Raw genomic sequence first — 922746 nt, forward strand, 5'->3', positions numbered from 1 at the left:
GTGGGATGCTTCTCTCCTTTTTCAGAAAATAGATTTCCTAAAAAATCCATCTTTCATTTTAACATAAGGTGTTTGGCTTGAAAATGACCTTTGCCCGGAAAGTCGATTTTAAATAGAAGGAGGTCCTGTGATGAAAAAGGCTTTATACCATGAAGACAGTGGGTTGTATCTAGAAAAAATGCGAATGGCATTTCAAGAACATTATGAGAAAAGAACAGATATGTGGTCTACTGATCCATCTTTAACAGATGCAGCCGTGGTGTCACTAAAGGCATGGCGTTCAAGGGAAAAGAATGCACTTGCTTCTGTGCTGGATATCGGGTGCGGGAACGGCCGGGCACTTGAACATTTAAGCGGGCTTTCCGCATATGTCGGCATCGACCTGTATGAGCATGAGGAGTGGGTAGGATTACAGAAAAGAGAAACGGTTTCTGTCCATTTTGTTCATCAAGATTTTATGTCCTGGTCGATGGGCCAGGGTCGAGGGATGCAGTTTGATTTAATTTTAGATCATGGCTGCTTTCATCACCAGCACCCTGATGATCATGAGCGTTATTTAAAACAGGTTTCCTCTTTGCTTCATGAAGGCGGCGTCTTCTCACTTGTTGTATGGGGAGAAGAGTGGAGAACAGGATTAATCGGAGAGGATGGCCGTTTCCACTTTTCGTTTTCAGACTCTCAGCTTGGAGAAAGAATTTGTTCATCAGGTCTGGAGCTTGTATCGATTACACCATTAAAAGCAAAAGCCGGCATTAGCCAGCATCATGTCATTGCCGTCAAAATCTAGTACAAAGGTGATCACTCAAACGTAGCAGAGGTGTTCATTCTAAAAAACAGCCTGTGCGCATCATGTAAGGGAAAGGCGTTATGAACCAAGAATTCTGCTCCTTTGTACTGGAAAAGACCTAGATTGACATATCGCTAGAATAGGTGGAATCAAGGTCTGAAGGATAAGAGGAAACGCACATCCATGTTCTTTTAAGCCATGAGTGCAGGCACATATTCATCACCATCACTGCGCTACGTGAGTCGATTTGGGTGCAGCGATGAATAGGGGGGAGACAAATGAACAAGTTTGTAGATGAATTGCAATCAATGATTCATCATTTTACCTTTCAAGAAAAAAACTATTTGCTCGTGGGGCCAGTGAACCTGCCAATCTCCATTCAACATGAAGAAGTGCCATTTAAATGGTATGCCTTCGCACCTGTTGAAGGGGAGACAAAACCAACGATCGAATCTATTGTCCAAATGAGTACCGCGCAGCAAACCTTTTCCTCTTGTCTCTTATTTGGCGACTTTGAAAATGAGGTGCCGCCGCTTGTGCGAATTCATAGTGTCTGCCAAACAGGGGATGTGTTTGGGTCACTAAAATGTGACTGCGGTCCACAGCTTGCGTTATCGCTAAAAAAAATCACTGATTACGGAAAAGGCATGCTCGTCTATATGGCCAATCAAGAAGGGCGGTCAATTGGGCTGATGGCGAAAGCATTGACGTATAAATTACAGGAAATGCAGCTGGATACGTTTGAAGCCAACCGTCTGATTGGCTGCGGCGATGATGATCGGCATTACGAGGAGGCAGCGGCTGTTCTGCACTATTTAAACAAAGGGAAACCAATGCATCTCCTAACGAACAATCCAGATAAAGTCGATTCCATTGCTGCCTACGGTCTTCCTGTTTTGCGGTTTGATCATACGGTCGAAGCCTCTCTCTATAATGAAGCCTATTTAAAAGCAAAAGCAGCCTCAGGGCATATGGTCGATGAGAAAAAATTAATTAATCAGTAGATGAGTTTACTTTAAAGAAGGCGGGAGAAAAGCGTGAAACCTGAAATCAATTGGATTCAAATCCCAAGCGGCTATGCAACCATCGGAAGTAATGAAGAAGATATGAAAAAGGCATCAGAATTCTGGAAGGACAAGCTTCTCAATCCAACTTACGGACGTGAGAAAAAATTTCAAAAATGGCTGTACAAAGAATTTCCATCCTATCAGCCGTATATCAATGAATTTTTCATTTCAGATACGGTCGTCACCAATGAATGGTATCAAAGCTATTGTGATGAAACAGGCCAGTCGTACCCGGAGAGCTTAACGAATCAAGAACTAGGCGGAGGGAAAGATCATCCGGCGTGGGGCATGGAGATCGAGGAAGCCTTCTCATTCTGTCAGTGGCTGAGCGGGAAACTCGGGATAGACGTGTCGATTCCTACTGAAGAAGAATGGGAATATGCTGCCCGGGGTAACACGAGAAATCAATACCCATGGGGAGATGAGTTTGACCCTTCTTCCTGTAATACGTACGAATCAAATATCGAAAAAACGACGCCTGTCCGCCATTACGAAAAGGGCAGATCCTTATTCGGTCTTTATGATATGGGGGGCAACGTCGAGGAATGGGTCAACACCAAATATCATGTGTACGAAGGCGGCATTGAGGTCGTAGATGATTTAACGGAAACGCTTGGCAGTGATTACTACATTTTAAAAGGCGGCTCCTTTGCAAGAGGCGGGGATTTATGCAGAGTCGCCAGAAGACATGGAAAGCACCCAGACCCTGTTTTTCGATTTACTGGCTTTCGTGTAATGACTCGTCAAAAACAACATATAAAGGTGGGAGTGTAAAACTATGCATAGAGGACCAATTACATCTGTTTTATCAACTCAGCAGGACCAAATTGTTTACACTGGCGGCTATGACCGCTGTATTTATCAGTGGAACCGGGCGACAGGAGAAGGAACGTTTATTGGAAGTCACGAGCATATCATTAACTCATTATCTCTTTCTGAAAACGGAAAGTATTTAGCGAGTGCATCGTCAGACTATACCATTCAATTGTTTGATACAAGTACTCATACTCAAATTCGCACCCTGTTTGGTCATGCGGATGATGTAGAAGCCGTTGCTTTTGCGAAGCAGGATACGTTGCTTGTATCGGTGTCTAGAGATAGAAGATGCTTAGTCTGGGATATCGAAACAGGAGCCATCCTAAGAGAATTTCATGGACATAGCAAGGATGTATTAGCTGTATGGATACATGGTGATAAAGCTTATACAACAGGTGATGATGGCTATGTTCTTGTGTGGCTGTATGATACAGGAGAAATTGTAGGGGAGATCGGTCCGTTTGATTATGAGCTGGACACAATCAGCGGCAGCAATCAAAAAGAAGTGTTCGCACTTGGCAGAGACGATGGCACCGTTATTATTTATGATGCGGTGACTTTACAGGAGAAAAAAATCATCAAAGCTCATTTACAGGGCGTCAAGCGTGTGAACTTTTCTCCAAGCGGCAATTACTTGCTGACAGCAGGCTATGACCATTTAATTAAGCTGTGGAATTACGAAACAGGGGATTTGGTTGATACTCTTCTCCCTCATAAATATCAGTGGGAGCGCTCGCTTGTCTGGACGGAGGATGAGAAATCCATCCTAGGAGCCAGCTTTGGAAAAACGTATTGTGAATGGTCTATTGAAAAGGGGAAAGTGGTATCAGATGAGATCCAAATGGCGACACCATCTATTAATGATATTGCACTGACTGATGCGGGAGATATCATCACAGCATCAGATGACGGAAAATTCAGAAAGAATGGGATTGAAATCGCTAAATCGACAGGCGTTTTAACAAATGGAGTGGCTGTCGCACGAGATGGAAGCTATTATGCTTGGGGAGATCATGCAAGTCAGGTGCATATTGTTCATGAATCATTACAGCAAATGGTTTCGTTTGATCTCAATACAGGGCCGGTCAACAGTGTGTATTTCCACGAGGAGGATCGGCAATTTTATATTGGAACTTACGGCGGCTATGTACATGTCATTTCGACGGAGCATTTAAAGGAAGTTGGTCGTTCCAAAGCACACGATTGTGCTGTGAAAGCACTAAAAGTAGAAGGAGATCATATCATCACAGCTGCGGTAGAAGGAACCATCTGTCTTTTAGATAAGAAGAGCTTGTCTTTAAAAGCGAAATATATCGGGGCGACAGAGCTATTAAATGACGTATTCATTGATAGCAAAAGAGATCGTATTGCCATTGTCAGCCGTGACAAGAATGTGAGATTGTTTGATTTGCATACAGGAAGAATTTTAGACCAGCATAATGAACACCAGTATTCGATTAAATCGGTCTCTGTCACAGACTCTGGCTATATTGTGAGCGGAGATTATTGGGGCTATATCGTTGTGTGGAATCCAGAGCTCGGGGTCAATACCGGCCCAATTAGAATTGCCAAGAATGGAATTAGTGCCATCAGACAATTAGGCAATGATGTATACGCAAGCTCGTATGATGGTGGGATTTATCATATTCGAGAAGATGGCACGTATACCGAAGTACTGCGCTTATTTGAACAATTTCCAAAAGAAGTAATCTCTCATTAAGAAAAAGAATGTAAGCGGGGGATTCTCATGATAAGTGTTTGCAAGGAACATATGAAAAAAGGTCTGACTGTACTCAATTGTCCGCATGTGCTCCTCATTAATAAATATGAATGTCGCAAATGCTGTTTTTGTAAACAACGAGCATCATATAAACTTTTTTATTCCTTGCCTTACTATGATCGTTCTGAAAAGAAACGGATGGAAAAAATATGAGAATAGAACTCCTTCATTTCCTGAAGGAGTTCTTTCCCTTGAAAGAGAAGAAAGGAGACTCACATGAAAGACGATGTGTTTTATATGAAACTGGCGATTGCCAACGCAAAGGCAATGAAAGGGCAAACCTCCCCAAACCCGCTTGTCGGTGCAGTCATTGTGCAGCAAGGTGAAATTGTTGGAATGGGTGCTCACATGAAGGCGGGCGAACCTCATGCTGAAATTCATGCACTGCACATGGCAGGAGAAAAGGCAGAAGGAGCTCATCTGTATGTAACGCTCGAACCTTGTTCGCATCATGGGAAAACGGGTCCTTGCACAGAAGCGATTATCAAAAGTGGTGTGAAACGAGTAGTCATTGCGACGCAAGATCCGAATCCGCTTGTAGCAGGGAAAGGGATTACCGTGTTGAAACAAGCAGGGATCGAAGTAGATGAAGGAATATGTAAACAGGAGGCGGATCGCTTAAATGTGCCTTTTTTCCATTTCATTCAATCAGACCTTCCCTACGTCATCTTAAAATCAGCCATTTCATTAGATGGGAAAATTGCCACAGCTCAACTTGAAAGCAAATGGATCACAGGAACAGAAGCGAGGCAAGAAGTGCAGCAATTGCGCCAAGAAGCAGATGCTGTGATAACAGGTGTCGAAACGATTATTCAAGATGATGCAGGTCTTATTGTGAAAGATTCAATCATGACCCAGCCCATTCGTGTCATTTTAGATTCCACATTAAGAATTCCGCTTCATGCCAAATGCTTAACAGATCACATGGCGGAAACCATTATTTGTACATCACAAAACTACGATCAAAAAAAGTATCATCAGCTGATACAAAAAGGACATCAAGTATTTGTCACAAGCGGAGAACATCGGACAGATCTTCAGGATGTGTTACACATGTTGAAGAAGCGCTCTGTGATGTCAGTGCTTGTTGAGGCAGGAGGTAGTGTGAGTGCGTCATTTTTAGAAGCATCATTTGTGAACGAAGCCGTTATCTATATGGCGCCTTTATTGATCGGAGGGAAAGACGCACCTACTTTCTTTGAAGGAGAGGGTGTGAAAAAACTAAAAGAGGCGATCCGTCCAGCGGATATTGAATATAGTATGGTAGGAAAAGATTTAAAAATGACGATGAGATTTCAATGAAACAAAGACCTTGTGTATGGAGCGCAAGGTCTTCTCAACTTTTCCAAATAAAAATAAAAATGTACATACACCTTTCCTGGTGAGGATGAATACGATGGAGGGGGGTGATTCTATGAAAAGATGTAGACAATGTGGAAAAACCTATCCAACTCATTCGAAAGGCCACTATCAAAAAAAGAGCTGGTATGATGGGTATAAGGATGATGGATGGGAATGTGATAGTTGTAAGAAAGGAAAAACAGGGAAAAATCCTTGCTGCGGAAAGGATCCTTGTGTTTGTGTCATTCAAGGTCGGCCAGGCAGAAGAGGTCCAGCAGGTCCAGCGGGCTCAGCAGGTCCAGCAGGCCCAGCAGGCCCAGCAGGCCCGATAGGTCCAACGGGAGTAGGCTTAACTGGCATCGTGGCATTTGATCCAGCGGTAGCCCCAACCTATCCAGTAGGTCAAGTGGTGACATTCGAAGGTGGGACGTATATCGTGAATACAGCACCACCAACAGGTACGCCAGGTACGTCGCCAGATTATACCTTGTTAGCAGCAGCTGGTGAAACTGGTGCAACCGGTGCTACAGGAGCCACAGGAACAGGAGCGACTGGCGCCACAGGAGATACGGGAGCGACCGGAGTAACAGGAGCCACGGGAGCGACCGGAGCAACCGGTGCTACAGGAACAGGAGCAACCGGCGCCACAGGAGATACGGGAGCAACCGGAGTAACAGGAGCCACGGGAGCGACCGGAGCAACCGGTGCTACAGGAACAGGAGCAACCGGCGCCACAGGAGATACGGGAGCAACCGGAGTAACAGGAGCCACGGGAGCGACCGGAGCAACCGGTGCTACAGGAACAGGAGCAACCGGCGCCACAGGAGATACGGGAGCAACCGGAGTAACAGGAGCCACGGGAGCGACCGGAGCAACCGGTGCTACAGGAACAGGAGCAACCGGCGCCACAGGAGATACGGGAGCAACCGGAGTAACAGGAGCCACGGGAGCGACCGGAGCAACTGGTGCTACAGGAACAGGAGTGACCGGCGCCACAGGAGATACGGGAGCAACCGGAGTAACAGGAGCCACGGGAGCGACCGGAGCAACCGGTGCTACAGGAACAGGAGCAACCGGTGCCACAGGAGATACGGGAGCAACCGGAGTAACAGGTGCAACAGGAGCCACGGGAACCGGAGTAACAGGTGCAACAGGGGATACTGGGGCGACTGGCGTCACCGGAGCGACCGGAGTAACAGGAGCGACCGGAGTAACGGGAGCTACAGGATTGACCGGCGCCACGGGTGTAACAGGAGATACGGGAGCAACCGGAGTAACAGGTGCAACAGGTGTCACTGGAGCCACAGGATTGACCGGGGCCACAGGTGTAACAGGAGATACCGGAGCGACCGGAGTAACGGGAGCTACAGGATTGACTGGGGCCACAGGTGTAACAGGAGATACCGGAGCGACCGGAGTAACGGGAGCTACAGGATTGACCGGGGCCACAGGTGTAACAGGAGATACCGGAGCGACCGGAGTAACGGGAGCTACAGGATTGACTGGGGCCACAGGTGTAACAGGAGATACCGGAGCGACCGGAGTAACGGGAGCTACAGGATTGACCGGAGTAACGGGAGCTACAGGATTGACCGGGGCCACAGGTGTAACAGGAGATACCGGAGCGACCGGAGTAACGGGAGCTACAGGATTGACCGGGGCCACAGGTGTAACAGGAGATACCGGAGCAACCGGAGTAACAGGAGCCACGGGAGTAACGGGAGCCACAGGATTGACCGGGGCCACAGGTGTAACAGGAGATACCGGAGCGACCGGAGTAACGGGAGCTACAGGATTGACCGGGGTCACAGGTGTAACAGGAGATACCGGAGCGACCGGAGTAACGGGAGCCACAGGATTGACCGGGGCCACAGGTGTAACAGGAGATACCGGAGCGACCGGAGTAACGGGAGCTACAGGATTGACCGGGGCCACAGGTGTAACAGGAGATACCGGAGCAACCGGAGTAACAGGAGCCACGGGAGTAACGGGAGCCACAGGATTGACCGGGGCCACAGGTGTAACAGGAGATACCGGAGCAACCGGAGTAACAGGTGCAACAGGTGCAACAGGTGCAACAGGTGCAACAGGTGTCACTGGAGCCACAGGTGTAACAGGAGATACCGGAGCAACCGGAGCAACCGGAGCAACCGGAGTAACAGGTGCAACCGGTGTCACTGGAGCCACAGGATTGACCGGGGCCACAGGTGTAACAGGAGATACCGGAGCGACCGGAGTAACGGGAGCTACAGGATTGACCGGGGCCACAGGTGTAACAGGAGATACCGGAGCAACCGGAGTAACAGGAGCCACGGGAGCCACAGGTGCCACAGGTGCCACAGGTGCCACAGGTGCTACTGGATCGAGTGCAATTATTCCGTTTGCATCAGGTTTACCTGTCGCTTTAACAACGATTGCAGGCGGTCTAGTCGGGACATCTAGTTTGGTCGGCTTTGGTAGCTCTGCAACTGGTGTCAGTATCTTAGGCGGTGTCATTGACTTAACAGGTGCAGCAGGTACGCTTTTAAATATGGCATTCTCTGTACCAAGAGATGGTACCATTACTTCATTTGCTGGATACTTTAGTACCACGGCAGCATTGGCTTTAGTCGGCACGAGTATTACAGTGACAGCTAGCTTATTTGCTTCACCGACACCAGATAACAGCTTCACTCAAATAGCAAGTGTCACGTTGGCACCACCATTAACTGGGATTCTCACTATTGGTGCTATTTCAAACGGCATCGCTACTGGTCTGAATGTGCCAGTTACAGCAGAAACAAGATTACTGGTTGTTTTCTCTGCGACTGCAACAGGATTATCCTTAGTTAACGCTGTAGCAGGCTATGCGAGTGCTGGTTTATCCATCACGTAATAGACACAAAGGGATGACTCGATTTGAGTCGTCCTTTTTGTTTGAATGAATTTTCTCTCAACTTCGTAAGAAAAAATGATATGATTTTCTTAGAGTCTATTCGATGAATCTACTTGAATTAGGGGTTGTGGCGGTGAGGATGGGCAAAAGGAAAGTCACTTTACAAACGAAAATTTTGGGATTAATAATCGGGCTTTTGCTTGTTGTCATTGCGTTATTGACCATTTGTTTTGGTTTTTTGCAGACCTCAGAAAGGCAGCGGCAAGCAGAACAGCTGGCGGTGCAAACCGCTAGAACAATCTCATATATGCCGCCCATTAAAACATCGGTGGCCACATCTGCATCGAAAAATGAAGAACAGGTAGTACTTGAGCAAATGAAGGATCAAGTTAGAGCACATGCCATCTTCATTACCAATCAAAAAGGGAAGATCCTTTTTCATACGAACCATGAGAATGTAGGAAAAACCATCAGTGTATTTAGAGGAAGAAGTACCCTGCTTTTTGGGGGAACCTCCATATCATCGGGTGATTCTAATGGTGAAACCGTTGTCAGAGGCAGTGCCCCGATTATGAAAGAAACAGGCAAGCATGAAGAAATTATTGGCACAGTCACTGTCGAATTTTTAAAAAAGGAAATCGATCAAGCGACCGCCCATCAACTATTCAAGCTTAGCTATATTGCTCTTCTTGTCCTCCTGCCTGGTATATTCGGAGCGATCTTTTTAACAAGAAGTATTCGTAAAGATACATTAGGTCTTGAACCGCATGAAATTGCTTCATTATTTCGAGAAAGAGAAGCGATGCTGCTTGCGATAAAAGAAGGGATTATTGCATTTGACCGCAAAGGCGCGATTACGATGATGAATACATCTGCTGAACACATGCTGCTCGTTTCATCCGAGCTGCCGCTTCATATTGATCAAGTCTTGCCAAAAGCCAATCTCCTTGTCTATTTAAAGGAAGAGACAATTGAACCGAACATAGAAACCGTCGTCAATGATAAAACCTATGTCTTAAATGTGAAAAAAGTGGTGCAGGACAACCGTGTCTTTGGAGGGATTGTGAGCTTCAGGGAGAAAACAGAGCTGACGAAGCTGCTGGATACATTAACAGAGGTCAGCCAATATTCAGAAGACCTGAGAGCGCAAACACACGAATTTTCAAATAAGCTGTACGCCATTTTAGGTTTGCTTGAGCTGAAGCAAGTGGATGAAGCCATTGACTTAATAAAGGAAGAATATACGCTGCAAAACCGTCAGCACGATTTACTGATGAAGCAAATACGATCTCCTAAAATACAAGCCATCCTACTTGGCAAGCTAGGGAAAGCCTCTGAGAAAAAGGTACATTTCCACATCGATGAAAATAGTTCATTGGAGCCGCTCCCAGCACATTTAAGTCTATCTCACTTTATTACCATCATCGGCAATCTCGTAGACAATGCGTTTGAGGCTGTATTGAATCAGGAGAAAAGAGAAGTAAGCTTGTTCATCACAGATATTGGATTTGATATTATCATAGAGGTGTCTGATTCAGGGGATGGTGTCAATGAAGGAGCCATTTCACAACTTTTCACAAGAGGACATTCATCAAAGGGAGAAGGACGAGGCTATGGACTCGCCAATGTCAAAGAAGTATTGGACGAACTTGGGGGCTGGATTGAAATAACGAACCAAAAAGAAGGCGGTGCCATCTTCACTGCATACATACCGAAAGGCACAAAGGGGGAATAAATGGTGATGAAGGTACTCATTGCGGAGGATGATTTTCGAATCGCAGCCATTCATGCATCTTATATACAACAAATAGAAGGATTTCAAGTCGCCGGAAAGGCAAAGAGTGCAAAGGATATGTGGGAGGCGCTTCAAAAGGAACAAGTCGACCTCATCTTGCTTGATGTGTATATGCCCGATGAGCTCGGCACAAACTTGTTGCCGCTTTTAAGAGAACGCTATCCAGAAATAGATGTGATTATTATCACAGCGGCTACGGAAACGACACTTTTAAGAGATGCCCTTCAATACGGAGTGGTTCATTATTTAATCAAACCAGTGACCGCACAAAAGTTTGCGCAAGTTTTAACTGAATATAAAGAGAAGAAAGACATCATCAATTCCAAGGATGAAGTCAATCAAACGATGATTGATTTGTTTTTTGGACAGATGCAGGAAGAGCCAAAGGAACAGGATGACAGAGACCTGCCTACAGGCATCAATTCGCTGACTTTGGACAAGGTGAAAACATTGATGGCATCAGAGAATAATGGAATTACAGCAGAAGAGCTAGGAGAAAAGATGGGGGCATCACGTACAACAGCGAGACGGTATGTTGAGTATCTCGTGACAACAGGAGAATGCAGGGCAGAGCTTGCGTACGGAATCATTGGCAGACCAGAGCGAAAATATTATCCTGCCAAAAAGCAAGCGGAGTCTTAAAAGATGAAAAAAGCAATATGCCTTGTCGTGATCATAATATGTCTTTGTATGACGCTCACCTTTAATGAAAAAAAGGGAGGTGACTCTTTCCTACAGCACAGTCCATTATATATTGTGGTGTCTGGTGTCCCTGACGGCGGCTTTGACCAAACAGCTCAAGTGATGAAATCAGTGCTCGAGAAGGAAAAGCTGGTGAAGCGGCCGGTGAATATCCTTTATCAAAGAGGCGGAACGGTGGATAAAGGATGGACATATATGCTGGAGCGAGATACCAACTATATTAGTTTGAATTCAAGTTTATTGTTAAGCCGTAATTTGCTTGGCAGCAGTAACATGACAATGAACGATGTCACGCCACTTGCGATTCTTGCAGAAGAGTGGCAGGTCGTCGCAGTCCCAGTGGATTCTCCCTTTTCAAATGGGAAGGAGCTATTAAACACACTAAAGAAGAAACCGGATTCCTTAAAAATTGGATTTGCCCCAGACTTTGGAAATGATGATCAAATCTCATTCGCACGAGCGGCAGAAATGGCAGGAATTGATCCATACCGCATTCAATTTTTGAAATTTGACAGTGCAGATGATTTATTTCAGGCGCTCATTGACCATGAGGTGGATGCAGCAACAACAACGATTACAGAGGTTCGTCATGATTATGAAAAGAAGAGGCTAAAACTCATAGCGACCACAACCAATCAGCGTTTAGAGGGATTTGAAGATGTGCCTACTTGGAAAGAGCAAGGAATCCCGCTCATCTTTTCTCATTGGCGTGGTGTCATGGGACCCAAACAAATGAATCAGCACGAGATTCGTGAATGGGATCAGCTTCTTCAAAAAATGACACAGACTAAGTCCTGGAAAAAACAATTAAAGCAAAAGGGCTGGACAAGTCGTTATATGAACAGCAAAGAGGCAAAGATCTTTATGGAAGAGCAATTAAGGCGATATGAGCAGTTTATTCAAGGAGAACAAGCGGTCGAGTGAGACCGCTTTTTTTCATGGAATCCATCAAAACCAAGGTTTGAACAAAATGAACAAAAAGCATTTATCGACCGAAAAAGAATTAAAATTCATAATATTTACTTCAATTCAGGCGTCAGATATCATGACAGAAAGGGTTGGAAATGGGATACCAACATTTAATGAAAGCGTATACAATATAAGGGGTGAACAAAGTGTTAGCAATCTTAGGATTTCTTATGATGGTTGTATTTATGGTTTTGATTATGACGAAACGTATGTCTGTTTTAACGGCATTGGTGTTAACACCAATTGCATTTGCTCTTATTGCAGGTTTTCATTTTACTGAAATTTCAGACATGATTGTCAAAGGTGTGCAGCAAGTCGCACCGACGGCGGTCATGATCATGTTTGCGATTTTGTACTTTGGCATTATGATTGATGCGGGTTTATTTGATCCGATGGTGGCGAAAATTTTAAAAATCGTCAAAGGCGATCCATTAAAAATTGTCGTCGGAACAGCTGTCCTGACTATGCTTGTTGCACTTGATGGTGACGGAACCACAACGTACATGATTACAACAACAGCGATGCTTCCGTTATTTACGCTGCTTGGCATCCGTCCGATTATTTTAGCGGGAATTGCCGGAGTTGGCATGGGGATTATGAATACAATTCCATGGGGAGGAGCCACACCTAGAGCGGCGAGTGCACTTGGCGTTGATCCATCACTTTTATTTGGTCCGATGATTCCAGTCATTGGTGCAGGGGTTTTGAGCATGATTGTGGTGGCATATTTTCTTGGGAAGTCTGAAAGAAAGCGTCTTGGTGTCATTGAGCTCGAACAGCCGATTCATGCAAATGAAATGGCAGCGGCACTACAGGACGACATCAAGCGGCCGAAACTTTGGTGGTTTAACCTGTCGCTTACGTTGTTATTGGTGCTCCTTCTTGTCTCTGGAAAAGTCAGCTTAACGGTTCTATTTGTTCTTGCTTTCTGTGTGGCAATTATCGTGAACTATCCGAACCTTGAACAGCAGCGTGAGCGGATTGCGGCTCATTCAACCAACGTTTTAGCGATTGCTTCCATGATATTTGCGGCAGGGGTTTTTACAGGCATCTTAACAGGCACAAAAATGGTCGATGAAATGGCGATTTCGATTGTATCTGCCATTCCAGAGCAGCTTGGCGGCTTCATTCCAGTCATTGTGGCGTTAACGAGCGGAATCTTTACGTTCTTTATGCCGAATGATGCATACTTTTATGGAGTCCTGCCGATCCTATCAGAAACAGCGGCAGCATACGGTGTTGATAAAATTGAAATCGCGAGAGCCTCTATTATTGGCCAGCCGATTCATATGTTAAGCCCACTTGTTCCATCCACTCATTTACTTGTTGGACTTGTTGGAGTATCACTGGATCAGCATCAGAAGTTTGGCATGAAATGGGCTGTGCTTGCAGTTGTCGCCATGACGGTCATGTCGGTACTCATTGGGGCCATCTCCATTTGGTAAATAAAAGAGTGTCTGCTACGTGAGCAGGCACTTTTTTTAGGTCATATTGCCGAGCAGGCTCAATTCATTTGCCCTATACAAAAACACTCTTGTTCCTCCAAAAGATATATTTTTGAAAAATACTGACACTTTTACTGTTTTTTTCTTTATAATGCAAATCAACGAAGGGAGAGGATAGCATGTCCAACCGAAAAGGCACGATTCTTTTTGCTGCTGTATGTCTCATAGCAGGAAGTTTGTCGATGGTGAGCCCAGCTTCAGCTCATGCAGATACCCCTTATTATGGAAAAAGTTATAAACAACCAGACTCAGTGAAGAAGCTATACCCTGAGCCTGACGAGACGTTCGATACCCCCGCATTTCAGAAAAAAGGAGAAGCCTTCACCACACAAGAAGAGCTTCAACAATTCTTACGTGATATTGTCCGCAAAAGTCCTTACGCTACGCAGAAGCAGATTGGAACATCCATTGAAGGACGGTCCATTCCAGCCCTCTACTTTACAAAGGATCGTCATATTTCTCCACTTTCAAAAAAGCCAACGATCTGGCTTCAAGCACAAATACACGGAAATGAACCAGCCTCCGGTGAATCGGCTCTCGTCATCGCAAAACGATTAGCTGGTGAAGAAGGAGAGCGTATACTCAATCATGTCAATATCATCATTGTCCCGAGAATCAATCCTGATGGTGCTTATGCGTTTGACCGCAGGCTTGCAAACGGAATGGATGGAAACCGTGATCATATGACATTAGAATCTCCAGAGCTCACAGCCCTGCATCAAGAATTTAATCGGTATACACCAGAAGTAGTCATTGATGCCCATGAATACGATGTAGGACAAAAGCAGTTTGATGATATCGGATCAGCGGGAGCCCTTAAATATCACGATTTACTGATTTTATCAGGGAAGAACTTGAATATTCCAGAAAGCATCCGGCTCACGTCAAATGAATTATACGTGAGCGGCGTCCGTGAAACGCTGACAAATCAAGGATTTTCAAATGATTTATATTATACAAGCACAAGAGGAAAGGATGGAAAGATTGATCTCTATGAAGGTGGAACGGATGCACGAATTGGTCGAAATGCTCTGGCACTCTCCCCAGCACTATCCTTTCTTGTAGAAAGCAGAGGGATTGGCATTGGAAGAGAGGACTTTACCCGCCGCGTCGCAGCACAAGTCACCACACATGAAAAAATCATTGAAACAACGGTGAAACATGCAAAGCAGGTGAAGCAGCAAATGGTGACGGAGCGTTTGAAGCTGGTGAAAAAAGGTCTCCAATCGAATGATGACGATCAAGTGGTCATTCAAGATGATTTCAAAGCGCCGGTGGATGATTCGCTTGAAATGGTAGATATTGAAAAAGGACAGACCATCAATGTCCCTGTACGCTTTCACAGTGCGAGCGATGCTACTCCTGTCATGTCGAGAGAGCGACCGACAGCTTATCTTGTTTTACCTGGACATGAAGGGGTAGAACGGAAGCTTCAAACCTTAGGGTTAAAAAGTGTCACATTGCCTGCCAGTGTAAAAGTACCGGTACATGCCTATCAAGTAACAAAACGAGATGAAAAAAGCAAAACAGATATTCAGCTTGAAACAGAACTCACCCAAAAGAAACGTCAGCTGCCAAAAGGGACAAAGGTATATTTCACGGCGCAGCCGCAAACGAATTTGTTGTCACTTGCCCTTGAGCCAGAATCAAAAGACAGCTACATGTCATCTGGATTTATTGCTTCAAAAGTAGGCGATGAACTGCCAGTGTACCGGTTCTTGCTATCTAAAAGGACGTTGGGCATTAAATAAAAAAGGGCTAAAATCAACATCATTTTAGCCCTTTGTCTACAATCTAGAAGCGGCACAGTGCGTGCTGCTTTTTTATTTTCGTCCTGCTCTTATTTCATCAGTCAAGCCTTCATATGGTGCTTCGGCGATAATGGTTTCGTCATTTACACCTGCATGATGGATATACGTAATGTCCGCAAATTCTGGAACAACATATTTCGGATATGTTTCGTACTTTTCACGAGATTCTTTCATGAGATCGATGTAGTCATTTTGATAGCAAACTGTGATATCTGGACGTTCATGCACCCATTTTGGGAAGAAGATGACGCCATGCATGCGCTTTTCTTCAGGCATAAAGTTCAGAGAGACGTCTGTCCCAGTTGGCTCTGTCCAAGAAACTTTGTAAACGCCTTTTGTTAGCTTCACAATATTCACTTCTTGATCACGGACCCAGCGGCCTCCAACCATTCCGCTATGAATGCGGTAATCAATGGTGTGATCGTTTTTAATGTAAATCTCATATTCCCAGCCATTTTCATACGTATAAATCATATGAAGTCCAACGAATTGATCCATGTTGATTCCTTCTTTCATTAGAATGATGTTGTTTCAAACATGTCGTGATTTACATGTTTATTTTAAAGTCTGTGGTATACTATTGTCAAAGAATAAGCGTTGGAGGCACATCATGAGAGTTTTGAAATATGCCATTCTTGGTTTACTAGATCAGTGTGAGCTGACTGGATACGATATCACCAAACATTTTAAGGATTCCCTTGGACAGTTTTGGAGCGCGAAGCATAGCCAAATTTACCCTGAGCTGAAACGGCTCACAGAAGAAGGGTTTATTGAATTTGATGTTCGTATACAAGGAAAGAAGCTGGAGAAGAAGGTTTATCAAATTACAGAGGCAGGGCAAGCAGCATTGCATCAGTGGTTAAGGACAAAAGACCCGATCCCAGAAACAACAAAGGATGAATTCATGCTCAAAACATTTTTCATCTCCTCCATGGACAAAAAAGAAGCGGCTGATCTGTTTACACATCAACTGCTAGAGCGCACGAAGAAAGTCGACATGCTAAAGCATAAGCTGCATGCGTTAATAGAGGAAGATCCTGGGGCTGAATCGCTTCATTCAGCGCAATTTGGGCATTACTTAGTGCTGACAAGGGCAATTGAAAGAGAAAAAGGCTATGTCCGCTGGCTTGAGCAAACCCTTAAACGGATTGATTCATCCTCGCTCTAAGGACAATGGTCGGATGATATGATAAAAAATGGTTTGAAACTAGTGAATTTATAAATAGAAACCGCTACAATGGATATATTCGTATTAAAGTGAGGCGAGTATGTTTGAGTAATCAAGAAGCGTTGTGGAATGAAGCAGAAGCTTTTATTTCTGTATGCTATGAAGAATTGGGCAAGTCAAATGAAGAGAAAGCAGCACGTCTGCATGAAATAAAACAAGAAATTAACTCTAAAGGGACGTATACTCACACACAAGAGGAATTGGCGCATGGAGCGAAAATGGCGTGGCGCAACAGCAACCGCTGCATTGGCCGTTTATTTTGGTCAACCCTGCATGTTCACGACTGCCGTCATGTGAAGACAGAAGAAGAGGTGAAAGAGGCACTCTTTCATCATATTGAGTATGCGACCAATGATGGGAAAATCAAACCATCCATTACGATCTTTCCTCCAGAAAATCATGCGCAAAAGGAAGTCGTCATTTATAATCATCAGCTCGTTCGTTATGCAGGCTATGAGACGGAGTACGGCATCATCGGCGACGAGGCTTCTCTTGAATTAACAAAGTTGTGTGAAGCCCATGGCTGGAAAGGGGAAGGCACGCATTTTGATATCCTGCCTCTCATGTTTCAGCTAAAGGATCAACCGCCAGTTTTGTATGAGCTTCCGAAAGAAATCGTCCAAGAAGTCGAGATTACCCATCCTGAATATGAAGGATTTCGTGATTTAGGACTGAAATGGTACGCCGTTCCGATTATTGCTGATATGAAATTGGAGATTGGTGGTATTCATTACAATGCAGCGCCGTTCAATGGCTGGTATATGGGCACAGAAATTGGCGCACGTAATCTAGCCGATGAAAATCGCTACAATATGCTGAAAAAAGTCGCTTCGATTTTAGGACTGGACACAACAAAGAATGCGTCGCTTTGGAAGGACAAAGCCATTGTTGAGTTGAATGTGGCGGTTCTTCATTCTTACAGAGAAGCAGGGGTGACCATTGTTGATCACCATACAGCAGCACATCAATTCAAACAGTTCGAAAAGCAGGAAGAAAAGGCTGACCGTAAGCTGACTGGGGACTGGACTTGGCTGATTCCACCGGTATCACCAGCTGCTACCCACATCTTCCACAAGCATTACGACAATACCATTGTGAAGCCGAATTATTTTTATCAGGAAAAGCCCTATCATGGAACAGAAAAAGCCTAGCGAAAGCTAGGTTTTTTTTATGAAAACTTCATCCCTTGATGCGAAAATCCTGATAATGAGCGAACTCAGTGAGCGGCTCCATCTGCATATCTGTGACCTTTGAAAAAGGGCTTCCTTTCCGGACAGTCTTTAAGAAATCAAGCACTTCCTGCTGCTCACCCTCTACCTTTAACTCGACATGCCCTTCATCTGTGTTGCGTACCCAGCCTTTCATCCCGCGATTGACGGCTTCTCCTTGTACAAAATAGCGAAAACCGACTCCCTGCACCCGTCCTGTGACAATGGCATGATAATGAATCAATGTCATCTCTCCTTTTTTCTCATCGTACCATAGCATGTAACTGACCTTCACGCATCGACTATGATTTCATTGTCTAACGATGTAAAATAATAGCCATGAGACAATCAAAGGAGATGGTCATCGTGGGACAGAAGAGATACGACATAGTAGGAATTCAAGTAGGACAACCCATCACGACCTATGCAAACGGAAAAGAAATCAAAACAGCCATCAACAAAAAGCGAATTCATGAGCCTGTCTATTTGAGTAAGGTCAATTTTGAGGGAGATGGTCAAGGTGATTTGGTTCATCATGGAGGATATGATAAAGCCGTCTGCGTCTTTCCATACGATCATTATGCTTATTTTGAGCAGTTTTTAGGGGTTCCGTTACAGGAAGCTGCCTTCGGTGAGAATGTGACCGTGCACCAACTAGTTGAAACAGAAGTGCGGATTGGCGATGTATTTCAGCTTGGAGAAGCACTTGTTGAAGTGAGCCAGCCAAGACAGCCGTGTGTGAAACTATCTTTTAAGCATGGCAACATGAAGCTTGTAAAGGAAGTACAGCAAACGGGGTATACCGGCTTTTATTTACGGGTGCTGAGAGAAGGCTTAGTGCCTGCTGATGCTTCTCTTGTATTAGTAGAAAAAGCACCTCATCACATTACAGTCCATGAAGTGAACGAGGTCAAATATCGTCAAACAAGTCCAGAGAGGCTAAAAGCCGTTCTTGAAGTAGATGCCTTAGCAGATGTCGTGAGGAAGTCTTTAGAAAAACGAATTCAGCCCATTTAAAAAAAGCCGTACATCAGCATAAGATGTACGGCTTTTAAGCGCTTATGAGCTAGGTTTCTTTTGCTCAAGAAGATTTGCAAGGAAATATGTTTTTAAGCTTTGAAGCTTTCTTCCTTCATGCTTGGTCACACCAAGCTTCTTTAATTCTTCGACATACCAGCCTTTGCTACCATAATGCATGATAGAAAACTCCTTTCAATTGAAACTGCCTGCATTGTAACATCTCAAAAAAGGACGTGAAAAGTGTGCAGGTATGAATAAATGAAAACTGATTCTATCTTCCTATGATCCATGTATATGCTGGAAATGATCATTTATGAATTTGGCGGGTTGAGGGTAACGATGATCATGCCGACCGTCATAATCATGATGACAATACCAAGATAAGTCATCATGGATTGTTTTTTCTTAATACCTACAACCGTTAAGATAATACTTTCAATCAAAAAGATAACGCCGATGATGATGAACCACATATCAAATAAGACCCCTTTCGCATATCTTTGCCTATTTTACCACAGGCATTTTTGTTTAGTCATGACAGATTCGTGAAAGGGAAACGAAAAGGATCCCCTCCAATGAAGAAGGGGATCAGCTGGCTTATAGCTTCGTTAATATAATCGGTTCGTCTTTTGTGATGACAATGGTATGTTCAATCTGTGCGACAAGGCTTTTGTCTGGTGTTTTAAAGGTCCAGCCGTCATCAGCTTGATAAATCGATTCAGCATTTGTTGATATAAAAGGTTCGAAGGCGATCACGGTGCCATTCTTAAACAAAGCATTATCGAATGGATCATAATAGTTCAAAATATGGTTAGGTGCTTCATGCAGATTTTTCCCAATACCATGTCCTGTCAGGTTTTTAATGACAGTAAATCCTTGTTCTTTTGCTGTATTGTAGACCGCACGGCCAATTTGGTTTTGTCTTTTACCGGCTTTTGCATGCTTTAATCCTTCAAGGAATGCATCCTCTGCACACTGGCATAATGCTTCAAGACGAGCATCACCTGTACCTAATACGAATGAAATACCGGTATCGGAATAATAGCCGTCCAGCTCTGCTGAGATATCAATATTGATGAGGTCGCCCTCTTGTAAAATGGTTTTTTCACTTGGAATACCGTGAGCAACTTCATCGTTCACGCTGATACAAGTCGTCCCAGGGAAGTCATATTCCTTTTCGGGTGCTGAATTCGCCCCATGTTCTTCTAATATTTTTTTCCCAATCAAATCTAGTTCTTTTGTAGACATGCCTGGTTTCGCTTGGCTTTTCATTTCTTCTCTTGCCAAAGCGACAATTCGGCCGACTTTTTTTAAGGCTTCTAACTCATGATCATGTTTGACAATCACTGTTCATTCCCGCTTTCTATAACTTCATTCTATTCAATAGCTTACCACATTTTACGCAAAAAGAGTAAAGAGCGGAATTCAAATGAATGTGGACAAATTGGTATAGATAACTAGATGTGCATATGATATATTTTTTATGAGCATCATGGACGTTTAGTCATGATGATGACAAAGGGGGAGAAGGCAAATGGTGTTTCAGTTTTTTCAAAAGCTAGGCAAATCTTTTATGCTTCCAATCGCTGTACTTCCAGCAGCAGGGATTATTTTGGCTATTGGGCGGGAGGATGTATTCGATATCCCGTTTATTCATGCGGCTGGAAATGCCATTTTTGCAAACTTGGCTTTAATTTTTGCAATGGGGATAGCGATCGGCATTGCAAAGGATGGTAACGGGGCAGCGGCATTATCAGGTGCGATCTCTTATTTTATTTTATCAGCTGGTACAACGTCGATTAATTCAACGAACAATATGGGGGTATTGGGCGGTATTTTATGCGGGCTATTGGCAGGTTATGTGTACAATCGCTTCAAGGATACGAAGCTGCCCGAATACTTAGGTTTCTTTAGCGGAAGACGGCTTGTGCCGATTATGACCGCACTTTTCACCATTTTATTAGCAGCCGTTTTCGGATTTGTATGGCCTCCGATTCAAAGCGGGATCAATGGTTTAGGAGAATGGATTTTAAGTCTTGGTGCAACGGGTGCAGGGCTGTTTGGTTTCTTTAACCGCTTGCTCATTCCATTAGGGCTTCATCATGTGCTGAATAACTTATTTTGGTTTCAATTCGGGGAATTCAGCGGGGCAACAGGAGATCTAGCGCGATTCTTTAAAGGAGATCCAAGCGCGGGTGTCTTTATGACTGGTTTCTTCCCAGTGATGATGTTCGGTCTGCCAGCGGCATGTTTAGCCATGATTGTGACCGCAAAGCCTGAAAAGCGAAAAGCAACGGCTGGCCTGATGATTGGGATGGCGCTTACGTCATTTATTACAGGGATTACTGAACCAATTGAATTTTCATTTATGTTTTTATCCCCACTCCTATATGGTGTCCATGCTGTACTAACGGGTCTTTCGCTCTTTATTGTGAACATTCTCGGGATTCATAGCGGCTTCGCTTTTTCAGCAGGAGCAATTGATTACGTTTTAAGCTTTGGCATTGCACAAAAACCACTCATGCTGCTTGGGGTTGGGGTGCTTTATGGCATTGTGTACTTTGTCGTTTTCTATTTCCTCATTAAACTGTTAAAGCTCAAAACACCGGGTAGAGAAGATGAGGACATTGAAGATATTGCAGCCGATGATACGAAGACGGCAGGTGCGAGTATACTTTTAGAGGGACTTGGCGGCAAAGACAATATCACCGCCATTGATCATTGTGCCACCCGCCTGCGTTTAACAGTAGAAGATACACATTTATTAAATGAAGGCACATTGAAAAAAGCAGGTGCCAAAGGGGTACTGACTTCAGGGAAAACCTCCGTACAAATCATCATTGGAACGAATGTAGAATTTGTCGCAGATGATCTTCGCAAGGAAGTCGATCGAGATTAAAAAAAGCGTTCAGCCAGGTCAAATGGGCTGAACGTTTTTTTGTTTGCGCTGTTCAATGACGAGCACAATACTGATCACAACAAGTAAAAACCAAGAACTGATTTTCCCAAGATGGACGAGAGACCAAGCGTGCTGTTGATTTGGATATTGCCATGCCCCTAAAAAGGTGGTGACATTTTCGGCAATCCAAATAAAGAAACCAATCAGCAAGAAAGAGACGACAAGCGGCATTCGGAAGGTAGAAGAGCCAACCTGAAACGAGACGGACGTTTTTCGAAATACGACAACAAGCAGTAATGTCAGCCACCACCTGACATCATAGAGCCAGTGATGCGTAAAAAAATTGAGATAAATACACAAGCTAATCCCAATTGAAAGAAACGGATGGGGCCATGAACTGACCTGCACGTGAAGCCGGGAGAGTGCCTGATAAATATAGCTTGCTACACTCGCATACATAAACCCGCTATAGAGCGGAACCCCAAATACCTTCATATAAGCCTCTTCAGGATAGGACCAAGAACCCATATGAACTTTATACAATTCTAAGCCAATACCTATTATGTGAAATAGACAGATCACCTTCAATTCATTCAATGTCTCCAGCCGAAGCGTCAGCATGAGTATCTGGGCAAGAAGGCAAAGCAGTAGAATGAAATCATACCGGTGTAGAAAAGGAATCGTCACTATCTTTGATAGGGCAAGCGCTGCAAAGATCATGACGGGGAATAGACACGACATCGCCTATAAGTAAGCAAACTGGAATAATGTTTTCATACAAAATGAAACCTCTTTTCATTGTCTGAAATGACTAAGACGGATTTAGCAAGGGAAAAGTTACCTCAACTAGATATTCATGAACAATTTGTGAATACGTATGTGAAAAAGATCACAAATTAGTTTTAACATAGTATAATAAGATCATAAAGAAAATGTGAAGAAATTCACATAAATTAAAGGGAGGCATCATCATGTTTACAAAATTCTTACAAACGAATGTATGGGCAGCGGTTATCCTTTTGGCAGCAAGACTTTATATCGGTTGGACTTGGCTCACATCTGGTATAGGAAAACTAACAGGCGGATTCGATGCATCAGGATATTTACAATTTGCGATAGCTGAACCTGTTGTCAAAGATGGAAACCTTGTGTATCCGTTCTATGTATGGTTTTTAGAAAATGTCGCTTTGCCGAATGCTGGACTATTCAGTGCCATGGTCATGTGGGGAGAAATTTTAGTAGGTCTAGGATTAATTGTTGGATTATTCACAACAACCGCAGCGTTTTTCGGAAGCATGATGAATGTCTCTTTCTTACTAGCTGGTACCGTCTCTGTCAACCCGCTTCTTCTGCTCATTGCCATCGTCATCATGGCTGCGAAAGGAAATGCAGGCAAATTTGGACTTGATTATGTCGCAGGTCCCGTCTTGAAACGAACTATGAAAAGAAAGCCGCATTTAGAAGTGGCTTCATAATAAAGAAAAAGCATCCTCAGCTTCTGCTCAGGATGCTTTTTTTATTTAGGAATCAGCTTTCACCAGATTAATATGCAGGACGGTGAGCTTCTGCTGATTTATATCTGGGTCATTTCCGGCGATAAATTCCAGCTCATAATCTCCAGTACGATACACGTATTTTTTCTCTTTTGTCTGTGGAATGGTGCTGACCGAATTGGCTTGTCCAAGTTGTTTCTTTAATAGGGAAGGGGTCATTCCGCCGATATTCGTTTCTTTTTCTACATTTGTACCGAAATAACGGATTTCGTCAATTTTGCCTTTTGCATCATAATGAAAAGCAAATCCCGGATTCCCCATTTCAGCATGATACAAATCAAAGCTGCTTTGACCTGTTTCTGGATATGGATTTCCTAGTTTATGATGGACATCCATCTTTGTTTGAACTCCAATTTTAAGACCTTTTGCATAATACGGCATTTGTCCTTTATGTGCCAGCTCATAAATGTTGTTTAGTGCGGTTTTCGGACCTTGAGGAACGGATTGTTCGACTGCTGTTTTGGTCATGGCGTGTGCTGAGACTGCAGGACTGAATCCAATGAGGCAGGACGTAGCGAGTGAAGCAGTCATGACAAAAGCGGTTGTTTTTTTCATCATAAATCCCTCCTTCTTCTTTCTATACCCGGTGCAATAGGGGTCAAACGTAAAAAGAACCAGCTGATCATGGATCGGCTGGTTCTTAAAATGAGAAAGTTATTTTGATGAAGTGCCGGATTTATCTTTGGCGGAAGAGGAATCTTCTTCATCCTGTACTTTCTTTGTATAGTCATATTGATTGCGGTCAATCGGTGTAAAGCCTTTAGGCTTGTAGAAACGGAGTAAATCTTCGGTGACGATCTTATCAGATGTCTCAAGCATCTTTTTCACCGTTTCATTTTCTTGTGATGCCTTATCAGTCGGCTCGATTTTCTCGCCTGTTTTGTTGCTGTAATAGTTATTGCCTACTTTTGTGTAATCCTTAGAGACGAAGTCACCATTTCTAAATGGCACTAGCTCCTTGAAATTTTTCGATAAGATATCAGAACCAGACATTAAATAGTTCTTCGTATCATCACCAAGCAGGTGCAGAAGGGTTGGTGCGACATCGACTTCACCAGAGTATTTATGAATCTGTCCGCCTTTTACGCCTGGTACATGAATAAAGAGCGGTACGCGCATGAGTTGCGCATTTTCATAATCTCCGATTTTTTGTCCTGTCACTTTTTCCATCGCTTCATTGTGGTTTTCAGAAATGCCGTAATGGTCTCCGTACATAATGACGACTGTATTGTCATAGAGTCCAGACTTTTTCAGGTCGTTGAAGAACTGTTCAATCGCTTCATCTAAATAATGAGCCGATTGGAAATAGTTATTGACGACAGAGTCTCCGAAGTCACCGGGTTCAAAATCGGTATCCCCTTCATCCATTCCAAATGGGAAATGGTTCGATAACGTAATAAATTTCGAATAAAACGGCTGCTTCAAGTTTTCAAGCATTGGCATAGATTCTTTGAAGAATGGTTTGTCTTTCAGCCCATAGTTCTTCGTATCTTGCTCGTTCATATCGTAATACTCAGAATCGTAAAATCTGTCATATCCAAACGACTTAAACATTTCATTACGGTTCCAGAAGGTTTTTGTATTGCCGTGGAATTCTGCTGACGTGTATTGATCCTTCTTCAAAATGCCAGGAAGTGCTTGATACGTGTTTTGCGCTTTGTTAATAAAAACAGAGCCTTGGGATAATGGGAAGAGCCCAGTATCCATCATAAATTCAGCATCAGACGTCTTTCCTTGTCCTGTTTGATGGAAGAAGTTATCAAAGTAAAACGTTTTGTTGTTGTGTGCCAATGAATTAAGGAATGGCGTTACTTCTTTTCCGTTTACTTTGTAATCAATGACAAAATTTTGCAGAGATTCAAGAGAAATCGTAATCACGTTCATGCCTTTCGCTTTCCCGTAATAAGCCGGGTTAGGATCAGCGCTGTTCGCTTTTAAATAGTTCTCTACATCTGTCACGTCATTTGAATTTGCCAGAGCGCGCTGGCTGTTTGATTTCACATTTTGAATGGCATCAAACACAGTAAAGTTATAAGCACCTAAATATTTCACTAAATAATTGCGGTCAAATGATCTTGATAAAAGCTCTGGACGATCAATCTCTGCAGCGACTAAATTCATCACAAAGATGACAACAGAGGACACAAGGACGAGTCTAAACGATTTTGACTTTTGAACAGGTACAGTAGCTGTACTTGTTTGCTGCTTCTTTTTCATGCGGACTGCGAGTACGATCAAAATGATGGTATCCATAAAGTAAAACATATCAGTCCAACGCATGAGTGAAAATGCACTATCACCTAATTGTCCGCCATTCGTTCCTGCCTGCATCACGGTAGGCAGCGTGATAAAGTCATTGAAGAATCGATAGTACACGATGTTTGCGTATAGTAAAAAAGACATGAAAAAATGAATCACAATGATAGCGGCAGGCTGCCATTTTTTCTTGAACAATAAAGCAAAGCCAAGAAAGAACAAGCTGGAGCTAATAGGATTCACGAAAAGCAAAATATGCTGAAGCACATTTGATATACCAAGTTTAAATTCAATTAAATACGCTGAATACGTTTTGAGCCACAGTAAAATGACTGCAATAACAAAGAAGCCGAGGCCTCGTTTTTGAATAAATGTTTTCATAAAAACACTCCTTTTCTCCGATACACGGAAGAGGCGGAACGAAAGAAAACGAACCATTAGAATATACCATGAAATGATCAAATAGAAAAGTGATAACCGGCGAAGAGTGTCTAGCAGCTCGTCCGCGCAATAAAAGGGTGGAAAACGAAAATATTCGCTCTTCGAAAAACTTTTTATGAAATTCATCCTATTATTAACAGAAAATTCAGCCGTTTTCCAGTTGCTATATCAATAAAACAGGTAAAAAGGCACGAGTCTAAAGAATTAATTTGGTTTCTACAATGATGATTTAGAGTGTATTTCCAGTGTTTCTTAATGTTTATGCAGGTTAAGTAAAAAAAATGAGAAGAAGAATAGAGAAAGGACATGGATGAAATTTCCTGATATAAGATATATCGATATATATTTTTGTTTCATCAACATAATGGTTTTTATGTGTTTTGTAAGGGTTTTATTTATTTTGATGAATGAACAAATTATCTAAATATACTTAAGTGAACATTTCGAGACTATAAACTTTTGAAATGGGGTCGATATAGACTTTGACAGGAAATCTTCCATTGAAAGGATTGATAGTATATGACTGTACGAGCAAACAACCTCGTTCAGAACTGGTTTCCGAGTGAGGACGGAAATGCAGCAGAGCGTAAAGAACTCATCAAATTGATGGAGCAGATTGTTTCAGGGGTCGATCACCTGAAAGATCCGAACCGTGCACACCTAAAGGGTGAAAAGAATCGTGAGGAGGATTTTTACCAAAAGCTCACTGAAACAAGTCAAATTCCGTTGAACGGCCAACAAGCGGAACTTGTGAATGAAGAATTACTGAAGCTTTTACATAACCATCCTTACCACACAAAGTATTTCTTCACGAACATTTTGCCGATGGCAAGTACACCAGGAATTCTAGGCATGCTGACGGCGATGCTGGTAAATGGAAACAACCTATGGGATGTTTACGGACCAGCAGGAGCGGAAGCTGAGGTCAGAGTGGTCTCAATGATGTCTAAGCTCATCGGATATGATCCAAGTGTGAGCGGGGGATATACAACATGGGGAGGTCAAGGAGCCATTTTCTCAGGACTGCGTTTAGCGATTGCAAAAGCTGCGCCGGAGTCACTGCGAAAAGGTGTTCCACAAAACCTTTATGCGTTTTGTTCTGATGCGGCACATTACAGCTTATTTAAGTCAATGGAAGCAACAGGACTTGGCACAGACAACTTGATCAGAATTAAAACGAATAAAGATCATTCGATGGATATGGAAGATTTGCGTTGTCAAATGGAACGTGTTGCACAAAATGGCGGAATTCCCGTTTATATTGTCGCAACAACCGGAACAACAGATGCCATTGCAATTGATGATGTAAAAGGGGTACGTGAAACAGCGGAAGCCATTGCTGAGGAGTATGGTCTAAAGGTGCCGCATATTCATGCGGATTCAGCGCTCGGCGGATTCTTTGCTTTCTTTAATGGGTATGATCTAGCTGAAAACCCGCTGCAATTCTCAGACGGTGTTCTTCGTATGCTAAAAGAAATCAAAGCGAAATTCCAGCATCTTTCTCTTGCTGACACGATGTGCTTTGACTTTCAAAAGCTCGGCCAAACACCTTACACATCTAGTTTATTCTTAGTGAAAAACGCGGCAGACCTAAAGCGTTTAGATCTGGAAGAACAAGAGACACCATACGTTGGTCATAGAGGCTACGGCGAATACCATACAGGTTATACGCTGGAATGCTCAAGAATGGGAAGCTCGATCAGTATGCTGAGTGTGCTGTTAACGTTTGGAGTTGAAGGCTACCAGCGCTTGCTCGGTCAATTCTTAGAGGTGAACCTTGCCTTCAGAGAAGCACTCAGTCAAGAAATTCCGCAAGCAGAAGTCGTAAATGATGACAATGTCGGAATGGCTACATTATTTAGAATTTACCTAGACGGCTCACCGCGCTTTCAAGAAGAAATTTCAGGCGAAGCGACGGCAATGGAAATTGAGCGGAACAATGAATTGAACAAAATGCTGTTTGAAAAGCTTGGAGAAAAAAGAGACGAGATGTTCTTTGGTGATACAACGAAGTTTTTACTTGTAAATGCAAAAGAAGGACAAGAATTCTATCTAAGCGTTAGTAAGTTTTTTGTCATCTCACCTTATACGTTACCAGAGCATATCCCACATATCGTATCTTATTTAAAAGATGTGATCGCATCTGTTTGTGGACAATTTGAACATGTACATGCTTAAATCAAATCTGAGAGTGGAGATGTAGGAAAAAATGGCGAAACAAAGGAAATTTGGAGGATACACCATATCCTCTAAAATCATGTCAGTCGTTGTCGTAACATTACTCGCAACCGTTGCACTATTCGTTCTAACATTTTATCTAGTCAGCCAGGATTTATCATCCCAGTTATTAAAGCAATTTGATTATCGATTAACAACAGATGTTGATACAGCGAAGAAAGAGATCGATAATCTGGATGGGAACGTCCTTGGTATTAGCGGGAAAGATGACCCTCTTTATGTGGAGGTCAAAAAGAAATTCACAGAGCTTCAAAAAGATCATACGCTTGAGAACTTATACGTGCTATCTAATAAAGGCGGCAAAGAAAGAATTATTATATTAACCGGTGAAGAAAATGACTTTGATCAAGATTATGCCTTTTCAGATGAGATGAAACAAGCGCTCTCTGAAGATAAAATGGTCAAAAGTGATATTTATAAAGATTCATTTGGTACACATAAATCAGTCTTTTTGCCAATCAAGGATTCAGGCGGTGAACTGACAGGGATTTTAGGCATTGATTTAGATGCGTCTGTCGTGCCTCAAACAACGCAGAAGCTGATGATCTATATCACAGTGGCATCTGCTATTGTGCTCATCGGTGGATTACTCTTCTCATTCTTTATGGGAAGAAGAATTGCGAAACCAGCACGTTCCTTGATGGAATCAGCAAACCGAATTGCTGACGGTGATTTAACTGGTATGGTAGAGGTTGAAAGTAAAGACGAGATCGGCCAGCTTGCCGCATCCTTCCAAAAGATGCAGGGGCGGATCAAAGAGCTCATTTCGAAAATCTCACACTCATCTAGTGAAGTGTCGAAAATGTCTTCACAGCTTCGTACAGTGACGACCGAATCAAGTCAAAGTGCGCAGCAAGTATCAGAAGCTATGACGAATATGAGTGAAGGAATCAATGATTCTGTCGCAAATATTACGGATTGTACGACATCCGTTGCAGAGATCGATACTCAAATCGAAGGCGTCACAAAAGAAGTCGATGAAATGAAATCTGTTTCATCTGACGTACAAGAGCAGTCAGAATCTGGTCAAACATTAGTGAACCATGTGCTTGATCATCTGAATATGCTTCATGACAAGATGACCAACTCAAAGCATGCAGCAGAAGAATTACAATCTCATTCAACGGAGATTGAAAGTGTCATCTCAATTATTACAGACATTTCGGCCCAAACGAATCTGCTTGCACTGAATGCTTCAATTGAAGCGGCACGTGTTGGAGAAGAAGGAAAAGGCTTTGCTGTTGTGGCAGATGAGGTGCGCAAGTTAGCTGAGCAATCAGCGGATGCGGCTAAAACTGTTTCAGACCTCGTCATCGGCACACAGGAAAACAGTCAGCGCGTTCTTGAAAGCGTAGAGGAAAGCAGTAAAGCAGTGGAAGAGGGACGCGTACAAATGGAAGGCACGTCACAAAATTTCGCTTTGATTTACGACGGTGTGTCTCAATTTGCAACAAGAACGAACAATTTGCTTGCTTCTATTAAGCAAGTAGAACGAGCATATCAAACGATTTCTACATCGATTGAGCAAATTTCTGTTGTATCGGAAGAACATGCAGCCAGCTCTCAAGAAGTAGCGGCAGCAACAGAACAGCAAAGTGCTGGCATGCAGCAAATTTCAAGTGCGATTGAACAGCTCTCTGATATGTCAGAGGACTTAGCACATATGGTTTCTACTTTCAAAATCGACAATAAATAACGAGAAAGGGCTAAAATGATCTTGATTTTAGCCCTTTGTCTTATGTTCAGCGTAGCTGCTGCTGACTCTTGTGAGAGAGTCAGCTTTTTTGCTATGCTTAATCAAATCGTTTCAGACGAAAGGAGAACGCCATGGATTTTGCGCAGAGATTATCAGAAGAACGGATCAAAAAAGCGATGGATAACGGGGCTTTTGAAGGATTATCTGGCTTTGGCAAACCTCTACCTAAAGATGACGCTGCTCATGTGCCTGAAGAACTAAGAATGGGCTACCGGATGATGAAAAATGCTGGCTTTGCTGGGGAAGAAACAGCACTGAAAAAAGAACTCATGACCGTCAAAGACCTACTTCACTCCAGTATAGACGGAGAGGAAAGAAAAAAGCTTTCTCTCATATGTGAAGAAAAACAAAAACGACTGGATGAACTCACATCTAAGCGCCAAACTTTTGCTCGTCCAGCCTCCTCCTTTTATAAAAACAGGGTCTACGAAAAATTAACGGAGCATAAAAAAAGATGATGACACGCAGCCTCTCCTGAGCACATTGAGGGGGCTTTTTTATGAAAGCGCTACATTTTGTTGTTGACTACATGTATATACAAATATAAAATAATAATCAAACATGTATATACAAGTTTTTTGGTTCTTTTTTCTTATAAAAAACGATCTCGGAGGGGATAGCATGGCTGATTATCAGGCAGCAGCAGATCAGATTGTGAAAGCCATCGGCGGCAAAGAAAATATTGATCAAGCGACACATTGTGTGACAAGGCTGCGCTTTGTGCTGAAGGATGAAGGAAAGATTGATGAGAAAGCACTTGAACAAATAGAAGAAGTGAAGGGATCTTTCTCAGCGAACGGTCAATACCAAGTGGTGATCGGCCAAGGGATCGTCAATCGGGTATATGCCGAAATGGTGAAACAGACAGGGATTGGCGAAGCCTCAAAAGAGGACGTGAAGCGTGCCTCTGATCAAAAATTAAATCCATTGCAGCGTGCTGTGAAAACGCTTGCGGATATCTTTATTCCGATTCTTCCTGCCATCGTCACAGCCGGTTTATTAATGGGGATTAATAATATTTTAACAGCTCCTGATATTTTCTTTGATCAAAAATCGATAGTCGATGTGTATCCGGCATGGGCTGATTTAGCGAATATGATCAACTTGATTGCAGGCACTGCCTTCACATTCCTGCCCGCATTAATCGGCTGGTCAGCCGTGAAGCGGTTTGGGGGAAATCCGCTTTTAGGGATGGTCCTTGGACTCATGCTCGTACACCCGGACTTATTAAATGCGTGGGGCTATGGAGCGGCTGAAAAGTCCGGTGAGATTCCAGTCTGGAATTTGTTTGGACTTGAAGTGCAAAAGGTAGGGTATCAAGGACAGGTTCTTCCGATACTCGTCGCCTCGTATTTACTAGCGAAGCTCGAATTGTTTATCACAAAACGGACACCTGAAAGCATTCAGCTATTAGTGGTTGCACCGATTACGTTATTAGTTATTGGCTTTTTATCCTTTATCGTCATTGGACCTATTACATTTGCAATCGGCAACGTGTTAACATCTGGACTTGTCGCTGTATTCCAGCAGTTCGCAGCACTTGGTGGTCTATTATACGGCGGTTTGTATGCGGCGTTAGTCATTACTGGAATGCATCATACGTTCCTCGCTGTTGATATTCAATTGATTAATTCAAAACTGCACGGCACGTTTCTATGGCCGATGCTCGCACTGTCTAATATTGCACAAGGATCAGCCGCACTTGCGATGATGTTTGTTTTGAAAGATGAAAAGCAAAAGGGTCTCTCGCTCACATCAAGTATTTCTGCTTACTTAGGAATTACCGAACCAGCGATGTTTGGCGTCAACTTGCGCTACCGATTCCCATTTATTTTCGCACTCATTAGCTCTGGTTTAGCTGGTATGTTTATCGCCTCTCAAGGGGTGCTGGCAAGCTCAGTTGGTGTTGGGGGCATTCCGGGAATCTTCTCTATTATCCCGAAATATTGGGGCGCATTTGCGATAGGGATGGTCATTGTCCTCATCGTCCCATTCATCGGAACCCTTTTGTATGCAAAGCTGAAAAAGAAGAAAGATGTTTCACAAGAACTTAACTAGTGGTGGTGGATGAAATTGAAACAACAAACGAACGAACCGTGGTGGAAAAAAGCGGTGGTCTATCAAATTTATCCGAAGAGCTTTTTAGATACAACGGGCTCAGGTACAGGCGATATCAATGGTGTGACAAAAAAGCTCGATTATATCAAAGAGCTTGGGGCGGATTGTATTTGGCTCACGCCAATGTATGAGTCCCCGCAGTATGACAACGGCTATGATATTAGTGATTATACAAAAATCCATGACATGTACGGTACAATGGCAGATTTTGAACACATGCTGAAGGAAGCCCATGATCGAGGCATACGAGTCATCATGGATTTAGCCGTCAATCATACATCCATTTTCCATAAGTGGTTTCAAGCATCACGCGAGTCAAAGGATAATCCTTATCGAGATTATTATATTTGGAAGGAGCCCAAGGCGGACGGATCACCGCCGAATGATTGGCAGTCAAAATTCGGCGGTCCAGCCTGGGAGCTAGATGAAGAAACGGGAGAATATTATCTTCATTTATATGATGTCACCCAAGCGGATCTCAATTGGGAAAAGGATGAGGTGCGCAGGCAAGTATATGACATCATGCATTTTTGGTTTGAAAAAGGAATTGATGGATTCAGGCTGGATGTCATCAACAACATCTCAAAGGATCAACGCTTCTTAGATGACGCCGGACAATCTGTACAAGGAGACGGCCGGATGTATTATACGGATGGCCCAAGAATTCATGAGTTTCTGCACGAAATGAACCAAGAGGTTTTTTCGAAATATGACAGCATGACAGTTGGAGAAATGTCTTCAACGAATATTGCAGACTGCATTCGGTATACAAGACCGGATCGGCAGGAGCTGGATATGACGTTTAATTTTCATCATTTAAAGGTCGATTATCCAAACGGAGAAAAATGGGCCCTCGCACCATTTGATTTTCAGGAATTGAAGTCGATTCTGTCTGAGTGGCAGACGAAAATGCATGAGGGCGGCGGCTGGAATGCGCTCTTCTGGTGCAATCATGATCAGCCGCGTATCGTCTCAAGATACGGTGATGATGAAACATACCATCAGCAATCAGCGAAGATGCTGGCGACCACCATTCATCTCATGCAAGGGACTCCATATATTTATCAAGGGGAAGAGATTGGCATGAAGAATCCTCAGTTTGAGGACATCTCATCTTACCGCGATATCGAATCACTCAATATGTATGAAGTTATGCTTGAAAAAGGGAAATCAAAGGAAGAAGCGCTCGCCATTTTACAGGTCAAGTCAAGAGATAATGCGAGAACACCGATGCAATGGACCTCAGAAAAGAATGCAGGTTTTTCAAAAGGGACACCTTGGATTGAGCCAGCCAATAACGACATTTCGGTCGAAGCTTCGTTAAAGGACCCGTCGTCTATTTTCTATCATTATCAAGCCCTTTGCAGGCTGCGTAAAGAACTTGACGTGATCACATATGGAAGCTTCACCTTACTCTTAGCAGAAGATCCAAAGATTTTTGCTTATGTGAGAGAAAGCGGTGAGGAGAAGCTTCTTGTGATCAATCACTTTTATGCAGAAGAGACGGACTTTACGCTTCCTGATGAGCTTATGCAGGCTGTAGATGAGATGGAGGGGCAAGTGCTGTTATCCAATTATGAGGATGCACCGGCAGATATGAAGGGATTTACGTTGCGTCCATACGAGTCAATCGTTTATCATTTAACCAAACGCTAGAAAATGGGGCGGAGGGAAAATGAAAGAGAATAAGTTTCGAGTGATTTATGATCAGCTCGCAAAACGAATTGAACAAGGTGAATGGCAGGATAAAGGCATTCTGCCATCAGAGCATGAGCTGTCCTTGATGTATGACACATCCCGTGAGACGGTAAGAAAGGCATTAAATATCCTTGTGCAAAATGGCTATATCCAAAAAATCCGCGGCAAAGGCTCTGTCTTGCTGAATCGAGAGAAAATGCAATTCCCAGTCTCGGGTCTTGTCAGCTTTAAAGAACTTTCCCAAACGCTTGGCCGAAAGACCGTTACGACGGTTCACGAATTTGGTTTAATCAAACCGGATCAGTATATTCAGTCTCAGCTGAAAATTAATGGGCAGGAGGATGTCTGGGAAGTCATTCGATCTCGTAATATTAGCGGAGAAGAAGTGATTTTAGACAAGGATTACTTTTTGCAAAAGCATGTGTCGGTCTTGTCGAAGGACATATGCGAAGGATCCATCTACGAGTATATTGAAGGAGAGCTCGGTGTATCAATCAGCTATGCCCAAAAGGAATTTGTGGTAGAGCCATGTACAGAAGAGGACGCCAAGTATCTTGATTTGAACGGGTTTGATCATGTCGTCGTCGTGAAGAATTACGTGTTCTTAGAGGATACAAGTTTATTTCAATACACAGAAAGCCGTCACCGATTAGACCGCTTCAGATTCGTCGATTTTGCAAGAAGAGAAAAAGTGGACAGAGCATAGGCTCTGTCCTTTTCAGGTTTTGGGAGAAGTAGACGACGAATAGATCACCATTTTCAGGAGGAAAGATGATGAGATTAAATAGACCACTAAAATGAAGGGACTTAGAAATATTCAGCGTGATGAAAGATCATCAGATTTTATGTTATGTCATCATTGAAGATACGCGAAAACCGTTTACAGAAGAAGACATAAAGCTAGAGCCATTATGTTATATGGATGAAGAAGATATACAAGCGATTTTGAATGTTTTTCATATTTCCATTATCAATGATGAAAAATTAAGTGAAGAGGATTTAACGATGGTAAAAGGTTTTTTTGCTGATTTAGTAAATAATACGAACTTAACGAATTTTATTACGAAAGATTATGTTTTAAAGGATTTATATGATGTCGATGATGAAAATGACATGATGTTCTTTAATAGGATGCTTCGGCATATAGGGTCAGATGATGTGAAAGAATTTGACGACCGCAATTGGATCTATTTATCTCAAGATTGATATCTTATTCCAAAAAAAGAGGAAAAGGACAGAGCATGGGCACTGTCCTTTTCCTTTAGGATGATACATTTTTTCTTGTACGCTTGCGCTGGTAGTAATATAGGATACCGCCAGCAGAGAGCATGAGCACGCCAATCAGTACAGCTGTATACATCATTGTGGCTGTATTCGGCAATGTGCCGCCAGGAAGGCCTGTTCCATCTTGGTTTGGATCTGTACCCGTGCCTCCGCCTGGTGCTGTTGTTCCGCCGTCTCCGCCAGTTTGATCTGGCGTTGTTCCAGCTGCCCCGCTTTGGTTAAGGACCGTGTATTCGCTGAAGTGCTCAGTTTGACCTGATACGACTCCGTTTTCAAATGATCCATTACTAGTTTTGGTGTAACGATTTTTCTTGCGATCCACATAATATACACTAGGTTTTTTCGCCTTTTGAGGCTCGTCTAGTGTAAAGGATAGTGTGACAGGGTCTTTAAAGGTCGAAACCTTTTTCTTGTCTTGTTTGATTTGGAAATCATACGTATCCGTTAATGCGTTTTTCACTTTATCCGTCTTTGTCATCCATATATCTGCGCTTATCTCGGATAAATTTGAGAGCGGTAATGCGAGTCCCACTTTGTCATGATAGATGGTGACGTTTGGATCTTGCTCTCTTTTTTTCAGCTCGGCTACTTGCGCTTTTGATAGAGACAATTGAACGTTTTTCACTTTGCTTGCTTTGTCTAAATAGAGCAATGCTTTGTTTGTATGCTGTACATACGTTTGGAATTTCTTATCATCTTGAATGTCATAAGCGCCTTTTCCTTTCGCACGAGGAAGGAACACTTCTTTCACCCTGTGATCGATAACAGGCGAAATTTGACCGTCTGCCTTTTCAATTTGCTCTTTGAAAATTTCATAGTCGACATACCCTAAGTCTTCACCGTGAGAGGCTTCTGTAAAGACGCTGTAGCCGTCGCCACCTGTGCCAACAAATGCGTTTGTGGCTACGCGGTATGTTTTCTCATCATCAATGTTTGTCAGTTGACCTTTTTGATCTTTCAGTTTCACATCAATCAGTCTGCTTCCAGCTGGTTTACTGAGCGTAAACGTATATTCAATGCCGGCTACATGAGGGAATGCACCTCCGCCTTCCTCAATGCCTGACAGCCCCTGTTCAAGTGCTTTTTTAATTTGACTGCCTTTTAAATCTGCGACATAAAGCGTATTTCCGAAAGGCATCACCGTTAAAATATCACCTAACGTAATATCACCTTTTTCGATGCTTCCACGAATACCGCCGCCGTTTGTGATGGCAAGGTCAGCTCCAGCTGATTCTTGCGCTTTCTGCAGCATGCCGTCAGCAATAAAGTTCCCAAGATTCGTTTCCTTCGCACGGACATGCTCACGTTGACCGTCTAAAAGGACATCTGTATGGCCGACTTTTTCTGTTTTTAAATCTTGAATATCTGCTTTGTATCCATCAAGGATCGCTTTTGCCTCTGCATCTTCTTTGACAGAGTCATCGATGGGAATCAGGTCAAAAGAAGATTCTTTTGGCTGGATGACACCTTTTTTGTCAAAGGCTACGTCTACTTTTCCTAAAAATTGTCCGTAATCTTTCACTTGAGCAACGATCGTAGGTTCTTTTTTCTTGACGACCTTTAATTTTTCTACAAGTGTGTGCGTATGACCGCCAATGATTAAATCAATCCCATCGACTTTTTGAGCGAGCTCAAGATCACGGTTGTAGCCAATGTGTGTTAACGCAATGATTTTATTGATTTTTTCTTCTGTTTGAATGGTGTTGACTGTTTCTTTTGCTTTCTTGTACGCATCTTTAAATTGAATGTTAGGACCGCTGCTGGATGTAATGGCTGTGTCTTCAGTCGTTAAACCGAATACGGCCACCTTTTCACCGTTTACATCGAGCAGGATGTAAGGGTAAATCCCGGCTTCTTTTTTCTCACCAGCTTTAAATGAGGCTGGTTTTTTCACTAAGTCACTCAATTGTTTTTCCTTCGAGACATCCACGTTGGATGACACGACCGGGAATCGAGGCTTTTCAAATTGATGACGGTTTTTCGGATCGACATCTGATGCATCACCTGTCAGGAATTGACGGAGTACAGAAGGACCTTTGTCAAATTCATGATTACCAAACGTCATGGCATCGTATTTCATTAAGTTCATCAATTTCAGATCGGCAAGTCCTTGCCACTTTGTGAAGTACAGGTCACCAGAGAAGACATCTCCAGCGTCTAATAAAATATTGTTCTTATTTTCAGCACGGACTTCTTTGATCTTTGTTGCGCGTCTTGCCGCATCATCAAGGTGTGCGTGTGTATCGTTCGTATGCATCACTGTTAAATTCCAGTTGTCTGATGTAGGCGGTTCTGTTGTGCCATCGTCTTTAAAGGCTAGCTTATACACACCAAGACCATCTGTGCTTGCGTTACGAATAAAGTCTACGCTGCTTGATTCTTTAGCAAACGGTTTGGCTAAAAGAGAAGATTCAAAAGTGACTGTTGCGCCTTTGATCGGTGCGATAGACCAGTTTTGATCTGCACTTGGGTTGATCGTTTTTTGTTCGATAATATAATCCATTAGTACTTGACGGTTCTCATCTGCTGAGGCAAGCACCACTTTATCTTGCGTCAGATGAGGGAAGCCTCCGCCGCCAGAAGCACGATAGTTATTTGTTACGACTAAAAATTCTTGATTATCAGAGACGGTTTTCCCGTTGTAAGACAGGTTTTTGATGCGGTTGGCATTGGCGTTGAGAAGTGTGCCTGTTGTGCTGTATTTAGCAGGCTGCGTCACATCGACTTGGTATGTCACGCCATCAATTACATCAAAGTTATACGAGCGGTATTCCTCGTTTAAAATCGGCTGTTCTTTTGCATCGTTCGGTTTGATCTGATTAAACTGGCCAGCAGACATTTCTAACCAGTCTTTCACTTCACTGCCTTTCAGTTTCACAATCTGCACAGTGTTATCGTAAAGGTAGAGATCGCCGATATTCTTAATCGCTAAATCTCCTTTTGCGATATTTGTATAATAGTTTACACCGTTTCGGCCGCCTGCTTTAAACGGAGCACCTGCAGATAAAATCGGTAAATTTTTATACGATGTGTCCTTCATTTTTTCTTGTGCATACCATTTTTGGGCATCTGTCACAATTTGAATCGAAGGGTCATCCATCACTTGAGCGAAAAAGCTATTAATGTCTGCTTCTGTTTTGCCAACAGGCTTTCTCACGTAATCAAGTGTGTTTTGATGCGTTGTTTGAATGGCGTCTTTTACGGTACTGTTTTGAGATGATACTCCGGCAACAGATTCGATCTTGCCTGTTCCGTCTGTGACCTTCCAGTTGCTGCCGTCAGGCTCTAGTGTTAAATCAATGACCCCGAGGTAGCTGCCCCAGTTTTTTGACATGACGACTGGGATGCCGTTGATGGTTCCCTTTGAGACATTGAATTTGTCGACGCCGTTATATTCAGCGCTTGGGAATGTGCCATGCTGGTGGCCTGATACAATGGCATCGATGCCTTTTGTTTTCGTGGCAAGGTCAAAGATCATATTTTCTGATCCTTTAGGTGAAGCGGTTTTTTCAATTCCTGTATGAGCAAGAGCGACAATGACATCTGCGCCTTTCTCTTTCATTTCAGGAATGGTTTCATTGGCAGATTCGACGATGTCCTGCACTTGGACTTGTCCATCTAAATGCTTCTTATCCCACGTCATAATTTGTGGTGGAACGAATCCTATGTAACCAACTTTCACAGTTTGTGAGGCTCCGTTTGCATCTTTAAAGGTTTTATCTTGGATCACATAAGGTGTAAAACGGTGTTCTCCATTTAGCTTTTTGACGTTCGCATTAACAATCGGGAAGTTGGCGCCCGCAATGGTACCGTCAAGGAAGGATAATCCGTAGTTAAATTCATGATTGCCAAGTGTTCCTGCATCGTATTTTAGTTTGTTGAGTGTATGAATAATAGGGTGAACCTTTGTTTGATTGATGATGCTGTCTTTCTCATGTTTGTAAACGTATTCTCCAAGAGGGGTTCCTTGAATCAAGTCTCCGTTATCCACAAGGAGTGTATTTGGGTTTTGTGATCGGTGCTTGTCGATCAGCTCGGCTGTTTTTGCCAAACCAAATTCATTTGTTTCTTTGTCGCTGTAATAATCATAATTCATCATGTTCGCATGAACATCGGTTGTGGCTAAGATGCTGACCTTTACGGCTTTGCCGTTTTCTGTTTCTGCATGAGTAGGTACTGCTGGGAGAATGAGACTAATCATCATAATGGAAGTGAGCAGAATAGACAGGTTTTTCCTTCGTTTAGACCTATGTGCTTGCTTCTTCACCTGATCTCCGCCTTTCTAATTTTTTTGACCACAATACCTATTGTAGAAATGTTTCGTTAACTTTTGTAGTTATTTTTTGCAGATTATTGTAAAGATAACATAAATCATACGAATTACCTTGTTGAGGTAATGTGAATGAGTCTAAATGCTTATTTTTATCATAAGGGGTTTTCTGATAGGGATAGGATGTTTGATTTCTACATGCCCGGGTATAGTGTGTAGTGTAAACGATAATCAAGCAGGAGGGTTTCTACATGGGTAAGAAAATTGCAGTTGTATTAACAGATTACTTTGAGGATGTTGAATTCACCGAGCCTGCAAAAGCCTTTAAAGATGCAGGTCATGAGTTGACAGTCATTGAAAATGAAAAAGGAAAAACAGTGAAAGGGAAGCAAGGAGAGGCAGAAGTAAGAGTGGATGCGTCTATTGACAACGTGAAGCCTGAAGACTTCGATGCACTTCTCATTCCTGGCGGTTTCTCACCAGATATTCTGCGTGCAGATGATCGTTACGTCCAATTCACTAAAGCATTTATGGATGAGAAAAAACCAGTATTTGCAATCTGTCACGGACCGCAATTGCTCATTACAGCGAAGACGCTGGAAGGAAGAGGCGCGACTGGGTATAAATCCATCAAAGTCGATATGGAAAACGCAGGCGCTAAATTTAAAGACGAAGAAGTCGTCGTTTGTCAGGATCAGCTTGTGACAAGCCGTACACCTGATGACATTCCAGCCTTTAACCGTGAATCATTAAAACTGCTTGAGAAATAAACCGCAGTTGTAAAAGGATAAAAAAGCCAGCACCTTGCGGGGTGCTGGCTTTTTGTGTGCATGATGTAAGAAAACTGCGTGTAGACCATAAAAACAGTTTCCCTTTCGCACCATTATTTTCTTAAGTTTTTTAGCTCGCTTGCGATGGCTTGCATTTCACTTGGGCTGAATGAAGATTTTTTCATCACCATTTGGTGAAGAAATTCAATATCTTCGTATTTGTCTGGACTGAAGTCTTCTGCTTTGATGACTCCAATGTTCAGCATATTTAACTTTTGCGAAATGTCTTCAATCAGCTGATTGACTTCAGCCGCTTTTTGCTCTGACAAGGGCGGCACGTCCTTTCCTGCATATGTGTCGAATAATATATCTATTTTAACAGAAATGCAAAAGAATAAAAGGGCTATTAAGATGACACAGAGATGTTTTTCTCCTTTTTCTCCTGCTTCATCTTATCAATGATTCGTTTGGATTCAAATACGACAACCCCTGATAAACCGATGAGTCCGATTAAGTTTGGAATGGCCATCAGCCCATTGAGCATATCTGCCACACCCCAGACGAAATCATTCTTGAAGATGGCACCGAAAAAGACAGCGATGACAAACACAACACGATAATACATCACATAAGAGTCTTTCGCCAAATAAGTAAAGCATTTTTCGCCATAATATGACCAGCCAATAATGGTGGAATAAGCGAACAAAAGTAAGCCGATGGCCACAATGGTTGAACCGATTGGACCGAGGAAATGAGCAAAGGATAACGAGGTGAGTGCATCACTTTTTTCTGTGACATACATATCTGCCATGACGATCGTAATACCTGTGATGGAGCAAACAATCATCGTATCAATGAATACTTGCGTCATTGACACAAGCGCTTGACGAGCGGGCATATCCGTTTTTGCTGCGGCCGCAGCGATTGGAGCAGACCCGAGACCTGCTTCATTGGAAAAGACCCCTCTCGCCACACCCCAGCGAATCACCGTACCGATAGCACCACCTGCAACCGCTTGACCAGTAAATGCGTCTGAAAAAATGAGCCCGACTGCGCCTGGGACAAGGTCGGCATTCATGACAAGAATGATCAGCCCGCAAATGACGTAGAATAATGCCATGACTGGTACAAAAATAGACGTCACCCGGCCAATGCTTTTAATTCCGCCTAAAATCACAAGGGCAGTAAAAACAGTAATGATGATGCCTGTGACCCATGTTGGGACTTGAAAGGTTGAATTCATGACACCAGAAATCGAATTTGACTGTACGAGATTCCCAATTCCAAAGGCAGCCGTGGCGCCAAAAATAGCAAACAGCACCCCAAGCCATTTTTGCTTCAAGCCATGCTCCAAATAATACATCGGCCCGCCAGACATTTCGCCTTTTTCATTTTTCACACGATATTTCACGGCAAGAACAGCTTCAGCATATTTTGTCGCCATGCCAAAGAATGCAGCAAACCACATCCAAAACACGGCGCCTGGTCCGCCGGCAATGACAGCAGAGGCGACCCCTACAATATTTCCCGTTCCAACCGTTGCAGCTAGAGCTGTCATTAATGCTTGGAAGTGAGAAATATCACCTTCTGATGTCTTGTCTTGCTTTGAAAATGCAAGCTTGAGTGAATAGGGAAGCAGCCTAATCTGAATAAAAAGCACTCGAAAGGTCAGGTAAATCCCTGTTCCCACGATCAAAAGCAAGAGTGGCGGTCCCCATAATACGTCATTGATATTGCTGACAATCTGTTCAACCCATCCCATATGTATCCCCCTTTATTTGTGCAATTCTCCTAAAGTGTCTCCTTTTTTTGTATAATGTGTCAATGCCGATGAGAGTTTTTCTTGCAAAGTTTTCAAAAGAAAAAGGGCTTGATATGATAGAGAAAAGGTTTTCGAAAAGAACTCTTAGGGAAAAGATAGGAGGAGAATGAAGGATGATTCATGTGTTATTTGTGTGTCTTGGCAATATTTGCAGGTCACCGATGGCAGAGGCCATATTTAGAAAAAAAGTAGAAGATGAGGGGCTTAGCGAGCACTTTGTGATTGATTCAGCAGGTATTGGCGGCTGGCATCAAGGCAGTCCCCCGCATGAAGGAACGCGAAAGCTGCTTGATGAAAAAGGCATCAGCTATGAAGGAATGTCCGCAAGACAAATCATGGATGAGGACATCACAACATATGACTATATCATTGCGATGGATGCTGAAAATGTAGGGGCACTTCGCAGTATAGCCGGCTATGGGAAACATCACTTTATTGGCCGTCTTCTTGATTTTGTAGAAGACGACGATCGAGATGATGTGCCAGATCCTTATTACACTGGAAACTTTGAGGAAGTCCATGAATTAATTGAAACAGGAATTGACCGTTTTTTGACGTATGTAAAGAAAGAGAACCACCTTTAACTGAAAGGAGATCAGACGAGATGGAAGAAAAAAATCAAATCGTGCTCCGAGGAGCTCTCTTAGGTGCAGCTTGCGGCGCATTGCTGACTTTATTTCATCGGCCAACAAGAATTGCACTCAAAGACAAATGGAATGACTGCCAGCAAAAGCTTGATGAGTACCGTGAGGAGCCAGGCAGAATATCGGCTTGCATGAAAGAAAAGATGGAAGAAACGAAGCAGCTGATGCGAACAGTCTCAGATGATTTGTCATTTTTAAATGAACAGGTCAATCAGTTAAAGGAAACAACCCCAAGGGTATTAGAAATTATTGAAGAAACAAAGGAGCACTTTCAATCGAAACAGACAGATTGATCATTGGAGATGAGGCGTATGGGTTTTATTAAAGCGTTAATTGAACGCTTTTTGCTGCATGAAGGACCGGCAAAATCTGCTGAGCTTGCCTATTTCTTTTTGCTTTCATTATTTCCGTTTCTCATCTTCGTACTGACACTCGTTGGGTATTTGCCGCTGACGTCAAAGGATGTCCTAAGCGTCATTTCTGGCTATGCGCCAGAAGGAGCGCTTTCGATGATTGAATCCATCGCCGAACAGACGCTGAATAATCGTAATGGCGGGTTATTATCGTTCGGGATTATTGCCGCCCTTTGGTCAGCATCTAACGGCATTAATGCCGTCGTCAGAGCATTTAACCATGCTTACGAAGTTGAGGAAAATCGTTCCTTCATTCTCGTACGTTTAACATCGATCATTTTAACGATCGCGATGGTTTTGACCATTATTTTTGCCCTGATGCTACCTGTCTTTGGCAAAGAACTCGGTTTATTTGTCGCTAAATTAGTTGGGCAGTCAGACGCCTTTCTCACCGTATGGACTGCAATGAGATGGATCATTAGCCCGCTGATTTTATTGATTGTTTTTACATCCTTATACTATTTTGCTCCAAACATTAGGCTGAAATTAAAATTTGTTCTGCCAGGTGCCATTTTTGCATCGATTGGATGGATTTTGGTCAGCATGCTATTTTCATTTTACGTAGGCGAGTTTGCTAACTACAGTGCGATGTACGGAAGCATTGGGGGAATCATTATTTTAATGATCTGGTTTTATTTAACCGGCATCATGATTATCCTTGGCGGCGAGCTCAATGCGCTTTTACATAAGCGTAAAATCGTACCAGGCAAACTATAAAGAAATCCGGGCATCCTAAAGAAGAACGATCAAGTTCAATCTGAATGGATGGGGGAAACCACATATGTCCAAACAATCGAAAAAAGGCGGAAGCAATACGAAACAAAACAAAGGCCATCAGCCTAAGCACAAAACAAGCGGCAGTGCGAACGGGCAAAATGGATATCACTAAATGAAAAAAACTCCTCTGCATGGATGCAGGGGAGTTTTTAATTCAGAATCGTATATATCGTTTAAGGATAAAAGCGGCATCAGGCTTTGACTCATAGTGAGGATCTAACTCGAATCCGGCATTCATTGCTACACGTTCACTTCGAACATGACCTACGGGACAAAAAATTTCAAATCCATCGACTTTTGAAAAAAAAGTTTCTGTCATATATTTCACGATCGTTGTCACAATGCCCCGACCTTGCGCGTCTTGACGAATCCAATAACCGATATTGCCTATTTTCTGATTAAATGTCAGGCGGAACACCCCGATAATTTGGTCGTTCAGTTTAATGCCAGCTTCCAACCCTTTTTGTTCATTGTAGATGGTTTGAGTCGATTGAATAAACGTTTTGACATCCTCTATGCTTTTGCAGTGATGAACCCACGGTAGCCATTCCCCTAAATGAGCCTGATTCTCTTGAATAAGCTCCAATAATGTGTCCGCATCATCTAATTGTAGAGATGCCAAAGTCAATTCATTTGTGACGTCGTATGAAAACAAAGATCGACCCTCCATTTTAATGACTTTCCACCACTGCCGCCGTTCGCCCAAATCGAACGCAGAAAAACACGAATAATATCACGATGCTAACAAGGTAAAGTAAATTCATTCCTTCAAACGTTTGCACAAAGATTCCACCGAGAACAGGCCCGAGAATACTTCCCGCACTAAATGCCATTCCGCACATCAAATTTCCAGCAGGAAGCAGATGCTTTGGCAATAAGTCGGTCATATAACTGATGCCAAGTGAGAAGGTAGAGCCTACAGCCATTCCGGCAATAAAGAAACAAATCGCCACAGCCAAAACTGATTGAATGAAAATCCCCGCTAGTAAGAAAAAGAAAGATCCAACGAGTGTGACACATAAAATGATGCGGCGCCTGCCAAACCGGTCGCTGAGCATCCCGAGAGGTAGCTGAAAGACAATACTTCCAATGGCAAACGCAGGTAAAATAAACGCCACTGCATCTACGGTCACCCCGCTTCTGAGTGCATACACAGGGAAGTTGCTATTGAGTGTCGTTTCTAAAAAGCCATAGCAAAACGGCATCATAAAGGCGACCCAGCCAAATTGAAAAGCTTTCTTAAAGCGCTTTAAACTGTTTGTCTGCTCTGACGTCTGCACTTCGCCCGTATCTGGATATGTATTTTTCAAAACAAAAACAAGCAGCCAAATACATAAACTAACAGCACCGGAAACAATGAAAGGTAAAGATGGGTTGATTTCGATGAGTGGTGTTAAAAAAGGTCCAGCGGCAAAACCAAGTCCAAAGGATAACCCATACAATGAAATATTTCGCCCGCGATTTCTCGATGACGACGCATAGGTCACCCACGTCTGTGTAGAGAAATGCAGCATATGATCGCCAATCCCGATCATGAGCCGCAGGAAGAACCAGACAACATAAGATTCAAAAAACACAAAGCTGAACAAGCTTAAAAAAACAGCGGCGCCTCCAATGACAATTAACGGCTTAAACCCAAACCGGCGAAGCGGCGCTTCCATAAAGGGAGATGCTAGCAGCACGCCGAGATATAAGCCTGTGGCATGCAGTCCGTTTAACGTAGGAGAAGTCCCGGCATGTTCAAAAATAATCGAAATGACAGGCAATAACGCTCCCTGCGAAAAACCAGATACAGATACAAGTAAAATTAAAATCATAAAATGAATTCTCGACATAAGATGCTCCTTACAAGTTCATGTTTTCATCGTACAATGGAACCATAGGGGTTTCAATAGAAAGGTGGGAAAGGAATGAAACTGATATACGAATCAGGCGGGTGGATCGCGGGAATAGATGAAAGGCAGCTGTATATATCAGCAAATGAAGAAACGGGGTACAGGCCATCTCAATTATTCACCTCAGCTATTGCCGGCTGTTTTGGAGAAATGCTCATTCATGTATGCCGGAAAAAGCGAATATCCTGGGAAGGGCTGACGATTACTCCTGAAACGACAAGAGCAGGAGCTGTAAACAAAATCTCCCGTATTCATTTACATATTTTATTTGAAGGCGTCCGTACATCTGATGAACAAATAGAGAAAAGCATTAAACTGGCATTGAAGCATTGCGCGATGGTGCAGTCTGTGAAAGGTAGTATTGAAATCACCTTCTCACACGAGAAAATCTAAATGTATATGAAGCCGGCACTCACGAAAGAATAACAGTCAGACATATGTAAAGGAGAATGGCTGTATGAATCGTTTGTTTCTTGTGATTGTCGCAATTGGTGTGCCGCTATCGGTGATTGGCAGTTTTCTTCATTTTCCGCAGGTCATCATGTTTGCTGTGTATTGTATCGCCATTATTGGTCTTGCTAGTTTTATGGGAAGAGCCACAGAAAGTCTTGCCATCATAGCAGGTCCCAGAATTGGCGGGCTTTTAAACGCCACATTTGGAAATGCGGTGGAGTTAATTATTTCGTTTTTTGCATTAAAGCAAGGACTGACAGCCATCGTCCTTGCGTCGTTAACTGGCTCAGTGATCGGAAACTTACTGCTTGTGGCGGGGCTGTCTTTTTTCGTTGGCGGATTAAAATATAAGCGCCAAGTGTTCAATGTCCACGATGCAAGGCACAACTCGGGATTGCTCATGTTTGCCATTATTGTGGCGTTTGTCATTCCAGAAGTGTTTTCGGTGGAAATGGCTGAGGAGAAGCAATTTGTTTTAAGCATTGGCATTAGCATTGTGATGATTTTGCTTTATGTTGCTGCGCTCTATTTCAAACTAGTGAGCCACCGAGGTGTCTATGTTGCCAAGCAGGAGAGCTTGGACGGAGAGGCGGAGACGGAAGAAGAAATACCTGAATGGTCTGGTAAGTTTGCCACTTTGATTTTGCTGCTTGCAACGATGGCCGTTGCGTACATTTCAGAGCGCCTCGTTCATACATTTGATACGGTAGGGGAACAATTTGGCTGGAGTGAGCTGTTTATCGGAGTCATTATTGTGGCCATCGTAGGCAATGCCGCAGAACATGCCTCTGCTATTATCATGGCGTATAAAAACAAAATGGATGTCGCAGTGGAAATAGCTTTTGGTTCCACGCTTCAGGTTGCGATGATGGTGGCACCAATCCTTGTCATCAGTTCGCTTTTTTTCAATACGCAGATGCCACTCATTTTCTCCTTACCAGAGCTCATTGCGATGGCATCCGCCGTGTTACTCACAGTCATTTTATCTAATGACGGAGATACCAATTGGTTTGAAGGCGCCACATTACTTGCTGCCTATTTTATTATGGCGATTGGATTTTTCCTTTTATAATCTTTTGTGGATAAGGGACGCCTTTGCGGAAAATACTATGGAAAAATGAATGAGAAAGAGTGATGATATGAAAAAGATGCCCCGCATCATGTTTGTTGTTCTCTTATCCTTAAGTTTTCTATACAGCTTTCCAGCGGAGGCGGCAAAGCCATTTAAAGTGCCATCGTCTGTCGCCAGTATTTCTAAGGAGAATACGTATCCGAATGCGTCACAGGATCAGCCATTGCTCCAGCCGAGCGAGCTGACAGCCGAATTGTTTAAAACAACGAATGTGCCGATTGAGAATACCCATTTGATCAAAATGCTGAATGAATCCAGCATTTCAGGGACGCCATTAGCTGTTGGTTACCGCGCGACCATTTTCCTTGGAAGATGGGCACTGAGCTATGATTCAAACGAAACGGTCGCCAACTGGGAATACAAAAAAGTGAATACGAATCATATTGATAACAGAGGCGGCAACAAAACAGCCATTGGCAAATATGTTCAAAAGCAGCAAGTAAAAGTGAGCGGCGGGCTCACAGCAAAAGTGCCAAGCCCAGAAGATGTAAAAACATTGATGATGCAAAAAGCCATTCAAAAGACAAAGCTACCCCTCGCATTTGACACAGTCATTGGCGCAGGAACAAAACGAGATCAGTCATACCACGTCTCTCCGAAAAAAGCAGCATCGCTTCATGCCTATGCACCAGCGATTAATGAAAAAGGAAAGGTCACATACGGAGAAGTGTACCTTGTGCTTAAAGGAAATAAACGCAAACTCGTCGTGAAAAACGTGACCTCACAAGGAATCGGCGCTTGGATTCCTGTTCAGGATCACCTGACGTTTGGGTTTCAAGGGATGAATTAAAACAGTCATCTCCTCTTATCAAGGGGAGATGACTGTTTTTTTTGCTATTCGGGTTTCTCTTTTTTTCTTTTTAGCTCATTCATGTAAAAGTCAAAGGCGTTATATAAATACCATACGATAAAAAGAAAGAAGATCACTTTAGTAAATATCGTTAAGTTGTTGAAATTAAAACATAGACCAAGATAAGGGATGATCATAAATCCATAATAAGAAAACCACCATGTTTTAAAAATGAAACTCAGCTCCTTGGAAATTGTATACATTAACACCTTATCCATATATTACATTTTTTCAGGGAAATAAAAAAACCTTAGTAGAAGTTGATGAACCTAACGACTACTTTGGCTTAAGTTTTTTATTCCCCTAAATCCACATTATGATAAACCTGCTGCACGTCTTCAAGCTCTTCTAATACATCGATTAGTTTCTCGAATTGTTCTTTAGATTCATCATCTAATGTCACTTCATTTTGAGGAAGCATTGTGATTTCAGCGACAGTGAATTCTTCTACGCCGGCTTGTTTGAATGCTTCTTGTACTTGATGGAATTGATCTGGTTCAGCGTACACAATCACCGTTTCATCTTCTTCCATGATGTCACGTACATCAACGTCTGCTTCCATTAAAAGCTCAAGTGTTTCTTCTTCACTTTTTCCTTCGACACCGATGACAGCTGTTTGGTCAAACATGTAGGCAACAGAGCCGCTTACGCCCATGTTTCCACCATTTTTTCCGAAAGCCGCACGAACATCTGACGCTGTGCGGTTCACGTTATTGGTGAGGGCATCAACGATTACCATCGATCCGTTTGGACCAAATCCTTCGTAGCGCAGCTCATCGAAATTCTCTTCCGCACCGCCTTTGGCTTTTTCAATGGCACGGTCTACAATGTGTTTTGGGACACTATATGTTTTTGCACGTTCTAGGACAAAACGAAGTGCTTGGTTTGATTCTGGGTTTGGCTCACCTTGTTTGGCAGCCACATAGATTTCACGCCCGAATTTTGCGTAAATACGACTTGTACTGGCATCCTTTGATGCTTTCTTTTCTTTAATGTTGTTCCACTTACGACCCATCTTCTTCACTCTCTTTCACTTAGAAAATACACAGTATGAGGGTCCCCATGCTGCATGAAATCATTCTGTTTTCTATTATACATGAATTAGTCAAGAGGATAGAAGTTAGAGGGCTGAAATGAAGAGAATTCTTAACGGATGTGTCCAAGCTGTTCAAGCGTTTCATGTTTTTCGAGAGCCCGAGTCAGCTCGGCGCACCTAATAAATAAAGAAATAAGAGCCGATGATATAAAAAATAACCCCATCACAAATGAGGTTATTTTGCAGGCTGGGGATAAACGAGATCTTCAAGCAATTTGACATCATGCTGATGAAGTTGTTTGATCATTTCTTTTCGGACAGCGAGGGCAGCATCGAAGTATTTTTCGTCTTCGACCATTCCTTTCACTGTGAGCTCAATCCCGCGGTTCAGCTTGTTCAGACCCATAATGCCATGGACTTGAAACGGTTCAATGGCATGCTGGAATTCATCTTTTTTAAGAAAATCATGATGCATTTGATTTAAATTGTCACAGGCCGTTTCGAGTGCTTGAAAGGCGGTGTCTGGGTTTTGATTCGCACTAATTAATACAGACTCCGTAATCCGCATGTAGTGCATGTTATAGTTTTGAATTTGCCGGATGTCTCCGTTAGAAATGGTTAACAGCTTGCCGCTCCATTCTCTAATTTGCAGAGAGCGGAGACCAATTTCTTCAATCGTTCCATTAAACAGGTTATTCACTGTCACATAATCCCCTTTATGAATCTGACGTTCATAGATCAGGAAGATGCCTGCTAAAATATCGCGAATCAGCGTCTGGGCGCCAAAACCGATGACGATCCCGGCAACACCGGCACCTGCAAGAATTTTTCCAAAATCATGAAAGAAGAGAGAAATGACATAGAATACAAAGCAAATTGAAGCTGTGTACTTCGTCACAGATTTGACCAAGCTCTCGATCGTTTTCTTCTTCTTATCTTCAATAAACTCCGTTCGTTTAAAGAAAATCTGAAGGGCTTTGTTGATGATAAAGACGGCAAGCCAAAGAACAAGTCCAACAATTAGAATTTCAATGTATTTGTTCTTGACCACTGTCAGAAATGTATCGTCCATCTATCGGTTACCCCCTGGCTGTACGAGAAGTAAAATCAACATCTTGATAATAGCTGTTTTTCACAAGAACATTCGGACCGAGGCATTGTACGCTTGGACAATGACAATTCAGCTCTTTTGCTAATTTTGTGTCCATCCAGCGAGTATAAGCTGATTGCAATGTATCGGTCGCAATATTTCCAAGCGGCGGTGTATCGCCAAAGTCTGTCACAATAATATTCCCATCAAAAATATTCACATTCAACCGTGAGCGTCCGTCAGGGTCATTTCGTACCGTGACATGCTTCTCCTGGCGTAATCGTTTGAGGAGGCGCTGGTCTTCTTCATCTGTACTGCAAGAATAAAATGGCAGGGTGCCAAACAGCATCCATGTGTCTTGATCACGAATATCAAGCAGCTGATGAATCGCATCACGCATTTGCGGAAGCGTCAATGATTCAAGGGCGCTGGCAAAATCACTTGGGTACATCGGGTGAACTTCGTGGCGCTGGCATTTCATTTCCTCCACAATTTGCCGGTGGATGTGTTCAATATATGGAAGTGTGCGTTTATTAAGCATGGTTTCAGCAGATACGGTAACACCTGCTTTGACAAGTGCCCGGCTATTTTCAATCATGCGGTTAAATAATTTCTCGCGCTGCTCAAAGGTTGGTTTTCTGTCCATCATCGCAAAACCGACCGTTGCAAACTCTTCGACAGTTCCCCAGTTATGTGAGATGTGAAGAACATCTAAGTATGGAATAATCTCTTCATATCGCGCCAAATCAAGTGTTAAGTTTGAATTGATCTGTGTACGGACGCCGCGTTCATGGGCATACTTTAATAAAGGGACGACATATTCCCGCACAGATTTGAGAGAAAGCATCGGCTCTCCGCCTGTAATACTGATGGACCGCAGAAGCGGAACTTCATCTAAACGGCGAAGCAGTAAATCAAGCGGCAGTGCATTCGGGTCTTTTGGCTGCAAAGTATAGCCGACCGCGCAGTGCTCACATCTCATGTTACACAACGTCGTGGTTGTAAATTCAATATTTGTCAGCTTCATCTCCCCGTAATCCTGCACATCAAGATAGGCTTCCCAAGGGTCATATGCAGGTGTAATCGGACGAAGTGCTGTTTTTTGGTTCATGGTATCTATCTCCTTTTCATTCGGGCAAACGTGGACCCGCCAACAGTTAATTTTAAGCCCCATCACCGTTATACGCAAGTGGGGGTTTCATTGATTTACAAGGGAAAAAAAGATAAGCTAGAAACAAATGCTAAAGGGAGTGTATCTATGGGCAAGGCAGCAGACAGCAAAGAGCAGCAGGTTGATTATTTAAAGAACCGATTAGATATGTTTATGAATGTGATTGATTCATTAGATCCAGAATCAACAGATGTTGAGGATATAGACAGACTGATCCAGATGATTGACGACCTAGAAGCAAAATATGAACGGTTTAAAACCGATTGGAAGGAAGAATAGCTCGCACAGTGCGGGCTTTTTTCTTTAAATTGGCAGGTGAATCAGTGTATGAGTCTCGGTCTTATTCTGCACAATAGAAGAAAAACCGGGAAGTGACGTAAATGAAAAAATACATGCTCATCTGTTTATGTGCGCTTTTTGTATCCATGCCTCTCTCAGAAGCGGAAGCCGTGTCTAATCAGCCCGTCCATTGGGGATTTGCGAAAAGCAAAGAACACAAGCCAGCGGATGCGGGTAAAGAACTGAACGCCCTTTTAAAAAAGTATGATGCCTTCTATTTAGGAAGCACGAAAAAGAAAGAGATTTATTTTACCTTCGACAATGGCTATGAAAATGGGTACACGCCCAAGATCTTAGATGTGCTGAAAAAACATCAAGTGCCAGCCACCTTTTTTGTGACAGGTCACTTTGTCAAGGACCAGCCTGAGCTCGTTAAACGTATGGCGGAGGAAGGTCATATCATCGGCAACCATTCCTATCATCATCCAGATTTAACAACAAAGAGTACGAAAGAAATCAAAGAAGAGCTGGGACGCGTCAATGAAGCTGTATACAAAATCACTGGAAAACAAGACAACCTCTATCTTCGTCCGCCGCGCGGTGTATTCAGTGAAAGAGTGCTGAAGGAAACAAAAGAGCTCGGTTACCAAACCGTTTTCTGGTCAGTGGCGTTTGTGGACTGGCATATTCATCATCAAAAAGGAAAACAGTATGCTTACGATCAAATGATGAAGCAGGCGCACCCAGGTGCCATTTACTTACTTCATACCGTCTCAAGAGACAATGCCGAGGCATTGGATGATGCCATCACGTCACTGAAAAAACAAGGTTATTCCTTTAAAAGCCTAGACGATCTCATGCTTGAAAAAGTATGGCACCTGCCTCAGCTATAGAAAAAAAGCTTGCAGAAGACCTGCGAGCTTTTTCTTTATCCTTCTCTTATTTTACGCTGAAACAAAATCGGATGATGACGCGTGAAAGAGTCAATCAAGCCCTCACCGAAAATCGTGATACTTTGCTCCCAAGGATGTCCTAGCAAGCCCCAATGCATCTCTTTTGATAAAAAGAAATAATAATCCCCGTTCGGAAGCGCAGGCACTGTCCAATCTCCGAATTCATCTTTTTCAAATGAGCCGTATGGTGTGATCCAGTAGCATTCGTGCTGCCAATCAAGTGCCAGCATATATTCGTCTGTTCTGACAAGCTCCTGAAAAACAAGTCATGCTTTCTCTTCAAGGTCTTCATCTGCATGGAGAAGGGAAGAGTCCTCAAAATAAGCAGAAATATCATATGTAATGAAAGGAGAAGGTATGCGAAATGAGGGAAAACGAGAGAGGCTCGGATTAAATTTGAAATCTCGATAGAGCGTCTCCCATACGAGCTTTAGTTCTTGATGAGACAAAGGAATCCAGTTTTTTATCTAACCGCCTCCTCAGTCATTCACTCTACACATTATTTGAATATGCGGAACCATCCTTTATGCTTAAACCACAAAAGCATACCCGAGACGAGCAGACCCATGAAAATCAGTACGCCAAAATAGCCATACTTCCAGTGTAATTCAGGCATGTTATCAAAGTTCATTCCGTACACTCCAACAATAAAGGTCAATGGAATAAAGATGGTCGATACAATGGTCAGCGTCATCATGATTGCATTCATTCGGTTAGAATTCAGCGTCTGATAGCTGTCTCGTAAATCGGCTGTCATATCACGGTTTGATTCGACAATCTCTGTTAATTTCAGAAGGTGGTCATAGATATCATTGAAATAGGCTTGTCTATTTTTATCGTTTTTCATCATATTAATGTTCACGATACGATATAAAAGGTCTCTCATCGGAATAATTGTCCTTCTTAGCTTTAACAAGTCTGACCGAATTCCGAATACTTCGTTCATTAAAGTACCATACGTTTTATGACCTTCTTCATCTTCGATCTCATTTAACCTGTCTTCAATTTGATAAATAATCGGGAAATAATCATCAACCAGATCATCAATCAGCATGTAGGCAAGATGCTCAGGTCCACTATTTCGCGCGTGTTCAGATGCTTTTAGCTTTCGCATCACACGATCAATGTATGGTGCTTCCTTTAAATGAAAGGTGACAATAAAACTTTCCCCAACAAACAGGTCCACTTCCTCTGAACGAAGTGTTTTTTGATTGAGAGCATGAAGAACGAAAAATAAATACTCTTCATAAAAATCAAGCTTAGGCCGCTGTAAATAATGGAAGCAATCTTCAATTGAAAGCGGATGAAACTGAAAGAATTCCTTCAGCAGCGCTGCTTCCTTTTTCGTTGGCGCATGAAAGTCAATCCAATACCAGGCGATATCGGGGCTTGAAAGCTGGTGCAATGTTGCATGTTCAATCAAGTCTCCGTTCTTTGTCACTGCAAGTTTTTTCAGCATATACACCCCTCCAGACTTGCATTATATCATGAAGCAACGCCAGTGAACTTATACATTCTCTCCATAAAAAAGCCGATCTCATCACTGAGATCGGTCCATTGTGCGTGTATGATTGATGGATAAAACCGAGAATTAAGGACGATGGAACGTAACAAATTTATCTTGACGGTCAAACCAGCCTCTGAATGCCCAGTTATCCCAGCCGCCATCGCCGTTGTTTTTAAAGGTACCACTTTCAAATACCCAAATACCGTAAACAACGTTACCAAGATTAGCAGTTGCAAAAGTTTTCACGCCGTTAAAGCGGTCTTCATAATTTTGGCTTAGGTTAAAGACCATGACATTATATCTGCCACCAGCAGCATAGAATGTGCTTTCCATCACGCCTTTAACGAACCCAGGACGGTTTGCATTTGCGTTTACTGCGTTAACAATCGCATTGGCAATCCCAAGAACATCGAAGTTGACGTTAACATTAGGACTAGCTGTCGTTCCAGCTTTTCCTTCAGCAGCTTTGTTTAATACAGTTTGCTGTAGTGTAGTAGAGGCGGGTGTTGACGTTTTTTTCTCAGCAGCGTCAGCAAATACTGGCAGTGTCGAAGAAACAGCAGTGGCAAGGGCAATAGAAAGAATGGTTTTTTTCATTGGTCGGATCTCCTTTGTTTTAAAATGTTTGGGTCTTCCTTTTCGTAAAAAGTGAAACTAGGTGAAGCCGGTTATCAATGAGGTAAAATATGTTCCTGCAAGATAAAACAAATGATTGCCTAATCAGCTAATTCCTTTGTCACCTCCTTGATATGTCATAATTATACAAATTTTTTCGGGATAGAAGATATCACCCAGAGGTTCTATTTCTAATTTAAGGAAAATGATCCTAAAATATTGGAGGATCATGTCGAATATTAGCTGAATTCGACCAAAAACTTTCATCAGACCAAAAGGAGAATGACCACAAATAAGGAAGATATAACTGATAAATTCTTGTACTCTTTATATTCAAAAGTATTTAATATAGAGAATCATTCAAGCAAAATGAAACAATTGCATCTGCGCGTATTTGCAGAAAGGAAGAGGGAAAACATGTGGGAAAAACAGCTGGTGGTTGAACCGCCATATCACTTCGATCAAGTGCTAAGACGCTTATCAAATGATCCATTAAAAGCAGTCGATTTGAATAAAAGAGAAATCAAAGTACCAATCAGATTAGAACAAAAACCATACGTTGTCGTCGTTCAAGCCACCGGAACAAAAGAAGCACCCACGTTTCGGGTGAAAGGAAATGGTCCTGAGGAACCTCTCATATGTGAGGTGAAGCGGATATTTGGCATGGAGCATCAATTAGACGCTGTGCATGAGCATTTTTCTCAAACAAATCTAGCCCCCGTTTTTGAGCGTCATAAGGGGACACCGCTCATGCTGGATTTTCACTTATATCATTGCTTGATGAAATGCATCATTCATCAGCAGCTCAATCTGGCGTTTGCCTATGAACTCACAAAACGGTTTGTTCATACGTATGGCGAGCAAATAGAGGGGGTTTGGTTTGATCCTTTACCAGAAACCATCGCCTCACTTGAAACAGGGGAATTGAGAAAGCTCCAATTTAGTCAGCGGAAAGCGGAATATGTCATCGATGTCTCGAAGCGAATTGTGAGCGGCTCTCTTTGTTTAGAAGAATTACATGATTTAACTGATCTGGAGGTGGAAGAACGTCTGCTTCCAATTAGAGGGATTGGACCTTGGACAGTTCAAAATGTGCTCATGAATGGACTTGGAAGACCAAATCTCTTTCCGATGGCAGATATCGGGATTCAAAACGCCATCAAGCGGCATTTTGACCTGCCTGAAAAGCCGACAAAAGAAGAGATGGCAGCATTCAGCAAGGATTGGACTCCTTATTTAAGCTACGCTTCTTTATATTTATGGAGAAGCATTGAGACAGATAAATGAAAGGGATTTTCTCTCTTTGTCCAAGTCATGGTATACTAATGAGATGGAATAAAATGAAGACAACCTATCAACGGTTCAGATAGAACGGAGAGAATGAAGTGAAGGAAAAACAGCAAGGTGCCCTTTTGCAAAAGGGACAGCAGTTTCCGCTTACCATTAAACGCCTTGGCATTAATGGAGAAGGGGTCGGTTATTTTAAAAAGCAAGTAGTCTTTGTCCCGGGTGCTCTTCCAGGCGAAGAAGTGGTTGTGGAAGCAACGAATGTCCAAGCAAAATATGCAGAAGGTACGGTTAGGAAAGTTAGAAAGCGCTCCGAGCATCGAGTGAAACCGCCATGCCCAGTATACGAAGAGTGCGGCGGCTGTCAGCTTCAGCATTTGGCGTATGAGCAGCAGCTAAAGGAAAAACGAGATATTGTCATTCAATCAATGGAACGACATACGAAGATATCAGTTGAAAAGTTAGATATTCGACCAACGATCGGTATGGAAGATCCGTGGCACTACCGAAATAAAAGTCAGTTCCAAGTAGGGCGTTCTCATAGCGGCGACATCATTGCGGGGCTATACGGACTGAACTCTCATAAGCTTGTCCCGATCAAGGAATGCATCGTGCAGCATCCGAAAACGAACAAAACAACGGGCGTTGTCCGCAAAATTTTAGAGAAATTCGGTGTATCGGTCTACAATGAACGGACGAGAAAAGGCGATGTACGCTCAATTGTTGTGCGTGTCGGCTTTGAAACAGGGGAAGTGCAGGTCGTTCTTGTCACATCAAAGCCGGAATTTCCAAAGAAAAAAGAAATCGCCGAAGCCATTCAAAAACGTCTGCCAGAAGTGACGTCCATTATGCACAACATCAATGGTGAAAAAACGTCGGTCATCTTTGGCCATAAGACATCTCACCTAGCTGGCAACATGGTCATTCAAGAATTTTTAGGAGACGTCTCCTTTGAACTGAGTGCACGTGCTTTCTTCCAATTGAATCCGAAGCAAACGCTAAAGCTTTACGACGAAGCGAAAAAAGCGGCAAAACTAACTGGCAAAGAAAAAGTTGTCGATGCGTATTGCGGCGTTGGAACGATTGGGATGTGGCTTTCAGATGGCGCCAAAGAAGTACGAGGAATGGATGTCATCAAAGAATCGATTGATGATGCCAAGAAAAATGCCAAAAAACACGGCATGAAAAACGCGACCTATGTGACAGGAACAGCTGAACATTGGCTGCCAAAATGGGTCAAAGAAGGCTTCCGTCCTGACGTCATCGTCGTGGACCCGCCAAGAACAGGCTGCGAGAGCACCTTCTTAGACACCGTCAAACAAGTCAAGCCAAAACGCCTTGTCTACGTCTCTTGCAACCCATCAACACTAGCAAAAGACCTCGAATATATGTCAAAAGACTACAAAATCGAATACATGCAGCCAGTCGATATGTTCCCGCACACGGCACATGTGGAGACTGTTGTATCGCTCGTGAAAAAATAGACTTTAATCAAGGCTCGAAAATCAATATTAGATTTTCGAGCTTTTTTTTGTTTTGCGGGCATTTCTTTCATCAGACTTTTTCTAAATGAACATAAATACTTGCAATGTGTAAATTAGTACTATATAGTTCTAATTATGAAAAAAGTAAAATTAATGAATCAAAAACGTGTGCTTGAAGTAGCTGCAACTTTATTTTTAGAAAAAGGATTTGCTTATACAAGCATGGATGAATTAGTACGTGTAAGCAAAGTGTCAAAGTCTAATGTGTATTATCACTTTTCTAATAAGGAGGAATTATTAGAAGGGGTCGTTGATTATTGGATTGACATGTATCAATCTGCAATTGATGACGTACTATCTCAGAACCAATTTTTAGTTGAAGAACGTATCCAACTGTTTTTGAAGCAATTATCACAAGGAGTTCAATCGAGAGACTATAAAGGGAGTTGTCCATTTATTACTCTTTATATTCAAAGTCCTACACAGGCCACACAAATAAAAGAAAAAATAGGTCGGTTTTTTACAGGATTACAAAAGAAAGTTTCTCTATTACTGAAACAAGGAGTAGAGAATGGAGAATTCAGAAAGACGATTCATATTGATGAGGTTGCATCACTATTTATTACCAATCTTGAAGGCGCGTTATTTATTTCAGAAACATTGAAGGATGCCACTGTCATTACGAAAACAGCCGATCATATTTTTAACTTGCTTCGATAAAGAAGCTTTTTTTTCACACTAAATTAGTACTGATTAGTACTAAAAGGGAGATGTTTATATGAGAACAGTATTATTAATTGGTGGAACGGGCTTTATTGGAAAGGAGTTAGTGAAAGAATTAGTCAAAGAGGATGTGAACATTCTTCTTTTAGTGAGATCGAAAAGTAAGGCAACACGCACTTTTCAAGAAAGAGGCATCTTAAAAGAAGCAGTGATGCACTTTGTTGAAGGTGATTTGACGAAAGTCGATTTGGGTCTAAGTGTTGAAGATAAGGAGAAGGTGTTGAAAACGGATGTGATCATTCACGCAGGAGGACCCATGGATATTCAAACGACAAGTAAAAAGGCAGCTTCCGTCTTTTTAAATGGCGCCAAACATATGAGTGAATTAGCTAAAAGTATTCATCAATCGAAGGGCTTGCAGCAATTTATTCATGTTGTCGGTTATATGAGTCCCTTTGATGATCAAAATAGCAAGATTGAAATTGATGTGTTTAAAGAAGGAAACCATTATTTGAAAATAAAAAATCCATATGAGAGAACAAAATTTTTAGCAGATCTTTATATTCGTCAACAGGCATCAGCAGTAGGTTATCCGCTTTCTGTCATTAATCCGCCAACTGTCGTCGGCAGTAGTCAAACGGGGAGTACAGAGCAGATAGCAGGATTAGGTTTGCTTGTGAAGAGTATGCGAAGAGGGCTCATGCCGGTGATTCCTGGAGGTAAGGATTATAGGTTGCCACTTATTTCAAACGATGAGTTTGCGAGGTTTATTGTGCAGGTTTTCAGATTGGAGCAGCCAGCTATTCAAACATATACGCTTGTTGAAGACTGGCAGCACGATCAGAACATTGGTGAATTATTGAGTATGATGTCAGAAAGTATGAATATGAGGGCACCAAAAATCTCTGTCCCAATGCCACTAATGAAGGCTGTTATGAATAGTGGCGTAAGTAAAATTACTAAAATTCCTTCTGACGGACTGAATTTTATGACAAAACGAACATTCTCAAATGTTGCAGCGAAAAAAATAATGGGAGAAGATTGGTTTAAGAAGACGAGTGTCATGAAATTTTTCCCTGCTGTAGTAGCTGATCTGGATTATCGAATGATGAATCAAAACGGTAAGGATGATCATTTATTTAAACGAACACTATGTGATAACACGACCCTTTACCAATTAAAAGGAGAGGGTAAACCGTTTATTTTATTACATGGTTTATTGAGTGATGGAGAGGATTTATTCCCCTTAGCACAAGAGCTACATGAAAAAACGGGTCAACCTGTATGGATCTTGGATCTTCCAGGTTTGGGACGTTCTCCTTTTAAACGAGAGAAACAGCTTCTAGATATGTATTTGAATGTCTTGAAAAAGGTATTGGAGAAAGCGACGAATGGTGCACATCTAATCGGCCATTCATTCGGTGCGTATATTCTCTTGGAAGCATTGGTACAAGAGTACATCGATCAGAAGTATTCAATCACTTTACTTCAGCCGCCTGTTGATAAGAAAAATGCTGCATCGCGACATGTTCCTCAATTGATGAACAAATGGACATTGAAATGGGCAACGACTAATATGATAGGGCGTTATGTATTAAGGAATGGTTTGTTTGAAAATACGGAGAGCATCCCTGAACATTATATTGAAAAAGTCAGAAATAGTTTTACGTCTCCTAGAATATTAAATACGACGGTTCAGCTTAACCATTTACTACAGATAACCAATCAAGATGATTTCAATGAGGTCACAAAGGATCGTCTTCATATTATTTGGGGGGATTATGACAAAGGCTATTCTGCCCCGTCACATCTTGGCAAGGTTGATTTTGTTCCATATGGTCATCATTTCCCACTTAGCCATCCGAGTGAAACGGCAACATTGGTCATAAGGCAGATGAGGGTATGGGATAAATAAAAGGTTTGAGGTAGACCAGCCTGGCTAAAAAATTTTAATAGTAGGATACTTGATGAAATCGTGAGAAACAAAGTAAAACGTATGAATGAAATAGAGGAGGATGAGAATGAGCCAATTCGATATTCTAACAAAATACATACCGCTGCTTCAGGAAGATCCTATTGGAGAATGGGTGATCGATCAAGAAAATGATGGAACAGCTGAACATCCGATTCAAATGCCTTTTGTGAAATATTCCGAAACGGTCCGTCACTTGATTGAAGATATTTATACCTTTGCAGAACAACACGAAGAGATGGGGCTTATCCGCTACAGAGAGATCCTTAGAGAAAATGGGATTGAATCGGGAATGAATGATATGGAGAATGTGGACATTTCAAATTTAAATGCACAGTGTGTGCTTGCTCTTATGATGGAGGTTGTGAGAGCCGAACGATTTAGCGAGGGTGCCATACTCAATTTCTTTAAAAGCGGAGCTATTGTAAAGTGCCTAGAAAGATTGGATTGTTTAGAGTGATCAAATGAAAAGTAAAACAGATGCAGCCAACACTTTTCCTCCTATGAAAATAGAAGAAATCGATAACATTTTATTAAATGATCTTGATGCAGTAAAAATGGAAAAAGAAGATGAGCGTATAAAATTCATTTTACAAGATCCCTATTGTCCTGATAAAAGTGATATTCACAGTGTGTATGTCATCTATAAAAAGTCTATACTCAATTTACTTGAAGGTAGGATACGTTCTATTCATAGTCATGAATTCATGAATGCTAAGAAAAAGGATCGAACGATTTCTAAAGAAGATATTGAATATGTACTAGAGATGGCTACAGTTGTGGTTCTTGCAAGTGAAAATAATGGAATATTAACAAATTATTTTTATAGCGGAGTCGGTGAAAGGTTAGATCGTATTTTTAATCTATGCTTAGGTTATTCTTCAGATTTACAGAAAAAAGAGAACAAAGTAAGTTTGCAACGGTTTATGAATGATATAAAGATTGTTGAAGAGATGGGCTTGTTAGAAAAATTTTAGAATAATGAGCAAAACCTAGATGTTAGAGACATCTAGGTTTTTTCGCGCTTTTGAAAAATTTATTCAACTTCATGTTGACCTTCCCCTTAACTGAAAGGTTTATACTTTGATCAGATCAACAAAACGGAGGAGATGCAGGATGTTCAAGATCGGCGATTTTTCTATGTTAAGTAAAGTGCCTGTTAAAACCTTAAGATATTATGACCAAATTGATTTATTAAAGCCTAAGCAGATTGATCAAGATTCAGGATACCGTTATTACTCAGCTGAACAGCTGCTTGAGGTCAACCGAATTTTTCTGTACAAGGAATTGGGCTTTACGTTAAAGCAAATGGCTCAGCTTCTTCGTGAAGATATCTCAGTAGAGCAGATTCAGGGCATGTTTCTGCTGAAAGAAAGTGAAATTCAGCAATTGATCGAGAGAGAACAACAGAAATTAGCGCGTATTAAGGAGCGGATGCGCCTCATCAAACGAGAGGGATGTGTTGAAAAAGAACAGGAGGTCATCATCAAATCTGTTGAAAGCAAACGCATCATGTCTTTCCAATCCAATGGAACTGTTGACGACATTCCTTCATTCTTTCAAACGTTTCATCATTTATTACTTAAACATCAACAAGAATCGATCTCGGGACCACAAGTGGTGCTATGGAGGGAATCATTCGAAAAAGAAAGTGAGTTCGAATTTGAGGTGGGGTATTCCGTCAAAGCGTTAAGGGGCACTCTTCCTCAAGGGATCACGATTCGCACGTTACCTGCTGAAGAAACCATGGCGACATTATTATTTCATTCCCATTCTCCATCTGCACAAACAGCTTGTATTGACCTGGCGACATGGATCGAAAATAATGGATACCGCGTGAAAGAAGACCAGCCAGGCCGAGAGATTTATTACCCATTGTCTGAAAATGAAGAAGGCAGACTCATTGAAATTCAAATTCCGATTATAGATGAAATCAAATCGTAAACAGTGCCCAAAGGAGAAACGTCACGATGAAAAATAAAACCGTTGTCTATTTACTTGCATTAGCAGCCTTTTTAATCGGAACAATCGAATATATCATTACAGGCATTATCCAGATGGTCGCAGATGATTTACATGTCACGACGTCTGCCGCTGGATTATTGGTCACGTCTTTAGCGCTCTCAGCGGCAATCGGCGCACCGATTGTCATTGCACTGACCATCAATATAGACCGCAAAAAAATACTGTCATGGATGTTAATTATTTTTATTTTAAGTAATGTCATCACAAGTGTCAGCCATTCGTTTGAAATGGTGATGATGACAAGGATTTTACAAGGAATCAGTGGGGGAACGGCTATTGTGGTGGCAATGGCTGTTGCGACTCGTCTTGTAGAACGTGAAAAAAGAGGAACAGCTATTGGTATCATTTTAATGGGACTCAGCAGCTCCTTGGTTTTAGGCGTTCCAATCGGGACATTTCTAAGCAGTATGATCGGATGGAAAGCATTATTCGCAGCCATTGGATTGATCACGCTTATTCCGCTGATTGTTGTGTATAGGCGAATCCCCTCTATGAAAGAACAAGAACCGGTGACGCTTCGTATGCAGTTATCGATTTTAAAAGACAAGCGAATATTACTGGCGGTGGCAGTGACGCTATTCTATGTAGGTGGATATTCCACGTTGTTTACCTATTTAACGCCCTTTCTGCAAGCATCAGCAAATCTTAGCATCACAGAAATCAGTGGCATTTTGTTACTAGCAGGAATATGCAGCTTTTTGGGCTCCAGCCTTGGAGGGATGGCGGCAGATAAAAAAGGCCCAATATTCACGATTTTCTCAGGAATCATTTTGCAAATCATCATGCTCTTGCTGCTATCATTTGTCACAGGTAATCTCGTGTTCATGGTGGCTGTCATCATGATATGGATGATCGCTACATGGAGCACATCACCAGCTCAGCAGCTATATCTTGTCACACTTGTACCAAAATCTCCTGATATCGCATTAAGTGTCAATACATCATTTATTCAATTCGGATTTGCCTTAGGCTCTGGTGTAGGAGGGATTGTGCTAAGCGAAACATCTATATTAAACCTAAGCTGGATCAGTGCTGGCACGGTTTTTCTCGCTCTACTCATGACCATTCTAATGGTAGCGTTTGACCGATTTTCTCAATGCAAGAGTTTGAAGGTGATCGAGCAAGGAAGCTAACTTACATTCAATGTTGTATGAAAGGAACTACTTATTTCGGGTAGTTCCTTTTTGATTTGAAGAATGCACCAGTGAAGTTGTTTATTTGCTACAATAGGAGTCAATATCCAAGCCGTAGACAAGGAGAGAATATAGAATGCCAATAAGTGAGGAAATGATCAATCGAAAAGGCGCTCGAAAGGGGACTGATATCCCTCATGACGTCTTGATCCTTTTGAATCAGGGAGAGATTGAAAGTGTGAATTTAACTGAATGGCTGGCTGTCAATCATATGACGCTAATACAGCATGTTTTGCCGTCCGTTGGTTTAGAGCATCGTTTAGACGATGTATCATCTGAGATCACTAAACAAAAAGCTGAATCAGGAATGAAAGCCATTCGGCTCATTGGTCAATTGTTAGATGACGTGCTACATGAAGAGAATGAAGAAAAACAAGCGGAAGTGCTGCTGGCATTTGCTCACCACATATCTGATAGCGTTCGCTGTTGGGCTGCTTATATGAACAAACAGAGTTTATCAACACTGGAAGAGAAACTTGCGTACATTCAGCCATTTGCAGCTGATCATCATTTTGGTGTTCGAGAAATTGCGTGGATGTCAGTGAGAGAAAGTCTAAGTCTTCAGCTCGATCAAAGTATAGAGCATTTAACAGAATGGGCAAAAAGCGAGGATGAAAATATTCGCCGGTTCTCTGTAGAGTCGCTCCGTCCGAGAGGGGTATGGACAAAGCATATTGAGTTATTAAAACAAGAGCCAGAGAGGGCACTGCCTATTCTAAATTTACTCAAATCCGATCCATCCATATATGTTCAAGATTCTGTAGGAAACTGGCTCAATGACGCAAGTAAAACACAACCAAATTGGGTAACAAACCTGTGCGACCAGTGGTCAAAGAATTCTGACACAAAAGCAACTAGCAGAATTGTTAAGAAAGCCAAGAGAACGATTGTGAAGGGGAATTTGTGAATAAGAATTTGAACTAAATGAAGGGGGATTCTATCAATCATTCAGAGAGAAAGTTTTAAAGCGAGCTCAGTAAACAGATTGCCCCATTTCATGGGATATAGTCTCTTCAATTCTGCATTCTATATATATCTTAACCTCTCATTGTCATACTTTTGAATGAAATTGACTCAATAGAATTGACGAGGGAACCATGAATAGGTGAAGATGAAGTAAACTGTAAGATAAAGGGAGACGACTGATGATACATATCGTATTTGGAGCAGCAGCTGCCGGTAGTTTAAAACAAGCATTGCGCGAAATGAAGCAAGACCAAGTAAATGAGATCATCGCCTTTGATGACATTTATTCGATTGGACCCCTTCTGCATTTGCATGAACAAGAAGGACAGGAGAAACGTATAGAGTGGCTTCGTCACGTGATGTCAAATGAATATGGCTATTTTGATGACATGATCACCAATCAGCATAGAATTTTTCAGCAAATAAAAGATATAAAAGATGGTACGAGTATCCTCATCTGGACAGGCAATAATGCCCATGAGCAAATTGGTTTGCGATATGCCATCTATTTATTAAAAGAGAAAAACATTGAATTGTCTCTCATCAATACAACGACTGCATTTGATCAGCTGTTCAATACAAATACAAGACGAATGGATATTCGACATGCCGGGGAAATCACAACTGAAAAATTGAAGGTTTTGTACAGATGTAAAGAGCATATTCATGCAGTGTCAAAAGAAGAAAGAGAGAATTTACAAAACGAATGGCTATCATTTGCTAAAGAAAACCATACCCTGAGGATATGGCAAAAAGGACAAACGATCAGTGTACCAGAAGATGAATTTGATGCTTATTTAGTGAAAATGGCTAAGCGGCTTCATCAGTCAGATCCCGAAGAGGAGTACATCAAAACTCCACGTTTAATTGGGGAAGTCCTCGGTCATTTAGAACAGTATATCGGTGATGATTTTATTGAGCATCGACTCAAGACATTAATTGATCAAGGAATTTTTGACATGATAGGAAGGCGCACTTCCATGCGTTATTACTCAATTAAATTGACAGACTTCGGTCAGCACTTTAAAAAATGGGTGTGCTGTCGAGAATTTGAGGATCATCCTTTTGTGAAAATTGAAGGATATTACGGTGGTGAACCTTTTCATTGTGGGCATTGTCAATGTCATTTAGAAAGAGACGATGTACCAATAAGCGATACCCTTTTCTCGAAGATTTGGAATTGGGCTATACAGTATGGCCGCTGGTTTGACGAAGAGACAGATGATTTGCTGCCAAATGGCGCAGACATGGAAAAGAAATTCAATCAAGGAGGAGAGCGTATCACTGAAGAAGTGAAACGAGCCCTATCTCCCGCGTTTAAAATTGAATACAGCCCAAGTAAATACACGCAACATATCATTTAAAGAATGAAATGCAAAAAAATAAAGCTTTACATGATCCATCACCTTCATGTAAGATATGGAGAAATTAAAAGCGAAGAAAAGGACATGAGCCATTTTTACTGGTTACCAGAGAGGGAAGTCACGCTGAAATCTTCCTAGCGCAGAAAATTGTCTTACCACCTTTGAGCTGTATTGGGGAAATCATAGTATCCAATATCGTCTACGCCACGTTACGGCACCAGAGCCATAAAGCGAATACGCGTTATGGGAATTTGGGTGGAACCACGGATTACACATTCGTCCCTTTATGAGGGATGGGTGTGTTTTTTTGTTCTCTCAACGATTATCATTGCTTTGAAAAGGACATGAGCCACTTTTATCGGTTACCAGAGAGGGAAGTCACGCTGAAATCTTCCTAACGCAGAAAAGTTGTCTTACCACCTTTGAGCTGTATTGGGGAAAATTGAAGTATCCAATACCGACTATGCCACGTTACGGCACCAGAGCCATAAAGCGAATATGCGTTATGGGAATTTGGGTGGAACCACGGATTACACATTCGTCCCTTTATGCGGGATGGGTGTGTTTTTTTATTTTTAAAAAAGAAAGGTGTGTCAGTCATGAGAGAAAACATGGTGAAGATTCAATTTCCAGATGGAAAGATAAAGGGGTTCTCTGCAGGTACGACTGTCGCAGATGTTGCCTCCTATATTAGCCCGAGCTTAAGGAAGAAAGCAGTGGCAGGAAAGATCAATGAACAAATGGTCGATGTAAGTCATCAGCTGGAAAGTGATGCTCGGCTGTCTATTGTCACACTCGATTCAAAAGAAGGGCTTGAAGTACTGCGCCATACATCGGCACACGTATTAGCCCAAGCTGTGAAAAGGTTATTCGACAATGTCACACTTGGAATCGGACCTGTTATCGAAAATGGATTTTACTATGATATGAAGCTGAATCAAACATTAAGTGTAGAGGATTTGGCTACAATTGAAAAAGAGATGGAAAAGATCATAAACGAGAATCATCTCATCCAAAGAAAAGAGGTCACTTACAAAGAAGCTGAATCGTTGTTTGCACATGATCCATATAAGCTTGATATTTTAAAACGACTCCCATCTGAAGAAGCCATCACAGTGTATCAGCAGGGTGAATTTATCGACTTATGCCGCGGGCCTCATTTACCTTCTACTGGGTTCGTAAAGTCATTTAAGCTAACACGTGTTGCAGGGGCTTATTGGCGGGGTGATAGTCATCAAGATGTATTGCAGCGAGTGTATGGTGTAGCGTTTCAACATCCAAAACATCTAGCTGAGTATCTTCATTTCATGGAAGAAGCAAGCAAACGTGATCACCGGAAATTAGGGAAACAATTATCTCTGTTCACGTTTTCGGAAGAAGCGCCAGGTATGCCGTTTTATTTACCAAAAGGTCAGATTGTGAGAAATGAATTAATGGCCTTTTCAAGAGAAGTGCGAAACAAAGCGCAATATGAAGAAGTGAGCACACCGTTTATGATGAACCAAGAGCTATGGGAAAAGTCAGGTCACTGGGATCATTATCATGAAAATATGTATTTCTCAGAAGTAGATCATACAAGCTTTGCTTTAAAACCGATGAATTGTCCAGGGCATATGCTCATGTTTAAAAATAACTTATATTCATACAGAGACCTTCCGATCAGAATGGCTGAGTTCGGTCAGGTGCATCGTCATGAATTTAGCGGAGCATTAAATGGATTGTTCAGGGTCAGAACTTTTTGCCAAGATGATGCCCATATTTTTTTGAGAGAAGATCAAATTGAAGCTGAAATCAAACGGATTTTCCAATTAGTTGATCATGTGTATCGGACATTTGGGTTTGAGTACTCTGTGGAACTATCCACTCGTCCAGAAAAAGCGTTAGGGGATGATGCCATTTGGGATATCTCTGAATCAGCGCTAAAGAATGTGCTTGATCGGCTAAAGGTCGATTACCAGCTAAATGAAGGAGATGGGGCATTTTATGGACCGAAGATCGATTTTCATATAAAAGATGCCTTGCAGCGGAGCCATCAGTGCGCCACAATTCAGCTAGATTTTCAAATGCCTGAGAAATTTGATTTAACATATATCAATGAAAAGAATGAAAAGGTACGACCAGTTGTCATTCACAGTGCCATTTTTGGTTCTCTAGATCGTTTCTTTGGGATTCTCATCGAGCATTTTGCAGGTGCCTTCCCGTTATGGCTGGCACCAGTGCAAGTACAAATCATTCCTGTCTCAAAGATTCACCTTGATCATTGCCTTGAGGTGCAGCAGCAATTAAGAAAGATCGGAATCAGAGTCACAATCGATGAACGGGATGAAAAACTCGGCTATAAAATGAGAGAAGCACAAATGCAAAAAATCCCTTATATCGCTGTCATTGGTGATACAGAAATGCAAGAAAAAACACTGAATATCAGACAGCATCGAGAAAAGACATCTAGACAGCTCTCTATTGATGACTTTAAATATCTGGCAGCTCAACAAATAAAAAACAGAACAGTTGCCCAAATATGATGTGATGATTTCTTGAAGAAGAATAAGACGTTCGAATGATGGGCGTCTTTTCATTTGCGAAAAAAGCCGAATTGACAGTAGAAAGGGAAAATATTGAAACATTTTTTCAGTGAAATCGTAATAAAGATAGAGCGTTCAACAGAAACCTTTGAAACGGAGAGGAGTATTACATGGAACAAGCTGCACTGAAAAAGATGAGGACAAAACAAATAGGTGTCTCTAATTTGATATTCGGACTTATGATCATCGCTTTTTTTATGGTGATTCAAATCTTTAATATCCAACTTACACATTTCTTTTTGTGTTTAGGAATTTTAATGCTTCTCCAAGGCATTATCGGCTTTATCAAAAAAGGAAAAACAAAGTTTTTCATACCTATTTTTGAGCAGGTAGCTATTTATGAAAAAGAGAAATTAGGAAAAGAATGGGAGAAAGAAAAATTTTCAGAGAATGTTTGGAAAGTCGTATTGAGTGGCATTATGTTTTTTCAATCATTTAGTTTTCAAAATGTAATGAATCCATTTAGTGACATCGAGCCTGTATTGACCATTTTATTGTTTTTAATCGTTCTAGCCTCTATCAATATAAGCATGCTTTTTCGCTTTAGAAAAATCGATCGATCGACTGAAGGAGAATTAACAGGCTATACAAAAGAGTCTAACATGATGGGAATTGCTTTAGGGTTATTGATGGCAATCATCATCTCTATCTTTATCGTCATTTTTCTTCTTCCATAAAACATCATTATTTAGAGGTGAAACCATTGAATGCAAACATACAACAATTGATTGATCAGACAAAGGCGAAATTTGGCTTAGATCTTTATAATCTAAAAAGACACAGCTTTCATCGTTACGTCAACATGTTCAATGAAACGATTTATACATTGAATATGGAATGGTTCCCCTCTCATGAAGCTGAACCTGAGGACGACGATATCAACCCAGACGGCACAGCTGTCATTGAAGTGAATTTGAATACAGGACAGATCGAATCGGTTATTTTTGTCATGGACAAAACCTATGCGCAGCAGGGTGTCACGTTTAAGAGACCTTATCCAGCTCATGTCATTCAATGGATCGAACAAGAAACAGGGTTGATCTATGATGAGCATTTTCATATGCATCAGAAGGAGAAAGGGGAACTTTCTTTCGAAGAAGCAATAGATGGTGTGAAAGTGACGCCATCAGGCAGAATCGAAGTGAAATGGAATGAACATGGACAGCTCATGTACTTTACACACCACGGCCCATTTTTAGCCAAAACATTACTGAAAGCTGAGGAATATGCGCTTTCCCTTGATAAGCTGGAGAAGAACTTAGCTGAGCAGCAAGTACAGCTGTTTCAATGGCCTTCCTTCGAGCACAACCGAATCCGATCTATTTATGCGTTAGAAGAAATTTATGTGAAGAACGATGGAACAGGAACGCTTCCGTTTGAACTCGGGCGTGAAGAAACGCATTGTATACACATGAATGAGGTCATTGAGTGGAATGAACCGATAAACAATGCTTTTGAAAAAAAGGAAATGAACATTCATGAGAACATTTCAGCTGAACAAGCTTTCTCATTGGAACCGTCACCAGATACCTTCCCGATATTAAAAGAAGAGCAAGCTGAGTGTATCAAAGCAGTCCGAACCTTCTTGGCGCAAAAATATCCAAAGGATACAGGGAAGTGGGTTCTGAAAACACTCCATCGTGAGCATGGATACATCCATGCGATATTAAAAACGAACGGGCAAGAAGGCAGTGGGTTTATGGACAAGATCAAGGTCTTCATTGACGCCAGCTCGTTTGAAGCCGTTAATTACATAGATAAAAAAGAAATGTTTCAAGTGTGCGGGATACTCAGCCCCTCTCAAGCGGCAAGTGATATTTCTGTATCTCAGACAGAAGCCTTTGAAAAATTGAGAGAACTTCTTGAACTTACACCTATTTACGTCTATGACGAAGCGCAAAAACAATATGTTCTATGCGGAAAGCTCGATTGCCATGTTGGTGTTGATGCAGAGAGCGGCGAAGTGTTTTCTTTGAAAGAACAGTGAGAAGCTGTTCTTTTTTGTCTCATTGCACCAATTTTTTGAAGAAATTTGGAATTTTGTAGCAGGAAGTTGTCGTTTCATCACGAAAGAAACAGATAAGAATATGATCATAGGTCCATCGGTTGGAATATTAGTAGACATCATACATATGAAATACTCATGACAGTAAAGTTGATCTACAATGCTTTTTGAAAAAAATGAAATCGTGTCTCTAGTAGTATACGACATTTGGTGGGCTGATATCATAGGATGACTTTGAACATGTTTGATTTAGGTAAGCTTGAAGCCATGATAGAAGAAAGTGAGGATGTCTACCTTGAGTACATTGGAAGTGTTTCGTCAGTTTTTGGTTGACCATTATCCTGCGTTACAAGATGAACTTTGGCTAAAAGATGTTGATACCCTTCGAATCTCTCCTATTCTTCATCCTTTTCTGAAAAGCAAGCTGCCAGAGGGGATCGAAAAATTCACTTGTGTCCTATTCACGCAGCAGACAGATCAAACCGCTGCACCGCTCAAAGTATACCTTCTATTAGATGAATATGAGCAATCACTTTATGCCATTGATTTGATGAATGAACAAATAGTGCTTCATTAATACAGAAGCAAAAAGCTGCTTGAGAGCTCCTCAGCAGCTTTTTTTGATGAACATTAGCCTGTCATATCAACCAATCTTGAGTGCAAGTTGTCCAATTCTTTCTTTGTTGGAAAAGAGCTGATCAGCAGCGTAGATTGTCCGAATTGAAGAGGCAGCTCGGTATCGGTCACAATCATATCGATCCCAAGTTCCTCCATCGTGACATCATTTAATGTATTCTCTGGACTTGTAAAAATGTGAATGAGAGGAGGTACGCTTAATTTAATTAAATCCGCAATAAACAAACTATGATAATAGCCTAATGTTGAAATAACAAATATGTTCAACACGTTTCTCCGTTCCATTTCCAATTGAACAAGCCCTCTCCAGGACGACGTAATCATACGAATCAATTCCCGTTCATTTTTCACAAAAGGACCGAGGATATCGTCTGTTTTTAACTCTTGGATGATATGAGTAATCCTCGAATAGAAATAAGGAAACTGTTTTTTCACCTCTGATAAATAGCTCGATTTCTTTTTGAAAAGGAATCCATCTCTCACGGTAATTTCATTGGAATACACATAATATTGGAGAAGAACGAGTGTCATCACCTTGCGATTCGCTATTTCTTGATGAAAAATCGACTCCAATTGGTTGATAAATGAATGAATGGCATCATAAAGTCGTGGTGTATGTGATTGGAAGAACGTCAATTTTTCTTCGACAGTTTCAATTGATTTAAAGTGTCCAATAGCTGGTTCGATCAATAGCAAAAAGACAAATTCATGATGATCCAGCGTCACATCAAATACGTCTTTGGTCATTCGGCAAATATGCTCTTCCCATGTTTGGATTTGATCATAGATCCCTTTGGCTACAGAAGTTTGTTTTTCCTCTTTCATTGAGTACGTATATTTACGGCTTATTGTGAAATTTTTCCTCATTCGGTGAATGGAAACGGCGAACCATAGGCAGTATTTATCTATCGCCACATCTGGCACATTGACTTCTAGCACCTGAAATAGCTCCTGTAGTAAATCAACTGCATCTTGCTTATGAATATCATCGAATGGCCAAAGCCGGCTTCCATACACTTCAAACAAAAATTCAACAAAGAATTGACGAATCTCCTTCTCATTTCCATGGAACTGCATACTATCTGGGCGTAACTCAATGTCATAAGAGATAAGAATGGAATTGATTTTATGAATGGTGTTATACAATGTGGATCTACTGATATTAAGCGTGTCCATCCATTCATAGAAAGACCTGTTTTGTTCGAAAAAAATGCCGTCAATCAATCGAATTTCAATCGTATCTTTTAAAATTTCCTTGATATAGTAGTCCACTCGTATCGTCTGTGTATAACAAATGGATATGCCTTGTCTCGGCTTTATGTGGATTAACGGCTCACCGTTCTCTGTTTTGAACGATTTCATTTGTTCTAAATCGCTTTGAATGGCACGAACCGAACCGATATGTTCATTCGATATCTCTTGAAGGCTCCACCACTTATTTTTGGATACAAGTAGTTTTAAAATGTTTATCCATCTCTTTGATTTATTATCAATGAGCTCCATCAAACAACTAACTCCTTCCTTTGGCTTGCCTCTATATTATGAAGTTCACTTAAAGAACATTTGATTCTCAAAATAGGCATGAAATGATTGTAATGTTTAGGCTAAATCGTTTTGTCTTCACTTTTCATGATAAAAGAGAAAAAAATTAGACGAAAACAAATGTTATGCCCTGATTCTCCATATTTTTCATTTATAAAGTGGTAAGTAAGCCATGAATCCTATAAAAATGGATCATTTTAGATATTTCGTTTATTTTTTTGCTGTTGAAACGGTAAATGTAAGAATAAAACGCAGCAACTTTTTGATTACCATATGAAAGGGAGTAGAAAGGAATGCGATTTATATAATGCTGAACTGTCTCACCTTACATACGATATGACACATGCTTGTTTCATATGAACGAACCATATGTGAATACATGCTTATATATGCATGTACACATAATTTATTGTTCATTCCAGTATAAATAGAAAAATTCACTTTTATTCTTTCATGATCTCTTTCACTATTCCCCATTTCTATAGACCCCTACCCAGTTATTATATCCACTACTCATGATTCCCTTTCAAGCTCATGATTGATCAACTCATTTTATTCATAGGGTCTTAAGGTGCAAATTTTTAGAAAATATTTTGATCAGAAGCGGAGTGATTGATCTGACAGTATACAAATGATTTTTTTATCATGGTTGAAAATTAATTTTAGAAAAGGGTGGATGTATTGAAAAGAATATTGTCATTGGCTCTCATCGCGGTGTTAGTCATACAGTCTAGTATATTAGGAATCTTGCCTTTAGCAGGGGCACAAGCAAAAGAAAGCCAAGAAAACATTTATGGAGATATTGAGTTTGCTGATAGCGAAGGAAACAAGTTATCAAACATGGAAGATCAGCAAGTCAGAAAGGCAATTGTCCATTGGTCGATAAAAGGAATCGATCTAAAAAAACAATATCCGTATGTTCTCACTCTTCCTTCAGCCATAAAGGTAGAGAAGGAACAGAAGGAACCCATTACTGTGGGTGACATACTTGTTGGTGAGTATACCGTTTCAAAACAAAATGAAGTGACGGTCATATTTAAAGAAGATGTTGAGCTTGATCCAAATTTAGAAGGATCAATAAACATAGATGTCACCAGTATAGCTGAGCCAAAAGAGAAAACAAAGCAAAACGAGCGTGAAGAAAGCCTTCCAAAAGATGACTCAACCTCATCTGAAAAAGACGATAAGAATCAAGAAGCCGCTCAAACGAAACAAAGCGATGAAGATGAATTACTAAAAAACAAAGTGAACGTATCTAAGCGTGTAGGGCTGCAAAGTGTTTCAAAACAAATGCTGATACAAGAAAATCTCCTCACTGATGCGAAATTAATATTTGAAGATCAGGAAGGAAATTCAGTTGATAAGCCTGACATCAACTCGCTTATTTCCATTAACTATGAGTGGGCGATCCCAAATGGTCATAGCTATAATGGCGGGGATGAATTCCATTTCAAGGTTCCAGAGGAATTAGTGATTTATGAAAAAATCGATCGTCTCGAGATGAAATTTAATCAGGCAACCATTGGTTATTTTTCTGTAGATGAGAGCGGAAATGCCTCCATCGAATTCACTGACTTTATCAAACAATATTCAAATATCCATGGAACACTTCAAGTGTGGACGCAATTAGATCAAAAAACAGTCATTACTGAAGAAAAAGAAGTGGTCATTACCCCGATTGAAGGCAAAGATACGATATCGATCCCGATTCAATACATTCCAAATGGTCCAAACGTCTCTAAAAAGGGAGAACCAAATCGATCTTACAATGCTGAAACCATTCAATGGACAGTCGATTTTAATATGGACTTAGACGATGTGAAACAAGCGAGACTTTTAGATCCGATTCAAGAAGGTCAAGCGTTAAAGAAAGATTCAATCAAGCTTTATCGTGTTGATACAAAGCTAAATGGTGAAACATCGCTTGGTCAGCTGCTTGACGAAAACCACTACACAATTGGCCAAACAGCAGATGGTCAAGATTTCACGATTGAATTTAAAGATGACGTGCATCTAGCTTACCGTTTAATGTATGAAACGGACATTACGAATCAAGATCAGTCTGCGTTTCGTAATAAAGCGTCCCTTGTCTCTGCTGATAAAGTGATTAGTTCAGCAGAAGGAACAGTGAATGTGACAAGAGGCAGTCCTTTAAATAAAAAAGCCGCCCACTACGATCCAGTCACACAAACAATTACGTGGGAAATTCGTTTCAACTATAACGAAAAAAAGATTGCTGAAAAGGATGCTTTGTTAGAAGACTTCTTTAATGGCACACAGGCGCTGATTTCTGATTCATTTCAAGTCAAGGAAGTCACAATTGATCAGAATGGCAAAGAATCAGGAACAAAAGCATTTGAACATTATGTGGTTCAACCTCAAAAAAAGGATGAACAAAACGGGTTTACCTTGCAATTCAATCAAGATATTCAATCGGCTTATCTCATCACATATCAAACAAAAGCAACCGAGCGGATTTTCGAAGCTGAAGAGATTATCAATACTGTAACAGCTGGCAAAGAGAGCAAACAAGGGAAGCAAAGAATTGATCAACAAATTCTAACGAAAAATCATGGAACACCGAATTACAAGAACAAGACTATTCCATGGCGTATCACCTTCAACAAAGATCAACAAACCATGAACAACCTGATATTAAAAGATACGTTTACAAACGAAGGATTGACGCTGCAAAAAGATAGTTTAAAAGTGACGACAGGTAATACAGTGCTTGAAGAAGGCACAGATTATCAAATAGTTGAACATGCAAATGGATTTGATATTCAATTTACGAAAGAAATCAAGACAGAACATACCGTCACATATACAACGTCTTTTGATTATGAAAAAAGAGCAGATAAAGATCAAAAGAACCTGCGTAATCATGTAAAGCTTGAATGGATAAATGAAGATGGCAAGGATTTGACGAAGGAAAATCAGTCTGTCTTCACGCCTGACACATACACGCAGTCAAATGGTTTTAAGAACGGAACATATGATGCAAAGAAAAAAGAGATCACATGGAATATCGGTGTGAACTATAACTTGAAACATTTAGAAGAGGCGAAAATCGAGGATTTCATTCAAGGAAATCAGCGTTTGCTTAAAGATTCAATCACCGTCTACTCGCTTGATTTACAAGGCGGGGAAAATGGAGCGGAAGAAAAAGAGGTATTAGCGAAAGAACATTATGACATCAAATTCCTTGAAAATGAAAAAGGAGAATCAGGCTTCGAAGTCATTTTCAAACATGCCATTGATTCCCCATACAAAATCACGTATCAAACAAGTGTTGAAGGAATGGATTTAGTACAGAAAACCTATGAAAATAAAGCGACCCTTTATGATGGAAAGACGAAAGAATCAGACGTAAATGCTGTGGTGTCCATTCCAAATGGAGGGAAATACACAAGCAAATCAGGAAATCAGCAAGGGAAAGTCATTGATTGGAAACTCAATATCAACTTTGGCCAATCAACAGTCCAAGATGCGACGATTATAGACCATCCGAGCAGTAACCAAGCGATAATAGAAAACTCATTTCATCTCTATTCGACGACAATAGATGAAAAGGGGCAAGTGACCAAAAAGGAAGAGCTGGAAAAAGGGAAGGACTATGAACTAGACCTTGAATTCGATCCAGATTCTTTTCAAATCAAATTTAAAGAAGAAATCACGAGACCATATATTTTAGAATACCAATCTCTCATTTTAGATAAGGTGGGAAGTACACTTCAAAACGAAGTAACGTTTAGAGGTGAAAATGTAAAAGAAATCAAAAAGGAATCCGAAGCCTCAATTGTGGTCAAACGCACCGCTGGTATGGGAGATGGCACAGGAGCGATTGGCGCTTTAACCATTAAAAAGGTAGACGCGAGTAGTGGAAAAGCGCTAAAAGGAGCAAGCTTTTCTCTGACAGATGCTGCGAGCGGTATCGTCATTGGAACAAAGACAACAGATGAAGAAGGAGCTCTTCGATTTGATCGTCTTCTGTATGGTGACTATATCGTGACAGAAGAGAAAGCACCTGATGGTTATATTAAGACGAAGGAACCAATCAATGTAACGATTGATCAGCCCTACGAATCAGGAGATCAAGCGAAAACAGGAAATAGCATGACGGTGCAGAACCAAGAAATCCGCCAGCATGTCAAGTTAACGAAAAAAGACAAAGAGACGGGTGCGGCATTAGAGAATGCTGAATTTGAACTGAAAAATGAATCTGGAGATACCGTCCAAACCCATTTGAAAACGGACGAAAAAGGAGAAATTCTTTTCAAACATCTTGAGCCAGGTTCCTATTATTTTGTTGAGACAAACGCACCGAAAGGCTATCAATTAAATCAGCAAAAATGGCCGTTCACAATCAAAGAAAATCAAACAGAAACAACGATTGTCACTGCAGTAAATGACATCATCAAAGGCTCTGCTGAATTGAGCAAAATAGGTGAAAGCGGAGAGAGACTAGAAGGTGCACAGTTCAAGCTCTTAGATCAAGACGGGCATGAGCTAAATGGTTCGCTTGTCACAGGAGAAAATGGCAAGATCACGTTAAACGAACTAAGACCGGGTACGTATCAGCTCATTGAAACAAAAGCACCCGATGGTTATGTATTAGATGAAACACCAATCAAATTTGAAGTACCACTCGATCCAACAGAACCAGTCATCATTTCACAAAAGAACCTATACGAAACAAGTGCATTAGAAGTGGTGAAAGAAGGGGAAGATGGCAAGCAGCTTCAAGGTGTTCGATTTGAAATCACGGATCAAAATGACGAAGTTGTGCGTAAAGATTTGACAACAGATAAAGATGGGAAGCTTTTGGTCGATAACCTCAAACCGGGCAAATATCAGCTTGTAGAGACAGAGAGTATTGATGGTTATCAAAAGAAAAATAAACCTTATCCGTTTACCATCGAAATCGCACAAAAAACACCGGCAGAGATCAAAGTGATCAATGATCTCAAAACTGGAGCTGTCCAGCTCACGAAGCTTGGTGAAAAGAATGAAGTGCTTGAAGGAGCAGAATTCAAGCTTGTAGATGCAAATGGAAAAGAGATGAAAACAGGTCTCGTCACTGATCAGAACGGGGAAATTATCGTCAACGATCTTAAACCTGGAACCTATCAGTTTGTTGAAACGAAGGCTCCATTCGGTCATGAGCTTGACGAAACACCTGTCACTTTTGCTATTCCATTTAACCCTGAGAAGCTGGTCAGTGTGACAAAAGAAAATAGCCGTACAACAGGCGGAGTGCTGTTACACAAAAAAGGCGAAGATGGGAAATCATTAGAAAGGGTTGTCTTTGATCTATCTGATGCCAAAGGAAAGATAGTGGCAGGAGGAGAAGGGATTACAACCAATCAGGATGGAGAAATCACCTTCACAGGTCTAAAACCTGGAACCTATCAATTTGTTGAAAGAAAGAGTCTTGAAGGCTATGAATTGAGTGCGAAACCACTTGTCTTTCAAGTTGAATTAGGTCAAAAAGAATGGATTCAAGTGGAGGCCATCAATCAGCTCAAGAAAGGTTCTGTAGAACTAACAAAAATAGGGGAAGAAAAAGAAAGATTGAAGGGCGCAGAATTTACACTTTTCAATGACGATGGTAAAGAATTGATGTCAGGTTTAACAACCAACGAGAAAGGCATCATCACTGTCAACGATTTGAAACCAGGCGCTTACCAATTGGTTGAAACGAAGGCTCCTTTTGGACATAAACTTGATGCAGAACCAGTAGACTTTAAGATTGATTTCAATCCAAATCAACTGGTGAAAGTGACAAAAGAAAATATTCGGACGACAAGTGCTGTGAAGCTTCAGAAAAAAGGGGAGGATGGTCAGTTGCTCGCTGGCGTGACCTTTGACCTGATTGATGCGCACGATCAGCGTGTGAAGAAAGACTTAAAGACAGACAAAAACGGTCAACTGACAGTCGATCAACTGAAGCCAGGAACCTATCAATTTGTCGAAACAGCAAGCATTGCCGGCTATGAATTGGATCAGACACCTGTCTCATTTACGATCCGTTTAGGTCAAGACAAACCAGCCAAAGTAGAAATGATCAACAAACTGACGCCGGGAGCAGTGGAACTGACCAAAGTGGATGATGAGGGACATACGCTCGAAAATGCAGAGTTTGCTCTTTTGAGTAAAGAAGGGAAAACGTTGAAGAAATCACTTGTAACCGATCAAAAAGGAAAGCTTCGCATCAACGATCTAAAACCGGGAGAATATCAATTCGTTGAAACGAAAGCACCTCATGGCTATCAATTGGACCATAAGCCGATCCTGTTTACAATTGAAAAAAATCAGCAGAAGCCACTTCAATTAACAGCGAAGAATCACTTGATCTTAGGAAGTCTGCGTATCATAAAGGTAGACCAGCAGACAGATAGAACTTTAAAAGGTGCAGCCTTTGACATTCGTACAAAAGCCGGGAAAACCATAAAATCTGTGACAACAGGAAAAGACGGAGAAGCCATTGTCAAAGGGCTTAAACCTGGTGAATATACACTCACAGAGACGAAAGCTCCAAATGGTTATGTAGCTTTAAAGAAACCACTCATCTTTACAATTCAAATGGGCGAAGTGGAGATCAAGACATTGATTGTGAAAAATGCTCCAGTGAAGAATGAAGAGGACCACACGAATCCTCCAGCCTCACCTAAAGGGGATCAACATCCACCTCATGACTCAAACGGTGAGCTGCCAAAGACTGGAGAAGAATGGCTGCGTTATATGATGTATGCAGGGATTTTACTAGTAGTTTCTGGAACTGTTCTTCTTGTTCTTAGAAGAAGAGCCATTCAGTAAAAGGAAGGAACGAGTATATTGATGAAAAAAAGAACCTTATTAGGCAGCTTTTTGGTGGTCGCGGGGCTAATGCTCATCTCCGTTCCTTTTATATATGAGTGGCGAACTTCTCAAGAGACAGCAGCAATGGAACAGGCATTAAAGATGATTGAAGAAAATGACAGTGATGCCCTTTCTTCTATTCCACATCTAACTGTGTCAGAAGAAGACCTTCGAGATGTGATGGAGCTAGAGATCCCGTCAATTCATTTAAACGAAAAAGTGCTTCCTGTTACATCAAAAGAAAATTTAGGTATTGCACTGACTCAGATCAAATCTCATCAAATGCCAGGTGAAGGAAATTTCACGATTGCAGGCCATAGAGGGTATAGAGGCGATCGGCTTTTCAGGCAGCTGCCAGAGGTGCCGAAGGGAGAAAAAGTCGTCTTACATCATCAAGCTGAAACATATGAATATAAAATTGTCAGCTCAGCTACGATTGAACCGACGGATGTTGATGTACTAAAGGATCGCGGGAAAAATGAACTGACATTGATCACTTGTACTCTTGATGGTCAGAAACGATTTGTCTTAAAAGGAATACGAATCAATGCTTCAAAGGGTGAGCAACCGTCGGATGTATAACACCAATATAATAGATGATGGATACAATGGAAAAGCAACGCTCACGACCGACATGTTACACCAATTGTTATCAGAGCATTATCCAACATTAAAAAACGAACGTTGGGATGTTGATGTAGATACAATTCGGACTTCGCCTATTCTTCATCCTATATTAAAAAGAAAGCTTCCAATTGGTATCGAAAAATTCACCTGTGTGTTGTTCACGCAGCAGACACCAGCTTTTGGAGAACCTTTGATAGTGTACTTTTTATTAGATGAGAAAGGCGAATCGATTTACGCAATGGATCTCTTGCTCGAGCAGCATGATCCACATTAAACGAGAATTAAAAAAGGAAGGGGCTTTGACTCCCTTCCTTTTTTGTCATTCAATTACGCAAATAACTTCAGCCCAACGACGCCAATCACAATCAGCAGCAAGCTGAGTATACGAATCATGTTTTTCGGTTCTTTAAATAGAATCATATTAAACAAGACAGAGCCCGCCGTTCCAAGTCCAATCCAGACCGTATAGGCAACGGATACTTGAACGGAAGAGAACGAGGCATATAAAAACAAAAAGGATAGGGCAAATCCGCCGACAAATAAAATACCTGTCGTGATTTGCTTTTTCTTACTAAACATATTGAGGCCAATGGTTCCGCCGATTTCGCAGGCAGAGGCTAATAGTACAAAAAACCAGCCCATTTATACCGCTTCTCCTTTCTGCTCATGTGCATCTCCATCAGACACTTTTAGTCCAATAATGCCGAGAATTAAAATGCCCATAAATAAGAGCTTTTCTAATGAAAACGAACCGCCGAACAGCGCGTAATCCATCAAAGACGTACCAATCGTTCCAACTCCGGCAAACACGGCGTACACGGTCCCTGTCGGCAGCTTCTCGCAGGCTTTCATTAAAAAATAAAAATCAACCGGGATCAGGCAGATAATGATCGCCCACTCCCACACCGCATCAGCTCTATTTAAACCAAACACCCAAAGTAATTCGAATAAACAAGTGAGTGCGACATACATCCAGCTTTTTTTCATCGTATTTCCTCCTAAAACTCAAAACTGACGATTCGTCATTTTAAAACCAAAAAAGAACATACAGCAAGTGCTGTACTCAGATTGTTGACAAAGGGCTAAAATGAACTTTATTTTAGCCCTTTGTCTTCTTTTCAGCGTGATAGAAAACCTTTGCAGTCTAGGAAGGACGAGTACTGGCGCGGAGCGAATTTGACATTCGTGAGCACCAGCACGCAGGACTGACACCGAATGCGCGGGTTTGTCTACACGCCGTACAGCAAGTGCTGTACTAAGTTAAGGTGTCTCTATGCCAAGTGCGTAAAGAAGAAATTGCTTCACCTCTCGCTTTTGAATCAGAACCTCTTCTGTATCTGTTTCTGTAAATAAGTACATTTGCTCAGCAGACGATTCAAGTAAACCGATAATGAATTTGGCTGCATATTGACAGTTCAAATTCGCACGGACCCTTTTGTCCTGCTTTGCTTTTTCTAAAAAAGCAGCGACCCATTTGTAAATCGGCTCATAAATATCTTCCCATTCCTTTAAATGCTCCGTGGCAGCTAAACCTGAGTAGGTTAGAGCAAGGACGTCACGGTATTGTCTTGTAAAAGAGAAGATGAATTCAACAAGCGCATCTGCTTGATCGAGGACATCCGCATGCTGAGTCAGTTCCTTTTCAATAGCGGGAACCATCTGCGAGATGAGATGTTCTGCGATAGCAGGCATGACAGACAGCTTTGAAGGAAAATATAAATAGTACGTTCCTTGCGCCACTCCTGCTGCTTTCACAATATCCGAAATGGTCGTTTTTTCGATTCCTTTTTCTTTAAACGCATCAATGGCAGCAAGCATAATCTTTTCTCGTTTCGACACATCATCACCGACCTTAAATGACTGAATGTCAGTCAGTTTAGCGGAAAACTGACGATTTGTCAATATGGGTGTCTCGTCATTGAATAGGAGAATAAGTGATGAATAGATGAGGGCAGGCCTGAATAAGCTGTAAATATGGTCAAGCATCATGTGAGAAAGGGGCAGCTCTCCGTATGACATTCAGTGCGATGTTTTCCATTACTTATTTTCTCTTGCTCGTCCCGCTCTATTTACATATGAGATACAGACAGGCGAAAAAGCAAAAACGATTTATCTATTTACGAACAGAAATCGTTCTTGCCTGTCTGTTTATGTATACGAATGTTTTATTGTATTTGACGGTCTTTCCAAATCGTTTTTCCGCACCAAGGGATCAGGTGAGTGTCAACCTCATGCCTTTGCAGTCCATTTATCAAAATCTCCATGCCTATCATCACGGCTATCCCAATCTTGTTTTTTTAAATTTGGCAGGGAACATTTTGTTATTTGTGCCACTTGGTTTTTTTCTCTATCAGGCATTCCGAACCTTGCGCTGGCAAAAGGCGATTCTTGCTGGCTTTTTCTTGTCAACAATGATTGAAGTGCTTCAATGGGTATTCTCGCAATCTGGTATGATTACAAGAAGCAGCGATATTGATGATATTCTATTAAATACACTCGGCACAGCGCTAGGTTGTATGTTGTATCGAATGTATCGACGAAGGAAGGAGAAAATCAATTGAAGCGAGTATGTATCATTCCATGTGGGGCGAAGAAAATTTGGGACGTCCATCCAGAGGCAGGGAGCCAGCCAGCGAACCTCGTTTATTTAAGTCCGCTGCATCAGCATACGAAGAGCTATGCCCAAACGTTCTTTTCAGACTGGCTGATCATATCAGCGAAGCATGGATTCCTAAAAGCAGATGATATCATTCATGAAAATTATGATGTGGCTTTTGGTACACCGCATGCTGATCAGATAACACGTGAAGCATTAAGGCAGCAATTTCATGAAAAACATCTCACTGCATATGATGAACTAGTGATACTAGGTGGAAAGAAATATCGAAAGGTGATCGATCCTTTATTACTCCCTCATCAAACAGCGATTTATCCGCTAGCTCCATATAAAGGAATTGGCTACATGCTTCAGGCGTTAAAGCAAGCCGTTGAGACAAAAGTAGAACTTCCGCCGCATATTTAACGCATTCACATCTACCGGTAAGCAGGGGTTTGATCATTAAAAAGAGAATGAATGAAGTAGCGATGCTGATTGTTTCATATCTTTTCAGCAGCCACTAGGATGTCCGCATCGCTTATAAGAGTGGCTATATGAACAAGGGGGCGTATGAACATGACAACCATCTATTTAGCTGGTGATTCAACCGTTGCATCTTACCCGGATCGTCCTGTTCAAGGAGGATGGGGAGAGTTTTTACATCGCTATACAGCGCAAGGCGTGAGCGTCGACAACCGCGCAATCGGTGGAAGAAGCTCAAAAACATTCATTGAAGAAGGACGGCTTGATAAAATATTGGCTGACATTCAGCCTGGGGACTGGCTGCTTACACAAATGGGGCACAATGATGCTTCAACGGAGAAGCCCGAACGGCATACAGATCCTTTCACGACGTATAAAAGCTATTTGTCTCAATATATTCACGGAGCAAGAGCGAAAGGCGCTACACCGCTTTTATTAACGCCAGTCGGCCGCTTTCATGAAAAAGACGGAGAATATATCAATGATTTCCCTGATTACTGTGCCGCTATGAAAGAACTAGCTGATGAAGAAGAAGTCCTTCTTGTTGATTTAAATACGGCAAGCCTTCAATTTTATCAAATTTCCGGCATAGAGAAAACGACTTCTTACTTTATGCTGTCAACAGGCGTAGAGGATCGCACGCACTTTACAAAAGAAGGAGCAGATGCGATTGCAAGACTTGTTTCGCTTGAATTAAAAGACCTTGGATTAACGATTGTGTGATGGATGACAGGACGAGAAAGAGCTCGTCCTGTTCTTTTTTTTGCAGAAAGCTATTGATTCCCTTCACCAGAGTAGACTACAATAGGTACATATGATAATGAGAATCAATATCACTTATAAATAGATCAATCGATGAAAAACTGGAGGGACTCAAATGACAGATCAGCTTGAATTGTTTGACGTCACCATTATTGGTGGCGGTCCAGCAGGAATGTACACCGCCTTTTATAGTGGGATGCGGGATTTAAAGACGAAGGTACTGGAGTATAACGAAAGCCTTGGTGGGAAAATCCTACTGTATCCAGAGAAAGTCATTTGGGATGTAGGTGGATTAGTGCCAACAAGAGGAGAGCAATTAATTAAACAGCTTGAACAGCAAGCCAAAACATTTGAACCTGTCATTGCATTAAATCAAAAAATAACAGACTTTCATCGCTTAGAAGATGGAAATATATTGATTACCTCCGAAAATGGTGATCGCCATTTAACCAAAACCTTGATTTTGGCAATGGGGCACGGTATTCCAGTTCAAAGAAAGCTGGAGGTTGAAAATGCAGATCGCTATGAAGTAACAAACCTTTATTATACGGTTCAGGAGCTCAAAACCTTCGCTGGAAAAAGAGTCGTCATCTCTGGGGGCGGCGATTCTGCGGTGGATTGGGCAAATGCCCTTGTGCCAATTGCGAAAAGTGTCACTGTTATACACCGCAGAGATATGTTTGGTGGACATGAAAGAAACGTGGCGAATATGAAAGCATCAAGTGCACGTATTTTAACCCCACATGAATTAACTGACCTACATGGTAACGGAAAAGAAATCGAAGCTGTCACTGTTCAGCATTTAGAAACAGGTGAAAAAGAACGTATTGAAACAGACGCAGTCATTGTCAACCACGGCATGAAAGGCGATTTAAGTGTTCTTGCAGAATGGGGATTAAAGCAAGGTGAATGGGGACTCATTGAAGTGAATGAGCAGATGGAGACCAATTTACCAGGTGTGTATGCAGTAGGTGATTTATGTACACATAAAAGCAAGGTCCGCTTGATTGCAGGAACGTTTGTAGATGGTGTGAACGCACTAAATAGTGCGAAATTATATATCGAACCAGATGCGGAGAAAGTGGCGTATGTATCTTCTCATAATGAACGTTTTAAGGAAAAAAACAAAGAATTGCTGGCAGCCGGTGCGGATCGCTAAAAAAAACAAAACAAGAAGGGTGGTGCCGCAACGGCATCACCTTTTTTATCGCTGAAAGGAGGTATCTGAAGATGAACGCACAAATGGAAACGATGCTACATATGAAAAAGAAAATTCAGATGTGTCTGAAAGCAAAACAAACGAACAGATGGCAGACAAAATCTCCAAGCGTTTTAACAGCTGATGGTACCGTTGTCATTCAGCTAGAAGGAATGGAGTACGAGCTTGACGGTGGGGATAGCCTGTTTATACGATCTCACATCCCCGTTGTCATCCGTTCTTTATCTAATCAGCAAGTCACAATTTTTGCTGTTTCATTTGAACATTACATGCTCACAAATGATGCTGATGATGAATTAATTTATAAAATCAATTATGATACCCTGCCTGATAACGGGCAAGTGGTGATGGGCTCACCGGTATTATTTCATCATATTAAACGTTTAAGTGATCCCTCTTATTCAGAAAGTAGCCAAGTGAAGCTACTAAAGCTAGTACTGCAAATATTCCAGCAACAAAATGAAAAAACAATTCATGCTGATCATTATTCAATTCAAATGATTCTTCAATACATTGCAGAGCATTACCAACAAGAACTGACCCGTAAGGACTTAGCACATAAAATGGGCTTTAATGAAAGCTATTTCTCTACTTTTTTTAAAAAAAGCGTTGGAATGAGTGTCACAGATTATATTGCACAAATTCGAATAGATGAAGCAAAAAAGCTATTGTTCAAAACCGATGAACAGGTTCAGGCGATTGCACAAAGAGTAGGCTATACTGATAGCCTCTATTTCAGCAGAAAATTTCGTCAAAAAACGGGCAGATCGCCTAGTCAGTATCGACTGAGCCGCCAACCAAAACGAATTGCCGCTTTTCAGTTTGTAGGCTCTTTGCTTGCGCTTGGAGTGAAACCAATTTGCATGGAAGAAGATATTGCTCTTTATTCAGATGTGCTTCAAGGTCAACTCAGTGATGTTATCGTCATTCATGAGCATACACCTGACGACGTTTTGAAGGACATGAACTTAGACCTCATTTTAATGCCTGATTATTTCTATACAAACATAGAATGGATGAAACGCATGGAGAAAATCGCTCCTGTGCTTGTTTTTCCATATAGTCATCTGAGTCCTGTAGAGGAGGTACTTTGTTTAGGTAGCCTCATCGGAAGGAGCGAAGAAGCAAAGCAATGGGTGGAGCGTTATGAGAAGCAAGCACAGAAGGAAAGAGCTCGCTTGACGCCATTTTTGAAAAAAAAGGAAACAGTTGCTTTATATGAAGTAAGGGGACATGACAAGGTGTATATGTGGTCTTTTCATGCGAGAGGAGCAATCAACCTATATAAAACGTTGGGGTTGATGCCCCCTGAAGCCATTCAAGAGGAGGTGCTGAAACCGGATAAACATGTTGTGATTCCGCTTGAGCGTTTAGCAGATTATGCAGCAGATCATATGTTTTTTATTGTGGCTGTTCGGAATGGATGGTACAGACATATGGACAAACGTATGAAGGAAAGTGATGTCCTGCGTAATTTACCCGCAGTGCAAAATAATACATTCTACCTGTTAAAACTAGAAGAATTTAGATTTGGTGAAGGGGAACGGGCGATAGAAATCATGAAACGATTCTCTCAATTTTTAATAAAAGAATAAGAGTATCTAACAATTGTCCATAAACAAGTTATGACGATTATCCATAGACCGATAGACAAGCGGTTGATAGAATACGAGAGACAAATAAATGATAATGATTCTCAGTGATTCATCATGATATGGAGGAGAAAAGAAGTTATGAAAAAACAAGGCATATTTCTTAGTTTAATAGCTTTAGTGTTGTTATTCGCACTAGCAGCCTGCGGTCAAAAGGAAGAAAGTAAAAAAGCCGAAGAAAAAACAAAAACGGTTGACACAGTGAAAGGCAAGGTCGAGATTCCAGCAAATCCAAAGCGTATTCTCGTAGATGGCTATTTGGGTAGTGCTGTTGCACTAGGGGTAAAACCGGTTGGTGCCACAACACAAGATTTAAAAAACATACATCTCAAAGGCAAAGTGGATGGTGTGGCAGACATTAGTGATGAACGCTCCGCCGAAAAGGTGGCAAGCTTAAAACCAGACCTCATCATTTCAGCTGTAGACGATGAAAAGGTACTTGACGTCTACAGAAAGATTGCCCCAACGATTGTTTATCCGTTCGGTGTATTTAAAAATTCACAAGAAGAGATCACTACATTAGCCAGCATCTTGAATAAAGAAGAAGAAGGAAAAGCGTTTTTGAAAAAATTTGATCAACGTATAGAAGCTGCTAGAAAGAAAGTGAAAACAGTCATCAAAGAAGGCGAAACAGTGTCAATCTTGGGTGCATTTAAAAATGATGTCTATGTGTATGGGAATGGTATCTATCGAGGTGGACAAGCACTTTATGAACAATTGCAGCTTCAGCCGCCAAAAGATGTTGCAGACACTGTTTTAAATGGAAAGTCAGGATTTGAACATATTTCATATGAAGTGCTACCAAAATATGCAGGTGATTATATATTTGTTGATGAAGCCAACGGAGGTACGTTCGATAAGAACAATTCAATATGGAAAAGCTTAAAAGCGGTGAAAAAGAATCAAGTACATGACTTGGATATTACGTATTTCTGGCCATTCGATCCAATAGCTATCGCCAATCAAGCAGAAAAATACGTTGAGATATTGACTGACTTATCTCAGAAGTAAGGGGGCTGCTTTTTGTTAAAACGATTTTTCTCCTATTATAAGCCATATATGGGGCTGTTTATATTAGATTTTTCCTGTGCCGTCATAGCGGCACTACTTGAATTATCATTTCCACTCGCGATCAGTATGGTTGTAGATGACCTTCTCCCAAACAGAAACTGGGAAATGATTCTCATCTGGAGTGGAATTTTACTGGCAGTCTATGTCGTCAGCTCAGCAATGAATTATGTGGTGACATATTTCGGACATAAGCTAGGTATCAATATTGAAACAGATATGAGAAGTCAGCTATTCACCCACGTACAAAAAATGTCTTTTCGATTCTTTGATCAAAAGAAAACAGGAAAGCTTGTTTCACGCATGACAAACGATTTAATGGATATTGGTGAAATCGCTCACCACGGTCCTGAAGATTTATTTATTGCAATGATGACTCTTACAGGTGCATTTGCCCTGATGCTATCAATTAATTGGCAGCTTGCCGTCCTCACGTTTCTCATTGTCCCATTCTTAATAGGGCTATCGGTTTATTTTACGAAGAAAATGTCGATTGCCTTTGATCACATGTTTTCAAGTATTGGTCAATTCCATGCAAGGGTTGAGAATAATGTGAGCGGAATTCGAGTAGTGAAGGCATTTGGGAATGAAACGCACGAGGTGGATCGCTTTATTGAACACAATGAACAGTTTAAACAAACGAAATTAACCACATACAAAATGATGGCATTACACGCTTCAATTAGTCACCTGCTTATGAAGGGCGTCACTATCTTTGGACTTGTATGCGGGACATGGTTTGTGATGCAAAAGAATATGACCTATGGCGAATTCATTTCATTCGTCCTGCTGTCTGGAATCTTTTTAGGACCTATTCAACAAATTAATTCAGTCATTGAGACGTATCCAAAGGGAGTCGCAAGCTTTAAGCGATTTGTTAAGCTCTTAGATCAAGCCCCAGACGAAAAGGACGTCCCTGATGCGATTCATGTCGATGGGCTAAAAGGTGAAATTACATTTCATGATGTCAGCTTCGGTTATGAGAAGGACAGTTTGATCCTTGAGCTTATTAATCTGGAGATCAAACAAGGGGAAACGGTTGCCATAGTAGGTCCTTCCGGTGCTGGTAAATCCACGCTTTGCAGTTTATTACCAAGGTTTTATGAATGGCAATCTGGAACCATTACGATAGACGGAATTGATAGTAGACAGATGAAGCTGTCTTCACTGCGCCAACAAATTGGAATAGTCCAACAAGACGTCTATTTATTTAATGGGAGCATTCGAGAGAACATTCTTTATGGAAAACTTGATGCAACTGAGGATGAAATATGGCAGGCAGTGTCAAAAGCAGAGCTAAAAGAACTCGTTGAATCCCTGCCCGAAGGTCTTGAGACAATGATTGGTGAAAGAGGCGTCAAGCTGTCAGGTGGACAAAAGCAGCGTGTATCAATTGCACGTATTTTCCTGAAAAATCCACCTATTTTAATACTGGATGAAGCGACCTCATCACTAGATACTGAAACAGAGGCTTCGATCCAACGATCACTAGAAGAGCTTTCAGAAGGTAGAACGACGCTAGTCATTGCGCATCGCCTTGCAACTATTCAACATGCAGATCGAATTGTTGTTGTGACAAAAGGTGGCATTGCAGAGCAAGGAAATCACAAAACATTACTAACGCAAAATGGCTTATATAAGCGCCTTTATGAAACACAATTCGGGGCATAAAAAGTCCATTAGAAGAAATGTGAAAGCCGGCAAAAGAGCGCCGGCTTTTTCCTCATGACATGTATTGCAATCTTTTTCCCTAGTTTCTAGGGGCAAAGAGCATCATACTCACACCTATTAAACAAATAAGAGCGCCTACCCAATCGTACAAATCAGGCGTTTTTCGATCGACCCACCAGCCCCAAAACACAGCAAGAACCACAAACACACCGCCATAGGCCGCATAAACCCGTCCGAAAGTCGGGAACTGCTGGAAGGTAGGAATGACCCCATAAGCGACGAGGATGAGGCTGCCGGCGATCCCGAAGCTGACCGGTTTGGCTTCACGCAGCCAAAGCCACACAAGATAGCCACCGCCAATTTCTGCTATTCCTGCTAATAAAAAAAGAATGATCGTCAACATCATGTAAGGACACTCCAATTCATTTCGTTACTTCTATTATGACATGTTGAAAAAATGCGTTCTACTTCATTTACATTGTGAGGGACATGAGAGTTTGCTAAAATCAACTGAACAGAGAATGGAAACACATGGATTCTTGACTTTTCAGATAAAAGTGATCCATATGGCCTTGCTTTTCGTACAGTTAGTACATTCTCATGAGGAGCACACTCCCTTTTTTGGCGCTCTTTTTTTCTCCTTTAAAAAAGAGTAAAGTACAAAGTAGGCTTATTTCAGCAAATCGAGTGATAAGCAATACGTGAAGGATTTCATGATGAATGCAGCATGCTCTTTCTCATGAAAAAGGAAGGAGATGACCATGGATACACTGAAAGATTCTGAGCTGTATCACAAGATCAAATTTGATCGTCACAAGCCTTCGCTTGAAGTGCTGTATGATCGCTATGAACGTGTGTTATATTCGTTTATTTATAAAATGACTGGAAGTCGTGAGCTTGCGGAGGAAGTGCTGCAAGAAGTCTTTATCAAGCTCTGGCGCGGCATAGGAGAATATCATACGGATAAAGGCAAATTCTCCTCGTGGTTATTCATGATGTCACGGAACACAGCCATTGATCTCCTAAGAAAGCACCGGAACGAAACGGCACTAGAAGATGAGCATATTGAATATTTAGCCGATCATCAAGAAGATGTATCAAAGGAAGTTGAATGGAACGAGGAAAAACAAATCATACGTGAAGCAGTATCTACATTGTCAAAAGAACAGCAAACCATCATAGAAGATGTCTATTTTAAAGGAATGACACAAAAAAGCATTGCTGAAAAACTAGGCATCCCCATAGGAACGGTGAAGGGAAGAGTTCGATTGTCATTGAAGCACTTACGGACGAGACTGTCTCGCGGAGGAAAGGAGGAAGAGGCATGACTCAGTGTAAACATCAAGTGATTGATTATTTCAACGGGCATGTACAAGGAGAAGAAAAAGCACAATTTGAAGAGCACCTCAAGAACTGCTCAGCTTGCAAAGAAGAGCTTGAAGAATTGACATCGCTCATGTCTGACATTCCATTTCTAGCAGATGACCAAACACCTCCGGCAGGGCTGAAAGACCGTATTTTATCCCAGGTGTTTGAAGAAGAGACGATCGAAGAAAAGAATAGCCATAGAAAAGACCTCAAGGCAGCACATGAACCAAACGAGATGAAACCACTGCAAAAAAAACGTAACCAATGGCTATTGCCACTTGTTGCCGCACTGCTTCTTATTTCAGCAGCTGGAAACGTGTATTTCTTATCGAATGGAAAAGAACAGGCGGAAGAACCTGTCAGGGTTGTAGCGACAAAATCACTGGCATCAGCCGCATCACCAAAAACAACGGGTGCTTTTTCAGTGATTGAGCATAACGGCAAAAAAGAGCTGGTGGTGAGTGCAGACGGATTAAAGGATCAGCTTGATTCATCTGCTGTTTATCAAGTGTGGCTCATTAAAGGAGATCAACCGGTACCAGCTGGTGCCTTTAAAACAGATAACAAAGGAGAAGGAACCGTCACCTATGCATTATCAGAAAAAGAAGCGAGCGAATCATGGGATACCGTGGCAGTCACCCTTGAACCAAAAAAGGATAACAAACTGCCGCAAGGACCTGTCGTACTAAGCGCTGCATTTTAAATGTGATTCAGGAAGGATGCCTTTGGGGCATCCTTTTTTGATAGGCAAAGGGAACTTTTTGGCAGATAAGACGTAGTACATATGGAGGTGAAACAGATGAAACCATACATAGAAAAAGAACTATTTCTCTTATCAGTGAGACACGCATGTATTGCATGCTATTTTTTAGTGTTTCCGTTCGTTGCTCAAGTCCTTTATACCCCATCACCTTTATTGATCGCCCTCATCGCTCTTTTTATGACTCATAACTTAGTAGAATGTACCATATGGTTTTATAAATCGAGAAAGATCAGGAAGCACCAGTCTGGTGATCTATCGAAACGAGGACATGTCTTGACTCAGATCATGCAAAGGCTGGAACAAATGATGATGATCGGTTTTGTTATTTTCTTTATCACTAAATGGATGCAAGGGGCAGCTGATAGCCTAACTCTGTCACTAGCTATTTTTCTATTAATGATCTTTTTCCTTCAGCACATCCAGTTTTATTACGTTCAGCTATTTTTTAAATCCAAAAGCTGGTTCTCCTATGTTCCTTCATGGCAAAGAGCTCGTCCTTCTTATATAGCGAGGGAGCGAAAGGCTTTGAAAGGGTCCTAAATGTGCAATCACTCGTTTGATCTATCCATAAACATCAGAAAATTATGATAAAATGTGGAAAAGAAGCATGGTGAAAGGGAGTGCGAGCGAGTGAAAGCTGTTGGACTATTGGAGTACTTACCGATTGAGCATGAGCAAAGCTTGATGGATCAGGAAGTAGAAAAGCCTAAAGCAACGGGTAGGGATATACTGGTGAAGGTAGAGGCTGTGTCAGTGAATCCAGTTGATACGAAGGTGAGATCATCGAAGGATCAGAAGGAAGAAAAACTGAAAATTCTTGGCTATGATGCAAGCGGTACGGTTGTTGAAGTTGGCGAAGCGTGTACATTATTTCAGCCTGGTGATCACGTGTACTATGCGGGAGATATCACGCGTCAAGGCTCAAATAGTGAGTATCAGCTTGTGGATGAACGGATTGTGGCAAAAAAGCCTGCCAATCTCTCCTTTGCAGAAGCAGCCGCGATGCCTCTGACGACAATTACGGCATATGAAGCGTTATTTGACCGGATGCATATGAAGCGAAATGCAGAAGGGGCAACACTGCTCATCATCGGCGGTGCAGGCGGAGTAGGTTCTATTGCCATCCAACTAGCCAAATTAGCAAATGCCACTGTAATCGCCACCGCATCAAGACCTGAAACAAAAGAGTGGTGTCTATCATTAGGTGCTGATCATATCATTGATCATCATGAGCCGCTTCTCGCGCAGCTTCAGAAAAAAGGAATAGGCGAAGTGGATTTTATTTTATGCCTAAATGATACAGACGGACACTTCAAAGGCATGGCAGAAGCCATCAAACCGCAAGGCACGATCTGTACCATTGTCGAGAATCAGCACAACCTAGACATTCAATTACTCAAAAATAAAAGTGCTGCATTTGTATGGGAGTTCATGTTCACACGCCCTATGTACAAAACAGCGGACATGATCAAACAGCATGAGCTTTTAACAGAGGCGGCTGAGTTATTTGAACACGGGACATTAACGCATACGTTAACAAAGGTTCTCAGTCCGATCAATGCTGCTAACTTGAAGCAGGCACATCAAACCCTTGAACAAGGAAAGATGATTGGTAAATTTGTACTAGAAGGATTTAAGAAAGGGGAGAGGGTATGACGTCATTACAATATCCGATTGGCTTATATGAACCGGTTGAAAATAAAACAAAGGAACAGCTAGAGTCATGGATTGATCAGTTGGGTGCGATTCCACAAGAATATGAAACAGTCACCAATCAATTGACAGATGCTCAGCTGGATACACCCTATCGGCCTGGAGGATGGACCGTCCGTCAGCTCATTCATCACGTAGCAGACAGCCATCTGAATGCATACTTACGATTCAAGCTTGCGCTCACAGAAGAAATACCGCACATCCGTCCATATGATCAGGCGGGATTCGCCGAGCTTCCAGATAGCAAAGCGCCCATCAGCCTATCACTGCCCTTAATCAGCAGTCTGCATCGCAGATGGGTTACATTACTTCGAGGGATGTCAGAGGAAGACTTCACTGCATCCTATTATCACCCAGCCGATCAACAAACGGTGTCCTTATATGATGCAACAGGTATGTACGTCTGGCACTCAAAGCATCATCTTGCCCATATCACGGAATTAATCAAAAGAAATCAATGGAATTAAAGGAGTAAACACATGTCTGGTAGAAGAATTGTCGGCGCCATGTTTATTTGTATGGCGGCATTGTTTTATATAGCAAAATATGTTCTTTTTGAGATACGCTATAGTAATAGCTTAGGCTCAGAAAAAACGATTGAGGAACTTGAACAGATACTGCCTGGCGGTACGTGGATCAGTATCTTTTTTCTCATCATCGGTTTAGGTTATTTTTTATGGGATGACAGGGAAGTCATTCGTAAAAATCTCTTCACCCCAGATCGACAAGTAGAAGAACTAAAAAAGACGGATCTCAAGTGACCGTCTTTTTTCCTTTTCATGTTTAGCCGCGTTCAGGACGCAGTGCTTTTTCTAAAATAGCCAGCCCTTCGTTGACTTTTTCTTTTTCCTCGTCATTGAGCCGTTGCAGGGAGTTTTTGATTTTTTCGTGTCCTTTTTGATAAATGCTTCTAAAAATATTTTTCGCTTCCTCTGTTAGTTCGACGACAATGATTCTACGGTCACGCTCAGAGTGTTTTCGTTCAACAAAATGAGACTGTTCTAACCGGTCAAGCAGGCCTGTCATATTGGACAAAGAAGCGCCCATTTTTTCAGCGATTTCGGATACCTTGAGAGAGCCATGGTTATTGAGTAGCATGAGTACCTTCATTTGAGGCATACTCATATCAAGCTTCATCCATTCTGACACATCTCCAAGACCTGCAGCTGTGAGTACTTTCATATAGAGCACCCATGTCTTTTTTTCCTCTGGAGATAGAATCTCTTCTTTTAATACGGTGGTGTCATGAATATTATATTCCACGCTCGTTCACTTCCTTTAAGCGGCTCTTTTCTCTATATTACTGATTTTTACTTCTAATTGAAAGGTTCGACAAGCTTTTGAATGTTAAACTGCATGAATCAAGTGGTATTTGTTGTATAATAATGGTCAGTCGAAATAAATGAAGCAACTTAGAAAGTTGGGAAAATCATGTGGAACAAAAAAACGGGTATGACGATCTTAAAAATGCTTTTTCCGATCGTGATTATCCTTGTCTTAATTTTCGTCGCCAAAAAGGAACTGAGCGGCCTTTCCATTAAAAAAACGTTTTATATCATTGACAGCTTGAATCGAATGGACTTGTTTATTCTTGTCTTTCTTGGACTTGTCGCAGTGTTATCGATGTCCTTATATGATTTTATTTTACGAAAAAGCCTGAATATGCCCATCAGCGGCTGGAAAACGATTCGCATTTCTTGGATTGCGAACTCTTTTAACAGTGTCCTTGGATTCGGCGGTCTATCAGGAGCAGGGCTTAGAACACTTCTATACAAGGAGTACATAACCGATACGAAAAAACTGCTGAAAGGCATTGCTCTTTTGACTTCCTCGGTTCTTTTGGGCTTATCTATTTTCAGTGATCTGATCTTGGTGAGGGTGCTTCCTGTTGAAAGTATTATTAGCCAAGAGCCGTGGCTATGGGCCTTTGTGATCATCTTTGCTTGTATTGTGCCCATTTACATCATTATGGCGTCCGTACGAAAAAGCTCGATTGAGAGCGGTGAAAGCGGACTGAAGCATCCGATTTACGCTTATATCGGAGCATCGTTTTTAGAATGGCTGGCAGCTGGTCTCGTCATGTACATGGCTGTCGTCTCTATGGGGATGAATGTCGATGTCCGAATTGTATTAGGCGTATTTGCGATTGCGTCAATCGGTGGTTTAATCAGTATGGTTCCGGGCGGATTTGGTTCATTTGACCTCATCTTTTTACTGAGCATGCAGTACATTGGGTTTGATAAAGAGATGGTACTGACGGCGCTTGTTTTGTACCGCTTCGTGTACTCGATCTTCCCGTTTATCCTTGGGCTTTGTCTAGCTGCTTACGATTTAACGGGAACGACACTTAGACGCCTTGAAGGCAATCCGAGAATGGCACCTGCCATAGAAACAACGAACGTCTTAATTGTGTTGCACCGTGCTTTATTAATCCGTTTATTGTACGGATCTTTATCAATTTTAACCTTTGGAAGCGGCTTGCTCATTATGGCGTCTGTTGTGCTTCCTGTCGATCGATTAGGCGTGATTACAAGCATTCCACGCTTTCTATTATCAGGATTTAATGGTCTTTCTTTAATGTTCGGCATCATCCTGATGATTTTGTCCATTGAAGTGTATAAACGAACAAAAAGATCGTACGTGCTGACGATGATCGCCCTAGCAGGCGGCTTTGTGTTTACTTTGTTAAAAGGATTTAACCTGAGTCTCATCTTTATACTGCCAGTCATCATGGCTGTATTTTTCTCTCTTCGAAATCAATTTGTGAAGCAGCAGGCCCCTTATTCCTTGTATCAGTTTGTGGCGGCTGCCGCTGGATATTTACTCGTGCTGTTTAACTATAATGTCATCGGCAACTTTATTTGGACAAAAATTGGACATTTCTTGAGTAGGGATTACCTCGTGCATAATGAACGGCATATCACGATGACAAGCATGATTGCGCTCATCGGTGTACCGCTTTTTTTCTTCATTAGCAGATTGATTTTTAATAAAAGAGCATTTCCGATTGGAGAAAAAGCAGATGAGGAAAAATTAAAAACGTTTTTAGAAGAAAAGGGCGGAAATGCCCTCAGTCATCTTGGCTTTTTAGGCGACAAAAAACTATTTTTCTCAAGTGATGGAGAGGCGATGCTTCAATTTGGGCGCATTGGCCGCTGCGTCATTGTGCTTGGAGATCCATCCGGACGTAAAGCATCCTATCCACTTGTACTTGAAGAGTTTCTACAGCAGACAGAAAAAGCAGGCTATCGCGTTGCTTTTTATCAAGTAGAACGGGAAGGGATGGCGCTCTACCATGACTTAGGCTTTCACTTCTTTAAGCTTGGAGAAGAAGCCATGGTCGATTTAGAAACGTTCTCTCTTTCCGGTAAGAAAAAATCAAATTTACGGGCTGTGGCCAATAAGTTTGAACGAGAAGGCTATACGTTTGAAATGCTGGAACCGCCTTTTTCAGATGAGCTCATCTCAACCTTAAAACAGATTTCTGACAGCTGGCTCGGAAAGAAAAATGAAAAAGGGTTTTCGCTCGGCTATTTTCAAGAAGATTATCTTCAAAAAGCACCGATTGCGATTCTGAAGGATGAACAAGGGGAAATCATTTCTTTTGTATCACTAATGCCGATGTATCAAGAAGGGGAGATTTCCATCGACCTAATGCGTCATATGCATGATGCACCGAACGGGATGATGGATGCGCTGTTTATCCACCTTTTTCAATGGGCGAAAGAAAAAGGCTACAAATCCTTTAACATGGGAATGGCGCCTTTATCGAATGTAGGAACATTTCATCAGTCCTTCCTCACGGAGCGTTTGGCGAGTGTTATTTTCAACAACGTCAGATTTATGTACAGCTTCAGCGGATTACGGTTGTTTAAACAGAAATATAAACCTGAATGGCGCGGAAAATACTTAGCGTATAAAAAGAATACATCATTACCTGTCACAATGGTGCTTGTCACCAAGCTGATAGGGATGGACCCAAATCGCAACCGGCGTCCATAGATCAAAAGCCTTTACCTTTCACTAGGTGAAGGTTTTTTTAGACAAAAGAATAGCAAAAGTGGTAAAGTTGAAGAGTAAGGGGGATGTAAATATGACATTAAATGAATGGTTTAAAAAGGGATTAACTGAACGTACATATGTACACAACATGGAGAAAAACCGAGAAAATCTACTCACGGTGTACAACCAGTACGCAATTCATCAAAAAGAAAAAGAGCTGCTTCAAAAGCTGCAAAAGAAAAAGCTCAGAGCGCTTGTCATCACAGCGGATTGGTGCGGAGATGCGATGGTCAATGTACCAATTTTCATGCGTATTGCAAGTGAAGCACTCATTGATGCGCGTTATTTTATTCGGGACGAGCATCTAGACCTGATGGATCAGTATTTAACGAACGGGACCGCAAGATCGATTCCAATTATCGTGATCATTGATCAGGACGGGAATGAAGTAGGTAAATGGGGACCACGCTCAACAGAAGCACAGCGATTTGTTGATGAGAAAAAACCCGACAAGGATGCACCTGATTTTGAGGAAGCTTTTCAAGTATTTGCGAAAGAAGCCGCACATCACTATACGACAGATCGTTACTTATGGAAAGATATTGAGAAAGAAATAGTAGAAGTTTTGGAAAAAATATAAACCAAAAGACTACTTCGCCGCAACGGGAAGTAGTCTTTTTTTATCTTGTTTTTGCGTCTCACCTACAAAACACCGCATAAAGATGTAGAAAAACCGCAGAATTCTACAAAAAACCGCAGAAAACCGCAACGCATCACGATTTTCCCAACCATTTTTAGTTGAAAAACCTCATATGTGCCATGAAAACCTTAATTTTGCCCTTATCTAAAGGCTCATATAACGCACGTTGGTTTGCTTTTTCCCAATACAAGAGGCCCAGCAACTATAGTAATCTAGTTGTAATCTCCTTTGAACGAACTAAAAAACAAATGACGGAAAAGGGCTGGCGATCAATCTATGAAAAAAATCATTTATCTCGATCAAGAAAGAAAGAAGCTCGCTGAATCGAAAAAAAGAGAACAGCGTTCCATCAAATCACTTAGGCTGCTTGTGTTTTATGACGGGCAAAGTCCTTCATGTGCAAAAGCGATGGACTTGTTGAAAGCTCTCGATTGGAAGAACCGTATTCATTTTGAATCCTTTAGACACTCGCAATTGCTCAAACTGAACAAAATAAGTGAAGAAAAGGCAGAAAAGCGAATCGTGTCAATTTCCTTAGCCAAAAACCAAAAAAACTCAGGGATCTATACATGGCTGAAAATTGCTTGCAATATCCCTGCATTATGGGGAACGATCCCATTCATCGTGCTCAGCATTTGGTTAGGCTTTGGTCAGCATGCGTACGATTACTTTGCGAGAAAACGGTATGTTCATTCAGTCAAACAAGTCACCCGTCCTGATACAGATCAACAGAAGACCATTTAATGAATAGGAAAAGCATGACCTTCGATCGGCAGAAGGTCATGCTTTTTTGTAATAGGGGACATATGATGCAAGGTGATGAAGCAGCGTTCTTGTGTAGGACATATAGGTACGTTCGTCAAGCTCAGAACCCGCATAGGAAAGCAAGGTTCTAAGAGCAAACAAGTACTCACTGTGCAGCTCATTTTGTTTAAAGTAAGGAAGAGCTGCTTCGATCAAATAGGTTTTCAAATCAAGAGGGTTTTCCTCAATCATCAATTTATAGATTTTGATCATATATAAACAGTTTGGCTGAATACGAGGCTGTTTTAACAGCTCATGTATGTAGGGAAGGGCCTTTTTGCGGTCGTATTCAGCATATAAGGTCGCGATTTCATACAGAGTTTCACAATAACGGTCTTCTATCTGTTCTTGATTAAAGTAATTGAGTGAATCTAGTAAATAAGGCACAGCTGAAGAAAAATCGCCTTCCCGTTTTAAGAGCACCCCGTAATAAAAATAAGCGGTCATTTTAATATAGGCATCAGGATAAAGGGACGTGTGCAAAATCACTTCTTTTAAATATTTCTTCGCCGTTTGAAAGGCTTTTAGTTCCAGTGAGATCACGCCATGAATGAGTGTGCAGTGAATGATCCGCTTGAAATTGTTCTTTTGTCTATATAAATCCATGGCTTGATGGGTTGCTTCAAGCGCATCGCCAAGAAGTCCCATGTTTCCAAGTGCTTTTGCATAGTGATAATACAGGTCACTTTGTTCAACAGACGCGTAAGAAAAGCAGCTCTCAAGTTTCTTTATCCCTTCTTCAAACTGACCATTTGTAATGAGATGAATGCCATCTAGATATTCAAATATTTCTTTTTCCGTTTCAATAAAGGTTTTTTCAAACTTTTTAAGCACACGGTGTGTTTTTAAGGCAAGTGGCTGCTTGTCCGATAATAAATAAAATTGAAATAGGGACAAATGATACTGAATGCCTAAATCTAGCGAAAAGAACTGTTCTTCGTGCTGAATGATCATTTCTGCATTTTGTTCAGCTTGATCGAGTGCATAGAAATACATATTCATTTGAAACTCATCTAAGAGTGACAGCAGGTGACGCGCCTTTTGTGACAGCGTTTCTTGACTGATGCCAAGTCGTTCAAGCAGTAAATTGATCGTATCTTGATTGGCCTCCTTTGAGCCATTTTCGATTTTACTTAAATGAGAGACAGAACAAATTCCTTCTGCCAATTCAGATTGGGTCATATTTTGTTTATACCGGTAGAGCTTAATGATTTGCCCGATATTGATTTTCATTCCATCCAGAAGCCTCCCTTCCAATCATGGTTTGAAAGCCTTTTGACAAAATAACCGCATTAGACAAAATGGGAATAACTAAACCTATTTCATCATCTTGGGTTTTTTATCAAAATTTGTTTAAAACGTAATATGATTGTAACATTACTTGAAAAACTCAAACAACTTTTTAGCAGAAGGGATGGGAAACATCATTTGCAACTGCTCGCAATGATGTTTATAATGTGAATGAGAATCAATTTCAATTAAGATTGATTGAAAGGATGACACATATGCCAGAAATCAAACAACAAACAGAAGCGTTAACGGTACGAGACGCTGTCAGATATAGACGATCCATTCGAAAATTTAAAGAAACGCCGGTGACCATTGAGCAGCTTCAGCCGTTATTAGAGGATGCGGTCTATGCACCGAATCATAAAATTACGGAGCCTTGGCGCTTTCTATATGCGGTGACGGAGGAAGCGAAAGCGACATTTATTGATCGCTTCATTGCGTTTTTCAAGCGCAACAATCCAGATGCAAAGGAAGAAAAGATCAATCAATATAGAGATTACTTTTCAAAAGTTCCAGCCCTTTTACTTGTAGTGTTAAAGGAAGACGAGAACCCAGTGGTGAGAAATGATGATTTTGCCGCTGTGAGCGCGCTCATTCAAAACTTCCAGCTGCTTGCTTGGGATCAAGGAATCGGTATGGTCTGGAAGAGCGGCCGCATCTTATACGACAAAGGCTTTCAACAGGACATGGGCCTAAAGGAAAACGAGCGGTTTGCTGCCATCCTTCATATTGGTTATCCAGAAGAGGTGCCTGAGGAAAAATCACGTCAGAAAGCATCAAGTCTTCTTACTGAAATTCAATAAAAGAAGAAAAGCAGACCGCAAAAGGGTCTGCTTTTTTTACTTATTGTTTTTTGGCGCGCTGATCGGCTGCTTTCATACGTGCCATTGCTTTTACGTCATTCGGATCTGCAAGTTCTTTGGAAAATTCAACATATTCGCCATCCGACTCTTGTGCTGCAAGTTCGTGATTGGTTTTTTGGTGTTGGTCTTTTTTCAAAGCCTTTCCCTCCTTTACAAGATCACTTTAGTTATGTGCTTGTTGGAGTGGAATATCCATCTTATTTGTTTCTTTTTTCTGCTGCTCTTTCCGCTTTTTTGAATTCCTGCTGATACAGGACTTCCTGGGTTTTCTTCAGCTTTGAAGTTGGCTGGTGTTCTTTTTTCTTCATCAAAATCGCCCCCTCATCTCATTTCTAATAGGATGGGTGTTTTTGACAAAAATTATTCCTTTGAATGCAAAATCGCTTCTTTTAATTCAGGATGCAAAAAGTCATAAGAAGAAAGCAATGCCTTCTTCGGCAGCGCACGCTGACCTTCTAAAACAAGTAATGACATTTCGCCAAGTGCCGTTCGAATGACAAAGGATGGGACCTTCAGCCAGTGAGGGCGGTGAAGGGCAGACGCTATCGTTTGTCCAAGCTGCTTCATTTGAACAGGATTCGGTGATGTGACATTGAGTGGACCTGAGATGTCGTCATTGTGTATTGCATAAGCAATGAGATGTGCTACGTCTTCGACATGAACCCATGAAACCCATTGCGAGCCGGAGCCAATCGTTCCGCCGGCAAATAGTTTATATGGCAGTGTCATCAGTGGCAAGGTACCTTTTTCTCCTAACACGACGCCGAAGCGTGTGTAGACCGTACGAATGCCGAGTGCTTCAATTTTTTGCCCCTCAGCTTCCCAACGCTTTGATGTATGACTTAAGAAATCAGTATCCGCAGGAGGTGATTCCTCTGTAAAATCTCCTGTTTGAGACGTGCCATAAATTCCGATAGCACTTGCTTGAATGAGCACAGATGGTTTCGATTCCTGCGCTTCTATAATGCGCCTTACTTCTTGTGTGGATTGAATACGGCTAGAGAGGATGCCTTCTTTTGCCTTGTCTGTCCAGCGGGTGAAAATGGATTTTCCAGCAAGGTTAATCCAGACATCAATCGCAGGAAGTTCATGCTCAGGCGCAGCACCTTCTGTCAGCCACTGCACATAGTGTAAATGATTTTGTTCGGATTCCTTTGGATTTCTTGTTAAAATATATAGATGATGTCCTTCAGTAGCGAGCACTTTCGTGACGTGCTGGCCGATAAAACCGGTTCCTCCGGTGATGGCGATATTCAATTGACATCTCTCCTCTCATATACATACCTATATCTTTCACGATTTTGAATCAGAAGAAACATCCTGACTGTTTTAAAAAAGGAGTGATCACAGGATGCCCTATATTACAAAAATCTCTGCTCAGAAAAACAATACAGAGCGGGTAAACATCTTTCTTGATGAAAAATACGCCTTTAGCGTGGATCTAGATGTGCTCGTCCAGCACGATTTGAAAAAGGGAAAAGAGCTGGACGAAGCCGATATCATCGACATTCAATTCGGTGATGCTGTGAAAAAAGGATTTCAGCAGGCCGTCGATTATTTATCCTACCGAATGAGATCGGTGAAAGAAGTAACCGATTATTTGACGAAAAAAGAAATCCCGGCACCTGCTATTAGTGAAATTATACACAAATTAAAGCAATACAAGTATGTAAATGATCTTGAATTTGCGGAAGCCTATGTCAGCACCCACCGTAAAACGAACAGCAAAGGGCCGTCCGTCCTGAAAAAAGAGCTAAAGCTCAAAGGGATAGATGATGACAACATTGAACAAGCACTATCGCAATATCCTGATGACTTACAGCTGGAGGAAGCTGTGAAGCAGGTTCAGAAGCTTGTGAGAAAAGAAAAAAATCGTTCCACAAAAGAGATCGAGCAGCGCATCAAGCTGCAGCTGCAACGAAAAGGATTTTCGTTTGGGATCATTGATAAAGCCCTTCAAGAAGCCTATGATGGACAAGAAGAGGAAAAGGAAGAAGAAGCCCTCCTCTATATGCTGGAGAAGGCAAAACGCAAGGTAGGATACGACGGGTCATTTGAAAAGAAGATGAAGGTGAAGCAATTTTTATTCAGAAAAGGCTTTGATCTCGACACAATTGATCACGTTTTAGACAAAGGGGAATGACAGATGGACAAACGTTATAGTGAGATGACGGAATACGAATTGAAGCAGGAGATAGCCTCTCTTTCTGAAAAAGCACGTAAGGCTGAGCAGCTTGGCATTGTGAATGAATATGCCGTCTTAGAACGGAAAATCGATATGGCAAAAGCCTACTTAGTAGATCCAGCCTTGATTCAAACCAAAATGACTTATCAAATCAAAGATACAGACGAAGAGTTTTACGTGGAATATTTAAATGGTGTATTTGCGTGGGGATACAGAGTATCAGCCCCAAATAAGGAAGATGCACTGCCAATTTCAATGCTTACGAAAAAGGACTGATCCGAGAGATCAGTCCTTTTCTTTACTTCGAACGTTGTTTACGGACGTTGTTCTGAAGTACGATGTCGTGCTGCGTTTGCTGCGTTTCTCCGTTGACCTGAGAGGCAGAATGCTTTGCATTCGCCCATGGTTGAGGGTAAGCGGTTGTCCTTAATTGAACAAAGTCTTCCATATACGATTTCCCATTTGAACTCATATCTCAAGCACTCCCTTTGGAAAAATTAGCGTTTCCCTGATGCCCTCATTCGTTCCTGTGGACGTGTATTCGTCTCACCATTCGGCCTTTTAGACGCATAAGCATCTGTGGCGCCTGGCTCGCCTTCAAATTTGTGATTCACTTGATTTGGAAAGCCTTTTGCTTTATTACGCATATCGATTCCCTCCAAACAATACAAATCATTTGCGTCTTTTGAAGACGTAAGGGTAGTATATGAAAAAAGAGGTTTTTTTAAAAAGGCACTTTCTGCTAGATGAAGGAGGAACCGACATGGAACAATACTTTGAGCGATTAACAGAACAACTGATGGAAAAAAACAATATGCTGACATATGATGAAGCACGTACATGGGTAGAGCTGCTATGGAGTGATTTTGAAACGACCTATGCAAAGGCTGGCCACAAGTATAAAGGACAGGAAACAACTGAACGGATTGTCCAAGAGTGGATTGAGAGCTACGGTGCGCAGCTGCATTTATTCCAAAATAAACAATCGAAGGCAAACGAGCATCTACAAGAGCAGAATAAAGGGCTGCTTCATTAAAAGAAGTGCCCCTCATCTTTTTCAAGAAATAGGAAAATATATAAATGAGTAAACAATTTTATGATACAATACCCAGTCTGTGATCGAAATTACAGGCTTTTTACAATGGTTAAACTTAAAATTACATTAAATTCATCTTACTGAAAATCACTGGAAATAAAACTTTGATATAATGGAACGATTAAAGAGACATGTAATTTATGGATAATAAAAAAGGGTTTCGTTTCCTGACAAAAAAGGAATAATGAACATATCAGACTATGTGAAAAAAGTGAAGAGAAGGTGCGATATGGAACGAGAATTGCTCTCTGTTATAATTCCTTCTTACAATGAAGGTGAAAACATCAGACGAATCTTTGAGGCACTCGAGGAAGAGTTTCGCGATTTTCATTATGACTTTGAAATCATTTTTGTGAATGATGGAAGCAAAGACAACACACTTCAATACATGAGAGAGCTCTCTCGCAAAAGTGCAAAGGTCAAATACATTTCCTTCTCACGTAACTTTGGGAAGGAAGCCGCTATTCTGGCAGGACTTGAATATGCGAAGGGAGTAGCTGCGATCATCATGGACGCCGACCTGCAGCACCCAACGTATTTGATTCAGGACTTCGTCAGAGGATATGAAGAAGGCTACCATCAAGTCATTGCCAAACGGAACCGTAAAGGAGACAGCAAGCTTCGCTCTTACTTATCATCCATGTACTATAAAGTGATGAACAAGGTAGTCGAAGTGGACTTGCGTGATGGCGTCGGAGATTTCCGTTTAATTTCGCGCCAAGCAATTGATGCATTACTTCAGTTGAAAGAAGGAAATCGTTTTTCAAAAGGGCTTTTTTGCTGGATTGGGTTTGAAGAAAAGGTCATCTATTATGAAAATGTAGAAAGACAGCATGGTGATACAAAATGGTCACTAAAGAAGTTGTTTAACTATGGCATAGATGGCGTCATTTCCTTTAACAACCGCCCGCTGCGTATTTGTTTTTATACTGGCATACTGATCTTATTCCTTTCTTTGATTTACATCGTTGCCACCTTTATTCAAATCGTCAGAACGGGCGTGATGGTACCTGGTTATTTCACTTTAATATCGGCTGTGCTTTTCCTCGGAGGTGTCCAGCTTTTGAGTCTAGGTGTGATTGGAGAATATATTGGCCGCATTTATTATGAAACGAAAAAGAGGCCACATTATTTGATCCAAGAATCAAATGTCATGCAACAAGAGACAAGCTCAAAGGAACAAGACCGAGTGTTAACACAGTTATTTAAATAACGTGGAGTCAAATAACCGGCAAGCACGAATCGCTTGCTGGGTTGTTTTGTTTCAAAGAACAATGGATCTTTTGTGGAAAGGATTTAGATGATGAAACGTAGATGGATAATCATTGGAATGTGCCTCATTCTCGCATTATTAGGCCACTCCTTTTTCTTATATGAATATACGCAAGGCCGGTACATGACAGGAGATGGGGATGGCATCTCGCAAATGCTCCCATTTAAAAAGCTGCTTTACGACGAATATGTCAAAGGGAATTTCTTTTATTCCTATCAATTCGGTCTAGGCGGCGGTACATACACGCAATTAGGGTATTATTTCACAACGTCGACGGTCTTTATGGTGACAGTCGCTGTCGTCTGGCTGATGAATGCGCTCCATCTCATACAGTCAACGGACATTCATTTCTGGGCAAATGCCGTGATTTGGCTGAGTGTAATCAAGCTGACGCTTATTCTTTTCATCGCTTACCGTGTGCTTCTTTCAATGGTTCAAAATAGACTGGGTGCACTGACAGGTGCCGCAATTTATGGATTATCTATTGTATATTTCCGGCATCAAACGTTTTGGGAATTTTTCACCGACAGCATGATGTGGCTTCCGCTGCTTGTACTTGGGGTTGAGCGGATATTCAAAACGGGTAAGCCCGCTTGGTTTATTGCGAGTTGCAGTTTGATGCTGATCAACAACTTTTACTTTGCTTACATTCACTTTATCTTTTTAGCGATCTATCTTGTCTTCAGATATATGATCAAGCTGCGAAGTGAGGAGCGCGGGTGGAAGGTGTTTTGGACGCTTGCGATCTCTACACTGTTATCCTTTGGGATCAGTGCCGCCTTTTTTATCCCGTCTGTTTATGGCTTTCTTAACAATATAAGACCGCCGTATGAACAGGCCATTCCTTGGTTCGAGCTGCATGATCATCTGCTGTTTACGAGCAGGGTGTATTTATTACCCGTGATTTTTCTGATTTGTCTGTTTCTCGTACCGCTTTACCGGAACAGATGGTTTTTCATGTTCACATCCATCAGTATGTTGCTCATTGTTTTTCACTACAGTCCAAAGATGGCGAGTGTGTTTAATGGTTTTTCAGCACCGCAGTACAGATTTGAATACATTCTTGCCTTTACAGTTGGAGCGGTCGTTGCCATCACGATCAAGCATTTCTCACAAATCGAGTGGAAGTGGAAAAAGCGTGCGGTCTTAGGCGCTTGGATCGTGTTCCTTCTTGCTGTCGTCCTTTCAGAACGAGCAAAGGGAAACATGGATGTCGTTGTGTTTACGGGTATAGGACTGGTTGTGATCAGCTTGTTCTTCCTATGGATGCATGCCGAAAAACGTCAGCACCTTCGTCTCTTTTCAGCTGTGCTTATTGCCATCAGCTTACTGACAGCAGGCGTGTATCAGCAGGGATACTTATCTGAAAGAAGCAATATTAAGAGCGTATCAGATACGTATCTGAATAGTGAGGCATATGCTGGATATGAACAAATGAAGCTCATTCAGCAAATCCAAAGCCGTTCAAAAGATCCGCTCGCCCGGATTGATTGGATGAATGGCGTGCGCAACAATACCCCATTATTTGAAGGCTTCCAAGGCATGAGTGTGTATTCAAGTATATTGAATCAGCATTTGCTCAATTTCTATTGGAATGACCTGCAAATCGATATGGGAAGGGAAAGTGTCAGCCGGTATGCAACAATGGGGGACAGGGCGAATTTATACAGCCTGACCTACGGGAAGTATTATATGAGAAACAGCATGATGCCTTACTCACCACCAGCTTATTTTAAGCCAATCTTGAAAAGTGAGCATTATGAGGTATATGAAAATACTCGGTCACTGCCATTTGCAAGAACAACGAGCACCGTTTATTCAGAACAATCCTTAAAGGATGCCTCAGCACTTGATAAAGAGCATGCGATGCTGCAAGGCGTCATTTTAGACAAAAAAGGAAACGCTGAAATCGAGCGCGCAGCAGATCGACTCAAAGATACGAATATTCATACGGAACAAGCTGTATACGAACATGGCGTGCTTGATGTATACGGAGAAATGGGCGGTCTGAATATCACACTTCCAGATGACATCGCTCGCGCTGGGGATGTGTATGTGAGCTTTTATGTGAAGCGGACCGACCGTAACGAAGGATTTCAGTTATCCGTTGACGACTATGTCACATCAAGAAAAAGCAATACATCCATCTACAAAACAGGTGTCAATGAAGTGACGATTCGGGTCCCAGCGGAAAAGATCCTCTCTATTCGAGTACCAAAAGGGACATACGAGCTCAATCAACTGAAGCTGTATCAAGAGCCTTACCGCGTCCTAGAGAAAGCATATGAAAAAGAAAAACAGGATGATGGCAACCAGCAAGTAAAGCTAAAAAATAACCGCTTTACGATTTCGTATGATAACAAGCGCGGTGATGACTACATGATTCTGCCTGTTCCATATGAAAAAGGCTGGGAGCTCACGGTGAACGGACACAAAACTGATATTGAAAAAGCCAACTACACTTTTATTGGTTTTCCAATAGAAAAAGGGAAAAACGAGATTGTGCTAACCTACTATCCGCCTTATATCAGAATTCTCGCATTGATTTCACTCGTCAGTTTGATTGGTGCGATCCTCTATGCACGGAGACAACACAAGAAACACCACTTTTCATCATAAGTGGTGTTTTTTTATCTTTCATCTCATACGTAAGTTTCTTCATCCCATTCAATCGTGTATTCGTTCATTTTTTTATCAATATCGTTTTGAATACTCATGTGCTGAAATAGCTCATTCAATTCTTCTGTCCTCTTTCTTCGATCCTTTTCATAATAATAGAACGCATCTCGATCATCATGATCTCTTAGCATCTTTGCTATGACCATGGCATCTTCTAGACTATACGATGCTCCTTGACCAACAAAAGGATTTGCTGTATGTACAGCATCACCTATAAGAACAACGCGTCCTTTTGACCACACAGGAAGATCCTTTATTTCATAGATACTTCTTGGAAAGAACATGTCTGTATGATCGATGATGTCAGATAGGTGTTTAGGAATGTTCCAATGTTCCATTTGTTTATATAATAACTGTCGAATGGTTTCTTTATTGGCTTTCTCAAAATGTTTTGTAGGTAACTTCTCAGGACACTGAGAGAAAGCTTGCCATAAAATATTCATTTTATTTGTTGGATGCGCTTTTCCAAAAATGAATTGAAAGTTTCCGTCATTGTAAAAATAACTTGTTGCCTCATCCAATACAAAATCCTTCACAAACGATACTCCTTGCAGTCCCCAAAAGCCGCTATAATCTAATTTAGCATTAAACGCAATAGCCTCTCTTGTTTTCGAAAAAGTTCCATCTGCTCCTATTACAATACCACCTGTTATCACAGTTTCATCTTCAAAAAGAACCTGAACGGAATGAGGCTGCTGTTTGATCGAGGTTAACTTTTTGTTGTATTTCACTTCTATTCCTTGACGGTGAACTTCTTTTAAAAGTGATTTGATGATTTGGTCTCTCATGACGTTCAGTAAAGGGGCATCATAATATTTTTCACTATAATTGTGAAAGATCGCTTCTACTTCATTTTCACTGTTTATTTGCTGGATCTTCTTTATCACTGTTGCATTTGCTATCACTTCATTTTTACACCCGATTTCATCCAAAATCTTTACCCCATTCGGAGACAGTAAAAAACCTGCTCCTGTTTCTAATTCTTCATCTGACCTGCTTTCATAAATCGTACTTTCCATCCCAGCCTTTTTTAAAAATAAAGAAGTAGCCAATCCTGCTACACCACTGCCGATAATGATCACATGTTGAGATTTCATTATTTCCCCTCCTCTTTTATAAACAGACCAGTCGGTTTATTTTAGTGCAAAAAAATAATCTTTTTCATATAGGACAGCGTATCACAATTCCCCCTCTTCATTTGGTAATTAAAGTATATGATAATATGTTATAAATGATTTCGCAAGAATGAAACTAACCAATTTCTAATCAACTTCTTTTAAAAAGATGAAGGGGATAACAAAACATGAACAAAGACACCGTGATAAAACACTACGAACACACCCTTGAATGGGTACAATCGCTAACGGAATTAACAGACAAAGAATGACGCCGCGCTATTGCTGATGGGAAGTGGAGTATTGCTGAGATCATCGCACATTTTGTTCCGTGGGATGAATTTATTTTACACGATCGCCTAAAGGAATTTTGGAACAATAAAGCGTTACCTCAGGCACCTGATGTGCATGAAATGAATCAGCAGTCAGCCGAAAGAGCAAGAAAGGAAGAGAGAAGCGAGACGATCGGGCGATTTATTGCTATCAGAACAGAATTGCTTCAAGAAATGAAGAAAATCGAAGCATCTCGCTGGAATACATCCTTTTTGATCGGTCAAACCGAGCTGACGTTATCAAGTTATTTTCCAGGTTTGATTAAGCATGATATTCATCATATGGAGCAGGTCAAACAAGCGCTCTCAACAGAAAGACGATAGCCTCACGAAGCTTCCTTATCAAATGGAAACGTCGCATAATCAAACAAAAAATGAAATAGCCAAAGACTAAGCGCAAAGAGAATTTCTTCAGAAGTAGACAGTAAAATGCCGTCAACCAATTCGTCTGATAAATAGACAGCACCCCAAATAAACAAAAGGTGAAATAAGATGGCATAGAAAACGATGGATCGTTTTTTGGACCGGCATTTTCGAACAAACCGCATGAGCACGTGTTCCAGATGTTCAAAAGAGATCCCGAGTACAACATAGATGCCCATAAACAGTAGCAGCGATAAAATCGATTGATAAAAAGCACCCGTCAAATGAAAGAACAGCACACAAAACAACAAAAATATGTAACAGATAGCCGACGTCGCCATCAGCCATTTCAGCCCTTGCCATAAAGCGTGAACAGATTGCTGCATGGGTAAACAACACTCCTTTACATGAAGATACCTGCAAAAAGGACAGCCTTTTTGCAGGAGGGTTGAATTAATCCTCTTTTTTAGGTGCAGCGATGACAGGATGTTTTTCAGTGTCAAGCAATTTCAAGAAGTCTTCGCCTTGATCTAAATGATCAAGAACAAGCTGTTTCGGTGTGACTGCAAGCCACTGATTGAGTGAGATATCTGCATAATGATCACTCTTAAAGATTTCTAAGAAATAAAGCGGTTCGTCGCCTGTATTTTCTACATAATGCCCCATCGCAAATGGCACATAGCCAACGTCTCCCGCCTGATAGTTAAAGGTTCTCGCATGTCCATCAGAGGCAAATACCGTCATTCGTGCCTTTCCAGAAATGAAATATTGCCATTCATCCGTATTTGGATGCCAGTGCAGCTCACGAATGGCGCCTGGATCGACTTTCACAAGAGCAGACGCAATCGTTTTAGACGCTTTGAAATTGGTAGAGTCCGCAATCCACACTTGTCCACCGCTTGACGTAATCGGCTCTTGTTTTAACAGCTCATATTTAAAGGAATTTGGGACCTCTCCTTGCTCTGTTTTCACTTTGTCACACTCAAGGGAACCAGGAATTCCTTTTTGGAAAATATACTTCTCTTTCTCTGGCAGTTTGTTAAATTGCTCCTTTGTCATTCCAAAGTTTTGGAGCACAACTTCCTCCGGCGTATGGGCAAGCCAATCAGTCACTTGGAACGTACTATTTTCAGAGAAGGAACCATCATCAAACACAAGCAAGAATTCAGCTCCCGGTTCAAGTGCTTGAATAGAATGCGGCAAGCCTGAAGGGAAGTACCACAAATCACCCTCGGTCACATCCTCTGTAAAATTGCGCCCCTCTGCATCAACCGATGTAATTCGGGCTTCCCCATAAATCATGTACGCCCATTCCGCTTCCTTATGCCAGTGTAGCTCGCGAATCGCACCAGGCTTTAGCCGCATGTTCACAGAGGCAAGACTTTTAGAAATTGGCAGTTCACGCACCGTTACCTCGCGGGCATAGCCGCCTTTTTCTAAACGGTTGTGCGTATCAGAAAAAGAATATTTCATGTTGGGAACCGTTCCATGATCGGTTTCTGGTGGCGTGAGCATATCTGGGTTTTGTCTGTCTCGCTCGAGATTACGTGGAATTTTGACCGTTGCTCCTTTTTCTCCTCGAATCGGCTGTGGTACACCATTTTGCTTTTCACTCATGATAAAATCCCCTTTCAACATCGTATTGTGTGAGGTGACAAAAGGCCTTTCATTTCGCCCTCGTTTTCATAAGGTGAAACGAATCAAGCAGATGTCAATCTGATTCATCATTTTTTTGAACAGCGACCAATCGTTGGATGAGTTTGCTTAATTCATCAAACTTTCGTTCAAAACGTGTCAGCAAATAAACCGTCAAAATGGCAGGAAAGCCAGCCTGACCGAGCTGTTTCAGCCATTCCTCCGAAAAAAAGGTCTCCATTTGTCTCACCTCCCAGCGGATGCTCGTCTTCTTTATAAGTGGTATGAAAGAAGAAATAGGAAATCAAAGGGGGAGAAAATGAACCATTAGACCCGTTTTACAAAGTTTACTTTTTTTAACTTTTGTCCACTTAATGCAAGTAGAGAGAACAAAGGGGAGGATGCACATGGATTATCGGCTGTTATTGAAAGCAAAATGGAATGAAATCGTTGATCACCCGCTCATTCAGCAATTTTTAAGCAATCCTAAAAACCAGCAGCTGCTTAGGCAAGTCATGGAAGAGCCAAACGAAGAAAATGCGAAAAAACTAGATTCTGAGTTCAAGCAGTTTTATCAAAAAATCCGCATCATCAAGTATATTTCCACAATGATCCGCATCTTTTCAGTCGACTTTGATAAACGAGTCAAAAAAAAGCAGCAGCGTTTTCCGCTCATACTCGACCATCCTGATCATCAAGAAGTGAAAGACCCTGTTCAAACAGATACGTATGAAGCTGTGCTCTTCAACCAGCAAGACTTGGGGGAGCACCTGCAAGACCAAACATTGTACAAGGCCTACCAGCAGCTCACAGACAAACAAAAAATTGTTTTAACCCATATTTATGTTGAAGGTCAAACAATGAAAGAAATAGCCGATCGGCTGGGTGAATCAAGACAAAACATCTCAAACATCCACAAAAAAGCACTCAACAAACTAAAAGAAGAAACAGGGGGAGATGTCCGTGAACGAAGAAAAAATGACGAATGGAGAAATGGAAGAACTCATTGAAACCTTCACACCCATGATCAAAAAGAAACTACAAAACACGGCATATCAAGAAAGAGAAGACCTCGAACAAGAACTCTACATCAAACTCATCGAAAAAATAGACCGGCTGATTTACCAAGAAGGACCTGGATTTTGGGAGTTTATTGTGGAATATATGACGAAGTTGTAAGAAAGGCTTATGATGCGAATGTGAGGTGAACATAAAATCCCCGGGACATTCGCACCTTTTTATTCGACAAAATTGAGAAAAAATGTATATTTTATAAAGGGGAAAACAAAATTCTTTATTGAAAGTTGTGGATTTTGCCTATCATTTCCTAAAAAATGTTACAATTAGGGCAGAAATCGCAGTCGCACTCTACATGAGTGCGTGGATTGAAATCGCTCTTTGTTGAGCCTCTTTGATTTTTGTATTGAGTCGCACTCTACAAGAGTGCGTAGATTGAAATCTCAGACACCTTTTTATTTTCTTCTTGCAGCTGCGTCGCACTCTACATGAGTGCGTGGATTGAAATGACTCACGCTTTGCCATGACTACATTTCCTTCGAGTCGCACTCTATATGAGTGGATTTAAATAATGATTGTGTGATCATGCTCAGGTGCTTCTATGTGTCGCACTTTACATGAGTGTATGGATGAGGTAAATTGAAAGAAATGTTGACAGTTGCGCTTGATTTGGGGGTTAAACACATGACTCTGGCTCAGTAGTCATGTGTTTAAATGAATTCAAACCTGTTGATGAAATAATGAATAAGTACCTTTAGAGCAATAGTTTTTAATTAAATAGGATTAATAAAAAATTGGCGCGAATGTGAGGTAAACATAAAATCCCCGGGACATTCGCACCTTTGACAAAATGAGAAAAAATGTATATTTTATGAAAGGGAAAACAAAATTCTTTATTGAAAGTTGTGGATTTTGCCTATCATTTCCTAAAAAATGTTACAATTAGGGCGGAAATCGCAGTCGCACTCTACATGAGTGCGTGAATTGAAATTCCATCCGCCATATACAATGGTGGCTTATAATCGTCGCACTCTACATGAGTGCGTGAATTGAAATATTTCTAGAACTTTTGTAATTGCTCTCAAAAAAGCGTCGCACTCTACATGAGTGTGTGGCTTGAAATATGCAGTGACCTCCTGAATGTATGATGAATTGTTGTCGCACCCATATATGAGGTGCGCATGGTTTTCAATGATTGTGTCTTAAACGGTTATGACTACCTTAAAGATCATCTTCTTACAACACCCTCTTTCAGGTACAAAAGCCATCAGAATATACTGTTCATTTGTATAGTGAAAACATGACTCCTTGCAGTCATGTTTTTTTCTTCTTCTTTTTCCTAAATAAACCTTAAAAAATCTCAAAATAAGTCGAAATGAAAAGTAGTCATTTAGATTCAAATTTTATCCATTCGTAATGAATGATGAAGGAGGAATTGGTTTGGGTGAAACGGAGCGAACCGGTAAAGTTGAGCAGCTGATCTTAGAGAATTATCAAAGATTAAACAGCATGATATCAGAAGAAGTGGACTTTGCTTCTAATCATGGCGGACTGACAGGGGATTCTAGAGAAGTGATGTGGATGGAGTTTTTTCGGAAAATCATTCCTAAAAAATATTCATTAGCACAAGGTGTCATCATTATTGACTCAGATGGAAATCATTCTAACGAAGTCGATATTGCCGTTTTTGATGAGCAGTATACGCCGTATGTGTTCCAACACAATTCGTTGAAGTTTATACCGATTGAGGCGGTTGCGGTTGCTATAGAATGTAAAAGTTCAAATTTCGATGTTGATAATTTAAAAGTTTGGTCTGACAATATAAAAAAATTAGAACCGAAAACAAAAGGAATAGCTAGGATAGCCGCCAAAGGGGTTGACATGGTTGAAAATGATACACAGAAACGAACACGTCCTATTTTAATTTTAGCAAGTAATTTAAAAAGGCAAACAGCAAACTCATCTTCAGGGATGTTTGAAAAATTAGACAAAGCATTTGACTTTATACTTATGAAACAAAAGAGTGTATTTCATTTAAGAGCTCCTAATGAAGATAAACAGCTAGGATGGTGGGCTAATGAATTAAATTGTTATGATCCAGAAAGGTCTAAGGAACAAGAGGATAAAGAAAAGAAAAAAAATAGTGAGAAAAATAAAGATAATAGTAAAGACAAAGTGATTTCGAACAAACTCAGCGATTTACGTATTGATGGATACGATCTGTTAACGCTAAACTTCCAATTAAATCAATTGCTGATGCTCATCAACAATCCCATGTTTTTCCCTCACTATGCATATGCCGAGCTATTTCAGAAACTGATAACAAAGTGAAGAAAGGAGAGCGACATGACAAGGGAATCTAGAAAACCCAAAACCAATTGGCATGATGTGAAACATGCGATCGACACAAACATTCATGAAGACCAAAGACTTTTTAAAGAGCCGCTCACTATTCATTTAGTTACGCCAATGTTTGGGGGAGGGCCCCAATCAAACTCAATTGATCAAGACAGACCGATTCGAGAAAGTGCAATTCGTGGTCATCTTCGTTTCTGGTGGCGTGCAACTCGAGGAGCTACCTGCAAAAATGCGAATGAATTATCTAAAAGAGAAGCAGAGATATTTGGTCATACAGAACAAGCGAGCCAGATTCAAGTGGTAACCCATTATGAAAAAGACGAAGTGAAAAGAAATTCAAAAGTATTTTTTAAAAAGAAAAATCATCCTTTTCCACGGTATGTTCTTTCAAATATGAAAGATGAAACACCATACCTCATGAAGGCGCAATTTTCTTTAAATATCCGGTTATCAAAAAAAACAACCGATTTTGAGTTAATCAAAAAAGAAGTTGAAGTAGCATTATGGGCTTGGATCAACTTCGGTGGACTTGGTTCAAGAACGAGACGTGGGTGTGGCAGTTTATATTGCAAGCAATTTTCACCATACAACAAGAGGACAAAAAGCCAATTGGAAAAATGGTTTGAGCAAAAACTTTTAGAATATGACATCCAATTGCCAGCATCAAGTCGAGAATGGCCGACGCTTAGTCGAGAATTTAAAGTACAGGCATTTCCATCATCTATGATCTCAAGCTGGCAGTCTGTCATTCAGCCATATGAAACATTTCGAAGAAGATCTAACCCGGACAAAAAAAGGGGAAGAAGTTGCTGGCCGGAAGCAGATACTATTCGTCTGTTAACAGGTAAGGCTAAATCAGGTCATCACATCCCTTATCCAAAAGAGAAACCATTTAAATATCAAGCATTTCCTAGAGCTCAATTTGGTTTGCCTATTCAGTTCCGATTTGCTCCTAAAGATAGTGGGAAAGATCCAGATCCTGTAACGCTCCTACCTAAAGGAAAGGATCGTTTGGCATCACCACTCATCTTAAAACCATTAGCTATTAATCAAAAGGAATCGGTGGGCATGGTGATGGTGTTGCAGCAACCAAAGATCGAAGCGTTATCGCTTTTAGGGTACGGAAAGCCTTTGCCCAATGTGACAGATGAACAAAGTATCTACCCAACAGCCACCTACTCAAACAACCCATTACAAGACGAGAGTGGCCGGACGCACTCATCGGCGATTCAAGCCTTTTTACATAGCAAGGAGGTGCAAACATTTTGTCAGAAGGATTACAAAAACAAACATTGATGCTATTTTCTATAGGGCCCGTTCAAGAATTTATTGCGCAAGCAAGGCGGACGCGTGATTTATGGTTTGGCTCTTTTCTTCTATCTGAATTAAGTAAAGCAGGTGCGAAGAAATTTCAAGAACTGGGTGGAACGCTTATTTTCCCTGTGTTCAACGAATCCTCTGCAGAACCAAACAACGCACCAAATAAAATATTGGGGGAAATCTCACACGAACAACCTGCATCCATTGCAAGACAAGTAAAAAAAGCAATATATGACAAATGGAAGGAATACGCAGACTTTGTAAGAGGGAAAGTTGATCCTTATATTCAAAAAGGCACATGGAATCGACAAGTGGATGATTTATTGGAATTTTATGCTGTGTGGACTGAGATGCAAACTCCAGAGGAAGCGGCAAATGCGTCCGCAAGTTCATATCATATGGCTCTTCAAGAAGTCGAAGGTTTAATGGCGGCAAGGAAGACTTTAAGAGATTTTAAACAAAATGAGCCAGGGGCGTTATTCGGTGAACCAAAATCATCACTTGACGGTGGACGAGAGTCTGTTTTCCAAAAGCAAAAAACACCACAGCAAGTGGCGCAACTAGCGAAATGGGGAATTGGTGAACATGAATCATTAGATGCGATTTCAGTGATCAAACGATTGTCCTTACATAAGCATCCGAGCAAGACATTTCCGTCAGTCTGCGATAAAGCGTTTGCTCCCTATCAAAACATGTTGCTAAAAAATGAACAGATGAAGAAAGCAGCCACACAATATGTGAGAGCTGTAGAAACGTATTTTGAGAATATGAATCTGACAGTAGCTCCTCTTGATTTGAGTGAGGCATCGCTTTTTTATGATAGAAGAATAGAAGATTATCTTGAACAACGTGGACTTGTCGGGACCACACGAACAGAAGCGAAAAATGATATCACACAGCTGCTTGAAAAATATTTCAAAGGTGAATACAGCAAGCATTATGGCCAGCCGGTCAAACCACCAGTACCTTCACCTTACTATGCCTTTCTCATGGCGGATGGAGATAAGATGGGCAGCCAACTGCGAAATATACAGCATGTAGAAAGTCATATTGCATTTTCTAAAACGCTCTCAACTTTTGCTTCAAAGGCAAGTGAGATTATTTCCGAATGTGAAGGTACATTGATCTACGGCGGTGGAGATGATGTTATGGCATATGTACCGGTGCACCTATGCTTAGAAGCAGCTGGGAAATTACAAAGTGAATTTGTTTCAACGATGAAGGCTCATCAACATAGTGAAATACCTCCTTCGATTTCAATTGGCATCGCCATCGTTCATATGCTTGAGCCTCTTGAAGAAGTAAGAAGCATGGCACGTCAGGCTGAACAATATGCAAAACAAGAGCGAAATTCATTAGCGATTCATTTCCAAAAGCGAGGCGGAGGAGACACAATGAATATCTCAGTCTCATTTCAAATAGATCCAGTGGCCTCTATCCAAGAGATGACGACGTGGTTAAAACAGTCTTATTTCACATCTGGCTTTGCATATGGCTTACGAGAGTTGTATCAAACATATGAACAGTCTTCTTTTAGAAAACAGCCGGAAATTTTAGATGAACTCATTCCACTAGAGATAAGACGTCTTGCATTCAAAAAGAAAACGGAAGCAAAAACAGAGCAAGAAACGAAAGAGTGGATCGATCAATTGATTGCGAAGTATATACCGAAGAAGAATACATTAGAAGAATTACATACAATCGCTGAATGTATGATCATTGCTCTTCAACTGGAGGAGGTAAGTGGACATGCCTGAAAGATGGTTTCACATTCAACCGCTTGATCCGCTGCTTATTCGTGATGCACGCCCATTTCAAAGTGTACCGGGTATACGGGCGCGTTCACTAAACGATGTTCCGCCAAGTGTGGTCGCAGGAACACTTCGTACAGCTCTAGCAAAGAAACGACAATCAATAAAACACACGACGCCACTTTCTTATTATGCAAAATCTCTTGTGCGAGGTCCTTTATATCGCTGGCATGATCATTTATATGTGCCAATGCCTAATGACCTTGAGTTATTCGATGATGAGTATGGGATGAATCAAGTGAGACCAAAGCCAATGATGTCGGAAGGCCAGGGCTTTTTTGGTACAGGGAAAACAGGTCGTTTTAGTGAGGAATTATGGCCGCCAGTTGGAGCGGGTGCTCGTAAAAAAATGAAATCGCCGCCTGCTTTTGTATCACTAAAGTGGATGGTGAACTGGCTGACAGACGCAGTGAATGAGAGTCAGGTGAAGGAAGCCTTGACTGAATACCAACATATGCAGAAGGAAAATCATGCTTTCAAAAAGGAAACACCACCGGCATTTATTCCAGCATTACAGCGTCAGGAACGAACACAAATTGAGGTGGAAACTGGCAGTAAAAAGGCAAAAGATCAGCATCTATTTTCAACTGAATCGCTCTTATTCCCAGATGACTTTAAACTGGAGGCAGGAATAGATTTATCTACTGAAGAGTCAGAAGAATTAAAGCCTTTCTCAGGGATTCACCCAATCGGTGGTGAACGGCGGCTGGCTCATATAGAAGACCGGCCACATGTATACCAACAAGATTGGACATGTCCGGATGCTATTAAAGAATCGCTCAAAAACAAGCCGTATGTTCGCATGATATTGGCGACACCTGCTTATTTCAGTAAAGGATGGCAGCCCGGATGGCTGGATGAACAGCTCATGTCAAAACCACTATTTGATACAAATGTACGACTCAAATTGGTTTGGGCATCTGTTCCATATTGGCAGCCTATCTCTGGATGGAGTTTAGCAAATAAAGACAAAGGGCGTGAAAAAGCAATACGCCGCTTAGTCCCCGCAGGTAGTGTTTACTTCTTTACAGTAGAAGAAGGAGATCCAGCAGAACTGGCCGAAAAAATGTGGCTTCAATCAGTATCCGATCGTAACCGGCGCAAAGAAGCGTTTGATCGTGAAGATGGCTGCGGGTTAGCACTTTGGGGAACATGGAAGCCGAATGAATAAGAGGAGTGAGATGATGGAAGCAAGCCGTTGGTTTTGGATACATTGTTTATCCCCCCTTCATATTGGAGCGGGTGAAGGAGTTGGCGTGATTGATATGCCCATTCAACGAGAAAAAGTAACAGAATGGCCGATTATACCTGGAAGCAGTATCAAAGGCGTGCAGCGTGAACATTATCGCGCGAAAGGACAAGACACATTCGTACAAAAAGTATTTGGTACACAAGGAGATCAAGATGGAAGCGCAGGAGCAGTCGTCATGACAGATGGCCGGTTATTTTCATTCCCGGTGGCGAGTAGATACGGTACATTTGGATATGTGGCAAGTCCGCTCATATTGAAAAGATTAGCCCGCGATGCAAAAGCATTAGGCGTATCGCTGGATATCCCTGATCTCATAGAAGAATCAAGCACGCTAGTCACCTTGAATTCTAAATTAGTAGAGAATGACGAATTATACCTAGGTGAATTCCAAGGGGCAGCGAAAAAATCTCAACAACTAACCGGTTTTGCTGAACAGATGGCCAAACTTTTATTCGACGATAAACAATCACAAACTCTTTGGATAGAACGATTTGTCATTGTAAGTGATGACGTTTTTCAATACATTATCACCATGAATTCTGAAGTGACACCTCGTATTAGAATTGATCATGAAACCCAAACAGTTAGTAAAGGAGCTCTCTGGTATGAAGAGTATGTACCAGCAGAAGCCATATTTTATGGGCTCATGTGGTGTGATCGTGTCGATGGAAGCAATGATTTATCTGTTAGACATCAACTTTTAAATCAACTAGAAAAACAGATGTATCTTCAATTAGGTGGAAACACAAACGTAGGTAAAGGAAGAGTATCCTGGCGTATGACAGGAGGGGAGGGATCATGAAACTCATTCAACATCATTATGCTGAGAAAGCGTATCAACATGTGATGAATGCCAAAACGAATGAGGAGAATTTCTCAAATCAATATGGACAACTCTGTCACAGATTCGCCTCAATGATCTTAACAAATGGATTAAGGCTCACCATTACATTTTTTGAAGCAAAATCAAAAAAAGGAAATGCTTATCAACAATTCGTTCAAGATATAAAAGAAACTTTAGATTTACAAGAAAGTTGGTCAGCTTCCAATCGAGATTACTTAATCAAATCAAGACAAGCTTTAAGTGCATCTGTTTGGTTAAAAAGATATGCGGAATCAATTTTAAAGGTGGAACAAGGGGCGGAAAATGTGGAGGACATTCAATGAATCTGTCATTAACCTTAAACAAAAGCAAATGGGAGATTGATGGTTCTACATTGTCGAACATCATAAAGGACAGTTCGAAAAAGCAGTCATTTTATGAAAATGTGATTAGTCTACATCGAAAACAATGGGGGAAAAATCGCTTGTTGTATGAAAAGTTTTTGGAGCGATATTATACTGACACGAACCCCACATGCCTAGTCAAATCCATATCACCGTTAGTCATTGGACATGGAGGAGAGGGTGTACTTGAAACGGGATTGTTATTACACCCGATATACGGCGTTCCTTATTTACCAGGAACAGCTTTAAAAGGTGTAGCCTCTCATTATGCCCATTCTGTATTAGGTGAAAACTTTCCAGAACTAAAACAGGGTGGTAGTGATTACAACACATTGTTTGGAACAAACGAACGTGCTGGCATCATCGAATTTCATGATGCGCTCATGATGCCTGAGACAGTAAAGGAAGCATTCAAAGTAGATGTGATGACACCACATCATTCAGACTATAACAGCGTCAAGCTAGATAAGATGAACAAAGGGGGAAGTGTTCCAGCCCCTCGAGACGATGACTCACCAACACCGATTCATTTCTTAACGGTGGTCAACGGCCGCTTTCAACTTCTATTGAAAACAAAAAAGAATCTACCAGAAGATGCGGAATGGCTCCAACTCGCCAAAACCATCTTACTAGGCGCTTTAGAACACGAAGGAATCGGTGCTAAAACAAATGCAGGTTATGGAAGACTTAAAATGGACGACGTCATTTCATAAGACTAAGTGCGAATGTGAGGTGAACATAAAATCCCTGGAACATTCGCACCGTTTCATTCGACAAAAATGAGAAAAAATGTATATTTTTTAGGAGTGAAAACAAACTTCTATATAGAAACTTGAGGATTTTGACGATCATTCCCTAAAAAATGTTATAATTAGGGCGGAAATCGCAGTCGCACTCTACATGAGTGCGTGGATTGAAATATTTTTCGCATCCGTAATGTGGAAGAACCCTCTAAGTCGCACTCTATATGAGTGCGTGGATTGAAATAAACAACCGCTCATTACTATTAGTGTCAGATAGGGTCGCACTCTACATGAGTGGATGGATTAATAATTGCGAAAACATAACTCTGCCTCCTGCCTCCTGCCTCAGTAGTCATGAATCTAATTGAATTCAATTGTTGCTGAAATATAAAGAATTATGATTAACAAGTTTCAATAGATTTCATACTAAGAAAAAGTCGGTGCGAATGTGAGGTGAACATAAAATCCCTGAAACATTCGCACCTATTCATTCGACAAAAATGAGAAAAAATGTATATTTTAGGGTGAAAACAAAATTCTATATAGAAACTTGTGGGTTTTGACGATCATTCCCTAAAAAATGTTATAATTAGGGCGAAAATCGCAGTCGCACTCTACATGAGTGCGTGGATTGAAATCCATCAGCGCCCGCCTCTGCAGATGTGTATACTCCGTCGCACTCTACATGAGTGCGTAAATGGAAATATTTCCAACCGTAATAAATTTACCTTGTCCTTCAAGTCGCACTCTATATGAGTGTGTGGATTAATAATTGTGAAAAACATAACTCTGCCTCTCAGTAGTCATGTATTTAATTAAATTCAAAGTTGTTGATGAAATATAAAGAAGTATGATTAACAAGTTTCAATAGATTTCATACTAAGAAAAAATCGGTGCGAATGTGAGGTGAACATAAAATCCCTGGAACATTCGCACCGTTTCATTCGACAAAAATGAGAAAAAATGTATATTTTTTAAGGGTGAAAACTTAATTCCTATATAGAAACTTAAGGGTTTTGACGATTATTCCCTAAAAATGTTATAATTAGGGCAGAAATCGCAGTCGCACTCTATATGAGTGCGTGAGTTGAAATTCCTTACTAAAGAAATACAAGCCTTTTCCGAGTTCGTCGCACTCTATTATGAGTGCGTGGGTTGAAATATCTACTGGAAAATAATCGAGTTCCATCATTATGGTCGCACTCTACATGAGTGCGTGGGTTGAAATAATGCCATCTTGCAGTTACAGTAAGAGCTTTTTAGTCGCACTCGATATGAGTGCGTGGGTTTAAATTAGCCGATGGTTCAGCTTGATGTTTTTTTCAAATCGCACTCTATATGAGTGTGAGGAATAAAATTCTTGTCAGAAGGTATCTTGAAAGATATATTAACAATTGCGCTTGATATAGGTGTGAAAAACATAACTCTGTCTCACCCATTTTATTAATGAATTCAAGGCTGTTGATGAAACAGCGAAATAAGTATGATTATCATCAATAATAGTTTTTAATTAAATAGGATTAAGAAAGATTCGGTGCGAATGTGAGGTGAACATAAAATCCCTGGGGCATTCGCACCTTTTCATTCGACAAAATTGAGAAAAAATGTATATTTTTTAGAGGTGAAAACAAAATTCCATATAGAAAATTGAGGGTTTTGGCTACCATTCCCTAAAAAATGTTATAATTAGGGCAGAAATTGCAGTCGCACTCTACATGAGTGCGTGGATTGAAATGCGTATAAAGTTTTGCCATATAAATAAGATAAATTGTCGCACTCAACATGAGTGGGTGGATTAATAATTGCGAAAACATAACTCTGCCTCCTGCCTCAGTAGTCATGAATCTAATTGAATTCAATTGTTGCTGAAATATAAATAAGTATGATTAACAAGTTTCAATAGATTTCATACTAAGAAAAAGTCGGTGCGAATGTGAGGTGAACATAAAATCCTTGGAACATTCGCACCTATTCATTCGACAAAAATGAGAAAAAATGTATATTTTTTTAAGGGTGAAAACAAAATTATATATAGAAACTTGTGGGTTTTGACGATTATTACCTAAAAAATGTTATAATTAGGGCGGAAATCGCAGTCGCACTTTACATGAGTGCGTGGATTGAAATACCTATTCCACCAGTCAACAACAAAAGCAATAGGTCGCACTTTACATGAGTGCGTGGATTGAAATGTTTTTCAAGTGTGTGATTTCTAACTTTTCATTCGTCGCACTTTACATGAGTGCGTGGATTGAAATATTGATTCTCTATGTTCTGGTATTTCAATGGCGTCGCACTCTACATGAGTGTGTAGATTAATAATTGTGAAAAATATAACTCTGCCTCTCAGTAGTCATGTATTTAATTAAATTCAAAGTTGTTGCTGAAATAATAAATATGATTATCAAGATTCAAATAGATTTCAGACTAGAAAAATTCGGTGCGAATGTGAGGTGAACATAAAATTCCTGGAACATTCGCACCGTTTCATTCGACAAAAATGAGAAAAAATGTATATTTTTTAGGAGTGAAAACAAAGTTCTATATAGAAACTTAAGGGTTTTGACGATCATTCCCTAAAAAATGTTATAATTAGGGCGAAAATCGCAGTCGCACTCTACATGAGTGTGTGGATTGAAATAGCGATGACAAGGCTCGCAAGCACATTGTATTTTGTCGCACTCTCCATGAGTGCATAGATCACAGTTTCTGCGTTTTATACAAATTCAAGTACTATCCAGTTCAAAATCTACACATATGAATAATTCAAGCCCTACACAACAAAAAAAGACTCGCTCACACTGAGCCGAGTCTTAATTTTTTTTGCAGTTTTTCTTCACTGAAAATCCAGCCGGTATAGGAATTTTTGATTTGGTGGTCCATGTCGATATGGCAGATCGCGACAAAAGGATAGTGACCTTTGCTGCGGTAGCGCAAATCAATGAACCGCACTTCATAATGATCCTTGTATTTATCTACTTCCCACCGGTAGACAGGGGAGAAGGAGAGAAAGGCTGAAATGTTTTCATCTTGTTTGGCAATTTTCATAATTTCAGTATCGGGGACCGGCACACGGTTAAAGGTGTCTAAAATGACGACCTCTCCATTCATACTGCGCCCAACATGGAAAGAGGATTTACATTTCACGGCAATGCGCCATTGTCTGAACTTCATTGTAGGCGAAATAATAATGTCTTCAATTTCATCGAATTGTGCACGCAGCTGATGTTTGATCTGAAGCTGCATGATGACCCTGACGATATAATAGCAGAAAATCACGGCGTACAGCGTAATAAACGTATAGCCGGGATGCCCGCCAATCGCCCAAACGACAATGGCGACAAGGTGTGTAAAAAAGATAAACGGATCAAACGTGTTAATAATCCCAAGCGCTACCCACTTCTTTGAAAATGGACGAATGGCCTGCGTGCCGTATGCATTGAATATATCGACAAACACATGAAGCACAACAGCTAATAGTGTCCATAACCAAAGATGAAGTAAATTCGCCCCCGGCACAAATGGGAAAATCACAGCCGGAATCAGCAATGACCAGAACAGTACAGCCGGAATGGAATGTGTAAATCCCCGGTGATTTCTTATATAAACCGCATTATTTTTTAGTTTTAGCACAGTATCAATGTCTGGTGCTTGGGAGCCGGCGATGGTCGCGATCATCACGGCGTGTGCCATGTGTGGATCTGCGCTGACGGCTGGATCTAAAAGTGCAAGTCCCCCAAGAGAAATGCCCATTACTACATGAGTACCAGTGTCCAATTGATTACCTCCTAGTTGTCATGCTTAGGAACAATCATACAAAGTATACGTCTCCAATCAAGACTATGTGCAAAATCACTTTTGCTTTATCCCGATTTAATGTAACATGTTAACGTATCTACAAACAGTATACAACAAATAAGGTTCTTTTCAGAACGTTAGCCCTCGGTCCAATGAGAAGGAGTATAGATATGAAAGACATTCAAGAAAAGCTGGACCGCAAAGATATTGCGGGCTTTCAGCATGATTTAATTGATTGGTATGAAAAAGAACAACGAACATTGCCATGGCGTGAAAATCAAGATCCATACCGCGTTTGGGTATCAGAAGTGATGCTTCAGCAAACGAGAGTAGATACGGTCATTCCGTACTTCAACCGGTTTATGGAGCAATTCCCGACGGTGAAAGATCTCGCTTTAGCTGATGAAGAAAAGGTCATGAAAGCATGGGAAGGTCTTGGCTACTACTCAAGAGTGCGTAATTTACAGGCAGCTGTGAAAGAAGTCTATGAATCCTACGGTGGCATTGTCCCTGATACGAAAGAGCAATTTTCAAAGCTCAAAGGTGTAGGTCCGTATACGAGCGGCGCAGTACTGAGTATCGCCTATAACAAGCCGTACCCTGCGGTAGACGGCAACGTTATGAGGGTCATTTCCCGTATTTTGTCCATATGGGATGATATTGCAAAACCAAAAACGAGAAATATTTTCGAGTTTGCGGTGGATCAGCTCATTTCCCGGGAAAAGCCATCAGAATTCAATCAAGGGTTGATGGAGCTAGGTGCGCTCATCTGCACTCCAACATCCCCTGCCTGCCTTATTTGCCCTGTGAACATGCATTGCTCGGCACTTGAGGAAGGCGTTCAGCATGAGCTCCCAGTGAAAAGCAAAAAGAAAAAACCGACTGCAAAATCAATGGCAGCAGTGGTGTTATTTGATGATGCAGGCAACCTCTATATTCATAAGCGGCCAAGTACAGGCCTTCTTGCGAATTTATGGGAATTCCCTAACTTGGAAACCATAAAGGGAAGAAAAACGGAAAAAGAGCAGCTAATGGATTTCTTAAAAGAGGAGGCAGGTGTACAAGCAGAGCTTGGTGATTTAGAAGGCACCATTCAGCATGTATTTACCCACCTCATCTGGAATATTTCTGTTTTCTTTGGACGTGTGACCTCTGTATCTGATGACACGATGCTGAAAAAAGTGACAACAGAAGAATTTAAGGCATATGCTTTGCCAGTCTCACACCAAAAAATTTGGATGATGGCACTTGAACAGCCTAGTCGTATTTAACCGTTGTACCGTGGGTATAATCGGCTTCATTTCGGTGCAACCCCCCGCGGTTTTCAATTTCAGAAATGATTTCTCGATACTTAGATTGCCCTTCTTCGTTCAAATAAGGTAAAATTTGTTGGAAAGCATGATGAAAGTAAGCAAGCTCAGTATCTTTCCATTGATCCTTGGACATCATGCCAAGCTGGCTTAAATCGCGTCCGACATACATGAATGTAACCTCCTAATAGGAACTTTCCTATTAGTGTGAAGCGAATGGACGAAAACTATTCAAATCAGGAGATGAACCATAATGAGTCAACGTAAATGTGCATTAATTACAGGCAGTAGTAGAGGTGTAGGGAAAGAAGTAGCCCTTCGCCTAGCTGAAAAAGGATATGACATTGTCATTAACTATGCGAGAAGCAAAAAAGCCGCACTTGAAACAGCGGAAGAAATTGAAGCGATGGGTGTGAAAACATTGGTTGTCAAAGCCAATGTAGGTCAGCCAGAGAAAATCAAAGACATGTTTCAGCAAATCGACGAAACCTTTGGCCGTTTAGATGTATTTGTGAATAATGCGGCATCTGGTGTTCAGCGTCCAATCATGGACCTTGAAGAAAATCATTGGGACTGGACGATGAATATTAATGCGAAAGCTTTATTATTCTGCGGACAAGAAGCGGCGAAATTAATGGAGAAAAACGGCGGCGGACATATCGTCAGCATTAGCTCACTAGGCTCCATCCGCTACCTTGAAAATTACACAGTAGTTGGCGTATCAAAAGCAGCATTAGAAGCGTTGACGCGTTATCTATCTGTTGAGCTGTCACAAAAAAATATCGTCGTGAATGCCGTATCTGGCGGCGCGATCGATACAGATGCACTTAAGCACTTCCCGAACCGAGAAGAGCTTTTAGAAGACGCCAAGAAAAATACACCAGCTGGCCGAATGGTGGAAATTAAAGACATGGTCGACAGCGTCGAATTTCTTGTATCAGGCAAAGCAGACATGATTAGAGGACAAACCATCATTGTAGATGGCGGACGTTCTTTGCTTGTTTAAAAAATCATGAATAGGATTTGCACCTTCTGCACAAATTAATGTGCGTGGAGGTGATAATGATGGATAAACAACAAAACAAAACAAACGCACAACAAGTGAAAAAACAAAACCAAGCTACTGCTCAAGGTCAATATGGTACTGAATTTGCTAGCGAGACTGACGCACAGCAAGTAAAAAAATACAACCAAAAAGCTGAGCAAAACAAACAACAAAACAGCTAATCACTGAAACAGAGGGAAGCACTTCATCTACGAATGAAGTGCTTTTCTTTTTGCCTCTCCCCCCCACCATCCGACAAAACCTGTAAAGCCTCTACATAAACAGTCAAAGGATTTCTGCAATCTTTCAAGAAATGGTATACAGACAAAAAGTGGATGAAAATAAAAGGGAGGAGTTAGATGTCTGATTTCGATCAGCTTGTAAAAGAACAAATGCAGCTCATGGATCAACTACTCAATGTACAGGGAGAACTCGATCTATGCTTAGAAACAGAAAAACAATTGCTGCAAGATGAAAAAAAAGAAGAGTGGACTAGGCTTCATGATCAAATCAAACAGAAACGTAAGGAACTGCAAAAAATCCAAACCTTGTTTACAAAACAGACAGAAGAGGTCATCAATTCATATAAGCAGATGGAAAAGAGTTCAACCGTGATGTAAGACAGTGTGCCGTTCAATTGGGTTGAATGGCTTTTTCATTTCATTTTTTAATGATGTAACGGTATAATATGATAGAGACATGTTTAGTTGGGAAATTAGGTCTTTGGACTGTTATGTTTGTTTGTTATAGAAAGTAGGGGAGAAAATATGGGCTATCCCAAGGAAGGAGAAAGCATCCAAATTCAAAGCTATAAACACAATGGCTTGATCCACAGGATTTGGAATGAAACCACCATTCTGAAAGCAACGGAATTGTGTATCATTGGTGCAAACGACCGGACAATGGTGACTGAATCCGACGGCCGTACTTGGATGACGAGAGAACCGGCTATTTGCTATTTCCATGCAAAACAATGGTTTAATGTGATTGGGATGCTTAGAGATGATGGGGTATATTATTACTGCAACATCAGCTCTCCTTTTGCAACAGATGAAGAAGCAATTAAGTATATTGATTACGACTTAGATGTCAAAGTCTTTCCAGACATGACGTATAATATTTTGGATGAGGATGAATATGCAGATCATAAGAGGCAGATGAATTATCCAAAGGAAATTGATAGTATCTTAAGAGAGCATCTGAATACATTATTGCATTGGATTCACCAGCGGAAAGGTCCGTTTGCTCCTGAATTTGTGGATATGTGGTATGAACGTTTTTTACATTATACAAAATAAGCAAGAGCATCAAAAAACCTGTTTGGCTTTTTAGGCTAACAGGTTTTTGATTGCGTACGGATAAGAGGCACTGATAGATTGGGAAGGAGATTTACATGGGGGTCATTAAACGCTACATGGCTTTTGTAACACCGTATAAGAAACAGATTGCATTGACAATGGTCATCGGGATGATCAAGTTCTCGATTCCCTTAACATTGCCTCTGCTTTTAAAGTATGTCATTGATGATGTCATTCAAGGCTCGGGGGCGGCTGAAGAAAAGACATCATCTCTACTGATCATTATGGGAATCATGCTCGTCTTATTTTTAGTGATGAGGCCGCCTGTTGAATACTATAGACAATACTATGCGCAGTGGACAGGCAGTAAGGTATTGTTTGATATTCGAGAAAAGCTGTTTTCGCATATTCAAAAGCTCAGCCTTCGTTATTATGCCAACACGAGAACAGGAGAAATCATTTCTAGAGTCATCAACGATGTGGAGCAGACAAAAGAGTTTGTCATCACAGGTCTTATGAACATTTGGCTAGATTTGATGACCGTGCTGATCGTGATCGCCATTATGTGTACACTGGACATCAAGCTCACCATCGTGTCTGTCATTATTTTTCCGTTATATGCGTTTGCAGTGAAGTATTTTTACGGCAGGCTGCGTAAGCTGACAAAAGAGCGGTCACAGGCGCTGGCTGAAGTGCAAGGGCATCTTCATGAGCGGGTACAAGGAATGCCAGTCATTCGGAGCTTTGCCATTGAAGAATATGAACAAGAGAATTTTCATGATGAAAACAAAAATTTCTTAAACAAAGCGATCAATCACACGAATTGGAACGCTAAAACATTTGCCGTCGTCAATACCATTACTGATATTGCACCGCTATTGATCATTGCATTTGCTGGCTACACCGTCATTAATGGATCACTTTCGATCGGGACTATGATTGCCTTTGTCGGTTATATTGACCGGATGTACAACCCGATTCGCCGCCTCATAAACTCATCCACGACATTAACTCAGTCAGTAGCGTCAATGGATCGTATCTTTGAATTTATTGATGAGCCATACGAGGTAACAGATCGGCCGAATGCGAAAGAAGCCGATCATTTAAAAGGAGAGGTCGAATTTAAAAATGTATCGTTTCGTTATGAACACACGCAGGAAGAGATTCTCCGCAATATCTCCTTGAAAGTAGAAAAAGGACAAACGGTTGCGCTTGTAGGAATGAGCGGTGGAGGGAAGTCGACTCTCGTCAGCTTAATTCCAAGGTTTTATGATGTGACAAACGGGTCACTTGAAATTGACGGCATTGATATAAAAGAGTACAGAGCAAGAAGCCTTCGAAATCAAGTCGGAATGGTGCTGCAGGATACATTCTTATTCAGTGACACGATTAAAGAAAATATTGCGGTTGGAGACCCAGAAGCCTCTTTTGAAAAAATCGTTTCGGCTGCAAAAGCGGCAAATGCCCATGACTTTATTATGTCTCTTCCTGAAGGATATGACACGAAGGTAGGAGAACGGGGCGTGAAGCTGTCAGGCGGTCAAAAACAGCGGATTTCCATTGCAAGGGTCTTTCTAAAAAATCCACCGCTGTTGATTTTAGATGAAGCAACGTCTGCACTAGATTTAGAAAGTGAACATTACATTCAAGAAGCGATGCAAAAGCTAGCAAAGGACCGCACAACCTTTATTGTCGCGCACCGCTTATCAACAATTACACATGCTGACCTCATTGTCGTCATGGAACAAGGTGAGATTGTGGAAAAAGGAACACACGAAGAATTAATGAACAGAGACAGCCACTATCGCCATCTTTTTACCATTCAAACATTAAATTAGTAGAAGCCTATCCGATTCTAGCGGATAGGCTTTTTTATGCTTGTCAAAAACATGACATATTTCCCAGCTTGTCTCAATACAATTTTAAAAAGTATGACGGGGTGGTGAATATGTGAAAGAACAAGACGTGCTGCTAGATGTCAAACAGCTGTCCATTGCATTTCAGCAAAAAAAGCAAAAAGTACCCATCGTCCATCACATATCGTTCTCGATCCAAAAAGGAGAAACCTTAGGAATTGTTGGCGAATCTGGCTGCGGGAAAAGTATCACATCTATGTCATTAATGGGACTGAATCAGCAAACAGACACAACGGGAGAGATTCAATTCGAAGGGCAAAACCTGCTGTCGCTTTCAGAAAAACAGTGGCGAGATATAAGAGGAAATGATATTTCGATGATTTTCCAAGAACCAATGACCTCTCTGAACCCATTAATGACCATAGGCAAACAAATGACGGAAGCCCTTTTCACACATCAAGCAATCGGTCAAAAAGAAGCAAAAGCGAAGGCGGTTGATCTGCTTCAGACAGTTGGATTGAAGCAAGCCGAATCGTTGCTTAAAAAATACCCGCATGAATTATCAGGTGGCATGCGTCAGCGTGTGATGATTGCGATGGCGATGCTTTGTCACCCAAAGCTCATGATCGCAGATGAACCAACAACTGCACTTGATGTGACCATCCAAGCGCAAATCCTTCGCCTGCTCAAAAAGCTGAACGAAGAGATGGACACCGCTATTTTATTTATTACCCATGATCTAGGCGTCGTACGGCAAATATGCCAGCGAGTCATGATAATGTATGCCGGTCGAATCGTAGAGGAAGGAACCGTTGACCGTATTTTTCAAAAACCTCTGCACCCCTACACAAAAGGTCTTTTCGCCTCAGTTCCATCATTCAAAGAGAAAAAAGAAAAGCTCATCTCTATTGCAGGTCATGTACCGAAGCCAGGGACCATTCGATCTGGCTGTCAATTTGCCGCGCGCTGCCCCTATCAAATGGCGCAATGTCTTGAAAAAGATCCCGTTTTACAATCCATTGAACAGGATCACCGCGTGGCATGCTTTCTAATGGAAGGAGGAGAAGACACTGAGTCACCCACTCTTGCAAGTGAATCAGCTGACAAAACGGTATGACACAGCCGCTTTTTTTTCTAAACACAAACATTCGACTTTGGCTTTAAATCAAGTGTCCTTTCACGTGAAGGAGGGGGAAACGCTTGGCATTGTTGGTGAATCAGGCTGCGGGAAATCAACACTTGGCAAAAGCTTAATGAGATTGACTGAACCGACGTCAGGCTCTATTCAACTGAAAGGGCAAGAGGTCACTCTTTTGAAAGAAAGAGAGATGCGTTCTTTAAGAAAAGACATTCAAATGATCTTTCAAGATCCATATGCTTCTTTAAATCCGAGAATGAAAATCAAAGATATTTTAGAGGAACCGCTCATTGTCCATCGACATGGAACGAAAGCAGAAAGACGGAAGCGGGTAAAAGAGATGCTACACATTGTCGGATTTGACCCATCCTACGGAGAACGTTATGCGCACCAATTCAGCGGCGGACAAAGGCAGCGTATTGGTATCGCTAGAGCACTCATTACCCATCCAAGTCTTGTCATTGCCGATGAACCTGTTTCAGCTTTAGATGTATCCGTTCAGGCGCAAATTTTGAATTTGATGCTTGAATTGCAAAAGACGCTTTCTCTGACGTATCTGTTTATTTCCCACGATCTTGGTGTTGTCAGGTATATGAGCGACCGAATCGCAGTCATGTATGCTGGCCGAATTGTCGAGATGGGGCCTGCCGAAGACGTGTTTCACAGCCCGCTTCATCCTTATACGTCGCTGCTTCTGAAATCCATTCCACATATGGATCACGTGCTGGAGACGCAAGATGTGTCAGCAGAAGAGTCCACAATGACGATAGAAGGCGGCTGTCCTTTCTATAAAAGGTGTCCAAAAAGGTGGGAGAAATGCCTAAAAGCAGTACCTGCTTTGTATGAGGAGGAACCGGGGCACGCGGCCGCGTGTTATTTATATCTAAAGGAGGAACACAATGAAGAAGACATGGTTATTCAGTAGTTTCATTTTTGTGCTGGCACTGGCGCTCTTTTTAGGGGGATGCTCGTCTTCACCGACATCGGAAGAAAAGGCAACAAAAGACACCCTCGTATTTGGCAGAGGAGGAGACTCCACTTCACTTGATCCAATCACAACAACAGAAGGCGAAACCTTCAAGGTCACAGAGAATATGTTTGAAAAGCTGCTGAATTACGGTGAGAAAGACACGACCATCCATCCAGGTCTCGCAACAGACTGGGATGTTGCAAAGGACGGAAAATCATACACATTCTACTTAAGAGAAGGTGTGAAATTTCACGATGGCACAGACTTTAACGCAGAAGCAGTGAAATTCAACTTTGACCGCTGGATGAATGGTGATGCAGAAAAATTCCCGTACTATGGCATGTTTGGCGGTTATAAAAAAGATAAAGGCCATGTGATTAAGGACATCATCGTCAAAGGTGAGCATGAAGTTGAATTTCAGCTAAAGCGCCCGCAGGCGACATTCCTTAAAAATATTGCCATGTCACCGTTTGGCATCGCGAGTCCTGCAGCTGTTGAAAAAAGCGGCGATTCCTTTCGCGAAAATCCAGTAGGAACAGGACCATTCAAATTTAAAGAGTGGAAACAAAACGACCGTATCGTGTTAGAAAAGAACGAAGATTACTGGCAGAAGGATAAACCAAAACTGAATCAAATCATCTTCCGCTCAATCCCAGAAAACTCGGCTCGTTTAAATGCCTTGAAAACAGGCGAGATCGATTTGATGGATGGCGTGAATCCGTCAGATTTAGATGGCATTAAAACGGATCAAGCACTCCAGCTCATTGAAAGACCATCAATGAATGTAGGTTATATCGGACTGACCGTCACAAGAAAGCCGCTCGATAACAAGCTCGTTCGTCAAGCGCTCAATTACGCGGTCGATAAAGAATCCATTATTAAGTCATTTTATGGAGGACTTGCCGAGCCAGCAAAAAACCCTCTTCCTCCAGCTTTAGAAGGTTACAATGACGACATTGATCCATATCCGTATGATCCTGAAAAAGCGAAGGAACTTTTAAAAGAAGCGGGTTTTCCTGACGGCTTTCGCATCAAGCTTTGGGCGATGCCTGTACCGCGTCCGTATATGCCAGATGGGATGAAGGTAGCAGAAGTCATTCAATCAAACTTTGAAAAGGTCGGCGTCAAAGCAGAAATTGTGACTTACGACTGGGCGACCTATTTAGATAAGGCAAGTAAAGGGGAAGCTGATGTGTTCTTATTAGGCTGGACAGGGGACAATGGCGATCCTGATAATTTCATCTACACACTTTTGGACAAAGACAGCATTGGCGGCAACAACTATACATTCTTCGAAAACGATAAAATGCATGACATCCTCATTGAAGCGCAAACAGACACAGATCAAAAGAAACGAAATGAGCTATATAAAAAAGCACAAGAAATCATTCATGATGAAGCACCTTGGATTCCATTGGTGCATTCCATCCCAATGCTTGCAGCATCTAGTGATTTAAAAGGCTACCAGCCGCATCCAACTGGTTCAGAAGCTTTGACTGACGTGTATTTCGAATAAGCAAATAAGGGAGATCTTGTATCTCCCTTATTCAAACAAAGAAAAGGCGGTGAAAGCTGTTTGTTTGCTTATTGTATGAAGCGGGCAGGAATGCTCATCCCAGTATTGATCGGAATGACATTGGTCGTGTTTTCAATTATACGGTTTATTCCAGGAAACCCAGCACAGGTCATCTTAGGACAGCGGGCAACGAAAGAAGCAGTAGAACAGTTAACCACCCAGCTCGGTTTAAATCAGCCTTGGTATGTTCAATACGGACATTACATGCTGGGCCTTTTAAAAGGGGATTTAGGGACTTCGATACGAACAGGAGCGGCTATTGCCCAGGAAATGAAGCCATACTTATTTGCGACGTTAGAATTGACCTTTTTTGCCATGGTGCTGGCGATCGTTGTGGGGGTTAATGCTGGAATCATCAGTGCTTGGTTTAAACATTCTTTCTTTGATTATGTCGCGATGTTTATTGCACTCATTGGAGTGTCCATGCCGATTTTCTGGTTAGGCTTAATGGGGCAGTGGCTGTTCTCGATTGAATTAGGTATTTTACCGACAACGGGACGTGAAAACGTCAGAAATCCAGTGGAATCAATCACCTATATTCATACGCTGGACACGCTTTTGCAAGGCCGGTTTGATCAATTCACTGACAGCATCAAGCATTTGATCTTACCAAGTACAGCACTTGCTACAATCCCTGCTGCGATTATTGCAAGGATAACAAGGGCAAGTATGCTGGAAGTGCTTCATTCAGACTTTATTCGAACAGCAAAAGCAAAAGGAGTACGTTCATTTTTCATCATTTATCAGCATGGGCTGAAAAATGCGCTTATTCCGATCTTAACGATTATTGGTCTTCAGACAGGCCTCTTGCTAGGCGGGGCCATTTTAACAGAGACCATTTTTGCATGGCCGGGCATTGGGCGGTATATATATGACGCCATCAGCTATCGTGATTACCCAGTCATTCAAACAGGCATTCTCGTCGTTGCGCTCATATTTGTCCTGATCAATTTCATTGTGGACATCTTGTATGCGGTCATTGATCCAAGGATTAAATATTAGGCAGGGAGAGTGATAACATGGAAGCGCAAAAAGAGCTTGAACCACCTCAACCAAAAGAAGAGCGCTCTCAATCATTGATTCTTGAATCGATGAAGCTGTTCTTTCAGCACAAGCTGGCGGTCATTGGCAGTGTGATTGTCTTTTTATTTCTCATTTTAGCGATATTTGCACCGCTCATTGCTCCTTTTGGAATCAATGAACAATCTCTCGGTGAGCGATTTAGTGCACCATCAGCTGCGCACTGGTTTGGTACAGATGATTTCGGCAGAGATATATTTTCAAGAGTTGTGCATGGCGCGCGGATTTCCTTATGGGTTGGTTTCTTCTCGGTTCTCGGGTCTGTCATTTTAGGCACACTGCTTGGATTGATTGCAGGCTATGGCGGAAGAGTGCTAGATGCTGTGATCTCGAGAGTGTTTGATATTTTACTCGCTTTTCCTAGTATTCTACTGGCGATTGCGATCGTCTCTATCTTAGGCCCCTCCTTACAAAATGCCCTTATTGCCATTGCGATTATTAATGTCCCAACCTTTGGACGGCTCGTTCGTTCAAAAGTGCTGAGTATTAAACAAGAAGAATACGTGCTAGCAGCAAAGGCGGTTGGGATGTCACACCGCCGCATCGTGCTGCGTCACATTCTGCCAAACAGTATGGTGCCGGTCATCGTACAAGCGACGCTTGCGATCGGAACAGCGATTATCGAAGCAGCGGCTTTAGGCTTTTTAGGATTGGGTGCACAGGCACCAAGCCCAGAGTGGGGGAAAATGCTTGCCGATGCAAGACCTTATCTCGTTCAAGCCCCTTGGACATTAATTTTCCCAGGTGTAGCGATCATGCTGACAGTTTTGGGCTTTAACCTGATGGGAGATGGATTAAGAGACACACTGGATCCTAAAATGAAGAAAATAAAATAAGACCGATTCTTGGAATCGGTCTGGTCTTTTCTATTTATGCTTCTTTTTCATCTGTCTCAATTTCACTGTCTTTTGGGTGATACGTCTGGAAGCTTGTAATCAATGTATCTAAATGCTCTAGTTCATCACGGTATTCGATGATGCTGGACATGACATTCAGCATATTGTAATCGAGCAAGTCGTTTTCTTGGTTTTGCTGATGCTGGATAAATGATTTCGTTAACGTTTCAAGGCGAAGAGAGCATTCATTTTGAAATTCATCGTCCTGCGGCTTCATTTTACCGACGAATTTCATCAAGGTGCGCTCATGCCAATACAGTAAGTAATCAATTTCATCTGTTAAGCTTTCCTTGAAATGCTCTGGCATCAAATGAATTTCATTTTCTAATTTATGAAGCTTTTTCAGCAAGTACAGGGCACGATTCGATGTCATAATGGCCTGTCTGAACAAAACGAGCTTTCTTGATTTTACATAGGTTGTTTTCTTTAAATAGCTTCGTTCCTCTTTGTATAACAAGTAAATGTGATCTAATTTGATCATGCGTTCTTTTATTTGATCGATGTCATCCTTTAAAATGGAATGATCAGTAGACTGTCTGGAGCTCAGACGGATCCATTTTAAAATCTCCTCCGTATTTTCCATAATGTGATGAACAAGCTTTGTTTCATACTTTGGTGGCAGGAAGATTAAATTCACTAAAAATGAAGAAAGAACTCCTAACACCACAGTAGCTGTTCGAATTAAGGCAAAGGAAAGGAAATGATCCCCTGCACTTTCTAAAATCGCAATGACGGTTACAAGTGCAATTGGAATCGTGTGTTCAATCTTCAGCTTTAAATTAATGGCGATGACCATGACGGCGGTTAAACCGATAATGACTGGTCCAGTGCCAAAAAGCAGACCGAACGTAATGGCAAGTGCTGCTCCAATAATATTGGCTTGCACTTGATCAACAATCGTTAAAAAAGATCGATAAATAGATGGCTGGATAGCAAATACAGCTGCAATTCCCGCGAAGACGGGCGTTGGCAACCCAAGCCATGTTGCCAGGTAAAGCGCGAGTACAATGGCAATACCGGTTTTTAAAATACGGGCTCCAAGTTTCATTGGTTTTGTCCCTGCATTCCTTTCTTTTAGATAATAGATGATCACTCGTCATTTATTATAAATATTTTGATGAACAACTAAGTAATATACAGCGGTCTTCCGAAATATTCAAGTGATTTTTGAAAGTTCATGAAAACATCAAAAGAAGGTATTGAGAAGAAATGTAACAGATTCACACGCTTTTGACAAACAAGAGCTGATAAATAAAAAAACAGGCGCATTTTTTTACGCCTGTTTTTGACCCTATTATGATTGTTTCAACTGTTCAAACGCATGATCTACTGCTTGCAGCGTCTCGGAAATATCTTTTTCAGTATGTGCGATCGTTAAGAACCAAGCTTCATATTTAGAAGGAGCGAGGTTAATCCCTTGCGAAAGCATTAATTTAAAGAAGCGAGCGAACATTTCGCCATCCGTATTTTCAGCCTGTTCATAGTTCACAATGGTTTCTTTTGTGAAATAGACAGTGAGAGCCCCTTTTAAGCGGTTCACTGTAATATCTACTTGATGTTTTTTTGCATGGGCTAAAATGCCTTCTTCTAGCATAGCGCCAAGCTGATCAAGATGCTCGTAAACACCATCTTGTTTTAACACTTCCAAGCAGGCAATACCAGAAAGAATGGAGGCAGGATTTCCTGCCATCGTGCCAGCTTGATAGGCTGGTCCAAGAGGAGCGACTTGCTCCATAATTTCTTTTTTACCGCCATAAGCACCGATTGGAAGTCCGCCGCCAATGATTTTTCCTAATGCAGTGAGGTCAGGTTTTACTTGAAGTAAGTCCTGTGCGCCTCCGTACATAAAGCGGAAAGCTGTAATCACTTCATCATAGATCACAAGTGCGCCCTTTTCATGAGTGAGGTCATTGACCTGCTGCAGGAAACCATCCTTAGGCTCCACGATGCCGAAGTTCCCGACAATCGGCTCGACAAGGACAGCTGCGACTTCATCACCCCATCGATCCAATGCTTCTTTGTAGCTGTCAATATCATTAAATGGAACGGTAATCACTTCATTGGCGATGCTCTTAGGAACGCCTGCTGAATCAGGGGTTCCTAAAGTGGATGGACCAGAGCCAGCTGCCACAAGTACAAGATCAGAGTGACCGTGATAGCATCCGGCAAACTTAATGATCTTTGTTCTGCCTGTATATGCACGTGCGACACGAATCGTTGTCATCACCGCTTCAGTACCTGAATTGACAAAGCGAACCTTGTCTAAAGCAGGCATGGCTTCCTTCAGCATTTTAGCAAAAGTGACTTCATGCTTCGTTGGCGTTCCGTAAAGGACACCTGATTCAGCCGCTTTTGTAATCGCTTTTGTAATATGAGGGTGGGCATGTCCTGTAATAATTGGGCCGTATGCTGCTAGATAATCGATATAGCGATTTCCGTCAACATCCCAAAAATAAGCGCCTTCTCCTTTTTCCATAGCCACGGGTGAACCGCCGCCTACTGCCTTATATGAACGAGACGGGCTGTTGACACCTCCAACAATATGCTCCAGCGCCTCTTGATGTAATTTTTCTGATTCTGTGAATTTCATAAATAGCCTCCTATCTCAACGTATCACGTCGTCTATCATTATTTTAACATGCCGATGCAAGCGTCCTTAGTTGAATATCCTTTCAAAATTGGATAGGCTATTAAAAAATAGGTTGGAGGGATTGTGTCATGACAATCGAAGTAGGCCAGCAAGTACCTGAAATCGAATTAACCGGTGACAACGGGGAGAAAGTAAAGCTTTCTGACTTTAAAGGAAAACATATTGTCCTTTATTTCTATCCAAAAGATATGACACCCGGCTGTACAACAGAAGCATGTGATTTCCGCGATCGCCATCAAAGCTTTGCAGAATTAGATGCTGTCATTATCGGCGTAAGCCCAGACAGTCAGGATAAGCATCAGAAGTTTAAAGAAAAACATGATTTACCGTTCTTACTTCTTGTAGACGATGAACAGAAATTGTCCGAAGCCTTTGGAGTATGGAAGCTGAAAAAGAACTTTGGCAAAGAATACATGGGCATCGAACGTTCAACGTTTCTTATTAATAAAGAAGGAATGCTTGTGAAAGAGTGGAGAAAAGTTAAGGTGAAAGACCACGTAGAAGAAGCGCTTGAGGAACTAAAATCTCACGCTTAATATCATCACAGGATAGGACCGGCAGACATGCCGGTCTTTTTTGTGAAGAAGAATAGGTAAAAAAGAGGATTGTAATTGACAAAGATTCGGCTCTGGGGGTACACTAATTATAAAGATTACAATATAAGAATATTTTTGAAGAGAGGTGCATGATGAAATGGCTGCTCACGAACTAAAAGACGCTTTAGATGCTTTAAAAGAAACCGGTGTTCGAATTACTCCGCAGCGCCATGCCATCTTGGAGTTTCTCGTAAATTCTATGACTCACCCAACCGCGGACGATATATATAAAGCACTTGAAGGGAAATTTCCAAATATGAGTGTCGCAACGGTTTACAACAATTTACGAGTCTTCCGGGAATCTGGATTAGTAAAGGAATTAACGTACGGTGATTCCTCAAGCCGATTTGATTTTGCGACATCTGACCATTACCATGCGATTTGTGAAAACTGCGGAAAAATAGTGGACTTTCATTATCCTGGCCTTGATGAAGTTGAACAGCTTGCATCCCATGTGACGGGCTTTACAGTCAGTCATCATCGCTTGGAGATCTATGGGACTTGTCAAGAATGTGCGAAAAAAGAAAATCATTAATGAAAAAGCTGACCGGTTAAATGGTCAGCTTTTTTTATGACTTTTTTCGATTGTAGGATTCATCAAACTCTTTGCCTTCTAATGCTGGATCGAGTGTAAGCGGCTCTCTGCAATGCATGCACATGTCCACCCGCCCAAGCACTTTTGTTTCCTTCTCACAGCCTGGACATACGACACGGACTGCCTTCGTAGAAAGCATACCGATCCAAAAGTAAACCACTGTACTCAATCCGATCGATAAGACGCCGAGCAGCATAAAGAAAGTCGACAGCCAAATCGATTCCTTGAAGAACACACCGATATACATGATCAGAAAGCCAACAAAAACCAAACTGAGTGCAAATGTTCTGATTTTATTAATCTTACTGGAGTATTTCGCCATCCCTAGCCCCCCCTTGTCTCCAATATAGCACATTTTACCTTTCTGTTTGAATTAGTTATAGAGTTTTGTGAATAAATTGCTTATAATGATTCAATGATCTTTTTTCTTGAATTGAAGGAATTTTGATTCTATGAGGAGAAATACATAGCATTAGAGAAGAACTTTACACCCGAGTATTGGAGGAATCACTATGGAAAATCTTCTCCGTCCTATTTATCAAGAGAGAGCAAGTCACCCAGACACATTGGCTGTGATTATAGTAGAAAGAAGACACAAGGTATCTTCTGAGACGGATAACTTTGATGCAGCACTTCTAGTCATTGTAAAAGAAGCGGAAGAGCCGTTATTTATCAAGCACTATGAATCCGATCACCAAACAGCTTCTTTAAATGTTGTCACAGATGAGCAGTTGAAGGAATGGATCACCCTTGGCACAAACCGCCGAATCATTGATTGGATTTTGAATGGGAAAGTCCTATTTGATCGAAATGAATATATTTTCAACTTAATTGATGACCTGAGTACATTCCCATTTTCAAACCGCAAACTTAAAATCGGTTTAGAATACGGCAAGCTTATTCGCAGATATATAGAAGGAAAAGCATTTTTTGAGTCAAATCAATTCCTTGATGCATATAATTCAATTGTGCATGCTCTGCATCATTTGGCACGTATTGAAGTGATCGATAAAGGTTTCCACCCAGAAGTGACAGTTTGGAATCAGGTGCGTCATATGGAACCGGAAGTATATAAACTTTATTCAGAACTCATTGAAAGCCACGAAAGCCTTCATAAACGTTTGGAACTTTTATTTTTAGCAAATGACTTTTTGATCCATTCAAAAGCAGAAATTGGCGCCGCTCATTTGCGTCATGTCATGGAACAGCAAGATATATGGCTTTTTGGAGAGCTTCTCGCGCATCCTGACCTCAAGTATTTCACGCCTGACCTTAGCGTCATGATTGATTTCTTTGTGGAAAAAGGAATTGTTCAGGTGGAGCCGATTGAGACAAAGGGGCAAAAAATCTATCATCGAGGATATTTTGTGAAAAAAGATATTGACGCCTGAATATTATGATGGTATATTATTATACGTCGCTAACGAGCAAACAAGTTGCTTTTGGAAGAAAAGCTGACAAAAAGAAATTCTAAAAAACACTTGACGCACACGGCGTCGAAATGTTATATTGAGAAAGTCGCCTCTGAGAGACGGCGAAGATGATCTTTGAAAACTAAACAAGACAAAACGTACCTGTTAATTCGAGTTTTTATAAAAAAATCCTATGTTATATCATAGGTAGTCAGTCAAACGCTGACGAGGCAGGAAATGATCACATGCTAAGTTCGCTACATCGTGTAGCAACGCATGTGTGATATGCATCCTGCATACCTCGGAGAGTTTGATCCTGGCTCAGGACGAACGCTGGCGGCGTGCCTAATACATGCAAGTCGAGCGAACAGAAGGGAGCTTGCTCCCGGATGTTAGCGGCGGACGGGTGAGTAACACGTGGGTAACCTGCCTGTAAGACTGGGATAACTCCGGGAAACCGGAGCTAATACCGGATAGTTCCTTGAACCGCATGGTTCAAGGATGAAAGACGGTTTCGGCTGTCACTTACAGATGGACCCGCGGCGCATTAGCTAGTTGGTGGGGTAATGGCTCACCAAGGCGACGATGCGTAGCCGACCTGAGAGGGTGATCGGCCACACTGGGACTGAGACACGGCCCAGACTCCTACGGGAGGCAGCAGTAGGGAATCTTCCGCAATGGACGAAAGTCTGACGGAGCAACGCCGCGTGAGTGATGAAGGTTTTCGGATCGTAAAGCTCTGTTGTTAGGGAAGAACAAGTGCGAGAGTAACTGCTCGCACCTTGACGGTACCTAACCAGAAAGCCACGGCTAACTACGTGCCAGCAGCCGCGGTAATACGTAGGTGGCAAGCGTTGTCCGGAATTATTGGGCGTAAAGGGCTCGCAGGCGGTTTCTTAAGTCTGATGTGAAAGCCCCCGGCTCAACCGGGGAGGGTCATTGGAAACTGGGAAACTTGAGTGCAGAAGAGGAGAGTGGAATTCCACGTGTAGCGGTGAAATGCGTAGAGATGTGGAGGAACACCAGTGGCGAAGGCGACTCTCTGGTCTGTAACTGACGCTGAGGAGCGAAAGCGTGGGGAGCGAACAGGATTAGATACCCTGGTAGTCCACGCCGTAAACGATGAGTGCTAAGTGTTAGGGGGTTTCCGCCCCTTAGTGCTGCAGCTAACGCATTAAGCACTCCGCCTGGGGAGTACGGTCGCAAGACTGAAACTCAAAGGAATTGACGGGGGCCCGCACAAGCGGTGGAGCATGTGGTTTAATTCGAAGCAACGCGAAGAACCTTACCAGGTCTTGACATCCTCTGACAACCCTAGAGATAGGGCTTTCCCTTCGGGGACAGAGTGACAGGTGGTGCATGGTTGTCGTCAGCTCGTGTCGTGAGATGTTGGGTTAAGTCCCGCAACGAGCGCAACCCTTGATCTTAGTTGCCAGCATTTAGTTGGGCACTCTAAGGTGACTGCCGGTGACAAACCGGAGGAAGGTGGGGATGACGTCAAATCATCATGCCCCTTATGACCTGGGCTACACACGTGCTACAATGGACAGAACAAAGGGCTGCGAGACCGCAAGGTTTAGCCAATCCCATAAATCTGTTCTCAGTTCGGATCGCAGTCTGCAACTCGACTGCGTGAAGCTGGAATCGCTAGTAATCGCGGATCAGCATGCCGCGGTGAATACGTTCCCGGGCCTTGTACACACCGCCCGTCACACCACGAGAGTTTGCAACACCCGAAGTCGGTGAGGTAACCTTTATGGAGCCAGCCGCCGAAGGTGGGGCAGATGATTGGGGTGAAGTCGTAACAAGGTAGCCGTATCGGAAGGTGCGGCTGGATCACCTCCTTTCTAAGGATATATGGAGCAGCGTGCGTTTTCGTCTTGTTTAGTTTTGAAGGATCATTCCTTCAAAACATGTCTCTAGCGAGACAGGATTGTTCTTTGAAAACTAGATAACAATAAGTAATACATTCACATTGAATGCAATGCAAAGTTCATCACACATAGTGATTCTTTCTAAAGTAAGAAATGGTTAAGTTAGAAAGGGCGCACGGTGGATGCCTTGGCACTAGGAGCCGATGAAGGACGGGACGAACACCGATATGCTTCGGGGAGCTGTAAGCAAGCTTTGATCCGGAGATTTCCGAATGGGGAAACCCACTGCTCGTAATGGAGTAGTATCCATACTTGAATACATAGAGTATGAGAAGGCATACCCGGGGAACTGAAACATCTAAGTACCCGGAGGAAGAGAAAGCAAATGCGATTCCCTGAGTAGCGGCGAGCGAAACGGGAACAGCCCAAACCAAGAGGCTTGCCTCTTGGGGTTGTAGGACACTCTATACGGAGTTACAAAGGAACGATATAAGCGAAGAGGTCTGGAAAGGCCCGCCAAAGAAGGTAACAGCCCTGTAACTGAAATGTTGTTCTCTCCAGAGTGGATCCTGAGTACGGCGGAACACGTGAAATTCCGTCGGAATCCGGGAGGACCATCTCCCAAGGCTAAATACTCCCTAGTGACCGATAGTGAACCAGTACCGTGAGGGAAAGGTGAAAAGCACCCCGGAAGGGGAGTGAAATAGATCCTGAAACCGTGTGCCTACAAGTAGTCAGAGCCCGTTAAAGGGTGATGGCGTGCCTTTTGTAGAATGAACCGGCGAGTTACGATCCCGTGCAAGGTTAAGCAGAAGATGCGGAGCCGCAGCGAAAGCGAGTCTGAATAGGGCGCATGAGTACGTGGTCGTAGACCCGAAACCAGGTGATCTACCCATGTCCAGGGTGAAGTTCAGGTAACACTGAATGGAGGCCCGAACCCACGCACGTTGAAAAGTGCGGGGATGAGGTGTGGGTAGGGGTGAAATGCCAATCGAACCTGGAGATAGCTGGTTCTCTCCGAAATAGCTTTAGGGCTAGCCTCAAGGTAAGAGTCTCGGAGGTAGAGCACTGATTGGACTAGGGGCCCCTACCGGGTTACCGAATTCAGTCAAACTCCGAATGCCGATGACTTATCCTTGGGAGTCAGACTGCGAGTGATAAGATCCGTAGTCGAAAGGGAAACAGCCCAGACCGCCAGCTAAGGTCCCAAAGTATACGTTAAGTGGAAAAGGATGTGGAGTTGCTTAGACAACCAGGATGTTGGCTTAGAAGCAGCCACCATTTAAAGAGTGCGTAATAGCTCACTGGTCGAGTGACTCTGCGCCGAAAATGTACCGGGGCTAAACGTATCACCGAAGCTGCGGACTGTTCTTACGAACAGTGGTAGGAGAGCGTTCTAAGTGCTGTGAAGTCAGACCGGAAGGACTGGTGGAGCGCTTAGAAGTGAGAATGCCGGTATGAGTAGCGAAAGACGGGTGAGAATCCCGTCCACCGAATGCCTAAGGTTTCCTGAGGAAGGCTCGTCCGCTCAGGGTTAGTCGGGACCTAAGCCGAGGCCGAAAGGCGTAGGCGATGGACAACAGGTTGATATTCCTGTACCACCTCCTCACCATTTGAGCAATGGGGGGACGCAGGAGGATAGGGTAAGCGCGGTATTGGATATCCGCGTCCAAGCAGTTAGGCTGGGAAATAGGCAAATCCGTTTCCCGTAAAGGCTGAGCTGTGATGGCGAGCGAAATTTAGTAGCGAAGTTCCTGATTCCACACTGCCAAGAAAAGCCTCTAGCGAGGTGAGAGGTGCCCGTACCGCAAACCGACACAGGTAGGCGAGGAGAGAATCCTAAGGTGATCGAGAGAACTCTCGTTAAGGAACTCGGCAAAATGACCCCGTAACTTCGGGAGAAGGGGTGCTTCTTAGGGTGTTAAAGCCCCGAGAAGCCGCAGTGAATAGGCCCAGGCGACTGTTTAGCAAAAACACAGGTCTCTGCGAAGCCGTAAGGCGAAGTATAGGGGCTGACGCCTGCCCGGTGCTGGAAGGTTAAGAGGAGCGCTTAGCGTAAGCGAAGGTGCGAATTGAAGCCCCAGTAAACGGCGGCCGTAACTATAACGGTCCTAAGGTAGCGAAATTCCTTGTCGGGTAAGTTCCGACCCGCACGAAAGGCGCAACGATCTGGGCACTGTCTCAACGAGAGACTCGGTGAAATTATAGTACCTGTGAAGATGCAGGTTACCCGCGACAGGACGGAAAGACCCCGTGGAGCTTTACTGCAGCCTGATATTGAATGTTGGTACAGCTTGTACAGGATAGGTAGGAGCCTTGGAAACCGGAGCGCTAGCTTCGGTGGAGGCATCGGTGGGATACTACCCTGGCTGTATTGACCTTCTAACCCGCTGCCCTTATCGGGCAGGGAGACAGTGTCAGGTGGGCAGTTTGACTGGGGCGGTCGCCTCCTAAAATGTAACGGAGGCGCCCAAAGGTTCCCTCAGAATGGTTGGAAATCATTCGCAGAGTGTAAAGGCACAAGGGAGCTTGACTGCGAGACCTACAAGTCGAGCAGGGACGAAAGTCGGGCTTAGTGATCCGGTGGTTCCGCATGGAAGGGCCATCGCTCAACGGATAAAAGCTACCCCGGGGATAACAGGCTTATCTCCCCCAAGAGTCCACATCGACGGGGAGGTTTGGCACCTCGATGTCGGCTCATCGCATCCTGGGGCTGTAGTCGGTCCCAAGGGTTGGGCTGTTCGCCCATTAAAGCGGTACGCGAGCTGGGTTCAGAACGTCGTGAGACAGTTCGGTCCCTATCCGTCGCGGGCGCAGGAAATTTGAGAGGAGCTGTCCTTAGTACGAGAGGACCGGGATGGACGCACCGCTGGTGTACCAGTTGTTCTGCCAAGGGCATCGCTGGGTAGCTATGTGCGGACGGGATAAGTGCTGAAAGCATCTAAGCATGAAGCCCCCCTCAAGATGAGATTTCCCATTCCGCAAGGAAGTAAGATCCCTGAAAGATGATCAGGTTGATAGGTCTGAGGTGGAAGCGTGGTGACACGTGGAGCTGACAGATACTAATAGATCGAGGACTTAACCTATATTCTAATGTGAAGCTTGAACATTGTTATCTAGTTTTGAGAGAACATTTTTTAAATATCTCTTGATTTATTTTCAATACATAGTATAATATCTTTTGTCACTAAATTGTCTGGTGATGATGGCGAAGAGGTCACACCCGTTCCCATACCGAACACGGAAGTTAAGCTCTTCAGCGCCGATGGTAGTTGGGGGTCTCCCCCTGTGAGAGTAGGACATCGCCAGGCTTTCTTCATTCCGCAGTAGCTCAGTGGTAGAGCTATCGGCTGTTAACCGATCGGTCGTAGGTTCGAATCCTACCTGCGGAGCCAATTTGGAGAGCTGTCCGAGTGGCCGAAGGAGCACGATTGGAAATCGTGTAGGCGGTAACCCCGTCTCAAGGGTTCGAATCCCTTGCTCTCCGCCACAATTTACATAATAAAGGGCCCGTTGGTCAAGCGGTTAAGACACCGCCCTTTCACGGCGGTAACACGGGTTCGAATCCCGTACGGGTCACCATTTTATAGAATATACACCAGTGTTTTTTATTCGGAGGATTAGCTCAGCTGGGAGAGCATCTGCCTTACAAGCAGAGGGTCGGCGGTTCGAGCCCGTCATCCTCCACCATATCTTTTATATCATCGCGGGGTGGAGCAGTTCGGTAGCTCGTCGGGCTCATAACCCGAAGGTCGCAGGTTCAAATCCTGCCCCCGCAACCAAATTATTTTATACACCAATGGGGAGTGCTCATTGAGTGCAACCAAAATGGTCCGGTAGTTCAGTTGGTTAGAATGCCTGCCTGTCACGCAGGAGGTCGCGGGTTCGAGTCCCGTCCGGACCGCCATTTTTAAAATAAATACTTGGCTCGGTAGCTCAGTTGGTAGAGCAACGGACTGAAAATCCGTGTGTCGGCGGTTCGATTCCGTCCCGAGCCACCACTATTTGCCGGTGTAGCTCAATTGGTAGAGCAACTGACTTGTAATCAGTAGGTTGGGGGTTCAAGTCCTCTTGCCGGCACTGTTTTCCAAATGTGGAGGGGTAGCGAAGTGGCTAAACGCGGCGGACTGTAAATCCGCTCCCTCCGGGTTCGGCGGTTCGAATCCGCCCCCCTCCACCATTTTTATTTTCATAGGGGCATAGTTTAAAGGTAGAACAGAGGTCTCCAAAACCTCCGGTGTGGGTTCGATTCCTACTGCCCCTGCCAATTTTCTTAATATGATTCATAACATCTATGGCGGTTGTGGCGAAGTGGTTAACGCACCAGATTGTGGCTCTGGCACTCGTGGGTTCGATTCCCATCAATCGCCCCATTTTATTATTGGGCTATAGCCAAGCGGTAAGGCAACGGACTTTGACTCCGTCATGCGTTGGTTCGAATCCAGCTAGCCCAGTTGATTCGCGGAAGTAGTTCAGTGGTAGAACACCACCTTGCCAAGGTGGGGGTCGCGGGTTCGAATCCCGTCTTCCGCTCCAATAATGGCGGCATAGCCAAGTGGTAAGGCAGAGGTCTGCAAAACCTTTATCCCCGGTTCAAATCCGGGTGTCGCCTTTTTGAAAAGACTGCCGGGGTGGTGGAATTGGCAGACACACAGGACTTAAAATCCTGCGGTAGGTGACTACCGTGCCGGTTCAAGTCCGGCCCTCGGCACCATGTTTTTTATCATAAGTTGCGCTCTTTAATGATCATGCCGGTGTGGCGGAATTGGCAGACGCGCACGACTCAAAATCGTGTTCCTCACGGAGTGCCGGTTCGACCCCGGCCACCGGTATCTATTAATAATTTCATGATCGGTTTTTACCGTCAACCTAACGTTTCACCCTTGTGGTGAAACGTTTTTTTGTGGTTTAAATGAGTTATTTAGATAAAAATAGAAACCTATTAGAAAATAATGTGCATGTACTTCTTTTAGCAGAATAATCTTTAGATGATTTGCAACATTTGATAAGATACATTTAACCATGTAAGGAAACAAAATGGGATAGCGCATTCACATAAAACAGTGAAATACTTTTGTGTAACTAAATGAATATTTGTGGGTACATACACATCTTTAGCTAACATCATCATTGTGACCCAATTTGAGGGGAGAATTTATGAAAAAACAAAATGATCATGAAGAGTTATTGACAGGTGGCAATGTCTCGAACGTATATCGTTCTGGAGATACGGTTCGTCGAGAAGTAAAGTCAGACAATATCAATATACAAAAGCTGCTAAAGCATTTAGAACAAAAGAATTTCTCCTATGCTCCAAAGTTTTTAGGGGTTGATGAAAAAGGTAGAGAGATATTGTCCTTCATTGAAGGCGTAGCCGGTCATGATCCCTTAAAAGAATACATGTGCTCTCACCATGCCTTAAAAGAAATAGCGAGAATGCTTAGACTGTATCATGATGCTGTTCGTGATTTTCCCATTTCAGACGATTGGGAACGAATGGACAATACGCCTAACAACATAGAGGTTGTGTGCCATAATGATTTTGCTATGTACAATATCATTTTCAATAATGAAAAACCAGTAGGAATCATTGATTTTGATGTAGCTGCTCCTGGTCCAAGGCTGTGGGATATCGCATATACTCTGTATACTTGTGTACCTCTCAGTAGGTTTTTTCGCACAGAAACAGGAGAGATCGTGAACTACCATTCATCAGAACATGCAGACCAGATAAAGCATAGAGTGAAACTGTTTTTTGAAGCTTATGGTGAGGAAATAGCAGAAGATTATGTGGATATGGTGCTGCTGCGTTTAAAAGGGTTATGTCAGTACATGAAACGAAAAGCGAGTGAAGGTGATATAGCTTTTCAAAAAATGATTCATGAGGGGCACCTTGAACATTATCAAAAAGACATTCAATTCATTCATGAACACCGAAAAGAATGGATTTGAGGATGCCAAGGGCCTTCTAAAAGTCAAAGACCAATTAGGTGTTTATACCACTCTTATCATGCTTAAATAAGGAGGAGACATTTCCAGAAGCTGAAGGCGTATATTATGTTAAAGATAGTTGGGAGAACTACGATAAAATCAAAAAAGTGATTCAAAGGCGTTATTTAGAATGGGTGAATCAGTGTTAAGGAATCAGGTTTATGATTCAAAGATAAATGAGAAATAGAAAGAATGTAAAAAGGTGGAGTTGTTAACTTGCAAATGAAGACGATATTACAGACCATCATTGAAGACGAGGGATCACATGATTATCCGCTTTTTAGACAGTACTGTGTGAAGAAAGAACAGGGTCTGCGTAAAGATGCGTTAAAGGTTCTTCGGTTTTTTGTTGAAGAAATGAAGGAGAGCGAATTTGCAGCACGGCGTTCATTTGTTGCTTGGCTGTTTGAAAAGATTGAACGGTTTGAGGATGGTCATCATTTGCTTGTGTATCCATTGATCATTGGGGTGATTCAGCCTGTTATGCAAGAGTGGGAGAAGGTTGATCCTATGGATGTGAGACCGTATCGCTGGCAGGGCTTGTTTGTGCATCAGGGAGAAGGGCTGCCCTATTTATTGAAGGCACTAGAGCTTGGAGGTAGCAAGGAGCAGCGTGTCATTGTACAAATTTGCGAAACCTATTTATCGGCTTTGTGGTATTCGTTTCATCATATACATGAAGATCTTTATTTAAGCACCTATGAGAAAGATCAAGAGCGAATTCAAGGCATTGAAGATGTCATGATGCTGATCGAAGATAAAAGGATTCGTACCAATGTTGAAAAACAAGCAGCCTATTATGATCAGCTTTTATCGGACTGGAAGAAATTTCAGCAAACGGAGACAAGAGGATTCATGAAATGGTGTGCGGAGCGTAAGAAGCCGTATGAGTGGGTAGAGGCTTTTTATTATTAACAATAGATGAGGAAACGGCAGAATTCATTCTGCCGTTTATTTATGCCATATACGCTCTATTTCTATATGATCTGGTTTGAAATATTTCAGGACATAGACATCTGGATTACTTAGCTTCTCCCACTCTTTGAATCCAATCGTGGGATCGGCATGTTTAAGAAGCAGGCTCATAAGATTGCCATGTGTGACGAATAGAGTATGATTTTTTCCTAATTTTATTTGTTCATAGAGTGCCTCTACAATACGATTCATCGCTTCTTGGCTCGATTCTCCGCCTTCACAGGTCATATGCAAGTCCGTAAAACTGAGCTTTAGTTTCTCATACCAATCGTCCATTGGTTTGCTGCTTAACACACGTTCAGAGAGACGCTGATCAATTTGTACCTCGAGTTGTTTTGCATGAGCAAGAGGCTCAATGGTTTGGATCGCTCGCTTATAGGGACTTGAGATGATCTTATTGAGGTGAATGCCGGAAAAGAACTGTGCTAGTGCATGAGATTGTGCGATGCCTTGTGGCGTTAAATACGCATCCTCGGATTGTTCAGTTGCTTGGCAGTGTCTGACGATATAATATGTTTTCATGTGACACACCTTTCATCGAGTATAAAAAAATCATCCAGGATTGGATGAGGATAGGTTCATTTGTTCGGATCTGTTTCTTTATAGGGATCTGTGAGCTTCGAGGTGAGGTCTAAGTTGAACAAAAAATCATCTACTGTGTCTGTACCAAAGGGAAGTGCGGAGAAGTTGATTGGGATGCTGTCTTCTTTCATTTCTGAGATGATCTGTTGTTTAGGCTGCTTTTTTCTCCAGTACTTAAACAAACGCATGTAAAGCCCCCTTTTCTATGAAAAAGATGGATTTATACATAATATACGGGGAGAGTTGTCCAGGCGTCAAATGTTTTCTTAGAGAACGATGAAAAGAGCCACAGGAAAGTGCGGCCCTTTTGTCCATTTACTTGGCACGACGTAATGCTTTCAGCACTTTACGTTCACATTTTAAGTTGTATCGCTTCTGATGAAGTTTATCTGTGTTACATCTGCCAATGACTTGGCGGACATCTGGATGATAAATGATGAGATGCCTGTAAGCTGGATCATTTAATAACTCATGAAACCAGCTATATTTTTTGAGATGGGCTGCGTTTCTAGAGATATCCTCTTCATCTACCTGTAGAAAAGGGATATATACAGCAAGTGACAAGATATCGAAAATGAATCCCATGTTGGTTCCTCCTTCCATATTATTTCCTACGCTTAGAAGGAGGAAAGGTTTCATTCAATAAAACTTTAAAAACAATCCCAATGCATAAACCATTCTTTTGTGTCTTTGTCGTAATAGAAATACATCGTGCCATTATCACCAATCATGAACCGGGGTTTTTCTTCTGAGGCGATTTGCAGCATGAATTCGCCTTGTTGTTGATGGGGTGGGGATTGAATATACGCCCCATATCCACCGATTTTTGTGAACGAATAATTGGTGTATTGATCAAAGAAGTGTTCTGTCGCTTCATCACTTTCATTTACTTCTGATAAATCGACGTATGACCACGCTTCTTCCCAGCAAGGGTAGTCTTCTTGCTCACTTTCCTTCCATTGGATTTGAAAGGGTTTGAGTCCTCTCACTTCTTCAGGAGTTTCAACTACTTCTAATCCTTCCATATCTGCATATTCAATGAGCTTCCAGCACTCGCCGTTTTTGGTAATATCCATCGGAAGTGCTTTCTGGTTGAGAAAGATTTGAATCATTTTACATTCATTGAATTCGTTCAATCCTCCTGGCACTTCAGGTAAATAAATTTGTAAGATCGGAATCATGACGCCATCTTGATCTATGGGCCAGCCTTGATCAGGGTGGATGAAGAAATGACCGGCAAACCAGCTGTGTGCTGCTGGATCAGGACGAAAGCCGCCAATCTTAGCCACGACGGGTGTTTTTCCAATTTGCTTTAATTCATGAAAAGCCTTGATCTCCATTATTTATCCCGCCAATCTTTAGCCTGCAATGTGGGCATCTTGAAACGTGCCATTGATATTGCCTGAGACAATGATGACATGTCCCCAAAATAAATCACCGTCATGACAGTAGACTTCAAACTCTCCATCTGGGTAAGCATGCAGACTTTCAAGTGAGATGCGGCTTATAAAGTGATCCAGCGTAAGCTCTTCTTGTGTTTCAGCGGAGTCATCTTGCTCCTGCCAGTCTTTAGCTAATTCAAGCAGCTGATTTGCTGCAAATGATTTAATAGAAGCATCCCATGTGGTCTCCTCTTTCATGAGTTGTCTAGCGGTTCGAAGAGAGTCGTTTACTTTTTCATCTTCTTCGAGGTTGAAGTAGAGCAGGCATTCTTGATTACTCCACTGGATCGTTGTTTCAAATAAGTCTAGTCCTTTCACTAATTCAAAGGTGCCCAACAGGTCATCATGATAAAAGACAGGTTTTTGGGCTTCTTCTAGTATCTCTTGCAGCTCTTCATCCTGTGTATCTGTATCGATGAGTGATACAAGCATGAACTCACCTTCACCTTTTCGGACCTGAAGTGTCACGATTGATTCTTTATGTAATTGTGCCTGCTTTTCCCTTAATCCCTCTTCATCTGTTAACCAGCAGAGTCTTATGTTTTCTGTTGTAACGAAGTCTTTTTCCTTCCATGCAATCAGTGGAATAGAAGCGGTCCAAAGAGCTTCCTGTCCGGCTTTTCCTGCACCTACTCCTGAAGGTCCTGTGACAGCAATGATGTGATCTATTTCTTCTGAAAATCGTTTTTTAAATGCGTTAATTTGTTTGTTATGTTTCATGTGATGTCCTCCAGCCTGATTTGTTGAAAATCTATATCTTTATCACACCGCACATGAGGAGGAGAAATCAAGCTTTTTTTGCTTAAAACTTTTTTAGATTGTCAGAAAGAGAGAAAATACATGGATGATTGGAGGTTGAGTCACAATAAATACGAATATGTTATGTATCGAATTTTGTATATATTTGGGTAAATAAGTCGAAAAGCCTAGGTGATTCTTCCTTTTCTTTATAATTACTTTGACACGAATAGATGAAAAAAGTAAAGTAGTACTGAGTGATTTACAAACCCTTCTTCATCTATTGAATTGCAAAGTGTGTGTAAATGAAATGTAAATGGATATTTTTCCTTTTATTTACTCGTATTTTTTTTGAAACCTATGATGCTTCTCACACGTTATATTAACGGAGCACACATATCCGGCGGAAACAGAGCATCGGGAATGCTTGGTGAAGAAGATTTACATTTGCAAAATCAATGTAAATTTTTTATGATTTCATTTATATCAGAACGATAATAAGAAAGAAGAGGTTTTATGAAAAAAATATTTGCGAACAAATATAGCTTTTTTGTATTGGCTGTCCTTTTATTTTGGGCGAAATCGTATGCAGCCTACAAAATGGACTTTAATTTAGGAGTGAAAGGTTCTTTTCAAGAGGGTCTTCTCTTATTAAATCCATTTAGTTCAGCCATTGTGTTTTTGGGACTGGCTCTCTTTTTGAAGGGTCGTAAATCTGCCATTGTATTAATTGTGATTGACTTTATTATGACCGCACTTTTATATGCGAATGTAGCGTACTATCGTTTCTTTGATGACTTTTTGACTTTCTCCACAATGAAGCAAGCAGGCAATCTTGGAGGAGGCATGACTGGCGGTGTGTTATCTAGTATTAAGCCGCATGACCTTTTATATTTCCTTGATATCATTATCTTGATTGCGATTGTGATCTGGAGACCAGAAGTGAAGAAATTTCAAATGAAAAAGACATTTGCACTGTTGATTGTGGCTGCAGGTGTAGGACTGTTCTTTGTAAACCTTCATTTAGCTGAAAAGGACCGTCCAGAATTATTAACAAGAACATTTGATCATAAGTATGTTGTCAAATATTTAGGTGTTTATAATTATACGATTTATGACGGAGTACAATCAGCACAAAATGCAACACAGGTAGCAAATGCGAGCAGTGAAGATTTAACGGATGTTGTAAACTATACAGCTTCTCACTATGCGAAGCCAAACGCAGAGTATTTCGGTAAAGCAAAAGGGAAAAACATCATTAAAATCCATTTAGAAAGCTTCCAGTCTTTCTTAATTGACTACAAACTAAATGGAGAAGAAGTGACACCGTTTTTAAACAAGCTGGCTCATGGGAAAGAGGACTTTACGTATTTCGATAACTTCTTCCATCAGACAGGTCAAGGAAAGACAGCTGATGCTGAACTGATGATGGATAATAGTATGTTCGGCTTGCCAGAGGGAGCAGCGTTTGTGACAAAAGGTGAAAATACTTACCAATCACTCCCTGCTATCCTAGATCAAAAAGCAGGCTATACGAGCGCAGTGCTTCATGGCGACTATAAATCTTTCTGGAACCGTGACACGATTTATAAACATATGGGATATGATCAATTCTTCGATGCTTCACATTACAACATGGATGAAGAAAATCTTGTGAATATGGGTCTGAAGGATAAACCATTCTTCAAAGAATCAATCCCGATGCTAGAATCAATGAAAAAGCCATTTTATGCACATTTAATGACATTGACTAATCACTATCCATTTAATTTAGATGAAAAAGATGCGACGATTGCTAAGGCAACAACTGGTGACAAAACAGTAGATAACTACTTCCAAACAGCAAGGTATCTAGATGAGTCATTAGAGCAATTCTTTAAAGACTTGAAAAAATCAGGTATGTATAAAGACTCTGTCATTTTATTATATGGTGATCACAACGGAATTTCTGAAAACCATAACCGTGCAATGAGCGAAATTCAAGGGAAAGAAATTACACCTTATCAAAATGCTCAAAACCAGCGTGTACCACTCATGATTCGTATTCCTGGCAAACAGGGCGGCGTGAACCATACGTATGGTGGTGAAGTAGACGTGATGCCTACGCTTCTTCACTTACAAGGTATTGATTCAAATGAGTATGTGAATTTTGGAACAGATCTATTCTCTAAGAAACATGATCAAACTGTTGCATTCCGTAACGGAAACTATGTGACACCAAAATATACACTTGTAGATAACACTGTCTATGATACAAAAACAGGTAAAGTTGTGAAACAAAATAAAAAGACAGAGGCGATTAAAGCCCGTGTCGATAATCAGTTAAGCCTTTCAGATAAAGTGCTTTATAGGGATCTTCTTCGATTCCATAAGCTGTCTGATTTTAAACCAGTGAATCCATCTGATTATTTCTATGGTAAATCAAAAGAAAAAGAAGAGGATTCTTCTACTAAGTAACTGAGTTTTGGGCAAGCACAGAAGGGTGCTTGCCTTTTTCTCTCTCATCGCTTGATTTGTTGGCAAATTATGTTTATATTTAGGGTGATACAAGCGTGATGCTGGCGTGCAGCTAGCGGAACTCATTTCGTCCTAGGGGATTTCAGGAGGAGCTTATGACAACAAATACAAAAACACAAAAAAAGAAATCAGAAGTATGGGGCTGGCTCAAAGCGATCTTAATCGCATTCATTGCCGTTTTTATCATTCGTAACTTTTTATTCGCACCGTATATTGTAAAAGGGACTTCAATGCAACCAACATTACAAGATACAGAGCGGGTTTTTGTGAATAAAACAGTTGATTACTTCGGTGATTATAAGCGGGGACAGATCATTGTTCTTGATGGGGAAGACCGCAGTACTCATTATGTTAAACGATTAATTGGTTTACCTGGTGATAAAATTGAAATGAAAAATGACCAGCTGTATGTCAATGGTCAAAAGGTGGCAGAGCCTTACTTAGCGTCAAACAAAAAGAAAGCAGCCGCAGATGGCATCTTGCTGACACCTGATTTTGGTCCACTTACCGTTCCAAAAGGCAAGTATTTTGTCATGGGTGACAACCGTCAAAACTCAATGGACAGTCGCAATGGCTTAGGTCTTTTTACAAAGAGTGATATTCAAGGAACGACATCATTTGTGTTCTATCCTTTCCAAGACGTTCGACTACTCAATAATGAATGAAACATAAAAAAGCACACAGAGGGGGGACGGGACTGACCCCCGTTTTTGAGACAGGGATCAAAACACCTTTATACAGCCAATTGCCGATAGTTTATCGGTGATTGGTTGTTTAGTTTCGTTTGAATACGAATGTTGTTATAATAATAAATGTATTCTTTGACAGTGCGTTCTACGATGCTGGTCGTAGTGCGGTCAATCCTGTTAAGATAGAACGTTTCAGACTTTAGTGAGGAATGAAACGATTCGATGGAGGCATTATCAGCGGGCGTCCCTTTACGGGACATGCTCATGGTAATGCCTTTTATATGAACAGCTTTCTGATACTCGTAAGATGTATATACAGAACCTTGATCGCTATGTAACACGCAATTCTCAGGCAGTGCTGGGAGCTGATTAAGTGTGTTTAAGATAAAGTCTGTGTCCTGCTTATCACCAATCGTAAAAGCAATCACTTCTCCATTATATAAATCCAATATACTGGAAAGGTACAATTGTTTCTGTCCATAAGGCAAATACGTGATGTCCGTTACTAGTTTTTCAAGAGGGCGATCAGACTGAAAGTTCCGATCCAGTATGTTACCGGCCACGGCATAGGGCTGCCCATTCTTCTTACGCTTTTTCATTTTAACCCGGCATTGCCACTGGTTTTTCTGCATGATACGTTGAACAGTTTTATGGTTAATACGCATTCTCATTTTTAGTATGGCTGTGATTTTTCGATAACCATATCGATATTTGTGCTTTCGGCACAACGTGCCGACCTGTTTCTCTAGTTGTCTTTTAGAATGATTCTGAGTCAGATCCTTTTTCCATCTATAATACGAAGTACGTAAGATGCCTAAATGGACACAGATGTCCTGTACCGTCATCGTTTTGTGAAATTCTTCTACCAGTTTGATTGACGTTTCCTTATCAACTTCCTTTCCAATTCGTTGTACTTTTTTAACACTTCATTCTGTTGACTCAAATAGCGATTTTCTGCCTGCAGTCTCTCTAATTCGGAAGAGTACTCGGGACCCTTTCCATAGGTATATTGTTTTCCAACAGGCTGTTCGAACCGGTGTGTATCCCCAGCCTTATGCCACCTCACCCATGTCTGAACCTGCGTCTTATTCTTGATATTCAATTTCTGCATGATCTCTTTCATAGGTACGCCTGCCAATCTCATTTCTACAGCCTTCTGTTTGACTTCAACCGGATAACTCACTCTTGTCCCCATAGAAAAAACACCTCCATGTTTTATTTCGGATCACAACGATCCATTTTCAAACTTGAAGGTGTTTTTTATTTGTCTCATCTTACGGGGTCAGTCCCAGGTGTGCTTTTTCTATTTCATTCAGCCTGGCTTTTTTTGATCGCCTGTTCAAGATCTGCAATAATGTCTTCAATCGCTTCTGTTCCAACAGATAAACGAATGAGCTCTGGTGTCACGCCTGTCGCTTTTTGTTCTGCTTCACTTAATTGCTGATGCGTTGTGCTGGCAGGATGAATGATCAATGATTTAGAATCGCCCACATTTGCGAGATGTGAGAAAAGTTTAACTGAATCAATAAGCTTTTTACCTGCTTCTCGTCCACCTTTAATACCGAATGTGAGAATGGCGCCTTGTCCTTTTGGTAAATAGGTTTGAGCAAGCTCATAAGATTCATGGCTTTCAAGACCTGGGTAGCTTACCCAATCTACAAGAGGGTGATCTTGTAAGAATTGCGCTGTTTTTAACGCATTTTCACTATGTCGCTCGAGACGCAGATGCAAAGTTTCTAGGCCTTGCAGAAGTAAAAATGAGTTGAAAGGTGACAAGGCTGCTCCTAAATCCCGTAAGAGCTGCACACGTGCTTTTGTGATATAAGCCGCTTCTCCAATTGCTTCGGTATACGTCAGGCCGTGATAACTTGGATCTGGTTCAGTCAGCCCTTTGAACTTATCACTGTCGGCCCAAGGAAACTTGCCGCTATCGACAATGACACCGCCAATTGATGTACCATGACCGCCAATGAATTTTGTAGCGGAATGGACGACAATGTCTGCGCCAAACTCAATCGGTCTTAATAAATATGGGCTTGCGAGCGTATTGTCCACAATAAGCGGAATGTGGTGCTTGTGTGCAATGGCTGAGATGGCTTCAATATGTAGAATGTCGCCTTTAGGATTCCCAATACTCTCTGCATACACTGCCTTCGTTTTGTCTGTAATCGCTGCTTCGAGTTCTCCAAGGTTGGATGAATCGACAAATTTCACTGTAATGCCGAGCTTTTTAAGCGTATGAGCAAACAGATTGTAGGTGCCTCCATAAAGGCTGCTTGAGGATACAATTTCGTCACCAGCTCCTGCAATATTTAAAATAGAATAAGTGGTCGCTGCTTGTCCAGAAGAGACAGCAAGTGCACCAATGCCGCCCTCAAGCTCGGCGATCCGTTTTTCAAAGACGTCATTTGTGGGGTTCATAATGCGAGAATAAATATTTCCGGGTTCCTGCAGTCCGAATAAATTCGCCGCATGCTCACTATCTCTAAAACCGAAAGAGCTTGTTTGGTAAATAGGCACGGCTCTTGAATAGGTTGCTGAATCAAGCTCCTGACCTGCGTGAATGGCTTTTGTTTCTAAACGGAATGGACGTTCTTCTGACATGTGTGTATCCTCCTTTTGTTAGATAAAACCAACTACTTTGATAAGAAATATTTAATAAGACTATAAATCTTGTTTCGAGCTTGGTCAATCATTTTTTAGATAAATCTGAAAAAATAATAAATAAATTTGATGGGCTTTTTTAATTTCAATGAGGAAGGGTGTGGATACGCTGGATGAAAAGAGGGATTGTTTCATTAGAGAGTACGGATCAGTTTTTTTGAAAGCAATCAATCATTGCCAACTAGTGAAATCATGGGAATGTCTATGCTGTAAGTTGTTTTTTCATAAAAAGAAGCGAATCATATGTTGGATGTTACTCAAGAAAAGAAAGGGCTTTTTTCCCAATGGACTTTCTTGTATATACATATTTTAAGTGACAAGAGAAGAAGGGAAATAGACTCACTCTTTTATCGGAATTATCAGTAAATATTTCGTAAATGGTGTGTTAACGACATATAATTAGGACCTTTTTATCTGATATATCGGGGGAATTCTTGCTATTTCACAAAAAAGAAAGAATATATAAAGGGATTGATAAAAATGGACTATTTCAAAAAAAGAAGAAAAAAGATGGTTCAATTGCCATTATATGGGTTTTGTGGTTCTTAAGGAGCGAAAAAATCTAGCTAATAAGATAGGGGTTCTGTACTTGAAAGTGAAGAATTGAATAAAAAGTCACATTTTATCCGAAAGTACGTTCGGTCAAAAATGGGATCTTCTGTTGATGTTTGGAGAGTAGAGCCTATGATACGATCATCATAAGCTGGGAGGTGAAAAGTATGACTTATGCAGCGCCGCAAGTTGACTATTCCACTATGGAACCTGCTATTATGGACCAAGCTTGGTTCTTAGTATTTGTTGCTGTCCTTCTTGGATTGGGAGCAACAGTTGTTCTAGGAGCAGCAGTTTGGTGTTTAGCAAACGGCAAGGGTAGCTTTACAGGAGCCGTTCAGTGGGAAAGTGGCTTAAAAGTCCAAATTGAATGTAAGTAGCTATACTTAGGATTCATCTTTTTACTTCTATGAAATGACACCAAGGCTAAACCGTCTGTGGCGGGCGGTTTAGCCTGATCTGTTTTTAAAGAATATGCAGACACTTGGAGGTTATATGTTTACGATCGAGAAATTAACCAAGACGTATAAAAATAACGTGACTGCTGTCAATGATTTTCATTTAAAAATCGACCCTCATCAAATCGTTGCTGTTGCTGGACCGAATGGTTCTGGTAAAACAACGATGATTAACTGTATACTCGGCATCATTAAGCATACAGAAGGAACGATTCTGTTGCAGGATGTCACAAATGACGAACCATCCTTTAAAAAACAAGTAGCCTATGTTCCAGATGATCTGCTGCTCCCTGAAGCATTGACTGGGGCTGAATATTTAGATTTTGTTTCTTCTATGTATGAATGTAAAACAATTCATAGAAGAAATCAACTAATTGAACTGTTTGATATGGACTCGGCTTTATCAAGACCGATTGAAACCTATTCACATGGTATGAAAAAAAAGACACAGCTGATTGCCGCCTTTATGCTTGATAGTCAATTGGTGATCATGGATGAGCCCTTTAGAGGACTTGATATTGAAGCGGTTATAAACACAAAGAAACTGATGAAGCGTTATGCTGAGCACCATGGTGCGATCTTGCTTTCAACGCATGATATGCTTTCAGCGGAAGAGCTGTGCCACAAAATCGCCATTATTTCTAAGGGAAATAAAATGGATGAAGGAACGGTCTCAGCCTTAAAAGAGAAGTATCAATCAAGCACATTGGAACAGGTGTTTCTGAAAGCTTCAATGTTAAGTGATAGGGGTGCACATTTTGATGAAATCATTAATCATTTCTAGAGTGATGCTTAAAATGTGGCAGCAGGAGATGTATAAGCTCTTTGATACTCAGACGAAGCGGATCATTGTGATCTTATTCTTTTTATTTGCCGTCACAATGGGCGCCATCATCGGATACAGTTTTACGGGTGTCTTTATGAAGGCTTTCTTAAATGGCGATGAGCGCTCACTAGGATTACTCGTTGTGTCAATGGCGATCAATGCATCCATCTTTACTAGCCTGTTATTCATTTTGATCAAGGTCAGAACGCCTGAGCAAGACCGTTTTTCTATGCAGCTCAGCTGGTTCCCGCTTTCTACCTTTCAGAAAAGCCTTGGTTACTTTATTCCGATGGTGACAGTAGTGGCAGGACTTGTTTTATTTTTTATCGGTATTCTGCTTTTACCTAATTTTATTGCCCAGGGAATAGGTATTTTCTTTATCTTTACGTTCTTTTTGATGGTGATTTTGCAATCGCTTTTTGTCTTAATGCTTTTGCAACTCATTTATAATATGACGTATTTGGTCATTCTGAAATTAAAATTACCGTTGCAAAAATTTGCAGCGATCTTTGTTTTATTAGCACTGGTTGTAGCGTATGGAATGACGCATTTTGATATCAGTCAAATTCAGCAATCATATATACAGTTTGATTATCATTTGATGTATTTTACAGCACCGTTTTTCTTAGCGGCTCAAGGAATGTCTCCTGAAGGGGTAAACTATGCAATTTTGATTCTGTTTATCCTTTTATCGGCGAGCGGTGCATTTCTTTCCCTTGCGATGATGCCGATTATGGCAGAGAAAAAAGCGTTAACCTTCTTAAACAAACTGCCGTTCTCTTCTTCAAAAAAATGGTCACTTATTGTAAAGGAAATGAAATCACAGGTGCGAAATGAAGAAAACATTTTAAACTTTCTCATTCTCCTCATTGTGATCTTATTCGTCCGTTATCAATTTGGATTCCGTTTTGAAGAAGAAGCATTTTTTGTTCTCTGTGCTCTTGCTGGATTAACCGCCTTCAATTCATTTGGCAATGATAAACGAATGCTGGGGATGTACAAAACATTTGGTCTAAGATCGTGGGAAGTGGCTCTGTATAAGTTTATCGGGCTTTTGCTTGTTGGTGTACTGCAAATTGCAATCTTCATGCTGACAACGCTGACGCTTCCTGATCAGGTTTGGAACGTATTGATTGGGGCCGCTGTCTTATGCAATGCCACTGCGCTCTTTTATGTGGTAGGTATTTTACTTCCGCTTGATCGGAACAATCCTTACACAGGCATTTTTTCATTTGGAGCACTTATTTTACTCATGATTCCGATTGTTTTTATTGGAAACTATGTCATAGGGGAGTCGAGTCAAACACTTCAGTGGCTGCTTGTAGCTGCATTTGAAGGTCTGCTCATCTTTGCCATATACAAAGGTTTTTCATGGAGGTATTCACATGATTCAACTTCTTAACAATAAGCTAAAGATTGAGCGGGTACCGGCACTTGCGCCGTATGTGACCTTACAAAAGAGGCATCTCACGGATACGCAGTATGGAAGCACACTCCCGATTAATGAAAGTGCCTATCATATGTTAACGAAAGTAGATGGTAAAAGGACAGAAGCGAGTATTACCGCAGAGCTCGCCGATTTGTTTCAGGTCGATGAGTCTGTGATTTCTCGTGACTTTTATCAACTGATAATGGGGTTGAATCAGCACCACTTACTGTCTATTCATTATCAATCACCATATCGGATTGTGACAGCCTGCTGTCAATTTTTCAAGCAGTATCAAGTGAAAATGAAGGAACGATTTGATTGCACTGGTCACTCGTTCCTTCATATTTTTGGGACAGCATTACTCATGGTGACGCGTAAAATCATCTTTTTCTGGATGCTATTTATGGTCATGGCAGGAATCGCTTTTTTATTCATTCCTGACCGGTCGATTGCAGCCATTGCGATTTATTTTACAATTATTTATTTTGGATTAATTACGGGAACGGCCTTACATGAGGCAGCACACGGCTATACGCATCGGAAATTTGCGGGACGGGATGGTCCACAAGGTTTTTTTGCAAGTGATATGATGTCTGTGAAATTTGTGAGACCGGTATTAGATCCGTTTCAGAAAAAGCAGGTATGGATTACCCTGCTTGGGCCGCTTGTCCCAGGTGTGATCGGAGCAGCAGGGATCATTGTGACCGTATTATGTCTAAAAGAAAATCCAATTTCAACAGGTTTCTTTATTTTTTCAATCACGTATTTTATTCAATTACTCTATCTTCTTCCATTTATGGGGGATGGTAAATCCATTATGAAGCAGCTATTGCTTGGGGGAATGGGAGGACAACGATCATGAACGTACAGGCGATGAAACAAGGTGCTATTGTTGGTGGTTTTCTGGGGTTTTTAGGCTTTCCGATGCTGACAATCGGCATATTATTCTATCATTTATTTCAATCAAAAACGAATGATGCTTTATTATTTAACAGTCTCGCTTTTGAGATGGAAGGTTCATCCGCATTTACTTTTCAAATCAAGCCAAACTTTTTTATTTATATGATTGTGATTTTTGCCGCGAGTTTTCTCATTGTGGCTATCTTATCAGCCATGAAGCAGAAAAAAGCGAAAGGTTAGGAGAATTCTCCTAATCTTTTTTTTGTATGTCCAACCAAATTTTAGTATAATAGAAAATAAAAAACATCAAAGGGGATCTCAATGTTAAAAAAATGGAGTGTTCTTATATTCACTGTTTTTCTATTAGCAGGATGCGGTGAGAAGGCTGAAGAAACCACGCAAACCGAAAAGACGGTATCTACAATAAACACGGAGTCTGCTACTAAGAAGCAAGTAACCATCGAACAAATGAAACTGACAAAAAAAGAAAAAAACTTACTAGAAGCATCAACCACTAATGAAATGGTGGCTTTAACAATAAAAGGATTAACGAAGAAGGATAAGAGTATTACGTTTATCGGGAGTCATTATAAAAATGGCCGATTAGCTAATAAGGAAGCGTCATCTGCCACCTTTACTTTACATCAGGATGGAACCGACCAAACGATGAATGTGCTCTTACAATTAAGGCATGAGAAAGATACATATGAATCACAATTTAGTATGTGGTCAGACAACAAGAACGAGGGAATGACGAAAGCAACAGCAAGCTTTCCGTTCAAGGTAAGTGACTATGTTTTTTCTGCACAATCTGAAACTGTCAAAGTCTCTTCTGGAGGAAAGGCACTGATTGCGTATACAGCGGCAATGGGGAAAGACGGAAATTCACCGATGCTTGAAGAGATTGAGAAAAATCCTAAGCAAGCGCTGAAGAATAAGTCACATGCCTACTTATTTTATATTCAGCTCGATAAATAACTATCGTAATATATACGGAGAATATGAAGTTTTTTGACGAAAATTCTTCATATTCTCTTGACGAATTGTTTAGGAAGTTGTAACATAATAAAGGTCAACGCGATGACGTTGCTTTTGAAAAATTGATGCGGGTGTAGTTTAGTGGTAAAACCTCAGCCTTCCAAGCTGATGTCGTGAGTTCGATTCTCATCACCCGCTCCAATACATAATTTTTGTTAATAACGCAGTATTTCGTTTCTTAGATAAACGAAGTGTTGCGTTTTTTATTATGTCAGTATAATGTGAAAAAGCACTGTCAAGCTACAGTGCTTTTTCAATAAATTCATATTTACTTTCTCCACCATGTATTTGTACAAACATCTTCGTCAAGGATTGGATGAGGGCTTCACTCTTTTCCTGGGAAATAGATGGCGGAAACAGGATAATTTGCACAATGTTTTTTGTGTCTTGAGAAATGTGAGCTTTACTTGGTTGAGAAAATAATCCCCTAAGTCCTGCGTTGTCTTGCCATTCAATGTAACCACTCTCATGTTTTGCTAGTGAAAGCGGCTCTTCTATGCGATCAGCATCGAATGTCAGGATAGGCAAGAAATATTTTAAAGAGAAAAAGATCGACAAATCCTGTACGGAATTGGTCGAGTCTATAAATTGTTCCTTTTGGATATCAGCAAGAATTGGCAGGAAAGGAACGTCTTTTAAAAGGTCCGTCCATTCTTTGATTGCTGGTACTTCTTCTAAGACTTTATCTTCGTATTCAAAGAATAAAGATTCTTGAAACAGGCGGAGCCGGCCTTTTAACATTTGAGGGGATGTGCCAACTTCAATATGCGAATATTCAATCTGTCCAACATGGATAGACGAGTTGTCAGGATGAGAAATTTCCATATGTATCTTCACAGTGACTCACTCCAATCGGTCATGATACACTCGTATTATACTGAAAACAACAGAAGAAACAAAGAAAGGAGGTTTGCAAGGTGATTCATGTTGGAGAATTAAAAGAAGAATTGATTCAATATGCGAAAGAAATTGGTGTCGATAAAATCCGATTTGCAAGTGCCGATACATTTGATTCATTAAAAGACCGCCTCATCTTACATGAATCGTTAGGGTATTTGTCAGGCTTTGAAGAGCCTGATATCGAAAAACGAACAAACCCTTCTTTGCTGCTTCCGAAGGCCAAATCAATTGTTGCGATAGCGCTAGCGTATCCTTCCAAAATGAAAGATGCTCCTCGAAGTACAAAGGATGCAAGAAGAGGAATCTTTTGCCGTGCTTCTTGGGGAACAGACTATCATGTTGTGCTGAAAAAAAAGCTCGATATGCTCGAGGAATTCTTGCGAAGCAAACATGTCGATATACGAACAAAATCAATGGTGGATACAGGGGAGCTGTCCGATCGTGCAGTAGCGGAACGTGCTGGCATAGGTTTTAGTGCGAAGAACTGTATGATTATCACGCCAGAGTTTGGGTCTTACGTGTATTTGGCTGAAATGATAACAAATGTCCCATTTGAACCGGATGAAAAAATTGAAGACCAGTGCGGAACGTGTAATAAATGTGTTGATTCGTGTCCAACTGGTGCACTTGTAAATCCAGGACAGCTGAATTCCCAGCGGTGTATTTCCTTTTTAACGCAAACGAAAGGATTTTTGCCTGACGAGTTTCGTTCGAAAATAGGAAATCGTTTATATGGGTGTGATACGTGCCAAATTGTCTGCCCGATCAATAAAGGGAAGGACTTTCACCTGCATCCTGAAATGGAGCCGGACCCTGAAATTGCGAAGCCGCTCTTAAAGCCGCTTCTTACGATCAGTAATCGTGAGTTTAAGGAAAAATACGGTCATGTTTCAGGTTCATGGCGGGGGAAAAAGCCAATTCAGCGAAATGCAATTTTGGCACTTGCTCACTTTAAAGATACATCTGCCTTACCCGTGTTGATTGATTTGATGCACAAGGATCCAAGGCCTGTTATTCGAGGCACGGCTGCTTGGGCAATAGGGAAAATTGGCGACGAGCAGCTACTCCCAGAGCTGGAAAAAGCCCTTGAGCGGGAAAGTGATGAGGAAGCGAAGCAAGAAATCGTCAAAGGGATTGAGTTTTTACAGACACCTTTAAATACTAAATAACATCTCTGTGAACATAGAATGAACCAAACAGAGATTTTAAAAAAAGTTTGGTGGTGTCTGTGTGAAACAATTATTAGAGCAAACATTAGAAGACAGGCTTGGTTATTTATTAAATGGAAGTGCAATCAAACAGCCGCAGCTCATGTCTGATGTGGAAGCAGTCGAACGGAAAAAAGAGCTTTTTGCTAGAAGACAGGTGGAGATTGTCAAGGCGAAGGCGAAAGCAACACTCCTAGATTCAACGATTCAGGATGATGGGGCTCAGCATGTGCAGTATCTTGCTCATCTCACTTATGTATGCAAGGATGTAGACGATTCTTTTTATTTAGAGGAACAAGTAGAAAAAAGAGAAGCGTTCCTTTACAACGACATGCTTGTGAAAGATCGGATAATGCTAGAAAAGCGGCAAATGGAAGAGCAGGTGGATGAGCGCTTTCAGACCGAAGAACAGTTTGGGAGAGCCTTTCACTATGACCGGCGGGCAGCCGTACAATATGCGGAGACGTACTGGAATAAACGAAATCCCGCCTATAAAAACTTCGAAGATAACTGCACAAATTTTATTTCACAATGCTTGAAGGCAGGGAATGCGCCAACGAGAGGGTATCCGAACCGCGGATCTGGCTGGTGGGTGCGGCCGCACACGTGGAGCTATAGCTGGACGGTGGCTCATTCGATGAAAAATTATTTAGCGAATTCGAAAGCGGGTTTAAGAGCAAAGAAACTCAAGGAAGCGCAGGAGCTTCAAATTGGTGATGTCATTTGCTACGATTTTGAGGGAGATGGCAGGTATAATCATACAACCATTGTCGTCGATCACGATAAAGGCGGAATGCCTCTTGTGAATGCTCAGACATATGACAGCCGAATGCGTTATTGGTCGTATGAGGATTCGACCGCCTATACACCAGCTATTCGTTATACGTTTTTTCACATTTTGGACGATGCCGCGAAGGATAGTTAATGGTATAATGTTGAGCGGAAAAGAAAATTAGAGGTGAACTTTTTTGGGACTTCATGTCGTTTTATATCAACCAGAGATTCCAGCTAATACTGGAAATATTGCGCGTACATGTGCAGCAACAAATACAACCCTTCATCTGATTCGTCCGCTTGGTTTTTCGACAGATGATAAAATGCTGAAGCGTGCAGGACTCGATTATTGGAAATATGCCAATGTCGTCTATCATGACTCGCTTGATGAATTGTTTGAGGCTCATCCGAAGGGACAATTCTTCTATATCACAAAATTTGGCCAAAAGCCGCATACGACATTTGATTACTCTCAGTTAGATGAAGATTACTTCTTCGTTTTTGGCAGAGAGACAAGTGGATTGCCGAAAGATTTGATCGAGCGGAATATGGACCGCTGCCTTCGTTTACCGATGACAGAACATGTTCGTTCTCTGAATCTATCGAATACGGCAGCAATTCTTGTGTATGAGGCACTTCGACAGCAGCAATATCGAGATCTGATATAAGGTCAAGAAGAAAGCTGGGATACCAATCTCGGCTTTTTTTATATGAGATAAGGAACAAAATATGATTTGTTCAGTCTATTTTTTGACATATTGAAAAAATCGAAGCACAGTGAATATGCAAGTGCTAAAAACAACGAACTAAATGAAAAAAGGATGTTCCGCTCATGGAACATCCTTTTTTTCATTTACCAGGCTTGCCTTCGTAGCCAGCTGTGAAAATGGATACTAAAAACGTAATGATGACGCCCATCATAATGACCGTTCTCATATAAGCTCCCCCTTATCCCTTTGTTTCTATCGCTGCCTGTTTCATATGATGTGAAGTTCGCCTTGAAAAGCAGGAGAAGAAGATCATTTTTCTCCTGTTTTTCCTTTATTATGAAGGGTCTTGCGGATGGTTGTCAATTCAGTTTGCCAATTCGTCATTTTGAAGAACGAAAGCATGTAATAGGACGCCTCCGCATAGATTGTAAAACAGTATCTGATTACTTGCTTCAATCTTGAAAGAGGAGGTTCATATGGATATTTTAAAGAAAATTGAACAGCACAGAGAAGAAGAGCAGCGTCTTAAATGGGAAGGCACATTTGGCGAGTATTTAGACATTATAAAGGAAAATCCACTTGTCGCTCAATCTGCTCATTCTCGCGTTTATCATATGATTAAAGACAGCGGGATTGAAGAGGAGAATGGGGTCAGAACGTACAAATTTTTTGATCAGGAGCTTTTTGGATTAGAGGAATCATTGGAAAGATTAGTGGAGGAATATTTCCACCCTGCCGCCAAGCGCCTCGATGTGAGGAAGCGTATTTTGTTATTGATGGGACCAGTGAGCGGGGGGAAATCTACGCTTGTTACTAGGCTGAAAAGAGGACTAGAGGAATATTCACTGACAGATCATGGCGCAGTCTATGCGATCAAAGGCTGCCCGATGCATGAAGATCCGCTTCATCTTATTCCGCAAAATCTGCGGGAGGATTTCTATAGAGAATATGGCATTCGTGTGCAGGGGAATTTGTCCCCTCTGAATATGATGAGGCTGGAAGAGGAATATGGCGGACGAATTGAGGATGTAAGGGTTGAACGGATCTTCTTCTCAGAGGATAAACGGACCGGTATTGGTACCTTTAGTCCGTCTGATCCGAAATCTCAGGACATTGCTGATTTAACAGGAAGCATCGATTTTTCAACCATTGCTGAATTTGGATCAGAGTCAGATCCAAGGGCCTACCGCTTTGATGGAGAACTCAATAAAGCAAACCGAGGGATGATGGAGTTTCAGGAGATGTTAAAGTGTGATGAGAAGTTTCTATGGCATCTTCTGTCATTAACGCAGGAAGGAAATTTTAAAGCAGGCCGTTTTGCCTTGATTAGTGCAGATGAATTGATCGTTGCTCATACGAATGAAACCGAGTACCGGTCGTTTATTTCAAATAAAAAGAACGAGGCCTTGCATTCAAGAATTATTGTGATGCCGATTCCTTATAACTTGAAGGTGACAGAGGAGGAACGCATTTATCATAAAATGATTTCAGAAAGTGATGTTTCTGATGTGCATATTGCCCCGCATACGCTGAAAGTAGCAGCGATGTTCTCCATTTTGACAAGACTCAAAGAGCCGAAGCGTTCTGATATTGATTTGGTGAAAAAAATGCGTCTGTATGACGGAGAAAGTGTCGAAGGCTTCCAATCTGCTGATATTGATGAGATGAAAAAGGAATTTCATGATGAAGGGATGAGCGGAATTGATCCGCGATATGTGATTAACCGCATTTCCTCCACTATTATCCGGAAGAATATGGAGTCGATCAATGCGCTGGATGTTCTTCGTTCGTTAAAAGAAGGACTCGATCAGCATCCGTCTATCTCAAGCGAGGACCGGGAGCGCTATTTGAATTTTATTTCTGTTGCGCGAAAAGAGTACGACGATATTGCCAAGAAGGAAGTACAAAAGGCATTTGTGTATTCCTATGAGGAGTCTGCGAAAACACTGATGGATAATTACTTAGATAATGTCGAGGCATATTGCAACAAAAACAAGCTGCGTGATCCGTTAACCGGTGAAGAAATGAATCCTGATGAAAAGCTTATGCGTTCAATTGAAGAGCAGATCGGAATTTCTGAAAATGCGAAAAAGGCATTTAGAGAAGAAATTCTGATTCGTATTTCGGCTTATGCGAGAAAGGGCAAACGCTTTGATTATAATTCTCATGAGAGATTGCGTGAGGCGATTCAGAAGAAGCTGTTTGCTGATTTAAAAGATGTGGTGAAAATCACGACATCAACGAAGACACCGGATGAACAGCAGCTGAAGAAAGTGAATGAAGTAGTGGCTAGATTAATTGATGAACATGGCTATAATTCAACAAGTGCAAATGAACTTTTAAAATATGTAGGCAGTCTTCTTAATCGTTAATAAAGGAAGGAGGCATTATTGGCGCACCTGCACCGGTAATGTCTTTTTTAGAAATGACCGTCAACTTGGGTGACGAGCAGCATAAGATAAAGGAATCGGTGGTTATAAGAATTGTGCAAACAGGTGAGGAGGGGGATGGATGTCCCGGCAAGAAAAAAGTCAGTTTATTGTATCTCAGGAAGACTGGTCCCTCCATCGAAAAGGCTATGACGACCAGCAGCGTCATCAGAAAAAGGTCAAAGAAGCGATTAAAAACAATTTGCCGGATCTTGTCACAGAAGAAAGCATTATCATGTCTAACGGAAAAGATGTTGTGAAAATTCCAATTCGTTCGTTAGATGAATATAAAATTCGGTACAACTACGATAAAAATAAGCATGTGGGTCAAGGTGATGGAGATAGCGAGGTAGGCGATATTGTCGCACGTGATGGATCAGACAGTAAGCAAGGGCAAGGAAAGGGGCAGAGAGCAGGAGATCAGGCTGGAGAGGATTATTACGAAGCAGAGGTCTCATTAATGGATCTTGAGGAAGCGTTGTTTCGGGAATTAGAGCTACCAAACCTTAAACAAAAGGAGCTTGACGACATTATTGTCGAGCAAATTGAGTTTAACGATATTCGCAAAACCGGGTTAACAGGGAATATTCATAAAAAACGAACGATGCTCTCAGCATTTAAACGAAATGCAATGACAGGCAGTCCTTCCTTTTATCCAATCTACCCAGAGGATATCAAATATAAGACGTGGAATGAAGTGACCAAACCAGAGTCGAAAGCCGTCGTTTTGGCAATGATGGATACGAGCGGAAGTATGGGACTTTGGGAAAAATATATGGCGAGAAGTTTTTTCTTTTGGATGACACGTTTCTTACGGACAAAGTATGAGACGGTCGATATTGAATTTATTGCCCATCATACAGAGGCGAAGGTTGTAGATGAAGAGCATTTCTTCTCGCGCGGTGAGAGCGGGGGGACGATTTGCTCCTCTGTCTATCGAAAAGCACTAGAGCTCATAGACGAACGTTATCCGCCATCGCGATATAATATTTATCCTTTTCATTTTTCTGATGGAGACAATCTGACCTCAGACAATGCACGGTGCGTAAAGCTTGTTTCTGAAATTATGAAAAAAGCCAATTTATTCTGTTATGGTGAAGTGAATCAATACAACCGGCATTCTACATTAATGTCAGCATATAAGCATATACAGGATGAGAAATTTAAGCATTATATTTTGAAGCAAAAATCAGATGTTTTTCTCGCCCTAAAAAAATTTTTTCAGCAGGAAGAAGTTCTTTCGTAAATAGCACATTTGAAAAAACCTTTCAGCATAAGGGCTGAAGGGTTTTTTGTATGGAGAAGGAAGGGATCACCAGAAAAAAAGTAAAACTTTCTCTTTGACATTTCAATTTTCATTTATTAATATTTAATCTTGTTAAATATAAGTTTTTCAAAAAAGATGCCGATCGTCTTTTCTTCTTTTTCTACTCTTTGCTCATGAGTGAACAATAAGTATAAATGGGCTGCACACCATTATTCATGCGGGGAAGATGAAGGAGATATAACAGTTTTATGAGCTTGCTTCATATTCTGTCAGATGATGGGCATTCTAAGTTTGCTAAAGCAGATGACACTATATTTTTATACATGAAAGGAGAAACAAAACATGAACAGAGGGCGTTTATTGCTAACGAACATTATTGGCCTTATTGTAATTCTTGCCATTATTGCCGGAGGTGCTTATTACTACTACGAAAGCACAAATTTTGTCAAAACTGACGAGGCGAAAGTGACAGGTGACATGTATCAAATCACAGCACCAGCAGCTGGACAAATCAAAGGCTGGGATATCAATGAAGGTGACGAAGTGCAAAAAGACAGCACAGTTGCAAAAGTTGAAGGAGAAACAAAAACAAACATTAAATCAGTGGCTGATGGCACATTAGTCAAAAAAGAAGTACAAAACAATCAACAAGTGCAGCCTGGTACAGTTCTTGGTGAAACGATTGATTTAAGCAAGCTTTACATCACAGCGAATATCAAAGAAACAGATATTAAAAACATTGAAAAAGGCGACAAAGTTGACATCGTCGTAGATGGTGATCCTGATACAACATTTGAAGGAACAGTTGAACAAATTGGTTATGCGACAAACTCAACATTCAGCATGCTGCCAGCAACAAATTCAAGTGGTAACTATACAAAAGTCACACAAAAAGTAGCAGTGAAAATTTCAATTAAAAATCCATCAGACAAAGTACTTCCTGGTATGAATGCTTCTGTCAAAATTTCATCTTAATGATGACTGATATCAAAAAATGAAAGGAGGTTGTCTGAGATGGCAAATCAACCTGCAGCAACAAAACAGGGAGCAGGCTCCTTGTCTTTACTGATCATTTTAATGGCCGGCTTGTTCGTAGCGATTTTGAACCAAACACTTCTGAACGTAGCCATGCCCCATTTAATGACTGAATTTAATGTGAGTGCAACGACGATTCAGTGGCTTACAACAGGTTATATGCTTGTCAACGGTGTGCTGATTCCGTTATCTGCGTTTTTAATCACACGCTTTGGACAGCGCAGCTTATTCTTAGTTGCCATGATCTCGTTTACACTAGGGACCTTTATTTGCGGGATTGCGCCGAACTTTTCAACGATGCTTATCGGTCGTTTGATTCAGGCAATCGGCGGCGGTATCCTGCAACCGCTTGTGATGACAACAATCCTTTTTATTTTCCCTCCTGAAAACAGAGGGAAAGGAATGGGGATTTTCGGTCTTGCAATGATGTTTGCTCCAGCGGTAGGACCAACATTATCTGGTTACATTATTGAACATTATTCTTGGCGTATTATGTTTTATGGACTTGTTCCAATCGGAGCAATTGTCATTATCGCGGCTTTCTTTATGTTTAGAAATATTGTAGAGCCTAAAAAGATCAAGCTGGACGGCCTTGGTGCGATTCTTTCCATCGTTGGTTTTGCTTCGCTTCTATACGGAGTGAGTGAAGCCGGAAGTGATGGCTGGACAGATCCGATCGTCTTATCGACGATTATTGTTGGTGCGATTGCGATCATTCTCTTTATTTTCCAACAGCTGAAAGTTGATAATCCGATGCTTGATTTCCGTGTGTTTAAATACAGCATTTTCTCATTATCAAGTGTTATTAATATTATTATTACAGTTGCCTTATACACTGGGATGTTCTTACTTCCGATTTATCTGCAGAACCTCGTTGGATTTACGGCATTGCAATCCGGGCTATTAATGCTTCCGGGGGCACTTGCGATGCTGATTATGTCCCCGATTTCAGGGATTTTGTTTGATAAATTTGGACCTCGTCCGCTTGCGATTGTGGGGATGCTCATTACCGTTGTCACCACATTCGAGTTTACAAGGCTGACCATTGATACATCATATAGTCACATTGTACTCATGTATGCAGTGCGTGCATTCGGTATGTCACTCCTTATGATGCCGGTGATGACAGCTGGGATGAACCAATTACCACAGCACTTAAACAGCCATGGTACAGCGATGTCTAATACATTAAGACAAATAAGCGGTTCGATCGGTACGAGTTTGATCACAACGATTTATACGAATCGGACAACATTCCATTATTCCAATATGGCGGATCAAACAAATACAGCGGACCCATTCTTTATGAATTCATTCCAGGCGGCTGTGTCGAATGTGATGCATCATATGGGCATGACAGCTGAAGCTGCTCAAAAATATGTATCCACCCAGCTCTTTACGAAAGCACAGGTTGATTCAAACGTAATGGGTATCAATGATGCTTACATGTGGGTAACGTTATTCTGTGCCGCTGGTGTCATTCTTAGCTTGTTCCTGCGTGATGTACGTAAGGATAAAAAGCGAAAAGATCAGCAGCATAAAAAACAAGAAATAACACTGCTTCCAGCACCTAAGGAAGCAAACCAAGATGCAAGATAAGTGTGGAGGGACCGTACATGAAAATTTATGTCGTATATGATAGTGAAGGTAACCATACAAAAGCACTGGCAGAAGCAATTGCAGCAGGCGCAGGTGAAACAGAGCAGGCTGAAGTATTCGTTGATCACGTGAAAGATGCGGATATTCGCAAGCTGGATCAAATGGATGCGATCATTTGGGGCTGCCCTGGTCACTTTGGGACCATTAGTGCTGGATTAAAGACATGGATTGACCGTCTTGGCTACCTATGGGCAGAGGGAAAACTAATCGATAAAGTCGGTGCCGTTTTCTGTACAACTGCTACAACGCACGGCGGTTTAGAAATGACGATGCATAATTTGATTACACCAATGTTCCACCAAGGGATGCTTGTCGTTGGTCTTCCTGGAAATGTGCCAGAAAATGCTTTATACGGCTCTTACTATGGAGCAGGTGTGACATGTCCGATTGATTCTGATGAAGTGATTTCGACAGAAGGCATTGAACTCGGGAAAGCATTAGGAAGACGTGTAGCATCAGTCACTGCGTCATTTAAGCGATAAGGAGAGGGTTCTTTTGGCGACGATTATTGTAGCGTTAGTAGCTGCTGTTCTAGTCATTATCGGATTAGTAGCATTCAATGTCAGACACGCTTCGGTCGAGAAGAAAGAGATCAATGAAGATGTGCCCAATCAGCCTGACGTGCCCCGTAGCGAGTCAGAAGTTGCGGCGAGACCTGTAGAGCCTGAAGTAGAAGAGCAAGCGTCAACGCCTTCTCAAACGGATGAACGAGTGTCTGGTGATGATTTCTATAGACAGGCGCTTCAAAAGTTTAAGCAGCCAGAACCACCTGTCAAAGAAGAAGAGCCAGAAACTAAAATGAATGATGATATGTATCGTTCTGCTTTGCAGAAGCTAAAGCAGAACGACAAATAAAAAAAGAGAACCTCTCGTCAGGTTCTCTTTTTTTATAGCACAAAAAAACCGCCGGCAGAAGCCGGGCGGTTTTCCTTCACTCTATAAAGTGCTAAAGAGCAGATGCTCTTAAATTACGCTTTGTTAACGTTAGCAGCTTGTGGTCCACGGTTACCTTCAACGATTTCGAAAGAAACTGCTTGACCTTCTTCTAAAGTTTTGAAGCCTTCGCCTTGGATAGCAGAGAAGTGAACGAATACATCGTCTTGACCTTCTACTTCGATGAATCCGAAACCTTTTTCAGAGTTGAACCATTTTACTTTACCTTCTAACATGAAATTTCCTCCTAAAGCGATCTTAACGCTTAAATTCACTATTCTTGCTCTTACACAAACTTCAAAGACGAAAACTCTTTCAAAACTTTCTTCTTAAAGATGATACGAACAAAAATAATTACCTTTACTTTACCAGTGTTTGCGGGAAAAAACAACTGTTATCCAAAAACTTTTTTAAAAATAATTAGCGCTAACAAATTGAGGAAAAAGCCTATGTTCATTGGCCTCTTTTTCTCCCTGAGAAGCTCACTTGATTTCGGCCAGACTGCTTCGCTTTATAGAGCTCTTGGTCAGCTATAATCGGTAATTGCTTGATATTTGGACTTGTCCCGGGGAAATACGCACACCCAAGTGATACTGTAATATGAATGGACATGCCATTTTGTAAATAAATCGGCTGATCTGCTATTTTTCTTCGTAAGCGTTCTGCAATCTGCCATGTTTTTTCAACTGTACAATTGGGTAGAAGGACGGCAAATTCCTCACCGCCAATTCGGCCAATATAATCTGAGCTTCTTGTGTTTTTCATCAGCCTTTTTCCGATTTCTTTTAAAACCATATCTCCCTCATGATGTCCATATTGGTCATTGATGGATTTGAAGTAATCGATGTCTAAGTAAATAAGGGATATTTGATGGATAGGCTGCTTAAATTTCATCGAAAAAGCATCATTTAAGACCTCATCGAACTTCCGCTTATTTAAAACACCTGTTAAAAAGTCATAATGAGCTTGGAATTTATACAAATTTAACAGCTGATATGCTTTTGTTTGATGCTCAATGACGTAAAAGTTAAACAGTCCTGCAACATATGAGAACATCCAATAAGCAAAATGCAGTTCAAATGATGTCTCATGCACGATCATGATAAACAGGCTTGTGGCAATGACATTACCTAACGTAATGGACAAAAGCATTTTCATAACTTGATTCATATGGCGCTCAGCAATTAAAAAAGAAGCTGTTGCGATGATCATCATGGAAAAAATATTGATGAAAGAAGCGACGTTGGCTTCGATTAATAATCGACCAATGATTACAACACAGGCTGCAATGATGGTTTGGGCGATGCCTCCATAAAAGGCCGTTAAAATAAGGGGGATATGTCTTAAATCGATGATGGCTGGTCCTGCTTTGATAGAGAAGAACATTAAGAGGACACCGAGTAACCCAGAAAGAATGCCTTTGAATAGTTGTCTGAGCAGGGTATCTTCTTTCTTAAGAAAATTCTCTTTAAACACAAGCAGAAATAGATAATGAAAAGTGACAAGAATTGTTAAATTAATAAAGAGGTCTCTTAGCAAAATTAAATCACCTTTTTAAAATTACTAAAATTTGTTGCAAAAGAAAAGGGGAAAAAGGATAATTAATAAAAATTTCACTTATAAGGGGATCGAAACATATGCGAGGAAAACGCTTCCCAGATGAAACGGACTGGCTTTCTTTTTTTGAAACGGAGCCAGATGAAAGGTTCGAGAAAGGGATGCCTATTGAATATCAAAGCCTGACATTTCGATTTGAGAATCAAGACGAGCAATACGAAAAAGAGCTTTTAATCATAGTGGAAGCTTATGGCGATTTTATCACAACAGTTGAAATCACCTTTTTACCTTTCTTCTCTGTGATGATGAAAGAACATTTTTCAGGAGAATAAACAGGAGCCTCTATTCATAAAGGCTCCTGTTTTCTTATTTGTGCTCGATGTCATTGATCACTTGCTGGATTGATTCATCATCCATCACATTCATGACACTTTCATCAATATGAAGAGACTGTGCATAAGACTCTCTTGGCTGATGGTTTCTTGATGTCGATTGGTGCTGATTCGTATGATTTGGCTGTACAGCAGTGAATGCCTGCTTCATCATTTGTCCGATTTCCGCAGTGCCCTTTGATTCTTTCTGTGCGTGTGACTCTTGTCGAGACGATTCATGGTGCTGTTGATCTTTTCCCTTCATCATTGAAGACATATTCATTTGCGTCATGCTTTTCAGTCTTCTTCGTAAAACTGGGGAAAATAATGCAATGATGGCTGTAGATGCTGCGATCATTGCGCCAGTGCTCATGCCTTTTCTTTTTTTAAACAAACGAATCCCTCCATTTGATCGTGATGATTCTTCTTCATCATGTTTAGGATGACCAAACAAAGCTGAATTATGAATTCAATTCGCTGAAAGAGAGGATGTATGCATAAAAAGCTGACTGGATGAAAAACCTAAGAGCAAAAGGAGGGAATAAATGATGAATAAGAAATGGATGCTATCTTTACTACTCGTTCCAGCATTGATCACCACTGGATGTGGTATGAACAACCAGGGCGATGAGCGAAGAGGAACAATGAAACGACAGTATGAAAATGTCACATATAAGAATGACAACATGAGGCAGGATCAGCCAGATGTTCAAACACCTCAGAAGGTCAAAGTGGCAGATAAAGCGTCAGAGCTAGTAGCCAACATGTCTGAAGTAAAAACAGCGAACGTACTTGTTACAGGAAAGAATGCATTTGTTGCCGTTATGCTTGAAGGCGATAAAAGCGGTAATGTAACAGAAGATTTGAAAAAGAAAATTTCTGATAAAGTCAAATCAACGGATCAACAAATCGACAATGTGTATGTATCTGCGAATCCAGACTTTGTCGATCGTATGGAAGGGTACGGAAAACGTATTAGAAGCGGAGAGCCCATCTCAGGATTTTTCGATGAATTTACTGAAACGGTCAGACGTGTCTTCCCTGAATCAAAATAACTACGACAAAAGCCGTATGTCATATGCGGCTTTTTTGTTTGGAACCGCACCTTGCGCACCTGACTGCATAAAGTAAAAAATATATCACCTCTTGTTGATCTTTGTTTCTTCATAGAAAGAGAAAGAGGCTGCAGGATGAATTCAGGTGGGGAGCAAATGAAAGCCAAGCCGTCATTGATTCATAAAAAGCTTGTAGGCGGAATGATAGCAGCAGGTCTCATTTTTTATGCTTTCACCGCATACTTGATTTATGTTGCGTTTCAGCTGACAGGACAATATTTAGAGCAGCAGTCTTCTCCTAAAACGATTTTAACGGAGGGACTCAATAAGCAAGTCTATGAACATATTAGAATATACTATGCAGAGGAAGAGGACGCTTTTGTTGATTTAACAATTGAGGCCATGGATCAGGCAAAGAAGAGGACAGCGTCAGTATTTCATTTTGAAACTGACAAACCTTTAGACATTATTTATTTTGATGATAAAGAGACAATCGAGCAATTTGCAGGAATTAAGCATATTACGGGTTTTTACTCCGATCATGATCAAATGATAGGGTTATATCCAGATAAGCGGGAAGCATTATTGAAGAAAGAGACACTCCCTTTATACTTTTTCAACACGTTATTGATTCATGAATATGCTCACTTTGTTTTCTATGAAAAAGTTCATTCTTACGAAGTGTCTTCGGTGATCTTTCCCCTTTGGTTCCATGAGGGAACAGCAGAATGGACGGCCTATGACGTGTTAAATGCCACGTCTGAACGGTTCGACGTCATTCCCTTTCAATTTCTTCATTCCGATCAAGATTGGCAGGACTCCCGAATGACGTATGAGACAGATGTTTATGTGCAAAGCTACTATATGATTTATGAGCTCGTGCAGCTTTATGGACGAGACGTCATACATGAGATTATGGAGGAAACGGCAAAGACTGGCCGTTTTGATAGAGGTTTTGAACAAGCGACAGGACAACGTTTGGCAGATTTTGAAGAGCAATTTAAACTGAGTTATCAAAGAAAAAACGGCTGACCTGAGGATATAGGTCGGCCGTTTTTTGTTTAATGAAGCGGTTTTTGCTGATTGGCTTTGTTTGGCGGCATTTGAACTTGGCCCTTCATTGGGGCAAATGTAGACGTCATCGCCTGCATATCTTGAGCTGTAAGCTGCGGAACTTGATAATAGCTATGTTTATTTTGATATAAGAAAATTTCATACGCCATTTCAATAAAGTTCGGAATTTGCGCTGCAAGCACACGTCGCACCACAGGGTTTGTTACCTCTAGTGCAGTCATTGAAAGTAATCCAGCATGTGATTTCACGAGACCTAGCATATGCCCTGTAATTCCCGAGTCCTTTACATCCTGTAACGATTGATTTGGCTTCTTAGGCTGAGATGGTTTTATTCCGTATGTCACCTCTGTTTGTTCTTTCATCATATACGTAGATGTTTCTTCACTAGGCTTTTGACCAGTAGAAAAACAATCTACCGTGACATTATACTGTGACAATACAAATTGATATTGTCGATCTAAAATGTCGGATAATGAGGGATCTTGGATGAATTGGCGAAAGATCATGTATTGATCCAAAATATTAATGGTCCCTGCTAATACTTCATGTAAATCAAATAACTCATGCCCGCCATGATTGAATTGGGGCTGCTGGACATTTCCTTGAACGTTTGTCTGCTGATCGTTTTGCATAGAGATTCCTCCTATTGTTTATACATTCTGTTTTAATGTGAGGAAGTTTTCCTTCTTTCATGCAAAAAACATTATTTACAATTAGAGGGTTTTCTTCCTTTTTGTCGAAAAAAAGTATCAGACGAATGAACATGGGGGTACCAGATGCAGGACAAAATCATTAATCGTTTGATAGAAGACGAACATGTGCAGGCACCAGTGATTGGCATCGGTGTTTCGCCGTTTGAACAGCATCATCTTGAGGCTTTTTTTCAATCATTTCCACATGAACTAAATGCCTCTTTTATTGTTGTACAAAATCATGTGACAGGCGATTGTATAACTGATTTGGAAGCACTTGTTTTACCGATTGGCTACCGGGCAAAAACGATTAAACATGGTGAGAAAGTCATGAAGAAGACGATTTATTTTTGTCCACAGCATGCGGTAGTGACGTTAACAGAAGATCAGCGGCTGCACCTATCAGAGCAGCTGCCGGCGTGCATGGCTTGCTCTGTGGACTTGCTTTTTCAGTCTCTTGCCAGCGTTCAAAAGGAGGAGGCATATGCGATTTTCTTTCAAAAAGGTCATTGCGTGGGAAGTGGCTTGCTTCAGTTGGTTGAGCAGGGCGGTACAGTTTTATCGTGCAGTGAGGAAGAAAGTGGTTTTGACACTTTGTATCAACAAACATTCAAAGACCCTTCAACCCTTGCGGCATATATCGCAAATATCATCAACGTCCCGCATCTCGATGAGGCAGATCCTGTTTTACTGAGAATTATTGAACGTCTTGAAATGTATAAAGGCATTGCTTTTTCAACCTATCAAAAGAAAAGGCTGCTATCTGTCATTCAAAAACGAATGAATGTTGCAAAAAAACGGATTTCATTGTTAGCAGAGTACGACTACTTATTAGAAAGAGAACCAGATGAGCTTGACCTTCTGCACGCTCAGCTTCTAAGCGGCATGACATCTTTTTTTAGAGATATGGAGGCTTTTCATGTATGTGAACATCAGATCATTCCGTCGATCATTGAAAATGCGGTGAAAAACGGGAAATCTCGATGCCGTATTTGGATTGCAGGATGTTCGACAGGAGAGGAAGCGTATTCTTTTACGATCTTATTTTTAGAAGAAATGAAGCGAAGACAAGTGACCATTGAACTTCAAGTATTTGCAACAGATATCAACCGGAAAGCCATTCAAACAGCTAGTAAAGGTCTTTACTCAGTAGAGTCTATGGCAAGGATGCCGGAAAAATGGCGGGCGCGATATTTCGAAAGGAAAGGTGACGCTTTTATTGTGAAGCAGTCGCTTAGAAAACATATTGTCTTTGCACCTCACAATTTATTGATCGATTCACCTTTTATCCACCTCGATTTTATCAGTTGCCGAAATGTTCTGATGTACTTCCAGCCTGAAGTGCAAAAACGAGTATTGTCCCGATTCCAATATGCTTTAAAAGATCAAGGGATGTTGATATTAGGGCCAAATGAAACTGTACCCAATATCCCTCGTTTGTTTCATTTGTTCAATGAAAAATGGAACATTTACACCCATTCAAACGTTTCAAAACCACATGTCCCTTGGACATCAGACGCTCGTGATATCGAGTTGAAAGCGCGAGCCGAACAATATATGCAAGAAGTAAGCAAGGATTATGATGCATGTATGGTCATCAATGATAGTGACAAAATCCTGGCAGTATCAAAGGGTGCGTATTCTTTTTTAGATCATACAGAAGTGTCAGATCAATCATGTGAATATGTGACACCAGATTATATGAAAGAGATGCTCAGTCAAACCTTTCAAAAGGTGTGGACAGACGAGACAGAGGTTGTGTTTCAACATGTTCTCATTTCGGAAAAAGGCAGCAAGCAATATGCAGATTTTACCGTGAAAAGTTTTGACCGCCGTTTTAAGGGAGTTTACGTCATTCTCATTCGAATGAATGAGAGAGGAAAAAATCAAAAGAACGGCAGGGACATAGGGATGTCAGATCAGAATTCAGTCTATCAACAGCGTATTGTCGATTTGGAAAATGAACTCAATGAAGTCAAACAAAAGGAGCAGGAGGCAAGGGCTCAATTAAAAGCAAAACACACGCAATTAGAGGAGTTTGAGAAAAAACACGAACATTATATAAATATCATAAACAACTTGAGGGTGACAAGAGAAGAACTGTACAAACCCTCTGTCAAGCCGGAGCTTGCAACGCTGTTTGTGGACAGGGACATGAATATACGCTATTACACTCCTACAGCTGCCTCTTTATTTACTTCTGCGAAAATCAGACATCAGCAATCCTTTCAGTCGATGGCTAAAAAGCTTACGCAGGAAACGCTCTATCATGATATCCAATCCGTCATATCGGATAGGCGCGCGATCGAACGTGAAATTGAAACGAACGAAGGCGAGCAATTCACCGTTCACATCACACCCATCTACGATGAAGAACGTGAAGGAGCAGTGATGACCTGGATTAAAATGACTGAAGTAACGAAAATCAAGCAGTCGCTTCATCTAGCGGTGACGGCACTTGATAACAGCCATATTCATATTGTTGTGGCAACTGAGGAAGGGGTCATCCAATGCGTGAATCAGCGTTTCTGTCAGTTTGTCCAGCAGCATGAATATGACCTGATCGGCAAAGATATTTTTTCTGTCTATCATTCGCTATGTCAATGTGATGATTTAGAGAAACAATGGAAGGTTTGTTTAAGAGATGGCAGCTGGACAGGTGAACTATACTTTCAAGATTTATCTGGACGTGAACGATGGGAGAGAGTCTCTTTACACCGAATTGATGACCCTGACAAAATGCAGTCAACCGTCATGCGGATTTCAGAGGATATCACCAATCAAAAGCAGTCAGAGAAGATGCTGATGAAATCTGAGATGCTGTCAGCAGTAGGGCAGCTTGCAGCAGGCATCGCTCATGAGATACGGAACCCGCTGACCTCATTAAAAGGGTTTTTACAGCTGATGATTCAAAGTAAAAAGTATCAGAAAGATTATGCAGATGTGATGATGTCAGAGTTTAATCGGCTCGAGTCGATTATTAATGAATTCCTCGTTCTTTCGAGAAGCAAATCGGTGAAATTTGAACCGGTACATGTCAATCTTCTGCTCGAAGAAGTGATCATGGTCGTTGAATCCCAGGCGGTCTTAAAAGGCGTGTCCATTCAGAAAAAGCTGTCTCCGTCGCTCCCTAACATTCAAGGCATTCCGAATGAACTGAAACAAGTCTTCCTAAACATCCTTAAAAACGGAATAGAAGCGATGGATGGTGTGACAGGCGTCATCAAGGTGACCTCTCTCATGAAAGATCAGCAAATGATGTTGATCTTTGAAGACCAAGGAAAGGGAATACCAGAGGACGAAATAGGGAAACTCGGTGAACCATTTTATACAACAAAAGAAAAGGGGACAGGCCTTGGTTTAATGATGACCATTAAAATCATTGAAAGCCATGGCGGCACCATTCGTTTTGAAAGCAAAAACTTTGAGGGGACACGAGTGATTATTACCTTTCCGATGAGTTAAAAAAGACAAGTTTTACATGAAATCCATTCAATATCAATATTTACTTTGTACACTATGAGAGATGAAGCACAAAGGGGAGAGGTCTAATGAAACGAATGCTGTTTATTCGAATGATTTGTTGCTTGGTTCTGGTGATCTTTAGTTTGCAATCCTTATTGCCTGGCATGTCCGCAGGGAGCGAGGTCAATGCATCTGAAAAGAAAGAAATGGTGTGGAAACAAAAAAAGATTGTGCAGATCAAAAAAGCCCGTCAGCTCATAGGAAAGACCGTGACAGTGAGCGGAATTGTGACAGCAGATCAATCAGCTGTAGGCAATGGGAAACTGTCCACATACATTCAAGACAAATCAGCTGGAATCAATGTTTATTCAGCTCAGCCCAATCACTTCCCGGAACTAAAAGCAGGGATGAAGGTGACAGTGACTGGTAAAATCACGTCTTATAAAGGACTGGTTGAAATTGTGCCAGATCAAGGCAGTCTGAAGATAGATGCTGTGAACCAAACCTTGCCAAAGGCGAAGCGAGTGTCTGTGAAGCAGCTAGAAACGGAACAAGCAGGTAAACATGAAGGAAGACTAGTAAAGGTCAAAGGCTATGTAGAGGCAAAACCAGCGCAGCCGGCTGGCGGTGGATACAATGTGGTGATCATCGATAAAAAATATCACAGCACCACTCTGAGAGTGATGGTCGATACGAATGCGATTGATAAAGTAAAGACAGGAAAATGGTACGAGTTTACAGGGGTGTTAAGCAGATATGATACGTTGCAGGTGCTTCCAAGACATAAGGATGATATCAACCTGCTGAAACGCCAGCCAAAGCCGCCAAAGATGAAGAAAGAATACAAAGCAACGGTTGACCGTGTGGTGGATGGAGATACGATTCATCTAAAGAAGCCCGTTCTAGGTACAACAAAGGTGCGTTTTGTGAATATGGACACGCCGGAAACGTATCATCAGCCAAAAAGCGAATTAGACAAAAACCAATTGCGTTTTGGACAGCAAGCGACTGACTATTTAAAAACACTACTTTCAAGCGGTGACCAAGTCACATTAAAGATTGGTCCTGAAGCGAAAGATAACTATGGACGTCTTTTAGCTCAAGTGAAAACCAAAAAAGGGTTAAATACAAATCTAGAGCTTGTGAAAAAAGGATATGCCCCTACTTATTTCATCTGGCCAGTTGGAGATGAAAAGGACTATCATACGTTTCAAAAAGCAGTAAAAGAAGCAAAGGAAAAAGGACTGGGCATATGGAACGAAGCAGCCCCTCTACTGGAACAGCCATTTGAATTTAGAGCACGTGAACAGAAAAAAGGACTGACACGCTATGTTGGTGATTCATCTGTCAAAACCTACGTGTCCCCTGACAAATGGAAAGAAATCGATGTGGATAAACGGATCTTTTTTGCTTCCAAAGAAGAAGCAGAGCAGGCTGGTTATCAGCCGGAAAAGGATGCGGACGACGTACCATTAACGATTTTAAGTTTGAATGATTTACACGGTAAAATTGATCAAGAATACGAATTGGATCTAAAAGATGATGGCAATAAAGGCATGTATGGGCGGATGGATTATGTCGCGGCCTATATGAAGCAAAAACAAGCAGCGCACAAAAATACGATCACGGTCCATGCTGGAGATATGATTGGCGGGAGCTCTCCAATATCTTCTCTTCTGCAAGATGAACCAACCGTTGAACTCATGGAGAACATTGGCTTTGATGTCGGCACGGTCGGCAACCATGAATTCGATGAAGGGGTAGACGAGCTATTGCGTATCTTAAATGGCGGAGATCATCCTAAAGGCACAAAGGGGTATGACGGACAGAACTTTCCGCTCGTTTGTGCGAACTGTGAATTACTGGCAAACCGCTTTTACCGGCTTATGAAATCATCGATGTCGAAGGAATCCCAGTCGCATTTATCGGCGTTGTGACCAAGTCAGCCGCAGGAATGGTCATGCCAGAAGGGATTAAAGACATTCAGTTTACAGATGAAGTCAAAGCTGTGAATGAAGCCACGAAGGAACTAAAACAAAAAGGAGTTAAAGCCATAGCGGTTTTAGCTCATATGACAGCCTCTCAAAATGGGGATACGATCACCGGAGAGAGTGCAAAGCTTGCAAAAGAAGGTGATGATGAAATTGACGTCATCTTTGCAGGGCATAATCATGAAGTGGTCAATGGAGAGGTCAATGGAAAATTAATTGTGCAAGCCTTTGAATATGGAAAGGCGATTGGCGAAGTCAATGTGACACTTGACCGTAAAACGAAGGATATCGTCAAAAAGAGTGCGAATATCCAGTATGTAGATCAAGCTGGTATAGAAAAGGACAAGGAAGCAGCAGACATCTTGGCTCATTACGGGAAAGAAGTGGAGCCGATTATTAGTGAGGTTGTTGGAGAAGCCGGGGTCAAAATGGAAGGCGGCTATTCAAATGATGGAGACACGCCGCTCGGTAATTTGATTGCGGATGGTATGAGATATTCAATGAAAAGTGACTTTGCCATGATGAATGGAGGCGGCATTAGACAAAACCTTGAAAAAGGGCCGATAACGTGGGGAGATCTCTTTAATATTCAGCCATTTGGCAACGTTTTAGTCAAACTAGAGATCAAGGGAAAAGACTTAGTAGAGATCATAGAAGCACAAATTTCTCCACAATTTGGACCAGATTATAGCATTTCAGGCTTTTCATATTCCTATGATCCTGTAACATATAAAGTAGTCGACTTGAAGCTGCCAGACGGTTCAGCAATAGCTCTCGATCAAGCGTATACACTCACTGTGAATAACTTCATGGAAACAGCAACTGGCAGTAAATATGCACCAATAGGCAGGCTTGGGCAAAACCCTGAAACAGGCCCAGAAGACTTAGAAGCCACTGTCGATTTTGTGAAAAGCTTTGAAGGAGCTTCCATTGTGTATCAAAAAGAGGGACGAATTCAAAAAGCAAAACAAGAGGAAAAAGCAGCAAGCTAAAGAGAGCGTATCATCTAAGAGAAATGTAACAGGCAAAGGAGTTTAAGCATGAAAAAGTGGCTTGCACTGACTGTGATGACAGCCGGGATTGTGCTGCTCGGCTGGGGGATATGGCAAATCGCATCGACTCATCTTCAAACAGCCCAATCATTAGACGAAGCGAAGAAGGTCGTGGCAGACGATCAAGGGATGTCCAAGAAGCAGTTTGCTCCAGAAGTGGGGAAAGCTTCTGGCATCCTGACGATTCCAAAATTAAAAGCAGACCTTCCAATTGTCGAAGGGACGGATGCGGATGACCTTGCAAAGGGAGTAGGACACTACAAAGGCAGTTATTATCCGGATCAAAATGGACAAATCGTTCTTTCTGGCCATCGTGACACGGTGTTTCGCCGGACAGGCGAACTGGATATTGGAGATCAACTGAAAATCACTGTGCCATATGGTGAATTTATATATGAAATCACACATACGAAAATTGTTGATCAGCATGATACATCCATCATTACGTTGCAGAATGAAAAGGAAGAGCTGGTGTTAACCACATGCTATCCTTTTCATTTCGTCGGCAATGCGCCAGAGCGGTATATTATTTATGCAAAAAGAGTGTCTGAATAAAGAAAAAGAGCCTGCTTTTCATACGCAGGCTCTTTTGTTAATGGATGATTTGACTCATGAGCTGGTCCATATCAGGTGGTAGAGGTGCTTCGATGATCAGATGCTCACCTGTAAAAGGATGTTTCATGTCTACTTGCTTGGCGTGAAGAGCACACCTATTGATGTAATCACGAACTCCGTCATATAATGTATCCCCAGCTAGTGGATGCCCGAGACTGCTCAGGTGGACACGAATTTGATGCGTTCTACCCGTTTCTAATTGAAGTTTAACGGCTGTCAGTTGCAGACGTTTATTCATGTCCATGACCTGAAAATGAGTCACAGCTTTTAGCCCATTAGGGGAGATTCTTCGTCTGACTGCATGGTGTTTGTCACGGCCGATCGCTGCATCGATGGTGCCTTTCTTTTTTTTGAAAAGTCCCTCTGCGATGGCGATGTATGTGCGTTTGATTGTTTTTTTAGAAAGCATTTGATCAAGAGCCGCATGGGCTAATCTATGCTTTGCAAAAATGACGGTGCCGCTCGTGTCTTGATCAAGCCTGTGGATATGTCTTACCCGCTTTTCTTCACCATTTGCTTGAAAATGGAATGCCACAAGATTTGCCAGTGTGCCTGTTTGTCCTTGTTCATTCGGATGAGTTGGCCGGCCGGCAGGTTTTTGCACAATTAATAAATGCTCGTCTTCAAAGAGTACCTCTAATTCACCATATTCCGGTGTCACATCACTTTCTTCTGTTTCAAATAAATCAATGATGATCTGATCGCCTTGACTGACTTTAGCTGCGTGATGGGCAGGCTTTTGATTTAAACGAACTTTTTGATGCTCCATCCAAAAGTGAATAATCGGTTTTGATGCAGAGACGGCTGTCTTTAAAAAATGACTGAGTGAAGTGTGATGATACTTCTCGTCTACTTTTAGTGAGAGCGTGTGTCCTTTTATGATCATGATATCCGTTCCTCTCTATGGGTATATATAGGAAACACTTACCTTGGCGAACGCCTTTTTTTCTGTGCTATTCTGAATAAAGAATAACGACAGAGAGGTAGATGTCACGTGAGATTAATGAAAGCTGCTACAGACCTGCAAGAGCAGGCAATTGAAGAAATATCAAAGGATGTTGAAGATCTTCTTTCTCATGCTGTCAATGGACAGCAGCGGGATATGCGTCAAAAAGATCGCTCCCTTACCTTTATTGATGGTGTATATAACGGGACGATGGATGATGCTTTTCGTATTTTATCGGGACTTCAGCTATTACATACCATTATTGTAAAACCGAAACGTCATCTCACCAAACGAGATCGTGAGCTATTCGAGCGAAACCGTGAGCAGGTCAACGCCTGCGGCTTTTCTTTTCCGTTTGATCTCGACGATTTTGCCAGCCGTCACCTTCAAAATGCGTAAAAGATGGTGTGAACTTCCTTGTTAACTTACAGGGCCCTCGCACATACTATTTTTAAGGGAACGGAGAAACCTTTAAGATCTGTAATACCAAACCCGCTCTTTTTCAACATCGCCTATTTCTCCACGAATCGGAGCGCTTGGATCTCTTGCAGAATGAACCGAACATGGGTAGGAGCCTGACAAAACGGTGCAGGCTCCTTTTATACATAATCATTTTAGCAGACATTCATCTTTGAAAGTCAATTTTATTCACGATATGATAGCATTGAGTATATCTTTAAGACTTTTGTAAAAAAAAGGAGTGGCCTCGTTGGTAAAGGCGATTATATTTGATTTTGACGGATTAATTTTAGATACAGAAACACATGAATATGAGGTTTTACAAGAAATGTTTGCGGAGCATGAGTCAGATCTGCCTCTTTCCGTATGGGGCAAGGTCATTGGGACGCAGGCAGGCTTTAAGCCATTTGAATATTTGGAAAAGCAGCTAGGAAAGACGCTGGATCATGAGACACTCACAGCAGATCGGCGTTCTCGTTTTCAAAAAAGAATGAAGGACGAATCAGCAAGACCTGGTGTAGAAGCTTATTTAGAAGCAGCAAAGGAGCTGGGGATCAAGATTGGACTTGCTTCCAGCTCAGACTATAAATGGGTGTCTGATCACCTGAAGCAGATTGGTCTTTTCGACTATTTTGAATGTATCCGCACGTCAGATGATGTGGAAGAAGTGAAACCAAATCCAGAGCTCTATTTGCAAACCGCACACTGCTTAGGGGTAGAGCCAAAAGATTGTGTGGCATTTGAGGATTCTGTAAATGGATCAGTAGCTGCCAAACGGGCAGGTATGAAATGTGTCATCGTCCCAAACAAAGTGACGAGCACGCTGCAATTTGAAGAATATGATGTCAGATTAGAATCCATGGCTGAAATCGAATTGCTCCAGCTATTCCATCAGCTTGAAAAAGAGGATCAGTAAGGGGGCAAATACATCATGGCAGAAAAACTAGACTTAACGCGGTTTGAAAAAAGAATGGAGATCCGTAATATCCGGGAAGAGGATATTGACCGGATCATTGCCTTGCAAGAGGTATGCTTTCCAGGCATGGATCCTTGGAAACGAGAGCATCTTGAAAGCCACCTTGAGCATTTCCCAGAAGGGCAGTTTTGTGCTGAATTCGAGGGAGAAATCATTGGCTCTTGTTCAAGTTTATTAATTAACTTTGATGAATACGATGATCGCCACACGTGGCAGGACATTACAGATGATGGGTACATCACAAACCACAATCCGGATGGGATGAATATGTACGGAATCGAAGTCATGGTGAGTCCTGAATACCGACGAATGAAAATTGGACATCGCTTGTATGAAGCAAGAAAAGACTTGGCAAGAAGATTAAATTTAAAAAGCATCATCATTGGCGGGCGCATTCCGAACTATCATAAATACCAAGAGGAAATGACGCCTCGCCAGTATGTTGAGCAGGTCATGCTTCACCAAATCTATGATCCCGTTTTATCTTTTCAGCTGTTAAATGAATTTAGTCTCATGCGGATCAATCCGAATTACTTGCCTGATGATAAAGCATCCAGCACATATGCGACGTTAATGGAATGGAACAATGTGGATTATCGCCCGCAATCGAAAAGATATTTTAAATCGGCGTTCCCTGTTCGAATTTGTGTGATTCAATATGCGATGAAACAAATTCACTCCTTTGAAGAATTTATGAATCAGGTCGAGTATTATGTGGATGTTGCATCAGATGCATCAGCTGACTTTGCGGTATTCCCAGAAATTTTCACGACGCAGCTCATGTCTTATTTAGAAGAGCGGTCACCTAGTCTTGCCGTGCAGCGGATCACGGAATATACCGAGGACTACATTAATTTGTTCACAGACCTTTCTGTGAAATATAACATTAATATCATCGGCGGTTCCCACTTTGTAGAAGAAGAAGGGAAAATCTACAATATCGCCTATTTATTTAGACGTGATGGAACGATTGAAAAGCAATATAAGCTTCACATCACGCCGAATGAAAGAAAATGGTGGGGGATTTCAGCTGGTGACCAGGTCCGGGTATTTGATACGGATTGCGGCAAAATTGCGATCCAAATTTGCTACGATATTGAATTTCCTGAACTTGCACGGATCGCAGCTGACAAAGGAGCGAAAATTATTTTCACTCCGTTCTGTACAGAAGACCGCCAAGGCTATTTAAGAGTACGTTACTGTGCACAGGCGAGAGCGGTTGAAAACCAGATTTATACCGTCATCTCTGGAACAGTTGGCAACCTTCCACAAACCGAAAATATGGATGTTCAATATGCACAATCGGCTATATTTGCCCCATCAGACTTTGAATTTGCAAGAGATGGGATTGTAGGAGAGTGTAATCCAAACATTGAGATGGTTGTCGTAGGTGATGTCGATTTAGAAATTTTAAGAAGACAAAGGCAAGATGGGACCGTACGTCAGCTGAAAGACCGAAGAAGAGACGTGTACCATATTGAATATAAGAAATAATGAAGGAAGCGCCTATGGTTGAGGCGCTTCTTTTTGATAACATATTTTTTTCAATTGCCAAAGGGATGCTGAAGAAAAAGCTGAATATACTGAAAGGAGATTATGTGTTCAAAAAGGAGAGGAACATGGGGCGACAATCTAAACATCTGTATATCAATTTGCCGGTAAATCATGTGAAGGAATCTATCGCTTTTTTTGAGCAGCTGGGTTTTGAATTTGAGCAGCAGTTCACGAATGATCAGGCGGCCTGTTTGGTCATTGATGACACGATCACCGTCATGCTGTTGTCACTCAGGCATTTTCAGTCCATTTCAGAGAAACAATTAGTGGATGCAAAAAAAGCATCAGAGGTGATCATTTCTATGCGTGTTCATTCACGAGAAGAGGTCGATGAGCTTGTCGAGCAGGCAATGGCAGCAGGCGGTTCACCGTTTAAGGAAAAGCAGGATCATGAGTTCATGTATGGATGGAGCTTTCAGGATCTTGATGGTCATTTGTGGGAAGTGTTTTATATGGATGAGGAGAGAAGCGGCCTTTCATAAGGGTGCTTCTTTTTTATTGTTTATCAATGGTATGATAATGAGGAGCAGAAGGAATCTGGAATTCAACTAAAGAAAAGTAGGTGCAGCATGGAGTTTTTACTTGTCTTACTGCCAGTGTTCGGCATATTCCTGATCGGGTATATCGGGCAGAAGGCGATTGGTTTTGACATACATACGCTCTCATCAATGTCTTTATATTTAATGTCACCATTTCTTGCGTTTGAAACCTTTTATCAAAACAAAGTGTCGATGGACTATGTGTATTTATCCATTTTTGTTGTCGGACTTTGTCTTGCACTTATTTTATGTGTCTTTATTTTATCTCGTATTTATGGTTATTCGAATGAAACGTATTGCGCCATGATTTTGTCGTCAGCTTTTATGAACAATGGGAACTATGGAACGCCTGTTGTGCTTCTTGTCTTCGGAGCAGCAGGTTTGGATATTGCGATCGTGTTGATGGTGCTGCAGCAGCTTGTCATGAGTACAATCGGCATGTATTATGCAGCAAAGGGCGGAGAGGATGCGGGAGATGGAAAGGTCGTCTTGAAAAAAGTACTGCGTATGCCAGTTGCTTATGGGGCACTCATCGGTCTATTATTTCAGCTGATTGACCTTTCATTACCTAAAGAGCTGATGACGGGTATTCAGCTTGTGGGGAATGCTGCCATTCCGACGATTATGCTTATTTTAGGTATGCAGCTTGCTGTGATTTCTTTTAAGCAAGTGGATTATCGCAATATTTCTTATGCTGTATTGCTGAAGCTGTTTATCTCCCCACTCATTGCATTTGGCTTTACGCTTATTTTACCGGTAGATGATATGGTGAAACAAATTATGATCTTAGTGGCAGCCATGCCGACAGCAGCAAATACCACGCTGATGGCTGTACAATTTCGAACGAAGCCTGAGTTTGTCTCAAGCACGACATTTCTCAGTACAATCTTAAGTATCGTGACATTACCAGTTTTATTATGGATTTTATCCATGCACCCTCTGGGATAGGGGATAGGCGGCAAACAAAGGGGGACATATGAATGAATGTAGATGTTCATTTCCAAGTGAGTGACGTGTTGAAAACGAAGCATTTTGCGCATGCAAAAGTGTTAGCAGGGGAAAAAGGATTGTTTCGGCAGGTCAAATGGATACATGTGTTAGAAGTGCCTGATGTAGAGGATTTATTAAATGGAGGCGAGCTTATATTAACGACAGCCGCAGGCTTCCATGATCAACTGGATGTGTTTCAAGCGTTTTTACGACAGCTGATTGATTCAGGGGCGGCCGGCTTGTGTATTGAATTTGTTCCGCTAAGATTCGAAGTGCCTGAAGAATTACTGACCTATGCAGAAGAGAGAGATTTTCCGCTTATTCTGTTTACAAAAGAAGTGAAGTTCGTCAACATCACGCAGCATCTTCATACGATGATGATCGAGCGTCAGTATCAAATGATGGCTGATTTAGAAGCACTGTCATCAAAGCTAAATGAGCTTTTGCTGACCCCGCATCCGCAAATGGATATTTTGGATCAAGTGTATCAGCACGTAAGGGGGATACTTTTACTCCTCCCTATTCAGGGCGAGCCGATTATTTTATGTGATTCTTCCAAACAAACCGAAGAACTGGTCATGAATTATTTGCAGTTTGCTTCCGTGCCAAAAGGATACGAAGTGACACAAAAACAAGTGCTTGCGCTCAAACAAACATTTGCAGATCTTGTGCTCATTCATCAAGCGGACACGCTCTCTGAATTCGAACTGCTTGTAATGGATAAAGGAGCCAATGCTTTAGCCCAGCAAACATTAAGAGAGCTTTATACAGAAGAGCTGAAGAAGACAAAAGAAAATGAATGGCTGCAAAAATGGTTTCAAGAAGAGCATACAGAACAAGAGATCATAGAGCACCTAGAAGAAACAGAAGGGGTGAAAAAGCCAACTGGCTGCGTAGTCTTGCTCTTTCAAAAACATCATCAAATTGAAAAAATCACAGGGAATCTTTACTTTCTTGTCTCTTGCCGCTCCATTTTTCAGCGTGCTGGTTTCCATCTGATTGCATATGAGCATCAAGAACAAACCTTGTTTATTTTATTAAACACGAGAAAGAAAGAGGACTGGAAAGAGCGTGCAGAAAAGGGTGCAAACGACATCAAACAATTGTATGACCGGGAGCAGCCCCGAGGGGCCGAGATCAATTTTGGTATCGGGCAATATTGTGAAAAATTTCAGCACATGAGAAAAAGCTTTCAAGCAGCCAAAGAAGTGCTGCATTTAAAAAAAGTGATGCCTCATCGGGTGGAAAGTCCATTTTATCAAGATCTACATATGCTCCGTCTCATGCCTATGATGAAGGAAAGCGGTCTGCTTGAATGTATGGTGAAAGAGTATTTAGAGCCCGTGATTGTATACGATAATCAAAATAGCGGAAGACTCTATCAAACGCTAAATATCTTTTTACAGACAAACGGTTCTAAAAAAGAAACCGCAAGCCAGCTCTATATTGTTAGGCAAACCCTCTATCATAGACTGGATAAACTGCATGCCTTGCTCGGTGAGGATATGATGCAGGCGCCGAAACGACAGGCGCTTGAATTTGCGATTCTTGCCTATGAATTCCTGCAAGGAAATCGACGTTAGCAGAGTGTGCTCCATTTTGCCAAGGCATCAAGAAAAGTGTCTTATGCTGGTGCTCAATCAGTTGACGATCTGTCTAATGTAATCGGCCTGACCCCTTTTTTATAATGAAAGTAACGGATTGGTTCTCTCTTACGGGCGGCCTGGTTCCAGTTTCATATGCCTCACGTTTCATCCATATAATGAATGGAGAGGCAATGTGCTGCTGAACTGGTCTAAGCTTCTTTAATGATGAAAACGGATACATGGGGGCGGGAAGATGAAAATACATGAGCAGGCTCAAAATCTTCAGGCAAAAGATGATCAGTTGATCTGGCATCATATGAAAGGAACAAACAAGGAAAATGAAAGTATGGTCATTCACGAGGCAGAAGGCGCATGGGTGACAGATATTCATGGAAATCGTTATTTAGACGGGATGTCAGGCCTTTGGTGTGTAAATGCCGGATATGGCCGGAAAGAGCTTGCAGAAGCGGCGTATAAGCAATTAAAGACAATGCCTTACTATCCGCTTACACAAAGCCACGTGCCGGCGATTCAGCTGGCTGAAAAGCTAAATGAGTGGCTTGGCGGGGACTATGTCATCTTCTTTTCTAACAGCGGCTCTGAAGCCAATGAAGCTGCATTTAAAATGGCCAAACAATATCATACGCAAAAAGGAGAAAGTACTAGGACAAAGTTTATCTCCCGGTACCGGTCGTATCACGGCAATACAGCAGCGGCTCTTGCCGCAACCGGTCAAGCGCAGCGTAAATATAAATATGAACCATTAGGTCAGGGCTTTATTCATGTCGCACCGCCTGATGTGTATCGTCATCCTGAGGATCAAGAGAATCTGGCAAGTGCTATGGCAATAGATCAGGCCATGACGTGGGAACTAAGTGAGACGATAGCTGGGGTCATTATGGAGCCGATCATTACGGGCGGAGGTATCCTAATGCCGCCAAAAGGGTATTTGAAGAAGGTCAAAGACATCTGTGAAGCCCATGGAGCGCTTCTCATTGTAGATGAAGTCATCTGCGGATTTGGCCGGACAGGGAAGCGGTTTGGTTTTATGCATGAGGAAGTAAAGCCGGATATTATCACCATGGCAAAAGGGATCACAAGCGGTTATTTACCGCTTTCTGCAACGTGCGTGAAACGAGAAATCTATGAAGCCTATGCAGGAGAAGATACGTATGACAGGCTGCGTCATGTGAATACATTTGGCGGGCACCCTGCTTCCTGTGCGGTGGCACTTGCCAACCTAGAGATTATGGAAAACGAGCAACTAGTGGAACGGTCCGATACGCTCGGCCGGGATATGCTTGAACGTTTGCAAGAGTTAAAAGAACACCCATTTGTCGGAGATGTCAGAGGAAAAGGATTGCTGTTTGGCATTGAGCTTGTTCAGGATCAACAATCCAAAAAACCAGCTGAGCCACATGTCGTCGGTCAATTGATTGCTGAATGTAAAAAACGCGGACTAATCATCGGGAAAAATGGGGATACAGTGGCCGGCTATAATAACGTTGCCCAGCTTGCACCGCCGCTTAATATAACAGATGATGACGCCTCATTTATCATCAATACCTTAAAAGAAAGCATGGCACAGCTATAGCAGAGAGACTTCTCTGCTTTTTTTATGGAATAAAAGTTTGCTTTTCATCATTTTGAGCTAGTTCTATGAAGATGATGTGAGATGAAATCGGTATTGGGCACACTAGGTGTATTGAAAAATAGAAGAGTTTCAATTACTGTTAGGAGAAGACTGATTCAATACACTTTTGAAGGAGACGGCTTATGAGTTTTCATGATCAACCCATTTTACCTGCTGTACGAAATATGAAGCAATTTGAGGAATTTTTAAAAAGTCCATTTACATATGGTGTTTTACTTGATGTTCACTTAGGCCGGCTTAAGGGCATCATGAATGAGGCAAATGCTCATCACAAAAAAATGTTTGTCCATGTTGATCTCATTCACGGGATTAAACATGATGAGTATGGAACGGAATTTATTTGTCAGGAAATGAAGCCAGCAGGAATTATTTCTACTAGGTCTTCTGTCATAGTAAAAGCCAAGCAAAAAAAGGTATATGCCATTCAGCGAATGTTTTTACTTGATACGAGTGCCATGGAAAAAAGCATGGAGTTCGTCGGGAAACATCGTCCAGATTTTATTGAAGTATTGCCGGGCGTCGTGCCAGATTTAATTACAGAAGTGCGCGAGCGAACTGGGATCCCGATTTTTGCAGGCGGATTTATCCGTACAAAAGAAGATGTAGAAAGAGCGCTTGAAGCAGGGGCTACAGCAGTGACGACCTCAAATACCACCCTTTGGAAAGCGTTCCAAAAGTGAAAAGATAAAATGTGAATATTTATTGACAACGTTTTCATCCTCTGATACTATAGCACTAAGTTAATATCATGTGATGGAGAAATGGAGATCCACAACAACGCTTTACTAGGTGACAAATGACCCTAATGTAAAGTATGTTTGTTGTGGATCTTTTTCTTTATCTTTTCTACACATTCATAGGGGATGGCAACTGAACCAGAGGAGGAATTTTTCATGACACCATTTTGGGGAGAAGTCGTAGGTACAATGCTGCTCATTATTTTTGGAGGCGGTGTGTGTGCGGCAGTTAATTTAAAGAAATCACTCGCATATCAATCCGGCTGGATTGTAATCGCTTTCGGGTGGGGATTTGCAGTAGCCATTGCAGCATATGCAACTGGTGGAATTAGTGGAGCTCATTTAAACCCTGCACTCACAATTGGGCTTGCGCTAGAAGGAAGTTTTCCTTGGGCTGATGTTCCAATGTATATTGTTGGTCAAATGCTTGGCGCATTAATAGGGGCTACTATTGTCTTTTTACATTACTTACCGCACTGGAAAGCAACAGATGATCCAGGTGCAAAGCTAGGTGTATTCTCAACTGGTCCTGCGATTCCGCATACTTTTGCAAACGTACTTAGTGAAGTCATCGGTACATTTGTATTGGTTCTAGGAATTTTAGCGATTGGTGCAAATAAATTTGCAGACGGAGTCAATCCGCTGATTGTTGGTTTCTTAATTGTTGCAATTGGTCTTTCTTTAGGTGGAACAACTGGTTATGCAATTAACCCTGCACGTGATTTAGGTCCGAGAATCGCACATGCGATCTTGCCGATTCCAGGGAAAGGCCCATCGAATTGGAAGTATGCTTGGGTGCCAGTCGTTGGTCCAATTTTAGGCGGCGCATTTGGCGGTGTTTTCTACAATGCAGCCTTTAAAGCGAACGTCACTCCAGCCTTTTGGATTGTAAGCGTTATTTTAGTTGTGGTATTGTTAGGACTCTATATCACTACGAAAAACCAAACAAATGCTGTAAATGAAAGTATGTAAGGGGAGGAAAACATCATGACAAAAGAAAAATATATTCTTGCACTAGATCAAGGGACAACAAGCACAAGAGCGATCTTATTTGATCAAGAAGGCAAAATTGCACATACAACTCAGAAGGAATTTAATCAATATTTTCCGAACCCAGGCTGGGTAGAACACAATGCAAATGAAATTTGGAGCTCTGTTCTATCGGTCATTTCAACTGCTTTAATTGAATCAGGAATTGAAGCAGACCAAATCGCTGGTATCGGAATTACGAACCAACGTGAGACAGCGGTTGTTTGGGATAAACATACAGGCGCACCTATTTACAATGCAATTGTTTGGCAGTCAAGACAAACATCTGGCATTTGTGAAGAGTTAAAAGAACAAGGACACAATGAAACGTTTAGAAATAAAACAGGTCTTCTTATTGATGCTTATTTCTCAGGTACAAAGGTAAAATGGATCTTAGACAATGTTGAAGGTGCCCGTGAGAAAGCAGAAAATGGCGACTTACTGTTTGGCACAATCGATACTTGGCTTATTTGGAAGATGACAGGCGGTAAATCACACGTCACAGATTACTCCAATGCGTCAAGAACATTAATGTTCAACATTTACGATCTGAAATGGGATGAAGAATTACTTGATATCCTTGGCGTACCGGCTTCTATGCTTCCAGAGGTGAAACCATCTTCACACATTTATGGTGAAACAACTGACTATCACTTCTTCGGCAGAAATATTCCGATTGCAGGAGCGGCGGGAGATCAGCAGGCTGCTTTATTCGGTCAGGCTTGCTTTGAAGAAGGAATGGCGAAGAACACATATGGTACAGGATGTTTCATGTTGATGAATACAGGGGAAAAAGCCATTAAGTCGGATCATGGTTTATTAACGACGATTGCATGGGGCATTGACGGCAAAGTTGAATATGCTTTAGAAGGAAGTATTTTCGTTGCTGGCTCAGCGATTCAATGGCTGCGTGATGGACTCAGAATGTTTAAAGACTCGAAAGACAGCGAAGCTTATGCAGAGCGCGTTGAGTCAACAGATGGCGTATACGTCGTTCCTGCATTCGTTGGTCTAGGCACACCATACTGGGATAGTGATGTCAGAGGCGCTGTATTCGGGTTAACACGTGGTACTTCTAAAGAGCACTTTGTCCGTGCAACGTTAGAATCACTTGCTTATCAAACGAAAGATGTGTTAGATGCGATGGAAAAGGATTCAAATATTTCATTAAAAACATTGCGTGTGGATGGCGGAGCTGTAAAGAATGATTTCTTAATGGGCTTCCAAAGTGATTTACTGGATGTGCCTGTAGAGCGTCCAGAAATTAATGAAACGACGGCACTCGGTGCGGCCTATCTTGCGGGAATAGCAGTTGGCTTCTGGAACGACCGTTCAGACATTGCAAAACAGTGGAACCTTGACAAGCGCTTTGAACCTAAGATGGAGGAAGGCAGCCGTGACTCGTTATATAGCGGGTGGAAAAAGGCTGTAAAAGCAGCTCAAGCTTTCAAATAAACCAAAAGTATGATATACTTCAATTAAGTTAATAGAACGGTTGGAGAACTGGAGAGACCGCAGGCACCGAAGTGTAGAAATACGCTTTGGGTGTTTGCGGTCTCTTTTTCTTTACCGTACAACATGGGAGGAACAAGAGATGACTTTTTCTAGCTTAGAAAGAGAACAAATGCTGCAGGAAATGACAAAAAAACCATATGATGTGTTTATCATTGGTGGGGGTATTACAGGCGCGGGTACAGCACTTGATGCGGCTTCACGCGGAATGCGCGTCGGTCTTGCAGAAATGCAGGATTTCGCAGCAGGTACATCTAGCCGCTCAACGAAACTAGTGCACGGTGGACTTCGTTATTTAAAACAATTTGAAGTAAAAATGGTCGCAGAGGTCGGTAAAGAGCGTGCCATTGTATACGAAAACGGTCCTCATGTAACAACACCAGAATGGATGCTTCTTCCGATGCATAAAGGCGGGACATTCGGTAAGTTTTCAACATCCATTGGGCTTAGAGTGTATGACTTTTTAGCTGGCGTCAAGCATAGCGAACGCAGAAGCATGCTGAGCGCGAAGGAAACACTTGCAAAAGAACCGCTTGTGAAAAAGGACGGCTTAAAAGGCGGCGGCTACTATGTTGAATACCGTACGGACGATGCACGCCTCACAATTGAAGTCATGAAAGAGGCTGTGAAATTCGGAGCAGAAGCGGTCAACTATGCGAAAGTAAAAGAATTTATTTATGATAAAGGCAAAGTTGTCGGTGTTGTCATTGAAGATGTCATGACGCAGAAAACATACGATGTATATGCGAAGAAAATCGTCAATGCGACAGGTCCGTGGGTCGATCAACTAAGAGACAAGGATCACTCAAAAGAAGGGAAGCACTTACAGCATACAAAAGGTATTCACTTAGTATTCGACCAATCAGTCTTCCCATTAAAACAAGCGATCTACTTTGACACACCTGATAAACGGATGGTCTTTGCGATTCCAAGAGAAGGCAAAACGTACGTTGGTACAACAGATACAGTGTACAAAAAGCAGCTGGAACATCCGCGTATGACAAAAGCAGATCGTGATTATGTCATCAATGCGATTCAATACATGTTCCCTGATCTCAATATTACAGAAAAAGATGTTGAATCTAACTGGGCTGGTCTTCGTCCACTCATTCATGAAGAGGGCAAAGACCCTTCAGAAATTTCTCGTAAGGATGAAGTATGGACATCATCTTCAGGCTTAATCACCATTGCTGGCGGTAAATTAACAGGCTACCGCAAAATGGCTGAGCATATTGTGAATCTTGTACGTGATGGACTAAAAGAAGAAACAGGCAAAGACTTTGGACCATGTAAAACAAAGCACATGCCAATTTCAGGCGGTCATGTAGGCGGATCTAAAAATATGGCTTCCTTTGTCCAAGCGAAAACAGCAGAAGGTGCATCTGTTGGTTTAACAGAACCGATTGCTCAAAAACTTGCCGAAAAATATGGCTCAAACGTCAGCAGTCTCTTCAAGCGTGTAGAGCAGCTTCAAGGTGAAGCAGACAAACGAAACATTCCAGCGTATGTACTCGCAGAGCTTGTCTATGCAATCGAAGAAGAATTAGCTGTTACTCCTGTCGATTTCTTCTTAAGAAGAACAGGAAGCCTACTATTTAATATCAACTGGGCAAAAAAATATGCACAGCCTGTCGCTGATTATATGGCAGAGCGTTTTGGCTGGGATGAAGCAGTAAAACAGAAGCATCAAACAGAACTAGATCAACTATTCCATGAAGCAGTTGTACCGCTTGATGCTGAATAAAAGAAAAGCCGATCATGCATCGGCTTTTCAGCGTGTAGACAAACCCTCGCATTCTTTGTCAGGTCTGTGCGCCGGTGCTCACGAATGTCAAATTCGCTCCGCTCCGGTGCTCGTCCTTTCTAGACTTCAAGGGTTTTCAGACTACGCTGAAAGGAAGACAAAGAACTAAAATAAAGATCATTTTAGCCCTTTGTCAGCAATAAGTAAAAGCCGATCATGCATCGGCTTTTTTATTTGTTCAGCATTTTCTTCATCTCCCAATGATATAGCATGACATAAAGGATGATTCCATATAAAATAGCAGTAGAGGTTATTTTATTGATGATAAGAGCTGGGAGGACGACCATGAGTTGGAAGACGAATTATGAGCGATGGATCAATGAGAAGCACCTGGATACTGAGTTAAGGGAATGGCTGGAGGCACATCAAGATAATCAACAAGCACTTGAAGACTGTTTCTACAAAAACCTTGAGTTCGGTACTGGAGGAATGCGCGGGGAAATTGGTGCTGGCACGAACCGAATGAATGTGTACACGGTTCGTAAAGCATCTGCAGGTCTTGCTGCGTATATTGCGAAACATGGAGAGGATGCAAAAAGAAGAGGCGTCGCCATTGCATATGATTCACGCCATAAATCGCCTGAATTTGCGATGGAAGCAGCCAAAACACTTGCCTCGCAGGGCATCCAAACATACGTGTTTGACGAACTGCGTCCAACACCGGAGCTTTCCTTTGCTGTTCGAGAGCTGAATGCATTTGCTGGGATTGTCGTAACAGCAAGTCATAATCCACCAGAATATAATGGCTATAAAGTATATGGAGAAGACGGTGGACAGCTGCCGCCACTTCAAGCAGATCAAGTCATTCAAGAAGTAGATGCAATAGAAAATGAACTGTCGATTTCAGTTGATTCAGAAGAAACGTTAAAACAACAAGGGCTGATCAACATGATCGGAGCAGAAATCGATCATGCTTATATTGAAAAATTAAAAACCATCAGTGTGCACCCTGAGCTGGCAGATGAGGTCGATGTCAAAGTCGTTTTCACACCGCTTCATGGTACGGCCAACGACCCTGTCCGAAAAGGGCTTCAAGCTTTAGGCTATCAGCATGTAACCGTTGTACCTGAACAGGAAAGACCAGATCCACAATTTTCAACAGTGACATCGCCAAATCCAGAGGAGCATGCAGCATTTGAGTATGCGATCAAGCTTGGCGAAAAGCAGAATGCCGATATCCTCATTGCAACAGACCCAGATGCGGATAGGCTAGGTATTGCGGTCAGAGATCAAGATGGAGAGTTTACCGTCCTAACAGGCAACCAAACAGGAGCCCTATTGCTCCATTATTTATTGTCTGAAAAACAAAAGCTTGGTCAGCTGCCGCCTCGTCCCGTTGTGATGAAAACGATTGTCACAAGTGAGCTTGGGCGTGCTGTTGCTTCAGCATTTGGTGCCCATACGATTGACACGCTTACTGGTTTTAAATTTATCGGTGAAAAAATCAAGCAATTCGAAAAGAGCGGAGAATACACGTTTCAATTCGGGTACGAAGAAAGCTATGGCTATTTGATCGGTGACTTTGCTCGAGATAAAGATGCGGTGCAAGCAGCGCTGTTAGCTGTCGAAGTCGCTGCTTTCTATAAAAAACAAGGCAAGTCCTTGTACGATGCGCTAGTTGATATTTTCAAGGAGTTTGGATTTTACCGAGAAGGGTTAAAGTCGTTAACCTTAAAAGGGAAAGAAGGAGCAGAGCAAATTTCAGCGATCCTTCATACCTTTAGAACAAATCCGCCACCTGCTATCGCGGGTCAGCGCATCACTGTCATCGAGGATTACCAATCAAGTCAAAGATATCTGATTGCCGAAAAGAAAGAAGAAACCATTCACCTTCCAGCATCAAACGTGCTGAAATATTTCCTTGAGGATGGTTCGTGGTTCTGCTTAAGACCGTCCGGAACTGAGCCTAAAGTGAAATTTTATATTGCTGTCAAAGGTACATCGTTAACAGATAGCGAAGAAAAGCTGAAGCATTTGTCAGAAGAAGTGATGAAAGTCGTTTGTGAAATTGTGGAAGAAACAGCTAAATAAACAAACAAGGCCATTGTGTGAATACATGATGGCTTTTTCTCCATCAAAAGGATGAGAAAAAATCATCCTTTTAGCGAAAGAACCGGCAGAATGCTCATGATATAATGAGCGTAATGAAAAGAGAAGGCAGCAAATGCCGGGGGTAAACAGTATGGGAGAATATCAAGAGAAGGTTGAAACATTAAAAACGCTAAAAGAAATTGCTGAAAAGCTAAATGAAGGCTTGGAAATAAAAGATACGCTTCATGAAGTGCTCCATATGCTGATGGATGTCACAGGCTTTCATTCCGCATGGATTTATTTTATAGAAAAAGACGGCTCGTACGAACTGATGGCAGAGGTCTCCTTACCAGAAGCGCTGGCAAAGCATCAAAAGCAGCTCATGTGCCAAAACGATTGCTATTGCATCAATCGATACACAAAGGGCTCACTCCAATCAGCCACAAACATTATGAATTGTAAACGCATCGAAACGGCGGTTAAAAAGCAGCTTGGGGATACTGAAGGAATTACACATCATGCGACGGTTCCCCTCAAAGCATGTAAGCGTACGTTCGGGTTATTGAATGTGGCGGCAAAAGGAAAAGTCACATTTACGCAAGAAGAATTGAACTTGCTTGAAAGCATTGCGCTTCAAATTGGTACCGCCATTCAACGGATGAAGCTTGTGCAAAACGAACATCAGCATGCTCTTTTGGAAGAAAGAAACCGGCTTGCACAGGACTTACATGATTCCGTTAACCAAATGCTATTTTCAGTCAGCCTGACTGCTAAAGCCGCCCGTCAAATGACAAACGATCAGAATCTAGGGGAAATGATTGATTTTATTCAGCATTTGTCACAAGATGCACTGGTTGAAATGCGTTCACTCATTTGGCAGCTAAGGCCAAGAGGACTTGAAAAAGGATTCACAACAGGGATTCAGGAGTATGCAAAACTTTTAGGATTACGCTGTACATTATCGTTATCAGGTTGTATGGAGATGGATCATACTCAGCATGAAACGTTGTTTCGGGTATGCCAAGAAGCGCTGAATAATTGTCAAAAACATGCGGAAGTAGAGGAAGTTAAAGTCCAGCTTGAACAATCAAAAGACACGTTTGAGATGAAAATCATCGACCACGGTAAAGGGTTTCAGTATGACGAGCAAATGAGCCTCCCTTCTCTTGGTCTGAAAGGGATGTCTGACCGTATCAAAAGAGCTGGTGGAACATTTTGTATAGAGTCTGAGCTCGGTAAAGGGACCACTATTCAAGTGAAGGTGCCATTTTCTCAAGAAAGGAAGGGGTCGTCATGAGAGTTGTCATTGCAGATGATCATCATATTGTGAGAAAAGGGCTTGTGTTTTTCCTGCAGACACAGCCTGACGTCGAAATTGTTGGTGAGGCTTCTAATGGAGAAGAAGCATTAGAAATTGTCAGACAAACGCGACCTGACATCGTTCTCATGGATTTATCGATGCCTGTAATGAATGGCATTGAGGCAACGAAACAAATGACGCTGGAAATGCCTGATACCCGCATTGTGATCCTGACAAGTTATGCGGATAAAGATTATGTTATTCCCGCCATTCAAGCAGGGGCAAAAGCCTATCAGCTCAAGGATGTAGCGCCAGAAAAACTTCTTACGACAATGATTGACGTACAAAAGGGCACCTATCAATTAGATGGTCATATCACCAATTTTCTTGTGCAGCATTTGACTGAGCCAAAAGAGCAAAAATGGGAGTTAATGAAAGAGCTGACCAATAGAGAGCGAGATGTCTTATTCGAAATTGCAAAGGGGAAAAGCAATAAAGAAATTGCCTCATCCTTGTTTATTTCTGAAAAAACTGTCAAAACGCACGTATCTCATGTATTATCAAAACTAGAGCTGGCAGATCGTACCCAAGCGGCTCTGTATGCAGTGGATTATCAAAAAAGTCAGCCTAAAGAGCTGCTATAACAGAAGGGAATTTAGTCGTTATGCTAAAACTTTTAAGCGCACATTCAGTTCAATGAATTGAATAAAAAGAGCACGGTTGTTGGTTTATTTGACGTGCCCTTTTGCGTGAAAAGAGAAGCATGTTCAGTCTAATTTCTAAAAGTAGAACGATAAAAGACTTGATGAGTATATGCTCATCAAGTCTTTTTTTTATTTTGAAGGGGTGATAAACCGGCTGACTAAAGGTGAAATGATAAAAGGAGGAAATGAGCATGGAGACATATGAATTAGTGAGTGATTATCGTCATAATGAAAAATTGAAAGAAAGCTTTAATAAGCTAGCGATCAATACATTTGATTTGGATTTTAGTGACTGGTACAAAAGAGGGTATTGGGATAAAAAATATATTCCTTATTCCTTTGTCCATCACGGGAAAGTGATCTCAAACGCTTCCGTTTACCTCATGTCACTGATCATTGATGGAAAAACGTATCGAGCTGTTCAAATTGGCACGGTGATGACGGATCAAGCCTATCGCCATAAAGGATTAGCGACAAAGTTAATGGAGCATATTATGGATACGTACGAACATGATTGTGATTTGATTTTTCTTTTTGCCAATGAAACTGTACTGGATTTTTATCCAAAATTCGGCTTTACACGGTACCACGAAAGTGAGTTTAGTCTAGATATCAGCAAAAGCGCCATTCATATAAAAAAGGACATGCGTCTCAAGCAGCTGACATTGGAACATGACCTGCCATTACTTGAACAGTTCGCAGAAAAACGCCAAACGGGCTCAAAGAAATTAGACGCTAAGCATCATGGCAGCTTATTGATGTTTTATTTTACATTGGTTTGGCCGGATGCCCTTTTCTATATTGAAGCGTTGGATACGATTGTTCTGATGAATGAAGAAAATGAAACCATACATGTCTTTGATATCATTTCTCTCGAGCCACAAAATATAGAGGAAGTTGTTGCACATATTGTGAATGAAACGACGGAAAAAGTGATGTTCTATTTTACACCTGATACGTCAATCGACGGCTTACACTCGGTGAAGGCACCAAATGACGAGGATGCGCTGTTTGTTTATACAAAACAAGATTGGGTAAAAGGCCACTTTATGCTTCCAATCACTGCGCACTGCTAAATGTATGTAAAAAGGCTGATAATCAGCCTTTTTCTTTATGTGTACATCGGTTGTGAATAAACTTCAGAAGCAGCGGCCTCTGAAGCATGGTCAATGTACTGCAGGAGCCCATATAAACATTTTTCAACATCAGCATCGTTCCGGTTAAATTGATACGCGTGTAAGAAATGCTCAATACGTTTCGAGAGCAAGTCATCTTGCGTACGTACCATAAGAATAAGTAAATTATCCCATTGCGAGCGATGCGTATAATAAAGTGCTTTATCATAATCCGCCACATTCATCAAACCTTCTCCTTTCCCTTGAGAAGTCCTCATTAGTTTGCTCGGAACATATCGACATTTTCAGGGGAAAAGTTGGTGTCCGCATCAATCGTGTACCGGGAATTATAGGCTGAATAAATGCTTCATGTATGAAAATGGATCGATCAGCACAACATAAACAAAATATACATGAAAGTGAGATCAATGATATCATGCAGCCGAAATGGTGGGTGCCTTTTGCAGCGGGAATGGTTTTGTTTGGCAGTTTCATGATCCATCCTGCAACAAATGCAGCGATGCAGCCTGTTGAAAATTGGGAAAGACTTGCGTACACAGCGTTGCAAGAGGAATATGAAGGCGCCGCTTTAAACGATTATCAATATATCGGGCGTACACAAGTAAATGAAGATCAGACAAAGGATGTTTTTCGCGTCACAGTGAAGGAAGGCTCAACGCTTTTTGCTGCGCATGCAGAAATCTATTTTCACCCGGTGACCGGTCATTTGATTAGTATTAACGTATTCCGGTTATAAAAAAAGCACCTCTTTATTAGAGGTGCCCAGCGTGTAGACAAACCCTCGCATTCTTTGTCAGGTCTGCGCTTCGGTGCTCACGAATGTCAAATTCGCTCCGCTCCGGTGCTCGCCCTTCCTAGACTGCAAAGGTTTTCTATCACGCTGAAAAGAAGACAAAGGGCTAAAATAAAAATCATTTTAGCCCTTTGTCTACAATCTGAGCACCTCTTTATTAGAGGTGCCCTTTCCGGATCAATTATTTCATGCTTCCTTGAAGGTATGAGCGGATATCCACGCCAAGTGAATCGGCTAATCGTTGTCCGTAATCTTCATCTGCACGATAGAAGTTGCAGATCGCAAGTAATTTTGTTTTGTCATTTACGTCTTTCAGGTCAGCTGTTAAATTTTTGATCAATGCTTGTTTCTCTTCTTCTGAGTAGCTTCGATATTTTTCCCCAGCTTGTTTGAAATCGTTTGGTTTTTCAATTTTTTGTCTCACCATACGGTCACCGTGAAGAACTTGTTCACTTTCTTTGTAGTGAGGATTTTCTTTTGGCTGATCATCGTAACGGTTTGGTTCATAGTTAATATGACCGCTTGGACGAGTCGTTGTCATAAAGCCATCCTGCTGATTATTGTGTACAGGTGCATAAGGACAGTTCACCGGAATGCGCATATAGTTGGCACCAAGACGATGACGCTGCGTATCTGGATAAGAGAACAGACGACCTTGAAGCAATTTATCTTCAGATGCTTCAATTCCTGGAACAAGTGCACTTGGTGTGAAAGCAGCTTGCTCTGTTTCAGCAAAGAAGTTCTCAGGATTGCGGTTCAGTGTCATGCGTCCTACTTTTTGAAGCGGGTAATCTTCTTCGCTCCATGTCTTTGTTGGATCACATGGATCATAATCAAGATCATCATAATCGCTAAGCGGCATCAACTGAACATATAAGTCCCATGCAGGGTAGTTGCCATTTTCAATGCGGTCATATAAGTCTCTTGTCGCATGCTGGAAATCATTCGCTTGGGTTTCTGCTGCTTCTTCCATAGATAAATTACGAATACCTTCTGAAGGTCTCCAGTGATATTTCACATATTTTGTTTCACCATATTTGTTGACCCATCTAAATGTATGCACACCAGAACCGCGCATTTCAGCGTAGCTCGCAGGGATTCCTTCATCAGAGAAGAGCCATGTGAGCATATGAGTGGATTCAGGTGTTAAGGTCATAAAATCCCAATAACGGTCAGGATCTTGGATATTGGTTACAGGATCTGGCTTGAGAGAGTGAACCATATCAGGGAATTTCAATGCATCACGTATAAAGAAGATCGGCAAGTTGTTACCAACTAGATCATAGTTGCCTTCTTCTGTGTAAAATTTGACAGCAAAGCCGCGCGGATCACGCAATGTTTCAGGTGAACCTTTAGGATGAATAACTGTTGAGAAGCGAACAAAAACATCTGTCTGTTTTCCTTCTTCACTTAAGAAGGCTGCTTTTGTATGTTTCTCCATACTATTTTCAACTTCAAACACACCATAAGCGCCGGCGCCTCTCGCATGAACAACACGCTCTGGAATACGTTCACGATCGAAGTGTGCAAGTTTTTCAATCAAATGGTAATCATCAAGAAATGTAGGTCCGCGGTGACCAGCTGTTCTTGAGTTTTGGTTATCGCCAACAGGTACGCCTTGGTTCGTTGTCAAATTTTTATGATTTGAATTTGTCATTCTTTTCTCCTCCTGTAAACAAAAAAATGGTTTCTAGCAATCTATATACCCTAATTATATTGAATCAAACATGATAGTCAATATTTATTTATAATAATTTTAAATTAATTATTATTACAAGAAGGTAAAGAAAAAGACGAAAGAATAGAATTCTTTCGCCTAAAGGAGGAGCTCTCTAAGAGCATCTTTGTTTTGAGTTAAGTCTTTTAATGTGTATTGGTCAAGAACGCGCAAGTAAGCAGTAAGTGCTTCATGAAGTACATGCTTTAATGAACAAATCGGGGAAATGATACACCTGTTTTTCCTTGGATCAAAGCATTCAACCATGACTAAATCATCCTCTGTATAACGGACAACCTCTCCAATGTTAATGCTTTCTGGGCTTTTCCCAAGCCTAATTCCGCCATTTCTTCCACGGATCGTTTCAACATAGCCGCGTTTTCCAAGATGATAAATCACCTTTGTCAGATGATTTTTAGAGATGGCATAAACATCGGCGATCTGCTGAATATTTGACAGTTCATTGTTCTCTCTTGATGCTAAATAAATGAGTACTCTTAATGAGAAATCTGTATAATTCGTTAGTTTCATTTTGACGACCTCTAAACCTGATAGAGTTTTGTATCATCGTAACACATTTTAGACAAAAACTGTTCGAGAAAGTGTTAAATGTGTCAATATTTAAAACATGTATTATAAATATTGCTTTTATAAGCTGTCATCCGTTACGATAAAGATGTATTTAAAATACATCTTTTGAAAGAAGGAATGACGATGTTATCTATAGATCAAATGAATGCTATTAAACAATCAGCCCCTCTATTAAAAGGCGAGGGAACCAACCTTGTGACTGTTTTTTATCAAAATATGATTCGTCAGCATCCAGAGCTACTCAATCAATTTAATCAAACAAACCTCATGAACGGAAGTCAGCCAGAGGCGCTTGCTGCGACACTATACCAAGCTGCACTGCACATCGATCGATTAGAAGAATTACTTCCTGCGGTCAAACAGATTGCCCATAAGCATGTCAGTGTGATGGTCAAAAAAGAGCAATATCCAATCGTCGGATATTACCTAATTGAAGCGATGAAAGAAGTGTTTGGTTTAACGGAAAAAGATGACACGCTTTTAGCTTGGAAGGCCGCATATGACATCATTGCAAATATTTTTATCACGATTGAAGCAGAAATGATGGAGGTGAATGTAAAGCAACCAGGTGGATGGGCAGATGTGAAGCCGTTTGTGATAAAGAAAAAGGTACAGGAATCTCCAGCGCTGATCTCCTTTTACTTAGTACCAGAAGATGAATCAGAGCTGCCAATGTTTGAAGCAGGTCAATATATTACGGTTCAGGCAGATATGCCAGGTGAGGCTTATATGTGTAGCAGACAATACAGCTTATCAGATCAGCATCATCCATCTTATTACCGCATCACAGTGAAGCGCGATGGTCATGTGTCTACATTTTTGCATGATGAAATGGAAGAAGGAGACGTTCTTCAAGTGAGTATGCCGCAGGGAATGTTCTGCTTGCAAGAAGCCACAAAAGAGCCTGTTTATTTCATTAGTGTTGGTTCTGGAGTCACGCCAATGATCGGTTTATTGAAAACAGCAGCGCAAAACAGCCATCCATTTACAATGATTCATGCAGATCGATTAGAGGATGTCACCGCTTTTGAAAATGAATTTGAAAGCGTTCTAACATCAGCTCCGCATGGCCGCATCATCTTATGTAATGAACAATTTGCGAAGTCTGGTAAGGGTGAGCTTGTTGAAAAGGCAGCTTCCCGCATTGACCGTCCATTCCTTCAATCAGTGGTTGGAGAAGGGAAAGGCCAATTTTATCTATGCGGATCCCCGGTGTTTACACAGGAGATGATTTATATACTAAAAGAGCTGGGAATTCCAGAACAGAATATACATTTCGAGTCATTCGGCGGGCAATCCACGAAAGAAATGGAAGTCGTCTAAACGAATGGAGGAACATCATGTTTTTTTAGATGCGCTCATATAGTAGGGATAAGTCCGATGAGGAGGGATGGTTTCCTTGAGCGTATTAGAAAAACGTCTTTTACAAAGAGCCATTGATGAAATTACAGAAATTGCAGAAGGATTTGGTCTAGATTTTTATCCGATGAGGTATGAAATCTGTCCCGCGGAAATTATTTATACGTTCGGTGCATACGGAATGCCAACACGATTCAGCCACTGGAGCTTCGGGAAACAATTTCATAAAATGAAGCTTCATTATGATTTAGGATTAAGCAAAATTTATGAGCTGGTCATCAATTCAAATCCTTGCTACGCCTTTCTACTTGATAACAACACGCTTGTTCAGAATAAATTAATTGTGGCTCATGTACTGGCACACTGTGATTTCTTCAAAAATAATTGCCGTTTCCAAAACACAAAACGAGACATGGTAGAAAGCATGTCAGCTGCGGCAGAGCGGATCAAAGAATATGAGCATCTTCATGGAACAAAAGAAGTTGAATCCTTTTTAGACGCCGTATTGGCTCTTCAGGAGCATATTGATCCGTCTCTTGTTCGTTCAAAACTAAGCTGGAATATCGGCGATGAAGAAGAATATGAAGATGACCAACCAAAGCGTCAGACGCCGTATGATGATTTGTGGGGAATGGATGAGCCGAAAATACGTGAGAAAAAGAAAATCGCCAAGCCATTTCCGCCAAAGCCGGAAAAAGATATTTTACTCTTTATTGAGGCGCACTCCCGGGAGTTAGAGCCGTGGCAGCGCGACGTCCTCACGATGCTGAGGGAGGAAATGCTCTATTTTTGGCCTCAGCTAGAAACAAAGATTATGAATGAAGGCTGGGCATCGTATTGGCATCAGAGGATAATGCGAGAGCTTGATTTGGATTCAAATGAATCGATTGAGTTTGCCAAATTAAATGCTGGCGTGGTGCAACCGTCAAAAACAGGCATCAATCCTTACTATTTAGGTTTGAAGATTTTTGAAGATATCGAAGAGCGCTATGACAACCCATGTGAAGAATTAAAAAAAGCAGGGGTGACAGAAGGATCGGGCCGCAGCAAAATGTTTGAAGTAAGGGAGATTGAATCAGATATTTCCTTCATTCGAAATTACTTAACAAAAGACCTTGTGATGAGAGAAGATTTGTACTTGTTTCAAAAACAAGGGAGAGATTATAAAGTCATCGATAAAGAATGGAAGGCTGTTCGTGATCAGCTAGTCAGCATGAGGGTCAATGGCGGCTTTCCTTATTTGACCGTGATGGATGGCGACTATTTAAAAAACAATGAACTCTATATTAAACATTGGTATGAGGGCATTGAACTAGATCTGAAATACTTAGAAAAAGTACTCCCATATTTGCATCAGCTATGGGGAAGAAGTGTGCATATCGAATCCATTCTTGAAGGAAAAGAAGTCATGTTTTCGTATGATGGAAAAGGAGTTCATAGAAAATATCTCGCATAAAAAAACAAAAAAAGATGTCTCTTAGCAGACATCTTAGATTGGTGACAAAGTGCTAAAATGATTTTTATTTTAGCACTTTGTCTTCTTTTCAGCGTGATAGAAAACCTTTGAAGTCTAGGAAGGGCAGCTACTTTTGCGGAGCGAATTTGACATTCGTGAGCACCGGCGCGCAGACCTGACAACGAATGCGAGGGTTTGTCTACACGCTGAGATGTCTCTTAGCAGACATCTTTTTTGTCAGTTTTATTGGTTTTTCAGCAGCTTGAAAATGTGTTTTGCTTGATCGGTGTTTTCCATCAGACCTTTTAGCTTTTGGCTTGTTGGGCCATACGCAAAGAATGGCACTTCATCGCCCGTATGACCTGATGTGGTCCAGCCTGTATGTGATCTCACGTTGATCACTTCTTCAATCGCATCATCAATTTTAACAGTATCCTTTGTTTCAGCGGCCTTTTGAATAGAGGCCATTTCTTCTGTTGTGAAATCAAGATCGATATATTGTTTCAGCGCTGATTCAACAGGCATGCCACTGACGATTTTGTTTGCGATAAAATCTGGGGTCTTTTTCGCTGCTTTTACCGGTTTGTAATCCCAGCTACCTGAGCCGTCTGCCCCAAAGGAAAGTCCGCCAGTTGAATGATCGGCAGTGGTGATGACTAACGTATTTTTATCCTTTTTTGCAAAACGAATCGCTTCTTCAAATGCTTTTTCAAAATCCTTCATTTCACTCATGGCACTCACAATATCATGATCATGTCCTGCCCAGTCAATTTGGCTGCCTTCGACCATAAGGAAAAATCCATTTTTGTTTTTAGACAGCTGTTTAATGGCTGAGGATGTCATGTCTTGCAGGGAAGGGGTCTTTTTATCACGATCAATCGCTTTATCAAGACCGCCATCAGCAAAAATGCCTAACACCTTTTGGTTTTTGTTTTTTTGTAAGGCATCTTTATTGGTGACATAATCATATCCGGCTTGCTTAAATTCCTTCGTTAAATCACGATCCTTTCGGACAAAATCGACGAGACCTCCGCCAAGCATGACATCGACTGTATGCTGTTTACCGATTTTTTCATCGAAGAAATCATCAGCGATGGCTGCTGTGTTTTTTCTCGATACATCGTGAGCCGCATACGCAGCAGGGGTGGCATTTGTTAATTCAGAGGTCACGACAAGACCCGTCGATTTTCCTTTGCGTTTGGCTTCTTCTAAAACGGTTTTTAATTTTTTGCCGTTTTTGTTTACACCAATGGCATTGTTGTATGTCTTTTTACCAGTTGCCATAGCTGTACCAGCTGCGGCAGAATCAGTGATATTGCTTTTCGAGTCGTTAGGGTATGTTTTATGCATGCCAGTAAGGTAAGGGTCAAACGCTGTTTGCTTTGAAAGGTCTCCGTTGTGCTTAAATGAACGGTAAGTTGAAAGATACGGTGTTCCCATGCCATCCCCGATCAGCACGATCACATTTTGTACGTCATTTTTTGGCTTCTTTTTAGCCTCTGCTTTGTCAGCCTGTCCAAATTCAATTCCTGAAAAAATGCCAATCGATAGCACAGATGCTGCCGCCACTGCAGCGATTTTCGTTTTCGAGCTTTTCAACACACTCATTCATTTTGCCTCCTCAATGTTTATGTATCGCTCTTACGTTTACAATGGTAGAGCAGAATTGTGGATTCCCATTTACAGGATCGTAAAGTTCCCTTTAAAATTGTAAAGGCCCACTTTACATAGAATGAGCCAAAAAGAGAAATGAATGTATCATTTATCCATGACAAGATGCGTTTATTTTGTCATGATTGTGTAATGAAAATGAAATAAAAAGAACCCTAAAAAAAAATAAATTTTGCCGAATTAATAAGCATAATGTCGTAGGAAGTCAAGACTATTTCTTCTGGTATTTGATCCTTATAATAGTAAGTAGATAAAAATTCGGATCTCGATAGATACATACAGGAGGAACAAATGAAAAAACAATTGATCACAGCTGCAAGTGCAGTTTTACTTGGGACGACATTATTTGCCGGAGCTGCCTCAGCACAATCAGTAAAAGTTCAAAAAGGTGACTCTCTTTCTGTTTTAGCGAAAAAATATAAGACAAGCGTGAGCAAGATTAAATCAGACAATAAGCTGAAATCTAACACGATTTATGTTGGACAAACGTTAAAAGTAAATGGTACTGCCGCAAAAAAAACAACGAAAACATCCAAAACAACAACAAAAGTAAAAGCGGCGTCAGCCACAGCCACTCATAAAGTTGTGAAAGGTGATACATTATCTAAAATCGGCAAAAAGTACGGCATGACTGTAAAAGAGCTGAAATCGTTAAATAAACTCAAAACAAACCTGATCAAAATTGGGCAAAAGCTAAAGGTCAAAAAGTCGTCTAAAAAAGTGAAGACAACACCTGTTAAAGAAAAAACAGTTTCTGCTTCTTCTTTAAACACGTCTAAGCTTGTATCGGATGCTAAAGCGCACAATGGCACACCATATAGATGGGGTGGAACGACACCAAAGGGCTTTGATTGCAGCGGGTTTATGTGGTATATCATTAACAAACAAAAAAAGATTTCGAGACAAACAACTGAAGGTTTTTGGGGATCAATGAAAAGCGTATCTTCTCCAAAGGTTGGAGATTTTGTGTTCTTTACAACATATAAATCGGGTCCGTCTCACATGGGTGTCTACATTGGGAACAACAAGTTTATTCATGCTGCTTCCGATGGTGTGACGATCAGTGATATGAATTCAAGCTACTGGAAGCCGATTTACCTTGGAGCGAAAACTTTTGTAAACTAATTTATTTTAAAAGACTGCTGATGAAGCAGTCTTTTTTATTTGCGCTGTAGACTTAAGAACATAAATCGATATTCAAAAAAGCCCGTGCGACTTGGCATTAGTCAAGTAACTCGGGCTTTTCATTTTGAGAACGGCTTAAAAGCCTAATTGAAGATCGACATCGATCGATACGATGGCATAGACACAAAGAATGACAAAGATATTCAGAACGACACCAAGGAACCCAGGGCCCGTACGGCCTTTTTTAATGAACAGTTCAATAATGCCAAATGGAACTGCGGCCATTGCAAAAGGAAGCATCTGAAAAGAATAAAATGTCACATTACTGATAATGGCGAGGTTCAGCATGAGCAGAGATAATATCGCTGTACCGACAGAAATCCAGCCAAATACATTATGCTCTTTAAAAATTCTTACCAATTCCATAATTCCACCTCGCTCACTTTTGCCGTTTTAATGCGTTTTGTCTTCACGAATTTCTCGATTTCTTTCGAAGGACCTGTGATCACAGAGCCATAAATCGTGACACCATTTTGATTGATATAGCGTATGCGGTTTGACAGATCCAGTTCAGATCTGCCAGAGATCGTTTTTGCCCAGGTTGGGTGCTGATTGACATAAGTAAGGGCATCTTTAAATTGATCTACCTCTGTTTTTGATGTGTGCTGAAGCTCTTTTAAGAATTCAGAGTCTCTCCCAGGAAAGCCAATTGGCCGCTGATTCTCGCTTAATGAATCCTCTGTTTTAATCGCATTCCAGAGCACTTTCATATCATATTTTTTAGCAAAGGAATAAACGTCCTTTGGTGTATACGCTTTGTCATAGGAAACATACACTTCACTGACTGTTCCTTCAGGAAGCTTGTCTAAAGTAGTGAGTGTTTGTTTTTTTGATGCATCTGCCTGAGTAGAAGGATGGGTAAAGAAATCCTCCGTATCGCGTGCGCTGTCACCATAATATGAGATGGTAGGCTGCTTTAATTTATCGAAAAACATCTCGATTTGCTCACTGCCAATGGCTTCTGTTTTATTGCCAATTTGTTTTTGCAGCTTCAATTCGGTGTTCATTCCAAAAAGCTTGACTTGGCCTTTTAAATCCTTCATATCAATCGCCACGTTTGGTTTCGTCAAAGCGACTGTTACAGCGGCTGTTTCCATGAAGTGATTCCCTTTGCTCTCTGCTCCGCCAACGCCGTAGTATAGATAACTTCCTAATGTACAAAGCGGTAAAATAATAAGTGTAGAGATGACAGCAAGTACAGAAATACGTAAATAAGACTTTCTTTTTCCGTATTGCAAGATGGCTTTTTGCTTTTCAGGACTGATGGAAAAATCGGTCCAATCCGAGTCGTTCAGTTCCTGACTTAAGCGTTTTTCGTTTTCTTCAAGCTCTTCTTCAAACGCTATCATTTCTTCCTCGTTCATCTCACCATTATTATATTGTTCCCATCGCTTGTTAAACTCTTCATTCATCATTAACACCTCTGTTGTAAAGTGCTTTTAGGCGCTGCCTTGCACGAAATAAAACACTTTTAAAATTTGCTTCAGTAATATTCATGACCTTGGATGCTTCCTTGTAATTCAGTTCTTTTAAATAATACAATGTCAACGCTTCCTTGTAGTTATCTGGAAGCTGTTCCAAATACATGTTGAGGACTTCTTTTATTTCAACCTGTTCAGCAGGGCTTTGTACAGACGTTTGTAAAAGGCCGCCAATAAGATCATCCGATATGGTCACTTCTTTTTTATGTTTCCTGACATAATCAATAAAAGCATTTCGTGCCACCTGAAATAACCAAGGTTTCACTTTGCTATGGTCGTAGGAATGAATATGTATATAAGCACGCATAAAGGTTTCCTGCAATAAGTCTTCTGCCAAATGTTTGTCTTTTGTCATGGAGAGCAGAAACCTGTAAACATCGTTCATATACATTTGATAAATTTCATCGATCGTCACTGATTTTTCTCCCCTCTATGTTATACACGCATAAGAAAGGCATAAAGTTGCACGAAACTTCTCAATACCGTACAATACTCATTTCTTTCGCCGAATCAAAATCATTTCTCCTTATCATAGCGAAATTTGCGTCATTTATAAAGCATTTTCAATAGAACAAATCAGGAAAAAACCTTAAAAAACGACAAAATTGGACACAATTCCTCTTCTATTCTCTCCTAAAACCATAGACCTGAATACAGAAAGAACGATGATTTAGAAAGAAAAATGATGTGATGGTTTGGCTGTTTCATGAAAATTTTAGTACCAGGTAATAAAAAATTTGTTATAATAGAAACAAATCCTTCATTCTTCAAACAAAGGAAGTGCACTATGTATAAATTTTCAGGCTATACCATTAAAGTAGTATTTACTCTCCGAGGCGGAATCAAAGTATATCAAAAAGAGAATCTGCCAACGGATCGGGGATTTGTCATTGCATGTACACATGAGGGTTTTGTGGATGTTCTTGCATTAGGCGCAGGAATTCTTCCGTTTGAGATCCACTACATGGCGAAAAAAGAATTGTTTGCAAACAAATGGATCGGTGGATTTTTAAAGAAGATTCATGCCTTTCCAGTTGATCGAGAGAATCCTGGGCCAAGCAGTATTAAAACGCCCATTAAATTATTAAAAGAGGGAAAGATCGTCGGGATTTTTCCAAGCGGAACACGTACAACAGAGGATGTACCTTTAAAAAGAGGTGCGGTTACTATTGCACAGCTCGGTAAAGCACCAATCGTTCCAGCAGCGTACAAAGGACCGTCCAATGCGAAAAGTCTTTTCAAAAAGGGGAAAATGCGCTTAATTATTGGTGAACCGATTGAGCAGTCAGAATTTGAGCATCTGCCGCCAAAAGAACGATTAGGTGCCATGACGGAAGTATTAAACACGAGAATTAAAGAACTTGAAGCTCAATTAATGGAAAAGGCATAAGAAAAACGACCGCTTGCTTTGGCAAGGGTCGTTTTTTTTCTTAAGAAGCGCCTTCTTCAGCGGCTTCTGCTAATTGTTCATTTAACTTTTTGACCTCGATATATACCACATGGTGTCCATCGACTTCATTAATGATAAATTCATAGCCTTGCTCACGAATGGTGTCATTTTTCTCAACTTCATATTTCTGAGTAAGGAACCAGCCGCCGATCGTATCGACTTCTTCGTTATCAAGCTGCGTACCTAAGAGCAGGTTGACTTGGTCCACTAGAACCTTTCCATCAAAGATGTAATGGTCTTCTCCAAGTTTACGCACTTCGTTGATTTCATCCATATCGAATTCATCACGAATTTCACCGACGATTTCTTCAAGGATGTCTTCTACAGTCACAAGACCAGCTGTACCGCCGTATTCATCTGATAAAATCGCCATGTGTACACGTTCACGCTGCATTTTGAGCAATAAATCATGTACAGGAACGGTTTCAATCACATGAATAATTGGATTGACAAACTTTTCGATCGTATCACTTGTAGAACACTCACCGCTAATGCATGCAGTAAGAACCTCTTTAATGTTCAGAACACCAATCATATTATCTTTATCGCCATCTTCAATTGGATAACGTGTATATTTCTCTACCTTGGTCACCTTCAGCATTTCCTCAATGGTAATATCATGAGGGAAGCTGACAACTTCGGTACGAGGAATCATAATTTCTTTCGCCAGACGGTCATCAAATTCAAAAATTTTATTTACATATTTGAATTCAGACTGGTTAATTTCGCCGCTTTTATAGCTCTCTGATAAAATAATCCGCAATTCTTCTTCAGAGTGCGCCATGTCATGCTCAGAAACTTGCTGAAGACCGAACGCTTTTGTTAACAAACGAGCAGATCCATTTAATACCCAGATAAACGGGAACATCACTTTGTAAAAAATCATGAGTGGTCTAGCAAAGAGAAGAGATACTTGCTCCGCCTTTTGAATGGCGAGTGTTTTTGGTGCAAGTTCTCCAACCACAACGTGTAAAAACGTCATAATACTAAACGCAATAATAAAAGTGACAATAGAACTAGCTGATTGAGGAATGGACAGCTCTACAAACAGTGGAGCAAGCATGTGCGCAATTGTTTCTTCCCCTAACCAACCAATACCAAGGGCGGTAATGGTAATACCGAGCTGACAGGCCGACAGATACTCATCAAGGTGAGTCGTGACATGCTTGACAGCAACTGCTGTTTTATTACCTTCTGCGATTAACTGATCAATTCTTGAGCTTCTTAAGCGAATGATCGCAAACTCTGATGCAACGAAAAATGCGGTTAAAGCTATAAGCAAAGCAACTATAAGTAAATTAACTATGTCCAATTAAGGCCTTCGTTCTGACTTTGAGAACGAAGGTAACACCTCCTGTTTAGTAAAAATTTTAACTTAACAGCAGTAAAAATGATTGGACAGCCGTCATCTTCTCAGGTGTAAGCTGCTCTTTTAATTTTTCACGTTGTTCTGGTTGAAGCTGCTTACAACGTACCAAAATGCGGTCCATATGCTCGTTCATCCGATCGATATCAGATGTTAAATGGACAAGTTCATCAGGATCTTCCTTTTGAGAAGGGAATTGTTCATCTAATCTGGATTTGATGTCAGAAAGAGCCAATCTCTGCTGTTTGCAAAGAACGATTAATTGTAATCGTTTTAAAGCATGTTCATCGTAATAACGATAATTTGAGCAAGATCTAACAGGCGCAAGCAACCCTAGATTTGTATAATAATCTACAGTACGTTTCGTCACCTGTGCAATCTGTGCTAGTTCACCAATACGATACTTTTTCTCAGCCCCATCTGAACATCTCCTCCTAACCGTCACGTTATAGTTTATGAAAATAGTTTAATATAATTCTAGCCTGAAATACAAGTTAATTGTTCATATTTCCTGCCGATATGAAGAGGAGAAAGGGATTTCTCAGTCTAAATTGTCCTGTCAAATTTAACATAGTGATACAGGAATTTTCAGATTATTTATGGTAAGATAAAATGAAGACCGTTTCATCTATATGTAGAGAAGCGGATTTATACGTGAACCGGAGGTGGTTAAGTGGGGCCCTCAATATAGTCTTATTTAATCAGTTAACCGATTTGCAAAACATAACATCATCAATCAGGAGGTGACTCCTTGTTCTTCTAAGAAAGAGCAAGGTTAAATGGACGATATTGTTAATCTGAGTATAGTCGGTGTTTTGATTGCTTTAACAGCTTTCTTTGTTGCATCTGAATTTGCCATAGTAAAGGCGAGAAGCTCAAGAATTGATCAGCTTGTTGCCGAAGGGTCTAAAAAGGCCATCGTGGCGAAAAAGGTGACATCAAGGCTGGATGAATATTTGTCAGCCTGTCAGCTCGGTATTACAGTGACATCCCTTGGTTTAGGGTGGATTGGTAAGCCAGCTGTAAAAGAACTTTTGGTTCGAGGTTTCGGTTTGACAAACATTCCTGATTCAGCAATCAGCCTGATCTCAGCAACACTTGCGTTCTCTATTATTACCTTTTTGCATGTAGTCGTCGGTGAGCTTGCACCAAAAACACTGGCGATTCAAAAGGCGGAAAAAATGACGCTCTGGCTGTCAGGCCCGCTGCATGCATTTTATATCCTAATGTTCCCTTTCATTTATGTGTTAAACGGGTCAGCCCGTGTTCTAACCAAAATGATGGGCATCGATATGGGGTCTGAAAAAGAACAATCCCATTCTGAAGAGGAATTAAAGATTTTATTATCTGAGAGCTTAAAAAATGGGGAAATCAACCCATCAGAATATAATTATATGAACAAAATTTTCGACTTTGATAATCGAATTGCCAGAGAAATCATGGTCCCGCGGAGAGAAATTTGTGCCATTCCAGAAGATATGCCGCTGGATGAAATCCTCTCCATCATGACGCAGGAGAAGTATACACGCTTTCCTGTGTTTTCAGGCGATAAAGACCATGTCATCGGCATGCTGAACAAAAAGCAGCTCTTTGCAGATCTTGTGTATCAAGGAGAAAAAGATCAACTGAAGATTCAAGATTATATATATCCAGTGATTGAAGTCATTGACACGATTCCTATTCAAGAGCTTCTTGTCAAGATGCAGCGCGATCGAATGCATATGGCGATTTTAACCGACGAATATGGCGGAACGTCTGGACTTGTCACAACAGAAGATATTTTAGAAGAGATTGTTGGCGATATTCGAGATGAATTCGATGAAGATGAGCAGCCGGTTATTCAAAAAAGAGCCGATCATCATTATGTTTTAGATGGCAAAGTCAGATTAGATGAAGTTCAAGATTTGATCGAAATGTCATATCATGATGAAGAAATTGATACAATAGGCGGGTTAATCTTAAATGAGAACATTGATATCCGAGAAGGACAATCCATTTATCTTGATGATATTCGGATGAAGGTCTTGGAGATGGATGGACGCTATGTGAAAAAGATCGACCTAAAGAAAGGCGTCACATCATCAGAAAAAGGAAATACACGCACAGGGCTTGATATAAAAGAGCCGCTGTTAGTAAATGAAATGACCTTGAGCGAAAAATAAGCTCGAGGTTTTTTAGGTATTTAGTCTCTTTTTGCGAATGCTTGTTCGGGTTATAATGAGAACAAACGTTCGATTGAGGGGGATGGATATGCTTTGGTATGAAACAGCCAGTATCACGGAGAAAAAAACCTCAATGAAACGAATTGAGTTTCATTTGAAGAATTTTAAAAATTACCAGGCAGCGATTTTAAATATCGAAAGACAGCTTGAAAAAAGAAATCCGCATCATTTGGATCACATGACACGGAAGAAGTTAGAAGAGCAAAAAAATCAGTATGAACTCATCGTTGCTTGTATTGAAACAGCACTAAAAGAGTTGGATGAGATAGAGAAGCAGCTCATCGATTACAAATACTTTCGAGATTGGCGGATGGCCAAGTGTGCGATGGAAATCGGCTACAGTGAGAAAACTCTCTTTTTAATGAAGCGCCAGCTTATGGATCAATTGCTCATTAGCTTAGCTGCGATCACCAATATTTAAAAAAGGTGTTGTCCTATTTGATAGAACGCAGTAAAGAGACAGAAAGACCCGATGATTGTCGTCAATAAGTAGACAGCAAGTTTTCCGATTTGCCGCTGCTGTAGCATGGTCGCAGACTCTACACTAAACGTAGAGAATGTTGTAAAGCCACCGAAAAAACCTGTTCCAATGATCACAAGCAGCGGATGATTAGCAGTCACGGCACCTGTCAGTATACCTAAACCGGCAGCACCTAATAAGTTGATGAGAATAATACTGTACGGGAATCGAGCATGAGACTTAGATTTCTGTATCGTTTGGCTAATCAAAAAACGAAGGACGCTGCCAATCCCGCCGGCAATAGCTGTATATAAAACGATCATTTATCTGCCTCCTCTCTGCTGCTTATTTTGATGAAAGAGTCGTTGAGCTAGCATTAGTCCACATAAGGCAGCCGCTACTCCTGCAATGACTGAGAGCAGGATGTAGATCACACTTGAAGTGATTTGCCCGGTCTGTAATAAAAGAATCGTTTCTTTAGAAAAAGTGGACATTGTCGTAAAACCTCCGCAAAATCCTGTTCCGATCAAAGCGGCAAGATATTTTTTTCTCTTTTGGAACATAAAATATCCTGTTGAAAAACCAAGAAGCAGACTGCCTGTCACGTTTTCGATTAGCGTTGCATAGGGGAATGTTTGGCTGACAATCGATTGGCTTAGTTCATATCTGCAAAGTGTCCCAATCAGTCCACCAATAAATACGGCAAGATACGCTTTCATTTACATCATTTCTCCTTTAGAAAAAATAGCGGATGATCCGTCACGACACCATCAACGGGATATTTTTTAATCCGATCGGCTGTTTTTTGATCTTTCACAGTCCATATAAACACATCCATCCCGAATGTGTGGATGCGGTCTATCCACCATCTATTGATCATCGTTTTTTTCATATTAAGACAATTTGCAAACGAGCTGTATGCCGTTAACTTTCTTTTCGTCAGTTTAAATGCATTAGGCTTTATAATCAAAGCTGTTCGAAGAGAAGGGGCGAAAGCTTTGATTCTTTGCAGTGCATGATCGTCAAAAGATTGAATCATGATATGACGAGAATAGGCAAAACGATTGACGATGCGGGCAACTGCCTTTTCAATTCCTATCTGCCGTTTTGGGTGTTTGATCTCGATCAATATCCCGATCCGCTGGCTGTATCTTTCAAGAATTTCGTGTAATGTTGGAATTCGTTCATTTGTGTACTGTTGGTCAAACCAGCTTCCTGCGTCCAGTTTTTTCAACTGATCGAGTGTATAGCTTTTGACTAAGCCGTTCCCGTTCGTCGTTCGGTCAACTGTATCATCATGGATCACGACGACGTGCTGGTCCAATGTGAGCTGTACATCTAATTCAATATAATCTGCACCCTGCTGAACAGCTAAATCAAATGCAGCAATTGTATTTTCTGGGGCAGCGCTTGATGACCCTCTATGCGCAATAATATACACATGCTCCAGCTCCCTGACTTAAGTTCTGGTCTTATCATATCAAATGCTTTACCGTTTTTCCTTCTTTACTATATGGACGAAAGAAGAGCTGTATGTAATGGTGAATCGGATTGCTAAGAAAGTATGAGAATACAAATGTAAAAAGTTGCAGGAATATCCCAAGCCATGATTGAGTAAATCTGAAGTACATCAATTTTTTCTTCGATCAATTTTGTCCAAATCGTCAGCGTTCGCCAAAATATTAGTGCTTTCGTCATGTTGACTGAAAATTCTGATGTTTTATAATGATGAAAAGGAGGCGAGATGATTGGGTAAAGGGAGAATTAGAGTGGAAGAACGTATTAAGGCCGAAACGGATGCTGAAATGTTTAAAGCGACTCTCCTTGATCAGGCTCAGAAGAAAAAGTAGTTTGCTGCCCGTCGATATGTCTCTAGCCAAAATTTCATAATTGAACATCATGCCTCGGGACTGATCCCGAGGCTTTTTATTTAGAGGTCAGACATTTATGAGAGGACATAAACGAAGGTTATATTATAAACTAGAGAGGATTGTTTTAAAGGAGAGAGACAAACATGATTACACAAAAATGGATGGATACATATTTTACAGTAGATGTTGCGATCCAAATCGGTATTAGCCTTTGTATTTTATTGCTTTTTTTATTGCTTCGGAAAGTATTTACGAAGTACTTATTTCATCTTCTCTTTAGGCTGACCAATCGGTCTAAAACGGAGGTCATTAACCAAATTGTTGTGGCATTCGAAAAGCCAGCCAGACTGTTTTTTGTTGCACTTGGGTTATATTTTGCGTTAAGACAGGCACCATACTTTGAGCATCATATGGATGTCATCGTCAAATTATATAGATCCTCCATTATATTGATGCTGACATGGGGGCTTTGTAATCTAACAGCAGCTTCTTCTTTCTTATTTCAAAAAGTAAATTCAAAATTTGAATTAGAAATGGATGATATTTTAGCGCCGTTTTTATCAAAGGTGCTTCGTTTCATTATTATTGCACTAAGTATTAGTGTCATTGCACAGGAATTTAATTATGATGTAAATGGACTTGTGGCAGGTCTTGGTCTAGGGGGTCTAGCCTTTGCGCTTGCTGCACAGGATACGGTGGCGAACTTTTTTGGAGGGGTCGTCATCATTACAGAGAAGCCTTTTACAATGGGCGACTTTGTGGAGACGCCAAGTGTTCTTGGGACTGTCGAGGACATTACATTTCGAAGTACAAAATTTAGAACACCTGCTGAAGCTGTCGTGACAGTTCCGAATTCTACGCTTTCAAAGGAACCAATCACGAACTGGACGAGAATGAATAAACGCCAAATTACGTTTTCCGTACGTGTATCCTACAATACACCAAAGGAAAATCTGGACCATTGTATCAAACGTCTCAAACAAATGCTTTATGAGCATGATGGGGTGCACAAGGAGACAATCATGGTGAATCTCGATGTACTGGCAGACAGTTATTTGAATTTATTTTTTAACTTTTACACAAACACGACAGCCTGGGCTGAAAACCTGAATATCAAACAGGACATTAACTACCGTATTATGGATATCTTCCATGAAGAAGGTGTAGAATTTGCCTTCCCTGGACAGACCATTTACATGAAACAAAAAGGTGAAAAACAGCTGAGTGAATAAAGGAGGAAGGATGCGTGGATCAAACAAAGGTGGCAGTGCTAAGAGAGCAATTAACGCAGGCTTCACATATAATGGTGCTTTCAGGTGCGGGGATGAGCACGGAATCAGGTATTCCCGATTTTAGATCAACGGGCGGCTTATGGACTGAAGACACCGCTCGCATGGAAGCGATGAGCCGCTCCTACTTTTTATCAAACCCTTATCAATTCTGGCCGAAATTCAAGGAATTGTTTCAGATGAAAATGAGCGGGGAGTACGAGCCGAATAGCGGGCATACCTTCTTAGCAAGCCTTGAGAAACAAGGAAAACTTGTAGAGATTTTTACCCAAAATATTGATGGCCTGCATAAAAAAGCAGGAAGCCAGCATGTATATGAACTTCACGGCTCCATTCAAACAGCTACTTGTCCATCATGCCAAGCGACATATGAATTACCTTATTTATTACAAGAAGAAGTGCCTGTATGTCTAAAGGTTTCCTCAGACGGACGGACATGTGGGCAAGTGCTGAAAACAGATGTTGTCCTTTTTGGAGACAGGGTTAAACATTTTGATCAAGTAGAGAAATCACTTCAGCAAGCGGACCTTCTGCTCGTCATGAGAACCTCCCTAGAAGTAGCGCCAGCAAGGTATATTCCTGAAGATGCGGCTCAAAATCCTTCCATCTTCAAGGTGATGATGAATTTGAGTGAAACAGAATACGATCCACTGTTTGATCTTGTCTTTCATGAGCGAATTGGTGATCTCGTGAAAGCTTTATAAATCATCAAAAAACCCGCATCCAATAGGTGCGGGTTTTTCTTTATTGCTGCAGCGGCTCCATTGTTTCATCTAGGACTTCAAATGTATAGCCCTTTGCTTTTAGCTGTGTGAGCAAACTGTTTAAGTATTTTGCTGTCGCTGGCTGATCGTGCATTAAGATGATCTTTGGTTCCTTTGGATGTTTTGTCTCTAGCACTTGCAGCTGATTCAATACTTCTGGTACATATTTTGAGCTTTTATATTTCCAGTCAAGACTGTCAATTGTCCAATCCCAGTAGATAAAGCCTTTTTGTTTTAAACGTGCTTTTTGCTGATCGGTTAAATTTGGGGCGCTGCCATAAGGTGTTCTCACAAGGTGTGTATACTCTCCTGTGACAGAAGCCAAAATGCGCTGATCTTCCTTCATCTCATTGACGGGAGAATCACTTTTTTGATAAAAGCGTTTCACATCGTGTGTGATCCCATGAAGCCCTAACTGATGACCTTCTTGATGAAGTCTTTTCACAGCTGCCGGATGTTCTTTGATCTGTGGTCCAAGCATGAAGAATGTGGCCTTTACTTGATGTGACTTAAGCACATCTAAAAGCTGGTTTGATGTCGCTGACGGACCATCATCAAAGGTTAAAAAGATCGTTTGATCCGTTACGTGTTTGTTTGGGTTGATCTTAAAATGTGCATCTAATGTTTTCGTAGAATCATCTTTTGCTTTCAGACTTGTGCTTGTGTCTCGGAATTGACTGCTCGCAGACATTTTAGCCGGCTGGTCTGCTGCCTGCATGTTGGTTTTAGATATATCCCAAATAAAAAAGAGGATCAGTGACAGAATCACTAAACCAATCGCCTTTGAGAGCAGCATCGTGTTTGAAGGTGTCTGTTTTTTCGTAACCCGTTGCATTACAATCGCTCCAATAAATCAAAAATTTTTGTCGAATCATGTAGTAGATTCTGTCTTTTTTCACTGTTTTTTGTCGTGTTTATATGGAGTAAGTATACAGGAAAAAAGAGCCTATGAATATAGAAGATGCTAAAAAATTGGAATCTTTTTGGTTATGAGTCTATCTTTGTTACAATAGAAAGTTGACCATTTATCATGATGTGAAATAATTCTGAATAATCATTGAAACATACCCATTTATCCGCTAAGATAGCATCAGATTCAACCATTAATGCGAAGCGAAGGGGAGATTCCGTATGAAAGTATTGTATAATGACGATTTCATTGAAAAAAAGGATGCTCATGTGGATATTGAAGACAGAGGCTATCAATTTGGTGACGGTGTCTATGAGGTCATCCGTGTATACAATGGGAATTTGTTTACATTAAAAGAGCATACAGAGCGTTTGTTCAAGAGTGCAAAAGAAATCGGCATTCATCTTCAAGGTGCAGTATCAGATATGGAAGAAAAGTTAAAACAGCTCGTCGCCCATAACCAATTAACAGATGGCGGTGTGTATATTCAAGTCACACGGGGCGTCGCACCTCGTAAACATCAATATGGCAATTCTCTCACTCCTCAAATCACAGCATATACGTTCCAGGTGAAAAAGCCTGTTCATGAGCAGACAGCTGGTGCAAAGGCTATATTATCTGAGGACCTTCGCTGGTTAAGATGTGATATTAAAAGCTTAAATCTTTTATATAACGTCATGGAAAAACAGAAAGCATCTGAAGCTGGTGCGTTTGAAGCCATTCTGATTAGAGACGGTTTTGTGACAGAGGGTACTTCCTCGAATGTATATGCCGTCATTGATGGCGTGATTCGCACACATCCCGCAAACAATTTTATTCTAAACGGTATTACCCGTAGAAAGCTTCTTGAAGTATGTGAAGAAGAGGGATGCAGTGTTGGAGAAACGCGTATAAGTAAAGAAGAGCTGCTGCGCGCGCAGGAAATTTTCATCAGCTCGACGACGGCTGAAGTCATTCCGATTGTTGAAATTGATGGTCAGCCAGTAGGTGAAGGCGTTCCAGGAGAGTTAACAAAGCGTGTACAGGAAGGCTTCCAGCAAAAAATTAAACAGGAAAGTGAAGCATCGATTTCTTCATAAATAAAAAGAGGCTGTAAACGAATGTTTACAGCCTTTTGTGATTCTTTTATTTTACAATAAGCACAGGTATATCTGATTTTGATGATAACTTTTCACTTACACTGCCAAAGAGCATTTTTTTCAATCTGCTTTGGTCACGTGCTCCCATGACGATGAGGTCTGCTGATATGTCTTCAGCATATTCGATAATCGCTTCCGCTGGTTCCCCCTCAACAATTTCAATCGCAGCTTCAAACTGCTCCTCATTTAAAAGCATTCTTGCTTCTGCAACGACCTCTTCTGTATGATCTTCAAAAATCAAGGGACTTTGCTGTTCATCATGAGGTACATACACAGGGGGTGTTTGAAGGTCTGCCATGCCGCCGCCGATATAAGCTCCGCCAGTCATTGGGCGCGGTGCATCAAACACCTGTCTGCTTGATTTGCCATCATGTGCATAGGCAACGGTCAGCTTGGCATTCAAGGTTTTGGCTAAAGCGATTGCCTTTTTTAATGCTTTCTTACTGTCTTCATGTCCATCAAACGCAACGACCATCCGATCAGCTTGAAACAATGTCCTCATTCCTTTCAAAAGGAGTCTTTACACTCATGGTATACCCGTTATCTGAAAAAGATACACATGAAGGTGGTGAACTTTTTGTTAGAAAATTTCATTTATTGAAAAATATTTATTGACAAAATGGTGACAGCCACTATAAGATAAAAAAAGATTCAAGAGCCAAAAGGAGGAAATGTCATGTGCAACATTGGAAGAATGAAATCAAACTGCATGAATGGGTTGATTCACGTGACAATTACACCTTCATTGGTCATTGAAAAGGGACTCGTATGTTCCAATTGATCGGATGAATCAAGGCGTATGTTGCGTATTTGTCAACATGCGCCTTTTTACATGACGAAAAGAGGCGTACCAGATTGCTGGTTGCCTCTTTTTTTGTTGTATTCATTTCGCATTTCGAAATAAAGGGATGGAGATCAACAAGTAAATGAAGAGGAGTGAAAGCATGTGAACATGCCAAAAACAAGACAAATGACAAAAACCAAAAAAATAATTCAAGGTGACAGCCAAGAAAATCTAGAAAGCGGCTAGCTTTAAAAGGAGAGACAAACATGTTTTCAGTATTTACAAAATTAGGCTGGTTCTTCAAACAAGAGTGGAGGCGTTATACGATCGCCATTACGCTCCTGCTCATTGTGAATGTGCTTGAAATGCTGCCACCAAGATACCTTGGGCAGGCAGTGGATGACATTCGTTCTGGTCAATTTACAACATCCAGTATAATGTTTTATGTCACTATTTTTTGCTTGCTAGGTGTCGTCGTCTATACGCTGACATATTTTTGGATGTATCAGTTATTTGGCGGTGCAAATGTCATGGAGCGTGTAATGCGCGGGAAACTCATGCGCCACTTACTCAAGATGACACCCACCTTTTATGAAAAGAAAAAAACTGGTAACTTAATGGCATTAGGTACAAACGATTTGAATGCTGTAGCTTTAACGACAGGCTTTGGCGTTCTGACATTGGTGGATTCCACTGCTTATATGCTGATGATCTTTTTTACGATGGGTCTGACGATTAGCTGGAAATTAACTTTAATGGCGATTATCCCTATGCCGCTGATGGCGCTTTTGATTGCGTATTATGGCAGCAAGATTCATGATCGCTTTACAGTTGCTCAAGATGCATTTGGTGATATGAACGACCGCGTGCTTGAATCAGTCGCAGGCGTCCGGGTCATCCGGTCTTTTGTACAGGAGAAACAAGACGTCGAACGCTTTCGTCAAATGACTGATGATGTATTTCAAAAAAATATGAGAGTGGCGGTCATTGATTCATTGTTTGAGCCGACAGTGAAATTACTTGTCGGTGTCAGCTACTTAATAGGAATTGGCTACGGAGCCTATCTTGTATTCCAAAGTGATTTAACCATTGGTGAGCTTGTCGCTTTTAACGTCTATCTTGGGATGATGATCTGGCCAATGTTTGCGATCGGCGAGTTGATTAATATTATGCAAAGAGGAAATGCGTCGTTAGACCGGTTGAATCATACACTCAGCTACAAGCCGGATGTCACAGACGCTTCTCAGCCAAAAACGTTACAAGAGCCTGGCGATATTCAGTTTGATCGCGTGACATTTAGGTATCCAACTTCCCCTAAAGATAATTTAATTGATGTGTCCTTTACGATTCGAAAGGGGCAAACGATCGGAATTACAGGCAAAACAGGAAGCGGTAAAACGACTATCGTAAAACAGCTTCTGCGCCAGTACCCAACAGGTGATGGTCAAATCCTGCTATCAGGAGTCCCAATCCAAGAGATCGAATTGGATCAGCTATTTCAATGGATCGGATACGTACCGCAGGATCATATTCTTTTTTCTAAAAGTGTAGAAGAGAATATGCGTTTTGGTCATCGAGACGCAAAACAAAATGAATTAGCACAAGCGATCAAAGATGCTTATTTTGAAAAAGATTTACGTCTTTTGCCTGAGGGTCTCGAAACCATGGTCGGAGAAAAAGGTATGGCGCTGTCAGGTGGACAAAAGCAGCGAATTTCCATTGCACGCGCTTTATTAATAGATCCCGACATTTTAATACTGGATGACTCGCTTTCTGCGGTAGATGCAAAAACAGAAACCGCTATTTTAGAAAATTTAAGGCAAAATCGTCATGGGAAAACGACGTTTATTACGACTCATCGTCTATCAGCTGTTGAGCATGCAGATCTTATACTTGTCATGGAAGAAGGACGCATCGTCCAAAAGGGAACTCACGAGGAGCTCATTCAGCAAGATGGGTGGTACAAAGAACAATTTCTGCGTCAACAGCTGACAAACCAGCTGGAAGGAGGGGATGAGGCATGACAACGGGAAGAAGACTCCTTGCCTACGCACTCCTTTATAAGAAAGTACTGTCTGTTGCCTTGATCTTTCTCATCATTGCAGTAGGTGCTGAACTGACAGGACCATTTATTGGGAAGAAAATGATTGATGATCATATTTTAGGTGTAGAAAAGCCATATGTCGAGGTCAATGAAAAAACAGACAAAACCGTTTATTACCAGGGAAATAACTATATACGAAGCGATCGATTAGACAGTGAGATGGAATCCGGAAAACAAATCAATGTGGTGCAAGTCGGATTCGGTTACTATTTTGTAAATGAGCCGATTCGCTTTGACGGAAACCGAAAAATATCGGGAGATCAACTTACCATTGAAAATGGAAACGAGCGCGAGACCTATCAAGTACAGCCTTTATCAAAAGAGGAAATTTTCTCTTTTTACGAGCCGGAAATCAGTGGTTTGGTGCAGCTTGTTCTATTTTATCTAGGGCTTCTCGTTATTGCGATTTTCTTTCAATATGCGCAGCATTATCTGTTACAGCGAATAGCCAACCGAATTATTCAAAAAATGAGGGTTGATGTATTTGAGCATATTCAAACACTGCCTATCCGGTATTTTGATAATTTACCTGCTGGAAAGGTCGTAGCGAGGATCACCAATGACACAGAAACCATTCGTGATTTATATGTGACAGTCCTCGCCAATTTCGTGACGAGTGCGATTTACATGATTGGGATTTATATTGCCATGTTTTTATTAAATGTGAAGCTGGCACTCATTTGTTTGGTGGCGGTACCGATTATTTTCCTATGGTCAATGACTTACAGAAAGTTTGCATCGGTGTACAACCACCGCATTCGTTCGATCATTAGTGACATCAATGCCAAGCTAAATGAAGCCATTCAAGGGATGACCATTATTCAAGCGTTTCGTCATGAAAAAGTGACGAAAGAGGAATTTGATGAGCTGAACAACAATCACTTTCGATATCAGCGAAAGATGCTTCATTTAAATTCACTTCTTTCGCATAACTTAGTTAACCTGCTTCGGAATTTAGCCTATGTGGCACTCATTTGGTATTTTGGCGGTGCGTCCTTAAGTGCGACGGGGATTGTGTCGATTGGTGTGCTCTATGCGTTTGTCGATTATTTAAATCGATTATTTCAGCCGATTACAGGCATTGTGAACCAATTCTCGAGATTGGAATTAGCACGGGTTTCCTCGGAAAGGGTTTTCCGATTATTGGATGAGCCAGGAACAACAGTGGAAGAACCTGTTCAGAAGGAAATGGAAGGACACGTTCAGTTCCAAGATGTCACCTTTGCTTATAATGAAGGGAAAAATGTATTAAAGAACATTACGTTCGAGGCCAAAAAAGGCCAGACGGTTGCACTTGTGGGGCATACTGGTTCTGGGAAAAGCTCGATTATGAACTTACTGCTGCGTTTTTATGACATTCAGCAAGGAGACATTCTCATTGATGGAGAAAGCATTTATCGCCAGTCCCGGCAAACGTTGCGGAAACAAATGGGCATTGTGCTTCAAGACCCGTATTTATTTTCCGGAACGATTGCATCCAATGTCAGCTTAGGAAATGAAGACATTAAAAGAGAAACGATTGAAGCATCATTAAAACAAGTAGGCGCAGTAGAGTTATTGAAGCATCTGCCAGAAGGATTTGATGAACCAGTCGTTGAAAAGGGAAGTACTCTTTCCTCAGGGGAACGTCAGCTCATTTCATTTGCTCGTGCACTAGCATACAATCCAGCGATCTTAATTTTAGATGAAGCCACCGCAAACATTGATACAGAAACAGAAGCGATCATTCAACGAGCGCTTGATGTTGTCAAAGAAGGACGAACAACTTTTGTCATTGCTCACCGATTATCCACCATTAAGAAAGCCGATATGATTTTGGTTTTAGAAAAAGGGGAAATTGTCGAGCGGGGCAGTCATGATCAACTCATGCAGCAAGAAGGGCTATATGCGCAAATGTACGAACTGCAAAAAGGTGCTGTGGCAAACAGCTGATGAATCACAAAAAGAGCCTATTCATTATGAATGAGGCTCTTTTTATTTGCATAAAAAAGTCGAGAAATCGTTTTAGACCTCGATCTTTACTCGTTATGCGACATTAGTAAGCAATGCCGACGCGTTGATGTACAAATTCCTTCGAATTTAACTGCTGATATAAAAAGTGTGCGGTATCTTCAACTGAAATTTTCTTTCCATCTATAGGGAGAAAATCTTTCTCATAGCGATATGACCGTGTCACTTCTCCGTCTGGTAAATAGGTTGGACAAATAATGGTCCAATCTAAATCAGTCGATTGAAGGAGTTCAAACGCTTTGGCATGCTCCTTAGCTGCTCGGGAAGTGGTCCGCCTTGATTCATTTGTTTCAAAACGGTAAAGTTCCGGCTGCTGCCTTGCCTTTAAAATACCTGCTGTACCTATTGTAATAATTCTTGATGTATTTGATTGCTTCATGGCTTGTACGATATGTTCCATTGAAACAGATAATGTATCATCACCATCTGTCGATAGACAGCTCACAACAATATCTGCTCCTTTGATCGTCTCAAGCACATCTTCTCGATTTCTTGAATTGCCGGTGACTTGAAACATACCCGCAAGCATTTCTTCTCGGTTTGTCCGAATCAATGAACGAACGATGTAACGATCATCTACTTGAACGAAACGAAGAAATGCTTGTCCTACACGTCCATGAGCACCGAAAAGAGCTATTTTCATCTGTTCGATCCCTCCACTACATACTATAAGTGAAAAGAACCCAAAATGGTACAACTTTTATGTGATGCTTTTTTTATAAAGATGAAAGGACCGAATACTATGAGCATATTCACATAATAGAGAGATACCTACGAATTGTAGAAGTTCAAAGTTCATACCGGAAATAATGTCCATGAAGATCCGCTCCTTTCTACTCCATGATATGAGCTGGAAAGGAGATTGGTGAGGGGGAATAACAAAAAAAGAAGACACCTTAAGAGGTGCCTTCTATGATCCAGATATGAAATTAAGCTTTTGTTCCACCCATGTGTTGTTGAGCGTAAGACACAAGACGTTTTGTGATTTCTCCACCAACTGAACCGTTAGCACGAGCTGTAGTTTCTGCTCCAAGGTTAACGCCAAATTCAGAAGCGATTTCGTATTTCATTTGATCGATTGCTTGCTCTGCTCCAGGAACTAGTAATTGATTTGAACTATTAGAATTAGCCATGATGTGAATCTCCTTTTTGTATATGATTTTTTATGGTTGGGTTTGCTGGAATCGCACCAGCGAAATGATCAAGTCATTTGCCACTTGGCGAAACCCAATGCAGTAACTTCTTTGTACTAAGTATTATGGTGATTTCCGAAAAAAACATACGAGAAAAGTACATGGTAAATGTTGTTCAACATGCAAAAAAGCCATCACTCAATCATGAGTGATGGCACTGCATATATCTCTTTATTCAGCGGAACGAATGCGGAGCTCCGTATCCGAATCAAAGAAGTGGGCTTTGTTCATATCGATGGCAAGAGGTATAGATTGTCCGGCCTGAACATCGGTACGAGAATCAACACGTGCAATAAAAGACTGACCATCGAGAGAAGAGTAAAGCATCGTTTCTGCTCCCATTAATTCAGCAACTTCTACGTTGGCATCGATCTTTGTGCCCTCAGATGCTTCAATAAACACGGGTTCATCATGAAAATCTTCTGGTCTGATCCCGAGGATGATATCTTTTCCGATATAACCTTGGCTGCGTAATACCTTCATCTTTCCTTCTGGTACACGTATATGCGTTTTTCCAACTGCAATGGCACCGTCAGAGAGCTTTCCTGTAAAAAAATTCATCGCAGGAGAGCCAATGAATCCACCTACAAATACATTCTCTGGATTTTCATATACATCCTTCGGCGCTCCAACCTGCTGAATAAAGCCATCTTTCATTACAACAAGACGAGTAGCCATTGTCATAGCTTCAGTCTGGTCATGTGTGACATAGATAAATGTCGTTTGCAGACGCTGATGAAGCTTAGATATTTCAGCACGCATTTGAACGCGGAGTTTTGCATCTAAATTAGAAAGCGGCTCATCCAAAAGAAAGACCTTTGCATCACGCACAATTGCTCTCCCAAGTGCAACACGCTGTCTTTGACCTCCAGACAGTGCTTTTGGTTTCCTGTCTAAATATTGCTCAAGGCCTAATATTTTAGCGGCATTTCGAACCCGCTCATCAATTTCTGCTTTCGGGAACTTCCGTAGCTTTAATCCAAAAGCCATATTATCGTATACATTCATGTGAGGGTATAATGCATAGTTTTGGAAAACCATTGCGATATCCCGGTCTTTTGGTGCTACATCATTCATCCGTTTTCCGTCTAAAAGAAAATCCCCTTGTGAAATCTCTTCAAGTCCTGCAATCATGCGAAGGGTTGTTGATTTTCCGCACCCAGATGGACCAACAAACACAACAAATTCTTTATCTTCTATATGTAGATTAAAGTTGTCTACTGCTGTTACCTTGTTATCATACACTTTATAAATTTGATTGAGCATCATTTCAGCCATAGATGATAACCTCCCCATTTACTTATTGAAAGCGCTTTACTTGTAAGTAAAGTGTATAAAATGGGGAAGCGTCTGTAAATGGACAACGTGCACAACATCTCATTTTCATTTTTGGGCAGGGTGCTCATGTCACTGAATGTTATGAAAGGTCGAGAAGATTCATCATAAAATAGACGGCAGATGCTTCTGGAAAATGTCGTATATCAATTCCTGTTCGCTCAATAAATTTATCAATTCGATATTGAAGGCTGTTTCTGTGAACATATAAAGCTTTTGCTGCCTTAGATGCATTTAAGTTACATTGCATATAAGTCATGAGGGTACGGTAAACGTCCCGATCAAGGACCGCCTCTTTAAAAGCATCTGAAATAGCATGAGAGAGGGCGGATTCATCATAACGTAAGAGTGAGGGTAGACATTGATAAATTGTGCAAATCCCTGACCTAGGCTTAGCTCGCTGCATATGGCCCAAGACAAGCTGCTGTTCTTTTAACAATTTCTTCTGTAAATGTTCATTTGGCAAATGGAGCTGTCCTTGTAAAAAGACTGAGTCTGTTAAAAAGTCACTTGTAATGGCTAGAGACAAATCATATAGCAGCTCTAATTGACTATTTTCTGATGTAGCGTTTGTTTGAATCAGCATCGCTGTATGAGCGCCTGTCCAAATGAAATGAGTTTGTTCGAGGCTGTGGACCACAGCCTCTTTTATTTGCTGCCTTTGTTCTGCTTGATGTGACATTTTAAAATAATATACACGGACGGGGTGCTGAACAGTTAGTGGTTTGTTATCAAAAAGATAGCTGTACCATTTTTGTTCATCCTCAGTCTGCTTTGTGTGAGAAAGATCAATTGGTGTAAGGAAAGTATTGAGAAGAAGTGTTTCTCTAGCTGTAAGCTTTGATTTGTCTACTCCAAATAATTCGCCTTCGTCTGTTTGGTACCAAAGAATTTGATGATCATCTGTAGGGGAGCTGATGATATGCTCTCCGTAAACAAGCTTTAATTTTTCTAACATGGCGAAGCTCCTTAAACAGTTTAATCATAGACATGGAATAGCATTAATTCGTGGATTTCTTCTTTTAATGTTGGTTCGACTTCATGGGGCGGAAGCTGAGAGCCCCATTCAATATCACCTGTTTTGTGGTAGATGCCTTCGTAGTGCGCACCATTGTGAAAAAAGGATATTTTCCAGCCTGGCAATTGTGCTTTTTTAAAGAGAGGTTTCCATTGAAAATGAGAAATCATATCATTATTGCCTCCTTGCTTTTATTGATGAAACAATAAATAAACACGACAATACGGAAACAACCTTGAACTTGATTTTATTGTATCTCATCTGATGAAAAGAGCATAGGAAAAGCATAGATTTCATAGCACCCTCACTTTAAAACGAAAAACAGTCAGTAGACGTTTGTATGGTCTGTAGTTGTTGAGGTCGTTTGTGAAAGGTAAGATGCGTAATCCATGATTCTTTTGCCGATCAGCCTTTCTGAGTTTCGCAATGAGACATGCTGGAAAACCTCGCGGCCAGGGCGAGAATTGGCTTCAAACATCCAGATAGCTCCTGTCTGATCAATACCTAAATCAAAACCGATTTCACCAATATGACCGGACATTTTTTCATCAATTACCTGACTAAGCGTGATGGCCGTATAAGAAAGCTGCTCTAAGATTTTGAAACGCTTCTTCTTTTCTGGAAAAACATCATAAAGTGTTCTCACGGAGCCACCATGTGAATGGTGAGTCGTGACGGTGTGATTGCCAGAAATTTTTGCTGCTGCTGCTGTGACTGTCCAATGACCGTACTTATTTTTATTGGTATGGACTCTGAAATCCATTGGTTGATTGTCTATTTGAAGAAGTGCAATGCCTTGTTGAGCCATAAAGTCTTGAACTGCGTGATCTTTCCGGAGATTGGTCACGAAATCCTCTAATGAGTCATATGGAACAGCTCTTCCTTGATTTGAGCATACAATGATTCCATGAGCCTTCTTGTTTAATTGATAAATATCGTCGCCGTGACTGCCGTTTGACGGTTTTAAGTAAATGACCTGATGTAGATGGAGGAGTGTTTCTATTTTATTTAGAGCGTCCACCGGGTCCAATTGTATGGAATGTGGAAGAAAAGGACATGTTTTTTCATCTGTTAACAGTTGTTCATGAATATCCCATTTGTTAAAAAAATGAGGGTTGAACCAAGGAATATCATAGTCTTGAGTGAGTTTGCGTTTTGTTTCTTGAATGAATGCTGACTGAGCAGCCTTTCTACTTGGAAGACGGTCGTAAATGACTGAAGGCAGGGGCATCTGTTTTTTAACCCATGTTTGCTGTTGGTACAACAATCCTTCTACCATTCCTTTATCCCAATCAATAGAATGAGTACCAAAAAGATAGGCAAAACCGGCATGTTGTTTGAAAGAGCGCAGCAGTTTGATAAAAAAGTCTGATCTCGTTCCGAGTGGCTGCGTGCTTTGCTCAAAACCTGCGGTGAAAATACCAAGCAGTGGCCCTAAAAACAGGGTATGATCAATGGCGATCACATCAGCTTTTGATTGATAAGGAATTCGTAAATCTCTATATAGATCTTCTGATAATAAAATTTTCTTCGGATGTTGATGATAGGAAACGGTGAAGTCATCTATTAAACGGGAACCTAAAGCAAGAGAATAGATCGCCTCCTGCTGTTTAAAACGGACGGGAAGATGAATTGTTTTTTCACTTGTGGGATGAGGAGCGATGATGCAGCGATTTTTGTTCATAAGATACCTCCTTCGGTTGTGACTTCATCGATTGGGCATGTGCAAGAATGGTACGAATCAAATGATTTTCCTTGTCAGGATAAGCTTTTAAAAAAGCGGATCGCCCTGGTTTTGATCTTATATTTGATATGAAAAGCCTGCCTTCACTTGTATGGAGTAAGTCTACAGCGAATTCAAAGCAAGGGGAAAGGGTTTTATCTATATATGCTGGCAGAGATGCTTGAATGGATGCAATATCATCTAAAAGAAGTTCTTTGATGTGCGGCTGCAAGGTGTTTAGATAGTGATCAAAGCCTATCATGGCTGCTGATTTTTGTGTAATGCTTAAATGACTATTTTCTGTAGGTGATTTTGTGTGAATTCCTATGCGATTCCACTGATTTTGTGAATCTTTCATCAGGAAAATCCTTATTTCATTGAATAAAAAGTCTTTTTCATCACTCGTCTGAAAAAATTGAAGGAAATATCGGCCTACATATTTTTTACACCAGCGCTCTATATCTGATGGACGCGAAAATGTGATGACTTGCTCGGGACTTAGCTGAACAGTGAAAGTGTTGTCTTTTAAGAAAATGAAGTAAGTAGATGCTGCATGGTGTTGAGAGAGCGGCTGCATTTTACAATAACCGTCTTTCCTTAACATGCTGAGAAGGTCTGATGTCTTTTTTAATAATGAGCAGACAGGTAAATATGGCTGTAAAGCAGGGAGAAGGCGGAGCTGCTCGAATAGCATCATTTTATTTGAAATACCTGTATTCAAAAAATCTGTTTTCGGATACTTTTTCAGCCAATCCATGATTGGTTTTGCTTTTTTAGATTGTGCGTCATGCTTGTAAAGGCATCGATCGTAAATCAAGTCAGGAATCTCAAATTCTGCTGCGACGAATCCATGACCATTCGTATATGTTTGACCTTGTATCAAATTTGAAGCCGGCTTTAAATCAAGTGGTGTAAAACGGACAACCTTTAAACCATAAGCAGGGGCAGCTTTGGCTAGCCCACGTGTGAATGCCTCTTCATACTTCGGTGAAAGGGTCACAATACCTAATGTTGATGTCATTAAAAAACACCTTCTTTTCAACTTCTTTTTTTACCAGCAGAAAAACACTTTTTCATGATTTTACATAAAGATTGCGCTCCTTTATCATTACGACAGATCGATTGATCATATGTCTAGCAGCATGCTTCATTTGCTTGGGAACTTGACAACAACTATAATACGTATAGGTTAAAACAATAAACATCGGGTGTTATTTGAAAGGTTGATGACGACTTTGAATATATTCACAACGTTTATCTTTATGATTGTGATAGGCGCAGTCATTGGAGCAGCAACAAACCATCTTGCGATTAAAATGCTTTTTCGCCCTTATAAGCCGTATTACTTATTCGGGAAACAGCTTCCTTTTACACCAGGGCTCATTCCGAAAAGAAGAGACGAAGTAGCCAAGCAGGTTGGTGTCATGGTGATGGAGCATTTGCTCACGCCAGAAGGTATTCAAAAGCGATTTGAATCATCGGAGGCAAAGCAAGAAATCTTACATACAGTCCATCGATATATTGACAAAGGCGCTGAAATGGAGATAACAGTGCTATCTTTGCTTGAAAGCTTCGGCGTATCACAGGCTGACGTCAAAGCAGATGAATGGATCCATGAGTGGTCTGATCATAAGCTCAATTCACTACTTGAAAATTATAATGAGCAAACTTTATCTGAATTGCTTCCGCTAGATGTGGAAAACAAAATATCTTCAAAAATTCCAGATGCAGCAGATTATATTTTAAAGAGAGGGATTCATTATTTTGAAAGTGAGGAAGGAAAATCAAGACTCGGTAATATGATTGATGATTTCTTAAAAGAAAGAGGAATGCTCGGCAGTATGGTCCAAATGTTTCTAGGAAATTCAAGCTTAATTGATCGGGTACATCCTGAAATCATCAAATTTTTAAGAAACGCAGAGACAAAAAGGTTTTTATCAGATTTGCTTGTTCAAGAATGGGACAAGGTGAAGCAGTTCTCTCTACATGAGCTTGATGAAAGATGGAATGTGAAGGAACTTATGTTTAGCGTGAAAAACCAATTGCTTTCTCATTTCTCAACAAAGCTGATATTAGACAAACCAGTTGGTGCATATGTCAGTGCTGTAGCGGATGATCTTAAAACACACGTTGCACCAGTACTGATTCAAAAGGGGATCAGTGCGGCATCAAATGTTTTAGAGGATCTGCTTGCAAAGCTGCAATTTGAAGACATCATTCGTGAACAAATTGAACTTTTCCCGCTAGAAAAAATGGAAGAGCTTGTCGTCAGTATTTCCAATAAGGAGCTCAAGATGATTACATTCTTAGGCGGTCTTTTAGGCGGATTGATCGGCGCAATCCAAGCAATCTTTGTCACGCTATTTTAAGACAGACTAGAGAAATTTTGATGAATTCATTGTATATATGTGAAACGAAAGCCATAGTTTGTTATAGTGGAGTGGTGTCCGCCGATCATATCGGTGATAACGGATAGAAAGGAGACATAACATGTCTGTAAATGTTTATGATGTTGCATATGACCTTGAAAAAGCACTGCGTCATAGCGAAGAATATTCAACTTTAAAAAATCTTTATGATGAGGTAAACGCGGATGAATCCTCTAAAAGAATGTTCGATAACTTCCGTGACATTCAAGTAAACCTTCAACAAAAACAAATGACTGGTCAAGAGATCACACAAGAAGAAGTGGAGCAAGCTCAAAAAACAGTGGCACTTGTTCAACAGCACGATAAAATCTCGCAGTTGATGGAAGCAGAACAACGTGTGAGTGTTCTCATCGGAGAATTAAATAAAGTGATCATGAAGCCTCTTGAAGAGCTTTATGGGAATCCAGAAGAAAATTAATGAAAAGGGCGATGATATTCGCCCTTTTTTTATTTCACATGTTCCCTGTCCAACTTTTCAAAAAAAGGTTGTCGAAGCTCATAAATTTTGCGATAATACTTATATTGAAAGTGCTTTCAAATGAGCGCTCTCATGGGACAATTGGGTGCGTTTCACTTGGGATTTATGGCGATTAGCCAAACGAGAGAGAAGCGCTTCTGGGAGAAACACAAAGCATAAGGGGATCTGATATAAGCAATGCTTTGGTGTGTGAAAGATAAGGGGATCATGGGGAGCTTCATCACCTCATTGTGACGCATCCAAACCATACATAAAAAAAAGCCTAGGGGTAGGCTTTTTTTATTTGCAAAAGATTCATAACACATAGGGCTCTTTCAACTGCATGTTCTAAAGCACCAAGCTAGGGCATATCCTCATCGTAAGTACAGTCATCAAGAAGGGGGATGCCTCAGTGTCAAAAAAATTACTTGCACTCAATATAGATGGAACGTTACTTCGTTCCAATGGAAAAATCCATTCCGCTACAAAAGAAGCTGTGGAATACGTGAAGAAAAAAGGGGTTTACGTGACGCTTGTCACCAACCGGCATTTTCGTTCCGCACAAAAAATTGCCAAGGCGTTGAAGATTCCAACGTCAACCCTTGTAACGCATAGTGGTGCATTTATCGCGAATAAACTCGATGAGCCGCTTCATGTGAAGAAACTAACGGAAGAAAAAACATTTAATCTTGTACAAATTCTTGAAAGCTTTGATTGTAATGTTCGCTTGCTGCATGAAAAATTCTCGATTGGCAACCGGAAAAAAACGCAGTCACAGCTGATGGGAAAGACGTTGATTCATCCATCTGATCCAATTTTCTATCCCGTGCAATTTGTTGAATCGCTAAGTGATATGCTGATGGATGAACCGGTCAGTACACCAGTGATTGAAGTATATTCAACGGCAGAGCTGCAGCCTGAAATTCACCGAACCATTCAACAAGCTTTTCCATCTGTCGATCTTATTCGGATCAGTGATGAGAAAATGAATATTGTATGCAAAGGCGTATCGAAAGAAGCGGGGCTTTCTCTTTTGACCTCAGCATTAGATTTGACTTTAGAAGATACGGTGGTCATTGGGCAGGGAACAGATGACATCGCAATGCTTGAATTGGCTGGTTTAGGCGTTGCGATGGGAAATGCACCTCATTCTGTTAAGCGTAAAGCCGATTGGGTGACACGTTCGCACGATGAACAGGGAGTCGCTTATATGATCAAAGAATACTTTAGAATGCAGCAAAGAGAAGGATTCTTACATCAATTCGATATTAAACGATAATATAGGCGAAGGCCCTGTCAATCAAGAAATGGCAGGGTCTTCAACTGTTCCAGTCATTGCTTTTCCTACATATATTTTGTAAAATGAAACAAGTTTGAAGATAAAGGTGATACGATGCGAATTTTAATTAAAGGGCTGTCAGATGAACGATTTCATCGCCCGCTTGTTAATATAGCCAATTTATTTGAAGAAGATAGTGAAGTGCTGTTTGATCCAGATGAATTGCATGATGGACTAGTCATGGAGTTTAGCTGGAAAGAAGAAAATGGCATAGTGGAGGCATCTGGTCACATCGCTGGATTAGACATCACTAGTCGTTTTTCGCGAGACGTCCCAGAGGGCTTGAATGACAAGGAGCGCTGGAAGCAAATCAAAAACACAGTGCTGTCTGTTTATTTACATCTGCTTCAGGAGCACACAGGAATGACGCAAAAGTGGGGTATTCTCACAGGGATACGTCCTACAAAATTACTTCATAAGATGCTGAGAGAAGGTATGACAAAGGAAGATGCGCATGCCGCATTAAAGCGTGATTATTTGATTCATGATGAAAAAATCGATTTGATGCAGGAGATTGTTGACCGTCAGCTTCAAGCGATTCCTGACCTGTATGACCTTCAGCAGGAGGTAAGTATTTATATTGGTATTCCTTTCTGCCCAACAAAATGCGCTTATTGCACGTTTCCTGCTTATGCGATTAAAGGACAAGCAGGAAGAGTGGGAACGTTTTTGTTTGGTCTGCATTATGAGATGCAAAAAATTGGTACTTGGCTAAAAGAACATGGGATCAAAGTGACGACTGTTTATTTTGGCGGAGGTACGCCGACGAGTATCACTGCAGAAGAAATGGATTTGCTGTATGAAGAAATGTATCGCTCGTTCCCTGATGTGAAACATATACGGGAAGTGACTGTCGAAGCAGGACGTCCTGATACGATTTCGCCTGATAAGCTAGAGGTGCTAAACCGATATCATATTGACCGGATTAGTATCAATCCACAATCGTATGAGAATGAAACACTGAAAGCCATTGGCCGGCACCATAGTGTAGAAGAAACGATTGAAAAGTATCACTTATCAAGACAGTATGGCATGAATAATATTAATATGGACTTAATTATTGGTTTGCCGGGAGAAGGGCTAAAGGAATTCCAGCATTCCTTGCAACAGACTGAAGAACTTAAGCCTGAATCGTTAACTGTGCATACACTCTCCTTTAAAAGAGCGTCTGAGATGACGCGCAATAAGGACAAATATCAAGTAGCTGACCGAGAAGAGATCACACGTATGATGGATGAAGCGGTCGCTTGGACGAAAGCACATGACTATCATCCTTATTATTTATATAGACAAAAAAACATCTTAGGAAACCTTGAAAATGTCGGGTATTCATTAGATGGACAGGAAAGTTTGTATAATATCATTATTATGGAAGAAGTGCAGACAATCATTGGGATTGGATGCGGTGCTGCTAGTAAGTTTATTGATCCACGTTCAGGAAAAATTACGCAATATGCCAATCCAAAAGATCCAAAATCATATAATGACCGTTATGAACACTATACTGAAGAGAAAATTCAGTTTCTTGAGTCATTATTTGTTCCTCATGTTTAAACACTGCGGTGACGCAGTGTTTTTTTCATTTGTAAAAGGGTATATAAGTGATAAAAAGTTAAAGCAGGTGTACATATGATTGATGTGATCGGAATTGGGATTGGGCCTGCCAATTTAGGTTTGGCGGCTTTGTTAGCGGAGTATGAAGATGTTTCATGCTGTTTTTTTGAACAGGAGACTGAATTTGCCTGGCATCCTGGTATGCTGATCAAAGGAACGGATTTACAAGTCTCCTTTTTAGCTGATCTTGTGACGATGGCGAATCCAAGGAGCAGATATACATTTTTAAATTATTTACATGAATCAAATAGACTTCACCGGTTCTATACATTTGAACAGTTTGACATTCCGCGAAGAGAATTCAATGAGTATTTGTCATGGGTCGCAGGTGAATTAGATAGCTGTCAATTTGGCATGAAGGTAGAGGAAGTGACGGACTGCCAAGGTGGTTATCTTGTGAAAGTCCGGCGATTGAAGGATGGATCGCTTTCTGAGTATCAGGCAAAGCATGTCGTGCTCGGAACAGGGAGCAAACCGATGATTCCTGTCGATGTGCCTGCTGCTGCACTGCCATATGTGACCCATAGCAGCCGGTATTTAGAGCAGCAGAAAGAACTTCATAAAGCTGAGGCGGTGGCGGTCATTGGCTCTGGGCAGAGTGCAGCCGAAATCTTCTTAGACCTGCTTCAGCATCAGAAGAAAGGGCAACAGCTATCTTGGTTTACGCGATCTAGTGAATTTAGAGAGCTGGAGACGGCTGAGCTTGGTCAGGAGCTGTTTACACCAAAGTACGTTGAATATTTCCATTCGCTTCCTTATGAAGAACGAATGAACACATTACCTAGGCTGACTGGATTAAGAAATGGGATAGATGCATCGACACTCTCACGCATTTATCAGGAATTGTATCATCGGTCTGTTTCAGGCGAAGAGCCATCTGTGATTATTCAGCCAATGACCGAGCTTGAAGCCATACAGGTGGAGGAGAATCAGTCCCTGAAGCTACACCTAAAGCAGTGGCAGTTAAAGAAAAAAAAGAATATAACAGTAGATCGTGCCGTATTGGCTACAGGGTATACACCGAATATCCCGGCATGGTTTAGTGCGTATGAACCTTTAATTGAATGGGAAAGTGAAGAGCATTTTAAAGTGACAGAAGACTTCAGGCTTGTGTTCAAAGACAAGCGTCCGCATCATTTCTTTACATTCACGCACCTAGATCACTCTCATGGAACAGCGGCGACCAATTTAAAACTATCCATCTACCGCAACCAGAAAGTGATTCAAACCATTCGCGGGGTCAAAGAAGCGCCAGTTAAGCAAGAAACAGCCTTTCAGCAATTTGAATAAGAGATAAAAAGGGCCCCAAGCATAAGGCCCTTTTTCATTAGATTCGTTTCTTTTTTCACTTTTGGCTTTTCTGTTTGCCGTTTGAACACTTTGTTCAGAATTTGATAAATTCGCTTAGATTCCTTCGTCACTAGTGGACCTAATATCGCAAGGATTAAGACGTACAATGCAGCAAATGGCTTTAAGGTAGCGGCAAGTCCGCCCGCAATACTCCCAGAAAGATCATTTTCTTTCATATTCATTTTATCCCTCCAAATATGATAGGTTGTGATTTTCATATCGTAATACGGATGAAATAAAATGAATCAGTATGGATCATTTGATTGACACATAATGGGAATCGCACACTTTATTTTCAAAAAACGTAGATCAATCGATAACGCAGCTGATGGAGCAGGCTTTAGAGGGAAAACCTTTGAATCAGCCAGTGATAATCTGTCCTTTAATAGAATAGAAGAGGCATATTTTTTGAAAATAGAGGTGTTTTCACAGCGTGTATTTCTTCATCGGAGATGGATGGAGAAATAAGACTAGGTGTGCTCGTTTCTGCTTGTGTAGCAAAAACGACATTTGAAAAAGGAGAAAACATGACGATGAAACTAACCAATATGAATAGGGAACGCCTTATCAACCATCCTCCCCCTTTCATCATCAATTTCTTTCCTCATTTACTATATAAAAATATATTTTTTGTTTCAACAATTATGCTTATTTTGGTATCAACTGATCTTGAAATTTTTTACGCAGAGGAAAAGGGATTATTCGGGTTGAAATGGAAGTAAGTTGTGTGTTTAAAAGAAAAGGGGGATGCATGATGACATATATCAATTGTCAGCTAGACGGGGATATTTTTGAAATCGTTTTCAACAGACCAGATGCTTACAATTCATTTCATGTGGACATGTTTGCTGAATTCAAAGAGGCATGTGATGCGGCGGAGGAAAGTAGTGCAAAAGTCGTTGTGATCAAGGGTGTGGGAAAAGGATTTTCAGCAGGCGGAGATATTGGCATGATGCTTAAGCAGGAAAATGAAGAAGATTTCCATCGTGTGATGGATCTGATCGAGGGGATTACGCTTTCTCTTGCCGGTATGAAAAAAGTGACGATTGCTCTTGTCCACGGGTCAGCGGCAGGCCTTGCTTTTAGCTTTGCTTTAAGCTGTGACTACTTGTTTATGCATCAAGATGCAAAGCTCGCCATGAATTTTAATGGAGTAGGCTTAATACCAGATGGCGGAGGACACTTTTTCCTTACAAAAAGAGTCAGTGAACAAACCGCGAAACAATTGATTTGGAGCGGACAAAAGCTTCCTGCTGAAGAAGCGCTAAAGCTGGACCTTGCAGACGGCGTGTTTCAAGAGGAAGTCGATGCGTATCAAAAGGTATGTGTGAAGCCGTTTATGAACATGCCGCTTCAAGCATTTATCGAGACAAAGCTAATCTATTTCCAGCAGTCAGAATCACAGCTATTAGCCGTTCTTCAAAAGGAGAGGGCAGCACAGGCAAGGCTGAGGCAAAGTCATGATCATAAGGAAGGCATTCAGGCCTTTTTAGAAAAAAGACGACCTGTGTTCCAGAATGTATAAACGGATGTGATGCCGGCGAATGCCGGCTTTTTTAACGTTCAAATAAAAGCAGCTTGCCTGCATCATCAACGAGCCGATGAGAATGCTTCGTGTATTGCTGTTCGATTAAGCGATGGCGACCTAATTCCTTTGCCTTTTCATCACTATCCGTTGTGATTTTTTCATTTAATAAAGTCTCACCCGATGGGTCAAATACAGTTAAAAAGTATGTCTTCTCCATTCCTCATCTTCCTTTCCTCTACTTGTCTATGTAATTAAACAAGGAATAAGATAAAACCTCTTTTTTAGCCCTTAAAAATGTGTTTTTTAGAATGAGAGTGATAGAACGTGCATTCGCAAAAATGGCATGATAAAATATGGACAATGACAGTATCGGACAAGGAGATAGACGTTTGACTATGCTCACCTTTATTCATGCCGCAGATTTACATTTAGACAGTCCATTTGCAGGAATGTCGAATATCCCTAGCTTACCCTTTAAGCGGCTCAAAGAAAGTACATTTCAAAGTGCGAAGAATATGTTTGATCTCGCCATTGCTCGAGCAGTAGACTTTGTGCTGCTGAGTGGAGATTTATTTGACGAATCCAACCGTAGCCTGAAAGCACAGCTGTTTTTAAGAAATCAGTTTCTAAGACTGCAAACTCAAGGGATTGAAGTCTTTATTATTTATGGTAATCATGATCATTTAGGCGGTGAATGGACACCGATTGAGTGGCCTGAGAATGTGCACGTTTTTTCAACCAGTACCCCAAGTGAGCAATCCTACTATAGAGGAGATCAGCTTGTCGCAAGTATTTATGGATTTAGCTACAAGGAGCGTGCTGTCTATGAAAATATGACCTCACATTACGTCAAAACGACAGATGCTGCCTTTCACATTGCGATGCTTCACGGTACATTAGCTGGACAAGAAGGTCATGACGCGTATGCACCTTTTCAGCTTGAGCAGCTCGTTTCCCGAGATTTCGATTATTGGGCGCTTGGACATATACATAAGAGAGCCCTTCTGCATGAAGACCCGTTGATTATTTACCCTGGTAACATGCAGGGCAGACATATAAAAGAAACAGGAGAGAAAGGCTGTTACGTTGTGCAACTCTCCGAGGATTCTGCGACAGCGGAATTTATGAGCTGTGCAGATGTGATGTTTGAGACACTTGCAATAGACATCACAGAGACGGTTCATATGACGGATCTTGTGATACTTGTGGATAACAAAATCAGTGAACTGAAAAAGGATGGCGTCCCTCATTTTGTGAAAATTGAATTGACGGGTGAGGCTCCTCCTTACTTTGAGCATACGCAGCTTGAGTTGCTTGAGGAGCTCATGATCGTTCTTCATGAACAGGAGGAAGATGAAGATGTATTCGTTTGGGTGATCTCGATTGATTGCCGAACAAATGAGGATGTCGCCTATCCAGAAGATTCTTTTTTAAAGGAACTCACTGCTGAAATTTCACAGTTTGAGGCATATGAAGAGCTTCTATCACCGATCAAGCGTCACCCAACCTATAGAAAGTCAGGCAAAACTCTCACAAAAGAGGATGAGGTGGATATAAAAGAAGAAGCACAAAGGCTGCTGACAGAACAGCTAAAGCAATTATGAGAAAAGGAGAGGCACAATGAAAATACGTTCACTCCATATCGCCCATTTCGGGAAATTTTCAAATCGGACCTTTCACTTTTCTGATGACGGTTTTCAGCTAGTTTACGGCCTGAATGAATCGGGGAAAACGACATTGAAAACGTTTATTGAATCGATGTTATTTGGTTTTCCGAAAAACAAGATGTACAAGACGAAACAGGGTTCTTTTTATGGCGGTTCCCTCACTTGCCAAGATGACGAGTTAGGCGTTATTCACATTGAGAGAACATCCGACCGCGGTGGTCAAGCACAGGTGTTTTTACCGAATGGTGAAGTGAAAGACGAAGCTTTTCTACAGACACTTTTAAAGGGAACGGATCGCAGATTATATCAATCAATCTATTCATTTGATGTGTTCGGACTGCAAAATGTCCAAGCCTTAAATCAGGATCAGATAGGCGAATTTCTACTTTTCTCAAGTTTATTTGGCTCAGATGCAGCCACCAAGATGGATAGCAGGCTGCTAAAGCAGCAGGAGCAGCTGTTTAAACCAAATGGCCGCAAGCCTGAATTAAACCAGCAGCTTGATCATTTAAAAGAGCTAACAGGTCAGCTGAAACAAGCGAGATTGATAGAAGGTAGCTATACCGAAAAGAAACGGGAGCAATCTGAATTAACGGAGACGATCGAAAAGCTTCAAAATGAAATGAAGCAAGCAGAAGAACACCTTCAGAAACTGACTGAATCCATTCAAGTGTATCCCATGATTGAGAAAAAAGTGGACTTGAAAAAGGAATTAGCCCGCTATCCAGACCGGGTCAAACGTTTTAGAGCAGAAACAGAGCATGAGCTGGATAAACTAGAATCACACCTTCACCCGAAAAAGGCTCAATTGACTGCACTGAAACAGAAGTTAGAACATTTGCAAACCTCACTCGTACAAGTTCAACCGCTCTATGACAAAGATACCTTAATGGAGATGAAACGAGTTGTAGATGAAGCATCTAATGCTGAGCTTGTGAAAAAGCGCATAGCAGAGTGTCGAGCAAACCGTGATTCATTGAAACAAAAAATCGACGAAGCGGTAGCAAAGCTAAAGTGGGATCGCCCGATAAAGCTCGAACAAATCGACGATTCGCTTGAATTTGAGTGGGAATTAAAGGAGACTGTCACTCAATACGTCCGTCTCATGGACAGAAAGGCGCAGTTAGATGAACGATTTGATCACGCAAGACATGAGCTGGACGAAGCAGAAGCCGCTTTAAAGGGATTAAAGGAACAGCAAGTGAGACTGCACGGAACAGAAGATGATGCGAAGGGGACAAGAACGAAAAAGAAACCGATTCATTCCCGGTCGTGGTTATTCCGAGGCTTGATCGCATTTGATGTGGTGTTTCTGTGTGTTCTATTCTTTTTAACAGAGTGGTGGATCACGCTCTTGTTTGCGGGATTTTCTGTTCTTCTCTTCTTTGTCATTTACTCATTCAGTCAAATGAGCCCTATGAAACAAAGAAGCGGCGAAGACGCCTTAGATTCCTTTCAAGTGCAGGCAGCTTCAGCTGAAACACTTATGAGGCAGAAGGAGCTGCTGTACGAAAGAATCATCCGGCAATATGAAGACTGGGAGCTAGAGCTAGAGCCTGTCCAGCAGCAAGTAGAGGAAAAGAAGAGACAGCTTGGCTTGTCGTCTGAGCTTTCTTTCCTAGTAGAGGCCTTCCATATTCTAAAACAATTAAAAATGAATACAGCGGCATATGAGGAGCTTCAGCGTGAAATAGATGTGCTCTCCGATCAGCAATCGATTTATGAGCGCAAGGTTTCAGCGTTAAGCAGTCTCCTTCAAAATAAGGAAGGAACTATTCAGGAGAATATTTCAGCCTTTCAAGAGATATTGAAAGATGAGGCGAAAAGAGAAAAAGAACGCCAGACATTACATGTATCCATTCAACATGCGATGCAGCAGCTCTCGACACTAGAAGGTGAAATTCAATATTACGAAAAACAAACTGACGAGCTTTTTCGTCAAGTAGAAGCAGAGTCCAAAGAAGATTACCAAGTGCTTTCTCATCTATCGAAAGAATACCGGAAACGGCTTTCTGAGCTGCAGCAGCTGAATCAAGAGCTTCATAGAAGCGGTTGTTTTGATGAGGAGGAATGGATTATTCATAAAGGACTATCTCTCCTTGAGGAGGAGTGTGCAGAAGCAAAGCAGCACCTTCATGACGTTCAATTGAATGCGGAGAATATGGAAAAGCGTTTAGCAGAACTAGCGGTGGAAATCCGGCAAATAGAAGCTTCTGGAACAGTGTCTGATTTGACTCATCAGCTTGCCGCAGAGCAGGAGCATGCGAAGCACCTTGCAAAAAAATGGGCGGCCATTCAGCTTGTCCGCACCGTCATACGAGAAAAATTGAATGAGCATAAAGAAACAAGGCTGCCTGCATTGCTTCAAACAGCCTCTAGTTTTATTCAACCGTTAACAAATGATCGTTATGAAGCGATTTTATTTTCACCTGAAGATGACTTGCTCATGGTGAAAAGAATGGATGGACGAATATTCCGTCCTGAGGAGCTTTCACAGGCAACGTGTGAACAGATCTATCTGGCGATTCGTTTTGCGCTTGCTTTGTCTCATCAGCAAGATTGTCAGCTTCCGTTTATGATGGATGACAGCTTTGTTCATTTCGATCACGTTCGTCTAGGCAGAGTGCTGGAGATGATGGACGAGCTCACACGTTTTGAAACACAGCTGTTTTATTTCACCTGTCATGAGCATATGAAGCAAGCAGCAGAAGATGGACAGGTTACGAGTTTAGTTGTTGAATGATTGACAAATAATGACTTATGTTATACTTATATGAGCAGAAACATGGAAGGAGCTTTTATTGAATGGCTAAAGGGATCATGACCTATGATGTCGGCGAACAAGTTGACCTGCATTTATTAATTAAATCATCTACTAAAGGGATTGCGAGTAATGGCAAACCATTTTTAACGTTAATTCTTCAAGATCAAAGTGGAGATATTGAGGCGAAACTATGGGATGCGAAGCAGAATGATGAACAAACCTATGCCGCACAAACCATTGTGAAGGTAGTAGGCGATATTCATCATTATCGCGGGAGGAATCAGCTGAAACTTAGGAATATACGCCCTGTTGCTGAAAATGAGCAAATTCGAATCGATGATTTTCTCGAAACAGCTCCTATTCCAAAACATGATATGATGGATACGATTATGCAATATATCTTTGATATGAAAAACCCTAATATACAGCGTGTCACAAGACATTTGCTGAAAAAATATGGACAGGAATTCGCTGACTATCCAGCAGCGACAAAAAACCATCACGAATTTGTCTCTGGTCTTGCTTATCACGTGGTATCTATGTTGCATTTGGCTAAATCAATTGTGGATCTATATCCATCACTAGATCGAGATCTTTTATATTCAGGCATCATTCTTCATGATTTAGGAAAAGTCAAAGAGCTTTCAGGCCCAGTCTCAACCACCTATACGGTGGAAGGCAATTTAATTGGTCATATTTCGATTATGGTGACAGAAATTGCGAAAGCTGCTGAAGAGCTTGGCATTGATTCAGAAGAAATTCTGATTCTACAGCACTTAGTACTAAGTCATCACGGCAAAGGAGAGTGGGGCAGCCCGAAACCACCAATGGTGAAGGAAGCCGAAATTCTCCACTATATTGATAATTTAGATGCGAAGATGAATATGATGGATCGTGCGCTTGAGCATGTGAAGCCAGGAGAATATACAGAACGTATTTTTGCGCTAGAGAATCGTTCATTTTATAAACCAACCTTTCACGAATAACCATGTCAAAACGTCCGCTTATGCGGGCGTTTTTTTCATAACTTGTCTTCTTCTCGCATAAGCATGTAACACAAAGGAAGAGAGCTGTTCTGAAAAAAAGGAGGCGATGAAAAAATGTTGTTTTTTCCATGGTGGGTGTATGCATGTATCATTGGCATTATTTTCTGTGCGTATAAATTAATGACAACGGCCAAAGAGGAGCAAGAGATTGATCAATCCTTTATTGAAAAGGAAGGAGAAATTTTTATCGAGCGAATGGAGCAAGAAAGAGAGCGCAGACGACAGGGGCAGCAAATGAAAAGATCCCAAGATACGGCGGCACAAGAAGATCACTCGATTGCTTAATCAGGTGATATAAAAATCCCTCTGCCCGATCACGGCAGAGGGGTTTTTTGTGATTATTGGTTTTGTTGTGGTTGTTGATTTTGTGCGGGTTGTTGAGACTTTTCTTTGAATGTGTTTTCAAGTTCTTTATCTTTTACTTTCACATCGGCATCTTTCACCAATTTGTTTAAGATCGTTTGGATTTCATTTGTGTCTGCTTGTTTTTGATTAAGTAGTTCTTTTTTCAAGTCTGCTTTCATGTCATCGTATTTACCGCGTTCTTCGGTCTTTTTAATGATATGGTAGCCGAATTGTGATTTCACTGGTTTGCTGATTTCATTCACTTTTAGTTTGAATGCAGCTTTACTGAAGTTCTCGTCCATTTGACCTTCTTTTGCGAACCAGCCTACATCGCCGCCTTGTGCAGCTGAAGCGGTATCAGTTGAATATTCAGACACAACAGCATCCCATTTTTCACCTTTATCTAATTTCTTTTCCACTTCGTCAGCTGTTTTCTTATCAGCTACTAAAATGTGGCTTGCGCGGATTTTCCCTTTTAGGTCATCGTAATACGCTTTTACTTCTTTATCAGTGATTTTGATGTTAGCTTTGGCAGCCTTTTGAGTCAGCAGCTCATATTTCACTTGATCTTTGATGTAATCTTTTCCGAATTCATCTTGAAGTTGTTTTAAACGATCTTCACCAAGTGTCTTTTTATATTCTTCCATTTTCTTATCAATTTCTTTATCAGATACTTTGTATTTGTCAGCAAGAACCTTTTGTTGAACAAGTAGATTTAAAGCATCTCCACCTGCTTGTTTCTTAAGAGTCGTATAAAGCTCTTCTTTTGTGACATCTCCTGATTTTGTTGTTGCGATGACATCTTTATCACCGCTACTGCATGCGCCAAGAGTTAAAACACTAACTGCTGTTACAGCTGCTAAAGCCATTTTTTTCATTCAAAAAACACTCCTAATCTTTCCAATTTATTTATCATTGCTTGTATCATAACATATTGTGACACGCTGTAAAAAGAAATGCAAATGGGAGGGCATTCGTCTAGTCAAAAATTTGCGCGCTACATACACATATAGTGATCACAAAAAGGAGGCTGAATTATATGGGAGCAGGATATTCTAATGGGTTTGCTTTATTGGTCGTGCTATTCATTTTGCTGATCATCGTTGGTGCAGCATATCTTTATTAATTAAATCGCTGTGACAGAAAGGAGCCGTCCTGCCATGCGTGCGGGCGGTTCTTTTTTCAAACGATGACAGGTGCCTAAACGTTTTCAATTTTATAGCATACACTGAGCTTAGAACAGAGGAAGAACTGGCAGGAGGTGTTTTTTACATGGGAGGAGAAGTCTTCGCTGGCGGTTTTGCACTAGTCGTCGTGTTATTCATCTTATTGATCATTATCGGTGCATCTTGGATTTGCTAATTAATGAATATACACAAAAAGCTGCCCTCAAACTGGCAGCTTTTGCTTTGATCTTAAATAGATATGGTAATTTCAACAAATGATGAGATCAGTAAGATCAGTATCGATACATTGATAAAGCGAAACACCTTATCTTGCCGTTCTTCAGGAATCTCTCTGACAAGGCATAATGTATTAGTAAGCCTGTTTATTGAATACACAATAAACGCGGCAAAGACGATGAAGTAAAATAAAACTATCGGAGATCCCCCCTCTCTATGCTATTCCCATACTACATTACCAAATTTTTTATGAAAAAGATAGAAGTTGGCTTTAAAAACCTCATGATGAGGATGTTTGGTCAACTAAAATATCAAACTCGTCTTGGGCTTGATCGATGATGCAGGATTTAGGTGCTTTGAGCAGTTTCCATGCAAATAAAAAGTCAGGCAAACAATAGCCTGCATGAATACTTGCGATGATGATAAAATAGTGTGCATACATTGGAAACGCCACACCTAACACAAAGTAAACCGGTGAAATCACACAAAATGGACTGAGAAGTGAATAAAGCATGATGTTCTTTGGTACACGCTGCCAGCAATTGCGTTTAAATAGCGTCATTTTTTTCTTGTTTTTCATCACTGGGATCAAGTGAACCACGCGGTGGACAAGCAATGTCACAAGTAAAAGCATCGCAAAAAGCGGTGCGTTGTGACTGCTTAGTCTCGTTTCAGGATGAGTCAGTTGAAAACATAAAAAAGCCGTAATGAAAAAAAGTATAGCAAGACTTATGGCTGAAATCAGCAGTCTTGTATAACCATAATCCTTTTCAAGATTAATGGTTTTCCAACAATTCATTTTTCATCCTTCCAATCTTAAAAAACTAATTGAATATCTCAAGATAATTTACTCTTCCTGAGGATAAAAATCAATGGTTTTCATGAAAAAAAATAAAATGTTGTGTTCACATGGAATAAAGAGAGGAAACTTTGGATTTTTCAAGAAAAAAAGACAGAAGAGGGAGGTTCGTCTCTTTCGTCAATGAGTAATTTCGGCTAGAATAGAAAGACTAAGAGAAAGAGGGAACGTACATGAGTATTGAGGAACGAATGAGCCAGCTCGAATATTATATGGAACTTTTGCTGACGGCGACCGATATGAGCCGTTATCCATATTATGCATTATTGATCAGGCAGCGGGTATCGAAGGAAGAGGCGCAGGAAATTGAGCGTATTTGTGCTGAGCTTTCAGAGGAAATGGACAAGCAAAAAGCACAAGGCTACGTCATGTTTGACGATATGCTTGCGCTTTTTGCAGGACAGTTAATTGAAAAGCTGGATGTGCATGAGACGATATTTGCATTGCGTGATCAAGGGCTGTTTCAGCCGTTAATGAATGAATTTATAAAGATCATTAAACAATTTGATTTGCTTTATTAGCCGCTTTTTCTGCTGCATCAGCTGAGTCTTCAAGTTCCTCAGGTTTTTTCGTGACTTTTCCTCGCTCATCCAAAAAGTCCTTCTCAATGTTTGAAAACGATTTCTCAAAAATCTCCATGAAGTCCTCACCATAGATGTTTCGGATAATACACATCATTTCTAAAATCTCAGGGAACTTTCCGTAAATGTCATGAAGCGGCTGTGCACCTTTGACAATACCAGTTCGTGCAGGGTCATAATCTTCGAGTAGTTTATGGAATGTCTCTTCGCCTTTTGGCGTTAGCTCAATATACGTATTGCGTTTATCGTTTAACTTTTTAGAAAATTTTAAAAATCCTCGTTCCTCAAGTTTCTTGGAGAAGTTAAACGCCGTTGATACATGCATGACGCCAAACTTTGCAATTTCTGATATTGAAGCTCCTTTTAATTGATACGCAATCCACAAAATATGATGTTCATTGATATTTAGGTTATACGGTTTGATCCACTGCTGCCAGTCCTTTTCAATGGATTTCCAAAGAGCTTTGCTCAATTGGGCCATTCTTTGACTGAATAAAAGTGCTTCTTTTACATCGAAAGGCTTTTCCGAATGATTCATCCATTTCACCTACTTCTCTTTTTCTTGTAATTCTATTATGCCAATAAAATAAAGATTAATAAAGCTGAAAATTCAAGAATTTTTAAAACTCATGAAAAACATTGACAAAATAACCTTTTTTCAACAAAAAAAGTGCGGGATACGCACCCCGCACACTTTTGTAAACGAATATTTTTTCTTGAGTATATTAGTTTTGTAAGGTTTTCTCCAGTTGCTTGAGCTTTTCCTCAATTTCCTGAATTTCCTTTTGCAAGTCCTGCTGGTGAGGCTTGATTTCTTCACGCCATTGCTGAATCGATGTTTGTAATTCAGTTCCGACTTCTTTAATGACCTCTGCGCTTTCTTTTGCTGTTTCAACAATTTGCTCTTTTAAAGCCTGTCCATCTCTTTTTAATCTTGTCAGCGTATCTTCGAATTTGTCATAGCCATCTTTCATCTTTCCGCGCACATCTCTGCCAGAAGAGGGAGTCGTCAGGAGCACTGCCGCACCTCCGAGGAGACCGCCTACAAATAATCCTGTTAATAAAGAACGTCCACTAGCCATTCAAATCACCTCTAGTCAAATTTTACACATTCGCATGTTCTCTCTGAGCTGACGATCAGCTTCATTGAACTTCCATACATAGCTTGCTTTATTTTAGCATACTTTTGAAGAAAAGGGAGGGGAGAAGGTTGTCTGTCTTTCTGTTCGTTTTTACGTGTATCGGTGTCGTTTTTACAGGTGGTTCTATTCATTATGCAAGACAGCTGGGGTATGCAGGGTCTTATCCGCCAAAACATGTATTAAAGCAAAAAGCACTTGTGTGTGCGGCAGGTGCAGGAATTTCGCTCCTCATTTTGCTGCTGACCCTTTTTCTTTTATAAAAGTATGAAAAAAACCTCTTCATCTATTATGAAGAGGTTCGATTATTTGTTAAGCAACTTCTATCATTCTTGCACGTCTGAGAATGGACTGAGCAATTGGGAAGACAAATACCATGGCAATGGTATTAATCACGGCTGCTGGCAGGACGACGCCTACAAGAAGTGCCGGTAATGCAGCTGGCAGTCCAGTGATCAGTAATGCGGCAGATAGGAAAATCACGCCGGATACGATGGTTCCAATCGCAGTTAACACAGCGGTTAGCACTACTTTGTTCTTTATCTTCATGCAAGATAAGAAAAGGGCTAAGAAGATAAAAGCTGTTACTGGTTTATCAATCATATTCGGAATTTGTCCGCCTGGGAAACCTGTTGTTAATGCAGAAATGGCGCCTGTTACGAGGGCAATAACCACTACATGCTGTACCTTTGGGAAAAGGATGATGCTTAAAAACATCATAACCAGCATCATATCAGGTTTCATTCCGAAAAAGATGGGCGGGAAAATCGTATGCAAAACAGCTCCCATTGCTGCAAGCAATGACATAATGACTAATTCTTTTGTTTTCATTTCTATGCTCTCCTCTGCTAAGCTCTTAGAACTCTCCAATAATATGGCTCATCATTTATTGCAAGAGTCATCACTTTATATTTCTCGTTATTATAACAAATTTATTTCTCTATAGAAAAGCTTTTTTACTCATTTTCTTGCTGGAACTTTTTCATAAAGTCCGCAAGCTTTTGGCAGTCTTCAATCGATACCGCATTGTAAATAGATGCTCTGCATCCACCGACAGAACGGTGGCCGGCAAGTCCAACCATTTGTTCCTGCTTTGCTTTCTCTACAAAGGAAGCAGTGAGCGCATCATCACGAAGGGTAAATGTGACATTCATATGCGAACGGCTGTCAGTGCGTGCGTGTCCTTTGTAAAAACCGCCGCTTTGATCAATTGTGTCATAGAGAATGCCTGCTTTTTGTTCATTGCGTTTTTCCGCTGCTTCTACGCCGCCAGCCTGTTTAACATGCTCAAGGACAAGAGACAGCATATAAATCGCAAAAGTCGGTGGTGTGTGATAAAGAGAGCCAGCTTTTGCGTGTGTTGAATATTTTAATATTTTCGGTGTGCTGCTTTTCTCTTTTTCTAATAAACGTTTGCGCGCGATCACAATCGTGATACCAGAAGGCCCTAAGTTTTTTTGTGCCCCAGCATAAATGAGATCAAATTGAGAAACATCGATTTTTTTGCTGAGAATATCACTGGACATATCCGCAATGAGCGGTAATGATGTACCAGGGAACGATTTCCACTGAGTGCCGAAGATCGTATTGTTTGATGTGATGTGTAAGTAAGCGCCATCTGTTAAACCGGAGGCATCTACTTCTGGAATATACGAGTAGTTGTCGTCTTCACTTGAAGCAAACACAGATGTTTCACCAAACCCTTTTGCTTCTGATAATGCTTTTTCTGACCAAGCGCCAGTTTGAATGAAATGAGCCGTTTCGCCTTCATGTAAGAAGTTCATAGGAATCATCGCAAATTGAAGGCTAGCTCCGCCCTGTAAAAAGAGGACTTCGTAATCTTCAGGAATGTCCATCAGTTCCACCAACAGTGCTTTTGCCTTATTGTGGACTTCTTCATATTCACCGCTGCGATGAGACAGCTCCATCACAGACATCCCAGTTTGTTTAAAATCAACAAGTTCTTCCTGTGCTTTTTCAAGCACTTCTAGCGGCAGTGCCGCCGGACCAGCATTAAAATTCGTCGTTCGCTTCATCACAATCTCTCCCTATTTCTCGCGTTAATGGATCAAAAGATAAAACCATCCTATCACAAATTTGAAGCAATTGGACAAAAAATTTGAATCGTTTTAAATATCTTACTATTAAGAAATGGAGGGGATAAAAGGGGGGGCAGAAATAAGAAAAACCTCATCTATTAAGATGAGGTAAGGCGCGTGTGGATGGCAGAAGAAATCTCTTTTAAGTCCTCTGACGTGTATTGATCTTGATGTGATTTCCATACGGCACCAAAGCCATCGCCTTTGCCGTAGCGCGGAATGATATGCATATGGTAATGGAACACAGATTGTCCGGCTTTTTCGCCGTTGTTGTTTAAAAGGTTTAATCCAATGGGTTCAAATTCCTGTTTGATCGCTCTTGCAATTTTCGGAATCGCTTGGAAGTAGTGATTAGATACTTCTGGTGTCATTTCGTAGATGTTTTCTTTATGTATTTTTGGGATTACAAGGGTATGCCCTTTTGTTACTTGGCTAATATCTAGAAAAGCCAATACATGCTCGTCTTCATATACTTTTGCACATGGAATGTCTCCATCAATGATCTTGCAAAAAATACAATCGCTCACGTCATGTCACTCCTCATTCATTTTCCTTCATCGTATCACAAAAATGAGCAAAAAAGAAAACAGGACAAGCGAACTCCTTTGGTCGCTCATCCTGCTCCTGCAGAAGAAATGCTGATGCTTTCATTCGATATGCCTTTTGAATTCTCTATTTACTGAAATAAAGAATTCATATGCCTGCTATTTCTGCCGTAAACACCTCATTTGACGTTTTGGTTTGTCGTATACATATTGTATAGGACACAAAAATCAAGAATCAGTGAAGCAAAACAGAAGCTAAGGTTTTTAGATGAAAAACCAACTTGTCATGCGGTTCTTTGCCTTTAACAAACACCTCATTTACTTATTGGTCATCAAGTTCATTTCTTCTACATACATTATGATGACCAAGATGCCTATTTTTTATTCTTGACTTGTCTATAGGTAAACATTTCAAATTACCTTTCGTTTTTGTTACTATAAAGGAAAAACGAAAGAAAGGAACGAATTCATGTCCCTTCTCACTGTAAAAGATGTAACGGGTGGATATACGAAGAATCCCGTTCTAAAAAATATCTCATTTGAATTAGAAAGAAATCAAATCGTCGGTCTCATCGGCTTAAACGGGGCGGGGAAAAGCACAACGATTCGCCATATCATCGGACTCATGAAACCGCATAAAGGTGTTATTGAATTGAATGGACGAACCCTTCAAGATGATCAAGAGGCGTATCGCTCGCAATTTACGTTTATTCCAGAAACACCTGTATTATATGAAGAATTAACTTTAAAAGAACATTTAGAGCTGACAGCGATGGCTTACGGACTGTCAAAGGAACAATTAGATGAGCGTCTGCCGTCATTGCTGAAAGAATTTCGAATGGAGAAACGTTTGAAGTGGTTCCCTGCTCATTTTTCAAAAGGAATGAAGCAGAAGGTCATGATTATGTGTGCGTTTCTTGTTGAACCGGAACTGTATATCATCGATGAACCGTTCTTAGGTCTTGATCCTCTTGCGATTAATGCACTGCTTGAACGGATGAATGCTGCAAAGAAAAACGGCGCTAGTGTCCTGATGTCAACGCATATCTTGGCGACAGCTGAACGCTATTGTGATTCCTTTATTATTTTGCACGAAGGGGAAATTAGAGCGAAAGGAACACTGACAGAGCTGAGAGAACAGTTCAATATGAGAGATGCGACACTCGATGATCTTTATTTGGAATTAACAAAGGAAGAAAGCTATGAGTAAAACGACGCAAAGCATTTGGAAATCCCGGTTAGCGGAACACATACAAGATACAAGAAAATATTTAAAATACATGTTCAATGATCATCTTGTCATTGTGCTCATTTTTTTCCTTGCAGGCGGAGCGAGCTGGTATAGTAACTGGCTCAAACAAATTCCAGCTCATTTTCCTTCCTACTGGGTCATGGCAGTTGTTTTCTCATTGGTGCTGACAAGCTCTTACGTGCGGACGTTGATCAAAGAAGCAGATCTCGTGTTTTTGCTTCCTTTGGAAGGGAAGATGGAGCCTTATTTAAAACAAGCTTTTAACTTTAGCTTCATTTCTCAGCTGTTTCCTCTCATTGCCGTATCTATTGTTGCACTCCCGCTTTATTCGGCGGTGTCTTCAGGCGGCATCAAGATGTATGTGCTTATATTGGCGCAAATGATTTTGATTAAGGGTCTGAATACAGCGATTCAATGGAGAATGACGTATTTTCAAGGAAAACAGATGAGATGGCTTGATGCAGTCCTTCGTTTTCTATTGAATATGATTTTAATCTATACCGTTTTACAGGCATCTTATGCAATCGCAATCGTTTTTTATCTCATCTATGGTGTCTATCTCGTTTACTTAACCAATGCAGTCAAAAAGCAGCCTTTTCAATGGGAATTGCATATTTCTGACGAATTAAAACGAAAACAGCGTTTTTATCGTTTGGCCAATTTATTTACAGATGTGCCTCATTTAAAGAAACAGGTGAAAAGAAGAGCTTATATGGACTGGCTTTTACAGTTTGTTCCGTATGACCAGCGTAAAACTTTTTCTTATATGTATGTGAGGGCGTTTGTACGCTCAAATGACTATTTTGGTCTCGTTTTTAGATTAACGGCCGTGTTTGTCCTGATTATTTTGTATACAGGTGCAGCAGGCTGGGTGGGCGCGCTACTTGTCTTGTTCACCGTGTTCATCACAGGTGTCCAGCTTGTGCCGTTAACGAAGCACTTTGCCCATCTTTCATTACAGGCACTTTATCCTGTTGCTCAGCAAGAAAAGGATCGGAGCTTTTTTGTTCTCGTCCGTAACGTGCTCATCATCCAATCGATATTGCTGAGCTGTTCAGTACTACCGGCAGGAGGATGGCAGGGAAGTGGACTTGCCCTTCTGATTTCACTGGCATTTGTGCTTGTCCTCTTCAAGCCTTACGTACTCAGTCGATTAAAAAAGATGCGATAAGCAGAGATATGTTTCTGACAGCGAGCGTATGATGACATCAAGGAGGGGACCGGATGAATGCAGCTGAACGGGAGTTATATGAAGAAGCCATTCTTTTTCAAACGCGTTTTTTAAGAAAACCTTCAAAGATCGAACGGTTTTCAAAAGGAGTTCAGCAGCAGGTGAACCGCCGAATCCCTGCCAGGTTTCATCAAGTCATCACAAGTGCGGTCAAAACAATGGTTGAATCCACCGTATCAGGATCTCACTTCACTTCATTTTCAGTCATTGATGAGCAATTATCCATCATTGAGCGAAATGAACTGGCAAAGGAGAAAGTGAAGTACTATCAAAAAGCAGCTGCGATCGAAGGAATTGGAACAGGTGCAGGTGGTATTTTGCTCGGTATGGCAGACTTTCCGCTGTTGCTTAGCATCAAGATGAAATGTCTTTATGAACTGGCATGTATTTATGGCTTTGATTTGTCTCAAAAAGAGGAAAGACTCTTTTTGCTCTGTATATTTCAACTCGCCTTTTCCGGCAGTACACATCGTCAAAAAATGATCAGCATCATTGATGATTGGGAAACGAGCCGTGAGAAAATGGATTGGTACAGCTTTCAGCAAGAGTATCGAGATTACATTGACCTAGTGAAGCTGTTTCAATTAATGCCGATTGTCGGAGCCGCTGTTGGCGGTGTGGCAAATCATCATCTGACAGGACAGCTCGGAGATGTTGCTCGTCATGTGTTTCATTTACGGGTGTTGAAAGAAATGAAATAGAAAAGCCGCTGTTTGCCAGCGGCTTTTTTTATTCATCGTAGGAAAGGACAGCACGGGCGAGTACCTTTGCTGCGATAGGCATTGCTTTTTCGTTGATATCAAACTTCGGGTGGTGATGGGGATACGCGTCTTCGCTGTTTTCCGGCATGGCGCCTGTGTAAAAGAAGGTACCAGGGACATGCTGAAGGTAGTAAGCAAAATCTTCTCCGCCCATTTGGGTTTCCGCTTCTTTTACTTCTGTGACACCATCTGTTTGTTTTGCGATGTCAGCAATAAATTCAGTTGGCTTTGGATGATTTTTGACAGCAGGATATCCTCTCACATATTCATATGTGTAGCCGGCATCATGCATGTCGCACACCCCTTTTACGACCTGTTCAATTTCTCGTTCGATGGTGTGTCGTGCACTTTCTTCAAAGGACCGTGCAGTACCAGTCAAAACTGCAGAATCTGCAATGACGTTAAAAGCATTCTCTGCTACAAAACCTCCAACAGATACAACAGCAGAATCAACTGGATTGACTTTACGGGCAACGACTTGCTGCAAGTTTGTCACGATTTGTGAACCGATAAGTACAGCATCTTTCGTTAAGTGAGGCTGGGCGCCGTGTCCGCCTTTCCCCTGAACTCGGATAGAGAAGCGGTCGGCAGCTGCCATAAAGTTTCCGCTTTTATAAAGAACCGTGCCACAAGGCTCTGGAGACCAAAGATGCGTCCCGAATATGACATCGACACCGTCTAAGCAGCCGTCTTCGATCATTGGTTTTGCACCGCCTGGCGCATATTCTTCTGCATGCTGATGAATGAGGACGATTTTCCCTTTTAATTGATCACGGTGCTCATTCAAAATTTTCGCTAAGACAAGTAGTGTCGCTGTGTGCCCATCGTGCCCGCAGGCATGCATCACACCGGGCTTTGTCGATTTGTAAGACACTTCCTTTTCATCATGGATAGGAAGCGCATCGAAATCAGCCCTGAGGGCAATCGTCGGGCCCGAAGAAGCTCCTTCGATAAAGGCGAGTACACCATGGCCGCCCACCTGTGTACGTGTTGGTATATGTAATCTGTCATAGTAGCTGGCGATGAAAGCGGCTGTTTCTTCTTCCTGGAAAGAAAGTTCAGGATTCATGTGGAGATGGCGTCTAATTTCAACCATTTCCTCATAATGTTCATCAAGACGTTCATTGATGCTTTTTTGTAAAGTGGATATTGTCATTGATTTGAAAACCTCCTTCATGCTCTTTTACTGATTGTATGGTAATTGTTAGAATCTTTCAACAGAAGAGAATGTCGTATGCGCATCAAAAGGTCATTTTACATAAAAGTCGAAGGTGCTATGAAGCGGAGAAAGGGAGGAATTGTATTGGGAAGCTGTCCAAATTGTTCAAAAGCGTTTTCTTTCGTTGAAAAGTTTCATTTATCACATACGAAAATGATGATGTGTCCAAGCTGTCGGCATCAAATCAAAGAAACCTTTGTATCAAAAATGAGTTTTTTTCATGCTCTGTTTGATTCCGCTATTGGTGATGCTCATTCAATTGAAAGGGGCTTCACCCATGTTGAAGTGGCCGATCTTATTAGGATGGATTCTATTGAATTTCTATGTACTTCAGCCGATCATTCATCGGTACGAGCTGACATCACGACGATAAAATGAAGAGCCCAGCGATTGGGCTTTTTTTCATAAAAAAAGGAAGTGCTGAAAGCAGCACTTCCTTAATTGTCTGTAACGGCATGATAGGATGTGAGATAAGCAGGACGAGAGAAGATGGAGCCAGTATCATCGTTTGGCTGAAAGAATGCTTCTGATTCTTGAAAGTCTTCAAATAAGTCCTCTGATTCCCAGAGTGTCATAATCAAATACACTTCTTCATCTTTTTTCGGTCTTAAAACACGAAGAGCCTGGAAGCCCCGCTGATGTTCTGAAATGTTCGTCTTCTTCTGAAAAGTAGATTCAAACAGTGCTCTGCTTTCAAGCTTCACAGGGATATGATTCAAGGTGACGAAGCCAGGTTGGACTAGCTCACCTTTCGCATAAATCACATCATAGGCATGAGGGGCTTTAAAAACAGTCTCGCCCTCCGTCTCATGGAAAAGAGCTGCTTGTTCTTTTCCGACCATATAAAGCAGATTTTCCTGATCGTGTTTCTTTGCGATTTTATGCAAGAAATCTGCTGTTCCATAGGTTATATAGACATTCATCTAAACCGCCTCCCGCTTGATAGTATAACAAAAGAATGATATATAATTCTTTGGTAGTCAATCCATAAAACATATTATGAAGCAATACATCCCATACTATCCGTATAAAGGAATGAGGTGACCTAATTTGAAGAAAAAGAAGATAATCATTCCATTAGTCATTGCAGGAAGTACAATCGTACTCTCATTTATTGGCTATCTGACCATTTTATTTTTAGGACATTATGTCATAGATGAAAAGAAGCTTGTATTTCACGCTTCATCCCAAATCATTGATCGGAATGGAAAAGAACTCACAAGTATGTATTCAGAAAACCGGGACCCTGTGTCAATAAAGGATGTACCTGATAAAGTAGCAAAAGCCTTTGTGTCTGTCGAGGACAAGCGGTTTTATGAGCATCATGGAATTGATGCGCAGTCAATTTCAAGGGCGGTTTATCGAGATATATTAGCAGGTGGAAAGGTAGAGGGCGGCAGTACAATTACTCAGCAACTCGCAAAAAATATTTTTCTCACAAATGACAAAACCTTTCTACGAAAAACAAAAGAAGTCATCATTGCAATTAATTTAGAAAGAGATTATTCAAAGGATAAGCTGCTCGAAATGTATTTGAATCAGCTTTACTTCGGTCATGGCGTCTACGGTATCCAAGCAGCAGCCAATTATTACTTTAGTAAAGATGTGAAAGATTTAACGGTCAGCGAAGGGGCTACACTCGCTGCGATGCCAAAGGCGCCGTCTACTTACTCGCCTGTTTTACACCCTGATAAAAATAAACAAAGACGGGACACGATTCTTAACTTAATGAATGAGCAAGGATATTTATCATCAACAGAAACAGTAGAAGCAAAAGGGAGAACACTAGGCATTCATTTAAAAAAGAAATCAGAAACGCCTTGGGTCGATAGCTATGTCGATCTTATCATTAAGGAAGCAGAATCAGAGTATGCCATTTCACATGAACAATTGCTTCAAGGTGGTTATACCATAACAGTTCCGATTGATATGAATCTGCAAAAGGTCACCTACGATGCGATGAAAAACAACCGTTATTTCCCGGGAAAAAGCGGTTCTCCTGAAAGCAGCGCCATCTTTATTGATAATGAGTCAGGCGGAGTAAAAGCAGCAATTGGAGGACGAGAATATCAAGCGAGGGGTTATAACAGGGTGACCGCTGTTAGACAGCCTGGATCTGTTTTCAAGCCGATCGCGGTATATGGACCTGCGCTGCAGGAGAAAAAATTCCGACCTTATTCCCTGCTTGAAGACGAAGAAAAAAGCTATGACGGTTATTCACCAAAGAATTACGATGGACAGTATGAAGGCAAGGTCACGATGGTGGAGGCCCTCATGAAAAGTAAGAATACAGCAGCGGTGTGGACATTAAGCCAGCTTGGTATTGATACTTCGAAAACATATCTCGAGAAAATGGGAATCGATATTTCGGATCAAGGACTTGCGATAGCCCTTGGCGGTTTAGAAAAAGGGGTTTCTCCACTTCAAATCGCAGGAGCTTTCCACACATTTGCAAACGAAGGCGTATATCAAAAGCCTTTCTTCATTCAGAAAATCACCAATGATGAAGGAGAAACGGTAGAGAAAAATCGTAGTAAGCCAGAACGAGTGTTTAGCGTGCAGAATGCTTGGAATATGACAAGAATGCTGCAGCAAGTCGTCAAAGGCGGAACAGCCCAGAGCGGTTCATATGCTGGAGATTTAGCAGGTAAAACTGGCACAACCACATATTCAGGTGTGAAGGGTGCAACAAAAGATGCTTGGTTTGCCGGCTATACGCCAAGTACAACGGGTGCGATTTGGATGGGGTATGACAAAACCGATAACAGTCACTATTTAACTGGCGGAAGTCAATACCCAGTGCAGCTGTTTAAGGATATTTTAACGGCAGCCCAAATAACGAACGAAACGTTTAAAAAACCAGAGGGGATTAAAGAACTTCAAGCGCCAATTCATTTAGAGGGACTATCAGGATTTGAAGCCCGCTATGCGTTTAAAATCAAAGGATTGTTTACATTAGAGCTGTCTTGGGAGAAGCAAGAGGATAAACGGGTTGAATACCGTATTTATGAAAAGAGGAATGGGAACGAGACGCTGATCGATTCAGTGACAGGCGTAGGCAGCTACACAATGCCGTATGCCAATGTGTTTTCAGATGCGGAGTATAAGGTGGTTCCATATAATACTCAAACGCAAGAAGAAGGAGAAGGCAGTCCATATGTCAAGCCAGAGGCTTTTGGACGTTAATATTCGGCGATTTTTTGAACAATGAGCCGGTTTAGTATACCGTGCCTTGAAAAAGCGGTATAGTAAAAGCAGTGTTTGAGCCTTATACAAAGAGAGTGTAAGGCGAAAGGTGGAATGAAAGGTAATGGGAAAAACGAAGGCTTTTAATGACACGTTCTTAAAGGCGTGCAAAGGGGAAAAAACAGACCATGTACCAGTTTGGTATATGAGGCAGGCAGGACGCTCACAGCCTGAATATCGTGCCCTTAAAGAAAAGTACGGGCTATTTGAAATTACGCATCAGCCAGAGCTATGTGCTTATGTAACACGACTTCCTGTAGAACAATATGGTGTAGATGCCGCGATTTTATATAAAGATATTATGACCCCGCTTCCAGCTATTGGAGTGGACGTTGAAATTAAAAATGGCATTGGACCTGTCATTGATTCACCGATTCGGACAAAAGTAGATATCGAACGTCTTGGGGAACTTCATCCTGAAGAAGACCTGCCATATGTGCTTGACACCATTCAGCTTTTAACGAAGGAGCAGCTGAATGTACCGCTCATCGGTTTTGCTGGTGCACCATTTACGATGGCTAGCTATATGATTGAAGGCGGTCCATCTAAAAACTATCATAAAACAAAAGCGCTCATGTACAGTGAGCCTGAGACATGGATGCTGCTCATGAACAAATTAGCTGATATGACGATCACGTACATACGCGCGCAGGTAAAAGCAGGGGTCAGTGCGTTTCAAATCTTCGACTCATGGGTGGGCGCTTTAAATGCAGCAGACTACCGGACATTCATTAAACCTGTCATGCAGCGAATTTTCACAGAGTTGAAGAGTGAAAATGTACCAATGATCATGTACGGAGTTGGTGCAAGCCATCTCGTGAAAGATTGGCATGACCTGCCGCTAGACGTCGTTGGACTTGATTGGCGTATGAGTGTAGACGAAGCGCGAAAAGAAGGGCTCACAAAAACGTTACAAGGAAATCTTGATCCAACGATCTTACTTTCTCCTTGGGAAGTCATTGAAGAAAGAGCAAAAGACATATTAGATCAAGGGATGAAATCAGATCACTTCATCTTTAACCTAGGTCATGGGGTATTTCCAGATGTTTCACCAGATACGTTAAAGAAGCTGACCGATTTTATTCACGACTATTCAGCTACACATAAAAAATCATCCATCTAAACTATTTCAATTGATCTGAAGGAGTGTTGGTTGTGGAGAAAAAGAAAATGGGGCTTCTTGTCATGGCATATGGCACCCCATATAAAGAAGAAGACATTGAGCGTTATTATACACATATTCGTAGAGGCAGAAAGCCGGAGCCGGAAATGCTGCAAGATTTAAAGGATCGCTACAAGGCAATCGGCGGTATTTCTCCTTTATCAAAAATTACAGAGCAGCAGGCACATGGTTTGTGTGAGCACTTGAATGACATTCAAGACGACATTGAATTTCATGTGTACATTGGCTTAAAACATATCGAGCCTTTCATAGAGGATGCAGTTGCTGACATGCACAAGGACGGCATGACAGAAGCTGTGAGTATCGTTTTAGCGCCGCATTTCTCTACCTTTAGTGTGAAATCATATAACAAACGTGCACAAGATGAGGCAGACAAGCTTGGCAACCTACAGATTACGTCTGTTGAAAGCTGGTACGATGAGCCGAAGTTTGTGGACTATTGGGTGAAGCAAGTGAAGGATACGTATGCATCAATGAGTCAAGAGGAAAGAGATTCCGCGGTACTTATTGTGTCTGCACACAGCCTTCCTGAAAAAATTATTGCAGCAGGAGATCCATATCCTGATCAGCTCGCACAATCTGCCAAAATGATTGCAGAAGGTGCGGGAATTGAACACTATGAAATTGGCTGGCAAAGTGAAGGCAATACGCCGGATCCATGGCTTGGACCAGACGTACAAGACTTAACGCGGGACTTATTTGAACAAAAAGGCTATCAAACATTCGTGTATGTGCCTGTTGGTTTTGTCGCTGATCATCTTGAAGTGTTATACGACAACGATTATGAATGTAAAGTCGTGACAGATGAAATTGGTGCAGCCTACTATCGTCCAGAAATGCCAAATGCGAAACCAGCATTTATTGATGCTCTGGCAACAGTCGTATTAAAGAAGCTTGACGAAAGCAAGTAATCATATAAAAGAAGGCGATCCTATGCATGACAATCAAAAACACCTTGTCATCATTGGCGGTGGCATCACTGGTTTAGCCGCCGCCTTCTATTTGGAAAAGGAAGTCGAAGAAAAAGGTCTTCCGATTCAAATATCACTTATTGAAGCGAGCCCTAGGCTAGGTGGAAAAATACAAACATTATATAAAGACGGCTACATCATTGAACGTGGACCTGATTCATTTTTAGAAAGAAAGGTCAGTGGGCCGCAGCTTGCGAAAGATGTCGGTCTGTCCGATCAGCTCGTCAATAATGAAACTGGGCAAGCGTATGTACTGGTCAATGAAAAGCTTCACCCGATGCCAAAGGGTGCTGTTATGGGCATTCCAACTCAAATCAGCCCATTTATTACAACTGGTCTTTTTTCAGTTGCGGGAAAAGCAAGAGCGGCGATGGATTTCGTGTTGCCAAAAAGCAAGCAGTCCGAAGATCAGTCGCTTGGTGAATTTTTTAGAAGACGTGTGGGTGATGAGGTCGTTGAGAATTTAATTGAACCGCTTCTATCAGGCATTTATGCAGGGGATATTGACCGCCTGAGCTTAATGTCCACCTTCCCGCAATTTTATCAAACAGAACAGCAGCATCGCAGTTTGATTCTTGGGATGAAAAAATCACAGCAGCATGCGAAAGCGCAGCAGGTGACTGCGAAAAAACAAGGACAGTTCCAAACGATCAATCAAGGGTTGCAGTCGCTTGTGGAAGCAGTAGAAAGTAAGCTCAAGCTGACAAAGGTGTATAAAGGGACAAAAGTAAAACAGATTGAAAAAACGGATGGAGGCTATGGCTTGCAATTAGACAGTGGTCAAACGCTTTTTGCCGATTCAGCCATTGTCACGACGCCGCATCAATCGATTTATTCCATGTTTCCTAAAGAAGCAGGGCTAGAGTATTTGCATGACATGACCTCTACTTCTGTTGCAACAGTAGCACTCGGTTTTAAAGAAGAGGATGTTCATAATGAATATGACGGCACTGGTTTTGTTATCTCAAGAAACAGTGATTTCTCTATTACAGCCTGTACGTGGACAAACAAAAAGTGGCCGCATACCGCTCCGAAAGGAAAAACGCTATTGCGTGCGTATGTCGGAAAAGCTGGTGACGAATCGATTGTCGAGCAGTCAGACAGTCAAATCGTCAGCATCGTGCTAGAAGATTTAAAAAAAATCATGGATATTAAAGCAGATCCAGAATTGACGACAGTGACTCGCTGGAAGACAAGTATGCCGCAATATCACGTCGGTCATCAGAAAGCTATTTCGAACATGCGAGAAACGTTTAAGCAATCATATCCTGGTGTTTATATCACAGGTGCTGCATTTGAAGGTGTTGGAATCCCTGATTGTATTGATCAAGGAAAAGCCGCCATCTCAGAGGCTGTATCGTATCTATTTTCATAAAAACAACTCCCTTTTCTGTCATGGAAAGGGAGTTTTTCATGTTCGAATCATTCAAAAAGAGTTGGGAATCATAAATGTGAACAAAGTTGTTGCATCTGGGGAAAAGGATATGGTATATTACTTTCTGTACTTAATGACCAAAACGTTCAAATAGTCATTTCGGGAGTGAGAACATGAGTGTTGATAGGAGACAAATGATTTTAGAGGGTGCGACGAAAGCATTTACTCAATTCGGGTATAAAGCGACCACAATGGACCTTGTGGCAAAGCTTGCCAACGTCGGAAAAGGAACCATTTATACATTTTTCAAAAACAAAGAAGAGTTGTTTGATGAAATTTTCACATCCCTTTTACTAGAGATGAGGAAAATTGCGGATGAGGCAATTGATGAGAAGAATAGTTTCTCTGAAAACCTTCACTTAGCACTCTTTGCAATTTTAGAATTTCGAAAAAACCACCAGCTCACAATTAAGATTTTTCAGGAAAATGCAGAGCTTGGCACGTCAGCGGTCAAGGAAATGATCGAAAAAATGGAGCAGATGATCATTCGCTATATCAAAATGAAAGTGCAAGAAGCGATGGATAAAGGCGACATTAAGCCTTGTGATCCTGAATTGACTGCATTTGTGATGGTGAAACTATATATTGCACTGATTTTTGATTGGGAAAAGCGATACGAGCCTTTAACAAAAGAAGAGGTAGCCGAATCGCTGGAGCATTATGTCTTAAAAGGACTATCTGCAACAACATAATTTTTTTGAGTTCAAATGACCAAATTTTATATTTAGTCATTCATCTATGGGAGGAAAACAGCAATGAATTTAATTCGGAATCAATGGAAGGACATTGTAACGAGCAAAAAACTACTGATCCCGATTTTAGCTGTCTTATTTATTCCGCTGATTTACAGTGGTGTATTTTTAAAAGCATACTGGGACCCTTATGGTACAGTTGATCAATTGCCTGTAGCGGTTGTCAACTTGGATGAAGGCAGTCATTATGACGGGAAAACCCTTCAAGTCGGCGATGATTTAGTAAAGGAATTAAAGAAAAACGATAATTTCAAATGGAACTTTGTCGATAGTCATGAAAAGGCTATAAAAGGATTAAATAACGAGGACTATTACCTCGTGGTGGAAATACCAAAGAATTTCTCGAAAAATGCAAGTACAGTGCTAGATAAACATCCGAAAAAATCGAATCTGAAATATTATACGAATCCAGGCGCCAACTATGCGGCGTCACAAATTGCGAATAATGCCATTATCAAATTAAAAGATTCGGTTTCAAAAGAAGTCACAAAAAATTACGCCGAGGTCATCTTTGATAACTTCAAAACGATTGCAAAAGGATTAGATCAAGCAAGCGATGGCGCGAAGAAAATTGATGACGGAACAAAAAGCGCAAAAGATGGCAGTACGAAATTAAAAGACAACTTAGCCAAATTGGCTGAAGGTACGTTAACCTATAGCGAAGGTGTTCATCAGTTCGCAGGGAAAATGGGTGAACTGAACACAGGCATACAGTCTCTAGACAGTGGGCTTGGTCAGCTCCTAACAGGCTATCAAACCATTGATCAGAAATTTGGAGAGCTTGGTACAGGAATTGATACATTAACCGAAGGATTAAACACAAGCCGAGAAGGACATCAGCAGCTCGCTTCTAAAATGCCGCAATTCACAGCAGGCATTGAGCAGCTAAACAACAAAGCCCAATCCTTTTCGGAAAAAATTGCAGCAGTAGAAAAAGTCTTGTCGTCACCAGAATTAGCGAATTTAGAGAAGATGGCGCCTAAACTCGATCAGGTGAAAGAAGACGCAAAAACGTTCAGTACAAAACTTGCTTCATTAAAAGAAGCACTATCAAATCGAGATGCTAATGTAAAAAGCATTATCCAGAACAGCTCCATGACAGATGAAGAGAAAAAGGCGGCAATGGATCAGCTTGACAGTCTGCCTAAAATCGAACTGCCTGATCTGTCTGGACTCGAACAAAGCTTAGCGGCCTTGCAGGAACTGCCTGATGCAAGTGAGGTTCAACAAGCAGTTGCATCTGCAAAAGCGCAGTTGCAGCAAGTCAAACAGCTACCAGAGAAAACAGAACAGCTGTACACATCTACAGTTGCGATACAAAATGCGATCGACCAAATGACGTCTGGTACGAATAAATTGTATCAAGGTGCACTGAAGCTTCAAACAGGTCAAGGCCAATTACAAGATGGCCTGCAAACAGCAAATGGAAAGCTTGATACAGCGAAAAGCGGTGCGGATAAGCTTGCGAATGGATCAAGCCAGCTGAGCGCAGCGTTAAATAAGCTGGAAAGTGGTTCAACAAATATCCAAAGCAATACATCTAAGCTTGCCGAAGGCTCAAAATCGCTTGATAAAGGATTGGGAGATTTAAAGAGCGGTACAGGTAAGCTGTCCAATAAATTGAAAAGCGCCGCTGATGAAACAGGAGAAATTGATGCGGGGCAAGACAATTACAATATGATTGCTAGCCCAGTTAAAACAGAAAATGATACAGCGAAGAAGATTGATAATTATGGAACAGGGCTCACGCCTTATATTTTATCCATGGGACTCTTTGTTGGGGCTCTAATGCTCACCGTCGTATTCCCAATGAAAGACCCTGCTGGCCGCCCTAGAAATGCGTTTGAATGGTTTGTCAGCAAATATAGCGTGCTTCTACTTGTCGGTATCCTTCAAGCAGTCATTGCAAGTACGATGCTCATCTTTGGGCTTGGTCTTGAGGTGGAAAGCCTCTGGCGCTTCTATCTCTTTGCGATCGTCGTCAGTCTGACATTCTTAGCGATTATTCAGCTGCTAGCAACAACAATGGGGAACCCAGGACGCTTCATTGCCGTCATTATCTTAGTTCTTCAGCTCGCAGCAAGTGCTGGTACATTCCCGCTTGAGCTTGTGCCGAAGTTCTTCCAAGTCATTCATAGTCTGCTTCCAATGACGTATACAATCAATGGATTTAGAACGATCATTGCAAGCGGTGATGACAGCTATTTATGGCACCAAGCAGCGATTCTCGGTACAGTTGCGATCATCATGATGGCGGCAACAACTGCATACTTTGCTTGGAACGTAAGAAAAATGAAACAAGACGAAGCTTAATCAATGAATCCTTTCTCTTGATAGAGGAAGGATTTTTGATTTGAAATTAGACATCTTGAACCCGAAGCGATATATTTTAATGGAAGGAATTGCTTTCACACAAAGGAGGAAATGCCGAATGACTACTGAAGTAAACGAAACCGTTCAGCTAATTCAAAAGCTCGTATCGATCCCAAGTCCGTCAGGGAATACAGAAAAGGTGATCGGCTTTGTTGAACGCTTTTTACAAGATGTAAATATTGAGACAAAACGAAATCGTAAGGGCGGCTTAATTGCTACTATTAAAGGAACTGATGACAAGGAACACCGCATGCTGACAGCACATGTCGATACGCTCGGTGCAATGGTAAAGGAAATTAAATCAAATGGACGGCTTCGTCTTGCACTCATTGGAGGCTTTCAATATAACTCAATTGAAGGCGAATATTGTGAAATTGAAACAGCAACAGGTCATACATACACAGGTACTATTCTTATGCATCAAACGTCCGTTCATGTCTATGCGGATGCAGGAAAAGCAAAACGAAACCAAGAAAATATGGAGATTCGTCTCGATGAAAAGGTGAAAAATGCAGACGATGTCAAAGCACTTGGGATTCAAGTAGGGGACTTTATCTCATTTGATCCTAGAGTGGAAGTGACGTCATCAGGTTTTATTAAATCAAGACACCTTGATGACAAGGCAAGTGTAGCGCTTTTGCTACGACTCATCCACCGCATTCAAAAGGAAAATATCACACTGCCGCATACGACGCACTTCTTAATTTCTAATAATGAAGAGATTGGCTACGGAGGTAACTCCAATATTCCCGAAGAAACGGTGGAATATCTTGCTGTCGATATGGGAGCGATCGGCGATGGTCAATCAACAGATGAATATAGCGTGTCTATTTGTGTGAAGGACTCAAGCGGTCCTTATCATTATGGATTACGCAAGCATTTAGCTGCATTAGCAGAAGAGAACAACATAGATTACCGTTTAGATATTTACCCTTATTACGGCTCTGATGCATCAGCAGCGATTCGAGCAGGGCATGATATCATTCATGGACTGATTGGTCCAGGGATCGATTCCTCGCATGCTTTTGAACGAACGCATGAAGATTCCCTTGTCCATACAGCGAATCTTCTTTATCACTACGTGCAATCATCCTTAATCACAGTATAAAAAAAGAACCCCATTTATCGGGGTTCTTTTTCATTAGCTTGAAAGCTGTGTCGGTTCAGGTACATCTTGTCCAGTCATCACGCGATGTCCTTTTTCAGGGTCATATTGCCCTTCCCATTTAGACATCACAACAGCTGCAAGTGCATTTCCTGTTAAGTTAACAACTGTTCGCGCCATATCCATGATACGATCCACACCTGCAATAAATGCAAGACCTTCAGCAGGAACACCAATCGTTCCTAATGTGGCGAGTAATACAACAAAGGACGTACCAGGAACGGCAGCCATTCCTTTAGATGTCACCATCAGCACAAGAACAAGTGTGAGCTGCTGGACGATCGTGAGGTCAATGCCATATACCTGTGCAAGGAAAAGCGCAGCAATCGCTTGATACAAGACGGAGCCGTCCAGGTTAAACGTATAACCGATTGGGATAACAAAAGAAACAATTCCCTTCGGACATCCAATGCGCTCCATTTTATCCATGACTCTTGGTAAAACTGTTTCAGAGCTTGATGTACTAAAGGCAAGAAGCATTTCGTCTTTCATGTAAGCAAGAAATCTGAAAATATTGACGCCAATCATCTTTCCAATAATTCCGAATACAACGATAAGGAAGAGAGCGAGCGCAAAATAAACAAGACCTACAAGCTTACCTAATGAAATAAGAGATTCAAGACCAAATTTTGATACAGTCACGCCAATGAGTGCGAAGACACCAAATGGTGCAGCTTTCATCACAACATTGACGACATGGAACATGGCGTGTGATACACCTTCAAAGAAGGCGAGCACTGGTTTGCCGCGTTCACCAATGGCAGAAACGCCAAGAGCAAATAGCACAGTGAAGAAAATAATCGCAAGCAAATCACCTTCCGCCAATGATTGGAAGAAGTTCGTTGGAACGATATGAAGGAACGTATCAGCAACTGATTTGCTGCTTTGCTCTTTTTCCGTTTCAACATACTGGCTAATATCTTGTTTTTCCGTATTTCCAAAGTCAACGCCTGCACCAGGTTGAACAAAGTTAGCAAGCACAAGACCAAGGATAATCGCAAATGTTGTGATAATTTCAAAATAAAGAATGGTTCTAAAACCAAGCTTCCCTACCTTTTTACCATCACCGGCACCTGCAACTCCTAAAATTAAGCTAGATACGACAATTGGTATAACAATCATCTTAATGAGTCTTAAGAAGAAGTCTCCAATTGGTTTTAAATAAGTCTCAACGCCTGGGTTACCGAAAAAGATTGCCCCAACAACGACACCGAGAATAAGACCGATTAGGATTTGTGTCGCTAATCCAAATTTTAATTTTTTCATAGATTTCCTCCCTAGCATATTCATTAAAGGAATATTCCCATCATATTAAGTTTTAATATATGAAATAAAGTATAACTAAAATTAAAGAGGTTCGTCCACGATTAAATTATATTAAGAAAATACAAAATTATTTGAAAAAATGAACATTTAGAACCTCCTTTATTGATTCAAGTCAATAAAAAGTGCCTTCGGAACTAAAACTCATCAGATGAAAATACTAAAAAACCCTTTTAGGACAAGGGTTTTACCTTTTTACCTATTTTTCAGAAAAAATAAAAAGCACTTTTGACTCCAACTGACGACGGAGGAAAAAAGTGCTTTTTAATTCAATTTATTACCTTATTTAAGATAACTTACTTGTGAGCATTCCTCACATTCATTACCGTAACACTCGTGTTGTTCCATTAAATCATTTCCACATTTTGTGCATTTTTTTGAAGGCAAATTTCTAAAAAATTCTGTGATTTTTCCTAGCATTTGTCATCCTCCAATACGTTTTGTTGCTATTATTGTATTATAACAGATTAATAATTGTCAATCTGTTTTGTAACAATAGGCAAGAAGAATGCTTTTTTTATGAAAAATGGGTATATTGTAAGAAGGGGATTTTTAGAAAAGGAGGGAAAAATGACGATGAAATTAACTGTCATTGGATGCTACGGAGGATTCCCGGCCGCTGGTGAAGCGACGTCAGGGTATCTTTTTGAATCAGATGGCTTTCGTCTACTTGTAGACTGCGGAAGCGGTGTTCTTTCCAAACTGCAGCAATACATAGATATAGAAGAACTAGATGCTGTTCTCCTTTCTCATTATCACCACGATCATATTGCAGATATCGGACCACTCCAATATGCGAAGCTAGTGGGATATCATTTAGGAAAAAGCAGCGGTCCGCTTCCGATCTATGGACATACAGGTAATAAAGAAGCATTTGGGCGGCTTGCGGATGATGTACATACTAAGGCAAAGGCTTATCAGCCAGAAGAGGGTATTCAAATTGGTCCATTTCAAATTGATTTTTTGAAAACGGTTCATCCGGCAGAATGCTATGCGATGAGAATTCAGGCGGGGGATGCTGTGGTGGTGTATACAGCAGACTCAAGTGATCAGGAGGCATTTATCCCATTTAGCAAGGATGCAGATCTACTGATTGCTGAAAGCAATTTTTACGCTGGACAGGATGGATCGAGTGCAGGACATATGAATAGTACAGAGGTGGGCAAGCTTGCAAAGGAAGCAAATGTTGGAGAATTGATCATCACCCACCTGCCCCATTTTGGTCGTCATAAAGACCTAGTCAATGAAGCACAGGCGTTATATACTGGCAATATACAGCTTGCCCATTCAGGGCTTAGATGGAACAAGGAAGGAAGATAGAGATGCTGTTTATCGATAACGAACAACATTATGATCCAATGATTAATTTGGCAATTGAAGAATATTGCTTAAAATATTTAGACCCAGAAGAAACGTACTTGCTGTTCTATATTAACCAGCCGTCGATTATTATAGGAAAGAACCAAAATACAATAGAAGAAATCAACACGAAGTATGTGGAAGACAACGGCATCAAAGTTGTCCGCCGCCTGTCCGGTGGTGGCGCAGTTTACCATGACAAAGGAAACTTAAACTTCAGCTTTATCACAAAAGACGATGGGGACAGCTTCCATAATTTTAAAAAATTTACGGAGCCAGTCATCCAAGCGCTTGAAAAGCTAGGCGTCAAAGCTGAATTAAGTGGCAGAAATGACATCATGGCAGAAGGTCGAAAAATTTCTGGAAATGCCCAGTTCGCAACACGAGGACGTATTTTCAGCCATGGCACGCTGCTATTTGATTCAGAAATTGAACATGTTGTTTCGGCTTTAAATGTGAAAAAAGAAAAGATTGAATCAAAAGGCATTAAATCCATTAGGAGCAGGGTTGCCAATATTAGTGAATTAATGGATCAAAAGATGACAACAGAAGAATTTAGAAAAATTCTGTTAAGCTACATTTTCGATACGAATGGGGATGTTCCTCAATATCAGTTGACTGAGAAGGATTGGGAAAAGATTCACGAGATTTCTCGGGAACGATATCAAAAATGGGAATGGAACTACGGCCGTTCACCGAAATTTAATTTACAGCATTCTAAAAGATTCTCAGCAGGCTCCATTGATCTTCGATTAGAAGTGAAAAAAGGGATGATCCAGGACTGCAAGATCTTTGGTGATTTCTTCGGTGTAGGGGATATTGCTGATATTGAAAAAAGACTCATTGGGCAACAATATGATCGCAAAACGATCAGCGACGTATTAGAAGATATGGACATGCGCCACTACTTCGGCAATGTATCAAAAGAGGATTTTCTTGATTTGATTTATTAAGAGGGACAAGCACGGCTAGAGATAGCGGTGCTTTTTTGATTGAAAGAATTGAAAGCGATTTACATTTGATCTTGTGGATTTTTTCGATTGTCTATTATAATAGAAAGGAGGAATGTTTGGCCATAAAATGAATGGTCATTCATTCATTGATGACATGTAAGGGGTGGGAGAATGGATTTGATCAAAAATCTAGAGCAGACGGCGATGACGAAGGGAGAAGATATCGCACTGATCTTTGAAGGAAATCAGTGGACCTATCGAGAGCTCATGACAAGTATCGAGCGCTTTGCAGATGGATTAGTGGGCGAAGGATTTCAAGCCGGGGATCATATCGCGCTTATTTTAGGAAATTCACCGCATTTTGTCATTTCTTTTTTTGGTGCTTTAAAAGCCGGGCTTGTCGTAGTACCAATCAATCCAACATACACGCCTAGTGAAATTGGCTATATGCTGATTACAGGTGATGTAAAAGGCATTGTTGCCCCTGAACAACTGCTGCCAGTGTACGAGCAAGTGTATGAACAGCTTCCGTCTATTGAACGGGTGATTATTTGTGCAGAAAATGAATCTGCGTGCAGATCAAGTTTTAAGGAAGTATCAGATCAACTTGTCTTCTTTGGAAAGCTTGTGTCTGGTCATGCGAAAGAGAACGTGCATCCATCTATTCATCAGGACGATACGGCAGTTATTTTATTTACATCTGGCACGACAGGAAAACCAAAGGGTGCGATGCTGACTCATTTCAACCTGTATTCAAATGCCAGAGACGTTGCTGAGTACCTATCCATTGATGAAAAGGACAAGGTGATTGCTGCATTGCCGATGTTCCACGTATTTTGTTTAACGGTTTGTATGAATGCACCATTGATTCATGGCGCGACCATCTATGTCCTGCCGCATTTCAGCCCATCAGAGCTTTTGCGTATGATGGAAAAAGAGAAGCCAACGTTATTTGTTGGTGTTCCAACTATGTATAACTATTTGTACCGCCAGGAAGGGCATGAGAAAGCAATGTCCTCTGTGAGGATTTGTATATCAGGCGGTGCCTCAATGCCTGTTGCTTTACTTCACGGTTTTGAGAAAAAATTTGGTGTCACGGTGCTGGAGGGTTACGGATTATCAGAGGCTTCCCCAGTAACTGCATTCAATCCTCTTGATGGAAAAAGAAAACCCGGTTCAGTCGGGACCGACATTATGAATGTGAAGAATAAGATTGTGAATGAACTGGGAGAAGAAGTCGGTCCAAATGAAGTCGGAGAGCTCATAGCAAAAGGACCCAACATTATGAAAGGCTATTATCAAATGCCAGAAGATACTGAAGCTGCACTAAGAGACGGATGGCTGTACACCGGTGATTTAGCAAGAAGAGATGAAGAAGGATACATTTATATTGTCGATCGGAAAAAGGATATGATTCTTGTTGGCGGTTATAATGTGTATCCAAGAGAAGTAGAAGAAGTGCTTTATCAACATGAAGCTGTAGCAGAAGCCGTTGTCATCGGTGTGCCAGATCCGAACACCGGAGAGGCTGTCGTCTGTTACATTTCCCCCAAGAAACATGCTCACATCGATCAAGAAGACATCATCACACATTGTTCACGCTTTTTAGCGAAATATAAGCAGCCCCAAACGATCCATTTCATAGATGATATTCCAAAGAACACAACAGGTAAAATTTTAAGAAGAGCACTAAAGGAAAAGTATCAAGCAGAGGAAAGTAAATAAGAAAAGGGGGTCTCTTATGAAGAGACTCCCTTAGTGTGCTAAGGTTCTATCACGCTGATAAGAAGACAAAGGGATAAAATAAAATTTCAGCCCTTTAGAATGGCTTCTTTTAACTGTTTCTGAAAAGAATTAGACTGTTTTTGATTCAGCTCATAATAAGTCCCATCTACTAAAAAAACGACCTGCGAACGGTTTGTCCAAAGCTGAAAGGTGGTGCCGTTTGTTCGGCCGTACATCACCTTGGCGATATAATCTGGTTTCTTTAAATTTTTCTTGAGATGATTGCTTGTTTGTTTGCCTTTGTTTAATTCTTCTATTAAGTCTTCTGCTGTGTCCTTATCATCTATTTCATAAGAAGTGGACTCGTTTTCAGATGAAAGGAGCAATTTTTCAGCTCGATTCTCATCAAAAATTTCGCTCGTCCGGCTGAATACATAAAAGAAGGTAATAAGTAAAAGTCCAAAGATCACAACTCCTGCAAGGATTTTCTTCATTTCTATCCTCCAACTCTCTATTTTATATGTAGCATCTCCGATTTTCGAGTAGCATAATCATTTTTTTCGTGAAAGCTTTTTCAGATAGGGCATGCTATGATGGAGCCACATGAGACAGGTTCTAAACAAAATAATGGATGATTAGAATAGAGAGAGGGATGGAAAGGAGGCTGACCTGTGCGAGTACGTAAATGGGTAGCTCTTGCAACGGTAGCATACATATTGTACGGTCTTTTTATTTATTCTTATTTGTTTCTATTTGGGGATGCAGCGGTTCCTGACAGTGTAAAAGGAACAAGTGCAGATCCGCATACCTTTATGACAAGCCATGAGCTTGTCATCAGCGAGAATTTCTCGAGATTACGTAACTTGCTATTTTTCATGACAATTCCATTAGATTGGTATGTCTTTTTTCTTCTGCTCATTTCAGGGTTTTCACGAAAATTAGCAGACTGGAGCCTGGCAGCAGCTCGTTTCACATTTTTAAGTAAACTTGTATATGTGTTTGTGCTGTCGCTTTTGACAATGCTGATTTCACTTCCCATTAAGTGGATTGGTTATCAGCTGTCTTTGCACTACGGAGTATCTGCTCAAAGTACGGCAAGCTGGTTGAAAGATCAAATACTGGATTTCTGGATTCAATATCCGCTTCTTGCCCTATGTGCTATTGTATTCTTTTGGCTTATTCAAAAAAGAAGAAAGCGCTGGTGGCTGTATGCCTGGTGTTTGACAGTTCCATTCACGCTATTTCTCTTCTTTATACAGCCGGTCGTCATTGATCCGTTATATAACAATTTTTATCCACTAAAGGATCAAACTCTTGAGAACAAGATCTTAACACTTGCAGACAAAGCTCATATCCCGGCAGGTCATGTATATGAGGTCAATATGTCTGAGAAAACGAACACGATGAATGCTTATGTCACAGGGATTGGTGAAAATAAGCGTATTGTGTTATGGGATACGACACTGCAAAAGCTGAAAGATCGCGAAATTTTATTTATCATGGCACATGAAATGGGACATTACGTCATGAAGCATGTCTATATAGGATTAGCAGGATATCTAGTACTGTCACTTGCGGGATTTTTTGCGATCGACCGTCTCTATTTTTATTTCTATCGTAAAGGAGCAGTTCTATTTCGGCTGAGGGAGCCGCGCGACATCGCTGCTCTTCCGCTTCTTCTCATGATTGTATCGATGCTGTCATTTGCAGCATCACCTTTTACAAATGCAGTTTCAAGACATCAAGAACGTGCAGCTGATGAGTATGCGCTAAACCTGACAAAAGACGGAGAGGCAGGGGTGACGTCTTTTCAAAAGCTTGCAAAATCAGGGCTGTCTCAGGTGAATCCGCCACTTTTAGTGAAGGTCTTCCGCTACGGGCACCCAACTATGATGGAGAGAATCATGGAAATGGAAAAAGCAGCGGAAAAAGAGGAAACGTCGAGGAAGCAATAAATAAAAAAATCCGGCTGTATTAGCCGGATTTTATTTATTGTTTAGTTAGAAGCCGCTTGAACGTTGATTAACCCTTTTCCGTAATAGAAGGAGTTACCAAGCGGTGTTGCTGTGTTTTCTAAGCGCTGGCGAACCTGAGAAGTTGATAGATTCGGGTACTTAGAAAGGATAAGCGCTGCTGCTCCTGCTACATGAGGAGACGCCATAGACGTTCCAGTATAAGATGTGTATCCACTGCTTGGTACTGTACTTAAAATAGAAGTACCAGGTGCAGAAACATCTAATTCAGGACCTGCGCTAGAAGACGAATTTCTGACATTGTTGCTGTTTACATTGGCAACGGCAATGGTAGAATCATATTTTGCTGGATAGCCAACTGTACTAGTAGAACCAGTGGAACCTGAGTTACCTGCAGCCGCCACAACAACGACTCCGCGGTTATTCGCTGTATCAACGGCATTTTTAAGCGCTGTTGAACCATTCGGTCCGCCTAAGCTCATGTTGATGACATCCATATTATTGGCTACTGCCCATTCAATACCGCTAATGATCCAGCTATATTGTCCGTCGCCATAGCGGTCTAATACTTTAACAGCATATAGGGAAGCACTTGGAGCGACCCCAAGAACACCAATTGTGTTATCAAGGGCAGCAATGGTTCCGGCTACGTGAGTTCCATGTGATTGAAAGTCTTGGGTGGCATTTGGCTCTGAAGGGACGAAGCTGGCACCGCCTGCAACATTTAAGTCAGGGTGGGCAGCGTGGATGCCCGTATCAAGGACAGCTACTTTGACATTAGCACCTTTATAACCTTGAGCGTGTACAGCTGGAGCTTTGATTTGAGGGATTCCATAAGGGACGGTTTGTGCATATGCTTCTGCTTTGTGGTCTTCTTCTACGTAAGCAATGCTAGGGTCATGTTCAAGTTTTTTTGCGGCTTGTTCGGACATCTTTACTTGTGCGGCATTAATGAGACGATATTGCTTTTCTAGTTTTCCACCATTTTGAGTGACGGCTTGTTTCTTAGAGCTGTTTGTAGTGGCAGAGGCTTTAAAGCCAACAATATAGCTCTTTTCACTATCTGACTTTGAGACCGTCTCGGCATTTGCCATGGAGCCTCCAAACCCTGCTGAAAACAGAAGAGGGACAGCCAATAAAACACTTGTCATCACATTTTTCTTTTTCACGCACAATCCACATCCCTTTTTTCTTATTTCAGAATAATCATCCGTAGTCTATAAGAATGATCCGTTTGACTATTCTGTATATTCAGTTTAAGGGAAGTAGGCAAATAAGAGTAGACCCGAATTTTTGTGAAAGTCCTAGCGAAAATTGGGGAATTAAGTCACTTGGAAATGATGGTAAAATATGTTTATTCTACTATTTCAGCGGCTATCTATTAAAAAGGAAATGTGCTTTTTTTCTTATGATCCATTTTCGGAGAAATATTCGATACCCGAAAAGCCTTAAAATAGGTAGAAACGTCTAGCATCTATTTCGAATTTCGATATAAAAAAATACTATTTTATCATTGTTTTTGTCATTTAAAAAGAACCTGTTTACATAACAGGTTCTTTAAATAGGAGAGGATTGAGTTAAATGGCTTACCACGTTGTAATCAAGCACCTTCCATTTACCATCTTTCCATTCCACATAATTTAAGCAAGCATTGACGAGCCTCGTGTTCTCAAGACCAAGATGTTCATCCGCTAAGGTGGTGAGTAAAGCATGGATGGCAGCGCCGTGTGCCACGATCAGGACTTGTTGATTCGGATAGGCTGCTCTAACTTTCTCAATGCCTTCTACCATTCGATCCTGAATCGCTTCAAGCGGCTCCATATTTGGATACTGTTTATCTGGAAAAAGCTTTTGGCGCTCCTCAAATGACATGCCTTCAGCATCGCCATAATCACGCTCAATGAAATCATCCATGATGACAAGAGGCGCATCTATATGTTTTAAAATCAAGTGTGCTGTTTCTTTTGCCCTTGTGAGTGGACTGGAAATGACAACATCCCAATGGGCATCCTTCAAATAAAGACCCGTTTGTTCAGCCTGCCATTTACCAGTATCATTTAAAGGGATATCTGTTCGTCCTTGAATTCGTTTCGCTGCATTCCAATCTGTTTCCCCGTGCCTGACTAGGCAAATTGTTGTCAATCAAATCCCGCCTTTTCTATCTTTTCTTCTATTATACTAAAGCAGAAGAAAAAAGACTGGATTAGCGATTTGTGAGACTTGTTAAGGATTCGACTGAGCTGGCAACTTGAGAAACCGTTTGTTTGACTTCCTTCAATTCGTTCAGGAAAGTTTGAAGGTCTATTTCAATTTTTCCATTTTGATTTTTGCTTAAGTTCATGCTGCTGACGATATCATCGAAGAGCGAATTGATTTGAGTCATTTTTTCTTTACTATCTGTCACGAGTAAATTCACGTCCCCAATGTGCTGAGACACAATGGAGATTTGTGAATTGGTATTGTTGACGAGTTCAGATACGGTTGAAACCGTTTTCTTTGTGTCCTCTGATAATTTACGAACCTCGTTTGCGACGACAGCAAAGCCTTTTCCGTGTTCGCCTGCTCGTGCAGATTCGATGGAAGCATTTAAAGATAACAAGTTCGTCTGCTCTGCAATGCCTGTGACAATCCCAAAGATTTGTTCAATCTGTTTGGCGATTTCATCTAAACGCTTAATTTCTGTTTCAATCTTTGTCATGCTGCCATCAATTTGGTTCATTTGTGTTTGTTGAATCTCTAATTCTTTTTTACCGCCAATCGATTTTTCCTCGACCTGTGCTGAAATTTGCGTGCCAGCTTGCGACATGTCTGCCATCTCATCAGATTTTGATACAAGCTTGTCCACGGCATTTGTTGTGTTTGAGAAGAGAGAAGCAAGTGAATTTGATGTTTCTGTGATTTTTGTATGGAGCTCCTGCTGCTGCTGTTCTGCTTCATCACGAATTTTAGAATATTCATTTTGGAATGTATCAAGGACAAGCTGCTGCTCTAAATTTAAGATTTTTGTCGTCGCTTTGACTGCTGTCTGATATTCTTTGAAATCTTGGATATGCTGAGCAAATAAATCCATAATTGATAGCAGAAGGTCCTGGAATGCAGCCATATACCACTTAGGCTGGAGGCCAATCCGTAAATGAACTTGCGCAATTTTAATTCGTTTTGCCACATAGGCTTCATCAACCACACCTGCAAACATTTCACTAATATGAATGCGGAGTGTTTTTTTCAAACGGTCGACAGAACTATTATCTTGAATGATATGCATCAAGGAAGATTCGACTTCTAAATTTTTATAAAATTTATCAACGATACGTGCAATATCCTCCTGAACAATTGGATTGAGCTGTTTTAAAATAAATAGGTCATGCTGCGTCAGATCTATCATTTTAATTTGTTTCGCGATATCCGTATTGTCAGAAAAGTTGATACGTTTTATCCCATCATCCTGCTGTGTGAAAAAAGCAGTGTTTTTTCTTTTCGTCTCTTTTTTAAATAACAATGTTTTTGTCCCCCTATAATCATCACAAATTATCAGACTTTATATTATCTATCGGATAATATTGGATTTTTTAAAGGGGATCAGTAAAATTTTACTGTTCTTTATAAGACCTTTTTAGTGGTTTCTTTGCTGGGCCTTCTACTACCTCTCCAGTAATGGAGAAACGTGAACCGTGACACGGGCAATCCCAAGTGCGGTCGCTATTATTCCAAGCGACTTCACAGCCTAGGTGAGTACACGTTGTATCCACAAGAAAGATATTCCCATCCTCTGATTTAAAGGCGCCGCATTTTTTATGCTCATACGATACAATGCCGCCTTCACCTGGCTTTAAATCATCAATGGTTTGATCGGTTCGTTTTAATTTACCACTGATCAGCTTGGCAGCGACATTGCTGTTTTCTTTAACGAAATCTTTGACGAAAGAATCAGAAACAGGTCTTGATGGCGTAAAAATGGATTCGTATGGATTCGATTTTCCTTCAATCAAATCACCGATAAGAGTAGCTGCCGCGTGGCTTGTCGTCATGCCCCATTTTCTAAAACCGGTCGCAACGAAGATATTTTGATGGTGCTTGGTTAGGCGGCCAATGTAAGGGATTTGATCCATTGTGACCATATCGTGTGTCGACCAGCGATACAGCACCTCTTCAATTCCAAGGGTAGCGTCTCCAAACCTTTCTAGTCCTTCATAGTGAACAGATTCATCCCCGCCTTGTCCAGTTTTATGACCTTCTCCTCCGATGAGAACGACTTCCTCACCATGCCATTCTGTCGTTCTTAAAGAATGAGCAGGCTGGTCGATCCCTAAGTACATTCCATCTGGGAGCGGCTTCGTTGTTTTGGCTGCTACCACATAAGATTGCTCTGGGTGAATGCGCGTGAAATAAAGTCCCTTTCCATCATAAAAAGGAAAGTGCGAACAGGATATGATATAGCGTCCTGTCAGGTGATGGTCGTCTTTTGTGACGACAGCAGGGCGGTTTCCTTCTTTTACGTCAACAGCAGTTGTCTGTTCATAAATACGTACACCACGCTCTAGGAGCTGGTCAATGAGTGCATTGAGATAATGAAGGGGATGGAACTGTGCCTGCTGCGTCATTGCTAGGGCAGCCTTGATGTCAGCATCAAAAGGAAGCGCTGTTTTCCATCCCCGATCAATCCCAAGCTGTTTGTAGGCATCTAATTCCTTTTTTAATTTTTTTACACCGCTTTCTTCCTTTGTATAAAGGTACGCATCTTTGACTTCTAGCTGACAATCGATGTCGTACTTTTGGACGCGAGCTTGAATTAGCTCTTTTGCTTTCTCATTTGCTTCTACATACAAACGGGCTTTGGGCATACCAATTTGCTGGATCAGCTCATGGTAATAAACATCGTGCTGTGAGGTAATCTTAGCTGTCGTATGTCCGGTCGTACCTTGCAGCAGTTGATCAGCATCAATGATGATGACATCCAGCCCGCGTTCTGTCATTTCAAACGCGGTAGCGATACCGGTAATACCACCGCCTACAATGATGACATCTGCTGTGAGATCCTCATCTACTGTAGGAAAAGAATGCTTTTGACTATCCGCTATCCATAACGATTTTGCCTGTTCCAATCCTTTATGTTCTTGCTCCATACTGTCGCCTCCAGTTAGTCACTTGTTGTGTATAATTTTTCCACAATGAAGAAAATCATACATTTGAAAGGAAACTAGTCTGGCATACATAAAAAAATAGCCAACACATAAAAATAAACAAGATAAAAGGAAGGAGTGGTCAGACGTGTCAACAAAGCAGCCGAAGAAAACATTGCCGCCTCAGCATCAAAGTGAGCGTCCAGGTCTTGAATACAAAATGAATCCAAGGCCTGTTTTTGATCGAGAGATGCCGGATAAAAAATTAGCAGGGAAAACAGCCATTGTGACAGGTGGAGACAGCGGGATCGGAAGAGCAGTCTCGGTCTTATTTGCGAAGGAAGGCGCCAATGTCGCCATTGTTTACTTGAGTGAGCACCGCGATGCAGAGGAAACGAAGGACTATATTGAAAAGGCGGGAGGTCGCGTCATTTTAATTGCAGGTGATTTAGGAGATGAGGCGTTTTCAAATGAGGTCGTCAAAAAAACGAAGGATGCTTTCGGTTCCATAGATATTTTGGTGAACAATGCCGGGGAACAGCATCCGCAAAAAAGCATTGAACAGATTACCTCACATCAGCTTCTTCGAACATTTCAAACGAATATTTTTGCCATGTTTTACTTAACAAAAGCGGTACTTCCTCATTTGAAAAAAGGAAGCAGTATCATTAATACCACATCTGTCACAGCCTATAAAGGGCATGAAACCTTGATCGACTATTCATCTACAAAAGGGGCAGTCGTGACATTTACGAGATCATTATCTTTATCGCTCATTAAGCAAGGGATTAGAGTAAACGGGGTAGCTCCGGGACCCATTTGGACACCCCTCATTCCATCGACCTTTACGGAAAAGGAAGTCTCTGAATTTGGCGGAGATGTTCCAATGGAGCGTCCTGGTGAGCCAGTAGAGCTTGCGCCGAGCTATTTATTTTTAGCGAGCGAAGACTCCTCTTATATAAATGGACAAATCCTGCATGTCAATGGCGGAACCATTTTAAATGGATAAACAAAAAACTTGCGGTAAAGAGACGAGTTGCTGCCCTCTTTGCCGCAAGTAAAATCATCATGATTAATGTAAGCAGTGTTCTGCATATTGAGCTGACAGGTCGTTGAATCGTTTTTCATCACGCTGATCCAGTGCCTTATCAATCTCTTCTCTAAGGAAGGTTAAGCGTTGTTTATAAAGCGCCTCATCTAAAACCATTTGAATATAGATGTCTAAAATCGTCACGCCGTTTTCTTCGGTTTTTTGGGTGTTGCGGGACTTCATGAGCTCAGCATACGTTTTTTTCTCTTTCATAAAGAATCCCCCCGATGCCTTTTTTATAGTATATGGATTGGCGAAGAAAAAATCAACAAGAATTTATAATTTTTAGATAATTTATTTTTGAGCGAAATCGACACCTCTTGTCCAATCGACACGATGTGATATATCTTAAAAAAGGCTTTTCGATAGATCGAATGGACTAAATAATACGATAAAAAAATGATTTTTAATAAATTTTGAAAAAATCCTGTCGTTTCTTATATGTTGGTGATAGATTAATAGTATCTAAAATAACCAAAAATTAACACAGGAGGAAATGAAGTGTCAGGAATTAGTGAAACACCTTTAGATTCATACGTCATTAATCAAACAACAATGGCGATCCTTCCGGTTGAAGAAGGAAAAAGAGTATATTCAAAAGTCATAGAAAGAGAGACAAGCTTTTACGTTGAATTAAAACCTCTGCAAATTATTGAACGCAGCTGCCGATTCTTCGGCTCAAGCTATGCAGGCAGAAAAGCGGGAACATATGAAGTAACAGGTATTTCTCACAAGCCTCCCATTGTGATTGACTCATCCAATCATCTGTATTTCTTCCCAACCTATTCATCCAACCGTCCTCAGTGCGGCTGGATCTCCCACAAATACATTCATACCTTCCAGGAATCATCCCTCGGAGACACGGTGGTCATCTTTACAAATGAGCAAACCGTCAAACTCGATGTCTCATATAAGTCATTTGAGAGTCAGGTGCACAGAACAGCGTATCTCCGAACGAAATTTCAAGATCGCCTTGATGGTGGTCTTCCTAAAAAACAAGAATTTATGCTGTATCCAAAGGAACAACAGCTCAACCTTGTATACGATTTTATATTAAGGGAGCTTCGGAACAGATATTAACTAAAACCAGCGGCAGCCCAGCCGCTGGACTCCTTATGTTTAGCATATCGTCTTACTTTCTCGAAGAAAAAAACATTGAAAATTATATAACAAATTATATAATTTAAGTACAGCGTATAAAATTTTATATAATGAGCGACAGAAAAGGGGATATGATGATGACTTATGATGAACTAGATACACCGGCGCTATTAATTGATAAACAGGTGATGATGGAGAATCTAGCTGCTATGCAGCAATATGCGGACCGTCAGCAAGTCAAACTGCGTCCTCATACGAAAACACATAAAACACCTGGTCTTGCGAAGGTGCAGGAGGAGATGGGCGCATCTGGCTTAACTGTAGCGAAAGTAGGGGAAGCAGAAGTGATGGCGGCGCATGGGCTAACAGATATCTTTATCGCCAATCAAATTGTAGGTGAGACAAAGCTGAAGAGAATTCGAAAGCTGGCAGAGTCGATACACATTTCATTTGGAATAGATTGTGTAGAGCATGTGCATCAAATTGAAGATGTCTTTCGTGGAGCAGAGAAAAAAGCGGAGGTTTTAATTGAGATAGAGGTTGGAGAAGAGAGGTCTGGTGTCATTGAAGAGAGTGATTTCCGTCAAATCTTGCAGGCGATAAAAACATGTGAGTTCGTTCATTTAAAAGGGATTTTTTCTCATGATGGTCATACATACAAGGCGGAAAGTAAAGCGCATTGTCAGACATTATATGAAGACGCTGTGAATCGAACGCTTCAATTTGCACAGATTGCAAAAGAATCAGGCATGCTGCTAGAGGTAGTGAGCATAGGATCAACACCACCGTTCTTATTTCAATTTGATATTCCAAAGGGAGTGACCGAAATCCGCCCAGGCACATACATCTTCATGGATGCCTCTCAGTCCAATGTGATCGGCACTTTTTCACATTGTGCAGCAGCCGTCCTGACGACAGTCATTAGTAAGCCAACAAATACTCGTGTCATTACAGATGTTGGAGCCAAAGGGCTCACGGCTCAAACCCGTACAAAAGGGCTGACGAAAACAAAGGGACTAGGCAAGGTAAAAGACTTTGATGATGTATTTGTTTCCAGTGTATTTGATGAGCATGCCATCATTTATCACGAAGGCTTCCGTCAGACTGTCCAGATCGGTGAGAAGGTGCAAATCATTCCAAATCATATTTGTCCCGCTGTCAATCTTCATGAAAAAGCCTATCTCATCCAAGATGGTGAAGTAGTCGAAGAGCTTGACATTGCTTGTAAAGGTAAACTTCAATAAATCAACAGGACAAGGCGACTTCGTTGGGGCATCATTATGATGACACGACAACATCCACCATGCACATGAATTTGTTGAAACCAAATCCATATATCCAGTCGTCTATTGAGTGTGTATCGGTAGACTGTCCACCAAATGACAGAGAAATGTGGATCCTTAGACGTATTTTCAAGCAATTATTCATAAATCACAGAAGTGACACGAGCCGTCTGTTACAATAAAAGAAATCATTTCTTGCAAAGTGTTCGTATGTGGTAAAGGATCCTCCTATTTTGACCGATATGAACGAATGGGAATAAGAAATGGAGGCTCTGTATGAAAAAACAATCGCAATTGCTGCTGCTATTCACCTTGACAGTGACCTTACTAGCAGCCTGTCAGCAAGCAGGTCAATCGCCTTCAAAACAAGACACAAAAGAAGCGGCGTATGAACAATGGGTTCAGCGTTATATGGATGAGTTAAATGAAGCTTATGAAAACATGACCGACCAATTTATTTCAGATGGACAGGGAAAGATCCAAGTAAATAAAAAATTGAAAAAGGCGACGAAAGCCTTTGATCGTGTGATTCAAAAGGGGCTTGCTCATCAAGAAATTCCAACCGCTTATCAAAAGGCAGATGAACAATTAAAGACAGGTCTTCATTCATTTGAAAAAGGAATTGGTCAGGTGGAGCAGCTATTAAAGCGCCCAGATCAAGAAAAGCTGTTTATTTCCGCTACTCATCATCTCCAAGATGGATTGCAGAGGGCAGCTGCATTTATTGAAGAAGTCGGCCGCATTCAGCAATCAACGTAAAAAGCTTGGAAGGCGGACTTCCAGGCTTTTTTACATATAAAGTATTTGCTTTAAGCGGCGCACACCTTCTTGAATCATGTTTTCGTCCGTACAAGCAAAGCCTAGCAGTAATCCCTTTCGATTGCTCTCAAAACAATAAGGACTTAATGGATAAATGCCAATACCTGCTGCTTTTGCTGCCTCAATACTGCCTTTTTCGTCAAAGTTTGGCGCTCCTTCCAAAAAGACATGAAGACCCGTATCTGTTCCATAAATATGAAAGTGCTTGTCAAATTGTTGTGTTAAAAGGGCATCCATCATGGCAGCCTGTCTTTTTTTATATAGCTGTCTCATTCGCCTGACATATCGCGTAAATTCTCCTTCTCTGAAAAAAGAGGCGAGTGTGATCTGTTCCATAATGGGCAGCTGTCTTTGAATGAGTGATTGCAAGGAAGCGATCTCTTTTATGACCGCTTTGGAGCCGATAATGGCAGCAAGGCGGATGCCTGGTGCCAGCACTTTGGAGAAGCTTAAGATATAAATCACATGGTCGGGTGCTTCTGAAAATAAGGAAGGAAGCGGTCCGCCATGATAACGATAATCTCCATCAAAATCATCCTCTAGTATATAAGACTGATGACTGACGGCAAATTTTAGCAGCTGCTGCCTTCTGCTCACACTCATACATACACCGGTTGGACGCTGATGGGAGGGCGTCACCGCAATCAGCTTTGTTTTTCGTGGTAATGTATTCACCATGATCCCTTCTTCATCGACGGGCGCGGGATAAATGTTCATTTCACGATGCATAAAGGAAAGCCTTGCTCCAGGAAAGCCTGGATCTTCAACAGCTACTGTATCGCCTTTTTTAAGCAATACCTGTGAAATCAAATCAATGGCTTGCTGCGTGCCTCCTGTTAACACGATTTGATCCTCTTCTACATCGATGCCGCGTTCTACTGATAAGTATTGGCGTATTTCTGAACGTACTTCCCATAAACCATGCGGGGAGGAATAGCCCCAATCTTTCATCTCTAATCGCTGTAATGCTTTTGTGAGCGAGCGTTTCCATATGTTTTGGAAATGTTCATCGATGGCTGGTTCCTGATGACGAAAATCAATATCAAGCTTCACATGAAATTGATTGGCCGACAGCCAGTGGTTCATTTGTTTCTCCGCCTCTTGAAAGTGTGGTCTTACCGGAAGAGGAAAAGGCGGCTCACCTTGATGGGGAGTGGAGGCCGCATAGTGATCACTCGAAATGACCTTCGTACCGCCTCTTCTAGATGTGCTGACATATCCTCTTGCCAGCAGTTCATCATAAGCAAGCTGTATAGTTGATCTTGATACATTGAGCTCCTGTGCTAATACGCGTGTCGGTGTTAACTGATCATCGGGGTTCAGTTTTTGGGAATGAATTTGTTGAATGATCCCAGTCACGATTTGCTGCCAGAGCGGGGTAGTACTTGAGCGGTTTAAATAAATATACATCGGACACCTTCTCTCATTGTCACATATAACATGATGATGACACGGGAATATGGAGTGGTCAATAGCATCGTTTTTGGATATAGGAAGTAAGCCAAAAGGTGTGTACACTGTTCTCATATGCTTATGACTAGAGGAGAGAGTGAAATGATCCCTGCAGCTAAAGAAGAAACCGCACACCTATCCATCATTCCATTTATATTCGTTTTATTTGGTCTTTTTATGATTACAACCGCAGTGAATCTGCAGGTGCCCCTTTATACGTTGTATGCCGAACAAGCAGGGTACGGAAAGGCGGCGACAGCCCTTGTATTTGCTGCATATGTCTTCGGACTGATTCCAGTTTTACTTTTTCTTGGCGGGATATCTGACCGGGCTGGACGCAAACCGGTTTTATTGGTCGCACTTAGTTTTTCATTATGTGCTACCTTATTGATGATCGTACATCCTACCATTCAGATGCTCTTTTTGGCGCGGCTGCTGCAAGGGGTGGGGCTTGGCCTAAGTGTTGGCACATGCACTGCTTATTTGATTGCTTTATATCCAGAAAAATCAAGCTGGATTCCAACTTTTATTGCGTTATGCAGTTCGGTTGGCTTTGGGGGCGGTGCTCTTTTTACGGCACTTCTTTCTTTTCAGTATGTGACGCTTGCGCCGCTTAGTTATTGGATTGTGATGGGCTTTTTAATCCTAACGATCGTGGGTGTCTTCTTTTTCGTTCCGCCTGTACAAGGAGATGCAGATAAACCGATGATGAACATGCCAACATTTCCAAAAGGAACAATGCCAGCGAATGCAGCGATTGCTGTCGCGTGGTCAGTGTGTGGCCTTGTGATTTCGGTTTTGCCAGCACAGCTTAAATTGAATGGATATGAATTATGGGTAGGGCCGGCACTGTTTTTGATTAATATGTCAGGTGTCCTGATGCAGCCTTTTGTTCGCAAAATGAATAGCACAGCAGCGCTCCTTGCCGGATTTATCTGTCTTCCATGTGGATACGGTCTCTTGCTATTTGGAGCAAATGGTGGGTCAATCATTCTTGTGCTTGCCGGAACGATGCTTGCGGGTACTGCCTGCTATGGATTTACTTATTTAGGCGGTCTTCAGCTTATTGTCGAGCGGGGAAAAAAGGAGGCAGCTAGAGCCGTTGCCGGGTTTTATTTGTTTGCCTATTTAGGTCTGGGTCTTCCAAGTGTTTTTGTCGGGCTCTTCGCTGATCTGTTCGGAACTCAGGTGGTGTTAACCGTCTTTTTCTTGGTCGTTTTGGCAGCTTGTCTCATCCTTTTGATGTCAAGTGTCAGACAGAAACAAAAGTGAGGAGTCTTGCTTTCTCTTTTGCCTTCCATTCGTTTAAAATAAAGGCATGAGAGGGGAAGATGACATGAAAAAAGTGCAGCTGGACGGCGCGTCGTGCAGGTCGCAAGAAGAGCTTCATGACCAACTAAAAAAAGTTTTACACCTTCCTGACTATTACGGGGAAAATCTTGATGCTCTATGGGACTGTTTGACAGGAGAAGTAAATCTGCCAGTAGAGCTGACATGGGTGAATTTTGACACGAGCAAGGATGCTCTTGGCGAGTATGCAGAAAGCGTAAAGCAGTTATTTCAAGAAGCAGAAGAGGAATTGAAGGGACAATTTCAAGTGAGTTTTCAATAATGGTGAAAAAGCAGCCGACATTAGAGGCTGCTTTTTTCTGAATTTTCTCCTGCGATGATATGGATGTAGACAATGCTAACTATGCGGAATCATTTAAAAAGAACACTACCGGCAGATTAAAAGATTGAGTTATCTGAGTTTTAAAAGTTTTTCATTGTGGATTCATAAAAATATGTTGCGTGCAGGAAACTTTCATTGAAATATGTTATAGTGGAACCTACATTGATAGACTAAGATAGAGTGAGGGTTCGGAAAGGATGAAGGAGAAAACAAGATCAAAAAGAAGGCTGAGACCTTGGGTGAAAGTCGTGCTGTTTATCATGGCATTTGTCATGGTGATGGCAATATCCGTGACAGGATATGCCTACTATAAAATTTCAAAAGCGTCGAATAAGGCGCAAGTGTCATTAGAAAGAGGAGACACCTCGCAAAAGCGTGTGAAAGCTTTTGATCCAGGAAAGGACAGCTTCTCGGTCCTGCTGCTTGGAATTGACAGCCGTCCAGGTGAAACGGTAGACGAAGCAAGAAGTGATGCGGTCTTACTGGCGGCTGTGAACCGAACAGAGAAAACCATCAAGCTCCTCAGTATTCCTCGTGATTCTTATGTAGATATTCCGGGAAGAGGATATGATAAAATCGCCCACGCCCATGCGTTTGGGAGTGCAGATTTGTCAGTCAAAACGGTCGAAAACCTGCTGAACATTCCTGTAGACTATGTGATTTCAGGGAACTTTAAGGCGTTTCAAGACATTGTAGATGAGCTAAACGGAATTGACGTAACGATTGAAGATGAAGGTATCGCAAAACAAATGGAAAAGGATTCAAAAGGAAAAGTTCATGTGCAAACAGGAACACATACGTTAAATGGTGAAGAAGCATTAGCCTTTGTGAGAACAAGAAAGGCAGACAGTGACCTTATGCGCGGGAAGCGCCAAATGGAAGCACTTCAAGCCATCTTTGAAAAATCTAAATCCATTTCTTCGATCCCATCCTATGACAACATCATTGATACACTTGGTGACAATGTTTCAACCAATCTGTCCATGAAGCAGTTTATCGGTCTTTTCCCGTTATTGAGCTCATTGACATCAGTAGATACCATTCAGCTAAAGGGCCATGATTATCAGCCTGGGAATGTGTATTACTTTGAGTTAGATGGCGCTGGATTAGAAGAAGTGAGAACAGAGCTGAGAGAACAGCTTGAATTATCATAAAGAAGCATTAGCCTGCCGCTGTGGCAGGCTTTTTGCTTTGAATGGGGAAGCGCGACAATGAAGCAAATTCAATTCGCTTGATGAAGAAAATACCGTGTCAGCAATTCCTCTACCCGGTGACGTATACGTGGATTAAAGTATTTATGTTTTTCTTCATAGCCATCCATGATAAATAGATACGTTGTAAATCCTTCATCGTGTTCAATTTGCTGTACCTTCATTTTTTCTTTACGTAAATGCTGCTTTAGTTCATAAAGTGCTTTCTGTGCTTCCTTTAAGGCGGAGGTCACAAGCTGAATGTATGGTTCATTTAGTTTGAATGTTTGATGTTGTTTTAAGTGAGTCAAATCACGATTGAGGATGGAGACGACCATTGGAAGAAAGATGGCCTGTTCCATCATCTGAAGTTGTATTCTTGATAGTCTCGTCATGTCCAAGCCTGCTTTCTTTCTTGATAGAACACACGTTCTTATTTATTATACCGAATGAGTCAAATAATCTCAAGGGGGGGATTCATTTGTATATTTTTATGTTTTCCATGTAAAATGAAAAGTAGACAAACCTTGAAGGAGTCAAACAAGTTGACATCATTTCTTTCCCTATTTACTCACGAAAATATCACATCATTTTTTGAGAGCTACAAGGCCTTTGGACCGATTGTGGCCATATTGCTCCCTTTAATAGAAGCATTTCTTCCGTTTTTACCACTCGTTGCGTTTGCTGTAGCGAATGCAAATGCATTCGGCCTTTGGGAAGGATTTTTATTGACCTGGATTGGCGCAAGTGCAGGGTCTATTCTTGTCTTTTTACTGATCAGAAAATTTGGACAGATGAGAATGCTCAACTTTATCAGCAGGCATCCTTCCATTAAAAAATTGATGCTTTGGGTGGAGAAGCGGGGGTTTGGTCCATTATTTATTTTACTTTGCTTTCCTTTCACGCCCTCTGCTGCCGTCAATGTTGTAGCGGGTTTATCAAGAATTAGCTTTTGGCAATTCTCATTAGCTACTTTATCTGGTAAGTGTGTCATGCTTTTTATCATTAGTTTTATTGGTTATGATCTTTCTGCTTTAGTTAAGAATCCGTTAAGAAGTGTTTTTGCGGTTCTAGTTATTGCGTTATTATGGTATGTTGGAAAGAGAGTAGAAAATAGGTTAAACATTCGAATGAGCAAACGTGAGGACAAAGGAGGCTCTTAATGAAAAAGAAGCCATTGCTATGGTTGATGATTATTACAGGCATCGTCTTATTGTTCCAAGTCAAGAATTTCATGTTTGTCACGTACAAAGTAGAAGGGGTTAGTATGGACCCAACTTTTACAGATGGAACAGAATTATTAATCAATAAGTTCTCGCCAAAACTCACGAAAATTAGCCGGTTTGATTATGTGTTATTTCACGGCCCTAAAAATCAAATCTTGATCAAGCGAGTCATTGGACTCCCAGGAGAAACGATCAAGTATGAAGATGATCAGTTATTTGTCGATGGTGAAAAAAAGAAGGAACCTTATTTAAAAGAGCAGAAACAACATAAAATGGGGAACGTTCTGACAGGGGATTTTCAGCTGAAAGCCATCACAGGAGACGATAAAATCAAAAACAATCATTACTTTGTGGTCGGAGATAACCGAATACATAGCTTCGACAGCCGGCATTTTGGCACCATTTCAAAGGATCAAGTTGTCGGTGTTAAAAGAAATACCAGCGAATAAAAAAAGGCGCTCTGCACATGCAAAGCGTCTCTTTTTATTTTGCGGCTTTATAATCAGGCTGCCTTTTTGCCCATACGTGATGTAAGAAGCGGAAAAACGGTGGCAGCATTGCAATGACGAGAATAATTCTGACGACTTGTACAGCCACAACAAAGGTAGAATCCTCATGCAGTGTGACCGCAGTTGTTGCCATCTCTGCAATACCGCCAGGCGAAAAAGCAAGAATGGCTGTAATGACAGAAATACCTGTGATCTCAGCGATGGCAATAGAGCTGAGGACAGTCGCAGCAATTAGCCCAGCTGAGCTGACGACAGCCACAATGAGAGTGTTTTTTAGCCCGACAAACATTTCTTTATTCATTTTTGAACCGATGGTTGCACCTAGAAATACTTGAGACGCAATGTTCGCTTGTGCCGGCCAATAAGGAATCAAATCATAACCTATGAGTGCACCCGCACCAACTTGAAGAGCTGCGACGCCTAGCATGCTGCCGATCAGCCAAGGAGCTGGGAAATGAAGACGAACTGCTAGGCGTGACATGAGCCAGGCACCTAAAATAAGCGCAGCGGTCCAAGAGATGTTTGAAAGGGTGAAAACACCCGAAGAAAAAGCGCTCCCTTGCGTAACTACAGCCACATCCGCTTGGTTTTTTGTATTTAAATAAAACACTGTAAATGGGATAGTGAGTACAACCATTAATACACGTATCGTTTGCACAAGACTCACAACAGCTGTATTGGCTCCCACCTCTTGGGCAATGCCCGGCATAGCGGATAAACCGCCGGGGGCAGTTCCCACAAAGCTTGTCAGCATATCTGTTTTGCTCAGCTTCCATAAGACAAAGCCTGAGAGCATCGCCAGTAGAATAGAAAAGACGAGCATGAAACTCACAGGGAGCCAATTTTCAGCGAAAATGTGAAGGACCTTCATATTCATTTTCTGTCCGAGTTCGATTCCGAGAATGAATTGACCAAGGAGCAGCCATCTGCTGTGAATACGTAAGGTGCTAGTTCCTTTACGCTGAAACAGGGTGGGGCGGCGCATCGCAATAAAAGCTGCGGTGATTAATGTACCTACCATCCAGCCAATGGACATACCTGTTAAAGACAAAAGAAATCCACCTAAACCGCCTATCGCAATGAGAATGAGATCGGTTCGAAGGCTGTTTCCTTGTTTCATCACATGTAAACCTTCTTCCTATATGTTTGTTCAGTAAGTGAAATGTTGTTAACTTCACTATAATACAAAAGTCTCTATAAATAAAATGCGAATTTTTTCACTATTTTCATAAGATTATCTTATCACTAAATGATTAGTACATTTTTATAAAGAAAGATATCATTTTTACTAAAAACAAAGTCTATATACAACGATTTTCCCCTATTTATGTTATCAGTTGACTATCATTTTCAATTACACTACAATGCTTAGTGTGAGGTGATAACATGAAAATTCCTTCTTTTAAATATAATGAAAAGGGATTGAATCGTTTTTTTGGTCCTTTAGAGGGAAGAATTATGGAGATCCTTTATGAAGGTGAGGATATGCCGATTAAAGAGGTCCAGCAAAAGCTGTCAGATGAGAAGCCGATTAATTTCAACACCGTGATGACTGTGCTGAACCGCTTAACCGAAAAAGGAATTGTGGAGAAAAAAACAAAAGGGCGCTCATCTATTTATAATCCTATTTTAACAAAAGAAGAATTTCTAAATGAGCAAACAAAATGGATTACACAAGGATTGATGGATGATTTCGGTCCACTGGCAGTGAATCATATGGTGGATGCGATTGAAAGTGCTGATCCTGAATTACTCAAAGTACTAGAAGCACGGCTAGCATCTAAAAAAGAGGAGCAGCAAAATGAATAAAATGAAGTCGAGTCTGCTGTTTTCAGGCGGTATATTGATTGGTTTAGCCATTTTTTATCAGATGGGGTATTACGTGCTTTCAAGCTTTTTTGGCTGGAATCAAGCATATAACCTGATCCATGTATGCCAGTCTGTGCTCGAATTCTATGGATTCACTCCTTTAAAATACTTTCTGGATGCCTTAGTCCTCTACACATTGGGTTTTGCGATTTTTTATATGACGAAACAAATCAAAAAGTACATTCAATTCAAGCAAAATCTGATGCTTGCAGTCGATCACCAGTCGACCGAATCTTTATCTGAGAAATATGCTAATGACATCATCGTGTTTCATTGTCATGAACCGCTTGCTTTTGCAATGGGGATGCTTCACCCAAAGGTTTATTTATCAACAGCTCTCATGGACATGCTGGATGAAGAAGAGATTGACGCTGTAGTTCATCACGAATTGCATCACAAATACAGCTATGATCCTTTAAAGGCTTTCATGTTCTCAATGCTCACAAAAGTCATTTGGTACATTCCAGTGTTAAAGCATATGAGACAAAGCTACTCTGTTTTTCGTGAAGTGATTGCAGATGACTATGCCATTCAGAAGACAGGTACTGAGCTTGGAGTAGGGCAGGCCCTTTTGAAGCTGATTAAAAAGAGAACCCAGTTTCAAAAACAAACAAAGTTTGCGGTGTCCTTTGGGGATCGGGCATTGAATTTAAGAATACAAAAAATCTTAAATCCAACTTACAATATTCCTTTTAATGTACCAATGATTCCAATCGTCACATCAGCCATTCTGATGGTGGTCTTAATGATTATGCTCAACCTTAATTACTAATTTTTTTACTTATTAACATTACATTGTGTAGTGTAAAAACAGGAGGAAATCACTATATGAAAACAAATCAAGAAATAGGAACACTTTTTGTACGCGTTATTTTAGGTATTATTTTCTTTTTACATGGGCTTCAGGCATATCAAGGAGGGCTGGGAGGCACAGCAGCATTCTTTGGACAAATCGGTGTACCTGAATTTATGGCCTATATTGTGAAGACAATTGAGCTAGTCGGTGGTATTGCCTTGATTTTAGGTCTAGGAACACGTATTTTCGCAGCATTATTCGTACCAATTATGGCAGTAGCGATTATCACTGTTGGTTTTTCTAGAGGATTTGTTGGTGGCTATGAATTTGAACTTTCGCTGCTCGTCATGGCGCTTTATTTGACTCTTAGCGGCAGTAAGCTGTTGTCAATTGATGGGATACTCAAGCATCAGCAGCAAAGCAATGAAGCAAAATTTCATTAAAAGATCATAAAAAAACTCCTTCTGCTATTTTGGGCAGAGGAGTTTTTTTAATGGTCAAAATCTCATTTTCTCGTTTGAAAATAAGGAAGGGATGTGAGGATTTGCTACATTTAGCGCTTTCTTTAATAGATTGAATGAACGAAAAATCGATTTCATTTTTTGACGGAACATACGATCTCCTATTAAAATAGGACTATCTATGATACATGGTGCGTTAAAAGATATAAAAACCATACAGCATGCTGCTGCTCATCTTGAGCGATACGTTTCATTAGCTCTTTTGTTCCTTGATCCCGGACATAGTCTGATACGCTTAAGTAAAAATCGACCGTTTTTTGTTCATCTTTAAAGGCAAACATAAGTCCTTCTCTGAATTGGTCTGGACAAGGTTCTGTTACGCTTGGTTTGTGGTTTTTCCCTGTTAAAGAATAATATAGCTTTGAAAATAGTTGATAGTGTCTGACTTCATCCTGGCGTATTTCTTGAATGATCTTTTTTGCTTCAGGATTTTTTGCCTTTTGGGCAAGTTTTTCGTAGCATTGGATCGCAGAATACTCACCATTAATCGCTTTCTCAAGGTCTGAAATGATCCTTGTGTTTTGGCGCATGTCATAAGGCGAGTAGTCATAGTAACCGTAATACATGATATTGCCAGCCTCCTTTTAGTTCATGATGGTTTATGATATGAAAAGAGTGAGGAAAGGTGCCTATGTCTTTTTTCAGAAAGGAGAATGGGAACGTGATCGGAAAATAGCTATTTACCTTTATTTTCGCTAGAATATGAGTACATAAGAAAGGTGTTGTGGAACGTGGAGATTCAGTTTTTAGCAGGCAGATCGGGGAGTGGAAAAACGACTGCAATCTTAGAGGAAATCAAAGAACAGCTTCGGCTTGATCCGTTGGGTCCGCCAATCATTTTTTTAGTCCCGGATCAAATGACATTTTTAATGGAATATGAGCTTGCGAAAACGTCTGAAGCTGGTGGAATGATCAGAGCTAAAGTATTTAGTTTCACTCGTCTTGCTTGGTCGATTTTACAGCAGACTGGTGGAGCGAATCGGCAATTTGTGACAAGCACAGGAATTCAAATGCTTTTAAGAAAAGTGATTGAAGAGCAGAAAGACAAGTTTAAAGTATTCAAAAAAGCGAGTGATAAGCCGGGGTTTGTGGAGCAAATCGAAAAAACGATGGCTGAATTAAAAAGATACTGTATGCTGCCAGAGGATATTGAGAAGATTTCAGCGTCTAGCATGCATTCAGAGTATACAGAAGAAAGACGGGCAGCCGAAAAATTGCATGATCTCCATGTTCTTTATCAGCAGATGGAGGAGCATTTACAAGATGAATATGTGCACTCAGAAGACTATTTGACTCTTCTTTCCCAGCAAATTCCTTCAGCTGAAGAAATAAAAGGAGCACACATCTATATAGATGGTTTTTATCAATTTACACCGCAGCAGCTTCTTGTCATTGAACAGCTCTTGCTGCATGCAGCAAAAATAACTGCGGCTTTCACAGTAGATCGATCCTATCATGATAGGCAGCCAAATGAACTTGATTTATTTCGTATGACAGGTAAAACGTATTTCCAGCTCTATCAGCTTGCTAAAGAGTGGGGAGCTGACATTTCTGAAAATATTTTTGAAAGAAATCATCGGCACCTTTATACACCAGATCTTGCTTATTTAGAACACCAATATGAGCAGCGGCCCGTTCAGCCATATCAGGAAAACACCCCTCATCTCACAGTGTCTAAAAGTGCAAATAAACGAGCTGAAATTGAGGGAGTAGCGAGAGATATCCTTGATTTAGTGAGAGAAAAAGGACTCAGACTGCGAGATATCTCGATTGTAGCGCGGCATGTAGATGACTATAAAGATACGTTAAAAGAGGTTTTTCGAGATTACGATATTCCTTTTTTTATTGATGGAAATGAATCGATGCAGTATCATCCGCTCATTGAATTAATTCGTTCGAGCTTGGATGTCATAAAAGGAAATTGGCGGTATGAAGCGGTATTTCGCTGCGTGAAAACAGAGTTCTTATTTCCGCTTGAAATCACTAAGAACAAAGCGAGAGAGCAGGCAGATCAGCTTGAAAACTATTGCATTGCTTATGGTGTAAAAGGAGAGCGCTGGACAAACGGTTCCCGGTTTCATTACAGGCGTTTCCAATCATTAGATGAGGATTTCGGACAAACAGATCAAGAAATTGAAATGGAACAAATGCTAAATGACGTCAAAGAATGGATCGCGCCCCCGCTTTACCAGTTGCAGAAAAGGCTCAAAAAAGCGCAAAAGGTAAGGGACATGGTAGAGGCTGTCTATGTCTTTTTAGAAGAGATACAAGTACCAGATAAGCTTGAAAAGGCGAGGCTTGAGGCTGAAGAAGCAGGTCGATTAGCTGAAGCAATGCAGCACGGGCAAGTATGGGATGCGGTGATTCAATTAATGGATGAATTTGTTGACATACTAGGTGACGAAGAGCTCTCATTTCCCTTATTCCAACAGATGATAGATACAGGGTTAGCTTCTCTAAAATTCGCTTTGATTCCGCCTTCACTCGACCAAGTATTTATTGGAAGTATGGATTTATCCAGAATGTATCAAGTGAAGTGTACGTTTATCATTGGTGTAAATGATGGCGTTATTCCCGCACGTCCCTCTGATGAGAGTGTATTGTCTGAGGATGACCGAGAATGGTTAAAACGAGCAGGAGCAGAGCTGGCAGAGACAGGAAAAGAACGGCTGCTAGATGAGCAATTTTTAATTTACCAAGCGTTATCAAGTCCATCCCATCATTTGTATCTATCCTATGCGGCTTCTGATGCAGAAGGACGTTCTCTATTGCCTTCAACACTCATCAAGTATTGCCAAGAGCTTATGCCAAATCATCAGCAGGCTCTTTATGTGTTAGATCCAGAACAGCTGGAAGACGATGAGCAATTAAAATTTGTAGCGAATGAGCATGTTTCGTTGTCTTATACCGTCTCACAGCTGCAGCAATGGCTCAATCAATATCCCATCAGCGGTGTATGGTGGAGTGTCTATAACTACTTAATGAGATCTCCTCATCGGGATGTATCAAAAAACATCATGTCAAGCTTGTTCTTTACAAATCGAGCGAAGCCATTAAAGCCTAATGTCACAAAAGAGCTTTACGGTGACCATATTCAGGGCAGTGTTTCAAGAATGGAGAAGTTCAATGCGTGTGCATTCTCTCACTTTGCTTCCCACGGTTTAAAACTAAAGGATCGACAATTTTACAAATTGGAAGCACCCGATATCGGCCAGCTGTTTCACTCGGCTTTGAAGCATATTTCAGATACGCTAGTTGAACAAAAAAAGGATTGGAAAAACCTAACGAAGGAAGATTGTGTCACCTATTCAAGACATGCAATCGAACAGCTTGCTCCGCGTCTTCAAAAGGAGATTCTATTAAGCTCTAATCGGCATGCTTATATTAAAGAAAAGCTTCAGAAAATCTTGATTCGAGTCTCTTCTATATTAAGTGAACATGCCAAATTGAGTGGATTTTCTCCGGTAGGGCTTGAGTTAGGTTTTGGAGGTCAAGGGCCTTTGCCGCCGTTTACTTTTCAATTAAAGAATGGCTGCACGATGGAGCTTGTCGGAAGGATTGACAGGGTAGATAAGGCAGAAGGTTCAAAAGGGCTGCTTTTAAGAATCGTCGATTACAAATCCAGTGAGAAAGGTCTTGACCTAGCAGAAGTATACTATGGTCTTGCCTTGCAAATGCTCACATACTTAGACCTAACCATTACGTATTCGAAAGAGTGGCTCGGCGTAGAAGCAACGCCTGCTGGCATTTTATATTTCCATATTCATGATCCGCTCATTCAAGCACCGATTCCACTTGCAGAGGATGAAATTGAGCAGGAAATCTTCAAGAAATTTAAAATGAAGGGTTTATTGCTTGAAGATGTGGAAGCAGTAAAGCTAATGGATCAAACGCTTGATTCAGGTAGATCGCAAGTCATTCAAGCCGGTTTGAAAAAGGATGGGTCTTTCCGTTCTGATTCGGCAGTTTTAAGTGAGGATCATTTCCATATACTCACACAACACGTTCGGCGCACATTTGAAGAAGCAGGCGAAAGAATTACAAATGGAGAGGTCGCAATTAATCCATATAAATTAAAGGATCAAACACCTTGCCGCTTTTGTTCATTCAAGTCTATTTGCCAATTCGATGAATCAATAGAAGATAATGATTTTAGGGTGCTCACCTCTGAAAAGGATGATGTTGTGATAGAACGGATCAAAAAAGAAGGGGATCAGTATGCAAATACCAAAACCGAATAACAGTACGTGGACGGATGACCAGTGGGAAGCCATCGTTTCAGAAGGACAAGATATCTTGGTTGCGGCGGCGGCAGGGTCAGGTAAAACAGCTGTTTTGGTTGAACGCCTGATTCGAAAAATGACCCGGCCTGAACATCCAGTTGATGTGGATCGTCTGCTCGTTGTGACTTTCACAAATGCTTCTGCGGCAGAGATGAAGCATCGGATCACAGAAGCACTTGAAAAAGAATTAGCCAAAAACCCTGGGTCTCTTCATATGAGAAGGCAGCTGTCCCTCATGAATCGAGCCAATATTTCAACCTTGCACTCCTTTTGCTTGCAGGTTTTGCGCACCTTTTACTATGAAATTGATCTTGATCCAGGCTTTCGTTTGGCTGACCAAACAGAAGGAGAATTATTAGGAGATGAAGTGTTAGACGAACTGTTTGAGGATGAATATAAGGCTGGAAAGCCATCATTCTTTGAATTGGTTGATCGTTACACATCTGACCGTCACGACTTAGATTTGCAATGGCTCGTGAAGAGAATTTATGAGTTTTCGAGATCTCATCCTTCTCCGGAGCAATGGATGCGGGCATTTCTTTCACTTTATGATGTAGATGCTCAAACAAAAGTAGAAGAATTACCGTTTTATCCATATATCAAAGAAGATCTTTCTCTCGTTCTCCGGAGCTGCCAGGAGCTGCTTGAACGAGCTCTTTCGCTATCAAAAGAACCGGGCGGCCCAGCACCGAGAGCAGAGAATTTTATAGATGATTTAGAGCAAGTCAATGAATTAATCCGTCATCAAGATGATTTTGAGAAGCTTTATGAGCTTTTGCCGAACGTCAATTTTAAAAGGCTCAAAACGTGCAAAGGGGACGAATATGACCCTGCTCTCTTAGAAAAATCCACAGATGCACGTAATCAAGCAAAAAAACAATTAGAAAAACTAAAAGATGAATACTTCATGCGCAGTCCTGCCCAACATTTAAAAAGCTTAGCTGAAATGAAGCCAGTTGTGGAGACGCTTGTAGAGCTTGTGATCCAATTTGGTGAGCGTTTCGAAAGAGCGAAGCAGGAAAAGTCAATTGTCGACTTTTCGGATTTAGAGCACTATTGCTTACGCATTTTAGCGGAGCAGGATGCAGAAGGACATTTGATCGAAACAGAAGCTGCCAAATACTATCAACAGCAGTTTGAAGAAGTGCTCGTTGATGAATACCAGGATACAAACCTTGTACAAGAAACGATTTTAAAGCTTGTATCTAAGGGGAAACATTCTGCAGAGGGCAATCTGTTTATGGTTGGTGATGTAAAGCAGTCAATTTATCGTTTTAGGCTGGCAGAGCCTATGCTCTTTTTAAACAAATATAAACACTTTCAACCAGACGGCAAAGAAACAGGGAAGAGAATCGATTTAAATAAAAACTTCCGTAGCCGTTCAGATGTTTTAGATAGTACGAACTTTTTGTTCAAGCAGCTGATGGGGGAAAAAGTGGGAGAAATTGAATATGATGAACAAGCTGAATTAAAGCTTGGAGCGAGTTATCCAGAAAGCAAAGATACAACGACAGAAATGCTTCTTGTCCACTTAGATCAGCAGGAAGCAGAAACCGGCGAAGAGCGAGAAGAGCTCGAGACCGTCCAATTTGAAGCGAGAATCATTGCTAAAAAAATAAAAGAATTAGTGGAGCAGCCATTTCAAGTGTACGATGCAAAGCAGCAAATGACCCGTAATTTGCAGTATCGTGACATTGTCATTTTGCTTCGGTCTATGCCTTGGGCTCCACAAATGATGGAGGAATTAAAGAAGCAGGGAATCCCTGTATATGCGAATCTTTCCTCTGGTTATTTTGAAGCAACAGAGGTGTCTGTCATTCTTTCATTGTTAAAAGTCATCGATAATCCATATCAGGATATCCCGCTTGCTGCTGTTTTAAGATCACCTATTGTTCATTTAGACGAAAATGAATTGGCTCTGATTCGAACGAGTGATAAAAAAGGCACGTATTATGATGCTGTAAAGGCATTCATGAGTGTGACGCATTCTGATCACCCTACATGCAAAAAACTAGAGCGATTTTTCCAATTACTGCGCAAGTGGCGTGATTTTTCTATCAATCATTCGGTGGCAGAATTAATTTGGGAAGTCTACCGTGATACGCAGTATCTTGATTATGTTGGCGGAATGCCTGGAGGTAAGCAGCGACAGGCAAATCTTCGTGCCCTTTATGACCGGGCTAAGCAATACGAAAAAGCTGCCTTTAGAGGGCTATTCCGATTCCTTCGTTTTATTGAAAGAATGCAGGAGCGTGGGGATGATCTTGGTGCAGCAAAAACGTTCAGTGAAACAGAGGACGTTGTGCGTATGATGACGATCCACAGCAGTAAAGGATTAGAATTTCCAGTCGTCTTTACCGCAGGGCTCGGCAGAAACTTTAATATGATGGACTTAAACCAGCCCTATTTACTTGATAAAGAACTAGGCTTTGGAAGCAAGTACATCCATCCTGAGCTGAGAATTAGTTATGCGACATTACCGCTTGTGGCGATGAAAAAAAAGATGAGAAAAGAGTTGTTATCTGAAGAATTAAGGGTCCTATATGTAGCGCTCACAAGGGCTAAAGAAAAATTATTTCTAGTCGGCTCTGTCAAAAATCAGGTGAAAGCATTAAGCAAATGGCAAAATGCCGCAACCGGAGAAGAGTGGCTGCTCCCTGATTTTGAACGGTATCAATCGAAAACATACTTAGATTTCATTGGCCCTGCCCTTATCCGTCATCAAGCGATGTCATCTGTTTTAGAAGAAACAGGAGATATTGTTCTTTCGCATCCGTCTACATTCACTATCTCATTTACGCAAGCTTCTGATCTTTTAAAGGAAGATATGTCACTTGAAAAAAAGGAGCAAGACGAGATTGTACAAGCATTGATCGATGGTCTACCTGTTGAAGGATATGGTGATGCTGATGAGAAGGTGGCAGAGAGACTCTCATGGAAATATCCGTATCTAGCGGCCTCGCAAGTCGGCACAAAGCAGTCTGTTTCCGAGATAAAAAGAATGAAAGAAATACAGGATGAGTACAGTGTTCCTTCTTCTATTCGAAAAGCTCGTGCAACATTGTATGACCGGCCAGCTTTCATGAAGAAGAAAACACTCACTGCCGCAGAACAAGGCACCGCAATGCATACAGTGATGCAGCATATCCCGCTCCCTTCTGAGGAGCCCTATGATGAATCACGTATAGGACACCTGCTCGAATCCTTACAGCAGCGAGACTTGCTAACAGATGAGCAGATCCAATCAATTAATCAAGAAGGAATTGCTTCTTTCTTCTCTACTTCAATTGGTCAAAAACTGCTAAAAGCGGACTGGGTAAAACGAGAGGTGTCATTTAGTATGGTGTTACCTGTTAAAGAGGTATACAGTCATATTGATACTGAGGGAGAGCCTGTTCTGATTCAAGGGATGATTGACTGTTTATTTGAAACAGATGGAAAGCTATATTTACTAGATTATAAAACTGATAGAGTACAAGGCAGATATACAGTTGACGCTGCTGAACCGATCTTGAAAAAGCGTTATGAAACCCAAATAGCCTTATATGCAAAAGCTGTAGAGCGTTTGACAAACAGAACATTAGAGGAGAAAATTCTCTATTTCTTCGATGGAAATTTAGAAATTTCTTTATAAATGTATCGGAATGAGAGGTGAATCACATGAGGATTCTGCATACAGCGGATTGGCATTTAGGGAAAACCCTTGAAGGTCGAAGCCGGCTTGATGAGCAAGCACAGTTTTTAGATGAACTGTATCAAATCGTGAAAGACGAACACATTGATGTCATTGTGATGGCCGGTGATGCCTTTGATACTGTGAATCCGCCTGCTAGAGCAGAGCAGCTTTTTTATGAAAGTCTATCTGCCTTATCTGATAAAGGAAAACGCCAGGTAGTGGTCATTTCAGGCAACCACGATAATCCGGATCGTTTATCAGCCGCATCACCTTTAACAAATGATCAAGGGATTCATTTAATTGGATATCCGACAAATGACATCATCCGTGTCGATGTTCCTTCTGCGGATGAACGTTTATCCATTGCAGCACTCGCTTATCCGTCTGAGGCGAGACTAAATGAGGTGCTAGCTGAAACATTTGAAGAGAAATTGCTTCGTGATCATTACAATTTAAAGATTCAACAAGCGTTTCAACATTTAAGTAATCAATTTCAACCGGATACGGTCAATATGGCAACAAGCCACATTTATGTGGCAGGGGGAAGTCAAACAGATTCAGAAAGACCGATTGAAGTAGGCGGCGCATATACTGTTGCGGCTGAAAGCCTGCCAGAATCCGCTTGCTATGTTGCACTTGGTCATTTGCACAGGCCGCAAACGATCAAACGTGCCAAAACGATTGCTCGTTATTCTGGATCACCTCTTGCTTATAGCTTTTCTGAATCAGGTTACGCCAAATCAGTCACAATTGTAGAGGCAAAACCGAATGAAAAAGCGAGCTGGAAAGAAGTGTTTCTATCAAGCGGAAAACCACTTATGAAATGGAAGGCGACTGAGGGACTGAGTCAAGTGTACGAGTGGCTGGATGAAAAACGGGATCTTCAGGCATGGATTGATCTAGAGATTCATTTAACAGATCAGCTCTCTATTGAAGAGATTCATCAGCTCCGAAAGCAGCATAGTGGGTTTGTTCACATTCGTCCAAAGTTCAAAGAACTACAGCAAATAGAAGAGCAAAAGCAAGTGGAAAAACTCTCGATCGAAGAGAGGTTCGTGAAGTTTTATGAGCGCCAGACAGGTGGCGGTCTGCCTGATGAAAAAACAGTCAAACTGTTTTTAGAGCTAGCCAATGATATGCAAGAGGAGGAAGCGACTTGAAGCCGATTACGCTGACCATTAAAGGACTTCATAGCTTCAGAGAAGAACAAATAATTGACTTTAGCTCATTATGTGATGCGGGTGTGTTTGGCATATTTGGACCGACAGGAAGTGGAAAGTCTTCCATATTAGACGCCATGACACTGGCACTCTATGGCAAAGTGGAGCGTGCGTTAAATAATACACATGGTATTTTGAACCAAGCGGAAGAAAAGCTGTCGGTTTCCTTTACATTTGCTTTGCAAAAGGAACACCACATTTCTTATAAAGTTGAACGTGCTTTCAAACGAGCGGATGAAATGAAAGTCAGAACGACATTATGCCGCCTAATTGAAATCGGTGATACGCAGACAGTTCTCGCAGATAAAGCGAGTGAGGTGAATCGTAAAGTAGAAGAACTACTCGGATTAACCATTGATGACTTTACCCGTGCGGTTGTCTTACCTCAAGGGAAGTTTGCAGAATTTCTCTCCCTCAAAGGGGCAGACAGACGTCAAATGCTTCAGCGGTTGTTTAACTTGGAGAAATATGGAGATCAACTCGTCAAGCGATTGCGTGCAAAGGCTCAAAAGCATTATGGGCAAAAAAATGAACTGCTAGCTGAACTGAATGGTTTAGGAGAAGCTGGTCCAGAGGCGCTGGCAAAAGCAAAGGAAGCAGCTGAGCAGGCAAAGGCTATTTTTCATGAGAAAAAACAAGCGCGGGACGAAGCGTTCACTGCTTTTACAAAGGCGCAAGCGATCTGGCAGTATCAAAAGGAACAAGAAGCTTACGAGACTGAACAAAACAAGCTGAATTTACTGGCACCATCAATAGAAGAGAAAAAGACGAAGCTCCATATCGCAGAGCAGGCAGAGACGCTAAAGCCCTATGCGGATGCATTGACAAAGGCTGAAAAACAGCTTTCTCAAGCATCGAAAGAGCAACAGGAAGCAGAAAAGCAGCTGCTGCATCAACGAACGATCTATGATCAAATGGTGCGGGAGTATGAGCAAGCCCGGCAAAAGAAAATAGAGACAGAGCCAGACCTTCTCCAAAAGAAAGAACAGCTGATTCAGCTAAAAGAAATTGAACGTAAAAAAGAGGCAGCTTTTCAGGAAAAGACGAGCATAGAGCGCCAAAAAAATGAAAAAGCGCAGCAGCTCCTCCAAAAGAAGAAAGAAGCGGAGAATCTCCAATCTCTATTAGAGCGTGCACTAACGAAACAAACACAGCTGAAAAATGAGCTGGAGCAGTTACAAGTTTCAGTGAAAGAACGTAAAAGTGTACAGGATGCTTTACGTTTAAGTGAAAATGTTGAAAGAATAAACCTTAGTATTCAAAAGGAAAAGCAAAAGCTGGAGGAGCTCAACAAGCGAGCCTCACAGACTTCAGAAGCATATGAAAAGCTTCAAAAGCAGCAAAACGACCATTATGAAAAAATAGACCAATCGTTTCAAGCAATTGAACACCTCTATTTTTATGTATGTGAACTCGAACGAGCTCTGGCAGAATGGAGTCAAAAAGAACAACAACAGAAACTCGAAAAATTAAAGCAGCGTGATGCGGTAAGGGCGGCAGAATTAAGAAAAGAATTAGCGGCAGAGCTAGTAGATGGTGAGCCATGTCCGGTTTGTGGGTCGATTCATCATGATCCAAAGGCTTTGCAATCCAATGACCATGAAGAAACCGTGGCACAAGTCGATGAAGTCATTCAACGGATGGACAAAGAGCTCAAGCAGGCAGAGGATTATGGGAGAGACATGTATGCCGCAAAGCAGCTTCTCGAAACGCATGCCAATCAATTAGTGAAGCAATTCGCTTTCTTATCTCAGAAAGCCCCTGGAGCGGAAGTCGCTGCAGCAGTAGAAACGGTACAAAATTCGCAGTCTTTGCAGGGTCTGGTGCAAGAATGGAAAGGCATAAAACAGGATACTCAAGAAGTTGAACATAAACGAGCTCGTTTAATGGATGAAACGCATGATCAAGTAGCAGAGATGAGCAAGATAAAAGAGCAAATGACTTTTGAACAGCAGCGCATCGAAGAATTAGAGGTGCTGATCAAAGAGTTTGATGCTGAGCTTTCAGAGCAAACGACTCAATTTGAACAGACCTTCCCGCATCTTACATTGAATCAAGTACAAGAAATGCAAAAGCAAATCGATGAAAAGGACCAACAAGCGGAAGGCTATAAAGAACGTATTGAGAAAAGCATTACGTTTTTGGAAGAAAAACAGCTAGCAAAAGAGCAGCTGCAGACAGTGATATACAATGTCGAGAAAGAACTTGATAAACTAGCGCATCAGTTAGAAAGTCAGCAGCAGCTTATCCAACAATATGAAACAGATTTAGGCCGATATCCATTAAAAGCTGCCTCAATTTCTGATGAACTTATAGAGGTTGAACACACCCTTTCTCTTCTTAATGAAAAAGAGCAGCAATCGTACAAGCAATTGCAGCACGCGCAGCAGTTGTTTAGTGAAGCGCAAAGTCATTTTTCAAGCAGTGAGCGTCAGCTTCAAGAGGCGAACAGGCGAAAACATGAAGCAGAAGCAGCATGGGAAAAACAAGCAGAATCTTCTCCTTTTCATATGCCGCAGGAAATTGAGTCTGTTTCAATGGAACAGCCAGTACGTCAATCGGTCAAACAGGAAATTGAGGAGTTTGAGGATAAAAGAAAGGAATGTGCCGCAAACTTAAAGCGAATTTCTGAATTACTGAAAGAAGAGTCACTGGATGAAAAGCAGTGGACGGACATTCAGCACAGAAAAGCTGCAGCTGAAAAAGCATTGGAAGAAGCGACAGCAATGAGTGGGTCCGCACATGAACACCTGCGTGTGATTGAAGAGAATCATCAGCGCTTTGCAAGTATTCACGAACGATTGGAAGCACTGCAGGAAGAAATTGATCGCCTTGATAAACTGCAAACTGTTTTTAAAGGGAATACGTTTGTTGAATTTTTAGCAGAAGAACAGCTGGAAAGTGTCAGTCGTGATGCATCCGCCCGCTTAGGTATGTTGACGAGACAAAGATATGCGATTGAGGTCGACTCAGAAGGCGGCTTTGTTATGCGAGATGATGCAAATGGCGGTGTTAGGCGTCCCGTGTCCAGCTTGTCCGGCGGGGAAACCTTCTTGACATCACTGGCGCTTGCCCTTGCTCTTTCTGCACAAATTCAGCTGAGAGGTGAATTCCCGCTGCAATTCTTTTTCCTTGATGAAGGATTCGGTACGCTCGATCAAGACTTGCTTGATACGGTCATTACCGCATTAGAAAAGCTACAGTCTCACAATTTAGCAGTTGGTGTTATTAGCCACGTGGAAGAATTGAAAATGAGACTACCGAAGAAACTGATTGTTCATCCAGCAGATCCAAGCGGGAAAGGGACAACGGTCTCAATGGAATTAATGTAAATGTTGAGGTGATGACAGGGTGGCAAAGCAAACCATTGGATTATGTGAGCTGTGCGGAAGACAACATGTCCTGCTCACAGAACACCACTTAACACCAAGAGAAGAAGGTGGGGCTTTTTTACCGACTGCCTTCCTGTGTATCCCCTGCCATAAACAAGTGCATGCCCTCTTTACAAACCAGGAGCTTGCCGTGCGCTTGAACACACTTGATGCACTAAGGCAGGATGAAAAGCTTGCTTCGTACATCAAATGGATTCGAAAACAGCCGGCAAGCAAGCTGGTTAAAACAAAAAAATCGAGACAACGTAGAAAAAAATAAGCATAAAAAGCGCTCCTCTCATGAAATGACTGTAGAGGAGCTGCTTTATGCATTGCCTACCATATTCTGATCATTTAAGTCAGGATCCACATAGTTGGTGGCGCTAATGCCATTATTTAATATCAAGAAATCTCCGGTATTCCCCGCTCCAGAGCCTAAAGCAGATTTTGACGAACTTTTAGGTGAAAGGTAAAATGAGTCACCGACGTTTACGACGCCTCCAGAAATAGAGTTAATGTAAATGGGTCCGACAATTGCTGGCATAATCGACATCCTTTATTCGAAGTCATATCACCATCATATGCGCAGGTAGGTCCACTTGTGAGTTTGGCGGACTTTCGTCGTTGCTAAATAACTCTCGAATATGCTTCACTCGCGCAACGGCATTCATTCTACAAGTAGAGCCGATTTGATAGACAGAGGACGATGATACCCCTTCTACATGTATCGAAGAAACTTTAATCACAGGCTTTTCATGGTAAAATGCCGTTCTAACTGATCGTTCTGGCAGCATCAATGGAATCGGCTCAAAATATACTTCAAATTCTTTCGCATTTAAGTTTTCTGCTTCATAGCCATAAAACAAACTAAGCGTCCGTTGAACAGCTAACACCTTGACCTTCGGGCATAGCTCCTGTGTATCACCAATTTGAACGACACTCGAAATCCCGACAGAATTCACCTTCGAGAACTTCACTTGAGATGTGCGCTTAATCATTATCGAGGTGCCAGAGGAACAAACGGGCCAATGATCAAAGATTCTGGCGGTGTATCAAAAATGGAGGATAATTGTACATGATCTGTGTCCCCGATGATAAATAGGGAAGAGGACGAAACCCCAACTACTTTAATGCTTCCGGTCTCGATGTTGCGGTTGACGACTGTGAAATTCATCCGTTTTCCTCTCCTTTCGTTTCATTTGGAATATGGGCTAAGAAGTGCTCAATCGCTCGTTTAACATCATGCTTCACATATTCAGCAATTTGCTCTGAACGCTGCAGCGGAGTCATATCTTCCCGGTGCGGGAGCTGTCCTGCATAGTATTTGATTCTGCTGTCAATTTGCTTTCGGATGTCATCAATGATGTGGTGTTTGTTGCTTTCATCCAGGGACCCTTCATATCGCTGCTCCAGCTCTTCAAGAAGTTCTGGCGCTTCTTCATTTAAGAATGCGTCGACAAGCTGGCGTGTTTGATTGAAAAATTGATCAGCCGTTTCTTGCTGCATCATTCCAATGCCCGGGGTTGTTGTTTGGCCCACTTCAAAGTTTTGAACACTGTTTGGATCAGATGGATTGAGGCCGATATTCAGCGTACCTTCCAGCCGCTCGATTTTCAGTTGATCAAATTGATAATCAATCCGTTCAATCGTCGTTGTCGGTTTATCCTTGATCATTTGCATTTCCTGCTGAAGTTCGTTAAGCCTTTTTTCAAGCATCATGATTTGTTGTGTTTGTTTTTGAATGATGCCATATACTTGTGAAGCGTTGCTTTGATAGTCATACATTGACATACACCTCCGGGGATTGCAGATGAACTTAAGTTGTTGGTGACTGAAGCGGTACAAAAGGTGCTGTGCTTGCGCCTTGGGATTCTTCAATTCCTTGTGTGCCTGCTGCGGCAGGTGCTGCTTCTACGTAGCTGCCCGTGTTATACAGATTAGAAAGAGCTTTAATTGAACCAGCGCTCCCAATTTGCAGCACAGAGGAGTTACTGACAGACTCTACACGCAAATAATTAATTTGTATCGCTTGATTAATATAGAAGTTCAACGGATTCTCACTCCTTACAAGTTACCAACAAGCGGTTGATCAATGACATCACTGTCGTACGTATTTGTCACACTTTTATAGTTGCTAATGCGCAATTGATCACCAGTGTTAAAACTGCCTGCGCCAGCAAACGTTTTAACCTGACTATTTGGAGAAATGGTGATGCAGTCTCCAACATGAACGACTCCGCTCGTTCCGACGGCATTTACTTTAAAGGCTCCAACAATAGCCGGCATAGCGGTGCACATCCTTTATAAAAATAAGGCACTTTGTTTTTGGGCGTTTCACCATAGCTTATGATGGGTCTTTTAATGTGTGATTGTCTTTTTGAAAGCTTTTGATGAGAGGAATGAGGTGTATGGTTTACCCTTTTTTAGAGCATTCATTCGAGGTATATTTGATGCCTTTATTTAAGAGTGTGTCAAGCTCTTGACTGCACCTGATGGTTTCTTCGGCATTCATCCCGAATTTTTTTGCGGTCTCAATTAAATGTAATCTTTTTTGTTCAATTTCATAATTGATCATAACGGACGCCAACTCTCACATTTTTTATCAAATAGAAGGATATGGTTAGTATACCCTATTTTTCTATAAAAAAAGTTGTTTCGTCAATATGAGTAATAAAGTGACAAAATTCGAAAGCGTCCTTACGTGCGATCTCTCTCTTTTCTTATTTCAGCCTGTAAATAACGTCGTCTTTTGTTGATATACTGCCGGATGACCTCTCGCTCTGATCTTAGAATGTCTTTTCGGTCTCTTGTATAAGGATCATCTCCGATTCGGTTTTCAATAGAAGCATGCCATGTTTCAATAATTGGACAAAGCCGGTCTTCTAAAAATTGTGTATCGAGTACGTGCTGGAAAAGCGTGTAATAGGCTCTCTTAAACGAAGGGATATCTAGTAATCTAGAAGTTAAAGTATTAAAGCCGCTTACTGGAATATAATCAAACGCCATTTCTTCTCCATGAATGTCACGGCCCCATGTCGCATCATAATCCCAAGGAAGCACTTGGAACCTGCCTTGTTCATTCACATAAAGAGCGTAGTTATGGACAAAGCCGTCAAAGTTTTGTGTGCACACAACACCAATGAGCCAGCGGAAATACTGGGTCACATCTAGGTAATGCTCAATCTTTTCGGCAAATATGTCATCTTTCGCTGTGTTGAGAAAGTAAATAAATTCACTTAGCTGCTGATCATGTTGAGAACTCCCTGTTTTTTTCTCGTACCCGAGGAGAAGGTGTTTTTTTGGCTTTTTATCAAATGAACTCAAAAGGGAAAAGTTGGCGTCGTCATCGACTGCATAATAAATGCCGCCTCCTGAAAGCTGTCTTTTCTGAAAAAAGTGCTCATCGACGGATTCTATTTTTAAATAAATGCCTTCTTTTCTTCCGTTTATAGTGAGAAACACATGAGACGCAGCAGGGCTTAGCACGCCCATTTGCTCAAAGAAATAAAAGGACAGCCTGTTTCGGATAAACGAAGGGTCATTGTACTCCGCATTTAAATGAAAGATGGATTCGCCTTGTCTTTGCTTTGGCTTTCGATATTCAATTTGATAGGACTTTTTCTTAAGTTTCCTAATATGAGACCCTCGGTATGAAGCATAAATGTGCGATTTGATCTGGCCGGTTTTCAAAATGGCCTCAACAGGTTCGTCGTTCCATATGTCTTTTCTTAATTCAATCAGGTCCTTTGGATGAATCCAAATATCCATTTGCTTTAAAGGTTCTGTAGTCATGCGTTCATCCTCCTCCTATGCTCTTCTTTACGATATGAAAATGAAGGAATGTCCTGTACCCGTTTGTTAGGTATTCATGGAGTTTTAAAAGAAAGGGGCATCCGCCAAGAACACTTGTCTACCAAGTCTCGTAACATAAAGCAGAGAAGATAAACAGTTTGATCTGTTTGTTTTGTCAAAGTATAGACTGGGAGGGGAATCGTTCGTGAGCACATTTGATCATTCACATATTGAACATGCAGTGGATTCACTTCGAAGTGAAGGACGTGATCATCACTTAGATCGTGAGCCAGAATCGAGACGATCGCATAAGTCAGCTCGTTCTCGTCATTCAAATCGCGGTCATTGGTTCTTTGGCGGTGGTGGACGCCGTAAATCATGTCGCAGTAAAAAAAGCTACAGAAGCCATCGTTCAAAGAAAAGTTATCGCTCGAAGAAAAGCATGAAGAGTAAAAAGTCATATAAAAGCAAGAAATCTTGCAGAAGCAAAAAGAGCGAACCGAAAAAGTCATGTCGCAGCAAACACAGATCCCATCATAAGAAAAGCTGCCGCAAGTCACACCGCAGCAAATGCAGATCGCATCATAAGAAGAGCTGCCGCAAGTCACATCGCAGCAAGCACAGATCGCATCATAAGAAGAGCCGCAAGTCGCGCCGCAGCCATCGATCTAAGCGATCTCATCACCATAGAAGCAGTCGCTCTTGCAAAAGATGTGGAAAGAAAAAGCATCATTCCCGCAGCAGAGGAAATGTTGATCGTAAATGGGATCAAGGGAACATGTGGGAGTATCGCCGCTACCGCTAAACATCAGATCATCTTTTTTGAAACCCTTTTTAAAAGAGAGTATGATAAAAAAGGGTTTTTTTTATTTCATAGAGAAATAAAATGAGACATCATCACTTAGCGAAATGAAGATTGTGAGGGGAAAACATGAAGTTTTTTACAGGTGAGATACATAGCAGGATGTTTATCGGGGTAGTCATTGATGATGAATGGGTCATGGACGTCAAAAAGGCAGAAGCCAAATTATTTGAGCTTGAGACACTGCCAAACTCTTTAGCTGAATGTATTCATATGGGGGACAAGTTTGTTGAGCATGTCAAACAGCTCCTTGACTGGGCTGAGAAAAAAGAAGAGGATCGCGGTTCTTATGTTTATCCGCTGTCGGACGTGAAACTCCATGCGCCGATTCCAAAGCCAGCTAAAAACATTATGTGTGTTGGAAAGAATTATCAAGATCATGTCATGGAGATGGGAAGTGTAGCGGATATTCCTAAAGATGTGATGATCTTTACAAAGGCACCTACTTCAGTCGTTGGACATGAAGCGGATATCCTCCTTCATGAAGATGTGACGAGTGAACTGGATTATGAAGGAGAGCTTGCGATCGTGATGGGCAAATCAGGGAAGAATATTGCACCTGAAGAAGTCCATGATTATCTATTTGGTTACACCATTTTAAATGACGTAACGGCAAGAGATTTACAGAAAAAACACAAACAATTTTTTATAGGGAAAAGCTTAGATACAACCTGCCCGATAGGACCTTATATTGTACATAAGTCTGTGATCGAGGATCACGGCGCGCTCCATGTGGAAACAAAGGTTAACGGAGAGGTTCGCCAGTCTGCAAGTACAGAATTAATGATTTTCTCCATCGAGAACATTGTGTCTACTCTTTCAAAAGGGATGACACTAGAAGCTGGTGACATCATTGCAACGGGAACACCTTCTGGGGTTGGCAAAGGCTTTGAACCGCCTAAATTTTTAGCTTCAGGGGATCGAATCGACATCACGATTGAACCGATTGGGACGCTATCAAATCGCGTCAAATAAAGAGTGAGATGACACAGGATTGTCGCTTTGTGTTCGACTTATTTCGTGGTACGATGAGAAGGTAATTGTTCTGATAAAGGGGGAAATAACAGATGGGAACGCATTTACATATTACAGCATGGGTGCTAGGAATTATTTTATTCTTCGTGGCCTTTGCTCTAGCAGGTAAAAACGACAAAGGTGCTAAAATTGTGCACATGATTGTCAGACTATTGTACTTGATCATTATCGCCACAGGCGTAGAGCTGTATGTTCGCACAGGAATGAAGATTCCAGGTTTCGGTGGCGAGTATATCGGTAAAATGATTTTCGGTATCCTTGTGATCGGCTTCATGGAAATGGTTCTTGTACGCAAGAAAAAAGGAAAATCGGTGACTGGTGTATTGATTGGTTTTATCGTACTCGCGATTGTGACCATTCTTCTCGGGTTACGTCTGCCAATCGGTTTCCATATCTTTTAACATAAAAAGGACATTGCTTATACAAAGCAGTGTCCTTTTTATATGCCATCAAACTGCGAAACCGACCGGTGACCGTCAGAAGTGGTCCATTCAAAACGAATTTGACCCGCGGCGTACTCGCAGTGACATTGAAGGGCAAGCGATTGTGTATCTGTCGAAAACTGAAAGAAAGAAACTCGTTGAAAAGAATGAAAGGAGGAGAAAACACAATCATAGACGGAAAAGCCAAGCTGTTCTATCTGTGCAGTGATTTCATAAAAGACGTTTTCAGGAACAAACATGAGAAGGTCAAGCAAGCCTTTGGCAAGTGATGATGTATATTGAATTTCTTCACCGCCTTGTACTTCTAACAGCTGTCCATTTTCATGAAGGATCATGGAACCGAGCAGTTCTCCTTTTATCCACCTATCATTTTCCTTCAAACAGATCATCGTACTTTGAAGACTTTCTGGTAGCATGATTTCTCCTTCTTCATCTTCAATCAGACAATGCCCGTTTTCAATGAGTAAATACCCGCTGCACCATCTTCGGCTGCAGCGTTCAAGCTGCCTCATTCGTTTTTCCATTTGCAGACGCTCCTTTCCTCTTTCTTTTCTTACCAAATCATGCTTGTCCTATACGCCCGAGAAAAAAGGACAAATCAACTATCAAGGAGACGATGCATAAACTAAGAAAGGCTGAATGAGAACACTTGAGGAAAAACGGATGGGAGCTGATGATGATGTGTGGAATAACAGGCTGGGCAGACTTTAAAAAGCAGCTCATCCAACAGGACCATGTAATCAATCAAATGACAGATACATTATCTAAAAGAGGGCCAGACGATACAAATACGTGGAAAAGTGAGCACGTTCTATTTGGGCATAAAAGATTAGCGGTTGTAGATGTAGAAGGCGGAAAACAGCCGATGACATATACACATCAAAACCATGCTTATACCGTTGTATACAATGGAGAGCTTTATAACACAGAGGATATAAGAAAAGAATTGTTAAAAAGGGGCCACCGCTTTCTTGGGCATTCTGATACAGAGGTACTTCTTCACGCCTACACAGAATGGAAGGAAGAGTGTGTGACCCATTTTAATGGTATTTTTGCATTTGCGATTTGGGATAGTGAGCGTGAATTATTATTTGCAGGGAGAGACCGGCTCGGCGTCAAGCCATTTTTCTATACAGAACGTCATCATTCCTTTTTATTTGGTTCAGAAATCAAAGCGCTTCTTGCTCACCCTGATATGAAAGCAAAAGTCGATCATGAGGGATTATCGGAGATTTTTGGTTTAGGACCGTCTAGAACACCAGGGCAAGGAGTGTTTAAAGGGGTAAAAGAGCTGAGACCTGCTCATGCCTTGACCTTTTCAAAAAACGGATTGCGTGTGTGGAGATACTGGAATGTCAAAAGCAAGGTGCATACGGACTCGCTCGATGACACAGCACAGCACGTCAAGGATCTCTTTACAGATGCCGTCACAAGGCAGCTCGTCTCTGATGTGCCTGTTTGTACATTTTTATCGGGGGGCGTTGATTCGAGTGCCATTACCGCCATTGCCGCTAAGCACTTTGAGAAAATAGGGAAAGCACCGCTTCATACGTATTCGGTTGACTACGAAGGGAATGATCAATTCTTTGAAGCAAGTCAATTCCAGCCAAATGCGGACGGTCCATGGATTGACCACATGACCAAGGCGTTTCAAACGAATCATCACAGCTGCATCATTGGACAAAAGGAGCTGGCTGCTTATTTAAAGGAAGCGGTTGAGGTCCGAGACTTACCGGGTATGGCAGATATTGATTCTTCCTTGCTTTGGTTCTGCCGAGAAATTAAAAAGGACTTTGTGGTTGGTTTGTCAGGTGAATGTGCGGATGAAATTTTTGGAGGCTATCCTTGGTTTCATTCGGCAAATGAAACGAATGGTTTTCCTTGGATGAGATCGACGGAAGCTAGAACGCAGCTCTTACAAGACTCGTGGCAAAAGAAGCTGTCACTAAAAGAATATGCACAAAGCAAATATGAAGAAACCGTGGCTGAAACGCCTCTTTTAGATGGAGAAACTGGAGTAGATAAAGCCCGGAGAGAACTTTTTTACTTAAATATGGTCTGGTTTATGACAACGCTGCTAGATCGAAAAGACCGAATGAGTATGGGGGCGAGTCTTGAGGTACGTGTACCATTTGCGGACCATCGTCTTGTCGAATATGTATGGAATATTCCTTGGGAAATGAAAATGCATGGAAATCGTGAAAAAGGGGTTTTACGGAAAGCATTAGAGGGAATTTTACCGAATGAAGTGCTTTATCGCAAGAAGAGTCCTTACCCGAAAACACATCATCCAGCCTATACCCAGGCTGTAAAAGAGATGTTAACAGACTGCCTTGCGCAAAAAGATTCTGTCCTTCACGAATTTCTAGATCCTAATCAATTAAAGCAGCTGATTGAAACGGAAGGAGCTTCCTTTCAAGTGCCTTGGTATGGCCAGCTCATGAAGGGCCCGCAATTAATCGCTCATCTGGCGCAAATTCATCATTGGTTTGAAACGTATCGAATTGATATAGAAGCGTAATAAAGGGTCGGCTTTCTTACATTTGTTGAAGGGAAGCCGGCTTTTTTTGATACATAACATGAGACGAATAGAGCACATCGAAAGTTGATCTAATCTTTCTAATTTGTATAATTAACTTAAAGTGAATTAATTTGGAGGAAAAAGGATAATGAAAATCATTGTGATCGGAGCAGGACCAGGGGGACTTGCGGCAGCTATGATGCTTCAAAGCAAAGGACATGACGTTCATGTATACGAAAAGCAGCCCTTTATCGGCGGACGAAACGCTAAGTTTCAACTGGGTGATTTCACGTTTGATACGGGTCCTACCTTTCTCAGCATGATTCATATTGCAGAGGAGCTGTTCACCTTTGCTGGTAAAAATCTTTATGACTATATTGATGTGATCGAATTAAAAGAAATGTATAGATTGATTTTTCAAGACGATCAGCTAGATATGATACGAGATCGTGATGAAATGTATAGACGGTTAGAAGCCTTTGCAACTGGAGAGGGCGAAGGGTATATTCGATTTATGAACGATACGAAGCGAAAAATGGATCGGCTTACACCTATTTTACAAAGTAAAATGGATCGTTTTCATCATTATTTGCGTCCAAAGGTGCTCAAAGCACTTCCGCAGCTTTCATTGAATAAGAGTTTATATGATGTGCTGTCAGATTATTTCTCAAATGAATCAGTGAAATATGCGTTTACATTTCAATCAAAGTATTTAGGTATGTCACCGTGGGAGTGCCCTGGTGCTTTCTCCATTCTATCATTTATGGAGCATGACACAGGTGTGTTCCATCCGAAGGGCGGGGTCAATCAGCTGTCAGAAGCGATGGCAAAAGCGGCGGTTGAAGCTGGAGCAACGATTCATCTGTCAGCCGGCGTCGAAAAACTGCTGACAGAAGGCAGGAAGGTAAAAGGCATTCGCTTAGAATCTGGGGAAGAAATACAGGCAGATGAGGTTGTCGTAAATGGAGACTTTGCACATGTGATGACAAAGCTTGTAGAGCCAGGACTTTTAAAGAAATATAGCGAGAAAAAATTAAAAAAGAAAAAATTTTCATGCTCCACCTTTATGCTTTATTTAGGATTAGATACCATATATGATGAGCCGCATCATACCATCGTTTTTTCTGATGATTATGCGCAATTTGTCAAAGGCATTACGAAAACATATGAGCTGCCAGATGATCCATCTATTTATATTCAAAATGCTAGTGTCACAGATGACTCACTTGCGCCAAAAGGAAAGTCAGCTCTTTATGTATTGGCACCCGTTGCCAACAATCAAAGCGGCATTGACTGGGAAGCGCATCAAGATGAATTCAGAGAACTTGTACTGAATACACTGGAGCGAAAAACCGGTTTTAAGAATGTAAGGCAGCATATAGAAGTCGAGCGGATGATTACACCGAAGCAATGGGAGGAAGACCTTTACGTATACGAAGGAGCCACATTTAACCTTGGCCACCAGCTGACGCAGATGATGGTCCTAAGGCCGCACAATGAATTTGATGAATTGGATCATTGCTGGCTCGTAGGAGGAGGAACGCACCCAGGAAGCGGACTGCCGACCATTTTAGAATCAGCACGCATCACGACAAATGCGATTCTTTCAAAAGAGAAACATACGCACAAAACATTGCCGCAACAAGAAAAGGGGAGCGCCTCATGACAAAACATATATTGATTGCAGGTGGCGGTATTGGCGGGATGATCTCAGCACTTTATTTAAAAAAAGCGGGACATGATGTTACGCTTATCGAAAAAAACGAGCGACTTGGCGGAAGACTTGCTTTTGTAAGTGAGAAGGGATATAAAGTAGATGAAGGTCCAACCATTGTCCTACTTCCAGATATGTTAAAAGGTATTTTACATGAGGTAGGAATTGACGAAGCATCTCTTGATCTTTTGCAGCTTGATCCGCTGTATACGATTCAATTTCAAGATGGAACCTCCTACACGAAGTACTCCGATGCATTTCGTCAGCTAGAGGAAATCAGACGTGTATTTCCAAAGGAAGATCAAGGATTCCTAAGGTTTATGGAAGAAATGACAGACCGGTTTCAAGAAGGACAACAAGCTTTTCTAGAGAAATCATTTCATGAAAAGCGTACATTTTTTACAAAAGCAAACATGAAAATTTTAATGAAATTAAAGGCGTATCGCACGGTTCAAAGTGCCCTGAAAAAGTATTTCTCAGACGAACGCCTGCGAGATGCATATGCACTTCAAACCCTCTATGTCGGAGGAAATCCATATGAAGCATCTGCTATATATTCGCTTGTTTCATATAGTGAGCACGCACATGGAATCTACTATTTAAAAGGCGGCTATGCGAGTTTAGTAGATATATTGGAAGGGCAGCTCATGAAAATGGGTGTGCATGTGAGAAAAAATGTCGAAGTCACGGAGCTAGAGTTTGATGGGAAGCGCGTGGTTAAAGCAAAAGTCAGTGACGCCCATATAGCAGCTGATGCCTTTGTCATCAACGGAGATTATCCAGCTGCGTTAAAACAGCTTGGTTTAGACGAACAAGATCGGCGAAAATACGTGCCGTCCTCTGGCTGTGTAATGGTGTATCTCGGGTTAAACAAAATGTACCATGATGCGCCTGTGCATCAATTCTTTATGGGCGAACACTTTGATCAGCATATGAAAGAGGTTTTTCAAACGAAGACGATCCCTCAAGATCCGTCGTTTTATACATTTAATCCATCGATCATTGATCCATCTCTTGCCCCGGAAGGCTGTAGTGTTTTATATATGCTGATTCCCGTTCCCTCAGGAGATCATATCAACTGGGAAGAGGAGACAGATTTTGTAGAGAAAATGGTCGATCGTCTTGAGAAAAGAGGCTTTCCAAGATTGCGAGAGTCGATTGTCTGGAAAAAAATCAGAACACCAAATGATTCCTTGCGAGAAGGATTGTTTGAAGGTGGCAGCTTTGGACTTGCGCCTAACTTATTTCAATCAGGTGTGTTCCGCCCGCAAGTGAAGGCAGCTGAGACCGATAATCTTTATGCGGTAGGTGCTTCCATCCATCCTGGTGGCGGAGTGCCGATCGTGATGCAAAGTGCGAAGCTGATGGCGTCTGTGCTGTTAAAAGATTTGAATGACAGAAAGGAAGTGAAACTAAGTGGTTGATGTACAAACAGCATTGAAATTGTGTGAGGAGACCATTCAAACCCATTCTAAAACGTTTTACCGTGCCTTTTCCATGCTGCCTAAAAAGAAAAGACAGGCCGTCTGGGCCGTGTATTCCTTTTGCCGGAGAGCAGATGATATTGTAGATGAGTCCCCCTCGCCAAAAGAGGAGCTTGCCTCCTTTCGAGAGACGTTTGATCGATTTTTACAAGGTGAGGTAGATCGGAATGATCCGATGTGGGTGGCGCTGGCACATACATTTCAAGAGTTTCGTATGGATGAAGCCCCGTTCCGTGACTTGCTCCAAGGTCAGGAGATGGATTTAGAGCAGCACCGATATGAAACGTTAGATGAACTGCTCATTTATTCCTACCATGTTGCTAGTACCGTTGGACTTATGCTGCTTCCTATTATTGCACCGCGTAAAAAAGAACAGCTAAAAGAAGCAGCGATTTCATTAGGGATTGCCATGCAGCTGACCAATATTCTTCGTGACATTGGCGAGGATAAGGCTGAAAGAGACCGCATTTATTTGCCAAAGCAAGTCATGGATCAATTCGGATATACAGAGCAAGAATTGCAAGAAGGCATTATCAATCAAGCATTTCAGCACGTATGGGAGTACATTGCCTTTGAGGCAGAGGCATACTACGAGGAGTTTTTTGACCATCTTCATGAATTCCCGCTCTATTCACGTATACCAGTGAAAGCAGCTGCTCACTTTTATAAAGCCATTTTAGATAAAACAAGAGAAAATGAATACCGCGTGTTTACACAGCGATCATTTATTTCGAACCAAGAAAAAGAACTTATTTTAGAAGATATTACGTAAAAAAGGACTGCACCCGCAGTCCTTTTTATGTGGAAGAAAAGCGATGCTCTGTCCAAACTCTTGAACGCCACCGCCTATACATAAAGATGCCTCTTACCCATTCATCCACGATAAAAGAAATCCAAATCCCAATGAGGCCCATTTCAAGCTGAATGCCTAACAAGTAAGCGATCGGAAGCCCGATGCCCCACATTGAAATCATCGCCATATACACTGGAAACTTCGCATCGCCAGCAGCCCGCAAGGAATTAATAATGACCATATTAAAAGAACGGCCCGGTTCCAAAATAATGGTCAAAAGGAGGAGGGTGGCGGCGGTTTGAATGATCTCGCTGTTGCTAGTAAAGAAAGCAAGCACATGCGTCGATGATAAAGATAAAGCAATAGAAGAAAGAAGGGAGATGCCAATGGCCCAGTATAAGCTTTTCATACATCTGTGATAGGCAGCATCGAATTCCTTCGCCCCAATATGGCGCCCAATTAAAATTTGTGTCCCTTGGCTAATGGCTGCACCAAATAGCATAATGAACATCATGATATTTTGAGTATAAACCTTTGCTGCTAATGCCTGCGTCCCCATGAATGTAATAAACAGTGTAATAATCATTTGGGAGCCGTTATAAGAAAGCTGCTCTCCAGCAGAAGGAATCCCGATCTTTAGCAGCTTTTTTAAATATGTCCGCTGGATGTGAAACATCTTCTTTAGTGAAAAGCGTAATCCAATTCGGCGGCGTACAATGAGGATCATGGCCATTAATCCGATCAATCGAGCGAGTGAGGTCGAAAAAGCGACCCCCATGACACCTAATACAGGGAAACCAAACGGACCAAAAATCACCAAATAGTTACCAGCAACGTTTAACAAGTTCATTCCGATAGTGACATACATCGTATCTCTTGTATATCCGTAGCTTTTTAAAATAGCACTATACGTCATAATGAGCGCTTGAATAAAAGAAAGCAGCCCGACAATTTGTAAAAATATAGTCGCATCCGGCATGAGCTCACTTGATAGGCCCATCAGGTGTAAGATGGGAACAGCTAATCCAAACATGAGAAGGCTAATGACAAAGCTAATCAAGAAATTGGTTCCTAGTGAGACATAGGCGACTTGAGTCGCTTCCTGCTTGCGGCTCGCTCCTAAAAGCTGCGCAATCACAATCGTCGTTCCAGTTGTAATGAAGCTGAACATGACAATCAATAAATTCAGGAGCTGATTGCTTACACCAACTGCTGCAACACTATTATCGGAATATTGGCTGAGCATGAGGGTATCCGCGCTTCCCATCAGCATATATAAAGAGATTTCAATAAAAATAGGCCAAGTTAATGCAAATAATGAAGGGTGGTTTTTCTTCCCCCTAGCTTGAATCTTTTGAATTGGCAGTGATTGAGGTTTCATCAATCAACCTCCTTTCGTATAAATCCGATTTATAGTGTACCTTGCATCGACTATAATAAGAAGAGATGAAACCGAAACTTATTGGAGAAATCCGACTTCATAAGGGGATGAATATGAATCGATTTATTACATTTACTGTACCGCCGTTCCCGGTTTATATCGCTTCAGGCAAAGGCGTATTTCATCAAGGAGAAAGACATATCTCTAGAACCTTCACCGTGTTTGATCTTCTTTATGTCACAAGAGGGCAGCTATGGATCACAGAGGACAGAAAGGCTCATCACGTAAAAGAAGGAGAATATATCATTCTCTCACCTGGCTTGTCGCATGGCGGACACCTGCCATGCGAAGAAGATACGCACTATGAGTGGCTGCATTTCTCAATTGATCCATATGAGCTGACGAATCGGCCGAGAGAACACTGGTTTGATATGAAACAAAATCAAGCCACCTTTGAAAAGCCGGCAACATATGAATTTAGCCTGCCCCGTAAAGGAAAAGTGAAAGGAAGAAATGTATTAGAAAAGCACCTTGCACAGATGCGGGCCCTAAATGATGACGCGTCTGAACTGCCGCTGAAAAAACAGCTTCAGTTTGAAGAACTGCTCATTCATTTACAAAAAGAAGCATTTCATATTCCAAGTGCAAAGGAGAATGTCGCCTCAGAAGTGGTTCATTATCTTGAGCGTCACTTTATGAAGAAACTGCAAATGGAGGAGCTTGCAGAGAAGCTGCACTATCACCCTGATTACATGACAAGGTGTATGCAGACGGTGTATGGACTCACGCCAAACCAATATATCAATCGTCTCAAGGTCGAAAAAGCCAAAAGCATGCTTGCCTCAACGAATGATAAAATCGCAGCGATTGCTGATCACGTAGGCATTGATGATCCTACTTATTTTTCTAAGCTGTTTCGGCAAAACGAAGGCATGACGCCTATCGAGTACCGTCATCTTGCAAAAAGAACGACAAAGTAAAGGAACGTGAACAGATGAAAAGGGAAAAACAAAAGCTTGTGAACATACGACCATTAAACGAAGCTGATTTAGAGTTGGTATGGCATTTAAGATTCAAAGCACCAGACCAGTCCTATCGAGAGTGGAACGCCCCATATTTTCATGAACACGAAATCCCGCTTGCTGCTTTTAAAAAACGATACTTACAGGATACATCCATTCCGCCAAAGCTATATGGTATTGAAATAGACGGCGAAATCAAAGGCACCGTGTCATATTATTGGGAGAATGAACGTACACGGTGGCTTGAATGCGGCATTCTCATTTATGATTCGCGCTTTTGGAGCGGTGGCGTTGGGACAAAGGCACTAAGTCTATGGACTGATAAGTTATTTACACACATTGATATTCCTCGAATTGGTCTTACTACATGGTCGGGAAATGAACGGATGATGCGGTGCGCAGAGAAATGCGGGTTTATCCTTGAGGGAAGACTGCGAAAGGTCCGTTACTACCAAGGAGAGTATTATGATTCGATGCGTTACGGGATGCTGAGAGAGGAATGGCAAAGCCTTCTGCAACATTCAACTGAATAATTCCTTTTCTTTTTAGTACAAAAGTAGCGTATGATTGAATAAACTAAAAAAGAAGGGTGACGAATGAGTTGCGCTGGATTACCGGATGGTTTGTGTCGATTATAGTGGCCGTTTACCTATTTGTAGATGCGCCTAAACATGGGAAGAATAAATGGCTGTGGGCGATTTTAGGCCTTTTATTCGGGCTCTTTACATTTGGAATATACCTGATCAAAACAGGAAGAAAAGGATTGGGCTGGACGGTTCTGATCGTGTCCATTATCATCTATTCTATTTTCATTCTAGTCTATGTCTTTTACTTCTTATTGCTGATGATCGGATACTCAAACGCATAATAGAAAGCACGCGTGTACATAAGGAGGAGTTTGAACGTGAGACTTACAGGGTTATTCGTTTCACTTGCTGTTGCCATTTATTTATGGTTTGATGCGCCAAAGCATGATAAAGACAAATGGCTGTGGGCCATTTTAGGTGTCTTATTTAGTACGATCGTTCTCGGTATTTATTTGATCAAGACAGAGAGGAAGGGACTTGGCTGGACCATTCTTATTTTAACGATTTTGTTTTACCTCATGCTGCTCATCTCTGTTTTGATCGGTATCATTCTTTTTTATCAGGTGGGTCCTTCATGATGAAGGGCTTTTTTCTTTTACCTTTTGCGCTGGCACACCTGCAATAACAATTTTCTCCTCGTGAAAGGAACGGTTTACCACAGCATTTGCTCCGATGGAAATATGATCTGCAATATAGATATCCCCAAACAGCTTAGCACCTGGGCCAATCCATACATGATCCCCAATGGTTGGTACATCTTTTTCATGATGATTCTGACCAATATTCACCCCTTGATGAATATCACAAAATGCCCCGATTTTTGCATGTTTGTTCACAATTAAGAGACCCGTATGATTGATTCTAAGACCGGGACCGAAGACACCAATCGGAATATCAAAGCCAAGCTGCATGCCTTTCTTTTTATGTAAATAGCGATAGAACCATTTGCGAAGTTCAGCACCGCTATTAGAATAGTATTCATATTTTCGTAAAATCCTTTGATATTTCCATATATCATCCCCAAACCACTTAGGTCGTTTACGCTTAATGGCTAATGCTTTCTTGTCCTGAGCTAAGTAGTGGTGGAGATCATGCTTTGTTAAAATCATCAGATCCCTCTCCATTCCCTTTTGTTTCAGAGGAATTATACCATTATAACCATTTATATCAATATAGAATGACGTTTCTTTTTTTCCTTTTCTACATCACTTTCATCCACTTTCCCATATAAAATAAGTGCTTTGTCATGAATAGAACAAAAGAACCAGGAAGAATGATTTGTAATTTTTTTCTACATTATTTCGTCTCACACGTTTATTCTCCCTATAGCAGTAGAGGTTTGTCAAAATGACACGAAATTACTCGTTAAATAGAGAATATAGCATTCATATGCTTTTAGAATCATCTTTTTGAATACAATTGACTTTCATATCTCACATCCTCTAGGCTAGTAAATGAAAATGATAATCTTTATCAATTGGAGGAGTGTTTTATTATGTCCATCAAAACCGTTTCTAAAAATCAGCAATTTTTAGAGCAGCAAAGTCAAAGAGAATCGAATGCAAGGTCTTATCCGAGACGGTTCCCATTAGCCATGCAAAAAGCCGAGGGTATGATCGTGACAGATGCGGATGGCAGAGAGTTTTATGACTGCCTGGCAGGCGCAGGAACACTTGCACTTGGTCACAATCATCCAGTTGTTATAGATGCAATTGAACGTATGCTTCATGAAAAAAGACCGTTGCATACGCTGGACATAACCTCAGAAATTAAAGAAGAATTTGTGAATGAAATTTTTTCTCACTTGCCAGAAGAGTTTGCAAAAAGAGCCAAAATTCAATTTTGTGGACCAACTGGTGGTGACGCCATAGAAGCAGCAATTAAATTAGTCAAAACAGCGACAGGGAATCGAAGCATTCTATCTTTCCATGGTGCGTATCACGGTGCGACACATGCCACGATGTCATTAAGCGGGAATTTATCTCCAAAGGAAAGAGTGCAAGGGTTAATACCTGATGTTCATTTTATGCCTTACCCATATGAATATCGCTGCCCATTTGGAATTGGTGGGAAGAATTCGCACCGCATTTCAAGTTCGTATATTGAGCGCGTATTAAATGATCCTGAAAGTGGTATTCTTCCGCCAGCAGGTATGATCTTTGAAGCAGTGCAGGGCGAGGGGGGCTCCATTCCAGCATCGATTGAATGGATGAAAGAAATGAGAAGAATCACAAAAGAAAAAGGGATCCCACTCATTATTGATGAGGTTCAATCAGGCATCGGCCGAACAGGGAAGATGTTTGCCTTTGAACATGCAGGAATTGTACCTGACGTTATTGTGCTGTCAAAAGCCATTGGTGGAAGCCTGCCGCTTTCAGTTGTGATTTATGATCAAGATTTAGATCAATGGAATCCAGGTGCACACATCGGGACATTTAGAGGGAATCAAATGGCGATGGCTGCTGGAACTGCTACGCTTAAATTTATCAAAGAAACCAACCTGCTTGATCATGTAGAACGGTTAGGAGATCGTATGCAGGCGCATCTAAAAGACATCCAAAAACAAGTCCCTGCTCTCGGTGATGTTCGAGGGAGAGGCTTAATGATTGGCGTTGAAGTAGTAGGTCCAAATGAGAAACAGGATGTGGACGGAAGCTATCCAGCGAATCCAGAGCTGGCCAGTCTTATTCAAAAGAATTGCTTCGACAAAGGCTTAATTGTGGAAACAGGAGGCCGTTTCGGAAGTGTTATTCGATTCTTGCCACCACTCATTATGACAGAAGAACAGCTTGAAAAAGTCATCGCTATTTTTAAAGAGGCCGTGTACGATGCAATCAACTAAGGCTTCAGTGGATTCATTATTTATCAATCAAAGCCAGCTTGGAAGAGAGTCCTTCCAAGCGGCTCTTCATACATCTATCGACAGCTTACTGGATCAATGGCAAAAAGACACAGGACCATACAGTGGAATATTGCCTGGGAAATTAGCGGATAGTGTCGAATCGCTATTTCGATTTCAACCGTCTGGTGAATCCATTGAATCCGTCTTTCAAGATATAAAAGAACATCTTTTGCCGCATTTGATTGATGTATCGCATCCTAAATGCTTGGCACATCTGCATTGTCCACCGCTTATTCCTGCACTTGCCGCAGAGGTGATGGTAAGTTCCTTTAACCAATCAATGGATTCCTTTGATCAAAGCGGTATTGCTTCTTTGGTTGAGGAAGAAATTCTCAAGTGGCTATGTGCGAAGTTTTCTTATGGCGGCCTAGCAGATGGGACATTTACAAGCGGTGGAACCCAATCTAACTACATGGGGCTGCTTCTAGCGAGAGATGCCTTTTGTGAAAACACATGGCAGTGGAATGTTCAGCAGAAAGGCTTACCAAGTGAATCTCACCGCATGAGAATCCTTTGCTCGAAGAATGCTCACTTCACTGTGAAAAAATCTGCCTCCCAGTTAGGTTTAGGAGAGCAGGCAGTCGTACTAGTCGAGACAGATGAGCATCATCGAATGGACCTCAATGATTTGAAAAAGAAGCTGGCTGAGTTGAAGGAGCAGAACTTGCTGCCTTTTGCGGTAGTAGCCACTTGCGGGACAACGGATTTTGGCAGTATTGACCCAGTTCGAGAGGTATATGACCTCGTCAAGCCATACGGTCTTTGGATTCACGCAGATGCTGCCTACGGCGGAGCACTTGTATTAAGCGAAACCTACCGTAAGAAGTTAGACGGTATTGAGCTTGCTGATTCAATCACGATTGACTTTCACAAACAATTTTATCAGCCGATATCCTGCGGGGCATTTTTGCTAAAGGATAAAAGACATTTTGGTTTGATCAATTATCATGCCGATTATCTTAATCCAAAGGAAGACGAGCTCGATGGTATTCTACATCTCGTCAATAAATCTGTCCAAACGACGCGCCGGTTTGATGCTCTGAAATTACTTCTTTCTCTTCGTTTAATTGGAGAAGAAGGCTTTGGAGAAATCATTGACCATACCATTCATTTTGCAAAGGATGTGGCCGCGCTTATTGAGAGAAATGATGACCTTGAAGTGATCAATCCTGAGCCAGAAATCAATGCAGTTGTGTTCCGATTTAAGGATGACGATCAAACAGATGACATCAATAAAATCATTCATCGGACATTATTCAAAAAAGGAACTGCTGTCATTGCAAAAACAGTGGTGAATGACCGAACATGCTTAAAATTCACTTTGTTAAATCCGAGAACGACAATCACACATATTGAGGAAATCCTTTCTGACATCGTTGATATCGGGATTGCTCATATTCAATCCGGGAGGGTACTACGTTGAGTCAATATAAACAAATGGCTGAAAATGCAACCATGCAAAGCTTTTTAAACTGTTTTTTACGCGAAACAGGAATCGATCGATCTGCAAAAAAAGAGACGAGAGCAGATGGCTCACTTGTCTTCATCGCAAAACTAGCAAAGCAAGATCTAGAGCTTGTGATTCCGATCCGATATGTTTCATCTGTTGGCCGCCATCTCTTTGATTTTCCGATTCGCTTTCGCCCGCAAGGCAGTGAACAAGAGGGCGCAATCGTCGATTACACGACACTTGTTGCTTTATGTTCAAAGGAGCTTCTCATTGAATATGGCCGTACAGATGCAGAGGATGAATTCATGCTTCGCATCATTTTAAGCTGCCGAAATATTGAACGGTTCTTAAAGGAGCGAGAAAGTGATCGAGCCGCTCTTTCTGAAGCCGATTTTGAGTATATTGAGGCTGAGCAGTCACTTCTCCTTGGTCATTTAACGCATCCTACCCCAAAAAGCAGACAAGGAATGACAGAGGAGGAGGAAGCGATCTATTCTCCTGAGCTGAAAGGGGCTTTCCAGCTTCATTACTTTAAAGCGCATCATTCGATTGTGCTTCAGGATTCGTCAATTACACAGTCTGCGGCAAGCCTCATGCTAGAGGAGCTCTTGCGCCAGGTACCAGCAGAAAAAGAGAGACTGAATACGTTAGTAGAAAACGGAGAATATGTGCTCATTCCGATTCACCCGCTTCAAGTGAAGGTGGTTATGGAGAAAGCGTTCGTGAACCGTTATATAGAGGAAGGGAAACTCACTTATTTAGGACCGATCGGTTCTGAATACACAGCGACCTCATCCTTCAGAACCGTCTATCAAAAGGATTCTGCTTACATGCTCAAATTCTCTGTTCCTGTGAAAATTACAAACTCCTTACGTGTTAATAAACAAAAGGAACTGGATCGCGGTGTAGAGATGTCGCGCATTTTAAAAACAGAATTAGGCGTTTCTTTATACGATAAATTTTCTGGATTCCGGGTCATTGAAGATCCCGCCTATTTATCCATTCAAGGAGAAGAGGCGGAATCTGGCTTTGAAGTAGTCATTCGTCAAAATCCATTTTTACATCGTGAAAAAGGGGCAAGCTTAATTGCTGGATTATGTCAGGATCATGCGTATGGTGGAAAATCGCGATTAGCAGGGATCATTCATGACCTTGCAGACGCAGAAGGCCGATCACTGGAGGCTGTGAGCCAAGATTGGTTTAAGCAATATTTAACTATTTCGTTAGAACCGATGCTCTGGCTGTTTGAAACGTATGGTCTTGCACTGGAAGCCCATCAGCAAAACGCTGTTGTGCAAATGAAGGGTGGTTACCCGCACACCTTCTATTATCGTGACAACCAAGGCTACTACTATAGTGAATCGAAAAAGGATAAACTCGCAAATCTTGTCCAAAACCTGAGCGTGAGAAGTGAAACGATTTGTGCAGATGAGGTAGCTGTTGAGAGACTGCGTTATTATTTCTTCTTTAATCATTTATTTGGTCTCATTAACGGCTTTGGTACAGAAGGTCTGGCGAAAGAAGAAAACTTGCTCGCCCTTGTGAGAGACACATTGCTCGCTCATGAGGAAACATACGGTGCATCTGAGCTGACAAACAGCCTTCTGCGCTCAAAAGAACTGCCTTCAAAAGCGAATTTGCTGACACGGTTTGAAGATATGGATGAACTGACAGGATCTCTGGAAACACAGTCTCGTTACACAGCTGTCTTGAATCCGCTCTTTTTACATAAGGAGGCGCTGATTGGATGAGGGATCGTATTAAGTTTATTCGCGCTGAATATGAAAGAGATGTCCGGCTTGTCCACAGGTGGATGCAAGAGGAGTATGTTCACCCATTTTGGCATTTGAATATTCCGTTCCCTGCTTTTGAAAAGCATTTTTATCAGGCGGTTCATGATCCGCATCAAACCCTTTATTTAGGCACAATTGATGGGACGCCAATGAGTTATTTTGAGGCATACAACGTCAAAGGTGATGTCATTGAATCTTACTATCAGCCTTCTCCGCATGATCAAGGAATCCATCTATTAATAGGGGAACCGGATTATGTAGGAAAAGGTTTTGCGGCCCCGCTGCTTCAGGCCATGACAGCATTTCAATTTGAGCAGAATAAACGAACAGAAAAAGTCGTCGCTGAGCCGGATATTCGCAATGAAAAAATGATCCATGTATTTGAAAAATGCGGATTTGAACGTGTAAAACCAGTCAATTTACCCGATAAAACAGGTCTTTTAATGTTTTGTGATCGAGAAAGATTCGAAAGGAAGTATAACCATGACGCGGTTCAACAAGCAAAATAATGTAGTGGATGTAATAGGGATCGGCATTGGTCCGTTTAACTTAGGACTTGCCGCATTATCTGAAGAGGTAAATGAAATTGACGCTTTGTTTTTTGAAAGAAGTGAAGCCTTTCATTGGCACCCAGGGATGCTCATTGAGGGGACGACACTGCAAGTTCCCTTTTTAGCGGACCTTGTCAGTATGGCAGATGTGAAAAGTAAATATAGCTTTCTCAACTATTTACAGGAACAAAACCGTTTGTATTCATTTTACTTTCTAGAGGATTTTCATATCCCGCGCAAGGAATATAGTCATTATTGCCGCTGGGTCGCAGACCAGTTAGACTCTTGCCGATTTGGCATGAACGTCGAATCTGTCTCATTGATCGAGAAAGCAGGAGAAAAGCGATATGAAGTGCATGTGCGTCATGTGAAAGACCAAACGGTAGAGGTGTTTGAAAGTAAGCATCTCGTCTTAGGAATTGGTACACAGCCGGCGATACCAGCGTCGCTCCAGCCAGCTTTAGGAGAGAAAGTTTTTCATTCTGCTGACTATTTAAAACGAAAGAAAGAAGGCTGTTTCAAAGGGAAATCTGTGACAGTGATCGGCTCTGGTCAAAGTGCGGCAGAAGTGTTCTATGATATTTTATCAGATGATGAGGCGAAGGATATTCACTGGTTCACACGCTCTAAAGGATTTTTCCCAATGGAATATTCAAACCTTGGTCTTGAATATTTCTCTCCAGATTATATTGATTTCTTTTATGAGCTTCCGCAAACAAAAAAGGATGCGTTGTTAAAGCAGCAAGACTTGCTGTATAAGGGCATCAGCTCTGCAATGATCCGTGATATTTACCATTTGCTTTATGAACGTTCTGCCTGCGGAGAGCAGTTGAACACAGTGCTTCAAGCAATGACGGAGGTCAACTTGATTGAGGAAACAGCTCGCGGCTTGTCCCTTTTATGCACGCAATGGGTCAAAGAGGACACCTATACCCACGAGACAGATATTGTCGTACTGGCGACGGGCTATCAATCGGTACTGCCCCCGTTTATCAATCCAATTTCTCATCACATTCAATGGGACGATCAAGGACGGTTCCAAATCGAACGTGAATATCGCTTAAAAACGAATACAATGGGTGAAAATGATATTTTTGTCCAAAATGCAGAGCTTCATACACATGGCGTTGGCGCTCCAGATTTAGGTCTTGGCGCTTACCGAAACAGTGTGATTATCAATGAACTTGCTCGTCAAACCGTGTATCCACTTTATCAAAAGCACGTCTTCCAGACATTTGGTACACATAAGAACGTCAACACATTTGAAGAAATCAAAGGTTAAGGAGGATGAAGCGATGAGTGTACAAGATGAATTGAAAAAAGCGGTGAATCCGGCTGCTTGGAAAAAGGCAAACCAGCGAATGGTGGCAAAAATGCTGTCTGAATACATGTATGAGGATATGCTTCATCCCGTGCAGCTAGATCATAAGGATGGCATTGCTCAGTATGAATTAATCATTCACGAACATAAGAAATATCGCTATCTTGCAAAACCTCGTTTGTTTGATAGTTTTGATACAATTGCTGAATCAATCGAGTGCTGTCAAGACGGAAAATGGTCAAAGGATGTCAGTGCCATTGTGTTTTTACTAGACATTCAGCCGCTCATTCCAATGTCTTCTGACACAACAGGACACCTTATAAAAGAGCTTCATCACACCCTGTTAGCAGATGTACATTTGCTGTCGAAAAAAGCACTTCGTGCGGATGAACTGACAGATACTGATTATGCATGGATTGAAGGAGAAATGACAGGCCACCCTTGGATTGTGTATAACAAAGGACGCATTGGGTTCAGTTATGATGACTACCTAGCCTATGCACCTGAAAGGCAAGAAAGTGTGCAGCTGTCTTGGATTGCTGTTCACCGGGACCTTGCGACATTCCATGCAGTCGATCATGAAAACTATGAGCAGGTAATTGCCAAAGAGTTAGATGAAGTCACGATCCGTCAATTTCACCGCGTGCTAAAGGATGAAGGATTGATTGCAGCTGATTATTATTTGATGCCTGTTCATAAATGGCAGTGGACACATATGATTATTCAGCATTTCCCAGAAGATTTGGCGTTGCGCCGGATTGTGTATGTAGGAGAGGGACTGGATCAATATATCCCGCAGCAGTCGATCAGAACCTTTACGAACATCTCAAATAAAGGCAAGCATCATATTAAACTGCCAATGAGCATTTTAAATACACTCGTGTACCGAGGACTCCCGTCAGAACGGACAGTCATTGCCCCTCGCATTACAGCGCATATTAAAGGGATCGCGGATCAAGATTCATTTTTATCTGATGTCTGCCGCGTGATATTACCTGGTGAGAATGCAAGTATTAATGTCGATCATCCTTACTATAGCAAACTGCCTGGTGCCCCGTATCAATATCTTGAAATGCTCGGTGTGATTTTTAGAGAAAGCATTTACTCGTACTTAGATGAAGGAGAGAACTCTGTTACACTTGCGGCACTCACTTATGAGGATCATGAAGGTGAGCCATATGTGAAACAGCTGATTGAAAAATCAGGTCTCTCAGCAAAAGAGTGGATGGCGAAATTTTTCCATGTGGTGATGCCGCCGCTATTGCACTTTATGTATCAATACGGCACCGTCTTTTCACCGCACGGACAAAATACGATTCTTGTGTTAAAAGATCATCAGCCTCACCGTTTGGCGATCAAAGATTTCGTCGATGATGTGAATATTAGTGATCAGCCGCTGCCTGAATTGGCTTCTCTAGGAGACGATTTAAAAGAAGTGCTGCGGAGTGAACCGCCGGAAGGCTTAGTGCAGTTTATCTTTACAGGATTGTTTATTTGCAACCTGCGTTACGTATCAAACGTGTTAGAGAACCATCAGCTATTAGATGAAGTGACACTTTGGAGCTTGCTTGCCGAAGAAATTCAGCAGTATCAAAAGCAATTCCCACAGCTGAAGGACCGTTTTGAACTATTTGATCTATTCCAGCCGAAGCTGACAAAGCTGTGCTTAAATCGTAATCGAATGATTGATTATGGGTATGGAGACGGAGATGACCGCCCGCATGCATCAGAGCATGGAAAGGTCACAAATGCACTCGCACATGTTCTTTCGTCCGCCTGTGAGAAGTAATAGAAAAGCTGTAGACATGGGACTGACCCCGTAAGATGAGACAAATAAAAAACACCTTCAAGTTTGAAAATGGATCGTTGTGATCCGAAATAAAACATGGAGGTGTTTTTTCTATGGGGACAAGAGTGAGTTATCCGGTTGAAGTCAAACAGAAGGCTGTAGAAATGAGATTGGCAGGCGTACCTATGAAAGAGATCATGCAGAAATTGAATATCAAGAATAAGACGCAGGTTCAGACATGGGTGAGGTGGCATAAGGCTGGGGATACACACCGGTTCGAACAGCCTGTTGGAAAACAATATACCTATGGAAAGGGTCCCGAGTACTCTTCCGAATTAGAGAGACTGCAGGCAGAAAATCGCTATTTGAGTCAACAGAATGAAGTGTTAAAAAAGTACAACGAATTGGAAAGGAAGTTGATAAGGAAACGTCAATCAAACTGGTAGAAGAATTTCACAAAACGATGACGGTACAGGACATCTGTGTCCATTTAGGCATCTTACGTACTTCGTATTATAGATGGAAAAAGGATCTGACTCAGAATCATTCTAAAAGACAACTAGAGAAACAGGTCGGCACGTTGTGCCGAAAGCACAAATATCGATATGGTTATCGAAAAATCACAGCCATACTAAAAATGAGAATGCGTATTAACCATAAAACTGTTCAACGTATCATGCAGAAAAACCAGTGGCAATGCCGGGTTAAAATGAAAAAGCGTAAGAAGAATGGGCAGCCCTATGCCGTGGCCGGTAACATACTGGATCGGAACTTTCAGTCTGATCGCCCTCTTGAAAAACTAGTAACGGACATCACGTATTTGCCTTATGGACAGAAACAATTGTACCTTTCCAGTATATTGGATTTATATAATGGAGAAGTGATTGCTTTTACGATTGGTGATAAGCAGGACACAGACTTTATCTTAAACACACTTAATCAGCTCCCAGCACTGCCTGAGAATTGCGTGTTACATAGCGATCAAGGTTCTGTATATACATCTTACGAGTATCAGAAAGCTGTTCATATAAAAGGCATTACCATGAGCATGTCCCGTAAAGGGACGCCCGCTGATAATGCCTCCATCGAATCGTTTCATTCCTCACTAAAGTCTGAAACGTTCTATCTTAACAGGATTGACCGCACTACGACCAGCATCGTAGAACGCACTGTCAAAGAATACATTTATTATTATAACAACATTCGTATTCAAACGAAACTAAACAACCAATCACCGATAAACTATCGGCAATTGGCTGTATAAAGGTGTTTTGATCCCTGTCTCAAAAACGGGGGTCAGTCCCCATCAAGTGTCTACAGCTTTATATATTTTACGAAAATGCTTGAGAGGCAAGGAAATAAAGAAGAGCGGGATCGTTCAGCTTTTCTTTTCCACGAATCATCATAAAATGCGCTTTGTTTGTTTTCGTAAAACCTGCTTCAACAAGTGATTCATGGAGGCGCTCAGCTGTTTCCTCCTGCATATCTAAACGAATTGGACCCGAATAAGACGAAATGAGCGAACGGATCAGCGAGAGAGCTGTAAGTTCATCATTTGCAGCAAGCGGACCAATCATTAAATTGGCAGGTGTTTCAACGCCGAACGCAAAGCCCGTTGTGTCGTGATGTTCATTCTTTGCAATGATACGCTGCGCTGCCCGGTTCATCCGGTTTTTTAAAAAGCTTGATCGATTTGTGCCCGCGCCTTTTTCATCTAGTGCTTCAATACACGGAAGGTGCGATTCATCGGCAGGAGACAGGTGGATGTCATCTGACACACGAAGCGCTTCTGGGTTTGGGTTTTGCGCTTTGTAAGTCGTAATGTAACCAGCCGTGTGAAACCCGATTTTTTCGTAAACTGGCCGCCCTTGGACAGTAGCGGTTAAAACGAGAGGAATGCTTTGATCACATTGATCTAGCAGGGTGTCAATCATTTTCCTTGCAAGACCTAAGCCGCGATGTGTCTCAGATACAATGACAGCACCAATTGACGCCATTCGATCATATTGGAAAAGTCCTGCACATGAGATGACTTGTCCATCCGCTGTTGAAAAACCTGTGAAATATCCATTTGTTAAAAGAGATGTGAGCTCTTCCGCATTGTAATCAGGCCAGTCTACCTCTTGAGACAATGCGATAAGATCTGGTATGTCATCGAGTGTTAATGCTCGTTGAACAACGTTTGTCATGACGCGCAACTCCTTCTTAGCTGAATTCATCTATGTGTATCGTACCATAAGAAGGTATAGTGTAAAAATTGAAGTTTATCTAAGTTTCCCAGCAAAAAAGGGCCTCCAATTTCGGAGGTTCTGCATTAATGAACATTAAAATATCGAGCTTCAGGATGAGAAACGACGATCGCTGAAACAGATGCTTCAGGTTCCATCATAAATCCTTCTGTTAGATGGATGCCGATTTTTTCAGGCTGAAGCAGCTTGAACAGCTTTTCTTGGTCTTCAAGATTTGGACAGGCGGGATAACCAAAGGAATAGCGCTGCCCTTGATATTTCGCTTGGAATCGTTTTTCCATTGTGAAATCGACTGGGTCAGGAAAGCCCCATTTGTCACGAATCACTTGGTGGGTTCTTTCGGCTAATCCTTCTGCAAGCTCAAGCGCAAGAGCTTGAACTGCATGCATTTTTAAATAATCTCCTTCTTGCTTAAAGTGCTGCGCGACTTCACGTATACGCGCTCCGGCTGTGACGGCAAATAAGGCAATATAATCTTTCTCCCTTTCACCGCTTCCCCGCACATAATCAGAAATGGAGCGGTACGGAAGCTTCTCCTGTCTTGGAAATTGGAATGTTTCAATGATACGGTCAGGCGCTTCGGGATCATAAATATGCAGATCATTTCCGTTTGAACTGGCAGGATAAAATTGATAGACAAATGCAGGCGCAAACCAGTTTTTCTCTCTGCCTTCGTTTAGAAGATCTGTGACAAGCTGCTTTAATTCCAATGCTTTTGGATGCTGTTCGGCCAACAGCTTTTTCACCTTTCCTTTTAATCCAAGGTGGTGGCCAATGAGCATTTGTTCATTCACATAAGGCATAATGTGATGCAGATCGATGTCTCTTACATAATGACGTGCCGTATTTTCTGGTGTGAAAATAGGTGCCTCAGGGAGTGCCGCACGTTTTTCTAGTAATTCAATGACAGCTTGTGGCTGCTTTGTTTCTTTCTCTTTGACAGGTGCCACAGACTCTTCGTCGGGCTTTATTTGAAACTGAAGAGGATTTGCTTTTAACTCATTGGCTAAAGATAAGCCGTCCATCGCATCTTTTGCGTAAAGAACCGGTCCGTCATAATGAGGCGAAATCTTCATTTTCGTAAATTTCCGAGAAAGTGCAGCGCCACCGACCAAAATGGGCACGGAAATATTCGCCTTTTGTAAATCCTGAGCGGTGAGTACCATTTGCTGGGCTGACTTCACAAGCAATCCTGATAATCCAATCATATCTGGCTTTTCCTTTTGCACAGCTTCGATCAATGTTTGAGGTGTCACCTTGATCCCGAGATCGACCACTTGAAAGCCGTTATTACTCAAAATGATGTCGACAAGGTTTTTTCCAATATCATGGACATCTCCTTTTACAGTGGCAAGTAGAATCTTACCTTTTCCGTTTGCATGCTGCTTTTCCATATATTGCTCGAGATACGATACAGATGCCTTCATGACCTCTGCCGACTGAAGCACTTCCGCCACAATCAGTTCGTTTTGATTGAAAAGACGTCCAACCTCAGCCATTCCCTGCATTAACGGACCATTGATGATATGAAGTGGTGATTCAAATTGCTCTAGAGCAAGGGATAAATCATCGATAAGTCCTTCTTTTGTTCCTTCGACGACGTAGAGTGCTAGCCTTTCATCAAGTGATAAGGAGACCTTTGGTTTTTTCTCCGTTTTCTTTTTGCCTCGGTAAAATTGGGTGAATTCAGCAAGGGTTTGATCATTTGTTTCATAGAGCAGTGTTTCAGCCAGCTTGATTTCTTCCTTTGGAATGGAAGCGAAGCGTTCAAGCTTTTCTGTATTCACGATGGCGTAGTCAAGTCCTGCTTGGACGCAGTGATACAAGTAGACGGCATTCAAGATTTCTCTCCCAAGAGGCGGGAGTCCAAATGACACGTTGCTGATGCCTAAAATCGTCAAGCACTCAGGCAGGTTTTCCTTGATCATTTTGATGCCTTTGATCGTTTCTTCGGCAGCGCCAATATACTGCTCGTCTCCAGTGCCTACTGGAAAGACAAGTGGATCAAAAATGATGTCACTTGCGGGAATGCCATATTTCTTCGTTAATAGATCATGAGAGCGTACGGCAATCTCCAGCTTTCGTTCTGCTGTTACAGCCATCCCTGTTTCATCGATCGTGCCGACAACAAGTGCACCGCCGTATAGCTTCACAAGTGGAAGAATTTCTTCGAAGCGTTCTTCGCCATCCTCAAGGTTAATGGAATTGATGATGGCTTTCCCTTGGGAATATGTGAGCGCTTTTTCGATCACGTGTTTATCCGTTGAATCAATGACAAAAGGGGCTTTGACTTTTTTCATAGCCTCTTGTAAAAAGCCTTCCATGTCAGCCGCCTCCTCGCGATCTGGATCAGCGAGACACATATCAATCACGTGAGCGCCGTTTTTTACCTGTGCACGAGCAATTTCTGATGCTTCTTCAAACTTTTGTTCCGCAATGAGTCGTTTGAATTTGCGTGAACCAATCACGTTGGTTCGTTCTCCTACAAAAAGAGGGCGCATTGACTCCTCATATATCAGGGGCTCAATTCCTGAGACGGTATGCTGAGACGATTCATGCGCAATGTGACGCGGCTGAATCGTTCGTACTTCATCTGACAATGCCTGTATATGTGCAGGTGTTGTTCCGCAGCAGCCGCCAACAATATTTAACCAGCCTTCCTTGGCAAAGGCGGAAATTTTTTTAGCAAGTGAAGCAGGGGATTCATGATATTGACCTTCTTCATCTGGTAGACCAGCATTTGGATAGCAGCTAACCGCTGACTTGGCGATGGAGGAGAGCGTGCGGATATGGTCTGTCATGAATTCAGGACCCGTCGCACAGTTCAGGCCGACACTCATTGGTTTCATATGCTCAAGAGAGATATAAAAGGCTTCAATATCCTGACCAGCGAGGGTAGTGCCCATCGGTTCAATCGTACCTGATACCATGAGAGGCAACTCAATACCTGTCTGCTGGAAGGCTTCCTGAATGCCTTTGAACCCAGCTTTTACATTCAGCATGTCTTGACTTGTTTCTAAAAGAAGGGCATCACATTTGCCATCAATCAAGGCGCGGGCCTGCTCTTCATAGTTTTTGACGAGCTCATCGAAGGTTGTGCCGCCTGTCACAGATAATGTTTTCGTAGTGGGACCCATCGCGCCAACAACAAATCGAGGCTGCTCCGGCGTGGAGAAACGGTCAGCTTCGTCCTTTGCCAGCTGGGCAGCCCGTACATTGAGTTCATAGGCAAGGTGGCCAAGCCCGTATTCGTCAAGGACGAGCTTTGTAGCCCCGAACGTATTCGTTTCAATGAGGTCGGCGCTTGCCTCAAGGTATTCTCTATGAATCGCGCGGATGATGTGAGGGGCTGTCACATTCAAATACTCGTTACAGCCCTCATACTCTTCTCCGCCAAAGTCTTCTGCTGTGAGATTGGCATTTTGAATCATGGTCCCCATTGCACCATCAAGGATGAGGATGCGTTTCTTAAGCTGTTCAGTGATAGTTGACATGGGTGTTTGACTCCTTTTCTTTCTGATGAATGTAGGTGGTTAGTTCTGCTGTTAAGTCTGATCGAAGGAAAGGGGTAATTAAATAAATGCCGTTAAACAATTCGCAGGCTGTATCTAATAAAGAGCGGGCAATCGCTAAGCCTTCTGCTCGCTGCTTCTCTTTATCCTCACCAGCCTTGGCCATAATGTCACGAATGGAATCAGATAATTTGATGCCTGGAATTTCATGATGAATAAATTCCGCATTTCGGCTGCTTGTTAACGGCATAACGCCAATATAAATCGGCTTATCTAAATGACGGCTCTCCTCATGAATTTTCACAAGCTGTTCCTCAGAATAAACAGGCTGTGAAATAAAATAATCAGCACCGTATTCGATTTTTTTCTCAAGACGTTTGACCGCTTTATCAATGTGGCGAACATTTGGATTAAACGCGCCAGCTACTGAAAAATTGGTCTTTTTGCCAAGCGGCTTCCCTGAGAAAGAAAGGCCTTCGTTAAACTGCTTAATCAGCCGAATCAAATCAAAGGAGGTTAAATCATACACAGACGTTGCACCCGGAAAATCTCCAATCTTAGAAGGGTCGCCTGTAATGGCTAAAATATCAGTTAAACCAAGGGTGTCGAGACCCATCAAATGGGATTGAAGCCCAATCAAATTACGATCACGGCACGTGATATGGACGAGTGAACGCATATCAAGCTGCTGTTTCAATAATGCCCCGCAAGCCACATTGCTAATGCGCGGAGTCGCAAGAGAATTATCGGCTAATGTCAATGCATCAATGCCTGCATTCTTTAACTCATTTGCCGCGACGAGGAATTTTTCGAAGTTCAGCTTCTTCGGCGGATCAAGCTCTACAATAATCGTCCGTTTTTTCGTAGCGAGCTCATCAAGACCTGGTTCAGTCCGCTGATCTTGAATCGAAATGACTTCTTCTTTTAATACTTTCACTTCTTTTTCAGTGATCGGGGCTAAATCCTTGACCGCTTCAGCCATTGCGTGAATATGCTGAGGCGTTGTTCCGCAGCAGCCGCCGATAATACGTGCGCCTTGATTTCTAAATTCAAGTGCACTTTTTCGAAAATAATCGTTATCTGTATCATAGACGAGTCTGCCTTCTTCAAGAGAGGGAAGACTGCTGTTGGGATAGACTGATAAATGAGAATTTTCTAAAATTGGAACGCCTTCGAGTGCCTGAATCATATGATAAGGGCCAAGCCGGCAGTTGATGCCAACGACGTCTGCGCCAAGAGAGGACAATTCAGATAAACCATCCTTGAGCGGTGTTCCATCCTGCAACACACCTTGTTCATGCATGGAGACGTTCATGACAATCGGGAGAGTCGTTTCTTTTCGTGCAATTTGGAGAACGGCCTTCGCTTCTTCCATGTCATAATACGTTTCTAGCAATAATCCATCGGGCTGCTCATTTAATAGAATGTACAGCTGCTCTCTAAAGCTTCGTTTAATTTCTTCAATTGTATAGGCATTTTTGTTAAACGTTCGAATGCCGCCGATCGTTCCAAGGACATAAGCAGAGCCGGCGGCTGCTTTTGCGATTTGTACCGCCTTTGTATTGATGCGCTTTGTTTCTTCCTCTAAGCCGTAGCGGGATAGTTTAATATAATTTGCGCCGTACGTATTTGTTTGAATGATGTCCGCACCAGCCTGCACATATGCTTCGTGCACGCGCCTTACTTCATCTTCTTTCGATAAATTTAATTCTTCAAAGCAGCGGTCAATGCCGTAAGAGTATAAAAGTGTTCCCATTGCACCGTCAGCAATCAGTACGCGGTTTTGTAAGTCTTGTAATAGGCCCATTGGTTTCCTCCTTATTTTTATGTAACAAAAAAAGCCTTCTGATAAGAAGAAGACTTTTTGGCTGTATCGTAATTCTTCTTCTTATCTTCCAAGCAGTTGCTTGCTGGATTTAGCACCTTGGTCATAGAAAATATATTTCTACTACACCGGTTGCTGAGGCTTCACAGGGCCAGTCCCTCTGCCTCTCTTGATAAGAAAGCGATATGAACATGTCAATAAATTGAACTTCCATCCACTGTATCGAAAAAATCGGAAATAATCAATGGAAAATTTGAAATTCATCGAAAATTTATAAATTGAACGTCAATCGGTAAATCTGCCTTGCGCATAAGAGAAATAACCTCTTGTAAATCATCTTTATTTTTTCCTGTTACACGCACTTGGTCATCTTGAAACTGTGACTTCACTTTGATGCCGGATTGCTTAATGAGTGCATTGATCTTTTTGGCGTTGTCTTGATCAATTCCGCTGATCAGCTTCGCGCGCTGGCGTACGGTTCCGCCAAGGGCATGCTCGGTTTTTCCGTAGTCGATGTTTTTAGTTGGAACATTTCGTTTGATCAGCTTTGACACAAGTACATCTTTTAGCTGCTCCAGCTTAAAATCATCATCAGAGATGAGCACGAGCTCCTCTTTTTCAAGAGAAATATCACTTTTACTTCCTTTAAAATCATAACGGTTTTTAATTTCCTTCAGCGCTGCTTGAACGGCGTTTTGCACCTCAGGCAGTTCAACCTTTGATACAATGTCAAATGAGCTTTCTTTTGCCATAACACATGACCTCCATGGATAGATATTGCGTCTATTTTATCATGCAACGTGGAGAAGAAGAAACTTTATCAAAGAGATGAGTCAAAGAGTTCTGCCAGCAGCGGTATAAATCGCGTTCGGTTTGACCACTTTAGCTAACAGAACTAGAGATGTTCATGTGAGGAGAAGTATAGTAGAATAAAGTGAATCAAAAGATGAACGAACGCTCTTTTATGAGCAGATAGGAAGGAAGAGAACATGAGACCAGGTGAGCAACTGACCTTGCAAATAGAGAACGAGATGGAATACGGTTACTTTTTGACAGATGGTGAAGATTCTGTCCTCTTGCACCGCAGTGAAATGACAGAAGATATTGGTGACCAAGATGAAGTAGAGGTCTACTTATACGTAGATCATGAAGAAAGACTAGCTGCGACGATGAAAATACCGACAATCAATGCGCATACATATGGCTGGGTAGAAGTCGTAGACGTCCTAGAAGACATGGGCGCATTTGTGGATGTTGGGCTTTCAAAGGATGCACTTGTTGCAACAGAACATCTACCGCCTTTTGAGGAAGCATGGCCGAAAAAAGGAGACAAACTTTACTGTATGCTGAAAGTCACAAGCTACGGCAGAATGTTCGCAAAGCCAGCCACTGAAGATGTGATCAGTGAATTGTTTACCGAGGCACCCGAAACCTTAATGAACAAAGAAATCACTGGTACGATTTATCGCTTAATTGCGACAGGCTCGTTTATGCTGACAGATACAGGCGTGCGAGGGTTTATCCACCGCACGGAACGAAAGGAAGAACCAAGATTAGGATCGACCGTGACAGGACGTGTCATTGCAGTGAAAGAGGATGGGACCGTGAACGTTTCTCTGCTCCCTAGAAAACAGGAAGCGTTATCTGTCGATGCAGAAGAAATCTTAACCTATATGAAAACGAGAAATGGTGCTATGCCTTATGGAGACAAAAGTGATCCAGAAGACATCCGTGAACGATTCCAAATGAGCAAGGCAGCCTTTAAACGAGCATTAGGTCATTTGATGAAAAACGGCCTAGTCTACCAAAAAGAGGGCTGGACATACGAGAAAAAATGAGCAGCGTGAAAGAGAACCCTAACCTCATGGGTTTTCATATCACACTGAAATGAAGAAAAAGGGATAAAATCATCATGGTTTTATCCCTTTTTTTATATTTGTGATAAATAATGGGTTTTTTTAGTGAAAAAAGTCATGAAAAAAGCTGAAAAACCTTCACTTAATCATTGAAACAACGCCTCTCAAATCCGATAAGAAAGGAGTAAGGATGACAAAAGGAGTGTGTATTTGGATGAAAGTGAAAATTTCATTGCTTCTGTTGGTAGCCGTGCTTATGGTGCTCACCGCATGCAGCAATCAACAAGGGGAACCACCAGCATCAAATGCGAAGCATATTGGCGTTATGCTCACAGATGATGGTCTTGGTGATCAATCATTTAACGATTCATCGTTTAAAGGATTAGAAAAAGCACGTGATGACCTAGGTATTGAATTTGATTATAGAGAAATTGCAGAAACCGATACATATGAAAAAGGACTGACCGAGCTTGTAAAAGCTGGCAATGATCTCGTCATCGGGGTAGGCTTTAGTATGCAAGAAGACTTAGAAAAAGTCGCAAAGAAATATCCGAAGAAGCACTTTTTGCTCATCGATGCCGTATCTGAGCTGAAAAATGTGACCTCCGTGACGTTTAAAGAAGAGCAAGGCAGCTATTTAGCGGGCGCACTTGCTGCCATGACAACGAAAAGTGATGTCATTGGATTTGTTGGCGGTGTCGATGCGGAGTTGATCCATCGTTTTGAAAAAGGGTTCCAAAAAGGCGCCAAATCAGTGAATCCGAACATCAAGATCTTATCCACCTATGCTAATACGTTTAGTGATGCGGACAAAGGCAGTAAAATAGCCAAAGGCATGATCAAAAAGAAAGCAGACGTTTTATATGCCGCAGCTGGCTATACAGGTGTCGGTGTATTAAAAGAAGCGCAAGCGCAGGGCAAATATGCCATTGGTGTAGATAGTGATCAGTACTACACCGCTGAAAAAGCGGTGATTTCGTCCATGGTAAAAAAAGTCGATGAAGTGGTCTATCAATTCAGCGAACAGCTCGTCAAGAGCAATCAAATCAAAAATGGGCATGTTATCTACGACTTAAACAATGACGGAATCGATATGGCAAGAATTCGGGTGCTCAAAGATGCTGAAACATTGACCAAAAAAGTAAATGTACTGAAGCAGCAATTGCTAAAAGATGAGGGGGACGCATCATGAGCTTGCGCATCAAAATTTTACTCAACTCACTCGTCTCACTTCTTTTAGCAGTTGGCGTCATCGCCTTTATCATTGTCAGTATGACAAAGATCCAATCATCGAATGAAACAGAAGTTCAAGCCTTATTAAATGTTCAAAAAACGAAGGCAAGCTTTGAAAGCGTCGAACAAACCATGACCAATTATTCAATGACCCTTTCTGATGAACAGCTAGAGGTTGTTCAAACCGGTATTTCTACAGCAAAAAAACAGCTGCAAACGTTAAACAAACACGCAGGAAATATAAATAAAGATGAATTAACAAGGTTAAATGCAAAATATGACACGTGGACCAAGGAAGCAAATAATGCCATTGGTGAAAAAAACGCATCAGATGCAAGACGGGTCGCTGCAAGAATTGATGGTGTTTTAAACGACATCCATACAATGAATAAAAGAGCAGAAGAAGCATATAAACAAAATCTAGAGAATACAGCGGATAATGTGCAATGGATCATCACAAGTGCACTCGTCGCAGCCCTCACACTGATTGTCATTGCTGTCTTTTTAAATATTGGATTAACAAGATCCATCGTGACACCGATTAAATCACTTTCCTACCGAGCGAAGCAGATCGCAGAAGGCAACCTTGCTGTCGAGCGAATGGACATTCAGCGTAAGGATGAAATCGGCGGCTTGAATGAATCCTTTAATCAAATGACAGATCAACTGATTAGTTTGATTAAAGAAATCAGTAATGTCTCAAGTCAAGTAGAGACATTCTCGATCCAGTTAGATGATGAAAACAAAAAGCTGATGGAATCTGCAAATCAAGTATCTGTCTCGACAGACGAAATGGCAAATGGGTCACAGGCCATTTCAGAGGATCTCCAGCATGGCGTTAGCTTGATTGAAAAGATGGATCAGCATGGACGTAAAAATTCCGAACGTTCACAAACAGTCATCCAAAGTACAGGGGATGCGATAGAAGCAGTGGAAAGTGGAAAGCACACGTTAACAGAAACCAAAACGGCGATTGAAAAAAATACACATGCCACAAGGCAAATCGAGCAGTCGGCAGGAGAATTCACGCAATATGCTAGCGGGATCTCGGCTATGGCCAAAACAGTTTCTGACATTGCGGATCAAACAAACTTACTTTCGCTAAATGCAGCGATTGAAGCGGCAAGAGCAGGTGAGGCTGGAAAAGGCTTTGCCGTTGTAGCAGATGAAATTCGTAAGCTAGCTGACGAATCATCTAACGCTACAAGACAAATCTTTGATATGGTCAGTCATATTGAAAGAGGCATTCAATCCATTAGTCAAACTGTCAAAGAAGGAGTCAAGCTTTCACTTCAACAGCAGGATGCGATGGACAAAACCTCACACTCCTTTGAAGATATAGAAACAAAAGCGCAGCACATTAAACGAGAAATGGCGGTCTTAAATGACCAAATTGTTCAATCAACAGAGCTTGGCGGACAAGTACTCAACTCGATTGAAAATATTAGTGCGGTTGTAGAAGAAACAGCAGCTGGCAGTGAAGAAATTTCTGCCTCGGCCAATGAACAGCTGCAATCTTTCCATCAAATGAACAAACAGGTAGAAGAACTGATGAGTATGACGGCAAGGTTAAATGAAACCGTCCACCGTTTTAAACTTTCATAAGTCATAAGAAAAGCACCCTTCCCGTGATGTGTCAGGGAAGGGTGCTTTTTATGATGGTTTGCCTGTAAAGAAGATGGCAAGCGTACCTGGGCCTGAATGGGACCCAACAGCTGCGCCGACAATCTGAATATCAATTTCTTTTGGATGAAATTCGGCTTCAATCAATTGTCTCATGTCTTCTGCAAGTGCAGGATCATCACCATGACTAATGCCAACAGTTTGATTTGACCAATCCGTTCCACGTTCTTTCATCAGTTCAATAATGCGTTTCAACAGCTTTTTACGTCCGCGGATTTTCTCAAGGGGGATGAGCTTTCCATCCTCGACGTGTAAAATGGGCTTAATACTCAATAAACCGCCAACAAATGCGGACGCTTTACTAATTCTTCCGCCTCTTGCTAAATACGATAAATCGTCTACAGTAAAAATATGTTGTAAAGATTCGCAAAAATGCTTTACAGACGTTTCAATTTCTTGTATTGTATTTCCGTCAATGGCAAGTGATTGAGCGTGTTTGACAGCAAGCCCATAGCCGAGTGAAGCACATTTAGAATCAATGATTCGTAAATCAAAATCAGGGTATTCTTCCTTCACTTCGTTTGCCATCATCACAGCGGTTTGATATGTACCAGAAAGCTCTGATGAGAAGGCAACATAGATTGCAGATGTATGGGTTTGTGCGAGAGAAACAAAGGCTTCTTTGATTCGGTTTGGTGAAGCTTGTGACGTTTTTGGGCTAGCACCTTGTCTCATCGCATCAAATACTTGTTTTGGTTCAATGGTGACCAAATCTTCAAATTCCTGCTCGCCAAGCAATACACGGAGCGGAATAACCGTCATGTTATGTTCATCATAATAAGAAAGAGGCAGATCAGCAGCACTGTCTGCTATGATATGAACAGTCATCAAAATCCCTTCTTTCTAAAAAAATCAGCCATATTTTACAACTTTTTAGCCTAACTATATCACAGAAATCAACTTTTCGTGTTCAAATTCTAAATTTTAGGGAAAACCATAGAGAGAATGGTAAGTGGAGGAATGACAATATGTTCATCGGAGAAGCAAAAAAACTCATTGTCGTCGTCATTGGTGCACTGCTCAATGCGATTGGACTAAATTTATTCTTAATTCCAGCTGATGTATACGCGAGTGGGTTTACAGGGGTAGCCCAGCTGTTATCTAGCTTAATGGATCAATATGCGCCATTTTATGTATCCACAGGGATTCTATTATTTATTTTAAATATTCCAGTCGGCATTTTAGGGTGGATGAAAGTGGGCCGTTCCTTTACGTTTTACAGCATCATCAGTGTGGCCCTGACGACCATTTTCCTCGGCATCTTACCAGAAACGAGTGTTTCACATGATATTTTACTAAATGCTGTGTTTGGCGGCGTGATATCAGCAGTAGGGATTGGGATCACGCTCAAATTTGGGGCATCGACAGGCGGACTCGACATCATAGCCATGATCTTAGCGAAGTGGAAGGATAAACCAGTCGGCACGTATTTCTTCATTTTAAATGGTATCATCATTTTTACAGCAGGATTATTACAAGGTTGGGAGAAAGCATTATATACCCTTGTCACACTGTATGTGACCACAAGGGTCATTGATGCCATCCATACAAGACATGAGAAGCTGACCGCGATGATTGTGACAAAGAAGGCTGATGAAATCAAGGAAGCCATTTATGGAAAAATGGTCAGAGGTATTACGACTGTACCTGCAAAGGGAGCTTTTACCAATGAGCCAAAAGAAATGATGGTGATCGTCATTACAAGGTATGAGTTGTATGAACTTGAACAAATTATTAAAGAAGTCGATCCAAAAGCCTTTACAAATATTGTGCAAACAACTAATATTCTTGGATTTTTCAGACGAGATTAAAAGGTGGGTAGCGAATGAAAAAAGGGTTGGTGCTTCTTCTCGTTGTATTGATTTTAACCGCTTGTGGACAACAAAAAAAGGATGAACCAAACAAGGAGGTATCCGGTCAAATGGGAGAAAAAACGGTTGTACTCACAGTAGACCCCGTCCAGAAAGGTTCTTCGGTTCAATTTAACATGTCACTGAAAAATGAATCAGATCGAGATATTGAATTTACCTTTAACACAAGCCAGAAATTCGAGCTCAGTGTGTATGATGAAAACGGAAATGAACAATACCGCTACTCAAAAGACCGTATGTTCACTCAGGCCATCCAATCATTTGTACTACAGAAAGGCGAAGCCTATGATTTTCAAGATACGTGGTCAAATGGTGTCAAGCCGGGAACGTATGAAGCGGTCGTCACATTTAAAGGAAAAGCAGAAGGGCTGAAGCAAATCACGGAAAAGAAAACGTTCCAAGTGAAATAAGTGCTTTCAGCTTCATGAGAATCAGAAAAAGCTGTCCAATGGTGTGGACAGCTTTTTTATGTTAGAGATCATCGAGCAAGTCTTGGAAGGTATGCAGCTGGTTTCTTTCTGCATCTGTCGAATTGGCAAATGCAGATGATACGGCATTTTTGGCTCGTTTGACCGCCTGTTGACGCTCTAACCCAGATGAAAATGAAGAAGTAAGGGCTTCTTCAGTAAATGATTTGGCTTGATCAAAAAGTTCGTTTCTCACAATGAACCTCCAGAAGCATCAGTCTTCATGTTTCCCCTGTCCTCCGCAGCTTCTTCAAGCGTAGAACGATAAGGAAAACGTGCATCATGCAGACTGACTGAATCTTTACCTTGTTGTATAAAGCGTTTCGATTTGCTTCTTTTACCCATTCGGAATCCGCCCCTTTACACAAGCTGACAGGACAACCTGTCTAAAGGTAGTATGCCCGCTTCCATCTGCTATGTATGAATGGAAAAATTAAAGCGAGAAGTAATTCGTTAGAAACTTTGCAATCCCATCTTGTTCGTTTGTATCAGTGACTTCATTTGAAATACGTTTCACAGCATCAATTCCGTTGCCCATAGCCACACCGCATCCAGCAAATTCAAGCATTTCTAAATCATTGTCTTCATCTCCGAATGCCACAATCCGCTCCTGTGGAACGCCGTAATAATCACTGATCTTTTGCAGTCCAACGGCCTTGTTCATGCCTGTTTTAATGATCTCAATCACGTGCCACGGAGCAGCCCATCGCCTATGATCAATCACTTCTGCATGAACATCTGATAAATAGCTTCGAATGGCTCCAACGTCCTCTTCTTTTGCGTGAATTAACACGCTCGTCACATTCTCTCCAAGGTTGTCCCGAAGGTCTCCAACAGTAACTTTATTTGCATTCATATTAAATATATCAATGAGCTTCTCATCATGATAATGGAAATACAAATCGTCTAACACTTCAGCTAGCACATTGTGTACTTTATACTCCTCACTAATGTCTACAAGCTGTTTAACGACTTGAAGATCAAGTGACGTATGAAATCTTCCCCATTTTTCATCAAGAGGATGATGGACAAACGCTCCATTAAAATTCACAATGGGTGAATCAAGCTGTAATTGCTGATAATAAGGAGAGCTGGAACGAAATGGCCGTCCGGTCGAAATACAGACATGATGCCCGCTGTCTTTCACTTTTTGAATGACGTCAAGTGTGTGTGTAGAGATGGTTTTATCATCTTTTAATAACGTGCCATCCAGGTCAAGTGCGATTAGATAAGGTTTAGTCTCCATAAAATCTCCTTTGATCTGTAAGTGATAGGAGGCAGTTCTTGCGGCGCCTCTACCTATAGTGTATCTTTATCACATCTTTGTTGTCTACATGTTAAAATAAACAAAGACGGGAATGATAAAGGAGGATTCATAGGCTGTGATCACCATTGATGAGCAAATTGCGCGCGATATTCCATTTTTACATATCGTAAAAGCTGAAAATAAAAACAAACCGCTGCCGCTTGTATTTTTTATACACGGATTTACAAGTGCACGCGAGCACAACTTACACTTCGCCTTTCATTTGGCGGAAAAAGGCATGAGAGTGATTTTGCCTGACTGTGCTTATCATGGTGTAAGATCAGAAAACCTCAGCTTAGAGGAACTGGCGTCAAGGTTCTGGGAAATTGTCCTGAACGAAATACATGAAATCGATATACTCAAAACATATTTTCAAGAAAAACAATTGATTGAAGCCGATCTGATCGGTGTTGCAGGTACTTCCATGGGCGGCATCACGACCTTTGGTGCACTCGCCAAGCATGATTGGATTAAAGCGGCAGTTAGCTTGATGGGCAGTCCGAAATATACGACATTCCTACAAGCACAAATCATGAATATGCGGAACAAAGGGTTGATGAAAGAAATTACAGACGAAGAGATTCATCAGCAATTAGACGCGCTGCGTCCTTATGATTTAACGCTGCAAACAGATCGATTAAACAAAAGACCGCTGTTATTCTGGCATGCAGAAAACGATCCAGTTGTCCCTTATCGGCATGCAAAAGCTCTTTATGACGAGTTAGTAGCAACCCAATATAAAGAAGATCCGCACCTGATTCGTTTTATTACAGATGGACAAGCTGGCCATAAGGTCTCAAGACAGGCAATGTTTGAAACGATTGACTGGTTTGTGACACATCTGAAAAGCACAAACGTTTAGTCAAAAGAAAAAGTACGTTATACTAATGGAAAAGGAGTGGATATCATGGATGAAGCATTGAAAGAAAATATTTTAGGCGCCCTAGAACAGGTGATTGACCCTGAGCTGAATGTCGACATCGTCAACCTTGGACTTGTCTATGATGTCGATCTTGATGAGAATGGAAAAGCGGATATCACGATGACCTTAACATCAATGGGATGTCCCCTTGCACCAGTTATCGTGGATGAAGTGAAAAAAGCATTAAGTGATCTTCCAGAAGTGAAAGAAACAGAAGTTCACATCGTATGGAATCCGCCTTGGACACGAGACAAAATGTCAAGATACGCAAAAATCGCGCTCGGTATTCAATAAGCACAAATGAAAATGCCTGGTATGAGGAACACTCGTACCGGGTTTTTTTATGAAAAATTAAGGTGGGGGAGAGTATGGTTTGATATAATGAATGTAATTTTTATAGAACGGAGTACCTATAATGAAACGAAAATGGTTGTGGATCGTTCTTTTGATGGGATATGCTGCTGCATTTTTTACATCAATCACCATTCGTGAGGAGCAAGCACACAAAAAACAAGACCTTGAGGCATTTACAGATGTCAGTCATCTCATGCCTGTTAAAATAAAAAAAGTCGTTCAAGGTAAAGAAATAGATACTTTAAAAGAAGTAGTAGAAGAAGCGAAAGCAAAAAACCTGCCGATATCCATTGCCGGCAAACAGCATAGCATGGGCGGCCACACGTATTATGAAAATGGCATCGTGCTCGATATGACAGAATTCCGCCAAATTTTAGCATTTGATAAAAAAAAGAAAACCATCCGTGTCCAAAGCGGCGCTACATGGGATGATATACAAAGATATGTCAACCCATATGGTCTTGCCGTGAAGGTCATGCAATCACAGAACATCTTTACGATTGGCGGTTCCCTCAGTGCAAACGCACATGGACGTGACATTCGCTACGGATCACTCATTGACACCGTTCGTTCTTTCAGACTGTTAAAAGCAGATGGTGAGATTATCACAGTGAAGCCAGGCGATGATTTATTTACTGCCGTTATTGGAGGGTACGGCTTGTTCGGTGTCATTTTAGATGTTGAACTTTCCTTAACAAAGGATGAATTATATAAAATGGAGACAACCTCTCTAAATTACGATGAATACACTGATTATTTTCAAAAACATGTCAAACAAAATAAACAAGTACGCATGCATCTTGCCAGAATCTCAACATCGAAAACCAACTTTTTGAAAGAGATGTATGTAACGAATTATTCCCTCACTTCACAACAAGAGATCGAATCATATCAAGAGCTGAAAGAGGATCAACTCGTTATGCCACTCAAATTTATGCTCGGTCTTTCAAGAAGGTTTGATATGGGGAAAGATCTGCTATGGAATTTGCAAAAGAAGTATTTCCAAAGTCAAAATGATCAGCTGATCACAAGAAATAATGTGATGCGCTCAGATTCTGCTTTTTTAGACTATGAGAATGAGTCAGACACAGATGTACTGCAGGAATATTTCGTACCAGTGGATCGCTTTCGTGCGTATATCGATGAAATGAGACACTTTTTACAACAGGAAGATTTGAATTTAATGAACATCACGATCCGCTACGTACAAAAAAATGAAAAAGCGGATCTCTCATATGCGAAAGAAGATATGTTTGCCCTTGTTCTTTTAGTGAATTATGGTTTTAAGAAAGAAGAGAAGGCAGAAGCAGAGCGGATCATCCGGCAAATGACAGATATCACGCTACGGCACCATGGAAGCTATTACTTACCGTACATGCCTTATCAAACGAAGGTACAAATGAAACAGGCGTATCCTAAAACGGATGTGTTCTTCCAAAAGAAAAAGCAAGCAGATCCGGACGGCAGGTTTATCAATTACTTTTATGAAAGGTACAATACACAATGAATGCAAAAGCAATGAAATGGTTCGTCTACTCACAAAGTCTGCTGTTTTTCGCCAGCAGTTTGATTTTCCCTTTTTACATTCTTTTTATTAAAAATGTTGGATCAAGCTACTCTCAGTTTGGTCTTGCCTATGGCCTGTTTGGTTTAAGCGGAGCGTTTATTCATTTACTTTTAGGGAAACTGCCCGAAACCACCGATAGGCGGCTCTTTTTGATTATTCATTCGTTCGGTATGGCATTTCTTTTGCTGCTATTTCCGCATATAACAGAAGTCGCGCAAGTGTATATGATTCAGCTGGCACTTGGTGCACTAGGCGGCTTTCAAAAGCACGGGGAAAAACTCATCGTTACGGAACTGACAACAGAGAATAAAAGAATGAAGGAGGTCGGCCGCTATCATTTTTGGACAGCTCTTTTTTCATCGATAGCAATTATGCTTGGCGGCCTGTTTGCAGATTTCTTCACCGTTTACTTCATTTTTTATGCAAGCTCTATCATATATTTATGCAGTGCTCTCATGATCATCTTGATGAAATATGAAAGATAAATCCGCATATCTCACGTAGATATGTGGATTTTTTTATGAAAAAAAATGAAAAGAAATATTAAATATACAATTGAATTAATTTTTATACATGTTATAATGTTAAATAATTTCACAAAGATCAAGAGGGTGTATTGACGTTGAAAATAGGTATTATAGGTGCTACGGGATACGGTGGTGCGGAATTAGTTCGTATCTTCAAGCAACATCCACACGTGGATGAATGTATATTGTATTCATCGAGTGGTGATGGGCAATTATACAGTCAATCTTATCCGCATCTCACAACGATTACTGATCAAACATTAAAAGCCATTGATCCTGCTGCCATTGTGCGAGAAACAGATGCTGTGTTTTTAGCGACACCAGCAGGCGTATCAAGTGAACTCACACCGAAGCTCATGAACCAAGGAGTGCCTATCATTGATTTATCAGGTGATTTGCGCATTCAAGACGGTGCAACCTATGAAGCTTGGTATAAACGAAGGGCAGCTGATCAAGCATCTGTTCAACAAGCTGTGTACGGGTTATCTGAATTGAATCGTGAAACGATTGAGCAGGCTGAAGTTATTGCAAATCCAGGGTGCTTCCCTACCGCAGTTCTTCTCGGTTTAGCACCGCTGATGAAACAGAATCTAATCGATGAATCTATGATCATCATAGATGCAAAAACAGGAGTGTCCGGTGCAGGACGATCTGCCTCACTTGGAACGCATTTTTCAGAGCTAAACGACAACTTCAAAATTTATAAGGTAAATGAACATCAACATACACCTGAAATAGAGCAAATATTAAGAGAATGGAATCCGCACACGGCGAATATCACATTTTCAACGCACCTTGTCCCGATGACAAGGGGGATTATGGCGACGATGTATACCCAGCTGAAATCAGATATCACAAAAGAGGAATTGATGAAGCATATGAAAGGCTTTTATGAAGATTCCTATTTTGTCAGAGTGAGAGATCACGGGGTGTATCCGCAAACAAGGGAAGTATACGGCAGTAATTTCTGTGACATTGGCTTTCATTTAGATGAACGTACAGGCAGACTCACGATTGTGTCTGTGATCGACAATCTCATGAAGGGCGCAGCCGGCCAAGCGGTTCAAAACTTCAACATCATCAAAGGCTTAGATGAAGAGGCGGGCCTCACAATGACACCTCTCTATCCATAAGAACAGGGGAGACAACAAACATGATCGAATTGAATGAAAAAAGCATTGTTAAAATAGACGGTGACGTATCATCACCAAAAGGCTTTGAAGCAAAGGGGATTCATATTGGATTACGTTATTCAAAAAAAGACCTCGGACTGATCGTCAGTGAAGTGCCGGCAGCGAGTGCAGCGGTATACACACAAAGTCACTTTCAAGCTGCGCCTCTACAAGTCACTCAGAAAAGCTTAAAAAAGACAGGGCAATTAAAAGGGGTCATTGTCAATAGTGCCATCGCCAATGCATGTACCGGTGAGCAAGGTTTGAAGGACGCATACGAAATGCAGGCAGCTTGCGCAGATATGTTAGGGGTAGAACCTGATTACATTGCTGTTTCTTCTACTGGTGTCATTGGAGAGTGTCTGGATATGGAGAAAATCAAAAAAGGCATCACTCAGCTGAAAGAAGCAAAAGCAGGAAATGGTCATTTTGAAGAGGCAATCTTAACGACAGATACAGTCATTAAAAACACAACATACACCCTGACGATAAACGGCAAAGAGATTCTCATTTCAGGTGCAGCGAAGGGCTCAGGTATGATTCATCCAAACATGGCAACGATGCTTGGTTTCGTGACAACGGATGCAAATGTCGAACAAGACGCTCTGCAAAATGCACTGCGTGATATTACCGATGTGACCTTTAATCAAATTACTGTCGACGGAGAAACATCGACAAACGATATGGTACTCGTGATGGCAAATGGCATGGCAGAAAATGATGTGCTAAATGAAGAGCATCCAGAATGGCCATTGTTCAAAGAAGGATTAAAGCTAGCTTGTGAGGATCTTGCCAAAGAGATTGCAAGAGACGGAGAAGGTGCAACGAAATTAATTGAAGCGCAAGTCGCTGGCGCTAAAAATCATTTAGAAGCCGGCATCATAGCGAAGAAAATCGTCGGTTCAAGCCTAGTGAAAACAGCCGTATACGGCACCGACGCCAACTGGGGGCGTATCATTGGAGCGATTGGCCATAGCGCAGCGTCCGTCACACCACAAGAGGTAGAAGTGTATTTAGGTGGACAATGTCTGTTTAAACATAATGAACCGCAGCCATTCTCAGAAGAGGAAGCAAAAGCGTATTTAGAGCAGGATGAGATCACGATTTTGATTCAAATGAATGAGGGGAATGGTCAGGCAGCGGCATGGGGCTGTGACCTTACCTATGATTATGTGAAAATTAACGCGAGCTATCGCACATAATGAAGGAGATAGACATGGATAAAACGATCGTATTCAAGTGTGGAGGCAGTGTCATTCGAGAACTTTCAGATACCTTTTACGAAAATGTCCGCTCACTTCAAGCTGCTGGATTTAAGCTGGCTATCGTCCATGGCGGAGGCCCTGAAATCACGAACATGCTGCAAAAATTAGAAGTGGAAACAGAATTTGTTGACGGGCAGCGCAAAACAACGAAGCCAGTATTAGAGGTAGCGGAAATGGTCCTTTCAGGAACGGTCAATAAATACTTTGTGTCAGAGCTCGCAAAGCATGATATCTCATCTGTCGGCGTGTCTGGGAAAGATGGTCAGATGCTTGTCGCTGATTTTCTTAATCAAGACGTGTACGGGTACGTTGGTGAAATCAAAGAAGTGCATCCAGAGATGGCAGAAGCATTAATGGAAAAACAATTTATTCCTGTGATTGCACCGTTGTCTATGACAGAGGAATGCCAAACGTTAAACGTAAACGCTGATTTAGCAGCATCAGCTGTCGCAGGAGCGATGAAAGCTGATAAGCTCATGTTTGTTACAGATGTGGAAGGCATTTTAAAAAATGGCGAGCTATTAGATGTCGTCACCGAACAAGAAGCTCTCACGCTCATTGATGAAGGCATTATTTCCGGGGGAATGATTCCAAAAGTGCAATCCGCTTTGAGTGCTTTATCAGGAGATGTGGATGAAGTCATGATCGTCAATGGCAAAGGCAGTATCTTTACAGGGGAAACCTTTAAAGGAACAAGAATTGTGAAGGAAAAGGAGGCGGTCCTGTGAGTCATCTCTTTCAAACTTATGGACGGTGGAGTGTTGAAATTCAAGAGGCAGCAGGTTCTTGGGCAGTCGATACAAAAGGGAAAAAATATTTAGACTTTATACAAGGCATTGCGGTCACAAATCTCGGTCACAATCACCCAAAGGTCAATCAAGCCATCAAGAAACAGCTTGATCACGTCTGGCATGTATCGAATCTATTTGAAAATGGACTGCAAGAAAAAGCAGCAGAAAAACTGGCTGCAAACAGTTCAGGGGATCTCGTGTTTTTCTGTAATAGCGGAGCTGAGGCAAATGAAGGTGCAATCAAATTAGCGCGTAAAGCAACAGGGAAAACAAACATCGTGACATTTCTGCACTCTTTTCATGGGCGCACGTATGCTGGTATGGCTGCTACAGGTCAAGATAAAATCAAAACGGGTTTTGGTCCCATGCTGGAAGGCTTTCATTATGTCCCGTTCAATGACCCAGACGCTATTGCTGCATGTGAAGTCGATGATGTGGCAGCGGTGATGCTTGAGGTTGTGCAAGGAGAAGGTGGCGTAAATCCAGCGACAACAGAATTTCTAGAAGCTGTTCAAGCGTTTTGCCAAAAGCATGAAGCACTTCTGATCGTAGATGAGATTCAAACGGGTATTGGACGTACAGGAACAGCATTTGCATACGAACAGACGGGACTTGATCCTGATATTATCTCTTCTGCTAAAGGATTAGGAAATGGCTTCCCAGTCGGTGCAGTCATCGGGAAAAAGGCTTTAGGAGACGCATTCTCACCAGGTTCACATGGAACAACTTTTGGTGGCAACATGCTTGCCATGGCTGCTGTGAATGCAACACTCGATGTCATTTTCAAAGATGAGTTTCTGACAGAAGTCAAAGAAAAAGGCGCTTATCTGCTAGAAAAACTACAAGATCTGAAACAACTGAATATCGTAAAAGAAGTACGCGGAAAAGGATTGATGGCAGGGGTTGAATGTCATCAGCCAGTCGGAGATTATATCACAGCTCTGAGAGAACAGGGGTTGCTAGTACTTCCAGCTGGTCCGAATGTGATTCGGTTATTGCCTCCGCTGAATGTAGAAAAAGCAGAAATAGATCAAGCAATAGAAGCGATGACTCATGTTTTAGCAAATGAAACAGTGACAGTATAAATTTTTTTACACCAAAACGCATAAAAATGCATTTATATTACTAATTATTCAATTTGGGGTGACACAAGCATGAAAGGTTATTTAAATTTAGAAGATGGAGCCTCTTTTGAAGGAGAACTGACAGGAGAAGCTGGCATGACAGGTGAAGTGGTTTTCTTTACAGGGATGACAGGTTACCAAGAGGTGCTCACAGACCCTTCCTATAAGGGACAAATCATTGTTTTCACATATCCACTCATCGGAAATTACGGTATTAATCATGAAGACTTTGAGAGCAAAAAACCACAAGTGAAAGCTGTCGTTGTGTATGAAGCAGCGGATCATTTCTCTCACCATCTTGCAGCGGTTAGCTTAAAAGATTATTTACAGAAGTGGAACATTCCACTTCTGACTCATACCGATACACGTGCAGTCGTGCAAAACATCCGGGCAAATGGGACGATGAACGCTGTGATCAGTGTAGACGAAAACGAAACACCGCCGGCCATGAAACAAGACAATGTGATCGCACAGGTGACAGACGATGAAATCTACACTCAAGGCAGCGGCGAGGAACATGTAGCGCTTATTGATTTTGGCTTTAAAAAATCAATAGCAGATTCGCTTGAAGCGCGCGGCTGTAAAGTAACCGTCATTCCGTACAAACAGCTGGAAAAGGTGTTTGAGATTAAGCCAGATGCGGTCCTGCTATCGAATGGACCTGGAGATCCCAAAACAATGAAGCCATATTTAAAAACCATTCATGACATCATGATGACCTTCCCGACACTTGGAATCTGCTTAGGTCATCAATTAATCGCTCTTGCACTTGGCGGGGATACGTATAAGCTTCCATTTGGCCACCGCGGGGCGAATCACCCTGTACAAGATACAGAATCCAAACGTGTTTTCATGACAAGTCAGAATCACAGCTATGTGGTGAATGAAAAAAGCATGAATGACAAAGAAGTGGACGTGAAATTCCTTCATGTTAATGATGGATCTGTCGAAGGATTCATTCATAAAGAGAAGCTCATTATGTCAGTTCAATTTCATCCAGAAGCACACCCAGGTCCTGCTGAAAGTGAATGGGTATTCGATGATTTTATTGAGAAAGTGAAACAAGCAAGGAGAGAAGTTGCACATGCCTAAAGATCAAAGCATACAAACCATTCTAGTCATCGGGTCTGGTCCAATCATCATTGGTCAGGCAGCTGAATTTGATTACTCAGGAACACAAGGATGTATGGCCCTAAAAGAAGAGGGCTACAAAGTCATTTTAGTGAATAACAACCCAGCAACCATTATGACAGACGAATCATTTGCTGATGAAATCTATTTTGAACCGCTTTCAGTTGATTCAGTGACAAGAATCATCGAAAAGGAAAAACCAGATGGTCTTTTAGCCAACCTTGGCGGACAGACCGCTTTAAACCTTGCTGTCGAGCTCGAAAAAGCCGGTGTGCTGAAAAAGCACGGGGTAACCCTGCTCGGAACGTCAGTTGAAACAATTGAAAACGGTGAAGATCGAGAGAAATTCCGTGCTCTCATGAAGCAGTTGAACGAACCTGTGCCAGATAGTGAAATTGTGGATAATGCAAAGGATGCCATTCAATTTGCAAAAGAAGTAGGCTTCCCAGTCATTCTAAGACCAGCATACACACTTGGCGGTAAGGGCGGCGGAATCGCTTTAACAGAAGAAGCGTTTAAACCACTTATTGAAGGAGCCCTTTTAGCGAGCCCGATTCATCAGTGTTTAGTTGAAAAAAGCATTGCGGGCTTTAAAGAAGTCGAATATGAAGTCATGAGAGACCGTCAAAATACGTGTATTACGGTTTGTAATATGGAAAATATCGATCCAGTTGGTGTGCATACAGGAGATTCGATTGTCGTTGCACCTTCGCAAACATTAACAGACCAGGATTATCAAATGCTTCGTTCAGCGAGCCTGAAAATCATTTCAGCACTCGATGTAGTCGGGGGATGCAACATCCAATTTGCCCTTGATCCATTCAGTAAAGAATACTTTGTCATTGAGGTGAATCCGCGGGTTAGTCGTTCATCTGCTCTTGCCTCAAAAGCAACGGGCTATCCGATTGCTAAAATGGCAGCAAAGCTTGCGGTAGGCTATACACTAGACGAACTGAAAAACCCGCTCACAGGCACAACTTATGCTAGTTTTGAGCCGGCACTCGATTATGTCGTCGTGAAATTCCCGCGCTGGCCGTTTGATAAATTTAAACAGGCAGATCGGCAATTAGGTACAAAAATGAAGGCGACTGGCGAAGTCATGGCGATTGACCGTAATTTAGAGTCAGCCATCCAAAAAGCGGTCGCCTCTCTTGAAATCAAAACAAAGGGTTTCCACCTGCCAGAATTGAAAGACCAATCGACTAAACAACTATTTGAGCTTGTCAAAACACCAGACGATCGACGTTTCTTCGCTGTCATGGAGCTTCTTTCAAGACAGGAAACGGTTGAAGCGATCCATCAAGCGACGAAAATTGATCTATTCTTCTTACATGTGTTCAGCAATATGATCACTCTCGAACAGGAATTGAAGAACCATGAAGGAACGCTCTCCAAAGACACCTTGAAAAAGGTAAAGGAAAAGGGCTTCCTTGATGAAACGATTGCTCTTCTAACAGGCAATAGTGAAGAGGCTATTAGACAGCTTCGTCAAGAATATGGCATTACGGCTTCATTTAAGATTGTCGACACATGTGCAGCGGAATTTGATGCAAAAACGAACTACTTCTATTCCACATACTTTGGCAAAAGTGATGGAGAGCATCAAGAGAAAACAAAACAGCGTGCACTCATCATTGGCTCTGGTCCAATTCGAATTGGGCAAGGAGTCGAGTTTGACTATAGTGCGGTGCATGGCGTTCTTACCCTGCAAAAGCTTGGCTTTGAAACGATCATGATGAACAACAATCCAGAGACGGTCAGTACGGATTATGAAATCGCAGATCGTTTATATTTTGAGCCCATTACATTAGAGCACATCTTAAACGTTGTGGAAGCAGAGCAAATTGATTTCGTCATCGTTCAATTTGGCGGACAGACTGCCATCAATGTAGCAGAAGGCTTAGAAAAAGCGGGCATTACGTTGTTAGGTACATCCTTTGACACGCTAGATGCGCTGGAAGATCGTGATCTGTTCTATCAGCTTCTTGATGAACTGAACCTATCTCATGCAAAAGGAAATACAGCTCATTCAAAAGAAGAAGCGCTCATGCATGCTAACAGCATCGGTTACCCTGTGTTAATTCGCCCATCGTATGTCATTGGCGGAATGGGCATGATTGTTGTCCAGTCAGAAGCGCATTTGACGTCACTACTTGATCAGCCAGATCATTTGCCGTATCCAATTTTAATTGATGAGTATGTCACTGGAAAAGAAGTTGAAGTGGATCTGATTTCTGACGGAAAAACGACCTTCATCCCAACGATCGTGGAGCATATTGAGAAAGCAGGCGTCCATTCAGGTGACAGCTTTGCCATCTTACCAAGTGTCTCCATCAGCGAGGACATCAAACAGCAGGTGCATATTGCGTCCGAACAAATAGCGAAGAAATTAGCGTTTAAGGGCATTATGAATATCCAATTTGTGATCAAAGGGGATCAGGCGCTTGTACTAGAGGTGAATCCGCGGGCGAGCCGGACCGTTCCAGTTGTCAGCAAGGTGATGGGCATTGACATGATTCCGCTTGCGACTCAATTACTAGCGGGTGCAACGCTTGAAGAACTGAACCCAGTAACGAAAAACAAAGGGGGAACAGCGGTCAAATTCCCAGTCTTCTCATCACATGCCATTCAAGATATTGACTTAAAGCTGACACCTGAAATGAAAGCGACAGGAGAAGGAATGTGTGTAGGCAAAAACGCCGAAAGCGCCTTGAAAAAAGTGTTTGCGTCGATCTGGCATCAGAAAGGTAGCCTCTTTATAAAAGGCAGTGAACAATTGGTAGATGAAGCAAAACATGCAGGCTTTGACGTCTGGACGGACAGCTTCGACACTTGGCTGCAAAACGAAGATAAATCCCTTCATATCCATTTAGGCGAGGATGAAGAGGCAAAAGAGCAACGCGTAAAAGCACTCACACACGGCGTCCAAGTTCTAACCGAATATGAAACAGTTCAAGCATTCCTACAAGGAAAAAATGGAGATGTATCACCAGTATCGCTCCAAGAATTATACAAAAAGGAAGTGACGGCATGAGTCAAGTTGACGTGCAACCGACATTATACGGAAAAGACTTTTTATCATTAAAAGATTTCTCAATCAATGACATTGCTTATTTAATTGAAAAAGCGGAAGAAATGAAACAAAACCCATACCAAGATTTATTCAAAGGGAAAACGTTAGCGATGATCTTTGAAAAATCGTCAACTAGAACCCGCGTGTCGTTTGAAGCGGGAATGACGCAGCTTGGGGGACATGCGCTCTTCCTCAGCTCAAATGATTTGCAAATCGGCAGAGGAGAAACGATCAGTGATACAGCGCAGGTGCTGTCTGGCTATGTAGACGGCATTATGATTCGAACCTTTGAACATGAGAAGGTCGAGGAGTTGGCACAATATGCGTCCATTCCTGTCATCAATGGACTGACTGACTACTCCCATCCATGCCAGGCACTTGCTGATTTATTGACGATAAAAGAAGCAAAAGGAACATTAAAAGGAATCAAAGTCGCCTACATCGGTGACGGAAATAACGTGGCTCACTCCTTGATGGTTGGCTGTGCGCAGCTAGGCTGTGATATTGCAGTTGCATCACCAAAAGGCTATGAACCACTTCAAGAAGTAACAGACACAGCACGTGAATTTGCAAAACAATCAGGCGCAGAAGTCATCGTTACGACAGACCCTGTCGCTGCTGTCCAAAATGCAGATGTCATTTATTCCGATGTGTTTACAAGCATGGGGCAGGAAGCAGAAACTGAGAAACGCCTTGCTGAATTTAAAGAATATCAAGTCAATGACGAACTAATGCGTCATGCAGCAAAGGATTATATTTTCCTTCATTGTCTCCCGGCACACCGCGGAGAAGAAGTGACAGCAGACATTATTGATGGACCGCACTCAAAAGTATTTCAGCAGGCAGAAAACCGCCTGCATGTACAAAAAGCATTAATCAAAGAGCTCATGTATCAACAAACCAAATAAATGAAAAGCATCCCTGACTCGTAGGAGCAGGGACTTTTTGCATAAAGGATTGGAGAGGCAAGTCACGGGACATAATAACATCATCGAGAAAGGAGGATGGAAATGGGTCAGCAGCATCAGTTTAAATCAGGGAATAAAGCACCAAATAATGGTGTGTATGTCGAGATCGGTGAAACCGGCAGTATGGTGAAAGATCCTTTAAAGATTAAGCTTCAAGCAGGCGACGTCTTTCCGGATAACTCGAACCATAACCGTGTTTGGACCTATCAGAGAAAGCCATAAGCAATTGACTAAGAGTCGGCTGGAATAAGTCTTTAGAGGCATGTGTCATGCCTCTTTTTTCTTTATAATAAAAAACAATTAAGTTCAAATTTTCAAATAAATAGTATGAATAAAAGAGAATTTAAGGTAAAATATGTAAGTGAGATTAACTAGTTGAAAGGATTTGTGTGATGGAAAAGACGAATCTCAGTGAAAGTGTTTGGAATAAACGCTTCACCTCATTATTCATATCAAGACTCATTAAAAACACAGGAGAAAGTTTTGCTTTTACATCCGTCCTTTGGCTATTGATTTTGAGAGGGGATGGAGCGCTCGGTACAGGACTTCTCCTAGCAGTAACCGTACTTCCTTCATCTTTGCTAGCCCCAATACTAGGACCTCTTATGAAAAAGCACCATTTGTCTAAATGGATGTTCGCATCAGACGTCGTTCGAGCAACCATTGTACTCATTATTCCGCTACTGCATTTTTCGCATCTATTGCCATTATGGTTATTGATCTCATTAATGGTTATTCAATCGGCAACAGGTGCAGCGTATAACCCAGCCTCGGTGGCGATTTTACCGCAGATTGTACCGAAGCATCTGATTCAAAAAGCAAATGCCATCCTGCAATCTTCTTTTGAAATTGTCGCACTTGCAGCAGTCATGGTCGCTGGTCTCTTAGTCAAATTAATCGGACCTGCAGATACCCTGCTCATCACCACTGCCTTATTCATCATATCCGGCCTGTTTATTATCGGTGTTAAATTAAAGAAAACCGCTGAAGACAAAGCAGCAGGTATAAAACAAGCAAAGAATACATATTTTTATAACTTAAAAAGAGGGTTTCTCGTCGTCAAAAATCATCACATTTTATTTGCACTGACGCTGTATTGTATTTTAATGAATGTCGCTGCAGCTCCGTGGCAGGCACTATCTGCTGTATACGTAGCAGAAGCATTGCAAAGCGATTCTATGGTGTATTCCATTTTAAGAGGTGTTGCTGCAGTCGGCGCGTTTATGATGGGCTTTGCTCTGGCGAAGATAAAAATTAAGAGATTTGGTTTGTTCTTTATTGTCGCTGGTATGATTGAAGGAGCTGCGTTCTTTATCACAGGGATGAGTACATGGCTGCCAGTCGTTCTACTAGCTTCCTTTATATTCGGTGCCGCCGTTAGTGCGATCAATGTACCGGAAATGGTCATTATTCAAACGTCTGTCGACCAAGATGATCAGCCGCAAGTATACGCGGTGATCAATGCTTCATCAAATGTTTTCCTCCCGTTTGCAGCTGTCGTATCAGGCGTTCTGGCAGAAAGATTTGGAGCGGGACCTGTCATTGCTGGCGGCGGGGTCCTTGAAATTTTATCAGGTATCGCGATCTTCCTGTTTACAGGGCTTGCGAAAAGCCATTTGACTCAAGACAAACAGAAGTCCGAAACCGTCGAGGTGTAATCAATAAAAAACCCCCTGTAGCTGCAGGGGGTTTTAGCGTACTGCTTTTCAAGCAAAAAGAAAAAGAGCTAAAATCAAGATCATTTTAGCTCTTTCTCACATTCATCTCTTACGTATTAAGAGTGTTTTGTTGAACTTTCCGTTTCTTTCATTGGACTTACTTCAGCAAAGATGAATAAAATAACCGTAAACACCACTGCAAGAATAGAAGTCAAAGTAAAGTCATAAGCAGCGCCATTCATCGAAGCAACGATGTAACCAGCCATATGTGTCAGCAGAAAAGTCCAAATGAGGGTGATAATATAATGCATAATCCCACCGTCCTTTATGTAACAATCTATTGATTATCATACCATAGATACGAGTGAGGGGAAAAGACTGTTTTAGCCTTTATGTGACCATTTTTAGACCTTCTTCTATAAAAATAAAAAGAATTCTTCTGTCATTAGGGGATTTCCTTATTCCTACAAGAGTTGTTGTTCATATCATAGAAAGCAGAATCACTGAAAGGAGGCTGGCCATATGGGTGTAAGCGAACGGTTTTTCCAGCTTGGTTCCCAGTGGAACGTCATTCACCTTCCTCAAAAACCAAATGGCTTTGGCATTCTTATCCTCGGTGACCGAAATCACTTTGTGCAGGAAAATACATCATTCTGGCTTCAGCACTATGGAAGAAACCAGCTTTTAACTGCCTTAAAGGATGAAGGATATACATTGTTTAATAGTCATCTTCATGGGAATCACTGGGGATGCGAAGATGCTGTTTTTAGTACAAAGCAGCTCGTTCATCACACATTAAAACAAGAAATATTAAACCGGGAAATTCATGTGCTGGCAGAGGGGATGGGTGCACTCGTTGCTATGAGCCTTGCTGAAGAGATGCCAGAAGTGCTAAGATCCATTGCGATGGTGAATCCATGTCTGCATCTCTATGCACAACGGGAAAGAGAAAAGGAACACAAATTCTTTTATAAACAGCTAATCAAAGAATTAGCGAAGAGCTACGGCTGCTCTGAAAAGGAAGCGGAAACGTATCCGCTCCCAGCTTGCCCTGTTCATTCTGCTCATGTACCGATTCACATATGGCAAAGACTAAACGGTGCACCCTATGCATATGAACTGCATGCAAAGCCTTTTATTGATCAGCACATGAAGAATCCAGAGCATTGTCAGATCGATCTCACCTTGCATATGTTTGATCATCCGAGAAGAATCTTTCAATCCATTCACAAGTTTTATAAATCGCATGAAAGAGAATTGTGATGAATAGGATGATAACAGCCCTTCATGGAAAGGGCTCTTCTTTTTATTCGATAAGCTAAAAAAGGGGACATGAACATGGAGACAGGACTGATCATAGGGGCAGATGAATTTTTTGGCCTAGCGCTGTGTGAATATATGATGAAAGAGGGCATTCAAATGGATATCACATGCCCTCATGAGCAAACAGAAGAGCAAAAGAGGTTATTAGAAGAACGAATGATGTGGCTTGGCAGAAATGATCTTTTCCGTGTCATTGACCTTCAGGATGGGAAAGACACGTATGATCTGATCTTTATTCAATCAGAAGAACCAGACAAAAGATACGAAGACTTGAAAGCGGCGCAAGGTATGTACCGGGTTCTTTACGAAAAAAACGAAGACGAATCATCCAATCGGAATGTGCCGGCTGTTATTCTACCTCGCATGTTTGGACCATGGACACTTGATAAAGAAAGAACGAAGCGTGATGAGGCATTTTTTGTAGAAGATGTAGCAAGGGATTTGTTCAAGTGGGCATCAGGCTCTGAACAAAGACAGGAAATAACACATGAATTGAAGGTAGAAAGACAAACAGATGACAAACAAGCAGAAGAAATGATGGCAGAATGGAAAAGACAAAACTCAACATTTTTCGACAAAAAGCAAGAATGATCTTCCATCTTATCTTTTTTCAGTATAAAATAAACCTATATTTAACATACAGGTTCATGCCTGCATGTGGCAAAGGGAGTTGAACATGGCATGAAGTATCAGCGGCTTGTCATGATCTTTTCGTTCCTTCTCCTATTATCTGCCTGCTCACAGGCACCTTTAAAAGGACAGATTGAGAAGGTGGGTTTACTCGTCCCCGATACAATTAATGATCAAGTTTGGGGAACGAAAGGTTATAAAGGCTTATTAAATATTCAATCAACATTTGGTGTAGATGTTTATTATAAGGAAGGAATGGTCGACAAAGAGAAAATCGTTGATGCCATTGAAGAGTTTCACAAAAAAGGAGTCAATTTGATTATTGGCCATGGCAGTGAATACAGCGAAATTTTCAACATCATTAGTGAAGATTATCCGAAAACACAATTTATCACGGTAAATGGAAACAAGCCTCAGGCGGATAATGTTGCGAATGTGACGTTTAAAGGTGAAGCGATGGGCTTTTTCGGAGGCATGACAGCAGCACATATGTCAAAATCAAAAAAGATTGGTATTCTTGCTACATATGATTGGCAAAGCGAAGTAGACGGCTTTATTAAAGGTGCAAAATATCAAGATGAACATGTACAAGTGCTTGCCGAGTTTGTTGAAAACTGGGATGATGCGGACAAAGCCGTGGAGCTCTATCGAAAATTGGAAAAACAGGGCGTAGATGTTGTATATCCAGCAGGTGATGGTTATAATATCCCTGTCATTGAACAAATCAAAGCTGATAATTTATCAGCGATCGGATATGTCACCGATCAATCCAACCTCGGCAGCCATACCGTCTTAACAAGCACAGTCCAGCATGTGGATAAAGCGTATAGTATTATTGCGAAGAAATTTAATGAAGGCAAGCTAAATGCACAAGGTGAGTACTCCTTTGACTTTAAAGAAGGAGTGATCGAAATGGGGAAATTTAGTTCCACCATTGACCGTGCTTTTTTGAAAGACATTGAAAGTGATATTGCGTCTTACAAAAAAACTGGCAAACTGCCAAATGAAAAGTGAGGATACGATGATGCAGCACGAAAAATCGATGGAGTTTTTACAAATTGCCATGAAGTATTTTCCGCAGGCAAAAGAAGAATTAGATAAAGCAGGTATTCAGCTTGAGCCCGAAGCTCTTCAGCCGCTTTTATCATTGTTTACATCTGTTATGCAAGAGGCATATGAGCTTGGAAAAGCAGATGCAGAATCAGAAAAAGCCACAGAATAGTGGCTTTTTTTTATGATAATTTTTTCTTGAAGGCACTAATCATAGGGCCAACATCTTTAAACACAGGCTTCAGCTCATCGATGGAGTTCATAATGTTCCCAATTTGGTTCATGACATGCATGTAGTCAATGGAGTCTTCACTTGAAGATGTCTCCACGCGTTCCTCCTTTGCTTCTTCCTTGCTTTTCTCCTTTTCAAGCGGCTGTCCAAACATCATAGCCGAAAAAATATCTTTTTGCGCCATATCAAATGCTCCTTTCTACTATTGGTATATCAATAATCTATGAAAAAAGTGAGAGGAAAGGTTAGACGTTTGTATTGCCAAGGAGAAAAAAATAAGTTAAAATTAGTACCAGATACTAATATAAGATCACAATATCACATGCTCGTATGAGTAAAAGGAGTCTTATTCAATGAATGCTGGAATTATTGGCCTTGGCCGCTATATACCTGAAAAAGTGTTAACAAATCTTGATTTAGAAAAAATGGTTGAAACTTCTGACGAATGGATTCGTACTAGAACAGGTATAGAAGAAAGAAGAATTGCTTCTGATGATGTCAATACATCACATATGGCGCTTGCTGCTGCAAAAAAAGCATTAGCTGACGCAAATGTAGCTGCAGAAGATATCGATATGATTCTTGTGGCGACAGTCACGCCAGATCAATCATTTCCGACAGTCGCTTGTATGATTCAAGAGCAGCTCGGTGCACATAAAGCATGTGCAATGGATATTAGCGCTGCGTGTGCTGGCTTTATGTATGGGCTTGTTACTGGAAAACAATTTATCGAATCAGGTACGTTCAAGCACGTGCTCGTCGTTGGCGTTGAAAAACTTTCTCGCATTACCGACTGGGATGACCGCAATACTGCTGTTCTGTTTGGAGATGGAGCAGGTGCTGCTGTGTTAGGAGAGGTCAGCGAAGGGAAAGGAATTCTCTCATTTGAGCTTGGAGCCGATGGAAGAGGCGGTAAGCACTTGTACTTAGATGAAAAAGATCATACAATCATGAATGGACGAGAAGTATTTAAATTTGCTGTAAGACAAATGGGCGAGTCAAGCGTAAACGTCATCGAAAAAGCTGGACTATCAAAAGAAGACGTTGACTTCTTGATCCCGCATCAAGCAAATATTCGCATTATGGAAGCAGCCCGCGAACGCCTAGAGCTGCCAGTTGAAAAAATGTCGAAGACAGTCCATAAATATGGAAACACATCAGCAGCATCCATTCCGATTTCACTATGTGAAGAAATCGAAGCCGGAAAAATTCATGACGGCGATGTGATTGTAATGGTAGGTTTTGGTGGCGGATTAACGTGGGGCGCAATCGCTATGCGATGGGGCCGATAAAAGAGTGAGGTGCACAAATTAATGGATAAAAAACGAGTAGTTGTTACAGGATTGGGTGCTTTGACACCTCTTGGCAACGATGTAGAATCAACATGGAAAAATGCTTTAGCAGGTGTATCAGGAGTTGGACCAATCACACGTGTCGACTCAAGTGAATATACAGCAAAAGTGGCTGCAGAATTAAAAGATTTTAACATTGAAGATTACATGGAGAAAAAAGAAGCACGAAAAATGGCACGCTTCACACAATATGCAGTCGTTGCTGCTCAAAAGGCGCTAGAAGATTCACGTCTTGAAATCACAGATGAAATCGCACCGCGTGTTGGTGTATGGGTTGGATCTGGTATTGGCGGACTTGAAACATTTGAAGAGCAGTTTGAAGTGTATTCAAATAAAGGGGCAAGACGCGTAAGCCCGTTCTTCGTTCCAATGATGATTCCAGATATGGCAACAGGCCAAATCTCAATTGCACTTGGCGCAAAAGGGGTTAACTCTTGTACTGTCACAGCATGTGCAACAGGAACAAACTCAATTGGTGATGCATTTAAAGTCATTCAGCGCGGAGATGCAGATGCGATGATCACAGGCGGAACAGAAGCGCCGTTAACAAAAATGTCGTTTGCTGGCTTCTGTGCGAACAAAGCTCTTTCGACAAATCCTGATCCAGAGACAGCAAGCCGTCCATTTGACAAAAACCGTGACGGATTTGTGATGGGTGAGGGTGCAGGGATTGTCGTTCTTGAAGAACTTGAGCATGCATTAAAACGTGGCGCGACGATTTATGCAGAAATTGTTGGATATGGATCAACTGGAGATGCGTATCATATTACAGCACCGGCTCCAAACGGAGAAGGCGGCGTACGCGCAATGAAAGAAGCGATTCGAGATGCTGGTTTGTCTGTGGAAGAAATTGATTATATCAATGCCCACGGAACAAGCACACCGTACAATGATAAATTTGAAACAATGGCGATTAAAGAAGTGTTAGGAGAGCATGCGAATCAGCTTGCGATCAGTTCGACAAAATCGATGACAGGTCACTTACTTGGCGCAGCAGGTGGAGTAGAAGCTATTTTCTCTGTGCTTTCGATTAAAGACAGCGTTATTCCTCCAACCATTAACCTTGTAACACCGGATGAAGAATGTGATCTTGATTATGTGGCAAATGAAGCACGTTTAAAAGAAGTACAAGTGGCTCTAAGTAACTCACTTGGCTTTGGCGGACATAATGCGACAATTATCTTTAAAAAATACGAAGCGTAATATTTCCTAAGAAGGCGGCGATCTATAAACAGATCGCCGCTTTTTTGCATATGATGAAAATGGAGGTGTTTAGCGGTATGGGTCTAGTCAATACACAATATCTCATTCATCAATCTTCATCATTTCAGGAGCTTGCGTCGCGTTTTGTTCCTTATTTTAAAGGGGCGGAGGAAAAAGAATGGTCCTCTATTCTCTCCCACCTGCAACATCACGGCATGATTCGGTCTTTTCGATCATGCAAAGACATGATCGAAAAGCTCAAAGAAAAAGGGTACTTCCAGCTCGTCATGAAAGAATACCGGGCGCTGCAAAAGCAGTGGAAAGGCCCTGACATTCCAGTCTTTATTTTGCCAGTCAATGAGAGCAGTAAAGAAATTAGAGAGCAATTTTATTATCAATCCGGCATGGCATTTGACGACAAGGTCTTTCTCTTTTTGTCGCCAAATACCCCGAAAGAACGTATCGGCACATTGCTGACTCATGAATATCACCATGTATGTAGGTTGCATTTTCTCACGAAAGAAGAAAAAGATTTTACATTCCTTGATACAATCATGATGGAGGGGCTCGCTGAATATGCTGTGTATCATAGATACGGAGAAAGCTATACAGCCAAATGGACCACTCTCTATGACGAAACGCAGCTTCAGCGTATGTATCAGAAATGGGTATCCAGTCATCTTGATCAAAAAGTGCAGGACGACGAAAGACTGATACAGAACCTCCTTTATGGAAAAGGGAACTACCCCAAAATGCTTGGTTACGCCACTGGGTTTTATATCGTGAAAAAGTATTTCAGCGAACACAGAATCAGCGAGGAGTCTATGATTGCAGAGCCATCCGAAACTTTTTTAAAGGCGATAGACTCATAAAGTGAATGATTCACATAAAAAGAGACATATTACAAATTTACTAAATTCTTCTTGATTTCGTCATAACAATGTAATAATATACAAATATAAATTTTGATAATTCTTTTTATTCGAAAAAGATGAAATTTTTAGATTTTGTTCTATTGATTGATGGTGAAAGGGGCGAATACATGACCACGCTGCTTGAAGTGCAGAACTTAAAAACCTATTTTTTTAGAAAAAAAGAAGCGATACCTGCTGTAGATGGTGTTGATTTCAGTATCAACAGAGGAGAAACTGTCGCATTAGTCGGTGAGTCTGGATCTGGTAAAAGCATTACGTCCTTATCCATTATGGGCTTGATTAACGGCACTGGTGGAAAAATTATGGACGGTTTCATCAAGCTAGATGGCAAGGATCTCGTTACATATGGTGAAAAGGAATTATGCAGCATTCGTGGTAATGACGTGTCGATGATCTTTCAGGAACCCATGACCTCACTTAATCCCGTCCTAACCATCGGGGAACAAATAACAGAAATCCTCATCTATCACAAAAAACTTTCAAAAAAAGAAGCGACAAAAAAAGCGATTGACCTGCTGAAGCTTGTTGGTTTTTCCAGACCGGAACAAATCATCAAAGATTACCCGCACCGTTTATCAGGCGGCATGCGGCAAAGAGTGATGATTGCCATTGCGCTAAGCTGTGATCCGAAGCTCCTCATTGCAGATGAACCGACAACTGCCCTAGATGTTACGATTCAAGCCCAGGTGCTCACATTGATGAAAGATTTATGCACGACATTTGGTACATCGATTCTCCTCATCACTCATGATCTAGGTGTCGTGTCTGAAGTGGCAGATCGAGTCATTGTCATGTACTGCGGACAGGTTGTTGAAAATGGGACCGTCGAAGAATTATTTGATCAGCCGCTGCATCCTTACACAGAAGGGCTGCTTGAATCGATTCCTGTCATTGACGGAGACATACAGCCGCTAACAGCAATAAAAGGGAATGTCCCTGCACCGGATCAGCTTCCAGCCGGCTGCCGATTTGCTCCTAGATGCCCGCAAGTGAAGGAGCGCTGCCTAGGTGAACTGCCTAAACTGAGGACTTTTGAAAATGGCAGAAGCGTCAGATGCTTCTTATATGAGGAGGCAGACCAAACATGACCCTTGCTCAAAATCAACCACATGCAACAGATCTAATAGAGAAAGAAGCCATACTTGAACTGAAACAAATCAAAAAACATTTTCCGATTAAAGCAGGCGTCTTTCAGAAGAAAGTCGGTGCAGTCAAAGCTGTTGACGGCATAGATTTGAAGATTTATAAAGGTGAAACGTTAGGGATAGTGGGGGAATCAGGATGCGGTAAATCAACATTAGGCCGGACCATGATTCGTTTATATGAACCAACTGACGGTCAAATCCTTTTTAAAGGGCAAGATATCTCCCGTGTATCAGAATCAAAGCTAAGACAATCAACACGAAAAAACATCCAAATGGTTTTTCAAGATCCCTTTGCATCACTCAACCCTAGAAAAACACTTCGAAGCATCATCAAAGAACCCTACAAAACACACCACTTATATTCCTTAAAAGAAAGAAATGAAAAAGTAGAACAGCTTTTATCAAAGGTGGGCCTTCATCCAAGCTTTGCAAATCGCTATCCCCACGAATTTTCTGGCGGGCAGAGGCAGCGAATCGGCATTGCTCGTGCACTTGCCATGAATCCTGAAATGATTATCGCAGATGAGCCGGTTTCAGCACTTGATGTATCCATTCAGGCGCAGGTGATTAATCTGATGGAGGAACTTCAGGAGGAATTTGACCTGACCTATCTATTTATCTCTCACGACTTAAGTGTGGTCAGGCACATTAGTGATCGAGTCGGCGTGATGTATCTCGGCAAAATGATGGAGCTTGCCGATAAGCACAGCCTGTACGATGAACCGCTCCACCCATATACACAGGCATTGCTTTCTTCTGTCCCTGTTACCCGTAAAAAAGGTCAGATCAAAAGAGAACGGATCATGCTTCAAGGCGATCTGCCAAGTCCTGCAAATCCGCCAAAAGGGTGCGTATTTCATACAAGATGCCCGTATGCGAAACAAATTTGTAAAGAAAAAATACCAGCATTTCAAGAATTAAAACCAAACCACTTCGTTGCCTGTCACCTCTACGACGCTTAATCGGCTTGGATGAATTCATCTTTGAGAGGGGGGATGAAGCGGCATCTGTCGTCATTTCTAAAAAAGGATAGGGGGAATTGTATATGAAAGGTAGAAATAGAAAATCCATATTGATTAGTTTACTGCTGATCTTCACGCTCATGCTTGCGGCTTGCTCTAGTGGAAATAAAACCTCTGGAGACAGTGAAAAGAAATCCACCGGTAAACCTGTACAGGGCGGAGATCTTGTCATCGGTTCCATTGCAGAACCAACATTATTTAACTCGCTGTATTCAACAGACGTGGCTAGCTCTGATATTGAAGAAAGAATCTACAGCTTTTTACTTCAAACGGACGGAAAGCTGAACCCTCAGCTATCACTCGCAGAAGATATTAAAGAATCTGATGACGGGAAGCAGTTTGATGTGACCATTAAAAAAGGCGTAAAGTTTCATGATGGAGAAGAATTGACAGCTGATGATGTTGTGTTTACATACAGCATTCCGATCAATAAGGACTACAACGGGGAGCGCGGATCAGGATTTGAAGTATTAGATTCAGTTAAAAAGACAGGGGATTACTCAATCGAATTCAAGCTCAATAAAAAAGATCCCTATTTTTATAATGTCACACTAGGAAGCTACGGCATTTTGCCTAAGCATATTTTAGGTGATGTGCCTATAAAAGATCTCGGTGAAAATGAATTTAACCGAAAAAAACCAATTGGTTCAGGTCCATTTAAATTTGCCGAGTGGAAAGAAGGCGACTACGTGAAACTAGAAGCCTTTGACGATTATTGGGATGGACGTCCATATCTTGATACCGTCACGATTAAAACGATTCCTGATCAGAACGCAGCAATTGCCCAGCTTTCAGCAGGTGATATTGATTTCTTTGCTGTACCTGGAGCAGAGCTGCAAACGGCTGAAAAAGTCAGCAACATTAAAATTGAATCTGATTTAGGGCTCAATTATTCATACATTGGCTGGAACCAGAAAAATGATCTCTTTAAAAGTAAAAAGGTCCGCCAAGCGCTGACACATGCCATTGACCGCCAAACGATTGTCGATCAAGTGTTAGATGGAGACGGCAAAGTAGCCAACATTCCAGAAAGTCCGCTGTCATGGAACTACCCTAAAAATGAAAGTGTTCCAGTGTTTGAATTTGATCAAGAAAAAGCGAAAAAGATGCTGAAAGAAGAGGGCTGGGAGGATACAGATGGAGATGGCTATCTTGATAAGGATGGCAAGAAATTCTCCTTTGTTATAAAGACCAACCAAGGAAACAAAGTCCGTGAAGATATTGCTGTCGTTGTCCAGCAGCAGCTCAAAGAAATTGGTGTGGAAGCGAAGCCGCAAATTGTGGAATTCAGCGCACTCATTGAGCAGACGACACCGCCTAAGTGGGATTATGATGCGCTGCTGCTCGGCTGGAGCCTTGCCACATTCCCTGATCAATTCAGCATCTTCCACTCAAGCCAGTCAGAAAAAGGCTTGAATAACATCTGGTATAAAAATAAAGAGGTCGATAAGCTGTTAGTAGATGCCAAGAATTTAAGCGATCGAAAAGAATATTCAAAGGCATATGAAAAAATTTATGAATTGATCGCAGAAGATCAGCCATATACGTTCCTTTATTATGCCAACTCACATCGCGCGATGCCATCTAATCTCCAAGGCTACTCTTACCACCCGAAAGATGAGTATTACAAAATCGAGAAATGGTGGATTGAACAGTAGGCTGCTAGTGAAAGAAGAGGAAAGTTCTCTCCTTTTAGCGTGAAGATATACCCTTTCATTCACCGAGCACCAGTTAGATTGAGAGGGTTCTCATATCACGATGCAATGAAGACAGAGGGCTAAAAGAAAGATCATTTTAGCCCTTTTTCATCACAGTATGGCGATCCGATGAAAAAGGAGTTGTGCATATGGTTACATATATCATTAGAAGGACACTGCTTTCCATTCCCATCTTATTTGGGATTACCATTTTGTCCTTCGCCATTATGAAAGCAGCACCAGGCGATCCGATGTCACTTATGATGGACCCAACCATTAGTGCGGCAGACCGGGAAGCTTTTATTGATAAGTACGGCTTGAACGACCCTGAATATGTGCAGTATATGAAATGGCTTGGCAATATGCTTCAAGGTGACTTTGGCACCTCCATTGTTAAAAAGGGAACGCCTGTGGCTGATTTGATTTTTGCCCGGCTGCCAAATACCCTCATCCTCATGATCTTTTCTACATTAGTCGCCCTGATTATCGCCATCCCATTCGGTGTTCTTTCGGCAAAACGTCCATATACAAAGCTAGACTATGGCATTACATTTACATCTTTTATCGGACTGGCTATTCCGAACTTTTGGTTTGGACTCATTCTAATAATGGTTTTATCTGTGAATTTAGGATGGTTCCCAACAGGCGGCGTCTCTACCTTAAACGCCGATTTTAATGTATTTGACCGGCTTCATCACATCATTTTACCAGCCTTTGTTTTAGCAACCGCTGATATGGCAGGGCTCACCCGGTACACAAGGTCGAGTATGCTTGATGTCATGAGGCAGGATTACATTCGTACCGCAAGAGCGAAAGGCTTTCGAGAAAACAAAGTCATTTTCAAGCACGGGTTAAGAAATGGTCTTATGCCTGTCATTACGATTTTCGGATTGATGATTCCATCCTTTATTGGTGGTGCAGTCGTAGTGGAACAAATTTTCACTTGGCCAGGGCTTGGAAAGCTGTTCATTGATTCTGCTTTTTCGAGAGATTATCCGGTCATTATGGCGATGACTGTTATTTCCGCAGTGCTCGTGGTGGTTGGAAATTTAATTGCGGATATTCTCTATGCGATCGTTGATCCGCGTATTGAATATTAGAAGGGAGCTGAAGCACAATTGGCACAGCCTAATATGGGAACACCTCCTGTTGATCTCAAATTAAAGGAGGGTCTTCCGCCAAAGCCAGAGACGATGCTGCGTTTATTTTGCGAGAAATTTTTCAAAAATAAATTGGCGGTTGCCGGCTCCGTGATCTTATTGGTCATTATCTTTTCAGCCATTTTCGCTCCTGTGATTGCCCCTTACGCACCAGAGCAGCAAGATTTATTAAAACGGCTCCAGCCGCCAAGTGTTGAGCATTTGATGGGAACTGACAAGTTTGGCCGCGATATTTTCTCAAGGGTGCTTTATGGCGCGAGGGTCTCTTTATTAGTCGGTTTCGTTTCGGTGGTCGGTGCGATTACCATTGGCACTGTGGTCGGAGCGGTAGCGGGGTATTTCAAAGGATTTGTTGATTCCTTGTTAATGAGATTTGTGGATGTCGTGTTGTCGATTCCCGACATTTTTCTCTTGATCACGCTCGTTACTATTTTCAAACCAGGCATTGATAAATTGATTTTAATCTTTGCTTTGACCGGATGGACCACAACCGCGAGACTGATCCGCAGTGAATTTTTATCACTGCGAACAAGAGAATTCGTACTCGCAGCAAGAACCATTGGAACGAAAAACCATGTCATCATCTTTTCGCATATTTTACCGAACTGTATCGGTCCTATTATTGTGTCAGCTACATTAAAAGTAGGTTCCGTCATTTTAGCCGAATCAACACTGAGCTATCTAGGGTTTGGCATACAGCCGCCAACAGCGAGCTGGGGCAACATGCTGCAAGATGCACAAAACTTCTCGATTATGGTGCAAGCGTGGTGGTATCCGCTCTTCCCAGGTTTACTGATATTGCTGACCGTTTTATGCTTTAATTTCTTAGGAGATGGACTGAGAGATGCGCTTGATCCTAAAAAGTTAAAGTAATGCCTCATTTTTATGACAAGATGAAAGGGACTCTGCGACACCCTTTCTTTTCTTTATGTCATCAAGAAAAGCATGCCAGCATTCGCTCCGCTTGAAGTTTAATAAAGTTGGAATAATTTCTCTATCCCTTGACCATACTGTGGACAACAGTTTTTATAAAGTGAGGGATTGGTTATGTTATTTCTTCATGACGTATGGGTGAATTGGTTTGAAGGGGAAGAAAATGGCTACAATGTGTGTCATTTTCATGAGTGGCGCAAGGAGGACAGTGTGGAGCTGTTAGATCAAGTACCTTTACTCAAGGTGCAGAGTCCTTTGTATGATTACATAGAGAATGATCTTTCAGAGCTGCCGAAGACGCTGCTAGAATCTGTTTTTGAGAAATCATATATTCGAAAAAATCATGAACGGCGTAAATTAGAATATTGCTTTGTGGTGACAGACGGCATACGAATTATTGCTGTGGATACGATTGGGTATTCTATTCCTGTGAGGAAAAGCCGCTTAATCCCAAGGCAGGAGCAATTGGTGTATGAAATGGTGAAGGATGTGAAGGTTGAGGAATATGAATTCTCTCAGGACCGTCTTGAGTCGGCGAAGGAGTATCACATTTTGTCTTTGCCGCCGCAGCACATCAGCGGATTAACGAGAAAAGAAAGACAGCTGAAGCAGCTAATGTTTATGGCACTCGATCAATTAAAAGGTCTTCAAAACAGGGCGGAGATTGCGTATTGGTATACGGAATGGAATCCGCGCATGTACAATCAAATCAAACGAATGTCATTCGAAGAGATTTGGAACATGCTTTACAATGAAACCATTGATGGATGGTCAGAGAATCATGTAGCATTTTGTGAAAAAATGATTAAGGGACAGCCGTTTTTTGAAAAGCTTTGGGAAATGGAAAACGAATCAAAGGTGAATTAGAAAAAGCTTGCAGCGTGATGTGCTGCAAGCTTTTTTTATTTGCGCTTTCTGCCAAGACCCATTGCATTCTCCATTTTTTTCAGCATTTTGTTTGCTGCGCGGTTTGCTTTTTCAGCACCTTCGTCAAGAATGCGATCAAGCTCGTCTGACTCAATGAGTTCATAGTATCGATCTTGAATTGGTTTTAAAGCATCAACAACGACGTTCGCAAGATCTCCCTTAAACTCACCATACCCTTTGCCCTCATACTTTTGCTCAAGCTCTGCAATCGATATGTTACCTAACACAGAGTAAATCGTCAGCAAGTTGGCAATCCCAGGCTTGTTCTCTTTGTCGTACTTAACGATGCCTTCTGAATCCGTCACAGCACTTTTGATTTTCTTTTCAAGCTGCTTTGGTTCATCTAATAAAGTAATGAACGATTTTTGGTTCGGATCGGATTTGCTCATCTTTTTCACCGGATCTGATAAAGACATAATCCGAGCGCCTTCTTTTGGAATCTTCACTTCAGGTACAGTGAAGATGTCATTGTATTTGCGGTTAAAACGTTCAGCAAGCGTTCTAGTCAATTCAAGATGCTGCTTTTGATCTTCTCCGACAGGGACTAAATCAGTACCATATAATAAGATATCGCCAGCCATTAATGGGGGATACGTTAATAGTCCTGAAACAACCGCTTCCTTACCAGCGGATTTGTCCTTAAATTGGGTCATTCTTTCTAATTCCCCAATATAAGCAACACATTGCAGCATCCATCCTGCCTGGGCGTGAGCAGGTACCTCTGATTGGATAAACAATGTCGCCTTCTCTGGATCAAGTCCAACCGCTAAATAAAGAGCTGCTAAGCTTCTAATATTTTGGCGAAGGGCTAGCCTGTCCTGACTCACCGTAATCGCATGCTGGTCGACTACACAAAAATAGCCGTGATAATCATGCTGCAAATTGACAAATTGCTTCATCGCTCCAATATAGTTCCCCAATGTGACCGAACCACTCGGCTGAATGCCTGAAAAAATTGTCTTCTTTGTCATACTAAAACCTCTTTTCTTCAATATAAAAAGGCCCACCCGTCACTTTTCAACAGAAAAGGGACGAATGAACCGTGGTACCACCCTTGTTATTTCACATGGAAATCACTCAAGACGTTGATATCGGAGACTGCTCCGTCTAAGCCTACTTACTTTCAAAAGTGTTCGGTTAGCTGCTCCAAAGCCCATTCCATACATGCCATTATCTGCTCGCACCAGCCGCAGACTCTCTGTAAATGGTGAATATATGTACTCTTCTTTTTCATCGCAACATTATGTCTATCTATTATAAAGGATGACCATGAAAAAGTCACGAAGCCCTCATGTGACCTTCTCATCATGTCGTTTGACACTTAAAATTTTAGGTAAAATACCAACTATCTGTCAGATTTTTTTAAAAAAGGATGATTAATTATATGTATAAAACATTATTCCTGCTGAATTTGTTAAATTATTTTAATCAATTTCCGCTTTAATTTGTTGAAGTGATTGAGACTTTAGTTTATAAAAATCCCTCTTTATCCCCATTTACGTTTTTTAAAAATATATGAAATTGATATTGCAATAAATTATTCTATTCATTATAATTAATTTGTTCACACGTTTGTGCTAGGCTCTTTACATAGTGAAAATTCAGAAAAAACAAAAGAAATAGAAAGTAAGCTATTTAGGGACTTTTTTACGCTATTTCTTAAATCTGAATCTCATCTTCTATCGAGACCTTTGAACTAAAACATATTATAAGGGGGAATACAGTTGAAAAAGCGTTGGTCTGTTGTTACTTTAATGCTTATTTTCACACTTGTATTAAGCGCTTGTGGTTTCAGCGGAAACAAATCAGGCGACAGCACGAGCAGTTCTGGAGAGGCTAAAACAACACTAAATGTGAATATCTCCACTGAGCCTTTTTCTCTACATCCGGGATTGGCAAATGATTCAACTTCAGGAAGTGTCATCCGTCAGACTTTTGAGGGATTAACAAGAATTAACGCTGAAGGTAAGCCAGAAAATGCAATGGCTTCTGATATCAAAACAAGTGCTGATGGTAAAACATACACATTCACACTTCGTGATGCAAAATGGTCTAATGGTGACCCTGTCACAGCTAAAGATTTCGAATATGCTTGGAAATGGGCATTAGATCCTAAAAATGAATCTCAATATGCTTACCAGCTTTACTATATTAAAGGTGCTGAAGCAGCGAACAAAGGGAAAGCGAAAGTTGCTGATGTTGGTATTAAAGCAAAAGATGACAAAACGCTTGTAGTTGAGCTAGAGAACCCAACACCGTTCTTTACTGAACTAACTGCATTCTATACGTATATGCCAGTCAACAAAAAAGTGGCTGAAAAGAATAAAAACTGGTACACAAATGCTGGTGAAAACTACGTATCTAACGGACCATTCGTTCTTTCTAAATGGAAACATGGCGGTTCTATCACGCTTGAAAAGAACAATGAATACTGGGATAAAGACACTGTGAAATTGAAAAAGATTAACATGTCTATGATCAAAGACACAAACACTGAGCTTAGCATGTTCAAAAAAGGTGAGCTTGATTGGGCTGGTTCTCCAACTGGAAACCTTCCAACAGAATCTTTACAAACATTGAAAAAAGATGGCGGTCTTAAAATTCAAACGATCGCTGGTATTTATAACTACAAATTCAACACAGAATCAAAACCTTTAAATAATGCAAACATCCGTAAGGCCCTTGCATACTCAATCAACCGTCAAGCAATTGTTGACAAAATTACGCAAGGTGAACAAGTTCCAGCAATGGCAATCGTTCCTCCAACAATGGAAGGATTTACTGATAACAAAACTGGCTACTTCAAAGATCACGATGTAGCAACTGCTAAAGAATTTCTTGAAAAAGGTGTGAAAGAATTAGGTTATAAGTCAGTTTCTGATCTTCCAGCATTGAAACTTTCTTACAACACAGATGAAGCTCACCAAAAGATTGCACAAGCAATTCAAGAAATGTGGAAAAAAGATTTAGGTGTGAAAGTTGAACTTGATAACTCTGAGTGGAACGTATACATCGACAAAATCCACAGTGGAGATTACCAAATTGGACGTATGGGCTGGTTAGGTGACTTCAACGATCCAGTGAACTTCCTTGAGCTTTACAAAGATAAAGACGGTGGAAACAACGACACTGGATGGGAAAACAAAGAGTATCAACAATTGTTGAATGATTCTGCGAAAGAAACAGATAAAACGAAGCGTGAAGAAATGCTGAAAAAAGCAGAGAAAATCATCATCGACGATATGCCTATAGCACCAATCTACTTCTACACTCAGCTTTGGGTACAAGATCCAAAACTTAAAGGTGTCGTCGTATCTGGACTTGGTGATGTTCAATACAAATGGGCTCATTTCGAAAAGTAAGATTATAGTGTAAGAGATCTACGGCAAGGATCTTAAGGTATATGGAGGATGTCTCTCCATATACCTTTCTTGCTGATTAGAGAAAATGTTGTAAAATCATGGAGGTGCAATTCCGTTGCTTAAATATATCGGTAAGCGATTAATATATATTTTAATCACACTGTTTGTTATTGTAACTGCAACTTTCTTTCTCATGCAGGCAGCACCTGGTGGTCCATTCTCTGGGGAGAAGAAACTTCCTGCTGAAATTGAAGCAAACCTAAACGAGCACTACGGGTTGGACAAGCCCTTATTTGTTCAATATGTAAGCTACTTAGGTTCAGTTGCAAAATTAGATTTTGGTCCCTCATTTAAATACAAAGGACAAACCGTAAATGACTTAATCGGTTCTGGATTCCCCGTTTCCTTTACCCTCGGAATTGAGGCAATTCTCCTCGCGTTAGCATTTGGTGTATTGTTTGGGGTCCTTGCAGCGCTCTATCATAACAAGTGGCAAGACTATACGATTGCTATTTTAACGATCTTTGGAATCTCAGTTCCAAGTTTCATTTTAGCGGCGCTACTACAATATGTATTTGCATCTGAGGCAAGCATTTTAGCGATTTTCCCAGTTGCAGGATGGGAGTCTTGGGCCAGCACCGTACTACCTTCTATTGCACTTTCCTTCATGCCAATGGCATTTATCGCTAGACTTTCACGGTCAAGTATGCTTGAAGTGCTAAACAGTGACTACATTAGAACGGCTAGAGCGAAAGGATTAACGAAATCAGCTGTTACGATCAAACACGCGATTCGAAACGCATTGTTACCTGTCATTACTTACATGGGACCAATGGCTGCTTCAGTTTTAACAGGTAGTTTTGTCGTGGAGAAGATTTTTGGCATTCCTGGATTAGGCTCTCACTTTGTCACAAGTATTACAAACCGTGATTACACCGTCATCATGGGTGTCACAGTCTTCTACAGTATTATTCTATTAATCAGTATTTTAGTCGTTGACATCCTCTACGGTATTATCGATCCTAGAATTAAACTGACGAAGGCGAAGAAAGGGGTCTAACACATGGAAGAGATGAGAAAAGACTTATTTGTGCCGGCGACGGCTGATGCAGCAGAATCTGAAAAAATTTCTAAACCTAGTCTATCTTTATGGAAGGATGCTATGCTTCGCTTCCGTGCAAATAAACTTGCAATGGTTGGGCTTACAATTATTTTCATTGTTGTGATGCTGGCGATCTTCGTTCCGGTGTTTTCTAAATATGATTACTCTACGACAGATTTGCTTAATGCAGATCAGCCGCCTTCAAAAGAGCACTGGTTCGGTACGGATGATTTAGGCCGAGACATGTTTGTTCGTACATGGGTTGGGGCAAGAATTTCGATCTTTATCGGTCTTGCAGCAGCTGTTCTTGACGTGATCATCGGTATTATCTGGGGAAGTATTGCTGCATTCAAAGGCGGACGTACGGACGAAGTGATGATGCGTATCGCAGATGTTTTATGGGCAATCCCAACACTATTAATGGTTATTTTAATGATGGTTGTTCTGCCAAAAGGATTATTAACGATTATCCTCGCCATGACAGTTGTAGGCTGGATTAACATGGCACGTATTGTTCGGGGACAGGTTTTACAATTGAAGAGCCAAGAGTACGTTCTTGCCGCACAAACATTAGGTGCGAAAACATCTAGACTTTTATTTAAACACTTGATTCCAAACTCAATGGGACCAATTCTTGTCACGATGACACTAACAATTCCTTCGGCTATTTTCACGGAGGCATTCTTAAGCTATCTAGGGCTTGGTGTACCAGCTCCATTAGCTAGTTGGGGAACAATGGCGTCTGACGGAATTCCAGCCATGACTTACTACCCGTGGAGATTATGGTTCCCAGCCGCATTTATCTGTATTACAATGTTTGGTTTTAACGTGGTTGGAGACGGACTAAGAGACGCTTTAGATCCGAAGTTGCGTAAATAAGGAGTGATTAGGATGGAACGTGAACGTATTCTAGAGGTGAAAGACCTTGCAATCTCATTTAAAACATATGGTGGAGAGGTTCAAGCCATTCGTGGTGTGAACTTCCACTTAAATAAAGGCGAGACACTTGCTATTGTAGGTGAATCTGGCTCTGGTAAAAGTGTGACATCACAGGCCATCATGAGATTAATTCCGATGCCGCCGGGTTATTTCAAGCGCGGACAGATCCTGTTTGATGGGCAAGATATTGTCAAGAAAACTGAAAAACAAATGCAAAACATTCGAGGAAAAGACATCTCAATGATCTTCCAAGATCCGATGACTTCCTTGAACCCAACGATGAAGGTCGGGAAACAAATTACAGAAGTGCTGTTCAAGCACGAACAAATTTCAAAAGAAGCGGCTGAAAAAAGAGCCATTGAATTACTGGAGCTTGTTGGAATTGCAATGCCTGAAAAAAGAATCAAACAATACCCACACGAATTTAGTGGCGGGATGAGACAACGGGTTGTCATTGCGATGGCACTTGCAGCAGATCCAAAGCTATTGATTGCCGATGAGCCGACAACAGCTCTAGATGTAACAATTCAGGCGCAAATTTTAGAATTAATGAAAGAAATTCAGCAAAAGGTTGAAACGTCAATTATCTTTATTACGCATGATCTTGGTGTTGTCGCCAACGTCGCTGATCGTGTAGCTGTTATGTATGCAGGTCAGATTGTTGAGACAGGAACTGTGGATGAAATTTTCTACAATCCACAACATCCGTATACATGGGGACTATTGGCATCAATGCCAAGCCTAGACACAGATGGCGGAGCTGAAGGAAAGCTGACTGCAATCCCAGGAACACCGCCAGATCTGACAAACCCGCCGAAAGGAGATGCATTTGCACTCCGAAGCGATTATGCAATGAAAATTGACTTTGAACAAGAACCGCCAATGTTCAAAGTATCAGATACGCATTATGTGAAATCATGGCTACTTCATCCAAATGCACCTAAAGTTGAACCGCCTGCTGCTGTAAAGGCGAGAATGCGTGAACTAGAAGGTAGCTACGAAAAACCTGTATTAGTAAAAGAGGGTGAATAGCATGGCAGAAAAATTGTTAGAAATCAAAAATTTAAAGCAGCATTTCCATACAGCAAGAGGAACGGTGAAAGCAGTTGACGGCGTTTCATTTGATATTTACAAAGGTGAAACACTAGGTCTTGTAGGTGAGTCTGGATGTGGTAAATCCACTACGGGCCGATCCATCATTAGACTTTATGATGCGACAGATGGCGAGGTTCTTTATAAAGGAGAAAATGTACACGGGAAGAAATCAAGACAAAAAATGCTTGAGTTCAACCGTCAAATGCAGATGATCTTCCAAGATCCATATGCCTCACTGAACCCTAGAATGACAGTCCTTGATATCATTGCAGAGGGCATCGACATTCATGGCCTTGCGAAAACAAAGCAAGCGCGTAAAGAGCGTGTGTACCAGTTGCTTGAAACCGTTGGATTGAACAAAGGGCATGCAAACAGATATCCGCATGAATTCTCTGGTGGTCAAAGGCAGCGTATCGGAATTGCCCGTGCATTAGCAGTTGAGCCAGATTTTATTATTGCCGATGAACCAATATCTGCATTAGATGTGTCGATTCAAGCACAGGTCGTTAACTTAATGAAAGAACTGCAAGAAGAAAAAGGCTTAACGTATTTATTCATTGCCCATGACCTGTCCATGGTAAAATACATCAGCGATCGTATTGGCGTGATGTATTTCGGGAAATTGGTAGAGCTGGCACCAGCGAATGAATTATACGAAAATCCGCTTCATCCATATACAAAATCATTACTATCTGCGATTCCGCTTCCAGATCCAGATTATGAGCGTAACCGCAAACGAATCAAGTATGATCCGTCCGTTCACAAAGGAACAAACACTGATTTCCGTGAAGTGAAGCCAGGTCACTTTGTGAGCTGCACAGAGGAAGAATTCAAAGAGCTTCAGGCAAAACAATTATAAGAAGGAAGGAGCACTGCTATGTCAGTGCTTCTTTTTTTTATTTTACAAAAAAACGAGATGATGGTAATTTCTAGTTAACAACAAGCGGGTTCTAGGAGGAAATCAGATGTCGATATGGAAGACGTTTCGTTATTCATTCTTTCACTTTCTCATTGTATTCATGCTTTTTTCAACGTCCTTTTTGAGAAAGCCAAATGGAGGACAGTGGATGCTCATATTTATGGTGCTCATTGGCATCGTGTCTTTTTCCGTGGAATATATGCTTCACCGGAAAACAAGCAATCAGAAAGAGGAAGCACGGCGCAGCAAGTATCTTTATTTCATCATGTTCCAAACTGGGATGACACTTATCCTGTTTGTCTGTTTTCAATTACTCATGAATCGTTCGATATAAAACTTTTTTTCTGTTGTTTGAAAAAAAGTGAAACTAGAGGAGACTTTGCTGCGTCTTACTAGTACAGGCGTTTAAATAGCAGGAAATCGGGAATATCTAAGGAAGTGGTTCTTAACGATATCATAAGGAGCGGATCCATGAATTGGTATGAAAAGCTCAGTGAATACTTCCCGATAGAAGAAATGAAGTCAAAAGAGCATATGGAAGCTTTATTAAAGGAAAGAAGTGATGTTTATCATAAGGAGGAAGGACCTCATCATGTGATGATGTACGCCGAATTTGATAATTTTATCTTTATTGATTATTTATTTGTTTCCAGAGATGCAAGAGGTGAAGGCCTCGGATCAAAGCTCATTCATAAGCTGAAGGAAAAAAAGAAACCGATCTTGCTTGAGGTTGAGCCTGTAGATGAAGATGATGCAGATACTGCAAAACGCCTAAAGTTTTACCAAAGAGAGCACTTCAAGCATGCAGAATCAATCGGTTATAAACGCAGGTCACTTGCAACAAATGAAGTGAACCGCATGGAAATCCTTTATTGGTCGCCTCTTACAGATAATGAAGAAGAAATGATGGAGGCTATGAGGAAAACCTATGAACGAATCCATACGTATAAAGATGAAGAATGGTATGGGCAGTCGTATGAAGATGTTGATGATGTATTGAAGGTCATTGAAAATAGAAAACAAAAAAATATTTTCGATCATCTCGACTAAATGAGAATGTTCAGACATCAAGCAACACGAGAAAATGAATGAAATTGTCTAGTTTTTGTCACAAAAATTGCAAGAAAATCTGTTCACACTTACTTTTTTATAGTATAATCACTATAAAGATTACTTATTTAGAACAATTTTAATTTAAGAATACAGATCAATATTCATTCTACAAATTGAGGAGTGAAGATTTATGGTAACATTATACACATCACCAAGCTGTACATCATGTAGAAAAGCAAGAGCGTGGTTAGAAGAGCACAATATTCCGTATCAAGAGAGAAACATCTTTTCAGAGCCTCTTTCAATCGATGAAATTAAAGAAATTCTTCGAATGACTGAAGACGGTACAGATGAAATTATCTCAACACGTTCAAAAGTATTCCAAAAGCTAAATGTGAATGTTGAGACAATGCCTCTTCAACAATTGTATAAACTGATCAATGAGCATCCAGGTCTTTTAAGACGTCCAATCATCTTGGATGAAAAAAGACTACAAGTTGGCTACAATGAAGATGAAATTAGACGTTTCCTTCCAAGAACGGTTCGTACATTCCAACTAAGAGAAGCTCAGCGACTTGCTAACTAATAGAAAAACGAAAAGCTGCCGATCATTTGGCAGCTTTTTTTATTTATTTTCAGCCGTTTGTTCGTAAAACAGGCTGGCTAAAATGACCATTACGACTGTTAAAAACGGAAGCATCAATTCAAGAGTCGCATGCTGAGCCATAAATTCATTCAATTTCACATCACGAACAATCATTTCACCGCCAGTAAAAGCCAAAAGAGCACTTCCTCCGTATAAAAGAAACGGGAATTTGGTGAAAGCGGCATGAATCAGCTTACTTCCCCAAATAATAATCGGTACTGAAATCATCAGGCCAAAAGCGGTCAGCAACATGTTCCCTTTTGCCGCTCCTGCAACTGCAATCACATTATCAAGTGACATAAAGAGGTCGGCAATCACAATGGTCTGAACCGCACGCCAAAGGGAGCCGCTGCTTTTAATGCGAATTGATTCTTTCTTTTGCTCAATTAACAAATTGTATCCTATATAAAGGAGAAAAAGTCCGCCGATAAATTGTAAATAAGGGATGGTCAATAAATAAACTGCGGCACCTGTCATTGTTATTCTCATCAGCACTGCCAAAAGTGTGCCGATCCATATGGCTTTATTGCGTTTGTCATTTGACAAGCTGCGGCTAGCCATCGCAATGATCAACGCGTTATCTCCGCCTAAAATCAGATCGATGCCAATAATCATCAGTAAGGATATGATCCATTCTGTTTCCATCCATTTCACCTCATGTCTAATAGAGCTCGTACAACCAATATATGAAGACAATTCAAATATATGTTTCTGTAAGTTTTCTCTGCAAAAAATGCGTTTTTATTTCTTTTATTCATGTTTTATCATAAAATAGACAGTACGAAGCAATACCTCAATTCTTTAAAAGGTTAACATGTAGACGGAACGGGTAAAGTGTAGTAAAGTACTATTAATTGGGAGCTTGTATGTCCCTTCAACATCTTATATAGAAGGGAAGGTTGGCAAAATGGAAATCGAAAGAATTAATGAACATACAGTGAAATTTTATATTTCCTACGGTGATATTGAAGACCGCGGATTTGACCGTGAAGAGATTTGGTATAATCGTGAACGCAGTGAAGAGCTGTTTTGGGAAGTAATGGACGAAGTGCACGAAGAAGAAGAATTTGCAGTTGAGGGACCGCTTTGGATTCAAGTGCAGGCACTTGACAAAGGTCTTGAAATTGTCGTGACGAAAGCCCAACTTTCTAAAGATGGACAAAAGCTCGAATTGCCGATTCCAGAAGATAAAAAAGATCAAACAGATGAAGAAAGTCTAGACGCACTGCTTGATGATTTTCAAAAAGAAGAGCAGGATCAAGAAGACCATAATGAGAAGGACAAAAAACTTCAACTTCAATTTGTGTTGAAAATGGATGACTTTGAAGATTTGATTGCACTTTCTCAATTAAATATGCAGGATTTTACCTCAAGTTTATATTCGTTTGAAAACCGTTATTATCTATATGTTGACTTCCACGAGGATTTGTCAGATGAGCAAGTGGAGAATAAGCTCAGCATTTTGCTTGAATATGCTCATGAATCAGTGGTCAGCATTTACAGACTGAAAGAATATGGTCAGCTGATTATCGAAGGAAATGCCCTTGAAACGATTCAACAGCACTTCTCGTAACCAACAAAAGTCGATTTCTATAGAGGAATCGGCTTTTTTATCGGAATGAATAGGTAAATAAAGAGATCGGCAAGGAGAAAATGAAATGAGAAATTTAGTCAAAGTTCTATTTTTTCTTATCATTACGATAGGTGCTTATTTAGTCATTCAATTAATTGCCGGTGATTTAGCGGTAAGTGTATTAAGTTCAGTCAGCGTTCTGTTCACTTTATCGATTATCTTCATCGGGTTTGTCATATTCTTGGAGAACCGGAATCCATCTCAAACGATAACGTGGCTTGTCCTGCTTGGCAGCTTTCCGTTATTCGGCTTTTTGTTCTACATTTTCTTTGGACGCAATATCAAAAAGCGCCGGTTGTTTGAAAAGAAAGCCATCTTGGACGAACAGTTAATCCAGGAAGATGAACATATTCATAGAGAAGCGATTGAGAAAATGACGCATATGGGTGATCATCAGCAGCTCTTATTTAAGCTGGCCCACAGACTTGGACATACCCCTATTACGTATCGCACGTCCTCTAAAGTCCTGACGAATGGAGAAGAAACATTCTCTCATATTTTTGAAGAAATCAAAAAGGCGACACATCACATTCATTTAGAATATTATATTCTCCGCCACGATGACCTTGGACAAGAATTAAAAGATATTCTCATTGATAAAGCGAAAAATGGCGTGATTGTCCGCTTTTTATATGACGATGTAGGGAGTTTAAAGCTCTCTCGTCAATATATTGCTGACCTCGAAAAGGCTGGCGTTCAGATCGTTCCATTTTTACCCGTGAGGCTGCCACTGTTAAATAATAAAATCAATTTCCGAAATCACCGAAAAATTGTCGTGATTGATGGAGAAGTTGGATTTGTTGGCGGGCTAAACATTGGAGACGAATATATGGGCAGAAGCAGACAATATGGATTTTGGCGTGACACGCATTTGATGATTAAGGGTGAAGCTGTTCGTGATCTGCAGCAGATTTTCATGCAGGATTGGTACTATATGACGAATGAGAGATGTGCAGGTGTGGAATACTTCAAAGATTTCACCCACATTGAGATTACAACAGAAGGCGTACAAATGATTGCTGGTGGTCCTGATAAACAGTGGGAGGTCATTAAAAATCTCTTTTTCTCCATGATTATCTCTGCCAAAAAGTCTATTTGGATTGCTTCACCATATTTTGTGCCGGATGATGATATTTTGTCTGCATTGAAAATTGCTGCATTAAGCGGAGTAGACGTACGGATTATTGCACCGAAGAATCCAGATAAACGGATCGTCTTCCATGCGTCCCGTTCATACTTCCCGGAGCTTTTAGAAGCAGGGGCAAAGGTGTATGAATATGATCAAGGCTTTATGCATAGTAAATTTATCATTGTAGATAGCGAGCTGGCTTCGATAGGCACGGCCAACATGGATATGAGAAGCTTTCATTTGAATTTTGAAGTGAATGCCTTCCTCTATAAGACGAAAAGCACTGAGAAGCTCGTGAACGACTTTTTAGGTGATTTAGAACAGTCGCACGAGATTGTCCCAGAAGAATTTGCAAAGAGACCGTTAAGGGTAAGACTCTTTGAATCAACAGCAAGATTATTATCGCCATTACTATAAAGATTGTATTTTCCCCCTTTTTATCAGGGGGTTTTTTCATTTTCCTCAAGAAAACATCAGTAAAATCATATTTTCACACAATAAAAGCTCATTTTGCCTATTCGCTCTCTTATAGACGAACAAGCTATAATACGGTCATCAAAAACTAAGGGGCGAGCTGAATGAATACAGCGATCATGGATAATGGAAAGCTTATTCGAATTACACATCACTTATCTAAAAACAGGTTGGAGCATGTCAGGACAACGTGCAAATTTTACTGCCCTGAATGCAGGGAAGAAGTGCAATTAAAGCTTGGTGAACAACGTGTTTATCATTTTGCACATAAACAGCTGACAGCATGTCCACTAGCCTCAGGCGAAACGGCATATCATCAGGCGGGGAAAGAAGCCATGATGAATTGGCTTCAGCAGCTGGGACATAAACCAGTGCTTGAAAAGTATGTGTCAATGGTTCATCAGCGTCCTGACGTGACCGTCTCTATTGGAGGAACAAGCTATGCAATCGAATATCAATGCTCAAATATTTCACGGCAAGAGCTCCGTAAAAGAACAGCAGGACTCCGCGAAGCAGGGCTCTTCCCTATATGGGTCCTAGGAGCAAATCGTTTAAAGCGAAAATCTGCCCAGCTCTTTTCCTTCTCCTCCATTCATTGGGGAATGCTAAGGGAATCACAGAAAGGAAGTCTGATTTTTTATTGTCCGCTCCAGAATCGATTCATCCATCTTGCTCAACTCCTTGTATTTCAACCAACGAAAATATGTGCTGCCATGACTGTCAGACCGCCAACAGCATACCGCAAACTTTCGGATATCCTATCGCCGCCATCAAGCAAGCGTCAAGTTTCTAAGCAATGGCTAAGGTGCATACAGCAATTTAGGCAGCGGCCTCCTCGCATTTTATCAAATGAAAGCAAACGATTGAGAGACGTTTTTTATGAGCATCATCAAACAGCTTTCCCTTTTCTACCGGCTGAATTATTTATCCCGCTGCCAGAAGCGTACATCTTTACAAGTCCCGTTTATGTCTGGCAGGGGTGTCTATATGATTGGATAATAAGGAAAAAAGGAAGCAGTCCAGTGACGATTCAACTGCTGATGAAAGAAATCAAGCGGTGTATCCAGATGAAAGAAGTAAAGCTTCGATATGGGGATGTTTCAATAGAAGAATTAAAAGAGGTTATCACATCATATGTTCATGCGCTTGTCAGACAAGGGTTTTTACACATGACGAAAGAGGGTAATTATGAAGTAGCGTCAAATCAAATGCCGATACAAACAGTAGATGAAGCGTTCAAACGAGATGCTTTCTTATTTCATTAGCATGTTTCATGCCCACTTTGATCATGATAAGAAAAAGGTGGTGCTGCGATTGAATAGAAAGAAACGCTTTTTTCTCATTTTTTTAGTCTGTTTGGTATTTATTTCTGCATATGATTTGACAAATATAGTTCAAAACAAAGAAGATAAATACAACACCAATTTCTTTCACTTTCCGAAAGGTTGGTTCAACACAACTTATGCAAGGGGGATTCATATGACTTCACAAAGCAAAAACAACCATTTACCAGACAGAAGCGAAGTAAAAGAAGAAAACAAATGGCGACTTGAAGATATTTTTGAAAGCGTCGATGCATGGAACAAGGAATTCGAAGCGGTCAAAAAAGAAATTCCTAAGCTCGCCCAATTTAAAGGCAAGCTCGCCCATTCTGCTGATGTACTGTATGAAGCCCTAACCTTTCAGGATCAGCTTTCTGAAAAGCTTGGTAAGCTTTATACATATGCGCACATGAAATACGATGAGGATACAACTAATTCATCATTTCAAGCGCTAAATGATAAAGCATCGAATTTATTTACACAACTCTCTAGTACTTCTGCTTATATTGTTCCAGAGATTTTATCGATTCAAGAAGATAAATTGCAGCAGTTTATTCTGGAAAAAGAAGAATTAAAACTGTATTCTCATGCTCTTGAAGAAATTAATAAAGAACGTCCACATATTTTAAGTGAGGAGCAAGAGGCCTTATTAGCTGAGGCATCTGAACCTCTCTCAACTTCATCTACTACTTTTAGTATGTTTAACAATGCTGATATTTCGTTCCCTTCTGTAAAGGATGAAAATGGGGAAGAAAAGAAAATTACCCACGGCAACTTTATCACATTTTTAAACAGTGATGACCGTGAAGTGAGAAAGAATGCCTTTAAAGCTGTGTATAAAACGTATGATCAGTATAAAAACACGCTTGCTTCAACACTGAGTGGTTCGATTAAAAAGGATAATTTTTATGCAAAAGTACGAAATTATAAATCGGCAAGAGAATCAGCACTATCTCGAAACAGTATCCCAGAAGAAGTATATGACAATCTAATTGATACAGTTCATCAATATTTACCGTTATTACACCGTTATATTGAATTGCGTAAAAAGGTGTTAAAGCTTGATGAAGTGCACAATTATGACTTGTATACGCCACTTGTAAAAGATGCTGGCATGAAGCTAACCTACGATGAAGCAAAGGATTATATGCTAAAAGGGTTAGCGCCATTAGGAGAAGAATATGTGTCCGTGTTAAAAGAGGGACTCAATAATCGCTGGGTAGACGTTTATGAGAATAAAGGGAAACGTAGCGGTGCGTATTCATCTGGAAGTTATGGCACAAATCCATATATCCTCATGAACTGGCAAAATAATATTGATAATTTATTTACACTGGCTCATGAATTTGGGCACTCCGTCCACAGCTACTATACAAGAAAGCACCAGCCATATCCGTATGGAAACTACAGCATCTTTGTAGCTGAAGTAGCTTCTACGACAAATGAAGCGTTACTTGGCGAATACCTGCTGAATCATCTAGATGATAAAAAGCAGCGTTTGTATGTGTTAAATCACTTGCTAGAAGGATTTAGAGGAACGGTATTCAGACAGACGATGTTTGCTGAGTTTGAGCATTTGATTCATGTGAAAGCACAAGAAGGAGAGGCTTTAACGCCAGAATTCATGACGAACCTTTATTACGACCTGAATAAGAAGTATTTTGGAGACGGCATGGTTGTGGATAAGGAAATCGGATTAGAATGGACGAGAATCCCTCACTTCTATTACAACTATTATGTCTATCAATATGCTACAGGCTATAGTGCTGCACAGGCATTAAGCAAGCAAATCTTAGAAGAAGGAAAACCAGCGGTAGAGCGCTACACAGATTTCCTTAAAGCAGGAAGCTCTGATTATCCAATCAATGTGCTGAAAAAAGCAGGTGTTGATATGGCTTCTAAAGAACCAATCGAAGCAGCATGTCAATTGTTCGAAGAAAAACTAAAAGAAATGGAAGAACTCATCTCCACAACGGGTGAGTAATGAAAAGACTTCTGTCAGACGTGTGAGTGCATACTCATCTTTTGACAGGAGTTTTTTTCACAAAAAAGACCTCTTCACATGTAGAGGCCGTTCATTCTCATCAACCTTTAAATCCCTTAAAGGTCTTCCGGTGGTTCAGTCGATAAAGTGTAAAAAGTATTGCAGCAAATAAGAGAGGCGATGTGAGATAAAGGGGAAGCATTTTCATTAAGCCTAATATGTTTAAAAAGAAACATAAGCCAATGGAAACAAGTCCAATGGTTGTGCTGCGCATGCAGATCCCTCCATTTTTTCGTTACTTTCACTATATGAAAGTGACAACCCTCTTATGTTTTGTGACAAAAATATGAACATATAGTATATCTGTTGTCATAAGTCGACAAAATTTGATATACTACAGATGTGAAATTAATCACATACAAACATTACCCCTTTGTTTGACCGTGAAAAATTTCTCCCATCCCCTTTGTTGTCGTTAAGACATAGTGAAACCGCGCTTATCCCGGCGCGGTTTCTTCGTACCTAAAAATAGAACAAATGTTCTTTTTGGAAGTGAAGAAAAAACATGGGTCAGCACCCATGTTCATTCTCACAGCGATAGACATCAAGATCTGAATGATGATCATCTTCTTTATAGCGCCAAAACATTTCTTGCTGCACTTGTACACGTTCGACTTTTTTAGCGAAAGCCAGCTTTTTCATTTCTCGTTCAACTTCATCAAGTGTCAGGTCATAAACGACCGCAATCTCTTTGGCAGATGCAAATTGAAAGTAAGCAATAAACCATTCAATTGGAGGCCGTTCTGAAGGGGTTGGTTTTTCACCAATCATTTCAAAAAGGATTTCCTCGTATACATCATAAGAGTACGCACCTGAAATTTTTAATCCTTCATCTCCGTTTACTGTATTAAAAAAGGCAAAGGTCGGAAGCTCAGACACGTCCATTTCAGCGGCAATTTTCATATCACATTTTAGTGCTTTGACAGCACTTTGAGAATGAATATCGCGCTGGAATTCCTCGATGTCTAGTCCAGCGCTTTTTGCATTTTCTAGCAGTACATGTTCACTTGTGACATCTTGCTGATGGCAAAAAAGTGATTCTTGAATGAGTCGCAGAAATTTCATTCCGCATTTTCTACCTTGAAGTTCAGCCGCTTTTAATGCAAGCGAGGCGAGATAGGGTGAAGTCACAATTTGTTCAGACAGCATTTGTTCTTTTTTGGTCTGAGTTTTGGTCGCAAATTTCCCCCATGCTTCAGTCAGTAAATGCTTTTTTCTTTTCCGATTCAATGCATTAATACTAGAGCTTGTTACCGTTCGTAAAGTGAAAAAACGGCCGTACTTCATTTTTAATTTTTTAATGGATGGTTCTAATAACCAGCAGTCTGGACTTAGAGGGTCAATGAATACATAGATTTCAATCGGCTTTTGAGGATGTCCGTGACAGTGTGAGAAATATTGATCGTGCGTATTGCAGCTCAAGATCGTCCATCCTTTTCAGGTGTTTGATTGACCATATGACGAGCCGTTAAAGAAAGTCGCTCAAATAAAAAGTCACGAATATCGCCGGTTAATCCTACTTGATCCATCGCATCCTCCATGCATTCAAGCCATGCGTCAGCCCGCTCCTCAGTAATCGGAAAAGGGAGATGTCTCGCCCGTAGCATAGGGTGACCATGCTCCTCTGTATAAAGCGGGGGTCCGCCTAAATATTGCGTTAAAAACTGTTTTTGTTTTCTTGCTGTTTCTTTTAAGTCATCCGGGAAAATAGGATGAAGCAAAGGATGACACTTTACATTTTCATAAAAAGTATCAACAAGTTGCGATAGAAGTTCCTCTCCAACCGCTTCGTAAGGTGCGTTAAACGATTGTACCATGTTGACTACTCCTTTTACTCGTAGTTAATAGGATGAAGCGCCCTATTGTGAATTCATTTATTTCAAAAGTGATATTCAGTTTGTTCTATTTTAATGTTTCTATTCTTGTACTTATTTTAACAACCTCATCTCAATTCCACAAACAAACCGCTTTGGTCTATTGGAAATAAGGGGAGAGGCGGGTTCCGTGATCAATTGACCATATCATAACACATTCAGTCAAAAAAGGGTGAAAAGCGACATACAAAAAACCGAAGAGGTTATTCTCTTCGGTTTAAGCGAAATATTGTGCTGTAATTTTCTTTACATAATTTTGTGTTTCTTTAAATGGTGGAATGCCGCCGTATTTATCAACATTTCCTGAGCCTGCATTATAAGCAGCTAAGGCGAGTGAGACATTTCCATTATATTTCTGAAGCATTTGTTTGATATACTTCGTGCCGCCTTCGATGTTCTGGGCCGCATCAAAGGCATTATTCACGCCAAGTGACTTAGCTGTAGATGGCATAAGCTGCATAAGGCCAAGCGCGCCTGCATGGCTGACCGCATTCGTACGATAGCCAGATTCTTGCTTAATGACCGCATGAATTAGCTTTTCTGGAACACCATGTTTTTGAGCCATTTGTGACACAATTTGATTAATTTCCTTTGATGATGAGCCGCTTGAAACAGCCTTTTGAAGCGGCGGCGTGTAGCTGTTGTTTAAGACATTCCCAATACCATTTGCTGTATTCAATGGAGCGTCATTCGCATATGAAGGTTGAGCTTGAAGCTGCTCACCGCCAGCGATAGCAGATAAGTATGGGTTTGTACGCGCGTATTGCGTGTTCGGAGCCGTTGATGGGTCCGTTCCCATAAATGCAGAAATTGAAAGCGGCAGGCGTGATAATTCTGATCCGCCTAAAAAATCTTGCAGCAGCGACTGAAATGAAGCTTGTGCAGTCGATTCTTGGCCGCCCGGCATTTGCGTTTGTCCAGGGTCTGATTGTAACGTTTTAAGCGCTTGGAGCTGCATAAAGGATTGAAGTTGATTGACGTTCATCATGTTCCTCCTTCAAGGAATTCATCTATTCTGTGTTTTCATTTTCTCTTCATAAAAACGTACGACTTTGTTTTTCGTGTTTCGAACAGGGATTTGGAATTGTTGGAGCAATGCGGAGAATGCGGCTTGTCCGATTTCCAGGTCGCTCACTTCAAATTCAAGTTCATGGTCCTCTACTGTTAAATATCGGCTGTGATCCAAAACAATTAAGCCTTCTTTGATCATTTTTTCAGCTCTTGACGTTTCAAGTGAACCAAAATACACAATTTGATCCTTTTGAATGTTCAAATGATCTAGCCTGTCAGCCACTTCACCTTTTGGCAGCTGGAAATCGTCAAGGCTTGAAGGAGGAGCGATCGTTTGGTGGGTTTCGAGCAAGCCTATTTCGTGTGGTTCCTTTAACGTGAGAACCCACTGACCGTTTCTTTCTCTCATTCTTAATGCAGCGAATTGAGATTTTATATCAAATTGAGGTGTATCAAAGTAATGGTTGGTTTGCGTGTGAAAATCCGAATCCTTCAATTGAAAATGTTGTTTCAACTGTTCAAATTCTTCTTTCATTAACAATTGCTTTAGTTCTATTTCAATTTCCTGTGCCATTTTGACATCAACCTTTCATTTAGAGGAAATATGATTATTGTACATGAAGTATGTTCATCATGTAAAAGACTGTTTTTATCTATTATTTCTCTTTCCACATGTGCCAAAATCAATGGATAATTACGTGAAAGGATCATTTATAAGAAGAAAATAGGATTTTCTCAATAAGTTCGGTTTATCAATATTGAACTTGATATGATAAAATAAAGCTGTACTTTGTTGTAAAGGAGATCATGATGCAAAACCGAATTGAAATCGCAGAAGCAACTTTAAAAGAAGACAGGCTGATTTTGACGACCAAGTCAGAAGAGCAAATCCAAAAAGCAAAAGCATCAGGACAAATGCTTGTTGATTCTGATCACTTTGCGTTCGTTTACATACTTGAAAACGAGGAGTCCTTTTCATATCTTATCTTAGGGGAACATACATGGACTCCATTAAAAGAAGCAATGAATCTTGACATCCCTGTCTATTTGACAGCGGGAGGACATTCGTTAGAACTCATTCAGCTTCATCAAGAATTACATTATTTAATCGACAATATTAAAGACAATGCCAATTACGGAGATATGGAAGAGAAAGTGAAGAGCACATTCCTCTGAAATAATTAGGTATATGGAATTGGGGGAAGTTTCATGGACAAAAAACAATGGGATCAATTCCTCGCACCGTATAAACAAGCAGTCGAAGAATTAAAAGTGAAACTAAAAGGCATTCGAAAGCTGTATGAATTCGAGGATGACCATTCACCAGTAGAATTTGTTACAGGCCGAGTGAAACCTGTTGCCAGCATATTAGAAAAGGCAAAGCGTAAAAACATCCCAATGCATGAAATCGAAACGATGCAGGATATTGCTGGGCTTCGCATTATGTGCCAGTTTGTAGAAGACATACAAGTCGTGAAAAAAATGCTCCAGTCACGAAAAGACTTCGTGGTTGTTGATAAACGCGACTATATTGCAGAGCATAAAGAAAGCGGATACCGTTCGTACCACCTTGTTGTGTTATATCCGCTGCAAACGATTAATGGAGAGAAGCAGCTCCTCGTCGAAATCCAAATTCGTACACTTGCGATGAATTTTTGGGCGACCATTGAGCATTCTCTGAATTATAAATATAGCGGGAATATCCCGGAGAAAGTCAAGCTGCGCCTTCAAAGAGCTTCCGAGGCAGCATCTCTTCTTGATGATGAGATGTCTGAAATTAGAGGGGAAATTCAAGAAGCACAAGTGGCATTTTCCCGGAAAAAGAAAAACGATAGCTGAGCCTGTGCTTGATCAAATATGATGCTGCCCTCTCATAGCAGCAAGGTGGAAAAGGAGAAGAATTCATGAAATTTGCAGTTTCTTCGAAAGGGAATTCTGTATCTGACACACTCAAAAGTAAAATTCAGACCTACTTATTGGATTTCGGGATGGAACTCAATGAAGAGGAACCCGATCTTGTCATTACGGTTGGTGGAGACGGCACCCTTCTTTATGCGTTTCACCGTTATAGCGACCGTCTGAATGAAACAGCTTTTGTCGGTGTTCATACAGGTCATCTTGGTTTTTATGCAGACTGGGTGCCAAGTGAAATTGAAAAACTCGTTTTAGCTATTGCGAAAACCCCTTATCACATTGTGGAATATCCGATCTTAGAAGTCATTGTCAGATACAACGATGGCGGCAGAGAAGAGAAATATTTAGCCATGAATGAATGTACGATTAAAAGTATGGAAGGGACACTTGTGGCAGATGTTGAAATTAGGGGTCAGCTGTTTGAAACATTCAGAGGTGACGGTCTTTGTCTGTCTACGCCGTCTGGCAGTACAGCCTATAATAAAGCACTTGGGGGCGCCATTATTCATCCTTCCATTAGAGCCATTCAGCTGGCAGAAATGGCTTCAATCAACAACAGAGTGTTTCGAACGGTCGGTTCGCCGCTTATTTTACCAGACCACCATACTTGTGTCATAAAGCCGAGGAATGATGTCGATTTTCAGGTAACCATTGATCATTTGACGCTGCTTCATAAGGATGTCAAATCCATTCAATGCCGGGTAGCAGACGAGAATGTCCGCTTTGCCCGATTTAGACCATTTCCGTTTTGGAAAAGGGTGCAAGATTCCTTTATCGGAAAAGGTGAATAAGAAAGAGGTCGTTCTCGCTGGAATACTTTACACTAAACAAAACCATGACAGCCAAAGAAGAAGGGCTGCTTTTAAAGGATTATTTAATAGATATTGGCATTTCGAAAAGAATGCTGACGGATATTAAATTTGATGGCGGTGATCTCCTCATTAATGGAGAGCATGTGACTGTGAGATACAAGCTGCATAACGGAGACAGGCTCACCATTTTATTCCCAGAGGAAAAAGTGAGTGAAGGGCTAAAGCCTGCTCCGATTCCGCTTGATATTTTATTTGAGGATGAGCATGTCCTTGTGCTGAATAAAAAGCCATATATTCCGTCCATTCCTTCTCGGGAGCACCCAGAGCACAGTATTGCGAATGGATTGCTGCATCATTATGCAGAGCAGTCTGTTCGGCTGACGGTTCATTTAGTGAACCGCCTTGATCGTGATACATCTGGCGTCATGCTTGTGGCCAAGCATCGCTTTGCCCACAGCCTTTTATCAAAAGCGCAGAAAAGTGGAGCGGTCAAACGAACATACAGAGCGTTTACACATGGCATGATCAAAGAAAAGCATGGAACCATTCGTGCAAAAATTGCCCGAAAAGGAGATAGTATCATCGAGCGAATGGTCGATGATACTGGGCAGGAAGCTGTGACGCATTTTACAGTGCGAGCGGTGGATGCTGAGTTGAACATGTCAGATGTGACGCTGGCACTTGAAACGGGGAGAACCCATCAAATTCGTGTTCATATGCAGTATCTTGGTCATCCGCTCATCGGAGATACGTTATATGGCGGGACGAGTGAGCAGATGAACCGGCAGGCACTGCATAGTGAGACTCTTGTCTTTCCTCATCCGATGACCGGGGAGGAAATGACATTCTCGGCTCCGCTTCCTGAAGACATGAAATCATTGCTGCTTTAAATAGAGAAACCCGGCTACCTGCAAGCGCAGGACCGGGTTTTTTTATGATGTGAAATGCTGAAACCTTGAATCGTCATAAGGCATAGAGGAAGGAACAGAAACCGTTTCAAGCTCAGGATATTTAAGGGCAGACAGCCGGTGGCCAAATACACAGCCTGTATCAATGTTGACAGTTCTGCCAACGAATCGCGGTTCTTTCACTGGTGTATGTCCGTAGACAATCCATGGTTTTCCGCGATATTCCTTTGCCCAATCCTTCCGCACAGGTCGCCCATCCGGCCACGTTTCTCCTGTGACTGCGCCAAATAATAGATAGGATCGCATCTGTTTGTTCGGCTTTCTTCCAATGTCCTTTTCCTTCATCGCTGCGTGAGCAATCATCAGTTCATCAGGAATAAGTACATCGTAAAGCGGAGCCTTCTCAAATAGCTGCTTAAATTCATGTGACAATTTGGTTTGTTCATGAAGGGGCAGCTTTTTTATTTCGTTCACTGTGGTTTCAATGCCATGAAGTAATTTCACCGGATTTCCTTTTAAATAGCGATAAAGCTTAAAGCAATGGTTGCCAGGTACGTAGCGGATCGCGCCGTGTGCGTAGGCATGAATGACAAATCGCATGACATCTACTGACTGAGGTCCTCGATCTGTTAAATCACCGACAAGTGCTAGCGTTCTCTTATCAGGATGGACGGGTAATCCATGTTTGAATTCGTATCCTAGTTTGTGTATGAGGGCAAGCAGCTCTTCGTAGCAGCCGTGGATATCACCAATGATATCAAATTTCATAAGATTTCCTCCTGATTTTTCTCATCCATTCATCGGGGTTAAAGAAGTTTGAATTTTAGAACATATAACGAATGGCTTTCTTTTCATTTAGGCAATTGTTAGAATCAATGCTTTAACGTAAACCTTAAAAGATTAAACATCAATGTTAGGAGGCTTTAGCCAATGGAGCATACATCTGTTTCATCACTCGTTGTCGTTATTATTGTCGCCTTTTTCACCCCACTTTTATTGCACCGATTTAAGCTGACCATTCCGGTCGTTGTTGCTGAAATCATCATGGGGCTCATCATTGGAAAAAGCGGTCTTCAACTGGTAGTTGAACATGATGCATGGTTAGATACGTTATCCATGCTCGGTTTTATTTTTCTGATGTTTTTAAGTGGACTTGAAATAGATTTTTCTTCTTTCGAGTCAAAGAAGAAAGCACGAGAACTACCAAATGGTCTAAAAGAACCGAATACGTTTAAAGCAGCCACTATTGTTTTTCTTGGCGTATTTAGTATTTCTTTTATTCTGTCCTATGCGTTTGTCCTTGCAGGGTTTATCCAAAATGCCTTTTTAATGACGCTCATTATATCGACGATCTCATTAGGGGTAGTGGTTCCCACCTTAAAAGAGGAAAAGTTGATGCAGACGAATATCGGTCAAATCATCTTGCTTGTCGCTGTCATTGCGGATTTGGTGACGATGATTTTACTTGCTGTATTTTCCTCCATTTATGGCGATGGTACAGGGAATATGTGGCTTCTGCTCTTATTATTTGCTGCGGGCATCCTTCTTTATTTATTTGGCCGCGTATTTAAGACAAAGTCAATTTTTCAGTCCATGTCAAAAGGGACTGTGCAAATTGGGACAAGGGCGATCTTTACTCTCATTATAGTCTTAGTTGCTTTATCTGAATCACTCGGTGCTGAAAATATTCTTGGGGCGTTTTTAGCGGGCGTACTTGTGTCCCTTCTTTCGCCGAATAAAGAGCTTGTCCAGCAGCTGGATTCATTTGGCTACGGATTTTTGATCCCCATCTTCTTTGTGATGGTCGGAGTGGATTTGAATATATGGGCACTGTTCAAGGACCCAACTATTATGATCATGATCCCGCTGCTATTTATTGCATTACTGATTAGTAAGCTCATCCCGATTCTTTATTTGAAAAAATGGTATGACATGAAAAAAGTAATCGGCTCTGGCTTTTTATTAACATCGACATTATCACTCGTCATTGCAGCTGCGACGATCGGGGAGCGGCTCGGAGTCATTGATCATAAAATGTCCGGCGCGCTGATTTTAGTCGCGATACTCACGAGTATTTTAACGCCAGTTTGGTTTAAAGCACTGTTTAAAAAAGAACAAGCTGTGAGCCATAAAAAACGTGTGACCTTTATTGGTGCAAATCAGCTGACCTTACCTGTCACACTCGATTTACATCAGGATGAATATGATATTCGAATTTTGCATGTCTTTCAAGAAAATAAAGAAGCGATGCTCGCCGACTCCATCTTTGAAGTCGAATCAATTGAAGAGTACGACGATGAGACGCTGCGAAAGGCAGGCGTTGGCCAGGAGGATGTCCTCGTCGTCGCAACAGGCAGTGAGACGAAAAATAAGGAAATTGCTTTATTTGCAAAGGAAGAAGGAGCAAAACAAGTCATTGCGAGTGTGAATAAAGCTGAGGCAGAGCTAACATTGAAGGAAGCGGGCATTGATACGTTTTCTAATTTTCTATCATCTAAAACGGTGCTAAGAGCCTTGATTGAAGCACCGGATGCAATTCGATTATTAACAAATGAGGATACTTCCTTGTATCAAATTCAAATGAACAATCATCGCTACCACAATGTCATGCTGAGGGAATTTCCGTTTACCGGCGATTTGGTCTTTGTCCGTATTTTCAGAGGGATAGACAGCTTAGTACCACATGGAGATACGACGCTTAGAAGCGGTGACCGTGTGCTTGTGTCGGGCTCTCGTGAGTATGTAGCAGGACTTAGAGCCCAATTAGAGTGAGAATGAACCCTTGACCAATGAACAATTCCTGATTAAGATAGAAGTACAACATCATATATTTGATCCACTAGGGGAGTCCTTTAAAAGGGCTGAGATAAAAGTATCGACTTTTAGACCCTCATTACCTGAACAGGTTCATACCTGCGTAGGGAAGTGGTGCGGTTTTTGATTATGCTTTTTACAAATTCCAAGCCACTTTCCATACGGAAAGTGGCTTTTTTATATGGAAAAACAGGAGGAAAGAAACATGACATTTTCAACTGAATGTAAAGAAGCAGCAGCACCATGGTGGAATGGAAGCTTTACACACCCCTTTGTGAAAGGGATTGGCGATGGCACGCTGTCACTCGATCGTTTCACGTATTATGTGATGCAAGATTCATATTATTTAACTCATTTTGCAAAGGTGCAAGCATATGGAGCGGCAATTAGTGAGGACTTACATACGACCGGCAGAATGGCGTATCATGCGCAGGGAACGTATGAAGCAGAGCTGTCGCTGCATAGAAAGTTTACAGAGCTTTTAGAGATTTCAGATGAAGCCATCGAGAACTTTAAGCCTTCTCCCACTGCATATGCGTATACGTCTCATATGTACCGATCTGTGAAAAGCGGACGATTCGAAGAGATATTAGCTGCGTTATTGCCGTGCTACTGGCTTTATTATGAGGTGGGTGAAAAGCTGAAACAAACCACACCTGACCATCCGATTTATCAGGAATGGATTTTGACATATGGAGGGGATTGGTTTAAGGAACTTGTCTTTGAACAGGTCAACCGCTTTGATGAACTAGCCGAAAAAGCACCAGAACATGTACGGGCCAATATGAAAGAAAATTTTGTGATTTCAAGCTATTACGAATACCATTTCTGGGAGATGGCGTATCAAAAAGAAATGTGGCAAACAGCATGCTTAGATGGGGTTGGTGTAAATGGAACTCCACGCAGTGACAAATGATTCGCTTCCTGCGGGTGAGCTGATCAAACAAATAAAAAACATTGCACCTGAAGTGGATTTTATTCATATCCGGGAACGGTCTAAAACAGCAAGTGAGCTTGTTGATCTTGTGAAAGGTCTCCTTTTAGAAGGTGTACCGAAAGAGAAGCTCATCATCAACGACAGAGTAGACGTTGCACTGCTCACCAATATTCACCGGGTACATCTCCCGGGCCATAGCTTTTCGCCAAAAGAGCTGCGGCAAAAATTCCCTCATCTTCATGCGGGCGTCTCTGTTCATTCGATTGAAGAAGGGAAAGCAGCTGAGAAAAATGGAGCAGAGTATGTCATATTTGGGCACGTATACGACACCACTTGTAAACCAGGACTTCAGGCGAGAGGCGTACAGCTTGTGAAAGAACTGACATCTCTACTATCTATTCCAGTCGTGGCAATCGGTGGTGTGACACCTGACCGCATTCCAGAATTGAGACACGCGAATGTGAAAGGGATTGCTGTCATGTCTGGAATTTTTACTCATCATCAGCCGCGCAAGATGGCACAAGCATTTTCTAAACAAGTAAAGGAGCATCCTTATGAAGAAGCATTATGATGTGGCAATCATTGGTGGTGGAATTATAGGGATGTCCATTGCCTATCACCTTGCAAAAGCAGGAAAGCAGGTCGTCTTATTTGAGGCGAATGAGGTAGGGAAGCAAACGACAAGTGCGGCTGCTGGGATGCTTGGTGCACATGCTGAAGGAGAGGGTCATGAGGATATTTTTTTTCAAGTAGGCAGAGCAAGCCAGGCATTGTACGAAAAGTTAAAAGTCGATCTACAGCATGAATCTGGCATTGATATTCGAACATCAGCGGGCGGTATCATGAAGGTAGCCTTTACAGAAGAGGAGAAACAAGCACTTTGCCGCATGCAGCATTTGTCTACATTTGAGTGGCTTGACGCAAGCAGCGTAAAAAAATGCATGCCTCAAATAGCAGAGAACATCTTAGGAGCAGGTTTGATTAAAGAGGATGTTCATGTCGAACCTTATGCGGTATGCCGGGCATTTTGGCAGGCGGCGGTCAGGTACGGGGCAGAAGTGAATGAGTGTACACCCGTGATCGAAGTGAAGCGGGAGAAAGAAGCGTTAGCGATTAGAACAACGAAGGGAACATTCACATGTGATGATCTCACTGTAGCAAGTGGTGTATGGTCTGGCCGTTTTTTTGAAGAGCTTGGATTATCTCATTCTCTTTATCCAGTAAAAGGGGAATGTGTGTCTGTATGGAATCATGGTCCAGCACTCCAACACACCATTTACCATGATCATAGTTACATCGTTCAACGAGATAGCGGCAAACTGGTCGTTGGCGCAACGATGAAGCCAAACGAGTGGCAAACTGTTCCGACGCTTGGCGGCATTGAAGCTGTTATTCAAAAGGCGTCACAGCTGATGCCTTCGATCAAGGAGATGCCGATTGATCAGTGCTGGGCTGGCCTTCGTCCGGCGACAAGCGACCGGCATCCTTATATCGGAAGACACCCGGAAGATCAGCGTATTCTTTTTGCTGCAGGGCATTACAGAAATGGTATTTTACTTGCCCCGATTACTGGAGAAATCATTCGCGACCTGATATTAGGTGAACCGGTCCAAAAGGAATGGCTTCACGCATTTCGTATTGGCCGAAAGGAGGCACTGTTTGTATGAAAATTCAATTGAATGGCAGAATCGTTGATTTCGAACAAGAAAATGGAACGATCTATGACCTGCTATCAGACTATCAGCTTGAAAATCGAGTAGTGATTGTGGAAAAGAACCAAGAAATTATTGATAAAGAAGCGTTTCAACAAGTGAAAATTCAACCTAATGACACGATCGAAATCGTTCACTTTGTAGGAGGAGGATGACAACATGCTGCACATTGGCGGAAAGACATTCACATCAAGATTATTACTTGGTACAGGAAAGTACCCATCATTTGAAGTTCAAAAAGAAGCCGTGAACGTATCAGAAGCAGAAATATTAACCTTTGCTGTGAGAAGAATGAACATTTTCGAAGCATCTCAGCCAAACTTTTTGGAGCAGCTTGATTTATCAAAATATACGCTGCTTCCGAATACAGCTGGTGCTAGTACAGCGGAAGAGGCAGTTCGTATTGCTCGTTTAGCGAAGGCTTCTGGACTGTGTGACATGATCAAGGTAGAAGTCATTGGCTGCTCAAGGTCTCTTCTGCCAGATCCAGTCGAAACGTTAAAAGCATCCGAAATGCTACTCGAAGAAGGATTTATCGTGCTGCCATATACATCTGATGATGTGGTACTGGCAAGAAAATTAGAAGAGCTTGGTGTCCATGCCATCATGCCAGGTGCTTCGCCGATTGGTTCAGGGCAAGGCTTACTAAACCCTCTGAATCTCTCATTTATTATCGAGCAGGCAAAGGTACCGGTGATTATTGACGCTGGTGTAGGCTCTCCAAAGGATGCGGCTTATGCGATGGAGCTAGGGGCTGACGCTGTATTACTGAACACCGCTGTGTCAGGTGCAAAGGACCCTGTGAAAATGGCTAAAGCCATGAAGCTGGCGATTGAATCAGGAATGCTAGGCTTCGAGGCGGGACGTATTCCTTTGAAAAACTACGGGACAGCAAGCAGTCCGCAGGAAGGAATGCCGGCATTTTGAGCACACGTTATTCACGACAAGAGCTCTTTCAGCCAATCGGCATAGAGGGGCAAAAGCGGTTAAATGACTCAAAGGCTGTCATTATTGGTGCAGGAGCGCTTGGAACAGCTAGTGCGGAAATGCTCGTTCGTGCTGGCGTTGGATCTGTCACCATTTTGGATCGAGATTATATTGAATGGAGCAACCTTCAGCGTCAGCAGCTTTACACGGAGCAAGATGTACAGGATCGGCTGCCAAAGGCTGTGGCAGCTGAAAATAGACTCAAGCAGGTGAACAGTGACGTGCATGTCAAAGGAATTGTCATTGATGTGACCGCTGAACATATTGATGAACTTGTCAGCGGGGCTTCGATTATCGTGGATGCAGCGGATAATTTTGAGGTAAGGATGATCGCAAATGATGCTGCCGTCAAACATCAAATTCCATTCCTTTATGGAGCTTGTGTCGCCAGCTATGGTATTCAATTTACTGTCATGCCAGGTGAAACGCCATGTTTACACTGCCTGCTTGAACATTTACCCGCACAAGGCATGACATGTGATACAGCCGGTATCATTAGTCCAGTTGTGCAGCAGGTGGCAGCATATCAAGTGGCAGATGCTCTGAAGTATTTAACAGGTCATCAAGTGACGCCAATTTTAAGATCGTTTGATTTATGGACTAATGAGCGGTCTGACATCCGATCAGCCAGCTCCTTAAAGAAGAAGCAATGTCCAAGCTGTGGGCTGAAGACATATCCATTTCTCTCCTATGACAAGAGAGCGAAAGCAGATGTACTATGCGGCCGCAATACGGTCCAAATCCGCAGTGCAGCCGAAACCCCGCCGCCATTACACGAAGTGGCTCTTCGGTTAAAGAAAGCAGGGATGGATGTCCTTGAAAATCCGTATTTGCTTTCCTGTCAAAAGGATGAATATAAGCTTGTCTTATTTAAAGACGGCAGAGCCCTTGTCCATGGTACAAATGATATGGCAAAAGCAAGAACCATTTATCATCAATGGATTGGCTAATGAGAGGTGTGATGAAATGACGATCAAAAAAGCATTCACAATTGCAGGTTCTGATTCTGGCGGCGGAGCAGGCATTCAAGCTGATTTAAAAACCTTTCAGGAGCTCGGTGTGTTCGGAATGTCTGCGATCACAGCGATTACAGCACAAAACACACTAGGTGTTCACGGAGTATATCCGCTTTCAAACGAGGCGTTAGAAAGTCAAATTGATGCAGTGGCAGAGGATTTACTGCCAGATGCCGTCAAAACAGGAATGCTGTGGAGCGCAGACATGATCAAGATAGTTGCTGAAAAAACGGTTCAATATGACATGAAGCTCATTGTCGATCCAGTGATGATCGCAAAAGGAGGCGCTTCTTTATTAAATGAAGATGCGGTCACAGCGTTGAAAACACACTTGCTGCCTGTCAGCTATGCCGTAACGCCGAATCTTCCTGAGGCAGAAGTGCTGACAGGCATGCGGATTCAGACAAAAGAGGATCGCTATCTAGCAGCGGAGCGTTTATATGAGCTTGGTACGAAACATGTCGTGATCAAAGGCGGTCACGGTCCATCTGGCGGAATGATTACAGACCTATTGTATGATGGAAAAGGCTTTATAGAAGTCACAAACGAACACATTGATACTCCCCATACACATGGCACAGGCTGCACGTTTGCAGCGGCATTAACAGCTGAAATTGCGAAAGGATCCTCCATGAGGGAGGCTTTTGACACAGCAGAAACCTTTGTCCATGAAGCCATCAAGTTCCCTTTGAATATTGGGGCTGGACACGGACCTACCAACCATTTTGCTTATCAGCAAAACCGGCTCAAACGATGAGAGAATCGAACCGTCTTCATTTGCGAGGACGGTTTTTTGATGAAAAAGAAACTTTCTTTCTGCGGAAATTGTCATTCTCTCGTGATCTGTGATAATATTATGATCAGGTACTAATACTATGTCTTGAAAAAATAGGAGGCTTTATTACATATGAACTTTTCTTTAGAAGGCCGTAATATCGTGGTAATGGGTGTTGCCAATAAACGAAGCATCGCTTGGGGAATTGCCCGCTCACTTCACGAAGCTGGAGCTCGTTTGATTTTTACTTATGTTGGAGATCGTCTTGCTGAATCTGTAAAAGAACTTGCAAGCACACTTGAGCGCGATGATTCAATCATTCTTCCATGTGACGTGACAAGTGACGAAGAAATCGAAAAATGTTTCGCTACAATTAAAGAAAAAGTACAAGTCATTCATGGCGTTGCGCATGCGATTGCATTTGCAAACAAGGAAGAGCTTGTCGGTGAATACTTAAACACGAACCGTGAAGGTTTCCTTTTGGCGCACAACATTAGTGCATACTCTTTAACAGCTGTAGCAAAAGCAGCACGTCCATTGATGACAGAAGGTGGAAGCATCGTCACGCTTACATACCTAGGCGGAGAGCGTGTGGTTTCAAACTACAACGTAATGGGTGTAGCAAAAGCAGCACTTGAAGCAAGTGTGAAATACTTAGCAGCTGATTTAGGCGCAGAAGGTATTCGTGTGAATAGTATTTCTGCTGGTCCAATTCGTACGCTGTCTGCAAAAGGCATCAGTGGTTTTAATACCATTCTGAAGGATATTGAAGAGCGTGCACCGCTTCGTCGTACAACGACTCCTGAAGAAGTTGGCGATACAGCTCTATTCTTATTCAGTGATCTATCACGCGGCATGACAGGTGAGAATCTGCATGTTGATTCTGGCTTCCATATCATTGCTCGCTAACCAATTAAATGATTTGCAGCATACCGAATAAGGGTATGCTGTTTTTTTATTTTTCTTCTGATTTGAGGCGTCCGCTCATATATATAAGGAATGAATCATTCGGGAGGGATTAGTATGTCAAATAAAGGTGATGAGAACCAGAAGCCGCTTATGTATATTGTTCAGCCGAGCTATGATGAGTCAATGCCGGCCATGCAAAATATTGTGAGAAAGCGAAAGAAATCAGAAAAACCACAAGAAATTTCTAAGAGTAAAAAAGACAAGATCGAAGAAAGTACGCACGAGGAACCCGTGGCTCAAGAAATCGAGAAGAAAAAAGAAGCAAAGCCGCCTGAGCGTCAGCAAGAGCAAGACATGATGCAAGAAGCAGAGCTTACCCAAGAACAAGACATCACAAAAGAGCCAGAGCTTATACAAGAACGAAAACCTCAGCGAGAAGAGGAGAAGCCGCCAGAAGGCGTTTTTCATGAAACAAAAGAAGAACCTAGAAGAAAACGAGTGAAAAAGCCTTTAAGTCAGATGAGCATTGACGAAAAAGTCGATTTTCTCACAAGCCTGCCTCATAATATGCCAAGAGCCCTTTGCCTGATTGAAGCTGATGGTAAAACATATAGAGGGATTATCATGGATCGAAAAGAAGATACAGTGGTCATTCGAACAGCGGGCGGGGGAAATCCAGTTGAATTAGCAATAGATGAAATTTCCTCGATTCATCCACTTGGCTTTTAACGAATAAAAAAAGTCCCATAGAGGGACTTTTTTTGTTAGCAGTTACGGTTGATGAGTCGTGGATTTAAGCACTCGATTGCGCAGAAGCAGTCAAGATCTACTTCAATGCAATACTTCGATTTTTCTAATCGGAACACATCACATACGGAATCTTTGTCTGTAAAATCTAAAATATGACGGTCTTTGTCAAATGCGATAAGCAAGCTGAGTGTTGCGCAGTGGTCAGAGATGTGTTCGACTCTGAAAAATGTAGTGCTGAAGCAAGGACCTGCATCTACTTCTCCGACGTTTCCGAATGCGACGAATGGTTTTGATTTGGATGTAAAGAGAACAAACGGGACAGTGTCACCTAATGAATGGGATGAAGAAAGGAGATTGCTGTAACAGCTGGTCGGGCATTCTTCTTCGACGGCATTTTGTAAGTCGTTAATATTTTCAACAGCCTCTGCTACACAATTCCATGAATATTTGCGGCTCATATTCAACCCTCCTATACTAGGAAATTTGTTTGAGTGTTTGAGCACTGTCATCATCTACAAGCTTTTTGTTTTGCCGGTTGATACTTCTACTTACAATCAATGCGGAAGCGGCAGCTCTTATGCTGACTGCTCCGCATGATTGACTGTCATTCGTAAGGAAGGGGATGCTTTGACTCATGACAAGTGAGATCAATGGCGGTTGATTTAGCCGTGGTGATGATGCTTTTTATCTTTCGATGGCATGACTCTGTCTACTAGTTCTGGGTTTAAACATTGGATTGCGCAGAAGCAGTTTAGATCAACCTCAATACAAAAGTCCGTTTTTTCTAGACCAAAGAAGTCAGGGTCACAAGGGTGACAAACGCTTAACGTATGTCCGTGTACATCAACAGGTCTTAATACAGATAACGTAGCACAGCAGTCGTGTAATTTTTCAACCCGGAAGAAAATGGATTCGAAGCATTGGCAATCGTCAACAAATCCTCCAATGTTTCCGAAAGTAGAAAACAATCCGCCCTTTTTATCGAAAAGTAAAAACGGAATCGTATCTTTTCCAGAAACGGTTGGGCTTAATAAATTACTGTAGCAGCTCGTAGGACATTTATCTTCTACAGCTTCCTGCTCTGCTAAAATCTTATCAACCGCATCGCATACACAGTTTTCATCATGTCGGCCATGGTGTTTTCCGCAGCTCATGGATTTCAGCTCCTTTAACAAGGTATTTGACTTTAGTCCTTAACAACATATGTATGCGCCCTCTAGTTGGTGTGGGTAAATGACTATTTATATTTGTTGTATTTTTATAAAAGGAAAAGCAGAGCTTTTCGCTCTGCTTTTGTACATTAGAGGATACCGATCGCAATGATTGTCGCAACAAGTGTTTGTGTAAGTGTTTGGATTGCGATTGAGATGTCCGCATCGATTGTCGATACTGTAACGTTTCTTGAATTTTCGATGACAAGTTTTTGGCGGTTTGTTTGTTTGTGAGTAGCAGCTTGTAAAAGATCCTGTGTGACGCGGTCTGCTAAATCACCATCTGCGATTGAGATATTTGTAATGGTGATGATCGCTGTTTGAACAGCTACTTGGATAGATGCTGCAACCTGTGCATCAACAGAAGAGACATTAATGTCACAAGAGTCTCTGACGATAATGACTTCCTCAGATGTCTGCTTTGTAAAACTCACTTGATCAAAGTCTTGCAAGACATCTTCATCATCATAATAGTGGCCGTCACAAACTGCTTTTCTTTCATAGTTGTAATCGCCGTGGTGTGTACAGTTACGATCTAGAGCGACCCAAGAGTATGGTTTAGAATCCATTTCTATTCCTCCTTCCGTTTACTTTATTAAATGCTGGAATGCGTGGTTTTGTCTCGGGCATTTACCCTAGCAGGCAACCCATTTTTATTTAATCGTTATTACGCTGCGCATCACGGCGCTGCTGAATACGATCTCGAAGTGAATTTCGTTTTGGACGTACTTTTGGTTCAGGCTGTACTTCTTCCGGATGTTTTGCTGTCTCTGCCTGCCTTTTTTTCTCCTGCTGCTGCTGTACGAAGTCATCTGCTTTCTTTTGTAAGTCCTCAACTAATTTCAAAATCATTCTTCTTTGATCATCTGTAATATTTGCTTTCTGATCATCTGTGATATTGTTTTTGTTTAAAATATCACTTACAAGAAGGCTCGTTAATGGATCAACATCAGTGTTGATTTGAAACTCCTTTTTTTCGTTCTCTTCAGCCACGATTATTTCACCTCTTTCATACATAATGTTAGAAAAAGAAAGGGTCAAAGAATGCCGGCTTCAACTAAGAGTACATTCAATGTTTGAGTGAGAATTTGGACAGAGTTCATAATAGATGCATCTGATAATGTAATCGTGACGTTATAGCAATTGATGATTTGGATCACAGTTTTCTTTTGGACTGTTACTTGTTGTGTGGCTAAAAGCTGATCTGTGATGTCTGTAGCCAATTCATCGTCTGGTACAAGAAGTTGGATTAAAAGAGTAATGATTGTCGTTACGGTCGCTTGAAGGGAGAGTGCGGCTGTTACATCTGTTTTATGAATTGTGACATTTTCGGAATCTTTGATCTCAATGAAATCATCATAATTGCTGATTAATTCGTTTAACAGTTGTGTGTATAATAAATCAGCACTTTCTTCAATAGACAATACTTTCACTCCTTTCTTATCTATACATTATTTAATGCAGCAGAGGCTCAAGGTGGAATCGGAAAGTGTGAAAAAGTACAACCCAATTTTATTTCCGCTCGATTCATCATGGCGGTCTTTCTTTTTGCATATATAAAGAAAGGACGCAAAAAAGAAGAAAGAAGGAGGTGGAGGCTCCTGAGCGGTGCTTTGTCATTTGTCGTGTTTGCCCTCGCATCCTTTAGACTGACGAGGCTCATTGTGTTTGATACCATTACTGCTCCTTTCCGCCGTTTATTTCATGAAGAACAGGAAGAGGTCAATGAACAAGGTGAAGTAGAGACATATATCATCATTAAAGGTAAAGGGCTGCGGTCTTGGGTAGGAGAGCTGTTAAGCTGTTATTGGTGTACTGGCATGTGGTGCACTGCTGCTTTACTTCTGATATACATATTATTTCCTGTCATTAGCATGTGGCTTAATTTACTATTAGCGATTGCCGCAGCAGCAGGCATTATTGAAGCGATTGTCTCAAAGCTGGTGAAATAAACAGGCATTCTGATCAGACACGCTTTTAAAAAATGCATATACTATCATGGAAGAGGAAAGGAAGGGTTGCGATGAAACCAAATGAAACACCGTCACATATGCTTCAAGGTTATCCAGCGCAGTCAAATCAACAATCTGTTTATACGAAAAAAATCAAAAAAACAGGCTGCGGCTGTGGAAAGAAAAAGAAACCTCAATAGAAGAGAAAACAAAAGCCGGATTTATCCGGTTTTTTTGTTGCCCTTTTTTTGAGTGATGCATATGTAAGAGAGAAGGGGTGACCAGAATGGATGCATTCGAACAATTAATCGGTTCCTTGTTCACTAAACCCCATGATGGGAAAGAGCAAGCGCATGAAAAGGTTGAAATGGATCTAACGGATAAAGCGAAGGATCTTGAGGAGCATTTAAAAGCATTTGGCGTGAAGATGGATGCTTTTGCGAAAGAAACAGAAGCATTCATGATACGTCATGGAGAGGCAGATTACGTCTTTAAACAGCGAAAATAAAAATTCCGCACTTTTTTATGTGATCGTCCAAACCATTTGTTGTATTTTTCATATTTTGTAAGGGAGAAGAGGAGGTGCTTATATATGAGTTGTTACGGTTACGGTGGCGGTTCTTGCGGCGGCTACGGCGGAGGTTATGGCGGCGGATATGGATCAACATTTGTTCTTGTCGTTGTGCTTTTCATCCTTCTAATCATCGTTGGTGCTTCTTTCTTTAACTAAACAGTAAGAAGGTGAGGGAAGCAATAGGGGAGCCTTTTGCTTTCCTTTCTCTTTGGGCAAACAAGGCTTTAGGATAGGCACATATCTCGCCTATTTTCATATAGTAAGGTGATTACTCCACAAAGAGGAGGCAAATGAATGGATAATAAATTCTTTAAAAGCGTTGAAAATAAAACAGGTGTGAATATGAACGATGTCTTCAAGCTTGCAGGTTCTTTGCAAAATGCCAACTTTAAAGATGAAGCAACGGTTCGAGGCGTCATTAAAAAAGTAGCGCAGCTTGCGAATAAACGTGTACCGAAAGAAATGGAAGACAAAATCGTTCAATCGATTACAAGTGGAAAAGAAAAGCTTGATTTCAATACCATCGCTAAAATGATGAACAACAAAAAATAAACAACAGGCTCTCCGCTTAAAGGGGGGCCTGTTGTTTTTCTGTGAATAATGCTCGATTTTTCTTTAGTAGGGGATATAAAAAGCGCGAGCGATGAGCGGTTTTCCCTCGTCTAAATGATGGAACCGATAGATAAAGAGATTGTTCAGCTCTTGTCATGGCCACATATAATAAACGGCGCTCTTCTTCCAAGGCTTCTTCATCACCGTTTCTGAGTTCATCAAGTGAGAAATCATGAGGCAGTGCTCCGTCGACCACGCAAGTGATGTACACCGTTTGGAATTCCAGACCCTTTGCACGGTGAATCGTCATGAGCTGAACACCTGGTTCGTCTGTTTTTTCCTTTTCGGCAGATTTCATGTGTTCGGCATGTGCGAGAAAGGCTTCAATCGTTTCAAAGCGTTTGGCGGCGGTTTTTACATCTCGTACGTCATCCGCCCCTTTTTCAAGCACATTCGTATCATTCACTCGTTTTTTTAAGTAATCACCAAGTCCCATCTTTTGTTCAATAAACGCCACAGCATCAGACGGCTTTAAATTTCGTAACGTGCGGAACAGAGGAACAATGGATTGCAGCTTTTTCTGTTGAAACGGCTGAATATCAGTTAGTTTTCCGAGTGCGTCGACCATTGAACAATCTTCCGTGATGGTCAGTGCCTTCATTGTGTTTAAGGTCTGCTGCTTTAAAAAGAAAACCGGAAGCAGCTGTTTCATAGCAGCTACATCATCGGCATCCTGACTTAAAGAGAGAAAGGCGAGAAGAACCCGAACAATTCGTCTGCTGTAGAAGGCTTTGACACCAGCCTCCGTCTCATACGGAATCGCGGATTGATGCAGACGCTCATAAATCGCGCGGCCTCCCGTATTGGTGCGAAAGAGCACGCAGATATCATTCGGCTTTGCGCCGTTTTTAATTTTCTCCTGAATATCTGCCACGATCATGGTCGCTTCCTCTTCCTCGTCATATGGATAAAAGAGCATAGGAGGGATTGTCTCCGATCGGACGGCTTTTAACGTTTTCTCATAACGATGCTGATTTTTCTTAATAATGGCATCCGCACTTGCGACAATTGTATGATGCGACCGATAATTGGCATGTAAATGGACAATCTGAGCCGAAGGATAATCTAGTTTGAATTCAAGAATGAAAGCAGGATTACTGCCCCTAAAGGCATAAATGGCTTGATCATCATCACCGACACAAAATAGCTGCTCTGATTCTCCGGCTAAAAGTTGAATTAATTGATATTGTACTGGATTAATATCCTGAAATTCATCCACTAAAATATACTGGAATCGTTCTTGATACCGTTTTAGCAGTTCAGGCTTTTCAGTCAGCATGTGCAAGCAGGCAATGGCCATGTCATCAAAGTCAAATTGCTGATTGTCTCGTTTTTGATGTTCATAAGATTGATAGATCGTCCACATGTGCTTTTCCTTTTCATCCTTCAAATCAGGAAGCTCACCTGGTAAAAAAGCATTTTTCCAATAGCCGATCGATTGCAGGACTTGATCGGTAGGGTAGTTTTTTTCATCTAGTCCTTCATTCATGATGGCTTTCCGAATGTACTGTTCCTTCTGCCAATCAAACTTGATCAGGTACTGGCCATTCCATTTATTTGCGTCATCGTGAAGCAGCATTTTATAAAAAAGACTGTGGAAGGTGCCTGTCACCACTTGGCTTGCTTGTGATGGGTGAAGCTGATATTGCTTGCGCAGTCTTTCTTTCATTTCACTGCTGGCTTTTGTGGTGAAAGTCACGAGTAAGATATGGTGAGCAGGAATATGATGATGTGACATGAGATAAGCCGCTCTTGCTGTCAGGACTCTTGTTTTCCCGCTGCCAGCGCCAGCCAGCACCAGCATTGGACCGTCTTTATGTGTGACAGCTTGAAGCTGCGGTGTGCTAAAGGTGATATGCGGAAAGAGATCGATGGTATGTGCTTGTTCATTCTCTTCTAAATGTAACGCATCACTAAATTGAATCGACCTTGGTTCCTGCCAGTCATATGATTCATTCGTTTGCGAGATGATTTGTTTACCTGTTGGAAAACGGAAGCCCCCAAGTTCTTTATAAGAAGCACTTTCCTCTCGATCTGCGTGTTTTTTCTGATCTTCTTGTTCTTCTGCTTGTTCACACAGCACTTGCTGAGACATATGTTTATGAATAAAGGCAGGTTCTTCATGTATATTTAATCTGAAAAAGACTGGTTGTCCGCAATATGGGCAGAATAAGTGCCCTTTTTTTCCCTCGTCATGGAGGAATTGATAATGTTCTCTCGAATACGTATGTAATGAGATCGTTCGATCATGTCGTCGTGCGCATTTCAAAGCTAGTCCTCCAATAGTTAATCAATCTTAAAAAGAAACACATCTAATCATATCAAATGAGACGTGTTTCAAACAGTATTAATTAGGGAATAGTAGAGTAGAAGAGAAGCAAAGGAGGCGTTCTTGATGGGATATATAGCCCCGATTCAGCCGGATCTGTATTTTCAATATATCAATCGTCCTGCTCCTCAGGATAAAGAAGACTACGCGAAAGTAACTAAGGTTACTCGCACCTTTCATGACAAGATATACAGAGAGCTGGAGAAAAAAGAGGACTTAGTGACAGAAGCGGAAACGAAAGTACAACAAAAAAAGCGGGAACGCTTTGTACGAGATATGTTTATGGAGGAAGGCAAAGGCGTTCATATTAATACGTATATATAAATGATTGCGCTTTCTTCCATTGACGAACGATGATAAAGAAAGAAAAGCCAGGGCATCTTGAATGCTCTGGCTTTTCTTTTGGTCAAACAGACAGTGTTTTTGTCATTTTGACATGTGTGATCCCCGCTTCTTCAAACGGTTCAGATACGGCTTTGTAGCCTTTTTTTTCGTAGAAAGGAAGAGCTTGGACTTGTGCGTGCATAACCGCTTCCTTCGCTCCATTCGCAATGGCTTCTGTTTCCAGCGCTTCTAATAGTTTGTGGCCAAGGCCGAAAGCGCGCGCCTCTTTTAACACACAAATTCGTTCTAGCTTTGCCTTTGGCCCTTCAATGATCCGTAATCTAGCGGCTGCTTGAGGCTTCATTTCATCGTTATAAATGACAAAATGAATGGCCTCGTCTTCTAGTTCATCTATTTCAATCTCTATTGGGACTTCTTGTTCTTTGACGAATACTTCTTTTCGAACGTAATATGCATCTTCTCGTTGTGTTTGTGCTGTTGCGATGACTGTTTTCAAGTGTACTTAACCCTCTTCTCCTAAAATAAATGTTTCATAGACGGTCCAAGATCCGTTCTCTAATTGATATAAAAGGTGGAAGCGATCCACTGTTTCTTCATGGTCAATCTTTCTCAGCTTTAATGTGCCAAGTACGTCTGAATGCTCATCATCTGATAGTTTTTGAGCCACTGTCACATGCGGAACAAAGGCATATTCAGGTGTACCTTCAAGTGGATCTGCGTACAATCTTTCATTGAGCGCCATGATTTCCTCGTTCGGTTCTACTTTCATATAAATGACGTTGTTTACAGGAGCGAATGAACTGAATTTTTTAATACGTAATGTAATAGGAGAAACATTTTTTGCATACTCTCTTAACGTTGAGACGACCTCAGCCGCTTCTAGATCCGTTAATTCAAAAGGTGTTCTTAATGTTAAATGAGGCGGTATGAGTGCATAGTTCGGATCATAACGCTTCCGGTAAGAGTTCGCAATATCTTGCAATTTTTTTGATGGAAAAATAACAACTCCGTATTTCATCGTGTTCCCTCCTGATTAAGAAAGTATTTATTATTGTTTATTATAACAAAATTCAGTTGATTAACGAATATGGGAGCATTCTTTTTAACGAAGGCGCAATGAGCGGCTGCCAAAACGTCCATTTATGATCCCCTTCGAATGTCTCAAATAAATAATCTGCACCTGACTGTTCAAGAAGTGCCTTTAAATCGTCGTTTGGCTGAATAAAATCAAGCACTTGGCCATCTGTTGTTTTCACAGCCGTTTCTTCCAGTCCAATTTGATGGATAATCGCATAATGAGAAAGGGCTGTCGACTGTTTAACAGCTTCTAAGACTGACTCATCGACGTAAGGGGACTGCAAAATGAGTCCGCCAAATAAAGAAGGATAATCAATCGCTGTCATAAGAGAAATCGTAGCACCCAGTGAATCACCAATAAACGTGCGACCTGAGCCAATTTGATAGGTTGGATAATGCGTATCAATATAAGGGACAAGTTCATTTGCTAAAAAGCGTTTATACGCTTCAAATTTTGTGCCGTCTGGATGATACGTATTCCGTCTTTCCGTGACATTTTCATAAGGAACACCAATGATAATGGAGCGTTCCATTTCTTTGTTTTGCATCAATTCTTCTGCCTGTCTGCCTATTTTGCCTAAGCGGAAATAATCATGACCATCTTGGGCAATGATGACATGATATGTATAAAGGGGGGAATAATTGACTGGCAAATAGATCAAAAGGGTCATATCCGCCCCAAGTTCTTTTGAATGTAAGGTTTCTTCTTGAATAATGCCTGTTTTCTTCACCATAATCCATTCCTCCAGCTAACCGATTTCATCACAAAGTGAAACGTTTCCATTCATTGTAACATGAAAAATAGCGTTGTTCCTATATGCTAACATGCAATCAATTCAGTTAACACCGAATCTGTTATAAAATACAGAAAATTTCAATTAATTGTTCAGATTCCTCTTGAAAAATGAGATTTAATGCGTTACAGTATTAAGAATTAGAACAGACAGACAACACATTCTTATCGTGAGAGGTGGAGGGACTGGCCCTTTGAAACCTCAGCAACCGGTATGCATCACTTCATGTGATGTACCAAGGTGCTAAATCCAGCAAGCAGCTTTTTTGCTTGGAAGATAAGAGGAAGCGATTAAAACCCCTTCTTCTTATGAAGAAGGGGTTTTCTGTTTTGAAATCAGATTTTTACTTAGGATGGTGTCAAATGACAGAACATGTGGAAACGACATTAGCGCAAATTGGAAACCGCAGCGAAGAGGCGACTGGTACGGTCAGTCCCCCCGTTTATCTTTCAACAGCATACAGACATAGAGGCATAGGGGAATCAACCGGATTTGATTACATTCGTACGAAAAACCCAACAAGACAGCTTGTAGAGGATGCAATTGCTTCACTCGAAGAAGGGACGGCCGGATTTGCCTTCAGTTCGGGAATGGCTGCGATCCAAACGATCATGGCGCTATTTGAAAGCGGTGATGAACTCATCGTCTCATCAGACCTATATGGCGGTACATACCGTTTGTTTGAAAACGAATGGAAAAAGTACGGCTTACGTTTTCTTTACGATGATTTTTCAGATGAAGACTGTTTACGCTCTAAAATCACGTCAAACACAAAAGCAGTCTTTATTGAAACGCCGACAAATCCACTTATGCAGGAAGCGGATATTCAAAAAATAGCGAAGATTGCAAAAGAACATGGCGCTTTGGTCATTGTCGATAACACCTTTTACACACCCGTTTTGCAAAAGCCGATTACGCTTGGAGCGGACATTGTCATCCATAGTGCAACCAAATATTTAGGTGGACACAATGACGTTCTTGCCGGGCTTGTGGTGACAAAAGGAGAGAAGCTCTCTGAAGACATGTTCCAGCATCAAAACGCAATTGGCGCCGTTTTATCTCCGTTTGACTCATGGCTGTTAATGAGAGGGATGAAAACACTGGCTCTTAGAATGCGCCAGCACGAGGCAAATGCGAAGGAGCTAGCTGAGTTTTTAAAGAAACAGCCAGAAATTCAAGATGTCCTTTACCCAGGCAAGGGAGGAATGCTGTCATTCCGTGTAGCCGAAGAGGACTGGGTCAATCCATTTTTAAAGCATCTGAAAACGATATGTTTTGCTGAAAGTCTTGGCGGAGTCGAAAGCTTCATTACGTATCCTGCGACGCAAACGCACATGGATATTCCTGCGGAAATTCGCATTGCAAACGGTGTGTGTAACAAACTGCTCCGTTTCTCCGTTGGTATTGAGCACGTAGATGACCTGAAGGCAGACCTAAAACAGGCACTATCACAAGTAAAAGAGGAGGTACATGCCAAATGACCACACATGATTGGACATTCGAAACCCAACTCGTTCATAATGCATTCAAAACAGACCGTTCAACAGGTGCAGTCAGTGTGCCGATTCAGCATGCGTCCACCTTTCATCAAAGCAGCTTCGATGATTTTGGTCAATATGACTACTCAAGATCGGGGACTCCTACACGTCAAGCGTTAGAGGATACGATTGCGGCGCTAGAAGGAGGAACACGAGGGCTTGCTTTTGCATCAGGCATGGCAGCCATCTCAACCGCTTTTCTTCTATTATCAAAAGGAGATCACGTCCTTGTCACAAGAGATGTGTATGGCGGTACTTTCAGAATGATTACTCAAGTTCTTTCGCGATTTGGCATTGAGCATACCTTTGTGGACATGACGGATTTGAATGAAGTCAAAAGAGGCATTCAATCGAATACAAAAGTCATTTACATGGAAACGCCGTCAAACCCGACTCTAGGGATTACGGATATTAGGGGCGTCGTCCAGCTTGCCAAAGAACATGACTGTCTGACATTTTTAGATAATACATTTTTAACACCCGCTCTTCAGCGTCCGCTTGACCTTGGCGTTGACGTAGTCCTGCACAGCGCAACGAAATTTTTGAGCGGTCATAGTGATGTACTGTCAGGCTTAGCTGTAGTGAAAGACGAGAAACTGGGAGAAGAACTCTATTCTCTGCAAAACTCCTTCGGTGCGGTCCTTGGCGTGCAGGATTGCTGGCTCGTATTAAGAGGGTTAAAAACCCTTCAAGTCAGATTAGAAAAAGCAAGCCAAACGGCATTTGAACTCGCTTCATTCCTCAAAGAGCATCCTGCGGTGAAAAAAGTATACTATCCAGGCTTAGATGACCATCCTGGGGCAGACATTCAGCGAAAGCAAGCAAGCGGAGCTGGAGCAGTTCTCTCATTTGAATTAGAAAACCAAGCAGCGGTCAAAGAATTAGTGGATGCTGTCACATTACCTGTATTCGCCGTCAGCCTTGGCGCCGTCGAATCCATTCTGTCATACCCAGCCAAAATGTCACATGCTGCTATGCCAAAAGAAGAAAGAGAAAAAAGAGGGATTACGGACGGCCTGCTTCGATTAAGTGTAGGAGTAGAAAACGGAGAAGACCTCAAACGCGACTTCAAACAAGCACTCGATCAACTAAAGCCTGTTCTTGTAAACCAATCATAAAGAAGAGAAAAAAGCCGGCACAGCCGCCGGCTTTTTGACCTTTTTTGAACAAAACCATTGACGACGGATCATGATGATTATATAATAGAGACTGTCAGTAACAGAAAGCCCAGAACTGATACATAACCCGATTCCGTAGCTCAGCTGGGAGAGCGCTACCTTGACAGGGTAGAGGTCGCTGGTTCGAGCCCAGTCGGAATCATATGAAAAGACGTTGATGAAAAGCCATTCTTGAATTATTCAAGGATGGCTTTTGTCATGAAAAAATAACCATACTGAGAAGTATTGTGTGGTCAATTTAATATACCCTCCATTTGATTACCTAACCGTTGTCTTTTGGAGGGTATACATGAACTTAATTAGAAAAATTTAAAGAGGTTTAAAGCGAAAACTAAAAATAAAGGTTTATGAGTTTAATTACTATAACATTTAAATAATTTTGATAAATTTGCAATTATTTTCTATATGAAGTATAAAGGATATTTTAATCTCGTTACTTTTAATTATAAATTCATATGGATTTGAATGTTGGCTAATATCCTCTTCTTTAAAACTGAAGGCTGGGCCGTCTTTTCTTAACTTATGTTGGAAATCAAGAATCCTTTCTTTAATTTTATTTATTGAATCAATCTGTTTTATTTTTGAATTTGAGATATGTTGTTGTAATGCAATAATAAAACTTTCATAATAAGGTCTAATATAATCATCATCAAAGAAACAATCTGGTTCAAAGAGGGAATCTATTGAGTTAAAGTCGTCATAAACTTCATTCATGGTGTAATGTAAGTTTAATAAATTTATTTCTTTATGGTCAAATGTATGGTTGAGCCCTCCTTGTCTATTATAAACAAATCTGAAAGCATCATTTTTGCTGTCAAGTTCATGAAAATCATCAATAATTTTGATTTGAGTAGAAGAAATTAAAAAATCTAAATTTTCATTTTTAAGTATTTCTATTAAAGTATTTTTTAATTCTTTTAAATTATGAGTAATTGTAGTCGATAGAGGAACTCTAAAAAAAATTTGAAATTTTGTAATCAAATCCTTTAGAACCAATTCTAGATAATGTCTATAATTAAAAATTACTGAGTACACAATTATGTCAGAATTTAAATTTGCATGTTCAATAGATTGATGAGCTATATTATAAAAACTTTCTTTATATCCATAGTAGTATGATTGTCCTTCCCATCCAATTACGGCATTATAATCAAAGTCAGAATAATTAGCTCGAAATGTTTCAAAATTAGTGTCTTTTTTTCTAATAATCTTTCTAAAATGTTGATCGATCATTCCTCCGACTTCATCTTGTTTAATATCAGCGAGTAAATTTTTTATGTTATCTATTTCTATCTCAGTAAATTTCACTTTAATCACCTGACCTTATTTTTGTGTTAATTAATGGTAACATGAGTGGGTATGGAGTGCATCTAGTTTATTAAATTAATGTTGGTAATTGATCATATTTTTACAGTTCTTAATTGATGCCTTTTTCTTCTTTAAGTTGTTTTCGTGTTGCTTACTCATGTTTCACTTTGGTTAAATTAGATTCCAGATGTGATTCTGCAATTATTAAAATCTGTGATTTCTTGATAAAATTAAAAAGTGTATAATTAATATCCAAATCAGAAATGGAGGAAGAAAATTATTGGACATAGAATATAAAATGAAAGCATATGCGCACGCAATGGATTTTGAATCCGTTTATGATTATAGTGAGCAATATAAAGTTGACGGAAATCCTATTGTTTGGAAATTCATGGATTTGAAAAAACTGGATTCATTGCTTAAGAGCAAAGCTATGTATTTCTCCAAACCTAATAAATTTGAGGACCCTCTCGAAGGAAGTTATTCTAACTGGGAAGTTGAGCAATATAAAGATGATGGAGAACTTTTAGCTTCTAGAGAATACATGAAAAAGATTCAGGAGTTTGCTGCTATCTCATGTTGGCATATGAATAAACATGAAAGTGCTGCTATGTGGGATTTATATCTTGGTGGGCATGATGGGGTGGCTATAAAAACAAACTGCAATGATTTAATACACTCGATTAACGATTTAAGATACAGATTATTCTTTGGAAAATTACAATATATTGACTTTAAAAAGGAAATGACTAGTAGAAATATTTATGACACCTTATTCTATAAAAGAAAATCTTTTTCTCACGAAAACGAGCTTAGATTGATGATTATTGCGAGCAGGGTTGACACACTCTCTTTAGAGGGTTTGTTTGAAAGAAAATGTATTCCAAGTGAGAAATGGGATGAAAAAATTGAAGAGTTTGAAAGACAGTCTTACGAGTTCTCATGTCCAAACGGAAATTTGGTTCCGTGTGAATTGAATAGGCTAATTCAAAAGATATACGTTTCCCCAAGAAGTTCAAAAGAGATAGTTAAAAAGGTGAAAGAAATGGTTTCGAAATCGGGTTTATCCCCTAATAATGTAATTCAGTCTGATCTATACAGCGACTTTATATATTAAAGCTAGTGAAGTAGGTTCATGGGTTCATAAACCTACTTCATTTTTATTATTAAGACATTTCTAAAATGTTACCTCCATGAGCTGGATTGAAATTTTTATTAAAAATAAATCTATTTTATTTCTTCATCCATCACTTTCTTATATTTTTCAAACTCAGAATCTTTCATTTCTCCGTTCATTTGTAACAGGAAGTTCCCTTTTGAATATGTGTGAGAGAAGAACATAGATCCAGTATTGCCCAACTCATCGTAATAAGATTTGGACTGTTTAAGATCAGTTTCATTTCCAAATTTAAAAATCCTTCCACCAGCATTTTCGCCTAAAGAGGGAATGAGAATCCTTTTTCCTTCTTCTCTTATATTTCCAAACTCTTTTTGTTCAAGATCAGTTGGTTTTTCTGCTTCAAGCCCTGCACTTTGGAAAGCTTCAATAAGGTTGTCTGTGGTGAGCTGTTTTTTAGTAGATGCTGCGCTGCTACAAGCTGTTAACAATAATAAACAAGTAAAAAATAATACAAAATATTTCTTCATAGTAGATCCTCCTGATTTATAGATGCATAAGAATATTACAATAAACAATTCCTTTTTACTTTGCTTTCGACAAAAATAGACAAATGTTAATCTGAAAAGGGAATTTTAAGAAATTGTTGAAATTCTAGAAATAACAGTGGAAGGGTTAACTGATAACGTTCAGGTGAATACACAGTGGAGGGGAAAATGATATGAAGTCATTTTTACTAATTGGACAATCCAATATGGCGGGTCGAGGCTTCATGCATGAAGTGCCGCCAATTTATAATGAAAGAATCATGATGCTGCGAAATGGTAGATGGCAAATGATGACTGAACCTATTCATTTTGATAGGCCGGTAGCTGGCGTTGGACTGGCGGCTTCCTTTGCGGAGGCTTGGTGTAAGGATCATGAAGGAGAGAAGATTGGTCTGATTCCATGTGCCGAAGGTGGCAGTTCCATTGATGAGTGGTCACGAGAGGGGGCTTTATTTCGTCATGCAATAAATGAAGCTAAATTTGCAAAGGAAAATAGCGAATTGGCCGGGATATTATGGCATCAAGGAGAAAGTGACAGCCAAGATGGGAAGTACAAAGCATATTATGAAAAAATACTAAGATTATTTCATGAGCTAAGAACTGAATTATCTGCACCTAACATTCCGCTTTTGATAGGAGGTTTGGGCGATTTCTTGGGAAAGAGAGCATTTGGCGCAGGATGTGTGGAATATCAACTGATCAATGAGGAACTACAAAAATCTGCACATCATCATGAAAATTGTTATTATGTTACTGCGAAAGGCCTCATACCTAACCCGGACGGAATTCACATCAATGCGATGTCCCAGAGAATATTTGGTATAAGATATTATGAAGCATTTCGAAAAAAAGAACATATACATGAGCCAATAACAAATGAAAATGAGTTAGTGAATGAATGTCATAATAGAATGAATACCTCAGCGGAGAAAACATATATAGCACTAGAAAAATTCACGTTGGGCAAGATGACTTACGAAGAGTTGCTGCAGGCTTTAACGTAGGCAAAGCTCATGGTAGACTTTGAATGGACAGAAACATGACATATCTCTTGAAAGGATGATTGTGGTGGTGAAAACAGATAAAGTCTCCTCCTGAATACAGTAAATCACATTCAGGAGGAGATAAAATTGTTTAAACAAATAGACGAAAATTATCCGCGAAAAGAGCACTTTCACCATTATATGACGTTAACCCGATGCTCATATAGCCTGGTGATCAATCTAGACATCACGAAATTGCATGCAATATTAAAAGAAAAAAAGCTAAAAGTATATCCTGTGCAAATTTATTTGTTAGCAAGAGCTGTGCAAAAAATTCCTGAGTTTCGGATGGATCAAGTGAACGATGAACTGGGTTACTGGGAGATTCTCCATCCTAGTTATACAATTCTAAATAAAGAAACAAAGACGTTTTCAAGTATTTGGACGCCTTTTGATGAAAACTTTGCTCAGTTTTATAAAAGCTGTGTAGCCGATATTGAAACATTTAGCAAAAGCAGCAACCTATTTCCGAAACCTCATATGCCAGAAAACATGTTCAATATTTCAAGTCTACCGTGGATTGATTTTACTTCTTTTAACCTTAATGTATCTACAGATGAAGCTTATTTACTGCCAATATTTACGATAGGCAAATTTAAGGTGGAAGAAGGAAAAATCATTTTGCCCGTTGCCATTCAAGTACATCATGCTGTTTGTGATGGCTATCATGCCGGTCAATATGTTGAATATTTGAGGTGGCTTATTGAACATTGTGAAGAGTGGTTAAATGATTCATTGCAGATTACCTGAAGACAAAAGGTGTTCTCATGGAAATCTAGAAGATGAAGGCAGACTGCAATGAGTCTGCCTTTTTGTTTTGTAATGATAATGTGCCAAAGGTTTATTGATGTAACAATTGTTCTTTTTGCGGTTTCTTTTCGGTGCTTTGTAAATTCCTATATGTGATAATAAATGTAATATAAGGGAAAAAAGTGGAAGGGGAAAAAGGAATGGAGAAAGTTCTTTCTTCACATGTAGGTGTGAAAATAAATGAATGGTATAAAATGATTCGGCAATTCAGTGTACCCGATGCAGAGATTTTGAAAGCAGAGGTAGAACAAGAAATTGAACGGATGGAAGAGGATCAAGACCTGCTCATTTATTATCAATTAATGTGTTTTCGACATCAGCTTATGCTCGATTATATTAAACCTTCAGAAAAACGATCGCCTTCTGTTTCTGATTTGGTTGTTAAAATCGAAAATTCAAATCATCAACTTTCTGGTATGCTGCAATACTATAATGCTTTTTTTAGAGGAATGTATGAGTTTAGTAAGAAAGAATACATACAGGCTATTCAATATTATAAGATCGCTGAAAGGCAGCTCGCACTGGTTGTCGATGATATTGAGCAAGCGGAGTTTCACTTTAAGGTGGCAGAAGCCTACTATATTATGAAACAAACGCACGTTTCCATGCATCATATTATAAAAGCCTTAGACATCTATAAGCAGCATGGACAATATAAAGTTCGCCAAATACAAAGCTTGATTGTTATTGCAGGAAATTATGATGATTTCAAGCGATATGACAAGTCATTAGAGCATCTAAATACAGCTTTTTCTATAGCAGAAGAGCTCGCCGATAATATGTTAATTGCTAAAATTCTATTGAACATAGCGAATACATATGATCGACAACAAAAGTACACTGAAGCAATCTTACGCTACAGAGAAGTTTTAGACATTATTACACTACGAAGTATTGATATAAAACCAATCAGCCTATTTAGTTTAAGTTGGTCGTTGTATAAGTCTAGTCAACATGATGAAGCCGCTCCACTCGTAGAAGATGGTCTTAAGTGCTCCTTAGAGAGAAATGATTCGTTGTGTTTGATGTTATTTAAAGCTTTAAAAGCGATTTATATAGATGCTAATGAGAAAGCAATTCAAGAAGTGCTAGATTATTTTGAGGAAAAGCAACTATATGTCTATGTCGAGGCATTTGCTCAAAGTATAGGATTATCTTATGAAAAAAAGGGGGACTTTGAAAAAGCTGCCGAATATTATAGAAAGGCTCTTAAAGCTCAAAATGATATTCAAAAAGGAGAGTGTCTGTATGATTATTAAAAAATTACTAGTCATTGTATTGTTAAGTGTTTCAACAGCAGAAGCTTTGAAAATTATTGAAACAAAATCAATTCGGAATACAACAATGGAGGAACAACAAAAATCAAATCGAAACACGACTATGATTGATCGAAATACAACCTCTGAAAACGTATAGACAAGATTAAAACAGACTTTAATAGTCTGTTTTTTTATGAAGTAGAATGAGCAAATATGAACAGTTGCTCAATGTTATACTTATCTCAATAGATGTAGGGAGGCATCCACTTTGAAACCATTTTGGGAGAAAGAAGAAGAGAGTCCTTTCACGTTAGAAAAGATAGATGAGGAAAAAATTCGTGAAGCAGAGGGAAGACTTGGTGTCACTTTACCTGATACATATAAAAAGCTCATTTTAGAATGGAACGGTGGTTTTACAGTTCGAAATGCTTTTCCAACGGAACAGCCGAATTCATGGGCTGAGGATCATGTTCAATTTGACCATCTAAGAGGAATCGCCAAAAATGGTGGCATGGTGGCATCATGAATAGTCCCCAGTTAAGTGATGAATTGGAGCTGCCTGAGGGACTTGTATTCATCAGCGGAGAAGAAGATACATGGATCGCCATGGATTATCGAGAAACGAAGGAACATCCTTCTATTCACTATTTTGATTTAGAGCTGGAAGTAGATTTTAAGCTGGCAGAAACTTTCGATGACTTTATTGAGAAGTTATATACAGCTGAAGATGCGATGGTCGAAGTAGTAGAGATTAAGGAGGAAGATTCTGATTTATATGTCAGTAAAGAAGAGCTTGAACACATATTTGAGAGGCAGGATCTTCGTCAGCAGAATCTCTTCAAAATGGCACATTATCCGATGGAAGAAACGGAAGAGATCGAATGGTTTTTCGATCGTATGAAACAATGCATCCAACAGATAAAAGATCAACATGTCTTGTATGAAACAGCGACAACGATTCACTCCATCCTTCTGTTAAACCCGGATATGCCAAGGAATGACCGTATCGATCAAGAGCTGCAAGAAATTGCTGAATTTCTAGAAAAGAGTGGAGAGCCTAATATCGCCTTTTTGGGAGAAGACATTCATCCAGTGGAAAAACGATAGTGAAAGAAGAAAAGCCCCTGTAAAGGGCTTTTTAAATGTATTTAAGACCTCTTTTTATTTAAAATTTTCATGATGAATAATGCTATATATGAAGCAATGAATGAGCCAAAAGTGTAAACAACTGCCCAGCCTAAGAAGGAGACATTAAAAAGTGTAAATGTCAGGATGAGTAAAATGATAAAGCTCACAACTGGCATGAAACAAACCTTTTGTACAATCAATGTGACGATAAAAGAAGCGATGATCATACTGACTGGAAGCAAGCCGAATGCGAATTCTAAATAAGTCATATCAATTCTCCTTTTAGAATCACTTATTAAATATTTTGAGAATATCATTTCTATTTTGTTCTAACATCAAAAAATCATATTCAGATACATGATTCTTATCCAGAATTTTGTCGAGACCTTTTATCTTTAAAGAATTCAATCTTTTTCCCTTTTGGTATGAATAAGAAGTAATTTCATATTCTCCAGTCTTTTTTTGGTTTAATAAGTAGATATGATCAGAATTTAAATAGACGAATTTAACATTGAGTCCTTCCTCATGCTCTAAGGAATAGGATTCTTCTGGTTTCATCGTTTTTGTGTTAAATGTATAAATCTTAGAATTTGCAGTTAAGTGATATAAAATATCGTCTTTTATATAGAAGTGCTTTTCATTTGGTGGAATTAGTTGATCTTCACTTTTATAGCTGCCAAGTAAATATGCTCCTCTTAATTTTTTCTTTTCTATATCAAATACTGCTACTTTAAAAGACACATCCTTAGAATCTTCAGGAGTGTGATAGAGGATAAAATAAGCTAATTTGTCCTTAATGATAATATTTGAATAAACTTCCCAGTCTTCATTAATGAGTTTAATATGACCACCATTTTGAAGAGTCGGTTTGTCCTCTAAATTCAATTCATGAAAAGTAGATCGATCAGTATCCATATTTTGATTGATCACGTAAATTTTATCTTCGTCGTTTCCTGTACTAACAAAGTATCCATTTAAAATCTGCTCGTGAAAGTTTTGACTGTTGCCCCATCTAATTAAACTTTTATAGTCCTTCTCTCCAAAACCTTGGTTGTTTAATGTATAAAATATTTCTTTGTTCTTTAAATATCCATTAGCTTGTCCATAACCAGTATGTACTTTATTTTTGAACTTAAAATGAGCAGTTTTTTTCCCAAGAATATTGATTTCTGAAGGGTTTTCTTTCAGTAACATCTGTTCACCTTGAGCAATAGAACCTAATTCAATTGCATCACCTTCTGAAGTAGTTAATTCACCTTTTTTATTCATATATATTGTGTAGCTCCCTTCACGCTGATAATCAATTGATGCTGAAAGGTAGATGGTAGCTAATTTGTCATTTAGAAATGAAGGTTTGAACTCATTTTCTGAAACGTGTGTAGCATGTTCTTTTAAGAATAAATTTTTTAGTAGATAATAGGAAGAAAACAAAACAAAACCAATGATGATGCTAATAACTAATTTTTTCTTGGGTCTCATTTTCAAAACAACCTTCCTCATTAGGGCTTGTATAATAAAAAGAACATTCTTAGAAAAATTCACTTCACTTAGAGAGTATTAAACCTCTCTGAAGGGAGCTTACTTTATTTAACTTTGGAAAGCTAATCAGAACGTATCCAAAAAAGCCCTAAAAAGGGCTTTTTAAGCTGCTTAATCTAATTCATGAAAAAACTGTTTGAGTTGATCAATGAAAACTGATTTGGATTTTCCTTTTTTATAAATGAACTCGATATTGATGTTGAAATTGATGGATGGATCGATTGAAATTTGTTTTAATGTTCCTTGTTCTACCTCATTTCTCACGCAATGATGAGGTAGAAACGATAGTCCCATTCCTTGAAGCACTAAATTTTTTGCGGTTTCCATATTATCAACCTCAATGGAAATGTTCGGTGTGATGCTGTTTTTTTGAAATAATCGGTGGAGCATCAACCAATCAAATGACCCATAGTCAAAGAAAATAAAAGGCTGTTCTTCTAGTTCTTTCATATTAATGTTGTCAAGGCTAGCGAGCGGGTGATGAGTTGGGACGAACAGCCCGATTGGATCACTGAAAATCGGGATTGATTCAATTTGAGGATGTGTTTCAGTCCTGACAATGCCAAAGTCTACTTGGTTGTTAATCACTTTTTGGACAACATCCTTTGAGTGTCCTGTTACGATTTTCACTTTCAGGTTTTCGTATTTTTCTTTTAGGGCGGGCAATATGTTAGGCAATAGATTATTGGAAATAGAGGATGCGCATCCAATCGTCAATTCATAAGGAATCATCGTTTGTTTGAGACTATGCTTTGCTTCTTGATAAGAATGGAGGATCTTTTTGGCATGCGGGTAAAACTGTTCACCTTTTTCCGTCAGAGATAGTTTATTTCTCTGTCTATCAAATAATTTTAGGTCTAATTCTTTTTCTAACGATTGAATACGTGCCGAAACAGAAGGCTGGGTTAAATACAGTGCTTCCGCAGCTTTATTGATACTGCCTAGCTGGCATACGTAAATAAACGCTTCTATATTCTCAATATTCATTTTATCCCCTTATACTACGTTCTTTAAATGTTTAGCTTTTCAAGCTCATACACTAATTTTACAGCTTCTTTCGCCAAAATGACAGTAGGGTCAATCACTTTCACATCTTTAGTTGACCTTAAGACTAAGGGGATTTCTGTACAGCCGGCAATGATGGCTTCTGCCCCTTGATTGATTAAAATCTCTGCAGCTACCGCTAATTCACTTTCGCCTTTACTTAATTTTCCTGCTTTCACCGCATATATCCCATTCATAACGCTCTTCTGAAGATTTTCACTAGGAGTCATGACGTCAATCTTGTGATGAGCACAAGCCCTTTGATAGAGCTCGGTTTTTAATGTGCCATCAGTACATAGTAAGCCCACAGATGTATAGTGATGTTTGTTTAGGTAACTTGCGGTTTCTAATGGCATATTCATGATAGGGATATGAGTGGAATGTCGTATGTTTTCTAAAAAGAAGTGAGCGGTATTGCATGCAATGAGAATAAAGTCCGCTCCTGCACGTTCTAATCTCTTAGCTGATGCAATCATATCATCTGTAGGATCTTTGCCTTTCCCAAATATGGCATTGGTTCTGTCAGGGATTTGCGGATAATTATCAGCAATCACATGGAGATGATCCTGATCTTTTATCGCTGGAGTATGAGAAATGATTTTTTTCATCAGATCAATCGTTGCTAAAGGACCCATCCCGCCCATAATTCCGATCGTTGTAGACATATACGCCACCACATTTCTTTTTTTTCTATTATAAAAAAAGAAAGCATGGTGAGCGTTATAGAAAAGTTCTATATGTATATAGAAGGTTTATCAAAAGCGTCTTTTAATGGCGCTTAGCGGCCCACTCCGATTGAAGAATCGCATATTGATATTCATCAACCCAATGTCCTTTTGACATATCATTTTGAAGCAAATGTCCATCGCGTCTCATTTCTAAACGTTCCAGCACGCGAATAGATTTTTCATTGCGCACATCAGTAAAGGCAATGATTTTATGCTTGTTCAGTGTAGTGAAAATATATTCGATCATTGAACTCAAGGCTTCGTGAATATAGCCCTTTCCTTTAAATAGATTGCAATAGAGGGGTTTGCTCGATACTGATAAAATGCTTCAATATCTTGCAGATCAAATTGACGAATCGCTACCCGGTTTGTCCTTGTAAATATGCTGTTTGCATTCTTCATGTTTTACCCTCATTTTTAGTTTGTTCTTGATTTGAAAAAGTCTATTAGCCATTCAGATAGCTGCTGCTGTGCTTTGCTGACAAATCGATCTGCATAATAAGTTAATTCCAAGTGACGAACAGGTGCCGGATCAGCAATAGGAATCGAAACAATATTTGGCCATGTCGCATGTTGTTGCAGCAATCCTCGCGGCTGAATGGTTGCACCGATGCCGGCTTCAACCAGCTGCAATAATGAAGATGCGGACCCAACCTCCATGACAGTGTCTAGTTCCACACCCTGTTCTTTACATACGTCTTCTACTAAATCTCTTCCTAGATATCCCTTCGGATACATAACCAAAGCATGCTGCGTCAGCTCTTCCAATGTTACTTCACTCTGTTGGGCTAGTTCACTTTCTGAATGAGCAAATAATTCGTAGGGCTCACTTCCAAGTGGAATTTGAATGAGACGCTTATCCGCAGGCCCTCTCAGCCCGATGCCGAGATCCACCTTATGCGACAGAACCTCTTCACGAACGAAGATCGTTGAATATGCTTTCAGATTGGTTTCAGGATAAAGTGTTTTAAATTCTACAAATAGCGGAACAAGCTGAAAGTCAAGATCGGAAGGGAGAACGGCAAGTCGAACGTTTCCCCGTTTTTCAGATAGTAGTTCTTTCATCGCATTTTTTGCATCTCTTTCAGCTTGAAGCATTTTCATCCCATATTGATAAAGCAGAGTACCTGCTTCGGTTGCGACGACTTTTTTGCCGATTCGATCAAAGAGCGGCATCCCAACTTCTGCTTCAAGCAGCCGGATCTGCTGGCTTAATGTAGGCTGTGATATCCCTAATTGCTCAGCAGCTTTTGTGAAATGTAAATGATCGAATACAGCCATGAAATATGTAATATGCCGAGTATCCATTTGTCATCCTTTCATTAATAATAGTTTTTTACTATCATCATAATACGAATTATTGTATTGATCAATGAATGCGGCGGATTTATACTCAAAGTAACTTCAACAAGTAGAGAGGAAGAAGTGCATTGATGAAAAAAATATTTTATTTAGCCGCTTTATTTTTAGCTGCATTAAACTTGCGCCCAATCATTACATCCGTCGCTTCTATGATGAGTATGATCCAATCAGAGCTTGGTGTGAACGCACTGACAGCCAGTCTTTTGACCACTTTGCCTGTCCTTTGTATGGGGGTGTTTGCTCCCGTTGCGACGACACTCAGCCGGCGTTTTGGTTTAGAGAGAACGCTTTTTTTCTCGATTCTTCTCATCACGATCGCCACAGCGCTGCGAGGTACAAGCCAATCGGTCGCTATTCTGCTCATGACTGCATTTGCAGGAGGGGTAGGGATTAGCTTCGCGGGTCCTTTATTGTCTAGTTTTATTAAAAAGCATTTCCCGAGAAATCCTGGTATTGTCAGTGTTTATTCCATTTCGATGACAATAGGTGCAGCACTTGCTTCCGGCTTCACCATTCCGATTTACCTACGCAGTCACCATCTTCCGTTTGCATTGTCTTGCTGGGCTATTCTAGGGGTGATCGCGCTTATTCTCTGGGTAGGTATTGCTCGCAAAAATGAGCAGAGTGATTTTGTTACCTTGCCGCTAAAATTGCCGCTGCGAAACAAAAAGGCGATTCAATTTACCTTGTTTTTTGGCTTTATGTCCAGCATGTTTTATTCTTTGACGGCATGGATTTCACCGATTGCTCTTAGTTTTGGAAACAGTCCGCAATATGCTGCCATGCTGCTGACCATATTTACACTCATTCAGATTCCGGTGGCACTACTCGTTCCAGCGGTCGTTACTCGATTAGGAAAACCGAAATTATTTCTCATCTTATGCAGTCTGTCTGAGCTGATTGGCCTCATCTTTCTTCTTCTGCCAATGCCGATCTTGCCAGCTGTCATTTTCCTAGGTATGGGTGCAGGTGGATTATTTCCTTTAGCGCTCATGCTACCGATTATAGAGACGCGTACTCCAGAGGAAGCCGGAACTTGGTCCGCCATGTCGCAGATGGGCGGGTATATCATGGGAGGATTCGGTCCGTTTTTCATTGGCTTGGTTTTCGATCTAAGCGGACATTTTTATGCTTCTATTGTGGCAATGCTTGTCATCGTCATGCTGATGATTGGCGTTCAGTTATCCATGAATCTCGGTAAAAAGCGTGAAGTAGGATCCAATTAACGATAAATTGACCGACGTTTTAATATGAGTGCTCAATTGAAATCGCCATAGCCTATTATTCTTAAATAAATAAGCTATGGCGATTATTTTTGCTCAATTTTAGAAACTACACCTGAACCAATTATCGTGCAAGATATTTTTCAACTTTACGGGTGGCCATTTCTGCAGCTTCCATGATCATTTCACCTAATGTTGGGTGAGGATGAATCGTCATTGCTAAATCTTCTACTGTAGCACCAATTTCAATAGAGAGAGAAAGTTCTGATATAAGAGTAGATGCTTCTGCACCTACGATTTGTGCTCCTAAAATAAGGCCAGATTCGGCATGAGCTACAATCTTCACAAATCCTTCTGGTTCTTTTAATGACAGTGCTCGACCATTAATGGAGAACATTGTTTTTCCAATGACAGTCGGAATGGATTGTTGCTTGCAATCTGTTTCGCTCAGTCCAACACTCGTCAATTCTGGGCTGGAAAACACAACAAGTGGGATCGCTTTATAATCTATAATAGAAGGTTTACCAGCGATTGCCTCTGCTGCAACCTTCGCTTCATAGGAAGCTTTATGAGCCAGAGCAGGACCCTCGGTGATATCACCAATGGCATATATGTGCGGAATGGATGTTCTGCATTGTTCATCAACTTCAATCAGTCCGTGAGGGGTAATGGACAACCCGATAGAATCAAGGCCTAATGAATCATCTGTATTCGGTTTTCTTCCGACAGTAATCAGTGCATATTCCGCTTTCACCGTGTAGCTTTCTTTCTGTTTCTCATAATGAAGATCAATTCCGTTTATATGCTGCTTGGCATCTGTGACGTTTGCTCCTGTAATCAGGGTGATGTTATCTTCTTTCAATTGTCGAACGACAGGCGAGACAAGTTCACTTTCAAAGCCAGGCAATACTTGATTGCCACCTTCCAAAATGGTGACGTTTGCTCCAAACCTTGCAAACATCTGTCCTAGTTCAACCCCAATATAACCACCTCCAACTACGACAAGGCTTTTCGGAATTTTAGGAAGGGATAGTGCTTCAGTTGAAGACAATATACGACCTCCGAAAGGGAGTGATCTAATTTCGATTGGACGGGAACCAGTTGCTAGTATTAGGTGTTTGAAATTGATTCGCTTTTCACCTTTTTCGGCATGTTGAATCACCGCTGTATGATGATCGATCAAGCTTGCCTCACCTTCCAGAATGGTAACTCCCGCTGACTTTAGCAAAAATTGGACGCCTCCAGCTTGTTTTTTCACAACAGCTTTTTTGAACGCTTGAGCATCCTTGAAAGAGCCGCTTTCTTGAAAAACCCCCAATTGTGTGCGGAGTTTGAACCGCTCTGCTTCTGCTATTAGCGCTTTAGAAGGGATACAGCCTACATGGGTACATACTCCACCTAATTGATCACGCTCTACAATCGCTGTTTTCATGCCGAGATGAGCTGAACGTAATGCCGCCACGTAGCCTCCCGGACCTGATCCGATCACTAAAGTATCTACTGTTTCTAAATGAATCATTTCTTGCACCTCCGTCTTAAAATATGATGATCATAATATATTATAGTCATCATATTTTGATGAAGTCAATCCCATCTAAGTGAGGAAAGATGGATTTCAGTCAATTGACACAAGAAAATATGATGATTATAATATTTTGATAAACACACTTAAAAAGAGTTAAAGTGAAGGAGGGGAGTAAGAAGATGCCTTATCCGAAAGGTCATAAGTCAAAAGTGAGAGAGCAAATCATTGCAAGTGCTGCACGAGCATTTCGAACAAATGGCGTTCGTAATATCAGTTTGCCATTCATTATGAAAGGGGCAGGTCTAACTCATGGAGGGTTTTACGCTCATTTTAAGAACAAGGATCAGTTGGTGATAGAGGCTTTTCATTTTGCTATTACTGATACGATAAAGCTGCTGCAAAGTGTTGCAGACAAGAAAGCAGACCAGTCTCGAATTCAGACGATCATTGAATTCTATTTAAGTTCCGTTCACCGTGATCAGACGGAGGTCGGCTGTATACTGCCTGCACTTGCAGGGGAGATTTCTCAATTATCGCAAGAGGTACGGAAAGCCTATACGGATGAATTGAAACGGTTTATGGCGTTTATAGCCGATACGGGAAACATCGGTCTCTCTACGAGTTACGCACTAGTAAGCAGCATGGTCGGTACAATCGCTCTTGCACGTGCTGTCAATGATTCGCAGTTCAGCGATCAATTGTTATTGGCAGGTAGAATACAGGCAAAACACATTCTAGAGGTGAATTAACATTCAAATAAAAACAGGGGGGATGTTGTGATGTTGATTAGAGAAGCAAGCATAGAAGATTATCCAAAATTAAGACAAATCTATTTAGAATCCCGCCGTCAGAGCTTTCACTGGCTCAATACAGAAGAAATCAATCTGCAAGATTTTGATCAAGATACGCTGGAAGAGCAAATTTTCTTAGCAGAGGAAAACAATAAAATCCTCGGATTCATTTCTCTATATGTACCAGATCGTTTTATTCACCTCTTGTTTGTACATCCCGAAGCTGCTGGTCAAGGAGTTGGCAACTTGCTTCTCAAACATGCTATAAAAGTGCTCGGAACACCGGTCACCCTCAAATGTGTCTCTGACAATCACAAAGCTTTGTCTTTTTATCAAAAAAGAGGCTGGAAGGCTGTTGTAGAAGAAGGGGAACCTGGGGCGAAATACTGGGTGCTTGTTTATGATAGAACGTAAAGAGTGTCTTTATTTTTCGCAGCCGGTTTTATAGATATTCTTTATTAAACTTACGTAGATGCTTTCATTTAACCAGAAATGCTATTGCTTTTTTGCTCGATTAAGAGTTTGATTATAATAGAGACAATAAAGCAGAAAACATTAGAATAATTCAGTATCATGAGCTCTAGTTATTTTTTTTACTTTTGCAAGATGTGTTCTGAGGAAAATTTTCACGAAAAGAACTAGAGGTGAATATGATGACAACCTATGAGTCGAAAGACATTTTAAAACAAGCAATCATGAAATCGTACAATCAATACGATGAAGAATTCGATATGATTCCAGAAGAAATGAAAGATGATCGAATAGAGGATGTAAGCCGAACTCCTGCAGAAAACTTGGCCTATCAAGTTGGTTGGACAACCCTGCTGCTTCAATGGGAGCAAAACGAAACTGAAGGAAAGGTTGTCCATACGCCAGCAGAAGGATACAAATGGAATCAGCTTGGCGCATTATATTCTCTTTTTAATGAGAAGTATGCCTGTCAATCACTAGTCGCATTAAGAGCTCAGCTCAAACAGAATGTGTTAACTATTTGTGATATGTTGGATCGTATGAGTGAAGCAGAAGTGTTTGAACCTCATCAACGAAAATGGGCGGATGGCGCTACAGCAAAGGCGGTTTGGCCAGTTTATAAATTTATTCATGTGAATACCGTTGCCCCTTTTAAAAATTTCCGTACTCAAATTCGTAAATGGAAACGATTAAATCAAGTATGACGTGAAGGGTATACTGGATGTAAATATTTCGTTAGACCTGATTGTATCATCTTATTTCAGAGAGTACAGGGGCGCGAGCTCAGTTATTCCTCCTTATCAAAATGACGATCAATCACTTGGCTTCTTTAGAAGAAGCTTTTTTGTTTTTTTGCGGTTTCTTTTCGGTGCCGGATGGCTCATGAAATGATAATATATGTCATTATAGGGGAAATAGAGGAAGGGGTAAGGGCTGATGGAGAAAGTACTTTCTTCTCACGTCGGTTTGAAAATCAATGAATGGTATTATCATATTCAACGATTTAACGTACCGGACGCCGAAGCATATAAAGAGGAAATCAAATCAATGCTTGATCATATGGAAGAAAATCAAGATTTATTATTGTATTTCTCACTCATGGAGTTCAGACATAAATTAATGCTTGATTACTTAAATCCTTTAGAAAATGGGAAAGAGCGGGCGAACTTTAGGGAACTCGCAATGAAGATCAAAAGGGATCAAGAAAAATTAACAGGATTGCTCGAGTATTACTTTAATTTTTTCTACGGCATGTACGAATTTGAAAACTATGAATACCTAAATGCGATTACCTTCTATAAGCGGGCAGAAAAAAAGCTGTCTCTTGTCAGCGACGATATTGAACGTGCCGAGTTCAATTACAAGATGGCAGAAATCTATTACCACATGAAACAAACCCACATGTCGATGCACCATATCGCACAGGCGATAGAATGTTACCGAGAAAAAGATACATACACCGTCAGAGAAATTCAATGTTCTTTTGTCATTGGATTAAACTATATCGATATGGGCTGCCCCGAAAAAGCGATACCCCATTTTCAACACGCACTAGAAAAAGCCGCCGACAACTCAACAAAACGATTAAAAGGATCAGCACTTTATAATTTAGGATTGAGTTATTTTCATAACAAAGAATTAGCACAAGCGATTATTCACTTTAATGATTCAATTCGAGCATTTAAAGAGCAGGGATACGAGCATTTAAATAGAATCTTAGATCCGCTCATTATGTTGTCAAAAGCCTACTTCAAAAAGAAAGAACAGGACTTAGGTACATATGCATTAAATAACGGCATAGAACTATCTGAAAAGCTGAAAGACCATGTTCTATTATTGATATTCAAGTTTTTAAGATCCCTATACATTGACAACAATTTTGAGCAGTTGGAAAAAATAATGGAATTGTTAGAAGTAAAGTCAATGTATCCTGACCTCGAAGATTTAGCAAAAGATGCTGCAAAATATTATAATGAAATGGGAGATAAAGACAATGCGATGCATTTCTATGAAAAGATTCTTTATTTCCAAACTCAAGTAAAGCGGGGGGACTGTCAGTATGAAATTTAAAACGTTATCAGTAGTATTCGTGATGATTAGTGTCATAAGTGTTGTTGGTTATTTTACGTCTGAAGTGACAGCAAGTCATGATGAAGCTAGGAGAGGTCATACTGCAAGTATTGGTTATACTGCTTAAGTAAAAAGCCCTTTATGGGCTTTTTACTATAAAACGGAATATACGCTATGAACAAAGAATATTTTTTTCATAGAAAACATACTGAGGAGGAAGTGAAATGACAATGTTAAAATCAACAGTATTTCGAAAGATTTTCATTATATTTTTTGCTTTAACCTTTATGATTAGTCTGTTCAATATGGCTGTGTTTCCAGGGACGCCAGTGTCTTATTATGTTGGCCTGGTTTGTGAAATATTGTTTATCAGCTTGTTAAATGGTCTGTTTTTCGGAACAATTATCTATTTGATTGTCACCCTTCTCTTTGCTAAATATTCAAAGGAAAATCAATAAACAAGTGAGCGGCTAAAGACCGTTCTTTTTTATTTTAAAAAATTGGATATGCTATTTAAAGAGAAAATGAGATGACTTAATTTATGATCTAAATCGCAATTCCTGTGAATGTTTTTCCAACATAATTCAATTATTTTTAATATCCTACTGTATTATATTTTAAAGGATGTTACCGTTGGATGTAAGGAATGATTGGCCAATCTTCCAATAAGAGTTGGAGGGAAATCATGAATTACAAAATTGAAATGTTAACGAATATGAAAATGGTGTTTATGAGAAATATAGGACCATATGGTAGCAAAGAAAATGTAGAGATGATGAAAAGATTTAAAAAATGGATCAATCAACATCAATTAATTGATGAATTAAAGGAATTTGGTATATATGGTGTTCCTCAAGATGATCCTGAAAAAATTCCACCAGAAAAATGCAGATACGACCTCATGTTGATGACAAATAGAGATTTCTCAAAAGATCGAATGGTTCAGACTGGACATTTTGAAGGGGGAAAGTATGCTGTGTTTACAGTGACACATACAACCGAAAAAGTGAATTTGTTTTGGAGCCAATTGCCTCACATGATCCAAAACAATCAATTGAACATGCGTCAGGCATCTATTATGGAGAGATATAGAGAAGAAGAAGGCGTGTGTGAATTCTTACTGCCTATCTTTTAAACACTTGAATGAAGTTCAATGGAAAAACAGATCTTTATGGTCTGTTTTCTTCATATAAATATTCTTAAATCACCTTACTTCAAATGCTATACTATGGCTAAACCATTCATGAAGGGTCATGATAGGAGGAGCATTGAGTGATATTCATCATAGGCATTATCATTGCTTTTATGATTGCTATTTTAGGTTTTACTGTTTTCGTAGATGTAGGGAATGGATGGGGAACGGCTCTTAGCATCATCGGAGGACTGGTCATTTTAATCATAGCCGGTAGATGTCAAAGACGAAAAGAACAGAATGATCCCAACATATTATTGGACAAAATGATGATGCTTTTTCACGAAGATGGGTTTCAGGCATCTACCTATATCTTTTCGGAGCAGGTTGATAAGGGCTTTGCGATTGATGCTGAGTTAAAGAAAATGCGCTTTATTGAATATCAGCCTGGCGGGTCAACTAGAAAAAATAGATTTGCAGTCACTGAGCTATCCATGAAAGATTTGAAACAAGTTGAGATGTTAGAAGATGGTGTGCCGATTGATTTAGCGGAGAGTAATGATAAAGAAGAGGTCTCGACGCTTGAATTAAGGTTAACAACGAATGACCAAGAATTACATGCGATGACAATCAACTTCCTGTAATTTGATGTGCCTGTTCGTAAGAGCAATGCTCATTATTTAGCTGAACGAGAAAATGTGCAGGAGATTTATCATGATATTGATGCAATGATGAAATCTGCGGATGACATTGAATATCATCGCACATAGAGAAGAAATCACAGTTGATGTGGTTTCTTTTTTTTGTGAGATAAGACAAAGCAGGTTCAGTCATTGTAGTTGAATGTTTTTCTTAAAAATGAATAAAGATAGACTAGACGCAAAAGTGAACATGGAGATAGAAAGAACGCTCATGTGATGAGGAGGAAAAATAAATGAAAAAGCTATGCAGGGAAGTCTGGATCGAAGTCAATCTCGATGCGATTAAAAGAAATATCGAAGCCATTCAAGCGCATATTCCGAGGAAAAGTAAGATCATGGCTGTTGTGAAGGCGAATGCTTATGGACATGGCTCAGTGGAGGTAGCTCGGCAGGCACTGGAAAGCGGTGCGACGGAGCTCGCAGTTGCTAGCTTGGAGGAAGGCATTGTGCTGCGAAGAGCAAAAATTGAAGCACCGATTTTGGTTCTTGGATTTACCCCGCTCGACTGTGTGAAAAGGGCTGCGACCTGGAGAATTGATCTATCTGGCCTTCGTGAAGACTGGATTGTTGAAGCAAATGAGATCTTAGCGGAAGAAGAAGAAAGTCATCGCCGGCTTGGGATTCATGTCAATGTCGACACAGGGATGGGACGATTAGGTGTACGAACGAAGGAAGAGCTGTTAGGAGTGGTGGAAGCTCTTGAAAAGAGTGAAAACCTTAGATGGGACGGGATTTTTACGCATTTCTCCACTGCAGATGAGCCTGACCCTGACTTCACGCTGCTGCAGCACAGCATTTTTATTGAATTTCTTCGCTTTTTGAAAAAACAAGGAATTAAGCTGCCAACCGTACATATGAACAATACAGCGGCTGCTATCGCGTTTCCTGAATTTAGCGCCGATATGATTCGGCTGGGCATCGGGCTATATGGTCTGTATCCCTCGCAATACATTGAAAGCTTAGACGCTGTTCAGCTAGAGCCCGCTCTCAGTTTAAAAGCAAGGATTGCGTTCGTAAAGGAAATGGTGACAGAGCCAAGGACCGTCAGTTATGGTGCAACATATGTAGCAAAACCGGATGAAGTCATTGCGACCATACCGATCGGTTACGCAGATGGGTACTCACGTGCTTTATCAAATCGGGGATTTATGCTTTTCCGCGGAAAACGAATGCCGATTGCTGGCCGAGTCACAATGGATATGACGATGATCAGTTTAGGAGAAATGAAAGCAAAGCAAGGCGAGGAAGTCGTCATATACGGTCGTCAAAAGGGCGGAGAAATTTCTGTCGATGAAATCGCCGAAATGCTCAATACAATCAACTACGAAGTCATCGCCACCTTAAGTCGCCGCGTCCCAAGATTTTATCGTCGAGGCGGGAAGATTATTAAAATATCGACGCCGGTGATGTATGTGTGAGGATTTTATTATAAAAAGTTTAATTAAAAAGCCATTAAATTGTAAACTTTACAAATATTAGATCGATAAAAGGAGGGAATATAATGATGTGGAGGAATAAAAATGAAAAAGAAATTTTTACTATTTATCATGGTACTTCTTTTAATAAGTACCCTTAGTCCATTTAAAGCAGATGCAGAAACAAAATCAACTGGATGGACAAAACGAGCTGATTTACCAGAAGAACGTATTAATGCCGGTGTAGGAGTGGTAGATGGAAAAATTTATTTATTTGGCGGAGCAAGTGAAAAAAATAAGTTAAATAATCAAACATTTATGTATGACCCTAAGAAAGATGTTTGGGAAGAAAAAACGAGCATGCCGACAAATAGAACAGGCGGTACATATGCTACAGTAGGTAAGAAAATATATCTAATAGGTGGAATAAACGAAGAAACAAAAACAGCTTATAACACAATTGATATATATGATACAGAACTTGATCAGTGGGCTGAAGAGCCAATTCAAATACCTAGAGACCCTGTGTTTTCTACTTATAGCAAGGGAACTTTGTACGCAGTTGCAGTAAAAGAAAATATATATATTGTATCTTCAAAAAACTCTTATAAGAATAATGTCTACCAGTATAATACAGACTCCGGTGAATGGAAGAGCTTGAACTCATCTGCTTTACCGTCTCGAAATGGGAGAGCTATATCTGCAATTGACGGCAAAATATATGTTGCCGGTGGAGAAAATTCGATCGGGCATAGTAGAGAAAGATCTTTGTTCCAGTATGATATTTCAATAGATAAATGGAGTAAATTAAAAGATAGTGACTTAACTTCATATTCATTTGAACCAGCCTACGAAACATATAATGGGAAATTCTTCGTTATTGGAGGACAGCTGACTGGTGATTATTCAAGTAAAATACTGAAGAAAGTTCAAATTTTCAACCCAGAAAATGGCCAATTTAAAAATTCAGCATATGATTTACCAGAAGGTAGAGTATCAGCTGTTGCAGCAATTGTTGATGACCATTTGTATGTCATTGGCGGACGTAACTACTCATATTATATGGGGAATTTTTCTGCAAAAAGTGATTACAAATCAGTGATTTCCATTCCATTAAACGACTTGCAAATAACTGAAGATGAGGCAAAACCAGATGATGATACAATAGAAGAGCCAAAAGATCAGGATGTGACAAAACCAGATGATGGCACAACAGAAGAGCCGAGAGATCAGGACGGAACAAAGCCTGGTGATGGATCAACAGAAGAACCAAAAGACCAAGACGGAACAAAACCTGATGATGGGTCAACAGAAGAACCGAAAGATCAGGACGGGACTAAGCCTGGGGATGGATCAACAGAAGAACCAAAGGAACAAGACGGAACAAAACCTGGTGAAGAAGTAACAAAGGGTATACTTTCAATTACTATGATAAATGGACTGCAAAAAGATTATTTGCTTTCAATGAAAGAAATCAACGATTTTCTTAACTGGTATAAAGAAAGAAGCTTTGGAATTGGTATGAACTTCTATGAAATCAATGATGAACACAATAAAGGGTCTTTCACAAGTAAGAAGGATTATGTGGTGTACCAAAATATTTTAATGTTTGATATCAAACAATACTGATATGATATTCATATAATGGCAAAACTGCTGATGATAGATCAGCAGTTTTTGTTTTTGTGAAATTGTTAAAATTAGGATCAAAGTCATGAAAAAATGCGATATTTCAAAAAAAATCTGCTAAACATCCTATTACCACGTCCGATAATAAAATTGTCAGGGTTGATAAGCCCTAGAACGAAGGACTTTTTTCAGACAAGGACGTCTGTCAGGTCCCGCATACATGGAGGTAATAGGAAATGAGAATTAACCACAATATCGCAGCACTTAACACATTAAACCGTTTGTCTGCAAACAACGGTGCGAGCCAAAAGAACATGGAGAAGCTTTCTTCTGGTCTTAAAATCAACCGTGCAGGAGATGACGCAGCAGGTCTTGCCATCTCTGAAAAAATGCGTGGACAAATCCGCGGATTAGAAATGGCTTCTAAAAACGCACAAGACGGTATCTCTCTTATCCAAACAGCTGAAGGTGCATTGACTGAAACTCACTCGATCCTTCAACGTGTACGTGAGCTTGTTGTTCAAGCTGGAAACACTGGGACACAAGACGGAACAGATCTTGGTGCTATCCAGGAAGAGATCAACAATCTGGTTCAAGAAATTGGTAATGGCACTGGAAAAAATGGTATCTCTGATCGTACTGAGTTCAACGGTAAAAAATTGTTGAATGGCGACTTTGCTAATGGGACAGCTACTTTAACATTCCAAATCGGTGCAAACAAAGCGCAAAAATTAGATGTAAATATCGAAGCAATGTCTTCTGACAAACTAGGGGCTCTTAATAATGGAACTCTTGTAGCGGGTCAAGCAGTCTCTAATATTGATGTTACACAATTCGCTGCTGCTACACCAACACTTACATTTGATCAACAACTAGACATCGTAGATGGTGCGATCAAACAAGTTTCAGACCAACGTTCTAAACTTGGTGCAGTCCAAAACCGTCTAGAGCACACAATCAACAACCTTGGTGCTTCTTCTGAAAACTTAACAGCTGCTGAGTCTCGTATCCGTGACGTTGACATGGCGAAAGAAATGAGTGAGTTCACAAAGAACAACATTCTTTCTCAAGCGTCTCAAGCAATGCTTGCACAAGCGAACCAACAGCCACAAAACGTACTTCAATTACTTCGTTAATAACAGGCCCCTTTATGGGGCTTTTTTATTTTGTTCCTATTCATTTTAATACAGGCTATGTGCTCATCACTTGAACGAATAGCATAATAGAAATTTTTGTGAAACTAAATAGTGAATAAAGATATGTAAAATTGATCAATAAATATTAAAAAATGTTAAACTTCCTATGAAATAATCCGATAAAAGAATTGTCAGGGTTGTTAAGCCCTAGAATTAAGGACTTTTTTCAGACAAGGACGTCTGTCAGGTCCCATATACATGGAGGTAATAGGAAATGAGAATTAACCACAATATCGCAGCACTTAACACATTGAACCGTTTATCTGCAAACAACGGTGCGAGCCAAAAGAACATGGAGAAACTTTCTTCTGGTCTTAAAATCAACCGTGCAGGAGACGATGCAGCAGGTTTAGCAATTTCTGAAAAAATGCGTGGACAAATCCGCGGATTAGAAATGGCGACGAAAAACGCACAAGACGGTATCTCTCTTATCCAAACAGCTGAAGGTGCATTGACTGAAACTCACTCAATCCTTCAACGTGTACGTGAGCTTGTCGTTCAAGCTGGAAACACAGGTACTCAGGATGAAACAGACCTTGGTGCTATCCAAGAAGAAATCGCTAACCTAGTTCAAGAAATTGGTGACGGTTCTGGCAAAAACGGTATCTCTGACCGTACAGAATTTAACGGAAAGAAACTACTTGACGGTTCTTTCAGCGCAGCTGGTGCTAATGCAAAATCATTAACTTTCCAAATCGGTGCAAATAAAGCACAAAAATTAGATGTGAACATCGAAGCAATGTCTTCTACAGCACTTGGTGCATTAGAAGCTGACGGAACTCTTAAAGCAGACCACGCAGTAGCAGACATCGATGTAACACAATTTGCCACTCCTGCTGCTGCAGGCGCACTTTCTTTCGATGATCAATTAGATATCGTTGATGGAGCTATCAAACAAGTATCTAACCAACGTTCTAAACTTGGTGCAGTTCAAAACCGTCTAGAGCACACAATCAACAACCTTGGTGCTTCTGGTGAAAACTTAACGGCTGCTGAGTCTCGTATTCGTGACGTTGACATGGCGAAAGAAATGAGTGAGTTCACAAAGAACAACATTCTTTCTCAAGCATCTCAAGCAATGCTTGCACAAGCGAACCAACAGCCACAAAACGTACTTCAATTACTTCGTTAATGAAGGGCCCCTTTATGGGGCTTTTTTATGTCTACTGATATTTGAAAAAAGCAGATCCTGAATATATCATGTGAGACCCACTTGGTGCGTACTTATATTTTAAATTAAAAATATGATAAGAAGAACTAATATTTTAAAAGGAGCACACAATACGTCTTTTCCATAGAACTAAATCATGAATTAAGACTGATAAATTAATAAATAAATATTAAAAAGTGTTAAACTTCCTATGAAATATTCCGATAAAAGAATTGTAGGGTTGATAAGCCCTAGAATAAAGGACTTTTTTCAGACAAGGACGTCTGTTAGGTCCCACATACATGGAGGTAATAGGAAATGAGAATTAACCACAATATCGCAGCACTTAACACATTGAACCGTTTGTCTGCAAACAACGGTGCGAGCCAAAAGAACATGGAGAAACTTTCTTCTGGTCTTAAAATCAACCGTGCAGGAGACGATGCAGCAGGTTTAGCAATCTCTGAAAAAATGCGTGGACAAATCCGCGGACTAGAAATGGCTTCTAAAAACGCACAAGACGGTATCTCTCTTATCCAAACAGCTGAAGGTGCATTGACTGAAACTCACTCAATCCTTCAACGTGTTCGTGAACTAGTTGTACAAGCTGGAAACACGGGTACACAAGACGATACAGATCTTGGTGCAATTCAAGAAGAAATCAATAACCTAGTTCAAGAAATTGGTAACGGTACGGATAAAAATGGTATCTCTGATCGTACTGAGTTCAACGGTAAAAAATTGTTGAATGGTGATTTTGAAACAGCTACATTAACTTTCCAAATTGGTGCAAACAAAGCACAAAAATTAGATGTAAACATCAAAGCAATGTCTGCTGATAAACTTGGAACAGACCCAGCTGATGCAACTAAAACAGTTTCAGCTCTTAAAGTAACTGATTTTGCAACTATTGCTGCAGGTGCTGCAGGTGGTTTCAATGATCAATTAGATATCGTTGATAATGCAATCAAACAAGTGTCAGATCAACGTTCTAAACTAGGTGCGGTTCAAAACCGTCTAGAGCACACAATTAATAACCTAGGTGCTTCTTCTGAAAACTTAACAGCTGCTGAGTCTCGTATCCGTGACGTTGACATGGCGAAAGAAATGAGTGAGTTCACAAAGAACAACATTCTTTCTCAAGCGTCTCAAGCAATGCTTGCACAAGCGAACCAACAGCCACAAAACGTACTTCAATTACTACGTTAATGACAGGCCCCTTAATGGGGCTTTTTTTTATGGTGTTTTTTTCTTCGATTTTCCCCCAGTCTTATGATTCTTAAATCCCTCTGGTAAATCATGAAAAATGACCTTTAAATTTGATATAAACTAGCGAAATGATCATAATAAATGAGGCTTTTTCCTTATTTAATCCTTTTTTGTTAAACAAATTCCATTGATGTTCGATAAATGGATTGTAAGGCTTACAAAAAAATTCTAATTTAGAACTTTTGGACAAGGATGTTCAATTGGTTCAAACACATGGAGGTAATACGAAATGAGAATTAACCACAATATCGCAGCACTTAACACACTGAACCGTTTGTCTGCAAACAATGGAGCAGGACAAAAGAACATGGAGAAGCTTTCTTCTGGTCTTAAAATTAACCGTGCAGGAGATGATGCAGCAGGTCTAGCAATCTCTGAAAAAATGCGTGGTCAGATCCGCGGATTAGAAATGGCGACGAAAAATGCTCAAGACGGTATCTCTCTTATTCAAACAGCTGAGGGTGCATTGACTGAAACTCACTCAATCCTTCAACGTGTACGTGAACTAGTCGTTCAAGCTGGAAACACTGGTACACAAGATGAAACAGACCTTGGTGCAATTCAAGAGGAAATTGATGCACTAGTTCAGGAAATTGGGAACGGTACAGATAAGAACGGTATTTCTGACCGTACTGAATTCAACGGAAAGAAACTTCTTGATGGAACTTTTGCTGCTGAACCAGAAGACGGAGAACCGAAAAAACTTACTTTCCAAATTGGAGCTAACGGTGCGCAGCAATTGTCAGTTCATATTGAAGCAATGTCTGCTGATAAACTTGGAGTTGAGGATAAAACCGTTTCTACTATTAAAGTAACTGATTTCGCCGAAATTGCAGCAGATGAAGAAGGTGGGTTTAACGATCAATTAGCAATCATTGATGGAGCGATCAAACAAGTTTCAGACCAGCGTTCTAAACTTGGAGCAGTCCAAAACCGCCTCGAGCACACAATCAACAACCTTGGTGCTTCTGCTGAAAACTTAACAGCTGCTGAGTCACGTATTCGTGACGTTGACATGGCGAAAGAAATGAGTGAGTTCACAAAGAACAACATTCTTTCTCAAGCGTCTCAAGCAATGTTAGCTCAAGCAAACCAACAGCCGCAAAACGTACTTCAATTATTACGTTAATGAAAAAGCCCCACTAAGGGGCTTTTTTTGTTTCAATCTAATGAAAGCAAGTGCTGTAAACGAAAGTCAGGAACCGCTTCATGGAAAAAAGCTCGATTGCGTTTATCGTCCTCTTGATCCCACTGACTCCACCATTCAGCCGTTTCTCCAGAGGCGTCGGCTTGAATCATGACATGCAACTGTTCTAAGTTGATGATGTCTCTCGGTTCTATTAAGAAAGAATGCATCCGGTGATACGCTTCAAGACATTTAGGCTGTTTTGTGACAATGGCGTTTTGTACGTAGCGATTTAAAAATTCCTGTACAAACGTTAAATGAGGAATGGTTTTTTCTCCTTTTAACTCGACGCCTTCCCACGCCATATCAGCAATTGCACAAAGCCACCAGCCAAGTTCACTCGCGTGCTGCATTTGTTGTAACGTGTCCTTTTCAAAAGATAGCCGCTCATTTTCTTGTGCTTGTTTGAGCATGCGCTCAAGAGTTTGTGCTTCGAGTGCGGCCTTTGTCATTCCTTGACCATGAATGGGATCTAATGTACACAAGGCATCGCCCATCACCAATAATCCACTTGGCCAGTCGTGCATTTGTTCATAGTGATATCTCACGCAAGAAGGGACTCTAAATCCTTTTGGCTTTGTATAGGGCGTTAAATGAGTGATGGCATCTGCTATTGCGGGATGCGCGAGTGCAGCTGTTTCTGAATCAAATTGATCAGCGTCTGTTGTTGGATAATGTGATCCGCCAGCTGCAGAGAGAAGAACAGCTACTAAATCATGATCTACCCGTTCAAATAGTCCTGTTGGGATTTGCCTTTCCGGCTGACCCACGACGACCATTGATTGCTGGTATGGCGCTTCTAGTTGTATCTTGTAGTATCTTGTGCTGTAACCGAGTGACACCGTTAATTCATCTGCCCGTGGTAAGGTCAGTCCAGCATCCTTCAGCCATTTTGGCAATTTAGACATTCTTCCAGACGCATCGACCACTAAGTCTGCTTTCATTTCACGAATGCTTCCTGGTTTTTCATGCCGATCTTTCACGACCAGTCCAATGACTTGGTTTGTTCCCTCTTTCAACTGAAGTGAGAGGGCTTCATGTTTTTCTAAACATTGCACCCGTCCCTCATTTAACATTCTTTGCATCAGCACCCACTCTAGCATGGCACGTCTTGTGACGGCTGTTTCTTCGGTATCAGTAAGCGTTAACTCACCATCTTTTGTAATAAAACGAGAGGTTTGATGCCACGTATTAAATCCGCCCATTGTCAGTAACTCTTTTGTATAACCAGGAAATAGACGTTCCACTATTTGCTTGCCTAGTGGCAGCATTCTATGTGGATGAAAAGCTTGAGGAGTGCCGAGACGATTCTTAGGAGAGTCTGGCATTTCGTCCTTTTCGATAATGAAAACTTGATGATAAAACGTTGATAAAACTTTTGCAGCGAGTATTCCCGTCATGCCGCCGCCAATGACGATCGCCCGCTCATATGTCATAGGTTGTCTCACAACATGCGCCTCCAATGAATATATAAAATGATTACATGACCATTTCATCATATGTTGATACTTAAATTATAGCAAATTTACGTTTTGTTGAATATAAAGAGGGAATTTCCTTCTTTTTACTCGTACATATGAGAAATAACTTTCATCATCATCATTATTTTTAAAAATTAACTATTATTTTAAGAAGAACGACCGATAAATAATACAAGGGGGTAGAGTAAATGGATATACTACAGAGTATAGTGACAGCAGCACCTTATATGATGCAGATTTTAAAAAATGAAGTGACGATGGGTGTCATTGACCGAGAGAAATTTTTGCTGTATTTGCCATCGAAAGATGTTGATTTTCAAATTCGAGCTGGTGAACGTATTAAACCAGATGATCTGAATATGAAAAAAGCGTTGAGAGGTGAGACATCGAGTATGTTTGTGCCTGAATCAGTGTATGGAGTACCATTAAATGCGATGGGATTGCCTATTTTTGATGAAAATGGGCAAGTGATTGGTGCCCTCGCTTTAGGATTTCCACTCAAAAATCAAATAGAGCTTGAAGCGTATATGGATTCATTGAATGACATTATTCAAAGTATTCAAGAAAAAGTGCACGTGGTGGCGGCACATTCAGAGGAGCTCTCTGCTACAAGTGAGGAGATGACCTTACAAACGCAGCAAACTCTTGAAAGCTCGAAACAAACAGCCGATATTACAAAAATGATTAAAGGCATCTCGAAACAAACGAGTTTGCTAGGATTGAATGCGTCAATTGAAGCTGCCAGGGCAGGAAAAGAGGGAGCAGGTTTTAGTGTTGTAGCAAGTGAGGTTCAAAAGCTTTCAAGTGAAACTTCACGTGCAACAGAAAACATCGAAAGCTCACTGCAAGGAATCTCCTCCAATATACATACATTACTTGAAAGTATGGACCATATGAAAGGTTCTTCATCGGAACAGGCTTTACTTGTGACAGAGTTTAGTGAAATTGTCGATCGATTGACGACGGTTAGTAAGAATATGAAGAAATTCATGCAAACCGTCATGTCAACGTAAAAAACGAATCCAAGAGGGATTCGTTTTTTTGATGCATTATTTTCTCTTGTTCTGATCAAAGCGATAATCGTAGGTGTCGCCTTTCACCACATTTAAAAACTCATGTCCAATTTGAACAAGCTGTCCGTTTTTCCATTTGATGAGAGGGTCCTTATCAGGGTATTTCCAGTAAATCGTTTTCTTGCGGTGGGTCAGTTTGTTTTCAATTTCTGCTCTGACTGCGTTTTCCTTTAGCTTTCCTCCGCTATGCTGATAGGTGTTGATGATGTACATTCCGTCAGGTGATGACATCGAGCGGATGAATGTTCCGTGAGACACGCCTTGAAGAGAGAAGCATTTCCAATAAATAATGCCAGCGAAGCTAAGGAGTAAGATGATAAGAGTGAGGGTGGTTTTCTTTTTTAACATGAATTCCTCCAGATGTAGATCACAATATTTCTAATTTATGAGAGAGAATACAAAAAGATTCATATAGTCCAAAAGTTCTATTCGTTTCAATTATCGGTCATTTTTTCTCAAAATTCAACAGAATGCCGTAAATGTAAGGAAAATTTAAGGAAGAATTCAAGTGGTATATTTGATTCGAAACCTCTTTACAAAAGAATGAGGGATCAGTAGACTTATGCTCATATAAAGAAATGGAGCAGATGACATGAGGCAAGTTATCGATACGTATGAAAATTATGAAGAGCTCTCCGCTCATGAAAGAAAAGGGATTGATTATCAAATTCTTCACAAGCGGAAAGGTGACCAGCTGCTAGTTTTGTCTCCTCATGCTGGAGGAATTGAATCAGGCGTGAGTGAGCTTGTTCATGAAATTTCTAGTGACTATTCTATGTATTTATTTGAAGGCCTTAAAGTAAAAGGCAATCATGTTCTTCATATTACAAGTACACGCTTTGATGAGCCGCTTTGCCTTTCGGAAGTGCATACCCATCATTATACGTTTGCACTTCATGGCTACGGAGAAACAGAGGTGCTTCAAACGTTAGTGGGAGGTACAGACAGAGAAAGAGCGGCAGAAACTGTGAAGCGTTTAACGCAAAATGGCTTTCAAGCATTGCTGCTAGCCGAATCTGATCGTTTTTCTGGAACGCATCCTGATAATATCAATAACAAATGTCTGACAGGAAAAAGTGTACAACTTGAAATTAGTCAGGCGCAAAGAAGAGCATTCTTTCAAGACTTTAGGCGTCAATACCGGCGAGATACACAAACTGAACAATTTTATCGGTACACAAATGTACTCAAACAAGTATTAGCCCTTTATGAATAAACTTTTATGCGATGATTTACGTTTGATAAACTGCTTCTTTTTCAGCGACTCTTTCTGCTTTCATTAAATAAGACGTAAACTCCTGTTGAAAGCGAATACCTGCTTTTCGCTGTTCGAATAAGGCAAGCCGTTTTTCAGCAAAAGCCCAAGTGACGTGAAACGTTTGAGCAATATGCAAAATGGCTTGCTGCCGAAGGGGTGGAAGCTTCATTTTCATCAGTATAAAGGTTGGAACACAAAAGTGATACATGAATTGTTTTGCCTGAAACTCCTGCAGTTCTCGAAAGAGTTTGTTCATTTTGAAATGATTGCCTGTATGCTTTAGCACATGACAAAGCTCGTGGGCGAAATCCTGCCACTGTTCTTCAGGTGATAGGGATCTGTTTAAGATAATACTGTAAAGTCCTTGATGCTGGATCATCATGCTGCCAGTCTCCTCGTAATGGACCCACACGCGAAATTCAGAAGCGATCCTTTGCATCTCTCTATAAGCAGGACCGCTTATTTGTAATTGAGCATATAAACGCTTAATATCTTCTTCTAAATGGGTTAAAAAACCAGTCATTTGAAAACCTCCATACAAACGTATGTTCTATTTTTGGCGTAAAAGAAAAGTCCATATAGGACTAAATAGCTAAATGAGCTATTACTTACTTTTATTATCGGCTTATTTTTAACAATTTTAACATAAAATCAAGGGAAAATGGAATTAATTCCTGTTTTTTCTGTATTTTTGCACGTTTCACGACTAAAAAGAGTGAATTGAATTCAAATTTTACCATAGTCTTCTCATGAAAACAAACAAGTATTGTCTTACGAATGCCACCGATTGATGAGAAAGATCAATTCAATTTAGCAAAAGGGAGTGCAGTACATGGTACAAATTTATCAAGATTTTATTCCAGTTGGAAACGGAAACCGCCCAGGATATGCGATGACACCGGAGTATGTAACGGTGCATAACACAGCAAACACGTCAAAGGGAGCGGATGCGAAAAGTCATGCGGCCTATGTAAAAAGCCCAACGACAGAGGTGAGCTGGCACTTTACAGTGGATGATCATGAAATCTTTCAGCATCTGCCGTTAAATGAAAATGGCTGGCATGCAGGGGATGGTCATGGGAATGGTAACCGGAAGTCGATCGGAATTGAAATTTGTGAGAATGTAGATGGGAATTTTCAGCAAGCGGTCAAACATGCACAATGGCTCATTCAAAAGCTGTTAAAAGAACATCACATTCCGCTAGCAAACGTGGTCACACATCAGTACTGGTCTGGAAAAGCATGTCCACGCCAGCTTCTATCTACTTGGGATGAATTTAAAAAAGGGATTGGAACGGCAGAAGATCCGGAGACGGTCATCACGTATGTCGTGAAAAGCGGTGATACGTTAACGAGTATTGCGAAAGCTCACGGGGTCACAGTTCAGGATTTACAGAAGTGGAATGACATTAGCGATCCGAACAAGATTCAAATTGGACAGGTTCTCAAAATTTATCGTAACGATGCAAAGAGCTTGTATGAGCTGCCAGATGGGGTTTTAAAGGTGACTTCTCCATTGACAAAGGGAGAGCATGTACGCCTCGTCCAGCAGGCGCTTGCTGCTGTTTATTTTTATCCTGATAAAGCAGCTGCAAATAAAGGAATAGACGGAGTTTACGGAGAAAAAACGGCGAACGCCGTAGCACGTTTTCAGCTGGTAAATGGTCTGACAAGTGATGGGGTATACGGACCTAAAACGAAGGAAAAGCTTCTGAAGCTGTTAAGTAAGTGAGTGTTTCTGTTTGTATGATTGGATGACTGCTTCACTTTGCTCATTTAATCGACGCATATAAGGCGACGACTTATATTCAGCAAACTGAACATATCTCAATTGTTTGATTTTCTTTTTCATTTATTGGCACCTCAATCGTTGCAGCGTATAGATTATTGTATGCAAGTCTATGTGAAAATGGAAGCAGGACGCGGATTTTGTTCCGCGTCCTTTAGTGTAATCAAGCCCTTTTATTTTTATACTCATCCAAGAGCTGTTCGTTCTTTTTAAAAATACGCTCAGTATGGGGGCTTACCTTGTAATCCGCCATACTAATATGTTGCTTTTTCTTTAAAATCTTAAAAGGGTTTTTCTTGCGATTGTTGTTATCCCCTTGAAGTGCGTGGTCCATCTTCATCACCTTCCTCTTCGTCAGGCAAGATTAGGTCATAAATTGTTGTAAGTGACGTCATTAATAAATAGTCGAACTCAGTGACAATGTCATCAGAGGTGAGCTTAATGACGAAGTGATCATCTGCTACAGAAAACGGGATGAGCACCAATTTGCCGAAATCATCGTAATAGACTTCCTGCCTGTCAAGCTTCGCCTGAATAAGAGAGCGCTGGTCAAGTGTCCGCAGCAGGTCATCTTTTTGTTCCTGCGTATCGTATGGACAAAGAACCGCTTGAATATTCATTTTGTCGGCAAAAGAATAAATGAGCCGTTCAATTCCCTCTATATATGCCTCTACACTTCCATAATATACATGAATCGGTTCATTTTTCAATAGGTATTGGTACGTTTTTAGCTTATTGAGGTAAGAATGAAGTAGATCGTTATTTTGTTCTAGGAGTTGATGGGTGTCGGTTTCCAGTTCGTGATTTCCGAGTTTTTTAATATAGGAGCTGAGAAAGATGAATGCATCGGTTAATGCAAAAAAAACGGCAATAATCAAGTAGTGCATCCAATCGGTGAAGATTGAAGAAGGGTCATTTGTCCAGTACACAACAGCACCAGCTACATAAATCCAATACCACGTTTTACGAATGGCAAACATCTTTTCTTTTACTTTTTGTTCAAAGCGCCATACGGCAAATACATATACAGCAAGAGCACCTAGCAATAACCACACGGTCAATTGAAAAAATAATAGCATGTTCTTCTCTCCCATAGACAGATGGATACTTATTCATTTCTATGGATATGATTGGAAACCCTGCTTCATGAAAAAATGGCTTGCAGGAAAAGGGTGCAGACAAATAAAAAAAGACCTGTCTGACAGGTCTTTGATATTAGATAATCGCATTTAACACAAAGTATATAAGAGCCCCTAGAGTTCCCGAAATCGGTAATGTGATCACCCAAGTGACGAGCATGCGTTTTGCCGTACCCCAGTTTACTCCTTTTACTCTGTGTGCAGAACCTACACCTAGAATAGAAGATGAGATCACGTGAGTGGTACTAACAGGTAAGTGAATAAATGTCGCTCCGAAGATAATAGCTGCACCCGTTAAGTCAGCTGATACTCCGTTTACTGGACGAATTTTCATAATTTTACCGCCGACTGTTTTAATAATCTTCCAGCCGCCAATAGAAGTACCTAGTCCCATTGCAAGCGCACAAGAGAATTGTACCCAGAAAGGAATGTCGTCAGTTGTATGCAAATTACCTGCAATTAAAGCCATCGTAATAATTCCCATCGCTTTTTGCGCATCGTTTGTTCCGTGGGTATACGATTGCAGTGCAGCAGTTAAAATTTGAACACGTCGGAATTGTTTATTTGTTTTTGCGAGATTGTTGTTTCTGAATATAATTTTGATAATGGTATACACGATATATCCCAATACGAAAGCTAGGATAGGTGAAAGCAACAGTGCTTGAATGATTTTAATGAACCCCGAATAGTTTAAAGCGCCAAAACCAGCAGAGGCAATAACAGCTCCTGCAATTGATCCGATCAGTGCGTGCGAAGAACTACTCGGAATTCCGTAATACCAAGTAAGCAAGTTCCAAGTAATGGCCGCAATTAAAGCAGCCAAAATGACGACAGAACCGTTTTGAAGTGTGAAAGGATCTGCGATGTCTTTTGTAATGGACTTTGCCACACCTGTAAATGTCATTGCTCCTAAGAAGTTCATGAACGCTGCCATAATAATAGCATGTCTAGGCTTTAACGCCTTTGTTGAAACCGAAGTGGCAATGGCATTTGCTGTATCGTGGAATCCGTTGATGAAATCAAAAGCAAGTGCACAAATGACAATAAATATGGTAAGGATGAGTAATGTGTCCATGTTTAACTAACCCCGTTACGCATTCTTCATAATGATTGTTTCTAGATTGTTGGCAACACTTTGACAGGAATCAGCAATTTCTTCAAGTGTTTCGTAAATTTCTTTGTATTGAATGACCTTGATTGGATCCGTTTCTTTTCCAAACAAGTTCTTTAGTGATTTACGATAAAGATTGTCACAATTATGCTCGATCTCTTTGATTTTGATTGCGTGTGGTTGAATATCTTTTAAGCGATTTTCAGCCAGTAAATCGATTGTAATTAAAATTTCCTTTGCACATTCTCTGATGTAGTGGCTGAATTTGTCGATATGTTCGTCAGAGCTTGTCATTGAATAAATTTCCATTGTCGCTGAAAAATGCTCAATTCCATCTAAAACATCGTCGAGGCTATTCGTCAATTGAAGAATGTCTTCACGTTCAATCGGCGTAATAAAGGCTTTGTTCAGCTCTTTAATCATCGTATGAACATGATTATCACCTTTTGTCTCATATTCCTTCAATGTGTCAGAAAATTCTTTCAGAGTGGTTTGATTTGTTACTTTATAGCTAACAAAATACTCAGCAGTTTCATCTAAATTTTTAGCAATTTCCGTTAACAAGACGGAAAACTTGTCTTTTTTCCTTTTTAACATGTAAAAACCCTCCATTGTATAAATGAGACAATGCACACATCAAATAATTATATATTCTTTTGTCGAAAAAAAACAGGTGTAGTCGAAAATTTCTTCACTTTTTCTATTTGATCTTATTCTGACCTAAAGATGTGTTCTCAACACACCTTTTTCAGAAAGGAGAAAAGAAATGAAAAAAGCGGTCCATTCTTGGCGCCGCTTAAAGCTTAAGAAGCTGAATAAACTAGTTTAAATCGCTCGCAAACTAGGAGCATGTCTTCTTTAAATTCTAATCCGAACGGTTTGAGTGCTTCTGTGAAAAATGCTTGATGGGCTTTGTACCAATAGTTATAAGAAAGATCGCCTTCACCTTCTGCTTGGGCAAATGATTCTGGAACCTCATTCATTGGCATGACATCTACATGTGTGATCTCTATGATGGCTTTTGGTTCGTCATGGCTGTCCAAAATGACCGCATATTGTCCTGCCTTTGGAAGCGGCTCCTGTTCCTTTTCGTAAAAAAGATGTCCAGAACATGTCGCTGTTTTTTTCCCTTGCAGAACAAGGTCAAGTAAATGATCTGGGTCTGCTCCAAATGCCCAAGCGGAAACAGATGCGTCAATTGGTGCGCTTTCTGATTTTTCTTTCCAATAAGTTTCCCAAAATAAGGTGCTCTGCTGATTCATCATTCTTCCCCCTTTGTGATGCGTTTATTATACCGCGAAATCAAAGACTTGAAAGGATAGTGTCTTTATCCCTACTTTGTACATGTGTCATATGTTTTGAAAATCCGCTTTATATTTGGTGAATATAGGAAGAAATAATGAAAAATTTAGAAATTTTAGAATAATCTATTGTATTCTGGTCAAGAAGTCGGTATGGTCAAAGTAAGAATATGGAAGGGGTGTTGTGTATGAAACGCATTTCTCTAACTATTTTGTCCATATGTCTGTTGGTTTTCTCGTTTTTTCTGCCTGTCAGTCAGGTCACTGCAAACGAAACTCATGGGAATAAAGTAGCTGTTGGGAAGGATGGCATGGTGGCTACTGCCCATCCACTCGCATCAGAAGTGGGTGCAGATGTATTAAAGAAAGGTGGAAACGCTGTTGACGCTGCTGTTGCCATCCAGTACGCACTGAATGTGACAGAGCCAATGATGTCTGGAATTGGTGGCGGAGGATTTATGATGGTTTATGATGGGAAGACAAAAGAAACATCCATCATCAATAGTCGAGAAAGAGCACCACAAGGCGCAACACCAGACATGTTTTTAACAGATGAGGGGAAAGTCATCCCGTTTGCTGAGCGATCCACACACGGTAATGCTGTTGGTGTTCCAGGGACTGTGAAAGGTCTTGAGGCGGCATTAGAAAAGTGGGGAACCCGCTCGATGAAAGAATTGATTAAGCCTTCCATTGAGCTTGCAGAGGATGGATTTGAAATCGATTCTGTTCTGGCAAAAGCCATTGATGATCATCAAGGAAAATTGAAAAAAACGGCCGCAGCGCCAATCTTTCTTCCAGATGATCAGCCGCTCAAAGAAGGAGACCTCCTAGTTCAGCCAGGTCTTGCAAAAACATTTAAGCTCATTGCGAAAAAAGGAAGCAAAGCATTTTATGAAGGAAAAGTAGCAAAGGCACTTGCAAATACAGTCCAGGATTTTGGCGGGACGATGACAACTGATGACATTGGTCGTTATGAGGTCGAGACTGACAAGCCTATCTGGGGAGACTATAAAGGATACCAGCTTGCAAGTATGCCTCCACCAAGCTCAGGCGGGGTGTTTATGCTGCAAATTCTCAAAATACTTGACCACTTTAACCTATCTCAATATGACCCCAAATCATTTGAAAAATATCAGCTACTTGCTGAAACAATGCATCTCTCCTATGCTGACCGTGCTGCATATGCCGGCGACCCCGAGTTCGTAGATGTTCCACTAAAAGGACTATTAGACGATGATTACATTTCAGAAAGAGCCTCTCTTATTCAATTAGATCAAAAGAATCGTAACCCGAAAGAAGGAGATCCGTGGGCGTATGAGGATGAAAAAAATCCATCTCCTATTGTTCCACAGCCTGAAGATAAAACCATTGGTGAGACCACACATTTTACTGTTGCCGATCAGTGGGGAAATGTTGTGTCATTCACGACAACCATTGAACAGTTATTTGGTACAGGGATTCTCGTCCCGGAATATGGTTTCTTCTTAAACAATGAACTAACAGATTTTGATGCAAGACCAGGCGGAGCAAATGAAGTTCAGCCGAATAAACGACCATTGTCTAGTATGACACCGACCATCATTTTTAAAGATAATGAGCCTGTCATGACAGTAGGTTCACCGGGAGGAACGACCATTATTGCTTCTGTTTCACAAACCATTTTGAATTTGCTTGAATATGAGATGGAGCTTCAGGATGCAGTTGAAGAACCAAGAATTTACACAAACAGCCCAACTTCTTATCGTTATGAAGTAGGTGTCCCTCTCGATGTGAGAACAAAGCTTAATGACATGGGACATCGTTTCGGCAATTCGCCTATTGATATAGGAAATGTCCAAGCGCTACTCATTGATCGAAAAGCAGGAACCTTTACTGGAGTGGCTGACTCCTCGAGAAACGGAACTGCCGTTGGCGTCAATTTAAAGCTCTCTGCCCAATAAGAACATTTCCCGGGAAAAGAAGCGCCTCTTGAGGATGGCGTTTCTTTTTTTATTTAAATAAATGAAACATAGCTGATCAGAGAGCGGAAGACGCTTCGCTATTTATGAAGTACAGGACTGTATGTATTTCGATGGCTAAGGGCCTTTTTTCCGTATGAATGATAATGTTGTTGCTGACATCAAAGAGCAAGTACTGAGTGATTAGAGAGAGGAAGTCACATTTAATAAGAAGTAGAGCAGAGTTGATGAAAGATGCAGAAGACTGCCTCTTTTTTTATAAAATTTTCCCTAGGAACATTGACTTATAATTTAGAATATTATAATATCTTTACAAAGGTAACAACATTGAACATTTTTCAGGATGCATATTTGTAAGCGCTTTATAAAAGGTTCTATTCCAAAATGTTCTTTCTTTTTGTTACATGTGTTCATATTTATACCAAATGAAAGGAGTGGTTGTTTGAACAACTTGTTTGAGTTAGATGAACAACTGATTAAGCTGCAGTACGATGCATCTTCAAGAGAGGAGGTGACCACATATTTAGCAGAGCGATTAGAAGCGGGAGGATATATTAAGTCGAGCTTTTTACCAGCGGTGCTTGAAAGAGAAAAAACATATCCTACGGGCCTTCCACTTGCGACCTTTGGGGTAGCAATTCCACATACAGATCCTGAGCATGTGAACAAACCGGCGATTAGTGTAGCCACTTTAAAGGAACCTGTTATCTTTCACAAGATGGGGAGCCCTGATGAAACTGTGCTGGCTAAAATTGTGTTCGTCCTAGCAATCTCTGAACCTAGTAAGCAGCTTGTGATGTTAGAGAAGCTCATGACACTTTTTAGAAAAGAAGAGGTGATGACGAAGCTGTCTGATATGACGTCGTATGAAGAAGCGGTTGCTGTGCTTCAGAAAGAATTAAACCAATAGCCTTTCACAAAATAATGTAAGCGCTTTATCTGAAAAATCCAGGAGGTGGATGTATGATCAAGCAAGCTGTCGATTTTATATTAGACCTTGGACCAACTATTATGCTCCCGATTATTATGACGCTTTTCGGTATGATTTTAAGGCAAGGCTTTAAGAAATCCTTCCGAGCCGGTATTACGATCGGAATTGGGTTTGTCGGTGTCAACCTTGTCATTAATTTGCTTGTGAGTGGCCTTGGGCCAGCAGCAAAAGCCATGGTTAATTCCCTTGGCCTAAAGCTCGATATTTTGGATGTTGGATGGCCGATTGGAGCGGCTATATCCTTCGGTACACCTGTTGCCCCTTTGATGATTCCTCTTGTGCTTTTGTTAAATGTCATCTTATTGTCCGTTAACTTTACGAAAACGCTGAATGTGGATATTTGGAACTTCTGGCATTTGATTTTCGCAGCCTCTGTGACTTACTACGCTTATCATAATATGTTCTTGGCACTTGCTGTTGGTTTGATCGTCTCTGCTATCACGCTTAAATTAGCTGATTGGACGGCACCGACAATCGAACACCATTTTGGATTGAAAGGCGTATCGATGGCTCATGCTGAAACGGTCAACTTCGCACCGCTTATGTATGCGTCCAACCGTATCATTGACAAGATCCCTGGCTTAAACAAAATTCATGCTGATCCAGAAACATTGAAGAAACGTTTTGGTATTTTTGGCGAACCGCTTGTGATGGGTCTCATACTTGGTATCATTATTGGTCTTTTAGGCGGCTATGATGCGAAAGGCGTCATGACGCTTGGTATTCAAATGGCAGCAGTTCTTGTGCTAATGCCAAGAATGGTTGCGTTATTAATGGAAGGTCTTATTCCAATCTCTGAAGGCGCTCGTTCTTATATTCAAAAGCGCTTCCCTGGGAAAAATGTCTATATTGGTTTAGATACAGCGATTGTGATTGGTCATCCGGCGAATATGGCGGTAGCCCTTCTTATGGTGCCGATTACGATTCTACTTGCAGTCGTTCTCCCTTACAATGGCATGCTGCCGTTTGCTGACTTATCAGTTCTACCATTTACAGTTGTATGGGCAGTAGCAGCCGCTCGTGGAAACATTATTCGTGGTCTTATTAACAGTATTTTTACATTAATGATTGTCTTCTTTATCGCAACGAATCTCGCACCGCTTGCGACAACAATGGGGAAAGCAGTCGGGTTTGACTTCCCAGAAGGAGCCAATATGATTTCAGGTATTGACCTTGGTTCCCACGTTATTCCTTGGATCATGGTGAGACTTCTTGATCCGAGCAACCCGTACTTTATTGCAGCCATCATCTGTGCTCTGGCTTATGCGCTCCTATGGTACTGGGTGCGAAATGATATTAGAAAGCAGTATGCGAAAGAAATGGGCTTAGATCAGAAAGATCAATAAAAGAGCTGGAGGGATTCTTATGGCAAAGAAAATATTGGTTTCATGCGGAACAGCGGTTGCAACATCAACGGTTGTTGCCAAAAAGGTCGAAGAGACGTTAAAGGAAAAAGGATATGATGTCGTGGTGGAACAGTGCAAGGCATCTGAAGTCCCGCAAAAAGCGGAAGGCGCCGATTTAATCGTAACGACAACACCAGTGAGTGATACGAAAGGAACGCCTGTGATTCAAACATTATCCTTTTTAACCGGATTTGGCATTGAAGATGATATTGAAAAAATCATCGATCATATTAAGTAAACAATCATTCCATAGAGGAGCTTTGCTTTCCCGGCTCCTTCTATGTATCTGAAAGGAGGACGTCTCATGCAGCATCATGCTTATAGCCGAACGTCTGCAGTGTTGTCTATTTTTCTTCCAGCCATACTCATCTGTCTGTTTTTTCTTTGGTCTCTTTATACGTTAATGTCAGCAGGGCCTGAACCGTTAGCTGTGTTAGGCGTTTATACGCTGCCTATCCTCATGCTTTCTAGCATCACTGGGCTGAACCAGCCGACAAACGTCATCATTAGTGAAGATAAACTCAAAATCGGAGCGTTTGGCAGATGGCACACATATGCGGTCTCTGATATTAAAGGAAAGCTTTTTATCAAGCCATACCCTCATATCGGAAAAGTCTATGTCAGGGTGGGCCCATCTCGCATATTCGGAGGACGTTACTGGATATCCAGTGAGATGAGTGAGTACAAGCAGCTTGTGCAAACGTTGCAGAATTTTGCGAAAGGTGATGAAAAGGAGGATGCAGCTACATGAAATCAGCTGTCTTTTATTCTTCAGAGGACATTCGGTATGAGGAGCGGAACCGGCCTGCGATTGGTGATGATGAAGTGCTATTAAGAATGCGTGCCTGCGGCTTATGCGGCACAGATATTTACAAAGCAACACATGAGACGGTACCTCCTGGAACGGTACTAGGGCACGAAATCGCTGGAGATGTTGTTGAAACCGGAAAAAATGTGACAAATATAAAAACGGGAGACAGGGTTTATGTTGCGCACCATGTACCTTGCTTTACCTGTGACTTTTGTCAAAGGGGATTTTATACAATGTGTCCGCAGTTTGCAGCCACTAATGTAGAGCCAGGCGGGTTTTCAGAGTATATCCGCGTACCTGCATTACATGTCAAGCACACAATGGGCAAGCTCCCGAATGACGTCTCATATGAGCAAGGGGCGATGGTAGAGCCAGTCGCCTGCTGCCTGCACGGGTTTGAACGAGCACCTGTTCATCCAGGAGATTCTGTACTGATCCTTGGAGCGGGGCAAATTGGCTGCATTCAACTACAGCTTGCCAAACATTACTTAGCTGGGAAAGTGATGATAACGGATGTGAATGAGAACCGGCTGCTGCAAGCGAGAAATTTAGGTGCAGACGTCGCTTTTCATCCAGCCTCTGAGCCGGTGGAAGACCGGGTCATGAGAGAAACAAATGGAAAGGGAGCAGACCTCGTCATTATTTCTGTTGGGAGTAGTGCGCTTTTAAAAGAAGCATTTCAATCGGTAGCGAGAGGCGGAACGATTTTAGTGTTTGCTCATTTTCCAAAGGGAGACGTCTCCATTCCGGCTGATCGATTTTTCCATGATGAAGTGAAAGTAGTAGGAGCCTATTCCTCACATCCTTATCACTACCTCGAAGCCCTTGAACTTCTAAGAGCAAAAGTGGTCAACACAGAAAAGATGGTGACGCATCGTTATCCGTTAAGTCAGCTCCTTCAGGCGATAGAATGCGCAAGGCACCCTGAAGGTGAGAGTGTCAAAATCATGATGTACCCAGATGAATGAGAACCTAGGAGATTGGAAGAGAAAGAGAAGTTCTTTAGAAAAGGGCTTTGCCTTTCTCTTTTTTTCTGATAAAAGATGAAAACGCTTAAAAATGAAAGAGAAATGCTTGACTTCAAAGATACTTAACCGTATGATAATTACAAATGTAACATATAAGAACAAATGTAAAGGGGAGAGAAGAAATGCAAAAACAAATCACTTTGCCTGAACAGATTAGTCATGAGAGATTAGCAGATTTATATAAACAAATGTGGTTAGTGAGATATTTTGATGAAAAGGTCGATCAATTCTTTGCCAAAGGACTTATCCATGGAACCACTCATTTATGTGTCGGACAGGAAGCGTCAGCTGTTGGATCAATTGCCGTATTAAAGGACGAAGATAAGATCGTCAGCACGCACCGTGGACATGGTCACTGTATTGCAAAAGGTGCAGAGGTCAATAAGATGATGGCAGAACTATTCGGACGTGAGACTGGCTATTGCAAAGGAAAAGGCGGCTCGATGCATATCGCTGATTTAGAAAAAGGGAACCTTGGCGCAAATGGAATCGTTGGCGGCGGTATCCCGCTGGCAACAGGTGCAGCGCTCACATCTAAAATGAAACAGGAAGGCTATGTTGTTCTTTGTTTCTTCGGAGATGGAGCGACAAATGAAGGCAGCTTTCACGAAGCGCTAAATCTTGCATCCATTTGGGATCTGCCTGTTGTATTCATTTGTGAAAACAATCAGTACGGCATGTCTGGCCCTGTAAAAGAAATGATCAACATTGAAGACATTTCAACAAGAGCAGAAAGCTATGGAATACCTGGGAAATCGATTGATGGAAATGACATGGTCGAGATTATGAACTCAGTAGATGAAGCAGTCAGCCGCGCAAGAGCTGGAGAAGGTCCATCACTTATTGAAATGAAAACGTATCGCTGGAAAGGTCACTCTAAGAGTGATGCGAAAAAATACCGTACACGTGAAGAAGAAACAGAGTGGAGACAAAAAGACGGAATCAAGCGCTTTAAGTCTCTCTTGATTGAACTGAATGTTTTGACAGAAGAGCAGGCAGCGGCCTTGCAGGAAGAAGCGAAGCAGGAAATTGAAGCGTCTGTAGAATTCGCTAAAAACAGTAAAGAACCGTCAATCGATACACTATTAGAGGATGTATACGCCTAATTAGGAGGGGAATCACGTGACAAAAACAACAGTGAGAGAGATTTCATATTTAGAAGCCGTTCGAGAGGCTATGAGTCAGGAAATGAGAGAGAACCAAGATGTATTCATTTTAGGTGAGGATATCGGCGTATATGGCGGTGCTTTTGGGGTCACGCGCGGCATGATTGAAGAGTTCGGTCCGGAGCGCGTACGCAATACACCAATCTCTGAGGCTGCCATCGCAGGAGGTGCAGTCGGAGCGGCTTTGACAGGTATGCGTCCGATTTTAGAGCTTCAATTCTCTGACTTTATTACAATCGCAATGGATCAGCTTGTAAACCAAGCAGCCAAAACACGATACATGTTTGGCGGAAAAGGAAAAGTACCACTCGTTGTGAGAACACCAGCAGGATCAGGAACGGGTGCCGCAGCGCAGCATTCACAAAGCTTAGAAGCGTGGATGGCTCATATTCCGGGATTAAAGGTAGTTCAGCCTTCAACAGCTTATGATGCCAAAGGACTTTTAAAAGCAGCAATGGATGATGACAACCCTGTCATTTTCTACGAGCACAAGCTTTTATATAAAACAATCGGCGAAGTGCCTGAAGAGCCTTATTCGATTCCTTTAGGGAAAGCTGATGTGAAAAGAAGCGGGAAAGACGTCACAATTGTAGCAACAGCGATTATGGTACACAAAGCATTAGAAGCGGCGAAGGAACTAGAAGCAGAGGGAATCGATGTTGAAATCATTGACCCAAGAACACTTGTCCCATTAGATGAAGAAACCATTATCGAATCTGTGAAGAAAACAGGTAAATGTATCGTGGTTCATGAGGCTGTTAAACGAGGCGGCTACGGTGGAGAGATTGCAAGTATGATAGCGGAAAGTGAAGCGTTTGACTATTTAGATGCGCCGATTAAACGACTTGGCGGCCTTGCAGTCCCAATACCATACAACCCGACGCTGGAAAAAGCGGTCATTCCACAAGTGCCAGATATTATTGAAGCAGCAAAAGAGCTTGTACGCTCTTAAATAAAGGGGAGAAGATCATGCCAAAAGAGATATTTATGCCGAAGCTAAGCAGTACGATGGAGATCGGAACCTTGCTTCAATGGTTGAAAGAAGAAGGAGATTCGGTTGAAATCGGTGAGCCTCTTTTTGAAATTATGACAGACAAGATCAACATCGAGGTGGAAGCCTATGATGACGGCATTTTTCTAAAGAAATACTACGAAGCTGATGATCAAATTCCAGTCAATGCTGTCATTGGATTTATCGGAGAGGCAAATGAACAGGTGCCAAGCGAGCCACCAGCACAGGCTGATGAAGATTCCTCAGAAAGCGGCGAATCGTCTTCACCAGACACGGCATCATCCAGTTCTACTGAAGCCCCAAAAACATCTGATGAAAAAGTACGTGCCACGCCCGCAGCGAGAAAAACGGCAAAGGATCATCATGTGGCAATTCAAGAGGTATCTGGCACAGGGCCAAAAGGCAGAGTCCAAAAGCGGGACGTCGAGGCAGTCGTTCATTCTAGCGAGAAAGACCAGCGCGTCTCACCACTTGCAGAAAAAGTCGCTGCTCGTGAAGGAATTGATTTAGCAGCAGTTTCTGGATCTGGCGCTCACGGTAAGATCATGAAGAGTGACGTACAAGCAGCAACGCAAACAAAAGAGGCTTCGCCTGTGAAAACACAAAAATTAGCTGGCATGAGAAAAGTGATTGCTGATCGCATGTCACAAAGTGCCTTTACAGCACCGCACGTCACATTAACAAGTGAAATTGATATGACGAAAGCGAAAGAAGTGCGTCAGCAGTTACTTCCGGCGATTGAAAAAGAGACAGGCTACCGGCTGTCGTTCACAGAAATCATCATTCATGCTGTCAGCCATGTACTCACGCGCCACCCGCAGATCAATATGACATTTGAACAAAATGAGCTCCATTTCCATGAAGATGTACACATTGGTCTCGCTGTTGCAGTGAAAGACGGCTTGATGGTACCAGTCATTTCTCATGCGAATCAAAAAGGATTAAAACAACTGACAAAAGAAGCGAAAGAAATTGGCCGAAACGCACGTGATCAAAAACTACTTCCTGACCAGCTGAAAGGATCCACTTTTACGATTAGTAACCTAGGCATGTATGCCATTGATACCTTTACCCCGATCATTAATCAGCCAGAAGTGGCGATTTTAGGTGTAGGACGGATTCAAGATAAACCTGTTGCAGTAGATGGAGAAATTCAGGTGCGGCCAATGATGGGTGTCAGTTTATCGTTTGATCACCGAGTAGTAGATGGCGCACCAGCGGCTGCCTTTTTAACAGACCTTAAAAAAGTGCTTGAACAACCATTTGAATTGCTAATGTAGGAGATGAATCGGATGACGAAAACGTATGATCTGACAGTCATTGGCGGAGGGCCTGGCGGGTATACTGCCGCCCTTCAAGCGGCTGAGCGCGGACGGAAGGTTGCTTTGATTGAGGAGGATTTTCTAGGCGGTACTTGTTTAAATCGAGGCTGTATCCCTTCAAAAACCCTGCTGAAACATGCAGAAGTCATTGAATCAATCGAGAAGGCGAAAAGCTGGGGAATCGAAACAGGTGACATGATTCTTTCCTTCGATAAAATGAGAAAGCGCAAAGATGACGTCATTGAAAAGCTCAGAGGTGGAATCGCCTTTTTATTAAAGCAAGGAAAGATTGATGTATATAACGGCAGAGGCACAGCGGTGACAAAGCACCGGATTGAGATTGAAAAACAAGATGGATCAGAATCGGTTGAAACGAAAGAGTTAATCATTGCTACTGGATCTACACCAGCTATTCCGCCAATACGGGGGCTTAAAGATATTTCATTTGATACAAGTGATACAATCTTTGACATCCCAGATATTCCTGCTTCTGTCGTCATTATTGGCGGAGGCGTCATTGGTCTTGAGCTTGCTTGTATCTTCCAAAGTCTTCAATCAAAAGTCACCATTATTGAAGCGGCACCGTCCATAATTCCACAAGAGGATGAAGAAGCATCTAAGCTGCTAGAAAGAGAACTCAAGAAAAAGGGCATCCATATCGCGAAGAAAACCACTGTGACAGAGGTGACGGAAAGCGAAGGAGTCAAAGCGGTTCATGCAACAGATGATAAAGGGGAGACGCACATCTTTACAGCGGAAAGACTGCTTGTCTGCGTTGGAAGAAGACCGAATGTATCAGCTGTTAACCAGCTTGATCTTCAGCATGATGGTCCGTTTATCAAGGTGAATGATCGGATGCAGACAAGTGCTGAAGGTGTATACGCAGTTGGGGATGTCGCCGGCGGTTATCAGCTGGCTCATGCGGCGATGGCAGAGGCTGCTGTTGCGGTCAGCAATATTTGCGGCGTGCCTGAAAAAATGAATGCTGATATTATGCCTAGATGTATTTATACATTACCAGAGGTGGCAAGTGTTGGTCTTACGGAGAAAGAGGCAAAAGCTAAAGGGCTCAGCGTACAAACTGAACGATTTGATTTAGCGGCAAGCGGTAAAGCGTTAGCGGCAGGTGTTCAAACAGGCTTTATTAAATTGGTGTACGATACAGCATATGGTGAAGTGATCGGTGCAACGATGGTTGGTCCGCATGTCACAGAAATGATTTCAGAAGCTTCTTCCTTTATGTATTTAGAAGGAACAGCAGAAGAGATGGCGAAAATGATTCATCCGCATCCGACCATCTCAGAAGGTTTTTATGAAGCAGCTCTTGATATCGTGAGTAAGCTGAGAAAATAAATGCCAAACAAGGGATAGGGAGGAGATGCATGTGCACGTCCAGCTTCATCAGAAAGCGGCACTTGTGACAGGTAGCACAGATGGATTTGGAGAAGCCATCTGCCTGGCTTTAGCCCAGGCAGGTGCACATGTTTTTTTACACACATTTCATGATGAATCAAAGGCTAGAACCATTTGTGAAGACATTCAAAAAATGGGCGGTCAGGCGAGTATCATCATGAACCCGCTAGAAACGCCGCGTGATGCCACGCGTATGCTGAGGCAAGTGATCGATACGTGCGGGAAACTGGATATTTTGGTCAATCAAGCAGCGCAAGGAGCTGAGGCGGAGCTTGATGCCGCTCACCCTAATGAGTGGATGGACGAAGTGGAAACAGCTGTGAATACTGTCTTTCTTTCCAGTCAAGCTGCCGTATGGCACATGGTTGACCAGAAAAAAGGCTGCATTATTAATATATCGTCATCAGGCAGTATCACTGGTGATGGCGGGATTTCACATGCGACATCGAATTCTATGCTGAATGCCATGACAAAAGGGCTGGCGCGAGAATTTAAAGACAAAGGCATTCGGGTGCTCGCCTTATTACCGCCCCCTCTCCATTTGATTCCTAATGCAGAGCAAATCAAGGAGACTGTGGCCCATATGACGGTCTTTTTAAGTACATCATATGGCGCATTTACTGATGGTGCAGCGATTATGCTTGATGGGGGTGAGAGTGCTGGCTAATGATCAAAAACCGGTTCTCATCGTTGGTGGTGCCCAAGGGATTGGAAAGGAAATTGCCGAGCGTTTTTTAAAAGAAGGGCACAGAGTGGCTGTGTCTGATATAGATGAACAAGGACTTTCACTTTTAAGAAAACAGCACTCTAAGCTGCTGACATTTCAAGCTGACGTTTCATCGTGGGAAAGTGTTCAGCAGATGATCTCAGCAGCTGAAAGGGAGCTAGGCGGCATTGCTCATCTTGTGTATTCAGCAGGGATGACAAAATCACTTCCTTTTTTAGAAGTCGATTTTTCACTTTGGAAAAAGACACTGGCTGTGAACTTGTATGGTCTTTACTATTGCATCAAAGCGTCAGCACCTTATATATGTGAGCGGCAAGAAGGAAGCATTGTCGTGATTGGATCAGGATCTGCTATCACTGGCTCAGGCGGTGGAATTCAGTATTACGCCTCAAAAGCAGGTGCTTTTGGCCTGATGCGTTCGCTTGTAAAGGAATTAGGGGCACACCATGTGCGTATCAATGTGATTGCACCCCGCGTGATTGAATCTCAAATGCTTGATACGCTCTATCCTACTGAGGTGGAGAAAAGGCAGCTACAATCGCTCATTCCTGTCGGGAGATTAGGAAGACCTGAGGATATCGCAGGACTCACTTTATTTCTTACAAGTGAAGAGGGAAGCTACTTGCACGGACAAATTATCCTGTTAGACGGCGGGAGAACGTATCAGCCAAAATATACGGAGGGAAAAAGAGCGGAGAGGTAATCGCTCTTTTTGTCATTTTCATAACAATTGTGCCAATTAGAAACGAATGTTTGGTATACTGGGAATCATAGTATATTAAAAGGATGATGTCACATGCTGAATTGGGAAGAAAGACGACAGCTCGTCAAAGTTGCTCATCTTTATTATACAGACGGGTGGACGCAGCAGGAAATCGCAAAAAAGCTCAATGTCTCAAGACCAGTCATTTCAAAGCTCTTACAAAAAGCAAAAGATGTGGGAATCGTTGAGGTGTACATTAAAGATGAAAGTATTCATACGGTGGAACTGGAAAAACAGCTAGAAACAACTTTTCAATTAACAGATGCTGTCGTTGTCCCAAGCGTCGGGACAATGTCTGAGATGGTGAAGCGGGCAGTCGGTCAAGCAGGCGCCTATTATTTATCTAAAAACATGAAAGACGCGGAGAAAATCGGCATTTCATGGGGAACTACACTGTCTGAGCTTGTAAAGGAATACCCGTTCGAGCGAAGAAATGATGTGAAGGTCATTCCATTAGAGGGCGGAATGGGCAGGCAGGCAGTCGACATTCATGCCAATCAGCTGGCATATGAGCTGGCAAAGAAAATGAATGGCACGTGTTCCTATTTATATGCCCCGGCGATTTTAGAAACAGAAGAATTAAAAGAGCGGCTCATGGCAATGCAGGATATAGAAGCTGTGCTTGAAGAAGGTAAAAATGTAGATATTGCCCTCATCGGTATTGGCAACCCGCATAAAGGTTCAACGTTAAAAACAGTTGGTTACTTAAAAGAAGAAGATTTATCTGGTTTAAGGCAATCAGGGGCTGTTGGTGATATTGGCTTTCGTTTCTTTGACGGTCAAGGCAAACCTGTCCAAGATGAACTGAACCAAAAGGTCATTGGTTTATCACTGGAGCAGTTAAAGAGCGTCAAAACGGTCATCGCTGTTGTAGAAGGAACCCATAAGGCTGAAAGTATTTTAGGGGCTTTAAATGGCGGCTTTATTCAAGTACTGGTGACAGACGAACTAACGGCCGCAGCCATTTTAAAGGAAGCTTCCGTCCAATAAACGGCGAGTAGCCATCGAATTGTATAAAAAGAGCAACATCAAACGAGAAAGGAGCTGTGTATCTTGAAGAAAACCGAAATGGAAGCGAACCTACATTGTACTCGGTGCCAAGAAGAGACCCTCCACAGCATCGTTTATGTGAATGATCAGATGAAAAGCGTTGAGTGTACAGAGTGTCATCAGAAGATCAGTGTGAAAGTCGACATCATGAAGGAATTTTACAAAGAAGTATACGAAAAAATTGCGACAAAGCCAAAGCGGATGACGCAGGAATATAAGGCGAATTTGAATGGATTTATCTCAAGACTCCCAATCCGCGTGCTTAGTAAGCCATACCGGCTCATGAGATATTTAAACGAATCATACAAAGTGATTAAGCAATATAAAAAAAAGCAGAGCTGATTAGCGCTCTGCTTTTTTGTGTGTTTTTTTCATATAATAATAAATAGGCAGTCCAGCAATCCCGATCAGCATAGAGATGAGACAGCTTTTCCAGTCGGTGATCATGGTGCTGATTAAGACGAATAAAGAACCGATAATCGCAACGATTGGTGTGAGTGGATAAAGTGGTACGCTATAAGCACGTTCGATTCCTTTGTTTTGTTTTCTCAGTTTAAAGACTGCGAAAAAGGCCATGACATAAAAGATGTAGATCATGAAGATCGAAACCTCTGACAGCTTTTCTGGATTGCTGACGACCATAAACACAATGGCGATCAAAATTTGTACAAATACAGCAATCCACGGTGTTTTAAATGTAGGGTGAATACGTGAGATCGCGTTTGCGAAAGGAATTTGCTTTCGCTCTGCCATCGCGAAAATCACACGTGGGAATGAAAGAACCTTTCCGTTCAAACAGCCAAAGATACTAATGATGATGCCGATACTAATGACCTTACCGCCGATTGGTCCAAAGAGCATTGTCGCAGCAGTACTTGTCGCATTTTCTCCAAGCTGTACGATTTGATCTGCTGGTAACACGTGCAAAAGAGCGACATTAATAAAGAGATAGCAAGCCGTGACGATTAAAATCCCGCCTGCCATTGCACGAGGAAGCAGCTTCTCTGGGTTTTTCATCTCACCGCCAAGTGCTGCAAGCAATATCCAGCCGTCATAGGCAAACAACGTAGCCAAGATCGCTGCACCGAAGTTCATTTGAGCGATGCTATCGTTGACAGCCATAAAAATATTTTCGTTTCCTTTCCATAAGCCAAACACAATAATAGCGGCAATCGGGACAAGCTTTCCGATGGTGGTCAGCCCTTGAACAAAACCGCCGTATTTTGTTCCCATGATGTTAATTAAACATAAAAATAAAACAGTGATAATGCCGATTGTTGTCGACCATAAAGAAGAAAGAGAAAATAAATTGGCTAACAATGAACCAAAATAAAGACCGAGCGCACCGATGATGGCAGGTCCGTAAATGATAATCTGCACCCAGCCGCATAAATAGCCCCAAAACTCACCATACACTTCTTCAAGGTAGGCATACAATCCGCCAGTCCGAGGGATTTGTGTACCAATTTCAGCAACAGTGAGTCCGCCTGCAAGGGTTAAAATGCCGCCCAGCAGCCAAGCGAATAATGCGATATCTGAGCTTCCTGAATAGGAAAGGACGTTGCCTGGCTTCATAAAGACGCCGGACCCGATAATCGTCCCGATGACAAGAGATAGGGCGAAAAATAAGCCGATGTCCTGTTTTAACGCTGGTTGTTCTTTGTTCATTACTCGCGACCTCCTGCATCACTTTCGTACGTTACTGTGACATGTATTTCGTTCATTGTAATACGATTTTAGGAAAACAAGAATTAAAAAAATTTTCTGATTTTCGTATTTGTATTTAAAAGTGTTCGTTTATTGGAGATATCAGGGTGAATGTTTCGTTAAAAACGAACAATAAAAGATTATTTTTGATTTAATGTTAATTTTATCGTTAGAAACCGAACATCTAGCCAAATGGTTGACTTTTCTTGAAAAATGACCTATTTTATTCATAAGGATATTATCTTGAATTCGAGATATTTAGAAATAGGAGTGAACATAATGAAAATTAATGGAATTCACCACGTATCTGCATTAACAGCCAATGCTCAAAAAAATGTTGATTTCTACCGCCAGATTCTTGGCTTAAAACTTGTAAAGAAAACGGTCAATCAGGATGACCCATCTATGTATCATTTATTTTATGGAGATGAGGTCGCTTCACCGGGAACGGAGCTCACATTCTTTGAAATTCCAATGCTCGCTCGTCGTTTGAAAGGAACAAACGCGATCACAAGCACAGGCCTTCTCGTTTCTTCTGAAGAAGCACTTTCATTTTGGGAAAAGCGTTTTGAAGAGACAGACGTACAGCAAGAAACGGCTTCCTTGAGAGGGGGCAGACCTGCCTTGCGCTTTCAAGATCCAGAAGGGCAGCAGCTATTTTTAACAGTAGAACCGAACGCACAAGAAGCAGGCTCACCGCCAGTGCATGATGATATTCCGGCAGAGTTTGCCATTAGAGGTTTGGGTCCAGTGGAATTAACTGTTGCAGAAGCGGACAAAACGATCCGTGTTTTAACAGACATCCTTGGCTTCACCGAAAGAGCGCGTGAACAATCAAATGATGGTGAGATCGTGACCATTTTTGAGTCAGGAAATGGCGGTGCTGGAACAGAAATTCATGTGATCGAAAAAACTGAAGGGCCTTCTGAGCGTTCCGGCAGAGGAAGTGTGCATCACGTAGCCTTTCGCGTGGAAGATGCAGAGGAACTGGAAAAATGGTATGACAAAATATCAAAAGCAGGCTTCACGAACTCTGGTGTTGTGGAACGTTTCTACTTTAAAGCCCTTTACTTTAGAGAACCGAATGGTATCTTATTTGAAATTTCAACAGACGGCCCTGGATTTACAGTCGACGAAGGAGTAGATGAGCTTGGCGATCAATTAGCCCTTCCGCCATTTCTAGAGCACAAACGAGCAGAAATAGAACAAAGATTAACGCCAATTCAGTCATCATAAAAAAGCAGCTCATGATGAGCTGCTCAGCGTATAGACAAACCCCCCGCATTCTTTGTCAGATCTGCAAAGGTTTTCTATCACGCTGAAAAGAAAAAGGGCTAAAATCATCTTGATTTTAGCCCTTTTTCTTTTGCATTAGGAACTTACCTGCTTAGATTCAGTTTGTGTTAATGTCACCTTCTTCGTTTCTTCTTTTCCGTTTCGAATGAGTGTGATGTTTACGGTGTCTCCAACTTTCGTATTCGTGTATAGTTCATGACGTAATTCACTTCCGGTTTTGATTTGTTTCCCATTGATGGCGGTAATGACATCCTCAGACTTTAAGCCGGCTTTGGCGGCAGGTGAGCCTGCGGCGATTTCTTTGACGTATACGCCTTGATCAAGCTGACTATTTTTGAGACCGAGTGTTTCTTTCTGATACACATCCGGGACTTGTTCGAGATCCAGCATGCTGATGCCGATATATGGACGCTCAATCTTTCCTTTTGCGAGAAGCTGATCGGCGATTGGTTTGACATCATTGATTGGAAGCGCGAATCCAATGCCTTCAACACCTGTTTCAGAAATTTTCATACTCGTGATCCCCACAACCTTTCCATCTGTCGTAAGAAGCGGGCCGCCGCTGTTTCCTGGATTAATAGCTGCATCTGTTTGAATGACATTAATGTTGCTTTCACCTGAGGATGTGTTCATCGAGACTGTTCGGTCGACACCGCTGACAATTCCTTGTGTCACGGTTCTTGATAGATCTTCACCAAGCGGGTTTCCGATCGCGATGACGGTTTCCCCAGCACGCAGCGAGGAGGAATCGCCTAATGCCGCAACCTTCGTTACGTGACTGCTGCTAATTTCTACAACAGCTAGGTCAGTCAGCGGGTCAGCTCCAACCAGTTTACCTTTGGCGGTTTTGCCATCGTGTAAGGATACTGTGAGTTTATTTGCCCCTTCAATGACGTGGTTATTTGTTAAGACATAGGCTTTACTGCCGGATTTTTTGAAAATCACTCCTGAGCCTGTACCTGTTTTTTCCTCTTGACTGCTTTTATTTTGCTGTGATTCATCAAAAGGCGTATTGAAATCGCCGAAGCTCGTGCCTGTTTGACTTTGCGCTTGGTAGTTTGTAATGCCGACAATGGCTGGTGATACATTTTCCACCATGCTGGAGATGCTGCTCGATGAATGTGATGTTTGGACGGCGGTTGTTTTTGACGAATTGGCACTTGTATCATTTGTCGATACCACTGCTGAATTATGTGCTGTGTTGTCTGATGCGTGCTGGGCATATGGCGAAAGGACGTACACACCTAACGCCAGCGTACCGCCTACAACACCGCTGACAAATGGCTTAAACCAGCCGTTTGGCTTCTTCTTTCGTTTTTGCAGCTGCTCCGTTGTTTGAAGTTCTTGAGAAGGTTGTTGTTCATTTTTGTGATGTGTCATTCAAATCACTCTCTTTCATCATTTTTTCATGTATGGGTTTAAGGGGTTTTACCTTTTGTTGTGGATACTGACTTGATCGTAAGAAAAAAGTGTGGGATAAAAATGAAAACATTGTGGGAAATTGTTAAAATAAGTAGTGAATCTAAGCAAAATAGAGGAGATTAAACTGTGAAGACAATTGGAATCATTGGATATGGAAGCATGGCTGATATGATGGTGCAAAAATGGCTGGAAAAAGAAGTGCTCGATGCCCATCAAATCATGATCCATACAAGAAGTGAAACGGACCGCCTGCTTCAACTTAAAGACAAGCATCAAGAAATAAACATCTGCTCATTAGAGGAACTTTCTGCGTCATGTGATGTACTTTTTATCTGCGTGCCGCCGCTTGCTGTACTTGATGTACTCGATCAACTGTCTTCAGCAGCCAAATCGGTGCATATTGTGTCAGTAGCCGCGGCTGTGACGTTAGACAAGTTATCAAAGCATACGACTCAACCAATATCCAGATACATCCCAACGCTCACGTCAGCTGTTGGAACGGGCGTTTCCCTCGTTGCGCATGGTGAAACTGCTGGAGAGGAAGAAAAGGCGCGTTTGCACCGCCTGCTTTCAGCTTTTAGCATCGTACGTGAAGTTGAAGAAGACAAGTTCGATGCGGCGAGTAACTTGACGAGCTCATCTCCTGGTTTTATCGCTGCTCTTTTTGAAGAAATGGCGAGAGCTGCTGTGAGAAATAGTGAGCTTTCCTTAGAGGAAGCGTATGAATTTTTAACGTATGCCCTTTTAGGCACAGGTCAAGTCCTTGTAGAACGGGGCCTCACCTTTGCTGAAACCGTCGATAGAGTGGCGACAAAAGGGGGCATTACAGGAGAAGGCGCCGAGGTTATTCAAAAGCAGGCACCTCAGATGTTTGATGATCTATTTACACAAACGATGAAGAAATATGAACAGCTGAAATCACAGATTAACGAAGCAGACAAACACCACTAAAGACATAGTTAGTGGTGTTTTATTTGTTAAAAAAATCCTTTGTCGTACAGTCTTTTGATCTATAATATCTGAGTCTAATTTCCTTATTTTCAGACATTGTATTGAAAAATCGATCAAGTAATCATATAATTTTTTAGAAAATTTAGAAAAATATACACAAATTTTAAGTTTAATTTAAGGGGGATGGGAATGAAGCTCTATGTATCTGTCGATATGGAGGGGATTACTGGTCTAGCTGATCATACATTTGTCGATGCCCGTCAGCACAATTATGAACGGGGCAGAAAGATCATGACGAGTGAAGTGAATGCCTGTGTGGAGGCACTTCTTCAGCATGGCGCAACCAATATTTTGGTCAATGACAGTCATTCTAAAATGAATAATTTGTTGATTGAAGAATTGCATGAAGAAGCATCTCTTATATCTGGTGACGTCAAGCCTTATTCAATGGTTCAAGGGTTAGATCAAACCTATGATGCTGCTGTTTTTTTAGGCTATCATGCGAGGGCGTCTATGAAAGGTGTGATGTCCCACAGTATGATTTTTGGTGTTAGACATTTTTACATAAATGATCATCCAATTGGTGAAATGGGCTTTAATGCGTATGTTGCAGGCTACTATGGTGTGCCGGTGATTCTTGTTTGCGGAGACGATCAAGCAGCTCTTGAAGCAGAGAAGCTGATGCCTGGTGTGAAAACAGTGGCAGTGAAAGAGACCATATCAAGATCTGCTGTGAAATGTCTCACTCCTGCCAAAGTCAACCAACAAATCTCACAGCAAGTGGAAGCCGCAATGAAACAGATTCATCACATCAAGCCGCTGACGCCTCCTGATCAGCCGCTGCTGAAGATTGAGTTTGCCAATTATGGACAAGCTGAATGGGCGAATTTAATGCCTGGTACTGCCATTATTGAAGGGACAACAACGGTGACGTATCAAGCAGAGAATATATTAGAAGCCTACCAAGCGATGCTTGTCATGACAGAGCTTGCCGCACGTACAACATTTTGTTAAGCGAGGGGGAGACGGCAGATGACCAGCTTTTTGCTCAAGCGTTTTATTGCGATGATTGCCACGATTTTAACGATTACGACGTTAACGTTTATTTTAATGAAGGTCATCCCAGGATCGCCCTTCAATGAAGAACGAAATACAAACGAAACCGTCCAGCGAAACCTCGAAAGCTACTATCACTTAGACGAACCACTGTATGTTCAATATGTCATATATTTAAAATCCATCGTTACCTTTGATTTTGGTCCTTCCATTAAAAAGCCTTCTGAAAGTGTCAATGATCTATTGGCGAGAGGCTTCCCAGTCTCATTAGAACTTGGTCTTATCTCAATATTGATTGCTGTCATCTCCGGCATCCTGCTAGGGGTCATGGCTGCCCTCCGGTACAATGGATTGATTGATTATATCGCCATGACCATTGCTGTTTTCGGTATATCCATTCCAAACTTTATCTTTGCTACCTTATTAATTCAGCAGCTTGCTGTGAATTTGAAGCTCTTTCCTACAGCGATGTGGACAAGTCCGATGCATATGGTGCTGCCAACCATTGCTCTTGCCGTTAGTCCGATGGCCATTATTGCCCGGTTAACAAGATCGAGCATGATTGAAGTGCTGTCTCAGGACTATATTCGCACTGCTAAAGCAAAAGGACTTTCTCCCTTTAAAATTGTGTTTAAACATGCACTTCGAAATGCGCTTTTGCCTGTTGTGACTATTCTTGGCACACTTGTCGCAAGCATTTTAACAGGAAGTTTTGTCATTGAAAAAATATTTGCGATTCCTGGCATGGGAAAATACTTTGTCGAGAGTATTAACAACCGTGATTATCCTGTCATCATGGGAACCACTGTTTTTTACAGCATCATTTTAATCACACTTCTTTTCATTGTCGATGTGGCGTATCGCCTGCTTGATCCAAGGATTCAGCTGCATCAGAAAGGAGGAAAGGCATGAGTATACATTTGCAGCAGGATCAACCGAATCCGCATCATGAAGTGCCGGACGAATGGTTTTCTCCGAGAGAGCAAAAGAAAACGGAGGCCCATGCCATTAAAAGACCCTCTCTTTCGTATTGGGCAGACACATGGAGGCGACTGAAGCAAAATAAGCTTGCGATGTTTAGTCTATCGGTATTGATTTTTCTTTTTATCATGGCACTATTAGGCCCATTGCTTGCACCTAATAGCGTGACAGAGCAGCGTCTTTCGATGCAAAATCTGCCGCCATCCGCTGCTCACTGGTTCGGAACGGATGAGCTTGGACGAGATGTGTTCACGCGTACATGGTACGGGGCGCGTATTTCTTTATTTGTAGGCGTCATGGCAGCCCTGATTGATTTTGCCATCGGCGTGATCTATGGAGGCATTGCCGGTTATAAGGGCGGGAGATATGACCATGTCATGATGCGAATCGTCGAGGTGCTCTACGGTCTTCCTTATTTACTTGTTGTCATTTTATTGATGGTTCTGATGGGGCCAGGGCTCGTCACCATTATTGTAGCGCTCACTGTCACCGGATGGATTGGAATGGCAAGAATCGTGAGAGGTCAAGTTCTTCAGCTGAAAAGCCAGGAATATGTCCTTGCCTCAAAAACCTTTGGTGCAAAGAGCCTTCGTATCATTCGCCGCAACCTGCTGCCGAATACGATGGGGCCGATTATCGTTCAGATGACCTTAACTGTACCAACCGCGATATTTGCAGAAGCGTTCCTAAGCTTTCTTGGTTTAGGCATTCAAGCACCGTTTGCAAGCTGGGGCGTGATGGCAAATGATGCGCTGCCGACAGTGCTGTCAGATAACGGGCATTGGTGGCGTTTATTTTTTCCTGCGTTTTTTATTTCGCTCACGATGTTTTGCTTTAACAATTTAGGTGATGGCTTGCAAGATGCGCTTGATCCGAAGATGAAGAGGTGATGGCGCTTTGAGAAAAGTTCTACAAATCATCGATCTGCACGTCAGTTTTCGGACATATGGCGGCTCAGTTCGAGCGGTACGCGGGGTGAATGTGGATGTATATGAAAAAGAAACCCTTGCCATTGTAGGAGAGTCAGGCTGCGGGAAAAGTGTGACTTCACAAAGCATTATGAGGCTGCTGCCAGCTTACAGCGCTCATGTTGATCAGGGAGAAATCTGGTTTGAAGACCGAAATTTGCTGTCATTATCTGAAAAAGAAATGCGCGCCATACGAGGTGTCGATATTTCGATGATCTTCCAAGATCCAATGACCGCACTGAACCCAACCTTGACAATCGGCGATCAGCTCATGGAGGCGGCAAAGGAGCATCAAAAGCTGACGAAAAAAGAAGTGACAGAAGCCGCCATTCGGATGCTTGATTTGGTCGGCATTCCGCAGCCGAAGGAAAGGTTAAAGCAATACCCTCACCAGTTCAGCGGGGGAATGAGGCAGCGGCTCATGATTGCCATGGCACTAATTTGCGAGCCCAAAGTGCTGATTGCTGATGAACCGACGACCGCACTGGATGTGACCATACAGGCACAAATATTAGAGCTGTTTAAAGAGATTCAGAGAAAAACAGGGGTCACCATTATTTTAATCACACATGATTTAGGGGTCGTCGCCCAAGTCGCAGACCGGGTAGCCGTCATGTACGGAGGGAAAATGGTGGAGGTCGGAACGAGGCGAGATATTTTTTACAGTCCGCAGCATCCCTATACAAAAGGACTTCTGCAATCCGTTCCAAGACTTGATATGAAAGATGAACTCATTCCAATTGAAGGAAGCCCGCCTGATTTATTTGCTCCGCCAAAGGGCTGTCCGTATACAGATCGCTGCCCGTCCGCCATGAAGGTGTGTGATCATATCATGCCGCACGAAACGCAGCGGTCACCTACCCACACAGTGCATTGCTGGCTCCAAGATGAGCGAGCGAATCAAACCGTTTTATCTTCAACACAAAGGGGGAGTTTTTGATGAGAAAAAAGGGATGGATCATCAGTATATGTTTGTTCACGATCATGCTGCTCGCAGGATGTACAGCCAATGAGCAAGCAGGGAAAGGATCATCAAGCAATCAGGGTGAAAAGAAAGTATTAACTTTAAATAACGAAAATGAACCGACGTCGTTTGATCCGCCGATTGGTTTTAATAATGTATCGTGGCAAGGACTCAATAACTTAATGGAGGGATTAACGAGACTGAATGAAAAGCACGAACCATCTCCTGCAATGGCGGAAAAATGGGAGATATCAGAGGATGGAAAAACGTACACGTTCCATTTAAGAGATGGCATCAAGTGGTCAAATGGTGATCCAGTGAAAGCGAGTGACTTTGAATATGCGTGGAAGCGGCTGCTTGATCCGAAAACAGGCTCATCTGCATCGTTCCTAGCCTACATGATTGAAGGCGGAGAGGCATTTAACAGCGGAAAAGGAAACAAAGAAGACGTGAAAGTCAGCGCTGTAAATGACAAAACGCTTAAGGTCACACTGGCATATCCGCAGAAATCGTTCTTAAATATGACCGCAAACCCTGCTTTTTTTCCTGTCAATGAACAGGTAGCTAAGAAGGACCCAAACTGGGCAAAAGACGCCAAAACCTTTGTCGGAAATGGACCGTTCAAGCTGACAGAGTGGAAGCATGATGAGAGCTTCACAATGGAAAAAAGTGAGACGTATTGGGACAAAAAAACAGTCAAGCTGGATCAAGTGAAGTGGCTGATGATCAGTGATCGAAACACAGACTATCAAATGTATCAATCAGGAGATTTAGATACTGCCTTTGTCCCAGCAGAGCAAAGTGAAAATCTGCTGAAAAATAAAGATGTACAAATTGAAGACCAGGCTGGATTGTTCTTTTATCGTCTGAATGTGAACATGGAGCCTTTTCAAAATAAGAACATCCGCAAAGCTTTTCAAATGGCGATCAACCCGCAAGATATCGTGGATTATGTAACGAAAAATGAAGAGAAGCCAGCACGTGCCTTCGTCTCGCCAGGCATTCTTGATTCAAAGGGTGAGGATTTCAGAAAAGCTGGCGGTGATCTTGTGAAGAATGATAAGAGTGAAGCTGCGAAGTTATTAGAAAAAGGGCTGAAAGAAGAGAACTATTCAAAACTGCCAGCCGTCACATTGACATACAGTACAAAGCCTGAGAACAAGAAAAAAGCTGAAGCCATCCAGCAGCAGCTGAAAGAAGCGCTAGGTGTAGATGTGAAGCTTGCAAACATGGAAGCCAATGTGTTTGCAGAAGATCAAAAGGCGCTCAAATTCCAATTCTCACAAAGTTCATTTTTAGCAGACTATGCAGATCCGATCAATTTCCTAGAGAGCTTTCAAACAGGGAATGCCATGAACCGGACAGGATGGTCAAACGATACCTATGATCAGCTGATCAAAAAGGCGAGCCAGGAAGCAGACGAGCAAAAGAGAAACAACATTCTTCATGATGCAGAGGCACTTCTCATTGAAGAAGCACCGATCATTCCGATTCATTTTTATAACCAAGTTCATTTACAAAAAGAAGGCGTGAAGGGGATTGTCCGTCACCCTGTTGGGTATATCGATTTGAAATGGGCACAAGTAGATGGAGAGTAATATTAGGATCAAAAGACGCTTTTAGATAAAAGCGTCTCAGCGTGTAGACAAACCCTCGCATTCGTTGTCAGTCCTGCGCGCTGGTGCTCACGAATGACAAATTCGCTCCGCGCCAGTGCTCGTCCTTCCTAGACTGCAAAGGTTTTCTATCACGCTGAAAAGAAGACAAAGGGCTAAAATAAACATCATTTTAGCCCTTTGTCAACAATCTAAGACGCTTTTAGATAAAAGCGTCTGTTCCTTTATATTCGTTCATGTTATGAAGCAGAAACCCATAGATTGAAAGAAACAAAGAGAAAGAGGGGATATGGCATGAGCCAGCTGCCAGTGGCACTTCAAACAGGGGATACGGTGGGGATTATTGCACCAGCAAGTCCGCCTGATGAGCTGAAATTAGCAAAAGGGATTGCCTTTTTAGAAAGCCTCGGGCTAAAGGTGAAAAAAGGGAAGTATTTGGGCCGCCGGTATGGATATTTAGCAGGTCATGATCATGAAAGAGTGGAGGATCTTCATCGTATGTTTCAAGATCCAGAAGTGAAGGCGGTTATTTGTGCTTGCGGAGGATACGGGACTGGAAGACTTGCGGAAGTCATTGACTATGACCTCATTCGCCGGAATCCAAAAATCTTTTGGGGCTATAGTGATATTACGTTTTTACATACGGCCATCCAGCAGCAGACGGGTCTTGTGACGTTTCATGGGCCAATGCTTTCCTCTGATGTGGGACTTGAGGAGGTCCATCCTTATACGAAAGATACCTTTTTACAGCTGTTCGCACCGAAAGCCTTTACGTATGCGCACCACTTGTCACCCCTTCATACTTTCTATCCGGGCACCGCTTCAGGTGAGATTGCAGGAGGAAATCTTGCCCTCATCGTGACAACACTTGGTACGCCTTTTGAAATCGATACGAAGGGAAAGCTTTTGTTCATTGAAGATATTGACGAAGAACCCTATAAAATCGATCGAATGATGCAGCACCTCACATCTGCTGGAAAATTGGATGATGCGGCTGGATTCATCATTGGAGATTTTCATCAATGTGAGCCAAAAAAGAAAGATCAGTCCCTCACATTGAATCAAGTATGGGACACCTATATTGTCCCGCAAAAGAAACCTGCACTTGGGGGCTTCCGGATCGGTCATTCTTCGCCAAACTTTGCCATTCCAATGGGCACGCAGGCTGCATTAGATGCGACAGGAAAAAAACTGCACATTTCTCCAGGCGTTGCAGCGAAAGAGGTGATCAAATGAAAATTGTTGATGTTCGTACATGTAGAATGAGAGTACCGCTAAAAAAACCTTTCAAAACCGCTTTACGAACGGTGTATGACGCAGCATCTCTAATCGTTATCATCACATATGATCAAGGTGACGTCAGCTACGGAGAGGCAGTCCCGACAACAGTGATTACAGGTGAAACGCTGGAAAGCATCGACTATGCCATCTGCGAAGTGATCAGACCGAGTTTGCTTGGAGCTTCCTTGTCAGAATATGAACAAATTTTTTCTCATATGAACCGGGTGCTCGCTTGCAACACAAGCGCAAAGGCAGCGGTTGACATGGCCATTTATGATGGCTTAGCGAAACAGGCAGGACTTCCACTTTATCAATACCTTGGCGGATATCGCAGTCAGCTTGAAACCGATTATACGGTTAGTGTAAACCGTCCGCTTGAGATGGCGGAAGATGCGAAGCAATACGCAGCTGAAGGCTTTCAGACATTAAAGATCAAGGTAGGAAAAGATGATATAGATACGGATATTCAGCGTATCAAGCGAATTCGAGAAAAGATCGGGCCGGATATTCAGATTAGACTCGATGCGAACCAGGGCTGGACGTGGAAGGAAGCGGTCGTAGCCATTCGGAAAATGGAGCCAATGAATATCGAGCTAGTCGAGCAACCAGTGCCAAAAGAAGATATCGAAGGCCTACGCCGTGTGACGGAGGCAACAGATACACTGATAATGGCAGACGAAAGTATTTTTAGTTTTCATGATGCGATCAAGGTGCTTGAAACGAGAAGCTGTGATTTAATCAATTTAAAATTAATGAAATCAGGCGGCATAAAAGAAGCCCTAAAAATCAATGCACTGGCAGAAGCATACGGCGTAAAGTGCATGATTGGCAGCATGATTGAGTCAAAACTTGGCATTACAGCAGCCGCTCATCTCGCCGCCAGCCAGCCAAATATCACCCGCTATGATTTTGATGCCCCGCTCATGCTAAAAGAGGACATGGTGGACGGAGGAATCGTGTACAAAGGAAAAGATATCTTTTTCCCGCCGCATCATGGGTTAGGCATTCAAGGAGTGAAAGGAGTCTCATGATGATATTTGAATCAAAGGTTGCAGTTGCGAACGTATGGACAGCGCCGCAGTCACCGAGAGAAATCGATCAAAAGGTACTTCAGAGCTCCTTCAAATTCAAAGAGTGGATTGACAAGCAAACATATGAAGAAAAACTGGCTTTATGTGAAGAAAATCTGATCCAGTCGCAAGTACTGCTCGGTGAACGAGTCATTGGCTTAGAAGAAACAGACGGCTGGATGAAAGTCGTTATTCCGCAGCAGGCCAGCCGGAAACACCCACAAGGCTATCCTGGCTATATACCTGCAAACCAACTAAAGCAAGTGACAGAAGGAAGTGCACCAACTATATCTCATATCGTTTGTCAGAAAAAAGCCATGCTCTATCGAAACGGGCAAGCGGACATGGAAATTAGTTTTTTAACAGAGCTCGCAGCTGTAGAAGAAACGAGTGATCGCTTTCGTGTTGTCACACCAGCAGGGACGAGAGAAATCAATAAAACAGATGTGCAGCCAGTTTCATCCATTTTTTCTATGGCCGGCAAAGATGTTGTAGACCAGGGAAAACAATTTATTGGTCTTTCGTATTTATGGGGCGGCATGAGCAGCTTTGGCTATGACTGTTCGGGCTTTGCTTACAGCATGTATAAAGCGTGCGGATATCTTTTGCCGAGGGATGCAAGTGACCAAGCAGTGCAAGGAACACCGGTCGCATCAAGCCATTTAGAACAAGGCGACTTATTGTTTTTCGCCAATGACAACGGAAAGGGAGCAGTCCGCCATGTTGGGATCTACGCAGGTGACGGTATGATGCTTCATTCACCTAAAACCGGCAGAGAAATTGAACTTCTTTCCCTTGCTGGCACGTCATATGAAAAAGAATGGGCAGGTGCAAGACGGTATTTGCCAAGCGAGAGGAGGAAAGGTCATGGCAGTTGAACCACTTTTACAAGTAAACAATCTCAAAAAACATTTTCATCTATCGAAAGGAAGAACGCTAAAAGCGCTAGACGGTGTCTCCTTTCAGCTGAAACAAGGCGAAACATTTGGCCTTGTTGGCGAGTCCGGCTGCGGGAAATCCACACTTGGAAAAGTGCTTATGCGCCTTTATGAACCGACAGATGGAGAAGCTTTGTATGAAGGGAAAAGCCTTCATCACCTTTCACAAAAAGAATCCTTTGATTTTAATCGGCAAATTCAAATGGTGTTTCAAGATCCGTATTCCTCCTTAAATCCGCGGCTATCTGTAAAAGATATTATGCTGGAGCCAATGGAGATTCATAACCTTTATGGGAGTCAAAAGAAAAGGGTTGCCCGGGTGAAAGAACTACTGGAAGCTGTTGGACTTAGCTATGACTTTGCCACGCGCTATCCTCATGAATTCAGCGGAGGGCAGAGGCAGAGAATCGGTATTGCAAGAGCACTCGCCTTAACGCCGAAATTTATTGTGGCAGATGAACCAATTTCTGCACTAGATGTCTCCGTTCAAGCGCAGGTCGTGAATTTGCTGAAGAAACTGCAAAAGGAGGAAGGGCTGACATTTCTCTTTATTGCGCATGACTTGTCGATGGTCAAATATATTAGCGACCGAATCGGTGTCATGTATTTAGGTCATCTCGTCGAATTGACTAGCAGTGATACGTTATATCAAACACCGCTGCACCCCTATACACAAGCATTGCTGTCAGCGATCCCCATTCCAGATCCTGACGTGGAGGACAAGCGCAAAAGGTTCATTTTAAAGGGAGAAATTCCAAGTCCAGTGAACCCGCCAAGCGGCTGTGTATTTCGAACAAGGTGTCCTGCAGCGATGGATGTGTGTGCTGAAAAAAAGCCAACATTACAAGCAGTAGAAGAAGGGCATGATGTCGCCTGTCATTTATACGATCGGACATAAAAATAGGCAGAAAAAAAGCCAGCAAGTAGACAAACTGTTCTACACGCTGGCTTTTTTAGTGAACGAACGCCTAATCGGCAATGTGCAGCATCTAAAAGAGCCGCCAGATTTAATGATTTCTGAAAAATCCACTTCAATGACAGTGTAGCCGTGAGCGGTTAATGCAGCATTTGTTTCTTGATTGATGGGCAAACTGATCACTTTTTTCTGTCCAATGGATAAAACGTTTGGGCCGAGTGTGAATTGCTCTTGTTCGCTTATTTCAATTAGATGATAATGCATGTTGAGCAGGTGAAGATCCTCTTTTTTGAACGCTTCTGGATAAATCAATATCTCATCATGAGAGAGAATATTCATCACACAATCGAGATGCAAAATGTGAGCAGGAAGATGAATGGGAATGATGTCATGATCCGGCAGTTCTTTTTTAAGCTCATGAATAGCGGCTGGGTTTGTTCTTTTGCTCGTTCCGACAAATACGCGTCTTTGATCCACAAGCACATCGCCGCCTTCAATCGTTCCATTTGTCAGGGTAACAGTCTTCAACCCATTTCCCTGTGCCCACTCTTTTAACAATTGTTCTTCTCCTTGCCTAACTGGAGCGGCCATGCTTGAAACAAAGAGTGTATGTCCAATCGTAAACCCAATATCCCGGGTAAACACTTGTTCAGGAAAGCGGTCATTTGCAGGAAGCATAATGGGGCGTACTTGATGGTCTTTTAGGGTTTGGATCAATTGCTTATGCTGAGTAATGGCTTTCATTTGAGTAATATTTTCTCTTGCAAAATGTTTTTGGGTTTCGTTGATGATCTGTTTGATTTCCATATAGATGGGACTGCATAAAAGGACTTCTTGTAAATCGTCATATTCACTCATGCATTGCGGCATTTTGTGTATTTGTTCTGCTCTCATAGAATCCATCAAATGGCCTCCTTGTTTGTTCATAGTTCTATTATTCCTCGTTCTAGTCATAGTTGAAACATTTCCGAAAGAAAATCTCTCACAGGAGACTAAAGCAAAATGTTTAGACAAACCTAAAAGAATAGTGTTTAATAAAAGTCGTTCCGCATTCACGAAAACAGCAAGAAGGAGCTATGATGATGAGTGAAGAAAATTTTAAATACTGCAAGGAATCAAAAGTTGTCAAAACCAGCAGGGTATTCCCTCTCGATACGAATAATCACCAAACCTTATTTGGTGGAAAATTAATGAGTTATATAGATGACATTGCCTCCATCTCGGCAGCAAGGCACAGCCGATGTGAAACGGTCACGGCATCAATGGATTCAGTTGATTTTTTAGAACCAATTGGACAAAAGGAGTCGGTATGTTTAGAGTCCTATGTCACATGGGTGGGTACGTCTTCTATGGAAGTGTTCGTTAAGGTTATCAAAGAAAACTTGATGTCTGGAGAGCGCAGACTCGCAGCGACTTCATTTCTTACCTTTGTGTCGTTAGATGACAATGGGAAGCCAAAGAAAGTCCCACAAGTCATGCCGGAAACAGAGGAAGAAATCATGCTGCATCAAACCGCAAAACAGCGGGCTGAAGAAAGAAAAAGCCGCCGAAAGCATAGCAAGGCACTGGCTGACGCACTTGGGACAGATAAACCATGGGCGTAAAAATCACCCTTTAAGCGGTGATTTTTTTCTAGAACGGTATCTTGCATGGCAAGATAGTGTGTGGTAAGATGATGCTATCTTGTGATGCAAGGTACTGGAATCGGAGGAACAAAGATGACAACATCCACACAAATGCTAAAAGGAATTTTAGAAGGCTGCCTGCTGTCGATTATTTCAGAGGGTGAGATTTATGGATATGAAATGACGAAGAAGCTCGCTCATTATGGATTTGATCAAATTAGTGAAGGCAGTATCTACCCGATTCTGCTGCGTATGCAAAAGGAACAGCTTGTGACCACTGTCACAAAAGCATCAGCAAGCGGGCCGAAAAGGAAATACTATACGCTCACACAAGCTGGAGAACAAGCGCTCACAGAGTTTATTACCCGCTGGAGTGAGCTTTCAAAAAATGTGAACTGTTTACTACAAAAAGGGAAGTGAGATTATGGTATCAAAAGAAACAAGACACATCTTACTAGAGCTGAAATTTTATCTCATATCAATGGGAAAAAATGAGGACGAAATTGATGAGCTGATGGATGAGCTAACGACACATGCGGTTGAGGCTGAAAAAGATGGTAAAACAGGGGAGGCTGTGTTTGGCGGAGATCCGAGGGGCTATGCTGATGAACTCGCAAAAGAGCTGTCAGGAAACCATAAAGACTGGGTTCCTTTCGTCAGTGCCTTCTTAATTGGTTCACTCTTTTATATGATTTTATCAGATGCGATCAGTCAAAGCTTATCCTATTCTTGGTATGCGTTAATTGGCTATCCGCTCGTTTTAGTAGCCAATGTCATCATGATTATTGTGATGTTTAGAGCGTCTGCCTTTCAGACAGGCGGCCGGGCATTTCTTTATTTTTGGATCTTAGGAATCTTTCAACTGACTTCAATGGTCACAATCAAACTATTGGATCAAAAGCTCGGCACACCATTACTTGTGCTGACCTCAGGTCAAAGATTGGGCGTCATCCTGCTTATGCTGTTATGTATCATTGTCTTTAATGCAATCTTAAAGGCGAATGTCGTTTCATTGATACCGGTTATCTTCTTCGGACCGCAGCTCATATTCGAATGGCTTGGCTGGACATCACCAAGCGTGCTTCTCATGCAAAGTCTACTATCGGTTGTGATCGTAATAGGGCTTATGCTCATGGCCTTACGCCGAGCGAACAAGAAAAATGAAAACACGATGTAAAAAATAGAGCACATCCATCCGGTGTGCTTTTCTTTTTCTAAAAAAATGTAGAAATGGTAGCGTATTTTTCATTACAATGGGAAGAGGACAAAAATGAAAAGGGGTTCTATGCTTGGATATTTTATGGGGATATGTACTTGTTTTTGTATTGGCTGCTTTGCCTTTTTTTGAAGTGGTTGGTGTTGTTCCACTGGCCATCTTAGGTGGACTGCATCCTGTGACAACGGCTGTAATCGGATTCATCGGCAACTTTCTCACAGTCTTGCTCCTCATTGTTTTCGTAGACCGCTTCAAAGCATGGCGGTTGAGGAGAAAAGAGGACAAAAGTGATGAAAAAGGAGAAAAAAAGCAACTGCGAGCCAGAAAAATTTGGGAACGATATGGTCTCCCGGGATTAGCGCTTATTGGTCCTTTTATCATCGGCAGTCATCTAGCGGCATTTATGTGCATGAGCTTCGGGACGAAGAGAAAGCAAGTTGCGGTGTGGATGACAGTCAGTTTAATGATGTGGACGGCGCTAGCAGCTAGTTTAACCGGTGCGGGAATCCATTACTTTGCCCCAGATTCAAATGGATTGTTCGGTGATATTTTTAATCAGTAAGTGAGGGGGGATCATAAATGAAACTTCAAACACGCACAGTGCTTGAAACAGAGCGCCTTAGACTGAGAACGATGAATGAACATGATGCATCATTTTTATATGACATGTTGTTCCAAGATGAAGAAGTAATGAAGTATTATCCTTCTTTGAAGGATGAGCAGCAGACGAAAGAGTGGATTGCATGGAATCAAAAGAATGACCGTATGTATCATACTTCTCTCTGGATCATTGAAGACAAAGAAACGAATGAACCACTTGGACAAAGCGGGATTGTTCTGCAAAACATTGAAGGACAAACAGAACTTGAAATCGGCTACATGCTAAAAAAAGCAGCGTGGGGAAATGGCTATGCTGCTGAAGCCGCAAAAGGCTGTCTCACCTATGGTTTTGAAGAAATGAAGGTCAGACGAATGGTGAGCTTAATCCGCCCAGACAATGAAGCATCGGTAAAGGTCGCTTTAAAAATGGGCATGAAAAAAGAAAAAACCATTTCAAAATGGGACCAAATCATTGATGTATACAGCATCACCCGCAACGAAGAAAACGGCTCGCTTACAAAATAAGCAGAGCCGTTTTTATTTTATATCCGCTGTTCTAGCTGAAGTAAATATTTCTTACGTTCAACCCCGCCGCCGTAGCCGCCAAGCTCACCACTTGTTTGAATGACGCGGTGGCATGGAATGATGATCGCCAATTGATTGGCACCATTTGCATTCCCTACCGCCCGGACCAAATGCGGATCGCCTAGCATCACAGCAAGATCTCGGTATGAACTTGTTTCGCCTGATGGAATGCGTGTGAGCAGGTCCCACACCTTCATTTGAAAAGGGGTGCCATGCATGGAAAGTGGTACGGTAAACTGCGTCAGTTTTTTCTCGAAATATAAGGTCAATTCCTTTACCAATTGTTGGTGGACGTTTGTTTCCCCAACTAAAATACGCGCATGATGCTTTTTTCTCATGTTCTCAATTTCCTTTTCTAGTCCCCGCCTGTCCATAAATTCCAGTAAATACACATGCGCGGCATCTGTCACGCTGATCATCCGTCCAATCGGTGTGGAAATAAAATTGGCATGGAGAATCTTAGTCTGCGTCTTTTTAGGGGGATTTCCCATGATTTTGGTAAAGGCATCATTGAAGGCACTCGAAGAATCATAGCCCAAGGCGACCTGCTGATCAATCACTTTTTTTCCATTCATAATTTCTTTAAAGGCAAGCCCCATTCGGCGTGATCTCGCATATTGAACAAAGGTCATGCCGTAGATTTCTTTGAATTTCCGCCGGGCCGTTGCAGAGTGAATCCCTAACTCGCGAAAGTCCTCTTCTTTCCAGCGTTTTTCAGGATGTGTTTCAACTGCTGAAACGAGTGTTTTGACTTCTTCTGGAATGCTGTTTGGATAGGTTAATGGAGTGCAGCGCTTGCACGGACGATATCCTGCTAGCAGTGCTTCCTCTGCTGTAAAGAAAAACTCACAGTTCTCATATTTTGGTTTTCTAGCGGTACATGTGGCATGGCAGAAGATACCGGTCGTCTTAATGCCGGCGAAAAATGTGCCGTCATATTGCGGATTCTTGTCAACCAGTGCTTGATAAAATTCATGTTTCTGTACGTCGGTTATCATCATACGATCCACCTCTTGGTTTCATTATTTGGACCGATACAACGGATGATCTGTAAATGCAGCATCCTAAAGTTGAACGTTCATCACATCAATCTGAGTTCATTATACCAGCGATATGATCGTTCCTTTAACGTCTGAGCGTGTCTAACTTGGTCCTTCTTCCATATTTTTTCTGTTTTAGTTCATATACTTTAGTTGTTTCTGTTTCATTTCTTCATAAAATGTTTCAACTTCTTGTTCGTAAAGAACGGTCTCCATGTCCTTGTATTTACGCTTGATCGTCAATGTAATAAAAAATAAATGGATTGTCATATACGTTCATTTCCCTTCGGTTAGCAGCACGCAAATATCCCGCAGATCTTCTTTATCAGTTGATCTGTTTCTAACACTTAGTATACGCCGGTCCGAAATCATTTCTTTCGAAAAATGAACAAGTATATTTGAAGAGGGAGAGCAAACTGGTAGACCGGCATATCGGGGTGTGATAAGATTTTTAATACAGAATCTGCTCTAAGTCAGGTCTGTTTATCATGAATTGGTTTTCTAGGGTTCCGTGCGCTGGCGCAGTCTGGACCGAGAGAAAACACATAGGGTCTTAGAAGAGGCCATATGGACACGGAGGGATAAAAGCCCGGGAGATTTGATCAAACGATCGATTTCCAGGCTTTTTTTGTTGGTTGGAATCGTTCAGAAAGGAGAAGATCAGATGAAATGGGGAAATGTCTTTATTGCGGCCATCTTTGAAGTCGGCTGGGTGATGGGGCTGAAATATGCCCACTCGCTCATAGAATGGGGCGCAACCATCGTTTGTATTATCGTGAGCTTTTATTTACTCCTGAAAGCAACAAGTGTACTCCCAGTTGGCACACTTTATGCCGTTTTTACCGGGCTTGGGACAGCAGGAACCGTCGTCATAGGCATGGTGCTTGGTGAGCCGGTTCAGCTTGTCAAACTGCTTTTGATTGTCATGCTTTTGTGCGGTGTATTAGGACTGAAGCTGACAACAGGTGAAAAGAAGGGAGAGGCTGAATCATGAGCTGGCTTTTACTTATTGGAGCAGGCATCTTAGAAATGTTTTGTGTGACCATGATGAACCAATTCCAAAAAGACAAGCATGTCAAATGGATTTTATTCATTGCGGCTGGCTTTTCGATGTCCTTTCTGATGCTGTCTCTTGCGATGAACACGATTCCGATGGGAACGGCGTATGCCATTTGGACTGGAATCGGAGCTGCTGGAGGCGCCATCGTCGGTATGCTGTTTTACGGAGAATCGAAAGACGCAAAACGTATTTTCTTCATCGCACTGATTTTATCTGCGGCAGTAGGATTGAAAATCATTGAATAAGAAAAGGCTGGCAGATAGATGCCAGCCTTTTGTTACATCGAATGATGATTGGAATCGTTTTCATTTTTGCGGTAAAGCTGGCTCACAAGCAGAAAACACACACCAAATGTGAGAAAAGGAATGAGTCTTTCACCGGCTATAAAAAGGAAAATACCTGTGATCAGACAAATGATGCCGAGCCAAAAGCTCACTTTTCCAAACAAAGTCATACTTTTCATCTCCATCACTCCTTTTATGATAAAAGGTCTATTCACATTATATCACGATAGGTGCAGAATTGAATGAATATTCAATGAAAAATAGGGCTCTACATTGCTTTTTCTCTTTCCAGTCCAGTATAATATTTCATTAGAATGAAAACGTAAATGAGGTCATGATACATGAGAACTTTGATAACAGAGAAACTTGAATTACACAGACAAAAGCATGAGCAAAAAGGAAGATTGCTTGTCAGCTGCCCGGATCAGCCTGGAATTGTATCAGCTGTCTCTTCCTTTTTATTTGAGCACGGAGCAAATATCATTGAATCCAGCCAATACACAACAGATCATGAAAGCGGCCTGTTCTTTTTAAGAATTGAATTTGATTGGAAAGACATCTCGGCAAATATGGATCAGCTGAAGCAGCAGTTTGAACCAATTGCAGCATCTTTTCAAATGACGTGGAGCATGTCGCGTGCAAGTGAGCTGAAAAAGCTGGCAATCTTTGTGTCAAAAGAGCTTCATTGTTTACATGAGCTGCTATGGGAATGGCAAAGCGGCAATTTGATGGCTGAAATTGCGGTCGTCATCAGCAATCATGAAACGGCAAAAGATACAGTAGAAGCGCTTGGAATTCCGTTCCATTTTGTGAAGGCGAACAAAGACATTCGCAAAGAAGCGGAAAAACAGCAGCTCACATTATTAGAACAGTATGATATTGATGCCATTGTGCTTGCTAGATACATGCAAATTTTAACGCCTGGATTTATAGAACAGCACCCGAACAAAATCATTAATATTCATCATTCCTTCCTGCCAGCGTTTATCGGTGCGAATCCATATAAGCGGGCATATGAGCGAGGTGTCAAATTAATTGGCGCAACTTCTCATTATGTGACCAATGATTTAGACGAAGGACCGATCATTGAACAGGATATAGAGCGTGTAGATCACCGGGATGATGCGGAAGCTTTAAAAAATATTGGCCGAACAATTGAGCGGAGTGTGCTTGCACGTGCCGTCAAATGGCATCTAGAAGATCGAATTATTGTGCATGAGAATAAAACGATTGTATTTAATTGACCGCTTGACTTTTCCTTTGCAATTGGTGATAATATAAAAAAATTAACGAGCGTTGAAAAGGAATAGTAAGCAGGAACTGATGCGTAAAGAGAGCAAATGACATGCTGAAACATTTGCCGCAGACAGCTGCTGAACCTGCCCTTTGAGCCTTAGAGGAAAAATCTAAGCGCGTGCCTGGCGTTACAGGAGTTGAGTGGAATAAGCTAGATGTATGCTTATTCAATGAAGGTGGTACCACGGAAAATCCCTTTTCGTCCTTTACATAAGGAGAAAAAGGGATTTTTTTGTGCCTAAAGGTATAGCGGAGGGAATCAATAATGAAAAAGCAAAGGATCGTCATCAAAATTGGCAGCAGTTCATTAACAGAGCAAAAAGGAGCCATTGATGAACAAAAAATGCAGGATCATGTGAAAGCGATAGCAAAGCTGAAAGAGGCTGGGCATGAAATTATTTTAATTTCATCAGGAGCCGTGGCAGCAGGGTTTGGCAGCTTAGGGTATCCATCAAGACCTGTGACCTTAAAGGGAAAACAGGCAGCAGCAGCCGTTGGTCAGGGCTTATTAATGCAGAAATATACAGAACTATTTTCACAGTTTCACATGACACCTGCACAAATGCTTTTAACCCGTAATGACTTTTCAGATCGAACAAGATATCGAAATGCTTATGCAACGATGATGGAGCTGCTAGAAAGAAAAATTTTACCGATCATTAATGAAAATGATTCTGTCTCCATTGAGGAGCTTACCTTTGGTGATAATGACATGCTGTCAGCTCTTGTCAGTGGATTAATTCATGCAGACCAATTGATCATCTTAACAGACATTAACGGTATTTATAATGCAAATCCAAATGAGCATCCTGAGGCGAAGCGTTTTGATGTACTAACACACATTTCAGAAGAATTGTTTTCATATGCGAAGAGCACAGGCTCAAAAGTGGGAACAGGCGGGATGAAATCAAAGCTGTCTGCTGCACAAACGGCACTTTCACTAGGCGTGAAAGTCTTCATTGGTACAGGTACTGGTGAGGATAAGCTGCTTCATATTCTAGCGGGTCAAGGAGACGGAACGTATATCGGAGAACAGGACTTATCAGCTGTTAACAACCGCCGTCAATGGATTCAATTCCATTCACCCGTTTCTGGGAAAATTATGATAGATGCAGGAGCGGAAGCGGCGATTTTGCATCATGGCAGAAGTCTTCTTCCAGCTGGCGTCATTGATGTCGCTGGTGACTTTTCTAAAGGAGAGGTCGTTGAAGTCGTCGGTCCGAATGGGCTAGTAGGTAAAGGACAAACCTTGTACGCATCCGATGAGCTTCTCAGTATTAAAGGAATGCGAAGTGATGAGCTTTCAAATGAGAAGCCTGAAGTCATACACAGAGATCACTGGGTACAGCATGTACAAAACTGAGGAGGGAATACGATGAATGAAGTTCTTGAAAAAGCAAAAAAAGCAAGTGTAGCCAAAGATCAGCTGCTCCTAAAAACGACGGAGCAAAAAAATGCAGCTTTACATGCCATCGCAACGGCACTTAAAGCATCTTCCGCTTATTTACTCGATGAGAATAAAAAGGATGTGCAAGCTGCAGAGGAAAAACAGTTCACGCCTTCTGTTATTGACCGGATTAGACTCACGGAAGAGAGAATTGAAGCCATCGCAGACGCGACCCTTCAACTCATTCACCTAAAAGACCCAATTGGTGAAACATTAGAAACCATTCAAAAAGAAAACGGTCTGTACATCGAAAAGGTGCGTGTGCCTCTTGGAACGGTTGGAATGATTTATGAAGCAAGACCAAACGTGACTGTAGATGCTGCCACCCTTTGTTTGAAAACTGGGAATGCTGTTATTCTTCGCGGGAGCTCCTCTGCCATCCATAGTAATAAAGCGATTGTGAAGGTGATCCATGAAGCGCTTCACACAACGGATATTCCAGTAGACAGTGTGCAATTGATTGAAGATACAGGCCGTGAAACGGCGAAAACGCTGTTCACTTTAAATGAATATCTGGATGTCCTTATTCCGCGCGGCGGGAAAAATTTAATTGATCTTGTTGTGAGAGAGTCTACCGTGCCAGTGCTTGAGACAGGTGCAGGGAACTGTCATATCTACATTGATGAAACAGCGAAAAACGAAATGGCTGAGCAGATTGTGCTGAATGCAAAAACCAAAAGGCCGTCTGTTTGCAACGCGATCGAGAGCATTGTCATTCATGAAACATGGGCAAAAACATATGGCGCTTCGTTATGTGAAGCCCTTCATGCAAATGGGGTAGAGATACGGGGCGATGAAGCTGTATGTGCTCTTGCGCCAAGTGCTTCATTAGCGACTACAGAGGACTATGAAACAGAGTTTTTAGCGCCGATTGTCAGTATTAAAATCGTAGCCAATATAGAAGAAGCGATTCAGCATATACAAACGTATAGCTCCAAGCACTCTGAAGCGATCATTACGGAAAATGATCAAAATGCGTCACTGTTCTTAACAGCTGTCGACGCTGCCGCTGTCTATCATAATGCCTCTACTCGGTTCACAGATGGCTTTGAATTTGGCTACGGAGCAGAAATAGGGATTAGCACACAAAAACTGCATGCAAGAGGACCTATGGGTCTGCCTGCCTTAACCTCTGAAAAGTTTGTCATTCGCGGTCAAGGACAAATAAGAGAATAACGAATTCAAAAGAGAGTCTTGTGACAAAAGGACTCTCTTTTTCCTTTCATTTTTGTATTTCTTCGGTCAAGTATGATAAAATATGGTAATGTTTTATATTTTGAGAAGATTGGAGAAGGCAACGTATGGCGAAAATCATTCCCTCTTCGGATATTGGAGTGAAAATCAACAAGTGGTATGAATTAATCCGCAGATTTGATTCAGAACAAGCAGAACAACTAAAGCAGGAAATTCGCACCTCTCTTGATTCAATGGAAGAAGATCAGAATTTGCTTCTCTATTTTTCTTTAATGGAATTCAGACATGAGGTCATGCTCGATTATTTAAAGCCATTAAAGGAAGGAAAGCTTCGCGCCAACTTTTCCGAGCTTTCGAAAGAAATAGATGAGCATCAAACACATGTCACAGGCATGCTTGAATACTACTATCATTTTTTCAGAGGCATGTATGAATTTGGCCGTAGGCAGTATATTGCTGCCATCTCGTCTTATCAAAAGGCAGAGCACAAGCTTTCTTTTGTGTCAGATGATATTGAACGTGCGGAATTTCATTTTAAAATGTCAGAAATATATTATCACATGAAACAAACACATATCTCGATGCATCATGCCAAACTGGCGCGAGATGTCTATATTCAGCATGAGCTATATGCGCTTCGCACGATCCAATGCGAATTTATTGTGGCAGGTAATTATGATGATATGAGAAGACATGAAAAGGCATTACCACATCTCGAGAGAGCGCTTGCGAGATCAAGAGACTTTCAAAATGTGCGTTTTATTGCTTCCTCTTTGTTTAATATGGGCAACAGTTATTACCGAATGGGAGATCTTGACCGCGCACTCGAACTAATGAAAGAATCCATCTCGTTATTTGACCAAAATCAATCCGATCACCTTCGTCGATCCATAGACCCTCTTTATACAGCCGCTCAGATATTATACAAACAAGGTAAACACGAAGAAGCCTTACACTACAGAAAAGAATGTATGAAGCGAGCAGAAGCACTTCAAGATGACATTCATATTCAAAAGACGATATTTTTAGAAGCATTGTATTTAAAGCAAGATGCGGAGCATATTAAACGAATTTTTCATTTTTTAGAGTCTGCCTATGCATATCCAGATATAGAGGAGTTGGCATTAGACACCGCAAAGTATTATAATGAAATGGAAGATTATGAAAAATCTTCCATGTTCTACGGAGAAGCGGAACATGCTCGAATCTATATTCAGAGAGGGGATTGTTTATATGAATTTTAAAAAATGGGCAGTCGTCTGTACAAGCATCACCATCCTGGCGTTATGGCTGGCAGCAGCAAATGCCGACCCGGATAACAGAAACCATACGCTACAACAACCAAATGCGCAGCAAGACATCATCTAAAAGCCCTTATTAAGGGCTTTTTTTACTGTTTACATAAAATAGAGGAGAAAGGAAATCTTAAAAAAAGAGTGTGTATTCGTTGACTCTTGAATTTTAATTGTGTACAATTCAATTGTAGAAAATATTATTGGAGAGAAAGAGGGTTATATACATGTCAGAAGTTTTATTTACTGCAACGGTATCAGCTGTAGGAGGAAGAGAAGGAAAGGTTGTTTCAACTGATGGTGTGCTTGAGCATGATGTAGCAATGCCTGGAACACCAAGAGCGAAAAAAATTGAAAAAGCAACAAATCCAGAGCAATTATTTGCAGCAGGCTACTCTGCATGTTTTGATTCAGCCCTTCAAATGGTCGCAAGACAAGAGCGTATCCGTTTTGAAAGTGAAGTAACAGCACATGTGAGCTTAGTAAAAGACAGTTCAGATGGCGGCTTCAAACTAGGCGTTAAGCTAGAAGTAAAAGGAACTGGAATTGAGCAATCAGCATTAGATGAGCTTGTTCATAAAGCACACGGCGTATGCCCATATTCAAAAGCAACTCAAGGAAATATCGAAGTAGAATTAGTAGCTGTCGCACAATAATTGATATCATAAAAGGCTGAGGGAATGTTCCCTCAGCCTTTTGATTGTGTTAATTTTTGCAAAAGCTCATGCAAAGAGGCGCGCAGCGTTTTTAACTCTTCTTCCGATCTGCCTGTCCCAGACAGCATCTGAAATGGAATTGCAGTAGCCTTCTCTTTTAGTTGCTCGCCATATTCCGTTAAACGAATTTGCACAGAACGTTCATCCTCTTTCGAGCGCTCGCGGATGATGAGTCCGTTTTGCTCCATCCGTTTCAGCATAGGTGTGAGTGTACCGGAGTCTAAATATAAAAGCTCTCCCATCGTTTTCACATTTAATGTCCCATGCTCCCACAATAAAAGCAGTGCCAAATATTGCGGATACGTAATGTCTAACTCTTCTAATAACGGTTTATACTGCTTCGTCATCTCTCTTGAACTTGCATATAACAAGAAACAAAGCTGATTTTCCAGCTTCATATGCTCGAATTCATTTGTCATGTCAGTCACCAACTATTTTTTGTCATACTTATCATTGTATAAGATTTTCTTCTTTTTTAAAATAAATACAGCCCAAAAACGAAAAAATTCTTTAATGTGCGATAAATGTTTGAGAAATGGATAGAACGTGAAAGGAATAAATAGATAAAGGAGGAGATGAAGATGAAACCATTATTCACAGCAAAAGTAAAGGCACAACATGGAAGAGCTGGACATGTTCGTTCAGAAGATGGTGTGCTCGATCATAACATTGTCATGCCTAATGCAAAGAAAGACGGAGAAACTGGTACGAATCCAGAGCAATTATTTGCAGCGGGCTATGCAGCTTGTTTCGGAGGAGCACTTGAACAAGTAGCAAAAAAGCAAGGGGTCAACATTGAATCAGAAGTCGAGGGACATGTCAGTCTTTTAAAAGATGAAAGTGATGGCGGATTTAAGCTTGGTGTCAAGCTGATTGTATCTGCAAAAGGCCTTGACCATGACAAGGTGAAAGAGCTTGTTGAGGCTGCGCATGAATTCTGTCCATATTCAAAAGCAACAAGAGGGAACATCGAAGTAGAGCTTGAAGTGGCTGAATAAAAAAGGTCCTCTATCACGCTGAAAAAAAGAAACACCTGCTGATGAGCGCAGGTGTCTTTTTTTAATATTCTTTCTTTTGTTCGTATGTTTCCCATGCTTCAAATGGTGCAAGGGTTTTTTGAAGTGTCAGCTGATAAAATGGAATATTTCTTGATTCGTAATCTTTATTGATTTCTTCATAAATAAACGAGTCATCAAAACCGGAAACTGCTGCATCCTGATGTCCAGCAGCAAAATAGACCGCTTTTGGTCTAGCCCAGTAAATAGCACCAAGACACATCGGACAAGGCTCACAGCTTGTATATAAAATACAATCTTCTAATTGGTATGTATTCAGCGTTTGGCACGCCTTTCGAATGGCTGTGACTTCAGCATGTGCGGTTGGATCATTTGTTGTTGTCACATTGTTGCTTCCCTCGGCAATAATCTGTCCATCCTTGACAATGACTGCTCCAAAAGGGCCGCCAGTACCACTATTGACTCCTTCTACTGCAAGATCAATTGCGCGTTGTAAAAAATCTTCGTGATTCATTGTCTTCCTCCCTTTGTTCGACTGACTTCTCTAGTATAAACGAATCATGCTAGAAAAGGAAACCTCCTAGTAGATGGTCAAGCAGGACAATTTGCACATAAAAATCCCCCGCCATGATAGCAGGGGAGAGGAAATCAATTATGCATGCTGCGACAGCTTTTTACGAGCGACTTCAGCCGCCGTCACCATGTTTTTCAAAGCAGCAATGGTTTCAGGCTCTTGTCTCGTTTTTAGTCCACAGTCAGGATTCACCCAGAAGCGATCTGTCGGGCATACGTTCAGCGCATCATCAATGATTTGACTCATTTCTTCGACAGATGGAACGCGCGGGCTATGGATGTCATATACACCAAGTCCGAGGCCTTTCAAATACGGATGCTTCTCTAGGTAATCGAGGAATCCGCCATGACTGCGTGAATGTTCAATTGTGATCACGTCGGCATCAAGGTCTTCGATCGTATCGACAATATCCTCGAAGTTACTGTAGCACATATGTGTATGAATTTGCGTTTCATTTTGAACAGATGATGTTGATAGACGGAACGACTCTGCTGCCCAGTTTAAATAGTCTGCCCAATCACTTTCTTTGAGCGGAAGACCTTCTCTTAGCGCAGGTTCATCCACTTGAATAACTTGAATCCCTGCTTCCTCTAACGCTTCTACCTCTTTACGTAATGCGAAAGCAATCTGGAAGGCAATGTCTTTTCGGGTGATATCTGTTCTTGGGAAAGACCAGTTTAAGATGGTGACAGGACCTGTCAGCATTCCTTTGACCTTTTTCTCCGTTAAGCTTTGTGCATAAACCGTTTCTTTCACGGTCATTGGCGCTGTAAACTCGACATCTCCATAAATGATTGGCGGCTTCACGCAGCGTGAGCCGTAGGATTGCACCCAAGCAAATTTCGTAAAGGCAAATCCGGCTAGCTTTTCACCAAAGTATTCAACCATGTCTGTACGTTCGAATTCTCCATGTACGAGAACGTCCAGACCGATTTCCTCCTGAATATCAATCCATCTTTTTGTTTCTTTCTTAATAAATTCATCATATTCTGCATCTGTCCATTCATTTTTACGCCATTTTTGACGAGCACTTCGCACTTCAGCAGACTGCGGGAAGCTGCCAATGGTTGTTGTTGGCAAGAGTGGCAGTTCAAGAGATTCGTTTTGGATACGAAGGCGCTCTTCAAAGGTAACTGGACGCTTAAAGTCTTTCGATGAAAGATTGTTGCGTTCTGCTGTGAAATCCGCATTGGTTCCTTTTGCAAATTCTTTTAAAGTAAGAAGTGCTTGCTTGGCTTCATTGATGGCGGCTTCAATCGCCGCAGATCCTTTTGTTAAGCCCTCTTTTAATGTTGTTAATTCAGCCAGCTTTTCAGTAGCATAAGAAAGTCCGTTTAATAGTTTTTCTTCAAGCTGTTCGCTTGGGTGTTTTGCAACTGGTACATGCAGCAAACTGCTTGATGGCTGCAACCATACTTCCTTCGGCTGAGCGTCAGCAATGACCTCAGAAACGAATGACAATCTTTCACCAAGATCTGATCTCCAAATATTTCTTCCATCAATGACGCCTGCTGCTAAAATTTTATCTTTCGGGAATCCGTGCTTTTTCACTTGATCAAGATTGCGTCCTTGATCATGGACAAAATCAAGACCGATGGCTTCAACAGGATATGTGACAAGCTCTTCATACGCATCTACTGAATCAAAGTAGGTTTGAAGAAGAATATTTAAGGTAGGTACGGCTTCTTTGATTGTTTGATAGATTTCTTTGACGGCTTTCACGTCTTCATATGAAGCTGTGACAAGTGCTGGCTCATCAATTTGTACCCATTTGACGCCAGCTTCTTCAAGTTCTTTTAAAACTTGAGTATAAAGTGGGACGAGACGTTGCTGAATCTCTTTTACTTCATTTGGTTCATAGCCTTTAGAAAGTGAGACAAATGTATAAAGACCAAGTACGACAGGTTTTGTTTCAACACCAAACGCCTTTTTCACCTTTTCGTAAGCTTCAAGCGGTTTGTTATGTGTGAGTTTGAATTCGGTGGTTTTTTCGTATTCTGGAACGATGTAGTGATAGTTTGTATTAAACCATTTTGTCATTTCACTTGAGACAGCATCTTTTGTTCCTCTTGCCATCGCGAAGTATGTATCTAGCGGGTCTTTTAAGCTGCGGAAGCGCTCTGGAATCCAATTGAACATGACAGCAGTATCGAGCACGTGATCGTAGAAGGTAAAATCTCCAGAAGGAACAACATCAATTTGTTGATCAATTTGCGTTTTAATGGCAGTTAAAAATTGTTCATCCAGTGTGCTTAAGAGGGTTTCACGGTCAGTTTGACCTTTCCAATAAGACTCAAGTGCTTTTTTCCATTCTCTGTTTAAACCAATTCTCGGAAAACCTAGATTACTTGTTTTAACAATTGTCAATTCCAATTCCTCCTCTAAATATAAAAAGACATTTACACTCATGGTGAAGATTGATGAGGGCAAATGTCTGGTTTAAAAAGACAAAATGTGTGTGCGAAATAAGGCGTGAGCAGAACTGACGCTTTTTTCCGACATCTCCTATCAACCGTAGGTGGTTTGATGTGATAGAGCGGCTGGTATCCTGGCTGATGAATCTGCAAGCTTTTCATCCTTCCCGTCCTTATGACAGTGGATTCATAAGAAAAGCTCTCCTCACTCACAGTGGCGGGACCGCGCCGGATTTTCACCGGTCTTCCCAATTAAAATTCGACGTATGATCGAATTACCGACTCTCAAACTATGAATTTATTGTGTTCGATTATATAACGTCCATTTCATTTCGTCAAAGTAAATTTTGAATAATTTTAATTAAAAAAATCCTGAGAAAATTCTATCTATTCTCAGGACCTCTATTCAAGCTATAGAGATAAAAGATCTGCTTCCAATGTTTTTTCTAAAAGGACATCAGGCGCAGTTAAATATAAAAATCCATTTCCGACGAGGGCTTTAGATTGCTTCAGTGGAAGGGTTCTTCTGACAAGCTGAGCATAGACCTCAGGCTCTGTCAGCTTACGCTGGAACGCTTCTTCTTCGGCATTTTTAATAATGGCTAGTGCACCACTCACGTGAGGGGCAGCCATTGAGGTGCCTGTGAGTCTGCCATATTTATGGTTAGGAAGAGTGGATAAAATGTCTTCTCCTGGAGCGACGAGGTCGATTTCTTTATTGGCGTTGGAGAATTCAGAGGATTCTCTTGCAAGGGAGACAGAGCCGACGGCAATGACTTCATTGTATGCTGCTGGGTAGGAGAACTCTTCCGTTCGCTCGTCCCCGTCCCCTTCATTTCCTGCTGCGCACACAACAAGTACACCGCTTTTCACCGCATTTTGAATGGCTTCCTGCAAGGCGGGCTCATTGCTTGGACCACCGAGAGACATAGAGATAATATCCACCTTCTGCTCAGCGGCATAGTTGATGCCATTAATGATCCATTCGTATTTCCCGCTGCCATTTTCACCGCCAAGAACTTTCACGATCAGCAGCTTGGCTTCAGGGGCAACCCCTAGAATTCCGCCATTTTGATCTGTTGCTGCAATCGTTCCTGCTACATGGGTACCATGCCCGTTGTAGTCTTTTACATTTTCAGCATCTCCATTGTCATCATCGGTGAAGTTCTTGCCTCCGATAATCTGATCTTTTAAGTCGGGATGCTCTGTGTCACAGCCTGTATCAAGGACAGCAATGGTTATGCCTTTTCCTTTGAAGCCACTTGACCAAAGTTCGGGTGCTTTAATCTCCTGAATACTTTCCGGCGTCTCTTTCGCTTCCATCACATTGGCTTTTACTTCATACGGAATTAAGCGAATTTCACCTTTCATAAGAAAGCCCTCCTTATTTTGTTTTCAAAGTAGATTCAGGCTGCGTAATGTTATTGTATAAAAGAAACTTTTGATCGGAAAGGGTCAATTGTAATAATTTTTCAAATAATCAATCTATTATCAAAAGTGCAGTTCTCCTCACATCTTGACGAAAGAACTCAGCTTTTGAGGAAAACTCTTGATATCATATGAAAAAGAAGGAAATGCTGCATAGTGAGCTTGCACCTGTATAGATGAAAATGGGTGGAAAGAACTAAAAAAGGCTTTCTGATTAAACAACGAAAATAAGTGATAGTTGAGAAGTGAGAAGAAGGAAGATTGAGCGGAAATATTTTTGTTCTAAAATATTTTTCACTCTAGTACCCGTTTGGTGAACAGTTAGGATAACCATAAGCTCATAATCAACTGTTCACCAATTGGACCGATTTTTCTTTTACCTGTATCCTTATAGCCTACTTGTGAGTACAGAGTCTGAGCAGGAATATTTTGATGATTTACAGCCAGTACGATCTCGTTACAGTTAGGGAATTCTGAGGTGACAAATTGATTTAATAAGAACATTGCTTGTTTAGCAAATCCTTTTCCTTGCTGCGTCTGATGAATAGATAATGAAGTTAACAACATAGCGTTTGGGTTATCTGAATAATCCTTAACACGATCTGTTGCATGTAATACAAAGAATCCAACCGGTTCATCTTCATTGAGTATGACAATTCTGTATTGCCCTTCGGTAAACTCAAAATATGCGCTTGGTAAAGCAGTAAATTTTGCTTGTTCTTCCTCTAGAACAAAAGACGATAAGCCTTCTATATATACATCTGAAAAGTGCGTTAATTTCACATTGTTTTTGCTTTTCATAGAATGGTGTTCCTCCTTGTATCTTTTATAAATGAGTGCGATTTGCATATTCTATAGGTATGTTTATAAAAACGAATGAAATAGGATTACGTTCAGGTGCTTACAATATCAATAACTGTTATGATGATAACCTCATTATAGAACAAATGTTCTTTTTTATCAATGTTCATATGAAAAATAACATGTGAAGTTTGTGACTGTTCCAAATGGGAAAGGCAACATATAATAATGGAAAGACAAGCTTGCCTTTTAGATAGGAGAGATAGAGATGAACAAAGGGAAGATACTCGTAGTCGAAGATGAAAAGAAAATTGCAAGGGTGCTGTCACTAGAGCTTGAATATGAAGGATATGAGGTCAAAGTCAAAGAGACAGGTATGAGCGGACTCCAGGCTCTTGAAGAGGAAAGCTTCGATTTGGTGCTGCTTGACGTCATGCTTCCAGAATTAAGTGGTCTTGAAGTGCTGAGAAGGGTTCGAAAGACAAATACAGCGACACCTATTATTTTGATAACAGCAAGAGGGAGTGTGCCTGATAAAGTAAGCGGCCTCGATCTTGGGGCGAATGATTATATTACAAAGCCTTTTGACATAGAAGAATTACTAGCGCGAATTCGTGCGCAGTTAAGGTTGAATATTCAGGCGCAAGAAGAAAAGGAAACAGAGCTTAGCATAGCAGATTTGACCGTCAACGAGAAAACAAGAGACATACAAAGGGCCGGGCAAATGCTTGAGCTCACACCGAGAGAATATGACCTGCTTGTCCACTTGCTGAAGCATCAGCAGCAAGTGCTTACAAGAGATCAGCTTTTAACAGCCGTTTGGGGCTTTGATTACTTCGGTGACACAAACGTAGTGGATGTCTATATTCGTTATTTAAGGAAAAAAGTCGATTACCCATTCGAAAAACAGCTGATTCACACAGTGAGAGGTGTGGGTTATGTGATGAAAGGATAAAGAATGAGATTAAAAAATAAAATTCAGCTTTATACATCGTTGTCCTTGTTTTTAATGGTGCTGCTGTTTCATACAGCCATTTATTTTATTTTTTCGATGACCTTGACGCAAAAAGATATGTCCAGGCTGTCTGAGGTTGCTGAAAATATTGCCATTGCTTTAAAAAAATCAGAAGAAGAGGGTCTTCCATCCTCGGAGCTGCTGAAGGCGTACCTACCTCAAAATGGCATGATCCGTGTCGTGACAGAAAAGGGTGAGTCAAAGCTGACTGTCACAAAGGAATCAACGTTTAGCTCACTGCCTTTTACATATGAAACTGGTCAGACAGCAGAAATCAAAGAATACAACAAGCATATGGTTGCGTTCGCTGCGATTCCGGTTATTTGGACAAATGGCGAGATCGTGTCGCTTCAAGTATATGAAGAAATCGAAAATACGGAAGAGAATTTGGCGTTATTAAGAATGATTTTAATCGCTGCTGGCGTTTTAATTATAGTGCTTTCCTATTTTGCTGGCCACATTTTAACAAAACAAATCGTACGCCCTATTAGTAGAATGACGAGCACCATGAAGGCAAGTATGAAGGAGAAGGCGTTTAAGCGAATCAAACTAGCAGGCGATTCAAAGGATGAATTGTATCAAATGGGACAAACCTTTAATGAAATGTCAGAAATCCTCGAGAAGCATTATGAGAAAGAGCAGCAATTCTTGCATGATGCCTCTCATGAATTGAAGACACCGATTACCGTCATTATGAGCTACAGCAATTTACTAAAGCGCTGGGGACAGACACGTCCAGAGGTTATAGAAGAATCCTCTCAAGCGATTCATGATGAAGCGAAAAAAATGAAAAGGCTGACAGATCAATTATTAACACTTGCGAAAAATGGTCAGCCGCTTTACTTGGACATGAAGCCAGTTGATCTTGGTCATTTATGCAAGCAGGTATGTCATACACTTGAAGTCGCAACGAATCGAACCATTAATCCTGATGTGCAAACAGATCAGCCGCTCGTCGCTGAGGGGGATGAAGAGAAAATCAAACAGCTTTTGACCATCTTGATTGATAATGCAGTTAAATATAGTACAGAGCCCGTTGATGTGACCTGCGGATGGGCGGGAGAGAAGCCGTTTATTTCAGTCGTTGACCATGGGATTGGCATAAAAGAAGAGGATCTGCCGAAAATCTTTGACCGCTTTTTCCGTGTGGATGAAGCGAGAAACAGTGAGACGGGCGGAACCGGACTTGGTCTTTCAATTGCGAAGCAAATTGCGGAAGAGCACGGGGCCGAACTGAAGGTGGACAGTCGTATCGGCGAAGGGACAACCATGACCATTCTTTTTCAGAAATAAAATAGGTCTTTTCTCATCAATTTCTCATTTCCTCCTTATAAAATAGGAAATAGGAAGGAGGCGCTGCATGTCTAGAAAAACGAAAATGGTGCTTGCGCTCGCAGGATGTCTCGTCGTTCTTGCAGCCTTTGCAATGCTCATGATTCAAACCATTGATCAAAAAATATTAAGTGAAGCAGAAATCAAAAAAATCATCGCAAAAGACTACAATGGAAACATTACAAATATTGATTTAATCAATCATAAACAGGACTATACCTTGACCCTGGAAAATTCAAATGGGATCTATCAAATCATTGCATCTTCTGCAAGCGGTCAAATGAAAGAAATCAAGCAGTTAAAAAGCTATCAAAAGCCAAATGAAAAAAATGCTGAGCTTCTGGCAGAAGAAGCGGCTGTTAAAAAAGTAAGCGGTACGGTCATTCAAAAGAAAGAAAAGTCCGATCGTTTTATTTTTACGATCCAATCAAAAAAAGAATTATATCAAGTCGATGTCGACAAGCAAACGTTTAAGGTGCTTGAAGCAGAAAAGAAAAACCCAACCTCTAAAGAAAAGAAAATGACAAAAATCACGGTCGAAGAAGCCATCCGAATTGCAGTAAAAGAAGTCGGAGGGACAGTGGATGATGCTGATCTTGAAACATTTAGCGGTATGCTCGTCTTTGAGGTGGAGCTGGATTTGCCTGATGGGCGAGAGGCAGAGGTGCTTGTGAACGCATATACAGGAGACATTGAAGGTATTACGTACGAAAACTAATCCTTTTCTCATGATTTTCTCATGTTTCTTTCCTTCCTTTATCATCTTGTTTCTTTAAGATAAAGGAGAAATCAAATAGAGGAGGACATGAACATGATGAAAAAAGTACTAGTAGCTACAGCATTAACAGGAACTCTTGTCGCAGGTGGTTTTACACTTCAAGCGCAAAATACAAATCAAACAGCAAACGCCGAGCAGGTGGTGCAAAAGAAATCATCGTTTGTCTCAAAGAAACAAGCTGAAAAAGCAGCATTAAAAGTTGTGAAAGGCTATGTGGACGATGTGGATCTTGAGCGTAAAAAAGGAAAATGGGTGTATGAGGTCGAGATTAAAAAAGGCGGCTTTGAATATAAAGTATATGTCGATGCCAAAACAGGGAAAGCGCTGAATGATCCAGTCAAAGAAAAGAAAAAGAATGTGAAAATCACTAAAAAGCAGGCTGAACAAATTGCCCTTGCAAAAGTAAAAGGAACAGTCACAGATTCTGATTTAGATAAAGAAAATGGTGTGTACTTGTATGAAGTCGAAATCACCACACCAAACGGCGAGGAAGTTGATTTTGAGATTTCCGCTAAAACAGGCAAAATCCTGAAGCAAGAATGGGATGATTAATACGGCAGCAATCCTAAGATAAATTTGTATGCGGTCTGAACCGATGGTTCAGACCGTTATTTTTGCTTAAATGATTATATTAAAGTACAAATGAATATCATCCTTTAAACTAAATAGCGTACTTCCATGTATCTGTCCACCAAGCATGTTAATGCTTTTTATGTTGATTGCTTATCATTTCAGTTGTTCTTAAAAACGTCTCAATCTCTTGAATAGTATGACAATGGAGAGGTGATATTCTAATAGCCCCTTTCATTCCAAAGGAATCCAGCATCCTTTTAGAATAAATGCTTGTATTCAACCTTTCATATACGATCACACCGTGCTGTTCATATTGTCTTACTGCATCCTCATGGTTTGTTCCTTCTATCGATATGGCTACGATGAAATCTCTTTTTGATAAATCATGGTCATCAAGATGCACGGTAACTCCTTTGATTTCTCTTAGCCCTTTTACGTTGGGTGTCCCGTCTAGCATTATTTTTAATAAAGACCTTTCCTGTTTTCCGATAGCTTCCATACCTGCTGCGAATAACTGTCGTCTGGCATTCACTGTTGTAAAATGACCTCCAAGCCAGCACACATAATCAACAATTGCGCTAATAGCCGCATAATGAGCAGGTGCTGGAGTTCCTAGACCCCATTCAGTTTCTTTCTTTCCTTTTAACTTATGATGAGGGAGAAGAGCAGCTCTTTCCGATAAATAAGCAATCCCGCAGCCTCTAACACCAAAAAATTTATATGGAGCAAAATTTATCACATCCACAGGTGTTTTTTCAATATCAATTAAACCATGAGGTGCATGTTGAACGGCATCAACCATGATAAATAAGTTTGGTTTCTTTTTTCTTGCCTCTTGTACAATTTGTTCAATGTCTAAAATAGCACCAGAGATATTCGAAGCATAGATGACGCTTAGAAGAACAGTATCTTGATCGATTAATGCCAAGATGTCTTCTACGTTCACTCCACCTGTTAAAGGATTAGACTTGGCCACTCTCAGCTCTTTGTTTAATTTATTTGCATAAAAACTAGCTGCGTCGTAGGCTGCTGGATGTTCTAAGGATGTTGTGACAATATTTGTTCCTTGAATATGTTCTGCAATGATACCCGTAGTTTGAAAGATAGCCTGTGATGCTGTCAGATATGTGGCGAAGCTTCCTTGTTTCACGTTAAAAATGGTTTGAAGATCAACAATCCCCTTTTTTTGGATATCAATCAAGTGTTTTGCAGCTTTATGATTTCTTTCAGAACAATCTGGGATGCCATCAATGATTGAAAATATATGATTTGCCTGTTTTAAACGAAGAGAGCCACCTGCATTGTCAAAAAAGAGTCGTTCCTTTTTTAGGATAGGATCCTCATCAATATATAAAAATTGTTCTCTTACTTTTTTTAAAAAATCATTTGAAAAGTGCATGTTCAGTGTAGATTCGCTCATCATCATATCCCCCCAATATTCATTTCTTATACTTAGTATTATACATTTTGTTATCAATCAATGGTTGTACCCTAATCAGAGAGAGCTTTTTTCTGTAAACAATCATTCATTTTTAGCTAAAGCGACGGTTATCAGCGCATTGCCAATGGTGACATTCGCCGCACCTTTATGAGTTCAGCTGTTTTGTACTAATCACTCCTTACACTTTCATGTGTAAGGTTTTTTCATTGGGACAAACTACGGGAAAGGAGGCGAGAGAATATGAAGAAAAAAGAAGAAGAGCAGACAATGGACCATGCGGAATATGTTCCGCATCCTGATGGAGAAGGATATGCTTTGTTTTTGCATGATTCCTTTCATCTCCTCTCCCAAGAGGATATGAATCAGCCAGAAGAGGAATAAAAGACATGAAAGGGCGATAGTCTACTTTGTCTATCGCTCTTTTTTTCAAAAGTAAGCGAATACATAAGGGAAATTGGCATCTTGCTTATTGACATCACTGCGCTTTTTCTGTAATCTCAGTGTGTCAACAATATGAGACTTCGTTAGGTGAGGCTCCTGTATGGAGATACGCTGCTGCCCAAAAATGTCCAAAGACGCCAATGGGTCAACAGAAATCATCGACATAAGGTGATTTTTAATGCAGCTGGATTTTTCCTATGCCATACAGTGCTAAAGCTCTACGATTGAAGGAGCAAGTGTTTATTTGTCATGCTTACAAAGCGCCTTCATTCGGTTGAAGGTGCTTTTTTATGAGAAAAGGAGGTGTGGGGATGGATCATCCCGATTCGAGACACATAGAGGATATGTCAAAAGATCAGATTGAGACATCAGATAGAGGAGATCCTGACCCCCGCACATTCTAAGGGATTCGGGTATCTCCTGACTTTGGGGAGGTAACAGCGATGATACAAAATATTACGTATGATGAACTCATTTTACGCATCATTATTTTACTGAGAGATGGAAAACGAAAAGAATTTAAAAACATCATGGAAGAACTTCAGCCATATGATATGGCCTATTTATTTAAAGAGCTTCCAGAGAAACACCGCGGCCGCTTCCTCAGCTTTTTACCAGTCGATGACGTGACAGAAATGATGGGTGAGCTGGAGCGGGAATATCAAGAAATTGTTCTTGAAAAAGTAGGTAAAGACAAAGCGACCTTCGTCACAAACAAAATGGATAACGATGATTTAGCCAACTTGTTTGATGAGATGGAGGATGAGCTAAAGGATCAGCTTTTATCTAACATGGAAGCAGAGGAATCAAAAGCCGTCCAGCTTCTTATGAATTATCCTGCTGAGACAGCGGGACGGATCATGACGAACCGTTATGTTTGGATTCCTCAGCATTTTACAGTGCAGGATGCCGTTGTGAAGCTGAAAAGCTTTGCTGAAATTGCGGAATCAATCAACTATTTATATGTGATTAATGATCAAAAACAGCTTGTAGGCGTTCTCTCATACCGGGATCTCATTTTAGGTGAACCGGATGAAAAGGTACAGGATCTCATGTTTACAAGAGTCATTGCCGTTGGAGCCTTTCAGGATCAGGAGGAAATCGCAAAGCTGATTGAGCGATATGATTTCCTTGCGATTCCTGTTGTGGAAGAGAACAATGTCCTAGTCGGAATTGTTACAGTCGATGATATCATTGATGTTGTGATTCAAGAGGCGGGCGAAGACTATGAAAAGTTTGCTGCCTCTGGTAAAGATATCACGTTCGACACGCCGGCATTTGTGGCGGCATACCGCCGTCTTCCGTGGCTCATTTTGCTCTTGTTTATTGGGCTGATTTCAGGCAGTATTTTAAATTATTTTGAAGGTACCCTTCAGCAAGTCGTTGCTTTAGCGTTCTTTATGCCGATGATTGCCGGGATGACAGGGAATACAGGGACACAGTCTCTTGCCGTCGTCATTAGAGGGCTTTCAAAAGAAGAATTAACGAAAAAAACCATCATGCGCCTTATTTTTAGAGAGCTGAGAACGAGTATTTACATTGGGATTGTCTGTTCCATTATTATTACAGTCGTCGCAATGGTGTGGCAGGGCAATATGATTTTAGGTTTTGTTGTCGGTTCCTCACTGCTTGCAACACTGATTATTGGGACAATGGCAGGTACGGTTGTACCGATTATTTTACACAGATTAAACGTGGACCCAGCCATTGCATCTGGGCCGCTGATCACAACATTGAATGATATTTTATCCTTACTGATCTATTTTGGAATTGCAACCGCATTCCTTCATACACTGATGTAGGATGAAGACTGTAAAACGTGACGTTTTACAGTCTTTTTTGAATAAAGATTGCATATAGCGCTTCCATCCTTTACATTTTAAGGAGAAGGTGGGAGAGAAAAATGAAGAAGTTTTTATTCATTTTAATGTGCATTGTATTGCTAGGTGCATGTTCAAGGGAAGACGAGGGGAAAGACAGAAGACTAGTGGCTGCAGAGCATATGATTGAAGCGATTACCGAAGGAAATAAACAAAAAATAGAAAACATCTATGTTGAAGGTGCTGTCCCAAGCCCAAATGACATTCTAAAACTGAAAAAAGAATGGGGCATAGAGACGCTTTCTTATGATGATTTTCAATTGGAAGAAGCCAGCATTCACGTCTTTCATGCGAATTACGAAGATGAAAAAACAGGGGAGAAAAAGGCACTGGCCATGCGGGTCATAGAAGATCCTGAAAAAGGCGGTGTACGGATTGACTTTGTAGGACTCGTTGAAGGAACTGACACTTCCTCTCAATGAAAGCTAAAATAATTTTATGTAAAAAGGATAGAAGAGCTGAAAGAATGTCGCTCTATCTATCCTCTTTTTTACCACAAATGACCCGATCACATATGAGTTATGCCCAATAATTCCATAAACCGTGAGAGGGCACTGGTCATGTACGAATCGCGGCGCCTTATAAACACAGTGGGCACGATTCTGTGTGGTTCCGGTAAAGGATGACAGGTAAATCTGCCTTGCACCCGAGATTCAACCATAGATTTTGGTAATACGGTAACCCCTAGCCCGTTTTCAACGCATTTAAGCACGCCCTCTAAAGTGCCATATTCCATTACCTTCATCGGAGCAAAACCATTGCTCTCTAACCATCGTTGCCAACGCCCCAAATAGATGCAATGCGCAAATGACGAAAGCAATGGTTCATGCAAAATTGATTCTACCTGGAATTCCTCCTGGGAGTAGCTTGTAATGAGAACAAGAGATTCTTCCAATACCGGATATTCAATAATGTCGGGATGAAGAATGGGCCCATCAACCAATGCACCGTCTACCTTGTAATTGAGAATAGCATGAACCTGATCTACAGTAGGTGCCATATACATGCTTAATTCTACTTGTGAAAATGTCTTGTGATATGCTGCGAAAATGCTGGGCAATCTTGTCGAAGCGGTAGACTCTATAGATCCAATGTGCAAAGTACCTCGCGGAGTAGAGGAAAGCTTTACGGCCTCTATCGCTTCTTCAAAATCGTAGAGTAATTTGTTTGCATATGGCAACAGTTCTCGCCCTGCAGGCGTTAAGGATATCTTTTTGTGATATCGATAGAAAAGAGGAACACCTAATTCTTGTTCAAGACGCTGGATTCGTGCAGTGACATTGGACTGCACATAATTTAATTTCTCAGCAGCTTTTGTAACGCTTTGTTCAATAGCTACTGCTTTAAATATCTCCAAAGATGTAATATCCAAAACAATGCTCCTTTTTGCATCACAAATTGTGATGAACTATACACTATTTTATGATTTTACGTGATCCAACAGAATAAGTAAACTTAATAATATAAGAGGTTGATGCTCATTGTGTCCCTTGGTGTCTCATCATGAGGAGGAGAATTTGCTAGGTAGGGAGTTCTAGCTTAAGAAAGATAAAAAAGACGTTTCCAAGTAAATGAGGAGGGAATCTATTGATTTCAAAGGTTAATATCCAAGAGAAATTTTCGCAAATAAATGATTATTGGAATCCTAGAATAAGTGGAGAGTTGAACGACTCATACATGAAAATGGTAAAAATTAAGGGTGAATTCATTTGGCATCACCATGATGACGAGGATGAAATGTTCTTTGTATGGAAAGGAAATCTAGTCATCCGTTTTAGGGATAGAGAAATAGCGCTTAATGAAGTGGAGTTTCTTGTGATTCCAAAAGGAATTGAACATCAGCCAATTGCTGAAGAAGAAGTTCATTTGCTCTTAATTGAACCAAAAACGACGCTGAACACGGGGAATGTGATCAATGAACGAACTGTTTCGATTCCTGAACGAATGGATAAACGCTAGATCGCCTGCACTTAACAATATACCTAAAACGCTATTTGATATAGTGTTGTTTCTTAGAATGAAATGTTGTGGAACGCCGCCTAAAAAAAGTAAATTTAAACGAATGTCCTTGCCTATATAGCTTATTTCACTGAGTATGATCTGGCATTGCCAAGGGCTTTGGTTTGATAACGGAGACAGCAAAAAAAGCTGTCTCTTTTTCATTAAGCCATGACCAAAAATCAAGTACGAACAAAGCCTAAAAGAGTCAGCTAAACTTTATTTGTTTATCGATTTTTGTACCGGAAGTGTGCGTTAATTTGACCTTCCAGCATTTTTTTCTTATATTGTCCGCTTTTTAATGCCTGTTCCTTTTTCTTCATGTCTTTCAAAATCTCCGCTGTTTGCACACCGTCTTCTCGTTTGTTGGCGATGTCCATTAATCGTTCTACATCAGAAAAAGAATATTTACGCGTGCCTCTTGTTGAGCGCTGGGGGTAGATGAGTCTGCGTTCCTCATAATATCGGATTTGCCTGACGGATAGCCCTGTTAATTCACTGACAATCCCGATTGAAATGACTTTTTTATCTTTATAAGATACATCTTCCTGCGTCATATACTCACCCCTGCAAGTCTTTTCTTCATATTATACAGAATGACAACGAAAAAAACCTATCGTTTGTTAGAAAATATAACATAAAAAACATAAAAATGAAAAAACGATGGAAGGAAAGTTGACAACATATGTGAAGTGATTGCTACGCTTGCATATAATGATGATGAGTTGAAATAGGAGGAGGAGCATATGATGGAGCAAACACGGATCATCTGTATGGCAAAAGAAATCATCGCATTAGATATGAAGAGGGATGAATTACTGGAGCGATTCATGCAGGCTGCAGGTCAGAATGCGCATGCTCTTCTAAGAGCTGTACAAAATGATTTGTATAAAAGGTCTTCATAAGCACCTGCTCCAGATCAATTGATAGGAGGGGATAATCGGTGCGGCGTATCTTAACAGAAGCTTTAGCAAAGGAAAGACATTATTATACGAAGCAGCTCTGTTCATTAGGAGTGTACAGTCCTAGTGCGGCCAAGAAAATGACAATTAGTGACTTAAAAAAAGAGTATCACTTCTTTTTCAACAAAACAAAGCGTGATTTGTGAAAATCCCTTGAAATGTGCGCATGTCACATAAAGGGTTCTTTTTTTGTTTAATGTTATAGCAATATTGAATTTTGTAGAAATTTGACGAATACAGTGTAAAGAAACATAGAGTCTTTACAGATTATGTTAAACTGTGTCGGATCTTGATGGTTTGCTAAAAAACCTTTTTTTCGAGATGGTTGTGAAAAATAAGAAGGATTTTAAAAGTTTATATCGAAATCTTATACATAACACGAATGGAGTCACTTATGTGGTTGAAAGGGTTTTCAAAAACGTACTTCTATTTTTTACGAAAGGCTCCAACTGCACCGCAAGAAAGCCTTGAAGTTAAAAAAATATTATAAGAGGTAGATATGTGATGAGACTATCGTTTAATGAAGAAGAAGTAGAACGTTCAATGACACTTTACAAGGTATTTGCAAGAGCATTTAAAAGCGTTTCAGAACACAGCATTAGAGACAGCAAAGAGCATGGATTTAATCCAACTGAATTTGCGGTTCTTGAATTGCTGTATACAAGAGGTGCTCAAAAACTTCAGCAAATCGGCTCAAGACTCCTGCTTGTCAGCGGGAATGTGACGTACGTAATTGACAAATTAGAACGAAATGGTTTCATTGAAAGAGAGCAGGACCCAAAGGATAAAAGGTCGGTTTATGCCCATTTAACAGATAAAGGGCGCAGTTATCTTGATAAAATTTACCCGATTCATTCTCTCCGGATTGCGCGTGCCTTCTCAGGCCTCTCGCGAGAAGAACAAGAACAATTGATTAGTCTATTGAAAAAAGCAGGTATTCACAGTCAACATTTATTATTTAGATAGAACGAAAAGGTGCCATGATTGGCACCTTTTTTATGTGTCCAGCTGATGCGCTGGATAGGCAATGAATTTTTCGATATCGTTTGCTGGAAGGGGCTTTGCATAATAAAAGCCTTGCAAGTCGTCACATCCTTGTGCAGATAAAAGCTGTGCCTGCGCAAAGGTTTCAACACCTTCTGCTATGACCTCGAGAGATAGTTGATGTCCCATCGCGATAATGGCACCTGTAATCTGTTCAGATTTTGAATCATTTAAAATATCTTCGATGAAGGATTTGTCGATTTTTAGGCGATGAATGGGCAAATCCTTTAAATAGCTTAAGGAGCTATGCCCTGTACCAAAGTCATCAATACTAATGCGAACGCCCAGATGTTTCAGTGAGGTCAGTACCTGTTTTGATTGCTTGATATTGTCCATTGTCATACTTTCTGTGACTTCAAGCTCGAGCAGTGACGGTGTCATATCGTATTTTTTCAGTGTCAGCTTAATCAAATCAATTAAGTCTTCAGAATTGAATTGTTTTGCAGATAAATTGACAGCCACGGGAATTTTCAGCCCGTTGTCATACCACATTTTAGCCTGCCTGCATGCGGTATCAATCACCCATCTGCCAATATCAATGATCAGTCCTGATTCCTCTGCCAGCTCAATAAAAGCCTCGGGTGATTTTAACGAACCATCTGGTGCTTTCATTCTTAGAAGAGCTTCTACACCAGTCATCTGTCTTGTTTTCGCACTCACTTGCGGCTGGTAATGAAGCACAAACTGTTCTCTTTGAATGGCATCCCGTAACTCAAGCTCTCGGTTCAACCTATCTTCACTTGTTCTTTCCATTGATTCGGTGAAAAACTCATAACGGCTTTGCTTATGTTTTTTGGATAAATACATCGCCATATCGGCTTTCCTCATTAACTCCATCCCATCTTTGCCATTTTGAGGTGAGATAGCGATTCCAATGCTGATAGAAGTAATGAGCTGATGATTCTGGATGAAAAAAGGACGCTCAAATTGCCGAATGATATTTTGAGAAAGCTGTTCAATTTTCTGTGTGTCATGCCCCATGTCAGGGAAGATCATTAAAAATTCATCCCCGCCTAGTCTGGCTATAAAGCCGTTGTCTGGTAAACATTGCGTCAGTCTGTTTGCAGCTGCTTTAAGAAGTAAGTCCCCTATGTTATGACCAAGTGCATCATTGATAATTTTAAAACGATTCAAATCAAGAAACAGAACAGCCGTCGATGTTCCTGTCTCTTTTTGAGCGGAGAGAACATCACTTAGATGGTTGATGGCGTGGCGCCGATTAGGAAGCTCGGTTAACGCATCATAATGTGCCATGACATGAATTTCTTTTTCTGCAATCCGCTGCTGCGTTAAATCTTTTAAGACAAGATAAATACTGTCAAGCGTATTGTTGACATGAACAGGTATGTAAGTGACATGATAATAATAAAAGCGATCTGCTGCTTTTAGTTCTGCTTCACGTGTGATGGCTTTTTTTGACTCGTAAATAAATTCTTCCCACATGTCAGTCGGCATGACGTATTGGCTGACATCATCACCAATCCAAGAATTGCACATTTTTAGAATTTGTTTACCTGAGTCGTTCGCAGAAAGCACCTTTCGATTGACAGATAACACGATAATGCCATCGATATTATGTTTGATGAGCGATTGGAACCGCTGTTCATTTTCCTTTAGCTTATCTGCCTGCTTCATGATTCGGTGATCTATATAGGCACCAAAAATCATCAGTGTTTGGACAATCAGTGTCATTAAGCCGATGAAAATCGACAGACTGAATGGTGATAGTTCAAGAGAACCACCCCTATAGGGCTGTCCGTCTGAATGAAAAAACATAGTAGAAGCAGCCATACCGGTATAATGCATCCCAGAAACAGCCCCGCCCATCACGAGTGCACCAGCTATTTTTAACAGATGATCCTCCTGCTTTTTCCCGGATCGATGGAGCCGAAAAAAGAGATGAAGCGAAAAGAAAGACGCTATCACAGCAATGAAAAACGAAAGAAAAAAGAGGACTGGATCATAGCTGATTGAGACATTGGCCATTGATTCCATTCCAAGATAATGCATGCTGCAAATAGCTGAGCCCATGGTGATTGAACTAATGAGCAGCCGCCTTGTGGAGAGTTGCTCTTGAATGCATATTGTGAATGCGATCAAGGACCCGACAAAAGATGCCAAAATCGATAAAATGAGCAAGGGTGTTTCATAGGTGATGCCAGCACGCACGTGAAATGCCATCATGCTGATAAAATGCATCGACCATATCCCCATTCCCATGATCAAGGCACCAACGATAAGCCATACCTTTTTCTTTGCACCGCTTGACTGTGCCACTCGGCTGGCTAAATGAAGAGCTGAGTAGGAGGCGACAGTGGCGACTGCGATTGACAGAAAGACAAGCCATCCATTGTAACTTCCTGTTAAATGGGTCATGTAAGAAAACCTCCAGTATCTTAAAACAGACGTATACCTAATATATCGGATCGAATGGCTTCTGTGTTCACTTTTCCTTCACTTAAATACCACAATCAACTTTTTTTTCACCTGTCTTTTATAGTAAAATCAAATTTAATGTAAAAAAACGACGAAAAGTGAATCGTTTCTTCGGTTTTTTTCGTTTAATATATGTGCGATTCTAAAAGAGATAGAATCAGTTAAACGATTATGTGTGAAAGGGATTGATAAACATCGAAGATTTTATTATTTCTTTAGCTGATGCCTTTAAGAGCTTGTCGTACTTTGGCATCTTCCTTGCATTATGTATTGAATTTGTTCCTGCTGAAGTGGTTCTGCCTCTTGCGGGTTACTGGGTCTCAGAAGGGGACATGGCCTTCATTGGTGTTGTGGCAGCCGGCTCTATTGGCGGCGTGGCTGGCCCTTTGACCTTGTACTGGTTAGGACGTTATGGCGGTAGACCCTTTTTAAATAAATATGGGAAGTACTTTTTTGTTAAACCGGAGTCGCTTGATAAATCGGATGCCTTCTTTGAAAAGCATGGTGGATTCGTCGCATTTAGCGGCCGGTTTATTCCAGGAGTCAGAACGCTTATTTCCATCCCGTGCGGTATTGCCAAGATGAATGTGTGGGTCTTTTGCCTGTACACGTTTTTAGCGATTACGCCTATTACATTTGTATATGTGTATCTTGGATTTGTGCTCGGGGAGAACTGGAAAGAGGTTGGCGCAATGTTAGATCCATATCTTCTGCCGATTGGGATCGGGATTGTGCTGCTTTTCGCGATGTATATATGGCTGAAACGTAGAAAAAGAAAAGCAGAAACACCAACTGCCTAATCACTGGACCCGAGGTGAAAGTCCCCTGTTGACAATACAGTGTCTATTGATTAAACTATAAGTAATCTAAATATTCTTAAATCCCACCAAAGGGGAGTAGCGTCCGGTTTTTACCGGAAACAAAGTCGTCATTACATGGACTTAAGTTCCATCGGCTTTGTTGGCATGATTCTACATATCACATGTCTAGCAAGACCTTTGCCATTACAGGCAAAGGTCTTTTTTGCATTCATAAGCCTTTGTCTGTTGTGGGACAATAGATAAAACAAGGAGGAATGATGATGGATGCAGCAATTATTTTAGAGTACGGGTGGGTTCTTCTCGTACTGATTGGATTAGAAGGGATTTTAGCCGCTGATAATGCGCTGGTCATGGCTGTGATGGTGAAACACCTTCCAGAAAAGCAAAGGAAAAAGGCATTGTTTTACGGACTTGCGGGTGCGTTTGTCATGCGATTTGGTTCCCTGTTTCTTATTTCGTTTTTAGTGGATGTGTGGCAAGTTCAAGCCATTGGTGCAATTTATCTTCTTTATATTTCCATTCACCATATTTTAAAATCGCACGTATTTAAGAAAAAGGAATCAGACACAAACATGAAGCAAAGCGGCTTCTGGGCAACAGTCGTAAAAGTCGAGCTTGCTGATATCGCTTTTGCTGTCGATTCCATCTTAGCGGCGGTCGCATTAGCCGTAACTTTGCCGAAAACAAGTCTTCCGCAAATCGGTGGACTTGATGGCGGTCAATTTATTGTCATTCTTTTAGGTGGTATCATCGGTCTGATCATCATGAGATTTGCAGCGACTGTCTTTGTGAAACTGCTCAAAACAAGACCGAGCCTAGAAACAGCAGCCTTTGTCATTGTCGGGTGGGTTGGTGTGAAGCTCACGCTTTACACACTGTCACATCCAGCCATTGGTATCGTGTCCTCTCATTTTATTCATTCAACATTATGGAAAGTGATTTTCTGGACAGTGCTTCTCGCAATTGCAGCATTTGGCTGGTTTTTATCAAGTCCATCAAGAAAAGGCGGGCAACAAAACAAGGAAAAACAAGAGGTACGCCTAGAAGAGTAGGTTTTTTGAAAGAAATATCATTTCATTTTCATAACACGTATATTACAAATAAGGGGGAGATACCCCCTTATTTCTTTGCTTTTAGACGAAACATTGTAAAGTAGATGATGATATACATGTCATAATTGGGTAACAGGAAATGAATTCCTCATTTCTTCCTTTGCGCTTCCCTCATAAATTAGCTATCATAAATGAGTAATATAGGGAGAACTGAGGTGAAACCATTGCTTAGCCTTTTGTTTAAAAAAGGAAAGAAAAAGCAAACATTAGAGCAGTCGGCTATCAGTATTCAACAAGGTGATATCGAGCTGCAAAATGCATTAATAGAGCAATACAAACCATTTGTCGCTAAGACGGTTTCATCCGTTTGTAAACGATATATAGATGAAAAAGATGATGAATTCAGCATAGGCTTAATTGCCTTTAATGAAGCGATAGAAAAATACTCTGCTGAAAAAGGAAACTCACTCCTTGCTTTCGCAGAATTAATTATTAAAAGAAAAGTGATCGACTATATTCGAAAAGAAGCGAGAAATGCGCCAACGGTTCAAATGGACCTGCAAGAAAGTGAAAATGGCGAGTACTCTCAAAGCATGATTGAAGCAGAGCTGTCTACAAACGAATATAGACGTTTAATTGAACAAGAACACAGAAGAGAAGAAATTGAACATTTTAAAGAACGATTGAAAGTATACGGTCTCACGTTTCAAGAGCTGCTTGAACATTCACCAAAGCATGCAGATGCAAGGCAAAATGCCATTAAAGTAGCTCACACACTCGTTGAACACGATGAGCTCAGAACCATTTTATTTCAGAAAAAACAATTGCCAGTCAAACAGCTTGAAAAGCTAGTGGAAGTCAGCCGCAAAACGATTGAGAGAAATAGAAAATATATCATTGCGATGGCGATCATTATGACGGGTGATTATGTGTATTTGAAAGATTACCTTAAAGGGGTGCTTAATTCATGAGAAGAGGCATTATAGTAGAGAAAAACAAAAAATATGTCACGCTGCTGACCCCTGATGGACAATTTCTGCGGACAAAATATGAACAGCAAGATTATGAAATCGGTCAAGAAGTGACATTTCCGAATGAATCACGTCTCGAAAGAAAAAAAGCCGGTTTTTTTGACTTGCTTCGTTTACGTCCATTAAATGCAGGAATCCTATCAATCGCTGCGATTATTGTCGTGATTTTTACTATGATGCCATCTTTCTCAAGTCAAAAAGCATATGCATATATGACGATTGACATTAATCCAAGCTTTGAACTGAAGCTTGATCACAATTATCAAGTGATCGGTGTCACACCACTGAATAAAGATGCGAAACAAGTACTGGCCAGTATGAAGGATTTAGAAAAAAACGACATGACCAAAGTTGTGCAGGAAATCATAGATGACTGTGATAAAAAAGGTTATGTGAACCACTCTAAGAGCATTTATATTTCTACGGTTTATGAAAACAAGCAGGACCATACATATAAAACCAACGTCAAAAGTAAAATTAACACCATCTCTGGTGAATATCAAAAGCGCGATTACAAGCTAGAAACTGTAGAAAGTGACCTGGAAACAAGAGAAAAAGCTCAAAAGGCAGGCATTTCAACAGGCACATATATCAGAAATCAAGAAATCCAAGACAAAGAACAAGAAGGCATTCAAAAGGATGAAGACGCAGCAGAGAGTGATGCTGTCAAAGAAGAAGAGCCTAAAAAAGATGATGAAGATCAAGCAGACAAAGACAAACAAGAAGACGTCAAGACAGACGATAGCGAAGAGATGAAGCCAGATCAAGAGGCTCCTGAAGCTGAAGACAAAGAGCAGAAGGATCAAGAGAGGGAAGAGCAAGGATCTATTCAAAAGCCACACCAAACAAAACCTGATGATAAAAGCAAAGACAATCAAATAAAGGAAGAAAAGGAACGTTCTATCGATAAAGAACAAAAAAAAAATCACTCAACGGAACCTGATGATAAAAGGAATCCAAACGGCACATCACGTGGTGGTGCTGAAAAGCACGCAAAAAAAAACGACAGGGATCAGAAACAGCCGTCCGCTGAACGAAAAAAAGACCATATGAAGAAGCAGGGAAAAGGTGCACCGTCCCCGTATCGTGAAAACCGGTTTGAGCACACATATGAACAATAAAAAAACGCCAGAATAGCTCCGGCGTATTTCACCATGTTTTTATTTAGATTGATTGCCCATTTGTGATTGAGCCTGTTGAACGAGTCGTTTTGTAATTTCACCGCCAACAGAACCATTTGCACGTGCGACTGTATCTGAACCGAGAGTCACGCCAAATTCTTGAGCGATCTCGTATTTAAATTGATCTAATGCTTGTTCTACTCCAGGAACAAGAAGCTGATTTCGATTTGCCATGTCCATATTCCTCCTTTCACCTCATGTTTGTTGCGCCTTCTTATTTTGAAGAAAACGGCGTACAATTATGCTGGCAATTGCTGCACAAAAAAGCCGAGGTGACCTCATCACCTCGGTTTTCTTTTATCCTTATTTAGCTGCCTGTAGCGTATTAAACATCATTTCTTGCGCTGTACTTTGCAAGTGGGAAGTGAACACAGAGAAGACGGTAGAACTGATAATGCCTTTAATCAAATTCCATTGATTCTTCGTTAATTCTGTAAACTCTTCATGGAGCATGTCGGTCTGCTCCTCAGTCATTTCTCGTAAATTTGTTTCCTTTAACGGAAAATGTGTATGGTGATAAATAAAATCTAGGACGTGCGCATATGCTTCATAAAAACGGATTGGACTAATAATATCATCTGTTCGATCTGTGATCGTGTTAAATAAGGCAGATAAGATCATGCGAATGGCATCAAAGTCAAAAACTGATTTTAAATCCCTGACAATTAATAAAATAACGACCTGATCAATGGAGTACTTCTTGCCAAGCTCTGGATGACCAATCATATCTTTAATATCACGCTTGATCCAATTTTGAATCGCCGTCGATTTAAGAGACGTTAGCTCACACAAGTTGCCAAGCTCAACAATTTCATTTGTAGAAAGACCGTGCTCTGATTTTTGCTTCCGCCGTTCGAGCTTCTCAAAAAACGAAGGGATCTTTAACTCATCATATTCATGATCCTTATCGCCCTTTACAGATAGATTCAAAAGCTGAAGCGGAGTCAGATCTCCCTCTCCTTTTAGAGAATATAGAAGTCTCGTCATGTCAATTCTCGTTAATTTAAAAGTCACCATGTTCCACCTCATTTGTACGTCAAAAACGTGATTATTGATCTAATTCAACATCATAATCTCTTTTTGATGAAAATGCAAAATAAACTAAAATACAGAACGCGGCGTCACAATTTGTTCACTTTTCAGCTGTGGCAAAGTCGTAAATATTGAAGTGACGGGGCTTAAGCCGTTATGATAAACAGAAGGAATGATTCCTTTTTCCTTGCAATTTGAGACGTTTATTTTTATAATTTTATTAATAAGTTCAAATGAACTTAATATGACAGCGGAGGTTATGTATGGGTAAAAGAATATTTCTGTTTATATTAACGAACATTCTTGTTATCACTACGATTGGTATTGTACTGTCGGTTATTAGTGCAGCAACTGGTGTTGGTTCTTATATAGGAGCAGACGGTGGAATTAATTTGGTGGCACTGCTAGTATTCAGTGCAGTTGTTGGTTTTGTTGGCTCGTTCATGTCACTTGCGATGTCTCGCTGGATGGCAAAAATGATGATGGGTGTGCGTGTGTTAAACCCTGAAAAGGATTCATTAACATATGATGAGCAGCAGCTTGTTGACCGCGTGCACAGATTATCAAGAGCAGCAGGCCTTTCTAAAATGCCTGAGGTTGGTATTTATCAATCATCTGAAGTAAATGCTTTTGCGACAGGTCCTTCTAAGAGAAGATCACTTGTTGCCGTTTCAACTGGATTGCTTCATGAAATGGATGATGCAGCAGTTGAAGGTGTAATCGCTCATGAAGTTGCTCACGTTGCGAACGGTGATATGGTGACAATGACGCTGCTTCAAGGGATCGTCAACACGTTCGTTGTCTTCCTTTCAAGAATTGCGGCATGGATCGCAAGCCGCTTTGTTTCGCGTGAAGAGCTTGTTCCGATTGTTCATTTTATTGCAGTGATTGTTTTCCAAATCATTTTCTCTGTCCTAGGAAGCCTTGTCGTGTTTGCATATTCTAGACACCGTGAATTCCATGCAGACCGAGGCGGAGCTGACCTTGCCGGTAAAGATAAAATGGTTCATGCGCTTCGCTCACTTGAGGCGTATACGTCAAGAATCAAAGATGATGATCAAACAGCAGTTGCTACGCTTAAAATCAGTGGTAAACGAAAAGCTTCTCTTTTCTCAACACACCCTGATTTAAACGAAAGAATCAGAAGACTAGAAGCAAAATAAGAAAGACGAAAAGACATTCTACATCAGGATGTCTTTTTCTTTTTGATGAAAAAGAAAATAAAGCATAAAATATCTTTAAAATCATGTCTCTTTTCATTAAAATGATAAAGTATTCGAAAAGATAGATAAAAGAAGGAATGACAATGAATCCTATCAAAAAGCTAATTGACCGGCTGTCAGCATTTCAGCTGATTGCCCTCTATTATTTTCTTGCTGTAACCGTATCACTTATTCTTCTCAGCCTCCCAGTGGCTCATCAAGAGGGAGTGAAATGGACATTTATTGATGCTCTATTTACGGCGGTGAGTGCGGTAAGTGTCACAGGACTCACTGTCGTTGATACCTCGCAAACATTTAGTGTGGCAGGTATGTGGATCCTTGCGTTTGTCCTGCAAATCGGAGGTATCGGCATTATGACGCTCGGTACCTTTGTGTGGATTGTCATGCGAAAAAGGATTGGGATTAAAGAAAGAAAGCTCATCATGGCAGATCAAAACCAGAGCAATTTATCAGGTATTGTGAAATTAATGAAGCAGGTCTTATATTTAATTTTGCTCATTGAGTTTTTAGGCGGTCTGATTTTAAGCATGTATTTTCTCAAATATTACGATGTGCAAGGAGCATTCTTGCATGGCTTCTTCTCAAGTATTAGTGCGACCACCAATGGGGGCTTTGATATTACAGGGAACTCGCTCATCCCTTACAAAGATGATTATTTTGTCCAATTTATTACGATGCTGCTGATCATCTTTGGAGCGATTGGCTTTCCTGTGCTCGTCGAAGTAAAGGATTATTTATTTAATCAGGACCGAAAGCACGCATCGTTTTCATTGTTTACAAAAATCACAACGATTACGTTTGGCGGTCTTGTCGTTGTTGGAGCGATTGGCATATATGCACTTGAAGCCGGGTTCAGCTTCCTAGGGAAAAGCTGGCACGAAATCTTGTTTTATTCTTTTTTCCAATCGACCGCAACAAGAAGTGGGGGTTTGACAACATTAGATATTACCCAGCTGACAGAACCGACCCTTTTATTTCTATGTATGCTTATGTTTATCGGGGCTTCCCCAAGCTCTGTGGGAGGCGGAATTCGAACAACTACATTTGCCCTTAATTTACTCGCACTGTTTCATTTTGCTAGGGGAAATAAGTCCATTAAAATTTTCAAAAGAGAGCTTCATCAAGCGGATATTAACAAATCCTTGATGGTGACGATGATGGCCTTTATTTTGGTGTTTGGCGCTACGTTCCTGTTATCCTTATCCGAGCATAATACACTTCTAGAAAATTTATTTGAAGTTTGCTCTGCATTCGGAACAACAGGGCTATCGCTTGGAATCACCTCGGACCTTACGGTGTTCGGTAAATGTATCATTATGGTCGTCATGTTTATTGGACGGATCGGCATTCCAAGCTTCTTATATTTAATTGGCCGAAGAGAAAGCGAAGCGAATTATCATTATCCGAAAGAGCGCGTCATCATCGGCTAAACAGCATTCCGAGCGAATGCTGTTTTTTTATTTCCATTATCTAACTGGCTAAATCACATGGGATGTTCGCAATCTATAGGTAAGAGGTGAACGAGTCGTGCTGGATGTAATATGGAAAGCAATTGTCATGCTGCTAGTTGGTACCTTGCTGCTGAGAATAGCAGGGCCTAAATCCATTAGTCAATTAACTGTTCAACAAACAGTGATCATGATTTCAATCGGATCGATTATTATCCAACCCTTTATTGAGCACAATTTACTTGAAACGATTTATGCCGCCGCTACATTTATCATTGCACTCGTCATCATGGAAAAATTGTCTATCCAATCTGATTTCTTTGAAAAATTGGTTTCAGGGAAATCTGTGGTCATTTTGCAGGATGGAGAAATGCTTGATCACAAACTTAAGAAAACGCGGCTCACAAGGGATGAATTCAAAATGCGCTTAAAGCAGCAAGGCATTACAGACATCAGCAGTCTCAAAAAAGCCACCCTAGAAGCCAATGGACAAATCGGCTATGAGTTAAAGCCAGAGGAAAAGCCGGTGACGGTCAAACAAATGAAGGAACTTCTAGACCAATTAAGAGAAGAACTAAATATGTCAAAAAAGGACTGATTTCAGATGAAAAGAAAAGCAGCGAACAATGAAGCACTGACAAATAATATGACACCGACAGAAAGCATGGCACATGATCAAGGACAAACCCAATTTGATGAACATTCAAGAGATCGTCAAGCAAACCGAAATTCTCATAAAGGGAAACAAGGGGGAGGATCTCGTGACTAAGAAGCATGTAAAAAGCAAGGACATGAAAGACCATAAAAAGCCAATGGACCCAGATATCTTAGAAGAGGAATTTGGTAGTGAGCTTGGAGATATCAACAGCAGCAAATGGATTGATACGCTTGTAAAGCCTAAGAAAGATGCTGAATGTCACAATGGACACATGAATGAAAAATAGAAAAAACGATCCGCGCGGGATCGTTTTTTATTTGCTATAACTGCCCTGCCTGCCGGTGATTGTACGCATGAGATTGGTCATTTTGAGCTCAATCACTGGCTGTGCAACGGTTTTAACAAAGGTGCTAGACAGGGTAAAGGTTAACAGAATGGTCAGCAGCAATAACATGAGAACACTTGCTGCATTCAAGGCCCAGTCATCAAACCAAGTCGTTCTAAGTAGCTTAATTACAAAGCCATGTAATAAATACACATATAACGTTCTTGTGCCCCATTTTGTAAAGAAGAACCGGCGTGTTGGCACTAAAGCAAAGAAGCTGAATGTAGCGCCGAATGCAAGCAGATACCATGCCATTCGTTTCATTGCCGCAATCACTCCCTCATCACCAAGAGAAGCATATGACTGTGATCCAAATAAGAAGGAATAATCAAATTCATAGAAATAGCAAAACATGAATACAGCCATTAATACAAGAAGTGCTGACAGCTTTCCTTTACTTGTACGGATGAATTCAAAATGCTGCTTTTTTAAATAGAAGCCTGCTAAAAACATTGGCAAAAAGACAAACGTACGTGATAAGCTCAGTGTATTGCTAATACTGTCCACGTAACCGACAAGTAACGCAATCGACAAACTGACGATCATCGCCCAGTGAAATGGCAGTTTAGAAAAAGGAATGAGCAGCAAATTCCAAAAGAATAAACTAATTAAAAACCATAAAGACCATTGCGGATCAATTGGATTTAAATTGGCCATGCTTTGATCCTGCAAGAGATAATAGTAAACGGAATAGATCACCTGAAAAATGAAATATGGGATGATCAGCTTAATAGCAACTTTTTTCATAAAACCTGGCTTTCTAAACCCTTTTGCAAAGAAGCCGGAAACCAAAATAAAGGCAGGCATATGAAAAGTATAAATAAACTTGTATAAATAAAGCATCCAATCATTATCATGAATGAATGATCGTAACAAATGACCAAAAACAACTAGAAAAATCAGAAGAAATTTCGCATTATCAAAATAACTATCTCGTGAAGATACCATAACATCACCTTTCCTGCTCGATTTTAAACATAAATGTTCTAAGTGCACTGTTCCCGTATTTGCCCCATTTTAAAATACATTTTGGCTCATTTCGCTATTTGATGTGAAATTGTAGAACGGCTGTAAAAGAAGCGTAAGAAAAGAGAATCGAGGTTCGATCCTGTCATCCAAATGAAATAAATGAGACAGTCTTCGTGTAAAAAGTTATCTTTTTTTATGAGTCGAATGAAGGAACAATGAAAATATTGTAGAAATATTGTAGAGGAATGAGGCTGGAAAAGGAGTGTAAGAGAATGACTGAAACGCTCGATGGCGCAGAAGATATCAGAAAATTAGAAAAAGAGAACGAATATTTGCGAACAGAGTTGATGCAGCAAAAAATGCTGTTAAATAAGACGTTAGATGCCATTTTTATATTTGATCAGCACCTCAACATCATCCAAGCCAATGAAGCAACATGCAGGCTTGTACAGACACCGAAAGAAGACCTCCTCAATAAATCCGTTCTAGATTTCCTTTACGGCATCCCGAAAGATAAAATTGAATGCTCACTCGATCTATTTTTTCGAAAAGGTACGTTAAAAAGAGAAATCTCCATTCAGCTGGAAAATGGTGAAACAAAATACATTGAATTTGTCGCAGAGCACGACACCATGAATCAGCAATATATTGTCGTCATGCGAGATATTTCCTCAAAGAAAATATTAGAACGAGAACGCTCCATGAATGAGCAGCTGTTCAAAGATTTGTTTGACCGAGCCATTGACGGGATGGTCATTTTTGATCAGGATGGCTGCATGATTGATGCGAATCATTCTTTTTGTCAGAGCTTTGAGCTGCAAAAGACTGATTTAACCGATCGCTATTTACATGAATTTGTCGACAAAGAAAATCTTCCATCCTTACAGCACCTTTTAACATCACTTAAAGAAACAGGGAAAGCCAAGGGAGAACTTCCCGTTACCCTTCAATCTGGCCAGTACAAATTATTCGAGCTCACCATTACATCAAATGTGATGAGCGGTTTTTATATGTCCATCATGCGGGATATTACAGAAAAAAGGTTAATGGAAGAAAAGCTTTTAAAAAGTGAGGAACGCTTTAGAGAAATTTTTGAAAATGCAATGGATGCGATCATCATTTGGGCAGATGATGGAGAGATTGTGAGAGCCAATGAATCAGCCTGCCGCATTTTTGAATTGCCTATGCATTCACTGATTGGCAAAAAACTCACAGACTTTCTCGTGAAATCTGATCAGAGATATAGACCGACTAGAAGACGATATATTCGGAATCACGAAATAAGGGAAGAGCTTTTGTTCAGAATGGCAAATGGTCAGTTTAAAGAGCTCGAGTTTACATCAAAGCATGCGGTATTAGAAGGACAGCACTTAACCATTTTACGTAATGTGAGTGATCGAAAAAGGATGGAGGAGGAGCTGCGCGAAAGTGAGCTCAAATTTCGTAAAGTATTTAATGGATCAATGGACGGCATTGTTCTGTTTGATAACCAATACCGCATTATCGAAGTCAATCCATCCGCAAGCGAGCTACTAGGATTGAAAAGTGATCATTTAACGGAAATGAACCTTTTCCATATCCTTGCGCCTTATCAAATTGAACATTTGGCACAGCCTGCCCAGGCGATGTCATTAGATGAAATGGACAATGAAGTGCCATTTGTGCTGAACCACCCAGATCAGCGGATATTGGAATTCTCTTTTAAACGCAACATCATTCATAATATGAATTTGGCGATCTTTAGAGATGTGACAGAGCGGAAGGAATTAGAAGAGCGGGTGAGAAAATCAGATACCCTTCATGTGGTTGGAGAGCTTGCCGCTGGAATTGCGCATGAAATTAGAAACCCGATGACAGCATTAAAAGGCTTCATTCAGCTGCTAAAAGGAAATATAGAAGGGGAGTATTCGCTCTATTTCAATGTCATCACTTCAGAGCTGAAAAGAATTGAATCGATCATCACCGAATTTTTGATTTTAGCAAAGCCGCAAGCCATCGTATTTGAAGAAAAAAATGTGGTGCAAATTGTGAAAGACACGATGGATCTGTTGCACGCACAGGCGAATCTTGGCAACGTTCAAATGCATCTCAATGTGATTGATGAGATTCCGCTCATTTATTGTGAACAAAACCAATTAAAACAAGTCTTTATTAACATTTTAAAAAATGCAATTGAAGTCATGCCGAGAAAAGGAAATGTCTATGTGAGCATTCAGCGGAAGGGCGAAGAGCATATTGTCATTTCACTGCGGGATGAAGGCTGCGGAATGGCAGAGGACAAGCTGAGGCGTCTAGGGGAACCATTTTATACGACAAAAGAAAGAGGAACTGGACTTGGCTTAATGGTTAGTTATAAAATTATTGAAGAGCATCAAGGAACGATTGAGGTAGAAAGTGAGGAAGGGGTAGGAACCGTCTTCCATCTCACGCTGCCACTGAGGCAGAAGAAACAAGAAGGAGAGCATTAATGTGTATTATACCGTCTATCACGCACCAATTGGGGCACTATACATACTAGAAAAAGACGATGCCATCATCGAAGTGATGTTTGATGATGAGCCGTTTTTAGCAAAAAAACAGGAAGCCAATCTAAAAGAAGAAGAAACGTCTGTATTACAAGAAGCAAAAAAGCAGCTAGATGAATATTTCAAGGGTGAGCGCCAAGAATTCGATCTCCCGCTCAAGCAAAAGGGAACTTCGTTTCAAGAGCAAGTGTGGGCAGCACTTTCGACTATTCCGTATGGTGAATCAAAAAGTTATGCAGACATTGCAGAAGCAATTGGTAACCCAAAGGCTGTGAGAGCGATTGGACAAGCCAATAGACGCAATGCATTACCTATTTTTATCCCTTGTCACAGAGTGATTGGAAAAGACCGTTCTCTGACGGGCTATGCAGGAACGAAGACAGATATAAAAGCGGTTCTGCTTGAATTAGAAGGTATCCCATTTGTTCAAAAATAAATCGATTGACCTGTTCCAAATGTTTTCCGTGCGACATATCCTTTTATTAAGCTAAAAAAGTTGGTTGAGGGAAAAAGGAGGGCGCTAGGGAATGTTTTGGGACAAAAAGAATAAAATGTATGCCGTCACATCACTATGTGTCAAAATGAAGGTTTTGACAGAAGAACAGAAAAAAGAAATTTTAGCAAAAACGAATGAAATAAAAAAGCGCGGTGCTCTTAAATAAGAAGTACACGGCGCTTTTTTTATGATCAGAGTGAGATGCTTTCAGTGAACAGAGCATCAATCTCTTCTGTATAGTTCGACGTAATAATCCCTTTCTCTGTAATGATCCCTGAAATGAGATGGTGAGGAGTGACATCAAAGGCGGGATTGAATACCTGAACATCAGGTGGTGCAATTTGGACGCCGTTTAATTCCTTTACTTCCAGCGGGTCACGCTCTTCTATTGGAATATCTGCCCCGTTTTTGGTTGAGATATCAAAGGTAGAAAGCGGTGCAGCTATAAAAAACGGAATTTGAAAATGCTTGGCTAAAATGGCGAGACTTAACGTGCCAATCTTGTTTGCCGTATCTCCATTACGGGCAATGCGATCAGCTCCAACAATGACTGCAGAAATTTGTTTTTCTTTCATCGTATGGGCTGCCATGTTATCTGTAATGAGCGTCACATCTACGCCGCCTTGCATGAGTTCCCATGTTGTCAGCCTAGCCCCTTGGAGAACAGGGCGTGTTTCACAGGCATAAATGTGAAGGTCGAGATTTTTCTTTTTGGCTAAATAAAATGGAGCAAGGGCTGTTCCGTACCGGCTCGTGGCGATGGACCCTGCATTGCAAATGGTCATAATCCGATCACCCGATTTAAAGAGCTGGAGTGCATTTTGACCGATTTGTCTGCATGTTTCTTCATCTTCAATTTGAATTTGAATGGCCTCATGGACAAGGTCTGTTTTGGCTGCATTGACCGAAGCTGCACGATCAATGCGTTGCAACAATCGCTCTAATGCCCAGGCTAGATTCACAGCGGTTGGACGAGCACTGTTTAAATATTCTTTTATCTGAATGACTTCTTGTCTAAACACATCAATTTCTTCTGTCTCAATGTCTTGGGCACTGAGCGCCAGTCCAAAAGCTGCTGTAATGCCAATGGCAGGTGCTCCCCGCACTTTTAACGTGACAATGGCATCATACACGTCTTCTTTTGTATATAGATGCTCAAACTCAGTTTCAGCCGGTAATTTTTGCTGATTCAAAATGTTAATATGGTTTTCTTCCCATTCGACAGAACGGGGGACTTCAAATTCTTTAGACAAAACCCGTCACTCCTTTACAGATTGCTGGAATAATGCGACGAGGTCAGACGCTGTTTCCACTGCATGATATTGTTTGATGAATGTTTTTCCGAGCGTAAGTGCTGCTTTTTTCTGCTGAATCCGTTTAGATGGTGATGGGATCGCATCGAGATCAGCGGCATGAGCAAGGCCAATCGTTCGGCGGACAAGTTCACAGCCTGCAAAGCCTGTCGCTTCTTTTAAAATACGGTTAAAGGTTGTTTCTAAAAAACTGTCTGATACACTAAACGCTTCAATGCTGTCTTCTTTCCAAGCTTTTGCGAACACTTCTTTGAAGGTTGCCCATACATTGACGACATGGTCAAAAAGGTGCTGCTGATCGTGTTCATTCTCACGGGACAAAGCATTTAGGAACAGGTTAGCGATAAAATGACCAATATCGAATCCGAAGGGACCATAAAAAGCGAATTCTGGATCAATGATTTTTGTTTCCGTCTCACTTGCAAAAATACTGCCTGTATGAAGATCTCCATGAACAAGTGTTTCGGCAGATGTCAGGAAAATACGCTTCAATTCAGCTGCTTTTGCCTGCACTTCAAGATCTGCCCAAAGCGCTTCGGCAGCTTCTCTTAATTCTTCTTCGAAATCATTTGTGCCGCTATCAAAGAAAGGATCTGTGAAGACGAGCTTTTCGGTAATGTCACAAAGGTCCGGATTCGTAAATTGCTTCACAAATTGTTTTTTAATTTTAGGATTTGTGGCAAAGTCAGAAGTGTAAAAAAGTGTTTTTCCTAAAAATTCTCCGACATGATCGGATAAATGCGGATATTGTTTTCCGGCAATTAGCCCTTTTCTGACGATTTCGAGGTGTGATAGATCCTCCATTGCCGTCACAGCAAGAGCTGTATCTGAATAATAGACTGCTGGTACGAGGTGCGGTGTATACTCTGACTGCTTGATCAGGGCAGTACTTTCGATTCTCGCACGGTCTAATGTAAGCGGCCAGCTCTCTCCGACCACCTTGGCGTAGGGCAGTGCCTGCTTGATGATCAAACCTTTTTCTTGTTTATGATCAAAAATATGAAAGACGTAATTTAAATTCCCGTCCCCGATTTCCGTACATGTCAAATGACTACTTTCTTGGATCAAGCCAAGTCTAATTGCGAGTGCAACTGCCGAGCTTTCTGTTAATTCTTCATATGATGCCGTAAGTGTAACCAATTGCTTCCCCTCCAAATCATATAAAAAAGCCTCTTTCTCCTGAGAGAAAGAGGCTTGATGGCGTGTATGCTCAAAGCCTCTCTTATCTCTCAGCACATACGTCTGATGGAATTAGCACCGTGCCCTATAAGACAATTGTCTTGGCGCTTACTTGCTGCGCCCCACTTCACAGTGGTATTAACGGTCGGTTGCTGTTGGGGTCAAAAGGCCAAATCCCTCGCCCAACTCTCGATAAGAGAAATCAATATGTCATTGTCTCGTGTCTGTTTGCATTTCTTAATTCAAGATATTATCAGAGCTGCGCTTCACATGTCAATCCTTTTTCAAAATTGCTTTACAATTCGTAAAACAATCAATTACAGTATTTGTATTGCTACGTAACTTGAATAGAAGGTGAAGAAAAATGGAATTCCAGCAATCAGATGTATTGAAACAATTACCGACACAATTTTTTGCATCCCTTGTCCAAAAGGTCCAGAAAAAGGTGCAGGAAGGCGCAGATATTATTAATTTAGGGCAGGGAAATCCTGACCAGCCAACTCCCGCGCACATTGTAAAAGCCATGCAGGAAGCGGTATTAAAACCTGAAAATCATCAATACTCGTCATTCCGCGGAACAGCGAAATTAAAAAAGGCTGCCGCTGCCTTTTATGAAAGAGAATATGGTGTCACGCTTGATCCGATGACGGAAATTGCGATTTTATTTGGCGGGAAAGCGGGGCTTGTTGAGCTGCCGCAATGCCTGCTGAATCCGGGTGATACGCTCCTTGTTCCAGACCCAGGTTATCCTGATTATTGGTCAGGTGCCGTACTTGCTGGAGCTCAGATGGTGACGATGCCGCTTCTTGAACAAAATGATTTTTTACCTGACTATGACAGGTTGCCTGAGGATGTTAAGGAAAAAGCAAAGTTGATGTATTTAAATTATCCCAACAATCCGACAGGTGCCACGGCAAGCCGTTCATTTTTTGAAGAAACCGTTACATTCGCAAAAGATCACAAGCTCTGTGTTGTCCATGATTTTGCCTATGGCGGCATTGGGTTTGATGGGGAAAAGCCAATCAGCTTTTTGCAAACAGATGGAGCGAAAGAGACAGGAATTGAAATATACACATTGTCTAAAACGTATAATATGGCCGGCTGGAGAGTAGGTTTTGCAGCAGGAAATCCGTCTGTTATTGAAGCGATTGAGCTTTATCAGGATCACCTGTTTGTTTCACTGTTTAAAGCCACTCAAGATGCGGCAGCGGAAGCTTTGTTAAGCGACCAAACGTGCGTACAGGTGCAAAATGATCGATATGAGAATCGGCGAAATGTGTGGATTGCTGCCTGCAAGGAGATTGGCTGGGAGGTCACTGCACCAAAGGGGTCGTTTTTTGCTTGGCTAAAGGTGCCAGAAGGATATACATCTGAATCTTTTGCTGGCGTATTATTAGAGAAAGCACATGTGGTTGTGGCGCCGGGGAATGGGTTTGGTACTCACGGTGAAGGATACGTGAGAGTAGGACTTTTAACAAATGAGGAGCGGTTAAAAGAAGCCGCTCGGCGAATCGATTCCTTGAATCTGTTTGAAAATAAGCCATTGACAACATGAATAAACGGTGCGATAATTCAGACAATATTTAAGAAAATTGAATATTCTTATCAAGAGTAGGCAGAGGGACTAGCCCAATGAAGCCCGGCAACCGACTTCCATGAAGCACGGTGCTAATTCTTGCAGCAAGCGCTGAGAGATAAGATTCGGATGAATGACACGAAACAACCTCTTTAAGGCGCTGATAAAGCACTTGGAGAGGTTTTTTTATTGACCATATGCATGACGCAATCGAAAGGGGATTCCTAGTGAGTGAATTACTGGCAACATACGTATTAACACATCGAGAGGATGAACAAGTAAACCGAAAAGCGGAGCAGATCGCGCTTGGTTTAACAGTTGGATCATGGACGGATTTGCCGCAGCTCAAAAAAGAGCAGCTTCAAAAGCATAAAGGCCGGGTGGAAAAGGTATCAGAAAAGTTTGCTCCAGCCGAAAATGGCCTATATCAATCTGAGGTGACCATTGCTTATCCTGAGGCTAACTTTTCAGCGGATATTCCGGCCGTTTTGACGACGATCTTTGGAAAGCTTTCACTAGATGGAAAAGTGAAGCTAATCGACATTCAATTCTCGGATCGATTGAAAAGAAGTCTGCCAGGACCGGTATTTGGAATTGATGGCATACGAAAAAAAGTAGGCGTGTTTGATCGACCTTTGTTGATGAGTATTTTTAAAGGTGTCATTGGCCGTGATATGGCAGATTTAAAAGAACAGCTCCGTTTACAAGCATTAGGCGGCGTTGACTTTATCAAAGACGATGAAATTTTATTTGAGAGCCCACTAGCCCCTTTTGAAGAACGAATCAAAGAAGGAAAAAAGATATTAAAAGAAACATATGAAGAGACAGGGCACCGAACGCTATATGCCGTTAATTTAACAGGCAGAACCTTTGAACTAAAGGATCGAGCAAGAAAGGCAGCTGAGCTTGGAGCAGATGCACTCTTATTCAATGTTTTTGCCTACGGGTTAGATGTCATGCAAAGCTTAGCTGAGGATCCAGATATTCGATTGCCTATTATGGCCCATCCCGCAGTAAGCGGCGCTTTGACAACATCGCACGAATATGGATTCTCCCATTCTCTTCTTTTAGGTAAATTAAATCGATATGCAGGCGCTGATTTGAGTCTTTTTCCCTCACCGTATGGGTCGGTCGCACTTCCGAAAAAAGATGCCTTTGGAATCTATGAAGCTTGTGTAAAAGAGGATTCGGTTCAAAAAACGTTCCCTGTTCCGTCAGCAGGCATTCATCCTGGAATGGTTCCAGTTTTGATGAAAGATTTTGGACTCGATCATGTGATAAATGCTGGTGGAGGAATTCACGGACATCCGCGTGGAGCCATCGGCGGAGGGAAAGCATTTCGATCGATCATTGAAGCGGTGATACATGGAGAGTCGATCCAAGAGAAGGCAGCTTCTTGCCAAGACTTAAAAGCAGCACTTGAACTATGGGGAAGGGTAGCAGAATAAATGAAAAAACCAATTGTATGTTGTGATTTTGATGGAACCATTACGAAAAATGATAATATCATTCGCATCATGAAACACTTTGCACCAAGTGAATGGACGAAGCTGAAGGACGATGTTCTCACAAAGGAGATCACCATTCAAGAAGGCGTCGGGCAGATGTTTCAATTACTGACGAGTGATCAAAAAGAAGCCATTCAATCGTTTATTTTAGAAGATACAGAGATTCGAGAAGGATTCAAGCAATTTGTTGATCATGTGAAAAAGGCTGATATTCCCTTCTATGTGCTAAGCGGCGGGATGGACTTCTTTGTTTATCCCATACTCGAGGGCATTGTGGATCGAGACGATATTTATTGCAATCATGCGTCATTTGGGGAAGAGCATATTCAGATTGAATGGCCGCATGCCTGCGATTCGCAATGTCAAAATGGCTGCGGATGCTGCAAGCCGTCAATCATTCGAGAGCTGACCTGTGAGAATGACTTCATTATCATGATTGGAGATTCAGTCACCGATGTGGAGGCGGCAAAGCATGCGGATCTCACATTTGCGCGTGACTACTTGCTAAACGAATGTAAAGAGCTCGGGCTTGTCCATCTAGAGTATGAAACATTTATTGATCTTAAAGCACAATTTGATCAAATAAAGGAAGTGAAGGAATGGCAGACGCAAAGAGCAAGCGCTGGCAGGAGCTAGCAGACGTCAAACGTGAACTGGCACAAAGAGACTGGTTTTACGGAACAAGCGGCAATTTATCGATCAAGGTGTCGGATGATCCAATCACGTTTTTGGTGACGGCAAGCGGTAAAGATAAACGAAAAGAAACAGATGAAGACTTTGTTTTAGTAAATGCAGCAGGTAAGCCTGTTGATCCGAACGAACCGCTAAGACCATCAGCTGAAACTTTGCTTCACAACTACGTGTATGAGCAGACGAATGCAGGCTGCTGTCTCCATGTTCATACAATCGATAATAATGTGATGTCTGAGCTGTATGGGGATAAGGGCGAGGTTCGTTTCAAAGGAAACGAAATCATCAAAGCGCTTGGTTACTGGGAAGAGGAAGCAGAAGTGTCGTTACCGATTATTGAAAATCCAGCCCATATCCCGCATCTTGCAGCACAATTTGCAAAGCATCTCACTGAAGAGTCGGAATCAGGTGCTGTGCTCATTCGAAATCACGGCATCACAGTCTGGGGAAAAACAGCCTCAGAAGCAAAACGAGTATTAGAGGCGTATGAATTTTTGTTTAGCTACCACTTGAAATTAACGCTTTATCAAAAGCAGCTTGTCACATAAAAAGGAGGAAAAGCACATGGCGACGATTTTGATTCATAACGAAGAGAACACATTACTTGAAAGCGAGCAAGAGGTGGCAGCCTATTTAGAAAACCAAGGGGTCATTTATGAGCATTGGGATATTGCAAAGCTGCCAAACCGATTATCAGAAAAGTATGATTTAACAGATGAGGAAAAGGAAGAGATTTTGACTGTTTTCCAAAAGGAAATCGAGAGTATATCTGAAAAACGAGGATACAAAGCGCAGGATGTGATTTCATTATCTGACGCCACACCAAACCTAGATGACCTGCTCCAAAATTTTCAGCGTGAGCATCACCATACAGATGACGAAGTACGCTTTATTGTAAGCGGACATGGAATCTTTGCCATTCAAGGTAAGGATGGCGTCTTTTTTGACGTGAGACTGAATCCAGGCGATTTAATTTCTGTTCCGCCACATATTCGTCACTATTTTACACTTCAAGAGGATCGAAAAGTGGTTGCCGTTCGCATATTTGTCACAACTGAGGGCTGGGTGCCAATTTACGAGGAAGAAAAGGTTTAATGACAAAAGCTGATCATTCCGCATGAGGCGGAAGATCAGCTTTTTTTTAGGGAAATAGACATAAAATGAGAAAGAAAATAGTTGATTTTGATCTTCTACATAGGATAAAATTCTGTTTAATCCATGTGTCAGTCCTGTCCAAATTTGAAGTTTACCCCCAAATATGATTGGGTAAGAGGTCTTTAGGCTGTAAAAAATTAAATAAAATTAGCATATTTAATTTAATTTACAAATAAAGTATAATTTTGGTGTCGGATCATTTTGAGCATAGACAGTCGAATTCATTGCGGGAGCTGAGATCATGAATATTTATGTAAGAAAAGAACAATTGCTAATGTCCATTGATGAGAAGAGAAAACAGATGGTAGAAGCTGCTCAAGCAGAAGGCTACACTGGTGAGACGACAATTAAATATAGTCAAGAACTGGACAACCTGATGAATGAGTATCAGCATCTCCTTTTTCATGAGAAACAATCTGCCCGCTCCTTTCATGATCTTGTATCTCAAATGAGTCTTCTATCTGTGAACCGTCCCTCTTATTGACATGAAAAAACCGGTCTTGCCTAAGCAAAACCGGCTGAATGTTTCAGCTATGCTGAGTGAGCAGAAGGAAGCATGATCACGACGGTTGATCCTTTATTCACTTCGCTCTCGATATCAATTGTTCCGCCATACATCGAAATGATTCGTTTACACACGACAAGCCCAAGACCTGTCCCTTTTTCCTTCGACGTAATAAAAGGGAGGAAGATATGTTTTAACATTTCTTCTGATATGCCTTCACCCGTATCCTTCACTTTAATAATGACATGTTCTTTTTCAGCCTCAATCAAAATCTTCAAATGACCGCCATTTGGCATCGCTTCTAATGAGTTCTTCGCTACATTTAATACGACTTGTTTAATGTGATCTTTTGTGCAATAAACTCCAACATCTTGAATCGTATTAATTTGCAAATCAACCTCAACATTATAAAGGTTCGCCTCAGAGAAAACGATCGGCATGATCTCACTGACAATTTCTTTGACAGAGTTATTCTGCCATTTTTCTGCCGTTGGTTTCCCTAATACAAGAAACTCACTGACGATTTGATTGATTCGTTTAATTTCTTCTTCAATGACAGAAAAATAGAGCTGATCTTCTTCAGAGTGATACTTCTTTTGCAAAAGCTGTATAAATCCACTAATCCCTGTTAATGGGTTGCGAATTTCGTGTGCCGTACTTGCTGCGAGGGTTCCGATTAATTCAAGCTTTTGCGCTTCATTTTGGTGACGCTCCTGCTGGGTTTGACGCCTTAAAATGACATATTGAACAAGTGTGAATAAAATATTTAATAAAATAAAAGCACTGGATAAAGGGATCAGCATAACAGACAGCACTTCACCTGTAGAAGCGCGCTGCGGATAGACCTCTAGCTTCCAGCTGTTTTCATCTAAATATGTAGACACGGTGCTGCCATTTTCTGATGCTGGCTGTGGACCACTTGTAAACACGACATGTCCATTTTGATTCAGCATCTTAAAATGAAGATCAGGGTTCAATACATTCATAATATTTCTTAAATAATCAATTTGAATGGCGGCGACTAGCACATTGGTGACTTCTTCGTTTTCATCCAGCACAGGCACGCAAATGGAAAGAATCCGCTGTTTTGTAATTCGGCTCACATAGTTATCTGTGATCACCGTCTGCTTGGTCACTTGAATGCGCTTAAAGTAATCTCTGAATGATAGGTTGATTTTTTCCTTTAATGGTGTGGTGCTTACTGTTACATTTCCTTTTTTGTCTAGGAGATACAGACCTGAAAAACGAGGTTCTTGTTTATAGATTTTCTCTAGGATGTTTTTTACTTTTTTCGTCTCAAGAGGCTGGTCAAATCCCATGGCAAGTGAAGTTAATCTCGCTTCTGTTTCACTAATTAAATAATTCATTTGGTTTTTGTGAATATTTAACATAAGTGTAGCAGTTTGTTTGTTTTTTAAGTCGATTTTTTCCGTTTCTTTTTCATAGATAAAATAACTAATGATTAGGGTTGGAATCATGACCAAAATAAGGTACAGCCTGATCTTCTTCCAAAACCCTTTCAGTATACTCATCATTCATCGCTCCAACGTATTACCTAATAGACTTATTATAGCATTGAACCTATCTTTATTACGATGACTTGTGTGATTTTTAAAAAATTAGGTGATTCGTTCTGGTCTCATTTTCATGCTAAAGATGGATCAAGATGTTGACATTTTACTTATTGTTTATTAATGTCACATTAGTGGGGTGTATTTCATAAAGGATGATAAAAAATGGAAAATCATAATGTTGAAAAATCTTTGAAATTATTTATTGTATTATCACGTGCCTATCGCTCAATTAATCATCACATGAACAAACATATTGTGAAGCACGGGCTGAATCCGACTGAATTTGCAGTATTAGAATTGCTGTATCATAAAGGGGATCAGCCGCTTCAGCAAATCGGTGATAAGATTTTACTTGCAAGCGGCAGCATCACGTATGTGGTCGATAAATTGGAGAAGAAAGAACTCCTTAGTCGTAAGGCTTGTGCAGAAGACCGCAGGGTCACATTTGCGCATATTACCGAGCAGGGACGAGCTTTGCTTGATGATATCTTCCCAGATCATGCGAAAGAAATTCATGAGATGATCAGTGTCCTGAGCGAAGAAGAGAAGGATGCCTGCATTGACATGCTTAAACATGTGGGACTGCGTGCAAAACATTTATATGATCATAAAGAATAAATAAAAAAGGAAGCCGAGGGCTCCCTTTTTTATTTTGCTTTTTTCTCAATCGGTAAAATAAGTACTTCTACGCGTCGGTTTTTACTTCTGCCTTCTGCTGTGTCATTTGAAGCGATTGGCTTGAATTCACCGAAACCTTTTGTACTAAAGTTTTCTTGGTTTAAATTGCTGTTCTCAAGAAGAATACTTAAAAAGTTTACAGCACGTATGGCACTTAAATACCAGTTGGATTCAAATTCTGAATTTCTGATCGGAACATTATCAGTATGTCCGCTAATGACGATGTCACGAGCGGGGTTAATGACGAGTAGTTTTGAGATTTCCTTTGCTAACGGGACATCTTGAGGTCGAATAATCGCCCGGCCAGAATCAAAGAAGATACTGTCTTCTATCGTAATGAGCAAACCTTCGTCCGTGAGCTTTGTTTCGAGCTTAGCTCCAAGTTTCTTATTGGCAATGAAGGAATCCACTTGCTTTTTGACCTTTGTGAGAACGGCATGATCTCGAGCTTTCGCTTGAGCTTCTTCATCTTCTTCAGCTGCTTTTTTGGTCTGGTTGCTATTTTCAGTTTCTTCAGTGCTTTGCATGCTGGTTTGATCCATGACACCTGTACCGCCCGTAAAGACGACATTAAAAGACTTGGCCATCTGTTCATACTTTGCCGCATCAATCGAACTTGATGCAAAAAGCACAATGAAGAGAGCGAGTAGAAGCGTCAGAAGATCGGCATAAGGGATCAGCCAAGATTCATCTACATGGTCATCGTGATCATGTTTTTTACGTTTCCTAGCCATTTTGTTTTTCTCCTTCTTCAATGACAAGATTTGCACGTTCTTTCGCTGGTAAGTACATGAGAAGTTTTTGTTCAATCACTTTTGGAGATTGACCTTCAAGAACAGAAAGGATCCCTTCAATCATAATTAGACGAAGTTTTACTTCTTCCTTTGATTTACGCTTTAGCTTGTTGGCAAATGGATGCCATAACACATACCCTGTAAAAATCCCAAGCAGTGTGGCAACGAAGGCTGCACTGATTGCATGTCCAAGTGCTTCAATATCTCCCATGTTAGCAAGTGCAGCAATAAGTCCGACAACGGCGCCAAGTACACCAAGCGTCGGAGCGTATGTACCGGCTTGTGTAAAGATTAATGCGCCTGACTGATGTCTTTCAGACATGGCGTCAACTTCCTCTGTTAAGACGTCGCGAATAAATTCTGCACTTTGACCGTCAACCGCCATGCTTAAGCCGTTCTTAAGGAAATCGTCATCTACTTCCTCAATGCTAGCTTCTAATGCTAAAAGACCTTCACGACGCGCAATTTGTGCCCAGTTTGAAAAAAGAGGGATCATTTCTTGAATCGTTGGAAGCTTGTTGTCTTTAAAAATTTTGCCGAACAATTTTGGTGTTTTCTTAATTTCACTAGATGGGAATGCGATGACAACAGCTGCAATCGTCCCAACCACAATGATCAATATAGCCGCTGGGTTGATAAGAGCGGTTAGACTTACACCTTTCAGAACCATACCGACACTCAGTGCAATAAATGCTAAAATAATACCTATTAACGATGTTTTGTCCATTATCTCACCAAATCCTTTAACTATCTTTTTCTATAGTTAATATCGGTGTCTTCTAGAAGGGTTTTAGTCTGAATATCAAATTAAGGCAGTTTCTGTGAAGAATTTTTGACGAAAGCGCTTTCTATTACCTTAAAAAAGAAACTCCCTCTGATATAAAGGGAGTTTCTTTTTAATTTCTTTGAGCGGTTTCAATTAAAAGCAGCTCTTTTAATTTTTCCTCATACATGATTTTGACAAGATCATAGCTCCAATTCATCATGTGATCCACCTCTTTTTCTTTTATCTTAAAGGAATAGAGGCGGGGGAGCGTCGGCGTGCGGATGGAACTTAGACACCGCAACATGATGGAGCTATAGATCCTTCTTAAGATGTACTTATCCTTTTTTTACGACAATTTCGTTATCTTCAACTTCTACAGTAAATCCTGAAAGCTGTTCTTCTTCAAGCAATATTTCCGTCATTTGATCTTCAATATGCTCTTGAATGGTTCTTCGCAGTGGACGAGCACCAAATGCAGGATGGTATCCAAGTTCTGCAATTTTTTCTTTCGCTTCTTTTGTCACATGGACTGTTAAATTTTGCTCTTTTAATTGTTCTGATAGCTCATTGAGCAAAAGATCCACAATCTTCACTAAATCATCTCGATCTAATGAATCAAACTGAATGATGCTGTCAAAACGGTTCAAGAATTCTGGCTTGAAATAGGCGCTAAGTGAATCAATGAGTGATTGCTCCTCAATTGCTTCTTCCTGATCAGACTGGAAGCCGACTTTGACCGTTTTATCTGTGCTGCCTGCGTTACTTGTCATGATGATGACCGTATCTTTAAAGCTGACGGTTCTACCTTGGCTATCTGTTAATCGGCCATCTTCCATGATTTGAAGGAACATGTGCTGCACATCAGGGTGTGCTTTTTCGATTTCATCCAGCAAAATGATGCTGTATGGTTTTCTGCGTACTTTTTCCGTCAGTTGACCCGCTTCATCATGTCCAACATAACCAGGAGGAGAACCGATGAGCTTAGATACTGAGTGTTTCTCCATGTACTCACTCATATCTAAACGGATGATCGCATCTCTTGAACCAAATAATTCTTCAGCTAGTGTTTTTGATAATTCGGTTTTCCCGACACCTGTTGGTCCAACGAATAGGAAGGAGCCAGTTGGTCTATGTTTCGATTTTAAGCCGGCTCTGCTTCTCTTCACAGCTTTCGCTACCTTTTCAACCGCATGTTCCTGACCGATCACTCGTGCTTTTAAGCGGACGTCAATTTCTTTCATTTTGGTTTGTTCGTCTGCTTGCAGTTTGCCGACAGGGATGCCTGTTTTTTGTTCCACAATGGCTTGAATGTCTTCTGCTGTGACGACATGTTCTTTGTCATTTGTTTTGTTTTGAAGTCTAGCTTCAATGGCCTCTTCTTCATCTCGAAGCTTCGCTGCTTTTTCGTATTGTTCTTCTTTTAAAGCGGCTTGTTTTTCAGCAGCAATTTCTCTCAGACGATTTGTTAGTTCATCTTCGCTTGCTGCATCAATGGAGAGGTTCGCTTTTGAACCTGCTTCATCCATTAAATCAATGGCTTTATCCGGCAGATGACGGTCTTGAATATACCGGGAAGATAATTGAACACACGCTTGAATGGCTTCGTCTGAATAGGTGACGCCATGGTAGCTTTCGTACTTATCTTGAATGCCTTTTAAAATTTCGATCGCTTCAGCTTGTGTTGGCTCATCTACAATGACGGGCTGGAAGCGTCGTTCAAGTGCGGCATCTTTTTCAATTTGACGATATTCTTTTAATGTCGTCGCACCTACTAGCTGGAGCTCGCCTCGTGCAAGAGCTGGTTTTAAGATGTTTCCAGCATCCATTGACCCTTCGGCAGATCCAGCGCCTACAAGAAGATGGATTTCATCTACAAATAAGATAATATTTTTACGGCTTTGCAGTTCTTTGATTAACTGCTTCATTCTTTCCTCAAATTGACCACGTATCCCTGTATTCGCTACAAGGGAGGAGACATCTAATAAATAGATTTGTTTGTTCTTTAATTTATTTGGTACATCGCCACTTGCAATTTTCAATGCAAGTCCTTCAGCGATCGCTGTTTTCCCAACACCTGGTTCACCAATGAGGACAGGATTGTTTTTATTTCTTCTATTTAAAATCTCAATGACTCTTGCGACTTCTTCATCACGGCCGATGACTGGATCAATTAAACCAGCATTTGCGCCATCTGTTAAATTGCGGCCAAGTTCATCAAGTAAGCCTTTTTGCTTTGGCTGCTCTACGTTTTGCGTATGTCCTGCTTGCTCTTGCCCAGAGAAGAATGAGCTTCCTCCGAACAATTGAGGTCCCATTTTCATTTTTGATTGCTCCATCAAAGAGGTGTAGCAGTCTTCACATAAAACCATTTGGCTCCGGGATGAATTCACTTGCATATTCAGGCGAATAGTTGCTTCATTTACTTGACAATGTTGACAACGCATTTGCCATGACCTCCTTATGATAAAAGTTTGACTTTATTTGACCAATGAATGTTAAAGAAAATGGTCTGTTGTTTGACCATCTTTGACTATAGTATACTCTGACCTATTTTGACTTTCAACTGTTTTGCTCAAAGGCGGGTGAAAATCCTTTTTTGCATTTAATCATGGTTTGTCCTTCTTTTCAAGGAACTTGTCTCATAGGATAAAAAAAGACAATCGAAAGTGATGGGTGCGGAGGGGTCACATGAAACGTTCAAATGAATCCGCTTTTCAGCTTGCCTTTGTATATGTAGGAACAGTGGTTGGAGCTGGGTTTGCGACCGGAAAAGAAATCGTAGAATTTTTTGTTCGTTTTGGCTGGATTGGATTATTCGGAATCTTGATTAGCGGCGCTATTTTTACTGGACTTGGGGCAAAAATGATGCTCATTTCTAAACGAATTGAAGCAGAGTCTTATCAAGATATGAACCGGTTTCTATTTGGCGCAGCTGCAAGCAGGTATATTAATGTCGTCATGTTTTTTATTTTATTAGGCGTCACTTCAGTGATGATTTCTGGCGCAGGTGCTATATTTGAAGAGCAGCTTGGCATATCGAAGGAATATGGGATCTTTTTGACGATCATTCTGAGCGTGATTGTGCTTTTGAAAGGATCAAAAGGATTATTTGGTGTCAATGTTCTCGTCGTCCCAATGCTTATTTTCTTTTCAATGATTGTGTTTCTTGATTCATTCGTTTTTAGCAGTAGTGAAAGTTATGTTCTTGCGCTGCAAATGGGTGAGGGAGAGTGGATTTTATCAGCTATCTCATATGGTGCTTTTAATTTGGCACTTTCTCAAGCAGTGTTAGTGCCCGTCGCAAATGAAATGACCTCTGAAGCGGTGATTAAAAAGGGAGCTGTGCTTGGGGGCGTCATGCTGACAATTATTTTATTTGTATGCTTTTTATCTCTTTCTTCATTAGATATGCTGGAGGCGTTTGATATTCCAATGGCTCAGGTCGTGTATCAAGTAGCAAATTCCATTCACCTCATTTATTTATTTGTGATCTTCGGCGAAGTCTTTACATCCGTCATAGGCAATTTATATGGACTTGAGAGACAAGTGAGGGCGTATATACGAATGAACAGTGTCTTGACAATATCCCTTATTCTCTTATGCTGCTATGTGATTAGTAAAATTGGTTACGGTACATTGATATCAACAGTTTATCCTATTTTTGGCTATGTGAGCATCTTTTTTATCCTCTTTCTTTTTCTAAAAAAAGTGCCTGCATCACATGATAAGTAAAGAAAGGATAGCCTGCATGGAAAATATGTGGTACACTATCCTCTGTGAAAATTGAACAAAAATCCGTGTAAACGGGAGAGGTTCTAGCAAAACCCTCTATAAAAAACTAAGGACTTGCCGTATCCTTGGATGTGGCATTTTTTATTTTTTATGGCTGGGACACCTCATACACATGTAAAGGTGTCTTTTCTTTTGAGAAAAATAGGGGTTTTCATGAGCCTTTCAGATGCAGCTTTGTACGAGTGTATAGATCTGCAAAAGGAGGAGAACAGAAGATGAAAAATGAAAAAGCAGTCGTTGTCTTTAGCGGGGGACAAGACAGTACGACATGTTTATTATGGGCACTTCAACAATTCGAAGAGGTAGAAACCGTGACCTTTCATTATAATCAGCGTCATCAAGAAGAAATTGATGTCGCCAAAAGAATTGCTGACAAGTTAGGTGTGAAGAACCATCTATTAGATATGTCTCTTTTGAATCAGCTGGCACCAAATGCTTTAACAAGAGATGACATTGACATTGAGGAAAAAGAAGGAGAGCTGCCTTCCACATTTGTACCAGGAAGAAACTTAGTGTTCTTATCCTTCGCTTCTATTCTTGCGTATCAGATCGGTGCAAGACATATTATCACAGGTGTATGTGAAACAGACTTTAGCGGCTATCCAGATTGCCGTGACGAGTTTGTAAAATCTTGTAATGTCACAGTGAATTTGGCGATGGAAAAACCATTTGTCATCCATACACCGCTCATGTGGCTCAATAAAGCAGAAACATGGAAGCTAGCAGACGAGCTGAATGCATTAGATTTTGTGAAAAATGAAACGCTCACTTGCTATAATGGCATCATGTCTGATGGCTGCGGGGAATGTCCTGCGTGTAAGCTTCGGAAAAAGGGCTATGACACTTATATGGAAATGAAGGAGGCAAAATAAATGCTTTCTCAAATCTATCCACAAACGAATCATCCATACTCATTTGAATTGAACAAGGATATGCATATATCAGCTGCCCATTTCATCCCAAGAGAGGATGCAGGTGCTTGCAGCCGTGTACATGGTCACACGTACACCATCAATATAACCATTGCTGGAGATGACCTAGATGAATCAGGTTTCCTTGTCAATTTTAGTACACTGAAAAAACTTATTCATGGACAGTATGATCACACGCTGCTCAATGATCATGAGGAATTCTCATCAACCGATCCATACGCGATGCCTACTACAGAGGTTGTGGCAAAAACAGTCCATGACAAAGTCGCAGCATATTTATCGACTTTAGCAAATAAACCAGTATGTGTTCAGGTCTTTGTTAGGGAGACACCAACAAGCTACTGCATTTACCGGCCGAAACGAGTTGAACACAATGGCTAAAGCAATTCCTGTATTAGAAATCTTTGGTCCGACCATTCAAGGAGAAGGGATGGTCATTGGACAAAAAACCATGTTTGTCAGAACGGCTGGCTGTGACTACTCTTGCAGCTGGTGTGATTCCGCCTTTACTTGGGATGGATCAGCAAAGCATGACATTCAGTGGCTTCACGCAGAGGACATTGTCAAGGAATTAAAAAGAATAGGCGGACAGGCTTTTTCTCATGTCACCATTTCAGGGGGAAACCCTGCGCTTTTAAAACAAATGGAATCACTTATTGATTTGCTACACGAAGAAGGAATTGATACAGCGCTTGAAACACAAGGGACAATGTATCAGGACTGGTTTTTGAAAATTGATGATTTAACCATTTCTCCGAAGCCACCAAGCTCAAATATGAAAACAGATTTCGCGAAACTCACACGTATCATAGATGAGCTGAAAAACGGAAATAGATTGCAGCATGCAAGCCTGAAGGTCGTGATTTTTGACGATCATGATTTAGCCTATGCAAAGGATGTTCATGCGAAATATCCAGAGCTTCCTTTTTATTTGCAGGTAGGAAATGATGACACGACAACAGGTGATGATGCGTACTTATTGACGCACTTATTAAAGAAGTATGAAGCGCTTGTCGATCAAGTAGCGCAAGACCCAGACTTAAATCGCGTAAGAGTGCTGCCGCAGCTGCACACATTATTATGGGGCAATAAACGAGGCGTATAGAAAGGAAGAGACGACATGACGACAAGAAAACCAGAAGAATTAGAAGGTGTCACTTTACTAGGAAATCAAGGAACCAATTATTTGTTTGATTATGCACCACAAGTGCTTGAAACATTTCCGAATAAACATACAAATAGAGATTATTTTGTGAAATTCAACTGCCCAGAATTTACGTCACTTTGTCCGCAAACAGGTCAGCCGGATTTTGCGACAGTTTATATCAGCTATATCCCAAATGAAATCATGGTTGAAAGTAAATCATTAAAATTGTATTTGTTCAGCTTCCGTAACCATGGTGATTTTCATGAGGATTGTATGAATATTATTATGAACGATCTCATTGAATTGATGGACCCAAGATACATTGAAGTATGGGGCAAATTTACACCAAGAGGCGGTATTTCAATTGACCCGTACACGAACTACGGAAAACCTGGTACCAAATATGAAGAAATGGCTTCATATCGCATGATGAATCATGATATGTATCCTGAAACGATTGATAATCGCTAATAAAGGAAAAGACATGCCTAATGACATGTCTTTTTTTATGGGTTTGAATGGGATGAATTAGATTGAAGTGATAAAAAAAGAGAAGAGTCATGTCGCTCTCCTCATAAAAATGGGAATAGAACTTGCTAGGACGGCTGGGGGCTACCAGCTCGTAAATTTATTATACATGGCAGAACGTATGTTTGTAAAGGTAATTTGTGTTTTTTGCTTATCTTATTTGCTTTGAGATAAAATAGAGGCAATGAACGAATAACGGAGGCGTTTGAGTTGGCAAACAAAGAAGAAAAGACAGAGAAGCTGCTGATGGAACTAAAAGAAGAGCTTCAAATGCTCGAACATCAAAACAAAGAACGATATAAATGGAGTGCCTCCACATTGCTTGGAGTGATTGCACTTTTAATCGATAAAGGCGTTATCACCCCAGAGGAAGTTGACATGTACAAAACGAAAGCGGAAATGCAAACCTTTCATACGCAAAAAGACTGACACTAGTACAGGTGAAATAATAAGAAAAGGACATAACAAATTGATGAATCAATTTATGTTATGTCCTTATTTCTGCATCTATTTTTATGGTATTAAACAAGTTTATACATTAAAACATCGTCCCAGTATTCATGTTCACTTATTTTAAATTCTTTTATTTTACGACCTTCTTCTCTGAATCCCATCTTTTTGTACAAAGAAATGGTCTTTTGATTTGTAGAGAATACGGCTAAACTAACCTTTTCGATCGAAGGATTCATTTCTGCCCAATTTAATAACGCTGTTAGCAACATTTCCCCTACGCCTAAACCTCTAAAGCTCTTATGAACCATCAAACCAAATGAACCTGCGTGGGCAGTTCTTTTTCTATTTGATCCATTTTCAAATGCTATAAACCCAATGACTTTTCCGTCTTTTTGAGCAACTATGTACGTTTCGTTTTCGTTCTCTATTCTTTTTTGTATCCAAGCCTTGTGTTCTAAAAGGGTTTTTTTGTTTTCTTCAGGCGTTGTAAGTAAATAATCTGATTCAGCAATCACTGATGACTGTATGTCTAAAGTAGTTTCAGCGTCTTCCATATTCCCAAAACGCACAATGATATCATTTGAATTTTGCATTTTAGTTTCTCCTGTCTAGAGCTAATACTGCATCTCATCACTTTATAAAAATAGAAAGTTGTCTGAAATACTATTCACCTTTTCAACAAATAAATGAACAGCTTTGCTTCGTATTTACGTATGTATCGATAGTCTGAATTGAGGATTGCAAATTAATGTACGGAGTCTTTGATGATTTTATAGTTTTTATGATTAACGACTGTTAGTGAATCCAGTTCTAAATCTCTATAGTTGTCCATAATGGTGACATCCACAATGACAGAGTTTTCATTCACTTTTTCAACTACACCTGTTAAACCATTTCTAAATTCGATCACATTTCCAATTTTTGCAATCTTCAACCGATCCCTCTCCTTTAAAAACAGATTTCATTCCCTATTAAAAAGTATTTTGCAATATTTTCATACCAATGTAAAGGATAAAGACGTTTTTGTTTCGTTTTCGTTGTATGCTTTCCTAACGGATGATATATTTAATATTTGATGATGGCTGTAAAGGAGCGGTTTATTTGACGGAAGAACAAATGCTCACAATACTTGAATCGTTACGAAATGGGACAGAAAAGCAAGTGACCATTCAGAAAGATGATTTTTTAACGTTTCGTTCGATCTTGGTGAATCAAGATGATTTTAAGTATTTTCGCGGGATTGCGAAACATGGTGGAGATGTTATTTTTGAATATCTTACAGAAGCAAGAAGCTAAAGCTTTTTCTCATGAATGAGAGAAAGCTTTTTTATTTTAGTTCTTTTGTCACACTTCAAACGAGCTTGATACATCTGAAAAGAAAATGTAATAACCCATAATCAGGAGCATAAGGATGATGATAGGCGGAAAAGGGGTCTTTTTAAGCGCTAACAATTCCAGTTGATACGCAATTCAACTAGGACATGCCATTTAATGACGGAATTTGGTTAGGCATGCAAATCTTTGTGCGTGAAAATAGAAGGAGCTCTTGTTAGAGTGGACAAGTATCTTACCGCCTACTTTAATTAAAGGAGGAATGAGGCGAATGATGAAAATTCATACCGCTCTTTTTGTCATCCTTATGCTAATCGCAGCCATGAAGATGGACAACATACAAGAGCAGCAAGGCACATTAAGTCACGAACTTTCACAAGCACCTGTTAAGCATGAGCTTTCATATATAGATCAAGATGAACACGATCAAGTCATCCCAGCATTTTCAGAGGAGAAGCGTCAGCCGAAAGTCAAAATGCTAAGTACGTCTTCAGAAAAAATGTCTTCAAAACCGAAGCAAAAGAAAAGAGTAAAATCAGAAACGACGAACGAGGAAAGCGCCAAACGCTATTCTAATGAGGAAATGGAACTGCTCTCACGATTGGTACATGCTGAAGCGAAAGGTGAATCTTACGCAGGTAAAAAAGCTGTGGCAAGCGTCGTCTTAAACAGGGTGGAGCATCGCTCTTTTCCTGACAGTGTCAAAGGTGTTATTTATCAGCGAAATGCTTTCCAGCCAGTATCGAATGGAAGCATTCATGATAAAGCAGATCAAGATTCTGTTAAAGCTGTGAAGCAAGTAGTGAAAGAACATGACAGAACAACAAAGGCCATTTATTTTTATAATCCCAAAACGGCAACAGATAACTGGATTCGTTCTCGCAAAATTGTAGAACGTATCGGTCGTCACGTATTTGCTGTATAAAGAAATGAAGCGATCAATCAGATCGCTCTTTTTTTTGTCTTCATTTATCAAAATATTTTCAGGACTTGTCTCATAGAATGTGAAAAGAATTTGCTTTAGATAAAGGGGAGGCTACATGAATCGATTTGTAAAAGGGGTCATTCTGCTATCTGTCGCAGCTTTCATTGCGGAGTGTATAGAGTTTTTAGTCAATATGATTTTAGCGAGAGAGCTTGGAGAACATGGAATGGGTCTATATATGAGTATCCTTCCAATCATCATGCTGGTCCTCGTGATTGCCAGCTTAGAGCTGCCAGTCTCCATTTCTAAATTCATTGCAGAATCGCATGAGCGGCTCCATAAAAGTATGCTCCGCCATGCGTTTAAAATGACGCTTGTGGTGACATGTACAACAACGGGGATCGCTGCGATTGTCCTGCCGTTCATTCCAGTGTTTCAGTCGTATCATCCGCTCATGAAAGGGCTTGTGCTGTCTCTTATTCCAATTATTGCGTTTACCTCGATTGCACGCGGCTATTTTATGGGAAAGCAGCAAATGGGCAGGATCGCTCTTGCCAATATGCTGAAGAAAACGATCCAGCTTATCTGCCTGTTTTTGTTCTTCCATTGGTATTCGTTTGATATTGAAACAGCGGTACTCATTGCCATCGGTGTCATTGTCGCGAGTGATCTTGTCGTCTTTATTTATTTATACTCCCAATACGTCATGGCGAAAAATGCTGTCAATGTCAGGTCTGTTGAATTAAGAGGAATTGACGTGAGAAAGCGCCTATTAGCTGTCTCCATTCCAACAACGGGCATGCGGATTTTTCATGCGATCGCAAATGCGATAGAACCGTTTTTAATCAAAGGTGCCCTTATTGCTGCAGGCATCTCTGGCACACTTGCTGTTGATCATTACGGCATGCTGGCTGGTGTCGCGATGTCGATCGGTTTTTTCCCTGCATTTATCGCTCATTCCATCATGATTGTGATGATTCCGAGTGTATCTGAAGCCTATGCTTTAGGTCAGTATGCCCTTGTGAAAAAACGTGTCAGGCAGGCAATAATCATTACGTTTGGGTACGGGGTACCGGCAGTGATGGTGATGTATTATTTTGCTTATCCGCTCACACAGCTCTTTTTTGATTCACCGCAAGCTGCTGTCTACTTACAGCTGCTTTGGCCGTACTTTTTATGCCACCTGTTTGTGATGCCATTTCAAGCGTGCTTAATCGGTATGGGGCTCATTAAAGATGTGTTCCTACATAATATATGGGTGCATGTCGTCTCGTTTTCAATGGTGTATTTTCTCGGGTCAATTGAAAGCTTGAATATGATGGGGGTTATATTAGGGATGAATACGGGCATGCTCCTCTTGACTGCACTGCATTATGCGACGATTTGTAAGGAGCTCGGCGTTTCCATGTTTCTTAGAATGAAAAAAGCTTGAATGTCCTCTTCGTCGAGCGGGCAAGCTATAAGAAAACTGGGAAGGAAGATCCTGATGAATCGTAAATATCTACCCGCCAGTCTTCTTATAATGACCCTGCTTCTATTACTCTTAGGCAGCGAGGCTGAAGCGAAAGAGCCCGTTATGGCGCCAAGGATAGAGGCTCGTGCATTAACTGGTGAAACGCAGATGATTCCGGCGAAAGGAAAAAAGACCATTTTGCATTTTTGGACAACATGGTGCCCGTCCTGCAAAATGGAGCTGCCCGTATTTGACCAGATCGTGAAAGAAAATCAGAGTGATGTTGATATCTTAACGGTGAATTTACTAGGGGCTGAACAAAGTAAACATGCGGTTGCCCAATTTGTGAAAGACAGAAAGTTTACATTCCCGGTCATACTAGATGAGCGAGGGGAAATGATGAAGAGATACCAAATCATCACCATTCCAACCAGCTTTTTGATAAATGAAAAAGGGGAAATTGTGAAAAATCATGTAGGTCCACTGACGAAAAAACAAATCAAGGAGTGGACGGATTTTTAGAACGAAAAATGATTTCAAGAACCAAGGATCATTCCTTTGGTTCTTTTTTGTGTTCAATTGCTTTTCATCTGAATAAACTGTGCTCAGAAGAGAAAGGGTCTATATCAATAATGATAATTATTATCAAAAAGAAATTATAATAATTATTAATTGAAAATCGGTCAGAACCTGTTATAATGAATAACAGACCTATAAAAAGCTTGAAATAGCAGAAAATATAGATGAAAAAAGGAAACGGGCAACAATTGATGATGTGAAAACCATTATCAATTAGAGAGGAGAAAACAATCATGAATGAGAATACAGCACTTTATCAAACAACAAATCAAAAGGAATCGAAATGGTCCCTTCATCAATGGACACAGCACGGAGAATTAATAGCAGCGGGTATCTCGGGGATTCTCATTTTGGTTGGATGGATGTTAAAGGATGAGAGCATGTGGAGTATTCCTTTATTTATCCTTGCGTTTATAATTGGAGGTTTTGCAAAAGCGAAGGAAGGAATTGAAGAAACCATTTCGTCTAAAAGCTTGAATGTTGAACTTTTAATGATTTTTGCAGCTATAGGCTCAGCAATCATTGGATATTGGGCAGAGGGCGCGATCTTAATTTTTATTTTCTCACTTAGTGGTGCGCTTGAAACGTATACATCAAATAAAAGCAAGAAGGATTTAACAGCTTTAATGAGCATCGCACCAGATGAAGCGACTTTCATTGAAGAAAATGGTACGACCATTCAAGTCTCTGCTTCATCATTAACACCAGGTGACCGTATCATGATCAAAGCTGGGGAACGTATTGCAGCAGATGGTGTGATTTTAAGCGGAAGAACAAGTGTGGATGAATCTGCGCTTACGGGCGAGTCTGTGCCCCAAGAAAAAGGGCAAGGCGAAGATGTGTTTGCGGGAACAGTGAACTTAAATGGTTCCTTAACAGTAGAAGTGACCAAACATAATGAAGAAACGCTTTTCCATAAAATTATTAAACTTGTCGAATCGGCTCAAGAAAGTGTGTCACCAAGCCAGGCATTTATTGAAAAATTCGAAGGTGCGTATGTAAAAGGTGTACTGATCACCGTCGCGATTTTAATGGTTCTGCCTCATTTTGTACTAGGCTGGAGTATGAGTGAAACCTTCTACCGGGCCATGGTGTTTATGGTCGTAGCATCACCTTGTGCGCTTGTTGCATCCATTATGCCAGCTGCTTTGTCACTGATCTCAAACGGCGCAAGAAACGGAATGCTTGTTAAAGGGAGCGTCTTTTTAGAAAAGCTAGGCACTAGCAGCATGATTGCTTTTGACAAAACGGGGACGATTACAAGCGGAAAGCCAGCTGTGGAGCAGGTGGTGATCGCTAAAGGACAAGAGGAAGCGGCCTTTTATCAGGCGCTTTATCAAATTGAAAGTCAATCAAACCATCCATTAGCGAAAGCGATCTCTGATATGGCACAAGAGCAACAAATAGAAAGATCAGCTCATGTCACCATTGAAGAAACCTCTGGTTTTGGTGTAAAGGCACAATTGAATGGAGAAACGTGGCGGATTGGGAAGAAAGACTTTGCTGGCAAGGCTTCAATGGACCGCGAGATTGAAGAAACAGGAGAGCATCTTTCTGAAAAAGGATACACAGTGGTGTATGTTCAAAAGGATCAAGAAGTCGTTGGGTGCCTTGGCCTTAAAGATCAAATTAGACCTGAAGCGAAAAAAATGATTCAAGAGCTGAATGATTTAGGCATCCAAACCGTCATGCTGACAGGAGATCAGCAAAAAACGGCTGAAGCCATTGCGCAGGAAGCCGGCATCCAAAAGGTTGTTGCTGGGTGCCTTCCAGATGAAAAGGTACATGAGGTCAATCAACTTAAAAAACACGGTAATTCCATCATCATGGTAGGAGACGGAATCAATGATGCACCGGCACTCGCCACAGCAGATGTGGGGGTTGCGATGGGCGGAGGCACAGACGTGGCTTTAGAAACAGCAGATCTGATCTTAATGAAGAATAATTTAAATAACTTAACGAAGATGATCCGTCTTTCAAGAAAGATGAACCGAATTATTAAGCAAAATATTATTTTCTCATTAACGGTGATTTGTTTGTTAATTTGTGCGAATTTCTTACAAGTGCTTGATTTGCCTTTTGGCGTCATCGGGCATGAAGGAAGTACGATTTTGGTCATTTTAAATGGACTGCGTCTGCTTCGTGCATCTTAAGCAAATCATCATAGCGCACTTGGCTTCTGCCAGTGCGCTTTTGTGCGAAATAAAGCAAAAACTGATACAATAGATCAGTAGTAAAACGTGTGAGGAGGATCACGATGAACCGAATGAAGAGCTTGTCTTCTTGGCTAAAGGAAAAAGACATTCAAGGTGCATTTATACATACAAAGGAAAATGTGTTTTATCTATCTGGATACTTCACAGAGCCGCATGAAAGAGTAATGGGGCTGTTTGTGTTTCAAGAGGCAAATCCATTTTTTATTTTGCCTAAAATGGAAGTCGAGCAGGCGAAAAATGCTGGGTGGTCAGGCGATATCATTGGTTATGAAGACCATGAGAATCCATTTGATTTCATTCAGTCAGCAGTAGAAAAACGCGGTGTAAGAGCAACTCGACTTGCAATTGAAAAAGAGTCGATTCCGCTTCAAAGAGCAGAACAGCTTCAAGCTGCCACTGGGGCAGAAACTTTTGTCCGGGTAGAAGAAGAGCTCAATCAGCTAAGGCTGATTAAAGATGAATCTGAAATTGCTACATTGAAAAAAGCAGCTCAATTGGCAGATGAAGGGGTAAAAATTGGGGTGAACGCCTTAAAAGAAGGAGTCACCGAAACAGAAGTGCTCGCTGTCATTGAATATGAGCTAAAGAAAAAAGGCATTCAAGGCATGTCCTTTTCGACGATGGTTCTCTTTGGCGAAAAATCAGGAGAGCCTCACGGAAATCCAGGACAGGCAGCCTTAAAAAAAGGCGACTTTGTGTTATTTGACCTTGGAGTCATTGTTGATGGGTACTGCTCAGACATTACAAGAACATTCATCTATCAGGAAGCTACTGATCAGCAAAAGGACATCTATCAAACCGTCCTGAACGCAGAAATGGCAGCACTTGAAATGAGTAAGCCGGGTGTGAGAATTGGAGACCTGGACTTAAAAGCACGCGGGCTGATCACAGAAGCTGGATATGGAGACTATTTCCCTCACCGCCTTGGGCATGGTCTAGGGGTGTCTGTTCATGAGTTTCCTTCGATGAGCCAGGCAAATGATGATTTTCTCCAAGAAGGCATGGTGTATACGATCGAACCGGGAATCTATGTTCCAGGAGTCGGCGGCGTCAGAATTGAAGATGATGTATTGATCACAGCAGACGGTCCAGTCACTTTAACCAATTATCCGAAAGAGCTGACGATCATCAAGTAATAAAAAAATCACGATGAACGTCCATGTCTTGGAAGTGTCATCGTGATTTTTTGTCACTCTTTTCGATCCTGATCAACAAAAAAATCATCAATTGATTCAAACGGTTTGATTTTATGTTCTTTTCCTAAAGGATGTAGTGCAAAACGAGCAGAAAACAAAACAGTCATACATAATATAATCCATATGATGAAACCCATCTTGAATTCCCCTTTCCATCCAGTGATTTGTTCAGCTCACATACATCTTAAAGTATGAAACGCTTACCATAGCAAGAGAAAGTAGGAGAAAAAATGGCAAACATAAGGGAGATTGCGAAAAGAGCGGGCGTATCTGTGACAACTGTATCACGTGTGTTGAATGATCATCCTTATGTCAAAGAGGAAAAACGAGAACGTGTTCTACATGCGATGAAAGAGCTCAAATATACGAGAAACATTCAAGCTGTCCATTTAGCAAAGGGCTATTCAAATATGCTTGGCATCGTTCTTCCGACGATTGAACACTCTTATTTCAGCGGCCTTGTCACAGGTATTGCAGAAAAAGCACAGGCGCACGGTATGCATTTTGCTTTATTTCAAACGGGGTATGATCCATTAAAAGAAAAAGAAGCGTTAATGAGTTTAAAAGAACGCCGTGTGGATGGTTTAATATTTTGTTCAAATGCGTTAAGTGATGGGCATATTTTAAAGTGGCAGGAATCTGGGCCGATTATATTTTGTCATCCCACGCCGCATGATACATGCTCAACAGTGTCAATTGCACATGATCAAGCATTTAAGGAAGGCCTGCATCATTTGGCAGCATGCGGCCATCAACGAATTGCGATTGTTCTCGCCAGAACAGAAGGAGCGAATAGCGAGTCGCGCCTTCAGGCTTATCAAGAAATGATGAAATCGCTCGGGCAGGAGATTGATGAAGAATGGATCATCGAAGGGAAACTAACACTTTTTGATGGAAAACAATTATTTACAGAGTGGCAGGAGATGAAGAATCGCCCCACAGCATTATTCATCACAAATGATGACGTATCAGCAGGCTTTTTATTAGAGGCGCAGCGTCATCATATAAAAGCAGAAGAAACTCCAGCCATACTGAGCTTTCAATTTAACCAATTAAGTGAGGCTTTGGGGATTTCCAGCATTGATATTCCGCTGAAACGAATGGGTCAGGAAGCGTTTGACTTGTTCGATCGGGCCATAAAGGGAGAGATGCCAGAGAAAAGAATGCTGCCATTTCGCCTGATCGAGCGATCAACCACCGTTTTCAAAAACAATCGTTGACGCACGTTTCATCTGTTTTGTACGATAAGAGGGATTGAATAAGAAGGAGGTGGGGATGTTCATGGAATCCTTCACCGTTGATAAAGCGTTAAATAATAATGTCATCATTGCAAGACACCCTTATTTGGGCGAAGTAGTTCTGATTGGGAAAGGAATCGGCTTCGGGAAAAAATCGGGTGATGTTCTCGATCAAGATACATTTGAAAAAATGTTTGTCCTTAAAAATACAAAGGAACAAACAGAATATAAACAACTGCTTCACCACATTGATGAGAACATGATCGAGCTTGCCAATGACGTCATTTATCATATACGAGAAAAAATGGGACACCGTTTGAATGAGCATATTCATATTGCCCTGACTGACCATATTGCCTTTAGTTTTAAGCGGGTGCAGCAAGGATATGATATCACCAATCCCTTTATGCTTGAGACGAAGTCGTTGTATCCGAAAGAATACGAGGTCGCAAAGGAAGTCGTTGAGCTCATTAACGAGCGTCCTGATGTCGAAACAAAGCTGCCAGAAGGAGAGATTGGCTTTATTGCGCTCCATATTCACTCAGCTTTAACGAATCGGCCATTATCTGAGGTGAACCGTCATTCGCAGCTCATCACGCAAATGGTCCAAGTCATAGAAGATTCATTTCATATGAAAGTAGACAGAGAAAGTATTCATTATTTACGCTTATTGCGCCATATTACGTTTTCGATTGAGCGTATTAAACGGGAAGAATCTTTAGAGGAGCCAGAAAAATTGCTTCATCTATTGAAAAATGAATATCCTTTATGCTACAATACTGCTTGGAAAATGATCAAAATATTACAACATGCATTGAAAAAGCCTGTACAAGATGCAGAGGCTGTCTACCTAACCCTTCATCTGTACAGATTGACAAATAAAATTTCATAGTTTCCTTGAAACGTGTAACTGATTCGATCAGGCATGAGTGACTTAAGGTAAATACAGGATAAGATCCTGTTATTTGCGCAACCTTATATCACCATGCCTTTTTTTGTGTTTGAAAGTGAAATGTAAACGGTTAACTATGAAATGTATGTCAGGGAGCGTCCCGCTTGTATGTTGTAAGCGAAAATAAAAGGAGGTTCAACTAGTGTTTAAATCACTTTTTGGTGTGTTGCAAAAAATTGGACGAGCACTTATGCTTCCAGTTGCGATCCTTCCTGCTGCTGGTATTTTACTAGCACTTGGGAATGCGATGCAAAATCCGCAGCTGATCGATGTGGCTCAATTTTTAAGCAATGATACAATTCAGCTTGTTGCAAGCGTCATGGAAAATGCGGGGAACATTGTCTTCTCGAATCTTCCGCTCTTATTTGCTGTAGGGGTTGCCATCGGTCTTGCTAATGGAGACGGTGTGGCAGGGATTGCCGCAATTATCGGTTATCTTGTCATGAACGTAACGATGAGTGCCGTATTAATGGCCAACGGATCCATTCCATCCGATTCAATCAAATTGGCTAAGTTCTTTAAGGAAAGCCACCCAGCATATGTTAATATGCTCGGCATACCGACCTTGTCTACCGGAGTTTTTGGCGGGATTATTGTCGGGGTATTAGCAGCTTATATGTTTAATAAATTTTACAAAATTGAGCTTCCGCAATATCTTGGCTTCTTTGCCGGTAAGCGTTTTGTTCCAATTGTTACATCTATTTCAGCACTTATTTTAGGGCTTTTGATGCTAGTCATTTGGCCGCCAATCCAAGGTGCACTGAACTCATTTTCAACAGGACTGCTTGCAGCGAATGAGCCGCTTGCTGCCTTTGTATTCGGTGTCATTGAACGCTCATTAATTCCGTTTGGTCTGCACCACATATTCTACGCGCCATTCTGGTATGAGTTCTTTAGCTATAAGAGCTTATCAGGAGATATTATCCGTGGTGATCAGCGTATCTTTATGGCTCAAATCAAAGATGGTGTTCAGCTGACAGCTGGTACATTCATGACAGGGAAATATCCGTTCATGATGTTTGGTCTCCCAGCAGCAGCACTTGCGATTTACCATGAAGCAAAACCAAAGAATAAAAAGCTTGTCGCAGGAATTATGGGATCAGCAGCCCTGACTTCTTTCCTAACAGGGATTACTGAACCACTTGAATTCTCATTCTTGTTTGTTGCACCAGTGTTATTTGCAATCCACTGTGTATTTGCTGGATTATCCTTTATGATAATGGATATTCTAAACGTGAAAATCGGTATGACCTTCTCAGGAGGATTAATCGATTTCTTCTTATTCGGTATCTTGCCAAACAGAACCGCTTGGTGGCTTGTGATTCCAGTTGGTCTCGCACTTGCTGCTATTTATTACTTCGGATTTAGATTCGCCATTCGCAAATTTAATCTGAAAACGCCAGGCCGCGAGGATGAAGCAGCTGACGGTGCAGATAGTGCTAAGTCTGAAAAGGGTAATGACTTACCTTATGAAATTCTTGAAGCAATGGGTGACCAAGAAAACATTAAACACCTTGATGCTTGTATTACGCGTTTACGTGTCACTGTTAATGATCAGAAGAAAGTGGACAAGGACCGCTTGAAAAAGCTTGGTGCTTCAGGAGTTCTCGAAGTAGGGAACAACATCCAGGCCATCTTCGGTCCTCGCTCTGATAATTTAAAAACACAAATGCAGGACATCATTGCAGGCCGCACGCCTCGTCCAGCGAAAGATCCTTCTGCAAAAGAAGAAGTCAGCCAGCAGGTCGAAGAGGTCATTGCAAAACCGCTTCAAAACGAACTAGGTGAAGAAATTTTTGCATCACCAATTACAGGGGAGCTTCATCCGATTACAGATGTACCAGATCAAGTATTCTCAGGGAAAATGATGGGTGACGGTTTCGCCATCTTGCCAACAGATGGAACGGTGGTTTCACCGGTGAAAGGGAAGATCTTAAATGTATTCCCAACGAAACACGCAATTGGCCTACAATCTGACGGTGGACTTGAAATTTTGATCCACTTCGGTATTGATACGGTCAGCCTCAAAGGAGAAGGATTTGAAGCATTTGTACAAGAGGGAGATCAAGTAGAAATCGGTCAAAAACTCTTAGAGGTTGATATTGATAAAATTAAGTCTGAAGTACCATCTTTAATGACACCAATTGTATTTACCAACTTAAGTGAAGGACAATTTATTGACCTTCAAGAAGCCGGTGAAATCAAAGCTGGTCAAGAAAACATCATGAAAATTTCAAAATAATTTTCATAACTGCCGTTCTTGTTAGATGACAAGCTCGGCAGTATGATATAATATTGTGGATGTATTAATTGTATAAAAAGGAGATTGATAAAAATGGCTCAACAAACATTCAAAGTAACTGCAGATTCTGGAATTCACGCACGTCCTGCAACAGTACTTGTACAAACTGCTAGTAAATATGATGCTGATATCAACTTAGAATATAATGGTAAAACAGTGAACCTGAAATCTATTATGGGTGTAATGTCTCTAGGAATTGCGAAAGGTGCTACAATCACAATCTCTGCTTCTGGTTCTGATGAAAATGATGCACTTGCTGCGCTTAAAGACACAATGAAAAGTGAAGGCCTAGGCGAGTAATGCAACAACTGAAAGGAATCGGTGCTTCAGCAGGCGTTGCGATTGCAAAAGCATATCGTCTGGAAGAACCAGATTTAACAGTTCACCAAAAAGACATCAACGATCCAGAGACAGAAGTGAAGCGTTTTGAAGAAGCAATTCATGTTTCTAAACAAGAACTTGAAGCAATTAAAGAACATGCGCTAAAAGAGCTTGGCCAAGACAAAGCAGATATCTTTTCTGCACACCTTCTTGTGTTAAGTGATCCAGAGCTGCTAAACCCAGTAAAGGATAAAATCAACTCTGATAAAGTAAATGCTGAATTTGCTTTAAAAGAAACAGCGACAATGTTTGTTACGATGTTCGAAGCAATGGACAATGAATACATGAAGGAACGTGCAGCGGATATTCGCGACGTAACAAAACGTGTAATTGGACATTTGCTAGGCGTTGACATTCCGAATCCAAGCATGATTTCTGAAGAAGTGGTCATCATTGCTGAAGATTTAACTCCTTCTGATACTGCTCAGCTAAACAGACAATTCGTCAAAGGGTTTGCGACAGATATCGGCGGTCGTACTTCTCACTCAGCGATTATGGCAAGATCAATGGAGATTCCAGCTGTTGTTGGAACAAAAGAAGCAACAAAAACGGTGAAAAATGGTGATCTGATCATTGTTGATGGTATTAGCGGAGACGTCATCATTCAGCCTTCTGAAGATGAAGTGAAAGCGTATCAAAAAAAGCATGAAGACTATTTAGCTAAAAAAGCGGAATGGGCGAAACTGGTTGACCAGCCAACGGTCACAAAAGACGGCGTTCACGTAGAGCTAGCTGCAAATATCGGAACACCTGAAGATGTAAAAGGTGTGCTTGAAAATGGCGGCGAAGCAGTCGGATTGTACCGTACAGAATTTTTATACATGGGCAGAGATCAGCTTCCTACAGAAGAAGAGCAGTTCGATGCGTATAAAACTGTTTTAGAGAAAATGGAAGGCAAAGCAGTGGTTGTCCGCACACTAGATATTGGTGGCGATAAAGAACTCCCTTACTTGCAGCTTCCAAAAGAAATGAACCCGTTTCTTGGCTTTAGAGCGATCCGCCTTTGCCTCGAAGAACAGGAGATTTTCAGAACACAGCTACGCGCCTTACTTCGTGCAAGTACATATGGAAACTTGAAAATCATGTTCCCTATGATCGCGACGTTATCAGAATTTAGAGAAGCAAAAGCCATTTTACTTGAAGAAAAAGAAGCATTGGTTGCCGCTGGTACAGACGTATCCGATTCCATTGAAATCGGTATAATGGTAGAAATTCCATCAACAGCTGTCATTGCAGACCAATTTGCAAAAGAAGTGGATTTCTTCAGTATTGGAACGAATGACTTGATTCAATACACAATGGCTGCTGATCGAATGAACGAACGAGTGTCTTATCTTTACCAGCCTTACAATCCAGCGATTTTACGTCTGATTACGCTTGTTATTGAAGCAGCGCATAAAGAAGGTAAATGGGTTGGCATGTGCGGAGAGATGGCAGGAGATGAAATCGCAATTCCTCTTCTTCTTGGATTAGGATTAGATGAATTCTCAATGAGTGCAACATCTATTCTTCCAGCAAGAACTCAGCTAAGCAAGCTTTCTAAGGAAGAAGCTGCATCATTTAAAGAGCATATTTTATCACTTAGCACGACAGAAGAAGTGGTTGATTTCGTGAAGAAAACGTTTCAACATAACTAAGTGAATTCAAACCAGACAGTAACCCTGTCTGGTTTTTTTGTCGAATTTTATCATATTGGGTCATATCCGTCAGAGAGAAGGGCATTCTATAAGAAAAATGGAGGTGACCAGATTGCCTTTCTCAGACTATAAACCGGGTGATCAAGTATATGTGATTTATCGAAATCCACATGCAGCAAACGTAGCACAAATCAAAGAAGCAGAAATCGTTTCACATCCATACAACGAAGAGGAGCTTGCCCTATTCTTACTTGAAACGTACCATCCTTTAGCTCCAGATGATGCGGTCTTTCCGACATATGAAGAAGCAGAAGCTCTTTATCAAGATTTATTTGAATAAGGGAGATTTTAGAAAGGATAAAAGCCATCTTGCACGGTTAAAGTAACGGTATGAAAACCTATAAGGTAAGGATGTGCTAAATATGATCAAACCTTTTGTGCCCCAGCTTGTGTACATTGAACCACGGGCGTTAGAGTACCCGTTAGGACGAGAGCTGAAGGAAAAGTTCGAGGGGATGGGTATTGAAATAAGAGAAACGACTTCACATAACCAAGTAAGAAATATTCCGGGTAAAAATGACTTACAAAAGTATCGTAATGCGAAATCAACGCTTGTCATTGGTGTGAGGAAAACGTTGAAGTTTGATACGTCTAAACCATCTGCGGAGTATGCGATCCCATTTGCAACAGGCTGTATGGGGCATTGCCATTATTGCTACCTGCAAACGACGATGGGAAGTAAGCCATACATTCGAACATATGTGAATGTTGAAGAAATATTAGATCAGGCGGAGCAGTACATGAATGAGCGTGCGCCGGATATCACGAGATTCGAAGCTTCTTGTACGTCAGATATTGTAGGAATTGACCATTTGACACATACACTAAAGAAAGCGATTGAATACTTCGGCCAAACTGATCTTGGTAAGCTTCGCTTTGTGACCAAATTTCATCATGTCGATCATTTACTTGATGCAAAGCATAATGGCCGGACAAGATTCCGTTTTAGCATCAATGCGGATTATGTCATTAAATATTTCGAACCTGGAACATCACCGCTTGATCAGCGGATTGAAGCGGCTGTCAAGGTCGCAAAGGCAGGCTATCCTCTTGGCTTTATTATTGCCCCAATTTACATTCATGAAGGCTGGCAGGAAGGGTATAAAGTTCTTTTTGAAAAGCTAGATGCAGCCCTTCCTGAAGATGTGAGGCACGATATCACCTTTGAAATGATCCAGCATCGTTTTACAAAACCAGCGAAGCGTGTCATCCAAAAAAACTATCCGAAATCAAAATTAGAATTAGATGAAGAAAAAAGAAGATACAAGTGGGGTAGATATGGGATTGGGAAATATATCTATCAAAAAGATGAGGAACAAGAGTTAAGGCGGACTTTAGAATCATATATTGATCGGTACTTTCCGTCTGCGAAAATTGAATATTTCACTTAAAGCAAGCCTTTAGGGCTTGTTTTTTCTATTTAAATTTTCTTGCAACTATTGAATGCGGTATCAATTTTGCCGATATACAAAATAAGATACGAAAGTAGGATGTAGGGGTGATGAGATGTTTAAGAAACTTCAAGTGAGAATAGCTGTTTTTATCTCAGTTATTTTAATATTAACCGTTGTGGCAGTTCAAGTGGGTTCCAACATAGTATTGAGACCACTCATTGAACGGGATGCAAAAACGACTACAGCAGCAACAGCAGAAAGCATGAGAGATATTATTGCTCAAAAGCTTGATAATTACGGGGATACAATAAACAGACTGGCAACAAGTACACTGACAAAAGATTTTGCCCAAAAGCAAACAAAACAAACATTAGCCTTTGAAAACGATGAACTAAAAGGCTTGCAGGAGCAGGATGAACTGATCTCACTTGCCTATATAGGAACAAGTGGCGGCAAAATGTTTGCCTTCCCAGAATCTGATTTTGGCGAGGGATATGATCCAACAAAGAGAGATTGGTTTATTAATTCTGCTGAAAAGCCTGATGAAGTCATCTGGACAGATCCGTACATTGATAAAGCAACGAATGAAATGGTTGTCTCAGCCACCAAGGCAATTGTGCGAAATGGAAAGGTTGTTGGCGTCGCAGGACTTGATTTAAAGCTGTCTTCCATTCAATCATATATTAAGGAACAAAAGATCCCTTATATGGGAACTGCTTTCTTAGTTGATGGCAAAGGAACGATTTTGGCACATCCAACTGAGCAAGGAAAAAACATATCAAAAATTGCTTCTGTAAAAAAAGCGATCGACAATTCCGGTATTGATGATAATAAAGAACTGACGGTCATTTCTAAAATCAAAGAGGCAGACTGGACAATAGGTGTCAGCTTTGAGAAAAAGAAACTGCTTTGGATCACAGAACAAATGAATCAGACGAGCATCATTATTTCAGTGATTGCCATTATTCTTGCGATCATTCTCAGTTTCTTATTAGCAAAAAGCATTACAACGCCAATCAAGCGTCTGATCGAGCATGTGCGTAAAGTATCTGAAGGTGATTTAACCAGCTCACTTGAAACGAAATCTCAAGATGAGATTGGTTTCCTAACAAAGAGCTTTAATCAAATGACCGAAGGAATTAGAGAGTTAATTGAAAAAGTGAAAGGGGCTTCAGACCAAGTAGTGACATCAACTGATGAAGTCACACAAATTTCAAATGAAACCTTGCTGTCGAGCGAACAGATTGCAACCGCCATTCAAGAGGTGGCTACAGGGGCATCTAAGCAGGCATCAGATGCAGAAACAATTAATGAGAAATCAGAGCAATTGTATGAGAAAGTGCGCCATATGGGTGAGCTTGCCTCACAAATGCAAACCAACTCAAAATCATCTGAGGATGCAAGCTATAAAGGGCTTGATGCACTTGGTGTGCTCGTTCAAAAATCAACACAAGCGAACGAAGAATCGAAAAAGGTAGAGCAAATGCTGCTAGACCTTGAGCATAAAACGAAAAATATCGAAAACGTGGTGACAGCCATTTCTCAAATCTCGGATCAAACGAATTTACTTGCACTGAATGCAAGCATTGAAGCAGCGAGAGCTGGAGAAAGCGGACGAGGATTTGCTGTTGTTGCAGAAGAAGTCAGAAAGCTTGCTGAACAATCTGCGCAATCAACAAAACACATTAGTGAAACCGTCAAACTCATTCAAAATGAATCGAAGAAGGCGGCTGAAGCGATGACAGCAGCAAGTAAGATGAATGAGGAACAAGGTGACGCCATTAATGCAACAGGTGAGGCACTGAGCAGCATCACAATGGAAATGCAGGCACTTGTCGGTACAATCGACAGCATTCATACACAGATCAATGAAATGACAGAAGAACAGCAGAAGATGAGTGACTCCATTCAAAGCATTGCTGCAATTTCAGAAGAATCGGCGGCTTCAGCTGAGGAAGTGCATGCGTCTACAGATGAACAAGTCCAAGTTTTAGAAAGAACGAAAACCTCGACTGAAATGCTGAACGAATCCAGCAATGCATTACGTCAAGCAGTAGATCGGTTTAAGCTGTAAAGAAGCGAAAAGGAACCTTGCGACGTGAGCAAGGTTCTTTTTGTATGATAAAATAAAGCAAAGGAGGTGTTGACATGAATGTCAATTTATCTGGAAAAAAAGCATTGGTCGCTGCAAGTAGTCAAGGTATCGGAAAAGCGATTGCCTTTGCTCTAGCAAAAGAGGGAGCAGATGTGATGCTTTCAGGAAGACATGAGCACACGCTGACAGAAACGGTGAAAGAATTATCTCCGCTTGTAAAAGGAAAGCTGACTTATCAAGTATGTGATGTGTCTGACGCGCAGCAAATCAAGGCGCTAGTTCAAGCGGCAGCTGGTGATGAGAAGTGTGTAGACATTCTTGTGAACAATACAGGCGGGCCTAAAACAGGGACGCTTGAAACCTTAACAGATGAAGACTGGATGGAATCATTTCAGCTTCATTTACTCAGCTATATTCGATTATTAAAAGAGGCCTTGCCTTATTTGAAAAAACGCGGTGCACGCGTGTTAAACATTGCGTCTATGTCAGTAAAAGAACCGATCCCAGGCTTGATGCTGTCAAATACTTTTAGACCGGCTATTGCCGGCTGGACAAAAACAGCCGCTCAGGAGCTTGCTAAGGATGGGATTTTGATTAATACGTTAGCCCCAGGGAAAATTGAAACAGACCGTGTCAAACAGCTCGACAAGCACCGCGCGCAGGCAGAGCACCAAACGGTTGAAGAAATCAAAGCACAGGCTGAACGTACGATTCCGCTTGGCCGTTATGGGCAGCCAGAGGAATTTGCAGCATATGCAGCCTTTCTTTTATCTGAAGCCAATACATACATGACAGGTCAAACACTTATCATTGATGGTGGATTGACAAAGTCTCTTTAAGGAGGAACAAGTGATGACACAAATCAAAACAGTTGGTTTTATTGGAATTGGTGTAATGGGACGCAGTATGGCAGAACATTTAATGGATGCAGGTTATGAAGTTCTCGTTTATACAAGAACAAAAGCGAAAGCAGATGCACTCATTCAAAAAGGCGCATCATGGAAGCCGGAAGTGAAGGAAATTGCACAACATGCAGATGCTGTCATCACAATGGTAGGATATCCATCAGATGTAGAAGAAATCTATTTAGGTGAAGAGGGGCTTGTGGCACATGCTACGCCTGGTACTTATCTGATAGATATGACGACATCGAAGCCTCAGCTGGCAAAAGAAATTGAAGTGAAAGCGAAAGAAAAAGGGCTGTTTGCATTAGATGCACCAGTTTCTGGCGGAGACGTAGGTGCAAAAAATGCAACGCTTGCCATTATGATTGGCGGAGAAAAATCAGCCTATGAAGCGTGTTTGCCCTTATTTGAGAAAATGGGCGAAAACATTCAATATCAAGGACCTGCAGGAAGCGGCCAGCATACCAAAATGTGTAACCAAATTGCGATTGCAGCAGGCATGGTAGGTGTCGCAGAGGCTATGGCCTATGCCGAAAAATCAGGACTTGATCCAGAGCACGTGCTCAAAAGCATCACAACGGGTGCGGCAGGAAGCTGGTCCTTGTCAAACCTTGCACCAAGAATGCTGAAAGGTGATTTCGAGCCAGGGTTCTACGTGAAGCATTTTATTAAAGATATGGGCATTGCACTTGAAGAAGCAGAGCTGATGGGAGAAGAGATGCCTGGGCTCTCACTTGCGAAGTCACTTTATGAGAAGCTGCGCGAACAGGGCGAAGAAAATAGCGGCACACAAAGTATATATAAATTATGGGTGAAATAAAAAAGCCTGTCCTACTTCGGGACAGGCTTTTTAGATAACTTATTTTCCGATGAAGTGCTGCGTCCAGTAGTTGCCAGATTTCACATAACCAACACCGATATGTGTATAGTTTTTGTTTAAGATATTGGCTCTATGACCTTCACTGTTCATCCAAGCAGTCACCACTTCCTGTGGAGATCTTTGACCTTGGGCAATGTTTTCACCTGCTGTTTTGTAAGTGATCCCGAATTTCTTCATTTGATCAAATGGAGATCCGTAAGTTGGGCTTGTATGAGAGAAATAGTTTTTATCTTTCATATCTTGAGATTTTGCGCGAGCAGATTTGCTTAGTTTTGAATCAACAGAAAGTGCTTTTAATCCTTGCTTTGCACGCTCTTTGTTTGTAAGCTCAACGACTTCTTTTTCAAATGCATTCAAGCTGCTGTCTGCTTTTGCTGTCGTTGTGTCTTTTTGATCAGCTTTTGTATTGTTGTTTGTATTTTGTTTTGCTGGCGCACTTGGTTTAGAAGCAGTAGGTTTTTTCACTGATTCTTGTTTTTGTTCATTTTTTGCTTTGTTTACTTCTTTTACCACTTTTGTGCCAGTAACAGGTTGACCGCTTTTGATCAGCTTGTTTAAAAGAGCTTCGATCTCTTTTTGATTCGACTTGCTTAGCTTGTTTACATCTGAAGAGATATGTAATTTTGTAGCTAATGTATGAAGATCAATGGTTTGATGCTGTACATGTATTACTTGTTTCAGGTTAAGCTCCTTCGCATCAGCTGAATGTCCCCCAGTGAACGTGATGAGTGCAGCAGCCGTTAGCGCTGAAAAAAAGAATGATTTCTTCTTCATATTGTAACTCCTCCTAAAATCTTTGTTTTGTTTTCTCACAGAAAATCATAACATGGACTTTTTGTTATAAACGTACCAGCATCCTCCATTGACAATGCCTGTTTGTCATTTTTGTTAAAGTCACAAAAAAAACCGCCTCATATCAAAGGATAGGGAATTCTTCCATTTAATGAAAACGACATAAACATACCAATATTTTAAAGTGTTAGTATATTTTTTTGCATAATAGGGATTGACAGCTTTTTTTCGCTTGTTTCGCTGTAACAACTATTACAAAAGTGTTACAATAATGAGTGGTAATTGTAAAAGATTGAAAGGATGAGAGGAGCTACATAAGTGGGAGAGAAACAGCATCAAGGTGGTGCCGAGCAGAAAAAATTCAAGCGCCGGAACGCCTGGAGGATTAATCTCTTTTTCTTCGCTGTCTTTAGTTTGTTTGCTGTGCTTGTGATCAAGCTTGGTGTACTGCAAATCGTCAATGGTGAGGATTATAAAAAGCAGGCTAACCGAACAGAGGTCAAAACAGCATCATACCCGTCACCAAGAGGAAAAATGTATGACGCGAGAGGAAGAATCGTCGTTGATAATGAAAGTGTACCTGCCATCGTTTATACATCAGAAAGCGGTGTAAAAGCGAAGGATAAGATTAAGGTAGCAAGAAAACTTGCGACTTATATAAAAATGGATACTGATTTTTTGAGAGAGCGTGACATTCGAGATTTTTGGCTGGCAAGCCATCCGAAAGAAGCGGATAAGCTCATTTCAAAAGCAGAGCAAAAGAATCTTAAAGCAAAAGATGTCTATCCGCTTCAAGTAGAGCGCGTGCCTAAGGAAGAGGTCAAGGCGATCGAAAAAAATGCAGAGGAAAAAGCAGTTGCAGCGATCTATCGTCGATTTACAGGCGGATATGCCTTTGAGCCTCAAATCGTGAAAGCAATGGACCCAAATGAAGAGAAAAAAGGGGACGAAAAAGTTGCTTTACTCGATGAAACAAAAGAGTCAAAGCAGGCATCATCTGTGAGTTTGACCTATGAAGAGATTTCACTTGTATCAGAGCATCTTGATGAACTACCTGGTGTGAATGTCATCAATGATTGGACAAGAAAATATCCGTATGAGAAGACCCTTTATAATGTACTTGGCGGTGTGACCACACCAGAGCAAGGGATTATAAAAGAGCGTGAAGATTACTATATGGCAAGAGGCTACTCACGTAATGACCGAGTAGGGAAGAGCTATTTAGAGTATCAATACGAGGATTTTCTGAACCCGGAGAAAGCGACCGTTCAATATACTCAGGTTGGCGGGAAGCTGCTCGATGAAATCAAGCGGACAGAGGGACGAAGAGGACTTGATCTTGCACTGACATTTGATATGGAGCTGCAAAAGGAAGTCGACAAGATCGTCGAATCAGAGCTTAGATCCGCTAGTGCGAGAAACTATATGATGGACCGTGCATTTGTCGTGATGATGGACCCTAACACTGGGGATGTTCTCGCGATGTCTGGCAAGAAAATGGACGGCAGAGACGTCACTGATTATGCCATCGGAACATTTACGACCCAGTACGAAATGGGCTCTGTAATCAAAGGAGCCACAGTACTTGGCGGTTATCAGGACGGAATGTCGCACAACCAATCCTATATGGATACACCGCTCTACTTTGCAGGGAGTGGTGGAAAGCCGAAACGGTCATACAAAGTTCTTGGATGGGTCAATGATCTACAGGCTCTCCAAAAAAGTTCCAACGTCTACATGTTCCAAGTAGCGATGAGAATGGCGGGCATCATTTATCAAAAGGATGGTCCGTTACCGGCAAGACCTGAGCACCTGCAAAAAATGAGAAACTACTATGCGCAATTCGGCCTCGGCGTGAAAACAGGGATCGATTTGCCGCAGGAATCAAGCGGGATGCAGACACATCCGAAGACGGTCGGCGGACTTTTGCTCGATGAAGCAATTGGGCAGTATGACACGTATACACCGCTTCAAGTTGCCCAGTACATGTCAACGATCGCCAATGGAGGAAATCGCGTTCAACCAAGAGTGGTGAAAAGCGTTCACCTTCCAACGAAGAAGGATGAAGTAGGCCCAGTCGTGAAAAAATATGAGCCGAAGGTATTGAACACGATTAACAATTCGAAAGCAGATATTGACCGCGTCAAAATGGGACTGAAAATGGTCACATCGACCGGCGGTACTGCCGCTGGCCGCTTTGGTCAGCATGATGTCTCAGGAAAAACAGGGACGGCCCAAACCTTTTACTATGGTGCTAACCGCAGCTGGTGGGGAAACCCCACTTACAATTTAACCTTTGGAGGATATTATCCATCGTCCAATCCAAAAGTAGCTTTTAGTGTCGTGACACCTTATGTCTCAGACAAAGATTCCGTCATTAAAACCATCCCAAGTAAAATTATTGATAAGTACGTTGAATTACAAAAGAAATACGAAAAGCAGTAAACAGCAGAGAGCACATCAAGAGAATGTGCTCTTTTTTGCTGAAAATATGGACGTTTCCCTCGATGACGGAAGGAAAATACGGGTTTTCTAGCGAATCTTTTTTATACATCAATCTAAGGACAACCCTAAAAAATGAAAAGGAGGGTCGGACGACGATGGAACAAAAAATGAAAGATTCGAATCAGCTTTATTCGAATATCGATTTACATGCCGTTCTTTCTTCTAATGGCCGCTTTCTCTACATTTCTTCTAACTGTAAGCAGCTTTTGCTCTATGAACAAAAGGATTTACTAGGGTGTTTTTTGAAAGACTTTGTTCATACCGAAGATCAATTTCTCGTCGAGAGTTATTTCTACAATCAGCACATGCTAGAGATTTCCCACTTTAGGCTGCTTAGAAGTGACCTAACAGCTGTATGGATTGAAGCTAGTATTGATTTTGTTGCTTGTGATGAGTTAGACAGTGAATTAAGTAGAGAAATGATCCTAAAAATGAGGGTGCTGGACGCTGAACCGCAAAAAGCAGCATTTCAAACAACATCAGAAGTGTCAGAACAGTCGTTAGGCAGTCTGCCGGCTTTCCAACATGTCAGTGAAGCTGAACAATTGATTGCCATGCTGCCAAATCCGTTATGTATTACGATTTTAGGGGAAATTGTTTATGCGAATGATGCGATGCTTCAATTAATGGGGGTATGTACAAGAGATGACATGATCGGCAAAACTGCATTTGACTTTATTGCTGAGGAGTACCATGACATTGTGAGAAGCCGAATTACAAGGCTGCAACAAGGTCTTCCAGTCGGAATGATTGAACAGATTTGGAAGCGGAAAGATGGGAGCAGCATTCATATCGAAGTGAAGTCATCACCAACGATCTATCAAAATCAGCGGGCAGAGCTTTTGCTGTTAGTAGACATCTCATCCCGTAAGAAATTCCAAACCGTTCTGCAAAAAAGCCGGGAGCGGTATCAGCTGCTCATCCAAAACTCCATTGATACGATTGCGGTCATTCACGATCACAAATGGGTGTTTATGAATGAATCAGGCATTAAATTATTTGAAGCCGAGCATTACGATAAATTAATAGGAAAAGATATTTTTCATCAAATCCATTCCTGTGACCAGCCAAAAGTGAAAAAAAGCATATCACGTATTATTGAAAGAGCATCAGATTCTGAGATTGTCACGATGAGCTGTCATACGTTTAAACACAAACTGATTTATACAGAAATGGTGTGTATCCCAACTACATTTTTTGGAGAAACAGCCGTTCAAATTATTTTAAGAGATATATCCGAACGTAAGCAGACAGAAGAGCTCATGCTCCGATCTGAAAAATTATCGATCGCAGGCCAATTGGCTGCGGGCATTGCACATGAGATCAGGAACCCATTGACTGCCATCAAAGGCTTTTTGCAGCTCATTAAACCGAAAACAAAAGATCGGGATCAATATTTCGAGATTGTTTTCTCTGAACTGAGCCGGATAGAAATTATCTTAAGCGAGCTGCTCATGCTTGCAAAACCGCAGCAAACGGCATCGATGCAGACACTTGATTTGAAAAAAATCATCAGCGAAGTCACGGCTTTATTAGAAACACAAGCGAACTTAAATGGCATTTTAATGAATACAAGTGAAATAGAAGAGGATCTCCTGATGAACGGGGATCAAAATCAGCTCAAGCAGGTGTTTATCAATTTAATCAAAAATGCCGTAGAATCCATGCCGGACGGAGGGCAGGTTGACATTACGGCCAAAGCAGAAAGAGATGGAATTCACGTCACCATTCGTGATGAAGGGGTTGGCATTCCTGAATCGGTCATGAAACGAATAGGAGAGCCCTTTTTAACGACAAAGGAAAAAGGGACTGGACTTGGCCTTATGGTGACATTTAATATTTTAGAAAATCACAACGGGACGATCCGTGTGGATAGTCATCCCGAAAAGGGCACCGTATTTCACATCATGTTTCCTGCAAAATAAAAACAACGGCAGGAGAGCCGTTGTTTCAGTCTGTTAAATGAATAGAACGCTTTTCAAGAACGAATTGTTCTAGGCGGTCAAGTCCTTCTTTCAGTGTTTCAAGTGAATAAGCATAGGATAGACGCACATACCCCTCGCCGAGTGGAGAGAAAGCAGACCCTGGTACGACAGCAAGTCTTGTACTTTCTAACAGCTCCATACAAAAATCAAAGGAACTCATCCCAAACGATTCAATGGATGGAAAAATATAAAAAGCGCCAGAAGGCTTAATGACCGGAAGCCCCATAGAAATGAGCCGATCATATACATAATCGAGCCTTTTCTTATATTGCTCTCTCATGATGAGTGCATCATCCACACCATTTGTCACAGCTTCAAGTGCCGCCTTTTGTGAGACAGCCGAGGCACAAGACACGTTATATTGATGTACTTTTAATACATGTTTAGCAATTGGAGCTGAAGCAAATAAAAAGCCAATTCTCCAACCAGTCATGCTATGAGACTTAGACAGTCCGTTAATCACAATGGTCTGTTCCTTTAAGAAAGAAGCGATTGAATGATGCGGCCGGTCAAATGTCAGCTCGCTATAGATTTCATCGGATAAAATAAAGATGTTTTTTCCTTCAAGGAGCTGGGCAATCTCGTTCAATTCTTCTTCTGAAAGCGTGACACCAGTTGGGTTTGAAGGATAAGGAAGCACAACACACTTTGTCTTTTCCGTTAATGCATCCTCAATCAGCTTGGCATTTAATTTAAAGCCAGCATTCGTTGTGTCGATATGTACGGGCTTCCCCCCGCACATTCGAATGATCGGTTCATAGCCAGGGTAGACAGGTCCAGGTAAAATCACTTCATCACCCTCTGACAAAATGGTTCGAAACGCAGCATCAATCGCTTGACTTGCACCTGTCGTCACAATGATCTCTGACTCTGCATCATAATCAAGGTTGACTTTCTTCTTGATGTAGTGCTGGATTGCTTGTCTTAGCTCTAGGAAACCAGCATTATGAGTGTACGAAGTAAAATTCTCGTCAATGGCTGCTTTTGCAGCTGTTTTGACATGATGCGGCGTATAAAAATCGGGCTGGCCTATCGTCAAAGATACGACATCCTCATATGACGATACGAGATTTGAAAATGTTCGAATGCCTGAAATTTCAATATCCTTTACTCTTGGATTCAGCAAATGCTCCATTTCTCATCACCTTAAAAATTTATGTTTTTATCCTATTTTACCATTCACTGCATAAATGTCACCTGCGAAAGGCACTGGATATCATTATCTGTAGTCTATTCTCCTATTCATCACAGCATGAGTGATATATTGAAGAAAGAGCAACATTTATTATAGCGTAACCTCACGAGAAAATACAGGCTGCGATAACATGATTAGAAAACGGCAAAACGGTGTAAACTGAAAGAACGTGAGAATCAGGGTCATGGGAATTGCTTTCATAGACATACGATCTCCTAAAGGAGGACGATAAATGGAACAATCAGCGAAGACATCAAAAATAGCGTTTCTATCCGTGATGAGTAACACATTTGTTGTCATCTTAAAAATCATTGTAGGTCTGCTCACTGGATCTGTTGCGGTTTTATCAGAAGCCATTCATTCTTTTCTCGATTTAATGGCATCTTTTATTGCATTTATCTCTGTTCGTATTTCAAGAAAGCCAGCAGATTCTAAACATCCTTATGGACATGGAAAAGTCGAAAATATTTCTGGAACGATTGAGACCTTACTGATTTTCGTTGCGGGCATTTGGATCATCTACGAATGTGTTCACAAATTAATGCATCCAGAGCCAGTCAAGCTGCCTGTACTTGGCATTGTGGTGATGCTGATAGGCGCGCTCATCAATTTTATCGTATCGAAGGTTGTGAACAAAGAGGCAGAGCGAGTACATTCTGTCGCCATGAAATCGAATGCATTGCACCTGTTAACTGATGTGTATACGTCATTAGGGGTCGCATTCAGTTTATTGCTTGTCGCATTAACCGACTGGTATTTCTTAGATCCGATCATTGGAATGATACTTGCTCTCTTTATTATGCGTGAAGCATTTAAACTCATGAAAGAAGCCTTCCCGCCGCTCGTAGACGCCCGGCTAACGCCCGAGGAAGAACAATCGATCGAAGCAATCATTCAAGGATTCAGTCAAGAATTCATCGAATATCATGACTTTCGAACAAGACGATCCGGTGCAGAGGAATATATTGATTTTCATTTGATTGTAGATGGCAAGACAACGATAGAAGATGTTCATCAATTATGTGATCGAATTGAAGAGAAGATTCAGCAAGATTTTCCGCATGCACAAATCTTTATTCATGTAGAACCTGAAAGTGAAAGAAGCACGCAAACGTAAAAAGGCGATCAACCAACTTAGGTTGTATCGCCTTTTTTTACGCTTCATCTATGAAATGAAATCAATATCCATAAGCAGTATCGTAATCTTCATACCAAGAGATATAAGCTGCGTCATCATTTGACAAATCATGCTTCATGTCTAAAAAATCAGCTTCGCAAATATCTTCAATCACAGTCATTTCATTGTTATTTAATAGTACGACAGTTCCCATCATGAACACCTTTCTTTAAAAAATCCTTGACTATTGTACCATGTGAAGAACCATTGTCAACAGCAGAATGGAAACAAGACGAAAATATCACAAAATGTTAAAAAATCAGGAGGTAAAAGAACTAGAATTACCATGATTTTCACAAATTTTCAGTATTTATTCACATAAATCATTGAGGACGAACTGATCTAAAATATATGTAAAAGTGTAAAGTTACATTGATCTTGCGATATTCATAAGATATAATAACGAATGATTATAAGAAATTTATAGAAAACATACATAATAAAGGAGAAATAGGATGGAAACAAACATAACAGAACCACACATTCAAGAAAAGAAACATCCTGAGCTAGCAGGCGTAGGCTATCGTTTTCTTGCACACCTTTTGGATGGTATCATCATCGGCGTACCATATTCTTTTATCATGTTTATTTTGGCAACACTCTTTTTTGTCTCAAGTCCAGAGGCAGCATTGATGATGGATGACGACAGCTATTACTATTCAACAACTGTTATGACAGATGAGGAATGGGCAGTGATTATGGGACTTATCTTTTTCTATATAGGAGCGATCTTGGTCGGTATTGTGGTGACATGGCTTTATTACGCCATCATGGAATCATCAAAACTGCAAGGAACGCTTGGTAAGATGGCTCTTGGGATTAAAGTGACAAGAGTAACGGGCGAAAAAGTGACATTCGGCCGTGCAACAGGTCGCTTCTTTGCAAAAGGCTTTTTGTCTCCAATCTTATATATTGGCTACATCATTGCCTTTTTCACAGAGAAAAAACAAGCACTTCACGATTTAATTGCAAGTACCATTGTTGTGAAGAAATAATGAAAAAAAGCACCTCTGCTCAATCGTAAGAGGTGCTTTTTGTATAGATTGCTTGTATGGAAGAGGGACGTATGACATAAAATAGAATGATAGTGAAAAATCAGGCAGGGAAGGGAGACAAACGATTGAAAACAGGGAAAAAGACCATGCAGAAAAAAGGGGCAGGCTTCGGTCTGTTTTTGACAGCACCCATTTTGGCCTGGGCATTGTATGACTTTGCAAATACAATATTTTCATCGAATATGATCACCATTTTCTTCCCGTTCTACTTGCAGGAAACAATCGGAGACAGTGCGAGAATGGATCAGATCGCTAGTACATTTATTTCTTATGCAAACGCACTAGCCAGTTTTTTTCTCGTCATTTTCACACCATTATACGGAGTCCTGATCGATCGTACAGGAAAAAAGAAGCGCTATATCACAGTGTTTACTCTAATATGTATAGCTTGTACATTTTTGATGGGGATCTTTGCTGGGATTGATTTCTCAAGCGAATGGTTTGGGCTGCCTGTCTCTTTATTAGCAGTGGTCACCTTGTTTGTGATTGCAAAATTCTTCTATCACTCGAGCCTAGTGTTTTATGACACCATCCTGCCCGATCTTGGGACAAAGGATGAAATACCGCTTATTTCTGGATTTGGCATTGCCGTTGGTTATTTAGGGACGCTTGTCGGTCTCACAGTTTATTTACTTGTTGGCAATGACCAATTTCATGAAGCATTTATTCCGACAGCACTATTATTCTTTCTCTTTTTCCTGCCATTTCTCTTTTTTGTAAAAGACCCTCATCCACTGCCGCAGCCAGAGAAAAAGGCGTCATTTTTCAGCGGGTATAAAGAAATTATTCGCACGTTTAAAGAGATGAAACATTACAAGCCGGCTTTTATCTTTATGATTGCTTTCTTTTTTATGAATGATGCCCTACAGACAGCGATTGCGATGATGGCGGTGTATGCCAAAATCATCATTGGCTTTACCGCTGGACAATTTATTCTGCTTTATCTTGTGTCGACCATTTCAAGTATCATTGGCTCCTTTTTATTTGGATATATCACAAAAGCGATTGGGGCAAAGCGCTCGATTACAGTCGTGTATGTGATTTTGATCGTTGCCCTGATTCTGGCTGTCTCAGCCACAACGGAATGGGTCTTCTGGGTGGCTGGCAGTTTATTCGGTATTTCACTCGGCGCAAGCTGGGGGGCATCACGAATATTGATTATTGAGCTGACACCGAAGGAAAAGAGAGGACAGTTTTTTGGTCTCTTCGCATTCTCAGGGAAGGTGTCTTCCATTATTGGACCCATCATTTATGGGTCAGTCACTCTGCTGTTTGCAGAGCACGGAAACCTCGCAAGCCGCCTTGCGCTAGGGTCTTTACTTATTCTTGCAGCGATAGGACTTGTGATTCATCAATTCGTACGAGAGAAAGCGTAAAGAAACGTCAACTTTTTACCTATGCTGCCGATATAAAAAGTACAATCTTATATTGAAGAATAGAGGGATTTCCGTGGCTTTAAACAAACAAGAAATTTTACTTGACTCTGGTACCAATGAATTGGAAATTGTGAAGTTTGAAATTGGTTCAAATCAATTCGGCATTAACGTCATGAAAGTAAGAGAAATCATCCAGCCGGTTGAGGTGACGGCAGTACCGCACTCTCATCAAGATGTAGAAGGGATGATTAGTTTACGAGGCGAGATTTTACCAGTCATCAATCTATTTTCCTTTTTTAATGTCGAGTCAGATCAGTCAGAACAAGAGAAATATATTGTGACTGAATTCAACCAACGGAAATTTGTGTTCCATACAGGAACGGTATCACAAATTCACCGCGTTAGCTGGGAAGAGATTGAAAAGCCAACTGCACTCAATCAAGGGATGGAACGTCATTTGACCGGTATCATTAAGCTTGATGAGAAAATGGTTTTCCTTCCAGATTATGAGAAAATCATTTATGATATTGAATCCGCTTCTGGAGTAGAAACGTATCATATGTTTGACGGTGAGAAAGACGAGAGAAGAACAGGGAAGAAGCTTTATGTCGTTGAAGACTCTCCGCTTCTCATGCGTTTATTAACAAATGAATTAACCGAAGCAGGCTATAAAAACATTGTGACCTTTGAAGACGGGAAACAGGCATATGACCACGTCATGGACCTTGTTAGCAAAGGAATTACTGTGACAGAAGAAATTGATATGATTATTACAGATATTGAAATGCCTAAAATGGATGGTCACCGATTAACGAAACTGTTGAAGGAAAATCCTTTAACAAGTTCCATACCGATTCTTATCTTCTCTTCGTTAATCACTGAAGATTTGCGCCATAAAGGGGAAACAATTGGTGCAGATGATCAAATTAGTAAACCAGAAATTCATCAGCTGATTGAAAAAGTCGATCACTTTATAATCTAAAGGAAAAACCACTCGTCATGAGTGGTTTTTTGTTTAAAAATAACTTTCCCCGAGTCGTTTGAAGACGGGCTTTGTATAATGTGATTTTTGTTTTGTGGCGGTAGGTTTTTCTTTTAAACCGACATACGTTTGAAGCAGTTGCTTTGCTCGGTTTAATGACATATTCGCTTTCGGATTGCGATATGATTGATTTAAATTTCCTAAGTGTGGCAAAAATTCGAAGTCTTCTTTGGTTGGTGGCAGGTGAAAATAATAATCTCCAATTTCAATCAGCACGTCGGACTGTTGTTGACTATATTTGGGATTGTTAGAGAAATGTAGGCCCACTTTTCTTCCTTTACCTTCTTGCAATAGTTTTTGCAGCGCACGTTTTTTCAAAAGATAAAGAAACTTGGGATTTGGTGCGGTTTTAGCATGGCGGTTAACAGTATAAATGGCTTTTGCGATGTTTTCTGCTGTAGGTTCTATGTCTTTAGTATGAGCATAATCGTCCATTTTTTCTCTCCTTTGTCTTTCGTCTTCCTGTGCTTAGTATAAATTATACGTTTTTATTAGTAAATTGCAAATAGACTTATTGTGAAAAGCGATAGGATTTCCATTGTTCTTATTTACAATAGCCATTCATGACGGTTCTAAAACGTGTTTGTATATAAAAATGACAGAATGGTGTGCAAAGACACTAGTATCTATCCATCATGATTTTTCTTCAATCTGTTTCAGTTACAAAGAATGCGGCGCTTTTAATTTTCTATATGCTAAAGGTGTCGTATTTTTTATTCTTTTAAACATACTAATAAAATAACTTGTGCTGTTGAAGCCGACTTTGTAAGCAATTTCTGTTATATAGAAGTCTGTTTCTTGAAGCAGGATGAGACTTTGTTGAACTCTATATTCATTCACATAATGAAGAGGTGTCTTCTTTAGAATATCTTTGAAGTATCTGCAGCATTCAGATCGGCTTAGCTGACCTGCTCGAGCGATATCTTGAAGAAGCACCTTTTCGTGATAATGCTGGTGAATCCAATTCAGCATAGGTTTCATCCGTTCATTTTTATCATGCTGCCGTGCATCATATTTTATTTGAAAGCCATTTTGTAATAAACATTTCCACATGGTGATGAGTTGAATATTGAGTTCAAGCTCATAATATGCTGGAGTTTCATCAATTAATCGCTGAATGGTTTGAATACATTGATAGATATGATTTGGCCAGTGGTCTTTTCGGTTCAATAAAATATAAGGTGTCTGACTCGCATGCATATAAGGATGAACGAAAGTGGTAAATAATTCATTGGCTGTGATGAAATGTGGGGAAATGTTTAGACAAAGATATGTACAAGTTGTCCCATTCGCATCTTTTGCCATATGCAGGAAGCCACTATTGATGAATACGCCATCTCCTTCCTTCAAACATATCGTCTCTTCATTGATGTGAAATTCAGCTTCCCCCTCTAAAATAAAAACAAATTGAAATTCGTCATGCCAGTGAAGAGGGATGTGGCCGCTTCTATGATCACAAATTTTCGTATGATAAAGAGCGATAGACCAGGTCGTAGTAGAATGCTCCGTTAATTCTTTCAAATTGTAGTCAATAAGAAAATGATGGTTGTTCATGGTTCTCCTCAATATTCTTTTATTTTTATGTTCAATTGATATATCAATATGTAACAAAGTGAACTACTATCAACTATATTATCATGATTGTTTGAGAGTTGAGGAGAACGAAATGGATAGAAATAAGGGAATTTTGCTTGTGCTGATTGGTGCCATCTGTTGGGGAGTAGGAGGAACTGTTTCACAAAAATTGTTTCAGCAATATGGGATTTATGTCAATTGGCTTGTGACTGTCAGGCTGCTTATTTCAGGTGGACTGCTTTTATTTGTTCATTTCATGACAAAAGAACGAGCGCAACTAATTGGTGTGTGGAAAAAGAAGAGGACGGCTATGCAAGTCCTGATATTTGGAGTAATGGGCATGCTAGCTGTTCAATATACTTATATGGCATCCATTCAACTTGGGAATGCAGCTGTGGCGACGCTTCTGCAGTATACGGCCCCTGTTATGATTATCATGTATTTAGTACTTCGCCGCCAATCTACTTTTACCAAAAGAGATATGCTGACGGTGTCATTGGCGTTCATGGGCATGTTTCTCTTATTGACGAATGGTTCTGTTTCAACATTAACCGTTCCATTTGTCGCAGTGGTTTGGGGAATACTGTCTGCTGTAGCGCTTTCGTTTTATACGCTATATCCAATCAATCTGTTAAAAGAATTTGATTCTTTAGTCGTTGTCGGCTGGGCGATGCTGATTGGGGGAGCCGCCCTTAGCTTAGTCCATCCGCCATGGAAGATAAATCTTTCGCATTTACCTGTTGAAGCGTATGTTTATTTATTGTTTGTTATCATATTTGGTACAATGATCGCTTTTTGGTTTTACATAGAAAGCTTGCAATATTTATCACCGAAAGAGTCAAGCTTAATTGGAAGTGTCGAGCCCCTTGCGGCAGTTGTCACGACTGTTTTTTGGTTAAAGGAGCCATTTGGTTTTTTTCAATGGGCTGGGACAGCTTGTATTGTATACATGATTTTATTCATGGCATTATATCAGCCAAAAAAATGAGAAGGAAGGGTGTTCAAAGAGAGATTTTCATTGCAAGAAGAATTGACTGGGTGAAATATATATGAAGTGAACTATTAGTTCGTGATAACTACCTATTTAAATAAATGGGTAGTTTCTCAATTTGTATTCATGTTGCGCCTGAAAATTTACCATATGCCAGACAACATGCCCGAACATATGGTTTAATCACATGGTCTATTTCTTATGACTTGAATAAGCGCAGTAGAAGCAACCATTAAAATCAGTTTCATTCGTCATTTGTTTAGCCTCATCAATGGCGCTCTCGCCACTCATGTGCAGACCAATCAATTTACGGCTTGAAGCATCACCTAAAAATGCACAATCTTCTGTATGTACAACATATTGACCTTGATCATCTTTTGTATGAATAAAATAATAACTTTTTAGCATACCCCTCACCTCCAACCTGACTATACTACTATAAAACTTCCAAAGATGTAAAGATTTTTTATTAAAAATATTGCAATTTTATACACATTCCTTTTATTTCATAAAAAGAAAAATATGTTATAAGATCAAAGTTAATGAGAACAGACAGGACTGTTTAGATTGAAGATATGTTAACTCCTTTATTGGTCGCACTTGTCGTTGGAGGCATTGTGTACGTGATAGATGATCGTTCGATTCATCCTTTGCTTCCAATCATTTCGATGAGCAGAAAAAATAAGTGCCGTTTGTGTTTCAGCCATGCAAAAAGGACTTTCTATAGAAGAAAGTCCTTTTTGCTTCATTTATTGCGCTCCCTGACCTTTTAGTTCACGCTGCACGTCTAAGTCGTCAGTTTCTCTGCTGAACTTTGGCAGTGTAAAGAAGTAAAAAAGGAAAACGAGTAAAATAATAACGCCCATTCCGTAATAAATATAAGAAACGTTTGTAATGAGTTTTGGAAATAGTACCGCAATCAAACCTAATGTCAAGGATTGAGCAAACATGGTAAGCGGATCAACCCATCCTGACACACGTCCCATCAGACGAGGATGGACGATTCTCGGCAGCCAGCCGCCAATGACAATGTTGACTGGGCCAATGCATGTACCAATGACAAATGATGTGACATAAAACAACCATAGTGTATGCGTGGAACCAAGTACAAAAATCAGAATGCCTGCAACCAAAATTGGAAGCGACATGAGATATTGCATCTTTACTTTTTTAGCGAGAACAGAGCCCATTAAGCTACCAACAAGTAGACCGGCACCGATTGCGATTGTAAAGAATGATGTATGCAGTTCAAAATGGTCCGGTGAAAGGCCATATTTCATTGTAAACATCGGAAGTACAGCAAATGCGCCATTGACTAGACCAAAAACAAAGAAGCCAAAAATTAAAGAAGCCAATAATTTATTTTTTATAATGTAAAGAATGCCTTCTTTAAAATCTTTTAGAGACGTTTTAATGGTCATGCCTCTCCAGCCTGCTTGTCCATTTGGCTGACGTGCTTCAATTGGAATGTTACATGTACGAATCAGGATGCCTGACACAATAAAACTGATCAAATCAATGGTAATGGCACCGTGAAGTCCAATTGTCTTATACATAATCGCACCGATTCCAACACCAAATACCATGAATAAACTAAACAGCATTTGATTTAAGCCAGCGGCTTTTGCATATTGATCTTTATTTAAAATCGCCTGAACGAGAGAGGCTTCAGCTGGATAGAAGAACTTCGTAATGGCACTTCGTATAAACAAGATCAAGAAAATAAGTGGAAGTGAATTGAAATAAATAACAATGAATAAAACAATCGTCAGCCCAGCTCGTATCCAATCGCAATTCTCTGCGACTTTTTTACGATCAAAACGATCTGCTACGACACCGACCATAAAAAAGACAAAGATCGTTGGAAGTGAATACATGAGCTCTGCTAATGTGGCATAGGCGGGCTGATGACTAAAATGATCGAGCAAATAAAAGGCAAACGCCATATTGCCTACTGTTGTCCCCATTTGCGAAGCAAGTGCTGCAAAAAAGAGACGAACAAAATTTCTGTTTTTAAAAATATCCATAAATACGCTCCTTAACCTGAAGATCCCACTTTATATCATATAAAATTTTAAGCATTCATACAATTAATTTCTCCTACTGGCTAATGGTCACAGGTGTTCCATTTGGAACGATTGAAGCAAGTTCGATGACATTCTGATTATACATACGAATGCATCCTCTAGACACAGCTTTACCAATTGAAGACGGGTTATTCGTACCGTGGATGCCGTAATGAACTTTCGAGAGGCTTAGCCAATAGGCGCCAAAGGGACCTCCTGGGTTTGGCTGTCTGTTCACAATATAATAAGAACCTGTCGGTGTCATATTTAAAATTCTTCCTGTTGCAATCGGATACGACCGAATCAGCTCTGATCCAGAAAACAAAACGAGACGTTTGCTTGAGATCGAAACAGAGATGCGGTAAGGGATCGTATTAGGATCGGGCAGACCAGGAATGATAATGACCTCATTTTGTAACGGCTCTCGGCCTTGCAGTGAAGGGTTTGCAGCCTTTAAAGCTTCTGTTGTTGTTCGAAAATCAAGCGCTATAGAAGCAAGCGTTTCTCCGCGTTTTACCGTATATCGCAGCACCAAAGGACACTCCTTTTGCTCAAATAAAAGAAGCCATGATGCCTGTCACTCAATCTATATATGGACGGAATCAGGCTAAGGAAGGTTTCTCCTAACATTTGTCATGAGAAAGATCTTTGATTATCTATATGCAAAAAGAAGCGGTTTGGCTTCTGTCTAAATGCGAGAAGAGAGGGTGAAAAAGGTTAATTCAGGTTTGGCTAAAAATCGAAGCGGCAGTCTTGTTGTCCCAAGTCCGCGGTTGACATAGATTCGGTGCTGATAACTTCCGTATAAACCTTCCACATATGTATGGCCAAAAGGTGCTGTGAGAATGGGTCCGTAGAAAGGAAGCTGCACCTGTCCGCCATGGGTATGTCCAGAAAGCTGCAAGTTAATGGGGGTTGTATCCAGCTCCAATGCTGCATCAGGCTCATGTACGAGCAGCAAGGTAAATAAATCAGATGATACTTCTCGCTTAATCAGGTCATAATCCGGCACACTCATCATCAGGTCATCCATTGTAGCAATCTGAATATGCGCCCCTTCTTTTTCTAATGGAAACACATCATTTTTACATATTGTAAAGCCGCAATCTTTCATCGTATTCTCATAAAGATCAATGCCAAATGGTCCGTAGTCATGATTACCGCATATCGCGAGCTTACCAAACGGGGCATGGAGCTCAGTCAAATAGGCTTTCGCTTTTTCATGCTCTTCAATCGATGCTTGAAAATCAACGAGATCACCTGTGAACACAATGAGGTCTGGAGACTCAGCGTTGATTTGCTGGACGACGGATTCTAATTCCTTCGCAGGAAATGTATCACTTAAATGAACATCACTAAATTGAGCAATTTTAAACTGGTCAAATGAAGCTGGAAGCTGAGCATCCCGAATGGTCATTGACACGGTATCGATCATGCGTGGTTCGATGTATCTGGCATATCCGTATCCACATGTTGTAGCTAAAAAACCGAGAATGCTCGCGCCAGCTGCTCCTTTTAAAAACTGTCTCCGAGAAAGTTGCTTCATATAAGACTCCTTTATAAATAAAATTAAGTATAGCATCATATTTAAAGAATCTCCCATATGGTGCATCTAGGGTCAATCATGATATGATAGAAAATAATGAATGAATAGTCATTCAAAACCACAGAGGGGGAGAACAAATGACGAAACAAACAGTGATTGTCACAGGGGGATCAAGCGGAATGGGGAAGGCGATGGCTGTCCATTTGGCACATGAAGGCTGGAATGTCGTGATTACTGGAAGAACAGAAGAAACGTTAGAAAAGGTAGCAAATGAAATAAAACAAAATGGCGGCTCGATCGCTTACTTCCAAATGGATGTACGAAACCCAGAGGATGCCGATCAAATGGTCAAGTTTGCGGTAGATACATTTGGAGATGTGGACGCTCTGATTAACAATGCTGCAGGAAACTTTTTAGTTCCAGCAGAAAAACTATCTCCTAACGGCTGGAAGGCTGTCATTGATATTGTATTAAATGGAACATTTTTTTGCAGTCATGCAGTGGGCAATTACTGGATTCGTCAAAAGAAAAGGGGAAGTATGGTCAATATGGTGGCAACCTATGCATGGGGTGCTGGTGTAGGTGTGGCGCATTCAGCGGCAGCAAAGGCCGGTGTTTTATCTCTCACTCGAACGCTTGCAGTGGAATGGGGTAAGCAATATCGAATTCGCGTTAATGCCATCGCGCCAGGTCCAATCGAGAGAACAGGTGGTGCGGATAAACTATGGGAATCGGAAGAGGCAGCGCAAAGAACAGTAGATAGTGTTCCACTTGGCAGACTTGGTACACCAGAGGAAATTGCAAAGCTTGCAAGCTTTTTATTATCTGAACAAGCGTCTTATATAAATGGAGATTGTATTACAATGGATGGGGGGCAATGGCTCAACCAATCCCCATTTTGAATGACGATGTAAGACCTGCTTTTGATGTGTTATAATCACACAAAGAGAGAAGCAGGTGATGAAAATGGTCGATCCATTGGATATTTTAACGAATATTGAAGATGTTTTCCCGCACTATCAAGCGATATTCAGTGCGGAAGAGCAAAAAGTGATAGGCTATGAGGTTTTAGGAAGAATGAAGCTCGAGTCTGAAACAGTTAGCCTAGGCTCCTTCTTTACGGATTCATCTATTCCTGACGAATATAAAGTGGAAGTAGATCATAAAGTACTGACGCAAGCACTCGATCTTTTCACAACAGCAGATGATGATTTGCTCATTTTTATTAATCATGATGCCAATATCCTGATGCTTGATCATGGTGAAAGCTTTTTAGAACTCTTGAAGCAATATGAAGCAAGGGGTATTCAACTTAATCGGTTTGTTATCGAATTTACAGAGCATACGTTTAGCGGCGATATTGAACAGCTTTACCATACGTTAACGTATTTTCGTACATATGGTATTAAAATCGCCATTTCGAATATCGGAAAAGAAAGCAGCAATCTTGACCGGATTGCCTTGCTCTCACCCGATCTATTAAAAATAGATTTACACGCATTAAGGGCATCGGCTCCTTCTCCTTCCTATGAATATGTCTTGTACAGCATTTCATTGCTTGCGAGAAAAATAGGGGCGGCTTTAATTTATGAAGACATTGAAGCAAATTTTCAGCTGCAATATGCTTGGAGAAATGGTGGCAGATACTTTCAAGGGTTCTATCTTCACGAGCCGGCGGCGGAATTAATCGACCGCAATAAACGAAAAGATCAGCTGAGGGAAGAATTCCAGCAATTTATTGCGCATGAGAAAAAGAAACTACAAACTGTCTACGAACATTCTGAAACATTTTATAAACGAATTCACCAAGCTGTCACGACCTTAAAAAAATCATGCACTACAAATGATGAACTCATCCAAAAGCTGGCATTAGAATTATCGGATTGCAGCTTTCGGATTTATATGTGTAATGAAGAAGGCTTTCAAATCACTGGAAATGTGTTTAAAAAAGAAAAAGAATGGTTGTTCCAGCCTGAATATATCGAGAAAAACTGGAGCTGGCGTCCTTATTTCCTAGCAAATATTCTCCAAATGAGAATGAGCGGGAAAGGATTTTTCAGTGATATTTACAGCGATTTAGAAACTGGTGAGAGGATACGTACGTTTTCTTACCCGTTAGAGGGAGATATGTATTTATTTATAGATCTTCCGTATGCCTATTTATATGAGCAAGATGGATTAATTTAAAAGCACAGAGTGAAGATTGTATTATCCATTTATTAACAATCTAAGTAGCCTTTTAGGCTGCTTTTTTTGATTGAAAAAAAGAAATAAAAAATGGTTGACAATGAAACTGATAATCATTATCATTTAGTTATAGAGAGAAGCTACTCTCTGTTCCCCAACCCCTCTATCAGATCAAGATCCAAAAAACTTGGCGCTACCCCCGCCAAGTTTTTTTTGTGCTTTTCATCTTCGCCTCATGCATAGGACAGCCCAATCCTTCCATACATCTTAAGTGATGACAGTTAGACGGTAGGAGGGAACGTCATGATCAAACGTGACAAGCGGCTGCTGATTGATTTGCCAAGACCAGATCACCCAGATGCAAATGGTGCTGCTGCTGTGCAAGAATTACTCGGCGGAAAATTCGGCGAAATGTCCACATTAAATAATTACATGTTTCAATCCTTTAACTTTCGAGGAAAACGAAAACTCAAACCGTTTTATGACCTCGTATCCAGCATTACGGCTGAAGAATTCGGTCATGTAGAACTTGTGACCACAGCTGTGAATCTCATGATTACAGGGACCACCCATGGCGGAGATCCAGATACGACACCGATGAAAGCGGCTGTCGATAAACGAAATACACAGCATTTTATTCAAACGGCTCAAACAGGCTATCCGTTTGATTCCATGGCAAAACCTTGGACCGGGGAGAATGTGTTCTCAAGCGGAAACCTGATTCTTGACCTCCTTCATAATTTCTTCCTAGAATGCGGAGCACGTACGCACAAAATGCGCGTATATGAAATGACAGATCATCCTACAGCAAGAGAGATGATCGGCTATTTACTCGTCAGGGGCGGAGTGCATGTTGTGGCATATGCAAAGGCGCTTGAGGTAGCCACAGGTGTAGATGTAGGAAAGATGCTACCAATCCCAAACCTCGACAACAAATACTTTGATTCAGCGAGGAAATTTGAAGATCAAAATGTTCATACAAAGCTGTATACATTTAGTGATACGGATTACAAGGACATTAATAAGATTTGGAAAGGCAGTCATCCGATTGATGGAAAACCGCTCACAGTGATTGAGGGCACCCCGCAAGGAGCACCTGTGCCAGATTATAGAGAATTACCGGAAGAGTTTGCCCCAGGCATTTCCAAAGAGGATTTTGACGAAATTGCCAAACGTCTGATGAGATCTGCGGGTTTATAAAAACATGGTGCATGAGATTAGAAAAAAGACTCAAACTAAAAAAACAGATTCTTTTTCTTTTTTTGAATTCAAGAGGAAAAATATCATCTGAGAACACTTTATGGTATGATGCTTTGTAGGACTTGTGTATAATCAATACGGGTTCATCTTGAGTTGTTTTTTTGAAAGGAGTCTTTTTTTAGAATGTCACAATTAATGGGTATCATTACAAGGCTGCAAAGTCTTCAAGAGACAGCAGAAGCTGCAAACGAACCGGCACAGCGTTATTTCGAAGTGAACGGTGAGAAAATCTGTAGTGTTAAGTATTTCGAAAAGAATCAAACGTTTGAATTGACTGTTTTTCAACAAGGGGATAAGCCAAATACTTTCCCATTTGACAACATTGATATGATTTCGATTGAGATTTTTGAGCTTTTACAATCCTAAGCTGAATCGTATGAAATGTTTTTTCTAAGGATTCCTTCGTTTATTTGCGGCAATATACATGTGTCATGATTGGCGCAGTGTACAAATGGAAGATGATCATTCAGCGCATATTTCGGATAAGAGACCATTAAAAAGGAGTTCCTTTCTGTGAGTGATTCTTTTTACTACAATCTTTCTGAAGATCATTTAGCGTTTTCTGATGTCGTCATGAGAATGAAAGACTTTATTCGAAAAGACCCTAGATCCGCCTATGTGTTATCAATTGGTACGGACTCTCAGGTCAATCAAAATGTCACAAGATTTATGACTGCAATTCATCTCCACCGGATTGGCAAAGGGGCTTGGGGCTGCCTCACGCAACAAGTGATCAGCAGACCTGTGCAAAGCCTTAGAGAAAAAATTTCATTAGAGACAGCGTTTAGCCAAAAGGTATGTGCAGACATCCTTGAGGGGCCTTTAACAGAACTGATGGATTTGCTTCTTCCGTTTGCTGAGGAAGGGGCAGACCTCCGTTTTGAAGCCCATCTGGATATTGGCAAAAAAGGAAGTACAAAAGATCTGATCCAGGAAATGACCGGAATGATCACAGCTATGGGAATTGAAGCTAAAATAAAACCCGACTCATACGCAGCATTTTGCTATGCCAATCGATACACAAAATAAATTCCGTCATTTTTCTCCAAACCTTGTCGAAACGTGCGGTTGACGATTCGATTCTAGTTCCTTATTCTAGCTGTATAGAGAGGAAGCAGACATTCAAAAGCCTGCTAATCAATATAAAAGCATATATGAAACAGGGGGCCTGATGTTGGATGAGCGTCATCGAAAATCGTTTTAATGAAGAAGAGAAAAAGCTATTATTAAACGTATTGCTGAATCAGGAATATGCTGTCGAATTACTAAGCAGTGAGATCAATGATATAGAATGTGGAACAAAAAATGTCGATGACAATACGTATAAGCAGTTGATCACATTGTATGACAGAGTAAGGTTTGAGAATTAATATTGATTGAACATTCTATTAGATACTCGGGAGCTGAGTATCTTTTTTATGCAGAAAAAATCTTTCGACAAATTTCGTTTTAGTTTATGCTTAATGGTAAAGGGGAATGTATGATTGATGATTGAGAGAAAAGGGGTCGAAGAAACATGATAGAGATAGAACCAACTCAATTGCTTGAGTCAACAGTAGCCGAGCATATGATTGATGCAGATAAAGTGGCACATGTTCAAATTGGAAATAACCTTGAGCATGCTCTATTGGTCCTTACAAAAACAGGATATACAGCCATCCCGGTATTAGATCCTTCTTATCACCTGCATGGGTTAATTGGAACGAATATGATCATGGATAAGATCTTTGGTTTAGAACGAATTGAATTCGAAAAGCTGGACCAATTGAAGGTAGAAGAGGTTATGCTTACTGATATCCCAAGGCTTAAAACGACGGATCCTGTGCTAAAAGGCGTTCACGCTGTAACGAATAATGGATTTGTTTGTGTCGTAAATGAGGAGCAAGTCTTTGAAGGAATATTTACACGACGTGTTGTATTAAAGCGCTTAAATGAAGTGATTCATGCCGCGAAAAAATGAGCTGAAACCCAGCTTATTTTTTTTGCCTTCATAAGCTATAATTTATATAATGACCATATGGAATAAGAAAAACTTATAGAGAGAAAGGGGACGCCCATGCAGCTTCAGGAGTTACATATGCTTGTTGTGCTAAGTGAAGAATTGAATATGAGAAAGGCTTCGGAGCGGCTCTTTGTCTCTCAGCCTGCTTTATCCCAAAGATTGCAGACGATTGAAAAAGAGTGGGGAACCAAAATCTTTTTTCGTTCTCAGAAAGGGCTCACCGTGACTTCGGCAGGTGAACAGATCATTCAATTTGCAAAAGAGGTGACGGTTGAGCAAGATCGAGTGAGAGAGAGAATCGATGAACTTGAAGGGGAAATTCACGGTACACTAAAGCTTGCGGTTGCATCCATTATTGGACAGCACTGGCTGCCGAAAGTGTTAAAGCGATATGTCGAAAAGTACCCAAATGCGAAGGTATCACTTGTGACCGGCTGGAGTAGTGAAATGCTCAAAAGCTTATACGAGGACCACGTGCACATTGGGATCATTCGCGGAAACCCTGATTGGAAGGGAACAAAGGAATATTTGATGACAGATCATTTATATTTAGTCGATTCCGTTATCAAAGACGTGGACGAGTTAATCGAGACAGAACGCCCGTTTATTCAATTTAAAAGCGACAGCACGTATTATCAGGAAATCCAGCACTGGTGGCATCAAAAATTCAAAGTGTCTCCAAAGCAGACGATTCTAGTGGACCAGATTGAGACGTGTAAACAAATGGCCTACCACGGCATCGGCTACGCCATTTTGCCTTCGGTCACCTTATACGACCACGAAAAAAGTGTTCATAAAACACCGCTTGTTGACGTGAATGGAGAGCAAATCGGACGTGACACATGGCTGCTAGGCTATGAAGCTTCTTTTCAATTAAAACAAGTGCAAGCATTTGTTGGTGTGGTCAAAGAAATGCTTGAAAGTGATGCGGTGTAAGTACCTTCTTGGAAGAGGAAGGTGCTTTTTTAGGTGAATGATCATTTACTTATTGCACGCATATCAAAGCAACAGATAGATGGAGCGAATCATAGAGGAGACTTCGATCTTATGAAAAACAATCAATTAATCAAAATGAACAAACCAGAATGGGGAGATCATTTGCGCGTGAGGTGGCGTGAACGTTTTGCTAGTCATCTTTCAATGAAAGAACAAAACGAGATATCAATAGATGATTTTTTATGGCATTTATGCAGTTTTGGAATGGTTACATGCCTTGAAAATGCTGAAGCGATAGACGCATTTCTTCAACAATCAAAGGATAAGTGTACTGTTTTTTATCAATTTGTTGACGAGGCGTATCTTTTCGAAAATGCCAGCTCTCTTTTAATCAATGATTTACCATATCAATCTAATCATATGGATTATAACGATATGTATGTGATGGATTGGAATGAAAAATGGACATTTGTGATGACGCATGAAACGGCTTATGGTCCATATTTTATTCAAATAGATGAAACGAACGAATGAGAAACCGATGATCTCTTCGATATGAAAAACCCGCCTTCCAATTGGAATGAGCGGGTTTTTCATTGGGTTATCGTATTGATTGGTCAAAGCTTTTTTATGAAATCATTTGACAATGAAAATCATTATCATTTAAAGTGTACATATAATAATTGAAAATGATTATCATTTAGATGGGGTGACCGATAGATGAAAGCACTAATTACATTTGCGAGTATGTCTGGTAATACAGAAGATATGGCAGCGATCATAAAGCAAACACTAGAAGGAATAGGGATCGATACAGAGATGTTGGAATTTGATGATACAAGCGCAGAGGATCTTTCTTCATACGATTATGTGTTCATCGGTTCTTATACATGGGGTGATGGTGATTTACCTTATGAAGCTGAGGACTTTTATGAAGAGGTCTCCACGCTTGAACTAAGTGACATCAAAGCAGCTGTGTTCGGATCTGGAGATTACAGCTACCCGAAGTTTTGTGAGGCTGTCCATACATTTCATGACATGCTCAAATCAACCGGTGCATCTGTGTTTCCTGAAACATTGAAAATGGAGCTTGCGCCTGATACCGATGAGGATGTGGCGTGCTGTCAGGAATTTGCGACAAGCTTTTTAACGTGGGCGGCGCTATCTGAGAAACGAGTTGAAAACCATGTTTCATAAAGGAGCGACAGCTGTTGCTGCATCTAAAAACGGTGGATACTTTGTCGCTGTAAAACGTGAAGGTATTTTTCACTACAGTGTGGAGAGCGGGTGGCAGCAACTGTTTAAGCTCAAGCATAAAATTCATGCCATCAGCTATATTGGACCTTATTTATTCGGTGTTGGTGAAAATGGCACAGTGATTAGATCAGGAGATGAAGGTCATACATGGGCGCTATCATCATTTCCAACAAATGCAGTCGTTTGGTCTATTACAGGACGCGAAGATGGGTTTGTGTGTGCACATGGAAAACATAGTATTTATGTGTCAAATGATTTCGGGATTTCCTGGGAAATTATGAAGCCATTTGCTCATGTGAACCACCCGCCTGTCATTCGTTCCTTATGTGCTGCAGGTGATCACCTTTATATTGGAACACAGATTCATGATGTTCACGGAGGAATATGGGTGTATGACTTGGAGAGTGAACAGGTTTTCCTCCTAAACAGAGAGGAGCACCGGATGACAGCTTCTATGCTGCTCTGTCAGGAGCATCTGCTTGTTTGCGCATTGGGATCAAAAAAAGGCAAAAAGGGATCTGTTCAAATTTTAGATTTACATACCAATATGCTGCATGATATTCAATCACAAGCCTTTGCTAGAGAGGAATCATTTTTGGATGTGTCAGAGGATAATGGCATTGTGTATGTGACGACTTCACAAGACGAACACGGGTTTTCTAAAGTGTATCAGCTTGATATTGAGCAAAAAGAGCTCAAATGGTTTGATACGATCAAAGGACACGGTTTTCGTGTAGCCAATCAAAATGAAAACTTTTTCTGTGCTGGTTTATATGAGAGCAAGTTTGTAAGACCATATGAGGAGCCGGCATTGATTCATTGATAAGGAGGAAGAAAAAGTGACAGAAAAGGTTTTACTCGTGTATGCCACGATGTCTGGGAATACAGAAGCGATGGCAGATCTAATTGAAAAAGGAATCACAGAAGCAGGAGCCGGCGTGGACCGTCATGAAGCGATGGATATTGATGCAGAGCTTCTCAATGATTACACGCACATTATGTTAGGTGCGTACACATGGGGAGATGGTGACCTTCCTGATGATTTTATTGATTTATATGAAGAAATGGAAGAGCTTGATTTAACGGGAAAAGCATTTGCTGTATTCGGTTCCGGGGATACATCTTATGAGCATTTTTGCGGAGCTGTTGACCTAATCGAAGAAAAAGTGAAGGAACTTGGCGGTGACATTGTCCTGCCATCCGTCAAGATCGAGCTAAATCCAGAAGGAGAAGAAGAAGAGAAATTGATTTCTTTTGGCAAACAATTTGTTCATCTTCACCAGCAGGAAGCGGGGTAATCAGTCCCGCTTGTTTTATTTTCCATTGAAGAGTCAACTCTTTCACTTGTCATTAAAACTCTCCTTTGGTACAGTAATGAAGTATAAATTAAGAGGAGGACATACATACATGAAACAAATGGATGCTAATGAAATTATTTCATTTATTCAAAATAGTACAAAATCAACACCTGTCAAAGTCTACATCAAAGGTGATTTAGAAGGTATTGAGTTTGGTGAACATGCAAAAACGTTCATCACAGGAAACGCCGGAGTTGTTTTCGGTGAGTGGAGCGACATTCAAGAAGCGCTAGAAACGAACAAAGACAAAATTGAAGATGTTGTCGTGGAAAATGACCGCCGCAACTCTGCAATCCCGATGTTAGATTTAAAGAACATTAAAGCGCGTATTGAGCCAGGTGCGATCATTCGTGACCAAGTTGAAATCGGTGATAATGCAGTCATTATGATGGGGGCTTCTATTAATATCGGCTCTGTGATCGGCGAAGGTACGATGATTGATATGAACGTGGTGCTTGGCGGCCGTGCGACAGTAGGTAAGAACTGTCATATCGGTGCTGGATCTGTTCTTGCAGGTGTCATTGAGCCACCATCTGCTAAACCAGTTGTCGTAGAAGATGATGTTGTCATCGGTGCGAACGCTGTAGTTCTAGAAGGTGTAACAATTGGTAAAGGTGCAGTCGTAGCTGCTGGTGCGATCGTTGTGAACGATGTAGAGCCTTACACAGTTGTAGCAGGTACACCTGCAAAGAAAATCAAAGACATTGATGAAAAAACAAAAGGTAAAACAGAAATTAAACAAGAACTGCGTCAGCTTTAATTCATACAATTCGCAGCTGAAGACATAGACGTGGATGATATATCCACGTCTTATTCGTATAGAGGAAAGGAAGCGAGTTCACTTGTTAAATCGTGAGCAATTGATATCCATTCGAAGAGATTTACATCAAATCCCTGAGCTTGGTTTTAAGGAATTCAAAACACAAGCGTACCTCATCAATCATCTTAGTGCTTATTCAAAAGATCGAGTTGAGATAGAAACATGGCGAACTGGACTTTTTGTCAAAGTAAAGGGAACAAATCCTGAGCGCGTATTTGCGTATCGTGCAGATATGGACGGTCTGTCAATTCCTGAGGACACAGGGTATCCATTTCAATCAGTACATGAAGGGAAGATGCATGCGTGTGGACATGACCTGCATATGACCATCGCACTTGGAATCATTGATCATTTCGTTCATGAGCCAATCAAAGAAGATCTATTATTTATGTTCCAACCGGCAGAAGAAGGTCCAGGCGGAGCTGAACCGATGCTTACAAGTGATGTGCTGAAAAAGTGGACGCCAGATTTTATTACAGCACTGCATATTGCACCTGAATATCCTGTCGGAACGATAGCCACAAAGCCAGGGCTGCTTTTTGCCAATACGAGTGAGCTTGTGATAGATCTTGAAGGAAAAGGCGGACACGCTGCTTACCCTCATTTAGCGAATGATATGGTTGTGGCAGCGAGCGCACTTGTAGGTCAGCTGCAATCGGTTATTTCTCGTAATGTCGATCCTCTTGATAGTGCGGTCATCACGATTGGCACGATTACCGGGGGAACGGCTCAAAATATCATTGCACAGCATGCAAAGCTTGATGGCACCATTCGTACACTTTCACCAGAATCTATGGAAAAAGTGAGAAAGCGAATTGAAGCACTAGCAAAAGGGATTGAAATTGGCTACGAATGCAAGGCAACCGTGCGATACCCTTCATCTTATTACGAAGTGGATAATTCAAAGGAACTGACAGAGGAATTTATGTCATATGTTGCCGGAGAAGGGCTTGCGAATGTGATTGAATGCAGAGAAGCCATGACAGGAGAAGATTTTGGCTATATGCTGAAAAAATACCCTGGATTCATGTTTTGGTTAGGGGTCGATTCAGAATATGGCCTGCATCATGCAAAACTTATGCCTGATGAAAAATCGATAGAAACAGCAGTAAACGTTATGACGGCTTATTTCAAAAAGCAAGCAGGTGAATGAATAATCAAGCTACCTCCTGTACACCTTATGAACAGGAGGTGTTCTTGATTATGACAAGAATTGGTGTAGAACCATCTTTATCCGATGTAGAAGAACTACTGAAGCAAAAAGGGTATGACGTCGTACGTATTCAAAATGAACAGCAAATGGATCAGTGTGACTGCTATGTAGTCACAGGGCTAGATTCAAATGTTCTTGGCATTTCAGACACAACGACAAAGGCATCTGTGATTACCGCGTCTGGTATGACGGCTGATGAAATTTGTCAAGAAGTAGAACAGCGTGTTCAATAAAACAAACAAGAAAAAGAACCGGTAGATGATCATCCCGGTTCTTTTTGCTCTTTTTCTATATCGAGTACTTCTTTCATTTTTTTGCGCAAGATTCGTTCTACCCGCCATTGCTCCATTGTTTCGGTTTTTGCAATGATGCGCAGTACAAGGGAAGAGGATCCAAACGCCTCCACGCCGACAACTTGAGGGCCTTCGATAATTTGAGGAATGTCTTTTCGTACCTCATCACACGCAGCTTGAAGGGCTGTGATCATTTGATCCACATTCTCTTCTGGAGATAGCTCGATATCAACGAGTGCCTGCATAGTCCCTCTTGAATGATTGCTCACGTTCAATATGCTTCGATTTGGAATAAAATGAAGGGTGCCGTCAAAGCTTCGAAGCTGCGTGGTTCTAAGTCCAATTTGTTCTACGATCCCATCAAAGCCAGCAACTGTTATGTATTCTCCCACATCGAATTGTTTCTCTAATAATATAAAGAATCCTGTCACAATATCACTCACTAGTCCTTGAGCGCCAAAACCGATTGCAAGCCCCACAACGCCTGCGCCAGCTAGCAAAGCGGTCGGGTTATAATGAAATAAGTCGAGGATCATGACAACTAAAATAAAAATCAATATGTAGGCGAAAATATTTAGCGTGAGACTTTGCAGCGTCTGAGCTCTTGATAAAGAGACGTCATGCCTTTCAGAGAAAGTGGAATAGGCACGCTTAATCATCTTATTTCCGATGGCTCTGATGATAAAATAAATCACAAAAATAGCGATTAGTTTTAGCAAAATCATACTGCTATTGAGGATAATGGAAACCCAATCTATTTGTTCAAATGCTTTCATGATCTTCAAAACCTTTCTATGTATGCTCTAATAGAGAAGCTAATCATTTGTTCCCTTCTGCAAGACATGTTAAACTTTTGTTAAGTGAAGCAAGAGATTGTGACAAATCGTTAATTAAATTTATTATTAATTAATATTGACTAAAAACCGCTTAAGTATTATAATTGTAATTGTGAAGTTATTAACTAAATGAGAATTTCAACTTTTGATTCTCATTTTATATACAGCTTAGAAGTCTGTATAAAGATATTATTTTTGGAGGGATTTACATATGGCAGAGCGTTTTGTAGGAAAACAAGCTCCACGTTTTGAAATGGAAGCAGTACTTGCTAACAAGGAATTTGGTAAAGTAAGTTTAGAAGAAAACATGAAGAATGACAAATGGACAGTTCTTTTCTTCTATCCGATGGATTTCACATTTGTTTGCCCAACTGAAATTACAGCAATGAGCGATCGTTATGATGAGTTCGAAGATTTAGATGCTGAAATCATTGGTGTATCTACTGATACAATCCATACGCATCTTGCTTGGATCAACACAGACCGTAAAGACAATGGTCTAGGCGAATTGAAATATCCGCTAGCTGCTGACACAAACCACACAGTATCTAGAGAATACGGCGTTTTAATTGAAGAAGAAGGAATTGCACTTCGCGGTCTATTCATTATCAATCCTGAAGGCGAACTTCAATATCAAACAGTATTCCACAACAATATCGGTCGTGATGTAGATGAGACATTACGTGTTCTTCAAGCATTACAAACTGGTGGACTTTGCCCAGCGAACTGGAAGCCTGGTCAAAAAACACTTTAATTGATAGCTGAAGAAACAGGAGGGTCTAACTAATGTTAGACCTTTTTGTTTCGACACATACAATGGATGGAGGCGCTTCATAATGAAATTACGTCAACCAATGCCAGAACTAACTGGTGCAAAAGAATGGTTAAATGGAGAAGTAACAAAAGAAGATCTAATTGGTGACAAACCAACATTGATTCATTTCTGGTCAGTCAGCTGTCATCTTTGTAAAGAGGCAATGCCTCAAGTCAATCAATTCCGTGATGAATACAAGGATCAACTAAACGTGATAGCCGTTCATATGCCGCGATCAGAGGATGACCTAGATCTGGATAAGATCAAGGAAGTTGCGAAAGAGCATGAAATCACGCAGCCAATTTTTGTGGATAGTGATCATAAGTTAACAGAAGCCTTTGAAAATGAATATGTACCAGCATATTATGTATTTGATAAAACAGGTGCTCTGCGCCACTTCCAAGCTGGCGGAAGCGGAATGAAAATGCTTGAGAAACGTGTCAATCGAGTGCTTTCTGAGTCTGAAAAGGCTGCAGAATAGGCTTTCCCCCATAAATGGGGTTTTTTTCATGGACAAAAATAGGCGACCTATTGCACGGAATGGACTTCGCCTTCCTAAGAAAAGAGAAATTGGGGGAGTTTATTAAAAAATATTCCTGAAACAAAAAGATCTAAAGACCTATTTACATTTTTGTTTTGAAATGAAAATGTAAAGATTTTAACTTTTTACTATTCAGAACGTTTTTGCACAAAAGAAATTTCAGTTTGGTAAATAACGATGTAAATCAAGTAGTATAAGTGTTTATTCAAATTTTTTACAATATTTTAAGGTTTGTCAAAAGCCTTTAGTGGCAATGAAATGGATGCCGATTGTTCCTCTTTGGCAAAATTTTAGTTGAAAATACCTATCTGATAACAAACTGTAAAATGATAAAAAAATAGTTGATAAAATTAGTTTTCTAATCTAATATTTACTATAGAATATTTTTTATATGATGAGGGGGAAATCCATTGTTTAATGAGAGGGAAGCGTTACGATTACGATTGGAACAATTAAACGAAGCAGAAGTAAAGGTCATCCGTGAATATCAAATTGAGCGAGATACGATTTATGCAAAATTAAGAGAATTAGACCGTCATGGAACAGGTCTAGTGTCAGATACAAAAAAAGAAGTGCGTACAGAAAGAAAAACGGATTCACTGCCTGTATTAGCTGAACTGGCTGCACAAGAAATGAGAAGCTACCAGCCGCCTGCACAATCACAATCAAATGCTGTATCAACTTTAGGAACAGGACAGCTAAACGGTGCACCTGTAGGTATTCCTGAAGGATCTACAAGACGCAGAAGAGGCACAGCTCGCCCTGGTTCAAAGGCAGCTAAGCTTCGTGAAGCTGCGATTAAAACGTTAAAGCGTCATAATGCAGCGATTAAAAGCTCTGAACTTCAAAAAGAAATTGAAAAAGAGAGCGGTCTTGAAATTCCAAATATGACAACGTTTATGCAAAGCTTAATTAAAATGTATCCTGAAGTGAAAAAGCCATATCGCGGACAGTATATTTTAGAAGGCGATATTCAAACAGAAGACGAATAAATAAAAAAGAAACTGCTGACGAAAAAAGCCAGCAGTTTTTTTATTGCGAGAATTACTTTTTTTGATCAACAGTATAGACAATTTTTCGTTCCTTTGACAGGTGATCACGCTGCTTTTTGAAGCCTTCAATCTTTACTGTCATGACATCTCCATTTTGCTGCACCGCATCGACTTGTGCTTGTAGCGTTTGAACTTGTTCATTCAACTTTTTCAAGATGGGTTCGATTTCTTCCGTTGTTTGCAGGAGGCTGTCTCGAGAGAATGGCTGTGAATTTGTTTGAGCTGACTGGTCAATATCAGCAAAATGAGATGCGATCCATTCCTCACTTTCGGCTAACTGCTTTTGATAGCTTGTGAGCGTTTCATAAAAAATCGCTTCCTTTGCTTTTTCAATTTGCAGTAATTTCTCTTGTGTTTCATAAAAACGCTCCTGCAGGTGTTTTACGCCTTCCTGTAATAGATTGAGCTCTGCGTTTTTATCACCTAATGTTTGCTGCAGTTTCTCAATCACAGCGGATAAAGTATTTCCTTTTTTCTCCTCTTTTGCAAGCCGTTTATCTTGATCTTGCACCCGTTCATTTAATTGTTGAGAGATTTCTTTATATTTGATGACTTTTAAATGCAGCCGGTGTTTTTCTTCCGTTTCTTTCCTTCTATGAAAGGTTTCTTTTTGGAGCATTTCATGAAGAAGGACTATTTTATGTAATAATTCAGATTTGCTGTAGGAAAGATCCTGTATTTTTGAGGCTGCATGATCTTGATCAATGGTCATTTCATCCAATTGTTGCTTTAATTGCGTGTAATCCTTTTTCATCTCGTGATATTCTTGAGTTAACTTCTTGTTTTTAGAATACGTATATGAGGACTGTAAATCAGAGATCATTTGTTGATATTTGGCTGTTTCCGCTTTTAAGTATAAATTCTCTTGAGATAGGTCATGGAATAGGGGAGAAGCATGGCGCCTGTTCATCGATAGACCCTCCTTATTCATGTTACCAATAAAGTATGCGAGATGAGAGTGATTAGAACAACCATATCAAAGGAGGGTGAGTGGATGGACGTAGTCAATGTCATTTTAGCTGGAGGAGCATCCAGACGTTTTGGAGAGCCAAAGGCAAGTTATATGTATCAAGGAAAACCACTATATGAGCATGTGAAAAAGCAACTTTTGAAAGGACAGATGGTCATCATCAGCCATCCATCACTTCTGACCTTTTTTAAAGAAAGAGGTGAACGAGATGTGTGGTTGGATGATGAACAGGTGCTCGGATGCGGGCCGCTTGCCGGCATGTATACAGCGATGCAAAAGCAAGAAGCAGCATGGTATTTAGTGACGGCATGTGACATGCCTTTCGTGCGGAGAGAGACCGCCGAAGCATTATCGTCCTATTGTGGCGAGCACGTAGATGCAATCATCCCGCTTGTTCAGGGCAGATTACAGCCTTTATTTGCACTTTATCACCGCCGCTGTCTGCCGTCCATTGATGCGTGTTTAAAAGAGAATCAATTAGCCATCAAAGAGTTACTTCAAAGGCTTAAGGTGCGTATCGTCTCAGAAGAGGAACTGAACGTAACACCAAATGAATTCCGAAATATCAATAAAAGAAGCGATTTACCTGAAAACGGTATGATATGATACATAAAAAATGGTGAGGAGAGAACAGCATTGAATGATCGATATTCAAGACAAATCTTGTTCCCTCCGGTTGGGGAAAAGGGTCAGCGTGCGCTTGCTGACAGTCATGTTCTAATTGTTGGAGCGGGTGCACTTGGAACGGCCTCTGCGGAAGGGCTTGTCCGGTCTGGGATCGGCACGTTGACGATTGTTGATCGTGATTATGTAGAATTTTCAAATTTACAGCGGCAGCAGCTGTATACAGAACATGACGCAAAGGCACATGTGCCAAAAGCAGCTGCGGCAAAAAAACGTCTCCTAGAGATCAATCATGAAGTGACCATACACGCCCTGATTGAAGATGCAGGGGTTGAGCTGTTAAGACCGTTATTTCACAGCGCAAATATTGTCATTGATGCGACGGATAATTTTGAGACGAGAATGGTCATGAATGATTTATCGCAGGAAACGAAGACGCCGTGGATATATGGTGCTTGTGTGAGCAGCCAGGGGATGTATATGACCATTTTGCCAGATAAAACGCCGTGTTTATCGTGTGTCTTTACAGAACTGCCTGTTGGCGGTTTGACGTGTGATACAGCGGGGATTATTTCTCCAGCAGTTCAGATGGTTTCTGCTTATCAGCAAACAGAGGCGCTAAAGTATTTAACAGGACATGAAGATCAAATCGAACGGAAATTTGTCACATTTGATCTTTGGCAGGCGACATCGTTTAAAATGGATTTGTCTCTTACTAAGCAGAAGGACTGTCCATCTTGCGGCAAAGATAGAACCTATCCTTATTTACACGATCAGCGTAAAAAAACGACGATTCTTTGCGGGCGGGATACAGTCCAAGTTGTATCTAAGGATCTAGCTAATCTATCATTTCAGCATGTGAAAGAGCGGCTGTCATCCATTTGTGAGGTAGAAGTGAATGACTTCTTAATCCATGTCCGCTATGAATCTTATCGTATCGTCTTTTTCAAAGGTGGACGTGCATTAATCCATGGGACAAATGATGAAAAAGCAGCCAATTCATTACTAGCAAAACTGCTAGGGATATAGGAGTGAAGTGTGATGGAAAGACGTCAGCCAATTCCAGTACAAGAAGCCATTCAAAAAGTCCATCAATATGAAAAGCATGGAGAAGCAGAATGGGTGCCTTTAAGAAATAGCCTTGAAAGGTTCATTGCAGAAGATATTTTGGCAGATCATGATGTGCCTGCATTTGATCGGTCCCCGTATGATGGTTTTGCACTTCGGGCAGAAGATACAAAAGAAGCGTCAAGCGAGCATCCGGTTGAATTTGAGGTCATTGATCATATTGGGGCAGGAGTGGTCTCAGCAAAAACCATCGGTCCCTTTCAAGCCATTCGTATCATGACAGGAGCAAAAATCCCGAATGGAGCAAATGTCGTCATCATGCTTGAGCTGACTAAAACCTTTGAAAAAGATGGAAAATCATACATGTCACTTAAAAGACCGCTGAAAAAAGGGGACAATATTTCTCGTCAAGGAGAAGAGGTACTTGAAGGGAATGTGATGCTCAAAAAAGGAACCAAAGTAACTCCGGGCGTTACGGCCTTATTGGCGACATTCGGATATGCGGTAGTTCCAGTTGTCAAAAAGCCAGTGATCGGCATCATCTCAACAGGTACAGAGCTTCTTCAAGTGAGTGATGCGATGGTGGACGGGAAGATTAGAAACAGTAACCTTAGCATGGTTTATGCCCAGATCCTTAAGGCTGGGGGAGAGCCGCTTGATTTAGGCGGTGTGTCCGATGATTTTGACAAAAGCTATCATGCAGTCAAAGCAGCCTTAAGCAAGGTAGACTTCTTAATTACAACAGGCGGAGTTTCAGTAGGTGATTTTGACTTTCTCCCCGCAATTTATGAAAAGCTGGGAGCTCAGGTGCTATTTAATAAAGTGGCCATGAGACCCGGCAGTGTAACGACGGTTGCTGCAATGCCAAATGGTCAACTGCTGTTTGGCCTGTCAGGAAATCCTGCTGCCTGTTTTGTTGGCTTTGAATTATTTGTGAAACCGATGGTCTATAAATGGTCTTTCAAGAAACAGCCGTTACCCGATTTTGCTGAGGCGAAGCTGACACACGATTTCCCAAAAGCCAATCCGTTTACTCGATTTGTCAGAGCGGCACTTGAGTTCACGGGCAGTCAGCTCAGTGTGACCCCAACAGGTCTCGATAAATCAAGTGCCGTGACCTCAATAGCAGAGGCGAACTGTTTCATCGTGCTGCCAGGTGGAACAAGAGGTTTTAAGGCTGGTGATCAGGTGCATGTTCTGCTGTTTCAGCACGAAGGCGAGGGTTCCCCATGCTGGATGACACATTAAGTATATTACAGGTGGTCGGTTATCAAAACAGCGGAAAGACGTCGTTGATTGAAAAGCTCTGTCAGCTGGCTGTACTTGATGAGCTGAAGCTAGGCTGTTTTAAACACCATGGACATGGCGGTAAACCAGATCGTCTTTTGAAAGAAAAAGACACCGATCGATATGTCGGGGCAGGTGCATTTGCCGCTGGCGTAGAAGGAGAGGGTGAATTTCACTTTTCAATGCAGCACATCACGTTAAAGCAATTGCTCAACATGTGTAAGTATCTTCCATTAGACGCGGTCTTGATAGAAGGGTATAAACAGGCACCATACCGCAAAATCGTTTGTGTGAAGAATGAAGAGGAGCTCATTGATCTTTCAACACTTTCCAATATACAAGCAGCTATTTATTTTTCTCAAGAGTTTCAGTTAGCCAAAAATTACTCTTTTCCAGTGTTTTCAGCCTTTGAAAAGGATGCGAATACATTTTGTTATAACTTATTGAAAGGAGGCGGCTCTATTTGAGTGAACTTTTTAAAATAACAAAAGTGCCGATTGATGTGAATGAATTGATTCAGCATGTGACAAAGCGGAAGGCAGGGGCCATTACGACGTTTATCGGGACGGTCAGAGAGTGGACAAACGGTAAGAAAACGCTGCGCTTAACTTACGAAGCTTACATACCAATGGCAGAAAGCATGCTAAGTCAAATTGGACAAGAAATCAAGAAACGATGGCCTGATACTGAAGCAGCCATTGTGCACCGGATCGGGACACTTGATATAACGGATATTGCTGTTGCGATAGCCGTTTCATCTCCTCATAGGAAGGCTGCATACGAAGCGAACGAATATGCCATTGAGCGAATTAAGGAAATCGTTCCGATTTGGAAAAAAGAATATTGGGAAGACGGGGAAGCCTGGATAGGTGATCAGCTTGAAACAGTTTCATATCCAGAGGGGAAACCTAGCGAGCTTCAACTTGCAAAGAAAGAAGGTGATCAGCTTGATTAGTGTATTATTGTTCGCCGGCCTTGCTGAGAAGGCCGGTAAACAACAAATCATCATTCAAAAAGATCAAACAACTGTTGATGAGATTAAATTAGAATTACAGGAGGTATATGGTGTTGATGCTGCACAAAATGTGATGGTTGCAGTCAACGAACGATATACGAGGGGAAACACTGAAGTGCGTAGCGGGGACACTGTTGCATTCATTCCTCCTGTAAGCGGTGGATAATAGATATTAGAGGATTTGGTTATGGCCAGCGGCTGTAACCAATTTTTTATGTGTGAAAAGATTGTAGAGGTATTTGGGTGTGATCTTCGTAAATAAAACATCCCCTTCGTGCTTTAGAAATGTGAGGATCGAGCTGCTGAATCAGATCATACAATTCACTAATTCGTCTCACGTTGAAATCTGTCTGGGCTTGAAGCTGTTCTTTTAATTCTTTTGTGCTCACAATGCTTCCCTTTTTCTCTTTAATAATATCTACACATCTAGCAGCGTAGTATATTTTGTCATTAGAGGGTCTGCTTTCTTTCATATCAAGTAATTTGAGCTCATGATAAATCAGTTCTCTTTCCTTTCGAAAGTATTGCCATGCTTCTTGTTCCTTTTCATAAAGTAAAATCAATTGCGTTTTCAATTTTTCTCTTAACATTCACTTGACTCCATTTCCACTATCATTTAACCTACCTCTATTTTACATTATATGAAAAAATAACTTTTGATCAAGTAAAATCATGATATTTTTAATTTTTTAATATGAAAGTATTGTTACTAAAGGCTCATTTGTTCTATAAAAGAAACCAATCATAGTCCTATAAAGCCGGGATTTGTTGAAATTACTAGGATTATTTTAACAAAAAATTGTTGTGTCTCACAAAAACCAACCGAATTCAAAGGAAAAGGATATTTATTCCGAAAGACATGGGTTTTTTTGATAAAATGTTTTTAGGTCAGAAAAACCTTTATTTCTTGATATGAATATGATCTAGTCATGGTGTCATTTGGAGGATTTCATTCATGATAATAGATAATTTTTCCCTCAATGAAAATAAGAAAATCAAATCATCCATCACTTATTGGCAATCTTTTGATAAAATAGAAAGAATAAGAGAGAGCATGTGCGTTTGCATACTTGCATGACATAGAGAGGATGACATTTGATGAAAGAAAATATGCAAAAGCCTACGATCATTGGAGTGAGCACAAGGCCTTCGGAGCACCTGAAAAGAGTCTGGGAAAATCCGGTGGTTTGGTGGCCTTTATCCTGCGTACTTTTTTTAACAGTGATTGTGACTTATTTGTCAGAGCTGGTGAATGAAGGAATGTGGGCAGATTTAAGCTTGCCGGTATCGGTCGTTTATGTGGTGACGCTAATTGGTCTACTTCTCGGGCTTGTGGTTAATGCTGCAATATATAAGTTCATCGTTTTTTTAGCAAAGGGTGATGCATCGTTTCAGCAGCTGTTTTCAGCGGTCCTGTTTATTACACCAGTTACGATCGTTGGTACGATTATTTCTCATCTGTCCATCATTCTGTTCCATGTGCCAAAAAACATCACAATCACCTCATTAAATGCACTCATTCAAACGTCTGGTCCATGGCATGCTGTGCTTGCCAATATTGATCTATTTGTGATCTGGAACCTTGTTTTAACAGGCTTTTTATTGATGAAAGTAGGCCATATATCGCCAAGAATCGCTTGGACCATTATAGGAGTCTTTTATCTCTTATCTATCATTTTTCAATATGTAGGAACTGCAATCACCATATCAGTAAGCTGGGGGTAGAATGTCTTTATGAGAAAGAAAATCATCATCGGATCCATTTTTATTATTGTTATCGGTCTATTTATTGGCTTTAACATTGCGAAAAATCAATCAAAGCCTGCTTCGACAGCAGCTATTAAAACAGTAAAACCTACGCAAAAAGAAATCACCACTACGGTCATGACGCCAGGGACACTTTCATTCTCTGAAGAGCAGTTCATTTATGCAGAAGAGGAAAAGGGACATTTGAAGAGGATTTCTGTGAAAGAAGGAGAAAAGGTAAAGCCTGGAACGCCGCTTCTTACATATGAAAATAGGGAGCTGGAGCTTGAAGAAGAGCAGCAAGCTCTTGCGGCTGAATCCAGTACGTTAAAACGCGAACAATTACAAAATAGATTGAGCGAATTAGATAAAAAACAAGGAGGCGACTCCGCTGCCAATCCTAAAACCGAGCGAGACCAGCTTGAACTAGAGCTGAAAGCGGCTGAATTAGAACAAAAACAAGCAGAGATCAGCCAAGAAAAAGTAAAAGCACAAATAGAAGATTTAATCGTACATAGTAAAATTGCCGGTACAGTCATTTCCATTGAGCAAGAAGAAGGGGCAGGAAAGCCAGAAGAGAGACAGGCGATCATTCATATTGGCAATGAGAAAAAAATGATTGTAAGAGGATTGATTTCTGAATATGACGCCATAAAAGTGAAAAAGAAACAAAAAGTAAAGATAACGTCTGATGTCATTCGCGGAAAGAGCTGGCAAGGGGTCGTGAAAAAAGTGGGGGTTGTACCTGCTCAGGCAGCATCCGAAACAACTGCAGGTGATCAAACGGTGCAATATCCAGTTGAAATCGAAATAAAAGGAAAAAAACCTGAAGCAAAACCTGGTTTTAAAATGATCATGGAAATTGAAACAGATAAGCGTCAAGCCCTAACGATTCCTGAATCAGCTGTAAAAAAAGAGGATGATGGACAATACGTTTATGTTGTCAAAAAGAATGTACTTAAAAAAGTAAAAGTAGAGCTAGGGGAAACGTCAGGTCATGATCTTGAAGTGACAAAAGGTGTCATAGCAGAGGATCAAATCATTTCTCATCCATCAGATGACATGTATGACGGAATGGAAGTGAATGCTGAATGATTCAGCTTTCAAACGTGACAAAAAGCTATGAGGTTGCCGAGGAATCATTTGATGTATTAAGTGAGGTCGATCTTGTCATCGAAAAAGGCGAGTATATGTCCATTATGGGCCCGTCCGGCTCTGGAAAATCGACGTTAATGAATATCATTGGCTGTTTAGACCGGCCAACTACAGGACAATATCATTTTCAAGGAAGAGAGCTGTCAGCAGCAAAGGATCAAGACCTCGCAGTGATTCGAAATCAATTCATTGGATTTGTCTTTCAGCAATTTCATCTGCTGCCGAGGTTAAATGCGAGGCGTAATGTTGAGCTTCCGATGATTTACGCTGGTATCAGTCAAAAGGAAAGAAAAGAACGTGCAGAGATGGCACTTGAAAAGGTTGGTTTGACAGACCGAATGAAACATATGCCAAGTGAATTGTCGGGAGGGCAAAAGCAAAGAGTGGCAATAGCCCGTGCAATTGTCAATAAGCCGCAACTTATCTTAGCAGATGAACCGACAGGCGCTCTTGACTCAAAAACAAGCTTCTCAATCATGGAACAGTTTACTAAGCTGAATGAGGAAGGGACAACGATTGTACTTGTCACCCATGAAGAAGAAATAGCTGCGTATACAAATCGGACGGTCGTTGTAAGAGATGGACGACTCGTTGAAGATAGATTGACACAAGGGGACGCTATGAATGAAACTCTTTGAAAATATCAAAATAGCGATGAATTCTGTTTTAGCTCATAAATTACGTTCTATTTTAACGATGCTTGGGATTATTATTGGTGTTGGATCAGTCATTGCGGTCGTGGCTATCGGTCAAGGCGGCGAGCAAATGCTAAAAGGGTCGATTTCAGGTCCAAACAATACCGTTGATATGACATATACGCCTTCTGACGAAGAGTTAAATGCAAATCCCAACGCTTTATTCGACGCCACATTTACTGAGGAAGACATAAAAAGCATTAAGACAATCAATGGGGTGAATCAGGTTGCCTCTTCGACTGCGCAAGGAATGCAGCTGAGATTTCAAGATACGACAGTGGATGCGACAGTTAACGGTATAAATGAAGGGTATACAAATGTACATTCATTACAAATAGCAGAAGGGCAGAATTTAAGAGATATTGACTTTAGAAGCGGCAGAAGAGCCGCCCTCATCTCTGAAGGCTTACAAAAAGAATTATTTAATGGACAGAAGGCATTGGGCGAAATGATTTGGATGAACGGACAGCCGGTTGAAGTCATCGGTGTTTTAGCCAAACAAAAAGGAATGCTCTCATTCGATATGAATGAAATATATGTCCCATTTGCCATGCTCACCTCCACATTTGGGATCAATGAATACGATAAGTTGTCAATTCAAGTCGCACATGCTGATCAAATGAAGGAAGTAGGAAAGAGTGCGGCTGCATTATTAAATGAAAACCATCATACAGAAGATGCTTATGAAATGATCAACATGGAAGAAATCGCAGAAGGCATCGGTCAAATCACGTCTGTTATGACAACAATCATTGGGTCAATAGCTGGAATTTCTTTACTTGTTGGCGGTATCGGTGTGATGAATATCATGCTTGTTTCTGTGACAGAGAGGACAAGGGAAATCGGTATCCGAAAAGCGATTGGAGCAACGAGGGCTCAAATACTCGTTCAATTTTTAATTGAGTCTGTCGTCTTAACCTTGATCGGCGGGTTGATGGGGATTGCACTAGGTATAGGCGGTGCCTCGTTAGTATCACTCATTGCCGGCTGGCCGTCCTTAGTATCTTGGCAAATCATTTGTGTAGGTGTGCTGTTTAGTATGCTTATTGGGATTGTTTTTGGGTTAATTCCTGCGAATAAAGCAGCAAGACTAGATCCGATTGATTCTCTTAGATATGAATAATTTCGAGAAGAAAAAAAGTATATAAACAGTGTGAATTCCGCTGTAATCAAACATCAAAAGCTTTTATGCACATCGCATAAAAGCTTTTTTTAGTTCTATTGAATGAAATGAAAAATGATAGAAATGCTAAGATCATGACTTTCATCTTAATGTCACATATTTTTCAGTTTACAAATGGTACATATAAAGGTAAGATGACCATGGTGAAAGATTTTGATAGTTATTGAATGTATTTGATTGTTTTGTATTGATAATGTTGAAAAAAGCGATTACAATAAAGGTGCGCGCAAAATGAATACGTTTTCAAAAGGGGGTGTTTTCATGTTAACACCGGAAAGACATCAACTCATTATCGACTGTTTAGAAGAAAATGATGTCATCAAAATACAGGACTTAACGATTATGACGGATGCGTCTGAATCTACTATTAGAAGAGATTTATCAGCCCTTGAAGAAAAAGGATTTCTTAAAAGAGTTCATGGGGGAGCAGCCAAGATATCAAGTATCCGTCTTGAACCAGATGTATTTGAGAAATCTGCCAAAAACCTTCAAGAAAAGTCATTGGTTGCAGAGGCAGCTGCTTCACTTTTAAAACAAGGCGATTGTATTTATTTAGACGCTGGTACGACCACACAGCAAATGATTGAATATATCGATCCAGATCAAGATATTGTTGTGGTGACAAATGGTGTTATGCACATTGAAGCACTCATGAGAAAAGGCATTTCTTTTTACCTGATAGGCGGATCAGTGAAACATCGAACAGGAGCCATGGTCGGAGCCGCAGCCTTAACGGCGATGGAAAATTACCGTTTTGACAAAAGCTTTGTTGGGACGAACGGCATTCATCCCGAGGCGGGGTTTACAACACCTGATCCAGAGGAAGCGCTCATGAAAAAAAGGGCCATGAAGCAGGCGAAAAAAACCTATATCTTAACAGATGCCTCTAAATTTGGCGAAATATCGTTTTCAACCTTTGCTAGTTTACAGGAAGCCACCATTATCACAAACGACGCAAAAGAGGATTCATTCGATAATTACCATGAAAAAACGGTTATAAAGGTAGTGAAAACATGATTTATACAGTTACTTTAAACCCATCAGTTGATTACATCGTACACGTGGAGGATTTCACAGTCGGCGGTTTGAATCGTTCAACCTATGACAAAAAATATCCGGGCGGAAAAGGGATCAATGTCTCGAGGCTTTTAAAACGTCAAGGTGTTGAATCAAAAGCACTTGGATTCATTGGTGGATTTACAGGCAAATATATTCAAGATTTTTTACAGAACGAACAATTACAAACAGCCTTTCACGAGGTGTCAGAAGATACAAGAATCAATGTGAAGCTAAAAACAGGTGAGGAGACAGAAATCAACGGACTCGGCCCATCCATTACTGAAGCACAATTTGATTCGTTTCTGTCTCAATTTACTTCATTGATTGAAGGAGATGTCGTTGTGTTAGCTGGCAGTATTCCTTCTTCATTGCCTCATAACACATATGAACGTATTGCTGAGGTGTGCGAAAAGCGAGGCGTTAGAGTGGTCCTTGATATTTCCGGGGAAGCCCTAAAAAAAGCAGCAGGCTTGAAACCGTTCTTAATGAAGCCAAACCATCATGAACTAGGTGAAATGTTTGAGACAAGCATCTCTACTGCGGAAGAAGCTATTCCTTATGGGAAGAAGCTGTTAGAGCAAGGTGCTGAACATGTTATCGTATCCATGGCTGGTAATGGCGCTCTCTTATTCAGTAAGGAAGGGATTTATCAGTCAAATGTTCCAAAGGGTACGCTTGTTAATTCGGTTGGTGCAGGGGATTCAGTCGTTGCAGGATTTTTAGCCGGCGTTTCGAAAGGCCTTTCGATTGAAGAATCATTTAAGCTTGGCGTCACATCAGGCAGTGCTACAGCATTTTCTGAAGAGCTTGGGACAAAAGAGCTTGTTGACACACTATTACCACAAGTAAAAGTCACACGCATTTAAAGGAGGAGTCACCATGAAAATAACAGAACTACTCACAAAGCAGACCATTAAGCTTCAATTAGACAGCCAGCAGAAAGAAGCAGTCATTGAAGAATTAGTCACTGTTTTAGATACAGCAGGCAAGTTAAATGATAAAGAGGGCTACAAAGAAGCAGTGATTAACCGTGAAAAACAGAGCTCTACTGGTATTGGTGAAGGAATTGCTATCCCTCACGCTAAAACAGCAAGTGTCAAAGAGCCTGCCATTGCATTTGGCCGCTCGGTAGCTGGTGTAGATTATGAATCACTGGATGCGCAGCCGAGTCATCTTGTCTTTATGATTGCAGCAACTGAAGGCGCAAACAACACGCACTTAGAAGCACTTTCTCGTTTATCAACACTTCTGATGCGTGAAGAAATCAGAAAGCAGCTTCTTGAAGCGGCTACTGAAGATGAAATCATCGATATCATCAATACGCATGATAAGGACGACGATGAAGAAGAAGAGGAAGTTCAAGAGGAGCCGGTTGCAGCAGGTAAACCAGCTAAGATTTTAGCAGTAACAGCTTGCCCAACAGGTATTGCACATACATTTATGGCAGCAGATGCTTTGAAAGAAAAAGCGAAAGAAATGGGCGTTGACATTAAAGTTGAAACAAACGGCTCTGGCGGTATTAAACACGCTCTTACCGCAAAAGAAATCGAAGAAGCACCAGCCATCATTGTGGCAGCGGACAAGCAAGTTGAAATGGAACGCTTTAAAGGCAAACATGTCATTGAAGTACCTGTGACAGCAGGAATCCGTCGTCCGCAGGAATTGATTGAAAAAGCAGTCAATCAAGATGCGCCGATCTATAAAGGCTCTGGCGGTAGTTCTTCAAAAGACGAACATGAGTCATCTGGCAAAGGGAGAAGTGGTTTTTACAAGCACTTAATGAGCGGTGTAAGCAACATGCTTCCATTTGTTGTCGGAGGCGGTATCCTTGTTGCAATTTCATTCTTCTGGGGTATTAAATCGGCTGACCCTAATGACCCTTCATTTAATTCATTTGCAGCTGTTTTAAAAGGAATTGGTGGAGATAATGCACTTGCCTTAATCGTGGCTGTATTAGCCGGATTTATTGCGATGAGTATTGCAGATCGTCCAGGTTTTGCGCCAGGTATGGTCGGTGGATTTATGGCATCGGCAGCAGGTGCTGGATTCTTAGGCGGACTCATTGCCGGTTTCCTTGCTGGTTATGTCGTTGTGTTACTTAAAAAAGTATTTACATTCGTACCGCAGTCACTCGACGGAATTAAACCGGTTCTGCTCTATCCATTGTTCGGTATTTTCTTCACAGGTATCATTATGCATTACATTGTTAACACACCAGTAAAAATGGTGATGGACGGATTAACTCATTGGCTCGAAACTTTAGGTACTGGAAACCTTGTCTTAATGGGCATTATTTTGGCAGGTATGATGGCGATTGATATGGGTGGGCCAATTAACAAAGCGGCTTACACATTTGGTCTTGCGATGATTGCTGCTGGAAACTATGCACCGCATGCTGCCATTATGGCAGGCGGAATGGTACCACCACTAGGTATTGCACTTGCTACAACAATTTTTAGAAATAAATTCTCAAAACGTGACCGAGAAGCAGGGATTACATGCTACTTCATGGGAGCTGCCTTCATCACTGAAGGGGCGATCCCGTTTGCAGCGGCTGATCCTCTACGCGTGATTCCTTCAGCTGTCATTGGAGCAGCTGTGGCTGGCGGATTAACGGAATTCTTTAGAGTCACGCTTCCTGCACCGCACGGCGGACTATTCGTTTTCTGGGTAACAAATCATCCGATACTTTATATCATCAGCATCTTAATCGGTGCCGTTGTAACAGCGATTTTACTTGGTATTTTGAAAAAACCAGTGAAACTAGAAGCGTAAAGTAGAAGAGAAGCATCGTGAACAGCGGTGCTTCTTTTGTTTAATTATGAACAAATTAGGAAAAAATATCTAATTGAATGGTTGTCTTGTGAATTTTTAAATGACATGTGATAAAGTAAAGTTATTCAATTCACGTTTCAAGTCTTTTAGCAGAAAGTCTTAGGAGGAAGCAGTATTTTGAACGAAGAAAACAAACAAAACGAAAATGATATTCAATCTGATGCAAAGCAAGCCAAAACAGAGAAGAAAAGTTCACTGTTTGAGTGGATCAAAGCCATTTTAATTGCACTTGCGCTCGTCTTGCTCATCCGTACGTTTATATTTGAGCCGTATGTGGTGGAAGGAGAGTCGATGGAACCGACCCTTCATGATGGAGAAAAGCTGTTTGTCAACAAAACCATTAACTATCTAGGTGGTGTCAAACGAGGTGACATCGTGATTATTAATGGAAAAGATGGCCAGAAAATTCATTATGTAAAACGATTGATCGGTCTTCCGGGAGACACGATTGAAATGAAGGATGATACGCTTTACATTAATGGTAAAAAAGTAGATGAGCCTTATTTAAAAGAGAACAAGGCACATGCGAAAGAGTATGAAGTGCATTTGACAGGGGATTTTGGTCCAGTGAAAGTACCGAAAAACGATTACTTTGTGATGGGGGACAACAGACTCAACTCCATGGACAGCAGAAATGGACTTGGGCTCATTCAAAAGGATCGGGTTGTCGGGACATCAGAATTTGTTTTCTTCCCATTTGGCGACATTCGGCAAACAAAATAAAAGCACCCTTCTCAGGTGCGTGAGAAAAGTGCTTGAACGGGCGACCCTTAAAAGAAGGGTCGTTTTTAATTTGGCGTGAGCACTGTAACAATGAGCACAATGGCCAGCACAGAAGCGAAGACAGACCCAGTAATGGCTAAAACGGACCGAAACAATCCGATCTTATGATTTTCTTTCCCTCGCTTTTGTAAAAAGCGTTTCGAAAAGATGTGTACCAGTGTGTAAATAAGCACAAGCCCAATATAAAGGCCAAAATCCCTCGCATTAAAGCCTGTTGCAGATAAATAAATACCCATAAAGAAAATCAATAAACAGTATTCCATCAGTGTAAGTAATCTCAAATCGCACGAACTCCTTCAATAAATCATTCCCACTTATTATACCATATTGGACAATTTGCCTTCGTTCTTAGTGAGAGACGTTTCTATCAAACGTTATTCATGTTATACTTCATAATGATGAATGAGTGATGGAGGATTAATAAATGATTGCAGTAAATAATGTTAGTTTGCGTTTTGCTGATCGTAAACTATTTGAAGAAGTAAATATTAAATTCACTCCTGGCAACTGCTACGGTTTAATTGGTGCCAATGGAGCTGGTAAATCAACGTTTCTAAAGATTCTTTCAGGTGAAATTGAGGCTCAGACGGGCGATGTTCATATGAGCCCTGGTGAGCGTTTAGCGATTTTAAAACAGAACCACTTTGAATACGAAGAATTTGAAGTATTAAAAGTCGTCATGATGGGTCACAAACGTCTATATGATGTGATGCAGGAGAAAGATGCGATCTATATGAAACCTGATTTCTCAGATGAAGACGGGATTCGTGCAGCAGAGCTTGAAGGTGAGTTCGCTGAGTTAAACGGCTGGGAAGCAGAAAGTGAAGCAGCGATCTTATTAAAAGGTCTTGGCATTCCAGAGAGCCTTCAATCGAAGAAAATGTCTGAGCTTGGTGGTTCTGAAAAGGTTAAAGTACTACTAGCCCAAGCTTTATTTGGTAAGCCTGACGTCCTTCTTCTGGATGAGCCAACAAACCACTTGGACTTACAAGCCATCCAGTGGCTGGAAGAGTTCCTTATTCATTTTGAAAACACCGTCATCGTCGTTTCGCATGACCGTCACTTCTTAAACAAAGTATGTACACATATTGCGGACCTAGACTTCGGAAAAATTCAAGTATATGTCGGAAACTATGATTTCTGGTATGAGTCCAGCCAGCTAGCGCTGAAACTCAGCCAAGATGCAAATAAGAAAAAAGAAGAGCAAATTAAGCAGCTTCAAGAGTTCGTTGCCCGGTTCAGCGCGAATGCTTCTAAATCGAAGCAAGCGACGTCAAGAAAGAAATTGCTTGATAAAATCTCTTTAGACGATATTAAGCCATCTTCACGTAAATATCCGTATGTCCATTTTGCGCCAGAGCGCGAAATCGGGAATGATGTTCTTCAAGTAGAAGGTCTATCAAAAACAATCGACGGTGTGAAAGTACTTGATAACGTCAGCTTTATTATGAATCGCGAGGATAAAATTGCGTTCCTAAGCCGTAATGAGCTTGCTGTGTCTACTTTATTTAAAATTCTTGCTGGTGAGATGGAGCCAGACAGCGGGACATATAAATGGGGCGTCACAACATCTCAAGCCTTTTTCCCGAAAGACAATAGTGAATACTTTGAAGGAAACGATGTCGATCTAGTGGATTGGCTTCGCCAGTATTCTCCTAATGATCAAAGCGAAAGCTTCTTACGCGGATTCTTAGGACGTATGCTTTTCTCTGGGGAAGAAGTTAAGAAAAAAGCAAGCGTCTTATCAGGAGGAGAAAAGGTTCGTTGTATGTTATCGAAAATGATGCTGTCAGGAGCGAATGTACTGCTTCTAGATGAGCCGACGAACCACTTAGACCTAGAGTCCATTACGGCGCTGAATAACGGTTTAATGAGCTTTAAAGGAGCTATGCTCTTCTCATCTCATGACCATCAGTTTGTTGAAACAGTGGCAAACCGTATTATCGAAGTGACGCCAAATGGCATCGTCGATAAACAAACAACATATGATGAGTTCTTATCAGATCAAGAGATTCAAAAGAGGCTCGTTGAGCTTTATGCGTAAATAAGAAAAGACATCCACAAGTGGATGTCTTTTTTGGTTAAATCGCCCAGTTTCCATTACGGAAGATCGGTTCACGTTTTCCGTCTTTTGTAATACCGTCAATATTCATTTCCTTTGAACCAATCATGAAATCGACGTGTGTGATACTGTTGTTTACACCAGCTGCATCCAATTCTTCACGATTCATCTCTTTTCCGCCTTCGATATTGAACGCATATCCGCTGCCGATGGCAAGGTGGTTTGATGCGTTCTCATCATAAAGGGTATTGTAATAGAGAATGTTCGAGTTTGAGATTGGTGAATCATCTGGTACGAGAGCAACCTCACCTAGATAATGAGAGCCTTCATCTGTTTCAACGAGCGAAGTTAAAATGTCTTCGCCTTCCTTCGCTTTCACATCGACAATTCGGCCATTTTCAAATGTTAAAGTAAACTCATCAATGATATTTCCTGCATAGCTGAGCGGTTTTGTGCTTGAGACAGTCCCATTTACACCATCTTTTTTAGGTACGGTAAAGACTTCTTCTGTTGGCATGTTGGCCATGAAAGAGACGCCGCGCTCACTCACGCTGCCGGCACCTACCCAAATGTGCTGCTCAGGGAGCTCAATCGTTAAATCAGTGCCAGGAGCATCATAATGAAGCTTGTGGTAGTGGCGCTCATTTAGGATTTTGACCTTTTCATTTAGCAACTCATCGTGCTTTTTCCAAGCCTCCACAGGATCTGCTTGATCAGCGCGAGCGACTTTAAAGATTTGATCCCATAATAAAGCGACAGCTTCTTCATCTGTCTCGTCAGGGAAAATCTTTTTCGCCCAATCTTTTGATGCAGCGCCTACGACCGTCCAAGCCACTTTGTCTGATTGAACGTATTGGCGATATGTATGAAGGGCGGATCCAGCGGCTTTTTGCTGTGCAGCGATTTTTTTCGAATCAATGCCTCGCAGAAGGTCAGGGCTTTCTGACAAGATCGTGATAAAAGCGCCGCCGCGTTTTGCGATGGTTTCCATCATCTGTGCTTCCCATTCTGGGAATTGCTCAAACACATCCTGCGGTGCATGTTCATATTTTAAACGAGCAAGAACACCATCACTCCAGCGGATATGTACGTTTTTCGCCCCGTGCTCATACGCATGTTTCGCGACAAGACGAACAAGGTCTGCAGATTCAGTAGATGCAGATACGACGACTTCTTGTTCTTTTTGAACATTCACACCGACTTCAACGATGGTCTTCGCATATTGATCTAATTGTTTTTCAAATGTACTCATAAAAACCCTCCTTTAGTCATGTTCATCATATCAGATTTAAGACCGAAAAGGAAAATGGGGAGCACGCGAAAGGCCAAAATAAAAAAGCCGCTTTCATGCGGCTTTTTAGCGGTTCAGTTGTTTCACAGGCTGTGCATTAGAAGGGGGCATATGTGAAAACGACAGGCTCATTCCTCCTAATATAATACCCGTTAAAATGACTGTGACAACGACCCGTTTACCTAAATCAAGCAACATGTTCTTCCTCCTTCACGTTTATCCATTCCTCACGATATGATCGAAATGATAAAAAAAGAAGTAGAACAAGAAGATTATTTTAATGTTTTTTGCAATTTATGAATGACTTCTAGTGAACGACCTGTTCCGATTGCGACAGACTCAAGTGGATTTGCTGCAATATGAACTGGAACGACAATCTCCTGTGAGAGCCATTCTTGAATCCCGTTTAACAAAGCGCCACCGCCGGTTAAGATCACGCCGCGGTCTACGATGTCACCACTAAGCTCTGGAGGGCTGTCCTCTAATGTGGCACGAATCGCCTCTAAAATATGAAGAAGTGACTCTCGCATGGCACCTTGAATTTCATGAGATTCAAGTGTGATCGTTTTTGGAAGACCTGTCACTAGATCACGTCCACGTACTTCTAATGATTCAGGCTCATGCTCAATGAGACAATAACCAATTTCCATTTTAACTTGCTCAGCTGTCCGCTCGCCGATTAATAGGTTATATTTCTTTCGGACAAACGTAATGATATCTTCATCCAGCTGATCTCCGCCAATTCGAATGGAATGACAAGAGACAACGCCGCCAAACGAAATGATGGCAACTTCCGTTGTTCCTCCGCCAATATCAACTACGACGTTTGCAACAGGCTCATCTACTGGGAGATCAGCGCCGATTGCGGCTGCAACAGGTTCTTCTATTAAATGCACGTGCTTTGCTCCGCAGTTTTTCACAGCATCACTGATGGCACGACGCTCAACAGCTGTTGAACCAGAAGGTGTACATACGACGACCGTTGGTTTTCTGAAGGTAAACCCGATATTTTTTCCTGCTTTTTTCATGATTTGTTTGAGTAAATCTGTTGTCATATCATAATCAGCGATGACACCGTCTTTCATCGGACGGATCGCCACAATTTTCCCAGGTGTTTTCCCAATCATTTCTTTTGCTTCTGTTCCGACGGCAAGTACAGTTTTTGTTTCTGTATCGACTGCCACGACGGATGGTTCATTTAAAATAATTCCCTTATTTTTACTATAAACCAATATGTTAGCTGTTCCTAAATCAATTCCAATTTCGGCATTTTGAAACATGTTTTCACCCAATCTCTATTTTTGCTGTTTTAAACAATTTTACATTTAAAAGTTCAGAGGGTTGAGGTCATTTGTGGGGGTTTGTGATGACCTTGAAATGAACTTGTAAAATTCAAGTATCATTTTGACAATCACAATAAATTTTCCCTTTGTTTTTTCTTTTATGAAAAAAATTTTTATATAGGAGAAACCTTTTGAGAATCTCTTACGTCTACGATATATCAATTGGTGAAAAACAGATTGATCTTGAGCTAATGAAAGAAAGAGGGAACGAAATTGAAATCTATCGGAGTCGTAAGAAAAGTAGACGAACTAGGGCGTATTGTGATGCCAATCGAATTAAGAAGAGCACTTGATATTGCCATTAAAGACAGTATGGAATTTTTTATAGATGGGGAGAAAATCGTCTTGAAAAAATACAAGCCAGAGGGTGTTTGCCTCATGACTGGTGAGATTACATCAGAGAACCATGATTATGGAAATGGTCAAATTACATTAAGCGCTGAAGGCGCAGAACTGCTCTTAAAAGAGCTGCAAGAAGCTCTTCAGCAGTAATGAAAAAAGCCTGCTCTCTTCCTTTGTGCGGAGAACAGGCTTTTTTTCTGAAAAAGTTCCTTAAAAATGCCCCATCTCCCTCAAAAAATAAGTGGAAAATGGTACAATTGACAAAGAATCTCAGGGCGGCAGGTGGAATTATTTGAACAAAACATATCAAGTGCGGATCGTGTTATCTGTTCTTGCATTTATTTTAATATTAAGCTGGGATTTCTTTTATTATCTAGGCGGCTATCAAATTAATTGGCCGCTCGATCTAGCCTTTACAGTCCTTGTTCTAACAGGGATCTGGGTTGTCTCAGGCTATGTAGACCGCTTAAATCTATTTGTGTCAGACTTAAATACGAGAGAGAAAGAAGCACAGGAACTGACAGAGCGGCTGAATCGAATTACAGATAACTTGCAAGAAATCGTCTTTGAAACAAACGAAAAAGGTGAAATTATTTTTTTGAATCAAGCATGGACACAAATGACAGGCTATGACATTGATGAATGTCTAGGCACCATGTACAATCAGTACTTTGATCAAGAGGAACGCGTGGTGCAGCATTTGTTATCTGTGATCAAGGAGCATAAAGATGCGGGGCGGGTAGAACTGCAGCTTCTCCATAAAGAGGGAAAGAAGGTATGGGGAGACGTTCATTACAAGCTCTATTTTGATGAGCATCACCAGTTTACCGGAGGAATTGGAACAGTAGCTGATATTACGAAACAAAAGCAGGCAAAGCTTGAGCTTGAAAGATCCAATCAGCAATTGCAAATGCAGGCGCAAAAGCTGGCCGTCGCTGGACAAATAGCCGCTGGAATCGCCCATGAAGTCAGAAATCCACTGACATCAGTAAATGGTTTTTTACAGCTGATGAAGACACAATATCCTGAAAGAACCGATTATTTTGACATTATCTTCTCTGAAATTAAACGGATTGATTTTGTTTTAAGTGAGCTGCTTGTATTGGCTAAGCCTCAAGCGGTCCATTTTCAAGAAGTCCAGCTTCATGAGCTTCTAGAACAAGTGATTACTTTATTAAAAACAAATGCCGTTCTTTCAAATATTGATCTCAAGCAGCCATTTAAAAGGCAGGATGCCGGTGCAATCCTAGCAGACGCTAACCAAATGAAGCAGCTGTTCATTAATTTAATCAAAAATGCGATTGAGGCAATGCCTGAAGGTGGCAGCATATACATATCTACAGAAAAAGTATTGAATGAATGGAAGATTACCATTCAAGATGAAGGAAAAGGGATGTCTGAAGAAGATATTCAAAAAATATATGACCCTTTCTTTTCCACGAAAAAAGAAGGGACAGGGCTTGGTCTGACCATCTGTGCGACAATTTTAAAAGATCATCACGGAAGAATGGACGTGTCTAGTGAGCTTGGAAAAGGCACAGCTTTTCATATTTATTTGCCTGTGTGTCAAAAAAGCAGACAGCAGCAAGTTGAGAGGACGTGAAGTCATGACGATGAAAGCTTTATTTGTATATGGGACGCTTTTGCAGCATGAAGAGCACCACGAAGCGTACATTCATCCAAGCAGACTAATAGCTAAATCTGCTTGGATGAATGGAAGAATCTACGATACAGGTCAAGGATATCCAGCGTGTGTTCCCGCAGAAAAAGGCACTGTATACGGGGAATTGTACGAGGTAACCGCTGACACGTTGAATAAGATAGACGCACTAGAGGAAGGGTATGACAAGCAGGAAATCAATGTCATGACGGATCAAGGTCAGGTAGCAGCCATGACATACATTTTGCCAGAGCAGAAGGCATCAGCACTGAAAGAAATAAAGAGAGGGTGCTGGAAAGCTTATAAACTGTGGCATGAGCAGCCATCATCCTTTTATTATTTTGCCTATGGCTCCTGTATGGATGATGCTAGATTTAAGCTCGCAGAAGTCGATCATCACTTCAGACAAATCATCGGCGGTGGTGTACTAAACGGTTTTACTACGAGATTTACATTGGTGAGGCCAGATGGATCAAGAGCTGATATGGTAGAAGACGGCGGCGAAACAGAGGGTGTATTATATGAAGTTCCTTTTGATGCCATTCGTTATTTGTATAAACGAGAGGGAGTATATGAAGGCACATATCGTCCAGCTTTTGTCGATGTCAAAATAGGTGATCAAATTTATGAGGACTGTTTAACCTTTCTTGTGCTTCAAAAGAGCGAAGAAATCGCTCCGCCAGCTCATTATCGCAGTGAAATCGAAAAAGGAGCAGACCTTTACTTAAGTGAAGCGTTCCGCAAAAAAATTCGTTCCCATATGGATTCATTAATCAAACCGTAGTAAAATGCATGGTAAGTGAGATAAAAGGAGTCTGAACATGAAAAAGGAATATGCAGTCATTGGTCTTGGACGCTTTGGCGGAAGTATTTGCAAGGCGCTGAGCGAAGAAGGACTTGAAGTCATGGCGATGGATATGAATGAAGATCGAGTAAACGAGTACGCGAAAATTGCCTCACATGCAGTCATTGGTGATTCGACGGACGAAAACGTTTTAAAAAATCTTGGTATTCGCAATTTTGATCATGTCATCGTTGCAATCGGTGAAAATATTCAGGCAAGTATTTTAACAACGATTATGCTGAAAGAGCTTGGCGTCAAAATGGTCACCGTGAAAGCGCAAAATGACTACCATGAAAAGGTGCTCAACAAAATTGGAGCGGATCGCATCGTTCATCCAGAGCGAGATATGGGCAGACGGATTGCACATAAAATCATTTCAAATAACGTGCTTGATTACCTCGAGCTGTCAGATGAGTACAGCCTGATTGAGATTGTGGCAAACAGCAGGCTGGCGGGACATTCTCTTTTAGATCTTGATATACGGGCAAAATACGGCATCAACATTGTGGCCATTAAGCGCGGAAAAGAAGTCATTGTTTCCCCGCTGGCAGATGAAATGATTCAAAAAGAAGATATCCTCATTGTCATTGGGGCAGTAGCCGATATAGGACGCTTTGAAAAACGAGAAATGCAAAACGATTATTAAGCACTCCGATGACGGGGTGTTTTTTTTTTTATATGAATGTGTTCATGACAGGTGGACATTGAGACGGAAATTGACACTGAAAAGGGTTGCTTTGTTCATGTATAACCGCAAAAATGAATCATCTTATTTTTCGTGCAATTATCACTATTCAGAAATAAAAATCAGTGTTTTGATATGGTTGATTTTCTCTAAATGTCATTGACTGGACAAACAGATTCGTTTACGATAAGAAACATTATATTGTTTACTTGGAGGAGGCAGTGTCGTTGGATAAGGAGCTTTTCAGACATCAAATTGAGGTAGCAGCAAAGAGAAAAAAAGCAGCCCTCGTGATTAAACATGCGAAAGTCATGGATGTGTTTAACCAGGAATGGATAGACGCAGATGTCGCTGTTGAAAATGGACAAATAGTCGGGATAGGGGAGTACGAGGGGGAACAGGAGCTTGATGCAGCAGGTCAAATGCTTGTGCCTGGTTTTATTGATGGCCACGTTCATATCGAGTCTTCTATGGTTACCCCTGCTGAATTCTCCAAAGCTGTCGTTCCGCGCGGTGTGACAACTGTCGTAACAGATCCGCATGAAATCGCCAATGTGTCAGGTATAACAGGCATCCAATTTATGCTGGAAGAAGCGAGAAAAGCTGCCTTACATATTTATTTCATGCTGCCATCCTGTGTACCGGCAGTCAGTTTTGAACGATCAGGTGCTACATTAATAGCGAAAGATTTAAAGCCTCTTTATCAAGAAAAGGAAGTGCTTGGTCTTGCTGAGGTGATGGACTATGTCGGTGTGGAGCAGGCAGAAGAAGATATGCTTCAAAAGCTGCTTGATGCCCAAAACGAGAATAAACTGATTGATGGCCATTTAGCAGGCTTAACAGATCGTTTAATCAACGTCTACCGGACGGCCAATATCCAAACAGACCATGAGGTGACAACTGCACAGGAAGCCCTTGAGCGTGTGAAAAGGGGCATGTATGTGATGCTGAGAGAAGGATCTGTTGCCAAAAACGTGAAAAATGTTTTACCCGCTGTCAATGAAAAGAATGCGAGACGCTTTTTCTTTTGCACAGATGATAAACATTTGGATGATTTAATGGCACAGGGAAGTATTGATGAGCAAGTACGGATGTCCATAAAAGAAGGCTTAGATCCATTTTTAGCCTATCAAATGGGAAGCTTAAATGCCGCAGAGTGTTTTGGTCTTAAAACAAAGGGAGCCATTGCACCAGGCTATGATGCTGATTTTATGCTTGTCTCGGACTTTCATCATGTAGACATTACAAGCGTATTTATCGCAGGTGAATTGGTTGCACAGAACGGAGAGTACAAGCCGAGTGTCGAAAAGATCGCACCAAGCCCAGCATTATTACAATCTGTTCATGCAGTAGATGTTCAAGAGGAAGACATTGCACTACCTATCACGGGCGATCAACATATGAATGTGATCCGTATTATTCCGAATCAGCTTGAAACAAAGTTAGAACAAGTCTCTCCTTCAGAAATGAACGGACAATTTACAAGTGATACAGGCAGAGATGTATTGAAAATGGTGCTTGTTGAACGTCATCAAGGTTTATCTGAAATAGGCGTAGGGATTGTCAGCGGCTTCGGCATCAAACAGGGCGCGATTGCAACAACGGTTGCACATGATTCCCATAACTTAATTGCAGTTGGCACAAATGATGCTGATATCATCAAAGCGATTGAGGCGTTAAAAGAAGCAGGCGGCGGTTTGACTGTTGTTAAAGAAGGGCGTTCTCTTCATACGCTGCCATTACCGATCTCTGGTTTATTGTCAGATCAGCCGGCACATCTCGTCAATGAAAGCCTTCATACACTTCATGAAGCGCTTAAAGAAACAGGTTTTACCTTAGACTTTAATCCGTTTTTGACGCTGTCCTTCTTGGCACTTCCAGTCATTCCTGATGTGAAAATGACGACAAAGGGCTTGTTTGATGTCAGAAACTTCCATCACCTCCCAATTCAATCATAAAAAGTGAGAAACCGCATGTTATATATGCGGCTTTTTTCAATACTGATGAAAAAAAGAGACACAGCCAGTCGGCTCGTGTCTCTTTTTGTGATTACACTTCCATAATAATCGGTAAGATCATTGGGCGGCGTCTTGTTTTTTCGTAAAGGAAAGGAGCAAGTGTGTCCGTAATTTCGTTCTTAATTTCCGACCACTGAGTTGTCTTACGTTCCATTACTTTTTCAAGATGCTTTGAAATGAGATCTTGTGCGTCGTTGATGAGGTCTCCAGATTCTCTCATGTAGACAAAGCCTCTTGAGATGAGATCAGGACCAGCAGAGATTTTGAATTCTTTCATGTCCATGCTGACGACCACAATGACAAGACCTTCTTCAGAAAGAATGCGGCGGTCTCTTAAGACGATATTCCCGATATCGCCAATTCCGCTTCCGTCGATATACACGTTACCTGATGGAATTTTGCCAGCGACACTCGCTTCGTCACCTTTTAGTGCAAGTACTTCACCGTTATCCATGATAAAGCAGTTTTCCTCAGGAATTCCGCAATCATTCGCGAGTTTAATATGCGTTTTTTGCATGCGGTATTCACCGTGAATCGGCATAAAGAATTTTGGTTTAATTAAACGGAGCATCAGCTTTTGTTCTTCTTGTCCGCCATGACCAGATGTATGAATATTATTAAGTGAGCCATGAATAACCTCAGCGCCAGCACGGTACAGCTGGTTAATGGTGCGGCTTACGCTAATATTGTTACCTGGAATCGGTGAAGAAGAGAAGACAACAGTGTCTCCAGGATTAATCGAAATCTGGCGGTGAGTGCCGTTTGCAATACGAGAAAGAGCAGCCATCGGCTCACCTTGGCTCCCAGTACAAAGAATAGTCACTTTGTTTGCTGGTAGACGGTTGATTTCATTATGTTCAATGAACGTGTTTTTTGGACATTTAATGTAGCCAAGGTCTTGTCCAATATCAATGGCAGACTCCATACTTCGTCCAAACACCGCAACTTTTCGGCCATTGGCAACAGCGGACTCGATCACTTGCTGAAGTCTGTGAATGTTTGAAGCAAACGTAGCAAAGATAATACGTCCGTCGACTTTTCTAAAGATGTCATCAATGCTTTCGCCTACGCGTCTTTCAGACATCGTAAATTCTGGAATTTCACTGTTTGTACTATCGGATAAAAGACATAGAACGCCTTCTTTCCCGATTTCAGCCATTTTTGTTAAGTTGGCAGGTTCGCCAACAGGCGTAAAGTCAAACTTGAAATCACCTGTATGTACGATGTTACCAGGAGGTGTCTTCACGACAATTCCATAAGAATCTGGAATACTGTGTGTAGTTCTAAAGAAAGACACAGCTGTTTTTCTGAATTTAATGGTATCTTCTTCTTCATAAATGTGAAGTTTTGTTTGTCTCAAGAGACCGTGCTCTTCCAATTTATTACGAAGTAGGCCGATTGCGAGTTTGCCGCCGTAAACTGGAATATTCACTTGCTTGAGAAGGTAAGGGATACCGCCGATGTGGTCTTCATGTCCGTGAGTGATGAAAAGACCTTTGATTTTATCTTCGTTTTTAACTAAGTACGTATAGTCAGGGATGACGTAGTCAATTCCAAGAAGCTCATCTTCAGGGAACTTAATACCAGCATCAATTAAAATGATTTCATCTTGAAATTGAACGCCATACGTGTTTTTACCGATCTCGCCTAAACCGCCGAGCGCAAAAACTGCCGCCTGATCGTTTTTTACAAATTTCATTCCTCTCATAGCTCCAATACTTTAAAATTTTCACTTTCTCGTTCATAGTCTAAAAAAGCACCGTCTACAGGCTGAATGAATTCAATGTTGTAGCTATGTTTTTTCAACTTATCACGTACGTCTCTTTCAGAAACTGCTTCAACGTATAGTGAATCTGTGTGTTCTCTTACAGGTACCTCAGTAGTACTTGCCTGAAAAAATACCTTATATATCATCCAAATCTCTCCTTAAATACCGTATGTTACACTCGCTATTTCTATTATATTAAAAAAACGCGCATAAGAAAAGTCTCTGAGAAAAAAGGACCTTCAGCAAATGTGCGGAAGATCCTTTTAAGCGATCGATTTTTTACGAAGCATGTCCTTCCATTGTCTTCTAATTTTCTTGCGCAGACGACGAAGCATCGCAGGTCGCCTCCTTTCGAATTGAAGTTAGATTAGACCTTGTATTCCGTTCTCTCTTTATACTTGTATTATATGACGTTTCCATTGAATGTTACATGGTTATATGTGGGAAATAGGCGTTTTCATAGGAAGTGGTTTCGAAAGCAGAAATCTTTCTGTATGATGAAAGGGAGTAGATATACATAACAAGAGACAGGAGACGGGATATGAATAAAAAAGTCATCTTCTTTGATATCGACGGTACTTTATATGATCATGATAAAAAAATACCTGAATCAACGAAGCGATCGGTTCGTTTATTAAAAGAAAAAGGCCATCATCTCTTCATTGCATCTGGGCGTTCGCCTTTTTTAATTAAGCCTATTTTAGAGGAATTGGGGCTTGACTCCTTTATAGCTTATAACGGTCAGTATGTCATGTATGAGGGAGAAGTCATTTACGGCAATCCGCTTAAACTGGAGCTAATGGAGCAAATTTATGAAACAGCGGATCATCATGATCATCCGCTTGTTTTCATGGGGGAAAAAGCGATGAAGGCTTCTGTGCCAAATCACCCGTTTATCCATGAGGGGATTGGGACTTTAAAAACAGAGCATCCTGAACATGATTTATCTTACTTTAAAGAAAACGAGATTTTTCAAATGCTGTTATTCTGTAAGGCAGAAGAGGAAGTCCAATACGAGGCGTTCCGCGAAGAAATTGATCTTGTCAGATGGCACGAGCTGTCAACAGATGTCTTGCCAAAAGGCGGATCAAAGGCTGAAGGCATTAAACGAGTTATCGAAAGACTGCCTTACGAGCAAAAGGATACCGTTGCCTTTGGAGACGGTCTGAACGATCGAGAGATGATTTCGTTTGCTGGTACAGGCGTCGCCATGGGAAATGCTGTGAATGAACTAAAAGATTTGGCTGATTTTGTGACAAAGCCAGTAGATGAAGACGGCATATTCCATGCAGTGACTCATTTAGGCCTGATTGAAGAATAAAAAAAGAAGACCCTTAGGTTGGGACTGACCCCCGTTTTTGAGACAGGGATCAAAACACCTTTATACAGCCAATTGCCGATAGTTTATCGGTGATTGGTTGTTTAGTTTCGTTTGAATACGAATGTTGTTATAATAATAAATGTATTCTTTGACAGTGCGTTCTACGATGCTGGTCGTAGTGCGGTCAATCCTGTTAAGATAGAACGTTTCAGACTTTAGTGAGGAATGAAACGATTCGATGGAGGCATTATCAGCGGGCGTCCCTTTACGGGACATGCTCATGGTAATGCCTTTTATATGAACAGCTTTCTGATACTCGTAAGATGTATATACAGAACCTTGATCGCTATGTAACACGCAATTCTCAGGCAGTGCTGGGAGCTGATTAAGTGTGTTTAAGATAAAGTCTGTGTCCTGCTTATCACCAATCGTAAAAGCAATCACTTCTCCATTATATAAATCCAATATACTGGAAAGGTACAATTGTTTCTGTCCATAAGGCAAATACGTGATGTCCGTTACTAGTTTTTCAAGAGGGCGATCAGACTGAAAGTTCCGATCCAGTATGTTACCGGCCACGGCATAGGGCTGCCCATTCTTCTTACGCTTTTTCATTTTAACCCGGCATTGCCACTGGTTTTTCTGCATGATACGTTGAACAGTTTTATGGTTAATACGCATTCTCATTTTTAGTATGGCTGTGATTTTTCGATAACCATATCGATATTTGTGCTTTCGGCACAACGTGCCGACCTGTTTCTCTAGTTGTCTTTTAGAATGATTCTGAGTCAGATCCTTTTTCCATCTATAATACGAAGTACGTAAGATGCCTAAATGGACACAGATGTCCTGTACCGTCATCGTTTTGTGAAATTCTTCTACCAGTTTGATTGACGTTTCCTTATCAACTTCCTTTCCAATTCGTTGTACTTTTTTAACACTTCATTCTGTTGACTCAAATAGCGATTTTCTGCCTGCAGTCTCTCTAATTCGGAAGAGTACTCGGGACCCTTTCCATAGGTATATTGTTTTCCAACAGGCTGTTCGAACCGGTGTGTATCCCCAGCCTTATGCCACCTCACCCATGTCTGAACCTGCGTCTTATTCTTGATATTCAATTTCTGCATGATCTCTTTCATAGGTACGCCTGCCAATCTCATTTCTACAGCCTTCTGTTTGACTTCAACCGGATAACTCACTCTTGTCCCCATAGAAAAAACACCTCCATGTTTTATTTCGGATCACAACGATCCATTTTCAAACTTGAAGGTGTTTTTTATTTGTCTCATCTTACGGGGTCAGTCCCGTTATTGGGTCTTCTTTTTATTTTATGATCTGCCGATCGCAACAGAGTTGTCAGGCTCAGCGAATGGCTGATCCTTTTGAATATGATCATAAAACATAATGCCGTTTAAATGGTCGATTTCATGCTGAAACACAATGGCCGGAAACCCTTTTAGGCGAATATCAATGTCTTCTCCTTCAAGCGTTGTACCCTTCACCCTGATCTTTTGATATCGAGGGACAAATCCAGGAATGGCTTCATCAACAGATAAGCAGCCTTCACCAGTCGTTAAATAAGCTCTTTTGACGGAATGACTGACAATGCGCGGGTTGAAAAGGGCATAGCTGTATTCCACTCCATCTTCATCCTCACAGTGAACAGCGATCATTCGTTTACTGACATTAATTTGCGGAGCCGCGAGTCCAACGCCGGGTCTGAGTCCATACTTTTCAGCCATGTCAGCATCCTGACTATTTTTAACGAATTCAATCATGTCAGCTAAATGCTGTTTGTCCTCTTCTGTCGGCGGGAGCTCGACCGCTTCAGCTGTTTGTCTTAAGACGGGATGTCCGTCCCGTACGATATCTTCCATGGTAATCACAAATCTTCACTCCTATTTCCTTTGTATGTAAAGTATATAAAATGATACACAACATATGCAATGAAATAAAGAAGACCGGTCCTATGAGACCGGTCAGAGGCTTAAACAGCCATTAGCAGCAGCCGCCACCGCCGCCTAAGAATGCTGCGCCAACGATGATTAATAGGATGAAAAGGACAACGATTAAAGCGAATGTCCGTCCACCGCCGTATCCGTAGCCACCGCTATAACTTGGGTAACAACAGCCACCGCCATATCCACCACCGTATCCATACCCGTAACCGCCGTATCCACCATACATACTTCCATGACTATAATTAGACATACTTTTGACCTCCTTTGGAAATACACTCGGCCTCTCATAAGTGAAGGCGAAGCGTGTAATATAAACTATGTATGAATGCACTATTTGTATAGTCATGCGCCTATCACTTGAAAAAAATCTTCTTCGGCTCCTCAGAATGACCTCTTTCCTTGTCACAAACGCCTATAAAAATTATAGTGGTATGTGGAGATGTAAAGGGGGAACCTTGTGATGAGACAGATAAGAAGAAGCATGAAAGCAGGTGCTGCTTTAGCGGGGATATGTACCCTTTTGCTGGCGGGGTGCGGAGGTCAAAGTCCATTTCATGATATGCAAGATGCGATGACGAAAATGAGCGAAAAAGAGGCATCCTTTGAAAAAGAGCAAGGCGCACTGCAAAGCTATGAGAAAAAAGAGCAGCAGCTCTATAAAAAAATGATTCAAACCACAAAGGATCACACTAAAACAGTGAAAAGCCTTTCTGATCAGGCGTTAGCATCTGCAGCGAAACGAGAAGAACATTTGAAAACAGAAAAAGACAGCATGGATGAATCGAAAAAAGAATTGAAAACGGTCAAGGAATCTGCGGGACGTATACAAGATACGAATTTAAAAGAAAAAGCAGATGAAACGGTCAAATCGCTTGAGAAAAGATATGCGTCGTATGACCAGCTTTACAAGGAATATCAAAAGGCGTTGAAACAAGATCAGCATTTATATCAATCTTTAAAGAAAAAGGACTTAGGATATAAAGAGCTAAAATCCAAGCTGAAGACGGTGAACCGTTCTTATAGCAAAGTCAGAAAAGAAGGTAAAAAGTTCAATCAATATACAAAGCAATTGAATGAGCATAAACAGGCTTTGTCTAAAGTGGCAGATCAAGAGTCCAAAAAGAGCTGAAAAAACAGCTCTTTTTTTATTTTTCGACAAAAACAAACATTTTCTATTGTAGTACAGTAGTACACACTATACTAGTACAGTTCGATGTGTTTGTTAAACAGATTGATACAGCTCACCATAAAAAGTAAAGCGAATACATTTATTTAAATAAAGCCGTTAAATCAATTGACGGACTATTTTTCTTGTTGTAAACTAGTCCTTGTTAACAGAAGTTGTATTAGTTATTTGTGAACTATCGTTAATACAGTTAGAAGAACTCAAAAACGAGCGATCATCTTATGTTTCGACAACGATCCTAGTGGCTATTAAATACAGGAGTCATATGTGTATTTTGGGTTATCCTATATCTGTATGTATAAATGGATTCACGACAAATTGACTGTTAAAAGAAAGGAAGAGGTGACTTTAGAATGGCTGCAAAAACAAAAAAAGCAATTGTTGATAGCAAAAAGCAATTTGATGCCATCAAAAAGCAGTTTGAAACGTTTCAAATTTTAAACGAAAAAGGCGAAGTCGTAAACGAAGCGGCAATGCCAGATCTCTCAGATGACCAATTAAAAGAATTAATGCGCCGTATGGTGTTTACACGAGTATTAGATCAACGTTCAATTTCATTGAACCGTCAAGGACGTCTTGGCTTCTATGCGCCAACAGCTGGACAAGAGGCTTCTCAGCTTGCAACTCACTTTGCACTTGAGAAAGAAGATTTCATTCTTCCAGGATATCGTGATGTACCACAATTAATCTGGCATGGCCTACCATTAACAAAAGCGTTCTTGTTCTCTCGTGGACACTTTGTTGGTAACCAAATGCCTGAAGATTTGAATGCACTTTCACCACAAATCATTATCGGTGCACAAATCATTCAAGCTGCTGGTGTAGCTCTTGGTTTGAAAAAGCGCGGTAAAAATGCTGTTGCAATCACTTACACTGGTGATGGCGGAGCTTCACAAGGTGATTTCTACGAAGGTATTAACTTTGCAGGGGCTTACAAAGCGCCAGCGATTTTTGTTGTCCAAAACAACAGATATGCGATCTCTACTCCTGTTGAGAAGCAATCTGCTGCGCAAACAATTGCACAAAAAGCGGCTGCAGCTGGTATCGTAGGCGTACAAGTTGACGGTATGGATGCATTAGCTGTATATGCAGCAACTGCTGAAGCTCGTGAGCGTGCTGTAAATGGCGAAGGTCCAACATTAATCGAAACTCTTACATTCCGTTACGGCCCACATACAATGGCTGGTGACGATCCAACAAGATATCGTACAAAAGAAGATGAAAACGAGTGGGAGCAAAAAGATCCATTGGTACGCTACCGCAAATTCTTGGAAAACAAAGGCCTATGGTCTGAAGAAGAAGAGAATAAAGTCATCGAAGATGCAAAAGAACAAATCAAACAAGCGATCAAAGAAGCTGACGAACAGCCTAAGCAAAAAGTCACTGACTTGATTGAAAATATGTACGATGTGAAACCATTCAACTTAGTTGAACAGCTTGAAATTTACAAACAGAAGGAGTCGAAGTAAGCCATGGCGCAAATGACAATGATTCAAGCGATCACTGATGCGTTACGCACAGAACTGAAAAATGACGAAAACGTTCTCGTTTTCGGAGAAGACGTTGGTAAAAACGGCGGCGTATTCCGTGCGACTGAAGGATTGCAAAAAGAGTTTGGTGAGGATCGTGTATTCGATACACCACTTGCTGAATCTGGTATTGGCGGTCTTGCAATTGGCCTTGGACTACAAGAATTCCGCCCAGTAATGGAAATTCAATTCTTCGGATTCGTTTACGAAGTATTAGATTCTGTTTCTGGACAAATGGCTCGTATGCGTTACCGTTCTGGCGGACGCTGGCATTCTCCAGTGACAATCCGTTCTCCATTCGGCGGGGGAGTTCACACACCTGAGCTTCACGCTGATAGCTTAGAAGGTCTTATCGCACAACAGCCTGGTATCAAGGTGGTCATTCCTTCAACACCTTACGATGCAAAAGGACTATTAATTTCTGCAATCCGCGACAATGATCCGGTTGTATTCCTTGAGCATATGAAACTTTATCGCTCTTTCCGTCAGGAAGTTCCTGAAGAAGAGTACACAATTGAAATCGGTAAAGCTGACGTGAAACGTGAAGGTTCTGACCTTTCAATCATCACTTACGGTGCAATGGTTCACGAATCACTTAAAGCTGCTGAAGAGCTTGAAAAAGAAGGCGTTTCTGCTGAAGTGATCGACCTTCGTACAGTAAGCCCGCTTGATATTGAAACAATCATCGCTTCTGTTGAAAAAACAGGTCGTGCGATCGTTGTTCAAGAAGCACAAAAACAAGCTGGTATTGCTGCAAACGTAGTAGCTGAAATCAATGACAGAGCAATCCTTAGCCTAGAAGCACCAGTACTTCGTGTAGCTGCACCTGATACTGTATTTGCTTTCTCTCAAGCTGAGACCGTATGGCTTCCAAACCATAAAGACGTGCTTGAAACAGCTAAGAAAGTTCTTGAATTTTAATTAAATGACTGAGGGGAAAAGAATTTATTTCTCTTCCCCTTTATCAATTACAAGACCGTGTAAACATACACAACAAGGATTCAACAAAATCTAGGAGGCGAAAAACAGTGGCATTTGAATTTAAACTTCCGGACATCGGAGAAGGTATCCACGAAGGTGAGATCGTTAAGTGGTTTGTAAAACCAAACGACGAAATTAATGAAGATGACGTTTTAGCAGAGGTACAAAACGATAAAGCAGTTGTAGAAATTCCTTCACCTGTTAAAGGAAAAGTATTAGAATTAAAAGTTGAAGAGGGAACAGTTGCAACTGTAGGACAAACAATCATTACGTTTGATGCACCTGGTTACGAAAATCTTCAATTTAAAGGCAGCGAAGAAGAAGGCGAAGCAAAAACTGAAGCTCAAGTACAAGGTACTGCTGAAGCTGGTAACGAGCCAGAGAAGAAAGAAGTGGCACAAGAAGAAGCGGCAGCAGCAACTGGTGCAGGCGCACAAGAGCAAGTAGATGCTGATCCAAACAAACGCGTTATCGCTATGCCATCTGTACGTAAATATGCTCGAGAAAAAGGCATTGAAATTTACAAAGTTGCAGGTTCTGGTAAAAACGGACGTGTGTTAAAAGAAGATATCGACAGCTTCGTTAATGGTGGTTCTGCAGCTCAAGAAGCAGCACCTCAAGCAGCTGAAAGTGCGAAAGAAGAAGCAGCTCCTAAAGCGGCAGCAGCTCCAGTTCTTGAAGGGGAATTCCCAGAAACTCGCGAGAAAATGAGCGGAATCCGCAAAGCAATCGCGAAAGCAATGGTAAACTCTAAGCATACAGCTCCTCACGTAACATTAATGGATGAAGTTGATGTAACGAACCTTGTTGCACATCGTAAACAATTCAAACAAGTTGCAGCTGATCAAGGAATCAAGTTAACTTACTTGCCTTACGTTGTAAAAGCTCTTACTTCTGCTTTGAAAAAGTACCCAGTACTTAACACTTCTATCGATGATAAAACAGATGAAGTTGTTCAAAAGCATTACTACAACATCGGAATTGCAGCTGATACTGAAAAAGGCCTGCTCGTTCCAGTTGTGAAAAATGCAGATCGCAAAGCTATTTTTGAAGTGTCTAACGAAATCAACGAGCTTGCAACAAAAGCACGTGATGGTAAATTGGCTCCAGCTGAAATGAAAGGTGCATCTTGCACAATCACAAACATCGGTTCTGCTGGTGGACAATGGTTTACTCCAGTCATCAACCACCCAGAAGTAGCGATCCTTGGTATTGGCCGTATCGCTGAAAAAGCGGTTGTTCGTGATGGCGAAATCGTTGCAGCTCCAGTCTTAGCTCTTTCCCTAAGCTTTGACCACCGTATGATCGACGGAGCTACTGCGCAAAATGCCCTTAACCACATCAAGCGTTTATTGAATGATCCACAATTAATTTTAATGGAGGCGTAATGTCATGGTAGTAGGAGATTTCCCAATCGAAACAGATACTCTTGTCATCGGTGCAGGTCCTGGCGGATATGTAGCTGCTATTCGTGCTGCACAGCTTGGACAAAAAGTAACAATCGTTGAAAAAGGAACACTTGGCGGTGTATGTCTAAACGTTGGTTGTATTCCTTCAAAAGCATTAATCAATGCTGGCCATCGTTTCGAAAATGCTAAGCATTCTGAAGACATGGGTATCAAAGCTGAAAACGTAACAGTTGATTTCACAAAAGTTCAAGAGTGGAAAGCTTCTGTTGTAAACAAATTAACAGGTGGAGTTCAAGGTCTTCTTAAAGGAAATAAAGTAGACATCGTTAAAGGTGAAGCTTATTTCGTAGACAGTAACTCTGTACGTGTAATGGATGAAAATTCAGCACAGACGTACACTTTCAAAAATGCAATTCTTGCTACTGGATCTCGTCCAATTGAATTGCCTACTTTTAAATACACAGACCGCGTGATCAACTCAACCGGTGCTTTAGCGCTTAAAGAAGTACCTAAGAAGTTAGTTGTTATCGGTGGTGGATATATCGGTACTGAGCTTGGTACTGCTTATGCAAACTTTGGAACAGAAGTTGTCATCCTTGAAGGTGGAGACGAAATCCTTCCAGGTTTCGAAAAGCAAATGAGCTCATTGGTTAAACGTAACCTGAAGAAAAAAGGAAACGTTGAAATCCATACAAACGCTCTTGCAAAAGGCGTTGAAGAAAAATCTGATGGTGTCACTGTTACTTTCGAAGTAAAAGGTGAAGAAAAAACAGTTGATGCTGATTACGTACTTGTTACTGTTGGTCGTCGTCCAAACACAGATGAGCTTGGTCTTGAGCAAGTTGGTGTTGAATTGACTGACCGCGGAGTTGTCAAAACAGACAAACAATGCCGTACAAGCGTATCTAACATCTATGCAATTGGTGACATCGTTGATGGACCACCACTTGCACACAAAGCTTCTTACGAAGGTAAAATTGCAGCTGAAGCAATCGCTGGAGAGCCAGCTGAAATTGATTACCTTGGTATTCCTGCTGTTGTATTCTCTGAGCCAGAACTTGCAACTGTTGGATACACTGAAGCAGAAGCAAAAGAAGAAGGAATCGACATCGTTGCAGCGAAATTCCCATTCGCAGCAAACGGACGTGCACTTTCTCTTGACGCAACTGATGGCTTCATGAAAATGATCACTCGTAAAGAGGATGGTCTTGTGATTGGTGCACAAATCGCAGGTGTTGGCGCTTCTGATATGATTTCAGAGCTTAGCCTTGCAATCGAAGCTGGAGTGACTGCTGAAGATATCGCAATGACAATTCACGCTCACCCAACTTTAGGTGAAATTACAATGGAAACGGCTGAAGTAGCAATTGGAAGCCCAATCCATATCGTAAAATAATGAACTTATTAAAACCCTCTCCATCAAGGAGAGGGTTTTTTTGAGCGCTGCATGAGAAAAACCCCTCATTTCATGAGGGGCTTTTTCATATGGATTATATAAGTGCAAGGTGAGACCATTAATTTGTATTCACGCGGTCTAAAGCGTGGCATAAGGGCGATAAAATATCCTCTTTGCTGCTGACATTTCCTTCAACCTTCACTATGACTTTTTCATTATTTACAAGTAAAATAGCCGGCAATTCGTCTACTTCATTTTTCCAGCCTTTACGATCTTCTTTCACAATCATCTTTGACATTTCCTTCGGGTATTCATTCTTTAAATCGAGGACTGCATCATAATAAGGACTTTCTTTATCAAGATTTTCTGCATCTGTAAAAAAGAGAATTCTTGGTTTTTGAATATGACTGACTTGGTCTGTCTGATTCGGTATGATATACGCAAATGAGCATGAACTAAGTACAAAGAGCATGGGGAATATAATGAGAAGTGTCCTCATAAAATTCAATCTATTCACCTCAAAATCCTTTGGGGTTGTCCCAACATTTTTAGGAGCTGGTTACCTGTTAGTCACTCTAGTGTATCATGTCCTTTTTGACAATTTTCGATTGTTACTCAATTGTTACAGAATTGATATGAAGCAAAATACAATTGAAACGTTCCCTCAATATGATGAGAAAATAGCACATATTCATAAAAAATAATTAAATGTGTCATACAATTAACCGTTGACAACTTAAATGTGACATCATATTATAGAAGTATGAAATAGATTAAACGCTTTCAAATATTGAATGAAGAAAAGGGGAATGTACGTGGGTACAATTATTTGTCAAGATTGCAATGAGACCATTGATCAATTTGAAAATGAAAAAGTGACAACACTATACGGAACGTGTGGTCACTGTCATTGCTGTGATGAAGCCTCTGAATAAATAAAAAAGCATGCAGCTCCATTTGGGGCTGCATGTTTCTTTTTTATAAAATTGGTTTCTGTTCTTTAATCACGCGGATCATCTCTAGCGTTGAATCTTCTGGTCCTTGGACAGGGAGACCAATTTCAATGTTTTTAAAGATATAGGAGATATTTTCTTCTGTGATAATCTCTCCTGGTATAAAAATAGGTATGCCTGGCGGGTACACCATAACAAACTCTGCGATGATGCGGCCTGTTGCTTCTTTAAACGGAACCACTTCTGTTGTGGCGTAAAAGGCATCACGCGGCGTCATGGCAAGCGATGGAATCTCAGGAAGCAGGACTTCAGTTACCGCTTGTGTGCCGCTCTCACTTGTAGAGGTTGCGGCAATGTCTTTCATAGCCATTATAAGCGTATCGATTGTTTCATCAGAATCACCAGGGGTCACAATACATAAAATGTTGTAAAGGTCAGAAAGCTCCACTTCAATCCGGTAGCTTTCTCTCAACCATTTTTCAACATCATGGCCATTTAGGCCAAGGTCTTTAATTGAAATAATTAATTTCGTTGGATCATAATCATACGTAGAAGCTGAACTGAGTATTTCCTTGCCAATACACGTAATGCCATCAATTTGATTCAAACGGTTTCTCGCTGATTCAGCTAAACGGATGGCTTCATCTGCTAGTGCCTTTCCTTCAGTGGCTAATCGCTTTCGAGCGACATCAAGTGACGCCAAGAGCAAATAAGAAGTAGACGTTGTTGTCAGCATGCTCAAAATCGATTGCACGCGATCTTTTGAGATAAGCCCTTCCTTCATATTTAAAATAGAGCTTTGGGTCAGGGAACCGCCGAGTTTGTGGACACTTGTTGCTGCCATGTCGGCACCTGCCTGCATGGCAGATAGCGGGAGCTTATCGTGAAAATGAATATGCACGCCGTGTGCTTCATCGACAAGGACAGGCACATGAAATGAATGGGCAATGTCTACAATCGATTTTAAGTCTGCTGAAACGCCAAAATACGTCGGATTAATCACAAGCAGACCTTTTGCATCTGGGTGCTCCGTGAGTGCCTTTTTCGCTGATTCTGGTGTAATGCCGTGAGAGATGCCAAGCTCTTTGTCTATTTCTGGGTGAATAAAAACAGGAACTGCGCCAGAAAATACAATCGCGGACATAATCGATTTATGGACGTTACGCGGAACGATGATTTTATCTCCAGGTCCGCATACGGTCATCACCATTGTCATGATGGCGCCGCTTGTTCCTTGGATACAGAAAAACGTATGGTCAGCACCGAAGGCTTCAGCAGCTAGATCTTGTGCTTCTTTTATCATTCCTCGAGGTGAGTGTAAATCATCAAGAGGTTCTATATTAATGAGATCAATGCTTAATGCATTGTCGCCAATGAATGCTCTAAATTCAGGGTCCATTCCGGCTCCTTTTTTATGGCCAGGAATGTGAAATTGAACTGGATTGGTTGCTGCGTGTTTTTTTAGTCCAGTGTATAAGGGTGTATCATGTTGTGACAATTGCTTTCCCACCTTCGTCGAAATACCTGCTATTATTGTGCCAATAACGACAGATTTCATTGCATAAAACAAAAGAATTATATTATGAACTGATCGGAATGTAAAGCATAAAATCAATCGGTTTCTGATCGAACAGATGCTATAATAAAAGTTCAAATAAGAAATGAGTGTTAAAGTGAGGGACAAGTAAATGGAATATCAATATCCAATGGACGTCGACTGGACGACAGAGGAAAAGATTGCGGTTATTTCGTTTTTTCAAGCTGTTGAAAAAGCCTATGAAAAAGGAATAGCGAAGCAGGAGTTATTAGATACTTATAAACGCTTTAAAGAGATTGTGCCATCAAAAGCAGAAGAAAAGACGCATTGTGCAGCGTTTGAAAAGGAAAGCGGGTATTCTCCTTATCGTACAGTGAAAACGGCAAGAGAAGCAGAAGAGTCCGCCATTATACGTATGTAAGAAAAAACGAGCCTTGGTGGGCTCGTTTTTTTATACAGATTGTTTTTGTGTAAAGCGGTATAGATAAGTTAACGTGCGGAAGGCATCTTCGATTTTTGATAAAAATTCTTCATTATTCATTTGAACGACTTCTTCTCTAGGCAGCTGAATGCCGCAAAGGAGCTCGGCTTTTTTCACCGTTTGCACACGTTCAAACAGCGTTTTCAGCTGTTCTGCATCGAGCTCGCTGTGACGCATGACATCTGGTTTCATATGATCTTTAGACCAAACAAAATCTTGCGGTATTTTCTTCTGAATGGTGTCTAGTTCTTTTTCAAATAGCTGACCATATTCGCCTTTCACAGGAGATTCATAAATGAGAGCAAACCATACAAAGACATGTGTTTTCCAAAGCCCAATTTGAAAATGAGGGAGTTTTTTATACCCACGCTTGCTGTTTGCAAAAGCAACCCACGTATCATTTGGCGGATTGACTGATCTTCTAGCATGCTTTGCGACGTGTACAAACATTTCGTCACCTGTAATAGAAGAAAGAAGTGGTGCAAAGTGTTCTCCAAGTGCTTCAAGCTTTGGACGGACTCTTTCTTTTAATACGGTCATTCGTTCATCTAAACCGTCAACTGTAAATGTCTCAAAATCTTCATCTCTAAAACGCATTTCACTCATAGTATGCCTCCTGTATTCTTTCGCTGATCATATTTTATCATAGCTTGGGTTAAGCTCAAAAAAAGATGCACCGTCATGTCAAAGATTGTAGAGGAAGTAGGGCAGCGTTTAAAAACAACGATTTTGTGGTACATAACAAATAGGTAAAAACACAATTTTCAGAATGTCGTTGCGGTTATGCGATCGCTTCATACGATATAAGCAAGAACCAATTCTCTTATCGATTGAATTTTTTATCAATGAAAACTGACAAGGAATGAATCATTCTCTGGAAGGGGCGTTGACCAAATGAAGCAAATCGTGAAGCAGGGGTATAGACAGGAGAAGAAGAATCGCATCGCTGTGTGGAGATTAGAGGTGGACTATGAGCTTTCTACGCTTCATGAAGCCATCGAGCAAAAAGATGACATCCAAATCGAACGCAGCAAACGAAAGCTTGAGCGCCTAAGAAAAGAATGGGAGCAGCTTAAAGGGTAAAACAAGGTGAGGTAAAAACGAACCAATTCATCGGTTCGTTTTTGTATGAAGCTGCTTTTTTCTTGCTTTTACGCACATAATATCAGTATGCTATTACAAATAGGTATTACATAGAAAAGAGGTTTACAGTCTGATGACAAACTGGGTGGAAATTGACCGTCTTGCAAAGCTTTGGGTAAAAGAAGCAGGAAGCCGTATTAAAGCATCCATGCAGGAAGGTCTATCAATTGAAACAAAATCAAATCCAAATGATCTTGTCACAAATATCGATAAAGAAACAGAACGTTTTTTCATTGAAAAGATACAATCGACATTTTCAGATCATCATATTTTAGGTGAAGAGGGACAAGGGGAAGAGGTGACCTCACTTGATGGGATCGTGTGGATCATTGATCCAATCGATGGCACAATGAACTTTGTCCATCAAAAACGCAACTTTGCCATTTCAATCGGGATATTTGAAAATGGCATAGGGAAAATCGGTCTCATTTATGACGTCATTCATGACGAGCTTTACCATGCGGTCAAAGGAGAAGGGGCTTATATGAATGATACCCTGCTTCCGCCATTAAAAGATGTAGCGATTGAAAAAGCCATTGTCGGCATTAACCCGACCTGGGCGATCGAAAGCCCTTATTTTGATGCTAAACCGTTTGCCCGCCTTGTGCGTGATGTGAGAGGGACGAGAACGATTGGATCAGCTGCCCTGGAGCTCGCTTATATCGCAAGCGGCAGAAGTGACGCATACGTCACGTTAAGGCTTGCGCCGTGGGATTATGCAGCAGGCTGTGTGCTTTTGGATGAAGTAGGGGCAGTCTACTCAAATATACACGGAGAACGCCTAACGTTTCTAGACAAAAACAGTATCGTCGCCGGAAATCGATCCGTTTGTGAAAAAATCTTGCACGATTACATAAAAGGCAGTGGAAATAAAAAATAAACCAAATCACTTCATGAGAATGAAGTGATTTTTTGTATTTGATGAAACTTTTTGGAAAGAGAAATGTCTATACGAACGAGGCCTTAATTTGATGTAAAGGATTGTGTTTTAATGTTAGATTTGTTTAGTGATTTATCCCTCCATTTTGAAAGGTATTTTATTTTAAACGAGTACAGTATCCGCATCATTCAATGGTGTGTACTTGGACTATTTGTTCTTTTTATTACACTTCCTATATGGAAAGAAAAGAAAAGTGGTTATGTGTTTTATGCTGGGCTTGTATTAAGAGTAGTCCTGCTAGGCGGAATGACTCTTGAAATGAGCCACCAAGTCCTAGCTAGACAGTATACGATTGAAACATTTGAAGTGCTGACGGATTTCATGCAATTTCTCATCTATGGGTATGTCTTGCTTGCATCACTGTACTATGTTATTACTCTTCCTTATTTAAAAAATAAAGGTATGTTTTTTGCTTTTGATTTATCTGTATTACTTCTGCCTTTATGTCAAACAGTGTTTATTGTGTTTGCTGAAAGCAAAAAGTTCTTTCTTAGCGGTGATACGGGGCTAGTATGGAGAGATATGATCACCATTTTGGCTATGGCTTGCTTTGCCGCTTTGCTGCTGCACCTTTTCTTTCGCTTGTTTTGGCACTGGAAGTGGAAGGAATTGCTTTTATTCTATGGTTTGATTTTTGCAGCCTTGCTTTATATATTTTATCCTTCTATTTCGAAGTATGAGCTTCAATCTACATTTAAATCGATTGTCATTTTAGTAGCAGCAGCAGGAAGCTTTATGACGATTTATTTGTTATCTGCTTTACTACGGGACAAGGTGAGATTAAGGAAGTGGGGCGCTGGTTGTATAGCTGTCTTTTTTCTGCTATTACTCAATCCGATTGTCAATATTCCTCATACCATGTTCCAATTCACCAAAACGGAACTGGTAGATACATTTTCAGAAGAATATCGCCCTTTATCAGCAGTAAGTGCAAAAGCATTCGCTTCAAAATTTGTCCCAGAGGATCAATCGCTGTATTTAAATGCTAGTCTTCAGCCTATCCCTTATCATTACGTGTTTGCAGATGATCAGTATGAAGTGAATATTTCTGCGTTTACAGGCGAATTAAGCGGTTATTCTTATCGAGGTCGTTTAGAGGGAAAGGAACTAACCGATAAAGAATATAGAAAAAAAACCATTGAATTTTTTGAAAGAAGCGGGCGGTCAATCGATCTACAGCGCATTCAATTAGCTGTAAAAAAAGAGGACGGAGAGACGGACGTTCTTCTTCTGCCAAAAATGTCTCAGAATGAAGAGGACAGTTTAGCGTTTGCCACCTGGAAAAAAGGGACGCTTCGACAAGCGCAATACGTAAACGCCATCTTTCAATTAAAGGATATAGACGGAATCCATTTAACAGAAATGGAGATAAAAAATAGGATCAACAGTATTTATAAACATTTAAACCTAAAGTCGCCAGCTTATCAAATCACAGGCATTGATGAATTCTATTTTGATTGGCAGCATGAAGTGAGGGTCACAACAAAAGATCAATCGGAGTTTCTGTTTAATGGCTCAACAAAAGATATCATCAGCTTCAAGTTGTCAAAAACGCTTCTTCAACAGAAAAAAGAGAACGTCAGCGATGAAGATTTGTTAAAGCTCATAGAGAAAAAGCCAGAAGACGTGAAGAAAAAGACAGGTACTAATGAAACCAAACAGTATACATTTAATGGATCCTCTCATCTACTGCGTGTGTTTAGAGATCATGATGGAATTGAACTGAGGCTGGAACCAGTGTCCTCTATACCGGATGTTGTATCGTATAAAGATCGTGATGAAGTCTATCAACAAGTATTAAAAAATGAGAAACCATCTATGATTTATAAAAAACAAATAAAACCAGTTAGAATGATCAACAAAGAAGGGGACATGGACAATTCATGGCTAGTCATTATTCAAACCTTTGGATCAAATGAGCGTAAAATTTATGAAGTAAATGGACGAACAAAAGAGGTGCACCGTTTTGACAGATAAAGAAAAACAAGCCATCTTTCAAGACTTATATGAACTGTATCAAGAAGGGGAGCTGGGTGACGAAGCATACAGCTGGATGAAGTCACATGAGCAGCAATTTCAGCATGTTGTCATAGGGAATAAACAAGGTTCAGCACTGATTGAAGATCAGAATGACTATAATGAGTTAAAACGCATGAAGGGGTTTATTTACTCGTTATACTTCTTTTTCATTGTCTTATCGATTTGGATGACTGTGTGGTTTTATTTCTAATGTCCAGAACAGCTGATCAAATTGAAAAAATCTATGAAGAATATTTTCAGGAAATCACCAAATATCTATATCGGCGGACAGGGAATATGGAAACGGCCAAGGATCTTGCGCAAGATGTATTTATGAAGGCTCTACATGGTTTATCATCTTTTAAAGGACATTCTAGTGTGAAAACATGGCTTTATACCATTGCTTATCATACATTTGTGAATGACTATCGCCGGAAAATCAAATGGACATTTACGAATGTAGAAGAGGTTGATTACTTAGAGCAGCAGTCCTTTTTGACACCAGAGGACCACATCGAAACACAAGCTGACATTCAAAGGCTGTGGCATCATATCAATCAGCTGAAGGATTCATACCGAGAGGTCCTTATTTTAAGAGATATTCAGGAATTGTCATATGAAGAAGTAGCTGAAATTTTGAATTGGACTTTATCTAAAGTCAAAACAACCCTTCATCGAGCGAGATTAGAGCTGAAGCGAATGCTACATTGTGAGGAGTTCAATACATGAGCTGTTATTTGATCGAAGAATTGTTACCCCTTTATATAGAGGGAGACACAAGTGCGGGTACCAATAAAATAATAGCCGAGCATCTACAAACCTGCGAGAGCTGCCGGCAACTTTATCAAGAAATGAAAGAACCAATCACTCTTATCCAGCCACCTCACCTCATGCCATATATAGATGAAAAGGAAGAAAAAAGAAAGTTCGAGAAGCGCTATTATGGCAAGTTAATATACCGAGCAAGCATCGTGTTTGGTTTAGGGTATGTGATGATGATCATTCTTTATTGGCTGAAATAAAAAACCCCCATCTGGGCGATCCAGATGGGGGTTTCGAGCTTAGCTTAATTTTTCTTTAGCAATTTGAATGGCATCATAGACCGATTTTAATTGCTCTTGAGGAATTTTCTTCAGCATTTGGTTGAAAACAAGTAATTCAGTAGAGCTGAATCCAATACCTTTTGCGATTTTTGAATCAATGACAACATTACCTTTTTTGTCTAAAACAAGTGCATCACCAGCAAGATCAGCAATTCTGATCACTGATTTCAACAGCTTTTCAAATTTAGCTGCTTCTTCTTTTGTAAGACCAAGTTCAACAGCTTTCGCTGCATCAAAAACCAATTTTCCTTTTTCGTTTTTAGTGATGCTTTCACTGAAAACGATTGTCAGAACAGCTGCGCGATCTAAGAATTTCTCAGCAGTCGCCGCTTCTTCTTCAGTTAATCCGAGCTCAACAGCTTTTTTCACATCAAATGTGTAGTTGTTGTCTTCCTCAACAAATGAGTTGATGAGAATGTTGATGACACGCTCGTTTTTCTCCAATAATTCTTTAATGACTTGCTGCTGCTCGAAAGGAATCCCTTTGAAAGTTGCAGCGCTTGCTTGCCCAGGAGCTACTGTTGTGAAAGTAAGAATAATAGCTAAAGCGAAAAATACAACAGAGCTGAGCGATTTGCTCAAAATCTTCTTCATGCTTCTTTTCTCTCCCTTTTCTGTTAAATTTTGTTGCAAGAACAGCATATCACGAGAAACTTTGTGGAAGAATAGGAAAATTGTAACTTTCTGTTTGATTTTGGAGAACTATAAACGTTATTGTCGAAAAATGGAGAGGTTCAGATGGCTTACTTTTGCCAAGCCTAAATGATATGTTCTGTCTTTATACACGACCTTTCATAGGTGTTTGGTCTTGTTTTTACCCAAAATAAAAGCCTTCTACATATAGAATGTAAAAGGCTTTTGAGAAATTTTATGATTGCACGTTTAATTTTCTTTTTAATGTAAATCCTGTACCCATGAAAATCATGGCAAACACAATACTTAGACAAATACCCAGCACGTTTTTTTCTGCAAGAGTTACCCCAATAAACGCCATACTGACAACCGCAAGTAATGCACATAATAATAGAAGCCATTTGATTTGTTTCATTTGTCTCCATCCCTTTTTTTTAGAGTTAATATAAGTTTACAGAAAAACGATCGGCATTTAAAGGGGATTGTGATATAATATGAAAGTTATCTAATTATTTTAGGAGATGAAAATGTGAAACTTCGAAAAGATCTTCGCAACATCGCAATTATTGCCCACGTTGACCATGGTAAAACGACGCTTGTTGACCAATTGCTCCATCAAGCTGGTACTTTCCGTGCGAATGAAAATATCGCTGAGAGAGCCATGGATTCAAATGATTTAGAGCGAGAGCGCGGTATTACGATTTTAGCTAAAAATACTGCGATCCATTATAAAGATACACGCATTAATATTTTAGATACACCAGGACACGCCGATTTCGGTGGTGAGGTTGAGCGTATCATGAAAATGGTAGATGGTGTACTTCTCGTTGTGGATGCTTATGAAGGCTGTATGCCTCAAACACGCTTTGTGCTGAAAAAAGCACTTGAGCAAAACTTAACACCAATCGTTGTTGTCAACAAAATTGACCGCGACTTTGCTCGTCCGGCTGAAGTAGTCGATGAAGTAATCGACTTGTTCATTGAATTGGATGCAACAGAAGAACAGCTTGAATTCCCAGTTGTCTATGCATCAGCAATCAATGGTACAGCAAGTAACGATGCGAGCAAGCAAGATGAAAACATGGAATCTTTGTTTGAAGCCATTGTTAACCATATCCCTTGCCCAGTTGATAACCATGAAGAGCCGCTTCAATTCCAAGTGGCACTACTTGATTACAATGATTATGTTGGAAGAATTGGGATCGGCCGTGTATTCAGAGGAACAATGCAAGTAGGACAGCAAGTAGCCTTAATGAAAGTTGACGGCAGTGTGAAACAATTCCGTGTGACGAAGATTTTTGGTTTCCAAGGGTTAAAACGAGTGGAAATCAACGAAGCGAAAGCAGGAGATCTTGTTGCTGTTTCTGGAATGGAAGACATCAACGTAGGTGAAACGGTTTGTCCAGTTGAACACCAAGAGGCTTTGCCAATCCTTCGTATTGATGAGCCGACACTTCAAATGACGTTTGTTGTTAACAACAGCCCATTTGCAGGCCGTGAAGGGAAATACGTAACATCACGTAAAATCGAAGAGCGCTTAGAGCAGCAGCTTCAAACAGACGTCAGTCTTCGTGTAGATCCAACTGCTTCACCTGATGCGTGGGTTGTATCTGGACGCGGAGAGCTTCACTTATCCATTCTTATTGAGAATATGAGACGTGAAGGATTTGAATTACAAGTATCGAAGCCAGAAGTTATTGTAAAAGAAGTTGACGGTGTTCGATGTGAGCCTGTTGAACGCGTTCAAATTGATGTACCAGAAGAGCACACTGGCTCTATCATGGAATCAATGGGCGCACGAAAAGGTGAAATGATTGACATGATCAATAATGGTAATGGTCAAGTTCGCCTGATCTTTACAGTGCCTTCACGTGGTTTAATCGGATATACAACTGAATTTCTTTCATTAACTCGTGGTTTTGGTATTTTGAACCATACGTTTGACAGCTACCAGCCAATGCAGTCTGGTCAAGTCGGCGGACGCCGTCAAGGAGTTCTTGTTTCAATGGAAACAGGTAAAGCGACTGCTTACGGAATCCAAGGCGTTGAAGAGCGCGGTGTGATCTTCGTTGAGCCGGGTGTTGAAGTATACCAAGGAATGATTGTTGGTGAGCATAACCGTGAGAACGATCTTGTTGTCAACGTAAGCCGTATGAAACAACAAACAAACGTGCGTTCAGCGACGAAAGATCAAACGGTGAGCATGAAAAAACCACGTATTATGTCACTTGAGGAATCTCTTGAGTACTTGAATGAGGACGAATACTGTGAGGTTACACCTGAATCAATTCGTTTAAGAAAGAAAATTTTAGATAAAAACGAACGTGAGAAATCAGCGAAGAAGAAAAAGCTAGCAGGATTATCTTAATTCCATGAAGAATTAAAGAGATAGAACCCTGAAAGATAAGGGGAGGGAATCTTTTTGAATGATCAGGAAGTAAGTGAAAATCTATCCTTTTTCGCGATGCTGTTTCGTGTCGATGAAAATCCGCAAACAGGGATGTGGCTCCTATATGGCACCATCCTTGTTTTAGCGATTATTGTTTTTAAGCTCGGCTTTGCTAGACGTTTACCGATTTTAAAAGCGCTCGTGATTTACTTGTTTTTGATTTTTGGCTGCACGTTTCTCACATTTCTAGGAATCTTCCTGCCAGTAGCGGAAGGCCTAGTTGTGGCAGCTGCCATTTTGATTATTTATAAAATACGGCTGCATCGTGCGAAAAAAGAAGGAACAGTGAATACGTAAAAAAAGACCTGAACATGTGTCAGGTCTTTTTTTATGTCTTTTGTTCTTTTTTTCCTTTTTTCTTCTTTTTCTCTTTCGTCGCAGGATCTTGATAAAGAGAGAATCTGCCAGTCTTGATGCGTGCTTCTGTCTTTACTTTAATACGTTCCTGACAGTCATCGCACATATATGTATGAATCGGTCGATTTCTTAACCGCTTAGCAACGAGTGTATCATCATCAATGGTTTCAAGCTTCTCACATATTGAGCACTTCACTCTCATCCTTTTCACCTCACTTATTGCATTTATTATAGCATGTTTTCCAGCTACTTAAAATCAGCGTAGAAAACGGCTTATATCACAGGAGATATAAGCCGTTCTCTTTATTTCTTCTGATTCATATGATGGTTTGATTGATCGTTTTGATGTTCGTCTAACTGCTTTTGATCATTTTGTTTGAGCTGATCATTCGGCTCATTTGTCGGATCTGTTTCGTGGCGATCAATTTCATTTCTCGGCATCTCTGGCATCACGCGGCCGACGATGGCGGCTAGTTCATCCATAATCCCACTGACAGGACGGCCTGCTTGTATTTCTTTGCCCATTTCTTTTAACCGGCTGACTGTATCCGGATCAGCGACCACAACAGCATTCGCACCTTCTGGATCATTTTTCAGTGCTTTTGCAACTGAATATTTAATGTTTTCTACTTTGCTTCTATCTAAATCATCTTTTACATCAATACCAACAACAGCATAGCGGCCGATGACGATCGCCGTTGCATCATTGACATCTGCTACGTGCTCTGTCACTTTGACAAGATGCTGCGCAACATCTGTAGATGACCGGGCTTGATTGGTCTTTTTCTTCGTTGAGTCTGACACCCGTACTACGTGCTGGCGTCCATCATGCTTGTCTAGTGCCTCTGGCTTTTCCTGCTGCTGACAAGCGCCCAACAGAATGATGGCTTGAATCATGAATAATGTCAAAAATAGTCGCATCTGTATTCCCTCCTTCACAAACTACATGATTTATTTTATTGTTGAATTAACCTTCTAACTTTATTCATGAAAACATATATTTTAACAATCGTTTTGGGAAAGACAAGGATGAATGAAACCCCGATCAGGAGGCGAAGGACCTGAGTAAAATTTATGTATTAGACACAAATGTGTTATTACAGGATCCGAATTCAATCTTTTCATTTGAAGACAACGAGGTCGTCATACCAGCCGTTGTGTTAGAAGAAGTAGACTCAAAAAAGAGATATATGGACGAGGTTGGACAAAATGCCCGGCGCGTCTCACGCCTAATCGACGGTTTAAGATCGAAAGGGAAACTGCATGAAAAAATTACACTAGAGTCAAAAGGGACGCTACGCATTGAACTGAATCACCGCTCTTTTCATGAGCTTCAAGAAATTTTTATTGAAAAAACGAACGATAATCGAATTTTGGCAGTCGCGAAAAATTTAAGCTTAGAGGAAGAAACAAAGCCTCATGGCAGGCCTGTTATTTTGGTCAGCAAGGATGTGTTAGTGCGGGTAAAGGCGGATGCTATAGGGCTTCAAGCAGAAGACTTCTTAAGTGACCGTGTTTTGCAAAATGAGGACATCGATAATGGCTATCATGAGCTCTACATTCCGACTGAGCAATTGAATACATTTTATAAGCAAAATCAATTACCAATAAAAGAGGTCACAAGCGCACCATTCAACCCTCATCAATTTGTCATCATGAAGGGAAATGAAGGTGGTTCTGCTTTAGGAATGCTTGATCAAAAGGCAGAGCATGTAAAACGTCTCGTTTATGATCAAGAGCATATTTGGGGAATCCGTCCAAAGAATGTCCAGCAGACGATGGCACTCGAGCTGCTTTTGCGCCGTGACATTCCGCTCGTGACACTGATTGGAAAAGCGGGGACTGGTAAAACATTGCTTGCACTTGCTGCCGGATTAATGCAGACAGAGGACCTCGGTATGTTTAAAAAGTTGATCGTGGCGCGCTCCATTGTGCCTGTCGGGAAAGATATAGGATATTTGCCTGGAGAAAAGGAAGAAAAGCTCAGACCATGGATGCAGCCGATCTATGACAACCTAGAGTTTTTATTTAATACAAAAAAGCCGGGCGAGCTTGATGCGATTTTGTCGGGAATTGGATCTATTCAAGTCGAAGCATTGACGTATATTCGGGGAAGAAGTATACCTGATCAATTTATTATCATTGATGAGGCGCAGAATTTAACAAAGCACGAGGTGAAAACATTATTAACGCGAGTCGGAGAGGGAAGTAAAATTGTGCTCATGGGAGATCCAGAGCAGATTGATCACCCTTATTTAGACAGCTTAAATAATGGGCTTATGTATGTGATCGAGCGGTTCAAAGGGCAGCAAATATCTGGACATGTCAAGCTTGTCAAAGGAGAAAGGTCTGGACTTGCACAGCTTGCCGCTGATTTGCTATAGTCCAGACCCTCTGTTCTTATGTAATGATCAGCTCTTTGACACCTTTTATCGGCTGAGTGAGGTTGGACTGATCCGCGAAATAGACGTGGATGGGTCCTTCTTCTGTGATTGGCTTACCATGTTGGCTGAAATGAGCAATGCTTTCCATTGCCTGAGAAAGCGGTACAGCAATTGTACCTGTTTCTGTGACAAATTCGCATGTATCCGCATGTTCAAGCGGCTCAGCATTTTTTAGCATATCGCCAAGCTTCATCCCGAAGCTGCCTGTGACGAGTCTTTCCTTTTCGTACTTCTTCTCTGTTTTTAACGTAGGTGGAAGAGTTTGACCTTCTCTTATAACCCGCTCTTGGTCAAGCTCCTGATCTAGCTGTTTCTCTTCACTTGCTGCATTTTTTTCAAAGAATGAATCCATTAAAAATTTGCGGTCATCAAAAATCCATACACTTGGATCAATGGTGATCTTGTACTGTACGTTCCCCTTGATTTGAATGATGCTCATGTTCAAGACAACCCCTTTCCAACATAAATTATAGAAGTTTTCTCCCGCTTTGTCACTTTCATAAACATGCTGCACCTTGTACACACTAATCATACATGAAAGATAGGGAGTGTATGAGCATGGCATGTCGCGACAATGAAGAGCTTCAGCGATTTGTAGAAGAAGCAAAAAAAGTGGCCAAAGATGGTCAAGTAGCATCCTATATTCCCGCTCTCGGCAAAGCGGATCAGACGGATTTATCTGTGGCAGTGTATCATGTGAGTAATACGTGCCACTCAGCTGGAGATGTAGATAAACGATTTACCCTTCAAAGCATTTCAAAAGTATTAGCACTGGCGCTTGTGCTCTCAGAAGAAGGGCCAAAAAAAGTCTTTCAATTTGTTGGACAAGAACCAACAGGTGACCCGTTTAATTCAATGATCAAACTGGAAACAGCGAGTCCGAATAAACCGCTGAATCCAATGATTAATGCAGGAGCGCTCGCAGTCACGAGTTTAATCAGAGGAGCGACTCCGCAAGATCAGCTGGGCCGGTTGCTCAGCTTCATTAGAGAGCTTGCTAATGACAAAAGCATTACATACTGCAAGGAAACAGCAGCCTCCGAATTTGAGACATCGATGATTAACCGGGCAATGTGCTATTATATGAAGCAATATCATATTATTAGAGGGAACGTAGAGGAAGTCATGGACGTCTATACGAAACAATGTGCCATCATGATGAACAGCTTGGATTTGGCGAAAATTGCTTGTGTTTTTTCATTAGACGGCAGACATCCAGAAACGGGGAAGCAAATTCTTTCAAAAGATGTCGCTAGAATTTGTAAAACCTTTATGGTGACGTGCGGCATGTACAATGCGAGCGGAGAATTTGCCATTAACATCGGAATTCCTGCAAAAAGCGGTGTCTCAGGCGGGATTATGGGAGCTGCACCATATGATTTTGGAATCGGTATCTTCGGTCCGGCTTTGGATGAAAAAGGGAATAGTATTGCTGGGATTAAGCTGCTTGAGCTGATGAGTGAAAAATACGAGATGAGTATCTTTTAATGAAGGAAGGCTTCTTTTTATTTTTACAAAGCGAACTGTACAAATCTGCTTGCAATTTTGGGCGTTTCGCTTTATGATAAATAGAAGAATTAGGTACTCGCCTGGGGAACGGAGGGATACTTTTGGCGTCAGAAATTTTAGTCGATCATCGGCAAAAAGCACTGGCTTTATTAAAATTGGATGCAGATAAAATTTTAAAATTGATCCAAGTGCAAATGGACAACTTAACGATGCCGCAATGTCCTCTTTATGAAGAGGTTTTAGATACTCAAATGTTCGGATTATCGAGAGAAATTGATTTTGCTGTCCGGCTTGGATTAGTTGATCAACATGAAGGTAAGAAACTACTCGATAAACTTGAGAGAGAGCTTTCCGCACTTCATGATGCGTTCACAAAAAAATAATGATTGAAAACTCAAACTTCCTTAACATAAGTTTGAGTTTTTTTGTCCTCTATTTTCTTTTCATTGTTTCATGTCAAACGGACTTGATTCATTCATGAATGACGAACAATATAAAAGAGGTAAAACGAGATCAAACGGAGAAAATGTAGTAGAATAAAAACAGCTAAGAGGATATCAAGCAGTAGAAACAGACGTTAGGAAGAGGATTATATGTTAAAGAGAATGCTAAAATCGTATGACTACTCATTATTGTTCGCCATTATTTTAATTAGCGCATTCGGTTTGGTCATGGTGTATAGCTCAAGTATGATTACATCTGTGATTAGATACGATGCCGCGCCAGATAATTTTTTTAAGAAACAGCTTTTATTTATGATCGTTGGAGCCGTCATCTTGCTCTTTACAGCATTAGTTCCATATCAGCTGTTTTCAAATAAGAAATTTCAAATCGGTATGCTGCTGCTATCCGTTTTTTCCCTCATCTATGTGTACTTTGGCGGTCATATTGCAGGGAACGCAAGAAGCTGGATTAAAGTAGGCCCATTCAGTCTTCAGCCAGCGGAATTTGTGAAGATTGTCGTTATTATTTATCTTGCTGCTGTGTATGCAAAAAAGCAGCATTATATTGATCATATTTTACGAGGAGTCACACCTCCAATCGTGATTGTTTCGATCTTATGCGGATTTATCATTTTGCAGCCAGACTATGGGACAGCCTTTATCATTGGCATGATTGCTCTTGCGATGATTTTATGCTCAGGGTTTAGCGGGAAAACACTTGCGAAGCTGCTGGCGTTATTTAGTGCCGTGATGGTCATCGTAACCCCATTTATTATTCTGTTCTGGGATAAAATATTCACGCAAAATCGCCTCGGGCGTTTTGAGAGTTTCCAAGATCCCTTTAAAGATGCAGGGGATACTGGACATCAATTGATTAATTCCTATTACGCCATTGGATCAGGCGGCTTTTTTGGACTGGGTCTAGGAGAAAGCGTTCAAAAGTACGGGTATCTTCCAGAGCCGCACACAGATTTTATCATGGCAATCATTTCAGAAGAGCTTGGCTTTTTCGGCGTATTTTTTGTACTCGCTCTCCTTGGCTTCATCGTCGTGAAAGGTTTTTATATTGCAAGAAAGTGTGAAGATCCATTTGGAAGTTTGCTTGCAATAGGAATTTCCTCCATGATTGCGATCCAAACATGCATTAATTTAGGCGGTGTTTCAGGTCTGATTCCGATTACTGGGGTCACTCTTCCGTTTATTAGCTACGGGGGATCGTCCATCATTTTACTGAGCGGTTGTATGGGAATATTGCTGAATATCAGCATGTTTACTGAATATAAAGAGCGTTACAAAAAGAAAAAATCAATGATCAAGCCATCAGTTCAAAAAAATGGATTGCAGAAAACTTTGAATCTTTAGAAAACAAAAGTGTACAGTTTTCATTTCTTCCTTTATTATAGAGTACATATAAAATTTTAAGGGATATGGAGGAGTGAGAAATGTCACAGAGAACAATTCAAAAGGTTCTAGTTGCAAACAGAGGGGAAATTGCTATCAGAGTCTTCAGGGCCTGTACGGAGCTCAATTTACGTACAGTAGCCATTTATTCCAAAGAAGACTCGGGCTCTTATCATCGCTATAAAGCCGATGAAGCATATCTAGTTGGAGAAGGGAAAAAGCCGATTGATGCCTACCTTGATATCGAGGGGATCATCGAAATTGCAAAACGAAATGACGTGGATGCGATTCATCCAGGATACGGATTTTTATCTGAAAACATTCATTTTGCAAGACGATGCGAAGAGGAAGGCATTCAATTTATCGGCCCAACTTCTCAACATTTAGATATGTTTGGAGATAAAGTAAAGGCAAGAGAAGAAGCGAAAAAAGCTGGAATTCCAGTCATTCCAGGAAGTGACGGACCAGTTGATTCGGCCGAAGAAGTCGAAAAATTCGGTGAAGAATACGGTTACCCATTTATTATTAAAGCTTCACTAGGCGGCGGCGGCCGGGGTATGCGGATTGTCAGAACGAAAGAGGAGCTGAAGGAAGCCTATGACCGTGCGAAGTCAGAGGCAAAAGCGGCTTTTGGAAATGACGAAGTATACGTTGAAAAACTGATTGAAAATCCGAAACACATTGAGGTGCAGGTGATTGGTGACAATCACGGCAATATCATTCATTTATATGAGCGTGACTGCTCTGTTCAAAGGCGGCATCAAAAAGTTATTGAAGTGGCGCCAAGTGTGTCTCTTACAGATCAACTGCGTGAAGACATTTGCGAAGCGGCTGTTCAGCTGGCTCGGAATGTATCATATATCAATGCAGGAACTGTAGAATTCCTTGTTGCAAATGGAGAGTTTTACTTTATTGAAGTCAATCCAAGGGTACAGGTAGAACACACGATTACTGAAATGATCACTGGTGTCGATATCGTCCAAACCCAAATTCTTGTCGCAAAGGGCTATGACCTTCACAGCAAGGAAGTCGGTATACCAAAGCAAGAAGATATTTTCACACATGGTTTTGCCATTCAATCAAGGGTTACAACAGAAGATCCTTTAAATGATTTTATGCCAGACACAGGGAAAATTATGGCCTACCGTTCAGGCGGGGGATTTGGTGTACGACTTGATACAGGGAACAGCTTTCAAGGTGCAGTCATTACACCTTATTACGATTCACTATTGGTCAAGCTGTCCACATGGGCGCTCACATTTGACCAAGCGGCTGCTAAAATGGTTCGAAACTTACAGGAATTCAGGATTCGCGGAATTAAAACAAACATTCCGTTTCTTGAAAACGTGGCAAAGCATGAGAAGTTTCTAAAAGGGGAATACGATACGTCGTTTATCGATTCAACGCCAGAGCTATTTAATTTCCCTAAGCAAAAAGACCGTGGAACGAAGATGCTGACTTATATTGGTAACGTGACCATTAATGGATTCCCTGGTATTGCGGAGAAAAAGAAGCCTCATTTTGACAAGCCTGTTGTACCGAAGCTTCCGCTCAAGCAAGAGATGCCATCTGGGACTAAACAATTGTTAGATGCGCATGGACCTGAGGGCCTTGCCAATTGGGTGAAAGAACAAAAGAGCGTCCTTTTAACAGATACAACCTTTAGGGACGCGCATCAGTCTCTGCTTGCGACCCGCTTCAGAACTCATGATTTAAAGAAAGTAGCCCAGCCAACAGCAGGTTTATGGCCAGAGCTGTTTAGTATGGAAATGTGGGGCGGTGCTACATTTGATGTTGCGTACCGTTTCTTAAAAGAAGATCCTTGGCAGCGATTAAAAGAGCTTCGCCAAGAAGTGCCAAACACGTTGTTCCAAATGCTTTTAAGATCATCAAACGCTGTCGGATATACAAACTATGCGGATAATGTGATTAAAGCATTTGTAAAGGAATCTGCCGAGGCAGGCATTGACGTGTTCCGTATTTTCGATAGCTTAAACTGGGTCAAAGGCATGACACTTGCCATTGATTCTGTTCGTGAATCAGGCAAAGTGGCAGAGGCAGCCATTTGTTATACGGGGGACATTCTCGATCCATCTCGTCCGAAATATGATCTTAAGTACTATGTATCTCTTGCGAAAGAGCTTGAATCTGCCGGTGCACATCTTTTAGGTATTAAAGATATGGCGGGATTATTAAAGCCGCAGGCAGCTTATGAGTTAGTCTCTGCTTTAAAAGATGAACTCACAATCCCTATCCATCTTCATACACATGACACGAGTGGAAATGGACTGTTCACCTATGCAAGGGCAATTGATGCAGGTGTTGATATTGTCGATGTGGCCGTCAGCTCTATGGCAGGACTCACATCGCAGCCAAGCGCAAGCTCACTGTACTATGCTTTGGATGGGCATGAAAGAAAGCCAGACATGAACGTCCAATCGGTCGAACACCTTTCTCAATACTGGGATTCTGTTAGAAAATACTACCGTGAATTCGAAAGTGGCATGAATTCACCTCATACAGAAATTTATGAGCATGAAATGCCTGGCGGACAGTATAGTAACTTGCAGCAACAGGCGAAAGGTGTCGGACTTGGCGACCGCTGGAACGAAGTAAAAGAAATGTATAGACGTGTGAATGACATGTTTGGTGATATTGTGAAGGTGACACCTTCCTCTAAAGTAGTCGGAGACATGGCTCTTTATATGGTGCAAAATGATTTAACAGAGGAAGATGTCTATGAAAAAGGAGCAACTTTAGACTTCCCTGATTCTGTTGTGGAGCTATTTAAAGGCTATTTAGGCCAGCCGCATGGCGGGTTCCCTGAAAAATTGCAAAAGCTGATTTTAAAAGGAGAAGAACCGCTCACTGTCAGACCTGGTGAAAAGCTGAAGCCAGTTGACTTTGAAGCTATTCAGCAGCAGTTCAAAGAATCTCATGACCTGACGCTGACAGAGCAAGACGCGATTGCGTATGCCTTATATCCAAAAGTCTTTTCTGAATTTGTCCAAACAGCAGAAAGCTACGGAGACATCTCTGTTCTTGACACACCAACTTTCTTCTACGGGATGAGGCTTGGTGAAGAGATCGAGGTAGAAATCGAAAAAGGAAAAACCCTCATTGTTAAACTCGTGTCAATTGGAGAACCGAATCCAGATGCCACAAGAGTTCTTTACTTTGAGCTAAATGGACAGCCGCGTGAAGTCGTGATTAAGGATGAAAGCATCAAATCATCCGTTCAAGAAAAAATGAAGGCGGACCGTTCAAATCCAAATCACATTGCCGCATCAATGCCAGGCACTGTCATCAAAGTGCTCGTGGAAAAAGGACAGAAAATCTCGCAAGGTGAGCATTTGATGATCAATGAAGCCATGAAAATGGAGACGACTGTACAAGCCCCATTCACTGCGGTCGTAGATGAAATACATGTGACAAATGGAGAACCGATTCAAACCGGAGATCTGCTGATTGTTTTAAAGCCTGAATAATAAGTGAGACACATCCATCGTGATGTGTCTTTTTTTGAGCGCATTAAAATGTGCAGCAGCCTGCGAGAGTGATTACACTATAGAGTGAGGTGAAGAAAGTTGGAAATTGTCGTGATTTGGTTTCGCCGAGATATGCGATTAGATGATCATATCGCCTTGTCAAAAGCGATCACTTATGCAAAAAAACACGAGTACAAATTATTGGCTCTTTATCATCTAGATCCATTCTTTACTGAAATGGAAATGGATATAAATAACGAACATTTCTTTCAAAACTTGGCGCATTTCGTCAAGGAAGCGAGAGAATCTCAAGTGTATGTTCACCTTCTCCATGATGATGTCCTGCGCGCCTTTCAGCAGGTCATGGAAGTGTATGACATCAAAACCGTCTTTTTTAATGAAGATGAGGTGGGGATCGGTCAAAGGCGTGACAAGCAAGTAACCGATTTTTTAGAAAAGAAGGGCATTCATGTGTCAACATGGCAAGATACACACCTTCACGGGGTGCGAGATATTTTAAAAGCAGATGGGTCACATTATCAAGTGTTTACCCCATACTATCAATCATGGCGTAAGCAAGAAAAGCAGCCTGTGATAAAAGTTGACAAATCATTTTTTAGCAGCGAGCATACGATTTGTAATGAGCCACTTTCGCAAAAAGGAAATGATAAACTGCGAGAATTGATAAAGGGCTGCTCAAGGAAGTTTGATCAAATTGGCTCAGACAAAGCGATGAACACGCTTCATCAATTTATCCAAAAAAGATTAACGCGTTACCATGAGAAACGAGATATTCCGTCTGTTTTTGGAACGAGCAAGCTGTCGCGGTTCTTAAAAACAGGCACTATTTCGATTCGAACGATCTTTCATGCGATATATGAAGAAGCACTCTATGAAGACGAGGGCAGAGAGACTTTTATCAAAGAGCTGGCATGGCGTGATTTTTATCATATGATTTATGCGCATTATCCTGAGATGAAAGAAAAAGAAATCAATTCGGCGTTTCAAGGGATGAAATGGAATGAAGATGAGACGCTGTTTGAAGCTTGGTGTAAAGGAGAGACAGGTTTTCCGCTCGTTGATGCAGGGATGAGACAGTTAAATGAGGAGGGCTGGATGCATAACCGTTTGCGAATGATTACAGCTTCATTTTTAACAAAGGATTATTTGATTGATTGGAGAAAAGGCGAAGCGTATTTTGCAAAAAAACTTGTGGATTATGATGAGGCGTCAAATATCGGAGGATTTCAGTGGGCAGCCTCCGTCGGAACAGATGCGGTGCCGTACTTCCGTATTTTCAACCCGACCACTCAGTCAAAGCGATTTGACCCGAGCGGAGAATATATTAGAAAATATGTACCAGAGCTAGAGCATGTCGATGAAAAATGGATTCATGAACCAAGTAAAATGCCGATTGATGAGCAATTGAAATCGGGCTGTGTGCTAGGTGATACATACCCGCTGCCGGCAGTTGACCACCAGGAAAGACGCAAAAAAGCCATTTCGCTATTTGAAGAAGCAAAACAATAATAAAACAAATCCCCCATTCCGCAAGAAAGGGGGATACAAATTCTTATTTGAATGGTTCTTTGCTTTCATATTTAAACCGGGCAATGAGTAGGCAGAAGTAACAGAGTACTCCAAACAAACAGGAAATAAAGAATGAATGAGCCAGCGCATAACCTAGTGCGAGCTGAGAATACACAGACATCACACCTGAAATCGCTTGAAGTGTAATGAGAATGGCTGAAATGATCCATCCATAATACAGCTGCTTCTGTTCTTTATAATGTTTCATGGCATGGAACATCGCAACAAATATCCAGACGAATAAAAGAAGTGCTGCTGCTCGGTGAGACATTTGCACCCACTGATTAAAGTATGTTGGAAGTGCACCGTCTTTTGAACAAAACGGGAAAACAGAGCAAGCAAGGCTTGACTTAGTATGCCTCACATAAGCACCCGTGTACACCACGATATACGTATAGGTGATCAAACCATAAATATGAAACTGCATTTTTTTGCCGATATGAAGCGGCTTCACAAGCTTTGTTTCAGATCGGGTTGCCTCAAATACAAGAAGTGCAAGCAATAACACTGAAGCAAAAGAAATGAGTGAAATACCGAAGTGCAGTGCCATGACAAGTGCGTTGGAACCAAACACGACGGCAAGAGCCCCTAACAGCGCTTGTAGCAGTAAGAATATAATCGACATGATGACCAAAAATTTGGTTTCACGGAATACTGGACTAATCTTTTTCCAGCATAAGACCGCCAGTGCCAAGACAAGAATGGTTGAAACCCCTGTTGACATGCGGTGACTCCATTCGATGATGGAAGCAGGGTTCATTTCAGGGAAGAAACGACCGTGACAAAGGGGCCACTGCCTGCCGCAGCCAAGACCCGAGCCGGTTTTCGTCACAAGCGCACCGCCAATCAAAACGATCAGCATCACAAACGTTGTGATCACGCTCAATAACCTTAAAGCAAATTTCATCAAATTATTTCACCTTCTCTAAAAAACTTCTGATCTAATTGAAAAACCTCACATGCTCTCAAGTTTAAGCCAAATGCGTGTTCTGTTGCAATTCATAATGACCAAAGTTCACAAAAAAATGATATGTTAGTTCACAAAGTTTACAGATTTAGAGTGCTTGATCTTTCTTTCACAGTCTGATAGAAATAGAGGAGAGAATATTTCATTTTGCACCGCCTTCTGAAACACAGGTAAATCCTAATAAATTCACTAAAAGTTCACAAATAACTTCGAGATTGTCGTTTATTATTTAATAGGATGTTTTTTTACAGCTGTTTATCTTGTATGATAGAGTTGTAACGAATTTACGTTTCATTGTTTGTTTGAAGGTTTGGGCAAGGGAGGTTATACACATTGGCAAATTCCAAAACAGCCGCGGAAGCAGCTATTCATGGACAAATAGAAGAAACAACAGCTTGGAAAGATTTTCTTGCTCTGATTAAAATGGGCATCGTCAATTCCAACTTCATTACAACATTTACTGGAATGTGGCTTGCTTTTTATTTTACAGGGATGAGTTTCCTTGGGAATCTTGATATTGTGCTGTTAACAATGATTGGTTCTTCTCTTATTATTGCCGGTTCATGCGCCATTAATAATGCGTTTGACCGTGATATTGATATATTAATGGAAAGAACAAAAACAAGACCGACGGTTACAGGTAAGATTCAGCCGGGGCAAGCGTATGCATTTGGTATTTTGCTTGTTGTACTTGGACTCATCATGCTTCTGATGACAACTATCACATCAGCAGTGATTGGATTTATCGGAGTCTTTACTTATGCGGTTCTTTACACCATGTGGTCTAAACGCCATTACACCATTAATACCGTTATTGGAAGTGTATCTGGTGCGGTGCCGCCATTAATCGGCTGGACAGCTGTCACAGGTACAATCGACACAACGGCTTGGGTTTTGTTTATGATTATGTTCATTTGGCAAATCCCGCACTTCCTGTCACTTGCGATTAAGAAAACGGAAGATTACCGTAAGGCAGGTATTCCAATGCTACCAGTCGTTTATGGCTTTGAAGTCACGAAACGCCAAATCATCATTTGGACAGCATGTCTTCTCCCGCTTCCATTTTTCTTAGGTGGATTAGGATGGCCGATTGTAGCACTTGGCACATTGCTGAATATTGGATGGCTCGTCATTGGCCTTATGGGCTTTAAAATGAAAGACGTCATGAAGTGGTCAACGCTCATGTTCGTTTATTCATTAAACTACTTAACCATCTTTTTCGTCGCGATGATTATTATTACACTATTCTAGAGTAAAATACACTTTGATCACATCAAAACAAGGCTATATCTTATAACACAACATTTTCTAACAACTATGAAAGCCGCCTGATATTCAGTTCTATTTAGGCGGCTTTCTGTTTATACATAGATGGTATTTTGAGTAAAAACATCATTTTTTTATGAAAACAGGAAATGTAAGTGCTTTTATAAGAGGCGGGGGTTATGGATGGGTGAAAAGTGATTTTATAAATAAGAGGTAAAAAGCGAAAGGCAAAGGAGATCAAGCAAAAGGGGTTGGGACAAATTATGATAAGAAAATGGCGTGTTTATTCACTGTTTCTCTTATTGACGCTCGTTTTGGCGGGCTGTGGTGAACCATACTTATCAACACTCAAACCAGTTGGGGAAGTAGCAGATAAACAATTTTTCCTAACGGTACTGAGTACACTCATTATGGTTCTTGTCGTCATTGTTGTATCGATCATTTTCTTTTACGTCATCATTAAATTCAAACGTTCTAAAGTTGGAGAAGATACGATTCCAAAGCAGGTGGAAGGGAACCGTAACCTAGAAATTACGTGGACAGCGATTCCGATTCTTCTCCTCATTATTCTCGTTGTGCCTGTTGTGGCATACACGCTTGAGCTTGGGGATACAAGCGCTATGGATAAGAAAAAACGAGATCCTGAAAAGACACTTGTTGTCAATGTAAGAGCCAGTTTATATTGGTGGGAATTCGAATACCCTGATTATGGGATTGTCACGAGTCAGGAATTGATTGTACCGACAGATCAAAAGGTCTACTTCAAGCTGAAAGCATCTGATGTGAAACACTCTTTCTGGGTTCCATCGGCTGGCGGTAAAATTGATACAAACACAGACAATGAAAACAAGTTTTATTTAACCTTTGATTCAAAACGAACGAAAGATGCAGGAGAATATTTCTACGGGAAATGTGCGGAGCTTTGCGGTCCCTCGCATGCTTTAATGGACTTTAAAGTTAAAACGCTTTCTCAAGATGAGTTTTTAGGATGGACGAAAAAAATGGCTGATTACAAGAAGCCTACATCCACAAAAGATCTTGCCCTTGAAGGTGAAAAATTATTTAAAGAGAAAAACTGCTTGAGCTGTCACGCAGTAGAGCCTGGGGACGAACGGCCGGAAGCGGCAAGGACAGCACCAAACCTTGCAACCTTCGGAGAGCGAACGAAAGTAGCTGGAATTAAAGACATGAACAAAGAAAACGTGAAAGCATGGCTGAAAGATCCAGAGAGCTTTAAACCAGGAAATAAAATGACAGGGACGTACCCTAAATTAAATGACTCAGAAGCAGATGCACTTTATGAGTATTTAAAAGGACTTAAAATCGAGTAATTTCTAATAGGAATGTGTAAGAGGGTATGTAATCGATGTGAAGTTTTTGTTAAGAGCTCCCGAATATGTCTCTACAACCAAGAAGTAGCCATCTGTCAGACACAGTCTGTGTAAAGTTAAAACATCTATATGAAAAGGGGCAAATGGGAGATAAGAGGGGGATTTCATGGTGAGTACTATAGCTAAAAAGCGGGGGTTTGGCGCTGTCTTATGGGATTACTTGACGACGGTTGACCACAAAAAAATTGCCATACTATATTTAGTGGCAGGGGGATTTTTCTTTTTAATTGGCGGCCTGGAAGCGATGATAATCCGTATTCAGCTAGCCATCCCTGAAAATGATTTTGTAAGTGCAGGGTTTTACAATGAAGTCATGACGATGCATGGAACAACGATGATTTTCCTTGCAGCAATGCCGCTTTTATTTGCATTAATGAATGCGGTTGTACCTATTCAAATTGGTGCACGTGACGTAGCGTTTCCATTTGTGAATTCACTTGGTTTTTGGCTGTTCTTTTTCGGAGGAATTTTCTTAAATCTTGGATGGTTTATGGGCGGGGCACCTGATGCAGGCTGGACTGCATACGCTTCGCTCACGCTGAATTCGGAAGGACACGGCATGGATTTCTATATTTTAGGGTTGCAGATAGCGGGTATTGGTACGCTAATTGCCGGAATCAACTTTCTTGCAACGATTATTAATATGAGAACGCCTGGTATGACGTATATGAGAATGCCGCTCTTTACTTGGACGACATTTGTCGCCTCAGCACTGATTTTATTCGCATTCCCGCCGCTTACTGCAGGGCTTGCGATGCTGATGCTTGATAGAATGTTTGATACGAGCTTTTTCAATCCAGAGCTCGGCGGAAATACTATCATCTGGGAGCATTTGTTCTGGATTTTCGGACACCCAGAAGTTTATATCTTAATCCTGCCAGCATTCGGAATATTTTCTGAAATCATTCCAGTGTTTGCAAGAAAAAGGCTGTTTGGCTATTCGTCCATGGTGTTTGCGACTGTATTGATTGGTTTCCTTGGATTCATGGTGTGGGCGCATCACATGTTCACAACTGGACTTGGTCCGATTGCCAATGCGATCTTTGCTGTAGCCACAATGGCGATTGCGGTGCCGACAGGAATTAAAGTATTTAACTGGCTGCTCACCATATGGGGCGGTAATGTGAAGTTTACAACGCCAATGCTGTATTCCGTTGCCTTTATACCGTCGTTTTTACTTGGCGGGGTAACCGGAGTCATGCTTGCAGCAGCTGCAGCAGATTATCAGTTCCATGATACGTACTTTGTTGTGGCGCATTTCCACTACGTCATTATCGGCGGGGTCGTATTCGGTATTTTAGCTGGTGTGCATTACTGGTGGCCGAAGATGTTTGGAAAAATACTGAATGAGAAGCTTGGGAAAATTGGCTTTGTGCTGTTTTTCGTCGGTTTCCATTTAACCTTCTTTATCCAGCATTTTCTCGGTCTTTGGGGCATGCCGCGCCGAGTCTTTACATTCTTGCCGGGTCAGGGGCTAGACCTTGGGAACTTGGTCAGTACGATTGGGGCACTGTTCATGTTTGTAGCTGTTGTCATCATGCTGATTAATATCATCTGGACGACAGCAAAAGGGGAGCGTGTATCGGGCGATCCTTGGGGAGATGGAAGAACGCTTGAATGGGCAGTGTCTTCACCTCCGCCAGAATATAACTTTAAACAGCTTCCGCTTGTCAGAGGACTAGATCCATTATGGATTGAAAAAATGGATGGTAAAAAAGGAATGACAGCATCTGAACCGCTCGATGATATTCACATGCCGAATAATTCCATCTTACCTGTCATTATCTCATTCGGTCTATTTGTGTCAGCGTTTGGCTTCATGTATCGTCAAGAGCATAGCTGGGGGCTTCCAGTGATTCTCATTGGTCTTGGCATTACATTTGCGACCATGCTGGTTCGCTCTCTTAAAGACGATCATGGGTACCATATTCACAAAGAAGATTTGACCGATGACGATGATAAAGGGGTGAAAGCATAATGGAACCACAAAAAATGACAGCAGAAACTTTTCCGGCTTCTCCTGAGAAAGCCACGTTAGAAGGAAAGAATAAGTTCGTCGGGTTCTGGTTGTTTCTTGGGGGAGAAACCGTTCTGTTTGCATCGCTCTTTGCCACGTATTTGGCGCTGAAAAACTCTAATGCAGGCGGAGCAAAAACAACTGATATGTTTGATCTCACGCTTGTCTTTATTGCCACGATGCTACTACTAACGAGCAGTTTAACGAGTGTGTATGCAATGTATCATATGAAAAACTTTGCCTTTAAAAAGATGCAGCTTTGGCTTGGTGTGACTGTGCTATTAGGTGCTTCATTTTTAGGGGTTGAGATTTATGAGTTCTATCATTATGTGCATGCGTATGATTTTACCATTACCAGTTCAGCTCTTGGTTCCTCCTTCTATACACTTGTAGGAACTCACGGGGCTCACGTCGCCTTTGGACTTTGCTGGATTACCGCTCTTATGATTCGAAATATGAGACGCGGACTCGATTTATACAATGCGCCGAAATATTATGTGGCAAGTCTGTATTGGCACTTCATTGATGTTGTGTGGGTCTTCATCTTTACCGTTGTATATTTAATGGGAATGGTGGGATAAGAATGGGAAATAAAAACACAAATCAGTCTAAAGTCGATCTTGTATACCGTAAAAAGAAAAATGCCGAAGAAATGAAGCATCAGCTCATTTCTTTCGGCTTGATGATTGGATTAACCTTTGTTGCCTTTTTAACAATCGCTTCTGAAGACGTAGGAAACTGGTTCGCAGTACCATTTATTTTACTGCTTGCCGTTATTCAGGTGGCTTTTCAGCTTTATTATTTTATGCACATGAACCAAAAAGGGCATGAAACACCCGCATTGTTTCTTTACTCAGGTGTGTTTGTCGCGTTTATTACCGTATTAGCCTTTTTGACCATTATTTGGTGGTAAGCCCGCTTTGCCCTTGAAGGAGGCGCAGCAATGGAGAACTTAGAAATATTCGGATTTCGGGCATTATGGAGCCCTTACTATTTGACTAGTATTGTCATAGCAGCTGCTCTTTATCTGCTTCTTGTGACAAAGGGGAAGTATCGTGCGACGGTAAAAGAGAAAACGCTGTTTCTGACCGGGCTTGTGCTGTTATACGCCGTAAAAGGAAGCCCAATTGATTTAATGGGGCATATTATGTTTAGTGCACATATGGCGCAAATGGCGGTGCTCTATTTAGTCATTCCGCCTCTCCTTATTACAGGATTACCTGCGGCCATTTGGGAGCGGATCATACAAACACCAGGCATTCAGCAGATGTTTCGTTTGTTTTCCAAGCCTTTAATTGCATTGCTCGGGTTTAACGGCTTGTTTTCGATGTACCATATTCCGCTTGTGTTTGACTTTGTGAAAACAGATCCGTTTTATCATGCGCTGATGACAGTGGTCATTTTTATCGCTGCTTTTTTCATGTGGTGGCCGCTCGTTCATAAAGTCCAAAGTCAGCCTCAGATTACAGGCATTTTAAAGCTTGGTTATATCATGGCAGACGGGATATTAATGACTCCTGCGTGTGCACTCATCATGTTTAGTGAGGCGCCGATCTATGCAACCTATTCTGATGCTGGTGCTTGGATACAGGCGCTGCATCTATGCGTACCAAGTGATACGCTGGCAGGCCTTGCGCTCACAGGTCCTGAAATGTTCCATACCTTGCCGCTGCTAGAAGACCAGCAGCTAGGCGCGATTTTGATGAAAATTATTCAGGAGATTGTGTACGGCTCGATCCTTGCTGTTGTCTTCTTTGACTGGGCAAGAAAAGAAAGAGCGAAAGATGCCGTACCAGATGCCCTGATTCCGAAATATGAATGAAAAAAGCACAGCCGGATGGCTGTGCTTTCGTTTATGCTTCTGCAGTCATTGCTTCTAGTTTTTCTTTCAGCTGTTCAAGCGTTTTTTTGCTTGATTGGATGAGAGACTTAGGGAAATCTTCGCCTTCGCCGTATTCAACACCGTGCGGATAATAATGTTTTCCAAGTAAAGGTGTAAGAAGCTGTATGTGTGCTCTTTTTGAACCTACATCTCCTTCGGTGGCGTAGCCGGAAATGCGTAAATAAAAGGTTCCCTCTACCATGTTAAACTTTCTGTCGTACGTCACACGCTCATAATCCCATTGATCGGCTCGTACAAATCCTTCACTTTCCATGATGAAATCTAATTTATTTAAGTCAGCTGCTACCTTTTCAATCCCCGTACCTTCAAACTTCACCCAAAACCCCTCCTTATAAAAATTCCCTTTACTGACAATCATAGTATGAAAGCGTTAAACTTTCAACTGTGAAAGGTATGTTCTTTTATAACCTGGTTACAGTAATAAAGAAAATAACAGATGGAGGAATCAACGTGAAAACAAAAAAAATCAAAGATATTATGACAAAAAAAGTAGTGACATGTCAGCAAGATGACAATACGTATGAAGCCGCAGTCAAAATGAGAGAAGCAGACATCGGAGCCATTCCCGTGGTTAACGGAGATCAGCTCGTTGGTATCGTGACAGACCGTGACCTTGTACTCAGAGGCATTGCAGAAAAAAAGCCAAACTCACAGGAAGTAGGCTCGCTGATGACGAAGGAAGTACTGACAGCAGAAGAAGATGCAACGCTTGAAGAAATTGTCCGGCTGATGTCAGAGCACCAGCTTCGCCGCATTCCTGTTGTGAAGAACGGTGCATTAACAGGGATTGTCGCTCTTGGAGATTTATCCGTCGAAGATTTATCGAATGATCGCGCAGGAGATGCACTGACAGAAATCTCTCAGCAGGATCAAGATCATGGGCAAGGATTTCTTCATTAAGAGGGGCATATTTTAAATTCGTGTTAAATAGGCTGTATTGTCGTTGATAAATAGAGCGAGTTTTGTTTAAATGACAGTAGAAGGTACTTTTTGTACCTTGCCAATTTAACGGAGGTGTTTATTTGAAAACTGTGCTCAAAACACTCCTCATCCTCCTGATTATATCTGGAACGTATGTTCTGTTTATTCAATATGGATCTTCACCAGAAAAAGAAAACAGCAATGAACCGAAGGTGTCTAATGAAGAAACATCTAGCGATAAGCCGATCAACATCCCTAAAAAGGGGCTCATGTCCTTTATGGGGAAATCTTCAAACGAAGTGCTTAAACAGCTGGGAGAACCAGATCGCATTGATCCTTCCGCATATGATTATGACTGGTGGATATACAATCAATCGAAGAAGCACTATATTCAAGTAGGGGTAAAGAATAGTAAAGTGGTGACATTGTTTGCAACAGGAGACGGGCTCAATGTTGAACCGTTTAAAATCGGTCAAGCCACAAGTGAGGTATTTAAAAAAACACAAATTGCACCTTACATTCATGTAGAGGATGAACAAAATTCATACCGCTTTGAATTCTCAGAAGATGATATGAATACAAGACCTACCGTGAAAGTGGACGATGATGTATATGTTCAGCTTTACATGGATAAGTTTGAAAGCACCCTTTCAAGTATTAGGGCGTTTAACGCAGATACATTTGTGAAACAAAAGCCATACGAAGTCGTCTATCGTGGTCAATTGATAGAACCAGAGGCAATATCGGGTGAAAAATGGAAAGAGATCGAAGCTTCCAGTCAAAAACAAATTTTTGATATGACCAATATTATTCGTCATAAGTACAAACTGCCGATCTTAAAGTGGGATGATGAAACCTCTGAAGTGGCATTCATGCATAGTGAGGACATGAAAGAGAATCATTATTTCTCCCATGAATCTAAAAAATACGGTACGCTGAAAGACCGATTAGAAAGAGGCGAGGTGGCATTTCAGCTCGCAGGTGAAAACATTGCCTATAATTATGTAGATGGACCTGCAGCGGTAGAAGGCTGGCTCAATAGTGAAGGTCATAGAAAGGCGTTATTAAATAAAGATTACACACACCTTGGCGTCGGTGTGAAAGAAAAATACTACACCCAAAACTTCATTAAAAAAACATCTTAAACGAAAGCAGCTGCACCATCGCAGCTGTTTTTTTGATTGAAAAAGAGGCTCACCAAAATAACTGCTGATGTATATAGTATAGTAGGCATTTGTATGGGGGGTGAGGATATGACAAACAAGCAAAAACAAACATCCATTGATGAATTTAAACAATTCGTCAGACGCCATCCGAAGTTAATTCAAGAAGTGCAAACGCAAGAAAAAAGCTGGCAAAGTGTATACGAAAATTGGGTCATGTTTGGTGAGGAAGATGAGATGTGGTCTCCTTACCGGCAAACGCAATCTGGAGACGTGAAAGAAGAAAAAGACTCTAAGCCAAGTGAAGCGGGAAAAGCCGATTTTATGTCTAAAATGGTTTCTGCTGTGAAAAAAATGGACGCTGATCAAATGAATGAACAAATCAACAAAATGAGCCAGTCTATTTCCTCTTTACAAAGCTTACTCGGACAATTTTCATCAAATGGCTCAAAGAAAGGTTCATCTGGAGGCAGTCAGCACCCATTCTCCTTCAGGAAAGATTAAGTGAAAGGGGATGCTTTTGGTGCGGAAAGAAGTACTGGAGTTTGTCATGGCCGAAGAGGATCGAATCAAATTCATCAGACAGCGTCCTCTCTGGTACAGACAGCTGACTCGACATCCTGATAAGCTATCGTCCTTTGAATTAGATAAAATGAATTTTTACGAAAAAACCATTCCTCATCGTGTGAGTCAGTTGAGTAACAGTGTCCAAATGGCTGAAATGATGATTCAAATGTTCCAAGCAATGCGCAATCAAAATGGAGCCGGATGAGGCTTTTTTGAGTTGATTAAGATGTCTATTTCCTGAGCATCCTATAAAAGTAGATGAAAGGAGAATCAGATGATGAAATGGATGCTGTCAATATGCGCATTGCTTTTTCTTGTCACCGGGTGTCAAAGTCAACATGAAGAGAAGCAAGTCATAAAGCAAGATCCAGCTGTACATGTGATGCAGCAAGCCCAAAGCGAAATGAAGCAGCAAGGTTTTTTAAAATACAAAGTGCAGGGGTCTTCTGTTTATATAGAAAGTACACTGCAAGATTTTCATCTTGAGCCTACGCGACTAAAAAAGGATGAGAAGGCGGGATATTTTACAGTGTATGTAGACGGAAAACGTGCAGGCAATGAATATACTGCTGCATTTGTGGTCAAGCATCTCTCAAAAGGAAAGCATAAAATGACCGTTGTGCTCAATTCTCGTCATCCAGAATATAGGCAGAAAAGAGAGACATGGGATGTATTTGTGACGTAAAAGCATTTTCTGATCCATAGGTTTCGTGGTAAACTATGAATTGGAGGTGCATCATTTATGTATGCGACAATCGAATCTGTGGAGCTCCAAGAGGAAGCGAATCAATTGGCTGCCATGATTCTTCAGTCGGAGGAGGCTGAACATTACCGCAACTGCTTTAAGCGTCTCCAGCAAGACGAAGAAGCCCAACAAATTATTGCCCATTTTACAAAAGTAAAAGAGCAATATGAGGATGTGCAGCGGTTCGGCAAATACCATCCGGACTATAGAACGATCTCAAAGGAAATGCGTGAGGTCAAAAGAAAGTTAGATCTTCACGATACAGTGGTTGATTTCAAAAAAGCAGAAACAGCGATTCAATCCATCTTAGATGAGATTAGTATTGAAATCGGTCAAGCTGTATCAGCATATATCAAAGTTCCAACAGGGAACCCATATTTTGATGGTCTATCATCATGCGGCGGTGGCTGTGGATCTGGTGGCAGCTGTGGCTGTAAAGTATCTTGACGAGACTTGAATGTCTCGTCTTTTACATAATGACTGAAAAGAATTGAAAAAGCGGCAGGTGAAAAGATGGAAACCAAACGTCAAGGGATGGTCGTTTGGCTGCATTCGTTAAAGCAGTCAAAGGCGCTAAGAAAATTTGGAAATGTTCACTATATTTCACGGAAAATGAAATATGCAGTGATCTATTGTGATATGAATGATCTCGAGCGCCATATGGCTAAGCTCAGCTCATTGCCATTTGTGAAACGTGTTGAGCCTTCATATAAACCTTTTATTAAATTAGAGTACGAATCCAAATTGGACAAAGCAAAAGAGTATGATTATAAAGTGGGCTTTTAAAGACACAAAAAAACCCCCGCGGCATCACCCGCGGGGTCCTTCTATTCTTAATGATTCATTAAGGAGAAGGCAAAGGGAGAGGAGAAACCGGAGGAAGAACTTATGGGGAAACGTAAGTCTTCTCCGCGGTTGGCAACAGCACCACATCAGATGCTGTTATAAGTAGTATGACCCCGCTTTCCTTGATCTATACATAGTAAATGAATGAAAGTCTGCGCATTGTCCCCTGCGGAGTGTTGTGGTAAGATAATGTTGGATTTTTTGTCATACACAATAACCAATAGAAGCAAGCAGAAAAAGTGGTGGAAAAATGAGAGTCATCTCTGGAACGAGAAAAGGCCGCACACTTAAAGCGGTACCAGGTCAATCAACAAGACCGACGACAGATAAAGTAAAAGAATCGATATTTAATATGATCGGCCCGTATTTTGATGGCGGATGGGCCCTTGATTTATTTGCGGGAAGCGGTGGTTTAGGGATTGAAGCGCTTTCTAGAGGATTCGATCATTGCATATTCGTTGATCGAGATATGAAGGCGATTCAAACGATAAAAGGAAACCTCAATCAATTGGAGCTGATTGATCAAAGTGAAGTGTTTCGAAACGAGGCAAAGCGTGCACTTGCAGCCGTTGTGAAACGAGAGGAATCCTTTCAAGCGATCTTTCTTGATCCGCCTTACAAAGATCAACAGCTAAAAGCACTTCTTGACATGATTGACGAGCATGCCTTATTAACAGATGACGGCGTAATCGTGTGTGAGCATGATAAGGACGTTATACTGCCAGAGGAAGCTGGACAGCTTTACATATCAAGACAGGAACTGTACGGGTTGACTGGTATTACGATCTATAGAAAGCGGGGAAATTAAAGCATGGGGAACATAGCCGTTTGTCCGGGCAGCTTCGATCCAGTCACATTGGGCCATTTGGATATCATCAAAAGAGGTGCAAAGATCTTTGATGAAGTGTATGTATGTGTACTAAATAACTCATCCAAGAAACCGTTATTTACCGTTGAAGAACGGTGTGAGCTCATTCGCCAAGCGACGAAGGATCTGCCAAATATCAAAGTCGAATCCTTTCACGGTCTGCTTGTTGATTATGCGAAACAAAAAGAAGCCAAAGTCATTTTACGCGGATTAAGAGCTGTGACAGACTTTGAATATGAAATGCAGGGCACATCAATGAATAAAGTGTTAAACGATGACATTGAAACGTTTTTCATGATGACCAACAATCAGTATTCCTTCTTAAGCTCAAGCATTGTCAAAGAAGTAGCGAAATATGATGGTTCAGTCAAAGACCTTGTGCCAAAAGAGGTAGAAGAAGCGCTGATAGAAAAATTTAAAGGATGAGTGCACTGTGCACTCATCCTTTTTTTAATTTCTGATAGTATAGCGCCGTATACAAGATCAAGCTGCATAGCGTGATCAAAGGGCCAGCTGTCACAAGCTGATTCCAAAGCACACTGCTGTACATGACGACCTGCTGGCTTGCTTCAAAGGCACCTGCTGGGAGAGCCATGTCAGATCGAGAGACATAAAGAGGCTTGAACAATAAGAAGGCAAAAACAGCTGCATAAATCCCGTGAAGCAAACGAGCGAAGAAAAACGGTTTAAAGCGTATATCTGTTGCCGCCAGAATGCCAGCGACCTGAGCTTGAACAGAAAACCCGCTGAATCCTAATATAAAGCTGACGACAATCGTTTTAGCAAGAAGGGTGACTTCCTGTGACCCTGTCAGCTGACTTCCTAATGTGATTTCAAATAAACCGGCAATCATCGCAAGATCTAATTCTGGCGGAAGATGCATCGTTTGGAGCATATATCCGACCCCTATGGATAAGAGATCAGTCACATGAACAACTGACAGCATTTTGCTAAACACAGAAAATAAGATAATAAAGCCGCCAATCATAAAGAGTGTTTGGACTGATGACATGACCGCATCACTTAAAATTTGGCCGAGCGGTCTTTTCTCTGCGAGTCTTGCTGTATGAAGAGCGCTGAATGCCTCTTGAAACGGTGGGAATAAAATTTGCTTACGGCTTCTCAGATGTGCATCATGCCGTGCTTTATATCCTCGCATCGTCACCCCAACAGCGAGATTCCCTAAATAATGTGCGCAGGCCAAAACAATTCCTAAAGCTGGATGATGAAAAAAACCAACAGCCACCGCACCGAAAATAAACAATGGGTTCGATGAATTTGTAAAAGAAACGAGGCGCTCTGCTTCGATTTGTGTCAGTTGTCCTTCTTGCCTGAGTCTTGTGGTTAATTTCGCACCAGAAGGAAAGCCTGATGCCATTCCCATCGCTAGGACAAATCCGCCTACACCAGGCACTCGAAAGATGGGGCGCATAAATGGCTCTAATAATACCCCGACAAATCTGACAATCCCGAAACTAATTAATAGCTCGGACAAAATAAAAAAAGGAAGCAATGATGGAAATACAACCTCCCACCACATTGCAAGTCCATTTTTAGACGCTTGCAAAGAGGCTTGTGGATGTGTAATCACAGTGGCTGTTAAAAAGATAAAAAAAGCAGCGATGAACAGAGTGTTCCATTTTTTCATGGAGATTTCGCCCCTTGCCGTTATGATCTATTGGCGAGCTCGTGATCAAAAAAGAAAGAAACTAGCCGAGCCTGTCTTCTATTACTATACGAGCAGAAGGGGCATGTTTAGACCAATAGATTCGTATATATGCATAGAAAAGAGGAGGGTGGATTTTCATGAGGCGACCAGTCATCGGGCTTGCGTTAGGCTCTGGGGGTGCGAGGGGAATGGCACATATCGGAGTTTTATCTAGTCTTGAGAAACAAGGTATTCAGGTAGATATGATTGCTGGCAGCAGTATTGGCGCACTTGTTGGGAGCTTTTATGCGGCAGGACAGGACGTAGAAAAAATGAAAAAACTTGCACTTGTCTTCAGAAAAAAGTATTATGCTGACTATACACTGCCAAAAATCGGTCTTTTAAAAGGAAATCGAATTTTGCAGCTGATTCACACGTTTACATATGGGAAAAAATTCGAAGAATTAAAAATGCCCCTTGCAGTGGTTGCCTGTGACCTCGAGACAGGGGAGAAGGTCGTGTTTAAAAAAGGGTCTGTCTCACAAGCAGTCAGAGCAAGCATCAGCATTCCGGGCGTGTTTGTTCCTCATGAAATGGGCGGCAGACAGCTAGTGGATGGAGCGGTTGTGGACCGCATTCCTGTGTCTGTTTTAAAAGATATGGGCGCAGACCTCATTATCGCCTCTGATGTATCAAGGGTGAAAAAAACAGAAAAGGCGACGAGATTATCGGATGTGATTATGCAAAGTTTGGACATCCTTCAAAATGAATTGGTCCGTCATCAAACCATTCACGCTGATGTCATGATCCGGCCGAGGCTTGAAACATTTAGCTCGAGTGCGTTCGTGCAGGTGCAGGAGATGATTGAAGCAGGTGAGCTTGCCGCAGATCAACTAACAGGTACACTGAAAGATGTCATTGATAAATGGGAGTGTTAATCGAATGAAAAAATTAAATATTCGCTGGCTCAGCTTTTTTGTCGTTATCCTTGTATTATGTGGCTTAACCTTTGTCAAACTGCCATATTACGTGACAAAGCCGGGTGATGCAACCGAGATTGCTCCCCACATTCAAGTAGACGGCGGATATGGCGAGAAGGGCAGCTTCTCTCTTATGACAATTAAAGTAGGTCCAGCCAATCCGTATACGTATTTGCTTGCGAAAATGAATAAATATGATGAAATCGTCCCAGAAGAAAATATTAAAGCGGACGGGGAGTCGGATCAAGATTATATGAAACGGCAGCTTCAGCTGATGAAAAGCTCGCAAGAAAATGCCATGATTGCAGCATATACAAAAGCAGGTAAAAAAGTAGATTATACGTTTAACGGCGTATATGCAAGCTACGTGATGAAAGGAATGCCTGCTTACGGCAAAATTGAAGTGGGCGACCGAATTAAAAGCGTTGATGGCAAGACCTATGATTCTGCTGATAAAATGGTTTCGTATATCAGCAGCAAAAAAGCAGGTACATCTGTCCGTTTTGTCCTTGAACGAAATGGCAAAGACATGACGGAGAAAGTGACGTTAAAACCATTTAAAGAAGAGCCGAATCGAGTTGGAATTGGCGTATCATTATTTACAGACCGAAATGTGAAAGTCTCACCTTCTATTAAGGTGGATATCGAAAATATCGGCGGCCCATCAGCAGGTCTTATGATGTCACTTGAAATTTATAACCAGCTGACAAAAGAAGACGAAACACATGGCTATGCGATTGCAGGAACGGGAACGATTGACGCCGATGGAACGGTCGGTCCAATTGGCGGAATCGATCAAAAGGTCGTGGCGGCAGATAAAGCAGGAAAAGATATATTCTTTGCACCGAATGATAAAGGTGATCCAAATTCAGACTATAGAAATGCTGTCAAAACAGCGAAAGATATTAAAAGTGATATGAAAATTGTGCCTGTAGATACAATGCAAGATGCCCTGAACTATTTAAACAAATTAAAAGAGAAAGCATCTTAATCAAAAAAGAGCAGCCTTCCGCAAGGCTGCTTTTTTTGCTAAGACTGGAAGAGACCAGTCTCTTCATCATATCGGATCGGTGAGGTTTTAAATTCCGCTTCCGTTAAGTTCGTTTGCATCGGCTCACTAACGGGCAGGCTGAAGACGCGGGATGCGCGAATATCAAGATCAAGTGCGGGATGTGAAAAGGCAGACAGCTTACTGACGAGCGGCACGTCCAATTCTTTTTTCACAAGAGATAAGTATTGCTGCCCTTTCTTTGACATACCAAGTAAACGAATATAAGGCGCTTTTTTCTCTTTCAGCAGCTCATGCATGGCACTCTTTTTCACCCTCATTAAGAGATGTGTGTTCATCCGTTGCAGCCTCGTCCACGTATAGCGTTTTGTTTTCACAAGTGATAGATATTCCTCGTAGGAGGACGCATGTGTAATCGCCTTTTGCATGCGGTGTTCGATGCCTTCTTCGATTTCATAGATGCCTTCTAGTTCTGCCGTATCCATTGTGTGAAAAACGTGTTTTAAGAAGCTAAAGTAGGCTTCTTGTGTATGTAGAAGACCATATGAAGAATGATAGTCATGTAATTGCTTGAGCGTAGCTTCTGGGAGATAAGGGGCGACTGTTTCAAATGTACCATGATCTTTTAACGCTTTTCGTATACTTGTTGCGCTTGCGATTTTCTGATTTTCAGGTAGTTCTTCATCATGATAACCAGATGAAATCCTTTGAGAGGTAAAGGGCTGCATGTGAGGGGATCTCTCCAAGATGGCTTTGACATAATGGAAACCTAAAATGTTATTGGGCAGAGACAGATCCAGTAAGTGCTTAGGATCAATCACCTCTTGAAACGCAGCAGAAGCAGCAGCTGGATAACTAAGGCCCTCTTTTACTTTTCCTTTTGTGAAAAGGTCAATTTCTTCTTTTTTCTCATGCCAAGCACGAGCTGTTCGCTCGAATGCTTTGATGTCACCATCCTCGCTGCCGAAAAAAAGGGAGCGGCATTTTAAAGCATCTAGAATCGCCACAGCACCGTTTGCAAAGGTTTCTGCCTTTTGCACTGCGTATATGTATGGAAGCTCACACACAATGTCTACACCGTTTTGCAGTGCCATTTTTGTCCGCGCCCATTTTGAGACGATGGCAGGCTCACCGCGCTGGAGGAAGGAACCGCTCATGACGGCAATGGCAACATCTGAGGAGGTATGTGTTTTCGCCTGACGAACATGATAGGCATGTCCATAATGAAATGGATTATACTCGACAACGACTCCTGTTGCTTTCAATAGATGTTCCGCCTTTCTTGCTATGGTTAAATGGTCTATGCTACAGTAGCATAAGGGAAAAATGAAGCCCATTTTTTTCAGTGTAGGCATTCCGAGAACTGATGTCAAACAACGCTCTGACATCACAAAGGACTGTAAAGAAAAAATATTGACAAATAACATGAGGAAAGCTATAATCATGTTTGTTGCTCTTAGAGGTGATACAATTGAAATGGACAGTTTATCAGTTACATCAAAAAGCTAAAAACAGCTTCGATTTTCATGAGACGGTTGACTTAAATGAACTTACTAGCCTTCATTCAGATATACGTCGCATTTCACCGGTAGAGGTGAAAGGGACTGGAGTGATCGAATCAAAGCAAGTCGCATTTGATTTAACCATCACAGGTGAAATGACATTGCCTTGTTCAAGAACGCTTGTTGATGTAAATTATCCATTTGCGATTTCAACGAAAGAACTATTTGTACTTCATAAGACAGACGACATAGAAGATGAAGACGTTTCTATTGTAGAAGACGACATCATCGACTTAACGCCTTTAGTCAAGGAAGAAATTCTTCTTGAAGTGCCGATGCAAATCTTTTGCGAACAAACGGACGTAAAAGGTGCTGCACCACAAGAAGGGAATGACTGGGCGGTCATTTCGGAAGATGCACATCAAAACCGAATTGATCCGCGTCTGGAAGGCTTGAAGAAGCTCTTAGAAGAAAATAATGAATCTTAACTTAACTCTTTAAGGAGGTGGGAATAATGGCTGTACCTTTTAGAAGAACTTCTAAAATGAAAAAAAGATTGCGTCGTACGCATTTCAAACTACAAGTACCTGGTATGGTAGCTTGCCCAGAATGCGGTGAAATGAAAATTTCTCATCGTGTCTGCAAATCTTGCGGAACATACAAAGGCAAAGACGTAAAAAGCAACTAATGCTTGATAAAAAAACGTGAGGGAATTCTTCCCTTGCGTTTTTTTATTTGTCTATTTTTTAGGATTCTCTCCTGCAAATAGTCTATCTACTCTAGTAGGCGCATATGATGTGGTATTCAGATTCAGGGGGGATGATCAATTGACAATTACAAGGCAGGACGCATGGACACAGGATGAAGATTTACTTTTAGCAGAAGTTGTCTTAAGGCACATTCGAGACGGAGGAACGCAGCTTTCCGCATTTGAGGAAGTCGGGAAAGCATTGTCAAGAACAGCGGCAGCATGTGGTTTCAGGTGGAACTCATACGTTAGAAAACAATATCAGGCAGGCATAGAGCTGGCAAAAAAACAGCGGAAAGAATTGCGCAAAAAAATAGGTATTCATTCCTCTGGTTTACCACAGCATGCGTTAACCATAGAAGAGAAGACTACTTCAAATCAGGCTGAATTGACCCTTCGAGAAGTGATTCAGTTTTTAGAGCAGCTTGAAAATGAACCTGATGGACCTACTCATTTACGCGAAGAACTGGCAGATGCACAGCATCAATTGAAGTCACTTACAGAAGAAAATGAACACTTAAAGCGGCAATTAAAAATGACAGAAGAAGATTACCGGGCACTCATAGGTATTGTTGAAAGAGTCAAACAGAATATCAGCTTAAAAGAATATGCTAAATAAAGAGACGCCCCTCACAGAGAAAGGAGGGGCGTTTTGTGATCAGCCTTTAAGCGGATTCACCTGTATTTTTTTGAATATGTGCGGGCTCCCAGATGAGTGGATTTTCACCCTTATCGCGCTCCATATCATATTTGACTGCTTCAAAGCCCATTTTATCCCAAAAACCAGCAGATTTGACGCGCGGATTGGTCCGAATTGGCAATCCGAACGATTTAGCGAATTCAACAAGTGCTTCGCCGTACCCTTTGCGCTGATACCCAGGAAGCACTTCCAGCTTCCACAGCTCTAAATAATCATGGTTGTGGTTAAAATACGTTGTCGTTGAGCCGTCCACTTGATAAAGGCTCATACGTGCCACTAGCTTATCTCCAAAATAAATCCCATAAAATGGAGAGTTGCTGTCATTTTCAATCATATTGCTTTCAAGGTCTTCGAGCATGGATAGCTCTTGTATGCCGTATTCCTTAAATTGTTTAAATTCCTCTAACGTTTTGTAATTAATTAGAAGTCGTTTTACTTGTGCCATATGATCTTCCCCCTTACACACATAATGTCGACAGTGATGTCATTGAAGGCGTTTTCATCCCACCCGCCTCAAAAAGTTTTTACACTTATTATTATAGTTTTTAAATTAAAAAAATTCAATCATAGCGCGCCATCTGCTTTTTGCATCACGACATGAACCTGTTAAAATAGTTGATATCATGAAGTAAACGAAAAAGGGATGTGCGGCAGTTGAATATTGGAATCATTGGCGGCGGTGCGATTGGTCTGCTTTGTGCTAGTTATTTATCACAGCATCATGACGTCACAGTCTTTACAAGAAGAAACGAACAGGCAGAAGAGATTCGAGCAGTAGGCATTGAGCGAACAGTAAAAGGAGAAACATGCCAGGTGGCTGTTCATGCACAGACAGGAATAACAGGAGAATTTGATTTGCTCATCGTGACAGTGAAATATCATCATTTGCAAGATGTACTTGGTGAACTATCGACATTACCTCCTCATCGTATCTTATTCTTACAGAACGGAATGGCTCACTTATTAGATTTGGAGAATTGGAAAACGGGACATTCATTATACATAGGTGTGGTAGAGCACGGAGCTATGAAGATGTCAGATCATGCAGTGAACCATACAGGTATCGGTGTCATCAAGTGGGGGGCATTTCAGCATGAGGAAGCAGCTGATATAAAAAAAGCATTGAATGAGACATCATCTCATTTTCAGATGATCTATACGGATGAATGGAAAAAGGTGCTGGAGGAAAAACTGCTTGTCAATGTCTGTATTAATCCACTCACGGCTTTGCTGCATGTGAGAAACGGGGAATTGATCGCAAACCCTTCATATGAATACATGATGAAATGTGCATTTGAAGAAGCAGTTTCCATCTTGAGCTTACCTGAAAAAGAGCAGCTCTGGTCTTATGTAGTCTCTGTTTGTGAGAAAACGGCTGAGAATCAGTCGTCTATGCTTCAAGATATAGTGAAAGGCCGCCAAACCGAAAGAAAAGCCATCCTTGGCTATCTTTTAAAAAAGGCTCAAGCTCACAGCGTTGCGGCGCCACATCTCACTTTCTTTGATCGAAGCTTGGAAGTATTGGAAAAAAAGCAAACAAAATCTTTTGAGTGAGCTCATTTACATGCTATACTTTTTTCGGGAAACTAACTATTTATTGAAGAAAGGAAGTTCTAAACATGCAATTGACTGAACTTTCCATCCGAAGTCAGAATTTATTCATACGTGATTATATAGAAGAAAAAAAAGAGATGACGACTTTTTTTGATTATGATATACATTCTGAGCACACATGGAAAAAGAGATACGACGATCTCATGGAAATGAGCTTCCCGCGCGAGGCTTTAGCGGATTATATGAGCGCGTACCACGCAAAGTTTGAATCGAAAGCGATGCGCCAGAACATTGAAAAGATCCGTGATGAACGGAGTGTCATGGTGGTCGGAGGACAGCAGGCTGGTCTATTAACAGGACCGCTTTATACCATACATAAAATCATATCCATCATTCAGTTTGCAAAAGAAAAAGAAACAGAGCTTGGCGTCCCGGTGATTCCGGTCTTTTGGGTAGCCGGTGAGGATCATGACGTAGATGAAATTAATTTTGTGTACACATCTGGCGAAAAAGGGCCAGTGAAACAAAAGCTGTCATTACATAACGTCAAAAAAGCGGCTGCGAAAAGAATCCCGCTTGATCAAGAAAAAACCGAGACATGGCTCCGTGATGTGTTTTCAACGTATGAAGAATCTGCATACACCAATGACTTGTTTGATCAGCTTCTTCGATGTTTACGCAAATCACAAACGTTTACTGATTTCTTTGAATGGATTGTATGTGACCTCTTTGAAGAGGATGGACTGCTTTTATTTAATTCAGGTGACTTAGGTGTCAAACCACTCGAGCGTCCGTTATTCAAGCACATTGTCGAGACAAATGATGCAGTTACTGCTCGCTTAAATGAATCACAGGCTGCTATGAAACGAGCAGGATATCAGCCAATTATTGAAGCTGGTGACAATCAGGCGAATCTGTTTTACGAATATGATGAGGAACGTTTCCTGATTGAAAAAGAGAACGGCCGGTTTTCTATATCAGAAGTGGGGCTTACGTGGACGAAGGAAGAGCTTTTGCAGGAAGTGGAGGAGCACCCAGAACGGTTTAGCAACAATGTGGTGACACGTCCCTTGATGCAGGAAACCCTTCTCCCGACACTTGCCTTTATGGCAGGACACGGTGAGGTTAACTATTGGGGAGAACTGAAAGGAATCTTTGAGCATTTTAAATTAAAGATGGCGCCTGTTCTTCCGAGACTGCATGTAACCCTTCTTGAAAGGCACATCGACAAGAAACTGTCAGTTAGAGAACTGTCGGTAGAAGAAGTGCTGACAAATGGAGTGAAAGAAAAGAAAGAAGCGCACTTTCAGCAAAGTCTTCCAGACAGCTTTGTTCAAGCGGTTCAACACGCCAAACGTGAATTAGCAAATGCTCATGACGTGATGAGACAAGAAGCACTGGAGATTGAACCAAACTTCGAGCAGCTGCTAGATAAAAATGCCAAATTTATTGAAGACCAGCTTCAATTTGTTTATCAAAAGGTTGCGCAGCGTGTGGAAGAGAAGGAAGGATATATCCTTCGGGACTTTGAACGGATTGAAAATAGTTTAAAACCACTAGATGCTCCGCAAGAAAGAATTTGGAATATCATGTACTTTTTAAACAAATATGGTCCAGAATTCTTCAAAACATTCAAAAATATGCCATTTTCATTTCAAAACAAGCAACAAATTGTCAAACTTTGAAATAAAGTTTTAATGAACCCTGACTAGTTCAGGGTTTTTTTTTATGTAGAAACAGTGTAGAATAAGTTTTGTGGAGAGAAGTGGTGGATAGTGGAGAGTATGGGTGAGAAAGTGGGGCTCTGATTATCATGTTCATGGGTGAATACCAACATACGATTGATACAAAAGGGCGCATGATCATCCCTGCTAAATTTAGAGACGGTCTCGGAGAACAGTTTGTGCTGACGAGAGGGCTTGATCAATGTTTATTTGGCTACCCTATGAGTGAGTGGAAACTAATCGAAGAGAAACTCAAAGCACTACCGCTAACGAAAAAAGATGCACGTGCGTTTACCCGGTTCTTCTTCTCTGGCGCAGTCGAATGCGATCTGGACAAGCAGGGGCGTATTAACATCGCATCAAACCTACTCCAATATGCAAAACTCGAAAAAGAATGTGTGGTCATCGGCGTTTCAAATCGAATTGAGTTGTGGAGTAAGTCGATCTGGGAACAATATACAGAAGAGCAAGAAGATTCTTTTGCTGAAATTGCTGAAAACATGATTGGATTTGATATATAATAATCCCTTGTGCAGCAAGCTTTCTACACATTCATTTCTATTTGAAAAAGGTGGGACCATAACATCATGTTTCAACATGAGACAGTATTATTAAAAGAAACAGTTGACGGTTTAAACGTAAAAGAAGACGGTACATATGTGGACTGCACGCTAGGCGGAGCAGGTCATAGCTCATATTTACTATCTCAATTATCAGAAAAAGGAACATTGATTGGATTTGACCAAGACGATGCTGCACTGGATCATGCACGAGAGAAGCTCGCGGATTCTAAAGCGAACATTCTTTTCATAAAAAGCAACTTCCGATATTTAAAAGAACGTCTGAATGAACAAGGTATTACAAACGTAGACGGTGTGATTTTTGACCTTGGGGTATCATCTCCTCAGCTCGACACACCAGAGAGAGGCTTTAGTTATCACCATGATGCACCTCTTGACATGCGAATGGATCAATCAGCCGCATTGTCGGCAAAAAAAGTGGTGAATGAATGGCCATTTGAAGATCTAGTTCGGATTTTCTACAAATATGGGGAAGAAAAGTTCAGCAAGCAAATCGCACGAAAAATTGAAGAAGCAAGAAAAAAAGCGCCAATTGAAACAACGGGTGAGCTTGTCGACATTATCAAAGAAGGAATTCCGGCACCTGCAAGACGAACTGGCGGACATCCAGCGAAAAGAGTGTTTCAAGCGATCCGAATTGCCGTAAATGATGAATTGAAAGTATTTGAAGAAGCACTAGAACAAGCAATAGAGTTACTCAATCCGAAGGGGAGAATTTCTGTCATTACATTCCATTCACTTGAAGACCGGATTTGTAAAAGTACATTTAGAGAAATGTCTTCTCTTCCAGAACTTCCGCACGGACTACCAGTGATTCCAGAAGGACTTGAACCAAAGCTGAAGCTGATCACGAGAAAACCGATCGTTGCATCAGAACAAGAGCTGGAACATAACAACCGTGCCCGTTCAGCGAAGCTCCGAATTGCAGAAAAAAAGTAAAACGACACCATAGATGATGATAAAAAGGAGGTTTCTTATGAGTAATTTGGCTTACCAAAGAGAAGTGAAGCACCATCAAACAGAGCAGCAAGGCCAATCGGTTGTCATTAAAAGAAGAGGTTCTATCACACTTGGTGAAAAAATCTTACTTGTCATGTTTGTCATGGCTCTTATGTGCAGCTCGATTCTCATCATTTCTAAAGCTTTTGCTGTCTATCACGCCAATATCGAAGTGCAGAAGCTAGAACAGCAAGTATCTTTAGAATCGAAGAAGATCACTGAGCTACAAAAGGAAAAAGACTTGCTGAGTGAACCAGAAAGAATCATTGATGCCGCAAAAAAAGCAGGCTTAACTATTTCGAAAGATGTTAAGAAGGTCGATTAACATGGCGATGCCTAAAAAGAATAAAATGATGAACAGAGGCGCGGCAATTGCGAGTATTTGCTTCGCCCTGTTTTTCTTTATCATCCTAGCACGTTTTATCTATATTCAAATTACAGGAACGGTTGATGGACAAGTATTAGCTGCCAAGGCAAATGAACAATATCAATCGAAGAAAACACTTGAAGCAAAAAGAGGATCTATTTTAGACCGGAATGGAAATGTGATCGCTGAGGATACATCTGTGTATAAGCTCATTGCGGTCATGAGCAAGAAAATGACAGTGGACCCTAAGCATCCAATGCATGTCGTCGATAAAGAAAAGACGGCAAAAGAGCTCTCGAAAGTCATCGATATGAGTGAAAGCGAAATTTTAAAGCGTCTCAATACAAAAGATGCATTCCAAGTGGAGTTTGGTAAAGCGGGGAAGGATATTAGTTTTTCAACGAAGGAAAAAATTGAAAAGCTAAAGCTTCCAGGTGTTGCTTTTGAAAAAGACACGAAGCGATATTATCCTAACGGCATGTTTGCTTCTAACCTAATCGGTTATGCCAGATTAAATGAGGCGACAAAGGACATGTCAGGTGCAATGGGACTTGAGAAGGCACTGAACAAATTTTTAAAAGAAAAAGACGGCTATGTGACATATAACAGTGACAGAAGCGGATGGGCATTGCCGAATAGTAAAGAAGACATTGTCGCCCCGAAAGACGGGAAAAATGTCACGCTGACCATCGATCAGAAAATTCAAGCGTTTCTTGAAGAAAGTATGACGCAGGTTGCCAAAAAGTATAAGCCGAAGAAAATCATTGCCACAGTCGTTGATCCGAAAACTGGGAAGGTTCTCGCGATGGGGCAGCGGCCAAGCTTTAATTTAAATGAACTAGACATTACGAATTATAACAATGATGTGATTTCATATGCGTTTGAACCAGGTTCAACGATGAAGATCTTTACCCTCGCTGCGGCGATCCAAGAAGGGGTCTACCAAGGCAATGACAAATATCAATCTGGTACTTATAAAGTAGGCGGCGGCCTTGTGCGAGACCACAACAACGGAAATGGCTGGGGGAAAATTGACTTTCATCAAGGAGTTCTTCGCTCGTCAAATGTGGCCTTTGCAAAGCTTGCAAAAGAAAAACTAGGCTTCACACGCTACGAACAATATTTGCAGAAGTTCCATTTCTATGACAAAACGGGGATTGACTTGCCGAACGAAGCGTCTAGTAAAATCAATTATAGATATGAATATGACAAAGCATCGACAGCTTATGGTCAAGCATCAGCCATCACACCGATTCAACAAATCGAAGCAGCCACTGCGATAGCAAACGGCGGAACAATGATGAAGCCATATGTCATTGACCATATTACAGACCCGAACACAAACAAAACGATTTTGCAGCACGAACCAACAGCGGCAGGAAAACCGATTTCATCTGATACAGCGAAGCAAGTTCGTGACATTTTAGGTGAGGTTGTTTCCTCGAAAATTGGAACAGGTCAGCCTTATCAAATCAAAGGCTTCGACGTTGCTGGAAAAACAGGAACGGGACAAATTGGCGGTGCCGGCGGTTACCTCCAAGGAAGAAACGATTACGTCTTTTCATTTATGGGAATGGCGCCAAAAGATGATCCGAAGCTACTTGTTTATGTGGCTGTCCAGCAGCCGCAGCTGTCTGAAACAGAAACGGGGTCAGCTCCGGTTTCTCAAATCTTTAACCCTGTCATGAAAAATAGTTTGCTATATTTAAATATTGCACCAACAAAAACAGACGATAAGAAATCAGGCGAACAAAAAGTGAAACAAGAAACGATGCCTTCATTCCTGGATTTAGAAGTGAAGCAGGCAGAAACAGAAGTCAAAAATAAACACTTAACACCTGTTGTCATCGGCGACGGTCTGTCCATTAAACGCCAGTGGCCGAGTGCGGGCTCTGAATTCTCTGAAAGCCAGAAAGTCTTCTTGAAAACAGCAGGGAAAACCATTAAGATGCCTGATATGACAGGCTGGTCCAGAAGAGAAGTCCTTCAATATGCTTCGATTGCCGGTGTGCATATAGAAACAAATGGACAAGGATATGCTGTGAAACAAAGTGTCAAAAGTGGAGCGGAGATTTCAGACAAAGTCGTCACTGTGACATTTAAAAGCCCAAATTAACTGTAAACCTAGCAAATCACTTGCTAGGTTTTTTCTTTTGCTCCAGCAGAATATCACGGTGCGTTCTACAAAAGGACGGACCTGCATATGATGAAAACAAGCCATATGTAAGGAGTGAACCGGGCGTGCGAGTGTCGAGTGTAACAGTGAGAAAACGATTGCTTTTCGTGCTGTTGTTTGGGGTGATCATTTTTTTCATCATAGATACTAGATTAGGATATGTGCAGTTTATTATGGGTGAGAAGCTGACAAGCTTAGCAAAAGATTCATGGAGCCGAAACCTTCCATTCGAACCGGAACGAGGAGATATTTTGGACCGGAATGGGGTAGAGCTTGCGACGAACAAAAGTGCTCCATCTATTTTGGTCGTCCCTCGGCAAATTAAAGATCCTGCAGAAACAAGTAAGAAATTGGCAGCTGTGCTGAATATGTCTGAAGAAAAAGCGTACAAGCACGTCACGAAAAAAACATCAATTGAACGAATTTCTCCTGAGGGCAGAAAGGTATCTCATGAAAAAGCAAAAGAAGTAAGAGAGCTTGATTTAGAAGGTGTGTATGTAGCAGAAGACAGCATCAGACATTATCCGTTTGGCAGCTTTCTTTCACATGTACTGGGCTTTGCTGGAATCGATAATCAAGGCTTACTTGGACTTGAAGCCTACTATGACGATGACCTAAAAGGCGAAAAAGGGTCTGTGAAGTTTTATTCTGATGCAAAAGGGCAGAAAATGCCAGATGAAGCAGACGATTATACACCGCCTAAAGATGGTCTTGATATGAAATTAACAGTCGATGCAAAAGTACAAACCATCATAGAACGGGAATTAGACAACGCGCAGGCAAAGTATAATCCAGATGGTATGATTGCGATTGCGATGAATCCGAAAAATGGTGAAGTGCTAGGAATGTCAAGCAGACCAGATTTTGATCCAGCTGACTATCAATCAGTTGACTCAAAAGTGTTTAACCGAAATCTTCCGGTGTGGAGCACATATGAGCCGGGTTCGACATTTAAAATTATTACACTTGCAGCAGCATTAGAAGAGAAGAAAGTGAATTTAAAACGCGATTCATTTTTTGACAGCGGATCTGTGACAGTTGATGGTGCAAGACTCAGGTGCTGGAAAAAAGGCGGGCACGGATCACAGTCATTCTTGGAAGTAGTTCAAAATTCCTGTAACCCTGGCTTTGTAGAGCTAGGAGACCGTCTTGGTAAAGAAAAATTATTTTCTTATATCAAAAATTTCGGATTTGGCCAAAAAACCGGAATTGACCTTCAAGGAGAAGGACGGGGCATTTTGTTCCCGCTTGATCGTGTAGGTCCTGTAGAGCAGGCGACCACCGCCTTTGGTCAAGGTGTATCTGTTACGCCAATTCAGCAAGTAGCTGCAGTAGCAGCTGCAGTAAATGGTGGGACACTTTACACGCCTTATATTGCAAAAGAATGGATAGATCCAATCACAAAAGAGGTTGTGAAAAAGCAATCACCGATTGCCAAAAAGAAAGTGATTTCAACAGAGACATCTAAAGAAATCAGGTATGCACTTGAAAGTGTAGTCGCTCAAGGAACTGGCCGAAATGCATTTGTTGAAGGATATCGGGTCGGCGGAAAAACAGGAACAGCACAGAAGGTAAAGGACGGAAAGTATATGGAGAATAACCACATTGTGTCGTTTATCGGATTTGCGCCTGCAGATGACCCAAGTATCGTAGTCTATGTAGCTGTGGATAACCCAAAAGGCACCATTCAATTTGGTGGTACCGTTGCCGCACCAATTGTTGGTCATATTATGCGAGATAGCCTGCCTGAGATGGGTGTAAAAAAAAGAAAAGGCCAAATTGAAAAGAAGTATCAGTGGCTGGACACAAAAACCATTGAAGTACCGAATCTTGTAGGAGGATCTGTTTCAGATCTTGAATCCCTCTTGATCAACCTAAAGATCGATGCCTCAGGAACTGGCAGTAAAGTAGTGAAGCAATCACCTGCTGCTGGGACAAAGGTCAAAGAAGGCTCCACGATCAGATTATACTTAAACGATGAATAATAAAGAATGAACAGAGGGTAGCCGCACTCATTTGGCTGCCTCTTTTTGTTGAAAGAGAAGGCCAGTTTGAAAAAAAGAGTCCAAAGTGTGTTTTTTCCAACAGAAACTTAAGGAATACGCTGGATGTATCCTTTTTTTTACGATAAAATATAGACTGTGTGTTTTTTTCACAAGACATGCACGTGAACGAATTTGAGAGGTTTGATATGAAAATGAAATTACAAGAACTGCTTACATACTTTAAAAGTGAAAACAACGAATTGATAAACGAAAATCCTGATATCACTTCCATTGAAATGGATTCAAGAGAGGTGAAAAAGGGAAGCCTTTTTGTCTGTATAAAAGGTTATACAGTAGATGGACACGATTATGCTGAAAAAGCGGTGAAAAGCGGGGCTGCTGCCATTGTAGCAGAACACCCTCTTAACATAACAGAGGTACCAGTCATTATTGTGAAACACTCTCAAAGAGCACTTGCAAGAATAGCTGATGCGTTTTATGAACAGCCCACTCATAAGCTGAATCTCATCGGGATCACAGGCACAAACGGAAAAACCTCAACAACACACATGATCGAACAAATGATGAGAAAAGCCGAGAAGAAAACAGGCTTAATCGGTACGATGTATATGAAGGTGAATGATGACATTCTCGACGTGAAAAACACCACACCTGAAAGTGTCACACTTCAAAAAACGTTTAAACAGATGCTTGATCAAGATGTAGACACAGCCATCATGGAAGTATCATCACATGCCCTCCATCTTGGCAGGGTGCATGGATGTGATTATGATATTGCTGTTTTCACAAATCTTACGCAGGACCATCTTGACTACCACAACACAATGGAAGAATATAAACATGCGAAAAGCTTGCTGTTTTCTCAGCTCGGAAGTGCCTTTCATCACAATAAACCGAAGCATGCGATTTTAAATGCAGATGATGAGGCTTCGAGTTATTTTGAAAAAGTCACAGCTGCTGAAGTCATGACGTATGCCCTAGAGCGAAAAGCAGATGTCATGGCAAAAAATATTCAAATCATGCCGAAGGGAACTCAATTTGATTTGGTCACTCCAATCGGCACCAAGAAAGTGACGGTTGCCCTCGTCGGAAAGTTCAATGTGTATAATATCCTCGCAGCTGTATCAGTTGGGATCGTATCTGGCTTAACATTTGAGACGATCGTGAGTGCGATTGAAGAGCTGGAAGGAGTCAAGGGCAGATTTGAACTTGTAAACTGCGATCAAGACTTCCCTGTCATCGTCGATTACGCACATACACCTGATAGTTTAGAAAATGTCCTCACAACATGTAAAGAATTAACAGAGGGCAAAATTTTCTGCGTGATTGGCTGCGGCGGCGACCGTGATAAAACAAAGCGTCCTCAAATGGCTCAAATCGCTGTGAAATATGCAGATGAACCTGTATTTACATCAGACAACCCAAGAAGCGAAGATCCTTCAGCCATTTTAAAAGATATGGAAAACGGGGTACCAGACGCATATTATCATAGCTTTGTGAATCGGAAACAAGCGATCTTCTTTGCCATTGCCAATGCGAAAAAAGGCGATACAGTCTTAATAGCCGGTAAAGGCCATGAGACCTATCAAATTATTGACGATCAAGTCTATGACTTTGATGATGCAAAGGTTGCTATTGACGCTATTTTAGATCTAAACAAATCTTAAAATGATGAAAAGAGTGTAATGAAATGAAGCATTTTGTACAAAAACAACATACGAAGAACGCGAATGAATACCATAATAATGAATGCAATTTTCTGATGGAAAACGGCTTTGGAAATTCGGAAGGAGTAAAGAACGATGCTTGAACAGGTGATATTGTTTACAATCATAATGGGATTTTTAATCAGTGTTCTTTTATCCCCGATTTTTATACCGTTTTTAAGAAGACTAAAATTTGGTCAAAGTATTAGAGAAGAGGGCCCGCAGTCCCACCAAAAGAAATCTGGGACGCCGACAATGGGCGGCATCATGATTATCTTTTCTATCACTATTACAACAATTGTGATGATCAACAAATTTTCTGAGATTAGTCCAGAAATGTTTTTACTGTTATTTGTCACACTTGGTTACGGCCTATTAGGATTTTTAGATGATTATATTAAAGTAGCGATGAAACGAAATCTTGGATTAACATCGAAACAGAAATTAATCGGTCAAATTGTGATCGCTGTGATCTTTTATGCAGTTTTCCATTATTATCAGTTTGCAACGACGATTCGCATTCCAGGAACAGACGTCAGCTTTGATTTAGGATGGGCTTACTTTATCCTTGTTGTTTTCATGCTTGTCGGAGGTTCTAATGCCGTAAACTTAACAGATGGACTGGATGGCCTCTTATCTGGAACCGCTGCTATTGCTTTCGGAGCATTTGCTATACTGGCTTGGAATCAATCCCAGTATGATGTAGCGATCTTTTCAGTAGCTGTTGCAGGAGCCGTTCTTGGCTTCCTTGTGTTTAACGCACATCCTGCAAAAGTATTTATGGGTGATACAGGTTCTCTAGCATTAGGCGGAGCCATTGTAGCAATTGCGATTTTAACGAAGCTTGAAATTTTACTTGTCATTATTGGTGGAGTATTTGTTGTTGAGACGTTATCCGTTATTCTTCAAGTCATCTCCTTTAAAACAACCGGCAAAAGAATCTTTAAGATGAGTCCGCTTCATCACCACTATGAGTTAGTTGGCTGGTCAGAGTGGAGAGTAGTTGTCACCTTCTGGACAGCTGGTTTATTACTTGCTGTTTTAGGAATTTACATCGAGGTGTGGTTATAATTGAATAAGATGCAAATGTTAAAAAACGAACATGTACTAGTATTAGGTCTTGCTAAAAGCGGATATGCGGCAGCTTCAATTCTTCATGAACATGGAGTAAATGTGACGGTAAATGATCAAAAACCGTTTGAAGAAAATGAACCTGCTCAGCTACTTTCTGAAAAGGGGATTGATGTCATTTGTGGCAGTCATCCTCTTCGTATATTCGAAGATAAAGACATTACAATTTTAATTAAAAATCCAGGCATTCCATATGAAAATGTGATGGTTCAAGAAGCACTTCGTCGCCAAATTCCAGTTTGGACGGAAATAGAATTAGCATATCATTTAACCTCATCTCCTTTTATTGGGATTACTGGATCGAATGGAAAAACCACTACCACGACATTGATTTATGAAATGCTGAAACAAGACAGCAAAAAAACATTAGTGGCGGGTAATATTGGAACAGTTGCCAGTGAAGTCGCTGCAAATGCAGCTGGCGATGAGTGGATCGTAACAGAACTCTCTTCTTTTCAGTTAATGGGAACAGTTGAATTTAGACCTAAAATCAGCTTAATATTAAATATTTTTGATGCACATTTAGATTATCACCACACTCGTGATGAATATGAAAAAGCAAAGCAGAAAGTATTCGCACATCAACAGGAAGATGACATCGCTGTAATTAACCTAGATGATCCTTCCGTTGTAAAACTAGCAGAAGGTTCAAAAGCAAAAAAAGTGTTTTTCTCAGTGAAAGAGCCAGTAGAACATGGTGCGTTTATTCAACATGGTGCAATTTACTACATGAATGAACATATTATTGATGTAAAGGATGTTGTCCTTCCTGGTGAGCATAATCAAGAAAACATTCTGGCAGCTATTTGTGTTGTAAAAAATGCAGGCTGCTCAAATGAAGCAATCGTTCATGTTCTCACGACATTTGGTGGAGTGAAGCATCGTCTTCAATTTGTAGATACAATTCAGAGTCGTAAATTTTATAACGATAGTAAAGCAACTAATATTTTGGCAACAAGTAAAGCATTGTCAGCCTTCGAACAACCGACTATTTTATTAGCAGGTGGACTTGATCGAGGCAATGAATTTGATGAGTTGAAACCTTTTATGAAACATGTCAAAGGAATTATCACATTTGGTGAGACTGCACCTAAGTTTGTGAAGCTTGGTGAAGAGCTTGGAATACATCACGTAAAACATGTCGATAATGTTGAACAAGCAGTACCTGCGGCGTTTAACATATCTGAAGAAGAAGACGTGATTTTATTATCTCCGGCTTGTGCAAGCTGGGATCAACATAAAACATTTGAAGAACGTGGAGACATGTTTGTAAACGCCGTGCATATGCTTAAATAAGGGCTTGTCTCTCATATGACTGACAGCCCAAATGAAATTATGCTTGGGGTGTCGGTCTCTTGACGAATAAGAAAACTTCTCCGGATTTTTTGCTTGTTGTCATTACGTTACTTTTATTGACGATTGGTTTAATTATGGTGTACAGCGCTAGTGCAGTGTGGGCATCGTATAAATTTGATGATTCGTTTTATTTTGCAAAAAGACAGCTTTTGTTTGCCGGAATCGGAGTTATCGCAATGTTTTTCATTATGCGAGTCGATTATTGGACGTGGCGGACTTGGTCAAAGATATTGATTGCTGTTTGTTTTCTCCTTTTGCTGCTTGTACTTATTCCTGGTATCGGTATGGAGAGAAATGGATCAAGAAGCTGGATCGGTGTCGGAGCGTTTAGTATTCAGCCCTCTGAATTTATGAAGCTTGCGATGATTGCGTTTCTTGCAAAATTCTTATCTGAAAAGCAAAAAAATATCACATCCTTTCGAAAAGGTTTTGCCCCAGCTTTAGGCATTGTATTTTCTGCATTTGCCATCATCATGCTTCAACCGGATCTGGGAACAGGAACGGTGATGGTTGGAACCTGTATTATTATGATATTTGTTTCAGGTGCGAGAATTGCTCACTTTATATTTCTCGGTCTTATAGGGCTCAGCGGGTTTGCTGCACTTGTCTTATCAGCACCCTACCGAATAAAACGAATTACATCTTATTTAAATCCTTGGGAAGATCCACTAGGCAGTGGGTTTCAAATTATTCAGTCCTTATACGCTGTTGGTCCAGGTGGTCTGTTCGGAATGGGACTTGGTCAAAGTAGACAAAAATTCTTCTATTTACCTGAGCCCCAAACGGACTTCATCTTTGCGATATTGTCTGAAGAGCTTGGCTTTATAGGGGGATCACTCATTTTACTCCTCTTTAGTGTTCTATTATGGAGAGGCATACGAATAGCACTTGGAGCCCCAGACTTATATGGGAGTTTCCTAGCAGTTGGTATTATTTCAATGGTTGCCATTCAAGTAATGATTAACATCGCAGTTGTCACTGGACTTATTCCTGTGACAGGTATCACGCTCCCATTCCTTAGTTATGGCGGCTCATCATTGACATTAATGCTGATGGCGATTGGCGTACTTTTGAATGTCAGCAGGTACGCAAGATATTAGCGTGCTGAAGCTAATGAAACCATGTTGACGTTTATTTTGCAAAAGTATAAAAAAATGATTTGAAGAGTGAAAATGACAGTTTTTGTTTCGAAAACGTTTATTTTGACTCTTCTTTACAGGTTTTAATGGAGCCCTGTTGTTTAAAACAGGGTTTATACTTTGTTCAGAGCAGAAAAAAATTGAGGGGAAATGGTATAATGCGTATAGTAATCAGTGGAGGCGGAACAGGCGGACATATTTATCCGGCCTTAGCCTTTATTAAAGAAGTGAAAAGACTGCATCCTGATGTGGAATTTTTATATATCGGTACTGAAAATGGACTTGAAAAGAAAATTGTAGAAAGAGAAAATATCCCTTTCAAGGCAATAGAAATTTCAGGTTTTAAACGAAAGCTTTCCTTTGATAACGTCAAAACGGTGATGAGATTTTTAAAAGGCGTTCAAAAAAGCAAATCTTACTTAAAAGAATTCAAGCCTGATGCGGTTATTGGAACAGGCGGTTATGTGTGTGGGCCTGTTGTTTATGCGGCTTCTAAGCTGAAGATCCCGACCATTATACACGAACAAAACAGCCTGCCTGGTATTACAAATAAGTTCCTAGCGAGATATGTTAATAGGGTAGCCATATGCTTTGATGAGGCAAAGGCACATTTTCCTTCTGAAAAGGTTGTATTTACGGGAAACCCTAGAGCCTCTGAAGTCGTCTCTATAAAAGAGGGGAAATCTCTTAAAGAATTCGGGCTCGATGAAAAGAAAAAAACGGTTCTTATTTTCGGCGGGAGTCGAGGTGCTGCTCCTATCAATAGAGCAGTGATCGAAATGCAAGATGATTTAAAGGCTAAAAACTACCAGCTTTTATATATCACAGGTGAGGTTCATTATGAAAAAGTGTTGAATGAACTAAAGGAAAAAGGTGCAGCACCTAATATGATTACCAAACCTTTCTTGCATCAAATGCCAGAGTACCTGAAATCGATCGATGTGATTGTTGCAAGAGCAGGAGCTACAACAATTGCTGAAGTAACGGCTCTTGGAATCCCAACCATTTTTATTCCGAGCCCATACGTGACGGCAAATCATCAGGAAATCAATGCAAGATCACTTGAAAAACATGATGCTGCGATTGTTTTAAGAGAATCAGAGCTTTCAGGGGATCGTTTGCTGCATGCCATTGATGAAATTGCTGGTAATGAAGAAAAACTCAACCAAATGAGCCGTTTAACGAAAGAACTCGGAGTACCAGATGCGGCTACACGATTATATAATGTGTTAAAAGAAATTACGACTACATGATGGAATGATATTAGGTAAGGCGGAGGGTAATATGGAGAACTTGAAGAATGAATTATTAGAAGCGCAAGTTGGTAAAGTACTTGAAAATGAGCCGCTTGCAAATCATACAACAATGAAAATAGGCGGACCAGCAGATCTTTTGATCATCCCAAAAGATATCGATGCAGTGAAAACGATCATGGATCATGTGAAAAAACACCATACGAATTGGACGGTCATTGGAAGAGGATCTAATTTACTTGTCCTTGATAAGGGAATTCGAGGAGTTGTCCTAAAGTTAGGTGCTGGACTGGATCACCTAACTGTAAATGATGAAGAAATTACAGTAGGCGGCGGCTACTCTGTCGTAAGGCTCGCGACATCACTTAGTAAACAGGGGCTTTCAGGACTGGAATTCGCAGCTGGTATTCCGGGATCTATTGGAGGCGCTGTTTATATGAACGCAGGTGCACATGGATCTGATATCAGTAAGATTCTTGTGAAAGCCAGAATCTTATTTGAAGATGGAAGCATCGAGTGGCTCACAAATGAACAAATGAATTTTAGCTATCGAACGTCAGTCCTACAAAAGGAACGACCTGGCATTGTTCTAGAAGCTGTGTTTAAGCTCAAGCAGGATGACCGCGAAAAAATCACAAAGAAGATGCAGCAAAATAAAGATTATCGTAAAGAAACTCAGCCTTATAACCGGCCATGTGCTGGCAGTATTTTTCGAAATCCGCTGCCTGAATATGCAGGACAGCTTGTAGAAAAAGCGAATTTAAAAGGATACCAAATCGGCGGAGCTAGAATTTCTGATATGCACGGCAACTTTATTGTCAACGCTGGTGGAGCAACTGCTCAAGACGTGCTGGACTTAATTCAGTTCATCCAAAAGAAAATTAAAGAAGACTACAACGTAGAGATGCATACAGAAGTAGAAATTATCGGTGAAGAAAATTAACAGCTAGTTTTTATGAATGATGGCATCTGAGGAAAACAAACGGCATGAAAGAATGCCGTTTGTTTTCTCATCAAAATGATGACCCAAAGGTGTGGACAAGCAGCTTTGAATGAGGTGAAGAGTATATATGCGGCCTGATCATGAAAATGAAAAGATCGTCAATATAGAAGAGCGAATTCCTAAAATTAAAGAACAAAGGAAGCAAAAAGCGAATCGGAGACTGATCTCTTTTATACTACTGTTTTTTATCATGGTTTTAATTATTATTTATTTGCAGACACCTATCAGCAAAATTTCTTCTTTAACCATCACAGGTAACGAGCATGTCTCAACAAAACAGCTTGTTAAACTTTCACAAATTAAAGAAGGCGAAACAGAGTTTTGGAATTTAAATAAAGATTTAACAGCAGATCATTTGAAACAAAATAAATTGATTAAAAGTGTCAGTATCAAAAAGCATTTCCCAAATAAAGTGAGTATTGCTGTCAAAGAATATGCAAATATTGCGTATCTTCAAAAGGGAAATCTATATTATGAGCTTCTTGAAAATGGGACCGCTTTACCAGAAGAAGTGACACCGAGTCATGCAGGACCTATTTTTGTCGATTGGGACAATAAGGAGAAGCTAAAGCAAACTGTTAAATCTTTAAATCAACTGCCAGCCTCTATTCAGGAACTCATCTCAGAAATATATTATGTGCCGACCAATTCAAACAAGTGGCTAGTTAAATTTTATATGAATGACGGAAACACTGTGATTGCTTCAATTAAAACATTCGGTGATAAAATCAAAACCTATCCAGCCATTGTAAAAGAACTTTCATCATCTGAAAAAGGCACAATCCATATGGAAGTCGCTACGTATTTCGAAGCGTTTAAATCTAAGAAAAAGGAAGATGAGCGTTGAGAGGCAAAACAGTTATATTCTCGATTGTCATGCTTGTTCTTGGTTTTCTGATTTCTTTTTCATACCAATATACAAAGCAGCATCAGGCAGATGTCATTCGAACAGAGCAATGGAAAAAAGAATACTCTCTGAAAAGTCAGCTCACAACGCAAGAAAAGGCGAATCAGAAACTCGAAAAAGAATTATATAGTCTTCAATCAAAGGTACAAGCAACGGAGTCCAATTTGAAAAATGAAAAAGAGCAATATTTTAATGTGCTGGAAGATGTTGAGAAATATAGAATGTTTACAGGAGAGATCGGTGTAAAAGGAAAAGGGGTAAAAGTGTCTCTTGAAGATGCATCTTATATCCCGAGTGGACAAAATGTTAATAATTACATTGTGCATGAGAGCCACATTTTTCATGTGATAAACGAACTATTTATATCAGGGGCTTCTGCTGTATCTATTAATGGGCAAAGAATCACACACCAATCATACATACATTGTAACGGTCCAGTTGTCACAGTAGATGGTGTTCAGCATCCAGCACCATTTGTCATATCTGCTATTGGTGATCCAGCTGTGTTAATACCTGCTTTAAATATTGCAGGGGGAGTGGTCGATCAGCTGACAAGTGATCACATTTCAATGACGATCGAGAAAACGGATATTCGTATGAACCCTCTTTTAAGAAACAAAGATTAAAAGTGAAAAGGTGAGTGGTGTTGAGGAAAAAGAAGCCTTTACTTAGTTTAACAGCTTTAATGATCATATTTGGCATCATGGTCTCCATCCAATTTAATTCCTTACAAAAGCCCAAAGTTCGTGATACTCGTGATGTGTGGGAACTGAGAGAGGATTTATCTGCATCTAAAAGTAAGGAATTGGATTTGCTCAAAGAAATTGATAAATACGACGAGATGCTAAAAAAATATGGTCTTCAAGGAGACCGATCAAAAGAAGCACAATTAACAAAAACATTAAAGGATTTAAAAGAAAAGGCTGGTTTTACAGAAGTGGAAGGGGAGGGGATTGAAATTGAAATATCTCAGCTTTTTTCCAAGGACCTTACCGGAGAAGAAGTGAAAAATATCCCACCTGATCTTCTGAAAAAGTTAATGAATGAAGCCAATATGTTTGGGGCAAAACATATTTCCATCAATGATCGCCGTGTCATTAATACAAGTGTGATTCGAGATATTAATGGCACGACAAAAATGGATGGCTACAGCTTAGATAGTGATGAAGTCACCATTAAAATGATTAGTGAGCAAGCCGACAAATTATACAGCCGTTTAAATGTATCAGATATTGGTGATTTGTTTGCTCAGGAAAACTTCAGCTTGAGTATGAGCCAGCCGAAGAAAAAAATCCACTTAAAAGCATATGACGGTGCAATTCAAGTAAACGAATTGAAGCCTCTTGACGATGTAAAGGAGGGAAAATCTTAATGTGGCTTCCTGTACTTGGCTTAATCATAGGAGTTGCGATCGGTTTCTTAACTAATTTTACGATACCGAATGAGTATTCTAATTATCTTTCCCTCGCTGTACTTGCTGCGCTTGATACATTGATTGGTGGAATCCGGGCACATCTGCAAGGGGCATACGATGAACTAGTGTTTGTATCAGGCTTCTTCTTTAATATTATACTGGCAATAAGTTTAGCTTTTCTGGGCGTCCATCTTGGTGTAGACTTATACTTAGTCGGAATGTTTGCATTCGGCGTTAGATTGTTTCAAAATATAGCAGTTATTAGAAGAATTCTCCTAACAAAATGGACAATTTCTAGAGAAAAAAAGAAAAAAAGTGAGTCATAAAAAAGGATATACATATGATGTAACGAATATTTTCAGTAATCCTAATAAAAAATGTTGATTTTTTAAGTTTTGTTACACACTTGTAAAAACACATTCATTGTATTGTTGTTCAGCAAATAATAGAATAGAAAGTATTGATATGTGAGGAGGTGCCATAGAATGAACAACAATGAAATTTACGTCAGCCTTGACATCGGTACATCCAATATAAAAGTCATCGTCGGAGAAATGGCGGATGATTCGCTTAACATTATAGGTGTTGGAAATGTCCCTTCAGAGGGGTTAAAAAAAGGATCGATTGTTGATATAGATGAGACAGTTCATTCTATTAGACAAGCATTTGAACAGGCTGAGAGAATGGTAGGTTTTCCTTTACAAAAGGCGATTGTCGGAATTAACGGAAACCACATTCATATTCAGAATACGAGCGGCGTAGTCGCAGTATCTAGTGAAAACAAAGAAATACATGCTGAAGATGTGAGACGTGTCTTAGATGCTGCACAAGTAGTATCTATTCCTCAAGAACATCTCGTCGTAGACGTGATTCCGAGACAATTTATCGTCGACGGAAGAGATGAGATCACAGATCCGAAAAAAATGCTTGGTGTTCGGCTAGAGGTGGAAGGATCGTTAATTACAGGTTCTAAAACGATTCTACATAACTGGCTCCGATGTGTAGAAAGAGCTGGAATTGAAATACTGGATATATGCTTGCAGCCACTCGCATCGGGCTCGGCAGCATTATCGAAAGATGAAAAAAATCTTGGGGTAGCTCTTGTCGATATTGGCGGCGGATCTACAACGATTTCCGTATTTGAAAACGGGCATCTCTATTCTACTCACAGTATCCCTTTGGGCGGAGAGAACATAACAAAAGATTTGTCTATAGGACTTAGAACTTCCACTGAAGAAGCTGAACGAATCAAAAAACAATTTGGGCATGCGTTTTATGATGAGGCATCGACTGAGGAGACATTTGAAGTTTCTGTGATCGGTACTGATCAAAAACAAACGTATACACAAATTGATGCGGCTAACATTATTGAAGCGCGGCTGGAAGAAATCCTGCTCTTTGTGGCAGAGGAATTAAGAAATATGGGTGTCCATGATTTGCCTGGTGGATTCGTTCTAACAGGTGGACAGGCAGCCATTCCAGGTATCCTTTCTCTTGCACAAACAGTCTTGCAAAACAATGTCAGGATTGCAAGTCCGAATTATATCGGGGTGAGAGAGCCTCAATATATGACAGGAGTGGGTCTGATCCACTTTGCTTATCGCAATGCAAAGATTCAGGGCAGACAAGTTGGATTCCAAATGCCAGATGAGGCGTTTCATGAAGTAGGCGCATCCATGGAGCCGGTTTCTTCTGCACCACAAGTGAAAGAAGCGCAGCCAAGACCGAAAGTAAAACAACAAGCACAACAAGAGACAAATAAAAAACCGGGCAAAATGAAAAAACTATTTAATATGTTCTGGGAATAGAATTAGATTTTCGACGGATTAGGAGGATTCAGCATGTTGGAGTTTGAAACAAATATAGACGGCCTAGCATCAATTAAAGTAATCGGAGTAGGTGGCGGCGGGAATAACGCTGTCAACCGAATGATTGAAAATGACGTACAAGGTGTCGATTTTATTGCAGTCAATACTGATGCACAGGCGTTAAATCTATCAAAAGCAGAAACTAAAATGCAAATCGGTGCTAAGCTGACAAGAGGGCTTGGAGCAGGTGCGAATCCTGAAGTCGGTAAAAAAGCTGCTGAGGAAAGCAAAGAGCAGATTGAAGAAGTATTAAAAGGCGCAGACATGGTCTTCGTTACAGCTGGTATGGGCGGTGGAACTGGTACGGGTGCTGCACCTGTCATTGCAAAAATCGCAAAAGATTCTGGTGCATTGACAGTTGGAGTTGTGACTCGTCCTTTCACATTTGAAGGAAGAAAGCGTCAGCTTCAAGCAGTTGAAGGAATTGCTTCTATGAAAGAAGCCGTTGACACATTAATCGTGATTCCAAACGATCGCTTGCTGGAAATTGTTGATAAAAACACGCCAATGCTGGAAGCATTCCGCGCGGCAGATAACGTGCTTAGACAAGGTGTTCAAGGGATTTCAGATTTAATTGCAACACCAGGTCTGATTAACCTTGACTTTGCTGACGTGAAAACCATCATGTCCAATAAAGGTTCAGCTCTTATGGGTATTGGTGTCGCAACAGGTGAAAACCGTGCTGCGGAAGCCGCGAAGAAAGCCATTTCCTCACCACTTCTAGAAACAGCAATCGATGGTGCTCAAGGTGTCATCATGAACATTACGGGTGGAACGAACCTAAGTCTTTATGAAGTGCAAGAAGCGGCGGATATTGTGGCTTCTGCATCTGACGAAGATGTAAACATGATTTTCGGGTCTGTCATCAATGATAACTTGAAGGATGAAATTGTGGTGACTGTGATCGCTACTGGATTTATTGAGCAAGAACCAGAAGTGACAAAATCACAAAGAAACCCATTAGGACAAGGATTAAAGCAAAATCAATCCATTCCTCAAAAACGTGAAGTAAAACGTGAAGAACATCAACAGCCATCATCTCAGCCAAGACAAAATACACAATCAAGTGATGATACGCTAGACATTCCAACGTTCTTACGCAACCGCAATAAACGCTAATCGAGTATAGCTTAACCCCTTCCATTGGAAGGGGTTTTTTTATGTCTCAACTTATAAGGGTTTCTAATCAAAAAGTCATAAATACGTGAAAGCTACTTCAATTTCCATATGTAATTTGACTTATGGTGTTTAAGAAAAAAGAATCATTTTTACTCCCTCTTACAAAAAACGACAAAATGATGAACTTTATTTGACTACATTAAATAGAACACCATGAATCTTGTCATGAACAACAGAAGGAAAGGAGTGGGACCTATACTCTGTTTGGCCATTTGAGGAGGAGGGATTTGATTGAAATTGAAGTTTCGCAAGACCGCCGGCTATCGTTTGATGAGTCTTTTGGTGATTGGTACTTTAACGATGACAAGCTTTGGGACGGTTCAAGCAACATCGACTTCTACCTCATATCAGGAGGAAGCTGTCTCCTCTAAGACTACAAAAGCAAAGATCTCATCTAGATTAATGAAGCAGTTTCAGCAGGATGATCAGGTGACTTTTTTAATCAAAATGAAAGAGCAAACAAATACGCAAAATGTGGCGAAGGAAGCGGTGATCAAAGCCAAAAAACAGAAATTAACAGCGGCTAAAACGCAATACACAAAAAGATCAGCTGTCGTATCCGAATTAAGAGCAACGTCTGAAAAGACGCAGGAAGCGCTCCTTACGTATTTACAAAAGGAACAAAAGAAAAAGCAAGTGAAGGAGATTCATTCGTACTATATTGTGAATGGTTTAGCGGTGACGGGAACGAAAGAAGTCATGGAAAAGGTGGCTGCCTTCCCAGAAGTAGATCAAGTGTTGCCAAATGAAACCCGTCAAATTCACCGGCCGGTTGATTTGAAGACGAAGCAGAAAAAACAAATGAAAGCAGTAGATGGAGTCGAGTGGAACATTTCTCAAGTTCATGCTCCAGAAGCGTGGGCTTTAGGTTATGACGGTACTGGTACAGTTGTGGCAAGTATTGATACAGGAGTGGAATGGGATCATCCTGCTTTAAAGGAAAAATACCGCGGATTTGATCCAGCACATCCGAATGAACCAACTCATGAATTCAATTGGTACGATGCTACGACAGGATCTGAAGCGCCATATGATGATTTAGAGCATGGTACACATGTAACGGGAACGATGGTTGGCTCTGAGCCAGATGGAAAGAATCAAATCGGTGTCGCACCGGGCGCAAAATGGATTGCGGTGAAAGCTTTCTCAGAAGATGGTGGGACAGATGCTGATCTGCTTGACGCAGGTGAATGGATTTTAGCACCAAAAGATGAGGCCGGCAACCCGCATCCAGAAAAGGCACCTGATGTCGTCAATAACTCTTGGGGCGGTGGGCCTGGTATTGATGATTGGTATAAAGATGTCGTCAATGCTTGGAGAGCGGCGGACATCTTCCCAGAGTTTTCAGCTGGCAATACCGATTTATTCAACCCTGGTGGTGAAGGATCCATTGCGAATCCTGCGAACTATCAAGAGGTCTTTGCAACGGGTGCTACGGATCAAGATAACAAATTGGGGTCTTTCTCGCTGCAAGGTCCGTCTCCATATGGTGGCATGAAACCAGACATTGCCGCCCCAGGGGTAAACATTCGTTCATCCATTCCTGGGAAAGGGTATGAGGATGGCTGGAATGGGACGTCGATGGCTGGTCCGCATGTTTCAGCTGTTGTGGCTCTTCTTCGCCAAGTACAGTCAGATCTTTCTGTTGAAGAGATTGAACAAATTCTGATTGATACAGCGAAGCCGTTAACTGATCAGCAATTCCCGGAATCCCCAAACAATGGCTATGGGGCAGGTTTAGTTGATGCAAGAGAGGCGATTACGGTATTAACAGATGGAATTGGCATGATTGAAGGACAGGTGACAAACGAAGATGTTCATTTAGATGATATGAAAATAACAGATCAAGCCTTGACTCAAAAAGATAAGGCGGTACACCCACATAAGAAGCCTGCGAACATAAAAGAATTGAAAAAGGAAAAAAATCTAGCTGGTCCGTCCATCAAAGCTCTTCCAATGAAAGCGGAAATTAGTGTTCTTGAAAGCGGCAAGTCAACGTACACAGATGAAGCGACAGGGAGATATCAGCTTTCTCACAGTGCAGGAAAATTCACAGTGAAAGCGGAAGCTTACGGATTTGAATCACGCACACAAACCGTCCATATTTCTTCAAATAAAACGGCAGAGGCGAATTTCGCCTTACAGCCACTAAAGAAACGAACGATATCTGGCACAATTGCCAACGAAACAACGGGTGAAAAGATAAAGGATGCCACGGTTTATCTTGTAGAGGATGCGAAAATTAAGCCGGTGAAAACAAATGAATCTGGCGAATTTTCTCTAGAGGCATTGAGCGGTGTCTATACCGTCAAAGTATTTGCCAAAGGATTTAAAGGATATTCTTTTACAGCAGATGTGACAGAAAAGCCAGTTGGAAAAAACATTCAGCTAGAGCCATTCATCGGCTTTGCTGGGGAAATTGGCTACGATGATGGAACAGCTGAAAATGCGAGAGCCTTCTATGATCCTGGCAATGGCTGGGCTGTGAAGTTTTCATTAGAAAAGGGGAAGAAACAAGCGCAACTCACAGGAGGGCTTTTCCGTTTCTGGTCATCAGAGTGGCCAGCTCCTGGAGGGAATGAATTTGCAGTTGAAGTGTATGACGCTTCTGGGAAGAACGGAGCTCCAGGGGAGAAAATGGCAGGACCTCTAAAAGCAAAAGCGCTGCGTAATGGGGAATGGACAAAAGTAGATTTAGAAGATCAAGCCATTACGGTGGATGGAGATTTCTATCTTGTCTATATTCAAACGAAAAAGAATACGGAATCTCCAGGGCTTGCAACTGATGAAGATGGACCAAATGCTGAAAGAAGCTGGCAGCTGACAAGCGGTGCATTTTCTCCTTCTCCAAAAGAAGAGGGAAATTATATGATTCGTGCGCTTGTTGACTATGAAGCAGATGTGCCAGAGATTACATCTCCAAAGGCAGGCGTCATTACGAACAAAGATGAACTGGAGATTGAAGGCAAAGCCTCTCCTGGGCTTGATGTAGCGATCTATCAAAACGACGAAGAGATTGCCAAAGTGAAAGCAGATCAGTCAGGCGCCTTCAAAGAAAAGGTCACAGTTTCAAGTGGAGAGCATGTATTCACGGCTGCAACTGTTACGGATAAAGGTGCAACAAAACGATCTACACCAGTAAAGGTAATCATTGATCAAACAGCGCCAGCGCTCACTATCGATACACCGAAAAAAGGGGAAAAGACGAATAAAGAATCGCTCACTGTAGAAGGAAAGGTGACAGATGATCATCTTGATCAAGTCACCGTAAATGGAAAAAAGGCAACCATAAAAGAAGGGAAGTATTCCGTAAGAATACTGCTTGAGAACGGGAAAAATATGATCAAAGTCACAGCGAAAGATGCAGCAGGAAACAAAACAACTAAAAAAATCAATATCGATGTTCAATACGAGGCACCTGAGATTTCTAAGCTGACTCCAGCAGAGAATGTCCATCTGGCATCAGGGGAGTCTGTTAAAATTTCATTTCACAGCAGAGAAAAGCTAGACGCAACGTTTGTCATTCACATGCCGCTGACAAACGCGAGATCAAAGCTTCAAAATACTACAGAGCTGCCGCTTCGCGAAGTATCGAGCGGAACGTATGAAGGCTACTGGACTGCTACTTCTACCGCTAAAGCAAAAGGTGCGGTCATTGAAGTAATTGTGCGAGATGATTATGGAAATGTCACAAGACAAAAAGCTTCAGGTACATTAAACATCAATGAAAAGTAACTTAAACAAAAGACACGACTTCTTGGAGCGTGTCTTTTTTCTTTCAACAATTGTTTGAAGGCTTGTCCAGAAGAATATTCTCTCTCATTCCTCGACAAAAACAATAACAATCCACCAAAAGTTCTCTATCATCCCCAACAAGAATTGACAGACTTCCATCTCATGACTGTTTTATACTGGTACAAACAAGTGCAAGTACTGCTTTTGATTCTTTGTTTCAGATGAAAGGAGCAGAAGGTGGTCATTTATTTAGATGTGATTTGGCTGTTAAACTTTTGTTTTGATCTATTGCTTCTCTTACTCACTGCATTTATTCTCAAACGACAAGTAAAAAAAAGGCGATATATGTTAGGAGCTCTCATTGGATCGAGCATTGTTCTCTTGCTCTTTACACCATTTGCAATGGTTGTGTCACACCCTTTAGGCAAACTACTTTTTTCTATCTTCATCGTTCTTGCAACCTTTGGTTTTCAAAGATTTCGTTCCTTTTTTCAAAATCTGTTTGCTTTTTACTTTGTAACATTTTTGATGGGAGGAGGCATGATTGGGGTTCATTCATTTTTGCAAACCAATACAGTGATTCAAGATGGCCTGCTGATTTCACAAAATGATGGCTTTGGTGATCCGATTAGCTGGCTTTTTGTTTTAACTGGGTTTCCAGCGATTTGGCTGTTTTCAAAGAAAAGATTAGGCGAGGTGGGTACGAAAAAAAGACAGGTTGATGAACAAGTGCTTGTGGAAATACACATTCATGGAGAGACCATCCGTTTAAAGGGACTCGTCGATTCTGGCAACCAGCTGTATGATCCTATGACAAAAACACCTGTCATGATCGTCCAGGCCGACCAGCTAACGGCCATTTGCGGAGAGCCATTTATAGAGCTCATGAAACAGTCTCATCCTGTTGAAGTCATGCAAAAGATCGATGATCAATTTCCTCTTCTTGATCGATTAAGACTTGTTCCATATCGAGCGGTCGGTCATGATCACGGCTTTCTACTATGCCTAAAACCAGATACAGTCTTCATTTATTCAAAGACGCATATGATTCAGCCAGCTAAGTGTTTTGTTGGGTTGAGTCTCAGCGGTTTATCGGCAGATCAGGAATTTCAATCCATCATTCATCCAGATATGTTAGACGGGAAAATCATCCAGGGGGTGTCGTAGTTTTTGGTGATGTCTTTTATCTTACGAGGTCAACTTGACATTTAGAAGGGAGAAGAAGATGAAAAAATTAAAATTTAAACTCACTTACTACTGGTATAAACTCCTCATGAAGCTAGGTCTAAAGAGTGATGAAATTTATTATATTGGTGGAAGTGAAGCGCTCCCGCCTCCATTATCAAAGGATGAAGAGCAGGAGCTGCTTGTCAAATTACCAAAGGGTGATCAAACCGCAAGAGCGATTCTAATCGAAAGAAATTTGCGTTTAGTCGTTTACATCGCAAGAAAATTTGAAAACACAGGTATTAATATTGAGGATTTAATCAGTATCGGAACCATTGGTCTGATCAAAGCAGTCAATACATTTAACCCAGAAAAAAAGATCAAGCTTGCAACATATGCTTCGAGATGTATTGAAAATGAGATTTTGATGTACTTACGTCGAAATAATAAAATCCGGTCAGAAGTTTCGTTTGATGAGCCGCTCAACATTGATTGGGACGGAAATGAACTGCTTTTATCAGACGTACTTGGAACAGATGATGATATTATCACACGCGATATTGAAGCAAATGTGGATAAAAAATTGCTGAAAAAAGCGCTCGAGCAATTAAATGACCGCGAAAAGCAGATCATGGAACTAAGATTTGGCTTAATTGGTGGTGAGGAAAAAACCCAAAAAGATGTCGCTGACATGCTTGGGATTTCACAGTCTTATATTTCGAGGCTTGAAAAAAGAATTATTAAACGATTAAAAAAAGAATTTAATAAAATGGTCTAAAAATTTTTTTAAAAAAGCTCTGTCCCTGCACTGTCAAAGGAAACAACCTTTTTTTTCATGATTCTCGTCATCGCTCGTGCATATTTTTCCATCCCAAGGAGATACTGAACTTTGTACAACAGCTCCTGTAGGGAGGGAAAAAAGTGTCCAGAAATAAAGTGGAAATCTGCGGAGTCGACACCTCCAAGCTGCCTGTTCTGAAAAACGACGAGATGAGAAAATTGTTCAGACAGCTGCAAGATGAGGGTGACGATACAGCAAGAGAAAAGCTAGTCAATGGCAATTTACGGTTGGTTTTAAGTGTGATTCAGCGTTTTAACAACAGAGGCGAATATGTCGACGATCTCTTCCAAGTAGGCTGTATCGGATTAATGAAATCAATTGATAATTTTGATTTAAGCCACAATGTCAGATTTTCAACTTATGCGGTTCCTATGATCATAGGAGAAATCCGTCGATACTTGCGTGATAACAACCCGATTCGGGTGTCTCGCTCGCTAAGAGATATTGCCTATAAGGCACTTCAGGTCCGTGAGAGGCTGATTAGTGAGACAAGCAAGGAGCCAACAGCAGAAGACATTGCCAAAGTGCTGGAAGTGCCTCATGAGGAAATTGTCTTTGCCCTAGATGCAATTCAAGATCCTGTATCTTTGTTTGAACCGATCTATAATGACGGAGGAGATCCGATTTATGTGATGGATCAAATTAGTGATGAACGGAACAAAGACACACAATGGGTGGAAGAATTGGCCTTAAAAGAGGGCATGCGTAGGTTGAACGACAGGGAAAAAATGATTCTTCGCAAACGCTTCTTCCAGGGCAAAACGCAAATGGAAGTTGCCGAAGAGATCGGGATTTCTCAGGCACAAGTCTCTAGGCTTGAAAAAGCAGCCATCAAACAAATGAATAAAAACATCTTTTAAAGCCGCCGCTTCATGTGCGGCTTTTTTCATTCTTATGAGAGAACACTCCTCTAGTATTGACTCTGTTATTTTTTTCATTTAATCTGTTTTTAACAAATGTTATTTTAGATAGCATTTGTTAGGGAACATTTAAGCGGAAAGAAGGGTTATTATGACATTCCATGATGAAAGAAGGCTGCTCATTAAGGTTGCGCATATGTATTATGAAGAAGGCGCCACTCAATCTAACATTGCAGAAGCGGTTGGGGTTAGCCGTTCGCTCATATCGAAATATTTGGCAAAAGCACGTGAAGCAGGAATCGTGGAAATCATTATTCATGATGAAGTCAACCAACAGTATGGATCGTTAGAAAGAAAAATAGAACGTAAATATGGGCTCCGAGAAGTCGTCTGTGTGGAAACACTCAGCAAAGACACAACCAAAAGCCGAATCGGTGCCGCGGCGGCAAGCTTTTTATTAAAAGTGATGAAGGATGGACAAGTTATTGGGTTTTCCTCTGGGACAACGCTGCATGAGATGGCGAAAGCGGTTACGTCTGTTCAGCACTATCCATCCGTGACATTTGTTCCGCTTGTCGGAGGTGTGGGAAATGAAGATGTCGATATCCACGCCAACTATATTATTGCGAGATGCACAGAGGCGCTCAAATCTAAATGTGAGTTTTTACATGTACCTGTCATGCTTGATACGAAAGAAGCGAAAGATGTACTGATCCGACAGCCGTCAATCAAAAAAGTGATTGAACTAGGAGAATCATCAAATATCGCGGTTGTCGGAATTGGTGGTGTTCCGCAGCATTCAACGATGGTGAAATCTTATATGACAAGCGGTGAAGAGGACATCCTTCAAGCAAAGGATGTAGCAGGTGACATTTGCTATAACTTTATTGATCATCAAGGGGAAGTATATCCCCACCCATGGAACGACCGGGTGATGGGCATAAGCCCCCAAAAGCTAAAAGAAATTCCACTTGTCATAGGTGTCGCTGGTGGCGAAGAAAAAATTGAAGCAATTCGGGCGGCATTAGCAGGTGGATTAATTCATGTATTAATTACCGATGAACGAACTGGAGATGCCTTATTAAAGTAACTACCTAATATCATTAGGTAGTTTTTTTTTGAGTCTTTAGACTCAAAAAGATTGAAAATTTTATCGATTTTAGCTTGACACAAAGTTGACACATCATATAAACTAAGTTCATAACAAATGATAAACAAAATAACAAATGTTACAAGAAACAGATTTTTGTTAATTTTTATAACATTTGTTAAAAGTTTCAGATTATATTTCTAGCAATCTATTGAGAAGCAAGAAAACCTGAAAGGATGATTTAGATGTCAATCTATCAACAATTGTTAGCTCGAGAACGCAGTGGAGATCCAATCAAAGTAGGGATTATTGGAGCAGGCCAAATGGGCTTTGGACTCATTTCACAAATTTCTAAAATTCCAGGCATGATTGTTGCTGGTGTTTGTGATATTCACCTTAGTGCAGCAGAGAAGGCAGCGAATTTTTACAAGCAGCATGCAAAGCCGCATCAAATGGTTGTCACAAATGATTACAGAGAAGTGATTCAATCAGATTCCGTAGAAGTTGTCGTAGATGCAACAGGTGTCCCAGAGGTCGGAGCAAACATTTCTTTGGAAGCGCTTAATTCAAAAAAACATCTCGTTCTTTTAAATGTAGAAGTTGATATTACCATCGGGTTGGTCATGCATAAGTTATTCACAAATGCAGGACTTGTTTACTCAGGATCAGCTGGAGACGAACCAGCAGCAACACTAGAATTATATGAATTTGCGAAAACAATGGGTCTTGAGGTACTCGTTGCAGGGAAAGGAAAGAACAACCCATTCTTCCCAGAAGCAAATCCAGATACGTGTCAAGCAGAAGCAGATAGTAAACATATGAGTTCACATATGCTGGCTGCATTCCAGGACGGAACAAAAACAATGGCGGAAATGAACTTGTTAAGTAACGCGACTGGGCTTCTGCCAGATAAAGTCGGTATGCACGGAGTCGAAGCCAATTTAGAAAATGTAGCAGATAAATTGAATCAAAAACAGCAAGGCGGCGTGCTCGACAACTTCGGAGTCGTTGAATATGTAAATGGACTTGCACCAGGTGTATTTGTCATCGTGAAGAGTGACCTTGAGCCAGTAGATGAAGAGCTGCGCTACTTAAAAGTTGGAAAAGGCCCACACTACACACTTTACCGTCCTTTCCACTTAGCGAGTCTTGAAACACCTGTTACCATCGCAAAAGCGGTCTTACAGCATGATTCATCCATTCACCCAATTGGTGTACCAGTATCAGAAACAGTCGCTGTGGCAAAAAGAGATATTAAAGCTGGAGAATCACTTGACGGGATTGGCGGATACTCTGTAAGAGGTGTTCTTGAAACACATCAAGACATGAAAACGAACGGCCACATTCCAATTGGTTTAATTAGCGGAAAAGTCGTAGCGAAAAAAGACATCAAATTAGGACAATTCCTGACTCATGATGATGTAGAGCTTGATTCAAACACAACGGTCTGGAAGCTGCGATCATTACAAGATCATTTATTTCAATCATAAGGACGTGAAGCTGTGGAAAAATTAGCGATCGTACTTTGTATCATTCTCATTGTGCAGTACGGGTTATCTTTTATTCAAATCAAGTACTACCGCAAGAGCATGGATTCATTTATTGATGATTACAGAGGGAAGCAGGGCTATCACTTATTTTCAGGAATGGAGCGGCGCAAAGTTGGCCCTGGAGCCATTGCGCTCATCATTGTAGATGAATCGTATATCATTCAAAAATGCCATGTGCTTGGCGGTGTGTCGATCTTATCTAAATTTAAAGAAGTCCCTTCATATGAAGGAAAGCATGTAGGGGCTGTGTTAGACGAGCACCATATGATGAAGCAGACGTTGAAAAAACGCAAAAAGGGGCCAGCTGTCATGCACGCACTTTCCATGGCGGCTGAACAGGCACTTGTCTCGATTTCGAAAAAAAATATAACAAATGTGAACTAAAGAAAGGGGAGATGAAACATGGAATGGATTCAATGGTTTGGAGAGCACTTTATCGGAATGTTTGAAGCCGGCGGAAAGCAATTCATGGGTCTTGTTACAGGTATCGTTCCAACGCTTGTTGTGTTACTTACTTTCACTTATGCTGTCATGAAGTTTATTGGAGAAGAGCGAGTGAATAGAGCGATTCAGTTTGCTGCGAAATATACCATTTTGCGCTACACGTTAATGCCGATCTTATCCGTTCTTATTTTGACAAACCCGATGGCTTATACGTTTGGCCGCTTCTTACCCGAAAAACAAAAACCAGCATTCTATGATTCAGCTGTTTCATTTGTTCATCCGGTGACATCACTGTTTCCGTATGCCAACGCAGGAGAACTGTTTGTCTACTTAGGGATTGCGAACGGTATTAAAGAAGCAGGATACTCAATGTCAGAGCTTGCTGTACGGTACTTCTTAGTCGGGATCGTCGTCATTTTACTTCGCGGTATTATTACTGAATGGATTACAAAGTACTTAGCAGGAAAAATGAAAGCGAATTCACAATAGGGGAGGGTTAGACATGACAAACCACAAAGTATTTGTTGCAAAAGGTGCTGGCGGATGGGGAGAAGGCTTGGAGCTTGAACCAACCGGTAAAAAAAGAAAGGTTGTTTCCATTACAGGGGGAGGCATTCACCCAGTTGCACGTAAAATTGCAGAAATGACAGGGACAGAAGCATGTGACGGCTTTAAAAACTCGATACCAGAAGATGAAATGATGTGTGTTGTCATTGACTGCGGAGGAACCGCACGAATCGGACTTTATCCAATGAAGCGCATTCCAACTGTAGACGTTTTGGCATCCTCTCCTTCTGGACCGCTTGCAAAACATATTACAGAGGATATCTTCGTATCAGGCGTCACAGAAAAAGATATTTCCTTTGCGGATGCATCAAGTGGTGAGGAAAAAGTAGAAGGTCAGGAAAACAGTGAGCCGATTGACAAGGAGAATTTCAAAGAAACCTATTCAAAACTGAAAGAGGAAAATCTCGAGCGTCAGGAAAAAGGTAATTTCCTGATGAGGTTCTCAAGAGGAATTGGGAAAGTTACCGGTACGTTCTACCAGGCTGGCCGTGATTCCGTTGATATGCTTTTGAAAAACATTATTCCATTCATGGCATTTGTCAGTATGTTAATTGGAATTATCAATTATACAAAAATTGGTGACTTGATTGCCCATTTTCTATCACCATTGGCAGGATCTATATGGGGACTCTTACTGCTCGTTGTGGTCTGTACATTGCCATTCCTATCACCTGTCTTAGGACCTGGTGCAGTCATTGCACAAGTAATCGGTGTTCTCATTGGTAGTCAAATTGCACTAGGAAATATCCCGCCTCAATTTGCACTTCCTGCACTATTTGCCATCAACGGTCAAGTAGGGTGTGATTTCATTCCAGTGGGTCTGTCACTTGGTGAAGCGAAGCCGGAAACGGTACAATATGGAGTACCAGCTGTTTTGTATAGCCGTCTCATTACAGGGGTTCTATCTGTTGTGATCGCATACGCTGCCAGCTTCGGTATGTATTAAACGTATTAAAGGAGGAATCGATATACATGGTCACACAATCTGTCGTAAAAGAAATCGGGATCTTAGTCCCGCAATTTAAAGAAGATAAGCTGATTGTTTTATTTGGACCCGCAGCGCCGCAGGAATTAAGAGATATGTCCGTCATTCATGAGTTCGAACATTTAGAAGAAGAGCCGTTGAAACTGGGCGGTACCATTCAAGTGGGCGATCAAACGTACACGATCACAGCCCTCGGCAATAAAGCAAATGACAACTTTAAAGAACTCGGCCATATTTCGATCTACTTCCAAGAGCCGTTTGATGATGTATTACCGGGAGCTGTCTTTGCATCCCCGCACACGTTTCCTGATATAAAAGAAGGCGTACGAATTGAAATTTCGTAGCTATGAAGAAAAGCTGTTCCGTAGAAGGAGCAGCTTTTTTTATGTGAGGTTTACCAGAAAGAGCAATTGCGATATGCTGTAAACATTCATTATTTGTTTATTCAGAATTTTTACTCAGGGGGAAATGATGGTGTCACTTGAATTGAAGAATGTTTCATTAAAACGAAATGGAAAATGGCTGCTTCAGTCTGTTGACTGGCATGTGAACAAAGAGGAGCACTGGGTGCTTTACGGTTTAAATGGTGCGGGGAAAACCGCTTTATTAAATATGCTCTGCTCATATTATTTCCCTACATCAGGTGAGATGACCGTGCTGGGACATATCTTTGGCAAGGAGGCTCTTGGCGAAAAGCTCAGGAAGAAAATTGGCCTCATTTCTGCGGGACTTGAAAAGAAACTGCACAGAGACGACAATGCATTTGAAATTGTTCTCAGCGGGGCATTTGCCTCTATCGGGCTTTATGAAACCCCGACAGATGAGATAAGGGAGAAAGCCATTGATCTATTAAAAGCATTTGGTTCGTTCAAATATGCAAACCGGACATATGAAACCCTCTCGCAAGGAGAAAAGCAGAAAATCCTGATTGCGAGGGCTTTAATGAATGATCCCAAGCTCCTGATTTTAGATGAGCCTGTGACAGGTCTTGATTTTTTAGCAAGAGAACAGGTGCTGGAGACCATCTCATTCATTGCTTCAAAGCCTGATGCGCCTACTTTGCTTTACACGACCCATCATGCAGAAGAGATTTTGCCTGTTTTTCAGCACACCTTATTATTAAAAGATGGGACTGTTTTTGATCAAGGGAAAACAAAAGAGATGATGACAAGCGACTTGCTTTCTTCCTTCTTTGAATGTCCGGTAGATGTGATGTGGAGAAATGGCCGTCCTCATTTAAGTAAATTGTAGATAAAAGAAACTATTGGTCTGCGTCCCTGCTTTTCCATCATACATATTATAGTAGAAAACGAAAGGCGGGGAAGGACAGATGATCAGTATTTCTGAATTCCAAATCAAGGATGTTGTCGATGTGTCCAGCGGAAAAAAACTAGGCACCATTGGGGACATTGATATCAATGTTACGAGTGGTAAAATACAAGCAATCATTATCGGCGGTACAGGTAAAATGATGGGATTTTTCGGAAAAGAAGAGGAAATGATTGTCCCGTGGCGAAATATAGTAAAAATTGGCGAAGATGTGATACTTGTCCGATTGTCTTCTTAAAATTCGTATAACTCCTCAATGAATCATTTAATGATCCTTAACATAAGCTCTCCATTCTCAGCAAACAATGTCTTTTTCGGGTAAAAAGATTACGTTTTCATATCAATTTGCAAAAAAACCTGTAGAAAGGGCACATTTGAGTGTAATATTTAATGAATCCCACTAACTGTCTACGCATGTCTTGTGGTAAAATAGGAGCGATATAAAGAGAGATGAATGAAAGGTGGGAGGCAGCTTTGACACACAATTATGACCCCTTTCAGCAGAAATCACCTTATGCAATGATGATTCATGATTGGACGAACATGACATGTTCTGGTAAAGAGGTATTAGCCGGATTTACGACAAAAAATGGCGGCTTCAGCCTTTCTCCATATCAATCATTGAACACTGGACTCCATGTAGGAGATGATGCTTCTAGTGTCCAAATGAATCGTCAAGTCATAGCAGATGCTACTGCTGTGCCGCTCTCTGATTGGGTGTTTGCAGACCAAACACACGAGGACCGCATCAAGAAAGTCACCAAGGAGCAAAGAGGAAGAGGAAGTCTTCATTATCATGAGGCACTGCCTGGAACAGACGGCTTATATACGTCTGAACCGAACATCATGCTCGCTCTTTGTTTCGCCGATTGTGTTCCGCTTTATTTTCTAGCTCCGCAACATGGCCTCATCGGAACAGCCCATGCCGGATGGAAAGGAACCGTCAAACAAATTGGTGCAAAAATGGTAGATCTATGGGTCAACCAAGAAGGTGTTAAGACCGATCAAATACAAGTCGTCATTGGACCATCCATTGGCAGCTGTTGCTACATAGTTGATGATGTGGTCTTGAATCAAGTGAAACAGCTTCCCTTTTCTACAGAGGATGTGTATTCCGAGATATCACAAGGACAATATAAATTAGACTTAAAAACATTAAACAAAAACGTATTGCTACATGCAGGGATGAAAGAAGAAAACATACATGTCAGTTCGATGTGCACAAGCTGCAATGATCAGCTATTCTTCTCACACCGGCGTGATCAAGGAAAAACAGGACGTATGATGTCTTTTGTCGGGTTTAAGGAGGCATAAGAGCAATTGAATGTACGAGAGAATCTCAGACAAATAAATGAACAAATAAACGAAGCATGTAAAAGAGCCGGCCGGAACCCAGACGATATATCAGTCGTCGCTGTCACAAAATATGTCTCAATTGAACGAGCACAAGAAGCCAAGGAAGCAGGAATTTTGCATTTTGGTGAAAATCGTGACCAAGGGTTACTTGAAAAACAAGCGGCTATAACCGATGAAAGCATTAGCTGGCACTTCATCGGCAGTTTACAAACACGAAAAGTAAAATCTGTCATTCAGAGCATTGACTACTTACATTCGCTCGACAGGATCTCTCTTGCGAATGAAATTGAAAAAAGAGCGGATCACACGGTTCGCTGTTTTGTACAGGTGAACACATCGCTGGAGGAGTCAAAACATGGCTTACAAAGTGAAGACGTGATCCCATTTGTCAAGCAGCTCGCTGATTTCAAACACATTGAAATTGCTGGACTGATGACGATGGCTCCATTTACAGATGATCGCACTGTGATACGAAACTGCTTTAAAACATTAAAAAACCTTCAAGAAGAAGTAAAACATCTTAACCAAGTAAATGCACCTTGTCAGCATTTATCGATGGGCATGTCAAATGATTTTGAAATCGCAATTGAAGAAGGTGCGACATTCGTTCGGATTGGCTCTTCACTTGTTGGAAATGAAACAGGAGGTGCGTGACATGAGCATAAAAAATAAGTTTAAAAGCTTTTTCACTCTCGACGATGAAGAGTATGAGTACGAATATATTGATGAAGAAAGAGAACCAGTCCAAGAAGAAAAAGGAACAAAGGACAAAGCGGCATTTCAAGAGCGTCCGCAGACAGGAAAACAAAATGTCGTCAGCTTGCAAAGCGTGCAGAAATCCTCTAAAGTGGTGTTAAGTGAGCCGCGTGTTTATGCAGAAGCGCAGGAGATTGCAGACCATATTAAAAACAGACGTGCAGTCGTCGTCAATTTGCAGCGCATTCAGCACGATCAAGCAAAGCGAATCATCGACTTCTTAAGCGGCACTGTATATGCAATCGGTGGAGATATCCAGCGCATTGGCTCGAATATATTCCTCTGTACACCTGATAATGTAGATGTATCTGGCACAATATCAGAACTTTTGACAGAGGAAGAACCTCAGAGGTGGTAAATCATAGTGATTCTAAATTTGATTTTTAATTTTTTAGGAACGGTATTAACGATTTACTCATTCGCGATTATTATTTACATCTTTATGTCATGGGTGCCATCAGCAAGAGAAACATCAATTGGGCGTTTTCTGACAAATATTTGCGAACCATATTTAGAACCATTTCGTAAAATTATTCCGCCAATTGGCATGATTGACATCTCGCCAATTGTGGCATTGCTTGTGATTCGTTTTGCATCAACATATGGACTAACTGGTCTTTACAATATGATTGCACGCTTCATGTAGACAGGCTGCCGGGCTTGGCGCTGCCAGGCTCTTTTACATAAGAGGGGAACAAAATGAGCGATATTTATCAACATTTTAGAAAAGACGAACAGCCATTTGTCGACCAAGTGTTAGGCTGGAAAAAAATCGCACTCGACCAGTATCGAATGAAATTAACAGACTTTCTTGATCCGCGTGAGCAGTTTATTACCGAGTCCATCATCCAGCATGCTGATGAGCTTGGGATCATGTTTTTTGGCGGTTATGAGGGAGCGGAGCGCAAAAGAGCTCTCATTTATCCTGAATATTTACAACCGGCTACTCAGGATGCTGAGCTCTCTTATTTTCAGGTGAACTATGCGAAAAAGTTTATTTCGTTAGAACACCCGAAGCTCCTTGGTTCACTGATTGGGACAGGCTTGAAGCGTCAAAAATTTGGAGATTTGTTATTTTCAGAGGAAGATGTGCAGTTTATTTGTACGAGTGATGTCGCCGATTTTGTTCGGGCGCAGCTGACGCATGTCGGCAGAGCCTCCGTTTCATTAGAGGAAATCACGCAGGCAGATTTAAAGCCGGTTAAGAGCAAGACTGACATCAAGGAAGATACGATTTCTTCACTGCGGCTTGATGCGGTATGTGCTGCAATCAGCCGTCAGTCTCGGCAAAAGGCACAGCTTTTGGTCAAAAATGGGCTTGTCAAAGTTAACTGGAAAGTCACTGAGGACCCTTCCTTTACAATCGGCGAAGGCGATCAGCTCTCTGTTAGGGGATTTGGCCGCTTTAGCCTCAAAACGATTGATGGGAAGACAAAAAAAGATAAATTTAAAGTAACATTTGAGCTTCTGACATAACGAACTTGAATCTGGAGGTGGCGAGGTTGCCATTAACACCTAATGATATTCATAATAAAACGTTCACAAAAAGCTTTCGCGGCTATGACGAAGATGAAGTAAACGAGTTTTTAAGCCAAGTACGTAAAGATTACGAAATCGTGCTTCGCAAAAAGAATGAACTCGAAGAAAAAGTAAACGAGCTTGATGAAAGACTTGGTCATTTTGCGACAATTGAAGAGACATTAAACAAATCGATTCTTGTGGCGCAGGAAGCAGCTGAAGACGTCAAACGTCATTCTGATAAAGAAGCGAAATTGATCATTCGTGAAGCAGAGAAAAATGCAGATCGTATTATTAACGAAGCGCTATCAAAATCAAGAAAGATTGCGATGGAAATCGAAGAGCTGAAGAAGCAGTCGAAAGTCTTTAGAACTCGCTTCCAAATGCTCATCGAAGCTCAGCTTGATCTTCTAAAAAATGACGATTGGGATCATTTACTGGAATATGAAGTTGACGCTGTCTTTGACGAAAAAGAATAAGCGCATCACCTTGACATGACGTGTACAAGTTTCATATAATACCATCATAAATTAACAAGAGATAAACGTTTGAAAGGGACACTCGCAGTTGTCATATGCGTAATAAAGCGAATCAGGGATGGTGGAAGCCTGACATTACGAGATGCTGCAATGAGATCACCCCTTTAGTTCCTTTTCTGAAATGACCAGTAAGAAAAGGCGTCTGATCACGTTACGATTTTAGAGTGGATAAGCGGCTGTTTAAATAGCGCTTGTCTAAAAGGGTGGTACCGCGAGACAAGCCTTCTCGTCCCTTATGGGATGAGAGGGCTTTTTTTATTGTTTTTTAATCAGAATTTGCATATGGAGGAATGGGTATGAACTACAAAGACACCTTATTAATGCCGAAAACAGAATTCCCAATGAGAGGGAACTTGCCGAACAAAGAGCCTGAAATCCAAGAGGAGTGGGCAGAACAAGACATCTATCAAATGGTTTTAGAGCGGACAAAAGGACGCCCGACCTTTATTTTGCATGATGGACCTCCATATGCGAATGGTGACATTCATATGGGGCACGCACTCAATAAAATCCTAAAAGATTTTATTGTCCGTTTTAAATCAATGAATGGGTTCCACGCACCGTACGTACCGGGCTGGGATACACACGGCTTACCAATTGAAACAGCACTCACTAAAAATAAAAAAGTCAAACGTAAAGAAATGTCGACAGCTGAATTCCGCAAACTATGCGAGGAGTATGCATGGAAGCAAATCGAGGGTCAGCGCAATCAATTTAAGCGATTAGGCGTCAGAGCAGACTGGGACAATCCATATGTCACGTTAAAGCCTGAGTATGAAGCGCAGCAAATTCTTGTCTTCGGAGAAATGGCGAAGAGAGGCTATATTTACAAAGGACTAAAGCCTGTTAACTGGTCTCCTTCAAGTGAGTCAGCTCTTGCTGAAGCGGAAATTGAATATAAAGACAAACGTTCACCATCCATTTACGTTTCATTTAAAGTGAAAGATGGAAAAGGCGTACTTGAAAACGGCGAACAATTCATCATCTGGACAACAACACCTTGGACACTTCCTGCAAACCTTGGTATTTGTGTTCATCCAAACCTAGAGTACAGTGTTCTTCAAGTAGGTGCTGAGCGATATGTTGTCGCATCTGAGCTTGTTGAACAAGTGGCAAAAACGCTTGGCTTTGAAGAGTATGAAGTCGTGAAAACATTAAAAGGAAAAGAATTAGATAACGTCGTTGCAGAGCATCCGATCTATGGTAGAGATTCCCTTGTGATGCTTGGTGACCACGTGACAACGGATGCAGGTACAGGCTGTGTTCACACAGCACCAGGTCACGGGGAAGATGACTTTATTGTCAGCATGAAGTACGGTCTTGACGTACTATGTCCAGTAGACGAAAAAGGTGTCATGACAGAAGAAGCGCCTGGTTTTGAAGGTCTATTTTACGAGGATGCCAATAAAGCTATCACAGAACAGCTTGAAGCAAAAGGCGCGCTGAAAAAGCTCGACTTTATCACGCACTCCTACCCGCATGACTGGAGAACGAAAAAACCAACGATTTATCGTGCAACCGCTCAGTGGTTTGCTTCGATTAAAGACTTCAGAGAAGCGCTATTAGACAATATTAAAGAAACGAAATGGGTGCCAGCATGGGGCGAAACGCGCCTATTCAATATGGTGCGTGACAGAGGCGACTGGTGCATTTCAAGACAGCGTGTATGGGGCGTTCCAATTCCGGTCTTTTATGCAGAAAATGGTGAGCCGATCATCACAGATGAAACCATTCAGCATGTCTCTCAATTATTTAGAGAACATGGCTCGAATATTTGGTTTGAAAAAGAAGCGAAAGAACTATTGCCAGAAGGCTTTACACACCCAGGCAGTCCAAACGGTGAATTCACAAAAGAGCAGGACATCATGGATGTATGGTTTGATTCTGGTTCTTCTCACCAAGCTGTTTTAGAAGAAAGAGATGATCTTGTTCGTCCGGCAGACCTTTACCTTGAAGGCTCTGACCAATATCGCGGCTGGTTTAACTCTTCCTTATCAACAGCAGTTGCAGTCACTGGAAAAGCACCGTATAAAGGTGTTCTCAGCCACGGCTTTACGCTTGATAAAGAAGGACGCAAGATGAGTAAATCATTAGGCAATACAATTGACCCAACAAAGGTAGCGAAGCAGCTTGGGGCAGAGATTCTAAGACTTTGGGTATCTTCTGTCAACTATCAAGCCGATCACCCGGTGTCTGATGATATCTTAAAACAAGTAGCAGAGGTCTATCGTAAAATCCGTAACACGTTCCGCTTCCTGCATGGTAACCTATTTGACTTTGATCCAGCAGTCAATGCAGTACCTGTAGAAGAGCTTCGCGAAGTGGATCAATATATCTTGATCAAATTAAACAAATTGATTGATAAAGTGAAAAAGGCTTATGATGATTACGAATTTGCGGTCGTGTATCATGCGATTCACAATTTCTGTACAATTGAGCTAAGCTCTTTCTATCTCGACTTTGCAAAGGATGTCGTGTACATTGAGCATGCGGATCATCCAGACCGCCGTAGCATGCAGACGGTCTTCTACGAAACATTAATGGCATTAGTGAAGCTGACTGCACCAATTCTTCCGCATACAGCAGATGAATTATGGAGCCACTTAAGCTTTGTTGAAGAGCCAAGTGTTCAGTTAACAGATATGCCAGAAGGTGTGGCTGTTTCTCAAGCGGAAGCGACAGAAGCGAAGTTTGACCGCTTTATGGAAGTGCGTGACGATGTGCTAAAAGCGCTCGAAATTGCGCGTAACGAGAAAGTCATCGGACGTTCTCTTGAAGCAAGTGTGACCCTTTATGCGACAGAAGAAGTGAAAAACCTTCTTGCATCCATTAAAGAAGATGTGAAGCAGCTCTTTATCATCTCTGAATTAACGGTAGAAGATGAGCAAAATGCTGACACATCAGCACCTGAATACACTTCAGGAAGAATTTTGGTTCAAAAAGCAGAAGGAGAACTATGCGAACGTTCTCGTATTATTTCAAAAGATGTTGGTGCAAATCCGAAATATCCAACATTGTCACTGAAAAATGCTGAAATCGTGGAAAAATATTACCAGAATTAACAGTGTGATATGACCAACTAGCGCCCCGCCATATGCGGGGTGTTTTCTTTTTTGCGGAAATGACAGCGTTTAGAACGAAAGGAAAAATCTTATGGCTTTAAAGTGGACAGCCGGGGCAACAATATGATTATCACGACAGGGCAGGAGTTGAAATAGCGACATGAATGGCGATCTAGAGACGATTTACACGGAACTCCTTCAAATGAAAGAAGAGCTGCAAGCTAAACTGTTTGAATACGCATCATTTCGTTCACCCGCTGAGCATGTCTCAATGAACGAGGTCCAAACGGCAACGCTTCTTTATCACATCAAAGAAGAACTTCAAGATGTGTCTCTCGCTATTGCAAAAATTGAGCAAGGAACCTTTGGTATATGTGAGGCGACAGGTGATGTCATTCCGCTTGAACAAATGAGTATTCTTCCTACCGCCCGCACGGCTGACGACTTTTTATATCATAAGCAATACGAGAAAAAAGCATTCACTCCTTATCCTCATGAATCAGATGATTCTCATTTTGAAGCCTTCCATATGTAGGGAGGTTTTTGTCTGTCAACTAAAGTTTCTTTACTCCTTCCTGTTTTCTTGATAAAATGCATAAAGATCAAAGTATGAAGATGGAGGAACGTGTGTGTTCTATTACATAATCGCATTCGTGATGATTTGTTTAGATCAATTAACAAAATGGCTCATTGTCAAAAATATGATGCCCGGAGATTCTTATCCAGTGATTGATGGTTTCTTTTATATCACGTCTCACCGAAATTCAGGCGCCGCATGGGGAATTCTCCAAGGACAAATGTGGTTTTTCTATGTGATCACACTCGTTGTTATTGCGGGAATTGTTTATTATTTGCAAAAGCATGGGCAAAAGGACAAGCTGCTTGGAGTTGCACTGGCATTAATGCTTGGCGGAGCGATTGGAAACTTTATCGACCGTGTTTTCCGTCAGGAAGTGGTTGATTTTGCTCATTTCGTCTTTGGGAATTATCACTACCCAATCTTTAATATTGCAGATTCTTCTCTATGTGTAGGAGTTATTCTGCTCTTCATTCAAATGCTGTTAGATGGAAAGAAAACGAAGGAGTCAACTACATGAATCAAGTAAATATTGCCGTTTCAGAAGAACAAACGAGTGAACGGCTTGATAAATTTCTAAGCACGACAGAACCAGAATGGTCAAGAACCCAGGTCCAGCAGTGGGTAAAGGATGGGCTGATCGAAGTAAACGGGAAACAAGTGAAAGCCAATTACAAAGTACAAGCTGGAGATCAGATTAAAGTCGAGATTCCAGAACCAGAAGTACTAGATGTAGAAGCAGAACCAATGAATCTTGATATTTATTATGAGGATGCAGATGTGCTAGTGGTGAATAAACCACGAGGAATGGTCGTTCATCCAGCACCAGGTCACGTGTCAGGAACGCTTGTAAATGGCCTGATGGCACATTGCACGGACTTATCAGGGATTAATGGTGTGATGCGTCCTGGAATTGTCCATCGTATTGATAAAGACACATCTGGGCTGTTAATGGTCGCAAAAAACGATATGGCGCATGAATCACTCGTCAATCAGCTTGTGGCTAAAACTGTCACAAGAAAATATACGGCCGTTGTCCATGGCATCATTCAGCATGATACAGGCACAATTGATGCCCCAATTGGCAGAGACAAAAAAGACCGCCAAAGCATGACGGTCACAAAAGAAAGTGCAAAACAAGCAGTCACTCACTTTGATGTGATTGAACGCTTTCAGGATTTCACGGTGGTGGAGTGCCGACTTGAAACAGGAAGAACACACCAAATTCGTGTTCATATGAAATATATCGGCTATCCGCTTGCAGGAGATCCGAAATATGGACCGAGAAAGACAGTCGATTTCAATGGTCAGCTGCTTCATGCAGGTGTTTTAGGATTTGATCATCCAAGAACAGGTGAATATATCGAGTTCACAGCACCAGTTCCTGCTGATATGCAAGCTTTTATCGATTCATTAAGAAATAACGATTGACAGGCCGTTCTTTTTTTGAAATAATGAACGAAGAAATGAAGATTCTTTAAAACAGTCCAGAGAGGCTGAGAAGGATAACGGATCAATTTGTGCACGTGTATGCACAAATGAACGCCCCTCTCTGCCCTTTGCAGAAGGGGCTTTTTATTTGTCAAAAAGAGGTGTAAAAGATGGAACAAAAAGCAGTCATTCTTGATGAACAAGCGATCAGACGAGCGCTTACCCGAATTGCACATGAAATGATTGAGCGCAACAAAGGGATGAAAGATGTCATCCTTGCGGGGATCAAGACTAGAGGTATTCATCTTGCAAAGCGCCTTGCAGAGCGCATCGAGCAAATTGAAGGAAATCCAGTCATAGTGGGTGAACTTGATATTACGCTATACCGTGATGACCTGACAAAAAAGACAGAGAACCAAGACCCGCTTGTGAAGGGTGCAGACATTCCAGCTGACATTAATGACAAAACACTGATTGTCGTTGACGATGTCCTGTTTACAGGCAGAACCGTCAGAGCAGCCATGGATGCCCTTGTGGATGTAGGAAGACCATCTTCCATTCAGCTTGCTGTTCTCGTCGACCGGGGACACCGGGAGCTACCGATTCGAGCGGATTATATCGGGAAGAACATTCCGACATCAAAAGCAGAGACAGTTATGGTTCAACTGAATGAAGTAGATCAAAACGACCTTGTCGCTATATATGAAAAATAACCTTTTTAAATGCATTCCAGAGAGTTTGCAAAGAGGGCAATAACAGAGATACCAAGCACGGCAAACATGACGTGTACGGTTTTTCTAGGCCTCTTTGCGCGTACTCGCAAAGAGGCTTTTTTAATGAAAAAGGACACATCTAGGAGGAAAATCATGAGTCAGCAAAAAGCCAATTTAGGCATTCGAGATATCCCAAAACCGTTCACATGGCTGTCACTTAGCCTTCAGCATTTGTTTGCCATGTTTGGTGCAACCATTCTAGTACCAAAAATCATCGATATGAGTCCAGCGGTCGCGCTCATCTCAAGTGGTGTTGGAACCATAGTTTACTTAATCATCACAAGAGGCCAAATTCCAGCGTATCTTGGATCGTCCTTTGCTTTTATCGCCCCCATACTGAATGTGAAAGCCACAGGCGGCCCTGGAGCCGCCATGGTGGGTGCCTTCATGGCGGGTGTCGCTTATGCACTCATTGCACTATTTATTAAATGGCTCGGTACAGGCTGGCTGATGAAACTTCTACCGCCGGTCGTCGTAGGGCCGGTCATTATGGTCATCGGACTCGGACTCGCTGGAACAGCTGTCAACATGGCGATGTATGCTGATCCGAATGCAACCGAGCTTGTTTACAGCCTGAAGCACCTAATGGTCGCCGGCTTCACACTGGCTGTCACGATTATCAGCATGATTTTCCTAAGAGGATTCCTTAGCTTGATCCCAGTATTAATCGGCATTATCAGCGGCTATCTCTTTGCCTTATCACAAGGCATTGTGAACTTCCAGCCGGTCATTGATGCAAAATGGTTTGCTGTACCAGACTTCGTTGTACCATTTGTGGACTACACACCAGCTGTGACTTTAAGCATTCTCACCGTAATGGTGCCGGTTGCCTTTGTGACAATGTCTGAGCACATCGGCCACCAAGTGGTGTTAAGTAAAGTTGTCGGGCAAGATTTTATTAAAAAACCTGGTCTTCACCGCTCCATTTTAGGAGACAGTGCGGCGACAATCTTCGCTTCACTCATTGGCGGACCGCCGACAACAACGTATGGAGAGAATATCGGCGTCCTTGCCATCACAAGAGTGTTCAGTATCTTCGTCATCGGCGGAGCAGCAGTATTTGCAATCTGCTTCGGCTTTGTCGGAAAAATCTCAGCATTAATCAGTACAGTGCCGTCCGCGGTCATGGGAGGCGTTTCATTCCTGCTCTTTGGAATCATTGCCTCAAGCGGTCTGAGAATCCTGATTGATCATAAAGTGAATTTTGAAGAAAAGCGTAATCTCATTATCGCATCAGTCATCTTAGTCATCGGAATTGGAGGGGCATTCATTGAGGTGAAACAAATCAACCTCACACTATCTGGAATGGCACTTGCTGCCATCACGGGTGTCCTGTTGAACCTGATCCTGCCGCAGCAAAAAGCGGAGGATGACGAGTCAAATGAATCGAATACAGAAAACCTTTTAAAAGAAGTCCAGTGAGGCTGACAAGGGTTCTAAAATGAGCAGAATGCACGAACGTGCCGCTGCTTCTTTTGGAGAACCCTAAGCTGCCGAGGCTTAGGGTTTTTTTGAACCTGAAAGTGATGAAAAACTAGAGGGGGAAGAAAAAATGAATGATTTATCGACAATGAGCAGCTTGTCTAAAGAAGAGATTTTACAGCTGATTGAAGAAGCAACGACTCTCAAAAAGGGGAAGCAAGAGCTTGGTTTAGCGGGAGAATTTGTAGCAAATCTCTTTTTTGAACCAAGCACAAGAACACGATTTAGCTTCGAAGTCGCCGAAAAGAAGCTGGGGATGAATGTACTAAGCTTAGATGCGGCAAGCACCTCTGTTCAAAAAGGCGAAACTCTTTACGATACGGTAAAAACGCTCGAATCCATCGGCGTGAAAGCTTGTGTGATCAGAGACAGCACCGATGAATATTACAACGAACTGATCGGGAAGGTTGGGATTCCCATCATCAATGCTGGAGATGGCTGCGGGCAGCACCCGACCCAATCACTGCTTGACCTAATGACCATCTATGAAGAGTTTGGCGGCTTTGAGGGCTTAACGATTTCGATTCATGGAGACATCAAGCACAGCAGGGTGGCAAGGTCGAATGCGGAAGTACTCTCAAGGCTCGGAGCGACAGTCCTTTTCTCAGGACCTGCTTCCTTCCAAGATGAGCAAAATCCTCACGGAACGTATGTCCAAGTAGACGAAGCCATTAGACAATCTGATGTGGTGATGCTGCTTAGAATCCAGCATGAACGGCACGCTAAAAAAATGGGTAATGAAGAATACTTATCGACTTATGGATTAACAGTAAACAGGGCAAACAACATGAAAGAACGAGCCATTATCATGCATCCAGCACCAGTAAACAGGGGTGTGGAGATAGATGATTCTTTAGTGGAATCAAAGCAGTCACGAATTTTCAAGCAAATGGAAAATGGCGTTTATGTCCGAATGGCGGTATTAAAAAGAGCTTTTCAAAATAGCAGACTACATCAAAAAGGGAGAGATTCTGTCTATGTCGTATCTCATTAAAAACGGTTTTATCTTAACAAGCACAGGTGAAAAAGTGCAGCAGGATATTAGGGTAGAAGGAAAAGTGATTCAAGCGATTGGTCACTTAGAAAGAGAAGACGGAGAAGAGGTCATTGATGCTAAAGGGCTATTTGTTTCACCAGGCTTAATTGATCTGCATGTACATTTAAGAGAGCCAGGCGGAGAGAAAAAGGAAACGATTGAAACAGGCTCTAAAGCAGCAGCAAGAGGCGGCTATACTACGATTGCAGCGATGCCGAATACACGCCCAGTTCCAGATACAAAAGAGCAAATGGAATGGCTCATGAATCGAATCGAAGAGACCTCTTCTGTCAGAGTACTGCCATACGCCTCCATCACAACTAGACAAATTGGGGAAGAGATGACAGACTTTGCAGCACTAAAAGAAGCAGGCGCCTTCGCTTTCACAGATGACGGGGTTGGCATCCAAACAGCAGGTATGATGTACGAAGCGATGAAAAAGGCAGCAAGTCTTGATCAAGCCATTGTCGCGCACTGTGAGGATAACTCGCTCATTTACGGAGGATGCGTTCATGAAGGAGAATTTTCAAAAGCGAATGAATTAAACGGAATACCGTCCATTTGTGAATCGGTGCATATTGCAAGAGATGTTCTTTTAGCAGAAGCAGCGAACTGTCATTATCATGTATGTCATATCAGTACGAAAGAATCTGTGCGAGTCGTTCGCGATGCAAAAAAAGCAGGCATCCGTGTGACGGCAGAGGTGTCACCGCATCACCTGCTCCTATGTGATGCAGACATCCCAGGGCTTGATACGAACTATAAAATGAACCCGCCTCTTAGAGGAAAAGAGGATCGCGAGGCACTAATCGAGGGACTGTTAGATGGAACGATTGATTTCATCGCAACAGACCATGCACCGCATACAGAAGAAGAAAAGAACGAAACGATGCAACGCGCACCTTTTGGAATAGTTGGGCTTGAAACAGCGTTCCCGCTTCTTTACACGCGATTTGTCAAAACAGGCGAATGGACATTAAAAAAACTCGTTGATTATATGACGATCAAGCCAGCAGAAGCCTTCTCCCTTCCTTATGGAAAGCTGGAAGAAGGACAAACAGCTGATATTACACTCATTGATCTAAACAAAGAAATGGCAATCGATAAAAAGAGCTTCTTATCAAAAGGACAAAATACACCGTTTGACAAATTGACTGTATCAGGATGGCCGGTCATGACACTTGCATCTGGGAAAGTCGTGTATGAAGAGGGGAGACTAGTAAAATGAAGAGACGCTTAGTGCTAGAAAACGGAACAGTATTCGAAGGAACAGGCTTTGGCAGCTTAGAATCGTCAGTCGGAGAAGTCGTCTTTAATACAGGGATGACAGGTTATCAAGAAATTTTGTCTGATCCATCATACTGTGGACAAATTGTCACACTCACTTACCCGCTTATCGGCAACTATGGGATTAACCGTGATGATTTTGAATCGATCACACCGTTTGTAAAAGGGCTGATTGTGAAGGAGTTTTGTGAAAAGCCCTCAAACTGGCGCTCTGCATACTCGCTCGATGAGTATTTAAAAATGAAAAACATTCCAGGGCTTAGCGGAATCGATACACGAAAGCTGACGAGAATGATTCGAAGTGCAGGTACTTTAAGAGGGGCATTTGCAGGACCGGATGAACAAGTGGAAGATGTGGTCCGCCGCCTTCAAACAATGCAGCAGCCAACAGATCAAGTGAGTCAAGTATCAGTGAAAAATGCGTATCCAAGCCCGGGAAGAGGAAAAAGAATTGTCCTTGTCGATTTCGGCATGAAGCACGGCATTTTGCGCGAGCTCAATAAACGGGACTGTGATGTCATTGTGGTGCCGTACAATATCACGGCAGATGAAGTACTGCAGTTGAAGCCTGATGGAATCATGCTTTCAAACGGCCCTGGGGATCCTGTGGATGTACCAGAAGCAGTCGAGATGATTCAGCAATTGATTGGAAAAGTTCCACTCTTTGGCATTTGCCTTGGACATCAATTATTCGCGCTTGCATGCGGCGCAAGTACTGAAAAAATGAAATTCGGTCACAGAGGATCGAATCACCCAGTGAAAGAACTAGCAACCGGCAAGGTCACACTGACAGCTCAAAACCACGGCTACACAGTTAGTGCCATTAACGAGGACGTGCTCGAAGTCACACACATCGCACTAAACGACAATACAATTGAAGGCTTAAAACATAAAGAAGCACCAGCATTCACTGTCCAGTACCACCCAGAAGCATCACCAGGTCCAGAAGATGCGAACTACTTATTCGACCAGTTCATGGACATGATTCATACAACTGAGAAAGAAGGGGAAGAAGTATGCCAAAACGCGTAGACATCAAAAAGATTTTAGTTATCGGTTCAGGTCCAATCATCATTGGTCAGGCAGCGGAGTTTGACTATGCAGGCACACAGGCTTGCTTAGCACTGAAAGAAGAAGGCTATGAAGTCGTTCTTGTGAATTCCAATCCAGCGACCATCATGACAGATACAGAAATGGCCGATAAGGTATACATCGAACCACTGACACCAGAATTCTTAACACGAATCATTCGAAAAGAACGTCCTGATGCGATCTTGCCAACACTTGGCGGACAAACTGGACTTAACCTTGCTGTTGAATTATCAGACCTTGGCGTATTAGCTGAATGTGGTGTTGAAGTATTAGGAACAAAACTTTCAGCTATTCAAAAAGCAGAGGACAGAGATCTATTCCGTAATTTGATGAATGAACTAAATGAGCCTGTACCAGAAAGTGAAATCATCCATAACCTAGAAGAAGCGATGGCGTTTACGAATCAAATTGGTTTCCCTGTCATTGTGAGACCAGCTTATACATTAGGCGGAACAGGCGGCGGAATTTGTACAAACGAGCAAGAGCTGAAGGAAATCGTCGAAAACGGTTTGAAGCTAAGCCCAGTCACACAATGCTTACTTGAAAAAAGTATTGCAGGCTTTAAAGAAATTGAATATGAAGTCATGCGTGATAGCGGTGATCATGCGATTGTTGTTTGTAACATGGAAAACTTTGATCCAGTCGGTATCCACACAGGAGACAGTATCGTTGTGGCGCCAAGCCAAACGTTAAGTGACCGTGAATATCAGCTGCTTCGCAATGTGTCGCTCAAGCTGATCCGGGCACTTGGGATTGAAGGCGGATGTAACGTACAGCTGGCAATTGACCCAGACAGCTTTCAATACTATATCATCGAAGTAAATCCGCGCGTGAGTCGCTCTTCTGCACTTGCGTCGAAAGCAACTGGTTATCCAATTGCCAAACTTGCAGCGAAAATTGCTGTCGGCTTAACGCTTGATGAAATGATGAACCCAGTCACAGGTAAAACCTATGCCGCCTTCGAACCGGCACTCGACTATATTGTGTCTAAAATTCCGCGCTGGCCGTTTGATAAATTCGAATCGGCCAACAGACGTCTTGGTACGCAAATGAAAGCAACGGGTGAAGTAATGGCGATCGGTCGTACATTAGAAGAGTCTCTTCTAAAGGCTGTTCGTTCACTTGAAGCGGATGTGCACCACATTGAATTAAAAGATGAAGCAGATATCACAAACGAAGTGCTTGAAAAGCGGATTATCAAGGCGGGAGACGAACGATTATTCTATATCGCCGAGGCACTTAGAAGAGGCTATACGGTTGAACAAATACATGAGTTCTCAAAAATTGATTACTTCTTCCTTCATAAACTGGAAGGCATCATCGCTTTTGAAAAGACATTAAAAGAAAACAAAGGCAATACAGACGTATTAAAAGAAGCGAAAGAAAAAGGCTTCTCAGACATCTATATTAGCCGCGAGTGGAATATGAATGAAGCGGATGTCTATACGCTAAGACAAGAAGCAGGCATCGTACCTGTTTACAAAATGGTAGATACTTGTGCGGCTGAATTTGAATCCGAGACGCCATATTTCTACAGCACGTATGAAGATGAAAATGAATCAGAACGTACAGACAAGAAAAGCGTCATCGTATTAGGCTCAGGTCCTATTAGAATCGGTCAAGGAGTAGAATTTGATTATGCGACCGTTCATTCTGTGTGGGCAATTAAACAAGCAGGGTATGAAGCAATCATTATTAACAACAACCCTGAAACGGTCTCAACAGACTTTAGTATTTCAGACAAGCTCTACTTTGAACCACTCACTGTAGAAGATGTGATGCACATCATCGATCTTGAGCAACCTGAAGGAGTCGTTGTCCAGTTCGGCGGACAAACAGCAATCAACCTAGCAGATGAATTATCAAATAGAGGGGTGAAGATTCTCGGCACATCTCTTGAAGACCTAGACCGAGCCGAAAACAGGGACAAGTTTGAACAAACATTAGAAGCACTCGGCGTGCCGCAGCCTAAAGGAAAAACAGCTACTTCTGTGCCTCAAGCTGTAGCGATTGCCAATCAGATCGGCTACCCAGTCCTTGTCCGTCCTTCCTATGTATTAGGCGGTCGTGCGATGGAAATTGTTTATCAAGAAGCCGAGCTTCTTCACTACATGGAGAATGCAGTGAAAGTCAATCCGCAGCACCCAGTCTTAATTGACAAATATTTAACAGGAAAAGAAATCGAAGTAGATGCCGTGTCTGATGGCGAAACTGTCGTGATCCCTGGCATTATGGAACACATTGAAAGAGCCGGGGTTCACTCTGGTGACTCGATTGCGGTTTACCCGCCGCAAACATTGTCTGAAGAGATCAAAGCGAAGATCGCAGAATACACGATCAAGCTTGCAAAAGGACTCAACATTATTGGGCTGCTAAACATTCAATTTGTTCTCTCAAAAGGTGAAGTGTTCGTACTTGAAGTGAACCCGCGTTCAAGCCGGACAGTTCCTTTCTTAAGTAAAATCACGGGCATCCCGATGGCAAACCTAGCGACAAAAGTCATTTTAGGAGAAAAACTCAAAAACTATGGCTACGAAGAAGGACTTCACACAGAGCAAGAAGGGGTGTACGTCAAAGTTCCAGTCTTCTCTTTTGCAAAACTAAGAAGAGTCGATATTACACTCGGACCTGAGATGAAATCGACAGGTGAAGTCATGGGGAAAGATGTCACAATCGAAAAAGCTCTTTACAAAGGATTAATTGCATCAGGCATTCAAATTCCTAAAGATGGGACAGTTCTTCTGACAGTTGCTGATAAGGATAAAGAAGAGGGACTGGAGATTGCGAGAAGATTCCATTCAATCGGCTACCATATTTTAGCGACAGAAGGAACAGCGAATTACTTAAAACAAGCCTCCATCCCATCAAGTGTTGTCGGCAAAATAGGAGAAGAAGGCAAAAACCTTCTCGATGTCATTCGAAACGGGGAAGCCCAATTTGTCATCAACACTCTGACAAAAGGAAAACAGCCGGCAAGAGACGGCTTTAGAATCAGACGTGAAGCTGTTGAAAATGGCGTAGCTTGCTTAACGTCGCTAGATACAGCAGAAGCGATTTTAAGAGTACTAGAAAGCATGACATTTAGAGCGGACGAAATGCCAGAAGTGAAAACGAATGCTGAGGTGACAGTAACGATATGAAAAAAGCATACTTGACGGTCGTCTCAAATCGAGAGATCGCTGATCATATTTACGAAATGACATTAAAAGGTGACCTTGTGGACTCCTTTCAAACGGCTGGACAATTTCTTCATATCAAGGTCAGCGAGTCCATGACACCGCTGCTGAGAAGACCGATCAGTATTGCCAATATTCATGCCGAGAAGCAAGAAGCAACCATCATCTATCGCGCAGAGGGAGAGGGCACAAAGCTTCTTTCCCAAAGGCGGGATGGGGAATCCATCGATGTCTTAGGGCCGCTTGGCAACGGGTACGATCCTTCAGTTGTTCAGCCAGGTCAGACAGCGTTACTAGTCGGTGGTGGAATTGGAGTACCGCCTTTATATGAGCTGTCCAAACGTTTAACGAAAAAAGGCGTCATTGTCAAGCATGTCCTTGGCTTTCAATCGAAAAAGGATGTATTTTACGAGGAGAAATTCCAAGCACTCGGAGATACATTTATCGCAACAGTTGATGGGACATATGGCGCAAAGGGCTTCGTGACAAGTGTCATTGAAGAGAATGATTTGAGCTTTGATGTCATGCTTTCCTGCGGGCCGACCCCTATGTTAAAAGCACTAAAAGACTCTTACCCCGATAAGCCTGTCTACATTTCAATGGAAGAACGAATGGGCTGCGGAATTGGTGCTTGCTTTGCATGTGTCTGTCATACCGATCAGCACGAAAAAGCTTACGTCAAAGTCTGTCTGGACGGACCTGTATTTAAAGCAGAGGAGGTGGCGTTGTCATGCTAAACGTTGAGTTACCCGGCTTATCTTTAAAGAATCCGATTATCCCTGCATCAGGCTGCTTTGGATTCGGGAGAGAATTTGCTTCATTATACGACTTATCCGTGCTTGGCGGTATCATGATTAAAGCCACAACCTTAGAGCCGAGATTTGGCAACCCGACACCAAGGGTAGCGGAGACAGGTGCCGGGATGCTCAATGCCATCGGTCTTCAAAATCCTGGCCTAAAAGGCGTGCTGGAAAATGAATTGCCTTGGCTTGAGCAGTTTGATACGCCTATTATTGCAAACGTCGCTGGCTCACAGGTCGATGATTATGTTGAAGTAGCGAAGCAGATCAGCCAAGCAAAAAATGTCCATGCCCTTGAACTGAATATCTCGTGTCCAAATGTCAAAACAGGCGGAATTGCCTTTGGTACAGATCCTCAAATGGCAGCAGCATTGACAAAAGCGGTGAAGGACGTGTCCTCCGTTCCTGTCTATGTCAAACTGTCTCCTAACGTAGCTAATATTGTGGAGATTGCTCAAGCGATTGAATGTGCTGGAGCGGATGGACTCACGATGATTAACACGTTAATCGGTATGCGTTTAGATTTAAAAACAGGGAAACCGATTCTTGCCAATAAAACAGGCGGATTATCAGGCCCTGCTGTCAAACCTGTCGCTGTGCGCATGGTACATGAGGTCAGTCAAGCGGTTTCTATCCCGATTATTGGAATGGGCGGAGTGCAAAACGCTGAAGATGTACTTGAATTTTTACTAGCAGGTGCGAGTGCAGTAGCTGTTGGCACAGCCAATTTTGTAAACCCATTTATTTGCCCAGAAATCATAGAAGAACTGCCAAATGTATTAGCAGCCTATGGGTATTCATCTGTAGAGGAATGTATCGGAAGGAGCTGGAAATATGAAGCACTTGCCCATCATCGCGCTTGATTTTCCATCAGGGCAGGAGGCGCTTGCCTTTTTAGAACCCTTTGAAGGGACACCATTATTTGTGAAGGTCGGCATGGAGCTGTTTTACCAAGAAGGACCTGCCATCCTTGACGCACTTAAAGAAAAAAATTGCCACATTTTCCTCGACCTCAAATTACATGACATTCCAACAACGGTGCAAAAAGCAATGAACCGGCTTGCCGCACTTGGCGTTGATCTAGTCAATGTACATGCTGCTGGCGGGAAACAGATGATGCAAGCTGCGTTAGAAGGGCTTGAAAGCGGAACGCCTGCTGGGCAAAAACGTCCGGGCATTATTGCAGTGACTCAGCTGACGAGTACATCTGAAGACATGATGAGAAGCGAATTACTCATAGACCGTCCGCTGCAAGAGACTGTCATCCGGTACGGTCAATTGGCACATGAAAGTGGACTAGACGGTGTTGTTTGCTCTGTTCATGAATCCAAAGCCCTTCATGAGCACATCTCACCTGACTTCCTCACTGTTACGCCAGGGATTCGTTTATTAAATGATCAAACCGATGATCAAAAGCGTGTGGCGACCCCTGCTTATGCAAAAGAGCAAGGTGTTTCACAAATTGTTGTCGGAAGGTCAATCACAAAAGCTGAAAAACCATTGGAAGCCTATCATCAAATTTTGAAAGAGTGGGAGTGACTGCCAGATGAAAACAAAAATCGCTAAACACCTATTACAAATCAAAGCGGTCTCATTGAAACCAGACGAACCGTTTACATGGGCAAGCGGTATCAAATCACCGATCTATTGTGACAACCGTCTCACCTTGTCCTATCCAGAAGTTAGACACGACATTGCTGAAGGTCTTAAAGAGTTGATTCTCACTCATTTTGAGGGAGCGGAGGTGATTGCTGGTACTGCAACAGCAGGCATCCCGCATGCGGCATTAGCAGCAGATCGTCTAAACGTCCCGATGTGTTATGTCAGAAGTAAGCCAAAAGCACATGGAAAAGGAAATCAAATTGAAGGTGCCGTATCAAAGGGCCAAAAGGTGGTCGTCGTAGAAGATCTGATTTCAACAGGAGGCAGTGTGCTTGAAGTGGTCGCTGCTCTTCAAGAAGCGGGCTGTGACGTACTAGGCGTTGCCGCGATCTTCACATACGGTCTGCCAAAAGCTGCGGCAGCATTCCAAGAGAAAAACATTCCATATGTCACCCTAACAGACTATGACACCCTGACAGACGTGGCACTTGAGCTGAAAGCGATTGAGCCTTCTGCTATGAATAAATTGAAACGCTGGAGACAAGATCCTTCCTCTGAATCTTGGATGGAAGAAACCGTCTAAATAGCTTCGTGTAGACAAACCCTCGCATTCTTTGTCAGGACTGCAAAGGTTTTCTATCACGCTGAATACAATATGAAGCTGCGCCTCCCCGCACAGCTTTTTTATTTGGTTAAAAATAGTAAAATAGACTCAAATTTAAATAAAAACTAATCCTATCAATAAAGTCGGGTTGACTTTTGTTTGAATTGTGTTAATATTTAAGACAAATTAAAACACTTATCCAGAGAGGTGGAGGGACTGGCCCGATGAAGCCCGGCAACCTGCGATTTGCAAGGTGCTACTTCCTGCAAAATGATTCTATTTTGAAAGATAAGGAAATCGTGAGCTTCCTCATCTTTCTTTCGGACTGAAAGGAAGTTTTTTTATTTTAACGGTGAGGGGGAAGTGAAGCAAAAGCAGGATGAAGACTTAATTGAAGCCTATGCAGAAACTGATTGGGGATATGAATTCAGTTTAGTTACACTGATTGTTCAGGACGGTCAAGTGATCCAAGTGGAAGAAGACAGAAAAAATTCAGTTGACGTAGTGCGGAGAGTAGTGATACTCCGGAAGGGGAGAAACAATGTTAACTTATGAAAATTGGCAAGAGCCGTCCATTACATTTCAAGAAGATGATTTGTATAAAGGGGCCTTATCTGTGCTGAAATGGGCATACGGTCATTATGGTGATCAGCTCGTTTATGCATGCAGTTTTGGTATTGAAGGCATCGTCCTCATTGATTTGATTGCGAAAGTAAAAAAGGATGCAAGAATTGTCTTTTTAGATACAGGTCTGCATTTTAAGGAAACGTACGACACAATTGATGCGGTAAAGGAAAGATACCCGGGTTTAGATATTGTGCTGAAAACCCCTGAGCTGACGGTTGAGGAGCAAAACGAGCAGCATGGTGATCAACTATGGAAAACAGATCCTCAAAGCTGCTGTCATATGCGTAAGGTCATTCCTTTGCAAGAAGCGCTATCTGGCTATCCGGCATGGCTTTCTGGCTTAAGGAGAGAGCAGTCTCCTAAGCGAGCAGGGACGAACTTTTTAAATAAGGATGAAAAATTCAAATCAGTGAAAGTATGTCCGCTTATCCACTGGACGTGGAAGGACATATGGAGATATGCATCTAGAGAGGAACTTACTTATAATCCGCTACATGATCAGGGATATCCAAGTATCGGGTGTGCCCCGTGTACACAGCCAGCATTTACTGCCGAGGATCTGCGGTCTGGCAGATGGTCAGGCACAGCTAAGACTGAGTGCGGATTACATGAGTAAGGGAGCATAGTGTATGGAAATTGCCGCAATTTTATTTAGTTTATTTTTCGCTCTAAACATTGGCGCGAGTGGTGCAGCAGCTTCGATGGGTATCGCGTACGGATCAGGTGCGATTCGAAAGCCGATCTATGCACTCAGTGTATGTGCAGTTGGGATTTTAGCAGGTTCAGTTATTGGCGGTGGTGAGGTTGTCAAAACGATTAGCTCTGGAATTATGCCTGAATCCGTCATTACACTTGAAATTGTTTGTATTATTATTGGTTCTGCTGCATTATCACTCTTTATAGCGAATCTGATGGCCATCCCTTTATCAACGAGTGAGGTGACAGTAGGAGCTGTAGTTGGTGTCGCGGTCGCATATAAAGTATTGTATGTGAAATCCATTTTAGTCATTGTGGCATTTTGGGTCATCATTCCGCTTGTCGCCTTTCTTTTTACCTTTGTTGTAGTCAAAATCATCAGAATGTTCCCTAAACGTAAGCTGTCTAAAAAAGGAACATTTATTTTATCCATTGTTTTAATCCTTAGTGGATTTTTAGAAGCATTTTCGGCAGGTATGAACAATGTGGCAAATGCAGTCGGTCCACTTGTTGCCGCGGGCGTTTTGTCAGTTGGGCAAGGAACACTTTACGGCGGAATCTTCGTCGCCATTGGAGCCCTCTTGCTTGGTAGAAGAGTACTAGAAACAAACGGAAAGAAAATTACCCGCTATCAAACGGGCGAAGGGATATTGCTTTCCGGTACCGGTGCTGGACTTGTCATCGTCAGCTCTATTTTTGGGCTGCCAGTTCCACTTACCCAAATCACCTCCTCGTCTATCATTGGGCTTGGCATGGCAAAAGGCGGACCTAATATTTTTCATAAACATGTGGTGAAAAAAATGCTGAAAGTGTGGGTAGTATCACCCTTTTTATCACTTAGTCTATCGTATTTGCTAGTGAGTCTTTTCTTAAAAGGGGACTATTACTCTATCTTTATCATGATGAGTGTACTGCTTGCCTCACTTGGTGCGCTAAGTCTGATGAAGGCAGTCAAAAATGAAAGCAGCTCGATTCATGAACAGGGCGGCGGGATTTAACGACAAATCCGACTATTTACATCTAATAAATATGAACATTGAGAGGAAGATGAACAAATGAGTTTAACACCACATGGTGGCGTATTAATTAATCGAGTAAATGAAGAGTATGACCTCAGCACGGCTGCAAAGGAAATTGAACTAGATGCTATCTCTTTTGCAGACCTTGAACTCATAGCAATTGGCGGGTATAGTCCAATTGAAGGGTTTTTAACAAAAGCTGATTATGAAGCGGTTGTGAGCAGTATGCGGCTAGCAAGTGGTGTCGTTTGGTCTCTTCCTATTACACTGCCAGTGACAAAGGAAAAGGCAGCGAAAATCCATCGAGGCGAGATTGTGCGTCTATCGTATAATGGAACTGTATATGGCGTGATTGAAGTAGAGGATCAATACACACCAGATAAGGAAAAAGAAGCGGTGAATGTGTATAAAACTGATGACCGCAATCATCCAGGCGTGAAAAAATTATTTGAACGCGGTGATACGTACATTGGTGGTAAAATTACACTGACGAAACGAAGCGAAAAACCATTCCCTCAATTTACGTATGAGCCGGAAGAAACAAGACGTCATTTTAAAGAGAACGGCTGGAAAACGATTGTTGGTTTCCAAACGAGAAACCCTGTTCACCGTGCCCATGAATATATTCAAAAGACAGCACTTGAAACCGTCGATGGTTTGTTTTTAAATCCACTTGTCGGTGAAACAAAATCAGACGATATTCCGGCAGACGTGAGAATGAAAAGCTATCAAGTGTTATTGAACGGTTATTACCCAAAGGATCGCGTCTTTTTAGGTGTTTTTCCTGCGGCAATGCGTTATGCTGGACCAAAGGAAGCAATCTTTCACGCGCTTGTTCGTAAAAATTACGGCTGTACTCACTTTATTGTGGGAAGAGATCATGCAGGTGTTGGTGATTATTACGGCACATACGAGGCGCAGGAGTTATTTGAACAATTTACAAGCGAAGAAATTGGCATTACCCCGTTAAAATTTGAACATAGCTTCTACTGTAATACATGTGAAGCAATGGCAACACCAAAAACATGTCCTCACGATAAAAGCGAGCATGTCATTCTTTCAGGTACAAAGGTTCGAACGATGCTGAGAAACGGAGAATTACCGCCAAGCACGTTCAGCCGAAAAGAAGTCATTGAAACATTAATCGAAGGATTAAAAACGACGGTATCTTAATGGGAGGGTATGACATGAGCAACGAACATATCGTGTGGCATGATTCATCTATTACAAAAAAAGAATATCAACAGAAAAACAATCATAAAAGCGGCATTATTTGGCTCACAGGTCTAAGTGGATCAGGTAAATCTACAATTGCAAATGCAGCGGCTAGAGAGCTGTTTGAACAAGGTTATCAAGTCACTGTTCTTGATGGCGATAATGTGCGGCATGGATTGAATAAAGATTTAGGGTTTTCAGATGATGACAGAAAAGAGAACATCCGACGTATCGGAGAAGTGGCGAAATTATTTGTTGAGCAAGGAACGATTGTCATCACGGCTTTTATTTCACCATTTCAAGAAGACCGCCGCATTGTCAGACAGTTAGTTGAAGCGGGAGAATTTCACGAAGTGTTTGTGAAATGTGATCTGAACGTATGCGAAGAGCGTGACCCAAAGGGGTTATATAAAAAAGCTAGAAATGGCGAAATTCCATTTTTTACCGGGATTGATTCACCGTATGAAGAGCCAGCTGCACCTGAGCTTGTTCTAGATACAGGTGAATTATCGCGTGAAGAGTCCAAACAGCGTCTTGTTGATTATGTAAAGGGAAAAGCGAAATAATCGCCTGATGGCAGGGGGAGAAAAGCACGATGGGGAAAGTATACATTGTGGGGGCTGGACCTGGGGATCCAGACTTAATTACATTAAAAGCCCTTAAGGCAATACAGCAGGCAGATGTCATTTTATATGATCGTCTTGTCAATCAAGAAATACTCGCCCACGCCAAACCCGAGGCGGAATTAATCTATTGCGGCAAGCTCCCGAATCATCATACGATGAGACAGGAAGCCATCAATGAAGCCCTTGTGACCCATGCAAAGGAAGGGAATGTTGTCGTCCGTCTGAAAGGCGGCGACCCCTTTGTATTTGGCCGAGGCGGTGAAGAAATCGAATGCTTAGCTGAGCACGGAATTCCATATGAAGTTGTCCCGGGGATTACCTCTGGTATTGCAGCAGCTGCTTATGCAGGCATTCCCGTGACGCACCGTGAATTCAGCTCAAATGTTGCGTTTGTCACGGGTCACTATCAAAAGGATGAGCATTTTGAAGAAAAGTGGGAGGCACTGGCTACAGGGATTGATACCCTTGTGATTTACATGGGCGTCAAAAACGTAGAAAGAGTGCAGCAGCTTCTTATAAAAAATGGACGTGATCCAGAAACGCCAGCAGCGTTTATACACTGGGGAACCACGACAAGGCAAAAGACGACTTGCTGCACTGTGGCGACACTGTCTGAAACCGTTGAAAAAGAAGGCATCGAGCATCCAAGCTTAATAGTTGTTGGAGATGTCGTTCATTTTCACCAAAAGCTGAACTGGTTTGAACCTGCCCTTATTGAGAAATGAGATTGATAAAGACAAGACACGTACATTGATCGTGTCTTTTCGTCTGAATAATACAAGTGAGAGGGAGGAGCCGCATGAAACAAGCTGTACTTTATGTTGGGCATGGAAGCAGGGTAAAAGAAGCACAAGATAAAGCCATTTCTTTTATGAAAAGCTGTATGCCGTTAGTAGAAGCCGAAATACAAGAAATTTGTTTTTTAGAACTAACAGCCCCTTCTATAGAGGAAGGCTTTGAAGCCTGTGTGAACAAAGGAGCTACACACATTGCGATCGTCCCGCTCCTCCTTTTAACTGCTATGCATGCTAAATCGGATATTCCAGTTGAGATTGAGAAAGTTCAAAAACGATACCCGCAAGTGAAGGTCACATACGGGAAACCAATTGGGGTCAATCAAGAAGTGACAAAAGCAGTTGCTGCAAGAATTGAAGAAGCAGGATATCAAGGCGGGAAAGCACGGATTCTTTTAATTGGCCGCGGAAGCTCTGATCCAGATGTGAAGCGAGATGTGTTTGGCATTGCGGACGATGTCCGGCGCCTGCTTCCTCTTGCTGAGGTCTTGCCATGTTTTATTACGGCATGTGAGCCAAATTATCGAGATGTTCTTGCGCAATTAACAGCAGATGATGATGCGCCTGTTTATCTCGTTCCTTACTTGTTGTTTACGGGTATTTTAATGAAAGAGATTGAAAGCGAAGCGGCTCAGGCGAGAGAGAGGCTGAAAGCTGTCCGGGTATGCCGGTATATTGGCTTTCATCCGCATGTAAAAGCAGCTTATATTGAACGCGTGCAAGAAACCATTTTAAACAAAGACGATGTGTTTCATTTCCAAGGAGAAAGCCATGCTTCCAGTCCATCTTGATTTAACCAATCAACAAGTGCTCATCGCCGGCGGTGGAAAAATAGCCGCAAGAAGGGCAGAGGTGCTATGCATAGAGCCTTGCCATATCACCATCGTGAGTCCTGATATTTCTAAAGAGATGGCGCGTCTCATTGATACATACAACCTGAATTGGAAAGAAAAGAAAGTGGAAGCTCAAGATGTAGAGGATGCATTTTTCATTGTCGCTGCTACAAATGATCCGGTGGTAAATGAATGGATTGCACAAACAGCACGGCCTCACCAGCTTGTGAATTGTGTGAGCCAATCAGAGCTTGGCAATGTGATCGTGCCAAAGGTGGTCAAAGCAGGGAAAGTGACGATTTCAGTCTCTACAAGCGGTGCAAGCCCAGCCCTGACAAAACAGCTGGCTGCGGAAATTGAGGCATTGCTTGAACAAGAGGATGTAGATGCACTTGATGCTCTCTATATCGAAAGAAAAAAACAACAAAGAAAAAGCCGATAAAATCTCTTGAAAGGATTTTATCGGCTTTTATTATTTTCGCAGCTTTAGAACCACATCTTCGTCAGGCGTGACAAATAATGTTTGCTGTTGATCATACGTCACAAATCCGGGCTTGGCTCCATTCGGTTTTTTCACATGCCGGATTTTCGTGTAATCGACAGGAACGGAGCTCGACTCCTTTGCCTTCGAGAAGTAGGCAGCGATTTGAGCCGCTTCAAGCAGCGTCTGTTCATCAGGCGTTTGATGACGGATGACGACATGTGATCCAGGAATATCTTTCGTGTGCAGCCAAATATCGTCACGGGCAGCCGCCTTTGTGGTTAAATACTCGTTTTGTTTGTTGTTTTTTCCGACTAATATCGGAATCCCTTGAGACGATTCATACGCTTCAAGCTGAATGGCCGCCGTTTTTTTCTTTTTGGCGTTGCGCTTTTGTTTGGCGCGTAAATATTTCCCTTCAACAAGCTCTTCTCTCATTTCCTCTAAATCCTTCGGTGAGGCAGAGGACAGCTGCTGAATCAACTCATCAAAATAAGCAATCTCTTCATGCGTCCGCTCAATTTGCTCATTGACCGCTTCCACTGCATTTTTTGCCTTTTGATATTTTGTGAAATATGCTTGCGCATTTTCAGAAGGGGTTTTGTTTGTTTTGAGCGGTATCGTGATCTCTCCACCATCTTCATCATAATAATTGATGACAGTCGCTTCTTTATCCCCTTTTTTGATGGCATAGATATTGGCTGTTAGCAATTCGCCATAGAGCTGGTATTTATGGGCATTTTGAGATTCTTCAAGGGTTCTGTTCAGTTTTTTGAGCTTGTTTTCATTTTTCTTTTTTTCATTTACGACAAACCGTTCAAGGTCAGACGCTTGTTGTTTCACTCTGTCTCTTTCAGCTTTGCCGAAATAAAAGCGGTCAAGCAACTGGCTGAGAGAGTCGAATGTCTTCATCTCGCCTTGGACATGCTGTAGTTCTAATAAATAGAAATACTCCTTTCCATCTTTTCTTGTCAGCTGCGGGGTAAAGGAATGCATGCGAATCAGCTGGAACATGTCGACTAGTGTATTTGGAATTGTTTCCTGATTGGCAAGACCGGCCCTGTGAACAGCTTCCTTTGCAAACAGCGGAGAAACCCCAGAGAATGTATCGACAATTTGCTTTGTGATCATTCCTTCTTGAAAGCGTAAATGCTTTAAAATATCGTCCTTCGTTACTGCAAACGGATTTAATTTTTGCTGCGCAGGCGGCAGAAGGTATTCGTGCCCAGGAAGCACTGTTCGATAGCTGTTTACAGATGGAGAAAGATGCTTCAAGCCATCGATGATCTGCTGCGTATCATCTTCGACAAGAATCAAATTACTATGCCTTCCCATGATTTCAATGTAGAGCTTTCGCGTCTGTTCGTCGCCAATTTCATTGCGGCTTCGTACATGAAGTACGATCACCCGGTCAAATCCAATTTGTTCAAAACGCTCAATAAATCCGCCCTCAAGATGCTTTCTAAGGAGCATACAAAACATTGGAGGTTCGCTTGGATTGTCATATTGCTGCTCTGTGAGCTGCACTCTAGCATAGCTCGGATGAGCGGATAAAAGGAGCTTATGATTCTTTCCGTTTGCCCGGATATGAAAAATCAACTCGTGCTTATATGGCTGATGAATTTTTGAAATTCTTCCACCAGTTAATGTCTCTTGCAATTCATTTGTCATACCATATGTAAAAATGCCGTCAAATGACATGTTGGATACACCCTCTTCTTTCACACAAATCTACTGAAAGAACCTTCCATTTCTCGTTCTTTAGGCAGTCTTATTATTATAGCATGATTTAGGACGAGTCTGAATAAACTGGCTTATAGAACACTGCATATGAGAGAGAACAAAAGAGGAGTGGACGAGGTCAAATGAATTGGCATGAACTGAACCAAACCGATTTATTAAAAACAATGAATACATCGATAGGTGACGGACTGTCAGAAAAAGATGTACAAAAACGGCTTGAAAAACACGGGCCAAATGAATTGCAAGAAGGGAAAAAGGCGTCAGCTCTGATCATTTTTTTAGCGCAATTTAAAGACTTTATGGTGTTAATCTTGCTTGCAGCAACGATCATTTCTGCTTTTCTAGGCGAATACATTGATGCAGTAGCCATTGTAGCGATTGTTCTGATTAATGGAGTGCTCGGCTTTTATCAAGAACGCCGGGCGGAAAAATCCCTTCAAGCACTAAAGGAATTATCAACCCCACATGTGTATGCAAGGAGAAATAATGAATGGATCAAGATCCCATCTAAACATCTCGTGCCAGGGGATATTGTGAAATTTTCAAGCGGAGACCGGATTGGGGCAGATATTAGATTACTAGAAACAAAGAGCCTGGAAATCGAGGAGTCTGCTCTCACTGGCGAATCCATCCCAGCAGTCAAACACGCAAGTCCGCTTTCTAGCAATCATGTCTCGCTTGGAGATTTGACGAACATGGCCTTTATGGGGACGCTTGTCACTAGAGGAAGCGGCGTGGGCATTGTCATTGGTACAGGAATGAATACAGCGATGGGGCAAATTGCCGGCATGCTGGATGCTGCAGGGAATATGGAAACACCACTGCAAAGACGTCTCGAACAGCTGGGGAAAATCCTCATTGTGGCTGCTTTATTTTTAACGGTGCTCGTTGTGGTTCTTGGCGTTGTGCAAGGACATGATTTGTATCATATGTTCCTGGCGGGAGTATCACTTGCGGTTGCTGCCATTCCCGAAGGCCTGCCGGCAATTGTTACCGTCGCACTTTCCTTAGGAGTGCAGCGGATGATCAAACAAAAATCGATTGTCAGAAAGCTCCCAGCGGTGGAGACTCTTGGCTGCGCGTCGATCATTTGCTCAGATAAAACAGGAACCATGACGCAAAATAAAATGACTGTGACCCATGTATGGGCAGAGGGCAAAACGTGGAATATTTCTGGTACGGGCTATGAGCCATCTGGTGATTTCACCTTGAACGGAGAACTTGTCCATGTAGACAAACATCCAAGCCTGCAAAAGGTGTTATTATATGGGGCGCTTTGTAATACATCGACCATCGTTGAAAAAGATGGCGAAATGAGGCTTGATGGTGATCCGACAGAGGGTGCACTTCTCACCGCAGCACGTAAAGCGGGTTTTACAGAGCAATTCATCGAAGCAGGATTTCACGTGGTAGAAGAGTTTCCTTTTGATTCAGAAAGAAAGATGATGTCAGTCGTCGCCGAAACGAATCAAAAAGAGCGGTACGTCATTGCAAAAGGTGCGCCGGATGTCCTGATGAACCGTTCAAGCCATATCATGCATGGCGGACGCACAGCTTCATTTTCAGCCACTCACAGGCAAGAAACAGAGGCTGCGATTCAAGGTTTAGCAAGACAAGCGCTGAGAACGATTGCCATTGCGTATAAAAAAGTTGGTCTGACCGAAACAATCACCACTGTCCAGCAGGCTGAAACTGATTTAACATTTATCGGACTAGAGGGCATGATCGACCCGCCTCGTCCTGAAGTGAGACGAGCGATTAAAGAGTGCAGGGATGCGGGCATAAAAACAGTCATGATTACAGGGGATCACGTGGAAACAGCCAAAGCGATCGCAAAAGACTTGAGCCTTTTACCAAAGCAAGGAAAGGTGCTCGACGGAAAAGCGCTGGATCAGCTGAGTGACAAAGAGCTTGAGCAAACGGCTGAAAATGTATACGTCTTTGCACGGGTATCACCGGAGCATAAGCTGAGAATTGTGAAGGCCTATCAAAAAAATGGACATATTGTAGCGATGACAGGTGACGGGGTCAATGATGCGCCTGCAATTAAGCAAGCAGATATCGGTATCTCCATGGGCATCACTGGAACAGACGTAGCCAAGGAAGCGTCCTCTCTTATTTTACTTGATGACAACTTTGCGACCATTAAATCGGCCATTAAAGAAGGCCGGAATATTTATGAAAACATTCGTAAGTTTGTTCGCTATTTGCTCGCATCAAATGTGGGAGAAATTTTGGTTATGCTGTTTGCGATGCTTCTAGCGCTTCCGCTTCCTCTCGTTCCTATTCAAATTTTATGGGTCAACCTCGTCACAGATGGTCTCCCGGCGATGGCGCTTGGTATGGATAAGCCAGAAGGCGATGTCATGAAAAGGAAGCCGAGGAATATGAAAGAGGGGATTTTTGCTAGAGGGCTCGGCTGGAAGGTTGTATCTAGAGGGTTCCTCATTGGACTTGCGACCCTTTTAGCATTTATGTTTGTGTATCACCGTGATCCAAACAACCTGCCATATGCACAGACTGTTGCATTTAGTACGCTTGTGTTGGCGCAGCTCATTCATGTATTTGACTGCCGCAGTGAACGATCCATCTTTGAACGCAATCCATTCGGGAATCTCTACTTAATCGGTGCGGTTTTGTCATCACTTTTACTGATGTTTGTGGTCATTTATTATCCGCCGCTTCAGCCGATTTTCAAAACGGTGGCGATTGCACCAATTGATTGGCTGCTGATCATCGGTATGTCTGCACTGCCAACTTTTTTACTGGCAGGATCACTTTTGACAAGAAAAAAATAATTCGTTATGGTATAATTTTGAGGTAATAGTGTCTGCTATTACCTTTTTCATTTTATTAATATGAAAGAATTGGGTGTTTTGACATGATACGCAGTATGACGGGATTCGGCCAAGCGAGTAAAACGGATGGAGAACTGACAGTGTCAGTTGAGCTAAAATCGGTCAATCACCGTTTTAAAGAGGTTCATGCCCGTTTGCCGAGGCCGCTTTTATATTTCGAAGACACATTAAAAAAAATCATTCTTCGTCACGTGCAGCGCGGTAGAATTGAGCTGTTTGTTACGATTGAAGGCGGTAAACTAGCAAGCCGGTCCTTGCAGATCGACTGGCCGCTGCTTGATGAATACATGAAAGCCGCAAAAGATCTCGAGAAACGCTATCACATTTCAGGCATTCAGCATGCACATGACTTACTGGGGCTGGAGCATGCCGTTCAAGTAGAAGAATCGGCTAGCCGAAATGAGCAATTAGAGCAATTGCTGATGGAAGCTTGTGAAACGGCTGTCAAGGAGCTTTGCTTCATGAGAGAGCAGGAGGGAACATCACTTCAAAAAGACTGTGAGCTGAGGCTTTCTGAATTAGAGGCCTATACAGAAGAAATCAAAGTCTTTGCACCCGAGGTTGTGAGTCAGTATAAAGACAGGCTCAATCAGCGATTGCAAGAATGGATCGGAGAGGCGCTTGACGAAAGCAGATTGACAACAGAGGCTGCGATCTTTGCTGACCGCTGTGACATTACAGAAGAGATTACGAGATTGAAAAGTCACTTTCAGCAATTCCAGCAAATCTTGATGCAAGGCGGTGCTGCTGGCAGAAAACTTGATTTTCTTGTACAGGAGCTCAACCGTGAAGTGAACACCATTGGCTCAAAAGCGAACCATCATCATTTAACTAAGCTGGTGGTTGAAATGAAAAGTGCTATTGAAAAAATAAAAGAACAAGTGCAGAATATAGAATAGTCATTGTGTATGCTGTTTACAGTACGTCTCTTTCGGCGAGACTAGAGACGTTTATAATACAGGGGGACGTTAGAAGATGACCATAAAGTTGATCAATATCGGATTTGGAAACATCATTTCAGCGAATCGGATGATTTCGATCGTCAGTCCGGAATCAGCACCGATTAAACGAATGATACAAGACGCAAGAGATCGAGGCATGCTCATAGATGCTACATACGGAAGAAGAACCCGTGCTGTTGTCATTATGGACAGTGACCATGTCATCTTATCTGCCGTTCAGCCTGAGACTGTCGCGCAAAGACTTTCTGTAAAAGAAGAAATCATAGATGAAGGGCAGGGGTAATACGCCATTATGAAAGAAAGAGGACTTTTAATCGTTCTCTCTGGACCTTCGGGAGTTGGAAAAGGAACGGTCAGACAAGCCATTTTCTCCCAGGAAGATACGAAATTTGAATACTCAATTTCTGTGACAACACGTAAACCGCGTGAAGGTGAAAGAAATGGTGTCGATTATTTCTTTAAATCCAGGGAAGAATTTGAACATATGATTGAAAACAAAAAGCTGTTAGAATGGGCAGAGTATGTCGGGAATTACTACGGCACGCCTGTTGACTATGTAGAACAGACATTAAGCGAAGGAAAAGATGTTTTCCTTGAAATCGAAGTGCAAGGTGCACTTCAAGTAAGAGAAGCATTCCCAGAAGGTCTTTTTATTTTCCTTGCACCGCCTAGTCTTTCAGAACTTCAGAACCGCATCATTACACGTGGTACAGAGTCTGAGGAGCTCATTCGAAATCGAATGGCTGCTGCAAAAGAAGAGATTGAAATGATGGATGCTTACGACTATGTCGTGGAAAACGATGATGTCGAGCTTGCTTGTGAAAGAATCAAAGCGATCGTCCTTGCAGAACACCTGCGCAGAGACAGAGTCGCACCAAGATATAAAAAAATGCTGGGGGTAGAATAAACTATGTTAGATCCTTCAATTGACTCATTGATGAACAAACTTGATTCAAAATACACACTTGTGACAGTATCTGCACGCCGTGCACGTGAAATGCAGATCCACCAAGATCAGCAAATCGAAAATACGAAATCTTACAAATTTGTAGGTAAAGCACTTGAAGAAATCGATGCCGGTCTTTTGACATTTGAAAAAGAGGATCAAGAATAACACATCGCTTCTGCTATGCAGATACGATACGTTCAAAAAAGTCAAAACTATGATTGGTTTTGACTTTTTTGAATTGTAGACGAATTTGTGAAAAAGGCCGTTAAGGGGGACAAACAAATGTTACAGTCAAAAAATATTTTGCTCGGCGTCAGCGGAGGAATCGCCGTATATAAAGCAGCTGCACTTACTAGTAAACTCGTACAAGCAGGCGCAAATGTAAGAGTGATTATGACAGAATCTGCCCGTGAGTTTGTGTCTCCGCTTACCTTCCAAGCTCTGTCTCGACATGAGGTGTATGTGGATACATTTAAAGAAAACAATCCAAAAGTCATTGCGCATATTGACGTAGCTGACTGGGCCGATCTCATTCTTGTTGCCCCTGCAACAGCACATACGATTGGTAAAATGGCGGCAGGGCTTGCAGATGATATGCTCACGACGACCTTACTTGCTTCAACTGCTCCTGTGTGGATCGCACCAGCTATGAATGTGCATATGTATGATCACCCGGCTGTAAAGCGGAACATTCGCACATTATATGAGGACGGCTACCGGTTTATTGAACCGAGTGAAGGTTATTTAGCCTGTGGCTATATTGGAAAAGGGCGATTAGAGGAGCCTGAAAAAATAGTTGAGCACATCCGTGCATTTTTCGAAGAGCCAAAAAACTTACCGCTTTCAGGTAAAAAAGTCGTGGTGACAGCAGGACCTACACGAGAAGTCATCGATCCTGTGCGTTTCTTTACAAATCGATCGTCAGGAAAAATGGGCTATGCAATTGCAGAGGCTGCGCAGCAAATGGGGGCTGATGTCACGCTTATTTCAGGACCTGTTTCTTTAACGGCACCTAATCATGTACATGTGGTGCACGTTGAATCGGCAGAGGACATGTATCAAGCCGCATTAGCTGTGTACGAGGAAGCGGACCTTGTCATTAAATCAGCAGCAGTCGCCGACTATACCCCTGTGACCTCATATCCTCATAAAATGAAAAAACAGGACGGCGGCTTAGAAATTGAATTCACCCGGACAAAAGATATTTTAAAAGAGCTGGGGAAAAGAAAAGAGCATCAAGTGCTTGTCGGTTTTGCAGCTGAAACGCAGGATGTAGAATATTATGCGAAAAAGAAAATCGAATCCAAGCATTTAGATATGATTGTGGCCAACAATGTCACAAAAGAAGGTGCAGGGTTTGGCACAGACACAAATGTAGCAGCAATCATCAAAGCAGATGGTACAACAACAGAACTGCCAATGATGAGCAAAAAAGACCTCGCTTTTGAAATCTTAAAGGAGGCAAAACAGCTGTTGCCAAAAGAGCGTGATCGAGCATGATTGCTGAAGTCATCGTAGATGTCACAACGAAAGCCATTGACCGGCCATTCGATTACCGTGTACCAGATCGATTCAAAGATCTCGTCAAAGCGGGAATGAGGGTGGTCGTTCCCTTTGGCCCGAGGAAGATTCAAGGGTTTGTGACAAAAGTCAAAGAAGAAACAGACGTAAAAACAGGAAGCATAAAGGACATTGTCGATTTATTTGATTTATCACCTGTTCTGACAGATGAGCTATTGGAGCTTTCCCACTGGCTGACGGAAAAAACATTGTCCTATCACATTACGGCACTTCAATCGATGCTGCCTGCAGCCATGAAGGCGAAGTATGAAAAAGAAATTCAAGTGCTGTCAGATGAAGAACTTCCGCAGTCATTGAAAGAGCTTTTCGGTCAGCGAGACAGCATTCTTTACGCTGACATCCCAGCCGAACAACTAAAACAGATTCAAAAGCATGTCCAAAAAGGTCATCTAGAGGTAAGGTATCACGTCTCCCAAAAATCTGGAAAGAAAAAAGTGCGCACGCTCCAACTAGCTGCATCAAAAGATAAGCTTGAAGAAAAACAGCAGCAGCTGAAAAAAAATGCGGTGAAACAAAAGGCTCTGCTCTCCTTTTTGCTTCAAGCGAGTGAGACGACCTTTTTAGCGAAAGACTTGCAGCAGCAAACAGGCGCGAGTTCTCAATCGCTTAAAACCTTTATTCAAGAAGGGCTGCTAACAGAAAGCTATGAAGAGGTCTACCGGGATCCTTATCGTGACCGGGCATTTACACCTTCTGCTTCACTTGACCTTATGCCAGAACAAGCAGAAGCGGCAAAACATATACATCAAGCAGTCAGTGATGACCGGCATGAAACCTTTCTGCTGCACGGGGTGACAGGAAGCGGTAAAACGGAAATATACTTGCAGACGATTGATCATGCCCTACAAAAAGGAAAAGAAGCGATCGTCCTCGTTCCAGAAATCTCGTTAACCCCTCAAATGGTTCAGCGGTTTAAAGAACGATTCGGTTCAAATGTGGCTGTACTTCATAGCGGATTATCGACAGGGGAAAAATATGATGAATGGCGGAAAATCCACCGCAAGGAAGTCAAACTTGTCGTGGGCGCGAGATCGGCTGTTTTCGCACCATTTGAAAATCTAGGCATGATTATCATAGATGAAGAGCATGAATCTTCTTATAAACAAGAGGAAATGCCTCGTTATCATGCCAAGGACGTCGCCATTGAACGAGCCAAAAGGCATCAATGCCCAGTTGTTTTAGGTAGTGCAACTCCTTCACTTGAAACCTACGCGCGTGCCAAAAAAGGCGTGTTTACATTGCTGACGCTCAAAAACCGAGTCAACCAGCAGCAGCTGCCGCACGTTTCGTTAATTGATATGAGAGAAGAATTGAGAAATGGCAACAGGTCCATGTTTTCAGAAGAATTAATGCTCAGATTAAAGGAAGTGCTTGAAAGAAAAGAACAAGCCGTCTTATTTCTGAATAAAAGGGGCTATTCATCCTTTGTGATGTGCCGTGATTGCGGATATGTGGAGCAATGTCCTCATTGCGAAATTTCTCTCACCTATCACCGCTATCAAAAACGGCTGAAATGCCATTATTGCGGTCACGAGGCACCGGTGCCAGCTGAATGTCCAGAATGCCATAGTGAGCATATTCGCTATTTTGGTACGGGTACACAGCGTGTAGAAGAAGAGCTGGCAAAAGTACTGCCAGAGGCAAGAGTCATCCGAATGGATGTAGATACAACGTCTCGTAAAGGTGCTCATGAAAAGCTCCTCACATCTTTTGGCAATAAAGAAGCAGATATTTTGCTCGGGACGCAGATGATTGCAAAAGGGCTAGATTTCCCAGATGTCACACTTGTTGGTGTTCTAAGTGCGGATACGTCTCTTCATATCCCTGATTTCCGTTCAAGTGAAAAAACATTTCAGCTTCTCACGCAGGTCAGCGGCAGGGCAGGACGACATGAAAAAGCGGGCTCTGTGATCATTCAATCGTATACGCCTTCTCACTATAGTATTGAATTAACGAAGCAGCATGACTACGAAGCCTTTTATGAACAGGAGATGCTGCATCGCCGCCACCAGTCCTATCCGCCGTATTACTTTTTGGCGATGGTGACAGTATCACATGAGGAAGTGACGAAGGCAGCGCATGTCACGGATCAAATTGTTCAGTTCCTAAAAATGAACTGTGCACCGAATACAAGAATTCTTGGTCCGGCTGCATCACCAATCGCTAAGATCAAAGATAGATATCGATATCAATGCGTGATAAAATACAAAAGGGAAAATGAACTGGCAAGTTTACTACGGAAAATACAAGATCATTATCAAAAGGAAATGGAACAAAAACAATTGATGATTTCAATAGATATGAATCCATATATGATGATGTAAAACGGAGGGCTTTAAGTGGCAGTCAAACCAATAGTCATGCATCCGGCTGAAGTACTCGAACAAAAGGCAGAGCCTGTCGATACGTTCGATAAAAAGCTCAAAAAACTGCTTGATGATATGTATGATACAATGCTTGAGCTAGATGGAGTCGGACTAGCAGCACCACAAATCGGCATTTCACAAAGAATTGCTGTTGTCGATATCGGAGAAGAAACGGGCAGAATTGATTTAGTGAATCCCGAGGTTCTTGAAGTGAAAGGAAGTCAAACAGATATTGAAGGCTGCCTGAGCTTTCCATCTTTATACGGCACAGTAGAAAGACCGAGCTATGTGAAGGTAAAAGCCTTTGATAAGAAAGGCAAACCATTTACAATAGAAGCAGAAGGATTTTTAGCAAGAGCCTTATTGCACGAAATTGATCACTTAGACGGGATATTATTCACGTCGAAAATCATTCAAACTTATACAGAAAAAGAACTTGCGGAAATGGAAGGGTGAAGAAAATGGCACGTATTGTATTTATGGGAACCCCTGATTTCTCAGTACCTGTGCTGCAGACACTTATAACAGAAGGATACGAAGTTGTCGGGGTCGTCACGCAGCCAGATCGCCCGAAAGGCAGAAAACGAGTACTCACGCCGCCTCCTGTGAAAGTAGAAGCCTTAAAGCACGGCATTCCGGTCTTGCAGCCTGAAAAGGTACGCCTTGATGAAGAAATTGATAAAGTGCTTGCCTTAAAGCCAGATTTAATTGTCACGGCGGCATTTGGACAAATTCTACCAAAACGATTACTAGATGAACCTCAGTTTGGCTGTATCAATGTACATGCCTCGCTGCTGCCAGAACTAAGAGGGGGCGCGCCGATCCATTATGCGATCCTTCAAGGCAAAAAGAAAACAGGCGTCACGATCATGTACATGGTGGAACGGCTCGATGCAGGGGACATGATCAGTAAAGTAGAAGTGGAAATCGACGAATTAGACAATGTCGGTACATTACATGATAAATTAAGTGTAGCAGGCGCCGCACTATTGAAAGATACTGTGCCGAATGTTCTGAGCGGATCTATTTCTCCAATTCCGCAAAATGAAGAAGCGGCAACGTATGCACCTAATATAAAGCGAGAGCAGGAAAGGTTAGACTGGACAAAGACCGGAGAAGAGCTTTACAACCAAGTTCGCGGCTTAAATCCGTGGCCAGTTGCCTATACTGAATGGAACGGGGCTCATCTAAAAGTATGGGAAGCGAAAAAAGTTCCACTCGAAACGCAAGAAGAACCTGGGAAAGTGATTGAGCTTCAAAAAGAAGGTCCAGTCATTGGAACTGGGAATAAACAAGGCCTTTTATTAACAGGTGTGCAGCCAGCTGGTAAGAAAAAAATGAGCGGCGAAGACTTCCTAAGAGGCGCAAATATCGAAATGGGACAGAAATTAGGGTTAATAAATGAAGAAAAGTAATGTGAGAGAAGTAGCGCTGGACGCTTTAATCAAACTCGAACAAAACCAAGCTTATAGTAATTTGCTTTTGCAGTCAGTCATGAAAGACAAAGACTTGGCTGATCAGGACAAACCGCTCTTAACAGAGCTTGTGTACGGTACACTGCAAAACAAGCTGGCATTAGATTATATGCTGGCACCATTTGTGAAAAAACCGCAAAAGGTGGCTCCGTGGGTCATGCAGCTTTTGCGGATGTCCCTTTATCAAATGGTCTACCTTGAAAAGATTCCAGATCGTGCAGCCATCCATGAAGCGGTTGAGCTAACGAAAAAGAGAGGGCACAAGGGCATTTCTTCACTTGTGAACGGCGTTCTTCGATCCGTGCAAAGAGAAGGCGTTCCGGCTTTTGATGACATCAAAGATCCAGTCAAGCGGCTTTCGATTGAGACAAGCCACCCATTATGGCTCGTGCAGGAATGGGTTCAGTCGTACGGATTTGAAGCGGCAGAAAGCATGTGCCGCATTCATTTAGTACCGCCAAAGCAAACCCTTCGTGTCAATCGAATGAAAACGGAGCGCACAGCACTGCAGCAAGAACTGCTGGATGCCGGAATTGAAACGGAGCTTGGCGACTTATCTGAAGATGCACTTAAGCTGATGAAAGGGTCTATCGTTTCAACTCCTTCTTTTCAAGAAGGCTATGTGACCATTCAAGATGAAAGCTCAATGCTTGTCGCAAGAGCACTAGACCCTCAGCCAGGAGAAGCTGTGCTTGACGCCTGTGCGGCTCCAGGCGGAAAATCAACACATATCGCAGAGCGTATGAACGACGAAGGACAAATTGTTTCACTTGATTTGCACGAACATAAAGTGAAACTCATCAAACAAGCAGCAAAACGCCTGAACCTTACTCAGATTGAAGCAAAAGCGCTTGATGCAAGGAAGGCAAAAGACGATTACAGCGAAGCTTCATTTGACCGGATTCTGATTGATGCGCCGTGTTCTGGTTTTGGCGTCATTAGACGAAAACCAGATATGAAATATACAAAGTCTCCAGAAGACTCAGCAAGGCTTGCTTCAATTCAGCAGGCAATCTTAAAAGAAACAGCTCCGCTTTTAAAGCCTGGCGGAACCCTTGTATATAGTACATGTACAATGGACCCAACAGAAAATCAACAAGTGATTCATGCGTTTTTACAAGAACACCAAGACTTCGAACCCGATCTATCTCTTAATGAACGGCTGCCTGAGCAGGTTGCTCCGTTTGTTCAAAACGGAAGTGTGCAAATTCTTCCTCATTATTTCGGAACAGATGGTTTCTTTATTTGCAGCATGAGAAAGAAGGGATAAAAAATGACAGAACAAAAAGTAAGAAAAGAACTGAAAACAGATATGCCGTCGATCTATTCATTTGAGCTTCACGAAATGAAAGAATGGTTAAAAGAACAAGACGAAAAGCCTTTCCGCGCAGCTCAAATTTTTGAGTGGCTTTATGAGAAACGTGTGACATCCTTTGATGAAATGTCTAACCTCTCCAAAGATTTAAGAGAAAAATTAAAAGATCAATTTACAATCACAACATTAAAAACCGTGATCAAACAAACGTCTCAAGACGGAACGATCAAGTTTTTATTTGAACTGCATGATGGTTATACAATTGAAACAGTGCTTATGCGTCATGAATATGGAAACTCTGTCTGTGTGACAACACAGGTTGGCTGTAGAATTGGCTGTACATTCTGTGCATCTACACTCGGCGGTTTAAAACGAAACCTTGAAGCCGGAGAAATCGTTGCACAAGTATTAAAAGTACAGCAGGCACTTGACGAAACAGACGAGAGAGTCAGCTCTGTTGTCATCATGGGAATTGGCGAGCCGTTTGATAACTTTGAAGAAATGCTTGCTTTCCTTAAAATCATCAACCATGATCATGGCTTAAATATTGGTGCACGCCATATTACGGTTTCGACAAGCGGAATCATTCCAAAGATCTATCAATTCGCTGATGAGCAAATGCAAATCAACTTTGCTGTGTCATTGCACGCACCGAACACAGAGATCAGAAGCCGCCTAATGCCGATTAATAAGGCATATAAGCTGCCAAAATTAATGGAAGCCATCGAATACTACATTCAAAAGACGGGTAGACGTGTCAGCTTTGAATACGGCCTGTTTGGCGGAGTAAATGATCAAGTTCACCATGCAGAAGAACTTGCAGACCTATTAAAAGGAATCAAGTGCCACGTGAACCTCATTCCGGTGAACTATGTACCAGAGAGAGATTATGTGAGAACACCTAGAGAACAAATCTTCCTATTTGAAAAAACGCTAAAAGAACGAGGCGTAAACGTAACGATTAGACGAGAGCAAGGCCATGACATTGATGCTGCTTGCGGTCAGCTAAGAGCGAAGGAGCGTCAGGAAGAGACGAGGTGACGAATGTTGATAAGGGCAGCCTTTCTTACCGATACAGGAAAAGTCCGTCAGCATAATGAAGATGATGCAGGTATTTTTGAAGCAAAAGAAGATTCACTTCTCGCTGTTGTAGCAGACGGCATGGGAGGTCATCTTGCTGGTGATGTCGCCAGCAAGATGGCAGTCTCTTCTTTAAAAGAATACTGGGAAGAAACATCTTCAATTCCAGAAAAGCCAGCCGATCAAGAAAGCTGGTTAATCTCAAAAATCAGTGACATTAATGACCAAGTTTATGAACATGCGCAAAACAATGAGGAGTGCCAAGGAATGGGGACGACTATTGTATGCGCGCTCGTTCATTTGCAAACGGTCACAATTGCGCATATTGGAGACAGCCGCTGCTACCTGCTAAGAGAAGGAGCGCTGACCCAATTAACAGATGATCATTCACTCGTAAATGAGCTTGTGAAAACAGGTGAAATTTCAAAAGCGGATGCAGAATATCATCCAAGAAAAAATGTGCTCACGAAAGCATTAGGAACAGATAAACGTGTTCAAATTGATGCACGTACTTTTGAAGTGGACCCAGGAGATCAAATCCTGCTTTGCTCAGATGGTCTATCGAATAAAGTAGAAGAAGAGAATTTGACTCATATATTAACGCAAACGACCGCACCAGAGGAAAAAGTAACAGAGTTAATACAAACAGCGAATGACAACGGCGGTGAAGATAACATTACAGCAGTACTGTTAGAAATCTCCTCCCAGCCAGAGGAGGGTGACAGCAAGTGTTGATCGGAAAAAGGATCAGCGGCCGTTATCAGATTCTTCGCGTCATAGGCGGAGGCGGAATGGCCAACGTCTATTTGGCGGAGGATATGATTTTAGATCGCGAAGTAGCGATTAAAATTTTGCGGTTTGACTTTGCGAGCGATGATGATTTTATTAGACGTTTCCGGCGGGAAGCGCAGTCAGCTGCAAGCTTAGATCATTCGAATATTGTCAGCATCTACGATGTTGGGGAAGAAGATGACATTTATTATATTGTCATGGAATATGTCGAAGGGATGACGCTGAAAGAATACATACACGCCAATGGCCCGCTTCATCCGAAAGAAGCCGTTCGCATCATGGAGCAAGTCGTTGCGGCGATGGAAGAAGCCCATGCGAAACAGCTCGTCCACCGAGACATTAAGCCTCACAATATATTAATAGACAATATGGGGAACATCAAAGTCACTGATTTTGGGATTGCCATGGCACTCAGCTCAGCGACCATTACCCATACAAATTCTGTCCTAGGCTCCGTGCACTACTTGTCTCCAGAACAAGCACGCGGGGGTCTTGCAACGAAAAAATCAGACATCTATTCACTTGGGATTGTGCTCTATGAACTCATCTCAGGACGCATGCCATTTGAAGGAGAATCGGCTGTCAGTGTTGCACTGAAGCATTTGCAATCAGAGCCACCATCTGTGAGAAGATGGAATCCTTCTGTTCCACAAAGCGTGGAAAACATCATTTTAAAGGCGATGGCCAAAGATCCATTTTATCGATATGAAGATGCATCTGAAATGCAAAAAGACTTAAAAACCGCTTTCGATCCAGCCAGATTAAAAGAAAAACGCTTTGTTATTGAAGAAGACCATGAAGCAACGAAAGCGATCCCAATCATTCAAGATCATCAAATCGATCAAGACAATGAAAAAACAGCCGTCCATCCGGCTCAAAAACCGAAGAAAAAAGAGAAACAAAAGCCGAAAAAGAAACGAAAAAAATGGCCATGGATTGTGGCATCCATCTTATTTATATTGACTGCTGCGTCAATTTTAGCCATCACTGTGTTTCCAGGGCTGCTTTTTCCAAAAGATGTGGAAGTCACAGATGTATCTGGCATGACGGTTGAAAAAGCAGAAGATACCTTAAAGAAAGCTGGGTTTACCGTCGCTTCGGAGTCAATAGAGATCGCTGATGAGAAAATTGAAAAAGGTCTCGTCGTCAAAACAGACCCGAAAATCGGCACAAAGGTCAAAGAAGGAACAGAGATTCAGCTTTACGAAAGTACTGGCAAGGAAAAGACCGAATTACCTGATGTTACAGGCGAAAAGGTCGATAAAGCAAAAGAAATATTAGAGAAAAAAGGATTTAAACAGGTCGTTGTGGAGGAAGTGAATGATAATGACACCGAGTCTGGGATTGTCATGGAACAGAGTCCTTCCGCGAATACTGAGCTTGTAGCAGCAGATGAAGAAGTCACGTTGACTGTCAGCATAGGTCCTGCCGATATTACATTACGTGATTTAACGACGTATAGTAAGCAAGCGGCATCGAATTATTTAGAGGATAACGGCTTAAAGCTCGATGAAAAAGAAGCGCATTCTGACGATGTGCCAAAAGGCGAGGTCATGAAGCAGGAACCAGGAGCAGGAACGGCTGTTAAACCAGGTGATACGGTCAAGATTACATTCTCTCTTGGACCGAAGGAAAAACCAGCTAAAACGGTAACTGAAAAGATTGAGATCCCTTATGAACCAGAAGCGGAAGGGCAGGAGATGAATGTCCAAATTTCCATTGATGATGCGGAGCATAGCATCTCTGATTCATACGAAAGCTTTAAAATCACTGCGCCGACTGAACGGACCATTAAATTTAAGATTGAACCAGGTCAAAAAGGATATTATCAAGTGACGGTTGATGATAAAGTCGTCAGCTCGAAAACGATCGAATACCCTGATGATGAATAAAGGAGGGACTTTATGCCTGAGGGCAAAATTATTAAAGCATTAAGCGGATTCTACTATGTGCTGGATGAGTCGCAAGAGAGTGGAAAAGTAGTTCAGTGCAGAGCGAGAGGCATCTTTCGAAAAAACAAAATTACACCTCTTGTTGGCGATTACGTCGTGTATCAAGCAGACAATGATAAAGAAGGCTACTTATTAGAAGTAAAAGAACGGACAAACGAACTTGTTCGTCCGCCTATTAGTAACGTTGATCAAGCGGTACTTGTTTTCTCAGCGGCAGAACCAGCCTTTAGCACCTCACTTTTAGACAGATTTTTAGTGCTTGTAGAAGCCAATCATATTGAGCCGATTATCTGTATCACTAAAATTGACTTATTGAAAACAGACGAAGAGCGTGAAACCATCAAGGCATATGCAGACGACTATCGGCAAATTGGTTATGAGGTTCATTTAACCTCTACGATTGAAGGAGATGGCATTGAGAAGCTGACCCCGCATTTTCACAATAAAATCACGGTATTTGCCGGTCAGTCTGGTGTAGGCAAGTCCTCCCTTTTAAATGCGATGAGTCCTGAATTGGCGCTGAAAACAGATGATATCTCATCCCATCTCGGACGAGGAAAGCATACGACAAGACATGTCGAACTCATTCGAACAGCAGACGGGCTCATTGCAGATACTCCGGGCTTTAGCTCGCTCGAATTTACTGGCATCGAAGCAGAAGATCTAGGTCTATACTTTTTAGATATTAGAGACCGGAGTGCAGATTGCAAATTTCGAGGCTGCCTGCATGTGAAAGAGCCTGGCTGTGCGATAAAAGATGCGGTCGAGCATGATCAAATCAAAGAATATCGCTATCAGCATTATTTAGAGTTTTTAACTGAAATCAAAGACAGAAAGCCGAGGTACTAAATCATGGTTTATATTGCCCCTTCCATTTTATCGGCCGATTTTGCCAATTTGGAGAAAGATATCCGTGATGTGGAACAAGGCGGTGCAGATTACATTCACATCGATGTCATGGACGGTCATTTTGTTCCGAATATGACATTTGGGCCAAATGTCGTTGAAGCGATCAGACCGCATACGCGTCTGCCGCTTGATGTTCACTTAATGATTGAGCAGCCAGATCGGTATATTCCTGCATTCGCAAAAGCAGGCGCTGATATTATCTCTGTTCATGTGGAAGCTTGTCCGCACTTACACCGAACAATACAACATATGAAAGAACAAGGTGTAAAAGCAGGGGTCGTCTTGAATCCGCACACACCTGTTTCTCACATTGAGCATGTATTAGAAGATGTGGACCTTGTGTTATTCATGACAGTGAACCCTGGTTTTGGGGGACAGGCATTTATTCCATCTGTCCTCACGAAGGTAAAAGAAGTAAAAGCACTGAGTGAACAAAAGGGCTTAACCGATTTACTAATAGAAATAGACGGCGGTGTCAATGTAGAGACTGCAAAGAGTTGCAAAGAAGCAGGCGCTAATTTACTAGTAGCGGGCTCTGCGGTATATGGTAAAGAAAACCGCGCAGCAGCGATTCAGGCAATTCGAGAAGCGTAAAGGAAGGAACCAAAGTCATTGTGATCTTTGGTTCTTTTTACATGGAAAGGAGCGTGTATCATGCACATACATATCGTAGCCGGCGGTCCTTTTGAATACATCCCGCCACTTGAACGTGAAGCATCACAGGAGGATGTTCTCTGGATTGGCGTAGACCGTGGAACCCTCTTCTTACTAGAGCACGGTATTACCCCTGCCAAAGCCTTTGGTGATTTTGACAGTGTGACAGAAAAAGAGCTTCGGGAGCTGAAAGAGAAATTGCCTGCTCTGAATGTATTTCAAGCTGAAAAGGATGAAACCGATTTAGAGCTTGCGCTGAACTGGGCACTAAGTCAGCACCCAGCACATATTTACATCTATGGTATTACAGGAGGAAGGGCGGATCATTTTCTAGGAAATATCCATCTTCTTTACAAAGGGATTCAGCACAAGCAGAATATCACCCTTGTAGACAAACAAAATATCATTCAAATGTTTGAACCTGGTACATACGAAATAAAAGAAGATCAGGATAAAAAATATGTATCGTTTTTACCCTTTGGAACACCGGTTGAAAAGCTGACGTTAAAAGGTTTCAAATATCCTCTGAAAAATTGTCATATTGAGCCTGGTTCCACACTATGTATTAGTAACGAACTCATCCACTCAAATGGTACTTTTTCTTTTCATGAAGGCATATTAATAATGGTAAGAAGCAAAGATTGACCAACCTATCAATGTGGATGGCTGATTAAGCTCAATTGTGCTGCAAGCGGTACTTTTAGGAGGGGGACAAAATGAAATTTTATACAATCAAACTGCCTAGATTTCTTGGCGGCATTGTCCGTGCGATGCTTGGTTCATTTAAGAAAGATTAATGAGTAATCTCCTTTATTTCCACATAAAAACGCCTGCTACAAGTTATTGTAGCAGGCGTTTACTCTTGCTTATACACGCTCAACTTTACCAGATTTCAAAGCTCGAGCTGATACATATACTCTTTTAGGCTTACCGTCCACTAGAATACGAACTTTTTGAAGGTTCGCGCCCCATGTACGTTTTGTAGAGTTCATTGCGTGAGAACGATTGTTCCCAGCTTTTGTTTTTCTGCCTGTAATAACGCATTTACGTGCCATTTGTTTCCCTCCTAACTGCGAAAACATCATCATATTCTTCATATACGTACTTAGAGATGCCTCAAGATACTTTAATAATTTACCACAGCTTCAAGGGGTTTGCAAGGATTGTTTACTCCTCTTTCAAGAAAAATACCTTGACATCTTGATAAAAAATCAAGGCTATAGTATAAGTAGGATTGGGTCGGATTGAATGATTTCTTTTAAAAAGAAGGGTCTTATAGTAAAATAGTGATAACTCAGGGCAATTTCTCAAAAAGGGGGAACCAATGTGTCCATTGAACTTAGAACGAAATACGGACAAATTGATATATCAAATGAAGTCATTGCAATGGTGGCAGGAGGAGCTGCGATCGATTGCTATGGTATTGTTGGGATGGCGTCCAAAAATCAAATCAAGGACGGCTTGACGGATATTCTCCGTAAAGAGAACTTCAGCCGGGGTGTTCTTGTGCGTCAAAAAGAAGACCGCATTCATATTGATATGTACATCATCGTCAGCTACGGTACAAAAATATCAGAAGTCGCACATAATGTTCAAACGAAAGTCAAATATACGATTTCTCACACAGTTGGACTTTCTGTTGATTCGGTCAACATTTATGTACAAGGAGTAAGAGTTACGAACCCGTAGTAAGGAGGAAATATATTGTCTATTAGAAATCTTGATGGCCGCTCATTTGCAAAAATGATTCTTGCAGGTGCTCACCATCTTTCTCAAAACGCACAAATTGTGGATGCGTTAAATGTTTTTCCAGTGCCAGACGGAGACACGGGGACAAATATGAATTTGTCAATGACTTCAGGGGCAAAAGCAGTTGAAGAAACAAATACCGATCATATTGGGAAGGTCGGCGTGGCCTTGTCAAAAGGGCTATTGATGGGCGCAAGAGGAAACTCAGGCGTCATCCTATCACAGCTCTTTAGAGGTTTCAGTAAAAATATAGAACAAAAAGAGACGATTGACGCCAAAGAATTTGCCCTTGCCTTACAGGCAGGTGTCGATACAGCATATAAAGCCGTGATGAAGCCGATTGAAGGGACCATCTTAACGGTCGCAAAGGATGCAGCAAAGAAAGCGGTTGCTGTTTCAGTAACAGAAAAAGACATTGATCGCGTTCTTGAGTTAACGATTGAGGAAGCGAGAGCATCACTTGATCGAACGCCAGATCTACTTCCTGTTTTAAAAGAAGTAGGCGTTGTCGATAGTGGAGGTAAGGGACTTCTCTGCGTATATGAAGGTTTCCTTGCTTCATTAAGAGGAGAGGACCTCCATCTGAAAGCGGCCTCTTTGCCAACGTTAAAAGAACTTGTCAGTGCAGAGCATCATAAAAGTGCACAAAGCCATATGAACACTGAAGATATTGAATTTGGTTATTGTACTGAATTTATGGTGAAATTTGAAGAAGAGAAACAGTCCTTTGATGAGAATGCCTTCAGAGAAGACTTAAGCGAATTCGGAGATTCACTTCTTGTGGTATCTGATGAAACGCTGGCGAAAGTTCATATTCATGCAGAGCAGCCTGGAGATGTCTTATCCTATGCACAGCGCTACGGCAGCCTGATCAATATGAAAATTGAAAACATGAGAGAGCAGCATAGCTCGATTGTGAACGAAGAAAAAGAACATGCGCCCGCTGCACCAAAGGCACCTGCTGCTGAAAAACAGCGCTTTGGAGTCGTCAGTGTCGCAATGGGAGAAGGAATTGCTGACTTGTTTAAAAGTATCGGAGCTTCCGTCGTCATTGAAGGCGGACAGACGATGAACCCAAGTACAGAAGACATTGTCACAGCAATTGAAAGCGTACATGCCGAAACCGTCTTTATCTTACCTAATAATTCTAATATTGTCATGGCAGCGAAACAGGCGGCAACTGTCTCGAGTCGTGAGGTTGTTGTCATTCCAACGAAGACCGTTCCTCAAGGAATGTCGGCACTTCTTTCTCTCAATGAAGCAGCTTCAAATGAAGACAACGAAGCGGCGATGCTAGAAGCGATTGACCACGTGAAAAGCGGCCAAATTACCTTTGCGGTGAGAGATACCCAAATTGATGGAATCGACATTGCCAAAGGAGATTATATGGGTCTCTTTAACGGAAAAATTACCTTAACTGCGAAAAATCAATTAGATGCAGCAAAAGAACTTTTGACCAAAATGGTGACAGAAGATGATGAGATTGTTACGATCATTAAAGGGGAAGATGCATCATCTGAAGAGATGGATGAGTTAGAAGCCTTTATTGAAGAAACATTTGAAGATATAGAAGTTGAAGTCCACGATGGAAAACAGCCGCTTTATTCATATATTTTGGCTGTCGAATAACGAAAGAAGGGCAAATAAAGCCCTTCTTCTTCTTTTGCAATTTTTTACTAACGATTCAACGGTGAAATGAGTTGCGGGAAACGATTGAATCCATTAGTCTAAAGAAAGAACCAAACCAATATGTGAGTGGTTATGAGAGGGGAAGACCTATGAAATTTAGAAGTGTGTTTGATATTATTGGACCCGTCATGATTGGTCCATCAAGTTCGCACACAGCGGGTGCGGCTCGAATAGGAAGAGTGGCTCGCAGCTTATTTGGAAGAGAACCGAAGCGAATTGTCGTTTCATTTTATGGCTCTTTTAAAGATACGTATAAAGGACATGGTACAGATGTCGCCATGATCGGCGGCGTTCTTGACTTTGATACATTTGATGAACGCATCAAAACAGCGATCGATATTGCAAAAAGCAAAGGGATCGACATTGAATTTAAAGAAGAAGATGCGGTACCAGCGCATCCGAATACAGCAAAAGTAGAGATATCAGATGCGAACGGAAGCCTTGAATTAATCGGGATTTCCATCGGCGGTGGTAAAATCGAAATTACTGAACTGAATGGCTTTGAGCTCAGACTTTCAGGAAATCATCCTGCCATTCTTGTGGTTCATAACGATCGCTACGGCACGATTGCGGCAGTCGCCAACGTGTTAGCGAAATTCGCCATCAACATCGGTCATATGGAAGTGGCGCGTAAAGATGTCGGGCAAGAGGCTCTGATGACCATCGAAGTGGATCAAAATATTGACCCAGCTGCCTTATCAGAGCTTGAAACACTGCCAAACATTATTCAAGTCACACAAATTGCAGAGTAACAACAAGGAGGTTATGAATGATGTTTAAAAACGTCAAAGAACTCGTGCAGCTAACAGAAGAACGGAATACCTCCATTTCAGAAATCATGATTACGCAAGAAATGGAAGTAACAGGGAAATCGCGTGAAGATATTTTCTCCCAGATGTACCGCAACTTAGAAGTGATGGAACAAGCCGTAGAAAACGGGCTAAAAGGTGTGAAATCATTATCCGGTTTAACAGGCGGAGATGCGGTCAAACTTCAAGCGTATATCGCATCAGGCAAAACATTGTCTGGTCATACGATATTAGATGCTGTTAGTAAGGCAGTGGCAACAAATGAAGTCAATGCCGCAATGGGGACGATCTGTGCAACGCCTACAGCAGGCTCAGCAGGTGTTGTGCCAGGTACGTTATTTGCAGTAAAACAAACATTAAAGCCAACAAAGGAACAAATGGTCAGATTCCTATTCACTTCTGGCGCATTTGGTTTTGTTGTGGCCAATAATGCGAGCATCTCTGGTGCAGCAGGCGGCTGTCAGGCTGAGGTAGGCTCAGCATCAGGGATGGCGGCAGCAGCCATTGTCGAAATGGCAGGCGGTACACCTCAGCAATCTGCTGAAGCAATGGCGATTACACTGAAAAATATGCTTGGACTTGTTTGTGACCCAGTAGCTGGACTTGTTGAGGTACCGTGCGTAAAACGAAACGCCATGGGTGCATCAAATGCGATGATTGCAGCAGATATGGCACTTGCCGGCATCACAAGCCGTATCCCATGTGATGAAGTCATTGATGCGATGTATAAAATCGGTCAAACCATGCCAACGGCACTTCGCGAAACAGCACAAGGCGGACTTGCTGCGACACCGACAGCAAGAGAGCTTGAAAAGAAGATTTTCGGAGGTGTGACCCCATCTCGTGATACAGAAACTGCAAGATAATGTCTCAGTCCTTAAGGGGATTGGAGAAGAAACCGAAAAAACACTCAATGAACTTGGAATTCACACAGTAGCCGATTTACTTGGCTACTTTCCTTATCGATATGACGACTATGAGCTTCGTAACTTAGAAGAAGTAAAGCATGACGAACGTGTCACAGTTGAAGGAAAAGTGCACAGTGAGCCCGTCCTCACCTATTATGGAAAAAAACGAAGCAGGCTGACATTCAGGCTGCTTGTCGGGCGTTTTCTCATCACAGCAATTTGCTTCAATCGTCCTTATTTAAAACGAAGCCTTGTGTTAGGTGATACGGTATCCGTCACTGGCAAATGGGATAAAAACCGTCAATCGATCATGGTGCAGGAATTTAAAAAAGGGACGCACGAGCAAGATGGCAGTATAGAGCCTGTTTATTCAGTAAAAGAAAATGTAACCGTGAAAATGATGAGGCGTTTTGTCAAACAAGCCTTGTCACTTTATGTAGATAAAGCTGAAGATCCACTGCCAAAGCAGCTTGTCTCTACCTATAAACTCATGTCCTATCAGGAAGCATTAAAAACCATTCACCTGCCAGAAACAAGAGACTCGCTCAAGCAAGCAAGACGCCGCTTTGTGTACGAGGAATTTCTTATTTTCCAGCTGAAGATGCAGGCCATCAGAAAGAAAGAACGAGAAAAAACATCGGGCATCCAGCATCCGTTTTCTAAAGACGCTGTTTTTGAGTTTGTTCACAGTCTGCCATTTCCGCTGACAAAGGCACAATCAAGAGTGCTTGATGAAATTATGACTGATATGGCGTCCCCGTACCGGATGAACCGTCTGCTGCAAGGGGATGTAGGTTCAGGGAAAACTGCTGTTGCAGCTATTGCACTATATGCCGCTCATTTATCCGGCTATCAAGGTGCATTAATGGTTCCAACAGAGATTTTGGCAGAGCAGCATGCAGATTCCCTTTATCAGCTGTTTGAAAAATGGGGACTAAATATCGCTCTACTAACAAGCTCTGTGAAAGGAAAGCGCCGCAGAGAATTGCTAGAACGTCTAAAAGAGGGCGAGATTGATATATTAGTCGGAACGCATGCGCTCATCCAAGACGAAGTCGAATTTCAGCAGCTCGGTCTTGTGATCACAGATGAGCAGCACCGGTTTGGCGTCGAGCAAAGGAAAAAACTAAGAAGTAAAGGGCAGGACCCAGATGTCTTATTCATGACTGCCACACCTATTCCGCGCACACTTGCGATCACTGTTTTTGGAGAAATGGACGTTTCCGTCATTGATGAATTACCAGCCGGCAGAAAACAGATCGAAACGTATTGGGTCAAGCATGACATGCTTGAGAGGATTCTTGCATTTGTAGATAAAGAGCTAAAAAAAGGAAGACAGGCATATATTATTTGTCCACTCATAGAAGAATCGGACAAGCTGGATGTCCAAAATGCGATTGATGTCCACAGCATGCTGACAGAGGCATACCGCGGTAAGTGGTCGATCGGCTTAATGCACGGGAAACTGGCGAGTGATGAAAAAGATCAGGTGATGAGAGACTTTACAGCAAATGAAGTACAAATTCTCGTTTCAACCACAGTCGTTGAAGTGGGTGTCAACGTGCCGAATGCGACCATCATGGTCATTTACGATGCAGACCGCTTCGGACTGTCTCAGCTTCATCAGCTCAGAGGCCGGGTTGGACGCGGAGAGCATCAATCATTTTGTGTTTTAATGGCGGATCCAAAATCGGAAACCGGGAAAGAGCGGATGAGGATTATGTCCGAAACAACCGACGGCTTTGAGCTGTCTGAAAAGGACTTAGAGCTAAGAGGACCCGGTGATTTCTTCGGTAAAAAACAAAGCGGAATGCCTGAATTTAAAGTAGCAGATATGGTTCATGACTACAGAGCACTGGAAACTGCTAGAAAAGATGCGGCAGAACTTGTGCAATCAGATGCATTTTGGACAGATCCCGAATACAAAGAACTTCGGCAAACACTTGTAGACAGCGGGGTGCTGGGCGGAGATAAATTAAGCTGATCAAGCGCTGGAGGAATTTTCTTGTCTTTTTGAAACAAGGATTGATTTATCATCTATGAGATTATATACTACTATTAGTACCTAGTCATAAATGTACGGATGGTGTCTGCATATGAAACTAAATAAAAAAGAACGTCAAAAGCTTCTCCAGCAAACGATCAGCTCGACTCCGTTCATTACTGATGAAGAATTGGCAAGTAAATTCGGTGTAAGCATTCAAACGGTTCGTCTTGATCGTTTGGAACTGTCAATTCCTGAATTACGCGAAAGAATTAAGCATGTGGCCGAAAAGACATTAGAGGATGAAGTGAAGTCACTTCCGCTGGATGAAGTGATTGGAGAAATGATTGATGTAGAGCTTGATGACCAAGCCATTTCCATTTTAGAAGTGAGAAAAGAGCATGTATTTAGCCGAAACCAAATTGCCAGGGGACATCATCTCTTCGCCCAGGCAAATTCGCTTGCAGTAGCGGTCATTGACGATGAACTGGCTTTAACAGCAAAAGCGAATATTAAATTTACAAGGCAGGTTAAACAAGGCGAACGAGTTGTCTCAAAAGCCAAAGTAGCCTCGCATGATAAAGAAAAAGGCAGAACTGTAGTTGAAGTAAACAGCTATGTCGGTGAGGAAGTTGTCTTCTCAGGTGACTTCGTCATGTATCGCTCAAAACAAAAGTAAAAGGTGGCACGTAATATGAGAATTGCAGTCGATGCAATGGGGGGAGACCATGCCCCTAAAGCCATTATTGACGGTGTGCAAAAAAGCTTAACGGCATTTTCAGATATCGAGATTACACTTGTCGGCGATGAAAATAAAATCAAACCATACATAACAAATAACGAGCGCATCACGATTTTAGATGCAAAAGAAGTCATTGAACCGACAGATGAACCAGTGCGTGCAGTTAGACGTAAAAAGGATTCATCTATGGTGAAAATGGCGCAAGAAGTATCCGAAGGACGAGCAGATGCTTGTATTTCAGCAGGAAACACTGGCGCACTCATGACAGCAGGACTGTTTATCGTAGGAAGAATTGATGGCATCGATAGACCGGCACTTGCTCCAACACTGCCAACACTTGATGGCAGTGGGTTTTTATTACTAGATGTCGGCGCAAACGTTGATGCCAAACCAGAACACCTTGTGCAATATGCGATGATGGGTTCAATCTACGCAGAGCGTGTTTTTCCAAAGAGCAATCCGCGTGTAGGATTGTTAAATGTAGGAACAGAAGATAAAAAAGGCAACGATCTCACAAAAAAAACCTTTGAATTATTGAAAGCATCAAATTTGAATTTCGTAGGAAATGTGGAGTCTCGTGATTTACTAGAAGGTGTAGCTGATGTCGTTGTCACAGATGGTTTCACAGGAAATATCGCCCTGAAAACGATTGAAGGCACAGCTCTTTCTGTCTTTAAAATGCTGAAAGAAACATTAACATCCAGCTTCACAGCAAAAATAGCGGCTGGCATGATGAAGCCGAAATTGATGCAGATGAAGTCTAAAATGGATTACTCCGAATATGGCGGTGCCGCTTTATTTGGTTTAAAGGCACCTGTCATTAAAGCGCACGGTTCCTCTGATGAAAACGCCATTTTTCATGCCATTCGTCAGGCACGTGATATCGTAGAAAAAGACGTTTCAGCCATCATTCATCAAGAAGTCCAAAAAGAAACCACGAACGAGTCTTAATGGAGGTATAGCAGCATGACTAAAATTGCATTTTTATTCCCTGGCCAAGGCTCTCAAAAAATTGGCATGGGAAAAGATTTATTTGACCAAGAAGCAGTATCTAAAGCTGTATTTGAAGAAGCAGACAAGACCCTCGGTTTTGACTTATCTTCAATGATTTTTGAAGGAGATGCAGAAGAGCTGACGCTCACTTATAACGCGCAGCCAGCTCTTTTAACGACAAGTATCGCCATCTTAAAGAAATTTGAAGAGAGCGGAATCAAAGCAGATTACGCAGCAGGACATAGCCTTGGTGAATATACGGCCCTCGTTGCGGCAGGCGCACTTTCGTTTCAAGATGCTGTCTATGCAGTGAGAAAGCGCGGCGAATTAATGAACGAAGCTGTTCCAGCAGGAGAAGGCGCTATGGCAGCGATCCTTGGCTTAGATCAAGCTGCGCTTTTAGAAGTGACAAAAGAAGTGACAGAGAGTGGTCATCTTGTAGAACTCGCTAACTTAAACTGTCCTGGTCAAATCGTGATCTCTGGTACAGCAAAAGGGGTTGAACTCGCTTCAGAGAAAGCGAAAGAAAAAGGCGCAAAACGTGCGATTGCCCTTGAAGTGAGTGGACCTTTCCATTCTGCCTTAATGAAACCAGCCGCTGAAAAATTCACAGATGTTCTGTCAAAGCTAAGCATTACAGATGCCAAAACACCAGTGATCTCAAATGTCACAGCAGACATCGTTACATCTCGTGATGCTATTGAAACAAAGCTCATTGAACAATTGTATTCTCCTGTTCGATTTGAAGAAAGTGTAGAACGTCTGATTGATTTAGGCGTGACAACGTTTATTGAAATTGGCCCAGGCAAAGTGCTTTCAGGTCTTGTGAAAAAGGTCAATCGCCGCCTGACAACTATTTCAGTTTCAGATCAGGAAACAATTGAAGTAGCCATTGAAACATTGAAGGAGGATTCTTGATGCTTACAAATAAAACAGCCGTTGTAACAGGTGCATCACGCGGGATTGGCCGTTCTATTGCGATCGATTTAGCAAAGAATGGTGCAAATGTTGTCGTCAACTATTCTGGAAACGAAGCAAAAGCAAATGAAGTCGTAGACGAAATCAAAGCACTTGGCCAGCAGGCATTTGCCGTTAAAGCTGATGTTTCAAATGCTGAAGAAGTACAATCGCTCATGAAACAAGCGATTGACACATTTGGCTCAATTGACATTCTTGTCAATAATGCAGGGATCACAAAGGATAATCTGCTCATGAGAATGAAAGAAAATGAATGGGATGACGTCATTAACATAAACTTAAAAGGTGTCTTTAACTGTACAAAAGCCGTGACACGTCAAATGATGAAACAGCGCAGCGGAAGAATCATCAACTTGGCTTCAGTAGTTGGCGTATGTGGAAATCCTGGACAAGCAAACTATGTTGCAGCAAAAGCTGGTGTCATCGGATTAACGAAAACAACAGCAAAAGAGCTGGCAACTCGTCATATTACAGTCAATGCAGTAGCACCAGGCTTTATTTCTACAGATATGACAGACAAGCTTGATGAGAATGTACAAACTGAAATGCTTAAGCAGATCCCGCTTGCACGCTTTGGTGCACCTGAAGATATTAGCAACGTTGTTGTCTTTTTAGCTTCAGAAGGAGCAGGTTATATTACAGGCCAAACCATCCAAGTAGATGGCGGAATGGTCATGTCCTAAGAAATATCAAAATTTCATTAGGTTTTCTCTAGTTTTTTAAAAACGAATCAACTATAATACTTTGAGGGGAGGTGAAAGGCAATGGCAGACGTATTAGAGCGTGTATCAAAAATTATTGTAGACCGCCTTGGCGTTGATGAGGCTGACGTGAAAATGGAAGCTTCATTTAAAGAAGATTTAGGCGCTGATTCCCTTGATGTAGTTGAGCTAGTTATGGAACTTGAAGATGAGTTCGATATGGAAATTTCTGACGAAGATGCTGAAAAAATTGCAACAGTCGGTGACGCTGTGAACTACATAAATAGCCAGCAATAAGCGTAACAAAGTCCCGTCTGTTTTCATGACGGGACTTTCAAAATTTATGTTAGTTTCAACATATTCAGCTGATCAATTGTCAGCCTTTTTCAGATGCTAAGGAGCAATGTTTCCTTGCATGTAGAAAGAGAGACTCCATATAATCAGTATCCTTAAAGGCGATTAAGCCTACCTGGAGGTTGCTATGCCAAAACAATATAAAGACAAACAGAAACAGAGCAAAAAACTAGAGCAATTTAGAGAATTCCAGCAGCGTATTTCTGTACACTTTCAAAATGAAAAACTTCTATATCAAGCCTTTACGCATTCCTCTTATGTGAATGAACACCGGAAAAAGCCATACGAGGATAATGAAAGACTTGAATTTCTAGGAGATGCTGTTTTAGAATTGACCATCTCTCAATTCTTATTTGCGAAATATCCTGCGATGAGCGAGGGAGATTTAACAAAACTAAGAGCAGCGATCGTATGTGAACCGTCACTTGTGTCTCTGGCACATGAGCTGTCCTTCGGAGACCTTGTTCTTTTAGGAAAAGGCGAAGAAATGACAGGCGGGAGAAAACGCCCAGCACTTTTAGCGGACGTATTCGAGGCGTTTATCGGGGCACTTTATTTAGATCAAGGGCTTGAGCCAGTGGAGCGATTCCTAGAAGCCTATGTTTATCCGAAAATTAATGATGGAGCGTTCTCGCATGTCATGGACTTTAAAAGCCAGCTGCAAGAATTCGTTCAGCGCGATGGAAAAGGTGTACTTGAATACCACATCCTGCATGAAAAAGGACCAGCACACAACCGGGAATTTGAAGCAAATGTCTCCCTTCGCGGAGAAGTGCTTGGAATTGGAAATGGCCGCAGTAAAAAAGAAGCAGAACAGCATGCTGCACAGGAAGCACTTGCTAAATTGCAGAAACATCATATGAACCAATAAAATCCCCCTCGTCATTCAGGGGGATTTCACTCTGTTTTCCATCATCTTTTTTCACTTCATATGGTAAGATAATAGTACTTTAAATACATAAGGAGGATCACTCTCATGTTCCTCAAACGTTTAGACGTGATAGGATTCAAATCTTTTGCACAGCGAGTGACCGTGGACTTTGTCAAAGGGGTCACCGCTGTTGTTGGACCAAACGGAAGCGGCAAAAGTAATATTACCGATGCCATCCGCTGGGTACTTGGAGAACAATCAGCGAAAAGCCTCCGCGGAGGAAAAATGGAAGACATCATTTTTGCAGGAAGCGACTCAAGAAAAAGAGTCAACCTAGCAGAAGTGACTTTAACATTAGATAACGAAGATCACTTTTTACCGATCGATTTTCACGAAGTCAGTGTGACAAGAAGAGTCTATCGTTCAGGGGAAAGTGAATTTCTCATAAACAATCAATCTGTCCGCTTAAAAGATATTATTGAACTTTTCATGGATTCAGGTCTTGGAAAGGAAGCTTTTTCGATCATCAGCCAAGGAAAGGTAGAGGAAATTTTATCTAGTAAGGCAGAAGAGAGAAGAAGCATCTTTGAAGAAGCGGCTGGTGTTTTGAAATATAAAACAAGAAAGAAAAAAGCCGAGAATAAACTGTTTGAAACGCAGGACAACTTAAACCGAGTAGAAGATATTCTGCATGAACTAGAAGATCAAGTAGAACCATTAAGAATGCAGGCATCTATTGCAAAGGACTATTTGCAAAAAAAAGAAGAGCTTGAAAATGTCGAAATCGCCTTAACTGTCCATGACATCGAAGCACTTCATGAAAAATGGACAACACTTGGTGAAGCTGTCGAGCGGTTCAAACAAGATGAAATGAAGCAATTCACAGATATTCAAGCAAAAGAAGCTAAAATTGAAGAGTCAAGAGACCGCATTCAAGCACTTGACGAATCAATTAATGACCTGCAAGAAGTTCTTCTTTTCACAAGTGAGGAATTAGAAAAGCTTGAAGGTAAAAAAGAAGTACTAAAAGAACGGAAGAAAAATGCAGCCGCAAACCAGGGACAGCTAGAAGAAACGCTCATTCGTTTAACTGAAAAGCAGGCGCAGCTAACCGAAAAAATTCAGCAACAGAAAATCGCGCGGGACAGCCTTCAAAAAGAAGTGCAGCAGCTAAAAGATGAAGTGAAAACAAAGCAGCATCAACTGTCGCTTCATAGTGAAGATGTGGAAGGTCAAATTGAACAGCTGAAAAGCGATTATTTTGATCTGCTCAATGAACAGGCTTCCATCCGCAATGAACGCAAATTATTAGAAGAACAGCAGCGCCAAGCGGCCATGCAGCTAGATCGGCTCACGCAAAACAACCAAAAACACATTGAAGAACGTGTGTCTGTCAAAGAGAAGAAAACAGAGGCTGAGCAGCAGCTTTCAGCCCTAGAAGAAGACATTCTGGCTCAGGTCAAGCGTTTTAGAGAAGCGGAACAAAAGCTTGAGCAAATGAAACGTCAATACGAGAAAAAAGAAACGGCTCTTTACCAAGCCTATCAATATGTGCAGCAGGCAAAGTCAAAAAAAGAGATGCTAGAATCCATGCAGGAAGACTTCTCAGGCTTTTTCCAAGGAGTAAAAGAGGTCTTAAAGGCAAAAGAACGGTTAGGCGGTATTCACGGTGCCATTGCAGAGCTGATTCAAACAGATCAGCAGCATGAGACAGCGATTGAAATCGCGCTAGGCGCAGCAACGCAGCACGTCGTCACAGAAAACGAAGCCGCAGCGCGACAAGCAATTGCATACTTAAAGCAGCACTCCTTTGGACGAGCAACCTTCCTGCCAATGAATGTGATCAAAGAAAGAACCATTCAGCATAGAGACGTCCAAACAGCCGAGCAGCACGCTGCATTTATCGGTGTAGCAAGTCACCTTGTTTCCTTTGAAGAAAAGTATCAAAAGGTCATACAGAACTTGCTTGGAACGGTTCTGATCGTTAGAGACTTAAAAGGCGCCAATGAACTGGCAAAAATGCTTGGTCATCGTTATCGCATCGTGACCCTTGATGGAGATGTTGTGAACCCCGGCGGTTCAATGACTGGTGGCGGTGTTAAGAAAAAGAACAACTCCCTTCTTTCAAGAAACCGAGAGATCGAAACATTAACAAAGCAGCTTGTTGAAATGGAAGAAAAAACGACGATCCTTGAAAAGGAAACAAAAGAAACGAAGCAATTGATTGCAGCAAACGAAAGTCAATTAAACGAACTGCGTCAGCGGGGAGAAACGCTTCGAGAACAGCAGCAAGAGCTCAAAGGGAAGCTATACGAACTGCAAGTAGCAGAAAAAAATATTAATGCTCACCTTGAACTCTATGACCAAGAAAAAGAAGAATTGCAGCTGCGTTCTACTGAACTTACAGATAAGGACAAAAAGCAGGCAGCTCTTGAAGTTTCTATAGGGGAGAAATTGACCACCCTTGATCAAGAGATCAATACATTAACAAAGCGTAAGCAGACCCAAAGCTCAACGAAAGAAACCATTTCTGCCGAATTAACAGAGCTGAAAATCTCGCTTGCCAAAAAAGAGCAGTCCTTAGCGAATGAACAAGAAAAGCTTTCGAGCTTAATGGCCGAATTAGAAGAGGCTGAACAAACGCTGACGGAAACAAAAGAAGATCTGTCACTCTTAACAAGTGAAATGACATCTAGCTCAAGCGGAGCAGAACAGCTGGAAGAAGCGGCGAAAGAGAAGCTGGAAAATAAAAACAAAACAACCGCGCTCATTTCAGAGCGGCGCAAACAGCGTCTTGCTCTTTCTGAAACGTTAGAATTTGCTGAACGTGAACTGAAAGAACAAAAACGCCTTTACAAGCAGCTCACCACAAGCTTAAAAGATGAAGAAATTAAGCTTGGCCGTATGGAAGTTGAGCTCGACAACCTCATCGCTTATTTGAACGAAGAGTATGCTCTTTCGTTTGAAGGGGCAAAAGAGATGTATCATCTGACGTTATCGCCAGATGAAGCAAGAAAACGAGTGAAGCTGATCAAATTAGCCATTGAAGAGCTAGGAACAGTGAACTTAGGCAGCATTGATGAGTATGAACGAGTAAATGAACGCTACCTTTTCTTAACAGAACAGCGAAATGATCTGACAGAAGCGAAAAATACATTATTCCAAGTGATCGAAGAAATGGATCAAGAGATGACAAAGCGCTTCTCTGAAACATTCTCGCAAATTCGCGGGCATTTTGAATCAGTTTTCCAAGCATTATTTGGCGGCGGGAAAGCAGATCTTAAGCTGACAGATCCAAACGATTTACTAAACTCTGGCGTTGATATTGTCGCGCAGCCACCAGGGAAAAAGCTGCAAAACTTAAGCCTTCTTTCAGGAGGTGAGAGAGCATTGACAGCGATCGCTTTACTATTCTCTATTTTAAAAGTCAGACCTGTTCCATTCTGCGTGTTAGATGAGGTAGAAGCGGCGCTTGATGAAGCCAATGTTTTCCGCTTTGCACAATATTTAAAAAAATACAGCGAAGAAACACAATTCATAGTCATTACGCACCGCAAAGGAACAATGGAAGAAGCAGATGTGCTCTACGGTGTTACGATGCAGGAGTCAGGTGTTTCTAAGCTTGTATCTGTCAAACTAGAAGAAACGAAAGAGCTTGTCCAGTAATTAAAGGAGGTTTTTGAACCAAATGAGCTTTTTTAAGAAATTAAAAGAAAAATTTACGCAGCAAACCGATTCAGTATCAGAAAAGTTTAAGGATGGACTTGAAAAAACGAGAAACTCCTTTCAAGGAAGAGTAAATGAACTCATTTCACGCTACCGTAAAGTTGATGAAGACTTTTTTGAAGAATTAGAAGAAGTTCTGATCGGCGCGGATGTCGGTTTCACAACGGTGATGGAACTGATTGATGAGCTGAAAAAAGAAGTGAAACTAAGAAACATTCAAGACCCAAGTGAAGTACAATCGGTCATCTCTGAAAAACTGGTTGAAATCTACAATAGCGGAGAGGAACAAATCTCTGCGCTGAATATTGAAGACGGGCGATTAAATATCATTTTATTTGTCGGTGTCAATGGCGTTGGGAAAACAACGACGATCGGCAAACTTGCAAATAAGCTGAAAAATGATGGGAAATCCGTCATTTTGGCAGCAGGTGATACATTCCGTGCCGGTGCAATAGAGCAGCTTGAAGTATGGGGAGAGCGTTCAGGTGTCCCTGTTGTCAAACAGACGGCTGGCTCTGACCCAGCAGCGGTGATCTATGATGCCGTTCAATCAGCAAAAGCGAAAAATGCGGATGTCCTTATCTGTGATACAGCAGGAAGACTACAAAACAAAGTCAACTTGATGAAAGAACTGGAGAAGGTCAAGAGAGTCATTGAACGCGAGGTTCCAGATGCACCGCATGAAGTGCTGCTCGCTCTTGATGCAACAACGGGTCAAAATGCGATGGCACAAGCGAAGGAATTTTCTAAAGCGACGAATGTGACAGGAATTGCTTTAACAAAGCTTGACGGCACTGCAAAAGGCGGGATTGTCCTTGCAATTCGAAATGAGTTAAACATCCCCGTGAAGCTCGTCGGTTTAGGTGAAAAGGTAGACGATCTGCAAGAATTCGATGCAGAATCGTATGTGTATGGATTATTCTCAGACGTGATTGATCAAGAGGACTAACAAAAATGCCGGCAAAAATTGCTGGCATTTTTATTTATACGCCGCTTCATGCAGTGACAAGATAAAAACTTGACACACAGTAGAGAACCGTGTAAACTTAGTTGATGTAAAGGGAATGAACTTAACAAAGGGGAGAGAGCCCATGACGCTTGAAAAAACAACGAGAATGAACTACTTGTTTGACTTCTATCAATCGTTGTTAACCGCAAAGCAAAAGAGCTACATGTCGCTTTACTACCTAGACGATTTTTCCCTCGGTGAAATTGCGGATGAATATGAAGTATCAAGACAGGCTGTTTATGATAATATTAAACGGACTGAAGCGATGCTTGAACAATATGAAGAAAAGCTGCTCTTGTTTAAGAAATTTAAAGAGCGTAAAGAACTTCTCAAAAAAATGAGTGAGCTCGTAGCAGATTCCGCTCAGATGGAAGAAGCAGAAGCTTTAATTGAATCGCTTGAGAAATTAGATTAGGAGGCGGCACAGTATGGCATTTGAAGGATTAGCCGACCGACTGCAGCAGACGATTTCAAAAATCCGCGGCAAAGGAAAAGTGTCAGAACAAGATGTAAAAGAAATGATGCGCGAGGTACGCCTTGCCCTTCTTGAAGCTGACGTCAATTTTAAAGTAGTCAAAGACTTTGTGAAAAAAGTAAGTGAGCGGGCAGTTGGACAAGAGGTCATGAAAAGCCTTACCCCTGGGCAACAGGTCATTAAAGTTGTAAAAGAAGAACTCACTGAATTAATGGGCGGAGAAGAGAGTAAAATCGCTGTAGCGAAAAAATCTCCGACGGTCATTATGATGGTTGGTCTTCAAGGGGCAGGTAAAACCACCACAACTGGGAAGCTTGCCAATTTACTTCGCAAAAAACATAATCGCAAGCCGATGATGGTGGCTGCAGATATTTACAGACCAGCAGCGATCCAGCAGCTTGAAACGCTAGGGAAACAGCTTGATATGCCTGTGTTTTCATTAGGTGATCAAGTCAGTCCTGTCGAGATTGCCAAACAGGCAATCGAAAAAGCGAAAGAAGAACACCATGATTATGTCATTTTAGATACAGCAGGACGCCTTCATATTGATGAAGAATTGATGGATGAACTTCAGAAAGTAAAAGAAGTAGCGAGTCCAGAAGAAATTTTCCTTGTTGTTGACTCTATGACAGGTCAAGATGCTGTCAATGTAGCGAAAAGCTTTAATGAACAGCTAGGTTTAACAGGTGTCGTTTTAACGAAACTAGACGGGGATACACGAGGCGGTGCAGCACTTTCCATTCGAGCTGTCACCAATACGCCGATTAAATTCGCCGCGCTAGGTGAAAAGCTTGACGCGATTGAACCATTCCACCCAGAACGGATGGCATCAAGAATTCTTGGCATGGGAGATGTGCTTACACTGATTGAAAAAGCACAGGCAAACGTGGACCAAGATAAAGCGAAAGAGCTTGAACAAAAAATGCGGACCATGAGCTTTACACTCGATGATTTCCTCGAGCAGCTTGGCCAAGTTCGTAACATGGGTCCACTTGATGAATTGATCCAAATGATGCCGGGAGCCGGTAAAATGAAAGGGCTCAAAAACGTCCAAGTAGACGAAAAGCAGCTCAATCACATCGAAGCGATCATTAAATCAATGACGACCGAGGAAAAAGAACAGCCAGAGGTCATCAATGCAAGCCGAAGAAAACGGATTGCAAAAGGAAGCGGAACATCTGTACAGGAAGTCAATCGCCTTTTAAAGCAATTTGACGAAATGAAAAAGATGATGAAGCAAATGACCAACATGTCCAAAGGAAAGAAAAAAGGCTTTAAATTACCATTTATGTAATTGGTTATACATGATAAAACCGTTGTTAAGAAAAAACACTTTACAAACCCTTTTATCATTGTTAATATACTATCTTGTTGAAATATTTTCGGAGGTGCTAGTAAAATGGCAGTAAAAATTCGTTTAAAACGTATGGGATCAAAAAGATCTCCTTTCTATCGTATTGTAGTAGCAGATTCTCGTTCACCACGTGATGGTCGTTTCATCGAAACAGTTGGAACGTACAATCCAGTGTTATCACCAGCTGAGGTGAAAATCAACGAAGAATTAGCTCTTAAATGGCTTCAAAATGGTGCGAAACCATCTGATACAGTTCGCAACCTTTTCTCAAGCCAAGGAATTCTTGAAAAATTTCATAATGCGAAAAACAGCAAATAATGAATGAGCTGTCCTTGGAAGAATTGATTGTGTCCATCGTCGAGCCACTTGTTGATTTCCCTGAAGATATTCACGTATCTTCATTAGAAAAAGATGAGCAAGTGATTTACACACTGTCTGTCAATGCTGAAGATACCGGAAAGGTGATCGGAAAGCAGGGACGTACAGCGAAAGCGATACGAACAGTCATGTTTGCAGCAAGTGCAGAGTCTTCTAAGAAAGTTCAACTTGAGATTGCTGACTAAAAAGGGAGAGGGCTTAGGACCTCCCCTTTTTTTACACGTTTAAATCTATTTTTCGTTATACTGTAGAGGACAAATGCCTTCGGATAGGGGGACAAAAAGGAAGATGCAGATCATTCAACATGTCACCGTCATGCAAGTATTAACTGAAAGCAGTAAGGACAAACTGTTAACGACTTTTTTGGAGAAAAAAGAAAGACTAGAACGTGAATGCAACCAACTATATTTTCAACTGAAAAAACATGAAAAAGAACCACATCAGCAAGAAGCCATCCCTCAATTTCAAAAAGCCATCGATAAACGGCAGGAAAAGATCCAGCAAATTGACTTTCAAGTAGAGCAGCTGCATATTTTGCCGCTTGGAAGTGAAATGAAAGAGACAGAAGTGGATGCGCTGGTTGAAGTGAAAATAGGTGATAAATGGGATGACAAGATGCAAGACAATGTCATCGTCGTGAAAGACGGCACCATTGTGGAAATACGTCAGGGGTGATTGAGAACATGGAACAAGAATGGTTGAATGTTGGAAAGATTGTCAATACACACGGAGTGCGCGGAGAAGTACGCGTCGTATCAAAGACAGATTTCCCAGAAGAGCGTTACAAAAAAGGAAGCGTCCTCTATATTTTTAAGCAAGGTCAAGGGGAGCCGCTGAAAGTCACTGTCGCATCACATAGGCAGCATAAACAGTTTGATTTGCTTACATTTGAAGAAATTAGCTCATTAAATGAAGCAGAGCTATTGAAAGAATCAATCTTAAAAGTAGAAAAAGAACATCTCGGCTCTTTAGATGAAGGAGAATTTTATTTCCACCAAATCATTGGCTGTGAAGTATACGATGAAGAGGATCAGCTTGTCGGCCAAATCAAGGAGATTTTAACACCAGGGGCAAATGATGTCTGGGTGGTCGGAAGAAAAGGCAAAAAAGATGCCTTGATTCCTTATATCCCATCTGTCGTCAAAAAGATCGATATCTCATCCAAAACCATACACATTGAAGTGATGGAAGGACTCATTGACGAATGAAAATCGACTTCTTAACGCTTTTTCCTGAAATGTTCGAAGGTGTGCTCCACTCATCGATCTTAAAAAAGGCACAGGAGAAAGAAGCTGTCTCATTCAATGTTGTCAATTTTAGAGAGTATTCAGATCATAAGCACAAAACAGTAGATGATTACCCATATGGCGGCGGTGCTGGTATGGTACTGAAAGCACAGCCCGTATTCGATGCGGTAGAAGATTTAACGAAGAAAGCAAGCAAGAAGCCCCGAATTATTCTTGTCTGTCCTCAAGGAGAAAGATATACACAAAAGAAGGCAGAGGAACTTGCAAAAGAAGAACACCTTATGTTCATTTGCGGCCATTATGAAGGCTACGATGAGCGCATCAGGGAGCATCTTGTCACAGATGAAATCTCAATCGGAGATTTCGTTCTCACAGGCGGAGAGCTGCCAGCGATGATGATTGCAGACAGTGTGGTCAGGCTTTTGCCTCATGTGCTTGGAAAAGAAGCGTCTCACATTGAAGATTCATTTAGTACAGGTTTGCTAGAGCATCCTCACTATACAAGGCCAGCCGATTATAAAGGACTAAAAGTGCCGGAAGTGCTCCTCTCTGGAAATCATGCCAAAATTGAAGAGTGGCGGCGCAAAGAATCCTTGAAGCGAACCTATACAAGAAGGCCAGATTTGATCGATTCATGCAAAACGTTAACAGATGAAGAAAAAAGATGGCTTTGGCAGCTTCATAATGACTAGATTGTATTGCACACTGCATAGAGGTATGGTATGATACTACTTGTGACTTGGACGGCTTGCCGATTCAAGTTTGAAAACGATGTTCCGCTGCAATGAAGAAAGAGGACATGAGCATCTGTTGGAAGGAGTTGAAAACGATGCAACATTTGATTGAAGAAATCACAAAAGAACAATTACGCACTGATCTTCCTGCGTTCCGTCCTGGTGACACTTTACGTGTACACGTTAAAGTTGTCGAGGGTACTCGTGAGCGTATCCAGATCTTTGAAGGTGTTGTAATTAAGCGTCGTGGTGGTGGAATCAGCGAAACTTTCACAGTTCGTAAGATTTCTTACGGTGTAGGCGTTGAGCGTACATTCCCTGTACACACACCAAAAATCGCTAACATCGAAGTTGTACGTCACGGTAAGGTACGTCGTGCGAAACTTTACTACCTACGTGAACTTCGCGGTAAAGCGGCTCGTATCAAAGAAATCAGACGATAATGATATCAAAGGAAAGAGCTTGTTACCTGTAACAGGCTCTTTTTTTGTACGATGTATAGAGATAATCGATAGAAGAGAAGGTGCACATATGACGATTCAATGGTTTCCAGGCCATATGGCAAAAGCAAGACGTGAAGTCACAGAAAAATTAAAGCTCATCGACATCGTATTTGAATTAACTGATGCTAGAATTCCGATGTCCTCTAGAAACCCAATGATCGAAGAAATCCTTCAGAATAAACCCAAAATCATGCTATTAAACAAAGCAGATAAAGCGGATCCTCGTGTGACAAAGGAGTGGCAGGCGCACTTTGAGCAGCAAGGCGTTCGGTCACTTGCTATTAACTCTGTCGATGGACAAGGGTTAAATCAGATCATCACAACTTCAAAAGAAATCTTAAAAGAAAAATTCGACCGCATGAAAGCAAAAGGTGTTAAACCACGTGCAATCCGGGCGCTGATTATCGGGATTCCCAACGTCGGGAAATCGACCTTAATCAATCGTTTAGCGAAAAAGAACATTGCCAAAACAGGAGACCGTCCTGGTATTACCACCTCACAGCAATGGGTGAAGGTAGGGAAAGAATTGGAACTGCTCGATACACCTGGAATCCTCTGGCCGAAGTTTGAAGATGAGAAAGTAGGACTTAGGCTAGCGGTAACTGGAGCGATCAAAGATTCTATCATCAACTTACAGGATGTCGCTGTATATGGACTTCGCTTTCTAGAAGAAAACTATCCAGAGAGATTAAAAAAACGCTATGACCTAACGGAGATCCCTGAAGATACGGCTGAGCTGTTTGATGCAATAGGTACAAAGCGCGGCTGTCTCATGAGCGGTGGATTGATTAATTACGACAAAACCACCGAAATCATTATTCGGGATATTCGAACAGAAAAATTTGGTCCCCTCACTTTTGAGAAGCCTGAAAGCTAAAAGACACGCAGCTCATGCGGGTCTTTATTTTTTGCGGAAAACTGCCGATATAAAGAAGGAGGCTGACGAAAAGCCTATGTACACAGTGAAACAAATAAAAGAACTGATAGAAAAGCATTCGCAAGACGAGTCATACATTCATGAGCTTGTAAAAGATGATAAGAGAAAAAGTGTCCAAAAACTGATAGAGAAGTGGCACAAAGAGAGAGAAAAGCAGCAGCAACTTCATGTAGCATGGAATGAGATGCTGCAATTTGAAAACAATGCTAAGGCGCAGGGATACACATGTATTGCTGGAATAGATGAAGCAGGAAGAGGACCACTGGCAGGCCCCGTTGTAGCAGCAGCTGTCATATTAAAGGAAGATACAGTCCTGCTCGGTTTAAACGACTCAAAGCAATTATCTGAGAAAAAAAGATTGGCATATTATGACCTGATCCAAAAAGAAGCACTTGATATCGGTATCGGCATTGTTGATGCGGCTACGATTGATGAAATCAATATTTACGAGGCATCAAGACTGGCGATGGTGAGAGCGGTAGAGCAGTTAACTCATACACCTGATTATCTACTCATAGATGCCATGACGCTCCCACTTCCTATTCACCAGGAGAATATCATCAAAGGAGATGCAAAAAGTGCATCCATCGCAGCAGGTGCATGTATTGCAAAGGTGACAAGAGATCAGATGATGGAAGAATACGGGCGTAAGTACCCTGAGTATCAATTTGAAAAACATAAAGGGTACGGAACAAAAGAGCATTTGGCTGCCATTCAAACACATGGAGCTGCCCCAATCCATCGATTATCGTTTGCACCAGTGAAATCCGTTATCTCATAAATTTTTGACCTAAGGAGGCTGCCTGTGATGACAAGAGTTGAGGACATACATACAGCATTGAATAGCCGGTTAAGTGCGGCAGAATCTGTGCCATTAAACACCGAAGGAAAGGAAAATGTGCATCGGCTGATTCTCGGTAAAGTACTGAAAATGCTTGGAGATGATACAGCCCTTGTTCAAATAGGCTCAACAAAAATAAAAGCACAGCTAGCGGCTCAGCTTAAAGCAGACGCATTTTATTGGTTCCAATTTGAACAAGAGGGTGGAGACAGCCTCAATAAACTAAGGCCAGTCCAGCAATTTGATCAAGATCCTAAGACATTAAAGGATGCCGCTGCCAAACTATTAGAAGGTCTCTCTCTGAAAAGCGGACTTGAAAACATTCTAACAGCCACAGCTTTTTTAAAAGAAAAATCGGTTATCAACGAAACAGAGTTAAAAACGGCAGTGAAGTGGATCGAACAGCTTCAAGGAGCTGATGTGAAAAAAGGTCTCCAGGCACTTCTATTTGCTTTAAAGAAAGACTTGCCGATCCAGGAAGGAGTGCTTCAATCCATTTTAGCTGTGAAATCATCCTCTGCTCTTCATCAGGATATGACAGCGCTGCTAGAACGCTTAACACAGCTCCCGAAGCACTCAGACGCCACACAGGCGCTTACACAAGCCGTTCGATCAGTCATAGATGCTGAGACGTCTGTCCATGCAGAAAAGCTCTTATCGGTCCTTCTAGCAGCGAGAGAAGGGGCGACGAAGCAAGGAGGAAGTCTACCTGTAACGCCTCAGCCCAATCTGACTCAACCAAAAGAAAATAGCCAAACTCCAATCGCTCAAGAGCGTCAGACGACCCAAGTTCTTCAATCTAACGTGCAGCAATCAATAAGCCCAAAAGAGCTGCACATCCCGCCTCAGCAAATTGAGCGGATACTTACAAGTTTAATAAAACAAGGCGCAGATGGGCAGCAAGAGCCTAGCTTAAAACAGCTCACATCATTGCTGCAAGGGCTTCAGCAGGCTGGATCTCAGCCTGATGCAAAAGCATCTGTGCTTCAAAAGGAATTTCCGTTCCTGTCAAAAACAGAGGCAAAAGCATTGGCTCAGGTGGTACAGCAGACGGAACCCGCATTAAGCAATAAAACCGATGTGCTCGATTTACTCATGACGATGAAAAAGGCAATAGGTGTACGTGACGAAATCGGTATGCTGAAACTACTCGAAAAAGGCAACCAGGATGTGAAAAATCAGGAGCTTCACCAATTAAAGCTCGTCTTAAATGATGTGAGACAGTCCGATTTACCAGAGCCCGTAAAAAAAGAAGTCGATCAATTGTTTCATAGATTGAACGGGCAGTTATTTGTGCAGCAGGAGAACCAAACCATCAGCCAAATGATGGTCTCTTATCCGCTCTTTTCAAAACATAGTGTTCAAGATTTAACCTTTATTCTAAAAGGACATAAGAAAAAAGATGGCTCTATTGATATTTCTCAGTGTCGCCTTATGTTTTACTTAAACATGGAAAACCTCGAAGAAACATTAATCGACTGTACGATTCAGCAAAAGGTCATGTCAATTACAGTTGAAACCGGTCATGAACTTCAAGGAACCATTAATCCAATGATTCCAGCAGTTCGGGAGAATTTAAATGCCTTAGGATACAGCCTTACGGGAATTACAGCAAAGAAGAGACAAGAGCCAGTAGATCCGTCTCACTTTCTAGATGAACACTTTCATAAAATCAGCGAGAAAGGGCTGGACTTACGAGTATGAAGGATTCAAAACCGCTTAGAAGGGCGGTCGCTCTACATTATGATGAAGAAAAACAAAAGTCGCCAAAAGTCGTTGCAACAGGGAGCGGCTATGTAGCAGACCATATTATTGAAGAAGCAAAAAAGTCGGGAGTTCCTATCCAAGAAGACCGTAATTTAGTTGAACTCATGCGCCACTTAACGCTGGATGAGGAGATCCCTGAAGCGTTATACGATACTGTAGCAGAAATATTTTCGTTTATCTATAGGTTAGATCAAAAAATGAAAAAATAAGGTAAAATAAGTGTTTTGAATGAAAAATTTATATTTTTAATAAAATAAAAGTTTGAATGTTTAGAAGGATTTTACGATTTTACATAGAACCCTAGACATTCTCTTTTTTATTCTTTAAAATGAAAGCGCAGTCTATTTTATAATTTTTGTTTCTACATATGTTGGGAGGATGGGAAATGAATATCCATGAGTACCAAGGAAAAGAAATCCTAAGAAAATATGGGGTTTCAGTTCCAAATGGTAAAGTAGCATTTACACCTGATGAAGCAGTGAAAGCATCAGAAGAGCTAGAAAGCTCTGTATATGTCGTAAAAGCACAGATTCATGCAGGCGGCCGTGGTAAAGCAGGCGGGGTAAAAATTGCAAAAACAAAAGATGAAGTGAAAGGGTTTGCAGAGGAATTGCTCGGCAAAACACTTGTCACACATCAAACTGGGCCTGAGGGGCGCGAAATAAAACGCTTACTTATTGAAGAAGGCTGCGATATTCAAAAGGAGTACTACGTTGGACTTGTTTTGGACAGAGCGACATCAAGAATTGTATTGATGGCTTCTGAAGAAGGTGGTACTGAAATTGAAGAAGTAGCAGAAAAAACGCCAGAAAAAATCGTCAAAGTGGTCATCGACCCAGCGATTGGATTGCAAGGCTATCAGGCGAGAGAAGTAGCGTTTAAAATTAATATTCCAACAAAATTAGTTGGCCAAGCTGTTAAGTTTATGACAAGTCTTTACAATGCGTTCGTTGAAAAAGATTGTTCAATTGCTGAGATTAATCCACTTGTTGTAACAGGCGATGGAAAAGTCATGGCACTTGATGCGAAATTAAACTTTGATAGCAATGCCTTATATAGACAAAAAGATATATTAGAATACCGTGACCTTGATGAAGAGGATCCAAAAGAAATTGAAGCATCTAAATATGATCTAAGCTACATTTCTCTAGATGGAAATATTGGCTGTATGGTCAATGGTGCAGGTCTTGCGATGTCTACAATGGATATCATCAAGCATTACGGCGGGGACCCTGCAAACTTCCTGGATGTTGGCGGCGGTGCAACAGCTGAAAAAGTAACGGAAGCATTTAAAATCATCTTATCTGATCAAAATGTAAAAGGGATTTTCGTGAACATTTTTGGCGGCATCATGAAATGTGATGTCATTGCAGAAGGTGTCGTTGAAGCGACGAAACAAGTCGGCTTAACATTACCACTCGTTGTACGTCTTGAAGGAACAAACGTTGAATTAGGGAAGAAAATCCTGAGCGATTCAGGCTTAAATATCACTTCTGCTGAGTCTATGGCTGACGGGGCAGAAAAGATTGTATCTTTAGTCAAGTAGAGCAGAAAGGCAGGGAACCTAAATGAGTGTATTTATTAATAAAAATACGAGAGTAATTGTTCAGGGGATTACCGGTTCAACCGCATTGTTCCATACAAAACAAATGATTGAGTACGGAACAAATATTGTTGGCGGTGTCACACCTGGAAAAGGTGGAACTGAAGTAGAAGGAGTTCCTGTATTTAATACAGTATCTGAAGCTGTTCAAACAACTGGAGCAAATGCTTCTGTTATCTATGTACCAGCACCATTTGCAGCAGATGCCATTTTAGAGGCTGTTGATGCAGAAGTCAATCTAGTCATTTGTATTACAGAACATATTCCAGTACTTGACATGGTCAAAGTAAAACGGTATATGGAAGGGAAAAAGACAAGACTTGTTGGCCCTAACTGCCCAGGTGTCATTACACCTGAAGAATGTAAGATTGGGATCATGCCAGGCTACATTCATAAAAAAGGTCATGTGGGGGTTGTTTCTCGTTCTGGAACGCTTACATATGAAGCGGTACATCAGCTTTCAGAAGCTGGCGTTGGTCAATCGACAGCTGTAGGAATCGGCGGAGACCCTGTCAATGGGACAAACTTTATTGATGTATTAAAAGCATTCAATGAAGACCCTGATACACATGCTGTCATTATGATCGGTGAAATTGGCGGTACGGCTGAAGAAGAAGCAGCTGAATGGGTAAAAGCAAATATGACAAAGCCAGTTGTTGGCTTTATTGGCGGTAAAACGGCGCCTCCAGGAAAACGCATGGGACATGCTGGTGCCATTATTTCTGGTGGTAAAGGAACAGCTGATGAAAAAGTAAAAACAATGCGTGAATGTGGAATTGAAGTGGCAGAGACACCATCTGTCATGGGAGAAACTTTGATTAAAGTACTAAAAGAGAAGAATCTCTTTGAAGCTTGTAAAACGCATTAATGACACAAGAAGACTTGTTCTTTGACAAGTCTTCTTCTTTCTATCTTAAACAGGAGGAATGGTATGTACAACGTGTCCGAAAGAATGATTTTTCACCGCTTAAAAGGCCTCATCTCACCCTCTTTGTTAACAAAATGGTGGAAAGTCGATCCTGAGCTATATATAAATGAAGAAACACATCATTTCAAACAGGATCGATCATTACAAACAATCGACTTTACCCGCTTAAAACAAGCCGAAGAAAAAGAATTCCCCATTTTTCAACACATCGTTCAAGCCTATTTAAAGCAAAACATTCACATGATTCCCATCACATCACCCTTATATCCCAGCACACTAAAACATATTTATGATCCTCCCCCTGTGTTATTTCTAAAAGGAAACATATCGTATTTAAATGAAGAAAAAAGTTTAGGTGTAGTAGGCACACGAGTTCCATCGTCTTATGGAGAAGCATGTGTGAAGAAAATTGTTGGTGAGCTTGTAAAGGAAGAGTGGACGATTGTCAGTGGCTTAGCAAAAGGCATTGATGGACTTGCACATAAAGAGTGCATTAGGAATAAAGGGAAAACGATCGGTATTATAGCAGGCGGATTTCAGCACTTATACCCAAAGGAACATGTGCAAATGGCTGAATACATGGGCGAGCATCATTTGCTTTTATCTGAGCATCCGCCTTACGTCAAACCAGAAAAGTGGCATTTCCCTTTGAGGAATCGTTTAATTAGTGCGCTCACAAGTGGAACCATCGTGATTCAGTGCAAAGAAAAGAGCGGTTCACTCATTACCGCCTATCAAGCACTTGAGCAAGGCAAAGAGGTATTTGCGGTTGCAGGATCAATCTTTGATCCTAATTCCACAGGTCCAGCCAGACTTATACAGCAGGGGGCAAAGCTTGTTCATTCAACGAAGGATATTTTAGAGGAATTCTCCTTCCGCAGCGTTCAATATACTGAACTCTCATAAAAATATCGTTTGACAAAAGACATAGGAATATTTAATAATAGTGAGGATTTAAGTTTACACTTTGTTTTTCGTGTTTATAATGATGTTCATCATAAAGAATTTTTCATGATTGCCTGTTAGATAGGTGCAATTAACATAAATATGAATTGTGAAATGTATAAAGAGAGAACACCTCTTAAGGGGGATTTTGAGTATGGCTGATTATTTAGTCATCGTTGAGTCGCCAGCCAAGGCGAAAACGATTGAGCGTTATTTAGGTAAAAAGTATAAAGTAAAGGCTTCAATGGGGCACATAAGAGATTTACCGAAAAGTCAGCTTGGTGTTGACACTGAGCATGACTTCGAACCGAGGTATATTACAATTCGCGGGAAAGGCCCCGTATTAAAAGAATTAAAAACAGCTGCGAAAAAAGTAAAGAAAGTCTATCTCGCAGCTGACCCCGATAGAGAGGGAGAAGCGATTGCTTGGCATTTAGCGCATAGCCTTGACCTTGACCTCTCTTCTGACTGCCGCGTTGTCTTTAACGAGATTACAAAAGATGCTATTAAAGATTCCTTTAAGCATCCACGTATGATCAATATGGATTTAGTTGATGCACAGCAGGCAAGACGGATCTTAGATCGTCTCGTTGGGTATAAAATTAGTCCGATTTTATGGAAGAAAGTGAAAAAGGGCTTAAGTGCTGGTCGTGTTCAATCAGTTGCACTCCGCCTGATTATTGATCGCGAGAATGAAATTAATGAATTTAAACCAGAAGAATACTGGACAATTGACGGTACATTCCTAAAAGGAAAAGAAAGCTTCGAAGCGAGCTTCTTTGGCGTCAATGGCAAAAAGCATCCACTGAAAACAAAAGAAGATGTAAAAGAAATCCTTTCGAAACTAAAAGGGAGCAAATTCTCTGTAGAGAAAGTGACGAAAAAAGAGCGTAAACGCAACCCAGCTGTTCCGTTTACAACATCTACTTTACAGCAGGAAGCTGCGAGAAAATTAAACTTCCGTGCGAAAAAGACGATGATGATTGCACAGCAATTATATGAAGGAATTGATCTTGGTAAAGAAGGTACAGTCGGACTCATTACATACATGAGAACGGACTCAACACGTATTTCCAATACGGCGATTGAAGAAGTATCTGCTTTCATTGATCAGACGTACGGTAAGAATTTCTTAAATACAACAAAACGAACCGCTAAAAAGAATGAAAATGCACAAGATGCTCACGAAGCCATTAGACCGACATCTACGCTAAGAAAACCAGCAGATGTCAAACATGTTTTAAGCCGAGATCAGCTTCGTCTGTATAAATTGATTTGGGAACGATTCGTCGCAAGCCAAATGGCGCCGGCTGTTCTTGATACAATGAGTGTGGACCTTGATAATAACGGGCTTACATTCCGTGCTAACGGAAGCAAAGTGAAATTCCCTGGATTCATGAAGGTATATGTAGAAGGGAAAGACGACCAGCTAGAAGAAAAGGACAAAATGCTGCCTGATCTTAAAGAAGGTGATACGGTTCTTTCAAAAGATATCGAACCTGAACAGCACTTCACGCAGCCGCCTCCGCGCTACACGGAGGCAAGACTTGTCAAAACGCTTGAAGAGCTAGGTATAGGCCGTCCGTCTACGTATGCACCAACATTAGATACGATTCAAAAGCGCGGCTATGTCGCACTTGATAATAAACGGTTTATCCCAACAGAGCTTGGGGAAATTGTTCTCAACTTAATCATTGAATTCTTCCCTGAAATCATTAACGTGGAATTCACAGCGAAAATGGAAAAAGAACTTGATAGCGTTGAAGAAGGTACGATCGAATGGGTTCGTATTATCGACAGCTTCTATCAAGACTTTGCAAAACGGGTCGAAAAAGCGGAAGCAGAAATGCAAGAAGTTGAGATTGAGCCTGAATACGCCGGAGTTGACTGTGAAGAGTGTGGACATCCGATGGTGTACAAAATGGGTCGATACGGTAAGTTCATGGCTTGCTCTAACTTTCCTGACTGCCGTAACACAAAACCAATTGTGAAAGATATTGGTGTGAAATGCCCGACATGTCATGAAGGAAACATTGTTGAACGAAAATCTAAGAAGCGCCGCATTTTTTATGGCTGTGATCGTTTTCCAGAGTGTGAATTCGTCTCTTGGGACAAACCGATTGAAAGAAAGTGTCCAAAATGCGAAAATATGCTTGTAGAGAAAAAGCTGAAAAAAGGCATGCAAGTTCAATGTGTGAATTGTGATTATAAAGAGGAACAACAAAAATAGCGGTGAGCAGCCTTGTTCACCTGCTTTTTTATGTCATCAAACAGAACTTACGAAATAGGAGAGTTGTACAATGAGTCAATTTGTAAATGTGATCGGAGCAGGTTTAGCTGGAAGTGAAGCGGCATGGCAAATTGCTAAACGCGGAATTAAAGTCAACTTGTATGAAATGAGACCTGTCAAACAAACGCCAGCTCACCACACAGATAAATTTGCAGAGCTTGTATGCAGCAATTCACTGCGTGCCAACGCTTTGACAAATGCGGTCGGTGTATTAAAGGAAGAAATGCGTCATTTAGATTCAGCGATTATCGCAGCTGCAGATGAAAGCTCAGTTCCTGCTGGCGGAGCGCTTGCAGTAGATCGTCATGAATTTGCAGCAAACGTTACTGATCGCGTAAAAAATCACCCGAATGTGACAGTTTTTCAAGAAGAAGTGCAAAGCATTCCAGAAGGTCCAACAATTATTGCGACAGGCCCACTTACATCTGAAGCACTTTCAAAAGAATTAAAATCGTTAACTGGTGAAGAATATCTGTACTTCTACGATGCAGCGGCTCCTATCCTAGAGAAAGATAGCATTGATATGGATAAGGTGTACTTGAAATCACGTTATGACAAAGGAGAAGCTGCTTATTTAAACTGTCCAATGACAGAAGAAGAATTCGATCGTTTTTACGACGCGCTTATTTCTGCTGAAACTGTGCCATTAAAAGAGTTCGAAAAAGAAATCTTCTTTGAAGGCTGTATGCCAATTGAAGTCATGGCGAAAAGAGGAAAGAAAACGATGTTGTTTGGTCCGATGAAGCCAGTAGGACTTGAAGATCCGAAAACAGGAAAAAGACCTTATGCTGTTGTTCAATTAAGACAAGATGATGCAGCAGGCACTTTATATAACATCGTCGGCTTCCAGACACATCTGAAGTGGGGCGACCAAAAGGAAGTATTCCGCTTGATTCCAGGTCTTGAAGAAGCAGAGATTGTTCGTTATGGCGTGATGCACCGCAATACATTCATTAACTCACCAAGTCTTTTAAAACCAACGTATCAGTTTAAAAATAGAGAAGATCTATTCTTTGCCGGACAAATGACAGGCGTTGAAGGCTATGTCGAGTCCGCAGCTTCCGGACTAGTGGCTGGAATTAACGCCGCTCGTTTTGTCAAAGGAGAAGAGCTTGTGACACTTCCGGAGGAAACAGCGATCGGCAGCATGGCTTATTACATCACATCGACAAACAAGAAAAGCTTCCAGCCAATGAATGCGAATTTTGGTTTGTTGAAAGATCTTGGTGTTCGCATTAAAAACAAACAAGAGCGTTATGCGGAGTACGCTAAGCGCGCAATCGAAACTATTCAAACTATTTCGAAATCTCTGTAGTAAATCATTGCACGGAAAGCAAGATATGTGATACCATTTAAAAGCCTTAAAGAGGTGTAAAAATGACGAATAAACAGCGTCTTGTCCACTTATTCATTGAATATCTGCAAATTGAAAAAAACTATTCTGCTTTAACCATCTCAGGATATACAGAAGCGATTGAAGAGTTTGTCAGATTTATGAACGTTCAAGGAATAGACGGTTTTGAAGAGGTATCCTATCAAGATACGAGAATTTATTTAACAGAAGCTTATGAAAAAGGCCTGACAAGAAGAACGATTAGTAAGAAAGTCTCTGCGCTTCGCAGCTTTTATAAATTTCTATTAAGAGAACAGCTTGTGAAAGAAAATCCTTTTTTACTCGTTAGCTTACCAAAGCAGGATAAGCGAATTCCTTCATTTTTGTATGAAGAGGAACTGAAAGAGCTTTTTACAGTTTCTGATGTCAGCACACCGCTTGGGCAAAGAAACCAAGCGATTTTAGAACTTCTTTATGCAACAGGTATGAGGGTCAGTGAGTTATGTTCATTAAAAGAATCTGATCTTGATTTATCGATGGATACAGTGCTTGTTCATGGAAAAGGCAGCAAGCAGCGGTATGTTCCTTTTGGTTCATATGCTCATGAAGCGCTCATCACTTATTTAGAGGATGGAAGGCTAAAGCTGAAAGCGAAGGGGAATGATCGTGCTGATGCATATGTGTTTTTGAATCAGCGCGGGGCGCCTCTTACAGACAGAGGCGTTCGATTCATTCTCACTGAACTAATGAAAAAGGCGTCAGGCACATTACATATCCATCCTCACATGTTAAGGCACACCTTTGCCACACACCTCTTAAATGAGGGGGCAGATTTGAGAAGTGTTCAAGAACTTCTTGGTCATTCGAATTTATCATCAACTCAGGTGTACACGCATGTATCAAAAGATTCTTTAAGGAAAACGTACATGTCTCATCACCCAAGGGCTTTTAAACGATCCTAAAAGGAGGTTTTTTCATGTCATCATTTCATGCAACAACCATCTTTGCCGTTCAACACAAAGGAAAAAGTGCGATGGCTGGAGACGGTCAAGTCACTTTCGGGCAGGCTGTCGTGATGAAACACACAGCAAAAAAAGTGCGCCGTCTTTTCGGAGGCAAGGTGCTTGCAGGTTTTGCAGGTTCAGTAGCAGATGCATTTACACTCTTTGAAAAGTTTGAAACGAAGCTTGAAGAATATGGTGGTAACTTAAAGCGGGCAGCCGTAGAACTAGCAAAAGAATGGCGTAGTGACAAGATGCTTAGACAGCTTGAGGCCATGCTGATCGTTATGAACAAAGACAGCATCCTGCTTGTCTCTGGGACAGGAGAGGTCATCGAACCAGATGACGGTATTTTGGCCATCGGCTCAGGCGGCAATTATGCGCTTAGCGCCGGGAGAGCACTCAAAACACATGCAGGTGATCATCTCACAGCAAGAGATATTGCAAAGGCAGCTCTTGAAACCGCTGGAGAAATCTGTGTCTACACGAACGATCAAATCACTTTAGAAGAGCTTGAATAGAAAGGACATGAGACGTATGGAGAAAAAGCCGTTCACCCCAAGAGAGATAGTTGAAAAGCTTGATCAATACATTATTGGTCAGCTTGATGCGAAAAAAGCAGTGGCGGTGGCTTTAAGAAACCGTTACAGAAGAAGCCTTTTACATGATAAGCTAAAGGATGAAGTCGTTCCGAAAAACATTTTAATGATCGGCCCAACAGGTGTGGGGAAAACAGAGATTGCCCGCAGAATTGCAAAAATTTCTGGTGCGCCTTTTATTAAAGTGGAAGCGACGAAGTTTACTGAAGTTGGTTACGTCGGCCGTGATGTAGAATCGATGGTCAGAGATCTAGTTGAGACAGCGATCCGAATTGTCAAAGAAGAAAAGATGAAAGACGTTCAAGAAGAAGCAGAAAAACAAGCAAATAAACGTCTTGTTCATTTACTTGTTCCTGGCAAGAAAAAAAGCCAGTCTGTGAAAAATCCTTTTGAGATGCTGTTTGGTGGTTCTGATGAAGATGACCGTGATCGAGATCAATCAAGTGAAGAAGTTGAACTTGAATCGACAAGAAAGCGAATCGCTCATCAACTGGCTATGGGCGAACTTGAAGATCATTACGTCACGATCGAAGTCGAAGAGCAGCAGCCATCCATGTTTGATATGCTTCAGGGCTCGGGTATGGAGCAAATGGGCATGAACATGCAGGATGCGCTCGGCAATCTCATGCCTAAAAAGAAAAAACGCAGAAAGCTGACCGTCAGAGAAGCAAGAAAGGCGTTAACAGCTGAAGAAGCTTCAAAACTGATTGACATGGATGAAGTCAGTCAAGAAGCTGTCTATAAAGCAGAGCAGCAAGGGATTATTTTTATCGACGAAATCGATAAAATCGCTAAAAGCGGTGGTGCATCATCTGCAGATGTTTCTCGTGAAGGGGTTCAACGTGATATTTTACCGATTGTAGAAGGTTCAACTGTGATGACGAAATATGGGGCAGTGAAAACAGACCATGTGCTTTTTGTAGCAGCAGGTGCATTTCATATGGCAAAACCATCAGATTTGATTCCAGAGCTTCAAGGGCGCTTCCCAATTCGTGTAGAATTAGATAAATTAAGTATCGAAGACTTTGTGAAAATCTTAACGGAACCAGATAATGCATTATTAAAGCAATATAAAGCTTTACTTGAAACAGAAGGTATATCTCTTGAATTTTCTGACGATGCTATTCATAAGATTGCCGAAGTGGCTTATCATGTCAATCAGGAGACAGATAACATCGGTGCAAGAAGGCTTCATACCATACTTGAAAAGCTGCTTGAAGAGCTTTCATTTGAGGCGCCTGATATTACACTAGGGACAGTGACCATTACCCCTCAGTATGTAGAAGAGAAGCTAGGAAAGATTGCGAATAACAAAGACTTAAGTCAATTTATACTTTAACAAATGAATAAAGTAATCTAGGAGGATCATTAATATGGCGTTACTACAAAAAACAAGGATTATTAACTCAATGCTGCAAGATGCAGCGGGGAAACCAGTTAATTTTAAGGAAATGGCAGAAACGTTGAGAGATGTCATTGATTCAAACATTTTCGTATTAAGCAGAAGAGGGAAGCTTCTAGGCTACTCGATCAACCAGCAGATTGAAAATCCGCGTATGAAGAAAATGCTTGAAGACCGTCAGTTCCCTGAAGAATATACAAAAAGTCTATTTAACATCCCTGAAACATCTTCAAATCTTGACATTAACAGTGAGTATACAGCTTTCCCGATTGAGAACCGTGATTTATTTGAATCAGGTTTGACAACCATTGTTCCAATTATCGGAGGAGGAGATCGTTTAGGGACGTTAATCCTGTCTCGTTTGCAAGATACATTCAAAGATGATGATTTAATTCTTGCTGAATACGGTGCAACAGTTGTTGGAATGGAGATCCTTCGTGAGAAATCAGAGGAAATCGAAGAAGAAGCAAGAAGTAAAGCTGTTGTCCAAATGGCGATTAGTTCTCTTTCATATAGTGAGCTTGAAGCCATTGAGCACATCTTTGAAGAACTTGATGGTAACGAAGGGCTTCTAGTGGCAAGTAAAATTGCTGACCGTGTAGGAATCACTCGTTCAGTGATCGTGAACGCCTTACGTAAGTTAGAAAGTGCAGGCGTCATCGAATCTCGTTCTCTTGGAATGAAGGGAACGTATATCAAAGTGTTAAACAACAAATTTTTAATTGAACTTGAAAATTTAAAATCTCATTAATCAAAAACCCTTTTCAGCCAAAATACAAGCTGAAAAGGGTTTTTTTTTATAAAAAAAGAGGATTTGTCCGAAAAATGACACTCTTTTTTCCAAGAAAACCCTTACAATTCTTAGTTCTTTGAATCTAGGTCTTTATACCTATTCGTAAAATAGATATATATTACGAGTTTTTTTTACATATACATCATAGACTTTAATCCTATTATTTCTTACAATGAACATATGGTTTTACAAATCTCGACATGATTAAATGGAATGAAATACATATGATTGGAGGTATATGGTTTTGGATATATTTTCTGGAACGATAAGCAACCTTGAGAATGCCTTGGGCAGAGCGAATGTTAAGCAAAAAGTCATAAGCAATAATATCGCGAATATAGACACACCGAACTACAAGTCGAAAAACGTCGCATTTCATGATATGCTAAACGATGCGTCGATCAAGTTAGATGCTAAAAAAACATACCAAGGTCACATTGATTTTTCTAAAACAGGGTCTAATTATTCAGTTGTTTCGAGCAACCGTACTTCATATCAAGAAAACGGAAATAATGTCGATATTGATCAAGAGATGAGTGAACTCGCTAAAAACCAAATTCAGTATAATGCGTTGGTTGAAAGAATGAGTGGAAAATTCAATTCTCTTAAAACAGTTTTGACAGGAGGTAAGTGATGTCAATTTTTTCAGGCGTTAACGCTTCGGCCTCTGCATTAACAGCACAGAGGCTCAGAATGGACGTTGTATCCTCTAACCTTGCAAATATGGATACAACAAGAGCGAAACAGGTTGATGGCAACTGGGAGCCTTATAGACGTAAGCTCGTCACATTACAGCCGTCAGGTGAATCGTTTTCATCTATATTAAACTCAAGCATGAATTCGAGCGGTAAATTAGGAAACGGCGTGAAAGCAACGAAGATTACAGAAGACGAAACTCCATTCAACCTTCAATATGATCCTACAAATCCCGATGCCAATGAAAATGGATATGTTCAAACACCTAATGTTGATCCATTAAAGGAAATGGTTGACCTCATCAGCAGCTCAAGGTCATATGAAGCAAACGTGACCGCGCTAAATGCGAATAAAAGCATGTTGATGAAAGCTTTAGAAATAGGAAAGTAAGGTGAAAAGAATTGGTTAACGCAATATCTCCTTTCCAGCTTCAAGCTGCTCAGCAAGCAAGTGAATTGACAAATGCATCGTCCGTTCATGCGGCTGCACCTAAAAGTCAAACGAATTTCTCTGATGTGCTGAAGAATTCCATTGAGGCATTAAATCAATCACAGCTTAAATCAGACCAGTATACAAATGCACTTGCACAAGGAAAAGATGTCAATCTCGATGAAGTCATGATTGCCTCGCAAAAAGCGAGTGTGACACTCACAGCTGCAACGGAGTTTCGAAATAAAGCGGTCGAAGCGTACCAAGAGATTATGAGAATGCAGATGTAGGAGGTGCTGACGGACAAAAAAAGACTGAATGGAATGACCGGGGGTTAAGATGAATCGTACTTTAATGCAATTAAGAACAAAAACAGTTGAGTTTTGGCGAAATCGATCAAAATTACAAAAAATACTTATGATTGGCGGCGTTGCTGCCCTAGCAATCATTATTACGGTTGTTAGCATCTTTGCTTCTTCTGAAAAAATGGTTCCATTGTTTAGAGATTTGTCTGAGGCAGAAGCTGGGCAAATCAAACAGGAACTAGATGGCAAAAACGTTAAATCGGAACTTGCGAATAATGGAACAACGATTCTCGTTCCAGAAAAGCAGGCCGACTCTTTAAAAGTAACACTCGCATCTGAGGGTCTCCCTAAGACAGGGAATATTGATTACTCCTTCTTTGCGAATAATTCCGGCTTCGGTTTAACAGATAATGAATTTGATGTTCTGAAAGTAGACGCAACTCAGACAGAACTATCCAATCTAATCAACACGATTGATGGGATCAAAGATTCAAAAGTTATGATTAACCTGCCAAAAGATTCCGTTTTTGTTGGAGAAGAGCAAAGTAATGCATCAGCATCCATTGTGCTGCAAGTTGAACGTGGCTACACGCTCGCGCCGCAGCAAGTAAAAGGCCTTTATCATCTTATTTCAAAAAGTGTACCGAATTTAAAGACAGAAAACATTGTCATTATGGACCAAGATTCCAACTACTACGATTTAAACAGCAGTTCCGATTCCTATGCAAGTGGAATGGATGCACAGCAGCAGAAAAAAGAAGAAATCGAAAAGAACCTTCAAAGAAAAATTCAACAGCTGCTGGGAACAATGATGGGTCAAGAAAAAGTCGCTGTATCGGTCACAACAGACATTGATTTTACTGAAGAGAAAAGAAAAGAAGACCTTGTAGAACCAGTTGATAAAGAAAACATGCAAGGCATCGCTGTCAGCGCTGAAAAGATTGCTGAAACTTATTCAGGAAATGGTGCAGCAGCTGGTGGAACCGCTGGAACAGGCGACGATGATGTCACAAACTATCAAGGCGCCGATGGAGCGAATGGTAGCGGAGATTACGAAAAGAGCGAAGATCGTATCAACTATGAAGTCAACCGCATTCATAAAGATATCAAAGAGAGCCCTTATAAAATTAGAGATGTTGGCATTCAAGCATTGGTCGAACCACCAACTGCAAACGATGTGAACTCTTTAACAGCTGAAAGACAAGATGATATTAAAAAGATTCTTTCAACGATCATTAGCACGTCAATTGATAAAGAATACACAAATGGTCAAGCGCTCACTCAAGCGGACTTAGATAACAAAATTGTTTTATCTGTATCAAAATTAGACGGTAAACAGCAAACTGCAGCAGAAAACCCATCAAACAATATTCCAATTTGGGTTTATATTGTAGGCGGTGTGCTACTACTTGCAATTATCGCTCTCATTATTCTTCTTGTGCGTAAACGCAGAAAAGAAGAGGAAGAAGAGTTTGAGTTTGATGAACATACACCAATTCATGTTCCTGATATCGACACTGAACCAGAAACAGAAGAAATGGTGAGGAAAAATCAGCTTGAAAAAATGGCAAAAGATAAACCAGAAGACTTTGCTAAATTGCTACGCAGCTGGCTGTCCGAGGATTAGGAGGAATACACATGTCGAGAAAAGATTCAAATCGACTAACAGGCAGACAAAAAGCAGCAATCCTAATGATTTCCTTAGGGCTAGAGGTGTCAGCATCTGTATACAAACATCTGTCTGAAGACGAAATAGAAAAATTAACATTGGAAATTTCCAATGTGCGAAGTGTAGATACTGCTAAAAAAGATGAAATCATTGAAGAATTTCACAGCATCGCCATCGCGCAGGACTACATATCACAAGGCGGTCTTATGTACGCAAGACAAGTGCTTGAAAAAGCGCTTGGTGAGGACAAAGCGGATAGTATCTTAAACCGATTAACATCCTCACTTCAAGTGAAACCGTTTGATTTTGCTCGAAAGGCTGACCCAGAACAAATCTTAAACTTTATCCAGCATGAGCATCCACAAACCATTGCGCTCATCCTTTCCTACTTAGATCCAGTTCAAGCAGGGCAGATTTTATCTGAATTAGGTGAGGAAGTACAAACAGAGGTTGCGAGACGTATTGCTTTAATGGATCGCACATCTCCAGAGATCATCAATGAAGTGGAACGCATTCTTGAACAAAAACTTTCTTCAACCTTTACGCAAGACTATACGCAAACGGGCGGAGTCGAAGCGGTTGTAGAAGTACTAAATGGTGTAGACCGTGCGACCGAGAAGACCATTTTAGACACTCTTGAAATTCAAGATCCTGAGCTTGCTGATGAAATTAAGAAACGTATGTTTGTCTTTGAGGATATTGTCACTCTTGACAGCAGAGCGATTCAGCGCGTGATCAGAGATGTTGAAAATGATGACTTATTGCTTGCACTCAAAGTGGCAAGCGAAGAGGTCAAAGAAATTGTCTTCCGCAACATGTCACAGAGAATGGTCGAAACGTTCAAAGAAGAAATGGAGTTTATGGGACCTGTCCGGCTTAGAGATGTCGAGGAAGCACAAACCCGTATTGTCAGCATCGTAAGACGACTCGAGGAAGCTGGAGAAATCGTCATAGCTCGAGGCGGAGGAGACGATATCATTGTCTAGGATTATCAAACATGAAACATCTGTTATTCCTGAGCAAGGCCGGCAAACGATTCCTTTGCAGCAAGTGGAGTTCAAAAAAGAACATCATGAAGAAGAGCTTGTCAATGAAACAGAAGTGTCGCAGCTTGTACTAAGTGATGCTGAAGATCAAGCAAGCCGTATAGTAGAACAAGCAAATAGTGAGCTTGAAAAAACAATGGCTGAAATCAATCAGCGCCGCGCTGATTTTGAAGAAGAAAGAATGCAGCTTATTGAAGAAGCGAAACAAGCAGGTTACCAAGATGGCTTCCAAAAGGGTGAAGCAGATGCGATGAGTCAGTACCGATCAATTCTTGATCAAGCAAATGACATTGTCAGTCTTGCCAAGCAGGATTACGAAGAAAAAATTGAAAGCTCCGCAGAAAAAATTGTGGAACTGGCTTTTGAACTCGCCAAACGTGTTTGGTACTCGGCTGAGGACACGAAAGATCAATTTTTGGCTCTCGTGAAGCAGGTCATTTCTGAAGTGAAAGAATATGACGATATTTCCATCTATGTTGACCCTGAACATTACGATCATGTGATGGAGTATAAAGACGAATTAATCAGAATCCTTCAAAAGGATACACACCTTGCCATTTACTCGGATGAAAAAGCGCCAAAAGGGACTTGTTACGTAGAAACAAGCTTTGGAAAAGTGGAAGCGAGTGTTGATACACAAATGAATCAGTTGAAAGAAAAGCTACTAGAAGTCATTGATTCAGGTGATCACAAATGAACATCGATGTGTTAAAAGAAACGATTGAAACCGCAGATCCTTATAAACGATTTGGTAAAGTCAATCGAGTTGTTGGACTGATGATTGAATCTAAGGGGCCGGAAAGTTCTATCGGAGACGTGTGTCTCATTCATAAAAAGGGGCGTAAGCACGATCCAATAAAAGCAGAGGTCGTAGGGTTTAGAGATGAAAATATTCTGCTCATGCCTTATGTAGAAGCATCCAATATTTCACCAGGAAGTCTAGTTGAAGCGACAGGTGAGTCGCTGAAGGTCAAAGTTGGGACTGGGTTAATTGGCGAAGTTGTTGATGCCTTCGGTGAACCGCTGGACGGCAGTATGCTTCCAAAGGGACTTGCACCTGTTTCGACAGATCAGTCACCTCCAAACCCGATGGACAGGCCACCTATTCGTGAAAAAATGGGCGTTGGTGTCAGAGTGATCGACAGTCTGCTTACAGTCGGCACTGGTCAGAGGATCGGTATTTTTGCCGGAAGTGGTGTTGGAAAAAGTACCTTAATGGGGATGATTGCTAAGCAGACAGAAGCAGACCTCAATGTCATTGCCCTTGTTGGAGAGCGTGGCCGGGAAGTTCGTGAGTTTATTGAAAAGGATTTAGGTACCGAGGGACTAAAGCGATCGATTGTTGTCGTCGCAACTTCTGACCAGCCTGCACTGACGAGAATGAAGGCTGCTTATACAGCAACAGCTATTGCAGAATATTTTAGAGACAGAGGCAAAAACGTCATGTTCATGATGGACTCTGTTACACGGGTCGCTATGGCACAAAGGGAAATCGGTCTTGCAACTGGTGAACCGCCAACGACAAAAGGATATACGCCTTCGGTGTTCGCTATACTGCCAAAATTACTTGAACGAACTGGAACGAATCAGCTTGGTTCCATCACAGCGTTTTACACAGTGCTTGTTGATGGTGACGATATGAATGAGCCAATCGCTGATACAGTCAGGGGAATCTTAGATGGCCACATTGTACTTGATCGTGCTTTAGCCAACAAAGGACAATTTCCTGCTGTCAATATTCTGAAAAGTATCAGCCGTGTTATGAGCAATATCGCAAGTCATGATCACAAGGAGGCGGCCAACCGGTTCCGCCAGCTTTTATCCACTTATCAAAACGCTGAAGACCTCATTAACATTGGAGCATATAAAAAAGGCTCCTCGAAAGACATTGATGATGCCATGCAGGCTTATCCTCATCTGATTTCATTTTTGAAGCAGGATGTAGAAGAGGCTGTATCTATTGACGACAGTGTGAATGTATTGCTCGGTTTGATGAATAGAGAGGATTGACAAAAACAGTGAGATATCAATACAAATTTCAAAAGCTCTTAGAACTGAAAGAAAGTGAAAAAGACAAGTCACTCGCAGCGTACCAACAATCCGTTTCGGCATTTGAGCAAGTCGCTGAAAAGCTCTATGAAAATATGAGTAAAAAAGAATTAATGGAAAAAAGCAAAGAAGAAAAGCTGAGAAGTGGTATGAGTGTTCAAGAAATGCGTCATTATCAGCAATTTGTGACCAATTTAGATAACACCATTCAGCATTATCAGCAGCTTGTGATCATGAAACGCCATCAAATGAATGAAAAACAATCTGATTTAACTGAAAAAAACATCGAGTTTAAAAAGTTTGAAAAAATGAAAGAAAAGCAGTATGAAAAGTTTTCCCTTGAACATAAGGCCATTGAAATGAAAGAAATGGATGATATCTCTATCAGCCAATTCATGTTTCAAGGACATTAGGAGTCGAGATGAATGCCTAAGAAGGAAAAAACGAAAGAATCAAGCGGCGGTAAATTTCAATGGATCTTGTTTATTGTCATCATCCCATTGATTGTGCTTGTGTTAGTGACTGGCACAATCCTTTATATGGCAGGTTTTGATCTAAAGAAACCGCTCCAAAACATTCCGGGCGTCAGTAGTTTGGTTGGTTCAGATGACACCTCAAAAACGTCATCTTCACATAATAATCAAAGCGATGCAGAATTGAAGGAACTGAAAAAGACCATTAAAGAGCAAAAGAATGAACTTGAAATTGCACAAAAAGACTTAAAAACAAGTGATGAAGAGATTAAAAGACTGAATCAAAAAATCAGTTCACTTGAAAAAACATCTGAAAATGATGCGAATGATAATTCAGCGGATGACAGTTCATCAAATAGCAGCTCATCAAGCGATACATCAGGTAATAATGCATCAGGGACAACTTCTGATGGGGCAGCAGCCTCTAACCAGAAACCGAAAGGGAAGATTGCCAGTATCTATGAAAGCATGGACGCAGGGAAATCCGCCAAAATTTTATCAGAATTAAGTGATAAAGAGGCATTGAAGATCCTCGAAGAGCTAAGCAAAAATAAACTAACAGACATATTAGCAAAACTAACACCTCAGAAGGCAGCTACGTTTACGAAAGAGCTTTCTAAAAAAGAAAGTGAAAATGGGGGTGGACAATAAGTGAAGCTATTGGATATTGGAGCCTTACAGCAATCGTCTCAAGGTCTCTCGGGACCAAAGGGGAGCGGCGCGGCATCTGCAAGCGGGTTGTTTAAACAATTACTTAGCGGGGCAGGCGCACAAAGCGGCCTTGTGAATGCTGAGACAGCGGGTGCCACTCTTTCCATCAATGATGCGATGCAAATCATTGAAAAATGGATGCAATCGCCTGAAGAAGGCATCAACGGAGACCTTCTTAGCGCGCTTCAAACACTTCAAGGTCAAACGCTTGATTCGTCTGATCTCAAGTCACTAGAAGAGCTATTTCAAAAAATGGAATCATCCATTTACGGTGATCAAACGGATAAGTCAGCTTCTGAACATAGTGAGCAGCTCATACAAGTCCACTTTTTCATATATCAACTACTCAATCAACAGCCGATCAGCTTTGATGCAAAGCTAGTGCAAGATATTGAAGCAAAGGGTCAAGACTTCATTCACTTTCTTTCAAAAAATGGAGTAGATGAGAAACTGATTCAGCAAGTAAAAGAGCAGTTTTTCTCGCAGGGTTCAGCACCAAAGCTGAATTCGATGTCTCAAAGTGAGCTGAAACACTTTAATCAGTTAATCGACCATATGATGGCAAATGCAAAAGGGTCAGACAAAGAGTTGAAGATTGCTTTAGGAGAGTTAAAAGAATTGGTCTCTCCAAGACAAGAATCTACTCTTGCTACTCCTGCAAAAGGGGCTAACTCTCTTGAATGGCTCATCAAAAAGGAAGTTGTCAAAGGACAAAGCACTTCTGCACCTGCTTCTGAAAAAACTGTCACTCATACGCTGTTGCCAGGTCATAAGCAGTTTTTTCAACTGCAATCAGCAGCTCCTGTTCAGCAGGCACAAACAACTGATGAAAAGCCGGGAACGGTTGATCAGCAAATTCTAAATACGTGGAAGCAAATGAAATTCACGCCATTTGGCAACTCAAGTGGGCGCTTTACAGTTCGGTTAAATCCAGAAAATCTCGGATTTATCACGATTCAGCTGACGAAGCAAAATGGTATGTATGCGAGTAAAATTACAGCTTCGACACAGGCAGCAAAAGAACTGCTAGAGCATCACCTTCCGCAGCTCAAGCAGGCGCTTCCGAATATGTCGGTTCAAGTGGACCGTTTCCATATACCGCTTCAATCAAATGAGCAGCCGTTATTTGGACAATTTAACGAAGAAAACAAGCAGCAACAGTCAAAAGGGCAGAATTTCCAAAAGCCTGATGAACAGGAAGCAGAATTCCAAGATGTACTGGATGCTCTTGTTGGGTCAGATGAAGAAGAGGAGGAAATCTAATGGCAACAGTTGATGCTACGAATAGAACAGTCGCACAAACAGACACTTCTTCAAAAGCAGAAAAGAAAACAGATACGCTCGGCAAAGATCAATTCTTGAAAATTTTGCTCACGCAGCTTCAAAACCAAGATCCGACAAACCCACTAGATGACCGTGAGTTTGTCACACAGCTTGCAACATTTTCATCTTTAGAACAGCAAACCAATATGAACGATTCGATCACCAAGCTGAATCAGCTCATGTCTACATTTGTTGCACACCAAGATCCGTTTACGACGTATGTAGGCTGGATCGGTAAAGAAGTATCGGGCAAACTGGATGATAAAGAGATATCAGGCACTGTGAAGTCTGTTAAAAACATAAACAATGAATACTTCCTGTATTTAGAAGATGGAACGAAAATCAGCCCTTGGGACGTTACAGCAGTTGGAGAAAAAACGAAGTAATTCGAGGAGGAAAATAAATGTTACGCTCACTTTACTCAGGAATTAGTGGAATGAAAAACTTCCAAACAAAATTAGATGTTGTAGCCAACAACGTGGCCAACGTCAATACACACGGATACAAAAAAAGCCGTATCACTTTTAAAGATATGGTCAGTCAAACCCTTGCAAGTTCTGGTGGACCGACGAACAACTCTGGTTCAATCAACTCGAAACAAGTTGGTTTAGGATCATCTTTATCTTCTATTGATAAAGTCATGTCATCGGGGGCTTCTCAAAATACAGATGATCCATGGGACTTCTATATCAATGGAGATGGATTTTTCCAGATACAACAGCAAGGAGAGACCCTATATATGAGAGCAGGGAACTTCAAACCTGATTCTGAAGGGGATCTAGTAACTCCTGATGGAAACTACCTTCTTGGAATGAATGGGCAAAAAATAACGATTCCAAAGGGCGTTTCAAGTGTAAATGTTGGTCCAGATGGAACGATTTCGGTTGTTGAAAACAATGTATCAAGAACCGTTGGTCAAGTATCACTGGTATCTTTCCGTAACGCAGGAGGGCTAGACAAAGTTGGTGACAACCTTTACCGCCAAACGTTAAGCTCAGGTGCACCAAGTAATCCTATTGTTCCTGGTGAACAAGGAACGGGCGTCATACAAACGGGTAAACTTGAAATGTCAAACGTTGATTTAACAGACGAGTTTACTGAAATGATTATCGCGCAGCGTGGATTCCAATCGAACGCAAAGACGATCACAACATCTGATGAAATCCTGCAAGAGCTTGTGAATCTGAAACGATAGGAGGTAGGGGGAGCGGATGATCGCTTCTCTGCTTAATATGATTGAAGTGACAAGATTGAATGGCAAAGGATTTATGCTGAACGCTCTCCATATCGAGCAAATCGAAAGCTTTCCAGACACGACCATTACATTAGCCAATGGAAAGAAATTCGTTGTGAAAGAAAATGAAGAGCAGCTTCAAGAGAAAATCATTTCTTTCTACAGAAAAATCCAAGTCATTTCATTGAATCAAGGAATAGAGGAATTTGAATGAAGAAGAAATTAGTCGTAGTAATGCTAATCATGATTATTGCCATCGGCGGAATAGGAGCAGGCATCATTTTTCTGTTGAATGGTTCAGAAGAAGCAAAAGCTGAAAAAGAGCCAACAGCAGATGAAGTCGTAAAAGCTTCTGTTGAAATTCCTGAGATTATTACCAATTTAAAGTCTGAAGGAAATGCGGTCAAACTTGTATTGAATATTGAAACAGACTCTGAAAAAGCAAAAGAAGAGCTCGAGAAAAGAAGTTTTCAAGTGAAAGACGCCGTAATTGACATTTTATCAGACACAAATGCAGATGAACTTGATGGCAAAAAAGGCAGAGAACATTTTAAAACACTAGTTAAAAACAAAGTGAATAACTATTTGCAAGATGGCAAGGTGAAAGAAGTATATATAACCTCCTTTAATCTGCAATAGAGGCGATTAATTGACACGATGGAGGTGAAGAAATGTCAGGAGAAGTGCTTTCCCAGAATGAGATCGATGCATTATTATCCGCCATATCTACAGGCGAAATGGATGCAGAAGAGCTGAAAAAAGAAGAAACGACGAAAAAAGTAAAGGTGTATGATTTTAAACGTGCACTTCGCTTTTCGAAAGACCAGATTCGAAGTTTAACAAGGATTCACGATAACTTCGCTAGACTGCTCACCACACACTTTTCAGCTCAGCTAAGATCATATATTCAAATTACTGTCAGCTCGGTTGACCAAGTACCATACGAAGAATTTATTCGTTCGATTCCTAATATGACATTATTAAACTTATTTTATGTCAGCCCGCTTGAAGGAAGAATTATGCTTGAAGTGAACCCAACAATCGGCTATGCCATGATGGACAGGCTGATGGGCGGGATAGGCATTAGTCATAATAAGACAGAATCACTTACAGAAATCGAAACAAAGATTATCTCAAACATGTTTGAGGGAGCTTTGGAAAATTACAGAGAAGCGTGGCAGTCCATAACCGACATCGAGCCTGAAATGGCAGATTTCGAGGTAAATCCCCAGTTTGTTCAAATGGTGTCACCAAACGAAACAGTTGTCGTCATTTCTCTTAATACACAAATTGGTGAGGTAAGCGGGGTTATTAACCTATGTATTCCTCATGTTGTATTAGAGCCTATTATTCCAAAGCTGTCTGTACACTACTGGATGCAGTCTGAACGAAATGAACCAAAACAACAAGAAACAAAGGCTATTGAAAAACGGATTATGACGGCAAAGATACCGGTAGTCGCAGAGCTAGGGGAATCGGAAATGACGGTGGAAGAGTTTTTGAATTTGGAAATTGGTGATTGTATTGCCTTGGACAAACCAGTAAATGCGCCTCTTACTGTTATGGTCGGAAATAAACCGAAATTCTTGGGACAGGCCGGCCGCGTGAATCGGAAACAGGCGATTCAAATTCTAGATCACGACATAAGAGGTGAAGAAGATGGAGAATAACGGAAGTAAATTATCACAAGACGAAATCGATGCGCTCCTTAAAGGAGGCAGCAATGACGATATAGAGCCTGAAACAATCCTTTCTGCAATGGAGCAAGATGCCATTGGAGAAATCGGAAATATTTCATTCGGCAGTTCTGCTACAGCACTTTCAACCCTATTAAATCAAAAAGTGGAGATTACCACTCCAACTGTTACAGTGATTCAAAAAAGTATGCTGAATGAGGAATTTCCTCATCCGTATGTCGCGATTGAAGTGAATTATACGGAAGGCTTCAGCGCAAGTAACCTGCTTGTCGTCCAGCAAACAGATGCAGCAGTCATTGCGGACTTAATGATGGGCGGAGACGGGACAAATGCTGACCCTTCTTTAAGCGAGATTCACTTAAGTGCAGTGCAAGAAGCGATGAACCAAATGATGGGTTCTGCTGCGACATCCATGTCGACGGTCTTTAATAAAAAGATTGATATTTCTCCGCCTCGCGTCGAATTACTTGATGTGAAAGAAGGAGAAGGAACAGACCGGATCCCAGCTGAAGAAATGCTTGTCAAAGTGTCCTTCAGATTAAAAATAGGAGAGCTCATTGATTCAAATATTATGCAGCTTTATCCTATTACATTTGCGAAAGATTTAATCGCAGAATTAACAGACCCAGCGCAGGAGGAAGAGCCGGTTCAAGACACGCAAGTGAGCACACCTGAACCTCAGCCGGCAGCACCTCAAACGCAGTCTGCACCAGCGCAGCAAGCTGCTCCGCCGAAAAGACAGGCGAAGCCAAAGCCGGCAGCACCTGTAAATGTGGCACCAGTTGAATTTGAAGCGTTCAGTGAGCCTCAGCATACAACAAGCCAGCTTGGAAATCTTGATATGCTGATGGACATTCCGCTTTCCATTACGGTGGAACTTGGAAGAACTCAGCGAAGTGTCAAAGAAGTCCTTGAGCTTTCAGCAGGAAGTATCATTGAACTGGACAAACTTGCTGGTGAGCCAGTAGACATTCTAGTGAACAAACGAATCGTCGCCAAAGGGGAAGTCGTTGTCATTGATGAGAACTTTGGTGTTCGTGTGACTGATATTTTAAGTCAGTCAGAAAGACTTTCTAATTTAAAATAAACAAACATACAGGGAGAGAATAAGTAAATGGCTACTAAGGTATTAATCGTAGATGATGCAGCATTCATGAGAATGATGATAAAGGATATTCTTGTAAAAAACGGATTTGATGTAGTAGGAGAAGCAGAAAACGGCGCTCAAGCAGTTGAAAAATTTAAAGAAACATCTCCTGATCTTGTCACAATGGATATCACAATGCCAGAAATGGACGGGATCACAGCATTAAAAGAAATTAAACAAATCGATGCTTCTGCAAAAATCATCATGTGTTCTGCAATGGGGCAGCAGTCAATGGTTATTGACGCGATCCAAGCAGGTGCAAAAGACTTTATCGTGAAGCCGTTCCAGGCAGACCGTGTACTTGAAGCAATTAATAAAACGTTAGGCTAAAAAAGGGTGTAAGACTTGTTGAAAAAACGTTTGATATGTATAGCAATGATCAGTTTTATGCTTTTCTTAACGATACAGCCTGCCTCACTGTTTGCTGAAACGAAAGATCCTGAAAATGGCACAGTGAATGACTGGCTCAAAGAAGAGAAAGGCAGCAAAAAGGATACAGAAAAGACAACCACTGACAATCAAACGAATCCGGCAGAAGAAGTTCCCTCTTCTTCTGTCTCCATTATGGATTTTGTCAAAATGATTGGTGCCTTACTTTTTGTCATCCTGCTCATATATGGATTGGTGAGATTTGTTGGTAAGCAAAACCGCTTACTTAAACCATTTCGCTATGTTGAAAATATTGGCGGAACGACGGTTGGCCAAAACCGTTCAGTCCAGCTTATCAAAGTGGGTAAACGAGTATTAGTTGTCGGAGTAGCGGACTCAATCCAGCTGCTAAAAGAAATTGATGATGAACAAGAATGTGAAGCGATCGTGAAACAATATGAAGAAGCGATGGAAAGCAAAACTGATTTACCAAAAATCGTTCAAAAATTCACATCTCAGATAAAGAAACAGGATCAGCCAACCACTTCTTCTTTTTCAGCCAATTTGAAGGCGCAGCTAGCCGAATTGAAAAAGACCCAATCAGAAGTCAGAAAGAAAGGCCCGAAACAAAATGAATGAGTTTATCGATTTATTTAATTCCAGCGGTGCAGGGAATATTAGCACGTCTGTCCGTCTTCTTTTACTTTTAACCGTATTTTCGGTTGCACCAGGCATTCTCATTTTAATGACGTGTTTTACACGAATTGTGATTGTACTTTCATTCGTTAGAACGTCACTTGCAACCAACTCAATGCCGCCAAACCAAGTGCTTGTAGGGCTTGCATTGTTTCTCACATTTTTTATCATGGCACCCACGTTCTCAGAGATTAATAAAGAGGCACTCACGCCGCTTTTAAATGATGACATTACGCTCAATCAGGCATATGAAAAAGCCGAAGTGCCCATTAAAGAATTTATGAGTAAACATACGAGACAGAAGGATTTGGCTTTATTTCTTAGTTACGCAAAAATCGATACACCTGAATCGATAAAAGATATTCCGTTAACGGCGATGGTACCCGCTTTTGCGATTTCAGAATTAAAGACGGCATTTCAAATTGGTTTCATGATCTTTATTCCCTTTTTAATTATTGACATGGTGGTCGCAAGTGTTCTGATGTCAATGGGGATGATGATGCTTCCGCCGGTTATGATATCGCTCCCTTTTAAAATATTGTTATTTGTTTTAGTCGATGGATGGTATTTGATTGTTAAATCTTTGCTGCAAAGCTTTTAGAGTAGGTGCTTAAAACATGAGTTCAGAATTTGTCATTACGATGGCTGAAAGATCAGTGTATGTGGTATTGCTTGTCAGTGGGCCGCTTCTAGCGCTCGCTCTTATTGTGGGACTGATTGTCAGTGTGTTTCAGGCGACAACCCAAATTCAAGAACAGACGCTTGCGTTCATTCCTAAAATTGTTGCAGTTCTTATCGGGCTTGTTGTGTTTGGTCCATGGATGCTGTCAACCATTGTGTCCTTTACGACAGAGCTGTTCTCGAATTTAGATCGATTTGCAGGTTAACGAGCGATGTCAATCATAGAATTATTCCCTGCTTTTCTATTAGTTTTTATTCGGATCACCGCTTTTTTTGTGACAGTACCGCTTTTAGCGCATAGAACGATCCCAGCTGTACACAGAGTTGGATTCTCTCTGTTTTTAGCCGTGATTAGTTTTAGCACGATTAAGGAACCGCCAGCACTCGACATAGACGGTCTTTATATGATGCTTGCGGTGAAAGAAGCAATGGTCGGACTTCTGCTTGGTTTGATTGCATATATCATGGTGTCCGCTGTTCAAATTGCCGGCTCATTTATTGATTTTCAAATGGGCTTTGCGATCGCCAATGTGATTGATCCGCAAACAGGGGCGCAAACGCCGCTGATGGGGCAGTTTTTTTATACGGTCACATTGCTATTGATGCTGGCAACCAATGCACACCATCTGCTGCTTGATGGAATCTATTACAGCTTTCAATATATTGCAGTTGATCAGTACGCGCTGAATTTCGGCAGTGAATCCTTTGCTTATTTTATTGCAAAGAGCTTCAACCAAATGTTCATCATTGCCTTTCAAATCTCAGCACCGGTCGTTGCCAGCTTGTTTTTGGTCGATTTGGCACTGGGCATTGTGGCACGAACAGTTCCGCAGATGAACGTTTTTGTTGTCGGACTTCCTATTAAAATGGGTGTGAGTTTTATTATGATCATCATCTGTATGGGCGTCATCTTCGGGGTTGTCCAAAATACATTTGATACGATTGTACTCACCATGAGGAATTTCTTAGCATTGGTCGGTGGTTCGTCATGATGACAAGACTTAGACTAGACTTGCAATTTTTCGCAGGTGAAAAAACAGAAAAAGCAACGCCGAAAAAGAGACAAGATTCACGTAAAAAAGGTCAGGTTGCCAAAAGTACCGACGTCAATACAGCCATCTCATTTCTATTAATCTTTTTATCATTCTTTTTTATTGGGCCTTTTATGAAAGAGCGTATTATTGCGCTCATTGAACGTTTTTATTCAACAACGATGCTAATGAAGGTTAGCACATCTAATATTCATCAACTATTTGTGGAATTGCTTCATGAAACAGGGCTCCTTCTCATGCCAATCCTTGGTGTTGGTATGCTGGCAGGCGTTATCAGTAACTATTTACAAGTTGGCTTTCTCTTTTCAACAGAAATCATCAAACCGAAATTAGAAAAGCTAGATCCTATTAAAGGGTTTAAACGCATATACAGTATTCGAGCCCTCGTAGAGCTATTAAAATCCATTTTGAAAATTGGTTTAATTGGTTTTGCGACATTTATTGCACTTTGGATGCACTTTGACGAAATCCTGAGGCTTCCTTTATTAACAGCAGAGGAAACCCTTCATTTCGTCGCAAATATGACCTTGATTATGGGGCTATATGCAGCAGGTGCTCTCATGATCTTAGCAGGGCTTGATTATATGTATCAGAAATTTGATTATGAAAAAAACTTACGGATGTCCAAACAAGACATCAAAGATGAGTATAAAAAATCAGAGGGTGACCCGCTCATAAAATCTAAGATTAAACAGCGCCAGCGGGAAATGGCCATGAGACGGATGATGCAGGAAGTCCCAAAAGCGGACGTCATCATTACAAACCCAACCCACTATGCAATTGCTTTGAAATATGACGAAGAAAAGATGGACGCGCCCTTTGTTGTGGCAAAGGGAACAGATATTTTAGCCTTGAAAATTAGAACGATTGCGAAAGAGCACGATATCATGACCGTAGAAAACCGGCCGCTCGCTCGGGCACTATATGATCAGGTCGACATCGACCAAGCGGTCCCAGAGGAATACTTTAAGGCGATCGCAGAAATTTTAGCTTACGTCTATAAAACGAAACAAAAGATTTTATGAATTTTTGGTTTTAAAAGGAGAGAACAGGCATGTCAGCAAGAGATTTATCTGTTATATTCAGTGTTATTTTAATTGTGGCGATGCTGGTCATACCGTTTCCGCCAATGCTATTAAGTATTTTAATCATTATTAATATTTCTCTTGCGCTTATCGTGCTTCTCACCACTATGAACATGCAAGAACCACTGGAATTTTCAATTTTTCCATCATTGCTTTTGCTCTTAACACTGTTTCGTTTAGGGCTTAACATCTCTACAACACGTTCTATTCTTTCAACAGGAGATGCTGGAAAGGTTGTAGAAACGTTTGGTTCATTTGTTGTTGGAGGAAATATCATCGTTGGTCTCGTTGTTTTCCTTATTCTGATCATCATTCAGTTTATTGTTATTACTAAAGGGGCTGAGCGTGTATCAGAGGTTGCGGCAAGATTTACACTTGATGCGATGCCAGGTAAACAAATGAGTATTGACGCTGATTTAAATGCAGGGATGCTGACAGAAAGTGAAGCAAGAAACCGCCGTGAAAAAGTAGCGAGGGAAGCAGACTTTTATGGAGCGATGGACGGTGCCAGTAAGTTCGTTAAAGGGGACGCCATCGCTGGTATTATCATCGTTATCATCAATATTATATTTGGAATTATTATTGGGATGCTTCAGCAAGGCATGTCGATTCAAGAATCAGCTTCCCACTTTACCCTGTTAACAGTAGGGGACGGAATTGTTTCTCAAATTCCGGCACTCCTCATTTCAACGGCGACAGGGATTGTTGTTACGAGAGCAGCTTCTAACGGAAACCTTGGATCAGACATTACAGGTCAGCTCTTTGCATTCCCAGCTATGCTTTATGTCACAGCAGGCACGATCTTCCTTCTTGGGCTGTTTACACCAATCGGCATACTTTTGACAGGACCGATCGCAGGTTTAATTGCACTTGGCGCATACATGATGTCGAAAAACAAACAAGACCAAGAAGAAATTGAAGAGGTACTGGAGGAACAGGCAGAGGTAGAAGAGATGAAAAGTCCAGAAAGCGTTATTCATCTCCTGCAAATGGATGCCATTGAATTTGAATTTGGCTACGGCCTCATCCCGCTCGCTGATGCAAATCAAGGCGGGGACCTGTTAGACCGAATTGTGATGATCCGAAGGCAGCTTGCCCTCGAACTTGGTCTTGTCATTCCAGTCGTACGGATCCGGGACAATATTGCACTGAACCCAAATGAGTATCGACTTAAAATAAAAGGGAACGAAGTGGCAAAAGGGGAGCTGCTGCTTGATCATTACTTAGCGATGTCTCCAACGCCTGATGATGATCCGATTGAAGGAATTGAAACAATTGAGCCATCCTTTGGTCTTCCGGCTAAATGGATCTCAGAAGCAGAAAAAGATCAGGCTGAGATGCTTGGCTATACGGTTGTAGATCCTGCATCGGTTGTGTCTACTCACATCACAGAGAAAATTAGACAAAACACACACGAACTGCTCGGGCGCCAAGAAACGAAGCAATTAATCGATCATCTAAAAGAAAGTTATCCTGTCTTAGTGGATGAGGTGACGCCAAACCCACTAGCAGTTGGTGATATTCAAAAAGTGTTGGCAAAACTGCTGAAAGAAAAGGTTTCTATTCGAAATCTTGTCACCATTTTTGAGACGCTTGCAGACTACGGAAAATTAACGACGGATACAGATTTGTTAACAGAGTATGTCAGACAGGCGCTGGCAAGACAGATTACTGCACAATATGCGAGAGAAAATGAATCGCTCAAAGTCGTGACATGCTCAGGCCGAGTGGAAAAGGTGATTGCTGACAGCGTACAGCAGACAGAGCATGGCAACTACTTATCGTTAGATCCAGAATCCTCTGAAAGTGTGATTCAATCAGTGGCGAGAGAAATTGAACAGCTTTCGCTTCGTCAGGAAACGCCGGTTCTATTGTGCTCACCTCCTATAAGAATGTACGTCAAGCAGCTGTTAGAAAGATATTTCCCGGATTTACCGGTACTATCTTATAACGAACTAGAAGCAAATGTGGAAGTACAGAGCATCGGAGTGGTGGATATCTAATGAAAATGAAAAAAATCACAGCGAATTCAATGCAGGAGGCAACGATTCAAATTAGGCAGCAGCTTGGAAAGGATGCCGTCATTTTAAATTCCAAAACCGTTGTGAAACGAAAGCTGTTCGGTTTAAAGAAACAGCAAATGGTTGAAGTGATTGCAGTGCTGGATCAAGATTTTGAAGAAAGAGCGGGTAAAGGTGGACACCCTGCGCCTCCTCTTCCAGTATTTCCGAAAAAGGAGCAGATTCAACACCGGCCTGAAGAGCCGTCTCTTGCTCCTGAGGCAGTGAAACCAGTACCTTCTCAAGCTCAGCCTTTAGAATATGCGAGGAATGAGCGGCATGCTGGTATTCTGCCTGATCCTCTCATGGCAATCGATCAAAAACTGAAGGATCAAGGTCTTGATGATGTCATTCGAGACGAATGCCTCAAAGGTCTTTTAACGAAGGGTGCTGTCAAGGAAGATCAAATTCAAAAAGAACTTGAACAACAGCTGACAGATATGCTGCCGGCTCACACCTCTGATGAGCCGATGATTCGTTCAAAATACATTGTGCTGTTTGGTTCAACTGGAGCTGGTAAAACAACAACGATTGCAAAGCTCGCTGCCAAAACGGCCATTCAGAAGCAAAAGAAAATCGCTTTTATTACAACAGATACGTACCGAATTGCAGCGATCGAACAACTGAAAACATATGCGGAACTGCTCAATGCACCGCTTGAGGTTTGTTATTCGAGAGAGGATTTTGTAAAAGCTCAAGAGACGTTTAAAGAGTATGATCATATTTTCGTAGACACAGCGGGTCGTAACTTTAAAGAAGAAGCGTATATCAAAGAGCTGACAGACATCATTCCATTTAATGAAAGCATTCAAAGTTTCCTAGTGATGAGTGCGACCTCGAAGTATCAGGACATGAAAGCCATGGTTAAACGCTTTGAACACGTTCCAATCGATCAATTCATTTTTACAAAGGTAGATGAAACAGACACGATGGGAACCATCTTTCAAATCATTGCAGACTCTCAAATTGGACTTGGCTTTTTAACAAATGGTCAAAATGTTCCTGAGGATATTCTTGAGGGCTCTCCTCTTGAATTAACAAGGATGGTCTTACAATGATGAAGCCCGACCAAGCAGAAGGTTTAAGAAAGCTCGTTCAGCAGAATCAAACGATCGCACCAGCTCCTCTTGGTATAAGCGGACAGGCAAAAACCATTGCTGTCATGAGCGGTAAAGGTGGGGTTGGAAAATCGAATTTGACGCTGAATATGGCACTGTCTATCGCAAATGCAGGGAAGCGAGTGTTAGTCATCGACCTTGATTTTGGTATGGGCAATATTGATATTTTACTAGGGAAAACTTCGACTAGCTCTATATTAGATGTTCTTGTCAGGAAGAAATCCTTCCAAGCAGCTATGACCCAAGGAACGAACAACCTTTATTACATTTCTGGTGGAAGCGGACTTGAACAGCTGTTTTCTTTAGATAAAGATCAATGGTCGTTCTTTCTAGAGGAAATGGAAAGAATGATGCACGACTTTGATTGTATCTTCTTTGATATGGGGGCTGGCTTGTCTAAAGATCAACTGCCTTTTGTTTTATCAGCAGGAGAAGTTGTGGTTGTGACAACGCCAGAACCAACATCAATCATGGATGCCTACAGCGCAATTAAACACTTAGCGATTCATCAGTTCGAACAATCTGTGCAAATCATTGTCAACCGGTGTAAAACCCCGTCAGAAGGGTCAGAAACCTACCGGAAGTTAGCAGGAGTGGTCACATCATTTTTACACAGAAAACTAGTATTTGCTGGTGCTGTGCCGGATGATCCTGCGGTTCCAAAAGCGGTGGCTGAACAAATTCCATTTTATATGAAGCAGCCTCATTCACGGCTGAGTAAAACGATCAAGATGCTGGCAGAAACACTTTATCAACAGCAGATAAGAGAGGCACAGAGAGAGCAGCATACGTTTATAGATAAGTTGTCCTCTTTTTTTAAAAGGAGGAAGGTGGACTCATGATTAGAGTGCTTGTAGTAGATGACTCGGCCTTTATGCGAAAGCTCATTAGTGATTTCCTAAGTGCCGAGCAAGAAATAGAAGTCGTCGGAACGGCGCGAAATGGGGAAGATGCCTTAAAACGGATCAAGGAACTGAATCCAGATGTCGTCACATTAGATGTGGAAATGCCTGTTTTAAATGGAACAGAAGCATTAAAACAAATTCTGGCTGAACACGACCTTGCCGTGATTATGGTGTCAAGCCAGACAAAGCAAGGGAAAGATTTAACCATCCATTGCTTAGAACTTGGTGCTTTTGACTTTGTGACAAAGCCTTCAGGAAGTATTTCGCTCGATTTACACAAAGTAAGAGGCCAAATTGTAGAGCGGGTGCTTGCGGCAGGGCTGTCAAGGAAACGCACTGAAGTACAGGTTTCTCCAAAGCCGGTGATGAAGCCGCCAATTCCAGTGGCTGCACCTCGCCCGCAAGCCGTAAAAAGCGGCTCACTCCGAAAGATTATTTCAATCGGAACATCAACGGGAGGGCCAAGGGCACTTCAACGAGTTGTCACGAAGCTGCCTAAGGACATAGAAGCACCTATTTTGATTGTGCAGCATATGCCGGCAGGATTTACAGCATCACTTGCTACTAGGTTAGACCATTTATCTCAAATTTCGATTAAAGAAGCACAAGATGGAGACATCGCTAAAAATGGAGTGGCTTACATAGCGCCTGGTGGAATGAATATGTCACTTCATGAACAAGGGGCATCCTTAGTCATCAGGCTATCTCCAGAGGACACGGAAAGCCGGCACAAACCTTCTGTTAACTATTTATTTGAATCCATCAGTCATATAAAGGGTTACGAGAAAATTGCTGTCATTATGACAGGCATGGGTAGTGACGGCACAGAAGGTGTCAAAAAAATGGTCGCAAGCGGTCATACAAAAGTCATTGCAGAAAAAGAAGAATCATGTGTTGTTTTCGGAATGCCTAAATCAGTCATTAAAGCAGGCCTTGCACATGAAACAAGGCATGTGGATGACATCGCACATGCAATTATAAGCTCCATGAAAAAAGAGAGGGCGTGAACACGTTGGATGTAAACCAATACTTAGATATCTTTTTAGATGAAAGCAGAGAACACTTACAAACTTGTAATGAAAAACTTCTTGATTTAGAAAAGAACCCAACCGACTTGCAGCTAGTGAATGATATATTCAGAGCGGCTCACACATTGAAAGGCATGAGTGCAACGATGGGCTACGCTGATATGGCTCAGCTAACACATCATTTAGAAAACATGTTTGATGCCATTCGAAATGAACAAATGATTGTCACACCTGAGTCAATGGACACAATGTTTGAAGCACTTGATCACCTTGAAGCAATGGTTCAATCAATTGCAGAAGGCGGAGATGGGAAACGCGATGTCACAGAGATTAGTAAAAAGCTAGATGTGACAGGAAGCCATGCTGAGGCAGCTCCTAGTGTTGAAACAGCGGCTGTATCAGCGGCTGCTGCTAATGACTTAGACTATAACGAATTTGAACGAACAGTGCTTGATGAAGCGAGGGAACAAGGCTTTAAATGCTATGAACTCAATGTAACATTAAGTGACGCATGCCTATTAAAAGCCGTTCGTGTCTATATGATCTTTGAAAGACTGAACGAAGCAGGCGAGGTCGTCAAAACAGTTCCAAATGCAGAACTTTTAGAATCAGAAGATTTCGAATCTGAATTCAGTATTTCTTATTTATCTAAACAACCGATGGACGAAGTGAAAAAAATCGTGATGACGATCTCAGAAGTTGAACAAGTTGAGATTTCGGAAGTTTCTGCATTTGAAGAAGCGACTCCAGCTGAAAAACAAGAAGCAAAACCTGAACAGAAAAAAGAAGAAGTCTCCGTGCCTGCTGCGAAAGCACCAGCAAACGATGCACCAAAAGCAAATGGCAATAACGGTTCAGCTGCAGGAGGAACAAAAACGATTCGTGTCAACATCGATCGTCTAGACTCTCTTATGAATCTATTTGAAGAACTGGTGATTGACAGAGGCCGTTTAGAACAGATTGCCAAAGAGCTTGAAAATAACGAACTCACTGATACGGTCGAAAGAATGACACGTATTTCAGGCGATCTGCAATCGATCATCCTGAACATGAGAATGGTACCTGTAGAAACGGTGTTTAACAGGTTCCCGCGTATGATCCGTCAATTGACGAAAGAGCTCAATAAAAAAATTGAACTGATCATTGAAGGTGCTGATACTGAGCTTGATCGAACAGTCATCGACGAGATTGGAGATCCGCTCCTACACTTACTTAGAAACAGTCTAGATCACGGAATTGAATCGCCAGAAGAACGTGTGAAAAAAGGCAAGCCAGAAAAAGGAACCGTTCTATTAAAGGCGTATCATAGCGGAAACCACGTCTTCATTGAAGTAGAAGATGATGGCGGCGGAATTAACCGTAAGAAAGTGCTTGAAAAAGCATTAGAGCGCGGGGTTATTACAGAAAGAGAAGCGGAAACCATTGAAGATCATCAAATTGATTCATTGATCTTTGCAGCAGGATTCTCTACAGCTGATGAGATATCTGACATCTCAGGCCGCGGTGTAGGTCTTGACGTCGTGAAAAACAAGCTGGAATCACTAGGCGGATCTGTAAGCATCAACTCAACAGAAGGACAGGGCTCACTATTCTCGATCCAGCTTCCGCTTACATTATCGATTATTTCTGTACTTCTTGTAAAACTGGAAGAGGAAACATTTGCGATTCCGATTTCTTCTATTATTGAAACGGCTGTCATTAAGAAAAGCGACATCCTTCAAACGCATGATCGCGAAGTAATTGATTTCCGCGGATTTATCGTACCGGTCGTGTACTTGAAGAAACAATTCCACGTACCAAATGCGAATGAATTAGAGGAAGAACTGCACATCATCGTTGTTCGTAAAGGAGATAAGCTGACAGCATTTGTGGTCGATTCATTTATTGGTCAGCAAGAGGTTGTATTGAAATCACTAGGAGATTACCTGCCAAACGTGTTTGCGATCTCAGGCGCAACAATCCTAGGCGACGGTCAAGTTGCACTCATCGTTGACTGTAATGCACTGATCAAGTAAAAAACAATAGAGGAGCGGTCTGAAATGAGTACAGATATCAAAACTGGCGAAAAGATGATTGTGTTTATCGTAAACAAAAAAGAATACGCCATTTCAGTATCAGAAGTAAAGTCCATTGAAAAATGGCAGCAGCCGACAAGAGTCCCTGGCGTTGCCCCTTATATATGCGGTGTTATTAATCTGCGCGGTGTCGTGACGCCTGTCATCGATCTTAGAGTGAGACTTGGATCAAGTGACAACGAAATTACAGATGAAACAAGAATGATTATTGTACAAGTTGGTGACATTGAAGTCGGCTGGATTGTTGATGAAGCGAATGATGTCATTACAGTCCATCAAGAAGAAGTAGAATCTTCTCCTGAGTCAGCTGAAAAAGAAGGACAATCATGGGTAACAGGTATCATTAAGCATGATCAGCGTCTATTTAATATCATTCACCCTGGTGCTGTCCTCGACAAGAGCGTTCAAGATGCACCTGTTCATTAAGGAGGATGTGAAATGAGCATTTTCAATGAAATAAAAGATGAACAGCTGGATGTATTAAGAGAGGTTGGGAATATTGGAGCAGGCCACGCCGCGTCTGCTCTTGCCAGCCTTTTGGATCGCAAAATAGATATGGCTGTTCCGTTTGTCAAGGTTCTCTCGTTTGAAGAATTAATGGATTTCTTTGGCGGTGCAGACCTCCCAGTTGCAAGCATTTTCCTGCGAATGGAAGGAGATTTATCTGGCTCTATCTTTTTCATTATGCCCTTTGAGCAAGCTGAGCAATTTGTAAGAGAGCTTGTACGAGATCCAGCATTTGATATTGATACCATTCACGAGCATGTGATGGGGACGTCAGCACTACACGAGCTGGGAAATATTTTAGCAGGCTCTTATTTATCAGCCCTTGCCGATTTAACAAAATTGCAGCTTCACCCAAGTGTTCCAGATGTTACGCTCGATATGTTCGGGGCTGTCATTAGCGAAGGGTTAATGCAATTCAGTCCTCTAGGTGATCAGGCAATTGTGATTGATACATCAATTTTTGATGATCAAAATAAGCAAGAGCTGAAAGGGAATATGTTTCTATTACCAGACTTTGAATCGTTTGAAAAACTATTCAAAGCATTAGGTAACCTTTAATGAACGTTCAGATTCCGGCAGTTGTAAAGGTTGGTATAGCGGATGTTCAGCTTGTGAAAACACCGGACCGCATTCGGACATCCGGACTTGGTTCTTGTGTAGGGCTTGTTCTGTTTGATCAAGAAAAAAAACTGGCAGGTCTTGTCCATGTCATGCTTCCAGACTCATCCCTTGCAAAAGGGGCAGTGGAGAACTTGGCTAAATATGCAGATACAGGTGTCAAGCATACAATTGATCTGCTCCTTAAAGAAGGAGCGCGCAAACATGCGCTAAAGGCAAAACTTGCTGGTGGCGCAGAAATGTTTAAGTTTAAGTCAACCAATGATCTGATGAGAATTGGACCTAGAAACGTATCAGCTGTTAAAGAACATCTGTCTCTTTATCGCATCCCGATCATTAGTGAGGATACGGGCGGGAACAATGGCCGTACGATTGAATTTGATCCGCTTACGACAGAGCTTGAGATCCGCACTGTGAAGCAAGGCACTATGAAGATATAACTAAGGAAGTATAGGGGGAGAAAGATGCAATCCTTAAATTACGAAGATCAGGCGCTATGGGCTAGATGGAAAGAGTGGAAGGACCCAGCTGCTGGAGATGATCTTATGCGCCGCTATATGCCGCTCGTCACATATCATGTTGGAAGAATTTCCATCGGTCTCCCGAAGTCAGTGCATAAAGAAGACTTGATCAGTCTAGGGATGCTCGGTTTATATGATGCCCTTGAAAAATTCGACCCCGGAAGAGATCTGAAGTTTGATACATATGCATCCTTCAGAATCCGCGGGGCCATCATCGACGGTCTTCGTAAAGAGGACTGGCTGCCTCGTACATCAAGAGAAAAAACAAAAAAAGTAGAAGCGGCTATTGAAAAGCTTGAACAACGCTATTTACGAAATGTGACGCCGACAGAAGTGGCAGAGGAACTTGGCATGAGTGAACAGGATGTTGTCACAACAATGAATGAAGGTTTCTTTGCAAATCTGCTTTCAATCGACGAGAAGCTGCATGATCAAGAAGACGGTGAAAACGTCCAAGTCATGATTCGCGACGAGAAAACTGTGACACCTGAAGAGAAGATGCTGAAAGATGAATTAATAGAACAGCTTGCTGAAAAAATGACCGAGCTATCTGAAAAAGAAAAGCTCGTGATCAGTCTTTTCTATAAAGAGGAACTGACGTTAACGGAAATCGGTCACGTGCTCAATTTATCGACCTCACGCATTTCGCAAATTCATTCAAAGGCATTGTTCAAGCTTAAGCATCTGCTTGATAAAGCCATTCAATCTTAAAGAGTTAGTGAGTGAAAAAATATGTTATGGCTGATTAGCTTCATGCTTCATGCTGCACTTATTTATTTTGTGATCATTTTATATACGAGAATGAATTCGCTGAAGGCAACTGAACAAAAGCAGCGAGAACTTCTAGAAGAAACGGAAAATACCCTGGCTGCATTTTTGATGGAAGTCAAAGAAGAGAATGACAAACTATCAAAAGTGGCAGCCGCTTCCCCTGATTTTTCTGCTGAAGAGCTGAAAACAGATTTTCAGACACCAAAGCAGCCACAAACACCAATTGAATCCCAGCAATCGGTAGAAAGTGAAGATCCAGTACCAGAGCACTTGTCGGCTCTCCTTAGCGAAGTCGAAGTGCAGGAAGAGAAGGTAAACGAACCCGTTCCACATCTTGAATCAGACGCTTCTGCGTCTTCTGAAAGTGAAGTAGAAGAAACATTCGAGGACCAAGTGAAGACCTTATATGACCAAGGGCATTCGCTAGAAGAAATAGCGAAAGAACTGAAAACGGGCAAGACAGAAATCGAGCTTTTATTAAAATTTAGCGGAAAGCTGTAAAGGATTCTTGATTGTCAGTCCATCATGTGTTATATTATTTCTTGGTGTTAAATACACACGCTTAATGATTCATATGAAGGTGCTGCCGTGGCGCAGTTTTATGTGAACATGACTTGAGCGGAGGAAAAAAAACCATTATATTAGGAGGCAACAACATGTCAGTTATTTCTATGAAACAATTGCTAGAAGCTGGTGTTCACTTCGGTCACCAAACGCGCCGCTGGAACCCAAAAATGAAGCGTTACATCTTTACAGAGCGTAACGGTATCTACATCATCGATCTTCAAAAAACGGTGAAAAAAGTAGAGGAAGCTTACAACTTCACGAAAAACCTTGCTGCTGACGGAGGAAAAATCCTTTTCGTTGGTACGAAAAAGCAAGCACAAGATTCAGTGAAAGAAGAAGCAATCCGTTCTGGTATGTTCTATGTGAACCAACGCTGGCTTGGTGGAACTTTAACAAACTTTGAAACAATCCAAAAACGTATCAAACGTTTAAAAGATATTGAAAAAATGCAAGAAAACGGTACATTCGATGTTCTTCCTAAGAAAGAAGTCGTTCAACTGAAAAAAGAATTAGAACGTCTTGAAAAATTCCTAGGCGGAATCAAAGACATGAAAGGTCTTCCGGATGCACTTTTCATTATCGACCCTCGTAAAGAGCGTATTGCAGTTGCAGAAGCTCGTAAATTGAATATCCCAATCATCGGTATCGTTGACACAAACTGTGATCCAGACGAAATTGATGTTGTGATCCCTGCAAACGATGATGCAATCCGTGCTGTAAAACTTCTAACTGCTAAAATGGCAGATGCGATTCTTGAGTCTAAACAAGGCGAAGAAGAAGCTGTTGTAGAAGAAACGACAGAAACTGAAACAACAACTGCGTAACCTATTCAAAAGGTGATAAGAGGGAAATGCCTTTTATCACCTTTTTTTCACCTAGTAATCCGTGTTTTAACATAGAAGGAGGAAATGTAAAATGGCTATTACTGCTCAATTAGTTAAAGAACTGCGTCAAAAAACTGGTGCAGGTATGATGGACTGTAAAAAAGCGTTAACAGAAACTGATGGTGACATCGACAAAGCAATCGATCTTCTAAGAGAAAAAGGAATTGCAAAAGCTGCGAAAAAAGCAGACCGTATTGCTGCAGAAGGATTAACTCTTATCAAAACTGACGGCAACACAGGCGTGATCCTAGAAGTGAACTCTGAGACTGATTTCGTTTCGAAAAACGAAGGGTTCCAATCACTTCTTAACGAACTTGCTGATCATTTGCTTGCTGCTAAACCTGCAACAATTGAAGAAGCTCATGCTTCTAAAATGGAAAACGGTTCAACAGTTGAAGAGCATATCACATCTGCGATTGCGAAAATCGGAGAGAAAATCACTCTACGTCGTTTCTCTGTTATCACGAAAGAAGATAACGCAGCATTCGGTTCTTACTTACACATGGGCGGACGCATCGGTGTGTTAGCTGTTCTTAACGGAACAACTGACGAAGAGCTTGCAAGAGACATCGCAATGCACGTTGCTGCTGTAAACCCTAAATACATTTCTCGTGACCAAGTGTCAGAAGAAGAAGCAAACCGTGAGCGCGAAGTATTAACGCAGCAAGCGCTTCAAGAAGGAAAACCTGAAAACATCGTAGCTAAAATGGTAGAAGGCCGTCTAAACAAATTCTTCGAAGAAATTTGCTTACTTGACCAAGCTTTCGTTAAAAACCCAGATGAAAAAGTGAAACAAGTAGTAGCTGCGAAAAACGCAAGCGTTCAAACTTATGTTCGCTATGAAGTGGGCGAAGGCATCGAGAAGCGTCAAGACAACTTTGCTGAAGAAGTGATGAGCCAAGTGAAAAAATAATGTTTGAAAAGCTCTCTGGGGCTTTTTTAGGGAGCACAAGCACTGTGTTCCCTATTTTTTAGAGGATATTGATTTACAAAAGGCAGTTTCTTACGCATAATAAGAGACGGTATAGTTTACACTTGGAGGTTATCATGAGCAAACCGAAATATAATCGCATTGTACTGAAGCTAAGTGGCGAAGCACTAGCAGGTGATGCTGGAAATGGAATTAACCCAACTGTCATTCATTCAATTGCAAAGCAAGTAAAAGAAATTGCAGAGCTAGATGTTGAGGTTGCAGTTGTTGTAGGCGGAGGAAACCTTTGGCGCGGTAAGACAGGTAGTGACTTAGGAATGGACCGTGCAACAGCAGACTACATGGGCATGCTGGCAACAGTGATGAATTCACTCGCGCTACAAGACAGCCTAGAAACGCTTGGCATTCAGTCTAGGGTACAAACCTCTATCGAAATGAGACAGGTTGCAGAACCATACATAAGAAGAAAAGCGATCCGTCATCTTGAGAAGAAACGTGTCGTAATTTTTGCTGCAGGTACTGGTAACCCTTATTTCTCTACAGATACAACGGCAGCACTTCGTGCAGCAGAAATTGAAGCAGATGTCATTTTAATGGCGAAAAATAATGTAGACGGTGTCTACAGTGCTGATCCTCGTACAGATGCGGATGCAGTAAAATATGACAAGCTTTCATATCTTGATGTGCTAAAAGAAGGGCTTGCAGTAATGGATTCTACTGCGTCCTCATTATGTATGGACAATGACATTCCATTAATCGTATTCTCTATTATGGAAGAAGGAAATATTAAACGTGCCGTAAATGGCGAATCAATTGGAACGATTGTGAGGGGGAAATAACGTGTCAAAAGAAGTATTGAACCAAACGAAAGAAAAAATGGAAAAAGCCGTTCAAGCATACGGACGTGAACTTGCAACTGTTCGTGCGGGCAGAGCAAATGCTTCATTGCTTGATAAAGTGACGGTTGATTATTACGGTGCACAAACACCACTTAACCAAATCGCGTCAATCACAGTGCCAGAAGCACGTATGCTGATTATCACACCTTATGATAAAACAGCTATCGGTGATATCGAAAAATCGATCCAAAAGTCTGATCTTGGCATCACGCCAACAAGTGACGGAAATGTGATCCGTATTGCGATTCCTGCACTAACAGAAGAAAGACGTAAAGAGCTTGTGAAAGTGGTAAGAAAATATTCAGAAGAAGCAAAAGTAGCTGTTCGTAATGTTCGTCGTGATGCAAACGATGAGTTGAAAAAGCTCGAGAAAAATGGTGAGATCACTGAAGATGAATTAAGATCATCAACAGAGGATGTTCAAAAATTGACAGATGAATATGTCGCTAAAATTGATGACGTGACGAAAGATAAAGAAAAAGAAATCATGGAAGTTTAAGAAAAAACTATGTACAATAGATAATAGTGAAAAGACCCTCTTCATGTTTACAGGGGGTTTTTTTGTTAATACTGTTGGTGACTATATTATTAGCGGAAACGCAACCTTTTTGGGTGATGGAGGAATCTCATGCTCAATATACTCAAAAATTGGAAGAATCAGCAAACTGCAGCTTCCAACTTAGAAAGTCTGACAAAAGAAGACATATTAAATGGAGAAATTCCTGAACATATCGCCATTATCATGGATGGGAACGGAAGATGGGCAAAAAAACGTGCTCTTCCGCGGGTAGCAGGACATCATGAAGGAATGAAAGTCGTCAAGCGCATGACAAAGCTTGCAAATGAGCTGAATGTCAAAGTGCTGACTTTGTATGCTTTCTCTACAGAAAATTGGAAGCGTCCAAAACTAGAAGTAGACTTTTTAATGAAACTTCCTGAAGAATTTTTAAACATCTACCTGCCCGAGCTCATCGAGGAAAATGTCCGTGTTCGCTTAACAGGTGATCCAGACGGCCTCCCGCAGCATACGAAAAGAGCGGTGGAGAATGCAGTAAAGAGTACGACGAATAACGACGGGCTCATTTTGAATTTTGCGCTCAACTATGGAGGGCGCACAGAAATCGTCTCCGCATGCAGACAAATTTCTGAAAAAGTCAAAGAAGGTAAGCTTCAAGCAGAAGACATCACAGAAGAGATGTTTTCAGCTTATTTAATGACAGAATCTCTTCAAGATCCGGATTTGCTTATTCGCACAAGTGGAGAAATTAGATTAAGCAACTTCATGCTTTGGCAAATTGCGTACAGCGAATTTGTCTTTACGGATGTGCTTTGGCCTGACTTTTCTGATGAGCATCTTATAGGCGCTATCGGAGAATACCAGCGCCGCGGCCGGAGGTTCGGTGGAATTTAGAGGGTGGTGCAGATGAAACAAAGAATTTTGACGGGTGTTTTGGCAGCTGCAGTCTTTTTACTTGCAGTTATATATGGACAGATGCCATTTACCCTGCTGATTTACTTAATGGGAAGTGTCGCTCTCTTTGAGCTTCTAAGAATGAAAAAGATATCGATTTTTAGCTTTCCTGGTATTGTCAGCTTAATATTGCTTTGGCTTTTAATGGGCGGAGAGAATAGCTTCTTCCCGAACGTAGACGCATCAAAAATGCAGATTGCTTTATTTGCAGTCTTAATTCTTTTAACTTATACAGTGTTGAGCAAAAACTCTTTCACATTCGATGAGGTTGCTTTTGTAATATTAGCGACATTATATATTGGTGTCAGTTTCTATTATTTTATTCAAATTAGAGGCTTATATGGCATGAGTGCGATCTTCTTCGCAGCAGTGATTATTTGGTCCACTGACTCAGGTGCCTATTTTATTGGGAAATCGATGGGAAAACGAAAGCTCTGGCCAGAGATCAGCCCAAACAAAACAGTAGAAGGATTTATCGGCGGAATCGTCACAGCGGTCGTGTTGTCATTTGTGTTTCAGGCGGTTACAGAATTTTTGCCATCATATCTGCTCGTTATGTTTATTACGCTTTTGCTCAGTATCTTTGGACAGCTTGGCGACCTTGTGGAATCTGCTTTAAAGCGTCATTATCACGTGAAGGATTCAGGGACAATTCTCCCTGGACATGGCGGGATTTTGGACAGGTTTGACAGCTTTTTATTCGTTCTGCCGTTTTTATATTTATTGCTTGCAACGTTTGCCAGCTAACCTCATAGAAACTTATTGAACGAGAGAAGGAGTGGCAATTTGAGATATATTTCGCTATTAGGCGCAACAGGATCAATTGGAGAACAAACATTAGATGTGATGAGGCAGCACCCAGACAAATTTAAGCTAAAAGCCATGACGTTTGGCCGAAATGTAGACAAGGCCATACCAATCATTGAACAGTTTCAGCCTGAATTTGTCGGATGCTTAAGTGAAGAGGCCTATCACACGCTAAAAGGTCATTCATTTGAATACGATGTCAAAATGGCTGCTGGTGATGAAGCCAACATCGAAGCAGCGACTTATGATGCAGTGGACGTTGTGGTCAATGCCCTTGTCGGAAGTGTCGGGCTTGTTCCAACATTAAAGGCCATTGAACAAAAAAAGACGATTGCACTCGCAAATAAGGAAACACTTGTGACAGCTGGTCATATAGTAAAAGAGTACGCGAAAAGATATGATGTACCTTTACTTCCTGTCGATAGTGAGCATTCCGCTATTTTTCAATGCCTGCAAGGTGAACAAGCTAAAAACATTGAACGCTTAATCGTGACAGCCTCAGGTGGTAGTTTCCGAGATAAAAAACGAACTGAACTTGAAGGTGTTACGGTTGAAGAAGCGCTGAACCACCCAAACTGGTCGATGGGAGCGAAAATTACCATTGATTCAGCGACGATGATGAATAAAGGGCTCGAGGTGATTGAGGCACATTGGTTGTTTGATATACCGTATGAACAAATTGATGTGCTGTTACATAAAGAGAGCATTATCCATTCGATGGTGGAATTTCACGACAAAAGCGTCATGGCTCAGTTAGGGACACCTGACATGAGAGTGCCCATTCAATATGCACTCACATACCCTGACAGGGCGCCATTACCAGAAGCAAAATCATTGAACCTTTGGGAGATTGGACAATTGAATTTCCAAAAAGCGGATTTTGACAGGTATCGCTGCTTACATTTTGCTTATGAATCAGGTAAAATAGGAGGGACAATGCCTGCTGTGCTCAATGCAGCAAATGAAATGGCAGTCGATGCATTTCTGAAAGGCAAAGTAACATTCCTGCAAATTGAAGAATTGATTGAAAAGGCACTAAACAGACATCATGTGATTTCAACGCCTAGTTTGCAAGATATCCATGAAGTGGACAAAGATACACGAGACTTTGTTCAATCAATCCTCACATAAGGTGGTATGTTCGTGAATACAGTGATTGCGTTTATTATTATTTTTGGAACGCTCGTTTTTTTCCACGAGCTTGGCCATTTAATTATGGCGCAGCGAGCGGGGATTTTATGCCGTGAGTTCGCAATTGGTTTTGGGCCGAAGATTTTCTCCTTTAAACGAAAAGAAACCGTTTATACCATTAGACTTCTCCCTATTGGCGGATTTGTTAAAATGGCAGGAGAGGACCCTGAAGTCATTGAAATTAAACCAGGTCATACAGTGGGGCTCTTATTCAATGAGCAAAATGAAGTAGAAAAAATCATTTTAAATGATAAAGAAAAATATCCTGATGCACTTGTCATCGAAGTTGAGCAGATTGATTTAGATCATGCGATGAGAATCTCAGGATATGAAGCTGGAAATGAAGATATTTTGACTGGCTACAATGTAAGTCAAACAAGCTTTTATATTGCAGATGGTGAAGAAATTCAAATCGCACCGTACAATCGTCAATTTGGATCAAAAACGGTATGGCAGCGTATTAAAGCGATCGCAGCTGGACCGATTATGAACTTTATCTTGGCGTATGTGATTTTAGTTGCTTTAGGGTTTATTCAAGGGGTCACCGTTGATGATCCTGTACTCGGCAAGCTGACGAAAGACGGCCGAGCGGCAGAAGCTGGACTCATGCAGGGGGACCACATCGTGTCCATTAACGGGGATAAAATGAATTCTTGGACAGACGTCGTTCAAACTGTTCAAAAGAACCCTGAGAAAAAAATGAATGTCGTCATTGACCGAGACGGCAAAGAAAGCACTGTGCAGGTTGTACCAGAAGCTGTGAAAGCAGACGGAAAAAACATTGGCCGTTTCGGATCTTATCCGCCAACGGAAAATGGATTTCTGAAGGTTATTTCATCCTCAGGAACGACTGTGATTTCAACAGCAGGTCTGATTTTAACGAACTTACAAAAGATTGTCACAGGGCAATTTTCACTAGATATGTTAGCAGGTCCTGTTGGGATCTATGACATGACAGGAGAAGTAGCTAAGCAAGGTGTGTTAACATTAATGCAGTTTGCGGCGTTCCTTAGTATTAACTTAGGTATCGTGAATTTATTGCCGATTCCTGCACTAGACGGAGGACGTTTACTATTCTTGTTTGTTGAAGCCATTCGCGGTAAACCAATTAATCGTGAGAAAGAAGCACTTGTTGTCTTTATCGGTGTTGCATTCCTCATGCTGTTAATGCTAGTGGTTACGTGGAATGACATCCAGCGATTATTTTTATAAAACCAATGTCTCTTGTTTCTCATTACGGGAAACAAGAGTTTTTGTGAGAAGTCCTATTTCATAAATGAGGTGTAACGACATGAGACAATCCCTGACTTTCATACCAACTCTTCGAGAGGTGCCAGCAGATGCTGAGGCAAAAAGTCACCAGCTCTTAGTAAGAGCTGGGTTCATTAGACAAAACACAAGCGGAATCTATCATTATCTGCCGCTTGCTCATAAAGTCATCCAGCATATTCAATCCATCGTTCGCAAGGAGATGGAAAAGGCGGGAGCAGCTGAGCTGTTAATGCCAGTGCTGCAGCAGGCAGAAATGTGGCAAGAGTCAGGAAGATGGTATACATACGGTCCAGAATTGATGCGTATGAAAGATCGTCATGGCCGTGAGTTTGCACTTGGCCCAACGCACGAAGAAGTGATTACATCACTTGTACGCAGCGAAGTGAAATCGTATAAGAAGCTTCCTTTAACTCTTTATCAAATTCAATCAAAATTCCGCGACGAACAGAGACCGCGTTTTGGGCTACTGCGGGGACGTGAATTTATTATGAAGGATGCGTACTCATTCCATTCTTCACCAGAAAGCCTTGATGACACTTACAACAAGATGTTTACAGCTTACTCCAATGTATTCTCAAAAGTAGGTCTTAATTTTAGACCAGTTATTGCAGATTCTGGTGCAATGGGAGGAAAAGATACACATGAGTTTATGGCACTGTCAGAAGTAGGAGAAGATACAATCGCATACTCTGATACATCTTCCTATGCTGCGAACATTGAAATGGCTGAAGCTTTATATCAAGGAGAAGAAGCAAATCCTGCGGACTTCAAAGAACTTGAAAAAGTCCATACACCGCAAGCAAAAACGATTCAAGACATCGCTGGATTTTTAGAAGTTGACCCTTCTCTTTGTATCAAGTCTGTTTTGTTTAAAGCAGATGATGCGTATGTTCTCATCCTGACGAGAGGCGACCATGAAGTAAATGATGTGAAAGTGAAAAACTTGGTAGGAGCACAGCTTGTAGAGCTTGCTACTCGCGAAGAAGTACTAGAAGTCATTGGAACAGAGCCTGGATTTGTTGGTCCAGTGAAGCTGGAAGCAGAAGTCGATATTTATGCAGACCTTGCGGTTAAAGGCATGACAAATGCTGTTGCAGGTGCAAACGAAGCGGATTATCACTATATCAATGTCAATCCTGCGCGTGATGTGTCAGTGAAAGAATTCACAGATCTCCGTTTGATCCAAGAAGGCGACGTTTCTCCAGATGGAGAAGGCACAATCCAGTTTGCTAAAGGGATTGAAGTAGGACAAGTCTTTAAACTAGGCACTCGTTATTCTGAGTCAATGGATGCGACGTACCTTGATGAGAATGGTCGAGCGCGGCCAATGATTATGGGCTGCTATGGTATCGGTATCTCTAGAACGCTTTCAGCGATTGTTGAACAGCATCACGATGAGAAAGGAATCATTTGGCCGGAAGCTGTTGCGCCATATGACCTTCATCTCCTTGCATTAAATATGAAAAACGATGCTCAAAAAGAGCTAGCTGAAACGTTATACGAGCGCTTAGAAGATGAGGGCTTTGACGTACTTTTCGATGACCGTCAGGAGCGAGCAGGCGTGAAATTTGCAGACAGTGATTTAATTGGGCTGCCAATTCGCATTAGCTGCGGAAAACGTTCAGAAGAAGGCATTGTTGAAGTGAAGTTTAGAAAATCAGGGGAATCACACGAAGTATCTGTTGATGAGCTGATTTCTTTTATACGCCAAGCATAAAAAACGAACAAAAAAATGAAGGTACCTCCTGTAGAAAAGAGGTACCTTTCTGATTGACAAAAGGAGGGTCCTGTCTTGGATGAACAATTACCGATCACACGGCGGCAATTTCATATATTACTCAATCAGATTCAAATGACAGATGATGACCTCAGTCGTTACTTTGAAGAAGGAGAAATCGTCAAATTGACGGTGCATAAGGCGGCGAAAATGTGGCATTTCCTTTTTAAATTTAAGGCGCTTTTGCCTTACAAGGTATATGCAATGTTTCTCAGCAGGCTGACAAATGCATTTTCTCATATTGCACAAGTCACTTGCACGATTGAAGTCAATGATTCGAGCATCTCTGAAGAGCTCGTTCAATCGTATTGGTCACATTGTGTGGAAGAGCTTCAAGGAATTTCTCCTCCAATTATCAGCTTGCTTCAGCAGCAAAAACCATCGCTGTCTGGACATAAAATCATCATCAAAACGAAAAGCGAAACAGAGGCTTTGGCCATCAAGAAGAAGTACAGTCCAATGCTCCAGGCTGCTTTTAAACAAGTAGGCTTTCCAGAATTGCAATTTGATACAGAAATTTTTGTATCAGATCAAGAGATTCAGAAGTTCAGAGAACAAAAGCTTGCTGAAGATCAAGAAAGAGCGATGCAAGCCCTCACTGAGATGGAGAAGAAGGAAAGTGAGGAGCAGGAGGAAGGTCCGTCTGGCCCTCTCATGATTGGCTATCAAATTAAAGACAATGAAGAAATTCGTACGCTTGATAGTATTATGGATGAGGAAAGAAGAATCACCGTCCAGGGCTACGTATTCGATGCAGAAACGCGTGAGCTGAAAAGCGGCAGAACGCTTTGTATCTTTAAAATTACAGATTATACAAACAGTATTTTAATTAAAATGTTTGCAAGAGAAAAAGAAGATGCCCAACTGATGAAATCATTGAAAAAAGGCATGTGGGTCAAAGCAAGAGGAAGCATTCAAAACGATACGTTTGTCAGAGACCTTGTCATGATTGCCAATGACGTCAATGAAATGAAACCTCAGCTGAAAGAGGATACGGCACCTGAGGGTGAAAAGCGTGTCGAGCTTCATTTGCATTCCCCAATGAGTCAAATGGATGCTGTTACTGGCATTGGCAAGTTGGTGGAACAAGCAAAAAAATGGGGACATGAAGCGATTGCTCTGACGGATCATGCGGTTGTACAATCCTTCCCAGATGCGTATGCAGCAAGTAAAAAGCATGACATCAAAATGATGTATGGTGTGGAAATCAACTTGGTTGACGACGGAGTACCTATTGCCTATAATCCAGAGCACCGTTTGTTAGAGGATGCAACATATGTTGTATTTGACGTAGAGACAACTGGACTTTCAGCTGTGTATGACACGATTATTGAGCTGGCAGCAGTGAAAATAAAGGGCGGAGAAATCATTGACCGTTTTGAGGCATTTGCAAATCCTCATCACCCACTATCAGCGACAACGATCGAATTAACAGGTATCACGGATGATATGGTCAGAGATGCTCCAGATGTCGTCGATGTCGTACGGGATTTCAAAGAATGGATTGGACAAGATATACTTGTTGCGCACAATGCAAGCTTTGATATGGGCTTTTTAAATACAGCGTACAAACGCCTGTTAAAAACAGATAAAGCGTCAAACCCTGTGATTGATACACTGGAACTTGGCCGATTCCTTTACCCTGAATTTAAGAATCACCGGCTGAACACACTTTGTAAAAAGTTCGATATAGAACTGACGCAGCATCACCGGGCCATTTACGATGCAGAGGCGACAGGCTACCTCATGCTGAAAATGCTAAAAGATGCGGCTGAAAAGGATATTGCCTATCACGATCAATTGAATGAAAACATGGGTCAGTCTAATGCTTACCAGCGCTCACGTCCTTACCATGCCATTCTGATCGCACAAAATGAGACAGGGCTGAAAAATTTATTCAAGCTTGTTTCTCTTTCTCATATTCATTATTTCTACCGAGTGCCGCGCATTCCGCGCTCACAGCTTGAGAAATATCGAGAAGGTTTAATTATTGGGTCTGCCTGTGATAAGGGTGAAGTGTTTGAAGGGATGATGCAAAAATCACCTGATGAGGTGGAAGACATTGCAGCATTTTATGACTATTTAGAAGTTCATCCGCCAGAAGTGTATCAGCATCTGCTACAGCTGGAGCTTGTTCGAGATGAACGTGCGTTAAAAGAAATCATCACAAACATTGTGAAGCTTGGCGAAAAGCTGAATAAACCAGTCGTAGCAACCGGAAATGTGCATTATCTGCATCCAGAAGACAAAATTTATCGTAAAATCTTAATTTCATCACAAGGTGGAGCAAATCCGCTGAATCGTCATGAACTGCCAAAAGTTCATTTTAGAACGACAGATGAAATGCTTGAAGCATTCTCCTTTCTAGGAGAGGAAAAAGCGAAAGAGATCGTCGTGACGAATACGAAAAAAGTCTCTGAGATGGTCGAAAGCATTAAACCAATCAAAGATGACCTATACACACCAAAAATTGAAGGTGCAGATGAAGAAGTACGGGAAATGAGCTATCAAATGGCGCGCAGCATCTACGGAGATGATTTGCCGAAAATCGTAGAAGACCGTATTGAGAAAGAATTAAAAAGTATTATCGGCCATGGATTCGCCGTTATTTACTTAATCTCTCATAAGCTTGTAAAGAAATCACTTGATGACGGTTATCTTGTTGGTTCAAGGGGATCTGTCGGCTCATCTCTTGTTGCAACTTTAACAGAGATTACCGAAGTGAACCCGCTTGCGCCGCATTATGTATGTCCAAGCTGTAAGCATTCCGAGTTCTTTAACGACGGATCTGTTGGTTCAGGCTTTGACCTTCCTGACAAGGACTGCCCGGAATGTGGCACGCCGTACAAAAAAGACGGACATGATATTCCGTTTGAAACGTTCTTAGGTTTTAAAGGAGACAAAGTCCCTGATATCGACTTGAACTTCTCAGGTGAATATCAGCCGATTGCCCATAACTATACGAAAGAGCTGTTCGGTGAAGAGTATGTATACCGAGCAGGTACGATTGGTACTGTTGCAGAAAAAACAGCATATGGTTACGTGAAAGGCTACGCTGGAGATCATAATCTTCATATGAGGGGCGCAGAAATCGACCGGCTTGTACAAGGCTGTACAGGGGTAAAACGGACAACGGGCCAGCATCCAGGCGGTATTATTGTAGTGCCGGATTATATGGACATTTACGATTTCTCACCTATTCAATTTCCAGCAGATGCGACAGGTTCTGATTGGAAAACGACGCATTTTGATTTCCACTCAATCCATGACAACTTGCTCAAACTTGATATATTAGGGCACGATGATCCTACGGTTATTCGTATGCTTCAAGATTTAAGCGGAATTGATCCAAAGACGATTCCAACAGATGATCCAGAAGTGATGAAAATTTTCCAAGGAACAGAGCCTCTTGGTGTAACAGAGGAGCAAATTGGCTGTAAAACAGGTACACTCGGTATTCCAGAGTTTGGGACAAGGTTTGTTCGGCAAATGCTTGAGGATACAAAACCAACAACCTTCTCAGAGCTTGTTCAGATCTCTGGATTATCACACGGGACGGATGTATGGCTCGGGAACGCGCAAGAGCTCATTCACAATAAAACGTGTGAACTAAGTGAAGTGATTGGGTGCCGTGACGATATTATGGTCTATCTCATCTATCAGGGCTTAGAGCCGTCACTTGCCTTTAAAATCATGGAGTCTGTTCGTAAAGGAAAAGGACTTCCCCCTGAATGGGAAGAAGAAATGAAGAATAATAATGTACCGAACTGGTATATTGATTCTTGTAAAAAGATCAAATACATGTTCCCTAAGGCCCACGCAGCTGCTTACGTATTAATGGCTGTACGGATTGCCTACTTTAAGGTGCATCATGCACTTTTATACTATGCGGCTTATTTTACCGTTCGTGCAGATGACTTTGATATTGAAACAATGACAAAAGGATCGAATGCGATTCGAGCGGTCATGGACGATATTAACTCAAAAGGTTTAGATGCTTCACCGAAAGAAAAGAACCTATTAACTGTACTAGAGCTTGCCCTTGAAATGTGTGAAAGAGGCTACCATTTCAAAAAAGTGGATCTCTATCGATCAAGTGCAACAGAGTTTATCATTGATGGAGATGGATTAATTCCGCCATTCAACTCAATCCCTGGACTCGGAACGAACGTTGCGTTAAATATTGTTCGCGCACGTCAAGATGGGGAATTCCTTTCAAAAGAGGATTTACAAAAACGCGGAAAAGTGTCGAAAACGATTCTAGAATATTTAGATCGTCAAGGCTGCTTAGAAGCACTTCCTGATCAAAACCAGCTTTCTTTGTTTTAATGCGATCAATGAAGAGCGCCCTTAAAGGGGCGTTTCTTTTTTATATATACAATAATATTATTATGTTAACTAATAAAGAATTTCCACCAAATGGAATCATTTTCTAATTCATTCATATACCTTGATTTAGCGTGATGTTTTAAAAGAAGAGATTGTATGTCATTCTTTCTACCCAAATAGAGCAAAAAAGAGAATTTCGCCGTCTGAAATGTTCTCAATCGACATATGATCATTCTGGGTACAGTCACAGAAAGAATCAAGAGAAAAAAACTTCGATGAGCGCAAAGCTGATTGCTGTTTACTATGCTTATTTTTGAAACATATTTGATTCTTTTCAAAGCTGTTCAAATCACGTTCTGAATCAAAGGAGGTGGCTTGTCTATTCATGTTTGACTAAATAGAAGGGGTGAGTCATACAGAAATGGCATCGTATAACTATGTAGAGGTTCTTCAAAAATCCTTGTTGTTTTATGAAGCGCAGCGGTCTGGAAAACTGCCTAAAAGCAGCCGTCTCAACTGGCGGGGAGATTCTGGACTAGAGGACGGGAAGGATGTAGGGCATGACTTAACTGGCGGCTGGTATGACGCAGGTGATCATGTGAAATTTGGACTTCCAATGGCGTACTCAGCAGCTGTGCTTGCATGGACAGTATATGAATACCGAGAAGCCTATGAAGAGGCAGAACTGCTTGATGACATCCTCGATCAAATCAGGTGGGCAACAGATTATTTTTTGAAAGCTCATACAGGTCCGAACGAGTTTTGGGCGCAGGTAGGTGATGGGAACGCTGATCATGCTTGGTGGGGACCGGCAGAAGTGATGCCGATGAGCCGGCCAGCTTTTAAAATTGATGAAAATTGTCCAGGAACAGAAGTGGCCGCACAAACTGCGGCAGCTTTAGCAGCGGGCTCTATCATTTTTAAAGAGACAGATGCCCCTTATGCAGCAAAGCTTCTGACGCACGCGAAACAGCTGTATGCATTTGCGGACAGGTATCGCGGCGAGTATACAGATTGTGTCACAAACGCTCAGCCGTTTTACAACTCATGGAGCGGCTATATTGATGAACTCATTTGGGGCGGAATCTGGCTGTACTTGGCAACAAATGAAGAAACCTATTTAAATCAAGCATTAAAAGCAGTAGAGGAATGGCCGAAGGATTGGGATTATACGTTTACCATGTCCTGGGACAATACTTTTTTTGCTTCGCAAATCTTACTCGCCAGAATCACGAAAGAGAATCGATTTATAGAATCGACAGAGCGTAATCTTGATTACTGGACCACAGGTTTTGTTCAAAATGGAAAAGTCGAAAGAATCACTTATACGCCTGGCGGTTTGGCATGGCTTGATCAATGGGGCTCGCTTCGTTATACAGCAAATGCAGCATTTTTAGCCTTTGTTTACGCTGATTGGGTGTCAGATGAAGAAAAAAAGAATCGATACCAAACGTTTGCGATCAACCAAACTCACTATATGCTTGGTGATAATCCGCTTAATAGAAGCTATGTCGTTGGGTTTGGCCAGAACCCGCCGAAGCATCCACACCACCGAACTGCACACGGTTCATGGTCTAATCAACTGACAAATCCTTCGAATCATCGTCACACTCTTTATGGGGCGCTCGTTGGCGGACCTAATGCACAGGATCAATATGACGATGACATCTCTGATTATGTATCAAACGAGGTGGCGACGGACTATAATGCCGCTTTTACAGGAAATCTAGCCAAAATGGTACAGCTGTTTGGAAAAGGGCAATCAAAGCTGCCCAATTTCCCGCCTCAAGAACAACCAGAGGATGAGTTTTTTGTAGAGGCAGCATTGATGAATAACGATGCAACATCTACTCAAGTAAAGGCGGTTCTATACAACCGGTCCGGATGGCCGGCTAGACGTAGTCAAACGCTCTCCTTTAGATATTATGTCAATCTGAGTGAGGTCTTTTCAAAGGGATTCACTGAAAAAGATATTCAAGTGACAACCGCCTACAATGAAGGCGCTTCCTTATCTCCGCTCAAGGTATATGACGCATCAGCTCACGTGTATTATGCAGAAATTGATTTTACGGGCGTAGCGATTTTTCCTGGAGGAGAATCAGAGCATAAGAAGGAAATACAATTTCGATTATCTGCACCAAATGGGTCGAATATATGGGATGCCTCAAATGATTATTCCTTTCAAGGCTTAACATCCAATATGCAAAAAACACCGAGAATTCCTGTTTTTGATGATGGTGCTTTAGTATTTGGTACACTTCCAGACAAATAAAAATCAAGATTTTTTGAAAGGGTGAAGGATTTGTCAAACAAAGAACGGTTTTTAACGCTTTATCATCAAATTAAAAGTGATGGGAATGGATATTTTTCATCAGAAGGAATTCCGTATCATTCAATTGAGACGCTTATTTGCGAAGCGCCTGATTATGGGCATATGACAACGTCAGAAGCGTATAGCTATTGGCTGTGGCTAGAGGTGTTGTACGGACATTACACAGGGGATTGGAGCAAATTAGAGGCAGCCTGGGACAATATGGAGAAGTACATCATCCCAGTAAATGAAGATGGAAATGATGAGCAGCCGCATATGAGCGCCTACAATCCTTCTAGCCCAGCCACATACGCAGCGGAAAAACCATATCCAGATCAATATCCTAGTCAGCTGAGCGGAGCTCGTCCTGCTGGTCAAGATCCGATTGATGGTGAATTGAAATCAACCTATGGAACGAATGAAACGTATTTAATGCACTGGCTGCTTGATGTCGATAACTGGTATAAATATGGGAACTTACTCAATCCATCACATACAGCCGCATATGTGAACACGTTCCAACGTGGGCCGCAGGAATCTGTATGGGAGGCGATCCCACATCCATCACAAGATGATCAATCTTTTGGGAAGCCAAATGAAGGCTTTATGAGCTTGTTCACAAAAGAAAACCAAGCACCAGCTGCTCAGTGGCGCTATACCAATGCGACGGATGCTGATGCGCGTGCAATACAAGCGATGTATTGGGCAAAGGAACTCGGCTACAATAATTCAACCTATCTTGATAAAGCGAAAAAAATGGGTGATTTTCTCCGTTACGGTATGTACGATAAGTATTTTCAAACGATTGGAAGCGGCAAGCAAGGGAATCCGTACCCTGGAAACGGAAAGGGTGCCTGTCATTACTTAATGGCGTGGTATACCTCTTGGGGCGGAGGACTTGGCGACTATGCAAACTGGTCATGGCGTATCGGAGCGAGCCACTGCCACCAAGGGTATCAAAACCCTGTCGCCGCTTATGCTTTGTCCTCAGACAAAGGTGGTTTAAAGCCATCTTCCGCTACCGGTGCAAGCGATTGGGAAAAAACATTAAAAAGGCAGCTTGAATTTTATGTATGGCTTCAATCAAAAGAGGGAGCGATAGCAGGAGGCGCAACCAATAGCTGGAATGGAGACTATAGTGCATATCCGGCGGGAAGAAGTACTTTTTACGATATGGCATACGAGGATGCACCTGTTTACCATGATCCACCTTCTAATAACTGGTTTGGGATGCAGGCATGGCCGATGGAGCGCGTAGCAGAGCTTTATTATATTTTTGTGAAAGATGGAGACAAAACTTCTGAAAATGTCCAAATGGCGAAATCTTGTATCACAAAATGGGTCGACTATGCATTAGATTACATTTTTATCGGCAGCCGTCCTGTGTCGGATGAAGAGGGGTATTTCTTAGATGACCAAGGACAAAGAATTCTAGGAGGAACAAATGCTGCTGTTGCTACAACGAGTGCACCTGGCGAGTTTTGGCTTCCTGGAAATATTGCTTGGAGCGGACAGCCTGACACGTGGAATGGATTCCAGTCTGCAACAGGAAATCCAAACCTAATAGCTGTCACAAAAGATCCAACTCAGGATACGGGCGTACTAGGGAGTCTCGTCAAGGCTTTAACTTTCTTTGCTGCTGCTACTAAGCTAGAAACAGGGGATTATACAGCGCTTGGCGTAAGAGCGAAAGATGCAGCCGCTCAGCTCCTTGAGGTTGCGTGGAATTACAATGATGGCGTGGGCATTGTGACAGAGGAAGACAGAGAGGACTATGACCGCTTCTTTAAAAAAGAAGTGTATTTCCCAAATGGTTGGAGCGGGACATTTGGTCAAGGGAATCAGATTCCTGGATCAAGCACTATTCCTTCTGATCCACAGCGAGGAGGTAATGGGGTCTATACGAGTTTTGCTGATCTTCGTCCAAACATTAAACAAGATCCAGCATGGTCTTCACTCGAGAGTAAATATCAGTCTTCATATAATGAAGCAACAGGCAAATGGGAGAATGGGGCACCGGTTTTCACCTATCACCGTTTTTGGTCACAAGTGGATATGGCCACTGCCTACGCAGAATATCATCGTCTAATCAACTAGCAGGTGAAATTTAAGCTGCCGGTTTCTTTGAGCCGGCAGTTTGTTTAAGAAATATAAATACAGTGAAGATAAGGGTGTTTTTACATGGTCAAAGAAAGAAGTTTTCTTCATCAATCAATAAACAAGGGCGAAAATGAGCAGATCAATCTGATGTGGAAAAAAGAGGCGAATGATCGAATCTCAGAGCATAGACAAAGAGATCTTGAAATAAACGTCACAAATCACGATAAAAAGCCAATAGCAGGAATAGAGGTTGAGTTGAAGCAAATTAGGCATGAATTTGCATTTGGTTCAGCGATGAATGACCAAGTGTTATTTAATCAACAATATGCCGATTTTTTTGTGAAGCATTTTAATTGGGCTGTTTTTGAAAATGAGGCAAAATGGTATGCAAATGAGCCGGAAAGAGGGAGAATCACCTACGAAAAAGCAGATGCGATGCTGAATTTTGCAGATAAACATCAACTTCCAGTAAGGGGGCACGCTTTATTTTGGGAGGTAGAGGACGCCAATCCAAGCTGGCTGAGGTCACTACCGAATCACGAAGTGTATGAAGCCATGAAAAACCGGCTTGAGCATGCGGGCAATCACTTTAAAGGAAGATTCCGTCACTGGGATGTAAACAATGAAATGATGCATGGTTCATTTTTTAAAGACCGCTTCGGGAAAAATATTTGGAAATGGATGTATGAAGAAACGAAAAAAATTGACCCTCAAGCACGATTGTTTGTGAATGATTATAATGTGATCTCATATGGTGAGCACCATGCTTATAAAGCACATATCAATGAACTTCGTCAGTTAGGCGCACCTATTGAGGCGATTGGTGTACAAGGGCATTTTGAAGAACGGGTCGATCCAGCCGTTGTAAAAGAGAGGCTCGATGTGCTTGCTGAGCTTGGACTTCCTATATGGGTTACAGAGTACGACTCTGTTCACCCTGACGCTAATAGAAGAGCGGATAACCTAGAGGCTTTATATCGCGTCGCATTTAGTCATCCAGCCGTAAAAGGAGTGCTAATGTGGGGATTTTGGGCAGGTGCCCATTGGAGAGGTGAGCATGCGGCCATCGTGAATTACGATTGGTCTTTAAATGAAGCAGGTAGACGTTACGAAAAGCTTCTAAATGAGTGGACGACACAAAGAGTTGAAAAAACAGATGCTAATGGCAATGTGACATGTCGAGCATTTCACGGGACATATGAGATTCGAATCGGTAAAGAAAGTAAACTGTTGAAACAGCAGACAATTGAACTTGATTCAAATGAACAAACACCACTTCGGCTAGATGTGATCATACCTGAAGAAGGATAGATTGTGAGGAGAATGTAAATGAAAAAGTGGACTCAAAGAGTGTCCTTCTTCATACTTGTGGTCGCTATATGGGCCGGATGGTTTTCACTGACGATTAAAGCCGCCGCTTATGTACAGACGTCTGGCACACAATTTACGCTGAACAATCAACCATTTTACTTTGCTGGTACAAATAATTACTATTTCCATTACAAATCTAAAAAGATGGTAGATGCAGTGTTCGATGATATGAAAGCAATGAATTTAAAGGTCTTACGTATTTGGGGATTTCACGACGGAGCCCCTCAAGAAAACTCCGTTTTACAATCTAGTCCAGGGGTCTATGAAGAATCGGGTTTTCAAAAACTAGATTATGCGATTTATAAAGCGGGGCAGGAAGGAATAAAACTTGTCATCCCACTAGTGAACAATTGGGATGACTTTGGCGGGATGAATCAATACGTAAAGTGGTTCAATGCAGGATCACATGATGCCTTTTATACAGATCCTCGTATTCAACATGCTTACAAAAATTATGTGCGTTATGTTTTAGAAAGAACGAATACGTACACAGGTGTTCAATATAAGGACGATCCAGCTATTATGACTTGGGAACTAGCCAATGAGCCGCGTGTGCAGTCAGATCCAACGGGTAATATACTAGTCAAATGGGCAGATGAAATGAGTACATGGGTCAAATCGCTGGATCGTCACCATCTTGTTGCAGTAGGAGATGAAGGATTTTTTCGCATACCAGGCCATGAAGATTGGTTTTACAGAGGCGGAGAAGGCGTCGATTGGGACCGTTTGACAGCTCTCTCTAATATCGATTATGGAACCTACCATCTGTACCCAGATCATTGGAACAAGTCTGCTGCTTGGGGAGTGAAATGGATCGAAGACCATATCATCCGCGGGAAGTCAATCGGAAAACCAGTTGTGTTAGAAGAGTTTGGCTATCAAAATCAATCAGCACGTCCTGACGTATACCAAAGCTGGCTGTCAGCGGTTGAGCGGCTCGGAGGGGCTGGTAGTCAATTTTGGATTTTAACAAGCATTCAAGACGATGATTCTCTCTATCCCGATTATGACGGTTTCCGCATCATAAAAGGGAGCAGGGAGGCAGCCCTTATCAGTGAACATGCGAAAAGAATGAACGAAAAGAACTGATGGCGAATGCCTGCTGAATAAGGAACTTCATTTGCATAAAAAAATTGGATATGGTATAGTTTTTATGGAAATGCTAACGATTACCGAGACAAGAGTGGGGAAACCCGCTCTTTTGTATTGAACAGGCAATTTTTGTCTCGACATTATTCATCCGTTTTCTGCTCCCCCTGCTCACATAAAGCAGGGTTTTTATGCAGAATGATTGATAAGAGCGTTTATCGAAAGCACAAGGAGGAAGAGAATGAGCAAAAAAGTAGTGGATGTCGTAAGCGAAATGGTACAGCCAATTTTAGATGGCTTACAGCTTGAACTCGTTGATGTTGAATTTGTCAAAGAGGGTCAAAACTGGTTCCTTCGCGTGTTTATTGACTCTGATAAAGGCGTCGATATCGAAGAATGTGCCAAAGTGAGCGAAGCCTTGAGCGAAAAGCTTGATGAGGCAGATCCGATTAGCCAAAACTACTTTCTTGAAGTGTCCTCTCCTGGAGCGGAGCGCCCATTAAAGAAAAAAGCTGATTTTGAAAAAGCACTTGGAAAAAATGTTTTCATGAAAACATATGAACCAATTGATGGTGAAAAAGCATTTGAAGGTGAGCTTACAAGCTTTGATGGTGAGATTGCAACAGTGACAGTGAAGATCAAGACAAGAAAGAAAGAGATCAATATTCCATACGAAAAAATAGCTAACGCAAGATTAGCAGTTTCGTTCAATTAACCTTTTCATTGATATAAGGGGGAACCATAAAAATGAGTAGTGAGTTGTTAGATGCCCTGACTGTTCTCGAGAAAGAGAAGGGTATTAGTAAAGAAATTATTATTGAAGCGATAGAAGCTGCACTCATTTCTGCATATAAGCGTAACTTTAATCAAGCGCAAAATGTTCGTGTTGATTTAAACCGCGAAACGGGAACAATTCGCGTATTTGCAAGAAAAGATGTTGTAGATGAAGTGTATGATTCTCGCCTTGAAATCTCTGTAGATGATGCAGCCAATATGAACCCGAATTACATGGTAGGTGACGTCGTTGAAATTGAAGTCACGCCAAAAGATTTCGGACGCATTGCAGCTCAGACTGCGAAACAAGTGGTGACGCAGCGAGTGAGAGAAGCAGAGCGAGGTGTGATCTACACTGAGTTTATCGATCGCGAGGAAGACATTATGACAGGAATCGTTCAGCGAATTGACAGTAAATTCATTTACGTGTCACTTGGCAAAATCGAAGCCCTTCTTCCGGTCAACGAACAAATGCCAAATGAGGACTACAAACCACATGACCGTATTAAGGTGTTTATTACAAAAGTCGAAAAAACAACAAAAGGACCACAAATTTATGTGTCTAGAACACATCCAGGTCTTTTAAAGCGTTTATTTGAAATTGAAGTGCCAGAAATTTATGATGGTACTGTAGAGCTTAAATCGGTTGCTAGAGAAGCTGGGGACCGTTCTAAAATCTCTGTTCGTACGGATGATCCTGATGTTGACCCAGTTGGTTCTTGTGTTGGACCAAAAGGCCAGCGTGTACAAGCAATTGTCAACGAGCTAAAAGGCGAAAAAATTGACATTGTCCATTGGTCTAATGACCCGGTTGAATTTGTTGCCAATGCATTAAGTCCATCAAAAGTACTTGATGTTATTGTGAATGAAGAAGATAAGGCGACAACAGTCATTGTCCCTGATTATCAGCTGTCGTTAGCCATTGGTAAAAGAGGTCAAAATGCTCGTCTTGCAGCAAAGCTGACTAGCTGGAAAATTGACATTAAAAGCGAAACAGATGCAAGGGAACTCGGTATTTTCCCAAGAACTGAAGACTCTGAATCTCTTTTCTTAGAGGCTGAACCAGTAGCTGAGGAATCTGACGAATAAGAGGTGATGTAAAAGGTGAATAGCCGAAAAAAAATCCCGCTTAGAAAATGTGTCGTGACGGGAGAAATGAAACCAAAGAAAGAACTGATCCGTATTGTTCGTTCTAAAGAAGGTGAAGTGTCTGTTGACGCAACTGGAAAAAAGAACGGACGCGGAGCTTACCTTTCTCTCGATAAAGAAACCATTCTTGCGGCAAAGAACAAACGCAGTTTACAGCAGCAATTTCAGACACAGATTGACGAACACATATTTGAAGAATTACTAGAACTAGCTGAAAAGGTGAAAAAACCAAATGACTGATTCTAAGTGGTATCCTTTGCTTGGTCTAGCAAATCGAGCTCGTAAAGTCGTGTCAGGAGAAGATCTTGTGATCAAAGAAGTTAGACATGCGCGTGCTAAGCTGGTTCTTCTTGCAGCAGATGCCTCACCGAACACAGAGAAAAAGGTATCTGACAAATGCAAATTTTATAATGTTCCGGTTAGAAAAATTGAAGACCGTTCCGTTCTCGGACGTTCTATTGGGAAAGAAGCTCGCGTAGTTGTCGCTGTCACTGACCAAGGCTTCGCTAAGAAGCTTATAAGCTTGCTCGATTAATTTATTTGGGGGTGAACGAATGGCTAAAGTGAGAGTATATGAATACGCAAAAGCCATAGATGTTTCAAGTAAAGATATTATAGCAGCGCTTAAGGATATGAATGTGGAAGTGAACAACCACATGGCGACGCTTGAAGACGACACTGTGAAAAAGCTAGACGCTATCTATAAAAAAGCCAAAGCAAAAGAGACAACTAACGAGAAACCCGCAGAACAAAAAAAACAATCATCTAACAAAAACAATGATAGAAAGAAGAATGACGTGCAGAATAATCAATTTAATAAAAACAAAAAAAACAACAACCAAAACAAAAACAAAAATAAACGCGGTGGGAATAACAAATCGCAGCATCAACAAGCTAGACCTGTGAAGCCTAAGAAAGAGCTTCCTGAAAAAATTGAATTTACAAATTCAATGACAGTCGGCCAGCTGGCTGAAGAGCTTGGAAAAGAAACAGCTGAAATTATCAAAAAGCTGATGATGCTTGGTGTAATGGCAACCATTAACCAAGAGCTGGATAAAGATACAGTTGAACTAATCGCTTCTGAATATGGCGTTCCAGTAGAGGAAGTCATTATTTTAGAAGAAACTGAACTTGAAAAGTATGAAGTGGAAGATAAAGAAGAAGATATGCAAGTACGCCCTCCAGTTGTGACGATCATGGGACACGTTGACCACGGGAAAACAACGCTTCTTGACAGCATTCGTAAGACGAAAGTCGTTGAAGGCGAAGCTGGTGGAATCACGCAGCATATCGGTGCATACCAAATTGAAGAAAACGGCAAGAAAATCACGTTCCTTGATACACCTGGACACGCAGCCTTTACAATGATGCGTGCACGTGGTGCCGAGGTAACGGATACAACCATTCTAGTCGTGGCAGCAGATGATGGCGTGATGCCGCAAACGGTAGAAGCTATTAACCATGCGAAAGCAGCAGAAGTGCCAATCATTGTTGCTGTCAACAAAATTGACAAACCAACAGCGAACCCTGACCGTGTGATGCAGGAATTAACGGAGCATGGTCTAGTACCAGAAGCTTGGGGCGGCGAAACGATCTTCGTTCCTCTATCTGCAAAAACAGGTGAAGGCATTGACGAATTGATCGAAATGATCCTTCTTGTCAGCGAAGTTGGAGAACTGAAAGCCAACCCAAATCGTGCGGCAAAAGGGACTGTTATCGAGGCTGAGCTTGATAAAGGAAGAGGGTCAGTTGCAACCCTTCTTGTTCAAACTGGTACGCTTCAAGTAGGTGACCCAATCGTTGTCGGAAATACATTTGGGCGCGTTCGTGCAATGGTCAATGACATCGGGCGCCGCGTGAAAACAGCAGGACCATCTACACCTGTTGAAATCACTGGTTTAAACGATGTACCAAATGCAGGGGATCAGTTCCTCGTATTCAAAGATGAAAAAACAGCTCGTCAAGTAGGTGAGGCGCGTGCTTCGAAACAGCTTGATGAACAGCGTTCAGACAAAGCGAAATTATCTCTAGATGACCTATTTGAGCAAATCAAACAAGGTGAAGTGAAAGATATCAACTTGATCGTGAAAGCAGACGTACAAGGTTCTGCTGAAGCACTGACGGCCGCTCTTCAAAAAATTGAAGTAGAAGGCGTAAAAGTGAAAATCATCCATACGGGTGTTGGAGCGATTACAGAATCTGATATTATTTTAGCAAGTGCTTCTAATGCGATCGTGATCGGATTTAACGTACGTCCTGATGGAAACGCGAAGAGCACAGCTGAAACAGAAAACGTAGATATCCGCTTACACCGCATTATTTATAAAGTCATCGATGAAATTGAAGCGGCGATGAAAGGAATGCTTGACCCTGAATATGAAGAAAAAGTCATCGGTCAAGTTGAAGTTCGTCAAACGTTCAAAGTATCTAAAATCGGTACAATTGCTGGTGGTTATGTCACTGAAGGAACCATCACAAGAGATAGTGGTATCCGCTTAATTCGTGACGGCGTCGTTATTTTTGAAGGCGAAGTCGACGTATTAAAACGATTCAAAGATGATGTGAAAGAAGTTTCACAAGGTTATGAATGTGGTATTACCATTAAGAAATACAATGATATCCGTGAAGGCGATGTTCTGGAATCATTTGTTATGCAAGAAATCGAAAGAAAATGATCGGTTATACCGAATGTGAGTGCATCATTTATGATGCCTCCTCACTGAAGGAAAAACGTGCGGTTCTTCAGCGTATATTGACAAGAACGCGCCATAAATTCAATGTAACCATGGCTGAAATGGATTACCAGGACACATGGCAGCGTACATCAATTGGAATCGCCGTGATTTCCTCATCTCGGGTTCAAGTGGAAAAGGAATTGCAGCGTGTTTTAAGCTTTATTGATTCTTTTCCTGAAATTGAACGAACGATCACGAAAACTGAGTGGTTTTAATTAGAGGTGATATGATCATGAGTATGAGAGCAACCCGCGTGGGTGAGCAGATGAAAAAAGAATTAGGCGACATCCTAGGCAGAAAGCTAAAAGATCCAAGAATCGGCTTTTTGACTGTAACCGATGTCGAAGTAACCGGTGATTTGCAAATTGCGAAAGTTTACATTTCTGTTCTCGGTGACGAGAAGAAAAGAGAGGAAACCTTAAAAGGCCTTGCTAAGGCTAAAGGGTATATCCGCTCTGAAATTGGCAATCGAATTAGACTTCGCAAAACACCAGAACTGCACTTTGAATTCGATGAATCCGTGGATTACGGAAACCGAATTGAAAGCCTAATTGCTGAACTAAACACAAAAGATCACGAATAAGACGTTGAAATAAGGATAGGCGATGATCGTCTGTCCTTTTTCATCGTTTACGAAAGGAGAGAGCGCAGATGGTAAATGGTGTTCTTTTATTACATAAAGAAAGAGGGATGACCTCTCACGACTGTGTGTTCAAAGTGAGAAAGCTCTTACATACAAAAAAAGTCGGACATACAGGCACCCTCGACCCCGAGGTATCAGGTGTTCTGCCCATTTGTATTGGAAGAGCAACGAAGATTGTCGAATACTTAACAGATAAATCGAAAACGTATGATGCAGAAATCACGATTGGATTTTCTACAACAACAGAAGACCAAACAGGTGAGATCGTAGAAGGAAAAAAGGTACAAAACCCCATCTCAGAAGAAGACATTGATGCTGTGCTGAAACAGTTTCAAGGAACCATTGAACAAATTCCTCCTATGTTTTCGGCTGTGAAAATTGGCGGAAAAAAACTCTACGAATATGCAAGAGAAGGCATTGAAATTGAGCGGCCGAGCCGCGAGATTACGATTCACCGTATCGAGCGGACAACACCTGCTTTATTTGAAAATGGAAAAGTATCATTTAGATTCACCGTTTTATGTTCAAAAGGAACGTATGTCAGAACCTTAGCAGTTGATATTGGAAAGAAACTAGGATTTCCAGCTCATATGTCACATCTCATTCGCACAGGATCAGGTGATTTTACACTAGATGAGTGCATCACCCTTGATGAGCTGCGAGATATAAGCGAAGAAGGCACAGTAGATGAGCACCTTGTCTCGATCGAGCGCGCGCTCGATCATTTGCCGAAATGGGAGATAAATGATACATTAGCAAGTAAAGTGGAAAACGGTGCAGTCCTGCCCATGCCTGATGAATTCGCTCATTTCGCAGAGGAAGATCGTGTCGCTGTCTTTGCTCCTTCAGGCCGGTGTATGGCGATATATATGAAGCACCCGACCAAACAGAATCTGATGAAGCCGGCGAAGATCTTATCTCAGGACAAGCAATCTTAAAGAAAAGGTGACCATCTCGTGAAGACTATACATATTTCACACCCACATACATTGAATCAAAAGGATCAAGACCCGTCTGTTATGGCTTTAGGGTATTTTGACGGTGTTCACCTCGGACATCAAAAAGTGATTGACGCAGCAAAAAGCATTGCGAGAAAAGAAGGATTGGCTTTAGCGGTCATGACCTTTCATCCGCACCCATCACATGTTTTGCAAAAAGCACGTGAACCCAAGGACTTAATTACACCGCTTGAGGATAAAATTGATTTCATCGAACAACTGGGCGCTGACTATTTATACATTGTGCAGTTCAGCGAAAGCTTTGCAGCGCTATCTCCTCAAGAGTTTGTCGATCAATATTTAGATGAGCTGAATGTGAAGCACGCAGTAGCTGGTTTTGATTTTACGTTTGGCCGTTTTGGTGCAGGTACAATGGAAACCTTCGATGAGTACGGAAAAGGGCGTATTATGGCCACCATCGTTCCTAAGTTGTCCAATCAAGACCGAAAAGTCAGCTCAACACTCATACGCTCTGCATTGAAAAATGGGGATGTTGAATATGTGAGTGAGCTTTTAGGAAAACCGTATCAGCTGCGCGGTATTGTCATTCATGGTGATAAACGAGGACGGACGATCGGCTTTCCGACTGCGAATGTCGGTTTATCTGCTGAGTATATCATTCCGCCAACAGGGGTTTATGCAGTAAAAGCAGAAGTGAAAGGCAAAGTGTATGACGGTGTTTGTAATGTTGGCTATAAACCAACCTTTTATGAAAAACGCCCTGATCAACCTGCCATTGAAGTAAACCTCTTTGGTTTTAACGAAGAAATATATGGTGAACCGATTAAATTACAGTGGTTCAAGCGCATTCGCAGTGAGCAAAAATTTAACGGAATCCAGGAGTTAACGGCTCAAATCAGTCAAGATAAAGAAGAAGCGATTCAGTTTTTTCAACATCAGCGAAAGCAAACAAAAAATTCATAGAAAAACTGCTCTACCATTTGCAAATTCAGCATATTTTTAGTATGATTATTCCTGTAGCTTTAAAACCACTTACTTGGCAGGCCGACTTCACCGACGGTTGCGAGGTAGATGGGGCTAACATGATTTGGAGGTGAAACAGGATGGCTATTACTCAAGAGCGTAAAACTCAATTAATTAGTGAGTTCAAAACACACGAATCTGATACTGGATCTCCAGAAGTTCAGATCGCTGTCCTAACAGAATCAATTAACAACTTGAACGAGCATTTACGTACTCATAAGAAAGATCACCACTCACGTCGCGGTCTTTTGAAAATGGTAGGTAGACGTCGTAATCTTCTTACGTATCTACGTAATAAAGACGTAACTCGTTACCGTGAGTTAATTAACAAACTAGGCTTACGTCGATAATCGTAAAAAGCGGGAGGATTCCCGCTTTTTTATCGTATAATCACTAATATTTTATGGTTAAAATGTTGAAAGAATGGCAAAAACCCTTCTACATACACCTTTCACATTGATATGTGAAAATCATTTTGTTCATAATAAGAATTAACTAAAATTTCAAGATAAGAGAGGAGTTTTTCTCAGAATGGGACAAGAGAAACATGTCTTCACCATAGACTGGGCTGGACGTCAACTGACAGTTGAAACTGGCCAGCTTGCAAAGCAAGCAAACGGAGCGGTCCTCGTACGCTACGGAGATACAGCTGTGCTTAGCTCAGCAACAGCTTCTAAAGAACCAAAACCACTTGATTTCTTCCCGCTCACTGTGAACTACGAAGAAAGATTATACGCAGTAGGTAAAATTCCTGGTGGCTTCATTAAAAGAGAAGGCCGTCCAAGTGAAAAAGCGATCCTTGCGAGCCGCTTAATTGATAGACCAATCCGTCCATTATTTGCTGATGGATTTAGAAACGAAGTACAAGTTATTAGTATCGTCATGAGTGTGGATCAAGATTGTTCATCTGAAATGGCTGCAATGTTTGGCTCATCTTTAGCATTATGTGTGTCTGACATTCCATTTGAGGGACCAATCGCTGGCGTTACAGTAGGACGAGTTGATGGAAAGTTTATCATCAATCCAAATGTAGAACAGCTTGAACAAAGTGACATCAACCTTGTAGTCGCTGGAACAAAAGATGCGATCAACATGGTCGAAGCTGGTGCTGATGAAGTACCAGAAGAAACAATGCTTGAAGCTATCATGTATGGTCACCAAGAGATCAAACGTTTAATCGAATTCCAAGAGGAAATTGTCAAAGCAGTCGGTAAAGCAAAAATCGATATTCCTCTATATGAAGTAGATCAAACGTTAGCAGACGAAGTAAAAGCACTTGCTGAAACAGACCTGCTGAAAGCGATTCAAGTACATGAGAAGCATGCACGTGAAGATGCAATCAGTGCAGTGAAAAAAGCTGTGGTTGAGAAATTTGAAGAAGAAGATCGCGACGAAGCGACAATTAAACAAGCGAAAGACGTATTAAACAAGCTTGTCAAAAATGAAGTTCGTCGTCTGATCACTGAAGAGAAAGTACGTCCAGATGGACGTGGTGTAGATCAAATCCGTCCACTTTCTTCAGAAGTAGGACTTCTACCAAGAACGCACGGTTCAGGTCTATTTACAAGAGGACAAACACAGGCGCTCAGTATTTGTACATTAGGTGCACTTGGCGATGTGCAAATTCTTGACGGTCTAGGCGTTGAAGAATCAAAACGCTTCATGCACCATTACAACTTCCCTCAATTCAGTGTTGGTGAGACAGGGCCAATGCGTGGCCCAGGACGCCGTGAAATCGGACATGGAGCGCTAGGTGAACGGGCATTAGAACCAGTGATCCCATCTGAAAAAGATTTCCCTTATACGGTTCGCCTTGTGTCTGAGGTACTGGAATCAAACGGATCTACTTCACAAGCAAGTATTTGCGCAAGCACACTTGCGATGATGGATGCGGGTGTTCCAATTAAAGCACCAGTTGCAGGGATTGCAATGGGGCTTGTGAAATCCGGTGAATACTACACAGTGCTGACAGACATTCAAGGAATGGAAGATGCACTTGGTGATATGGACTTTAAAGTTGCAGGTACATCAAAAGGTGTAACAGCACTTCAAATGGATATCAAAATCGATGGTCTATCAAAAGACATTTTGGAAGAAGCGCTCCAACAAGCGAAAAAAGGAAGAATGGAAATCTTAGATAGCATGCTGTCAACGATTCCTGCTTCTAGAGGAGAATTGTCTCGTTATGCACCAAAAATCTTAACGATGAAAATCAATCCTGATAAAATTCGCGATGTCATTGGACCAAGCGGTAAACAAATCAATAAAATCATCGAAGATACTGGTGTGAAAATCGATATTGAACAAGATGGTACAATCTTTATCTCTTCTACAGAAGAAGACATGAACCAAAAAGCGAAGAAAATCATTGAAGATCTTGTGAGAGAAGTTGAAGTAGGACAACTTTACTTAGGTAAAGTAAAACGCATTGAAAAATTCGGTGCTTTCCTTGAAATCTTCAGCGGCAAAGATGGACTTGTTCATATTTCTGAGCTTGCGCTTGATCGTGTAGGCAAAGTAGAAGATGTCGTGAAGATTGGCGATGAATTACTTGTCAAAGTCACTGAAATCGATAAACAAGGCCGTGTGAACCTTTCTCGCAAAGCTGTTTTACGTGAAGAAAAGGAAAAAGAAGAAAAACAGTCTTAATGAAATATGTTAGAAGCCAGGTATCCGTACCAGGCTTCTTTCTTTTCTTGCGCTAACAATAGTTCTAGCTTGTTTCTCCCCATCATAATTTGTGGTAAAGGGGAGGGACAACCATTGAAAAAAACGTTACCATTCATTGTGTTTGTATTTTTACTGCTCGTGTCATATCAAACGATGAAGCAGCCGGCTGCTGTTACATATATTGAATCAATGAAAGAGCATGCTGAGGTTGCATCTGTTTCAAAAGATATTTTATATCAAGAGATTGAATCGAAGTCTTCTGACTATGAAGTGAAGGCGCAAAATGCTAAGATTGATAAAGTGTGGAAAAAGATGCCTGGTCTAAATGGACAGACGGTCAATATCGATGCCTCTTATGAAAAAATGAAAAAACAAGGGTCATTTGATGAAAAGCTGCTTGTTTTCAATGAAACAAAACCTTCTATTCATTTACATGAACTTGGTGCTGAACCCATTTACAAGGGACATCCAGATAAAAAAATGAATGCTTTCCTCATCAACGTGGCTTGGGGTGACGAGCATTTAATCAAGATGTTAAAGACACTGGAAAAGCATCAGGTCAAGGCGACCTTTTTCTTAGAGGGCAAATGGGTGAAAAAAAGCACGGATCTTGCTAAAAAGATCGTGGCAGATGGTCATGAAATTGGAAACCATTCATACAATCACCCAGATATGCGCACACTGACAAGAGAACGAGCATTAGAGCAGATTACCAAAACAAATCGTCAAATTGAAGAATCCCTTGGAAAAAAACCGAAGTGGTTCGCCCCTCCAAGCGGTAGCTTTAAAGAAGAAACAGTGAAGCTTGCCGCAGAAGAAGGAATGGAAACCATTATGTGGACGGTAGACACCATTGACTGGCAAAAACCGTCACCAAACGTACTACAAAAACGGGTGCTTGGAAAAATTCACAATGGGGCGATGATATTAATGCATCCAACAGATTCGACGGCGAAAAGTCTTGACGCACTTATCACTCAAATCAAGGAAAGAGGATATGAATTAGGAACGGTTTCTGACCTCCTAAGTGAAAAAAGACATCCGTGATCCGATCTGTTTGTTGAATAGGAGGAGCAAAACTTGGTCAAAACGTATACATGCCAAAACGGAGTAAGAATTGTACTTGAAAACAATCCCACTGTAAGATCTGTCGCAATTGGCGTCTGGATTGGAACGGGTTCTAGACATGAGACACCAGAAATTAATGGGATATCACACTTTCTAGAGCATATGTTCTTTAAAGGGACAAAGACGAGATCTGCACGTGATATCGCAGAATCCTTTGACCGCATCGGTGGTCAAGTAAATGCCTTTACGTCAAAAGAATACACTTGCTACTATGCAAAGGTGCTTGATTCACATGCCGGCTACGCCCTCGATGTATTAAGCGACATGTTCTTCCACTCTGCTTTTGATGAAGAAGAGCTGAAAAAAGAAAAAAATGTAGTATATGAAGAAATCAAAATGTATGAGGATACACCTGATGATATCGTTCACGATCTGTTGAGCAAAGCGATTTATGGTGATCATTCTTTAGGGTTCCCGATTTTAGGAACAGAAGAAACACTTTCTACCTTTAACGGTGACTCTCTTAGAGCTTATATGGATGAATTCTACACGCCGGACCGCGTCGTTATCTCTGTTGCAGGGAATGTGGATGACACATTCATTAGTGAAGTTGAAAAGTTGTTCGGTTCGTATGAAACGAAAGGAAAAAAACAGCCTGTAGAAGCGCCGCAATTTTACTATGACAAGCTCACACGCAAAAAGGAAACAGAGCAAGCGCATCTATGCATGGGCTTTAATGGCCTCCCAGCTGGAGACAAAGGCATCTATGACTTAATCGTCTTAAATAATGTTCTTGGGGGAAGCATGAGCAGCCGCTTATTTCAGGATGTAAGAGAAGACAAAGGCCTCGCCTATTCCGTTTTCAGCTATCACAGTTCATTTGCGGATAACGGCATGCTGACGATTTATGGCGGGACTGGAGCGAAGCAGTTAAACCTGCTCTCTGAAACCATCTTACAAACACTTGACGTCTTAAAGCGTGAGGGAATTACGCAAAAAGAGCTTGAAAACTCTAAGGAGCAAATGAAAGGGAACCTAATGCTCAGTCTTGAAAGCACAAACAGTAAGATGAGCCGAAACGGTAAAAATGAACTGCTCCTTGGCAAACATCGTACACTTGATGAAATTATTGAAGAAATCAATAAAGTCACATTAGACGGTGTGAATAACTTATCAAAACGAATCTTTACTGAGGATTATGCGCTCTCGCTTATTAGTCCTACGGGTGATCAGCCATCATAATGTAAACAACACGGCAGGCTTCTTATGAGGTCTGCCGTTTATTGTATATCAAGTAGAAAGGGGCACTGCTTACATGGAACGTGAAAAACTGAAACTCCTCTCTCCGCTTCTGACACAAGCCATCTCCTTTCAGCCGATGACATCTGGATTATCTGGAAACCGAACTTACCTCGTCACAACATCCTCAAGTGAAAAGCTGGTGCTCAAGCTATCAAATCTCAAAACGTATACTAATTTTAAAAGAAAAGCTTCAGTTCAGCAAAAGTTTAAAAATCGAGGGCTTCTATGTTCTGAAGTCATGGAGGTTGGAATGAATCCTGAACTTAACTGTACCTATCGTATTTTCTCTTTTATTGAAGGAGAGAACGCTAGAGCATCCATCCATCTGCTTACAAATGAAGAGCAGTATGAAATCGGAAGACGGGCAGGCAGAGAGCTGAATTTCATGCATACATGTCCCGCACCTTCTCATGTCGCGCCATGGGATGAGAGAGTCATGGCGAAACATGAACGGTATGTACATGCCTATCAATCAAGTGGAGTGACCTTTACGAAAGAGCAATTCGTATTAGATTTTATCAAATCACATGCTGATGCGGTAAAGGCGAGACCTAATCAATTCCAGCATGATGATTTTCATTTGGGGAATATCATCATACAAGAAGGTGAGTATGCCGGCGTCATTGATTTTGATCAATCTGACTGGGGTGACCCGGTTCATGATTTTTATAAATTGTCCTTATTTAGCCGAGAAAATAGTATTCCGTTTTCAGCAGGGCAACTGGATCACTATGTAAATACGCAGGTCACAGACGATTTTTGGCTTCTTTTTTCTATCTATACAGCAATGAGCTGCTTTTCTTCTATTGTCTGGACGCTTTCTTATGACACTGAACATGTACAAGATATGGTGAACCGAGTGGAGAGAATGCTGGCAGACCATGATCACTTTCATCAACTGAAACCAGCTTGGTATTCAAATTGGCACCATGCATAACTTGCAAAAGCGGGACGGTCTATTTCTTCTTGTGGCTGCATATATGATACGGAAGGGAAGTGATGCGATTTTGAGGCTAAGCGAGCTGTCAGGAAAAGAGATCGTTGATATCAAAAGAGCGGAGCGGCTTGGCGTGCTTGGACAAACCGACCTTGAAATCAATGAACAGGACGGTCAAATCACAGCACTCATCATACCTTCCGTGAAGTGGTTTGGCTTTCGAAAGCAAGGAAATGACATCCGCGTCCCGTGGAATCACATTCAAAAAATAGGATCAGATATGATCATTCTCGATGTGCCTGAAGCACTTCAGCCGCCCGGGGAAAAAGAGCATCCATCATAAATGGGTGCTCTTTTTCTTTTCTCTCTTCGATTTGTTCACAGGCTGAATCCTCTCCTCATATGCTAAAAGGGAGATTCAGAAAATATTACAGACTTTTTTAAATAAAGAAGGTGAACGGTCAGTATGTTGAGCGGTTTAACGGTTGCGGTGATCGGGGGAGATGCAAGGCAGCTTGAAATTATTCGCAAGCTGTCACAGCAGCATGCCAAAGTGTTTTTGGTTGGATTTGATCAGCTGGATCACGGATTTATTGGGGCTGAAAAGCTAAAAATGTCAGAACTTCCATTCGAACAGGTAGACAGTATGATCCTGCCAGTATCAGGGGCAACGGATGAAGGTGTTGTCGCGACAGTTTTCTCAAATGAACAGGTGTTACTAGAAGCAACATATTTAGAAAGAACCCCTGCCCATTGTACCCTGTACTCAGGTATTTCTAATACGTACTTAGACAATCTGGCAAAGCAGGTGAACCGAAAACTTGTGAAGCTGTTTGAGCGAGATGATATTGCCATATATAACTCTATTCCAACAGTTGAAGGGATTATCATGATGGCCATTCAGCAAACGGATTATACGATTCATGGATCACGTGTCGCTGTTCTTGGGCTCGGAAGAACAGGACTCACCATTGCCCGCACATTTCGGGCACTCGGTGCGGACGTAAAAGTAGGGGCAGCAGATACAGCGCATTTAGCGCGGGCATTTGAAATGGGACTCGATCCATTTTCAATGGACCGTTTAAAAGAAGAAGTAACCGATGTAGATATCATCATCAATACCATTCCAAGCCTTGTATTAGATTCATCTGTCATCGTCAGCATGACACCAAAGACACTCATTTTGGATATCGCCTCCCGCCCAGGAGGAACAGACTTTGACTTTGCACAAAAACACGGGGTGAAGGCGCTTCTTGCACCAGGACTCCCAGGGATTGTCGCACCAAAGACAGCAGGGCAAATCATTGCAAAAGTGCTTTCTGGGCTCTTATGTGAACTTGCAGAGGAAAAAAGGGGGATGGAATCATGACAACATTAAAAGGGAAAAGAATCGGCTTTGGCTTAACTGGTTCCCACTGTACGTACGAAGCTGTTTATCCGCAGATCGAAGCACTTGTAAAAGAAGGAGCAGAAGTGCGTCCAGTGGTGTCATATACGGTCCAGAACACGAATACAAGATTCGGAGATGGGGCGGACTGGATTGAGCGGATCGAGAAGCTGACTGGCTTTAAGGCGATTGACTCAATCGTGAAAGCAGAGCCGCTCGGACCTAAGCTGCCACTTGATTGTATGGTCATTGCTCCATTAACAGGGAACTCGATGGCGAAATTCGCAAATGCCATGACAGACAGCCCTGTTTTAATGGCGGCAAAAGCAACCATTCGAAATCATCGTCCTGTCGTTTTAGGAATTTCAACAAATGATGCGCTAGGCTTAAATGGTACAAATCTGATGAGGCTGATGTCGACAAAAAATATTTTCTTTATTCCATTTGGCCAGGATGATCCATTTAAAAAACCGACCTCCATGGTCGCGAACATGGATTTGCTTTCTCAAACAGTAGAAGAGGCACTTCAGCATAGACAAATTCAGCCAATTTTAATTGGACCAAGCGAATAATAGATTCACTAGAAAATCATGAAAGATTCAAAAAAGATGCTTCAAGCCTTGCTTTTCTATGGTAAAATAAAATGTAAAAAGTCATAGGATGGCCATCCGAAAGAAAAGAATCATGGATGGGTCGGAAGGAGTTTTACTGATGGGAAGAGGATTGCATGTAGCTGTAGTTGGAGCGACTGGAGCTGTCGGTCAACAAATGTTAAAAACACTAGCTGACAGAGATTTTGAAATGGATACACTGACTCTACTATCCTCAAAACGTTCTGCTGGAACAAAAGTGACATTCAGAGGTCAAGAGTATACTGTACAGGAAGCAACACCTGAAAGCTTTGAAGGAGTAAGTATTGCATTATTCAGTGCTGGAGGAAATGTTTCCAAGGCGCTAGCTCCTGAAGCAGTCAAACGAGGTGCGATTGTTGTAGACAACACAAGTGCTTTCCGTATGGACGAAAACATCCCTCTTGTCGTACCAGAGGTAAACGAAAAAGACTTGCATGACCATAAAGGAATCATTGCAAACCCTAACTGTTCAACGATTCAAATGGTAGCGGCATTAGAACCGCTTCGTCAGGCGTATGGCATGAAAAAAGTCATCGTGTCCACTTACCAAGCCGTATCAGGTGCAGGACATGAAGCCATTGACGAGCTATATAGCCAATCACAAGCCATTTTAAATAAAGAAGATGTGAAGCCGGAAGTCATGCCTTATCAAATTGCATTTAATGCGATTCCGCAAATTGATAAATTCCAAGACAATGGCTATACATTTGAAGAAATGAAAATGATCAACGAAACGAAAAAAATCATGCATATGCCAGAGCTGGAAGTAGCGGCAACATGTGTGAGACTTCCAATTGAAACAGGACATTCAGAATCTGTTTACGTCGAACTAGAATCAAACGACGCAACAGTTGAAGACGTCAAGTCCATTCTAAAAGATGCTCCAGGCATTACACTGCAAGATGATCCGTCTCAGCAAATTTATCCAATGCCTGCAGATGCTGTTGGGAAAAACGACGTATTTGTCGGCCGCATTCGGAAAGATTTGGACCGTCCAAACGGGTTCCATATGTGGATTGTATCTGATAACCTGCTAAAAGGCGCTGCATGGAACTCCGTTCAAATTGCAGAAAGCTTAAAAGCATTAAAATTAGTTTAACATTCAATGGATGATGAGGACGAACAGAAGAGAGTTAGGCATCTTTCGCCTGCTCTCTTCTGTTACGTCAGAATGAACTTGGAGTGAAAACAGTGAAAATAATTGTCCAAAAATTTGGCGGTACATCTGTCAAAGATGATCAAGGTAGACAAAGGGCACTTGCACATATCTTATCGGCAAAAGAGAAAGGCTATAAGTCGGTTGTCGTCGTATCCGCAATGGGACGAAAAGGCGATCCTTATGCGACAGATACGCTGCTTGGTCTGCTTTACGGCAGCGCGCAGCATATGACAAATCGAGAAAAAGACTTGCTCGTTTCCTGCGGAGAGAATATTTCAGCTGTTGTGTTTTCAAGCATGCTGAATGAAAACGGGCTAAAAGCTGTAGCGATGACAGGCGCACAGGCTGGCTTTGTGACAGATAAGGAACATACGAGTGCGAAAATTATTGATATGAAGTGCGAACGTCTCGAGGCGGCACTATCTGAACATGATGTTGTCGTTGTTGCTGGGTTCCAAGGAGCCGCGAAAAATGGAGACGTGACCACAATTGGACGAGGCGGCAGTGATACGTCCGCAGCTGCTTTAGGTGCCGCATTACAGGCAGATTTTATTGATATTTTTACAGATGTAGAAGGCGTCATGACGGCAGATCCCCGCATTGTTGAAAATGCAAAGCCGCTCAGAGTCGTGACATATACAGAAATTTGCAACCTTGCATATCAAGGAGCAAAAGTCATTCACCCGAGAGCTGTCGAAATTGCGATGCAAGCAAAAGTACCAATGAGGGTCCGTTCAACATACTCTGATGAAGAGGGCACACTCGTCACGTCACACTACTCAGATAAAATGAGCCATGATGTGTACGACCGCCTCATTACGGGTATTGCACATGTCAATGATGTGACGCAAATCAAAGTCCCGGCAAAAGAAGGGCAATACAGCGTCCAAACAGAGGTCTTTAAAGCAATGGCTAATGCACAAATCAGTGTTGATTTCTTCAATATTACACCGAGTGAGATTGTGTATACCGTGACAGGTGCAATGACTGAAAAGGCAACCTCGATCCTAAAAGATCTTGGTTATACGCCAATTGTCACAACAAATTGTGCGAAAGTATCAGCTGTTGGCGCAGGCATCATGGGTGTACCAGGTGTCACATCAAAAATTGTATCGGCTCTATCCGAGCAAAACATTCCGATTTTACAATCGGCTGACAGCCATACGACCATTTGGGTGCTAGTGAACGAAGAAAACATGAGAGCGGCTGTCAATGCCCTGCACGAAGTGTTTGAACTTTCAAGATAAATGTGATTGAATCATGATGAGGTGAAAAAAATGAATTTCGGAAATATCGCAACAGCTATGATTACACCTTTTGATAAAAAGGGCAACATTGATTTCCAAAAGCTATCAATTCTCATTGATTACTTGTTAAAAAACGGCAGTGACTCATTAGTCGTTGCAGGGACAACAGGCGAATCGCCAACTTTATCGACTGAGGAAAAAGTCGCTCTTTTTCAGCAATCGGTAAAATTAGCAAATGGTCGTTGTAAAATCATTGCAGGAACAGGCAGTAATAATACAAATGCGTCTATCAAACTAACGAAAAAAGCAGAAGAAGCGGGCGTTGATGCAGTGATGCTTGTCGTACCTTACTACAACAAGCCATCACAGGAAGGCATGTATGCACACTTTAAAGCCATTGCCGAGTCTACATCTCTTCCTGTCATGCTTTACAATGTACCAGGGAGAACGGCTGCGTCATTAGCCCCAGAAACAACCATTAAGCTTGCGCAAATACCTAACATTGTCGCAATCAAAGAAGCAAGTGGTGATCTTGATGCCATGACAAAAATCATTGCAGAGACACCAGAGGATTTCGATGTTTATTCAGGTGACGACAGCTTAACACTTCCAGCTGTATCTGTTGGTGCAAAAGGAGTAGTCTCTGTGGCGTCTCATATCGTAGGGCTTGATATGCAGCAAATGCTGAAAAGCTATGCTTCAGGTCAAACGGCCAATGCCGCATTGATCCATCAAAAGCTGCTTCCAATCATGAAACAGCTATTCTCAGCGCCAAATCCAACGCCTGTCAAAACAGCTCTTCAGCTGAAAGGACTAGATGTCGGATCGGTTCGTCTTCCGCTTCTACCTTTGTCAGAAGAAGAGAGACTGGATTTAAGTAGCGTCTTAAACAGCTGATCAAAACAAAAGATTTCGTAAGCGGTCATTCTCAGATGTCCCTGAGTATGACCGTTTTTTATACATAAACACTTTCTTAAAATGTGACTTCATCTTGTTTTCTAAAATTAGATTCAGTTATAATAGCATTAAGCGATGATGGACGGGCTTGAGACTAGGAGGATAAGAATTTTGAAAAAGAAAAATACAGAGAACGTAAGAATTATTGCACTTGGAGGCGTTGGAGAAATCGGGAAAAACTTATATGTCATTGAAATTGATTCGGACATATATGTGGTAGATGCAGGCTTGATGCATCCAGAAAACGAAATGCTAGGCATTGACGTTGTCATTCCTGATATCTCTTATTTAACAGAACGTGCTGATCGGGTGAAAGCAATTTTTCTTACCCACGGACATGATGAAGCAATCGGAGGCGTATTCCATTGCTTAAGCAAATTGTCTGTACCAGTTTACGGAACGAAGCTGACCCTTGCGTTACTTCGAGAAAAATTAAAACAGTATGGCTTCAATCAAAAAGCTGATTTGCGTGAGGTACATGCAAAATCAGTCATTACGTTTGAAACAACAAAGGTATCATTTTTTAGAACGAATCACAGCATCCCTGATTCAGTTGGGATCAGCTTCAAAACCTCTCTTGGTTCAATCGTATGCACAGGTGATTTTAAATTTGATCAAACCCCAGCGCTTAACCAAGCCTGTGACATCGGAGAGATTGCGAAAATTGGAAACAATGGCGTTTTAGCACTTCTTTCAGACAGTGCCAATGCTGAAAAACCAGGCTATACACCTTCTGAGGCGCTCGTCCAAGACGAAATCTCAAATGCGATGTACAATGCTGAAAATCGTGTCATTGTGGCTGTATCTTCATCTAACATTAACCGAGTGCAGCAGATCATTAATGCAACAAATCAAAATGGCCGTAAGCTTGCCGTAGCAGGAAAGAATATGATGACGACTCTTCAGCTGGCGATCAAACTTGGTTATGTCACAGCAGACGAAGAATTATTTGTACCAGTTCAAGAAGTGAAGAAAATGGCGAAAAACGATGTGGTCGTCCTGACAGCTGGTAGCCACGGAGAGCCTTTAGCTGCGTTAACAAAAATGGCGAAACAAAATCACAAACAGCTTCATATTGAAAAAGATGACACGGTTGTGATTGCATCTACACCTCTTCCTGGACAAGAACTTACCTATTCAAAAACAGTGGATTTCCTTACAAGAAGCGGCGCACAAGTCATTTTTGCACAAAAACGTGTGCATGTTTCTGGACATGGCTGCCAAGAAGAGTTAAAGCTCATGCTGAACTTACTAAAGCCAAAGTATTTAATTCCGGTGAATGGCGAATATCGTATGCAAAAAGCACATTCTCGTGTTGCTGAAGAAGTGGGAATGAAACGAAGTGACATTTTCTTGATTGATAAAGGGGATGTTGTGGAGTTTAGAGGACAGAACGTCAAGATTGGTGAAAAAGTTCACCAAGGCAATATTTTGATCGATGGTCTTGGTGTTGGTGATATCGGGAACATTGTGTTACGCGATAGACGCCTATTGTCTCAAGATGGTATCTTAATTGTCGTCATTACGCTCGATAAACAAAAGAAACAATTAATTTCTGGACCTGAAATCATCACAAGAGGATTTGTGTATGTAAGAGAATCTGAAGAGCTGATTGTGAAAGCGACAGAAATGGTCAAAGGGATTGTCAAAGAGCAAACGGAAAACTCAATTGTTGAATGGTCAACATTGAAACAATCCATGCGTGACGTACTCAATCAATTCCTATATGAAAAAACAAAACGTAAGCCGATGATCATTCCGATTATTATGGAAGTATGATGAGAAAGCCCAAGGAGCATAAGCTCTTTGGGCTTTTTTGATGTGGTGCGAGGAATGCGGATTGAATATGGCCTTCTTGTTCATAATAGGAGGAGAGTTTGAGGAAAGGATGGAGACAAATGGACGAAAAAAATGAACAGCAGCCTGAGCGAAAGCCAGAAGAAAAAGACAGCATTATGAGCAAAATACAGCAGCTTGGTGAAACAGCCATACCACAGCTGCCGCAAGATACAAATATCCATTGCCTCACCATTATTGGACAAATTGAAGGGCACATGCAGCTTCCGCCACAAAATAAAACAACCAAATACGAGCATGTCATACCGCAAATCGTAGCAGTAGAGCAAAACCCAAAAATTGAAGGGCTTTTGATCATCTTAAATACAGTAGGCGGCGATGTTGAAGCAGGGCTAGCGATTGCAGAAATGCTTGCGTCTTTATCAAAACCGACTGTATCGATTGTACTTGGCGGCGGCCACTCCATTGGTGTCCCGATTGCTGTATCGTGTGACTATTCCTATATTGCGGAAACAGCCACGATGACCATTCATCCTGTGCGTTTAACTGGTCTTGTGATCGGTGTCCCGCAAACCTTTGAATACTTAGATAAAATGCAGGAAAGAGTCATTAACTTTGTGACAAGCCACTCCAATATTACAGAAGAGAAGTTCAAAGAGCTCATGTTCTCAAAAGGCAATTTGACAAGAGACATTGGAACAAATGTTGTTGGTCATGAAGCGGCAGAATACGGTCTCATGAATGAAGTAGGCGGTGTAGGACAAGCGATTAAAAAGTTGAACGAGCTGATTGGAGAAAGGGCATCTCAAAACGAGGGGCTGATCCAATGATTTTATACACACCTATGCCATATGAAGCCATTTACGCAGAGGAACAAGGAGACCGTAAACTTCAGCAGGTAAACATCCAAGGCGTGCCAGTTATGGTTGAAATGAAAGAGGATGAAGCAGAAATCGTTCAAGTCATGAGCACCAATCCAATGGACTTTTTGAATCAAGAGCTTGCACCAGGCAAGCGATTGAAGTTACAATTAGGCTCCAATCAAACCGACTCATATGAATGATTCTATGCTATAATAAAGGGAAAACTTACAACAAGATGCAGCCAAAACCAGGCTGCTTTCTTTCTGATCTTTCGGTAGGTTATATTTTCTTTCGTAGTAAGGTGATGAGTATGGCTAAAAAGAGAAAACGGAAAACGAGAAAAAAACAAAATAAACAGCTAAAACTGAAATATGAATTAAATGGGTTAGTCTGTATTGCCATAGCGATCATCGCCATTTTACAGCTAGGCGTCGTTGGACAAACCTTCGTACATTTATTCCGATTCTTTGCAGGTGAATGGTTCATTCTCTGCCTTATCGGATTATTTCTTTTTGGCGTGACCATTTTCTGGAAAAAACAAATCCCAGATATGTTGACAAGAAGAAAAGCAGGTCTATACTGCATCATTGCGAGTATCTTGCTTTTGTCTCATGTGAAGCTCTTTCAGCACCTTTCATCTGCGGGTGCGATAGGCTCTCAAAGTGTGATCAGAAATACATCTGAGCTTTTCTTGATGGACATGAAAGGTGAGACGGGGTCGCCTGATTTAGGAGGCGGCATGATCGGTGCCGTATTATTTGCTGCTTCTTATTTCTTATTTGCACAAGCAGGCTCTCAAATCATGGCAATCGTTCTGATGCTGATTGGAATTGTGCTGATTACAAATCGATCTCTTCAAGAAATGGTGAAAAAAGTGACGCTGCCTGTCTCGCAATTTATGGTGAAGCAGTGGAAAGCGTTTGTTGAAGATATGAAAGGAATCAGGCAGGCGAAAAAGAGCGCGCCCTCTCAGAAAACGGCCCAAAAGAAAAAACGGTCTCGTATTCAAGAAGAGGACGAAGATGATCAGATCATAATGGAAGAGGAAGCGCCAGTGCCTGACAATAGTCAGCCGATTATCTCAAGCTTTGCTGACAGAGATGACATTCTCACCCCGCTCGTTCAAAAAGAGCAGGCGGCAAAAGAGACTTCGCCTCTTCAAGATTCTGTGCAAAGTACGCCGGCTCGATCAGATTCAGCTGATGAACCAAAAGAGGCGCCGCCGATGACGTTTACGGAACTTGAAAACAAAGATTACGAATTGCCATCACTGGATATTTTGGCAGAGCCGCAGCACTCAGGACAGCAAACAGACAAGAAGAATATATATGAAAATGCAAGAAAGCTTGAAAAAACGTTTCAAAGCTTCGGCGTCAAAGCAAAAGTCACACAGGTTCACTTAGGACCGGCTGTTACCAAATATGAAGTCTATCCAGATGTTGGCGTGAAGGTAAGTAAGATCGTCAATCTAAGTGATGACTTAGCTCTTGCTCTCGCCGCAAAAGATATTCGGATTGAGGCGCCGATTCCTGGGAAATCAGCCATCGGTATTGAGGTTCCTAATGCAGAAATTGCGATGGTTTCTTTAAAAGAGGTATTAGAATCGAAGCAAAATGACCGTCCAAATGCGAAGCTGCTGATTGGACTAGGCCGCAATATTTCGGGTGAAGCCGTGCTCGCTGAAATGAACAAAATGCCGCATTTACTTGTAGCAGGATCGACAGGAAGCGGAAAAAGTGTGTGTATCAATGGCATTATCACAAGTATTCTCATGAGAGCGAAACCTCATGAAGTGAAAATGATGATGATTGATCCGAAAATGGTTGAACTAAATGTGTATAATGGCATTCCGCATCTGCTCGCTCCCGTTGTAACGGACCCTAAGAAAGCCTCACAGGCACTGAAAAAAGTCGTCAGTGAAATGGAACGCCGCTATGAATTATTTTCTCATACGGGGACAAGAAATATTGAAGGGTACAATGATTACATTAAACGAATGAATCAATCAGAAGAGGCGAAACAGCCAGAACTTCCTTATATTGTCGTCATTGTAGACGAGCTTGCAGATTTAATGATGGTCGCTTCCTCAGATGTGGAAGATTCTATTACAAGACTTTCGCAAATGGCTCGAGCAGCCGGGATTCATTTAATTATTGCCACACAAAGACCTTCTGTCGATGTCATTACAGGTGTCATTAAAGCCAACATCCCATCTCGCATCGCCTTTAGCGTGTCCTCGCAAACCGATTCAAGGACGATCCTTGATATGGGGGGCGCAGAAAAACTGCTCGGCAGAGGGGACATGCTGTTTCTGCCAGTTGGAGCAAACAAACCGGTTCGTGTGCAGGGCGCCTTTTTATCAGATGAAGAAGTAGAGCATGTCGTTGACCATGTGATCACTCAGCAAAAAGCGCAATATCAAGAAGAAATGATTCCAACTGAAGAAACGCAGGATCAGCTTACAGCTGTGGATGACGATTTATATGATGAAGCAGTGGAACTCATCATCGGCATGCAGACGGCTTCTGTCTCTATGCTTCAAAGAAGATTCCGCATCGGCTATACCCGGGCCGCCCGCCTGATTGACGCAATGGAAGAGCGAGGCGTTGTCGGTCCTTATGAAGGAAGTAAACCGAGAGAAGTCCTGCTTTCAAAAGAACAATATGACGAGCTCTCTTCATAAATCGAAGAGAGCTTTCTAAAAAAGAAGTGAACGATAGTATGATTATGTTAACTGGAAGTCAGACTATTTATTTATTTGCAAAAACATGATATAGTTATGTTCAACTTATCTCGGAATAGAGATTTCTCATCTTATCATTTGCATTGATTAGACGGAGGGAAAACATGTCGACCAAAACAGACAATCGCCATTTATATTTGAAAGTGATTGACCGTATTAAAGAAGATATACAATCAGGCGTATATGCCGAAAAAGAAAAGCTGCCTTCTGAGTTTGAGCTCTCAAAGCTTTTAGGCGTGAGCAGAGCGACACTGCGTGAAGCCCTTCGTATATTAGAAGAAGAGAAATATTTAATTAGAAGGCATGGTGTGGGTACGTTCGTCAACACAAGACCACTCTTTTCAACAGGCATAGAACAGCTGGCAAGTGTCACGAAAATGATAGAGCAGGTCAATATGACGCCTGGAACCATTTTTTTATCCTCCCAAGAAGGGGAACCAACAGAGAATGATGTGATTCGTTTTCAGTGTGATGAATCTGATGAGATTTTTTCAATGGAGCGCGTTCGGACGGCAGATGGACAGCCCGTGGTTTACTGTTTAGATAAAATTCCGGTCAAGCATCTTCCCGCTTCTTTTACACATGAAGAAGAGTCTCTTTTTGAGCTATTTGGAAGAGAACCACACAGCGGGATAAAATATGCAGTTGCTGACATTGAACCAATCGGCTACCACGATCAGGTTTCACCGATACTAGAATGTGACCCTGAAACAGCATTATTACTACTGAAACAAATGCACTATGATCAGGATGATCAGCCGGTCTTATACTCGCTTAATTATTTTCGAGCGGATAAATTCAGCTTTCATGTGATACGTAAACGATTTTAACGAGCAGTCGCTTTCATAAGCGGTTGCTTTTTGTTTGCCCATACATAATACCCGTAAAACTTGCCACACTAATACGTAACAGTATATAGAATTGGGTGAATGATGTTGGGCGAGAAAACAGTCAGTAAAAAGAATATTATTGCATTATCATCAGTGCCTTTAATCATGACACTTGGGAACTCGATGCTCATTCCCGTATTGCCACAGATAGAAAAGACACTTTCCATTACTTCCTTTCAAGTCTCCCTCATTATTACGGTATACTCCGTTGTCGCGATCTTATGTATTCCGATCGCCGGCTATTTATCAGATCGAATCGGGCGAAAAAAGGTACTCCTGCCGTGTCTGTTAATCGCAGGACTTGGAGGGGCTGTGGCAGCAGTTGCCTCAACGATCATGAAAGAACCGTACATGTGGATTCTATTTGGCAGGGTCCTTCAAGGTGTTGGCTCAGCCGGGGCAGCACCTGTCGTGATGCCGTTTATTGGAGATTTGTTTCATGATGATGAAGAAGTCAGTGCGGGACTAGGCGCCATTGAAACCTCTAACACAGCTGGAAAGGTATTGAGCCCGATTATTGGGGCGCTTTTGGCTTCATGGTTTTGGTTTGTGCCGTTTTGGTTTATTCCGTTCTTCTCAATCATCAGCTTTCTCATGGTACTGTTCATGGTAGAATCCGCGAAAAAAGAGGAGGACCCGCCTTCATTCAAAGAATTTTTACAATCAACAAAGACCATATTTAAGCATGAGGGACGCTGGCTTTATGCCATTTTTGCAATTGGCGGTTTTATTATGTTTCTTCTTTTTGGTGTGCTTTTTTACTTATCTGATAACCTGGAGGCAGCTTATCAAATTAAGGGTGTCAAAAAAGGGCTCCTGCTTAGCATTCCGCTCCTTTTTCTATCCATCAGCTCATACGTTGCTGGGAAAACAATTGGAAAAGAAAAAGGGAAAATGAGAATCTTTTTAATCGTAGGCATGGCCTTGCTATCACTTTCCTATATGCTTTTATGGTGGAATCACAGCTTTTATGTATTGTTTATCTGCTTAAGCATTGGCGGTGTTGGCATCGGTATTGTCCTGCCTGCACTTGATGCCCTGATCACAGAAGGAATTGAAAAAGAGCAGTGCGGAACCATTACGTCGTTTTACAGCAGTATGCGTTTTATCGGTGTCGCTTTAGGACCTCCGATTTACGCTTATCTCATGGATAAAGGGGACTCCATCGTTTTTATTCTCTCGACCATTTGCAGTCTTATTTCTCTATTTTTGGTCATCTTCTTCATCCAGCCAGATGAAGAGGATGAAAGTGAACAATTAAAAACGGTTTAATCTAGAAAAAAGACGGTATTTTGCCATCTTTTTTCTTTTTTATAAATTGACATGTAAAATTTTGATAGTTAAACTAATGTATAGTAATATCTTTTAAATTATTCCAAACGGGAGGTGTTCAAAAACATTCATTTTCTGTCCTTCTTTAGGCGGAAATTGAGTTCGCGTGGTGATGATGAATGTGTGTTTCTTCAACACGAAAAGACAATTGAATAGGTCATCCTGCCATTAGCACGTTGAAGGAGACGCAGTCAGCACTTCAGACACGCTCAAATATAGCAAATTGATTGATGAACTAGAAGGAGCTTGAAGCAGCTATGTTGCAAATAATTAAAGCAAGATGGATTGTATTAGTGGTGTGGATGATAACAGCTGTGATTCTGTTTATTACTGCGCCCAATTTAGAGGAATTAACAAGAGAAAAAGGGCAATTAAAGGTTCCGGAGGGGACACCAACAGCTGAGGCACTTCACTTATTGGATAAGCTCACAGATCAAAACGGGAAAAAAGATACGGGTGTCATTGTATTCTCCGAACAACATCTGTTCCCAAAGAAAGAGCAGGAATTAAAAAAGGCTTTATCTGCACTCATGACACATGCTCCAGACCTCCACGTTGACGGAATTACTTCGTATTTTCATGTAGATCCGGACATTCAAAGACAACTTTTATCAAAGGATAAAAGTACACTTCTTGTTCCATTCAAATTCGACCACTACGAAACAAAAGCTGTGAAGCTTAAAGAACAAATTGAGGAAGTTTTAAAGCCCTATCATGTCTCATATGAAATGACGGGACAAAAATTTGTGGATTCAGATGTCATTCAAAGCTCTCAACAAGGTCTGAAGAAAACTGAACTTATAACGATCATTTTTATTTTCTTTATTTTAATCATTGTTTTCAGATCGATTTTGGCACCTGTTGTTCCGCTCATTACGATCGGCATTTCTTATGCTGTCAGCCGGTGTATTGTGGCTTTTCTAGTAGAATATATGCAATTTCCTCTATCTAATTTTACTCAGATTTTTATGGTAGCGATTATGTTCGGTATAGGAACAGATTATTGTATTTTGCTGTTAAGCCGTTTTAAAGAAGAAATCGGTCAAGGTCGTGATGTGAAAGAGTCGATTATCATCACATATAAATGTGCAGGGAAAACGGTCCTTTTCAGTGGCTTAGCCGTGTTAGTCGGCTTCTCAAGCATTGGGTTTGCCAAATTTCAATTGTATCAATCAGCCGTTAGTGTTGCTGTTGGAGTTGGTATCCTGCTGATCGCCCTTGTCACCATCGTTCCCTTTTTTATGTCTGTTTTTGGAAAATCCCTTTTCTGGCCATCTAAAAGAGAAAACATTCGCCACCCGCAAAGTAAAATGTGGGAATGGGCTGGGCGTTTTTCATTTAAAAGGCCGCTGATCAGCCTAGGTTTAGTTGCACTCATTACGGTGCCTCCTATTCTGATGTACGACGGGACTCTTTCTTATAACAGCTTAAATGAGATTGGGACAAAGTATGAATCAGTGTCTGCATTTAATACGATATCAGAGCAATTTGGCTTTGGGGAAGCGCTGCCCCTGAATGTACTTGTTGAAAGTGACAATAAGTTAGATAACCAAGAAAAGATTGTCATAATTGAAAAACTGACCCGTAAATTAAATGACATTGACGAAGTAAAAACAGTTCGCAGTGTCACTCGGCCTGTTGGGGACGGGCTAAGTCAGCTTTACGTCACCTCTCAAGCAAAAGAGCTGGGCGGAGAACTAGGAAAAGGCCATGAAGGAATCGGAAAAATTTCAGATGGTTTGACCGAAACAAATCTTGCCCTTCTTAAACAAAAACCAAAAATTCAAGAATCCGCTAAAGGCATTGATCAGCTGATTGATGGAACAAAAGCGATCAAAAGCGGCATTGGAGAAGTAAGGGTGTCCCTGATCTCTTTAGAAGATGGGGTGAGGCGCAGTAAAGATGGCGTCGGAACCATTCGAAGTAAAATCAAAGAAGCAAAAAAGGAATTAGAGCAAGAATATCGAAGCAGTGAAGCGATGATTCAAGAGCTTAAACGAATGGTGAGTACGCTTGAACGTCATGCGAAATCAAATCAGCAGCTAATAACCACCATTAAAAAAGTAAAAAGTTCGTATGAAAATGTATCGTTTGAAGCACTTGAAAAACGGCTTCCAGAAGTAAAAGATATGGATGAATATAAAGAAATAAAGAAAGTATTCAAAGACACAAAAGGAATGCTTGATCAAGCAGGGGACCAAATGAGTCTGTATGAAGAGGAAGCCTCTGTCTTTAAAGAAAAGATCAAGAAAGCAGATTCAGTGATTCAAAGCCTATCAAGCAAGCAAAAAGAAGTAAAACGTCAAGTACAAGCGCTCATGGAAGGACTGGATCAAATTTATGCCGGTCTTGATCAAACAAATGAGGGTCAAAAACAATTGATTAAAGAAATGCCTAAAATTGAAGATGGCGCAGACCAGCTGACAGACGGTCAAAAAGCCATCAAAAAAGGATTTAGCCAGCTTTCATCAAAACTCACATTGTTAACAGATGGTTTAGATGAAAGTATTGAAGGGCTTGAGCAGGTCAAAAGCGGCTTCACAGAGGCGGACGGCTATTTAAAGCAGCTTCAGAAAGCGCCAGATGAAGAAATAACAGGCTGGTTTATTCCAGAAGAAGTGCTGAAACGCCCTGAATTTAAGCAAATCTTTCATACGTATATGTCTCCAGATCGTAAATTAACAACCTTTGAAGTTATTTTAAATGTGAATCCATACAGCAATGAAGCGATGAAAGGCGTTGCGAAAATTGAGGACACCCTTGATCAATATTTACCTGTCAGCGGGTTAAAGAATGCAAATTACGGTGTGTCTGGTATCTCAAGTTTAAATGTAGATTTAAAAGAAACATCTGACGGTGACTTTATTCGAACGGTCATTTTCATGCTAGTTGGCATCTTTATCATTTTAATTATATTATTACGGTCAATCGTCATGCCGATATACTTAACACTTTCACTCATTTTAACGTATTTTACATCCGTCGGTTTAACAGAATGGATCTTTAAAACATTTTTTGGCTACGACGGTCTCAGCTGGGCTGTCCCATTTTTCAGCTTTGTCATTCTTGTCACCCTTGGCATTGATTATTCGATCTTCTTAATGGATCGCTTTAATGAATGGAAGGGAGAGCATGTGCAAGCATCAATGATATCAGCGATGAGAAATATGGGTTCCGTCATTATTTCAGCAGTCGCGATATTAGCGGGGACCTTTGCCGCTATGCTGCCGTCCGGTGTATTATCACTTGTTGAAATTGCAACGGTCATACTCATTGGGCTTTTATTATATGCTTTTGTTGTATTACCGCTCTTCATCCCGGTCATGGTTCGTATTTTCGGTAAATGGAATTGGTGGCCTTTTAGAATGAAATAACGACCGGCGTCTCTGCTTATAGCAGAGGCGTTTTTATTTCCTATCCTTTCCTCTGATTGATATAATGTCTATTAAATGGCTGTTTTACGTATATATCAGCTATGTTCTAATACATAATAAATAGGATGAACAAAGGAGGTTTCTCATGACGTACTTACAAGAGAAGACACTAGACACACCTGGTCTTCATACTCATATTGTCAAAACAGAAAAATTTAAAACGGTCACAATCCTTTTTAAAATGCTTGCGCCTCTATCGAAAGATGACGTCACCATGCGTTCACTTTTCCCGCATGTGCTGTTAAGAGGAACAGAGAAAATGCCGAAAACAGGAGAATTGCGTGCTTATTTTGATGAGCTTTATGGTGCTACGGTTTCAGCAGACATGGCGAAAAAAGGGGAGAATCACATCATTACCTTCCGCCTGGAAATGGCGAATGAGAAATATTTAAAGGATCAAACCCCTTTACTAGAAAAAGGGATTGCCTTACTATCTGATCTACTATTCCATCCGTATGTTGAAAATGGAGCGTTTAGTCAATTATATGTAGATCAAGAAAAACGCACTTTAAAACAGCGAATTCAAGCAGTGTATGATGATAAAATGCGTTACTCGAACTTAAGGCTTGTGCAGGAAATGTGCAAAGGTGAACCGTATGCACTGCACGTCAATGGAGAAATGGAAGATATCGAAACGATCACAGCTCATTCGCTGTTTGAAGCATATAAGCATGCGCTTCAAACAAATCAGCTTGATCTTTATGTTGTGGGAGATGTAGACGAACAAGACATCAGCCGAATGGTCTCTCAATACTTCAAAACAAGTAATAGAGAACCGGTCAAACAACACGCTGAATCAGCAAGCACGCAAAGAGAAGCAAAAGAAGTCATCGACGAAGAAGACGTAAAGCAAGGCAAACTGAATATCGGCTTTCGCACGCATACGACGATTGCAGATGACGATTATCCGGCTTTGCATTTGTTTAATGGCATATTCGGCGGCTTCTCACACTCGAAGCTATTCATCAATGTTCGGGAAAAAGCAAGTCTTGCGTACTACGCTGTGTCTAGACTTGAGAGCTTTAAAGGCTTGATGATGGTCATGTCAGGGATTGAAGTCGGCAACTATCAGCAGGCAGTAGACATCATTAAAGAACAATTTGAAGCGATGCAAAAAGGTGATTTTTCAGATGAAGCGATTGACCAAACAAAAGCTGTCGTCAAAAATCAGCTGCTTGAAACGATCGATACATCTTATGGGACAGCGGAATACCTGTATCAGCATGCCGTTGTGCCAACAGGGGAAACGCTTGATTCCTTTTTAGAAGCACTTGACCGAGTGACAAAAGAGGACATCATCAAAGTGGGTCAGAAAATCGAATGGGATACGACCTATTTTCTTAAAGGAACGGAGGGTGCTTCATGACAGTGAAAACAATTCAATTCGACCAGCTGCAAGAAACGGTCTATCACGAAAAAATGGAGAGCGGACTTGACGTCTATGTGCTCCCAAAGCAAGGGTTTAACAAAACCTATGCGACCTTTACAACCAAATATGGCTCTGTCGATAACGAATTTGTGCCGCTTGGCAAAGAAGACATGATTCGAGTGCCTGACGGAATTGCCCATTTCTTAGAGCATAAACTGTTTGAAAAAGAAGACGGAGACGTATTTCATACATTTAGTAAACAAGGAGCATCCGCAAATGCTTTTACGACATTTACGAGAACAGCTTACTTATTCTCAAGCACCTCAAATGTCGAACAAAATCTTGAGACACTCATTGATTTTGTTCAGGAACCTTATTTTACTGAAAAAACGGTCGAAAAAGAAAAGGGCATCATTGGTCAAGAGATTAACATGTATGATGACAATCCGGACTGGCGTTTATTCTTCGGTCTGATTGAAAATCTATATCAAGAGCACCCCGTGAGAATTGATATAGCTGGAACAGTAGAAAGCATTGCTCCGATTACAAAAGATCATTTGTATGAATGCTATGAAACGTTCTATCACCCGAGCAATATGCTTCTATTTGTTGTCGGTCCCGTTGATCCGAAGCAAATATTAGATCAAGTTCGAGCAAATCAGGCGAAAAAGCCATTTACAGACCAGCCAGAGATCAAACGAAAAGACATCAATGAGCCTGAAGGTGTGTACCGAAAAGAATACGAACTTCCAATGAACGTACAAGGCTCGAAATGTATGTTCGGTTTGAAAACAAAGAATCCTCATAAAAAAGGAAATGAGCTGCTAAAACATGAGCTCGGAATGAATCTCATTTTAGAGACACTGTTTGGTAAAAGCTCCTTACAATATGAACAAATGTATGAAAAAGGTTTAATTGATGAGACCTTCAGCTACGATTATACGGAAGAAGGCGGCTTTGGCTTCACGTCAGTTGGCGGAGACACAAATGATCCTGATCAACTGGCGAAAGTATTAAAAGAAACCCTTCTTCAAGCAAAGAACTTGATCTCAGAAGAGAAAATTGAGCTCGCGCGTAAGAAGAAAATCGGAAGCTTTTTAAAAGCGATGAACTCTCCTGAATACATTGCAAACCAATTTACCCGATATGCATTTTTAGACATGAGCTTATTTGATGTCGTGACTATGCTGGAACAGATCCAATTAACCGACATTCAGCAAATTTTAGAGGAAGAAATTGATGAAGAACGGATGTCCGTTTTCAAAGTCGTCCCGAAAACCAAATAAATAAAGAGAGACAAACTCAGATAAATGAGTTTGTCTTTTTTGTGTTTAATGAATAAAAGCCTGTGATTTGTGAGGATTTTCATTGACAATCATTTTGTTCATTAGTTAAACTCTTTAATAGTTAAACACTTAAACTAAAAAAGGAGCAGCGTATGGAACAAAATAAAATTGCACAGCTCATTCAGAGATATGCAGATGTCTATCTTATGATGGAAAAAAAGGTATCGAGTATGATCACGGAAAAGCTTGATAAAGAGCTGACGCTTGATCAGTATTACTCGCTTCGATACATCAATTTACATCCTGGATGTACGTCTACTGACCTTGCAAATGTATGCAATGTGAATAAAAGTGCGGTAACCTCCATGACCAATCGTCTTTTTACAAAAAACTATATTGTCCGTGAGCACGATAAAGCCGATCGAAGAAATGTTCACCTTTACGTCACGCCAGAGGGCAAAGATGTGGTCAGCCGAATGGAAAAGCAGCTTCAGGATCTCGTTCGATCTTATTTTGAAAAGCTGGAAGAAAAAGAAATGGAATCATTTATTCAAACATATGAAAAGATCTATCAAGTAATCATCGAAGAGGAGGCACAAAGTACTAATGAGAGCAATCATAAAGGGTAGATGGCTGATCACGATTTTATGGATCGTATTAGCGGCAGTGTTACTCATCACCGCCCCTAATATGGCGCAATTAACAAAAGAAAAAGGGCAAATTTCAGTACCAGACGGCTATCCGTCCTCATATGCAAATCAGTTATTAAAGAAAATGTCTGAAAACGGTGATACAGAAAAATCAATTGTCATTGTCTTTCAAGAAAAGAACATTGCCAAAGAAAGAGAAACATCTTTAAAAAAGGCAATGGAGATTTTAGAAAAGGACCAAGATCTACATGTCGAGGACATCACTTCTTATTTTGACGCCAATAAAGATATCAAAAAACAGATGCTTTCTAAAGATCGCACGACGCTCCTTGTTCCAGTTACATATGACTCAAACAAAATCAAAGCTTCCGATTTTAAAGAAAGAGTCAATGAAAAGCTGAAGAGCTTAAATCTAACATATGAAATGACAGGACAGCCGTTAATTGATGATGACGTGATCACAAGCTCGCAAGAAGGTCTGAAGAAAACTGAGTTCATTACGATTGGGTTTATTCTTATCGTTCTTGTCCTTGTCTTTAGATCAGCTGTGGCGCCTTTCGTTCCATTAGTCGCAGTAGCTTTGTCTTACTTGGTGAGTCAATCCATCGTGGCTTATTTAGTTAAATATCTCGACTTCCCGCTCTCGACCTTTACCCAAATTTTCATGGTCGCGATCATGTTTGGAATAGGAACGGACTACTGCATTCTACTTCTCAGCCGCTTTAAAGAAGAAATCGCACACGGTAAAGATAAAATTGAGGCAATTCTCATTACGTATAAAACAGCAGGAAAGACTGTTTTATTCAGCGGAATTGCTGTGCTCATCGGTTTTACATGTATTGGCCTGGCACAGTTTCAGCTCTATAAATCGGCTGTTGCAGTAGCAGTTGGTGTTGCTGTGCTCATTGTGGCGCTTCTCACGATTGTTCCGTTCTTTATGGCGGTTTTAGGAAAAGTGTTATTTTGGCCGATTAAAGGTGATATTGCGCATCCGCAGTCAAAAATGTGGGAAACAGCAGGACGCTTTTCATTTAAAAAACCACTTTTCAGTTTATTAATCGTAGGAATCATTACGCTTCCGCCCATTCTCATGTATAAAGGAACGCTTTCTTATAACAGCTTAGATGAAATCGGTAATAAATATGAATCAGTCAATGCATTCAATACGATTTCTGACAAATTTGGACCAGGAGAAGCTCTACCTGCAACGATTGTTGTGAAATCAGCTGATCTGTTAGACAACAATAAAGGGCTGATTGCTGTTGAAAAACTCAGCCGTGCAATTGAACAAACAGATGGCGTAAGTAAAGTGAGAAGTGCGACACGTCCTGTCGGTAAAGGGCTGAGTGATCTATACGTGAAATCACAAGCAAAAGAACTAAATACCGGACTTGATAAAAGTAATGAAGGCTTGAAAAAAATCCAAGATGCACTGACGACAATGAGTCAATCCATTGAGGATCAAACGCCGCAAATCAAATCATCTGGAAAAGGCATTAACAAATTGATTTCTGGTACAGAATCAGTGAAAACAGGCATTCAAAACATCGAAAAATCGTTAAGAGATTTACAAGGCGGAATCGATCAAAACAAAAACGGTGTTGCACAGATTAAAGAAAAAATTAAAGGTGCGAAAAAAGAATTAACGGCTCAAGTCGCACAAGTGAATCAGCAAGTGTCGCTATATAAAAGCATTTCCAGAGAATTAAAGGCAGCATTGGCGCAGGTTGATACGTCCTCCTCTGCCGCAGCGGATGTAAAAGCATTAATCACACAAGCAAATAAACAATTTAGTACACTTGAAAAACAAATTCCGCAAGTGAAAGAAAATCAATCGTATCAAGCCATCAAAGCTTCATATAATGAACTTTCTTCGACCTTGCAAGAAGGCGCAAAACAGGCAGACAGCTATGCCAAACAAGCGAAAGAAGCTAGAAAACAGCTTGAAGCAGCGGATGCCTTTATCGCAAAAGCTAAAGAGCAGCAAAAAGTTTTGACGAGTCAAATCGATGAACTCGTTGCTGGCTTAGATGCAATTGAAACTGGATTGGATAAAACGTCTAAAGGTCAAGGGCAAATAGCTGATAATATGCCAAAGCTTGCTAATGGTGCCGGGCAAGTGATTGATGGTCAAAAACAAATGAAAGAAAAGATTGGTGGCTTTGGTGATAACCTGACCAAACTGACAGATGGGCTGAACAAAAGCGTCGATGGCTTAGAGAAAATTTCAAGCGGATTAATGGGTGCAGGTGACTACTTAGACGAACTGAAAAATGCACCAGATCAAGACATGGCCGGCTGGTTTATCCCAAAAGACGTGCTGAAAAACAAAGCATTCAAGCAAGTGTTTGATTCATACATGTCGGATGACCGCAAGATGACAAAGATTGATGTCATTTTAGAAAAAAATCCATATGGCAACGAAGCCATGTCGACGATCAAACAAGTAGAAGCTTCTGTCGAGCGGGCACTTCCTGAAACGAATTTAAAAGATGCATCATTCGGCGTTTCAGGTGTATCAAGTATGAATGCTGATTTAAAACAGCTTTCAGACCAAGATTTCAATAAGACGGTTCTTTACATGATGATCGGTATTTTCCTCATCCTTGTGATCCTGTTCCGTTCGCTTGTGATGCCGCTGTACTTGGTAGGTTCACTTATTTTGACTTACTTTACAGCTATCGGAATGACAGAATTTATTTTCACTCATTTCTTCGGATATCCGGGCATTAACTGGGCGGTTCCATTCTTTGGATTTGTCATATTAATGGCGCTCGGAGTCGATTATTCGATTTTCTTAATGGAGAGGTTCAATGAATACAAAACAAAAGACATTCAGTTTGCGATGACCGAATCAATGAAGAATATGGGCTCTGTCATTATGTCTGCTGCTGTTATTTTGGCAGGAACATTTGCAGCCATGCTTCCTTCAGGAGTGCTGTCTCTCCTGCAGATTGCAACACTTGTTCTCACAGGACTTTTGCTGTACGCACTCGTTGTGCTACCATTGTTCGTACCTGTGATGGTGAAATTGTTCGGATCAGCGAACTGGTTCCCATTTAAACGAAAAGAATAGATATTTCAAATAGAAAGTAGGAATCCATGTGATGAGTCGTTGGGCGCTGATAACAGGTGCCAGTGGCGGGATTGGGCAGGCTGCGGCAAAAAAGCTTGCCCAGGAAGGCTGCCATGTGATAATCCATTATCACAAAAATGAACAGACAGCCGTTCAGCTTGCCGCTGAGCTGGAAGAAACATGTCATATTCAGACGCATGTCGTTCAAGCGGATTTAGCTAAAACGGGCGGAGCAGATGAGCTCGTCAGCCGTCTGCCTGTATGTCCAGATATTCTTGTATTAAATAGCGGTAAGAGTCATGTCGGATTAGTGACAGATACAGAAAAAGACGTATTAGCCAGTATGGTGCAGCTTCATGTCACAAGTCCATATGAGCTCACCCAGCACCTATTGCCAGCCATGATTCAAAAAAAAGCAGGTCATATTGTTGCGGTAAGCTCAATATGGGGAGAAACAGGTGCATCGTGTGAAGTGCTGTATAGCATGGTAAAGGGGGCGCAAAATGCGTTTATTAAAGGTCTGGCAAAAGAGCTTGCCCCAAGTGGAATTAGAGCAAATGCTGTTTCGCCAGGTGCTGTCCATACAGACATGATGAAAAGCTTCACACAAGAAGATATTGCCATGCTGGAGGAAGAAATCCCGCTTGGCCGGCTTGCATCACCTGAGGAGATTGCAGATGTCATTTGGTTTCTCGCCTCAAAGCAGTCAAGTTATATGACAGGTCAAATTTTATCCGTTAATGGAGGCTGGTACTGTTAAATAACGTGTATAATTCGTAACTCCATGACAAAAGCTATGGCTGTAATTCATCTTTTCGAATGGAGGAATCGACATGTCAGTACTTGAGAACTGGGACCATTGGAAAAACTTTTTAGGTGACCGCTTAAATCATGCGCAGGATAAAGGCTTAAAAGATGATACCATCAATAACCTTGCGTATGAAATTGGCGGATATTTAGCTAACGAAGTTGAAGCAAAGAACGAGCAAGAAAGAGTACTTGCTGACCTTTGGAGCGTTGCATCAGAAGATGAGCAGCGCGCAATTGCCAATATGATGGTCAAACTGGTTGAAAATAATAGCTCGCACTAAACAAAAAGAGGGGTCGTTTGTGCCTCTCTTTTTATTTTAACTGTTTCACAACATTGTGCTTTCTAAAAATGTGAAAATGCTTTATGATATAGGAAGGTAAAAATTTGCCACAATGAAGGGGGTAATATCATTTGGCAAAGCTCGAATGGTATTTTGAATATGAGATACAGGTAAACCGTCCCGGACTTTTAGGAGACATTTCATCTCTAATGGGGATGCTTTCAATTAATATTGTGACAATTAATGGTGTTGATGTATCAAGACGCGGAATGCTTTTGCGCTGTGACCATACAGATCAAATTAAGCGCCTTGAATCAATTTTAAATACAATGGAAACGATAAAAGTAACGAAATTAAGACAGCCAAAACTTCGTGACCGCTTAGCGGTTCGTCACGGCAGATATATTCAGCGTGATGCAGATGACAAAAAGACGTTCCGATTTGAAAGGGACGAGCTTGGTCTTCTTGTTGATTTTATGGCAGAACTATTTAAAAAAGAAGGACATAAATTGATTGGGATTCGGGGGATGCCGCGTGTCGGAAAAACAGAATCAATTGTGGCTTCAAGTGTATGTGCCAGCAAGAGATGGCTATTTGTATCGTCGACTCTTTTGAAACAGACGATCCGAAGTCAGCTGATTGCGGATGAATACAGCCCAGATAACGTCTTTATTATTGATGGGATTGTGTCGACGCGAAGAGGTTCTGAGAAGCACTTGCAGCTTTTAAGAGAAATTATGAGACTGCCGGCAACAAAAGTAGTTGAGCATCCAGACATCTTTATTCAAAATTCAGAATATACAATGGATGATTTCGACTATATCATTGAATTGCGTAATAGTGCAGACGAAGAGATTACATATGAGCACGCTGAAGAACCACAAGTGTTTGATCATTCTGGTTTTTCTGGCTTCGATTTTTAATATGGTAATGGTAGGTGTTTGTTTTGACTGAATTGGGAAAACGGCTCATTGAGGCCAGAGAGGAAAAAGGGATGTCGCTGGAGGATCTTCAGACGGTGACCAAAATCCAAAAGCGCTACTTGCTAGCAATCGAACAAGGAAACTATGATATTATTCCAGGTAAATTTTACGTCAGAGCATTTATTAAACAATATGCCGAAGCCGTTGGACTAAATCCTGAACAATTGTTCGAAGAATTTCGTAAAGATGTGCCGAGCACATATAACGATGAAGTATCTGATAAATTATCAAATATTAAGCCGCAAAGAGAGCTGCCTAAGCCTGCCTCGAAGGTGCTTGAGCTGCTGCCGACCATCTTGATTATTGGAGGCGTCCTTGTGGTCATCGCGATCATTTATGTCATCGTGCAGGCGGTCAATCATGATAGCGGACAGAAGAACAACCAGACGGCTCCTCAGCAGTCAGAATCTAAGTATGAAGTATCTGAGGATTCATCTCTTGCCAAGGATCAAAAGAAAAAAGAAAAAGCTTCGTCAGATGATCAAGAAAAATCATCTAAAAAAGATGACTCATCAAAGGATTCATCCAAAGACGATGAAACGGTCTCTTTGAAGGCAGCGAATACAGAAGGTTCAACGACAACGTATGAAGTGTCAGGCGCAGATGAGATGGAGTTAACCATTTCTGCTACAAAAGCTTCTTGGCTGCGCGTCAGAGACGAATCTGGAAAAGTGCTGAAAATGGGTGAACTTAAAGATGGCGAATCGTTTAAAACAGACTTGTCTGAGCTCTCTCAGGTCGATATCCGTCTAGGCAATGCGACTGGAATTGATATTAAGGTGAATGACGAGACGCTTAAGTACGAATTAGACCCTAAGAACACCATGACACAAAACATTGTGATTGTGAATAAAGGAAAGGAAAAGTCATCTTAAGCAAGTAGATGACTTTTCTTTTGTTCCTACTATTATATATACATAAAAAAATGGCTTATTGGAGGATTGAAATTCATGTTTAACTTACCGAATAAAATAACTCTTTCTAGGATCGCCTTGATCCCTGTTTTTATGATTATTATGCTTGCACCTTTAGATTGGGGCGTTGCGCGTTTTGGTCACGTCAGCATCGAAGTGACACATCTTGTTGGAGCAATCCTGTTTATTGTTGCTTCGACAACGGACTGGATTGATGGGTACTATGCGCGTAAACTGAACTTAGTGACGAATTTTGGTAAATTTTTAGATCCGCTTGCAGATAAATTGCTTGTTTCAGCTGCTTTAATTATACTTGTTCAGTACAACCTCACGCCGGCATGGATGGCGATTGTGATCATTAGCCGTGAATTTGCTGTAACTGGTCTAAGGCTTGTACTAGCCGGAGGCGGTGAAGTGGTAGCAGCTAATATGCTTGGAAAAGTGAAAACATGGGCGCAAATCATTGCGATTTCAGCTCTTCTATTGCATAACCTGCCGTTCGAACTTGTATCATTCCCGTTTGGTGACCTTGCGATGTGGGTAGCAGTGTTCTTCACTGTTGTGTCAGGCTGGGATTACTTTGTGAAAAACTGGGAAGCTTTAAAGAATGCTAACTAAAAAGGACGTGTACGCTTTGAAGTCAGAGAGAAAAGCAGAAATTATTGCAGTCGGTTCCGAACTATTGCTAGGGCAAATTACGAATACGAATGCACAATTCATCAGCAAACAGCTGGCTGAAATTGGTGTGAATGTTTATTACCATACAGCAGTTGGTGACAATCCAGAGCGTTTAAAAAGGGCCATTCAAGTGGCGCAGGAAAGATCGAATTTTATTATCTTCTCAGGTGGTCTTGGACCAACGAAAGATGATTTAACAAAAGAAACTATCGCGAGTACGCTTGGAAAAGAGCTCGTGCTAAATGAAGAAGCATTTGAATCCATTCAAGAATACTTTCGAAAGACTGGACGAGACATGTCACCGAATAACCGGAAGCAGGCACTCGTCCTAGAAGGATCTGATGTGCTCGTGAACCGGTTTGGAATGGCTCCAGGTATGTTTATTCAAGAAAACGATACGTTTTATATGCTTCTTCCTGGTCCGCCAAGTGAACTGCATCCAATGTTTGAGAACGAGGCGAAGCCGCTGATATGTGAGAAACTGGATTTGAAGGAAAAAATCGTGTCTGTTGTTCTTCGCTTTTTCGGAATCGGTGAATCACAGCTTGAAACAGACCTAGAAGATTTAATTGATGCTCAAACCAACCCAACGATTGCACCTCTCGCATCTGACGGTGAAGTGACACTTAGGCTCACGGCTAAGCATAAGGATGAAAAAGAAACGGAGCGTCTGTTAAAAGAGACGGAAGCGAAAATTTTAGCGCGTGTAGGAGAGTACTTCTACGGGTATGGTGATACATCACTTGTCCGTGAAGCCTCCAAGGCTCTGCACGAACACGGGAAAACAGTGGCAGCGGCTGAGAGCCTGACAGGCGGAATGTTTTCTGAATGGCTGACAGACCTTGAAGGTGCATCGTCGATTTTAAGCGGCAGTATCGTTTGTTATACAAACCAAGTCAAACAGCAGGTGCTTGGCTGCCGTGAGGAAACATTGTCTTCTCATGGTGCTGTTAGCAAAGAGTGTGCTTTAGAGCTTGCTGAAGGTGCTAGAAAGCTTACGGGAAGTGATATTGGCATTAGCTTTACGGGTGTAGCAGGCCCTGATACCCACGAGGGACAGCCTGTCGGAAAAGTGTTCATCGGGCTATCTACGAAAGACCATACAGACGTGTTTGAATGGATGTTTACAGGAAGCCGGTCGGGCATTCGAAAGCGCGCTGTGAAATACGGACTGCATCACTTGCTCAATTTATTAAAAGAAAGTTAATTTTGTTTTTTGTTAGGTTTACTCCTTTATAAAAGAGTGTTTTTTCTAATAGAAATCACTCTTTTCTTAAAAATCTGCCAAGAAAAAATCGAATATGTGTTCGTTTTTTTCTTGGCAAATGACGTGAAACAAGGTATAGTATAGATAGTGGAATTGATAAAGGAGGAAACAATAGAATGAGTGATCGTCAAGCAGCCTTAGATATGGCTCTTAAACAAATAGAAAAACAGTTTGGTAAAGGCTCTATTATGAAACTAGGAGAGCGAACAGATACACGTATTTCAACAGTACCGAGTGGTTCGTTAGCACTTGATACTGCACTAGGAATAGGTGGATATCCTCGTGGCCGTATTATTGAAGTATATGGTCCAGAGAGTTCTGGTAAAACGACAGTAGCACTTCATGCCATTGCCGAGGTTCAGCAGCAGGGAGGACAAGCTGCATTTATTGATGCAGAGCATGCGCTCGATCCAGTTTACGCTCAAAAACTAGGTGTCAATATTGATGAGTTGTTACTTTCTCAGCCTGATACAGGAGAACAAGCACTTGAAATTGCAGAAGCTCTTGTCCGCAGTGGTGCAGTTGACATTGTTGTTATTGACTCAGTAGCTGCTCTTGTACCAAAAGCAGAGATTGAAGGAGACATGGGTGATTCACACGTTGGTCTACAAGCACGTTTGATGTCCCAAGCACTTCGTAAACTATCTGGTGCCATTAATAAATCAAAAACCATTGCCATCTTTATTAACCAAATTCGTGAAAAAGTTGGGGTCATGTTCGGTAACCCTGAAACAACGCCAGGTGGACGTGCGCTGAAGTTCTATTCATCTGTTCGTTTAGAAGTGCGCCGTGCTGAACAGCTGAAGCAGGGCAATGACATTATGGGGAATAAAACGAGAATTAAAGTAGTGAAAAACAAAGTAGCACCGCCATTCCGTATTGCAGAAGTAGACATTATGTACGGTGAAGGAATTTCAAAAGAGGGCGAAATCATCGACCTTGGAAGCGAACTAGATATCGTACAAAAGAGCGGTGCTTGGTATTCTTACCAAGAGGAACGTCTTGGACAAGGCCGCGAAAATGCGAAACAGTTCCTGAAAGAAAACAAAGATATCATGCTAATGATTCAGGAGCAAATTCGCGAACATTACGGCTTGGATAATAACGGAGTAGCGCAGCAGGAAGCTGAAGAGGCGCTAGAAGAATTAGAATAAAAATAAAATCAGTATGAAATGATACAAAAGGCTGGGTGAAAAAACTCAGCCTTTTTTATTTTGCAAAAAACTTTCGACAACTTTTTCAGTACTTCATCCGTCTAAAATATAAAATGGGATTTATTTTGGGAGGAAAAGGTAATGACAAGCCCAACCCGCAGTAGAACTGCAAAACGCAGACAGAGAAAACCAAATCAGAGGGGAAAACTTGTGCTTGTTTTTTTAGCAGCGATGATTTACTTAACGATGTGGAATGTGCTTCATCGAAATAGTGAAGAGAACAACCCGTTTCAACAAACTGCAGCAGCTTCAAGTACTAGCCAGAAAAAAGAAGTCAAAAAGAAAACCGTCAAAAAATCAGAGGAACAAATCAAAACAGTGGACCGCAATCAAAATATCAGCAGCTATTTAAATGAGATCGGTTTCAGCGGAACAGCCATGATGGTTAAAAATGGAGAAATCGTAACAAATAAAGGTTTTGGTTATGCAGACCGTAAACAAAAAATTCAAAATAATCCATTGACATCTTTTTATGTCGGTTCGTCACAAAAAGCGCTGATAGCAACCGCTATTTTGCAGCTTGAGGAAAAGGGGAAACTTCAGACAAGTGATCCGGTAAGCATGTATTTACCTCATTTCCCTAACGGACAAAAGATTACCTTGAAAAATCTGCTTACACATACATCGGGAATAAACGGACATATTGAAGGAAACGGCGCAATTACTCCGGACAATTTAATAAAAGATATAGAACGTCAGGGAATTAATCGTCAGCCGGGCGTGTGGGAATACAAGGATTCCAACTATTCTGTTCTTGCTTATATTGTTGCTAAAGTAAGCGGTGAGTCCTATGAACAATATATAACGAATCATATTTTTAAACCGGCAGGAATGACGCATGCAGGTTTTTACAAAACATATGAAAAAAACCCTTATCCTGCTGTAGGGTATAAACTGAAAGGCGGCAGAATGATTACACCGTATATGCCTGATCTATCTCAGCTGTATGGTGCTGGAGATATTTATATGAGTGCTATAGATATGTGCAAATTTGACCAAGCACTGATAGACGGCAAACTGTATTCGCAGAAGAGCTATAAAAAGATGTTTACGCCAGGAAGTAGCTCCACATACGGAATGGGATTTTATGTTGCTCCCGGCAGCTATTCAAACCATGGTGTCATGCCGGGTTTCAACATTTTGAACAGCTTTAGCAAATCTGGACAAACCATTGTTGTATTGTTGTCAAACATTCAAAATAACACGAAACTGGGCCAAGTGAACAATATAATATATCAGCTGCTGAATCAAGAATAATTCTGATCTGCTTTTGCAAACGTTAAGATAGCAAGCTTGACAAGTATTTCCGACACAATTACAATGGAAATGTATCACTTGTTTTTCTTAACATGATTGATAACTAATTTAAACTTGACAAGGGCAGTGAGGATCTCATTCCCTGTGAAGGCCCTGTATGTTGAGACACAAAACAATGTACATGCCGACACTTTATTTGTAAAACCAAGTTCATAGCAAGAGGAGGTGAAAATATGTCGCCTACGATGTTTACGATCATCTCCATTTTGCTGAGCCTAATCTGTTTAGTTGTTGGCTACTTTGTTCGTAAAACCATTGCAGAAGCAAAAATATCCGGCGCAAGAAACATGGCCGAACAAATTGTTGAGGATGCAAAGCGTGATGCGGAAGCATTGAAGAAAGAAGCGCTCTTGGAAGCGAAAGATGAAATTCATTCCTTTCGTGTAGAGGCGGAGCAAGAAGTTCGTGAAAGACGTAATGAGCTTCAAAGACAAGAAAACCGTTTACTTCAAAAAGAGGAAAATCTTGATCGCAAAGATGAATCTTTAGATAAACGGGAGTCCCTGTTGGAGAAGAGAGATCATTCTCTGAATGAACGACAACAACATATTGAAGAGATGGAAAGCAAAGTGGATGATATGATTCGTTTGCAGAAAGCCGAGTTGGAACGTATTTCAAGTTTAACTCGAGATGAAGCGAAACAAATCATTCTGGATCAAGTTGAAAATGAGCTTTCCCACGACATTGCAGTCATGACGAAAGAATCTGAAAACCGAGCGAAAGAAGAGGCTGATAAAAAGGCGAAAAATATTCTTTCACTTGCGTTACAGCGTTGTGCAGCTGATCATGTAGCTGAAACGACGGTATCTGTAGTCAATCTTCCAAATGATGAGATGAAAGGTCGTATTATCGGACGTGAAGGACGAAATATCCGTACGTTAGAAACGTTAACAGGTATTGACTTGATCATAGATGATACACCTGAAGCTGTTATCCTATCGGGCTTTGATCCGATTAGACGTGAAACAGCGAGGATAGCTCTGGACAAGCTAGTCCAGGATGGCCGCATTCATCCTGCACGAATTGAAGAAATGGTGGAAAAATCACGCCGTGAAGTCGATGATTATATCCGTGAGATGGGTGAGCAAACGACATTCGAAGTCGGAGTTCACGGTCTGCATCCGGATCTCATCAAGATTCTCGGTCGCTTAAAATTCCGTACAAGTTATGGACAAAATGTCCTGAAGCATTCAATTGAGGTTGCACATCTTGCAGGTCTCATGGCTTCAGAGCTTGGAGAAGATGCAAAGCTTGCAAAACGAGCAGGTCTTCTGCATGACATTGGAAAAGCCATTGATCATGAAGTAGAAGGAAGCCACGTAGAAATTGGCGTTGAGCTTGCGACGAAATATAAAGAGCATCCTGTTGTCATCAACAGTATTGCCTCTCACCACGGTGACCAAGAACCGACATCTATTATCGCTGTTCTTGTTGCGGCAGCAGACGCATTATCTGCAGCACGCCCTGGTGCAAGAAGTGAGACGCTTGAAAATTACATTCGGAGACTTGAGAAATTAGAAGATATCTCTGAATCTTATGAAGGTGTTGAAAAATCGTTTGCGATACAGGCTGGACGTGAAGTACGTATTATGGTGAAGCCGGATTCAATTAATGATCTTGAAGCTCACCGTCTAGCAAGGGATATTCGTAAGCGGATTGAGGACGAGCTCGATTACCCTGGTCACATTAAAGTGACGGTCATTCGAGAAACTCGCGCAGTAGAGTATGCAAAATAGAGCGGTGCGCTTAGCGCCGCTTTATTTTTTTGTGTAAATATGCAACACTGATAAGAAGTCAATTTATAAGAGAAAGGGTTCAAAGCGCATGAAAATATTATTTGTTGGAGATATTGTCGGTTCACCTGGACGAGACACACTGAAAGAATACTTGCCAAAGCTAAAGAAGAAATATCAGCCCCACTTTACCATTGTCAATGGAGAAAATGCTGCTCATGGAAAAGGGATCACTGAAAAAATCTATCATGAACTGCTGCAAGCAGGAGCTGACGTGCTCACAATGGGCAACCATACATGGGATAAAAGAGACATTTTTGATTTCATTGATGACGCAGCCAACATGGTTCGTCCGGCGAACTTCCCAGAAGGTACACCTGGTAAAGGTCTGACGTTTATCAAAAAACAAGGGAAAGAATTAGCCGTCATCAACCTGCAAGGACGTACTTTTTTACCCCCACTTGACTGCCCATTTCAAAAAGTAGACGAGTTAATTGCGGAAGCATCTAAACGTACACCGTTCATTTTTATTGATTTTCATGGTGAAGCCACAAGTGAAAAGCTAGCGATGGGCTGGTATACAGACGGCCGTGCATCATGTGTCGTTGGAACGCATACACATGTTCAAACAGCAGATAACCGCGTTTTGCCAAAAGGAACTGCGTATATTTCAGATGTGGGAATGACAGGACCTTATGATGGCATTTTAGGTGTTGATCGGGAGACGATTATTAAACGATTCAAAACGAGTCTTCCAGTCCGTTTTGAGATTGCGGAAGGACGCACGACATTAAGTGCAGTAATCGTAGAAATTGACGAACAGTCGAAAAAAGCTGTCAAAATTGATCGAATTTTGATAAATGATGACCATATTTTCTTTGAATAAATGTTCACATATTTATTTCAGAAAAATATTAATCAGAAAGAAGGAATATGCGCCCTCTATCGTGAATATAGTAAAAATGGTAGGTAGCCTGCTATTTTTGAAAAACATTTTGGGGATGGATTTTCAAAAAATAGCATCATCTAACAAAGATTGTTCTAATGAACACTCACTTATCCATTGTAAATTTAAGGGGGAGCAGAAATGGAAATTTTAAAAGTTTCAGCAAAGTCAAATCCGAATTCAGTAGCAGGAGCATTAGCAGGCGTTTTACGTGAACGCGGTGCAGCGGAAATACAAGCAATCGGCGCTGGAGCGCTGAATCAGGCGGTCAAGGCTGTAGCCATAGCAAGGGGATTTGTTGCACCAAGTGGAGTGGATTTGATATGCATTCCAGCCTTTACTGACATTCTTATCGATGGAGAAGAAAGAACAGCCATCAAATTGATTGTTGAGCCACGATAATTCTAATTTTATTATTTTCAACCTGCTTACATCATGTAAGCAGGTTGTTTTTGTTTACCACTATACATTTCTTATATAACATATTCAGTTCATGAAATAGATAAAAATGACATATTAGAGCTTGCATTTTTTCACCATGATGATAAATTAAGATTAAGTTAAAAATACTTCATCAAAAATAAATATTTAAGTAGGTGAAATAATGGTTGAAGCTTTTTTGAAAAGAGGAAAGCTTGTTTTCATTTTATTTTTTATTGTTCTCATTGCTGGCGGCTATTTATTTACACAGCTTCCTAAGCGAGAACTGCCAGAATTTCAAGCGAATATCGTCACGATTTCCACCGTGTTCCCAGGTGCGGATGCAAAACAGGTGGAAAGTGATGTAACCAATAAGCTCGAATCAGCCATATCTGATATCAATGGTGTAGAGAAAACGAGCTCTGTTTCTGCCATTGGGTTTTCAAATATTGTGCTTGAAATTGATGATCAAGCCGACTTTCAAAAGGTGGCAAGTCAAATTAAGAACGAAACCACAAGTGCTGCGGCGTCCTTTCCTGATGGAGTGATGGAGCCTGATGTAAAGGATGAGTTTGGCAGCGTGCCGGTTGGTTCTTATATGGCTGTGGCAAGTCAATCAGCAGACTTAGCAAAAAGTCAGGAATCGCTGCGTGCGTTGAAGGAAAAGGTTGAGGACATCAATGGGGTAGACAGTGTCGTCATCAAAGGATTCAATGACAAACAAGCGGTATTAAACTTAGATTCAAGTAAACTGGAGGATGAAGGGTTAAGTGTAACGGATGTCACAAATGCCATCAATCAGGAATTTGACACATCTCCACTAGGCGACATTCGGACAGGCGGCGAGAAGGTTAAGCTGTCCATCGATGCCTACGACCGTTTGAATCAAGTGAAAAAGCTTGAGCTTTTCTCCAAAACGAACCGTGAACCGGTCACAATCAGTCAGCTTGGCAGCTTAAAAGAAGTAGAAAAAGAGAAAAGTGACATTGTGTCGTATAACGGAAAGCCTGCCTATTCATTTACAGTCAATATCAAACCAGGGCTTGATATTCCTAAAATGTATGACAAAGTCAGTGATGTTATTGAGAAAGAGAAGCAGCTTCCAAGTGGTGTCGAGTGGGTAAACTACTATTCACAAAAAAGTGAAGTGGATGCCATTTTTAATGATTTGATAAAAGAAGCCATTGTTGCGGTCATCGCTGTTATTGTTGTCACCACACTTGGTCTGACCATTGGCGGTGCGTTCATCGTTTCACTTGCCATCCCATTATCAATCACAATCGGAACGATTCCGCTGCCATTTTTACAAGTGGACCTCAATCAGATATCGATTATCGGATTTATCATTGCCCTAGGAATACTTGTCGATGATGCCATTGTCGTCAACGATAATATTTTAAGGCAGATGAAAAAATATGAAAGTCCGCTGAAAGGAACGATTGCAGGGGTCAAAGAAGTTGCAGGGTCTATTTTGACCTCAACACTTGCGGTTGTGTTTGCTTTCTTGCCACTTGTTTTCCTATCAGGTGCAAACGGTTCATTTATACGAGCATTACCGTCTGTCCTCGTAACGACTGTACTTGCGTCTATGGTAATTTCTCTGACACTAGTGCCAGTCTATCAATATACTGTGAACCGAAAAAGACAGAACAAGAAAATTCAAAAAGAGCCAGGATTCCTAGGCAAACCGTTAAAAAAATTAGCTGATTTTTATGCAGACCGTGTGCTGACGAACATTGTGAAGCGTCCGCTGCTTATTGGCTTAAGTGGTTTGCTTGTTGCAACGCTTGCCTTTTTACTAATTTTCGTCACACCATTTGAATTTTTCCCTGCAGCGAATAAGAAAGAAGTGGTTGTCACTGTCACACTTCCAAGTGAAACAACATTAGACAAAACAAATGAAACATTAGAGAAAATAGAACAAGAGATGAAACAGCAGAAAGGCATTGAAGAGACGGCGATCTTTGCAGGCGGCGGTGTACCGAACCTGTTTAATGAAAGTATCTCAAATGCAAGTGATCATACTGGTCAGGTTGTCGTGAGAGTAGACAATGATCAGATGACGAGTAAACAATTGATCGATCGTATGACAGAGCCATTGCGTAAGAAATTTAAAGATGCTGATATCTTTATGAAAACCATTGTTCAAGGACCTCCAACTGGTGCACCTGTGACAGTAACCATTGCGGGTGACTCTTTTGCAAAGCTCATTGATGTCAAAGAAACGCTCACAAGTGAAATGAAAGAAAAAGGAGCGAGCTTGATCACTGACGATGTCAATCAGCCGGTAAAAACGATCTCCTTTGAACTAAACCGTGACCGAATGGCAGAGGATGGCCTCAGCGCTCAGCTTGTCAGCAGACAGCTCGGTCTTGTGACAGAAGGCATGCCATTAGGCAGCTTTAAACAAGGAACAAAAGATATCGATTTAGTGGTCAAACAGGATGTAGGTACACATCAAAATGGATTAAAGCTAAAAGAAATAAAAGTGCCTGTCAATTCAAATGAAGGCGGTATGCCTTCACTCGAGCCACTTAGCCGATATGTAAAAGAAAAAGAAACAGAGCAGTACGAAAGCATTCCACATGAAAATGGAATTCCGACCATTACGCTGAAGGCGTACCCTGGCACGTCAGAGTCGTTTAAAGACGACATGAAAGAAGTCGTCGATCAAGTAGGAAAAACAGATGCAGCGAAGGATCTAGCTATTTCTCAAGGCGGAGAAAATGAAGATCAAACCAAGTTCTTTATTGAAATTAGTCTCTTATTTGGGGTTGTCTTGCTTCTCATTTATGTGACCATCGCTTTCCAGTTCAATTCATTGATGCTTCCACTATTAGTTCTAGGAACGGTTTACTTAGCGATATCTGGAGCTGTTATCGGACTATTTGTCACACAAACGCCGTTCAGCTTTATGGCAACAATGGGAATTGTCTCATTAGCTGGTATCGTGGTCCGAAATGCGGTTGTCTTGTTCGAATTTATTGAGCAGCGGCGTAAGCAGGGATTCGATCAACAGACAGCTGTCATTGAAGCGGGAAGAGCAAGGATTAGGCCAATTTTACTAACAGCATTTACGGCACTTGTTGCCCTAATGCCTGTAGCATTAAGTAATGATCCGCTCTTTAAGCCGCTGGCAATCTGCATTGTATCGGGTGTCTTTTTCTCAACAATTTTGACACTATTAATTGTGCCAGCCTTATATATTGCCGTTTCAAAAAGACGGTGAATCAAAAAGTAAATCTCCTTTTCTACGGGGATTTGCTTTTTTTTTTTTAGAAAATATTCAAAAAAATATGTGGAGTGTCCATTTGTCTTTTTGCAGTAGACAATGGTATTTACGACGATAATAAGACGTGTTAAAATCTCATTGGGAGAAGTTTTTTAACAAAGGGGTTGTACGTCATGTGTGGAACGATGAAAGCAATTGTTAAAAAAGAAAGCGCTTACGGAGCGGTGCTGATGGAGATGCCGATTCCAGAAATCAATGATCACGAAGTATTGATTCAGGTGAAAGCCACTTCGATATGCGGAACAGACGTGCATATTTACAATTGGGATGACTGGGCAAAGGGAAGAGTTAAAGCGCCCTACATTTTTGGACATGAATTTACAGGGGAAGTTGTCAAGACGGGGAAACAAGTCTCACGTGCAAAAGTAGGGGATTTTGTATCGGCAGAGACACATGTTGTATGTAATCAGTGCTCTATGTGTTTAACAGGTCAACAGCACTTGTGCAATGAAACGAAAATTTTAGGAGTAGACATTGACGGCTGTTTTGCTGAATATGTCAAAGTACCTGAACAAAATGTGTGGCACAATCCAGCTCAAATGCCAGTAGAGCTTGCGTCTATTCAAGAGCCGCTTGGCAATGCGGTTCATACAGTGCTGCACACACCTGTTTCAGGTAAGTCAGTGGCGATTTTTGGCTGCGGACCAATCGGTTTAATGGCGATCGCCGTCGCGAAAGCTTCCGGTGCTGTCCAAGTGTTTGCTGTCGATCAAAACGAATACAGGCTGAATCTTGCCCGGGAAATGGGAGCAGACCATATCGTGGATATTGGAAAAGATGATCCTGTTGAGGTGATTAAGCAGTTCACGCGGATGGAGGGGGCAGATGTGATATGCGAGATGTCAGGACATCCAGTTGCCATTAATCAAGCTCTCGAAGCTTGTGCAAATGGAGGGAAAATCAATATACTAAGCTTGCCAGAACGACCAGTGACAATTGACATTACGAATCAAATTGTTTTTAGGGGATTAACCGTGCAAGGGATCACGGGGAGAAAAATGTTTGAAACGTGGCGTCAAGTATCTGAGTTATTAAGAACAAATACCATCGATGTCAAGCCAGTTGTCACCCATACACTACCATTTGAACAGTTCGAAAAGGGATTTGAACTCATGAGAAATGGGATGTGCGGAAAGGTCGTACTGATGATGCCATCAAATCAAAGGGGGAAGAAATGATGAAAGAATTCACGTATTTACAAGATGAACTGGAAACAATGAAGCAGCAAGGCACTCACCAAACATTGAAAGAGATTGACTCAAAACAATCATCCACTGTGACATTAAATGAACAACCTGTCATACAGCTCTCCTCAAATAACTACTTAGGCCTCACCTCACATCCAAGGCTGATGAAAGCGGCAAAAGAGGCCATTGATCAATTCGGTGCTGGTACGGGGTCGGTACGAACGATCGCTGGCACAATGACGATGCACGAACGTCTTGAAAAAAAGCTCGCTGCATTTAAAAAGACCGAGGCAGCCCTTGTATTCCAATCAGGCTTTACGACCAATCAAGGGGTCTTATCAAGTATCCTGACAAAAGATGATATTGTGATTTCAGATGAACTGAATCATGCCTCAATCATTGACGGCATTCGGTTAACAAAAGCAGATAAAAAAGTATATGGTCATTCCAATATGGAAGAGCTTGAGAAAATTTTAAAGAAATCTATGAATTACCGCGTTCGTCTCATCGTCACAGACGGTGTGTTCTCGATGGATGGAGATATTGCGCCACTTCCTGAGATTGTCAGGCTCGCAGAAGCATATGATGCATTTGTGATGGTAGACGATGCACATGCCTCGGGCGTGCTTGGTGAAAATGGCCGCGGGACAGTCAACCATTTTAAACTCGACGGCAGAGTGCATATTCAGGTTGGGACACTTAGTAAGGCTGTCGGAGTGCTCGGCGGCTATGTAGCGGGATCAGCCGTTTTAATTGATTATTTAAAGCATAAAGCAAGACCGTTTTTATTCAGCACCTCACATCCGCCAGCTGTGACTAGAGCGTGTGAAGAAGCGATTGAAGTGCTGATAGACGAACCAGAGCGAATTAGCACGCTCTGGGAAAACGCCGCCTATTTCAAAGAAAAAGTCGTCAGCCTTGGATTTCAAGTTGCTCCGACAGAAACACCAATTATTCCAATCATGATTGGAGACGAAGCTCTTACGTTCCGCTTTTCAAAGGCTTTAATAGACCGAGGCGTGTTTGCCCAGGGCATCGCTTTCCCAACTGTAGCAAAAGGAAAAGCGAGAATTAGAGCCATCATCACAGCAGAGCACACAAAAGAAGAACTGGACCGTGCACTGACGATCATCGAAGAAGAAGCAAAAAAACTGAACATACTTGATTGAGAGAGCGCAGGCTCTCTTTTTTGCACTATTCTTTCCATATTTCATCAAATCTACCGTTTGTTATGTATAATGTATGTAAAAAGATCTATTGAGGTAAGTGGTGAGACAAATGTTATTTAATAAAGAAAATTTTTATGAACAATTTTTAGATTATAAGAACAAAGGGAGAACAGATAAGAATCACCCTTTTCACAACATGTTTAATAAAGAAATCCCAAACAACATTCGTTATGAATTAGAAAAACGTTATATGAGGAATTTGGATAGGATCGATATTAAAGCATCTACAGGAAATGGAAAAGTTGCAGAATGTTTTTGGATTGCACTTTTAGACAGGAGATTAACGACAAATCCTAATTCCCAAAAAACAACGACACAAAAAGGAATATTTATTGTTATTTTATTTGCTGAGAACGGGGAAGATTTTTATTTAACAATTGAAACTGGAACTGAAAATTTATCTTTATCTGAAATTAAAGAAGAGGCAGCTATTTGGAGGAAGAGGCTACAGCCGGAATTAAAGCACCATAAAAGACTAGAGGGCTTTCATATAGGTGATTTTCATTTGGGTAAATCATTAAGACCTAAAAAATACGTGGCAAGCTCATTGGTTTTTAAAAAGTATAATATTGATCATTTTGACCATCACCAATTAATACAAGATATCAATTCTTTAAATGAGTTTTTTTATGATTTTGTTTACGAAGTATATTTGGATCAGGACCTTACTCCAAAAGTGAAAGATCAGAACAAATTTAAAAGAAAAAGAATCATTCATAGAGATGTTTATAAACAATTAAGAGAAGAAAGAGCAAAGCAAAACGAAGAGACAGGTAGAATAGCAGAGAAATTTGTTTATCGTAAGGAAGTAGAGCAATTAAAAGCAGTGGGTCGGGAACAATTAGCGGAAGCTGTCGATTGGGTGGCTGAGACGGAAGATGGTCATGGATTTGATATCAAATCTTATTACCCCGATGGAAAAGAGAAGCTCATAGAAGTAAAAGGATCTAAACTGACTCACCAAGACTTTCCATTCTTCTTATCTGAACAAGAAAGAATGGTAGCAGAAGAGGAAAAAGAATCATATGTGATTACTTTAGTTGAGAGTGTCGGGACACAGCATATGAAGATTGTCAAAGAAATACAAAACCCTTTAGGTAAAGACGATCTACATCTGAAACCTACTCAATATTCATGCAAAATTCGTGTGGATTGAAAAGTAGTGGCACGTATGAATTTATTTTCAATTCATCACAAAATAGTCTATACTGTAGGGTGGAGCTTGGTTTGAAAGGAGTACAAATTCATGAATGAAGAGCAGAGAAAAGCGAGCGGACAAGTAAGTTCATCGGACAAAAAATCCGAGAAGGACTATAGCCAGTATTTTGAAGCTGTGTACATTCCGCCTTCCTTAAAAGATGCAAAAAAACGGGGTAAAGAAGAAGTCGAATACAATCAATTTCAAATTGACGAGCGTTTTCAAGGGTTAGGAAACGGGCGCAAGTTTTATATTCGCACATATGGCTGTCAAATGAATGAGCATGACACAGAAGTGATGGCTGGTATTTTTATGGCGCTTGGTTATGAACCGACAAACTCAACGGAGGATGCAAATGTCATCTTATTAAACACTTGTGCAATTCGTGAGAATGCGGAAAATAAAGTGTTCGGAGAGCTTGGTCATTTAAAAGCATTAAAGCGTGAAAAGCCAGATTTAATTTTAGGTGTCTGCGGATGTATGTCTCAAGAGGAATCTGTCGTCAACCGTATTTTGAAGAAACATCCATTTGTTGATTTGATTTTCGGTACACACAACATTCACCGCCTGCCAGAGCTGTTATCTGAATGCTATCTTTCAAAAGAAATGGTCATCGAGGTTTGGTCAAAAGAAGGCGATGTCATTGAAAACCTTCCGAGAGCCCGCCAAGGAAAAATTAAGGGCTGGGTGAATATTATGTACGGTTGTGATAAATTCTGTACATACTGTATCGTCCCTTACACACGCGGTAAAGAAAGAAGCCGCCGCCCTGATGAAATTATTCAAGAGGTCAGACGTTTAGCGGCAGAAGGATATAAGGAAATTACCCTTCTTGGTCAAAACGTGAATGCGTACGGAAAAGATTTTGAAGACATGGAATATGGTCTTGGACACTTGATGGATGAGCTACGTAAAATCGATATTCCGCGTATCCGTTTTACAACAAGCCACCCGCGTGACTTTGACGATCACTTAATTGAAGTGCTTGCTAAGGGTGGGAACCTTCTCGATCATATTCATTTGCCAGTTCAATCAGGCAGTTCTTCTGTCTTGAAGCTTATGGCGAGAAAATATGACCGTGAGCGTTACCTTGATCTTGTGCGCAAAATCAAAGAAGCGATGCCAAATGCTTCATTAACAACGGATATTATTGTTGGGTTCCCAAATGAGACAGATGAGCAGTTTGAAGAAACACTTTCCCTCTATCGCGAGGTTGAGTTTGACGCTGCTTATACGTTCATTTACTCTCCAAGAGAAGGAACACCAGCAGCGAAAATGCAAGACAACGTGCCAATGCATGTGAAAAAAGAACGTCTGCAGCGCCTGAATGCCCTCGTGAATGAAATTTCTGCGAAAAAAATGAAGGAATATGAAGGGCAGACTGTCGAAGTATTAGTAGAGGGTGAAAGTAAAAACAACCCTGAAATCCTAGCCGGATATACAAGTAAAAGCAAGCTTGTGAATTTTAAAGCACCAAAAGAAGCGATTGGCAACATCGTCAAAGTGAAAATCACACAAGCCAAAACTTGGTCTCTTGACGGAGAAATGGTTGGAGAAGCTATCGAGGTGAATTAAAATGACGCTTTATTCAAAAAAAGAGATTGTCGAGCGCGCAAGAGAGCTCGCTAAAATGATTTCTGAAACAAAAGAAGTTGATTTCTTCAAGAAAGCAGAAGCGCAAATCAATGAAAATACAAAAATTTCAACGATTATTAACCAAATTAAGGCGCTTCAAAAACAAGCTGTGAATTTAAAGCATTACGGCAAACATGAAGCCTTAAAGCAAGTGGAAGAAAAAATCGATGCCCTGCAAGAAGAACTGGATGAAATCCCAGTGATTCAAGAATTCAAAGAATCACAAGTGGAAGTCAATTCCCTGCTTCAGCTCGTAGCGCATACGATTTCTAATCAAGTAACAGATGAAATCATTCTTTCAACCGGCGGTGACCTCTTATTAGGAGAAACCGGTTCAAAAGTGAAAAACTCATCACCAAGTTGCTCCATTAAATGAGAAAACCCCGCAAATGCGGGGTTTTTTGTTTTGCTATCATCATTTTTTGAAAGAACAAAAATCACACTTCCCATTCTACTTCTTGTTTCGTCACCCCAAAATCTCTCACTCTCCAACTTTTCCAATTTTCAAGGCAAGTTTATGGGCGACCATGCATACACTGAAACAGAAATGAATTTAATTGAACATGAAGTTCAAAATCGTGACACACTAGACGAATGCCCAGCATAAGATAAAACGATCAAGAACAAGGAGGCATGCCGGAATGTCTGAATACAGAGAAATTATTACAAAAGCGGTGGTTGCAAAAGGGAGGAAATTCACCCAAAGCACACACACCATTTCTCCATCGCAAAAACCAACCAGCATCCTAGGTGGTTGGATCATTAATCATAAGTATGATGCTGAAAAGGTCGGTAAAACTGTTGAGATTGAAGGAACCTTTGATATTAACGTATGGTATTCTTACGCTGATAACACAAAAACAGAAGTCGTCACAGAACGGGTGAAATATGTAGACATCATCAAACTGAGATATAAAGATAAAAATTTCCTTGATGATGAGCACGAAGTGATTGCAAAAGTGCTGCAGCAGCCGAATTGTCTAGAAGTGACCATTTCTCCAAACGGCAATAAAATTATCGTTCAGGCAGAGCGGGAATTCATTGCTGAAGTGGTAGGAGAAACAAAAATTGTTGTAGAGGTCAATTCAAGCTGGAAAGAAAAAGATGATCATGAGTGGGAAGAAGAGGTGGATGAGGAGTTAGAGGATATTCATCCAGAATTCCTAGCGGGTGATCCAGAAGAGTAATTGATGACTAGGGCGCATATCCCCCTAGTTTTTTTGTGTCCTATCTAGGAGAAAAAAGGTGATTTTTTATGCTATAATGAAAGATGGTATGAATTCGAATGTAATATAGTGAGGGATTAGAAATATGGCAAGTTATACGCCCATGATACAGCAATATTTAAAAATCAAGGCAGAGTATCAAGATGCCTTTTTATTTTTTCGCTTAGGCGATTTTTATGAAATGTTTTTTGATGACGCAAAAGAAGCGTCACAAGAATTAGAAATCACGCTAACAAGCAGAGATGGCGGGACCATACCAATGTGCGGTGTTCCTTATCATTCTGCTTCTGCATACATAGAACAATTGATTTCAAAAGGCTACAAGGTCGCGATTTGTGAGCAGGTGGAAGATCCTAAAACGGCAAAAGGTGTAGTCAAAAGAGAAGTCGTTCAACTCATTACACCAGGTACGGTGATGGATGGTAAAGGCTTAAGTGAAAATGAAAACAACTTCATTGCCTCTGTGACAAAGTTTGAAAATGGATATGGACTTGCACTTTCCGATTTATCTACTGGTGAAAACATGGCGGCTTTCATTGATCGATTAGATGAAGTCGTGTCTGAAATTTATTCTGTCGGTGCAAAAGAAATTGTGGTGTCAAAGCAGCTGGATGAGGAAACAGTCAAGACCTTAAAGGATCGGTGCCAAGCGACCATTTCATACGAAGATAGTGATGAATTGATCGATGAAGCTGAGCGGCTCGTGTCCCGCCTGAGCGAGCAACTAAGATCGGCCTTTTTGACATTATATGCTTATTTAAGAAGAACGCAAAAAAGAAGTCTCGATCACCTTCAGCAAGTTCAAGTGTTTGAGCTCGAACAAACAATGAAAATTGATCTTTACTCAAAACGAAATCTTGAATTAACAGAGACGATCCGCTCAAAAAGCAAGAAGGGCTCTTTGTTATGGCTGTTAGATGAAACAAAAACAGCGATGGGTGGAAGGCTGCTCAAGCAATGGATCGACCGGCCGTTAATTCGGCTTTCGCACATTAAAGAACGCCAGGAAATGGTGCAAATTCTTATGGACCATCTCTTTGAACGAGAGGATCTGCGTGAACGGTTAAAGCAAGTATATGATCTCGAACGTTTAGCGGGCCGCGTCGCATTTGGCAACGTAAATGCCCGTGATCTCATTCAGTTAAAGGAATCCTTAAAACAAGTACCAGCCATTAAAGAGCTTGTGCACTCACTGCCGGAGGAAATGGCGAAATCAAGAGCGAATGATATTGATCCTTGTGATGATTTACTGGATTTATTAGAAGATGCGCTATATGAAAATCCGCCAATGACGCTAAAAGAAGGCAATTTGATTAAAGACGGCTACAATGCAAAATTAGATGAATACCGTGATGCCAGCCGAAATGGGAAGGACTGGATTGCACGGCTAGAACAGCAAGAAAGAGAATATACAGGTATTCGCTCTTTAAAAGTCGGGTTTAATAAAGTATTTGGTTATTATATCGAAGTGACACGAGCGAATACGCATTTGCTGGAGGAAGGGCGTTATGAAAGAAAACAAACGCTCGCCAATGCAGAGCGGTATATTACACCTGAATTGAAAGAAAAAGAAGCGCTGATTCTTGAGGCAGAATCAAATATTAGCGAACTGGAATATGAACTATTCGCAGCTCTCAGAGAACAAGTGAAAGTCTATATTCCGAGATTACAGCTGCTCGCAAAACAAATGAGTGAGCTGGACGCTCTCCAATGCTTTGCGACTGTCAGTGAAAAACGCCGTTATATCCGTCCAGAATTCTCAGAGGATGAGGTAGATGTCATAGATGGTCGTCACCCAGTCGTTGAAAAAGTGATGGATCACCAGGAGTATGTACCAAATGACTGCCATATGGGAAATGGCCGGCAAACCTTACTCATTACTGGGCCAAATATGTCAGGGAAAAGTACGTATATGAGACAAATGGCGCTTATCTCCATTCTTGCGCAAATTGGCTGCTTTGTGCCGGCATCGAAGGCGACTCTTCCGATCTTTGACCAAATTTTTACACGCATTGGGGCGGCAGATGATTTGATTTCTGGTCAGAGTACTTTTATGGTAGAGATGCTCGAAGCAAAAAATGCGATGGTGCATGCAACGAAAAACAGCTTGATTTTATTTGATGAAATTGGACGCGGGACAAGCACCTATGATGGAATGGCTCTTGCGCAGGCGATCATTGAATTTGTTCACGATCATATTGGTGCCAAAACGCTTTTTTCCACACATTATCACGAGCTGACAGTTCTTGAATCTCAATTAAGCGAGCTGAAAAATGTCCATGTACGTGCTGAAGAGCATGAGGGCACGGTCGTTTTCTTACATCAAATCAAAGAGGGTGCAGCTGATAAAAGCTATGGTATTCATGTAGCGCAGCTTGCTGAATTGCCTGATGCGATCATCGATAGGGCCCAGACCATTTTGACGGAGCTTGAGAGCGGATCACATGAAGTGACCCCGCACGTATCTGCAGCTCCAAAAACAGAAAAGGCAGAGGAAAAGCAGCAGCTTTCTTTCTTTGAAGTAGAAGAAAAACCGCAAACCAAACCAGTTCTAAAACAGAAAGATCAAGCGGTGATCGAGGAATTAAAGTCATTCAATCTAATGGATATGACTCCGCTCGAAGCGATGACTAAGCTATATGAATTGCAAAAGAAATTATAATGTAAGGTGAGGTGAGCAAAATGGCAAAGATTATTCAGTTATCCGATGACCTATCCAATAAAATTGCTGCAGGTGAAGTAGTCGAACGTCCAGCTTCTGTCGTAAAAGAGCTTATGGAAAATGCAATCGATGCAAGTAGTACAGTGATTGAAATCGATGTAGAAGAAGCAGGTCTTTCTTCTATTAGAATGATTGATAATGGTGTTGGAATCGATGCTGAAGATTGTAAGCTCGCCTTTCAGCGCCATGCAACGAGTAAAATCAAAGATGAAAATGACCTGTTCCGTGTCAGAACGCTCGGTTTCAGGGGAGAGGCGCTGCCAAGTATCGCATCTGTCTCTCATCTAGAAATGAAAACAAGTACTGGTGAAGGAGCTGGAACGCACCTGGTGCTGCAAGGCGGAAAGATCATTTCAGAGAAAAAAACCTCTAGTCGCCGCGGTACCGAGATCGTCGTTACCAACTTATTTTACAATACACCGGCCCGCCTAAAATACATGAAAACCGTTCATACGGAGCTTGGCAATATATCAGATGTCGTCAATCGAATTGCGCTGGCTCACCCAGAAGTATCGATTCGCTTGCGTCATCAAGGAAAAGTCCTGCTTCAGACGAATGGAAACGGGGATGTGCGGCATGTGCTTGCGGCCATTTACGGGACAGCTGTTGCGAAAAAAATGGTGCCGCTTCACGTGCAATCACTTGATTTTGAAGTGAAAGGATATATCTCCTTGCCAGAAGTGACAAGGGCATCACGGAATTATATGTCTTCTGTTGTAAACGGCAGATATGTTAAGCATTTTCCGCTCGTGAAAGCGGTCCATGAAGGGTATCACACGCTGCTACCGATTGGCCGCCACCCGATTACATTTATAGAGATGAAGATGGACCCCATTTTAGTGGATGTGAACGTTCATCCTTCGAAGCTTGAAGTGAGACTTAGTAAAGAGCAGGAACTTCATGAGTTAATTAAGCAAGGAATTAAGGACGTATTTCAAAAGCAGCAGCTCATTCCAAGTGCTTCGGTGCCAAAAAAAGCACCAATGCCAGCGATCAAAAATGAGCAGCAATCCTTAACCTTTGATGCGAAAAAAGGAAACACAAGCGAGGCGGAAACGCCGCTATCCTATCAGCCGGAGCCGCTCGAATCGGTCTTATATGAGACAAGCCATACCGAAGCATACGGAATGCCTAATCAAGAGAAGACGGAACCATCATCACCAGTATTTTATGAAGAAGCCTCATCTGAGCGAGTTCAGTTAGAGGAATCCGCCGCTTCACTAGAATATGAAGAGTCAGAACTAAGAGAAGATGCTGCAGAAGCCATTTCAGAAAACGAACGAGTTCCTGTCATGTATCCCATCGGACAAATGCACGGCACATATATTTTGGCTCAAAATGAACGTGGGCTTTATATTATTGATCAGCATGCGGCCCAGGAGCGAATCAAGTATGAGTATTATCGTGAGAAGGTAGGAGAGATCAAACAGGAAGTACAAGAAATGCTCGTCCCATTAACATTCCATTACTCGAAAAACGATATGCTGATTATTGAAGAGCATAAAGAGATACTAACGAAAGTGGGTGTCTTCTTAGAGCCTTTCGGTTCAGGAAGCTACATTGTACGGTCGCATCCGCAGTGGTTTCCAAAAGGAGAAGAGGCTGAACTGATCGAAGAGATTATTGAGCAAGTGCTGGATGAGAAACGTGTAGATATCAAAAAATTAAGAGAAGAAGCGGCAATCATGATGAGCTGCAAAGGCTCTATCAAAGCAAATCGTCATTTGCGAAATGATGAAATCAAAGCCCTATTAGATGAACTCAGGCAGACAAAGGACCCTTTCACTTGTCCGCACGGCCGGCCGATCATCATTCATCACTCGACATATGAAATGGAGAAGATGTTTAAGCGGGTCATGTGATCAAATAAAAAAAGCGCTCTTATTAAGGCACCTCAGCGTGTAGACAAACTATTGCGCGAGCTGGTGCTCACGAATGTCTAATCCGCTAAGCCGCGCCAGAACTCGTCCTTCCTAAGCTACAAAGGTTTCTATCACACTGAAAAGAAGACAAAGGGCTAAAATAAACATCATTTTGCCCTTTGTCATTTGGAGCGCTCTTATTAGAGCGCTTTTTTATTTAGCATCCACACGGATCTGGCGGTGTGACCACAACTGGTCGTGTATTAATATCAATCGTATCTTCTGCATAAAATGTGGAACCGATGCTAATTGCTCGATTTTCTGCGCGGAACGTATATGTACCTGCGGCAGGGAGTACTTTATGTGAAAGCTTTAATGTATATTTGGAAATTCCAAGTAAATCCAATCTAAGCGGAATACGGACGGTTTGTCCGTTGTTCAAAATGTAGCTGTCTTTTAATGCTTTACCGTTCATAATGTCTTTAGTTGTTGCTTGGAAACCCTTTGGCAGTGTGAACTCAACCGCACCAAGACTTAGAATAGAATTTGGGCTGTACGTTAGTTCAATGTCAGAAAAAGACCATTCCTGCTTACTTGTACCTGTAATTTTTGCGTAAAGGGCAGCTGGTTTTGCATTGGTTGATGCTTTGCTTTCCTCTGTTTTGGCTCCTTCAGCAGATGCAGAAAGCGGCACTGACAGCGCCATAACCAATGTGAGCATCCCCATCATGATCATCGTCCATGTTTTTTTCATTTCTTCCTTCCCCCTTGTTGAATATAGGTAAATAATAGATGATTACACCCATTATTTACCTATAATGTTACCATATCCCTACATGGTATTAAATGGTATATTATACCCTTATTTTGTCATTTTGTTTAGTAATAACGGGGAAAATGCGCATTTGGTTGGTTCATTCCGTAACCAAAGCCTGGCATTTGCTGATTCGGCATCATCATATGCATATCTTGATATCCGTATGGATGATATGGCATCATTCCATATCCACCATAGTGGCCATGATGATGGTGATCCTTCATTGGAACATGCGAAAAGGGGTCATGCTGATTTGGAAAAGGCGGATAGGCTGAATGATGATGCGGATAATGTCCGCTGTACTTATCCTTTTTACCGGTATGATAATGGTTTGGCATATTCATATGATCATGCATGTTTGGCGCGACCACATGCTCATGATTGGCTGTATACACATTCTCAAACGTATGGTACGGATTTCCTTCGTGATGATAATTCATTTGGCTATTCATATTGTTCATTTGATATCTCATCCTTTATGTCAGGTTGCCATATCCTATGAGCATGATCCGTTTCATGAGCCTATCCATATGAAAAAAACCGGCTTTTCAGCCGGGAAAACAAAAAGCAGTTGAAAGCGTCAGGTGCTAATATGAGAAGCCATGTCTTCTTCTACGACGCTTCTTACAACTGCTGCAGACACTTTTAGGGTAATAATAGGGATCGTAGCTTCTAGAAGTATCCCAGAAATCGCTCTCAAACCAATCATCTTTTTTATGATGAAACTTTTTTTCTTTACATGGGTCCTCATGGCAATGATCGTCATGCTTTTTATAACAGTTTGAGTGGGAATGTTTGCACTTGCATTTGCACATTGTCATCCCTCCTAAATGTGACTCAATGCTAGTATATGCACGAATAAGACAAGGGGACTGGATGGTGGCGCATCTTCTCTAAAAAAAGGCTTTTTCTCAAAATTCAAATGAAAAGAATTGACTAGTGCTAAAATAACATGATAAAATATAAATTTTTATCCAACGATGAAATGTGTTATAATCAAATTGTGAATACTTTCGGAGGTGGCGGATTTGTTTCAAATAGGTGATAAAATTGTTTATCCTATGCATGGTGCCGGTGTGATTGAAGGAATGGAAGAAAAAGAGATTTTAGGTAAGACGGAGGAATATTTTCTGATTCAAATGCCGAATATGCAGATGATGATCCCAAGAGGCAGAATCAATCAACTAGGTATTCGTCAGGTAGCAGATCAAGCAACGCTGAAAGTTGTGATGAACAATTTTGCAGAAGAAACAAACGACGACACGCTTACTTGGAAGCAAAGATATGATGAAAATATGAAAAAACTAAAAACAGGTGCGATCGAAGACGGTGCAGACGTTGTCAAAGATCTGATGAGACGAAATCAGAAGAAAGCATTAAATTCAAGTGAAAAGAAGATGCTTGAAGATGCTAGAGGCATGTTAGTGAGTGAAATTTCTCTTGCACAAGGGCTTTCACAAGATGAAGTCCTTTCAGCTTTAGAGAATGAACTAAGAATTTAATGATGGATATACAATAATTGGCTGTAAACAGAAGGGCATCCCTTTTGTTTGCGGCTTTTTTGTTTGAAATCAGAAAAACATGTCCATTTTTGTAGGTGATTTTAACTAAAGCTAAAATAAGGTCATACGATGCAGTCTTTTATTCAAGCAGCGAATGATTCAAAGAAGTCAGAAATACCTAGAGCGGCATAAAAAAACAGGAAAGTTCTCCTGATTCATTTAAATGAGCCGGACAACCTTTGAATTCTGTTAGCCATTGATAGTAAAATAATGCGATAAGATGATACCTAAGAGAATGAAAAGGAGCGGTGAAATGAAAAGGCTACTGATATGTGGATTCATCTTTCTGATCCTATGTGCTCTTTTAATGGTGAAATGCAGCCATTCTGTTCAAGAAAAAAAAGAGCAAAAGCAACATCAAGAAGAGGTAGAAAAGTATCAAAAAGAGCGAAAAAAAGGGGATCGATACGACAGTTTTAAACAGCTTATTCGGCATGAAAGAAAAGGGTATGAAATAGAATTTCACGAAAAGGGCGGAAGTGATTTACTCGTCTTTTCTCCTCATGGAGGGGAAATTGAACCAGGAACAAGTGAAATTGTAGAAGCATTTCAACAAAGATACTCGACGTATTTGTTTGAAGGAACGAAACAAGACAACAATCGTGATTTGCATATTACAAGCACCAAGTTTGATGAACCGATATTGGTCCAAATGATTAAAACGTATCCCTTCTCCATTTCCATCCACGGCTATAAAAGTGATAAAAAGCACACGCTAGTTGGCGGGACAAACGAAAAAATGAAAAGAGCAGTTGTACGAGAGTTAAAAGATCGAGGATTTTCTGCAGAAATGGTGCAAGAAGGCGAACGGCTTTCAGGAACAGATCCTAAAAATATTAATAATCGAAATGCAAGTGGTGAAAGCGTTCAGCTAGAAATTAGTACGGCGCAGAGAGAATCTTTTTTCGACCATTTTGATACGAGAAAAGGAAAGAAAAAAGCATTCAGACGTTATATCCGTGCTTTAAAAGAAGTATTAAGAGAATTTGACCCAACTTCGTAGTAAAATCGTTTTGATGGGTAAAAGTACTCCATTTAAACTTGGTAAAAAAGATAGAAATATGCGAAATGAACATAAATCATGCAATAAATTACAATTTGCCTTAAAAACATAAATTATGTAAAATAATAGTTATCAGTTTGATATGATAGAATGGGGCTGAAGTGGATGGCACATAAAATACCATCTTCCGAAGTAGGTGTAAAGATCAATCAATGGTACACGCATATTTGCAAATTTGAAGTCGAACAAGCAAACGATATGAAGCGCCTTGTTGAAGAAGAAATTCATGAGATGGAAGAGGATCAAGATTTGCTTCTATATTATTCTCTAATGGATTTTCGCCATCAACTGATGCTTCAGCATTTAACGCCAGTCCATGCAGGGAGTGAAACACTTCAAGCCGTGTCTTTTCCGAAAGAAATGGAAGATGGAGAAGATGAGATGACAGGCTTACTTGGCTATTACTTTCATTTTTTTCATGGAATGTATGCGTTTATCCAGCGCCGATACATCGAGGCCATTTCCTATTACAAGCATGCGGAACATCAACTGATCTTAGTGACAGATGAGATTGAAAAAGCGGAATTTTACTATAAAATCGCTGAAGTATACTATCATATGAAACAAACTTATTTCTCCATGCATTATGCTAAAAAGGCGAGAGACATTTATAAGAAACATCAGCTTTATGGAAAAAGAAGCATTCAATGTGATTTTGTCATGGCAGGTAATTGTATTGATGTGAGTCAGCACCAAAAAGCGCTTCCTTACTTAGAAAAAGCGTTAAAGGTTTGTGAAGCGATGGAGCGGAAAGAGTGCACATCTTATTTTAAAGCGATGGCTCTTAATAACTTAGGAGCTTGTCATTATAGTATGGGAACGTACCATACAGCGACAGTCTTTTTTGAACAAGCCATTTCCCTTTATCAAAAAGATCAAGCATCCACGATGATCAAATCATTATTTTCACTTGCTCTTACCTGGTTTAAACTCGGAGATATCGAGCGGGCGGGTGAGGCTATACGTAAAGGAATGAACGAGGCTTGTTTATTGGAAGATGAAATTTATCAGTTGAAATTTCAATTTTTACAGGCGCTTTATATAGAAAAAGACAGCTGTGAGCAATTAAGATCGGCACTATTTGGGCTGCGAAGCAAAAAAATGTTTGCTGATTTAGAGGAATTAGCACTTGATGCGGCTAATTATTATAAGGAACGCGACATGTACAAGGAATCCTCCACTTTTTTTGAGATTGTGATCGAAGCGCGTACGCACATTCAAAAAGGAGATGAGATGTATGAGAACGAAGCATAACATGTCAGCTGATCAAGTAGATGAAAGACTTCACACGTAATAACAGACAAAAACAACACCCTTTACGAATCAACGTAAAGGGCTTTTTTATTTATTCTTTGATGGCTTTTTCTGCGTCAATGGCACCTGCCCCGTAAATCATCGGGTCATCCCCAGACCACTTGCTTGTATTTTCTTTTAACAGGGTTTTGACCTCATCGGGCGTTAAATCTGGTGAATGCTCTAATAGAAGAGCACAAATACCAGCGCAAATCGGTGTTGCCATAGATGTGCCAGATAACGTCGTGTAATCATCATCGACTCTGCTTGATTTGTCGAGTTTATCTAGAAAGGATCTTGGTGATCTGAGAGAGACGATGTTTACTCCTGGTGCAAGGATATCAGGCTTTGTCTCACCATAAACAGTAGGACCTCTGCTTGAAAATGGTGCCACGATATCATCGTTTGATTCTGGTGTATTCCGGTCATCAAAAGCGCCAACCGTAATCACTTTTTGACTGACGGCAGGGCTCGCAATCGTTTGACTGTTAGGACCAGAGTTTCCGGCTGCGACGCATACTACAATGCCTTGATCCCAAGCAGCATTGACAGCACGCACCATCGGATCGTCCTGTTCGTCATCATAACGCTGAGCATCTCCGCCTAGTGACATACTCATAATATGAATCGGATCATCAGGGTGATCTTCATTGAACTGGATGCACCATTCAACCCCTTCTATAATAGTAGAAAGCGATCCAGCCCCTTGTTTATTTAACACTTTTACGCCAATTAAATGAGCTTTTGGAGCAGGTCCTTTGTACAAGCCATCTGAGGCCGCTCCGTCTCCAGCTACATCTCCAGCGCAGTGAGTACCATGCCCGTTATCATCATAAGGCTTTGTTTTTTGCTTGACTAAGTCCACAAAATCGCGAATCCTTCCTTCTAAATCTTCATGCGGATAAATTCCTGTATCAATGACAGCGACCGTAATGCCTTCCCCTGTTAAGGCTGTACCGTTGCGGAAGACTTCATCCGCGTGACTGGCTTGTGTGGCCACATCCAGAAGTGCATGAACTTTCCGGTCTAAATAAATTTTACGAATATGCTCACCATTTGCTAACAGCTCCTCTAAAGCGGCCGGTGTTATGTCTGCAGCGCAGCAGTCGATATGTGAAAAGTGCCGTTTGATATTTGTTTTTCTACTTTTTTTCATGAGCTGTTTTGTGCTTTGAATCCCTGCTTCGACCGCGTCTTTCTTAAATTCAATAATTACACGAAGCTTCTTTCTCTTCTTTAATCTTCCTTCAAAGAAACGATGAAGAAAGCATGGCGTCCATTTAAAAGGTTTATAAAGGTGAAGGACGGTCTCTCTTAAAGGCTGATCTAGTTTACTAGCATGTGTCCTGACCATTTGCACCATAGAAAATCCAAACATGTGATGCCCTCCATTCTAGCTATCCATTCTTGTACACTCTTACGTTATGAGAATGAGAGCTGCTTTGTTCGGATTCTTGTCCCTTCTTTTCTTCATATTGGCGGCTTACTCATTTCTGATGAAAAAGAAAAGCGCTTACATTTTGTAAAATAATAGAAAAAGGTGGAAAACATGTAGAATCAGCCGATGATAGGTGGGAGAGTTCTTCTTAGAGAACCGGTGAAACAAACGATTTTGCAGAAAAAAAGGAGGGGTTAGACAGGGTCAATGCTCATACAAATGTGACTTGTCACAGAGGAAAAAAATCAAATCCATATAAAAACAAGCCGAATTAAAGAAAACAGACTGGATAGAACTAGGTCATTTTAAACATAACTTCGTTTGTCTGTCATACTATTCTAACTCTGTTTTCAAAGACGAGAGGCGTTTCTGTGTATATAAATGCAATTATCTTATTTTTGAGGAATCTCATGATCTAGAGTGTTATGATCAAATTTGAAGAGAAAAAGTGGAAAAAATGAAAAGAAATGATGATTCAATATAAATCATAGAAACGGCTTAGAAATGTGTTAAAGGAGAACGGGAATGAAGAAGTTTTTTGCTTTGCTTCTCCTGCTTGCGATCGGATGGGGCGTTTATTATACAATGCAAGCACAGGAACATGATGAGCCATTGTCATCAGGTGGGGAAGACGAAAGCGGTTCAAATGATATTTATCGCAATTTTAAAGAACTGGAAGAAAACGAATCAACAAGCAGCTATCAAATTACAGCCAACCCAGTGCCTGGAAGCCGTCTTCTTGTGATGTCACCCCATGGCGGGAGAATTGAAGGCGGCGTGAGTGAGATCGTCCATTTTTTCGATAATGATTTCTCTACGTATTTGTTTGAAGGTTTAAGAGAGAATGCATCAGAACTTCATGTGACAAGTACAAACTTTGATGAGCCAGTCGGCGTCGCGCAGGCAAAAGCACACGATTATATCTTAGCAGTGCATGGATACAAAGGTGAGGAAGGCATTGACCATACGCTCGTTGGCGGAACAGATTACGACCGTGCAGAAAAAATAGTGAACTCATTAGAGCGGAACGGATTTTCTGCTGAACTGGCTGTCGCACACGCAACCCTGAGCGGAACAAGCAATCATAATATTAATAATCTTACTAAAACAGGGCAAAGTGTACAGTTAGAGATTAGTAGAAGTCAGCGTGAAGCTTTATTTGACAGTTTTGACTTTCGGCGGCGGTCGAGTACAAAAAACGAGACGTTCTACCGGTATGTCAGGGCGATTCGGACAGTGCTGGATGAGGAATATACATAAAGATGGTGCACATGTTAAGACAAGCAGCGTGAATTCTTGTTACACTATAAAAAGTGATAACAAAAGGAGAGACGAATATGGCGCGTCATCATTTTCATCTTCAGGCGAGCTGGCCTGGCCTGCGTAACGATGTGGGTACAATCTCATGCGAACAGTTAAAAACGAAGATTTCAATTCCAAAAGAAATGGACGGTCCCGGCATCGGAACAAATCCAGATGAGATGCTCTTAGGTGCAGCGGCTACGTGTTATATTATTACACTTGCCGCTATGATGGAGCGGAGCCAATTAGAAAAAGAGGATCTCACAATGAGTTCTGAGGCTGTCGTAGATGTGACAAATGGTGTGTTTACATATGAAAAAATCATTCACCGGCCTGTCATCATCCTCAAAGCCTCTGCTTCTCCGCAAGATATTGAGCTGGCCCGCAAGCTCGCGCACAAAGCCGAAAGCTCATGTATGATCTCAAGAGCTGTTCAAGGAAATGTGGACATTTCCTTAGAAGAAACCATTCAAGTCGGCGGGTAAAAACAAAAAGTCATTTTCTCTTAATGAAATGGAGAAAATGACTTTTTTTATGACGTCCATTCGGTTTGATCGATTTGTTCTTTGTTTTCTTCCTTTTGTTTTTTTGACAGGTTCAAGACAATCACGCCGCATATCACTAGTGCAAGACCGATGAAGCCTTTTATGTGAATGGTTTCGTTAAACAGCACGAGTCCGATAAGAGCAGTGAGTGCTGTTCCAACGCCAGACCATGTTGCATAAGCAGACGAAAGGTCAATCGTTTTAAGTGCCAGACTGAGGAAGGTAAAGGCACACCCAAATCCGATCAGGACCCCAATACTCGGCAGCAGTTGCGAAAAACCTTGGGAAAGCTTCAGCATCGTACTGCCAAAAACCTCTGTCAAAATAGCCCCTGTTAAATAGAGCATTCCTTTCATGATCTCTCACATCCTTTATGACATATTTAAAAGTACGACTCCTGAGACAAGCATCGCCATCCCAATGATTGCTCTTTGGTTCAAGGTTTCTTTGAAAAAAAGCACGCCAAAAATAGCCGTGAGGACTGTACCAACCCCAGACCATGTTGCGTAAGACATGCTAAGCGGAATGATATTCAGTGTCAATGACAGCATATAAAAGGCAAGTGTATACCCAGCAACAACGACAGCGCTAGGCTTAAAGCGAGTAAAGCCATTTGAGAATTTTAACATCACGGCGCCAATGGCTTCTGAAAAAATAGCCACAGCTAGAAAAAGATATCCGAGGATCATGATTATCCCTCCTCTAATAGGTGTAAAATCCGATGAAGTAAAAGGGTTTTTTCCTCTCGGTTCAGCGGTTCAAGCTGAAACATTTCTGAAAACCATATTCCATCACATGAAAGGCGGATCAGCTGGCTCAATGCAGGGTCATTGATTTCCTCAGCTGCTTTCGCTTTGAACTCTGCATAAAAATCACGCCAAGGGTTCAATAACGCTTCATCAAATGACATGGTGGCCAGCATACTTGTACATAACTGGGTCGTGTTTTGCATATCAAGATCATTTAATGTCGCCAAAATATATGCACGTACATAAGGAGCCTTTTCGTTTTTGTATGTTTCCTGATACGACTCAAGCTGCTGACGAAAGCAGACAATCGCGTGCTCATTCATTTTTTGGATGAGCTCTTCCTTGCTTGAAAAATGATAAAGCAGGCCGGCCTTGGTCATATGTGCATGCTCTGCTACATGTTGAAGGGTAAGCTGACTTAATCCTTCTTTTAAAATCGTACGAGCAGCTGCCTCAAAAATTTGCTCTTTTTTGGTTTTAGACATAAAAAAAACACCTACTTTACTGAACGGTCGGTAAAGTAAATGTTAACCCATGAAAAACTAGTGTGTCAATCGATTCATTTTATGAAAGGTTGTTTTCACTTAAAAGACATGTTTAATAATAAGGGTATGGTCCATATGGCGGGTACGGAGGCGGATAAGGGTACCCATAGCCATAGCCTGGAGCAAGCAGGGACCCAGCAAGTAGTCCTCCGGTAAAACCACCTAAAAATGGAGCTCCAAAAAATCCAGGTCTCCCAAAACCAAATCCAGGTCTTCCAAAACCAAATCCTGGGCCTCCAAAACCAAACCCAGGGCGTCCAAATCCAAAAGGTCTTCTCATGTCTTCTTGAATAAACGGTGGTGATTCAAAATAATTCATAAAAAAAGGCTCCTCTCACATAAAATCACTGTAACTGACATCAGTGTATTCAAATGGCCTACATGTGTTTGGGTGACCGCCTAATATAAGGAGGAATGTCAAAAATGGGCCTGTATCCATCTGATTGGGCAAATTGTCCGCCGCATGCTCATGCCTATAAAGCACGAACGGATATAACAGAAGAGCATTATCATTTAATTGAAGGGATCTCTCAGCCTGTAAATGGAAGCAGTACTGACAAGCATACGCATTACTATCGCGGGGTCACCTCTTTTGAAAGAGGCCATTTTCACAGATACTATGGCATCACAGGACCTGCTATCCCAAGAGCCGATGGCACACATTATCACGAAATCCAGGAGGTCACGTATTCTGCTTATACAGATCCTGTCCCCATCCGATACGGAGGTGTCGTCTATAGTCCAGATCAAGAGAGGCCAACGCATACCCATCGTTTTAAAGGAAAAACATATGAAGTGGTCGGAAATGAACCACTCGGCTGGTGATAGGCATTATATAGGAGAGAAAGAGAAGTTATGCTATACTGTAGGCAGTTTGTAAAAGAGAGTGATGTTATGAAAAAAACGAAACAACCAGTGATTGTATTAGTAGGACCGACGGCTGTCGGCAAAACAAAACTGAGCATACATATAGCCAAAGCATTTAATGGAGAAATTATCAGTGGTGATTCTATGCAGATTTATAAAGGAATGGACATTGGAACAGCTAAAATCACCCCTGAAGAAATGGATGGTGTCCCGCACCACTTAATTGATATTAAAGAGCCGGACGAATCCTTTTCTACAGCTGAATTTCAGCAGCTGGTCCGTATGAAAATCAAAGAGATTGCCGCTAGAGGGAAAACACCCATGATTGTCGGCGGAACAGGTTTGTATATCCAATCTGTTTTATATGATTACACATTTACCGATGAGAAAAGTGACCCTGCTTTTAGAGAAGAAATGGCGCTGTTTGAACAGCAGCATGGCTCCCTTCAGCTACACGAAAAGCTAAAGGCAGTAGACCCTGATGCTGCAAAAGCCATTCATCCGAATAATGTCCGCCGCGTGATCCGGGCGCTGGAAGTGATCCATACAACAGGTCAGAAAATGTCGGAGATGCAAAATGGTCATCAAGAAGTTCCTCTTTATGATACAGCCTTCATTGGGCTGAAAATGGATCGAGAGCTTTTGTACGAGCGCATTCACCAAAGAATTGATATGATGATAGATGAAGGCTTAATTGAGGAAGTGAGCGCACTTTATCAATCTGGCTTGAAGGATTGTCAATCGGTTCAAGCGATTGGTTATAAAGAGCTGTATACGTATTTTCAAGGTGACTGCTCACTTGATGAAGCTATCCAGCAATTAAAGCAAAATTCCCGTAGATATGCGAAGCGTCAGTTCACGTGGTTCCGTAATAAAATGGATGTCACTTGGTTCGACATGACACCGCCTTGCCACTTTTCAGACAAAAAAGAGGAAATTTTCGCATATATAGCAGGAAAGCTTGGACTTAAAGCGAAACTGTAGTTATCAGAATCAAGGAGGACGAAACATGAAACCGATTAATATTCAGGACCAATTTTTGAATCAAATTCGTAAAGACAATACATTTGTTACAGTATTCTTACTGAATGGCTTTCAGCTTCGCGGTCAAGTGAAAGGCTTTGACAATTTCACGGTGCTGCTTGAAACAGAAGGGAAGCAGCAGCTTATTTATAAACACGCCATTTCTACATTTGCACCTCAAAAGAATGTAAATCTAGAATTAGAATAGGATATGTTCGACCTAATAGCCCCATGCATCTGCGAATAAACCGGCCGGAACCCGCTACGTTTTTTGTCAGTGCAGAGGGGCTATTTTGCATGCCATGAAACTTTTCTGCCTATTCTGCGTATAATCCCTTATTGGATATGAAGAAAGGTGAGGGAAGCGATATGGAAAATGCAGAGCTTGAATTAAGAAGGATTAGAGTGATCCTTCTACTAGTTGGGATTGTTGTCTTATTTGGATCATGCGCCATTTCAAACATTGAATCAAGACAGGAAAGCTGGCATAACTATTCTAATCAAGATGATCATGGACATATAGATGGCCTATTACAATCAGCTGTTGCACTAAAAAATAATCACTTTGCTGTTGTGAAAGATGATGAAGTACATGTGTACCGGTTTGATGAAAAAGAGGGAGAACTGACCCTTATTAAAACAAAATACATAGATGAGTGGGACGAAGATTATGATGATGATGACGATTCTGTAGAAGAGTAAGCACGTAAATTTACAAATGAATGTGAAGTCGCTACACTATAATCATGCATCAGACATCTAGACAGAAAAGGATGAGTTCATGACACACAAAATTAAAATTAATCATTGGGAACAAACTTGTGAAGACGACTCCTGTTTTGAATATGGAACAAGCGTTTCTATAAATGGGAAAGAATTAGTCAGAGAAGCTTCAATCGTCGCTGCGCTTGAAGCGGTGCTAAAAGAATTAGGTGTTGAAGTGGAAATTACAGAAGTGTCAGAAGATTTACAGTGCGATGCCTACAAAAAATAAAACAAAAAGTCTAGTCTACTAAGCGATTTTTTTTCGTGTTATGATAGATTTCGGTTTCAGTTGAATAGAGAGTAGAGCAGTCTATTTTTAGATCCTGTTCTGCTCTATTTATTTGAACGTACGAGTTCGGCTATGAATGTTCGGCCGGGTTGGTTGATTTTTTTCGTTTCGAACATCTATATGTTGTGTTTTGAAAAAACATAGTAT

Annotated in this window: 913 protein-coding genes, 18 tRNA genes, 3 rRNA genes, 6 pseudogenes, 11 riboswitches and 3 other annotated features; of the genes and pseudogenes, 715 read left to right on the top strand and 225 right to left on the bottom strand. The window is 41.3% G+C overall.

Features of this window, described 5'->3' with window-relative positions; all coding sequences use genetic code 11:
• Positions 1–130 precede the first annotated feature (130 nt).
• The 11 genes from MKZ05_RS03840 (at position 131) to MKZ05_RS03890 (ending at position 15388) form a co-directional block, all read left to right on the top strand.
• Positions 131–787, top strand: a complete 657-nt coding sequence (locus tag MKZ05_RS03840) for a methyltransferase domain-containing protein (protein WP_339161471.1) — start codon at positions 131–133, stop codon at positions 785–787.
• A 278-nt stretch (positions 788–1065) separates the two neighbouring features.
• Positions 1066–1791: a GTP cyclohydrolase II gene (locus MKZ05_RS03845; RefSeq protein WP_106036030.1), complete on the top strand. Its 726-nt coding sequence runs from the start codon at positions 1066–1068 to the stop codon at positions 1789–1791.
• A gap of 33 nt (positions 1792–1824) precedes the next feature.
• Positions 1825–2628: an SUMF1/EgtB/PvdO family nonheme iron enzyme gene (locus tag MKZ05_RS03850; protein ID WP_309217370.1), complete on the top strand. Its 804-nt coding sequence runs from the start codon at positions 1825–1827 to the stop codon at positions 2626–2628.
• Between the two features lie 4 nt (positions 2629–2632).
• A complete protein-coding gene (locus MKZ05_RS03855; protein WP_339161475.1) occupies positions 2633–4390 on the top strand; it encodes a WD40 repeat domain-containing protein in 1758 nt (585 codons plus the stop codon).
• A 276-nt stretch (positions 4391–4666) separates the two neighbouring features.
• The gene (ribD, locus tag MKZ05_RS03860) at positions 4667–5752 is read left to right on the top strand and encodes a bifunctional diaminohydroxyphosphoribosylaminopyrimidine deaminase/5-amino-6-(5-phosphoribosylamino)uracil reductase RibD (protein ID WP_212046297.1); all 1086 of its coding nucleotides are present in this window, start codon (positions 4667–4669) and stop codon (positions 5750–5752) included.
• Positions 5753–5864: 112 nt separating this feature from the next.
• A complete protein-coding gene (locus MKZ05_RS03865; RefSeq protein WP_339161477.1) occupies positions 5865–8666 on the top strand; it encodes an exosporium glycoprotein BclB-related protein in 2802 nt (933 codons plus the stop codon).
• A gap of 139 nt (positions 8667–8805) precedes the next feature.
• Positions 8806–10401 carry a sensor histidine kinase gene (locus MKZ05_RS03870; protein ID WP_212046551.1) on the top strand — a complete coding sequence of 532 codons (1596 nt, stop codon included), beginning with the start codon at positions 8806–8808 and terminating at the stop codon, positions 10399–10401.
• A gap of 3 nt (positions 10402–10404) precedes the next feature.
• Complete coding sequence (locus MKZ05_RS03875; RefSeq protein ID WP_170966035.1) at positions 10405–11103, top strand: response regulator; 699 nt, start codon at positions 10405–10407, stop codon at positions 11101–11103.
• 3 nt (positions 11104–11106) lie between these two features.
• The gene (locus tag MKZ05_RS03880; RefSeq protein ID WP_003213926.1) at positions 11107–12087 is read left to right on the top strand and encodes a tripartite tricarboxylate transporter substrate-binding protein; all 981 of its coding nucleotides are present in this window, start codon (positions 11107–11109) and stop codon (positions 12085–12087) included.
• A gap of 191 nt (positions 12088–12278) precedes the next feature.
• Positions 12279–13577 carry a citrate:proton symporter gene (locus tag MKZ05_RS03885; protein WP_050944809.1) on the top strand — a complete coding sequence of 433 codons (1299 nt, stop codon included), beginning with the start codon at positions 12279–12281 and terminating at the stop codon, positions 13575–13577.
• Between the two features lie 179 nt (positions 13578–13756).
• A complete protein-coding gene (locus MKZ05_RS03890) occupies positions 13757–15388 on the top strand; it encodes a M14 family metallocarboxypeptidase (RefSeq protein WP_339161479.1) in 1632 nt (543 codons plus the stop codon).
• Positions 15389–15460: 72 nt separating this feature from the next.
• Here MKZ05_RS03890 and MKZ05_RS03895 read toward each other — a convergent pair whose 3' ends face one another.
• Positions 15461–15946, bottom strand: coding sequence for a phenolic acid decarboxylase (locus MKZ05_RS03895; protein ID WP_025206914.1), 486 nt, complete (start codon positions 15944–15946; stop codon positions 15461–15463).
• Between the two features lie 112 nt (positions 15947–16058).
• Between MKZ05_RS03895 and MKZ05_RS03900 the strand changes: the two genes are divergently transcribed.
• Both MKZ05_RS03900 and MKZ05_RS03905 read left to right on the top strand, forming a co-directional pair.
• Entirely contained in the window at positions 16059–16616 is a 558-nt protein-coding gene (locus tag MKZ05_RS03900) for a PadR family transcriptional regulator (RefSeq protein ID WP_050944806.1), read from the top strand.
• 104 nt (positions 16617–16720) lie between these two features.
• Positions 16721–17827, top strand: a complete 1107-nt coding sequence (locus MKZ05_RS03905; RefSeq protein WP_284907651.1) for a nitric oxide synthase oxygenase — start codon at positions 16721–16723, stop codon at positions 17825–17827.
• Between the two features lie 28 nt (positions 17828–17855).
• On the opposite strand, the gene MKZ05_RS03910 is transcribed toward MKZ05_RS03905, so the two are convergent.
• Positions 17856–18128, bottom strand: a complete 273-nt coding sequence (locus MKZ05_RS03910; protein WP_050944813.1) for an acylphosphatase — start codon at positions 18126–18128, stop codon at positions 17856–17858.
• 122 nt (positions 18129–18250) lie between these two features.
• Between MKZ05_RS03910 and MKZ05_RS03915 the strand changes: the two genes are divergently transcribed.
• A complete protein-coding gene (locus MKZ05_RS03915) occupies positions 18251–18901 on the top strand; it encodes an MOSC domain-containing protein (RefSeq protein WP_137055543.1) in 651 nt (216 codons plus the stop codon).
• A 42-nt stretch (positions 18902–18943) separates the two neighbouring features.
• Here MKZ05_RS03915 and MKZ05_RS03920 read toward each other — a convergent pair whose 3' ends face one another.
• The 3 genes from MKZ05_RS03920 to map form a co-directional block, all read right to left on the bottom strand.
• Positions 18944–19081: a YflJ family protein gene (locus MKZ05_RS03920; RefSeq protein WP_003214303.1), complete on the bottom strand. Its 138-nt coding sequence runs from the start codon at positions 19079–19081 to the stop codon at positions 18944–18946.
• Positions 19082–19215: 134 nt separating this feature from the next.
• On the bottom strand, positions 19216–19377 hold the full coding sequence (locus tag MKZ05_RS03925; RefSeq protein WP_003214360.1) for a hypothetical protein: 162 nt from the start codon (positions 19375–19377) through the stop codon (positions 19216–19218).
• Between the two features lie 124 nt (positions 19378–19501).
• Positions 19502–20251, bottom strand: a complete 750-nt coding sequence (map, locus tag MKZ05_RS03930) for a type I methionyl aminopeptidase (protein WP_003213886.1) — start codon at positions 20249–20251, stop codon at positions 19502–19504.
• A 187-nt stretch (positions 20252–20438) separates the two neighbouring features.
• Between map and nagE the strand changes: the two genes are divergently transcribed.
• Positions 20439–21803 (top strand): N-acetylglucosamine-specific PTS transporter subunit IIBC, encoded by a 1365-nt coding sequence (nagE, locus tag MKZ05_RS03935; RefSeq protein WP_050944804.1) that lies wholly within the window; start codon positions 20439–20441, stop codon positions 21801–21803.
• An 18-nt stretch (positions 21804–21821) separates the two neighbouring features.
• Here the strand turns inward: nagE and MKZ05_RS03940 are convergent, their stop codons facing one another.
• Positions 21822–22544, bottom strand: a complete 723-nt coding sequence (locus MKZ05_RS03940; RefSeq protein ID WP_339161485.1) for a DUF817 domain-containing protein — start codon at positions 22542–22544, stop codon at positions 21822–21824.
• A gap of 230 nt (positions 22545–22774) precedes the next feature.
• Between MKZ05_RS03940 and MKZ05_RS03945 the strand changes: the two genes are divergently transcribed.
• On the top strand, positions 22775–23278 hold the full coding sequence (locus MKZ05_RS03945) for a DoxX family protein (protein ID WP_003214123.1): 504 nt from the start codon (positions 22775–22777) through the stop codon (positions 23276–23278).
• Positions 23279–23323: 45 nt separating this feature from the next.
• On the opposite strand, the gene MKZ05_RS03950 is transcribed toward MKZ05_RS03945, so the two are convergent.
• Positions 23324–23911: a YjgB family protein gene (locus MKZ05_RS03950; RefSeq protein WP_253622844.1), complete on the bottom strand. Its 588-nt coding sequence runs from the start codon at positions 23909–23911 to the stop codon at positions 23324–23326.
• A gap of 99 nt (positions 23912–24010) precedes the next feature.
• The gene (locus MKZ05_RS03955) at positions 24011–25993 is read right to left on the bottom strand and encodes an LTA synthase family protein (protein ID WP_050944801.1); all 1983 of its coding nucleotides are present in this window, start codon (positions 25991–25993) and stop codon (positions 24011–24013) included.
• A 579-nt stretch (positions 25994–26572) separates the two neighbouring features.
• Here MKZ05_RS03955 and MKZ05_RS03960 point away from each other — a divergent pair.
• From MKZ05_RS03960 to MKZ05_RS03990, 7 genes are all read left to right on the top strand, one after another.
• Positions 26573–28231 carry a pyridoxal-dependent decarboxylase gene (locus MKZ05_RS03960; RefSeq protein WP_339161489.1) on the top strand — a complete coding sequence of 553 codons (1659 nt, stop codon included), beginning with the start codon at positions 26573–26575 and terminating at the stop codon, positions 28229–28231.
• Between the two features lie 31 nt (positions 28232–28262).
• Positions 28263–29987 (top strand): methyl-accepting chemotaxis protein, encoded by a 1725-nt coding sequence (locus MKZ05_RS03965; protein ID WP_106033230.1) that lies wholly within the window; start codon positions 28263–28265, stop codon positions 29985–29987.
• Positions 29988–30118: 131 nt separating this feature from the next.
• The gene (locus tag MKZ05_RS03970; RefSeq protein WP_106030308.1) at positions 30119–30505 is read left to right on the top strand and encodes a DUF1992 domain-containing protein; all 387 of its coding nucleotides are present in this window, start codon (positions 30119–30121) and stop codon (positions 30503–30505) included.
• A 163-nt stretch (positions 30506–30668) separates the two neighbouring features.
• Positions 30669–32105, top strand: coding sequence for a PTS system trehalose-specific EIIBC component (gene treP, locus MKZ05_RS03975; RefSeq protein ID WP_106030309.1), 1437 nt, complete (start codon positions 30669–30671; stop codon positions 32103–32105).
• A gap of 15 nt (positions 32106–32120) precedes the next feature.
• On the top strand, positions 32121–33821 hold the full coding sequence (treC, locus tag MKZ05_RS03980) for an alpha,alpha-phosphotrehalase (protein WP_282959911.1): 1701 nt from the start codon (positions 32121–32123) through the stop codon (positions 33819–33821).
• A gap of 19 nt (positions 33822–33840) precedes the next feature.
• Positions 33841–34569 (top strand): trehalose operon repressor, encoded by a 729-nt coding sequence (gene treR / locus MKZ05_RS03985; protein ID WP_044139741.1) that lies wholly within the window; start codon positions 33841–33843, stop codon positions 34567–34569.
• A gap of 119 nt (positions 34570–34688) precedes the next feature.
• Entirely contained in the window at positions 34689–35069 is a 381-nt protein-coding gene (locus MKZ05_RS03990; protein WP_223251242.1) for a terpene synthase, read from the top strand.
• A 55-nt stretch (positions 35070–35124) separates the two neighbouring features.
• Here MKZ05_RS03990 and MKZ05_RS03995 read toward each other — a convergent pair whose 3' ends face one another.
• Entirely contained in the window at positions 35125–39414 is a 4290-nt protein-coding gene (locus MKZ05_RS03995; protein ID WP_339161496.1) for a multifunctional 2',3'-cyclic-nucleotide 2'-phosphodiesterase/3'-nucleotidase/5'-nucleotidase, read from the bottom strand.
• Positions 39415–39668: 254 nt separating this feature from the next.
• Between MKZ05_RS03995 and MKZ05_RS04000 the strand changes: the two genes are divergently transcribed.
• A complete protein-coding gene (locus tag MKZ05_RS04000) occupies positions 39669–40187 on the top strand; it encodes a type 1 glutamine amidotransferase domain-containing protein (RefSeq protein WP_339161498.1) in 519 nt (172 codons plus the stop codon).
• A gap of 113 nt (positions 40188–40300) precedes the next feature.
• On the opposite strand, the gene MKZ05_RS04005 is transcribed toward MKZ05_RS04000, so the two are convergent.
• Together MKZ05_RS04005 and MKZ05_RS04010 are read right to left on the bottom strand one after the other, a co-directional pair.
• On the bottom strand, positions 40301–40516 hold the full coding sequence (locus MKZ05_RS04005) for a DUF1128 domain-containing protein (protein ID WP_003214000.1): 216 nt from the start codon (positions 40514–40516) through the stop codon (positions 40301–40303).
• Positions 40517–40593: 77 nt separating this feature from the next.
• Positions 40594–41949: a sodium:alanine symporter family protein gene (locus MKZ05_RS04010; RefSeq protein ID WP_003218008.1), complete on the bottom strand. Its 1356-nt coding sequence runs from the start codon at positions 41947–41949 to the stop codon at positions 40594–40596.
• A 173-nt stretch (positions 41950–42122) separates the two neighbouring features.
• Between MKZ05_RS04010 and MKZ05_RS04015 the strand changes: the two genes are divergently transcribed.
• The 3 genes from MKZ05_RS04015 to MKZ05_RS04025 are packed head-to-tail and all read left to right on the top strand — an operon-like array spanning position 42123 to position 43783.
• The gene (locus MKZ05_RS04015) at positions 42123–42593 is read left to right on the top strand and encodes a low molecular weight protein-tyrosine-phosphatase (RefSeq protein WP_050944791.1); all 471 of its coding nucleotides are present in this window, start codon (positions 42123–42125) and stop codon (positions 42591–42593) included.
• Positions 42594–42613: 20 nt separating this feature from the next.
• The gene (locus MKZ05_RS04020) at positions 42614–42946 is read left to right on the top strand and encodes a YtxH domain-containing protein (protein WP_339161501.1); all 333 of its coding nucleotides are present in this window, start codon (positions 42614–42616) and stop codon (positions 42944–42946) included.
• Positions 42947–42964: 18 nt separating this feature from the next.
• On the top strand, positions 42965–43783 hold the full coding sequence (locus MKZ05_RS04025; protein ID WP_044139737.1) for a YhjD/YihY/BrkB family envelope integrity protein: 819 nt from the start codon (positions 42965–42967) through the stop codon (positions 43781–43783).
• Between the two features lie 214 nt (positions 43784–43997).
• Here the strand turns inward: MKZ05_RS04025 and MKZ05_RS04030 are convergent, their stop codons facing one another.
• Positions 43998–44498, bottom strand: coding sequence for a GNAT family N-acetyltransferase (locus MKZ05_RS04030; protein WP_339161502.1), 501 nt, complete (start codon positions 44496–44498; stop codon positions 43998–44000).
• A gap of 16 nt (positions 44499–44514) precedes the next feature.
• A complete protein-coding gene (locus MKZ05_RS04035) occupies positions 44515–45678 on the bottom strand; it encodes an MFS transporter (RefSeq protein ID WP_003218010.1) in 1164 nt (387 codons plus the stop codon).
• A 75-nt stretch (positions 45679–45753) separates the two neighbouring features.
• On the opposite strand from MKZ05_RS04035, the gene MKZ05_RS04040 reads away from it, so the two are divergent.
• From MKZ05_RS04040 to MKZ05_RS04050, 3 genes are all read left to right on the top strand, one after another.
• Positions 45754–46131: an OsmC family protein gene (locus MKZ05_RS04040; protein ID WP_106030315.1), complete on the top strand. Its 378-nt coding sequence runs from the start codon at positions 45754–45756 to the stop codon at positions 46129–46131.
• A 64-nt stretch (positions 46132–46195) separates the two neighbouring features.
• A complete protein-coding gene (gene cax / locus MKZ05_RS04045) occupies positions 46196–47263 on the top strand; it encodes a calcium/proton exchanger (RefSeq protein ID WP_322000655.1) in 1068 nt (355 codons plus the stop codon).
• Positions 47264–47351: 88 nt separating this feature from the next.
• Positions 47352–48113, top strand: coding sequence for a YfkD famly protein (locus MKZ05_RS04050; RefSeq protein WP_223251243.1), 762 nt, complete (start codon positions 47352–47354; stop codon positions 48111–48113).
• A 355-nt stretch (positions 48114–48468) separates the two neighbouring features.
• On the opposite strand, the gene MKZ05_RS04055 is transcribed toward MKZ05_RS04050, so the two are convergent.
• From MKZ05_RS04055 to yfkAB, 3 genes are all read right to left on the bottom strand, one after another.
• Positions 48469–49188 (bottom strand): YebC/PmpR family DNA-binding transcriptional regulator, encoded by a 720-nt coding sequence (locus MKZ05_RS04055; protein ID WP_012009270.1) that lies wholly within the window; start codon positions 49186–49188, stop codon positions 48469–48471.
• 256 nt (positions 49189–49444) lie between these two features.
• A complete protein-coding gene (locus tag MKZ05_RS04060; RefSeq protein ID WP_111913178.1) occupies positions 49445–50281 on the bottom strand; it encodes a mechanosensitive ion channel domain-containing protein in 837 nt (278 codons plus the stop codon).
• A gap of 7 nt (positions 50282–50288) precedes the next feature.
• On the bottom strand, positions 50289–51410 hold the full coding sequence (gene yfkAB / locus MKZ05_RS04065; protein ID WP_050944782.1) for a radical SAM/CxCxxxxC motif protein YfkAB: 1122 nt from the start codon (positions 51408–51410) through the stop codon (positions 50289–50291).
• Between the two features lie 147 nt (positions 51411–51557).
• On the opposite strand from yfkAB, the gene MKZ05_RS04070 reads away from it, so the two are divergent.
• Together MKZ05_RS04070 and pdaA are read left to right on the top strand one after the other, a co-directional pair.
• Complete coding sequence (locus MKZ05_RS04070) at positions 51558–51749, top strand: SE1561 family protein (protein WP_003218031.1); 192 nt, start codon at positions 51558–51560, stop codon at positions 51747–51749.
• Positions 51750–51850: 101 nt separating this feature from the next.
• Positions 51851–52642 carry a delta-lactam-biosynthetic de-N-acetylase gene (gene pdaA, locus MKZ05_RS04075; protein WP_003218060.1) on the top strand — a complete coding sequence of 264 codons (792 nt, stop codon included), beginning with the start codon at positions 51851–51853 and terminating at the stop codon, positions 52640–52642.
• 35 nt (positions 52643–52677) lie between these two features.
• Here pdaA and MKZ05_RS04080 read toward each other — a convergent pair.
• The 3 genes and pseudogenes from MKZ05_RS04080 to MKZ05_RS04090 all read right to left on the bottom strand — a co-directional run bounded on the left by MKZ05_RS04080 (position 52678) and on the right by MKZ05_RS04090 (position 54806).
• Positions 52678–53169 (bottom strand): annotated as a pseudogene (locus MKZ05_RS04080) (DUF2716 domain-containing protein).
• Positions 53170–53201: 32 nt separating this feature from the next.
• Positions 53202–54161 carry a magnesium/cobalt transporter CorA gene (gene corA, locus MKZ05_RS04085; protein ID WP_339161504.1) on the bottom strand — a complete coding sequence of 320 codons (960 nt, stop codon included), beginning with the start codon at positions 54159–54161 and terminating at the stop codon, positions 53202–53204.
• Between the two features lie 132 nt (positions 54162–54293).
• On the bottom strand, positions 54294–54806 hold the full coding sequence (locus MKZ05_RS04090) for a stress protein (protein WP_339161506.1): 513 nt from the start codon (positions 54804–54806) through the stop codon (positions 54294–54296).
• Positions 54807–55241: 435 nt separating this feature from the next.
• Here MKZ05_RS04090 and MKZ05_RS04095 point away from each other — a divergent pair, with 435 nt between their 5' ends.
• The 14 genes from MKZ05_RS04095 (at position 55242) to MKZ05_RS04160 (ending at position 71002) form a co-directional block, all read left to right on the top strand.
• Positions 55242–56111 (top strand): DNA-3-methyladenine glycosylase, encoded by an 870-nt coding sequence (locus tag MKZ05_RS04095; protein ID WP_284907668.1) that lies wholly within the window; start codon positions 55242–55244, stop codon positions 56109–56111.
• Positions 56112–56209: 98 nt separating this feature from the next.
• Positions 56210–57595, top strand: a complete 1386-nt coding sequence (gene rlmD, locus MKZ05_RS04100) for a 23S rRNA (uracil(1939)-C(5))-methyltransferase RlmD (RefSeq protein ID WP_339161509.1) — start codon at positions 56210–56212, stop codon at positions 57593–57595.
• Between the two features lie 153 nt (positions 57596–57748).
• A complete protein-coding gene (locus MKZ05_RS04105; RefSeq protein WP_137055526.1) occupies positions 57749–58315 on the top strand; it encodes a TetR/AcrR family transcriptional regulator in 567 nt (188 codons plus the stop codon).
• A 58-nt stretch (positions 58316–58373) separates the two neighbouring features.
• On the top strand, positions 58374–60233 hold the full coding sequence (locus tag MKZ05_RS04110) for an alpha/beta fold hydrolase (protein ID WP_339161511.1): 1860 nt from the start codon (positions 58374–58376) through the stop codon (positions 60231–60233).
• A 106-nt stretch (positions 60234–60339) separates the two neighbouring features.
• The gene (locus tag MKZ05_RS04115) at positions 60340–60750 is read left to right on the top strand and encodes a DUF6508 domain-containing protein (RefSeq protein WP_251191481.1); all 411 of its coding nucleotides are present in this window, start codon (positions 60340–60342) and stop codon (positions 60748–60750) included.
• Positions 60751–60754: 4 nt separating this feature from the next.
• A complete protein-coding gene (locus MKZ05_RS04120) occupies positions 60755–61267 on the top strand; it encodes a hypothetical protein (protein WP_050944775.1) in 513 nt (170 codons plus the stop codon).
• Between the two features lie 139 nt (positions 61268–61406).
• Entirely contained in the window at positions 61407–62234 is an 828-nt protein-coding gene (locus tag MKZ05_RS04125; RefSeq protein WP_268459421.1) for a MerR family transcriptional regulator, read from the top strand.
• Positions 62235–62260: 26 nt separating this feature from the next.
• Positions 62261–63448 carry an MFS transporter gene (locus tag MKZ05_RS04130; protein WP_339161515.1) on the top strand — a complete coding sequence of 396 codons (1188 nt, stop codon included), beginning with the start codon at positions 62261–62263 and terminating at the stop codon, positions 63446–63448.
• 136 nt (positions 63449–63584) lie between these two features.
• A complete protein-coding gene (locus MKZ05_RS04135; RefSeq protein ID WP_113386855.1) occupies positions 63585–64415 on the top strand; it encodes a DNA alkylation repair protein in 831 nt (276 codons plus the stop codon).
• 238 nt (positions 64416–64653) lie between these two features.
• Positions 64654–65838: a DUF1835 domain-containing protein gene (locus MKZ05_RS04140; protein ID WP_339161518.1), complete on the top strand. Its 1185-nt coding sequence runs from the start codon at positions 64654–64656 to the stop codon at positions 65836–65838.
• 599 nt (positions 65839–66437) lie between these two features.
• Positions 66438–68360, top strand: a complete 1923-nt coding sequence (gene thrS, locus MKZ05_RS04145) for a threonine--tRNA ligase (RefSeq protein ID WP_251191487.1) — start codon at positions 66438–66440, stop codon at positions 68358–68360.
• Between the two features lie 170 nt (positions 68361–68530).
• Positions 68531–69097, top strand: coding sequence for a hypothetical protein (locus tag MKZ05_RS04150; protein ID WP_113386856.1), 567 nt, complete (start codon positions 68531–68533; stop codon positions 69095–69097).
• A gap of 17 nt (positions 69098–69114) precedes the next feature.
• Complete coding sequence (locus tag MKZ05_RS04155; RefSeq protein WP_339161521.1) at positions 69115–70407, top strand: hypothetical protein; 1293 nt, start codon at positions 69115–69117, stop codon at positions 70405–70407.
• 313 nt (positions 70408–70720) lie between these two features.
• The gene (locus MKZ05_RS04160) at positions 70721–71002 is read left to right on the top strand and encodes a hypothetical protein (protein WP_003217864.1); all 282 of its coding nucleotides are present in this window, start codon (positions 70721–70723) and stop codon (positions 71000–71002) included.
• A 53-nt stretch (positions 71003–71055) separates the two neighbouring features.
• Here the strand turns inward: MKZ05_RS04160 and MKZ05_RS04165 are convergent, their stop codons facing one another.
• The gene (locus tag MKZ05_RS04165; RefSeq protein WP_212046495.1) at positions 71056–72564 is read right to left on the bottom strand and encodes a helix-turn-helix domain-containing protein; all 1509 of its coding nucleotides are present in this window, start codon (positions 72562–72564) and stop codon (positions 71056–71058) included.
• A 711-nt stretch (positions 72565–73275) separates the two neighbouring features.
• Here MKZ05_RS04165 and MKZ05_RS04170 point away from each other — a divergent pair.
• Genes MKZ05_RS04170 through MKZ05_RS04180 form a run of 3 tightly spaced genes read left to right on the top strand, consistent with a single transcriptional unit; the run spans position 73276 to position 80365 of the window.
• A complete protein-coding gene (locus tag MKZ05_RS04170) occupies positions 73276–79422 on the top strand; it encodes a SpaA isopeptide-forming pilin-related protein (RefSeq protein WP_339161524.1) in 6147 nt (2048 codons plus the stop codon).
• Between the two features lie 21 nt (positions 79423–79443).
• Positions 79444–80046 (top strand): class D sortase, encoded by a 603-nt coding sequence (locus MKZ05_RS04175; RefSeq protein WP_339161527.1) that lies wholly within the window; start codon positions 79444–79446, stop codon positions 80044–80046.
• Complete coding sequence (locus tag MKZ05_RS04180) at positions 80039–80365, top strand: hypothetical protein (protein ID WP_212046493.1); 327 nt, start codon at positions 80039–80041, stop codon at positions 80363–80365. Before MKZ05_RS04175 ends, MKZ05_RS04180 begins: the two co-directional genes overlap by 8 nt.
• Before the next feature lie 53 nt (positions 80366–80418).
• Here MKZ05_RS04180 and MKZ05_RS04185 read toward each other — a convergent pair whose 3' ends face one another.
• The 3 genes from MKZ05_RS04185 to MKZ05_RS04195 all read right to left on the bottom strand — a co-directional run bounded on the left by MKZ05_RS04185 (position 80419) and on the right by MKZ05_RS04195 (position 81930).
• Entirely contained in the window at positions 80419–80733 is a 315-nt protein-coding gene (locus MKZ05_RS04185; RefSeq protein ID WP_003217878.1) for a multidrug efflux SMR transporter, read from the bottom strand.
• Complete coding sequence (locus MKZ05_RS04190; protein WP_003217798.1) at positions 80734–81078, bottom strand: SMR family transporter; 345 nt, start codon at positions 81076–81078, stop codon at positions 80734–80736.
• A 273-nt stretch (positions 81079–81351) separates the two neighbouring features.
• Positions 81352–81930, bottom strand: a complete 579-nt coding sequence (locus tag MKZ05_RS04195) for a TetR family transcriptional regulator (RefSeq protein ID WP_034620888.1) — start codon at positions 81928–81930, stop codon at positions 81352–81354.
• Positions 81931–82103: 173 nt separating this feature from the next.
• Here MKZ05_RS04195 and MKZ05_RS04200 point away from each other — a divergent pair, with 173 nt between their 5' ends.
• The 7 genes from MKZ05_RS04200 (at position 82104) to MKZ05_RS04230 (ending at position 89542) form a co-directional block, all read left to right on the top strand.
• Complete coding sequence (locus MKZ05_RS04200) at positions 82104–82652, top strand: VanZ family protein (protein WP_212046492.1); 549 nt, start codon at positions 82104–82106, stop codon at positions 82650–82652.
• Positions 82649–83113 carry a DUF6884 domain-containing protein gene (locus MKZ05_RS04205; RefSeq protein WP_339161530.1) on the top strand — a complete coding sequence of 155 codons (465 nt, stop codon included), beginning with the start codon at positions 82649–82651 and terminating at the stop codon, positions 83111–83113. Before MKZ05_RS04200 ends, MKZ05_RS04205 begins: the two co-directional genes overlap by 4 nt.
• Before the next feature lie 150 nt (positions 83114–83263).
• On the top strand, positions 83264–83893 hold the full coding sequence (locus MKZ05_RS04210) for a rhamnogalacturonan acetylesterase (RefSeq protein ID WP_003217853.1): 630 nt from the start codon (positions 83264–83266) through the stop codon (positions 83891–83893).
• A gap of 154 nt (positions 83894–84047) precedes the next feature.
• Positions 84048–85091 carry an NAD(P)/FAD-dependent oxidoreductase gene (locus MKZ05_RS04215; RefSeq protein ID WP_339161532.1) on the top strand — a complete coding sequence of 348 codons (1044 nt, stop codon included), beginning with the start codon at positions 84048–84050 and terminating at the stop codon, positions 85089–85091.
• 71 nt (positions 85092–85162) lie between these two features.
• The gene (locus MKZ05_RS04220) at positions 85163–86746 is read left to right on the top strand and encodes a helix-turn-helix domain-containing protein (protein WP_339161534.1); all 1584 of its coding nucleotides are present in this window, start codon (positions 85163–85165) and stop codon (positions 86744–86746) included.
• Between the two features lie 138 nt (positions 86747–86884).
• Entirely contained in the window at positions 86885–87814 is a 930-nt protein-coding gene (locus tag MKZ05_RS04225; protein WP_339161536.1) for an ABC transporter substrate-binding protein, read from the top strand.
• A gap of 12 nt (positions 87815–87826) precedes the next feature.
• Entirely contained in the window at positions 87827–89542 is a 1716-nt protein-coding gene (locus MKZ05_RS04230) for an ABC transporter ATP-binding protein (protein WP_339161538.1), read from the top strand.
• Positions 89543–89621: 79 nt separating this feature from the next.
• Here the strand turns inward: MKZ05_RS04230 and MKZ05_RS04235 are convergent, their stop codons facing one another.
• Positions 89622–89948 (bottom strand): YnfA family protein, encoded by a 327-nt coding sequence (locus MKZ05_RS04235; protein WP_339161541.1) that lies wholly within the window; start codon positions 89946–89948, stop codon positions 89622–89624.
• 355 nt (positions 89949–90303) lie between these two features.
• On the opposite strand from MKZ05_RS04235, the gene MKZ05_RS04240 reads away from it, so the two are divergent.
• The 6 genes from MKZ05_RS04240 to MKZ05_RS04265 all read left to right on the top strand — a co-directional run bounded on the left by MKZ05_RS04240 (position 90304) and on the right by MKZ05_RS04265 (position 94147).
• Positions 90304–90870 carry a sigma-70 family RNA polymerase sigma factor gene (locus MKZ05_RS04240; protein WP_050944756.1) on the top strand — a complete coding sequence of 189 codons (567 nt, stop codon included), beginning with the start codon at positions 90304–90306 and terminating at the stop codon, positions 90868–90870.
• Positions 90867–91613 carry an anti-sigma factor gene (locus MKZ05_RS04245; RefSeq protein ID WP_339161544.1) on the top strand — a complete coding sequence of 249 codons (747 nt, stop codon included), beginning with the start codon at positions 90867–90869 and terminating at the stop codon, positions 91611–91613. Before MKZ05_RS04240 ends, MKZ05_RS04245 begins: the two co-directional genes overlap by 4 nt.
• A gap of 96 nt (positions 91614–91709) precedes the next feature.
• Complete coding sequence (locus MKZ05_RS04250) at positions 91710–92213, top strand: hypothetical protein (protein WP_339161547.1); 504 nt, start codon at positions 91710–91712, stop codon at positions 92211–92213.
• Positions 92214–92303: 90 nt separating this feature from the next.
• Complete coding sequence (locus tag MKZ05_RS04255; RefSeq protein WP_339161549.1) at positions 92304–93329, top strand: zinc-binding alcohol dehydrogenase family protein; 1026 nt, start codon at positions 92304–92306, stop codon at positions 93327–93329.
• Positions 93326–93853, top strand: a complete 528-nt coding sequence (locus MKZ05_RS04260; protein ID WP_003217850.1) for a YfiT family bacillithiol transferase — start codon at positions 93326–93328, stop codon at positions 93851–93853. Before MKZ05_RS04255 ends, MKZ05_RS04260 begins: the two co-directional genes overlap by 4 nt.
• A gap of 12 nt (positions 93854–93865) precedes the next feature.
• Positions 93866–94147, top strand: a complete 282-nt coding sequence (locus tag MKZ05_RS04265; RefSeq protein WP_339161551.1) for a hypothetical protein — start codon at positions 93866–93868, stop codon at positions 94145–94147.
• A 22-nt stretch (positions 94148–94169) separates the two neighbouring features.
• Here MKZ05_RS04265 and MKZ05_RS04270 read toward each other — a convergent pair whose 3' ends face one another.
• A complete protein-coding gene (locus tag MKZ05_RS04270) occupies positions 94170–94649 on the bottom strand; it encodes a MarR family transcriptional regulator (RefSeq protein WP_003217817.1) in 480 nt (159 codons plus the stop codon).
• 168 nt (positions 94650–94817) lie between these two features.
• Here MKZ05_RS04270 and mprF point away from each other — a divergent pair, with 168 nt between their 5' ends.
• The 3 genes from mprF (at position 94818) to MKZ05_RS04285 (ending at position 98832) form a co-directional block, all read left to right on the top strand.
• Positions 94818–97388, top strand: coding sequence for a bifunctional lysylphosphatidylglycerol flippase/synthetase MprF (gene mprF, locus MKZ05_RS04275; RefSeq protein ID WP_339161553.1), 2571 nt, complete (start codon positions 94818–94820; stop codon positions 97386–97388).
• A 91-nt stretch (positions 97389–97479) separates the two neighbouring features.
• Positions 97480–98028, top strand: coding sequence for a thioredoxin family protein (locus tag MKZ05_RS04280; protein ID WP_003217810.1), 549 nt, complete (start codon positions 97480–97482; stop codon positions 98026–98028).
• 336 nt (positions 98029–98364) lie between these two features.
• Entirely contained in the window at positions 98365–98832 is a 468-nt protein-coding gene (locus MKZ05_RS04285) for a DUF393 domain-containing protein (RefSeq protein WP_050944749.1), read from the top strand.
• Positions 98833–98868: 36 nt separating this feature from the next.
• Here MKZ05_RS04285 and MKZ05_RS04290 read toward each other — a convergent pair whose 3' ends face one another.
• Entirely contained in the window at positions 98869–100125 is a 1257-nt protein-coding gene (locus MKZ05_RS04290) for a transcriptional regulator (protein ID WP_253622812.1), read from the bottom strand.
• 272 nt (positions 100126–100397) lie between these two features.
• On the opposite strand from MKZ05_RS04290, the gene MKZ05_RS04295 reads away from it, so the two are divergent.
• Positions 100398–100985 (top strand): nitroreductase, encoded by a 588-nt coding sequence (locus MKZ05_RS04295; RefSeq protein ID WP_003217860.1) that lies wholly within the window; start codon positions 100398–100400, stop codon positions 100983–100985.
• A 40-nt stretch (positions 100986–101025) separates the two neighbouring features.
• On the opposite strand, the gene MKZ05_RS04300 is transcribed toward MKZ05_RS04295, so the two are convergent.
• The 3 genes from MKZ05_RS04300 to MKZ05_RS04310 form a co-directional block, all read right to left on the bottom strand.
• Positions 101026–101181 carry a YfhD family protein gene (locus MKZ05_RS04300; protein ID WP_012009317.1) on the bottom strand — a complete coding sequence of 52 codons (156 nt, stop codon included), beginning with the start codon at positions 101179–101181 and terminating at the stop codon, positions 101026–101028.
• A 61-nt stretch (positions 101182–101242) separates the two neighbouring features.
• A complete protein-coding gene (locus MKZ05_RS04305) occupies positions 101243–101353 on the bottom strand; it encodes a YfhE family protein (protein ID WP_017358836.1) in 111 nt (36 codons plus the stop codon).
• 52 nt (positions 101354–101405) lie between these two features.
• Positions 101406–102302 (bottom strand): TIGR01777 family oxidoreductase, encoded by an 897-nt coding sequence (locus tag MKZ05_RS04310; protein WP_339161558.1) that lies wholly within the window; start codon positions 102300–102302, stop codon positions 101406–101408.
• A gap of 94 nt (positions 102303–102396) precedes the next feature.
• On the opposite strand from MKZ05_RS04310, the gene recX reads away from it, so the two are divergent.
• Together recX and MKZ05_RS04320 are read left to right on the top strand one after the other, a co-directional pair.
• On the top strand, positions 102397–103188 hold the full coding sequence (gene recX / locus MKZ05_RS04315; protein WP_284907686.1) for a recombination regulator RecX: 792 nt from the start codon (positions 102397–102399) through the stop codon (positions 103186–103188).
• A 3-nt stretch (positions 103189–103191) separates the two neighbouring features.
• Positions 103192–103506: a YfhH family protein gene (locus MKZ05_RS04320; RefSeq protein WP_050944744.1), complete on the top strand. Its 315-nt coding sequence runs from the start codon at positions 103192–103194 to the stop codon at positions 103504–103506.
• Between the two features lie 22 nt (positions 103507–103528).
• On the opposite strand, the gene MKZ05_RS04325 is transcribed toward MKZ05_RS04320, so the two are convergent.
• Together MKZ05_RS04325 and MKZ05_RS04330 are read right to left on the bottom strand one after the other, a co-directional pair.
• Complete coding sequence (locus MKZ05_RS04325) at positions 103529–103702, bottom strand: YpzG family protein (RefSeq protein WP_003217811.1); 174 nt, start codon at positions 103700–103702, stop codon at positions 103529–103531.
• A 25-nt stretch (positions 103703–103727) separates the two neighbouring features.
• Entirely contained in the window at positions 103728–103877 is a 150-nt protein-coding gene (locus tag MKZ05_RS04330; RefSeq protein WP_003217849.1) for a small, acid-soluble spore protein K, read from the bottom strand.
• 116 nt (positions 103878–103993) lie between these two features.
• Between MKZ05_RS04330 and MKZ05_RS04335 the strand changes: the two genes are divergently transcribed.
• The 3 genes from MKZ05_RS04335 (at position 103994) to MKZ05_RS04345 (ending at position 108218) form a co-directional block, all read left to right on the top strand.
• Positions 103994–104266 carry a YfhJ family protein gene (locus MKZ05_RS04335; protein ID WP_003217809.1) on the top strand — a complete coding sequence of 91 codons (273 nt, stop codon included), beginning with the start codon at positions 103994–103996 and terminating at the stop codon, positions 104264–104266.
• Positions 104267–104555: 289 nt separating this feature from the next.
• Positions 104556–105539 (top strand): glycosyltransferase family 2 protein, encoded by a 984-nt coding sequence (locus MKZ05_RS04340; protein WP_003217835.1) that lies wholly within the window; start codon positions 104556–104558, stop codon positions 105537–105539.
• A gap of 87 nt (positions 105540–105626) precedes the next feature.
• Positions 105627–108218: a YfhO family protein gene (locus tag MKZ05_RS04345; RefSeq protein ID WP_339161561.1), complete on the top strand. Its 2592-nt coding sequence runs from the start codon at positions 105627–105629 to the stop codon at positions 108216–108218.
• Between the two features lie 23 nt (positions 108219–108241).
• Here the strand turns inward: MKZ05_RS04345 and MKZ05_RS04350 are convergent, their stop codons facing one another.
• Positions 108242–109375 carry an NAD(P)/FAD-dependent oxidoreductase gene (locus MKZ05_RS04350; protein ID WP_251191501.1) on the bottom strand — a complete coding sequence of 378 codons (1134 nt, stop codon included), beginning with the start codon at positions 109373–109375 and terminating at the stop codon, positions 108242–108244.
• Between the two features lie 299 nt (positions 109376–109674).
• Between MKZ05_RS04350 and MKZ05_RS04355 the strand changes: the two genes are divergently transcribed.
• Positions 109675–110049: a DinB family protein gene (locus tag MKZ05_RS04355; protein ID WP_339162355.1), complete on the top strand. Its 375-nt coding sequence runs from the start codon at positions 109675–109677 to the stop codon at positions 110047–110049.
• Between the two features lie 2 nt (positions 110050–110051).
• Here the strand turns inward: MKZ05_RS04355 and MKZ05_RS04360 are convergent, their stop codons facing one another.
• From MKZ05_RS04360 to MKZ05_RS04370, 3 genes are all read right to left on the bottom strand, one after another.
• Complete coding sequence (locus tag MKZ05_RS04360) at positions 110052–110474, bottom strand: regulatory YrvL family protein (protein WP_268455037.1); 423 nt, start codon at positions 110472–110474, stop codon at positions 110052–110054.
• Between the two features lie 67 nt (positions 110475–110541).
• Entirely contained in the window at positions 110542–111705 is a 1164-nt protein-coding gene (locus MKZ05_RS04365; protein WP_106030251.1) for an oxalate decarboxylase family bicupin, read from the bottom strand.
• 94 nt (positions 111706–111799) lie between these two features.
• On the bottom strand, positions 111800–111964 hold the full coding sequence (locus tag MKZ05_RS04370) for a YvrJ family protein (RefSeq protein WP_003217819.1): 165 nt from the start codon (positions 111962–111964) through the stop codon (positions 111800–111802).
• Between the two features lie 166 nt (positions 111965–112130).
• Here MKZ05_RS04370 and MKZ05_RS04375 point away from each other — a divergent pair, with 166 nt between their 5' ends.
• From MKZ05_RS04375 to cmr6, 9 genes are all read left to right on the top strand, one after another.
• The gene (locus tag MKZ05_RS04375; RefSeq protein ID WP_339161566.1) at positions 112131–112733 is read left to right on the top strand and encodes a sigma-70 family RNA polymerase sigma factor; all 603 of its coding nucleotides are present in this window, start codon (positions 112131–112133) and stop codon (positions 112731–112733) included.
• Entirely contained in the window at positions 112681–112902 is a 222-nt protein-coding gene (rsoA, locus tag MKZ05_RS04380; RefSeq protein WP_161985446.1) for a sigma-O factor regulator RsoA, read from the top strand. Before MKZ05_RS04375 ends, rsoA begins: the two co-directional genes overlap by 53 nt.
• A gap of 1278 nt (positions 112903–114180) precedes the next feature.
• Positions 114181–115071 (top strand): DUF6602 domain-containing protein, encoded by an 891-nt coding sequence (locus tag MKZ05_RS04385; RefSeq protein WP_339161570.1) that lies wholly within the window; start codon positions 114181–114183, stop codon positions 115069–115071.
• Between the two features lie 15 nt (positions 115072–115086).
• A complete protein-coding gene (cmr1, locus tag MKZ05_RS04390) occupies positions 115087–116394 on the top strand; it encodes a type III-B CRISPR module RAMP protein Cmr1 (RefSeq protein WP_339161572.1) in 1308 nt (435 codons plus the stop codon).
• Positions 116364–118175, top strand: coding sequence for a type III-B CRISPR-associated protein Cas10/Cmr2 (gene cas10 / locus MKZ05_RS04395; RefSeq protein ID WP_339161576.1), 1812 nt, complete (start codon positions 116364–116366; stop codon positions 118173–118175). The genes cmr1 and cas10 overlap by 31 nt, the downstream gene beginning before the upstream one ends.
• The gene (cmr3, locus tag MKZ05_RS04400) at positions 118168–119400 is read left to right on the top strand and encodes a type III-B CRISPR module-associated protein Cmr3 (RefSeq protein WP_339161578.1); all 1233 of its coding nucleotides are present in this window, start codon (positions 118168–118170) and stop codon (positions 119398–119400) included. Before cas10 ends, cmr3 begins: the two co-directional genes overlap by 8 nt.
• 13 nt (positions 119401–119413) lie before the next feature.
• The gene (cmr4, locus tag MKZ05_RS04405) at positions 119414–120283 is read left to right on the top strand and encodes a type III-B CRISPR module RAMP protein Cmr4 (RefSeq protein ID WP_339161581.1); all 870 of its coding nucleotides are present in this window, start codon (positions 119414–119416) and stop codon (positions 120281–120283) included.
• A complete protein-coding gene (gene cmr5, locus MKZ05_RS04410; protein WP_066031134.1) occupies positions 120280–120648 on the top strand; it encodes a type III-B CRISPR module-associated protein Cmr5 in 369 nt (122 codons plus the stop codon). Before cmr4 ends, cmr5 begins: the two co-directional genes overlap by 4 nt.
• Positions 120645–121421, top strand: a complete 777-nt coding sequence (gene cmr6, locus MKZ05_RS04415) for a type III-B CRISPR module RAMP protein Cmr6 (protein ID WP_339161584.1) — start codon at positions 120645–120647, stop codon at positions 121419–121421. Before cmr5 ends, cmr6 begins: the two co-directional genes overlap by 4 nt.
• A gap of 2826 nt (positions 121422–124247) precedes the next feature.
• Here cmr6 and MKZ05_RS04420 read toward each other — a convergent pair.
• Positions 124248–125228, bottom strand: coding sequence for a metal-dependent hydrolase (locus MKZ05_RS04420; RefSeq protein WP_044139674.1), 981 nt, complete (start codon positions 125226–125228; stop codon positions 124248–124250).
• A gap of 191 nt (positions 125229–125419) precedes the next feature.
• On the opposite strand from MKZ05_RS04420, the gene mutY reads away from it, so the two are divergent.
• Positions 125420–126520, top strand: coding sequence for an A/G-specific adenine glycosylase (gene mutY / locus MKZ05_RS04425; protein ID WP_253622798.1), 1101 nt, complete (start codon positions 125420–125422; stop codon positions 126518–126520).
• On the opposite strand, the gene MKZ05_RS04430 is transcribed toward mutY, so the two are convergent.
• Complete coding sequence (locus MKZ05_RS04430) at positions 126507–126731, bottom strand: hypothetical protein (protein WP_044139672.1); 225 nt, start codon at positions 126729–126731, stop codon at positions 126507–126509. The two genes, mutY and MKZ05_RS04430, sit on opposite strands and share 14 nt — an antisense overlap.
• A gap of 81 nt (positions 126732–126812) precedes the next feature.
• On the opposite strand from MKZ05_RS04430, the gene fabL reads away from it, so the two are divergent.
• The 10 genes and pseudogenes from fabL (at position 126813) to MKZ05_RS04480 (ending at position 136358) form a co-directional block, all read left to right on the top strand.
• Positions 126813–127565 carry an enoyl-[acyl-carrier-protein] reductase FabL gene (fabL, locus tag MKZ05_RS04435; RefSeq protein WP_024425211.1) on the top strand — a complete coding sequence of 251 codons (753 nt, stop codon included), beginning with the start codon at positions 126813–126815 and terminating at the stop codon, positions 127563–127565.
• Between the two features lie 74 nt (positions 127566–127639).
• A pseudogene (locus MKZ05_RS04440) lies at positions 127640–127786 on the top strand (gamma-type small acid-soluble spore protein); the annotation flags it as partial.
• Between the two features lie 177 nt (positions 127787–127963).
• Positions 127964–128224: a YgaB family protein gene (locus MKZ05_RS04445; protein WP_113386875.1), complete on the top strand. Its 261-nt coding sequence runs from the start codon at positions 127964–127966 to the stop codon at positions 128222–128224.
• Between the two features lie 147 nt (positions 128225–128371).
• Positions 128372–128902, top strand: coding sequence for a DUF402 domain-containing protein (locus MKZ05_RS04450; protein WP_003217818.1), 531 nt, complete (start codon positions 128372–128374; stop codon positions 128900–128902).
• A gap of 95 nt (positions 128903–128997) precedes the next feature.
• A complete protein-coding gene (locus MKZ05_RS04455) occupies positions 128998–130740 on the top strand; it encodes an ABC transporter ATP-binding protein (RefSeq protein ID WP_050944726.1) in 1743 nt (580 codons plus the stop codon).
• A 112-nt stretch (positions 130741–130852) separates the two neighbouring features.
• Positions 130853–131875 carry an ABC transporter ATP-binding protein gene (locus tag MKZ05_RS04460; protein WP_339161587.1) on the top strand — a complete coding sequence of 341 codons (1023 nt, stop codon included), beginning with the start codon at positions 130853–130855 and terminating at the stop codon, positions 131873–131875.
• A complete protein-coding gene (locus MKZ05_RS04465) occupies positions 131844–132821 on the top strand; it encodes an ABC transporter ATP-binding protein (protein ID WP_339161588.1) in 978 nt (325 codons plus the stop codon). The genes MKZ05_RS04460 and MKZ05_RS04465 overlap by 32 nt, the downstream gene beginning before the upstream one ends.
• Positions 132796–134382: an ABC transporter substrate-binding protein gene (locus tag MKZ05_RS04470; RefSeq protein WP_339161590.1), complete on the top strand. Its 1587-nt coding sequence runs from the start codon at positions 132796–132798 to the stop codon at positions 134380–134382. Before MKZ05_RS04465 ends, MKZ05_RS04470 begins: the two co-directional genes overlap by 26 nt.
• A 60-nt stretch (positions 134383–134442) precedes the next feature.
• Complete coding sequence (locus MKZ05_RS04475; RefSeq protein ID WP_050944723.1) at positions 134443–135444, top strand: ABC transporter permease; 1002 nt, start codon at positions 134443–134445, stop codon at positions 135442–135444.
• A gap of 17 nt (positions 135445–135461) precedes the next feature.
• A complete protein-coding gene (locus MKZ05_RS04480) occupies positions 135462–136358 on the top strand; it encodes an ABC transporter permease (RefSeq protein ID WP_061407165.1) in 897 nt (298 codons plus the stop codon).
• A 34-nt stretch (positions 136359–136392) separates the two neighbouring features.
• Here the strand turns inward: MKZ05_RS04480 and MKZ05_RS04485 are convergent, their stop codons facing one another.
• A complete protein-coding gene (locus MKZ05_RS04485; protein ID WP_050944721.1) occupies positions 136393–137466 on the bottom strand; it encodes an aromatic acid exporter family protein in 1074 nt (357 codons plus the stop codon).
• A 246-nt stretch (positions 137467–137712) separates the two neighbouring features.
• Entirely contained in the window at positions 137713–139008 is a 1296-nt protein-coding gene (locus tag MKZ05_RS04490) for a glutamate-1-semialdehyde 2,1-aminomutase (RefSeq protein WP_212046471.1), read from the bottom strand.
• 128 nt (positions 139009–139136) lie between these two features.
• On the opposite strand from MKZ05_RS04490, the gene bcp reads away from it, so the two are divergent.
• Complete coding sequence (gene bcp, locus MKZ05_RS04495; protein WP_113386881.1) at positions 139137–139604, top strand: thioredoxin-dependent thiol peroxidase; 468 nt, start codon at positions 139137–139139, stop codon at positions 139602–139604.
• A 157-nt stretch (positions 139605–139761) separates the two neighbouring features.
• Complete coding sequence (gene perR / locus MKZ05_RS04500; RefSeq protein ID WP_003217782.1) at positions 139762–140199, top strand: peroxide-responsive transcriptional repressor PerR; 438 nt, start codon at positions 139762–139764, stop codon at positions 140197–140199.
• A 34-nt stretch (positions 140200–140233) separates the two neighbouring features.
• Here perR and MKZ05_RS04505 read toward each other — a convergent pair whose 3' ends face one another.
• Complete coding sequence (locus tag MKZ05_RS04505) at positions 140234–140581, bottom strand: YgzB family protein (RefSeq protein WP_003217804.1); 348 nt, start codon at positions 140579–140581, stop codon at positions 140234–140236.
• Between the two features lie 190 nt (positions 140582–140771).
• Between MKZ05_RS04505 and MKZ05_RS04510 the strand changes: the two genes are divergently transcribed.
• From MKZ05_RS04510 to MKZ05_RS04615, 22 genes are all read left to right on the top strand, one after another.
• The gene (locus MKZ05_RS04510) at positions 140772–141650 is read left to right on the top strand and encodes a nucleotidyltransferase-like protein (protein WP_003217861.1); all 879 of its coding nucleotides are present in this window, start codon (positions 140772–140774) and stop codon (positions 141648–141650) included.
• A 319-nt stretch (positions 141651–141969) separates the two neighbouring features.
• Positions 141970–143518 (top strand): 16S ribosomal RNA (locus tag MKZ05_RS04515).
• Between the two features lie 182 nt (positions 143519–143700).
• Positions 143701–146631 (top strand): 23S ribosomal RNA (locus MKZ05_RS04520).
• Between the two features lie 109 nt (positions 146632–146740).
• Positions 146741–146856: ribosomal RNA gene (rrf, locus tag MKZ05_RS04525) — 5S ribosomal RNA — on the top strand.
• The 16S, 23S and 5S rRNA genes sit together here with 16 tRNA genes alongside, the layout of an rRNA operon.
• A 9-nt stretch (positions 146857–146865) precedes the next feature.
• Positions 146866–146940, top strand: a tRNA-Asn gene (locus MKZ05_RS04530).
• 4 nt (positions 146941–146944) lie between these two features.
• Positions 146945–147035 (top strand) — tRNA-Ser (locus MKZ05_RS04535).
• 17 nt (positions 147036–147052) lie between these two features.
• Positions 147053–147127: transfer RNA gene (locus MKZ05_RS04540), tRNA-Glu, on the top strand.
• 32 nt (positions 147128–147159) lie between these two features.
• Positions 147160–147235, top strand: a tRNA-Val gene (locus MKZ05_RS04545).
• A 15-nt stretch (positions 147236–147250) separates the two neighbouring features.
• A tRNA-Met gene (locus MKZ05_RS04550) sits at positions 147251–147327 on the top strand.
• 48 nt (positions 147328–147375) lie between these two features.
• A tRNA-Asp gene (locus MKZ05_RS04555) sits at positions 147376–147452 on the top strand.
• A gap of 18 nt (positions 147453–147470) precedes the next feature.
• Positions 147471–147546: transfer RNA gene (locus MKZ05_RS04560), tRNA-Phe, on the top strand.
• Between the two features lie 6 nt (positions 147547–147552).
• A tRNA-Thr gene (locus MKZ05_RS04565) sits at positions 147553–147625 on the top strand.
• 15 nt (positions 147626–147640) lie between these two features.
• Positions 147641–147725, top strand: a tRNA-Tyr gene (locus tag MKZ05_RS04570).
• Positions 147726–147738: 13 nt separating this feature from the next.
• Positions 147739–147812: transfer RNA gene (locus tag MKZ05_RS04575), tRNA-Trp, on the top strand.
• Between the two features lie 30 nt (positions 147813–147842).
• Positions 147843–147918, top strand: a tRNA-His gene (locus MKZ05_RS04580).
• A 9-nt stretch (positions 147919–147927) separates the two neighbouring features.
• Positions 147928–147999 (top strand) — tRNA-Gln (locus MKZ05_RS04585).
• A 7-nt stretch (positions 148000–148006) separates the two neighbouring features.
• Positions 148007–148081: transfer RNA gene (locus MKZ05_RS04590), tRNA-Gly, on the top strand.
• A 5-nt stretch (positions 148082–148086) separates the two neighbouring features.
• Positions 148087–148157 (top strand) — tRNA-Cys (locus tag MKZ05_RS04595).
• A gap of 13 nt (positions 148158–148170) precedes the next feature.
• Positions 148171–148259 (top strand) — tRNA-Leu (locus tag MKZ05_RS04600).
• A 36-nt stretch (positions 148260–148295) separates the two neighbouring features.
• Positions 148296–148377: transfer RNA gene (locus tag MKZ05_RS04605), tRNA-Leu, on the top strand.
• Between the two features lie 325 nt (positions 148378–148702).
• On the top strand, positions 148703–149497 hold the full coding sequence (locus MKZ05_RS04610; RefSeq protein ID WP_212046137.1) for a phosphotransferase: 795 nt from the start codon (positions 148703–148705) through the stop codon (positions 149495–149497).
• Positions 149498–149752: 255 nt separating this feature from the next.
• Positions 149753–150451 (top strand): hypothetical protein, encoded by a 699-nt coding sequence (locus MKZ05_RS04615; RefSeq protein ID WP_050945453.1) that lies wholly within the window; start codon positions 149753–149755, stop codon positions 150449–150451.
• 36 nt (positions 150452–150487) lie between these two features.
• On the opposite strand, the gene MKZ05_RS04620 is transcribed toward MKZ05_RS04615, so the two are convergent.
• The 5 genes from MKZ05_RS04620 to MKZ05_RS04640 all read right to left on the bottom strand — a co-directional run bounded on the left by MKZ05_RS04620 (position 150488) and on the right by MKZ05_RS04640 (position 153255).
• A complete protein-coding gene (locus MKZ05_RS04620; RefSeq protein WP_137054870.1) occupies positions 150488–151033 on the bottom strand; it encodes a histidine phosphatase family protein in 546 nt (181 codons plus the stop codon).
• A 56-nt stretch (positions 151034–151089) separates the two neighbouring features.
• A complete protein-coding gene (locus MKZ05_RS04625) occupies positions 151090–151281 on the bottom strand; it encodes a hypothetical protein (protein ID WP_113386886.1) in 192 nt (63 codons plus the stop codon).
• Between the two features lie 127 nt (positions 151282–151408).
• A complete protein-coding gene (locus tag MKZ05_RS04630) occupies positions 151409–151678 on the bottom strand; it encodes a hypothetical protein (protein WP_050945451.1) in 270 nt (89 codons plus the stop codon).
• Positions 151679–151743: 65 nt separating this feature from the next.
• Positions 151744–152433, bottom strand: coding sequence for a DUF1963 domain-containing protein (locus MKZ05_RS04635; protein ID WP_339161595.1), 690 nt, complete (start codon positions 152431–152433; stop codon positions 151744–151746).
• An 18-nt stretch (positions 152434–152451) separates the two neighbouring features.
• Positions 152452–153255, bottom strand: a complete 804-nt coding sequence (locus MKZ05_RS04640; protein ID WP_251191056.1) for a DUF2262 domain-containing protein — start codon at positions 153253–153255, stop codon at positions 152452–152454.
• Positions 153256–153789: 534 nt separating this feature from the next.
• Here MKZ05_RS04640 and MKZ05_RS04645 point away from each other — a divergent pair.
• Positions 153790–155730, top strand: a complete 1941-nt coding sequence (locus tag MKZ05_RS04645; protein ID WP_003210978.1) for an LTA synthase family protein — start codon at positions 153790–153792, stop codon at positions 155728–155730.
• Positions 155731–155885: 155 nt separating this feature from the next.
• Positions 155886–156455 (top strand): signal peptidase I, encoded by a 570-nt coding sequence (lepB, locus tag MKZ05_RS04650; RefSeq protein ID WP_339161599.1) that lies wholly within the window; start codon positions 155886–155888, stop codon positions 156453–156455.
• A 68-nt stretch (positions 156456–156523) separates the two neighbouring features.
• Here lepB (MKZ05_RS04650) and MKZ05_RS04655 read toward each other — a convergent pair.
• Positions 156524–157674 (bottom strand): IS3 family transposase gene (locus MKZ05_RS04655; protein WP_339160451.1). Its coding sequence is split into 2 segments (ribosomal slippage): positions 156524–157401 and positions 157401–157674, totalling 1152 coding nucleotides; the frame shifts between segments, so codons are not numbered across the junction.
• Positions 157675–157787: 113 nt separating this feature from the next.
• On the bottom strand, positions 157788–159083 hold the full coding sequence (locus MKZ05_RS04660; RefSeq protein ID WP_339161602.1) for a homocysteine synthase: 1296 nt from the start codon (positions 159081–159083) through the stop codon (positions 157788–157790).
• A gap of 779 nt (positions 159084–159862) precedes the next feature.
• On the opposite strand from MKZ05_RS04660, the gene MKZ05_RS04665 reads away from it, so the two are divergent.
• From MKZ05_RS04665 to MKZ05_RS04695, 7 genes are all read left to right on the top strand, one after another.
• Positions 159863–160075 (top strand): hypothetical protein, encoded by a 213-nt coding sequence (locus MKZ05_RS04665; protein ID WP_003211695.1) that lies wholly within the window; start codon positions 159863–159865, stop codon positions 160073–160075.
• A gap of 115 nt (positions 160076–160190) precedes the next feature.
• Positions 160191–160937 carry an ABC transporter ATP-binding protein gene (locus MKZ05_RS04670; protein ID WP_050945447.1) on the top strand — a complete coding sequence of 249 codons (747 nt, stop codon included), beginning with the start codon at positions 160191–160193 and terminating at the stop codon, positions 160935–160937.
• Positions 160915–162381 (top strand): hypothetical protein, encoded by a 1467-nt coding sequence (locus tag MKZ05_RS04675; RefSeq protein ID WP_339161605.1) that lies wholly within the window; start codon positions 160915–160917, stop codon positions 162379–162381. The genes MKZ05_RS04670 and MKZ05_RS04675 overlap by 23 nt, the downstream gene beginning before the upstream one ends.
• Positions 162365–163270, top strand: coding sequence for a PqqD family protein (locus MKZ05_RS04680; RefSeq protein WP_137054865.1), 906 nt, complete (start codon positions 162365–162367; stop codon positions 163268–163270). Before MKZ05_RS04675 ends, MKZ05_RS04680 begins: the two co-directional genes overlap by 17 nt.
• Positions 163267–163548 carry a hypothetical protein gene (locus MKZ05_RS04685; protein ID WP_003211021.1) on the top strand — a complete coding sequence of 94 codons (282 nt, stop codon included), beginning with the start codon at positions 163267–163269 and terminating at the stop codon, positions 163546–163548. Before MKZ05_RS04680 ends, MKZ05_RS04685 begins: the two co-directional genes overlap by 4 nt.
• Positions 163549–163629: 81 nt before the next feature.
• Positions 163630–164286, top strand: coding sequence for a hypothetical protein (locus MKZ05_RS04690; protein ID WP_003211065.1), 657 nt, complete (start codon positions 163630–163632; stop codon positions 164284–164286).
• A gap of 127 nt (positions 164287–164413) precedes the next feature.
• Positions 164414–164487, top strand: a tRNA-Gly gene (locus MKZ05_RS04695).
• A 99-nt stretch (positions 164488–164586) separates the two neighbouring features.
• Here MKZ05_RS04695 and MKZ05_RS04700 read toward each other — a convergent pair.
• Positions 164587–165183 (bottom strand): hypothetical protein, encoded by a 597-nt coding sequence (locus tag MKZ05_RS04700; RefSeq protein ID WP_339161607.1) that lies wholly within the window; start codon positions 165181–165183, stop codon positions 164587–164589.
• 83 nt (positions 165184–165266) lie between these two features.
• Here MKZ05_RS04700 and queG point away from each other — a divergent pair, with 83 nt between their 5' ends.
• From queG to MKZ05_RS04745, 9 genes are all read left to right on the top strand, one after another.
• Positions 165267–166415, top strand: a complete 1149-nt coding sequence (gene queG, locus MKZ05_RS04705) for a tRNA epoxyqueuosine(34) reductase QueG (protein WP_106029965.1) — start codon at positions 165267–165269, stop codon at positions 166413–166415.
• Positions 166416–166476: 61 nt separating this feature from the next.
• Positions 166477–167379: an amidase domain-containing protein gene (locus tag MKZ05_RS04710; RefSeq protein ID WP_137054864.1), complete on the top strand. Its 903-nt coding sequence runs from the start codon at positions 166477–166479 to the stop codon at positions 167377–167379.
• 43 nt (positions 167380–167422) lie between these two features.
• On the top strand, positions 167423–167896 hold the full coding sequence (gene trmL, locus MKZ05_RS04715) for a tRNA (uridine(34)/cytosine(34)/5-carboxymethylaminomethyluridine(34)-2'-O)-methyltransferase TrmL (RefSeq protein ID WP_003211950.1): 474 nt from the start codon (positions 167423–167425) through the stop codon (positions 167894–167896).
• Positions 167897–168414: 518 nt separating this feature from the next.
• Positions 168415–170310 carry a PrkA family serine protein kinase gene (locus MKZ05_RS04720; RefSeq protein WP_003211752.1) on the top strand — a complete coding sequence of 632 codons (1896 nt, stop codon included), beginning with the start codon at positions 168415–168417 and terminating at the stop codon, positions 170308–170310.
• A gap of 139 nt (positions 170311–170449) precedes the next feature.
• The gene (yhbH, locus tag MKZ05_RS04725; RefSeq protein WP_339161610.1) at positions 170450–171613 is read left to right on the top strand and encodes a sporulation protein YhbH; all 1164 of its coding nucleotides are present in this window, start codon (positions 170450–170452) and stop codon (positions 171611–171613) included.
• Positions 171614–171976: 363 nt separating this feature from the next.
• Positions 171977–172609 (top strand): HlyD family efflux transporter periplasmic adaptor subunit, encoded by a 633-nt coding sequence (locus tag MKZ05_RS04730; RefSeq protein ID WP_003211200.1) that lies wholly within the window; start codon positions 171977–171979, stop codon positions 172607–172609.
• Positions 172610–172648: 39 nt separating this feature from the next.
• Positions 172649–174268, top strand: a complete 1620-nt coding sequence (locus MKZ05_RS04735) for a DHA2 family efflux MFS transporter permease subunit (protein WP_050945441.1) — start codon at positions 172649–172651, stop codon at positions 174266–174268.
• A gap of 17 nt (positions 174269–174285) precedes the next feature.
• Positions 174286–174810: a flavodoxin family protein gene (locus MKZ05_RS04740; RefSeq protein WP_003210946.1), complete on the top strand. Its 525-nt coding sequence runs from the start codon at positions 174286–174288 to the stop codon at positions 174808–174810.
• 13 nt (positions 174811–174823) lie between these two features.
• Entirely contained in the window at positions 174824–175183 is a 360-nt protein-coding gene (locus tag MKZ05_RS04745; protein ID WP_339161613.1) for a hypothetical protein, read from the top strand.
• Between the two features lie 113 nt (positions 175184–175296).
• Here MKZ05_RS04745 and cspB read toward each other — a convergent pair whose 3' ends face one another.
• Together cspB and MKZ05_RS04755 are read right to left on the bottom strand one after the other, a co-directional pair.
• Positions 175297–175497: a cold shock-like protein CspB gene (gene cspB, locus MKZ05_RS04750; RefSeq protein WP_003212277.1), complete on the bottom strand. Its 201-nt coding sequence runs from the start codon at positions 175495–175497 to the stop codon at positions 175297–175299.
• A gap of 217 nt (positions 175498–175714) precedes the next feature.
• Complete coding sequence (locus MKZ05_RS04755) at positions 175715–176800, bottom strand: diguanylate cyclase (RefSeq protein ID WP_003211754.1); 1086 nt, start codon at positions 176798–176800, stop codon at positions 175715–175717.
• Positions 176801–176898: 98 nt separating this feature from the next.
• Here MKZ05_RS04755 and MKZ05_RS04760 point away from each other — a divergent pair, with 98 nt between their 5' ends.
• Positions 176899–177150 carry a hypothetical protein gene (locus MKZ05_RS04760; RefSeq protein ID WP_339161617.1) on the top strand — a complete coding sequence of 84 codons (252 nt, stop codon included), beginning with the start codon at positions 176899–176901 and terminating at the stop codon, positions 177148–177150.
• Between the two features lie 34 nt (positions 177151–177184).
• Here the strand turns inward: MKZ05_RS04760 and MKZ05_RS04765 are convergent, their stop codons facing one another.
• On the bottom strand, positions 177185–177583 hold the full coding sequence (locus tag MKZ05_RS04765; RefSeq protein ID WP_050945440.1) for a hypothetical protein: 399 nt from the start codon (positions 177581–177583) through the stop codon (positions 177185–177187).
• A gap of 151 nt (positions 177584–177734) precedes the next feature.
• Between MKZ05_RS04765 and MKZ05_RS04770 the strand changes: the two genes are divergently transcribed.
• Positions 177735–178244: a YhcN/YlaJ family sporulation lipoprotein gene (locus MKZ05_RS04770; protein ID WP_003211812.1), complete on the top strand. Its 510-nt coding sequence runs from the start codon at positions 177735–177737 to the stop codon at positions 178242–178244.
• Positions 178245–178400: 156 nt separating this feature from the next.
• A complete protein-coding gene (locus MKZ05_RS04775; RefSeq protein ID WP_050945475.1) occupies positions 178401–179276 on the top strand; it encodes a hypothetical protein in 876 nt (291 codons plus the stop codon).
• 29 nt (positions 179277–179305) lie between these two features.
• Here MKZ05_RS04775 and MKZ05_RS04780 read toward each other — a convergent pair whose 3' ends face one another.
• Positions 179306–179950 (bottom strand): spore coat protein, encoded by a 645-nt coding sequence (locus MKZ05_RS04780; protein ID WP_226804839.1) that lies wholly within the window; start codon positions 179948–179950, stop codon positions 179306–179308.
• 144 nt (positions 179951–180094) lie between these two features.
• On the opposite strand from MKZ05_RS04780, the gene MKZ05_RS04785 reads away from it, so the two are divergent.
• From MKZ05_RS04785 to MKZ05_RS04795, 3 genes and pseudogenes are all read left to right on the top strand, one after another.
• Entirely contained in the window at positions 180095–183475 is a 3381-nt protein-coding gene (locus MKZ05_RS04785) for a CheR family methyltransferase (protein ID WP_339161620.1), read from the top strand.
• Positions 183476–183561: 86 nt separating this feature from the next.
• Positions 183562–186458: pseudogene (locus MKZ05_RS04790) on the top strand (5'-nucleotidase C-terminal domain-containing protein).
• Positions 186459–186506: 48 nt separating this feature from the next.
• A complete protein-coding gene (locus MKZ05_RS04795; protein WP_185107634.1) occupies positions 186507–187073 on the top strand; it encodes a class D sortase in 567 nt (188 codons plus the stop codon).
• A gap of 37 nt (positions 187074–187110) precedes the next feature.
• Here MKZ05_RS04795 and MKZ05_RS04800 read toward each other — a convergent pair whose 3' ends face one another.
• Positions 187111–188019: an RluA family pseudouridine synthase gene (locus MKZ05_RS04800; RefSeq protein ID WP_226804842.1), complete on the bottom strand. Its 909-nt coding sequence runs from the start codon at positions 188017–188019 to the stop codon at positions 187111–187113.
• 108 nt (positions 188020–188127) lie between these two features.
• Between MKZ05_RS04800 and MKZ05_RS04805 the strand changes: the two genes are divergently transcribed.
• The 15 genes from MKZ05_RS04805 (at position 188128) to MKZ05_RS04875 (ending at position 206030) form a co-directional block, all read left to right on the top strand.
• Complete coding sequence (locus MKZ05_RS04805) at positions 188128–188478, top strand: DUF5365 family protein (protein WP_003212251.1); 351 nt, start codon at positions 188128–188130, stop codon at positions 188476–188478.
• Positions 188479–188788: 310 nt separating this feature from the next.
• Complete coding sequence (locus tag MKZ05_RS04810) at positions 188789–189454, top strand: HAD family hydrolase (RefSeq protein WP_050945434.1); 666 nt, start codon at positions 188789–188791, stop codon at positions 189452–189454.
• A 15-nt stretch (positions 189455–189469) separates the two neighbouring features.
• Positions 189470–191008 (top strand): bifunctional GNAT family N-acetyltransferase/carbon-nitrogen hydrolase family protein, encoded by a 1539-nt coding sequence (locus MKZ05_RS04815; RefSeq protein ID WP_106032291.1) that lies wholly within the window; start codon positions 189470–189472, stop codon positions 191006–191008.
• Between the two features lie 125 nt (positions 191009–191133).
• Positions 191134–191550, top strand: coding sequence for a VOC family protein (locus MKZ05_RS04820; protein ID WP_050945474.1), 417 nt, complete (start codon positions 191134–191136; stop codon positions 191548–191550).
• A gap of 87 nt (positions 191551–191637) precedes the next feature.
• Entirely contained in the window at positions 191638–192555 is a 918-nt protein-coding gene (locus tag MKZ05_RS04825) for an AEC family transporter (protein WP_003212117.1), read from the top strand.
• Positions 192556–192587: 32 nt separating this feature from the next.
• On the top strand, positions 192588–194180 hold the full coding sequence (locus MKZ05_RS04830; protein ID WP_339161625.1) for a PucR family transcriptional regulator ligand-binding domain-containing protein: 1593 nt from the start codon (positions 192588–192590) through the stop codon (positions 194178–194180).
• Between the two features lie 256 nt (positions 194181–194436).
• Positions 194437–195777: an aspartate aminotransferase family protein gene (locus MKZ05_RS04835; protein WP_339161627.1), complete on the top strand. Its 1341-nt coding sequence runs from the start codon at positions 194437–194439 to the stop codon at positions 195775–195777.
• Positions 195778–195959: 182 nt separating this feature from the next.
• Entirely contained in the window at positions 195960–196517 is a 558-nt protein-coding gene (locus MKZ05_RS04840) for a glycerol-3-phosphate responsive antiterminator (protein ID WP_003212480.1), read from the top strand.
• Between the two features lie 213 nt (positions 196518–196730).
• Positions 196731–197546 (top strand): MIP/aquaporin family protein, encoded by an 816-nt coding sequence (locus tag MKZ05_RS04845; protein WP_003211784.1) that lies wholly within the window; start codon positions 196731–196733, stop codon positions 197544–197546.
• Between the two features lie 15 nt (positions 197547–197561).
• Positions 197562–199058, top strand: coding sequence for a glycerol kinase GlpK (glpK, locus tag MKZ05_RS04850; protein WP_003212099.1), 1497 nt, complete (start codon positions 197562–197564; stop codon positions 199056–199058).
• Positions 199059–199197: 139 nt separating this feature from the next.
• Positions 199198–200859, top strand: coding sequence for a glycerol-3-phosphate dehydrogenase (gene glpD / locus MKZ05_RS04855; RefSeq protein WP_113386892.1), 1662 nt, complete (start codon positions 199198–199200; stop codon positions 200857–200859).
• Positions 200860–201204: 345 nt separating this feature from the next.
• The gene (locus MKZ05_RS04860) at positions 201205–202950 is read left to right on the top strand and encodes a phospho-sugar mutase (RefSeq protein ID WP_339161629.1); all 1746 of its coding nucleotides are present in this window, start codon (positions 201205–201207) and stop codon (positions 202948–202950) included.
• Between the two features lie 151 nt (positions 202951–203101).
• Complete coding sequence (locus MKZ05_RS04865; RefSeq protein ID WP_106035894.1) at positions 203102–204247, top strand: GAF domain-containing sensor histidine kinase; 1146 nt, start codon at positions 203102–203104, stop codon at positions 204245–204247.
• Positions 204244–204894, top strand: coding sequence for a response regulator transcription factor (locus tag MKZ05_RS04870; protein WP_003212112.1), 651 nt, complete (start codon positions 204244–204246; stop codon positions 204892–204894). Before MKZ05_RS04865 ends, MKZ05_RS04870 begins: the two co-directional genes overlap by 4 nt.
• Before the next feature lie 251 nt (positions 204895–205145).
• Complete coding sequence (locus tag MKZ05_RS04875) at positions 205146–206030, top strand: GNAT family N-acetyltransferase (protein ID WP_050945425.1); 885 nt, start codon at positions 205146–205148, stop codon at positions 206028–206030.
• Between the two features lie 35 nt (positions 206031–206065).
• Here MKZ05_RS04875 and MKZ05_RS04880 read toward each other — a convergent pair whose 3' ends face one another.
• Complete coding sequence (locus MKZ05_RS04880; protein ID WP_024426598.1) at positions 206066–206314, bottom strand: YhdB family protein; 249 nt, start codon at positions 206312–206314, stop codon at positions 206066–206068.
• Between the two features lie 128 nt (positions 206315–206442).
• Between MKZ05_RS04880 and MKZ05_RS04885 the strand changes: the two genes are divergently transcribed.
• The gene (locus tag MKZ05_RS04885) at positions 206443–206826 is read left to right on the top strand and encodes a YqzG/YhdC family protein (RefSeq protein ID WP_226804858.1); all 384 of its coding nucleotides are present in this window, start codon (positions 206443–206445) and stop codon (positions 206824–206826) included.
• A gap of 238 nt (positions 206827–207064) precedes the next feature.
• Here MKZ05_RS04885 and MKZ05_RS04890 read toward each other — a convergent pair whose 3' ends face one another.
• Positions 207065–208540: a catalase gene (locus MKZ05_RS04890; protein WP_050945423.1), complete on the bottom strand. Its 1476-nt coding sequence runs from the start codon at positions 208538–208540 to the stop codon at positions 207065–207067.
• A 159-nt stretch (positions 208541–208699) separates the two neighbouring features.
• Positions 208700–209131: an Rrf2 family transcriptional regulator gene (locus MKZ05_RS04895; protein WP_339161632.1), complete on the bottom strand. Its 432-nt coding sequence runs from the start codon at positions 209129–209131 to the stop codon at positions 208700–208702.
• Between the two features lie 183 nt (positions 209132–209314).
• Between MKZ05_RS04895 and MKZ05_RS04900 the strand changes: the two genes are divergently transcribed.
• Positions 209315–210514, top strand: a complete 1200-nt coding sequence (locus MKZ05_RS04900) for a globin domain-containing protein (RefSeq protein WP_253622778.1) — start codon at positions 209315–209317, stop codon at positions 210512–210514.
• Between the two features lie 76 nt (positions 210515–210590).
• The gene (locus MKZ05_RS04905; RefSeq protein ID WP_226804861.1) at positions 210591–212006 is read left to right on the top strand and encodes a SpoVR family protein; all 1416 of its coding nucleotides are present in this window, start codon (positions 210591–210593) and stop codon (positions 212004–212006) included.
• A gap of 243 nt (positions 212007–212249) precedes the next feature.
• Here the strand turns inward: MKZ05_RS04905 and MKZ05_RS04910 are convergent, their stop codons facing one another.
• A complete protein-coding gene (locus MKZ05_RS04910) occupies positions 212250–213614 on the bottom strand; it encodes an alkaline phosphatase (protein ID WP_137054848.1) in 1365 nt (454 codons plus the stop codon).
• A gap of 354 nt (positions 213615–213968) precedes the next feature.
• Between MKZ05_RS04910 and MKZ05_RS04915 the strand changes: the two genes are divergently transcribed.
• The gene (locus tag MKZ05_RS04915; RefSeq protein WP_050945418.1) at positions 213969–214802 is read left to right on the top strand and encodes a C40 family peptidase; all 834 of its coding nucleotides are present in this window, start codon (positions 213969–213971) and stop codon (positions 214800–214802) included.
• A 135-nt stretch (positions 214803–214937) separates the two neighbouring features.
• Here the strand turns inward: MKZ05_RS04915 and MKZ05_RS04920 are convergent, their stop codons facing one another.
• From MKZ05_RS04920 to MKZ05_RS04930, 3 genes are read right to left on the bottom strand one after another with little or no spacing between them, the layout of a single operon-like run.
• The gene (locus tag MKZ05_RS04920; RefSeq protein WP_003212420.1) at positions 214938–215228 is read right to left on the bottom strand and encodes a hypothetical protein; all 291 of its coding nucleotides are present in this window, start codon (positions 215226–215228) and stop codon (positions 214938–214940) included.
• On the bottom strand, positions 215216–216274 hold the full coding sequence (locus tag MKZ05_RS04925) for an anti-sigma factor (protein ID WP_003212471.1): 1059 nt from the start codon (positions 216272–216274) through the stop codon (positions 215216–215218). Before MKZ05_RS04925 ends, MKZ05_RS04920 begins: the two co-directional genes overlap by 13 nt.
• On the bottom strand, positions 216267–216758 hold the full coding sequence (locus MKZ05_RS04930) for a sigma-70 family RNA polymerase sigma factor (protein WP_003211938.1): 492 nt from the start codon (positions 216756–216758) through the stop codon (positions 216267–216269). The genes MKZ05_RS04925 and MKZ05_RS04930 overlap by 8 nt, the downstream gene beginning before the upstream one ends.
• Positions 216759–217130: 372 nt before the next feature.
• On the opposite strand from MKZ05_RS04930, the gene MKZ05_RS04935 reads away from it, so the two are divergent.
• Complete coding sequence (locus tag MKZ05_RS04935) at positions 217131–217733, top strand: 1-acyl-sn-glycerol-3-phosphate acyltransferase (RefSeq protein WP_003212102.1); 603 nt, start codon at positions 217131–217133, stop codon at positions 217731–217733.
• Between the two features lie 40 nt (positions 217734–217773).
• Here the strand turns inward: MKZ05_RS04935 and MKZ05_RS04940 are convergent, their stop codons facing one another.
• Positions 217774–219105: a hemolysin family protein gene (locus MKZ05_RS04940; RefSeq protein ID WP_034620023.1), complete on the bottom strand. Its 1332-nt coding sequence runs from the start codon at positions 219103–219105 to the stop codon at positions 217774–217776.
• A 58-nt stretch (positions 219106–219163) separates the two neighbouring features.
• Positions 219164–219604, bottom strand: a complete 441-nt coding sequence (locus MKZ05_RS04945) for a MerR family transcriptional regulator (protein ID WP_034620022.1) — start codon at positions 219602–219604, stop codon at positions 219164–219166.
• Positions 219605–219938: 334 nt separating this feature from the next.
• Here MKZ05_RS04945 and MKZ05_RS04950 point away from each other — a divergent pair, with 334 nt between their 5' ends.
• On the top strand, positions 219939–221321 hold the full coding sequence (locus MKZ05_RS04950; protein ID WP_003210868.1) for a hemolysin family protein: 1383 nt from the start codon (positions 219939–219941) through the stop codon (positions 221319–221321).
• Between the two features lie 88 nt (positions 221322–221409).
• The gene (locus tag MKZ05_RS04955; protein ID WP_003211103.1) at positions 221410–221802 is read left to right on the top strand and encodes a hypothetical protein; all 393 of its coding nucleotides are present in this window, start codon (positions 221410–221412) and stop codon (positions 221800–221802) included.
• Here the strand turns inward: MKZ05_RS04955 and crcB (MKZ05_RS04960) are convergent.
• The 3 genes from crcB (MKZ05_RS04960) to MKZ05_RS04970 are packed head-to-tail and all read right to left on the bottom strand — an operon-like array spanning position 221799 to position 223282.
• Positions 221799–222164 (bottom strand): fluoride efflux transporter CrcB, encoded by a 366-nt coding sequence (gene crcB, locus MKZ05_RS04960; RefSeq protein ID WP_339161637.1) that lies wholly within the window; start codon positions 222162–222164, stop codon positions 221799–221801. The genes MKZ05_RS04955 and crcB (MKZ05_RS04960) overlap by 4 nt on opposite strands.
• A complete protein-coding gene (gene crcB, locus MKZ05_RS04965) occupies positions 222165–222560 on the bottom strand; it encodes a fluoride efflux transporter CrcB (protein WP_253622776.1) in 396 nt (131 codons plus the stop codon).
• A gap of 5 nt (positions 222561–222565) precedes the next feature.
• Positions 222566–223282, bottom strand: a complete 717-nt coding sequence (locus tag MKZ05_RS04970) for a glycerophosphodiester phosphodiesterase family protein (RefSeq protein WP_050945413.1) — start codon at positions 223280–223282, stop codon at positions 222566–222568.
• A 307-nt stretch (positions 223283–223589) separates the two neighbouring features.
• Here MKZ05_RS04970 and MKZ05_RS04975 point away from each other — a divergent pair, with 307 nt between their 5' ends.
• The 3 genes from MKZ05_RS04975 (at position 223590) to MKZ05_RS04985 (ending at position 225705) form a co-directional block, all read left to right on the top strand.
• On the top strand, positions 223590–223691 hold the full coding sequence (locus MKZ05_RS04975; RefSeq protein WP_017360338.1) for a YhdX family protein: 102 nt from the start codon (positions 223590–223592) through the stop codon (positions 223689–223691).
• Between the two features lie 164 nt (positions 223692–223855).
• Entirely contained in the window at positions 223856–224944 is a 1089-nt protein-coding gene (locus tag MKZ05_RS04980; protein WP_050945412.1) for a mechanosensitive ion channel family protein, read from the top strand.
• 14 nt (positions 224945–224958) lie between these two features.
• Positions 224959–225705 (top strand): NAD-dependent protein deacylase, encoded by a 747-nt coding sequence (locus MKZ05_RS04985; RefSeq protein WP_339161641.1) that lies wholly within the window; start codon positions 224959–224961, stop codon positions 225703–225705.
• 40 nt (positions 225706–225745) lie between these two features.
• Here the strand turns inward: MKZ05_RS04985 and MKZ05_RS04990 are convergent, their stop codons facing one another.
• A complete protein-coding gene (locus tag MKZ05_RS04990; protein ID WP_339161643.1) occupies positions 225746–226600 on the bottom strand; it encodes a polysaccharide deacetylase family protein in 855 nt (284 codons plus the stop codon).
• Between the two features lie 296 nt (positions 226601–226896).
• Here MKZ05_RS04990 and dat point away from each other — a divergent pair, with 296 nt between their 5' ends.
• Complete coding sequence (dat, locus tag MKZ05_RS04995; protein WP_050945410.1) at positions 226897–227754, top strand: D-amino-acid transaminase; 858 nt, start codon at positions 226897–226899, stop codon at positions 227752–227754.
• Between the two features lie 46 nt (positions 227755–227800).
• On the opposite strand, the gene MKZ05_RS05000 is transcribed toward dat, so the two are convergent.
• Complete coding sequence (locus tag MKZ05_RS05000; RefSeq protein WP_003210990.1) at positions 227801–228307, bottom strand: universal stress protein; 507 nt, start codon at positions 228305–228307, stop codon at positions 227801–227803.
• Positions 228308–228864: 557 nt separating this feature from the next.
• Here MKZ05_RS05000 and MKZ05_RS05005 point away from each other — a divergent pair.
• Positions 228865–230622, top strand: a complete 1758-nt coding sequence (locus MKZ05_RS05005; RefSeq protein WP_339161646.1) for an ABC transporter transmembrane domain-containing protein — start codon at positions 228865–228867, stop codon at positions 230620–230622.
• Positions 230619–232634, top strand: a complete 2016-nt coding sequence (locus MKZ05_RS05010) for an ABC transporter ATP-binding protein (RefSeq protein WP_339161648.1) — start codon at positions 230619–230621, stop codon at positions 232632–232634. The genes MKZ05_RS05005 and MKZ05_RS05010 overlap by 4 nt, the downstream gene beginning before the upstream one ends.
• 103 nt (positions 232635–232737) lie before the next feature.
• Here MKZ05_RS05010 and MKZ05_RS05015 read toward each other — a convergent pair whose 3' ends face one another.
• The 7 genes from MKZ05_RS05015 to MKZ05_RS05045 all read right to left on the bottom strand — a co-directional run bounded on the left by MKZ05_RS05015 (position 232738) and on the right by MKZ05_RS05045 (position 239002).
• A complete protein-coding gene (locus MKZ05_RS05015; protein ID WP_003212493.1) occupies positions 232738–233355 on the bottom strand; it encodes an NAD(P)H-binding protein in 618 nt (205 codons plus the stop codon).
• Positions 233356–233641: 286 nt separating this feature from the next.
• Complete coding sequence (locus MKZ05_RS05020) at positions 233642–233845, bottom strand: alpha/beta-type small acid-soluble spore protein (protein ID WP_003210761.1); 204 nt, start codon at positions 233843–233845, stop codon at positions 233642–233644.
• Positions 233846–234076: 231 nt separating this feature from the next.
• Positions 234077–235183: a sn-glycerol-3-phosphate ABC transporter ATP-binding protein UgpC gene (gene ugpC, locus MKZ05_RS05025; RefSeq protein WP_003212351.1), complete on the bottom strand. Its 1107-nt coding sequence runs from the start codon at positions 235181–235183 to the stop codon at positions 234077–234079.
• Positions 235184–235322: 139 nt separating this feature from the next.
• Positions 235323–236198: a helix-turn-helix domain-containing protein gene (locus MKZ05_RS05030; protein WP_050945405.1), complete on the bottom strand. Its 876-nt coding sequence runs from the start codon at positions 236196–236198 to the stop codon at positions 235323–235325.
• Between the two features lie 20 nt (positions 236199–236218).
• Positions 236219–236428: a YheE family protein gene (locus MKZ05_RS05035; RefSeq protein WP_003211787.1), complete on the bottom strand. Its 210-nt coding sequence runs from the start codon at positions 236426–236428 to the stop codon at positions 236219–236221.
• Between the two features lie 155 nt (positions 236429–236583).
• Entirely contained in the window at positions 236584–237942 is a 1359-nt protein-coding gene (locus tag MKZ05_RS05040; RefSeq protein WP_137054842.1) for a YheC/YheD family protein, read from the bottom strand.
• Positions 237899–239002 carry a YheC/YheD family protein gene (locus MKZ05_RS05045; RefSeq protein ID WP_050945403.1) on the bottom strand — a complete coding sequence of 368 codons (1104 nt, stop codon included), beginning with the start codon at positions 239000–239002 and terminating at the stop codon, positions 237899–237901. Before MKZ05_RS05045 ends, MKZ05_RS05040 begins: the two co-directional genes overlap by 44 nt.
• Positions 239003–239216: 214 nt before the next feature.
• Here MKZ05_RS05045 and MKZ05_RS05050 point away from each other — a divergent pair, with 214 nt between their 5' ends.
• The 5 genes from MKZ05_RS05050 (at position 239217) to MKZ05_RS05070 (ending at position 245110) form a co-directional block, all read left to right on the top strand.
• On the top strand, positions 239217–240350 hold the full coding sequence (locus tag MKZ05_RS05050; RefSeq protein WP_050945402.1) for a DUF445 family protein: 1134 nt from the start codon (positions 239217–239219) through the stop codon (positions 240348–240350).
• 121 nt (positions 240351–240471) lie between these two features.
• The gene (locus tag MKZ05_RS05055; protein WP_003211109.1) at positions 240472–240828 is read left to right on the top strand and encodes a YlbF family regulator; all 357 of its coding nucleotides are present in this window, start codon (positions 240472–240474) and stop codon (positions 240826–240828) included.
• Between the two features lie 451 nt (positions 240829–241279).
• Positions 241280–242146 carry a Cof-type HAD-IIB family hydrolase gene (locus MKZ05_RS05060; RefSeq protein WP_050945401.1) on the top strand — a complete coding sequence of 289 codons (867 nt, stop codon included), beginning with the start codon at positions 241280–241282 and terminating at the stop codon, positions 242144–242146.
• Between the two features lie 114 nt (positions 242147–242260).
• A complete protein-coding gene (locus MKZ05_RS05065; protein WP_212046114.1) occupies positions 242261–243760 on the top strand; it encodes a coproporphyrinogen III oxidase in 1500 nt (499 codons plus the stop codon).
• A 75-nt stretch (positions 243761–243835) separates the two neighbouring features.
• On the top strand, positions 243836–245110 hold the full coding sequence (locus MKZ05_RS05070) for a SidA/IucD/PvdA family monooxygenase (RefSeq protein ID WP_268452882.1): 1275 nt from the start codon (positions 243836–243838) through the stop codon (positions 245108–245110).
• Here the strand turns inward: MKZ05_RS05070 and MKZ05_RS05075 are convergent.
• Positions 245095–245319 (bottom strand): annotated as a pseudogene (locus tag MKZ05_RS05075) (hypothetical protein); the annotation flags it as partial. The gene MKZ05_RS05070 and the pseudogene MKZ05_RS05075 sit on opposite strands and share 16 nt — an antisense overlap.
• Positions 245320–245921: 602 nt before the next feature.
• Here MKZ05_RS05075 and MKZ05_RS05080 point away from each other — a divergent pair.
• Entirely contained in the window at positions 245922–246695 is a 774-nt protein-coding gene (locus MKZ05_RS05080) for an enoyl-CoA hydratase (RefSeq protein WP_339161656.1), read from the top strand.
• A gap of 31 nt (positions 246696–246726) precedes the next feature.
• Here MKZ05_RS05080 and MKZ05_RS05085 read toward each other — a convergent pair whose 3' ends face one another.
• On the bottom strand, positions 246727–246915 hold the full coding sequence (locus MKZ05_RS05085) for a YhzD family protein (RefSeq protein ID WP_003210963.1): 189 nt from the start codon (positions 246913–246915) through the stop codon (positions 246727–246729).
• Between the two features lie 172 nt (positions 246916–247087).
• Here MKZ05_RS05085 and MKZ05_RS05090 point away from each other — a divergent pair, with 172 nt between their 5' ends.
• The 4 genes from MKZ05_RS05090 to MKZ05_RS05105 all read left to right on the top strand — a co-directional run bounded on the left by MKZ05_RS05090 (position 247088) and on the right by MKZ05_RS05105 (position 252460).
• The gene (locus MKZ05_RS05090) at positions 247088–248302 is read left to right on the top strand and encodes a DNA repair exonuclease (protein WP_339161658.1); all 1215 of its coding nucleotides are present in this window, start codon (positions 247088–247090) and stop codon (positions 248300–248302) included.
• Between the two features lie 16 nt (positions 248303–248318).
• A complete protein-coding gene (locus MKZ05_RS05095) occupies positions 248319–251108 on the top strand; it encodes an AAA family ATPase (RefSeq protein ID WP_212046111.1) in 2790 nt (929 codons plus the stop codon).
• Between the two features lie 62 nt (positions 251109–251170).
• Complete coding sequence (gene yhaM / locus MKZ05_RS05100; RefSeq protein WP_003211952.1) at positions 251171–252115, top strand: 3'-5' exoribonuclease YhaM; 945 nt, start codon at positions 251171–251173, stop codon at positions 252113–252115.
• A gap of 114 nt (positions 252116–252229) precedes the next feature.
• Complete coding sequence (locus MKZ05_RS05105; protein WP_003211592.1) at positions 252230–252460, top strand: sporulation YhaL family protein; 231 nt, start codon at positions 252230–252232, stop codon at positions 252458–252460.
• 53 nt (positions 252461–252513) lie between these two features.
• Here MKZ05_RS05105 and MKZ05_RS05110 read toward each other — a convergent pair whose 3' ends face one another.
• Positions 252514–253398, bottom strand: coding sequence for a peptidylprolyl isomerase (locus MKZ05_RS05110; protein WP_003211354.1), 885 nt, complete (start codon positions 253396–253398; stop codon positions 252514–252516).
• 161 nt (positions 253399–253559) lie between these two features.
• Here MKZ05_RS05110 and MKZ05_RS05115 point away from each other — a divergent pair, with 161 nt between their 5' ends.
• Both MKZ05_RS05115 and MKZ05_RS05120 read left to right on the top strand, forming a co-directional pair.
• Positions 253560–253646, top strand: a complete 87-nt coding sequence (locus tag MKZ05_RS05115) for a YjcZ family sporulation protein (RefSeq protein ID WP_008361129.1) — start codon at positions 253560–253562, stop codon at positions 253644–253646.
• Between the two features lie 146 nt (positions 253647–253792).
• Entirely contained in the window at positions 253793–253882 is a 90-nt protein-coding gene (locus MKZ05_RS05120) for a YjcZ family sporulation protein (protein WP_017360317.1), read from the top strand.
• Between the two features lie 53 nt (positions 253883–253935).
• On the opposite strand, the gene MKZ05_RS05125 is transcribed toward MKZ05_RS05120, so the two are convergent.
• A complete protein-coding gene (locus MKZ05_RS05125) occupies positions 253936–254121 on the bottom strand; it encodes a hypothetical protein (protein WP_072368131.1) in 186 nt (61 codons plus the stop codon).
• Positions 254122–254203: 82 nt separating this feature from the next.
• A complete protein-coding gene (locus MKZ05_RS05130) occupies positions 254204–254722 on the bottom strand; it encodes a DUF3267 domain-containing protein (protein WP_003210901.1) in 519 nt (172 codons plus the stop codon).
• Positions 254723–254955: 233 nt separating this feature from the next.
• On the opposite strand from MKZ05_RS05130, the gene MKZ05_RS05135 reads away from it, so the two are divergent.
• Positions 254956–255303 carry a YhaI family protein gene (locus tag MKZ05_RS05135; protein WP_050945394.1) on the top strand — a complete coding sequence of 116 codons (348 nt, stop codon included), beginning with the start codon at positions 254956–254958 and terminating at the stop codon, positions 255301–255303.
• On the opposite strand, the gene MKZ05_RS05140 is transcribed toward MKZ05_RS05135, so the two are convergent.
• Both MKZ05_RS05140 and MKZ05_RS05145 read right to left on the bottom strand, forming a co-directional pair.
• Positions 255278–255901, bottom strand: coding sequence for an HTH-type transcriptional regulator Hpr (locus tag MKZ05_RS05140; protein ID WP_050945393.1), 624 nt, complete (start codon positions 255899–255901; stop codon positions 255278–255280). The two genes, MKZ05_RS05135 and MKZ05_RS05140, sit on opposite strands and share 26 nt — an antisense overlap.
• A 187-nt stretch (positions 255902–256088) precedes the next feature.
• On the bottom strand, positions 256089–256445 hold the full coding sequence (locus MKZ05_RS05145; protein ID WP_007497160.1) for a YtxH domain-containing protein: 357 nt from the start codon (positions 256443–256445) through the stop codon (positions 256089–256091).
• A 128-nt stretch (positions 256446–256573) separates the two neighbouring features.
• Between MKZ05_RS05145 and MKZ05_RS05150 the strand changes: the two genes are divergently transcribed.
• Positions 256574–256765: a hypothetical protein gene (locus MKZ05_RS05150; RefSeq protein ID WP_003211362.1), complete on the top strand. Its 192-nt coding sequence runs from the start codon at positions 256574–256576 to the stop codon at positions 256763–256765.
• A 49-nt stretch (positions 256766–256814) separates the two neighbouring features.
• Here the strand turns inward: MKZ05_RS05150 and MKZ05_RS05155 are convergent, their stop codons facing one another.
• The 3 genes from MKZ05_RS05155 to MKZ05_RS05165 form a co-directional block, all read right to left on the bottom strand.
• Entirely contained in the window at positions 256815–257333 is a 519-nt protein-coding gene (locus MKZ05_RS05155; RefSeq protein WP_003212065.1) for a tryptophan transporter, read from the bottom strand.
• 125 nt (positions 257334–257458) lie between these two features.
• Positions 257459–258538: a 3-phosphoserine/phosphohydroxythreonine transaminase gene (serC, locus tag MKZ05_RS05160; RefSeq protein WP_339161665.1), complete on the bottom strand. Its 1080-nt coding sequence runs from the start codon at positions 258536–258538 to the stop codon at positions 257459–257461.
• 161 nt (positions 258539–258699) lie between these two features.
• The gene (locus MKZ05_RS05165) at positions 258700–259128 is read right to left on the bottom strand and encodes an HIT family protein (protein ID WP_003212458.1); all 429 of its coding nucleotides are present in this window, start codon (positions 259126–259128) and stop codon (positions 258700–258702) included.
• A gap of 487 nt (positions 259129–259615) precedes the next feature.
• Here MKZ05_RS05165 and MKZ05_RS05170 point away from each other — a divergent pair, with 487 nt between their 5' ends.
• The 3 genes from MKZ05_RS05170 to MKZ05_RS05180 are packed head-to-tail and all read left to right on the top strand — an operon-like array spanning position 259616 to position 262330.
• Positions 259616–260356, top strand: a complete 741-nt coding sequence (locus tag MKZ05_RS05170; protein ID WP_003212171.1) for an ABC transporter ATP-binding protein — start codon at positions 259616–259618, stop codon at positions 260354–260356.
• A complete protein-coding gene (locus tag MKZ05_RS05175; RefSeq protein ID WP_106029917.1) occupies positions 260349–261569 on the top strand; it encodes an ABC transporter permease in 1221 nt (406 codons plus the stop codon). The genes MKZ05_RS05170 and MKZ05_RS05175 overlap by 8 nt, the downstream gene beginning before the upstream one ends.
• Positions 261570–261622: 53 nt before the next feature.
• Positions 261623–262330 carry an EcsC family protein gene (locus MKZ05_RS05180; RefSeq protein WP_339161669.1) on the top strand — a complete coding sequence of 236 codons (708 nt, stop codon included), beginning with the start codon at positions 261623–261625 and terminating at the stop codon, positions 262328–262330.
• Between the two features lie 28 nt (positions 262331–262358).
• Here MKZ05_RS05180 and MKZ05_RS05185 read toward each other — a convergent pair whose 3' ends face one another.
• Positions 262359–263546 carry a M20 family metallopeptidase gene (locus tag MKZ05_RS05185; RefSeq protein ID WP_321999207.1) on the bottom strand — a complete coding sequence of 396 codons (1188 nt, stop codon included), beginning with the start codon at positions 263544–263546 and terminating at the stop codon, positions 262359–262361.
• A gap of 283 nt (positions 263547–263829) precedes the next feature.
• Between MKZ05_RS05185 and MKZ05_RS05190 the strand changes: the two genes are divergently transcribed.
• Positions 263830–263982, top strand: a complete 153-nt coding sequence (locus MKZ05_RS05190) for a hypothetical protein (RefSeq protein WP_339161671.1) — start codon at positions 263830–263832, stop codon at positions 263980–263982.
• Between the two features lie 64 nt (positions 263983–264046).
• Here MKZ05_RS05190 and MKZ05_RS05195 read toward each other — a convergent pair whose 3' ends face one another.
• On the bottom strand, positions 264047–264532 hold the full coding sequence (locus tag MKZ05_RS05195; RefSeq protein WP_003211655.1) for an antibiotic biosynthesis monooxygenase: 486 nt from the start codon (positions 264530–264532) through the stop codon (positions 264047–264049).
• 127 nt (positions 264533–264659) lie between these two features.
• Here MKZ05_RS05195 and MKZ05_RS05200 point away from each other — a divergent pair, with 127 nt between their 5' ends.
• From MKZ05_RS05200 to MKZ05_RS05230, 7 genes are all read left to right on the top strand, one after another.
• Positions 264660–266795, top strand: coding sequence for a PBP1A family penicillin-binding protein (locus MKZ05_RS05200; RefSeq protein ID WP_268458963.1), 2136 nt, complete (start codon positions 264660–264662; stop codon positions 266793–266795).
• 124 nt (positions 266796–266919) lie between these two features.
• Entirely contained in the window at positions 266920–267978 is a 1059-nt protein-coding gene (hemE, locus tag MKZ05_RS05205; RefSeq protein WP_106032316.1) for a uroporphyrinogen decarboxylase, read from the top strand.
• Between the two features lie 32 nt (positions 267979–268010).
• Complete coding sequence (gene hemH / locus MKZ05_RS05210) at positions 268011–268949, top strand: ferrochelatase (RefSeq protein WP_050945387.1); 939 nt, start codon at positions 268011–268013, stop codon at positions 268947–268949.
• A 22-nt stretch (positions 268950–268971) separates the two neighbouring features.
• Complete coding sequence (hemY, locus tag MKZ05_RS05215) at positions 268972–270384, top strand: protoporphyrinogen oxidase (RefSeq protein ID WP_339161675.1); 1413 nt, start codon at positions 268972–268974, stop codon at positions 270382–270384.
• Between the two features lie 173 nt (positions 270385–270557).
• On the top strand, positions 270558–271136 hold the full coding sequence (locus MKZ05_RS05220; protein WP_339161676.1) for a TetR/AcrR family transcriptional regulator: 579 nt from the start codon (positions 270558–270560) through the stop codon (positions 271134–271136).
• A 63-nt stretch (positions 271137–271199) separates the two neighbouring features.
• A complete protein-coding gene (locus tag MKZ05_RS05225; protein WP_226804883.1) occupies positions 271200–273509 on the top strand; it encodes a YhgE/Pip domain-containing protein in 2310 nt (769 codons plus the stop codon).
• A 118-nt stretch (positions 273510–273627) separates the two neighbouring features.
• Complete coding sequence (locus MKZ05_RS05230; RefSeq protein WP_003212389.1) at positions 273628–274677, top strand: M42 family metallopeptidase; 1050 nt, start codon at positions 273628–273630, stop codon at positions 274675–274677.
• 33 nt (positions 274678–274710) lie between these two features.
• On the opposite strand, the gene MKZ05_RS05235 is transcribed toward MKZ05_RS05230, so the two are convergent.
• On the bottom strand, positions 274711–276000 hold the full coding sequence (locus MKZ05_RS05235; RefSeq protein WP_003211494.1) for a cation:dicarboxylase symporter family transporter: 1290 nt from the start codon (positions 275998–276000) through the stop codon (positions 274711–274713).
• 339 nt (positions 276001–276339) lie between these two features.
• Positions 276340–276477 (bottom strand): protein YhfH, encoded by a 138-nt coding sequence (gene yhfH / locus MKZ05_RS05240; protein ID WP_008359029.1) that lies wholly within the window; start codon positions 276475–276477, stop codon positions 276340–276342.
• A 156-nt stretch (positions 276478–276633) separates the two neighbouring features.
• Between yhfH and MKZ05_RS05245 the strand changes: the two genes are divergently transcribed.
• The 3 genes from MKZ05_RS05245 (at position 276634) to MKZ05_RS05255 (ending at position 280094) form a co-directional block, all read left to right on the top strand.
• Positions 276634–277377: an MBL fold metallo-hydrolase gene (locus MKZ05_RS05245; RefSeq protein ID WP_339162360.1), complete on the top strand. Its 744-nt coding sequence runs from the start codon at positions 276634–276636 to the stop codon at positions 277375–277377.
• Positions 277378–277379: 2 nt separating this feature from the next.
• Positions 277380–278369: a lipoate--protein ligase gene (locus MKZ05_RS05250; RefSeq protein ID WP_050945384.1), complete on the top strand. Its 990-nt coding sequence runs from the start codon at positions 277380–277382 to the stop codon at positions 278367–278369.
• A gap of 171 nt (positions 278370–278540) precedes the next feature.
• Positions 278541–280094: a fatty acid--CoA ligase family protein gene (locus MKZ05_RS05255; protein ID WP_050945383.1), complete on the top strand. Its 1554-nt coding sequence runs from the start codon at positions 278541–278543 to the stop codon at positions 280092–280094.
• 86 nt (positions 280095–280180) lie between these two features.
• On the opposite strand, the gene MKZ05_RS05260 is transcribed toward MKZ05_RS05255, so the two are convergent.
• Complete coding sequence (locus MKZ05_RS05260) at positions 280181–280588, bottom strand: hypothetical protein (RefSeq protein WP_003211259.1); 408 nt, start codon at positions 280586–280588, stop codon at positions 280181–280183.
• A gap of 177 nt (positions 280589–280765) precedes the next feature.
• Here MKZ05_RS05260 and MKZ05_RS05265 point away from each other — a divergent pair, with 177 nt between their 5' ends.
• On the top strand, positions 280766–282049 hold the full coding sequence (locus tag MKZ05_RS05265) for a M48 family metallopeptidase (protein WP_137054825.1): 1284 nt from the start codon (positions 280766–280768) through the stop codon (positions 282047–282049).
• A 41-nt stretch (positions 282050–282090) separates the two neighbouring features.
• On the opposite strand, the gene MKZ05_RS05270 is transcribed toward MKZ05_RS05265, so the two are convergent.
• From MKZ05_RS05270 to MKZ05_RS05285, 4 genes are all read right to left on the bottom strand, one after another.
• Positions 282091–283236: a S8 family peptidase gene (locus tag MKZ05_RS05270; protein WP_034620013.1), complete on the bottom strand. Its 1146-nt coding sequence runs from the start codon at positions 283234–283236 to the stop codon at positions 282091–282093.
• 388 nt (positions 283237–283624) lie between these two features.
• Positions 283625–284209, bottom strand: coding sequence for a histidine phosphatase family protein (locus MKZ05_RS05275; protein WP_251191019.1), 585 nt, complete (start codon positions 284207–284209; stop codon positions 283625–283627).
• A 61-nt stretch (positions 284210–284270) separates the two neighbouring features.
• Entirely contained in the window at positions 284271–285566 is a 1296-nt protein-coding gene (locus MKZ05_RS05280; RefSeq protein ID WP_253622759.1) for a globin-coupled sensor protein, read from the bottom strand.
• A 91-nt stretch (positions 285567–285657) separates the two neighbouring features.
• Positions 285658–287190 (bottom strand): FAD-dependent oxidoreductase, encoded by a 1533-nt coding sequence (locus MKZ05_RS05285; RefSeq protein ID WP_339161681.1) that lies wholly within the window; start codon positions 287188–287190, stop codon positions 285658–285660.
• A gap of 145 nt (positions 287191–287335) precedes the next feature.
• Here MKZ05_RS05285 and MKZ05_RS05290 point away from each other — a divergent pair, with 145 nt between their 5' ends.
• Entirely contained in the window at positions 287336–288196 is an 861-nt protein-coding gene (locus MKZ05_RS05290; RefSeq protein ID WP_268458948.1) for an SDR family oxidoreductase, read from the top strand.
• 63 nt (positions 288197–288259) lie between these two features.
• Here the strand turns inward: MKZ05_RS05290 and MKZ05_RS05295 are convergent, their stop codons facing one another.
• The gene (locus tag MKZ05_RS05295) at positions 288260–288490 is read right to left on the bottom strand and encodes an IDEAL domain-containing protein (RefSeq protein ID WP_003210924.1); all 231 of its coding nucleotides are present in this window, start codon (positions 288488–288490) and stop codon (positions 288260–288262) included.
• Positions 288491–288778: 288 nt separating this feature from the next.
• Between MKZ05_RS05295 and MKZ05_RS05300 the strand changes: the two genes are divergently transcribed.
• The 3 genes from MKZ05_RS05300 to MKZ05_RS05310 all read left to right on the top strand — a co-directional run bounded on the left by MKZ05_RS05300 (position 288779) and on the right by MKZ05_RS05310 (position 291420).
• On the top strand, positions 288779–289357 hold the full coding sequence (locus MKZ05_RS05300; protein WP_003212419.1) for a competence protein ComK: 579 nt from the start codon (positions 288779–288781) through the stop codon (positions 289355–289357).
• Positions 289358–289515: 158 nt separating this feature from the next.
• Positions 289516–290622, top strand: coding sequence for a D-TA family PLP-dependent enzyme (locus tag MKZ05_RS05305; protein ID WP_226804969.1), 1107 nt, complete (start codon positions 289516–289518; stop codon positions 290620–290622).
• A 315-nt stretch (positions 290623–290937) separates the two neighbouring features.
• Positions 290938–291420 (top strand): hypothetical protein, encoded by a 483-nt coding sequence (locus MKZ05_RS05310; protein WP_212046102.1) that lies wholly within the window; start codon positions 290938–290940, stop codon positions 291418–291420.
• 30 nt (positions 291421–291450) lie between these two features.
• Here MKZ05_RS05310 and MKZ05_RS05315 read toward each other — a convergent pair whose 3' ends face one another.
• On the bottom strand, positions 291451–292890 hold the full coding sequence (locus MKZ05_RS05315; RefSeq protein ID WP_339161685.1) for a PLP-dependent aminotransferase family protein: 1440 nt from the start codon (positions 292888–292890) through the stop codon (positions 291451–291453).
• 144 nt (positions 292891–293034) lie between these two features.
• Between MKZ05_RS05315 and MKZ05_RS05320 the strand changes: the two genes are divergently transcribed.
• From MKZ05_RS05320 to MKZ05_RS05330, 3 genes are all read left to right on the top strand, one after another.
• A complete protein-coding gene (locus MKZ05_RS05320) occupies positions 293035–294204 on the top strand; it encodes an MFS transporter (RefSeq protein WP_339161688.1) in 1170 nt (389 codons plus the stop codon).
• A 64-nt stretch (positions 294205–294268) separates the two neighbouring features.
• On the top strand, positions 294269–294544 hold the full coding sequence (locus tag MKZ05_RS05325) for a barstar family protein (protein WP_226804975.1): 276 nt from the start codon (positions 294269–294271) through the stop codon (positions 294542–294544).
• Positions 294545–294801: 257 nt separating this feature from the next.
• Positions 294802–295758, top strand: coding sequence for an LCP family protein (locus MKZ05_RS05330; protein ID WP_003212446.1), 957 nt, complete (start codon positions 294802–294804; stop codon positions 295756–295758).
• Between the two features lie 68 nt (positions 295759–295826).
• On the opposite strand, the gene MKZ05_RS05335 is transcribed toward MKZ05_RS05330, so the two are convergent.
• Entirely contained in the window at positions 295827–296189 is a 363-nt protein-coding gene (locus MKZ05_RS05335; protein ID WP_003210969.1) for a hypothetical protein, read from the bottom strand.
• Between the two features lie 150 nt (positions 296190–296339).
• On the opposite strand from MKZ05_RS05335, the gene MKZ05_RS05340 reads away from it, so the two are divergent.
• Both MKZ05_RS05340 and lepB (MKZ05_RS05345) read left to right on the top strand, forming a co-directional pair.
• The gene (locus MKZ05_RS05340; RefSeq protein WP_080772985.1) at positions 296340–296957 is read left to right on the top strand and encodes a TVP38/TMEM64 family protein; all 618 of its coding nucleotides are present in this window, start codon (positions 296340–296342) and stop codon (positions 296955–296957) included.
• Positions 296957–297469, top strand: coding sequence for a signal peptidase I (gene lepB / locus MKZ05_RS05345; RefSeq protein WP_041815362.1), 513 nt, complete (start codon positions 296957–296959; stop codon positions 297467–297469). Before MKZ05_RS05340 ends, lepB (MKZ05_RS05345) begins: the two co-directional genes overlap by 1 nt.
• 34 nt (positions 297470–297503) lie before the next feature.
• Here lepB (MKZ05_RS05345) and MKZ05_RS05350 read toward each other — a convergent pair whose 3' ends face one another.
• Positions 297504–298649 (bottom strand): AbrB family transcriptional regulator, encoded by a 1146-nt coding sequence (locus tag MKZ05_RS05350; RefSeq protein ID WP_339162362.1) that lies wholly within the window; start codon positions 298647–298649, stop codon positions 297504–297506.
• A 266-nt stretch (positions 298650–298915) separates the two neighbouring features.
• On the opposite strand from MKZ05_RS05350, the gene MKZ05_RS05355 reads away from it, so the two are divergent.
• Genes MKZ05_RS05355 through MKZ05_RS05365 form a run of 3 tightly spaced genes read left to right on the top strand, consistent with a single transcriptional unit; the run spans position 298916 to position 300637 of the window.
• On the top strand, positions 298916–299338 hold the full coding sequence (locus MKZ05_RS05355; protein ID WP_003210872.1) for a BlaI/MecI/CopY family transcriptional regulator: 423 nt from the start codon (positions 298916–298918) through the stop codon (positions 299336–299338).
• A complete protein-coding gene (locus MKZ05_RS05360) occupies positions 299331–300170 on the top strand; it encodes a M56 family metallopeptidase (RefSeq protein WP_050945367.1) in 840 nt (279 codons plus the stop codon). The genes MKZ05_RS05355 and MKZ05_RS05360 overlap by 8 nt, the downstream gene beginning before the upstream one ends.
• A gap of 56 nt (positions 300171–300226) precedes the next feature.
• Positions 300227–300637 carry a DoxX family protein gene (locus tag MKZ05_RS05365; RefSeq protein WP_106029930.1) on the top strand — a complete coding sequence of 137 codons (411 nt, stop codon included), beginning with the start codon at positions 300227–300229 and terminating at the stop codon, positions 300635–300637.
• A gap of 197 nt (positions 300638–300834) precedes the next feature.
• Here MKZ05_RS05365 and MKZ05_RS05370 read toward each other — a convergent pair whose 3' ends face one another.
• On the bottom strand, positions 300835–301281 hold the full coding sequence (locus MKZ05_RS05370) for a ferritin-like domain-containing protein (RefSeq protein WP_003211961.1): 447 nt from the start codon (positions 301279–301281) through the stop codon (positions 300835–300837).
• Positions 301282–301446: 165 nt separating this feature from the next.
• Here MKZ05_RS05370 and addB point away from each other — a divergent pair, with 165 nt between their 5' ends.
• From addB to MKZ05_RS05395, 5 genes are read left to right on the top strand one after another with little or no spacing between them, the layout of a single operon-like run.
• The gene (addB, locus tag MKZ05_RS05375) at positions 301447–304956 is read left to right on the top strand and encodes a helicase-exonuclease AddAB subunit AddB (RefSeq protein WP_339161694.1); all 3510 of its coding nucleotides are present in this window, start codon (positions 301447–301449) and stop codon (positions 304954–304956) included.
• Positions 304934–308632, top strand: a complete 3699-nt coding sequence (gene addA / locus MKZ05_RS05380) for a helicase-exonuclease AddAB subunit AddA (protein WP_339161697.1) — start codon at positions 304934–304936, stop codon at positions 308630–308632. The genes addB and addA overlap by 23 nt, the downstream gene beginning before the upstream one ends.
• 26 nt (positions 308633–308658) lie before the next feature.
• Positions 308659–309834, top strand: coding sequence for an exonuclease subunit SbcD (gene sbcD, locus MKZ05_RS05385; RefSeq protein WP_044139868.1), 1176 nt, complete (start codon positions 308659–308661; stop codon positions 309832–309834).
• The gene (locus MKZ05_RS05390) at positions 309831–313226 is read left to right on the top strand and encodes an SMC family ATPase (RefSeq protein WP_251191011.1); all 3396 of its coding nucleotides are present in this window, start codon (positions 309831–309833) and stop codon (positions 313224–313226) included. Before sbcD ends, MKZ05_RS05390 begins: the two co-directional genes overlap by 4 nt.
• A gap of 19 nt (positions 313227–313245) precedes the next feature.
• Entirely contained in the window at positions 313246–313545 is a 300-nt protein-coding gene (locus MKZ05_RS05395) for a hypothetical protein (RefSeq protein ID WP_106029934.1), read from the top strand.
• A gap of 45 nt (positions 313546–313590) precedes the next feature.
• On the opposite strand, the gene MKZ05_RS05400 is transcribed toward MKZ05_RS05395, so the two are convergent.
• From MKZ05_RS05400 to MKZ05_RS05435, 8 genes are all read right to left on the bottom strand, one after another.
• The gene (locus MKZ05_RS05400; RefSeq protein WP_003211468.1) at positions 313591–313809 is read right to left on the bottom strand and encodes a spore germination protein; all 219 of its coding nucleotides are present in this window, start codon (positions 313807–313809) and stop codon (positions 313591–313593) included.
• A gap of 22 nt (positions 313810–313831) precedes the next feature.
• The gene (locus MKZ05_RS05405; RefSeq protein ID WP_050945359.1) at positions 313832–314263 is read right to left on the bottom strand and encodes a spore germination protein GerPE; all 432 of its coding nucleotides are present in this window, start codon (positions 314261–314263) and stop codon (positions 313832–313834) included.
• Complete coding sequence (locus MKZ05_RS05410; RefSeq protein WP_003210893.1) at positions 314263–314439, bottom strand: germination protein GerPD; 177 nt, start codon at positions 314437–314439, stop codon at positions 314263–314265. The genes MKZ05_RS05405 and MKZ05_RS05410 overlap by 1 nt, the downstream gene beginning before the upstream one ends.
• Positions 314436–315050, bottom strand: a complete 615-nt coding sequence (locus MKZ05_RS05415) for a spore germination protein GerPC (protein WP_339161701.1) — start codon at positions 315048–315050, stop codon at positions 314436–314438. The genes MKZ05_RS05410 and MKZ05_RS05415 overlap by 4 nt, the downstream gene beginning before the upstream one ends.
• A gap of 31 nt (positions 315051–315081) precedes the next feature.
• The gene (locus MKZ05_RS05420) at positions 315082–315315 is read right to left on the bottom strand and encodes a spore germination protein GerPB (protein ID WP_003210877.1); all 234 of its coding nucleotides are present in this window, start codon (positions 315313–315315) and stop codon (positions 315082–315084) included.
• A 14-nt stretch (positions 315316–315329) separates the two neighbouring features.
• A complete protein-coding gene (locus tag MKZ05_RS05425) occupies positions 315330–315551 on the bottom strand; it encodes a spore germination protein (RefSeq protein ID WP_003211745.1) in 222 nt (73 codons plus the stop codon).
• Between the two features lie 127 nt (positions 315552–315678).
• Positions 315679–315840 carry an aspartyl-phosphate phosphatase Spo0E family protein gene (locus MKZ05_RS05430; RefSeq protein WP_012009503.1) on the bottom strand — a complete coding sequence of 54 codons (162 nt, stop codon included), beginning with the start codon at positions 315838–315840 and terminating at the stop codon, positions 315679–315681.
• Between the two features lie 122 nt (positions 315841–315962).
• A complete protein-coding gene (locus tag MKZ05_RS05435) occupies positions 315963–317057 on the bottom strand; it encodes a CotH kinase family protein (RefSeq protein ID WP_339161703.1) in 1095 nt (364 codons plus the stop codon).
• A gap of 931 nt (positions 317058–317988) precedes the next feature.
• On the opposite strand from MKZ05_RS05435, the gene MKZ05_RS05440 reads away from it, so the two are divergent.
• Together MKZ05_RS05440 and MKZ05_RS05445 are read left to right on the top strand one after the other, a co-directional pair.
• On the top strand, positions 317989–318894 hold the full coding sequence (locus tag MKZ05_RS05440) for a fumarylacetoacetate hydrolase family protein (RefSeq protein ID WP_050945352.1): 906 nt from the start codon (positions 317989–317991) through the stop codon (positions 318892–318894).
• A 92-nt stretch (positions 318895–318986) separates the two neighbouring features.
• Positions 318987–319355: a YisL family protein gene (locus MKZ05_RS05445; RefSeq protein ID WP_003212021.1), complete on the top strand. Its 369-nt coding sequence runs from the start codon at positions 318987–318989 to the stop codon at positions 319353–319355.
• Between the two features lie 38 nt (positions 319356–319393).
• On the opposite strand, the gene MKZ05_RS05450 is transcribed toward MKZ05_RS05445, so the two are convergent.
• On the bottom strand, positions 319394–319921 hold the full coding sequence (locus tag MKZ05_RS05450) for a DUF2777 family protein (protein WP_339161705.1): 528 nt from the start codon (positions 319919–319921) through the stop codon (positions 319394–319396).
• A 155-nt stretch (positions 319922–320076) separates the two neighbouring features.
• On the opposite strand from MKZ05_RS05450, the gene asnB reads away from it, so the two are divergent.
• The 4 genes from asnB (at position 320077) to MKZ05_RS05470 (ending at position 325888) form a co-directional block, all read left to right on the top strand.
• Complete coding sequence (asnB, locus tag MKZ05_RS05455; RefSeq protein ID WP_339161706.1) at positions 320077–321918, top strand: asparagine synthase (glutamine-hydrolyzing); 1842 nt, start codon at positions 320077–320079, stop codon at positions 321916–321918.
• A 148-nt stretch (positions 321919–322066) separates the two neighbouring features.
• Positions 322067–323584: a phytoene desaturase family protein gene (gene crtI / locus MKZ05_RS05460; protein ID WP_339161708.1), complete on the top strand. Its 1518-nt coding sequence runs from the start codon at positions 322067–322069 to the stop codon at positions 323582–323584.
• Positions 323581–325056, top strand: coding sequence for a phytoene desaturase family protein (crtI, locus tag MKZ05_RS05465; RefSeq protein WP_339161709.1), 1476 nt, complete (start codon positions 323581–323583; stop codon positions 325054–325056). Before crtI (MKZ05_RS05460) ends, crtI (MKZ05_RS05465) begins: the two co-directional genes overlap by 4 nt.
• Positions 325049–325888 (top strand): phytoene/squalene synthase family protein, encoded by an 840-nt coding sequence (locus MKZ05_RS05470; RefSeq protein ID WP_050945342.1) that lies wholly within the window; start codon positions 325049–325051, stop codon positions 325886–325888. The genes crtI (MKZ05_RS05465) and MKZ05_RS05470 overlap by 8 nt, the downstream gene beginning before the upstream one ends.
• 25 nt (positions 325889–325913) lie before the next feature.
• Here MKZ05_RS05470 and MKZ05_RS05475 read toward each other — a convergent pair whose 3' ends face one another.
• Positions 325914–327290, bottom strand: coding sequence for an MATE family efflux transporter (locus MKZ05_RS05475; protein WP_251191007.1), 1377 nt, complete (start codon positions 327288–327290; stop codon positions 325914–325916).
• Positions 327291–327403: 113 nt separating this feature from the next.
• On the opposite strand from MKZ05_RS05475, the gene MKZ05_RS05480 reads away from it, so the two are divergent.
• From MKZ05_RS05480 to MKZ05_RS05495, 4 genes are all read left to right on the top strand, one after another.
• Entirely contained in the window at positions 327404–328270 is an 867-nt protein-coding gene (locus MKZ05_RS05480; protein WP_003210875.1) for an AraC family transcriptional regulator, read from the top strand.
• Positions 328271–328284: 14 nt separating this feature from the next.
• Positions 328285–328845, top strand: coding sequence for a GNAT family protein (locus MKZ05_RS05485; protein WP_003211119.1), 561 nt, complete (start codon positions 328285–328287; stop codon positions 328843–328845).
• A 68-nt stretch (positions 328846–328913) separates the two neighbouring features.
• A complete protein-coding gene (locus MKZ05_RS05490; protein WP_003212235.1) occupies positions 328914–329180 on the top strand; it encodes a hypothetical protein in 267 nt (88 codons plus the stop codon).
• Positions 329181–329216: 36 nt separating this feature from the next.
• Positions 329217–329477: a hypothetical protein gene (locus MKZ05_RS05495; RefSeq protein ID WP_080984794.1), complete on the top strand. Its 261-nt coding sequence runs from the start codon at positions 329217–329219 to the stop codon at positions 329475–329477.
• Here MKZ05_RS05495 and MKZ05_RS05500 read toward each other — a convergent pair.
• On the bottom strand, positions 329472–330008 hold the full coding sequence (locus tag MKZ05_RS05500; protein ID WP_034620007.1) for a serine acetyltransferase: 537 nt from the start codon (positions 330006–330008) through the stop codon (positions 329472–329474). The genes MKZ05_RS05495 and MKZ05_RS05500 overlap by 6 nt on opposite strands.
• A gap of 386 nt (positions 330009–330394) precedes the next feature.
• Here MKZ05_RS05500 and MKZ05_RS05505 point away from each other — a divergent pair, with 386 nt between their 5' ends.
• From MKZ05_RS05505 to MKZ05_RS05535, 7 genes are all read left to right on the top strand, one after another.
• A complete protein-coding gene (locus MKZ05_RS05505; protein WP_339161714.1) occupies positions 330395–331741 on the top strand; it encodes an aspartate aminotransferase family protein in 1347 nt (448 codons plus the stop codon).
• Complete coding sequence (locus MKZ05_RS05510; RefSeq protein ID WP_339161717.1) at positions 331728–333224, top strand: aspartate aminotransferase family protein; 1497 nt, start codon at positions 331728–331730, stop codon at positions 333222–333224. The genes MKZ05_RS05505 and MKZ05_RS05510 overlap by 14 nt, the downstream gene beginning before the upstream one ends.
• Positions 333221–335002 (top strand): IucA/IucC family protein, encoded by a 1782-nt coding sequence (locus tag MKZ05_RS05515; RefSeq protein ID WP_339161720.1) that lies wholly within the window; start codon positions 333221–333223, stop codon positions 335000–335002. The genes MKZ05_RS05510 and MKZ05_RS05515 overlap by 4 nt, the downstream gene beginning before the upstream one ends.
• Complete coding sequence (locus MKZ05_RS05520) at positions 334999–335553, top strand: GNAT family N-acetyltransferase (protein ID WP_284906215.1); 555 nt, start codon at positions 334999–335001, stop codon at positions 335551–335553. Before MKZ05_RS05515 ends, MKZ05_RS05520 begins: the two co-directional genes overlap by 4 nt.
• A complete protein-coding gene (locus MKZ05_RS05525) occupies positions 335528–336877 on the top strand; it encodes a lysine N(6)-hydroxylase/L-ornithine N(5)-oxygenase family protein (RefSeq protein WP_339161723.1) in 1350 nt (449 codons plus the stop codon). Before MKZ05_RS05520 ends, MKZ05_RS05525 begins: the two co-directional genes overlap by 26 nt.
• A 13-nt stretch (positions 336878–336890) precedes the next feature.
• Positions 336891–338705, top strand: coding sequence for an IucA/IucC family siderophore biosynthesis protein (locus tag MKZ05_RS05530; RefSeq protein ID WP_339161725.1), 1815 nt, complete (start codon positions 336891–336893; stop codon positions 338703–338705).
• A gap of 113 nt (positions 338706–338818) precedes the next feature.
• Positions 338819–339969 (top strand): IS3 family transposase gene (locus MKZ05_RS05535; RefSeq protein ID WP_339160451.1). Its coding sequence is split into 2 segments (ribosomal slippage): positions 338819–339092 and positions 339092–339969, totalling 1152 coding nucleotides; the frame shifts between segments, so codons are not numbered across the junction.
• A 67-nt stretch (positions 339970–340036) separates the two neighbouring features.
• Here the strand turns inward: MKZ05_RS05535 and MKZ05_RS05540 are convergent.
• The 4 genes from MKZ05_RS05540 to MKZ05_RS05555 all read right to left on the bottom strand — a co-directional run bounded on the left by MKZ05_RS05540 (position 340037) and on the right by MKZ05_RS05555 (position 347043).
• Positions 340037–340894: a GNAT family N-acetyltransferase gene (locus tag MKZ05_RS05540; RefSeq protein ID WP_339161728.1), complete on the bottom strand. Its 858-nt coding sequence runs from the start codon at positions 340892–340894 to the stop codon at positions 340037–340039.
• A gap of 125 nt (positions 340895–341019) precedes the next feature.
• Positions 341020–344448, bottom strand: coding sequence for a methionine synthase (gene metH, locus MKZ05_RS05545; protein ID WP_339161731.1), 3429 nt, complete (start codon positions 344446–344448; stop codon positions 341020–341022).
• Positions 344432–346273, bottom strand: a complete 1842-nt coding sequence (locus MKZ05_RS05550; protein WP_137054802.1) for a bifunctional homocysteine S-methyltransferase/methylenetetrahydrofolate reductase — start codon at positions 346271–346273, stop codon at positions 344432–344434. Before MKZ05_RS05550 ends, metH begins: the two co-directional genes overlap by 17 nt.
• Before the next feature lie 78 nt (positions 346274–346351).
• A riboswitch (SAM riboswitch) is annotated at positions 346352–346470 on the bottom strand.
• An 81-nt stretch (positions 346471–346551) separates the two neighbouring features.
• Positions 346552–347043: a YajQ family cyclic di-GMP-binding protein gene (locus tag MKZ05_RS05555; protein WP_003211707.1), complete on the bottom strand. Its 492-nt coding sequence runs from the start codon at positions 347041–347043 to the stop codon at positions 346552–346554.
• 237 nt (positions 347044–347280) lie between these two features.
• Here MKZ05_RS05555 and MKZ05_RS05560 point away from each other — a divergent pair, with 237 nt between their 5' ends.
• The 3 genes from MKZ05_RS05560 to MKZ05_RS05570 all read left to right on the top strand — a co-directional run bounded on the left by MKZ05_RS05560 (position 347281) and on the right by MKZ05_RS05570 (position 350985).
• Positions 347281–348129 (top strand): S1 RNA-binding domain-containing protein, encoded by an 849-nt coding sequence (locus MKZ05_RS05560; RefSeq protein WP_339161735.1) that lies wholly within the window; start codon positions 347281–347283, stop codon positions 348127–348129.
• A gap of 232 nt (positions 348130–348361) precedes the next feature.
• Complete coding sequence (locus MKZ05_RS05565; protein ID WP_339161737.1) at positions 348362–349339, top strand: BMP family ABC transporter substrate-binding protein; 978 nt, start codon at positions 348362–348364, stop codon at positions 349337–349339.
• Entirely contained in the window at positions 349336–350985 is a 1650-nt protein-coding gene (locus tag MKZ05_RS05570) for a methyl-accepting chemotaxis protein (protein WP_050945323.1), read from the top strand. The genes MKZ05_RS05565 and MKZ05_RS05570 overlap by 4 nt, the downstream gene beginning before the upstream one ends.
• Positions 350986–351033: 48 nt before the next feature.
• On the opposite strand, the gene MKZ05_RS05575 is transcribed toward MKZ05_RS05570, so the two are convergent.
• Positions 351034–351891 (bottom strand): DegV family protein, encoded by an 858-nt coding sequence (locus MKZ05_RS05575; RefSeq protein WP_003211090.1) that lies wholly within the window; start codon positions 351889–351891, stop codon positions 351034–351036.
• A gap of 140 nt (positions 351892–352031) precedes the next feature.
• On the opposite strand from MKZ05_RS05575, the gene MKZ05_RS05580 reads away from it, so the two are divergent.
• Both MKZ05_RS05580 and MKZ05_RS05585 read left to right on the top strand, forming a co-directional pair.
• Positions 352032–352874 (top strand): YitT family protein, encoded by an 843-nt coding sequence (locus MKZ05_RS05580; RefSeq protein WP_003211320.1) that lies wholly within the window; start codon positions 352032–352034, stop codon positions 352872–352874.
• A 14-nt stretch (positions 352875–352888) separates the two neighbouring features.
• Positions 352889–353344 carry a BsuPI-related putative proteinase inhibitor gene (locus MKZ05_RS05585; protein ID WP_003211396.1) on the top strand — a complete coding sequence of 152 codons (456 nt, stop codon included), beginning with the start codon at positions 352889–352891 and terminating at the stop codon, positions 353342–353344.
• Between the two features lie 61 nt (positions 353345–353405).
• Here the strand turns inward: MKZ05_RS05585 and MKZ05_RS05590 are convergent, their stop codons facing one another.
• The 3 genes from MKZ05_RS05590 to MKZ05_RS05600 form a co-directional block, all read right to left on the bottom strand.
• Positions 353406–353597: a DUF3813 domain-containing protein gene (locus tag MKZ05_RS05590; protein WP_024425070.1), complete on the bottom strand. Its 192-nt coding sequence runs from the start codon at positions 353595–353597 to the stop codon at positions 353406–353408.
• A complete protein-coding gene (locus tag MKZ05_RS05595; protein WP_008348539.1) occupies positions 353594–353746 on the bottom strand; it encodes a hypothetical protein in 153 nt (50 codons plus the stop codon). Before MKZ05_RS05595 ends, MKZ05_RS05590 begins: the two co-directional genes overlap by 4 nt.
• An 88-nt stretch (positions 353747–353834) precedes the next feature.
• Positions 353835–354647, bottom strand: coding sequence for a Cof-type HAD-IIB family hydrolase (locus MKZ05_RS05600; RefSeq protein ID WP_050945320.1), 813 nt, complete (start codon positions 354645–354647; stop codon positions 353835–353837).
• A 136-nt stretch (positions 354648–354783) separates the two neighbouring features.
• Between MKZ05_RS05600 and MKZ05_RS05605 the strand changes: the two genes are divergently transcribed.
• The 13 genes from MKZ05_RS05605 to MKZ05_RS05665 all read left to right on the top strand — a co-directional run bounded on the left by MKZ05_RS05605 (position 354784) and on the right by MKZ05_RS05665 (position 369259).
• Complete coding sequence (locus MKZ05_RS05605; RefSeq protein WP_339161740.1) at positions 354784–355569, top strand: alpha/beta fold hydrolase; 786 nt, start codon at positions 354784–354786, stop codon at positions 355567–355569.
• Positions 355570–355614: 45 nt separating this feature from the next.
• Positions 355615–355923: a metal-sulfur cluster assembly factor gene (locus tag MKZ05_RS05610; protein ID WP_003211530.1), complete on the top strand. Its 309-nt coding sequence runs from the start codon at positions 355615–355617 to the stop codon at positions 355921–355923.
• A gap of 121 nt (positions 355924–356044) precedes the next feature.
• A complete protein-coding gene (locus tag MKZ05_RS05615; protein WP_050945317.1) occupies positions 356045–357490 on the top strand; it encodes an FAD-binding oxidoreductase in 1446 nt (481 codons plus the stop codon).
• Positions 357487–358035, top strand: coding sequence for an MFS transporter (locus MKZ05_RS05620; RefSeq protein ID WP_003211053.1), 549 nt, complete (start codon positions 357487–357489; stop codon positions 358033–358035). The genes MKZ05_RS05615 and MKZ05_RS05620 overlap by 4 nt, the downstream gene beginning before the upstream one ends.
• Positions 358036–358172: 137 nt before the next feature.
• A complete protein-coding gene (gene argC, locus MKZ05_RS05625; RefSeq protein ID WP_034620058.1) occupies positions 358173–359210 on the top strand; it encodes an N-acetyl-gamma-glutamyl-phosphate reductase in 1038 nt (345 codons plus the stop codon).
• A 20-nt stretch (positions 359211–359230) separates the two neighbouring features.
• Positions 359231–360451 carry a bifunctional ornithine acetyltransferase/N-acetylglutamate synthase gene (gene argJ / locus MKZ05_RS05630; RefSeq protein WP_339161743.1) on the top strand — a complete coding sequence of 407 codons (1221 nt, stop codon included), beginning with the start codon at positions 359231–359233 and terminating at the stop codon, positions 360449–360451.
• A gap of 14 nt (positions 360452–360465) precedes the next feature.
• Positions 360466–361242, top strand: coding sequence for an acetylglutamate kinase (gene argB, locus MKZ05_RS05635; protein WP_339161745.1), 777 nt, complete (start codon positions 360466–360468; stop codon positions 361240–361242).
• Positions 361239–362390, top strand: coding sequence for an acetylornithine transaminase (locus tag MKZ05_RS05640; protein ID WP_339161748.1), 1152 nt, complete (start codon positions 361239–361241; stop codon positions 362388–362390). Before argB ends, MKZ05_RS05640 begins: the two co-directional genes overlap by 4 nt.
• Before the next feature lie 69 nt (positions 362391–362459).
• Positions 362460–363521, top strand: a complete 1062-nt coding sequence (locus tag MKZ05_RS05645) for a carbamoyl phosphate synthase small subunit (protein WP_335355996.1) — start codon at positions 362460–362462, stop codon at positions 363519–363521.
• Positions 363514–366594, top strand: a complete 3081-nt coding sequence (locus tag MKZ05_RS05650) for a carbamoyl phosphate synthase large subunit (protein WP_339161752.1) — start codon at positions 363514–363516, stop codon at positions 366592–366594. The genes MKZ05_RS05645 and MKZ05_RS05650 overlap by 8 nt, the downstream gene beginning before the upstream one ends.
• Entirely contained in the window at positions 366591–367541 is a 951-nt protein-coding gene (gene argF / locus MKZ05_RS05655; RefSeq protein WP_050945307.1) for an ornithine carbamoyltransferase, read from the top strand. Before MKZ05_RS05650 ends, argF begins: the two co-directional genes overlap by 4 nt.
• Before the next feature lie 102 nt (positions 367542–367643).
• Positions 367644–367823 (top strand): YjzC family protein, encoded by a 180-nt coding sequence (locus tag MKZ05_RS05660; protein ID WP_003211282.1) that lies wholly within the window; start codon positions 367644–367646, stop codon positions 367821–367823.
• A gap of 170 nt (positions 367824–367993) precedes the next feature.
• Entirely contained in the window at positions 367994–369259 is a 1266-nt protein-coding gene (locus MKZ05_RS05665; protein ID WP_253622731.1) for an MFS transporter, read from the top strand.
• Between the two features lie 116 nt (positions 369260–369375).
• Here the strand turns inward: MKZ05_RS05665 and MKZ05_RS05670 are convergent, their stop codons facing one another.
• Positions 369376–369570 carry a YjzD family protein gene (locus MKZ05_RS05670; RefSeq protein ID WP_003211779.1) on the bottom strand — a complete coding sequence of 65 codons (195 nt, stop codon included), beginning with the start codon at positions 369568–369570 and terminating at the stop codon, positions 369376–369378.
• A 211-nt stretch (positions 369571–369781) separates the two neighbouring features.
• Between MKZ05_RS05670 and MKZ05_RS05675 the strand changes: the two genes are divergently transcribed.
• The 4 genes from MKZ05_RS05675 (at position 369782) to MKZ05_RS05690 (ending at position 372434) form a co-directional block, all read left to right on the top strand.
• The gene (locus MKZ05_RS05675; protein ID WP_003211061.1) at positions 369782–370522 is read left to right on the top strand and encodes a hypothetical protein; all 741 of its coding nucleotides are present in this window, start codon (positions 369782–369784) and stop codon (positions 370520–370522) included.
• 75 nt (positions 370523–370597) lie between these two features.
• Positions 370598–371173, top strand: a complete 576-nt coding sequence (locus MKZ05_RS05680; protein ID WP_339161756.1) for a nad binding enzyme — start codon at positions 370598–370600, stop codon at positions 371171–371173.
• A 90-nt stretch (positions 371174–371263) separates the two neighbouring features.
• Entirely contained in the window at positions 371264–372226 is a 963-nt protein-coding gene (locus tag MKZ05_RS05685; RefSeq protein ID WP_050945301.1) for a BMP family ABC transporter substrate-binding protein, read from the top strand.
• Positions 372227–372236: 10 nt separating this feature from the next.
• Positions 372237–372434, top strand: coding sequence for a ComZ family protein (locus MKZ05_RS05690; RefSeq protein ID WP_003211983.1), 198 nt, complete (start codon positions 372237–372239; stop codon positions 372432–372434).
• A gap of 10 nt (positions 372435–372444) precedes the next feature.
• Here the strand turns inward: MKZ05_RS05690 and MKZ05_RS05695 are convergent, their stop codons facing one another.
• Positions 372445–372678: a hypothetical protein gene (locus tag MKZ05_RS05695; RefSeq protein WP_226805013.1), complete on the bottom strand. Its 234-nt coding sequence runs from the start codon at positions 372676–372678 to the stop codon at positions 372445–372447.
• A gap of 169 nt (positions 372679–372847) precedes the next feature.
• Here MKZ05_RS05695 and MKZ05_RS05700 point away from each other — a divergent pair, with 169 nt between their 5' ends.
• The 9 genes from MKZ05_RS05700 (at position 372848) to MKZ05_RS05740 (ending at position 382808) form a co-directional block, all read left to right on the top strand.
• Positions 372848–373786 carry a beta-ketoacyl-ACP synthase III gene (locus MKZ05_RS05700; protein ID WP_003212296.1) on the top strand — a complete coding sequence of 313 codons (939 nt, stop codon included), beginning with the start codon at positions 372848–372850 and terminating at the stop codon, positions 373784–373786.
• Between the two features lie 21 nt (positions 373787–373807).
• Positions 373808–375049 carry a beta-ketoacyl-ACP synthase II gene (gene fabF, locus MKZ05_RS05705; protein WP_339161759.1) on the top strand — a complete coding sequence of 414 codons (1242 nt, stop codon included), beginning with the start codon at positions 373808–373810 and terminating at the stop codon, positions 375047–375049.
• Between the two features lie 77 nt (positions 375050–375126).
• On the top strand, positions 375127–375921 hold the full coding sequence (locus MKZ05_RS05710; RefSeq protein WP_253622729.1) for a DUF2268 domain-containing protein: 795 nt from the start codon (positions 375127–375129) through the stop codon (positions 375919–375921).
• Positions 375922–376091: 170 nt separating this feature from the next.
• Entirely contained in the window at positions 376092–377072 is a 981-nt protein-coding gene (locus MKZ05_RS05715) for an ABC transporter ATP-binding protein (RefSeq protein ID WP_327840120.1), read from the top strand.
• Positions 377069–378091: a dipeptide ABC transporter ATP-binding protein gene (locus tag MKZ05_RS05720; RefSeq protein ID WP_309216408.1), complete on the top strand. Its 1023-nt coding sequence runs from the start codon at positions 377069–377071 to the stop codon at positions 378089–378091. The genes MKZ05_RS05715 and MKZ05_RS05720 overlap by 4 nt, the downstream gene beginning before the upstream one ends.
• 83 nt (positions 378092–378174) lie before the next feature.
• Complete coding sequence (locus MKZ05_RS05725; protein WP_050945295.1) at positions 378175–379809, top strand: peptide-binding protein; 1635 nt, start codon at positions 378175–378177, stop codon at positions 379807–379809.
• Between the two features lie 188 nt (positions 379810–379997).
• Entirely contained in the window at positions 379998–380948 is a 951-nt protein-coding gene (locus tag MKZ05_RS05730; protein ID WP_050945293.1) for an ABC transporter permease, read from the top strand.
• 33 nt (positions 380949–380981) lie between these two features.
• Entirely contained in the window at positions 380982–381881 is a 900-nt protein-coding gene (gene opp4C, locus MKZ05_RS05735; RefSeq protein ID WP_003212337.1) for an oligopeptide ABC transporter permease, read from the top strand.
• Positions 381882–382055: 174 nt separating this feature from the next.
• A complete protein-coding gene (locus MKZ05_RS05740) occupies positions 382056–382808 on the top strand; it encodes a YjbA family protein (protein ID WP_339161765.1) in 753 nt (250 codons plus the stop codon).
• A 35-nt stretch (positions 382809–382843) separates the two neighbouring features.
• Here the strand turns inward: MKZ05_RS05740 and trpS are convergent, their stop codons facing one another.
• The gene (gene trpS / locus MKZ05_RS05745) at positions 382844–383839 is read right to left on the bottom strand and encodes a tryptophan--tRNA ligase (RefSeq protein WP_339161768.1); all 996 of its coding nucleotides are present in this window, start codon (positions 383837–383839) and stop codon (positions 382844–382846) included.
• Between the two features lie 53 nt (positions 383840–383892).
• Positions 383893–384111: a binding site (T-box leader), on the bottom strand.
• 481 nt (positions 384112–384592) lie between these two features.
• Here trpS and MKZ05_RS05750 point away from each other — a divergent pair.
• The 8 genes from MKZ05_RS05750 to spxA all read left to right on the top strand — a co-directional run bounded on the left by MKZ05_RS05750 (position 384593) and on the right by spxA (position 391924).
• Complete coding sequence (locus tag MKZ05_RS05750) at positions 384593–386230, top strand: peptide ABC transporter substrate-binding protein (RefSeq protein ID WP_050945285.1); 1638 nt, start codon at positions 384593–384595, stop codon at positions 386228–386230.
• 115 nt (positions 386231–386345) lie between these two features.
• Complete coding sequence (locus MKZ05_RS05755) at positions 386346–387290, top strand: ABC transporter permease (protein ID WP_050945284.1); 945 nt, start codon at positions 386346–386348, stop codon at positions 387288–387290.
• Between the two features lie 3 nt (positions 387291–387293).
• On the top strand, positions 387294–388211 hold the full coding sequence (locus MKZ05_RS05760; RefSeq protein WP_050945283.1) for an ABC transporter permease: 918 nt from the start codon (positions 387294–387296) through the stop codon (positions 388209–388211).
• A 3-nt stretch (positions 388212–388214) separates the two neighbouring features.
• Positions 388215–389303 (top strand): ABC transporter ATP-binding protein, encoded by a 1089-nt coding sequence (locus tag MKZ05_RS05765; protein WP_095117782.1) that lies wholly within the window; start codon positions 388215–388217, stop codon positions 389301–389303.
• 1 nt (position 389304) lies between these two features.
• The gene (locus tag MKZ05_RS05770; protein ID WP_106035866.1) at positions 389305–390225 is read left to right on the top strand and encodes an ATP-binding cassette domain-containing protein; all 921 of its coding nucleotides are present in this window, start codon (positions 389305–389307) and stop codon (positions 390223–390225) included.
• Between the two features lie 106 nt (positions 390226–390331).
• Positions 390332–390619, top strand: a complete 288-nt coding sequence (locus MKZ05_RS05775) for a hypothetical protein (RefSeq protein WP_050945281.1) — start codon at positions 390332–390334, stop codon at positions 390617–390619.
• A 137-nt stretch (positions 390620–390756) separates the two neighbouring features.
• Entirely contained in the window at positions 390757–391335 is a 579-nt protein-coding gene (locus tag MKZ05_RS05780) for a GNAT family N-acetyltransferase (RefSeq protein WP_058014295.1), read from the top strand.
• A gap of 193 nt (positions 391336–391528) precedes the next feature.
• Positions 391529–391924, top strand: coding sequence for a transcriptional regulator SpxA (gene spxA / locus MKZ05_RS05785; protein WP_003211421.1), 396 nt, complete (start codon positions 391529–391531; stop codon positions 391922–391924).
• Between the two features lie 39 nt (positions 391925–391963).
• Here the strand turns inward: spxA and MKZ05_RS05790 are convergent, their stop codons facing one another.
• Complete coding sequence (locus tag MKZ05_RS05790) at positions 391964–392629, bottom strand: TerC family protein (RefSeq protein WP_050945279.1); 666 nt, start codon at positions 392627–392629, stop codon at positions 391964–391966.
• A gap of 262 nt (positions 392630–392891) precedes the next feature.
• On the opposite strand from MKZ05_RS05790, the gene mecA reads away from it, so the two are divergent.
• The 4 genes from mecA (at position 392892) to pepF (ending at position 398526) form a co-directional block, all read left to right on the top strand.
• Positions 392892–393557, top strand: coding sequence for an adaptor protein MecA (gene mecA, locus MKZ05_RS05795; RefSeq protein WP_050945278.1), 666 nt, complete (start codon positions 392892–392894; stop codon positions 393555–393557).
• 85 nt (positions 393558–393642) lie between these two features.
• Entirely contained in the window at positions 393643–395163 is a 1521-nt protein-coding gene (cls, locus tag MKZ05_RS05800; RefSeq protein WP_050945276.1) for a cardiolipin synthase, read from the top strand.
• 161 nt (positions 395164–395324) lie between these two features.
• On the top strand, positions 395325–396485 hold the full coding sequence (locus MKZ05_RS05805; protein WP_050945274.1) for a competence protein CoiA family protein: 1161 nt from the start codon (positions 395325–395327) through the stop codon (positions 396483–396485).
• Positions 396486–396699: 214 nt separating this feature from the next.
• Entirely contained in the window at positions 396700–398526 is a 1827-nt protein-coding gene (pepF, locus tag MKZ05_RS05810) for an oligoendopeptidase F (protein ID WP_282959899.1), read from the top strand.
• Between the two features lie 100 nt (positions 398527–398626).
• Here pepF and MKZ05_RS05815 read toward each other — a convergent pair whose 3' ends face one another.
• The 5 genes from MKZ05_RS05815 to MKZ05_RS05835 all read right to left on the bottom strand — a co-directional run bounded on the left by MKZ05_RS05815 (position 398627) and on the right by MKZ05_RS05835 (position 402045).
• Positions 398627–398800, bottom strand: coding sequence for a hypothetical protein (locus MKZ05_RS05815; protein WP_226805021.1), 174 nt, complete (start codon positions 398798–398800; stop codon positions 398627–398629).
• A 296-nt stretch (positions 398801–399096) separates the two neighbouring features.
• Complete coding sequence (locus MKZ05_RS05820; protein WP_212046070.1) at positions 399097–400008, bottom strand: ClpXP adapter SpxH family protein; 912 nt, start codon at positions 400006–400008, stop codon at positions 399097–399099.
• Positions 400005–400403 carry a thiol management oxidoreductase gene (locus MKZ05_RS05825; RefSeq protein ID WP_008355333.1) on the bottom strand — a complete coding sequence of 133 codons (399 nt, stop codon included), beginning with the start codon at positions 400401–400403 and terminating at the stop codon, positions 400005–400007. The genes MKZ05_RS05820 and MKZ05_RS05825 overlap by 4 nt, the downstream gene beginning before the upstream one ends.
• A gap of 274 nt (positions 400404–400677) precedes the next feature.
• Entirely contained in the window at positions 400678–401445 is a 768-nt protein-coding gene (locus MKZ05_RS05830; protein WP_050945269.1) for a lytic transglycosylase domain-containing protein, read from the bottom strand.
• Between the two features lie 21 nt (positions 401446–401466).
• Positions 401467–402045, bottom strand: a complete 579-nt coding sequence (locus tag MKZ05_RS05835) for a CYTH domain-containing protein (protein ID WP_050945267.1) — start codon at positions 402043–402045, stop codon at positions 401467–401469.
• A 236-nt stretch (positions 402046–402281) separates the two neighbouring features.
• On the opposite strand from MKZ05_RS05835, the gene MKZ05_RS05840 reads away from it, so the two are divergent.
• The 4 genes from MKZ05_RS05840 (at position 402282) to MKZ05_RS05855 (ending at position 405087) form a co-directional block, all read left to right on the top strand.
• Positions 402282–402647, top strand: coding sequence for a hypothetical protein (locus MKZ05_RS05840; protein ID WP_212046067.1), 366 nt, complete (start codon positions 402282–402284; stop codon positions 402645–402647).
• A gap of 33 nt (positions 402648–402680) precedes the next feature.
• Positions 402681–403310, top strand: a complete 630-nt coding sequence (locus tag MKZ05_RS05845; protein WP_003211990.1) for a GTP pyrophosphokinase family protein — start codon at positions 402681–402683, stop codon at positions 403308–403310.
• 65 nt (positions 403311–403375) lie between these two features.
• Positions 403376–404176 (top strand): NAD kinase, encoded by an 801-nt coding sequence (locus MKZ05_RS05850; protein WP_003211364.1) that lies wholly within the window; start codon positions 403376–403378, stop codon positions 404174–404176.
• A gap of 44 nt (positions 404177–404220) precedes the next feature.
• Positions 404221–405087 (top strand): RluA family pseudouridine synthase, encoded by an 867-nt coding sequence (locus tag MKZ05_RS05855; protein ID WP_137054783.1) that lies wholly within the window; start codon positions 404221–404223, stop codon positions 405085–405087.
• Positions 405088–405129: 42 nt separating this feature from the next.
• Here MKZ05_RS05855 and prpE read toward each other — a convergent pair whose 3' ends face one another.
• On the bottom strand, positions 405130–405873 hold the full coding sequence (gene prpE, locus MKZ05_RS05860; protein ID WP_003211819.1) for a bis(5'-nucleosyl)-tetraphosphatase PrpE: 744 nt from the start codon (positions 405871–405873) through the stop codon (positions 405130–405132).
• Positions 405874–406035: 162 nt separating this feature from the next.
• On the opposite strand from prpE, the gene MKZ05_RS05865 reads away from it, so the two are divergent.
• The 10 genes from MKZ05_RS05865 (at position 406036) to MKZ05_RS05910 (ending at position 414984) form a co-directional block, all read left to right on the top strand.
• A complete protein-coding gene (locus MKZ05_RS05865) occupies positions 406036–407877 on the top strand; it encodes a monovalent cation:proton antiporter family protein (RefSeq protein WP_050945261.1) in 1842 nt (613 codons plus the stop codon).
• A gap of 59 nt (positions 407878–407936) precedes the next feature.
• Positions 407937–408046: riboswitch (TPP riboswitch) on the top strand.
• A 78-nt stretch (positions 408047–408124) separates the two neighbouring features.
• Positions 408125–408835 carry a thiaminase II gene (gene tenA, locus MKZ05_RS05870; protein ID WP_339161778.1) on the top strand — a complete coding sequence of 237 codons (711 nt, stop codon included), beginning with the start codon at positions 408125–408127 and terminating at the stop codon, positions 408833–408835.
• Complete coding sequence (gene tenI, locus MKZ05_RS05875; RefSeq protein ID WP_003211366.1) at positions 408810–409427, top strand: thiazole tautomerase TenI; 618 nt, start codon at positions 408810–408812, stop codon at positions 409425–409427. The genes tenA and tenI overlap by 26 nt, the downstream gene beginning before the upstream one ends.
• A complete protein-coding gene (thiO, locus tag MKZ05_RS05880) occupies positions 409411–410523 on the top strand; it encodes a glycine oxidase ThiO (protein ID WP_226805029.1) in 1113 nt (370 codons plus the stop codon). The genes tenI and thiO overlap by 17 nt, the downstream gene beginning before the upstream one ends.
• Positions 410520–410723, top strand: coding sequence for a sulfur carrier protein ThiS (gene thiS / locus MKZ05_RS05885; protein WP_137054778.1), 204 nt, complete (start codon positions 410520–410522; stop codon positions 410721–410723). Before thiO ends, thiS begins: the two co-directional genes overlap by 4 nt.
• A 4-nt stretch (positions 410724–410727) precedes the next feature.
• Positions 410728–411495 carry a thiazole synthase gene (locus MKZ05_RS05890; protein WP_339161782.1) on the top strand — a complete coding sequence of 256 codons (768 nt, stop codon included), beginning with the start codon at positions 410728–410730 and terminating at the stop codon, positions 411493–411495.
• On the top strand, positions 411492–412505 hold the full coding sequence (locus MKZ05_RS05895; protein ID WP_050945256.1) for a thiazole biosynthesis adenylyltransferase ThiF: 1014 nt from the start codon (positions 411492–411494) through the stop codon (positions 412503–412505). Before MKZ05_RS05890 ends, MKZ05_RS05895 begins: the two co-directional genes overlap by 4 nt.
• 16 nt (positions 412506–412521) lie before the next feature.
• Positions 412522–413328 (top strand): bifunctional hydroxymethylpyrimidine kinase/phosphomethylpyrimidine kinase, encoded by an 807-nt coding sequence (thiD, locus tag MKZ05_RS05900; protein WP_050945255.1) that lies wholly within the window; start codon positions 412522–412524, stop codon positions 413326–413328.
• A gap of 150 nt (positions 413329–413478) precedes the next feature.
• On the top strand, positions 413479–414255 hold the full coding sequence (gene fabI, locus MKZ05_RS05905; protein ID WP_003211867.1) for an enoyl-ACP reductase FabI: 777 nt from the start codon (positions 413479–413481) through the stop codon (positions 414253–414255).
• 114 nt (positions 414256–414369) lie between these two features.
• Positions 414370–414984: a spore coat CotO family protein gene (locus MKZ05_RS05910; RefSeq protein ID WP_050945254.1), complete on the top strand. Its 615-nt coding sequence runs from the start codon at positions 414370–414372 to the stop codon at positions 414982–414984.
• 35 nt (positions 414985–415019) lie between these two features.
• On the opposite strand, the gene MKZ05_RS05915 is transcribed toward MKZ05_RS05910, so the two are convergent.
• The 5 genes from MKZ05_RS05915 to MKZ05_RS05935 form a co-directional block, all read right to left on the bottom strand.
• Positions 415020–415463 (bottom strand): CotY/CotZ family spore coat protein, encoded by a 444-nt coding sequence (locus MKZ05_RS05915; RefSeq protein WP_339161787.1) that lies wholly within the window; start codon positions 415461–415463, stop codon positions 415020–415022.
• A 204-nt stretch (positions 415464–415667) separates the two neighbouring features.
• A complete protein-coding gene (locus tag MKZ05_RS05920) occupies positions 415668–416159 on the bottom strand; it encodes a CotY/CotZ family spore coat protein (RefSeq protein WP_003211658.1) in 492 nt (163 codons plus the stop codon).
• A gap of 146 nt (positions 416160–416305) precedes the next feature.
• On the bottom strand, positions 416306–416785 hold the full coding sequence (locus MKZ05_RS05925; RefSeq protein WP_113768431.1) for a spore coat protein: 480 nt from the start codon (positions 416783–416785) through the stop codon (positions 416306–416308).
• An 88-nt stretch (positions 416786–416873) separates the two neighbouring features.
• Positions 416874–417209 carry a spore coat protein gene (locus MKZ05_RS05930; RefSeq protein ID WP_251190974.1) on the bottom strand — a complete coding sequence of 112 codons (336 nt, stop codon included), beginning with the start codon at positions 417207–417209 and terminating at the stop codon, positions 416874–416876.
• A gap of 44 nt (positions 417210–417253) precedes the next feature.
• Positions 417254–417640, bottom strand: a complete 387-nt coding sequence (locus MKZ05_RS05935) for a spore coat protein (protein ID WP_044140425.1) — start codon at positions 417638–417640, stop codon at positions 417254–417256.
• A 177-nt stretch (positions 417641–417817) separates the two neighbouring features.
• Between MKZ05_RS05935 and MKZ05_RS05940 the strand changes: the two genes are divergently transcribed.
• The 5 genes from MKZ05_RS05940 to MKZ05_RS05960 all read left to right on the top strand — a co-directional run bounded on the left by MKZ05_RS05940 (position 417818) and on the right by MKZ05_RS05960 (position 419294).
• Positions 417818–418168, top strand: coding sequence for a DUF1360 domain-containing protein (locus tag MKZ05_RS05940; protein WP_034620057.1), 351 nt, complete (start codon positions 417818–417820; stop codon positions 418166–418168).
• 71 nt (positions 418169–418239) lie between these two features.
• Entirely contained in the window at positions 418240–418368 is a 129-nt protein-coding gene (locus MKZ05_RS05945; RefSeq protein ID WP_267885153.1) for a hypothetical protein, read from the top strand.
• Positions 418369–418454: 86 nt separating this feature from the next.
• Complete coding sequence (locus MKZ05_RS05950; protein ID WP_044140426.1) at positions 418455–418676, top strand: hypothetical protein; 222 nt, start codon at positions 418455–418457, stop codon at positions 418674–418676.
• 84 nt (positions 418677–418760) lie between these two features.
• Positions 418761–418898: a YjcZ family sporulation protein gene (locus tag MKZ05_RS05955; protein WP_003212017.1), complete on the top strand. Its 138-nt coding sequence runs from the start codon at positions 418761–418763 to the stop codon at positions 418896–418898.
• Positions 418899–419036: 138 nt separating this feature from the next.
• Positions 419037–419294: a stage VI sporulation protein F gene (locus MKZ05_RS05960; RefSeq protein ID WP_003212292.1), complete on the top strand. Its 258-nt coding sequence runs from the start codon at positions 419037–419039 to the stop codon at positions 419292–419294.
• A gap of 16 nt (positions 419295–419310) precedes the next feature.
• Here the strand turns inward: MKZ05_RS05960 and MKZ05_RS05965 are convergent, their stop codons facing one another.
• Positions 419311–421623, bottom strand: a complete 2313-nt coding sequence (locus MKZ05_RS05965; RefSeq protein ID WP_339161792.1) for an ATP-dependent helicase — start codon at positions 421621–421623, stop codon at positions 419311–419313.
• A gap of 126 nt (positions 421624–421749) precedes the next feature.
• Here MKZ05_RS05965 and MKZ05_RS05970 point away from each other — a divergent pair, with 126 nt between their 5' ends.
• Complete coding sequence (locus MKZ05_RS05970; RefSeq protein WP_003210759.1) at positions 421750–422007, top strand: hypothetical protein; 258 nt, start codon at positions 421750–421752, stop codon at positions 422005–422007.
• 82 nt (positions 422008–422089) lie between these two features.
• Here MKZ05_RS05970 and MKZ05_RS05975 read toward each other — a convergent pair whose 3' ends face one another.
• Genes MKZ05_RS05975 through MKZ05_RS05985 form a run of 3 tightly spaced genes read right to left on the bottom strand, consistent with a single transcriptional unit; the run spans position 422090 to position 423839 of the window.
• A complete protein-coding gene (locus MKZ05_RS05975) occupies positions 422090–422524 on the bottom strand; it encodes a GNAT family N-acetyltransferase (RefSeq protein ID WP_044140428.1) in 435 nt (144 codons plus the stop codon).
• Between the two features lie 6 nt (positions 422525–422530).
• Positions 422531–423046, bottom strand: a complete 516-nt coding sequence (locus tag MKZ05_RS05980; RefSeq protein ID WP_003210845.1) for a YjcG family protein — start codon at positions 423044–423046, stop codon at positions 422531–422533.
• Positions 423047–423098: 52 nt separating this feature from the next.
• Complete coding sequence (locus MKZ05_RS05985; protein WP_012009609.1) at positions 423099–423839, bottom strand: esterase family protein; 741 nt, start codon at positions 423837–423839, stop codon at positions 423099–423101.
• Positions 423840–424060: 221 nt separating this feature from the next.
• Positions 424061–424182, top strand: a riboswitch (SAM riboswitch).
• Between the two features lie 79 nt (positions 424183–424261).
• Between MKZ05_RS05985 and MKZ05_RS05990 the strand changes: the two genes are divergently transcribed.
• The 3 genes from MKZ05_RS05990 to MKZ05_RS06000 all read left to right on the top strand — a co-directional run bounded on the left by MKZ05_RS05990 (position 424262) and on the right by MKZ05_RS06000 (position 426757).
• Positions 424262–425380, top strand: coding sequence for a methionine biosynthesis PLP-dependent protein (locus MKZ05_RS05990; protein ID WP_339161796.1), 1119 nt, complete (start codon positions 424262–424264; stop codon positions 425378–425380).
• Positions 425377–426555 carry a cystathionine beta-lyase gene (gene metC / locus MKZ05_RS05995; RefSeq protein ID WP_050945248.1) on the top strand — a complete coding sequence of 393 codons (1179 nt, stop codon included), beginning with the start codon at positions 425377–425379 and terminating at the stop codon, positions 426553–426555. Before MKZ05_RS05990 ends, metC begins: the two co-directional genes overlap by 4 nt.
• A 129-nt stretch (positions 426556–426684) precedes the next feature.
• Positions 426685–426757: transfer RNA gene (locus tag MKZ05_RS06000), tRNA-Val, on the top strand.
• Between the two features lie 227 nt (positions 426758–426984).
• On the opposite strand, the gene MKZ05_RS06005 is transcribed toward MKZ05_RS06000, so the two are convergent.
• Entirely contained in the window at positions 426985–427923 is a 939-nt protein-coding gene (locus MKZ05_RS06005; protein WP_339161799.1) for a hypothetical protein, read from the bottom strand.
• A 280-nt stretch (positions 427924–428203) separates the two neighbouring features.
• Here MKZ05_RS06005 and MKZ05_RS06010 point away from each other — a divergent pair, with 280 nt between their 5' ends.
• Positions 428204–429040 (top strand): DUF2971 domain-containing protein, encoded by an 837-nt coding sequence (locus MKZ05_RS06010; protein ID WP_339161801.1) that lies wholly within the window; start codon positions 428204–428206, stop codon positions 429038–429040.
• 110 nt (positions 429041–429150) lie between these two features.
• On the opposite strand, the gene MKZ05_RS06015 is transcribed toward MKZ05_RS06010, so the two are convergent.
• A complete protein-coding gene (locus MKZ05_RS06015) occupies positions 429151–429570 on the bottom strand; it encodes a stress protein (RefSeq protein WP_339161803.1) in 420 nt (139 codons plus the stop codon).
• 191 nt (positions 429571–429761) lie between these two features.
• On the opposite strand from MKZ05_RS06015, the gene MKZ05_RS06020 reads away from it, so the two are divergent.
• The 5 genes and pseudogenes from MKZ05_RS06020 to MKZ05_RS06040 all read left to right on the top strand — a co-directional run bounded on the left by MKZ05_RS06020 (position 429762) and on the right by MKZ05_RS06040 (position 433807).
• Positions 429762–430592, top strand: coding sequence for a sialate O-acetylesterase (locus MKZ05_RS06020; protein ID WP_268458834.1), 831 nt, complete (start codon positions 429762–429764; stop codon positions 430590–430592).
• 126 nt (positions 430593–430718) lie between these two features.
• Positions 430719–431381: a type A chloramphenicol O-acetyltransferase gene (catA, locus tag MKZ05_RS06025; RefSeq protein ID WP_339161808.1), complete on the top strand. Its 663-nt coding sequence runs from the start codon at positions 430719–430721 to the stop codon at positions 431379–431381.
• 200 nt (positions 431382–431581) lie between these two features.
• Complete coding sequence (locus MKZ05_RS06030; RefSeq protein ID WP_339161810.1) at positions 431582–432700, top strand: tetratricopeptide repeat protein; 1119 nt, start codon at positions 431582–431584, stop codon at positions 432698–432700.
• Positions 432690–432857 (top strand): RapH phosphatase inhibitor, encoded by a 168-nt coding sequence (locus MKZ05_RS06035; RefSeq protein ID WP_339161813.1) that lies wholly within the window; start codon positions 432690–432692, stop codon positions 432855–432857. The genes MKZ05_RS06030 and MKZ05_RS06035 overlap by 11 nt, the downstream gene beginning before the upstream one ends.
• Before the next feature lie 111 nt (positions 432858–432968).
• Positions 432969–433807 (top strand): annotated as a pseudogene (locus MKZ05_RS06040) (SMI1/KNR4 family protein).
• Between the two features lie 41 nt (positions 433808–433848).
• Here the strand turns inward: MKZ05_RS06040 and MKZ05_RS06045 are convergent.
• From MKZ05_RS06045 to MKZ05_RS06070, 6 genes and pseudogenes are all read right to left on the bottom strand, one after another.
• The gene (locus MKZ05_RS06045) at positions 433849–434097 is read right to left on the bottom strand and encodes a DUF2651 family protein (protein WP_339161816.1); all 249 of its coding nucleotides are present in this window, start codon (positions 434095–434097) and stop codon (positions 433849–433851) included.
• Positions 434098–434116: 19 nt separating this feature from the next.
• A complete protein-coding gene (locus MKZ05_RS06050) occupies positions 434117–435307 on the bottom strand; it encodes a hypothetical protein (RefSeq protein WP_339161819.1) in 1191 nt (396 codons plus the stop codon).
• Between the two features lie 171 nt (positions 435308–435478).
• Positions 435479–436354 carry a LysR family transcriptional regulator gene (locus tag MKZ05_RS06055; RefSeq protein WP_339161822.1) on the bottom strand — a complete coding sequence of 292 codons (876 nt, stop codon included), beginning with the start codon at positions 436352–436354 and terminating at the stop codon, positions 435479–435481.
• A gap of 23 nt (positions 436355–436377) precedes the next feature.
• Positions 436378–437076 (bottom strand): amino acid racemase, encoded by a 699-nt coding sequence (locus MKZ05_RS06060; protein WP_339161824.1) that lies wholly within the window; start codon positions 437074–437076, stop codon positions 436378–436380.
• Between the two features lie 103 nt (positions 437077–437179).
• Positions 437180–437541 (bottom strand): annotated as a pseudogene (locus MKZ05_RS06065) (GNAT family protein).
• Between the two features lie 15 nt (positions 437542–437556).
• Positions 437557–438447, bottom strand: coding sequence for a LysR family transcriptional regulator (locus MKZ05_RS06070; RefSeq protein ID WP_253622710.1), 891 nt, complete (start codon positions 438445–438447; stop codon positions 437557–437559).
• A 125-nt stretch (positions 438448–438572) separates the two neighbouring features.
• Between MKZ05_RS06070 and MKZ05_RS06075 the strand changes: the two genes are divergently transcribed.
• Positions 438573–439727: an MFS transporter gene (locus MKZ05_RS06075; protein WP_339161827.1), complete on the top strand. Its 1155-nt coding sequence runs from the start codon at positions 438573–438575 to the stop codon at positions 439725–439727.
• Between the two features lie 121 nt (positions 439728–439848).
• On the opposite strand, the gene lpdA (MKZ05_RS06080) is transcribed toward MKZ05_RS06075, so the two are convergent.
• Positions 439849–441243: a dihydrolipoyl dehydrogenase gene (gene lpdA, locus MKZ05_RS06080; RefSeq protein WP_339161829.1), complete on the bottom strand. Its 1395-nt coding sequence runs from the start codon at positions 441241–441243 to the stop codon at positions 439849–439851.
• A 185-nt stretch (positions 441244–441428) separates the two neighbouring features.
• On the opposite strand from lpdA (MKZ05_RS06080), the gene MKZ05_RS06085 reads away from it, so the two are divergent.
• The 13 genes from MKZ05_RS06085 (at position 441429) to hag (MKZ05_RS06145) (ending at position 454202) form a co-directional block, all read left to right on the top strand.
• Positions 441429–441998 carry a TetR/AcrR family transcriptional regulator gene (locus MKZ05_RS06085; protein WP_251190962.1) on the top strand — a complete coding sequence of 190 codons (570 nt, stop codon included), beginning with the start codon at positions 441429–441431 and terminating at the stop codon, positions 441996–441998.
• Positions 441999–442028: 30 nt separating this feature from the next.
• The gene (locus tag MKZ05_RS06090; protein WP_339161831.1) at positions 442029–442454 is read left to right on the top strand and encodes a GNAT family N-acetyltransferase; all 426 of its coding nucleotides are present in this window, start codon (positions 442029–442031) and stop codon (positions 442452–442454) included.
• Between the two features lie 239 nt (positions 442455–442693).
• A complete protein-coding gene (locus MKZ05_RS06095) occupies positions 442694–443215 on the top strand; it encodes a ClbS/DfsB family four-helix bundle protein (protein WP_106029862.1) in 522 nt (173 codons plus the stop codon).
• 232 nt (positions 443216–443447) lie between these two features.
• The gene (locus MKZ05_RS06100; RefSeq protein ID WP_050945233.1) at positions 443448–444581 is read left to right on the top strand and encodes a Rap family tetratricopeptide repeat protein; all 1134 of its coding nucleotides are present in this window, start codon (positions 443448–443450) and stop codon (positions 444579–444581) included.
• Between the two features lie 224 nt (positions 444582–444805).
• Positions 444806–445039 (top strand): hypothetical protein, encoded by a 234-nt coding sequence (locus MKZ05_RS06105; RefSeq protein WP_226805060.1) that lies wholly within the window; start codon positions 444806–444808, stop codon positions 445037–445039.
• 227 nt (positions 445040–445266) lie between these two features.
• A complete protein-coding gene (locus MKZ05_RS06110; RefSeq protein WP_339161835.1) occupies positions 445267–445716 on the top strand; it encodes a GyrI-like domain-containing protein in 450 nt (149 codons plus the stop codon).
• 137 nt (positions 445717–445853) lie between these two features.
• Positions 445854–446357, top strand: coding sequence for a hypothetical protein (locus MKZ05_RS06115; RefSeq protein WP_339161838.1), 504 nt, complete (start codon positions 445854–445856; stop codon positions 446355–446357).
• A gap of 290 nt (positions 446358–446647) precedes the next feature.
• The gene (gene alr, locus MKZ05_RS06120) at positions 446648–447832 is read left to right on the top strand and encodes an alanine racemase (protein ID WP_339161841.1); all 1185 of its coding nucleotides are present in this window, start codon (positions 446648–446650) and stop codon (positions 447830–447832) included.
• Positions 447833–447934: 102 nt separating this feature from the next.
• Positions 447935–449458 carry a kelch repeat-containing protein gene (locus MKZ05_RS06125; RefSeq protein ID WP_339161844.1) on the top strand — a complete coding sequence of 508 codons (1524 nt, stop codon included), beginning with the start codon at positions 447935–447937 and terminating at the stop codon, positions 449456–449458.
• 236 nt (positions 449459–449694) lie between these two features.
• Positions 449695–450594 (top strand): flagellin Hag, encoded by a 900-nt coding sequence (hag, locus tag MKZ05_RS06130; RefSeq protein ID WP_044141242.1) that lies wholly within the window; start codon positions 449695–449697, stop codon positions 450592–450594.
• A 274-nt stretch (positions 450595–450868) separates the two neighbouring features.
• Positions 450869–451786: a flagellin Hag gene (hag, locus tag MKZ05_RS06135; RefSeq protein ID WP_284906259.1), complete on the top strand. Its 918-nt coding sequence runs from the start codon at positions 450869–450871 to the stop codon at positions 451784–451786.
• 336 nt (positions 451787–452122) lie between these two features.
• Complete coding sequence (hag, locus tag MKZ05_RS06140; RefSeq protein ID WP_044141244.1) at positions 452123–453013, top strand: flagellin Hag; 891 nt, start codon at positions 452123–452125, stop codon at positions 453011–453013.
• A 289-nt stretch (positions 453014–453302) separates the two neighbouring features.
• The gene (gene hag / locus MKZ05_RS06145; RefSeq protein ID WP_003211802.1) at positions 453303–454202 is read left to right on the top strand and encodes a flagellin Hag; all 900 of its coding nucleotides are present in this window, start codon (positions 453303–453305) and stop codon (positions 454200–454202) included.
• A 32-nt stretch (positions 454203–454234) separates the two neighbouring features.
• Here hag (MKZ05_RS06145) and MKZ05_RS06150 read toward each other — a convergent pair whose 3' ends face one another.
• Positions 454235–455707 carry an FAD-dependent monooxygenase gene (locus MKZ05_RS06150; RefSeq protein WP_339161849.1) on the bottom strand — a complete coding sequence of 491 codons (1473 nt, stop codon included), beginning with the start codon at positions 455705–455707 and terminating at the stop codon, positions 454235–454237.
• A gap of 221 nt (positions 455708–455928) precedes the next feature.
• Here MKZ05_RS06150 and MKZ05_RS06155 point away from each other — a divergent pair, with 221 nt between their 5' ends.
• Entirely contained in the window at positions 455929–456753 is an 825-nt protein-coding gene (locus MKZ05_RS06155; protein ID WP_050945225.1) for a methyl-accepting chemotaxis protein, read from the top strand.
• A 36-nt stretch (positions 456754–456789) separates the two neighbouring features.
• Here MKZ05_RS06155 and MKZ05_RS06160 read toward each other — a convergent pair whose 3' ends face one another.
• Positions 456790–457161, bottom strand: a complete 372-nt coding sequence (locus MKZ05_RS06160) for a DUF5412 domain-containing protein (protein WP_058014230.1) — start codon at positions 457159–457161, stop codon at positions 456790–456792.
• A gap of 244 nt (positions 457162–457405) precedes the next feature.
• Here MKZ05_RS06160 and MKZ05_RS06165 point away from each other — a divergent pair, with 244 nt between their 5' ends.
• On the top strand, positions 457406–458029 hold the full coding sequence (locus tag MKZ05_RS06165; RefSeq protein WP_339161853.1) for a poly-gamma-glutamate hydrolase family protein: 624 nt from the start codon (positions 457406–457408) through the stop codon (positions 458027–458029).
• Positions 458030–458045: 16 nt separating this feature from the next.
• On the opposite strand, the gene MKZ05_RS06170 is transcribed toward MKZ05_RS06165, so the two are convergent.
• Positions 458046–458594, bottom strand: a complete 549-nt coding sequence (locus tag MKZ05_RS06170; protein WP_050945223.1) for an ImmA/IrrE family metallo-endopeptidase — start codon at positions 458592–458594, stop codon at positions 458046–458048.
• 309 nt (positions 458595–458903) lie between these two features.
• On the opposite strand from MKZ05_RS06170, the gene MKZ05_RS06175 reads away from it, so the two are divergent.
• The gene (locus MKZ05_RS06175) at positions 458904–459803 is read left to right on the top strand and encodes an N-acetylmuramoyl-L-alanine amidase (RefSeq protein WP_050945222.1); all 900 of its coding nucleotides are present in this window, start codon (positions 458904–458906) and stop codon (positions 459801–459803) included.
• Here the strand turns inward: MKZ05_RS06175 and MKZ05_RS06180 are convergent.
• From MKZ05_RS06180 to MKZ05_RS06205, 6 genes are all read right to left on the bottom strand, one after another.
• Positions 459792–459923 (bottom strand): hypothetical protein, encoded by a 132-nt coding sequence (locus tag MKZ05_RS06180; RefSeq protein ID WP_257474525.1) that lies wholly within the window; start codon positions 459921–459923, stop codon positions 459792–459794. The genes MKZ05_RS06175 and MKZ05_RS06180 overlap by 12 nt on opposite strands.
• 100 nt (positions 459924–460023) lie before the next feature.
• Positions 460024–460200 carry a type II toxin-antitoxin system SpoIISB family antitoxin gene (locus MKZ05_RS06185; RefSeq protein WP_080984789.1) on the bottom strand — a complete coding sequence of 59 codons (177 nt, stop codon included), beginning with the start codon at positions 460198–460200 and terminating at the stop codon, positions 460024–460026.
• Positions 460169–460939 carry a type II toxin-antitoxin system SpoIISA family toxin gene (locus tag MKZ05_RS06190; protein WP_050945221.1) on the bottom strand — a complete coding sequence of 257 codons (771 nt, stop codon included), beginning with the start codon at positions 460937–460939 and terminating at the stop codon, positions 460169–460171. Before MKZ05_RS06190 ends, MKZ05_RS06185 begins: the two co-directional genes overlap by 32 nt.
• A 136-nt stretch (positions 460940–461075) precedes the next feature.
• Positions 461076–462074, bottom strand: a complete 999-nt coding sequence (locus MKZ05_RS06195) for an inorganic phosphate transporter (RefSeq protein WP_003210927.1) — start codon at positions 462072–462074, stop codon at positions 461076–461078.
• 15 nt (positions 462075–462089) lie between these two features.
• Positions 462090–462707, bottom strand: coding sequence for a DUF47 domain-containing protein (locus MKZ05_RS06200; RefSeq protein WP_003212390.1), 618 nt, complete (start codon positions 462705–462707; stop codon positions 462090–462092).
• A gap of 206 nt (positions 462708–462913) precedes the next feature.
• A complete protein-coding gene (locus tag MKZ05_RS06205) occupies positions 462914–463372 on the bottom strand; it encodes an ASCH domain-containing protein (RefSeq protein ID WP_309216532.1) in 459 nt (152 codons plus the stop codon).
• A 227-nt stretch (positions 463373–463599) separates the two neighbouring features.
• Here MKZ05_RS06205 and ggt point away from each other — a divergent pair, with 227 nt between their 5' ends.
• The 14 genes from ggt (at position 463600) to MKZ05_RS06275 (ending at position 477400) form a co-directional block, all read left to right on the top strand.
• Positions 463600–465351, top strand: coding sequence for a gamma-glutamyltransferase (gene ggt, locus MKZ05_RS06210; RefSeq protein WP_253622704.1), 1752 nt, complete (start codon positions 463600–463602; stop codon positions 465349–465351).
• Between the two features lie 460 nt (positions 465352–465811).
• Positions 465812–466279, top strand: a complete 468-nt coding sequence (locus MKZ05_RS06215; protein WP_106029849.1) for a PTS sugar transporter subunit IIA — start codon at positions 465812–465814, stop codon at positions 466277–466279.
• A 53-nt stretch (positions 466280–466332) separates the two neighbouring features.
• Positions 466333–467706: a PTS transporter subunit IIC gene (locus MKZ05_RS06220; protein ID WP_003210771.1), complete on the top strand. Its 1374-nt coding sequence runs from the start codon at positions 466333–466335 to the stop codon at positions 467704–467706.
• Between the two features lie 19 nt (positions 467707–467725).
• Complete coding sequence (locus MKZ05_RS06225) at positions 467726–468004, top strand: PTS sugar transporter subunit IIB (RefSeq protein WP_003212259.1); 279 nt, start codon at positions 467726–467728, stop codon at positions 468002–468004.
• 66 nt (positions 468005–468070) lie between these two features.
• Positions 468071–468517, top strand: a complete 447-nt coding sequence (locus MKZ05_RS06230; protein WP_339161861.1) for a hypothetical protein — start codon at positions 468071–468073, stop codon at positions 468515–468517.
• Positions 468514–469545: an alcohol dehydrogenase catalytic domain-containing protein gene (locus MKZ05_RS06235; RefSeq protein WP_339161863.1), complete on the top strand. Its 1032-nt coding sequence runs from the start codon at positions 468514–468516 to the stop codon at positions 469543–469545. The genes MKZ05_RS06230 and MKZ05_RS06235 overlap by 4 nt, the downstream gene beginning before the upstream one ends.
• Positions 469546–469727: 182 nt before the next feature.
• Positions 469728–470711 carry a pyruvate dehydrogenase (acetyl-transferring) E1 component subunit alpha gene (gene pdhA, locus MKZ05_RS06240; RefSeq protein ID WP_003211858.1) on the top strand — a complete coding sequence of 328 codons (984 nt, stop codon included), beginning with the start codon at positions 469728–469730 and terminating at the stop codon, positions 470709–470711.
• A 31-nt stretch (positions 470712–470742) separates the two neighbouring features.
• Complete coding sequence (locus MKZ05_RS06245) at positions 470743–471723, top strand: alpha-ketoacid dehydrogenase subunit beta (protein ID WP_034620051.1); 981 nt, start codon at positions 470743–470745, stop codon at positions 471721–471723.
• A 17-nt stretch (positions 471724–471740) separates the two neighbouring features.
• Positions 471741–473063: a dihydrolipoamide acetyltransferase family protein gene (locus MKZ05_RS06250; RefSeq protein ID WP_339161865.1), complete on the top strand. Its 1323-nt coding sequence runs from the start codon at positions 471741–471743 to the stop codon at positions 473061–473063.
• 12 nt (positions 473064–473075) lie between these two features.
• Positions 473076–474458, top strand: a complete 1383-nt coding sequence (gene lpdA / locus MKZ05_RS06255) for a dihydrolipoyl dehydrogenase (RefSeq protein ID WP_339161867.1) — start codon at positions 473076–473078, stop codon at positions 474456–474458.
• A gap of 25 nt (positions 474459–474483) precedes the next feature.
• A complete protein-coding gene (locus tag MKZ05_RS06260; RefSeq protein ID WP_233421732.1) occupies positions 474484–475185 on the top strand; it encodes an SDR family NAD(P)-dependent oxidoreductase in 702 nt (233 codons plus the stop codon).
• Positions 475163–475948: an SDR family oxidoreductase gene (locus MKZ05_RS06265; protein WP_339162367.1), complete on the top strand. Its 786-nt coding sequence runs from the start codon at positions 475163–475165 to the stop codon at positions 475946–475948. Before MKZ05_RS06260 ends, MKZ05_RS06265 begins: the two co-directional genes overlap by 23 nt.
• Positions 475949–476041: 93 nt before the next feature.
• Entirely contained in the window at positions 476042–476998 is a 957-nt protein-coding gene (locus tag MKZ05_RS06270; protein ID WP_050945210.1) for a sugar-binding transcriptional regulator, read from the top strand.
• 63 nt (positions 476999–477061) lie between these two features.
• On the top strand, positions 477062–477400 hold the full coding sequence (locus tag MKZ05_RS06275; RefSeq protein WP_034619978.1) for a bh protein: 339 nt from the start codon (positions 477062–477064) through the stop codon (positions 477398–477400).
• On the opposite strand, the gene MKZ05_RS06280 is transcribed toward MKZ05_RS06275, so the two are convergent.
• On the bottom strand, positions 477401–478726 hold the full coding sequence (locus MKZ05_RS06280) for an amino acid permease (protein WP_226805075.1): 1326 nt from the start codon (positions 478724–478726) through the stop codon (positions 477401–477403).
• A 318-nt stretch (positions 478727–479044) separates the two neighbouring features.
• On the opposite strand from MKZ05_RS06280, the gene MKZ05_RS06285 reads away from it, so the two are divergent.
• Positions 479045–480001: a ring-cleaving dioxygenase gene (locus MKZ05_RS06285; protein ID WP_003212217.1), complete on the top strand. Its 957-nt coding sequence runs from the start codon at positions 479045–479047 to the stop codon at positions 479999–480001.
• A gap of 135 nt (positions 480002–480136) precedes the next feature.
• Here the strand turns inward: MKZ05_RS06285 and MKZ05_RS06290 are convergent, their stop codons facing one another.
• Entirely contained in the window at positions 480137–481441 is a 1305-nt protein-coding gene (locus MKZ05_RS06290; RefSeq protein ID WP_339161872.1) for a trypsin-like peptidase domain-containing protein, read from the bottom strand.
• A gap of 168 nt (positions 481442–481609) precedes the next feature.
• Between MKZ05_RS06290 and proG the strand changes: the two genes are divergently transcribed.
• From proG to MKZ05_RS06340, 10 genes are all read left to right on the top strand, one after another.
• Entirely contained in the window at positions 481610–482434 is an 825-nt protein-coding gene (gene proG, locus MKZ05_RS06295) for a pyrroline-5-carboxylate reductase ProG (protein WP_106032382.1), read from the top strand.
• A 189-nt stretch (positions 482435–482623) separates the two neighbouring features.
• The gene (locus tag MKZ05_RS06300) at positions 482624–483448 is read left to right on the top strand and encodes a M55 family metallopeptidase (protein WP_050945205.1); all 825 of its coding nucleotides are present in this window, start codon (positions 482624–482626) and stop codon (positions 483446–483448) included.
• Between the two features lie 18 nt (positions 483449–483466).
• The gene (locus MKZ05_RS06305) at positions 483467–484402 is read left to right on the top strand and encodes an ABC transporter permease (RefSeq protein WP_339161876.1); all 936 of its coding nucleotides are present in this window, start codon (positions 483467–483469) and stop codon (positions 484400–484402) included.
• Entirely contained in the window at positions 484399–485361 is a 963-nt protein-coding gene (locus MKZ05_RS06310) for an ABC transporter permease (RefSeq protein ID WP_044138912.1), read from the top strand. Before MKZ05_RS06305 ends, MKZ05_RS06310 begins: the two co-directional genes overlap by 4 nt.
• 7 nt (positions 485362–485368) lie before the next feature.
• Positions 485369–486379, top strand: a complete 1011-nt coding sequence (locus MKZ05_RS06315) for an ABC transporter ATP-binding protein (RefSeq protein ID WP_339161878.1) — start codon at positions 485369–485371, stop codon at positions 486377–486379.
• Positions 486379–488001, top strand: coding sequence for a peptide ABC transporter substrate-binding protein (locus MKZ05_RS06320; protein ID WP_137054735.1), 1623 nt, complete (start codon positions 486379–486381; stop codon positions 487999–488001). Before MKZ05_RS06315 ends, MKZ05_RS06320 begins: the two co-directional genes overlap by 1 nt.
• A gap of 312 nt (positions 488002–488313) precedes the next feature.
• Positions 488314–489255 (top strand): LD-carboxypeptidase, encoded by a 942-nt coding sequence (locus MKZ05_RS06325; RefSeq protein WP_339161882.1) that lies wholly within the window; start codon positions 488314–488316, stop codon positions 489253–489255.
• Positions 489252–490331, top strand: coding sequence for a dipeptide epimerase (locus MKZ05_RS06330; RefSeq protein WP_339161885.1), 1080 nt, complete (start codon positions 489252–489254; stop codon positions 490329–490331). The genes MKZ05_RS06325 and MKZ05_RS06330 overlap by 4 nt, the downstream gene beginning before the upstream one ends.
• On the top strand, positions 490331–491248 hold the full coding sequence (locus tag MKZ05_RS06335) for an NlpC/P60 family protein (protein ID WP_339161888.1): 918 nt from the start codon (positions 490331–490333) through the stop codon (positions 491246–491248). Before MKZ05_RS06330 ends, MKZ05_RS06335 begins: the two co-directional genes overlap by 1 nt.
• Positions 491238–492206 carry an oligopeptide/dipeptide ABC transporter ATP-binding protein gene (locus MKZ05_RS06340; protein WP_339161890.1) on the top strand — a complete coding sequence of 323 codons (969 nt, stop codon included), beginning with the start codon at positions 491238–491240 and terminating at the stop codon, positions 492204–492206. Before MKZ05_RS06335 ends, MKZ05_RS06340 begins: the two co-directional genes overlap by 11 nt.
• Before the next feature lie 39 nt (positions 492207–492245).
• On the opposite strand, the gene MKZ05_RS06345 is transcribed toward MKZ05_RS06340, so the two are convergent.
• Positions 492246–493127 carry a dimethylarginine dimethylaminohydrolase family protein gene (locus MKZ05_RS06345; protein ID WP_339161893.1) on the bottom strand — a complete coding sequence of 294 codons (882 nt, stop codon included), beginning with the start codon at positions 493125–493127 and terminating at the stop codon, positions 492246–492248.
• 179 nt (positions 493128–493306) lie between these two features.
• On the opposite strand from MKZ05_RS06345, the gene MKZ05_RS06350 reads away from it, so the two are divergent.
• The 5 genes from MKZ05_RS06350 to MKZ05_RS06370 all read left to right on the top strand — a co-directional run bounded on the left by MKZ05_RS06350 (position 493307) and on the right by MKZ05_RS06370 (position 496190).
• On the top strand, positions 493307–493828 hold the full coding sequence (locus tag MKZ05_RS06350) for an acyl-CoA thioesterase (RefSeq protein WP_034619972.1): 522 nt from the start codon (positions 493307–493309) through the stop codon (positions 493826–493828).
• 114 nt (positions 493829–493942) lie between these two features.
• Positions 493943–494269 carry a PadR family transcriptional regulator gene (locus MKZ05_RS06355; protein WP_012009682.1) on the top strand — a complete coding sequence of 109 codons (327 nt, stop codon included), beginning with the start codon at positions 493943–493945 and terminating at the stop codon, positions 494267–494269.
• Positions 494270–494273: 4 nt separating this feature from the next.
• Complete coding sequence (locus MKZ05_RS06360) at positions 494274–495026, top strand: hypothetical protein (protein WP_335353082.1); 753 nt, start codon at positions 494274–494276, stop codon at positions 495024–495026.
• A 112-nt stretch (positions 495027–495138) separates the two neighbouring features.
• Complete coding sequence (locus tag MKZ05_RS06365; RefSeq protein WP_003211008.1) at positions 495139–495627, top strand: small multi-drug export protein; 489 nt, start codon at positions 495139–495141, stop codon at positions 495625–495627.
• Positions 495628–495644: 17 nt separating this feature from the next.
• Positions 495645–496190: a GNAT family N-acetyltransferase gene (locus MKZ05_RS06370; RefSeq protein ID WP_137054731.1), complete on the top strand. Its 546-nt coding sequence runs from the start codon at positions 495645–495647 to the stop codon at positions 496188–496190.
• Between the two features lie 17 nt (positions 496191–496207).
• On the opposite strand, the gene MKZ05_RS06375 is transcribed toward MKZ05_RS06370, so the two are convergent.
• Both MKZ05_RS06375 and MKZ05_RS06380 read right to left on the bottom strand, forming a co-directional pair.
• Entirely contained in the window at positions 496208–497251 is a 1044-nt protein-coding gene (locus MKZ05_RS06375; protein WP_339161897.1) for a trifunctional transcriptional activator/DNA repair protein Ada/methylated-DNA--[protein]-cysteine S-methyltransferase, read from the bottom strand.
• Positions 497252–497425: 174 nt separating this feature from the next.
• Positions 497426–497560, bottom strand: a complete 135-nt coding sequence (locus tag MKZ05_RS06380; RefSeq protein WP_003212325.1) for a YrzI family small protein — start codon at positions 497558–497560, stop codon at positions 497426–497428.
• Between the two features lie 220 nt (positions 497561–497780).
• Positions 497781–497888, top strand: a riboswitch (guanidine-I (ykkC/yxkD leader).
• A 66-nt stretch (positions 497889–497954) separates the two neighbouring features.
• Here MKZ05_RS06380 and MKZ05_RS06385 point away from each other — a divergent pair.
• Positions 497955–498284, top strand: coding sequence for a multidrug efflux SMR transporter (locus tag MKZ05_RS06385; protein ID WP_003211810.1), 330 nt, complete (start codon positions 497955–497957; stop codon positions 498282–498284).
• Positions 498281–498595, top strand: a complete 315-nt coding sequence (locus MKZ05_RS06390; RefSeq protein ID WP_003212530.1) for a multidrug efflux SMR transporter — start codon at positions 498281–498283, stop codon at positions 498593–498595. The genes MKZ05_RS06385 and MKZ05_RS06390 overlap by 4 nt, the downstream gene beginning before the upstream one ends.
• A gap of 32 nt (positions 498596–498627) precedes the next feature.
• Here MKZ05_RS06390 and MKZ05_RS06395 read toward each other — a convergent pair whose 3' ends face one another.
• Complete coding sequence (locus MKZ05_RS06395; RefSeq protein WP_050945194.1) at positions 498628–498813, bottom strand: hypothetical protein; 186 nt, start codon at positions 498811–498813, stop codon at positions 498628–498630.
• Between the two features lie 162 nt (positions 498814–498975).
• On the opposite strand from MKZ05_RS06395, the gene purU reads away from it, so the two are divergent.
• The 6 genes from purU to MKZ05_RS06425 all read left to right on the top strand — a co-directional run bounded on the left by purU (position 498976) and on the right by MKZ05_RS06425 (position 504519).
• Positions 498976–499878, top strand: a complete 903-nt coding sequence (gene purU, locus MKZ05_RS06400; protein WP_339161902.1) for a formyltetrahydrofolate deformylase — start codon at positions 498976–498978, stop codon at positions 499876–499878.
• Positions 499879–499921: 43 nt separating this feature from the next.
• Positions 499922–500140: a binding site (T-box leader), on the top strand.
• 55 nt (positions 500141–500195) lie between these two features.
• Positions 500196–501293 (top strand): glutamate 5-kinase, encoded by a 1098-nt coding sequence (gene proB / locus MKZ05_RS06405; RefSeq protein ID WP_003211523.1) that lies wholly within the window; start codon positions 500196–500198, stop codon positions 501291–501293.
• A gap of 12 nt (positions 501294–501305) precedes the next feature.
• Entirely contained in the window at positions 501306–502553 is a 1248-nt protein-coding gene (locus MKZ05_RS06410; RefSeq protein ID WP_226805092.1) for a glutamate-5-semialdehyde dehydrogenase, read from the top strand.
• Positions 502554–502678: 125 nt separating this feature from the next.
• On the top strand, positions 502679–503815 hold the full coding sequence (locus MKZ05_RS06415; protein ID WP_212045793.1) for a Rap family tetratricopeptide repeat protein: 1137 nt from the start codon (positions 502679–502681) through the stop codon (positions 503813–503815).
• Positions 503805–503939, top strand: a complete 135-nt coding sequence (locus MKZ05_RS06420) for a hypothetical protein (RefSeq protein ID WP_050945190.1) — start codon at positions 503805–503807, stop codon at positions 503937–503939. Before MKZ05_RS06415 ends, MKZ05_RS06420 begins: the two co-directional genes overlap by 11 nt.
• Positions 503940–504090: 151 nt before the next feature.
• Positions 504091–504519 carry an organic hydroperoxide resistance protein gene (locus MKZ05_RS06425; RefSeq protein ID WP_044138892.1) on the top strand — a complete coding sequence of 143 codons (429 nt, stop codon included), beginning with the start codon at positions 504091–504093 and terminating at the stop codon, positions 504517–504519.
• 32 nt (positions 504520–504551) lie between these two features.
• On the opposite strand, the gene MKZ05_RS06430 is transcribed toward MKZ05_RS06425, so the two are convergent.
• Positions 504552–504998: a MarR family transcriptional regulator gene (locus MKZ05_RS06430; RefSeq protein ID WP_003212097.1), complete on the bottom strand. Its 447-nt coding sequence runs from the start codon at positions 504996–504998 to the stop codon at positions 504552–504554.
• 162 nt (positions 504999–505160) lie between these two features.
• On the opposite strand from MKZ05_RS06430, the gene MKZ05_RS06435 reads away from it, so the two are divergent.
• The gene (locus MKZ05_RS06435; RefSeq protein WP_003212261.1) at positions 505161–505577 is read left to right on the top strand and encodes an organic hydroperoxide resistance protein; all 417 of its coding nucleotides are present in this window, start codon (positions 505161–505163) and stop codon (positions 505575–505577) included.
• A 61-nt stretch (positions 505578–505638) separates the two neighbouring features.
• Here MKZ05_RS06435 and MKZ05_RS06440 read toward each other — a convergent pair whose 3' ends face one another.
• The 4 genes from MKZ05_RS06440 to MKZ05_RS06455 form a co-directional block, all read right to left on the bottom strand.
• On the bottom strand, positions 505639–506109 hold the full coding sequence (locus tag MKZ05_RS06440; protein WP_003212370.1) for a nucleoside deaminase: 471 nt from the start codon (positions 506107–506109) through the stop codon (positions 505639–505641).
• A 138-nt stretch (positions 506110–506247) separates the two neighbouring features.
• Entirely contained in the window at positions 506248–508536 is a 2289-nt protein-coding gene (gene metE / locus MKZ05_RS06445) for a 5-methyltetrahydropteroyltriglutamate--homocysteine S-methyltransferase (protein WP_339161909.1), read from the bottom strand.
• Positions 508537–508689: 153 nt separating this feature from the next.
• Positions 508690–508881: riboswitch (cobalamin riboswitch) on the bottom strand.
• 113 nt (positions 508882–508994) lie between these two features.
• Positions 508995–509954: a S8 family peptidase gene (locus MKZ05_RS06450; protein WP_003210884.1), complete on the bottom strand. Its 960-nt coding sequence runs from the start codon at positions 509952–509954 to the stop codon at positions 508995–508997.
• 378 nt (positions 509955–510332) lie between these two features.
• Complete coding sequence (locus MKZ05_RS06455) at positions 510333–510812, bottom strand: GNAT family N-acetyltransferase (RefSeq protein ID WP_106029826.1); 480 nt, start codon at positions 510810–510812, stop codon at positions 510333–510335.
• A gap of 268 nt (positions 510813–511080) precedes the next feature.
• Between MKZ05_RS06455 and MKZ05_RS06460 the strand changes: the two genes are divergently transcribed.
• From MKZ05_RS06460 to MKZ05_RS06475, 4 genes are all read left to right on the top strand, one after another.
• Positions 511081–511767 carry a response regulator transcription factor gene (locus tag MKZ05_RS06460; RefSeq protein ID WP_339161912.1) on the top strand — a complete coding sequence of 229 codons (687 nt, stop codon included), beginning with the start codon at positions 511081–511083 and terminating at the stop codon, positions 511765–511767.
• A 3-nt stretch (positions 511768–511770) separates the two neighbouring features.
• On the top strand, positions 511771–513120 hold the full coding sequence (locus MKZ05_RS06465; RefSeq protein ID WP_137054724.1) for an ATP-binding protein: 1350 nt from the start codon (positions 511771–511773) through the stop codon (positions 513118–513120).
• A gap of 67 nt (positions 513121–513187) precedes the next feature.
• Positions 513188–513877 carry a PepSY domain-containing protein gene (locus MKZ05_RS06470; RefSeq protein ID WP_003211196.1) on the top strand — a complete coding sequence of 230 codons (690 nt, stop codon included), beginning with the start codon at positions 513188–513190 and terminating at the stop codon, positions 513875–513877.
• A 93-nt stretch (positions 513878–513970) separates the two neighbouring features.
• Positions 513971–514489 carry a PepSY domain-containing protein gene (locus tag MKZ05_RS06475; RefSeq protein WP_050945185.1) on the top strand — a complete coding sequence of 173 codons (519 nt, stop codon included), beginning with the start codon at positions 513971–513973 and terminating at the stop codon, positions 514487–514489.
• A 148-nt stretch (positions 514490–514637) separates the two neighbouring features.
• Here the strand turns inward: MKZ05_RS06475 and MKZ05_RS06480 are convergent, their stop codons facing one another.
• Complete coding sequence (locus MKZ05_RS06480; RefSeq protein WP_253622682.1) at positions 514638–515930, bottom strand: aminotransferase class V-fold PLP-dependent enzyme; 1293 nt, start codon at positions 515928–515930, stop codon at positions 514638–514640.
• A 261-nt stretch (positions 515931–516191) separates the two neighbouring features.
• On the opposite strand from MKZ05_RS06480, the gene MKZ05_RS06485 reads away from it, so the two are divergent.
• From MKZ05_RS06485 to MKZ05_RS06495, 3 genes are all read left to right on the top strand, one after another.
• Positions 516192–516332 carry a hypothetical protein gene (locus tag MKZ05_RS06485; protein ID WP_003212346.1) on the top strand — a complete coding sequence of 47 codons (141 nt, stop codon included), beginning with the start codon at positions 516192–516194 and terminating at the stop codon, positions 516330–516332.
• 132 nt (positions 516333–516464) lie between these two features.
• Positions 516465–516628: riboswitch (M-box (ykoK) riboswitch) on the top strand.
• Between the two features lie 207 nt (positions 516629–516835).
• Positions 516836–518194 carry a magnesium transporter gene (gene mgtE, locus MKZ05_RS06490; RefSeq protein WP_003212108.1) on the top strand — a complete coding sequence of 453 codons (1359 nt, stop codon included), beginning with the start codon at positions 516836–516838 and terminating at the stop codon, positions 518192–518194.
• 101 nt (positions 518195–518295) lie between these two features.
• On the top strand, positions 518296–518694 hold the full coding sequence (locus MKZ05_RS06495) for a hypothetical protein (RefSeq protein ID WP_003211828.1): 399 nt from the start codon (positions 518296–518298) through the stop codon (positions 518692–518694).
• An 86-nt stretch (positions 518695–518780) separates the two neighbouring features.
• Here the strand turns inward: MKZ05_RS06495 and MKZ05_RS06500 are convergent, their stop codons facing one another.
• A complete protein-coding gene (locus MKZ05_RS06500) occupies positions 518781–519644 on the bottom strand; it encodes a LysR family transcriptional regulator (RefSeq protein ID WP_050945183.1) in 864 nt (287 codons plus the stop codon).
• A gap of 215 nt (positions 519645–519859) precedes the next feature.
• Here MKZ05_RS06500 and MKZ05_RS06505 point away from each other — a divergent pair, with 215 nt between their 5' ends.
• Complete coding sequence (locus MKZ05_RS06505) at positions 519860–520231, top strand: cupin domain-containing protein (RefSeq protein WP_339161914.1); 372 nt, start codon at positions 519860–519862, stop codon at positions 520229–520231.
• A 266-nt stretch (positions 520232–520497) separates the two neighbouring features.
• Here the strand turns inward: MKZ05_RS06505 and MKZ05_RS06510 are convergent, their stop codons facing one another.
• A complete protein-coding gene (locus MKZ05_RS06510; protein ID WP_012009715.1) occupies positions 520498–520827 on the bottom strand; it encodes a MerR family transcriptional regulator in 330 nt (109 codons plus the stop codon).
• A 192-nt stretch (positions 520828–521019) separates the two neighbouring features.
• Between MKZ05_RS06510 and MKZ05_RS06515 the strand changes: the two genes are divergently transcribed.
• The 3 genes from MKZ05_RS06515 to MKZ05_RS06525 all read left to right on the top strand — a co-directional run bounded on the left by MKZ05_RS06515 (position 521020) and on the right by MKZ05_RS06525 (position 522198).
• The gene (locus MKZ05_RS06515; protein ID WP_095117785.1) at positions 521020–521175 is read left to right on the top strand and encodes a hypothetical protein; all 156 of its coding nucleotides are present in this window, start codon (positions 521020–521022) and stop codon (positions 521173–521175) included.
• 38 nt (positions 521176–521213) lie between these two features.
• On the top strand, positions 521214–521378 hold the full coding sequence (locus MKZ05_RS06520) for a hypothetical protein (protein WP_050945182.1): 165 nt from the start codon (positions 521214–521216) through the stop codon (positions 521376–521378).
• A 355-nt stretch (positions 521379–521733) separates the two neighbouring features.
• Positions 521734–522198 carry a MarR family transcriptional regulator gene (locus MKZ05_RS06525; protein WP_088004396.1) on the top strand — a complete coding sequence of 155 codons (465 nt, stop codon included), beginning with the start codon at positions 521734–521736 and terminating at the stop codon, positions 522196–522198.
• A gap of 30 nt (positions 522199–522228) precedes the next feature.
• Here the strand turns inward: MKZ05_RS06525 and MKZ05_RS06530 are convergent, their stop codons facing one another.
• Entirely contained in the window at positions 522229–524652 is a 2424-nt protein-coding gene (locus MKZ05_RS06530; RefSeq protein WP_339161917.1) for an EAL domain-containing protein, read from the bottom strand.
• A 245-nt stretch (positions 524653–524897) separates the two neighbouring features.
• Between MKZ05_RS06530 and MKZ05_RS06535 the strand changes: the two genes are divergently transcribed.
• The 4 genes from MKZ05_RS06535 to MKZ05_RS06550 all read left to right on the top strand — a co-directional run bounded on the left by MKZ05_RS06535 (position 524898) and on the right by MKZ05_RS06550 (position 528737).
• The gene (locus tag MKZ05_RS06535) at positions 524898–525512 is read left to right on the top strand and encodes a DedA family protein (RefSeq protein ID WP_339161918.1); all 615 of its coding nucleotides are present in this window, start codon (positions 524898–524900) and stop codon (positions 525510–525512) included.
• A gap of 79 nt (positions 525513–525591) precedes the next feature.
• Positions 525592–525699: riboswitch (yybP-ykoY riboswitch) on the top strand.
• Positions 525700–525793: 94 nt separating this feature from the next.
• Positions 525794–526585, top strand: a complete 792-nt coding sequence (locus MKZ05_RS06540; RefSeq protein WP_050945179.1) for a TerC family protein — start codon at positions 525794–525796, stop codon at positions 526583–526585.
• 215 nt (positions 526586–526800) lie between these two features.
• Entirely contained in the window at positions 526801–527556 is a 756-nt protein-coding gene (sigI, locus tag MKZ05_RS06545) for an RNA polymerase sigma factor SigI (protein ID WP_034662939.1), read from the top strand.
• Complete coding sequence (locus tag MKZ05_RS06550) at positions 527553–528737, top strand: anti-sigma factor domain-containing protein (RefSeq protein ID WP_106029820.1); 1185 nt, start codon at positions 527553–527555, stop codon at positions 528735–528737. The genes sigI and MKZ05_RS06550 overlap by 4 nt, the downstream gene beginning before the upstream one ends.
• Before the next feature lie 39 nt (positions 528738–528776).
• Here the strand turns inward: MKZ05_RS06550 and MKZ05_RS06555 are convergent, their stop codons facing one another.
• Positions 528777–528971, bottom strand: a complete 195-nt coding sequence (locus tag MKZ05_RS06555; RefSeq protein ID WP_003211343.1) for an alpha/beta-type small acid-soluble spore protein — start codon at positions 528969–528971, stop codon at positions 528777–528779.
• Between the two features lie 129 nt (positions 528972–529100).
• Positions 529101–529814: a DUF1836 domain-containing protein gene (locus MKZ05_RS06560; RefSeq protein WP_003211160.1), complete on the bottom strand. Its 714-nt coding sequence runs from the start codon at positions 529812–529814 to the stop codon at positions 529101–529103.
• A gap of 278 nt (positions 529815–530092) precedes the next feature.
• On the opposite strand from MKZ05_RS06560, the gene htpX reads away from it, so the two are divergent.
• The 5 genes from htpX (at position 530093) to MKZ05_RS06585 (ending at position 533444) form a co-directional block, all read left to right on the top strand.
• Complete coding sequence (gene htpX / locus MKZ05_RS06565; RefSeq protein WP_003212518.1) at positions 530093–530992, top strand: protease HtpX; 900 nt, start codon at positions 530093–530095, stop codon at positions 530990–530992.
• Between the two features lie 143 nt (positions 530993–531135).
• Complete coding sequence (locus tag MKZ05_RS06570) at positions 531136–532482, top strand: TrkH family potassium uptake protein (protein ID WP_003211513.1); 1347 nt, start codon at positions 531136–531138, stop codon at positions 532480–532482.
• A 97-nt stretch (positions 532483–532579) separates the two neighbouring features.
• Entirely contained in the window at positions 532580–533098 is a 519-nt protein-coding gene (locus MKZ05_RS06575; protein WP_003211987.1) for a YetF domain-containing protein, read from the top strand.
• A gap of 6 nt (positions 533099–533104) precedes the next feature.
• Positions 533105–533269: a hypothetical protein gene (locus MKZ05_RS06580; RefSeq protein ID WP_339161922.1), complete on the top strand. Its 165-nt coding sequence runs from the start codon at positions 533105–533107 to the stop codon at positions 533267–533269.
• A complete protein-coding gene (locus tag MKZ05_RS06585; protein WP_003211111.1) occupies positions 533262–533444 on the top strand; it encodes a hypothetical protein in 183 nt (60 codons plus the stop codon). Before MKZ05_RS06580 ends, MKZ05_RS06585 begins: the two co-directional genes overlap by 8 nt.
• 27 nt (positions 533445–533471) lie before the next feature.
• Here MKZ05_RS06585 and MKZ05_RS06590 read toward each other — a convergent pair whose 3' ends face one another.
• Positions 533472–534491 carry an acyltransferase family protein gene (locus MKZ05_RS06590; protein WP_339161924.1) on the bottom strand — a complete coding sequence of 340 codons (1020 nt, stop codon included), beginning with the start codon at positions 534489–534491 and terminating at the stop codon, positions 533472–533474.
• 293 nt (positions 534492–534784) lie between these two features.
• Here MKZ05_RS06590 and MKZ05_RS06595 point away from each other — a divergent pair, with 293 nt between their 5' ends.
• The 3 genes from MKZ05_RS06595 to MKZ05_RS06605 all read left to right on the top strand — a co-directional run bounded on the left by MKZ05_RS06595 (position 534785) and on the right by MKZ05_RS06605 (position 537699).
• Positions 534785–536980: a PAS domain S-box protein gene (locus MKZ05_RS06595; RefSeq protein ID WP_339161925.1), complete on the top strand. Its 2196-nt coding sequence runs from the start codon at positions 534785–534787 to the stop codon at positions 536978–536980.
• Position 536981: 1 nt separating this feature from the next.
• Entirely contained in the window at positions 536982–537473 is a 492-nt protein-coding gene (locus tag MKZ05_RS06600; RefSeq protein WP_212045803.1) for a methylated-DNA--[protein]-cysteine S-methyltransferase, read from the top strand.
• A gap of 91 nt (positions 537474–537564) precedes the next feature.
• Positions 537565–537699: a hypothetical protein gene (locus MKZ05_RS06605; RefSeq protein WP_003211599.1), complete on the top strand. Its 135-nt coding sequence runs from the start codon at positions 537565–537567 to the stop codon at positions 537697–537699.
• Between the two features lie 25 nt (positions 537700–537724).
• Here MKZ05_RS06605 and mtnA read toward each other — a convergent pair whose 3' ends face one another.
• Together mtnA and mtnK are read right to left on the bottom strand one after the other, a co-directional pair.
• Positions 537725–538786: an S-methyl-5-thioribose-1-phosphate isomerase gene (gene mtnA / locus MKZ05_RS06610; RefSeq protein WP_335353094.1), complete on the bottom strand. Its 1062-nt coding sequence runs from the start codon at positions 538784–538786 to the stop codon at positions 537725–537727.
• A 6-nt stretch (positions 538787–538792) separates the two neighbouring features.
• Complete coding sequence (gene mtnK, locus MKZ05_RS06615; protein ID WP_339161928.1) at positions 538793–539986, bottom strand: S-methyl-5-thioribose kinase; 1194 nt, start codon at positions 539984–539986, stop codon at positions 538793–538795.
• A 79-nt stretch (positions 539987–540065) separates the two neighbouring features.
• A riboswitch (SAM riboswitch) is annotated at positions 540066–540224 on the bottom strand.
• A 165-nt stretch (positions 540225–540389) separates the two neighbouring features.
• Between mtnK and MKZ05_RS06620 the strand changes: the two genes are divergently transcribed.
• From MKZ05_RS06620 to MKZ05_RS06645, 6 genes are all read left to right on the top strand, one after another.
• Positions 540390–541580 (top strand): pyridoxal phosphate-dependent aminotransferase, encoded by a 1191-nt coding sequence (locus MKZ05_RS06620; protein ID WP_253622675.1) that lies wholly within the window; start codon positions 540390–540392, stop codon positions 541578–541580.
• Between the two features lie 44 nt (positions 541581–541624).
• Positions 541625–541726, top strand: a riboswitch (SAM riboswitch).
• Positions 541727–541828: 102 nt separating this feature from the next.
• Positions 541829–543049 (top strand): 2,3-diketo-5-methylthiopentyl-1-phosphate enolase, encoded by a 1221-nt coding sequence (gene mtnW / locus MKZ05_RS06625; RefSeq protein WP_339161931.1) that lies wholly within the window; start codon positions 541829–541831, stop codon positions 543047–543049.
• Positions 543050–543745, top strand: coding sequence for a 2-hydroxy-3-keto-5-methylthiopentenyl-1-phosphate phosphatase (locus MKZ05_RS06630; protein WP_050945170.1), 696 nt, complete (start codon positions 543050–543052; stop codon positions 543743–543745). It abuts the gene before it with no gap.
• A complete protein-coding gene (locus MKZ05_RS06635) occupies positions 543709–544347 on the top strand; it encodes a methylthioribulose 1-phosphate dehydratase (protein WP_106032400.1) in 639 nt (212 codons plus the stop codon). The genes MKZ05_RS06630 and MKZ05_RS06635 overlap by 37 nt, the downstream gene beginning before the upstream one ends.
• 16 nt (positions 544348–544363) lie before the next feature.
• On the top strand, positions 544364–544894 hold the full coding sequence (locus MKZ05_RS06640) for a cupin domain-containing protein (RefSeq protein WP_003210925.1): 531 nt from the start codon (positions 544364–544366) through the stop codon (positions 544892–544894).
• Between the two features lie 301 nt (positions 544895–545195).
• Complete coding sequence (locus MKZ05_RS06645) at positions 545196–545438, top strand: aspartyl-phosphate phosphatase Spo0E family protein (RefSeq protein WP_339161935.1); 243 nt, start codon at positions 545196–545198, stop codon at positions 545436–545438.
• Positions 545439–545485: 47 nt separating this feature from the next.
• Here MKZ05_RS06645 and MKZ05_RS06650 read toward each other — a convergent pair whose 3' ends face one another.
• The gene (locus tag MKZ05_RS06650; protein WP_339161938.1) at positions 545486–546991 is read right to left on the bottom strand and encodes an ATP-binding protein; all 1506 of its coding nucleotides are present in this window, start codon (positions 546989–546991) and stop codon (positions 545486–545488) included.
• A 204-nt stretch (positions 546992–547195) separates the two neighbouring features.
• On the opposite strand from MKZ05_RS06650, the gene MKZ05_RS06655 reads away from it, so the two are divergent.
• Positions 547196–547651 (top strand): MarR family transcriptional regulator, encoded by a 456-nt coding sequence (locus MKZ05_RS06655; RefSeq protein ID WP_003211701.1) that lies wholly within the window; start codon positions 547196–547198, stop codon positions 547649–547651.
• A gap of 29 nt (positions 547652–547680) precedes the next feature.
• Here MKZ05_RS06655 and motB read toward each other — a convergent pair whose 3' ends face one another.
• The 3 genes from motB to MKZ05_RS06670 form a co-directional block, all read right to left on the bottom strand.
• On the bottom strand, positions 547681–548445 hold the full coding sequence (gene motB, locus MKZ05_RS06660) for a flagellar motor protein MotB (protein ID WP_003211671.1): 765 nt from the start codon (positions 548443–548445) through the stop codon (positions 547681–547683).
• Positions 548438–549232: a flagellar motor stator protein MotA gene (gene motA, locus MKZ05_RS06665; RefSeq protein ID WP_003212085.1), complete on the bottom strand. Its 795-nt coding sequence runs from the start codon at positions 549230–549232 to the stop codon at positions 548438–548440. The genes motB and motA overlap by 8 nt, the downstream gene beginning before the upstream one ends.
• A gap of 374 nt (positions 549233–549606) precedes the next feature.
• On the bottom strand, positions 549607–551715 hold the full coding sequence (locus MKZ05_RS06670) for an ATP-dependent Clp protease ATP-binding subunit (RefSeq protein WP_339161940.1): 2109 nt from the start codon (positions 551713–551715) through the stop codon (positions 549607–549609).
• A gap of 244 nt (positions 551716–551959) precedes the next feature.
• On the opposite strand from MKZ05_RS06670, the gene MKZ05_RS06675 reads away from it, so the two are divergent.
• The 6 genes from MKZ05_RS06675 (at position 551960) to MKZ05_RS06700 (ending at position 556099) form a co-directional block, all read left to right on the top strand.
• Positions 551960–553003, top strand: coding sequence for a hypothetical protein (locus MKZ05_RS06675; protein WP_050945166.1), 1044 nt, complete (start codon positions 551960–551962; stop codon positions 553001–553003).
• 71 nt (positions 553004–553074) lie between these two features.
• Positions 553075–553119: riboswitch (PreQ1 riboswitch) on the top strand.
• Between the two features lie 159 nt (positions 553120–553278).
• Complete coding sequence (queC, locus tag MKZ05_RS06680) at positions 553279–553935, top strand: 7-cyano-7-deazaguanine synthase QueC (RefSeq protein ID WP_003211973.1); 657 nt, start codon at positions 553279–553281, stop codon at positions 553933–553935.
• Entirely contained in the window at positions 553936–554376 is a 441-nt protein-coding gene (gene queD, locus MKZ05_RS06685; protein WP_003211826.1) for a 6-carboxytetrahydropterin synthase QueD, read from the top strand.
• On the top strand, positions 554369–555100 hold the full coding sequence (gene queE, locus MKZ05_RS06690; RefSeq protein ID WP_050945163.1) for a 7-carboxy-7-deazaguanine synthase QueE: 732 nt from the start codon (positions 554369–554371) through the stop codon (positions 555098–555100). The genes queD and queE overlap by 8 nt, the downstream gene beginning before the upstream one ends.
• A gap of 15 nt (positions 555101–555115) precedes the next feature.
• A complete protein-coding gene (gene queF, locus MKZ05_RS06695) occupies positions 555116–555613 on the top strand; it encodes a preQ(1) synthase (protein WP_003211403.1) in 498 nt (165 codons plus the stop codon).
• A gap of 267 nt (positions 555614–555880) precedes the next feature.
• Entirely contained in the window at positions 555881–556099 is a 219-nt protein-coding gene (locus tag MKZ05_RS06700) for a hypothetical protein (RefSeq protein ID WP_044139792.1), read from the top strand.
• Between the two features lie 92 nt (positions 556100–556191).
• Here the strand turns inward: MKZ05_RS06700 and MKZ05_RS06705 are convergent, their stop codons facing one another.
• Together MKZ05_RS06705 and MKZ05_RS06710 are read right to left on the bottom strand one after the other, a co-directional pair.
• Positions 556192–556716 carry a GNAT family N-acetyltransferase gene (locus tag MKZ05_RS06705; RefSeq protein ID WP_327840586.1) on the bottom strand — a complete coding sequence of 175 codons (525 nt, stop codon included), beginning with the start codon at positions 556714–556716 and terminating at the stop codon, positions 556192–556194.
• Between the two features lie 152 nt (positions 556717–556868).
• The gene (locus MKZ05_RS06710) at positions 556869–557057 is read right to left on the bottom strand and encodes a DUF2187 family protein (RefSeq protein WP_003211747.1); all 189 of its coding nucleotides are present in this window, start codon (positions 557055–557057) and stop codon (positions 556869–556871) included.
• Between the two features lie 167 nt (positions 557058–557224).
• Between MKZ05_RS06710 and MKZ05_RS06715 the strand changes: the two genes are divergently transcribed.
• The 6 genes from MKZ05_RS06715 to MKZ05_RS06740 all read left to right on the top strand — a co-directional run bounded on the left by MKZ05_RS06715 (position 557225) and on the right by MKZ05_RS06740 (position 563764).
• On the top strand, positions 557225–557419 hold the full coding sequence (locus tag MKZ05_RS06715; RefSeq protein WP_003212409.1) for a hypothetical protein: 195 nt from the start codon (positions 557225–557227) through the stop codon (positions 557417–557419).
• Between the two features lie 307 nt (positions 557420–557726).
• Complete coding sequence (locus tag MKZ05_RS06720) at positions 557727–558380, top strand: cell wall hydrolase (protein ID WP_003211234.1); 654 nt, start codon at positions 557727–557729, stop codon at positions 558378–558380.
• A 115-nt stretch (positions 558381–558495) separates the two neighbouring features.
• Positions 558496–559812 carry a polysaccharide biosynthesis protein gene (locus tag MKZ05_RS06725; RefSeq protein WP_309216599.1) on the top strand — a complete coding sequence of 439 codons (1317 nt, stop codon included), beginning with the start codon at positions 558496–558498 and terminating at the stop codon, positions 559810–559812.
• A gap of 54 nt (positions 559813–559866) precedes the next feature.
• On the top strand, positions 559867–560355 hold the full coding sequence (stoA, locus tag MKZ05_RS06730) for an endospore biogenesis thiol-disulfide oxidoreductase StoA (protein ID WP_309216600.1): 489 nt from the start codon (positions 559867–559869) through the stop codon (positions 560353–560355).
• A 290-nt stretch (positions 560356–560645) separates the two neighbouring features.
• Positions 560646–562565, top strand: coding sequence for a heavy metal translocating P-type ATPase (locus MKZ05_RS06735; protein ID WP_106032407.1), 1920 nt, complete (start codon positions 560646–560648; stop codon positions 562563–562565).
• A gap of 104 nt (positions 562566–562669) precedes the next feature.
• Positions 562670–563764: a Xaa-Pro peptidase family protein gene (locus tag MKZ05_RS06740; RefSeq protein ID WP_309216602.1), complete on the top strand. Its 1095-nt coding sequence runs from the start codon at positions 562670–562672 to the stop codon at positions 563762–563764.
• A 53-nt stretch (positions 563765–563817) separates the two neighbouring features.
• Here the strand turns inward: MKZ05_RS06740 and MKZ05_RS06745 are convergent, their stop codons facing one another.
• Positions 563818–563961, bottom strand: coding sequence for a hypothetical protein (locus MKZ05_RS06745; protein WP_309216603.1), 144 nt, complete (start codon positions 563959–563961; stop codon positions 563818–563820).
• Positions 563962–564054: 93 nt separating this feature from the next.
• Between MKZ05_RS06745 and MKZ05_RS06750 the strand changes: the two genes are divergently transcribed.
• The 10 genes from MKZ05_RS06750 to MKZ05_RS06795 all read left to right on the top strand — a co-directional run bounded on the left by MKZ05_RS06750 (position 564055) and on the right by MKZ05_RS06795 (position 575608).
• Positions 564055–565044: a LacI family DNA-binding transcriptional regulator gene (locus tag MKZ05_RS06750; RefSeq protein ID WP_310426950.1), complete on the top strand. Its 990-nt coding sequence runs from the start codon at positions 564055–564057 to the stop codon at positions 565042–565044.
• 55 nt (positions 565045–565099) lie between these two features.
• Complete coding sequence (locus MKZ05_RS06755; RefSeq protein ID WP_339161948.1) at positions 565100–565954, top strand: transcription antiterminator; 855 nt, start codon at positions 565100–565102, stop codon at positions 565952–565954.
• A gap of 202 nt (positions 565955–566156) precedes the next feature.
• On the top strand, positions 566157–568256 hold the full coding sequence (ptsG, locus tag MKZ05_RS06760) for a glucose-specific PTS transporter subunit IIBC (RefSeq protein WP_003210849.1): 2100 nt from the start codon (positions 566157–566159) through the stop codon (positions 568254–568256).
• A 93-nt stretch (positions 568257–568349) separates the two neighbouring features.
• Positions 568350–568616: a phosphocarrier protein HPr gene (locus MKZ05_RS06765; RefSeq protein ID WP_003211078.1), complete on the top strand. Its 267-nt coding sequence runs from the start codon at positions 568350–568352 to the stop codon at positions 568614–568616.
• Positions 568616–570334 (top strand): phosphoenolpyruvate--protein phosphotransferase, encoded by a 1719-nt coding sequence (gene ptsP, locus MKZ05_RS06770; RefSeq protein ID WP_106029802.1) that lies wholly within the window; start codon positions 568616–568618, stop codon positions 570332–570334. Before MKZ05_RS06765 ends, ptsP begins: the two co-directional genes overlap by 1 nt.
• A gap of 97 nt (positions 570335–570431) precedes the next feature.
• On the top strand, positions 570432–570674 hold the full coding sequence (locus MKZ05_RS06775) for a transcriptional regulator SplA domain-containing protein (protein WP_044331928.1): 243 nt from the start codon (positions 570432–570434) through the stop codon (positions 570672–570674).
• A gap of 82 nt (positions 570675–570756) precedes the next feature.
• The gene (gene splB, locus MKZ05_RS06780) at positions 570757–571785 is read left to right on the top strand and encodes a spore photoproduct lyase (protein WP_309216606.1); all 1029 of its coding nucleotides are present in this window, start codon (positions 570757–570759) and stop codon (positions 571783–571785) included.
• 115 nt (positions 571786–571900) lie between these two features.
• Entirely contained in the window at positions 571901–573862 is a 1962-nt protein-coding gene (locus tag MKZ05_RS06785) for a methyl-accepting chemotaxis protein (RefSeq protein WP_212045809.1), read from the top strand.
• A gap of 74 nt (positions 573863–573936) precedes the next feature.
• Positions 573937–574722, top strand: a complete 786-nt coding sequence (locus tag MKZ05_RS06790) for an SDR family oxidoreductase (protein WP_106029799.1) — start codon at positions 573937–573939, stop codon at positions 574720–574722.
• A 13-nt stretch (positions 574723–574735) separates the two neighbouring features.
• Positions 574736–575608, top strand: a complete 873-nt coding sequence (locus tag MKZ05_RS06795; protein WP_003211880.1) for an NAD(P)-dependent oxidoreductase — start codon at positions 574736–574738, stop codon at positions 575606–575608.
• 39 nt (positions 575609–575647) lie between these two features.
• Here MKZ05_RS06795 and MKZ05_RS06800 read toward each other — a convergent pair whose 3' ends face one another.
• Positions 575648–576442 carry a CAP domain-containing protein gene (locus MKZ05_RS06800; protein WP_339161953.1) on the bottom strand — a complete coding sequence of 265 codons (795 nt, stop codon included), beginning with the start codon at positions 576440–576442 and terminating at the stop codon, positions 575648–575650.
• 336 nt (positions 576443–576778) lie between these two features.
• Between MKZ05_RS06800 and MKZ05_RS06805 the strand changes: the two genes are divergently transcribed.
• Together MKZ05_RS06805 and MKZ05_RS06810 are read left to right on the top strand one after the other, a co-directional pair.
• Positions 576779–578905, top strand: coding sequence for a penicillin-binding protein 2 (locus tag MKZ05_RS06805; protein ID WP_050945152.1), 2127 nt, complete (start codon positions 576779–576781; stop codon positions 578903–578905).
• A gap of 155 nt (positions 578906–579060) precedes the next feature.
• On the top strand, positions 579061–580890 hold the full coding sequence (locus MKZ05_RS06810; protein WP_137054703.1) for a PAS domain-containing sensor histidine kinase: 1830 nt from the start codon (positions 579061–579063) through the stop codon (positions 580888–580890).
• Positions 580891–580915: 25 nt separating this feature from the next.
• Here MKZ05_RS06810 and MKZ05_RS06815 read toward each other — a convergent pair whose 3' ends face one another.
• Positions 580916–582085: an aminotransferase A gene (locus tag MKZ05_RS06815; RefSeq protein ID WP_137054702.1), complete on the bottom strand. Its 1170-nt coding sequence runs from the start codon at positions 582083–582085 to the stop codon at positions 580916–580918.
• A 292-nt stretch (positions 582086–582377) separates the two neighbouring features.
• On the opposite strand from MKZ05_RS06815, the gene MKZ05_RS06820 reads away from it, so the two are divergent.
• On the top strand, positions 582378–583262 hold the full coding sequence (locus MKZ05_RS06820; protein WP_137054701.1) for a cation diffusion facilitator family transporter: 885 nt from the start codon (positions 582378–582380) through the stop codon (positions 583260–583262).
• Positions 583263–583323: 61 nt separating this feature from the next.
• On the opposite strand, the gene MKZ05_RS06825 is transcribed toward MKZ05_RS06820, so the two are convergent.
• A complete protein-coding gene (locus MKZ05_RS06825; RefSeq protein ID WP_170965990.1) occupies positions 583324–583476 on the bottom strand; it encodes a hypothetical protein in 153 nt (50 codons plus the stop codon).
• A 301-nt stretch (positions 583477–583777) separates the two neighbouring features.
• Here MKZ05_RS06825 and MKZ05_RS06830 point away from each other — a divergent pair, with 301 nt between their 5' ends.
• From MKZ05_RS06830 to MKZ05_RS06840, 3 genes are all read left to right on the top strand, one after another.
• Positions 583778–584317 carry an RDD family protein gene (locus tag MKZ05_RS06830; RefSeq protein ID WP_003211813.1) on the top strand — a complete coding sequence of 180 codons (540 nt, stop codon included), beginning with the start codon at positions 583778–583780 and terminating at the stop codon, positions 584315–584317.
• 125 nt (positions 584318–584442) lie between these two features.
• Positions 584443–585753: an MFS transporter gene (locus MKZ05_RS06835; protein ID WP_339161955.1), complete on the top strand. Its 1311-nt coding sequence runs from the start codon at positions 584443–584445 to the stop codon at positions 585751–585753.
• A 73-nt stretch (positions 585754–585826) separates the two neighbouring features.
• On the top strand, positions 585827–586735 hold the full coding sequence (locus MKZ05_RS06840; RefSeq protein ID WP_003212225.1) for a chemotaxis protein: 909 nt from the start codon (positions 585827–585829) through the stop codon (positions 586733–586735).
• A gap of 33 nt (positions 586736–586768) precedes the next feature.
• Here the strand turns inward: MKZ05_RS06840 and MKZ05_RS06845 are convergent, their stop codons facing one another.
• Positions 586769–587230 (bottom strand): YkyB family protein, encoded by a 462-nt coding sequence (locus MKZ05_RS06845; protein ID WP_012009774.1) that lies wholly within the window; start codon positions 587228–587230, stop codon positions 586769–586771.
• 225 nt (positions 587231–587455) lie between these two features.
• A complete protein-coding gene (locus MKZ05_RS06850) occupies positions 587456–588349 on the bottom strand; it encodes an AraC family transcriptional regulator (protein ID WP_339161957.1) in 894 nt (297 codons plus the stop codon).
• A gap of 112 nt (positions 588350–588461) precedes the next feature.
• Between MKZ05_RS06850 and MKZ05_RS06855 the strand changes: the two genes are divergently transcribed.
• Positions 588462–589358 (top strand): DMT family transporter, encoded by an 897-nt coding sequence (locus MKZ05_RS06855; protein WP_003211579.1) that lies wholly within the window; start codon positions 588462–588464, stop codon positions 589356–589358.
• 195 nt (positions 589359–589553) lie between these two features.
• Here MKZ05_RS06855 and MKZ05_RS06860 read toward each other — a convergent pair whose 3' ends face one another.
• From MKZ05_RS06860 to MKZ05_RS06880, 5 genes are all read right to left on the bottom strand, one after another.
• Positions 589554–589769 (bottom strand): hypothetical protein, encoded by a 216-nt coding sequence (locus MKZ05_RS06860; protein WP_050945147.1) that lies wholly within the window; start codon positions 589767–589769, stop codon positions 589554–589556.
• 179 nt (positions 589770–589948) lie between these two features.
• The gene (locus tag MKZ05_RS06865) at positions 589949–590110 is read right to left on the bottom strand and encodes a hypothetical protein (RefSeq protein WP_170965988.1); all 162 of its coding nucleotides are present in this window, start codon (positions 590108–590110) and stop codon (positions 589949–589951) included.
• A complete protein-coding gene (locus MKZ05_RS06870; RefSeq protein ID WP_044142063.1) occupies positions 590111–591388 on the bottom strand; it encodes an MFS transporter in 1278 nt (425 codons plus the stop codon).
• Positions 591389–591461: 73 nt separating this feature from the next.
• A complete protein-coding gene (locus tag MKZ05_RS06875) occupies positions 591462–591959 on the bottom strand; it encodes a L,D-transpeptidase family protein (protein WP_034619946.1) in 498 nt (165 codons plus the stop codon).
• 156 nt (positions 591960–592115) lie between these two features.
• Positions 592116–592973 carry a metallophosphoesterase gene (locus MKZ05_RS06880; protein WP_050945144.1) on the bottom strand — a complete coding sequence of 286 codons (858 nt, stop codon included), beginning with the start codon at positions 592971–592973 and terminating at the stop codon, positions 592116–592118.
• Between the two features lie 137 nt (positions 592974–593110).
• Between MKZ05_RS06880 and fadH the strand changes: the two genes are divergently transcribed.
• The 15 genes from fadH to MKZ05_RS06955 all read left to right on the top strand — a co-directional run bounded on the left by fadH (position 593111) and on the right by MKZ05_RS06955 (position 604239).
• The gene (gene fadH, locus MKZ05_RS06885; RefSeq protein WP_003211125.1) at positions 593111–593875 is read left to right on the top strand and encodes a 2,4-dienoyl-CoA reductase; all 765 of its coding nucleotides are present in this window, start codon (positions 593111–593113) and stop codon (positions 593873–593875) included.
• A 64-nt stretch (positions 593876–593939) separates the two neighbouring features.
• The gene (locus MKZ05_RS06890; RefSeq protein WP_321999033.1) at positions 593940–595160 is read left to right on the top strand and encodes an EAL-associated domain-containing protein; all 1221 of its coding nucleotides are present in this window, start codon (positions 593940–593942) and stop codon (positions 595158–595160) included.
• Positions 595161–595463: 303 nt separating this feature from the next.
• Positions 595464–596360, top strand: coding sequence for a manganese catalase family protein (locus tag MKZ05_RS06895; RefSeq protein WP_003210823.1), 897 nt, complete (start codon positions 595464–595466; stop codon positions 596358–596360).
• 183 nt (positions 596361–596543) lie between these two features.
• Complete coding sequence (locus tag MKZ05_RS06900; protein ID WP_003212254.1) at positions 596544–596786, top strand: DUF1797 family protein; 243 nt, start codon at positions 596544–596546, stop codon at positions 596784–596786.
• A 147-nt stretch (positions 596787–596933) separates the two neighbouring features.
• Positions 596934–597449: a ribonuclease H-like YkuK family protein gene (locus tag MKZ05_RS06905; RefSeq protein ID WP_003212504.1), complete on the top strand. Its 516-nt coding sequence runs from the start codon at positions 596934–596936 to the stop codon at positions 597447–597449.
• A 149-nt stretch (positions 597450–597598) separates the two neighbouring features.
• The gene (gene abbA / locus MKZ05_RS06910; protein ID WP_003210802.1) at positions 597599–597790 is read left to right on the top strand and encodes an antirepressor AbbA; all 192 of its coding nucleotides are present in this window, start codon (positions 597599–597601) and stop codon (positions 597788–597790) included.
• Positions 597791–597936: 146 nt separating this feature from the next.
• On the top strand, positions 597937–598380 hold the full coding sequence (gene cbpB, locus MKZ05_RS06915; protein ID WP_003210874.1) for a cyclic-di-AMP-binding protein CbpB: 444 nt from the start codon (positions 597937–597939) through the stop codon (positions 598378–598380).
• A gap of 96 nt (positions 598381–598476) precedes the next feature.
• Positions 598477–599358, top strand: a complete 882-nt coding sequence (locus MKZ05_RS06920; RefSeq protein ID WP_003211236.1) for a LysR family transcriptional regulator — start codon at positions 598477–598479, stop codon at positions 599356–599358.
• A gap of 111 nt (positions 599359–599469) precedes the next feature.
• Positions 599470–599892 carry a DUF4275 family protein gene (locus MKZ05_RS06925; RefSeq protein ID WP_226805329.1) on the top strand — a complete coding sequence of 141 codons (423 nt, stop codon included), beginning with the start codon at positions 599470–599472 and terminating at the stop codon, positions 599890–599892.
• Between the two features lie 186 nt (positions 599893–600078).
• Positions 600079–600555 carry a flavodoxin gene (locus MKZ05_RS06930; protein WP_003212484.1) on the top strand — a complete coding sequence of 159 codons (477 nt, stop codon included), beginning with the start codon at positions 600079–600081 and terminating at the stop codon, positions 600553–600555.
• Positions 600545–601438, top strand: a complete 894-nt coding sequence (locus MKZ05_RS06935) for an exo-alpha-sialidase (protein ID WP_339161965.1) — start codon at positions 600545–600547, stop codon at positions 601436–601438. The genes MKZ05_RS06930 and MKZ05_RS06935 overlap by 11 nt, the downstream gene beginning before the upstream one ends.
• A 49-nt stretch (positions 601439–601487) precedes the next feature.
• Complete coding sequence (locus MKZ05_RS06940; RefSeq protein ID WP_050782665.1) at positions 601488–601913, top strand: flavodoxin; 426 nt, start codon at positions 601488–601490, stop codon at positions 601911–601913.
• A 109-nt stretch (positions 601914–602022) separates the two neighbouring features.
• A complete protein-coding gene (gene dapD / locus MKZ05_RS06945; RefSeq protein ID WP_339161967.1) occupies positions 602023–602733 on the top strand; it encodes a 2,3,4,5-tetrahydropyridine-2,6-dicarboxylate N-acetyltransferase in 711 nt (236 codons plus the stop codon).
• Between the two features lie 34 nt (positions 602734–602767).
• The gene (locus MKZ05_RS06950; RefSeq protein WP_339161968.1) at positions 602768–603946 is read left to right on the top strand and encodes an N-acetyldiaminopimelate deacetylase; all 1179 of its coding nucleotides are present in this window, start codon (positions 602768–602770) and stop codon (positions 603944–603946) included.
• Between the two features lie 50 nt (positions 603947–603996).
• A complete protein-coding gene (locus MKZ05_RS06955) occupies positions 603997–604239 on the top strand; it encodes a YkuS family protein (protein WP_003211408.1) in 243 nt (80 codons plus the stop codon).
• Positions 604240–604268: 29 nt separating this feature from the next.
• On the opposite strand, the gene MKZ05_RS06960 is transcribed toward MKZ05_RS06955, so the two are convergent.
• On the bottom strand, positions 604269–605075 hold the full coding sequence (locus MKZ05_RS06960; protein ID WP_137054698.1) for a mechanosensitive ion channel family protein: 807 nt from the start codon (positions 605073–605075) through the stop codon (positions 604269–604271).
• Between the two features lie 271 nt (positions 605076–605346).
• Between MKZ05_RS06960 and ahpA the strand changes: the two genes are divergently transcribed.
• The 3 genes from ahpA (at position 605347) to rok (ending at position 607482) form a co-directional block, all read left to right on the top strand.
• Entirely contained in the window at positions 605347–605889 is a 543-nt protein-coding gene (ahpA, locus tag MKZ05_RS06965) for a biofilm-specific peroxidase AhpA (RefSeq protein WP_003211758.1), read from the top strand.
• 82 nt (positions 605890–605971) lie between these two features.
• Positions 605972–606430: a TlpA disulfide reductase family protein gene (locus MKZ05_RS06970; protein ID WP_003211884.1), complete on the top strand. Its 459-nt coding sequence runs from the start codon at positions 605972–605974 to the stop codon at positions 606428–606430.
• A gap of 470 nt (positions 606431–606900) precedes the next feature.
• A complete protein-coding gene (gene rok / locus MKZ05_RS06975) occupies positions 606901–607482 on the top strand; it encodes a transcriptional regulator Rok (protein WP_003210851.1) in 582 nt (193 codons plus the stop codon).
• Between the two features lie 52 nt (positions 607483–607534).
• On the opposite strand, the gene MKZ05_RS06980 is transcribed toward rok, so the two are convergent.
• Complete coding sequence (locus MKZ05_RS06980; RefSeq protein WP_050945137.1) at positions 607535–608452, bottom strand: hypothetical protein; 918 nt, start codon at positions 608450–608452, stop codon at positions 607535–607537.
• Between the two features lie 84 nt (positions 608453–608536).
• On the opposite strand from MKZ05_RS06980, the gene MKZ05_RS06985 reads away from it, so the two are divergent.
• Genes MKZ05_RS06985 through moaD form a run of 6 tightly spaced genes read left to right on the top strand, consistent with a single transcriptional unit; the run spans position 608537 to position 612672 of the window.
• Complete coding sequence (locus MKZ05_RS06985) at positions 608537–609118, top strand: molybdenum cofactor guanylyltransferase (RefSeq protein WP_212045816.1); 582 nt, start codon at positions 608537–608539, stop codon at positions 609116–609118.
• Positions 609119–609148: 30 nt separating this feature from the next.
• Positions 609149–610165 (top strand): thiazole biosynthesis adenylyltransferase ThiF, encoded by a 1017-nt coding sequence (locus tag MKZ05_RS06990; RefSeq protein WP_003211141.1) that lies wholly within the window; start codon positions 609149–609151, stop codon positions 610163–610165.
• A 9-nt stretch (positions 610166–610174) separates the two neighbouring features.
• The gene (glp, locus tag MKZ05_RS06995) at positions 610175–611452 is read left to right on the top strand and encodes a gephyrin-like molybdotransferase Glp (protein ID WP_253622654.1); all 1278 of its coding nucleotides are present in this window, start codon (positions 610175–610177) and stop codon (positions 611450–611452) included.
• On the top strand, positions 611434–611958 hold the full coding sequence (gene mobB / locus MKZ05_RS07000) for a molybdopterin-guanine dinucleotide biosynthesis protein B (RefSeq protein ID WP_284906327.1): 525 nt from the start codon (positions 611434–611436) through the stop codon (positions 611956–611958). Before glp ends, mobB begins: the two co-directional genes overlap by 19 nt.
• Positions 611955–612446, top strand: a complete 492-nt coding sequence (locus MKZ05_RS07005) for a molybdenum cofactor biosynthesis protein MoaE (protein ID WP_339161977.1) — start codon at positions 611955–611957, stop codon at positions 612444–612446. Before mobB ends, MKZ05_RS07005 begins: the two co-directional genes overlap by 4 nt.
• Complete coding sequence (gene moaD, locus MKZ05_RS07010; protein WP_339161980.1) at positions 612439–612672, top strand: molybdopterin converting factor subunit 1; 234 nt, start codon at positions 612439–612441, stop codon at positions 612670–612672. The genes MKZ05_RS07005 and moaD overlap by 8 nt, the downstream gene beginning before the upstream one ends.
• Positions 612673–612718: 46 nt before the next feature.
• On the opposite strand, the gene MKZ05_RS07015 is transcribed toward moaD, so the two are convergent.
• On the bottom strand, positions 612719–613096 hold the full coding sequence (locus MKZ05_RS07015) for a hypothetical protein (protein ID WP_003211488.1): 378 nt from the start codon (positions 613094–613096) through the stop codon (positions 612719–612721).
• A 508-nt stretch (positions 613097–613604) separates the two neighbouring features.
• Here MKZ05_RS07015 and MKZ05_RS07020 point away from each other — a divergent pair.
• The 8 genes from MKZ05_RS07020 (at position 613605) to lepB (MKZ05_RS07055) (ending at position 621902) form a co-directional block, all read left to right on the top strand.
• Positions 613605–614231, top strand: a complete 627-nt coding sequence (locus tag MKZ05_RS07020) for a YIP1 family protein (RefSeq protein WP_003211611.1) — start codon at positions 613605–613607, stop codon at positions 614229–614231.
• A 9-nt stretch (positions 614232–614240) separates the two neighbouring features.
• A complete protein-coding gene (locus MKZ05_RS07025) occupies positions 614241–615347 on the top strand; it encodes an efflux RND transporter periplasmic adaptor subunit (protein WP_321999022.1) in 1107 nt (368 codons plus the stop codon).
• On the top strand, positions 615344–616045 hold the full coding sequence (locus MKZ05_RS07030) for an ABC transporter ATP-binding protein (RefSeq protein ID WP_050945131.1): 702 nt from the start codon (positions 615344–615346) through the stop codon (positions 616043–616045). Before MKZ05_RS07025 ends, MKZ05_RS07030 begins: the two co-directional genes overlap by 4 nt.
• Positions 616032–617225 (top strand): ABC transporter permease, encoded by a 1194-nt coding sequence (locus MKZ05_RS07035; protein WP_065097196.1) that lies wholly within the window; start codon positions 616032–616034, stop codon positions 617223–617225. Before MKZ05_RS07030 ends, MKZ05_RS07035 begins: the two co-directional genes overlap by 14 nt.
• A gap of 321 nt (positions 617226–617546) precedes the next feature.
• On the top strand, positions 617547–618302 hold the full coding sequence (locus MKZ05_RS07040; protein WP_050945129.1) for a DeoR/GlpR family DNA-binding transcription regulator: 756 nt from the start codon (positions 617547–617549) through the stop codon (positions 618300–618302).
• Entirely contained in the window at positions 618299–619210 is a 912-nt protein-coding gene (gene pfkB / locus MKZ05_RS07045) for a 1-phosphofructokinase (RefSeq protein WP_339161984.1), read from the top strand. The genes MKZ05_RS07040 and pfkB overlap by 4 nt, the downstream gene beginning before the upstream one ends.
• Before the next feature lie 13 nt (positions 619211–619223).
• Positions 619224–621119, top strand: a complete 1896-nt coding sequence (locus tag MKZ05_RS07050) for a fructose-specific PTS transporter subunit EIIC (protein ID WP_339161986.1) — start codon at positions 619224–619226, stop codon at positions 621117–621119.
• 210 nt (positions 621120–621329) lie between these two features.
• The gene (gene lepB, locus MKZ05_RS07055) at positions 621330–621902 is read left to right on the top strand and encodes a signal peptidase I (RefSeq protein WP_223251366.1); all 573 of its coding nucleotides are present in this window, start codon (positions 621330–621332) and stop codon (positions 621900–621902) included.
• A 65-nt stretch (positions 621903–621967) separates the two neighbouring features.
• Here lepB (MKZ05_RS07055) and MKZ05_RS07060 read toward each other — a convergent pair whose 3' ends face one another.
• Positions 621968–622243, bottom strand: coding sequence for a hypothetical protein (locus tag MKZ05_RS07060; protein WP_034619939.1), 276 nt, complete (start codon positions 622241–622243; stop codon positions 621968–621970).
• Between the two features lie 143 nt (positions 622244–622386).
• On the opposite strand from MKZ05_RS07060, the gene MKZ05_RS07065 reads away from it, so the two are divergent.
• Entirely contained in the window at positions 622387–624006 is a 1620-nt protein-coding gene (locus tag MKZ05_RS07065) for an ATP-binding cassette domain-containing protein (protein ID WP_003212114.1), read from the top strand.
• Positions 624007–624043: 37 nt separating this feature from the next.
• Here MKZ05_RS07065 and MKZ05_RS07070 read toward each other — a convergent pair whose 3' ends face one another.
• From MKZ05_RS07070 to mreBH, 3 genes are all read right to left on the bottom strand, one after another.
• Positions 624044–625276 (bottom strand): aminopeptidase, encoded by a 1233-nt coding sequence (locus MKZ05_RS07070; RefSeq protein WP_137054688.1) that lies wholly within the window; start codon positions 625274–625276, stop codon positions 624044–624046.
• Between the two features lie 105 nt (positions 625277–625381).
• Positions 625382–625513 carry a protein YkpC gene (locus MKZ05_RS07075; RefSeq protein ID WP_003210922.1) on the bottom strand — a complete coding sequence of 44 codons (132 nt, stop codon included), beginning with the start codon at positions 625511–625513 and terminating at the stop codon, positions 625382–625384.
• Between the two features lie 74 nt (positions 625514–625587).
• Positions 625588–626595 (bottom strand): rod-share determining protein MreBH, encoded by a 1008-nt coding sequence (mreBH, locus tag MKZ05_RS07080; RefSeq protein WP_003211642.1) that lies wholly within the window; start codon positions 626593–626595, stop codon positions 625588–625590.
• 276 nt (positions 626596–626871) lie between these two features.
• Here mreBH and MKZ05_RS07085 point away from each other — a divergent pair, with 276 nt between their 5' ends.
• The 5 genes from MKZ05_RS07085 to ade all read left to right on the top strand — a co-directional run bounded on the left by MKZ05_RS07085 (position 626872) and on the right by ade (position 632147).
• The gene (locus MKZ05_RS07085) at positions 626872–627150 is read left to right on the top strand and encodes an AbrB/MazE/SpoVT family DNA-binding domain-containing protein (protein ID WP_003211634.1); all 279 of its coding nucleotides are present in this window, start codon (positions 626872–626874) and stop codon (positions 627148–627150) included.
• A 142-nt stretch (positions 627151–627292) separates the two neighbouring features.
• Complete coding sequence (locus MKZ05_RS07090; RefSeq protein ID WP_003211426.1) at positions 627293–628603, top strand: ATP-binding protein; 1311 nt, start codon at positions 627293–627295, stop codon at positions 628601–628603.
• A 4-nt stretch (positions 628604–628607) separates the two neighbouring features.
• Positions 628608–629444, top strand: a complete 837-nt coding sequence (locus MKZ05_RS07095; protein WP_284906348.1) for a gamma-glutamylcyclotransferase family protein — start codon at positions 628608–628610, stop codon at positions 629442–629444.
• Positions 629445–629481: 37 nt separating this feature from the next.
• Positions 629482–630150 (top strand): TrkA family potassium uptake protein, encoded by a 669-nt coding sequence (locus MKZ05_RS07100; protein ID WP_003211815.1) that lies wholly within the window; start codon positions 629482–629484, stop codon positions 630148–630150.
• A gap of 266 nt (positions 630151–630416) precedes the next feature.
• Positions 630417–632147: an adenine deaminase gene (ade, locus tag MKZ05_RS07105; protein ID WP_339161994.1), complete on the top strand. Its 1731-nt coding sequence runs from the start codon at positions 630417–630419 to the stop codon at positions 632145–632147.
• A gap of 91 nt (positions 632148–632238) precedes the next feature.
• On the opposite strand, the gene rnjA is transcribed toward ade, so the two are convergent.
• Both rnjA and MKZ05_RS07115 read right to left on the bottom strand, forming a co-directional pair.
• Positions 632239–633906, bottom strand: coding sequence for a ribonuclease J1 (rnjA, locus tag MKZ05_RS07110; RefSeq protein ID WP_003212511.1), 1668 nt, complete (start codon positions 633904–633906; stop codon positions 632239–632241).
• Between the two features lie 5 nt (positions 633907–633911).
• Positions 633912–634121, bottom strand: coding sequence for a DNA-directed RNA polymerase subunit epsilon (locus MKZ05_RS07115; protein ID WP_003211882.1), 210 nt, complete (start codon positions 634119–634121; stop codon positions 633912–633914).
• Positions 634122–634516: 395 nt separating this feature from the next.
• Here MKZ05_RS07115 and MKZ05_RS07120 point away from each other — a divergent pair, with 395 nt between their 5' ends.
• Entirely contained in the window at positions 634517–635296 is a 780-nt protein-coding gene (locus tag MKZ05_RS07120; protein WP_251191321.1) for a Cof-type HAD-IIB family hydrolase, read from the top strand.
• Positions 635297–635356: 60 nt separating this feature from the next.
• Here MKZ05_RS07120 and MKZ05_RS07125 read toward each other — a convergent pair.
• The 3 genes from MKZ05_RS07125 to MKZ05_RS07135 form a co-directional block, all read right to left on the bottom strand.
• Positions 635357–636507, bottom strand: a protein-coding gene (locus tag MKZ05_RS07125) for an IS3 family transposase (protein WP_339160451.1) whose coding sequence is annotated in 2 segments (ribosomal slippage) — positions 635357–636234 and positions 636234–636507 — 1152 coding nt in all. Because the reading frame shifts where the segments join, the coding sequence is not laid out codon by codon here.
• Between the two features lie 117 nt (positions 636508–636624).
• Complete coding sequence (gene def / locus MKZ05_RS07130) at positions 636625–637182, bottom strand: peptide deformylase (protein WP_137054685.1); 558 nt, start codon at positions 637180–637182, stop codon at positions 636625–636627.
• 112 nt (positions 637183–637294) lie between these two features.
• Positions 637295–637483, bottom strand: a complete 189-nt coding sequence (locus MKZ05_RS07135; RefSeq protein ID WP_339162372.1) for a YjcZ family sporulation protein — start codon at positions 637481–637483, stop codon at positions 637295–637297.
• Positions 637484–637717: 234 nt separating this feature from the next.
• On the opposite strand from MKZ05_RS07135, the gene MKZ05_RS07140 reads away from it, so the two are divergent.
• The 5 genes from MKZ05_RS07140 to lpdA (MKZ05_RS07160) all read left to right on the top strand — a co-directional run bounded on the left by MKZ05_RS07140 (position 637718) and on the right by lpdA (MKZ05_RS07160) (position 643758).
• Complete coding sequence (locus MKZ05_RS07140; RefSeq protein WP_251191320.1) at positions 637718–638386, top strand: YkyA family protein; 669 nt, start codon at positions 637718–637720, stop codon at positions 638384–638386.
• Between the two features lie 410 nt (positions 638387–638796).
• Entirely contained in the window at positions 638797–639912 is a 1116-nt protein-coding gene (gene pdhA / locus MKZ05_RS07145; protein WP_003211678.1) for a pyruvate dehydrogenase (acetyl-transferring) E1 component subunit alpha, read from the top strand.
• A gap of 3 nt (positions 639913–639915) precedes the next feature.
• A complete protein-coding gene (pdhB, locus tag MKZ05_RS07150; protein ID WP_003211433.1) occupies positions 639916–640893 on the top strand; it encodes a pyruvate dehydrogenase complex E1 component subunit beta in 978 nt (325 codons plus the stop codon).
• A gap of 107 nt (positions 640894–641000) precedes the next feature.
• A complete protein-coding gene (locus MKZ05_RS07155; protein ID WP_003211261.1) occupies positions 641001–642341 on the top strand; it encodes a dihydrolipoamide acetyltransferase family protein in 1341 nt (446 codons plus the stop codon).
• Between the two features lie 4 nt (positions 642342–642345).
• A complete protein-coding gene (lpdA, locus tag MKZ05_RS07160; RefSeq protein WP_003211097.1) occupies positions 642346–643758 on the top strand; it encodes a dihydrolipoyl dehydrogenase in 1413 nt (470 codons plus the stop codon).
• Between the two features lie 118 nt (positions 643759–643876).
• Here lpdA (MKZ05_RS07160) and MKZ05_RS07165 read toward each other — a convergent pair whose 3' ends face one another.
• Entirely contained in the window at positions 643877–644257 is a 381-nt protein-coding gene (locus MKZ05_RS07165; protein WP_223250645.1) for a hypothetical protein, read from the bottom strand.
• 316 nt (positions 644258–644573) lie between these two features.
• Here MKZ05_RS07165 and MKZ05_RS07170 point away from each other — a divergent pair, with 316 nt between their 5' ends.
• Complete coding sequence (locus tag MKZ05_RS07170; RefSeq protein WP_003212464.1) at positions 644574–644693, top strand: GapA-binding peptide SR1P; 120 nt, start codon at positions 644574–644576, stop codon at positions 644691–644693.
• Between the two features lie 43 nt (positions 644694–644736).
• Here MKZ05_RS07170 and MKZ05_RS07175 read toward each other — a convergent pair whose 3' ends face one another.
• A complete protein-coding gene (locus tag MKZ05_RS07175) occupies positions 644737–646209 on the bottom strand; it encodes an aminotransferase class I/II-fold pyridoxal phosphate-dependent enzyme (protein WP_106032469.1) in 1473 nt (490 codons plus the stop codon).
• Between the two features lie 190 nt (positions 646210–646399).
• On the opposite strand from MKZ05_RS07175, the gene MKZ05_RS07180 reads away from it, so the two are divergent.
• The gene (locus MKZ05_RS07180) at positions 646400–646669 is read left to right on the top strand and encodes a UPF0223 family protein (RefSeq protein WP_050945118.1); all 270 of its coding nucleotides are present in this window, start codon (positions 646400–646402) and stop codon (positions 646667–646669) included.
• Positions 646670–646699: 30 nt separating this feature from the next.
• On the opposite strand, the gene MKZ05_RS07185 is transcribed toward MKZ05_RS07180, so the two are convergent.
• Positions 646700–647335 (bottom strand): DUF1054 domain-containing protein, encoded by a 636-nt coding sequence (locus tag MKZ05_RS07185; RefSeq protein WP_050945117.1) that lies wholly within the window; start codon positions 647333–647335, stop codon positions 646700–646702.
• Positions 647336–647623: 288 nt separating this feature from the next.
• Between MKZ05_RS07185 and MKZ05_RS07190 the strand changes: the two genes are divergently transcribed.
• The 6 genes from MKZ05_RS07190 to MKZ05_RS07215 all read left to right on the top strand — a co-directional run bounded on the left by MKZ05_RS07190 (position 647624) and on the right by MKZ05_RS07215 (position 651853).
• Entirely contained in the window at positions 647624–647812 is a 189-nt protein-coding gene (locus MKZ05_RS07190) for a hypothetical protein (RefSeq protein ID WP_003211901.1), read from the top strand.
• Between the two features lie 133 nt (positions 647813–647945).
• The gene (locus MKZ05_RS07195) at positions 647946–648752 is read left to right on the top strand and encodes an inositol monophosphatase family protein (protein ID WP_044142022.1); all 807 of its coding nucleotides are present in this window, start codon (positions 647946–647948) and stop codon (positions 648750–648752) included.
• 111 nt (positions 648753–648863) lie between these two features.
• Positions 648864–650789 (top strand): hypothetical protein, encoded by a 1926-nt coding sequence (locus MKZ05_RS07200; protein ID WP_226805136.1) that lies wholly within the window; start codon positions 648864–648866, stop codon positions 650787–650789.
• On the top strand, positions 650779–651042 hold the full coding sequence (locus MKZ05_RS07205) for a hypothetical protein (RefSeq protein ID WP_126741232.1): 264 nt from the start codon (positions 650779–650781) through the stop codon (positions 651040–651042). The genes MKZ05_RS07200 and MKZ05_RS07205 overlap by 11 nt, the downstream gene beginning before the upstream one ends.
• Positions 651042–651560, top strand: coding sequence for a sigma-70 family RNA polymerase sigma factor (locus MKZ05_RS07210; RefSeq protein WP_205688519.1), 519 nt, complete (start codon positions 651042–651044; stop codon positions 651558–651560). The genes MKZ05_RS07205 and MKZ05_RS07210 overlap by 1 nt, the downstream gene beginning before the upstream one ends.
• A complete protein-coding gene (locus tag MKZ05_RS07215; protein ID WP_335365007.1) occupies positions 651557–651853 on the top strand; it encodes a zf-HC2 domain-containing protein in 297 nt (98 codons plus the stop codon). The genes MKZ05_RS07210 and MKZ05_RS07215 overlap by 4 nt, the downstream gene beginning before the upstream one ends.
• Before the next feature lie 39 nt (positions 651854–651892).
• Here MKZ05_RS07215 and MKZ05_RS07220 read toward each other — a convergent pair whose 3' ends face one another.
• Together MKZ05_RS07220 and MKZ05_RS07225 are read right to left on the bottom strand one after the other, a co-directional pair.
• Positions 651893–652528, bottom strand: coding sequence for a hypothetical protein (locus tag MKZ05_RS07220; protein ID WP_044142020.1), 636 nt, complete (start codon positions 652526–652528; stop codon positions 651893–651895).
• A 274-nt stretch (positions 652529–652802) separates the two neighbouring features.
• Complete coding sequence (locus tag MKZ05_RS07225) at positions 652803–652982, bottom strand: DUF5325 family protein (RefSeq protein ID WP_003211596.1); 180 nt, start codon at positions 652980–652982, stop codon at positions 652803–652805.
• Positions 652983–653096: 114 nt separating this feature from the next.
• Here MKZ05_RS07225 and typA point away from each other — a divergent pair, with 114 nt between their 5' ends.
• Together typA and MKZ05_RS07235 are read left to right on the top strand one after the other, a co-directional pair.
• Positions 653097–654935, top strand: coding sequence for a translational GTPase TypA (gene typA / locus MKZ05_RS07230; RefSeq protein ID WP_003212439.1), 1839 nt, complete (start codon positions 653097–653099; stop codon positions 654933–654935).
• Positions 654936–654989: 54 nt separating this feature from the next.
• A complete protein-coding gene (locus MKZ05_RS07235; RefSeq protein WP_003210819.1) occupies positions 654990–655313 on the top strand; it encodes a YlaH-like family protein in 324 nt (107 codons plus the stop codon).
• A 31-nt stretch (positions 655314–655344) separates the two neighbouring features.
• On the opposite strand, the gene MKZ05_RS07240 is transcribed toward MKZ05_RS07235, so the two are convergent.
• Positions 655345–655575 (bottom strand): YlaI family protein, encoded by a 231-nt coding sequence (locus MKZ05_RS07240; RefSeq protein WP_003210787.1) that lies wholly within the window; start codon positions 655573–655575, stop codon positions 655345–655347.
• 101 nt (positions 655576–655676) lie between these two features.
• Positions 655677–656294 (bottom strand): YhcN/YlaJ family sporulation lipoprotein, encoded by a 618-nt coding sequence (locus MKZ05_RS07245; protein ID WP_310023612.1) that lies wholly within the window; start codon positions 656292–656294, stop codon positions 655677–655679.
• Positions 656295–656434: 140 nt separating this feature from the next.
• Here MKZ05_RS07245 and MKZ05_RS07250 point away from each other — a divergent pair, with 140 nt between their 5' ends.
• The gene (locus tag MKZ05_RS07250; RefSeq protein WP_339162375.1) at positions 656435–657757 is read left to right on the top strand and encodes a PhoH family protein; all 1323 of its coding nucleotides are present in this window, start codon (positions 656435–656437) and stop codon (positions 657755–657757) included.
• A gap of 16 nt (positions 657758–657773) precedes the next feature.
• Here MKZ05_RS07250 and MKZ05_RS07255 read toward each other — a convergent pair whose 3' ends face one another.
• A complete protein-coding gene (locus MKZ05_RS07255; protein ID WP_050945113.1) occupies positions 657774–658256 on the bottom strand; it encodes a hypothetical protein in 483 nt (160 codons plus the stop codon).
• 119 nt (positions 658257–658375) lie between these two features.
• Between MKZ05_RS07255 and glsA the strand changes: the two genes are divergently transcribed.
• The 5 genes from glsA (at position 658376) to MKZ05_RS07280 (ending at position 666188) form a co-directional block, all read left to right on the top strand.
• Positions 658376–659305, top strand: coding sequence for a glutaminase A (gene glsA, locus MKZ05_RS07260; RefSeq protein ID WP_003211229.1), 930 nt, complete (start codon positions 658376–658378; stop codon positions 659303–659305).
• 122 nt (positions 659306–659427) lie between these two features.
• On the top strand, positions 659428–659709 hold the full coding sequence (locus MKZ05_RS07265; protein WP_003212509.1) for a YlaN family protein: 282 nt from the start codon (positions 659428–659430) through the stop codon (positions 659707–659709).
• Between the two features lie 210 nt (positions 659710–659919).
• On the top strand, positions 659920–661131 hold the full coding sequence (gene ftsW, locus MKZ05_RS07270; RefSeq protein WP_137054677.1) for a putative lipid II flippase FtsW: 1212 nt from the start codon (positions 659920–659922) through the stop codon (positions 661129–661131).
• Between the two features lie 80 nt (positions 661132–661211).
• Positions 661212–664658, top strand: a complete 3447-nt coding sequence (pyc, locus tag MKZ05_RS07275) for a pyruvate carboxylase (protein ID WP_226805138.1) — start codon at positions 661212–661214, stop codon at positions 664656–664658.
• A gap of 99 nt (positions 664659–664757) precedes the next feature.
• Entirely contained in the window at positions 664758–666188 is a 1431-nt protein-coding gene (locus MKZ05_RS07280; RefSeq protein WP_226805140.1) for a deoxyribodipyrimidine photo-lyase, read from the top strand.
• A gap of 43 nt (positions 666189–666231) precedes the next feature.
• Here MKZ05_RS07280 and MKZ05_RS07285 read toward each other — a convergent pair whose 3' ends face one another.
• Complete coding sequence (locus tag MKZ05_RS07285; protein WP_339162015.1) at positions 666232–667155, bottom strand: heme A synthase; 924 nt, start codon at positions 667153–667155, stop codon at positions 666232–666234.
• 393 nt (positions 667156–667548) lie between these two features.
• Here MKZ05_RS07285 and cyoE point away from each other — a divergent pair, with 393 nt between their 5' ends.
• The 6 genes from cyoE (at position 667549) to ctaG (ending at position 673711) form a co-directional block, all read left to right on the top strand.
• Entirely contained in the window at positions 667549–668466 is a 918-nt protein-coding gene (gene cyoE / locus MKZ05_RS07290) for a heme o synthase (protein ID WP_003211774.1), read from the top strand.
• 278 nt (positions 668467–668744) lie between these two features.
• Positions 668745–669812: a cytochrome c oxidase subunit II gene (coxB, locus tag MKZ05_RS07295; RefSeq protein WP_003212202.1), complete on the top strand. Its 1068-nt coding sequence runs from the start codon at positions 668745–668747 to the stop codon at positions 669810–669812.
• 166 nt (positions 669813–669978) lie between these two features.
• Positions 669979–671850 (top strand): cytochrome c oxidase subunit I, encoded by a 1872-nt coding sequence (gene ctaD / locus MKZ05_RS07300; protein WP_050945109.1) that lies wholly within the window; start codon positions 669979–669981, stop codon positions 671848–671850.
• Positions 671847–672470 (top strand): cytochrome c oxidase subunit III, encoded by a 624-nt coding sequence (gene ctaE / locus MKZ05_RS07305; RefSeq protein ID WP_088001578.1) that lies wholly within the window; start codon positions 671847–671849, stop codon positions 672468–672470. Before ctaD ends, ctaE begins: the two co-directional genes overlap by 4 nt.
• Before the next feature lie 2 nt (positions 672471–672472).
• A complete protein-coding gene (ctaF, locus tag MKZ05_RS07310) occupies positions 672473–672802 on the top strand; it encodes a cytochrome c oxidase subunit IVB (protein ID WP_003211520.1) in 330 nt (109 codons plus the stop codon).
• Between the two features lie 30 nt (positions 672803–672832).
• Positions 672833–673711: a cytochrome c oxidase assembly factor CtaG gene (gene ctaG, locus MKZ05_RS07315; protein WP_003211132.1), complete on the top strand. Its 879-nt coding sequence runs from the start codon at positions 672833–672835 to the stop codon at positions 673709–673711.
• Positions 673712–673742: 31 nt separating this feature from the next.
• On the opposite strand, the gene MKZ05_RS07320 is transcribed toward ctaG, so the two are convergent.
• The gene (locus tag MKZ05_RS07320) at positions 673743–674108 is read right to left on the bottom strand and encodes a YugN family protein (protein WP_050945108.1); all 366 of its coding nucleotides are present in this window, start codon (positions 674106–674108) and stop codon (positions 673743–673745) included.
• A 161-nt stretch (positions 674109–674269) separates the two neighbouring features.
• On the opposite strand from MKZ05_RS07320, the gene MKZ05_RS07325 reads away from it, so the two are divergent.
• The 9 genes from MKZ05_RS07325 to coaD all read left to right on the top strand — a co-directional run bounded on the left by MKZ05_RS07325 (position 674270) and on the right by coaD (position 679328).
• Complete coding sequence (locus tag MKZ05_RS07325) at positions 674270–674692, top strand: CBS domain-containing protein (RefSeq protein WP_034620044.1); 423 nt, start codon at positions 674270–674272, stop codon at positions 674690–674692.
• 122 nt (positions 674693–674814) lie between these two features.
• Entirely contained in the window at positions 674815–675858 is a 1044-nt protein-coding gene (locus MKZ05_RS07330; RefSeq protein ID WP_309216650.1) for a CAP-associated domain-containing protein, read from the top strand.
• A gap of 108 nt (positions 675859–675966) precedes the next feature.
• On the top strand, positions 675967–676380 hold the full coding sequence (locus MKZ05_RS07335) for a YlbD family protein (protein ID WP_003212038.1): 414 nt from the start codon (positions 675967–675969) through the stop codon (positions 676378–676380).
• A 19-nt stretch (positions 676381–676399) separates the two neighbouring features.
• Positions 676400–676648 (top strand): YlbE-like family protein, encoded by a 249-nt coding sequence (locus tag MKZ05_RS07340; protein ID WP_034619936.1) that lies wholly within the window; start codon positions 676400–676402, stop codon positions 676646–676648.
• A gap of 72 nt (positions 676649–676720) precedes the next feature.
• Positions 676721–677128 (top strand): hypothetical protein, encoded by a 408-nt coding sequence (locus tag MKZ05_RS07345; protein WP_050945107.1) that lies wholly within the window; start codon positions 676721–676723, stop codon positions 677126–677128.
• Between the two features lie 57 nt (positions 677129–677185).
• Entirely contained in the window at positions 677186–677635 is a 450-nt protein-coding gene (locus MKZ05_RS07350) for a YlbF family regulator (protein ID WP_007499807.1), read from the top strand.
• Positions 677636–677701: 66 nt separating this feature from the next.
• Positions 677702–677974: a YlbG family protein gene (locus tag MKZ05_RS07355; RefSeq protein ID WP_003212137.1), complete on the top strand. Its 273-nt coding sequence runs from the start codon at positions 677702–677704 to the stop codon at positions 677972–677974.
• Positions 677975–678254: 280 nt separating this feature from the next.
• Positions 678255–678842: a 16S rRNA (guanine(966)-N(2))-methyltransferase RsmD gene (gene rsmD / locus MKZ05_RS07360; RefSeq protein ID WP_257736834.1), complete on the top strand. Its 588-nt coding sequence runs from the start codon at positions 678255–678257 to the stop codon at positions 678840–678842.
• Between the two features lie 3 nt (positions 678843–678845).
• Positions 678846–679328 (top strand): pantetheine-phosphate adenylyltransferase, encoded by a 483-nt coding sequence (coaD, locus tag MKZ05_RS07365; RefSeq protein ID WP_044142001.1) that lies wholly within the window; start codon positions 678846–678848, stop codon positions 679326–679328.
• 13 nt (positions 679329–679341) lie between these two features.
• Here the strand turns inward: coaD and ylbJ are convergent, their stop codons facing one another.
• Positions 679342–680550 carry a sporulation integral membrane protein YlbJ gene (gene ylbJ / locus MKZ05_RS07370; RefSeq protein WP_310023622.1) on the bottom strand — a complete coding sequence of 403 codons (1209 nt, stop codon included), beginning with the start codon at positions 680548–680550 and terminating at the stop codon, positions 679342–679344.
• A gap of 158 nt (positions 680551–680708) precedes the next feature.
• On the opposite strand from ylbJ, the gene MKZ05_RS07375 reads away from it, so the two are divergent.
• Both MKZ05_RS07375 and MKZ05_RS07380 read left to right on the top strand, forming a co-directional pair.
• Positions 680709–681488, top strand: coding sequence for a patatin-like phospholipase family protein (locus MKZ05_RS07375; RefSeq protein ID WP_050945106.1), 780 nt, complete (start codon positions 680709–680711; stop codon positions 681486–681488).
• A 4-nt stretch (positions 681489–681492) separates the two neighbouring features.
• Positions 681493–682521 (top strand): SepM family pheromone-processing serine protease, encoded by a 1029-nt coding sequence (locus tag MKZ05_RS07380; RefSeq protein ID WP_050945105.1) that lies wholly within the window; start codon positions 681493–681495, stop codon positions 682519–682521.
• A gap of 38 nt (positions 682522–682559) precedes the next feature.
• On the opposite strand, the gene MKZ05_RS07385 is transcribed toward MKZ05_RS07380, so the two are convergent.
• A complete protein-coding gene (locus MKZ05_RS07385; protein WP_327840628.1) occupies positions 682560–683804 on the bottom strand; it encodes a nucleotidyltransferase in 1245 nt (414 codons plus the stop codon).
• Between the two features lie 206 nt (positions 683805–684010).
• Between MKZ05_RS07385 and MKZ05_RS07390 the strand changes: the two genes are divergently transcribed.
• The 3 genes from MKZ05_RS07390 to gerR all read left to right on the top strand — a co-directional run bounded on the left by MKZ05_RS07390 (position 684011) and on the right by gerR (position 685408).
• A complete protein-coding gene (locus tag MKZ05_RS07390) occupies positions 684011–684529 on the top strand; it encodes a DUF177 domain-containing protein (RefSeq protein ID WP_106065236.1) in 519 nt (172 codons plus the stop codon).
• 26 nt (positions 684530–684555) lie between these two features.
• On the top strand, positions 684556–684729 hold the full coding sequence (gene rpmF, locus MKZ05_RS07395) for a 50S ribosomal protein L32 (protein WP_008354700.1): 174 nt from the start codon (positions 684556–684558) through the stop codon (positions 684727–684729).
• 139 nt (positions 684730–684868) lie between these two features.
• The gene (gene gerR / locus MKZ05_RS07400) at positions 684869–685408 is read left to right on the top strand and encodes a sporulation-specific transcriptional regulator GerR (protein ID WP_339162028.1); all 540 of its coding nucleotides are present in this window, start codon (positions 684869–684871) and stop codon (positions 685406–685408) included.
• 46 nt (positions 685409–685454) lie between these two features.
• Here gerR and MKZ05_RS07405 read toward each other — a convergent pair whose 3' ends face one another.
• The gene (locus MKZ05_RS07405) at positions 685455–685934 is read right to left on the bottom strand and encodes an N-acetyltransferase (RefSeq protein ID WP_003211702.1); all 480 of its coding nucleotides are present in this window, start codon (positions 685932–685934) and stop codon (positions 685455–685457) included.
• A 209-nt stretch (positions 685935–686143) separates the two neighbouring features.
• Here MKZ05_RS07405 and MKZ05_RS07410 point away from each other — a divergent pair, with 209 nt between their 5' ends.
• The 59 genes from MKZ05_RS07410 to MKZ05_RS07700 all read left to right on the top strand — a co-directional run bounded on the left by MKZ05_RS07410 (position 686144) and on the right by MKZ05_RS07700 (position 747763).
• Positions 686144–687043, top strand: coding sequence for a 2-dehydropantoate 2-reductase (locus tag MKZ05_RS07410; protein WP_339162030.1), 900 nt, complete (start codon positions 686144–686146; stop codon positions 687041–687043).
• A gap of 65 nt (positions 687044–687108) precedes the next feature.
• The gene (gene bshC, locus MKZ05_RS07415) at positions 687109–688728 is read left to right on the top strand and encodes a bacillithiol biosynthesis cysteine-adding enzyme BshC (RefSeq protein WP_339162032.1); all 1620 of its coding nucleotides are present in this window, start codon (positions 687109–687111) and stop codon (positions 688726–688728) included.
• A gap of 128 nt (positions 688729–688856) precedes the next feature.
• Complete coding sequence (mraZ, locus tag MKZ05_RS07420) at positions 688857–689288, top strand: division/cell wall cluster transcriptional repressor MraZ (RefSeq protein ID WP_003211163.1); 432 nt, start codon at positions 688857–688859, stop codon at positions 689286–689288.
• 66 nt (positions 689289–689354) lie between these two features.
• Entirely contained in the window at positions 689355–690287 is a 933-nt protein-coding gene (gene rsmH, locus MKZ05_RS07425) for a 16S rRNA (cytosine(1402)-N(4))-methyltransferase RsmH (protein WP_127686901.1), read from the top strand.
• A 37-nt stretch (positions 690288–690324) separates the two neighbouring features.
• A complete protein-coding gene (gene ftsL / locus MKZ05_RS07430; RefSeq protein ID WP_106029731.1) occupies positions 690325–690672 on the top strand; it encodes a cell division protein FtsL in 348 nt (115 codons plus the stop codon).
• A 7-nt stretch (positions 690673–690679) separates the two neighbouring features.
• The gene (locus MKZ05_RS07435; protein ID WP_034620042.1) at positions 690680–692830 is read left to right on the top strand and encodes a penicillin-binding protein; all 2151 of its coding nucleotides are present in this window, start codon (positions 690680–690682) and stop codon (positions 692828–692830) included.
• Between the two features lie 125 nt (positions 692831–692955).
• Positions 692956–694875 carry a stage V sporulation protein D gene (locus MKZ05_RS07440; protein WP_339162035.1) on the top strand — a complete coding sequence of 640 codons (1920 nt, stop codon included), beginning with the start codon at positions 692956–692958 and terminating at the stop codon, positions 694873–694875.
• A 212-nt stretch (positions 694876–695087) separates the two neighbouring features.
• Positions 695088–696563 carry a UDP-N-acetylmuramoyl-L-alanyl-D-glutamate--2,6-diaminopimelate ligase gene (locus MKZ05_RS07445; RefSeq protein WP_050945101.1) on the top strand — a complete coding sequence of 492 codons (1476 nt, stop codon included), beginning with the start codon at positions 695088–695090 and terminating at the stop codon, positions 696561–696563.
• A 135-nt stretch (positions 696564–696698) separates the two neighbouring features.
• Entirely contained in the window at positions 696699–697673 is a 975-nt protein-coding gene (gene mraY / locus MKZ05_RS07450) for a phospho-N-acetylmuramoyl-pentapeptide-transferase (protein WP_003211854.1), read from the top strand.
• Positions 697674–699029 carry a UDP-N-acetylmuramoyl-L-alanine--D-glutamate ligase gene (murD, locus tag MKZ05_RS07455; RefSeq protein ID WP_251191303.1) on the top strand — a complete coding sequence of 452 codons (1356 nt, stop codon included), beginning with the start codon at positions 697674–697676 and terminating at the stop codon, positions 699027–699029.
• Between the two features lie 59 nt (positions 699030–699088).
• The gene (gene spoVE, locus MKZ05_RS07460; RefSeq protein WP_003212197.1) at positions 699089–700189 is read left to right on the top strand and encodes a stage V sporulation protein E; all 1101 of its coding nucleotides are present in this window, start codon (positions 699089–699091) and stop codon (positions 700187–700189) included.
• A 197-nt stretch (positions 700190–700386) separates the two neighbouring features.
• Positions 700387–701481 (top strand): undecaprenyldiphospho-muramoylpentapeptide beta-N-acetylglucosaminyltransferase, encoded by a 1095-nt coding sequence (murG, locus tag MKZ05_RS07465; protein WP_003212323.1) that lies wholly within the window; start codon positions 700387–700389, stop codon positions 701479–701481.
• A 31-nt stretch (positions 701482–701512) separates the two neighbouring features.
• Positions 701513–702424 (top strand): UDP-N-acetylmuramate dehydrogenase, encoded by a 912-nt coding sequence (gene murB, locus MKZ05_RS07470; protein WP_003212095.1) that lies wholly within the window; start codon positions 701513–701515, stop codon positions 702422–702424.
• 127 nt (positions 702425–702551) lie between these two features.
• Positions 702552–703331 carry a cell division protein FtsQ/DivIB gene (locus MKZ05_RS07475; RefSeq protein WP_339162041.1) on the top strand — a complete coding sequence of 260 codons (780 nt, stop codon included), beginning with the start codon at positions 702552–702554 and terminating at the stop codon, positions 703329–703331.
• Positions 703328–704017 carry a DUF881 domain-containing protein gene (locus tag MKZ05_RS07480; protein WP_003211621.1) on the top strand — a complete coding sequence of 230 codons (690 nt, stop codon included), beginning with the start codon at positions 703328–703330 and terminating at the stop codon, positions 704015–704017. The genes MKZ05_RS07475 and MKZ05_RS07480 overlap by 4 nt, the downstream gene beginning before the upstream one ends.
• Positions 704018–704037: 20 nt before the next feature.
• On the top strand, positions 704038–704763 hold the full coding sequence (locus MKZ05_RS07485; protein ID WP_106029729.1) for a DUF881 domain-containing protein: 726 nt from the start codon (positions 704038–704040) through the stop codon (positions 704761–704763).
• On the top strand, positions 704763–705131 hold the full coding sequence (locus MKZ05_RS07490; RefSeq protein WP_003210988.1) for a small basic family protein: 369 nt from the start codon (positions 704763–704765) through the stop codon (positions 705129–705131). The genes MKZ05_RS07485 and MKZ05_RS07490 overlap by 1 nt, the downstream gene beginning before the upstream one ends.
• A gap of 159 nt (positions 705132–705290) precedes the next feature.
• Positions 705291–706613: a cell division protein FtsA gene (ftsA, locus tag MKZ05_RS07495; RefSeq protein WP_050945096.1), complete on the top strand. Its 1323-nt coding sequence runs from the start codon at positions 705291–705293 to the stop codon at positions 706611–706613.
• 33 nt (positions 706614–706646) lie between these two features.
• Positions 706647–707792: a cell division protein FtsZ gene (gene ftsZ, locus MKZ05_RS07500; protein WP_003211613.1), complete on the top strand. Its 1146-nt coding sequence runs from the start codon at positions 706647–706649 to the stop codon at positions 707790–707792.
• 291 nt (positions 707793–708083) lie between these two features.
• Positions 708084–711587, top strand: a complete 3504-nt coding sequence (locus tag MKZ05_RS07505; RefSeq protein WP_339162045.1) for a S8 family serine peptidase — start codon at positions 708084–708086, stop codon at positions 711585–711587.
• 237 nt (positions 711588–711824) lie between these two features.
• Entirely contained in the window at positions 711825–712754 is a 930-nt protein-coding gene (spoIIGA, locus tag MKZ05_RS07510) for a sigma-E processing peptidase SpoIIGA (protein ID WP_251191301.1), read from the top strand.
• A gap of 58 nt (positions 712755–712812) precedes the next feature.
• A complete protein-coding gene (gene sigE / locus MKZ05_RS07515) occupies positions 712813–713532 on the top strand; it encodes an RNA polymerase sporulation sigma factor SigE (protein WP_339162048.1) in 720 nt (239 codons plus the stop codon).
• A gap of 143 nt (positions 713533–713675) precedes the next feature.
• The gene (sigG, locus tag MKZ05_RS07520; protein ID WP_003211879.1) at positions 713676–714455 is read left to right on the top strand and encodes an RNA polymerase sporulation sigma factor SigG; all 780 of its coding nucleotides are present in this window, start codon (positions 713676–713678) and stop codon (positions 714453–714455) included.
• Positions 714456–714606: 151 nt separating this feature from the next.
• Positions 714607–715545 carry a sugar-binding transcriptional regulator gene (locus MKZ05_RS07525; RefSeq protein WP_050945093.1) on the top strand — a complete coding sequence of 313 codons (939 nt, stop codon included), beginning with the start codon at positions 714607–714609 and terminating at the stop codon, positions 715543–715545.
• Positions 715546–715790: 245 nt separating this feature from the next.
• Positions 715791–717035 carry an SAF domain-containing protein gene (locus MKZ05_RS07530; protein WP_003212501.1) on the top strand — a complete coding sequence of 415 codons (1245 nt, stop codon included), beginning with the start codon at positions 715791–715793 and terminating at the stop codon, positions 717033–717035.
• A gap of 12 nt (positions 717036–717047) precedes the next feature.
• Positions 717048–717479, top strand: coding sequence for a transcriptional regulator GutM (locus tag MKZ05_RS07535; protein ID WP_339162050.1), 432 nt, complete (start codon positions 717048–717050; stop codon positions 717477–717479).
• 18 nt (positions 717480–717497) lie between these two features.
• Entirely contained in the window at positions 717498–718028 is a 531-nt protein-coding gene (locus MKZ05_RS07540; protein WP_003210918.1) for a PTS glucitol/sorbitol transporter subunit IIC, read from the top strand.
• A gap of 13 nt (positions 718029–718041) precedes the next feature.
• Positions 718042–719052, top strand: coding sequence for a PTS glucitol/sorbitol transporter subunit IIB (locus MKZ05_RS07545; RefSeq protein WP_050945092.1), 1011 nt, complete (start codon positions 718042–718044; stop codon positions 719050–719052).
• 26 nt (positions 719053–719078) lie between these two features.
• The gene (locus tag MKZ05_RS07550; RefSeq protein WP_007499733.1) at positions 719079–719435 is read left to right on the top strand and encodes a PTS glucitol/sorbitol transporter subunit IIA; all 357 of its coding nucleotides are present in this window, start codon (positions 719079–719081) and stop codon (positions 719433–719435) included.
• 130 nt (positions 719436–719565) lie between these two features.
• Positions 719566–720342 carry an ABC transporter ATP-binding protein gene (locus tag MKZ05_RS07555; protein ID WP_339162054.1) on the top strand — a complete coding sequence of 259 codons (777 nt, stop codon included), beginning with the start codon at positions 719566–719568 and terminating at the stop codon, positions 720340–720342.
• 79 nt (positions 720343–720421) lie between these two features.
• Complete coding sequence (locus tag MKZ05_RS07560) at positions 720422–720658, top strand: YlmC/YmxH family sporulation protein (protein ID WP_008344958.1); 237 nt, start codon at positions 720422–720424, stop codon at positions 720656–720658.
• A gap of 212 nt (positions 720659–720870) precedes the next feature.
• Positions 720871–721734 carry a peptidoglycan editing factor PgeF gene (gene pgeF, locus MKZ05_RS07565; RefSeq protein ID WP_212045841.1) on the top strand — a complete coding sequence of 288 codons (864 nt, stop codon included), beginning with the start codon at positions 720871–720873 and terminating at the stop codon, positions 721732–721734.
• A gap of 6 nt (positions 721735–721740) precedes the next feature.
• Positions 721741–722430 carry a YggS family pyridoxal phosphate-dependent enzyme gene (locus MKZ05_RS07570; RefSeq protein ID WP_137054661.1) on the top strand — a complete coding sequence of 230 codons (690 nt, stop codon included), beginning with the start codon at positions 721741–721743 and terminating at the stop codon, positions 722428–722430.
• Between the two features lies 1 nt (position 722431).
• Positions 722432–722890, top strand: a complete 459-nt coding sequence (sepF, locus tag MKZ05_RS07575; RefSeq protein ID WP_003212271.1) for a cell division protein SepF — start codon at positions 722432–722434, stop codon at positions 722888–722890.
• 6 nt (positions 722891–722896) lie between these two features.
• A complete protein-coding gene (locus MKZ05_RS07580) occupies positions 722897–723178 on the top strand; it encodes a YggT family protein (protein WP_050945089.1) in 282 nt (93 codons plus the stop codon).
• A 53-nt stretch (positions 723179–723231) separates the two neighbouring features.
• Positions 723232–724008, top strand: a complete 777-nt coding sequence (locus MKZ05_RS07585) for an RNA-binding protein (protein WP_226805151.1) — start codon at positions 723232–723234, stop codon at positions 724006–724008.
• A 26-nt stretch (positions 724009–724034) separates the two neighbouring features.
• The gene (locus MKZ05_RS07590; RefSeq protein ID WP_003211323.1) at positions 724035–724529 is read left to right on the top strand and encodes a DivIVA domain-containing protein; all 495 of its coding nucleotides are present in this window, start codon (positions 724035–724037) and stop codon (positions 724527–724529) included.
• 61 nt (positions 724530–724590) lie between these two features.
• Positions 724591–724826, top strand: a binding site (T-box leader).
• A 59-nt stretch (positions 724827–724885) separates the two neighbouring features.
• Positions 724886–727651, top strand: coding sequence for an isoleucine--tRNA ligase (ileS, locus tag MKZ05_RS07595; protein WP_339162060.1), 2766 nt, complete (start codon positions 724886–724888; stop codon positions 727649–727651).
• A 160-nt stretch (positions 727652–727811) separates the two neighbouring features.
• Complete coding sequence (locus tag MKZ05_RS07600; protein ID WP_050945086.1) at positions 727812–728186, top strand: TraR/DksA family transcriptional regulator; 375 nt, start codon at positions 727812–727814, stop codon at positions 728184–728186.
• Between the two features lie 94 nt (positions 728187–728280).
• Positions 728281–728748, top strand: a complete 468-nt coding sequence (gene lspA / locus MKZ05_RS07605; RefSeq protein ID WP_003212011.1) for a signal peptidase II — start codon at positions 728281–728283, stop codon at positions 728746–728748.
• A complete protein-coding gene (locus tag MKZ05_RS07610) occupies positions 728745–729659 on the top strand; it encodes an RluA family pseudouridine synthase (RefSeq protein ID WP_253622633.1) in 915 nt (304 codons plus the stop codon). The genes lspA and MKZ05_RS07610 overlap by 4 nt, the downstream gene beginning before the upstream one ends.
• A 170-nt stretch (positions 729660–729829) precedes the next feature.
• Positions 729830–730372 (top strand): bifunctional pyr operon transcriptional regulator/uracil phosphoribosyltransferase PyrR, encoded by a 543-nt coding sequence (gene pyrR, locus MKZ05_RS07615; protein WP_003211705.1) that lies wholly within the window; start codon positions 729830–729832, stop codon positions 730370–730372.
• A 153-nt stretch (positions 730373–730525) separates the two neighbouring features.
• Entirely contained in the window at positions 730526–731854 is a 1329-nt protein-coding gene (locus MKZ05_RS07620; RefSeq protein WP_050945084.1) for a solute carrier family 23 protein, read from the top strand.
• Positions 731855–731984: 130 nt separating this feature from the next.
• On the top strand, positions 731985–732908 hold the full coding sequence (locus MKZ05_RS07625) for an aspartate carbamoyltransferase catalytic subunit (protein WP_253622632.1): 924 nt from the start codon (positions 731985–731987) through the stop codon (positions 732906–732908).
• Positions 732892–734178: a dihydroorotase gene (locus MKZ05_RS07630; protein WP_106033181.1), complete on the top strand. Its 1287-nt coding sequence runs from the start codon at positions 732892–732894 to the stop codon at positions 734176–734178. Before MKZ05_RS07625 ends, MKZ05_RS07630 begins: the two co-directional genes overlap by 17 nt.
• On the top strand, positions 734175–735269 hold the full coding sequence (locus MKZ05_RS07635; RefSeq protein ID WP_339162066.1) for a carbamoyl phosphate synthase small subunit: 1095 nt from the start codon (positions 734175–734177) through the stop codon (positions 735267–735269). Before MKZ05_RS07630 ends, MKZ05_RS07635 begins: the two co-directional genes overlap by 4 nt.
• Positions 735254–738469, top strand: a complete 3216-nt coding sequence (gene carB, locus MKZ05_RS07640; RefSeq protein ID WP_339162069.1) for a carbamoyl-phosphate synthase (glutamine-hydrolyzing) large subunit — start codon at positions 735254–735256, stop codon at positions 738467–738469. The genes MKZ05_RS07635 and carB overlap by 16 nt, the downstream gene beginning before the upstream one ends.
• Entirely contained in the window at positions 738466–739242 is a 777-nt protein-coding gene (locus MKZ05_RS07645; RefSeq protein WP_003211895.1) for a dihydroorotate dehydrogenase electron transfer subunit, read from the top strand. Before carB ends, MKZ05_RS07645 begins: the two co-directional genes overlap by 4 nt.
• Complete coding sequence (locus tag MKZ05_RS07650) at positions 739236–740168, top strand: dihydroorotate dehydrogenase (RefSeq protein ID WP_050945079.1); 933 nt, start codon at positions 739236–739238, stop codon at positions 740166–740168. The genes MKZ05_RS07645 and MKZ05_RS07650 overlap by 7 nt, the downstream gene beginning before the upstream one ends.
• Positions 740140–740844 carry an orotidine-5'-phosphate decarboxylase gene (gene pyrF, locus MKZ05_RS07655; protein ID WP_106028971.1) on the top strand — a complete coding sequence of 235 codons (705 nt, stop codon included), beginning with the start codon at positions 740140–740142 and terminating at the stop codon, positions 740842–740844. Before MKZ05_RS07650 ends, pyrF begins: the two co-directional genes overlap by 29 nt.
• Positions 740845–740851: 7 nt before the next feature.
• Positions 740852–741490: an orotate phosphoribosyltransferase gene (gene pyrE, locus MKZ05_RS07660; protein WP_044141967.1), complete on the top strand. Its 639-nt coding sequence runs from the start codon at positions 740852–740854 to the stop codon at positions 741488–741490.
• 213 nt (positions 741491–741703) lie between these two features.
• Positions 741704–741806, top strand: a riboswitch (SAM riboswitch).
• A 68-nt stretch (positions 741807–741874) separates the two neighbouring features.
• Positions 741875–742066, top strand: coding sequence for a DUF2292 domain-containing protein (locus MKZ05_RS07665; RefSeq protein WP_003211143.1), 192 nt, complete (start codon positions 741875–741877; stop codon positions 742064–742066).
• On the top strand, positions 742053–742754 hold the full coding sequence (locus MKZ05_RS07670; RefSeq protein WP_003211029.1) for a phosphoadenylyl-sulfate reductase: 702 nt from the start codon (positions 742053–742055) through the stop codon (positions 742752–742754). Before MKZ05_RS07665 ends, MKZ05_RS07670 begins: the two co-directional genes overlap by 14 nt.
• 13 nt (positions 742755–742767) lie before the next feature.
• Positions 742768–743832 (top strand): inorganic phosphate transporter, encoded by a 1065-nt coding sequence (locus MKZ05_RS07675; RefSeq protein ID WP_253622630.1) that lies wholly within the window; start codon positions 742768–742770, stop codon positions 743830–743832.
• Between the two features lie 57 nt (positions 743833–743889).
• The gene (gene sat / locus MKZ05_RS07680) at positions 743890–745026 is read left to right on the top strand and encodes a sulfate adenylyltransferase (protein ID WP_339162074.1); all 1137 of its coding nucleotides are present in this window, start codon (positions 743890–743892) and stop codon (positions 745024–745026) included.
• A gap of 14 nt (positions 745027–745040) precedes the next feature.
• Entirely contained in the window at positions 745041–745634 is a 594-nt protein-coding gene (gene cysC / locus MKZ05_RS07685; RefSeq protein ID WP_003212173.1) for an adenylyl-sulfate kinase, read from the top strand.
• A 29-nt stretch (positions 745635–745663) separates the two neighbouring features.
• Positions 745664–746419, top strand: a complete 756-nt coding sequence (gene cobA, locus MKZ05_RS07690) for a uroporphyrinogen-III C-methyltransferase (RefSeq protein WP_050945074.1) — start codon at positions 745664–745666, stop codon at positions 746417–746419.
• Between the two features lie 74 nt (positions 746420–746493).
• Positions 746494–747279, top strand: coding sequence for a sirohydrochlorin chelatase (locus MKZ05_RS07695; RefSeq protein ID WP_339162077.1), 786 nt, complete (start codon positions 746494–746496; stop codon positions 747277–747279).
• On the top strand, positions 747260–747763 hold the full coding sequence (locus tag MKZ05_RS07700; RefSeq protein ID WP_339162080.1) for an NAD(P)-dependent oxidoreductase: 504 nt from the start codon (positions 747260–747262) through the stop codon (positions 747761–747763). Before MKZ05_RS07695 ends, MKZ05_RS07700 begins: the two co-directional genes overlap by 20 nt.
• A gap of 30 nt (positions 747764–747793) precedes the next feature.
• Here the strand turns inward: MKZ05_RS07700 and MKZ05_RS07705 are convergent, their stop codons facing one another.
• Entirely contained in the window at positions 747794–749503 is a 1710-nt protein-coding gene (locus MKZ05_RS07705) for an NFACT RNA binding domain-containing protein (RefSeq protein ID WP_339162082.1), read from the bottom strand.
• A 164-nt stretch (positions 749504–749667) separates the two neighbouring features.
• Here MKZ05_RS07705 and MKZ05_RS07710 point away from each other — a divergent pair, with 164 nt between their 5' ends.
• The 17 genes from MKZ05_RS07710 (at position 749668) to spoVM (ending at position 767235) form a co-directional block, all read left to right on the top strand.
• Entirely contained in the window at positions 749668–752343 is a 2676-nt protein-coding gene (locus MKZ05_RS07710) for a calcium-translocating P-type ATPase, SERCA-type (RefSeq protein WP_339162084.1), read from the top strand.
• Positions 752344–752426: 83 nt separating this feature from the next.
• On the top strand, positions 752427–753302 hold the full coding sequence (locus MKZ05_RS07715; RefSeq protein WP_003211878.1) for a YicC/YloC family endoribonuclease: 876 nt from the start codon (positions 752427–752429) through the stop codon (positions 753300–753302).
• A gap of 76 nt (positions 753303–753378) precedes the next feature.
• Complete coding sequence (gene remA / locus MKZ05_RS07720; RefSeq protein ID WP_008344898.1) at positions 753379–753648, top strand: extracellular matrix/biofilm regulator RemA; 270 nt, start codon at positions 753379–753381, stop codon at positions 753646–753648.
• A 9-nt stretch (positions 753649–753657) separates the two neighbouring features.
• Positions 753658–754272: a guanylate kinase gene (gene gmk, locus MKZ05_RS07725; protein ID WP_003212381.1), complete on the top strand. Its 615-nt coding sequence runs from the start codon at positions 753658–753660 to the stop codon at positions 754270–754272.
• A 3-nt stretch (positions 754273–754275) separates the two neighbouring features.
• Entirely contained in the window at positions 754276–754479 is a 204-nt protein-coding gene (gene rpoZ, locus MKZ05_RS07730; protein WP_003211647.1) for a DNA-directed RNA polymerase subunit omega, read from the top strand.
• Positions 754480–754596: 117 nt separating this feature from the next.
• Positions 754597–755814, top strand: a complete 1218-nt coding sequence (gene coaBC, locus MKZ05_RS07735; protein WP_065097254.1) for a bifunctional phosphopantothenoylcysteine decarboxylase/phosphopantothenate--cysteine ligase CoaBC — start codon at positions 754597–754599, stop codon at positions 755812–755814.
• On the top strand, positions 755811–758219 hold the full coding sequence (priA, locus tag MKZ05_RS07740) for a primosomal protein N' (protein WP_137054645.1): 2409 nt from the start codon (positions 755811–755813) through the stop codon (positions 758217–758219). Before coaBC ends, priA begins: the two co-directional genes overlap by 4 nt.
• 15 nt (positions 758220–758234) lie before the next feature.
• On the top strand, positions 758235–758717 hold the full coding sequence (gene def / locus MKZ05_RS07745; protein ID WP_050945066.1) for a peptide deformylase: 483 nt from the start codon (positions 758235–758237) through the stop codon (positions 758715–758717).
• 5 nt (positions 758718–758722) lie between these two features.
• Positions 758723–759676 (top strand): methionyl-tRNA formyltransferase, encoded by a 954-nt coding sequence (fmt, locus tag MKZ05_RS07750; protein ID WP_212045854.1) that lies wholly within the window; start codon positions 758723–758725, stop codon positions 759674–759676.
• Entirely contained in the window at positions 759663–761006 is a 1344-nt protein-coding gene (rsmB, locus tag MKZ05_RS07755) for a 16S rRNA (cytosine(967)-C(5))-methyltransferase RsmB (protein ID WP_226805172.1), read from the top strand. Before fmt ends, rsmB begins: the two co-directional genes overlap by 14 nt.
• A gap of 3 nt (positions 761007–761009) precedes the next feature.
• On the top strand, positions 761010–762092 hold the full coding sequence (gene rlmN / locus MKZ05_RS07760) for a 23S rRNA (adenine(2503)-C(2))-methyltransferase RlmN (RefSeq protein WP_003212089.1): 1083 nt from the start codon (positions 761010–761012) through the stop codon (positions 762090–762092).
• 3 nt (positions 762093–762095) lie between these two features.
• Positions 762096–762866, top strand: coding sequence for a Stp1/IreP family PP2C-type Ser/Thr phosphatase (locus MKZ05_RS07765; protein ID WP_044141946.1), 771 nt, complete (start codon positions 762096–762098; stop codon positions 762864–762866).
• A complete protein-coding gene (gene pknB, locus MKZ05_RS07770) occupies positions 762860–764815 on the top strand; it encodes a Stk1 family PASTA domain-containing Ser/Thr kinase (protein ID WP_003212486.1) in 1956 nt (651 codons plus the stop codon). Before MKZ05_RS07765 ends, pknB begins: the two co-directional genes overlap by 7 nt.
• A gap of 12 nt (positions 764816–764827) precedes the next feature.
• Positions 764828–765724, top strand: a complete 897-nt coding sequence (gene rsgA / locus MKZ05_RS07775; RefSeq protein ID WP_050945062.1) for a ribosome small subunit-dependent GTPase A — start codon at positions 764828–764830, stop codon at positions 765722–765724.
• A 3-nt stretch (positions 765725–765727) separates the two neighbouring features.
• The gene (gene rpe / locus MKZ05_RS07780) at positions 765728–766378 is read left to right on the top strand and encodes a ribulose-phosphate 3-epimerase (RefSeq protein ID WP_050945061.1); all 651 of its coding nucleotides are present in this window, start codon (positions 765728–765730) and stop codon (positions 766376–766378) included.
• 60 nt (positions 766379–766438) lie between these two features.
• Positions 766439–767083, top strand: coding sequence for a thiamine diphosphokinase (locus MKZ05_RS07785; protein ID WP_003210934.1), 645 nt, complete (start codon positions 766439–766441; stop codon positions 767081–767083).
• 71 nt (positions 767084–767154) lie between these two features.
• Positions 767155–767235, top strand: coding sequence for a stage V sporulation protein SpoVM (gene spoVM / locus MKZ05_RS07790; RefSeq protein WP_008354550.1), 81 nt, complete (start codon positions 767155–767157; stop codon positions 767233–767235).
• 69 nt (positions 767236–767304) lie between these two features.
• On the opposite strand, the gene rpmB is transcribed toward spoVM, so the two are convergent.
• Positions 767305–767493 (bottom strand): 50S ribosomal protein L28, encoded by a 189-nt coding sequence (rpmB, locus tag MKZ05_RS07795; RefSeq protein ID WP_003212514.1) that lies wholly within the window; start codon positions 767491–767493, stop codon positions 767305–767307.
• A 271-nt stretch (positions 767494–767764) separates the two neighbouring features.
• Between rpmB and MKZ05_RS07800 the strand changes: the two genes are divergently transcribed.
• From MKZ05_RS07800 to mutL, 131 genes are all read left to right on the top strand, one after another.
• Positions 767765–768127 (top strand): Asp23/Gls24 family envelope stress response protein, encoded by a 363-nt coding sequence (locus MKZ05_RS07800; RefSeq protein ID WP_003211680.1) that lies wholly within the window; start codon positions 767765–767767, stop codon positions 768125–768127.
• A gap of 15 nt (positions 768128–768142) precedes the next feature.
• The gene (locus MKZ05_RS07805) at positions 768143–769816 is read left to right on the top strand and encodes a DAK2 domain-containing protein (RefSeq protein ID WP_050945060.1); all 1674 of its coding nucleotides are present in this window, start codon (positions 768143–768145) and stop codon (positions 769814–769816) included.
• Positions 769817–769965: 149 nt separating this feature from the next.
• On the top strand, positions 769966–770628 hold the full coding sequence (gene sdaAB, locus MKZ05_RS07810) for an L-serine ammonia-lyase, iron-sulfur-dependent subunit beta (RefSeq protein WP_003212160.1): 663 nt from the start codon (positions 769966–769968) through the stop codon (positions 770626–770628).
• Positions 770629–770648: 20 nt separating this feature from the next.
• A complete protein-coding gene (gene sdaAA / locus MKZ05_RS07815; protein ID WP_034620038.1) occupies positions 770649–771551 on the top strand; it encodes an L-serine ammonia-lyase, iron-sulfur-dependent, subunit alpha in 903 nt (300 codons plus the stop codon).
• On the top strand, positions 771529–773577 hold the full coding sequence (gene recG, locus MKZ05_RS07820; RefSeq protein ID WP_137054639.1) for an ATP-dependent DNA helicase RecG: 2049 nt from the start codon (positions 771529–771531) through the stop codon (positions 773575–773577). Before sdaAA ends, recG begins: the two co-directional genes overlap by 23 nt.
• Before the next feature lie 112 nt (positions 773578–773689).
• Positions 773690–774256, top strand: a complete 567-nt coding sequence (fapR, locus tag MKZ05_RS07825; RefSeq protein WP_003210820.1) for a transcription factor FapR — start codon at positions 773690–773692, stop codon at positions 774254–774256.
• A gap of 15 nt (positions 774257–774271) precedes the next feature.
• Positions 774272–775270 carry a phosphate acyltransferase PlsX gene (gene plsX / locus MKZ05_RS07830; protein ID WP_003211133.1) on the top strand — a complete coding sequence of 333 codons (999 nt, stop codon included), beginning with the start codon at positions 774272–774274 and terminating at the stop codon, positions 775268–775270.
• Between the two features lie 15 nt (positions 775271–775285).
• A complete protein-coding gene (gene fabD, locus MKZ05_RS07835; protein ID WP_268458671.1) occupies positions 775286–776230 on the top strand; it encodes an ACP S-malonyltransferase in 945 nt (314 codons plus the stop codon).
• Complete coding sequence (fabG, locus tag MKZ05_RS07840) at positions 776230–776973, top strand: 3-oxoacyl-[acyl-carrier-protein] reductase (protein WP_050945057.1); 744 nt, start codon at positions 776230–776232, stop codon at positions 776971–776973. The genes fabD and fabG overlap by 1 nt, the downstream gene beginning before the upstream one ends.
• Before the next feature lie 81 nt (positions 776974–777054).
• On the top strand, positions 777055–777288 hold the full coding sequence (gene acpP, locus MKZ05_RS07845; protein WP_003212028.1) for an acyl carrier protein: 234 nt from the start codon (positions 777055–777057) through the stop codon (positions 777286–777288).
• 184 nt (positions 777289–777472) lie between these two features.
• Positions 777473–778216, top strand: a complete 744-nt coding sequence (rnc, locus tag MKZ05_RS07850) for a ribonuclease III (RefSeq protein WP_003211549.1) — start codon at positions 777473–777475, stop codon at positions 778214–778216.
• Between the two features lie 105 nt (positions 778217–778321).
• Positions 778322–781882: a chromosome segregation protein SMC gene (gene smc, locus MKZ05_RS07855; protein WP_339162100.1), complete on the top strand. Its 3561-nt coding sequence runs from the start codon at positions 778322–778324 to the stop codon at positions 781880–781882.
• 22 nt (positions 781883–781904) lie between these two features.
• Positions 781905–782891 carry a signal recognition particle-docking protein FtsY gene (gene ftsY / locus MKZ05_RS07860; RefSeq protein ID WP_003211188.1) on the top strand — a complete coding sequence of 329 codons (987 nt, stop codon included), beginning with the start codon at positions 781905–781907 and terminating at the stop codon, positions 782889–782891.
• A 142-nt stretch (positions 782892–783033) separates the two neighbouring features.
• Positions 783034–783366: a putative DNA-binding protein gene (locus tag MKZ05_RS07865; protein ID WP_003210763.1), complete on the top strand. Its 333-nt coding sequence runs from the start codon at positions 783034–783036 to the stop codon at positions 783364–783366.
• Positions 783367–783379: 13 nt separating this feature from the next.
• Complete coding sequence (gene ffh / locus MKZ05_RS07870) at positions 783380–784720, top strand: signal recognition particle protein (protein WP_050945055.1); 1341 nt, start codon at positions 783380–783382, stop codon at positions 784718–784720.
• Positions 784721–784825: 105 nt separating this feature from the next.
• Positions 784826–785098, top strand: coding sequence for a 30S ribosomal protein S16 (rpsP, locus tag MKZ05_RS07875; RefSeq protein ID WP_003212139.1), 273 nt, complete (start codon positions 784826–784828; stop codon positions 785096–785098).
• Positions 785098–785343 (top strand): KH domain-containing protein, encoded by a 246-nt coding sequence (locus MKZ05_RS07880; protein ID WP_012009937.1) that lies wholly within the window; start codon positions 785098–785100, stop codon positions 785341–785343. The genes rpsP and MKZ05_RS07880 overlap by 1 nt, the downstream gene beginning before the upstream one ends.
• Before the next feature lie 103 nt (positions 785344–785446).
• A complete protein-coding gene (locus MKZ05_RS07885; RefSeq protein WP_050945054.1) occupies positions 785447–785833 on the top strand; it encodes a YlqD family protein in 387 nt (128 codons plus the stop codon).
• An 8-nt stretch (positions 785834–785841) separates the two neighbouring features.
• Positions 785842–786366: a ribosome maturation factor RimM gene (rimM, locus tag MKZ05_RS07890; RefSeq protein WP_050945053.1), complete on the top strand. Its 525-nt coding sequence runs from the start codon at positions 785842–785844 to the stop codon at positions 786364–786366.
• Positions 786363–787097: a tRNA (guanosine(37)-N1)-methyltransferase TrmD gene (gene trmD, locus MKZ05_RS07895; protein WP_003211682.1), complete on the top strand. Its 735-nt coding sequence runs from the start codon at positions 786363–786365 to the stop codon at positions 787095–787097. The genes rimM and trmD overlap by 4 nt, the downstream gene beginning before the upstream one ends.
• A 137-nt stretch (positions 787098–787234) precedes the next feature.
• Positions 787235–787582, top strand: a complete 348-nt coding sequence (rplS, locus tag MKZ05_RS07900; protein ID WP_003212364.1) for a 50S ribosomal protein L19 — start codon at positions 787235–787237, stop codon at positions 787580–787582.
• An 88-nt stretch (positions 787583–787670) separates the two neighbouring features.
• Positions 787671–788519, top strand: coding sequence for a ribosome biogenesis GTPase YlqF (ylqF, locus tag MKZ05_RS07905; RefSeq protein ID WP_050945052.1), 849 nt, complete (start codon positions 787671–787673; stop codon positions 788517–788519).
• Between the two features lie 76 nt (positions 788520–788595).
• Complete coding sequence (locus MKZ05_RS07910) at positions 788596–789360, top strand: ribonuclease HII (RefSeq protein ID WP_003210902.1); 765 nt, start codon at positions 788596–788598, stop codon at positions 789358–789360.
• 27 nt (positions 789361–789387) lie between these two features.
• The gene (locus tag MKZ05_RS07915; RefSeq protein WP_212045857.1) at positions 789388–791124 is read left to right on the top strand and encodes a glycosyltransferase; all 1737 of its coding nucleotides are present in this window, start codon (positions 789388–789390) and stop codon (positions 791122–791124) included.
• Complete coding sequence (locus tag MKZ05_RS07920; protein WP_212045858.1) at positions 791121–791396, top strand: FlhB-like flagellar biosynthesis protein; 276 nt, start codon at positions 791121–791123, stop codon at positions 791394–791396. The genes MKZ05_RS07915 and MKZ05_RS07920 overlap by 4 nt, the downstream gene beginning before the upstream one ends.
• Positions 791397–791572: 176 nt before the next feature.
• Entirely contained in the window at positions 791573–792733 is a 1161-nt protein-coding gene (sucC, locus tag MKZ05_RS07925) for an ADP-forming succinate--CoA ligase subunit beta (protein ID WP_003211841.1), read from the top strand.
• Positions 792734–792755: 22 nt separating this feature from the next.
• A complete protein-coding gene (sucD, locus tag MKZ05_RS07930) occupies positions 792756–793658 on the top strand; it encodes a succinate--CoA ligase subunit alpha (protein ID WP_339162106.1) in 903 nt (300 codons plus the stop codon).
• Positions 793659–793721: 63 nt separating this feature from the next.
• Positions 793722–794624: a DNA-processing protein DprA gene (gene dprA, locus MKZ05_RS07935; RefSeq protein ID WP_050945050.1), complete on the top strand. Its 903-nt coding sequence runs from the start codon at positions 793722–793724 to the stop codon at positions 794622–794624.
• Positions 794625–794817: 193 nt separating this feature from the next.
• On the top strand, positions 794818–796893 hold the full coding sequence (gene topA / locus MKZ05_RS07940) for a type I DNA topoisomerase (RefSeq protein WP_003212237.1): 2076 nt from the start codon (positions 794818–794820) through the stop codon (positions 796891–796893).
• 70 nt (positions 796894–796963) lie between these two features.
• Positions 796964–798268 (top strand): FADH(2)-oxidizing methylenetetrahydrofolate--tRNA-(uracil(54)-C(5))-methyltransferase TrmFO, encoded by a 1305-nt coding sequence (gene trmFO, locus MKZ05_RS07945; protein ID WP_003212444.1) that lies wholly within the window; start codon positions 796964–796966, stop codon positions 798266–798268.
• 62 nt (positions 798269–798330) lie between these two features.
• Positions 798331–799248, top strand: coding sequence for a tyrosine recombinase XerC (gene xerC, locus MKZ05_RS07950; RefSeq protein ID WP_003211704.1), 918 nt, complete (start codon positions 798331–798333; stop codon positions 799246–799248).
• A 14-nt stretch (positions 799249–799262) separates the two neighbouring features.
• Positions 799263–799808 (top strand): ATP-dependent protease subunit HslV, encoded by a 546-nt coding sequence (gene hslV, locus MKZ05_RS07955; RefSeq protein ID WP_003211247.1) that lies wholly within the window; start codon positions 799263–799265, stop codon positions 799806–799808.
• A 16-nt stretch (positions 799809–799824) separates the two neighbouring features.
• Positions 799825–801225 carry an HslU--HslV peptidase ATPase subunit gene (hslU, locus tag MKZ05_RS07960; RefSeq protein WP_003211907.1) on the top strand — a complete coding sequence of 467 codons (1401 nt, stop codon included), beginning with the start codon at positions 799825–799827 and terminating at the stop codon, positions 801223–801225.
• Positions 801226–801259: 34 nt separating this feature from the next.
• Entirely contained in the window at positions 801260–802039 is a 780-nt protein-coding gene (gene codY / locus MKZ05_RS07965; RefSeq protein WP_003210838.1) for a GTP-sensing pleiotropic transcriptional regulator CodY, read from the top strand.
• A 286-nt stretch (positions 802040–802325) separates the two neighbouring features.
• Positions 802326–802715, top strand: a complete 390-nt coding sequence (gene flgB / locus MKZ05_RS07970; RefSeq protein WP_012009952.1) for a flagellar basal body rod protein FlgB — start codon at positions 802326–802328, stop codon at positions 802713–802715.
• Positions 802715–803167 carry a flagellar basal body rod protein FlgC gene (gene flgC, locus MKZ05_RS07975; protein WP_012009953.1) on the top strand — a complete coding sequence of 151 codons (453 nt, stop codon included), beginning with the start codon at positions 802715–802717 and terminating at the stop codon, positions 803165–803167. Before flgB ends, flgC begins: the two co-directional genes overlap by 1 nt.
• A gap of 11 nt (positions 803168–803178) precedes the next feature.
• Complete coding sequence (gene fliE, locus MKZ05_RS07980) at positions 803179–803496, top strand: flagellar hook-basal body complex protein FliE (protein WP_003212183.1); 318 nt, start codon at positions 803179–803181, stop codon at positions 803494–803496.
• Positions 803497–803545: 49 nt separating this feature from the next.
• A complete protein-coding gene (fliF, locus tag MKZ05_RS07985; RefSeq protein ID WP_034619909.1) occupies positions 803546–805138 on the top strand; it encodes a flagellar basal-body MS-ring/collar protein FliF in 1593 nt (530 codons plus the stop codon).
• A gap of 11 nt (positions 805139–805149) precedes the next feature.
• Positions 805150–806166: a flagellar motor switch protein FliG gene (gene fliG, locus MKZ05_RS07990; protein WP_003210883.1), complete on the top strand. Its 1017-nt coding sequence runs from the start codon at positions 805150–805152 to the stop codon at positions 806164–806166.
• Positions 806159–806923 (top strand): flagellar assembly protein FliH, encoded by a 765-nt coding sequence (gene fliH / locus MKZ05_RS07995; RefSeq protein WP_003212485.1) that lies wholly within the window; start codon positions 806159–806161, stop codon positions 806921–806923. Before fliG ends, fliH begins: the two co-directional genes overlap by 8 nt.
• Positions 806920–808236, top strand: coding sequence for a flagellar protein export ATPase FliI (gene fliI / locus MKZ05_RS08000; RefSeq protein ID WP_003212478.1), 1317 nt, complete (start codon positions 806920–806922; stop codon positions 808234–808236). The genes fliH and fliI overlap by 4 nt, the downstream gene beginning before the upstream one ends.
• A gap of 8 nt (positions 808237–808244) precedes the next feature.
• Positions 808245–808688 carry a flagellar export protein FliJ gene (gene fliJ / locus MKZ05_RS08005; protein ID WP_034620036.1) on the top strand — a complete coding sequence of 148 codons (444 nt, stop codon included), beginning with the start codon at positions 808245–808247 and terminating at the stop codon, positions 808686–808688.
• Positions 808689–808700: 12 nt separating this feature from the next.
• Entirely contained in the window at positions 808701–809399 is a 699-nt protein-coding gene (locus MKZ05_RS08010; protein ID WP_251191271.1) for a MotE family protein, read from the top strand.
• Positions 809400–810722: a flagellar hook-length control protein FliK gene (locus MKZ05_RS08015; RefSeq protein ID WP_327840674.1), complete on the top strand. Its 1323-nt coding sequence runs from the start codon at positions 809400–809402 to the stop codon at positions 810720–810722.
• Positions 810722–811168 carry a flagellar hook assembly protein FlgD gene (flgD, locus tag MKZ05_RS08020; RefSeq protein WP_044141919.1) on the top strand — a complete coding sequence of 149 codons (447 nt, stop codon included), beginning with the start codon at positions 810722–810724 and terminating at the stop codon, positions 811166–811168. The genes MKZ05_RS08015 and flgD overlap by 1 nt, the downstream gene beginning before the upstream one ends.
• Before the next feature lie 17 nt (positions 811169–811185).
• Complete coding sequence (flgG, locus tag MKZ05_RS08025; protein WP_137054632.1) at positions 811186–811977, top strand: flagellar basal body rod protein FlgG; 792 nt, start codon at positions 811186–811188, stop codon at positions 811975–811977.
• A gap of 37 nt (positions 811978–812014) precedes the next feature.
• Positions 812015–812230 carry a flagellar FlbD family protein gene (locus MKZ05_RS08030; protein ID WP_034620035.1) on the top strand — a complete coding sequence of 72 codons (216 nt, stop codon included), beginning with the start codon at positions 812015–812017 and terminating at the stop codon, positions 812228–812230.
• On the top strand, positions 812227–812655 hold the full coding sequence (fliL, locus tag MKZ05_RS08035; RefSeq protein WP_003212424.1) for a flagellar basal body-associated protein FliL: 429 nt from the start codon (positions 812227–812229) through the stop codon (positions 812653–812655). The genes MKZ05_RS08030 and fliL overlap by 4 nt, the downstream gene beginning before the upstream one ends.
• A gap of 32 nt (positions 812656–812687) precedes the next feature.
• The gene (fliM, locus tag MKZ05_RS08040) at positions 812688–813686 is read left to right on the top strand and encodes a flagellar motor switch protein FliM (RefSeq protein ID WP_003212239.1); all 999 of its coding nucleotides are present in this window, start codon (positions 812688–812690) and stop codon (positions 813684–813686) included.
• Positions 813676–814800 carry a flagellar motor switch phosphatase FliY gene (fliY, locus tag MKZ05_RS08045; protein WP_339162115.1) on the top strand — a complete coding sequence of 375 codons (1125 nt, stop codon included), beginning with the start codon at positions 813676–813678 and terminating at the stop codon, positions 814798–814800. Before fliM ends, fliY begins: the two co-directional genes overlap by 11 nt.
• Positions 814801–814827: 27 nt before the next feature.
• Positions 814828–815190, top strand: a complete 363-nt coding sequence (locus MKZ05_RS08050; protein ID WP_003212360.1) for a response regulator — start codon at positions 814828–814830, stop codon at positions 815188–815190.
• An 18-nt stretch (positions 815191–815208) separates the two neighbouring features.
• Positions 815209–815868: a flagella biosynthesis regulatory protein FliZ gene (gene fliZ / locus MKZ05_RS08055; protein WP_034619906.1), complete on the top strand. Its 660-nt coding sequence runs from the start codon at positions 815209–815211 to the stop codon at positions 815866–815868.
• Positions 815861–816526 (top strand): flagellar type III secretion system pore protein FliP, encoded by a 666-nt coding sequence (fliP, locus tag MKZ05_RS08060; RefSeq protein WP_003211147.1) that lies wholly within the window; start codon positions 815861–815863, stop codon positions 816524–816526. The genes fliZ and fliP overlap by 8 nt, the downstream gene beginning before the upstream one ends.
• A gap of 16 nt (positions 816527–816542) precedes the next feature.
• Positions 816543–816812, top strand: a complete 270-nt coding sequence (fliQ, locus tag MKZ05_RS08065) for a flagellar biosynthesis protein FliQ (protein WP_003211206.1) — start codon at positions 816543–816545, stop codon at positions 816810–816812.
• Between the two features lie 6 nt (positions 816813–816818).
• Positions 816819–817598, top strand: a complete 780-nt coding sequence (gene fliR, locus MKZ05_RS08070) for a flagellar biosynthetic protein FliR (RefSeq protein WP_012009967.1) — start codon at positions 816819–816821, stop codon at positions 817596–817598.
• A complete protein-coding gene (gene flhB / locus MKZ05_RS08075) occupies positions 817595–818683 on the top strand; it encodes a flagellar biosynthesis protein FlhB (RefSeq protein WP_284906491.1) in 1089 nt (362 codons plus the stop codon). Before fliR ends, flhB begins: the two co-directional genes overlap by 4 nt.
• Before the next feature lie 29 nt (positions 818684–818712).
• Positions 818713–820746: a flagellar biosynthesis protein FlhA gene (flhA, locus tag MKZ05_RS08080; protein WP_003212241.1), complete on the top strand. Its 2034-nt coding sequence runs from the start codon at positions 818713–818715 to the stop codon at positions 820744–820746.
• Positions 820746–821861 carry a flagellar biosynthesis protein FlhF gene (gene flhF / locus MKZ05_RS08085; RefSeq protein WP_106032949.1) on the top strand — a complete coding sequence of 372 codons (1116 nt, stop codon included), beginning with the start codon at positions 820746–820748 and terminating at the stop codon, positions 821859–821861. Before flhA ends, flhF begins: the two co-directional genes overlap by 1 nt.
• Entirely contained in the window at positions 821858–822763 is a 906-nt protein-coding gene (locus tag MKZ05_RS08090; protein ID WP_106028951.1) for a MinD/ParA family protein, read from the top strand. Before flhF ends, MKZ05_RS08090 begins: the two co-directional genes overlap by 4 nt.
• On the top strand, positions 822760–823833 hold the full coding sequence (locus tag MKZ05_RS08095) for a chemotaxis response regulator protein-glutamate methylesterase (protein ID WP_212045862.1): 1074 nt from the start codon (positions 822760–822762) through the stop codon (positions 823831–823833). The genes MKZ05_RS08090 and MKZ05_RS08095 overlap by 4 nt, the downstream gene beginning before the upstream one ends.
• Before the next feature lie 5 nt (positions 823834–823838).
• Positions 823839–825869 (top strand): chemotaxis protein CheA, encoded by a 2031-nt coding sequence (locus MKZ05_RS08100; RefSeq protein ID WP_212045863.1) that lies wholly within the window; start codon positions 823839–823841, stop codon positions 825867–825869.
• A gap of 24 nt (positions 825870–825893) precedes the next feature.
• Positions 825894–826355, top strand: a complete 462-nt coding sequence (locus MKZ05_RS08105) for a chemotaxis protein CheW (RefSeq protein ID WP_003211606.1) — start codon at positions 825894–825896, stop codon at positions 826353–826355.
• A 12-nt stretch (positions 826356–826367) separates the two neighbouring features.
• Positions 826368–826994, top strand: a complete 627-nt coding sequence (locus MKZ05_RS08110) for a chemotaxis protein CheC (protein WP_003211405.1) — start codon at positions 826368–826370, stop codon at positions 826992–826994.
• Positions 826994–827494: a chemotaxis protein CheD gene (locus MKZ05_RS08115; RefSeq protein ID WP_034662325.1), complete on the top strand. Its 501-nt coding sequence runs from the start codon at positions 826994–826996 to the stop codon at positions 827492–827494. The genes MKZ05_RS08110 and MKZ05_RS08115 overlap by 1 nt, the downstream gene beginning before the upstream one ends.
• Before the next feature lie 24 nt (positions 827495–827518).
• Positions 827519–828286, top strand: coding sequence for a FliA/WhiG family RNA polymerase sigma factor (locus MKZ05_RS08120; RefSeq protein ID WP_012009976.1), 768 nt, complete (start codon positions 827519–827521; stop codon positions 828284–828286).
• Positions 828287–828307: 21 nt separating this feature from the next.
• A complete protein-coding gene (locus MKZ05_RS08125) occupies positions 828308–828847 on the top strand; it encodes a Swarming motility protein SwrB (RefSeq protein WP_106028950.1) in 540 nt (179 codons plus the stop codon).
• Positions 828848–829002: 155 nt separating this feature from the next.
• Positions 829003–829737, top strand: a complete 735-nt coding sequence (gene rpsB, locus MKZ05_RS08130; RefSeq protein WP_003212093.1) for a 30S ribosomal protein S2 — start codon at positions 829003–829005, stop codon at positions 829735–829737.
• Positions 829738–829828: 91 nt separating this feature from the next.
• Positions 829829–830710, top strand: coding sequence for a translation elongation factor Ts (gene tsf, locus MKZ05_RS08135; RefSeq protein ID WP_003211584.1), 882 nt, complete (start codon positions 829829–829831; stop codon positions 830708–830710).
• Between the two features lie 134 nt (positions 830711–830844).
• A complete protein-coding gene (pyrH, locus tag MKZ05_RS08140; protein WP_003210919.1) occupies positions 830845–831567 on the top strand; it encodes a UMP kinase in 723 nt (240 codons plus the stop codon).
• A gap of 1 nt (position 831568) precedes the next feature.
• Entirely contained in the window at positions 831569–832126 is a 558-nt protein-coding gene (gene frr, locus MKZ05_RS08145; protein ID WP_003212469.1) for a ribosome recycling factor, read from the top strand.
• A 129-nt stretch (positions 832127–832255) separates the two neighbouring features.
• Positions 832256–833038 (top strand): isoprenyl transferase, encoded by a 783-nt coding sequence (locus MKZ05_RS08150; protein WP_003212321.1) that lies wholly within the window; start codon positions 832256–832258, stop codon positions 833036–833038.
• Between the two features lie 12 nt (positions 833039–833050).
• Complete coding sequence (locus MKZ05_RS08155) at positions 833051–833845, top strand: phosphatidate cytidylyltransferase (RefSeq protein ID WP_268485851.1); 795 nt, start codon at positions 833051–833053, stop codon at positions 833843–833845.
• A 39-nt stretch (positions 833846–833884) separates the two neighbouring features.
• Positions 833885–835036: a 1-deoxy-D-xylulose-5-phosphate reductoisomerase gene (gene dxr / locus MKZ05_RS08160; RefSeq protein WP_003211521.1), complete on the top strand. Its 1152-nt coding sequence runs from the start codon at positions 833885–833887 to the stop codon at positions 835034–835036.
• A gap of 6 nt (positions 835037–835042) precedes the next feature.
• A complete protein-coding gene (gene rseP / locus MKZ05_RS08165) occupies positions 835043–836308 on the top strand; it encodes an RIP metalloprotease RseP (protein WP_106055909.1) in 1266 nt (421 codons plus the stop codon).
• A gap of 79 nt (positions 836309–836387) precedes the next feature.
• On the top strand, positions 836388–838085 hold the full coding sequence (locus MKZ05_RS08170; protein ID WP_339162128.1) for a proline--tRNA ligase: 1698 nt from the start codon (positions 836388–836390) through the stop codon (positions 838083–838085).
• 135 nt (positions 838086–838220) lie between these two features.
• On the top strand, positions 838221–842474 hold the full coding sequence (locus tag MKZ05_RS08175) for a PolC-type DNA polymerase III (protein ID WP_339162381.1): 4254 nt from the start codon (positions 838221–838223) through the stop codon (positions 842472–842474).
• Between the two features lie 421 nt (positions 842475–842895).
• The gene (locus MKZ05_RS08180; RefSeq protein WP_339162384.1) at positions 842896–844746 is read left to right on the top strand and encodes a glycoside hydrolase family 9 protein; all 1851 of its coding nucleotides are present in this window, start codon (positions 842896–842898) and stop codon (positions 844744–844746) included.
• A gap of 30 nt (positions 844747–844776) precedes the next feature.
• A complete protein-coding gene (locus MKZ05_RS08185) occupies positions 844777–846882 on the top strand; it encodes a glycoside hydrolase family 48 protein (RefSeq protein ID WP_310426782.1) in 2106 nt (701 codons plus the stop codon).
• Positions 846883–846966: 84 nt separating this feature from the next.
• The gene (locus MKZ05_RS08190) at positions 846967–848196 is read left to right on the top strand and encodes an endo-1,4-beta-xylanase (protein ID WP_003211457.1); all 1230 of its coding nucleotides are present in this window, start codon (positions 846967–846969) and stop codon (positions 848194–848196) included.
• 18 nt (positions 848197–848214) lie between these two features.
• Complete coding sequence (locus MKZ05_RS08195; RefSeq protein ID WP_339162131.1) at positions 848215–849345, top strand: glycoside hydrolase; 1131 nt, start codon at positions 848215–848217, stop codon at positions 849343–849345.
• Positions 849346–849586: 241 nt separating this feature from the next.
• Positions 849587–850060 (top strand): ribosome maturation factor RimP, encoded by a 474-nt coding sequence (gene rimP, locus MKZ05_RS08200; RefSeq protein ID WP_003211398.1) that lies wholly within the window; start codon positions 849587–849589, stop codon positions 850058–850060.
• Between the two features lie 32 nt (positions 850061–850092).
• Entirely contained in the window at positions 850093–851208 is a 1116-nt protein-coding gene (gene nusA / locus MKZ05_RS08205; RefSeq protein WP_003211013.1) for a transcription termination factor NusA, read from the top strand.
• Positions 851209–851223: 15 nt separating this feature from the next.
• Positions 851224–851508 carry a YlxR family protein gene (locus MKZ05_RS08210; protein ID WP_339162132.1) on the top strand — a complete coding sequence of 95 codons (285 nt, stop codon included), beginning with the start codon at positions 851224–851226 and terminating at the stop codon, positions 851506–851508.
• The gene (locus tag MKZ05_RS08215) at positions 851501–851803 is read left to right on the top strand and encodes a YlxQ family RNA-binding protein (RefSeq protein ID WP_034619894.1); all 303 of its coding nucleotides are present in this window, start codon (positions 851501–851503) and stop codon (positions 851801–851803) included. Before MKZ05_RS08210 ends, MKZ05_RS08215 begins: the two co-directional genes overlap by 8 nt.
• A gap of 19 nt (positions 851804–851822) precedes the next feature.
• Positions 851823–853943, top strand: a complete 2121-nt coding sequence (gene infB / locus MKZ05_RS08220) for a translation initiation factor IF-2 (RefSeq protein ID WP_003212253.1) — start codon at positions 851823–851825, stop codon at positions 853941–853943.
• Entirely contained in the window at positions 853940–854218 is a 279-nt protein-coding gene (locus tag MKZ05_RS08225; protein ID WP_012009994.1) for a DUF503 domain-containing protein, read from the top strand. Before infB ends, MKZ05_RS08225 begins: the two co-directional genes overlap by 4 nt.
• 17 nt (positions 854219–854235) lie before the next feature.
• Positions 854236–854586 (top strand): 30S ribosome-binding factor RbfA, encoded by a 351-nt coding sequence (gene rbfA / locus MKZ05_RS08230; RefSeq protein WP_003210803.1) that lies wholly within the window; start codon positions 854236–854238, stop codon positions 854584–854586.
• Positions 854587–854654: 68 nt separating this feature from the next.
• Positions 854655–855584: a tRNA pseudouridine(55) synthase TruB gene (truB, locus tag MKZ05_RS08235; protein ID WP_339162134.1), complete on the top strand. Its 930-nt coding sequence runs from the start codon at positions 854655–854657 to the stop codon at positions 855582–855584.
• Between the two features lie 18 nt (positions 855585–855602).
• A complete protein-coding gene (gene ribF, locus MKZ05_RS08240; RefSeq protein WP_310023755.1) occupies positions 855603–856568 on the top strand; it encodes a bifunctional riboflavin kinase/FAD synthetase in 966 nt (321 codons plus the stop codon).
• A 140-nt stretch (positions 856569–856708) separates the two neighbouring features.
• The gene (gene rpsO, locus MKZ05_RS08245; RefSeq protein ID WP_012009997.1) at positions 856709–856978 is read left to right on the top strand and encodes a 30S ribosomal protein S15; all 270 of its coding nucleotides are present in this window, start codon (positions 856709–856711) and stop codon (positions 856976–856978) included.
• 181 nt (positions 856979–857159) lie between these two features.
• Positions 857160–859277 (top strand): polyribonucleotide nucleotidyltransferase, encoded by a 2118-nt coding sequence (gene pnp / locus MKZ05_RS08250; RefSeq protein WP_003211098.1) that lies wholly within the window; start codon positions 857160–857162, stop codon positions 859275–859277.
• A gap of 174 nt (positions 859278–859451) precedes the next feature.
• Positions 859452–860345: a polysaccharide deacetylase family protein gene (locus tag MKZ05_RS08255; protein WP_223250646.1), complete on the top strand. Its 894-nt coding sequence runs from the start codon at positions 859452–859454 to the stop codon at positions 860343–860345.
• Positions 860346–860378: 33 nt separating this feature from the next.
• Complete coding sequence (locus tag MKZ05_RS08260; protein ID WP_212045871.1) at positions 860379–861608, top strand: pitrilysin family protein; 1230 nt, start codon at positions 860379–860381, stop codon at positions 861606–861608.
• Between the two features lie 73 nt (positions 861609–861681).
• Positions 861682–862605 carry an aminoglycoside phosphotransferase family protein gene (locus MKZ05_RS08265; RefSeq protein WP_327840685.1) on the top strand — a complete coding sequence of 308 codons (924 nt, stop codon included), beginning with the start codon at positions 861682–861684 and terminating at the stop codon, positions 862603–862605.
• 70 nt (positions 862606–862675) lie between these two features.
• The gene (locus MKZ05_RS08270; protein ID WP_012010001.1) at positions 862676–862948 is read left to right on the top strand and encodes a YlmC/YmxH family sporulation protein; all 273 of its coding nucleotides are present in this window, start codon (positions 862676–862678) and stop codon (positions 862946–862948) included.
• A 123-nt stretch (positions 862949–863071) separates the two neighbouring features.
• A complete protein-coding gene (gene dpaA / locus MKZ05_RS08275; protein ID WP_003212195.1) occupies positions 863072–863974 on the top strand; it encodes a dipicolinic acid synthetase subunit A in 903 nt (300 codons plus the stop codon).
• Entirely contained in the window at positions 863971–864564 is a 594-nt protein-coding gene (gene dpaB / locus MKZ05_RS08280) for a dipicolinate synthase subunit B (protein ID WP_050945000.1), read from the top strand. Before dpaA ends, dpaB begins: the two co-directional genes overlap by 4 nt.
• 139 nt (positions 864565–864703) lie before the next feature.
• Positions 864704–865723 carry an aspartate-semialdehyde dehydrogenase gene (asd, locus tag MKZ05_RS08285; protein WP_003211715.1) on the top strand — a complete coding sequence of 340 codons (1020 nt, stop codon included), beginning with the start codon at positions 864704–864706 and terminating at the stop codon, positions 865721–865723.
• 92 nt (positions 865724–865815) lie between these two features.
• Positions 865816–867030 carry an aspartate kinase gene (gene dapG / locus MKZ05_RS08290; protein ID WP_050944998.1) on the top strand — a complete coding sequence of 405 codons (1215 nt, stop codon included), beginning with the start codon at positions 865816–865818 and terminating at the stop codon, positions 867028–867030.
• Between the two features lie 30 nt (positions 867031–867060).
• Positions 867061–867927 (top strand): 4-hydroxy-tetrahydrodipicolinate synthase, encoded by an 867-nt coding sequence (gene dapA / locus MKZ05_RS08295; RefSeq protein WP_003211660.1) that lies wholly within the window; start codon positions 867061–867063, stop codon positions 867925–867927.
• A 171-nt stretch (positions 867928–868098) separates the two neighbouring features.
• A complete protein-coding gene (gene rnjB, locus MKZ05_RS08300) occupies positions 868099–869766 on the top strand; it encodes a ribonuclease J2 (protein ID WP_003212233.1) in 1668 nt (555 codons plus the stop codon).
• Between the two features lie 119 nt (positions 869767–869885).
• A complete protein-coding gene (locus MKZ05_RS08305) occupies positions 869886–870614 on the top strand; it encodes a ClpP family protease (protein WP_003212436.1) in 729 nt (242 codons plus the stop codon).
• Complete coding sequence (locus MKZ05_RS08310) at positions 870611–870847, top strand: YlzJ-like family protein (RefSeq protein ID WP_003211099.1); 237 nt, start codon at positions 870611–870613, stop codon at positions 870845–870847. The genes MKZ05_RS08305 and MKZ05_RS08310 overlap by 4 nt, the downstream gene beginning before the upstream one ends.
• A gap of 110 nt (positions 870848–870957) precedes the next feature.
• The gene (locus tag MKZ05_RS08315) at positions 870958–873330 is read left to right on the top strand and encodes a DNA translocase FtsK (RefSeq protein WP_339162141.1); all 2373 of its coding nucleotides are present in this window, start codon (positions 870958–870960) and stop codon (positions 873328–873330) included.
• A 164-nt stretch (positions 873331–873494) separates the two neighbouring features.
• Positions 873495–874220 carry a GntR family transcriptional regulator gene (locus MKZ05_RS08320; RefSeq protein WP_050944992.1) on the top strand — a complete coding sequence of 242 codons (726 nt, stop codon included), beginning with the start codon at positions 873495–873497 and terminating at the stop codon, positions 874218–874220.
• A gap of 99 nt (positions 874221–874319) precedes the next feature.
• A complete protein-coding gene (locus MKZ05_RS08325) occupies positions 874320–875552 on the top strand; it encodes an MFS transporter (RefSeq protein ID WP_199852771.1) in 1233 nt (410 codons plus the stop codon).
• Between the two features lie 317 nt (positions 875553–875869).
• Positions 875870–878986 (top strand): MMPL family transporter, encoded by a 3117-nt coding sequence (locus tag MKZ05_RS08330; RefSeq protein ID WP_253622599.1) that lies wholly within the window; start codon positions 875870–875872, stop codon positions 878984–878986.
• A gap of 145 nt (positions 878987–879131) precedes the next feature.
• Positions 879132–880412, top strand: coding sequence for a pitrilysin family protein (locus MKZ05_RS08335; RefSeq protein ID WP_050944985.1), 1281 nt, complete (start codon positions 879132–879134; stop codon positions 880410–880412).
• A complete protein-coding gene (locus MKZ05_RS08340; RefSeq protein WP_106028935.1) occupies positions 880409–881701 on the top strand; it encodes a pitrilysin family protein in 1293 nt (430 codons plus the stop codon). The genes MKZ05_RS08335 and MKZ05_RS08340 overlap by 4 nt, the downstream gene beginning before the upstream one ends.
• A gap of 152 nt (positions 881702–881853) precedes the next feature.
• Positions 881854–882330 (top strand): MarR family transcriptional regulator, encoded by a 477-nt coding sequence (locus tag MKZ05_RS08345; RefSeq protein WP_003212512.1) that lies wholly within the window; start codon positions 881854–881856, stop codon positions 882328–882330.
• Entirely contained in the window at positions 882308–885427 is a 3120-nt protein-coding gene (locus MKZ05_RS08350; RefSeq protein WP_339162144.1) for an MMPL family transporter, read from the top strand. The genes MKZ05_RS08345 and MKZ05_RS08350 overlap by 23 nt, the downstream gene beginning before the upstream one ends.
• A 31-nt stretch (positions 885428–885458) precedes the next feature.
• The gene (locus MKZ05_RS08355) at positions 885459–886187 is read left to right on the top strand and encodes an SDR family oxidoreductase (protein WP_339162147.1); all 729 of its coding nucleotides are present in this window, start codon (positions 885459–885461) and stop codon (positions 886185–886187) included.
• Positions 886188–886260: 73 nt separating this feature from the next.
• Positions 886261–886518, top strand: a complete 258-nt coding sequence (locus MKZ05_RS08360; RefSeq protein WP_003211590.1) for a DUF3243 domain-containing protein — start codon at positions 886261–886263, stop codon at positions 886516–886518.
• Positions 886519–886649: 131 nt separating this feature from the next.
• Entirely contained in the window at positions 886650–887441 is a 792-nt protein-coding gene (locus MKZ05_RS08365) for a DUF3388 domain-containing protein (RefSeq protein WP_003211480.1), read from the top strand.
• A gap of 23 nt (positions 887442–887464) precedes the next feature.
• Complete coding sequence (locus tag MKZ05_RS08370) at positions 887465–888376, top strand: helix-turn-helix domain-containing protein (RefSeq protein ID WP_003212257.1); 912 nt, start codon at positions 887465–887467, stop codon at positions 888374–888376.
• A gap of 75 nt (positions 888377–888451) precedes the next feature.
• Entirely contained in the window at positions 888452–889033 is a 582-nt protein-coding gene (pgsA, locus tag MKZ05_RS08375) for a CDP-diacylglycerol--glycerol-3-phosphate 3-phosphatidyltransferase (RefSeq protein WP_003211136.1), read from the top strand.
• 16 nt (positions 889034–889049) lie between these two features.
• Entirely contained in the window at positions 889050–890300 is a 1251-nt protein-coding gene (locus MKZ05_RS08380; protein WP_339162387.1) for a competence/damage-inducible protein A, read from the top strand.
• A gap of 176 nt (positions 890301–890476) precedes the next feature.
• A complete protein-coding gene (gene recA, locus MKZ05_RS08385; RefSeq protein ID WP_050944976.1) occupies positions 890477–891514 on the top strand; it encodes a recombinase RecA in 1038 nt (345 codons plus the stop codon).
• 141 nt (positions 891515–891655) lie between these two features.
• Positions 891656–892831 (top strand): serine hydrolase domain-containing protein, encoded by a 1176-nt coding sequence (locus tag MKZ05_RS08390; RefSeq protein WP_137054611.1) that lies wholly within the window; start codon positions 891656–891658, stop codon positions 892829–892831.
• Positions 892832–893064: 233 nt separating this feature from the next.
• Complete coding sequence (rny, locus tag MKZ05_RS08395; RefSeq protein ID WP_003211958.1) at positions 893065–894627, top strand: ribonuclease Y; 1563 nt, start codon at positions 893065–893067, stop codon at positions 894625–894627.
• An 88-nt stretch (positions 894628–894715) separates the two neighbouring features.
• Positions 894716–895510, top strand: a complete 795-nt coding sequence (locus tag MKZ05_RS08400) for a TIGR00282 family metallophosphoesterase (RefSeq protein ID WP_003212177.1) — start codon at positions 894716–894718, stop codon at positions 895508–895510.
• 201 nt (positions 895511–895711) lie between these two features.
• The gene (gene spoVS, locus MKZ05_RS08405; protein ID WP_003211281.1) at positions 895712–895972 is read left to right on the top strand and encodes a stage V sporulation protein SpoVS; all 261 of its coding nucleotides are present in this window, start codon (positions 895712–895714) and stop codon (positions 895970–895972) included.
• Positions 895973–896174: 202 nt separating this feature from the next.
• Positions 896175–899219: an efflux RND transporter permease subunit gene (locus MKZ05_RS08410; protein WP_339162155.1), complete on the top strand. Its 3045-nt coding sequence runs from the start codon at positions 896175–896177 to the stop codon at positions 899217–899219.
• A gap of 176 nt (positions 899220–899395) precedes the next feature.
• Positions 899396–900460 (top strand): L-threonine 3-dehydrogenase, encoded by a 1065-nt coding sequence (gene tdh, locus MKZ05_RS08415; protein ID WP_106035501.1) that lies wholly within the window; start codon positions 899396–899398, stop codon positions 900458–900460.
• Positions 900457–901638 carry a glycine C-acetyltransferase gene (locus tag MKZ05_RS08420; RefSeq protein WP_284906553.1) on the top strand — a complete coding sequence of 394 codons (1182 nt, stop codon included), beginning with the start codon at positions 900457–900459 and terminating at the stop codon, positions 901636–901638. The genes tdh and MKZ05_RS08420 overlap by 4 nt, the downstream gene beginning before the upstream one ends.
• A 109-nt stretch (positions 901639–901747) precedes the next feature.
• Positions 901748–902854, top strand: a complete 1107-nt coding sequence (locus tag MKZ05_RS08425; RefSeq protein ID WP_335364959.1) for a DUF3578 domain-containing protein — start codon at positions 901748–901750, stop codon at positions 902852–902854.
• Positions 902855–902944: 90 nt separating this feature from the next.
• The gene (gene miaB / locus MKZ05_RS08430) at positions 902945–904471 is read left to right on the top strand and encodes a tRNA (N6-isopentenyl adenosine(37)-C2)-methylthiotransferase MiaB (protein WP_012010025.1); all 1527 of its coding nucleotides are present in this window, start codon (positions 902945–902947) and stop codon (positions 904469–904471) included.
• A gap of 1 nt (position 904472) precedes the next feature.
• Positions 904473–904907 (top strand): RicAFT regulatory complex protein RicA family protein, encoded by a 435-nt coding sequence (locus MKZ05_RS08435; protein ID WP_339162162.1) that lies wholly within the window; start codon positions 904473–904475, stop codon positions 904905–904907.
• A gap of 265 nt (positions 904908–905172) precedes the next feature.
• Positions 905173–905718 carry an outer spore coat protein CotE gene (cotE, locus tag MKZ05_RS08440; RefSeq protein WP_003212450.1) on the top strand — a complete coding sequence of 182 codons (546 nt, stop codon included), beginning with the start codon at positions 905173–905175 and terminating at the stop codon, positions 905716–905718.
• A 124-nt stretch (positions 905719–905842) separates the two neighbouring features.
• Entirely contained in the window at positions 905843–908419 is a 2577-nt protein-coding gene (gene mutS / locus MKZ05_RS08445; RefSeq protein ID WP_106032965.1) for a DNA mismatch repair protein MutS, read from the top strand.
• 20 nt (positions 908420–908439) lie between these two features.
• Complete coding sequence (gene mutL, locus MKZ05_RS08450; RefSeq protein WP_003210950.1) at positions 908440–910341, top strand: DNA mismatch repair endonuclease MutL; 1902 nt, start codon at positions 908440–908442, stop codon at positions 910339–910341.
• A gap of 217 nt (positions 910342–910558) precedes the next feature.
• Here mutL and bslA read toward each other — a convergent pair whose 3' ends face one another.
• Entirely contained in the window at positions 910559–911095 is a 537-nt protein-coding gene (gene bslA / locus MKZ05_RS08455; protein WP_050944961.1) for a biofilm surface layer hydrophobin BslA, read from the bottom strand.
• Positions 911096–911220: 125 nt separating this feature from the next.
• Complete coding sequence (locus MKZ05_RS08460; protein ID WP_003211318.1) at positions 911221–911619, bottom strand: hypothetical protein; 399 nt, start codon at positions 911617–911619, stop codon at positions 911221–911223.
• A gap of 567 nt (positions 911620–912186) precedes the next feature.
• Here MKZ05_RS08460 and MKZ05_RS08465 point away from each other — a divergent pair.
• The 3 genes from MKZ05_RS08465 (at position 912187) to MKZ05_RS08475 (ending at position 915037) form a co-directional block, all read left to right on the top strand.
• Complete coding sequence (locus MKZ05_RS08465) at positions 912187–912660, top strand: CarD family transcriptional regulator (RefSeq protein ID WP_050944959.1); 474 nt, start codon at positions 912187–912189, stop codon at positions 912658–912660.
• A gap of 313 nt (positions 912661–912973) precedes the next feature.
• A complete protein-coding gene (locus MKZ05_RS08470; RefSeq protein WP_253622592.1) occupies positions 912974–913723 on the top strand; it encodes a poly-gamma-glutamate hydrolase family protein in 750 nt (249 codons plus the stop codon).
• A gap of 165 nt (positions 913724–913888) precedes the next feature.
• Positions 913889–915037, top strand: coding sequence for a Rap family tetratricopeptide repeat protein (locus tag MKZ05_RS08475; protein WP_003211287.1), 1149 nt, complete (start codon positions 913889–913891; stop codon positions 915035–915037).
• Between the two features lie 91 nt (positions 915038–915128).
• Here MKZ05_RS08475 and MKZ05_RS08480 read toward each other — a convergent pair whose 3' ends face one another.
• Positions 915129–916454 (bottom strand): S8 family peptidase, encoded by a 1326-nt coding sequence (locus MKZ05_RS08480; RefSeq protein WP_226805216.1) that lies wholly within the window; start codon positions 916452–916454, stop codon positions 915129–915131.
• A gap of 585 nt (positions 916455–917039) precedes the next feature.
• Between MKZ05_RS08480 and MKZ05_RS08485 the strand changes: the two genes are divergently transcribed.
• Together MKZ05_RS08485 and MKZ05_RS08490 are read left to right on the top strand one after the other, a co-directional pair.
• Positions 917040–917774 carry a poly-gamma-glutamate hydrolase family protein gene (locus MKZ05_RS08485; protein ID WP_003211920.1) on the top strand — a complete coding sequence of 245 codons (735 nt, stop codon included), beginning with the start codon at positions 917040–917042 and terminating at the stop codon, positions 917772–917774.
• A 77-nt stretch (positions 917775–917851) separates the two neighbouring features.
• A complete protein-coding gene (locus MKZ05_RS08490) occupies positions 917852–918301 on the top strand; it encodes an OsmC family protein (protein ID WP_050944954.1) in 450 nt (149 codons plus the stop codon).
• Positions 918302–918348: 47 nt separating this feature from the next.
• On the opposite strand, the gene MKZ05_RS08495 is transcribed toward MKZ05_RS08490, so the two are convergent.
• From MKZ05_RS08495 to MKZ05_RS08510, 4 genes are all read right to left on the bottom strand, one after another.
• A complete protein-coding gene (locus MKZ05_RS08495; protein ID WP_034662159.1) occupies positions 918349–918717 on the bottom strand; it encodes a multidrug efflux SMR transporter in 369 nt (122 codons plus the stop codon).
• Between the two features lie 15 nt (positions 918718–918732).
• Positions 918733–919050 (bottom strand): multidrug efflux SMR transporter, encoded by a 318-nt coding sequence (locus MKZ05_RS08500; protein WP_003211368.1) that lies wholly within the window; start codon positions 919048–919050, stop codon positions 918733–918735.
• A 2-nt stretch (positions 919051–919052) separates the two neighbouring features.
• On the bottom strand, positions 919053–919595 hold the full coding sequence (locus MKZ05_RS08505; RefSeq protein WP_050944952.1) for a TetR/AcrR family transcriptional regulator: 543 nt from the start codon (positions 919593–919595) through the stop codon (positions 919053–919055).
• A gap of 112 nt (positions 919596–919707) precedes the next feature.
• A complete protein-coding gene (locus tag MKZ05_RS08510) occupies positions 919708–919974 on the bottom strand; it encodes a hypothetical protein (protein WP_050944950.1) in 267 nt (88 codons plus the stop codon).
• 104 nt (positions 919975–920078) lie between these two features.
• Here MKZ05_RS08510 and MKZ05_RS08515 point away from each other — a divergent pair, with 104 nt between their 5' ends.
• From MKZ05_RS08515 to MKZ05_RS08535, 5 genes are all read left to right on the top strand, one after another.
• Positions 920079–920480: a YmaF family protein gene (locus tag MKZ05_RS08515; protein ID WP_050944948.1), complete on the top strand. Its 402-nt coding sequence runs from the start codon at positions 920079–920081 to the stop codon at positions 920478–920480.
• Positions 920481–920549: 69 nt separating this feature from the next.
• Entirely contained in the window at positions 920550–921506 is a 957-nt protein-coding gene (miaA, locus tag MKZ05_RS08520; RefSeq protein WP_050944947.1) for a tRNA (adenosine(37)-N6)-dimethylallyltransferase MiaA, read from the top strand.
• Positions 921507–921531: 25 nt separating this feature from the next.
• Positions 921532–921753, top strand: coding sequence for an RNA chaperone Hfq (hfq, locus tag MKZ05_RS08525; protein WP_003211269.1), 222 nt, complete (start codon positions 921532–921534; stop codon positions 921751–921753).
• A 161-nt stretch (positions 921754–921914) separates the two neighbouring features.
• Complete coding sequence (locus tag MKZ05_RS08530) at positions 921915–922247, top strand: YmzC family protein (RefSeq protein ID WP_106035495.1); 333 nt, start codon at positions 921915–921917, stop codon at positions 922245–922247.
• A gap of 79 nt (positions 922248–922326) precedes the next feature.
• Entirely contained in the window at positions 922327–922539 is a 213-nt protein-coding gene (locus tag MKZ05_RS08535) for a hypothetical protein (RefSeq protein WP_339162176.1), read from the top strand.
• The last annotated feature ends 207 nt before the right edge of the window (positions 922540–922746 follow it).

The sequence above is a fragment of the Bacillus sp. FSL M8-0277 genome, assembly GCF_037975305.1.
GTDB lineage: Bacteria > Bacillota > Bacilli > Bacillales > Bacillaceae > Bacillus > Bacillus pumilus.

What these genes read in the sequence shown, in the direction of transcription:
- MKZ05_RS05135 (WP_050945394.1), top strand. Translation starts at nt 254,956, where the DNA reads ATGAGTATTGAGGAACGAATGAGCCAGCTCGAATATTATATGGAACTT.
- MKZ05_RS07910 (WP_003210902.1), top strand. Translation starts at nt 788,596, where the DNA reads ATGTACACAGTGAAACAAATAAAAGAACTGATAGAAAAGCATTCGCAA.
- crcB (WP_253622776.1), bottom strand. Translation starts at nt 222,560, where the DNA reads ATGAAAGCGTATCTTGCCGTATTTATTGGTGGACTGATTGGGACACTT.
- MKZ05_RS06335 (WP_339161888.1), top strand. Translation starts at nt 490,331, where the DNA reads ATGATATTTGAATCAAAGGTTGCAGTTGCGAACGTATGGACAGCGCCG.
- glsA (WP_003211229.1), top strand. Translation starts at nt 658,376, where the DNA reads ATGGCATGTCGCGACAATGAAGAGCTTCAGCGATTTGTAGAAGAAGCA.
- MKZ05_RS05855 (WP_137054783.1), top strand. Translation starts at nt 404,221, where the DNA reads ATGACAGCCAAAGAAGAAGGGCTGCTTTTAAAGGATTATTTAATAGAT.
- rplS (WP_003212364.1), top strand. Translation starts at nt 787,235, where the DNA reads ATGCAACATTTGATTGAAGAAATCACAAAAGAACAATTACGCACTGAT.
- carB (WP_339162069.1), top strand. Translation starts at nt 735,254, where the DNA reads ATGCCAAAACGCGTAGACATCAAAAAGATTTTAGTTATCGGTTCAGGT.
- ctaD (WP_050945109.1), top strand. Translation starts at nt 669,979, where the DNA reads ATGGTGAGTACTATAGCTAAAAAGCGGGGGTTTGGCGCTGTCTTATGG.
- rlmN (WP_003212089.1), top strand. Translation starts at nt 761,010, where the DNA reads ATGACAGAACAAAAAGTAAGAAAAGAACTGAAAACAGATATGCCGTCG.
- MKZ05_RS06050 (WP_339161819.1), bottom strand. Translation starts at nt 435,307, where the DNA reads ATGAGACCCAAGAAAAAATTAGTTATTAGCATCATCATTGGTTTTGTT.
- rsoA (WP_161985446.1), top strand. Translation starts at nt 112,681, where the DNA reads ATGTCCGTGAACGAAGAAAAAATGACGAATGGAGAAATGGAAGAACTC.
- rsmH (WP_127686901.1), top strand. Translation starts at nt 689,355, where the DNA reads ATGTTTCAACATGAGACAGTATTATTAAAAGAAACAGTTGACGGTTTA.
- MKZ05_RS04860 (WP_339161629.1), top strand. Translation starts at nt 201,205, where the DNA reads ATGAGTTGGAAGACGAATTATGAGCGATGGATCAATGAGAAGCACCTG.
- MKZ05_RS04870 (WP_003212112.1), top strand. Translation starts at nt 204,244, where the DNA reads ATGAGAGTTGTCATTGCAGATGATCATCATATTGTGAGAAAAGGGCTT.
- MKZ05_RS04635 (WP_339161595.1), bottom strand. Translation starts at nt 152,433, where the DNA reads ATGGAGATCAAGGCTTTTCATGAATTAAAGCAAATTGGAAAAACACCC.
- MKZ05_RS08010 (WP_251191271.1), top strand. Translation starts at nt 808,701, where the DNA reads ATGCCTAAGAAGGAAAAAACGAAAGAATCAAGCGGCGGTAAATTTCAA.
- infB (WP_003212253.1), top strand. Translation starts at nt 851,823, where the DNA reads ATGGCTAAAGTGAGAGTATATGAATACGCAAAAGCCATAGATGTTTCA.
- lepB (WP_041815362.1), top strand. Translation starts at nt 296,957, where the DNA reads ATGAAAAAGAAGCCATTGCTATGGTTGATGATTATTACAGGCATCGTC.
- MKZ05_RS06895 (WP_003210823.1), top strand. Translation starts at nt 595,464, where the DNA reads ATGATCAAACGTGACAAGCGGCTGCTGATTGATTTGCCAAGACCAGAT.
- MKZ05_RS05865 (WP_050945261.1), top strand. Translation starts at nt 406,036, where the DNA reads ATGGAGCATACATCTGTTTCATCACTCGTTGTCGTTATTATTGTCGCC.
- MKZ05_RS08335 (WP_050944985.1), top strand. Translation starts at nt 879,132, where the DNA reads ATGACGTACTTACAAGAGAAGACACTAGACACACCTGGTCTTCATACT.
- MKZ05_RS07610 (WP_253622633.1), top strand. Translation starts at nt 728,745, where the DNA reads ATGAATCAAGTAAATATTGCCGTTTCAGAAGAACAAACGAGTGAACGG.
- MKZ05_RS06310 (WP_044138912.1), top strand. Translation starts at nt 484,399, where the DNA reads ATGAGTATACATTTGCAGCAGGATCAACCGAATCCGCATCATGAAGTG.
- MKZ05_RS07285 (WP_339162015.1), bottom strand. Translation starts at nt 667,155, where the DNA reads ATGAAATTTGCTTTAAGGTTATTGAGCGTGATCACAACGTTTGTGATG.
- fliY (WP_339162115.1), top strand. Translation starts at nt 813,676, where the DNA reads ATGGAGAATAACGGAAGTAAATTATCACAAGACGAAATCGATGCGCTC.
- MKZ05_RS06475 (WP_050945185.1), top strand. Translation starts at nt 513,971, where the DNA reads ATGATGAAAAAAGTACTAGTAGCTACAGCATTAACAGGAACTCTTGTC.
- rpsP (WP_003212139.1), top strand. Translation starts at nt 784,826, where the DNA reads ATGGCAGTAAAAATTCGTTTAAAACGTATGGGATCAAAAAGATCTCCT.
- MKZ05_RS06180 (WP_257474525.1), bottom strand. Translation starts at nt 459,923, where the DNA reads ATGAAAAAGAAAATCAAACAATTGAGATATGTTCAGTTTGCTGAATAT.
- plsX (WP_003211133.1), top strand. Translation starts at nt 774,272, where the DNA reads ATGAGAATTGCAGTCGATGCAATGGGGGGAGACCATGCCCCTAAAGCC.
- dprA (WP_050945050.1), top strand. Translation starts at nt 793,722, where the DNA reads ATGTACAACGTGTCCGAAAGAATGATTTTTCACCGCTTAAAAGGCCTC.
- MKZ05_RS06820 (WP_137054701.1), top strand. Translation starts at nt 582,378, where the DNA reads ATGGAACAATCAGCGAAGACATCAAAAATAGCGTTTCTATCCGTGATG.
- MKZ05_RS07585 (WP_226805151.1), top strand. Translation starts at nt 723,232, where the DNA reads ATGAGCGATATTTATCAACATTTTAGAAAAGACGAACAGCCATTTGTC.
- MKZ05_RS05650 (WP_339161752.1), top strand. Translation starts at nt 363,514, where the DNA reads ATGCCTAAAGATCAAAGCATACAAACCATTCTAGTCATCGGGTCTGGT.
- MKZ05_RS08485 (WP_003211920.1), top strand. Translation starts at nt 917,040, where the DNA reads ATGAAGAAGTTTTTTGCTTTGCTTCTCCTGCTTGCGATCGGATGGGGC.
- MKZ05_RS06155 (WP_050945225.1), top strand. Translation starts at nt 455,929, where the DNA reads ATGGATATACTACAGAGTATAGTGACAGCAGCACCTTATATGATGCAG.
- MKZ05_RS05045 (WP_050945403.1), bottom strand. Translation starts at nt 239,002, where the DNA reads ATGACATCAACATTAGGTATTGTGACCCTTTCACCGAAGTATGAAGAG.
- lpdA (WP_003211097.1), top strand. Translation starts at nt 642,346, where the DNA reads ATGGTAGTAGGAGATTTCCCAATCGAAACAGATACTCTTGTCATCGGT.
- MKZ05_RS04035 (WP_003218010.1), bottom strand. Translation starts at nt 45,678, where the DNA reads ATGTCGAGAATTCATTTTATGATTTTAATTTTACTTGTATCTGTATCT.
- MKZ05_RS04110 (WP_339161511.1), top strand. Translation starts at nt 58,374, where the DNA reads ATGAGAACAGTATTATTAATTGGTGGAACGGGCTTTATTGGAAAGGAG.
- MKZ05_RS06325 (WP_339161882.1), top strand. Translation starts at nt 488,314, where the DNA reads ATGAGCCAGCTGCCAGTGGCACTTCAAACAGGGGATACGGTGGGGATT.
- ugpC (WP_003212351.1), bottom strand. Translation starts at nt 235,183, where the DNA reads ATGGCTGAAATGATGCTCAATCAAATTTATAAAGTGTATGATAACAAG.
- lpdA (WP_339161829.1), bottom strand. Translation starts at nt 441,243, where the DNA reads ATGATTCATTTAGAAACAGTAGATACTTTAGTGATCGGATCAGGTCCG.
- MKZ05_RS05115 (WP_008361129.1), top strand. Translation starts at nt 253,560, where the DNA reads ATGGGAGCAGGATATTCTAATGGGTTTGCTTTATTGGTCGTGCTATTC.
- MKZ05_RS05595 (WP_008348539.1), bottom strand. Translation starts at nt 353,746, where the DNA reads ATGGGTAAAAGAAGCAAATCGAAACGCTTTATACAACAAGGTAAAGAT.
- MKZ05_RS07630 (WP_106033181.1), top strand. Translation starts at nt 732,892, where the DNA reads ATGTCGTATCTCATTAAAAACGGTTTTATCTTAACAAGCACAGGTGAA.
- ftsL (WP_106029731.1), top strand. Translation starts at nt 690,325, where the DNA reads ATGAGTAATTTGGCTTACCAAAGAGAAGTGAAGCACCATCAAACAGAG.
- MKZ05_RS06495 (WP_003211828.1), top strand. Translation starts at nt 518,296, where the DNA reads ATGAAGAAGTTTTTATTCATTTTAATGTGCATTGTATTGCTAGGTGCA.
- MKZ05_RS03960 (WP_339161489.1), top strand. Translation starts at nt 26,573, where the DNA reads ATGACTGTACGAGCAAACAACCTCGTTCAGAACTGGTTTCCGAGTGAG.
- MKZ05_RS04210 (WP_003217853.1), top strand. Translation starts at nt 83,264, where the DNA reads ATGACAACCATCTATTTAGCTGGTGATTCAACCGTTGCATCTTACCCG.
- fadH (WP_003211125.1), top strand. Translation starts at nt 593,111, where the DNA reads ATGACGAAACAAACAGTGATTGTCACAGGGGGATCAAGCGGAATGGGG.
- MKZ05_RS06265 (WP_339162367.1), top strand. Translation starts at nt 475,163, where the DNA reads ATGGGGGTGAGAGTGCTGGCTAATGATCAAAAACCGGTTCTCATCGTT.
- MKZ05_RS05070 (WP_268452882.1), top strand. Translation starts at nt 243,836, where the DNA reads ATGATTGATGTGATCGGAATTGGGATTGGGCCTGCCAATTTAGGTTTG.
- MKZ05_RS04040 (WP_106030315.1), top strand. Translation starts at nt 45,754, where the DNA reads ATGAAACTGATATACGAATCAGGCGGGTGGATCGCGGGAATAGATGAA.
- MKZ05_RS04775 (WP_050945475.1), top strand. Translation starts at nt 178,401, where the DNA reads ATGAAAGCCAAGCCGTCATTGATTCATAAAAAGCTTGTAGGCGGAATG.
- MKZ05_RS05140 (WP_050945393.1), bottom strand. Translation starts at nt 255,901, where the DNA reads ATGAATCATTCGGAAAAGCCTTTCGATGTAAAAGAAGCACTTTTATTC.
- ylqF (WP_050945052.1), top strand. Translation starts at nt 787,671, where the DNA reads ATGACGATTCAATGGTTTCCAGGCCATATGGCAAAAGCAAGACGTGAA.
- recX (WP_284907686.1), top strand. Translation starts at nt 102,397, where the DNA reads ATGCCCTATATTACAAAAATCTCTGCTCAGAAAAACAATACAGAGCGG.
- MKZ05_RS06800 (WP_339161953.1), bottom strand. Translation starts at nt 576,442, where the DNA reads ATGAAGAAGAAATCATTCTTTTTTTCAGCGCTAACGGCTGCTGCACTC.
- MKZ05_RS04320 (WP_050944744.1), top strand. Translation starts at nt 103,192, where the DNA reads ATGGACAAACGTTATAGTGAGATGACGGAATACGAATTGAAGCAGGAG.
- MKZ05_RS08320 (WP_050944992.1), top strand. Translation starts at nt 873,495, where the DNA reads ATGTCGACCAAAACAGACAATCGCCATTTATATTTGAAAGTGATTGAC.
- MKZ05_RS04690 (WP_003211065.1), top strand. Translation starts at nt 163,630, where the DNA reads ATGTTAAAAAAATGGAGTGTTCTTATATTCACTGTTTTTCTATTAGCA.
- MKZ05_RS05320 (WP_339161688.1), top strand. Translation starts at nt 293,035, where the DNA reads ATGATCCCTGCAGCTAAAGAAGAAACCGCACACCTATCCATCATTCCA.
- sdaAA (WP_034620038.1), top strand. Translation starts at nt 770,649, where the DNA reads ATGTTTAAAAACGTCAAAGAACTCGTGCAGCTAACAGAAGAACGGAAT.
- MKZ05_RS04295 (WP_003217860.1), top strand. Translation starts at nt 100,398, where the DNA reads ATGCCAGAAATCAAACAACAAACAGAAGCGTTAACGGTACGAGACGCT.
- pyrH (WP_003210919.1), top strand. Translation starts at nt 830,845, where the DNA reads ATGAGCAAACCGAAATATAATCGCATTGTACTGAAGCTAAGTGGCGAA.
- MKZ05_RS04890 (WP_050945423.1), bottom strand. Translation starts at nt 208,540, where the DNA reads ATGACAAATTCAAATCATAAAAATTTGACAACGAACCAAGGCGTACCT.
- MKZ05_RS08090 (WP_106028951.1), top strand. Translation starts at nt 821,858, where the DNA reads ATGATGAAGCCCGACCAAGCAGAAGGTTTAAGAAAGCTCGTTCAGCAG.
- MKZ05_RS06480 (WP_253622682.1), bottom strand. Translation starts at nt 515,930, where the DNA reads ATGAGCGAATCTACACTGAACATGCACTTTTCAAATGATTTTTTAAAA.
- MKZ05_RS08265 (WP_327840685.1), top strand. Translation starts at nt 861,682, where the DNA reads ATGGAACGTGAAAAACTGAAACTCCTCTCTCCGCTTCTGACACAAGCC.
- sepF (WP_003212271.1), top strand. Translation starts at nt 722,432, where the DNA reads ATGAGCATAAAAAATAAGTTTAAAAGCTTTTTCACTCTCGACGATGAA.
- MKZ05_RS05330 (WP_003212446.1), top strand. Translation starts at nt 294,802, where the DNA reads ATGAAGGAGAAAACAAGATCAAAAAGAAGGCTGAGACCTTGGGTGAAA.
- alr (WP_339161841.1), top strand. Translation starts at nt 446,648, where the DNA reads ATGAAAAAGCTATGCAGGGAAGTCTGGATCGAAGTCAATCTCGATGCG.
- ileS (WP_339162060.1), top strand. Translation starts at nt 724,886, where the DNA reads ATGAACTACAAAGACACCTTATTAATGCCGAAAACAGAATTCCCAATG.
- codY (WP_003210838.1), top strand. Translation starts at nt 801,260, where the DNA reads ATGGCGTTACTACAAAAAACAAGGATTATTAACTCAATGCTGCAAGAT.
- MKZ05_RS07240 (WP_003210787.1), bottom strand. Translation starts at nt 655,575, where the DNA reads ATGAGAGTGAAGTGCTCAATATGTGAGAAGCTTGAAACCATTGATGAT.
- MKZ05_RS05955 (WP_003212017.1), top strand. Translation starts at nt 418,761, where the DNA reads ATGAGTTGTTACGGTTACGGTGGCGGTTCTTGCGGCGGCTACGGCGGA.
- rpmF (WP_008354700.1), top strand. Translation starts at nt 684,556, where the DNA reads ATGGCTGTACCTTTTAGAAGAACTTCTAAAATGAAAAAAAGATTGCGT.
- MKZ05_RS06330 (WP_339161885.1), top strand. Translation starts at nt 489,252, where the DNA reads ATGAAAATTGTTGATGTTCGTACATGTAGAATGAGAGTACCGCTAAAA.
- MKZ05_RS08435 (WP_339162162.1), top strand. Translation starts at nt 904,473, where the DNA reads ATGACGCTTTATTCAAAAAAAGAGATTGTCGAGCGCGCAAGAGAGCTC.
- MKZ05_RS04105 (WP_137055526.1), top strand. Translation starts at nt 57,749, where the DNA reads ATGAATCAAAAACGTGTGCTTGAAGTAGCTGCAACTTTATTTTTAGAA.
- MKZ05_RS05600 (WP_050945320.1), bottom strand. Translation starts at nt 354,647, where the DNA reads ATGGAGACTAAACCTTATCTAATCGCACTTGACCTGGATGGCACGTTA.
- MKZ05_RS08475 (WP_003211287.1), top strand. Translation starts at nt 913,889, where the DNA reads ATGGCACATAAAATACCATCTTCCGAAGTAGGTGTAAAGATCAATCAA.
- MKZ05_RS05680 (WP_339161756.1), top strand. Translation starts at nt 370,598, where the DNA reads ATGGAGACAGGACTGATCATAGGGGCAGATGAATTTTTTGGCCTAGCG.
- yhbH (WP_339161610.1), top strand. Translation starts at nt 170,450, where the DNA reads ATGTCCCGGCAAGAAAAAAGTCAGTTTATTGTATCTCAGGAAGACTGG.
- fliP (WP_003211147.1), top strand. Translation starts at nt 815,861, where the DNA reads ATGAATGAGTTTATCGATTTATTTAATTCCAGCGGTGCAGGGAATATT.
- MKZ05_RS05980 (WP_003210845.1), bottom strand. Translation starts at nt 423,046, where the DNA reads ATGAAATACGGAGTTGTTATTTTTCCATCAAAAAAATTGCAAGATATT.
- MKZ05_RS07375 (WP_050945106.1), top strand. Translation starts at nt 680,709, where the DNA reads ATGAGGCGACCAGTCATCGGGCTTGCGTTAGGCTCTGGGGGTGCGAGG.
- pyrR (WP_003211705.1), top strand. Translation starts at nt 729,830, where the DNA reads ATGGAACAAAAAGCAGTCATTCTTGATGAACAAGCGATCAGACGAGCG.
- MKZ05_RS04150 (WP_113386856.1), top strand. Translation starts at nt 68,531, where the DNA reads ATGGAACAAGCTGCACTGAAAAAGATGAGGACAAAACAAATAGGTGTC.
- flhA (WP_003212241.1), top strand. Translation starts at nt 818,713, where the DNA reads ATGTCAGCAAGAGATTTATCTGTTATATTCAGTGTTATTTTAATTGTG.
- trpS (WP_339161768.1), bottom strand. Translation starts at nt 383,839, where the DNA reads ATGACAAAGAAGACAATTTTTTCAGGCATTCAGCCGAGTGGTTCGGTC.
- MKZ05_RS06860 (WP_050945147.1), bottom strand. Translation starts at nt 589,769, where the DNA reads ATGCTAAAAAGTTATTATTTTATTCATACAAAAGATGATCAAGGTCAA.
- MKZ05_RS08110 (WP_003211405.1), top strand. Translation starts at nt 826,368, where the DNA reads ATGAGCATTTTCAATGAAATAAAAGATGAACAGCTGGATGTATTAAGA.
- MKZ05_RS04360 (WP_268455037.1), bottom strand. Translation starts at nt 110,474, where the DNA reads ATGCAGCAATCTGTTCACGCTTTATGGCAAGGGCTGAAATGGCTGATG.
- ylbJ (WP_310023622.1), bottom strand. Translation starts at nt 680,550, where the DNA reads ATGAAAAAATGGAACACTCTGTTCATCGCTGCTTTTTTTATCTTTTTA.
- hslV (WP_003211247.1), top strand. Translation starts at nt 799,263, where the DNA reads ATGTCATCATTTCATGCAACAACCATCTTTGCCGTTCAACACAAAGGA.
- MKZ05_RS04370 (WP_003217819.1), bottom strand. Translation starts at nt 111,964, where the DNA reads ATGGAGACCTTTTTTTCGGAGGAATGGCTGAAACAGCTCGGTCAGGCT.
- gmk (WP_003212381.1), top strand. Translation starts at nt 753,658, where the DNA reads ATGAAAGAAAGAGGACTTTTAATCGTTCTCTCTGGACCTTCGGGAGTT.
- MKZ05_RS05255 (WP_050945383.1), top strand. Translation starts at nt 278,541, where the DNA reads ATGGATTTGATCAAAAATCTAGAGCAGACGGCGATGACGAAGGGAGAA.
- mutS (WP_106032965.1), top strand. Translation starts at nt 905,843, where the DNA reads ATGGCAAGTTATACGCCCATGATACAGCAATATTTAAAAATCAAGGCA.
- MKZ05_RS06735 (WP_106032407.1), top strand. Translation starts at nt 560,646, where the DNA reads ATGAATGAGAATACAGCACTTTATCAAACAACAAATCAAAAGGAATCG.
- MKZ05_RS05350 (WP_339162362.1), bottom strand. Translation starts at nt 298,649, where the DNA reads ATGAAACAAGGAAACAGCCTTCGAACCGATCTCATTCTCATTGCGATA.
- splB (WP_309216606.1), top strand. Translation starts at nt 570,757, where the DNA reads ATGATCAAACCTTTTGTGCCCCAGCTTGTGTACATTGAACCACGGGCG.
- MKZ05_RS04235 (WP_339161541.1), bottom strand. Translation starts at nt 89,948, where the DNA reads ATGATGTTGACGATCATTCTTTTTTTATTAGCAGGAATAGCAGAAATT.
- MKZ05_RS06380 (WP_003212325.1), bottom strand. Translation starts at nt 497,560, where the DNA reads ATGACAATCCATTTATTTTTTATTACATTGACGATCAAGCGTAAATAC.
- MKZ05_RS06015 (WP_339161803.1), bottom strand. Translation starts at nt 429,570, where the DNA reads ATGAAGAAATATTTTGTATTATTTTTTACTTGTTTATTATTGTTAACA.
- MKZ05_RS06540 (WP_050945179.1), top strand. Translation starts at nt 525,794, where the DNA reads ATGGATGCAGCAATTATTTTAGAGTACGGGTGGGTTCTTCTCGTACTG.
- queF (WP_003211403.1), top strand. Translation starts at nt 555,116, where the DNA reads ATGACGACAAGAAAACCAGAAGAATTAGAAGGTGTCACTTTACTAGGA.
- spxA (WP_003211421.1), top strand. Translation starts at nt 391,529, where the DNA reads ATGGTAACATTATACACATCACCAAGCTGTACATCATGTAGAAAAGCA.
- MKZ05_RS05145 (WP_007497160.1), bottom strand. Translation starts at nt 256,445, where the DNA reads ATGGCTAGTGGACGTTCTTTATTAACAGGATTATTTGTAGGCGGTCTC.
- sbcD (WP_044139868.1), top strand. Translation starts at nt 308,659, where the DNA reads ATGAGGATTCTGCATACAGCGGATTGGCATTTAGGGAAAACCCTTGAA.
- MKZ05_RS07180 (WP_050945118.1), top strand. Translation starts at nt 646,400, where the DNA reads ATGGAATATCAATATCCAATGGACGTCGACTGGACGACAGAGGAAAAG.
- MKZ05_RS06810 (WP_137054703.1), top strand. Translation starts at nt 579,061, where the DNA reads ATGGAACAAAAAATGAAAGATTCGAATCAGCTTTATTCGAATATCGAT.
- MKZ05_RS06340 (WP_339161890.1), top strand. Translation starts at nt 491,238, where the DNA reads ATGGCAGTTGAACCACTTTTACAAGTAAACAATCTCAAAAAACATTTT.
- ctaG (WP_003211132.1), top strand. Translation starts at nt 672,833, where the DNA reads ATGGAGAACTTAGAAATATTCGGATTTCGGGCATTATGGAGCCCTTAC.
- MKZ05_RS05510 (WP_339161717.1), top strand. Translation starts at nt 331,728, where the DNA reads ATGCAATCAACTAAGGCTTCAGTGGATTCATTATTTATCAATCAAAGC.
- MKZ05_RS08195 (WP_339162131.1), top strand. Translation starts at nt 848,215, where the DNA reads ATGAAAAAGTGGACTCAAAGAGTGTCCTTCTTCATACTTGTGGTCGCT.
- abbA (WP_003210802.1), top strand. Translation starts at nt 597,599, where the DNA reads ATGAGCGTCATCGAAAATCGTTTTAATGAAGAAGAGAAAAAGCTATTA.
- MKZ05_RS06865 (WP_170965988.1), bottom strand. Translation starts at nt 590,110, where the DNA reads ATGAAGCAAAAAGGACTTTCTTCTATAGAAAGTCCTTTTTGCATGGCT.
- MKZ05_RS05225 (WP_226804883.1), top strand. Translation starts at nt 271,200, where the DNA reads ATGAATTTAATTCGGAATCAATGGAAGGACATTGTAACGAGCAAAAAA.
- MKZ05_RS07445 (WP_050945101.1), top strand. Translation starts at nt 695,088, where the DNA reads ATGAAATTACAAGAACTGCTTACATACTTTAAAAGTGAAAACAACGAA.
- remA (WP_008344898.1), top strand. Translation starts at nt 753,379, where the DNA reads ATGACCATAAAGTTGATCAATATCGGATTTGGAAACATCATTTCAGCG.
- MKZ05_RS04430 (WP_044139672.1), bottom strand. Translation starts at nt 126,731, where the DNA reads ATGTATGTCGGACGCGATTTAAGCCAGCTTGGCATGATGTCCAAGGAT.
- MKZ05_RS06985 (WP_212045816.1), top strand. Translation starts at nt 608,537, where the DNA reads ATGGACGTAGTCAATGTCATTTTAGCTGGAGGAGCATCCAGACGTTTT.
- MKZ05_RS06425 (WP_044138892.1), top strand. Translation starts at nt 504,091, where the DNA reads ATGTCAGAAGTTTTATTTACTGCAACGGTATCAGCTGTAGGAGGAAGA.
- MKZ05_RS08470 (WP_253622592.1), top strand. Translation starts at nt 912,974, where the DNA reads ATGAAAAGGCTACTGATATGTGGATTCATCTTTCTGATCCTATGTGCT.
- thiO (WP_226805029.1), top strand. Translation starts at nt 409,411, where the DNA reads ATGAAGAAGCATTATGATGTGGCAATCATTGGTGGTGGAATTATAGGG.
- MKZ05_RS06640 (WP_003210925.1), top strand. Translation starts at nt 544,364, where the DNA reads ATGGCGACGATTTTGATTCATAACGAAGAGAACACATTACTTGAAAGC.
- MKZ05_RS08310 (WP_003211099.1), top strand. Translation starts at nt 870,611, where the DNA reads ATGATTTTATACACACCTATGCCATATGAAGCCATTTACGCAGAGGAA.
- MKZ05_RS06020 (WP_268458834.1), top strand. Translation starts at nt 429,762, where the DNA reads ATGAAGTCATTTTTACTAATTGGACAATCCAATATGGCGGGTCGAGGC.
- MKZ05_RS05435 (WP_339161703.1), bottom strand. Translation starts at nt 317,057, where the DNA reads ATGACTACAGAACCTTTAAAGCAAATGGATATTTGGATTCATCCAAAG.
- ctaF (WP_003211520.1), top strand. Translation starts at nt 672,473, where the DNA reads ATGGGAAATAAAAACACAAATCAGTCTAAAGTCGATCTTGTATACCGT.
- MKZ05_RS05950 (WP_044140426.1), top strand. Translation starts at nt 418,455, where the DNA reads ATGGATGCATTCGAACAATTAATCGGTTCCTTGTTCACTAAACCCCAT.
- rnc (WP_003211549.1), top strand. Translation starts at nt 777,473, where the DNA reads ATGCCAAAACAATATAAAGACAAACAGAAACAGAGCAAAAAACTAGAG.
- fliL (WP_003212424.1), top strand. Translation starts at nt 812,227, where the DNA reads ATGAAGAAGAAATTAGTCGTAGTAATGCTAATCATGATTATTGCCATC.
- MKZ05_RS07025 (WP_321999022.1), top strand. Translation starts at nt 614,241, where the DNA reads ATGAGAAAGAAAATCATCATCGGATCCATTTTTATTATTGTTATCGGT.
- ftsY (WP_003211188.1), top strand. Translation starts at nt 781,905, where the DNA reads ATGAGCTTTTTTAAGAAATTAAAAGAAAAATTTACGCAGCAAACCGAT.
- MKZ05_RS04720 (WP_003211752.1), top strand. Translation starts at nt 168,415, where the DNA reads ATGGATATTTTAAAGAAAATTGAACAGCACAGAGAAGAAGAGCAGCGT.
- MKZ05_RS05990 (WP_339161796.1), top strand. Translation starts at nt 424,262, where the DNA reads ATGACAGAACATGTGGAAACGACATTAGCGCAAATTGGAAACCGCAGC.
- MKZ05_RS08460 (WP_003211318.1), bottom strand. Translation starts at nt 911,619, where the DNA reads ATGAACAATATGAATAGCCAAATGAATTATCATCACGAAGGAAATCCG.
- MKZ05_RS07220 (WP_044142020.1), bottom strand. Translation starts at nt 652,528, where the DNA reads ATGAAGAAGATTTTGAGCAAATCGCTCAGCTCTGTTGTATTTTTCGCT.
- ahpA (WP_003211758.1), top strand. Translation starts at nt 605,347, where the DNA reads ATGGCAGAGCGTTTTGTAGGAAAACAAGCTCCACGTTTTGAAATGGAA.
- crtI (WP_339161708.1), top strand. Translation starts at nt 322,067, where the DNA reads ATGAAAATCATTGTGATCGGAGCAGGACCAGGGGGACTTGCGGCAGCT.
- MKZ05_RS07700 (WP_339162080.1), top strand. Translation starts at nt 747,260, where the DNA reads ATGCTTCCAGTCCATCTTGATTTAACCAATCAACAAGTGCTCATCGCC.
- fmt (WP_212045854.1), top strand. Translation starts at nt 758,723, where the DNA reads ATGGCACGTATTGTATTTATGGGAACCCCTGATTTCTCAGTACCTGTG.
- ffh (WP_050945055.1), top strand. Translation starts at nt 783,380, where the DNA reads ATGGCATTTGAAGGATTAGCCGACCGACTGCAGCAGACGATTTCAAAA.
- MKZ05_RS04730 (WP_003211200.1), top strand. Translation starts at nt 171,977, where the DNA reads ATGAACAGAGGGCGTTTATTGCTAACGAACATTATTGGCCTTATTGTA.
- thrS (WP_251191487.1), top strand. Translation starts at nt 66,438, where the DNA reads ATGAGAGAAAACATGGTGAAGATTCAATTTCCAGATGGAAAGATAAAG.
- MKZ05_RS06775 (WP_044331928.1), top strand. Translation starts at nt 570,432, where the DNA reads ATGGAGGTGACCAGATTGCCTTTCTCAGACTATAAACCGGGTGATCAA.
- MKZ05_RS04220 (WP_339161534.1), top strand. Translation starts at nt 85,163, where the DNA reads ATGAACGCACAAATGGAAACGATGCTACATATGAAAAAGAAAATTCAG.
- MKZ05_RS08175 (WP_339162381.1), top strand. Translation starts at nt 838,221, where the DNA reads ATGACAGATGATGACCTCAGTCGTTACTTTGAAGAAGGAGAAATCGTC.
- MKZ05_RS04640 (WP_251191056.1), bottom strand. Translation starts at nt 153,255, where the DNA reads ATGAAACATAACAAACAAATTAACGCATTTAAAAAACGATTTTCAGAA.
- MKZ05_RS06870 (WP_044142063.1), bottom strand. Translation starts at nt 591,388, where the DNA reads ATGGATATTTTTAAAAACAGAAATTTTGTTCGTCTCTTTTTTGCAGCA.
- MKZ05_RS06110 (WP_339161835.1), top strand. Translation starts at nt 445,267, where the DNA reads ATGAATTACAAAATTGAAATGTTAACGAATATGAAAATGGTGTTTATG.
- MKZ05_RS04050 (WP_223251243.1), top strand. Translation starts at nt 47,352, where the DNA reads ATGTTTGTTGTTCTCTTATCCTTAAGTTTTCTATACAGCTTTCCAGCG.
- MKZ05_RS06570 (WP_003211513.1), top strand. Translation starts at nt 531,136, where the DNA reads ATGAATCCTATCAAAAAGCTAATTGACCGGCTGTCAGCATTTCAGCTG.
- MKZ05_RS04665 (WP_003211695.1), top strand. Translation starts at nt 159,863, where the DNA reads ATGACTTATGCAGCGCCGCAAGTTGACTATTCCACTATGGAACCTGCT.
- hag (WP_044141242.1), top strand. Translation starts at nt 449,695, where the DNA reads ATGAGAATTAACCACAATATCGCAGCACTTAACACATTAAACCGTTTG.
- fabI (WP_003211867.1), top strand. Translation starts at nt 413,479, where the DNA reads ATGAACTTTTCTTTAGAAGGCCGTAATATCGTGGTAATGGGTGTTGCC.
- tsf (WP_003211584.1), top strand. Translation starts at nt 829,829, where the DNA reads ATGGCTATTACTGCTCAATTAGTTAAAGAACTGCGTCAAAAAACTGGT.
- MKZ05_RS08215 (WP_034619894.1), top strand. Translation starts at nt 851,501, where the DNA reads ATGACTGATTCTAAGTGGTATCCTTTGCTTGGTCTAGCAAATCGAGCT.
- MKZ05_RS04000 (WP_339161498.1), top strand. Translation starts at nt 39,669, where the DNA reads ATGGGTAAGAAAATTGCAGTTGTATTAACAGATTACTTTGAGGATGTT.
- argB (WP_339161745.1), top strand. Translation starts at nt 360,466, where the DNA reads ATGGATAAAACGATCGTATTCAAGTGTGGAGGCAGTGTCATTCGAGAA.
- MKZ05_RS05690 (WP_003211983.1), top strand. Translation starts at nt 372,237, where the DNA reads ATGCAGCACGAAAAATCGATGGAGTTTTTACAAATTGCCATGAAGTAT.
- MKZ05_RS04130 (WP_339161515.1), top strand. Translation starts at nt 62,261, where the DNA reads ATGAAAAATAAAACCGTTGTCTATTTACTTGCATTAGCAGCCTTTTTA.
- corA (WP_339161504.1), bottom strand. Translation starts at nt 54,161, where the DNA reads ATGCTGAAAAAACTTGCAGTGACAAAGAACGGAGACTTGATTGAACAT.
- MKZ05_RS04670 (WP_050945447.1), top strand. Translation starts at nt 160,191, where the DNA reads ATGTTTACGATCGAGAAATTAACCAAGACGTATAAAAATAACGTGACT.
- treP (WP_106030309.1), top strand. Translation starts at nt 30,669, where the DNA reads ATGGCTGATTATCAGGCAGCAGCAGATCAGATTGTGAAAGCCATCGGC.
- yfkAB (WP_050944782.1), bottom strand. Translation starts at nt 51,410, where the DNA reads ATGAACCAAAAAACAGCACTTCGTCCGATTACACCTGCATATGACCCT.
- MKZ05_RS05665 (WP_253622731.1), top strand. Translation starts at nt 367,994, where the DNA reads ATGGAAAAGACGAATCTCAGTGAAAGTGTTTGGAATAAACGCTTCACC.
- MKZ05_RS07120 (WP_251191321.1), top strand. Translation starts at nt 634,517, where the DNA reads ATGAATAAAAAAGTCATCTTCTTTGATATCGACGGTACTTTATATGAT.
- MKZ05_RS04490 (WP_212046471.1), bottom strand. Translation starts at nt 139,008, where the DNA reads ATGAAATTCACAGAATCAGAAAAATTACATCAAGAGGCGCTGGAGCAT.
- MKZ05_RS07135 (WP_339162372.1), bottom strand. Translation starts at nt 637,483, where the DNA reads ATGTATGGTGGATACGGCGGTTACGGGTATGGATACGGTGGTGGATAT.
- MKZ05_RS04250 (WP_339161547.1), top strand. Translation starts at nt 91,710, where the DNA reads ATGAAACCATACATAGAAAAAGAACTATTTCTCTTATCAGTGAGACAC.
- rimP (WP_003211398.1), top strand. Translation starts at nt 849,587, where the DNA reads ATGAGCAAAAAAGTAGTGGATGTCGTAAGCGAAATGGTACAGCCAATT.
- truB (WP_339162134.1), top strand. Translation starts at nt 854,655, where the DNA reads ATGGTAAATGGTGTTCTTTTATTACATAAAGAAAGAGGGATGACCTCT.
- MKZ05_RS08340 (WP_106028935.1), top strand. Translation starts at nt 880,409, where the DNA reads ATGACAGTGAAAACAATTCAATTCGACCAGCTGCAAGAAACGGTCTAT.
- MKZ05_RS06370 (WP_137054731.1), top strand. Translation starts at nt 495,645, where the DNA reads ATGAAACTTCAAACACGCACAGTGCTTGAAACAGAGCGCCTTAGACTG.
- MKZ05_RS04485 (WP_050944721.1), bottom strand. Translation starts at nt 137,466, where the DNA reads ATGAAACTTGGAGCCCGTATTTTAAAAACCGGTATTGCCATTGTACTC.
- rny (WP_003211958.1), top strand. Translation starts at nt 893,065, where the DNA reads ATGTCGCCTACGATGTTTACGATCATCTCCATTTTGCTGAGCCTAATC.
- MKZ05_RS06125 (WP_339161844.1), top strand. Translation starts at nt 447,935, where the DNA reads ATGAAAAAGAAATTTTTACTATTTATCATGGTACTTCTTTTAATAAGT.
- MKZ05_RS06970 (WP_003211884.1), top strand. Translation starts at nt 605,972, where the DNA reads ATGAAATTACGTCAACCAATGCCAGAACTAACTGGTGCAAAAGAATGG.
- MKZ05_RS04735 (WP_050945441.1), top strand. Translation starts at nt 172,649, where the DNA reads ATGGCAAATCAACCTGCAGCAACAAAACAGGGAGCAGGCTCCTTGTCT.
- MKZ05_RS04920 (WP_003212420.1), bottom strand. Translation starts at nt 215,228, where the DNA reads ATGGAATTGGTAAGAATTTTTAAAGAGCATAATGTATTTGGCTGGATT.
- MKZ05_RS05480 (WP_003210875.1), top strand. Translation starts at nt 327,404, where the DNA reads ATGAATCGATTTATTACATTTACTGTACCGCCGTTCCCGGTTTATATC.
- MKZ05_RS04265 (WP_339161551.1), top strand. Translation starts at nt 93,866, where the DNA reads ATGTCTGGTAGAAGAATTGTCGGCGCCATGTTTATTTGTATGGCGGCA.
- MKZ05_RS06675 (WP_050945166.1), top strand. Translation starts at nt 551,960, where the DNA reads ATGAAACGTTCAAATGAATCCGCTTTTCAGCTTGCCTTTGTATATGTA.
- MKZ05_RS03865 (WP_339161477.1), top strand. Translation starts at nt 5,865, where the DNA reads ATGAAAAGATGTAGACAATGTGGAAAAACCTATCCAACTCATTCGAAA.
- MKZ05_RS04190 (WP_003217798.1), bottom strand. Translation starts at nt 81,078, where the DNA reads ATGAAAAAAAGCTGGATGTATGTCGCACTCACTTGTTTATTCGAATTA.
- MKZ05_RS06920 (WP_003211236.1), top strand. Translation starts at nt 598,477, where the DNA reads ATGCAGCTTCAGGAGTTACATATGCTTGTTGTGCTAAGTGAAGAATTG.
- MKZ05_RS07600 (WP_050945086.1), top strand. Translation starts at nt 727,812, where the DNA reads ATGAATGGCGATCTAGAGACGATTTACACGGAACTCCTTCAAATGAAA.
- MKZ05_RS06705 (WP_327840586.1), bottom strand. Translation starts at nt 556,716, where the DNA reads ATGCAAAATTCAAATGATATCATTGTGCGTTTTGGGAATATGGAAGAC.
- rbfA (WP_003210803.1), top strand. Translation starts at nt 854,236, where the DNA reads ATGAGTATGAGAGCAACCCGCGTGGGTGAGCAGATGAAAAAAGAATTA.
- MKZ05_RS05410 (WP_003210893.1), bottom strand. Translation starts at nt 314,439, where the DNA reads ATGAATTTCACAGTCGTCAACCGCAACATCGAGACCGGAAGCATTAAA.
- pfkB (WP_339161984.1), top strand. Translation starts at nt 618,299, where the DNA reads ATGATTTATACAGTTACTTTAAACCCATCAGTTGATTACATCGTACAC.
- thiS (WP_137054778.1), top strand. Translation starts at nt 410,520, where the DNA reads ATGAAAATTCAATTGAATGGCAGAATCGTTGATTTCGAACAAGAAAAT.
- flgG (WP_137054632.1), top strand. Translation starts at nt 811,186, where the DNA reads ATGTTACGCTCACTTTACTCAGGAATTAGTGGAATGAAAAACTTCCAA.
- MKZ05_RS07435 (WP_034620042.1), top strand. Translation starts at nt 690,680, where the DNA reads ATGCCTAAAAAGAATAAAATGATGAACAGAGGCGCGGCAATTGCGAGT.
- pyrF (WP_106028971.1), top strand. Translation starts at nt 740,140, where the DNA reads ATGAAGCACTTGCCCATCATCGCGCTTGATTTTCCATCAGGGCAGGAG.
- MKZ05_RS08515 (WP_050944948.1), top strand. Translation starts at nt 920,079, where the DNA reads ATGGGCCTGTATCCATCTGATTGGGCAAATTGTCCGCCGCATGCTCAT.
- MKZ05_RS04780 (WP_226804839.1), bottom strand. Translation starts at nt 179,950, where the DNA reads ATGCAAAACGATCAGCAGACAAACGTTCAAGGAAATGTCCAGCAGCCC.
- MKZ05_RS04685 (WP_003211021.1), top strand. Translation starts at nt 163,267, where the DNA reads ATGAACGTACAGGCGATGAAACAAGGTGCTATTGTTGGTGGTTTTCTG.
- MKZ05_RS05175 (WP_106029917.1), top strand. Translation starts at nt 260,349, where the DNA reads ATGAGTAAAACGACGCAAAGCATTTGGAAATCCCGGTTAGCGGAACAC.
- nusA (WP_003211013.1), top strand. Translation starts at nt 850,093, where the DNA reads ATGAGTAGTGAGTTGTTAGATGCCCTGACTGTTCTCGAGAAAGAGAAG.
- MKZ05_RS07705 (WP_339162082.1), bottom strand. Translation starts at nt 749,503, where the DNA reads ATGTCATTTGACGGCATTTTTACATATGGTATGACAAATGAATTGCAA.
- MKZ05_RS07350 (WP_007499807.1), top strand. Translation starts at nt 677,186, where the DNA reads ATGTATGCGACAATCGAATCTGTGGAGCTCCAAGAGGAAGCGAATCAA.
- MKZ05_RS07380 (WP_050945105.1), top strand. Translation starts at nt 681,493, where the DNA reads ATGAAAAAATTAAATATTCGCTGGCTCAGCTTTTTTGTCGTTATCCTT.
- MKZ05_RS04990 (WP_339161643.1), bottom strand. Translation starts at nt 226,600, where the DNA reads ATGCAACGGGTTACGAAAAAACAGACACCTTCAAACACGATGCTGCTC.
- trmFO (WP_003212444.1), top strand. Translation starts at nt 796,964, where the DNA reads ATGAGTCAATTTGTAAATGTGATCGGAGCAGGTTTAGCTGGAAGTGAA.
- MKZ05_RS07075 (WP_003210922.1), bottom strand. Translation starts at nt 625,513, where the DNA reads ATGTTGCTTGATTTAGGTAAACGGGTCGTTGTCACAGTCATTTTAACG.
- MKZ05_RS08495 (WP_034662159.1), bottom strand. Translation starts at nt 918,717, where the DNA reads ATGAAAGGAATGCTCTATTTAACAGGGGCTATTTTGACAGAGGTTTTT.
- motB (WP_003211671.1), bottom strand. Translation starts at nt 548,445, where the DNA reads ATGGCTAGGAAACGTAAAAAACATGATCACGATGACCATGTAGATGAA.
- MKZ05_RS04510 (WP_003217861.1), top strand. Translation starts at nt 140,772, where the DNA reads ATGGAAAATCTTCTCCGTCCTATTTATCAAGAGAGAGCAAGTCACCCA.
- MKZ05_RS06350 (WP_034619972.1), top strand. Translation starts at nt 493,307, where the DNA reads ATGAGTGAAGAAAATTTTAAATACTGCAAGGAATCAAAAGTTGTCAAA.
- MKZ05_RS05230 (WP_003212389.1), top strand. Translation starts at nt 273,628, where the DNA reads ATGACTACTGAAGTAAACGAAACCGTTCAGCTAATTCAAAAGCTCGTA.
- MKZ05_RS07215 (WP_335365007.1), top strand. Translation starts at nt 651,557, where the DNA reads ATGAGCTGTTATTTGATCGAAGAATTGTTACCCCTTTATATAGAGGGA.
- pgeF (WP_212045841.1), top strand. Translation starts at nt 720,871, where the DNA reads ATGAATGAAAGGTGGGAGGCAGCTTTGACACACAATTATGACCCCTTT.
- MKZ05_RS06605 (WP_003211599.1), top strand. Translation starts at nt 537,565, where the DNA reads ATGTTTTGGGACAAAAAGAATAAAATGTATGCCGTCACATCACTATGT.
- MKZ05_RS06395 (WP_050945194.1), bottom strand. Translation starts at nt 498,813, where the DNA reads ATGAAAAGTATGACTTTGTTTGGAAAAGTGAGCTTTTGGCTCGGCATC.
- MKZ05_RS05685 (WP_050945301.1), top strand. Translation starts at nt 371,264, where the DNA reads ATGAAGTATCAGCGGCTTGTCATGATCTTTTCGTTCCTTCTCCTATTA.
- queE (WP_050945163.1), top strand. Translation starts at nt 554,369, where the DNA reads ATGGCTAAAGCAATTCCTGTATTAGAAATCTTTGGTCCGACCATTCAA.
- MKZ05_RS04830 (WP_339161625.1), top strand. Translation starts at nt 192,588, where the DNA reads ATGAATGTAGATGTTCATTTCCAAGTGAGTGACGTGTTGAAAACGAAG.
- MKZ05_RS04245 (WP_339161544.1), top strand. Translation starts at nt 90,867, where the DNA reads ATGACTCAGTGTAAACATCAAGTGATTGATTATTTCAACGGGCATGTA.
- MKZ05_RS06620 (WP_253622675.1), top strand. Translation starts at nt 540,390, where the DNA reads ATGGAATTCCAGCAATCAGATGTATTGAAACAATTACCGACACAATTT.
- tenA (WP_339161778.1), top strand. Translation starts at nt 408,125, where the DNA reads ATGACATTTTCAACTGAATGTAAAGAAGCAGCAGCACCATGGTGGAAT.
- proB (WP_003211523.1), top strand. Translation starts at nt 500,196, where the DNA reads ATGAAAAAGCAAAGGATCGTCATCAAAATTGGCAGCAGTTCATTAACA.
- MKZ05_RS05585 (WP_003211396.1), top strand. Translation starts at nt 352,889, where the DNA reads ATGAAAAAAGGGTTGGTGCTTCTTCTCGTTGTATTGATTTTAACCGCT.
- bcp (WP_113386881.1), top strand. Translation starts at nt 139,137, where the DNA reads ATGACAATCGAAGTAGGCCAGCAAGTACCTGAAATCGAATTAACCGGT.
- fliI (WP_003212478.1), top strand. Translation starts at nt 806,920, where the DNA reads ATGAACATCGATGTGTTAAAAGAAACGATTGAAACCGCAGATCCTTAT.
- MKZ05_RS04120 (WP_050944775.1), top strand. Translation starts at nt 60,755, where the DNA reads ATGAAAAGTAAAACAGATGCAGCCAACACTTTTCCTCCTATGAAAATA.
- cmr4 (WP_339161581.1), top strand. Translation starts at nt 119,414, where the DNA reads ATGGAAGCAAGCCGTTGGTTTTGGATACATTGTTTATCCCCCCTTCAT.
- MKZ05_RS08480 (WP_226805216.1), bottom strand. Translation starts at nt 916,454, where the DNA reads ATGTTTGGATTTTCTATGGTGCAAATGGTCAGGACACATGCTAGTAAA.
- MKZ05_RS07335 (WP_003212038.1), top strand. Translation starts at nt 675,967, where the DNA reads ATGACAAACAAGCAAAAACAAACATCCATTGATGAATTTAAACAATTC.
- MKZ05_RS03880 (WP_003213926.1), top strand. Translation starts at nt 11,107, where the DNA reads ATGAAAAAAGCAATATGCCTTGTCGTGATCATAATATGTCTTTGTATG.
- MKZ05_RS05445 (WP_003212021.1), top strand. Translation starts at nt 318,987, where the DNA reads ATGGGAACGCATTTACATATTACAGCATGGGTGCTAGGAATTATTTTA.
- MKZ05_RS07650 (WP_050945079.1), top strand. Translation starts at nt 739,236, where the DNA reads ATGCTAAACGTTGAGTTACCCGGCTTATCTTTAAAGAATCCGATTATC.
- MKZ05_RS08420 (WP_284906553.1), top strand. Translation starts at nt 900,457, where the DNA reads ATGATGAAAGAATTCACGTATTTACAAGATGAACTGGAAACAATGAAG.
- MKZ05_RS06830 (WP_003211813.1), top strand. Translation starts at nt 583,778, where the DNA reads ATGGAAACAAACATAACAGAACCACACATTCAAGAAAAGAAACATCCT.
- dpaA (WP_003212195.1), top strand. Translation starts at nt 863,072, where the DNA reads ATGTTGAGCGGTTTAACGGTTGCGGTGATCGGGGGAGATGCAAGGCAG.
- MKZ05_RS05670 (WP_003211779.1), bottom strand. Translation starts at nt 369,570, where the DNA reads ATGCATTATATTATCACCCTCATTTGGACTTTTCTGCTGACACATATG.
- cmr6 (WP_339161584.1), top strand. Translation starts at nt 120,645, where the DNA reads ATGAATCTGTCATTAACCTTAAACAAAAGCAAATGGGAGATTGATGGT.
- MKZ05_RS05110 (WP_003211354.1), bottom strand. Translation starts at nt 253,398, where the DNA reads ATGAAAAAAATGGCTTTAGCAGCTGTAACAGCAGTTAGTGTTTTAACT.
- MKZ05_RS05740 (WP_339161765.1), top strand. Translation starts at nt 382,056, where the DNA reads ATGTTATTTCTTCATGACGTATGGGTGAATTGGTTTGAAGGGGAAGAA.
- MKZ05_RS08180 (WP_339162384.1), top strand. Translation starts at nt 842,896, where the DNA reads ATGGCATCGTATAACTATGTAGAGGTTCTTCAAAAATCCTTGTTGTTT.
- MKZ05_RS04285 (WP_050944749.1), top strand. Translation starts at nt 98,365, where the DNA reads ATGAAAAAAATCATTTATCTCGATCAAGAAAGAAAGAAGCTCGCTGAA.
- MKZ05_RS06485 (WP_003212346.1), top strand. Translation starts at nt 516,192, where the DNA reads ATGAAGAAAAAAGAAGAAGAGCAGACAATGGACCATGCGGAATATGTT.
- rimM (WP_050945053.1), top strand. Translation starts at nt 785,842, where the DNA reads ATGGAACAAGAATGGTTGAATGTTGGAAAGATTGTCAATACACACGGA.
- crtI (WP_339161709.1), top strand. Translation starts at nt 323,581, where the DNA reads ATGACAAAACATATATTGATTGCAGGTGGCGGTATTGGCGGGATGATC.
- MKZ05_RS05805 (WP_050945274.1), top strand. Translation starts at nt 395,325, where the DNA reads ATGAATACAGCGATCATGGATAATGGAAAGCTTATTCGAATTACACAT.
- sigE (WP_339162048.1), top strand. Translation starts at nt 712,813, where the DNA reads ATGAAAAAATTAAAATTTAAACTCACTTACTACTGGTATAAACTCCTC.
- MKZ05_RS08170 (WP_339162128.1), top strand. Translation starts at nt 836,388, where the DNA reads ATGAGACAATCCCTGACTTTCATACCAACTCTTCGAGAGGTGCCAGCA.
- MKZ05_RS04880 (WP_024426598.1), bottom strand. Translation starts at nt 206,314, where the DNA reads ATGAATGTGGCGGATTATGATAAAGCACTTTATTATACGCATCGCTCG.
- MKZ05_RS06530 (WP_339161917.1), bottom strand. Translation starts at nt 524,652, where the DNA reads ATGACCCATTTAACAGGAAGTTACAATGGATGGCTTGTCTTTCTGTCA.
- MKZ05_RS07050 (WP_339161986.1), top strand. Translation starts at nt 619,224, where the DNA reads ATGAAAATAACAGAACTACTCACAAAGCAGACCATTAAGCTTCAATTA.
- MKZ05_RS06415 (WP_212045793.1), top strand. Translation starts at nt 502,679, where the DNA reads ATGGCGAAAATCATTCCCTCTTCGGATATTGGAGTGAAAATCAACAAG.
- MKZ05_RS06950 (WP_339161968.1), top strand. Translation starts at nt 602,768, where the DNA reads ATGATATATCCACGTCTTATTCGTATAGAGGAAAGGAAGCGAGTTCAC.
- MKZ05_RS06750 (WP_310426950.1), top strand. Translation starts at nt 564,055, where the DNA reads ATGGCAAACATAAGGGAGATTGCGAAAAGAGCGGGCGTATCTGTGACA.
- MKZ05_RS05815 (WP_226805021.1), bottom strand. Translation starts at nt 398,800, where the DNA reads ATGCGCAGCACAACCATTGGACTTGTTTCCATTGGCTTATGTTTCTTT.
- rpsO (WP_012009997.1), top strand. Translation starts at nt 856,709, where the DNA reads ATGGCTATTACTCAAGAGCGTAAAACTCAATTAATTAGTGAGTTCAAA.
- MKZ05_RS07530 (WP_003212501.1), top strand. Translation starts at nt 715,791, where the DNA reads ATGTCAATCTATCAACAATTGTTAGCTCGAGAACGCAGTGGAGATCCA.
- ribD (WP_212046297.1), top strand. Translation starts at nt 4,667, where the DNA reads ATGAAAGACGATGTGTTTTATATGAAACTGGCGATTGCCAACGCAAAG.
- recA (WP_050944976.1), top strand. Translation starts at nt 890,477, where the DNA reads ATGAGTGATCGTCAAGCAGCCTTAGATATGGCTCTTAAACAAATAGAA.
- MKZ05_RS05695 (WP_226805013.1), bottom strand. Translation starts at nt 372,678, where the DNA reads ATGGCGCAAAAAGATATTTTTTCGGCTATGATGTTTGGACAGCCGCTT.
- MKZ05_RS05525 (WP_339161723.1), top strand. Translation starts at nt 335,528, where the DNA reads ATGACGCGGTTCAACAAGCAAAATAATGTAGTGGATGTAATAGGGATC.
- fabD (WP_268458671.1), top strand. Translation starts at nt 775,286, where the DNA reads ATGACTAAAATTGCATTTTTATTCCCTGGCCAAGGCTCTCAAAAAATT.
- cls (WP_050945276.1), top strand. Translation starts at nt 393,643, where the DNA reads ATGAGAAATTTAGTCAAAGTTCTATTTTTTCTTATCATTACGATAGGT.
- MKZ05_RS04330 (WP_003217849.1), bottom strand. Translation starts at nt 103,877, where the DNA reads ATGCGTAATAAAGCAAAAGGCTTTCCAAATCAAGTGAATCACAAATTT.
- MKZ05_RS07920 (WP_212045858.1), top strand. Translation starts at nt 791,121, where the DNA reads ATGAAGGATTCAAAACCGCTTAGAAGGGCGGTCGCTCTACATTATGAT.
- MKZ05_RS05425 (WP_003211745.1), bottom strand. Translation starts at nt 315,551, where the DNA reads ATGCCGGCTATTGTTGGAGCCTTTAAAGTAAATGCCGTCGGAACGAGC.
- MKZ05_RS05400 (WP_003211468.1), bottom strand. Translation starts at nt 313,809, where the DNA reads ATGCCAGCAATTGTCGGACCCATTTACATTAACTCTATTTCTGGAGGC.
- MKZ05_RS03955 (WP_050944801.1), bottom strand. Translation starts at nt 25,993, where the DNA reads ATGAAAACATTTATTCAAAAACGAGGCCTCGGCTTCTTTGTTATTGCA.
- MKZ05_RS05355 (WP_003210872.1), top strand. Translation starts at nt 298,916, where the DNA reads ATGAAAATTCCTTCTTTTAAATATAATGAAAAGGGATTGAATCGTTTT.
- rpoZ (WP_003211647.1), top strand. Translation starts at nt 754,276, where the DNA reads ATGTTAGATCCTTCAATTGACTCATTGATGAACAAACTTGATTCAAAA.
- MKZ05_RS06555 (WP_003211343.1), bottom strand. Translation starts at nt 528,971, where the DNA reads ATGGCAAATCGAAATCAGCTTCTTGTTCCTGGAGTAGAACAAGCATTA.
- MKZ05_RS07405 (WP_003211702.1), bottom strand. Translation starts at nt 685,934, where the DNA reads ATGGCACAAGTAAAACGACTTCTAATTAATTACAAAACGTTAGAGGAA.
- MKZ05_RS06935 (WP_339161965.1), top strand. Translation starts at nt 600,545, where the DNA reads ATGTTTCATAAAGGAGCGACAGCTGTTGCTGCATCTAAAAACGGTGGA.
- treR (WP_044139741.1), top strand. Translation starts at nt 33,841, where the DNA reads ATGAAAGAGAATAAGTTTCGAGTGATTTATGATCAGCTCGCAAAACGA.
- fliF (WP_034619909.1), top strand. Translation starts at nt 803,546, where the DNA reads ATGAATCGTACTTTAATGCAATTAAGAACAAAAACAGTTGAGTTTTGG.
- MKZ05_RS08350 (WP_339162144.1), top strand. Translation starts at nt 882,308, where the DNA reads ATGAGAGCAATCATAAAGGGTAGATGGCTGATCACGATTTTATGGATC.
- MKZ05_RS05365 (WP_106029930.1), top strand. Translation starts at nt 300,227, where the DNA reads ATGAAAACAAATCAAGAAATAGGAACACTTTTTGTACGCGTTATTTTA.
- MKZ05_RS07035 (WP_065097196.1), top strand. Translation starts at nt 616,032, where the DNA reads ATGAAACTCTTTGAAAATATCAAAATAGCGATGAATTCTGTTTTAGCT.
- rpmB (WP_003212514.1), bottom strand. Translation starts at nt 767,493, where the DNA reads ATGGCACGTAAATGCGTTATTACAGGCAGAAAAACAAAAGCTGGGAAC.
- MKZ05_RS04445 (WP_113386875.1), top strand. Translation starts at nt 127,964, where the DNA reads ATGTCTGATTTCGATCAGCTTGTAAAAGAACAAATGCAGCTCATGGAT.
- MKZ05_RS05040 (WP_137054842.1), bottom strand. Translation starts at nt 237,942, where the DNA reads ATGAACAAAAATCGCTGCATCATCGCTCCTCATCCCACAAGTGAAAAA.
- mutY (WP_253622798.1), top strand. Translation starts at nt 125,420, where the DNA reads ATGAAAGACATTCAAGAAAAGCTGGACCGCAAAGATATTGCGGGCTTT.
- MKZ05_RS04760 (WP_339161617.1), top strand. Translation starts at nt 176,899, where the DNA reads ATGCGAGGAAAACGCTTCCCAGATGAAACGGACTGGCTTTCTTTTTTT.
- MKZ05_RS04455 (WP_050944726.1), top strand. Translation starts at nt 128,998, where the DNA reads ATGGGGGTCATTAAACGCTACATGGCTTTTGTAACACCGTATAAGAAA.
- flhF (WP_106032949.1), top strand. Translation starts at nt 820,746, where the DNA reads ATGAAAATGAAAAAAATCACAGCGAATTCAATGCAGGAGGCAACGATT.
- argF (WP_050945307.1), top strand. Translation starts at nt 366,591, where the DNA reads ATGAGTCAAGTTGACGTGCAACCGACATTATACGGAAAAGACTTTTTA.
- MKZ05_RS03970 (WP_106030308.1), top strand. Translation starts at nt 30,119, where the DNA reads ATGGATTTTGCGCAGAGATTATCAGAAGAACGGATCAAAAAAGCGATG.
- murB (WP_003212095.1), top strand. Translation starts at nt 701,513, where the DNA reads ATGGAGAACTTGAAGAATGAATTATTAGAAGCGCAAGTTGGTAAAGTA.
- MKZ05_RS04645 (WP_003210978.1), top strand. Translation starts at nt 153,790, where the DNA reads ATGAAAAAAATATTTGCGAACAAATATAGCTTTTTTGTATTGGCTGTC.
- MKZ05_RS08530 (WP_106035495.1), top strand. Translation starts at nt 921,915, where the DNA reads ATGGAAAATGCAGAGCTTGAATTAAGAAGGATTAGAGTGATCCTTCTA.
- mraZ (WP_003211163.1), top strand. Translation starts at nt 688,857, where the DNA reads ATGTTCATGGGTGAATACCAACATACGATTGATACAAAAGGGCGCATG.
- MKZ05_RS06580 (WP_339161922.1), top strand. Translation starts at nt 533,105, where the DNA reads ATGAAAAGAAAAGCAGCGAACAATGAAGCACTGACAAATAATATGACA.
- hemE (WP_106032316.1), top strand. Translation starts at nt 266,920, where the DNA reads ATGGGAAAAACGAAGGCTTTTAATGACACGTTCTTAAAGGCGTGCAAA.
- sdaAB (WP_003212160.1), top strand. Translation starts at nt 769,966, where the DNA reads ATGAAATTTAGAAGTGTGTTTGATATTATTGGACCCGTCATGATTGGT.
- MKZ05_RS08050 (WP_003212360.1), top strand. Translation starts at nt 814,828, where the DNA reads ATGGCTACTAAGGTATTAATCGTAGATGATGCAGCATTCATGAGAATG.
- MKZ05_RS08225 (WP_012009994.1), top strand. Translation starts at nt 853,940, where the DNA reads ATGATCGGTTATACCGAATGTGAGTGCATCATTTATGATGCCTCCTCA.
- MKZ05_RS04800 (WP_226804842.1), bottom strand. Translation starts at nt 188,019, where the DNA reads ATGATCATAAAAGGACACACGCTCTCACTAAAAGTAGACGAGAAGTAT.
- priA (WP_137054645.1), top strand. Translation starts at nt 755,811, where the DNA reads ATGATTGCTGAAGTCATCGTAGATGTCACAACGAAAGCCATTGACCGG.
- MKZ05_RS05155 (WP_003212065.1), bottom strand. Translation starts at nt 257,333, where the DNA reads ATGAAAACAAAAGAATTAGTCATTATGTCATTGCTTGCAGCAATGGGA.
- MKZ05_RS06070 (WP_253622710.1), bottom strand. Translation starts at nt 438,447, where the DNA reads ATGGATACTCGGCATATTACATATTTCATGGCTGTATTCGATCATTTA.
- MKZ05_RS06845 (WP_012009774.1), bottom strand. Translation starts at nt 587,230, where the DNA reads ATGGACGATTATGCTCATACTAAAGACATAGAACCTACAGCAGAAAAC.
- MKZ05_RS04820 (WP_050945474.1), top strand. Translation starts at nt 191,134, where the DNA reads ATGGGGCGACAATCTAAACATCTGTATATCAATTTGCCGGTAAATCAT.
- MKZ05_RS05830 (WP_050945269.1), bottom strand. Translation starts at nt 401,445, where the DNA reads ATGAACGTCAATCAACTTCAATCCTTTATGCAGCTCCAAGCGCTTAAA.
- MKZ05_RS07915 (WP_212045857.1), top strand. Translation starts at nt 789,388, where the DNA reads ATGACAAGAGTTGAGGACATACATACAGCATTGAATAGCCGGTTAAGT.
- MKZ05_RS05315 (WP_339161685.1), bottom strand. Translation starts at nt 292,890, where the DNA reads ATGTATATTTATTTAAACCGCTCAAGTACTACCCCGCTCTGGCAGCAA.
- MKZ05_RS04935 (WP_003212102.1), top strand. Translation starts at nt 217,131, where the DNA reads ATGTATAAATTTTCAGGCTATACCATTAAAGTAGTATTTACTCTCCGA.
- MKZ05_RS05065 (WP_212046114.1), top strand. Translation starts at nt 242,261, where the DNA reads ATGCGAATTTTAATTAAAGGGCTGTCAGATGAACGATTTCATCGCCCG.
- MKZ05_RS08425 (WP_335364959.1), top strand. Translation starts at nt 901,748, where the DNA reads ATGTTATTTAATAAAGAAAATTTTTATGAACAATTTTTAGATTATAAG.
- stoA (WP_309216600.1), top strand. Translation starts at nt 559,867, where the DNA reads ATGAATCGTAAATATCTACCCGCCAGTCTTCTTATAATGACCCTGCTT.
- rpe (WP_050945061.1), top strand. Translation starts at nt 765,728, where the DNA reads ATGGTTTATATTGCCCCTTCCATTTTATCGGCCGATTTTGCCAATTTG.
- MKZ05_RS04280 (WP_003217810.1), top strand. Translation starts at nt 97,480, where the DNA reads ATGACATTAAATGAATGGTTTAAAAAGGGATTAACTGAACGTACATAT.
- MKZ05_RS05570 (WP_050945323.1), top strand. Translation starts at nt 349,336, where the DNA reads ATGAGCTTGCGCATCAAAATTTTACTCAACTCACTCGTCTCACTTCTT.
- MKZ05_RS04375 (WP_339161566.1), top strand. Translation starts at nt 112,131, where the DNA reads ATGGATTATCGGCTGTTATTGAAAGCAAAATGGAATGAAATCGTTGAT.
- MKZ05_RS05780 (WP_058014295.1), top strand. Translation starts at nt 390,757, where the DNA reads ATGAATTGGTATGAAAAGCTCAGTGAATACTTCCCGATAGAAGAAATG.
- MKZ05_RS07550 (WP_007499733.1), top strand. Translation starts at nt 719,079, where the DNA reads ATGGTCACACAATCTGTCGTAAAAGAAATCGGGATCTTAGTCCCGCAA.
- MKZ05_RS06230 (WP_339161861.1), top strand. Translation starts at nt 468,071, where the DNA reads ATGCAGCATCATGCTTATAGCCGAACGTCTGCAGTGTTGTCTATTTTT.
- MKZ05_RS08510 (WP_050944950.1), bottom strand. Translation starts at nt 919,974, where the DNA reads ATGAATTATTTTGAATCACCACCGTTTATTCAAGAAGACATGAGAAGA.
- MKZ05_RS05220 (WP_339161676.1), top strand. Translation starts at nt 270,558, where the DNA reads ATGAGTGTTGATAGGAGACAAATGATTTTAGAGGGTGCGACGAAAGCA.
- MKZ05_RS04770 (WP_003211812.1), top strand. Translation starts at nt 177,735, where the DNA reads ATGATGAATAAGAAATGGATGCTATCTTTACTACTCGTTCCAGCATTG.
- fabG (WP_050945057.1), top strand. Translation starts at nt 776,230, where the DNA reads ATGCTTACAAATAAAACAGCCGTTGTAACAGGTGCATCACGCGGGATT.
- MKZ05_RS04865 (WP_106035894.1), top strand. Translation starts at nt 203,102, where the DNA reads ATGGGAGAATATCAAGAGAAGGTTGAAACATTAAAAACGCTAAAAGAA.
- mreBH (WP_003211642.1), bottom strand. Translation starts at nt 626,595, where the DNA reads ATGTTTCAAAATGCCGAAATTGGAATTGATTTAGGAACAGCTAACATA.
- MKZ05_RS05560 (WP_339161735.1), top strand. Translation starts at nt 347,281, where the DNA reads ATGAGACCAGGTGAGCAACTGACCTTGCAAATAGAGAACGAGATGGAA.
- MKZ05_RS04070 (WP_003218031.1), top strand. Translation starts at nt 51,558, where the DNA reads ATGGGCAAGGCAGCAGACAGCAAAGAGCAGCAGGTTGATTATTTAAAG.
- sucC (WP_003211841.1), top strand. Translation starts at nt 791,573, where the DNA reads ATGAATATCCATGAGTACCAAGGAAAAGAAATCCTAAGAAAATATGGG.
- MKZ05_RS06170 (WP_050945223.1), bottom strand. Translation starts at nt 458,594, where the DNA reads ATGACTGGTTTTTTAACCCATTTAGAAGAAGATATTAAGCGTTTATAT.
- metC (WP_050945248.1), top strand. Translation starts at nt 425,377, where the DNA reads ATGACCACACATGATTGGACATTCGAAACCCAACTCGTTCATAATGCA.
- MKZ05_RS06160 (WP_058014230.1), bottom strand. Translation starts at nt 457,161, where the DNA reads ATGTTAAAAAAGAAAACCACCCTCACTCTTATCATCTTACTCCTTAGC.
- MKZ05_RS06420 (WP_050945190.1), top strand. Translation starts at nt 503,805, where the DNA reads ATGAATTTTAAAAAATGGGCAGTCGTCTGTACAAGCATCACCATCCTG.
- MKZ05_RS07345 (WP_050945107.1), top strand. Translation starts at nt 676,721, where the DNA reads ATGAAATGGATGCTGTCAATATGCGCATTGCTTTTTCTTGTCACCGGG.
- MKZ05_RS05610 (WP_003211530.1), top strand. Translation starts at nt 355,615, where the DNA reads ATGGATGAAGCATTGAAAGAAAATATTTTAGGCGCCCTAGAACAGGTG.
- MKZ05_RS04165 (WP_212046495.1), bottom strand. Translation starts at nt 72,564, where the DNA reads ATGGAGCTCATTGATAATAAATCAAAGAGATGGATAAACATTTTAAAA.
- MKZ05_RS06270 (WP_050945210.1), top strand. Translation starts at nt 476,042, where the DNA reads ATGCTGAATTGGGAAGAAAGACGACAGCTCGTCAAAGTTGCTCATCTT.
- MKZ05_RS04115 (WP_251191481.1), top strand. Translation starts at nt 60,340, where the DNA reads ATGAGCCAATTCGATATTCTAACAAAATACATACCGCTGCTTCAGGAA.
- MKZ05_RS05555 (WP_003211707.1), bottom strand. Translation starts at nt 347,043, where the DNA reads ATGGCAAAAGAAAGCTCATTTGACATTGTATCAAAGGTTGAACTGCCT.
- MKZ05_RS08105 (WP_003211606.1), top strand. Translation starts at nt 825,894, where the DNA reads ATGAGTACAGATATCAAAACTGGCGAAAAGATGATTGTGTTTATCGTA.
- MKZ05_RS06740 (WP_309216602.1), top strand. Translation starts at nt 562,670, where the DNA reads ATGAACCGAATGAAGAGCTTGTCTTCTTGGCTAAAGGAAAAAGACATT.
- MKZ05_RS04175 (WP_339161527.1), top strand. Translation starts at nt 79,444, where the DNA reads ATGAAAAAAAGAACCTTATTAGGCAGCTTTTTGGTGGTCGCGGGGCTA.
- MKZ05_RS04135 (WP_113386855.1), top strand. Translation starts at nt 63,585, where the DNA reads ATGCCAATAAGTGAGGAAATGATCAATCGAAAAGGCGCTCGAAAGGGG.
- cmr1 (WP_339161572.1), top strand. Translation starts at nt 115,087, where the DNA reads ATGACAAGGGAATCTAGAAAACCCAAAACCAATTGGCATGATGTGAAA.
- MKZ05_RS08505 (WP_050944952.1), bottom strand. Translation starts at nt 919,595, where the DNA reads ATGTCTAAAACCAAAAAAGAGCAAATTTTTGAGGCAGCTGCTCGTACG.
- MKZ05_RS05550 (WP_137054802.1), bottom strand. Translation starts at nt 346,273, where the DNA reads ATGGGCCTATTACAAGACTTACAAAACCGCGTACTGATTGCTGACGGT.
- fabF (WP_339161759.1), top strand. Translation starts at nt 373,808, where the DNA reads ATGGATAAAAAACGAGTAGTTGTTACAGGATTGGGTGCTTTGACACCT.
- MKZ05_RS04225 (WP_339161536.1), top strand. Translation starts at nt 86,885, where the DNA reads ATGAAAAAACAAGGCATATTTCTTAGTTTAATAGCTTTAGTGTTGTTA.
- MKZ05_RS06960 (WP_137054698.1), bottom strand. Translation starts at nt 605,075, where the DNA reads ATGAAAGCATTTGAACAAATAGATTGGGTTTCCATTATCCTCAATAGC.
- MKZ05_RS06900 (WP_003212254.1), top strand. Translation starts at nt 596,544, where the DNA reads ATGTCACAATTAATGGGTATCATTACAAGGCTGCAAAGTCTTCAAGAG.
- MKZ05_RS05415 (WP_339161701.1), bottom strand. Translation starts at nt 315,050, where the DNA reads ATGTATGACTATCAAAGCAACGCTTCACAAGTATATGGCATCATTCAA.
- MKZ05_RS06280 (WP_226805075.1), bottom strand. Translation starts at nt 478,726, where the DNA reads ATGAACAAAGAACAACCAGCGTTAAAACAGGACATCGGCTTATTTTTC.
- MKZ05_RS03950 (WP_253622844.1), bottom strand. Translation starts at nt 23,911, where the DNA reads ATGAAAAAAACAACCGCTTTTGTCATGACTGCTTCACTCGCTACGTCC.
- MKZ05_RS07880 (WP_012009937.1), top strand. Translation starts at nt 785,098, where the DNA reads ATGAATGAGCTGTCCTTGGAAGAATTGATTGTGTCCATCGTCGAGCCA.
- MKZ05_RS08355 (WP_339162147.1), top strand. Translation starts at nt 885,459, where the DNA reads ATGAGTCGTTGGGCGCTGATAACAGGTGCCAGTGGCGGGATTGGGCAG.
- MKZ05_RS08390 (WP_137054611.1), top strand. Translation starts at nt 891,656, where the DNA reads ATGACAAGCCCAACCCGCAGTAGAACTGCAAAACGCAGACAGAGAAAA.
- MKZ05_RS05960 (WP_003212292.1), top strand. Translation starts at nt 419,037, where the DNA reads ATGGATAATAAATTCTTTAAAAGCGTTGAAAATAAAACAGGTGTGAAT.
- hfq (WP_003211269.1), top strand. Translation starts at nt 921,532, where the DNA reads ATGAAACCGATTAATATTCAGGACCAATTTTTGAATCAAATTCGTAAA.
- MKZ05_RS04180 (WP_212046493.1), top strand. Translation starts at nt 80,039, where the DNA reads ATGTATAACACCAATATAATAGATGATGGATACAATGGAAAAGCAACG.
- MKZ05_RS05370 (WP_003211961.1), bottom strand. Translation starts at nt 301,281, where the DNA reads ATGTATTACGGTTACTATGACTACTCGCCTTATGACATGCGCCAAAAC.
- pyc (WP_226805138.1), top strand. Translation starts at nt 661,212, where the DNA reads ATGTCACAGAGAACAATTCAAAAGGTTCTAGTTGCAAACAGAGGGGAA.
- MKZ05_RS05715 (WP_327840120.1), top strand. Translation starts at nt 376,092, where the DNA reads ATGACCACGCTGCTTGAAGTGCAGAACTTAAAAACCTATTTTTTTAGA.
- MKZ05_RS05130 (WP_003210901.1), bottom strand. Translation starts at nt 254,722, where the DNA reads ATGAATTGTTGGAAAACCATTAATCTTGAAAAGGATTATGGTTATACA.
- MKZ05_RS08150 (WP_003212321.1), top strand. Translation starts at nt 832,256, where the DNA reads ATGCTCAATATACTCAAAAATTGGAAGAATCAGCAAACTGCAGCTTCC.
- MKZ05_RS04910 (WP_137054848.1), bottom strand. Translation starts at nt 213,614, where the DNA reads ATGAGTGTGTTGAAAAGCTCGAAAACGAAAATCGCTGCAGTGGCGGCA.
- MKZ05_RS04955 (WP_003211103.1), top strand. Translation starts at nt 221,410, where the DNA reads ATGCTTTGGTATGAAACAGCCAGTATCACGGAGAAAAAAACCTCAATG.
- lepB (WP_339161599.1), top strand. Translation starts at nt 155,886, where the DNA reads ATGACAACAAATACAAAAACACAAAAAAAGAAATCAGAAGTATGGGGC.
- pdhA (WP_003211858.1), top strand. Translation starts at nt 469,728, where the DNA reads ATGCAAAAACAAATCACTTTGCCTGAACAGATTAGTCATGAGAGATTA.
- htpX (WP_003212518.1), top strand. Translation starts at nt 530,093, where the DNA reads ATGGGTAAAAGAATATTTCTGTTTATATTAACGAACATTCTTGTTATC.
- serC (WP_339161665.1), bottom strand. Translation starts at nt 258,538, where the DNA reads ATGAAGCGAACGACGAATTTTAATGCTGGTCCGGCGGCACTGCCGCTA.
- MKZ05_RS05485 (WP_003211119.1), top strand. Translation starts at nt 328,285, where the DNA reads ATGAAAAGGGAAAAACAAAAGCTTGTGAACATACGACCATTAAACGAA.
- MKZ05_RS07540 (WP_003210918.1), top strand. Translation starts at nt 717,498, where the DNA reads ATGGAATGGATTCAATGGTTTGGAGAGCACTTTATCGGAATGTTTGAA.
- MKZ05_RS07165 (WP_223250645.1), bottom strand. Translation starts at nt 644,257, where the DNA reads ATGAGGACACTTCTCATTATATTCCCCATGCTCTTTGTACTTAGTTCA.
- MKZ05_RS05120 (WP_017360317.1), top strand. Translation starts at nt 253,793, where the DNA reads ATGGGAGGAGAAGTCTTCGCTGGCGGTTTTGCACTAGTCGTCGTGTTA.
- MKZ05_RS04875 (WP_050945425.1), top strand. Translation starts at nt 205,146, where the DNA reads ATGGAGACATATGAATTAGTGAGTGATTATCGTCATAATGAAAAATTG.
- MKZ05_RS05720 (WP_309216408.1), top strand. Translation starts at nt 377,069, where the DNA reads ATGACCCTTGCTCAAAATCAACCACATGCAACAGATCTAATAGAGAAA.
- MKZ05_RS07140 (WP_251191320.1), top strand. Translation starts at nt 637,718, where the DNA reads ATGAGACAGATAAGAAGAAGCATGAAAGCAGGTGCTGCTTTAGCGGGG.
- MKZ05_RS05305 (WP_226804969.1), top strand. Translation starts at nt 289,516, where the DNA reads ATGACTTATGATGAACTAGATACACCGGCGCTATTAATTGATAAACAG.
- MKZ05_RS08410 (WP_339162155.1), top strand. Translation starts at nt 896,175, where the DNA reads ATGGTTGAAGCTTTTTTGAAAAGAGGAAAGCTTGTTTTCATTTTATTT.
- MKZ05_RS04610 (WP_212046137.1), top strand. Translation starts at nt 148,703, where the DNA reads ATGAAAAAACAAAATGATCATGAAGAGTTATTGACAGGTGGCAATGTC.
- MKZ05_RS03925 (WP_003214360.1), bottom strand. Translation starts at nt 19,377, where the DNA reads ATGTGGTTCATCATCATCGGCGTTATCTTTTTGATTGAAAGTATTATC.
- MKZ05_RS04020 (WP_339161501.1), top strand. Translation starts at nt 42,614, where the DNA reads ATGGAAGAAAAAAATCAAATCGTGCTCCGAGGAGCTCTCTTAGGTGCA.
- MKZ05_RS04305 (WP_017358836.1), bottom strand. Translation starts at nt 101,353, where the DNA reads ATGAAGAAAAAAGAACACCAGCCAACTTCAAAGCTGAAGAAAACCCAG.
- MKZ05_RS05010 (WP_339161648.1), top strand. Translation starts at nt 230,619, where the DNA reads ATGACAACGGGAAGAAGACTCCTTGCCTACGCACTCCTTTATAAGAAA.
- MKZ05_RS05085 (WP_003210963.1), bottom strand. Translation starts at nt 246,915, where the DNA reads ATGGAGAAGACATACTTTTTAACTGTATTTGACCCATCGGGTGAGACT.
- MKZ05_RS05080 (WP_339161656.1), top strand. Translation starts at nt 245,922, where the DNA reads ATGATGACATATATCAATTGTCAGCTAGACGGGGATATTTTTGAAATC.
- MKZ05_RS06560 (WP_003211160.1), bottom strand. Translation starts at nt 529,814, where the DNA reads ATGGTGACTTTTAAATTAACGAGAATTGACATGACGAGACTTCTATAT.
- MKZ05_RS07675 (WP_253622630.1), top strand. Translation starts at nt 742,768, where the DNA reads ATGGAAATTGCCGCAATTTTATTTAGTTTATTTTTCGCTCTAAACATT.
- MKZ05_RS05760 (WP_050945283.1), top strand. Translation starts at nt 387,294, where the DNA reads ATGGAAGAGATGAGAAAAGACTTATTTGTGCCGGCGACGGCTGATGCA.
- coaBC (WP_065097254.1), top strand. Translation starts at nt 754,597, where the DNA reads ATGTTACAGTCAAAAAATATTTTGCTCGGCGTCAGCGGAGGAATCGCC.
- MKZ05_RS06955 (WP_003211408.1), top strand. Translation starts at nt 603,997, where the DNA reads ATGACAAGAATTGGTGTAGAACCATCTTTATCCGATGTAGAAGAACTA.
- MKZ05_RS06925 (WP_226805329.1), top strand. Translation starts at nt 599,470, where the DNA reads ATGAAAAACAATCAATTAATCAAAATGAACAAACCAGAATGGGGAGAT.
- MKZ05_RS07525 (WP_050945093.1), top strand. Translation starts at nt 714,607, where the DNA reads ATGACATTCCATGATGAAAGAAGGCTGCTCATTAAGGTTGCGCATATG.
- spoVM (WP_008354550.1), top strand. Translation starts at nt 767,155, where the DNA reads ATGAAATTTTATACAATCAAACTGCCTAGATTTCTTGGCGGCATTGTC.
- MKZ05_RS04915 (WP_050945418.1), top strand. Translation starts at nt 213,969, where the DNA reads ATGAAAAAACAATTGATCACAGCTGCAAGTGCAGTTTTACTTGGGACG.
- pdhA (WP_003211678.1), top strand. Translation starts at nt 638,797, where the DNA reads ATGGCTGCAAAAACAAAAAAAGCAATTGTTGATAGCAAAAAGCAATTT.
- MKZ05_RS04450 (WP_003217818.1), top strand. Translation starts at nt 128,372, where the DNA reads ATGGGCTATCCCAAGGAAGGAGAAAGCATCCAAATTCAAAGCTATAAA.
- rpsB (WP_003212093.1), top strand. Translation starts at nt 829,003, where the DNA reads ATGTCAGTTATTTCTATGAAACAATTGCTAGAAGCTGGTGTTCACTTC.
- purU (WP_339161902.1), top strand. Translation starts at nt 498,976, where the DNA reads ATGAGAACTTTGATAACAGAGAAACTTGAATTACACAGACAAAAGCAT.
- MKZ05_RS06440 (WP_003212370.1), bottom strand. Translation starts at nt 506,109, where the DNA reads ATGAATCACGAAGATTTTTTACAACGCGCAATTGATCTTGCAGTAGAA.
- MKZ05_RS05675 (WP_003211061.1), top strand. Translation starts at nt 369,782, where the DNA reads ATGGGTGTAAGCGAACGGTTTTTCCAGCTTGGTTCCCAGTGGAACGTC.
- spoVS (WP_003211281.1), top strand. Translation starts at nt 895,712, where the DNA reads ATGGAAATTTTAAAAGTTTCAGCAAAGTCAAATCCGAATTCAGTAGCA.
- MKZ05_RS06105 (WP_226805060.1), top strand. Translation starts at nt 444,806, where the DNA reads ATGACAATGTTAAAATCAACAGTATTTCGAAAGATTTTCATTATATTT.
- MKZ05_RS07885 (WP_050945054.1), top strand. Translation starts at nt 785,447, where the DNA reads ATGCAGATCATTCAACATGTCACCGTCATGCAAGTATTAACTGAAAGC.
- queC (WP_003211973.1), top strand. Translation starts at nt 553,279, where the DNA reads ATGAAAAATGAAAAAGCAGTCGTTGTCTTTAGCGGGGGACAAGACAGT.
- opp4C (WP_003212337.1), top strand. Translation starts at nt 380,982, where the DNA reads ATGGGAACACCTCCTGTTGATCTCAAATTAAAGGAGGGTCTTCCGCCA.
- MKZ05_RS03890 (WP_339161479.1), top strand. Translation starts at nt 13,757, where the DNA reads ATGTCCAACCGAAAAGGCACGATTCTTTTTGCTGCTGTATGTCTCATA.
- MKZ05_RS04845 (WP_003211784.1), top strand. Translation starts at nt 196,731, where the DNA reads ATGACACCATTTTGGGGAGAAGTCGTAGGTACAATGCTGCTCATTATT.
- MKZ05_RS07560 (WP_008344958.1), top strand. Translation starts at nt 720,422, where the DNA reads ATGATCAGTATTTCTGAATTCCAAATCAAGGATGTTGTCGATGTGTCC.
- MKZ05_RS04660 (WP_339161602.1), bottom strand. Translation starts at nt 159,083, where the DNA reads ATGTCAGAAGAACGTCCATTCCGTTTAGAAACAAAAGCCATTCACGCA.
- MKZ05_RS05310 (WP_212046102.1), top strand. Translation starts at nt 290,938, where the DNA reads ATGAAAAAACAATCGCAATTGCTGCTGCTATTCACCTTGACAGTGACC.
- MKZ05_RS06855 (WP_003211579.1), top strand. Translation starts at nt 588,462, where the DNA reads ATGGATAGAAATAAGGGAATTTTGCTTGTGCTGATTGGTGCCATCTGT.
- MKZ05_RS05360 (WP_050945367.1), top strand. Translation starts at nt 299,331, where the DNA reads ATGAATAAAATGAAGTCGAGTCTGCTGTTTTCAGGCGGTATATTGATT.
- MKZ05_RS07865 (WP_003210763.1), top strand. Translation starts at nt 783,034, where the DNA reads ATGACGCTTGAAAAAACAACGAGAATGAACTACTTGTTTGACTTCTAT.
- MKZ05_RS05440 (WP_050945352.1), top strand. Translation starts at nt 317,989, where the DNA reads ATGAAGTTTTTTACAGGTGAGATACATAGCAGGATGTTTATCGGGGTA.
- mutL (WP_003210950.1), top strand. Translation starts at nt 908,440, where the DNA reads ATGGCAAAGATTATTCAGTTATCCGATGACCTATCCAATAAAATTGCT.
- MKZ05_RS08190 (WP_003211457.1), top strand. Translation starts at nt 846,967, where the DNA reads ATGGTCAAAGAAAGAAGTTTTCTTCATCAATCAATAAACAAGGGCGAA.
- MKZ05_RS08325 (WP_199852771.1), top strand. Translation starts at nt 874,320, where the DNA reads ATGATGTTGGGCGAGAAAACAGTCAGTAAAAAGAATATTATTGCATTA.
- pepF (WP_282959899.1), top strand. Translation starts at nt 396,700, where the DNA reads ATGACTTCACAAAGCAAAAACAACCATTTACCAGACAGAAGCGAAGTA.
- MKZ05_RS08345 (WP_003212512.1), top strand. Translation starts at nt 881,854, where the DNA reads ATGGAACAAAATAAAATTGCACAGCTCATTCAGAGATATGCAGATGTC.
- MKZ05_RS06470 (WP_003211196.1), top strand. Translation starts at nt 513,188, where the DNA reads ATGTCTAGAAAAACGAAAATGGTGCTTGCGCTCGCAGGATGTCTCGTC.
- MKZ05_RS07030 (WP_050945131.1), top strand. Translation starts at nt 615,344, where the DNA reads ATGATTCAGCTTTCAAACGTGACAAAAAGCTATGAGGTTGCCGAGGAA.
- MKZ05_RS05850 (WP_003211364.1), top strand. Translation starts at nt 403,376, where the DNA reads ATGAAATTTGCAGTTTCTTCGAAAGGGAATTCTGTATCTGACACACTC.
- MKZ05_RS04185 (WP_003217878.1), bottom strand. Translation starts at nt 80,733, where the DNA reads ATGGGCTGGTTTTTTGTACTATTAGCCTCTGCCTGCGAAATCGGCGGA.
- MKZ05_RS06090 (WP_339161831.1), top strand. Translation starts at nt 442,029, where the DNA reads ATGTTGATTAGAGAAGCAAGCATAGAAGATTATCCAAAATTAAGACAA.
- MKZ05_RS05520 (WP_284906215.1), top strand. Translation starts at nt 334,999, where the DNA reads ATGAGGGATCGTATTAAGTTTATTCGCGCTGAATATGAAAGAGATGTC.
- mraY (WP_003211854.1), top strand. Translation starts at nt 696,699, where the DNA reads ATGCTTGAACAGGTGATATTGTTTACAATCATAATGGGATTTTTAATC.
- MKZ05_RS05105 (WP_003211592.1), top strand. Translation starts at nt 252,230, where the DNA reads ATGTTGTTTTTTCCATGGTGGGTGTATGCATGTATCATTGGCATTATT.
- topA (WP_003212237.1), top strand. Translation starts at nt 794,818, where the DNA reads ATGGCTGATTATTTAGTCATCGTTGAGTCGCCAGCCAAGGCGAAAACG.
- lpdA (WP_339161867.1), top strand. Translation starts at nt 473,076, where the DNA reads ATGACGAAAACGTATGATCTGACAGTCATTGGCGGAGGGCCTGGCGGG.
- MKZ05_RS04025 (WP_044139737.1), top strand. Translation starts at nt 42,965, where the DNA reads ATGGGTTTTATTAAAGCGTTAATTGAACGCTTTTTGCTGCATGAAGGA.
- MKZ05_RS04815 (WP_106032291.1), top strand. Translation starts at nt 189,470, where the DNA reads ATGGCAGAAAAACTAGACTTAACGCGGTTTGAAAAAAGAATGGAGATC.
- MKZ05_RS07710 (WP_339162084.1), top strand. Translation starts at nt 749,668, where the DNA reads ATGAATTGGCATGAACTGAACCAAACCGATTTATTAAAAACAATGAAT.
- MKZ05_RS06165 (WP_339161853.1), top strand. Translation starts at nt 457,406, where the DNA reads ATGAGGCAAGTTATCGATACGTATGAAAATTATGAAGAGCTCTCCGCT.
- MKZ05_RS06795 (WP_003211880.1), top strand. Translation starts at nt 574,736, where the DNA reads ATGACACAAATCAAAACAGTTGGTTTTATTGGAATTGGTGTAATGGGA.
- prpE (WP_003211819.1), bottom strand. Translation starts at nt 405,873, where the DNA reads ATGAAATTTGATATCATTGGTGATATCCACGGCTGCTACGAAGAGCTG.
- MKZ05_RS05540 (WP_339161728.1), bottom strand. Translation starts at nt 340,894, where the DNA reads ATGACAAACGTTGTTCAACGAGCATTAACACTCGATGACATACCAGAT.
- MKZ05_RS06450 (WP_003210884.1), bottom strand. Translation starts at nt 509,954, where the DNA reads ATGAAAGGTGAAATTCGCTTAATTCCGTATGAAGTAAAAGCCAATGTG.
- hslU (WP_003211907.1), top strand. Translation starts at nt 799,825, where the DNA reads ATGGAGAAAAAGCCGTTCACCCCAAGAGAGATAGTTGAAAAGCTTGAT.
- MKZ05_RS05505 (WP_339161714.1), top strand. Translation starts at nt 330,395, where the DNA reads ATGTCCATCAAAACCGTTTCTAAAAATCAGCAATTTTTAGAGCAGCAA.
- MKZ05_RS06455 (WP_106029826.1), bottom strand. Translation starts at nt 510,812, where the DNA reads ATGAAAAGCAAAAACAATGTGAAATTAACGCACTTTTCAGATGTATAT.
- MKZ05_RS04290 (WP_253622812.1), bottom strand. Translation starts at nt 100,125, where the DNA reads ATGAAAATCAATATCGGGCAAATCATTAAGCTCTACCGGTATAAACAA.
- MKZ05_RS06645 (WP_339161935.1), top strand. Translation starts at nt 545,196, where the DNA reads ATGAATATTTATGTAAGAAAAGAACAATTGCTAATGTCCATTGATGAG.
- MKZ05_RS06940 (WP_050782665.1), top strand. Translation starts at nt 601,488, where the DNA reads ATGTCTGGGAATACAGAAGCGATGGCAGATCTAATTGAAAAAGGAATC.
- perR (WP_003217782.1), top strand. Translation starts at nt 139,762, where the DNA reads ATGGCTGCTCACGAACTAAAAGACGCTTTAGATGCTTTAAAAGAAACC.
- miaB (WP_012010025.1), top strand. Translation starts at nt 902,945, where the DNA reads ATGAATGAAGAGCAGAGAAAAGCGAGCGGACAAGTAAGTTCATCGGAC.
- MKZ05_RS05925 (WP_113768431.1), bottom strand. Translation starts at nt 416,785, where the DNA reads ATGGATTCTAAACCATACTCTTGGGTCGCTCTAGATCGTAACTGTACA.
- MKZ05_RS06550 (WP_106029820.1), top strand. Translation starts at nt 527,553, where the DNA reads ATGAGAAGAGGCATTATAGTAGAGAAAAACAAAAAATATGTCACGCTG.
- mecA (WP_050945278.1), top strand. Translation starts at nt 392,892, where the DNA reads ATGGAAATCGAAAGAATTAATGAACATACAGTGAAATTTTATATTTCC.
- MKZ05_RS07190 (WP_003211901.1), top strand. Translation starts at nt 647,624, where the DNA reads ATGAAGCAAATCGTGAAGCAGGGGTATAGACAGGAGAAGAAGAATCGC.
- MKZ05_RS08155 (WP_268485851.1), top strand. Translation starts at nt 833,051, where the DNA reads ATGAAACAAAGAATTTTGACGGGTGTTTTGGCAGCTGCAGTCTTTTTA.
- cotE (WP_003212450.1), top strand. Translation starts at nt 905,173, where the DNA reads ATGTCTGAATACAGAGAAATTATTACAAAAGCGGTGGTTGCAAAAGGG.
- MKZ05_RS05335 (WP_003210969.1), bottom strand. Translation starts at nt 296,189, where the DNA reads ATGACGAGACTATCAAGAATACAACTTCAGATGATGGAACAGGCCATC.
- MKZ05_RS05285 (WP_339161681.1), bottom strand. Translation starts at nt 287,190, where the DNA reads ATGGAGCAAGAACATAAAGGATTGGAACAGGCAAAATCGTTATGGATA.
- MKZ05_RS04140 (WP_339161518.1), top strand. Translation starts at nt 64,654, where the DNA reads ATGATACATATCGTATTTGGAGCAGCAGCTGCCGGTAGTTTAAAACAA.
- fapR (WP_003210820.1), top strand. Translation starts at nt 773,690, where the DNA reads ATGAAACTAAATAAAAAAGAACGTCAAAAGCTTCTCCAGCAAACGATC.
- bslA (WP_050944961.1), bottom strand. Translation starts at nt 911,095, where the DNA reads ATGAAAAAAACATGGACGATGATCATGATGGGGATGCTCACATTGGTT.
- MKZ05_RS08330 (WP_253622599.1), top strand. Translation starts at nt 875,870, where the DNA reads ATGTTGCAAATAATTAAAGCAAGATGGATTGTATTAGTGGTGTGGATG.
- MKZ05_RS04885 (WP_226804858.1), top strand. Translation starts at nt 206,443, where the DNA reads ATGAAAATGGATCGATCAGCACAACATAAACAAAATATACATGAAAGT.
- MKZ05_RS06225 (WP_003212259.1), top strand. Translation starts at nt 467,726, where the DNA reads ATGGCAAAGAAAATATTGGTTTCATGCGGAACAGCGGTTGCAACATCA.
- MKZ05_RS05845 (WP_003211990.1), top strand. Translation starts at nt 402,681, where the DNA reads ATGGACAAAAAACAATGGGATCAATTCCTCGCACCGTATAAACAAGCA.
- coxB (WP_003212202.1), top strand. Translation starts at nt 668,745, where the DNA reads ATGATAAGAAAATGGCGTGTTTATTCACTGTTTCTCTTATTGACGCTC.
- cysC (WP_003212173.1), top strand. Translation starts at nt 745,041, where the DNA reads ATGAGCAACGAACATATCGTGTGGCATGATTCATCTATTACAAAAAAA.
- MKZ05_RS05825 (WP_008355333.1), bottom strand. Translation starts at nt 400,403, where the DNA reads ATGGTACAATCGTTTAACGCACCTTACGAAGCGGTTGGAGAGGAACTT.
- glpD (WP_113386892.1), top strand. Translation starts at nt 199,198, where the DNA reads ATGACTTTTTCTAGCTTAGAAAGAGAACAAATGCTGCAGGAAATGACA.
- MKZ05_RS06510 (WP_012009715.1), bottom strand. Translation starts at nt 520,827, where the DNA reads ATGACGCAGGAAGATGTATCTTATAAAGATAAAAAAGTCATTTCAATC.
- MKZ05_RS04060 (WP_111913178.1), bottom strand. Translation starts at nt 50,281, where the DNA reads ATGGACGATACATTTCTGACAGTGGTCAAGAACAAATACATTGAAATT.
- MKZ05_RS05475 (WP_251191007.1), bottom strand. Translation starts at nt 327,290, where the DNA reads ATGAAACCTCAATCACTGCCAATTCAAAAGATTCAAGCTAGGGGGAAG.
- MKZ05_RS05235 (WP_003211494.1), bottom strand. Translation starts at nt 276,000, where the DNA reads ATGAAAAAATTAAAATTTGGATTAGCGACACAAATCCTAATCGGTCTT.
- yhfH (WP_008359029.1), bottom strand. Translation starts at nt 276,477, where the DNA reads ATGCTAGGAAAAATCACAGAATTTTTTAGAAATTTGCCTTCAAAAAAA.
- MKZ05_RS06075 (WP_339161827.1), top strand. Translation starts at nt 438,573, where the DNA reads ATGAAAAAAATATTTTATTTAGCCGCTTTATTTTTAGCTGCATTAAAC.
- MKZ05_RS05430 (WP_012009503.1), bottom strand. Translation starts at nt 315,840, where the DNA reads ATGATCAATTATGAAATTGAACAAAAAAGATTACATTTAATTGAGACC.
- MKZ05_RS05775 (WP_050945281.1), top strand. Translation starts at nt 390,332, where the DNA reads ATGTCGATATGGAAGACGTTTCGTTATTCATTCTTTCACTTTCTCATT.
- MKZ05_RS08315 (WP_339162141.1), top strand. Translation starts at nt 870,958, where the DNA reads ATGGCTAAAAAGAGAAAACGGAAAACGAGAAAAAAACAAAATAAACAG.
- trmD (WP_003211682.1), top strand. Translation starts at nt 786,363, where the DNA reads ATGAAAATCGACTTCTTAACGCTTTTTCCTGAAATGTTCGAAGGTGTG.
- MKZ05_RS06430 (WP_003212097.1), bottom strand. Translation starts at nt 504,998, where the DNA reads ATGACAAATGAATTCGAGCATATGAAGCTGGAAAATCAGCTTTGTTTC.
- hag (WP_003211802.1), top strand. Translation starts at nt 453,303, where the DNA reads ATGAGAATTAACCACAATATCGCAGCACTTAACACACTGAACCGTTTG.
- nagE (WP_050944804.1), top strand. Translation starts at nt 20,439, where the DNA reads ATGGTGTTTCAGTTTTTTCAAAAGCTAGGCAAATCTTTTATGCTTCCA.
- rsgA (WP_050945062.1), top strand. Translation starts at nt 764,828, where the DNA reads ATGCCTGAGGGCAAAATTATTAAAGCATTAAGCGGATTCTACTATGTG.
- tdh (WP_106035501.1), top strand. Translation starts at nt 899,396, where the DNA reads ATGTGTGGAACGATGAAAGCAATTGTTAAAAAAGAAAGCGCTTACGGA.
- MKZ05_RS05915 (WP_339161787.1), bottom strand. Translation starts at nt 415,463, where the DNA reads ATGAGCCGCAAATATTCATGGAATTGTGTAGCAGAGGCTGTTGAAAAT.
- MKZ05_RS07625 (WP_253622632.1), top strand. Translation starts at nt 731,985, where the DNA reads ATGAATGATTTATCGACAATGAGCAGCTTGTCTAAAGAAGAGATTTTA.
- MKZ05_RS05015 (WP_003212493.1), bottom strand. Translation starts at nt 233,355, where the DNA reads ATGAAAATAGCTCTTTTCGGTGCTCATGGACGTGTAGGACAAGCATTT.
- MKZ05_RS03965 (WP_106033230.1), top strand. Translation starts at nt 28,263, where the DNA reads ATGGCGAAACAAAGGAAATTTGGAGGATACACCATATCCTCTAAAATC.
- MKZ05_RS06095 (WP_106029862.1), top strand. Translation starts at nt 442,694, where the DNA reads ATGACAACCTATGAGTCGAAAGACATTTTAAAACAAGCAATCATGAAA.
- MKZ05_RS04470 (WP_339161590.1), top strand. Translation starts at nt 132,796, where the DNA reads ATGAAGAAGACATGGTTATTCAGTAGTTTCATTTTTGTGCTGGCACTG.
- MKZ05_RS04335 (WP_003217809.1), top strand. Translation starts at nt 103,994, where the DNA reads ATGGAACAATACTTTGAGCGATTAACAGAACAACTGATGGAAAAAAAC.
- MKZ05_RS06890 (WP_321999033.1), top strand. Translation starts at nt 593,940, where the DNA reads ATGGTCGATCCATTGGATATTTTAACGAATATTGAAGATGTTTTCCCG.
- MKZ05_RS06765 (WP_003211078.1), top strand. Translation starts at nt 568,350, where the DNA reads ATGGCTCAACAAACATTCAAAGTAACTGCAGATTCTGGAATTCACGCA.
- MKZ05_RS05645 (WP_335355996.1), top strand. Translation starts at nt 362,460, where the DNA reads ATGAAAGGTTATTTAAATTTAGAAGATGGAGCCTCTTTTGAAGGAGAA.
- MKZ05_RS06590 (WP_339161924.1), bottom strand. Translation starts at nt 534,491, where the DNA reads ATGGTATCTTCACGAGATAGTTATTTTGATAATGCGAAATTTCTTCTG.
- MKZ05_RS05730 (WP_050945293.1), top strand. Translation starts at nt 379,998, where the DNA reads ATGGTTACATATATCATTAGAAGGACACTGCTTTCCATTCCCATCTTA.
- MKZ05_RS03840 (WP_339161471.1), top strand. Translation starts at nt 131, where the DNA reads ATGAAAAAGGCTTTATACCATGAAGACAGTGGGTTGTATCTAGAAAAA.
- MKZ05_RS03945 (WP_003214123.1), top strand. Translation starts at nt 22,775, where the DNA reads ATGTTTACAAAATTCTTACAAACGAATGTATGGGCAGCGGTTATCCTT.
- MKZ05_RS08305 (WP_003212436.1), top strand. Translation starts at nt 869,886, where the DNA reads ATGGACGAAAAAAATGAACAGCAGCCTGAGCGAAAGCCAGAAGAAAAA.
- MKZ05_RS04340 (WP_003217835.1), top strand. Translation starts at nt 104,556, where the DNA reads ATGGAACGAGAATTGCTCTCTGTTATAATTCCTTCTTACAATGAAGGT.
- MKZ05_RS04015 (WP_050944791.1), top strand. Translation starts at nt 42,123, where the DNA reads ATGATTCATGTGTTATTTGTGTGTCTTGGCAATATTTGCAGGTCACCG.
- MKZ05_RS06850 (WP_339161957.1), bottom strand. Translation starts at nt 588,349, where the DNA reads ATGAACAACCATCATTTTCTTATTGACTACAATTTGAAAGAATTAACG.
- MKZ05_RS04825 (WP_003212117.1), top strand. Translation starts at nt 191,638, where the DNA reads ATGGAGTTTTTACTTGTCTTACTGCCAGTGTTCGGCATATTCCTGATC.
- MKZ05_RS04350 (WP_251191501.1), bottom strand. Translation starts at nt 109,375, where the DNA reads ATGAAATCTCAACATGTGATCATTATCGGCAGTGGTGTAGCAGGATTG.
- MKZ05_RS08400 (WP_003212177.1), top strand. Translation starts at nt 894,716, where the DNA reads ATGAAAATATTATTTGTTGGAGATATTGTCGGTTCACCTGGACGAGAC.
- MKZ05_RS05185 (WP_321999207.1), bottom strand. Translation starts at nt 263,546, where the DNA reads ATGACAATATCCACTTTACAAAAAAGCATCAATGAACGTCTTGATGAA.
- MKZ05_RS06465 (WP_137054724.1), top strand. Translation starts at nt 511,771, where the DNA reads ATGAGATTAAAAAATAAAATTCAGCTTTATACATCGTTGTCCTTGTTT.
- MKZ05_RS04630 (WP_050945451.1), bottom strand. Translation starts at nt 151,678, where the DNA reads ATGGGATTCATTTTCGATATCTTGTCACTTGCTGTATATATCCCTTTT.
- flhB (WP_284906491.1), top strand. Translation starts at nt 817,595, where the DNA reads ATGATGACAAGACTTAGACTAGACTTGCAATTTTTCGCAGGTGAAAAA.
- MKZ05_RS04835 (WP_339161627.1), top strand. Translation starts at nt 194,437, where the DNA reads ATGAAAATACATGAGCAGGCTCAAAATCTTCAGGCAAAAGATGATCAG.
- MKZ05_RS05250 (WP_050945384.1), top strand. Translation starts at nt 277,380, where the DNA reads ATGCTGTTTATCGATAACGAACAACATTATGATCCAATGATTAATTTG.
- cmr3 (WP_339161578.1), top strand. Translation starts at nt 118,168, where the DNA reads ATGCCTGAAAGATGGTTTCACATTCAACCGCTTGATCCGCTGCTTATT.
- MKZ05_RS04675 (WP_339161605.1), top strand. Translation starts at nt 160,915, where the DNA reads ATGAAATCATTAATCATTTCTAGAGTGATGCTTAAAATGTGGCAGCAG.
- MKZ05_RS06320 (WP_137054735.1), top strand. Translation starts at nt 486,379, where the DNA reads ATGAGAAAAAAGGGATGGATCATCAGTATATGTTTGTTCACGATCATG.
- MKZ05_RS07210 (WP_205688519.1), top strand. Translation starts at nt 651,042, where the DNA reads ATGTCCAGAACAGCTGATCAAATTGAAAAAATCTATGAAGAATATTTT.
- MKZ05_RS07715 (WP_003211878.1), top strand. Translation starts at nt 752,427, where the DNA reads ATGATACGCAGTATGACGGGATTCGGCCAAGCGAGTAAAACGGATGGA.
- MKZ05_RS06285 (WP_003212217.1), top strand. Translation starts at nt 479,045, where the DNA reads ATGAAAATTAATGGAATTCACCACGTATCTGCATTAACAGCCAATGCT.
- MKZ05_RS06305 (WP_339161876.1), top strand. Translation starts at nt 483,467, where the DNA reads ATGACCAGCTTTTTGCTCAAGCGTTTTATTGCGATGATTGCCACGATT.
- MKZ05_RS04840 (WP_003212480.1), top strand. Translation starts at nt 195,960, where the DNA reads ATGAGTTTTCATGATCAACCCATTTTACCTGCTGTACGAAATATGAAG.
- MKZ05_RS06360 (WP_335353082.1), top strand. Translation starts at nt 494,274, where the DNA reads ATGGTATCAAAAGAAACAAGACACATCTTACTAGAGCTGAAATTTTAT.
- MKZ05_RS05970 (WP_003210759.1), top strand. Translation starts at nt 421,750, where the DNA reads ATGGGATATATAGCCCCGATTCAGCCGGATCTGTATTTTCAATATATC.
- fliR (WP_012009967.1), top strand. Translation starts at nt 816,819, where the DNA reads ATGTCAATCATAGAATTATTCCCTGCTTTTCTATTAGTTTTTATTCGG.
- MKZ05_RS05920 (WP_003211658.1), bottom strand. Translation starts at nt 416,159, where the DNA reads ATGAGCTGCGGAAAACACCATGGCCGACATGATGAAAACTGTGTATGC.
- MKZ05_RS08030 (WP_034620035.1), top strand. Translation starts at nt 812,015, where the DNA reads ATGATTGAAGTGACAAGATTGAATGGCAAAGGATTTATGCTGAACGCT.
- MKZ05_RS05725 (WP_050945295.1), top strand. Translation starts at nt 378,175, where the DNA reads ATGAAAGGTAGAAATAGAAAATCCATATTGATTAGTTTACTGCTGATC.
- MKZ05_RS07200 (WP_226805136.1), top strand. Translation starts at nt 648,864, where the DNA reads ATGTTAGATTTGTTTAGTGATTTATCCCTCCATTTTGAAAGGTATTTT.
- MKZ05_RS06930 (WP_003212484.1), top strand. Translation starts at nt 600,079, where the DNA reads ATGAAAGCACTAATTACATTTGCGAGTATGTCTGGTAATACAGAAGAT.
- MKZ05_RS04925 (WP_003212471.1), bottom strand. Translation starts at nt 216,274, where the DNA reads ATGAATGAAGAGTTTAACAAGCGATGGGAACAATATAATAATGGTGAG.
- MKZ05_RS06785 (WP_212045809.1), top strand. Translation starts at nt 571,901, where the DNA reads ATGTTTAAGAAACTTCAAGTGAGAATAGCTGTTTTTATCTCAGTTATT.
- MKZ05_RS07100 (WP_003211815.1), top strand. Translation starts at nt 629,482, where the DNA reads ATGAAAAAGGAATATGCAGTCATTGGTCTTGGACGCTTTGGCGGAAGT.
- asd (WP_003211715.1), top strand. Translation starts at nt 864,704, where the DNA reads ATGGGAAGAGGATTGCATGTAGCTGTAGTTGGAGCGACTGGAGCTGTC.
- ftsA (WP_050945096.1), top strand. Translation starts at nt 705,291, where the DNA reads ATGAACAACAATGAAATTTACGTCAGCCTTGACATCGGTACATCCAAT.
- MKZ05_RS06190 (WP_050945221.1), bottom strand. Translation starts at nt 460,939, where the DNA reads ATGCTATTATTTTTTCAATTGACCGTGTGGTTATTGCTAGGTGCTCTT.
- bshC (WP_339162032.1), top strand. Translation starts at nt 687,109, where the DNA reads ATGCAATTGACTGAACTTTCCATCCGAAGTCAGAATTTATTCATACGT.
- MKZ05_RS05095 (WP_212046111.1), top strand. Translation starts at nt 248,319, where the DNA reads ATGAAAATACGTTCACTCCATATCGCCCATTTCGGGAAATTTTCAAAT.
- MKZ05_RS05020 (WP_003210761.1), bottom strand. Translation starts at nt 233,845, where the DNA reads ATGGCTAATTCTAATAGTTCAAATCAATTACTAGTTCCTGGAGCAGAG.
- queD (WP_003211826.1), top strand. Translation starts at nt 553,936, where the DNA reads ATGCTTTCTCAAATCTATCCACAAACGAATCATCCATACTCATTTGAA.
- MKZ05_RS07040 (WP_050945129.1), top strand. Translation starts at nt 617,547, where the DNA reads ATGTTAACACCGGAAAGACATCAACTCATTATCGACTGTTTAGAAGAA.
- dpaB (WP_050945000.1), top strand. Translation starts at nt 863,971, where the DNA reads ATGACAACATTAAAAGGGAAAAGAATCGGCTTTGGCTTAACTGGTTCC.
- MKZ05_RS07355 (WP_003212137.1), top strand. Translation starts at nt 677,702, where the DNA reads ATGGAAACCAAACGTCAAGGGATGGTCGTTTGGCTGCATTCGTTAAAG.
- MKZ05_RS04345 (WP_339161561.1), top strand. Translation starts at nt 105,627, where the DNA reads ATGATGAAACGTAGATGGATAATCATTGGAATGTGCCTCATTCTCGCA.
- MKZ05_RS07325 (WP_034620044.1), top strand. Translation starts at nt 674,270, where the DNA reads ATGACAAAAAAAGTAGTGACATGTCAGCAAGATGACAATACGTATGAA.
- MKZ05_RS05170 (WP_003212171.1), top strand. Translation starts at nt 259,616, where the DNA reads ATGTCCCTTCTCACTGTAAAAGATGTAACGGGTGGATATACGAAGAAT.
- MKZ05_RS04785 (WP_339161620.1), top strand. Translation starts at nt 180,095, where the DNA reads ATGCAGGACAAAATCATTAATCGTTTGATAGAAGACGAACATGTGCAG.
- MKZ05_RS07015 (WP_003211488.1), bottom strand. Translation starts at nt 613,096, where the DNA reads ATGTTAAGAGAAAAATTGAAAACGCAATTGATTTTACTTTATGAAAAG.
- MKZ05_RS07225 (WP_003211596.1), bottom strand. Translation starts at nt 652,982, where the DNA reads ATGAAACAAATCAAATGGCTTCTATTATTATGTGCATTACTTGCGGTT.
- MKZ05_RS05790 (WP_050945279.1), bottom strand. Translation starts at nt 392,629, where the DNA reads ATGGAAACAGAATGGATCATATCCTTACTGATGATTATTGGCATCGAT.
- MKZ05_RS07245 (WP_310023612.1), bottom strand. Translation starts at nt 656,294, where the DNA reads ATGCGACTATTTTTGACATTATTCATGATTCAAGCCATCATTCTGTTG.
- MKZ05_RS04680 (WP_137054865.1), top strand. Translation starts at nt 162,365, where the DNA reads ATGATTCAACTTCTTAACAATAAGCTAAAGATTGAGCGGGTACCGGCA.
- fliQ (WP_003211206.1), top strand. Translation starts at nt 816,543, where the DNA reads ATGAGTTCAGAATTTGTCATTACGATGGCTGAAAGATCAGTGTATGTG.
- smc (WP_339162100.1), top strand. Translation starts at nt 778,322, where the DNA reads ATGTTCCTCAAACGTTTAGACGTGATAGGATTCAAATCTTTTGCACAG.
- mobB (WP_284906327.1), top strand. Translation starts at nt 611,434, where the DNA reads ATGCTGGATGACACATTAAGTATATTACAGGTGGTCGGTTATCAAAAC.
- MKZ05_RS07185 (WP_050945117.1), bottom strand. Translation starts at nt 647,335, where the DNA reads ATGAGTGAAATGCGTTTTAGAGATGAAGATTTTGAGACATTTACAGTT.
- MKZ05_RS06355 (WP_012009682.1), top strand. Translation starts at nt 493,943, where the DNA reads ATGACAACATCCACACAAATGCTAAAAGGAATTTTAGAAGGCTGCCTG.
- tenI (WP_003211366.1), top strand. Translation starts at nt 408,810, where the DNA reads ATGGAACTCCACGCAGTGACAAATGATTCGCTTCCTGCGGGTGAGCTG.
- metH (WP_339161731.1), bottom strand. Translation starts at nt 344,448, where the DNA reads ATGTCAACTATCACTGAACAGCTTAAGAAACGCATCCTCATCCTTGAT.
- MKZ05_RS06205 (WP_309216532.1), bottom strand. Translation starts at nt 463,372, where the DNA reads ATGAATCAGCAGAGCACCTTATTTTGGGAAACTTATTGGAAAGAAAAA.
- MKZ05_RS04240 (WP_050944756.1), top strand. Translation starts at nt 90,304, where the DNA reads ATGGATACACTGAAAGATTCTGAGCTGTATCACAAGATCAAATTTGAT.
- MKZ05_RS08360 (WP_003211590.1), top strand. Translation starts at nt 886,261, where the DNA reads ATGTCAGTACTTGAGAACTGGGACCATTGGAAAAACTTTTTAGGTGAC.
- MKZ05_RS05770 (WP_106035866.1), top strand. Translation starts at nt 389,305, where the DNA reads ATGGCAGAAAAATTGTTAGAAATCAAAAATTTAAAGCAGCATTTCCAT.
- yhaM (WP_003211952.1), top strand. Translation starts at nt 251,171, where the DNA reads ATGGCTAAAGGGATCATGACCTATGATGTCGGCGAACAAGTTGACCTG.
- sucD (WP_339162106.1), top strand. Translation starts at nt 792,756, where the DNA reads ATGAGTGTATTTATTAATAAAAATACGAGAGTAATTGTTCAGGGGATT.
- MKZ05_RS08095 (WP_212045862.1), top strand. Translation starts at nt 822,760, where the DNA reads ATGATTAGAGTGCTTGTAGTAGATGACTCGGCCTTTATGCGAAAGCTC.
- MKZ05_RS05910 (WP_050945254.1), top strand. Translation starts at nt 414,370, where the DNA reads ATGTCAAATAAAGGTGATGAGAACCAGAAGCCGCTTATGTATATTGTT.
- MKZ05_RS03895 (WP_025206914.1), bottom strand. Translation starts at nt 15,946, where the DNA reads ATGGATCAATTCGTTGGACTTCATATGATTTATACGTATGAAAATGGC.
- MKZ05_RS06670 (WP_339161940.1), bottom strand. Translation starts at nt 551,715, where the DNA reads ATGCGTTGTCAACATTGTCAAGTAAATGAAGCAACTATTCGCCTGAAT.
- MKZ05_RS06260 (WP_233421732.1), top strand. Translation starts at nt 474,484, where the DNA reads ATGCATGTGCACGTCCAGCTTCATCAGAAAGCGGCACTTGTGACAGGT.
- MKZ05_RS06825 (WP_170965990.1), bottom strand. Translation starts at nt 583,476, where the DNA reads ATGGGAACTGTCGTACTATTAAATAACAATGAAATGACTGTGATTGAA.
- MKZ05_RS05840 (WP_212046067.1), top strand. Translation starts at nt 402,282, where the DNA reads ATGCAAAACCGAATTGAAATCGCAGAAGCAACTTTAAAAGAAGACAGG.
- rnjA (WP_003212511.1), bottom strand. Translation starts at nt 633,906, where the DNA reads ATGAAATTTGTAAAAAACGATCAGGCGGCAGTTTTTGCGCTCGGCGGT.
- MKZ05_RS06745 (WP_309216603.1), bottom strand. Translation starts at nt 563,961, where the DNA reads ATGGGTTTCATCATATGGATTATATTATGTATGACTGTTTTGTTTTCT.
- cax (WP_322000655.1), top strand. Translation starts at nt 46,196, where the DNA reads ATGAATCGTTTGTTTCTTGTGATTGTCGCAATTGGTGTGCCGCTATCG.
- hag (WP_044141244.1), top strand. Translation starts at nt 452,123, where the DNA reads ATGAGAATTAACCACAATATCGCAGCACTTAACACATTGAACCGTTTG.
- MKZ05_RS05985 (WP_012009609.1), bottom strand. Translation starts at nt 423,839, where the DNA reads ATGGTGAAGAAAACAGGCATTATTCAAGAAGAAACCTTACATTCAAAA.
- hag (WP_284906259.1), top strand. Translation starts at nt 450,869, where the DNA reads ATGAGAATTAACCACAATATCGCAGCACTTAACACATTGAACCGTTTA.
- MKZ05_RS08120 (WP_012009976.1), top strand. Translation starts at nt 827,519, where the DNA reads ATGCAATCCTTAAATTACGAAGATCAGGCGCTATGGGCTAGATGGAAA.
- MKZ05_RS06635 (WP_106032400.1), top strand. Translation starts at nt 543,709, where the DNA reads ATGGCAGACGCAAAGAGCAAGCGCTGGCAGGAGCTAGCAGACGTCAAA.
- MKZ05_RS06815 (WP_137054702.1), bottom strand. Translation starts at nt 582,085, where the DNA reads ATGGAGCATTTGCTGAATCCAAGAGTAAAGGATATTGAAATTTCAGGC.
- MKZ05_RS05030 (WP_050945405.1), bottom strand. Translation starts at nt 236,198, where the DNA reads ATGTTAGAAAAATTAAAGCTTGTTTACGGAGAGCATATCATCAGCTCC.
- MKZ05_RS08535 (WP_339162176.1), top strand. Translation starts at nt 922,327, where the DNA reads ATGACACACAAAATTAAAATTAATCATTGGGAACAAACTTGTGAAGAC.
- MKZ05_RS07095 (WP_284906348.1), top strand. Translation starts at nt 628,608, where the DNA reads ATGACGATGAAAGCTTTATTTGTATATGGGACGCTTTTGCAGCATGAA.
- MKZ05_RS06300 (WP_050945205.1), top strand. Translation starts at nt 482,624, where the DNA reads ATGAAGCTCTATGTATCTGTCGATATGGAGGGGATTACTGGTCTAGCT.
- MKZ05_RS03845 (WP_106036030.1), top strand. Translation starts at nt 1,066, where the DNA reads ATGAACAAGTTTGTAGATGAATTGCAATCAATGATTCATCATTTTACC.
- MKZ05_RS05190 (WP_339161671.1), top strand. Translation starts at nt 263,830, where the DNA reads ATGCTCTGTTTGATTCCGCTATTGGTGATGCTCATTCAATTGAAAGGG.
- MKZ05_RS05835 (WP_050945267.1), bottom strand. Translation starts at nt 402,045, where the DNA reads ATGGCACAGGAAATTGAAATAGAACTAAAGCAATTGTTAATGAAAGAA.
- MKZ05_RS08115 (WP_034662325.1), top strand. Translation starts at nt 826,994, where the DNA reads ATGAACGTTCAGATTCCGGCAGTTGTAAAGGTTGGTATAGCGGATGTT.
- cbpB (WP_003210874.1), top strand. Translation starts at nt 597,937, where the DNA reads ATGATAGAGATAGAACCAACTCAATTGCTTGAGTCAACAGTAGCCGAG.
- flgC (WP_012009953.1), top strand. Translation starts at nt 802,715, where the DNA reads ATGTCAATTTTTTCAGGCGTTAACGCTTCGGCCTCTGCATTAACAGCA.
- motA (WP_003212085.1), bottom strand. Translation starts at nt 549,232, where the DNA reads ATGGACAAAACATCGTTAATAGGTATTATTTTAGCATTTATTGCACTG.
- ptsP (WP_106029802.1), top strand. Translation starts at nt 568,616, where the DNA reads ATGCAACAACTGAAAGGAATCGGTGCTTCAGCAGGCGTTGCGATTGCA.
- MKZ05_RS06790 (WP_106029799.1), top strand. Translation starts at nt 573,937, where the DNA reads ATGAATGTCAATTTATCTGGAAAAAAAGCATTGGTCGCTGCAAGTAGT.
- MKZ05_RS06390 (WP_003212530.1), top strand. Translation starts at nt 498,281, where the DNA reads ATGAGCTGGCTTTTACTTATTGGAGCAGGCATCTTAGAAATGTTTTGT.
- ftsZ (WP_003211613.1), top strand. Translation starts at nt 706,647, where the DNA reads ATGTTGGAGTTTGAAACAAATATAGACGGCCTAGCATCAATTAAAGTA.
- MKZ05_RS04895 (WP_339161632.1), bottom strand. Translation starts at nt 209,131, where the DNA reads ATGAAACTAACGAATTATACAGATTTCTCATTAAGAGTACTCATTTAT.
- MKZ05_RS07070 (WP_137054688.1), bottom strand. Translation starts at nt 625,276, where the DNA reads ATGAGTACATTTGAAAAACAATTAGATCAATATGCGAAGACCATCGTT.
- MKZ05_RS07620 (WP_050945084.1), top strand. Translation starts at nt 730,526, where the DNA reads ATGAGTCAGCAAAAAGCCAATTTAGGCATTCGAGATATCCCAAAACCG.
- argJ (WP_339161743.1), top strand. Translation starts at nt 359,231, where the DNA reads ATGATCGAATTGAATGAAAAAAGCATTGTTAAAATAGACGGTGACGTA.
- thiD (WP_050945255.1), top strand. Translation starts at nt 412,522, where the DNA reads ATGACGATCAAAAAAGCATTCACAATTGCAGGTTCTGATTCTGGCGGC.
- MKZ05_RS05325 (WP_226804975.1), top strand. Translation starts at nt 294,269, where the DNA reads ATGAAAAAAGTGCAGCTGGACGGCGCGTCGTGCAGGTCGCAAGAAGAG.
- MKZ05_RS04900 (WP_253622778.1), top strand. Translation starts at nt 209,315, where the DNA reads ATGTTATCTATAGATCAAATGAATGCTATTAAACAATCAGCCCCTCTA.
- pdaA (WP_003218060.1), top strand. Translation starts at nt 51,851, where the DNA reads ATGAAAAAATACATGCTCATCTGTTTATGTGCGCTTTTTGTATCCATG.
- MKZ05_RS06720 (WP_003211234.1), top strand. Translation starts at nt 557,727, where the DNA reads ATGATGAAAATTCATACCGCTCTTTTTGTCATCCTTATGCTAATCGCA.
- MKZ05_RS04090 (WP_339161506.1), bottom strand. Translation starts at nt 54,806, where the DNA reads ATGAAAAAAACCATTCTTTCTATTGCCCTTGCCACTGCTGTTTCTTCG.
- sat (WP_339162074.1), top strand. Translation starts at nt 743,890, where the DNA reads ATGAGTTTAACACCACATGGTGGCGTATTAATTAATCGAGTAAATGAA.
- MKZ05_RS04480 (WP_061407165.1), top strand. Translation starts at nt 135,462, where the DNA reads ATGGAAGCGCAAAAAGAGCTTGAACCACCTCAACCAAAAGAAGAGCGC.
- MKZ05_RS04055 (WP_012009270.1), bottom strand. Translation starts at nt 49,188, where the DNA reads ATGGGTCGTAAGTGGAACAACATTAAAGAAAAGAAAGCATCAAAGGAT.
- dapD (WP_339161967.1), top strand. Translation starts at nt 602,023, where the DNA reads ATGAAACAAATGGATGCTAATGAAATTATTTCATTTATTCAAAATAGT.
- MKZ05_RS06060 (WP_339161824.1), bottom strand. Translation starts at nt 437,076, where the DNA reads ATGTCTACAACGATCGGAATTATGGGCGGGATGGGTCCTTTAGCAACG.
- MKZ05_RS08490 (WP_050944954.1), top strand. Translation starts at nt 917,852, where the DNA reads ATGGCGCGTCATCATTTTCATCTTCAGGCGAGCTGGCCTGGCCTGCGT.
- MKZ05_RS06035 (WP_339161813.1), top strand. Translation starts at nt 432,690, where the DNA reads ATGATTATTAAAAAATTACTAGTCATTGTATTGTTAAGTGTTTCAACA.
- MKZ05_RS03855 (WP_339161475.1), top strand. Translation starts at nt 2,633, where the DNA reads ATGCATAGAGGACCAATTACATCTGTTTTATCAACTCAGCAGGACCAA.
- MKZ05_RS05180 (WP_339161669.1), top strand. Translation starts at nt 261,623, where the DNA reads ATGAATGCAGCTGAACGGGAGTTATATGAAGAAGCCATTCTTTTTCAA.
- MKZ05_RS06725 (WP_309216599.1), top strand. Translation starts at nt 558,496, where the DNA reads ATGAATCGATTTGTAAAAGGGGTCATTCTGCTATCTGTCGCAGCTTTC.
- mprF (WP_339161553.1), top strand. Translation starts at nt 94,818, where the DNA reads ATGTGGAACAAAAAAACGGGTATGACGATCTTAAAAATGCTTTTTCCG.
- MKZ05_RS07475 (WP_339162041.1), top strand. Translation starts at nt 702,552, where the DNA reads ATGCGGCCTGATCATGAAAATGAAAAGATCGTCAATATAGAAGAGCGA.
- MKZ05_RS05660 (WP_003211282.1), top strand. Translation starts at nt 367,644, where the DNA reads ATGGGTCAGCAGCATCAGTTTAAATCAGGGAATAAAGCACCAAATAAT.
- rseP (WP_106055909.1), top strand. Translation starts at nt 835,043, where the DNA reads ATGTTCGTGAATACAGTGATTGCGTTTATTATTATTTTTGGAACGCTC.
- fliG (WP_003210883.1), top strand. Translation starts at nt 805,150, where the DNA reads ATGTCGAGAAAAGATTCAAATCGACTAACAGGCAGACAAAAAGCAGCA.
- MKZ05_RS06345 (WP_339161893.1), bottom strand. Translation starts at nt 493,127, where the DNA reads ATGGATTCTATGAGAGCAGAACAAATACACAAAATGCCGCAATGCATG.
- pnp (WP_003211098.1), top strand. Translation starts at nt 857,160, where the DNA reads ATGGGACAAGAGAAACATGTCTTCACCATAGACTGGGCTGGACGTCAA.
- MKZ05_RS05035 (WP_003211787.1), bottom strand. Translation starts at nt 236,428, where the DNA reads ATGATTTCTCATTTTCAATGGAAACCTCTCTTTAAAAAAGCACAATTG.
- MKZ05_RS05405 (WP_050945359.1), bottom strand. Translation starts at nt 314,263, where the DNA reads ATGATTAAGCGCACATCTCAAGTGAAGTTCTCGAAGGTGAATTCTGTC.
- MKZ05_RS07645 (WP_003211895.1), top strand. Translation starts at nt 738,466, where the DNA reads ATGAAAAAAGCATACTTGACGGTCGTCTCAAATCGAGAGATCGCTGAT.
- MKZ05_RS05945 (WP_267885153.1), top strand. Translation starts at nt 418,240, where the DNA reads ATGAAACCAAATGAAACACCGTCACATATGCTTCAAGGTTATCCAGCG.
- MKZ05_RS06235 (WP_339161863.1), top strand. Translation starts at nt 468,514, where the DNA reads ATGAAATCAGCTGTCTTTTATTCTTCAGAGGACATTCGGTATGAGGAG.
- MKZ05_RS03920 (WP_003214303.1), bottom strand. Translation starts at nt 19,081, where the DNA reads ATGCATTATGGTAGCAAAGGCTGGTATGTCGAAGAATTAAAGAAGCTT.
- fabL (WP_024425211.1), top strand. Translation starts at nt 126,813, where the DNA reads ATGAGTCAACGTAAATGTGCATTAATTACAGGCAGTAGTAGAGGTGTA.
- MKZ05_RS04260 (WP_003217850.1), top strand. Translation starts at nt 93,326, where the DNA reads ATGACGTCATTACAATATCCGATTGGCTTATATGAACCGGTTGAAAAT.
- fliM (WP_003212239.1), top strand. Translation starts at nt 812,688, where the DNA reads ATGTCAGGAGAAGTGCTTTCCCAGAATGAGATCGATGCATTATTATCC.
- MKZ05_RS06220 (WP_003210771.1), top strand. Translation starts at nt 466,333, where the DNA reads ATGATCAAGCAAGCTGTCGATTTTATATTAGACCTTGGACCAACTATT.
- MKZ05_RS06055 (WP_339161822.1), bottom strand. Translation starts at nt 436,354, where the DNA reads ATGAATATTGAGAATATAGAAGCGTTTATTTACGTATGCCAGCTAGGC.
- MKZ05_RS04620 (WP_137054870.1), bottom strand. Translation starts at nt 151,033, where the DNA reads ATGAAAACATATTATATCGTCAGACACTGCCAAGCAACTGAACAATCC.
- MKZ05_RS05620 (WP_003211053.1), top strand. Translation starts at nt 357,487, where the DNA reads ATGAATGCAAAAGCAATGAAATGGTTCGTCTACTCACAAAGTCTGCTG.
- murG (WP_003212323.1), top strand. Translation starts at nt 700,387, where the DNA reads ATGCGTATAGTAATCAGTGGAGGCGGAACAGGCGGACATATTTATCCG.
- MKZ05_RS05500 (WP_034620007.1), bottom strand. Translation starts at nt 330,008, where the DNA reads ATGATTTTAACAAAGCATGATCTCCACCACTACTTAGCTCAGGACAAG.
- MKZ05_RS05295 (WP_003210924.1), bottom strand. Translation starts at nt 288,490, where the DNA reads ATGAAAGAGAAAAAAACGTATGCTGAGCTCATGAAGTCCCGCAACACC.
- cmr5 (WP_066031134.1), top strand. Translation starts at nt 120,280, where the DNA reads ATGAAACTCATTCAACATCATTATGCTGAGAAAGCGTATCAACATGTG.
- MKZ05_RS04095 (WP_284907668.1), top strand. Translation starts at nt 55,242, where the DNA reads ATGTGGGAAAAACAGCTGGTGGTTGAACCGCCATATCACTTCGATCAA.
- MKZ05_RS04200 (WP_212046492.1), top strand. Translation starts at nt 82,104, where the DNA reads ATGACATTCAGTGCGATGTTTTCCATTACTTATTTTCTCTTGCTCGTC.
- xerC (WP_003211704.1), top strand. Translation starts at nt 798,331, where the DNA reads ATGACGAATAAACAGCGTCTTGTCCACTTATTCATTGAATATCTGCAA.
- MKZ05_RS07785 (WP_003210934.1), top strand. Translation starts at nt 766,439, where the DNA reads ATGCACATACATATCGTAGCCGGCGGTCCTTTTGAATACATCCCGCCA.
- MKZ05_RS06250 (WP_339161865.1), top strand. Translation starts at nt 471,741, where the DNA reads ATGCCAAAAGAGATATTTATGCCGAAGCTAAGCAGTACGATGGAGATC.
- pdhB (WP_003211433.1), top strand. Translation starts at nt 639,916, where the DNA reads ATGGCGCAAATGACAATGATTCAAGCGATCACTGATGCGTTACGCACA.
- MKZ05_RS08125 (WP_106028950.1), top strand. Translation starts at nt 828,308, where the DNA reads ATGTTATGGCTGATTAGCTTCATGCTTCATGCTGCACTTATTTATTTT.
- MKZ05_RS04740 (WP_003210946.1), top strand. Translation starts at nt 174,286, where the DNA reads ATGAAAATTTATGTCGTATATGATAGTGAAGGTAACCATACAAAAGCA.
- MKZ05_RS05260 (WP_003211259.1), bottom strand. Translation starts at nt 280,588, where the DNA reads ATGAAGAAAATCCTTGCAGGAGTTGTGATCTTTGGACTTTTACTTATT.
- pyrE (WP_044141967.1), top strand. Translation starts at nt 740,852, where the DNA reads ATGAAAACAAAAATCGCTAAACACCTATTACAAATCAAAGCGGTCTCA.
- addA (WP_339161697.1), top strand. Translation starts at nt 304,934, where the DNA reads ATGCAAATACCAAAACCGAATAACAGTACGTGGACGGATGACCAGTGG.
- MKZ05_RS04625 (WP_113386886.1), bottom strand. Translation starts at nt 151,281, where the DNA reads ATGCGTTTGTTTAAGTACTGGAGAAAAAAGCAGCCTAAACAACAGATC.
- hemY (WP_339161675.1), top strand. Translation starts at nt 268,972, where the DNA reads ATGCATGACAATCAAAAACACCTTGTCATCATTGGCGGTGGCATCACT.
- MKZ05_RS08500 (WP_003211368.1), bottom strand. Translation starts at nt 919,050, where the DNA reads ATGATCCTCGGATATCTTTTTCTAGCTGTGGCTATTTTTTCAGAAGCC.
- MKZ05_RS03870 (WP_212046551.1), top strand. Translation starts at nt 8,806, where the DNA reads ATGGGCAAAAGGAAAGTCACTTTACAAACGAAAATTTTGGGATTAATA.
- MKZ05_RS07020 (WP_003211611.1), top strand. Translation starts at nt 613,605, where the DNA reads ATGAAAGAAAATATGCAAAAGCCTACGATCATTGGAGTGAGCACAAGG.
- MKZ05_RS06195 (WP_003210927.1), bottom strand. Translation starts at nt 462,074, where the DNA reads ATGGACACATTACTCATCCTTACCATATTTATTGTCATTTGTGCACTT.
- MKZ05_RS05890 (WP_339161782.1), top strand. Translation starts at nt 410,728, where the DNA reads ATGCTGCACATTGGCGGAAAGACATTCACATCAAGATTATTACTTGGT.
- cspB (WP_003212277.1), bottom strand. Translation starts at nt 175,497, where the DNA reads ATGTTAGAAGGTAAAGTAAAATGGTTCAACTCTGAAAAAGGTTTCGGA.
- miaA (WP_050944947.1), top strand. Translation starts at nt 920,550, where the DNA reads ATGAAAAAAACGAAACAACCAGTGATTGTATTAGTAGGACCGACGGCT.
- MKZ05_RS06175 (WP_050945222.1), top strand. Translation starts at nt 458,904, where the DNA reads ATGGTACAAATTTATCAAGATTTTATTCCAGTTGGAAACGGAAACCGC.
- MKZ05_RS05710 (WP_253622729.1), top strand. Translation starts at nt 375,127, where the DNA reads ATGGGTCTAGTCAATACACAATATCTCATTCATCAATCTTCATCATTT.
- MKZ05_RS05055 (WP_003211109.1), top strand. Translation starts at nt 240,472, where the DNA reads ATGTCTGTAAATGTTTATGATGTTGCATATGACCTTGAAAAAGCACTG.
- MKZ05_RS04325 (WP_003217811.1), bottom strand. Translation starts at nt 103,702, where the DNA reads ATGAGTTCAAATGGGAAATCGTATATGGAAGACTTTGTTCAATTAAGG.
- MKZ05_RS05245 (WP_339162360.1), top strand. Translation starts at nt 276,634, where the DNA reads ATGAAATTAACTGTCATTGGATGCTACGGAGGATTCCCGGCCGCTGGT.
- MKZ05_RS04125 (WP_268459421.1), top strand. Translation starts at nt 61,407, where the DNA reads ATGTTCAAGATCGGCGATTTTTCTATGTTAAGTAAAGTGCCTGTTAAA.
- MKZ05_RS04795 (WP_185107634.1), top strand. Translation starts at nt 186,507, where the DNA reads ATGAAAAAGTGGCTTGCACTGACTGTGATGACAGCCGGGATTGTGCTG.
- MKZ05_RS05580 (WP_003211320.1), top strand. Translation starts at nt 352,032, where the DNA reads ATGTTCATCGGAGAAGCAAAAAAACTCATTGTCGTCGTCATTGGTGCA.
- glpK (WP_003212099.1), top strand. Translation starts at nt 197,562, where the DNA reads ATGACAAAAGAAAAATATATTCTTGCACTAGATCAAGGGACAACAAGC.
- pgsA (WP_003211136.1), top strand. Translation starts at nt 888,452, where the DNA reads ATGTTTAACTTACCGAATAAAATAACTCTTTCTAGGATCGCCTTGATC.
- MKZ05_RS07635 (WP_339162066.1), top strand. Translation starts at nt 734,175, where the DNA reads ATGAAGAGACGCTTAGTGCTAGAAAACGGAACAGTATTCGAAGGAACA.
- MKZ05_RS06045 (WP_339161816.1), bottom strand. Translation starts at nt 434,097, where the DNA reads ATGACTTATTTAGAATTCGCATTCGGCTTGCTTCCAGTCAGTATGATC.
- MKZ05_RS06200 (WP_003212390.1), bottom strand. Translation starts at nt 462,707, where the DNA reads ATGTTAAAAAGGAAAAAAGACAAGTTTTCCGTCTTGTTAACGGAAATT.
- MKZ05_RS05195 (WP_003211655.1), bottom strand. Translation starts at nt 264,532, where the DNA reads ATGAATGTCTATATAACCTATGGAACAGCAGATTTCTTGCATAAAATC.
- MKZ05_RS04950 (WP_003210868.1), top strand. Translation starts at nt 219,939, where the DNA reads ATGGACGATATTGTTAATCTGAGTATAGTCGGTGTTTTGATTGCTTTA.
- MKZ05_RS06655 (WP_003211701.1), top strand. Translation starts at nt 547,196, where the DNA reads ATGGAAAATCATAATGTTGAAAAATCTTTGAAATTATTTATTGTATTA.
- MKZ05_RS05005 (WP_339161646.1), top strand. Translation starts at nt 228,865, where the DNA reads ATGTTTTCAGTATTTACAAAATTAGGCTGGTTCTTCAAACAAGAGTGG.
- MKZ05_RS06100 (WP_050945233.1), top strand. Translation starts at nt 443,448, where the DNA reads ATGGAGAAAGTACTTTCTTCTCACGTCGGTTTGAAAATCAATGAATGG.
- crcB (WP_339161637.1), bottom strand. Translation starts at nt 222,164, where the DNA reads ATGATCGTTTTATATACAGCTATTGCCGGCGGGATTGGCAGCGTCCTT.
- dapA (WP_003211660.1), top strand. Translation starts at nt 867,061, where the DNA reads ATGAATTTCGGAAATATCGCAACAGCTATGATTACACCTTTTGATAAA.
- acpP (WP_003212028.1), top strand. Translation starts at nt 777,055, where the DNA reads ATGGCAGACGTATTAGAGCGTGTATCAAAAATTATTGTAGACCGCCTT.
- MKZ05_RS04215 (WP_339161532.1), top strand. Translation starts at nt 84,048, where the DNA reads ATGACAGATCAGCTTGAATTGTTTGACGTCACCATTATTGGTGGCGGT.
- MKZ05_RS03900 (WP_050944806.1), top strand. Translation starts at nt 16,059, where the DNA reads ATGAGAGTTTTGAAATATGCCATTCTTGGTTTACTAGATCAGTGTGAG.
- MKZ05_RS05530 (WP_339161725.1), top strand. Translation starts at nt 336,891, where the DNA reads ATGAGTGTACAAGATGAATTGAAAAAAGCGGTGAATCCGGCTGCTTGG.
- MKZ05_RS07065 (WP_003212114.1), top strand. Translation starts at nt 622,387, where the DNA reads ATGATTGCAGTAAATAATGTTAGTTTGCGTTTTGCTGATCGTAAACTA.
- rsmB (WP_226805172.1), top strand. Translation starts at nt 759,663, where the DNA reads ATGAAGAAAAGTAATGTGAGAGAAGTAGCGCTGGACGCTTTAATCAAA.
- MKZ05_RS06515 (WP_095117785.1), top strand. Translation starts at nt 521,020, where the DNA reads ATGGAGCAAACACGGATCATCTGTATGGCAAAAGAAATCATCGCATTA.
- MKZ05_RS07490 (WP_003210988.1), top strand. Translation starts at nt 704,763, where the DNA reads ATGTGGCTTCCTGTACTTGGCTTAATCATAGGAGTTGCGATCGGTTTC.
- MKZ05_RS07765 (WP_044141946.1), top strand. Translation starts at nt 762,096, where the DNA reads ATGTTGATAAGGGCAGCCTTTCTTACCGATACAGGAAAAGTCCGTCAG.
- MKZ05_RS07115 (WP_003211882.1), bottom strand. Translation starts at nt 634,121, where the DNA reads ATGATATATAAGGTATTTTTTCAGGCAAGTACTACTGAGGTACCTGTA.
- MKZ05_RS03990 (WP_223251242.1), top strand. Translation starts at nt 34,689, where the DNA reads ATGAAAGATCATCAGATTTTATGTTATGTCATCATTGAAGATACGCGA.
- MKZ05_RS08255 (WP_223250646.1), top strand. Translation starts at nt 859,452, where the DNA reads ATGAAGCAGCCGGCTGCTGTTACATATATTGAATCAATGAAAGAGCAT.
- coaD (WP_044142001.1), top strand. Translation starts at nt 678,846, where the DNA reads ATGGGGAACATAGCCGTTTGTCCGGGCAGCTTCGATCCAGTCACATTG.
- MKZ05_RS06435 (WP_003212261.1), top strand. Translation starts at nt 505,161, where the DNA reads ATGAAACCATTATTCACAGCAAAAGTAAAGGCACAACATGGAAGAGCT.
- MKZ05_RS06030 (WP_339161810.1), top strand. Translation starts at nt 431,582, where the DNA reads ATGGAGAAAGTTCTTTCTTCACATGTAGGTGTGAAAATAAATGAATGG.
- cobA (WP_050945074.1), top strand. Translation starts at nt 745,664, where the DNA reads ATGGGGAAAGTATACATTGTGGGGGCTGGACCTGGGGATCCAGACTTA.
- MKZ05_RS03940 (WP_339161485.1), bottom strand. Translation starts at nt 22,544, where the DNA reads ATGTCGTGTCTATTCCCCGTCATGATCTTTGCAGCGCTTGCCCTATCA.
- MKZ05_RS04010 (WP_003218008.1), bottom strand. Translation starts at nt 41,949, where the DNA reads ATGGGATGGGTTGAACAGATTGTCAGCAATATCAATGACGTATTATGG.
- MKZ05_RS06290 (WP_339161872.1), bottom strand. Translation starts at nt 481,441, where the DNA reads ATGACACATCACAAAAATGAACAACAACCTTCTCAAGAACTTCAAACA.
- MKZ05_RS06880 (WP_050945144.1), bottom strand. Translation starts at nt 592,973, where the DNA reads ATGAAGCAACTTTCTCGGAGACAGTTTTTAAAAGGAGCAGCTGGCGCG.
- asnB (WP_339161706.1), top strand. Translation starts at nt 320,077, where the DNA reads ATGTGTGGAATAACAGGCTGGGCAGACTTTAAAAAGCAGCTCATCCAA.
- ftsW (WP_137054677.1), top strand. Translation starts at nt 659,920, where the DNA reads ATGTTAAAGAGAATGCTAAAATCGTATGACTACTCATTATTGTTCGCC.
- MKZ05_RS06375 (WP_339161897.1), bottom strand. Translation starts at nt 497,251, where the DNA reads ATGATGATAACCGACGTACAGAAACATGAATTTTATCAAGCACTGGTT.
- MKZ05_RS05575 (WP_003211090.1), bottom strand. Translation starts at nt 351,891, where the DNA reads ATGACTGTTCATATCATAGCAGACAGTGCTGCTGATCTGCCTCTTTCT.
- MKZ05_RS07670 (WP_003211029.1), top strand. Translation starts at nt 742,053, where the DNA reads ATGTTAACTTATGAAAATTGGCAAGAGCCGTCCATTACATTTCAAGAA.
- MKZ05_RS07545 (WP_050945092.1), top strand. Translation starts at nt 718,042, where the DNA reads ATGACAAACCACAAAGTATTTGTTGCAAAAGGTGCTGGCGGATGGGGA.
- mgtE (WP_003212108.1), top strand. Translation starts at nt 516,836, where the DNA reads ATGATACAAAATATTACGTATGATGAACTCATTTTACGCATCATTATT.
- MKZ05_RS06460 (WP_339161912.1), top strand. Translation starts at nt 511,081, where the DNA reads ATGAACAAAGGGAAGATACTCGTAGTCGAAGATGAAAAGAAAATTGCA.
- MKZ05_RS05700 (WP_003212296.1), top strand. Translation starts at nt 372,848, where the DNA reads ATGAATGCTGGAATTATTGGCCTTGGCCGCTATATACCTGAAAAAGTG.
- MKZ05_RS04365 (WP_106030251.1), bottom strand. Translation starts at nt 111,705, where the DNA reads ATGAGTGAAAAGCAAAATGGTGTACCACAGCCGATTCGAGGAGAAAAA.
- MKZ05_RS06630 (WP_050945170.1), top strand. Translation starts at nt 543,050, where the DNA reads ATGAAAAAACCAATTGTATGTTGTGATTTTGATGGAACCATTACGAAA.
- MKZ05_RS06085 (WP_251190962.1), top strand. Translation starts at nt 441,429, where the DNA reads ATGCCTTATCCGAAAGGTCATAAGTCAAAAGTGAGAGAGCAAATCATT.
- MKZ05_RS05450 (WP_339161705.1), bottom strand. Translation starts at nt 319,921, where the DNA reads ATGGAAAAACGAATGAGGCAGCTTGAACGCTGCAGCCGAAGATGGTGC.
- MKZ05_RS05565 (WP_339161737.1), top strand. Translation starts at nt 348,362, where the DNA reads ATGAAAGTGAAAATTTCATTGCTTCTGTTGGTAGCCGTGCTTATGGTG.
- MKZ05_RS06185 (WP_080984789.1), bottom strand. Translation starts at nt 460,200, where the DNA reads ATGAAGATGGACCACGCACTTCAAGGGGATAACAACAATCGCAAGAAA.
- flgD (WP_044141919.1), top strand. Translation starts at nt 810,722, where the DNA reads ATGGCAACAGTTGATGCTACGAATAGAACAGTCGCACAAACAGACACT.
- MKZ05_RS05615 (WP_050945317.1), top strand. Translation starts at nt 356,045, where the DNA reads ATGAAACGAAAATGGTTGTGGATCGTTCTTTTGATGGGATATGCTGCT.
- ggt (WP_253622704.1), top strand. Translation starts at nt 463,600, where the DNA reads ATGAAACGCATTTCTCTAACTATTTTGTCCATATGTCTGTTGGTTTTC.
- MKZ05_RS07695 (WP_339162077.1), top strand. Translation starts at nt 746,494, where the DNA reads ATGAAACAAGCTGTACTTTATGTTGGGCATGGAAGCAGGGTAAAAGAA.
- MKZ05_RS06980 (WP_050945137.1), bottom strand. Translation starts at nt 608,452, where the DNA reads ATGAACAGGCGCCATGCTTCTCCCCTATTCCATGACCTATCTCAAGAG.
- MKZ05_RS06755 (WP_339161948.1), top strand. Translation starts at nt 565,100, where the DNA reads ATGTTCATGGAATCCTTCACCGTTGATAAAGCGTTAAATAATAATGTC.
- MKZ05_RS06650 (WP_339161938.1), bottom strand. Translation starts at nt 546,991, where the DNA reads ATGAGTATACTGAAAGGGTTTTGGAAGAAGATCAGGCTGTACCTTATT.
- MKZ05_RS04505 (WP_003217804.1), bottom strand. Translation starts at nt 140,581, where the DNA reads ATGGCGAAATACTCCAGTAAGATTAATAAAATCAGAACATTTGCACTC.
- dat (WP_050945410.1), top strand. Translation starts at nt 226,897, where the DNA reads ATGAAAGTATTGTATAATGACGATTTCATTGAAAAAAAGGATGCTCAT.
- MKZ05_RS07195 (WP_044142022.1), top strand. Translation starts at nt 647,946, where the DNA reads ATGACAAACTGGGTGGAAATTGACCGTCTTGCAAAGCTTTGGGTAAAA.
- MKZ05_RS06595 (WP_339161925.1), top strand. Translation starts at nt 534,785, where the DNA reads ATGACTGAAACGCTCGATGGCGCAGAAGATATCAGAAAATTAGAAAAA.
- MKZ05_RS04980 (WP_050945412.1), top strand. Translation starts at nt 223,856, where the DNA reads ATGATTACACAAAAATGGATGGATACATATTTTACAGTAGATGTTGCG.
- MKZ05_RS06410 (WP_226805092.1), top strand. Translation starts at nt 501,306, where the DNA reads ATGAATGAAGTTCTTGAAAAAGCAAAAAAAGCAAGTGTAGCCAAAGAT.
- MKZ05_RS07255 (WP_050945113.1), bottom strand. Translation starts at nt 658,256, where the DNA reads ATGAGCATCATTCAAATCAAGGGGAACGTACAGTACAAGATCACCATT.
- MKZ05_RS06385 (WP_003211810.1), top strand. Translation starts at nt 497,955, where the DNA reads ATGAAATGGGGAAATGTCTTTATTGCGGCCATCTTTGAAGTCGGCTGG.